The sequence below is a fragment of the Enterococcus sp. AZ048 genome (assembly GCF_051715125.1).
GTDB lineage: Bacteria > Bacillota > Bacilli > Lactobacillales > Enterococcaceae > Enterococcus_A > Enterococcus_A gilvus.
This window is the reverse complement of record NZ_JBIOTD010000001.1, coordinates 1,650,001-2,505,000: the sequence shown is the minus strand read 5'-3', so window position 1 is coordinate 2,505,000 and position 855,000 is coordinate 1,650,001. Positions and strand designations below refer to the sequence as shown.

Sequence of the window (855,000 nt, the reverse complement as noted above, 5' to 3'; positions counted from 1 at the left end):
AAGATCCCTGAGAGATGATCAGGTAGATAGGTCAGGAGTGGAAGTGCAGTGATGTACGGAGCGGACTGATACTAATCGATCGAGGACTTAACCAAAAAAATTGATTCACGGTAGTTTAACAGTTTCTGATCCAGTTTTGAGTGAACGATGTTTACTCAGATAAAGCATAGTGTGGTGGCGATAGCGGGAAGGATACACCTGTTCCCATGTCGAACACAGAAGTTAAGCTTCTTAGCGCCGATTGTAGTGAGGGGTTGCCCCTTGTGAGATTAGGACGTCGCCACGCGAATTCTTATGGAGGTTTAGCTCAGCTGGGAGAGCATCTGCCTTACAAGCAGAGGGTCAGCGGTTCGATCCCGTTAACCTCCATTTGAGCCGTTAGCTCAGTTGGTAGAGCATCTGACTTTTAATCAGAGGGTCACTGGTTCGAGCCCAGTACGGCTCATAAGTATATGCGGGTGTGGCGGAATTGGCAGACGCACTAGATTTAGGATCTAGCGCCTTACGGCGTGGGGGTTCAAGTCCCTTCACCCGCATTTTTATTTTTTTTGGTTGTATGCCGGCTTAGCTCAGTTGGTAGAGCATCTGATTTGTAATCAGAGGGTCGAGGGTTCAAGTCCTTTAGCCGGCACCATGCGGAAATAGCTCAGTGGTAGAGCACCACCTTGCCAAGGTGGGGGTCGCGGGTTCGAACCCCGTTTTCCGCTTTCCTGAAGACCAGAGGAAAACGCCGGGGTGGCGGAACTGGCAGACGCACAGGACTTAAAATCCTGCGGTGAGTGATCACCGTACCGGTTCGATTCCGGTCCTCGGCATTAACTAAATAGGCACCCGTAGCTCAATTGGATAGAGTACTTGACTACGAATCAAGGGGTTAGAGGTTCGAGTCCTCTCGGGTGCATTTCGGGAAGTAGCTCAGCTTGGTAGAGTACTTGGTTTGGGACCAAGGTGTCGCAGGTTCGAATCCTGTCTTCCCGATAGAAATAAAATTATGGGGCCTTAGCTCAGCTGGGAGAGCGCCTGCTTTGCACGCAGGAGGTCAGCGGTTCGATCCCGCTAGGCTCCATTTTTTATTAATAACGCGGTGTAGCTCAGCTGGCTAGAGCGTCCGGTTCATACCCGGGAGGTCGGGGGTTCGATCCCCTCCGCCGCGATTTCATTCGAGCCAGGACCTTTAGCTCAGTTGGTTAGAGCAGACGGCTCATAACCGTCCGGTCGTAGGTTCGAGTCCTACAAGGTCCATTGTGACTCTTTTATGGAGGATTACCCAAGTCCGGCTGAAGGGAACGGTCTTGAAAACCGTCAGGCGGGTAAAACCGTGCAAGGGTTCGAATCCCTTATCCTCCTTTTTAATATTATTATCGCGGGATGGAGCAGTCTGGTAGCTCGTCGGGCTCATAACCCGAAGGTCGTAGGTTCAAATCCTGCTCCCGCAATTAAAAACTAAAAAATACGGTTCCGTGGTGTAGGGGTTAACATGCCTGCCTGTCACGCAGGAGATCGCGGGTTCAAATCCCGTCGGGACCGCCACGCGGGTGTAGTTTAGTGGTAAAACCACAGCCTTCCAAGCTGTTGTCGCGAGTTCGATTCTCGTCACCCGCTTTTAGTTTTTATGAAGGGCCTATAGCTCAGCTGGTTAGAGCGCACGCCTGATAAGCGTGAGGTCGATGGTTCGAGTCCATTTAGGCCCATTATAATCATGGCCCGTTGGTCAAGCGGTTAAGACACCGCCCTTTCACGGCGGTAACACGGGTTCGAGTCCCGTACGGGTCATTATTTTTACCGGAGGATTACCCAAGTCCGGCTGAAGGGAACGGTCTTGAAAACCGTCAGGCGGGTAAAACCGTGCAAGGGTTCGAATCCCTTATCCTCCTTTTTAATATTATTATCGCGGGATGGAGCAGTCTGGTAGCTCGTCGGGCTCATAACCCGAAGGTCGTAGGTTCAAATCCTGCTCCCGCAATTAAAAACTAAAAAATACGGTTCCGTGGTGTAGGGGTTAACATGCCTGCCTGTCACGCAGGAGATCGCGGGTTCAAATCCCGTCGGGACCGCTTCTGGCTCGGTAGCTCAGTTGGTAGAGCAATGGATTGAAGCTCCATGTGTCGGCAGTTCGATTCTGTCCCGCGCCATCAAAGAGTTGCGGGTGTAGTTTAGTGGTAAAACCACAGCCTTCCAAGCTGTTGTCGCGAGTTCGATTCTCGTCACCCGCTTTTAGTTTTTATGAAGGGCCTATAGCTCAGCTGGTTAGAGCGCACGCCTGATAAGCGTGAGGTCGATGGTTCGAGTCCATTTAGGCCCATTAAAAATCTTTTTTGGTTTTTGGGGAAGTACTCAAGTGGCTGAAGAGGCGCCCCTGCTAAGGGTGTAGGTCGGGAAACCGGCGCGAGGGTTCAAATCCCTCCTTCTCCGTTTTATTATTATTGTGGCCCGTTGGTCAAGCGGTTAAGACACCGCCCTTTCACGGCGGTAACACGGGTTCGAGTCCCGTACGGGTCATGCTGAGACGTTTAGAAACGTCTCTTTTTTTTGTACACAAAAGGGCTTTTCGTAAGTTTTCAAAGTTATTGATATATTTATTAGTGACAGCGGCTATTTTTCTGTTATAATCGAGTCGTTGCAAGTTCCCGATAGGCTCTGGAAAAAGCCAGAGATTCCTTGTAACCGAATAAAAATTAGGGGGAATATTTATAATGGAAGAACGTCGTTTATTTACATCTGAATCAGTTTCAGAAGGACATCCGGATAAGGTTGCTGATCAAATCAGTGACGCGATTTTGGATGCGATTTTGGAAAAGGATCCGAAAGCCAGAGTTGCATGTGAGACATCTGTGACGACTGGGCTTGTTTTAGTTTTTGGAGAAATTTCTACTTCAGCGTATGTAGATATCCAAAAGGTTGTTCGTGAAACAATCAAGCGCATTGGTTACACAGAGTCGAAATTTGGTTTCGATGGTGACAATGTGGCAGTGTTAGTCGCAATTGATGAACAATCTCCTGACATTGCACAAGGGGTGGATGATGCGTTAGAAACTCGTGGAAAAGAAGATTTATTAGATGAAATCGGTGCTGGAGACCAAGGCCTTATGTTTGGTTTTGCAGTGAACGAGACACCTGAATTAATGCCTTTACCCATTTCATTGAGTCATCATTTGGTAAAACGTTTAGCAGATTTGCGTAAATCGGGAGAAGTAGCTTATTTCGGACCGGATGCTAAATCACAAGTCACTGTGGAATATGATGAAAATGGCAAGCCTTTGCGTGTGGATACAGTGGTTATCAGCACTCAGCATAATGATGCTGTAGAGAATGAAACCATCCAAAAGGACGTAATGGAAAAAGTGATCAAGCATGAAATTCCTGCTGAATTATTGGATGATCAAACAAAATACTTTATTAATCCAACAGGTCGATTTGTTATTGGCGGACCTCAAGGGGATGCTGGTTTAACTGGACGTAAGATTATCGTGGATACATACGGTGGTTATTCGCGTCATGGTGGTGGTGCATTTTCTGGGAAAGATGCGACGAAAGTGGACCGTTCTGCTTCTTATGCGGCACGCTATATTGCTAAAAATATTGTTGCTGCCGGCTTAGCTGAAAAAGTGGAGGTTCAACTTGCCTATGCGATTGGTGTGGCACAACCTGTTTCTATTTCAGTAAATACGTTCGGTACAGCCAAGGTTTCCGAAGAAGCATTGATTGGTGCGATTCGCGAAAACTTCGATTTACGACCAGCGGGAATTATTGAGATGTTGGATCTTTTGCGTCCAATCTATAGCGATACGGCAGCGTATGGTCATTTTGGTCGTACAGATGTTGATTTGCCTTGGGAGCATACAGACAAAGTCGATGTGTTGAAAAAAAGTTTGAATTTAGGATAGATCGTACAGACATAAATTTGTTTATTTGTGGAGTTCACGAGGCGGTTTCTATTGATCAGTGATCAATAGACCGTCTCTTTTTTTGAATCAAAAAAGTATAGCAACTACTGGCGACTATATGGTAGGGTTAGAAAAGAATTATAGGGATCTTGGAGGATGAAATGAAGAGAAAAACAAATGTGAAAGTTGTGACAGCGGGGATTTTTATCGCCACATTTATGTCGGCGATCGAGGGAACAATTGTGACGACTGCGATGCCAACGATTGTTGGAAGTCTACATGGTATTGAGATCATGAATTGGGTATTCTCGATTTATTTATTGACGAATGCCATGATTACACCGATTTATGGTAAGCTGGCGGATAAAATCGGGCGAAAGCCGATCTTTATTTTTGGAATAGTATTATTTGTTTTGGGTTCAGCATTGTGCGGTATGTCCAATGAAATGATGACGTTGATTATCGCTCGAGGAATTCAAGGGATTGGCGCGGGAGCGATCATGCCTGTTTCTTTAACGATCATTGCGGATTTATATGATATTGAAAAGCGCGCGAAGGTACTTGGATTGACGAGTGCGGCTTGGGGTGTCGCCAGCGTATTTGGTCCTTTGGCTGGTGGTTTGATCGTCGATACGGTTGGTTGGCACTGGATCTTCTTTATCAATGTTCCGATCGGATTAGCGTTGATCGGTTTGTTGCAGTATTTCTTTATAGAAGAGAAAAAAGTGCATCAGGCGAAAAAAATGGATATTTTTGGGAGTTTATTTTTAATGTTGACATTGGTCAGCCTTCTATTGGGCTTCCAGCTTTTGGGTGATGGCGGACTGTCAGCAGCAGTCATTGCTTTATTTGCAGCCAGCATCCTTTCGCTAGTTCTCTTTATTCGAACAGAGAAGCGCGCAGAAGATCCTGTCATCAATTTGAACTTGTTCAAGAATCAAACGTTTGCCAGTGTGAATATTGTGGCTGCATTGATCAGCGGTTTTTTGATGGGACTAGATGTTTATATCCCTATGTGGATGCAAGGTGTACTAGGGAAACCAGCAGGGCTTGGCGGATTAGTGTTGGCACCAATGTCGATTGTCTGGATGTATGGGTCTTTTTTATCCGGCCAATTATTACGCAAGTATCCAGCAAAAAGGATCATTATCATCGGTTTGACGATTATTTTAGCTGGCGGCGGGACTTTATTAGCTTTACCGCAGCAAAGTCCGTTTTGGCTATTTTTCATCATCATGGGCGTTTTAGGTGTCGGGTATGGATTATCTGTTACGACAACGACCGTCGAAGCACAGGCGAGTGTACCAAAAGAAGAAATTGGTGTTGCGACTTCTTTTAATACGTTGTCGCGGACGATTGGACAAACAGTGATGGTCTCGCTTTTTGGGATTATTCTGAATGTTGCGAATGGTCGTCAGTTGGTTCAGGCGGGGATCGCGGATCTTGATATCATGAATCGGTTGATCAATCCCCACACGGCCTTGCAAATTGATTCTGATTTACGAATGGAATTAAGGAAGGTTCTTTTTGATAGTTTGCATTGGGTTTATTTTGCAGGCTTAGTGTTGATTATCATTGCGCTCATTTTTAGCTTTATGGTTGGCAAACAGTCAAGAAGTGTTACACTAAACGAAGAATAAACGAACTGGGGGCTTTAGTTGATGGCTTTTTTACAGGTGAATGTATACTCGAACGTTTTACAAATGGAAGTGGCGATGAATGTCATTTTGCCGCAAACGACACATAAAAAGATCGGAACCGAAACGGTGGGGGCGACTGAAGATGTACCTGTTTTGTACTTGTTACATGGCATGGGCGGAAATCACAGCGTTTGGGAACGTCGTACGTCGATTGAACGCTATGTGTCTGAATACCGTATGGCGGTAGTCATGCCCTCAACAGATCTGGGCTTCTATACGGATACGACATACGATATGCATTACTGGACATTCGTTTCGGAAGAACTACCAGAAATTATTCATGAGTTGTTTCCGCAGATTACGTATAAAAGAGAAAATACCTTTGCGGCCGGATTGTCGATGGGCGGCTATGGCGCATTGAAACTTGGCTTAGCGAAACCTGAGAAGTTTGCTGCTGTAGCTTCATTGTCAGGAGCGGTTGTATTGGCTGACGTGGAAAGCTTGCTATTGGTACGAAACGAAGCTTATTGGACAGGTGTATTTGGTCCACTGGATCAAATACAAGGATCAGAAAATGATCCACTCTTCCTATTGAATGAGCTAGTGAACAGTGAAAAGTCTGCGCCGCGTTTCTTTTTGGCCTGTGGAACGGAAGATGAACTGTATCCTGCTAGCCAATACATGGCGCATAAAATGGAACAAAAAAATCTGGATGTGACGTTTGAAAAAGGTCCAGGAAAACACGACTGGGTATTTTGGGATGCTTGGATCAAACGAGTATTAGAATGGTTCAATGAAAAGAACGACTGAGAGCCTCAGTCGTTCTTTTTCTCTACGCATAATAAAATGGGTGGATTATTTTTTTGGTTAATAAATTGATAGTTTAATACACTAAATTTTTCCTGCGGCAATTCCTGGCAAAAACGTAGCACCTCATTTTTTTCGGCTTCGCCGCCATCGTGTCCATAATAGATCACGAGAATCATTCGACCGTTGACAGACAACCTGTTCAAGATAGCGGTCATCGCTTGCTTTGTCGTTTCGGGCAATGTAATGATTTTCTTATCGCTGTTTGGAAGGTATCCAAGATTGAATATTGCTGCCTTAATTGGTTGATCGATAGAAATAGTTTCGTCAATCGTCTCATGACCAGCGAGAAAGAGGGTGGAACGATCCTTGTATTCGGCTAGTTTTTCATACGTATTTTTAATTGCTTGTTCTTGAACATCGAAGGCGTAAACACGACCTGTCGTGCCAACCAATTCAGCCAAGAAGCGTGTGTCGTTGCCATTTCCCATCGTCGCGTCAATGACGTGGTCGCCTTCATCAATGACGTCCTTCAGTAATTGGTGACTAAAACGCAGAGCCGTTAGAAGCATGTTCAAATTCCTTTCTGAGAGCAAACTTTCCTTGATAAGAGTCTCGGCGAAGCAACTCTTGGTCGATCTCATTCAAAACCTCCCATTTTTTCAAACTCCACATGGGGCCGATCAATGAATCCCAAGGCGCGTCTCCAGTCAGTCGATGAATAATGATGTCCTGTGGGATCATCTCTAATTGATCGCAAATCACGGAAACGTAATCGTCCTTACTCATTAATTGGAGACGTCCTTCTGCATAATCTCGCAGCATTTTTGTATTACGCATCAAATGGAGCAGGTGCAGCTTGATGCCTTGAACGTCTGAATCCAAAATCGTACGGCGTACATTTTCCCGCATCATCTCTAAGGATTCTCCAGGGAGTCCGTTGATCAAATGGGTACACACATTGATATTGTGTTTGCGAAGACGAGCGACGGCATCCACATAAGTCGAATAATCATGCGCACGATTGATGCGATCACTCGTGCTTTCGTACGTTGTTTGCAGACCTAATTCAACCCATAAATACAAGCGCTGATTCAGCTCTGCTAGATACTCTACGACTTCTGGAGGCAAGCAATCTGGACGAGTGCCCACAGACAAACCAACAACACCAGGCAGGTTGACAACTTGCTCGAAGCGTTCACGGATGACCGCTACAGGTGCATGAGTATTGGTGAAATTTTGGAAATAGACGATGTATTGATCGACATGAGGCCATTTTTTGTGCATCATGTCGATTTCTTTGTGGAATTGCTGAGGCAGCGGGTCACTTGGTGCGACGATCATATCGCCAGAACCAGAAACGCTGCAGAAGGTACATCCGCCATGTGCGACCGTACCATCACGGTTTGGACAATCAAATCCGCCATCTACCGGCACTTTAAAAATTTTCCCGCCGAATTCGTGGCGCAGGGCGTAGTTCCATGAATGGTAACGTTTGGATTCATCATCACTATATTGAAAGGTCATTTTTTCCTCCTGATTGATTTAAGATCGTAAGCTAATTTTTTCTCTTTGTACATAGGGTAGGTGAACAATAGCCAGCTGCTTCCGAAAAGAGTGCCGGCAAGAACATCACTCGGATAATGGACACCTAGATAGATTCGACTGACAACAATACTAAAAATCAGCAGACCTACAAGAATCTGAGCGATTAACCGTGGCGTTTTTTCTTTGAAAAACAACGGCATGACAAAGATCAACGTTCCATATAGCAGCGTGCTGGCCGTCGAGTGACCGCTGGGAAAGCTGAAACTATGTTCCGAGACCATATGCGGTAAAATCGTTGGACGTGCGCGATGGAAGAAGAGCTTCAGCAGGTGATTGCCGATCCCGCTAATGAGCACCATACTAAGCGCTAGCCAAAGTGCAGTGATTTTTTGTTTGTTGAAATAGAACAAGCCGACGAACACGAACGACAAAAGAATAATTGTAATGGGGTTCGCAAATTTTGTTACCCAAAAAAAATACCCGTTCATTTGAGGGTAAAGCTGATGAACGCCATGAATGATTCCGCGATCAAAACCAGAGAGTGTTTCTGGATAAAATCGAACGATGTAACACAATGCCGCAAAAAACAGCAAAGTGAAACTGCCGATTAATTGGTAGATGGGTTTATTTTTCATTATTTTTCTGATTCATCCTTTCTAAACAGGAGTATTATATCATGTTTCCCCTGTGGAACAATTTTTTCAAGGATTTCTTAACGGGATTTCAATAGTGGAATTCCATTGAATATTATTGAGGAATCTGCTAAGATAAAACTACTTTGAATATTGTTGCTTGGAAGAGGAGTAGTAGAAACGAACGCATTTCAGAGAGCGCACGGTGCTGAGAGTGTGTATGCGGGACAGTCGAACTTACCTCGGAGCATGATCGATCGATCCGGTTAAAGACCGTTATTTCTTTTGAGGTCTGTCTCTTTGACAGATAAATATAGGTGGTACCACGTTGATAACGTCCTATGAGAGTTTTGAGAACTTTCATGGGATTTTTTTGTATTTTAAATGAATTCAAAATTAGGAGGAACAACATGAGTTACAATCACAAAACGATTGAAAAAAAATGGCAAAAATATTGGGCAAAGCATCACGTATTCAACACCCAAGATGATCCTGAAAGACCAAAATTTTATGCATTGGATATGTTTCCTTACCCATCTGGACAAGGACTGCACGTAGGGCATCCAGAAGGTTATACTGCAACGGATGTTATTTCGCGAATGAAGCGAGCACAAGGCTACAATGTCTTGCACCCAATGGGTTGGGATGCGTTTGGGCTGCCTGCGGAGCAATATGCGTTAGATACAGGAAATGATCCTGCTGAATTTACGAAAAAAAATATCGAAACGTTTAAACGTCAAATCAACTCTCTAGGATTCAGCTATGACTGGAATCGAGAATTAAATACGACAGATCCTGATTACTATAAATGGACCCAATGGATCTTTGAACAAATGTATGAAAAAGGATTGGCGTATGAAGCGGAAGTTCCTGTGAACTGGGTACCAGAATTAGGAACAGTTATTTCCAATGAAGAAGTCATCGATGGCAAGAGCGAACGGGGCGGTTATGATGTTGTTCGTAAACCAATGCGTCAATGGATGCTGAAGATTACGGCTTATGCCGATCGTTTGCTGGATGATCTAGAAACCGTGGATTGGCCAGAAAGCATCAAAGAAATGCAACGTAACTGGATTGGTCGTTCGATTGGCGCCAATGTCCGCTTCAAGATTGAAGGCAGCGATGAAACCTTTACAGTCTTTACGACTCGTCCTGATACGTTGTTTGGTGCAACCTATGCTGTTTTAGCTCCAGAGTTGGAATTGGTGCAAAAAATTACGACGCCTGAACAAAAGGCAGCAGTGGATGCGTACATTGAAGAGGCCTCAAAAAAATCTGAATTGAATCGAACAGATTTAGCCAAAGAAAAAACAGGGGTCTTTACGGGTGCGCATGCGATCAATCCTGCGAATGGCGAAAAAATGCCGATCTGGATCGGGGATTATGTGTTAGCTTCTTACGGAACAGGGGCGATCATGGCAGTTCCAGCGCATGATGAACGCGATTATGAATTTGCTAAAACATTTGGCTTGTCAATCCTTCCTGTACTTGAAGGTGGGGATGTGGATAAAGAAGCCTTCACTGGCGACGGTCCGCACATCAACTCAGAGTTCCTAGATGGATTAAACAAACAAGACGCGATCGATAAAATGGTTCCATGGCTGGAAGAACACGAGTGCGGGAAAAAGGAAGTTAGTTATCGTTTACGTGATTGGTTATTCTCTCGTCAACGTTATTGGGGAGAACCTATCCCAGTCATTCATTGGGAAGATGGCACGACTGGTTTGGTGCCGGATTACGAATTGCCATTGGAATTGCCGAAGACAACAGATATCAAACCAAGCGGCACAGGCGAATCGCCACTAGCAAATATCGAAGAATGGGTCAATGTCGTAGATCCGATCACTGGTAAAAAAGGCCGTCGCGAAACGAATACAATGCCGCAATGGGCAGGAAGTTCATGGTATTACTTGCGCTTTATTGATCCCCATAATAAAGAAGCGTTAGCAGATTACGATAAATTGAAACGCTGGATGCCAGTCGATCTTTATATTGGCGGGGCAGAACACGCGGTCCTTCATTTATTGTATGTTCGTTTCTGGCACAAGTTCTTGTATGACATCGGTGTCGTGCCAACGAACGAACCATTCCAAAAATTGTACAACCAGGGAATGATCTTAGGCCAAAGCTTCCGTGATAGCCGCGGCGCTCTAGTACCGACGAACATGGTTGAAAAACGCGAGGGTAAATGGTTTAGCATCGAAACAGGGGAAGAATTGGAAGAAGCGCCTGCAAAAATGAGTAAATCATTGAAGAATGTTGTCAACCCTGACGATGTCGTAGAGCAGTATGGGGCCGATACGTTGCGGATGTATGAAATGTTTATGGGACCACTGGATGCGTCGATTGCTTGGAGTGAGAATGGTCTAGAGGGTTCTCGGAAATTCTTAGATCGTGTGTGGCGTTTGATCGTGGATGAAGAAGGCAAGATGCGCGACCATATTACGACATTAAACGATGGGTCATTGACGAAGGTCTATAACCAAACTGTTAAAAAAGTGACGGAAGATATGGAACACTTGCATTTGAATACGGCGATTTCTCAATTGATGGTCTTTGTCAATGATGCGTATAAAGCGGAAGCACTGACTTATGAATATGTAGAAGGCTTTGTTCAATTGTTGGCGCCGATCGCACCGCACATCGCTGAAGAATTGTGGGAGATCTTAGGTCATGAAGGCGGCATATCCTATGCGGCTTGGCCAACCTATGATGAAGAAGCATTGGTCGAAAATGAGATTGAAGTCATTCTGCAAGTGAATGGGAAGGTCCGCTCAAAAGTCATGGTCGCTGTAGATCTGGCAAAAGAGGAATTAGAAAAATTGGCGATGGAAGACGAACATATCCAACGCAATATTGACGGGAAAACTATTCGCAAAGTGATCGTTGTACCGAATAAACTGGTGAATATCGTAGCAAATTAAGAAGAAGCGTCTTGCAATTTTTGCAGGGCGCTTATTTTTTTGTGGAAATATGCTAGGATGAAGAAAAAAGGAAGCGAGGAACGATACGATGGGAACTCTCACGGAATTGTTGGGGATTCAGTATCCTATTTTTCAAGGAGCGATGGCGCATATTGCCCGTTACCCGCTAGTCAGTGCAGTGTCAGAAGCTGGTGGTTTAGGAATCCTTGCGGCTGGCGGCCTAAGTAGTGAAGACTTACGGGAACAAATTCAAAAAACAAAGGAACGTACAATGAAGCCCTTTGGTGTGAATTTGATGCTGCAAATGGAAACTGTTTCAGAACAAGTAGAGGTGCTGATTGAAGAGGGAGTAACGATCGTCACGACGGGCGCCGGAACACCTAAGCCTTATGTAGAACGATTAAAACAAGCAGGGATAAAGATTTTTCCTGTGGTTCCTTCGGTAAAAATCGCTAAAAAGATGGAACAATTAGGGGTCGACGGTGTAATCGCGGAAGGCATGGAATCTGGCGGGCATATTGGAGAGACAACGACGATGGCGCTAGTCCCTCAAGTTGTTCAGGCAGTCGGGATACCGGTTATCGCAGCAGGCGGTATTGGTGACGGGCGTGGAATGGCGGCAGCTTTTGCATTAGGCGCACAAGGGATTCAAATGGGAACAGCCTTTTTGACCGTATCAGAGTGTCCGATCCATGAGCACTATCAGCAAGCCATCCTACAAGCTGAAGATACATCAACGACGGTGATTCAGAAGTCTTCTGGAGGTGCGATTCGCGGGTTAAAAAATCAGTTGACGGCTTCAAAGGATGAGGAAACATTTACTTTGTCCGCATTGCAACGAGCAGCAGATGATGGAGAGATTCAAAAGGGAATCGTGATGTCGGGGCAAATTGCTGGTCTACTGCAGCGTGTACAGCCGACTAAAGAGTTTTTGGCGGAAATCTATGCCGATGCTTCCTCTGTCCTTCAGAGTATAAAAATAGACTAACGGGTTCTCCCGTTAGTCTTTAATGAATTCTTCCGCTAAATGATAGTCACCCTCGTAAGGCAAGTCTTCACCCTTCACGGTCATATACGTATCGGTCCCTTTTCCAGCCAAGACAATAGCATCCTCAGGGTTCGCCTGCTTAATCGCTTCTCGAATGGCTTTTTTTCGATCCGCTTCAAATCGTACTTGAATACGATCATTGTGGATCGCTTGTTGAATCTCGTCCGCAATTTTCTTAGGATCTTCAAAATTGGGATCGTCACTCGTTAAAACAGCAACCGTTGCGTATTCGCCGATTGCTTGCCCTAATCCTTCACGTCGCGACTCTGCTTTGTTTCCAGTAGACCCGGTAATCACAAGAAGTTCGCCTGTGGGGTGTTGTTCCCTTGCAAAGGCTAATAAGGATTTCATGCTTAAATAATTGTGTGCATAGTCTACATAAATGTGAGCACCATTAGGTTTCAAAAGCAGATTCATTCGACCAGGAACTAAGGCTTCAGCGAGCCCTTTCCGGCCAGCCTCCTGATCCGCTCCGACTAGTGCACTGGCAATCAGTGCCGCAGCAGCATTCTCTTTATTGAAGTCGCCAGCGAGTAATATTTGGTAAGCACCGCTTAAATGCAAATCGTCTGTTGTTCCAGACAGCGCAAACGCCAAGGGGTGTTCAAGAGGCTGAACTTGATAGTCTGCTTGATCGTTCCCATACGTGATAACTGGAATATTCTTTTTTGCAGCTAATTCTTGTAAAAGGTCAAAGTGATCGATTTCGTGCTGCAAAATGACTTGACGAGAGTTCGCGACTAATTGACGTTTACAATAGAAGTAATCTTCAAAAGTCGGATGCTCAATTGGTCCAATGTGATCGGGAGAGATGTTCAAAAAGATTCCAATATCGAAGGTCAAGCCATACACTCTGGCCACCTTGTAAGCTTGGGAAGAGACTTCCATCACCAGATGGGTCATTCCATTCGCTGCAGCTTCTGCCATCATTCGATACAAGTCCAACGATTCTGGAGTCGTCAGCTTCGATTTGAAAAAAGTTACGCCATCCAATGTTGTGTTTAGTGTAGACAAAAGAGCGGTCTTTTTATTTGTCGCGATGTCTAGAATTTGTTTGGTAAAATAAGCAACTGTCGTCTTGCCCTTTGTGCCAGTAATTCCGATCAGTTTTAATTTTTCTTGCGGGTAATCATAAAAAGCCATACTTAAAATAGCCAAGGCTTTGCGAATATCTGTCACAATAATAGCTAATTCTGCGGAAACCTCATAGGGCTGTTCAGAGATATAGCAAGTCAAGCCATCCGCGAGTGCTTGTTCTAAAAAGCGTTGCTGGAAATTGTTTCCCTTACAGAAAAAAAGCGTGTCGCTATCAACGTTGCGTGAATCATAGGAAAGATTCTTCAAGGCTTTCTCAAAAGGAGCCGTCAATGTCCAAGTGGTTGGTGTGATAAACTCCCGTAGTAAGTGTTCTTTTTCAAGTAATTCTTGTATTTGGGTAAGTGTCAGCATGTTGAGACCTCCAATATATAGTCTAGGCTATTATAGCATAGCTCGAGTATAGAAAAAGTAAAGAGTGATTGTCAGATGCGTGATTTAGCTTTACTATAATAGAAGTGATGTTTTTGAAGGAGGAGACCATGAAGGAGACACGACCAAGTGATCTGAGCTATCAAGAAAAAATGATCCAAGGTTCAGCTTGGCTGTCAGTGGGAAGTATCTTTTCGCGACTGCTAGGTGCGATTTACATTATTCCGTGGTACGCCTGGATGGGGGAACATGCTCGCGCAGCCAATGGATTATTCAATATGGGGTATACGTTCTATGCATTGTTTTTGATGATTTCTACAGCAGGTCTTCCTGGTGCCATCGCCAAGCAGATCGCGCGTTATAATTCGATGGGGGATTATCAAACAAGTCGGCGCTTATTTATTAAAGCACTCCAAGCGACGGCTGTTTTAGGGATCATCTTCGGCGGCTTGATGTTCTTCATGGCACCCATACTGGCTAACTTGTCTGGCGGGGGTCGCGCATTGATTCCTGTGATCCAAGCCTTGAGTGTCGCTGTTGTAGCGTTTCCAAGTATGAGTGTATTACGAGGCTATTTTCAAGGGCAGCAGGATATGCGTCCCTCAGCAATTTCGCAGCTGGTGGAACAAGCATTGCGTGTCTTCTATATGCTCTTAAGTGTTTTTATCATTATGAAGGTGATGAAGGGTGATTACTTAAGTGCAGTGATCCAGTCGACGTTTGCTGCTTCAGTTGGGATGGTCGGGTCCTATGGTGTTCTGCTGTTTTATTGGTTCAATGATCGTAAGCGCAATGAACCGCAATTAGAACGCAGCGTCACTAAAGGAACGATTGATACCAAAAAATTATTGTTTGAAACGATTCGCCAAGCAGTTCCGTTTATTTTATTAGGGAGCGGGATCGTCTTTTATAAATTGATTGATCAAGTGACGTTTATCCGCACCATGAGCGCTAATACGAATTATAGTCACGAACAATTGATCGATCTTTATGCATTATTTAGTGCCAATCCAGACAAATTGACCATGGTCATCGTAGCTCTGGGGACGTCACTTGCTATGACGAGCTTACCAATGTTGACGGAACTCTTTACGCAAAAGCGTCGCCCCGAACTCGCAAAAGTAGTCAACACGAATATACAATTGTTTGCGTATATTATGCTGCCAGCGGTTTTTGGCATGATTTTATTGGCTTATCCGTTAAATACCGTTTTTTATTCCGCGGATATTTTAGGAAGTCGCGTGCTGATCGCTGCTTGCTGGGCCGGCTTGGTCTCAGCGTTGTTCATGATGTTGTCCACGACGCTCCAAGGAATCTCACATAGTCGTATCGCCGTAAGGTATTGGGCAGCTGGGCTTTTATTAAAAGTGGTCCTCCAAGTTCCGCTGATTGAGCTGTTTGAAGTTTACGGTCCGTTATTGGCGACAGTTATCGGTCTTAGTTTGACATGCGGGTTATGCTTGTGGAAGTTACGGCGTGTTGTCCGTGCGAATTATAAATTAGCCTTTCGCCGTTGTGTACTGATCTTGATTTTAACGCTGGTCATGCTGATTGCAGCGTTTATCGTGCGACAGTTGAGTTATCTTGTGTTTGATCCATCCTTGCGCTGGTCAGCGTTAATGGTCTGTTTAGTAACTGGAGGAATTGGAAGCTTGCTGTATTTTTATTTAACGCTGAAGATTCGTTTAGTGGATAAACTCGTCGGTCCTCAAGCAAAAAAATGGCGTCGCCGACTGAGGATCAAATAAAAAATACTTCTGCTCTTAGAATAGAGTGGAAGTATTTTTTTATTATAAATAAATGGTCGAATTCAAATTCTATAGAAAATATTTTCAATATAATTCAAAAAGAACAAGAATGCGTGGGCGTATTTCATTACAAAAAGATTTCAATGTTTCTGAAGATAACTTTTGTAACACAAGAATAAAACAGTTACATTTACTTAAAGATGCTTGATAGAAGGGTTTTGGTTAATAAGGATAAATGTCATATATTTCAAAATGACACACTCAGAGGAATTTTGTCACATTGTTTCATGTTATTGTAATGAACTGTTACATTGTTATTACCCATGAAATACAAAAGGATGATAAAGTATCTCTCGTAGTCAAGAAGACAGAAGAAAAAAGACATAAGAAAAATCGGAGGAAGTTACATAATGAAATTAGGGAAAACATTTCTTTTTAGTACAGTATTAGCAGCAGGTGCAGGTTTAGCGATGGGAGCTACAGACGCACACGCTTCAGAAACGTATACTGTTCAATCTGGAGACACTTTATCTAAAATCTCTCACAAATTCGCTGGTAACGACAGCTTAGTAGATGCAATTGCAAAAGCAAACAAAATTTCTAACGTAAATATGATTTTTGCTGGACAAGAATTATCGATCGACGGCGATGCAAAAGCAGAAAAAGCACCTGCACAAGCAGCACCCGTACATGTTCAAGAATCAACAGAAGCAGCACCTCAACAAGCAGCGGCTCCTGTACAAGAAGCAGCACCTGTTCAACAAGCACCAGCAGCACCAGCACCAGCAGCAGCGCCTGTTCAACAAGAAGCAGCACCGGCAGCGGCGCCAGCAGCAACTTCTTCAGCAAAAGAATGGATTGCTCAACGCGAATCAGGCGGTTCTTATTCAGCTACGAACGGTCAATACATCGGACGTTACCAATTATCTTCTTCATATTTAAATGGTGACTACTCTGAAGCAAACCAAGAACGTGTAGCAGATCAATATGTTACTTCTCGTTATGGTTCATGGGAAGGCGCACAAGCTTTCTGGCAATCTAACGGTTGGTACTAAGATTTAGACGAATTCAAAAAGGAGGATCACTTGTTGATCCTTCTTTTTTTGTTTCTATTAAAAGAGGTATGGAAACGAAAAGACCAGCTAAAACAGAATGTCTGTCTTAGCTGGCTTTCTTATTCCGCCCATAGTCCGGGAAGTGCTTGAACCGCGATTTTCTGGTTGGTGAAGGGATGGTGCAGGTGGAGCTCATACGCGTGAAGCATCAATCTGCCATGGGGATTTTTACTGTATAAAGGATCGCCGACTAACGGATGCCCGATACTCGCAAGGTGAACACGAATCTGATGAGTCCTTCCAGTATCTAATTGGCAGAAGACCGCTGTTTGATTTTCTACGTTCTTTATGGGGGTCACGTGTGTTACGGCAGGCTTGCCACCTTTAGGATCGATTCGCCGTTTTCGACGGTCATGGCGATCACGTCCAATTTTTTTGTTAATAATCAGTTCTTTTCTAATCGTACCGTGAACGAGTGCTTGGTAGCGGCGATAGATTTTCTTTTGTTCTAGTTGTCTTCCTAAAATAGGTAAGACAAAAGGATTTTTTGCGAATAGAATTGCGCCGCTGGTTTCCTTATCGAGCCGATGAACGACATGTGGTTGGAAATCAGGTGATAAATAGTCAGCCAGGTGATTAAGCAACGTGTCTTTTTCTTCCGGCTGATTTGGATGTGTTTTCATTCCCTCGGGTTTATTGACGATGATCAAATGCTCATCTTCGTAAAGAACGTTGATTTTCCTTCGGTCTCCCAACAGGATGGACCGTTCTGGATAGTCACTTGCCTCGATCGTAATCGTCAAAACATCTCCTGGAGAGACCATAGATTGGAAATGGCAAACCTCGCCATTCACCAAGATTCCTTTACGTGTTCGAATGAAGTGGCGGACTTTTCGCGGTACGAGCCATTCTTCTTCCAATAATTCTTTGACTGTCATCTCTGACAAGTCGGCAGGCAATGTCATCGTGAATTTCATCATAGTGCTCCTTTATAGATAAATGTGTTAGTTTTGGCTAATTTAAACGTTTCATTCGGCTCATTGTATCACTTTTAATGGATATTTAAGAAAAAAAACAGCTTTTCATTGAGACCCCATGCTAGAATACTTTCAAGTGTGTATCCGTCTCAAGCCCCAAGCGTTGAATGGCTGATTTGTGGTACACTGTGTCTGAATTTTGTATAGAATGGAGACCAAAAATGGATTTTCAAGAATTTTGGCGCAAATTTAAAAGTGGTGCAAAAGTTTTTTGGCAAAAGTTTCGCAGCGGCACAAAAACTTTTTGGCAGTGGATCAAGCCTTATTTGATTCGTTTTCATCACTGGCGCAAACGTATTTGGAAAAAATATCATATCAATAAAATATTGCTCTTATTAGCACTCGTAGGTGTTTTAGTGATGAGTGTCTATCTATTTTTCTTAGCAAAGTCGGTGAATGTTGAGACACTGCAATCCAGTTTGAAGCAATCAACAGTTATCTACGATGAAAAAAATGAACAAGCGGGTTCCTTATATGGACAAAAAGGAACGTATGTAGAGAGCGACCAAATCTCTCCTTATCTTAAGGATGCGGTTGTTTCTACCGAAGATCGAAATTTTTACAATCACCACGGGTTTGATATAAAGGGAATCGCACGGGCGGCCTTAGGACTCGTCACTTCTGGCCACATTACTGGCGGGGGAAGTACCTTGACGCAGCAATTAGCTAAAAATGCCTATCTGAGCCTTGATCAAACTTTAGAACGAAAGGCCAAAGAAATTTTTATGGCGATCGAGATCGAGAAAAAGTACGACAAAGATCAGATTCTGACAATGTACTTAAACAACGCATATTTCGGGAATGGCGTTTGGGGTGTTCAAGATGCTTCTAGAAGGTATTTTGGTGTAGACGCCAACCAATTGTCGATCGGTGAAGCAGCTACGATTATTGGCATGTTGAAGGGACCAAGCATCTACAATCCAATCGATAATTTAGAAAATGCGGTGAATCGCCGGAACACGGTTCTTTCGGTCATGGTTGAAAATGGCAAGCTGTCAAAAGAACAAGAGACACAAGAAAAGGCAACAGATCTGGGTTCTGAGTTGAATGATACATACTCTTCAGCGGATGCGGGCTATCGTTACCCTTCTTATTTTGATGCGGTCATTGATGAAGCCGTGGAACGCTACGGAATGTCAGAAAAAGATTTATTGAATAAAGGCTACAAGATCTATACGTCATTGGATCAAGATTATCAAAAACAAATGGAGACCGTTTATGAGAACAACGCGAACTTTCCAGCAAATGCTGAGGACGGTGCCATGCCGCAATCTGCATCTGTAGCGATGGACCCTAAAACGGGCGGCGTTCAAGCCTTAGTTGGTAGACGTGGAGAGCATATCTTCCGCAGCTATAATTTTGCGACACAAATGCAGCGTTCGCCAGGTTCTACGATGAAACCATTGAGCGTGTACGCCTCTGCATTAGAGTCGGGCTATAAGCCAGACAGTGTGTTGAAGGATGAGCCGCAATCTTATTACAAAGCGAAAAACTATGATGGAACATTCCAAGGGGAAGTCCCTATGTATCAAGCCGTGGCACAAAGTTTGAACTTGCCGGCAGTCTGGTTATTGCACGAGATGGGATTGAACAAGGGCTATAGTAAAGCAGAAGAATTTGGTATCCCGTTAAGCAAATCAGATAAATACTATGGCTTGGCACTCGGTGGATTAGAAAAGGGAACCTCGCCGATGCAAATGGCAGCCGCCTATGGTGCGTTTGCCAATGAAGGGAAAGTCTATCAACCTCATTTGATCACAAAAATTATTGATTCTACTGGTGCGGTGATTGAAGACAACAGCTCACCAAAATATGAACAAGTGATTTCTAAAGAAGTTGCCAATGAAATGACCAGTATGCTTCTAGGGACATTTTCAAACGGAACTGCCGCGCAAGCAGCACCAGCAGGCTTCACAGTTGCTGGTAAGACAGGAACGACTGAAACAAACTTTGATGCAAACAAAGTAAATGATCAATGGATCATCGGTTACACACCCAATGTCGTGATTTCGACGTGGTTAGGCTTTGAAAAAGTCAGTGAGACCCATTATTTAAGTGGAACAAGCGGGTCAGAGGTAGGACAGGTGTTTAAAGCGGAAGCAGAATCTATCTTGCCGTATGCTGGACAATATTCCTTTGAAGTCGCAGACGCTTATGCTACGGGTGGCAAAGTCGTTGCCGCAGATCAAGTGAACCAAGGCGAGCAAGCGTCGGATTCGAATAAATGGCGGGAAGAATTAAAAGACATTGGCGGAAAAGCCAGTGAAGGGGCGGCGAATTTCTTTGAAAAGGCCAAAGAAGGCGCCAATAAATTGAAAGAAAAGGGCCAAGAATTGTGGCAGCAATACCAGCCGGGAAATTAAACTGTGAACCCGTTTCCATTCATGTTACAATAGAACAGTAACTTTTATAGAAAATGAGGGAATAAAAAGATGGCAAACATTTATGATTCAGCGAATGGATTAGAACGTGAAATCCGTGAACTACCAGAATTTAAATCTTTAGAAGAAGCTTTCGCGGAACTAAAGAAAAACGAAACAGCGTATGCTGCATTCAAAGACTTCCAAGCTTTCCAACAAAGTTTGCAAGAAAAACAAATGCGCGGTGAAGACTTCAGCGATGAAGATGCTGCACAAGCACAAGCATTAGCTGAAAAAGTTCAACAAGAAGAATTGATCAACGAATTAATGGTGAAAGAACAAGCATTCAGCGTGATCATCAACGACTTGAACCGAATCATCATGACTCCAATTCGTGAACTATACGAAGGCTAATCAAAAAATAGAAATTGCGAGTTCCGCTTTCTCCCGTTCAAAAGAGTGCGAGCTCTACCAAAAGCTGCTTTAGCGAATAACTGAACGCGTTGTGTAGCGGAATCGTATGCGAATGACGATAGAAATCCTTTTTCCGAATGTTGGAAAAAGGATTTCTTTGTTTTGGAGCTAGCTGCGAGTTCCGCTTTCTCCCGTTCAAAAGAGTAACCAGTTCCATCAAAAGCTGCTCTAGCGAATAATTGAACGCGTTGTGTAGCGGAATCGTATGCGAATGACGATAGAATCCTTTTTCCGAATGTTGGAAAAAGGATTTCTTTGTTTTGGAGTTAGCAGCGAGTTCCGCTTTCTCCCGTTGAAAAGAGTGCGAGCTCTACCAAAAGCTGCTTTAGCGAATAATTGAACGTGTTGTGTAGCGGAATCGTATGCGAATGGCGATAGAAATCCTTTTTCCGAATGTTGGAAAAAGGATTTCTTTGTTTTGGAGCTAGCTGCGAGTTCCGCTTTCTCCCGTTCAAAAGAGTAACCAGTTCCATCAAAAGCTGCTCTAGCGAATAATTGAACGCGTTGTGTAGCGGAATCGTATGCGAATGACGATAGAAATCCTTTTTCCGAATGTTGGAAAAAGGATTTCTTTGTTTTGGAGCTAGCTGCGAGTTCCGCTTTCTCCCGTTCAAAAGAGTAACCAGTTCCATCAAAAGCTGCTCTAGCGAATAATTGAACGCGTTGTGTAGCGGAATCGTATGCGAATGACGATAGAATCCTTTTTCCGAATGTTGGAAAAAGGATTTCTTTGTTTTGGAGTTAGCAGCGAGTTCCGCTTTCTCCCGTTGAAAAGAGTGCGAGCTCTACCAAAAGCTGCTTTAGCGAATAATTGAACGTGTTGTGTAGCGGAATCGTATGCGAATGACGATAGAAATCCTTTTTCCGAATGTTGGAAAAAGGATTTCTTTGTTTTGGAGCTAGCTGCGAGTTCCGCTTTCTCCCGTTCAAAAGAGTAACCAGTTCCATCAAAAGCTGCTCTAGCGAATAATTGAACGCGTTGTGTAGCGGAATCGTATGCGAATGACGATAGAATCCTTTTTCCGAATGTTGGAAAAAGGATTTCTTTGTTTTGGAGTTAGCAGCGAGTTCCGCTTTCTCCCGTTGAAAAGAGTGCGAGCTCTACCAAAAGCTGCTTTAGCGAATAATTGAACGTGTTGTGTAGCGGAATCGTATGCGAATGACGATAGAATCCTTTTTCCGAATGTTGGAAAAAGGATTTCTTTGTTTTGGAATTAGCTGCGAGTTCTGTTTTCTCCCGTTGAAAAGAGCGCGGGCTTTTTTCAATTGAACAGAGGAGCTCTTTAAGCTACGCACCTTACAAGAGTCTTACAAAAAACGAAGAAAATTGATAGATGGAAATAAATTGAAGCAATTCTTTTAGAAAATTGCTATACTTCAAGCCATAAGGATGCGAATAAAGATGAAAAAAATAATCATTGGCGGCAGTTTGCTTTTGTTGCTAGTAGTAGGCGGCCTGATGGCTTGGCGCGGTCATGCGTCGAATTCACAGACTGCGAAAACACAGAAATCAACAGTCGAGTCGACTTCGACTTCTAAAAGTTCAGCGACGAAAGAAACAGAGAGAACGCCAGAAAAGAAGGAAGCAGTGGTTTTACCAGAAGCCACGAATCAGAAGTTGAATCAACTATTGGTTGACCAACGCTTTTCGGGAACGGCATTAGTAGTGCGTAAAGGCCAAGTGGTGTTGAATCATTCCTATGGGATGGCGGATCAGGAGAAACAACGCAAAAATACACCGACCACGCGATACTATATCGGGTCAGCGCAAAAAGCTATTATTGCTACCGCGATTCTGCAATTAGAGCAAGCGGGAAAATTAACTATTGACGATCCTGTTGCAAAATACATGAAAGATTTTCCCAATGGGCAACAGATTACGTTGAAGAATTTGCTTAATCATACGAGCGGATTGACCGGACGTACAGAGGGCAGCAAAGAAATACTCCCTCAACAGATTCTTCAGGAGATTGAGGCAGCAGGGAGCGATTCATCAGTAGGAACGTGGCATTATTCGGACAGTAATTACGCCGTGTTGGCCTATATCTTGCAACAGGTCAGCAAGCAAAAAGTGCAGGAGTACATTCAAGAGCATATTTTTGACTCTGCAAATATGCAAAATACTGGGTTCTATCAAAGCAATACAGCGACACCCAATATGGCTGAGAGCTATAAAGAAAAAAATGGCCGTTTAGAAAAGGCGCAATTGCCAAACCTTTCTCAATTATTTGGTGCAGGAGATATCTATACGACCGCAACGGATTTTTATCTCTTCGACCAAGCATTGATGCAGGGAAAATTGATCAATGAAAATGAAAAAAGTAAAATGATGACATCGGGAAGTGCCTCCACCTATGGGATGGGATTTTATGTAAATCCAGGAAGCTACTCTAGTCATGGCGTATTAGGCGGATTTAATACGATCAATACATTTACACATACAGGATTGACATACATCATTTTATTGGCGAATACGAACCAAGTCCAGTCGCTGGGACAGACGGCAGATGCTGTATATGGTATGCTAAATCAAATGGAATAGAAAAAGGTAGAAGCAGTGCTCTGAGTGAGCGTCCGCTTCTACCTTTTTTGCTAAAAAAATTTTTTGAATCGATCCATCACGCTATTGATATTTTCAGATTTTAGCAACACTTTGACTTTGTCATAGTATTCGCCTAATTCTTCTTTGTGGGCTTCAATAAATGCCTTCGCCTTTTCTGTGTTTCCTTCGTTTAATAACTCTTTGGCTTTTCTGATCAGTTCGTCTCTCTCCATAAATACTCATCCTTCCTTATTCAGGTAATCGTTCGAAAGTCCTTTGCTTTGAGGGAACACTTGCGAACCTGGACACTCAAAGCTCCAAATAGTCCATCAAACCGTCCAACATAATATGGACAGTTTCCGTTAAGTAGGTGTCGATCATCACTTCTCGATGAAACATCCCGAAACCTAATAAATGAACATAGTTTTGTACGATTTCAGGGTGTTTGTCTTCAATTTCCAAGATAGCAAAAAAGTCTCGATAATTTTGTTTCTCGTAGGTTTCCAGCTCAGCCATTTTTTCTTTTGAATACCGTAAGAGAAAGCGCTGAATTTCCTGCTGCTCTTTCACAAAAAAGATCATATCGTTTGAGGAAAAAAACTGGTCGGAAAACGCTTTGATCGTTTGTCGTCGTTCGTGGGACGATAACGGTTTGATCCGTTCAGCAATTATCTTCAGACGACCAAATAATTCGCGATGGATCTGATAAACAATCGCATAGAGAAACTCATCTTTAGATGAAAAGTAATGGTAGAACGATCCTTTCGCTATCCCTGCGGAGGCGACCACATCATCCACACTCACTTTTTTGATGCCATGTTGATAGACAAGCGCACGTCCCTTGTCGACCAGCATCTGTTTATTGCGGGCTTTTTCATCCGGTGTTAATTCTCGCGGCAAAGCAGACACACCTCCATAAAATCCTATTCTGAGGACAATTATATACTGAAATAAGCGAATGAGCTATTTTATTCTTCTTGAACTTTTAACCCTTCAACAATAGCTAATCCTTCAATGTACCGATTGGAAATCAACAAACGAAAACTACTAATGATACTCACGACCAACGCCGTAAAAATATAGGATTCCAACCGGATACTGGGCTGCATTGCAAAACTATTTTGTGAAAACTGCTCTTTTATAGCCGCTAATAGCCAGTTTCCTGCCAAAAAACCTAAAGGGATTGATAATAGGAGCTGCAGCAGATTTTCCTTATTGATCGTTTGCAAAATTCGTCGTTTGGAATACCCCATGATATTCATAAACATGTATTCAAATTCTCGAATAGTCAAATTCATTAAGTTCAGACAGAAAATAACTGTAGCACCTAGAATCACTGAACAAATCACTAATAAAACAATCAGTATTCCCATGTTGTCCAACAAAGAACGAAAGGTTTGTTTATCTTCTTCAGCGGTCGTATAAAAAAGGTTCTTTTCTTTTAATTGCTTTACGCCCTTGCTCGGGTGATCTGAAGTTACATAAAGGGTATTGTAGACTGCTGGCAATTCCTTAAAGCGCGTGCGCACGTAATCATAGGAAGTATAGACCGCTAACCCCATACTTAGCGGAAGAACAGCAGAAATCGTTGCTTTTTTTTCATTGATGGTTACTTGATCACCGACTGATACGTGCCATTTTTTTGCATAATATTCAGGAATCACCAAGCCCTGATCCAGTTTTTCCGTTGGCAGATTCAAAATGGTTATATCTGATGAGGTAATGATCAGCGGATAGTCTTCATCGTGGACGGTCCCTGTAAGCTGCAATGCCGCTTCTTGGCGATTGATCGCAGAAGAAGTCTGTATGATTGTTTGATCGAGTGGGAGGGGTTCCGGTAATTGAACAATAAAGTCATAATTGGCAAATGTGTGAAAATAATGATCCGCCACGCCTCGGATAGAATCGTTAAAGCCTAGTGAGAATAACAAGAGACCCGTTGAAGCGGACATCCCAAGGACCATTAGAAAAAAGCGTCCTTTATTTCTTAACGAGGCAGCAAAAGCGTAACGAGTATTGAAGGACAAGGAGGAAAGAAATCTTGAAGGCACACGTGTCCTTTTTACTTTTGGAACTCTCTGCCTCATAGAAATGGCTGGATACTCCTTGAGAATATCAAGCATGGAGCACAAGGCAAAAACGCCGCAACCAAGTGTGGAAATCACTAACGAAATCACCCAATAGCGAGAGTCAATACGATAGGCCAGAGTTGGCAGTTCAATCATGCTGCTAAAAATGCGGAATAACAACTCCGTAACAGGGTAACTCAGCAAACAACCTATCAATGAACTAAAAAGGCCTAGCAGCACAAATTGTCTAGTGTATATCCTAATGATGGAAAAATTAGTCGTGCCCAGAGCTTTTAATAGACCGATCTGCTTGTGTTCCTTGAGCAACGTCCGCCTCAGAATAATAAAGATGATCCCAAAAGACAGCAGCCAGAAGATCGTAGGAAAGATGTATGCGAAAGAGACAAATTGATCTAAATCACCTTGATACATTTGATAGTTGATTTGATCTTTTTGAGCTGTGAAGGATTGATAAGGAAGAAGCTTTTTTATCTCAGCTTCCTTGATGCTTGTTGTACTGGCTAGTAAAAGTTGATTTGCAGAAGGAAAGAAATTTTTTGAAACAAAAGCAACCGCGAATGTTTTCGGATCAGCAGAAAAAGAGCGTTCACTTTGCGAGTAGTAGATGTATTCAGGTGAGCGAACAATGCCGACTACGTTTAATTTTTGTCCATTGACCGTGAAGGTGTCATTCAATTTTATTTTATTCTGACGCGCGTATTGACTAATGAGGACACATTCTGCTGTGGACTTTGGGAGACGTCCTTTCTCCAAAATTACTTGATTCAGCTTTGTCGAAAGAGAAATCAGGCGCACCGTTTTGTCTCCGCTGCGAAAATCTTGTACAGTCCGCTTCTCAATAGTAGAGATGTGAGGCGAAGCTTCCAATTTTTTCGTATCGTCAGCAGTAAAATTCCCCGTTAAGGTGACAGCTGCATAATGCTGTTGACGGAATAAAGCGGTCACTTCTTCTTCATAGATTGTTTTGAAAGTAAACAGCGTTGTAAAAAACAAGGCAGCGATGAGAATCAACAACCCCATGCCGAGCATTTGAGCAAAATTATTTTTCATTTTTCGAATAGAAAGAATTGTCTGTACACGCATTACCATTCCACCTCCATAGGGGACAGCGGGGAGTCATTTTCTTCAATGGATAAAATTTTCCCGCTTCGAAGTCGGATGACCGTATCGGCGATTTTTGCGATCTCTTTATTGTGCGTAATAAAGATAACGGTATTTTCAGTAGCAGTTTGAATGTCCTTTAAAACACCTAAAATAGTGATCCCCGTTTCAAAATCTAATGCACCGGTTGGTTCATCACATAATAAAATCTCCGGCTTTTTAGCAATGGCACGAGCGATGGAGACACGCTGCTGTTCACCGCCCGAAAGCTCTCCCGGAAAGTGAGTGATTCGGTCTTTTAGACCGACAGCTGTCAATGCTTCTTCAGCGTCTTGTCTGTTTTTACTGACCAGCTCTGTAGAAAATTCTACATTTTCTAAAGCACTTAAATCAGGCAATAAATTGTAGCTTTGAAAAACAAAGCCAATTTTATTTTTTCGGAATTCAGTCATTTGAGCTTTGGAAAGGCCAGTGAGATCTTGTCCTTCAAACAGAATAGTTCCTGAGCTCGGCTTGTCCATGCAGCCGATCATATTCAAGAGGGTCGATTTTCCTGAGCCACTCTCACCCAAAATTACAATAAAGCGATTCTTAGGGATATCCAGAGTAATCTCATCCAGTGCGATAACTTTTGATTCTTTAGCGCCGTAAACTTTAGATAGCTTTTCAATTTGGAAAGTATTCATTAAAACGCCTCCATTCTTTATTTTGACCGAATAGTAATTATTAGTCATAATGTACGTAAAAAAAAGAATCGTTTACTTTTGAGTATTATGACCATTTTGAGTTATATGGTCATAATACTATAGCTTTCTTTTCTTGTATAGCTTTTCTTGTAGGAAACCTTGAGCATATCCGTGGAAGGCGAACAAATTTTCGTTTTTTTATGGTAAAATATACAGGATTGAGCAACTGCCTATTTTTCATTAAATAAAATAAATCTGTTGCCTTTACTGATAGGGGGAGAAAAAATGAAATTTTTACATGCAGCTGATTTGCATCTGGACCGCTCATTTGAAGGTCTGACGACGATACCAGAATACTTTCAAGAAAACCTTGCGACAGCGAACAAAAAAATGCTGAAAAATATCGTAGATACAGCAATTACAGAAGCTGTTGATTTCATTTTATTCGTTGGCGATACGTTCCATCAAAATCGTCCTACCTTAAAAACTCAACGTTATTTCTTTCAAGAGATGGCGCGCTTGGATGAAGCGAAAATTCCAGTCTTTATGAATTTTGGAAATCATGATTTTTATCAAGCAGAACGTTATTGGTTTGATTTTCCAGAGACGATTCAGTTATTCGACAATGAACAGGTAGAAACGAAAAAATTTGTGACAACGATGGGGGAGACTGTTGCTATTACGAGTTTTAGTTATCAGCATTCCACGATCAGTGACGCGATGATCGAACAATTTCCTCACAAAGAGGCGGTTGATTTTCAAATCGGGATGTATCATGGTGGTCAGATGCCTTATGCGCCCTTTCAGCTAACCGAATTAGCAACAAAGGGTTATGATTATTGGGCATTGGGACATATCCATGTGCCGCAAGTTTTATTGCAGCAGCCTTATGTGGTTTATCCGGGAACACCTCAGGGACACACGCAAAAGGAAACAAATCTGGCAGGTGTAACGGTGGTGGAAAGCCAAGGCAATCAACTGATTCCGAGAAACGTTTCAGTTGAAGCGATTCGTTGGGAAAAACGGACGCTTTCCCTAGCTAGCGTGCGTCAGCCACGCGAACTCTTTCCTTTGATACGAGAGCTTACAGCGGATTTGCCCACGTTAATACATCTGGAGTTCAAGGATACAGAAAACTTGGGTGAGGAATTGGCTTATCAAGTGGCGTCAGGTGAGCTAGCAGAGGCGTTACAAGAAGAAGTGCCTCAAACTATTTTCCTATGGCAAGTAACGTTAGCAGAACGGCCGACGGAAAGACCGTATCTTGCCGTGGATCAACAGTTGGTCGAACAGTTGATCGCGACGTATCAAGCGCCTGATATTTTTAATGAATTACTAAGTGATTTGGAACAACATCCGCAAGTACATTATTTAATGGATCAAGCATTTAAATCAACGACGTTGGCAATGTTAAATGAAAGAATGACAAAGAATTATCGATTTAGGAGGGACGCCGATGTGGATTAAAAAAGCAGAGATCACAAGCTTTGGCAAATGGCGTCAGCAGTCGTTCCTGTTCGAAGCGAAAAATCAATTGGTCTATGGACTAAATGAAGCCGGAAAATCAACACTGTATCAGTTTATTCAAGCGATTCTATTTGGCTTTCCTGCAAAACGAAAAAAGGGCCAAGACTATACGCCAAATGACGGTAGCGGTTTTGGTGGGCGCTTGCTGATTGTTCATCCAACCTATGGATCGGTAACGGTCGAGCGATACAAAGCCAAAAATAAAGGCAAAGCGAAGGCCTGGTTGGAGGATGGGCAGCAAGGCGATGATGAATTTCTAGAAAAGATTCTTTATCCATTAAATCAGCAGTTGTTTCGCCAAGTCTTTACCTTTCAGCAGGAACAACTTCAGCAGTTAGAGACTCTGAGTGAAGAAAATCTTCATGAGGCATTGATTTCAATGGGGGTGTCTGGCAGCAATGAATTATTTGAGCAACGGATGAAGCTAAAAAATAACTACGAAACAATCTATCGTCCTCGAGGAAGAAAGCAGCCGTTGAATCAAGCGTTGCAGCAGTATCAAGAATTGAAACAAAAGATCAAAGAGAAGGAAGCGCAAGAACTCGGTTTTCAGCAGCTTGTTCGCCAAGCAGAGGACGAGAAGCGAAGCGTCAGTCAGCAAGCAGCAAGCAATCGAAAGCTGCAAGAAAGTCAGTTAGGTCTCGAGCAACAGCGTATGAACTGGTCAGGTTACGCAGAATTTTTAGAGTTGCAGCAATTGGATCTGCACGCATTGGCGACCGAAGAAGAGCGGGCGCAGCTGCAAGCCTTCTATCAAGACTATCAGCAATTAATGAAAGAACAGGAAAAGCTGCACGCTGCTCTACAGAAGCACAGTGGGAACCAAGAGTCTGCGCGCTATTATTTCTATTTAGAAAATGAACAACGCATCCAGCAATTACTGGCTGAAAAAGTCACGATCACTCGAATGCTGGATGAAGAACAGCGACTGGCGATCAAACTAGCTCAAACAGATGATGCTCCGGTAAATTGGCAGCAGAATTTGCCGCGCCCCTTTGCCGATGAGCAAGCGATCCAGCAGCTTTTCGAGCCGCTTCAGACCCAGCAAAAGGTAGTAGAAGAACAACGCATTCGATTACGTTTGGTCAAAGAACAACGGGATCAAGCGGAGGCTAGTCTTAATGACTACGAACAAAAACATCCAGAGCTGTTTAATAAAAAGAAAAATCCGCCATGGTTCTTTCTCGCCGCAGGCGTTACTGTACTGATAGCATTCTTTGTCCCAGCACCATTTCGCTATCTTTTGATGATCGCCGCTGTAGCCTGCGGAATACTAGGCGTGATGCGGCAAAGTAAACCAGCCAATAAAGATACTTGGCAGGAGAAGCTGGGCCAATTAGACATTTATGAAGGTCAAGTAGCAGAAATGACCGAAAAGGCAGCTAAAGGACAACAAAAAGTCCAGCGTCTTTCAGAAAAGCTTCAAACGGAGGTGCTGCAAAGAAATCTGTCTAGTGTTGAGAATGAATTTTCACTGATACAAGAAAATCAACGTGCCTTGAACTATTTGTCTTTACTGAAGTCAAATAAAGAATTGCAGCAACGACAATCGGTATTGCGTCAACAATTGATGCAGTATGAGCAGCAGTTTGAATTTTTAGCAGATTGGCTGCCGCTGCATGAAAAGAATCTATCAGAAAAAATGACAACGCTGGAGCAATTTGCTAAAGAGATGGAACAGATTCGCTTTGCTCAGACCTACCAAGAGAATACCGTTTTACAGCAACGAATCCATGAGGCGCAAAAGCAGCAGCAACAGCTTTTAGAACAACAGCAACCGGTATTGCAACAGCTACGAATCGCTTATCCATCAGAAATTCCTGCCTTTTTACAACGGGAATCAGAATTGCTTCAAAAGCAAGCACGTTTAGGTGAATTAACCGAAACGATCTTACCGCTGTTTAAAAATGAAACGACGCTTGCAAAAATCGAGGAATCTCTGCGTACCTTAAAACAGGAGCTTCAAGAAGGAGAAGCACTGTTGCAGCAACTACAGGAGCAGGAGCAACGCTCTCGTTTGCAGATTCAGCAAATGCAGGCAGATGGCACGTTAGATAGTCTTTATCAAAAAGAGAGTCAGCAACGTGCGCTGGTAGAAAAATTGATGACGGATTATGCAGTAGCAAAGCTGGAAAATCAATTGCTGCAGGACATTGCGACAGAGCTATCCGAACAGCAATTACCTGAATTATTAAAGCAGGCAACGAGTTATTTCCGAGAATTGACGAACAATGCCCATAGCCGGTTGGATTTTTCTGAAGGACTGTTGACCGTCGACGAGTTGAGTCTCTATAATCTTTCAACAGGGACTAAGGATCAGGTTATGATGGCCTTTCGCTTTGCGTACCTTGCTTTGCAGCAGCAATACCCATTATGCCCAGTAATTATTGATGATGGCTGGCTGCATTACGACCATCAACGGAAGTATCAGTTTGCCAAATTATTACAGCAATTTAGCCAAAATTATCAAGTCATTTGTTTGTCATCTGATCAAGAAATGGTAAGCTATTACCAAGAGCTTCACCAGCCAATCTGGGAATTGAAGGGAGTCCAACGATGAAAAAAATCAAAGAATTAACGGTCGATGAGCAGTTTGAAATGTATGTGTTGATCAAGAATGCAGATGTCCGCTTAGCCAAAAATGGGAAAAAATTTATCGCGTTTACTTTTCAAGATACTTCTGGGACGGTCGATGGAAAATTTTGGGACGCATCGGAAGAAGAGATCAAACGCTATAAAGCTGGACAGGTCGTGTTATTGAACGGCAAACGAGAAATGTATCAAGGCAATCCGCAGGTCAAGATCATCCATCTACGTACAACGAAGACGGATGAACCAAATGATCCGGCACTGTATATGGAACGTGCGCCAATCAAGCGTGAAGACATGGAAGAAGAATTCAACAAAACGCTCTTTGAGATCACTAATGCGCATTGGAATCGTATCGTGCGCTTCTTATTAAATAAATATCAAAAAGAATTTTTTGAGTTTCCAGCGGCAAAACGCAATCATCATGCGTTTGCAGGTGGATTAGCCTTTCACACGTTAACCATGCTTCATCTAGGAAAAGCGATCGCGAAGGAGTACCCTCAGATAAACAACTCGTTACTTTATGCAGGAATCATTATTCACGATTTAGGCAAAGTAATTGAATTGACGGGTCCGTCTTCTACCGAATATACAGTCGTAGGAAACCTAGTAGGACACCTCGTTTTAGTAGATGAAGAGATCACTAAAGCCTGTGCTGAACTGAAAATCAATGATACAGACGAAGACATCGTTGTCCTGCGTCATATGGTCTTGTCCCATCATGGGTTATTAGAATATGGATCACCTGTCCGTCCACGAATCATGGAAGCAGAGATCCTGCATCAAATCGATAATATCGATGCGTCAATGCAAATGATGTCTAGTGCGGTGAAAAATGCAGAACCAGGAACGTACACAGAACGCATTTTTGGAATGGATAACCGCAGTTTTTATGTTCCAAAAGATATTTAAATGGAAAAGCGATGCCTCAAATTATAAGGCATCGCTTTTTTGCGAGTCCTACCTTTATAGGCCATTAATAGTGAGATGGATAAAATCTTTAACACAAACAGATAAAACACGAAGTTTGATCGAATCGTCTGGAAAGTGAACACCCACTCATTTTTTTGTACTCTTAGAAGAGGATTCTTTAAAGTGAGACAGTTGTCAGTCGTACTTTTCGCGGTTTGTTACGGTGCTAGTCACTTTAGAAATAGGCAGTAAAGATTCAAGCTGAACAAGTTTTGCACGATGATCGATTTTTTTCTGGGACTTGGAAAAAAAGTCATTTTAGACTAAGCAGGAGGGAAAAAGTGATGATTGAAACAGAGCGGCTCTATTTTCGTGAGCTGCAACAGACAGATAAAGAGGCACTAAGCGCTATTTTACAAGATGAACAAACGATGTATGCGTATGAAGGCGCCTTTGACGATAGGGAGGTTCAAAACTGGTTGGATAAACAACTAAGCAACTATCGCCGTGATGGATTTGGTTTATGGGCGGTCTGCTTGAAGGACACAGGTGAACTGATTGGTCAATGTGGTTTGACTTGGCAAGAAGTTGCAGGTACCCCTGTATTAGAGATCGGTTACTTGTTCCGGCGGGCGTTTTGGCATAAAGGTTTTGCGATCGAAGCGGCGAGGGCTTGTAAAGAATATGCGTTTACCCACGTAAAAGCAGAAGAAGTTTATTCCATTATTCGTGATACGAATAGTGCTTCGCAGAAGGTGGCGGAAAGAAACGGCATGGTTCGTTGCGGAGAAATCGTTAAGCATTATCGAGGAGTGGCTATGCCACATGATGTTTATAGGATAAAGAACGGGGCTGCATGATGCGGCTCTTTTTTTGTCTTAAGTAAGTAAAAAAAGGAAATGATCCCGATAGTTTAAGAGAATATTTTATAAAATGTTTTCTCCCGACTAAAAATGTAAGTCGTGTTAAGATAGTTCTAGAATCAAAAAAGAGAGAGTGCGACAAATGGAGACGAGGGGATGCCGTATGAAAAAGAAAAAAATTGACGTTCAAACGGTGGAAGAAACTTTTGAGGATGTAGAGATTCCATCAGATTTGAATGGACTGACTCACTCTGAAGTTCAGCAACGAATAGAACAGGGGCAAGTCAATCAAGCGGAAGAAAATTTATTAAAGTCTGATAAAGAGATTATCAAAGAAAATACGATCAATATTTTCAATATTTTAAACTTTGTATTGGCAGTATTTGTACTGTTGGTGGGATCGCCAAAAAACACGTTGTTTTTTGGTGTCGTGATCATTAATACGTTGATCGGAATCATTCAGGAATTAAGAGCAAAACATACGATCGATAAATTATCGGTCTTGGCTAAAACGAAAGCAGTCGTCTTGAGAGAAGGCCGGCTGCAGCAGGTGGATCAGGAGGAGATTGTCTTAGGCGATATCCTATATCTGCGCAATGGAGACCAGGTCCCAGTAGATGGAAAATTGTTATCTGGAATGGGTGTAGAAGTCGATGAATCACTGTTGACCGGTGAATCAGATCGCGTCCAAAAACAGTTGCAGGATCAATTGTACAGCGGCAGCTTCGTAACCGCTGGGGAATGTTTCTATCAAGGAACGGCTGTTGGAAAAGATAATTTTGCGGAACAATTGACTAGTGAAGCGAAAACGAAAAAAACAGACAATTCTGAACTGACGAAGGTATTGAATCGCATGATCGCTGTTTTGACGATCGTGATCATCCCAGTAGGACTGGGCTTGTTTTATAGTCAATATCAAGCGTCCTCGTCAATCAAGCAGGCTGTTTTAGGGACGGTGGCAGCGTTGGTCAGTATGATTCCTGAAGGACTGATGTTACTGACGAGTGTGGCCTTTGCTGTTGGTGCAGCGAATCTGGCACGAAAAAAGGTATTGGTGCAGGCACTGCCTTCCATTGAAACGTTGGCACGAGTAGATGTTATCTGTCTGGACAAGACGGGGACGATCACGGATGGCACGTTGAAATTTGAGGATGCGCTGTTGGAAAATGTATCTGAGGATCGCTTGCGCGTAATCATGGGAAATTTATTAAACCAGCTCAAAGATCAAAATGCGACAGCGAAAGCCTTACGGGATGCTTTTCCGGCGGCAGATACTTGGCAAGCTGAAAAAATCGTGCCATTTTCTTCTGCACGAAAATGGAGCGGCGTGACGTTTAAGGATCAAGGGAGTTTTGCGTTTGGTGCGCCAGAATTTATATTCAAAAATCTGTCTCCTGAATTGCAAAAGAAAATTCACCCTTATTTGGAGGAAGGACAGCGCGTTCTTGTTTTAGTAAACTATCCAGGCCTCCTAGAAGAAGAGCTTTTGCAAGAGCCGCAATTGCTTGCGACATTGATTATTTCCGACAATTTAAGAGAGAACGCGCGAGCCACCTTTGGTTATTTTGCAAAGCAGGATGTGCAGCTAAAGGTCATCTCTGGCGATCATCCATTGACCGTTTCAAAAATTGCCCAGAAAGCAGGTATCAAAAATGCAGAGACATTTATTGATATGTCCAGCTTAGAAGAGCCGATCGACTATAGAGCTTTAGTGGCAAATACAACGGTCTTTGGCCGAGTGACACCAAAGCAGAAGCAATCATTGATTCGTGCGTTAAAGGTCCATCATACAGTCTGCATGACGGGGGACGGCGTGAACGATGTATTGGCGTTACGTGAAGCAGATATCGGTGTAGCGATGGCCAATGGGAGCAGTGCCGCAAGAGCTGCCTCGGATGTCATTCTATTGGATTCTGATTTTGCTCGAATGCAGAATGTTTTAAATGAAGGGCGTCGAGTGATCAATAATATCGAACGTGTAGCCTCGATGTATTTAGTAAAGACAATCTATTCATTGATCCTGGCAGTGATTTTTATGATCATTGCAAGTCCATACCCCTTTGAACCTGTCCAATTAACACCAATCAATGCCTTGACTGTAGGCATCCCGTCCTTCTTCTTGGCGTTGAAGCCAAGCTATGAACGGATTAAGGGCGATTTTTTAAATAATATTTTGCGGGTCTCTTTACCCGGCGCCTTGACCGTGGTCGGTGCGGTAATAGTCATCCAAGTAGCAAACGTATTATTTGATCTAGACTATCAAGCAACATCGACTATGTCTGTCTTCTTGACGGGGTGTGTAGGATTATTGGTCCTATACAAAGTTTCTTTCCCGTTGGACAAGAAGAAGCTCGCGTTGATTGCAGTATTGGGCACGGCGTATCTAAGCTGCTATTTATTTTTTAGAGAGTTCTTTGAATTTGATAAACTATGGAACCGTAATTTGTTCTTCGTTCTTCCATTAACATTCGGAATTTATTGGCTATTCAAAGGCCTGACCTTTGTCATGGACCGATTGGTTGCATGGCGGATTCGCTGGCAAAAGAAACGTCAAGCGAAAAAAAATCCCCAATCTCGAGTCATTTAAAAGAGTGAAAATTACTTAAATTGATAAAATTTCCCGGAAAAGGCTTTCTTTTTCGGGATTTTTGGTATAATGGACTAAAAGTAATATCAAAGGATGCCAGTTGTCAGTTTTGCTTTTAGCTGGAATAAGCGGGGAATTTGGCACACCGTGACGAAGCATCTTATTTTTCTGAAGAGAAAACAAGTATATAAATAGGAATAAGGAGGAATTCATCAATGGAGTTATCGAAATTGCAAAATGGTTCAGACATTCGTGGAATCGCTATCACTGCTGAGGGGAAAGAAAAAAACTTAGGTGTTGAAGAAGTACGTGAAATTGCGAAGGGGATTCTTAATTGGTTAGCAGATAAAGGTGTCAAGCGTCCATTCAAGATTGGAATCGGACATGACAGCCGCTTGACGGGGCCAGAGTTGAAGCAAGCCATGGCGGCAGTATTTGAAGCAGCAGGCTGCACGGTGTTAGATTTCGGACTGGCGACGACACCGGCCTTATTTATGGCGACACAATTTGATGAGTTCGCCTGTGATGCTGGAATTATGCTGACGGCCAGTCATTTGCCGTTTTATTTTAATGGCATCAAAATTTTCAGTCAATCTGGGGGCGCGGAAAAAAGTGATATCGCCTACATTTTGACACATACTGCTGCAAGCGAAGAAGCTGCTGGAAGTACAAAGCAAGCCGATTTATTGTCTCGATATGCCGCGGATCTTGTTGAAAAAATCCAGCAAGGAAGCGGGGCTGAGCAGCCTTTAAAGGGTCTGAAAATCGTTGTTGATGCGGGCAATGGCGCGGGCGGCTATTTTGCAGAGAAGGTATTGGCCGTTTTAGGTGCGGACATTGAAGGTTCTCAGTTTTTGGAGCCTGACGGTAATTTTCCCAATCATATTCCCAATCCCGATAACAAAGAAGCGATGGCTAGTATTAAACAGGCCGTACTTGAAAATCAAGCGGATCTTGGCGTGATTTTTGATACAGATGTGGATCGTTCGGCAATTGTTTCTAAAGATGGGCAAATGATCAATCGCAATAATCTGATCGCTGTTTTATCTGCCATTGTTTTGCAGGAGCATCCAGGAAGCACGATCGTGACGAACTCGCCAACTTCAGATCATTTGAAACACTTCATTGAAGAAAAGGGAGGAAAGCAATACCGTTATATTTCTGGTTATCGGAATGTCATCAATAAAGCAATTGAATTGAATGAAGAAGGTATTGATTGTCAATTAGCGATCGAGACAAGCTCTCACGCAGCCTTTAAAGAAAATTATTTCCTAGATGACGGCGCGTATGTCATTGCCAAAGTATTGATGCTATTACCAAAACTACAAAAAGAAAATCGGGAATTGACTGATTTAATGGCAGAACTGGAACAGCCTGTAGAGACATTGGAGATCCGTTATACGATCACTGGCGAAGACTACAAGAAGACCGGGCAAAAAATGATTGAAAGATTTCGTGCAGAGCTTCCGAAGCAGGAAGGCTTTTCGGAGAATTCAGAAAATCAAGAAGGTGTTCGTTTTTCCGTGACGACTCCCTATGGAAAAGGTTGGATGTTGCTGAGACTCAGTCTCCATGAACCGTTGTTAGTGATGCAGGTGGAAAATGATCAAGCGGATCAAATCCAAAAACAATTGCCCCTCTTCCGCGAGCTGTTGGCACAAGAACCGCAAATCGATTTAACGAAATTGGATCAACAATTGAATAAGTAAGAATTCTTGCAAAATAAGCCCCTTCGTCTGATGATAAGAGTCAGACAAGGGGCTTATTGCCGTTCATACAACTAACCGCGCTTAGTTTGAAGGAACAGTCAGCGTTGAAAAAAATCAGATTGGGGAGTTTATTATGAAAATCACCGTGGATGAAGCAGCAAAAGAAAAAATCTCTGCACACTTAGGCGCAGGGAAACTTCTATTATTAACCTTTGAAGATGGGGTAGGCGCCTACTCGCAGCATGCGATGATCCATATGCAGACACAGTTTTCCATCAATATTATTTCATCAGAAATGGAAAGAACCGATTATGACGAAAAGATTCCTTCAGAGATCGGCGATTTTTGGATCAAAGGATATTCAAAAGAAGATTTACAAGAAGAAATGCGGATCAAATTCAATCCACGCTTGAGTACATTTAGTTTGTCAGGTGAAGGCGGCATGATCGACGATAATATGGGGTTCATCGATTTTACCAAAAATTAATCTAAAAAGGATCGTCTTTCATTTTTTTCGCGTTCTTTGATATGATTAAAAAAAGAGTTCAATTAGTCGTGCAGTCTCTGGTTTTTTCGGATCAGAGACTGCTTCACGACATCGAGCAGCAACCAGAAAGTAGGGAACAACATGGCAAAAATCATGATCGTGGAAGATGAAGCGGTAATTCGGCAACTGATCGGGGAAGAACTAACGAAATGGCGATTTGATGTTTATCAAACAACGGACTTTAATCAAGTATTTGAAGAATTTGAACAAGTGGCTCCGCAGCTTGTTTTATTAGATATCAATCTTCCAGTCTATGACGGCTATTTTTGGTGTCAAAAAATTCGTGAAGTATCTAAGGTACCGATCATTTTTATTTCTTCGCGAAATACGAACATGGATCAAATCATGGCAATGAATATGGGGGCCGATGATTACATTACGAAGCCGTTTCAAGTAGATATACTAGTTGCAAAAATCAATGCATTGCTGCGCCGTTCGTACAATTACGCTGAAAGCGGCGAAGAATTGGAACACAACGGGATTACGTTAAATATTGACAATAGCAGCATGACGATCAGCGATGAAGTAGTGGATCTCAGCAAAAATGAATACCGATTGTTGTTTATTTTAATGAAGCAGCACGGAAAGATTTTGAGCCGTGACAAATTGCTGCGTGCATTGTGGGATGACGAGCGTTTCGTGGATGACAATACATTGACGGTGAATATCAATCGGCTGCGTCGGAAGATCGAACAAGCTGGGATCGAAGATTATATTCAAACAAAAGTCGGACAAGGATATATTGTCCCATAAGGAGAGCCCATGACATTTATTAAGTATCTAAAAGACCGAATACTTATTTTAGCAGGATGGGTTGTACTGAGTTTACTATTGGGGTTTATGGTGTGGCTGACACCCGATCTGCATAATTTCTGGGACAACCTCAGTTATTTGCTGGTCTTGCAATTATTTATTGTTTTTCTATTTTTTACGATTGATTACCATCGGAGAAAAAAATGGTACAAGACATTTGATAAAGAGGAAGATTCCCATCTTCAGCATTTTGTAGAATCCGCGAGCACAGAAGAGGAGCTGCTGATTCAAGAATACGTGAACCAGCAAGTCCGAGAGCATCATTCGATGATGGAGCAACTGTTGGATAGTCAAAAAGATCAAAAAGATTATATGGATTCTTGGATTCATGAGATCAAGGTACCGTTAGCGGCAGTTGATTTGATTTTGAATTCGATTGAGTTTGATATTCCAGATGAAAAATTTGTTCTATTGCAAAATGAGATCCAGCAGATCGATGAATATGTTGAACAAATTTTGTATTATTCACGCTCCGATGAATTTGTGAATGATTACCTCATTCAAGAATACTCATTGAAAAAAATTATCCAGCCGATCATTCGCAGCCAAGCAAATTATTTTATTCAGAAAAACTTACAATTGACTTTAGCAGAGGCGGATGCGCGCGTATTGACGGATTCTAAATGGATCGAATTCATTTTTCGCCAACTATTAAGCAATGCAATCAAGTACACGCCCGATCATGGCAAGATCGACATTACGATCGAAAAGAAGAACAATGGGGTGGCCTTGATCTTGCAAGATAATGGAATCGGTATTCCCTCCGAAGATCTCGGTCGGATTTTTGATAAAGGATTTACTGGGGAGAACGGACGGAAGGCGCAGCAGCATTCTACTGGCTTGGGCTTGTATCTTGCGAAGCGATTAGCAGGCAAGATCGGTGTGGACTTATCGGCAAAATCAACGATGAATGAAGGAACGACGATGACACTCTTTTTCCCTCAATTAGATTATTATCATGAAGAACGTTAAATTTTCGATTTTTGATTGCCAAATATCCTTTTTTTCGCTAAACTGTTCCAGTTGTGAATTGAAGGGAGTAAGTTTATGAGTATTTTAATAGCCCTAGTACCAATGGTAGCATGGGGAAGCATTGCTTTGGTGAGCGGAAAGTTAGGCGGGGATGCCAATCAGCAAACCTTAGGGATGACGATGGGTGCTTTTGTTTTCGCATTGGTAACCTTTTTTATCGTTCAACCAGCAATGAGCAGTTGGATTCTGTTGATCGGTTTCTTGTCAGGTCTTTTTTGGTCGGTTGGTCAAAACGGTCAGTTTCATGGGATGAAATTCATGGGTGTATCTGTAGGGTTGCCCATTTCGACCGGCTTTCAATTGATTTTGAATACCGTTGCCGGTGCCGTCTTCTTTCATGAATGGACGAAAACAAGAGATTATGTTTTAGGATTTATCGCTTTGGCCCTCCTTGTTCTAGGTGCGTACTTAACGGCACGAAAAGATGACGAGAGCGGAGTCGAGACAGATAATAGTATGTTGAACTTCGGTAAAGGCTTTCGGGCGCTGCTGTTTTCAACTTTTGGATATGGTGTCTATACGATCATCATCACGTGGGCAGGACTGAATCCTTTGGCGATCATTTTACCTCAAAGTGTCGGAATGTTAGTCGGCGCCAGCTTCTTTGCATTTCGCAAAGCAAAGGTGGATCGCTACGTTTGGCGCAATATGGCGTCAGGTCTTTTATGGGGAATCGGAAATGTCTGCATGTTAGTGAGCGTTCAAAATATTGGTTTAGCCATTGGCTTCTCTTTATCACAAATGGGGATCATCATTTCTACGCTAGGCGGGATCTTCCTTCTAGGCGAACGTAAAACTAAAAAAGAGATGTATTATGTGATTACGGGCTGCCTGCTGATTATTGTCGGCGGTATCGTACTAGGCTATATGAAAGCATAAAAAAAAGCGCGCCCATCGGCGTGCTTTTTTTGCAATTATTGACCGGAATTTAGTTCCATCAATTTTTGTTTTAAGTCGTTTTCCATGTGACCGATCTCGATCTCCGCTGCTTGGCGACGTTCTCGACCTTCTTTTTGGATACGCAATGTTTCTTCTAATGTCTCAACGAGATCATTTTGTGTTTGCTGTAATGTATCTAGATCAACGATGCCGCGTTCATTTTCTTTAGCGGTTTCAATAGTGGAGATCTTCAACATCTCTGAATTTTTCTTCAGCAAATCATTGGTTGTTTCTGAAACTTGGCGTTGTGCTGTAGAAGCATCCTTTTGGCGTAAGAGTGTCAATGCGATCGCCACTTGGTTTTTCCACAAAGGAATCGCTGTATTGATGGAAGCTTGGATTTTTTCAGCTAGTGCTTGATTGGTATTTTGGATCAAACGAATCTGCGGTGCTTGCTGAATCGTGATTTGACGAGCCAGTTTCAAGTCGTAGGTTCGTTTGTCTAAACGATCCAAGAATTGTGTATAATCATTAACGATCTGAACTTCCATCTGATCACCGGAAGCCTGTGCCTTTTCTGTTGCTTCAGGAATCGTTGTGAGCTTCAGCTCTTCTATTTTCAATTCTGCTGCGGCAATATAAATATTTAAGGCATCAAAGTAATCCTTATTTTTATTGTAAAGTGTTTCCAGCATTTGATTGTCGCGTAATAAGCCATCTTTTTCGACGTTTAATTTTGTGGCGATTTTGTCGATTTGAGCACCGATTTTTTGATATTTTGTCGTGATTTCATAAATGGATTGTTTTACTTTACCAAACATTTTTTGAAAAATATTTCCTTCACCGACACGTAGTTCATCGGGGTTGGCTTCATTTAAACGATACATCAACTGATTCAACGAATCTCCGATCGGTCCAATGTCTTGAGAAGAGACGGTATTTAGCATGGACTGAGAAAATTCACTTAATTTTGTTTGTGCTGTTGAGCCGTAGCTGATCACAGCCTGCGAATCATTCACGTCGATTTTCTTTGCTAGTTCCCGCGCCTGTGCTTGGCGTTCTTCGGGAAGCTTATCCACTAAGCGATCTGCTTGTTCTTGCGACTGTAAGTGAGAAATTTCTTGCTGTTGGACGGGAGTTAATGAATCGGTCCCGAAAGGATTGCTAAGTAAATCGTCTAAAGTACTGTCGACTGGTTTAGTCTGCGGGTTGTTTTCTGGTTCCACTATGGTTCCTCCTGTTCGAAAAAAATCTAGCTTAAGCTAGATTTTTTTGATATTTCGTTCATTTTTATTTTGTGGACAAATCAGGATCGTGTTCAAGATTTTTTTTCGCAATCGAAATTTCAACATCCATGTCTTCCAAATCGTCAGACACAAATTGTTGATAATCTTTTACGATCAAATCTGCCATTTGATCAATGATCTGTGCGCTTTCTTCCAGTTTACCATAAACTTCTTTTGACTTGACCTCGTGACCGTTGATTTCAACATAATTATCTGTCAAATCAACGATATTCGGTAAATGCGTATATAGAAATTGACTTGCTTCTGGTAAACGCTTCGGATCTTTTACCAATTCCTTGAATAGAGCTTTCGCTGCCTTTAACGTATCGTGACGCAAATCGATCGCTTTTAACTTGGCATTTTTTTGGATGTTTTGTTGCAGACGCAACACTTGTTGTTTGGAAAGATTCATCGTTTCACGGAACAATTCGATTTCACGTTCACTCATACCCAATTTTTTATAGTAAGCTTCCTTTTCTTTTGTAAGAAATGGCAATTCTTCTTTTTGTGGACGGATTTTTCTCCCTTTAAATCCACGATAAATCAGCCAAAACCCAACGACCAACATCAAAAAGATCAGATAGTCGCCGAAATCTCCTTCAAAAAAGGAGAGAATACCGATGGCTGCGATGATGATAGGGAATAGTTTCCTTCGCATAATAATCCTCCTAGTCTATTGATAACCCTTCACATTATTTAGTCAAAATTCTTGATTTCTTTACACGCTCATCATAGCATGAATTTCTATAGAATTAGTATCGGACTAAAGATGGATTTTTCAGATTTAGAAAAAACATAAGAATTTTCTGTGATACAATAAGGCAGAACCGTCGAGTTAAAGCTATTTAGGGGGAATGATGTCATAATGCTAGAGTACAAAGACTTCGAAGAAAAGACGATTGAACGTAAAGAATTGTTTAAGGGGAAAATTATTGACGTCTATTTAGATGATGTTTCCTTGCCAATGGGAGGAACAGCAAAACGTGAATTGGTTTTTCACCATGGTGGTGTGGGAATCATCCCGATCACAAAAGAGAATAAAATGATCATGGTCAAGCAATTTCGCAAACCGTTAGAAAAAGTAGTTTTAGAGATTCCAGCAGGAAAAATCGATCCTGGCGAAGGGCAGCATCCTGAAAAAACAGCGGTACGTGAGCTAGAAGAAGAGACCGGTTATCGCACTGAGAACTTGATGTACATAAATGAAATGTATTTATCTCCGGGATTTTCGAATGAGAAGCTATATATTTACACGGCAACCGATCTAGTAAAAGTCGAAAATCCGAAGCCACAAGACGAAGATGAAGTCTTAGAACTGTATGAGCTAACGATGGAAGAAGCGAAGCAAGCCATTCACGACGGATTGATTTGTGACGCAAAAACAATCTTTGCAGTCAATTATTGGGAATTGATGCACTATAGAAAGGAAGATCACGCATGAGCCAATCTCCTCTGGTGACGCGCAGCGAATTGAGAAAGCGAAAAGAAGAGCAGGAACGTTTGGCAGAGGAACAACGGAAAGACGCTGAACGAATGTATGAAAAAAGAGAAAAAGAAATCAGCTCTGTTTATCGTAAAGAACTGAAGAAAAACAAGCCAGTCACAAAATCTCGCAGCAGCGAACGAGTGAAACAAAAAGAACGCAGCAGTTTTTTAAATAAAGCGATAATTGTGGTCTTATTACTTTTAATCGTCGTCATGTTAGCAGTATTCTTTATTTGATCCTTAACTAAACACAACTATATTAAGAAGAAATAGGGGAATGAGTTATGAAAATCGGTATTATCGGTGCAATGGAACCAGAAGTAAAAGCGTTAAGAGAGAGCTTGGATCACCCGTTATCTTGGGAACAATCAGGCGCGTTGTTTCTCTCAGGAGGCTTAGGGAATCATGAAGTGATCGTTGTTCAATCAGGTATTGGGAAAGTGTTGGCATCCATCACAACATCTGTTTTGATCCAGCAATACAAAGTCAATATGGTCATCAATACTGGTACAGCCGGCGGAATCGGTGGCGGTCTTGCTATCGGCGATCTAGTGATTGCTGACAGAGTTGCGTATTTTGATGTAGACGCTACGACCTTTGGCTATAAGATCGGACAAGTCCCAGGCATGCCGCTTTATTTTGAAAGCTCCACGTATCTAAAAAGTGAGATGCTGGAAGCGAGCAAAAAACTAGAGCAGGCAGCACATGTGGGACTGATTGTTTCAGGTGACACCTTCGTCAGCAGCCCATCAAAAATTTATGAAATCAAAGCCGCATTTCCAGATGCACTGGCTGTCGAAATGGAAGGGGCAGCGATTGGGCACACAGCCGCACAATTTGGCATTCCGTTCTTGATCGTGCGTGCGATCAGTGATACGGCGGACAGTGAAGCGACGGAGACCCATGAAGAATTCGTGAATCGCACAGGCACACTTTCTGCACAATTGGTCATGGAATTCGTGAACCATTTAAAATAAAAGGATTCATTGATAAAACGAGGAGGCATCACGATGCGTGCATTACTTTCGATTGATTACACCAATGATTTTGTCGCAACCGATGGAAAATTAACGACAGGCGAAGCAGGTCAAGCGATTGAACAAGCTTTAGTTGACCGAACAAAAGACTATTTTCAGCAAGGGGATTTCATCGTTTTTGCGATCGATGGACATGACCCAAACGATCACTACCATCCTGAAAACAGCTTGTTTCCCCCTCACAATGTGATTGGAACGAGCGGGCGTGATCTATACGGTTCGTTAGCCGCATTTTATCAAGCCAATCAAGCAGAAAAAAATATTTATTGGATCAATAAACGCCATTATTCTGCCTTTAGCGGAACGGACTTAGACATTCGTCTGCGGGAGCGCGGCATTACAGAGCTTTGTTTAACCGGTGTTTGTACAGATATTTGTGTGCTGCACACTGCTGTGGATGCTTATAATCTGGGGTATCAGCTCGTAATACCAGAGAATGCCGTTGCCAGCTTTGATGCGACCGGCCATGCTTGGGCACTGAACCATTTTAAACATACACTAGGGGCAACACTTATCTAGCTTAGAAAAAACCGCAAACGAAAAAAATCGTTTGCGGTTTTTTCTAAGCTAGATAGGTTGGAATAAATGTAGTGAAATCCTCGATCACCCCATCGGAGGCTAAGCCTTCCGATTCGAAGATCCCGCGATTTTTCCCATCGGGGTCAATGGCAACAATGGTTCCTATCCCCGCACTATGAGCGGCTTGTAACCCTGAATAGGAGTCTTCGATGACTAAGCAATTTTCAGGAGCGACGCCGATTTTTTTCGCGGCGATCAAGAATATATCTGGAGCAGGTTTACCAGGAAAGCTGCCATCATGGTAAACTATCTTTTCGTAATCGAACCAGATGCCTAGGTCTAAATAGTCAAAATAGAAGTCCATATTGATTTTCGGTGAGGCAGAAGCAATGGTCATTGGACTATTCTTTTTCTTCAAATAGTCCAAGACTTCTTTCAGCCCTTTTGTAAATTCTTTATGAGCAGAGCTGTTTAGAACGGAGTCTCGATAGTACGCCTCTTTTTCATCCGATAATCGTTGGATTTCTTCATCTGTTAAATTTTTTGAGATAAAATTGCGAAGGACGACATCATTGGTTTTACCATGCAGATTTTTTAAAATGTCTTCCTCGGTCACTTTGCTGTCTGAATATTTTTGAATCAACTGCAGCCATGCCGCTTCATGAAGATCAGAATCCATAAACATTGTTCCGTTAAAATCAAAAATGATCCCTGTCATGTATAGCCCTCACTTTTTTCAAGATACTCTTAGTTTAGCATGTTTTGAAAATAGTAGATGAAAAAGATAGTATTATTTGCAACTTCAAATCAATCGTTTTATAGTGATGAAGAATAATTAATGGAGATGAACATCATGTTGGATTATTTAGTCATTGCGCTTTTTGCTTTTGCGGGAGGAACAGCGCGGTATTGGTTAGGCGTGTGGATTCCTTCAGTGGGCGGATTTCCACTTGGAACACTTGTTATAAATTTGATCGGCTGTTTTATTTTTAGCTGGGTCGTCAAGCATATTTTGAGTGATATTGACGTATCTGCTCGTTTGGTCTTAGGGGTCGGTGTTGGTTTCTGCGGGGCACTAACGACCTTCTCGTCTTTTGCCTTGGATACGATGAAACTGGTTCAGGCTGGAGAAATTGGTTTGGCACTTCTTTATTTGCTGCTGTCATTTATCGGCGGGTTGGCGATGACCGTGCTCGGTGAAGCCATCTACCACAGAAGGGTGGGGGAGGAATGATCGAGACGTTATTGGTTGGCAGCGGGGCAGCGATTGGCGCGATGCTGCGTTTTGCTCTGAACAATTACTTTGAGCCTCAGACCAAGCGGCTGCCGAGGGCGACTTTTTTTATCAATTTATCAGGAAGCTTGCTATTAGGTATTTTTTTTGGTGTGCACTTGTCTGATCCCGTCTATTTATTTTTAGGAACAGGGATCATGGGAGGCTATACGACATTTTCTACTTATAATTTTGAGTTGTTTGTCTTATGGAAACATGATCGCCCTATGTTTTATCGCTATTTATTCGACTCTTATGGCCTAGGATTACTATTGAGCTTTGTCGGTATCGTGATCGGCTCAAAAATTTAGAAAATAAGTCACAGAGAACGCTGTGGCTTATTTTTTATGCTCTCTGAAAGAGTTCGGCAGCTCATGGTATGTATCTTTGAATTGTTTGTAAAAATGGCTTCGGTTTTTGAGACCGATCATTTCGATGATCGAACTGATCGGCAAGGCCGAATTATCAATCAAAAACTTCGCTTGCTTCATTCGTTGCTTGGTCAACAGCTCAGAGAAAGTTTCATTGGTTTTTTTCTTGATGATGTTGCTCAAATAATTTTTATTGTAGCCTAATTGTTGCGCAGCACTCTCTAGCGACAAGTTGGCGTAGTCTTTTTCGATGAGTTTTAGCGTATCGATCACAACCTGATGATTCGTTTTATCTTTTTTTTCTTGATAAAAATCATACTTACAATTCCCAATCAATTCTGTAAACAAGATCGGGATGTATAAAGAAATGATTTCGTTGGCAAACACTGGCTCTGTAAAGTATTTATCGATCATCTGGTCTAGGATCATCTGGACATGCTCATTATCAGAGCAGCGGAAAATCAAATACTCTTTTCGAGAGCGCGTCGCAATTGTTTGAGCCAAGAAATTGAACAGGACGCTATTTTTATCATTCAAGCTAGAAAGCCATTCGATATCAACTTTATCATTTGGGAAGATAATATTCACTAAAATATCTTCTTCACCGTGTTCACCTAAAGCATGGGAAGAACCACGATCTAGCAAAAGAATCTCTCCGCGGTTGATCACTTCACGTCTGCGGTTAATGTATTGGACCGAGCGACCGGAATAAACATAGTTCAGCTCTAAAAAATGGTGGCTGTGTTCGGGATAAGGGGCAAATCGTGGGTGCTTGCTAATGTAGATCGAATTATTTTTAAGAAAGTATTCCTTTAGTAAAACCATGTTGTCTTCTGCGGTTTGAAAAGATTTAGAAGGAATATCCATGACGAATTTCTTTTTATTTAATTGTGCTTCTTCTACATGATTATGGTGTCGCAAATATTCTTCTACAATTTTATGCATGTCAACACATCCCTGTAAATTCGTTACACTCATTCTATACGTACGTCATTGAAAGCGCAATCAAAAAATTCAATAATAAGCATGTAAATAAATTTAAGGAGCGAACAAAACATGAGTGGACGCAGCAGTGGAGGAATGAAGGAAACAATTGCCGTATCGTTGACGAATTATTTGGATTCAGGATGTATCGTAGCTGGAGCAAGTGGATTGACTTTGTGGGCAGAACATTTTGGTCTAAGTAGTTTTTCGGTTGGATTATTAGGTGCGTTGAGTGCAAATGCTTTTGGAGCAGCAGTTGGAGCACTTGTTGGCGGACGGTTGGCAGATAAGTTTGGTCGTAAATTCATCTATACCTATAATCTGTTGGTTTATATGTTCGGAGCATTGTTCATTATTTTCGCTATGAATTTTCCGATGTTGTTAGCAGGATTTCTGATTATGGGTCTATCTGTAGGGGCGGGAGTTCCTGCATCTTGGTCGTATATCGCGGAGATGGCACATCCGGATTCTCGTGCGCACAATATTGGAATTTCACAATTGGCTTGGTCCTTAGGCCCCGCAATTATTTTTACACTAGGTGTAATTTTGGCACCATTAGGATTGCTTGGGAATCGATTGTTGTTTGTTTCATTGGTTCTTGTAGCGATCGTCGCGTGGTCATTACAGCGTCAATTAGAAGAGTCGAAGGACTGGGAAGAGGAAAATGCACGGCAGGCAGTCGCAACAGAAAAAGCGCATCCGTATAAAGAATTGTTCTCAAATGTCGTAAATAAGAGATCCATCGTGTTCCTTGTAGGTGTGTACTTGTTCTGGAATTTAGTGGCAGGAGCGATGGGCTTTTTCATGCCGTTTGTTTATGAGACTGTTGGTGGATTGACAAACTCACAAGCCAATATGCTGCAAGCAGTTATGTGGATCTTTACATCTCTGGGTTCTTATTTTGGTTTTGCTAAATTGGGTGATAAAGTCGATCACCGTAAATTTTATTTTGTCGGCGCGATTATGGCAGCGGCTTCATGGGTTGTTTTGACCTTCGTGGGGATGTCGTGGTTAGGCTTATGGGTATTCGTTATTCTTTGGGGAATCTCAGCAGGTATTGGTGCACAAGCGTTTTACGCCTTATGGGCGTCTGAACTATTTCCAACGAAATTTCGTGGCGGTGCCCAAGGTGTTATGTTCTTCTTAGTACGTGGAAGCTGCGGTATATGGTCAATTGTTTTTCCAGTGATTCTGGCAAACTTGGGCTTCACGGTTGCAGGGACGGTCATGATCGGATTATTGCTTGTCTCGTTAGTGATTGGTACGGTTTGGACACCGAAAACGCGTGGAAAGACTTTGGAGCAGATCACACAAGAACGTTATGGAAAAAATGATGAGCGGGTCTTCAGTGAAGATATCCCTCGCGGGCAAGAGGTCAAATAATATGACAAAGACATATATTGCAATAGATATTGGTGCGTCGAGTGGACGCTTGATGCTTTCAGAAAAGGACCCGTTTGAAAAGATCACATTAGAAGAGATTCATCGATTCAAGAATGGATTTTCAGAAATAGATGGCACCAATTATTGGGATGCTGATCATTTGATCAAAGAAATAGTAATTGGCTTACAAAAGGTTAAGCAACGAGGAATTCAAGAGTGCTATGTAGGGATCGATACTTGGGGTGTGGACTATTGCTTAGTAGATGAGCAGGGGCGAGTGTTGAGTCAACCTGTCAGCTATCGTGATGCACGTACAGAACAAGCCATGGAAGAATTTGATCAAAAAATGTCGCTGCACACGCTCTATGAAAAGACTGGGATTCAGATGCAGCCCTTTAATACAGTATTCCAATTATTAAGAGAAGATCAAGAAAAATTAGCAAAAGCAAAACAGTTGTTGATGATCCCGGATTATCTCGGCTGCGTATTAACAGGAAACGCAGTACTAGAAAAGACCAATGCCTCAACGATGCAATTGATGAATTTGGAAACGCGGAAGCTGGATGAGGAAGTCTTATCAGCAATCTATGTTGAAAAGGAGCTATTTCCTAAGTTAGTAGAGCCAGGAACGGTTCTAGGTCCAATCCTAAAAACACGTTTTCCTGAGTATGATCTACCAGACGCAACAGTCATTACGATTGCTTCGCACGATACAGCTTCGGCAGTCGCTGGCACACCGGGAAAAGGTGAAAATTGGGCCTACATCAGCTCAGGCACCTGGTCTTTGATGGGAATCGAGATGGAAGAAGGGGTTTCTAGCAAGGAAGCCTTCGAGGCAAACTTTACGAATGAATGGGGGGTTCAAGGGACCATTCGCTTCTTGAAAAATATTATGGGGATGTGGTTGATCCAAGAAGTGGCTCGGCTGCAAGGGTATCGCTATTCCTATCCCGAGTTAGCTGAATTGGCAAGCCAAGAAGAGGCGTTCGTCAGTCTGATCGATGTGAACGATCCCCGTTTCATGAATCCCCAAAATATGATCACAGAAATACAAAACTATTGTCGTGAGAGAAATCAAAAGATACCAGAAACTGCCGGTGCACTAGCCCGCTGTATCTATGACAGCTTGGCACTGTGCTATGCGGTGGAATTAGAAATACTAGAAAAAATCACGGGTCGCACGATCACCCAGCTTCACATCGTCGGCGGCGGCTCAAACAATGATTTTTTAAATCAACTGACGGCAGACGCATGCGGGATCAATGTTTTCGCAGGACCAGGCGAAGCGACGGCTATTGGCAATATCATGGTTCAAATGGTCGCCACAAAAGGCTTTGGGACTTTGGCTGAGGGACGCGAAGGAATCAAACAATCTTTCCCACTGAAGGAGTTTCAGCCACAAACAAACAATCTTCAAGCGAGAGAGAAGTACCAATCCTTATCTAAACAATTCGCATAAAAAATAAAAAGAATAAAGGGGCAAAATCAAAATGACAAAAACAGTAACTGAACGCTACGAAGACGCAAAAGCACGCTATGCAGAGATCGGTGTCGATACCGACACTGCTTTAAAGAAACTACAAGACGTAAAAATCTCCATGCATTGCTGGCAAGGTGATGATGTAAAGGGCTTTTTGAATCCAGATGGAGAATTGACTGGCGGTATCATGGCAACGGGGGATTATCCTGGAGCTGCACATACACCAGATCAATTGCGCCAAGACATCGAAAAGGCACTTTCGCTGATCCCTGGCAGTCATAAAATCAATTTACACGCCATCTATCTTGATACTGATGAAGCGGTCGATTTGAATGAAATCGAACCAAAACATTTCGAGAAATGGGCAAGATGGGCAAATGAGCAAGGCATCGGATTAGATTTCAATCCAACCTTCTTCTCTCATCCGATGATGAAAGATGGCATGACATTAGCTCATCCAGATCAAGATGTCCGTGATTTCTGGATCGAACATGGCAAACGAAGCCGTAAGATCGCCGAATATCTAGGAAAAGAAACAGGTCAAACGTGTATTAACAACTTCTGGATGCCAGATGGTATGAAAGACAATCCAATCGACCGTTACAATCCTCGTAAACGGATGATGGAATCATTAGACGAAATTTTTGCGGAAGATTTGAACGAAGACTATACCCAAGAATCAGTTGAGAGTAAATTATTCGGACTTGGTGCTGAAGCGTACACTGTCGGCTCTCATGAATTTTACATGGGCTATGGTTTAACTCGCGACAAATTGATCTGTTTGGATGCCGGTCATTTCCATCCAACGGAAGTCATTTCAAACAAATTGACTTCATTAGCACTGTTTTCTAAAGGGATCATGCTGCACGTTTCTCGCCCTGTTCGTTGGGATTCTGACCATGTAGTCATCATGGACGATGAATTGCAAGAAATCGGTAAAGAGATCGTTCGCAACGACCTATTAGGCAAGACAAATATTGGTTTGGATTTCTTTGACGCAACCATCAATCGTGTAGCTGCTTGGGTCATCGGTACGCGCAATACACAAAAAGCTTTATTAAAAGCGATGCTTGAACCAATCGAAGACTTGAAGGAAATGGAACTGGATCTTAACTATACAAAACGCATGGCTATGACCGAAGAATTGAAAGACTTCCCTTATGCCGATGTCTGGAACTACTTCTGTGAACAAAACGATGCACCGGTTGGTATGAATTGGTACGACGAAGTAATGAATTATGAACGAGATATATTATCCGCTCGCGAAAAAGAATTAATCGCAGCAATCGGCTAATTTAATGGCGGGGATCTCCCCGCCTTGTTTAGATAAAATTTTGGAGGAATCAATCGTGAAAAATATTTTAGAAGCATCTTTTGTGGAAGAAATGGTAGAAGTAACCAGCAATCTTTATCGTTTAGGTTGGGATGAACGAAATGGCGGAAACGTATCCTATTTATTAGATGAAGCCGATGTCAGTGACTATCTAGATACGTCCAACGTGCTACGGACTATCCCCATGGCATTTGATGGGACAGCTTTAAAGGGTAAGTATTTTATTGTCACTGGTTCTGGCAAATACTTTAAAAATGTTGCCAAAGATCCTGCCAACAACTTAGGTGTATTGCGTGTAGCCGAAGACGGTCAAAGTGTCGATTTATTATGGGGCTATACGGATGGCGGGATGCCAACGAGTGAACTGCCTGCCCATTTAATGAGCCATATCTCTCGCTTATCTGTTGACCCAGAAAACCGGGTAGTCATGCATTGCCATGCAACACATTTACTAGCGATGACCTTCAGCCATGAATTGACTGCGAAAGCAATCACACGGACGCTTTGGGAAATGTGTACCGAATGCATGGTGGTTTTCCCAGAAGGTGTACAAGTGTTGCCGTGGCTGATTCCAGGATCAAATGAGATCGGCGAAGCAACAGCAGAAAAAATGAAAGATGCACGTTTGGTTCTTTGGTCGTTCCATGGTGTTTATGGCGCAGGCCGCACAATGGATGAAACATTCGGCTTGATCGAAACAGCGGAAAAAGCGGCGCAGGTCTATACGTACGTTCAAGCACAAGGCGGCATCAAACAAACGATCAGTGACGAAAACTTTCTTGCTTTGGCCAAACAATTTGGCATCACTCCGAATCCAGCATTTTTTGAAGCTCCTCAGGTGACGACAGTATGATAAAAAAGGCGATACGAATGAAGCTTTATCCGGATTTAAAGGGAGAATATACGAAACGCCATAAGGAGCTTTGGCCAGAGATGCGGCAAATGCTGAAAGAACATGGCGCGATCAGCTACTCGATTTTCTTTGATCCAGAAACGGATTACCTCTTTGGGTATCTGGAAATCGAGGATGAAGAAAAGTGGGCACAAACAGCTGATACCGAGATCAATCGCAAATGGTGGGATTTTATGGAGAATGTAATGGATACAAATCCTGACAACTCACCGGTTACGGTTGATCTGGAAAAAGTATTTGAATTATAAAAAGAAGCGCTTAGCCGTTTCTTTTTAGCAAATTATGTGAATAGAGACACAATGGAGAATGGGAGCGAATAGCATGACGGTAAATAGAATGATCTTGAACGAAACCTCTTATTTTGGTAAAGGAGCCATTAAAGAAGTAGCCAATGAAGCAAGGAAGCGCGACTTTAAAAAGGCCTTAGTCGTGACTGATAAAGACTTGATCAGGTTTGAAGTAGCAACAAAAGTCGTAGATGTTTTAAAAAATGCTGGATTGGAGTATGAAGTCTATGATGGCATCGTTCCGAATCCTTCGATCGAAGACGTACAGGCTGGGGTCAAGGCTTGTCAAGCGGCTGGCGCGGATTATCTCGTGGCAATTGGCGGCGGATCACCTATCGATACGGCCAAGGCGATCGGGATCATCGTTGAAAATCCAGAATTTGCGGATGTTGTCAGTTTAGAAGGCGAAGTGGGAACAAAGAATCCATGTTTACCAATCTTAGCAGTTCCAACAACCTCAGGTACAGCAGCCGAAGTTACGATCAATTATGTCATCACGGATAAAGCCAATCAACGTAAATTTGTTTGTGTCGATCCTCATGATATTCCAGTGGTGGCTTTTATTGACAGCGATATGATGATGGGGATGCCTAAAGGATTGTGTGCGGCAACAGGAATGGATGCCTTGACCCATGCGATCGAAGGGTTCATTACAAAAGGTGCGTGGGAAATGACAGACATGCTGCACATCCAGGCAATTGAGATCATCAGTCATGCGTTGCGTGATTCCGTTGCGGGAAATCAAGAAGCCCGAGAAAAAATGGCTTTGGGTCAGTATATCGCTGGGATGGGCTTTTCTAACGTTGGATTAGGTCTCGTCCATGGAATGGCACATCCACTGTCAGCTTGGTATAATACGCCGCATGGGGTTGCTTGTGCAGCATTATTACCGCTGATCATGGATTTTAATAAGGAGTATACAGGAGAAAAATATCGCGAGATCGCAGTGAATATAGGGATAAAAGAAGCTGCGGAACTACCGTTGCCAGAGGTTCGCGAGAGGGCGGTCCAAGCAGTCAAACAATTAGGGATCGATGTTGGGATTCCGAAGAGACTGTCTGAACTAGGTGTAAAAGAAGAGGACATTCCTAAAATTGCGGAAGATGCTTTCAATGATGTTTGCTCACCGGGAAATCCGAGAGAGGCGACAGTTGAAGAGATCGCTGCGCTCTATCGATCAATGCTATAGCCTTTTCGTTTTTTGGAAGGTTGCTTGTTGTTTGCTTTGAGGGGGAAAGTCATGAAATATCTTGTACAAGCCGAGACGCATACTGGAGAGAGACAAGAGAGAGGGTTTCAAAAGTATCGTGAAGCGCTATGTTGCGCGACTGATTATGCGCACCTAAAGTTTAGTAAGGTCATACGCCAAGGCGAAGTGATCAACGAATTTAAGTTTTAAAGGTACTACCTATAAAAAGTGAAGGTTTCGACTGTTGCTGCCAATACAGACAGTCGATCCCTTTTTTTGCTATTTCTGCTGATTTTCCAGCAAGAATTTACAATCAGAAATCATAGAAAACGGTTTCTTTTTATGGGATAATCAATTGTGAAATACAACACAATAAAGGAGAGATACTAATGGTAGTCAATCGAATGATTTTGAACGAAACTTCTTTTTTTGGTAAAGGTGCAATCGCAGAGGTAGCCAATGAAGCAAAAAAACGCGGGTTCAAAAAAGCATTAGTCGTGACAGATAAAGATTTATTGAAATTTGAAGTAGCCACGAAAGTTACCGCAATTTTAGACAAGGCCGGGTTAAGTTACGAGATTTTTGATGGGATCGTACCGAATCCTTCAATTGAGGACGTTCAAGCTGGAGTCAAAGCTTGTCAAGCGGCTGGGGCAGATTATATTGTAGCTATTGGCGGTGGTTCACCAATCGATACAGCCAAAGCAATCGGAATTATTACTACCAATCCTGAATTTTCAGATGTGATCAGTTTAGAAGGACCAGCAGATACGAAAAAACCTGCATTACCAATTTTAGCGGTACCAACTACTTCTGGAACAGCTGCCGAAGTAACGATCAATTATGTGATCACGGATAAGGTTAATCAGCGTAAATTTGTTTGTGTCGATCCTCATGATATTCCAGTGGTGGCTTTTATCGACAGTGATATGATGATGGGGATGCCCACAGCGTTATGTGCGGCAACTGGTATGGATGCCTTGACCCATGCGATCGAAGGGTTCATTACAAAAGGTGCGTGGGAAATGACAGATATGCTGCACATCCAGGCAATTGAGATCATCAGTCATGCGTTGCGTGATTCCGTTGCGGGAAATCAAGAAGCTCGAGAAAAAATGGCCTTGGGTCAGTATATCGCTGGGATGGGTTTTTCTAACGTTGGATTAGGTTTGGTTCACGGAATGGCGCATCCATTATCCGCTTGGTACGATACACCACATGGGGTAGCGTGTGCGACATTGCTGCCATTGATCATGGACTTCAATAAAGATTATACTGGTGAAAAATATCGTGAGATCGCCGTGGCAATGGGTGTGAAGGATGCGGCTGAACTGCCGTTATCAGAAGTTCGCGATGCGGCAGTCCAAGCGGTGAAGCAGCTAGGTATTGACGTGGGGATTCCTCAAAGTCTGACTGAGATCGGAATGAAAGAGGCGGATGTTCAAAAAATTGCAGAAGATGCTTTCCGGGATGTCTGCTCACCAGGGAATCCGCGGGATGCAACAGTAGAAGAAATCAGCGAGCTTTACAAATCAATGTTGGATTAAAGCGAAATGACTATAAGGAAAAGAGGGAGTGCCAATCGGCGCTCCCTCTTTGTGTTCACTGTTTTATTTGTCTTCTTCAGGAATCTTATTGTCTAAATCTGTACGAACGATCAAGACGTCGCAAGCGGCGTTGCGAATAACGTATTCCGATACGGAACCGATAAATAAACGTTCTACTGCATTTAATCCTGTAGCACCCAGCATGATCAAGTCAATATCGTTGTTTTCCGGGATTTGATTGGCGATCATCACTTTTGGTGCGCCGTATTCAATGACCTTGCTGATATTTTTGACGCCGGCTTTTTTCGCTTCAGCTTCATAATCATCTAAGGTTTGCTTCGCCATATCCGTAGCCTGTTCTGCAAGAACATTATCGAAAGAAGAAACTGTTTGGAATGCACGCGTATCAATGACATGAGCGAGTAGTAATTCTGCCTGATTTCGTTTCGCTACATTCACTGCTTTTCTGAATGCTAATTCCGCTTCATTAGAACCGTCAACTGCCACCATGATTTTACTGTATTCTTGATCCATCGTTTCCCACTCCTTTTCATTTCAAAGAATCCATTATTCTGTAGAAAAACGATTTCCATACTATCTAACTAAAAATCGTTTCACTTCTAAAGAATTGGATCAGTATCCGTTTCTCATCTTTATTTTAAATCAAAAGACTCGAAAATGGTACTGTTACCCTTTTTTTGTTTTTGCGCCCATCAATAAAGCAAAGATCGCTGCAACCACTAAAAGCAGGATCAAATACATCATCGAATAGGAACGGTTGTTCATCACACCGACCAATAGCGCCATGATCCCTAAAACGGCATAGATAATTCCAAATTGACGTAAGAAGCTGCGTGCTTCAGTTTGTGTTTCTTTACTAAAGAGAACTAATAGCCCCTGTGGTTTTTTGATTAAGTAATAACTGCAAATTAATAAAATAAGCGCAAGTAAAAATAATAAAATGCGAACCATTTTCTTCCTCCAATACAATAAAAAGCAATTTGCAGTTCGCAAATTGCTTTCATTCCATAAAAAAATGGAAAATTCCGTCGATGCCGTTATTCGCCCGATAGTATTGATCCCGCAAAATCTAGCAGGTGGGTTCCATGGTCTAAGCATCGAACTACCAAATGAAAAGGCATGTTACCAACTTTGACACAAGACGGATCCCAAGATATCAATAAAAATGTTCGGTCAACACTGAAATGGGCAACGCGCACATCACAGAACTTCCATCTCAATCATAGCATAGTCATTATAGAGACGCAACGAAGTGGTCTTTTAGAACACATCTGAAAAGGTTCGAGACACTCACATCTTCTATACCTATATAGTATGAAAAAGAAGGCGGTATGTCAAAAAAAATTACTTATTTATTTAATTTATATTTTTACATTTTTATTTGATTTTTTAATTGTTGAAAGCAGACAAAGCAACACGATATGTTTGACTTTTATAAATGAAAAGAAGACGGATCGAACGGAATCCAAAATGATTTTGTTGAAAAAGAAACAAAAACACCTTAAAATAGTCTTGCATTTACGAATGGTCAATAAAAAGTCCAGCGCAATGACTAGGGGGATCGAGTATGAACAAAAGAGTAGAGGTTCTGGAAGGCTTCAGCGAAGTGTTTAACAAGCGGGCCTGGTTAGATAAGGTAAAAATGGAAAAAGCTTTGGCAGGATATGCTGTTTCCGAAGTACATTGCATCGAATTTATTGGTAAACATGAAGACCCAAACGTTACAAAAATGGCGGAATCTATGTATATGACTCGTGGAGCCATCAGTAAGCTGACGAAAAAAATGCTGCAAAAGAAGTATATCGAAAGTTACCAAAAGGCCGATAATAAGAAGGAAATTTATTTTAAGCTGACTGAAGAAGGGCAAAAGGTCTTTGATATTCATGAGCAGCTTCACCAAGAATTTGAAGATCGCGACGAGGTTGTTTTTGAACCAATTACTGACGATCAATACGATGCCTTCTTAACATTTCTCGCACGGTATAACCAACATTTGGATTCAGAAATCAAGAAACAAGGGATCACAACTCACTAATTTGAAGCAGTCATTCGCGACTGCTTCTTTTTTTGATTTAATTTTGTTGACAAGGAAACAAAGAGGTTATATAGTTTCCTAGGAAACAAAAAAGACCACTATTCGACAAGGGGAAGAATAGACATTTCAATCAAATCCATAACAATAAGAAAGGTGTTTTCTATGACTCAATCACATTCAAATAAATTACCAAAAGAAGTATTATCTGCTGCCTGGGCGATTGCTTTAGGCGCTATTGCCCCAATGCTGGACTCAACGATGGTGAATATCGCCATTGATCAATTGACCAGAAATTTTCACACGAACTTAGCAACGATCCAATGGGCGATCACGGGCTATGTCTTGGCGTTAGCCATAGCCGTGCCTATCGCAGGTTGGCTGATGAATCGTTTTGACGGAAAGAAGATTTTCATTGCTGCCGTCATCCTTTTCGGTTTCACCTCTGTTTTAGCAGGTATTAGCTGGAGTGTTACGAGCTTCATCGTTTTTCGTCTGCTTCAGGGGTTTACGGCAGGGATTATTACGCCCTTGATGTCAACCTTGTTAGTTAAAACGGCAGGTCCCGAAAATATAGGACGCGTCATGGCGATCGTCAGTACGCCAATGATCTTTGGACCGATCCTTGGTCCTGTATTAGGCGGGTTCATCGTTCAAGCGGCATCATGGCGCTGGATCTTCTTTATCAATGTTTTCATCGTTCTTATCGCGGCACCTTTAATGATGCGAACATTGCCCGCTTTTGAACCATTTAACCGAGAAAGTAAATTGGATATTTTCGGTATTCTTGATTTATCAGCGATGAGCGCCGCGTTGATTTACGGTATTACAAAAGCTGCGGATCATGCAACGTTCAATAATAGCGAATCCTTGACTTGGACAGGTATCGGCGTACTGCTTCTGATCGCCTATATCTTCTACGATCGGTATAAAGGGCACAAGACGGTGTTGCCGTTGACGATCTTTTCTCATCGCAGCTTCAAAGCATCAAGTGTCGGTCTGTTTTTCGCCAACATCGCTATTATGGGTCCCATGCTTATTTTGCCACTATTCTTCCAAAATTTCCGTCATTTTTCCGCGATGGAGGCTGCGATTGCCCTAATTCCCCAAGGAGTGGGGATGTTAGTCACGCGTCCATTGATCGGGAAAATGATCGATCAGCTTGGTGCAAAATATGTCGTGATCGTCAGCTTGGTCATTTCTTTAGTTGGGACGATCCCACTGCTGTTTGTCACCGATCAAACGAATATGATTTGGATCGCGCTGATCCTGTTCATCCGAGGAACAAGCTTTGGCGGCATCAATTTACCGTTGACCAGCGATGCGTATACAGGCTTAGCGGATGAAGAATTGCCCGATGCAGGTGTAGGTATCAATATTATTGAAAATCTAGGATCAAGTGTTGGTTCTGCGATGATCGCTACAGTAGTGGCCACGGTATTGCAAGGAGCCCAGCCCACGGTTGCCCATGAGCTGGCCGCCTACCATGCGGGCTTTCTCGTCTCAGTCGTTGTCTTAGCATTGATCTTCCTGCCGAGTCTCTTCCTAACGAATAAAACAACAGCCTCTGCTGATAAGCACACGATTTAAAAAACAGGCGTCAAGTTCCTTTTGGACTTGATGCCTGTTTTGCCTCTTTATAATAGAAGAATTTATTTCTTCTTTTTCCATTCTTCGATTCGTTGGTATTGCTGTCCGAGAGCCTGCTCATACTTACCGGTAGATTTAGGTTCATAGTAATGGGCATTCTTGATTTTGTCTGGCAAATATTGCTGATCAACCCAGGCATTCTCAAAACTATGCGGGTATTGGTAGCCGACGCCGCGGTTCAGCTCCTTTGCCCCTTTGTAGTGACTGTCTCGTAAATGGTCAGGTACTTCTCCGGCATTCCCCATTCGGATATCTGTGATCGCCGCGTCCAATGCGGCATAGGCAGAATTCGATTTAGGAGACAGGCAAAGATCTACGACTGCATCCGCCAAAGGAATCCGTGCTTCGGGAAAGCCTAATTTTTCTGCTGCTTGGACTGCCTGGACGGTTCGAGCGGCTGCGGCAGGATTTGCCAAGCCAATGTCTTCATAACCGATGACCATCAACCGACGACAAATAATCGGCAGATCCCCCGCTTCGACTAATCGGCCCAAATAGTGCAATGCGGCATTCACATCACTGCCGCGAATAGACTTTTGAAAAGCAGAGATCACATCATAATGGGCATCGCCATCCTTATCATGAGTCAAGGCTTTCCGTTGAACACATTCTTCGATGATCGAAAGCGTCAAATGAATTTTTTCTTCAGTATCTTTAGGTGTGGATTTTGTCGCTAATTCTAATCCATTCAGTGCGCTTCTTAAATCGCCATTTGTTGCGCGAGCCAAATGAGTCAATGCATCCTCATCTAGTTCCACAGGATACTCTCCAAGTCCGCGCTCCTTGTCTTTTAAAGCTGTCTTGACTGCGGAGATAATATCGTACTCATCTAACGGCTTTACCTCAAAAATCTGCGTTCGACTTCGAATCGCGGGATTGATTGTGATATAGGGATTTTCGGTGGTAGCCCCAATCATGATGATGCGGCCGCTTTCTAAATGAGGCAGTAGAAAATCCTGTTTGGTTTTATCTAAGCGATGCACTTCATCTAACAATAAAATAACTGTCCCGCTCATTTTTGCTTCTTCGGCGACGATCTGTAAATCTTTTTTTGCGTCCGTAGCCGCATTCAACATTCGAAACGCATAATTTGTTGAGCCAGCAATGGCGCTTGCGATACTGGTTTTTCCTGTGCCTGGCGGTCCATATAAAATCATCGAAGAAAGCATTCGCGCATCAACCATGCGCCGAATAATTTTTCCGGGACCAACTAGATGCTGCTGCCCGACAACTTCGTCTAAGTTGCGTGGGCGCATACGATAAGCTAACGGCTGTTGCATGAGAAACCTCCTTGAAAGAATGAATAATACTATTTCATTTGCGATGGTTACGAGTAAAAAGCAGATTAATTACGAGTTTTAACAAACTGCGAAAAGCAGAACTGGCAGCTATCTCAGAGCAAGGTAGCTATTTTTCTAAAAAGCGAGAAAAATAGTTTTTATTTTCGTACGCCTACCATCCAACGAAACAGTTCTCCTGATGGTTACATTTAACAAAGTGTGTTCACGTTGGATTTAGTAAACTGCGAAAAGTTGGACTGGCAAATGTATGTTCTCATTATAGCATTTTTTTGGTGAGGGTGCTTTGTTTGGATATGTTAGAGAAGGGGAGGGAGTTCTATTGTTCGACTGGAAAGATTCCTTTGTGTTTGCTGAGTTTTGGTCGTTGAGCGTAGCATGCGGCAGGATTATTGTGTATCATGTAGAAGGTGAGAAAAATGGAGCAGTTAATTGATTATTTTAATACAGAAACGACGGAAAATGTGGCGCGCCATTTATTGGGAATGTATTTAGAGCATGAAACGCCTTCTGGGACATTAGGTGGTTACATCGTTGATTGTGAAGCCTACTTAGGGCCAGAGGATGAAGCGGCGCATAGTTACGGGATGCGTGCGACTCCTCGTGTACGTGCCATGTATGAAAAGCCGGGAACGATTTATTTATACACGATGCACACGCATTTGATCTTGAATATGATCACTCAGCCTGAAGGAACGCCTCAAGGTGTAATGATCCGAGGGCTTGAACCGGTTGCTGGCGTGGCGCAAATGATCCGCAATCGTCATGGCAGAGCGGGAGCGATGCTCTCCGACGGTCCAGGGAAATTAGTGGAGGCACTAGGAGTCACTCGTGAATTATATGGCGACTCTATTTTTACAAGTAGCCTGCATTTGGTTCCTGAAAAACGACGAATTCCTAAAAAAATCGAGGCCCTTCCACGCATTGGTATACCCAATAAAGGGATCTGGACGGAGAAACCTCTGCGCTTTGTTGTTTCTGGAAATCCTTACATAACCAATCAACGCAAAGCATTACTAGAAGAAAACAATGGATGGAGGAACTAAAAATGGCAAAAGAGACCATGATTACTTATTTAGACAAATACTTGAACAAAAAAATTCCTGACTATGAACTAGCACTGGATTGGGATACGCGAAACCACAGTTTTGAGATCGCTTTTCGCATTTACGGAGAGAATAAAGAACAGATTGAGATCGATGATGTAGATGGCGTGGCTTCAGAGGAGGAAATCATTGAGTTTGAAGACGCGATCGTATTAGTCGATCCGACTAAATCTGACTACGATACAGAGAATTATTTGGCAGTGATTCCTTACGAAGGCAAAAAAGGCATGAAGAAAAATGAACTGACCGCTGTCGTAGACTATTTGAAGGACGTGATTGAGGAAGGCCAGAGCGATTTGCTGGACTTTTTAGCGGATGATAGTGAGGACGCGGTTTTTGAAATGAACTGGGACGATGCGGTATTCAAGGCGACGATCAAACCAACCGACAGCAGCTATCTGCCATATCCAAGTTATTAAGGGGCGAAAAAAATGAAATGGAATGAAGTAAAGGTAACGACAGAAAGCGAAGCAGTAGAAGCTGTTTCGAATATTTTGATGGAGGCAGGGGCATCAGGTGTAGCGATTGAAGATGCCTTGGATTTTGAGAATTATCAAGAAGATCAGTACGGGGAATTGCTGGATAAAGAGACTTTTTCAAGCTTGACCGAAGGGGCCGTCGTGATGGCGTATTTTCCAGAAACGATCTTTTTACCAGAGATTTTGCCCTTCATTAAAACAAAGATTGAAAAACTCCCTGAATTCGGCTTGAACATCGGAAAAAATCTCCTAGAAGTCAGTGAAGTGGAAGAGAGTGACTGGGCGACGGCTTGGAAGAAATATTACCATCCAGTTCGCGTGACTCGTTATTTGACGATCGTTCCAAGCTGGGAGAATTACGAAGCGCAACACGAAGATGAAAAAATCATCACCTTAGATCCCGGCATGGCGTTTGGAACAGGGACGCATCCGACAACGAATCTGACGCTGCAGGCGTTGGAAACAGTGCTGCGCGGTGGGGAAACGGTCTTGGATGTTGGTACAGGTTCGGGCGTATTGAGTATCGCGAGTTCCCTTTATGGCGCACAAGAAATCTATGCCTATGATTTAGATGAAGTTGCGGTGCGTTCAGCACAGGAAAACGTAGACCTCAATGCCCATACAGAAAATATCCACGTGTCTGCGAATAATTTATTGGTGGGTGTAGAGCAAGAAGCCGATGTTATCGTGGCAAATATTTTAGCAGACATCATCGTCCTAATGATCGAAGATGCGTGGCGCTTATTGAAACCAGAGGGCACCTTTATCGTCTCTGGGATCATCGAAGATAAAAAAGATATGGTATTAGAGGAAATGTACGCACAAGGCTTTGAAGTTGATCGAATCTTCCAACAAAAAGACTGGTTCGCTATTATCCTGAAGAAACCAGAGGAAGAATAAGATGCAGCGTTATTTTATCGATCAAGCGTATCAACCTGCTGTGACAGTTACGGGAGAGCCGCACCATCATATGTCTCGTGTGATGCGGATGACTGTCGATGACCAAGTCTTTCTTGTCTTCAACGACCAAACAGCGATCAAAGCCAAAATCATTGCTATGGATAGTGAGAAAGTGATGCTGGAAGAGGTTGAAAAAGAACGGCTAGAGCGTGAGCTGCCGATCCAGATCACGATTGCCAGCGGATTTCCTAAAGGCGAGAAACTGGAACTGATCGTTCAGAAGGGGACAGAACTTGGTGCGCATGCCTTCATTGCCTTTCCAGGAGAAAGCTCTGTGGCGAAATGGGATGCGAAAAAGCAGCAAAAGAAGCAGCAGCGATTAAACAAAATCGCGCAAGAAGCAGCGGAGCAGTCCCAACGCCAAGCGTTGCCCACTGTTCACTTTACTTCTGAAAAAGAGTTGACCAATCGTTTTTCTGAATACGATGCCGTGCTGATCGCCTATGAAGAATCCGCGAAGCAAGGCGAGCAGGCGCAAGTCCTCCAAACGTTTCAAAGCTTGAGCGCAGGACAAAAACTATTGGTCGTTTTTGGTCCAGAGGGCGGGTTGACGCCGAAGGAAATTGACGCGTTTCAAGCGGCAGGAGCGAAACTATGCGGTTTAGGGCCAAGAATATTACGGACAGAAACGGCGCCTTTTTATCTTTTAAGTGCGGCAAGTTTCTATTATGAGCTGCAACACTGATTTGATTGAAAAAGCTTACGAGAGTTTGTATAATAAGAGCAATCATTTTCAAAAAGAGAGTGGAATAAAAGCGTTCGGGTTCATAAAGTAGAAAGAAAATTACAGAAAATGTTCTTGCTGATTGAGAAGTTCGTTTTCATTCCGAATGTTTTTTTGTATTCCAGTCACTAAGAATAAGGGGGAACGTCACATGGCAAAAGAAGTTGAATTGACTGGTCCTGACGTCATCAGGATGGTCAGTACCTACATGGGAAAAGAGCACGTGGCGTTTGTACAAAAGGCATACGACTTTGCTTATGAAGCCCATAAGCCCCAGGTTCGCAAATCAGGAGAACCCTATATCATCCATCCGATCCAAGTCGCAGGTATTTTGGCTGACTTACATATGGACCCGCATACTGTTGCGACAGGCTTTTTGCACGATGTTGTAGAAGACACACCCGTAACATTGGAAGATTTGAAGGTTGAGTTTGGGGAAGACGTGGCCTCGTTAGTGGATGGCGTTACCAAATTAGGGAAGATCAAATACAAATCTCATGAAGAACAATTAGCAGAAAATCACCGTAAGATGCTTTTAGCGATGGCACAAGATCTACGGGTCATCATGGTCAAATTAGCCGACCGTCTGCACAATATGCGCACACTAAAATATTTACGTGATGACAAGCAACGCCGCATCGCTCGTGAAACGCTAGAAATCTATGCACCGTTAGCGGATCGTTTAGGGATGAGCCGGATCAAGTGGGAACTAGAAGATACAGCCTTGCGCTATTTGAATCCAAAGCAATATTATCGGATCGTTCACTTGATGCGCAGTAAGCGTGACGAACGTGAAGGCTTTGTGGACGAAGCTGTAAATGAAATCAAAGAAGCGACAAAAGAATTAGGGATCGAAGGCGATATTTACGGTCGTCCGAAGCATATTTATTCCATCTATCGTAAAATGCGGGATCAAAAGAAACAATTTGATGAAATTTACGACCTGTTGGCGATTCGCGTCATCGTGGATTCGATCAAAGACTGTTACGCAGTCCTAGGGGCGATCCATACCAAATGGAAGCCGATGCCAGGACGCTTTAAAGACTACATCGCCATGCCAAAGGCCAATATGTATCAGTCGTTGCATACGACGATCATTGGACCAAGCGGCAACCCAGTGGAGGTACAAATTCGGACCCATGAGATGCATCAGATCGCTGAGTTCGGGGTTGCGGCTCACTGGGCATATAAAGAGGGAAAAACGGATAAGACAGAAACAACACAGGACAACAAACAACTGGACTGGTTCCGTGAAATTATCGAATTGCAAGATGAAAGCTATGATGCCTCAGAATTTATGGAGAGCGTCAAGGGCGATATTTTCAGTGATAAGGTGTACGTCTTTACACCAAAAGGCGACGTAACTGAACTGCCAAAAGGTTCTGGTCCGTTGGATTTTGCTTATAGTATCCATACAGATGTCGGAAATAAAACCACAGGTGCCAAGGTCAATGGCAAGATGGTCCAGCTAGATTATAAACTGAAAAATGGCGATATCATTGAGATCATGACCTCAGCCAATTCCTTTGGACCAAGCCGCGACTGGTTGAATCTAGTCAAAACCAGCAAAGCAAAAAATAAAATCAAACGGTTCTTCAAGACACAGGATCGGGAAGAAAATGTGTCAAAAGGCCATGATGCTGTAATTAAATGTATCAATGACTTAGGGTTTGTTCCGAAAGAAATGCTGACGAAGGACAAACTTTCAGACGTGTTGGACAAATTTAATTTCCACAGTGAAGAAGACTTATATGCGGCCATTGGATTTGGTGAAATAAGTGCATTGACCTTCGCCAATCGTTTGACAGAAAAAGAACGCCGAGAACAAATGAAGCAAAAACAGCGAGATGCTGTAGATGAGATGGTCAGCAGTCCAAAAGAACCAGAAAAAATCAAAGTTCGTCATGAAGGCGGCATCGTCATTCAAGGCATCGAGAACCTCTTGATTCGGATCAGCCATTGCTGCAACCCTGTTCCTGGGGATAACATCGTCGGGTACATTACAAAAGGTCGGGGAATCTCGATCCACCGCGCCGATTGCCCAAATATTACGAAACAAAAAGATATCCAGCAACGATTGATCGAAGTAGAATGGGAAGACACCTCCAATTCTGTTCAAGATTACAATGCAGACCTAGAGATTTACGGCTTCAATCGTGACGGGTTGCTGAATGATGTCTTGAATATCGTGAGCGGCATGACTAAGAAATTAGTGAGTGTTGAAGCGAAGCCAACGAAAGATCGTTTGGCGCTCATCAACTTGACGTTTAAAATTCAAAACTTGAATCATTTGTACTCGATTGTTGATAAAATCAAGACTGTCCCGGATGTTTATAGTGTGAAACGGACGAAGGGATAGAAGAAATAGGAGGGCACTATGCGAGCTGTTATTCAACGTGTAAGCCAAGCCAGTGTAACGATCAATGAGACGGTTATCGGAAAGATCGACCATGGCTTCATGATCCTTTTAGGAATTCATGAAGAAGATACACAAGCAGATGCGGATTATTTGATTCGGAAGATTCCGCTGTTGCGCGTATTTGAAGATGAAGAAGGAAAAATGAACCAGTCCTTGCAGGATGTTGGCGGCAGTGTTTTGAGCGTTTCGCAATTTACACTCTATGGGGATACCAAAAAAGGCAATCGTCCGAGTTTTGTAAAAGCCGCTCGTCCAGAAACCGCGATCCCCTTATATAACTATTTTAATGAAGGCTTGCGTCAAGCGGGGCTAACGGTAGAGACGGGAGAATTCGGCGGTGACATGGATGTCGCGCTGATCAACGATGGGCCGGTCACGATCTTGTTTGATACAAGAGATAAATAACGAACGAAGTACAAAAGTTTAACGGCTTTTGTACTTTTTTTGTATCCATTTTGGTAGAAATGAGCGATAATTGAACAAAATAGAAGGAAAAAAGATTTCAGTTCCACTTTTCGCAGGATACTGGATGAAATAGAAAAAAGTCAAAAATAAATCAAGATAAGCTCAAACGCGTTTAGAGGAATGACATACGGATGAAACTCAAACTCATTTTTCTGAAGGAAAAATGAATACATTAATTTGAAGAAGGATTTCAGTTCCACTTTTCGCAGGATACTGGCTGAACTAGAAAAAAGCCAAAATAAATCAAGATAAGCTCAAACGCGTTTAGAGGAATGACATGCGGATGAAACTCAAACTCATTTTTCTGAAGGAAAAATGAATACATTAATTTGAAGAAGGAGTCGAATACATGGAAACACGGATTGAACAGGATTCAATGGGCCCGATCGAGGTGCCAAAAGAAGCGTGGTGGGGAGCACAAACCGAACGCAGCAGGCAGAATTTCAAAATTGGCGGAGAAAAAATGCCGCAAGAATTATTGCATGCGCTCGTGTTAGTAAAAAAAATGGCTGCGATCGCTAACCAGCGGACGGGAAAACTAGAAGCTGAGAAGGCGATGGCTATTCAAAAAGCAGCGGATTTGCTATTGAAGGGTGAGCACTGGGAGGAATTTCCGCTAGTGGTCTGGCAAACAGGCAGCGGCACGCAGAGCAACATGAATGCGAATGAAGTTATTGCACATCTAGCGACTCAGAATGACTTAGCAGTGCATCCAAACGATGATGTCAATATGTCACAGAGCTCCAATGATGTTTTTCCGACAGCGCTTCATATAGCCGGAACATTCACGATTGAACGAACGCTATTACCAGCGATCCATGAGATGATCGGTGTATTAGAAGAGCTAGAAGAGAACAATCAGCATGTGATCAAAATTGGGCGGACCCATCTACAAGACGCGACGCCGGTTACTTTTGCGCAAGAAATCAGCGGATGGCGTTCTGCATTGGAGCACAACGAAAATATGCTGATCCACAGCTTAGCGGAATTACGTCAGTTGGCAATCGGAGGAACGGCAGTAGGTACTGGGCTGAACGCGTCAAAAGCGTATGAAGAAGCCTTTATCGAAGCGATAGGTGAAGAAACAGGGATACATTTTACCAGTGAAAAAAATAAATTTCATGCGTTAGCCAATCGTGATGCCGTTGTATTTGTCAGCGGCGCGCTAAAGGCCTTAGCAGCAAACAGCATAAAGATGGCGAACGATATCCGCTGGCTGGCAAGCGGACCTCGCAGCGGCTTAGGCGAGATCACCTTGCCTGCCAATGAACCGGGAAGCTCAATCATGCCAGGGAAAATCAATCCGACACAATGTGAAGCTTTGGCAATGGTCGCGGTACAGGTCATGGGCAATGATACGGCGATCGGTGTGGCAGCATCACAAGGAAATTTTGAACTGAATGTTTATTTGCCTTTGATCGCGTTTGATCTATTGCAGAGCGTCCGATTGTTAGCAGACGCTCTCCATTCCTTCACTGAAAACTGTCTGAAGGGATTGGTCGTAAACGAAGAACGGATGGCGGAGCTTTTGGAGAAGTCGTTGATGTTGGTGACGGCATTGAACACACATATCGGCTACGACAAAGGGGCTGAAATCGCGAAGAAAGCATTTAACGAAGGAACCACATTGAAGGAAGCCGCGTTATCTTTAGGCTATGTGACGGAGGAAGAATATGAGTCTTGGGTACGACCAGAAAAAATGATTGGAGATACGATTGATGACTATTTATGAAGAAGCGTTGACTGCGCATAGAAAATGGCACGGAAAAATCGAAGTGACAAGTAAAGCCAAAGTACGAAACAAAACAGACCTGTCCTTAGCCTATACACCAGGCGTGGCAGAGCCCTGTCGGAAAATCGCAGAGGATAAAAACAAGGCCTATGATTACACTTGGAAAGGCAACAGTGTCGCCGTGGTTACCGATGGGACGGCTGTCTTGGGGCTGGGAGACATCGGACCAGAAGCCGCATTGCCGGTGATGGAAGGAAAAGCATTGCTTTTTAAGGAGTTTGCCGGTATTGATGCAGTGCCAATCTGTTTAGATACAAAAGACCCACAAGAAATTATCCAAATCGTCAAAGCCATCGCGCCGACCTTTGGAGGAATCAACTTGGAAGACATCAGCGCTCCCCGCTGTGTAGAAATCGAGCGGGCGTTGATCGAAGCGCTGGATATTCCTGTCTTTCATGACGATCAACACGGGACCGCAGTTGTCGTGACTGCGGCATTGATCAATGCGTTGAAGCTGGTGAAAAAGGAACCACAGGATCTAAACGTTGTGATCTCAGGAACTGGTGCAGCAGGTAGTGCGATTATTCATATGCTTGTCGATCTAGGCGTGAAAAACATCATTGCCTTCAATAAAGATGGCGCATTGAATGAGCAGATGCCCAATGCGACCTTCGTTGAAAAGGAAATTTTACATTTGATCACGCCTAAGGATTTTACGGGCACGATGGCAGAAGCATTTGTTGGAGCAGACGTTTTTATCGGTGTATCTGCACCAAATCTAGTGACGAAAGAAATGGTAGCCTCTATGAATGAGGGGAACATCGTTTTCTCTATGGCGAATCCTGAACCAGAAATCACCTACGCAGAGGCGATCGCTGGCGGAGCTTCTGTAGTAGGAACCGGTCGTTCCGATTTTCCAAACCAAATCAACAATGTGCTCGCTTTTCCAGGATTGTTTCGTGGGGCATTCACAGCAGAAGCAAAACGGATCACCCCCCGCATGAAGCTTGCCTGTGCCCATGCGATCGCGGATTCGATCCCTTACTCGGAATTAACCTCTGACTATATCATTCCATCGGCTTTCGATGAAAATGTCGTCGATTTGATCACCTTAAAGGTCGCAGAAGCCGCAAGACAAGACGGCGTGACACGGTCATAGAAAGGCTGTTCTATCAAGGGTAGAAAGAACTTTCTATCGACTTTTTGGCACAATTGAAGTAATTTTGATTCATGAAATTCAATTATTGAAGGTGAGCGATGAGGGAATGGAAATCAGTCAACGAATCAAAAGCGAACGGCAGGCAGCGGAATGGACACAGGAACAATTAGCCGATAGAATTTTTGTATCAAAACGAACGATCTCAAATTGGGAAACAGGGAAGACAATCCCCGATATTGAAAGCGTGTTGCGTTTATCAACAATTTTTAAACTATCTTTGGACGACCTATTGGTGGAAGATTCAGATGTGGTGAAAGAGATCAAACGCAAAGAAACGATCGCAAAATTGTCCGTTTTGTATTTTGTAGGGCCTATACTGACCGCGTTACTCTTATTAGTCGTGATTTTTTTACCAGAAGATATTTCCCATCGCGAACTGACCCATTATATAGTGATGGCGGCCGCAGCAAATTTTATTACAATGTTTGCTTTCCAATTTAAAATAGATCGATTAAAAGGAAAAGAGGTTGATCTAGATCAACAGCTCAAACAAGGAATCGTTGCGGGTACTGGGTTGATTATTTCTTTTTGTATTTTTCTTATAGTGTTGCATTTTTTATAAAGAAGGGGTCAGTATATGAGTAAGATTTTTAAAATGAGCTTTGCGTCCATCTATCCATTGTACCTTCAGAAAGTTGAGAAAAAAGGACGTACGAAAGAAGAGCTCGACCAAGTGATTTATTGGTTGACAGGCTATGATGAAAACGGGCTGCAGCAGCAATTGGATACAGGCGTTGATATGGAGACCTTTTTTGCGGAAGTTCCCCGATTAAATAAAAATACAGCCTTGATAACAGGCATGATCTGCGGTTATCGCGTAGAAGAAATTGACGATCCCTTGATGCAAAAAATTCGCTACTTGGATAAGCTGGTCGATGAATTAGCCAAGGGCAAGAAGATGGAAAAAATTTTACGAAAATAAGGAAGGCAGCGAGTCGAGGTAGACTTGCTGTTTTTTGATTTATTTTAGGTTATTAAATCAGTTTCCAATAAATAGAGCAGGTTCTTTCATTTTCTTAAAAGCAAAGCCCTTTTATGGTATACTACGAGAGAATCTATTTTTAAAGGAGGAGCCTCATGGCAGAGAAAGAAACATTTTATATTACAACGCCGATTTATTATCCAAGTGGCAAACTGCACATTGGGAATTCTTATACAACGATTGCCTGTGATGCGATTGCACGCTACAAACGCATGATGGGTTTTGATGTGTTTTATTTGACTGGGGTCGATGAACACGGACAAAAAATTGAAAAGAAAGCCGATGAACTTGGCGTAGAACCACAGGAATATGTAGACAAGATGGCGACGGACATCAAAAAATTATGGAAGACGCTCGATATCAGCTATGATAAATTCATCCGTACGACGGATGGGTACCATCAAGCAGCGGTCAAAAAGATTTTTGACCAGTTGTTGGAGCAAGGCGATATTTATCTTGGGGAGTATGAAGGCTGGTATTCTGTTTCGGATGAAGAATATTTCACAGAAACACAACTGGAAGAAGTATACCGTGATGAAGAAGGCAATGTGATCGGTGGGAAAGCACCAAGTGGTCATGAAGTAGAATTGGTACGTGAAGAGTCTTATTTCTTCCGTATGAGTAAGTATGCGGATCGTTTATTAGACTATTACGAAGAGCATCCTGAATTTATTCAGCCTGAATCGCGTAAGAATGAAATGATCAATAATTTCATCAAACCGGGCTTGGAAGATTTAGCTGTTTCACGGACGACCTTTAAATGGGGAATCCCTGTCAATGCGAATCCTGAACACGTGGTGTATGTATGGATCGATGCATTATCAAACTATATCACTGCTTTAGGATACGGCTCTGATGATGACAGCTTGTTCCAAAAATATTGGCCGGCAGATGTGCAAATGGTCGGAAAAGAAATCGTTCGTTTCCATACGATCTATTGGCCAATCATGTTGATGGCGCTTGAATTGCCATTGCCGAAAAAAATCTATGGTCACGGCTGGTTGATGATGAAAGACGGCAAAATGTCGAAATCAAAAGGAAATGTCGTATATCCAGAAATGTTGGTAGAGCGTTATGGATTGGATGCCGTTCGTTACTACCTATTAAGAGCAATCCCGTTTGGTTCAGATGGTGTATTTACACCAGAGGATTTTGTTGCTCGAGTGAATTATGACTTGGCGAATGACTTAGGAAACTTGTTGAATCGTACAGTAGCAATGATCAATAAATATTGTGATGGGATGGTTCCTGCCTATAAATCATTGGTGACAGATTTTGACAGCGAATTATCCACGACTGCAGCCAATGTTGTTAGCCGCTACCGTGAATCAATGGACAAAATGGAATTTAACAATGCCCTAGCAGAAGTGTGGACGCTGGTTTCCCGTGCGAACAAGTACATTGATGAAACAGAGCCATGGGTCTTAGCAAAAGACGAAGAGCGCAAAGCGGAATTAGACAGCGTGATGGTTCATTTAGCAGAAAGTCTGCGCATCGTAGCTATTCTGTTGCAGCCAATCATGACACAAACGCCTAAACGAATTTTTGAACAGCTAGGATTAAACTCGGAACAGATGAACCTAGAAACAATTCATTTTGGCGAATTCCCAGAAGAGACAAAAGTAACGCCGAAAGGCAAACCAATCTTCCCACGTCTAGATATGGAGGAAGAAACAGCCTATATCAAAGAAAAAATGTCTGAAGGCAGTCAGCCAGAGGAAGAAAAAATCAAATGGGACCCAGAAGAAACGGAATTGGTCTCTGTGAAAGATAAAGACATCAAGTTTGATGTTTTCGACAAGGTCGAATTAAAAGTGGCGGAAGTCATGGCATGCAAAAAAGTCGAAGGTGCAGACAAATTGCTGCAATTCCGCTTGGATGCAGGGGACAATCAAGACCGTCAAATCTTATCTGGAATTGCGGAATATTATGCTGACCCAGAATCTCTAGTTGGGAAAAAGCTGATCATTGTAGCGAATCTTAAGCCACGTAAAATGCGTGGGGAGATCAGTCAGGGAATGATTCTTTCAGCGGAAGCGCCAGATGGTACATTGAAGGTAGTTGAAGCTCCTGAAGAGATGCCTAATGGGGCAATTGTCGGATAAAAGCAATAGACTGTAAGCTCTCGGATTTTCGAGAGCTTTTTTTAATGATTTTTTGAAGAATCGAGGTATACTCGAGGTGAGTATTTGAAGGGAGGCGTGTTCATGCCGCTAGTCGCAATTTTGATTGATATACTAACAATGGGAGGGTATTTTATCCAACTGAATCATGGTGGACCTTTGTTATACTTAGCAGGGTTGGTTTTTCAGACTGTGCTGACGGTTTTATTACTGATTCTTATGATCGGTTACCATGGAAAAAGGCATACCGGGTATCGCCCAGAAGGGTATTCTTACCTGACGATCCGTTATGGGATCATCGTCCTTTCCTTCATTATTAATGGGCTTGTATTATTTTTATATGGGTTAAATTATTTTGGTGCAAACGATGTTATTTTTTCAGCTTTTTAAATGTTTTGAAAAAGAAAACAAGCGGTTTTTCTTGCTTAAAATAAACGGGAAAATGATTTAAAAATTATATAATGTTTTATTTAGCTATTTTCGTTTTGATTGTAGTTGTGCTATAGTTGTTTTATACGAAAGATATTTATATGCGACACTTTAACTCATTTTGATGAAATTTAATCAAACTGGCGTAACTATAGGGTTACAAGGATGTATTAGAAGGATTTGGGAATACATCGTTTAAACGAGAAATAGTTAATTTTTAGTAATAGTCAACACCCTCAACTTTAGAATAATGAATATTGATTAGTTAGATAGCCCGCTCATGATTGAGCGGGCTATCGTTCATTTTAGGAGCGTCTCAACGCGATCTATTTTTATTGAAGGGATCAAAAAAAGGACTAGAAATAGTCTAGTCCTTTACCGATTATGCGTGTAGTACTTCAATGATTTTTTTGTTGAAGTCTGGAAGATCATCGGGTGTGCGGCTCGTAACGAGTTTGTTATCAACCACTACAGCCTCATCTTTAACGATAGCGCCAGCGTAACCGACATCTGGGCGAACCGTTGTATAGGCAGTCATTGTACGACCTTTTGTCAAACCTGTTTGGATAAATAATTGTGGGCCGTGACAAATCGCAAAGAGTGGTTCTTCTTTGTCTAAGAAGTAGGTAACGAAAGCGACAAAGCGTGAATCGCCGCGTAATTGGTCGGGAGAGAATCCACCAGGGATCAATAGCGCATCGAAGTCTTCTGGTTTTACTTCATCGATTCCTTTGTCGCTTTTGAAGGTAGTTCCTTTTTTACCTGTAATTTCTTGATTGGCTTCGAAGCTGATAATAGTGACTTCATTGCCGTCTTTTTCTAGTGCTTCTTTCGGAGAGGATAGTTCAACATCCTCTACTAAATCTGTAACGATCGCTGCAATTTTCTTGGTCATTGAAATGCCATCCTTTCTTTTTTAAGTACTCTTTTACCCTAAAGGATATCCAAGCAGAATTCAATTAATCTGTTCGAGGATTTGTCTAACGCCTGCTTGCAGGTGTAAAATGAAGACAAGGGGAGTGACGCGTATGATTATTGGGATCGTGTTTTTATTGCTGGGGATTTGGCAGCTATGGATGACCGTGCGGACATTTAAAAATATAAAAAAGGAAGGAAACGAAAATACGTCTCCTTTCATTATGTTAAGTTTGTGGGGCAGTATCGTGATGGTCGTGATATTTTTATCTTTGGCGATCAACCTTTTAAGCGGTACTTTCTAAGCGCATAAAGGAACGAGGATTTACAGCTTTTTGTACCGGAGGCAGGTTAATAGACGTTCACAAAATACAGGGCGAATAAAATTATTTTTGTAAAATCTATTGACAGCGTTTTCCTTGTTTGTTAAGCTAATTTTGAATTAAATAGACCAAATGATGGATAGTGATTGTTTAAATACAAGCTAAACCTGATGACGTATTCGATGTTATTTGTCGTGCGCTCATTGGGTTTTTTTGTTGCTCAAAAATAGGAAGGAGGGTCTTAAAAAAACAAAATTGAGTTTGACAGCGATCATAAATATATCTATCATTTTAAGTGAAAGAGATCGTGGAAAAGAGCTTGAGTAGCGAATGTCACAGAACGGGGGAGCATTGGATGCAGATTCGAAAAATTTTGAATAACAATGTGGTAATTACAACGAATCAAAAAAATAACGAAATCGTTGTAATGGGGCGTGGTCTAGCCTTTCAGAAAAAAGTGGGGGATGAGATAGCGGAGGACGCGATCGATAAAACCTACCATCTTGCCAACAATGAATTGTCCCATAAATTCCAAGAGCTTTTAGAGGATATGCCAATTGCCTATGTAGAAATCGCCAATGACATTATTGACGAAGCAAAAGTCACATTGAAGAATCCATTGAATGACTCGCTCTACATTTCCATAACGGATCATTTATATGCAGCGATCCAGCGCGTCAAAGAAGGTGTTCGCGTCCGTAATCTTTTATTGTGGGACGTTAAACGGTTCTTTCCTGATGAATTTTCAGTAGGTGTAGACGCGGTCAAGAGAATCAAAAAGAAGTTCGGTATTGATCTAGGGGAAGATGAAGCAGGAAACATTGCGTTGCATCTAGTCAATGCGCAAACGGAAAACGATAATGATGATGCCTTTTTAATGACAGAGATGATGCAGGAAATCATACAAATCACAAGCTATTATTTTAAAGTTCAACTGGATGAAGAATCTGTCTATTTTTATCGTTTTACGACGCATCTGCGCTTTTTTGCCTCACGGATCATGAATCAACGGCAAGTTGCTGATGAGACAGACGATGAGCTGCTTTTGATCATTCAGAGAAAATATCAAAATGCCTACAAATGTGTAGGGAAGATCGCGGATTTTATTTTAGAAAAGTATCAATACGAAATGACGAACGATGAGAAATTGTATTTAACGATCCACATCGCACGGTTAGTGCAAAAAGTGACGCAATAAAAAACACTGCGCTTGTTTAACAGGAAATACCCGGGTGCTGTCAGACAGGCAGACAGGACGACTACAAATTAGGAGGAAATAGAAGTGGGAAAATATCGTGAATTAGCGGAAAAAATCGTCGAAAATGTTGGCGGCAAAGACAATATCAACAGCTTAACGCATTGTATCACGCGTTTACGTTTTAAATTAAAGGATGAAAGCAAAGCAAACGACGATGTATTGAAGAATATGGATGGTGTTGTAACGATCATGCATAGTGCTGGTCAATATCAAGTCGTAATCGGCAATCATGTTGGACAAGTCTATGAAGACGTCGTGGATATGACAGGACTTGGCGGCGAAAGCAGCGCACCAGTCGAAGCGTCAGGTAGTCTTTTTGACCGATTGATTGATGTGATCAGCGGAATTTTCCAACCATTTTTAGGAGCGTTAAGTGCTGGTGGGATGATCAAAGGGCTGAATGCCTTATTAGTAGCAGCAAGCGTACTGACTCCTGAAAGCGGAACCTATATTGTGCTGAATGCCATTGGTGACGCGATCTTCATGTTCTTGCCAATCGCAGTAGCAGTTGCAGCCGCGAAGAAATTCGGCGTGAATCAATATGTGGGTCTGGTGATTGGTGGTGCGCTGTGTTATCCGGCAATCCAATTGTCCACGTTGACTGGAGGCGGCGATGTCCAACCTCTGTACACGCTATTTTCTGGCAGTATGTTTGAAAGTCCGGTCTATATGACCTTTATGGGACTGCCTTTTGTAGCGAATGATTATACAAGCAGTGTTATCCCATCGATCTTGATCGTCTGGATGGCGAGCAAGTTGCAACGACCATTACGCAAAGTGATTCCAGAAGTGATCCAAAACTTCTTCGTACCCTTTTTCTTATTGTTGATCGCGTTGCCGATCGGCTTTTTGGTAATCGGTCCAGTCATTACGATCTTGACGAATATGTTAGCAACTGGGTTCGACAGCTTATTGGCATTCTCTCCGATCTTGTTCGGTTTGATCGTTGGTTTCTTCTGGCAAGTACTAGTAATGTTCGGTCTGCATTGGAGCTTGATTCCGATTGCGATCTTGCAACTGGGAACAATGGGCTATTCTACAGCGTTGACAGGAATGTTTGGTGCCAGCTTTGCACAAACAGCGGCAGTTGCTGCAATGTACTTCCGTTTGAAGAATCCAAAGGAAAAAGCATTAGTCGTACCAGCAGTTATTTCAGGGATTTGCGGAGTTACTGAACCGGCTATTTACGGTCTGTCTCTTCCTAAGAAAAAACCATTTATCTATTCAATGATCGGTGGGGCAGTATCTGGGGCCTTCATGACAGCGATGAATGTTCGTTCGTATGTAATGGGCGGTTTGGGCGTCTTTGGTATTCCAAGTTATATCAATCAGCAAACAGGCGATACATCTGGAGCGATCTACTCAGTAATTTCCATTGTTATTGCCGCTGTGATCGGTTTTGCATTGACACTCTTCTTCTGGAAAGATGATACAGTCGTTGCGGAAGTCGAAGAAGGACAAAAGGCGATGGAAGTTCGCAAAGAAATCGTCACTGCTCCTGTAACAGGCACAATGATGCCTTTGTCAACAGCTAAAGATCAAGCATTTGCACAAGGTGTTTTAGGTAAAGGCGTTGTGATCCATCCAACAGTTGGCGAAGTCGTTGCCCCATTTGACGGCACAGTAATGACGATGTTCCCGACAAAACACGCAATTGGGTTAGTATCAGATAATGGCTTAGAATTATTGATTCATATTGGTTTAGACACGGTTCAATTAGACGGTCAATTCTTTGAATCTTTCGTTGAACAAGGAGCAAAAGTGAAACGCGGCGACAAATTGGTAACCTTCGATATCAAAGCGATCGAAGAAGCTGGTTACAGTGTCGAGACCCCAGTTATCGTGACGAATTCAGCAGATTACTTAGATATTATTGAATCTGATCAGAAGAAAGATATTTGTAACGAGGATGAATTATTAACGGTGTTAGTTTAAACAGAAAAAAATGGAATGTGTTTGCTCACATTCCATTTTTTATGGAGTTGATTAATTGGGGCGGAAGGATTCGGTAAAGCGAACCATTGATTCAGGAGACTCCGCCATAATCGCTGAACTGGTTTTGCGTTTATCCGCAAGCTCTCCGATTTCAATCAGATGATTCAGGTTTTTTTGATAATCCTCAGCGAAAATACAGCTATACAAAACATCCAACAAGTAACAAATCGATGAATTGATGGTAAAATTGGCGATTTTTGAATAGAGCCGTTCTCTAGTAGTCATGCGCAGCGTCGCATGGCTAAGAGAAGCCAGCGTATTTTCCCCGATACTGGTCAGCGCGATAAAGGGAACCTGTTGTTTCCGCAAAATGCGGGCGATCTGCAAGATAAAATTATTTTCTCCCGTGTAGGAAATCAAGATCGCGCAAGTATCTGGTTGGCTGTTGAAGGCTTCATAGGCATCCTCGCCCATTGTCTGGCTGGTAACGACGTTTCTTTGGATGCGGCGCATTTTTAAAGCGAAATCCTGTGAGATCAGTAAATTGGCATTGCTGCCGAAAATCTTGATTTGACTGGCGTTAAGCAAAAGCTGTTTGGCTTTTTGCAGGTCATCGTGATTTAGCAGACTGAGTGTATCGTCAATGGTCGTGCGTTCTAAAGAAGCGATCTTGTTAGCGATCGTCATCAATCCTTCATTTGATTGGAAAGGAAAATTCGCGTCGACATCGTCAAAGTACGTTTGCAGATACGTTTGTTCTGCAAGGAATTCTGTTCGTAATTCCAGCCAACCTTGATACCCTAATTTTTTGGCTACGCGGATCAACGTCGAAGGATGGACATAATTGGCTTCCGCAATTTCTTTGATAGTCATGGGTTCGATCGCTGTACCTTTGTCCAAGATGTAGGCGACTAAGGCGGACTCAGCATTAGAAAAGTCCGTTTGCTTCATTTTTTCTGATAGTAACATGTGCGTACCTCCATCCGTTTACGTTTATTATAAATTATTCGTAAATAGATTTGTGGATTAAATGAGAAAAAACGAGAAATATTCCATCGGTATTTACAAAATAAACCGTTTACAATCATCGATTTGTAAATATGGATGGAACAAATTGTAAACGCATTGAATTCAAATTTTACATCATAGATAATTAGAATGTAAATAAAGCAGAAGGAGTCGATTGAATGGCAGCAGGAGTAAAGATCGCTACAATTGGTGGCGGAAGTAGTTATACACCGGAATTAATGGAAGGTTTTATCAAACGTTATGATGAATTACCAGTGCGCGAGATCTGGTTAGTCGATATTGAAGCGGGACGGGAAAAAGTTGAGATCGTTGGAGCAATGGCGCAACGGATGTGGGATGCTTCTCCTTATGATGTGAAAGTCCACATTACGTTGGACCGTGAAGAAGCCTTGAAAGATGCCGATTTTGTGACGACACAATTCCGTGTAGGCTTGTTAGAGGCTCGGATCAAAGATGAGCGTATTCCAGCGTATTACGGCATGCTTGGTCAAGAAACGAATGGTGCTGGCGGCATGTTCAAAGCTTTTCGGACAGTCCCAATCATTTTAGATATCGTAGAGGATATGAAACGTCTCTGTCCTGATGCGTGGTTGATCAACTTTGCAAATCCAAGCGGTATGGTGACGGAAGCTGTCGTTCGTTATGGAAAATGGGATAAAGTCATCGGCTTATGTAATGTACCGGTGATGGCGCAGATGATCGAACCTGAAATGCTAGGAAAACAACCAGATGAATTGATTTATAAATTTGCTGGCTTGAACCACTTCCATTGGCATAAAGTAGCCGATACCCACGGAAAAAACGTGACACAAGAGATCATTAATAAAATGTATGAAGGCGATGAAACTGGGATGCCGAAAAACATTCATGACATTCCGTTCCCAAGAGAGATCCTGGAACAAATGCAAATGATCCCTTGCGGCTACCACCATTATTATTACCAAGAAGAAGAAACATTGGCACATGCGTTGGAAGAATACAAAACAATCGGCACGCGTGCCCAACAAGTGAAGAAGACGGAAACAGAATTGTTCGAATTATACAAAGATCCAAACTTGGATTACAAACCTGAACAATTGGGTCAACGTGGGGGCGCGTATTATTCTGATGCAGCTTGTGAATCGATCGCGTCTATCTATTCAAATAAAAATACACAATTGGTCGTTTCTACGAAAAATGATGGCGCAGTGCCCGATCTTCCAGCAGACTGTGTTGTTGAAGTTTCCGCGTATATCGGCGGACAAGGAGCGCGTAACGTGGCCTTTGGCGAGTTGCCTACAGCAGAACGCGGCTGGCTGCAAGTCATGAAGGCCATGGAATTATTGACGATCGAAGCAGCAGTGACCGGGGACTACAACACTGCATTGCAAGCATTTACCATCAACCCAATGGTGCGTTCTGGTAAAACAGCGCAACGAATCATGGACGAATTATTCATCGCACATAAAGATCATTTGCCGAACTTCAAAGAAACTATCGAACGTTTAGAAAAAGAAGGCATCGAAGTTCAGGACGAAGTGGCACGTGAATTAGATTTAGAAAAAGTAAAATAGAAAGCAGGAATGAAGCAATGGGATTTAGAAAAGACTTTTTATGGGGCGGCGCGACCGCTGCGAATCAATGTGAAGGCGGCTATAACGAAGGCGGACGCGGATTGGCAAACGTCGATTTGGCACCCGTTGGGAAAGATCGTTTCGGCGTGATCGCTGGTAAAACGAAAATGTTTGATTTTGATGACGAACATTTTTATCCAGCAAAAGAAGCCATCGATATGTACCACCATTGGAAAGAGGACATCGCCTTATTTGCTGAAATGGGCTTCAAAACCTACCGTTTATCTTTAGCATGGAGTCGGATCTTCCCGAAAGGCGACGAAAAAGAGCCGAATGAAGAAGGCTTGAAATTCTATGAAGACATTTTCAAGGAATGTAAAAAATATGGTATCGAACCGCTGGTAACGATCACGCATTTTGATTGCCCAATGCATCTGGTAGAAAAATATGGCGCATGGCGCAGCCGTGAATTGGTCGGTTTCTATGAAAACTTGTGTAATGCTATCTTTACTCGCTACAAAGGATTGGTAAAATATTGGCTGACCTTCAACGAAATCAATATGATCTTACATGCGCCGTTCATGGGTGCAGGTCTATACTTTGAAGAAGGCGAAAACGTGGAGCAGGTGAAATACCAAGCGGCCCATCATGAGTTGGTTGCCTCTGCGATCGCAACGAAGATCGCCCATGAAGTCGATCCTGAAAACCAAGTTGGCTGTATGCTGGCGGCAGGTTCATACTATCCTTATACACCAAAACCAGAAGATGTCTGGGAAGGTCGTCAAGAAGAACGTCAAAACTACTTCTTTATTGATGTGCAATCTCGAGGTGAATACCCTGCTTATGCGCTGAAGGAAATGGCACGTAAGGGAATCGATGTGAAGATGGAAGAAGGCGACGCAGAGTTGCTGAAGGCACACACAGTCGACTTTATCTCCTTCTCTTACTACTCTTCTCGTGTTGCTACGACAGACCCAGAATTGTTGGAGCAAACAGCCGGAAATATCTTTGCTTCAGTGAAGAATCCTTATTTGGAATCAAGTGAATGGGGCTGGCAAATTGATCCATTGGGCTTACGTATCACTATGAATGACCTGTACGATCGTTACCAAAAACCATTGTTCATCGTCGAAAATGGGTTAGGTGCGGTGGATACTCCTGACGAGAACGGGTATGTAGTGGATGATTACCGCATCGATTATTTAGCGAAGCATATCGAAGCGATGAGAGACGCGGTTGATTTAGACGGTGTCGATCTCCTAGGCTACACGACTTGGGGCTGTATTGACTTGGTGTCGGCTGGAACCGGTGAAATGAAGAAACGCTATGGCTTCATTTACGTAGACCGCGACAACGAAGGCAACGGCACATTGAAACGCAGCAAGAAGAAATCCTTCGACTGGTACAAAAAAGTGATTGAAACCAACGGAGATGACTTAAGTAATTAATGTAGAAAAGAGATCTGCTGCGTGCAGGTCTCTTTTTTTGTCGAAAAATGTTTTTTTACTTTTTACTTGTTCTTAATTGTTATTCGATTTATTATTTTCATAGAGAATCATTTTCCGTAAATGTGATTTTGTGCAATGATCAAAAGAATTAGTTGAGGTGTCAGTAGTTAACTGGATCAGGAGGGGGTCATTATGGATTTTAGATCTATTTTAGGAACAAGTGATACTAGGCGGTTGGAATTGGTAGAAAAGCTTTATTACCGCAGGGATGGGCTGTCCAGTGATGAATTACTGAGTGAACTGAATTGTTCACTGCCGATTTTGCTGAATGACATCGATTTGATCAACGAGCAGCACTCCTATTATCTGATCAACAAGGTGAAGGGGCTGTACCGCTTAGAGATCGATCCAAAGGTAAATTTGGGCAATATCTATGCAGACACCTTGAATCGAAGCTCAGAATTTCAAATCATCGAAGAATTATTATACGAGCGTTGCGACAGTATCACGTCACTGTCCAAAAAATTGTATTTAAGTACTTCGAACACGCAACGGGCGTTGAAAAAAATTGAGAAGGCTTTGTCAGAGGCTGGGATGGAGCTTTGTTACCGTCCGCTGCGGATCGAAGGGCGAGAAGGAGAGATTCGCTCCTTTTATTTTCGGTTTTACAGTGAACGGCAGAATATGTTTGAAAGCACGCTGCCTAATTTAACGGCGGTGCAATACGATGTGATCAACAACTATGTTCAAGAGTTCGTCGAGGTGAATGATATTTGGCGGAAATATGTTTTCCAGAAATATTTGGTGTACAACATTTATATCAGCTTATGGAGGATAAAAAACAACCACCCGTTTCCAAAGGAAGAGCTGCGAACGAAGGGAATCAAATTGCCCTTTGGGGATGCGTATAAGGAACTAAAAAAAGTCGTCAGAGAAATCGTGGCGATGGATCTTCGTCCGTTTATTTTACAAGATTGTTTATGGGCGACCTTTTCGGATTCGATCGTATTCAGTATTCCTCATCGGGAGTTGGCGATGACGGACAATCCGAAATATCAGGAGCTGTTCATGCGGCATTATGAGCTGGTTCAGGACTATGACAAAATGTTGGGCTACCGCTTTTCTAAACAGGATAAGATCGATTTGACGACCGTTTTGTGCAATGATTTTTATTTGTATGATCCAGAGGGACAATTCATCGGGGTATTGTGGCGGAATCGTGCGGATTTCCTGATGGAAGTGGAGAAGATCTACAGTCGCGGGTTCAATAAAGTCCGTCGATTAGTGGAACGGTTCGTAGAGAAATACCAGATGTTTCAAGAGAAGGATTTCGTTAAAAACTACAACTACCTGCTGATCACCATGGTCATCAATAGTATGGAATGGCTCGCGGAGCAAGACTATGCCTTGAAGGTATTGCTGCTATCGGATTTGTCGCCGACAGAGGAAAGCTTTTTAGCGAAGCAGATCAAGGAGTATGTTTTTGGAAATATCTCGATCGTTCATTTTGAACAATTGTCGGTAGGGACGGCCCACCTGTTGGATGAATTGAGGCGCTATGATTGCTTGATCACCACAGGCTCCTCGGAGGGGATCCCAGAAGATTATCCAGTCGTCGTGATCGATCCCTTTTTGACGACTCAAAGCACGCGGCTGATTCAAAAAATGATCGGTGAAATTGCTGAAAAAAAAGATGCAGAATTGGCAAATAAATAACAGAATAATAGAATTGCTTATTGAAAAAATCAACGGAAAAATTGCCTCCGTTGATTTTTTTGTTTTAAAACTATTCACTGGATTAGAAAAAAAGTAAAAAAAAAAATACTCTTTCTTTTTCACAAAAAGAAGAAATAAAAATAATAAAACACCGTATTTTTCGGATTGCTTGATTCTATTGATTTCAGTCAACTTTAAATAACTTAAGAATTGTTTTTTACGGAAATTGACGATTTGGTATGCTATAGGGGCTAAATCTGCACTAGTTGAAGGAGATGTGAGAGATGGGAAAAAGCAAAGCGTTGATCGGATCATTGTTTCTTTTAGTCATCATCATCCTGAGTATCGTCGTTCCGACTATCACTGTCTTAGGGGAGACGGTGGCAACGGCGGAGGTGACGACGAAGACGACGGAAGAAATAACGACAAGCACGATGAAAGAAAAAACGAAAGAAACGACAAAAAAAACCACGGCGAAAGCCACTGAAAAGAAAGCGACAAAAGCATCAACAAAGAAGGCGTCGGATCAATCGATGGTCAACGAAGCTAAACTGCCGCAAGGACCTCAAATACCAACCCTTGTGAAAAACTATGAACCTATTTATACGAATAAAGAACCGGATTATCAAACAGACGAGAAGGGAACCTATCCGACATTTGCGTGGCAGCCTGAGGGTCAAACGAATGTTTTGAATCATCAAGGGGGGATCAACGAGCAGATGGGTTGGGACAAGGTGACGTCGTGGAATGTTTTGGAGAATGATTATACGCACTCGTACATCAAATACGGAGCTGATGCAACGAATCCAGATGTTCAGTTACGGAAATATGCCCAGCAGACAGACCGCGAGGAAGAATTTAAAATCAAATTGAATGTTCGCGGGAATACGACGCAAAATGCTGGGGTGGACATCGTCTTCTTATTGGATAACTCTGACTCGATGAACAATACGGAAACTGGCGAACCGCAGAATCGAAAAGCGTATGCGAACGAGGCATTGGATAAGATCATCACGGAATTGAAAAATGTTTACGCTTCTTCAGGAGAATCGATCCGGATCGGCGGACACATTTTTTCTGACTATACCCAAAATGCTTGGGGAGATAAGCAGGGGCAGATCCCAACATTTCAATTGTCTAACAATGTAGCCGATTGGGACAAATTAAAAGCAGAATACGCGCGGGCTTATTCACTGGGGGCGACCTTCACCCAGCGAGGCTTGACCGTGGCAAAAGATGTTTTTGATGCAGCACCGAACTCGGAAGGACGGCGCCAATTGTTGTTTGTTTTGACGGATGGCGCGCCGAATTTGAGCTGGACGACAAAGGATAAAGGAACACCGAACAAAGATATGTTCGTCGATCGCCTGCATTTTACTAATTTTAACAAGGGAACGAAGGGCAGCTACAACCCCGGGGATGTATTAGGGACCAGAAGCTATAAGACGACGATCATTCCTGCATACAATGGCGTGATCAACAGTCATATCACCACGACGAACTCGACAGCGATGGATATAAAAAATGCCGGAGTCGAGATCCATACGATCGCGATGCAGCTGACGGTCAATGTGAATGAGACGAACAAGCGGGAGGAGCTGCTGCGGGGGCTCTATAAAATGTCGACGAAGCGGGCCAATGGGAATCAAGATGCTGAGAAGGATACGGCAGAAGACTTTTTCTACTATTATGTTGAAAAAGGGGCAGATCTGACGGAGTATTTCAAAAGCTGGTACGAAACGGTCATTCGGACGGTCGATAAAGGGAAAATCGTTGATCCTTTGGGAGACATGGTGACGCTTGTGACGGAAGAAGGAAAGGCACCGAAAGTCACGCAGGTAGCCAACGGTGCCGCGAAGATCGAGGATCTGCCAGTGATTTCCCATACGGCAGAGCAGATCAACGTGGACAATATCAATCTAAGCGGGGATCAGGAGATCGAAGTTGAATACACGGTTCGTTTGAAGAGTGATGACCCGTCATTTGTTTCGAATCTCTGGTATCCGACCAATAAGGAGACGACCCTACAGCCGCTGCCTGAACGGACGAATGATTTGCTGGAATTTGGGAGTCCATCTGTCAAATTATCAAAAGCGGAATTTCGCATTCCGGTGAGGAAGGTCTGGAAGGATGACCTTCAAGGGGGAGAAAATTACTGGAAACTACGGCCAGATTCGATCACGGCGGTCCTCCAGCACTTGGAGGGGACGGATTGGAAAGAGGTCGAAAGGGTAGAATTAACTGAAGCAAATGACTGGAAAGCCCAATTTTCCCCTGTAGAAGGGGGTGCCGACCAGCACTATCGAGTCATCGAGCCGACGCGAACCCCCGGGTACAAGCAAGCCGTCCTCAGTCAGGAGCAGTTTACTTCAGAGGACTTGAAGACAGAGAGCCTCACGATCACGAATGAGCTGTTACTTGGGAGCTACCGTTTTTGGAAATTCATGGAGGATGGGAGGACGCCTTTTACAAAGGACTTGCCGACATTTCAGGTGAAAACGGCGGCGGGGCGCCTCGTTGCGGAAAACCTGACACCTGATAAAAACGGCGCCGTTATGATCGAAGAACTTGCGCTTGGAGAGTATCTCGTGGAAGAGACGCATGTGCCCCAAGGATTCCAAAAGATGGCGCCTTTTACGCTCCATGTAACTGAAGATAAAACAGCGGAATCTTTGATCATCCAGGTCAATGATCAGACCGAAGAATACCACGCCATCAATGCGTTGGAAAATTTTGCATTACGTGTTGAAAAGATGGATGATGAGGGAAAATCACTTGCGGGAGCGAGCTTCAAGCTCACCGGTGAGGCCTATGAAGAAACGATTGTTGGCGGACCGGCATTTGATTTTTCTGACTTGCGTCCAGGGGATTATACGTTAACAGAAACGGTCTCCCCCGAAGGATACGAGGCCATAACGGAACCCATCCTGTTCACGATCCAGGTGGACGGTCGCGTGACTATCAAGGAACATCCGAATGTCGCTGGATCAGGAGGGATTAAGGAGACAGGCAATACGATCGCTCTAGAGGTAACAAATAAAAAGATCCGACCGGGTGCTTTACCGAATACCGGGGGGATCGGCTTGCGGAATTTCTATTTGTTGGCAGGGATTTTCGTAAGTATGGGTGTCTTCTTGAGCAGCGTGTACGTGTATCATAGTCGAAAGCCTTAAGTAAAGAGAAACATGTTTTATAGCCGAATGGCCTTCTCATGCAGCAGTTGAGAAGATCACTCGGCTTTTTTGTGTTTGAAAGGGAGATAGAAACGTTATTTATTAAAGATGATTTCGCGAAAAGCAGTCGTGTGAAGTTGTTTGTTGAGAGAAGTCTGTAGGGGCGGAGAGGAGAAGATATTCAAAAGGTTTAATGTGATTATTTAAAATGAACATTAATTAACTTTAAAAGAATTAAACCAAACGAACTAAATAACAAAATGAATAAAATGAGTACAGGGCTTTGTCCTTCTAGATTTAGGTAAAATAACTTTATTTTTCAGAAAACGGCGCCATGAAAAAAATTCTTAATCTGCTATTCTAGAGGTGCTAATAAGGAATAAATAATAAAAGACTGGCGTAGGAAACAAAAAAATAATTCACTCGTTTCTTATCAAATCGCTTCAGGTTGAAGCAGTTTCGCACAGTAAACTCGGGGGTTGACGAATGGAGAAAGGGAGAGAGTGTGTATGAAAAAGACAAACATAGTTATTTTTTTAATGTTGCTTTTTTCGATTATCGCTGAGGCGGCAGTGACTGTCGTCTCGGTTCATGCAGAAGCAAAGGATATTCAGTTGGTGGATGAGAAGTGGTTGGACCTCTCATATACATATGAAAAGGAGGGAGAGAGCAATCAATGGGTCGTGTCCTATGAGCAGCAAAGCGAGGAAAAGGATGCGCCGCGCCGCATGAAATTTCGGGTGACGGATGAGAAAGATCAAGTGATCGAGTATCCAAAACACGAAACGATGACAGAAAAAGAGGGGTGGCTGATCGAAGAGAACTTCTCAGAAAAAAGTGATGGGCGGTTGGTGCTGGAAGTGCCTAGAGCGATCAATGCCCTGCATTTGTATGTCCAAATGGATCAGCAGTCAGAACCGGCGAAGGACGGAGATGCACCAAAGATCCATGAAAATATCGTAGAAAGACAAGCGCCGTTTGTTCTTGAACGGACCAACAAGGCAACGAAGAAGGCAACAAAAGAATCTACCGAAACGGAGCAATCGACAGACGAACGGATCGGGCCCAAAAAGGAAAACACGCCGATGGCTGCAACGGCATCAGCAGCACAGCCCTTTGGGACCAGCCGTATGTACAATCAATTGTATACGAACAAAGAAACGAAGTATAAACACGATGCCGGAACCTATCCTGAATTTTCTTGGCAGCCGACAGGGCAGACGAATGTTATTAATCACCAAGGGGGCGTAGCCGGACAAACGGGGTGGGACGGCGTAAAAAACTGGAATGTCGCCAATGATACCTACAGCAATTCCTATATCAAATATGGGGGAGAGGCAACAAAACCCAATGTTCTCTTGCGGAAGTACGCGCAGGAAACCAGTGAACCCGACGAGTTTAAGATCAAATTGAATGTTCGAGGGAATACCACCTACAAGCCCGGCGTGGATATCGTCTTTCTTTTGGACAATACCGGTTCAATGGCTGGAGCTAAAAAGAAGCAGAGCGCGGATGCGATGCAGAAGATCGTCGATAAATTGCAGGAAATCTCGGGGGGCGATGCGAACTCGATCCGTGTAGGCGGACATATCTTCGCTTCCTACAATAAAAGTATTGAAGGTCAATGGGGCTGGACGAGAACCAAGACCCATCATAAATTGTCCAACAAACCCTCCGATTGGCAAAACATGGTGAAGGTGTACCGGAACTTGACGCCTGCGGGGATGACCTTTACTCAACGTGGATTGCAGGAGGCGGAAGACATTTTTAACGCATCGGGATCAAGCCTTGGTGAGGACCGGTACAAGCTGCTGTTTGTTTTGACGGATGGGGCGCCCAATATAAGCTGGAAGCCGACAAGTGCGGTACGCGAACCTTCGATGTTTTATGATCAGACCTTGATCACCGGCTTTGATAGCGGGTATGCACCGAATTACAATGGCGAGCATACCTTTGAGGGAACAGGTATCAATACGAAATTCGCCAAAAATTTCCCAGTAAACGGGCAGCCGATCACTAGTCACTTAACGACCACCAATTCAACGGCCTACAAATTAAAAAATTCCGGAATAGAGATCCATAGTTTGGCGGTCCAGATCCGATCAACAGGAGATGGGGATCATCCCGCGGCGACGCTATTAGAAGGAATGTACAAAATGGCGACGAAAAAGGCCAATGCGAAGACTGATACACAAAACGATTACTTTTTCTACCATGCGAAAAATGACACGGGGAGTTTGACCGAGTATGTCAAGTCGTGGTACGACACGATCATTCGGACGGTGGATAAGGGGATCGTACTAGACCCCTTAGGCGACATGGTCGAACTTGTCACAACAAATGGGAAAGCGCCAAAGGTCAAGCAGGTGAGCAATAGCGCACCGGCAATCGCCCAAGAGGATATGGCGAGAGTCAAACCAACCAATAATAACCGTCAAATTGAACTAGAAAACATCAACCTGACTCAGAACCAAGAGATCGAGTTGGAATACACGGTCAAATTAAAGACGAATGACAGCAACTTTGTTTCGAATCGCTGGTATCCGGCCAATAACAAGACCATGCTGTACCCGACACCTGAACGGACAAATGATGAAATGGAATTCGGTCGTCCGTCTGTAAGGCTCCAAAAGGATGAATTTGTGATCCCAGTGGAGAAAATCTGGTCAGACAAGCTGGCGACAGAAACAGACAATTATTGGGGCATGCGGGGATCAAAAGTGACGGCGAAGCTTCAGCGGCTGGCGGGATCAACGTGGACCGATGTCCAATCGCTGACGTTGAATGCGGCGAACCAATGGAAAGGAACCTTCTCACCTGTCGACGGCAGTTCGGGGAATACTTACCGTGTCGTGGAACCCACACGAACGAATGGGTACAAGAAGGCCAGTCTGAATCAAGGGATCTTCACTTCTGATACTATGCCTAATGGCGGGATCAAAATCACCAATGAGCTGTTGCGAGGGGACTATTCATTCTGGAAGGTCATGGGGGACGGAAAGACACCGTTTACCACCGATCTGCCGAAATTTAAGGTGACCCGCAGCGATGGAAAAGTGCTGGCGGAAAATCTTGCTCCAGAAGCAGGAACAGGAAAAGTGACGATCAAAAACATGCCGATCGGAACTTATACGGTAGAGGAAACATATGTGCCAAAGGGCTTCCAGAAGATGGCGAAGTTTACCATTGAAGCGACAGAAAACAACAGCAGTGCACCTAGCTCGGTGGTCTTCAAGGTAAATGGCAGCACAGGGAAGCACACGGTTCGGAATCAATTAACGGACTTTTCTCTGATCGTTGAGAAGGTCGATGACCATGATGCGTGGATCTCGGGAGCGACCTTCAAATTAACAGGTCCCAATTATAATGAAACGATCGCTGGCGGCCCGATCTTTGATTTTATGCTCTTGCAGCCAGGGAAATACACATTGACTGAAACGGATAGTCCGAACGGCTATGGAATGCTCACTACGCCGATCACATTTGAGATCAAAGAAGATGGGAAATGTGTGGTGGATGACCATGGGAATGTGATGGAGTCCTCCATCACGATCGATGATGAGATTGCGATCTATTTGAAGGTACTGAACAAAAAAGTCCGCACTGGAGTATTGCCTCAAACCGGGGCATTCGGGGTTCAAGGACTCACGTTGATAGCGGGGACGCTCGTTCTTGGAGGCGTAATGCTGGGTATCTTATCCTTGTATCTTAATAGAAGTAAGAAGTAATTTTTAGCTAAATAGCTAGTTCTAAGAGCCTGACAGCGTCTGCGTTGTTAGACTCTTTTTTTTAAACAATTTGAAAGAAAATGATTCAAATTTTTTATTTAGTTTCTTTAATTTGAGTATTTATAAAGTTTATCACTTATAAAGAAAACGAAATAAATAACGGAGTCTTATTTATAAGTTATTAAATTACGGGTTCCCCACGCTTTATAATAACTATACACAAAAAAATAATAGAAAAGCGTCAAAAAATAAGATTCGCTATCATGTAGATATAAGGAAGAACAGTTAAATTTTTGGGTCATTCTTGATGAAAATTTGGAAAAAATAAGACAATTCCTTTTAACAGCCTAACTTTTTTAAAAATTATAAATACATCGGGTTGTTTTAGGAAAGCGCTTTAAAACGGTCATAAGGCAGGAGGGAAACGAACCCAAACAGTTCATACGATCCGAAAATTACGCGTGTGATTTTTTAGCAGAGCCACTTTGAGGTATGGGTATCTCAAGTAATGAGAAGAATAAGCGTACCACAGGTAATAAAAATTCGTCCGGTGCGTGAGGGATGTGTTGGTACAAAGGCCTGATCTGATGATTTTAGGAACAGCGCTAGTTTAAGAGGGGTAAAAAAGGGGATGTAGAGATGGATTTTAGAGAGGTTTTAGGAACAAGCAGCTTACGACGTCTGCGCTTTGTTGAATTATTGTATGCAAGTCAGGTGGGCTTGCCAAGCGATCAGCTGCTTGAAGAATTGGAGTGTTCGCTGCCTATTCTATTGAAGGACGTCAAGTTGATCAATGACGATCAGGACGATTTTCATATTGAAAAGTTTAAGGGATTGTACCAAATTCAAGTAAAACCACATGTAAGCATCAATCGCTTATATGCAGATGTGCTGCAGCAGTCACCTGAGTTTCAGATCATTGAAGAATTGTTGTATGAAAAATGTTCAAGTATCAGCGACTTGGCGGATAAATTGTATTTGAGCGCGTCCAATACACAGCGCTATTTGAAAAAAATTGAGACCGCGTTGAAAAAAGCGGGGATCAAGCTGGATTATCGGCCGTTGCGGATCGAAGGAAAAGAGAGCTGTATTCGACACTTTTATTACCGCTATTTTCTGGAAAAATCGGACCGCTTAGAGTCGTTATTTGTTGACTTGAAGGGGCATCAAATCAAAGCGATCACGGATCTGGTGGATCAATTTATCCAAGTCAATCATTTGGAAAATCGGCATATTTTTAGGAAACGTCTCAGCTACAACATTTATATCAGCCTGTGGCGTATCAAAAATGGGCGTCATTATCCAAAATGCGACTTGATCAGTCCCTTGAGTCTGCCGGATGTGGAGACTTTAGAGGCGTTTGAGCGAATGGCGGTAGAGGTATTCAGGATTCGATTGACGGATGAAGACATCAAGGATTGTCTGTGGCTGTCGTATGCAGACATGCTGATCTTCAGCGAGGATCAGTGGAAATCCGCGATGAAGCAAAGCCGAACGTATCGCGACCTGTATCAAAAACATTTTGAGCTGGTGGAGGAATTCAACAACTTGATCGGCCGTTCGCTGGATGAGCTGGAGCGGAGTGAATTGGCGATCGTCTTGGTGAATGACCAGCGGATGTATTCAACTAAAGGGAAATATATCGATATTCTGTACCGGCAGCGGGGGATTTTTTTAGAAAAAATGATGGAGACGCATTACCAGGCAGTAAAAAAAGTGTTGCGGATCGCAGAAGCCTTCGTGAAGAAATACCGGATCTATCAGGAGAATGATTTTGTCTGGAACTATGCTTACCTCTTGATCACGATGGTACCGCAAAGCTTGAATTTGTTGGCTACGAATGATCATGTCTTGAAGATCTTGTTGCTGTCTGAGCTGTCGCCGACGGAGGAATCGTTTTTGGCAGAACAGATCGAAGAAAGGATCTACGGCAATTTTAAGATCCACTTTGTTGAAGAACGAGCGCGGGATGCTCGGATCGACCGGCATGAACTGCTCAAATACGATGCGTTGATCACCTCCAGCAGTGTGGAGGAAGTCCCCTATGACTATCCGACGGTGATCATCGACCCTTTTTTGACGAGCCAAAACATCGTCCAGCTCCAACAGTTGATCAGCGATTTGTCGGGATAAGATGCACCTGTCAGGGGAAGCTTTTTGCGAGAAAGAGAAAACCAAATGACTGTAATTAATTTAAAGAAATGAGTTTTACTATTTGAAATAAAAAATTAAATAAATGAGTATAATAACTGATTTAACAAGGGCGAATGTATAAATAATAGATTGTTAACGGATATATAATAACTAAAAAAGAGAAAAAAAGTAAAAAGCGAAGAAAAATAATATCAGTTACTATGATGATGGATCAAAAAAAAGGTCAGTATCTTGAGTGGAAGGAGGAATACTTGAAATGTGAGTGTATTGAAAAATACAAACATATCAATGCTGGTGAATCAGCTATCAAAAGCGCCAATCGCCTGATAACAAGTTTTTGATACGTAAAAATCAGCAGTCACTTATTCCGCTATAGAAGGGGGGCTGGAAATGGGAAAAAGAATTTCCTTCATAGTATGTCTGCTTCTAGGAATTTGTTGTTTTGGTATGACGGGTTTTGCGGCAGATGAACCAGATGAGCAAGTGGAGTTATGGATTCATACTTGGGGAGAAGATGGAAAGCAGGTCGAAGGAACACAAGGGTTGACGTTTGATGTGTATGATGTGACTCAATGGCGGAATAAGCGTGAGGGGGACGAAAAAGAGGACATAGAATATTTGCGGAATACGCACGCGACGAAAGAGAAGATGCAAAAATTTATCCAAGACGAGGGATTTAAAAAATGGAATGACTCAGAATTGGGCGTTGACGGCAGCGGGAATGTCTCATTCGATGTTCCGCGATACCAAGCTGGAAAGGATGCCGCCTATTTGATCCTGGCGAGTGGTGAAACAGGAAAATACCACATGACGCCGATCATTTTATACCTGCCTCAGAAACATCCTGAGACAGACGAGGAGGCAAAACGGCTGTTGATCTATGGAAAATACCAAGACATCAGCAAGCCGCCGATCCTCTCTTCTTCAGAACCGGAGCCGACCTCGGAGCCGGAACCAAGTGAGAGTTCCAGTGAGCCACTAATGGCTGAAACACCAAAACCATCTGATCAAAGTTTCACCGAACGAATGGCGAAAAAGTTCCCGGCCACCAATGATACCGTTCAAAATTATACTATTTTGGGAATGTTGTTCGTTCTTGTCGGCCTAATAGGAATTAGAAAAATGCAAAAGAAAACCAAGGGGGAAAAGAGATGAAAGCAAGAGGTAAAGTAATCAGTTTAGTGACCGCTATCCTTTGTTTAGTGCCGCTGTTTGTCGGCGCACTGGGATTTGGCGATCAGGCATCTGCAGCGATCGAAATGGTCAATGTAACATTGCACAAGAAAAAAATGGATGACTTCCCGATCGGCGGTATTCAGAATGACGGGAAAGAAATGGCGGATGAATTCGATAAATACGAACCGTTGGAAGGTGTGACATTCTCAGCGTACGATATTACAGATGATTTTTATACCGCATTGGACAAGGAATTAAAAGGCGATGAAGACCCTGCTGCGTATAAAGCAGTCGTGAAAAAAGTCATGGAGGGCTTCAAATTTTCTGATATCAAAATCAAAAATAAACTAGATTCACAATCGACAGATGATAGAGGGGAAGCAAAATTTAATTTACCAGATCGTAACAATAAAGGGATCTATCGCGTGTATTTCTTCGATGAAGAAGATGTGCCAGAAAAACAAAAATTTAGTCAACCCGTTATCTTGATGTTGCCATTCGTTCACCCAGAAGATGGCGAATTGCACGACGTTCACCTTTACCCGAAAAACAAAGTAGGGGGCGAAGTGAAGAAAGAATTAGTGAATGACGATTTAAGTGTCCCTGGTGAAAACGATGAAGAGCTTTATGATTATGAAGTTGGAAAGCAAATCAAATACAAAGCAACCTTCCAAATTCCTCACCAAATCGGTGAAAATGTAAAAGAAGGTACTAAAGAAAGAACACGTTACAGCCAATTGATCTTCAAGGATGAACTTAGTGCGATCGGTACGAAATTTGCGGGGATCGAAAAGATGGTGGCTGTAAACAAAGACGGACAAAAACAGGAAATCGTCGTAAAAGATTTCTTGAACTTTGCTGATAAAAACGGAACGTTCACTAACCATGTGAGCCAAACGTACGATAAAAGCAAAAAAGCCGGCTTTGAATTGAAGATGAAATTAAATGATAAATTTGCAACATCAAGTGATTACACAACATCTAGAGCAACAGCAGATTACTTAGCTAAATACGCAGGGCAAACGCTTGAGATCTACTACGGCGTCTTGCTGACAGAAGATACGCCAGTCGATGTAGACATCAACAATGATTTCACTGTTCGTTTAAAACAAGGCAGCGGCCAAGATGAAGAAGTTCAGACAGTGACAGACAAGCCAATCGTAACGACAGGTGGGAAGAAATTCTTCAAGCATGAATCAAATAAACCTGAACAAGGATTAGGCGGAGCGAAATTCATCCTGATTCGTAAAGAAGATGGCAAATACTTGAAGAAACCTGCAGGCAATGTTCGTACATGGGCAGCACCATCAGCAGGTAAATATCCTGATGCAGTAGAATTTATTTCAGGAGACGATGGGAAATTTGAGATCATCGGGGTCGAATTTGGTGAGTATCAATTAGTCGAAATCGAAGCACCAAAAGGCTTCCAAAAGTTGGATGCTCCTCATGACTTTGATATTTCAAAAGGCTCTTATGAAGGCGATTATGATTCATTAAAAGAAGACATCGAGAATGCCACTCAAGGCGGCTTCTTACCATCAACTGGTGGCGCTGGGATCGCAGCATTCTTAGTGATCGGGTTGAGCTTGATGGGTGTAGCGATCGTTCGTTACCGCAAAACACAACACGCAGCGTAACAGAATAATACAACTGATTTTAAGATGAGGTGCTCTTGCCTCATCTTTTTTTTGCGTTTAAAAAGCAGGGGAAAGGACAGGTTGTCAACCGTGACTTATCTTTGAACAAATAAGCTGAAAATCAGTGAAGACAGCGGGGAAAAGGAACGTTTTTGCCCGCTTTTTATAGGGAAAGGACCTGGAAATAAAAATTTCTAGGTTTTTTTTGTGCTTTTTTGGAATAATTCAAAACGTGAAAAAAATTTTCGACATTCAAACTTTATTATTCTTTATTTCAAATTAAGTAATTGGTTGGGATAACATTAAAAAATACAAAAAGACGGAAAACAACAATAAAATATCTATTTTGAATAACTAAAAAATATAAAAAAACACAATAAGCGAATAAAAATGATATCAGTTATTATGTTGGTACGTGGAAGGGAGAGTGGGTGAAAAAATTTTGAAAGGAGGAAATCATGTAATGAGAAAGAAACACTTACTCATGTTAATTGTTCTGCTGTTTTCTTTTATTGCTGAGACGATCCCGTCACTGGTGACCGCGCATGCTGAAACAACGAAGACGTCGCTGATCGATGAGAAATTCCTGTCGGTCGCCTATGAATACGAGCCACAGGATGACACCAATCGTTGGCGCATCACCTTCGACAGGCGAAGTCAAGACAAAACGAGCGACCAACGTCTCAAAATGAAAGTATCCAATGAGAAAGGAAATGTGATAACCTATCCGACAATAAAAGGCATGAATGAAAAAGATGGATGGCTGATAGAAAAAGAATTTTCGTCATCCATGGAAGGACAGCTCGTTTTTGAATTGCCCAAAACGGTTCAAAAACTCTATTTAGATGTGCAAATGGATGAGCAGACCCTTTCCCAAGCAACAAAAGAGCAGACGGCGAAAATACAAGAAAATATCTTGGATAGCGACGAGCCTTTTGTGTTGAAGGCAAACACCGAGAAACGTACATCGAAAAAAACAGCACAGACTTCGGAGAGCCAAAAAGAAGTCAAAGCAAGCGCGGAAGAAGTTATTGGTCCAAAACCGGAAGACACGGTGCCAGTGCCGGCAACGGCGGTCCCTGCCAACGGGCTGCTTCGAATGGACCCGCCGAAATATACCAACAAGAAACCGGTCTATATCGACGACGATGGCCTCTATCCAAATTGTTACTGGACGCCGACTGGGCAATCCAATGTCCGCAATCATCAAGGCGGGTATGAAAAGGACAGCGGCTGGGATGGTCTGACGAGTTGGGATGTTTCGTCGGATGACCGCACGAAATCGTATATCACATACGGTGTGGAAAGAACCAAGCCCAATATTTCGATGCGTAAATATGCGAGTGAAACATCTAAAGAAGACGAATTCAACGTCCGTCTGAATGTTCGCGGGAGCACCATTCCGAAGCCAGGGGTAGATGTTTGTTTTGTGCTGGATAATTCCTCATCAATGAAGGAACCAAAAGGAAACATCGGCGGCATGACGAGAAAGCGACTGGCAGTCAATTCGTTACAAAAGCTGGTGGATAAATTCAGATCTGCAAATCCTGAAACAGACAGTCTACGGATCGGCGGGATCGTTTATTCCTCTTCTGAAGGCTACGGCTTTTCAAACGAGACGGTGCCGATGTCGAGTAACGAGAACAATTGGAACAACTTGGTAAGAACTTACAGTAATTCTGAACCTTATGGGAATACTTATACTCAAAAGGCACTGATGAATGCCCAGACAATGTTGAACAACGCCAGCGGTACCAATCGCCGGAAAGTGATTTTTCTATTGACCGATGGGACGCCTAACTACAGTGCGGTCCCCCTCAATGCAGTGTCGGATCCTTCGATCTATTATGACGGCCTGAGAATCACGAGTTACGGCAGTATCGCTACTGGAAGTGACCTGGACTCAAAAGGACCATGGGACAGTTACTCACCGACGAAGATCTCTTATGGGTATCAAATGAGGGATGGGCATTGTCTCTATAGTCATTTGACACCTGTCAATTCAACCGCGGCGGATATCAAAGAACAGGGGATGGAAATCAATACGATCGCGATCAATATCAAAGCGAACGTCATTCCCGAAGAACGTCATACGACGGATGAATTGATCACGGGGCTGTACCGCATTGCGTCGAAAAAGGCGAATGCGACAGGGAATTCCCAAAACGATTATCAATTCTATCATGCGAATACGGCAGGAGACTTTGATATTTCCTTCGATGATTGGTTCACGTCAGTCATTCAAACAGTCGATAAAGGAAAGATCGAAGACCCGATCGGTGAGATGTTTGAATTAGTGGGGACACCGACGATCAAAGAAATCAAAAAATCGGGTGTGCCTGCGATCGAAACAAACAAATTGCCGACGAATCCAAAGGTTGAGAACCGAACGATCAAGGTCAACAATATCAATCTTTACGGGCAGCAAGAGGTCCAACTGGAGTACAAGGTCCGGCTGAAAACGGATCACAAGGATTATGAAGACAACATCTGGTACCAAACAAATGGAAAAACAACACTCGAACCGACACCAGAGCGGACAAACGATGTCCTCGAATTTGGGGTGCCTTCTGTTCGGAAAAAGAGCAAAAAAATCTGTATCCCGGTCGAAAAGATCTGGTCAGATAAACAAAAGGGATCGGAAAACTATTGGGGTCATAGAGCCGGTTCTGTGAACGTGGTATTGCAACGAAAAAGTGGGAATACATGGGTAGATGTTGAGACGAAGACATTGACTGGGGCAACGAACTGGAAGGCGATGTTTGAAGCAGACGGCGGTACACGCGTCTACAGAGTTCTTGAGCTGTCGCGAACATCCGGGTATGCCAAACCAGCAGCCAACGTCGATGAATTTACCGAGAAAACATTGCCGAGCAAAGGAGTTCTCATCACAAATAAATTGCTGACGGGAAAGGCAGTTATTTGCAAGTACAAAGAAGATGGCAAAACACCGTTTAGCAGCGACAAGCCGAAATTCTCGGTGCGGCGCAAGTCAGACGGCAAGGTGCTGGCGACCGATCTTGAGCCAGATGCGGATGGTCAAGTAACGATCGAAGGGATTCCGATGGGGGATTTCATCGTCGAAGAGTCCTATGTACCAAAGGGCTATGCCAAGATGGAGAACATCGAACTCAAAGCGGTGGAAACCAGTGCTGGCAACGACTTGACGATCACACTGAATGGAAAATCGTCTCCTTACAAGGTCGTCAACAAATTAGCAAAAGATCTAGAGATTCCAGTGGAAAAAATCTGGTCAGACAAAGTACAAGGAACCGACAATTATTGGGGTCTGCGCCAAATGTACATCCGAGTGAATCTGCAACGGAAAAATGGCAGTTCGTGGGAACAGGTGGAGCAAAAGATCTTAACGACGCCAAATGCCTGGAAGGAAACCTTCAAGAATCTAGAAGGGGGATCGACGGTCTATCGAGTTGTTGAAGAAACGCGGGCACCAGGGTATGCCAAGCCGACCTACAACTACACCGATAGCTTTACCGCGGCGACATTGCCGGCAGGCGGTATCAAATTAACGAACAAATTGTTGACGGGCACGGCTGTGATCATCAAGTACAAAGAAGACGGCAAGACACCGTTTAGCGGCGACAAGCCGAAATTCTCTGTGAAACGCAAATCAGACGGCAAAGTATTGGCGACTGATCTCGAACCAAACGCGAGTGGTGAGGTAACCATCAGCAACATTCCGGTGGGGGACTTCATCGTCGAAGAATCGTATGTGCCGGCAGGGTATGAAAAAATGGCAGATATCGACCTTCGTGCGGTGGAAAACACAGCGGGCACGGCGGTAACGATCACGTTAAATGGTAAAGCGTCGCCTTATAAAGTCACAAACAAGCTGGCTGACTTTACCTTGAAGATCAAGAAAGTCGATCAAGCAGGGAACGTCCTTCGCGGAGCAAGCTTCAGATTGATCGGAAACAGCTATGATCAGACCAAAGCGGACGGGCCGTATTTCGACTTTACCGGATTGCGACCAGGGGAATACAGTCTCTCGGAAACGGTCGTTCCAACGGGGTACCAAGGAATGAGCGGCACCGTGAGAATCAGTATCTCACAGACTGGAAATGTCACTGTCCAATCAAATCCGAATGTCAGCGGCACAGGCGGCATCGGCAATACCAACCTTATTCAACTGACTGTCACAAACAAGAAGCGCGGCGCAGGACCGATGCCAAGTACTGGCGGATCGGGCACGGCGATGTTCTTCAAAGTAGCAATCGGGGTTATTTCAACAGCGGGAGGACTGCTAGGCAGCCTCTACTGGCTTCACACTAAGAGGAGGGGATCGTAATGAAAAAAATGATTCTGCTCTTGGGACTGATTCTGGGGATTTGTAACATGGGGGTTACTGCTTTTGCAGAGGAAGGTCAAGTGGAAGTACAGATCAATACACGAGACGAAAAAGGCTTCGCCTATGAAGGGACCGAGGGCATCACGTTGGATGTTTACGACCTGACCGAATGGCGCAGCAAACGAGCAAGTAGTGAAAAAGATGATAAAAGATACATCTTAGATACGTATTCGTCGAAAGAAAAATTGCAGGCATTTGTGAAGGACGAGGCGCTGCGCAAAATCAATGGCGCATCACTCGGACTCGATGATGCCGGGAGCACCACGCTCCAGCTTCCGCGTTTCCAAAACGACAAAGACGCGGCGTATTTGATCCTTTCCTCTGGTGAAACAGGGAAGTATCATATGCTGCCGATCATCGTTTATCTGCCGCAGCGAATGGCTGATTCGACAGTGGAATACGGACACTTGCTCTTTAACTGCAAGTACGACGAGATACCGACGACACCAACAACAGAACCACCACCGACGACACCAACGACACCAACGACACCGACAGAACCGCCGGTAACAGATAGCTCAGGACCAAGGAAAATACCAGTTGATCCACCAAGTGATGGAGGGGAGGGACCGAAACGTTATCCAGGAAAGGAACTTCCTTCTACAAATGAGTTGATTCGGAATTATTGCTTTCTAGGGTTGTTGCTAATGGCTGTTGGGTTGTTTGGATTAAACAAAAACAAGGGGGAAAAAAACAATGAAAAATAAGAAAAAATGGGTTGCGATCTTGACCGCATTGGTCTGCATGGTTCCTTTACTAGCAGGGGTGCTAGGCGGAGGAGACAGTGCGCATGCCGCAGATTCAGTCAATGTGACGTTACACAAGAAAAAAATGGACGAGTTTCCAAATAGCAGTCTTGAAAATACCGGGAAAGAAATGAGCGAATTTGATCGCTACGAAGGCTTCCAGGGCGTGACTTTCTCAGCATGGGACATCACGGAAGATTTCTACAGCGAATTAGACGCGACATTAGATGGAACAGAGACCGATGCAGAATACAATGCCAAAGCAAAATTGATCATGGATCAGTTTGACTTGACGAACGCAGCCAATGCGACAAAAGTCGGCTCTGATCAAACAACAGACGCAAACGGCGAAGCGAATTTTGCCAACCTGCCAGCGAAAAATGCTGATGGTTCGTACAAAGTTTATTACTTTGAAGAGCATGCACAAACAGGCGTTGTGATCGGTTCGTACAAACTGATCTTGATGTTGCCAATGAAAGACAGCAATACTGAATTGACAAACATTCACTTGTATCCAAAAAACAAAGTAGAAACTGAAAAACCTAAAAAAGAATTAGTAGACGAAAACGGTGATCCATTGCCGCCACGTCCAAATGGCGCTTACGACTTTGAAGTAGGTCAAGAAATCTATTACCGTGCTACGTTCCAAATTCCTAGCCAAATCGGCGACATCTTGCCGAACGGGACGCCTCGCTACAGCAAATTAGACTTCAGCGATGCGGTGGACCAAACAGGTGTGAAATTTGAAGAGATCAGTCAAATCACCATGAATGGCACACCAATCAACGCCGCAGAATTCTTAGGAGCACCTTATGCGACAACGACCTATACAAATGATGGGGCAGATTTCTCTGGCTATGCTGGCTTCGATGTGGCGATGAACTTGACCGGTACAGCAGGTGCAGCAACAGCGAACTACTTGAGTCAATATGCAGGCAAAATGATGACGATCTACTACACGGTTTCATTCACCGAAGAAACACCTGTAGACTTGGACATCAACAATGAATTCACTGTTACGATGAACCACGACGGCGGGTCAGACGAAGTGAAGACAAATGACCCAGTCGTTCCTCCAATCACAACAGGCGGGAAGAAATTCTTCAAATACACAGATGGTTCTTCAAAAGAAGCATTGCCAGGTGCTGAGTTCGTTGTGATCCGTGAAATCAATGGAGTCGATCACTACCTGACAGCCGATGCAACGTCTATGACTTGGACAGCAGTCGGTGCAAACGAAGATTACGCAACTGCAACAAAATATGTTTCCGGCGCAGATGGTCGTTTCCAAGTAACAGGTCTTGAATACGGCACATACTACCTACGTGAAACAAAAGCACCAAATGGCTACTCTAAATTACAAAACGACGTAGAATTCACTGTTGCGAAAGGCTCATTCAACGCAGCAGCACAAGAAATCGAAAACGTGACAAAAGGCGGCTCGCTACCATCAACTGGTGGGATGGGGATCATTGCCTTCATCGTGATCGGTCTTGGCTTGATGGGCGCAGCAATCGTTCGCTACCGTCGTGTACAATTTGAAGCATAAGTAAAAGAAACGAGCAGAAGGCGAGGGCCCTCTGCTCGTTTTTTTGTAAGTTTATTTTTAAACCCACAGGCTCCTTTAGTTCCTCTAAACATGGGCTAGCGTTCATTCCTCTTGTCTAAACGAATCAACTGTGTCGCATTACTCGACATAGTTGGTCGTTTTTACAACAGTTTCTTTCGCTAAACTACTTGTAGAAACGAAACACAGTATGTAGGAGGAAATACAATGAACGAACGAAAATTATTGAATGGCCTGTCGTATATCTCGATTGTTTTTGCCCCAATCCTTTTTCCATTGATCGTATGGATCGCGAGTCAGGATCTAGATGTAAAGGGACACGCCATGAACGCATTAAAATTACATTTGATCCCCGTTCTATTGACAGCAATCGTTACAGTCATTCTTGGATTCACCGGACTTTTAACGAATGATCCGCAATCAACCGGCTATGTCGGTGTGGTTTTATTGGGCATCGTCGGTTTAGTGGATGTCAGTCTAGCTGTTTACAATATTGTAAAGGGAATAAAATGCTTCATGGGATAGTCGTGAATAGAATAGAAAAAAGAGCGGACAAAATTCTGTCGGCTCTTTTTGTTTGGGGGAAATGAATTTCCAGCTATTTAAGTGCAACGGTGGCATCTATCTCTACCTTGAACTTGGGATTTACCAAACCTGCGACGATCACTACTGTCATCGCAGGTTTGTTTTCTCCGTAAAAGTTTACTAAGGCCGTTCGAAGGGGCTCCAAAAAGGCTGCATCGGTCAGGTAGACGTTCATTTTAACGATGTTCTCCGAACGCGCGCCGTTATCGTCTATTAAGGAAGCGATTTTTCCGACAACGATTTTTAGTTGTTCGGTAATGTCTTCTGGAATGAAGGTGTCCTTTTGAGGTGTTTGCCCAGAAATAATCAGTAACGATGAATCGGTAATAATGCTGTCAGAATAAATAGCCATAAAAACACTCCTTGTATTCGTATCGTAAGCGGAAATCACACAGGAGAATCATTGAACGCACACGATCACGAACGATTTTTAATAAAAAAAAGTCTCATGGAAGAGACCGAAGTGACACACACTATGGTTTTTTTTGCGTGGCAACAAAGCGGGCGGCAATGTAATAAAAAAGAGTACCAAATGCCCCTGTAGCCCCAACAAGAAAATACCAATTGGATGTATATATTGAAAGTCCAAAAAAGAACAATAGAATGATCGATGTGATTGCAATGCCTAAATTTGCTTGTTTTAGACTCAAATGAATCGCCCCCTTAATTAGTTCATTAAGTATAGGATATCCGAAAAAAGGATTCAATCATTTTGCTGACAACTATTTTGTTTATCTGACCAAAAAATTACTTATCTATCCCATCAAGCAGAGACTTCTTTTCGACGCCTCGATTTTCTGAGGTATCCGTAAAGTATTCTATTTGCCAGCTTTGGGTCATGCGTGCCGTTTTATTTAGTCCCTGTTCCCATGTCGGATAAACACGCAATGCCATTTTTCCTTTTGTGTCGGGTCCTTTCAGGATTCCTTTTTCCAACAATCGTTTTTTAGGAAAAATAAAATGCCCAGAGAAGGGAGCATCAAGGACCGTAACGATCACTTTTTCGGGACTGTCCTCATAGGAGAAGGGATGGTTCGTTCCGGTGGGATCTTTTTCCCAAAAAGCGACAAAATAGCCCTTCTTCTTGGGCGTTAATTTCCCACGTCGGCTGCGGAAGGACGTTCCCACTAGCGAAAAGGTGGCACCTTCGTAGGCGTCATTTTGTTTTTCTAACTGGAGATGCTGGCGGCTGCCTTTGATCAATTGGTTATTTAAATAAGTGAGTGAAGCGTACAAGTTTTTTCCTCCTGACGAATAAACGAGCGTACCAGACACTCCTCGTACGAAGTCTCCTCCAAAAATTTAGATCACTTCAAATGTCGTTCCATTGACCAGGAGTACTTCATCATTTTTAAGTGGGATCAAATCTTTTTTATCCTGATTGTTTTCAACAATCGTCGTTGTGATCTCTGCAAAGGGTTCTTCTTTATAATGGGGCAGCGGGTAATAAGGAATCACGTTCAGCCCTTGCGTTGACTGTAAAGAAGAGGCTTTAGAGCGGTCGTCTAAAGGAGAAATATAATCGATCGCGGCGGAAGTGATCACGGCACCGGCAGATTCACCGATGTACATTTTTCCAGCCTTTATTTGTTCGATCAAAACCGCAAACGTCCCGGAGCGATACAATTGTTCCAGCAAATAGAACGTATTGCCCCCTGAGATATAGATCACCTCATTTTTTTGTAACATGTGCGCGATAACTTCGGGAGATTCGGAAGAAATATCCACTACATCGATCGTAAACTGAAGTCGCTTGAAAATCTCTAAGGCCTCCTCGACAAAAAAATCTACTTCCTCGACGAAACTGGCGGTTGGGATAAAGGTTACGCTTTTGTTATAGGGAAATTGCTTCAAATACGCGGCAAATTTCGCTTCTACATCCGAAAAGGAAGAAGCTAAGAACATCGTCATCATAAAAAAACCTCTTTCTTATTTATAGTTGATTATATAATAGCAGTTATAACTAATTTTATCAAACGTATGTTCGGTTTGCGGGCAAAAAAAATAGCCGATCGATAAAGTAGTTTTTACAGACCACTTATTTATCGGCTATTTTTATAGAATGTCGTCCCAGTTCGTCCCGCGTTCGACGAAACCGATCGTTTTGTATAAACGGTAAGCGGGGATGTTCTTGGCTGCGACAACCAAGAAAAGCTCCTGATGCTGCTTCGACTTTTTTAGTTCTTCTTTTGCCTGCTGGATCAATTGCCTCGCAAGACCGTTTCCTTGCTGCGTTGGATGGATGGCGACGTAAAGAATCAACGGGATTCCACGAAACAAGGAAGTGATCAATGTGCCGATCAGCGTTTCTCCGTGGAAGAGATTAAAGGATAAAGAAGGGAGAATTTCTCCGTATTTACCCGTCATCGTGGAAGCGACTTCGGTTTCCCATTCCTCCAGAGACTCTCCTTGATCATCGAGGGAATCTTTAAAAGAGTCATACAATAATTTTGCGAGGCGTTGCTCTTGGCTGTCCAACGGTGCCAAGTGATACCCCTCAGGCAAGGCGCAAAGAGAAGGTTCTGTTGGTTGTTCCTTTAGCGTAAATGACAAAATGTTCCGCATGAATTCTTTGCTCCTTTGACTGTTATTGGGGGCTCGCTATGACAGTGCTTGTTTAAAAGAAAGTGGTAAGCAACGTCAAGATAGCAAGTCCGCCTTGAGTAACGATTATTTTTTTATCGCTGGTCAGGCTGCCGTACAAGGCAACTAAAATGATGTAGCAAAGGATCAATCGATTGATCTCTACTGAAGCGTTGGATGAAAAAATACTGTAGATCAGACCAATTCCAAGTAGACCATTATAGATTCCTTGATTTTTGAAGAGGGTAGCGACAGATTTTCTATTTAGCTCGTCCTTCGACATCCGAAATACCTTGCTGGTAGCTTTTGAGGTAGTAGCAAAAGTTTCTAAATACATAATATAAAAAAATTCCAGTGCAACCAACAGCGTTAGGATTGTTGTTAGTAATGACATGATTCATTCTCCTTAAAATAAACATTGTAATTGAAATTATAGTAAAGAAATAATATTCGGTCAACGAATAACTCGGAGAGAAAAACACGACTATACCAATGACATAAAAAATAAGCAGCGAAGGACTCGCTGCTTGAAGGGTCTAAAGGAGTAGGGGGCAAAAATACGCCTCATTAAAAAAGCATCATGAGGATGAAAAGTGAAACAAGTTCTTGCGAGAAAAATACCAGGCACGCCTTGTTCCCGTTAGAGCTGGTCAATCAGCAACACTCTTCACAGGAGGAAAAATGTTTGTCCGGAGCTTCTGTTTTGGCGATGCTCAAGGCCTCTTCATAGGTCGTGGCCTTTCCGATCAAACTCCGTTCAGAAACTTCTGGTAAGAAATCGCAAGTATCCGTATGGATCAAGTGTTCATTCGTGCGTGTGGGTGTATCGCAATAAAAAAAGAAGTTCAACTTAAATCACCTCAGTTATTTATTTATGAGAAGAGTATAACAATAAAACGATTACAAAGTAAATGCTCTTTTTATTTACTGTGCATTTATAAGCGCTATTCGGGGATTTCTTCTTATTTTTATTGAGGTTTTTGCAGAGGATGCGCCTTGATTTCTATTTTTAAGCAGCACAAATAAACGTGGGGTAGTTAAAAAATTGAAAAAGGGCACGTTACAGTTTGATCATCTGCAATAATTTGTCAAAAAAGGTTTTATCTGGCGACGCGGGGAGCGGGGCATGATCAGATACAGAGACTGATGGATCTGCTGGGGCGTCGGCTATTTTATGCAGGTGCTCCTTACTTGAATTGCCTATGAAGGCCTTAGATGGAGGCGATGGCGGCAGCGTCGCTTTTTCAAGGGCGCGTTTTTTCCGATGCGCGTCATAGGTTTCTTCTTTCTCCATGACGTTGGTTGTTGCTGGGGCAGAGGTTGCTTCGACCGCTTTGTTGACGGGGACAGGGGCTTTTTTCGTTGTCGCTTTTTTGACCGCTTTGCCCGCAGGTTCTTTCTTTTCCTCGCCAAAATGACCGAGGTGTTTCACTTCGTAAGTATCCCCCGCGACAAATTCTGCGAAACGATTGATCCCGTTGGATTCAAAAATCGATAGGGTGGTCAGGATCGTCATTAAGCTGCTAAGTGCGTCGGCTGATTTTGTCGGATCGGTATTTTTCAGCACCCATGTCTGTTTTCTTCCGGCGCTGGTGCGAAAGACGGTGTGGGTATTATAGGTGACACTAGGATCACTGGGCTCCTTCTCTGGGGCATCGAGGACAAGATAGTCGATGGCGGCAACGGCTGTTTTGGTGAGTTGGCGGTAGTGTGTTTTATCCGTGAACAGGCGCGTGCACACGGATTCCCACTCGTTTTGCTGGAAGTAGCTGCGGAAATAGGGCAGAAAAGTGCGCAAAGTATCTGATTGTTTGGCAGTTAGGTAAATCGAGCGGATGAGCTCTGGAAACATCATAGAGAAGCCGCCTAGTGTGAGACTGTTGCGGACAAGAATCGCGACTGCGTACTCAATGACATTGTCGGCGTGTTGGCTTTCTTTGTAATAGGCATTCACTCGTTTTTCAAGGCTGGTTCTTTTCATGGTAAAAAGCTGTCTTCTTTCTAGTGGCTTGATGGTCATAGTGGCTTCTCCTTTGGCTGCGTAATTGCTGGATTTTTTTTCATTAGTGTTTTTTCTATACTGCTATCATACAACGAAAACCCTTTCATGAGTTTGCCTACTTTTTTCAATAAATTAATACTTTTGCATAATTTTTTTTTAGGTCTCGCGTCTTTTTCGTTAGTTTGTTCTAAGTTTTTTCTATAACAAGCCGATTTTTTGAGCTTTGATTTTATCCGTGTTAGGGTGAATCATGTAGTAGGCAGCGGGAAAATCAGGCTGTCGAAGGAATAGAATCACTACCACACATGAGAAAATAGGAGGAAATTAGACACATGGCAAAACATCAAGGATTACCAGCAGTCGAAACACGTCTCTATATTAACGGTAAATGGGTGGAAGGCTCAGAAGGCACGGAACCCGTGACCAATCCTGCGACGGGGGAAACCTTAGCAGAGGTTCATGTCGGCGGTGAAAAAGAAGTGCACGCATCGATCGAAGCAGCGAACAAGGCGTTTCCTGAATGGACACGCAAATCCGCGGCAGAACGGGCTGAATTAATGAATAAAATGGCGGATCTCGTGGAAGAAGACGCGGATCGTTTAGCGACCATTATGACGATGGAACAAGGGAAACCCCTAACACAAGCAAAAGGTGAGATCCAAACAAACGTGGAGAATCTGCGGTGGAATGCGGCAGAAGGACAGCGAGTGCTTGGCGAGATCGTCCCATCACCAGCTACGAACCAGTGGCAGGTGCGCAAACAAGCGGTAGGTGTCGTTGGCGCGATCACCCCATGGAACTTCCCGTCAAATATGATCATTCGGAAAATCTCTCCGGCGATCGCGGCCGGCTGTACCGTGATTTTAAAGCCATCAAAGGATACGCCGCTTTCTGCATTGGCGTTGATGGAATTGTTCGACAAGGCAGGCTTTCCTGAAGGTGTCGTGAATATCGTGATGGGGGATTCCTCCACGATCGGACAAGTATTGTCAGAATCAGACGATGTTCAAAAAATCACCTTTACCGGTTCGACTGAAGTAGGGCAAACGCTGAATGAACAAGCAGCACCTACATTGAAGAATGTTTCAATGGAATTAGGCGGACACGCACCGTACATCATTTTCCCAGATGCGGACATCGAACGAGCGGTGGATACGCTGATCCAAACGAAATTTATCAACAACGGGCAAGTCTGCACGTCACCAAATAGAATCTTTATCCACAAAGACATTAAAGAAGACGTGACGAATCGTTTAGTGGAAGCAATCAAAGAAGTAACGGTAGGCAATGGCTTAGACGATACGACCGTTGGCCCATTGATCAATAAAGACGGCGTCGAAAAAGTCGTGGAGCAGTTGAAGGATGCGACGGACAAAGGCGCGAAGGTCTTAGCAGGCGGACACAAGCTGGAAGACGGCGAGTACGCAAATGGGAACTTCTTTGAGCCGACGATCCTAGACGGTGTCACGAAAGAAATGGACATCTTCTATAAAGAAACCTTTGGCCCTGTCATTCCATTGATCACGTTTGAAGACGAAGAAGAAGTCATCAAAGATGCGAACGATACAGAATTCGGATTGGCCTCTTACTTCTTTGCGACAAATATCCATACCATCGACAATGTCAGCAACAAGCTGCAATATGGGATGGTGGGTGTGAACGATACCGATATTTCGAATTCCGCAACCCCATTCGGCGGCGTGAAGCACTCTGGCTTTGGTCGCGAGAACGGCACATACGGTGTGGAAGAATACGTCGAAGTGAAATTCGTCAACATTCGCACAGCGAAATAACCCCTTTATATAGTAGGAAACCGACAATTCCAATGGAGTTGTCGGTTTTTTTTGCGGGGATTTTTCAAGTGATTGCTTAGGACTATTGAGAGCAAAACAAGAGGGTTTTTGCAACTAAGAGAAAATATGAAAAAAAGAGGTTCTTATTGGCGAGAAAAGCCGGTCTTTTCTATATGTTTAAATTAAATTAACTTTATAAATACTCAAAAAGACTAGAAACAGTTAAAAAAAGGCGTTAAATAACTAAAATCGCAGACTATCTAAATTAATTATAATCTGAAATACGCCGATTACTCGCTACTTATATTCTTTAAAAAAACGCTAAATGGTAAAAGAAGCACAAAAACAGGCCGCCCTCTTTTCGATTAAACTAATACTGAGAAGAAAAACTATGGGGGGATGAAAGTGACTAAAAAGATGCGGGTACTGACATTACTAATGATGCTTTTTTCCTATTGTTCCAGCCTTTTTATCGGGGGAATCACTGTTAAGGCGGAGGAGCAAGAGATAGAACTATATAATCAAAACGATTTACTGATTACGTGTTCCTATCATGTGGAGAAACAAGCCTCAGAAAATGTGTGGTATGTAAAGATCGAGCGAGCCTCGAAAAAAGCGGACCGCCAGCAGCGGCTCAAGCTGAAGCTGACAGATGAGACGGGCCAAAAGAGGACCCATCTAGATGTGGAGGGAATGGAAGAGGACGAAGAATGGTTTGTGGAGACTGCATATGCCTCATCAGCCAAACAGACGCTTTCCGTCAAATTGCCAAAAAAAATCAAGGAGCTTTTCCTCACGGTCCAGCTGGATGAACAGGCAGAGGAAGATGGCAAAACAACGATCAAGGAAAATCTGCTTCCTAAAGAGGTTCGCTGCAAGCTAACGTTAGAGAAGAATGATGCTGTGAAAGAATCCACCACCGCTCAAAGATCCAATGAAACGACGTATTCTTCATTCGTTGGTCCAACGGTAAAAGCCAGTCAGGCGGCGAACGATGGGCTGAGTTTGCGCAGCGGCGCGAAAGGGTTGACGCAGAATCTGCCGTTATACACCAATAAAAATCCAGAGTATACGCCAACAGATCCGCAAAAGGGAACCTATCCCATACATTCATGGAAGCCGACGAATTCAGAGAATGTCTTGAACCATCAAGGAGGAGTAGAAAATGTCGCCGGTTGGGACGGAAAAACAAGTTGGAATACGGGAAGTCCTAATTTGACCAATTCTTACATTCACTATGGCTACAATCAGGATGTGGCGGACAAAGCCAGTTTGTCGATCCGTAAACTCGCGATGGCAACGGATAAAGACGATGAGTTCAACGTCCGATTGAATGTTCGCGGGCAGACGAATTACGAGCCGGGGCTGGATATTGTCTTGCTGCTGGATAATTCAAAATCGCTGAATTCAGGGCCTGGGTATCAAACAACGAAGCAAATATCACTAGAGATGGTTAAAAAATTAGTCGATAAGCTTGTGACCTTAAGAAAAACAGGCAAGGCAAACATTCGTCTAGGAGGGCATTCCTTTGCTGGATACGAAGATGAAGGATATGGAAACGGCAGCTTTACTACGCAATTGACGGACAATACGGAGACCTGGAAGACGATTTATGGGGATCAAGGATATGGCGTCTATGCTGGCGGCGGCGGGACATTCACCCAACGGGGGCTTGTCGAAGCAAATGAGCTCTTTAAAAAAGCTGAAAAAGCCGATACAGCCGCCGGGAAGACGTATAATCGGAAAAAAATGTTAATGATTTTCACCGATGGCGCGCCAAATCGAAGCTGGAAACCGCTGCAGACGGCCTATGATTCGGAGATGTATTTTGATAAGGTTCGGGTCTTGAAATCAGATGATAAAAGCGGCAGCTATTACAAAGACGGCTTGGCTTTAGGGGCGACTTCGCCAAAAACGAAATTTAACCAAGGAACGGTCTATGGCGGACAAACGATTTGGAGTCATTTGACGATTGCGAATTCAGCGGCGAAGGACATAAAAGAAGATGGTGCAGAGATTCATACGATTGCTGTGAATATCAAAAGAGAGACAGGGGAAGGGCATAGTGAAAGTGAAATCGTTCAAGGAATGTATCGAATGGCCAGCAGAAAAGCGAATGCTACCGGTTCGTTAAGCAATCAAAACGATTACTTTTTCCAAAAAGGAAGCACGAGCGACATCGAGACTTACATCGAAAATTGGTACCAAGAGATTGCGCAGAGTATCAGTAAAGCAAAAATAAACGATCCGTTGGGGGACATGGTGGATTTGGTCGGCACACCAACGATCAAAAGAGTCGCGGGAGGAAATGACTTTCCGATTCCTACGGTCGATGTAAAAGACAACAGACGACGACTTTTAGTAGAGAATTTAAATCTGTTCAAAGGACAGGAGATCCAGATCGACTACACTGTCAGACTACGAACAGACGATTCCAATTATGTTCCTGGGAAATGGTATCAAACCAATGGTCAAACGACCTTGGAGCCCTCGTCGGAGCGTTCGCCGGACGTACTGGACTTTGGGGTTCCCTCGGTTCGTAAAAAGGATGATCGGCCAACCTTAGAAGTCCCTGTTGAAAAGAAATGGGAGGATACGCGGAGTGGCGCAGCAGATTTCTGGGGCTTGCGTCCGGATAAAGTAGGGGCGGTCTTACAGAAAAAGGACGGCGGAAAATGGGTCGATGAGAAACAAATAGAGGTCACCAAAGCTGGAAACTGGAAAGCCCTATTTGATCCAGTCATGGGCGGCGACACCTTGTATCGGATCGTCGAAAAGGAGCGAGTAAAGGGCTATGCGGCGGCAACCTATACGCCGACTACTTTCACGGAAGCCAGTTTAGGCGCTGCTTCTGGAACGATGACCAACAAGCTGCTGACGACGAATTATACATTTAAGAAGTTCTCCCACGATGGTCAGACGGCCTTTAAAGGAGCGAACAAACCGAAGTTCAAGGTGACCCGACAGGCCAAAGACGGCTTAGGAGAGAAAGTCGTTGTCGCGAATCTGGAGCCAGCGGATGACGGAACCGTACGGATCGAAGGGTTGCCCATCGGCAGTTATACTGTCGAAGAAACCCATGTTCCGACAGGTCACCAAAGGATGTCGGCGTTTACGATCGATGTGACAGAAAATACTTCGGGCACTGCTGTCATTGCGAAGGTTGCGGGGCAAAGCGGCTCGCATACCGTCGTAAATAAATTGCAGGCGTTCACCCTGCTTGTTTCTAAAGTGAACCATAATGGTGCTGCGCTAGAGGGGGCGACCTTCAGCGTGACGGGACCGAATGGGTATAATAAAAAGATTTCGACAGGCTCGAGCTTTACCTTCACTGATCTCATTCCAGGAACCTATGTCCTGACCGAAGAAAATGCACCCAAGGGGTACGTGGGGATGACAGAACCTCTCACGATCACGCTCAATACCGATGGTTCCGTGGTGTTTGGAGAGATAGAGAACAAGCCCATGGTCACAGGCAGCGCCTCCTTGAGTGAAAACAAGATGACTGTCACCGTCAAAAATACGCCCGTAGGCACATTGCCGAGTACGGGAGGCGGCGGAACCACGCCCCGCTACCTTCTTATTGCCGCTTGCGGGATGGTCGGCCTCTCATTATTAGGTTTCCTGCTGGTAGTAGAGAAAAGACGGTCCAACTCGTAAGCAATAAAACATTCTGAAAGCACTCGAATTGATTCGAGTGCTGTTTTTTTGTACACAGAATGTTAAAAAGCGGGAAATAGGAAGGATTTATTATTTTATCTAGGAAAATATCCAGAAAACATACGGATAAAAGTAGATTATTCTCTCGAAGACCTGAGCGAAGTATCAATTATTCAAACAAAACAAAAAAAATTCAACTATTAGTTTCTAAAAAAATTTATTTTAAATTTAGAAAGTGAGTTAAATAACGAATGATTTTTAAAAATACCTCTTTAGAACAAATACAATCTGTCTTTAGATAACGGTCTTTTTTTAAAAGGGGCAAAAAGCAGAAATGTATTATATCAGTTACCATGAATATACAGTGAGACAACGGATAAACCGAAGCAATAAGCGAGTCCCTTTTATTGTTTGGCTTTTTCTTTTGTCACTCGCTTGATACGAAGGAGGTGGTCGCGCAATCAAAGGCGCAGGCAATAAGAGTTTTACTAAATGACGCATGTGTGAAGCTGAAGGGGTTTTGCTTCATACGCAAATGACGTGAATGTTTTAGTTACTGTTTGTGGGGTACACAGAGGAGTTAAAAAAGAGGGTGAAAATGTGGATTTTAGAGAGATATTAGGGGTTAGTAACCTTCGACATCTGCGTTTAGTGGAGATACTATACGCCTGTCGGGTCGGTCTATCCAGTGACCAGTTATTAGAGGAGTTGGAATGCTCGTTGTCGGTTTTATTAAAGGATGTCAAACTGATCAATAGTCAGCAAGACGCCTTTCGAATCGTAAAATATAAAGGTCTTTACCAGTTGCAGATCAAATCGCATGTCAGCATCAACCGATTGTATGCCGACACGATCCAGCAGTCACCAGAGTTTCAGATAATCGAAGAGCTGTTGTATGAAGAATGCGAAAACATCATTGATTTATCGAAAAAGCTCTTTTTGAGTCCGTCCAAAACACAGCGGAATCTCAAAAAGATCGAGAGCGTCTTGACCAAATCAGGCGTCACCTTGCAGTATCGGCCGTTGCGCCTTGAGGGCAAGGAGAGCGTGATCCGTCACATGTATTACCGCTACTTCATCGAAAAATCAGACCGTCTGGATTCGCTGTATCGGGATTTGAAGGAATTTCAGATCAAGGCGATCACAGAGCTGGTAAATCAATTCATTCAAGTAAATAAATTAGAGGACAACTTTATCTCGCGGAAGCGGCTCGGGTACAACATGTATATCAGCTTGTGGCGGATCAAGAATGGTCATTTTTATCCAAAAGCCGAGCTGGACAGTGACTTGATGCTGCCGGAGAGACAGCTATTGGATGCCTTCAAGAGAATGGCGATGGAAGTTTTCCGCGTGAAGCTGTCTTCGGATAAAATCAAGGACTGTCTCTGGCTGTCCTATGGCGATGTGGTGGTGGCAGGCAAAGGGCAGCTCCACAGCGCATTGAAAAAAGAGGACACCTACGCGGAGTATTATTACCGTCATTTGGAGCTGGTGGAGGAATTCGACAGTCTGCTGAATTTCTCATTAGGCAACGGGAAGAAGCAGGAATTGGCGGTCGTTTTGATGAATGAGCATCGGATCTATGAGCCTACTGGTCAATTGATCGAGATCCTGTTCCGTCAGCGGCGGATCTTCCTTGAAAAATTATCAGAGACCCATGATCAGGCGGTGAAAAAGGTGAAGAAGATCGTGGAGTATTTTGTCAGACGCTATCAGATGTATCAGGAAGAAGACTTTATCTGGAACTACGTGTACATCCTGATCACGATGGTGCCGCAAAGCTTGACGCTCTTAGCAAGCTGTGACCGCCCGTTGAAGTTGCTGCTGTTGTCTGAGCTGTCGCCGACCGAAGAATTTTTCTTAGGCAATCAAATCGAAAATCAAATCTACGGAAATTTTGAGGTCCATTATGTCGAAAAGAAACTCAGCAACGTGAACATCAATCGTTCCGAGCTGGAAAAATATGACGCACTGATCACATCGAGCAGTGTCGAAGAAGTACCGGAGGAGTATCCAACAGTGGTGATCGACCCATTCCTGACAAATCAGGATGTCTTTCAACTACAACAGCTCATTAGTAAACTGGCTGGTTGAAAGGGTCCGTTGCTGCCCCAGAAAGGTCAAGGGTTAGAAGATCTGATCATCCCCAGAAAAATAGGCAGTGAGAAAATCGATTGATTTTCTAGCCGCCTGTTTTTTTACGATCGAAGGATTTTTTTCGGTTTTACAGTATACATGGTCTCCTGAAGTGTCTGTCGAGGGGCTGTCAACTGATCCAAGATCTTGTAAGCGTGAGTGAAATTCCTGGCGTCGACTTTGTCAAAAAAATTGCGGCCTAATTCCTCAAAGGCTTTGGCCAATCGTTCTTCATCTGCTGGCAACTCGTATTTTGCGATCATGAGGTTCCCTCCTCCAATCAACTAAGGCTTTCTGACGAACAGCTACACGTTTATTTTACCAGAGGGCCTTCGCTGAAAGTAAAAAAATATCCTTCCTGAAGAGATGTCTTCGTGAAGGATATTTTTTTGTTCAGCGTTTTGGTCGATTGGGAACGCTGGTCGTCCGAAACGGCTTTTTGAAGCGCTTAGGTAAGACTAGCGAGATCAATTCAAAAGGTGTAGCTAAAACCGTCCAGGCCACTTGGCGGGCACTTGGATGGAAATAATAAACCTGCATCATGACAAAATGAAGCAGCAATAATCCTGGCAACAATTCTAGTCCAATCTGCCACGAAGCATCCCAATGGGTAAAGTAGCGGAGCAGACTCAAGCCCAACGGATACAAGTAGAACAGAGACGTCACCAGGTTCACACGCCAGCTTTTGGTCAATAAGCGCAGGTTGAATAGGAAAAACAGTGCCGATAAAACGATCCCGATTGGTGGGAACAGGCTGACTAAAAAGGAATAAAGCGCGCCGAAAAGTAAAATTCCCGGTCCTTTGAGTAAGGCTGCGACAAGGATCAAGGCACCGATCAGTAATAATTGCTGTTTAATGGTCGCGATACATAAAATAGCGAACAACGCCAAAGTGGCCCAATGCCAAAAACTGCTCACGGCTTCCTTATCAGGATACCGTTGCTTCAAGTAACGTGCAGCATTTGGAAAATCTTGTTGAAAATTAGGCATACGATCCCCTCTTTCTAAATCGTCGATAGACACGTATTGTCCGTGTATCGATCCTTAGTGCCTAGTATAGAGAGAAAGCCGAGGAGAAACATCCGACTTTCGACGGATTTTCATAAGGAATGAGAAAATTTGAGATTTGTGCTATTGTAGGGACAGTTCTACTTGAGTGAGCAAGTAGTAAAAAGAATCGTACAACAACGTTTGAGGCTTTCGCAGCGTCGAGCATTTTATTGTTAACAGTTGGAGGAGAGGAACATGATTTTTGATTCTCATACGCATTTGAATGCGGAACAATTTGAAAATGAGATCCCGGAAACCGTCGAACGGGCACGAGCGCTTGGTGTGACGGAGATGGCTGTTGTCGGCTTTGATACGCCGACGATCGAGAAAAGTTTAGAGCTGAACCAGCAATATGAAGGGATCTATTCCATCATTGGCTGGCACCCGACAGAAGCGGGCAGCTACACGAAAGCCATTGAAGAAGACTTGATCAAAAAATTGACACTGCCGAAAGTGGTGGCATTAGGTGAGATCGGGTTGGATTATCACTGGATGGAAGATCCAAAAGAAGTTCAAGACAAGGTGTTTCGTCGTCAGATCGCGATCGCCAAGGAAATGAATCTGCCCATCAGTATCCACACGCGTGAAGCGTTGGAGGATACGTACAAGGTTTTGAAAGAGGAAGACATTCGCGACATCGGCGGGATCATGCATAGCTTCAGCGGCAGCGGTGAATGGGCGGAGCGCTTCTTAGATTTAGGGATGCACGTTTCTTTTTCAGGTGTGGTTTCCTTTAAGAAAGCCCTGGATGTTCAAGAAGCAGCGACAGTGGTGCCAATGGATAAATTATTGGTCGAGACCGACGCGCCGTACCTTGCGCCAATGCCGTACCGCGGCAAACGCAATGAACCAGGCTACACTCGTTACGTGGTGGAGAAAATCGCGGAATTGCGCAATTTGCCGATGGAGGAAGTCGCACATCAAACGACGCAAAATGCCCATCGCCTGTTTAGGATCACTGCCGATGACTAAAGAAAAGATTGAAGAAATCATCGTTGTTGAAGGCAAGGATGATACGAAGCGATTAAAGGAAGTCTTCGATGTCGATACCATCGAGACGCGAGGGTCTGCCATTAATGAAGCGATTTTAGAACAAATCGAGCATGCACAGGCAACACGAGGCGTGATCGTTTTTACCGATCCTGACTTTTCGGGCGAGAAGATCCGCAAGACGATCATGGAAGCGATCCCCGATGCCCAGCACGCCTTTTTGTCCCGGCGAATGGCGGCTCCGCAAAAACGCGGGGCAAGTCTTGGTGTCGAGCACGCCAGTGATGAAGCGATCATTGATGCCCTTCACAAAGTCGTGACGCCAGCGGAGAGCAACGAGCCCAAAATAGCTAGACAAACACTCTTGGAGTATGGTTTAATAGCGGGAGCTCAAGCCCGTGAGCGTCGAGAACGTTTAGGGGACGAACTGAAGATCGGCTATACGAATGCCAAACAATTAGAAAAACGATTAACGATGTTTCGGATCACCGAAGCACAACTGCACGAGGCAATGAGGAAAGTAGAGGAAACTTCTTGAACGAACACAAAGATATCGCAACGCCTTCTCGAACACGAGAAATCCTGCAAACGCACGGCTTCTCCTTTAAAAAGAGCTTGGGTCAGAACTTTTTGACCGAACCCAATATTTTACAAAAAATCGTCGCCACTGCCGAGATCGACAAGCACACCAACGTGATCGAAGTCGGACCGGGAATCGGCGCATTGACTGAACACTTGGCCCGCGCGGCGCATCAAGTTCTCGCGTTTGAGATCGATGACCGTCTGATCCCTGTTTTAGCAGATACGCTAAGTCCTTATGACAACATCCGTGTCGTCCATAACGACATTTTAAAAGTCGATTTGAAAAAAGAAACGGCGTATTTTGACCAAGCTGGGCCTATCAAAGTCGTGGCGAATCTACCGTATTACATCACGACGCCGATCATGATGCACATCTTGGAATCCGAACTGGCTGTCGATGAGATGGTGGTCATGATGCAACGGGAGGTCGCGGATCGCATCGCCGCAAAACCAGGCACCAAAGCCTATGGGTCCTTGTCCATTGCAGTTCAATATTATATGGAAGCAACGACAGCCTTCATTGTACCGAAGACCGTCTTCATTCCGCAGCCCAACGTCGATTCAGCGATCTTGCGGCTGGTTCGCCGCAAAACACCGGCGGTAGAAGTAACGGATGAAAGAGAATTCTTCAAGCTAACAAAGTCGGCCTTCATTTTGCGTCGCAAAACGCTATGGAACAATCTATTAAATACTTACGGCAAAGACGACGCGACCAAAGCGTGGCTAGAAACCAGCCTGCAGCAAGCGGAAATTGATCCGAAGCGACGAGGCGAAACACTCTCGCTGGAAGAGTTTGCCAGATTATCGAATGCGCTGGAAGCGAATAAGTAAGCAAGACCTGTGACAGCAAATGTGTCACAGGTTTTTTCCGATAACCTTCGATCCCAAAAGCGAGAGAGTGGTTGCTTTCTTTTTATTTTTTCATTAAATCCACAGTAAATTTGTCAAACAAAACCCCACTCACCTATAATAGAGAACATAAATTTGTATTTTTGGAGGACACAATGAAAAAATTGATCATTGGACTATTAGTGGTATTCGTTCTGGGTGCAGGCGGCTACTACGCATATACGACATTCAGCGGAAACGAAGAAGCTTCACCTAAACAAGAAACACGCAAAGCGAGCATCAAAGCAAAAGAACCAGAAAAAGCGGGCGAAACGATCAAAGCCAGCGACTACAGCGATGCGGACAACTGGTTATCAAAACCAACGGATATTACCAGCCAAGCAGATGTTTTCATGTTGTATCCGACGGCTTACGCACAAAAAGACAGCAATGCTTCACCAGTTGCTAAAATCGATAACGCAACGATGCGTGCGGGCGCACAAGTATTTCTAGCGACGCAAGGATCTGCCTTTGACACAAGCGGCAATATTTTCGCGCCTTACTATCGTCAATTAGATGCCAACTGGCTGTATTCAAAACAAAAAAGTGAACAAAATGAGTATGTTGACGGGATTCCAAAAGCAGACGTCATCGCCGCTTTTGACTACTATATCAAACACGAAAACAACAACCGTCCCTTCATTTTAGTTGGACACTCGCAAGGTGCCCGCATGATCAAAGCGATCATGTATGATTATTTCAAACAGCACCCTGGCGTGAGCGACCGCATGATCGCCGCGTATGTACTGGGTCAATCGGTCACTCAACAAGAAATGACAGACAATCCGCAGGTCAAATTTGCGACAGGCCCGGATGATACCGGTGTCGTTGTTTCCTATAATACTGTTGCTCCAGACTTTAACGGACAATTACCAACCTGGGACGAAGGCGCCTTAGCCATCAATCCGATCAATTGGAGAACCGATGGGACGCCAGCGACCGCAAACGAAAATCTAGGCTCTTATGTTCGCAATGACAACGGCGACTATGCTAAAGTGATGAACCTTGCGGATGCGACGGTAGATGGCACTCGCGGCCTCGTCGTTTCCTCCACAGTCGACAAAGCAAAATATGAAATGCCGGAAAGCACACGAAAACTTTATCCAGCAGGCTCGTACATGAACAATGACATCAGTTTCTACTATTACAACCTGCAGCAAAATGCTGAAAACCGTGAAGCACAATATTTCGCTACACATCCGCAGAAAACAACTCAAACACCTACACCGGATGCCAACCAGCAACCGGCACAGCAAGACCCGCAAACAGTTGATCCAAATCAACAAACGGCGCAATAAGTGGCAAAACGACCTTTCGATCACATCGAGAGGCCGTTTTTTTGTAAAAAGAATTTGACAAACGGCCCTTTGCCCGCTATCCTTAATTTACAATCATATTAAAACACGATGAGAAAGAAAGTAGAAACGATCCCTTCCCCCAGAGAGTCTCGGCAGCTGAAAAGAGATGGAAACGAATGGTTTTGAAAATGGCTTTTGAGTGGATCTTCTGACTAATTAAGAAGGTACGGGATGTTCCGTTAAACAACAAGAGTCTCCCAGTCAAACATGGGGTACTTGTCGAGGCAGCCGACTGTGAGGTCGCTGCAAATCAAAGGTGGTAACGTATATCAACTATGCCCTTAGATAGCATCATGCTATCTAAGGGTTTTTATTTTATTTGAAAAGGAGAGGATTTTATGAGCACTATTCCATTTCGTTTTGATCAGGTGGGCAGTTTATTGCGCCCTGCAAGATTGAAGGACGCGCGGGAAGCATTCAAACAAGGAACGATCACGAAGGAGGCATTGACGAAAGTCGAGGATGAAGAGATCATCAAAGTGATCCAAAAACAAAAAGAGCTTGGGTTGCAGGCAGTGACAGATGGGGAGTTTCGTCGTCGCTGGTGGCATTTGGATTTTATCGCCGGTTTGAAGGGGATCACGGTGTATGATTTTGAAACAACAGCTTTTGGCGTGACTACAGAGGCGCAAGGGACGTATGTCAGCGGTCCGCTTTCCTTTGACTCGGCGCATCCCTTTTTAAGTCATTTTAAATTTACAAAGGAGCAGGCTGGAGAGGTGACCGCGAAACAAACCATTCCTGGACCGAATATGATCTACCTCGATTCGTTTATTTTATCAAAGCAGTATCATGAAAATCCTGTCTATGAGGATAAAGCGGCCTTCATTCAAGATTTGATCACGACCTATCAAGCAGCGATCCAAGCATTTTATGATGCTGGCTGTCGGTATCTGCAACTGGATGATACGAGCTGGGGCGGGTTATTCGATGAACGTTTCCGCGGTCTGATCGCCAACAACGGGTACGACCCCGATGACTTGATCCAAGAGTTCGGCGATATTACCGAGGCTGTTTTGGCGGCTAAACCCGCTGACTTAGCGATCACTTTTCATTTCTGCAAAGGAAATTTCCAGTCCCATTGGCTGTACAACGGCTCTTACGATAAAATCGCTGAACGATTATTAGCCATCACCGCATTCGACGGCTTTTTCTTGGAGTTCGATGATGAGCGCTCCGGCAGCTTTGAACCCTTGAAAAATATTCGAGAGCAGCGGATCGTTTTAGGTTTAGTTACTACGAAAACACCGAAATTAGAAGACAAGGACGTTTTAAAAGCACGGATCAAAGAAGCGACACAGTATGTTCCTTTGACACAGCTTTGCTTAAGCCCGCAATGCGGCTTTTCGTCAACGCAAGAAGGAAATAAGGTTACGGAAGAAGATCAGTGGGCAAAATTACAATTAGTGATCGAGACAGCAAAAGAAGTCTGGACAGAGAAGTAACCAGTGACCTGCAAAACAGGACAGGGACTAACGTTCATTAAAAAATCTTCAAAAAATCAAAAAGCAACACCTGCGCGTCTTTCTCGCAGGTGTTTTTTTTGTTTTTTAAGCCGACCGCTGAATTTGTAAAGTATTCCACAAGCATCAAGTTAGAAAAAACACTTTTCATCTCCTATAGTAGTAAAGGATACAGAAACAGGAGGAATCATCATGGATTATCGCGTATTACTTTACTATAATTACACAACAATCGAAGACCCTGAAGCATTTGCCAAGGAACATCTCGCCTTTTGTCGCGCACTCGACATCAAGGGGCGCATTCTTGTTGCACCAGAAGGGATCAACGGCACGCTCTCTGGAACAAAAGAAGCGACCGAGCAGTACATGGCAGCCATGCTGGCGGATGAACGATTCAAGGACACATATTTTAAAAGCGACGAAAGCGAAGGGCACGCCTTCAAAAAGCTTTTTGTTCGTCCACGGACAGAACTCGTTGCACTGAATTTAGAAGAGGACATTGATCCACGTCAAATGACTGGAAATTACTTGGAACCTCAAGCCTTTCGTGAGGCATTGTTAGCGGAGGATACCGTCGTCATAGATGCCCGCAATGATTATGAATACGACTTAGGACATTTTCGTGGAGCGATCCGTCCAGAGATCCATAATTTCCGTGAGCTGCCAGAATGGATTCGTGAGAACAAGGAACAGTTTATGGATAAAAAAATCGTCACCTATTGTACCGGAGGCATTCGCTGTGAGAAATTCTCCGGCTGGTTGTTGCGGGAAGGCTTTGAAGATGTTGCACAGCTTCATGGCGGCATCGCGGCTTATGGGAAAGACGAAGCCACACAAGGGGAGCTTTGGGACGGAAAAATGTATGTCTTTGATGAACGAATCAGTGTCGAGATCAATCAGGTCGACAAGAAGGTCATCGGGAAAGAATGGTTCGATGGGACCCCGTGTGAACGCTACATCAACTGCAGCAACCCAGAATGCAATCGCCAAATGTTGGTTTCTGAAGAAAACGAAGAAAAATATTTAGGGGCATGTTCGATTGCGTGTGCTAAAAAATCAGACAACCGCTATCTAAAAAAACACCACATCACCCCAGAAGAACGGGATGCACGCGTGGCACTGATCGAAAAATAGTGAAACTTTTCAAAAAATTCTCACCGCTACTGTCTTGACACCTGATCGTATTTGGACTACACTAAAGTACGAATTAAGTGTCTTGACACGTATAGGAGGATACAATGAAAACTCATTCTGTTAAACATATGACGATTTCAGCCTTGCTGATCGGTATGGGGATCTTGATCCCTATGATCATGCCCAAGATCGTAATAGGCCCGGCATCATTCACTTTGGCCAGTCATGTTCCGGTCTTTATCGCGATGTTCTTTTCACCCTTTGTTGCGGTGGCGGTCGTTTTAGGAACCGCGTTCGGCTTCTTTATCTCCACCACTCCGATCATCGCACTGCGGGCGCTCTCCCATCTGATCTTTGCATTTATCGGGGCGAGCTATTTACAAAAGCATCCCGAGCTTGTATTGAAAAATGGGAAATTTACCTTGGCAAATGGCCGTTTCCAATTATTTAACCTGATCATCGGGGTGATCCATGCGGCGGCAGAGATGCTCGTTGTATCCGCCTTTTACTTTATGGGAAATATGCCGGATACCTTTTATTCACAAGGGTATCTGTACACGGTCTTTGTCTTGATGGGGGTCGGCGGATTGGTCCACAGCCTAGTCGATTTCAACATCGCCTACTTCGTTGCAGGCGCGCTGTACAAGCAATTCAACTTACCGATCTTTGAGAAGGCGGTCAAACAGGAAAAGAAATTGAACAAGGTCGTCGCTTAAGCCGTGAGAATACTCACGGTTTTTTTTCTTTATTCCAAATTAAAAAAAAAGAAAAAATGTAGAATGTTCATAATTTTAATTTGTATCATCTAAAAAAAGAGCTTTTATTTCCTTAGATTTAAGTTATATTCTATTCATAGTCATAATTGAGTAGAAAATGAGGTTAAATAAATGGTACGAGTTTTAGTTTTGACAAAGAATATTTTAGCAGAAGAAATAATAATCAATAAATTACAACATTTAAATTACGAAGTCTTTTGTTCCACTAGTATTTTGAATGAGATTCAAATAGAAGGACGAGTGTCTGATCTGGTGCATTATTTCCCGATCATCGTCATTGGTGAGACCATTTCAAGCTACGAGATGGAGCTGATGCTGCCGAATCTGACAGAACAGGATCATAGCATTCTACGGGAAGTGGATCATGCGATCAGTGAGGAAGAGCGCGCTGCTCTTTACAAGCTTGGCGTAAGCGGCGCGGTCCAAAACAGCGAGTCGATCGAAATACTGCGGGAACAGTTAGCAGAGGTCGCTGCTCAGTATCACGGCAAAGCGTTTGAACCTGCTGCAGCCGAAAAATGTGATGGCCCTGATGCAAGTGAAGGCGAGCAAGGAATCTCAGCAATGACATTGATCAATCTGTCATCGCTTGAGCTGCAGGTGCTTGAGAAATTACGCAGCTGCCCAGGCGAGATCGTCTCACGCGATGAGTTATGTATGACCTTGTGGGGCAACGTGTCACAATCTCGACTAGCCCAACTTTCTTCATTAGTCAAAAACATCAAATTGAAGTTGGAAATGCTGGAAGTCGATCAAGAGATCATCCAAACCATTTGGGGCAAAGGGTATCGCGTACGAAAAGATATCGCAGTCCACAACAAATAAACGCCATGCTGAGGAAAAGTGATCCTGCTTTTTCTCAGCATTTTTTTAGGCCAATTTGAATTGGTGCTCAAATTTCACAAGCTATGCTAGAATGTACTGTACGTTGAGGCTACGGGTTTTAACGAATGACAAAATAACAATTTAGGAACCGATTAGAAGGAGCAAGAACCGTGAAAAAAATTTTTTTGATTGGTTTGATGATGGTGTCCGCGGCATTTCTTTTCACTGCGTGCGGCAATGGAACGAAGGAACAGTCCACCGCGTCAACAAACAAATCCACACAAACAACTGAAACGACAACAAAGACGACCGAAAAAGCAACGATGAAAGATAAAATGGAGAAAAAAGTGGAAAAAACAATGGCTGATATGACGTTGGAAGAAAAAGTCGGACAGCTTTTCATGGCACGTGTGCCTGAGGAGAACCAAGTGGCAGATATCCAAAAATTTCATTTAGGCGGCTATCTATTATTTGATCGCGACATGCAAGGCAAAGGACAAAGCGACATCAAACAAACGATCGAAAGCTACCAAGAGTCCAGCAAGGTGCCGCTATTTATTGGTTCGGACGAAGAGGGCGGAAGCGTCAGCCGTTTGAGCCGCAACCAAATCGTCTCGCCAGCTTTTGAAAGCCCGCAAGCGTTATACCAAAAAGAGGGCTGGGATGGTATCATAAAAGATAGTGATCGCAAAGCACAAGTGTTTCGCGAACTAGGCATCCAGCTAGGCATGTTTCCCGATGCAGACGTATCGACTGACCCGCAATCGTTTATTTATGATCGGACGATCGGCATGGATGCCGCAGGAACGAGTCATTATGTGAAGATAAGCGTCGAAGAAATGAAGAAACAAAAAATCGGTTCGACCTTGAAGCATTTTCCCGGGTATGGGAACAATCGTGACTCTCATGTGGAGATCGTCACGGATGACCGTTCAATGGAGGATTTGCGAAAAAATGATTTTCTGCCCTTTGAAGCAGGGATCAAAGCCGGAGCCGACAGCATCATGGTTTCCCACAACATAGTAAAAGCCATCGACGGCAACCGACCTGCGTCGATCTCCAAACCTGTCCACGATGTCATCCGCAATGAGCTGGGCTTTACAGGGGTCATCATGACAGATGATATGGATATGGCGGGTTTGGCGGACTTTATCTCGCAGGAGGAAGCGGGGCTTCAAGCGCTGCAGGCAGGCAATGATATGATTTTGTCATCCAGTTACAGTACACAGATCCCGTATATTTTGGAAGCAATCAAAAAAGGGACATACAGTGAGAAAGAATTAGACCAATCCGTGAAGCGTCTGCTGACATGGAAAGCGGAATTAGGACTGCTCAACTAAAAAGGAGGAATTGCGATGTGCGCATCCATGCGTTTGAGAAATAATCGAATCGCCAAATAATCAACGTTTGACGAACTTCTTGTTTGTTCAAACGGCAAACAAAGGAGCTATTATGGAAAAACAACAATGGAGAAAAAACTATTTAACGATTTTATCTGGACAAACGGTTTCTCTGATCGGAAGTTCCGCCGTTCAATTCGCCTTGATCTGGTGGCTGACGAATGAATCGAAATCGGCGATCATGCTATCTGTCGCGGGTCTGTCTTCGTATTTGCCGCAAATGTTCTTGGGGCCATTCGTCGGAGTCTGGCTAGATCGGCTGAAGCGAAAGTATGTAGTGATTTTTGCCGATTTGTTCATGGGGCTGGTGGCGATGGGATTGTCCCTTTGGTTTCTGTTCGGCAACCCCGGCTATCTAGTCGTGATCGCCGCGTTGTTCCTGCGGTCTTTAGCAAATGTCTTCCACACGCCCTCCATCCAAGCCATCGTGCCTCTGTTAGTGCCGGAGGAGGAGCTGGTCAAAGCGAATAGCTGGAACCAGTTTCTACAGTCGGGGGCCTTCATGCTGGGACCTGTTTTGGGAGCGATGATGTTTGCTGCGATGCCGTTGTGGCTGATCCTATTGACGGATCTGATCGGCGCGGTCGTTGCCTGTCTGACTTTGTGGATCGTAGAGGTTCCGACGATTCCGCGAACGGAAGAAAGCATGCATCATTATTTGAAGGAATTGAAGGATGGACTCAATGTGTTTAAAGAAAATCCACCGTTGATGGTGGTCATGTTCTTCTCATTTTTCGTCATGATTTTTTACTTGCCTTTAGGGATCTTATTTCCCTTGATGACGAATGTTCACTTTGATTTGTCCGCAGGCTATGCGAGCGTGGTGGAATTTTGTTATGCGGTGGGCATGATGGTCAGTGCCTTTTTGATCGGTCTGAAGAAAGAGTGGCGTGAAAAATTAGTGATCGCGCAATTGTCGAATGTCGGGCTGGCGATCACATTTATCGGCAGCGGATTGGCGCCGGCAAACGTGACCGGCTATTGGATGTTCGTCTTTTTCTGTATGCTGATGGGTGCCGTTGGAAATCTCTACAACATTCCCTTCACCTCCTACTTGCAGGAAACGGTCGCTCCTGAAAAACTTGGACGCGTCTTCTCACTTTTTGGAAGTGTGATGTCCGGGGCGATGCCGATCGGCTTATTGCTGGCGGGTCCTTTATCAGAAAAAATGGGGATCGCGAAATGGTTTTTGATCTCAGGAATCCTCGTTCTGATTTTCAGTCTTTTGTCTCTGACCGTCTATCGTCGGGCAAAACTAAAACATTAACTAGAAAAAGGGAAGATGAGCCTTCATCTTCCCTTTTTTACTGTCTCAGAATGAGACAGGGAATAAAATAGCAAAAAAACACCTCGAAGGAGCAACAGCAACGTGCTCCTTCGAGGTGTTTTTATAGGTATTAGCTTTTTGAAAACTGTGCTTCATACAATTTCTTATAGAAGCCGTCTTTCGCCAATAGTTCTTGATGACTGCCGACTTCAAGAATGTGTCCATGATCCAAGACGAGGATCTGATCCGCGTTTTGAATCGTTGACAGCCGGTGAGCGATCACGAAGCTGGTATGATCTTTCATCATGGCAAGAAAGGCATTTTGAATTTTCTGTTCCGTTAATGTATCGACAGAACTAGTGGCTTCATCAAGGATCAGCATGGATGGATGGCTGATCATGGTTCGAGCGATCGTTAATAGCTGCCGTTGCCCGTCTGAAAGTTTGATGCCTGCTTCCCCGACGATAGTATCCAGTTTATCTGGGAGGCGCATTACGAAGTCATACATATACGCGTCCTTCAACGCGGCATAGATTTCTTCATCCGTCGCTGATTTGCGGCCATAGCGCAGGTTTGCCCGCAGGCTGCTGTCCATCAACCATGTTTCCTGCAAGACCATTCCGAATTGTTGGCGCAGACTGTCCCGTGTAAAGTGACGAATATCTGTCCCGTCGATCAGGATTCTTCCTTTGTCTACTTCGTAAAAACGCATCAAAAGATTCACGAGTGTCGATTTCCCGGCACCGGTCTTTCCGACGATGGCGATGGTTTCACCCGGTTCTACCGTCAGATTAAAGTCTTCGATCAGCGGTTGGTCCTTTTGATAGGCAAAATCCACATGATCAAAAATCACATTGCCATTTGCGCCTGAGAGTGTGCGTGCATCGGCATCGTCCACTTGCTCGATCGGTTCCTTCAGCAATTCAAACGACCGGTCCAAACCAGCGATCGCCGTTTGGATCTGGATCGTGATCCCAGAAAGCTCAATGAAGGGTTTTGTAAACTGACTCGAGTAGATCGTAAAGCTGGAGATGATCCCGATCGTTACATTGCTTCCTGCTCTCAGTGCCAATAATCCTCCGACAAGTCCGACCATCAGGTACGCCAAATGATCCACGAAGCGTGAGGAAGGGTTGGTCAAGGAAGAAGCGAACTGTGCTTTTTGTCCACGAACGTAGAGCTCTTGATTTAACGCTTCAAAATTCGTCTGATTTTGGTCTTCACGTTGGAATGCCTTCACGATTTTCTGATTTCCCACCATCTCTGTGATAAATCCAGAAATCGATCCGACTAGTTTTTGTTGGCTGGTGAAATATTTCTGAGAGGTGCGAGCGACGATATAGGTGATCAAGAAGATGATCGGTGTCGCTACCAATACCACCAGTGCCAAAATAGGGCTAAGATAAAACATAAAGACTAGCGCAACCAAGACGACGGTCATGCCGGAGAATACTTGGTTGAAGACAGCCGAGATCGCTGTAGAGATATTGTCCATGTCATTCGTAAAGCGGCTGACGATATCCCCTTGAGAGCTTTGGTCATAATAACTCAAAGGTAATTTATTCAAATGAGTAAAGGTTTCTTCCCGCAATTTCGCGACAGAATCAAAGGCAACCGTATTTCCTAGACGTTGAATGAAATACTGGCTGACGACCGTCACTAAAAAGATTCCGACAAACAACTGCAGAATGTGAAAAAGCCGGGTAAAATCAACGGCGCCTTGATCCACCATTTGATCGACAGCGACCCCGATATAATAAGTCATCAGGACGGAGGTGACCCCGCTGGCGATTCCCAGGATGATCGCAGCGATCAGTTCTTTTGGATACGCTGCAAGGTAAGGCACGAATAATTTTAAGGAGTGGAAAAAATTCTTCTTCTTGATCATTCTGCAAGCCCTCCTTCCTCTTGGGATTGTACCAGTTCTTGGTAAAGTTTCGATTCCCGCAATAAGGATTCGTGCGGTCCTTGCGCCGCGATTTTGCCATTGTCCATCAACAAGATCGTTTCTGCATCTTGGATCGAACGCAGGCGTTGGGAAATAATGATCACGCCGCAATCCAAATCACGTTTCAACGCTTGACGCAGATCCAAGTCTGTTTGGTAATCCAAAGCAGAAAGAGAATCATCCAGGATCAATAATTTCGGTTTGCGGATCAGTGCACGAGCGATCGTCAAACGTTGGCGCTGACCGCCGGAGAAGTTTTTCCCGTTTTCTAAGATGGGAGTATCCAATCCTTTAGGCAGCGTCTCAACAAATTCGCTGGCTTGTGCCGTGGCTAATGCCTGCCAACACTCCTCATCCGTCGCGTCGGCTTTTCCCCATTGGAGATTCTCGCGGATCGTACCGCTGAATAAGACGGCTGTTTGCGGAACAAGTGCGATTTCAGAACGCAAGTTATTCAAATGCCAGTCTTTTACATCGCTGCCGGCAAAACGAACAGTGCCCTTTGAGGCATCATAGAAGCGTGGAATCAAGCTGATCAATGTAGATTTCCCGCTGCCCGTCGCCCCGGTGATCCCCAAAATTTTATTTTCCTGCAACGTGAAGGTAATGTCCTGCAACGCGAGCCCAGACTTTTCGGTATAACGGAAATCCACTGCTTGAAAGTCGATCAATGGTGCTTGTTCATCAGGCTGTGCGATCGTACCGGTATCCTCTAAGGTCGTTTCTGTTGCGAAAACTTCGTTCAATCGAGCTGCTGAAGCCGCAGCACGTGTGAATAAAACCACCAAGTTAGAAACAACGATCAACGCTAAAAGCATTTGGTTCATATAGTTGATCAGCGCCAAGACTTGCCCTTGCTCCAAGTTTCCAACATTGACTTTGAAGCCGCCAAAATAAAGCAAAGCCACCACGCCGGCGTTCATGATCAAGGTCGTGCTAGGAGAAAGAAGGGCAGAGATGTTTGCGACCCGTTGATTCAGCCGCGAAATATCTTCTGTTTCTTCATTAAAGTGATCCGTTTCTGTTTTCGTACGAGCAAATGCCCGAATCACACGCACACCACTTAAATTTTGTGTCACTAGCTGGTTCAGCTGATCCAGCTTCTGCTGGATGACTTTATACAGCGGCACAGAGTAATGAATGATCAAAAAAAGAATCAAACAAAACAACGGCAATAGGATCAAGAAAATGATCCCCATCTGCCAATCAATATAAAAAGACATGATGACGGACCCAATACTTAAAAAGGGTGCACGGACGACCAAACGAATCAGCATCGCTAAGGCCCCTTGCATTTGGTTGATGTCATTCGTCATACGAGTGATCAATGTGTCTGTACCAAAACGGTTCAATTCATTATGGGAAAAGCTGTTGATCTTTTCCATCAGTCGATTCCGCAGAACAGTCCCAAAGCCTTGAGACGCGATCGACGCATAGTACTGACAAATCAGTGCACAGAGCAATCCGACGATGGAGAGGCCCAACATCGCGACCGCCATCTCGATCACTTTGCCCTGGTCTCTCTGGGCGATCCCTTCATCTACCAATCGAGCCATGAATAGAGGCAGGATCAGTTCGAAGACGGCTTCTAAGAATTTGAAAAATGGGCCAAGGATGATCTGTTTGCGATAATCTTTGGCGTAACGTAAAAGCTGAAACATATGACTTCCTCCAATATATATATAGTAGATCATTATCGAAAATAGGATCCCTTCCATTGTAACGTATTTGTCAAACAACTCCGACAAATATACTCTATGAAACAACGGACTTCTTCCATAATAAGGCCGTTGATCTCAGAGCCTTCTCAAATAATGACAGACCGACTATGAAAACAACGGTGGCTTCTTTCTCGTGAAACTGGCAATTTCTTTTCATCCATGGAATAATTGGAACTAGTTCTTAATAAAAAAGCTGTCATTTTACGGTGTGCAAATAAACTGACAGAATCTGAACAAGAAGGGCTGCTCTTGCGGGGCCTTCACAGAATGGAGGGGAAAAATGGAACAAATCTTTACAATCGTCGTGCTATTATTTTTTTGCTATTCCTTTATCGGTTGGCTGTGGGAGACGGTCTACTGTTCGATCAAAGCCAAACATTTCATGTATCGAGGATTCCTGCTGGGGCCGATCACGCCCATCTATGGCTTTGGGGTCGTAGGGGTCCTTTACCTGATCGAACCCTATCAGAAAAATATCGTATTACTGTTTTTCTTGGCGCTGGTTTTGGTCACCGCATTGGAATACCTCACAAGCTTCCTTTTAGAAAAAATTTTTCATTTAACCTTGTGGGATTATAAAGAAGTCCCATTGAATATCAATGGTCGTGTAGCAGTTCCAGTATCGATTTTTTGGGGATTGGCCTGTGTTTTCATCGTGCGGATTCTGAATCCGTATTTGATGCAGGTAGTATTTGGCTGGCAGCAACGGTTTGGCATGTTTTTACCGATGCTCTTGTTGATGCTCACGAGCTTTGACTTAGGCTTCACCCTTGCCAACTTAGCATCACTGCGACAAGCGATGACGAAGATGAGTGTGACGATCCAAGACAAAAAAGAGCAGCTCCGTACAGATATCGGAGATTTGAAAGTCGCAGCAGAGGGACGCCTGCAAAACCGCCAGTGGTTGTCAGAAATCAAAGAACAGCCGGAGTGGCGCAGACAGTTGCCGAAGTTGAATTTTCAGGAACGCCGCTTTTTAAACAGCTTCCCTAATATGAAATCCAAGGAACTAAAGAGTCCGTTAACAGAGATCCGTCAGTTATCTAAAGAGCTGCGGAAAAAATAATGTTACAAAAATATGACAGAAGTTTGTCCTTTCGATCCTTGAGGGGCCAAACTTTTTTTGACTTTTTAATCAAAATAAACCAAATGTTACTAAAACATGGGTCATTTTGTAATGAAATGTAATATCGTTGACATAAAAAGTCGCCGATTATTTCGTATAATGACGAAGGGTAAATAGAAAGGTGGACTTTTTAAGTGAGAAAGAAAACGTTTGGGTTCGTCGCCACGCTATTGTTGGGTGCTAACGTACTTTTACCAGTCTTTGCACAGGCAGAGTCACTGAATGAATTAGACCAAAAAGAATCCGCGATCGCTCGTCAAAGCGACAAAATCAGTGGAGAATTACAGATCGCCCTGAGCGATGTAAATGAGAAATACCAGGAAGTAAACGATATCCGTACAAAGATCAGTCAGAATGAAGCAACACTAGAAAAGACAAAATCTGAGATCGTTGAAACGGAGAAAAAGATCGAGCAGCGGAAAGAAGCCATTGCTGAACGAATGAAGGCCGCGCAAGTGAGCGGAATGACCGATCGTTCAATCAGCGCCTTACTAGAATCAAAAGACCTTGGCGAATTCTTGAACCGTGCATTTGCGATGTCCGTGATCCAAAACGCGGAAAAAACAAAAGTCGCCAGTTTGGGCGAAGCCAAAGACACGCTGTCAGAATTAAAAACAACACAAGAAAAAACACAAGCCCAATTAAAAAAAGACAGCCAGAGTCTTGAATCGGAAACAACGAAGCTAGACGATAAAATGGCCTACTTAAAACAAGAGTTAGCCGATAATAAGACCAGCTTAGAGAAAATCAGCCAAGATAAAGAAGTAGAAAAAGCACGTCAAGCGGCTGAAAAAGCTCAAAAAGAAAAAGCAGAAAAAGAAGCCAAAGAAGTTGCCGCTGCAAAATCCGCCGAAACAGAAAAAGCGGAGAAAAATGCCCAAGCCGCAGCTGCTCAGGCACAGGAAAAAGCGAAGGCAGAAGCTGCTACAAAAGCAGCCCAAGCATCAACGGAAGCTTCAAAAGCCTCTGCGCCTGCATCAAGTGCACAAGTATCAACGACACAAACAAGTGAACAACCAAAACAAGAACCCGCAAAACCAGCCGCACCAAGTACGCCGACAACATCCGGCCGCACGATGCAAATGGAATCAACGGGATATTCATGTGCTGAATCCGTCAACACCTTCTTTACAGCGATGGGGATCGACTTACGTCAAAACCCGCAAGTCGTTGCCGTTGATCCAAGCGTCATTCCTTTAGGCTCAATGGTAGAAGTATCCGGCTACGGCATTGCGATCGCTGGAGATACAGGTGGCGCAATCAAAGGGAACATCATCGATTGCCATTTCCCGACCGTAGAACAATGCATCCAATGGGGCCGCCGCTCAGTAACCGTGACAGTCATCAGCTAATCAATCAACAAACAAGAACCGCTTGAAATCAAAAGATTTCAAGCGGTTCTTTTGCGAGTTCCACTTCCTGCTTTAGCAGGTTAGTGGAATCGTATGGGAAGAGACAATAAAACATTTTCGGCCCCTCGAAAAGGTCGCTAAAAAGGGAATTGGTGAATTTCAACTAATTTGTTTAAATAGTCTTTCTTTACTCCTTTTTAAACTAAACGGTGAGGGACGATAGAGAATCATTTTTATGAAGTTTGCGTTTTTATTGTGAATAAACAGAATGATTATCAATTGCTCTACCTGAATATCATTTATGAAGATACATTAACTATTTGTTTTTCTGCTATTAATAATAAAAAATGGGACTTTATTTACAACAATCAACTTTTACTGGATTATAGAAATTATTGAGTAGTTGTTTCCGGGAAATGAGAGACTTGTTATGGAACTATCGATACGATAAAGACGAAAACCGCTTGGTGTCTTAGAATGATTATCGTTTAGCAGACACCCCTTCATTAGACCAAGTATCATTTTAAGTTATAAAAAGAGACAAACGAAGACGTCTAAATGTCTTTTTTTGACACTTTGAAATTTTAATTGGTTAACAGACACCAAAAAATACTGTATCGTTATCTGTGTAGAATAACTCGTGTTACTTTAAAAAAATGATTAAGCGGAAAGGTGTATGTAAAATGATTAAATTGTATACTTCAGCAAGCTGTACTTCATGTAGAAAAGCCAAAGCATGGCTTATAGAAAATGGGTTGGATTTTGAGGAAAGAAATATTATGTCAGAGCCGTTAACCACTGAGGAGATCACAGAAATTCTAGCATTGACCGAAACTGGAACAGATGAAATTATTTCGACACGCTCCAAAGTTTATGAGAAATTAGACCTTGATTTTGATGAGTTGCCGTTGAGTGAGGTAGTGGAGATTATTGAAAAACATCCAAGCTTATTAAGACGTCCGTTGTTATTTGATGAAACCAAATTTCAAGTTGGGTACAATGAAGATGAAATCCATCAATTCATTCCACGAGACATTCGCAGAATCACTTCAAAGAAAATGGCTAAGATTTTGCTTTATATGGATTTGCAGAAAGAAAGTCTTGTATAAGACATAATCATAGATAAATCCCCCCGTCGTTCCTTTGTTAGGGAAGAACGACGGGGGGATTGTTTTTTAGTTTTCTTTTTTTAAGTGTTGCGGATTAAATAATCAAAGGCGCCAAGAGCCGCAGTAGCCCCTGAACCCATAGAAATGATGATTTGCTTATAGGCGCTGTCGGTACAATCGCCTGCCGCAAAGATTCCTTCTACGTTAGTGGCACCGTGCTTGTCGACTAAGATCTCACCACGATCGCTTAAAGCGACAGAGCCAGTAAGCCACTCAGTATTCGGCATCAATCCGATCAAGATGAAGACGCCCTCTACTTGCAAGGTATGTTCTTCATTGGTCAGACGGTCCGTATACGTCAATGCTTCTACGTGTGAAGACCCGGTGATTTCTTTTGTGGCTGCATTGGTGATCACCGTGACATTGGTCAATGAGTAGAGCTTCTCTTGCAATACTTGGTCAGCCTTCAATTCAGGCAAGAATTCCAATACATAAATATGTTTGGCTAACCCAGCTAAGTCGATCGCCGCTTCGATCCCTGAATTTCCGCCGCCGATAACGACCACTTCTTTATCTTTAAATAGAGGGCCGTCACAATGAGGGCAATACGCGATCCCTTTGTTTTTGAACTCTTTCTCTCCGGGGACATTGATGGCGCGCCAACGTGCACCTGTTGAAAGGATGGCCGTTTTCGCGGTCAGCTGTGCACCGTTCTCCAATTCCACTTCGATCAGATCATTTTTTCGGATGGCTTTCGCCCGTTGTCCCTTCATGATGTCAACGTCGTATTGCTTCACGTGTTCTTCTACTTGACGCATCAATTGCGGGCCTTCAATGTAAGGTGTTCCGATCACGTTTTCGATTCCCAACGTTTCCAGTACTTGTCCGCCAAAGGTTTCTACGACCATTCCAGTCTTGATCCCCTTACGTGCCGCGTAGATCGCCGAACTGGCACCAGCCGGTCCGCCGCCAACGACTAACACGTCGAAGGTTTCCTTATCCGCAAATTCATCCGCACCCATTGGTCCGCTGACTTTTTCAAGAATTTGTTCGATCGTCATCCGACCGCTGTCGAATTCTTCACCGTTCAAGAAAACAGTCGGTACAGCCATGACTTCTTTTTCATCCACTTCTGCCTGATACATCCCGCCTTCGATCATGGTATGAGAGATGTTGGGGTTCAGTACAGCCATAATGTTCAAGGCTTGCACGACGTCTGGGCAGTTGTGGCACGTTAAGCTGACGTAGGTTTCAAAGGTCAATGCTCTTTCGATGGATTGAATCTGCTGCTTGACTGCATCTTCAATTTTTGGTGCGCGTCCGCCAACTTGCAGCAGGGCAAGGATAAAGGACGTGAATTCATGCCCCATTGGCAATCCTGCAAAGCCGATGCCGCTCGCTTCTGCACCAACGCGATTGATCTCAAAACTAGGTGTCCGCGTTAATTTTTTTGTTTCAATCAAAATCTTGTCGTCCATCGCTGCGACTTCAGTCAAGAAATCTTCCACTTTTTTTGAGTCTTCAGATTCGTCTAAACTGGCAGAAAAAACGATTTTTGATTCTAATAACGCTAAATATTGTTTAAGCTGTTCTTTCGTTTCGTTATCTAACATAGCCGCTCCTCATTCATTTAAGTGTAGGTCCTTTTTCACTCAGAAAAAAGACGTTCGATCGCATGTATACAATGTGGAACTGGTGCTTCTAGATTTTACCAACTAAGTCAAAACTTGGTTTCAATGTTTCGCCGTCTTCTTTCCATTTCGCAGGGCACACTTCGCCTGGATGGGTACGAACATATTGCGCTGCACGAATCTTGTCGATCAAACCGCTCGCGTCACGGCCAATACCGTCCGCATTGATTTCCATTGCTTGAACGATGCCGTCAGGATCGATGATGAAGGTTCCGCGTTGTGCCAGACCTGCTTCTTCATCTAATACGTCAAAGATGCGTGAGATATGATGGGATGGGTCACCGATCATTGTGTAGTTGATTTTGCCAATGGCATCGGATGTATCGTGCCATGCTTTATGAGTGAAATGAGTGTCAGTAGAACAAGAATAAACTTCAACGCCTAATTCTTGTAATTTTTCATATTGATCTTGTAAATCTTCTAATTCCGTCGGGCACACAAAAGTGAAATCTGCTGGATAAAAACATACGATAGACCACTTGCCTTGCAATACTTCCTCAGAAATTTCAATAAATTTCCCTTGACGATACGCTTGTGCTTGAAATGCTTCCACTTGTTTTCCAATTAATGACATGAATGAACCCTCCTGTTTGATAGTGAGAAAATTTTCTCGTAATTGATAAAAGGAAATCTGAAAAAACTCATAAAGACGTCCTCTTATTTAAAATAATTATAAACAGAATCTGTTTCCATTGTAAATGGTTTTTTTGCAGTTTTTTGAAATGAACGCCTCAAAAAGAAAATTTTTTCTATCGAAAATGGGTTTTACGGTTTCTTAGAGGCAATTCCATCAAATGAGAAAAATTTTTAAGTTAACGTGGATGAACGCAAACCGAAAAATGAGAATGCCGTGTTAAGAAAACTTGGTTTATTTGTTTTTTGTAAATAAATTAATTTTGTTGAACATTCTGAGTTGTATTATTTGTAAAGAGAAAATGAACATAGGATAATACGATAACTATCATTCTCATTCTATTAAAAAGGAATAAGGATTCATTAGAAAAATTTGTAAAGTAGGGATACTATGAAACGATGGGTAAGCGCCTGGATGCTGCTCAGCCTATTTGGGAGTGTTGCGTCACCAATTCTTGCGTCTGCAGTCGAAAGTACGGAGAGTTCTGCCAAAACGTCAGTGAATGAAGGAACGACCGTCCAGTCGATAACCAGCGATCCGCAGCAAACCGTACCAACGGAATCCGCACCGATTCCAGAAAAAGCAGAAAATCCAGAAAGCACAGAAGATTCAGAAAGCACAGAAGATTCTGACTCGGTCACGAACCAACTAGCATTCGAGAAGACAAGTGAATTCAACGATGAGGGATCAACGAAGAATCAGACTGAACTGCAGTTGGATGGAAAAGTCACGAGCTCTGCTGAAAACACACAAGCCATTACATTTGAGATGACCCCGTCATTCAAACTTACAGACAGCAAGCCGGAAGAGAAGGTCATTATAAACGACCAAAAGGAACCGATCGGCCACTACACCGTCGAGACTAAGAATGCCCGCAGCAGCTATACATTGACCTTCAATAAGCTGGTCAAAGGGGAAAATAAATTCAAGCTCATTCTGCTTGGGACGATCACGCGTGGGCCAGATAAAACGGTCGACCTCTACCAAGGGGATCAAAAGATTTTTCAATTAGCCTTGCCGGATGAAGCAGATACGTCTAGTGAAGATAGCACTGCCTCTGAGAGTGCTGGGACGAGTACAACAGAATCCGCTTCGTCTTCAACGACCGCATCAAAAGAATCAACGAAAAGCAGCCAAAACGATGCGACGAAAGAATCTACGGAAGCATCAAAAACAGAGGGAACGACTAAAAATGAAAAGAAGCGTGCCGCTCCAGCAGCTGAGCCTGCACAGCCTAGAGCACCAGGATCAATCGACGAGTTGTTTTCAACTTATGCACCCGGTGATAATTTTGTTCAAAACATCAAGCTGAACTTCGAGCCAAATCCGCCAACCATCAATTCAACCGTCCAGTTTAATATGGATTTCGCTATCCCAGACGCGGTTCGAACAGAGATGGTCTCTGGTGATTATTATGAGATGGATTTTCCAGAAGGCTTAGCCATCACGACACCTTCTCCTCAAGGGGATTTGAAGGACGGTGACGGGAATGTCTATGGAAGGTATATTTTTGATGCAGGGACACAAAAGCTGCGCATCACCTTCACTCAGCAAGAGGGACAAAATTTCTTACCGCCAGAAACAGGCTCGGTCACGGCCGATGTCCGCTTTGATACGAAAAAAATCACGCAGCCTGGTCCAGCGACGATCATTTATCCGAGTAAAACCAATATTCCGCCATTTATTGTTCAAATCAAACCAACCGGAGGAGCGTCCATCAGTAAGGCCGGGCATACAGATACGCCAAACAACCCAAATACGGTTTATTGGGATGTCGATTTCAATAAGGATTTTTCAGAATTAGAGAAGCCGCTCTTAACAGAGAAATTCCCAGACCAAGTCACTTTCAATAAGGACGATCTTGGTGCCGTAGCAGTCTATCCTTTAGAGGTTGATTTTAACGGCAATGTAACAAGTACGGGAACGACGCCGCTTGATCCGAGTACGTATACCGTTGCAGATAATGGTTCGATCCAATTCAATACCACGATCGATCGCCCGTATCGCGTCGTGTACTCGACCACGATCAAAGATGCTGTCAAACCGACGAATGGCGGGACTGTGCCGATCACGAACAATGTGGCATTGACGAGTGGAAGCACGAATCTGCCTGCTTCTGCGACGGTCCAACTCAATTATAAAAAAGCATTAGAAAAAGTAAGAGTCGGGTACGACAGCATCAACCAAGAATACCGTTGGCTGATTCGTTACAACTACGGACAAAAGGAATTGGCAAATGACACGGTCGTTTCCGATACCTATTCTTCCAATATGGATGTTGAACCCAACAGCTTCGACGTATATACGGTCAATTTCGACAATCGAGGGAATCCTGTAAACGGAGCCCCCCTTGATCCGAAAGACTACACGATCGACACGACGACGAATCCTTTTACAGTAAGCTTTAAAAATAACGTCCAAGCAGGAAAAGCAATCAACATCGCGTATAAGACACGGGTCAATAAGATTGTTTCAGGGGCATCGAACAATCAAATCACGGTTTCGAATCAAGCGAAAACGAATACGATTCCTCCGACAACAGAAGTAACTACGACCCCCACGCAGCAAGTAGTGATAAAGAACAAGCCGACCATCGATGTAGGAACAAAAACGGCGCGCTATGTGATCGATATCAATAAAAACAAATACGAGATGGAGAATGCGCTTTTTACCGATAAAATGAGCTACACCGATGAAGGCTACGCAAGCTTCCCGACCAAAGTGAAGCAAGCCACTTCAGAGGCAGATGCGGGTGTGGTGATCCGCGATGTGTCAGCGAACAATCGAGTGCTGACGAGTGCGTTTCGTTTTGTAGCGACCGATGGCGAGGTCGTAAGTACGATCGGCGATCCTGAGACAGCCGATTACGTCGTTTCTGCGAACCTGAATGAGAAACAATCTGGTTATACCAATTTCACGGTGAAGTTTCAAAACGCTTATGCGAAGACGACCCATCAATTTCAAATGGAGTATTACATTACCTACAATCAATTTGATGATGAAGTAGAGAATACCAGCATCGACTACAGAAACACGATGACAGCGAATTTCGTCAATAATGGACAGCCCTATGAATCTTCCAGTACCACTGATTTCAAAACGAGTACACAAGAAGTGAATCAAGGGATGAAATCGGGCAGCTATGATCCGGTGACGAAGGAAATCACATGGACGATCGTAACGAACTACAATAATTTAGGGGTATCGCAATTCACGGTGACTGACCCGATCACAGGAAATCAAGTCTATGAGCCGGATTCGTTGGAGGTCACACGAGGAACGATCAATTCCAGCGGCAGGTTCCAACCGACGACAAAGAGTCCGTACCAAGGAAATCAAGTAGGTCAGGATTATTTGACCGTCACAAATCCAGTACCGACTGCCGAGGATCAGCAAGGGACGTTGGCTATCCAATTAGGGAAAGACGGCAACTACATTCCCGGCTGGAACGCAGATGATGTACCGATGGTTTATCAAATCCAGTTCAAAACATCTTTAAAAAACCAAATCGTGTACAATCAATCAACCTATAACAATGTCGCAACGGTTGATATTACAGGGAACAAGCAAGAATTGCCGGCATCGGTATCAATTGCCTTTGGCGGACAATCGGCATTAAAAGAAGGAAACTACAATACTCAAAATGGGAAAGTTGACTGGGCAGTTACTATCAACCCCAATCAGTCCCTCTTAGCGAATGTGAAGATCGAAGACAATCCGAGTGCCAATCAGATCATTCAAGGAGACAGCTTCAAGCTGTATACAGGGAAATACTCAGGAACCGGGAATGCTACCACAGTCCAAAAAGATCAGCTAGTCCCTAGTGACCAATACAAAGTAACAGTCACGACGGACCCAACCACCGGGCAGCAGCGCTTTGTGTTAGACATGTCCGAGATCCAAGAGAAAAAAGATCCGAACCAAGAGGATCAATACCTCACGGGAGTCATCGAAAAACCGTATATATTGGCGTATGAGACAGAGCCGAACTTTACTTCTCGTACTGAAACGGTTGCGAATGATGCGTCGATCTCTAGTGAAGGGAAGGAATTGCCTGGGAAAGATACTCATAAGGATTTCCCAGTAACGATCCAGGATTCTAGCGGAACGGCTTTCGGTTCCAAAGGAAAAGTGGTCGTTCAAAAGGTGAATGGCAACGGCGGTGTTGTTCCAGGGGCTGTTTTACAGCTGCTTCGAAAAAATACCAGCACGAATAAAACCGACGTCTTGTATGAGACTACGACAGATAATCAAGGACTGACGACTTTCGGGAATCTGATCGCCACCAGTTCTGCTTACGAGTATTACGTGAAGGAAATCGAAGCACCCGACGGTTACACGATCTCTCCAGAATTATTGGAGGGAAAGAGGGTCTATGCAGATACAAGCAGTAACACGCCAGTGACCACGATTGAAAATGAGCCCGTCAACGTGACCTTCAAAAAGACAAACGCTGCTGGAAATGCCTTGTCTGGCGGATTGTTCAGTCTGTATGAGAACAATGGAACAGCAGCCAACCCGAACTATGCGTTCTTGCGAGGCTTTATTCCGACTTCGGAAGGCTTCGATCTTTCAGGATTGGGAGATGGGCAATACCGTATTCGAGAAACTTCGGCTCCTTCAGGGTATCAGATCAATTTGACGCCTATCGACTTTGAGATCAAGAAAAACAGCGATGCTACACGCAGTGTGTTTGTCAATGATGAGGTTGTTTCCGATGGACTCTTGCAATTGAAAGACTATCGAGGCTCCGCATTATTGAAGAAAAGCGATGAATCAGGAAAAGCTTTAGGAAATGCCCGATTTAACGTGCAGCGGGCTGAATTGAACTCAGATGATTACAGTGACTACGGAGATCAAGACAGCTATGTAACGGCTAACGACGGAGAGCTGAAATTATCGGATCTGCCGCCAGGAAAATACAAAGTAAAAGAAAGCCAAGCGCCAGAGAACTACTATTTAAATAGTAAGGAATTTACATTCGTTATCGATGCCGTTTCGACAGGGGATCAGGCGCCAGCAACTGTTGAATTGAATAATGGCGACGCGTTGATCGATTATCAAGGATCTGCACGATTTAAAAAAGTCGATGGCCAAGACTATCTCACCAATCAAAAAGAGACACCTTTGTCAGGGGCGAAGTTCCAGCTTTATGATGCTGAAGGAAAAACAGCGGTTGGCGATGAAGTGACCACGGGTTCAGATGGCTACCTGGTCTTTGATAATCTAAAACCCGGCACCACTTATGCCTTTAAGGAAACGAAAGCACCTTCCGGCTATTTGAAAAACGATCAGCTGGTTCGATTCACGTCTCCAGTCACCAATAATCAAGGTGAATCAGCCGTGTCCATCGAATCCGGCGGCGATCAAAAACTTGTCGTCGATGAGAAAACACCCTTCAAGAACTATAAAGAACGTGTGCATTTTCGTAAGGAAGACGAAGCAGGACGACCTTTAGCTGATGCGAAGTATCAATTATCTAAGCAAGACGATTCGAACGAATGGGAGCCTGTTACAGATCTAGGCAAGGGTGCCGGTTCAGACGGTCTCTTCACATCAGACAAATTAGACGGCAGCGTCAATGCTTTCGAACTGTCTCCAGGGAAATACAAGTTTGTTGAAAAAACCGCCCCTTCCGGCTATCTGTTAAACACTAAAGAGATCCCGTTCACCGTGGAGGACCAAGAAGAAGGCGAACCGCAAGTTTTGGAAATTCCGATCTCCGGCGATGCGAATGTCAATTATCAAGGATCTGCGGTACTTTACAAAGAAGCCGAAGATAAAGAGGACACTACGTTTAACAAATTAGAAGATGCTGCTTTTGACGTGTATACCGATTCAGCGACACCAGAGAAAGTGACCGAAAAGAATCTCACTTCTGATTCCGATGGGAATGTAACAGCCACAGGCTTAGCTCCAGGAAATTATTATTTCCAAGAAGTTTCAAACGGAAATCGGTATCTCGTGAACACGCAAAAAATCAAATTTACGATTCCGACTACAGCCTCCGGCAAACCAGAAACGGTCACGACGAATGCGGATGGTAAACTAAGTCTGAGAAACTATCTAGGAACGGTTGAACTGACAAAAGTCGATGCAAATGAGCAACCATTGGAGAATGCAGAATTTACGGTCTTTGATAGTAGTGAGAAAGAAGTCGGTAAAGGAAGCTCGAATCAAGAGGGAAAAGTCATCATCAATAAGCTCGCTCCTGGCGACTATACAATGAAGGAAACGAAGGCGCCCGATGACTACTTGCTAAATGATCAAACGGTCACCTTCACTATCCCTGAATCCGCAGAAGGGCAGCCGCAAAAAGTGGTGATTCCAGACAGCTTCAAGGATTACAAAGGCGCTGTCAAATTGATCAAAACCGATGCCAATGATCAGCCACTGGCAAATGCAGTCTTTGAATTGCTGGACAGTGACGATCAACCAGTCGGCGGGACAGCTACCTCCAACGAAAATGGGGAAGTCGTTTTCGATGATTTAGCACCAGGCAACTATACCTTTAAAGAAATAAATGCGCCCGATGGCTACGTAAAAAATACTACGCTTGTTCCTGTGACTGTGCCAGAAACTGCGGATGGTCAGCCTGAGGTCGTGACAGTGAAGGATCACTTCGTCAATTATCAAGGGACCGCGGAATTGACGAAAACAGATGGCGAAGGCAATGCCCTACAAGGAGCAGCTTTCAAAGTTATCCGCACAGATGGAAGCGACGTTGAAGGAAAAACCGCAACGTCAGACGAAAAGGGACTTGTTCAAGTTACTGGATTGGCTCCCGGCAGCTACCGCTTTGTCGAGACAGCTGCGCCAGATGACAACTACGTGATGACCAGTGAAGCGTTAGCCTTTACGATCCCAGCAGAAACTGAGGGACAACCAGCTGTTGTTGCTGTCTCAGATAACGTACCGAATTACCGTGGAACGATCCGCGTGCATAAAGTCGGCAACGATCTAAACGACGATTCTAAAATGGTTGATCTCGCTGGAGCGGAATTCACGCTCTACACAAACGCAGATTTCAGCGATACAAATCCTACAAAAGTCGTTTCCGATTCAAAAGGAAATGTTGCTTTCAAGGATTTGGCACCAGGGACCTATTACGTGAAGGAGACCAAGGCACCCAATGGGTATTTGGTAAACACCTTCCCAATGACCTTCGTGATTCCTGATCGCGTACCAGAAACGATGCCGATGACGGATGCGCAAAATCATGAAAATAGGATCGAAGACGGCTCCTATTTTGTGGACGCAGGTGATTTCCAAAACGCACGGAAAAACATCGAGTTGAAGAAAACAGATGGTGAGAAGGATGGAAACCTAGATTTGACAAAAGTCGCCTTCTCTCTATACTTCGATGATGGAACGACCACTGGAAAACTCGTAAAAGAAAAGTTGCAGCCAGAAACAGACGGTACGATTGATTTAAGCAATCTAGCACTGGAAGACGGCAGCTACAAATTGATCGAAACACAAACGTCCGAAAATTATGTTCTCAGCAGCCAGCCGATTTATTTTGTGGTAGAAAATTCGCAAGCAAAAGGCATTTCTCTTAACATCGCGAATTATCAAGCGGTGATCAAAGGGAAAAAAATTGGTGACGGCAAAGGACTCGCTGGAGCAGAATATCAATTGTTCAAAGCGAACGATCTAGATAAACCGCTCGAGACGACCGATCAAAAGGGCGCAAAACAAACTATCCTTAAAAGCGACAGCAAAGGAGCGTTTTATGCCAAAGGATTGAGCGTTGGCGAATACGTTTTGAAAGAAAAGAAAGCACCAAACGGTTATATTCTCGATACGACCACACACAAATTCACGATCTATCCGCAAAATGGAAAACCCGCGGTTCGTGATTTAGGCGAGTTTGAAAATTATCAAGGCCGAGTGAGATTGACTAAAGTCGATGCAGCTAATGAGAACAACCAGTTAAGCAATGCAGAGTTCCAGCTGCTAGATGAAAATCAACACGTTCTGCAAGAAAACTTGAAGACAGGAACTGATGGCCGACTAACAGTGACCCATTTGGCTCCAGGGACCTACTTCTTCAAAGAAACCAAGGCCCCATCAGGGTATCGATTGTCCGAAAAACAACTTGCATTCACAGTCGAAGCTTCTCACGCTGGAAAACCAGTGCAGATTGAAGTAACGGCGAAGAATGACCGGACGCCTAATAAACCAAACCATCCAAAACAGCCAAATAAACCCAATACGCCGGGATGGTGGCACTATCCAAAAACTGGAGAAACAAATGGACCAATCCTTCTAATCGTTGGTGCACTCCTTGTTCTCGCAGCCATCGGGATAGGCTATTACAGAAAAAGAAACTAACTATTCGTGTAGCTGCAAGCAAGATCCGTAACAGGATTTGTTGCTTGCAGTTTTTTTGTGCTCCTAATATATAGAAGGAAAAGGTTCGTTCTATGTCAATAGCGAAAATTTCATCAAAAATATTTCAAGTGTGACGTAAATTAAATGATCCGATTATTTACTACAGCTAAACCTTTAATTTCAAAGCACTTATTACAAATTAAAATAAAATGAACAGTGTTATAGACGATATTCGCTTAATATAAAATATGTTCTTTTTATTTTAAGGAAATAAATAATTAGAGTTATGTTAAAATGCGTTGTCAAATAAACATTGATATTAGTGTGTCGGTGAACTATAATGATAACGTCAATTGTGTTTTTTAGATTATATTATTACACTCATTTCTAATAGTGAAAGAACAAACGATGGTTTAAAAAATCACTCGATGTGTTAAATGGTTATAAATAGAAAGCTGAATGAATAAAAATGTCAGATATTCTATAACCTCCAAAATAAAAACTCTTTTTCTTTAAAAAATCATCGAAAAAAGAAGATAAAGTTTTGGATGGACATACATTCGTATCATTTTTTTTTGATATACTAATTCTGCTATTCAAAGGGGTTTAGGAGGGTTATAAAGCAATTACAATAAGAAAAACTTTAGGGAAGTTGAGGAACTTATGGAGCAAACGATCAGCATCAAACAATTATTTGAACTACTAAGGAAACGAATGGGATTGATTGTACTAGGAGGACTTATAGGCCTTTTGATTTCAGGTCTATTAGCCTTTTTCATTTTAACCCCCAAATACAGCTCACAAGCGCAGCTAGTAGTGACCTTGCCGCAAACCGAAACAACGAATGCGAATGACGTCAATACCAACCTGCAAATGATCAACACCTATAAAGACATCATTACAGGAGATCTAGTAACAAAAGAGGTATCCGAGAAATTGGACACTGAATATCGTCTTAAAATAAGTACGAGCGATCTGAAAGAGACTATCAAAGTCGAACAAAATCAAAATTCACAAATGTTCTCGATCATTGCGACCAGCAGGAGTCCAAGAGAAGCAACGAATATTTCAAACGTAACGGCTGAAATATTCAAGGAGAATGCAAAGGATGTATTAAATGTTGACCGAATCTCGATCATTTCGCAGGCTGTTGTCAGCAGCGATCCCGTCTTTCCGAATAAAAAGTTGACGATCGCCGCCGGATTATTAGTAGGAATCATGTTAGGTGTCTTTCTAGCTGTTCTATTAGAAATGTTAGATCGTACAGTGAAAGAAAGTAAGACGTTGACTGATGAATTTGGCCTGACTCTTTTAGGGAATGTACCAGAATTAACGCAAAAAGAATTAAATGCAAAGATTCGTCGCGAAGCCTCACCAATGATGAGTAAACGAGAAGTACCTAAAAATAATGATGCAGACATGACTTTTGATCGTCGTAGACGCAAAAGAGTCTAGGAGGAAACAATGGCTAAACGAAAGAAACAATCAGAGACGACTCATGCGGTGAGTCTGATTACATTAGTAGATAAAAGTTCACCGGTATCTGAACGCTATCGTACGATCCGGACCAATATCCAATTCGCGTCTTCTGCGGATCGACAAATAAAAACGATGGTCATTACTTCATCTGGACCAGGAGAAGGAAAATCAACGACAGCCGCAAATCTCGCAGTTGTTTTTGCGAATTCAGGTCAAAGTGTGTTGCTCATTGATGCAGATATGCGGAAGGCCACTGTCCATAAAACCTTTCTGTTGAATAACGGCGTGGGGCTGAGCAATGTGTTGAGCACCGATATGAAGGTCAGTGACGCGGTTCAACGGACAGTCGTTCCGAATCTGTATGTGATGACCAGTGGCCCAAAATCCCCGAACCCATCAGAATTATTGGGATCGACGCGGATGGACCAGCTGATCAAGGAGCTTCGCTCAGATTATGATTTCGTGATCTTTGATATGCCGCCGATTGTTGCGGTGACCGACGCACAAATCGTTGCCTCAAAAGCAGATGGAACAATGCTAGTGGTTCGAGAAAATTATACCCGTAAGGATTCGCTGCAAAAAGCACGGGAACTGTTATCGATGGTGAATGCCAATGTGTTAGGCGCTGTGTTCAACGGCAGTACAGATGTAACAGATCAAGGCTATTACTATTACGGAACCGAAAAATAACACAAGAAGGTGGAAACGTTGATTGATCTGCATTGTCACATTTTACCTGGCGTCGACGATGGGGCGCAAACAATGGAAGACAGCATTAAAATGGCGAAAAAAGCAGTTAGTCAAGGCATCACCCATTTGATGTGCACACCACACCATAACAATGGCAAGTATTCAAATCCAGCAAATCAAATCATAGCTAAAGTTGAGGAATTGCAGGAAACCCTAGATCAAAACGATATTCCTCTCACGTTACTGGAGGGGCAAGAAGTACGCATCACAGGGTCGCTTATAGAGGATATTCGAAATCAAGAAATCTTGTTTACGGATATTGAGAATACCTATATCCTGATTGAATTTCCCTCTGGTGATGTTCCCGAGTATTCAGAGCAGCTCTTTTTCGAACTGATGAGCCACGGTCATGTGCCAGTAATCGTGCATCCCGAAAGAAATTCCGTTTTTCGCGGAGATCCGAATCGGTTGATTCCTTTTCTTCAAATGGGGGCATTGACGCAATTGACTGCTCCAAGTATCGTTGGGACCTTTGGCAAGGATATCCAAAAAACAGCCAAGCTCATGCTGAAGCACAATATGCTCTATATGGTGGCTTCAGATGCACATAACTTAAGGCATCGAACGTTTCTAATGAAGGAAGCCTATCAAGAGATTTATAAAATCGGTGGAGCAAGAATGGTTGAGGAAATGCAGCAGATGGCGAAAGATCTAGTCAATGGAGACAAAGTCTTCTGTCCAGAATTTTATGCAATAAAGGAGTCACGCTTCAAATTCTTTAAATAAGGTAGTTTGTGTTTGGGGGAGCATGGAATGAAAAGTGAAAAGACTTTTGGGGATGTGAATATTTTGAGTGCGAAACCTTCATTTGAGAGGAAAGATTCCCAATTAATATGGATCGATAAAGAAAAAATCCAACGTCAAAAAGGATATGACTTCGTTAAACGAATGATCGACATTATTGCAGCAACGATCGGAATAATCTTCATTTCTCCAGTCATGCTGTGGATCGCTTATAAAATACATAGAGACGAACCCAATTCACCTATAATTTTTTCGCAAAAACGTGTGGGAAGAAACGGAAAATTATTTATGATGTACAAGTTTCGTTCCATGTGCGTAGATGCGGAAGAAAAATTAAATGGATTGGCCGATAAAAATGAAATCAAAGGTGCTATGTTCAAGATGAAGGAAGATCCTCGCGTGACGGAGTTTGGAAAATTCATTCGTCGAACAAGCTTAGATGAGTTGCCTCAATTGATCAATGTGATCAGAGGTGAAATGAGTTTAATTGGACCAAGACCACCATTGCAAAGAGAAGTTGCTGAGTATACACAATATGATATGCAGCGTTTGTTGGTAAAACCCGGATGCTCTGGTTTGTGGCAGGTGAGTGGACGGAATGAAGTTCATTTTGACGAAATGGTTAATTTTGATATTAATTATATTAAGAAAAGAAATCTATTTCTAGACATTAAATTAATTATGAAGACGATAAAAGTTATGATTACCTCAGATGGAGCGTATTAAAAAAGTAATGAAGAATACTGCAAATCAACCACTAATTTCAATTATAGTTCCCGCGTTTAATGTAGAGACATATATATCAAAGTGTATTGACTCAATATTGAAACAGACTTACAAAAATATTGAGTTAATCATTATTAACGATGGATCTACAGATGATACAGGAGAAATTATTAAGAAAAAATCTTATGAAGATGATAGAATTAAAGTGTTTAATCAAATGAATTCAGGTGTCTCAAGTGCAAGGAATAAAGGAATAGAAACCTCATCTGGGAAGTTTATTCTATTTGTCGATCCGGATGATTGGATAGAGAGTGATGCCGTTGAGCATTATTTAAAATTGTATAATAGACACAATGATCCGGATATTGTAATTAACGGTTTTATTATGGAATATGAGGGAGATAAATCTACTTTATCAATTCAAGTTTCAGAAAAAACCAACGTTTTCTATTTAGAAGAATTTAAAGAGGAATTTCCTAGACTTTTAAAGAAAAATTTTTTAGCGACTCCATGGAATAAATTGTATAAGAAAGAAGTGATAATCAGAAACAACATTGAATTTCCAAATATAAAAAATGAAGATTTGGCTTTTAACTTTATTTATTTATTAAAATGTAAAAAATTTTCAATTGGGAATAATAGTGATTATCATTGGTTACGAAATCGAGAAGGTTCAGAAACTGAAATAATTCACCAAAAGTATGAAGTTGATAAATTATGGGAGAACCGCAAACACATTACGATAATGCTGAATAATTTTAGTGATATTTTTTTTGATAGAGATCAAAAAGAATTGATTAGAGAGGTATACAGTTACATTGGAGACAGAATTGTCCAAACCATTCAAGAAACAACAGATTCTGTAACTTTCATAGAAGCATACAAAATAATTAAATCTGTTTACAGAGATGAGCTGCTAATGTCAGCATTTGATAAATCAAAACCATCAAAGAGTATGATGAAATTAATGTATATCCCCATTAGAATACGTTCTATTTTACTATCTATTTTGATGGGTAAAATAATTTCTTTTATGAAAAAAAGGTTTTCGAATTTGTTCAATAAAATTAGAGCAAGAATAGTTAACGGCTAATAAAATTCAAGCAACACTTTGCATTTTCATAATATATAAGTTTATTTTAGAATAGTGACATACCTATATTACTAGAAGGAGAAAAAAATGAATGATTTTTTTAATGAAATACATAAAAAAGAACTAGATATTGCTTTAGAGTTTAGAAAAATTTGTGAAAAATATGATTTGAAGTATTTTATGCTAGGTGGCAGTATGCTAGGAGCTATTAGACATAATGGATTTATTCCTTGGGATGACGATATAGATTTTGGAATGCCAAGAGATGATTATGATAAGTTTATTGATCTAGTCACAAATGAACTTTCTAAAAAATATAATTTTGTAAGTTTTGAAAACACAAAAGATTATAAGCTTTTTTTTTCAAAAATAGAAGATAGATCATATACTATGATAGATAAATCAAATATTAAGGATAAAATAGTATTTCCATGGATTGATATTTTTCCAATTGATGGTGTACCAGAAAAATTAGTCAATTTTTGGAAAATAAGATACTTATATAGAAGAGCTAAATTCCAAATGTCTCAGTTTGATAATATCAGTATCAATCGAAAAAAAAGACCATTACATGAGAGAGCTTTAATTAATTTTGCGAAGATTGTAAATAATTTTGACATTCTTTCTGAAGACAAGGAATACTTGAAATTGCAAAATTTTCTAAAAAGCACTCCATATGATTCATCAAAATATGTTATTAACGGGATGGGAGCTTATAAACTTAGGGAAATGGCCTTAAGAGATTGGTTTGATGAGTTGGAAGATATACAATTTGAAGGGACTAAATTGAAAGGTCTGATTAAAGAAAACGCGGAGCTCTATTTGACGCAACTTTATGGTAATTATATGGTACTCCCAGTACTTGAAGACAGATTCCAACATAAAACTGAAAAGTATAAGGGGGATTAAAAGCATATGAACAAAAATAATTATAAAATAAAATTTCCGAAAATATTTTTATTAGCAATATTTTTGATTCCTTATGACGCAATTCCACATATAATGCCTTCAATATATCGTCCTATAACTGCTTACGCATATGTAGTGCTGATGATTTTCATGATATTAGTTCAAAAAAAAATTATGATCAATACTATAGTTTTAAAATTCACTTTCTTTTTTATTTTTGCTTGTATATATGGTTGCTTTAGATACATATTTAGATATGGTGAAATATCTGAACCAATAAAAGAGATATTTCCAATTCTAATCGGCTATTCCATTTGTATCGGTACATACTGGATTCTTCAAACATATGTGAATAAACACGAACCTGAGGATGTCTACAAACTACTAATTGAAAAAATTGGATTCTTTTTTATTTTACCATTAATAATAGCTTTGCTAGATATGTGTGTGGTGTATTTAGGGTTTCCACATGTAATAAAGCGTATAATACAAACATTATTTGGAGGCTTTCAAGAAACAAGAGTGACTGGTTTTACTTATGAAGCCTCATGGCTTGCTAAACATATGCTTTTTATTCTTCCTGTTTATTTTTACATGGTAAAAGTAACTGATAAAAGCATATATAAATTATTTTTCATTTTATCACTAATCATATTTCTAGCTACACTCTCTCTTAAAGGATTCATGCTGTTGATAATTGCCATTATCCTATTTTTAATAATCAAATCATACTGGGATAATTCTTTTATTTCACTAATCAAAAGATCAATAATCGGTTTAACATTAATTATTTTACTCTTGCGTGTATTCAATTTATTAGTCAATTTTCTTGCGCCAAATACGTATATGGCTTATAGATTAGAAAATGTTCAATCACTTCAAGAATTTATTTTATCTGGGGGATCGAATTTTATCAGAATTGGCTCTATGGAAGTTAATTTGATTCAGTTTCTACAATCAAATCTATTTGGTTTTGGTCTTGGATCTGGAACAAAAGAATTTTCTGTGATTATATCTCAATATTTTCCGCAAGCATTAACTTTTAAAGAAGTATCTGCATATGTCTCATTTAGGAATTTTCCAGGTGGTCCGCTATTTACAAGAATTTTCTCAGAATTAGGTATAGTGGGAGCATTTCTGTTTTATTCTTCTATAATATCCTGTTTAAAAATGACAAAAAAAATAAAAAACATGAGATACTCAGGAATTATTCTATTTTGGGTATGCTCAATGTTATCAATGGGTATTCAAGATTCATACTCAAGTGTATATTTTTGGTTTTCTATTGGAGTATTATTGAGTATGTCAACAATCACAGAAAAGGTGAATGATAGTAATGAGAATATTATTTATAGTTCCATCACTTAGAGTAGGTAGTGGTATAACAACGTTTTCCATGAATTATTATAGAAAGATGGGAAGAGAATTTCAAATTGACTTTTTAACATACAAAAATTTTCCATCAAAATTTTCAGACGAAATTCGAAGTAATGGTGGGAAAATCTACTTCTTACCATCTTTGAAAAACCCAATTAAAGTGTTTATATTTTGTAATAATTTTTTTAAAAATAATTATTACAAAATCATACATTGCAACTTAATAAACTTAGCTCCGTTATTCTTTTATTTTGCAAAAAAAAATGGTGTGAATATAAGGATTTTACATTCACACTTTACTGAATCGGGAGAGAATTTCTTAAAAAAAATAAGAAATGATGCTTTAGTTATTCCTGCTAAACATGGAGCTACTGATTTTTTTGCTTGTTCTGATGTTGCTGGAAAAGAATTTTTTGACAACGAAAAGTATACGGTTATTAGAAATGCAATTGATTTAGATAAATTTTCATTTTCTAAAATGGATAGAGATTTTATTAGAAAAAAATACCAAATTAGTAATGAGTTAGTACTTCTCACGATTGGAAGATTATCATTACAAAAAAATCCGTTTTTCATCATTGAAATTTTAACAAAATTGAACCAAATTAAAGATTTTAAATTTTTCTGGATTGGTGATGGAGATTTATTTGACAAAGTTTTAGATAGTTTAGTAAAAAATGGTGTGCGAGAAAAAGTAATTTTTATAAAAGAGTTATCACCCGAAAAGTTAAAAATGTTCTATTCAGCATCGGATATCTTTATTTTGCCATCTAAATACGAAGGATTGCCATTAGTAGGGGTTGAAGCTGAAGCGAACGGTATTCCATGTTTGTTTTCTAAAACTATTTCAGATGAATTGAAATTGAATGAAAATGTATTTTATTTGCCTATAGATGATGCAAATTCATGGATTAAAGTTATAACATCACAATTAAATAGGACTATCCCATCAGAAAAACTGATTCAAAACTATGATATTAATTCGCAAGCCAAAATTTTTAAAGAAAAGTATTTTTATCTAATAGAAGGAGTAAATAATGAAGAAAGTAATAATTCATGGGGCAACATGGACAGATAATTTTGGTGATACTTTATTTTTTGAAGTATTTGGAGATAAAATAAGAAATCTTGGTTATGAGCCCGTTCTAGTCAATGCAGATAACAATCTTGTGAAACAATTGTCCTTTGAAATCAATAACTATAAAAATTTGAAAAAAGCTTTAAGAGAGTCAAGCGCTATAGTATATGTGGGGGGGGGCTATTTCGGAGAAGCACCAAATATTTCACAAGTTAGAAGAATTTTATGGTCACTCAAGTTATATATAAAATGTTATCGTTTAGGAATTGTTTCATTGAAGATGAAAAAGTCAATGATTATTGTGGGTGTTGGCGCTGGCCCCGTATCTATAAATATCATGAAGAGAACTATTTCAAAAATCTGTAATGCTTCAGTGGAAGTAATCGTTAGAGATACCGAGTCACAAGAGTTTTTATCATTAATTGGTGTTAATAATAAAAAACTATTAACGACCGCGGATACTTTAGTTGCCATAGATAGTTTTTTTCCAAAAAAAGATTTAAGAAAAAAAGTAATATTAGTTCATTTGCAAGATATACCTGATAATTCTAAAAAAGTCCACTTAATTGTAGAGCAACTTGATAAATTTATTATAAAGTTCCCAAATTATTCAGTAGTTGGAATAGGAGATCAAGTTGGTAATTCTGGTCAAGATGCTTGGTTAGAATATTGTTCGGTTCATTTTGGTACAAAGTCAATCGAATACACAAATCCCAAAGCTCTTATCCGTAATCTTTCAGAAAATGAAATTACTATTACAGAAAAATTGCATGTAGGAATTATTTCAGCAAGCTACAATAATAGTGTATATTCTTTGCCAAAGCATGATAAGACGAAAAGGTTTTATAAACAAATTGGTCATTCTGAGAGGGTTATTTCTGATGATGAATTGTTTTCTGGAGAGTTACTTTCAAAAATGCTGAAATATAAATCTACTCCTGTTAAAGTTCCGAGTTTCATAAAAGATAAAGCAATTATGAATTTAGATATTTTAACAAAATTTTTGAATGAAATTAAATAGGTACTCAGATGAATAAATATAAGAAATTACTTTATAATTCAGGGGTTTTTGCTATTGGAAATTTTGGTAGTAAACTAATAACGTTCTTACTAGTCCCTTTATATACATATACGTTAACAAAAGTTGAATATGGAGAGAGTGATTACTATTTAACATTAGTACAATTATTCTTACCAATTGCTTCTTTATCAATTTCACAAGCAGTCATTAGGTATACACTAGATAAAAATGAGGAAAAAAGCTCGATATTCATAAATAGTATACTAATCTCCGTTAGTACAGGATTACTGCTCACCCTAATCCTTATTATTTTAAAAACAGTAGGAGCAATAGAATGGCCTGTATTTTTAATTTCAATAATAGTTTTATCTCAAATGATACAACAAATATTAGCCCAATTTGTTAGAGGAATAAATCAGATAAAATCTTTCGCGATTTCAAGTATTATATATACTTTTGGAATTTGTATTTCAAACATATTTTTATTGGTGATTCTTCATCAAGGGATTGTTGGATTTTTAATTTCTCAAATTGTCGGTCCTTTCTTTAGTTCTGTCTACCTAATTTTTAGCCAGAAACTATGGAAATATGCTAAAGTATCTTCTATTAGTTGCAGCTATTCGTTTAAGTTAGTGAAATATTCTGCACCTCTTGTTCCAAACATGATTTCTTGGTGGTTGATCAATGGAGCAAATAGAATATTTATAATGATATTTCTTGGAGTAGGGGCAAACGGTTTGTTTGCTGTAGCAACAAAACTGCCAGGTATGATTAATTTATTAACTTCAATATTTCAGCAAGCTTGGTTTATGTCATCAGTTGAGGAAAATGACTCGAAAGATAAAGAAGAATTCTATTCAACAGTCTTTTCGTGCTATTTTAGTATTCTCTTTATTGCTTTATCAACATTTTTAGTAATTTTAAAATGGATTATGCATTTTATGGTGGAAAAATCTTATTTTGAGGCATGGCAGTACATGCCGTTATTGCTAATTGCTGCTGTTTACGGAGCATTAAACATTTTTTTTAGTCAAATCTATATGGTTGCCGATAAAACAATGGGAAACTTTAAAACTTCAAGTATTTCAGCCATGATTAGTTTGATACTGAATATTTTTCTTATCCCAGCCTTTGGACTGTACGGTGCTGCTACCACTCAAGCATTGAGTTGGATAATTATGACGACTTATCGTTATTTTGATACAAAAAAAATTCTTTGTTTTGCAATAAACAAAAAATATGTAATGCAGATGCACTTTGTTGTTATTGTTCAGGTTATAACATTATATATTGATTTGGATAATTTTGAAAATATAATACAAATATTTTTTTTAGTAATCGGATTATTAATAAGTAAAAAACAATTAAAGGGGATTTTCCTGATTTAAAACAAAAATTAACACAATTTGATAAGGTAGTAATAAGGGGAATACTTGCTGAAATTGAGTTAAATTATATAGGGGTGATAAAAATGAAAAGAGTCATAACGTACGGAACTTTTGATTTATTGCACTATGGTCATATTAATTTGCTACGTCGTGCCAAAGAACATGGAGACTATTTAATTGTTGCTTTGTCTTCTGATGAGTTTAACTGGAATAAAAAAAAGAAGAAGTGCTACTTTTCTTATGAGAAAAGAAAACAGTTATTAGAAGCAATTCGATATGTAGATTTAGTTATTTCTGAAGATTGTTGGGAACAAAAAACTTTTGATATACAAAAGTATCATGTTGACACTTTTATAATGGGAGATGATTGGAAAGGAAAATTTAATTTTATTGCAGAAGAAACTGACGCAGAAGTGATTTATCTGGCTCGAACACCTGAAGTGTCTTCTTCCCAAATAAAAGAGGACTTAAAAATTTTGTAGTTGTTTGTTAGATTATTTTGATGTATAAAGTCTAAAAAAATGTATAATATTTTTAGGTATAAAAAGCTACAATTAATTCTTATCAAAACGTATTTTTATGAGGAAAAAATTTTTAAAAAGTGAGTTGATTAAATGTCTGATAAGAAAAAGCGAAGGCGTCAAGGGGTAAAGCGTACGAGTAAAGCGAAGAAGGTTTTCTTGACCTTGTTAGGGATTCTTGTAGCGATCGTGGTTGTGATTGTTGGTGTGGGTGCGAAGATGTATTATGATGTGAAGTCGACGGCGGATGATACGTTTGAGACCGTGAAACGTAATGGGTCGGAGCAGCGTCAGGTAAATTTGTCTGAGCAAGATCCTTTTAGTGTCTTGCTTTTAGGAGTGGACACGGGAGCGCTTGGCCGGACGGAGCAGGGGCGCTCGGATACGATGATGGTGGCGACTGTCAATCCATCGACGAATGAGTCGGTGCTTGTGAGTTTGCCTCGGGACACGTATGCGGAGATCGTCGGGCATAATACGCAGGATAAGATCAATCATGCGTATGCGTTTGGCGGCGCGGCGATGTCGATGGACACGGTGGAGAAATTATTGGATATTCCGATCAACCACTATATTACTATTAATATGGAAGGAATCGAGTCGTTGGTCGATGCGGTCGGCGGGATCGAGGTCAATAATCCCTTTGAGTTTACGTATGAGGGGACGACATTTCCTAAGGGGAAGCAAAAGCTTGATGGGGAGCTGGCGTTGAAGTATTCTCGGATGCGGTATGATGATCCTGAAGGGGATTATGGTCGTCAGGCACGGCAGCGTCAGATTATTTCTGGGATCGCGAATCAGGTTTTGAGTACGACGGGATTGACGAATTATCAATCGATTCTGACTACGATGGGTGAGAACGTGAAGACGGATTTGAGCTTTACGGATATGCGGACGTTGATGGGGGATTATCGGGCAGCGTTTGGCAACATTAAATCGGATCAGATGAAGGGGACCGGCTTCATGCAGGATGGGGTCTCTTATCAGCGTGTAGATCCAGCGGAATTGAAACGTGTACAGGATGAATTGAAGACACAATTGAAATAAACGCAACTAGAAGATCCGAGGAGGACATGAATCATGTTCTCTTTCGGATCTTTTTCTCATTTTTATCGGAAGTGGGTGGAAAGGTGATTAACAGGCGAAAAAATTATTTTTTAATCACTATTTGCTTAAATGTACAGAATCAGCTACGATTGGAAACTTATTTATTTGGTAATCTGGCAATTGAGCGTCTTCAAATAAATTAATAGTAATATTCAATTAATGTTGTAAAAATTATATTTTAATAGGGATTTTTTTCTTTTAAAAATAAAATATAAAAGTTATTGTTTTTATAAATGATAAAAAGTATACTAGAATCATCGGAAATGTTACTTTCGATGATTTTTTGTTTGTCATTTTTCAGTAAAGGAGGTATGTAGATGAAGAAAATTGTAAGTGGGTTCATTGCACTCATTGCAGTGATTTTGTTTGTTGGGCCGAGTGCTCATGCAGACGGTGCGATTACTGCGGATGAGCAAAGAATTTTGTCGGAACTAGACCAAGGTGTGACGATTGGTGGGAAGTCTTTTACTGTTCGAGACTTTGAACGTGCGCATGCAGAAAACTATTTGAAACAAAATGAGCTTTCTGCTGAGCAAGTGAACACAGTCGTTGCTCAGATCCAAAGTGCACGCGCGATCATAGCGTCTTCTGGTGTTGATGTTTCTACTATTAACTCTGTTGAACAATTGATCAAAGCATTGCCGTTGAACGTCAAAAATCAGTTAAAAGACGTGATTACTAAGGCGGCAAATAAACTTGGATTGACCGTGACGTTCTATCCAGGCGGCTACACGATCACTGGGAACAATGTCGGGTCAGCAACTGGTTCGACTGGGAAACCAGCGACGAGCACAGTGTACACATCTGGCGGGGCTGTGAAACAAACAGGCGCGACGTATGTGACTAGTGCGGTTTCCTTCGCAAGTTTACTACTCGTTGCAGCAGGTGCATTCGTAGTGGGACGTAAAAAATTTGCTTAGGTCTTCAAGATGGAAGCGGGTTGGAGTGACATTCGTCGCTCCAATCGTCTTTCTGATTTTCGGCTATTCTTTGATCTATGTAATAGGAAAACCTGTCATACAATTTGTGACGTCTTCTATCCAATTGTTCTTATTAACAGATACCCCCAATTTTGAGGCCACAGAACAGTCATTTACGGCTGTGAATAATAAAAAAATCGTGATGAACGCGAAAAACGAGTTGTCGTCGAGCAAGATCGATTATCCGGTGGGCGGGCAGTTATATGGCAAAGTGAAGATAGAGCGTCTGCAATTGAATGTTCCTTTATATTTTGGAGATACCGAAGAAATTTTGCGTGAAGGAGCGGGGCAGTTTATGGGCTCCGTTTATCCTGGCGAGGTGGGCACTACCTTGATCGGCGGTCATAATGTCGATGATTTTGGGAAATTGGGTGCGGCACAGGTCGGCGATGAGATCACGCTTCAAACAACGTATGGAAATTATACGTACCGCATCAATCAGCTTGATGTGCGGAATAAAAAAGACAAAGTCATTGATGAGATGATCTATCAGCGAGAGGATCGGCGTCTGATTCTTTATACGTGCTATCCGATCGACAGTCTGGGATTGACGGATGACCGGTTGTTTGCGATCGGGGAATTTGTTTCGGGACCTAAGATCGATGGCGAGGACTAAGGATAGACTACGGCAACTGTGAGGAGGGAAGGCTAGTAATGACTCATTTAAAACGAAATATTCCCCGATGGCTGTTGGCCTTTATCGGGTCTTTGCTCCTATTTGCATCGCTTGCGTTGGTTTGTATTCGCATGACTTTGTTCAATCAGAATTTTATGATCCAGCAGGTTCGTCGCACGGGTTATGTGGAGACGATTCGCAAGGACATGACGGAAAGCATCCAGGATCTTGGGCGGGGGAGCAATATTCCGCCGGAGGTTTTGTCGGATGTGGTACCGAAGAAAGTCGTTTCTGCCAATGTAGAGAATTACATTCGCAGCATCTACCAAGAGGTTCCTTTTGAGATCCAGGGGGAGGCGCAGATCAAAAAGAATATTTTGAACAACGTGCAGCAGTACGCGCAGCAGAAAAATATTCCGATCGATGAGACGACGCAAAAGAATGTGACGCATTTGGCGGATAGGGCAACGGAGAATTATGCGGCCTTTATCGAGATCCCGTATCTGCTGCAATACGGCAGAAAAGTCATGGGGTTCCGTTCATCGTTGACGCTCATTTCTGTCTTAGTGACAGTTGCGTTTTTATTGTTGCTGACGGGGTTGTTGCTGATGGTGAAAATGAAGCATCGGCGGATTCGCTGGAGCAGTATCGTCTTTTTTGGCGCAGGGCTGATGTTGATCGTGCTGCCGATGGCGATTTATTTCAGCGGTGTGATCGATCGTTTAGGGATCGCATCGGAAGGGTTGTACAAATTTGTGACAACGTATGTGACTGCGTTTGATCTGAGTTTTGTGTTTGTTGGGCTGGCATCCACTGTTCTGGCGATCTTGCTTGTTTTGATCAGTGAAGGGATTCGCCAAAAGAAATTGTTTAAGGCGCAATAGTGGAGGGGAAAAGATGGAAGAGACAATCAGCGTAGTAGAATTATTTCAAATTTTGAAAAAGAAAGCACTGTTGATCATTATGATGACGATCACGGGGATCGGTTTGGCGGCTGGCGTCACCTTTTTCCTGATCACTCCGATCTATGATTCGGCGGCGCAATTAATCGTCCAAAATAAGCAGGCAGAAGGGGCCAATATCAACCTGCAAAACGACATCAACGGCAACGTGCTGCTGATCAATACATACAAAGACATGATCAAGGGCGACATCGTTATCGATGCCGTCCAAAAGGAATTGCAGAATGAGTATCAGTATACTTACAGCAATAACGAGCTGAAAAAAATCATCGAGGTGGAGCAGGCGCAGAATTCGCAAATGTTCCGCATTATCGCGACCTCGCCAGAGCCGCGTAAGGCTGCTCGGATCGCGAATGTGACCGCGGCGACCTTCCAAAAAAAGGCCGAGGGTGTGTTGGAGGTCAGTAAAGTGACGGTCACATCGAAGGGCGTCGTCCCCTCAAAGGCGATCTTTCCAAACAATCAATTGAATTTACTAATCGGGGCGGTCATTGGCATGATGCTGGGTGTCGGGTTGGCCTTCTTGATCGAGCTTTTGGACAAAACCGTCAAGGATGAGCGCTTCATCGATGAGTCGTTGGGGCTGCCGATTCTTGGGCAAGTGTCCCAGATCAGCAAAAAGGATCTAGTGGTAAACCGCGGCGTGATCGTGAAGACGCAAGAAGAGGTCAATCGTCCAATCAGCAATCGCACAGTGACGTCACGTAAGCGGAAACGAGTTTAGCATCTTGGCAAGAAAAAATTCAGGACAGTAGGAGAAGACGGTAAATGGCGAAAAAGAAACAGACAGTTGCACCCGTTGATTTGATCGCAGCGATCAATCCTTTTTCCACAACGGCGGAACAATATCGAAAAATTCGGACCAATATCGAATTTTCTTCAGCAGATAAAAAAATAAAATCCTTGGTGATCACTTCTTCTGGACCTTCAGAAGGAAAATCGACCACCGCGGCGAATCTGGCGATCGTTTTTGCCAACACAGGCAGTCGTGTGTTGCTGGTGGATGCGGATCTGAGAAAACCCAGTGTCGCCTTGAGCTTTAAGATTCCGAATGTGAATGGGTTAAGCAATTATTTGACAGAAGGGAATTCAGTAAGCGGGAGCTTCACTAGCGAGAGCGTGTACATGACGCAAGGGAGTTCAGCAATCGACAATCGACTGATTGAAACGAACACTGAAAATCTGTACCTCATGCCTAGTGGACCGACACCTCCCAATCCTTCCGAGCTTTTACGTTCGCAGCGGATGCAGGAGCTGGTCAAAATATTAGAAGACTCATTTGATTTAGTGATTTTTGATATGCCGCCAGTCGTTACAGTGACGGACGCGCAAATTTTATCTGCCTATGTGGATGGGACGATTTTAGTGATTCGCGAACGTGCGACAAAAAAACAAGCGATTATTGAAGCGAAGAAATTGCTGGATATGGTCCAGGCGAAGATCATCGGTGTGATCTATAACGGGAAAAAACAAGGCGAAGATTCGTATTATTATTACGGAACGGAAGGAAGCAAGTGAGTAGCGCATGATTGATTTGCATAGTCATATTTTGCCAGGGGTAGATGATGGCGCGGAAAACTTAGAAGAAAGTCTGAAAATGGTTCGCAAAGCAATCAGTCAGGGAATCACTCATTTGATGTGCACGCCCCACCACAATAATGGAAAATACAACAACCCCGCAGAGGAGATCATTCAAAATGTGGCGTTCTTGCAACAGGAGATCGATCGTCGGGGGCTGCGATTGACGTTATTAGAGGGGCAAGAAGTTCGGCTAACGGAGTATTTGCTGATGAAAATCAAAAAAGGCGAGCTGCTGTTCACGGACTTGAACGATACCTATCTTTTAGTGGAGCTGCCGACGCATGAGGTGCCGATATATACGGAGGAAGTTTTTTATTCGTTGTTGAATCGAGGCCATATTCCAGTCATCGTTCATCCTGAGCGGAATTCGGTGTTTCGTCAGGACCCGAATCGCTTGCTGCCGTTTCTTGAGATGGGGGCGCTGACGCAGTTGACTGCGCCGAGTATCGTGGGGGTATTTGGCAGTGACATCCAGAAGACGGCAAGACAGATGCTGGAGCATCGAATGCTGTATATGGTCGCTTCAGATGCCCACAGTTTGAAAAATAGAAATTTTTTTATGAAAGAAGCGTATAGAGAGATTCAGAAAATCGGCGGGAAACAGATGGTCGGGGACATGCAGCAGATGGCGAAGGACCTAGTGAATGGCGATCCTGTCGTTCGACCCAATTATCAGGCAGTGCGAATGGCGCGGTTCAAGTTGTTTTAAGGATCAGTTTGTTGGAGGAATGAGTAATGAAGGCAGAAAAGTCGCTTTGGGGCAGTGGGCACACAAAGAATGCAGCTTATGACGATCCAGCGTTTTTAGAGCGGACTTGGATCGATAAGAAGAAGCTCAAACGTCAAAAAGGATATGCTTTCGTAAAACGAGCAATGGATCTTTTTTTGAGTTGCTTTGGGCTTGTTTTGATTTCTCCAGTAATGATCTGGGTCGCTTATCGCATACATAAAGAAGAACCGCGAGCATCTGTGATTTTCGCACAGGAGCGTATCGGTAGGAATGGCAGACCCTTCAGGATGTATAAATTCCGTTCGATGTGTGTCAACGCGGAAGAGCAACTAACGGATCTTTTGATCAAAAATGAGGTCAAAGGAGCGATGTTCAAGATCAAGGAAGACCCTAGAGTCACGCCCTTTGGCAAATTTATTCGACGGACCAGCTTAGACGAACTGCCTCAATTGATCAATGTGATCAAGGGGGAAATGAGTTTGATCGGTCCAAGACCGCCGCTGCAAAGAGAGGTCGCGGAATACAGTCAGTATGACAAACAGCGATTGCTAGTGAAGCCGGGTTGTTCGGGAGCATGGCAAGTCTCTGGACGCAGCGACATCCATTTTGAGGAAATGGTAGAATTGGATGTTCACTATATCAATACACGCACGACGCGCGCCGATCTTTTGCTGATCGTCAAGACGCTTAAAGTGATGCTTACCTCAAGGGGCGCGTATTGAGTGAATCAATTGAATCAATCGGATTTTTCTGCCTGCGAGGGTCATGATCGCAGGCAGCTTTTTGTGCCTATGGGATCAGCCATCCGGTTCTTCTGCAGAGTGCTTCGGGTCGTTTTTATTTTGTGAACGGTGGAATAGGCGCACTAAGCTTCTTCTTCGCGGGTTCGTTTTCTTGATTGGTTTTGCTGCCGCCGGTTTGGAAGTATTTGGCTTTTCCGAATCCTTCTGTAAGGATCGGCTCTTTATCGATGGGGCCAAAGCAACCGTTGGCAGGGATGGCCGTTCTTTCGGTCTTATTGAAGGTGTGGGGCTTTTTTCTGAAGCGGCTTCGAGAATTTTCTGCGGCAGTTTTGTTTCTTTTTCCAGAGGAGAATCTTCGTCTGGATCGGTCTCTCTATCGAAAATCGGGGTTTCTTTGATCGTCACCAAAGTTCCTACAACGATAGAATCAAACAGTTTTATGCCGTCTTTTTCAAAAAGATCAAGGCTGGTCAGTAGTTGGCAGGCGTCTTTCATTTCTTGCGGGGTCAGGCTAGTGTCGACTTCTTTGTAGGTCCAGTCGTGTGTGCGGCCGGCACCATCTTTGAAGGTCGTCACTAAATGGGTTGTTTTAGTCATTATTAGGCACATCCTTTCCTTTTATTTTTCTTCCATTTCAAGGTTCATTGGTTTCTTCGGGGCGTATGTGTGACAGTAGAGAGTGGAAAAAGGTCTGGGCTTTTTCAATGTATGTGGTAACGGAGAAGACGCGGACGCGTAATGCCCGCCACTCGGGCGCTAGGAAATAGTCTTGGAAATAGTAGAAAAAGCGTTTCATGGTACGGGTCGCTTTGGTGTTCAAAAAAAGGTAACGGACAAGGTCTTTCAATACGTAGGCGAATTCTTTTGCACCAAGCTGATAGCGAACGCGCAGGGCTAAGATATATTTGATCGTTGTGGTGCTGTTTTGTGTTAATTGGTAATACCAGGTGATGCGGTTTTCTAAGGTGGCTACTTTTAAATGGAAAAGCTGATAGTGGTTGAGGGATAGATCTTGCATCCTCATGTGGATCGCTTCCTTTTCTTTTTAAGAATTGTTCCGGCCGTTGCTTAAAAGGTAAAGGAGCGAGAAAAATTTGGCAAATCGCAAAATGACCGCAGGACCCTCAAAATGACCTGTTTTGGGGTGAAAAACGGCTATTTTGGGCAAAAACCGGTCAAATTGGGGGGAGGGGAAGTCATTTTGCGATTTGAAATGGAAAGCGGATTCTTATATAATAGAAGGTTCGCGATAAAACAAATCGAAGAAAACGAGTGAAGCGAGGCAGCGTTTCTTTAAGCTTTTCTTGGGATACGGCCTTTTTAATGAAGCCGCTGCGAGGTTTCGCTATACTTATTTGTTATAGGATAGGAGGGGATCAGGTGAAGAAGATCATTGCAGGCGTGGTTGCTCTGCTGCTGAGCTACGGGATGGTTTATACCTTGGTCATGCCGACGTTGCAGAATTATCCTCGTTTGGCCCGAATGGCGCAGCGCTTTGAATACACGGATGAGGCACTGTGGCTCTTTATTTTTTTGAGTTTGTGGCTCTTTTATTGGCAATGGGAGCAGAGAAAGCTATGGAGTATCTACCTGTATCTCTTTTATAGCTGCTATTTTTTACTGTTGTTCATCATGCTTTTTACGAAAGCACGAGCCTATCATTCGTTTAATTTGAATCCTTTTGAATTGTATTTGAATGATGGGCAGCAGATCATCGAGCTGTTGCTGAACATCGGGTATTTTATTCCGTTGGGCTGCTTGTATGGCCTTCGCGCCAGCAAAGTGGAGGCGGCGGTCATTGCATTGACGACGATCATCGGGATCGAGACGATCCAATATGTATTCTATATCGGGACCTTCGATATTTGGGATATTTTTTCGAACGCTGTCGGCTGCGGGATCGGGTATTTCTTATGTATAAAATTTAAAGAGAGACTGGCTTAAAAAACAAACGGTTAGGGATTTTCCCTGATCGTTTTTTTGTTGTATTTCTTTAAATACATTCTTTTTGCTATTAAAAATGAAAAAATCAAGAAGAAAGGCGTCAACTAATCGAGAAAACAATTAATAAAATTAAAAAAATTAGGATAGAGAAAGAATTGTTATTTAACAATAAGTAGGATTGATCGTCGATCCTCTCTTTTTTTCTCTCTGTTTTATCATAAATACTATTTAAAATAAAAAAATAGTTTTATATCATTACATATATAGTTATTTTAATACGTGAGGTCTACCTAATTTTCTATAAAAAAGAGACTTATAAGGAACATGCGGTTTCTTTTTTGTTTATTCTATTTCGTTAATATTAATAAAAGATTTGAATTAGCATAGTTTATATATTATAATAATTAAAAAGTAACTTAAATAAATTTATATTAAAAATAAAGCTGTGATTATCCCGTGAGACTATTGGAAATATAAATAGAAAATCATCGGTTATGTACAAGTAAATAAATGAATCTATTAAGTTTGTATTTCTTGAATCAAGATTTCCTTAGTAAATAGGTTCTCTTTTTTATGCAAAAAGTAAACAACGTTATTTTAATTGCTTGTCTTAGTGTTCGTTGGAGAAATTAAAAGGAAAGTAAGGCTTTTGTTCTTACATTGAACTTTTTCAATCATTTGCCTAGCTCATTTTTTCACAAAAAGGTGTCCATTAAACGAAAGGAGGAATACAGATGAAAAAGATAAGCTGTTTTTTTGCTGTGCTTATGCTGCTTTTATCTGTCATTGTCTCCCAATTGATCCCTGTATTTGCTGAAACAGTCCCAGAATCCACTGCGGAAACGACGACGAACTCGTCGCATAAATTGGAGGACACGTTAGAGACATCCGCGGATCGGCTGATTCCTGAAGTAGAGGATTCCAGCAGGGGTAAGGATGAAACATTCGTAGAAGAAACGGCGGATGAATCAGAAGAAACACAAACGACTCCATCAACCAGCGAGACAGAATCCCGTGAACCGGCCAAAGCGGCTGCCCGCCAAGCAAGAGCGAATCTCTCCAATCAAATCGAGGTGCTTGAGTGGCAGATCAGCAACGCGAAAGGGGAAGAAGTCTCCGAAACTGTCGCGGCGGTATCCAATCAAGCCCATGACTTTTCATTCAAAGTCCAACTTGATCAAATGATCAAGGGAGATACGTTTGCCCTCGACATTCCTCAAGTAGGCGGGGCATCTAAGGAAAATGATCATTGGTACATGCAAAGTACAGACTGGATAGAGGTTACAGATGATCAGGAAACGGTCTTTTACCGGTACCGCATCCAGCAAAAGACGGGTACCCACACCCAAGAGATTCAATTTGAAGCGATGGAAACATCGCTGACACCCCTTGAGTTAGAACTGGATTTCCCAGGCATGCTCTCAAACTTTGTGAAAACGGCCGGCGTGTTTCCCGTGACCTTCGGAAAAGACGACAAAAATGATCCCATCACAAAAGCCATCAAATTTGACGTCACTGATTTGAAGGCGTCTAACGGATTCTCGTTTAAGTACAATACGTCCACATCTAAAAACTCGGTAAAATGGGGGATTCGCTTTAATGAAGCGGCAAATATCGAACTTTCAGGAGATGAGGTCGATTACAAAGTCAATGGAGGAAAAGACAATCCATACCAAGGCTTCTATCGCGACAATCCCTTACGGAAACCAGAAAATTGGCACGAATGGGGAAAAAATTATACCGACATTTGGTCGCCAGACATCAGCAGCCAAGGCAATGAAGCGAACTATGGCGGATATATCGAAGACGAATTGCCAGCGGGAGCAGAAGTTACCGAGCTGACGATCGGCGGACTGATCAATTTGCCGATGGGTTTGTCGGCGTCAGACTTGGAGGCGCAAACGGGTGGTATCCCATCAAGTACGATCGCGTATCAATCCTATGTGCTGGCCGATTATGGCAAAGGACCTGTTTACCGAAATGCTGGAGATACGGGGACACTGCGGCCAAAAGCAGAAACGGGATTTACACTGCTGAAGCAAAAGGCGGGAGAAAGCAAGTCGGACTTTAAGAACCGTGTGCAGTCTCAGCCCTATCAATATGGGATCTATCAAGACGGTGCGGGTCGGAAAACAGTGATGCTGCATTTTGGAAACATGAAGCGTGCAGGCAATCAGCAGGAACGGCTGCAGGATCAGACCGATCAGGAATATTCAGGGAAAACCTTTACAGATAAGGACGGGGCAACGCACCAGATTCCGCAATTTGCGGTAGAGGCGGCCTCGGCAACGATCGGTGATCAGCGAAGCGGCTATACCGAAAACGAACGAGACTTGTTGGAGCGCTATTTCACATTAACTTATGGGGAGAGCAATGCGATCGGCGGCTCGATCGCTGCCTACAACATTACCTTGAATGTGCGTTATCCGCCGGAAACAGCGGGAGAAGTCAGCAACAACGCGGATATTTACACCCACAGTGCGTTGACGCTCAATCGAACGACACCGGAACGAATGCCGAAATCCAATCCATCAAAAGCGACGTTGAAAAACCCGAATGCGCATATTCAATTGTCGAAAACAGAAGTGATGCTGCAAAAATTAGACGCAGATTTGTTCGCAGAGAACGGGGATTACATCGGGATCAACGGCGCTGAGTTCAAGCTGCAGAAAAAAGTCGGGACAGCGTGGGAAGACGTTGGAAATCCCGTAAAGAAATTCACGACTGCGGATTATCCGTATAGAGACGAGGAAGGGGACAAGCTCCTTCCCGGTATCATAAAGATCGATGTTGCTGAAATTTTAGGTGTCTCTGGAAGCACATTGAAGGACACCTTTCGTTTTGTTGAAACCAAGGCGCCTGCCGGATTTAGTGAGCGAGATTCGCCAAACTGGAACAACCAGGCCCAAGCGATCGTGTCCGACGAATTCACCCTTGCCTCATCAACGAGTCAAGGCGCTACCGTGGTCGTCTGGAACCGCCACAAGGAAGTCACCTATAAAGTCGAGCATTGGGTACAAAAAGAAGGCTTCGACGGGTCAGACATCAGTCATTTTGAGCGCATCGTTACAGAGGAAAAACCAGGACTGGTCGGAGATAAAGTCTACGGACAGCCGCTGGATTATTTGCAGGTGACGCATTATTACAATGCCAACTTCACCGCACAGCATGGAAAGCCGAATGGCAACGTAACGGACACCGCTGCAGGAGAACCAGAGCTGGTGTTGAAGCTTTACTATACAAAGGATAAAGATGTTCCGTTTACGCTTTATAAATTAGGAATGGATGGTCAGCCGCTGAGAAGGACAGAGACTGCCCATGTGACATTCAAGGTGTATCGTTTCATGTACGTAGAAGGAACTAATCGCGCAACGCATCCGCCTACACCACAAAATATCGCGGCTGATTATTGGCGCCGTGTCGTAGTAAATCCGGATAATTCACTTAAGTCAACAACAGTCAATGACCCGTTGCCTGATCTGGAATTGACTACCGATGAGCTCGGACGGATACGGGATGAGCGATTGGTTTTTAGTACCGCTTTTGGGGCGCAACTGGCGTTGGTCGAGGTTGAAAATACCCATCCAGATTACCAAGTACCTCCTGTTGAGGAGAACTATTGGGTCGTTCAGATCAAAAATCCAAGCGGTTTTGACTGGGTAGAAGGGTATGGGACCAAAAAAACAGGCCGGGTGAAATACAGACCGGAAGGCACCGCCGTTGATTATTGGGCGATCCCGAACCGGTTTGATGTTGAACCAACTATTTATAAGGTAGATGAAAACAATGATCCGATGCCTTCAGACGATGAAAAATCAGTTGAATTCGACGTATATGAGTACATTGGACCAGAAGCTGATCGTCCGGACAAGGTAACGGATGCAAAAAAAGACCATAACAATCCATTAGCAACTGGTTACAAAAATAATTGGAACAAGCTGACCAACTCCCCTTACACGACAAATGCGGAGGGGAAATTGGTTGATGCAGGTGGTGCGCCAATAAATCTGGCACCGGATAAAGTGTACAGTTTTATTGAAAGAAAAACCTATGACGGGTATCAATTGCCGAACAATCATTCCTTTAGTACCAATCGTACGAGTCATTGGTTAGTGAGTCCGTCTGGAAATCTGCAGTCTGGTTTTTCTGGCTATGTCGATTCAAGACCTGCTCAGTGGTTGGATTCCTTTTACGAAAATGCTGCCGGATCTGATGTTCGCCCTGAGGGGATCTATCTGAAAAACAAGAAATTGACGAAGATCCCGATTTTTAAAGTAGATGGAGATCTGAATCCGATCACGCAGCATTCAGCAGACAGTTTCAAATTTGAAACCTTTTTATACCAAGGGTCCAGCGGGTATGAAACGGCTGAACTTGGCACGGGTTCTTGGAAAAAAATCTCAGGAAACACCTTAGCGGATTCTTTCGACAGTTCGGGTTCGGGGCGTCTCTTCACGGAGGATGATTCGTTGGAGACGAAGGTTGGACGGACGGAGGTAGTCAAGGAACAGATCGTTGGTATCCGTGAAGTCAAAGGAATGCATGATTATATGACTCACGATGGGCACTGGGTCGTGAGGCTGGTCTGGGACCCGGTCGCGAAGGTCAACAAGGTAACGAGTATCGAATATTTTGAGAACGGGGAACTGATTACTGGGGCGGATAGCACCATCTATCATGAGCGATTGAATGGCGAGGCGTACCTTAAGAACCAAAAAGTCCCAACGTATGATTTTTCCTTCATTAAAGAAAACGAGCGGCAGCAGCCGTTAGGAAATGTGGCGTTTGCTTTATATAAGGAAAGAAATACAACTGGGAGCGAAGATCCGAATGCTGCGAATACGCGGTGGGATCTGTCAGAGGAGCCGTACCGTGAAGCGGTCAGCAGTTTGGACATCGGCGATTTAGGAAGGGTTACTTTCAAAGCGCTGATCGAAGGCAGCTACCTATTGGTTGAGACCAAAACGGTCGAGGGGTACCACTTGCCGCAGGGCTATTGGATTCTTACGGTCAACGATCAAGGGAAAGTAACGATTCGAGGAAGTACCGATCCACCGCCGCCAGCCTTTTACGAAAGAGACGAGGAGCTGTATTTGCCAAACTACAGAGAGACCATTATGCCAAAAGCAGGAGGGATCGGCCTTCATACGGTGGTGAGTATAGGGATCGTATTACTTGGGTTGTCAGCACTTGTATTTTTGGAGATTTACAAGCGTCAGCTTACAGAAGGAATCAGGTTTGTCTCAGACAAATTGAAAAAATAAAATCACTGAAAGAAAGAAGATGAGAAAAATGAAGAAATTAACGAAATTAATAGCCGCTGTATTAATGGTTTCATCAATAGTATTGGGAGGCTTCAATGCATTCGCGGCACCTGACGCCCCCATCGCTCCCGCGCAAGGGGATTTGACGATCCATAAATATTTACTGACTGACGATGCCGCAGGACCGGCAGGAACCGGGGATGCCAGTGATGCGAACACTGTACCTGACTCAGCCATTCAATTGCAGGGGGTTGAATTTACGGTCTATAAAGTGGGCGCTCCTGCTGAACCGACTCCGAATGCGCCAAAAGTCATTCCTGGCGGAGAGGGATGGACGTATGAGTTAAATACAGTAGATATGAAAGTAACAGCTAAGAAGGGGTCGGAATCCTATGTTTACGCCGTTGGTGCCGGGATTGAAAAAACTACCGCTGTAGATGGCACAGCCAAATGGGAAGACTTAGACAAAGGGCAATACCTAGTCGTTGAATCAGATATTTCAGGAGCTAAAAATCCTGCTGGTGAAGAAGTAACAATCGAAGTGAAAACGCCGAACTTTGTCGTAGCTGTCCCAATGTCGATCAAAAATGACTCAGACGACATCACAGGCTGGAACGATGACGTTCACGTTTTTCCTAAAAACGAAGCTATTGAAGCCGTTAAGGAAGTCGAACAGACCAACGATGTGAGTATCGGGGATATTTTAGATTTTAAAATCACTGCAACGGTACCAGAAAAAATCGACGAATACATCAAGTTCAATATTTCAGATACATTAGATGAAGCGTTGGATCTAGTAGCGGACAGCGTGAAAGTTTACGGAGCGAAAGGGACGCCTTTAGAGGAGACAGAACTTATTAATCCGGGCACTCCAGATGAATATTATACGATCGAACCCATCGATTCAGGTGATCCGGTCGATCCGACACGCGGCTTCAAAGTCGTCTTTACGAAAAATGGCATGAAGCACCTCGCGGAAAATAACTACAAAAAGGTCATCGTCAAATTCCAAGCGAAGATCAATGAAAAAGCGGTCTTCGATTCAGAAACAGATGAACATGGCAACGTCATTCCCAATAAAGGGAGATTGGAATACACGAACGAGGACGACGTAAGCGATGGCAAAGATACTAACGAAACAGAAACGCCTGTCGGTCAAATCGAGCTAGAAAAAGTAGACAAAGACGGAAATGCGATCAAGACAGACACAGCTAAATTCAAAATCAGTAATACCGAGGCAAACGCCAGAGCAGAGCATTTTATCAAAGTGAAAAAAGATGCTGGTGGAAACGTGATCGAAGTAGCATATCCAAATAAAAATGGAGATGGGACTTATGACAAATCGGACCTTACGGGATTCGTTGATTACGAAGTGGAAACAGATATAGCTGATGGAAAAGCGCGCTTTGTCGGGTTGAAGGTGCCGATCGACTACTGGCTAGTGGAAACGAAAGCACCAGACGGCTACAACCTGTTGGGTGATCCGTTCAACGTGAAATTTGAGACGGATGAAGCAGAAAAGAATGCGAAATACGTTTTAGAAAAAGATGTGGTCAACTCAAATGGCTTTAAGCTTCCTGAAACAGGGGGCATGGGCGTGATCGCGTTGGTAGTTGCCGGGATCGTATTGATCGGGCTGGCAATCATGCTTGTTTTACCTAAGAAACGCCATTCATAAAAACCGAGCAGCGAAGGCTATTCTTCGCTGCTGTACATAAAAAAACTGTTGGAAGGACGGGTGGAATGAAACGAATAATAGTCGCTGTTTGTCTTCTTTTAGCAGGCGCTGGCGTTTTGGGGTACCCCGTCGTTAGTAAGTATCTTTCGGATAAAAACAGCAGTTACGTGATGGACAACTATGAAAAAAACGTGGCGAAGCTCGATCAGGCGACCTTGGACAAGGAATGGGAAAAGGCGGTCGCGTTTAACGACTCATTGGCAGGAAATCCTGTGCGTGATCCTTTTGTAAAGGGATCGGGCTATGCGATGCAGTCCAACTACTATGACTTATTGAAGATCGAGGACATGATGGGAACGCTGGAGGTACCAAAGATTCGTGTGAAAATGCCGATCTATCATGGAACGAAATCATCGACCCTGCGAAAGGGGATCGGCCATTTGGAGGGGTCCTCGCTGCCGGTGGGCGGAGGGAATACCCACGCGGTATTGACGGGACACACTGGGGTGACTGCCGGCAAGATGCTGACGGATTTGACGGAGGTGAAGAAGGGGGATCTGTTCTTTCTCACCGTGTTGAATCGGACGCTGGCCTATCAAGTCGATCAGATCCAAGTTGTTTTACCGGAACAGACCGAGGCGCTGAAAATGATCCCCGGGGAAGACCACGTGACACTTTTGACGTGTACACCCTATGGAGTGAACTCCCACCGATTACTGGTGCGGGGCGTGCGCACAACCTATGTGCCCGAGGAAAAGAACGCGATCAAGCCCGTCAAAAGCTCGAAGGAACATCGGAAGATCCTCTTGGCTGCGGCGATCACCGGAACTGTCATGCTGCTTTTGATCGGCATTCGAATCTATTATTTGCGTAAAAAATCTTGAATGGGAAAGGAGCCAGCCGACAATGAAAAAGAAGAAATTGATTTTTAGCGCGCTTCTCTGTTTGCTGGCTTCGGTGCTGCTGTCGGTTGTTCAGGCGAGCGAAGTTTTTGCAGCTCAACAAGATGAAGTCACGATCGTCTTGCATAAGCGTGCTTTGCGGGAGGCGGATATGGAGGCCTTTGATCCCCATCAGAACGATGGGAACAAAGCAGAGGATGCGGCGGCGATCTATACAAAAACGACGCCTTTAGAAGGAGCGATCTTTGATGTCTATGACGTGACCCAGCTCTATATCGAAAGTGAATTAAGCGAAAATGATTTCTTGGACCGTATCAATGACATGAGCTGTCAGCAGGCGATCGCCTACTTGAAAAAACGACAGATGGAGCCCATCGTCAAGCAACATGCGGCAGCAGGAAAAACGGACGCGGAAGGCGTGACTCAGTTTACCCTTCCTAGTTATAATCAGCAGCTCAAAAAGGACGCCGCCTACGTGATCGTGGAAACGGGGGTAGATCCCGCCGCTGGAGTGACGGTGGATCTCTCCCGCGCGCGGCCTTTTGCGGTCGTCTTGCCCTTGAAGGACCCGATCACCCACGAGGCGATGGCGATGATCCACTTGTACCCGAAAAATTTGAGTTATTTGCGGAATCCGTATTTTTATAAACTTGGGAAAAAGCAGGACGCGACGGAGGTGGCTTTGGCCGGTGCAGTCTTCGGCTTGTATCGTTACAATGATCGTGGCGAGAAAGAGTATCTCCATAAGGACCCAACGGCGGAACTGAAAAATAAATGGCTGGTGCTTGAGAATCCCTCCACTGAATCGGACATTGCCCGTTTTGTTTCCGACAAGGAGGGCTTAGTGGAGATGCCTCAGCATTATTTGCCCGCAGGAACCTATTACTTTGATGAATTGCAGGGCGTAGCAGGCTATGCTGTTTCAAAAGAAGCGCGAGCGATCGAGGTAGTCATCCCGGATACGTCGAGAGATGAGGCCGGCAAGCTTCAGCCAATCACCGTCAACGGCTATAGGATGGAAGAAGACGACAACGGCACTATCACCGCTGCGGCCAAAGAGAAAAAGGAGCCGCGTGTTTATAATAATGAACGAAGCAAGCTGCCAGATACGCTAGACAAAACACCTGACGGAAAAGAAAAATTGCGTCGGCTCCTACCGAAGACTGGCGAAGCCGTGGCACCCTACTTGATGATCGCCGGTACTGTCTTGCTCGTAGGATCGCTGCTTATTCGACAACGGAGGAAGCGCTCGTGAGCAGGCGGGCGTTTTTCTAGCTAGCGACTCTTTTACAAACAAAAAAGTTGTCTCCATGAGGTGATTCATGTTAACTTACAATTAGTAAGTGAGGTGCGTGGAAATGGACTATCTTTATCAAGAAGGACAACCAAACGGGAAAAAGTTTATTTTGCTCCACGGAACAGGCGGCGATGAAACGTCTTTAGTGGATCTGGCAAAGGTTTTAGACGCGAATAGTACGATTTTATCCTTTCGCGGCACAGTCGAAGAAGAAGGCATGAATCGTTTCTTTAAACGGAACGGTCTGAATCAGTTTGATTTTGACAGTCTCGAGAAGGAGACGGACAATCTGCAAGAAGTCATCGAACAGCTCAGTGAAGAAAAAGGGATTCCTTTAGACGAATGGGTCTTGGTCGGTTATTCAAATGGTGCGAATATTGCAGCACATCTTTTACTGGAGCGTCAGACACCATTGGCAAAAGGTATTTTCTTCCACCCGATGTCATTGGAAGTACATACCCAGACGTTCGATCTCGCGGACAAGAAGATTTGGGTTTCTTATGGCGGGGATCGCGACCCGATCGTTAGCGAAGCGTCATTTTCAGAATTGGTCGCGGCTTTTCGGGAGCGACAGGCGGCAGTTACTGTCGCAGAAACGGCTCACGGTCACCAAGTGAGCATGGAAGAAGTGCAGCAAGCCCGCGAGTGGTTGCATCAATGAGTCCTTCATTAAACAGAAGCAAGCAGCAGTTGGAGAATCCCTCTTCGACTGCTTTTTTTTAGACAAATGAGTTGGTAAGAAGGGATTTTCTTTCTTCTATATTAATAGAAGGGGAATCGGAAACCCTAAAGGCGGAAAAGGGCAAGGACTATGCTACCTTATTGACCTGTACGCCTTATGGGGTGAATTCTCACCGATTGCTAGTACGGGGCGAACGAATTCCCTATAAACCAAATACTGTCAAAAAAGTAAAAAAATTGACCAAAGAAGAAAATTTGATGCTGAAAACGGCGCTCATTACGACAAGTATCATGCTGCTGCTGATTCTCATCAATCACCTGCGGAATAAAAGATAGTGACACGATTTTCCGTTATGGTAAAATGAGTCGAAGGGGTGGCATGATGACAGATTCATTTGAGTATAAGGGCTTGACCTTGACGTCGACAGATTTGACATTCAATGATGAAGAGCTGCAAAAATTATTGACCTTTGAAGGGGCGATCACACACGAGCGCTTGAAAGGGTTCAATTTCCATTATTTTTTGATGCCCGAATATGATTTGAATGGCTTATTAGACAAATTAGGCGAGGCGGAGCGTAAAGCAAAACGAATTTATTACATCACCGGGCAATTGGTTTCCAGTGATTTGAAAGATATGGCAGTGGACGGGTATTATATGCCCACCAACTGGGGCTTCATGCATGTGGAAAGCTATGGGAAAGGGTTGGAAGAGTGATCTTTCAGCTCTTTTTTTATCGCTGAGAAAAAAGCAGCGGCATTAGTGGTACATTTTAAGCGTTCTGTGATAAAATTCAAACGAATCGAATGAACGCTGGGAGATAGGCCATGTATACAAAAGAAGTTTTCAACAATAAGATGAACAGTTGGGTAAACATAGAGGCAGAAAATGAAGATGAATTGAAGAATTTGTATCGCGATTATGGGATCGACAGCGAATTCGTCGATTATTCATTGGACCGAAATGAACGGGCCCATCTGGATTACGACAAGGCGACGGATGTATTGTTGCTGATCTTTAACGCGCCGAATCGGCGAAAGATCGATAATCACTACGAAACGGTGCCTATGACATTCATCGTGGTGAATCGCACGCTGATCACTGTCACGAATCAACAAAGCAAATACCTATACTTTGAGATCAAGAGTTACTTAGAAAAAAATCCCCAAAGTACGCTGTTTGAGCTGCTGTTTGGCAGTCTCTTCATTATATCCGATCAATTTTTCCCTTTTGTAGAGGGCATGGATCGTGACCGAAAACGCATCAGTAATCTATTGAAGGACAAGACGACAAAGCAAAACCTCTTGCTGTTATCGGATTTGGAAACAGGGATCGTTTATTTCGTGACCGCCTCTCGTCAAAATGTGCTATTAGTGCAACAAATCAAAACCCATGGGATCTATCGGAGGTTGAGCGATCAGGAAAAAGAAAGTCTGGATGATGTATTGATCGAGGCGCAGCAATTAGTGGAAATGACACAGCTTTCCTCGCAAATCTTGCAGCAATTATCAGGTACCTATAATAACGTGCTGAACAATAATTTGAATGATACGATGCGGATCTTGACCGTGCTGTCTGTTCTGCTGACGATTCCTACGATCGTTTCAGGATTTTTCGGGATGAATGTCCCGCTGCCATTCGAGCACAATGCTTCGGGGTGGATCATCGTGATCGTGATCAGTTTGTTTCTCTGGTTCGGTTTATCCTATGTCCTGCGAAAAATGATGAAATAACAAAGACCATGCCGCGTTGGCATGGTCTTTTGCTATAGCAAGGAAAGAAAGGTGAACAGCCCTGCGAGATTGAAAAAAAGAACCAAATATTTTGTATAGGGTAAATAGAAGGATTCCTGATAAAGGATCAGGGAGAGATACAGGATACATACATAGAAAATGAAAAATGTACGGAAGTCAGACGACCAGATCGCGGGGGTGAACCCGATCAAAACACGCATGATGAAGCCTGTCAGAAAAAGGAAGCTCAAGAAAATCCCTTTTTTTATGCTTTTCACGGAATGGATCAGCGCCCATAACGTACAAAGAAACAATAGTGCAAAGAGAATCTCGTCGTAAGGAAAGAGCTGCGTGTTGACGCTTTTCAGTGTGCGTGCCGCCATGCTTTGTGCTCGCCAATGACTGAGGGAACGTTGGATCACAGAACCAAACAGGATGACTGTCGGCATACAGGCAGAAAACCGCGTGAAATGGGACGACTGGTTGCGAAGGACCCCTAAAAGAATCAAAGAAAAGAAGAAAAGGACCAAGAGATTGCTGCTGAAGAAAAATTCATAGCAGGTAGAAGAGAATCCTAGATCAAGCTTATGAAACAAACTAACCTGTTGAAAATCATTGAAAGTCACTTTTGCTTCCTGCATTCTTCTCGCCATACTGCCGGGAGCGTGGAGAGCAAAAAGAATACTGCAATAACTGATCAGCACTGGGAAAACCAGCAGCTTAGGGAATTTTCCATCCTTGATGTAGGAATAGCTGATCAACCCCAGCAGCAACAGCAATAGAAATAGCGCCACGACCTCTGAATTGCAGGCAAAGAGCAGTAAAAAGTTGCAAAAGATCTGAGTGGTCGCACCGCTGCGAGCGCCGTTCTTATACCATTTCAGAATAGGAAAGATACCGATTAATCCCACGGTCACAGGCCATAAATAATTCAAACTAGTGGTCAGCCAGCCGGCAGTCTGCAAGGTTTTCAAAGGGATCGTAAAAAAGAAAAGCAGCGCCAAATACAGATGAACAACTTTTCGCTGAGACGTCGTGTAGAGCGCTAAAAAAAGAGCAAACAGAATCATCATCACACTGTTGCAAAGCCGCCATAGAAAAAGGTGGTGGGCGAAAAAGAGCAACAGGCCTTCAATCAGCAGACGAGAGGTCCACGTTTCATAACGCTCAGCCAAGGTCAGCATCAACAATTGCTGATCCGATTGGATAAAAAACAAATCATCTGCGAAAAAACTGATTTTATTGAAATTCAAGAACAAAATCATGGCTATTCCGCTAGTCAGCAGCAAGAGCCGCTTGAGTGTAGGCCATGCTGGCAAGGCGGATTTTTTTGTAGGTAAGAAATTTTCGTTGAGCATCGAAGTCTCCTTTCGTCATACAGTCAACAGATAATGTATCACAGCTCGGCGGCTGGAAAATGAATTTGTGAAAAAAATTCAATGATTATTTGTAGTTTTTTTTAATGTGATTATTATTGTTTTCGCAAGGATAGATTGATAATAGAAGTTATTTAAACGGGGGTTTCCATCAAAGATTTTAATAAGAAAAAAAGTTTTTGAATAATGCGTTACAGAAGATCTTGAAGATGCTACTTTAAGAAAGGCTTAGTGCAATCGTTTTGCAGAGAATGACTGCGTATTGGGCAGTATTTTTGAATGGACGCTGCAAAGAGCCACTAAATATCTGATGAGATGTGAATTTGTTGCACTAGAGTAAGTGCAACCATTTCATATTGTTACGGGAAACACAAATCACTATAGTAATAGGTGTAAGGAGAGAGCAGCATGCAGCAGATAACGAAACGACAAATACAGGTTTTGTTTCAATTACTTGAGAATACGGAGCCGATGACGACCAAGGAGCTAGCAGATCAGCGGAATGTAAGCGTACGCACGATCAAATATGATCTAGACAGTATCCGTGCTTGGCTGAAGGAACGAAATCACGACCTGACGAGCAAAAGGAGTCAGGGGGTCTGGCTAGTCTTGAGTGATTCCGAAAGGATCAAGCTGAAAAGTGAGTTGATGGGCGTCGATCGATTGGAGCTGTTTGCGGATCAGACGCTGCGGCTGGATCGGTTAAGTATCCATTTGATGCTGACGAACCAAGCGATCACTTCTTTGGAATTGGCGGATCGGCTGATGGTCAGCAAGGACACGATCCTAAATGATCTGGAGGTTTTAGAGGCGCGCTTGGAATCTCTAGGTCTGACCTTGGCGCGTGTGCCCCGCAAAGGGTTTCTAATCACAGGACCGGAGCATCAGGTTCGGCTATTGATCGAGGAGGTTTTGCAAAAGGACCTGACAGATTACGACATCTATAAAATCATGGACCTGCTTTTGCAAAGTGAAAAGCAGGAAGGCTATGAGCTGTATTCAGCGAAGGAAACGGCTTTTCAAAAAGTCTTCAATCAAGTTTTGGGAGATATGAGGCAATTGCTGAAGCAAATCGACACGTCGGAGCTGAATTATGCAGAGCTGCTGAATATGTTGATCCGCGTCGCGATCGCTACGGTGCGTTTGCAAAATGAATACACGATCGGGCGGTATCAACTGTTGAATGATCCAAAAGAACAACAGGAACTCTCTTACTTATTGATGCAGCAAGTCTTCGATCAGTATCAATTGCCGTTGTTTGAAGACGAATACCGCTACATTTACAGCGATACCTTCGAGAATGATCCACAGCAGGATGTTATGACCTTGACGGAGAATTTGATCTTAAAGGTAAGTAAAAAAATCAATTATTCATTCTTTAATGACCCGCAGCTCTTGACGAATCTCTACGCACACTTATCGATGCGGCTGTCTCGCAAACAAAAATTTGTGAATGAGTACAACCCCTTCAAAGAGGACATCAAAGCCAAGTATCCCGCACTCTTTGAAGCCATCGAAACGGTCGTACGACGGGAGATCCAAGGGAAAAGCCTGTTGATCAATGATTCGTTTATCGCCTACATCGCGCTTCATTTTCTCGTTTCTTATGAAAAAGCGGCCGACCTCAGGAGTGTCCGTGCCGTTTACGTTTGCTCGACGGGGTTAGGGGTGACAAGTCTGATCAAGCAGAAAATCTCGGAGGAGCTATCGAATATCGAGATCGCTGCATTTGCGTCTGTGTTGAATGCCCAGGAGATCATTAAGCAAAAGGAACCAGAATTGGTCATCAGCATTTTTCCGATCGAAGGAATGGATTGCGAATTTATTAAGGTGCATCCGCTGCCGACGAAACAGGATCTGGAGAAGATCCAGCAGGCAGTCAAAAAAATCCTGCAGCAGTCTCCGCAAAAAGGCACCCGAAAGTTGCGACTGGAGCCGGCAGGAAATCGGACATCGCTAGAGGATTTCAGCAAAGAGCTGATTTTACAGGCATACACGATCTATGAAAAATTATTGCTCGTCTTTCAAGAGCAGCTCAATCAGGAATACCGTGAAGCATTCTTGCTGCATGTATTTTTGATGGTCCACCGCATCACCTTTGACCAGCAATACACAATGGAAGGCAGCAAGGCGGAAGAAGCGAATACCGTGGCAGCGTCATACACCAAACAGATCGCGCACTTATTCACTGAACACAACATGGCTATCAATCAATCAGAGATCAATGCCCTGTTTGCGTATATCAAAGCATGAATTTCTAAATAAGCATTCGCTTTGTCAAAGGGTATCAATAAAAAGGTATACAGCTTGAAGATCAAACTTATTTTTCTGATAAGAAAAATAATTACAGTAATACGAAAAAGGAGGAAGTGAACGACCGTGACTGGAGAGGCGCTACAAATCATTGCAACGAGTGAGTACCAAAAGGAATTAAAAGAATTGTTGGATTGGCTCGGAAGTGAGCTGAAGGCAGCAAGGATAGAACCGACAGAATTGCAATGGACGATTTTGATCAACCATCTGGATGCAATGCTGAAGCGTTCCAAAGAACAGGAGGCGATTCCTGAAGTCGATCCGACGATGTTCAGCGAAGTCTCGCAAGAAGCATTGCAGTTAGCAGAAGGAGTTGTGAAGAAGATCAACAACCCTTCACAGGATGAGATGTATGTATTATCGATCCACTTTGAAACAGCCAAACAAAATTAATTTAGGGGGAAAAATAAATGATCACAGTAGTAATCGCAGACCGTATGGGTAAAGGACAAAATGTAGCAAAAGGTGTAGAAGCAGCAGGCGGAAGAGCCGTCGTGGTACCGGGCATGGGCGCAGATATGCGTTTAGGCGATGTGATGCAGCAGGAAAAAGCAGATATGGGCATCTCTTTTTGCGGAAGCGGGGGCGCAGGCGCACTGACCGCGGCAACAAAATATGGGTATCCAGAGCGTCACGGGATGCGTTCGGTCGAAGAGGGGATCACGGCGATCAATGATGGCAAGACCGTTTTAGGCTTTGGCTTTATGGATCAAGAAGAGCTAGGCAAACGATTGGTTGAAGCCTTTGAGAAGAAACACAATTAGGGAGATGAGCAAATGAGTATTCAAGAATGCCAACAAGTCATCGTGTCAGTGGAAGGCAAAGGCGATACCAAGCAGCATGCATTCGCAAGTGCACTGGGAGATATCCAAAAGAAAATGATGCAGGAATCGGAAGTCATTTTACGGATCGAGCCAGTAGAGGTGGAAGTGGTAAAAGCGGTCGAAAAAACCTACAAGGAACGCTTTCTCTTTTTCTTCTTTCCGCGAAAAAGAACCAGCTTTCATGTGGTGCTTGAAGTGATAGTCAACGTGACGACTTTGCAGGCCAATGAGGTCGTCTTTACGCAAGAGAGGACGAGTGATCCAGACGGCGTTCCTATCCCGGTCATTTCCAAAAAAATCAGAACATAGAAGGGAAGTTATGAAGTGGAATTTACAATAATTTTGATCAAATCAATCATCATTGGCGGTTTGTTGGGCTTTTCTGCCTCGATGGGGGCCGCACGGATGTTTCATGCACCAAGTACGCAGGGATTAGGGGCCTTCCGTACATTAGGAGAAATGAATGCCTGTATGGGTGATCCGGCGTCGCATTTCTCATTCGGATTAGGCTTTTTCTTCAATGCCTGGGCATCAACGGTGGGAGCCGGCGCCTTCACACAGGATGTGACGCATCGGATCATTCCAAACTGGGCAGCTTCGGTCTTATTAGCTAAAAATAAAAATGTGGCAGAATCCATGCACGATCCTCGGAAAATGGGCTTTGTTGGTGCAGTGGTGGGCGCGGTCGTCGTTGCCTTTCTGAATTCAACGGCTGCAGCGATTCCTGAAGCACTGCAAGTAACTGCGGTGGCGGTATTGGTACCCGCAGCAACGACCTTGATCAACATCGTTATGCCCGTCATCTTCTGGCTGGCAGCGTTGGATGCTGGAAAACGGACAGGCTTCTGGGGCACACTCTTCGGCGGGATCGCCCAATTGATCATGGGCAACGCGGTACCAGGTGTGGTACTAGGTATCTTGATCGGTAAAGGGGTCGATGAGATCGGCTGGTCGAAAGTAACGAAGATGATGATGGTGGCGATCGTGGCACTCTTCATTCTTAGCGGATTCTTCCGCGGCTTTGATCTGCAAGTCTTGGAAAGCTTCAAGCTGCAGGCGCCAAATTGGTTGGAAAACATCCATAAAATGCTTGGATTGAGTTAGAAAATTGAAGGATAACTAGTAAGCAGCGACACACAAATACGCTGAGGAGGAAAATAAATGGACAACACAGAAGAATTGAGCAAAGAGCAACTCGCACTTTCTGAAGAGAAGAAGGCGAAAAGTTTCTGGTATGCGGATTGGGCGTTTCCCATCACTGTAGGAATCATGGCCGCGGCTGTTTTTGCCGGCACACATATGTATGTGGTGCACGGAGTTGGGGCCTTTAACGAAGTATCGATCGTGGCGATGCTGAAGGCGGGACTTGATGGCGGCTCGTATGGCGCTGCCGCGGCCTTTGGAGCAAGCTTCTTGTTTGCACGTATTTTAGAGGGATCGTTGGTTGGGATCTTGGACTTGGGTGGTTCGATCTTGACCGGTATCGGTATCGGGATTCCGGCGATCTTCTTGAGCATGGGTATCCGCGCACCAATCGACAACTTTGCTTTGTCCTTGATGACAGGGGCTGTTTTAGGATTGCTGGTGGGCGGCGTGATCATTTTGATCCGTAAATTCACGATCAATCAGGCAAATTCGACTTTTGGGGCAGATGTCATGATGGGTGCCGGAAACTCTTCTGGCCGTTTCTTAGGGCCCTTGATCATTTTGAGTGCCTGCGGGGCATCGATTCCGATCGGGATTGGCGCGACTTTAGGTGCACTGGGCTTTTATGCTTGGAAAAAACCGATCGCTGGCGGCGCGATCCTTGGCGCAATGATCCTTGGGACGATCTTCCCAGTAGCGCTTCAATAGAAAGAAGGCAGAAGGATGTTTGATGTATTAATCAAAAACGGCAAACGGATGGACGGAGAAAAAGTAGAAGTTGCAATAAAAGATGGCGTGATCTTAAACGTGGACACTCAGATCGAGTCCTCTGCAAAAGAGGTGATCGACTTAGCCGGTGCACATTATGTTTCTGCTGGTTGGATCGATGATCACGTACATTGCTACGAAAAAATGAGCCTCTATTATGATTACCCAGATGAGATCGGCGTAACAAAAGGTGTTACGACCGTGATCGATGCGGGAACGACTGGCGCGGAAAATATCGGTGATTTCTATGAGCTGGCGAAGAAGGTGAAAACCAATGTCTACGCGCTAATGAATATCTCTAAGTGGGGGATCGTCGAGCAGGACGAATTAGCGGATCTATCGAAGATCCAAGCAGACTTGGTAAAAGCACGGATCGCTGAGCTTCCCCAGTTCGTCATTGGCTTGAAGGCACGCATGAGCAAGACGGTCGTGGGAGAAAGTGGGATCACACCGTTAGAGCTGGCAAAGGAGATCCAACAAGAAAACGACGACCTGCCATTAATGATCCACATTGGATCGGCACCGCCGGAACTGCGAGACGTATTGGCGCTCCTCGATGAAGGCGATGTGCTGACGCATTGCTTCAATGGCAAGCCGAACGGGATCTTAGATCAAGAGACCGATCAGATCAAGGATTTTGCGAGAGCTGCCTATGAAAAAGGGATCGTCTTTGACATTGGGCATGGGACGGACAGCTTTAATTTCCATGTTGCAGAGAGGGCGTTAAAAGAAGGCATCAAAGCAACGACTATCAGTACAGACATTTATCACCGCAATCGTGAGAACGGGCCGGTTTATGATTTGGCGGCCACGATGGAAAAGCTGCGGGTCGTAGGCTATTCATGGGAAGAGATTCTCGAGAAGGTGACCGTCGTTCCGGCGAGCTGTTTCCATTTAGAGAAAAAAGGGCGTTTAGCGGCGGGCTTTGACGCGGACATCACGATCTTTGATGTGGAAGACGGTGAAAAAGTACTGACGGATTCAAACGGCTTCACACGTGTAGCGAAAGAAGTGATCAAACCAGTGAAAACAATTATTGGAGGCGCCATTTATGACAATGAGCTATGACAAGTTTGGCTTGAAGGAGGTCATCAACGCCTCAGGAAAGATGACGATCTTAGGCGTATCAAAAGTGTCAGAATCAGTTCTCGCGGCACAGCGCTTCGGCGGCGAACACTTCTTTGAAATGAGTGACTTGTTGATTCAGACAGGCGCTTATCTCGCAAAGCTTCTTAAGGTGGAGGACGCCCAGATCGTGTCCTCGGCCTCCGCTGGGATCGCACAATCCGTCGCGGCGGTGATCGGTGAGGGCAGTCTTTATCACGCCTACCATCCCTATACTCCGCGGATCACGAAGCGGGAGATCCTTTTACCGAAGGGCCACAATGTCGATTATGGGACCCCCGTTGAAGTGATGGTGAGCCAAGGAGGCGGTCAAGTCATTGAAGCCGGCTATGCCAATGGCTGTTCACCAGAACAAATGGAAATGATGATCACAGAAAACACGGCAGCGCTGCTCTATATCAAAAGCCATCACACAGTGCAAAAAAGCATGCTGACAGTGACTGAGGCAGCTGCGGTGGCTGAAAAGCATCACTTGCCTTTGATCGTAGATGCCGCAGCGGAAGAAGACCTGTTTAAATACAGTCAAGCCGGTGCAGATCTGGTGATCTACTCTGGAGCGAAAGCTCTTGAAGGTCCCAGCAGCGGATTAGTGCTCGGCAAAGCTTCGTATATTGAGTGGGTACGTATGCAGGGAAAAGGCATCGGTCGGGCCATGAAGATCGGGAAAGACACTATTCTGGGTCTAACACAAGCCGTGGAAGATCGACTAAAGATGGGCGCTGAGACCGGCGAGTCGATGAAGGGGCGATTGACTCCTTTTATCGAAGCACTCAATCAGATCGATGGTTTGACGGCATCGGTGGTTCAGGATGGGGCAGGTCGCGACATTTATCGTGCCAGTGTGAAAATAGAAAAGGGATCAGCGAAAGCCGTGATCGCGGCTTTGAAGGCGGAAGATCCTGCTATTTATACCCGCGAATACCAAGCCAACAACGGCATAATCGAATTCGATATTCGTGCCGTAGACGAAGAGGAAATGGCGAAGATCGTGAGCCGGTTGAAGGAGATTTTGTAAATCAGCGGAACCAATTGCAGCAAGAGAAATTAAATCAATCGAAATGGGGAACAAGCAATTATGTCATTGACACCAAAATATTATAAAGATCGCGTGTGTCTGAATGTTTTAGCAAATTCAGTCGAAAACGCGCGTGAATGTTACGAAGCGGCAGAAGGGCACGTCGTTTTAGGAGTGCTATCAAAGAACTACACCAGTGACGAGGCCGCCATCACAGATATGAAGAACTATCAGGAGGCGACGGAAAACGCGCTGTCTGTTGGCTTAGGTGCCGGTGATCCCAACCAAAGCCAAATGGTCTCGCGGATCTCTGGCGAGTTGCAGCCGCAGCACGTGAATCAAGTATTTACAGGTGTGGGAACCTCTCGCGCGCTGTTAGGACAAAAGGAGACAGTGATCAACGGACTGGTCTCTCCTTGCGGCAAAGTGGGGTACGTCAATATTGCCACAGGTCCTTTGAGCGCCCAAACAACAGAGGCGATCGTACCTATTGAGACGGCCATCGCGCTTTTGAAGGATATGGGGGGGAGTTCCCTTAAGTATTTCCCGATGAAGGGCTTGACCTGCAAAGAGGAATACCAGGCAGTAGCAAAGGCGTGCGCAGAAAATGATTTTTATCTTGAGCCAACGGGCGGCATCGATTTGAAGAACTTCCAAGAAATCCTTCAAATCGCTTTGGATGCGGGGGTTGAAAAGGTGATTCCTCATATTTACAGCTCGATCATTGATTCAGCGACAGGAGATACACGCCCTGAGGACGTTGAAAAATTGTTAGCTATGGTAAAAGAAGTTCTTTAGTCTACTCTAGGAGCCTTTGACGGATGTCGTGGGCTTCTTTTTCTTGTTCATAAAAATATTTTGTGAAATAAAACACAAATTGTTGACAGCTTTTTTAAAATGCTGTAGGTTAAAGGGGAGCTAATAAAATGGAGACTTTATTGTAAAGGAAGAACAGCATAGAGTGGGCAATAAAAATTTTGTTATTATTAGTGAAAATATGCACAATAATAAGACACAAGGAGGAAACGAAATGATCGAAACATTTGTCTTTTCAAGCGAGACGATTTTTTTAAAGAAAGAAGATCAGACGAAAATCCACCAACTCTTGGATTATCTGAAAAGCCGCGGGCAACAAATCGGTGTAGTGTTCTATGATCAAGCAACGATGAACGACGTATTACTGGAACAGCATTTAGCAGATTATTTAGATTTTTCTATCAATGGGGAAGAAACCGAAACGATCCCTCATGGACTAGTCGATTTCCTGCAGGTAGAGCTGGCCCATCAAAAGGTCAATTTCATCTCAAAATCGCTGGAGCAGCTTGAAACAGCAAAAACACTCGGATTCAAACCGATCTACTTGGCGGAAAATTGTGACAAGGAGTCCTTTCCGTGCCTGTCGTTTAGGGATTTTGACGCCTTGCACCTGGGGATCATCGAGAGTCGCTTTGAGAACTTCATGTAACAGCTAGTCCAATAGAAAGACAAGAGCCTTCGAAAGTTTTTAAAAGAAAACTGTCGAAGGTTCTTTTTTGTTATTTGTAGGTTCTTGAAAGTGTCATTAAAAGAAGAAAAATAAAATACAGTTTTTTTAAATCTTTGTCACTCAGAATAATTTAATAATAAATTGAATGTTTTTGGGTTTAGTGCAATGAGAGGTGATATCACTGAGTTTCTAAAAAAGGTGCTTAAAACTTTATATTGACAATCTTTCTTCAACTGGTATAATCAAAAAATAAAATATTTTTACGATATATTGAGCAAAAGAAATGAAAAAATCCGATTTTAAAATGAGAGACTATAGTTATTTTTTAATCTTGAATTAAAAATAAAAAGGTAGGGAGTTAATTATTTTATGGAGAAAGAACTACTGCGGGTCGAAGGACTGACGGTCAAATTTCGGACCTATAACGGAGAAGTAACTGCCGTAAATAATTTAGAGCTTCTATTAAATGAAAATGAAACGTTAGGAATCGTTGGCGAAAGCGGCAGCGGGAAAAGTGTGACGTCTTTGAGCATCATGGGCTTATTGGATGAATCCACGAGCAGTGTGTCGGGGCGAGCACTCTTCAAGGGAACGGATCTCGTAGCGATGAAGGAAAAAGAGAAGCAGCAGTTTCGCGGCAATCACTTGGCGATGATTTTCCAAGAGCCGATGACTTCATTGAATCCGCTCCATAAATGCGGGAATCAGATCATCGAGTCTATGCTGATCCATACTGACTGTTCAAAGGCGGAGGCGAAGAAAAAGGCGATCGAGCTGTTGAAGCTCGTCGGCATCCCTGCGCCGGAACAACGCTTCAATGAATACCCCCATCAAATGTCCGGCGGGATGCGCCAACGGGTGATGATCGCCATGGCGCTTGCTTGCGATCCGCAGCTCTTGATCGCCGATGAACCGACGACTGCTCTTGACGTAACGATCCAAGCGCAAATTCTAGAAGTGCTGAAGGAGCTGAGGGACCGTCTCAAAATGGGGATCATTCTCATCACACATGACTTAGGAGTCGTGTCAGAAGTTTGCGATCGCGTGATCGTGATGTATACCGGAAAAGTCGTGGAGGAAGGGTTGATCCGTGAGATCCTTGATGATCCGAAGCATCCATATACGGAAGGCTTGATCGCGGCTATCCCTGCGATCAACGATCAAAAGGGGGAATTGAGCAGTATCGAAGGGGTCGTTCCCCAATTGGACGACATGCCGAAGGGCTGCAGCTTCCATCCCCGTTGTCCTTACGCGATGCCTATCTGCAAGGAGAAACGTCCGGCGATCACGACGATCGAGCATGGGCGCAAGGTTCGCTGCTTTAAGTATTCGACGGAAGAAGAGATCGAGGTGACGACATAGATGAGGACGCAAGAACCGATTATTGAAATGACACATGTGAAGCAATATTTTGAGATTCGCGACAGTAAAGGAAAAAAAGGCACGCTGAAGGCAGTGGACGATGTGTCGATCACAGTATTCAAGGGAGAAACATTCGGCATCGTAGGAGAAAGCGGCTGTGGGAAAAGCACGCTAGGAAAGACGATGTTGAACCTAGGGGCAGTGACGGATGGAACGATCATTATTGATGGTCAAGATGTCAGCGCCTTCAAGAATCGAAAAGAAAAAATCGCCTTTGGATCGAAAGTCCAGCTTGTTTTTCAAGACCCGTCTGCTTGTCTGAATCCTCGGAACAAGATCCGGGACATTTTGGCGGAGCCTTTTCAGATCCATCATAAGAAGGACATGACGAAAGCAGAGATCGAGACAGAAATCGATCGGCTGCTGACCATGGTAGGGTTGGCGACCAATTACAAAAAGCGATACCCTCATGAAATGTCAGGGGGGCAAAAGCAGCGGATCGGGATCGCCCGCGCGTTGGCGTTGCGGCCGGAGATCGTCATTTGCGATGAGCCTGTATCGGCGTTGGATGTATCGATTCAGGCACAGGTCATTAATTTGCTGGTGGAATTGCAAAAGCAATTGGACCTCACGTATATGTTTATATCTCATGATTTAGGTGTGGTCTATCATTTATGCGATCGTATCGCGGTGATGTATTTAGGCAATATCGTGGAGTTGGCAGATCGGGATGCGCTGTATAACGACACGCTTCATCCTTATACAAAGGCCTTGATCTCCGCAGCACCGACGATCAGTAAGACGAAGACGGAACGAATCGTGCTGACCGGAGACGTACCGAGTCCAGCGAATCCGCCAACGGGCTGTAAGTTTCATACGCGTTGCCCATTCGCGATGGCGGTATGCAAAACTGACGTTCCTGAACTGACAGAAGTAAAAGACGATCACTTTGTGGCTTGTCATTTACATAAAAAAGAGGGGTAGCTTTTGTACCTCAGCGTCGTGTTAATCAGACTTAATTTTTCCTAGGAAAAATTAAATACATTTAGCAAACATAAGGAGGAGTACAAGGTATGAAAAAAGGAAAGATGTTGTGGAGCGTCATTTGTTTAGTGATGTTGACACTCGCTGGCTGCGGCGGCGGTGGCGGCAGCACAGACGGGTCAAACGATGGTGGCGGCAGCGGGGATGGCGACAAGACATTGGTAGTTGGGATGGCTTCTGATCTGAAAACTTTGGACCCTCATCATGGGTATGAAGTCTATGGGAACATGGTATATTATGCGTTGTATGACTATTTGTACCGCACATATGAATCCTCGACTCCAGAGCCTTCATTAGCGGAATCTCATGAATTAGATGATTCGCAAAAGGTGCATACCTTCAAAATCAAAGAAGGCGTGAAATTCTCAAGCGGAAACGAATTGACTTCAAAAGACGTGAAATTTAGTGTGATGCGGACCAAAAACCTGAAGAGTAACACGACGCATCATACAGAAAATGTGGAAAACATCGAAACACCGGATGATTACACGGTGAAATTCACATTGAAGGAGCCGGATGCTGCCTTCTTAGTGAAGCTGGCGAACAACTCTTTTGCTATCGTGGATTCTGAAGTGGTGAAAGAACACGGCGGAACGGATGCAGAGGACGCGTCTTCTAAAGATACGGCTGAAAAATGGCTGAATGCAAATTCTGCCGGTTCCGGGGCGTACACGTTGGACAAATGGAAACAAAACGAAGAATTGAGCTTGGTCAAGAACAAGGAATATTGGGGCGAAGTGAAGAATGACAAAGTGATCTGCAAAGAGATCCCGGATGTGAATACTCAGATCCAAATGTTGAAGCAAGGCGATATTGATATTGCGTTAGGGATCGGTGTCGACAACGTATCGCAATTGAAGGATCAAGAAGGCGTGAAGATCAAGAACTACGTCGGCTCGACAACGACCTTCTTATTAATGAACCAAGATGAAAAAATCGGTGGACCGATGGCGAATCCAAAAGTACAAGAAGCAGTTCGTAAAGCGATCAATTACAAAGAGCTGTTGAAAATCTCAGGCGATAAATCTGTCTTGCCGTTAGATATCGTACCAAAAGGATTTACCGGCGCGTTAGAAAAAGAAGAAGATTACCAAGATTTAGACGAAGCGAAGAAATTGATGGAGGAAGCCGGCTACAAGGATGGCTTTGAAGTGAAATTCACCGTGGCGAACTTTGATACAGAGGGGATGTCATGGACGACCTTAGGACAAAAGATCAAAGACGATTTAGAAAAAATCGGGATCAATGCCAAGATCGAAACTTCTGAGATCGGGGTCGTTATCGATTCGTATCGTGAAGGGAAAGAAGCCTTCTTGCTGATGCATTGGCATCCAGACTATATGGAGATCAATAACCAGTTAGTCTTCTTACCAGGCGACACAGTTGGTGAACGGGCGAAATGGATGGATACTTCGAATACGAAGATGGAGGAATTGAAGAAAACGATCCAAACAGAATCTGATGAAGACAAACGAGTGGCCGCATCAGAGGAATTACAAAAACTATTGGCGAACGACATGCCATACGCGTTCTTAGTTCAACATCCGAAGGTATTGGCCTACCGTGACAACTTAAAAGGCGTGAACTACTTCGAAGTACAAAAAATCAATTTCCAAGATGTTGAGATCAACTAACCAAAAAGCAAGGGGCAAAAGTGTATGAGGAATATGGCTAGATTTTTATTACGGCGCTTCGTGTTTGTCTGTTTTTTGATCATTGGGGTGACGTTTTTGGTATTCATGATCTCCCACCTCGTTCCCAGTGATCCGATCGCATCAAACATGAGTCCAAATGCGATGAGCGATCCTGCAGCAGTAGCGGCGTATAAAGCCCGTTGGGGATTGGACAAACCGCTAATGGAACAATATTTTATCTACCTGAGCAATTTGCTGCGGGGGGATTTAGGGATTTCGATTCGTACTGGTAATCCAGTTATCAGTGATTTAAAACAGTTTTTCCCTGCGACTTTGGAACTCTCCATCATGGCGATGCTGATCGCTGTTTTATTCGGGATCACGTTTGGGATCATCTCTGCCGTTTACCGCAACAAGCCGTTTGATTATCTAGTTCGTACGATCTCAATCAGCGGGGTCTCGATTCCGAACTTCTGGTTCGCATTAGTCATGCTGCTGCTGTTTTATTCAAAATGGCGCTTGTTTCCAGGGGGCGGGCGAGTCAGTTCGCGGGTGTCCGCGCCCACTGGGGGGACCGGCCTGTATGTGCTGGATGCATTGACGAGCGGAAATTGGACACTGTTGAATGACGCGCTGTCTCATTTGATCTTGCCGGCGATCGTCCTTGGATTCTTCACGATGGGACTGATCTCGCGGCAGACGCGTTCGAATTTGTTGGAGGTTTCTTCGCTGGATTACATTCGAACAGCGAAAGCAAAGGGATTGTCGCAGCGCCAGATCGTGTTGCGGCACGCGTTGGGAAATGCCTTGATCCCAGTCATCACCGTGATGGGGATGGGCTTTAGCAATCTGTTAGGCGGGATGGTGTTCGTTGAGAAGATCTTCTCGTGGCCGGGAATCGGACAATATGCGTATCTTTCAGCGACCACACTAGACTTTCCAGCGATCTGCGGTGTCTCATTGCTGATCGCGATGATCAATGTGGTATTGAATCTCTTCATTGATATTCTTTACGGGGTCATTGATCCGAGAGTGAGGTACAGCTGATGAAACGACTACTAAAGCAAAAAAACTTTTTATTCAAATTAGGAATCGTCATATGTGCTTTGTGGGTGCTCGTCGCTGTGCTTGCACCCGTAATCGTTCCGAAAAATCCATTGGCACAGGATATGATGGGGCGCTTTTTAGCACCGGGTTCAGCGGGACATTTATTAGGTACTGATGAATTGGGCCGAGACGTGTTCTCTCGGGTATTGATGGGAAGCCGTGTGTCTATCACGGCAGGCTTAGTGACGGTCTGTATCACGATCGTTATCGGGACTATCTATGGCGGGATCGCCGGTTATGTCGGCGGGATCGTGGATGACATCATGATGCGGTTTGCAGAGCTGATCGCGGCTTTTCCGCCGCTGATTTTGGCGATGGTCATCGCAGCCGCATTAGGCCCGAGTATTTTTAATTCGGTCTTGGCGATGACGATCATCTGGTGGCCCAACTATGCACGGCTGATGCGCAGTCTCGTGATCACCTTGAAAGAAAATGAGTACATCGTCGCGTCGAAGGTCTTGGGCGCAAGTCATCTCAGGATCTTAGTCAAAGAGATCGTTCCGAATGCGTTAGGTTCGCTTTTAGTAATGGCGACCTTGGACATCGGGAATGCGATCGTGACCTTTTCTGGTCTAAGTTTCTTAGGCTTGGGAACGCAGCCGCCGACACCTGAATGGGGTTCGATGGTCTCTGACGGCGTCAACAATATGAACTATTGGTGGATCTCTACCTTTCCGGGAATCGCGATCTTCTCGATGTCGATCGGTGCCAATTTTGTGGGCGATGGGATGCGGGATTATCTCGATCCGAAAATAAAAAATAAGTAACGTCAAAGGTTAAAAACAAATACGGCCTTTCGCTAGTTGAACGAGCAGCATTGACATAGGAAATCAGTCTGTTAAACTAAGTTTTGTGAGTCGGAGGGCAATCATTGCTGGATAAGATATTTCTTATCCAGCTTTTTTTGTACCCAAAATTGGAGGGATAGATACATGGCAATCAAAGTAGAAGCCTATCAGGCAAATAAAGAATCGGCGATCAAGCAATTGGATCAATACACGGTCAAAAAAGTTCCCACGTTGACGAATTATGCGTTTAAAGAGGTCAGCTTTGTTTACGAAGAAGCGGGGGACATTTTAGGCAGGATCGTAGGGGAGATCCATTGGAATTACTTACGGATCGAGCTGTTTTATGTTGGAGATGAAACCCGCGGCAAAGGGGTCGGAAGCCAGCTATTGGCGCAAATCGAAGCCGTCGCTCGAGAAGAACACTGCACGCTGATTTTGCTGGAGACGATGAGCTTCAATGCCCCGAATTTCTATTTGAAGCACGGCTACGAGATCAATGGACAGATCGACGATCATCCGCTGAAAAGTGAAACGCACTATTTTATGACTAAAAGATTGTAACAATAAAAGAAAGAACGGCTTGTTGCTTAATTATAAAAAACAAGCTGTTTTTTATTTTTTTATGAAATGTCGCGGTATCCAAGCCAACGATTTAAACAATATTTATAAATTATATATTCTTTTTTAAAAGGAATTATTTTGATAATGAAATATGATAAACTTATTATCGAGAACATTCGAAACTAAGCGATGGAGAGAAGGTGAGAACTTTGGGAAGACATACCGATCCAAATGAGAAGCATCTAGGAAAATACATCGTGCTTGGGGCGGCCACATTGCTGCTGGCAGGAGGCGCTGTTTTTGGCGTGACACGTGTATTCAATAAACCAGAGGAGACTCCGCAGCAAAGGGTGACTGCTAAAGAAAGTCAAGCCTCTTCAAAGGAAAAAGAGACGTCACAGTCTACGAAGCAAGCCACGAAGAAATCTTCTGAGAAGAAAAAACCAGTGAAGAAAACGTCCGAGTCCTCAAAGAAGAAAAAAACGCAGGAATCCAGCAAGAAAAAGGAAGCAAAAAAGAAAACAGCAACGAAAACAACGAAGCAGCCTGCCGTTAAAATAGACGCGGAGAAGCTGACGCAAAGTGCCGGTAAAGTCTATTACGGGGTGCATTATTTTAAGAGCAAGCAAGAGGTTTCCAGCAATAATTCCGAGCCGACGATCGCCGCTAATGTCATCGAATTATTCATCATGGATTACGCTTTGGCGCAACCAGAAGGCAGCAACCAAGTCATCCAGGACAAGAAACTGACCGAGTGGCTGACACCAATGATCCAGCAGCACGACATCAACGCGACCAATGTATTGATCGATCATTATGGCATGGATAAATTGAACGACTATTTCAAGGCGCAAGGATATACGGACACGACACTGAATCGTCGGATGGTGGATATCAATGTTCGCATCACGGATGAGGACAATTACACTTCGTTGAACGATTGCATGAAATTACTGAGAAAATTGTATGACGAACGTGAAAAAGAACCGCAGAAAACGATGTTGGAGATTTTGAAGGGTCAGAAGATCCGCACCAAGATTCCTAAGGAGCTACCGAAAGACACCACGGTAGCCAATCTTACTGGCGAGCAGCAAAGCGTCGAAAATGATATCGGGCTTGTTCTGACAGACGATCAGCCGTTTGCGATCGTCGTATTGACCAATGAGGTCTCAGATATCGTAAAAACCAGAACAGCGATCGCTGACTTTAGTTTAGCGGCGACGAAGGTGAACTAAAAAACGCGTACTCCTCTTGGAGTGCGCGTTTTTATTTGGACTATACAGAATCGGCGTTGCGTGGTACGTTTGTTTTACATTATGAAAGCGTACGCTTATAGAATGGAGTGCAGCAGATGAAAAAAGAAGAATTTTTAGCAAAAATCAGCGGCGGCTTGATCGTTTCATGCCAAGCGCTGCCTGGAGAACCCTTATATACGGAAGCCGGAGGGATCATGCCATTGCTTGCTTTATCAGCTAAGGAAGCTGGTGCAGCAGCGATCCGAGCCAATTCTGTAAGAGATATCCAAGAAATCAAAGCAAAGGTAGCCTTGCCGCTGATCGGGCTGATAAAAAAACAATACCCGCCAGAAGAACCCTTCATCACGGCAAGCATGCAGGAGGTCGATGAATTGGCGGCGACGGGGGTAGAGGTGATCGCGTTGGATTGCACCTTGCGGAAACGGCACGATGGCCTGACGATCGCCCAGTTTATCCAGCAAATCAAAGAAAAGTATCCAGAGCAATTGTTGATGGCAGATATCGCAACGATCGAAGAAGGAAAAAATGCCTATGAAGCAGGCGTTGACTTTGTCGGAACGACCTTAAGCGGCTACACCGCTGAGACGGCTTCTCGCAGCGGCAAGGGTCCAGATTGTGCGTTGATGGAGCAGTTGATTGCGCTTGAGATCCCCGTCATAGCAGAGGGGCAGATCCATACGCCGGCGCAAGCCAAAAAAATCCAAGAAATGGGCGTCAGTGGAATCGTAGTCGGCGGAGCGATCACACGTCCCAAAGAGATCGCGGAACGATTTATAGCAGAATTAAAATAACAAAAATAGAGAACTCGTAAAGAGTTCTTCTTTTTTTTGCTCAAATTTCTTCAAATGCTCTCTTGCAGATACAATGTGACTAAAAATATCGTTTTCTTTATTTGTAATAAATGCGTTTTCATTTTTGAAAATTTTATTTAAAAATAGTTTTAATAAAAGAACATCTGCTATAAAAAAGGAGACGATTCCTGAATGGTCTTTATTCAAAATATTTGGCTATAAATAACGAAAAATAAAATTAACTTCAAAAACAGTGATTATTTTATATTTTTCATTTTATTGGAATTGTTTTATATAAATAATCGTTCTATATTAGATATAAATGCAAAATAATAGTTTACGGAGTAGATAATCATGAATATAAGGGTAATGTTGGTTATATTTCTCTCTTCTTTGGTATGCACGTCTCCTATGTTCGCCGCAGATACAGCTTATGCAGACACACTTTCCAGTGCACAGACTGGAGAATCAGTTAGCGTATCGGATCGCAGCGAGCCTCTTTCTTCGACTACAGAAACACAGCAGGTCACCGAAACGTCTGCTGCGCCCACCGCGGAGTCTTCCACTTCAGAGCAGAATTCGGAGCCAAAATCAACGGTCCCTGCCTCCGAAGCAGAGACAAAACAACAAGCCTACGATGGCGAGTGGAAGCTGGTCAGTAGCTTCGCGGAGTTGAAGGCTGCTTTAGATGCGAAAGAGCCGCTGATCAAATTGGCTCCTTCTACGGAGGTATTTGATCTAGGGACTTCAGGCCTTCAAATCAGCGGAAATGTCACGATCGACGGAAACAATCGTCAGCTTTCCTACAACGGGAACAGAGGCTTTTATTCAAATACAAACGGGTTGACCATCACCTTGCAGAATATGACGTTTGGTTCGCCGGATTATACAGTGAACGCAGTTGGCTTATATGGGATCATGCAGACCAGTTCTGTGACAGATCTGTATGTCAACAACGTCAACTACTACTCGAACAAAACGGCGCAGCCCTTTTATGTTAGAGGTGCGGCCAGCAAGATTCATTTTCAAGGAGTCAATCGGTTTATGCAGCAGAATCCTGATGGGTCGGTTGCCAGCGGGGAAGAATTCGCAGAGTGCAACAATCTGATTTTTGAAGCTGGGACTCAGACGACGATCGTTCAAAACACCAATGGTGCGTTAGGGTTTATGTGGATGTTCAGCAATCCTGGGAATATTACAGTCAATGATGGCGCGGACGTTTCCATCACGACCAACCACAATCTGATTTACTCAGATGGCAGCAACAACGGCACGATTGCTTTAGGTAAGAAGGCTAAGTTGTCCATCAAAGGAACCAATAATTCTATGGGGAATTTCTACTATACGACACGACCAGCCTTTTGGACGGTCGGAGAAGGTTCGGAGCTGTCGATCGACTATCCCAATAGTATTAAGCTGGCGAATAATAGCACGATCCTCTTTTCACCAGATGCGATCGGCGATCTGTCTGTTTCCAACAATGAATCCTTCTTCAGTCCCGGAGTTGGCGCTGCTTCGACCTTTACGATCGACAATGCCAAGCAGATCAGCTTTCAAGGAAAAGCGGGAACTACGAACAATCCGATCGGGTTTTCTGGGGGAACAAATGCCTTTACCTTCAGCGCTTTTCAGGAAAATACGCCCGGCTATGAGGTGATCGCGAACAATGCGTCGTTGACCTCTCAATTAGACGCGGGGTCATGGACCGTCGCGGCTGGGACGATCTCGCGTCAAGCGCTGCCGAATACGCCAGACTTTACCAGTGGAGAGAAGACCGCGCTCCAGCAAGCAAACAGCTTGGTCCTTCAGCGGCTGAATCCGCCAGTTCAATTAACGGGTGTCGGAAAGGACATCGCGGTGAATGATGCGACCTTCCATTTGACGGATTACCAGTTGAACGGCAATGACGCCAGGGTTCAAAAAGTGGCTTATAAATTGTATTCCAAACAAACCGATGATCCAGAGACAGCGACGGACGGATTGATTGAAGAACAGAATAAGAGCAGCTTGACGGAATCGGCACACTACTCAAATTTGAAGGAAAAGACAAATTATTGGCTGTATGTACGAATCATTTGTGATCTAGACAGTCAATCAAGCAAGTGGCTGGAGGTGCCCTTCACGACACAGCAGGAAATGATCAATGTAGATTTTCCGATCGAAGTCGCTTTTTATTCGAAAAAGGATGGGGATGAGCAAAAGATCGTCCCAGCCGATACCTATACGATCGATAATCACAGCTCCTTCCCAGTGACGATCCAGGCGACAGACCTGACGGAGCTGAACAATCCAGGGGATATCCAACTGCTGACAGGTCCTGAGGAAGGAAATAAAAAAGACCTGCTGCTCCATTTGACTGAAGGAAATACCTCGTTGGGCGTATTGACGAAAAAACTGCAGGACGCGCCGCTGACCTTTAAAGAGCTGGCTGGACAGTCATCCACAAGCTTTGGCTTTTCCGGCAGTTATTACGGGGATCGTCACCAAGCGCAGCAAGTCCAATACCTTCTGACATTAACAGCGGAACGAAAGGAATAAACATGGAAGAAAAAAAACGCAAAAGAAAAGGATTGCTGATCCTGCTTTTACTTATTTTGATAGCGGCAGGAATCGGTGCCTATTTCTATACACGACAAACAGCCAGACCCGTCTCGATAGTGAGTGGAGAGTTTTTACCAGAGGGCAAAGATGCCGCGAAGATCAGTGAAAAAGAACTGAAAAAAATGGCGCAGCAAAAGGTAGATCGCAGCAAGTTCAACATGGTGATCGCCCCAGACGCGACCTTTGAGAAAAGTGACCAGCCGGGGGAATTGATCATCCAAAACCCTGCCCACAATGCCTATCCTGTAAATGTCGAAATCACACGAACAGACAATGGGGAGCTGATCTATACTTCGGGGGCGATCAAGCCAGGCTATGAGGTCAAAGAAGCGCAGCTTGAAAAGCCGCTTGCTAAAGGGGATTATCCGGCGACAGCGAAGTTTTCGTTATACGACGACAAAACCAAAGAAAAAAAAGGGGAAGTCGCTGCCAAGATCACGATTCACGTCAAGAATTAACCAAGACTGTCTTGCTGGATCGATGAGAAAGACACCAAAAAAGTAGAATTAATTTTTTTCACAGCGAAAAAATTTAATGAAATAGATAAGAAGAGGAGAATAAAGATGAAAAAAATTTTAAGCGGGTTACTATTGAGCGGTTTGTTATTCGGAGGAATTGCTGTACATGCAGCGGATGTCAATGGCGATGATTCTGCATCGATCACAGTAAACGGTTCGTTAGGTCAAGACAATACCGATGAAAATTCACCAAATACCGATGAAGGCTCAAAGGATTGGATCAACGTGACCCTTGATACAGCCAATATTTTCTATACGACGAAAGCTTCTGAGCACAAGACCATCACTTCCCCAAGCTATACGATCACCAACAATTCTGGGCGTGCAGTAAAAGTCTCAGCAAGCAGCTTTACCGTGGACGGCGGAAATCTTACGAACGTAGATGCCTTGAAGATCAGCGGGAATGATTACGCAGGCGCGGAACAATCCGTGAATTTGAAAAGTTTTGCGGCAGGAGATTTCTTAACGCTTGCCAACACGAATGGAAAATTAAACGTGACGAATGACGCGGCGGATACCTATGCAAAATCAACGACGTATACTTACTCAGGGACGACAAAGGATGCGTACTACAAAACAAAAGCAGAACAAACCAAGCATACCTTGACACTTGCATTTGAAGCCCTAGGAAAAGATGGTCAAGCCGTTCAGCCTACGCGTTAATTCAAGTAAGGAGACGGTCTCATGGAAAACGAGATTCACATTGAAGGCTATCTAGGCTCTGCGGATCAGCAGCCTTCTGAGTCAGCAGGAAAAGAGTCCGAACACAAAACTGCGCAGGTCACGAATGTTCAGGTCACACGGGCGTATCCGCAAACGGGAGAAAGTCAGAACCATTATTTGATGTTCTCCGGTCTTTGCCTGTTGCTGCTGTTGCTAGTGGTCAAACCGAAGAGAACGACAAAAAGTTAACCGATAGAGACAGGGGATACGCAGTGATCCCCTGTTTATTTTTGGTTTCTTTGGCCGTGCTTGATGATCCATTCCTGCGGGCTGCTTGAAGGCGTCTTTTTCCATTTGCAGATAAGTGCGTCTGCTTTTTCCGGTGCTTCTTTGTACAAGTCATTCAAATTATTGCCGACACTTTTTTGAACAAACTTCTCGGGATCGTCCTTCAAGTTAGTCAAAATCGTACTATAGCGGTCAAAGTCTTCGAGGGCGACCGTCAATTTTTGCGACCAGGGGAGGCGAATCCGAACCCCTTCACTGGCAAGACGGCGGACGTGTACATTCGGATCGCGGCTCCACAAAATCAGTTCCTCCATCACCTCTTGCGGGTGTGCCTTTAGTAACGGCCGGATCGCATACTCTCCCGTAAACCGCTTCGTCAATTCCTTTAAAAAAGCCAACGAGTCCTCCCACGCGTCATTTCCATGACGTTCGACGTAGCGCCCGATCGGCCACAGCCACCAGCCAAAGCTGAACATCCCTGTCGACTGCTCTAATTCCGGTCCGAGGAGCGGATAAAAAGCTTGGATCGTTTCGGCATAGTCTCGCTTTAGGGCGATTTCTAACCCGTCAACGATACAATCGAAACGAGCAAAGAGTTCTTTATCCTCTAAATGACCCACAACGGCTGTCAGAAAAGCCTCCTTATCAAAGTCCGGCATGACGCTGTACAGTTTTTCCGAAAGGGTCAATACATAGGAATCATCGTAATAATCTTTATGCTTCACGTGTATACGCCTCCAATTTATGAGTTTATTCGATGATACCATAAACGAGCTGAAGGCTTCAGGACAGCATAAAGAATGATTCTGGTAAAGAGGGGACAAATGAAACAAAAATCATTCGTACATTTTCATGCTTTTTTCAGCAAAAAGTGGTATTTTAGGCAGGATGATTTTTTTAGGAGGCAAAAAAGGAAATGAGTATTGAAATTGTATCGAAGGTTCTTTCGATCATCCTGTTGAATTTGGTATTAAGCGGCGACAACGCAGTCGTGATCGCATTGGCAACCAGAAAGCTGCCTGCAAGTGCACAAAATAAAGCCATCGTGATCGGAACTGCGGGTGCGGTCGTATTGCGTATCCTGTTGATGTTGATCGCGGTTGAATTATTATTGGTCCCTTACGTCAAGATCGTTGGCGCGGGGTTGTTGTTTTATATCGCCTATGACTTATTGAAATCGAACGGAGAAGAGGCCGATGTCAAAAGTGAAACGACACTGCCCTCTGCGGTTCGTACCATCATCATTGCAGACCTCGTGATGAGTCTCGACAATGTACTGGCGATCGCCGGCGTGGCTGACGGGCACTTTGGCTTGGCTGTGCTTGGGTTGATCATTAGTATTCCCATCGTTATTTTCGGGAGTCAGGTCATATTGAAGCTGATGGATCGGTTCCCTTGGCTGATCTGGATCGGCGCACTCCTGATCGCTTACACAGCGGGATCGATGCTGGTGGAAGATACTTTTATTCATCACCTGCTGCGGGGGTTAAGTAATGGGCATCTCGTCTCACTCGCTTCGTGCGTGTTATTGATCGGGATGTATGTTCTTTTTAATCGCAAGAAATCGGAATAAACGAGTGAAGTCGCAGCAGAAAATGCTGCGGCTTTTTTTAGCAAATTTTTTATTAAAAATAAAATTGGGTGGCAGGCGCGTGGGGAAACGACTCCTTGAGAACTGAGAACGATTCTCTTTTGAAAGCCTTGCGACGGTATTTTGCCTTCGTTATACTGTAGCTAGTGATTGTAACTGCTTACACAAAGTTTGCGGCTATGATCAAGAGAACCCACGAGACAATTGGACAACGAGTGTAATCGGAGGTGGAGCAATGTTTAGACGATGACTATGAGTGAACCAAAACTTAGAGGTTCTAAGCACGTCAGCTGAATATTTTTCCTCCTTGGATAAACAGAATAGATAACTATCCAGGAGCAGGCCTTTTTTTGGTGTGCTCTTTTCTATTGGAGGAAAACAGATGAATGGCACGGTATTGCATGCTTCAATGTGAGGGTATGGGCAACAAGCGATTCGTAAAAAGGTTTCTAAAAATGGGAAGGAATGGATTAAAAAATGGAATTAAAAACGAGTTTACCAGAGATTTTTGATGAGTTTGGCGAAGCGAGAAGACAGGGCTTTTTAGCTGTCAAGGAGATCAAAGAACAGGGCAAGCCCGTCGTTGGGGTCTATTGTACCTTTATGCCGGAAGAATTAGTGCTTGCCGGCGGAGCGATCCAGATCAGTCTGTGTTCGACTTCGGATGAGACGATCCCCGATGCCGAGGAAGATCTGCCGCGGAATCTTTGCCCGCTGATCAAATCCAGCTACGGCTTCGGAAAAACCGATAAATGCCCGTATTTCTACTTTTCTGATCTGGTGGTGGGGGAAACGACCTGTGACGGGAAGAAAAAAATGTATGAATATATGGAAGAATTCAAGGACACGTATTTGATGCAGCTTCCGCATATGAGAGACACCGAGGAAAGTAAAAAATTGTGGTACAGCGAAATGGTTCGCTTCAAAGAAAAATTGGAAGATTTCTTAGGTGTGGAGATCACCGATGAGAAGATTCGCGAAGCCATCCTATTAAAAAACCGCGAACGCGAAGCAAAACAAAATTTCTATCGTCTAGGTCAGCTGAATCCGCCTGCGATCACCGGTCAGGAAATTTTCAAGGTCATGTATGGCTCCCAATACAAATTTGATAAAGAAGAAGTCATCGAGATGCTGGAGGAAACCACGGCTAAGGTGAAGGCAGAGTACGAAGCCGGCAAGCGCTTGGACAAGAAGCCAAGAATCTTAGTGACAGGTTCTCCGATGGGCGGCGTGACAGAAAAAGTCATTCGCGCGATCGAAGAAAACGGCGGCTTGGTGGTTGCGTATGAAAACTGTACCGTGGCGAAGGCCGTGGAACGGTTGGTGGACGAGAAGGAGGAAGACGTGTACCAATCATTGACCGATAAATACATCAATATCGGCTGTGCCTGTATGTCCAACAACCAGCCGCGGAAAGAGCTGTTGGGCCAGATGATCGACGACTATCAAGTGGATGGGGTGATCGACATGGTCCTGCAAAATTGTATTCCATTCTCTGTCGAATCGCTGAAGATCAAACGCTTCTTGAATGAAGAAAAACAAACACCGTATATGTATTTAGAAACCGACTATTCCACATCAGATATCGAGCAGATCAATACCCGCGTGACTGCGTTTATCGAAATGTTAGAGGAAGAGGCTGTATGTACACAATAGGATTAGATTCGGGCTCCACCACTACAAAAGGGGTGCTCTTCTGCGACGAAGAAATGATCGACAAATACTTGATCCCAACCGCTGGAAACCCCAAAGGCGCCATGACGGCGGTGGTTGATTATTTCAAGAAGAGCTATGTGCTGCATGAGTTGAAGCTGGTTACGACGGGGTATGGAAGAAAGCTGCTGCCTGCGGACTTAGTGATCACAGAAATCACTTGCCACGGAAAAGGGGCGGATTACTTATCTCCGGGGGTCAAGCAGGTCATCGACATCGGCGGACAGGACTGTAAGACGATTCAGCTCAATGGAAAAGGCAACGTGATCGAATTCAGTATGAACGATCGCTGCGCCGCAGGGACAGGGCGCTTCGTTGAGGTCATGATGCGAACACTGGGAGAAGACATCGCAGACCTGGACCGCTTTGTTGAAGAGGCCGAACCAGTCACTATCAATAGTATGTGTACGGTCTTCGCGGAATCAGAGGTCATCAGCTTGATTTCAAAAGGCGAAGCCCGTGAAGATATTGCGCTAGGGGTACTGCATTCCATCGCACAGCGGATCAGCAGCCAATACTCGAAATTACGGCCGACTCGTGGGGAGGAGGTCCTCTTCACAGGCGGTCTATCAAAAAGCGCGACCTTTGTGACGGTCTTAGAGCAGTATGTGGCGGCACCAGTGAAAAGAGATCCATTGTCTCAATTTGCCGGAGCGATCGGCGCGGCACAGATCGGGATAAAAAAATTAAGATAGCAAAAAGGATGCTGCTAATGCGGCATCCTTTTTAATTGTCTAAAGGCGATACTGAGTGCTGGAAGATAGAGGAAAAACAGCGATAGGCGCTGCCAAAAACCGCGAGTGGTGGCGAGCAGGCTGCCGATCAGCGGCAAATAGTAGGCGGCGAACAAGATCAGCGCCACGATCGAGCCAATCAGACACACGGAATAAAAGAGAGAAACGGCCCTTTGACGCTTCACGCTTGCTTGATAGGCTAACAACAACGGCACAAACATCATGGCCACCATTGCTAAGCCGGAAAAGGCGGCATGGAGAAAATAGGCAGGGCTGAAGAAGCTGGCGGATTCACTGATATGCACCAGGCCAGTCAAGAGGCAATCACCAAAGCCGTAAAAGGCGATGGCACCAGCTAAGATCTGTGCCAATTGCTTCGATTCAGAGCGAAAGAAGGCATAGACGCCAACGCTCGACAATATGAACAGCGTCCCTGTGACCACTGACCCATGATCAAAATAGGATTGTACAGGGCTGGTCGGTTCTCCCAGTTGGCTGATGATCATGGTCATCTGGTCAAATCCCGGATAGAATCTGCCTAAATAATAAGGCAGCGAAAAATCCCCGACGACCGCAAGGATCAAAAACAAAGGGGAAAGTTTCTTTAGAATAGTCATTAGCGACTCCTTACGAAAGTTTTCTCTATGATACTTTATTTTGATTGAAAATTCGAGAAATAAGGGAACGGAGGAGAAGTGAGTGGTTTCTTTCTGGATTGACTGCATAGTCATTGACTCGCGAGTCAAAAGAGCGTATTCTCTCGGTATAAGGTGTGATGCACTGTCAAACAGAAGAAATAGGAGTGAGCAGGATGGGCGAACCAGTCGTAGTATTAACAAAGGTAGAAAAGCGTTTCGGCAAATTTCAGGCATTAAAGGACGTGACTTTTACGGTGAACAAAGGAGAGGTCGTTGGCTTCATCGGACCTAATGGTGCCGGCAAATCGACGACGATCCGAATCCTGTTAGGCATGTTGAAGCGAACGGGCGGGGAAGCAACGATCTTCGGAAAAGATGTGTGGAAAGAGGATACACAGATCCATAAAGATATTTCCTATGTCCCAGGGGATGTTTTTCTATGGCCGAATTTAACAGGCGGCGAGATCATTGACCTGCTGTTGCGTCTGAATAATCAAACACGCACTGAAAAAACAGAGGCGCTGATCGAGAAGTTTCAACTCGACCCGAAGAAAAAAGCCCGTACCTATTCAAAGGGAAACCGGCAAAAGATCGCGTTGGTGGCGGCATTGTCACAGGAGGCGTCCCTGTACATCTTTGACGAACCCACGTCTGGATTAGATCCCTTGAATGAGAAAACATTTCAAGAAGAAGTGCTGGCATTAAAAGAAGCAGGAAAGAGCATTTTGCTTTCCAGTCATATTTTATCGGAGGTCGAAAAGATGTGTGATCGGATCGCGATCATTCGTGAAGGAACGATCATCGAGACAGGCGATTTAGCGTCGATGCGCCATTTGACCCGTATGGAACTCAAGGTCGAGACGGCGTCTGCTCTCGACGGGATCGAGCATGTCGCCGGTGTCCACAAAAGCCATTTTTCAGATACGGAACATAAAGAAGCGACCTTGTCGGTGGATCGGGAACAGCTGACCGCGATCATGGCTTTCTTGGCGGAAAAGCAGATCCTTAATCTTACGGCCACGCCGCCAACGTTGGAGGACCTGTTCATGCGCTACTATGAAAAACAAGGGGCTGATTCTCATGCATAACGGCGTTAAAACTATGACCTTGCTGCGGGCGAATATGAAGCAAAACCGCTTCAAGCATCTGATTTGGCTCGTGATCCTCGTCGGCTTGTTCGCCTCGGCAGCATTGAAGTTCAACGTCTTGTTCGGTACCCAGACAGACATTGATGCGATCGTCAATACATTGAAAACACCGGCGATGGTCTCCCTCTTTGGTGAATTTTCCGCAACGAAGCCGTATACGACGGCCAATGTGTTCGCCTCAGAGATGCTGGTCTTTATGGGAATGTTCATGGTGTTTATGACGATCTCACTGGCAATCTCCAACACTCGGGCGGAGGAGGACTCAGGACTATTGGAAATGGTCCGCTCCCGTACCGTTGGACGCTTGGCGCCGATCTATGCAACTGTCTGGGAGATTCTGCTGATCAATGGGCTGATGGGAATCTTATATACGGGGAGCTTGATCGCTGCTGATTTGAATGGCGCGACGCTGGAGGGGGATCTCCTGATGGGGGCTAGTCTCGCCAGTATTGGGATCATGTTTGGCTTCATCAGTCTTCTGATGGTCCAGCTAGCGAATGATTCCCGCAGTGCCAGCTTCATGAGTTATGGCTTGTACGGCTTCTTCTATCTCCTCCGTATGATGACAGATGTGACGAATCCTGATTGGACCTGGCTGTCACCTGTCGGCTGGATTCAAAAAACAGCGATCTATACCGAGAATCATTGGCTGCCGGTCATCCTGACATTGGCCTTTGGCGTGATCTGCTTGGCGCTGGCGATCAAACTCGTCGAAAGCCGTGATATCGGCAGCGGGATCTTGGCCGCCCGCGATGGCAAAGCAACAGCAGGCCGCTTATTATCTTCTCCTCTTGGGCTGATTTTAGCTGTCGAGCGCAACAGTATTTTGGGCTGGATCTTTGGCGGCTTTGTTTTGGGGGCAGCGTATGGCTCGATCTTTCGTACGATCGGTGACATCATCGGTAGCAACCCCACTTATCGAAAAATTCTTGGAGTGACACAGATCAATGAAGCCAACCGAGAGCTGATCTTGAACTATTTGAATATGCTGGGGCTGTTCTTTGTCGCGATCGCCGCGATCAGCGGTCTTTTGATCGTGTTTCGGTTGAAGTCAGATGAAAAAAAGGGCTATTTAGACATTCTCCATTCAAAGAGCGTGTCAAAAACCCGTTTGGCCTTGAGCTATTTTGGCGTGGGAACGGTAGTAAGCATATTGGTATTTACTGGAACACTGGCTGGCGCCTTCTTCATTGGCAATAGTACCCTCGATGATCCGCTTGCGACCACTTATTTTTGGCAGACGATGCTGGGGTTCTTGCCGGCTACGTTGTTCTTTGTCGGGATCGGGAGCTTCTTCGCGGGCGCATTGCCTAAATGGACCAGTGTGCTCTGGCTCTATTTAGGTGCTAGTGTACTAGTAAAAATGTTTGGTCCGCTGCTGAATCTGTCAGAAGACACCGGCAATCTCTCGCCTCTTGGCTGGGTCGGAAAAGTCCCGGCAGAGAAGGCCGACCTGAAAATCATGGTTTTTTTGCTGGCAGCCTTTCTAGTTTTGACGATTCTTGGCACCATCGGCTACAATAAGCGAGACTTGGAGTGATAAGATGAAGGAAGTAGTAAAAGATCCCAAGAAGGAAAAAAAGATCCTTGAAACAAGTACGAAATTATTTGGGCAGTATGGCTATCGTGAGACAAAGACGGATCAAATCGCGGAGGAAGCGGGGGTATCAAAGGGGCTTTTGTTTCATTATTATGGCAATAAAGGCGCGCTGTACCAAGCGACTTACGTGTACGCCTCCGAATTTTTCTATCAACGCATCGACTATTCGGTTTGGACACAAGCCTCGGACCTGTTAGAGATGGTCGTCGATGCGACAAAATATAAGATCGAGCTTCAGCTAACGTACCCTCATGAGTTTGATTTTTTGATGAAGGCTTACGCGGAAATGCCTCTGCTGCCGGAGTCACTCAAAGAAGCCATGACCGCACGACTCAATGCAGATGTCCATCATAACTTGACCTTGACCGACGAAGTCATCAGCAAGCTGCCTTTGCGTCCAGATGTTCAAGAAAGTGATGTCTTAGAAACGATCTACGCAGTCTTAACGAGTGAGACCACCAAGATTCAGCAAGAGCTGGCGCAGCATCCCGAATGGAAAACCATCGAAGATCTGATGCCGGTGATCGATCGTATGAAACGAAAACTAAAAATCCTCGAATATGGGTTTATTGAGCATTAAAAAAACTGCGGCCTCTTACGAAGTCGCAGTTTTTTGCTTCAAAAATCGGAAAAAATGGTCATCAGGAACATTCCTTCTTCCGCCAGCGCCCCGAAGAAAAGAATCAGACTGTCCACAAACAAAACACTCATATTGGTACCGAACATCACGGCCAATCGTTCTAATTTATCATCGATTTTTTTCTCTTTAAAATACACCAGAAAAAGATAAACATTGGCTAATGCAAGAACAATAGTTGAAAGAATGATGGCGATCTTCATACGTGTACCCCTTCACTTGATTAAACGTAATCGTTTTTATGCCTCCATTATACTACAACCCCTTTAGAAAAGAAGGGGAGATTCCAAAGATTAACAACCGCTTTATAAAAGCAGCTTTTTATAAATAGAAGAAAGAAAACGCCTTCCATAATGGTTGAAATTTTTGCTAATCTATATTATTGTTATGACAATAGAACTTTTAAGAGGTGATAGTTTGAACGAAAAGCTAGCAAAAGGAAAAGGCGCCAGTCCTTTGTACAGTCAAATAGCAGATGATTTAAGGTTTAAAATCGTATCAGGAGAATGGGGAGATGGCGAAAAAATCCCACCCGAACTCGATTTATGTGACATTTATAGCGTGAGTCGAATCACGATCAGAAAGGCGATCGATGAATTGGTTCGTGAGGGACATTTGTACCGTGAGCGGGCAAAAGGGACCTTCGTTTTGTCGATGGATCACTCAACTCAAAAAGAACATTATACAATGGTTCGCAGCTTTACTCGAGAAATGGAGGAGCTGGGGAAAAAAGTACGTACGCTGCATGCCCAAGTCAGCATGATAGAAGCCTCCGAAAGGATATCCCAGCAGTTAGGGATCGAAAAAGGTGCCAAGGTCCTGCAACTCAGAAGGACGCGAGGCGTGGATGATGGCAAAGCCTTTGCCTATTTTGTCACCCACATCCCTTATACCGAAAATTTCTCATTAGATAGTAAGGATTATTATGGATCACTCTATGACTATTTAAAAACCTTTGACATTGTCATGAGTGAGAGCAAAGAGTATGTCGAAGCGCTGCTTGCGACACCGGAGCTTCAAGCGGTATTAGACGTGCCGGAAAATACACCGATTTTAAAAAGAGTGCGGATGGTTTCTAGAGCGGATGGTCAGTATAAGGAAATCAGCGATTGCTACTACATTGGCGATCAGTACCGCTACTATGTCGAAATTTAGCTACACGCCAACGTGCAAAGCGAGCGCCTTCGTTTTGCACGTTTCTTTTTTCAAAAAGAAGAAAGAAAGCGTTGTCTTTTTCAGAGAAATGACTTATAATCAATTTGTGCTATTGTTATAACAAAATGACATAAAGAGAACAGGAGTGTAGAAAATGGCTATATCTTTTATTCGAATCGATGATCGGATCATCCACGGGCAGGTGGTGACGCGCTGGATGAGTGAACGCGCTTGTGATGGCGTAGTCGCTGTAGATGATCCTTCCGCGAACAATCCAACCTTGTCCAAAGTTCTTAAAGGAGCTGTTCCAAAGCCGCTAAAGGGCTTCGTAATGACTGTTGATCGGACCGCGCTAAAATGGGACGAAATTATTGGGAGCAAAAAGAATTATTTCTTGATCGCGAAGACTCCTGAGACCCTTGTACGTTTGTACGATGCTGGCGCAGATTTTATTTCTTGTTACCCTGTTTTAAATGTCGGCCCTATGAGTGCGCGAGAAGGGGCTGAAAAAATCGGTCCAAACGTGGCGATCACAGAAGGAGAACTGGCTGCCTTCGAACGATTGGACGCATTAGGAATGGATATCCAGTTTAAATTGGTACCGGATTCAAAAGGCTTCACTTGGAAAGATATCAAAAAATAAAGAACGGAGGAATTGATTATGCTCTTTTTCCAAGCTGTATTGATCTCACTGCTGTGCTACTTGGGTGCTTTAGGGACTCCCTGGTTAATGGGATTGACCGGGGGCTGGTACACCATCAGCCGCCCCTTAGTATCAGGATTTTTGATTGGTCTTATTTTAGGGGATGTTACACAAGGAATTATTATCGGGGTCGCGATCCAGGCCGTTTATATCGCTATGGTAACGCCTGGCGGACAGATGCCGGCGGATTTGAACTTCGTTGCGTATCCGGCGATTGCTTTAGCTATTTTATCAAATTCATCGACAGAAGTTGCCGTGACACTTGCTACGACGATCGGTGTGATCGGTACGATCGTGTTCAACTTTTTCCAAGTAGCGAATTCTTTCTGGAACCACCGCGCACAAAAAGCGATCGAAGAAGGAAATGAGAAGGCCTTCCATTTTAATTCCATCATCGGACCGCAATTGCTAAGTTTTGCTTTGCGTTTTATTCCTTCCTTCTTAGTCATTTACTTTGGGTCGAGCTTCGCCAAAGAATTGTTGGCGAGCATGCCGCAGTATTTGATCGATGTGATGGGGATTTTAGGCGGAGCCCTTCCAGCGATCGGGATCGTGATGCTGCTGACGGCAGTCGTCAAAGAAGACATTATGCTGATTTTCTTCGTGTTTGGCTTCATTTGTGTCATCTTCTTAAAATTGAACATGATTGCCTTGGCTGTCGTTGCGGGTGTGATCGCTTATATTTATTTCCAGGCCAAATCCAAACCCGTAGTAAAAATTGCTACAGAAGAAGGTTCGTATGATGACATCGATGAGGAGGAGGAATTTTAATGGAACAAAAAAGATCGTATCAACTGTTAGATAAGAAGACGTTGAATAAATCCTATATTCGTTGGATGATGTATAACCTAGTCGCGACGAGTTTTGAATTTTTGGAAGCCTTTGGTTTTGCCTTGTCAATGGAGCCGATCGCCAAACGCTTGTACAAAGATGATCCCGAAGCACAAAAAGCCATGCTGAAGCGGCATTCTGTTTTCTATAATACTGAACCGCAGATCGGTTCGTTGATCAATGGCGTGGTGGTCGGTTTAGAAGAACAGCGGGCACTGGGAAAAGAAGAAATTGACGATGACTTTGTCAATGGCTTGAAAGTCGGCTTGATGGGTCCCTTAGCTGGTATCGGTGATTCAATGATTCCGGGAATGCTGATCCCGATTCTTCTGTCGATCGGGATGGGCTTGTCAGAAAACGGCAGCATCTTAGGACCGATTTTCTACATCGTTGCTTACAATACGATCATCATGCTGGGCACGCGTTTCTTATTCTTTAAAGGGTACGAGCTGGGAGCGGAATCTGTCGATACCTTCGTTGGCGAAAAAGCCCAACAGATCACACAAGCCTTTTCAGTTCTTGGAATGATCGTTATCGGCGGAGTCGCAGCGAGCTATGTGAATCTCCAATTGCCGATCGTATTGAAATTCAGCAGTGCGAAAATTGATATTCAACAGATTTTAGATGGCATCTTCCCGAACCTTCTACCATTAGTGTTGGTTTTAGTTTCATGGTATTTGATGGCGAAAAAAGGTGTCTCCGCCTTGAAATTGATCGGGATTTATTTTGTGACAGCTTTTGGCGGCGTAGGGATCGCCTATTTGATCCAAATGATGTTCTAAAAAAAGAAGAACAAGGAGAAATGATCATGATCGGAATACTATTGGTGAGTCACGCCAGACTGGCTCATGGGATGAAAACCGCGATAGAATTTGTTGCTGGTGAACAGGAAAACCTTTTTTCACTTGGCTTAGAAGAAGCAGGGGTCGCTTCGTTTAGAACGGAGCTGGAAAAAATGATCGCAGGTATCTCTGAAGAGATCACGCAAATGCTCATTGTTTGCGACATTCCAGCAGGCTCTCCTGGGACGACGGCGTATGAGGTATTGGCTCAAACCAATTTAGAAGTTGAGATGGTCTCGGGCATGAACCTGGCGATGTTGTTAGAGCTGGTGTTGATGCGGGAAGGAAAAGAATTCCAGCAATTACTCACGGATGGGATCAAAGCTGGAAAAGAAAGTATTGACCGAATGGATTTTTCTGACGAAGAGGTAGAAGAGGCATTCTAATGTCATATCATTATGATTATTAAAGAGGGGTAAAAATGACCTATAATTTGCGACCGAAAATCAAGATAAAACACACGGCACAGACGTGGACAAGCTATGAAGAGATCAGCGAAGAATTGAATCGACAACTGAAGGAAGGGAAGAGAACGATTGCGTTGGAATGCTATCCGGGTGTGCATCTTTCTGAGCTCGAGCAGCATTTATTGAATACGTTGACCGACGTACGGCTGATCAAGGCGGATGACTATGCCTATGACGCAGCAACATTAACGAAAAAAATAGCCGCGAATCTGACAGAGGATCGTGTATTCGGTGTCATGTCCCACGCGGTGCTGGAGGATTTTTATCCAGAATATGAAGTGGCACAAATGCAGAAAGAGTTCGCGGAAGAATCAAAGAACATCGTTGTTTACGGCACAGGGGCAACCATTTTGTTACCTGATCCGGATATTTTGTGCTATGCCGATTTGACGCGTTGGGAGATTCAGAAACGCCATCGTGCTGGTATGCCGAATTGGAAAGCCGCGAATGAGGAAGAAGACAATCTAAAAAAAGTTAAACGGGGCTTCTTTTTTGAGTGGCGGGTCGCTGATCGGCTGAAGCAGAAGCTGACGGAACGAATCGATTATTTACTGGATACGAATGTTCCGAATCAAGTGAAAATGGTCGATGGCGCCAGCTACCGTACCGCCCTGGATCAAATCGTGGAGCAACCCTTTCGTTTAGTTCCTTACTTTGATGCAAGTGTTTGGGGCGGACAATGGATGAAGAAAGAGTTCAATTTGAATCCTGAGCAGGAAAATTACGGATGGGCCTTCGACGGAGTGCTGGAGGAAAACAGTGTATGTTTGGATTTCGCAGGGACAACAATCGAGATTCCAGCGATCAATGTGGTCCATGAACGGCCGATTGCTTTACTCGGCAAAAAAGTACAGGCTCGCTTTGGCAATGAATTTCCGATTCGTTTCGACTACTTAGATACGGTCGGCGGCGGCAATCTAAGCTTGCAAGTCCATCCGCGAGTGGATTACATCCAAGAAAAATTCGGCATGACGTATACGCAAAACGAAAGCTATTATATTTTGCAGGCTGCTGAGAACGCCACGATCTATCTTGGGGTAAAAGAAGGAACGGAGAAGGAAGATTTATTTGCTGCGCTGCGGAAGGCCGAAAAAGGGGATTACCGTTTTCCAGATGAAAAATATATCAATTGTTTCCCTGTAAAAAAACACGACCATTACTCTATACCTGCGGGGACGATCCATTGCGGCGGGCCAGAGACAGTGGTATTGGAGATTAGTCAAACACCGTATATCTTCACCTTTAAGCTCTGGGATTGGGAGCGTTTAGGCTTAGACGGCGTGCCGCGGCCCGTTCATTTGGCCCACGGGGAAGAGAATGTGGATATGTCGTATGATACCGCTTGGGTGCAGGAAAATTTGATCAATCCTTTTGAAACGCTCCATGACACGAGGGACTATCGGATCGAAAAGACCGGGCTGCATGAATTGGAATTTATCGAGACCCATCGTCACTGGTTCAAAGAAGAAGCCGTTTTGTCTGTTCATCAAAGTGTCAATATGTTGAATCTGGTGGAGGGAGAAACGATCACAGTAGAAAGCGTGGATGGCCGCTTTGATCCGTTTGAGATCCACTATGGCGAAACGTTTATTGTACCAGAGGCGATCAAAGAATACCGATTAGTCAACCAGGGAGAGCCAACGAAAGAAGTCGCCGTGATCCAAGCGTTTGTTAGAAATTTGTCGTGATCCAAGGAGGTAAAAAAATGATCGAGACAGGCTTAGGTGTGACCTTTAATGACGCAACGCATGAATTTGTTTATCCGCCAACTGTTTTTGGGCCCACGCATGCAGAACAACGCCATTTAAAGGACATCCTTCACAGCATGGCGGATCATGAAGCGTCAGGGCCAGAGATCGTGTATTCGATTGCGATGGATGTTGGCTTGAGGAGGGATCGCTCTGATCTGCTGGAAAGGGAATTGCTTTTTGGTGTCGTCGCCTACGCCAAGGGATCGATCGGTCAGGAACCCGTCAAAAGTCAGGGACACATCCACGCCGTTTCGAAGACGTGTCAGATGTCGACACCTGAGGTATATGAGATCTGGTGGGGAGAAGCGATCGTTTATATGCAGGAAAGAGCGACGGATGACCCGGGGCGCTGTTATGCGGTTCGAGCGCAAGCTGGTGAACGCGTGATCGTTCCCCCAGGCTGGGCGCATTGTACGATCAATGCGTCCAGAACAGAACCCATGCTTTTTGGCGCGTGGTGCGTACGGGATTTTGGTTTTGAATACGATGAGGTGCGTGCACATAAGGGGCTGGCGTTTTATCCTACATTTGATGATCATGAGGCAATCGTGTGGGAACGAAATCCCTCCTATCAGGCGGAATCGTTAGTTGAAAAAGCGCCGAGAGAATACGTTGAATTTGCGATTGATCCGACACAGCCGATCTATCAACAGTATACACAGGACCATGCCATGTTCGACTTTGTCGTTCGCCCCGACTTATGCACAGAAAAATGGCTGGATTATGTTCCTTAATAGAGAGGCGGGACTAGAGTGATCAAAAAAAGTGACGTTAGATATGATAGTACGACCGTGCACTTAGAGGGTCAGGGAATTCGAATGAAAGAGACACGAGCAAAGGATTTAGCAGGCTATTTCCAAGATCAGAAAGCTTATCAGCAGCTAGACCCGGAGACAGTGATGTATCAGGTTGAATACCAAGATAACGGGTTAGCTGAAGGAACGTCTGGCGGGCTTTATTTCGGGATCACCCATGTACATTCGGGGGTAGTGGGAGAGGAATTTTTCTTAACGAAAGGGCATTTTCATGCCAAGCGAGACACAGGTGAATACTATTTTGGCTTGCAAGGTCAGGGACTGCTGATGATGACGGAAGCTGGAGAGACGCGACTGGAGGAAGTGCTTCCTGGTTCTGTCCATTATATTCCCGGAGATACAGCGCATCGGCTGATCAATACGGGCAATGAGACATTGTCGGTCTCGGCCTGTTGGCAAACAGAATCGGGTCATGACTATGCGCCGCCAGAAGAAATGTTTCCACAGCGCGTGCTGCGAAAAGGGGCAGAAGGAGTCATTCAAGTGAATCAATAGAACGGAGCTGGATCGCTTTTGCTGATCCAGCTTTTTAAGATAGTTTTAATGTTCGCGGAAGTTTTTTGCGTATAATTTATATGAACTGACTTTCAAGGTTGGCTCAGCTATACTAAATTTAAGCGTTTATAAAAGGAGATGAGGTCAATGAACTTCGCGACATCTGATTTTGCGTACTACGAACGAACGATCAAGATCATGTACCAAAATTACTATTGGAAACGGCTGACGATCAGCGGCGTGGCGCTAGCAATCATTCTGGCGTACAGTGCTATTTTTCAAGATAATTTGTTGTTGAATGTATTCCTGATGGCGCTGATTGCAGGGATAGGGGTGCATCTATTCTTAGAAAAGCAAAAATTCTCAGAGGTCTACCAAGCTTTTCTTGAAGAAAATCAGCCAGAAGTAACGGTCCACAAGATTCAAGAAGAAGAGTACAGCTACAATGTGATGGACGATGACGAAAAGGTGCGGATCAATAAAAAAGGGGTACGCAACCTGCCCTCCAATAACAAGCAGTATACGATGATGGTGGGGTTCTCAAAGACCTTTTTCTCTCGAGAACCCTTGCAGATCGTGTACTATGATATGCTTGATCTTACATATGAAGAAAAATTCCGGTTGAAGCGTAACGGGTACAGCTCGATGCCGCGCTTTTTACGTCGTTTTTCTTTCGGAAATTTGAAAGCCAGTGCGGGAAATGCGGTCAGCTTTATTTTTGGGAACCTGTTTCTTCTCTTTATCTTGTTTCGACTGCTGCGCTATGTCTGGTCGTTTTTACGAATGTTTTTCTAAGTGAATCAGCAGAAAAAAACACGCGGGAAATTCCCTGCGTGTTTTTTGTTATTTAAAAATTTGGCAGCAACTACTCATTTGATTTAAAAATTTGACTAATTTTGAATATAATTCTTTGTTGAAGGGGTAGTGTTTCCTCCAGTTGTAAAGTATCCTATTTCTATAGAAACAGATCGGGTAATTAAAAATGAGAGCGTTTCCTACAATTGGGAGGTAGAGGACTATGACAACCAAGCCATTAAATCAGCGCCAGCTATTTCAAATGAAAAGTGACAATCTAACAAAACGAGTACGGAGCTTTTATGAGGAGACGCGGGACAGCTCCGTCGTTTTTGAGTACATGCTGGCAATAGTGGTTCGAGACTCATTGATTGTCGGGAGTTTTCATGAGTTATTTAAAGAGCTGATCGCCGAGTTGCTGATGGAGGTGGAACCGACGGCAATGGTGCGTCGCTGGTGTTCTTTATTTGAAGTGTTTTGTCAGCCAGAGGAATGGAAACAAATCGTTGCGCGACTTTTTAAAAATCATTCAGAGTACGAAGCGCATTGTCAGAAGATCCGATTGTATAAAACCTATGTAGAGACTAAAACGACTCCTGACGAGGAGATGGCGGGGCAGCAATTTAAGCTTGTCTCGATTTTTGAAGACATTCAAGGCAAGGAGCACACATGGAGCTTGAGCGATGCCGATCCAACTATTTCTGATGAGAAAGCGGAGGCGATGCTGGGCTTATTGACGCATTTGACGATTTTTGAGAAGGATGGCGTCCGTCGTTTTGCTAAATTAGAGAAGTCAGACGTTGTGAATTGTACCCGCCGTGAGCTTGTTAAAAAAGAAAAAAAGCAGAAAAAACAAGAGGAACCGTCGACGAAGGCTGAGGAACAAAAGGTACAAGCAGATAGAGACAGGAAGAAGGAAGAACCGGCCTGGAAGGATCAAAAAGAGGGCTCTTCAACGGGAATGAAAGAGATGATTTCAGCAACTAGCGATGTTTCTAGTGCGCATGGTGAGGTGGAGCGAACCTCGAAATCACAAGCAGCACAACCGAAGCAGAAGGTGGGGAAAAGTGAGCGGGAACAGAAAAAAAAGAAAACACTATTGAGGAATCTTGGGTGGGGAAAGAAAAAGGAGCGCAAGAAGGACCGGCGAAAGTAGCAGCGGCTAAAAAGGCGGAAGCCAGCGAATACACACAAACAGGCAATGATTTTTCTTCTGTAAACATGGTAAACTAGCTGTGAAAGCGATTTACTAAACGGCAAAGGAGGGAAAACAATGATCAAAACAATTATTGTCGGTCCGCGGGGGAAGATGGGACGATTGATCACGGAGTTCGCCGCGTCAGAGGAAGAGGTGTGCTTGATTGCAGGCGTCGGGCCAAAGAATCGAGACTACATCGGAAAAGATTTAGGACAAGCAGCGATGCTGGGGCGGGATCTCGGTGTGCCCGTTGTGGATAATTTAGCGGCTGTCATTGAAGACTGTGACGTGATCATCGACTTTTCCACAAAAGAAATGGGACTAAAGACAGTGGGCTTGGCGAAAAAATACAAGAAAGCGCTGGTTTGTGGAACAACCGGATTTTCGCCAGAGGAAAAAGAAGTGTTTTACCAAGCAAGTGAGGAAATTCCAGTGCTTTATGCGGCAAACACCTCCAAGTTGGTGAACGTTATGAATAAGCTGCTGCAGCTTGCCACAACGGCGATCGGCAAAGAAACAGATATCGAAATTTTAGAGATGCACGACCGTTGGAAAAAGGATGCCCCCAGCGGCACTTCAAAGGAGATGGGGGAATTGATCGCCCATGAATTAGGCGCTGATTTTTCTGAGCTGGCCGTGTATGGTCGCGAAGGAACAGGCGAACGGCAGCCGGGTTCGATCGGGTATCATTCTATCCGAATGGGGGATACGCCCAGCAGCCATACTGTTTTTTTCGGAGGCTTAGGCGAACGATTGGAGATCAGCCACCATTCGACGGATTGGCGCGGGTTTGCGAAAGGCGCCTGTGATTGCGCGATCTTCTTGGCAAAACAGCCGCCGGGGTATTATGCAGTTTCAGATGTGTTGGAATTATAGAAAATAAACGTTATTTTTAGCTAGCCTTTTTCTTGGAAAAAGGCTTTTTCGACGTATCTTCTTTTCAAACTTTGAATTACCCTTAAATAGTTATTTTACTTCTTTTCTGTAAGTGTATTAATTGACTTCTCATTTTCTAAATGCTAAATTGAGAACAATTCTTAAAGGAGGTCAGGACTCATGACAAACAACATCGCGCAAAAAAACAATCCCACAGTTCAATCAGCATGTTGTTGTATGGTGCAAAAAAGCAGCATACTCATTTGTCATGTCTATTAACTGTTCTGAACTCGTTTAAAAAAGTGGGAAACCAATAACTTTTAACGATCTCAAGAGGTGCAGCTTTAATAGCTTGCACCTCTTTTTTGCGATTCCGACTTTTACCAGATTATGTAGTTCGAGTAATAGTTTATTGATTGAAGGAACCAGTATTACGAGCTGTTTAGTCGGATCGTATGCGAAGCGACAATAAAAATCTTTTTCCGCTCTTTGGAAAAAGATGTTCATTTAGTTGAGCTAGCTGTCAGTTCCGCTTTTCGCAGTGATAATAAATTGAAATCTATTTTTATGAATAGGAAACCAATAGATCGCACTGTTTAGCGGAATGATAGGCGTACGAAAATAGAGTTATTTTTCAGGTCTTTTGAAAAATGACCTCCTTAAATCTAAGCTAGCGGCGATTCCGACTTTTACCAGATTGTATAGTTCGAGTAATAGTTTATTGATTGAAGGAACCTGTATTACGAGCTGTTTAGTCGGATCGTATGCGAAGCGACAATAAAAATCTTTTTCCACTCTTTGGAAAAAGATGTTCATTTAGTTGAGCTAGCTGTCAGTTCCGCTTTTCGCAGTGATAATAAATTGAAATCTATTTTTATGAATAGGAAACCAATGGATCGCACTTTTTAGCGGAATGATAGGCGTACGAAAATAGAGTTATTTTTCAGGTCTTTTGAAAAATGACCTCCTTAAATCTAAGCTAGCGGCGATTCCGACTTTTACCAGATTGTGTAGTTCGAGTAATAGTTTATTGATTGAAGGAACCAGTATTACGAGCTGTTTAGTCGGATCGTATGCGAAGCGACAATAAAAATCTTTTTCCGTTCTTTGGAAAAAGCTGTTCATTTAGTTGAGCTAGCTGTCAGTTCCGCTTTTCGCAGTAGAAAAGAAATCTAAATTAACTAAAAAATAAATTCAACGTCTCAAAGACACTACCAGAAAAAATAGACAGGGGGAACCAACATGTGTTGTTGCTTAACAGATGAGGGCCAAAAACTTACAAAACACAGGAGGAAATAATATGCATTTATCAACCAAATTGATTCATGGCGGTATCAGCGAAGATCCATTGACAGGGGCGGTCAGTGTCCCGATTTATCAGACGTCGACGTATCGGCAAAAAAAATTGGGACAGCCAGGAGAGTTTGAGTATTCTCGTTCTGGAAACCCAACGCGGATGGCTTTGGAAGAATTGATCGCGGAACTTGAAGGCGGCGTGAAGGGATTTGCTTTTGGATCAGGTCTAGCTGCGATCCACGCGACATTGTCGCTTTTCCAGCCGGGAGACCATTTGATTTTAGGCGACGATGTATATGGCGGGACATTCCGTTTATTGGAGAAGGTGTTCAAACCGTTAGGATTAACCTATACGATGGTGGACAGCCGTAATTTGACGCAACTAGAAGCGGCGTTGACAGCAGAGACCAAAGCACTGCTGCTAGAAACACCTAGTAATCCGCTCTTGAAAATTATCGATTTGGAAAAAAGTGCACAGTGGGCAAAGAGCCATGACTTATTAACAATTGTGGATAATACCTTCGCAACCCCGTATTTACAACAGCCATTAGCATTAGGCGCAGACATTGTTTTGCACAGCGGGACAAAATATCTAGGTGGGCACAGTGATCTGGTTGCTGGCTTGGCAACAACGAACGATGCCGCACTTGCTGAAAAAATTGGCTTCTACCAGAACGCGATCGGTGGTGTCTTAGGGCCGCAGGACAGTTGGCTGTTGCAGCGGGGGATCAAAACGCTAGGCGTTCGGATGGAGGCGCATCAAAAAAATGCGGCGATCATCGCTGAAGAATTGGTCAAGCATCCTGCTGTAGCGACTGTTTACTATCCAGGTCTTTCTGAGCACCCGGGTCATGAGATCGCCGCGAAGCAAATGCGCGGGTTTGGCGGGATGGTCGCGTTTGAGCTGGTGGATGAAAGCAGCGTCGCCGCATTTGTCGAATCGCTGGAAGTGATCACCTTGGCAGAAAGTTTGGGCGGAGTAGAGAGTTTGATCGAAGTTCCTGCCGTTATGACCCATGCCTCGATTCCAAAAGAACAACGGGAAGCTTCTGGGATCAAGGATGGATTGATCCGCCTATCTGTGGGGATCGAAGACATAGAAGATTTAAAAAATGATATATACCAAGCCTTAGAAGGGAACGAATAACATGAAAAAATCAATGATCGCACTCATTAGTGTATTAGCTGTAGGTATCCTTTTCTTAGCGGGATGCCAACAAAAAGAAGACAGCAATGCAAGTTCTGAAAAAGTATTGCGTGTTGGGACAGAAGGCACGTATTCACCGTTTTCTTACCGTGATGATAACGACAAGCTGACTGGATATGACGTGGATGTCGCCAAAGCAGTAGCGAAGAAAATCGGGTACAACGTAACATTTGTGGAAGCACCATGGGACTCCATGCTGGCTGCATTTGATGCGAAAAAATCAGATGTGATCTTCAACCAAGTGTCCATCACGCCAGAACGGGAAGAAAAATACTTGTTCAGCACGCCGTATTCTGTTTCTCATCCGGCGCTGATCGTGAACAAGGACAACAACGAGATCAAAGATTTCTCTGATTTGAAGGGGAAAACCTCCGCGCAATCCTTAACGAGCAACTATGCGCAAATGGCAGAAGATCTGGGTGCGGATATCTCCAGCGTCGATGGCTTCAGTAAAGCAGTCGAGTTGGTAGGGGACAAACGTGCAGATGCAACATTGAACGATGACGTGACCTATTATGATTACCTAAATCAAAAACCGGATGCACCGATCAAGATCGTGAAAACGTCTGATGAATCCACAAAGGTTGCAGCGATGTTCCATAAAGGGGACGAAAAGCTGGCAGAGAAAGTGGACAAAGCCATCAAGGAGTTGGAAGCGGACGGCACGTTGACGAAGTTGTCAGAACAGTATTTCAAGAAAGATATTTCTAAGTAAGGGGCCTATAAAATGGAACGAACGATAGATATTATTCAAAGCTCAGCGCTGCCGCTTTTCTGGGCACTGCTAAAAATGACGATTCCTCTGACCTTGATTTCTTTTGCACTAGGGATGGTCTTGGCGCTGGTCACTGCCTTAGCCCGAATTTCAAAAAGTCGGATTCTAAACGGGATCTTCTTTCTCTATGTTTGGATCTTCCGCGGGACACCGCTTTTGGTCCAACTGTTTATCGTCTTTTTTGGACTTCCGTCAGTGGGGATTCAAATGGATGCATGGACAGCCGCAATCTTGACTTTTTCACTAAATACCGGCGCGTATGCTTCTGAAAACATTCGTTCCGCTTTATTAGCGATTCCCCAAGGTCAGTACGAATCTGCTGCTTCACTAGGGATGAGCCGATGGCAGATTCTGTACCGCATCATTGCGCCGCAAGCCTTTAAAATCGCGTTGCCGCCATTGTCCAATAACTTTGTCAGTTTGGTGAAGGACACGTCGCTGGCCGCAAGTATCACGATCGTTGAGATCTTCATGACGGCGCAGCGGATCGCGGCGCGAACGTATGAACCGTTGTTGCTCTACAGCATGGTCGCAGTCTATTACTTGATCTTTTGTACCTTCTTGAATTATCTGCAATCCGTGCTTGAAAAACGGATGGTCTATTAGGAGGAAATCGCATGTTAACTATTGAAAAATTAAACAAAAGCTTTGAGGAGACACACGTCCTAAAAGAGATCGACCTGACGTTTCAACCTGGCGAGACGACCGTCATTTTAGGTCCCTCTGGTTCAGGAAAAAGCACGCTGCTGCGTTCGATCGATCTCCTAGAGACACCAGACAGCGGCAGGATCACGATTGATCAAGATGACCTTTCGTTTCCTCGGAATCTGTCCTTCCGCCAGCTAAAGGAATACCGCGGACATTTCAGTATTGTTTTTCAAGCCTACAATCTTTTTCCTCATTTAACGGTGATTCAAAACGTTATGGAGGGACCGACGCAGGTCAAGAAGATCCCAAAAGCGCAGGCACGAGAACAAGCAGAGCAGCTTTTGACAAAAGTAGGCTTACTGGATAAAGCGGCGGAGCGCCCGAACCAGTTATCCGGTGGACAAATGCAGCGGGTAGCCATTGCACGGGCACTGGCGATGGAGCCTGAATTTATGCTGTATGATGAACCCACCAGCGCCTTAGATCCAGAATTGGCACAGGAAGTACTGCAGGTGATCAAAGATTTGGCCGAATCAGGCAATGGGCAGATCGTTGTGACCCACCACCTGGAATTCGCCCGTAAAGTCGCCGACCGGATCGTTTTCCTTGAAGACGGACGAGTGACCTTTGACGGCCCTACACAAGCCTTTTTTGAGAGTGAGAATCCGCGGATACAACGTTATCTGCAACAGTTTTTATAGAAAAAAGGACCGACATCAGCAGTTGCTGGTGTCGGTCTTTTTGCGTCAGTTATTTACTGCTTATGCACCTTTGCTTCTCCTTTTGGTTCTTGTACCTTCACTAGAATCAATTTCGTGATTTCCATCAAGAGGACCGCAGAAGCGGCTAGCGCTAAGGCAATTCCGATTTCCTTCAAGGCAAAGGCTGCAGGGATCGCAAAGACTTCACGCAGACCAGGCAATAAGGTCAGACTGAACAATGCGGCACAGACGACGATGGCAAGTAAGACCATCTTGTTTGAGAGGAATCCAACTTGAAAAGCCGTTTGTGTATTCGACCGAGCCGCAAAGGTTTGCAGCGTACGGCTGAGAATCAATGTCGAGAAGGCCATTGCGACACCCATTTCAGGAGACTGTTGATTTCCTAACCATTGCGCGATGATCACTGCTAAAGCGATCAAAATTCCGCGGTAGGTAACGGAGATCAGGGTCTTGCCGGTAAAGATACCGCTGTCTGGATCTCGTGGCTGACGTTTCATGATGGTCGGCTCGGCTTTTTCCATGCCTAAAGCGATCGCAGGCAGCGAGTCGTTCACAAGGTTGATAAAGAGCAATTGCAGAGCTGTGAAGGGGTTCGCCCAACCAATCACCAACGCAAAGATGATGGCGATGATGGCACCCAAGTTTCCGGCAAACAAGTAAGCAACGGCTTTTTTGATATTATCAAACACATTCCGTCCTACTTCAACGGCTTTGATGATGGAAGCGAAGTTGTCGTCGGTCAAGACCATGGCCGCGGCGTCTTTGGCGACATCGGTCCCGGTTCCCATCGCGATCCCAATATCCGCCTGCTTCAGAGCGGGGGCATCATTGACCCCGTCGCCGGTCATAGCAGAAATTTTTCCTTTATCTTGCCACGCGCGTACGATCCGAATTTTATTTTCGGGGGAGACGCGGGCGTAAACGGTGACCTGTTCCAAGCGTTCTGTTAGTTCGGCTTCAGATAACTGATCCAATTCGGCACCAGTCAGCGCAAGATCGCCTTGCTGAAAGATCCCGATTTCCTTGGCGATCGCCACAGCAGTCGTCTTGTGGTCGCCGGTGATCATGACTGTTTGGATACCCGCAGAGTTTGCGTCTGCTACTGCTTGGAAGACTTCTTCCCGCGGAGGATCGATCATTGCTAATAAGCCGACGAGGACAAGCTCTCCTTCGTCCTCTAATGACAGGTCGTCTGTCGCAAGTTCTTTATAGGCAAAGGCTAAAACCCGCAGTGCCCGTTCAGAAAAGGCTTCGTTTTGTTTTTGGAAACGAGCTTTGATCTCTGGTGTGAAAGCCACGACCTGTCCATCCAGCAGAACCTTTGAACTGCGTTCGAAGACGATGTCTGGTCCACCTTTTGTGACCATGGTTTTTTTCTGGTCAAGGGTGTGGAGCGTCGACATCAGCTTGCGGTCAGAATCAAAAGGCAGCTCGGCTTCCCGTGGGTATTTTTTCCGCAGTTCCCGATAAGATTGGTTTTGTTTTTCACTGTAATCAATCAAAGCAATCTCCGTCGGGTCGCCTAATTTTGTGCCGTCTTCACTGATGGTCGCATCGTTTGCCAGCACACTGATCTCGATCAGCCGCTGTTCATCCGCCTCCCATTGCTTAGGATCCTTCGAAAACTCGCCGCTTTGTCCATCAGCCAAGAAATGGTCCACGACCGTCATTTTATTTTGGGTCAGGGTACCTGTTTTGTCGGTACAAATAATACTGGTCGATCCCAAAGTTTCCACAGCAGGCAGCTTCCGAATGATGGCGTGCTGCTTCGCCATTTTTTTCGTTCCTAGAGAGAGAACGATCGTGACGATCGACTGCAAGGCCTCTGGAATGGCGGCAACCGCGACGGCAACCGCGAACATAAAGGCATTGACGATGTCTTGCGTCATATCCGTTGAACCATCTAGGAAAACCCGCATTAGCTGAACGCCTAAGATCACTACAGATAGAACCAAGATCGCGAGACTTAATTTTTTACTGAAGCGATCCAACCCACGCTGAAGGGGTGTTTTTTGTTCGGTCGTGGATTCCAATAGGCCCGCTACTTGACCGATCTCCGTGTCGCCGCCAGTCGCGGTGACTAGGAACTTTCCTCGACCGTAAGTAACGATCGTGCCGCTGAAGACCATATTGATCCGATCACCAATAGGAACATCGCTGGTTAACAGCGTAAGCTCCTTTTCAGCCGGTGTCGATTCTCCTGTCAACATTCCTTCATCTACTTTCAAGGAACCTTCTTCCAGCAAACGCCCATCCGCCGGCACATAGTCGCCAGCTTCTAGGATCACGATATCGCCGGTGACGATGTCTTTTGCTGGGATGCTCTGTTCCTGTCCGCCGCGAAGAACGCTGGCATCTGGCGCAGAAAGTTTTTTCAACGCGTCCAATGAGCCCTCCGCTTTCTTCGTCTGGATGACACTTACGAACGAGTTCAGCAGCAGGACGGCGAAGATCACGATGGATTCCACATGGGCGCCCATGATCATTTGAACGACTGCTACGATCAGCAAGACAATCACCATGGCGTCCTTAAAGGTTTCTAAAAAGAGTGTCAGAGATGATTTTTTCTTTGCTTCCTTTAACTGGTTAGGGCCGTTTTCTTGCAGCCGCTGTTGCGCTTCGGCTTGGCTCAATCCCTCGGTCGACGAGTGGAAATCCGTCAGCAGTTCCTCTGTTTCTTGTTGATACGCGTGTTTTGTCAATGTAGGTCCTCCAATAATTTTTATTTGCCTTGATTGGGTGTATTTGGCAGTTGATAAGTAATAGGTGCGTAGGGTTAATCCATTTAATAGCGGCCAGCTCATCCTTTTTCTAGAACCGTGAAAAATGAATCTATCTTCGCTGCGCATACGATTCCACTAACGTACTGAAGTACGAAGTGGAACTCACAGCTAGCTCTCAGGGCTAAGAATTCATTTTTTCAAAGAGCGAAAAAATGACCTTATTTTCGTACGCCTATCATTTTTCTAATCACGCGAATCTTCTCTAAAATTATGTTGATAAATTCTTAAAAGAATTTATCGGGACTTTCGAAGATATATCATTCTACTAACCTGCTGAAGCAGGAAGTAGAACTGACAAAGCGTGAAGAAAAACTGACAGCTAGCTCTGGCTAAGGGGATCATTTTTCTAGAACCGTGAAAAATGAATCTATCTTCGTTGCGCATACGATTCCACTAGCGTACTGAAGTACGAAGTGGAACTCACAAAAAAAGAGACCCAAGGCAAGTGTTTAAACTTGTCTTAGGTCTCACCATTTCATACGATACCAGAAAACCATCGCTGGTTAACTTACTGTTGATATCACAACAACAACGTTGCCGGTTACTCCCCTAAGGAGTTATTAATATGTTTAAATCCTAACGGAAATCAATTTCAATTGCAAGATTTATGCTGTCTTGTCTGGATCGCGCATGGAGCGAAGCAGAGGCTGGCCTTGGTGTAGGCGCTTTTCCATAGATATTTATTTTTTATTAAGCGGTTAGTTGCCAGCGACGATCGTTTTGATCGTGCTTTCGTCCAAGCCTTTTAAAACGTGGATCAGCATTTCTCGAGCGGCATCAAAATCAGCGATACTGAACATCGTTTGGTGGGTGTGGATATAGCGTCCGCAAACACCGATCACGGTACTTGGAATGCCTTCATTCGCAGTATGTGCAGCACCGGCATCAGTTCCGCCTTTAGATACAAAATATTGATAAGGGATGTTGTGAGTTTCGGCAGTATCCAATAAATATTCCCGTAAGCGTGGCAGCAGGATCATGCCGGGATCTTGGATACGCAAGAGCGTGCCTTCCCCTAAATGTCCGAAGGTGCCATTGGTTGTCACTAAATCATCCGCCGCAGAGCAGTCCACCGCGAAGAATAGATCGGGTTGGAATTTTGTCACGGCAGGTTTTGCCCCGCGCAGGCCGACTTCTTCTTGAACGTTGGCGCCAGCGATCAAGGTATAATCCAATGTTTCTTTTTGTAGAGCTTCCAAAGCTTCCAGCACAACAGTACAGCCATAACGGTTATCCCAGGCTTTACTGATAATATTTTTGCCATTTGCGGTCTTGACTGTTTCGGTTTGCGGAACGATCGTATCGCCTGGCAAAACACCGTAAGTCAAGGCTTCATCTTTTGATTCAAAGCCGGCATCAAATAAAATATCTTCAACTTTAATTTGACCTTGTCCGCTGGTTCCCCGTAATAAATGCGGCGGCACGGAAGAAGAGATACATGGATAATTGCCTTTAGCAGTTTTTAAGGTAAAGCGTTGCGCAGAAACCACATAAGGATTCCAGCCGCCTAATGGCACGACTTTAAATAATCCCCGGGGCGTGATCTCTGTCAGCATGAAGCCGACTTCGTCCATATGCGCTGCCACCATTACACGTGGTTTGCTTTCATCCGCTTGGCGCAGACCGAAAATACCGCCCAAACCATCTTGCTGCACATCATCCACCAAGGGTGTGATAGCGTCACGCATGTAACTGCGAATATCTTCCTCAAAGCCGCTGGTTCCCTGCAGCTCGGTTAATTCTTTGATTCGTTGAAATGTTTTTTCTTCCATCAATGGTCCTCCTCAAAAGTTAAAATCCGTTCTCATTATAAGCCTTTGGTACCTGAAAATAAATCAATTCAAAATCCAAGAATTGCTGATTTACACGTTCGTTCTCGTCGCCAAAGGTCTTTTGCGTGATTTCCGCCAAGGCTTCTGTAGAGAAATCATCCGCAAAATAGTCTTGGAAAAATTCACGGCTGACGGTTTCGCGACTAGTATAGGAAAAGCGTTTTGTTCGGTAGTAAAGGTTGCGCGCGGCCAAAAAGTCCTTATAGCGTTCGTTTAATAACAAATCAGGATTCTTTTCCTCGTAGGGAGAGAAGAGCTGATCTTCGTCTTTTACGACCCGCAGAATTAGACACCAATCTTTACTAGCTTGGCAGAAATCCAATAATTCTGCTTTTGTCTGCAAAGCGGGATTCATCGCAGAAAAAGCAATGTCATAAAGCTGTTTGTTCTGACGCAAAAACGTTGCTTGATCTTGCTTGATCAACTGAACATTTTCACCAGCTTTGTCCGCAGCCATCTTCAGCATTTCCCTAGAAAGGTCTACGAGGTCATAGTGCGCCGCGTATTTTTGCAGGGAAGGCAGATAACGACCTGACCCGCCAGCCAAGTCTACCAGCGATTGGCAGGGAAGCAGTGCTTGTTCCAATAAAAAATCCCGTAGCTCTTCGGCGATCGGAAATATGGATTCTTGTTGAATTACTTCATACTCTTCGGCAAATTCATCCCAAAATACTTCGAGCTCGTTTAAATAATCAGACATAAGAACCTTCTTTCTAAGAAACGATTGTATCCAGTATACACTGTTAAAAAATGAATGCACATTTGAACGAACCAAAAACATCTCCAGCCGCTTCTTCAGCAGAAAACGGCGGAGATGTCAGGCGTGCAGAGTTACAACACTTTCTGTTGCTCGCGTTTGGCGATCATTGGTAAGATCATCCCCAGCAGGATCAAGACGATCGGCGTCACGATATTGGAGACGAGCTGGAACATCCAAGAACTAGGATCGGCTGCATAATCGACTTTCGGCAGCATCCCTAAGATACAGGCGAGGATGGTAAAGCCAAAGCACCAGAAACCAACGGCGAAACCGAGCTTCGGATTTTTGATAAATTTGTATTCCGAATGAAACTTTTTGTATTGCGCGTTCAGCATCATGTAGGCGAAGAAGACCCAGATGTAACGCATCGGCATCACGATGGAATTGAGATTGGTCAACCACTGCACCAAGATACTCATACTCTTGATCCCGAAGATCGGTAGGATAATGATGATGCTCACCAGAATCCCTGTCAGCAAGTAGCCATTGACCAACGTTCCTTTCTGATTGCGTTTGCGAAGCCATTGTGGAACATATTCAGGGTCAGCGTCTGAAAGGAGGATCTTCAGCGGCGCGTCGATCGAGAAGGCCAAGGCGGAGGATTGCACCGCGGTTTGAGCCAAGCCGTAAATGATCATCAGAAGATTGCCGACGCCTAGATGATTTCCTAAAATTTGGAAGGCGCTGTAAGCACCATTGGCCATCAAATCATCTGGAATGTTGTTGCTGTCAAAAAGCATTCCCATTGCGACAGAGCCAAGGACAGCACTCAGGCCGATCATAGTGGCCATAAAAATCATCGCTTTTGGAAAGTTTTTTGTCGGACGGTCAATGGAATTGACATACGGTGAGATCTTTTCCGCGCCGCCGACCGCGAAGACCAGCATGGAGATCGTCGCGAAATAATTCAAGTTGAAGTTTGGGATGTAGGTCTGAACATCCCCCATATTTGGCGTGGCGACTTTGAACGCCGGATCGATAAAAGGAACGACCACCGCCAACAGGATGAACAAAATAGACATGATCAGCATCCCGGAGCCGGCGACACTTCCAATGACCTTCAGCGTCGTCAAGCCTTTGGTAGAAAGAAAGAGGAAGATCAGAAAAATGATCAATGAAATAATGGCGACGACTTGCACACTCATATTCGTGGCAACTTCCCCATTTCGTTTGAAGACCCAGCCAAGAGCGATCAGTACCGATTGCGGCTTTTGAGCCAAATAAGTGATATGCACGACCCAATAGGTCCAGGCAGCATAATAGGCCACCTTCCGTTTGCCGGTGGTTTCCTTGACCCAGGAGCTGACCCCGCCGGAGCTGGTTTTAAAGGTAGAGCCCAATTGTCCAACGATCAAGGCGTACGGAACAAAATAGAGCAGCATGATCAATATCCAAGAAACCACGACAGAGATGCCCTGCTGTGCGTAATTATTGACCACATTCCCAAAGCCCCAAACCATACTGAAAGCGATCATGGAAACAGTGAACCATCGAATTTTCTTATCAGCCATTATTTTTCTTCCCTTCCCATAAAAAGTAACAATTAACCATACAATATATAAAGCGCTTTCACCTATGTTATTAAATATAAAGAAAGATCACTTAAAATAGCTGATTTTATAGAATTCTAATGACGAATTTTTTTCTTCCTCATTTTCATGTCATTTTTGTCTTTTTACAGAAAAATGATAGAATAGCTTTTGATAGAAAGACGATTTGAAAAGGGAGTGAATAGATTGGAGATCAAACAAAGTGACAGGGACACCTTGCTCCCGCTATTGGATCGCGTTTTTGAGCAGCAGCACGAAGGCGTATTTGCCGATCGATTGCCAGAGGACAAGGAGCAGGAAATCGCCTTTGGTGCATGGGCGGCAGGCAGGCTGACGGGCGGGATCGTCGGGAAACGACAATACGACACCCTGCATATTTCGTTGTTGGGTGTTGAGGAAGGCCATCAGAAATCAGGTATGGGGTCAAAATTGATCCAAGCGATGGAAGCGTGGGCGGTAGAGGAAGACGTGAAGACCATCACGCTGTCCACCAAAGCCTATCAGGCACTGGGCTTCTATTTGAAGCACGGCTATGAGGTCTTTGGAGAGTTGACAGATGTACCGATGATGGGAACGACAAAATATTATTTGGCCAAAAAAATAAACAGGTGAGGGCGGAGACCCTCATCTGTTTTTTGTTAAAAGTAATAATATTGAACCACTAAGATAGCGATCAAGACTAAAATTCCCGGTAAATAATTGGAGACACGGATTTTTGTCAGCTTCATGACATTCAAGCCGATCGCTAGGATCATCAATCCGCCGATCGCGCTGATCTCGTTCATCAAGCTGTCTAATAATTCCTTCGGCAAGTAGCGAACGATCACACTGGCAAAAATCGTGATCGCCCCTTGATAGAGCAGCACGGGAAAAGCGGAGAATAGGACGCCGATCCCCAAAGAAGCCGTGAGCATGATCGACATGAAGCCATCCATCACCGCTTTTGTGAAGAGGGTCTGGTGGCTGCCGGTAACGCCGCTCTCGATCGCCCCGATGATCCCCATCGATCCGATCACGTAGATCAACGTCGCAGTAACGAAGCCCTCCGCGAAATTACTGTTGCCGCGAGCAAAGCGATTTTCCAAAAATAACCCTAAACGAGTCATGGAGTCTTCGATTTTTAAAAATTCTCCGATCATTCCTCCGAGACAAATACTGATAATGATCACGATAAAGGAACTCGCTTGCATCGACATTTGGATCGCCAAAGCGACGACGCCCAAGGAAATCCCCTTTGTGACAGTATCTTTCGTCTGTTCAGTGATATTTCGCAGGACGATGCCCGAAAAACTTCCTGCGATGATAGCGAGACAGTTCACTATTGACCCCAACAACATAGTATTCACCCATTTCTATGATTTCGATTAAAAAAATATGAAAGCATGTTTAGAAATCATCTTACCACGAGCGCGCTTCTTTTTGAATAGGCAGAAAAAAAGACTGTGTCTTCGTTGGAGACACAGTCTTGAAGCGAATAAGGATCTAACTAAACCGCTTTTTCTCGTTCCCGTTTTGCCAAGGCAGGCATAATGAAGCCTAGACCGATCAGCACGGCGATCCCGACAATGTTGATGATCAGTTCATGCCAGAAGAGGCGTGAACCGTAAGGCGCATCCTGGGGCAAAACACCAAATAAGGTGGCGATGATCGTGATCACTAAGCACCAGCCGCCGACGAAGACGGCCATTCGATCGTTTTTAATGAAGACATACTCCGATTGGAACTTGCGGCTGTCTAAGCGAATCCGAATGAAGGCATAGAAGATCCAGCAAGTCACACCTGGGGAGATGATCCCGTTCAGGTTCAAGAGCCAATTGAAAATGTCGTTCATCTCAGGAAGAAAGACGCCTAATAATAAAATGAAGGCACTCAAGGCAGTCGTTAAAATGTAGCCATTGATCGGCAGGCCTTCATCGTTTAATTTCGTCAGTTTTTTCGGCATGAATTGTTTTCCTGTATCCGAGATGAGCATCCGAGTCATGGCGTCCAATAAGACAGCCAGCAAGGCGCACATATAAATGATTTGCGTCACCGCAAAGACGTACATCAGCGTATTTCCTAAATGAAAGAATTCACCCAAACGCTGAAACGCATAATAGGAACCGTTCATCTTCAGATTTCCCGGTAAATGATGGGCATTGAAGAAAACACCCAAGGAGAAGGACCCGAAGACGGTCAAGAAGATCGTCATGACCGTCAGCATGATCATGGCCTTCGGAAATTCCTTTTGCGGCTTTTTCATGCGTGTGACGAAGGGGGCCACCAGCTCAGCGCCGTTGATGGCATAGATCAGCAAGCCGATCGTCGTCAAATAATGAAGATCAAATTTAGGGATGAGTGCCCCTAGATTCATCGGCTGTGTTTCAATGTGACCGTTCGGCATAAATAGAGACGCAAAGGTCATAAAGACGAACAAGAGCGCCATGATGAACATCGCACCGCCGCCTAATGTACTCAATACTTCCAATGATTTTTTGAAGTGGCGCTGCAAGAAAATAAAGGCTAAAAAGACACAGAAGGTCAGTAGCGCAAACATGGAATTGGACATTTTGTCCTCCATGGAATCATTGCCGTTGACCAGCCAGCCAAAGCCGACCACGACCGCGTTGGCCGTATCGACGACGTAGGGGATCGACGCTGCCCAATACGTCCAAGCTGTGAAATACCCCAAACGATCGCCGCTGGTTCCCCGCACCCACGAGGTCAGCCCGCCGCCTTCATGATTGAAGACCGATCCTAATTGCCCTACCATCAATGAGTAAGGAATGACATATAATAGCAATAAAATAATCCAAGAGGTGATGACTCCCAACCCTTGATTGGCAAAGTTATAAATAATATCATCAAATCCGATGACAGTAACAAACGACATCATGGCAAGCACTGGCCATGAGATAAAGCTTTTCTTTTCCTCGATCATGTAACATGCTCTCCCTTTAGATAAAATTATTTCAGCAGAGCAGTCCATGACGGCGGCTTGTTTCGATAGGTCACGATGATCCCCTTTCTGTTCGCAAAATACGATCTATCATCCCACAAAAGAGGGAAATAAGCGAGTAAAAACTGCTTTTTTTAGTAGTTTAGCACAGATTCGTTTCTAGGATAGAAGTTGTCTGGTCGAAGGCTCTTTCTGTTCAATCCTGATCATATTGGCTATACTGGACCTAGAAGAAAAGGAGGGCGTTTCAATGAATGAATTTTTAGCCGAAGAAGAAATGGAAAAATCGGAAGAAAAAAATCCGATGATGTTAAAATTATTGAAGCAACGTACGATTTTGATTTATGGTGAGATCACCCAAGACTTGGCAAAAGCCGTGACAGAACAGTTGCTGTATCTGTCTGCGATCAATGATGAGCCCATCACGATGTTCATCAACAGCCAAGGAGGACATGTAGAATCTGGCGACACGATTCATGATGTGATCCGTTTCATCAAACCAAAAGTAAAAATGATCGGGACCGGCTGGGTAGCCAGTGCAGGAATCACGATTTATTTGGCTGCGGATAAAAAAGACCGCTACAGCCTGCCGAATACACGCTACATGATCCATCAGCCAGCAGGCGGCGTCCAAGGGCAATCGACAGAGATCCAAATCGAAGCCAAAGAAATCTTGCGTATGCGCAAACGCGTAAACAAACTGATCGCCAAAGCGACAGGCCAAACATTGGAAAAGATCGAAAAAGACACTGATCGTAATTTCTGGCTTTCTGCGGAAGAAGCAAAGGACTACGGCATCGTTGGAAAAATCGTCGAATCCGATTCAGCTGTAAAATAATCAATGAGTAAACAGAGATGGGAAAAACCCGTCTCTTTTTTTGCTTTTAAATAGAGAAAATCGGTTATTTTTGAAGAAAAATGGATAGACAAGAAAATGTGAATCTGATAAGGTTAGAAGAAAAATAAAATTTGATGTGAAAAATTTAAGGAGGAAGAGGTTTTGGGAGCGAAATTAAAAGAGTTACTAGGATTGCCTTCATTGCGCGATGCTCAATTAATGAGTGGGCAAAATTGTTTGAACCAAACAGTCACATCGCTGTCTTTTTTAGATATTTCAGATATGGACGACTACCTGCCAGTATTTGAGACCAACGAGTACCACTCAGGCGAGCTGGCCCTGACTTCTTTTTTCAACATCAAAGACGACGTGGCGAAGCAATGTGAGACGATCCAACAGCTGCACAAAATGGGCGGCTTAGGGATCATTCTCTATTATGTGGGGATCGTGGTCCCAAGACTGTCCTCAGAGGTCATCAACAGGGCGGAGGACTTGGACTTCGTCATTATCCAAATGCCTAAAAATCAAAACCAGATTCGTTACAGTGAAGTGATCGTAGAGGCGACAGCCGCGATACTGAAGGAACGAACGACTGAAAATATCGTGAATGAAGTGCTGGAAAAGGCCTCGCTGCTGCCAGAACATCTGCGCAACGTAGAAGTAACGCTGAAGCTGCTCTCTGATTTTTTACGCATCAACATTTTACTGATGAATCCTGATAACGAAAGGATCCATCAGGTCAAATGGCCGCGGAACTCTTCAACAGATCTGGAGCGGCTGGTGAGGCGCGTTGCCCTAGAGGACGGCGATCAAGTCTCAAAAGATGAATTCTCGATCTTTTACAAGGAGCTCTACCACAAGGAAAATGGATTGCTGCGTTTTTATTTGTTGAAGGAGCACGAGCTGTTAACAGAATTTGAGTGCGGTCAATCTGTCGAGCTGTTGCAGGTCGCGATGAACTTGTGGGGGAAAAAACACGGAGAGATCAGTGAATATGCCTTGATACGGGCCATTTTGAATGATGAAAGTGAAAAGATGTATCGCTTGGCGAATCATTTGAAGATCGACGTCAAGGGGATCGGATTGATGTGGCTGCTGCAACTGAATGATCTGAGGGAAGAGAAGGCCTTGAAGCAGGACATCCTGTCCTATGCATCTAAATTTTATGGAACGTGTGTCGCCCAATTGATAGACGATCAATTGATCGTGCTGCTGGGAGATTACTGCCACAATGATTCTGAGTTGGAATTGGGCGGCGTGTATGTCGAGAACAGCCCGTACCAAGAGATGATCGACAGCATCGTTTTGTGCCCGCGACTGCGAAATACAGCAGATGTTCGTGCCACCTATCAGCTAGTCAATCGAGTGGGGCTGCAACTGCCGAAGCTGTTTCACGGGAAAAAGAGTTTTTCAATCAGTGAGATCCGGCAAGTTGCTTATGCGAGTAAGCTGATCCAGGCGGGCGAAGCTGAGATCGAAGAAACCTTGAATGTGCTTGGTCCGATCATGGACAGCAAAGAACAGCTAACGACCCTGTGCAGCTTTTTACTGGATGCAGGAGCAGACTTCCAAGTGTGCAGTGAGCAATTGTTTATCCACAAGAACACGGTGAAATACCGAATCAAAAAAATCAGTGAAGCGTTAGGCTATAACGTCATGCGCTTTTCTGAGAGCTACGAATGTTATGTCGCTTGTCTGACACTGCGGCTGATTGGTTTATAAAAAAGAAGCGGCTCGATCGTTGATCGAAACGCTTCTTTTTTTATAGTAAAGCTAATAGTGCACGAACATCGGCTTCTTCGGTCGCCCAGCTCGTTGCGAAACGAATCACGGTGTGGCTGTCGTCGTAGGCTTCCCAGAAACTGAAGGCGACAGACTTCTTCAGCTCTTCCATTTGCTTGTTTTCCAAAATGATGAATTGTTGATTCGTAGGAGAGTCCAAGTAGAAGCGGTATTGCTTTTCAGCCAATCCTTGTTTCAGCAGCATCGCCATGGTGATCGCGTGTTCACTGATCTTGAAATACAATTGATCCGTGAAGAGCGTATCGAATTGCAGCCCCAGCAGGCGTCCTTTGGCCAATAGCGCACCTTGCTGTTTCATGTGGGCGACAAAGTATTCCGGCAAATTATTTTTCGTGAAGACGATGGCCTCGCCTAAAAGAGCACCAACTTTGGTTCCACCGATATAAAACACGTCGCAGTATTCTGCGATCAGCGGCAAGGTCAAATCAGACGACGGACTAGCAAGTCCATAGCCTAAACGAGCGCCGTCTAAAAAGAGCGGGATGTTGTATTCACGGCAAACCCCAGAGATAGCTGCCAATTCGTCCTTTGAGTACAACGTGCCATACTCGGTTGGGTGGGAGAGATAGACCATGCCAGGAAAGACCATGAATTCCCGATTGTCATCTCCCCAAAAGTTTTCAAGCAAGGCGCGGATTTGCACTGCGGATATTTTCCCGTCAGTCTGGGGAAGACTCAGCACCTTGTGGCCTGTAAATTCGATCGCGCCTGTCTCATGTGTCGTGATATGACCGGTCTCTGCCGCGATGACGCCTTCAATTTTTTTCAGTAAAGAGGCGATGACTAAGGCATTGGTCATCGTTCCACCAGCGATAAATTGGACATCGGCTTCAGGGCAAAGACAGGCCTGTCGGATTTTCTCCACCGCAGAGGCAGAGTATTTGTCCCGCCCATACCCGCTTAATTTTTCATTGTTCGTCTCGATCATTCGCTGCAAGATCTGTTCATGGGCACCCTCTAGATAATCACTTTCAAAATTTAACATAAAAACTCCTTTCGGCTTCTCGTAGTCTCTTTCATTGTATCAGAATCTTTGGCTGCGAAAACAAAAAAACGTATGGACGTCGCTCGTCCATACGCGTTAGGAGCCAGGCGCTTAAAGCTCGAGAGTCTCACCGACTGCCATGACTTTACCGACATTCTCCGGCAATAGCTTGACGAAGGCTTCGGGGTCTTGTTTGATGACTGGGAATGTATTGTAGTGGATCGGTACGACTTGCTTGGCTTTCAATCGTTTCGCTGCACTCGCCGCTTCGTGAGGACCCATCGTGAAATTATCGCCGATCGGCAAGAAGGCCACGTCGATATCAAAGGCGTCACCAAAAAGTGCCATGTCACCAAAATTCGAGGTATCGCCGGCATGATAGATCGTTTTTCCTTCTGCCTGTACAATAAATCCCGCGGGTTCCCCCATGTAGAGGGTCTGACCGTCCACCTCATAGCCTGAGCTATGTTGGGCGTGGACCATTTTGACGCGGCCAAAGGGAAAATCAAATTTCCCGCCAATATTCATTCCGTGGGTCTTTTTCACCCCGTTCTTTTCAGCAAACGTACAGATCTCCACGATACTGATGATGGTGGCGTCGTTGCGCTTTGCGATCGGCACCATGTCGCCGATGTGATCGCTGTGTCCGTGGGTAACCAAGATCCAATCGGCTGTTACATCCTCTGCGTCTAAGTCGGTCAATGAATTTCCTGTGATAAACGGATCAAACAATAATTTTTGTCCATCCTCCATAACGATGGATAAGACAGAGTGACCATGATACGTGAGTTTCATTCTGCTTCCTCCTCTTTATACCTCTCCATTATAACGAAGTCCCTCTATTATAAGTAAGCTTTTGCTTTCCAATGAAATCGTTTAAACTAGAAGAAAAGCGACTATGGAGGGGAACGCATGAAGCTGACAATGGATTCGAAGGTACAGGCGCAGGACGTATCACTGGCCTATAGCGTGATCAGATTTAAAAACGAGGCCTATAATGAACGGGTGTGGCAGGAATTGCTCACGCCGTTGATCCAGACGATCGAAGCCGAGGATTCGACGGATACGATCAAGGAAGATCCGCAGATCATTGCTGCAAAGAAGGTCTATCGACAGTTAGGAAAAGACCCCGCCCGCTTCAGACCGTCCTCTGACAGCTTGTGGCGACGAGTCGTTCAGCAAAAGGGCTTGTATCAAATCAACGGATTGGTAGATGTAAACAATTATTTTTCCTTAAAATGGAAGGTGCCCTTTGGTTCGTACGATCTTGATAAGGTCACAGAGCCGATCTGCTTAACAGTAGGCCCTGCGGAGGCACGCTATGCAGGGATCGGAAATAAATCCGTGAATATCGAAAATTTACTGGTGCTGACGGATGAAGAAGGCCCCTTTGGCAGTCCGACAGCAGACGCGACCCGAGGAATGATCCGTGAGGAGACGACACGGGCGTTGGTGGTAGGCTACCAGTTTGGCGGGGAAGCGGTCGTTGACCAAGCAGAGGTAAAAAGAGTTTTAGAAACGGTGTTGACGAATTGCCAAGTGCTGGAACAAGGGTGTATCTAAAAAAACTTCTGAAAGCAAAGAGTAACTGTATCCGAAGAAAAAGGCGCGTGACAAGCTGTTTGCCACGCGCCTTTTTCTTATTCCCAATTTTTGCAGACATCGACCCATTGCGTGAACTGTGTGTAGTTTTCCAGCTCTGGGATCGTCAATTCAATGGCGTTGTTCGAACTGCCGCATGCGGGATAGACACTGCCGAAGCGCTTTAAGGATTCGTCCAGATACACGCGGATGCCTGGATTGATCCCGAAAGGACAGACACCGCCGACAGGATGCCCGATCGTTGCTTCTACTTCGTCCGCCTTCAGCATCAAGGCCCGTTCGCCGAACATCGCCTTGTACTTTGCATTGTCGATCTTCGCGTCGCCAGCCGTGACGATCAAGAGACTGTCTCCTGCCTTTTTCAATTTAAAAGACAAGGTTTTGGCGATACGTTCAGGGGCGCAGTCCAACGCCTGTGCCGCCAGCTCGACAGTTGCGCTGGAGACTGGGAATTCTTGGATGCGATCAGCTATCCCATAATGAGAAAAATACGCTTTTACCGTTTCAACAGACATTCAGTTTCCTCCTTAAAAGCCAATTGATACTGTTTATTTTGTTAATTATTAATGATACACGCTTTACCGAACACAGTAAATCATATTTTGGTAGAATAAAAGAAGAGCTTTCACGGAGGAATCGATATGAAAGAAGATAAAAAGAAATTATTAGCTAAAATTGCTTATATGTATTATGAACAAGAATTAACGCAAGCACAGATCGCTAAAGAGCTGGCGATCTACCGGACGACCGTCAGCCGCATGCTGAGTCAGGCAAAAGCAGAAGGCATCGTGGAAATCAAGATCAACCATTTTGACGCGAGCTTGTTCGAGCTGGAGGAGCAACTGAAGCAGACCTTTGGCTTAACTGCGGTGGAGCTGGTTCCGACAAATAACGATGCCAGTGAAGAGGCCAAAGAGGAAGCACTGGCGGAAGCCGCGGGTGCTTGGATTCGCCGGCAGCTAACGGATGAGCTGGTGATCGGTCTGTCTTGGGGAGCTAGTGTCGGCAGAGCGGTCAATGCCATTGACCCCAAGCAGCTGTCCAATGTCTCGGTCGTTCCAGTGGTGGGCGGCCCCAGTCATATCAATTCCCGCTACCATGTGAATACCCTTGTCTACGAATTGGCCCGAAAGTTAAACGGGCACAGCCTGTTTGTCAATGCGACAGTGATCCAAGAAACTAAGGAACTCGCGGAGGGGATCGTTCATTCAAAATACTTTCATGAGTTGCGAGACTATTGGAAACGTTTGGATCTGGTGATCGTCGGTGTCGGCGGTCCTCTGAGCTACCAAAAGAGTCAATGGCGAGATTTGCTGTCTGCCGAAGATTTTGAAGAGCTGAAATTAAGAGAAGCGGTGGGGGATTGCTGCTGCCGGTTTTATGATAGCGATGGGAAGCTTTTGAATGGTTCCTTGAATCAGCGAACCATCGGCATTTCCTTAGAGACATTGGCTGATGTGCCGCAGTCTGTCGGGATCGCCCGAGGGGTCACGAAGGCCCGCTCGATCGTGCCGCTGCTGAAAAAAGGTTCCCTTAAAACGCTGATCACCGACCAAGAGACGGCTCAGGAAATTTTACGACTAAATCAACGAAAGTAGTTTTTTTAAAAAAAGTGCACATTTGTGCGATCATTAAGGAATATTTTTCAGCGAAGGGCGTGGTAGAACGCTTTTCGCTTTTTTTGTCGAGAGAAGGCAGAAAAATCGTCAGCGAGATGCTATGCTTGTCCTATAGAAAAAAACAAAGGAGCGTTCTCAACATGGAATTTATGCTAGATACAGCCAATCTTGCTGCAATAAAAGAATTTGCCGACTTTTTACCAATTGCGGGTGTGACATCGAATCCCTCGATCGTCAAAAAAGAAGGGAAGATCGATTTCTTCCAGCATATGAAAGACATTCGCGGCATCATCGGGGATCATCGTTCACTGCACGTGCAGGTCGTCGCGACAGATTACGAGGGCATCATCAAGGATGCTGAAACGATTTTAGCGAATATCGATCAAAAGGTCTTCATCAAGGTCCCTGTAAACGAGCCTGGGTTGAAGGCGATCAAAGAGCTGAAACGGCGCGGCGTCAACGTCACCGCCACGGCTATCTATACGAAATTTCAAGCCTACTTGGCAATTGCGGCCGGTGCCGATTACATCGCCCCTTACTTCAATCGCATGGAAAATCTGAATATCGATCCTCGGGAAGCGATAGTCGAAATGGCGGAAGAGATCGCCCGGACAGAGAGCAATACAAAAATTTTAGCAGCCAGCTTCAAAAATGTTGGGCAAGTCAACGCAGCTCTAGAAAATGGCAGTCAGGCAGCGACAATGGGAGTGGATATTATCCAGCAAGCCTTCGCAATGCCGTCTATCGCACAAGCGGTGACTGATTTTACAGGAGATTGGGAAGCCATCTTTGGTGAAGGAACCACGATCGCTGATTTATAATTCAATGATTTTGGACTGTAGGCCCACAGGTGTCTGCAGTCTTTTTTTCGGTGGTGTGATCGGTGAAGGAAGGTCCAAGCCTTTTTCTTCAATAAGGGCCTCAGTGGGTGGTAAGCTAAAGAAGAGGTGAGAAAGATGCAGGAGATCCAAAAAGAATGGGCACAGTGGAAATATTTCGTTATGGCGCGTTCGCAAAAAGAGTACCTTGCCTTGCGTCAGCTTTTTTCCGGTAATCACTGGTCAGAGGAAAAGACGGAAGAATTTTATCAGCATTTGGAACGGGTGAAAAAGATGCCCGTTGACTTGAAAGCACAACGAAATGCGTATGAACACGTCTGGGGTTATTTCAAGAAGACCGCCACACCAGAGGAAAGAGCACAGTTTTTTCTTTTGTTGGAGCAGATGACCGAAACAGAAGATCACGCATTGCCCTACCTAAAAAAATTAGCTGAAACATATCAATCAGCGTATCTTTTAGACGGGCACTTGTTCGACTAAGCAAATCGTTTCCGATTTTCAGACAGGATATTTATAATGAACCGATATGGAGGGATGTACGAATGGATACACGTGCAATTGTAATAGAAGAATATGGTCATGCAGACCAATTAAAAGAAAGCACCGTCACTTTGCCTGAATTGGGCGAGCATCAAGTATTGGTAAGGGTAAAAGCAACATCAGTCAATCCGATTGACTGGAAGCTGCGTGAAGGGTACTTGGCGCAAATGATGCCTTGGGAATTTCCGATTATTTTAGGCTGGGATGTAGCCGGAGAAATCGCGGAAGTCGGTTCAGCAGTGAAGGACTGGCACGTAGGTCAAGAAGTTTTCGCGCGCCCAGAAACAACACGCTTTGGTACATATGCCGATTATGCGATCGTAGACGATCATCTATTGGCAAACAAACCGGCTGCCGTTTCTTTTGAAGATGCAGCAGCGGTGCCTTTAGCAGGATTAACGGCGTATCAAGCACTTTTCACCCACGGAAAACTAAAAGCAGGGGAAAAAGTCTTGATCCATGCAGGTGCTGGCGGTGTCGGGATCTACGCGATTCAGTTAGCTAAGAATGCTGGTGCAACAGTCATCACTACAGCGAGTGAAAAAAATCATGCCTTGCTGAAGGAATTAGGGGCCGATCAAACGATCGATTATCATACTACTGATTTTTCAGAAGTACTGGAAGACATCGATTTGGTCTTTGATACAATGGGCGGTGATGTTCAAGCGGACAGCTTCAACGTACTGAAGGAAAACGGTCGTCTGATCTCGATCGTGAGCCAACCCGATGAAGAATTAGCAAAAACGGTCGCAGTGGCAGAAAGCATCTGGTTGAAGCCAGATGGAGAACAGCTGCAAGAAATCGCTGATCTAATGGCTGAAGGAAAAGTGAAGAGTGTCGTTGGGCACACGTATCCTTTAACAGCAGAAGGTGTAAAAGACGCGCATGAATTAAGTGCGACGCATCATGCAAAAGGAAAAATCGTTTTAAAAAATGACTAATACGAAAGCTGCGCCATTATTTTGGCGCAGCTTTTTGTGTCTTCTGCTTAGTGCACGCTATGACAACGAACAGATGGAGAGAAAAGGAAGCAGGATTTGACAGAGGTACTATTTATCGGTATCGTTAAAATACAATGAGAACGATACCGAGGAGGAATAATATGAGCCAGATCACAGAGAGTATTGCCTTTTTAAAGGAGCAACGATGGGTCGACTTGAGCCACAGCATTTCTGGAGAGATCCCTTATTTTCAATCCTTCCAGCCGATGCAGGAAAAAACATTGGTCACAGTGAAGGAAGATGGTTTTTTTGCGAAAGAGTACCAGCTTGTTACCCAATACGGGACGCACATCGATGCCCCTGTCCATTTTGTTGAACATCGACAATCTGTCGATCAGTTGGCGATCAAAGATTTCTTGCTGCCTCTAATCGTCATCAATAAAGAAAAAGAAGTCGAAGAAAATCCTGATTATTCTTTGACAGTTGAAGATATCCTTTCCTTTGAAGCCGCCTTTGGAAAGATTCCAGCAGAAAGCTTTGTCGCTTTTGCCAGCGGCTGGTCGAAGCGTTGGAAAAAGGTCGACGCCTTTTACAATCTAGATTCGGAGGGGCAGGCACATACGCCGGGCTGGTCATTGGACGCGCTGAAATTCTTGCACGAAGAACGGCAAGTAACGGCGATCGGGCATGAAACATTGGATACGGATTCCGCGATGGACTGCAAAAAGAATGGCGGCCTGATCGGTGAGCTTTATTGGCTGAAACAGGACAAGTTCCAAGTCGAAGTGTTGAACCGTCTGACAGAGCTTCCTCCAGTTGGCGGTGCGATCTCCATCGGTGTACCAAAAGTCAAAGACGCTCCCGGATTCAACGTTCGCGCACTTGCGATCCTTCCAGCAGAGTAAAAAACAAGGTTTCGTTTAAAAAACGAAGCCTTGTTTTTTTAGGAACTCCATGGTATCCGCGCGTCTCGGGGAGCCGAAGTGTTGGCGTACTTTGTCTGACCAATTGCTTTCCTGCGTATTCGTCCGACGTGCTTGATAGTAAGCAGTCATCGTTTCATCATAGGCGTCGATCAACTCCGATGTCATTGTACGATACGTGTTGGTTCCAAGCATCGCAGAAATCGGCATCCGGGGCTTGACCTCGTTTTTTGCAGCAGGGTAGCCAATGAACATCCCGAAGACGGGGTAGGTCAATTCAGGCAGCTCCAGCAATTCTTTGATATCGAACAAGGCATTTCGGATGCCTCCTACATAGCAGATACCTAAACCAACGGATTCCGCATACACAGCCATCGACTGTGCCGCCAATGTTGCGTCAACAATCGCGACAACTAGCGATTCCATCGTTCGCAGGTGCTCCGTAGCGTCGTTGTGACGGGCTAAAACCTGGGCGTGTTTGTTCAAATCAGCGACAAAAATAGACAAGCTGCCGTTAGTTCCATTATCGACAGGAAAATTTGCGATTTCCTCGATCGCTTTTCTTTTCTCAGGGTCCGTGATCTCAATGATAGAGAGGGCCTGTAAAAAATTCGAGCTGCTGGCGCTTTGCGCGGCTAAGAGCAATTGTTCCTTCAACGGTTGCGACACTGTTTCTTCGGTAAATGATCGAACGGATGAATGATGGATCATCGTTTCAAAAAGTTCCATTAAAAAGCCTCCTTTTTTTATCAGCATAATGCTGCCTCCGATAGAAGTAAAGGAGAAAAGCGGCGGGCATATACATTGTATCGATCATTGACTAAGAGCGTCGAATCTCCGGGACTTCCCACGCATACGATCCTACCCTTTCGATAGGAAGTCCGAAGCGAATGTGTAAAACACGAACATTATGGTAAAAAAATCTGATTGTATTCATAAATTTCTAATCGTTTTGTCATCGCTGTGCTATAATGAGAAACAATTATCTGAAGGGAGTTATGCATATGCGTGGCGTAGTAACAGTTATTGGGAAAGACAAGGTGGGCATCATCGCGGGTGTCAGTCAAAAATTAGCGGAACAAAAGATCAATATCCTTGATGTGTCTCAAACGATCATGGGTGATTTTTTTACAATGATGATGTTAGTCGATTTGACCAATGCTGAAAAAGATTTTGAAGGGGCGCGAGAGCAGCTTCATGAATTAGGGACAACATTAGGTGTGAAAATCAGTATTCAAAATCAAGAAATTTTTGACACGATGCATAAATTATAAGGAGGGCTCTTTGTGGAGACCAATCAAATACTGGAAACGATTCGAATGATCGAAGAAGAAAATCTGGACATACGGACGATCACTATGGGGATTTCTTTACTAGACTGTATTGATAGCGACAGCGATCGTGCCTGTGAAAGGATTTATCAAAAAATCACAACAAAAGCGAAGGACCTTGTGAAAGTCGGCGAGGCGATCGAAGCGGAGTACGGGATTCCCATCATCAACAAGCGGATCTCTGTGACACCGATCGGGATCATCGCTGCAGCGACTCCGGATACAGATTACGTGAAATTTGCGAAGACGCTGGATAAGGCGGCGAAGGCTGTAGGCGTGAACTTTTTGGGGGGCTTCTCTGCTTTAGTGGAAAAGGGCTATCAGCACGGAGATAAAATCTTGATAGACTCCATTCCTCAAGCATTAGCAGAGACAGACTTTGTGTGTGCTTCTGTCAATATCGGTTCTACCAGAGCGGGGATCAACATGGATGCTGTTGCCCATACAGGACGAATCGTCAAAGAAACAGCAGCAGCTTCTGACTTAGGCTGTGCCAAATTAGTGATCTTTGCCAATGCAGTAGAAGACAATCCTTTCATGGCGGGGGCTTTCCATGGCGTCGGTGAAGCAGATTGCGTCATCAACGTTGGGGTCAGCGGACCGGGTGTGGTGAAACGGGCCTTGGAAAAAGTGAAAGGTGAATCCTTTGATGTGGTGGCTGAGACGGTGAAGCAGACAGCCTTCAAGATTACGCGTATGGGACAAATGGTTGGGAAAATCGCTTCTGAACGGTTAGAGGTTCCGTTTGGAATCGTGGATCTATCTTTAGCACCGACACCGGCCGTGGGGGATTCAGTTGCTCACGTATTGGAAGAAATGGGCTTAGAAACAATCGGTACCCACGGAACGACTGCGGCATTAGCCTTATTGAACGATGCGGTGAAAAAAGGCGGCGTCATGGCCTGCAATCACGTAGGTGGATTATCCGGCGCTTTCATCCCTGTTTCAGAGGATGCCGGAATGATCGATGCAGTCAACAACGGCTCATTGACGATCGAAAAGCTGGAAGCAATGACAGCCATTTGTTCGGTAGGCTTGGACATGATCGCGATTCCTGGAGAGACACCAGCGAGTACGATCGCAGCAATGATCGCTGATGAAGCAGCGATCGGTGTGATCAATCATAAGACCACGGCTGTTCGAATCATTCCAGCCAAAGGGAAGAACATTGGGGAAATGGTTGAATTTGGCGGACTGCTTGGACGAGCACCTGTTATGGCAGTCAACGAAGCAGGTTCGACAGATTTCATCGCTCGCGGCGGTCGTATCCCGGCACCGATCCACTCATTCAAAAACTAATCAATAAGCTACCTACGATAAAAAACGAAGCGTGTGTCGATGAGCGCTTCGTTTTTTATCGTGTTCCTTTAGAATTTTACGCACCAAAGATGAAAACGTTTTGTGTTAGAATGAGAGGGATGAAAAAACGGGAGTGCAGACATGAAAAATAAGACCTATTTAAAAGCAAGCTTACGCGAGATCCTTTATTCAAAGGGACGCTTCATTGCGATCGTTTTAATTATTTTATTAGGAACATTGTTATATGTAGGAATCAAAGCGACAGGACCGATCTTGAATCATTCGGCGAGTCGCTATGTCGATAAACAAGACTTATCAAATCTGCAAATTGTTTCTACGGGCGGTTTGACAGCAGAGGATATCAAGCTGGCAGAAAAGATCCCCGACGCCAAAGTTGAGAGTGGTCACCAGCTCTTTTATGCAGATAGTAAGAAAAATCAAGTGGTGAAATTGTATTCATATAATGAAGAAAACAAACAAAACCAGTTACAGGTAAAGTCCGGTCATTTGCCGAAAAAGGAAAATGAGATCGTTTTGGACGAAAAGGCCAAAGAAGAAGGCTACCGGTTGAACCAAACGTATCAGATCGACCAACCGGATCAATTAAAACGAAAAACGTTCAAAATCGTCGGCTTTGTCCAATCGCCCATTTATGTCAGCACCGAAGAACGGGGCCTTTCCAATGTCGGCAACGGAAGCGTGGATTTTTTTGCCTACGTGCCTGAGAAGAATTTTTCAAGTGCTATAAAATCGGTACTCTATGTTTCCTTTGCGAATGTCCAAGAAAAAGAGACCTACGGCAAAAGCTACGAAAACACGATGGATAAAAACATTGAAAAGGTAGAGACGCTCTTTGCAGACCGTCCAGAAGAACGTGCTGCAGAAATAAAAGCAGCTGCTGAAAAGGAATTGCTTCCGCGCAAAGCAGAAGTGGCGGAGAATCTGGAACGGCTCGACGCCGGTCAAAGGGAACTGGATCAAGCCAAAGGACAACTAGAGCAGCAACGGGCGATGATGCCCGGTGAGACACCTCAACTGGCTCAAGCACAAGCAGAACTCGAGACGCGTCAAAAGGAACTTAGCGACAATCGCGGGCAATTACTTTCTGCACAGCAAAAAATTTCTGACAGTGAAAAAGAGCTGGCTGAACTGACGACACCGAGCTATTCCTACGAGCAGCGGTCAGATAATCCCGGATTTCAGGAATACGGCGACCTTTCTGAACGGATCGCAGCCATTGCCAATGTGTTCCCAGTATTTTTCTTCTTTATTGCTGCGTTGATCACCTTCACTACCATGACGCGAATGGTAGAAGAAAATCGAAGAGAGATCGGGACATTGAAGGCGTTGGGGTATTCACGTTCGGAGATTTCCATCAAATACATTATTTACGCGCTGTCCGCCGCCACGATCGGGATCGCGTTAGGCAGTGTGGTCGGTATCCACACGTTGCCGCGTCTGGTTTTTGACCTTTCAAGTGATCGGTATAATTTCCCAGGCGTAGACGTTTTCTATCTGCCGCGCCCGATCATCCAAGCAACGGTCGCCTTTTTGATCGCCAGTTTAGGAGCCGCACTGCTTGTTCTAATGAAAGAATTGCATGAAAAACCCGCGAAGCTATTACAGCCTAAAGCCCCGAAACCAGGGAAACGGATTTTCTTAGAACGGATCACGCCAATCTGGTCTCGAATGAGCTTTAACTCAAAAGTAAGCTATCGAAATCTTTTTCGCTATAAATCTCGAATGATCATGGCGGTGATCGGAATCGCCGGCTGCGCAGCATTGATGGTCGCGGGCGTTGGTCTGAAGGATTCATTGAGCTCGGTGGGCGATAAGCAGTTTGGCCCCATCATTGACTACGATGCGATCGTTACCTTAAAAGAAGAGGCGCCTAAAGACGAAGTGAAACAGCTTCTATCAGACAACAAAAAAGTAAAAAGCGAACTAGCGACGCTGAACGAAACGATCGAATTGAAACGAAAAGGGCAAGCCACTCAAAAACTCACGATGATGGTGCCAGAAAATCGTGAAGCATTTAAAGACTACCTTCATCTGAAAGAGGCTGGAGCTCCCTTCACCCTGCCGAAAGAGGGTGCGGTGATCACTCAAAAAATGGCAGAATCATTTGACTTGAAAAAAGGGGATAGCTTGACCGTGTATGATGACGATCAGCAGACCTTCAAGGTGAAGATCGCGGCTATTGCGGACAATTATTTAGGAAACTTTTTGTATGTTTCAAAAGAGTATTATCAACAGGCGCGAGGAAAAGCGTTTGCCGCCAATAGTTTTTTGTTGAAAAATGAACCGCTGACAAAGGCGGAAGAAAGAAGCTTGTCGGAAACCTTGCTGCGCTCAGACCAGGTAACCAATACCTCATTCATCTCTACGCAGATTGAGACACAGGAACAATCAATGAGCAATCTTGACGGGATCGTATGGATCTTCGTCGTTCTATCCGGTCTACTGGCGTTCATCGTGTTATATAATTTAACCAATATCAATGTGTCTGAACGGGTCAGAGAACTGTCTACGATCAAGGTACTAGGCTTTTATGATCGTGAGGTCACATCGTATATTTTCCGTGAGAATTTTGTGTTTACGATTTTAGGAATTTTATTTGGCTATGGCCTCGGAATTGTTTTGACCAAATTTATTTTGGATCAGGCTTCGATGGAAACGATCACGTTCCCACTGGTCATCGGTTATGGTGCGTACCTTCTTTCCGGCGGATTGACGATTCTCTTCTCCGTGATCGTCATGGTCGCGACCCATTTCCGTCTGCGTCATATCAATATGATCGATGCACTGAAATCAAATGAATGATTCTAAAAGAGAAAAGCGTTGACAAACTTTTTTTGTACGCCTATGCTTTAATCAATAGTAGAATGCAGTGAGAAGGACACGATCTTTTTTCAGAACATCCTCAGAGAAAGAAGCCATGGCTGGGAGCTTCTGATGGCGAAAACAAGATTACTCCCTTTGAGTGACCGTAACACGGTCCGGCAGATAGCCGTTATCTATCTCATGAGCCGGAGAGTCCATACTTTTCGGGAACTTGGGTGGTAACACGTTTATTCACGTCCCTATTTATAGGGACGTTTTTTTATTGAAAACCCTTCACGCCTTTTGTTAAAATTAGTAAGAAAAGGGACGCACTATAAATTGTTATTGAAAAAGCGGATCGGAGTTGAGTTGAATGTCAAAAGAAATCGAAATTGTTTTACCAAATGGAAGCAAACAAAAGGTGGCCAAAAACACCACATTGTTTGAGATAAAAAATCAATGGATGGAACGTGCAGTCATTGGCAGTATCGATGGCGAGCTTGTTGACTTATCAACTCCAGTGAAAGACAATGCGGAGATCGCTTTTTATGATTGCTCCTCTCCAGAAGGAACTACGGCAATATGCCAGTTAGTCAGTCTGCTGCTGCAAGAAGCAATCAAGGCGCACTATCCCGAAGCCCTCTTTGCAAAATCGCAACGGGAGGATCAGACGATCTGGGTCGATCTGCGAGTGGATCAACCATTAAGTGCTCTGATCTTGAAGGATCTGGAGCACCACATCAAAAAGAAATTAAAAACGGATGCTAAGATCGAAAGTGCCATTCTACCCGTATCCGAAGCGAAAGAAGTCTTTAAAGACAACGAGTTAAAATTGTTTGCGCTGGCTGAAATGCCTGCTGACCAACCTGTTTTTGTGTATTCCTTCGGCGATGTCACCGAGTTTTTCCTTGAACCGATGGCGCTGGAAGTAGCGACGGCTGAATACTTCTCATTGCTAAAGGTCTCTGGTGCCTACTGGCAAGGAGATCCGGAAAATGAAATGCTGCAGCGGGTCATGGGGGTAGTCTTTGCTGAAAAAGCACAGCTCTTGGCGCATTTAGACTATTTAGAAGAATCGGAAAAACGCAGCCATCAGAAACTTGGAAAAGAACTCGATTTATTTATGTTCTCTGAAGAAGCACCTGGCATGCCTTTTTATTTGGAGAATGGCTTGACCATTCGGAATGAGCTGCAAAAATTCTTACGAGAATTGCAAGCAAAATACGATTACAAGGAAGTCAAAACGCCTTTGATCTTGAATCAGCGCTTATGGGAGCGTTCCGGTCACTGGGATCATTATAAGAATAATATGTATTTCACGAAGGTAGCCAATGAGGATTACGCCTTAAAACCGATGAACTGTCCGGGACATTGCTTGATCTACAAGGATCGCAAGCGGTCTTACCGCGACCTGCCGATGCGCATGGCGGAATTTGGTCAAGTCCACCGTCACGAATTCAGCGGGGCGTTGAATGGCCTGTTGCGTGTCCGAACCTTCTGTCAGGATGACGCTCATATTTTTGTAAGACGTGATCAAATCGAGCAAGAGATCGCTTTGGCGTTAAAAATCATTGATGAAGTCTATAAGATTTTCGGCTTTGAGTACGGAGTCGAGCTGTCGACGCGGCCAGATGACTTTATGGGTGAGATCGAACTGTGGGATGAAGCCGAAGCGTCACTTGGAAAAGTGTTGACGGATCTTGGGTATAAATACAATATCAATGAAGGCGATGGGGCCTTTTACGGACCAAAGATCGACATCCACATCAAGGATGCGTTGAATCGCAGCCACCAATGTGCCACGGTTCAATTGGATTTCCAGATGCCAGAGAAATTTGACCTGACGTATGTGGATGAAACGAACCAAGAAGCACAACCCGTGATGATCCATCGGGCAGTCTTTGGTTCATTGGATCGCTTCCTTGGGATTTTGATCGAACATTATGCAGGCGCGTTCCCATTTTGGTTAGCACCGAAACAAGTAGCGCTGATCAATGTTGCACAGCCGCATGAAGCCGGCGTTGAAGCCTTGTTCCAAGAATTTCATGCCGCAGGAATTCGAGTCGAAAAGGATCTGCGAAATGAAAAACTAGGCAAGAAGATCCGCGAGGCAGAATTGCGAAAAATTCCTTACAGCTTAGTGATCGGGGACAAAGAATTGTCAGAGGGGACCTTCGCCGTTCGCAAGCATGGCAGCGATACGATCAAGCAAATGGCTAAAGCGGAATTTATGGAATTACTCAAGCAGCAGCAACAAGAAAAAAATCATCAGTATTACTAAAACAAAGACGCTGAAGCTCGCTTCAGCGTCTTTTTATGCCTTTCGTCAACCAGTGTGTTTTATACCGGAAATCCTGCAGCAATTCTTCTCTTCCCCAATGGTTCGCCAACATATCCGTCAAAGAATCGATCACAAGCTTCATGGAAAAATAGAGAAAACTTACTTGCTCCTCCAATGTCGGCATCGCGAAATCATTTTGTTCTAGAAGCTCTTTCCACGCGTCTATTCCGTGGTCTGTTTCTGGACGATAGGAAAATAGATAGCTGTTTTGTGCCAAGAGAACCAATTGACGATAACGTGCAGAAGCGTGATCCAGCTCCACGTAAAGCACTAAAAAATTTTCGATCCCTTGAAAGAAATCGCCCTCTTGCTGGGTCATGTGATCAATGATCTCCCCGTGGATCTGTCCTGCGTAATAATGAATCAAATAATCGTAAGCATCGTTTAAATCCTCAAAGTATTTATAAAAAATCCCTCGCGACATTTGCAATGCCTCCACGATGTCACTTACTTTCACTTGACTGACAGGTTTCTCGTAAAAAATCGTCACCAATAGATCGCGGATTTCTGCTTGCCGCACCTCTGATAAATTTAGAAAAGTTTTTTTCGGCATGCGCTCACCTCATCTCGGAAAAAGTCGTGTCTTTTTAATTAGTATAGCACAGAAGCAAAATCGGTGACATTTTGTCACTTTGGGCGTATTCTTTCATCAGAAAGGGTGAGTGAGATGTTTTTAGCTTGGAAAGAAATTCGTTATGCGAAATTAAGATATGTCCTGATCGTCGGTATTATGATCCTAGTTGCATATGTGGTGTTCATGCTGTCAGGTTTGGCAAATGGCTTAGCAGACGGCAATCGGACAGCGATCGATGATTGGGGGGCGTCGGCAATTATCTTATCAGAAGACAGCAATAAAATCGCCAACGCGTCACAACTGCAAGCAAAAGATACGGATCGTGTGACAGCGAAAGAAAAGGCAGGAATAGGGATCTATTCTACGGCTGTAGAGAAAAAGAGCGGCGGGGATAAAACCAATGTATCGATCTTCGGCACAGATAGTGACGCATTTGTAGTCCCAAAAGTTTTAGATGGGCGCTTGTACAAAAATACAAATGAAGCCATCGTATCAGAAAATCTTTTGTCCGAAGGCTACAAATTACATCAGGAGATCAAGGTGAATGATCAGACGGTGAAAATCGTTGGTGTGACAAAGGAAACGACCTACACCTTGGCGCCTGTGATCTACCTGAGTCCGTCCATGTTCAAAACGTTGAAGTATGGTTCTCAACCAATGGAGAGCGAGCCGATCAGTTTGATCGCAACGAAGGGGACGACCTCGATCGATACCAAAGAAGGCCAAACGAAATTGGATAAAATGACTCCGGAAACATTTATTGAAAATATTCCCGGCTATACCCCAGAAAAATTAACGTTGAATACGATGATCTATTTTTTATTTGTCGTTGTTGCAGCGATCATTGGTATTTTTATGTACGTTATTACGTTGCAAAAGACCGCGATCTTCGGTGTCATGAAGGCGCAAGGAGTGGCAACAAGCTATTTGGTTCGCTCGCTTTTAGCACAGGCCTTTTTAGTCGGAGTACTCGGCGTGGCAGCGGCAGTTGGTCTGAGTGTGCTGACGAGTTTGGTCTTGCCAATCGCGATGCCCTTTGCCGTTCATTGGGAAGAATGGGCACTCTATAGCGGGATTCTAGTCGCAGTCGCAATGGTCGGAGGATTATTCTCTATGCGTACAGTCACAAAAGTCGATCCAGTAACAGCGATTGGAGGAGAATAAAATGAGCGATGTATTGACGATGGAAAAAATCGTGAAAATATTTGGTGAAGGTCATACAGAAGTGACCGCTTTGAAAAAAATCGATTTTCATGTGGAAGAAGGAGAATTTGTCAGTGTGATCGGACCGTCAGGATCTGGGAAAAGTACTTTTTTGACGATTGCCGGCGGATTGCAGACACCGACAGAAGGGACGATCCGGATCAATGGCACAGATTTTGGGAAAATGAAGGAGAAAGAACGCTCCAAGGCCCGGTTCAAAGAAATCGGCTTTATTTTGCAAAGTGCCAATCTGATCCCTTTTCTAAAGGTCAAAGAACAGTTTCAATTAGTAGAAAAAATTGAAAAAGAAAAGAACGCTGCAAAAATCGAAGAATTACTAAAATCACTGGATATTTGGGAATTACGAGAAAAGTACCCCAAAGCCTTGTCTGGTGGTGAGCGCCAACGGGTCGCCATCGCCCGTTCCTTGTTCAATGATCCGCAGCTGATCTTAGCAGATGAGCCCACTGCGAGCCTGGACTCGGATCATGCTTATGATGTCGTGAAGCTTTTAGCCAAAGAAGCGCATGAGCGGAACAAAGCGATCGTCATGGTGACCCACGATGAACGAATGACGACATGGAGCGACAAGATCTATCAAATGAAGGATGGCGAACTTTTAGAAAAAGAATAGTTGCTAAATTCCCTGTTTCCTGTGTATGATGGTTTGGTCGATAATTTTAGAAAGCAGGGAATCCATGGATATTTATTTAAAAAAAGCAGCACTTCATATCGTCGATCGCGAATCCGGTGATCCGATATACAGCCAGAGTGAATTAGACTTAACGAAAGAATATATACGAGACTATCTGACGAAGAAGATTCAAAAACTCTCCTCCGCTCAGACAAAAACAGGCACATTGGCAGAAGACTCGACCTTCGCATTTTTGAGTCAGCAGTCGGAACACGACTTTTTATCCGCGAGTGAAAAAATCGTGACTCGCTGGTATGAAGCGTACAAGGAAAGCGAAGAGGCACCCAGTGCAGATGCCTTTGTTGTGTTATATGAAGAGGACACACAATTATACCTCGCCTTTTTAAAGGTGAATTATCATGAAGGGTATACACATCTCGTCGATTCAGATGAGGCAGGGTTGAAGAATGAGCTGATCATTCACCGGGCATTATTATCCAGCAAATCACAGAAAGCAGATGAAGGCATCGTCGTTCATTTGAGTAATTTGAGTTATGAATTGATTGAAAAAAAATACCCGTTTTCTGGTGAAAAGCGTCTCTATTTTTCTACGCAGGTCATCGAGAGCCGACCAGCACCTTCGCTGGAGGAAAATGTACGTGTGATCAAAAAAGCAGCCGAAAAAATCGGTGAAAAATTTGAAAATCAAAAGCACGACGTGATCGCGGATGTAAAGGAAGCTGTCTACGATATTGTAGAAGAAAGCGGCCAGATCGATGCAAAGGTCGTTGCACAGAAAGTATTCAAAGACAATGTTTCCGCACAAATGGCCTTCCAAGAAGAAGTGGTGGAAAAAGGATATGTAGATCAGGCCCCGCTTTTAAGAGAAGTACGCGAAATCACAGAAAAAAAATACGGCAAACAAAAGTTGAAGCTCTCCAACGGCATTGAATTGATCGTACCGTTAGACGTGTACCGCAACCCCGAGCTGATTGAATTTATCAACAATCCAGATGGAACGATCTCTGTGACGATCAAAAATGTGGACGAAGTGATCAATCGTTTGTAATAGAAGCTGTTATGAAAAGTCATTTTTTAAATGGCTTTTTTTATTTAAAGACGAACTGGAATTGAGCTGCCTCTAAGAATACGCTACACTAGAGAAAATAAGTGGAGGGATCGGATGGAAGCATATCAAGAGTTTTTTCGGATTGGACAATATACTGATACGGCAGCGATGACCGGCTGTACCGTGATTCTGTGCGAAGACGGGGTAACCGGGGGCGTTTCTGTTCGTGGCGGTTCGCCAAATACACGAGATACAGATGCACTAAAGTCTGAAAACAATCGGAAGTTCGTTCATGGTGTCACCTTATCTGGCGGCAGTGCTTTTGGGTTGGCAGCAAATGCGGGCGTCGTGGATTTTTTAGAAGAAAATAAAATCGGACGAGACATGGGGATCACCTATGTTCCCAATGTTGTTGGCGCGAGTCTTTTTGATCTTCGGATCGGTCGTTCGGATGTTCGCCCAGATTATCAAGCGGGACGTAAAGCCTGTGAAGAAGCATTTAACGGTCAGCTCTTTCAAGCAGGCAACCATGGTGCGGGCACCGGCTGCAGTGTTGGAACGGTCAATGGCGTACAAAACGCCATGAAGGGCGGTATCGGAATTCATACGATGCGTCACGACAAGTTATGGGTAACCGCTGTGATCGCAGTCAATGCGGTAGGAGACGTGTTCGATGAAGACGTCGGCAAGATAATCGCTGGGGCAAGAAAACCTGGCGAAAGTAAAATTGGCTTTTCGGAAGAATTATTTCTCGACTATTATCAAAAGGAAGAGGCCTTATTTGATGGAAATACGGTCATCGGCTGTGTGATGACGAATGCGACGTTCCCTAAAGCGAAAATGAATAAATTGGCTGACCTCAGCCATAATGGGATCGCTCGTGCCATTCGACCCTCCCATACTACCTATGATGGCGATACATTGTTTGTGCTAGGCGCAAATCAAATACAGGCAAGCTTCGAAGCAGTCTCGATTTTAGCCGTTGAAGCAGTTCGTCAAGCCATCATCAAAGGCACGAAAGCAGCAGAGACCTACGGCGACTTTTTAAGCTATCAAGAAATATAAACAACCCCCCGCAAAGACACTTTTCGTCTTGGCGGGGGGGTTGTTTATGAAGAGGAAAGGTAACGGATTGTCTAGCGCGATTAGGACTAAAATCTGATAAGTCCCCACGCCTACGATTCTACTAACCTGCAAAAGCAGGAAGAAGAACGCGCAGCTAGTTCCAAACAAGGGAACCATTTTTCAAAAAGCGAAAAAAAGGCAAGCAGGTCACGCCGTCTACGATTCTACTAACCTGCAAAAGCAGGAAGAAGAACGCGCAGCTAGTTCCAAATAAGGAACCCATTTTTAAAGAAGCGAAAAATGGTAAGCAAATCCCCACGCCTACGATTCTACTAACCTGCTAAAGCAGGAAGTAGAACTCACAAAAAAGACTAGCCAGGTTCGGCTAGTCGATGGGGAAGAGTAGTTTATTGGACGCGTGGTTCAGATTCTAAGTTGTCGCTGATTTTGTCTGTTTGGTTGCCAATGGCACTTTTCGCACGGTTAGTTTGTTTCGATGCGAATTTACCAGTTGTTTGAGCAGCGCTTGTTACTTTATCTTGAACTGTTTCGCTGTCTTCTTCATACTCTTCACGAGTTTTGATGTCTACAACGTTCACGTTTACTTCGATGACGTCTAAATGAGTCATTTTGTCGACTTGTTCAGAAATCAATGTTTTCATTTGTTCGTAAATGTCGTCAATGTCCTTGCCGTATTCAGCAACGATATCCATGTCAACAGCAACTTGTTTTTTACCAACTTCAGTACTGATACCAGAAGTAACATCGTCGCTGTTTACTAATTTGTCTTTGATGTTAGAGAAGAAGCCGCCGTCTACGGTCAATAGTCCGTCTACGTTTTCCAAAGCAATACCAATGATTTTTTGAATTACTTTGTCTTCATAAGTTAATTCACCTTTGACCTCTTTTTTTGGTTCTGTTGATTTGATTGTTGTGTTTTCCATTGTTTTCTCCTCCTAGGTTTAGTGATGTATGAACTTTTTCAAAAAGAAAAAGCTTATCCAATTTTGATTGTGTGGTGCGACCTTATTTCTTTAAATAGTCGTCTAAAATATGATTGTTCTTTAAATACGTACCGAGAGCTACACCGATGACCGTGATCACAATAAGTAAGATCGTTTTAAAAAAGCCGATGGTAAAGAAGAGCACCGCTAAGATAAAACCGAGGATACCAAAGATCACAGGCAATTTGTCTCGTGTCAAAAATTCTTGCATGGCTGTTCCTCCTATTCTACTCGCGGCCGAGTCACTGTTGTTTCAACGGGTGTTGGTTCAAGCGCTTGAATTTTAACTTTAATTGAAACTTTTTCTTCAGGGCCTAATAACCCATGAAGCATTGTTTCAACATTCTGAGCCCAGAGATCTGTTTTACCTACTAAGCCAGACGTTTTCTTCAACTGCCCACGAACGTGCACTCTGATCTTATTTTTTGTTGCTGATACGTTGACTTTGGGACTGTCCATAAAGTCTTCCTGTTTGATACTTGTCCGAACATATCCCTCAATTGCCCGCTTATCCAAAGCTAATTGTCCACGATCTTCTTTTAAGTTGAACTTGGTGACTCTCTTTGGATAGAAAAGAATGACAAAAATACCGATGACCGTCACAATGGCTAAAGCTGCTGCTACCCAGAATAAATAGATCTGAGCGTACTGATTCGTTAAAACGAATTGTTGCAATGAGCTGAAGTCTAACGGATTTGAAGCGATAAAGTAATAAATTGCTGCAACGGATAGAAAAACAGAAAGTAAAACCAGAGAGATAATAATTAAGATGGTTTTGAGAACCTTACTCATACCGCACCTCCTCACTTCAATATTTTTAAATTGTTTACACTAAAATAATAAAATGATAACCCTTTTAAGTAAAAAGATTTGCTCACGGCAGCGGTAAAAGATTCTTTTTCCAGTAGAATAAACCAATATGAATGAATGAATAATAACAAATTACACAATTTTTCATTTTTTTTATCGGTTAAGAAAAAAATGATGGAGCGTTCCTTTTGTGTAAAAAAAAGAAGTGTGACAAGAATTCTGCCCACTTCTTAAAGGATTTATTTAGCGTTCTTTCCATTTTCGATAACGGCGATACAAACTTTCAATAACTAAAAACAGGATCGACAGGGCTGCCACAGAGTACCCAAAAATCCCCAGATCAGAAATCAGCGTGTCGCCTCCAGAAGAGGTCTGAACAAGAATGGATGAACCGATGACCAATGCAGAAAGGATCAAACCGATCACGAGGCGATTGACCATCGCTTCGGCTCGTTCTAATAGGTTACGCTGATTTTTTAGCTCAAGATTCAGTTTTCCTTTTCCTTTGGCCAACGTATCAATCGCAGTCAACGCATGACTAGGAAGTTTGGGCAAGGCTTTTAATGAGGACAAATAATCTAGAACCGTTTCTTGTAGTTCATCTTTCAGGTCCAATTGTTGAATAAAATATTTTTGGGCGAAAGGAGCGACGACTTCAAATAGAGATAAATCAGGGTTGAGGTCTTCGATCACGCCTTCGAGGGTACCGAAGGCTTTGATCAACATCGTCACGGAATCATCGATTTGAAGGTTGTTGTCGTGACAAATGATGACGACTTGCGAGAAGACTTTTTGCAGATCGATCTCTTTCACAGGCAAATTCAGATAGCGGTTCAGGAAGTCATCCAGCTCATAGGTGAACTTTTCCTCATCAAAAGGCCCGACTTGTTTGCAGATCGCATGGACAGCATTTGTGATTCGCTGATTGTCCTTGCTGTAGATGGCGATGATCGTATTGCTCATCTTCGCTTGCATCTCGCGATTGATCGTTCCCATCATCCCAAAATCGATCACATTTAAGCGGAAGGGCCGAAGTTTTTCATTTCTGGTAAATTGGATCTCATAGGGGGTGCGACCGACCGTTCCTTGATGCTTTCTCGTCTTTAGCTGCTGGTCCTTTTGATTTTCTTCCTTGCTCATCACCTGCAACAAAAGGTTGCCTGGATGAGGGTCGGCATGGAAGAACCCATCCTCAAAGACCTCTTTCATAAAGTGTTCGATCAATAATTCACTGACAGTTTTTTTTAATTCCTTATAGGTCAGTTCTTCTTGTACGATTTTTTCGTCTTCCGCATTGATCAGTTCTCGTAAATTCGTGCCGGGCATCATTTCCATTACGATGATTTTTTTTGTGGAATAAGCAGGTTCCATTTTTGGCACTCGAATTTCTTTCCAGCCATTATTCAACTGATAGAATTCTTCCGCCAACTTTCGTTCCTTTTGAAAGTCCAGTTCATTTTGCAGAGAGCCGCGAATTTCCCTCAAAATACTTTTCAAGTCGATCACTTTGCTTTCGGGGACCCAGTTAGCGATCGGTATGGCTTTTTCAAAGAGGGACAGATCCAATTCGATCTCAGAAGCGATTCCAGGATGCTGGACCTTTACAACGACTTTTTGTCCGTTTTTCAAAGAAGCATGATGGGCTTGGGCAATGGAAGCAGAAGCGAAGGGGCGTTCATCAAACTGTTCAAAGATTTCTGTCAGCGGAAGGTCGAGCTCTTTTTCGACAAGTGCCTTTACTAAATCAAAATCATCCGTTTTTACACCGTCTTGCAGCTTCCGCAGCTCTTTCGTGAAATCCAGCGTAAAAATATCCGTCCGAACAGACATCATTTGACCAACCTTGATAAATGTTGGCCCCAATTCCTCAAAGGCTTTCCGCACCTCTTCAGGATTCTTTTGCTGGGTAATATTTTTGACCACACTATAGCGATTGATGATTTTTACGATTTGGCGCAATCGTGCAGCTCTAGATTTTTCTCTCAATGCGGGCACCCCCTCTGATCAGCAGTGTATAAATCTATTAATCCTATCTTACAAGAGATGTTTCGGATATACAAATACCCCTGAATCTCCGAAGATAGTCAGGGGGAGGGCAGTCAATGATTTGTGACGACTTGGATCAGTTGCATGATGCAATAGGTAATACCCGCAGCGATAACAGGCCCTGCAGCGATTCCCTTTAGGAATACGACGCCCATGATCGTGCCGAAAACTAAGGCAACTGTCACTTCAGGGGACTGGTTGATCAACCCGACACCTTTTGAAGAAAGGACAGCCACCAAAACACCGCAGATCGTCGCGATCCAGCCTAAAGGGGATTTTAGGGTGTTGAGCAGATCTTTTAAAACGATATCTCCCGTCGCAATCGGAACTAAGATCGTTGCGGAAATTAATGTGACCCCCCAATTAATTCCTTGCTTATTTAAAATGGATAAGAATTTTTCTGAGTGAGGGATTCCTTTTAAAACTAAAATCGCAAGAGTCGCAACCACTAAACTTTGATTTTTCGCAACAACTGCAATCAATAAAATGACACCTAAAAATAGCCAGCTTTCCATAGTTCCACTCCTTATCTGAGGTATTTTCTTTAGAAGTAGCCAAAGCGATTTTTACATCGTATTTACTATACAAGATAATCAATGAACTTGCGACTTTTTTCCGAAGCCACTTTAGTGTAAGCTTAATTTACGAACCGATTCGATCGTTCATAATGAAAGTACAGTTAGGAGCAGCAGATGAAAATAGGGTTACGTACTATCAAAACAGCAGTGGCGGCTCCCGTTGCGCTGTTATTAGCAACGGGAATAAATCTTGAGTCCGCGTCTTCGGCGGCGATCATAACCATCTTGACCGTTACGAATACCAAGCGATCTACCGCAAAAACTGCGTTGAATCGCTTGTTTTCTTTGACGCTTGCCACAGCGATCGCTGCTGCTTGTTTTTTGATTTTAGGATTTCATCCGATTACTTTTGGCTTATATCTGTTGGTATTTATTCCGCTGTCGATCCGCTTAGGGTTGTCAGAAGGCATAGCGGTCAGCTCCGTTTTGATAACCCATTACCTTGCAGCGGGGGAAATGCCTGTCAGTCTGATCATCAATGAATACTTGCTGATGATCATCGGCGTCAGCTGCGCACTGGCTGCAAATCTCTACATGCCCAATACAGAGAAAAAAATCCAGGAAGACCAGGTTGTGGTGGAAGTATCGCTGAAACGGATGCTGGAGAAGATGTCCGCGTACCTCAATCAGCCAGCAAAAGAAGAACTGCTGCGGCAAGAGTGTTTGTCGCTGCGAGGGTTTGTTCGTCAGGCACAAGAACGTGCGCAAGAATTTGAAGAAAATCACTTTTTTTCTGGAAACAGCTATTATTTTGAGTATTTTGCCATGCGGCGACTTCAATTAAAGGTTCTCTCAGATATGCTGCAAATCTTGAATCGATTGGATGCGGCAGCAGAAGACGTCCAGGAGCTGCGGGAGTTGTTCGAGTTTACTGCCCAGACGCTGGCTGAAGACAATGACGGTGCAGCGATCCTAGAAAAAATCGATGAAGCAGATCAACGTTACCAGCAAAAGAAATTACCGGAGAGCCGCCAAGCCTTTGAAGAACGGGCGATGCTTTTTCAGCTTTTTCAATTGTTCCAAGATTTCATCGAGATCAAAGCAGGGTTTTATCGAAACAAATAAAAGAAGAATCAGTCTTTTGTCCCATGTAAACGAATGGGAAATTCTTTATCATGAGGATAAGAAAGCACAAGTGAGGGGTATAAAAAATGAAAAAGATCATTATCGGGTTGATTTTGGTGGGTGCAGCTTTAGTAAGTATCAGTAGTATGTTTTATCATAATCGTATGAGTACTGAGGATTTCACGACGACGAAGACGGTCAAACAGTTGAATGTAGAGGACCGCAGTATGCCAATTACTGTTGTTGGTGTGTCTGGAAATCAAACGAAAATAAACTACACGAACAGCAGAGGGGTCAAGTACAAAATAAAAGAGAGCAATGGCGCATTGGATGTCGAACGAAGAAAAACGATCGGCGTCAATTTTAGTATCTTTAACTTTGGTGAGCGCAATTCAAAGATGACTATCGAAGTTCCGAAAAATCAATTGAAAGAACTGGAGATTGAAACATCAAACGCGGGGATTTCAGCTGAAAATCTGGATCTCCACACGCTAGATATGGAAACTACTAACGGCAAGGTGTCGCTCTCTGAAATCGATGCTCGCTCTGCGGATGTTGAGACAAATAACGGAAAATTAGAACTGAAGAGAATGAATTTCAACGAAGGATCTTTTGAAACAAGCAACAGCAAAATAGTTCTTGAAGAGCTGAAGTTTGATGAAGGAGAGTTCCAAACGTCTAATGGAAAGGTCGATCTGAAGGAATTAGACCCCGCTAAGTCACTAGATATTCAAACCAGCAACGCAAGAGTAGAAGGGACGGTAGTTGGGAAAAAAGAAGAATTTTCAATTATTTCTAAAACGAGCAATGCTTCAACTAATCTAGATAATCGAGACAGCGGATCGAAAGAACTAGAGGTCAGAACCAGTAATGGAGAGATCGAGGTTGATTTTGTCAGGTAATAGCTTTGAAGAAGTGACGAGTGTGGATCGTTAGTCTGGCGGGACACGTTGCTATAACCGCTGACTAAGCAGGAAAAAGGAGTATGACTTCGTCGTCATACTCCTTTTGGCTGTTTATTTTTTTTGCATGATGTTCGTGTCTCTTTGGAAGCGCCAAACCATGAGGGTCTCGGATATCGCTAAATATAGAAATAGTCCGGCGATGATCAAAACGGCATTTGTCCCAAAGGTGCGGTATGAAAAGACGGAAACGATCGCTCCGGTGATAAATGCTGTGACCACTAGAAGAAAATGGATGAACCGCGTCTTGGCGCCTTGATCCTTCGTACTCAGATAATCATAAAGATTGGTTGCGACTCCTTTTAGATTGCCTGTAGTAAATAAATTTGTATAAGTAAGGCCATTGATTTTATCAAAAGAGATCCATTGGATTGCAGCGGTAAATGCGATCATAACAGTGATCACCGCTGGATGCGGCTGCAAGAAGGACAAGCTGATGACGAAAAATACCAGTGCTTCAAAATACAGCAAGAACAATCGCCAGAAATGAAGTTCTTTTCTTCTAAAATAATCAATCATAAATTTAGCCAAAAGGATACCAATAAAAAAGAATAGGGTGGAAAGCAGTTTTTTCCCAACCATGTTCCATTGTCGTTCATACGCCTGAATAATCGCCAAAATTAAATTCCCTGTCTGAGCAGAGGCGAACGCTTCGTATCGGATATAGGTGTAACTATCAACCATACCGCCAATAAAAGTCAGCAGCAAGCCCACAGAACGATTCTCATGAAAACTATTATTCATCTACTATTCAACTCTTTTCGCTGACTATCTTACCACATTTTTTCAGAAAATCGTTAATCATCTTTCGTCGCTGCGTTAGATAGCTGAGAAACTGCTCCGTTGAAGATTAGTGGGTCTTGTGGAAAATCTAGCGTAGTGATAAGCGAGATTCCTCGAACAAAGGAAAAGAAAGGCCTGATACGCAGAAATAGCTGAAAACCTACATGAAGTTTTCATAAGAAAAATTTAAAACTTTCCTCTTTTTATCTAGTAAAAGCAGATGATTTCATTTTTTTAAAATGAATAATTCGGTCTAAGGTTTGTTTTTCAAAAAAAGACAGTGGAATGAACTGAAGACAGCGGGTTTTTACGAATAATTGAAGGAAATAACCGATAGGAGTAAGATGGTCATGGAGTGCTATCTTTTTCGATAGAATATGTTAGAATGAAAATGCTTTTTATCTGTGAACATGAGGGGAATTGAGAACATACCATGCCTGTAAAAAAAAGGACACCATGGTTAGAGGCGTTATACGCGGCGATGCCGCTTTGTTTTAGTTACATTCCTGTTGGCTTAGCTTGCGGAATGCTTCTGCAAAAAGCGGGATTTAACATCTTTTTAACGGCCTTGCTTTCGATGCTTGTTTTTTCAGGAGGCGCACAATTTTTAGTCGTCTCTATGATCAGTGTACACGCATCATTTGTGTCCACCATCTTAATGGTTTTCTTCTTGGAACTGCGCTATGCGTTATTGGGTTCCAGTTTATCGCAATTTTTTAAAAAAGAAAAAAGATCCTTTATTGCACTGTTCTCACAGTCAATGAATGATGAAAATTATGCAGTCAACTATTTAAAATATTCGACCGATCCAGAGTGGAATCGTAAGAAAGCGTTATACGTCAATTGGTTTTCGATGGCTTCTTGGACAGCCAGTACAGTGGTGGGAACGATTTTTGGTTCCGTGATCCATGTAGATACCGAATTGGTTCATTTTGCTTTGACGGCAATGTTCATCTTTATGTTCATGATGCAGTTGAGCAATGGTCTTCTACTGGCTACCGGGTTGTTGTCCGGCGGGTTAGCTATTGTTTTCATGCTAGTATTCAAAAATACGTTTGGCCTGATCTTGGCTACGTTGTTAGCTTCCTTTACGGGTTACTTGATCGAGCGTATTCGAAAGACAGCCAACACGAATAATGACGGACCGGATCATTACGACCTGACGGGCGGGGAGGTTCATCATGAGTAATACTTCTTTATTACTATTGATCCTTTGTCTGTTTGGTGCTTCTTATCTACCCAGACTTTTTCCGATGCTGTATTTTTCGCAGCGTCAAGTTCCGCAATGGTTCAGTGATTGGATGAAATATGTACCGATCTCATTGTTTGCGGCTTTGGTATTTAAGGACGTATTTATCAGCAATAACCAGTTCGAATTGATCGGCAACGTGCGGATAATCGCGATGTTCTTGGTTGCTGGTGTCGCGTATAAGACGCGCTCAATGGCAATCTCAGTGATTACCGGATTAGCCGCGGTTTTTTTACTTTCAATGATGTAAGCAAGAGGGACATTTCCGAATGGAAATGTCCCTCTTTTTTAATTTTGATATTCGGCAATGGGCCGATACGTTAGAATCTGCATTTTACGATAAAATTCAGAGGGGAGATTTTTCCATGATTGCAATAAATTACGGAAAAAGCCGCCGTCTGCATTGATGATATACTCGTTCAATAAAAGACCAAATGATTTCTTCGGCTGTTCTTTGACTAATTTTTCATAGAACGCGGTAGCTTGTTCTTGATTATCAGCGACAAAAAGTGTGTTGACTTCTACATACGCGCCTTCGATATTCTGCGTTTCTTCAACAAAGTACACGGATTTAGTAACTTTTTGCTTCTTCATCTTGTCAGTCATCCTTTCTTTGAGCTACTCATAGCTTACAAAAGAAATATTAACTAAAGATGAATGAATCGGTTCTTTCCTTCAATTAATTATGAATTTTTTAAGTCGTTTGGCAAAAATAGTTTAAAGTTGCTGCCTTTGTTCGGGGAACTGTTGACTTTGATCGTTCCATGATGTAGTTCAATGATTTGTTTTGCAAGCGCCAGGCCTAGGCCGTTTCCCTTCGTCTTGCGGCTGGTATCGCTTTGATAGAACTTGTCGAAGATACGGTCCGCAACGTCTTCAGTCATGCCGATCCCTTCATCACGGATAGTGATCGTTTGACCGTCAGACTCATTTTTCAGGTGGACATGGATCTTGCTGTTTCTAGGGCTGTATTTGATGGCATTGTCCATTAGATTTAGCCAGACTTGATAAAGAAATTCTTCGTTGCCTTCATAATCCGTACGGGGAAGGTCTAGATCGAGTGTCAAATTGAGCTGCTCCCATTTTGGCTGCAAGAATAGAATCACTTCGCGGATTTGCTCATCTAAACGAAACGTTTGAAAGTCTAAGCCTAGTCCTTGATTCTCTAATTTGCTCAACTTCAAAACATTGTCTGTCAGGTGAGTCAATTGTTGCGTGCCGTCCAGCATTCGTTCTAAATAATTTTTTCGTTCTTCTATTGTTAAGGTGTTTTTTTGAAGCAACTGGACATAGCCTTTGATCGTAGCGATAGGTGTTTTAAATTCATGGGACACTGTTGAAACGAAATCATTTCTCAGCGTCTCAATACTGCTCAACTCCTTCACCATGACATTGAAATCATGATAAAGCTCCCGTACATCTTCCACATGCTGCTTTTCCTCTAATTGGACATCGAAATCGCCTTGAGAGACATTGCTCATCGCTTGGCGAAGGTCTCCGATCGGCTGAAGAATTCGTTTGCCAACAAAAAACGAGAGGGCAGCACCAATGACCAAACTTAAAAAGATGATGAAATAAAAGGGAAATAAATGCCCTTCTCGTTCAGGTGCCAATAATTGAAAGTGATTGATCATGACAAGCAGGCCGACGAAGACAGCTAACACAACGACCATCAATAAAAAAGTGATGGCAGCGAAATACATCCATAACTGGGGGAATAGTTTTTTTCTCATGAATGGATGACCACCTTATAGCCCAAGCCGCGAATGGTCTCGATCGAAAAATCAGGATTGTTTTCCAGTCGTGTTCGCAAGCGTTTGATATGGACATCGATGGTGCGCTCGTCCGTGTCGGAGTCTAGTCCCCAGATCTCATCCATCAATTGTTGGCGTGTAAAAATTTTATTTGGATAGGCCAGCAATTTATACAGCAGCAAAAATTCTTTTTGCGGCAGGGTTTCCGTTTGATGGGAAGTTTTGATTTGATAGGTTTCTTGATCCAATCGTGTATTCCCTACGATCAATTCTTTTGTGTGGACGATTTGCGCCCGGCGCAGAAGCGCGTCGACACGCAGCAGCATTTCGTTCACGTCGATGGGCTTCACCATGTAATCATCTACACCGATCGTGAATCCACGTTTTTTATCTTCGAAAGAATCCTTGGCAGTAATAAATAAAATAGGGAGATCATAGCCTGCATCCCTCAAGCTTTCAGCCAATTCATACCCATCCATGTCAGGCATCATGATGTCGCTGATAATCAGGTCAATAAACTGTTTATCTAAAATAGCTAAAGCCTCGATGCCGTTCATCGCTCGGAAGACTTCGAAGCGTTCATTTTTTAAAGCAGATTGATAAAGGATTGATAAGTTTTCATCATCTTCAACAATAAGTATTCGATTCATTTGCGTTGGCCTCCTTTTTGCTTAATAATAGTAGCAAATCACTGTGAACCTACTATGAATTTTTGTTCATTTTGAGTTAATAATGCCATGGTATCTTGGCAAAGTAAACTAAGAGAAAAGGGTGACACAATGTTAGAATTAAAAGATATAAAAAAATATTACCATGTGGGAGATACGACGACCAAAGCATTAGATGGTGTATCTGTCGCATTTCGTCGACAAGAATTTGTTGCTATTTTAGGTGCCAGCGGTTCTGGGAAAACAACGATGCTGAATGTGATCGGCGGATTGGACAACTATGATTCCGGGGATATGGTGATCGATGGCACATCTACGAAGACGTTTAAAGACGCCGATTGGGATGCCTATCGAAACAATTCTATCGGATTTGTTTTTCAAAGCTACAACTTGATCAGTCATTTAGGGATCATTGACAATGTCGAACTTGGGATGACCTTGAGTGGTGTTTCGAAGGAAGAAAAGCAACAACGTGCTGAGGATGCACTTACGCGAGTTGGCTTAGCAGAGCATATGCATAAGAAGCCCAACCAGTTATCCGGCGGACAAATGCAGCGAGTAGCCATTGCTCGTGCCTTGGCAAATGATCCTGACATCTTACTCTGTGATGAGCCAACAGGGGCTTTGGACACAGAGACCAGTGTTCAGATCATGAATTTGATCCAAGAGCTGTCGAAGGAAAAATTAGTCATCATGGTGACTCACAACCCAGAATTAGCCACTAAGTATGCCGACCGTACGATTAAATTCTCAGACGGCCGTATTATGGATGATTCCCACCCCCATATCGAAGGAAAAAAGGGCGAGGAATTTCAATTAAAACGGACAAAGATGAAATTTGTAACAGCATTGAAACTTTCCTTTAACAACTTGAAGACTAAAAAGGGACGGACCTTCTTAACAGCCTTTGCCTCAAGTATCGGGATCATCAGTATCGGGATCGTTCTCTCCTTATCAAGCGGATTCCAAAAGCAAATCGACAGCACACAAGCAGAGACGATGGCGAAATACCCGATTACGATTTCTAAAACCACGACCGATCAAACGACCAATCGAAACCAGGCGTTAGGGTCAGACAAAGCGAGTGGTTCAAGTAAGGGAAATGAAAACAATATCGTTGCCAAAATCAGTGACGAAGATCGTGCACAGCATACAAATAACATCAACCAAGAGTACGTGGATTATATCAACAATATCGATCCCAAGTTAAGCAACAACATCGGTTTTACACGCGTAGTGGGGATGAACCTGTTGCGTGACGTGAACGGCGATGTGAAGCCGGTTAAATTATCCAATGAAGCGCCAGACAGCGGCCCTTCTATGATGAGTGCAATGTCCAGCATGACTGGGATGGGCGTCTCTTCATTCCCAACACAGTTAGACAAAAGTTCAGGGAATTTCTTAGAAGATAATTACAAATTACTCTCCGGTGCATATCCAAAGGCTACGACAGACGTGGTATTGATCGTAGACGCGAACAATAGTACCAACATCAATTCATTGAAAAATCTCGGATTCGATGTCAAAGACGGTGAAAAGATCGACTTCGACAAAATCGTCGGAACGGAATTTAAACTGATCAACAACAATGAATATTATTCGAAAGTACCTACAGGAAACTTTATTCCAAATAATGACTATCAAGCCATGTATAACAACGCAAACAACGATACATTAAAAATCTCAGGGATTTTACGTGTAAAACAATCTTCCACGATGAATCTTTTAGCACCAGGCATCGCCTACAGCAACGAGTTGACATCAAAAATTGTAAAAGACAACGAGAACTCTGAGATTGTTCAAGCGCAAAAGGATACAAATACGAATGTGATGACCAATGAAGCCTTGGATGATACGACGAAGGAAAGCACGATCGCTTATTTAGGCGGAAACAGTATTCCAAGCAGTATCATGATCTATCCGAATAATTACAAAGACAAAGAACAAATTTTGAGTTATTTAGATGATTACAACAAAGGAAAGAAAAAAGAAGACAAGATCATTTACACAGACTTAGCTGGTACGATGACTGAGTTGACTGGTGGCCTGATGGATGCGATCACCTATGTATTAGTCGCATTTGCTGGGATCTCATTAGTAACAAGTATGATCATGATCGGTATCATTACCTACACTTCTGTAATTGAACGGACAAAAGAAATTGGTGTCTTGAAAGCTTTAGGGGCTAGAAAAAGAGATATCACACGCGTATTCGATGCAGAAACATGTATCTTAGGGATCGCCTCGGGAACATTGGGTGTGCTCATTGCATACCTCGCGACCTTCCCAATCAATGCGATTTTGTACAACATGACTGAATTAAAGGATGTCGCACAATTGAATCCTGTCCATGGCGTAATTTTGATTGTTGTTTCAACTGTACTGACAATGATCGGTGGACATATTCCAGCAAGAATGGCAGCGAAAAAAGACGCTGCGATCGCTTTACGAGCAGATTAAAAAAAGAAGGAATGCCCGCATGTGGGGTATTCCTTCTTTTTGCTTATATTATAAAAAAGTAATTGAATATCGCTAAAGCGATGCAGCTTAAAGCAATGATTCCGCAAACAATCAAATGCAAGCGTTTATTCATAACAGCGACTGCTATAAATTCTCTTAAGAAAGCATTCGGCAAATAATAGCGGGCTGTTTTTGACCCTATACCGTCAATTTTTAAACCAACGTCTTCTGCGTACATGCCTGCTCTGAAGATGTGATAGTTATTTGAAACGAAGATCGCATGGTAGCCGGAGGGTTTCTCACGATCCATGATTTCTTTACTGAACCGCATGTTTTCAAGTGTGTTCGTCGATTGTGCTTCCATGAGGATATCCTCGTCAGGAATGCCTTGTTCCAAGGCATATTCTCTCATTGCCTGCGACTCAGGAACCTTTTCATCGTGTCCTTGACCGCCAGACATCAAGAGCTGAGGCGGAGATAACGTTTCTTTGCTTTGTTCGTGATAAAACTGAATGGCGCGGTTGATTCGATTGGCTAAGAGAGGTGTTACTTTTTCTCCATTGATCAATCCAGCACCCAATACGATCAAGTAGTCTTGGTTGTATTTTGGCTGGTTAAATTGATAAAGAAGAGAGATCGACAGGAAATTCCAAAAGACAACGAAAAAATAAAAGGCGATCGTTGTTGGAATGGCTAATAAAATCACAGACCAATTCGGTAAGATTCGAGGGCCAACCGTCTGTAAAAGAATCAAAGCAATGATCGCCAAGCCTAATATCAAGGTTAACAAATTGGGCAGCTTGCGAGATTCGTGACGCAAGACGACGAAGCTGTTGCCGATCAGGAAAATGATTGCTGCGTATAATCCAAAGGCTACGGCAAATAAAAACAATACTGCCAAAATACCCAAGATTCCAGCGCCGATCAATGAACTGGAAGTGATAGTCATAAGGGTTACATACCCCATGAAGCTGATCAATGTCAGATTCAGCAGCCAGCCATTTCGTAACCGGCTTTTTTCTTTGAAATAAAAATAGCAAAAGAATAAAAGAAAAAATAGCGGAATCAAAATAAAGAAGCTTTTATTTTGAATCTCCAATATGCAAAAATATAAGACCAGAAAAATCCCTGTCCAACGTGAAAAATAGTGGAATTTTTTCCCCTTAAAGCGAATCATCAAACCCATTAAAACGATAAAATAAATTGCCATAGCAATTAAATCTCGTTGTATATTCATCCCATCACTTCTTTCATTTTTTTTCGATTAATGATTGATGCCATGACCAAGTATATCAAAGAAAAGCAAAAATGCGCAGTGAAGAACTATTAGTTGGTTTTCTTGGAGAAGATTAGTAGAATTGAGGTAAAGGAGTGCTGCAGATGGAAATTGAAGGTGTGACTCGTGTAGATTTGCCAACACTTTTTGTAGTTGGCAAGGAAGGCCGAGGATTAGCTGAGGAAGGTCCTTCGTGGGTCCCTTTATTGTGGGATCAAATGAATACCCATTTTGACGAGGTCGTTGAACTTCTGGCAGGTCAAGAAATGAAAGACCTGCAATTATGGGGGCTGATGAGCGACGGCGAGCAGTGGTTAGAACCGTGGCAAAAAGAGGGACGATATTTGGCAGGGATCCAAGTACCAAAAGAGGCAGAAGCGCCTGAAGGATGGGTACGCTGGGAATTGCCGCCAATGAGTTACCTCACGGTCAAGGCGAGTGCTGAAAAAATTGAGGACGCGACGAATTTGATGCTGGGAGAAATCTTCCCTTTAGAGAAGCTGGAACTGGCTGGCGCCATCCATGAGCACTATTTGCCGCATTTTCCAGAGGGCGAAGTAGAATTATACTTTCCCTTCAAAGCAAAATAAAAGCTTTCGACTTCGGTCGAAAGCTTTTATTTATGCAAACAGATTTGTAATTCTCTGCCAGATCAATTCAAAAGCACTTGCTTTTTCTACTGCATTTTTCGTTACGAGATCGGTGGTTGCCCCTTCAGTTTTCTGGACATAGCCTAAGTTGTCTTGCGCTAACGAGACGCTGACCGTTCCGATCTTTTCATTTTTATGAACAGGTGCGATGATCGCATTGCTATCTAGTAAAGAGTGGTCCAAGGTCGTTTTGATCGTCAATTGTTTCGGGTCCATATCACTTCTTACCCACAGATTGACAGGTTTCTCCATGGCTAATGCAACGGATTTTTCTTTACCTTCCGTAACCTTCAAAGTCTTTTGATCACTCGGTGTTTGTCCAGCGACAGTCACATCCTGTTGACTCCAATTGTTCAAACAGTAATCCATTAATTTACCAGTCTCAACAAAACGTGCATTTTCATCATTTGGCTGGTCTAAGGCATTCAGGATCACAGTTATCACACGACGACCATCTTTTTGGATTGTCCCCACAAAGCAGGCGCCAGCTAAATCAGTGGTTCCGGTTTTTAAACCATCAACGCCTTCTTTGTAATTTGGTCCCTCATACAGCATCACATTCCAGTTTTTCATGTCGTCTGGTTGGGAGGTGTTTGGGGCGAAGGTCTTTTCTTTGATTTTAGAAACTTCCAATACTTCAGGGAAGTCTTTTATCAAGTGCTGTGCCACGATGGCCACATCACGAGCAGACATCAGATTTTCATCATTTTCTTGCGTTCCGGGATATTTGTGTTCGCCTAAATACACATTGCTTAAACCGGAAGCATTGATGATTGTTGCGTCTTTGATCTCCCATTTTGTCAGTTGCTCCCGCATCTGATTCACAAATGTATGTTCATTGCCCGCAACCAGTTCGGCTAAAGCAACCGCGCTTGCGTTGGCGGATTGAACGATCATCGATTCAAAAAGATCCCTGACCGTGTACTTTTGTCCTCGAACGAGATGGACGTTGGATAAATCAGGAACAGTGCTTAATTTCTCCGCATACTCTGAGATCGGGACTTCTTGCTCCCAAGAGATTTTTTGCTGCTTGATCGCCTCTAAAACGAGGTATGCCGATATCGTCTTAGTGATCGAAGCGATGCCTTTTGGCGTATCGCCATCTTGGTTAAAAAAAACTTTTCCTGAGTCCGCATCAATAGCATATCCCGCATTTGCATTAACAGAAAAATCATCTGCTGCTAGAGCGGTGATTCCTATGAGGCTTTGGAAAAAGAGAATCAGAGTAACCAAAACAAGGGGGAATCTTTTCTTTTTATTCATTGGTGGGCTCCTTTACTTCTATTAACCCTAAAAGTTTAGCAAAATAGGAGGGTGAATTCAAGAAAATACAACAAAACACCAGAGTTTTTCATTAGTTTTGAAATCTCTGGTGTTTGATGATAACATTTTTCGTTTTAATTGCTTAAAAACTTCGACCGCCGCCGCCAAATGTCCCGCCGCCACTGGAGTGGGTACTGCTGCCACCGCCGCCCCCACCGCCATTATTGGAAGGCTTCGGAATTCGACGAGTGGTGACAAAGGAGTTTACTAATTGATCTTGCCGTTCAGTCAAATTCAATTTAGCATGCTGACGGTAGGGATAGCGATACGTTCCAGTCTTTAATTGGTAACGTAAACGAACAGAGACGAAGAACGCGATCGCCGCCACTGCGGAAACGATGAAACCAATGGCAAATTCAATCGGTGTGATCGACTTGTAGCGTGTTACCTTTCCAGTCTCTTCGTCAATTCGATAGGAGCCGCCAGGAATACCGTCATCAACGAAACTTTTTGTATGAACGAAATAGTTGTTCGCAGCTTCATAATATTCTTGATCTCTCATGGCATCTTCTACACTGTCTAAAATGGTATTTAATCGCGTTTTATTTAAATAGTCGATCATGTTGCCTGAAGTCGACAAGTGAATTTTTCGTTGATTCATGTCTAATAATAGAAGCGCCCCGTTGTTGTCTTTGCCTACACGATCCATTAACTGGAGGTCAGCGAACTCCTGTGGATCTTCGGTATTGGAATTCGTAGTTAAGACAAAGACTTCCCCTTTGATTTTTTGATTGATGGCGTCCGCCTGATTTGAAAGTTCGGTTCTTTCTTCTAGTGAGAATAAGTTTGCCTGATCATCAACAGTATTTGAAGCGGCAAAAACAGTCAAAGGGGTAAACAATGCCAGAAAGCCAATGATAAAAAGGATTTTTTTCATATGAAATACCCCACGATCATCGCAATGAGCAGCACAGCGGCAAATATTCCGCCGGAGAACAGTCCAAGTCGTTTGTTGCTGATGGGCAATATACCGCTGACTTTTCCAGTTTGTCCATTCATCGCGTAATAGTATGTTTTCTTTGAGGCATCCTGATACGTGACTAACCAAACAGGCAGGAGCATATAATGATTGTCCTGTTTTTCAACATCCACGGAGTGACTGCTGGCTGTGAATGTCGTGTAGCCAGAAACGGTATCCCGCAGCAAGTCTTCGGTATATTCGCCAAGCTCATGCTCGATTTGATCGGAAATATCTTTTATTTCGATATCCCGCTTTTCAGCTTGAAAACCAGACAAGTATTCGGTGTGAAAGTCTACCGCTTGATCAATGGGGAAGGGCTGAACTCCTTCTACCATTTTTTGCTGGATATTCTTCTTCAACGCATTTTTAGTCAAATGCTGGATCTTGGCTGTTCCCTTGCGGAAAATTTGGTAAATCTTTGTTTCTGTATACTCAAGATCTCCCACGATCCAAACACGCAGCGAGGTCCCTTTACCGGTCAAATTACCCGCTGTTTCCGCGTCAACGACCCAATAAGGAAAGTAGACGCCGGTCATTTTCTCGATCTGCTCCTTGTTAAAGAAATCTTTTGGAATAAATCGCTTCTTTTGTGTCCAAGCCAAAAAGTCAGTAACGGCTTTTTCGCGGTCAATGGTGAAGGGCAAGACTTTATTCGGTAAAAATTCTCCTGTCAAACGTCCCGACAACACCACGGGGTTATGACAGAAATAGCAATAAGTTGCGGCGGTAGTGTGATCAGTGACAATCTGAGCGCCACAGCTAGGGCAAAGGAAGAGGTCCATATCTCCAGTATTCGCCTCTTCAATACTAGCCGTACTTGTTTGTCCATCAATCGTTTGAACACCTTCGTTGGCTTCAAACTTCTCAATATCTTCCACGGTAAAAATGCTTAAACAATAATCACAGTGAAATTTTTGATCACTTGGATTAAACGTCAAAGGACCGCCGCAGTTGGGACAATGATGCGTGATTACATCTGCCATTTTGCAGGTCCTCCTCTCGTAGTGATAAGTTAATCTAACGGAATGGCTTTAAAGGGTTTTCCGCAATGTGGACAGAACTTCGGTACTCCGTTACTTAAATCAACGACCTCGCCGCATTCGCTGCACTTCATTTCGATTTTCGCCGCTGCTGCCGGCGCAGGTTTTGGTTCACCACAGTTGCTGCAGAACTTTCCAGTATTTTCTTGGCCGCATTTCGGACATGTCCATTGCTCGCCGCCAGCCGAATGTTGTTGGGACTGCTGATTTTGTTGGATTTGCTGATTGTTGCTTTGCGAAGCCTGATTTAAGAAATCACCGCCGGCATTCATGCCCATACCCATTCCGAAGAAGCCAGTGGTTGCACCCGCATCATTTTTACCCGCTGCTTCCATTCCGCGGGCAACAGATCCTTGAACATAGCCCTCACGTACGCTTGGATCGCCAAGCATCGCGCCTTCATTGCGCATATTGATTAATTTTGTTGAGTCATCTGTGTAGGAGATGCTGGCAACAGCGACAGAAACGATTTCCATCCCCCGCAGTTCGTTCCAGCTGTCATCCAACGCATCCGACAAATACTTGCTTAGCTCCAAGCTTTTTGATGGTACATAAGAAATACGCTGTCCGTCTGCAGACATTTGATTGATCGACGCTTGCAGACCAGTTAGGAATTCTTGCAAGTATTGTTCATTGATGTCGCTGATATCGACTTGATCCATATTTCTCGGAATCGCATTCGCGAAAAATAAAATCGGGTCCGTCACTTTGATCGAGTACGTTCCGTGTGCGCGTAAAAACAATTCTGCATTGTAAAAATTATCAAAATAATTCAGCGGTGTACTGGTACCGAATTTGATCCCTTTGATTTCTTGCAGGTTAATATAGAAGACTTGCTGCTTCTGAGGGGTGACACCGCCAAATTTGAATCGACTGAAGGTCTCCGCAACGGCGTCTTTTAATGATCCGTTGAACATAGACGGTGCAGAATTGTTCTCCACTGTGTAGTAGCCTTCTTCGGCAGTGTAATCAATGATTTTTCCGCCATCGACTAAAAGCATCATCATATTCGGATACACGTGAATAACAGAACCGTCCGTAATCACGTCTTTGGTTCCTTTTTTATTGCTGCCGCGTTTGTCGTCTTTGCGCACGGCAACGCCTTTCGTCATGACAGTCGTTTGACCCATGTCGGATGGTTCGATAATCTCTAGCCATTGATCGGCAAGACCGCCGCCGATCGAGCTGGTTGCTGCTTTAAATAGTCCCATGAATATCCCTCCATAAAAACGTTTTTTCTATTATACCACAGGGGTTTTTCGAAACAGAAAAGATCCAGATGCACAAATTAAAAGACACTAAACAATTACGGGAAACAATTGGTTTCTATAGTTTTTTTACTGGAAATCACGTATAATAAAAAGCAGTGATTTTTAGAGAAAAGAGGAGAATTATGGCGTATCAAGCACTTTACCGCGTTTGGCGTTCGCAACGTTTTGATGACCTAGTCGGGCAAGAAGCGATAACCAAGACGCTGAAAAATGCGATCCAACAAGAGAAAACGTCTCATGCCTATTTGTTTACCGGCCCCCGCGGAACAGGGAAGACCAGTGCGGCGAAGATTTTTGCAAAAGCCATCAATTGTCCAAACAGTGTCGATGGGGAACCTTGTAATGAGTGCGAGATGTGCCGTTCGATCACTGAAGGGCGTCAAGAAGACGTCATTGAGATCGATGCTGCCAGCAACAACGGTGTAGAAGAAATTCGTTTTATTCGTGACCGGGCGAATTACGCGCCGACTACTGCAAAATACAAAGTGTATATTATTGATGAAGTCCACATGCTTTCCACAGGGGCCTTCAATGCGTTGCTAAAAACGCTGGAAGAACCAAAAGAACATGTGATCTTTGTTTTAGCAACGACGGAGCCTCATAAAATCCCTGCGACGATTATTTCTCGGACGCAACGGTTCGATTTTAAACGGATTGATGTTCAAGCGATCATTGGCCGCATGGCATATATTCTTGAACAAAGCAATCAGCCTTATGAAGAGCAAGCACTGTCTGTGATCGCTCGTGCTGCTGAAGGGGGCATGCGTGACGCATTGAGTATTCTGGATCAAGCGATCTCATTCAGCAATGAGAAGATCACGTTAGAGGACGCATTGGCTGTGACGGGAAGCTTGACGACGGAGATGATGGACAGCTTCATCGGCGCTTGTTTGGAACAGAATGTCAGCGGAGCGCTTGAGGTACTGGAAAATATTTTGTCAGAAGGAAAAGAAGCACGTCGCTTAACGGAAGATTTACTATTGTATTGTCGAGACTTGCTGATCTATCAGCAAGCCCCGAAATTGATGGAAAATCGTGCGGCGTATCTGACAGATACCTTTAAGCAACTAGCCGAAGCGACCGCTTCTGAGCGGTTGTATGCAATGATCAAGATTTTAAGCGATACACAAAATGAGATCCGATTTACCAACCATGCGAATGTCTATTTGGAAGTTGCAACAGTAAAATTAGCGACACCGCAAACGAATATTGAAACTGCGTCCGCTGCTCAGTCTGTAGGCCAAGTGTCTACAGGGACGACGCAACCTGCTGAACAAGCAGAAGTAGCCGCGTTAAAAAGTCAATTGCAAAAGCTGCAAAATGAGTTTCAGCAATTAAAAGCTCATCCAACAGTTGAAAAAGAAGAACGAAAAGCAGCACCGAAGAAAACAGCTAGCACGTACCGCGTGCCGACGGAGCGTGTCTATCAAGTATTAAGTGAAGCAACCAAAGACCATTTGCTGAATGTGAAGAGTGTTTGGGAAGACCTTCTGATGGCTCTGCCAGTTACGCAACGGGCGATGTTAAAGGCTAGTGAGCCTATGGCGGCAGGACCTGAATTGCTACTGGTTGCTTTTGACTACGAAATCGTTTGTCAGCGAGCGGACAGCAACGAGGAGTTACGCTTGAATATGCAGAACAGTTTAAGTATGATGATCAAAGATTATACACCTGACTTCGTATTCATTACTCGTGAAAGCTGGCCTAGATTACGGCAGGCATTTGTCAGTCAGCACAATGACCGTCCGGTGGCAGCAGAAGATCACGAATCAGAAGACGAAATCAGTCTGATACCGGAAGAAACCAATGAAGTCGTTGAACAAGCCAAGAGTTTGTTTGGCGATCTAGTAACGATCAAAGAAGATTAGAGCTGTCAGTTTTACGCTTTGACTAATGAAATAAATTAGTTGGATTGTTGCACAGCTTAGAATGAAGAAGGAGCGAATAGAGACTATGATGCGCGGAATGGGAAATATGCAAGGCATGATGAAACAAATGCAAAAAATGCAAAAAGAAATGGTGAAGGCACAAGATGAATTGAATGCCAAAGAATTCACCGGCAGTTCAACGAATGATCTCGTGACAGTAACTTTTACCGGAGATAAAAAAATGAAAGCAATGACGATCAACCCTGAATTGATCGACCCAGAAGATCCAGATATGCTGCAAGATATGATTGTTCTAGCAGTCAATGATGTGATCACAAAAATTACATTAGAAACGGATCAAACAATGGGTAAATATACAAAGGGACTTCCTGGAATGTAAGCGACTTTGTTCAGAGAGGAAGAACACCATGCAATATCCAGAACCAATCGCAAAGCTGATTGAAAGTTATATGAAATTACCGGGGATCGGTCAAAAAACTGCGACTCGTTTAGCTTTTTTTACGATCGACATGAAAGATGAGTCCGTGAATGAATTTGCGCGGTCATTGATCAGTGTCAAGCGTGACCTGCGTTTTTGCAGCATATGTGGTAATATCACAGAGGAAGACCCTTGTGAGATCTGCTCAGACACGACACGCGATCGCAGTACGATCTTAGTGGTCGAAGAACCAAAAGACGTGATGTCAATGGAAAAAGTCCGTGAATACCATGGGCTTTATCACGTGCTTCATGGAGTGTTGTCACCAATGGAGGGCACAGGGCCAGAAGATATCAATATTGCGCCTCTGATCAAACGATTGCATGACGATGAGATCAAAGAGGTCATCATAGCGACAAATGCCACAACAGAAGGCGAAGCAACAGCAATGTATCTGTCACGTTTGATCAAGCCAGCGGGGATCAAAGTTACACGACTAGCTCATGGCCTGTCTGTCGGCAGCGACATCGAGTATGCTGATGAGATCACGCTGTTAAAAGCAGTGGAAGGACGCCGTGAATTGTAAGAACATCACGGTGTTTTTTAAAATACGAAGATCATAATTATTTTGGGGGACAAGAACGTGAACGGATTATTTATTACGATTGAAGGGCCAGACGGTGCTGGGAAAACCAGTGTACTGAATGAACTTTATCCTAAATTACAATTAACGGCGAAACGATCCATCGTCAAAACAAGAGAACCTGGAGGCATTCCGATCGCTGAAAAGATTAGACACGTGATCCTTGACCCCATAAACGATCAAATGGATGATCGGACAGAAGCCTTGTTATATGCGGCTGCTCGTCGGCAACATTTGGTTGAGAAGATTTGGCCTGCGCTTGAGGCAAATAAAATTGTTCTATGCGACCGCTTTGTTGACAGCTCGTTAGCCTATCAAGGTGCTGGACGCGGTATTGGTATGGAAGAAGTCGCTAAGATCAATGAATTTGCGATCGAAGGCACGACACCAGATGTGACGTTATATTTAGATGTAGATTCGGATACAGGATTGCAACGAATCATGAAGAACCGAACCAATCAAATTGACCGTTTGGACTCAGAAGGGTTACAATTTCATCAGAAGGTTCGACACGCCTATTTAAAATTGGCAGATGCAAATCCAGATCGGATCATAAAAATCGATGCTCGGAAACGTTTAGACGAAGTAGTGAAAGATTGTTTTTACGAGTTGTTGACACGTTACCCAGACTATTTTCAATCATGAGAGGTGTAAAACTATGAAACTAATTTTAGCGATCGTCCAAGACAAAGATTCCAACCGTTTAGCCAATGAGTTTATTGACTCGAACATTCGAGCAACCAAGCTTTCATCTACAGGCGGCTTTTTGAAAGCTGGGAACAGTACTTTTATCATTGGTATTGAAGATGACCGTGTGGAGGATACTTTAGCGCTGATCAAAGAAACGTGCCAAGCTCGGACACAATACGTCACGACACCAGTGACCTTAGACATCTCGTTAGATGGGCAAGTGCCTTACCCTGTTGAAGTTGAAGTCGGCGGTGCAACAGTCTTTGTTTTACCAGTCGAAGGCTTCCACCAGTATTAAGATATGGAAGAAGCGAAAAGACTCCAGACAATTCAACCCATCGTTTTTCGCCAATTACAGAACAGCTTTGAGCATGGGCGTTTGGCCCATGCTTATCTTTTTGAAGGCGATCAAGGAACAGGGAAAGCAGAACTGGCTTTATGGTTCGTCAAGCATCTGTTTTGTTTAAATTTACAAGAGAACATGCCTTGCGAAAAATGCAATAATTGTCTGCGCATAACCAGTAAAGATCATCCCGATGTTGTCGAGATCGAGCCAGATGGCCAGTCCATCAAAGTCGATCAAATTCGTGCGTTGCAGAGTGAATTAACAAAAAGCGGCTTTGAATCTGCGAAAAAAGTCGTACTTATTCACCAAGCGGAAAAGATGAATGTCAACTCGGCAAACAGTCTATTAAAGTTTTTGGAAGAACCGCCAGCAAACTTCATGATTATTTTAGAGACACAATCGTTAGGAAAGATATTGCCGACGATTCGATCTCGTTGTCAGATCATCCACTTTCAAGCGTTGTCTACTGCGCGCTTGCAATCCCGTTTAGAAGCGGAACAAATCCCTGCGAAAACTGCAAAACTCTTAGCAAATTTAACAAATAGTTATGGAAAAGCTGTTGAAATCTCAAAAGATGAATGGTTTAATGAAGCTAGAGAGGTTGTTATTCAATGGTTTAATTATCTTGATAAAAATGATCCGCAAGCGTTTATCTACGTTCAGAAAAAGCTGACAAAGACGTTTAAGGATAAAGCGCAGCAGCAATTTGCCTTTGAAATGTTGGCTTATTTTGTGAAAGAAAAGCGTGATCAAGTAATGAAAGAAAATCAAACCAACCTAGAGAATTACAACCATCTATTAGAAGAAGTTTTGCTAGCTAGTCAAAAGCTAGAGGCAAACGTGTCATTTCAAAATATCGCAGAACAAGTAACGTTACGTATTGTCTTTGCTTAACGTTATTTAAGAGAGTAGGGAGAACCATGGTTGAAGTTGTGGGTGTTCGTTTTCGTGATGCTGGTCATATCTATTATTATGCACCGGGAAAAAACGAATATTTTTATAATGATAAAGTCTTGGTCGAGTCGCAACAGGCGCACCAGATTGCGACAGTGGCAATTCCAAAAATAGAAATAGCAAAAAAAGATTTGTCCGATGATTTAAAAACGATATTACATAAAGCATCAGATAAAGAACTAAAAAAAGTAGCGCAAAATGAAGCCGATGCGGATGCCGCGTTCAAAACAGCAAAAGAGAAGATTCGGGCCCATGAGTTAGAGATGAAATTGATCCGAGTGGAATACACGTATGACCGCAGCAAAATGATTTTCTATTTTACCGCGGATGGACGGATCGATTTTCGTGAGCTGGTCAAAGACTTAGCGGGTGTTTTCCGTACGCGAATTGAGCTGCGTCAGATCGGGGTTCGAGATGAAGCCAAGATCCTTGGCGGAATCGGGCCGTGTGGGCGACCATTATGCTGTTCGACTTTCTTAGGAGATTTTATTCCTGTTTCTATTAAAATGGCGAAAGATCAAGGTCTTTCATTGAATCCAACAAAAATATCAGGTCTTTGCGGCCGTTTGATGTGTTGCCTGAAGTATGAAAATGGCGAGTATGAAGCAGCCAAAAAAGAAATGCCGGATTATGGTAAGGAAATCAACACACCAGAAGGGCGTGGAAAAGTAATCGGGTTGAATCTGCTTAGCAAGGTAGTGAAGGTGCGTTTGTTTGGCCGTGATATGACTGTCGATTTCGATTATCAAGAACTAGTTGAAGCAGGTGATGTGTCATGATGGACCGACGTTCGTTGTATGATGGCCTGAATCAGTTAGAAGTGGACATGCAAAAAAACCTTGAGGATCTAGTGTCGATGAAAGAAACGCTGCTGGAACTCGTTGAAAAAAATGCCACATTGGAAATGGAAAATGAACGCTTGCGTGAACGGATTCGTGAGATTGATGCCAAAAAATCTCCAGTCTTAGATGAACGGCAAGAATTGTCGGAGTCTCGTTTAAACCTTGAAAAGATATATGAAGACGGGTTTCACGTGTGCAATTTACTTTACGGTTCAAGGCGTGAACAGGATGAGCCATGTGCTTTTTGTTTAGACGTCATCTATCGCGAAAGTAAGCAAAAATAAATCGATTTCAACTAGTGGGTATGACGCTGCTTGTCACACCCGCTTTTTTGCGAGTATCGATGGGTAGTAAATACATAGAAGGAAGTTAGGAGTATGTCTGTGAGAATTCAAAAAAGTTTTGCACAAGAAGTTGGAACGCTGTATTTGGTTCCTACGCCGATCGGGAACCTGGAGGATATGACCTTTCGTGCAGTTAAGACATTGCAAACGGTCGATTTGATCGCCAGTGAGGATACTCGAAATACGCAAAAATTGCTGAATCATTTTGAGGTGAAGGTTGGGCAAAAAAGCTTGCATGAGCATAATTACAACGAACGGATTCCTGAACTGCTGGCATTTCTTAAAAGTGGGCGATCAATCGCGCAAGTCAGCGATGCAGGCATGCCTTCTATTAGTGATCCGGGGCATGAATTAGTCGTTGCTTGTATTGAGGAAGACATTCCTGTAGTGGCGTTGCCTGGAGCAACTGCGGGTATGACGGCGCTGATTGCTTCTGGTCTGATGCCGCAACCTTTCTATTTCTATGGATTCCTGAAACGAAAGAAAAGTACCCAGAAAAAGGAATTAGCAGAACTGAAAAATCAAACGGCGACAATGATCTTTTATGAGTCTCCCCATCGTATAAAAGAGACCGTGAAAAATATGCTAGAAGTTTTTGGCAATCGCGAAGTGGTCATTTGCCGAGAGCTGACCAAGCTCTATGAGGAGTATCTGCGAGGCACAGCAGAGGAAGTGATCGACTACCTGTCGGAGCATTCGTTAAAGGGAGAGTGCTGCTTGCTGGTTTCCGGTACGACAGAGAAGGTAGAAGAAGAAATTTTTGAAGGCTCACTCAAAGAGCAAGTGGACGTATTGGTCTTAGACGGCGAAAGCTCGAAGGAGGCTATCAAAACTGTCGCGAAACGACATGGACTGAAAAAACAAGAGGTCTATAAAGAATATCACGGATTGTAAGAGCAGGAAATTCTTCCTGCTCTTTTTATGTTAGTTTTTCTCACACACAAAGTCATTAAATTAGAATTAAATGAAAAAAATGAGGGAAAACTCTTTTTTTATTTAAAAACGATGTTAGAATACTTAACATAAAGAGAAATGGAGTGATTTGATGGCAGCGAATATTGCATTTATTTTGATTTGTTCAGGGTTAGTTTTTCTGATGACGCCCGCATTGGCATTTTTCTATGGCGGGTTGGAGCGGAGAAAAAATATTTTGAACACCATGATGATGGTCATTTGTACGATGGGATTAGCCTCTTTGATTTGGGTAGTCGTTGGCTACTCGCTATCATTTAGCGGCGGCGGAGAATTTATTGGAAATTTGGACAAGCTATTTTTTAATGGCGTCTCTATGACGAAAGGCGATAGTATCCCAGAAGGCTTATTCGCGTTCTTTCAAATGATGTTTGCCTTGATCACGACAGCGATTTTAACAGGATCAGTCGCCGGTCGCATGCGCTTTTCAGCGATTTTCTTATTCATAGCCATTTGGTTAATCGTTGTGTACTTCCCCATGGCGCATATGGTTTGGGGCGGCGGTTTTCTAGACAAGATCGGCTCGATCGATTTTGCCGGCGGGAATGTGGTGCATATTAGTTCAGGGATTTCTGGGCTGGTCTTGGCGATTGTCTTAGGCCGTCGTCGAGAATACCACCTCGGCGATTATCGTCCCCACAATGTTCCATTTGTTGTCTTAGGGACAGGGCTTTTGTGGTTTGGCTGGTTTGGCTTCAACGGCGGCTCGGCCTTAGCGGCGGACGGACTTGCGATCCACGCGATGATCACGACCAACACAGCGGCTGCTTGCGCGATGTTGTCATGGATGCTGATTGAAAAAATCCTAAACGGCAAGCCAACGGTCGTCGGTGCTTGTACCGGTGCAGTTGTCGGATTGGTGGCAATTACTCCTGGGGCGGGATTTGTCTCGATTTGGTCAAGCCTCCTCATTGGCGCATTGGTTAGTCCGTTCTGTTATTTCTTCATTTCAGTAATTAAGCAGAAGCTTGGTTTTGACGATGCACTGGATGCTTTTGGTTGTCATGGTGTCGGCGGGATCTTCGGTGGGATCGTAACAGGGATTTTTGCTGATCCTTCGGTTGGTGGACGAACAGGTTTGATTTACGGCGAGACCCATTTGTTTATCGCACAAATCGAGAGCGTCATTTTTACATTGATTTTTGCTGGAGTCGCAAGCTATTTGATCATCTCTTTGATCCGGGTCTTCATGCCGATTCGTGTTTCTCAACAGGAAGAAGCGTTAGGGCTAGACCAAATCGAGCATGATGAAAATGCTTATCCGACATTTATGGGAATGGATTCTTAGGAGACTATAGGAGGACGCGATGAAAAAAGTTGAAGCGATCATCAGACAAGAAAAATTAGAAGCGATCAAAGCAGCGATCGATCAGGAAATTGAAGTAAATGGGATGACTGTCAGCCAAGTATTAGGCTGCGGCTTGCAAAAAGGACAAAAGACGCACGTTCGAGGACAAGAGGTCATCACGACATTATTACCTAAAATAGCAGTAAGCTTTATTTTAGCGGATGAAGATGTAGAGAGAGTGATTGATTTGATTTTAGAGACCTGCCAATCAGAAGAATGTGGAACAGGAAAAATCTTTGTGTATCCCATTGAAGAAGCGATTCGGATACGCACGCGGGAGTCTGGAAAAGCAGCGATCCAATAGAAAAAACTGTCTGAGAAAATTTTTCTCAGACAGTTTTTTATTGAAAGATCTCTTCTTTTATTTTTTCGAATTCCTTTGCTGTCAGGATTCCTTGATCCATTAGCTCTTTCATTTTCAAGAGCTGTTCCGCTTTGCTTAAGTGGGTCTCGGGTTCTTTTTTTGTGGTGATCTCTTGGACTGTTTGCTTTAAAGTCGCTAAGACATAGGGTGCTTCGTCTTCCGTTAAGACTATTTTTGTTACGCCTTCTAAAGAGGAAATCTCTAATATATCCAAGCTGGTTTCTTTTGTTAAACGAAGTTCCTGAAGATTTGCCAAAGGAATCACTTTAAACTCATCGCCAATCAATTTCTTTTGCCCCATGATAAATCGTTGATTGGTTAAAGCATAGGCGTAAAAGCCGTCATTTTTGGTTGCAGATGTTCGATTGTGCAGCCCAATAAAGCAAACAAGAACCTCTTCATGAGGCCCTAAATGTTTCTCCAGCACTGAAAAAAGTTTTTCGCTCCATTGTTGATCGGACCCTGAAAAGAATTTCGCATGTTGACAAAATTGGTACATTTCCTCCGCAGTTTTCATAGCACACCTCGCTGATTTAGTAGCTCCAGTTTAGCAAATAATGGAAACGCAAACAAATCAATCGTAAAAATTCAAAAGGATTTCTTATCCGAATGATTGTGGGAACGCGCGAAAACCGCAAAAAAACCACCATAGCCGTCACTATGGTGGAAATGAAGGTTGTTATTTACTCTTGGTAGGAGTAAGTATGAAAAACCAATTCGGGATAATTGGTATAAATTAATGATAATGCATACAATCAACGAATTCATGAATAGCAGTTTGTTAATCGATAAGAAATGAATTAGAAAAAACTTATGCAAATTTCTGTGAAATTTTTTAGTTATTTACATAATGTAAGGGTTGCATTTCGTTTCATGGAATTTAACAGCTATGGTACACTTGATTTGGAAGACTTAAATAGGAGGGTACATTTATGGCAAATATCAGTAAAAAGTTACTATCTGAACTGACTTCAGAAGAAGCCACCGGTCCGTTTATCACATTCATGTTGAATACACACCATGCGCATCAAGAAGTTGAAAAAGATCAAATCACGTTTAAAAACTTCGCTAAAGAAGCGAAACGTCGTTTTGAAAAAAAATACACTGATCACAGCTTTGAACCATTCCAAGAAAAGATCAATCAACTACTCGCAGATGGTGATTTTTGGCGAAACGGAACAGAAAGTATTGCGGTGATCCTTACGGCAGAAGAAAGTTATATCCATCGCTTAAGTATCGCTGTGGACGATCAATATTATGTCAGCGACTTGCCGTATCTGTTGGCGATCATCAAGAATGCACAATTTAATTATTCTTACTATTTAATGGCTTTGAATAGAGATTCTATGAAACTCTATTTTATCCGTAACAAAAAAGTGAAAGAAGTCGATCTGCCAGAGGATGCTCCGAAAGATATTGTCACGGCTCTTGGAGATGAATTAACGGGAGGAAACTTAAACGTATCTGCTCGCGGCGGAGAGGTCGGCAGCTATCATGGCATCAATACGAAGGATGAAGAAGTCGAAATTGACTGGGTGAATTATTACCAAGCAGTGGACAACTATTTAAAAGAGTTTGAGAACCCAGATCAACTTCCAGTATATCTTTTTGCCTTGCCAGAGAATCAAACACAATTTAAAAAAGTTGCGAAAAATCCTTATTATTCAGATAAGGCGGCAATCAATGGTTCGCCAGCACAAGCAACGATCAACGAAATAAAAAAAGAGTCACAGAAATTGACGGATCAATTGGCATCTGTTGAGACACAAACGTACCAAAAATTAATGGATAGAAAATTTATTGACCAATTAGTAGACATCGTACCAGCCGCGAAGGAAGGGAAGATTTCTCATCTCTTTATCGCAACATCCAACCTAGTCGATGGGTTCGGAGAAGATCCAGATGTCGAATATGATCGTCGCCAAGTCTTGAACGAGATTGCGGACAATGTTATCAAAAATGGTGGACAGGTCTTTGTTCTAGACCAAAAAGACGCTCCAGATGAGAAAAGTCTATTAGCGATACTACGGTATTAATGTTCGAATAGTTCAAATATATTAAGAATAAAAATTTTAAGCGATAACCTAGTGTTATCGCTTTATCTGTGTTATACTTCTAAGTGTAGTTTTTGTACGGTAATATTGGCAAGTTTGTTTCAGACAACATCTTTCCTATTTCACCATTCAAGTAATTACAAACTAATTTTTATCCTAGGAGGATGTTTAACATGGAACAAGGTACAGTAAAATGGTTCAACTCAGAAAAAGGCTACGGATTTATCACTGCTGAAAACGGAAATGACGTATTCGTACATTTCTCAGCTATCCAAGGCGACGGCTTCAAAACTTTAGAAGAAGGTCAAGCAGTGACTTTCGACGTAGAAGAAGGCCAACGTGGACCTCAAGCTACAAACGTTAACAAAGCTTAATTAAGTAGACTTTTAAACCAGATGCTCACGCATCTGGTTTTTTTGTTTTTATAAATTGAAATCGCTTCGAATGAAGAACTTCCTTGTAGAAAGTGGTACTATTCAGATATAATGCGTGAGGTAGATGTTCCCATGCTGCTTCTAAAACTGACAGAAGCAAAGTATGTGGGCTAGTGAGATACGTGGTTTTATAAGGAAATCACTTCTTGTGTTTGAGGAAGGAGGAGAAGTGTGAAAAAGAATTATGCTGTGGTTGATATTGAAACGACTGGAACCGATCCAAAAACCGATCGTATCATTCAGTTCGGCTGTGTATTGATCGAGAACGGCAAGATCGTAACGCATTTCTCGACGGATATTAATCCAGATCAGAATATTCCAGCGCAGATCCAAACGCTGACAGGAATTACGAACCAACGAACGCGAAAAGCCCCTTATTTTGAAGATGTGGCTCAAACGATCACTAATTTATTGGAAGATACAATCTTTGTTGCCCATAACATTCATTTTGATTATCCGTTTTTAAGTAATGAGCTGGAGCGTTGCGGTATGCCGCCATTGACGATCCCCGGTATTGATACCGTTGAGTTGGCGCAAGTGTTTATGCCGACGTCTTTGAGCTTTCGCTTAAAGGATTTGGCAGAGGAGCTGCACTTAGTCCATGAAAATCCCCATCAAGCGGATAGCGACGCGGATGTAACTGCGCAATTATTATTATATCTAGACTCGAAAATAAAAGAACTGCCAATCATTACAGTGGAAAAAATCGTGGAAACGGCTGATCAAATGGCGTTTCAAACAAAAAATTATTTAGAAGAATGTCTGAAAGAGATGCAAGAAGACCCTCGTCCTTTGTCGGATGAGTTGGTGATCATTCGTGGATTAGCGCTGCGCAAGAAGCGTGTGCCGCTTTTTTCTGAGAGCTACTTTGGGGTGAAGGCCTATCCTCGCTCACGGAAAGCCAAGGAGAAAATCTATCACGGTGAATTGGATTTTCGAAAAGAACAAGCGCGTTTGATGAATCTTGTGTATGATTTTTTTAATAAGAAAGATGACAAGAATATTTTAGTAGAGGCCGCAACAGGAATCGGCAAAACGTTGGGCTATTTATTACCCATGAGTTTTTTGGCAACTCCGGAAAAACCGCTGGTGATCAGTACGGTCTCTTTGCTGCTGCAAGAGCAGATTTTGAGCCACGACTTGCCGTTGATCAATCGTCTGTTGGATCAGCCGTTGCAGGCAGTAGTGATGAAAAGCAGTCGTCATTACTTGGATCTTGAGCGTTTTTATCAGAGCTTTGAGAAAGAAACGGCGCAAAAACAATACACATTTTATCAAATGTCGGTGCTTGTCTGGTTAACTCAAACCGAAACAGGGGATTTTGATGAGCTGAATATGACTAGCTTGAAACACCCTTTCTGGCAAGAGGTCTCTCATTTAGGTGTGCATACATTGAATCCCAGCAGCCCATTTTATCAAGCAGATTTTATTCATCATCGTCAAAAAAAATTGGCTCAAAGTAATTTGGTGATCACCAATCATGCCTATTTAGCGCAAGAGGATCAACGGAAAATTCCTCAACTACCGAACAGTTCGTATCTGATTATTGATGAAGCCCATCATTTAAATCGAGTCTTGGAAAAAGTCAGCACTCAGAACTTTAATGTATTGGCGATCCAGCGTTCGTTTGCCCATCTTTTTGACCAGCAAACCTTTGCTGTTTGGAAAAAATTGACCCACAAAGACAAGCAAAGCCAGCATACGCTTGAAATTCTTCAAGATGTTCTTCAGGAATTAAATGAGGACCTGACGGATTTTTATCGTATTTTCAAGGAAGAGTTTCCTGCGGAAGAGGAACGCTTGCTGACGAAAGAGATGATCGACCAATTGTCCTTGGCTGGGGAGCATGTTTTACAGCGGATCAAGCGTCTTTACCAAGATGTGTTGGATTTGGGGTATCAATTGTCGGGGTATTTTGTCAGGTACAAAGAGACATTCAGTATCAAAGAACAGGCGGAATGGGGCGACCTGCAAGCACTACTGGACAATTTGACAGAGCAGCAGACAGCATTTGAAACATTTAGTGAAAAATGGGATGCCCGCTATGTTCATTGGTTCAATGCCAAACGAAAGACGTTCCAAGTCCAGGATTTGGAAGCGGCATTGATCAGTCAAACGAAGTGGTATGAGCGGTACAAGCAGATCCTCTACTTGGGTGGTACGTTGAAAATCGGCAGCGATCGGCATTATTTCGCGAAGCGTTGGGGGATAGCAGAGACGCCTTTAAAGATAATCAGCAGTCCCTATGATTATGCCAACCAAGCGCGCCTGTACCTTCCGACGGATACGATCAGCATCCAGTCGACCTCACCGGATCAGTATGCGCAATACATCGCCGACGTTGTTCGAAAAATGGCAGGCGATCAGAAACGTCCGATCTTAGTTCTTTTTACTTCTCACGATATTTTGAATCGTGTCTATCAGCGCGTGCGTGTGCCTTTATTAAATGAAGGCAGAGAGGTTTTGGCTCAGGGTGTTGGCGGCAGCCGCGAAAAATTATTGAAGCGTTTCTTGTTATCAAATGACGCGCTGCTGTTCGGAGCCGACAGTTTTTGGGAAGGGGTCGATCTGCCAGGAGAGATTCTGCAGCTTTTGATCGTTACTCGTTTGCCGTTTGAAAATCCTAAACGGCTGCAGGTCAAAGTACGGAATGAGTATTTAGCCTCGGAAGGAATCAATCCGTTTTACCAAGAGGCAGTCCCCCATGCAGCATTGCGGCTGCGCCAAGCATTGGGAAGGTTGATTCGTTCAGACAAGGACAAGGGAGTAATGCTCTTGTTGGATCAGCGCTTTATCACTGCGAAGTACGGCGAAAAATTACGAAAAGCATTGCCAAAGGACCTTCCGATCAAACAATTGCCGTTAGAAGAGATTCTGCTTGAAGCGGATCAATTTTTAAATTCTGACAAAAGTGATGAGAATTAATGAGGCAAAGCCCTTCTTTTGGTATAATGTAGCTTGTCTGAGAGGAGTATGATTTTGGATACGAATAGTACAAGGCAGCAAAAGCTCAACCGCTGGCTTTTAGGGATCGTGGCATTTTTACTAATTATTATCGTGGCGGCGACCATGATTTTTATCCGTTCAAATCGTCCGATGCAGCAAGCCAAAAGAGAAGCGGTTCAAATGGCAGAAAAATATGCCGATTTAAAAACGGTTGATCATTTTTATTGGTTCAATCGTGAAAAAACCTATTTCACCGTTACGGGTGAAAATAATACTGGCGAATCGATCATCGTGATCGTTCCGAAATCAGGAGAGAAAGTCCGCGTTCTCAATCAAAAGGATGGTCTGACCGAAGAACAAGCAGAAAAACGCTTTAATGAGGAGAATCCAGATCTGATTTTTGAGAAAGCCAACTTAGGGATCTATCAAGATAAAACCGCTTGGGAGATCACCGCGAAGGATGAGAAGGGCGCGATTTTTTATTACTTGCTGTCATTTAATGATGGCAAACAAATCAAAGTCATCAAAGAAATCTAAAAAAACTTGGTAAGGGAGTTATTGGTTATGAAATTATCACAGCGTGTAACAAACTTAGAACCGTCCGTCACTTTAGCAGCTACCGCCAAAGCCAAAGAGTTGAAAGCCCAAGGATTAGATGTCATCAGCTTGACTGTGGGGGAGCCTGATTTCACAACGCCGGAAAACATCGAGCAGGCAGCGATCAAGGGAATCGAAGGGGGCAAAGTCAGCTTCTACACTGCCTCTGGCGGGACCCCTGAATTGAAATCTGCGATCGTGGACTTCACTAAGGAAAATTATGACCTTTCCATCGCACCGAAGAATGTCATTGTCACAAGCGGGGCAAAATTTGCCTTGTATACCTTGTTCCAAGCAGTTCTGGACGCAGGAGATGAAGTCATCATCCCAGTTCCTTATTGGGTGAGTTATGGTGAACAAGTCAAGCTGGCTCAAGGGAATCCTGTGTTTGTTGCAGGTGCGCAAAACAATGACTATAAGATCACGATCGATCAACTAGAAGAGGTTCGTACGGAAAAGACAAAAGCACTGATCATCAATTCCCCGTCGAATCCGACAGGGATGATCTACACGGAAGATGAGCTGCGAGAAATCGGGGAATGGGCCGTCCGTCACGACCTGTTGATTGTCTCAGATGATATTTATGATCATCTTGTTTATAATGGAAACAAAGCAGCCCACCTTGCTTCATTGTCAGAAGATATTTTTCATCATACCGTGATCATCAATGGCGTTTCGAAAACCTACTCTATGACGGGTTGGCGAATTGGCTATGCGATCGGAAACGAAGAGATCATCGGTGCCATGACGTCGATTGCTTCTCAAGCAACGAGCAATCCGACGGCGGTCAGCCAAGTAGCTGCTGCTGAGGCTTTATCGGGAGAGCAGGAAACAGCAGAAAAGATGCGTCAAGCGTTTGAAGAGCGGTTGAATACCATCTATCCAAAAGTAGCGGACCTGCCAGGTTTTGAGCTTAAAAAACCGCAAGGAGCGTTCTACCTGTTTCCGAACATCAAAGGTGCGATGGAGATAGGCGGCTACGACAATGTAACGACTTGGGTCAACGATTTGTTGGAACAAGAGCGTGTGGCGCTGGTAACAGGCGAAGGGTTCGGTTCTTCTGACAGCGTGCGAATGAGTTATTCATCCAGTATGGAAAATCTAGAAGAAGCAGTCGTGCGGATTCGTCGTTTCATAGAAAATAGTAAAAAGTAAAACCTTATTTCGGGATAAATAAGTGAGGAGAGACATTTGTGGAACAAATTCAAATCATCGATGCCAAGAACCATGTTGGCGAAACAGTAAAAATCGGGGCTTGGGTCGCGAATAAACGATCAAGCGGAAAGATTTCTTTCTTACAATTACGTGATGGGACAGCTTACTTTCAAGCGGTCGTTGTCAAAAGTGATGTATCAGAAGAAGTTTTTCATTTAGCGAAAGAATTGACGCAAGAAACATCAATCATTGTTACAGGAGAAATTCGGGAGGACACACGCTCTAAATTTGGTTATGAATTAGGTGTAGCGTCGATCGAAGTCATTGGTGAAAGCCATGATTACCCGATCACACCGAAGGAGCATGGCGTAGATTTCTTGATGGATCATCGTCATTTATGGTTGCGTTCGTCACAACAACACGCGATCATGCTGATTCGTAACGAGATCATTCGTGCAACCTATGAATTCTTCAATAACAATGGTTTTGTAAAAGTAGATCCGCCGATTTTGACAGGTTCAGCTCCTGAAGGAACCAGCGATTTATTTGAAACAAATTATTTCGACCATAAGGCCTATTTATCTCAAAGTGGACAATTATACATGGAAGCAGCAGCGATGGCATTAGGAAAAGTCTTCTCATTTGGACCGACTTTCCGTGCTGAAAAATCAAAAACACGCCGTCACTTGATTGAATTCTGGATGATCGAACCAGAAATGGCCTTCATGCATCAAGAAGACAGTCTAGAAGTGCAAGAACAATACGTGGCTTATTTAGTACAAAGTGTTCTGGATAACTGTGACTACGCATTAGACGTCTTGGGACGTGATAAAGAAATTTTGAAAAACTATACAAAGCTTCCTTATCCGCGGATCTCTTATGACGAAGCGATTGAATTATTGAAGAAAAATGGCTTTGACGATATTGAGTGGGGCGAAGATTTTGGATCGCCGCACGAAACGTTTATCGCGAATTCCTTCGACCGTCCAGTCTTCATCTTAAATTATCCAAAGGCTATCAAGCCTTTCTATATGAAGCCACACCCAACACGTGAAGATGTCGTGATCTGTGCCGACTTGATCGCGCCAGAAGGATATGGAGAAATCATCGGCGGTTCTGAACGTGCGACCGACTATGATTACTTGTTGGAACAAATCCGTGAAGCAGGCTTGAACGAAGAAGAATATTCATGGTATTTGGATCTGCGTAAATATGGGACTGTGCCCCATTCAGGTTTCGGTTTAGGACTTGAACGGACGATCACATTTATTTCAGGGATCGACCATGTTCGTGAAGCCATTCCATTCCCACGTTTGTTGAACCGTATTTATCCATAAGTTACGATCGTTGAAACGCCGAGGACATTCTCGGCGTTTTTTTGTGTGTTTGTAGGGCTGTTTCAAGTCTCTTTTTTAGAAATAGAGTTAGGGGAAAATGATCGGGAAATATTTTTGAAAAAGCTTTCTTTTTATGCTTGACATATGAATGAGCTCTCATATATAATATACATGAAGAATCATTCATATGTAAAAGAGAGAAGGGAATCTCATGGAAAAAGTATATCGGTTAGATGGGTTGGATTGCGCAAACTGCGCAGCGAAGATCGAGCGCTCTGTACAGCAAATCAAAGGTGTGGAGCAGGCTCAAGTGGATTTTATGAGCACGAAACTGACGATCGTTGCACCGGAAAAAGACATTGAACGTGTCAGCGAGGAAGCGAAGGAGATCGTGAATAAGCTGGAGCCGGATGTTGAAGTCAACAGCGTGCAAACGCAACGAGAAGAGGAAAGCTCTAAAGGAAAAATCATTCAAATTGTTGTGGCGATCATTGCATTAGGAGGCTTGGCTGTCTTTACTCCGGCAATGCCGTTGAAACTGATTGCTTATTTGATCTTATACTTGTGGATCGGCTATGACGTCCTCAAAACCGCCATCACAAACATTTTCCATGGAGAGATCTTCGATGAAAACTTTCTCATGGCGATCGCAACCGTTGGCGCTATCGCGATCGGAGAATATCCAGAAGCAGTGGCCGTTATGCTGTTTTACCAAGTAGGAGAATTTTTCCAAGATTACGCCGTTGCTAAATCAAGAAAATCAATCAGCTCACTGTTAGCGATTCGTCCGGATTCGGCGAACTTGATCCAGAACGGTGAAGTGAAAAAGGTCGCGCCTGAAGCGATCAATGTGGGCGACCGTATCTTGATCAAGCCGGGGGAAAAGGTACCGTTGGATGGGATCGTCAAAGAAGGCAATTCGATGCTGGATACCTCTGCGTTAACAGGAGAATCTGTTCCCCGCAGTATCCATCCGGAGGAGCAGATCCTCAGCGGGTTTATTAATCAAAGCGGACAATTGACTGTAGAAGTGACAACGACATTTGGTGAGTCGACGGTCAGCAAGATCTTAGATTTGGTGGAAAATGCCAGCAGTAAAAAGGCACCGGCAGAAAACTTTATTACCAGCTTTGCTCGCTACTACACACCGATCGTTGTCGGCTTGGCTGTCTTGTTGGCAGTCGTGCCGCCGCTGGTGACCGGAGAGCCCTTTTATGATTGGGTCTATCGTGCGCTGACCTTCCTAGTGATCTCTTGTCCGTGTGCGCTGGTTATTTCTGTACCGTTAAGTTTCTTTGGCGGGATCGGCGGTGCCAGCAAAGCCGGCGTCCTGATCAAGGGCAGCAACTATATTGAAACGTTAGCAAACGTGGAAACCTTGGTCTTCGATAAAACAGGAACACTGACAAAGGGTGTCTTTGAAGTTCAAACTGTTGAAACGACAATGAACAAAAAGGAATTCTTACAGTATGTGGCTAGTGCGGAACAAAGCTCCAGTCACCCGATTGCTCAATCAATCGTAAATTACGTCGATCAACCATTGCTCGCTGTCAGTCAATTAGAAGAAATCGCAGGTTTTGGGCTCTCAGTTGAGATCGATGGGCATCATTTCTTAGTCGGCAACGAAAAGCTGATGGCAAACAAGAACATTCCATTCCAAGCCGTACAGGAAATCGGCACGATCGTCTATGTTGCGATGGATGGAAGATTTGTCGGACATTTAGTGATTGCTGACGAGCTCAAGGACAATGTCTCTGAAGCGTTGGCTGAAGCGAAGAGCCTCGGTGTGAAGCGTACCGTCATGCTGACTGGAGACAATCGCGGAATCGCGGATGCGATCGGTAAGAAGATCGGGATCGATCAAGTCTACAGTGAACTGCTGCCAGAGGATAAGGTCACGCACTTAGAAGAGGAATTGCAGCGGGAAACCAAAACGGCTTTTGTCGGTGATGGGATGAACGATGCTCCCGTGCTTGCCCGCGCCGATATCGGTATCGCTATGGGCGGCCTAGGGTCGGATGCCGCGATCGAGGCAGCGGATGTCGTGATCATGGATGACCAGCCTGAAAAAATCCCGACAGCGATTCGAATCGCACGTAAAACGATGGGGATCGTTAAACAAAACATCGTGTTTGCGATCGGTGTCAAGGTGGTCGTGTTGGTCTTAGGAGCATTAGGCTTCGCAACGATGTATGCCGCCGTTTTTGCAGACGTGGGTGTCACTGTGATCGCTGTGTTGAATGCGATGCGTTGTTTAAGAATAAAATAGTAGATGAACAGGCTTTGTGGCTCTAGTGGTCACAAAGCCTTTTTTTTGCGGGGAAAAGAGGTATTCAAAGTGGTCCACGCTTCATTGCAGAAGGGGTCATTAATGGGCACTCATTTCTCGCCGTACAAAAAAATTATCGTATCAGTTGACGAATGACGATTACAAATGTAAACTAAAAGATGTAGATTACAAATGTAAACGAAAGAGGTGAGTGTATGGCTATGACGATCACACCAGTAAAGATCAGTGATTCTGAGTGGGAGATCATGCGAGTGATTTGGACACAGGAATCCACGACCGCACAAGAAATCATCGATATCCTTGGTCAGACGATGGCGTGGAAGCCCGCCACGATCAAGACGTTATTAGGGCGCTTAGTAAAAAAAGAAGCGGTACGGACCGAGCAGTCAGGGAAAAAGTATATTTATTATCCGGCAATCAGTGAAGGCGAGACGGTAAAAAGCGCGACAGAGAATCTCTTTTCTCATATTTGTGCCAAACGAATCGGCGAAACCATTGCTGAATTAGTTGCAGAAGCGGAACTGACGGAGGCAGATGTGGAAAAGATCAAGGAACAATTAGTAAAGAAGAAGCCCGTCGATACAATCGCGTGCAACTGTATCCCCGGACAGTGTGAATGCAATCATCATAAGGACTAACTGGCAACAGCCATAAAAAATAATTCAATCAGAATGGGAGACGATCAACATGAAAAAACAATTTGAAATCAACGGAATGAGCTGCAATCACTGTGTAGCAAATGTAGAAAAGGCAATCAACCAATTGGAAGGGATCGATAAAGTAAAGATCCACTTGAAAAAGAACCAAGGTGTGGTGAAATTTGACGGAGCAAAGGTTTCAGCAGAACAAATCGCTGCCGCAGTGACCGAAGCAGGGTATGAAACTGAGGTGATTTAATTGGCAGACGCAACAGTAGAAACATTTGCGATCACTGGCATGACCTGCGCCAACTGTTCTGCCCGCGTGGAGAAAGAATTAAAGGCCACTGAGGGTGTGCTGGAAGCGAATGTGAATTTGGCGACAGAAAAGGCCACGGTCCAATTTGCCGATAATCTAACAGCGGAACAGTTGATCCAACGAGTAGAAGCCATCGGGTACGGTGCGATACTCTTTGATGACGCTCATAAACAAAAAATCGAACAGGAAAAAGCCGCGTATCTGAAGAAGATGAAACGTGATTTGCTCGTGAGTGCTCTTTTAACGGCGCCATTGATGATCGCAATGGTCGCGATGCTTCTGGGCAGTCACGCGAACTGGGTACATTTTCTGCATCTGCCGCTGGTTCAATTGATCTTGGTGACACCGGTGCAATTTGGTGTTGGGCAGCGTTTTTATCGCGGTGCCTATCATGCGTTGAAGACAAAAGCGCCGAATATGGACGTGCTGGTAGCAATGGGCACGACCGCGGCATTTGCCTTGAGTGTCTATAACGGCTTCTTCAATCCTTATAATTCCGATCTGTATTTTGAAAGCAGCGGCATGATCATCACCTTGATCTTGCTGGGGAAATACTTGGAGCAAAAAGCGAAGACAAAAACCAGTGATGCGATCAAACAATTAATGAGCTTGCAGGCGAAGACAGCCACAGTGATCGTCGACGGTGAAGAGAAAGAAGTACCGATCGAAGAGGTGCAAACAGGCGACGTTGTGCGTGTTCGTCCCGGAGAACAGATTCCCGTAGATGGAAAAATTCTCAGCGGCCAAACCACTATCGATGAAAGCATGCTGACTGGCGAAAGCTTGCCGGTCGATAAGCAAGCAGAAGATCAAGTGTTTGGCGGCACTGTCAATACGACAGGCAGCATCCAATTCGCCGCAACGCAAGTCGGCAGTATGACCGTTCTTTCTCGTATCATTCGTATGGTGGAAGATGCGCAAGGAGAAAAAGCACCGATTCAGCAAATCGCGGATAAAATTTCCAAAGTTTTTGTCCCAACGGTTTTAGGGATCGCCTTGATCACCTTGCTTGCCACAGGCTTCGTCACACAAGATTGGCAGCAGGCGATCGTTCATAGTGTTTCTGTTTTAGTGATCGCGTGTCCGTGTGCCTTAGGCTTGGCGACACCAACAGCGATCATGGTAGGAACGGGTCTGGGGGCGAAGTCTGGAATCTTGATCAAAGGCGGCGGCGCGCTGGAGAAGATCGCGCATTTGACAACGATCGTTTTAGACAAGACTGGGACGATCACTGAAGGAAAACCAGTGGTTGCTGATTTTGATGCCTTCAATCCAGAAGCACTCTCTTATTTAACAAGCTTGGAGCAGTATTCTGAGCACCCATTGGCGAAAGCTATCTATCATTATGGAAAAGATCAGGCGGCGATCCTGCCAGTAGATTCTTTTGAAAGCTTGACTGGTCAAGGTGTCACAGGTGTGATCAACGGGAAGGCTTATTTTGTCGGGTCTACGCGGGGTGTCCGTGAGCGAAATATTTTATTTGATGAAGAACGTGTGCTAGCGTTGGAAGCAGAAGGAAAGACAGTGATGTTCTTAACGGATCACGCGAAGGTCCTTGCCATGATCTCAGTGACAGATCAGGTAAAAGCCTCCTCAAAAGCTGCCATTTCGGCAATGCAGGAATCAGGGATCACCGTGAAAATGCTGACAGGCGACAACCCGCAGACAGCACGCTACATTGGTGAACAGGTGGGGTTAGCTGCATCAGATATCGTGGCAGAAGTCTTGCCGGAGGATAAAGCGCAAGTTGTCAAAGAATTACAGACAAAAGGCGAATCTGTAGGGATGGTTGGCGATGGGATCAACGATGCGCCAGCTCTAGCCTTGGCGGATATCGGCATCGCGATGGGCAGCGGAACAGATATTGCGATGGAGACAGCGGACATCACCTTGATGAACAGTGATCTTTTATCCGTTGAGAAAAGTATTCGTCTATCCAAAATAACACTAAGAAAGATCAAACAAAATTTATTCTGGGCGTTTCTATACAACGTGATCGGGATTCCCTTTGCCGCAGTGGGCTTTTTGAATCCTATCATTGCCGGCGGTGCGATGGCCTTTAGTTCGGTCAGTGTATTGCTGAACTCGCTCAGCTTGAATCAGAAAAAAATATAAGTCGTCTTTTTGGTTAGAAATAACTAAAAAGGCGCATCAGATGAAATGATGTAGGAGGTCGTTGAGATGAAGCAAGGAGAAAAAATGGATGAATCGATGAAAAAGGACCCGTCGATGCATGATCACCAACATATGGATCATGCAATAGAGGGGCACGATCATCACGAGATGAATCATGGAATGGATGGTCATGAGCACCATGATATGGGTGGCGGCATGGACCATTCGATGCATATGGGGAATTTCAAACAAAAGTTTTGGCTCTCGCTTGTTTTGTCGATCCCTATCATCGTTCTTTCCCCAATGATGGGGATACAATTGCCATTTCAATTCACTTTCCCAGGTTCGGAGTGGGTCGTATTGGTCTTGGCGACGGTTCTCTTTATTTATGGCGGTCAGCCTTTCCTCAGCGGCGCTAAAATGGAGCTGAAAATGAAGAGCCCCGCAATGATGACCTTGATCGCAATGGGGATCTCCGTTGCGTATATCTACAGTTTGTACTCCTTTGTCGTGAACAAACTCAATCCCCACGAACACGTGATGGACTTTTTCTGGGAATTAGCGACCTTGATCGTGATCATGCTGTTAGGGCATTGGGTAGAAATGAGCGCTGTTTCGAATGCAAGTAACGCCTTAAAAAAACTGGCTGAATTACTGCCGGATGAAGTGACCAAGATCGAGGCGGATGGTGCTGCGAAAAAAGTGAAACTGCAGGATATTCACGCAGGCGATCACTTGCTCGTTCGTGCGGGTGATAAGATGCCGACGGACGGCGAGGTCATCGAGGGTGCTACGATCGTTGATGAGTCCGCCGTGACGGGGGAATCAAAAGGCGTTCAGAAACAGGTCGGTGATACTGTCATTGGCGGGTCCGTCAATGGCGACGGCACCATTCAACTGAAAGTTACAGGGACAGGAGAAGATGGGTACTTAGCCAAAGTCATGACGATGGTGAAGGAAGCCCAGCAGGAGAAATCGAAATTAGAATCGATCTCTGATAAGGTCGCCAAATGGTTGTTCTACATTGCGTTGGCCGCTGGTATTTTGACCTTCATCGCTTGGCTCTTCGTGGCAGACTTGCCGCAGGCGCTGGATCGTATGGTGACAGTCTTTGTCATTGCCTGTCCCCATGCCTTAGGATTGGCGATTCCTTTAGTGATCGCGCGTTCTACCTCATTAGCGGCTAAAAATGGCTTGCTGTTGAAAAGTCGTCAAGCGCTGGAGCAGGGAAACAAATTGGACTACGTCTTTCTTGATAAGACTGGTACATTGACTGAAGGAAAGTTCACGGTGACGGGTGTCGAAGTGTTGACTGACCAGAGTAAAGAAGAGGCGTTGAAATATATCGGCGCGTTGGAAAGTCAAACGAACCATCCCCTTGCTGTCGGCGTTATGAATTATTTGAAATCAGAAACGATCACCCCTTACAAAGCAGAAGATGTTTCTACGCTAAAGGGTGTCGGCGTAAGCGGCACAGTAGAAGGACATCAAGTTATTTTGGCAAATCAGAAAGAAATCGAAAACCGTCACTTGCAGGTTGATCCTGAAAAACTGAAGGATTATCAAGCACAGGGCAACACGATTTCTTTCTTATTGATCGATGACCAATTGGTCGCCTTCTTTGCAATGGGGGACACGCTAAAAGACCAAGCGCAGGACTTTATCACGAAGCTGCGGGAGAGCGGCATCGAACCGGTCATGCTGACTGGCGACAATCAGGCAGCGGCAAAGGCTGTAGCTGATTATTTAGGAATCCATGAATTTTATAGTGAATTGCTGCCAGATGATAAAGAGAAAATCATCAAACAGTACACCGATAAAGGGAAAAAAGTCATGATGGTCGGCGACGGGATCAATGATGCCCCGGCTCTTGCCAGAGCCACGATCGGAATGGCGATCGGCGCAGGAACCGATATCGCCATCGATTCGGCAGATGTCGTGCTGACCAACAGTAATTTACAGGATATTTTGAAATTTGTCCGTTTAGCTAAAAAGACCCACAGTAAAATGATCCAAAATCTTTGGTGGGGCGCAGGCTACAATATTCTCGCGATCCCATTGGCTGCGGGTGTTCTAGCCCCTATCGGAATCCTTTTGAGTCCAGCAGTGGGCGCCATTTTAATGTCACTAAGTACGATCATCGTCGCGATCAATGCGATGACTTTAAACGTCTGAGTATTCAGGCGTTTTTATTTTTTGAAAAAAGTTGAGAAACTTCTGCGGCTTAGATTGTGCTATGTTTAAAGAAAGGAGTTTATTTGACGGGTAAAGAGTGTGGCGCATGATCTGGGAATTTATCACGAGGAAAAAATGTCAACGGCAATTGCAATTGTTAGAATGGATTCAATACAGTCGCTATTCAGTCACAGAGCTGGCTGAGAAAATGACCGTGAGCAGAAAAACGATCTCACGGGACATAGAGGAGCTGCGACAGAAAAATTTCTTAATAAAAGAGAAGATTTGGCAAATCAACTGGCAGTCCGAGCCGAATTATTTAGGACTCTGCCGTAAATTGATCCGCGCAGATCCGCGGTTTCAACTATTTCGAGGCTATCTTTGGAATGACGGGGATACCAAAAGCAGCTATTCTAAGTTAAGACGCTTGAACAAGCAGATCCTTCACTTGAATATTTCTGTGAATCACCGATCGGGAGAGGTAGCGGGCGAGCCTGCACTGATCGTGCTGCTGCAGTTACGCTATTTACGGGATTTCTACTCTTTTGAGGAACAGGAAATGTATGATCAACTGGCGCACTATTATTTGAATCGGCCCCTTCCCTCCATTGAGAAAGCGGCGTTTTTTGCGGGGGAACAGCTAGAAGACTTCCACAGTCAGTTCGGAGTGGAGTCGCCATTGGCGGAGTATTTTTATTTTGATTATCTTAGGCATCATTTCGACAACTATCTTGAACTTTACAGGTCCCATCAGCAGCAGCGGAGCAGCTTGTATCAGGAGGTGCATGAGGCATGTACCATTATTGAAGAAGTATTTATAGAAAAATCCGGCACTACGGAGGAGCTGCTGGCTGCCAAACTGTTTGATTTATTTTTAGGGGTTTATCAAGGGCTGCCGCTGACGCTCTTCAATTTAAAATGGCGCGGGGATACGGTGAGCGATCATTTCTATATCATAGCCAAAGAATTTAAACGACGATTGCCGTTTTTGACCAATTGCCAGCTGGATGAATTGGCTTTTGCGCTAAAGGAAATCTTCTCTTCGGTCCATTCAGCCTCCTTAACGCTGACTCCCAATTTAAAATCTTCCTTGTTGATCCAAGAAAGGTATCAGGCCTACGACACTTCTCCAAGGGGAAACTGAGGTGAAGATTTTTCTTCAAGATAGGTTATGCTATAATGATGAAGACTACGTTGAGGATGCCGTTCTATTTTGCATCTTTTTGTACATTCGTGGGTGAATAGAATGTAAAACAACTAAAAATAGAAGTTCGTTCTTTCAATCGATGGACTATTAAATAGGAGGAGAGCTGAATGGGGTTAAGAAAATTAGATGTTCCGACATCTTCCATTACAGAAGTAAAAAAATCGCCAATGGATGTTTTTGCTCAAGCTCGAAAAGCAGAGACAGGGGTTTATATTTTCAACCGTGAAAAAATTGCTGGCGTCATGCTGACAAAGGAACAATATGAAGCGTTGGTAGAGGAGCTGAACACCTTACGGGATACCTTGTACCAACCAGTAGAACGTGAATTGCCCGTTCCTGAAGAACTAGAAGAATTGGCGACCGCCTTGAGAACTACTTTGGCGAAGGGCTCTGTCATTTCTGCCCGTTACCTGGATGAGCGAATGGTAGCGACAGGATTTATCACCAAGAAGACCGGCTTTGGCGGTGTGACTGAGATGATGAAAGAGCTGGAAGATACAGGGAAAATCATTTACCAGCTTCGCCGTCGCGAACACAACAAAGTTATTTATGCCGAAATCTTCGGAGAACCTCAAGAGTTCCAACGAGGCTCTGCCGACAAACTAATGATCCGCAAAGTGAATCTAATCGAACGCTAGACACTCATAGGAAGACAACAGTCCTTTTTCCGTACTTTGGAAGAAGGACTTTTTTTGAGAAAAGAATCCGACAATCACCGAGCCTTCTTAACGTCTTTTAACTTTCAGCAGGATGGATTGTCTCTGAACAAACGTTCGGTTATAATGAGGAGGAAGATTTTACGACTGAAGGGGGCGTGTACGATGGCAGAATTGGTTTTTCCATTGAAAAATGATACATCGAGAAAAATCATTCACATGGATATGGATGCTTTTTTTGCCTCGGTAGAAGAGCGGGATGATCCTGAGCTGGCGAAGCATCCGCTGGTGATTGCTCGCCACCCTTCGGACACAGGCGGCAAAGGGGTCGTGACGACGGCGAACTACAAAGCGCGAATCTACGGTATCCACTCAGCCATGAGTGCGCAGAAGGCCTTCGAATTATGCCCCCAGGCTATTTTTAAGCCAGGCGATCATGAAAAGTATCGGGCTGTCTCGCATCAGGTACGGGAAATTTTCCACCGCTACACGGATATTATTGAGCCTGTCTCGATCGATGAGGCATATCTGGATGTCACAGAAAATAAAATGGACATCCGCTCGGCCATCAAAATCGCGCGTTTGATCCAGCAGGATATCTGGCAGGAGCTGCAACTGACTTGTTCGGCAGGGGTCAGCTACAATAAATTTTTAGCGAAGCTGGCTTCTGATTATCAGAAACCAAAGGGCATGACCGTGATTTCACCTGAAGAGTCTGTGGTTTTTCTGAAGCGATTGCCGATCGAAAAATTTCATGGGGTCGGGAAAAAGACTGTTCCTAAAATGAATGAGTTGGGAATCTTTACAGGTGGAGACCTCTACGAAAAGAGTGAGATGTTTCTGATCCAAGAATTTGGGAAGATGGGCTATTCCTTGTATCGGAAGGTGCGTGGAATCCATGATTCGCCAGTTCACATTACTCGTGAGCGAAAATCCGTGGGAAAAGAGCATACCTATGGTCGTCCGCTATCCACGGAGGATGAAGTCTTGAGTCAACTGCGTCAGTTGGCGGAGAAGGTGGAAGAATCCCTGCGGCGCGTACAGCGCCACGGAAAAACAGTGGTGCTGAAGATTCGCTATACAGATTATACGACCGTGACACGGCGCGTGACGCTGCCTTATTACATAGATAAAAAAGAAGAATTGTTTTCTCAAGCGAGTTTGATTTGGGAGGAGATCGGCGGAATAGAAAAAGGAATCCGATTAGTCGGTATTACCTTGACCAATCTAGATCCCATTGCTTTTGAAAATATTGTTTTGCCATTGTGGGAAGAGCGATCAGATTAGTTCGCTCTTTTTAATTTGTTCAAATGCTTTTTCTGAATCATGAAGCTTTTCCCAGATCACGACGCGGCCTTGAGCCAATGATTTTTTCACGTCAATGATCCGCTGGTTAGAGCTGCCGCGAAATTGCAGCATCAAATTTTTCTTTGAAAGATCGAAACGACCATCGACCAAAATATCGATCTTGCTCAGCATCTCTAATTTATCTTCACTGTCCAGCAGCAATTCTTCAAACGTATACCCGCTCCAAGACCAGATATCTTTGGTGTCGCCAAATTCAGCGTGCATCCGATCGATCACTTTTAGGCAGACTTGCGTGTTTAGGAAGGGCTCGCCGCCTAGCAGGGTGATGCCTTGGACATAATCGTGGGCGGTGTCGGCGATCAATTGGTCTTCGATTTCTTGAGTAAAGGGTTTGCCATAATGAAAGTTTTGCGCCGCCGCATTGAAGCAGCCTTCACAGGCGAAGGGACAGCCGCTGACGTATAAACTATTTCGAACGCCTTCACCATCGACGAAGTTGTAGGCCTTGTAGTCAGCAATATACAGTTGGCTCAACTCACTTGCGAGCCATTCTTTTGGTTTGGGATTACGCATGTTTTTTCCCCTTTCAACTAAAACAGGGAGCGGCAAAGAGCGCCGTCCCTGTCAACAGTTATTCCTTTTAGACGGTGCAAACGAGGGTTTGCGCGTCTTTTTTATTTCATATGTTTCACGCGAGAAGCGATCTCTTCGTGACGGCCATGAACCATTGGACGTGCTTGAGGATTCCCCAGGTAACCGCAGGTCCGTTTTACCACATCACAGGATTTTGGATCGTGATTGCCGCATTGCGGACATTCAAAACCACGTTTGGTTGGTTTGAAGTCGCCTTCGAAGCCGCATTCGTAGCAGTGATCGATCGGTGTGTTCGTTCCTAAGTAGGCGATGCGGTCGTACCCATAATCCCAAACAGCTTCCAGTGATTTAGGATTTTGTTGGAGAACCGGGTATTCACAGTAATGGATGAAGCCACCAGAACAGTATTTAGGATACTCTTTTTCAAAATCCAGCTTCTCGAAGGGTGTCGGATTTTTCCGAACATCGTAATGGAAACTGTTTGTGTAGTAGTCTTTGTCCGTGATATTTTCAACAATTCCGAAGCGTTCGGTATCTAAACGGCAGAAGCGGTCAGTCAAGCTTTCACTTGGTGTTGAGTACACGCTGAAGTGGTAGCCGTATTCGTTGCCCCAAGCATCTGCGTGTTCCTTCAAATCTTTCATGATATTCAAAGTGAAGGCTTTTGCTTCTGGGTCGCCTTCCCATTCGCCGCCGTAAAAGACGCTGGCTACTTCGTAAAGACCGATATAGCCTAGCGAAATGGTTGCGCGTTTGTTTTTGAATAATTCATTAACGGCATCGGTACGTTTCAAGCGTTTACCGAAAGCGCCGTATTGATAAAGGATCGGTGCGTTTGCCGGTGTCGCTTCTTTACAACGATCAATTCGGAAGACTAACGCGTCTTTCGCGATCTGCAGGCGTTCTTCTAGTAATGACCAGAATTTTTCTTTGCTGCCGCCAGATTCTAACGCGATTCGCGGCAAGTTCAATGTCACAACGCCAAGATTCATCCGTCCCGCATTGATTTCTTCCCCTTGGTCATTTTTCCAGCCTTGTAGGAAGGAGCGGCAGCCCATTGGTACTTTGAAGCTGCCAGTCAATTCGATCAGCTTGTCGTAGTTTAAGATATCTGGATACATACGTTTCGTGGCACATTCCAATGCCAATTCTTTGATGTCGTAGTTTGGATCTGTTGGTTCAAGATTTGTCCCGCGGCGCAGAGTAAAGATCAATTTAGGGAAGATCGCTGTCCGTTTTTCACTGCCTAGACCTTCGATCCGGATTTGCAGGATCGCTTTTTGGATCTCACGTTCAAACCAATCCGTTCCAAGACCGAAGCCTAGAGAAGTGAAGGGGGTTTGTCCGTTTGATGTAAACAACGTATTGATTTCATATTCCAAACTTTGCATCGCATCGTAAATGTCTTTTTGCGTTTTTTGTTTCGCAAAGGCTTTTTGTTTTTCAGGATCATCGATCCATTCTTCCGCGTCTTTCAAGTGTTTTGCATAATTTAGGCGCGCAAAAGGAGCTAACAGCTCGTCTGTACGGTCTGCGGAGCAGCCGCCGTATTGGCTCGATGCCACATTGGCGATGATCTGCGAGATTTGGGCAGTCGCTGTTTGGATTGATTTTGGACTTTCAACTTCCGCATTCCCGATCTTGAAGCCGTTGTTCAACATGCCTTTGAAGTCGATCAAACAGCAGTTGGTCATCGGTGTATAAGGATGGTAGTCCAAGTCATGGTAATGAATGTCGCCCTTTTGATGAGCATTGGCTACGTGAGGCGGCAGCATCTTTAAACCGATGGATTTGCCGACGATCCCAGCAGTCAAATCACGTTGTGTGTTAAAGACATCACTATCCTTATTCGCATTTTCATTCACGACGGTTTGATCCTTGTTGATCAATTTCCCAATCGTAAAGTTGATGTCCGTCGCTTTGCTGCGCTGGAAGTCGCGGCGTGTCCGGTAATTGATATATTCTTCTGCTAATGCATATTCGTTGTGCTCTAATAATGTATGCTCCACGATATTTTGGATCTCATAGATTTTAATGTCGCTGTTAAACCGTTCTGAAATTTCTGCATCTACCCGTTCAACGATTGACTGAATACGTTCGTGTGCTAAGGGGTCGACGGATCCTTTGATTTTCGTTTCCGCTTTGATCAAGGCATCGTAAATTTTTTGGTCATCAAAAGACGTGTGACGACCATCACGTTTTACAACCTTAATATTTTTCAGCGATGGTTGATATTCGTTGAGCAATGAATCTTTTGAGTGGATTTCCATCATTATAAACAACTCCGTTTCCTTTAAACTTCATTATCAATCATATAGTATTTTTAATGACGATGCAACGATATATAGGGGTAAATTTTGTAAAAAAAAGAGTGACACACTATATATAGTGTGTCACTTTACTGAAAGATAAATGAAAGCTGATAAGGTCAAGCTTCTGATTACTATAAAATAACTGGAAAATATTTTTCCATAAACATGTAAAAATTGTAAGATTATTGAAGGTCGTTTCACATAAGAAACTGACCTAAATATGATACCATAAAGAAAAAAATTTAGATATTAAAAATAGAAGAATCACCAAAGGATTTGCGAGCGGCTGTCGAGGGACTTTTTTCAACGGCAGCACCAGAGCAGGCGGGAGATCGTCCGCCTATTCTTAAAGGACGAGAGAATCCTAGTTAGGAGAAAGCAAATGGGAAAAATGATCGATGTGCAGCATTTAAGCAAAAGCTTTGGCACACGCAGCAATAAAGTAACGGTGTTGAATGATTTGAATTTTTCTGTTGGAAAAGGTGAATTTGTAGGGATCATGGGACCCAGCGGCGCAGGCAAGACGACGCTGATGAACATTCTTTCCACGATCTCTTTGCCGACGATGGGTTCTGTCAGAATCGCTGGCGCAGATATCACGCAGATGCGGGAAAGCCGATTAACGGACTTTCGTCGAGAGAATTTGGGGTTTATTTTCCAGGATTTTAATTTGATCGATAGTCTGACCGTGAAGGACAATATTATTTTGCCGTTGACGGTCAGTAAGCTTTCTTATGAAGAAATCGAGGAACGGGTGATACGGCTGACGAGAATCCTGAAGATCTCAGACATTCTGACACGGTACCCGGAAGAAATCTCGATTGGTCAGCAGCAACGGACGGCGGCAGCTCGGGCGTTGATCAGCCGGCCGCTGGTCTTGTTTGCGGATGAGCCGACGGGATCGCTAGACTCAAAGTCTGCTACAGAATTTTTGAATTATTTGGACGAGGTCAATATCCATGAAGATACGACGATCTTGATGGTGACACATGATCCCTACACAGCCAGCTATTGCAACCGCGTCTTGTTTATCAAAGATGGCCGTTTCTTTTCGGAGATCGTTCGCCGGTCTTCCCGTAAAGACTTTTTTGAGAAAGTGATCGATATGCAGGCTACGATCGGCGGAGGTGGGAAGGCCAATGCTGATTAGTCTCATTTGGCGCGGGTTTAAAAAACAACTGGGGAATTATTTGATTTTTTTCTTTAGTCTGATTTTCGCGGTAATGGTCTATTATTCTTTTACCGCCATGACATATGAACAGCCGCTGATTCGCAGTGCGGGAAAGAATACGCAGCTAGTAGCGATGCTGGGCTTCGGCAGCTTTGCTGTAGTCGTCATCTTATTGTTCTTTATGGCGAATACCAACCGCTTTTTTATTGAAAATCGTCGAAAGGACATTAGTATCTTTCATTTATATGGTCTCAATTATTATCAAATTTGTCTTTGGTTCATCTTAGAGATTTTCTTTATCGGGATCTTTTCTTTCGTTATCGGGATCGGGTTAGGGGTGCTTCTGTCTAAGCTCTTTAGTATGATTTTAGTCAAGGCGATGGATTTGCCCTTGCAGGTCCACTTCTTCTTTTCATCAGACGCGATCCTCACCACGGGGCTCGTCGTCTTGTTCATCTTAGGGGCGGTCTCGTTTCAGATATTGTGGCTTGTCTCGGGCTACAAATTTTCCCATTTGATGAAGATTCGCTTGCGGAAAATCCAAGCCATGAAGTTGAGGATGGGACAGAAAATTCTTGGTGCGATCGGGATTCTATTTTTACTAAGTGGTTGGGGAATGGCTGTGATGTATATCCGTTTTGCTCGCAGAATGAGCGGTCGTTTTGGCTTGATCGAAGGCAATTTATTGCTGATGGGGCTGATTTTTGTCCTGTGCGTGGTAGGCAGCTATTTGTTTTTTGCGTATTCGCTGCGTTGGTACAATTCCTATCGGCCGAAGCGATTGAACAAAAACTTGGGGATGCTGTCGAGAAGTGAATGGCAATTGCGCTTATTCAGCGAGTGGCGTTTCTTCGGCTCGATCACGGTGGCACTTGGGATGGCCCTGCTGATTCTAGGCGGGATGGCGGCGATGGTCTCGATACAGATGCGCTTAGTGAATGAGATCGCGCCGGCCTCGTTGACCGTCACACAGGAAAGCTATGCCTCCTTCGCGCCAGAGCTGCAAAAGGTGGCTCCTTATGAACACCAGACATTGAATTTTAAAGCTGTTCCGGCAAAGCAAAGTGTGGAGATCTCTGGTGAAGGCGTCAATTCGCAGCCGGAGGTTATGGACATGGTGTCTATTTCGGATTACCGTGCCTTCCAACGGACTAACCCGACGCTGAAGGATATCCAGTTGAAGACACCGAAGTCTACGGTCGTTTTGAGCTCGTATCAGCGCTATTTGAATGACTACACAAATTACAGCAAAATCATTTATTTGAAGGACAAAGAGCTGACGGTCCAGGGGACGTACCCCAACTTTTTCGGGGACACGAATTTGCGTTATGGGACCAGTTTAATTGTCGTTTCCGATAAAATATTTAATGCTACAGCGGGTCATGACTATTCTCTTGAGGTCATTGATGTCAGGAATGCCAAGGAAAATGAACTAAATCAATTGGTCCGAAAAAAATTGAAGGGCGATTGGGATTTTCCGATACATTATGACTTGAAATGGGAGAACAAGCAGATCGTGGGGGACATTTCTGCAGGCGAAGGCGGCAGAAAAGAGGACACAACGATTTACCGTTCCGAGTACACCTCGTATCAAGAAATTTACCGATCGACGCGCAGCAGTATGGGGTTGGTGCTGTTTGTAGTGACCTTTGTGACGGCGACCTTTATTATCACCACCGCCAGCATGGTGAGTCTGCGGCAGTTGTCGGAGTTTAAGCAAAAACGGAAAAAATACGGGTTGCTGCGTCAAATGGGCATACCGATGGAGACTATCTATCAAGAGATGAAGCGGGAAAATCGGGTCGTCTTTTTCATACCGGCTATTTTGGCATTGATCCATAGCATACTTGCCATCACTGTCCTTTCTCACATTGCACAGAATGCCGACTATTGGTTCGTGTATCTTTTTTGCGGATTGATGTTGATCGTGTATGCCTTGTTTTATTGGACCACCTGCGTTTACCAGAAAAAATTACTCTAAGAATAGAGAGAAAGAGATCAAAGGAAATCTTTTGGTCTCTTTTTTTTGTCCGCTTTTTCTCCGATTAATGGTTCAAAAGGCGCGGTTTGATCCGAAATGGCAGGCCATCGGTCAAAAAAAACTGGAAAGAAAAAAAGTTGATGGAGCGTCAAATAAGGAAGCTGTCAAGCATGTGACAAAACTGTTCGTTTGAAAGCGGTATATGTAAGCATAATCGGTGGCGGTTTTTTTAATCAGAACTATAATACTAATCAATGAAAGAAATTAAGAGAGGGCGATTGGATGAAGGAGTTTTTTAAGCGGCCCGCCACTCGTTACTGGTTAAGTTTTATTGGAAAGACGATTTTCTATTTTGCCGTCCTTTTGATATTGATCTACTTATACCATTATAAGAGCATCCAAGGCGGTAATTTTATCTACAACGAATTTTAATCAAAGTTCGTGCTTGAACCGAACGGGGGGATAATCATGGGAAACATCATTACAGCAATCGATCGCTGGGCAAATGAAACACCAGAGGCGATCGCTTATCAATCTGAAACAGAACAATTCAGTTACCGTACCTTAAAACAATGGTCGGATAACTTAGCACATTATTTAGCAAAGCAAACCGCAGCGAAAACACCCATCGTCGTATTCGGCGAATTGGAAGTGGAAATGATCGCCAGCTTTTTAGGGGCTGCCAAAAGCGGACATGCCTATATTCCGATCGAATCCAATACACCATTGGATCGGATTCAATTGATTTTAGAAGTGGCACAGCCAACGATGATCCTAAGTGTCTTGCCTTGGCCAGAAGAAGTCGCTACAACTGTTTCAGTCGTATCGCCAGCAGCGCTTGCTGAGATTTTTAAGACAGCACAAGAACCGCAGGCTTTGGAGCCAGTCACTGACGACGAAACGTTTTACATCATCTTTACCTCGGGAACGACGGGCGTACCAAAAGGTGTACAAATCAGCCACACGAATTTACTGAGCTTTGTTAACTGGGATCTGGAGGATTTTGGGATCGAAGCCGGCATGCGCTTCTTGTCACAGGCACCGTACTCCTTTGATCTATCTGTGATGAGCGTCTATCCAGCACTTTGCAGCGGCGGTACGTTGATCCCGATGGAAAAAGCAGTGATCAACGACTTTAAAAAATTATTCAGCTTCTTGCCAAATCTGGACCTGGAAGTTTGGGTATCGACCCCTTCATTCATGGATATTTGTTTAATGGAAAAAACCTTCGACGGCGAGCATGTGCCTTCCTTGAAGATCTTCCAATTCTGCGGAGAAGAGCTGCCTCGTAAGACCGCGGAAGAACTGCTGCGCCGTTTTCCAAAGGCGAAAGTCTTTAACACTTACGGACCAACAGAAGCCACAGTGGCTATGACGCAAATCGAAGTGACCCCAGAGGTCTTGGCGGAATATGACCGTGTACCGATCGGTTATATCAAAGAAGACACCGATGTGCTGATCTATGATGACGATCGCGAGGCCGCTCCAGGAGAAGCCGGTGAGATCATCATCAAAGGGCCAAGCGTTTCCAAAGGGTACATGAATAACCCAGAAAAAACGGCGGCTGCTTTCTTCGAGATCGACGGTGTGCCAGCGTACCACACTGGTGATGCCGGCCGATTGCAAGAAGATGGACTATTGCTTTATGAAGGTCGAATCGATTTTCAAGTGAAGCTTCATGGCTTCCGAATCGAATTGGAAGACATTGATCATCATTTAGAAAAAGTTTCCTATGTGAAACAAGCAACGGTGGTTCCGAAATACCAGGATCATAAGGTTCAACAATTGGTCGCATACGTTGTCGCCAACGACAATGATTTTGAAAAAGCGTATCAATTAACGAAAGCAGTCAAAGAAGAATTGGCTGAAGGCGTCATGGAATACATGATTCCGCAAAAATTCGTCTACGTGGAGCAATTGCCGCTGACAGCCAACGGCAAAATCGACCGCAAGAGACTGATCAATGAGGTGAATCGTTAATGTTCGTTCCTCACATGGTGCCATATGCGTCACCAATCTACTTTATCATTTTAATTGTCACACTTTTGCCGTTGATTTTAAGTTTGCTGTTTCGAGGCAAACGAATCAACTGGTATCAATCACTGATCACGCTGTTCTTCCTATACATCTCCTTTGGTGGAAAGGATTACCGTCAAGGGCTGGCGCTGATCGGCTACGTGATTTTCCAAAGCCTCTTGGTTTGGAGCTATCACAAGTATCGGCAAAACAAAAACCAGTCAGGTGTCTTTTATTTCTCAGTATTTTTAAGCATCCTGCCACTGATTCTTGTGAAAGTCACGCCTTTTATGGATGGACAAAATTCCATCGTTGGCTTCCTCGGTATTTCTTATCTGACGTTTAAATCGGTTCAGATGATCATGGAAATGCGGGATGGAATGATCAAGGAATACAGCCCGTTGAACTACATCAAGTTCTTGCTGTTCTTCCCAACGATCTCCTCTGGTCCCATCGACCGGTATCGCCGGTTTGAAAAGGATTTGAACGAGCCGCCTACACCAGAAAAATATGTCGATCTGTTAGGTGCAGGTGTTCATGATATTTTTGTCGGGTTTTTGTACAAATTCGTGATCGGGTATTATTTCGGTCAAGTTCTACTGCCTATCGTTGATCGAATCGCGATGCACCACGGCGGGATCTCATGGGGCTTGGTCGGTTACATGTATGTTTATAGTATGTATTTGTTCTTTGACTTTGCCGGTTATAGTTTGTTTGCGGTAGGTACCAGCAAGCTGATGGGGTACGAAACACCGCCGAACTTTAACAAGCCGTTTCTTTCATGGAACATCAAAGAATTCTGGAATCGTTGGCATATGACACTTTCCTTCTGGTTCCGTGATTACATTTATATGCGCTTGATGTTTACATTGATCAAAAAGAAAACCTTCAAGAGTCGGATCGTGGCATCAAATGTCGGCTACTTCGCTTTGTTCTTGATCATGGGCGTCTGGCATGGGCTGACGTGGTATTACATCTTATACGGGTTCTACCATGCCGCACTGATTTGCTTGACCGATGCGTGGCTGCGATTCAAGAAAAAACACAAAAAGCAGATACCATCGAACAAATTTACCCATGCGTTGGCCGTCTTCTTGACCTTCAACGCCGTCTGCCTAAGCTTTTTGATCTTCTCAGGCTTTTTGGATAAATTATGGTTCCATAACATATTTGCCAGTCCAGCTTTTAGCAGTTTCCTAAAATTCAAGCTGATGTAAAGATATAAAAAATATACAGAGCGTGAAGCGTTTAGCTGGATGGTAGGCGTACGAAAATAAAATCATTTTTCGCACTTGAAAAATGATTCCATAACAATGAGCTAGCTGCCAGTCCAGCTTTTAGCAGTTTCTTAAAGTTCAAGCTGATGTAAAGATATAAAAACCATACAGAGCGTGAAGCGTTTAGCTGGATGGTAGGCGCAGAGAAATTTTTGTGTAGCAATGATAAATAAAAAACCAAGTACTAATTAAAAAACGAAATGGAGCGATTGACATGGAAGACACATTATTTAGCATTTTAGAAGATATTACAGGGACAGAAGAAGTAAGAGACAATCCAGATGTAGATTTATTTGAAGAAGGATTGATGGATTCTTTAGCGACAGTCCAACTATTGGTTGAGATCGAAGGACAATTAGGTGTTCAAGTTCCTGTATCAGAGTTTGACCGCGCTCAATGGAACACACCGAACAAAATCATTGAACAAGTGAAAGCTTTGCAAGCTTAATGAAAAAGAAACTCTTCGGTATCTTTGGGCCGGTCCTTTTAGCGGCAGTCTTATTGGTTCTTCTGTTTTTTTCACCATTTAAAATTAACAGCAACGATCCGAAGTTGATCAAAGCTGCATCAAGTTCAATGGCTGGAAATGTTTTACGAGGAAACAGTATTACAAAGGAAGCTCTAAGTACGGATAACTATGTACCCTTTTTCGGCTCCTCTGAGTTGAGTCGGATCAGTCCGTTTCATCCCTCTGTTTTAGCGGAGAAATATGATCGCGGGTATACACCCTTCTTGATGGGGGCGCCAGGAACGCAGTCATTGACGCAATTCATGATGATGCAATCGCTGGGAAATGAATTGAAGGATCGCAAAGTCGTCTTCATCATTTCTCCTCAATGGTTTGTTAAAAACGGGATCAAGCGGGATTACTTTGATGCCTATTATTCTCCAGAACAAACGTTGAATTGGTTGTTGAATTTGAAAAAAGTCGACGAAAGTGACAAATACTTAGCACAACGTTTGACCCACTACGGAGTGGTAAGAAAAGATGAACGTTTAGATCGAATGCTTGATGCGGTGATGAAGGGCAAGCTGCCGAATAAAACGGATATCGCATTCAGCAAATTGAAATACAATATGCTTGAACGGGAAGATCAATTGTTCAGTACGATCGGAATGATCAGCAAACAAGATCAAATCGATAAAAACACGAAACGTTTGCCTAATGAATACAACGCTCATGAACTGAATACATTGGCGAACCAGCTAGGTAAGCAAGCAACACAAGGCAATGAATTTGGGATTCAACAACGGTTTTATAATCAACGGATCAAACCACATCAAAACCGTTTAGCTAATTCACAAAAAAATTGGGATTACCGCTACTCTCCAGAGTTCTCTGATTTCCAATTAGCGTTGGATCAGCTTGCGAAGAAACATGCGGATGCGCTCTTTATCATTCCGCCAGTCAATGGTCGTTGGGCGCGATACACGGGTCTTTCAGATCAGATGCTGCAAGAATTCTCTGCGAAGATCAAGTACCAATTGACCTCTCAAGGATTCACGAATATTGCGGATTATACGAACGATCAAAACACGCCTTACTTTATGCAAGACACGATCCATTTGGGTTGGAAGGGCTGGTTAGCGGCGGATAAAAAAATCAAACCATTTTTGAAAAACAATCAATCGCAGGCCAAAAACTACACCATCAATAACCCGTATTTCTTAAGCAACGAATGGCAAGAAATGAACCCGGGCGAAATTAAATAAAAGGAATCAAGCTATAAACAATAAATGTTGTTTATGGCTTTTTTTCAAATATTAAAAAAGAAGCGTGTTTTTTTATAGAGCTTTTAAGAGAGGGAAAGCAATTATAAGAGGATTTTTACGGCTTTTTTCAAAAGGGAAAATATGTTTTTTAATAAATTTTTAAAAAATGTAGTAATCTGATTTAACAAGGCTTTTATAGGGTTTGATTCGAAATGTATAGTTATTTATAACCTGAAAATTAACGTTTGGCCGATGAAAGTGGTACGATTATTTTATTTTTTGAATAATTTTGGGTTAGTAATTTTACGCAACAAGGGGTATGATTTTCTTAAATAGAAAGCGTTCACAACGAAGGAGAGAATGAAGATGCCCGTTAAAAAACCTGAAACACCCTTATTGCCTCGACAAATTTTTGGGATAAAGCGCCAATCATTAGAGAAAAAAATGACCGCGTTTTTTGCCGCTACAAAAGATACGTCTTCGGTCGTGGAGTATGCCGTTGCGATCATGGTCAGAAATGCCCTTTGTAATGGGGATTTTTCGTTCTTCTTAAGGGAACTTCTTTGTGAAATATTCCTTACTGCCGAACCGAGTGACGTGCTGCGTCATTTTTGTGTGTATTTCAAATCGTATTTTTCAGGTGGCGACTGGGGGCAGGTCATTGATCGCCTGTTCAAGAATAAAAAAGAGTACCATCGGATGACGCAGCAGGCGCAAGTATACAATCAACGACTGAAGACACCAGGAACGGGTGAGTGTAAAAATCCCGATCTACACCTCCGGCTCCTGACAGTCTTCGAGGACGCCAACGGGAAACGGCATTCTCTCACGATCAGGGACAGCGATGAAAGCCGCACTAAAACAGAGACAGACGGGCTATTGGAGATACTGACAACCTTGACGGTATTTGAAAACGAGGGCGTCCGCCGCTTTACCAAATTGTTAAAATCCAATCGTCCTGGAGCCAAAGAAACCTTTGGAGAGGAAGAGGAGTCAGCGGCAGTGTCAAAAGGGGACGAAGTGTCGGTGTCCGTACCTACTGCAAATGAAGCCCCTACACAAGAAATCGTTAGAGCAGAAGCTGCGGAAGAAGCAGAGAAGGAGACGCTTAAAATCATGGTGCCCCACGGGTTTGATCCAAGATCCTTGAGCGATGAGGAAGCGGTACTGTTAGTCAAAGCACATTTGCCAGAAAACAAAACGCTGGCAGATATCCAAGTACTGTTCGTAGAGGGGCCGGCAGAAGCAGCCAATGAGGCATCTGTCAAAGAAACGCCGGTTATGGTTTCTGAGGGATCGGCGCCTGCGACGAACGAAGACGTTTCTCCCGCTGTCACAGTCGCTGATCCGCCACCGAAAAAGAAACGAAACAGACCGCTCTCAGCAAAAGAAGCCTATATCCAAGGACTGATCAATGATAGGAAAGCAAAAAAAGCGATGGCAAAGAAACAGTAAAAAACCTGAGATAAGACACTTCTCAGGTCGCGCTGCTCATTGGTATTTTTGATAATAAAAGATCGCTAACTGCGTGCGGTCCCGCACGTCAAGTTTTTCCAGCAGTTGGCTGATATTGTTGCGGACGGTCCCTTCGCTTAAAAATAATTCTTTCGCGATCTCTTTGTTGTTTTTTCCATTTGCGACAGCGATCAGGATGCTTTTCTCTCGTTCAGACAGCTCTACGCTCGGATGTTTGCGGGGCAATTGATCAGTCAGGATCGACGCTAGCTTTCCTGCGATCTCTGTGCCAAAAACGGATTGGCCGTTAGTGACTGCCTTGATCGCCGGGACGATGCTGGCCAAGTCTTGTTTGATGAGGTAGCCTTTTACGCCGATCTGCAATGCTTCGCGGATGTATTCGTCATCGGAAAAAGTCGTTAGCAACAAAATAGCAGCGTCTGGAACGTGCTTGAATATTTCCTTTGCGGCTTCGATCCCGGTACTTTCTCCCATGCGAATATCTGTTAACAAAACATCGGGGCGTTCTTGCAGGTAGAGGGTGACTGCTTCTGAGGCGGCATTTCCTGTACCGACGACTTGGATCTCATCGGAAATTTCTAAAATAGTTTTCAATGATTCCGTTACTAACGGGTCATCATCGACTACGACGACACGAATCATACATTTCCTCCTATTCATGGATCAAGACCAGTCTCCCCATCAGCGGGGATGGCGGATCGTATCAGAATCTTTCTTTGGTAAAACAACATGGATCAAAAAATGGGTGGGATTTTGCGAGAGATGCAGTTGACCATTGATGTGTTCCACTCGCTGCCGCATGCTTTTTAATCCGATCCCGCTGCCCTTTTTTTTGCGTATCGTTCCATTGTCTGCGACCTGCAATTGGTAAAAAGCAGGCAATTCAGTTAGCGAAAGCGTGACTTTAGTGGCATTGCTGTGCTTCATCACATTCGCCAGCGCTTCTTTGAGCACCATCAGCAAGGTTCGCTCCTGTTCAGACGTCAAACTATCGGGGATCGTTCCATCAAAAGCGACGTCACAAAACTGAAAATCTGCCAACAATAAGTCCAGCCCTTTTTCAAATGACAGGGAGGTCTCGTGAAGATCATGAACGCTCTCGCGAATATTGTCCATGCCTGTATGGACGGTCGTTTTCAGTTGATGAAGCGGCTTTTTTAGGCTGTCGCTTTGATTGATGGCCTCGATAGCACCAAGCTGAATGATCGCACTGGATAACAGATGTCCGACATTGTCATGGATATCCCGTGCGATCCGATTTCGTTCCTCTGAGATCTCCAGATCAATGAAGGTCTCCTGCGAGTGGATCAATTCTTGATTCTTTTGCTTTAACAGTTCTTGCTTTTCCCAACTGTCATCCTTTAATTGCAGCAAATCCTCTGTTACCTCGCGCTGCTTTTTTTCTCGCCAGGCGAGTAAAAGGGCAAATCCAATCAAACACACCACCAACAGCCGCTCAGGCAACGAGTAGGTCTCCTGAAGGAGCGGCACCCCCAGCAGGATCACTCCCCAATATAGCTGAAACTCTTCCCGAAAAGCGAGCCGGACACTTGCAGGTAAAAAGACCACTAACGGCGGCCAGACAAAACTCGACAGCAGCAAGGGAAGGGTCCCCAGCACCTGATTCCATGGTTTTTCAAGCAATAAAGCCGGTCCAGCAGGTAAGATACTTGCCAGCAGGAACACCACCATGTAGGGTTCAAAGCCTCTCTGCATCAGCAGCAAGATACCAATCACTTCCAAAAAGAAAAAATCGATCCAATGATTTGTCTGTTTTCTCATAAGTACTCCTAAATGACTAATAAATTCGCTGCATGTCGTTCAATGGGCCACAAAATGACATTTGTCATTTTGTAATTGGCGGAAACTCACTACTGCGATCTTCTTGATTTCATTATAGTAAATGTAAGAAGAAAAGGAAAAGGAGTTTTTCAAATGTTGATCGAGATCGAGAACTTAGTAAAGCGCTACGGGGATTTCACTGCGCTGAATCATTTAAATTTATCGGTAAAAAAAGGTGAGATTTTAGGCTTGTTGGGTCCAAACGGCAGCGGAAAATCTACGACGATCAATTGTGTGTTGTCGTTGCTGACCTATGATCGGGGATCGATCAAAATTTTCGGGGAAGAAATGGGTCCAGAAAAATACGGTATCAAACAAAAGATCGGGATCGTACCGCAAGAAATCGCTCTGTTTGAAGAATTAAATGTGACAGATAACATCAATTACTTTTGTGGATTGTATATTCAAGAAAAGGAAAAGCGGGCGCAATACGTGGAGGAAGTGATCCAGCTCGTAGGTTTGGGAGAGTTCCGCAAATTCTATCCGAAGCAGCTTAGCGGAGGGTTGAAGCGGCGGCTGAATATTGCTTGCGGGATCGTCCATAAGCCAGAACTGATTTTTTTAGACGAGCCTACGGTAGCGGTCGATCCGCAAAGCCGCAACAAGATCCTAGACAGTATCAAGGAATTGAATCGGCAAGGGGCAACGATCGTTTACACGACACATTATATGGAGGAAGTCGAGATTCTGTGTGACCATATCGTGATCATCGACCAAGGGCAAGTGATCGCTGAAGGCAGTAAAGAACAATTGAAGAACATGGTCAGAGAAAACGAGAAGCTGATCATTGAAGTACCCGGCTTGACGCGAGCGCAGGTCGAGCAAGTAGGGGCATTTCCTACGATTTTGGAAGTTGCCTACGACGAGAGCTATCTGAAGGTGACGACGAAGGATCTGAAAAAAGCGCTGCTGCCGATTTTGAATTACTTTGAAGCGGAAAAGATCATGTATGCCAATATCCATACCCAAGAAGCGACGCTGAACGATGTCTTCTTGGAGATCACTGGGAAAGAATTAAGGGATTAGGGGTGAGACGATGTTTATACGATTATTCTATTATCGCTTGCGGGTCCTGCTGAGAAACCGCAGCTTGCTTTTTTGGACATTGGTCTTTCCTATCGTTTTAGGGCTGCTGTTCAACTTGGCCTTCGGCAATCTGGATCAGATGTCCTCCATAAAAACGTCCACTGTGGGGATCGTGGCAAAAGATGAAGTGAAAACGACTCAATTTAAGGCTGTCTTGAAGGAAATCAAAAATGACGATGAAGTGATCTTCAAGGGCAAGGAGCTTTCAAAAAAGGAAGCGCAGAAGCAATTATCTGACGACGAGCTTTCAGGATACTTTGAAGTCGACGCGGACCGCATCGAATTGTTTGTCAGCAAAAGCGGCACCCAGCAAACGATTTTAAAGGAATTGCTGAGTCAATATTTGCAAAACACCAACAAAGTTGAAACCCTAATGGCTTCCGGCACTCTTCAGCCGCAGCGTCTCAATCAGGCGTTAGAGCAAAAGAATTATATAGAAGACGGCAATGATACGGGGAATTTTAACTTGAAATCTTTTTATTTCTTTACGCTGGTGGGAATGACGATCATGTACGGCTTCATGTGGGGATTGCGTAATGCGAATGATCAGCAGGCGAATCAATCACCCGAGGGAATGCGTTTGTGTCTGATCCCGCGGAACAAATTGCTGGTGTCCTTTGCAAATATGCTGGCAAGTTTTGTCTTGTTCTTTGTTCAAACAGTCCTGATCCTGCTGTTTTATCGTTTTGTGTATCAAGTCGCCTTTGGGGATCAATGGAACTATATTTTGTTCGTCTGTGCGCTGGGGACCTTTACATCGATCGCCTTTGGGACGCTGATCGGAAATGCGTTATCGAAAGTCGATTTTCAGCAGAAGGTTTCCATCGGCATCTCCATCTCGATGATCATGAGCTTTTTAGCAGGGATGATGGGCTCACAGTCGATCAAGTATTGGATCGATGTTCACGCGCCCTTTTTGAGCCGGATCAATATTGTGAACTTGATCAGTGAAAGCCTGTATCAGTTGTTTTATTACCAATCGCTGCGTCCGTTTTACCACAACATGATCTGGCTGGCAGGATTTGGTTTATTGTTTGTCTTACTCAATTACTCATTCGAAAGGAAGGTGCAATATGACCACTTATAGAGCGATTCTGCAAATTCTAAATAAGAACAAGGGCTCGCTTCTTCTTGGGATCATCATCATGGCAGTGATCACCTTCTTTTACGCAGGGCAGCTGTCACAAGAGGCAGAGGAATTGAGCGGGGCGAAGATCGCGATTCTTTCAAAGGACGATTCCGCGATTGAAAAAGGCTTTGTTGAGTACCTTGGAAAGCAGCACACGATCGTCAAGCTGAAGGACACCTCTCAGAAAAGTCTGGATGACGCGCTTTACTTTAACGAAGTCGAATATATCCTGGAGATTCCTAAAGATTTCTCTGAAAAACTAGCGGAAGGAAAGCCTGTGAAGGTGGCGAGCAAGACCCGTCCGGCGACTTTTTCCCAATCACTGGTGGATACGACGATCAATAATTATTTAAACACGTATTCTACCTATAAAAAACAGTTGCCGAACCTTAGTCAAGACGAGCTGTTAAAGAAAACAAAAGCGACCTTGAGTGAGACCGGCAGCGTTCATTTTGATTCAAGCTACAACAAAAGGAAGACGCAGCGTGTCAAAGGTCAGATTTATAATCTGCTGTCTTACGGGATGTTCATGTCGATCTTTAGCGGGTATGCGGTTGTAAATCTTGCCTTTAATCGTGAAACGATCAGTCGTCGCAATAGCTGTTCACCACTGTCACGACGAAAACTGGCGCGAAAAATATCCCTTGGGAATTTGCTCTATTCGCTGTTTTGCTTGGTGATCTTTTTAGCCTTCGTCCAGCTTGTTATCAGAAGCGGCTTTGATCAGGCGATCGGGTACTTCATTCTTAATACCGTGGCGTTCTTCATAGCGATCGTAAGCTTTTCGATCATGGTTACCAGCATCATGCAAAATGAAGATGCGATCGCCGGGATCAATAATATTTTCATTATGGGGAGCTGTTTTGTCGGCGGGGTCTTCGTGCCGAGCGAATTTCTGCCAAGCGCAGTGAATAAGGTCGCTGCCTTCACGCCCACGTACTGGTTTGCCCAGAACAATGAATTGATCGGAAAAACCATTCATTTTGACCGCGTCTTTTTGGATAACTTTTATTTTCAATCTGGTGTCCTGCTGGCTTTTGCAGCCGTTTTCTGGGTGATCCATCTGATCACAATGCGGGAAAAAGGAACGTGGTCCTTAAAAAAAGTTCGCGCATAATCAAAAGAAGCCTATCCTGAGGTGGCGGCCTCAAAAAGTCAAAGGAATCCACGGACTTTTTGGAGCTGCTCCTGCAAAGGAAGGGCTTCTTTTTTTATACGTCAAAGTATTTCTGTTGTTCGTTGCCAAAAAAGACCGGCAACAGCTCGTTCAAGGTTCCAGCCAAGGAATGCTTGTTCAAGGTTTCTTTATCGACCCAAAAGAGCGCTTCTGGCAAGGGCTGCTTTTCGACGCTGGCGGTATAAAGAAAAGCCAGTTCTCGTGTGCCTTTCCGTTGATTGTTCCATTCCGCTGTTCCTTGCAGAACGGGCTGGATAGACAAGCCGGTTTCCTCTTTTATTTCCCGTAAGGCTGCGTGATAACTGCCTTCGTTTGTTTCTACGTGCCCACCGGGAAAGGTCCAGCCGGGCCAATCTTTTTTCTTACGGTCTTGTACTAAGATTTCTCCTAACTCATTTTCGATCATTACCATCATCGTCAGTTCGATCGCTAATTCGCGTGCCATTTGATCACCTCCCAGTGATTATACAACATACTTCGCAGATTTTTTTGACAATGGTATACTGAATTTATGCAAAACGACTGCTCGTCCTATTTTTTGTATGAAGATCAAAGCTATTTTTCAGCGTATTCGAGCGGTGCAACAACTAGTATGTAAAGGAAACAGGAGGAGTTATAGTGGAGAAAAAGGAAGAACAATTATTGATCGATCTGACTTCAGCGCGAGGGATCGCGGGAAATGAAGAAGAAGTCAGAGATGTGTTCAAAAACTACGCCAAGGAATTTTCAGATGATATTTTCTTTGACGGTCTGGGCAGTGTCATCGCAAAACATGGCGCAGGCGGCGGACCAAAAGTCTTTATTTCTGGTCACTTAGACGAAGTCGGCTTCATGGTCACTAAAATTACGGAAAAGGGCTTTTTAGAATTTCAAACGATCGGCGGCTGGTGGAATCAGGTGATGCTGGCGCAGCAAGTAGAAATCAAGACCCGCAAAGGCGACATTGTCCATGGCGTCATCGGATCGAAGCCTCCCCATGTTTTGACGCCGGAAGCACGGAAAAAACCGTTTGAGATCAAAGATATGTTTATTGATATTGGTGCAAGCAGTGAGGAAGAAGCAAAAGAATGGGGCATTCGCCCGGGAGACATGGTGACGCCGTACATTCAATACCAACGCATGAATAAGTCAAAATTCTTGCTGGCAAAAGCATGGGACAACCGCATTGGTACAGCCGTTGCGCTGCGGGTATTGGAAAATCTTTCGAAGCGCGAACACCATAATGTTTTATTTGCCGGCAGCGACGTGCAGGAAGAAGTCGGCTTGCGGGGCGCACGTACGAGCTCCCACATCGTCAATCCCGATATCGCTTTTGCCTTGGATACAGGGACCGCAGGAGACACACCGGGGATGACACCGAAGGAAGCAGATTCTGTTCTTGGAAAAGGACCGCAGATATTGATCTATGACGCGTCTATGGTTCCTCATAAAAAACTATTGAATTTCGTGACCGATGTTGCGGAGGAGTTAGAGATTCCCTTCCAATACACGGTGATCGCTGGCGGCGGGACGGATGCGGGACAGATGCATTTGACACGCGATGGGGTGCCGTCACTGGCCATCACAGTGCCTGTTCGTTACTTACATTCACATACCTCGATCATCCACGAAGACGATTACTTCAATACAGTGAAATTAGTAACTGAAGTCGTTGCTCGTTTGGATTACGAGACCGTTGGAGAAATCAAGAATTATTAAGAGCCTCTGTACCTACAGATCGTTGTTGTTTTATGTCCATTTGTTCATAGAGGGACCTGTTTTGATCGGGTCCTTCGTAGTCGGTCGCTGTTTCAAATAAGGAGTCGAATATGAATAAGAAAATAGATACAAAACGTACCGAATTGGAGCATCTAAAAGCAGAATTGAAAACCTTCAAGAAGCTCAATTATGCGAATGTTCCAGTGGCTTTAGAAGCAAAAAGAGTGGAACGGAAAATCCAGCAGCTGACGAAAGAAATAGCGGAGCTGCAATAACTAAAAAATAAAATGACACTTCAGACAGCGAAGCGGCGGGTTTTCCATTGGAGAAAATGCCATCGCCGTCTGGGAAAAAGAAAAGGAAGTGGGTTCATGAGTCTTAGCAATTATCGCCAACTAGCCAAAGATCGATTAAGTGGGCAGTGGGGAATCAACGTTGGATTGGTCGTGATCGTGGGGATCTTGACCGGAGCGATCAGCAGTGTTACATCAAATTTCAATAACGAGGGCATTCAATTCACCCTTTCATTTTTATTGAGCATCTTTGTCCTTTTTGCATTTAGCTATGCCTTGTATTACATCAGCTTATATGTTGTGCGAGGCGGCAGAGCGGAATTGGGCCAAATCTTTGTCGTATTTCAAAAAGGCTATTATGTTCCGTTGTTATTGATCAATATTATTGCGCAAGTGGTTCAATATGCCTTGGCAGCCGTGTTCTTTGTTCCCTTATTATTACAAGCAGGAGGCAGTGTCTACCTGTCCTTGATTTCTTCAGGCGGCGTAACGAGTGCAGAAAATGTTACGGCCTTGATGAGCATCGGCGTTATCGGATTGTATGTCATCTTGACGTTGGTTTTCTTATTAGTCAGTACGATCATCAGCATTATTTTCAAATTTGCTGTGTGGGTGAAATTTGATTACCCGGATTTAAGTGTCGGTGCCTGTATCAAGTTGGCGTGGTCTCTGTTGAAGGACCGTTGGGGCAAATACATTCTTTTGCAATTATCCTTTATCGGCTGGTACATTCTTGGACTTGTCGCTTTGGTCGTCGGCCTGCTCTTTGTTGCTGTCTATGTCAATACAGCAAGCGCAGCGTTTTATGACCAAGCCTTGAAAGAAAAAATCGAACAGGGGGAATTCGCATGAAAGTGACCGTACTCGGTTGTTTAGGTGCGTATCCATATGAAGGCCAAGGAACCACCAGCTATTTGCTGGAATCAGAAGGCTTCCATTTATTATTAGATGCCGGCAGCTCGACTTTAGTGGAGTTGGAAAAGGAGCTTGATCCTTTGGCATTAGATGCGGTGATTTTGACCCATTACCACCACGATCATATTGCGGATCTGGGAGTATTGCAATATTATTGGCAGCTTTACCCGACCCAAACGCCTAAACCTATTTTGCCGATTTATGGGCATACGGAGGATGACGTTCATTTCAATGAGTTGACGATGGAAGGCGTGACAGAAGGACGCCCGTATTTCGAAGCAGAAGAATTGAAAATCGGCCCGTTTCTTGTTACGTTTATGAAGACGATTCATCCGGTCCCTTGCTATGCGATGCGGTTTGTGGAGGAAAAGACAGGTGCTGTCTTCGTCTTCACCGGAGACTCTGGCTATCTAGAATCCTTCAATGAATTTGCCAAAGACGCGGACCTGTTTTTAGCGGATACGTATTTATTTGATGGCAACGAACACCATAAAGCCCACTTTACGGCGGGAGAAGCCGGAACGTTCGCCAAACATGCCGCAGTCAAAAAATTGGTGTTGACTCATTTGCCGCAGCACGGCGATCTGGAAGAATTACGCCAACAGGCGGCGGCTGTCAGCGGAGGCATTCCCGTTGAATTAGCAGCGCCTCATAAAGTCTTTGAGTTTTAGACAAAAAATTTTATTCCTTAATCGGAGTTAGGAGTTGGAAATATGCTTTATGTACCAAATGACAACGAACGTGACCCACGAGTAAATCTTGCCATCGAGACGTATTTATTGCAAAACATGCCCTTAGACGAACCAATCCTGCTTTTCTACATCAATGAGCCTTCGATCATCATCGGTCGGAATCAAAACACGATCGAAGAGATCAACAAGGACTATGTCGATGAAAAAGGGATTCATGTCGTTCGACGATTGAGCGGCGGCGGTGCGGTGTATCATGACCATGGGAATTTGAATTTCAGCTTCATCATGCCTGATGACGGCAACTCCTTTAGGGATTTCAAAAAATTAACGGAGCCTATCGTGGAAGCCCTCCACAAGCTAGGCATCGAAGGGGCTCAATTGAAAGGCCGCAACGACTTGGTGATCGAGGACAAAAAATTCTCCGGCAATGCGATGTACTCAACCAATGGTCGGATGTTCGCCCACGGCACGCTGATGTTTGACAGCGACATCGATGAAGTCGTGAACGCGTTGAAAGTCAAAAAAGACAAGATCGAATCAAAAGGGATCAAGTCGATCCGTTCCCGCGTGACGAACATCAAAGAATTCTTGCCGGCTGACAAACAAGACATGACCACCGAAGAATTCCGCCAAGCGATCCTCTTGCAGATCTTTGGTGTGGACAGTGTCGATCAAGTCAAGACCCATGAGTTGACTGACGAAGACTGGAAAGCCATCAATCAGATTTCTGAAGACTACTACAAAAATTGGGATTGGAACTACGGCCGTTCGCCTGAATTTAATCTGGAACGCCAAAAACGTTTCCCGATCGGTTCTATCGAGGTTCGCCTAGACGTTGCCAATGGCGCGATCGAAAAGGCGAAAATTTTCGGTGATTTCTTTGGATTAGGCGAGATCAAGGATGTCGAAGAGCAATTGGTGGGCACCCGTTATGATAAAAAGACCTTAGAAGACCAGATTGACCAGATCGACCTGACGCATTATTTTGGCAACATCACAAAAGAAGACTTTTTATCGTTGATCTATTAAGACAAAACGCCCTTTCGATCTCAGAAGGGGCTTTTTTTTAGTAGCGGACTTCAAGAAAACAGACTGTAAAAATCGTTTTCTTTTGTTAAGATAGGAAGTAAGAATACAGTCAACAAAGGAGCTTCTATGAAAAAGCGCGAATTCATCGTTCAGGACCTATTGAGCAAAATCTATCAGGAAGAATTTAAGGAGGGGAAGCTGCCGAATCAAAGAAAGCTGGCGGACATCTACGGAGTCTCTCGCTTTACGATCCAGCAGGCAGTGAAAAACCTCGAGGAGATCGGGATCGTCCGCGTCGTTCAAGGCTCGGGGATCTTCGTCCATGAAAAATGGGTGAAAAATCCGCTGATCTTCAATTCGCTGACTCGAACCCCTTATGATCGGATCGGCTCAAAGATGATCGATTTGAAAAAGGGGCCTGCTACGTTAGATGAGCAGAAGATCTTTCAACTTCCAGACGGAGAGGAGATCTGGACCTTCGAACGGATTCGGATCGTCAATTACAAGATCGAACAGCTAGAGATCTCGAAGCTGCCGGTGGCGATGTTTCCTGATTTATCCAAAGAGGTCGTCGAGCACTCGATCCAGAATTACGTGGAGCAGAAGGGCTTCCGAATTTCCCATTACATCACCAGCTATGACCCCATCACTACGTCAAAGGAACAATCAAAGCTGCTCCTGTGCAAGCGCGGGACCCCCGCGATGCAAATCACCAATCGAGCGATCTTAGAAGATGGTCAGGTCTTTGAATACAGCAGCATCGTGGCGATCGATTATTCAGTGACCTATATCCGACCGTTTGACCGCGAGATCCATCGGTCAAGGATCGATTAACGCCGCCGCTTTCATTTGCCAAAAAACGCCCCGCGCTTCAGCATCCAACTGAGTGCGGGGCGTTTCGCTAGTTTTTCTTAAGGTGTAACGATCGTTCCGTCAGGTGTACGGCTTTGCGTCCATTCGTGAGGACGGTAGACCACGGGATACTCCGCGGCTAATTCTTCATTGAAGGTAACGCCGATGCCGCTTTCTTCGATCGGATAAAAGAAGCCTTTTTCAGGAGTCGGAATATTGCCAAAGAGCTTCTTCGTATTTTCAGGAACGTCGATGTTCTCTTGGATGGCGGCATTGTGTAAATGAATATTCAAGTGCGTATTCACCGCTAATCCAACAGGGGTGATGTCTGATGGTGTATGCCAAGCAATACGGATACCCATCGCGTCGCAATAATGGGCCAGCTTCAGCGCCGGTGTGATCCCGCCGATCTGTGACACATGCGCCCGCATGTAGTCGATTTGACGGTTGCGTACCAATTCTTTCCACTCCATCGGATTGTTGAACAATTCGCCTGTAGCGATAGGTGTCACCGATTGACTGCGCAATTGCGCCAACCATTCATTTTGGTTTGGCGGCAGGATATCCTCTAAAAAGAAGAGGTTGTACTTTTCTGCTGCTTTCGCAAATTGGATCGCCTGATTCGGGTGCAGACGCTCATGGACATCGTGGAGCATCTGGAATTGGGTGCCGTAGTTTTCTTGGATGTCGGCAAACATTTTTAGCGTCGTATGCATGTAATCCTCTTGATCAAAATAGGAGCCCTCGATCGGATTTTCTGGGGTTTCCAGGTTGCTTGGATTGCCGCCGTAGAAGCCTAGCTGGCAACGAATGTAGCGATAGCCTTCTGCCAAAAAGGTATCGATCTCGCTGTGTAGATCTTCTAAGTTATCCGCGACTGCGTGGGTATAGGCAGGAATCGCCGTCCGTGCCTTGCCGCCCAATAATTGATACAACGGCATATCGGCCAATTTCCCTTTGATATCCCACAGCGCCATGTCAACACCTGAGATCGCGTTGTTTGTGATAGGCCCATTGCGCCAGTAAGAATTGACATTCATGACTTGCCAAAGGTCTTCGATATGGTTCGCATCTCTGCCGATAAGCAGCGGCTTCAAATATTCCTCTACGACTGTTTGAACGGCTAAAGGACGGAATTGGAACGTGCCGCAGCCGACACCGGAGACCCCCTTGTTGGTCTCTACTTTTACAATTAATAAATTATGGCGATCCGGTTTGATCGCGTAGCTTTTTATATCCGTGATGATCGTTGGTGTCATTTTCTTCACTCCAATGTACATAAATATGAATCATTTGCACACTTATTGAAACACGCCAATGATAGGGCTGTCAATTTGGTCTGAAAAAAGGGAAGTATACGGCGTAAAAACAGTCCAATTTTTAAATATATTTTTATAAAACGTTGATAAATAGCTGTTTGTTTTTAATTTTTAACAAAAAGGACTGGTTTTACAAGTTTAGTCAGCCATGCTACTATGTGTGTGAAAACGGAAACACATGAAATCATGTTTCGAAGAATAAGGAGGAAAAATAGTGAAGCACGAAGAGATAGCAAAACAAATCATTCAACATGTTGGCGGTGCAGGAAACATCAACAATGCATGGCATTGTATGACTCGGCTGCGGTTCAATTTAAAAGATGAGAAGCAGGTGGATTATGCCGCACTGGAAAAGATACCAAAAGTCGTCGGCACAAAATACCAGAGCGATCAGCTGCAAGTCGTTATTGGAACAGATGTTGCAGAGTATTTTGCACCGATCGCCAAAGAATTAGGGTTAGACGAGAACAGTCAGCAAGACAGCGGTGAGAAAAAAGGCGCCGTGTCTCTATTTATGGATACTGTCTCTGGAGTTTTTGGTCCGATCGTTCCCGCGATTGCCGGAGCCGGCATGATCAAGGGGCTGATGGCAGGGCTGGTCGCATTGAATGTGATCTCCAATCAAACAGACACCTATTTGATCATTGACATGATCGCTAGCGGCGTATTTACTTTCTTGCCATTCTTTGTTGCTGCTTCTGCTGCTAGGATTTTTAAAACCAATCAATACTTGGCGGTCGCCATCGCCGCAACGCTGCAATTTCCGACGATGACCAACGCGGTCGCGGAAGGATCGATCTCAGCCTTCAAGCTGTTCGGTGTGATCCCTGTACCGGTCTTCAACTATGCAGGTACAGTTATTCCCATCATCTTTGCCGTCTTGGCCTTAAGCTATATCTATCGTTGGGTAGACAAGGTCTTGCCGCAAGTGTTACGAACCGTATTTACACCGACGATCTCATTGTTTGCCGCAGGTTTGGTTACATTGACGATCATTGGCCCACTGAGTATTCATTTAGGAAACCTATTGGCTGCGGGTGTTGCGTGGTTGTTCTCGATCTCGCCTGTCTTAGCGGGTGTCGTGGTGGGAGCGATTCGTCCAATCGCCATCTTCACGGGACTGCACCATGCAATGACACCGATTGCGTTGCAAAACTTTGCCAACCAAGGGTATGACATGCTGATGCCGATGATGTTTATGGCGAACATGGCGATCACTGGGGCAACAGCAGCGATCTATACGAAAGTAAAATCAAAAGAAGAAAAATCTCTAGTCTTGTCTTCGGCTGTCTCTGGTTTGCTGGGGATCACAGAACCGGCATTGTTCGGGATCTTATCTAAATACAAAAAAGCATTTATCGCTGCGACGATCGGTAGTTCTGTCGCTTCAGCGTTTATCAGTTTCTTCGGCGTTCGTATCTACGGCTACATTTTATCTAGTATTTTCAGTCTGCCAGCGTATATCGGGCAGTACTTCATCTTCGCGGTTTTAGGCATTTTGATCGCACTGATCTCTTCATTCGTGATCACGTATATGCTCGTTCCCGCAGAAGAGGGCGAAGAAGAAGAATTCACGAACGAAGTGAATCTGCATGCAGTAGCGAAAGGCAGCTATGTACCATTAGAAGATGTTCCAGATGAAGTATTTTCAAGCAAAATGATGGGGGACGGCTTTGCGATCAAATCCGTAGATGGCGTTGTTTACGCACCAGTCAGCGGAACCGTGACAACGGTCTTTCCTTCAAAACATGCGATCGGCATCAAAACGGCGAATGGCGTAGAAGTCCTTGTCCACATGGGGATCGATACGGTCACCTTGGATGGAAAAGGTTTCGACGTCGCTGTAAAAGCTGGAGACAAAGTAACCGCCGATACCAAGATCGCCAAAATGGATCTGGACTATATCCACAGCCAAGGAAAAGAGACCATGATCATCGTCGTGATCACGAACATGGATCGTGTGTTGAAATTCTCAGGTGAGAAAAATCTAGAAGGACAGCATCAAGCGGGGGCCATTTTGGAACGCGCCTTACTGAATGGATAGGAGATAAGAAGTACATGAAACGAATGGAAATCTTAAAGCGTTTAGAAAAAGCCGGAGTGATCGCTGTCGTTCGAGGCAAAGATCACATCGAGGCGGTTCAGGCAAGTGAGGCGATCCTTGCGGGGGGAATCAAAGGGATCGAAGTGACGTTTACGGTTCCGAATGCGCAAGCAGTGATCCAAGAGCTAGCCGAAACCTATCGTGACCGAGAAGAAGAGGCGGTCATTGGTGCTGGAACAGTCCTAGATGCTATGACCGCGCGCTTAGCGATCATGGCGGGTGCGGAGTTCATCGTCAGCCCGAGTTTTGATCAGGAAACTGCGGAGATATGCAATTTGTACCAGATTCCTTATTTACCGGGCTGCATGACGATCACTGAAATTCAGCAGGCGTTGAAAAGCGGAGCAGATATCATCAAACTCTTCCCTGGCAGTGTCAGCGGTCCGAGCATGGTTTCAGCAGTCAAAGCGCCGTTGCCCCATGTGAATCTAATGCCGACAGGCGGGGTAAATCTAGAAAACATGGCGACGTGGTTCGAAGCCGGTGTCGTAGCTGTCGGCGTCGGCGGGAATCTATTGGCACCAGCCGCGAAAGGTGATTTTGAACAGGTCACGGAAATCGCACAGCACTATGCGGCAAAGCTGGCGGAGATTCGAGGCAAAGCAAATGGCTAAGATCGTCTGCCTAGGAGAGATCATGATGCGTCTATCTGCTGAGGTAGGGACGCGCCTTAATAAAGCCCATCAATTTGACGTATTTTACGGAGGCGGCGAAGCAAATGTTGCCGTCTCTTTAGCCAATTACGGTCATCAGGTCCAGTTTGCCAGCAAGATCCCGGACAATAGCTTCGGGGAGGCGGTCACTCAGCACTTGAGAAGCTATGGTGTGGGAACAGAGTACCTTTTGAAGGGCAACGGCAGATTAGGAAGCTATTATGTCGAGCAAGGCGTCAGTCAGCGTGGCACTAAGGTCATCTATGATCGGAGCGCCTCTGCTTTTGCCCAAATGGCTGCAGTAGAATGGGCGGGCCCTGAATTGTTTGACGGAGCAGACATTTTCCACATCTCCGGTATCACACCGGCATTGTCAGAAAGCTGGCAGCAGTTGACCCTCGAATTGGTCCAACAGGCCAAAAAAGCTGGCTGTAACATCAGTTTTGACAGCAATTACCGTAAAAATCTATGGACACAAAAGGAAGCAGGGGCGTTCCTAAGAAAGATACTGCCCTTCGTTGACTATTGCTCCGCAGGCAAACTGGATGCGATCCACTTACTGGGCATTCCAGAGACGGATGCGGGTATCACCTACTATTATCAAAAAATGCAGGAGATGTATCCTGCCATCAAAGCCTTTTATTCTACGCACCGCCAGGTTCAATCCAGCAGTGTAAATGAACTGCAAGGGACCTTGTTTGCTGGAGGAACCTGTTATACCTCTAAGCAGCACATGATTGATCCGATCGTTGATCGAATCGGTGGAGGCGATGCCTTTACCGGCGGCATCCTACACGGGCTGTTGAAAGAGCGTTCGCCAGAAGAAATCATTGAATTTGCGACTGCCGCTTCAGTATTGAAGCATTCAGTAAAGGGCGACTGCAATCAATTCAGTGAAAAGGATGTTTTAACGTTCGTAGAAAGCGAAAGCGCAAAAATAGAACGATAAAAGACTCAGAAATGCCTTCGATTCAATGAAGGCGTTTCTGAGTCTTTTTAATTATAAGGCTAAAATGATTTTGAAGTATTGACGCTTTTCATTGCTCTGCCAATGCCACTCACCGTTGGAGCGCAGAACGGCTTGCTCCAGTTCATGATGAGAATCATTCGTAGAGGCTGTCTCTACGGATTCGTCAAACGAATGACGCGTAAAGGCGCTGGTGTTACTTTCGATGATCAATTGCGTGTGCTCTTGCCGAATGACGATGTCGATCGTGCCAAAGCTCGTTTCCTTCAGGAATTTCTCGAACAATTGGATAAATAGGAACAAGTCGTCGTCCTCCAGCAGAGCGGCTTCTCGATCCACTGTCAATTGGCAAGAAAAGAATTTCGCCTGTCGCTGAAATTCTCCATGGTAATAGTCCCGCATCTGCTGAAGCAAAGAACTCAATCTTACAGGCTGGTCGCTGCTTTCATCCTCTTTTTCAGCCAATAGCTTAAAGGTCGCCAATAGATTTTTCTGCTTCTCTGTTGCCTTTAGCTGCTGCTGCAGGGATTCTTGTTGCAAAAGACGCTGCTGTTTGATGAAGGCGAGGTCTTCCTCGACTTGATACCCGGCGATCAGCAGCATCAATCCGCTGAACAAGATCAACGGCCAATCCGTCGTTAAATTCGCGGCTCCTGCAAAGAGCTGAATATAAAAGAAACAATGGATGAAGGCCGCCATAATGATCCCCGGCGAACAAATCGTATAGAAGCGATTATGATCGGCAGATTCTGCCAAGGCGATCGCCGACGTATACAAGGTCATAAAGACGTTGAAGCCGCTAAAAATCTGTACGGCGATCGGCAAAGATAGCTTACCCATCGCGAGACAACATAGACCAAACACCAATAAAAAGACCTGTGACCCTACACCGTAGAGATAATAGTGATGGTACTTTTTCGTTCTCAGCAAGTAGTAGTTCGTTAAAAAGACCGGAATAAGGATCGACGTCAGATTGTAAAGAATCGAGGACACCCTTGGTCCTAATAATGTACTCGCGGGAACATTCAACACGAGGGATTGCATCCCCACCAGCAAAGTAAAGCCGATCAGCAGCAGGGAGCCGATGCTGGCTTTTTTTGATTCTTTCGGCTTTGAAAGGAATAAGGCCACCAATAAGGCAATCAACAGCGAGCAGACGATCAGCAGTAGAAACTGCGGCAGAGAACGAAGAATGAAGAAACGATTGACCTTCGCGGCTTCTCCAATGAATACTTGTGCGGGAATGCCGGCGTAATATTCATAAGGTGTTTTCGTGACGATTCGTAATTTCTGCTGGTAATAATCATGAGGCAGACGGATCGTCGTCTGCAAGAGCCCCGGCTCTGTCTGGGCATCCGTGGCGCTGTATTTGTAAATCAGCGTTTCCCCTACGAAAACAGAGAGCCACTGATGGTTTGTGCGGACGACTAACTGCGGGTCCTTCAGCTTTGTCTCTAAATGCTGCTGCATAACGAGGGGATTGTTCGGGTGTACATTTTTTAAGCGCTGTTCCGTCTTGCCGAAGATGTAGTGATCCGAATGGTCCTTGACGATAAAGGTCCATCGTTCATTCAATGTGGTAACATTTGTTTTTTTAATTTCACTTGTAATTTTAAAAGTAGTAAGTGAAAACGTCGTTAAAATAACCAATATTATTAAAAGTAAATTTGTTTTTTTAGGGGATCGAAAGTCTCGATCCTTCCCAGCCCGGAAGATAATGGTAGAACACCCTTTCATTGAAAAAAGAAAATATTTAGCGTGTTTAGCTACAATAATAGTAACATATTGGCGGAATTAGTCAAAAAATAGTCAGAATTTTCTTCAATAGTCCTATAAAAAATAGCTTTTTTTGATGAATGTGCTATGATGATACTAAGGTATTTTCTTTCTAAAGGAGGCTTGAAACACGTGCTTAAAAATAAAAAAATAACAGTTGTATATGCTGTTTCGATTTTTCTTCTGTTTGTCTTGGCTGTCCTAACAATTGTTATTCCAAAAATGCTGAATGTGACACCCTATGTCGTCTCTGATGACAAAATGGTGCCAGAATACCACAAAGGCGGATTGGTTTTTGTCAAAGACGTGATGGACCCGATTCATGTAGGGGATACGATCACGTATTATGAAAATCAAGGGAAGTCGATCAAAACACGGCGTGTCTTAGCGGTGGATCACAAAATCGACGGCTATTTTGTCAAAGGAGACAGTGCTGTCAAAGCAGAGATGGGGATGGTCCATGAGCGGAACCTGATTGGCCGACCGCACTTTTATCTACCCTACATAGGCTTTTTAGCAGATGCGAAAATTATGAACATCCTAAAGTGCTGCCTGTTTGTCGGAGCCATTTTAATGACACTCTCGACCATTTTCTTCCAAACGGAGAGAAGGCAGAAGCTGCGCCAGCAAGTCGAATAAAAAAAGACCTCCCGATCGTGGGTCCCTCAAGCGTCAGCATGTTCTAGCGCTTGAGATCCTCACGATTCATGGAGGTCTTTTTCTTTTTTAATAAGAGAGCAAGGATTCCTTGAGTTCATTTCTAGAATCTTTCATTTCTTCCTGTATTTCTTTCCGACTCGCCTTTAATTCTTCTTTGACTTCTTTGGAAGCCTCCTTCATTTCGTCTTTGCTGTCTTTCAAGTCACTGTTGACTTCTCTTTTTACTTCTTTTAACTCTGTACGAAAACTTGTTTTCCATACAGGACGAAAAATTGAACGATTGACTGTAAGCAACCCGATACAAGCGATCCCTAAAATCAACACGGTGATATCCAACCCATTTTTTTTCATATTCGTTCCTCCTCGAATTGTTGCGGCACATAGTCCAATCAACGAATCTCCCCCAAAGTTGCTTGTCGGTGCTCGTCGTTTTTCTTTTCGATTTATTACTACACTCTCATAATAAAAGAAAAAGGCCTCCGTTACGTCCAACCAAAGTCCTATTTTTGTTCGGCTGAAGGACCAGAAAAGGAAAAAAATGATAATTCCACAAAAAAAAGAGCAGAGAGCTGCTCCTTTTACTTCACGACCGTATAGCCGCCTTCTTGTAAAACGGCAACGGCATCGTCGTAACGATCAGATTTGATTAAAATATAATCCGTATTGTACGTAGAGATCGCGAAAATGCTGATTTGAGCGTCGGCCAGCAAAGAAGCGATTTTTGCCAAGATTCCTACCAGGCTAAAATCTAAAACGCCTTCGATCTTGAGACCTCGCCAATCATCCTCCCGATTGAGCGTATCTGCAGGAACATGGTCGGTGGCAGAAACGAGTGAGATTTCTTCGTCTGTGACGCCTATGAAGAGCGGCTGTTGTGTGACGTCGATGGTTTTTAAGTCAGCGACTTGATACACGGACAACGCTTGCGGCAATGTGACTAGCTTCATTTTTTAAACTCCCTTCTATTCTTGTGATCCTTCAAATTTATCAGAGGGCCTAGCGAAATGCAATCGGATTCTTTGCTGAAAAACGCGCGTCATAGTATATTTGAAAAAATGATCGAAGGAGTTGTTGACCATGAAGGCACTGTATTTTGAAACCTTTGGCGGCAGCGAAGTTCTGCAATATGGCGAACTCCCTGCGCCTATTCTGAAGGAAGAGGAAGTATTGGTAAAAGTAGAGTATATCGGGTTGAACTTTGCTGATATTTACCGTCGCCGCGGGGAATACCACATTGAAAAGCACGAACCCTACATCAATGGGTATGAAGGGGCAGGCGTAGTCGTGGAGATCGGCGCCAAGGTGTCCAGTCAAAAAATCGGAGAGACCGTATTGTTTGTCGATGTTCCTTTTGCGAACGCCGAGTATGTCGCTGTTCCCAGCGAACAAGTGATTCAACTGCCAAAAGGCGTCGACAGCAAATTAGCCGCAAGCATCGGTCTGCAAGGAATGACGGCTGATTTTTTGGCACATGATCTGGGGAAAAATGCGCCTGGCGAAAAAGTTTTTATCACTGGAATCAGCGGCGGAGTCGGTCAGATTCTTTCGCAAATGCTAGTCGCGGACGGTGTCGAGGTGTACGGCTCTGCTTCCTCGACTGAAAAGCAAGCGTTGGCTTTGTCTCATGGCGTCAAGCACGTCTTTCCGAGTCGAGAAAATTCTTGGATCGAGTCCGTGATCGGCGCCTTTGCTACTGCCTATGACGGTGTCGGCTCCACGATCCAACAGAGTTTCGATTTGATCCAGCATCGAGGAAAAGTCGTCTTTTTCGGGATGGCAGGAGGCGACCCGGTAAACATTGATCCCGTCGAATTAATGTCGGAATCCAAAAGCCTGTTAACGGGAGATCTGTGGGATTACCTAACAAGCTACGAAGAACGGAAAATGCGCAGCCAACGATTGTTCAACTATTTCATTGAAAAAAAGATCGCCATCAGCGAACCGACTATTTTTCCATTATCAGAGGGAAAACAAGCCCATGAATTTCTCGAGACAGGCAAAAGCATCGGAAAGGTCCTGTTAAAACCGTAAGTCGAAGGTTCGTTAAGACGAAAAAACGTAAGCACAACTTTCGTCTTCTTTTTGTCTTTCTAGTATAGTGGACGGGGGAGGTGGAAACATGGAAAATCTTATCTTGATTGGGCACATTATTTTTGGTATCGCTTCATTTGCAGGCTCTTTATTATTGACGATTGGTTTTAGAAATTCATTCGCCAAATTGACAGGGATCCAAAAATCAGGCATCGTCTTGACTGTTGCTAGTCTTTTCGGAACGATCGCCTTTGCAATGTTGACAAAAGGCAACGTGATCGGTGCAGTCCTATTCATCGTATTGGGCATCGCTATGTGCGCATTGCTTGTGGCACCAAAAGCAGTAAAAGAATAAAAGAGAACAAAAGAAAAACGCTGAAGACTAGGTCTCTAGCGTTTTTTTGATGTCATTGAAATCATTTGTTGATGAAGAAAAAACGAGATGTGTAGAAGGACGGCCAAATGCCATCGTCTCGTCAATGAATTGTTCCAGCTCTTCCATGTCCGCGGAGACGACTTTGGCTAAATAACTGAAGGTGCCCGCGAGCCGATAATTTTCCAGCACGAGTGGATGGTCCGTACAAAATTCACGGAAAGCTTGACAATTAACCGTTTCAAACAAAATAAAAGCGGTAAGGCTCTTTTCGATTTTTTTATAATTAATGTTGATGGTATATTTTTCGATGATTCCTTTGTCCTCTAATTTTGTGATGTGTTCCTTTACGGCAGGGGCGCTCAAAGCGACTTTTTGGGCAATCTCACTATAGGACATTCGGGCATTTTTTTGTAACAATGCGAGAATTTTTTTATCCGTTTCATCCATTGAATGCACGCCTTTCTTTTTTTAGCTATTTTAGTTGATTTCCCTTAAATAATAAAGATCTTTTGCAAAAACACATTATTAATCAACTGTAATATCTTGGAATTCTACATTATCATAAGTAGAACAAAAGGAGGATCACTTATGAAGAAAATTTTATTGCTTTTGGCCGACGGCTTCGAATCCTATGAGGCCAGTGTATTTACAGATGTTTTTGGTTGGAATTTATTTGAGGGCGATCGAACAACTTCGCTCGTTTCGGTGGGGATGCATCCAACCTTAGCGTGTACGTGGGGCTACTCATGTATCCCCATGAAACAACTGAAGGAGATTCAGTTGGAAGAGTTTGATGCGTTGGCGATACCCGGCGGTTTTGAAGAAGCCGGCTTCTATAAGGATGCGTTCAATGAAGAATTTCTATCAGTTATTCGCTGGTTTGATCAGAAAAACAAACCCATTGCTTCGATTTGCGTGGCCTCCCTAGCTGTCGCAAAAAGCGGTGTGCTAAAGGATCGTTTCGGCACGACGTATCGCTTCAAAAATAATCCGCGGCAAGACCAGATGGAAGAAATGGGCGTGAAAGTCAAAAGAGAAGAGAGGATCGTCAAAGATCGGAACATCATCACCTCCTCTTCACCAGAAACGTCATTGGATGTCGCCTTCTTATTATTAGAAAAAATGACTAGCAGAGAAAATATGTTGAAGGTGAAGGAACGGATGGGCTTCTCCGTCTAAGAAGGAGGGATCGCCAGTTTTATAGTCAAGTCAGAGAAAAGCGTTGGTTGATCCCTTGTGTTACCTGTGAGACCGGTGGAACACTTTGGATGTGAAAGAACTGTCTGCTTCAGAGAAATAAAAAAATCTGTTCGTTGATTTTTAGGTCAACGAACAGATTTTTTGCTGAATGTACATCACAGGAGGGATTCGAACCCCCGACCGTCCGCTTAGAAGGCGGATGCTCTATCCAGCTGAGCTACTGTGACAGTAGTTTTGCAACAATTGCTATTATAGAAAAACTACCCTTGAATGTCAATCCTAATTCGTTATTTTACTGATTCAAAGAGATATTCTTTGATCAGCTTCAAGGTTTTTGGATTTTCGACCAGAGATCCGTGATCGGCTTGCTCGTCCACAATGATTTCTTTGTATGTCTCACTGTCGCCGTAAATCAAGCGCCCGGCCAATACACTAGTCAATGGGACCGTCATATCTGTGTTCTGTTCGCCGCAATTGCCAGCGATGTTGTAGACGGTGATGTTTTTTGGGATGTTTTGTTTATTTTTTAAATAGTATTTCAATAAGTCGCTTTCGGCCTTTGGTTTTGTAAAGGTCGCGCTGTCGTCATTGTACTCCCAAGACGTATCGTTATAAGGGGACCCAAGCGTGATCAAGTGTGAAAGTGCAGGATCGTTGCTCTTTTGCTCGTTTTCCAAATACCCGGTGATGATCAGTCCGCCATTGGAATAGCCCAAGTAATCATAGGTGTTGAAGGTATATGATTTTTCCGCGTATTCTAATGCCTTTTGGAACCAGCGTGATTGCTTCGGCAAGGAGGGGTCTGTTCCGTCCTCGAAAGCAACAGCGATGATGGGACGTTTTGTCTTTTTTGTAAAACGCCCTGAAGAGGTGATGGAATCATCCTTGTTGACCGTGATTTTTATTTCATCGACATTTTTTTCTGTCTGTTTTAACGAATCAACGAGACTGTCAAATCGATTGACATCTCCATTTGTACCGGGAACCATGATGACTGGCGCCGGTATTGGCAAGGGGTCAGTCGAACTTTTTGATGCATGCACGCGGTCTTTTGTTTCGAATAGGATCAATCCGAGAATACACACCAATAGAATTGCTAGGGCGCCCCAAATTTTTTTGTTCTTCACAGGCAATTCCTCCATTTCAGTTCCCTAGTGTACGCCGATTTTCTTGATGTACAAGTAAAAAGGCAGAAATTCAAAAAAGTTTCAAATTTCCGCCAAATGTTTAGTTGTTTTTTGAGATCAGTGCCACGCCATCCCCTAACGGAAGCAGCGTAGAAGTAAGTTCAGGAGAAGTGGTGACCACCTCTAAAAATTCATTCAAATGACGATGGATCGCCCGGTTCTTGCGGGGGATGTCCTCGATCGGCTGCAAGACGGTGCCTGCTTGGAAAATATCATCCACCATCAGGATGCCATCGTCTGATAGAAGTCGCAGACATTCAGGTAAGAAGGCAATGTATTTTGATTTAGCACTGTCCATGAAAATAAAATCATAGGGACCTTCCAACGTGCTGAGAATGTCTGCTGCATCGCCTTCTAATAAAGTCACTTGGTCTGCCAAGCCCAGTTTTTCAAAGTTTGCTTTGGCCTTTTCGATCATGACCGGGAAGCGATCGATCGTTGTGATATTTGCTTCTTTCCCAAGGGATTCAGCCATTAAGCTGGCAGAAAATCCGATGGCGGTCCCAATCTCTAGGACTCTCTTTGGTTGTTTTTGCTTCAGTAAAAATTGCAAGAAGACAACTGTCTCATGAGGAATCACCGGCACGCCATTCTCATGAGCAAGTGCCTCTAAGTCGCCCAGTGATCCAGTCAGTTGCTTCTGTTCGGTTCGTAAATAGTGCAGAATATCCTCGTTGATTATTGGTCGGTACATCATTTCATTGCGCATTATTTTTCCTCTTTCTCTAGTAGGTTTCCTAATAAGGCCCAGTCCTCCGTGATCGTCTCACTCAACTTACGGTTGTAAAACACTGCCGCGGGATGGAAAAGTGGGAGAACGGTGTATGCTTGTTTCGACTGTTGGTAGTTGTTTTGGTCGGCGGTCAATTCTAAAACAGGTCCCCGATAGACGTCGCCATGACGTTCGCTGATCTGCCATTTGGGTCCGAGCAGCCGTTGCAAACCGATATTGCCTAATGTCGCAATGATCGTTGGCTGGATCACCGACAGTTCATAGTCCAAGATCGGGGCATGAGCCAGAATCTCTTTTTTTGTCGGTGTTCGGTTAGGGTACACGGTCTCAGGTTCTTTTGTCCGCTTGTTGATCCGTTCGACGATCTTATAAGGGCGGCTTCTGACCGCACTGGTGATATAGGTGTTTTCCCGAGTAAGCCCGATAGCTGTCATCGCTTGGATCAATTCTTTTCCGGCTGCTCCAGAAAAGGGAATATGATTCACGACTTCGTTCCGACCAGGCGCTTCACCTAGCAGCATTAATTTTGGATGACGAGGTCCTTGACCTGCCATAAATCCCTCAAGCTGGAACCCTTCGGAACGTGTTGCCACTAAATCGACAAGCTCTTTTGGATACTCCATTTTTGCCACCTCACTTTATCGTCCTTCTAATAGTAGAAAAAAGCAGCCCACCCGTCAATAATTAATCATTGACTTGGCCTATCTTTTTTAGTAAACTATGAATGTTGTAATTGTGGAACCCACAGCTACAACCGCGCAGAACAAGTTATTAAGTACTTCGGTCACTTGGGATGGCGAGTCTAAGTATCTATTATAAGGAGGTGCCACAAGCATGTACGCAATCATCAAAACTGGCGGTAAACAAATCAAAGTTGAAGAAGGTCAAGCAGTCTACATTGAAAAATTAGACGCTGAAGCTGGAGAAAAAGTTGTCTTCGACCAAGTTGTTTTAGTAGGCGGCGAATCTACGAAAGTAGGAGCTCCTATCGTTGAAGGTGCAACTGTTGAAGGAACTGTTGAAAAACACGGCAAACAAAAGAAAGTCGTTACTTTCAAATACAAACCTAAAAAACATTCACACCGTAAACAAGGTCATCGTCAACCTTACACTAAAGTTGTCATTGACTCAATCAAAGCATAAAAAAAGAAGGTGCCTAAGTTGATCAAAGGTACATTCACTCGAAATCATGCAGGTCAAATCAGCGAATTTACCCTGACAGGTCATGCCGAAGCAGGCCCTTACGGTAGCGATATCGTATGTTCTGCCGTTTCCGCGTTGGCGATCAGTACAGTAAATAGTCTGGATGCACTGGCAGGTGTCATTCCGAACATCGAGACCAACGATGATGAAGGTGGTTATCTTCATGTCGTGTTGAATCTGGATGATTCCATGACACAAGAGCAGATGAATATCTCGCAAATCTTGCTAGAACATTTATTGTTAGGCTTGCAATCAATCGAAACTGAGTATTTGGATTTCATGGAAGTCCAAACAGAATCTAAATCATAGGAGGTGCAGCTCATGTTAATGAATATGAACTTACAATTATTCGCCCACAAAAAAGGTGGCGGTTCAACTTCTAACGGACGTGACTCAGAGTCAAAACGTTTAGGTGCTAAACGTGCTGACGGTCAAACTGTTACTGGTGGATCTATTCTTTATCGCCAACGTGGTACTAAAATTTTCCCTGGTGTAAACGTAGGTATCGGTGGCGATGACACATTGTTTGCTAAAGTTGACGGCGTAGTACGTTTCGAACGTAAAGGTCGCGACAAAAAACAAGTGTCTGTATACCCAGTCGCTCAAGAAGCATAAGACATTCGAAGTCCTAATCCTGATTTTCAGGGTCAGGGCTTTTTTTTCGCTTCTTTTCACAAGTTAAGGTACTATTTTAATAGTGAAAGAAGTATGAGGTGTTTTTTGTGAATAAGAAAGAACGAACAGTACAAATTTTTGGGAGGATCGCGTCGGTGCTATCCGTACTGATGTATGTGTCTTACATCCCACAGATCATGAATAATTTGGCGGGAGACAAAGGGAATCCCATTCAACCAATGGTGGCGATGGTCAACTGTATTTTTTGGGTGATCTACGCGTCTATGCAAAAGAAAAAAGATTACCCGATCATCATCGCAAATGTTCCAGGTGTATTTTTAGGAGCTATTACCTTTATAACTGCATTGATGTAAATATCAAGAAACTAGCCAAGACAGAATTCCTGTCCTGGCTAGTTTTTTTTATCAGAGAAGACGATCGCTTCTATATAATAGAAGAAACACGGAACAGGGACGCACTTTTACTAGAAAAGGAATAATAAATGATAAAAAAGCTTAAAATTAAGTTAAGGCATTTTTCCGAAAAACCCATAAATTTTCAAATTTAAAAAATATAGTGTATTATTTTATATCGAAATGTTTGACTTTTTAATAAAAACTATAGATGATTGGTAATAGGGAATACACTAATAAAGAAGGTGACTGAATGGAACGACGGATTGACCGCATTTATCGCTTCGTTTTGGAAAATGCAAATGTAACAACGAAAGACGTAGCAGATTCATTGGATATTCAACGGACAAATGCTAGTAAGGATCTGAATCTTCTTGTTAAAGAGGGTCAATTGAGTAAAAGTGAAGGCAGACCTGTTCGCTATTTTGTTTCAAATCAATCAGGAGAAATGTCGTTTGATACAGAAACCACTCACATAAAGAAAAAAGTTGTCGAGCCGCCTGAGAAAAAGATCCTGCATCAAAACACAGGCAACGTCTTTACTCAGATCATAGGATCGACGGGCAGTATGAGAAATGCTGTCGAGCAAGCCAAAGCGGCTATATTATACCCCCCTCGCGGATTGAATTGTTTGATCACTGGACCTACAGGATCAGGTAAAACCTTCTTTGCCCACGCGATGTTTCAGTTTGCGCAAACGGAAGGTGTGGTGGAGACTGGTCGAGAGCTGGTCGTCTTTAACTGCGCCGATTACGCAAACAACCCAGAGTTATTGATGAGCCACCTCTTCGGTTACGAGAAGGGTGCCTTCACGGGAGCGGACAGTGAAAAGGATGGATTGATCCAACAGGCGGACGGCGGCATGCTGTTTTTAGATGAGATTCACCGACTGCCGCCAGAAGGACAGGAAATGATTTTCTACTTTATGGATCATGGCACCTATAGTCGACTGGGAGAGAGTGGGAAAAATCGGTTTGCGAATGTTCGGATCGTCGGTGCAACGACGGAAGACCCGCATTCTGCACTGTTGGATACCTTTGTTCGACGTATTCCGATCAATATCCAAATGCCAGCCTTCAGCAGCCGCCCCGCATCAGAGCAGCTAGATTTGGTTCGTGTGATGGTGGCGATGGAAGCCAATCGAATCCAGCGAAAGATCACTTTGTCGGAAGATGTTGTAAAAGCTTTGCTGGGTAGCGTTTCCTATGGGAATGTCGGACAATTGAAGTCGAATGTACAATTGATCTGTGCACGAGGGTTTATGAATCATATGATGCAGGAAGAAATTCATATTACCTTGAATGACTTGACTGAGGGGATCAAAGCAGGACTTGTTCAGCTTTCTGCTGACCGGATCAAGACGACAGATATCTCACCGTATTTGGAGCCCGAGATGGTGGTTACGCCAAATGAGATCGATGAATTGATCAAAACAGATACTTACGAATTGCCCTATAATCTATACGACATCATCGGTGACAAAGCGGCGTTGTTGAAGACGGAAGGTCTGGATCAAGAGACGATCAATCACTTTATCTCTACCGATATCAATGTCCACTTGAAATCCTTTTACAAGAATCATGGCTTTACCTTCGATACAGAAACACGTTTGACAGAATTTGTGGATAAACGTGTGATAGACATCAGCAATAAAATCGCCGTGCTGGTGAGTGAACGTTTAGACACTCATTTTCAGCAAAACTTTATTTATGCGATGAGTCTCCATATTTCTTCCTTTTTAAAGAAAATACACGTGGGAGAAACTCGTGAGACAAATGCCAATATTCGAGAAATGGCGAAGGACTATCCGACCGAGTTTGCGGTTGCACGAGAGATCCGACGCTTAGTCGAAAATGAATTTCAGGTGATCATTCCAGATAGCGAAGATTATTATTTGACCGTTTTACTGGTGTCGTTACGAGAAGACCAATCTGCAGGGAAAATCGGCGTCGTCGTCGCGGCGCACGGAAACAGCACGGCTACATCCATGGCCCAAGTGGTTCGAGAGTTACTGGATGTATCCAATATCATCGCAGTGGATATGCCGCTAGACATGCATCCGCGAGTTGCCTACGAAAAAATGCGGGAAGCAGTGTCGCAGATCGACGAAGGCAGCGGCGTACTCATCATGGTGGACATGGGATCATTGGCTACCTTTAATGAAGAAATCCGAAAAGATACCGGTATCGACGTGTGCACCCTGGATATGGTGACGACACCGTTGCTGATTGAAGCGGCTCGCAAATCAAGTGTTCTTGGATCAGGAGTCGATGAGCTATACGATTCCCTACAAGGCTTTCGCGGCTATGGCCATGTAGTACAGGAAAAAAATGATTCCCACGAAAAGCAAGCGATCCTCGCTATTTGTGCTTCGGGGGAAGGAACGGCCAAACGATTAAAAGAAATCATCGAGCGCCCGTTGAAACAGCGGAATTTGAAGCATATTGAAGTGCTGACATTGGCTGTGGCAGATATCAAAAGCAAGGTGCCGGGATTCAAGGAAGAATTTAAAATATTAGCAACGACCGGGATCATGGACCCGAAAATCGGTGCACCCTATATTCCGATGGAAAAGTTTATCAATCAAAAAGCCGATCAAATATTGGATGAGCTATTATTGGAAAATGATCTGTCTGAACAAGAAGAAGTCGTCCTTGATGCGAATAAAGCACGGGAATTGTGTGTGAAATTCATGGAAGAGAGCTTTACGTTCATCAATCCAAATAAATTGATCGATCCACTGTGGCGACTGGCTAACACAGTGATCAAAAGTAACGGTGATTCTTCTGACTATGCATTGATTGTCAATTTTGTAATGCACATGGCTGGAACGATCGAGCGAGGAATTCTGCAACAACCGTTGAAAATCGATGAGGAATCAAAGCGGATTTATCAGACGGTAACGGACAATGTTGTGATGAATCGCGGCTTGAACGAACTAGAAAGCCAACTGCGTATCACGATCCCTACTTCAGAACGATACTATATCTATCAATTACTTAAAAATAATGAAGAAATCATTGTATAAATAATACACAAAAAAGGATACAGTCTACTGTATTCTTTTTTGTGTATCGTTTGAAACGCGGTAAATAAAGAATTCTTTAGTAGTGTATCTTGGCACGGTACTTGCTTTATTATAAGTGAGTACTGTGTGTCACACTGTACTCAAATGTAGCACAAGTCTTTTAGCATCTGAGCCTTGTAGTAGCAGGAGGTGGTGGGATGGTAATGGATATTCGACTCACTCGTATCGATGATCGTTTGATTCACGGTCAGGTAGCGACTGTTTGGTCTAAAGCAACAGGAATCGAGCGTATCTTAGTTGTCAGCGACGAGGTTGCCAACGATGAGTTGCGTAAGTTTCTCCTAAAACAAGCCGCACCACCAGGAATCAGGTCCAATGTCGTCACTAAAAGAAAACTGGTTGAAGTGTATCGAGATCAATTGTTTGATGGAATGAAGATCATGCTGCTGTTTGCCTCTCCGCAAGATGTGGTGGAGGTCGTCGAACTAGGTGTTGATTTGAAAGCGGTCAATATCGGCGGCATGCGATTCAGCGAAGGAAAGAAAATGATCACCAATTTTATTTCCATAGATAATGATGATGTGAGATGTTTCCTTGAGTTGTCAGAAGCAGGAATCGAATTGGAAATTCGCCAAGTGCCGACAGACCGAAAAACAGATCTGATGCAATTGATCAAAAAAGAGAAGATGCTGCAGTAAAATAATTTTGGTTACAGGTTTTTTTAGAACTTATTTATATTTTGAGCTGTAACAATAATAGTAGGAGGTATGAAGATGGTAGGAATTATCATTGCCAGTCATGGTGAATTCGCGAATGGTATCTTGCAATCCGGAGCGATGATCTTTGGAGAACAAGAAAACGTCAAAGCTGTTACTTTGATGCCAAGTGAAGGACCTGATGATGTTAAGGCAAAAATGAAAGAAGCAATCGCCTCTTTCGAAAACCAAGACGAAGTATTGTTCTTAGTAGATCTTTGGGGTGGCACTCCATTCAACCAAGCAAACAGTTTGTTTGAAGAACACAAAGACAAGTGGGCAATCGTTGCTGGTATGAACTTACCAATGTTGATCGAAGCGTATGCTTCACGTTTCTCTATGGAAACTGCGCATGAAATTGCTGCACACATTTTAGGTACAGCTAAAGAAGGCGTTAGAATCCGTCCTGAAGAATTAGAACCAGCTGAAACAGCTCCAGTAGCTGCAGCAGAAGGTGGACAACCAACAGGTACAATTCCAGAAGGAACCGTACTTGGTGATGGACACATTAAATTTGTGTTGGCTCGTGTCGATTCTCGTTTATTACATGGACAAGTGGCAACAGCTTGGACAAAAACAACAGGCCCTAACCGGATCATCGTTGTTTCAGATGCAGTAGCAAAAGACGATCTACGTAAGAGATTGATCGAACAAGCTGCTCCTCCAGGTGTTAAGGCAAACGTTATCCCTATCGAAAAAATGATCGAGATTTCAAAAGACCCTCGTTTCGGAAATACCAAAGCGTTGTTACTATTTGAAAATCCTGAAGATGTATTGCGTGCGGTTGAAGGAGGCGTTGATATTAAAGAAATCAATGTTGGATCAATGGCTCACTCAGTTGGGAAAGTCGTAGTAAGTAAAGTATTGTCAATGGGGCAAGAAGATGTTGATACTTTCGAGAAATTGAAAGCAAAAGGAATCAAATTTGATGTACGTAAAGTGCCAAATGATTCTAAAGACAACATGGACGAAATTCTTAACAAAGCAAAAAATGAATTGAAAAACGCTTAAGCAACATAATTAACTTAAATAGGAGGGCTTATAATGTCTGGTATTTCAATGGTATTAGTAGTAATCGTTGCTTTTCTAGCCGGTATGGGAGGAATCTTAGATGAATTCCAATTCCATCAACCGTTAGTAGCATGTACATTAATCGGTCTAGTGACTGGTAACTTATCAGCAGGGATCGTTCTTGGCGGTTCATTGCAAATGATCGCCTTAGGTTGGGCAAACATCGGGGCTGCCGTAGCACCGGATGCTGCATTAGCATCTGTTGCATCTGCAATTATTTTAGTTTTAGGTGGTCAAGGAGTGAAAGGTGTTTCTTCAGCCATCGCAATCGCAGTTCCACTAGCTGTAGCTGGATTGTTCTTAACAATGATCGTTCGTACTTTAGCTGTGCCGATCGTTCACTTTATGGATGCGGCTGCTGAAAAAGGTGAAATGCGCAAAGTTGAAATGTGGCATCTTATCGCAGTATGTATGCAAGGTGTTCGTATCGCTATTCCTGCTGCTGCATTATTAGTTATCCCAGCTGACACTGTACGTGGATTCTTAGAATCTATGCCTGCATGGTTAACTGATGGTATGGCTATCGGTGGTGGTATGGTTGTTGCCGTTGGTTATGCAATGGTTATCAACATGATGGCTACACGTGAAGTATGGCCATTCTTCGCAATCGGTTTTGCCGTTGCAGCTATTTCTGAATTAACATTGATCGCACTTGGTGTTATCGCAGTTGCATTCGCTTTGATTTACTTGAACCTACAAGAAACTGGTGGCGGTTCATCTAATGGCGGCGGAGGCAATACAGGTGACCCATTAGGCGACATTTTGAATGATTATTAATCTTGAAGGAGGAGAAATAAAATGGCAGAAAAAATCGAATTAACGAGAAAAGATCGTTTAGCCGTTGCATGGCGTTCTACCTTCATTCAAGGTTCTTGGAACTATGAACGTATGCAAAATGGTGGCTGGTGTTACGCAATGTTGCCAGCAATCAAAAAATTATACAAAACTAAAGAAGACCGCATTCTAGCAATGCAACGTCACTTAGAATTCTTTAATACTCACCCATATATCGCATCACCAATCATCGGAGTGACACTTGCACTTGAAGAAGAACGTGCAAATGGCGCACCTGTTGATGACGTAGCAATCCAAGGGGTTAAGGTTGGTATGATGGGACCTCTAGCCGGTGTTGGTGACCCAGTGTTCTGGTTTACTGTACGTCCGATGTTAGGTGCCTTAGGTGCATCTCTAGCGCTTGCTGGAAATATCTTAGGACCAATCATTTTCTTCCTTGCTTGGAACATTATCCGTTGGGCATTTATGTGGTATACACAAGAATTCGGTTACCGTGCCGGTTCTAAAATCACAGATGACCTTTCAGGCGGATTATTACAAAAAGTTACTAAAGGTGCATCTATCCTTGGTATGTTCGTACTAGGTTCCTTAGTTCAACGATGGGTAAATGTGAAGTTTACACCGGTTGTTTCTACTGTTAAATTGGACAAAGGTGCTTACATTGAATGGGATAAATTGCCTGCTGGTGCTCAAGGAATCAAAGAAGCACTCTCTCAACAAGCATCAGGTTTAGCGTTAGACAGTAATAAAGTAACAACATTACAAGACAACTTAAATCAATTAATTCCTGGTCTTGCTGCATTACTATTAACATTGCTTTGCATGTGGTTATTGAAGAAAAAAGTTTCTCCAATCATCATCATTCTTGGTTTGTTCGTAGTCGGTGTTGGCTTACACGTATTAGGTATTATGTAAGAAAGTCAATCGTTAAAATGCTCGGGCTTGCCCGAGCATTTTTTTCTTAATAAGTGTACAATAAAGATAATAAAAGCAGATACATATATGGAAATGGAGTAGATCTAATGGTTCAGTCAATCAATACAAAGGTCGATTTGACGATCGATGCTACCTCATACTTAGGAATTGCAGATTACGGTAAAATCATGATTGGTGATAAAGGCTTTGAATTTTACAACAATCGTGATGCTCGAAAATTCGTTCAAATTCCTTGGGAAGAAGTAGATTATGTTATCGCTTCAGTGGTGTTCAAAGGAAAATGGATTCCCCGTTATGCGATCCAAACGAAAAAAAGCGGGACCTATTCGTTTGCCTCTAAAGAACCTAAAAAAGTGTTGCGTGCGATTCGTGAGTACGTTGATCCAGACCACATGGTACGTTCCTTAGGATTTTTAGATGTTGTCAAACGTGGACTTCGCGGCAAATTTAATAAGTAGAGAAAAGTCGTTTATCTATCGGATGAACGGCTTTTTAATGTTGTCACAAACTTCTGTGCCAAAGCTCTATCTACATTTCATTGAAAGCGGATACTGGAGGCGCTATGATAAATATGTAAACGAAATCATTTTAAATTATTTCTTAAGGAGGAAAAAGAAATGGAAGCTACTAGACAGAAAAGTGGTCTTAAGGCGAAAGTTCAGCGTCTCGGAAGTCACTTGTCAGGGATGGTAATGCCGAATATTGGAGGCTTTATCGCGTGGGGGGTTATTACAGCGCTGTTTATCCCAGATGGTTATTTTCCAAATGAACAGCTGGCTACATTAGTTGGACCAATGCTTTCTTATTTATTGCCATTATTAATCGCTTATACAGGCGGCAGCATGGTACATGGTCAACGTGGGGCAGTTGTAGGGGCAATCGCAGCAATGGGTGTTATTGTCGGATCAGACGTTCCAATGTTTATCGGAGCGATGATGATGGGACCTTTAGGTGGTTGGTGTATCAAGAAATTTGATGACGCTTTCCAAGAAAAAATCAAAGCCGGATTTGAAATGCTGGTCAACAACTTTTCTTCTGGATTGATCGGGTTTGCGTTAGCGATCGTCGGGTACTATGCAATCGGCCCAGTCGTTCAAGGGGCTACACATTTAATGGCTGCAGGTGTTGAATCAATCATCAACATGCACTTGCTGCCACTGGCAAATATCTTTATTGAACCTGCGAAGATCTTGTTCTTAAACAACGCGATCAATCATGGAATCTTGACACCGCTTGGAATTGAACAAGCAGCAGAATCTGGAAAATCAATCCTATTCTTATTAGAAGCAAACCCTGGACCAGGTCTAGGAATCTTATTAGCCTTTACATTCTTTGGCAAGGGTGCGGCGAAATCTTCTGCACCAGGCGCGATCATTATCCAATTCTTGGGTGGTATTCATGAAATTTACTTCCCATATGTAATGATGAAACCTCTTTTATTCCTAGCTGTTATGGCAGGTGGGGTTGCCGGAACATTTACGTTCCAATTGTTAGGTGCCGGATTACGAGCAGCTGCTTCACCAGGTTCGATCATCGCGATCATGGCGATGACACCGCCGAATGCAATCTTTGCCAACTTAGCAGGGATCGTCGTCGGGTGTGCCGTTTCATTCTTAGTCGCTATGATCATTATCAAGTCAGACAACAGTGAAGAAGACGATTTAGCAGCGACTCAGGCAGCTGTTGCGGGTGCGAAAGCACAAAGCAAAGGCCAAGGCGCAGTGAAATCTGAAAATCAAGAAATGTTTGGTACGGTCAACAAGATCATCTTTGCTTGTGATGCCGGAATGGGGTCAAGTGCCATGGGTGCTTCTGTTCTACGCGACAAGGTGAAAAAAGCAGGCTTATCCTTGCCAGTATCGAACTCAGCAATCAACAACTTGACAGATGATCCGAATGCGTTGATCGTTACACAGGAAGAATTACATGAACGTGCGTCACAAAAAGCACCGAGTGCAACGTTCGTTCAAGTAGAAAACTTCATGAATTCACCACGCTACGATGAAATCGTTGAACGCTTATCGAATGAACCAACGGGTGACAGCGAAAAAAAGCCGCTGACAGATGATGTGGTACAAGGCGTAGCCGACTATTCAAAAGTCGATCACATTGTCTTTGGATACGATCAAGTAAAAGGATCTGCCAATATGGGCGCAACGATCTTGAAAAAATTATTGAAGGACAACAACTTGGTTTATCCTGTTGCAGTCGAACCGATCCATGCATTGAAGGATGAAACAAATGCGTTGATCATCACGAACGACGATGAAACCCTCAAAGCAGAGCAACAAGCACCAAGCGCAACACATGTGCCTTTGACGGATCTGGTCGCTTCAGAAAAATATGACAAAGTCATTCAAAATTTAAGGAAATAAGTAGTCTTTTATACAGAATCGTATTACTCTTAAAGCAGTGAGGATTCTCACTGCTTTTACCCTTTTGAAAGTATTGGAGGAGATATTGTGTATTTTTCGATTCGCGAAAAAAAGATACTTTCCCTTTTATTAGATTATCCGAATGGCATTACACCAGAAGAACTGCAAGACATTTTACAAGTCAGCAAACGGACGGTTTATCGAGAAATATCAAGCATTGAAAAAACGATCAAATCACAGGATATCCAGATCATCAAACCACGAGGGGAAGGGTATCGAATCGTGGGAGAGTCAGTGAATCTGGAGCGGCTGCAGCAGCAGTTGACGGAAAAGCAGGAAGAGTTGTTTACGGACAACGTGCAGCGCCAAAGCGCGATTGTTTGTTCCTTATTATTGATGGATGAGGAAGAAACGATCGAAGGGTTGGCGATCGACTTTAAAGTAAGTCCTGCGACGATTACTTCTGATTTGTCCGCTATTGAAAAAAGTTTGATTGATTACCGCTTGGAGTTGAAACGATTAAAGGGTCGCGGGATTCGCATCGAAGGTCGAGAGAAACAGCGACGACAGTTATTGAGCAATTTGATCTACAACGGCGTGAGTGAATTTGATTTCTTTCAATACATCGATTCATTAGAAGATGAGACGGTGACTACCGACAGCTTCTTTTTAAATTTATTGAGTCGGTCAAACTTACTGCTGTCACGAACAATTCTCGAACAGGTGACACAGCAGGCGTTTGAGCAAGTCACAGATAATCAGCTGCAGCGTGTGCTGATCTTACTGGCATTATCTATTGATCGCATGATGGAAGAACGATTCGTGGAAGTTGAACAAGAGAACAAAGCAAAACCTGAAAGCATGCAGATTGCTAGTCAAATCATGATCAAAGTGGCGACAACGATCAAACAGTCCATACCGCCGCAGGAAGTTCGTTTCTTTGCCTTTCAGCTCGAAGGTGTGAATTATAAGAGACCGCAAAATATCTTTATTGATAGTTTTGATGTAGAGCTTTCGTATAAGATCAAAGAATTGATCCGACTGGTTTCCGAAACGACGGAGATTGATTTTCGCAAAGATGAACAGCTGTTTACAGATCTATCTGCACACATGTCTGCGGCATTGAAGCGAAATCTGACGGTCATTCAAGGGGCAAACAATCCGCTGCTGCAAAAAATTCGTGATAAGTATCAGGCGTTGACGACAGCGATCATCAAAGAATTAGCGGTTGTTTTTCCGGATCATCAATTTACTGCGGATGAATTAGGCTATGTCGTGATCCATTTTGCGACATCGTTGGAACGGCACCCGAGTGGACGCGCATTGTCTGCCTTGGTCCTGTGTTCCAGCGGGATCGGTACAGCTCGTATTTTAGAAAGCCGCATCCATAAGTATCTGAATGAGATCCAAAAAGTACAGGTCGCCAAGATTTCAGAAATGAATCAGTTGGATTATAAAAGTTATGATTTGATTTTAGCGACCGTCTTTTTACCAGGGTTTCATTTGCCTTACAAAGTCATCTCACCGCTATTACTGGATGACGAAATCAAAGAAATCAAAGAGTACATCCAGACCTTACATCCAGAAAAAGCCAACGAACGAGCAGATGAGCCTGAACAAGAGCCGAGTGAAGCCTTTGATGAAATTTATGAGACGATGCGGATAGCCAATAGCTTATTGCAGAACTTTGACGTGAAGCAGGTGTCTGCACGAGAAACGATCGAGTTGACGTTAGATGAGATCATCGAACAGTTGCAGGGCACGATCGTTTCGGATGCGAAATTGGTGACGGATAAAGTGATCAAGCGTTATTTAGTGGCGCCGATCGGGGTGCCAAAGACCAATTTTGCGTTGTTCCACTGTGCGGATGCACATGTCAAAGAGCCATTATTTACGATCTACGACTTGGACCAGAAATTTTTGATTCAAGGAATGGATAAAAAAAGCATTGAACTTACCAGGGTGTTGTTATTACTCGCACCTGATCCAATGCCGGAGAGTCAACAAAGCCTATTAGGAAAAATCAGCAGCTCAGTGATCGAGAGTGATCTGAATACTGAAATCTACAAATTTGGCAATAAAGAAATCATCTATCAATTGTTAAGCTCTTTATTTGTCAAAGAGATTCGGGAAAACTAGCGAAAGCAAAAAAAATCGGGGGGAACTAAAAATGGAATTAAAGCCAGAAATGATTTTATTAGACCAGAAATATGCCAACAAGGAAGAAGCGATTCGTGCGAGCGGGCAGCTTTTAGTAGATGCTGGCTGTGTGGAAGCAGGCTATATCGATGCGATGATTGAACGGAACGAATTGGTTTCTGTTTATATGGGAAACTTTATCGCGATCCCTCATGGAACCGATGAAGCGAAACGCTATGTGAAGAAAAGTGGTATTTCAGTGATTCAAGTCCCAACGGGCGTTCACTTTGGTAAAGACGACACAGAGGATGTGGCGATGGTATTATTTGGTATCGCTGGAATCGAAAATGAGCATTTGGATATCTTGCAGAAGATCGCGATTTTCTGTTCAGATGTTGAAAATGTGGTCAAATTAGCAGATGCAAAAACAAAAGAAGAAGTCATGGGCTATCTTCAGGAGGTAGAATAGGATGCAAGCAACACACTTTGGCGCAGGAAATATTGGACGCGGATTTATTGGAGAAATTTTAGCAAAGAATGGTTTTTCAATCGATTTTGTTGATATCAATGAAACGATCATCAATGCTTTGAACGAGCGGAACGAATACACCATTCAGCTAGCTGATGAAAGTCAAAAAGAGATTCATGTCGCAAACGTGGATGGGTTGAACAATCAAACCAATCCCGATGCGGTGATCGACTCCGTCAGTAAGGCAGACATCGTGACGACCGCGATTGGGCCGAATATTTTACCATTTATCGCAGAATTGATCGCTAAAGGGATTCAAAAACGTCGCAATGAAGGCAAAACGGCTCCTTTAGATGTGGTGGCCTGCGAAAATATGATCGGCGGCAGCCAATTTCTATTTGAAAAAGTACAAACGTTCTTGTCTAACGAAGACAAAGAATATGTGGAACAATACATCGGATTCCCCAATGCAGCAGTCGATCGTATTGTACCGATCCAGCATCACGAAGATCCTTTATTCGTGTCTGTAGAACCGTTTAGTGAATGGGTGATCGATGAAACGCAAAGCAAAAATAAAGACTTGCGCCTCGTTGACGTGGAATATGTAGAAGATTTGGAACCATATATCGAACGGAAACTCTTTTCCGTTAACACAGGCCATGCGACCGTCGCCTATACAGGGGCTTATGAAGGATACAAAACGATTGATGAAGCCATCGCGGATGAACGTGTCTTAGAAAAACTGCGTGCAGTGCTAGGTGAAACCGGCAGCTTATTGATTCATAAGTGGGGATTTGATGAAGAAAAACATCAAGCCTATATTAATAAGATCGTTAGCCGCTTTGAAAATACTTATATTTCTGACAGCATCAGCCGGGTCGCCCGTACACCGATCCGCAAGCTTGGATACGATGAACGATTTATTCGCCCAATTCGTGAGCTGAAAGATCGTGGATTAACGTACACGAATTTGATCGACGTCGTGGCGATGGTCTTAAAATACGACGATCCAACTGACGAACAAAGTGTTGAATTGCATGAATTGTTGAAAGAAAAGTCACTTGCAGAAGTTATCCAACAAGTAACGGCTCTAAAAGACGACGCACTGATCGCAGAAATTACAGCGACATACGAATAGTAACGATTCTTATCCAGAATAGGCGCAGGCCTGTTCTGGATTTTTTTAATGAAATTCTGGATAGGGATAAAATGCTGAATGATAAAAATTTAATTATTTGGTCTAGACTTTTTTGTTGTAAAATGCAATCGATGGTGTTAGAATTGGTGTATACCAAAACAACAAAGGAGCGTTTACCTATGAAAGTAATTCGCGTGAAAGATGCCAACGAGGGCGGAAAAAAAGCATTTGAACTCATCAAAGATGGAATGGAAAACGGCGTAAAAGTATTAGGACTAGCAACTGGTAGTACCCCTGAAACTTTATATAAAGAAATGACTTCTAGTGATTTAGATTTTTCAGAAATGACTTCTGTGAACTTAGATGAATATGTTGGTTTATCTGGTGACGATGTACAAAGCTACCGTTACTTCATGAACGATCAATTATTCAACAAAAAACCATTTAAAGAAACATTCGTACCAAACGGAAAAGCGGAAGATCTACAAGCTGAATGCACACGTTATGATGGCGTGATCGCGGATCATCCAATCGATTTACAAGTATTGGGCATCGGCCGCAATGCGCACATCGGTTTCAACGAACCAGGAACATCTTTTGACGTCACTACTCATGTCGTTGAATTGACAGAATCTACGATCGAAGCAAACAAACGCAACTTCGATAAAGTGGAAGATGTGCCAACACATGCATTGTCAATGGGTATCGGCTCAATTATGAAGAGTAAAAAAATCTTGTTGATGGCTTTCGGTACAGATAAAGCAGAAGCAATCAAAAACATGATCGAAGGATCAGTTACGACAGACGTCCCAGCAAGTGTTTTACAAAACCACGCAGACGTAACAGTCATCATTGACGAAGACGCAGCAAGCCAACTATAATCCATTGCTTTTTAACACCAAGGTTGAATGATCTTGGTGTTTTTTTTGTTTGCTTGCTTCTTATTCTTCCTTTGGCTATAGTAAAAACTAGAAAAGATACGGGAGGATTCTATGCGTTTAGATAAATTTTTAGCAGAAGCAGGCTTAGGCAGTCGCAAAGAAGTGAAGCAGCTGATCAAAAAGGGCCAGATCACCGTCAATCAGCAGCTTGAAAAATCAGATAAAACACAAATTGATCCCGAAAAAGATACGATTGCTTTTCAAGGAGAAGTGCTGCATTATCAGGAGTTCTATTACTACCTGCTGCATAAACCAGCAGGGGTTGTGAGTGCAACGGAGGATGCGCGTGATCGAACGGTCATGGCGTTGTTTTCTATGACGGATTTTCGCAGCGATCTTTTTCCGGTAGGTCGCTTGGACAAAGACACCGAGGGTCTTTTGCTGATTACCAATGACGGTAAGCTTGCCCATGATTTGTTATCGCCGAAGAAGCACGTAGAGAAGGAATATTTTGCCGAAGTTCGCGGCGTGATGACGTCAGAAGACCAAAAACGTTTTGTGGAGGGAATGCCATTAGATGGAGAAATGACCTTACCAGCGGAATTGGTTATTGATGAAACCACAGAAGAAACGTCGAAAGTCCGAATCGTTTTGCATGAAGGAAAGTTCCATCAGGTCAAACGCATGGTCAAAGCGTGCGGCAAAGAAGTAACCTATCTGAAAAGAATTCGGATGGGTAAGCTGACCTTGCCTGAGAACCTTGCTAAAGGCAGCTATCGCCCGTTGTCGGAGGAAGAATTAGCGATGCTAAAGGGTTAGACGCAACCTTTTTTTCTGACCGTGCTATACTTGAAAAGAAGAGAGTGTTTCAATAGAGGAGGTGGTGCACAAATGGATTTGCACTTATCAGTTTATGAAATCATGCTGCGGCTCTTTTTAGCGATGATCATGGGGGGCGCCATCGGGATCGAACGTGAGTATAAAAATCGTCCAGCAGGTATTCGTACCCATATTTTGGTCTGTATGGGGGCGACCATCATCGCATTGATCCAAGTAGAGATCGCAGACCAAGCCCTGCGCTACGCCGCAGCCAAGCCGCAATTCGTCGGGGTCGTTCGGGCAGATGAAGCGCGGTTGATCGCTCAAGTTGTCAGCGGGATCGGTTTTCTTGGTGCGGGGACGATCATGGTCAGCAACCGTTCTGTCAAAGGGCTAACGACGGCGGCCTCGATCTGGGCAGGTGCCGGATTAGGGATCGCTATTGGCATGGGGTATTATACCATCGCCATTTGCAGCTTTGTCGGGATCATACTTGCGTTGACAGTGGTCAAACGAATCATCAAAATCAACTCGATCAAAAAGCTGGAGATCCGCTACATTCATCGAGAAGCCACAAAAGAGTTCATCATGAACTATTTTGACAGCAAAAAGATCGAAGTAGAGGACGTCGATTTTGATGTCGATTTTATGGATGATTACCGGATCTACACGAATGTCTATACGATCGACTTGCCGCGGGGCATGAATTACACCGATGTGATCGAAGATTTGTCGATGTATAAGAATATCACTAAACTTCGAATGATCAATGTTTAAAAAGAAGGTAAAATCATTTTTTGATGATTTTACCTTCTTTTGGTGTTCCGGGAAGCATCGAATCCCTCTGGTGAAAGAGGAGGAATGGATTCATTCATGCCTGTTAACAAAAAAAGCTTGATAGGAAATGTCCTATCAAGCTTTAGCTCTATCTAGTCTAAACCAATCAAATAATCGTCGTCATTCATGGCTTCCACTTGACCAAGCAAGTAGCCATTACCGACTTGTGAGAAGAAATCGTGGTTGCTTGTGCCTGTAGAGATACCGTTCATTACGATCGGATTCACATCGTCTGCGGTATCTGGGAAGAGCGGGTCCATGCCGAGATTCATCAAGGCTTTGTTGGCATTGTAGCGCAAGAAGGTCTTCACTTCTTCCGTCCAGCCGATTTCATCGTACAATTCTTCCGTGTACCGTTCTTCGTTTTCGTACAATTCATACAATAAATCATACATCCATTCCTTCAACCGTTCTTGTTCTGCTTCTGGCTGTTCGTTGAAACCACGCTGGAACTTATAACCAATGTACGTACCGTGAACGGATTCGTCACGGATGATCAGCTTGATGATTTCAGCCACGTTGGCTAGTTTATTGTTTCCTAAATAATAAAGTGGTGTATAGAAGCCAGAATAAAATAAGAAGGTTTCTAAAAAGACGCTGGCGATTTTCTTTTCCAGCGGTGTGCCGTTTTTATAGATCTCATTGATTCGTTCGGCTTTCTTTTGCAAATATTGGTTCGTGTTGGTCCATTCAAAGATTTCGTTGATTTCCGTTTTCGTGTTTAACGTACTGAAAATCGAAGAATAGCTTTTTGCGTGGACGGATTCCATGAATTGGATATTGTTCAATACCGCTTCCTCATGAGGTGTCCGCACATCTTCTCTCAATTGATCCATGCCGCTCTCTGATTGGACGGTGTCTAGCAGGGTCAAGCCGCCAAAAACATAACCCACCGTTTGTTTTTCTAGTTCAGATAATTTGCGCCAGTCGTCTAAGTCATTCGACAACGGAATCCGTGTATCCAACCAAAATTGTTCCGTTAATTTTTCCCACGTCGATTTATCGATGACGTCTTCGATCTCATTCCAGTTAATGGCTTCATAATACGTTTCTGCCATGAATATTCCTCCTTCGTTCATCACATAAGTGTACCTCTTGTGATGAACACAAGAGGCAAGTGTTTTCTAAATGACGCAGCTTTCACATTGGTTTGAACCGATCTCTTCCGCATCATCGGTAAATGTCCGAACGTAATAAATGGATTTGCAGCCTTTATAGAAGGCGTAATTACGTAAGATGTTCAAATCACGTGTCGTTTGTTTGCTTTCTGTTTTCCATTCGTACAAGCCTTCAGGAATCTCAGAACGCATGAACAAGGTCAAGCTCATACCTTGATCGATATGTTGTTGCGCGGTCGCGTACACGTCGATCACTTTACGCATATCCATATCATAGGCAGAAGTGTAATAAGGCAAGGTATCATTATTCAAATAAGGCGCTGGATAATAAATTTTGCCGATTTTCTTTTCTTGGCGTTCTTCGATCAAACGAGTGATTGGGTGCAAGCTGGCACTGGTGTCGTTGATATAAGAGATCGACCCATTTGGAGCGACTGCCAAACGATTTTGATGATACAAACCGTCTTTTTGAACCGCTTCTTTTAGCGCTTGCCAATCTTCCGCAGTCGGAACAAAGATATCCTTGAAGATTTCTTTGACCTTGTCTGTTTTCGGTGAAAATTCGCCGGTCGTATATTTATCGAAATACGAACCCTCGGCATAAGCAGATTTTTCAAAGTTATGGAACGTGGTGTTCCGCTCTTTTGCCAAGTCTTTGCTTTCCATTAATGTCCAATAGTTCAGCAACGTGAAATAAACATTCGTAAAGTCGATCGATTCTTCTGAACCATATTCCATCAGGTGTTTCGCAAAGAAGCTGTGTAAGCCCATCGCACCTAAACCGATCGTATGGTTCAAGCTGTTACCATTTTGAATGGAGGGAACAACTTCGATATCTGATTCGTCGGTAACGAAAGTCAACGCACGCACCATTGTCCGAACGGATTGACCAAAATCAGGACTTTCCATCAAGTTGACGATATTCGTTGAGCCAAGGTTACAAGAAATATCGGTACCTAAAACGTCATATTCTTGACGGCCATTGATCGTAGAAGGTGTTTGTACTTGTAGAATCTCTGAACACAAGTTACTCATAACGATTTTTCCGTCTACTGGATTGGCACGGTTTGCTGTGTCGATGTTGATGATATACGGATAACCAGATTCTTGCTGCAATTTAGAGATTTCATTCTCTAGATCACGGGCACGGATTTTTTTCTTGCGGATATTCGGATTTGCGACTAAATTGTCGTATTCCTTCGTGATATCGACATACGAATAAGGCACACCATATTCACGTTCAACACCGTAAGGGCTGAACAAATACATGTCTTCATTTTTACGAGCCAATTCGTAAAATTTGTCTGGGACAGTCACACCAAGTGAAAGAGTCTTCACACGAATTTTTTCATCGGCATTTTCTTTCTTAGCAGATAAGAACATTTCGATATCTGGATGGAAGACGTCTAAGTACACGACGCCAGCTCCTTGACGTTGGCCCAATTGGTTTGAATAAGAAAAACTATCTTCAAACAATTTCATGACTGGGACAACACCGCTTGCTGCGCCATCGTATCCTTTGATCGGCGCGCCGGCTTCACGCAAATTAGAAAGATTGATCCCAACACCGCCGCCGATCCGTGATAATTGCAGGGCAGAGTTGATCGAACGACCTATGCTGTTCATGTCATCGGTTACTTGGATCAAGAAACATGACACCAATTCACCGCGACGTTTGCGTCCAGCATTCAAAAAAGAAGGGGTAGCTGGCTGGTAACGCTGATGGATCATTTCATCTGCTAAAGACAAAGCCAATGCTTCGTCGCCATCCGCAAAATACAACGCATTAAAGGCTACGCGATCTTCATAGCTTTCCAAATATTCTGTGCCATCGTTACTTTTTAAGGCATATTGCGAATAGAACTTGTACGCTGCCATAAATGATTTGAAGGTAAAGTGCTGCTCATCTAAATAGTGGAAGAGTTTTTCAATAAAAGCAGGGGTATATTTCGCAATAAATTCAGCTTCTAAAAATTCTTCTTCTATTAAATAGTCGATTTTTTCTTGTACTGAAGAAAACGTGTGGGTATTTGGTTCTACATTCTCTTTAAAAAAAGCGGCTAGAGCATCTTTGTCCTTGTTAAGGGGGATCTGTCCATTGACTGGACGATTGATTTCATTGTTCAATTTAAAGTAGGATACTTCACCTAGGTCTTTTAAACTCATTTCGTCACATCTTTCCTATATATAGTGTCTGTTCATTTTTTTGTCTATTTTATTTTCTATCTATATTAATGCCCGTTTGATCGTCCGTTTCTGCAAAAAGCCTAACTGATTAAATAAAGAAAACTTTGCAATCACGGATCGCAAAGTTTCGAACTACGCTAATGCTTTCAATTGATCTGGACGGAAACCGATGATGGCTTGTTGTCCGCCGAAAATAACTGGGACACTCTGGAAACCTTGATCTTTTAGAAAACCTAGAGCTTCTGGCTCGTTGTCGATGTTGACCTCTTCGAATGAAATATGATTTTCAGTTAAATAACGTTTCGCCATTTTACATTGCATGCAATTGTTTTTTGAATATACTTTTACCATAAGACGACCTCCCTTGATTTCTACAATTACTAGTATAAAAGATGTAGGGAAAAAGTCAATCGTTAAACACCATATATTGTGGTATAAATTAATTGGTATACTACTCTTTGTGTTTTTTGCAAAAACATTGAAAACGGGCTATTTCAAAGGAAAATCCCTTTACAGGATAATCAAATGAGGGATTTCGTGTTTTTTTACGTTAAAAAAGTTTTTTTAATAACGAAAAACAAGTTGTGAAAACAAATAAATCAGTGAATGTCAAACAAGTTGCTCAGAATTAAAAGAAAATATTCGACCATTTATTGACTTTGCTATCAAATGAAGCTATTCTTAGTGAGAAAGATTCTCATTATTAATTAGGGTTAGGTGGAGGAGTATATGACAACTTTGGCAGATGTTTCATTAAACCAAGTCGTACAAATTGATGAAATGACTCTAGAAAATGATTTAAAGCATCGACTGCAAGATTTAGGAATGATCGTCGGCTCAAAAGTTGCCGTCGTCAATCACTCTGGTGAGAATGGCATTGTTTTATTACACAATACACGGCTGGCACTATCCCAGTCTTTATTAAAAAAAATACTTGTGAAAGACCTAACGGAAGATCAGGAGGCGTGGGTGCCTTTAGATCAACTGCGTGTCGGAGAACAAGGGGTCGTGGTAAATGTTCATGGGACTGGTGCTGTGAAGCGGCGGTTGATGGATATGGGGTTGACTAAGGGAACCCAAGTCAAAGTAGTGAAGTTGGCTCCATTAGGCGACCCGATCGAATTGCGCGTACGAGGGTATGAGCTGAGTTTACGAAAAAGCGAATCAGAGATGGTGGTCGTGTCGAAGGAGGCGGAATAGATGGCAAAACTGCATATTGCTTTAGCAGGGAATCCCAATAGCGGGAAAACCAGTACGTTTAATGTGTTGACAGGAACGAATCAATTTGTCGGCAACTGGCCGGGGGTCACTGTAGAGCGAAAAGAAGGCATCTACAAAAAGGATTCGGAAGTGATCATCGATGATCTTCCTGGAATCTATTCTCTTTCTCCGTATTCTCCTGAAGAAGTCGTTGCTCGGGACTATTTATTGTCTGGAACGCCCGATGCCATCGTTAATATCATCGATGGAACGAACTTAGAGCGGAACCTGTATTTGACCACTCAATTGATCGAGACAGGGATTCCAGTTGTCGTCGCCGTGAATATGATGGATGTCATCAAAAAAAGCGGAAAACAAATAAACTTAGAGAAATTGGCGTATGCGCTAGGTGTTCCCGTCGTTGGTGTCAGCGCGCTAAAGAATTGGGGCTTGGACAAAGCAATCAATGAAGCCCTTCATCTCATCAAAAAAGGGACAGAAGAAATCACCTTCCCTCATTATGACAATCGATTGGAGGCAGCACTGAATGAGATTGAAGAGGTCTTAGGAAGTACTGCTCCCGTCAAGTATAGCCGTTGGTACAGCGTGAAACTATTTGAACGAGATGAACGTGCCAAAGAGGATCTGGATCTTAGTTCGATCCAGCAAAAAGAAGTCATGGAAATCATCAAAATCACGGAGAAGATTTTCGGGGAAGATGCGGAAAGCTTAGTTATTAATGAGCGGTACAATTTTATTACCCATCTAAAAACCCTATGTGTGGTAGACGAAGATCAATTTAAGCTATCGATCTCGGATAAAATCGACCACATTGTAACGAACCGTTTCTTGGCGTTGCCCATTTTTGCTTTAGTGATGTGGCTGATCTACTATATTGCCATCCAAACCATCGGAGCAATGGGCACCGATTGGGTGAACGACAATTTGTTTGGCGATATCGTACCAAACGCTGTCAGTGGGATGCTCCAATCCTGGAATGTCGCAGAATGGATGCAACAATTGATCTTAAATGGTATCCTCGCAGGAGTCGGGGCCGTATTAGGCTTCCTTCCGCAGCTCATGGTCCTTTTCCTGTGCTTAGCACTTTTAGAAGATTGTGGATACATGTCTCGGATCGCCTTTGTGATGGACCGGATTTTCCGCAAGTTCGGTTTGTCCGGGAAATCGTTTATCCCAATGCTGATCGCCACAGGCTGCGGAGTGCCCGGAGTAATGGCGAGTCGGACGATCGAGAATGAAAAGGATCGGCGAATGACAGCGATGCTGACGACCTTCATGCCTTGTTCAGCGAAGCTGCCGATCATTGCTTTGATCGCTGGCGCATTTTTCCCTAACAGCAGTTGGGTCGCACCGTCGGCTTACTTTGTAGGAATGGGAGCGATCGTTTTATCAGGGATCGCATTGAAGAAAACGAAACTCTTTTCTGGAGATCCAGCGCCATTTATTATGGAGCTTCCGTTGTACCATATGCCTAGAATCGGAAATACATTGCGCTACACGTATGATCACAGTAAAGCATTTGTTAAACGTGCAGGAACGATTATTTTTGTTTCTAGTATCGTGATCTGGTTTATTTCAAGCTACAACTTCTCGTTACAATCTGTGAACGAAAATGATAGTATCTTAGCCGCTTTAGGCGGAGTGATCGCGCCGTTATTTGCACCTTTAGGATGGGGCGATTGGCGTGGTGCTGTTGCAGCGATCACAGGATTGGTTGCGAAGGAAAATGTTATCGGCACTTTTGGTATTTTGTATCGTCACGCAGAAGTGGCAGAAAACGGCGTGGAGATCTGGAAATCCTTGCAGGGGGCCTATACACCTGTTGCCGGATATTCGTTCTTAGTCTTTAACCTGTTGTGTGCGCCGTGTTTCGCAGCGATCGGAGCGATTCATCGTGAGATGGGGGATATCAAATGGACGTGGCGAGCGATTGGCTACCAATGTGGACTGGCTTACGCGGTGAGCTTTATTGTCTATCAATTTGGTCATGTGATTTTTGAAAATGGTGAGATCGGCATTGGGATGATTCTTGCGGCGATCGTTCTATTGGGAATGATCTACTTTGTTGTAAGAAAACCAATCAAGAAAACACCGACAGTTACGATCGAAGAGATCAAAGAGGTGAAAGAATGGCAACTATAATTTTAAGCATAGTGATCTTTGGCGGTGCCGGAGTGATCATTTACCGCCGAATCAAGAACGGCAATTCCTGTGAAGATTGCGGCAGCAGCTGTCCGGTAAAAGAAGAACAGCAAAAACATTAATTTTTTTTGAAAGACTCGATGAACAGCATCGGGTCTTTTTTTGTCGAATAGGGTATAAGAAACTTTTTTTGCAAAGGTGTTGACAACTGTTCGGTACCGAACTATAATAGCAAACGAATTAAAGTTCGGTACCGAACTTTTAGCAAATTGAAAAGAGGGATATTCGGATGAGTGAATTTACGAAAGAGTTGATGCGGCAGCTGCGTTTTATCAGTTCTGCTAGCAACGCGTTTATGAGTCAAAGACAAAAATTAACTGGTCAGCAGCGTGTTCTCGCGATTTTGGCAAGAGAAGATGGCTTGATTCAAAGTCAGCTAGCTGAGATCCTAGATATTCGACCAAGTTCGTTGGCTGAATTAATGAAGAAAATGGAAAAGAGCGGCGACGTCTCACGAAAGGAAGAAGCGCAGGACAAACGAATCAAACGTGTTTTTCTCACTGAAAAAGGAAAACAAAAGGCACAGTCCTTCAATCATGCCGGTGAAGACAGAAGCGATGTCTTTTTTGCAGGATTGACGAAAGAAGAGCAAGAGCAATTTAGTGACTACCTGCAAAAAATCTCTGCTGGCTGGCAGGATGAATTCCAAAAGCAGGCGGGACGCTTCGTTGATCCCATGGATCGTTTGCGTCAGATGCAAGCCATGCGGGATCAGTTTGCTGAAAACTGGCAAGAAGATTGGCAAAACCTTTCACGAGAGGAGCAGCATCGAATGAGGCATCAAATGCAGCGTGAGATGAGAAATGCCTCTAGGGATTTTTCTCGTAACTTTAAGCAAGATTTCCGCCATGATTTTTGGGGCAATCGAGATTGCTTTGATAAAAAAGAGAAGACAAAAAAAACAGAAGATACAGAATGGGAAGATTTTTAAAAAGCAGGTCACTGCTTTGAACAAGGAGGAACAAGTATGGATCGGGATATGAGTATGGCGGAAAAACAGCCAAAAACGAAAAGTACCTATAAATTAAAGGATTTTATTCGCTTGATTACAAGTGTCAATCCGAAGAAAGCATTATTTGCTCTAGGATTGTTTTTAAGTTTGCTAACAAGTGGTGCGAGCTTGATCGTACCGCAATTGACGAAAGGCTTAATAGACACGAGTAAATTAGCGAAGATCGATAAAACGATGCTGATCGTGTTGGTTTTAGCTTTTGCGGCACAATTAGCATTTGGAGCAATCGGGAGTTTCTTGTTGCGCTACGTAGGAGAGAGTGCGGTCAAAACATTACGGGAAAAATTATGGAGCCATTTGTTGCAAATGCCGGTGGGCTATTATGACGACCACAAATCAGGAGAAAGCAGTTCTCGTTTAGTGAACGATACGACAGTGATCAAGGATTTGGTGGCTACGCAATTTCCAAACTTTATTACCGGTGCGATCCAGCTTGTTGGGTCCATGATCATCCTATTCATCATGGATTGGAAAATGGCAGCGATGATGTTTCTAGCGGTGCCGATCATGGCATTGATCATGATGCCGATTGGTCGGATCATGTCACGCTTAGGGCGTCAGCTGCAATCTGCCACAGCGGATTTTAATGCCGAGGCCAGTGAAAAATTGTCTGAGATCCGCCTGATCAAAGCCAGCAACGGTGAAACGTTTGAGAAGAACAGCGGGCGTTCATTTATCGATAAGATTTTTAGTCTGGGCATTAAGGATGCCAAAGTTGAAGCTGTCTTGCAGCCAATCATCACGACGGTCATGCTAGGCTTGTTCGTAGGTATCCTAGGATATGGAGCGGTTCGTGTCCAAGCAGGGACATTAACCAGCGGACAATTAGTGGCCTTTCTCTTGTATCTATTTAATATCATGATGCCCGCGGCCAGCTTTGCGATGTTTTTCTCACAAGTCCAAAAAGCAATGGGAGCGACGGAACGGATTGAGCAGATCCTGAAAACAGAGCTAGAACCTATTGAAAGAGGAAAAGAAGTTGACGTTGCAGGAAAGACGATCAAAGCAGAAAATCTTTCTTTCCATTATGTAGCAGATCGTCCGATTTTGAAAAATGTCTCCTTTGAGGCGAAGCCAAACACGGTGATCGCGTTTGCCGGACCAAGCGGCGGCGGAAAATCTACGATCTTTGCGTTGCTGGAACGGTTTTATCAGCCAACAGAAGGTGCGATCCAGATAGGCGAGGAAACAATCGATGACCTCAGCCTAGCAAATTGGCGCTCGCAAATCGGGTATGTTTCACAGGACAGTGCGGTGTTCGCCGGAAGTATTCGTGAAAACCTCCAATACGGGTTGGATCGGACATTGACGGAAGAAGAATTGTGGCATGGCTTGGAATTGGCTTACGCAGATCAATTTGTTCGCGACTTTCCAGAACAATTGGAAACAGAGCTTGGAGAGCGCGGCGTGAAATTATCGGGTGGTCAAAAACAACGAATCGCCATTGCGCGTGCATTTTTGCGAGACCCTAAAATCTTGATGTTGGATGAAGCGACAGCCAGCTTAGACTCACAGTCTGAGGAAAAAGTGCAGCGTGCGCTAGATCAATTGATGGAAGGCCGGACCACTTTGGTGATCGCTCACCGTCTATCAACAATCGTAGATGCGGATCACATTTACTTCATCGAAAAAGGAGAAGTGACGGGTCACGGCACTCACAGCGAGCTGATCGAGACACATCCGCTCTATGCACAATATGTACAAGAACAAGTTGTGAATTAACAAAAGAAAAGAAAATCGCCCCAAAACTTTTCATCTGTAAAGTTTTAGAGCGGTTTTCTTTTTATTTGTAATCTGGCATTGCTTCTTCGTAAGCGGTGATGGCCTCTTCATATTGCAGCGTGATACTGATATCATCCAGCCCTTTGACTAATTTATCCTTCCATGTTGGATCAATCGGAAACGCATAGTTGGCCTCAGCAGTTTGGATTTCCTGCTTTGGCAAATCAATCGTGATTTCCTCGTCGGCGGGAAGTTGGCTTAGACGATCACGAACCTCTTGGTCTACACGAATCGGCAACAGCCCATTTTTTAATGCATTCATATAGAAAATATCACTATAACTGCCGGCGATCACTGCTTTGAAGCCATAATCTTGAATCGCCCAAGCAGCGTGTTCACGGGAAGATCCGGAGCCGAAATTTTCACCAGAGATCAAGATCGAAGCGTTTTTCCGTTCTGGTGCATTCAAAATAAATTCGGGGTTCGGTGAGCCGTCTTCTAAAAAGCGCCATTCATCAAAAAGGTGCTTCCCAAAACCCGCTTTGTCGACTTGTTTTAAAAAGCCTTTTGGAATGATTTGATCGGTATCAATATTGTCGTTCATGAGTGGGACCGTTTTTCCAGTATAGATCGTAAATTTTTCCATTAGATGACCTCCTTGCGACTATCGACGAAGTTTCCATGAATGGCGGCTAGGGCAGCCATCACGGGGCTGCACAGGTGAGTCCGCGCGTCTTTTCCTTGGCGTCCTTGGAAATTCCGATTAGAAGTTGAGGCACAATGGACACCAGAAGGAACGCGGTCAGGATTCATACCCAAGCACATCGAGCAGCCGGGCTCGCGCCATTCAAAACCAGCTTCGATAAATACTTTGTCTAAGCCAATTTGTTCGGCCGCTTTGCGAACGGGACGCGAGCCGGGAACCACGATCGCAGTGACGTTGTCGTGGACTTTTTTTCCTTTAACGATTTTCGCCGCCTCTTGCAAATCAGACAATCGTCCGTTGGTACACGAGCCGATGAAAACATACCCCACAGGAATATCTGCTGGTGTTTGTCCTGGCTTTAGATCCATATAGTCGTACGCTTTTTGCAGATCAGGGGAGGTGACCGCTGGGAAGGACCCATCAAAAGGGACGCCCATTTCAGGATTGGTCCCCCAAGTGACGAACGGCACCAATTCATTGACCTCTAGAGTAAGCAGCTTGTCGTATGTTGCGTCATCATCGGTGTACAATTCCTTCCAGTCTCGGATCGCCGCATCCATGTTGGCAGGGGCGTATTCACGACCCGCAACGTAATCAAACGTTTTATCATCTGGAGCGATCAAGCCGATTTTAGCACCGCCTTCGATGGCCATGTTGCAGATCGTCATACGCTCTTCCATGGAGAGGTTCTCGATCGTTTCTCCATAAAATTCCGCCCCGTATCCCACACCAAAGTCCGTACCATATTTGGCGATCAGTGCCAAAATAATATCTTTCGCATAAACACCTTTTGGTAATTTTCCGGTGATTTTGATCCCCATATTTTTTGGTTTGTTTTGCCACAATGTCTGAGTAGCAAAAACGTGTTCCACTTCGCTCGTACCAATTCCGAAAGCGAGTGCGCCGAAAGCACCATGTGTCGCAGTGTGTGAATCGCCGCAAACGATGGTTTTTCCAGGCTGTGTCAGTCCAGTTTCAGGACCTACCATATGGACGATTCCTTGACGCTCACTGCCATTGTCGCAAAGCTGCACGTCAAACTCCTGACAATTTTCCTTGAGTGTATCGATTTGTTTTTTGGCAATCAGATCTGTGAAATTAAAAATATCCACAGTCGGAGTGTTGTGATCCATCGTAGCGAAAGTCCGCTCTGGATGTCTAAGCGTCCGCCCCGCCTCACGAATTCCCGCAAAGGCTTGAGGGGAGGTGACTTCGTGAATCAAATGCAGATCAATGTAAAGTAATTGCGGGGCACCTTCTTCACCATAAACGACATGTCGATCCCAAAGTTTATCAAATAGCGTTTTTCCCATAGTTTTTGCTCCTTCTCCATAAAAATAGTTCGTTGTTAAGTACTGCTAATACCATGAATCAGTATCAAGTTGATCATTGAACTTTCGCGAGTTCTTGGATCACGGCGTCCGTAAATGACGTCGTGGTTGCTTGTCCACCCAGATCATGAGTAAAGATTCCCTTTGATAAAACTGTATCGCAAGCTTTTTCAATAGCTTGCGCGGCTTGTTCTTCTTGAAAAGATTGACGCAGCATCATCGCGACAGACAGGATCATTGAGATCGGATTTGCGATTCCTTGTCCTGCAATGTCTGGTGCCGAACCATGGATTGGTTCGTAAAGCGATGGACCGCCGTCACTGTGGCTCGCACTTGGCAAGACACCTAATGATCCAGGCAACACCGAGGCTTCATCGCTTAAGATATCCCCGAAAAGATTTTCAGTCACGATCACATCAAATGATTTAGGGTTTTGGATCAATTTCATCGCTGCTGAATCCACGTACTGATGCTCTAGATGACAATCTGGATATTCTTTAGCAACGTCTTCTGCTGTTGCCCGCCATAATTTACTCGAGGCAAGGACATTCGCTTTATCTACAGACGTCACTTTTTTGCCACGCCCTTGAGCAATTTTGAACGCAGAGTGAAGGATTCGCTCAATCTCATTTTTGTGATAACGGGCAGTATCGTAGGCCATCGAGTCTGTTAGTTCTCGCGGCTCCCCAAAGTAGATCCCGCTGCTGAGCTCTCGAACAATGATCAAATCAGTGCCTTCAAGAATCTCAGGCTTTAAAGGAGAAAGATGCACTAGCGCAGAAGAAACTGCAACAGGACGAATATTTGCGAACAAATTCAATGATTTTCTTAAAGCCAATAATCCTTTTTCAGGTGTATCTTGCGCCTTTTCCCACTTAGGTCCGCCTATCGCTCCTAGAAGGATCGCGTCAGCCGACTGACAAGCCTCTAGCGTTTTTTCAGGCAGAGAAGCCCCCGCCGCGTCGATCCCCGCGCCTCCGAAAGGCATTTCTTTAAGCTCAAAGGTGTGTTGACACATCTTCTCAACTGCGGATAATACGTGTAATCCACTTTCCATGATTTCTGGTCCAATTCCATCACCAGCTAAAACAACGATATTACAATTCATGTGCATGCTCCTATCTTGTACGTACATATTTTTTTATTTTCTCTATCTTCAAGTCAATCAAGTATTGACGGGGGAGGAAACAAGAAGTTCTCTGTTTTCAACACTCGAAAAAAGGAAGGCTTATTTCCCGTTTTGCTCTAAGTGATTGCTCGCTTGAACGTAGGCTTTCGCAGAGGCATGTAAAACATCAAAATCGACACCGATTCCGCGAAACTCATTGTTCGAGTGTTCATCTTTAAGTGTGACACGTACTTCAGCTTGGGCATCTTCTCCGCCAGTCAGCGCCTGAATTTCATACTCTGTCAATTCTGGACTTTGTTGGAACAATTCGTCAATTGCATTGTAGATGGCTTGGATGCTGCCGGAGCCGATGCGGGAAGCGACTTTTATTTCTTTGTCTTCATCGATAATTGAGACGATCGCTCCTTGATACCCATTCGAACTGTATTGGACTTGGACATCCGCTAATTTATAGTTCTCTGTTTCTTCTCGGTATTGATCAGCAAGCAGCGCGACTAAATCTTTGTCTGTGATTTGTTTCTTTTTATCGGCCAGCGATTTAAAACGCTTGAACGCTTCCTTGCTGTCAGCGTCAGTCAATTGATAGCCCAATTCCTCTAATTTCGCATTGAACGCATGACGTCCAGATAATTTTCCAAGAGGAAGAGAATTTTGATTGACACCTACCATGGTCGGCGTAATGATCTCGTAAGTCTCAGGATTTTTTAATACTCCGTCTTGATGGATACCGGATTCGTGCGCATAGGCGTTATCACCCACGATTGCTTTGTTTTTAGGAACAGGAATGCCGGAAAGCCGAGAAACCAATTCGCTTGTCCGTTTCGTTTCGTTTAATACAATGTTTGTGTCACACTGGTAAAAATCTTTGCGAATCGCTAACGCCAGTGCGACTTCTTCTAAGGCAGTATTTCCTGCACGCTCACCGATACCGTTCACGGCTCCTTCTACGCGATTTGCGCCATTCTCGATTGCTGCCAAGGCGTTTGCTGTAGCCATTCCCAAGTCATCGTGACAATGGGAAGAAAACGTGATTTCTTTTTCACTGCGGATGTTTTCGATCAATGATTTGAAGATTTTCCCGTATTCAGTCGGATTTGAATAGCCGACAGTGTCCGGTACATTGATGATCGTCGCTCCGGCATCGATGGCTGCTTGTACAGCTTCTAACAAAAAGTCCTTGTTTGTGCGAGAGGCATCTTCAGGTGAAAACTGCACTTTCTCAAACAAACTACGTGCGTAACTAACATGTTCTTTAATAGAAGAAAGAACGTCTTCTTTACTCATTTTCAATTTGTACTTCATATGAACATCGCTTGTGGCTAAAAAGACATGGATTTGCGGATCAACGGCATCCTTTAATGCTTCGTACGCACGATCAATGTCTTTCTTCTGACAACGTGCCAATCCAGTGACAGTCATTTTGGTGACTTGACGGGCGATACTTTGGACGGCTTCGAAATCTCCTTGTGAAGCGATAGGAAAGCCTGCCTCGATGACATCAATGCCCCATTTTTCTAATTGTAGTGCGATCTGAACTTTCTCTTTAGTATTAAAATTTACTCCTGGGGTTTGTTCACCATCTCTTAATGTGGTATCGAAAAATTGAACTTTTCTCATTTTTACTCCTCCTTCATTTTAAAAACGGGTATAAAAAAAGCACTCCATCGGAAAAGAACCACTTTCTTCTCCGATGCAATGCGAATAGGGACTTCATGAAATAATTTTCAGAAAGTCCCAGCTATAATAATAAAGTTGCGTTGAAAGACTTCGTTGATTTACTCATAGCAACCACCCGTTTAGTGTCAGAATTTTTTTAAAATTGTTGTAATCATCGTATAAAAAAACAGAAGCATTGTCAACCGTATTATGAAAAAAAGATGAGAATATTTTTTAATAAATGTCGCTCGTTATGAAATGATCCTGCATGAAGGAATTCTTTCCCTCTTTTATAGGAAAGTTTCTTCCTATGTAAAGAACATCATTATCTACCATGGCTGTGTCAATGAAATGAAAGAGAACTAAAAATTAAGCTTCAAATTTTAATATATAAAAAAATTTTAAGGTTAATTGCTGATTCTACAAGTTTTCTAAGGATATTTTTAAAATACGACAAATAAAATTAAAGCAAAACTATTGCTTTATTAAAAACAAATGATTAAACTACTCTTTATATTCAGAACTTCGTAATTATTCTGAAAATTGAATCAAAAGGGGAAAAAGATATGAGGAACAAATTAGCTTATGGTATTATCGCGGTTTGCGGACTCGCTTTGGCGGGGTGTTATGGAGGAGGGGGCGCTTCAACTGATGAGAGCAGTTCAAGTGCGAAGGCAAAAGACAACGGAACATTCAACTTAGTGGTCCAACAAGAAATGCCGACAGCCGACTTATCTGTAGCCACAGATACAATCAGTTTTACTGCATTAAACAATGTATATGAAGGAATTTATCGTTTAGACAAAGACAACAAGCCGCAGCCAGCAGGAGCGAGTGAAAAAGTCAAAGTCAGCGACGACGGAAAAACATATACCGTAAAATTAAGAGAAGATGCAAAATGGTCCAATGGTGATCCCGTAACAGCTAAAGATTATGTCTTTGGATGGCAACGTACAGTGAAACCAGAGACAGCCTCAGAATATGCGTACCTTTTTGAACCTGTAGAAAATGCTGCTGACATTTCAGCTGGTAAAAAATCTCCAGACGAGTTAGGGATCAAAGCAGTGAATGATCACGAATTAGAAATCAAACTATCAAAACCTACACCGTACTTTGATTACTTATTAGCATTCCCATCGTTCTTCCCACAAAATCAAAAAGTGGTTGAAGCAAACGGTAAAGAATATGCGACTAAGAGTGATAAAGCCGTGTACAACGGTCCATTTACATTGGAAGGTTTTGACGGTCCCGGAACAGATACCGAATGGGAATACAAGAAAAATGACACTTATTGGGATAAAGACGAAGTCAAATTATCCAAAGTTAAAGTCAACGTAGTAAAAGAATCTTCAACATCATTGAACCTATTTAAAGATGGCGAAGCAGACGACGTGATTCTTTCTGGTGAATTGGCACAACAAAATGCAAATGACCCAGCATACAAATCATTTAAAGAAGCGCGTACCAGCTACCTTGAATTTAACCAAAGAAAAGAAGATTCACCATTTAGAAATGAAAACTTACGTAAAGCAATCTCATACGCGATCAACCGTAAATCTTTGGTTAATCAAGTATTGGGTGATGGCTCTGTAGTATCAACTGGATTGGTACCTTCTGGCATGTCTAACAATCCTAAAGGGGATGAAGACTTTGCTAAAGAAGCAGGGGATCTAGCTCCTTACGATAAAGAAAAAGCCAAAGAATATTGGGATAAAGCGAAGAAAGAATTGAAAATCGATTCTCTTTCATTCGAATTGATGGCTTCTGATACAGATTCATCGAAGAAAGTTATTGAATATATGCAAAGTGCATTAGAAGAAGCACTGCCTGGAGTTAAAGTGAAACCAACACCAGTTCCTTTCTCTGTTCGTTTAGACCGTTCGAACGCTGGGGACTTTGATGTTCTACTTGGCGGATGGGGCGCTGACTATGCAGACCCTTCAAGCTTTACTGACTTGTTTGTCACAGGCAATTCTTACAACCGTGGTCGTTGGAGCAATAAAGAGTACGACAAAGCAGTTGAAGAATCAGGAAACAAAGATGCTAGTGATGAAGAAGCACGTTGGGACGATTTGCAAAAAGCAAATGAGATCATCTCGAAAGAATCTGGTGTCGCACCGCTTTACCAATTATCTGAAGCACATTTGATCAACGAAAAAGTCAAAGGGATCGTACATCATCCTGCCGGCGCTTCTTGGGATTACAAATGGACATACGTGGAAGAATAATTCGACAAATGAAAAGAAGTTGGAACGAGTCTCGTTCCAACTTCCTTTTAAATCATGGTTAACAGTGCACAAATGATTGATGCGGCAATAGGTATTGCTGCAATGATCAACCAAAAAGAATACCGCCCTTGTCCAACACGCGAGAGGGGCTGGAATTCTGATTTTTTCTTTTGTTTTCTGCTGAAGGCCTGATGCATCGAATGCTGAAAGTGATCGAAGAAGCCTGAAGAAAAAATCCAATACAGGATACCAATGATCAAAAAGGGCAATCCGATCAAAAAAAATCGGTTTGATAAAGTGAGTAGGGAAAGTGACTGACGTGCGGCTGAATAAATCGCAACGATCACTAACAAACTACCGCCTATGCCAATGGGAAATAATTTATTTTTCATACATACACTCCAATAAAATGAATTAAGGATTCATGCTGGTTAGTTGAACAGCTATCCGCAACATATTCCTACTCTAAACTATAACAAAAGTAGAAGTCAAAATTTACGAGCGGATCAAAACACATTTTGTCGAACAATTCGAAGCGATTCGTTTCTCCTTATGCAGAAGTAGCAGTATGAGCAGAAGAGGGACGCACCGCACGATATCAGATTTTTTTTTTCAATGGGAAAAAGAATTAATTATAGAACTAGGAGGCACCTCATGGGCAGTTATTTAAAATATTTTTTAAAGCGTGTCTTTTTCATGTTGATCACACTATGGTTGATTGCGACCATCACATTCTTCTTGATGCAATTACTACCAGGGACACCTTATACCAACCAAGAACGTTTAAGTCCTGAAACAGTTGCAATGTTGAACAGACAAGTAGGTCTGGATAAGCCAGTCATCGTACAATATGGCATTTATCTATCAAACCTTGTACAAGGAAATTTCGGAATTTCTTTCCAATTTAAAAATCAAGCCGTTGCTACCTTATTAGCAGGACGAATTGGACCGTCATTGCAATTAGGGTTGCAGGCAATCGTCTTCGGAACATTCGTGGGGATCGTCTTAGGTACGATCTCTGCCATGAAGCAGAATTCATGGGCGGATACAGCATCTACCTTAGTAGCGATATTAGGGCGCTCGATTCCAAACTTTGTTTTTGCAGTATTATTGCAATATATTTTCGCGATGAAATTGCGTATTCTGCCAATTGCGAAATGGGAAGGTTTTGCTTACACTATTTTGCCAACATTGGCTTTGGCAATGTCTCCACTAGCCGATTCCGCACGGTTCATACGAACTGAAATGGTGGAAGTACTCCATAGCGACTACGTTGAACTGGCACGGGCAAAAGGCTTGAGCCGTTGGGAGATCGCCTTTAGACATGGCCTGCGGAATAGTTTGATCCCGTTGATGACATTACTTGGACCACTAGCGGTTGCTTTGATGACTGGGTCGCTTGTTGTAGAAAACATCTTTGCGATTCCCGGTATCGGAGAACAATTCGTAAAATCAATCATGACCAATGACTATCCAACGATCATGGCAGTAACGATTCTTTATTCATTCATGCTGGTTTTCGTTATTCTAGTCGTCGATCTACTTTACGGATTAGTTGATCCTCGTATCCGTCTATCCGAAGGGAGCAAAAGCTAATGGAAATAAAATATCCTTCAGTTGTTGATATTCCAGCAGATGAATTTCAACCCTTACAAAAAAATACGGAAGAGGAGCGCGAGGAGATCGCAGCCCCTTCCCTAAATTTCCTACAAGACTCATGGCGCCGATTAAAGAAAAATAAAGCGGCGGTCATTTCAATGGTCGTACTAGCAGTAATCATCTTTATCTCGATCATTACGATTTTTGTATCACCGCAAGACCCGAGCAAGCAAAATGTCGATTACATCAACTTGCCTCCTCGTGTCCCTGGTTTGAACATCAATGGATTAAATGGGAAAACGATGGTTGCAGGGGAGTTAGTAGATAAATACGCACAAGCAGATGTTCCTGGAAATGTAAATTATCTATTAGGAACAGATGGTTTGGGCCGTGACGTTTTGAGCCGTCTCTTCATGGGAACGCGTATTTCCTTATTGATCGCCTTTATCGCAGCGCTATTTGATATAACGATTGGTGTGGCATACGGATTGATTTCTGGCATGCTTGGAGGCAGAGTCGATAATGTAATGCAACGTTTCTTAGAGATCCTTTCTGGAATTCCCAATCTGGTAGTTATGATTCTGATGCTAGTTGTTTTTGAACCAGGTATTTTTTCAATCGTTGCAGCGATGGCTATCACGAACTGGATACCCATGGCACGGATCGTCCGAGCCCAGACGCTCAAGCTAAAAGACCAAGAATACGTGTTAGCTGGGATGACTCTGGGTGAATCAAAATGGAAAATTGCCTTTAAACACATCATTCCGAATATTTCGAGTGTCATCATTATTCAAATGATGTTTAGTATTCCAACAGCGATTTTCTTCGAAGCGTTCTTGAGTTTCATCGGATTAGGATTAACACCGCCATCCGCATCATTAGGTACGTTATTAAACGACGGATACAAAACGTTCTTGTACTTACCATACTTACTATGGATTCCAGCAGTGACGATCTCATTGATCATGATTTGTTTCAATCTATTGGCTGATGGTCTACGCGACGCATTTGATCCGAAAATGAAAGAGTGACGATTTATGGAAAAAATATTAGAAGTAAATAATTTAAATATTTCATTCGATACCTATGCTGGGAAAGTCAAAGCGATACGTGGAGTGGATTTTGATCTGAATAAAGGGGAAACATTGGCGATCGTTGGGGAATCTGGTAGCGGTAAATCAGTGACCACGCGAACGATTATGCGCCTGCTTTCCGGGAACGCGAACATTGATGAAGGACAGATTTTGTTCAAAGGACAAAATATCGTAGATAAATCAGAGAAAGAAATGCAAAAGATTCGCGGACGAGAAATCGCGATGATTTTCCAAGATCCGATGACATCACTTGACCCAACCATGACGATTGGAAAGCAAGTAGCGGAGTCTCTAAGAAAGCATAAAAAAATCTCAAAAAAAGAAGGGTTGAAAGCTGCCCTTGATTTACTAAATCTAGTTGGGATTCCAGATGCCGAAAAACGATTAAAAAATTACCCGCATCAATTTTCTGGTGGTCAACGCCAACGGATCGTAATTGCCATTGCTTTGATCTGTAATCCTGAGATCCTGATTGCTGACGAACCGACGACCGCGTTGGACGTTACGATCCAAGCGCAAATTTTAGAGCTGCTAAAAGAGATTCAAGAGAAAATCGAAACATCGATCATTTTTATCACCCATGACCTCGGTGTCGTTGCTAACGTGGCCGATCGAGTAGCTGTCATGTATGCAGGGAAAATCGTAGAAGTAGGAACGGCGGAAGAAATTTTTTACAATCCGCAACACCCGTATACTTGGGGACTGCTTGGATCAATGCCAACCTTAGAGAGTGAAAATGATCGCCTTTATGCAATTCCAGGATCTCCTCCAGATTTATTAGATCCGCCAAAAGGAGATGCCTTCTATCCCCGTAACGAATTTGCTTTAAAAATCGATGCGGAAATGGAGCCGCCTTTCTTTGAGATTTCTGAAACTCACAAGGCAGCAACGTGGTTATTGGCACCTCAAGCACCAACAGTAACACCTCCGGCTGAGATTCAACGACGTTGGGATATTTTTCGTAAAAAGCAAAACCAATATTCCGCTTAAGTGTAGCGATAAAAACGGAGGATAAAGATGGAAAAACGATTATTAGAAGTAAATAATTTGAAACAATATTTTAACACGGGCACTAAAAATGAAGTCCGTGCTGTCAATGATGTGAGCTTTTACATCAATGAGGGAGAGACGTTCGGATTGGTAGGGGAGTCTGGTAGTGGAAAATCTACTACAGGACGGACAATCATTCGACTAAATCAAAAAACGGACGGAGAAATCCTTTTTGATGGCAAGGATGTATCGAAAATTCATGGAAAAGCAGAGCTGACAAAATTTCGTCGCGATGTCCAAATGATTTTTCAAGACCCATATGCGTCGCTAAATCCGCGAATGAAGGTCAAAGATATCATCGCGGAAGGCATTGATGTGAACGGACTGGCTAAAACTCCGAAAGACCGAGACAAGATCGTCAATGATTTGCTTGAGACGGTTGGGTTGAACCCTAGTCATGGGACTCGCTATCCACATGAATTCTCAGGCGGGCAACGTCAGCGTATCGGGATAGCACGAGCATTGGCAGTACGTCCACGCTTCATTATCTGTGATGAACCAATATCGGCTTTGGATGTATCGATCCAGGCACAGGTAGTAAATCTGTTGCAAGACTTGCAAAATGAGCACAACTTGACCTACTTGTTCATTGCCCATGACCTCTCAATGGTGAAGCACATCAGTGACCGTATCGGCGTGATGAATAATGGCCATTTGTTAGAAGTCGGCAGCAGTGACGAAATCTATCACTATGGCGTTCATCCTTATACGGAAAGTTTGCTTTCTGCGATTCCGATGCCTGATCCCGATCACGAACGTCAACGTCGTCGAATCAAATATCAAACGGAACCTCACGACGGCAAAGCACGTTCATTGCGCGAGATTGCGCCAGGTCATTTTATTTATTCTTCTGAAGACGAAGTGGCCTATTATAAAAAGAAATTACAGCATTTAAAAAATGAAAAAGCCTTGGCAGTTTAAAAGTGCCCAATGAAAAGGAGCCAAAACAGACATTTATCTGTTTTGGCTCCTTTTGTGATGAGAGAGAAATCTAGGTTAAACGCGTAGCCGTCTTCTTAATAGGATGCTTCCTGCGAATAAAGTCATAATCATCCCTATGAGGGTGAAAATGACATGCTGTTTTCCCCCCGTCTTAGGGTATTCTTTCTGTCCATTTGCCTCGGTGAGGAGTCTGTTCTCAGTAGTGTTTGAATTGTTTTGAGGAGCAGCATCCTTTAACACAATTGGACTCGCAGGTTTCTCCATGGTTTGAATCAACGGAACAGGCTTTGGTCCATTATCGATGGGTCCATTCCCTTCTTGCGAGGAATATAACCAATGGACAAGTCCTGAGAATAATCCTGAGAATAATCCATTGGCGTAACTTAATTTGTCTTCAGCACCACTAAGATGATCCAAAATATGAAGCATTTCTTCATTTGTGAAAGAACGTAAAGGCACAAAGCCTTCCTTGTTCGAATAAAGAATCCTCAGATAGGCTTGCAGCTGATCAATGTTTTGCGCTAGCTCAGCAGTGGTAGTGTAGTTGTTAGGATTGAAAGCCAAAGCCTGTTCGACCTCGTTCCAACTTACCGCATGGTCTTTATAAACCATACGTAAAACGTGAACGTAGCTTCCTAAATCCATGCCTGTAAGGTCAAAGTTATAACGGTTGAAAAGTTTGAAGGCATTTGTGAGCTCTTCGTCCGAATATCCTTTAAGTTCATTCTGAGTTATCCCATAATCTGATCCGGTTAAGTTCTCACGAATTTTCTCTGCTGTCCATTCTTTGTTCAACTTTTCTTCTAAATCAGAAGGGGATTCTGCCGCCTTTTCTATGACCGCTGCACTAGTTTGTGGGACTACAGCACTAGTCGCCTTTTCTATGTTATCCGAAGCGGCAGGTTCCTCAGCGTGTCGTTTTTTTCCAACGGTTGTTTCAGTTGTTGGATGATCTATTATTTCTTCATTTACTGCATGTTCACTGCTGCTGATAGTATCTTCAATTTTGCTAGTGGAACGTTCAACTGTTTTTTCTGTAGAAGCGGCAGGATTCTCCTTAGGGTCAACGGAAAGAACAGGATCTGTTCCTGATTCCTCAGAAAGAGAAGCGCTCTCAACAAATTGTTCTTGACTAGAGATTACGGTTTTTTCAGAGAGACTTTCGGAAGTATCAGCAAATGCGACCATTGGGAAATTCAGTACCAACAAACTAAAAACAACCATTTTTTTCACACGAATCACTCCTTAAACTTTTTCTGTAACACAATTGTAACATAAGAAATATTTTTGTAAAGTTGTTGTTGGAAATTTTTTTTGATGATGCTCCAAGATGTCCATTGGATGACCACACGTACATTCCTTCCATTACAAAATAGAAATAAAAAGATAAATTATCAGTTTTTTTAAACAATTGGCGGCTGGTACTTTATAAATCAGTTATCCAGATGCCCTTTATCTATTATAAATATAATTTTAATACCAATACGAATCATATAAAAAAAGAATTATTGCACTAATTGAAAATATGGTAAAATGATAAATGACAAATAATGCGAATGGCTATTATTTTCGTAGAAATGACTCTGTTGTTCCTTTTTAAGGAAAATGTTCGCCTTTAATGAAAGCGTTTTTATGATCGGGGTATTAAGTCAGTTGGTTTTAACAAGAAAGACAAGAAAAAATGAAGGTGGGAATTAAAGATGAAGAAACAAAAGATTGCTTTATTTTCAGCAACTCTCGCAACAATGGCAGGGATTGGGTTCTCTCATTCAACGGAAGCGCGTGCAGATGCGAGTGGTGACGCAGCACAAGCGACGACAGCAACGGCTGAGGACTCCAAAGCGACGATAGCAGTAGTTCAATCAGAAGTTACTAAGGCACAAGAGACAGCAACTGCTACTCAGACGGAAGCAACTACTGCCAAGGAGGCCTACGAGACCTCACAAGCTGCTGCAAGCAAAGCACAGGAGGAGGCAAACACTGCAAAAGAAGCTGTAGACGTAGCACAAGAGGTTGTCTCTGAAGCTGAAAAAGCGGCAGAAGGAGCAACACCCGAAAAGATCGAGCAAGCACAAAAGGATGTGTCGGAACAGGAAAAAGCAAATGAGGGTATCAAGGAAGCAATCAAGGAAGATGAAAAAGCAATTGATGCTGCGGGATCAAAGGTAGAGGAGACTCAAGGGGAAGCGGATGCTGCACAAAAAGTTGTTGAAAACGCGAAAACGGACGTCGATAACTCCCAAGAAAAAATCGATGAGAAGCAACAAGCAGTAAAGGATGCGCAAAGTATTGTTGACGGGGAAGGCGCCACCGAAGCAAACGACAATCTAGAAAAGGCGAAGGAAGAACTAGAGGCTGCTAAAAAAACTGAGGAAGCTGCTAAAACAGATTCTGAAACAGCTGCGGCAACAGAAGGAAGTGCGCAAACAGCCAAGAATGTTGCTGAAGGTGAAGCAACGGATGCCGCTAGCGCCGTTGATGCTGCAAGTAAAAAGAAGCAAGAGGCGGATGAAGCGGTCAAAAAAACACAAAATGATTTGGATAGGGCGAATTCAGAGGCAAAAGACGGGTTAAACAAGATCGTGGTGACGCAGGAATATGTAAATGCGCTGAAAGCCTACGAGGCGGATCGCAGCGAAGCGAATAAAAAGCAACTTTTAGCTGCTGATGCTGCAGCCTTGGCAGCAAATGCAAAATTCCAGTCAAATGAAGCCGATAAAGCTATCATGATCAATGGTCAGACAGATATGACAACGGCTCTCATAGAAGAATTATCGATTTACGCAGCTCGTTTGATCAATTCTGTTCGTCAGATGTTTGGCATGAAGGATGTGACTGTTTCTTTAGGATCGATCAAATTTACAGACGAAATTGCTAAAGCCTATGAAGCGGATAATTGGAGCGGCTTCAATGGACATTATAACGATGCTATCAATCAGGCAGCGAGAAACAATGGATTACTAGAACACCCAGGTGGAAACCTCTATGAAAATTTATATTCATATAGTTCTAGTTCAATGAAACCAGACAGTTCTTGGAATCTTAGCAAGAATGACTTGAAGAGCTTGATCTATAATGCTATGTTGGGCTTTTTGTACGGTGACAGTGGTAGCAACTGGGGCCATGCATTTAGTATCACGGGTCTCATGTATGGGAGTTCTACAGATGAATGCTATTTTGGCGTATCCTTCTCCAAAGCAAGCAGACCATCGTTTTCTACTCATTTTGAATTTGTCCCGCACAGCTACTACATTAAAGATGCGAGTAAATTTGATACTAAATCGATTGATATCCCTGAAATAGACGATGCGAAAGCGCAAGAAAAAATCAACAAATTGACGCAGGAGCTGACCGATCGAAAAGAAGATGCAAAGATCGCCGGGGAAGGATTAGAAAGTGCACGTAAAAAAGCTGACGAAGCAAACCAGAAACTTGAAGCAGCAAAAGCTGGATTAGAAAAAGCGACGACGGATAATCAAGAGGCGAAGAAGCAGCTGGCAGCAGCAACAAAAGCTGTTGAAACGGCTACGGAAAAAGTGAATGTAGCTCAAGGAGTCGTTGATAAATTTAATTCAGATGCAGAAACGAAACAGAAAGCACTAGATGCTGCACAAGAAGCACTCGAAGCAGCAAAACAAGAAAAAGCTTTGAAAGTGACAATACTGGAAGAAGCCAAAAAACAATTATGCACAGTGAATGATAAGTTGAGCGCCGCGCAAGCAGCTTTGACCGCTGCCAAAGAAAAACTAGCTGATGATAAAAAGGCATTGGAGAGCGGCGAACGACTAGTAGAGCAAAAGAAAGCCGAAGTGGAGTCATTGAAACAAGCTTCTGAAGCATTATCTGCGGCCCTTTCTGATCTGAAAAAAGCAGAATCTGCGTATGCATCTGCTGTTAAGAAACTGGAAAGTGCCAAAAAAACTGCTGAGACCGATGCGGCAACGTATCACGCCTTACAAGCTAAAGCAGACGCAGCAAAGGTAAAACTGGAAGAAACGAAAGAAAAATTAGACAAACTTAAAAATCATCTTGCTCTTAATGAAGAATTGGATTCTGTTAAGGGCAAATCCGCGGATGCAACAAGCGGAGCTGTTTTTATTGGAAATGCATCAAAGCAGGGAGTTATGGGGCAATCAAACGCAAGCACTCTTAAATCGTCAAAAATTCAAGTTAGTGAAAAGAAGAAAAGTCAATTAACGCCTACAACTACTAAATCAAGTTCAGTATTTCCTCAAACAGGATTTTCTGATGATCCTGCATTAGCTCTTTTAGGAGTAACGCTAATGGGTCTTCTAGTAACCTTAGGATTAGCAGAGTTGGATAAAAGAAATCGTTTCTTTCTAAAATAAAAAATGAATCGATAAATAGAAAAATCGCCCTCAAAAAGTTAGTTTTCGTATAACTTTTCGGGGCGATTTTAAATTGCTTTCCTAGTAAGGCATCTGTAAAATAAAAAAATGCCACATCAAGCGTCTTTTTCTAAACTACCGAAGTAGCCAAAAACGCTTATGTGGCGTGGGTTTGGCACCCAATGGGCCGTGAGGGGCTCGAACCCGCGACCCGCTGATTAAGAGTCAGCTGCTCTACCAACTGAGCTAACGGCCCAAACAAAGTACTTTCATATGTTAGCACTGAGAAAATAAAAAAGCAAGAATAAACTTAAAAAAATTCACCAAAAGCGCTTCAATTATCTAGTTTTTGAAACTATGTTGTATAATTACCATAATTTTGATAAACTACCCTTAAAGGGAGTGTGTTCAATGGAAGATACAAAGCTCAGAACCTGGGCAGAAGGCTTAAAAGATTTACGACTGCCTCGCTGGGAAGAGTTACCCGAACTAGAGCTATACATGGATCAAGTAATCACCCTTGTTGACCGTTATTTATCCCCTTTGATAGAAGATGACAAGCATCAGCTTCTATCCAGTGCTATGGTCAATAATTATGTTAAACATAAATTAGTTCCACCACCTGTGAAGAAGAGATATAACCGTAATCATTTGGCCTATTTGATTGCTATTACGCTGCTGAAGCAAGTTTTTGCGATTCCTGATATCAATGAATTGATTCGGATGCAATTGGCGATCAATGAACCAAAGGACGCGTACAATAGTTTTTGTACCGTGCAAGAAGAAGCACTGCTGCAACTGGCAAAAATAGTTTTAGGTGAAGAAATCGAATTTAACAGCTACAAAAAAGATTTCTACTATTTAGCAATGGAAAGTGCGATAGCTTCTTTTACACAAAAAATGTTAACTGAGAAAATCATTCAATTGGAGAAAGAGAAAGAAGGCGAAACGGATGAGTGAAAAAATAGCAATCCTAGTTGATTCTGGGACAGACGTCCCAAAGGAAGTAGTGGACAGCGGCCCTTTTTTTATGGTGCCATTGCGTATTATTTTTAGTGATAAAGAATATAGAGATGGGATCGATATTAGCTCCGATACCATTTTTCCTTTAATCAAGAAAGAGTTGCCAAGCACTTCTTTACCAGATGGCGAATTGATCCATCAGGTTTTTGATGAGATCAAAGAACAAGGCTATACACATGTGATTATTGTGACGATTTCAAGCGGGTTAAGCGGAACTTACAATGCGCTGCGCGTACTCGGCGAGCATTACGAAGGGTTAACTTTCCAATCGATTGATACGAAAAATGTGGGGATCGGAGCAGGGATTCTAGCTATTTACGCTGGCGACTTGGTGAAACAAGGCAAATCCTTCTCAGAAGTGATTGAAGAAGTAGAAAGCAAAATCCCCTACACAAAAATCTTCTTCAATGTAGACACGTTGGAGTATCTACAAAAAGGCGGACGTATTGGTTTGGTCTCTTCTTTATTGGGGAGTGCCCTGAAGTTAAAACCGATCATCTCTTGTAATTCTGAAGGCATCTACTATACAGTTGCCAAGGTTCGTGGACTAAACAAGAGTATCGATAAGACTTTACAGCTAGTAAAGGACCATGTTGGCAACCACAAGCGTTTTAATTTGGCTGTAACACACGCCGACGCATTGGAAACTGCGGAAAAAATCCGATTACGGCTACAAGAGATGTTTCCGACTGCTGAAAATATCTATTTTGGAAAAGTTTCTCCTGCATTATCCGTTCATACTGGACCAGGTTCCTTAGGCGTGGTTTGTCAAGTATTGGATTAGTGACAAAGTCGCTTTACTGCTTTCGTTTATTTCATTAAAAGCAATAAAAAAATATTTAAAACAGAAGAAATCAAATTACCGAGAAGGAGATGAGCAAATGCTTGTCTCTTTTTTATTATTCAATTAAATTCTTCTATTTTTTCTTAAGTAATCGTTGTAAAAAATCGTCATCTGTTTGAAAAGATGAAACAGTATTGAAATTATTGTATAATGGTAGGGCGTACATACAATCTTATAAAGGTATGAGGTGACTCTTAGTGAAAAAAATTCTAGTAGTTGACGATGAAAAGCCGATTTCGGACATCGTAAAATTCAATTTAACCAAAGAGGGCTATGAAGTCTTCACTGCATATGATGGTGAAGAAGCCTTAGAAAAAGTCGAAGAGGTCAATCCAGATTTGATTTTATTAGATTTAATGTTGCCAAAAAAAGACGGTTTAGAAGTGGCTCGTGAAGTACGCAAGACCCATGAAATGCCGATCATTATGGTTACGGCGAAGGATTCTGAGATCGATAAAGTATTGGGCTTAGAATTAGGAGCGGACGATTATGTGACTAAACCATTTTCTAATCGTGAATTAGTTGCCCGCGTAAAGGCAAATTTACGTCGAGGTGGACAAGCGCCCAAAGAAGAAGAAAATACGACACAAAGTGATTTAACGATCGGAGATTTGACGATTCATCCAGATGCTTACATGGTAACCAAGCACGGAGATACGATCGAACTAACGCATCGTGAGTTTGAATTGCTACACTATTTGGCAAAACATATCGGACAAGTGATGACGCGAGAGCATTTACTGCAAACCGTTTGGGGATACGATTATTTTGGCGATGTGCGAACAGTGGATGTGACTGTCCGTCGTTTACGTGAAAAGATCGAGGATAACCCCAGTCATCCTACCTATTTAGTAACAAGACGTGGCGTAGGGTATTACCTACGTAACCCTGAACAGGAGTAAGTATGGAAAAGAGAATCCGTTTTTACCGATCGGTCAATTTCAAGATTGCGTTTTCGTTTATCTTGATTTTACTGATTTCGATCGAGATCATCGGTGCTTACTTTATTCGGGGACTTGAAAAATCAACAATCGATAGTTTTACCAAGGATATGAATCAGCGGGTCTCTTTGCTAAGTACGACCCTCGGAGCCACCATGTCAGAAGATGCCGGCAATGAGGCAGACCAGCTTCAGCGAATCCTTGAAAATAATGGAACGGCTGACAATATCACTGAGATGTGGGTGGTAGACGATAAAGGGATCGTCATCGCTACAAATGACGTGGGTCAGAAAGATTCGATCATCGGAAAGAAAAATGAATACAGCGACATCGATGATTTTTCAATGAAGCAATATGTAACACTAGATGATAATAATAGACGGGTATATATCAATGTCCAACCCATTCAGTCCCCGACCGGCGATTCGGCTGTGATCGGGGCTCTTTATGTTAAAAGTGACATTGAGCAAAAATATACCGAAATCAGCAACACAGCTTTGATCTTCTTTACTGCCTCCTTGATTGCGGGATTGATCTCGATCATTGTCGCGTTATTGGTGGCACGATCGATCACAAAGCCTATTAAAGAAATGCAAAAGCAAGCCGTTCGTATTGCACAAGGAGACTATTCTGAGAAGGTCGATGTTCAAGGACATGACGAGTTGAGTCAACTTGCAGAAACATTCAATAAATTATCTGACCGTATTGAAGATGCTCAGGATACGATGGAAGCTGAAAGAAATCGTTTGGACAGCGTGTTGACGCACATGACTGACGGGGTTATCGCAACAGACCGCCGAGGAAAAGTCATCACGATCAATGAAATGGCCTTGTCTTTGCTTAATACAACGAATGAACAGGCGATTGGTCAGTCGATTTTGACTCTGCTTGATTTAGAGGAAGAGTACACGCTGCGTAAATTGCTGGAAACGCCAGAAGAGATTTTAATCAATCGTTCAAAATCTGATTCAGAAGAAGATCGTATGACGCTACGATCAGATTTTGCTATGATTCGTCGTGAATCTGGCTTTATCAGTGGATTAGTAGTCGTTATCCATGACGTAACAGAACAAGAAAAGACGGCCGAAGAACGTCGTCAGTTTGTTTCAAATGTGTCACACGAGTTGCGTACGCCGTTGACAAGTGTCCGCAGCTATTTAGAAGCGTTAGAAGAAGGTGCTTGGGAGGACAAAGCAGTAGCGCCAGACTTTATTCACGTGACTTTGGGCGAGACCGATCGAATGATTCGGATGATCAATGATTTATTGAATCTTTCTCGAATGGATTCAGGTGCGCAGCAAATGGACCTTGAACTTGTCAATTTCAATGAATTAGTGGACTATATTTTGGATCGCTTTGACATGATGGTGAACAGCCAAGAAAAAACGTATCGGATCATTCGTGAGTTTACTGAACGGGATTTATGGGTAGAGATCGATACGGATAAAATCATGCAGGTGATTGATAATATCATGAACAATGCCATCAAGTATTCACCTGACGGCGGAAAGATCGAAGTTCACTTGATGGAGACTCATAACAATGTCGTCTTAAGTATCTCTGATGAAGGACTAGGAATTCCTAAGAAGGATCTGGAAAAAGTCTTCGAACGTTTTTATCGCGTCGATAAGGCTCGTGCCCGTCAACAAGGCGGAACAGGACTTGGGTTAGCCATTTCTAAAGAAGTCATGAAGGCGCATCAAGGACAAATCTGGGTTGAGAGTGTCGAAGGAAAAGGCTCGACCTTCTATATTTCTTTACCATATGAACCCTATGAGGAGGATATTTGGGAATGAAATTATCAGAAAAAATCATTCGTGTCGCACTTATGGCTCTGATTTTTCTGAGCCTCATCTTAACCTATGCCATTTGGCTTAGTCCTACCTCAAAGATATCCGATGTCACTACAAGCAAGCAGGCAGTGAAGAGCGATCAGAACTACACAAAGGCAACAGACGCTTTTCTGCCGATTCGCGGGACATGGAATTTGTCGAATGGGAAGTTTCAAACAAGCAGCGAAAATCTGTTGGCTACCACACAGGCGCGCTTAACAGAAAGTACCTATGGTCAGTTGCAAGAAATAGCCCATGGAGAAGACATTGAAAGTTACTACAATTTATCCAACGGGATTGAAATGAATTATGAAGGCGAGTTTTCTTTGGCTGAATATATCAAGGTTTTTGATATGCCGGTCAATTTGAATTCAATGAAAGATTCGGATAAAATCATGTTTTCAAAGATTCAGATTGATTTTTCCAAAAAGAAGATTCGCTTTCTGAACTATAATAAGGACATCGTGTATGAAGCAACGATTTCCGCGGATTTTTCTGGTCTTGAGACCATTTACGAAAAAAATCAAGGACGCTATTTGCCAATGGCTGAGGGAAATCCTTTGGTTCCTCGTCTGTCACGCACAAAAGATCGTGTTCGGCTTAAAAAATACAGTTATATTTTGACGACCCAATCGTATTCACTTTTTCGAAATGCATTTTTCCAAAACCCCGATCAAGCAAAAGGGGAGGAAGAAGAAAGCGGCTCTCGTTCATTTGTCAGCGGCCATGAAGAGCTTATAATGGATGAACAGAAGCGTTTGGTGACCTTTAATGGTGAGCTGCCTTCCGATTTAGCGAAGGAAAGTATGTACAGCCAAAGTTTTAATTACGTAAGTCGGTTGGGAACTTCTGTTGGAAATCTACGGTATTTTGATCATCATGACGGACAAATCAATTATCGAATATTTGTCGAAGGGTACCCGATCTTCAGTCAATCTTCTAAAGGAAAGATGACTGTCAAAATTCAGCACGCGCCTAATACACCCACACCGCAAGTCAAAATCGAGACGAGTATGGACACGGTTCAAGTACCGATCCCTTCTGATGAAGAAGTTGAGCTGCCAAGCACGCTAGAGGTAGAAAACAGTCTAGCTGCGGCAGGAATCGAGCTTGATAAGATCCAAAGTTTTATCATTGGCTATACTTGGCAGGATATTGATGGTGTAAATAAATTAGTTGCCTTAACGCCAGAATGGTTTGTTAAATACGAGGACACTTGGTACTCCGCTAACCAGCTGATGCAAGGAAATCTAGAAACGGAGGCGAGCTAATTGGATTTTAGAAAAATCGAATGGATCTTTTTTCTCGTCTTCATCGGTCTGAATATATTTCTCTTCAGTATTTATTGGAATAATCAGCACGAACAAAGTTTAGTGACTAATTCAAATCAGCGGGAAGATATTGTGCAGCGCCTAGAAAATGATGATATAAAAATCAAAGATGAAGTTACTGACGACCACCAAGAAGGGTATTATTTGAGTGCTGAGCAGGATACGTTCGATTCACTAGTAAACGAAGGAACGAACGCACCAATCAATGGGAATTGGACCATTTCTACCCGAGTACTGACAAGTATCCCAAATGGAGAAATAAAATTTGATCTAAAAAAGGCGACGAGCAGTTTTAATCGTTTGATGAAGGAATCCTCTTTTATTACGAATGGCACAGAATATACGTACCTTCCTGATGTTTCTAAGAAAGATGAAGATTTAGGAAAAGTCGTCGGAGCGCAAACCTATGAAGGGATTCCTTTTATTGATGAAACGTCCCGCGTGACGTTAGACATCATGAAGGAGGATGATCAGGAGCGGGTCTCTAAATATACTCAAACCCGGTTGAAGGACATTGAGCCTTTGCGAGAAAAAATGTCGCTTTATTCCGAAAAAGAAATCTTGAACACGCTATATATCAACAATAATATTCCGAGCAAATCGACGATTACCAACATTTATTTAGGCTATTTCCGCACACTTGAAGTACGTGAGAAAAATGTGTATGTGCCTGTTTGGTTCGTCAAGATACGGACATCAGATAAGACGACACAGATTGAAAAAGTCAACGCCCTGAATAATCAGGTGATCACGAATAATTTAGTTCCAAAGGTGGAAAATCCATAAAAAGGGTTGTATACTGAGGACAGTTTTAAAAGAGAGGACCAATTGCTCATGTTAGAAATGAATAACGCCTTCAATATCAGCATTTTAGCTAGCGGAAGTACAGGAAATTCTTTGTACTTAGAAAGTCCGCAAAAAAGAATTTTGGTCGATGCTGGGTTGAGCGGGAAAAAAATCACTTCGTTATTAGCAGAGGTCGATCGAAAACCTGAAGATTTAGATGCGATCTTAGTGACTCATGAACACCGAGATCATATCCATGGTGTCGGAGTTCTTGCAAGAAAATATAAATTACCTGTTTATGCGAATGAGAAAACGTGGGAAGCGATGTCTCCGCTGATCGGAAAGGTTGATGTTGAACAACAGCATATCTTCGAGATGGGGAAGGTGCTGACTTTCGGTGATTTGGATATCGAAAGTTTCGGTGTTTCTCACGATGCGGCAGCACCTCAATTTTATCGCTTCTATAAAGATGGTCATTCATTTGTCATGTTGACAGATACAGGTTATGCTAGTGAACATGTCCGAGGGACGATTCGCGATGCAGATGCATACTTGGTCGAAAGCAATCATGATTTAGAGATGTTGCGTATGGGTGCCTATCCATGGAGTTTAAAACAACGAATCCTTGGCGATCGCGGCCACCTGTCTAATGATGATGGCGCGCTAGTGATGACCGATATTCTTGGTGATCGTACAAAACGCATCTATTTAGGACATTTAAGTAGAGAGAACAATATGAAGGAACTCGCTCATATGACGATGGAAGAAACCTTGACGCGGTATGATCTAGGTGTAAACCATCAGTTCCAAATCTTTGATACTGATCCAGATAGCGCGACAGAATTATTCGCAATCTAAAAAATGGCAAGCTTGCTTTTTGCAGGCTTGCCATTTTTTGATTAGCTATATACGCTTAAATGTTGGTTCAAGTGTCTTGGTTCGATCACTTCATCGATCAAAGCAATTGCATAATCTGCCATGCTGATCTCACTCTTACCTTGTGAGTTCTTTTTTAGATGATCATCACTGATCTGATACTTTCCAGTCCGTAAACCATCAGGTACAAAATTTGCAGCCGGGCTTATATAGGTCCAGCTTAGCTGTTGGGTTGCTTTTAACTCTAGAAATGCTTGGTACATATTATAAGCAGTGGGATAATACACTGCCTTTGGATCAGAGACATCGATCATGCGTCGTGTTTCATCAATAAATAAGGAAGAGGTTCCCCCTACAACGATCAAGCGTGTATCCGTTCCACGTAAAAGATCACTGAGATGTTTTAAAGATGTTTGATGCATCTCCTCTTGTCCGATCGGCGGGCGAAATGCGTCAATGACTACATCAAAAAATTCGACATCCTTTTTTGTAAGCTCGAAAAGGTCCTTGACCAAAATGGGCACATGTACCTTCAGATTTTCAGGATGACGGACAATGGCTGTAACAGCGAGCCCACGATCAAGCGCTTCTTCTAAAATCATAGAGCCGGCGTGTCCTGTTGCACCAATAATCGCTACCTTCATTAAAAAACCTCCTTAGAGTGATTGTACATTCAGTCTAAGGAGGTTTTTATAAAAAGGCAAAAGATTCGTTTCAGATTTAATTAGCGTGTAGGGCAAGCTGGGTCAAAATAACGAGCAGATTCATCCCAACATGGGTAATCATAGAAGTCCAAATGCGTCCGCTATAGCGATACATTCCACAGAAAAGGAACCCTAAACCTGCATACAGCAGATAATGCCCATCGTTGTGAGCGAAGGCAAAAAGGACAGAGCTGAGAAGTGCCGGCAGGAAAAAGCCGAATCTCTTTTCTAGCGAACCAAAAATCGCACGACGGAAAACAAATTCTTCCATGATTGGGCCGGCGATAGTTGTCGCCAAGATAAAAATCATATTGTTCATGATCAGTTGAACGATATTTTGTGTATTCTGTGAAGCAATCGATTGTCCCAAGAAGCGCTGCTCAATTTGCAAAATGACCATTTGCAGGAGCAGGGAAGCAGGGACACCCAAAATACCAATTAAAATGGAGATCAGTACACTTTTTCGCGTACCTTCTAATCCGAAGATGTTTGATTTAAAACGATAAACAACCATTAAAGCTGCGCCAAGAAAATAAGCGAGCGTTGTTAACTGAATGAGTTGTGAAGAATTTGCTTGGAGTACGCGCTGGAAAATCAAAGGTGAAAACAACACCAAACCATAAGTAAAAATCGTAATGAAACTATATTTTTTTTCGTTCATTGAACTTCCTTTCTAACCATTTATTGTTCCCAAGTATACCATAGTTCTCAAAAAACTTAGTGCAGGAAAAATCAAAAAAAGAAACGAAGGACTTGCAAAAAGAAACAAAAATGGTATGATAAGAATTGTGAGTTAGCACTCTTATCTATCGAGTGCTAACGACTTGAAAATTCATTACTAGTTGGAGGGATTTATCGTGTTAAAACCATTAGGTGATCGTGTCATTCTTGAAGTTACTCAAGAAGAAGAAAAAACAGTTGGAGGCCTAGTCTTAGCTTCTGCAGCAAAAGAAAAACCACAAACTGCTAAAGTCGTAGCTGTCGGTGAAGGCAATGTGCTGGAAAACGGTCAAAAGAGTCCAATGCCAGTAGCTGTTGGTGATATGGTAATGTTTGAAAAATATGCAGGTACAGAAGTAAAATATGACGGCAGTGAATTCTTGATTATCGCTGCAAAAGATATTATGGCAATCGTTGAATAAAAAATAATGAGGTGAAAGAATCATGGCAAAAGATATTAAATTTTCTGAAGATGCACGTGCAGCAATGCTTCGCGGAGTAGACAAATTAGCAGATACAGTAAAAGTAACATTAGGACCAAAAGGACGTAATGTCGTTTTAGAGAAATCTTACGGTTCTCCTTTGATTACAAATGATGGTGTGACTATCGCAAAAGACATCGAATTAGAAGATCATTTTGAAAACATGGGCGCAAAGCTTGTTTCTGAAGTCGCATCTAAAACAAACGACATCGCTGGTGACGGAACTACAACAGCAACAGTCCTTACACAAGCAATCGTTCGTGAAGGATTGAAGAACGTTACTGCAGGCGCAAATCCAATGGGCATTCGTCGCGGAATCGAATTAGCAACAAAAACAGCAGTTGAAGAATTGCACAGTATTTCTAAAGTCGTTGATTCAAAAGATGCAATTGCACAAGTTGCAGCTGTTTCTTCTGGCAGCGAAGAAGTCGGTAAACTAATTGCTGAGGCAATGGAAAAAGTTGGTAACGACGGCGTTATTACGATCGAAGAATCTAAAGGGATCGATACTGAGTTAGATGTCGTTGAAGGAATGCAATTCGATCGCGGCTACTTATCTCAATATATGGTAACAGACAACGATAAAATGGAAGCTTCGTTAGAAAATCCATACATCTTAATTACAGACAAGAAGATCTCTAACATCCAAGACATCTTGCCATTGTTAGAACAAGTCTTGCAACAATCTCGTTCATTATTGATTATTGCTGATGATGTAGACGGAGAAGCATTACCAACATTAGTCTTGAACAAGATTCGTGGAACATTCAATGTTGTAGCAGTAAAAGCTCCTGGTTTTGGCGATCGTCGTAAAGCAATGCTTGAAGATATCGCGATCTTAACGGGCGCTACAGTGATCACAGAAGATCTTGGTCTGGACTTGAAAGAAGCAACGATCGAAAACTTAGGGACTGCTGGTAAAGTCGTTGTCGACAAAGACAATACAACGATCGTTGAAGGTTCAGGCGACAAAGCAGCGTTAACAGATCGTGTTGAAATGATCAAACGTCAAATCGGCGAAACAACGTCTGACTTCGATCGTGAAAAATTGCAAGAACGCTTGGCTAAACTTGCTGGCGGAGTGGCCGTGGTTAAAGTTGGTGCGGCGACTGAAACAGAATTAAAAGAATTGAAATTACGCATCGAAGACGCGCTGAACTCTACTCGTGCGGCTGTTGAAGAAGGAATCGTTTCTGGTGGGGGTACAGCATTAGTGAACGTCATCAAGAAAGTTTCTGATTTAGATGCTGAGGGCGATGTAGCTACAGGGATCAAGATCGTCGTTCGTGCATTGGAAGAGCCTGTTCGTCAAATCGCTGAAAATGCTGGATTCGAAGGCTCAGTCGTTATTGATAAATTAAAAAATGCGGATCAAGGTACAGGATTCAACGCAGCATCTGGTGACTATGTAAATATGATCGATGCTGGTATCGTTGACCCAACAAAAGTAACGCGTTCAGCATTACAAAATGCGGCCTCTGTTTCAGCATTGTTATTAACAACAGAAGCAGTTGTTGCTGATAAACCTGTTGAAGGTGGAGCAGGCGCTGCACCAGCAATGGACCCATCAATGATGGGCGGCATGATGTAAGAAATGCTAAGATAGAAAGCACTCTCAAAGCCATCGGGAATTTTCCCGGTGGCTTTTTTTTGCGTATTCATAAACGAGAATGGGTGTCAAAAAATCAGTAATCCACAAGGAAAGAACTCTGAAATTGCTTCCGGCGGTTGGCTCCTTCTGTCATTAAAAAAGAAGGCACTAATCGGAATAGAAATACATAAACAAAATCTATTGATTATATGTAAATAAACTATTGGAATTTATTGATTAAATTTCTTACAATGAGCGTAAGAAGGAAGTGTACTTCCTTGTTCACAAATTATCAAAAGAATGTTTCAACGTAAATGGAGCAGCAGGCTAATGTATAGAAGAAATGAAAAAAATAATTTGGCACGCGTATGACAATTCATGTGAAGTTTGTTACATATCAAAAGAATTTGATGAATAAAGCGTTTATTTTGAAAGGAGAACCATATGTTAAGAAATTTATTTGATGAGATTCCGTTAGCATCCGGGACAAGTTTTAAGAATCGTTTGTTTATGTCGCCAATGACAACACAGTCCGCTTTTTATGACGGAGAAATCACACAGCAAATTATTGATTATTATGCATTTCGTTCAGGAGATGCGGCTGCAATCATCGTTGAAAGTTGCTTTATTGAAGATAAAGGCCGAGGATTTCCTGGAGCTTTGGGTGTAGATACAGATAAAAAAGTTGCTGGTTTGACTGAATTGGCACAAGCGATCAAGTCAAAAGGCTCGAAAGCGATCATGCAAATTTATCATGCAGGTAGAATGGCGTGGCCTGAAATCAACGGCGGTGCAGTACCGATTTCAGCAAGTCCAGTGGCAGCATTGAGACCTAACGCACCTGTCCCTCGTGAAATGACAGAAGAACAAATTTTAGAAATGATTGCATTTTTCGGTGACGCGACTCGTCGTGCGATTGAAGCAGGCTTTGACGGTGTGGAAATCCACGGTGCGAACACGTTTCTTTTGCAACAGTTTTTCTCTCCGCATTCAAATCGTCGTGAGGACCAATGGGGCGGCAGCCGTGAGAAGCGGGCGAAATTTCCATTAGAAGTGATGAAAGAAGTTCAACGCGTTGCAAAAGAACAAGGCGCGGAAAACTTTATCGTCGGCTATCGTTTTTCTCCTGAAGAATTGGAAGAGCCAGGAATTCATTTTGACGATACGATGTATTTATTGAATACGCTTGCGGAATTACAGCCGGATTATTTCCACTTTTCAATGGGGGCTTATACCCGTCCATCGATTGTTGATTCTGATGATCCAGAACCATTGATCACAAAATACTTAGCACAACGTTCTCCTGTATTGGCTCAAATCCCAATCATGGGTGTAGGATCGATCTTGCAACGTGCAGATGCTGAAGATGCCATGAAACTTGGCTATGATTTGCTGGCAGTTGGTAAAGGATTCTTGATCGAACCAAACTGGGTAAACATGATCAAGGAAGGGCAAGAAGTGATTGATTACGCACATGTGAGTGCGCAACGCAAATTGTTGATCCCAACACCATTGTGGGACTTCATGTCATATATGGTCATTGACCCAGAAGAAGAAAAACGCAAACATGAACGATTGAAAGAACTGCAAAAGGTGAAACTGACATTCAAGCCAGGGACCTATACAGTGGAAGCAAAGGGTCATAACAGCGAGCTTGCAATGAATGTGACATTCTCTGAAGAACGAATCGAAAAAATCGAAGCGGATCAAAGCAATGAGTCAGAAGGATTATCGGATCAAGTATTCATTCGTTTGCCGCAACAAATCATTGATGGTCAAACCCTGAATGTAGACGTGATCTCAGGGGCTTCCGCTTCTAGCCAAGGGCTGATTGACGGAGTTGCTGAAGCTGTCGAGATGGCAGGAGCCAGCTCTGAAGTATTAAAGGCACGTCCAAAACCAACCATTAAATGGTCTAAAGAAGTTGTTGAAGAAGAAGCAGATGTCGTGATCGTTGGGTCAGGAGCTGCAGGGATCTCGGCAGCATTGCGAGCAGATCAAATGGGTCTTAAAACGATTGTAGTAGAAAAATTGAGTTTCGTAGGCGGCGCGATTTCAATCAGCGGCGGAAATCAAGTTGTTATGGGCTCTAAATTACAAGCAGCGGCAGGGGTCAGCGATGACACGGCTGAATGTATGGTGGAAGATTTCCTTGCAAACGGCAGTGGACTGAACGTACCAGAATTATTGACGACATTGGCTGAAAATGTTGGAGAGACGACAGACTGGGTCCATGAATACATGGGCGTTGAATACGATATGAAGAACGGTCTGCATACGCTCGCAGAATATCGGAAAAATCGTGAGTTGGCTTACGAAGATGGCGGTCATGGCTTTGCAGCAAGTGCAAGAAAAGCGTTGGAAAGAAGCAACGTGACGATCTATCTTCAAACAAAGGCTGAAAGCTTATTGACAGATGGAAATGGCAAAGTTACAGGTTTGACAGCGGTAGAGGATACGGGGAAATGCCATAATATTCATGCGCAAGCAGTGATCTTAACAACTGGCGGTTACGGAAACAATCCAAATCTGTTGAGTCAAGAGTTAAACAATATTTTGTTCTACGGAACGAAGTCATCTACGGGTGACGGCATTCTGATGACAACGACTCCAGAGCTAAATGCAGCAACACGTTTAATGGAATATGGGAAAATTTATCCGAATGGTGTAGAGGTTTCTCAAGGCTATGCTAAATCAACGATCGGCGGAAATATCGAAGTCTTGAAGCGTAATGGCCTACTAGTAAATACTTCAGGAAAACGCGTGATCAATGAGCGGGCTAGTAATAAAGAAATTTTGAAAGTACTTCTACAGCAAGAGCCGCAAATGCTGTTCTTACTGATGGATGCCAAACACTTTGAAATCTTTACAGAAGCTGTTGAAGAAGGCGGCATTACACGAGAAGATTTGGCACGCTGGATCGAAAACGAAGCAGAAACACCGCAAATTTTCCAAGCAGCTACCTTAGAAGAATTGGCTGAAAAAGCAAATATGTCTCGTGAAAGTTTGGTCGATACTGTTGCCCGCTATAACGGATGGGTAGAGAAGCAAAAAGACGAAGACTTTGACCGTCAGCTAGAATTCCTGCAAGAAAAAGTTGGTGAAGGTCCTTATTACATGATCGAGCAAAAACCACGTTTTGCTACAACGATGGGTGGTTTGGTGGCAAACAGCGACCTGCAAGTCATGAATCGCAACGATCAAGCGATCGAAGGATTGTATGCAGCTGGAGAAGTAGTCGGTGGTGTAATGGGAAGCGACTCTCCATCAGGTGCGAACAACGCTTGGGCGTTAACTTCAGGAAAATTAGCGGCAGAAACTGTCCAAAAAACAGTTCAAGTAGAATCAATCGTACAATAAAAGTGATCCTGAGGCAGATGCCTCGGGATTTTTTTCTTTTCTAAAAAAATTTTTTTGATTGATTAAAAAACATTTGCTCCATATGTTAAAATAATGAATGAAGAAAAAGAAAACAGTCCAATCGACTAAATGATATAGAAAAGGGGCTTACTGAATGAAATTAATTGAGACACCTTTGAATAGCAATGTTAATTTAGAAACACTCTATCCAAATTTAACGGGTTACCTGTTTGAGCAGCGTCCGGCTATCAAGTTGCTTAAATTGTATGCCTACGACCGAACAAAAATTATTTATGCGGATCGCTTTGATACGATCGATTTATTATTGATCAATCGTCAGCGGAAAATCAGTCATCAAGAAGTCGATACGATCATCCATCGCTTATTGAAAGTTGATCGGAAAGATGTGACTGTCGATGTCGGGTATAAAAAACAAATGATGCAGGCTGGAATCCGACCTAAAGAAGGATACAAAGATATTATTGCTGTGGAATATAAAGTCTCAAAAGAAAAATAATCGTACCACGGGGAAGAGTGTAAAACTTTTCCCCGTGTTCCTTTATAGGCATCGAAATTCAGTTCAATTGTAAGGAGGCTAGAATGCCGCCCCCAGAACTCTTGTGATATAATGAGTGAAATAGTTTAAATTACTAAAAACAAATGAGGAGCATGACTATGAAAAAGTTGTACGAAGATGACAGTTTGACACTTCATACGGACCTTTATCAAATCAATATGATGAAAACTTATTGGGAGACGGGTCGAGCGGATCTTCACGCCGTATTTGAGTGTTATTTCCGTAATATGCCTTTTGATAATGGCTATGTCATCTTTGCTGGTCTAGAACGACTTGTAAAATATTTGGAAGATTTGACGTTTAGTGAAAGTGACTTGGCATATTTAAGTGAAGTGGAACATTACCCGGCAGATTTTATCGATTATTTGCGAGATTTCAAATTTGCTTGTACCGTTCGTTCAGCGGTAGAAGGTGAATTGGTCTTTAATAATGAACCGATCATCCAGGTGGAAGGACCACTGCTGCAATGCCAATTGGTCGAAACGACACTGTTAAATATCGTAAACTTCCAAACCTTGATTGCAACCAAAGCGGCGCGCATCAAATCGGTTATTGGAGATGATCCCTTATTAGAATTTGGGACACGTCGTGCACAGGAATTAGATGCTGCTATATGGGGAACACGAGCGGCTTATATTGGTGGTGCTGATGCAACAAGCAATGTGCGTGCGGGAAAAATTTTTGGTATTCCAGATAGCGGCACGCATGCGCATTCATTGATCCAGTCTTACGGCAACGATTACGAAGGATTTAAAGCTTACGCAGAAACACATCGGGATTGTGTCTTTTTAGTTGATACGTACGATACGATACGATCAGGCGTGCCAAGTGCCATCCGAGTTGCACGAGAAATGGGCGATAAGATCAACTTTTTAGGTGTACGTATCGATAGCGGTGACATGGCCTATATTTCAAAACGTGTCCGCCAACAATTAGATGAAGCAGGATTTCCAGATGCGAAAATCTATGCATCGAATGATTTAGATGAAAGTACCATTCTCAACTTAAAAATGCAGCATGCGAAGATCGATGTATGGGGTGTCGGAACGAAGCTGATCACAGCTTATGATCAACCGGCTCTTGGTGCTGTCTTCAAATTAGTCTCGATTGAGAACAAAGAGGGAGAGATGATGGACACCATCAAACTTTCCAGCAATGCAGAAAAAGTCACGACGCCGGGGAAAAAGCAAGTGTGGCGGATCACGCGTAAATCTGATGGCAAATCAGAAGGGGATTATGTGACTTTATGGGATGAAGACCCGAGAGAAGAAAAGGAAATCTACATGTTCCATCCCGTCTACCCTTATATCAATAAAACAGTTAAAAACTTTGAAGCGCGTCCAGTCTTAAAAGACATTTTCGTAAAAGGAACGCGCGTCTATGAACTGCCTGATTTAGAAATTGTGAAGCAAACGGCTAAAGATAGTTTGGATTCCTTATGGGAAGAGTATAAACGTGACCTTAATCCACAAAAATATCCAGTCGATCTTTCAACAGAGTGCTGGAACCATAAAAACAAAATTATGGACCAAGTGCGTAAATCTATGGTAAAAACGGAAGAAGAAGATTAAAGGAGTGGAGTCGTCATGACGTTGCAAGAAGAGATCATTAAGGAATTAGGAACAAAACCATCGATTGATCCTCAAGAAGAAATTCGGAGAAGTATTGAATTTTTAAAAGCGTATTTGAAAAAGCACCCATTTTTGAAATCTTTTGTATTGGGAATCAGCGGTGGTCAAGATTCTTCATTGGCAGGTCGTTTGGCCCAGCTTGCAATGGAAGAAATGCGTGAAGAAACTGGGGATCAGGCCTACAAATTCTTTGCTGTTCGCTTGCCTTATGGCGCGCAAGCAGACGAAGCAGATGCAAAGAGAGCCTTAGCGTTTATAAAACCAGATGTAAGCTTAAGCGTGAATATCAAAGGAGCGGTAGATGCTGAAGTGGCGGCTTTAGAAGAGGCGGGAGTCGCTATCAGTGACTTCAATAAAGGAAACATCAAAGCACGTCAACGAATGATTACTCAGTATGCGATCGCAGGAGACAATCAAGGTGCCGTAATCGGAACAGATCATGCAGCGGAAAATATCACAGGTTTCTTCACGAAATTTGGCGATGGTGGTGCAGACATCTTGCCGTTGTTCCGTTTGAACAAGCGCCAAGGAAAGATGCTGCTGAAGGAATTGGGCGCAGATGAATCCTTGTACTTGAAGGTTCCAACAGCCGATCTAGAAGATGGCAAACCACTGATTGCAGATGAAGTCGCACTTGGGGTCACTTATGATGACATTGACGATTATTTGGAAGGTCGAGAAATTGAAGCGAGTGCCCAAGCAACGATCGAAAATTGGTGGAACAAAACGCAGCATAAACGTCATTTACCAATTACGGTCTTTGATGATTTCTGGAAATAATCGAAGGAATGATGCAGCCTAGTGGAGAACGTTCTTCACTGGGCTTTTTTTCGTTCCCCTCATTAAAAAAGTGTTCTATGAATTTAGTTTAAGGAAGTTGTCGGCATTCTTTACTTTGTTCCGTTTTCTCGCTAAACTATTTAAGGTATTGGTCGATTTTTATGAATCGCCGCTAATTGTTTTTTGAGAAGAAAAGGGTGCCGCAGAATGGCAGGCATTCTAACTAATTAGATAAAGCAAGGGATGAGATCTCGGAGAACTTTTAAGAAGTAGAGAGAACATCTTTACGAATGTATGAATGGGAGAGAGATATGCAAAAACTTCGAAAGCTTCCTTGGCGTCCAATTCTAGTCGGAATCGGTATCGTCGGGTTAATTATTGTTTCCAATCTTTTTTTTCAATTGACGCAAAATGATTTTTCCTTTGACTTGGCATTTAAATTTGCTTTTTCTTGGCACACGGAGAAATTCTTTTTAGGATGTTTTGTGCTGCTGGTTTTTTATGGCTGGATCAGTAGTTTGCTAGGGTCATTAAAAATGGGGAGTCTTTTTTATGCTCTGACCGTGATCGGTGTGGGAAGCGCCAATTTTTTAAAAATGAAGTATCGGATGGAACCAATCTATCCCGATGATCTGAAAATGATTACTGAATTTGGAATGATTCGCGATATCGTTGGAATACCGGTGTTTATTCTCTTTTTACTACTTCTGGTGATTGGGTTGCTGCTAATCGTCTTTAGTGTAAAGAAGAGTTTGAAACTAAAGAAAAAGCAGCAATGGATTCGCTTGAGCATTTTTGTTTTGACGAGTGGTCTCTTGATTTATGCAGGCGGCTTTAATCAGCAGGGAAATATCTTGCGAGAAGCTTATAATAAGACGGCGTTGTGGATTCCATACAGTCAGAAAATGAATTATTACAACACAGGATTTATGGGTGGTTTTCTATACAATTTGCCTGTCGATGCGATGGAAGAGCCCGCCAACTATTCTGCTGCTGCAGTCAAAAAAATCACGGAGGAGTATCAGCCGAAAAAGGAGAATGCATCCGAAGAAAAGCCGAATATCGTGTATGTGATGAGTGAAAGCTTCTCCGATCCAAGCCGATTGAAAGGGTTAGAGATCTATGGCGGTGATCCATTGCAGGCGTATCGTGAGGTGGCAGACACGACCTACAGCGGACAAATGCTCTCGCAAAATTACGGCGGCGGTACTGCGAATATCGAATTTGAAGCATTGACTGGATTTTCAATGGAGCTCTTCAATGCACAGATGACAACACCTTATACGATGCTGGTACCAGAATTCAAGTCATTTCCTTCATTAGTAGGGACATTAAAAGAGCGAGGCTATGAAACAACCGCGATCCATCCGTACAATACATCCATGTACAAAAGAAAAGACGTTTATAAAACATTCGGCTTCGATCAATTTCTCGACGAAAGTACGATGACGCATAAAGACAAAATCGAAAACAATCCCTATATTTCCGATAAGGCAGCGTATCAGGAAGTCTTCGATCAATTAGAAAAAAAGAATCAACCGCAATTCTTACACTTGGTGACGATGCAGACGCATATGCCGTATGAAAATAAATACGACGAACTGCCTTATCTTGTCAAAGGAGAAGACAGTATGGCTGTAAGAAGTTATTTGCAAGATGTCGCATACAGCAGTGAAGCATTGAATGATTTTCTGACCAAGCTGGACAAATTGCCTGAACGGACATTGGTCGTCTTCTGGGGCGATCATTTGCCAGGGATTTATTCGGAGGAGATTCAAGAGAAGAATCAAGGAGACCCATTACATGAGACTGAATTTCTCATGTACGACAACCGGCATCAATTGAACAACGAGCGGGTGACAACAAGTCCATTTTATTTTGCGGCAGATCTTTTTCAACAAGGGCGACTGCAAATGACTGGCTTTCAGCAGTTATTAGTAGAACTGCAAAACGAGCTGCCAGCATTTGAAAAAGGAATGTACTATCAAAGTGGACAGTGGTTTAAAGAAGCTCGATTGAACAAGAAGCAAGAAAAATTATATCAGGATTATCAAATGATCCAATATGACATCACATCCGGAAATCAATACAGCTTAAAAGAAGCATTCTTTGAATAAACCAAAGGGAGTAAACTATGGGATTTAAAAAGAAAGACAATCAGAGTTATTACAATCCGGTTCGCCGTGCGATCTTAACGCATGGAATGATCGAACCAGGAGATCGAGTGGCGATCGGTATGAGTGGCGGAAAAGATAGCACGACGTTGCTTTATTTGTTGGATCGGATTCGCCGACAAAGAAGGTTGGGGTTTGATTTTGAGCTAGTACCGATCGCGCTTGATATGGGATTTGAAGGGTGTGACATTACGCCGATGCAGGCTTTCGTTGAACAGTTGGGGTATCCATTAGAAATTGTTCCGACAAACATTGCCAAAGTTGTTTTTGATATTCGGAAAGAAAAATCCCCCTGCTCCTTATGTGCAAAACTACGCCGAGGAATCTTATACAATCGAGCCCATGAATTGGGGTGTCAAAAAGTCGCGTTGGGGCATCATGTAGATGACGCGATCGAGACCTACTTCATGAACTTTTTGTTTCACGGAAGGATGAATAGTTTTGAGCCAAAAAGCTATCTATCGAAAACAAACGTAACGTTAATCCGTCCGATGATCTATTTGGAAGAAAAACAAATCATCCGCCTTGTGAAACGCGAAGAGCTGCCGGTTGTTTTTAATCCTTGTCCTGTGGATAAAAAAACAAAACGGGAAGAGATAAAGAACGTAGTGACCAGAATGGCGAATCACTACCCAGATATTCGAGAAAAGTTTATAATGGGCATGGAACAAGGAACAGCTGAAGATTTTTGGAATAAAAGTCTCTAGTGGAAGCTCTTACAATCGATTATTTTAAAAGTAGTGATTGTATTCCCGCCTTTTCTCATGCTATAATTCGTTTTGTATTCATGAGGGAGTAACTAGCAGCGCAAGCTGTGGCAACGCCACCAGCAAGAAAAAGATATTTTTCTGGTGTTGTCTTAAATAGTGAGACTTATGTATGTGTCTTTCGCATACACAAGTCTATTTTTTTTACTTCCAAAAGGAACACTAATTTAAGGAGGAAAAAAATGTCCGAGGAGAAAAAACAACAACTGATAAACCCTTTTTATTCAGAAGAAAAAGAACAGGTTTTAGCAGAAGTTCAAACGACTGAAGAAGGGCTGACAACTGCGGAAGCAGAAAAACGCCTAAATGAGTATGGTTTGAATGAATTAGAAGAGGGCGAAAAGAAAAGTATGCTTGCTCGCTTCTTAGAACAATTTAAAGATTTGATGATTATCGTCCTATTGTTTGCGGCAGTCATCTCTGCGGTCGTTTCTCATGAAGTAGTGGATTCGATCATTATTTTAGCCGTTGTGATCATCAATGCGGTGATGGGGGTTGTACAAGAATCGAAGGCTGAACAAGCCATTGAGGCCTTGCGTGAAATGTCTACACCAAATGCCAATGTTTTACGTGATGGTCATATCCTTTCTGTGAAATCTACCGATCTTGTTCCCGGCGATATCGTAATGCTGGAGGCCGGTGATGTGGTCCCTGCGGACTTACGTTTGATCGAAGTCGCTTCATTAAAGATTGAAGAAGCTGCTTTAACAGGAGAGTCTGTTCCGGTAGAAAAAGAATTGATCGTTATTGATGCTGGCGAAGTGGGCATCGGCGATCGTGTGAATATGGCGTATTCAAATAGTAACGTCACTTATGGCCGCGGAAAAGGCGTGGTCGTGAATACAGGAATGAATACCGAAGTTGGTAAGATTGCTGGAATGTTAGCACAAGCAGATGAAACAGAGACACCATTGAAAAACAACTTGAACCAATTGGGTAAATTCTTGACACTTGCTATTATTATTATTGCTGTCGTGATGTTTTTCGTAGGAACTGTCTTTAACGATACCTCGTGGGTCGATATGCTCTTGACCTCGATCTCATTAGCAGTTGCGGCTATTCCTGAAGGCTTGCCGGCGATCGTTACGATCATTCTTGCTTTAGGGACCCAAGTGATGGCTAAACGAAATTCTGTGATTCGTAAATTGCCTGCAGTAGAAACTTTAGGTTCAACAGATATTATTGCTTCTGATAAAACAGGGACTTTGACGTTAAATCAGATGACGGTTGAAAAGCTTTACGTCGACAACCATCAATACGATGCGAATGGCGAAGTACCTAGCGATAGTATGGCGATGAAAGTCATGAACTATGCGAACGATACAAAAATCGCGCAAGACGGCAGTTTGATCGGCGATCCAACAGAAACAGCGCTTGTGCAATTTGGATTGAATAATCACTTTGATGTACGTGAAAAAGTTGCTGCAGAACCTCGCGTGGGTGAGCTGCCTTTCGACTCAGACCGTAAGCTGATGAGCACACTGCATGAAGAGCAAGATGGAAAAATCTTAGTAGCTGTCAAAGGCGCTCCAGATGTCTTGCTTGATCGGACGACACATATTTTGTTGAACGATCAAGTGGTTCCTATGACAGAGAAAGAAAAACAAGATATTTTAGCGAATAATAAAGACATGGCGCAGCAAGCGCTGCGTGTATTGGGCATGGCTTACAAATATGTAGACCACGCTCCAGCAGAATTAGAAACGGAAGTCGTTGAAAACGAATTGGTCTTTGCTGGATTAGTCGGCATGATCGATCCAGAACGTGCCGAAGCGGCCGAAGCAGTACGTGTGGCTAAAGAAGCGGGCGTTCGTCCAATTATGATCACTGGTGACCACAAAGATACCGCAGAAGCGATTGCTGCTCGTTTGGGGATCATCGAAAAGGGCGACGATGCGTCTGTTTTAACCGGTGCGCAATTAAATGAACTTTCAGACGAAGAGTTTGCTCAGAAGGTAGAGCATTATTCAGTCTATGCCCGTGTGTCTCCAGAGCATAAAGTTCGGATCGTCAAAGCGTGGCAAAAAGAAGGAAAAGTAGTTGCCATGACAGGAGACGGCGTCAATGATGCGCCTGCCTTGAAGCAAGCGGATATCGGTATTGGTATGGGGATCACAGGGACAGAGGTTTCCAAAGGAGCTTCTGATATGGTTCTTGCGGATGACAACTTCGCGACGATCGTCGTTGCTGTGGAAGAAGGACGTAAAGTCTTCTCCAATATCCAAAAAGCGGTTCAATATTTATTGGCTGCGAACTTAGGAGAAGTATTGACGTTATTCATCGCTACTTTGCTTGCTTGGGATACCTTGCTGCCAATTCACTTATTATGGATCAACTTAGTAACAGATACTTTTCCTGCGATCGCTTTAGGAATGGAGCCTGCGGAAAAAGACTTGATGCAGCATAAACCACGGGGACGCAGTTCAAATCTGTTTTCTGGCGGCGTCTTCTCAAGTATCATTTATCAAGGGATCTTAGAAGCGAGTACCGTGTTGTTTGTCTATTGGTCAGCGATTCAATGGCCGGTTCATTCAAATTATGGAGAGATTCATTCGGACGCCTTGACGATGGCTTTTGCAACGTTAGGCTTAATGCAGCTATTCCACGCATTCAACGTGAAATCTGTGCATCAATCCTTGTTCAAAGTTGGTGCCTTCCGCAACAAGAGCTTTAACTGGGCGATCTTATTATCCTTTGTACTAATGATGGTCATCATCGTTGTGCCAGGGCTGAACGATGTCTTCCGGGTAGCCCATCTTGACTTGTATCAATGGGGGATCGTGATCGGTGCTTCCTTTGCGATTATTCCAATCGTTGAGATCGTGAAATTCTTCCAACGCAAAACGTTAAAAGAAAAATAAACCAAAAAACTTCGCATGGCGATCCTTATCCGATCTCCTGCGAAGTTTTTTTATTTAATCAGTGCATACATGTGCATGTCTTTTACTTCACCGTTTTTCACCGCGTTTTTCCGCAAGGTTCCTTCGAATTGAAACCCGCATTTTTCCAGCAATCGACAAGAGGCTTTGTTGGTGGAAAAGGGTTCTGCAAAAATCCTCAGGATATCGGTTTCTTTGAAAATATACGCCGTAACAGCTGTCACGGCTCGCGTAGCAAAGCCCTTGCCCCAATCATTTTCGGAAAGATAATACCCAATTTCAGCCGTACGCCTATGGATATTTTCCGAGCGAAAAACACCGATACTGCCAATCACTCTATCCCCATCAACAATGGCGAAAGCAAATGTGTTCGACGAATCAGCACGCAACATAGATTCAATGAACGCTTGGGCATCTTTTTTAGTGTATGGAAAAGGCAGACCGTCTCGCAAGTTGTCATGAATGTTTTTATTAGACAAAACTTTTGCCAGCTCTTCGGCATCGTCTCTACGCCATTTTCGGATGATCGTATCCATAGAAAATCCTCCATTCGAAACAATTTCTTTAACCATAGCATCTCTTCCCATAGAAATGAAGCGGCTTTTAATTTTTTCTGAACAGCTTTGCATAATGGCGAAAAATCGGTAAAATGAAGGTATCCAAAAAAGAAAGTGGGAATAAAGGAATGCGACCGAATACAGGATACTATGCAAGAGAGATCAATGAGATCGTTCAAAATACTGAAAAGATGGGTGAACGGTTACACCCAAGCTATGAAGAAATCCGTACTGCTTTAGATGAAAAGACGATCACTGAATTTGATCAAGAACACCTGTCAGAGATCCACGAGCTGTTCAAAGAGGGGACACAGTTCTACGAATTAAATTTAGAAAAAATCAGCATGTTGAAACCACCCGCAAAGGTGATCGGCAATCATAAGAAATTTGAACGCGCATTTATTCAATATGTCGAAGGCTGCCAAGAAATGACAGACAGCTTATTGCCGGAAGTAAATGAGGAAGCCTTCAATGCAGCAGAAAAAAAACAAGATGAAGCAACGGATAAAATTTATAAAACAATCCAAAAAATTACGAACCTGTTATTGAAATAGCGAACAATCCAAAAACATAAGAGAACAAAAGTTTTCTAATTTTATTATAACGTTATTTTAAATACAGATGGGGAAGATTCGGGTATTATTAATTCATAACCAATAACAACCTTTTCTTTTTCATTGCATTTAGGTAATACTCCTTTAGCACCGATTTGCCGATCGGTGCTTTTTTTTTGTCCTTTTTTAGTGTTGGTCAATCCAAATTTTTTATAATAAAAACCGACTGACGTTTAAGTGCACACTTAAGGTCAGCCGGATTGTTTAATTTTCGATATTTCTTACATAATTCTCGAAATAATCATTCAGATCGTTTTTAATTTTTTGATAGTCTTCTTCACTGTAGTCCTTCTCATCAAGACGTCCTTTAAAATTTGGCAAGTCCAAATCCTTTTTAAGTCGTTCGATGACTTCTTCTTTATTCATCAGCAATTCCCTCCACACTAACTGACACTGTCTATGAAATCAAAACACGTGAAACTCGTTTGAACTGAGCTAGGCTTCGAAATAGACACAAACCGCTTCTGGCGCATAGACGTCTTTTTGGATCATTGTCAATAGGCCGCTTTCGGCATCCCGGCGATAAAGCGTCAGGTTGTCGCTGTTCTGATTCGCTGCAACGACATACGCGTTGTCAGGACTTAACGCGAAATCTCGTGGGAAATCGCCTTCTGTTGAGATGCTTTGTACGTTTTCGATATGTTGCCCATTTTCAGTGATCACGAAAACGGCAATTGAATTATGACCGCGATTCGATGCGTACAAATAGCGCCCATCGTTAGAAATGCGAATCGCAGCACCGCCGTTTTCACCGTCAAAATCTGCGGGCAAAGTGGAAACTTTTTGTTTTTGAGTGAAGCTGCCATCTGTCTGATCGTAGCTGAGGACGCTGACGGAACTGTCCAATTCACCAAATAAGTAGGCAGTTGTTTCATTCGGATGAAAAACTAAGTGACGAGGACCCGTCCCAGGTTCAGCGACATAGACCGCTACTTCTTCAACGGCACCGTTGTCAGCAACATCATAGGTGTAGACACGGTCAGTACCAAGGTCACATACGACTAAGCGTTGATCTGGCGCTAGGTCGGTATAATGAGTATGTGCATGGTCTTGATTTTTGTGAGGCCCTGTTGGTTCTTTATGTGCAAGGGATGCAGCCGCTTCAAGCGAGCCGTCTGATTGGATTTTGTACGTGTTCAGTTCCCCTTTATGATAATTTGCTCCGTAAACCAATTGACGCGCTTCATCAACAGCCACATAACATGGCGGAGCGCCTTCTTCTGTCACCGCATTCAAAAAATTGATTTGAGGGTCGTAGCTAGACACTCCGCCTTTTTCCTCACGGCTCGTAACGGCATAAAGAACTTCTTCTTTACTTTTAGTAAGGTATGTTGGGCTTATTTCCGCTGTTACTAATTCTAGATTAGTTAACGTTTCAGTGTCGGTATTCAGATCGATTTGATAGATTCCTTGACTGATGCGTCGGGTGTAAGTGCCTAAAAGTATTTTTTGGATCATGAAAAAACCTCCTTCAGTGTACATCCATTTTAGCAAGTTTATTGTCACTTGGATAGCGCTAACTTTATGATATAATTGAAAAATAAACAAGAAAAGAGCGTGACGTATGACAGTAACTGAAATCACTCAAATTGGAAAAAATGCAGTTAATGATGAAAATATCTTGATTCTTTTCGGACAGACGATTACACCAGATTTAATGGATGTTTCGATCGTTCAGAAGAAAATCAGTGAGACACCCATTGATTTGAAAGAAGGCGGACAACTTATTTTTGGCGAGCAAAGCTACAAAATAAATGGTGTTGGACCGTTAGCCAATGAAAATCTTAATGAGATCGGACATGCGACTGTCTTTTTTCAAGAAGAGGTTGGCATGATCCCAAATGGGATTTATGTTACCCCAGAAAAACTTCCAGATTTGGAAGTAGGAATGAAAATTACATTTCAATAGGAGCGTGAGTGCGTGGATAAAAAGAAATTGACGCAAAAAACGTCTTGGTTTTGGAAATGGTTTTTGAACAGCCAAGTCGTAGTGGCATTGATCATCGTATTGTTGCTGCTGTTGATCACGTTGGTTTTTACAAAAGTATCGTATATTTTTGAGCCTGTCGGACAGTTTTTTGCCATCGTGGGTCTACCTATCGTGATCGCCGGAATTCTCTACTATTTGATGAATCCAGTAGTCAACTTTCTAGAGAAAAAGGGTGTTAAGCGAAGTATTGCGATTATTTTACTCTTTGTAGTTGTTGTGGCATTGATCATCTGGGGAATTGTCGTGATCATTCCGCAAATTCGTGAGCAGCTTAGTTCGATGCTGAAAAGCTTGCCGGGGTATTTCGATACGATCAGTGATAAGGCAAGTGAGATTTTTAAAGATCCATCCTTTGAACCCTTTCAACAGCATATCGACAATAGTTTACAAAAATTACTAGAGTCGTTAACAGAAACAGCACAAAATATTTCTCGTGTGACGTTGCAGGGATTGGGAAGCGTCGTTTCAACCTTAGCGACTGTCGTGATCGCTTTGATCACAGCACCGATCATCTTGTTTTTCCTATTAAAAGACGGTGACCAGTTAGCACCGTATGTCCTCAAATTGTTGCCGACTAAAATGCGCAAACCGTCATTACGCGTGATGACTGAGATGAATTCACAACTGGCTTCGTATATTCGAGGACAGTTGACTGTCGCTTTTGCGGTGGCAGTGATGTTTATTATCGGCTTCTCGCTAGTGGGGATGAACTACGCGATCACCTTAGGAATTCTAGCAGGTGTGTTGAATTTGATCCCCTATTTAGGATCGTTCTTAGCCATGGTCCCGGTAGTTTTCATTGCCTTGGTAACCGGCCCGATCATGCTGGTAAAAGTCATTATTGTCTTTACGATCGAACAGACGATCGAAGGACGGATCGTATCACCATTGGTGCTGGGGAATCAATTAGAGATTCATCCTGTTACGATCATGTTCGTATTGCTGACAGCCGGAAAGATTTTCGGCATTGCGGGCGTCATTCTAGGGATTCCTTTTTACGCCGTCGCAAAAGTTATTGCGATCCATGTATTTGAATGGTACAAAGGTGTCTCAAACCTTTATGAAGAAGATGATACAACAAAAACACCTGTCGATGATTGATCGACAGGTGTTTTTACGTAAAGTATCAATTAAAACTGTGCAGCCAATGATTTGGCTTTTTCTTTTGCCGCATTCATGATCTCAGGTGCTTTTGATGGATCATAATCCGCACCTTCAATGTAAATGGAATCAAAATCAGTGATACCAATAAAATTCATCATTCCCTTAACGTATTGCGCTGAGAAATCTTGACCATTATATGTACCGCCACTTGATTGTATATGAACAGCTTTCTTATCAGTTATCAAACCGGTAGGACCTTCTGCAGTATACTTAAAGGTTTTACCTGCCACGTTGATCGTATCAAACCATGCTTTTAATCGTGTAGGAATATTTAAATTCCACAAAGCGTTGGCGATAACGATTTTTTCACTAGCTAAAAATTGATCAGTAAATTCATTAAAGACACGAACTTTTTCTTGTTGAACATTACTTAACTCTGTAAAATCAGTTCCCTTTTGAAGCGATTTCCAAGCGGATAATAAGTCGCCGTCAATTTCTGGGATATCTGTATAATACAAATCTAACATGGTGAAAACATCTTCTGGATGACTTGCTTGATGTGCCTCGATGAAAGTTTCCAAAACACTTACAGTTTGAGAGTCTTCTGCGGACAACGGATGAGCATTCACTACTAAAACATTTGCCAAAACTAACACTCCTTAAATTTAATTACAAACGAATCGTACACAATATATCGACAGCAGACAATTTTTCTGCTCGAAACGTTCAATAAAGACTTATTTATTAGCTTGCTACATAACGACGATAGGCAGATGTTCCGCCGATCACGTTTGCGACTTGGAATCCTTTGTTTCGTAAAAATTGCGCCATTGTTTTTGAACGGCCTCCGAATTCGGTAAAGAGGTAATACGTTTTACCTTTATCAAGCTGGCTTAAACGGTTGGGCAACTGAGTCAATGGAATACGAGTGACCTTTGAATTTTCAAGTAAATCAAAGGAATCTACAAAATCAGGATCTCTTAAATCTAAAACATCCAAGGGTTCCTTTTCAGCAAGGGCCATAAATTCTTTTGTTGTTACTGAGTTATACATCTTTCTTCGACAACCTTTTCTTTCTTAATATTGATTCCAACTTTAATCTATTTGTTGTCTGATTACAAGTGTTATTGCGGACTTTTTACTCCTTTTTCAGGAAAAATGAAGAAATCAATCAAAATATTTTCATATCCAGAAATTGTTGATAAAAATTTGGGATTTATTCAAAAAAAAGAGGGATTTGAAAAGAATTGGACATTTTTGGTCAAATAACAAAAGAGTCGTCGATTCAAAACAGATATCGCTTGCGTGAATCAGAGTGCATCGTTAAAATAGGAATGACGGAGGGAAGAAAACAATGGGAAATTTTCAATTAGGGAAACTTAATTTAAAAACGATCGCTATTCGTGTACGAGATCGTGATGCCATGATCCATTTTTATCGAGATATTATTGGGCTGCATCTATTGCGTGAAGAAAACGAATTGGCGATTCTTGGATACAAAGATCCAGCAAGTGAACTGTTATGGTTAGAAGAGAGTCCTCGGGCAAATGAACACCGTGGGGAAATTAAAAAAATGCAGCGCGTGTCACTCGTGGTACCAAATATCGAAGAATTGGCGAACGTCTACTATCGAGCAGAAAAAGAGGAATATCCGATCAAATCTGCTTTACAGGCGGATGAAGAAAAAGGGCTGCTGTTTGAAGACCCTGAAGGAAATGAAATTGAGATTTTCTATGCGCCAAGTAAGGAACGTTCGACATCAGAGCCCGTTCAACTAGATTTTAAAAAGCTGCTGAAAAAGGCAACGAAGCGTGAAAAAATTCATGAGGCGTATTTTGACAAAATCCATTTGAATGTCAGCGACCTGAACAAGCAACAAGCTTTTTTAAAAAATATTCTAGGTCTGACTGTATACGATGAGAGCGAAGAAGAATTGCTGTTGAATCGTGGGGAATTTAACGTGGGGCTGACAAATGCGACAGGCGGGACGATCGATCTGCCGACGGATAAAGTCCTTGGACTTGATTTTCTGCAATTCAAAGTTTCCAAAGAGAACTTATTAGAACTTATCCATCATTTAACGGAAGAACAATTAGAATTTTTCATCGACAAAAAAGAGTCCTTGATCACGATCTATGATGCAGCCGGCATCGAGTGGTGGTTCGTATTAAAATAGATATACATAACCGCGAGTAATCGCGGTTTTTTTGTTGTCTTCGATCTCACTCAAACCAGGAATAGCCATTTCTTTTGATTCAACGCGGAGGTGCTGAATGTAGAAACACATTCAAAAGTGCGTGTGTTTTGTTTTATGCTATACTTTTTAGAGAATATTTAAAAGGAGGGTTGCCAATGTATCCTGAGACACGTCATTTAATAGAAGAAAAAAGGCAAGCGGATGTTTTTCCTGGAGCTGTTTTTCAGTTTATCGAAAACGAGCTTGAGGAGTGTCACACACTCGGATCTGCACAGATTGAACCAACGGTGATTCCAATGCAGGAAGAGTTCCTTTTTGATGTGGCTTCGCTGACAAAAGTCGTTTGCACGACCACGGTCATGCTTAGGCTGAAAGAAGCAGGTAAAATTTCTTGGGATCAGCCCCTTCATGAGCTGCTGCCAGAGTTTCAAAATGGGACGATCACATTGAGACACTTGCTCACCCATACATCAGACATCCAAACGTACATTCCAAACCGGGATCAGTTAAACGCTGAGGAACTGCGTGCAGCCTATCTGACGTTGCAGCCGGGAGACAATCTTGGAAAAGCGGTGAAGTATACCGATGCAGGAACGATTTTGCTGGGGTTCTTGATCGAAGCTCTCTATCAAAAAAATGCGATCGAAGTGTTCAAGGAAGAAATTCTACGCCCTTTGAATATGTCGGACAGCTTGTTTTTACCACAGCCACCGTACAATACGATTGTCCCTACACAAAAATTGTCAGACGGGCGTATTTTAAAAGGATCGACCCACGACCCAAAGGCACGTGTTTTGGCAGAACATGCTGGAAACGCAGGGCTATTTACAAATCTGAAAGATTTAAGCAAATTTGCAAAAATGTATTTGAATCTTGGGCGTGTTAGCGATATGATTTATTTGCATGACAAGACAATCCAAGAACTGCTTCATGATCAGACGCCAACAGGAAACGGGGGGCGTTCCATCGGGTGGGACTTGAAACAGGGTTCGTTGGATCAGGCGCCTTTGCTTTTTCATACCGGCTACACCGGAACCTTTCTATTATTGGACGTCACAAAACGATCCGCGTTTCTCTTTCTGTCAAATCGTGTTCATACAGAAGATCATCGCGCCAGCTATGTTGCCCATCGTGATGAGATAATCACCTGTTATTTAAATGAACGAACAAGAGTGTATCAAAAATAAAGCTATAAAAAGGAGCAACTATCATGGAACCACTATTTTTAAAACCAGTTTTTCAAGAAAAAATTTGGGGAGGCGACCAATTACATACGGTCTTTGGGTTTGATATCCCTAACGACAAAATCGGGGAAGACTGGGCGATCAGCGGACATCCGCACGGCGTTAGTGTCGTAGAAAATGGCCCCTATAAAGGATGGAAGGTTAGTGACCTTTGGAGCGAACACCGCGAATTGTTTGGCAACGCAGAAGGCGATGTCTTTCCGCTACTTACAAAAATTTTAGATGCTGAAGATGACTTATCTGTTCAAGTGCATCCTGATGATAGCTATGGGTTGAAGCACGAGGGTGAATTAGGAAAAACAGAATGCTGGTACATTATCAATGCGAAACCAGGCTCAGAAATCGTTTATGGTCATAATGCGAAAACCCGTGAAGAACTTGCAGAAATGATCAAAGAAGAACGTTGGGACGACCTTTTGCGCCGCGTACCAGTGAAACAAGGGGATTTCTTCTACGTACCAAGCGGAACGATCCATGCAATCGGAAAAGGCATCATGATTTTAGAAACACAGCAAAGTTCGGATACGACTTACCGTGTCTATGATTATGATCGTAAGGATGATCAAGGAAAGACTCGTGAATTGCACATCCAGCAATCCATCGACGTAACCACAGTCCCTGCAATCAGTCCAGAATTGGAAATCACTGAAAGCAAAAAGGGACGCTCTTCTGTCATCACGTATTTGAAAACAGAGTTCTTCAATGTCTATGAATGGGATGTTGTTGGTGAGCTGTCACTTAAAAAAGAAGGCGACTACACGTTGGTCACAGTTATTGAAGGATATGGCAATCTGATCGCAGAGGGTCAAAGCTACGAAATGAAGCCGGGCACAAGCTGCATTTTACCAGCACAAATGACTGAATGGAAAGTAGAAGGCGAAATGAAGATCATCGCATCTACGCCTGGAACAAAATAAATAAATCTGCAAAAAAAGACCATCCGCTTCATGAGCGGGTGGTCTTCTTTGACGTTATGGCAATTCCGGCAGGTCTACCTCTTCGCCATATTTATTTTTAAGCGCGGTATGAAGCAGACGCACCGCCAATGTTTTATTTCGAGCTAAGATGGGGCCATGGAAGTAAGAGCCATAAACATTTTTATAGATGACGCCTTCTCCTTGGTCTTCGCCGTTGTTGCCGTTGCCTTTAACGATCGTACCAAGAGGGCGTTCTCCTTCGCCTAAAAATGTTCGGCCATTGTGGTTTTCAAAGCCATAGTAGGTTTCCCCAAATTCTTCATTATGGATCTCAATGTCCCCGATGAAGCGATGATTATCTTGGCTTAGCGTGTAATGGTCCAGCGCACCGATACCATCGATTTTTTCACCATTTGCACCGATATAGTAATGGCCCAACAATTGGTAGCCGCCACAAATAGATAGAATGACACCATCGTTTTCGATATATTTAGTCAAGTCTTCCTTTTTATCTTGGATATCTTTTGAGACGATCACTTGCTCATAATCCTGTCCGCCGCCAATAAAAACGAAATCGTATTTATCGGGATCAAACGCTTGGTAAATACTGACGATCTCTGAATGGATATCAATACCCATCTGTTTGGCGTAATAGTTCAGCGTCAAGAGATTGCCGTTATCGCCGTAAGTGTTTAACAAATTTCCGTATAAATGTGCTAAGTTCAATTCGTAGTTAGCCACGATCCATACCTCCATCAATGTAGCCTCTTTGAGCTAATTCTTTCCGTAACTGTAAAACGGCTGTGTAAGTCGCAAGGATATACACATGCTCCGTCGGCAATAGTTTGATCTTTTCAATGACATCCGTCAAGCTATCTGTCTCGGTTAGCTTCTCATCAGAAATCCCTGCTACACGTAAACGCAGCGCCATATCTTCGTGACGGTCGCCGCCAGCGATGACTGCCGGAATGTCCATTTCAGCAAAAGCCTCGTGGTTGCCGTCCCAGATCCAACTAATGTCGATACCATCTGCATAGTTTGCATTCAATAATGAAACTAGGGAGAAGGGGTAGGGTGCTAGTCCGATCATGTCGATGACTTGGTTCAAGCCGACCGGATTCTTCACTAAGACCAAGGTGCATTTTTTCCCCTCGATCTCAAATTCTTCTTGCCGTCCGAAGACCTTTTCATCGTAGCCTAAGCCACGTTTGATTTTCTCTTTGGAGACGCCATAATATTCTGCTACAGCGGTCGCTGCGAGAGCATTGTACACATTGTACATGCCACCAACTTCAATTTTGTACTCCTGACCGTCGATCACAAATTCTGACGATTGGTTGTCCATTGCCTTCATATCAGTTAATTTGTAATCCAATGCTGGACGGTGGAAGCCGCAGTTTGGACAGTAGTATTTTCCAAGGTTGGCATAAGTGATCATTTTATATTTCAAGATGTGCTGACATTTTGGACAAAGGAGTCCGTCCGTATTGTAGTGCGCTTCCTGATCTTCATCAGGTAAGTGATCGAAGCCGTAATATTTTCTTGGATTCACCGTTTCCAATGAATTGAAGATAGGGGAATCCCCATTGCATAAAATAGGTGCACTCGGTGATTTTGCAGCACCGTCTACAATAAGTTTATAGGTAGTATAAATTTCGCCGTAGCGGTCCATTTGATCGCGGAAGATATTTGTAAATAAGAATAGTTCAGGTTTGATGTATTCCGTAACCTTGCTCAAGCTGGCTTCATCAATTTCTAGAACGGCGATTTTCTTGTCGCCTTTTTTTCCTTTGGCATTTAAAAAGGTCGATACAATTCCTTGAACCATGTTGGCCCCCGTTGGATTCGTCAGCACATAATCAAACTCTTGCTTCAGAATATTAACGGTCAATGCCGTCGTCAACGTTTTCCCATTCGTTCCAGTGACTACGACCACCTTGTAATCCTTCACCAATGTATCTAAAATTTTCGGATCCATCTTTAAAGCCAATTGACCAGGATAACTTGATCCACCTTTAAAGAACGTTTTTAATACCCATTGGGCGGTCTTGCCGGCTGAAATCGCCAGATGACTTCGTAACCCCATTACACATCCTCCATGTCTGTAACAAATTTAATTCATCTTATCATATTTGAAAAAAAAGTTTAAACAGCTTTCCTTTTTCTTAATTTTTACCTATCAACTATTCATTATAAGCAACTGACGACCGTTTGTCTTTTATAAAAAGGAATCAAGCAGGCCGGACGGCTACTCATAAAAAAAGGCAGGAACGATTTTTGTTCCTAGCCAATAATAATCTTTTCTTCTGGAAATTCATAGCCTAAGTCTTGCGTTTCTTTTGGTACAAAAAGCATCAAGGTATAAAGCATACCTACACGACCGATGAACATCAAAATAGCGATCATGATTTTTCCAGTGCTTGAGAGGTCGTCGGTGATGCCTAATGACAAACCAGTTGTTCCAAAAGCAGAAGTCACTTCCACAATGATCGAGATCAGCGAGTGATCCTCTGTCGCAGTCAAAAATAAAATACTGAACAAGCACATGCCCGCTGAAAGCATAAAGACAACGACCGATTTTCGGACGTCTTCTTGCGCGATTTTACGGCCAAAAATATTAATGTCGTTCTCGTTTTTTAAGAAGGAATAGAGATACAATCCAATGATCGCGATCGTCGTCGTCCGTATCCCGCCCCCAACAGAACTGGGCGAACAGCCGATAAACATCAAAAGTGAGAAGATGATCAGCGTAGTATTTTGAAAAATCGTGAGATCATGAATCTGCAAACCCGCATTTCGGGTAGTCATTGAATAAAAGGACGAATTCAGCCATTGATCGAATAGGTTCATGCTTGCAAAACTGTGGTCCTTTTCTAATAACCAAATCGCGATCGTCCCGCCAATAAATAGGACAAAAAAAGCTAACAAGGCGATTTTTGAGAAAAGGCTGAAGCGAAACGGCAGTCGAGATTTGGATTTTTTATGATAGATCCAGCCATGAAAATCCATCAATACAGGAAACCCGATGCCTCCGATAAAAATCAACACCATGATAGTCACGATGAAAAAGACATCGTGTGAAAAAGGAATGATCGAATCTCCAGTGACATCAAAACCAGAGTTGGTTACTGCTGAGATGGCCTGATAGAAACCGAAAAAGATAGCCTTGGAGAACGTACGATAGTACCCCGCCAAGTAAAAATAAATGGAAAAAATTGTTCCAAAAAGAACTTCGATCACGAGCAGCATCGTAAACGTGACACGGATCAAATTTACGATCCCACTGAGCCGGGGTTGATTCATATCGGTCATAATCAATTGGCGCTGCTTCAAGGTGATGCGTCGTTTAGAAACGATAAAAAAGAAGGTCGTGATCATCATGATCCCTAAACCACCGATATGAAAAAGCACCTCCAACATCAGCACGCCGTTGTCGTTGAATACGGAATTTATATTGAATGTCGTTAGACCAGTCACCGAAATCGTTGAGATCGCCATGAAGACCATGTCGAGAAACGGCACATGCGAGCCTGGTTCACGAAAAATCGGCAAATAAAATAAGACCAAAGAAAGAATCGTCATAGCTAAATAATAGAAGACGATGATTTGGATGGAAGAAAACCGATTATTGATTTTTTGCCAGTTTTTTTTGAGAAAATTTACGCGTCGATCGAAACTCATAACTACTCCTTCACTCGTCTAGTTTAAATTTTTAATCGTAGAGATAGTATAGCATGCTTCCAATAAAAAAACTCCCGCCGATTCGGCAGGAGTAAGGAAGCGTATTAAGCATCTTGAGCAGTTGCGGCAATGTCGATTTCTCGAATAGTAACTTCTTGCGGCATGTCGTAAATAAATTTGACGCTTTCGGCCACATGGACAGGATTCAAAGTAATACCGCCCATGCTGTCTTTCCACGCTTCATAGTCTGTCAAGGCACCTTGATCCGTTACGTGTGTTAATAATTCCGTTTCAGCAGCACCAGGGGCAACTAAAGACACGCGGACATTTAAACCAGAAAGTTCTTCACGGATTGTTTCACTCAGTCCATGAACACCAAATTTAGATGCTACATATGCGGCGTGATTGGTAAATGTTTTCTTGCCAGCAAGGGAAGACATGTTGATGACGGTCCCGTGTTTGCGTTCCTTCATTCCTGGAAGAACGATTTGCATACCATTTAATACCCCCATAACATTCGTATTCATCATCGTTTGCCATTCAGCTAGGTCTTGGGTCAAGACATTGCCTAGCAGCATGACGCCGGCATTGTTGACTAATAAGTCTGTTGGACCGTAAACTTCTTCGGCTTTTTTGATACTGGCAGCAAAGGCTTTGTAGTCTGTCACGTCGACCTTTTCGATCATGACATTCTCAAAGTTTAATGGCAATGCCTCGATTTTTTCTACGCGACGTCCTAACAAAAGCAACGGGTGACCTGCTTGATTAAAAAGTTTAGCGATTTCTGCACCAAAGCCTGAGCTTGCTCCTGTAATTACGATTAATGGTTTTTCCATTTAAATTGCCTTCTTTCAAATTTATGATACACTTACTCTACTACCTGGAGTTAACTCCAAGTCAAGAAGGAAGTATGAAAAAATGAAAAAATTTTTGATCGGTGACATTACGCAGATGTATGGCATCTCCCAAGATACATTGAGATATTATGATAAGGCGGGCTTGCTGCCTTTTGTGAAGAAGAATCAGGCTGGCCGAAGAGAATTTACAGAAGATGATCTCGGCTACATCGAGGTGATTGATTGTCTGAAACGTTCCGGCATCCCTGTCAAAGAAATTGCAAAATTTATGGACTGGTGCGTCGAAGGGGATCCGACATTGCCGCAACGCTATACCTTCATGATCGAGCAGGAGGAAGCTCTGGAGAAAAAAATCTCTGATTTGCAGGCACAACTTGATTTTCTACGCTGGAAAAAATGGTATTACCAGACAGCGAATGAAGCAGGAACAGAAAAAATCTTCTTTAAAGAAGGCACGCGTCAAGTCGATGATAAGTGGCATCAAAAATATTTAGAATCCTCAAAAAAACCTGAATCTGTCTAAGATTCAGGTTTTCTCATTATTAGGTTAAATCAATACACCGATTGCCAAGAAGGCGAGGATCAACAAAATAATGATAACAAGCAATTTGGTGACAAATTTGATCCATTTATCAAATCCAACATTTACCACAGAGAGGGAAACTAAGATTAATCCAGTCGGTGCAATTAATCCAATCAAGCCTTGCCCCCAGTTGTAGGCATTGACGATCAACGCACGATCGATCCCTACGACATCCGCCAAAGGGGCCATGATCGGCATGGACAATACTGCTAAGCCGGAAGAGGATTGAATGAAAAATCCTAAGATGACATAAACAAAGAACATAAACCAAATGAAAATAACGTTGTTCATACCGCTGATAGCATTGCTAAAGAAGTTCATAATAGTGTCGCTGATAAAACTGTTTTCCATAACGATCCCAACAGATCTTGCCAAGCCGACAATCAATGCAACTCCCAGAAGATCCGCAGCGCCGCTGACAAAGCTGTTGACAAACTTCTTCTCTCCTAAGCCGGAAACAAAAGCTAAGATATAGGTTACCGCCAAGAAGACGACCGCAATCTCCGTAAAGTACCAGCCCAATTGTTGAACGCCGTAGATCATAACAACGAATCCTAAAGCAAAAACAATCAAAGAGAACTTTTGACGTTTCGTAAAGTCTGTATTTTTGTCTCGTTCTTGATTGCCTAAGAAGCGTGCGCGATCACTTTCTGCTTGGTCAGCCACAAGAGAAGCGGCAGGATTCAACCGAACTTTTTCAGCATAGCGAATCGTGTAAAGAATCGAGATCCCGACCGCCGTGACCCACATCAAGAGCCGTAACGGCATTCCATCAGTAAAACTGATCCCGGCTGCGTTGGATGCAATAACGGTTGAAAAAGGATTGATCGTGGAGCTCATCGTTCCGATAGCGGTCCCCAGATAAATCGAGGCGACTGCTGTCAATGTATCGTAACCAGCCAGTAAGAAAATCGGAATCAAAATAGGATAAAAGGCGATGGTTTCTTCGGCCAATCCAAAGGTTGTACCACCAATCGCGATCAAGGTCGTCACGATGACGATCAGCCATTTTTGTTTGCCTTTTAGTTTTTCTGATAAGCGCATCATTCCCGCATCCATCGCACCAGTCGCGTTTACGATGCCGATAACGCCACCTAAGATCAAAATAAAGATCATGATGTCGACACTTTCCGTGATACCTTGAATCTGAGCTCTCAAAAATTGTGTGATCGTGCCTGTTACGCCACGTGCAGGTTTTTTGATTTGTTCATAAGAATTAGGAATTGCGGCAGGACGATAAATGGTACCATCGCGAAACTTGCTAACATTGATTCGGATGTCGTATTTGTCGAGTGTCTTTTGCGTCGCCGGTTCCATGGTTGTCTTGTCGTGTGCGTCTGTGATGGCAAATTGGTCTTTTCCACTGTCATAACTTAACGTACTGTACTTGCCTGAAGGGATAAAAAAGGTTAATGCTTGGACCATGATTAATACAATGATAATGACTGTGTAGGCAGAAGGGAAACTACGTCGCTTCTTTTCACCTGTTTGTTCCATGAGAAAGCCCCCTAAATAAAATATAAAAAATAAATACCAATAAAAGTATAGCATTCACTTCCTATATCACTAAAAGATAAGCTATGTCCAAAGGAAAAATAATCAAGGAGGGTGTTGTTTCTGAACGGATTTGAAAATTATTACTGTAAATAATCCGCCTTTTCCGCTATAATACGATAGGAACAAAAGGGAAAGGTGACAAAGAAATGGCCCAGCTTTTTTTTAAATACGGTGCGATGAACAGTGGAAAGACAATCGAGATTTTGAAAGTCGCCCATAATTATGAAGAACAAAATAAACCGGTGGTGTTAATGACTAGCGGTCTAGACACACGAGAAGGTGTTGGAAACATCTCCAGTCGGATCGGGTTGAGCCGTCCTGCGGTACCGATTTTTTCTGAGACCAATATTTTTGATTTTATCAAAAGTCTGGATTACAAACCTTATTGTATACTAATTGATGAATCACAATTTCTATCAAAGGAACATGTCGTACAATTGGCACAAGTCGTCGATGAATTAGATATTCCAGTGATGGCGTTCGGATTGAAAAATGATTTCCGAAATGAAATGTTTGAAGGATCAAAGTATCTACTACTTTACGCGGATAAATTAGAGGAATTGAAGACGATTTGTTGGTTCTGTCATAAAAAAGCGACGATGAACCTGCATTATATCGATGGACGCCCTGTCTATGAAGGGGATCAAGTCCAGATCGGTGGCAACGAAGCGTACTATCCCGTTTGCCGTAAACATTATTTACATCCAGAAATTGAACATTCTGCTGAGTAACTTTTGAGTCACTTTGTCGAATACTAACGATAAAATAAATCTATTTATTAAGAAACAGGAGGAATTTAATCCATGTACGATCAACTGCAAGCCATTGAGGATCGTTATGAAGAGCTTGGCGAATTACTGAGTGACCCGGAAGTTATCAGTGATACCCAGCGTTTCATGCAACTGTCAAAAGAAGAAGCCAACACTCGTGATACAGTCGCTACGTACCGCCGTTACAAAAAAGTAGTGGAAGGTATCAGTGATGCGGAAGAATTATTAGGTGAAAATTTAGATGCAGAAATGGCTGAGATGGCCAAAGAAGAATTGTCTGATCTAAAGAATGAAAAAGAAGAATTAGAGGATGAAATCAAGATCCTTCTTTTACCAAAAGACCCGAACGACGATAAAAATATTATTATGGAGATTCGTGGAGCTGCTGGTGGTGACGAAGCGGCGTTGTTTGCGGGGGATCTATTTAATATGTATCAAAAATATGCCGAAAGTCAAGGCTGGAAGACGGAAGTCATGGAAGCTAACGTTACAGGGATCGGCGGATACAAAGAAGTGATCATGATGATCACTGGAGACAGCGTCTTCTCAAAATTAAAATACGAAAGCGGCGCACATCGTGTACAACGTGTACCTTCTACAGAGTCGCAAGGACGCATTCACACGTCGACGGCTACAGTGGTAGTCATGCCTGAAGCAGAAGAAGTAGAGATCGACATTGCGGATAAAGATATCCGAACAGATATCTATCATGCATCTGGTGCCGGTGGACAGCACGTCAATAAAACAGCTTCTGCTGTTCGTTTGACACACATTCCTACTGGGATCGTTGTTGCGATGCAGGATGAGCGCTCGCAAATCAAGAACCGTGAAAAGGCAATGAAAATCTTGCGTGCACGGGTCTATGACAAGATTTCTCAAGAAGCACAAAGCGAATATGATGCGAGCCGTAAATCTGCGGTTGGTACCGGAGATCGTTCAGAACGTATTCGTACGTACAACTTCCCGCAAAATCGCGTAACCGATCATCGTATCGGCTTAACGATCCAAAAGCTGGATCAAATCTTAGCTGGTAAAATGGATGAGATCATTGATGCTTTGATCATGTACGATCAAACCCAGAAACTGGAAGAGATGCAAAATGGTTAAAACGTATGTAGAAGTCCTGTCGGGGGCTTCTTCTTTTTTAGAAGCAGCGGGAAAAGAAGGGTACGCGATCGAATACCTCTTTCTTGCACGCAAAAATTGGGATAAGACACAGTGGCTGCTGCACATGCGAGAAGAAATTTCAGCAGAGGAAGAGTTGCTGATTGAAAAGGACATGGCGGACCTAATGAAGAATATCCCACCGCAATATCTACTGGGGTATGAATACTTCTTCGAGCATCGCTTTAAAGTAACAAAAGACACGTTGATCCCGCGTCCTGAAACGGAAGAACTGGTTGCTTTGTGCTTGTCTATGAATGATCAACAGGGAAAAAAGGTGGTTGATATCGGTACAGGCACCGGTGCCATTGCAGTCAGTTTGAAATTGAATCGTCCAAAATGGCAAGTGACAGCGGTCGATATTTCAAAAGAAGCCTTGATAGTCGCTGAGGAAAATGCGGAAAGCCTTCAAACAGAGATCGTCTTCAAACAAAGCGATGTTTTATCAGCTATTACTGAGAAGCAAGATATCATCATCAGTAATCCTCCATATATCAGTGAAGAGGAATGGGATCTGATGGATGAAAGTGTCCGTACGTATGAACCTAAAACGGCCCTCTTTGCGGAAAATAAAGGGTTGGCGATCTATCAAAAAATTGCTTTAGAGAGTCGCTCACTTTTGACCCCTGAAGGCATGATTTTCTTAGAAATCGGCTTTCAGCAAGGCCATGCTGTACAAAATATTTTTCAACAAGCATTCCCTGATAAAGCCGTGACGATTCATCAAGACATGTCCAAAAATGATCGAATGATCGTTGTCCGTTAAAAATTATTTTTAGCGAGGAAATTAATAAAAGAACACTGTTCTACCAATAATTAATAGTAGTAAAAGTTATCAACATGGTTATACACACTTGACAATTCGGTTTTCCACAAGTCGGGGATAAATCGGACGAAAAAGTTTTTAAAATAGGAAATTCAAAAAAAGGAGCTGTGGAGAAGCTGTGGAAACAAAAATTTTTCAATCAGATCAAATAAGTGAAGCGGCAGAATTATTGCGTCAAGGAGAATTGGTGGCCTTTCCAACGGAAACGGTCTATGGACTAGGAGCTAACGCGCTTTTGCCAGAGTCTGTGAAACAGGTTTTCGCCGTCAAAGGACGACCAAGTGATAACCCGCTAATCGTTCATGTTGCGGACTTTTCTATGACAAAAGAATTTGTGGAAAGCTATCACCCTCTTACTGAAAAAATCATAAAAAATTTTTGGCCAGGCCCATTAACAGTGATCTTTTCTATTAAAAAGGAGCGGTTAAGTCCCGTTGTAACGGGTGGCTTATCCACAGCAGCTTTTAGAATGCCAGATAATAAAAAAACATTATCTTTAATTGAAAAAACAGGTGCGCCTTTAGTTGGACCTAGTGCGAATACTTCCGGTAAGCCAAGCCCAACAACTGCTATGCACGTGTACCATGATCTGAAGGGGAAAATTGCTGGGATCTTAGACGATGGCGCAACACAGATTGGTGTAGAGTCGACAGTTTTAGATTTGAGTGGCGAGGTCCCAACGATTTTACGTCCAGGGGCTGTAACGAAAGAAACGCTTGAAGAAGTTCTAGAAATTGAGGTGCCGCTGGATAAGCATTTAGTCAAAGAGAGCGAAACACCAAAATCACCTGGAATGAAATACAAACACTATTCACCGGATACACAAGTCTTGATGATCCAACCTGGAGACTGGGAAATAGCTCTTGATTGGGCGGATAAGCAGGGGAAAAAAGTTGGACTGCTTGCAACACCGAAAATCGCCGACAGCTATTTATCAGCGGATCGGTTCGTCTACACGGACAATACGATCGAAGCAGCGACACGCGGATTGTTTAGCGGGCTGCGTGCACTGGATGAGGGCAAAAAAGCGGATGTTATATTTGCAGAGGTCTTTCCTGAGGACCACCTAGGTCTGGCGTACATGAATCGATTGAAGAAAGCAGCGGCACAAAATTATTTTATAGAAAAGTAGACAAAAGATTCGATTATCCGCTGAATCTTTCGTATACTTAAAGCAGAAAATTGAAAGGTGGCGTTGGGATGGACTATAAAACACTAGATCCCGAACTATGGGGAGCAATTGAACAAGAAGCGGAGCGTCAAGAACAAAATATCGAGCTGATCGCTTCAGAAAATATCGTGTCAGAAGCAGTACGTTTGGCACAAGGAAGCGTCTTAACGAACAAATATGCGGAAGGGTATCCTGGACGTCGGTATTATGGCGGCTGTGAATTCGTTGATATCGTTGAAAATCTAGCGATCGATCGTGCGAAAGAATTATTCGATGCGAAATTCGCAAACGTGCAGGCACACTCTGGCTCACAAGCCAATCAAGCGGCATATTTCTCGTTGATCCAGCCTGGCGATACCGTTTTAGGGATGGATCTTTCAGCTGGAGGACATTTGACTCATGGTTCTCCTGTGAATGTCAGCGGAAAGTTGTATCATTTTGTCAGCTATGGCGTAGATCCTCATACAGAGACGATCGACTATGAAGTCGTTCGTATTTTAGCGCGGAAACATCAGCCTAAATTAATTGTAGCAGGCGCTAGCGCATACAGTCGGACGATTGACTTTGCCCGCTTCCGTGAAATCGCGGATGAAGTCGGCGCAAAATTAATGGTGGACATGGCACATATTGCGGGTCTAGTAGCAACAGGTCTACATCCTAATCCTGTCCCTTATGCAGATGTCGTTACATCAACAACACATAAAACATTACGTGGTCCTCGTGGTGGACTGATCCTGACCAACGACGCGGACTTAGCGAAGAAAATCAATAGTGCGGTTTTCCCAGGCTTGCAAGGCGGACCATTGGAACACGTGATTGCGGCAAAAGCTGTAGCCTTCAAGGAAGCTTTAGCACCTGAGTTTAAAGGATACAGTGAACAAGTCTTGCAGAATGCACAGGCGATGGTCAAAGTGTTCAATCAAGCTACGGAAACACGGGTCATTTCTGGAGCCAGCGACAATCATCTATTGTTGATCGAAGTGACCGGCTTCGATATTACTGGGCGTGAAGCGGAAGAGTTATTGGACACTGTGCATATCACTGTAAACAAAAACTCGATTCCATTTGAATCAAAGAGCTTTAAAGAAACGAGTGGGATTCGCATTGGAACACCCGCAATCACAAGTCGTGGATTCAAAGAGGACGACGCGAAGAAAGTGGCTGAGTTGATTGTAGAAACATTGCGCTCAAAAGGCGATGAAGAAAAATTGGCCGAGATTCGCAAAGAAGTATTAGAATTAACAGATTCTCATCCAATTCAAGCAGATTAAGACTAGTTTTCTGATGGCAGTTATCTTATAATAGGAGAAATGCAGAATATAAAGGAGCAATTTATTATGGGAAAATTTCAAGTAATTGATCATCCACTGATTCAACACAAATTAACGATCATTCGTGATAAAAATTGTGGAACAAAAGTTTTCCGTGAAGTGGTCAATGAAATCGCAATGTTGATGGCTTATGAAGTCTCTCGCGACATGCCTTTAGAAGATATTGAAATTGAGACACCAATCACGTTATCTACACAAAAAACCTTGTCTGGTAAGAAAGTGGCAATCGTGCCGATCTTACGTGCAGGTATCGGCATGGTAGATGGTATTTTAGAATTGATCCCAGCTGCAAAAGTTGGACATATCGGCATGTTCCGTGACGAAGAAACATTAGAACCACACGAATATTTCTTCAAAATGCCTGAAGACATCGACAGCCGTCAATTATTCATCGTTGACCCAATGCTGGCTACAGGCGGCTCTGCGATCATGTCTATCGATTCATTGAAAAAACGCGGCGCTTCAAATATGAAATTTGTTTGTTTAGTAGCTGCTCCAGAGGGTGTTAAAGCGTTACAAGAAGCACACCCAGATGTTGACATTTATACAGCCGCATTAGACGAACAGTTGAACGAACAAGGCTACATCGTTCCAGGTCTAGGCGATGCTGGCGACCGGTTATTCGGTACAAAATAATAAAAAAAGAAGCGAACCGCTCGAGCGGTTCGCTTTTTGCTTGAAAAACCTAAATTTTTTCCATTTGTTTATAATTGACAACGACGACACCATTCGATTGATTGATTAGTTCCTCATTGCCTTTTTTCTCATCAATCTCAACGACTGCTGCGTTTTTCAATTGTTTAGTGACGATCCCAGTCTGAGACCGACCGCGAATAGTGAACAGGACGTGTGTCTTTACAGGGAATTTTTTCCCCTCTTCGGAAGGATCAACGTGTGCCTCTATTTTGCCAAATGTAGCCATCTGATTCGAACGCCTCCTTTTTCATACTAGGGTGTTCATTGGAACGAACATCCTGTCATGAGCATCTTGAATGATTGTCTAGCGTCCCCGCAGTGTCTAGTTTGATGTTTAACCATTACTGGGGAGTAGAACGACCATCCGTTGTAACACATTTAATTTTAGCATATTTTCAACTTTTTTTCATGTAATCGCTTTTTGAGAAGAATCTTACTTTACTTTTTGGCAGAAGTTTCTTATAATTTCTCTTGTACGAATCGCCAGCTTAGCTCAGTTGGTAGAGCAACGCACTCGTAACGCGTAGGTCGTAGGTTCGAATCCTATAGCTGGCACTACGATGAAAGCCGTCATATCAAGGACTATCCTTCGATGATGACGGCTTTTTCCTATAGTGTGAATGTACTTGTAAGTAAAATATTATTTGAATAAGCATCTATAGAATAGATAGTCCTACTGTTGAGGGAGAAGAATGAAAAAAATCTATGTGTTCCATCTAAGTATTGCCGTGTATATTTTGTTCATGCACTTTACACAAGAAACATTTTCTTTTATGGGCTTGAATGTTTTTCTCGCATGGCTGCCGATCCTTTTTGCGCAGTTCTTTTTAACAATGAAAAACAAGTGGCGCGGTCTTTTTTTACCCTTATGGTTATTGTTTTTTCCGAATGTTCCTTACTTACTGACGGATTTGTTTCACTTTGCCGGACTGGGCATCTATCAGTCAGGTGGACACTTTTTAAATGATACTAGTGGTTGGTGGGCGTATCTTTTATTATTGCTGCCTGCGTTAGTGATGGTTTTTACCGGTATGGCTCAGGTGTTTCACTTATTTGCTGCATTGAAGCTGCAAATGAAACAAAAAATATGTTGTTTGGTTCTGCTGTCCTTTTTATCTAGTATCGCGGTATATATTGGGCGTTTTGAGCGTGTCCACTCGATCGAATTAGTCATGCATCCAGTCACTGTTTTGAAATTGTTGGTTGGAAATTGGGATTCTGGAAAATGCCAATTTGTCTTGATGTTCAGTATTTTACAGTTGGGTGTGTGGGGATTGATCTATTTTCTCCAGAGGGACGCACAAGAAGAATAAAGATTTTACAAAGTCAGCGATGCCCGCTTTTCTTTGGGAAGAGAAGCGTCTATAATAAAGCGAGTATACTGGTGGAAAAGAGATGAACGATGGATAGATTAAGAAAGAATAATGATGACAGTCGGATTGATTACGGCGTCATTTTGCCTGTTTTTATATTATGTTTGATCGGGTTGCTTTCCTTATATGTAGCTTTGACTCATGATCCGAGAAATCCAAATGTTTTTCGCGGGCTTGCCATGCAATCTATTTGGTACGTGGTAGGGGCTCTAGCAATTGTTATTATTATACATTTTGATGCAAAGCTTTTATGGCGCTTGACGCCCTTTTTATATGTGATTGGATTGGCGGTCATGTTGGCACTGTTGAGATTTTATGATCCGACACTTGCGGCTTCGACAGGTTCAAAAAACTGGTTCAAGTTTGGTACGTTGACGTTTCAGCCTTCCGAATTAATGAAGATCGCATATATATTGATGCTGGCACTGATTATTACGAAACACAATGTATCGAACAAAATACATACTTTAAAAACAGATGCATTGTTGATCGTTAAAATGATTTTGGTGACGATCCCAGTCTTTGGCTTAGTATTGGCACAAAAGGATTTCGGTACGATGCTGGTCTTCCTTGCCATTTTTTCAGGTATGTTTTTAATGTCTGGTATCTCATGGTTGATTTTAGTGCCGACGCTTATTTTAGCCGTCGTTTTAGGCGGGACGTTGATCTTTTTTGTTACGACGGATTCAGGTCGTGAATTACTAACTCGTATTGGCTTTAAAAATTACCAATTTGCTCGGATCGATTCTTGGTTGGACCCTTTTCATGATCCGCAAGGAAAAAGTTTCCAACTGGCTCATGCATTAATGGCCATCGGTTCTGGTGGGATTTTCGGAACGGGGTACAATATCAGCAACGTGTATGTGCCTGTGCGTGAATCTGATATGATCTTCACAGTGATCGGAGAGAATTTTGGTTTCATTGGCGGGGCTTTTGTGATTTTAGTGTATTTTGTTTTGATTTATCGTATGATTCGACTATGCTTTGACATGAATAATGAATTCTACGCGTATATTGCGTCAGGAATCGTTATGATGATGCTCTTCCATGTCTTTGAAAATATTGGTGCGAACATTGGTTTGCTGCCATTGACGGGTATCCCGCTTCCTTTTATCAGCCAAGGGGGATCATCTATCTTAGGGAATATGATTGGTATTGGGCTGATTTTATCGATGCGTTATCAAAGCGCGAACAAGCAACCTATGAGGAGGACACGCCGTGCTTAAATTTTATTGGTATCCAAAATGTTCTACCTGTCGTAAAGCGAAAGCTTGGCTAGATCAAGCCGGCGTCGCTTACGAAACGATCGATCTGGTTCAAGACACACCCTCAGCTGCCAGCTTTGAGAAATGGCTGTCCAGCAGCGAATTGCCTATCCGCAGATTCTTTAATACCAGCGGCATGAAATACCGTGAATTGGGGTTAAAGGATAAGGTGGATGAGCTGTCGGTGGAAGAAGCCAGTGAATTACTAGCAAGTGACGGGATGCTGGTGAAGCGCCCATTACTGATCAACAAGGATCAATTTTTGTTGAATGGATTTAAAGAAGCAACTTACGAAAGGACGTTCTAAATAAATGACTTACTTGAAAAAAAATGATGGTTTATGGATCTTGCACAACGACAAAGATTATTGCATGGGTCTAACAGCTGAAATGGCAGAGACATTAGGTGACGTGACATTCATTTCACTGCCGAAAATCGGACAAGCTGTCAAAGCTGGTGAACCGTTAGTTGAGATTGAAGCAGAAAAGGCAGTACAAGAATTCAAAAGCCCATTGACGGGTGTAGTGTCTTCTATCAGTGAAAAAGTGAGCGCTGATCCTGCAGCTTTAAATGGCAAAGAAGAACTGGATGCTTGGATTCTTTCCTTACGGGAAGTTGAAATCAGCGAGTTTGAAAACTTATAAAGAAATTTTTCATTTGATGTTTGACAGGATAAAATCTGCCTGATATAATCCTTTCATACACATGAGAAAGCGATGAAAAGAAAAGTACATCTGATTAAAGTACAAAGAGAGCTCCGGTATGCTGAAAAGGGGTTGCAGTAATGAGATGGAAAATGGTCTTTGAGCAGGATGGACGAAGCGTGTGCCAAGTCTATCACGGGAGTGCCCGTTACAGCACCTCAGTATACGCGTATAGCAAGTACTGGTAGAGGTTGTGATCGCAAGGTCAGAACAAATATTAGGTGGTAACACGGAAGTCAAAGCTTTCGTCCTAAGTGTACATTTGTACATTTTAGGGCGGAAGCTTTTTTGTCTGTTCTGCTTTTCGCAGTTTGCTCAGTATGACGTGAAAAAAATTTTATTAACGACATTATGAGCAAGCTGTTTAGCAGAAAGATATGCGTAGCGAGAATCAGATTCATTTTTCGCGGTTTTCGAAAAATGATTACTATTCATCCGAGATAGCTGTCAAACTGCTTCATCAAAATTGACGCAGATTAGTCCAATGACAAGCGAAATGAAAAATAGTTACATATCTGAACTAGCTGTAAGCTAATCAGTTATCGAGAAAGGAAGTAAGAATCATGGCGTTGATTGAGTTAAATCAAGTAGGAAAAAGTTTTGCCGGTAAAAAAGGACCGATCCACGCAGTCGATGGGATCAATTTAGCGATCGAAGAAAAGGATGTCTATGGTATTGTCGGTTATTCAGGTGCTGGAAAGAGCACATTGGTTCGATTATTAAATGGATTGGAAGCACCAACAGCGGGGCAAGTTTTAGTCAATGGTGAGGATGTCGCAGCATTGCAGGGTTCAGCATTACGAACCTTTCGGAAAAAGGTTGGAATGATCTTTCAGCATTTCAATTTATTGTGGTCGCGGACAGTGATCGAAAATATCCAATTGCCGCTAGAATTGGCGGGTGTTTCAAAAGAGCAGCGTCGTAAAAAGGCGGAAGAGTTACTTAGCCTGGTCGGACTCGACGGCAGAGGAGATGCGTATCCCTCTCAATTATCCGGCGGACAAAAGCAGCGGGTCGGTATCGCCAGAGCCTTAGCAAATGATCCAGATATCCTGCTTTGCGACGAAGCAACCAGCGCACTAGACCCTCAAACGACAGAAGAGGTTTTAGAGCTATTAGCCAATATCAATAAGAAACTAGGGCTGACGATCGTGTTGATCACGCATGAAATGAACGTGATCCGTAAAATCTGCAACAAGGTAGCGGTGATGGAATTAGGAAAAATCGTAGAGGAAGGCTCGGTTCGCGAAGTTTTCCGCCATCCGCAACAGGACGTAACGAAAATTTTCGTTCAGCAGGATCTTGAGCCAAAAGCAGATCCATCGGAGTTATTAAAAGAATTTATCAAGGAAAATCCAACGGGTACTTTGGCAACATTGCATTTCTTAGAAAACAATGCCAATGAGCCTGTGGTGTCTCAAGCCATTCGTAAATTTCCAATTAACATCAGTATAGTTTATGGAAATATCGAACGTGCGACAGGAAGTTCTTTTGGAACACTGACGGTTCAATTTGCGGGTGACGCAGACAGTATCACAGAAGCTATCGCCTTTATTGAAAGTCAGCAAGTTGGAGTGGAGGTGCTGCATCGTGGATAAAAGTTTTTCAGAAACGTATTTAAATTTTCAACAGGTTTCTTGGGATACCTTAAAGGAAGCGATCAATGACACCTTGTTCATGACAGTTATATCCATGTTGATCGTATTTGTTCTAGGTCTGTTATTGGGCTTGCTGCTTTATTCCTTAGGGAGAAAGCATTCTGCGGCTCGCAGTATTTTATATAGTTTGGTCTCGATTCTCAGCAATATTTTCCGGTCAACGCCTTTCATGATTTTGATGGTATTGATCATTCCATTTACGAAAGCGTTAGTGGGCACGATGCTGGGGGCAAAAGCAGCAATTCCGGCACTTGTATTATCCGCAGCACCGTTTTATGCGCGATTGGTCGAAATTGCGTTTCGTGAGGTTGATTCTGGTGTCTTAGAAGCAGCCGATGCAATGGGAGCCAGCTATTTTCAAACGATCTACAAAGTGCTGATCCCTGAAAGCTTGCCTGCATTGATCTCAGGTCTGACAGTGACATCTGTATCGATGATTGGTTTTACAGCGATGGCTGGGGCCATTGGTGCAGGAGGATTAGGTGCGCTGGCATGGCAAGAAGGGTATCAACGAGGCAATTATACCGTGACACTGGTAGCGACAGTGATCATTTTGATCATCGTCTTTATCGTTCAAGGAATCGGTGACTTCTTAACTAAACGGACGGACAAACGTTAACACAGAATAGCTATTATTCTTAAAAATAAAAACAATACTACTTAGGAGGAACTACCAATGAAAAAGAAAATTTTAGGTTTTGCAGCAGTAGGGTTATTAACGATCGGATTAGCAGCTTGTGGAAATAACAACTCTGCTTCTTCTGACAGCAGCAGTAAAGAAAAAAGCGATACATTAGTTGTAGGGGCATCTCCTACACCGCACGCAGAAATTTTAGAACACGTAAAACCATTGCTTGAAAAAGAGGGCATCAAATTAGAAGTCAAAAAATTTGATGACTATGTATTGCCAAACAAAGCATTAGCAGATAAAGACATTGACGCGAACTACTTCCAACATAAGCCATTCTTTGAAAAGGCTGTGAAGGAAAATGATTACAAATTTACCGATGCCGGTGCGATTCACATCGAACCAATGGGCTTGTACTCTAAGAAAATCAAAGACATCAAGGATCTAAAAGAAGGCGCAACGGTTATCACCTCAAGCTCTGAATCAGACTGGGGCCGGATCATTACGATCTTGCAGGATGCTGGTTTAGTGAAAGTGAAGGACGGCGTTGATTTAGAAACAGCAACGTTTGATGATATTGCTGAAAATCCTAAAAAATTGAAATTCGATCATTCAATTGATCCAGCTTTGTTGGCGACGACCTACAGCAATGACGAAGGCGACCTAGTAGCGATCAATGCGAACTTTGCCTACGGTGCTGGCTTGAATCCAGTCAAAGATGCCGTATTGCTTGAAAAAGATACGTCACCTTATGCGAATATCTTAGCAGTGCGCACAGAAGACAAGGACGACCCTCGTATTCAAAAATTAGTCAAAGTCTTACATGAGAAAGACGTGCAAGATTGGATCTTAGAAAAATGGGACGGTTCTGTAAAACCCGTCGATAAATAAGTTTAACGCTCCTTCTTCAAGGACCACGCCGGTCAATCAGGCGTGGTCTTTTTTGTTTGTCTCGAGACCGAGAATACTAGAGGTGAGACGGGCGCGGCGGTCAGAAAAAACTCTGTTTTACAGACTGTGAGCTGTTACACTGAATATAAGAAGATACAGAGAGGACGTGGAGAAAATGAATGCAGCAGGAAGCTGTTTGTGTGGTAAAGTAAACATCGTTATTCCTGAAATAGCAGAAGAAATCACGGTTTGTCATTGTCATATGTGTCAAAAATTTTTTGGAGGCCCGTTTTTGTCGTTGCCGGGAATCTTGCCTGAAGCCTTTGTGATGCAGGGCGAGACAAAGATCCGACGTTTTATGTCTTCAGAGTGGGCGGAACGAGGCTCGTGCAATGTATGCGGAAGCAGCTTGTTCTACCACAGTTTGGCGGATGATACGTATTATTTTCCAGCAGGGCTGTTCGATGCATTGGATCACGCCATGCTGAAGGAAGAAATCTTTTATGATCAGAAGCCGACGTTCTTCCATTATCAAGAGTGGACAGAGAAATTAACAGAAGCAGCCTTTATGGAACGACTTTTTGATGATTTAGAGTAGAAGGAGTCCACGAAGCAATTTTATAATTATTCTAAATAAAGGGTCGTTTTTAGGAAGAAACTTGGTGAATCGGTTTGTATTCCATTCTCATTTAGATTAAAATATGTGAGAACGAGAAAAAAATTTTGGAGGTACTTTCATGTCAGTTTTAGAAATCAAAGACTTGCACGTTGCCATTGAGGATAAAGAAATCTTAAAAGGTGTAAACCTTGTAATGAAAACAGGGGAGATCCACGCGATCATGGGTCCGAATGGGACAGGGAAATCCACGCTGTCAGCAGCGATCATGGGGAACCCAAACTATGAAGTGACGAAGGGCGAGGTCCTTTTCGATGGCAAAAATATCTTGGACTTGGAAGTCGATGAGCGTGCGCGCTTAGGATTGTTCTTAGCGATGCAATACCCAAGTGAAATTCCAGGGATCAGTAATGCCGAATTCATGCGGGCAGCGATGAATGCTCGTCGTGAAGAAGAGGACAAAATCTCTGTGATGCAGTTCTTAAAAAAATTGGATAAAAAAATGGAATTGTTGAACATGCCAGAAGAAATGGCGGAACGCTATTTGAATGAAGGCTTCTCTGGCGGAGAAAAGAAACGCAACGAAATTTTACAATTATTAATGATCGAGCCAACCTTTGCGATTCTAGATGAAATCGACTCAGGGTTAGATATCGATGCCTTGAAAGTGGTTGCTAAAGGGATCAATGAAATGCGCGGAGATACTTTTGGTGCTTTGATCATTACCCATTACCAACGTCTATTGAATTACATCGTACCAGATGTGGTGCATATCATGATGGATGGTCGAGTAGTCTTGACCGGAGATGCAGACTTAGCGAAACGCTTGGAAGCTGAAGGCTACGCAGGGATCTCTGCTGAATTAGGTATTGATTACAAAGAAGAAGTTTAGGAGGGCAAGATAGATGAAAAAATGGACAGAATATCTTGAGGCCGTCAAAGCTTTCTCAGCCGAATGGGCCGAACCTCAATGGATGACTGATTTACGGGTCAATGCGTTAAACAAGATCGACGAATTGCCTTTGCCTGTCATTGAAAAGGTAAAATTCGCTCGTTGGAACCTATACAATGTAAAGCCTGAACATCAAGAAGCAACGGGAACGATCCCAAGCTTTGATCAAATGAAAGACAATCCGATGATCGTACAAGCAGGTGAAACCACTGTCTTCGAACAGATTTCACCAAAATTGGCGGATCAAGGGGTGATCTTCACGGACTTAGTCACTGCGATGCAGGAGCATCCTGAGCTAGTCCAAGAATACTATATGCAAAAGGCTGTACCAGTAGAAGAAAATTCACTGACGGCTCTTCATGCAGCCTTCATGAACAACGGTGTCTTCTTATATGTACCGAAAAATGTCGTGATCGAAGAACCGATCGAAAGTTTATTCTTGCACAACGGAGATGACGATGCTCACTTCTTCAAGCATGTCTTGATCGTGGCTGGAGACAACAGTGAATTCTCTTATTTAGAACGCTTTGAATCTCAAGGCGATGCAGCGAAGAAGCTTTCAGGAAATGTAGTCGTCGAAGTCATTACCAAACCAGGTGCGCGAGTGAAATTCTCAGCAGTGGATTCAATGGGGGCAAATATCGCGACTTACATGAACCGACGCGGCTATCTGATGCGTGATTCGATGATCGACTGGGCAATCGGCATCATGAATGACGGCAATGTGATCGCAGACTTTGACTCAGATTTAGTGGGAGAAGGCTCTCATGCGGAAGTGAAGATCGTTGCGATCAGCGATGGTAAGCAAATCCAAGGAATCGACACGCGTGTAACGAATAAAGCCCCTCATACGATTGGGCACATTTTGCAGCACGGCGTTATCTTAGAAAAATCAACCTTGACCTTTAATGGGATCGGGCATATTTTAAAAGGCGCAAAAGGCGCGGATGCCCAACAAGAAAGTCGTGTATTGATGCTTTCTGAAAAATCACGGGGCGACGCCAATCCTATTTTATTGATCGACGAAAATGAAGTCACTGCCGGACACGCGGCCAGTGTTGGTCGTGTCGACCCAGATGAACTCTTCTATTTAATGAGTCGTGGGCTTGAAAAAGCGGCGGCGGAACGTTTGGTTATCCGTGGATTCTTAGGACCTGTAATCACTGCTATTCCTGTCAAAGCCACTCAAGAGCAATTGATCGCGACGATCGAAGGGAAGTTGAGCAAATAATGAGGGAGTTTTCTACTATTAGAAAAGATTTTCCAATTCTTTTCCAAGAAGTAAATGATGAATCACTTGTTTATTTAGACAACGCGGCCACTACACAAAAGCCGACACAAGTCTTGGATGTGTTACGTCATTATTATGAACATGATAATGCCAATGTTCACCGCGGCGTGCATACGCTAGCCGAGCGGGCGACAAAAGATTATGAAGACAGTCGTGAAAAAGTCCGCGCCTTCATCAATGCCAAGGAAACAGCGGAAGTGCTGTTTACTCGGGGAACGACAACTGGCTTGAACTGGTTGGCCCGCAGCTATGGCGATGCTTTCATTAAAGAAGGCGATGAGATCGTGATTTCTTATATGGAGCATCATTCCAATATCATTCCGTGGCAGCAATTAGCTGAACGCAAGGGAGCGACGTTGCGGTATGTGCCATTAACAGCGGAAGGCTTTCTTGATAGCGCTGCTGTAAAAGAGATCATCAACGAAAAAACGGCGATCGTCTCCTTGACTTACGTGTCAAATGTTCTTGGTGTGATCAATCCAATCAAAGAATTAACGGAGCTGGCTCATGCAAACAACGCGGTAATGATCGTGGATGGTGCACAAGCAGCACCGCATATGACCGTGGATGTCCAAGAGCTGGATGCAGATTTCTTTGCCTTTAGCGGGCATAAGATGTGCGGACCAACCGGAATCGGTGTATTATATGGCAAACGCCAGTGGTTAGAGCAAATGGAACCTGTGGAATTTGGCGGCGAGATGATCGATTTCGTGAACCTTTACGAAAGCACATGGAAGGAATTGCCATGGAAATTTGAAGCAGGGACACCTAATATCGCTGGAGCGATCGCTTTAGGTGCGGCAATCGATTATCTGAACGAGATCGGAATGGAGAATATCCATCACTATGAGCAAGAATTGGTTGCCTACGTGTTGCCGAAGCTTCAGGCAATCGGCGGTGTAACGGTCTATGGGCCGCAAGATCCAGAACAGCATACCGGCGTGATCGCTTTTAATCTGGAGGGGATTCATCCTCATGATGTAGCGACCGCTTTAGATATGGAAGGTGTCGCGGTACGTGCGGGGCACCATTGTGCACAACCTTTAATGAACTATTTGAATCTGCCAGCTACGGCGCGTGCCAGCTTCTATTTCTACAATACGAAAGAAGATGCGGACCGTTTGATCGAAGCAATTCAGGCGACGAAGGAGTTTTTCAAAGATGGCGCTCTCTAAATTAGACAATTTATATCGTCAGGTGATCTTGGACCATTCCTCGCATCCCCATCACCGTGGAAAGTTGAGTGATTCGACGCGAACGATCGAGATGAACAATCCCACCTGCGGAGATGTGATCGAACTTGAATTGATCGTGAAAGACGACGTGATTACCGACATCGCATTTTCCGGCAGCGGCTGTTCGATCTCCACAGCCAGTGCTTCCATGATGACCGATGTTGTGATCGGCAAGCCTGTCTCAGAAGCAGAACATTTGGCCGTGATCTTTGCCCAAATGGTCCAAGGCAATGAGATTCCAGAAAAAGACGAAGAAGAGTTGGGCGATGCAGCGATGCTCAGTGGGGTCGCAAAATTCCCCGCCCGTATCAAATGCTCGACGCTAGCCTGGAAAGCACTAGGCAAGGCGCTGACCAGCGAACAAGGCAAAGCCCGAGAAGGACAATTTCATAAAGATTAATCAAGGAGGATGCCAGTTGCGAGTTCCACTTCGTATTTTAATACGTTAGTGGAATCGTATGCCAACGACAATAAGAAAATTTGCTTCAAATTTTCACCTTTTACATTAGAGATGGCGCCTCTTTTCGCAGTCTATTTTGTAGAATGACTACATTTAAGGTACGTCTAAAACAAGAAAGAAGCTGTATAGAGGAATGACATACGGCATGAGAAACAAACTTATTTTTCTGTAGGAAAAATAAATACATTAAAACGAATAAGGAGCGGGAATACATGAGTGTACCTGAAATGCAAGAGGAATATCAATTTGGCTTCCACGATGACATCGAGCCCGTTTTTACAACAGGTGAAGGTCTCTCCGAAGAAGTTATTCGCGAAATCTCCCGCGCAAAAGGAGAACCAGAATGGATGTTGGATTTCCGTTTGAAATCGCTAGAAACATTCAGAAAATTAGAGATGCCCAATTATGGACCTGATCTGTCCGACTTGGATTACGATAAAATCAATTACTTCATCCGTTCAAGCGACAAACCAGCGCGCGATTGGGACGATGTGCCAGAAGAAATCAAAACCACGTTTGAACGTTTAGGGATTCCTGAAGCAGAACGTGCCTACTTGGCTGGTGCCTCTGCCCAATACGAATCAGAAGTGGTGTACCACAACATGAAAGACGAGTTCACCAAATTAGGGATCGTCTTCACCGATACCGATTCAGCCTTGAAGGAGTATCCTGAATTATTCAAAGAATACTTCGGCACATTGGTGCCACCATCAGACAATAAACTGGCTGCGTTAAACTCAGCTGCTTGGTCTGGCGGTACGTTTATCTATGTACCAAAAGGTGTGAAGACGGATATTCCGATCCAGTCGTACTTCCGAATCAACTCCGCGAATACCGGACAGTTTGAACGGACCTTGATCATCGTGGACGAAGGCGCAAGCATCAACTATGTTGAAGGCTGTACAGCGCCAACCTACTCTTCTGACAGCCTGCATGCCGCAGTCGTCGAAGTGTTCGTTAAAAAAGACGGCTATTGCCGTTACACGACGATCCAAAACTGGTCGAACAATGTCTACAGCTTGGAAACCAAGCGTGGACAGGCCCAAGAAAATGCGACCATGGAATGGGTCGACGGCAACTTAGGCTCAAAAGTAACCATGAAATACCCAAGTGTGTATATGGAAGGCAATGGCGCTCGCGGAACGATGCTGTCGATCGCTGTAGCCGGAAAAAATATCGTGCTGGATAATGGTGCCCGTATGATTCACAACGCACCAAACACGTCAAGTACGATCGTTTCAAAATCCATCGCAAAAGATGGCGGTGCAGTAGACTATCGCGGAACCGTCCGCTTTGGTCGAAACAGTGCCGGCTCATTCAGCCACATCGAATGCGATACGATCATCATGGACGACCGCTCAAGCTCAGATACGATCCCGTACAATGAAATCTTGAATGGAAATGTTTCTTTGGAACACGAAGCGAAGGTATCAAAAATTTCCGAAGAACAATTGTACTATCTGATGAGTCGTGGAATTTCAGAACAAGAAGCGACTGAAATGATCGTTATGGGATTCGTGGAACCATTTACGAAGGAATTACCAATGGAATACGCTGTAGAGTTGAACCGTCTGATTCAGTATGAGATGGAAGGCAGTGTAGGTTAAACCTGTTACAGGAGCTAGAACCCTTGATATATAAGGATTCTAGCTTTTTTGTTTTATCTTCTTAGTAGAAATGACCAGCTTTTGACCAGCTTTCTTACTGATGAGCCATCATATCAGCAAACTCTTGACCAGTTTTCTTAGGTGCGTTGTTTGTAATGTGTGCATAGATGTCTAATGTCACTTTACTATTTTCATGCCCTAATCGTTGTTGAACTACCTTAACAGATTCTCCAGCTTCTAATAGCAAACTAGCATGGGTATGTCTGAACCCATGAGGCGTAATACGAGGTAAGTTATACTTTTTCAAAATATATCTTAACCAATCATTCACAGTGTTTGGAATGTATAGCGTGTTTTTAAGTGTTGTAAAAACATATTGCTCTTCTGAGCTCGTATTATAGCCTAGTTTAAGATATTCAGTTCTTTGTTGCATCTTCCAGTCATTTAGGATTGCTAAAGTCCCTTTATCAAGAGAAATCGTTCTTCTTGAGGCTTTGGTTTTAGGTGTTTGGATTATGATATTCTTATGTTCATCCATCGCAACTGTTTTGTTAACATGCAGTTCCTTATTAAACATATCAATATCTTTCCACTGTAATGCAAGAACTTCACTTTTTCTCATCCCAGTATATGCTAGTAATCTGAAGAAAGCATATTGCTTAGTGTTTCCAAAGTTCTTGAATGCATCTAGCAAGGTATTCAATTCATCCTTAGTATAGAACTTTCGTTTTTCCTCATACTCTTTATGCTTAGGACGCATTGTTTTTCTCATAGGGTTACTATCAATATATTCCATAGAAACGCCATAGGCTAAAATCTGTCCAGTCTGTTTTCGAATAGAATCCCACATCTTATATTTTGCATGCCATTTACTTAAGACTTTCTGGCAGTATGGGACAGAAATATCCGTTAATTTCAACTTACCAAACTCAGGCAGTATTTGATTTTTAGCAAACCTAACAGATATAGCTACTGTCGAAGGTTTAACACTTGATCGTTGATGGGTTATCCATTCTTCATACAAGTCCTCGAAAGTCATATCAGAAGCTTTCTTCTTGACCCCGTACTTTATCTCGTATGCTAGTTCATCAAGTGATTTTTTTGCATCTTGCCTAGTTTTAAAGCCTCTACGTGTGGTATTTACTTTTTCTCCAGTTCGTGGATCAGTGGCTACGTGTCCTTTGAACATCCATGCTACTTGACCGTTATTCTTTTTGTACTTTGATATTTTTGCCATTTTCTTTCCTCCTAGATATCGGTCAATAGATATAGTCTATTGGGAGCAATAGTAGGAGTAAATCTAAATTTTAGTTTCTGTTTATTTTAAGATGTTACGCTTAGTATCGCTCCATCTTATACACCTCCATTATTTTAGCTTACTGTATTGGTTATTAATGATATTTAGTTCATGTCTAAAATGAGTAATGGCATTAGATATTGCAATTAGCCCATCGTCAGAGAATTTATTTGATTCAGAAGAATTATCCTTAACTTGATCTGGTAGCCATTCAGTTTCAATTAAGTCTAAATTTTCTAAAATTGAAAGGGTAAGATAAGAAATATCTCCTTCTGTGTAGTTTGTGACAACATCAGTAAAAATATCGCTAATCTTTCTAGTATCATAGTGTGTTAGCTTTTTTTTACGGCTAATTTCCAGTGTCTTATAAGAGATATCTTTTTTCTTTTCTATATCTAAATTTTTAAATAGACTAGCTGTTACAGGTCTATTTGAAAATTTTAGGTAATCATAGAGTGATAAATCTGTAGAACTAAATTCATTTTGAATTAATGTATCACCATTTAGAATCAATCCTAAAATGTAGCTGTCAAATGATCCAAACAAGAGTTCCTCAATACTAATATTTCCTATTTTGGCTATTTTTTTTAAACTTTCATCATTAGGACAAAATTTACCTATTTCCCAATCGTAAACAGTTTTTCTGTCCATACTCTTATTTTTAGAGACAAGTATACCAAAGTCTACTTGAGTCAATTTTAATTCTTTACGAATTTTTTTAATTCTCTGACCTCGGTGTTTGTCTCTGTCACTAGAAGTTAGAGGAAGTGAGTAAGTCATATTATCATCTCCTTGTAAATAGTATACAACAGAAAAGGGTGTTTGTCAATACCCTGTTTTTGTATTTTTAAAAATAGCACACTGAATACTAGTATTTCAAAATGATTTAATATAAATAGCAATTAATTAAAATAGGGCTTTGACAAACACCCTGTTTTATGGTATAGTAATCATGTAATATATAAAGAAGCTTACAGCACAGACTTTCAATGCTTCTTGTCTAATTAAAGTTTTTTTACTTTATTTTGATGAGAGGGGGAGTCTGTGCTTTTTTAGTGATTTTAAAAAGAGAGATACAGAAAACTAATGAAAGGATGGAATTTATGTTAACAGAAGACATAACAATTGATAGTGTCATTACTAAGACAGTTCAACAAGTGTTGGAAGGGGAGATTGAAAAGTTAAAAGAGGATATCTATTTTTTACTGAACACTAGTAATAAGTATTCTGAATATATGAAGTTGAAGGATGCTTCTAAATACTTAGATGTTTCTTTAAATACATTGAAAAGATATATTTCTGAGTATGATCTAGCTATTACTAAAATTGATGGTGTTCAAAGAATTTCTAAATCTGACCTAGATGCTTTTATGTTAAGTCATAGAAGTTAGCTTGAAGGTACTTTTTAAAAAAGAACACAAGGATAGCTATTCAAGGGGCACGCCCCTTAAAAAAACCTGTAGAAAGCTGAGAAAACCACTCAGCTTTCAATTCTAACTTCTATTTCAGTACCAATTTAAAGAAACACAAAAATAATTAAATATACAAAGAATTTTGATTTAGATTAAAAGGTTAGTAGTTAAGTATACTGAGAAATTTTCATGAAGAGATTAAGATGAAAGAACATTCCGAAAAGTGTTTTACAACTATATAATGCCCAATAAAAATACAAACTTGGACAATTAAGGAGAAGATTATGAATAAAATTGAAAATAATGAGAAATTACTAGATAGAAAAGTATTACCAATGGAAAAACATGTAAGAGATTTACAAATTGTATGGGTTCACTTTTTTAAGTTAATTAAGCCATATATCCAAACTTACGTTTATGAAGTGCATTATTCTACGTCTGTACCTCTTAACATGCCTAAATATAAAGATACATACGATATGTATGTAGCCTCTTTATGGACGGAATATTGTAGAAGAGCGAAGCTACTGGAAAAAGACAATAAAGATATTTGGGAATTTCATCTATTATTACAGGGAGAATCTGAAGAGTCAATGAAGTTGAAATATAATATGTTGCAAAATTCAGAGAGAAATTTAAAAAGAGAACTAATGCTTGGGAATGGATATAGAAGAAAGTCTAGTAAACAGTTAGCCAAAGAAAAAAAGGAGAAGCTTGACTATTATAGAGTGATGAGTCCAACTCACAATGGAATGGGTGTAGACATTTTTTCTCATGAAGATATATTTGCCAATGAATATGAACTTAAATTGAAATTAAGTTCAAGAGATATATTGAGCTTAGAAAATAACTATAATAATGTAACTGATTATATGAAAGAGATAGAAACCGTTGAATTACTAGAAGAGTTGGTAGAATCAGAAATTCTGAAAACAAGGGAAAAGCAGCTTGTACTGGATTTGGTATTACTTGACGAAGACAGTATATGCGAGAAACATAAAATTTCTAAGGAAACCTTCAAAAAAAGAGTATATAGGTTGGAAATCAAAGTAAAAGACATTCTTCAACAAATGAAGGAGAAAAATATATAACTTATTAATTGATTTTTTTGAAAATAACATTGGAGATGATGAGTCCATTTAGCTTTAAAGTCTAAAGATCACCCTTCTTAATTGGCTGGGTGATCTTTAAATTTGTTTCGTTCTATTTCTTGCTTTGTAACAACCTCATGTAGTCTAAGGTTTTAACCTTATCTTCGGGTGATAAAGAGCGATACAAAGCGTTGAACCCCTCATCGGCTAGTGTTTGTTTGTCTATCGATAAAATGGCTTAGAGGGACTCCCTGAGCTTCTCCCAGAGCTTCTAGGAATCTAAATGTTATCGATTTTAGGTACAATTTTTAAGATTAAACCAATGTCATCAATATCTAAAGATTCGGCAATTCTTTCAATATGAGGCAAATATATTCTTTCGTGCTTATTGTTTGCCAGTTTATTAATAATAGAAGGTTCTATATCAGATAGTCTAGCAAGTTCTCGAAGAGATATATTTCTTTCTGCAACAAGTTTTTTTAGTTGAACTTCTACTTTTCTTTCCATAGATGTCACCTCAACACGTTGATATAAAAACAATGCTATAGTATAATTCGTGTATATGTGGTGTTTCTGAAGACACCATCTGTTGGATTTTTTAGACATATTTTTGGTATAGGAGGAATGTAAAGTGATTTTTGTATTAAAATTATTTGGGGCTATTGTCATTATTTTAGGATTGACAAAACTATATGATGGTGTAAAAAATAAGCAAAAGGATAATAAAAGTCTTAAGAAATTTGTCTTGGGTATCGTATTAGTTATAATTGGTATTACAATTTTTCCGAGCTGGTCAAATAGCTCAATTGATGCTGAAAAGTGGGCTCATAGTGAGTTTAGGGAAGTCTATTGGAACTCTGTAAATACTATAAAAGATACCAATTCTCAAATTGATGAGATAGTTTTCTATTTGGAATCAGATTCGCAACAATTAACAAAAAATGCCTTTGATAACTTAGGGATAGAGTATGAAGATAAAAGTCCAGAGGAAATAAAAGAAGTATTAAATAGAGCTGAACGAAAGATTAAAGATGCTAATAAAATGATTAATGATTACAAAGTTCCTTGGTATCTGAGTAACAACATATATAAAGACGGGAATAAGATAATGGCATTGCAATCAAAGCAACTTGATTTGTTACAAGAGAAAGTTCAAGGGTACAAAAAGAAAGGTGGAAAATTTTCTGAGAAAGCTTGGGATATTCGAATTAAGTTAGACAAATTAGAAAAGGAAACCAATGATATTTTAGAGGAAAATAATTTATTATACTATTGATTAGGTTGAGGAGTGAAACCATGAAAAATTTTTTATTAACTAGTTTTTTTTTAGTGAGTATACTATTTATCATTACAGTATGTAATAAAAATAGTTCTACTAATCAATCTAACAATTTAAATGAGAATAAACTAGAATCTAGTAATACATTAATGGACAAAAATAAAGCCCCATCAACTAAAGAAAGTGAGAATTTAAAAGAGATTAGACAAAGCTTGTGGAGTAGTAGCAAAGATAATGAACTCAAGTCATTCATGAATACTTGGGGACAAACCATGAATCAGACGTATAAACAGTACAGTCCGAATAATAATGTTGATTTATACGGTTTACAACTCCCTGACTCGATTCTTAATAACAATAAGTGGCAGGCGGTTATTGGTAACACGCCAATAGTTTTAAACTGGTCAGAAAGTGGTGAGGAAGAATCAGGTTACTCTTTAGTAGCTGTTTATTCGGATGCAGAAACACAAGATTATTTATCGAAGCATGTTTATTTCTTTTCCATTAATTCAGGAGTACCGAAAGTGTTAATAACTAGCCAGAATCAAGGCAATCCGAATAATTACTTATACTTTAACGAAACAGAGAATAAAGAGCTTAGAGATGGCTTTAGTAATATTGTGAATAGTAGTGTAACTTTTGATGATGTTAAATCAAATTTTACCAAAGATGAGCAACTCAGCTACTTTATCAGCAACTATGGTCAATTACCTTATAAAGGTTATCTAACGACTGAAAATGATGGCAATGGTACAAGGATTATTTATTATGTTGATGAGTCTATTCCAAATGATAAGCAAGCTATATCAGAAGCAATTGAACATCTGAAAGCAATTAGTCTATCTGTTCAGCAGAAGGTGGGAGAAGGAGTTACAGTAAGCTTAAAAGAGCCGTTGGAAACGGAGTACACCATTACTCTAATTGATGGACAACCAACTCAAGCTAATCATATCTTCGGTAGAATCATACAAGGAATTGAATAGGATAGAGAACCCCACCCCGTTGTTTTGTGACCGTACTAAGGGTACCCTTTAAATGAGCTACAGTGCTCACTTGGGGTACTCTTTTTTTGACTTTTGCAAAAGGTTAATAAGTTTTGATACATGAAACGAAATGAAATAAAGCTTTATAAACATTGATATACAAGGGTTTCTATGTTTCATATGTAAATGAAACGAAAAATAATTTTTGGCTGAAAATCCTTAAAAAGTACTACATAGTTGTGGGAGTTATTACAGATGAAACAGACCTACAAATATTTCAGTTCTTGTGGATATAAAGTTTATCAATGCTGTATTGTGATATAATATAGAGTAAGCATTTTAATAACTTTACATAAGGAGTATTAGATATGGATGGGAATTTTTTTAAAAAAATTTTAGAGAGCAGTTCAAACTATTCAGAAGAATTTACAAATAAATTGATTTTGATTTGTGAGAAATTAATTCCTGATATTGAAGCTCATTTGAAAACTATTAGTCAGACGTTACCTAATTTTGATGTTCATGATGAATCACATGCTGAAAATGTATTAGAAAATATGTTGACAATTTCAAATTATCACGAAGAAGATTCTCCTAAATTGACCGATATTGAGTATTTTTTAATTATTTTTTCTGCATATGTCCATGACAGTGGTATGGCTTTACCGAAATGGCAGTTGAATATATTTAAAGCAACAGAAGGTGACAAACGTTTTGATTTATATGAAGATATATCTTTAAAGATGAATAATGATGGGAAAAAAAGTTTCACATTTTCAGACGCAAGACAATGGATAATGGATCATAGAGAACTGATCTATAGAGATTATAATACTGTAGAAAAATTTATTTTTAGTGAATTAACCGAGGATAAATTCGTAGATTCTCTTGCAAAAAGTTTGATTAGTTATCAAGAGTTTAGGAATGGTTATACACCAGATTTAAATAGCATTGATAACAAAATGGAATATTTAAAGAAGAGTGAAGAGATTAGATATGAATATATAAGAAGTAATCATCATATTTTTTCAGCAAAAAATTGTGAACTATTAGTAAACAAGCTAGAATCATACTGTGGTAAGTTTAATGCAAATAAATTGTGCGATGATCTTTCTAAAATCGTTATAGGACATGGTTTAGATTTTTCTGAAATCAAAGGATATAGTTTACGCTCAAATTATTCTAAAGGAAATTATGCTAATCAATTTTTTATCACAATGCTTCTTAGATTAGGAGATATTATTCATTTTTCATCAGATAGATCACCTGAATCTCTGCTATCTTCAAAACTCATACAAGACCCTATCAGTCTAATTCATTGGAAAGTTAAGCAAGAGGATATCAATTTCTGGTTAAATAGTTTTAACGAAAAAGGTAGAAGACAAATATCATATAGCGCTTATTTTAAAGAACCTAAGCTATATTATTTTTTCCAAGATTACTTAAATTGGATTGACATGGAAATTTCTAATTATAATATATTTTTAAATATCTTAGAAAAAGATACTAATCTCTCGAAATTTACAATTTTTTATGATCTGAAATTAGCTGATAAGGTTAATAGAAATGAAGTTTTATATGATAAGAATTTGTTTGTTCCAGTAGAGAATCTTAAATTTGTTCTGAATCAAAATAAAATATTGGATCTTTTGATGAGTATAGGGCTTTACAAAGATAAATATCTATGTCTAAGAGAGCTGTATCAAAATTCAATGGATGCGTGTAAGTGTGCTATTGCAGGAAATTTGATAGAAAAAGGAGTCATAGAATTTGGTATTGAGGAAGATAACAGTGGAAGATATCTATATTGTTTAGACAATGGTATGGGGATGACAAAAGAAATAATAGAGAATTATTTTTTGAACATTGGTACGTCATATTATCAATCAAGACAGTTCTATGAATTGAAAGCTAGCTGGGAGAAAGGTGTATCCAATACATCGCAATTTGGTGTGGGTATTCTATCCTGTTTTATGATAGGTAATGAAATAGAAGTGGTCACTAAAAATTTATATGAGAAAAAAGATAATCTGATTTCTTTTAAAATTGATGGCCCACATGAAAACTTTTATTACAAAAAAAGTGAAGAGATGGATAATGAAAAAATTGGGAATAATGGTACTCTAATTAAGGTTTATTTATCTGATCAAGAAATAAATAATGATTATATAGAAGATTTTGATATGCAATTATTTTTTTCAAATAGAAGAAAGAGTATTTCTACAGAAAAATCTTCGGATATCAGTCTAAGAGCCAACATATATTTTATTCTATTCCATTCAATAAACATTATTCCAAGTGAAATGGACGTTTCAGTCAGATTAAATGATGGAACATCTAAGACAGTTGTTGACAATTTTAAACCTCTTAATTTAGAGGACATTTCTCAAGAGAAGATAACGGATAAAACAAATCAAAATTTTAACCACGAATATAGAGATAATTTAATATACCTTAAAGAGAATTGGACAGATTGTAACGTTGAACTGGTAGAAGTTAGATCTGAAAATATCTATCTAGCATCTAATATAGTTTTCTCAAAAAGTGATGATAAAAAATTAATTAAGAAAATTTCTTCATATCCTTTCTTGAAAAGGGGAGGGTTAGTGTCAATAAACGGTGTGATTGTAGAAGATTATAGAAAAGTCAAAGATAAACTTGATCGTATTCTTCAAAGAGATATTAATAATGATCAGCCATTTATCATAAATTTTGATGGTGCAAATAAGCCTAAACTTTCCGTAGATCGTCTCAGTATTACTGAATTTTCTGATGAACTGTCCTTAGAGCTAAAAGAACTAATAGAGCAACTAAAGATTGAAATGTTCGAAAAAATTAACTTTGTTTTAGAAGGTTGTGTAAATAAAGAATTAATGCTAGAAAATATTATTGGGAATACGGAAATTTTTAAACTAGATTGGATAGAGCTTCTTGTAGAGAAAAAAGATAGCACAACTGATAAATTGTTTGAGAAATTGAATGATTACTTGCTTGATATAAATCATATATCTGATTTTTTTAAAGCTGGAAAGAGTAGAGTAAAATTCAATTTGTTATTTAATAACTTGAGTAAACATGAATGGATGGTATATCTAAGTAAATTGTTAGATGCTGAGAAAATAGAGTTATTTGATGATTATTTTGAAATTACTACTATAAACGAGCTAAAGATTAATCAAAATTTACTAGAAAATTATCGTGATGGAAAAATTGTTCCCTTTTTAACTTATGCTGACAATTGGAATAGCTATTTTCCAGAATATGATATGGTTACAGCTGTGTACCCGATAGTATCATCGAGTTTATTTGAATTAGCTGAATCAGAGTACTATAACAATAAAGTTAAAATCAATGATAGGGTAAAATGGCTAGGTTCTACTAGTAATGGTTTGTCAGGAATGGGAAGCCTTCAATCAGTTCAACTAATTCCAGAATTTGGTTTCGGAAGTATTCCAAGAAGACAATGGCTAGAAAAAGAATATCCTTCTAGAATATTAAATTTTGAACGTAGCTTAAATGAATTTTGGTTGTTTGAATTAAATAGCTTTGGACGGACAATTAAAAAAGATCATAAAGATTATGTTTTAAGAGCGTTCATTTCTCCTACTATCTTGTGTGAAGAAGAAGTAGTGAAATTGGATAATATAAAAGAAAAATATCCTATCTATTATGAAGGTGTTTATGAAGGATGGAGTGTTGTTTTTCTCGGGAAAACTGCTGAAATTATTTATCAAAGAGGAAAGCATAAATCTGATGAACTTTTAAAGGATATTCCCAGTTCTTTTTCAAATCCAGAAATGATAAACTATCATCTTGTTAATGGTGAAAGAGTTGATTTGTAATAATGAGATGAATTTGTATTGGATAAAATGATGAATAAGTATAGATTTAATTAGTATAAAAGACAAGCATCTATCAAATTACTTGTCTTTTATATTTGCTCCCAATAACATATCTAAATTGACCAGATTTTGACCATATTAATTTGATAATCATTGATAAATATTGACTCATTGAACTATTATCAATCACGTTAACTGTTTAGTTTGACAACGAATGACAATGGTTGAGAAGTCGTTTCCAATATGGAAGGGTCTGTGGGGTAAAATTTAAGCATATACTCGAAACGTTGATCTAACAGCGTTTCGAGTTTTTTTTGTTATTGAAGAATGGTAATGAAATAAGTTTGATTGAGCAATTAATCTAAAAATGTATCCGATTTCATGTTTTTTTTAATCAAAAATAGTTATTTCTTTGGTACTATGTATATGTTGGGATAATTAGTGTTATATACTTATAAACTATTTTGATTTCGATAATGTAGAGTTAATCACCATTTTAGTGCATTAATTGCTTATAAAAAATTTGAAGGAGTATGGATTATCATGGGATTCGATGATTGTGAATGGTTACCCATTAATGAGTGTTTAGATATGTTGAATGTAGAAAATAAACTTGAAGGTGTGTATATTGTCGGCTTTGAGGATGTCAAAGAAATCGAATTTAATGGAAACAATGATAATAAGAGTTTTGTGTCAGAAACAAAATTAAGAGAGTACTATGATCAAACTGATAAAAGAATATTACTAATAGCTTCGACTAAAGACTTATATAAAAGTATCGAGGTTTTTACAGAGTCTTACGAATCCGATATTTTTCCAAATAAGCTGAATCCTAAAAGTGCTAAAGTGATTTGGCAAATGAAAAACAGACCTGAGCTGAAAGTAAGCTTCTTCATTACAACTGATACCAAAAATATGGAAAATCTTTTTTTACAGGAATATAAATTAAAAAATAAAATAGTGCCTATTGGTAATAAAGTATTTAATAATAATGATGCTATTCCTACATGGAGTGGATTCAATTATCAAGGTAAAGGAATAATCTTGCGCGCACTACAACTAATCAATGAAAACTGGAGTAGTAGCAATAGCGAAGAAGAAAATGAGGAATTAATAAAAAAATATTTCATAGAAATAGAGTTAAGGGAAGATTTTGTTATTTATCATCTTCAAGAACCTATTGAATATGTACAAGTGAAAGCTACTTTAGCTTCAAAGACTTATAGTGGCTATACAAAGGCTATAAAGCAACTACTCGACCATCGTGACGAAGGAACAAATCCCAAAGTTGCTAAATGTGTTCTAATGTCAGCGATACCAATAAAAGGTTGGGTGTGTGATGAACCAGTTTCCTTATATAAATACAATAATGAATGTGTCGGTCTGTTAGAAATTCCAAAATGTATCAAAAGAGAAATATCTATTTTGTTGGGTAAAATGAATCAAACAATTAACGATTTTAAAGTTGAAGTTATTTATGAAAATCTATGCGGGATGTTGGATCAGAAAGTTCGAGAAATTCATAAAAATAACGAATCCTACGAGCTGCAGTTAGAAGAAAATATTTGGGAAAATGTTAAATTGTCAATCTCAAACCAAAAAAGAAATGCATATTTTACTACTTATGAATCAATATATAATTTGGTATCTGAAAATCTAACTTCTGTAGTCGAATCAAGATGTAAAGAATGCAAATTAGGATATAGTGAATACAATTGCAATACATGTACAGTACCATTGATTAGGGATAATTTTATTTCAACCAATTTGATTGATTATGTTCCAGTTCTAAATCCTGATACGATATTTGGGAATACTTATCCCGAAAAAATCGCGGTAATTTCTGAAACATTTTCGAAAAAAAGTATTAATAGATTACTACATCAATTTGAGTTTGCTTATGTTGATAATTATTACTGGTACCCAAGTGCTCATTTACTTGATATGGGGTATGGTAATCAAATAATTCCAACATTATTAGATTTTAGCACTCATACGTTTAAAAAATCTGTATCTACTTCTTTATCGAATATAGTAAACAATTTTGAAATCCATGATGAAATAAATGGAAAGGCCTTAACAGTGGTAAAGCCAGAGTTAGTCTCCACTAATATCATGGAAAAGAATGTAACTAGTTACAAACAAATGGAAAATAAACTCCTATCAGATGATGGTTTCGATGTGGAAAAGAAAAACAGTAATTCATATAAAATTGACGTTACATTAGTTGATAGGACAAGCTTAATTAAAGACTTAAAGGAAAAGAGTGATAAATGTGAATAATGATTTAATGGAAATCATGAATGTTGTTAGACAAATGCCTCTTTTAAAAGGACACTGGCTTGAATTTTACGAGAATGGACAAAAAAGTGATTTTTCATTTTATAAGCTATCTGATGGAAGAAATTATTTGCTTCATTATTTTGATCACACTCTAAATAATGATAGTAGCAGTAGTGAAATTATGGATATCGCTGAAATGGTAATAAGTGAAGCAGAAATATTTTTGGAAAATAATTACAATGAATATGTTCCACAAGATACGTATGTTGTTTTTTTATCTAAGATAAATAGACATTCAGAAGAGATGCAGAAGTTGATTATTCGTATTGAAGAGAATGATTTTTTGTTTAAAAAGTATGTGTGTCTATACACAGAAGAGGAAATTGGAAGTCTAAATCAAGCAATTAAAAAAATAGATAAATCAAAAAAATTCTGGTCAAATAAACAAATAATTAATACGAAAGAAAGTCTAACTTCTCAATTATTATTAAGGTTGAGTATTAAGCTACCAATTATTGTTCTAGACTTCAAAGAAGCTCAGTTTAACTCGGTTCAAAAAAGAGTAGTAAATAGTATTGAAGGAAAAGAACGCTATAACCATTTAAAAATACTTAATGATAGTTTGCAAGAATGGATGGAAATTAATAAACCCGAAAAACATGCAGAATTGCTATTTAAAGAGATAATAGGTGAAGATGATGAACTTTAAAATTAAAAATATAGAAATTTCAAATTTGAGAAACATACCATTCGATTCTCCACTATATTTTGATTTATCAGAACAAATGATTACTATTTTTGATGGACCTAATGGTTATGGAAAAACAACTTTTTTTGATGCAGTAGAATTATTACTAACTGGAAGTATAGGTCATTTTTTTGATGGTCTATATAATAGAGGCAGTGAATCTCACAGTAGTGTTGCTAAAGATAGAGACAAAGATACCATTATCAAAGCAGAAATAGTAACTATGAATAAAGAAGTGTATAAATTAACTCGTACTTTTAACTGGAAGAATTTTGATTCAAGAATCGATTCACAGATTAGTGTAATATCCTCAGATGGAAAAGATTTAGGAATAAATAATCAAAGTACTCTGTTTGACTTTTTTGGAATTACAGAAAGTATTTTTGATATCGGAATGTATATTTCACAAAATGATTCATTACAATTCTTGAAACTGCCGTACAAAAAAAGAAAAGATGCATTTAGTGCAATTATTGGTACTGATGTTGATGACCACAAGAAAGATTATCTGGGGGAATTGAGAAAAGAGTTAGTTGAGAGGAAAAAGAGTCTTATCTCTAAATATGATAAAAAAATTGATAGTCTATCAATGTCAATCGATGAATACGATAAACTATTATCCTTGGAAAAGGAAAATAATCAATTAGTTGAATATACCCCCCTTTTCCCGGATAAAGATTTTGACTTCGATAAAGAGAATGTATCGATTTCAAAAATTGAACACTATTTGGGTATTATAAAACAGATTGAAAATTATATTGAGAATAGAGAGAACTTTCTTATTTTTAAAAGAAATGAAAAATTTGAAGGAATAAAATCCTACTCTAAAAAAGATTTTGCAGCACTCTTTTTCGAAAAAGAAATTACGAAGCTGAAATCCAGACAACAAGATATTCTTTACTTGAACCAATTTGAAGAAATATTTCAAAAATTCATTAAAGATAGCAAGCCTCTTTACAATAATTCTTTATTTGATAATGTGTTCAAAAATTCAATTTTAAAAATAAATGAGTATGCAAATAAAATTGAACAACTAGAACAAAAATTAACAGGGATCAATTTAAAAAAAAATCGGCTAATTGAAGCACGAGGGAATTTAAATGAGATCCATAGTAAAGATCATTATTTAGGTTCAGAAACTTGCCCGTATTGTGGCAAAACTGATGAGAATTTGAATACATTGTATGAGACCTTATCGAACATTATTGGGGAAAATGAATCTGACTTATCTCAAAACATTCAAGTGCTAAGAAAAGAAAAGAAATTGTTCATCAAGGAAGTCTTTAGTAAAGAAGTTAATGAGTATATTGCTAAGTATAAATCTGAAATGGGGCGATTTAACACTCTTAGGAGTTTATTTAACATTGATTCTAAAGAATTACGGAAAAAATTGGAAGTTGAAAATTTAATTGAATCATTTATGAATTATGAAGAGTCATTTGAAAATAACTACAATAAATTAATGAGTGAAATCGAAAATAAGATTACAATGATTCCTTTTAGTTTTGGAAAAGCTGAACAAATAGAATTTCAGAGACTAGCTGAAACTTATTTTGATAATAGAAAACCCAATATTACGTTAAAAGAAATTGAAGAAAAAAAATCTTATCTAGCTTATATTAGGGCTAGTCAAGGAAAACAATTGAAACATACTCAGGAAATGAATATGAGGGAAATTAGAAATAAAAGAACTCGTATTTGCGAACAACTTGATTCCAAAATAACTGAAATTGGAGATTTGCAAGGGATTTATTCAAAATCAATTGAAGAATACCATTCTGATTTTCTTGAGGATATAAAAGTTCCACTGTATATTCTTAGTGGGAGAATCATGCAAACATCACCTATTGGATTGGGGATTGAGGCGAAAATAGATACGAGAAGAATAGAATTTTATTGTGGAACTATGAATCATGATGTTGTCAATATGCTCAGCGCAGGTCAATTAAATGGGTTGATGATTTCAATTATGTTGGCAGTCCAAAAAACGTATCTATCTAATAAAGGGATCAAATTGTTTATGATTGACGATCCACTTCAATCAATTGATGATCTGAGTGCTCATTCGTTTGTTGATTTATTAGCACAAGAGTTTAGTGAGAATCAGATATTTATTTCAACTCATGAATTGGATAAGACTGCAATGTTTTACTATAAATATCTTCAAGCTGAAATACCAATAAATAGAAAGAATCTTCAATACGAATATCTAAAATAATTTTCTTTGTTTTCAGAATATGTTGAAGAGCTAGAAAATCTGTTTTAATTAGAAATAGCTTTTCACTCAAATTGAATTGCATAAATTTATTATTAAGTTTGAACTATGATGATAGTAAGATAAAATTGTTATCTGATTACCGACTTTTCTTATTTTGCGTATGCAGTCTTATTGAGAACGCTTTATATTTTTTCTCGAAGGAGGTTCCTAAAAGTGCAAGAAATACTTAAAAATCTCTATTTAGGTGATCAAATGGATTATGAAACATTAGTTAACGGTCAGAAAGATTGGGCAGTTGTCCAAGCGTGCAAAGAACCATATCATCGAAAGGCTTTGGGATATACTGATAGAGGAGCGCCAAAATCACATCCAGAATATCTGATTGCCAAAAGAGATAATAGACTTATATTGAACTTAGTAGATGTAGATAATCCAAACTGGATTAGTCCAGATATTATTGATAACGCGCTAGTGTTTATCAAGGAAAACTTGATAGATGGTAAAAAAGTCTTAGTCCATTGTAATCAAGGTATGTCTAGATCCGCAGGAATTGGATTACTTTACCTAGTGTCTTCAGGCCAACTAGAAAGTTCTAATTTTGAAGAAGCAGAAACAGCGTTTAGAAAGGTTTATAAACCTTATAATCCTGCTAATGGAATGAGAGAATTCATGCGTAAAAACTGGTCTAAATATTCTTCTTGTCCTATTAAGGACATTGATATTGACTAAAAATTTTTTCTGATTAGTCTGTTTAACAATTCTAAATGGCTTTTTGTAAAAAATATAATCCACTCGTAAAGGGAGCCGCTGATAAAGTTAAATAACAAAAAGTGATTACCTACAAAAGTGGAAATTAGCGACCAATATTTGGTAGTTAATCTCCATTTTGTATAGTTATTTCATCGCTTTTATGGGATTAGTTTCTTTGAATTTCAAAAAACTGGACTTTTTCAGTGGCTCTCTCATAAAACCCAACCATTCTTACAAATGATTGAGCTGTTTTTATCACGACAGAAGGCACTTACGTAACTAAAGGCGTTAAGCCAAGAAACATCATCTGTAAAAAAGGTTGTGAAGGGCTGAGAGAAATTTCTGCATTTGTGTAGTTTAAAAGTAATATGGATTTCATTATTTGCATTTAGAGTGCTTCATTAATGAAAAAGCCTAACATAGATGTCTGAGGTATTGTTTTCTTTTATTAGAACAAGTATTATTTAATTAAGCATAGATATTTAGATTTGTTATTTGAAAGGGTGGTCTTAGAGTGGAGATAACAAGTTTGGACTCATTTGATTATAGAAGTAAAATATACAAAGACATAATCAACGAAATTGAACTAAAAAAATCTTGTATGGAATATTTATCAGGTGCAAATATTAGTTATGTTGAAGAGGATTTTAAGCAATTGAATTCTATACAACAAATTAGTAATTATATGATTCATCAAAAACAAGTTTCGCTATCTAATTTCAACGAGTTGTACCTTGAAGTTTTAACATATTCTTGTAGTAATATTTTTTTAGAAAAAACTTCAACTAAACTCTCAGATGAAGAAATTGAAAAAGGATTCAAAAGAATAATTACCGAAATTAATAAGGAAGTTGTTACAGTTGAACAGTATGAGTTGATGGAAGAACATGGATATAATTTATTGGACTATGTTTCTACAAGAGATGATAATAAATTAGTATTTCCAGTCTTAAAATACGATGCGTCCAAGATTGAACTTTTTTGTATAGTACAATTTACTGATGATACAAAAAGACGTTTCAAAGCATGCACGATTAGAGTCAATAGACGGAACAATAACGTTACTTTTTATATGAATGGAACAATAGGGAAGTTTGTAATTGACAACTATAAGGGGAAAAGCTTCTCAGGTTCAAAAATATATATGCCGTTTTTGAGAGATTTCTTGAAAAAATTTTTGGGTATACATTTTATTTCAGAGAATATAGGATATCAAGAAGACAAGGAAAAGCTTTTTCTTTTTTGTCAAAACATTAGTAATGCTCTGATTAATGATTATGCTGAAGAATTAGAAGCTGAGTTTGAATCGTTTATTGATAGGCAAATTTCAAATGCTTTTGGTAAATTAAAAAGGATAAATACTAATGTAAAAGTAGACAAAAAATCTAGGAAAACGGTTTATGATAAAATTTTCAACACCTATCTTGGATTATATATAACTAATGGATACACTGAAATTGATCTGAAAGAAAAGGCACTAAAAAAGGGGATTCCTTGTTATCCGACAAGTATATTTTTTACTGGACAAGAATTAGCAAAAGGGAAGGCTAAATCGTCAGATAAAAAGGTCCCATTAGCGTTTGAAAATGTTTTTTATAGTTTGAAAACAGATTTTACTAATTCAAAAAAATTAGAAGAAGTCACGATAGCATGGTTCGATAAAAGCTTTTTTAATGGAAAAAATGAAATGAGTGCTAGTCAAACCACTATTAAAATTAAGAAGAAATATTTTTTGATAACAATGAATAACTCAGTAAATAAGAATAAAAGGATGACTCGTTTTGTCGAAAATACTATTAGAGAAATACTTGAATAAGAACCCCAAAATTTTTCTTGCGTTAAATTCAATTGTTATGAATGTTAAGAGGTTTAGTGATAAGGAAGCTAGCATTGAATTGTTGAGAGATTATGTCGATGATGCAGAGAAACTATTTAACGATTTAGTCAAAGATAAATATTTTGATATCTTTCTGAAATATGAATGTGAAGATGAAAATCATTCGGCAATTTTACTAGAAGAAAAGTGTAAATATTGTGATGAAAAAATAGAAGAACATGAGTATTATCTTCTATATAGACCAAATTTTAATGACATACTATTAAAGTACAATGAAGCTTTATTGGAAGAATACTTTGATAAGAAATCATTTCCAGTAATTCGTGATTTGCAAAAAAAGATGGAACGGGTAATACCTTTTGTTGGTGCAGGAATGAGTAAACCATTGGGTTATCCACTTTGGAAAGATTTATTTTTACCAGCAAGAGATGATTTTGAAGAAGGTTTTGAAAATGTTTTTGATCGTAGATATGATAGTGATGATATCGATGCATTAATTGCAGGAATATTTGAGTTTAATGCAATGATTGGTGGTGAGAAAGACTTAAAGATGAGAGTACTGCAACCACAACTTGAAAAAAAATTTAATCATAAAGATATGGAACAATCCTCATTACCAAAACTTTTAGAATTGAAATCAGACTATATAATAACTACGAATTATGATGATTCTTTAAGCCAATGTAATAATTTATATGGTCATAAATACAATGTCACTAAGAATATTTTGAATTTTGAAGGTTTTGAAAATTTGTATCATAAAAACTTTATTTTCCATATACACGGAAATTTTGATCATCTTGAGTCAATGATTGTAACCAACAAAAATTACGATGCTTTGTATTCTGAAGAAAAAAACAAACGAATACTCACTGGATTGATTAGCAAAAAATCATTATTGTTTCTGGGTTTTTCTTTAAACGACAAATATTTTTCTAAAGAGTTTCAAAGTATTTGTGATTCTAATAGTGGTTACTCTACAAATTATATGGTACTGATAAATAGTACTGTTCAAAAAGAAAAAGAAATTTTGGAAAGCAATAATGTAAAATTTATTTGCTTAAAAGCAGAAGAAAATGATCAAGGTGATTATGAGACTAAAGAACAGTATGATTATTTATTTGATATTTTATCTGGAAGTATCTACATTTAGTTGGAGCTAGAATTATTTGGAAATTGTAGTGACCCGAAAAATTGATTTTTTTTGGAGTGGGGAAATTCACTCGATTTTTCTTGGTTTCTATTGCAGATGATTTTTTATGCAGCTAATAATATGAATAAAAATGTGAAATACATTTTTTTGAAAATTAACTAAAACTAGTCTCGCTGAGGTTTCAATCGGTGAGACTTTCTTTTTTGATTTTATCTAATTTCTCAAGGATAACTAAAAATCCTCTTTATCCCAATAATTCTCAGAAAAGCGACATGACTCTATCCTTTTTACCTCTTAAGCAAATGCTAACGTACCAGCAGTTCACCAAAATCCTACAGAGATGTATGAATCTGTGTGAGAAAACTAAGTTATCCTTTTTTTGATAAATCCTAGATAAAATTATCTGTGGTGCTTCATCTACCCACCCTCAACAACCGGCTCAACGACCACTTCTTCAATCCTGCGATTCCTCATCTTCGAAATAGTCATCTTCAAACCATCTAACTGGATCGTTTCACCCTACATGGGGATTCGTTCGATTGAAGCTAAAATATAACCTGCAACGGAGATAGAGTTCGTGGTATTAGTAATATTGAAAAGCTCTTTTAAACAATCGAAGTCTGAACGTCCGTTTACCAGGAAGCTGCCATCTGCCAATTTGTAATAATCCAATTTCTTACTATCATATTCATCCCAGATTTCTCCGACCAATTCTTCAATGATATTTTCTAGTGTAACGAGACCCGCAGTCCCACCGTGTTCATCGATGATGATGGCTATATGGATTTGCTCGGCTTGAAATTTTTTCATCAGTTCTGAAACTTTCATACTTTTCGGGATAAAGCTGATTGGTTTGATAATCTCTTCTAATTTCTTTTCACCTTTTAGTACATGGTAATAAAAGTCCTTTTGATACACCACGCCGGTTATTTCATCAATGTTGTCCTGACAATAGGGCAGACGAGATAAGCCGGAGGATTCAAAGAGTTCCGCTATTTCTTCTGTACTCTTTTTACTGTTAATGGAAGTAATATCCGTACGTGTTAAAAATTTTTCTGTACATCCAAATCGTAAAATGCGACCACACTTTTGATCAGAAGTTCGTCACCCTCATCAATCGAACCCTCTTGAGCTGCTTTTTCCATAAGAATCATCCATTCATCTTCGGTGATGGAAGGTGTCGTTTCTTTGTTTATAAAAGTTTCATCAGTCTAATTTTTAAAACAGAGAAAAAGAGAGTCCACGAATAAAAATCGTCAATAAGGCCTTCAGTGGATGGACAAGCGCTAATGCAGACAGTCGTTCAAATCATTACCAGTCTGATAAGTGAGCGATATAGTTTCCTATAAGGAGTTCTTAGGTATACCAATTTATACAGTTCTCTTTGAATCCGTTTTCCATCTCCCCTCATTTAGTGCTATCATGAAATGAGAACCACAGATATTTCCCCTTAAAAGTAATTCTTACACCAAGACATCTGTCTGCAACTGAACTCCAGTAAATGTTTCTTTATTGAACAAATTCAACTGCCTATTTTCATGTGATGTTTTTTTGCTTTGGAAAAAGGAGGTAGAACGATGTTCCAAGATTACAAAGTTGTGATTACTGGTGCGACTTCTGGTATTGGTCTGGCGACGGCTCGGCTGTTTATCAAGGAGGGCGCGACGGTCATTGGGATTGGACGGAATTTTAGCCGGACGACGGATTTAGGTGACCGGTTTATTCCTTGTACGTGTGATGTACGGGATGCCAATGCGATCGTGAAGACGTGTGAATTCATCGGAGAAACGTTTGGCAATGAGCTGGATGTGTTTGTCAACAATGCGGGGTTTGGTGAGAATACCACGATTCGCGATGTAACGGTCGATCAGTTTGATCGCTGCTTCAGTCTTTTGTTGCGGGCACCGATGTTGTTTGCCAAAGAATTGTATCCTCTGTTATTGAATGCGCCGAAGAACAACGCGAGTATCATCAACACCGCTTCTGCTGCCAGCCGGACAGTCAGCTCTGAAAATCCATTGTATAATTTAGCGAAAAACGCCGTGGTGCTGTATACCAAACAGCAAGCTATGGGGTTTATTGGTGTGCGCTGCAATAGTGTGTCGCCAGGCTTTATCCAAACGCCGATTTTTCAGCGTGAGGGTGTCAATATGGAAGAAAACGACGTGTTGGCAATGTACGACCAGATGGCGAAGGTCACTTGCGGGCGAACAGGAAAACCGGAAGAAGTGGCGGACTTGATCGCGTTTCTAGCCTCGACGGATGCACAGTACATCAATGGCGCCGATGTCTTGATCGACGGCGGCTTGATGACGGTCAGTAATTAGGGGAGGGACTAAACATGTTAAAAAATTATATCGTAATGATTACTGGCGCGACTTCTGGCATTGGCTTGGCGACAACGAAAGAGTTTCTGGATCAGGGGGCGACGGTGATCGGGATCGGACGGAATTTTAGCCGAACGAAGGATTTGGGCGAGCATTTTCTGCCGTTTAAGTGCGACGTGACGGATGAAGAACAGATCAAGGCGGCGGTGGCTTTTGCGAGGGAAAAATTTGGCAGGCTGGATAGTTTGATTTGTAATGCGGGGTCAGCGATCGTAGGCACGGTGGAGGAAGTGGATTCTGGTGAGTTTGAGCGGGCTTTTCAATTGTATGTGCTGCACGCGGCGATGTTTACCAAGTATTGTGTGCCGCTTTTACGTAAATCGGAAAATCCCAGTATCACCCACACGGCATCGGTGGCGTCTTTTATGATTGGGGATTCGGTTCCGTACAATGTGTTGAAGGCGGCCTTATTGAATTACACACGGCAAAGTGCGGTGGCGCTATTAAACAATAATCCAGCGGATATGTTCGGGCGGCCAAAAGCGGTGACGGAAATCGAGGAGGGTGACAATACTTTCATTCGGGTAAATGCCGTTTGTCCTGGATTGATCCGCACGAATTTGATGCCGGATCAAGCCTGGGAAATGCTGGGGACAAAAGCAGCATTGAAGGCGATCCCGAGTCGACGGATCGGAGAGGACTGGGAGCCGGCGAAATTGTTTGCCTTCTTGGCATCAGCGAAAGCCAGCTTCATCACGGGTGCGACGATCACGATCGATGGCGGCTGGTACACGACCCATGCACGGGTTTAAATGATTGAAGGAGGAATCGAAATGAAGGAAAAGTATGCACCATTATTTGAACCGATTGAATTGAAACATGGCGGGCGTTTGGAAAATCGTTTCGCAATGTGCCCGATGGTGGTTTTTGGCGCTGATCCGGCAACGGGGAGGCCAACGGAAGAGGATGTGAAATACTTTGAACGCCGGAGCAATTTTGCCTCACTGCTAGTGACTGGAGCAATCACGGTTCAGGAAAATATCCAAGGTCATCCCAAGCAACTGTCCATTTTTAACGACGAAGCGATCGACGCTTACAGCAAATTGGCGGCAGCGATGAAAAGCAACGGCAGTAAGGCGATCGGTCAGATCCAGCATCCGGGACGCGAGGGTGTCTATGGCTGTAATGTGACAGGCAAAGCGTATGCGCCAAGCGCGATCGACTTTCCATTTTTAAAGTATAAAGTTACCGAATTGACCGAGGATGAAGTCTGGCAAGTGGTGAAGGATTTTGGATTGGCGACGCAGCGGTTGTTAAAGGCAGGTTTTGATGGGGTAGAGATTCATGGCGCGAACCACTATTTGATCCAGCAATTCTTCTCTCGTTACTCGAATCAGCGAGAAGATTATTGGGGCGGCTCTTTTGAGAAACGGATGAATTTTGCGATCGAAGTGACGAAGGAAGTCTTGAAGGTCGCGCGCGCTGAAAATCCAGAGGCGATCGTGGGCTACCGGATCTCACCAGAGGAAATCCACGGGGAGATGGTCGGATATGACTTAGAGGATTCATTGAAATTGATCGATAAGTTACTAGAACAAGACCTTGATTTTCTGGATCTGTCCTCTGCGGCAGGCGGGAATTTTGGCAAGGATGCCTACAAGGCAATGCCGCAAAGGGGGGATTTCACTGATCCAGTCAGCTTAGTGATCAGGAAGGCTGTTGCTGGCAGAGTCCCCGTCGTGATCTCTGGAACGATCCGTTCAGCGGATGAAGCGCTGGATGCTTTGAACTACGGGGATATTGCTTCGATGGGTGTTGGTGCATTGGCTGACCCAGACTTCAAGGAGAAGGTTTTGGCGGATAGGGAAGACACCATCCACATGAATGTCAAAGGACATACAGAGGATCTGGAATTGCCGATTGGGTTGATCGAGGTTTATACAGCAGGGATCGGCTTGCCTCAAGTGGAAGGGTTGATTGAGAAATAGCGTCGGAACACCGTTGTTTGGCTTAGTTAGCAACGGTGTTTTATTTTTATTTATTCATTTTCCAAAGAAAATGTTAACTAATTTTTTATTCAAAATGTTTATGAAGTCTTTATTAAATAATCAATGAATGATATAATAAAAAACGTTATTAAACTGCTGTAATATTTTTTAAGTTACAAAAAAGTCATTTAATTAATTAAATATGTAGAAAATAGTTTTTACCGAAAGAGATCGGTAAATAGGGAGGCGGATAAACTTAATTTTAGGGGTTTGGGAGAAAAAATATAAGGAGAAGCATTCAACCTGAATGTGTGGTGAAAAATGATTACAGAAAAACAAAAAGTAGCGATCGTTTCTTTATCTGTTTTGTTGGTTGGGGAGATTCTTGCGGTGATCAGTATTGGGCTGATCTATTTTAACAGGGAATTTTTCGGGGAACACATCAATATTATTCGAACGTTTATCAATGCGTCGACAGCTTTCTTTGGCTGCTTCTTTTCATTTATAGCAGCACTGCTGATGTTTGAATTTTTGAAGCATCGTGAGAAACAAAAGGAAGCAGCGAAGACGATGCGTTTGTTTACTAAATTAAAAAAGGAATACGAAATCAATTATTCGGTCTTGCTTGAACTGGGGGAAGAAATCGCCAGCGGGTCTTCTGAATTAGCGAAATTGCTGCGGGAAAACCAGCAGGTGCGGGATCTCTTCGTGTTAGCCGTTTATCGGTTGGACTTTGTCATGTATGACACGTATTACCATGAGGTGGATTGGCACTTGATTCGTGAAATGGATAGTCAGAGTGAGAGTTATCTTGAGCTGTTTGAGAAGAGCCATCAGATCGAGTACCTGTGCCAAGCGATCGTAGAGAACAAGATTCATACGGAGGAGAGTCTGAAGCATCTGTTGATGTTGCTGACTCAAAAAATCAGTCTTCTGCAGCAGCGTCAAACGGCGCTTGAGCTGAAACAAAAACCTGCTGAAATGGACAGCCAAAGCGACTATGTGGCTGAACCGGCCGGTGTGGAAATGGTCCAAGAATAAGTCTAAAACCAGAAACCTGTTTCTCAAGGTTACTGGTTTTTTTGTTTTCTAGTGGTGTGGGGATTGACCGGATAGGACGCGCAGCTTACCGGAAAGGAAATAGGGGTATGTTTGCTCGCGTAAATGGCTTACTATAAAGGAACAGAGGGAGGCAGGGTATGGACAAAGGGGTAAAGATTCAACTAGAGATCGGGCGTGAATGGGTGCAGCCTGAAGTTCAGATTCGAGCGGCAGAGGAGCAGATCGGCGCGCGGATCGCCCGTTGCTTTGATACGTATCAAGAGGAGCAATTGGTGATCAAGGTGAAGGAAGCGTCTGTTTTCGTAACAAAAACAGACATTGTGTATATCGAGATATTCAATAAGATCGTCACCTTGTATACGGAAAATGAGGTTTACTCGTTTCGGCGCTCATTGGCAGCGTTAAAGGAAGAATTGCCAAGCGGGCAGTTTTTACAAGTATCAAAATCGGCGCTGGTCAACACGAAGGCGATTCAAAAGCTCGAGGTCGCTTTTTCGGGGAACTTGTATGCGTATCTAAAGAATGGACAAAAAATCACGGTCTCCCGGAGATTTGTCGAGCAATTGAAGCAGCATCTAGGAATGAACGAAAGGAGGCGCTTTTTATGAAAGAATTGTTGAAGGTATTGGGGCGTTCGATTGGAATTGGCAGCACGATCTGCATGGTATTCGCTGTACTTTTTTCTACGAATGAAGTGAGGCGGACCGTGGCGAGTTTTCTTATATTGTCTGTGGTCATCGGTTTACTGGGGTTGGTCTACCAGATGAAAAAAGGGTCGCTGCTGCTGCACACGCTGATCCACATCGGCGGAAGCTTTCTTGCCTTTTTGATCGTGGCTAGGATCAATCACTGGTTTCCCTTCAAATGGCAGATCATTTTCTCGGCTTCACTGTCCTTTTTCGTTGTTTTTTTTGGTATCTGGATGTTTTATTACCTAAAATACAAACAAGAAATCGAGAAAATCAACCAGAAACTATAGAAGAAAAAACAACACGAATAAAAATAACTCATTTGGTTATAAAAACCAACTATTTATAAAAAAATAAAAAAAGGGAACCGTCAACACATCTGCAATCCAGTATACTATCGGTGAGGGATACTAGTTTTTATATAAATTGGTGATAAAACGTGTCGTGAGAGCCACCTGTAGGAAGTTGGTCATTTGTGGAGAGAATTGTCAGAGACTCTTTCAGCAGATGCACAGGTTGAAGGATTTTTAGACAGTTGACAACGTGTTGCAAAGGATTTTTTTAAAACGCTATAAAGAGAACGGCTAGGATCTTCCTCGACAAGATTTCTAGCTGTTTTTTGTTGGAAACAGTCAGAAAAAGAAACCTACTAATGATACTGAAATTGAAGGAACTTTGACGGAACAAGGGGAAGCGGCTATGATAGTTGAAAGGGTGTTAAAAAATAAAGGGGAAACTATGTGGGAACATAGGAAATGGGGGTAGCTATGGAAACAAAGAGTAGGCGCACGAAGGGAAAGAAGTACGAGACCTTTGACGCGATCTGTCAGGAGATGCAGGAAAAGAACTACCATAAACAAGACAAGACGTTTTCAGCTAAGGAAGGGAGCACATTGATGATGCTGCTTCCGGTGCCGTTCATTGTGCTTGTTGTGGTTGGTTATTTTTGGCGCTGGGGAGCGGAGGCATCACCGTTATGGGAAATCAACTTTTCCTTATTCATTCTATGCTTTTTCATTTCGATACCTGTTCATGAGCTGATTCATGGATTGGCTTGGGCAAATTACGCGAAAAAGAAAATGAAAAGCATTACTTTTGGGTTTAACGTCAAGGAATTAATGCCCTATTGCCATTGCAAAGAGGCGTTAGAAATGAAAGCGTATAAGATCGGTGTCTTGGCACCGGTGGTCGTGCTTGGAGGCGGGACATTTTTACTTTCGCTGATTTTTCCAAACACGGAACTGATCCTGCTTTCTGCCTTCAATATCTTCATGGCGGCGGGGGATCTGATGATCTTCTGGCTGGCACGCAAGATCCATGAAGGGGTCGTGATCGATCACCCCGAACTACCAGGATTTGTGGTATTCACAAAGTAAACTAAAAAGACAGGATTCCTTTTTTCGAGGAATCCTGTCTTTTATCTTTTCAAATACATTCCTAAACTTTCTGGTGCAGTCTCAACGAAGCCAAACTGTTTATAGAGGTCATCTGCTGGGCGATCCGCGATCAGATTGATATACGCCTGCGGATCGATCTCATTATGGATATGCGTCATCAACAGCTTCATGATCTCCTTTGCCAGTCCCTGTCCCTGTTCTTTCGGAAGCACGGCGATATCGACGATTTGATAGGTCGTCCCGCCGTCACCGATGATTCGCCCCATTCCCACCAGTTTTTGGTCAGCGCTTCTGCGAATGATGACGGAGTAGATGCTGTTGCTCAACCCGATCTTACTCGCTTCTTTTCCTCTGGCAGACAGGCCGCAAGTTTGACGCAGCGCCAAGTATTCTTCGACTTCTGGAACATCGATTCGGATGGTATAGTTCTCCATTTTAACCCCTCCTTAAGACAATATATAGGCTCATTCTACGCTAGTTTTGCCTAGAAACAAAAAATAAACTATGCAAAATAAAAATATTTTTTGAGTTTAAACGTGAAAATTAAATTTGTTTTTTTTACAGCCCAGTCACAGCACGGCATTCCGCTTGTGAAAACGTGATTTGGCAAATTTGCGGATTGACAAGAGCAAATTATCGGTATTATAGTCATGGCGTGATCACCACTCCGTTAAAAAAGAAAGGGAATTGTACTATGCCAGAAAACCAACTTACACCACAGCAATTATTTTCATTATCCAGAAAAACATTGGAAAAGCGCACCGCCGATTTTTATCAAGAAAGTCGTGATGAGAAAGCAACGATCAAACTATTGATAGCGCTTCAAGTCCGTGACGAATTGGGAGAATCCGATTTTGCCTTCTTTCTGAAGGATTTGGTCCGCCATCTTTTTATGAGAACCAAAACGACACGTGCTTTGCGCCGTTACGCGGTCTATTTCAAAGACTATTTCGAAAAAGAGGAATGGCGGTTATTATCACTACGGCTGCTGGCGATCAAGACGGTTCTTACTGAGAAGCTCCAAGGCTTGTATACCCAAGTTGTCAAAGAACCATTAGCAGGATTCGCCGGCTCTTGAGGCCAGACTATAAAAAGGAAAAGGAGGAAGGTACATGATAAGATTAGCAGCGACATTTGAGAACAGCGAAGGAAAACACCATCGTTTAAGTGTGAAGGACCCAGATACGAACAAATCAGCCGATGAGATCAAAGCCTCTTTGGAAAAATTTGCGGCGCTGGATCTATTCGAGAAAGACGGCGTCGGCTTGTTTAAAAAAGTGGTCGGGGCCAAATTTGTTGAACGAATCGTTACACCGATTTTTGATAGAACGCATGAAGAAACAGAGGAATTGACGGAGACTGCTCTAGATCAAAGAATAGCTCCGGTGAAACGGTCAATTCAGGATATTCGTGACCCGAAGGAATTGATCTTAGAACAACGAATGGTCAAGCCAGGGATTTTGCAGCAGCTCTTCGCGTTTCCAGCGGGAATTGCTCCTGCAGAAGTTTCGGAAGCAGAAGCCATGTCCTTAGTATTAAGGATGCTGCCGCAGGGAGGCGAGCTAGAGGATATCAGCGTCGTTGAAGGGACAGATCCGTTGAGGTTCCGACTGCTCATCAAGCTGAAAGAGGAAGGAAAACCGCTGGGGAAGGAAAGTCCGCCAGATAGGCTACGAAAAAGCCGACACTTGGACCGAGAGAAAAAATAAACAGAAGCAAATCATGAGATTTCCTTCTGTATGGGCGATCAGGAGTCTTTTTTGTAGCTGCTCAAGCGGCCATTGTCGTCCCAAGCGCCGTATCGTTTATTTGCTTTGGTGCTGGTCAGCAATTTCTCCAGCCGCCGTTCAAACAGTTCGTTGTCTGCGGCGTAGCGCTGTATATTGTCGATCTTGATTCGTTGATAGAGTTCTGGGAAGCGTGCAAAATGCTGCTGAATCTCTGAATCTGCTTCAAGGGCCCGAAGTATCCGCGGATCAATCACGAAACGTTCCGGAGAAAGATCAGGCAAGCGCATTTCACCGAGTTCGGTCATTTGATCTAAATAAATCAAACGACGGGCACGTTCCTTGTTCAGCTCCGTCCATTGACTCTTTTTGGATCTAGGCGACAGCCGTTGTGCGACTTCCGTTTCAGAAAGCTTTTTCTTTGTGCTGTCGATCCAGCCGAAACAAATAGCTTCTTCTACGACATCTAAGTAGGTCAGGTTTGCCTGCGCTCGATCGATCACGACCCAACATTCTTTTTCAGAAGCAGCATGGTCTGCTAACCAATCTCTCAGGTCCTGTCGACGCTGAGGTTTATATAAATGATTCATTTCCAAGGATTTCACCTAATTTCTGTCAGCTTTTAATTCAGAGAGCGAATCCGCTCGCCAGCCGCGGGAATTTGCTGATGGACGCTCTCCCAGGAGGTACCGTTGAATTTTTCATAACGCTCGAATACCAAGGGCAGACCATTTGCAGTCTTGATGCTCTCAGAATCCATCAACTGGAAATGCAGATGCGGCTCCGTGGAATTTCCTGAATGCCCGATGTTGCCGAGAAGCGCACCCTGCTGAATCGTCTGTCCTTCCTTAACCGCGATCGAATCCTTTTCCAGATGGCAAAAGGCCGCATAAATCCCTGCGGTTTGTTTGAGGACGACATAATTTCCTGCGATTCGTTCAAAGCTGTCACGCGCTGGATTGAAGAAGAGAGAATGACGAATCGCCGTGGTTTGATCATGGAGCCACGAGGCTTTTTCACCATCCAGAGTATTATTCTTCACGGTGACGACTTCGCCGGCAAACGGCGCATAGACCGGCTGACCAAAACAATAATACTGATCCAGCGGAATACCGCCAAAAAGATAGTTCGCTGAATTTGCAGTATGCGAAGCCTCTTTCTGATCCTTTTGAATGAAATCAAACGCATAACGCAAGCCAAATCGATCTGTCCCGTGACTCGGAACACGATCCGCCGGGCTTGTTTCCGTAAACCATTCTCCCCGTAGAGGAAATTCAATAGTGACTGCTTTCTCCATCACGGAACCTTCTTTCTGTGGCGGCTTATTTTTGCTTGCAAGTGACGAGGGGACTATCCAGAAAATTAGGACACAACCAGGTAAAATAAGGATTCTTTTCATCAGGCATCCCTCAATTATTCCTCATAAAAAACGCTTCGAAGATCTTCCAGATACTGAGTCAGTTTATCGGTGATCGCTTGATAATCGAGCTGATCGTAATCAGTCTTCTTTATTTCCTCCACTATCTCATTTGTAAACCCAATATTTCCCCAAAGTATCAACTGCTTACAACGGACAACATCAAGTCCGGTCCGAAAGCTCGTTTCATCGATAGCATCAAATACATCCTCTGCACAATAGGAGGGCTGTTGTTTGGCCTTGTGTGCTACTTTTTGATTGATCACTGCTGACTTCGTTTCGACTTGTAAATTGGTAAAATCAAAAATCCACGGATGCTTTTTCATCAAGTCGATCTGCAACGTATAAGATTGCAGCAGGCGCTTAAAGATATCCGTTTCCTGCCAATCCAGTTTATCCCAATAGTCATCAGTCATTGTCTTTTGGCAATAATCCAGCAAGAGTAGAAACAATTCCTCTTTGCTTTTTACATAGTGAAACATCAACGCCTTCGAAATTCCAGCAGCCTTAGCAATTCGATTGGTCGAAGCCTCGTCATAGCCTCGCTGTGAAAATTCCCTCAACGCCGCATTCAAAATACGTTGAATCTTTGGTTCATCCGTATTGAGTTCAGTCAAAGTGATCACTCCTTTACCTGTTAGGTCAATTAGAGTGTAACAAGATTTACTTGATAGGTCAAACTGGTTGGCGGACAATGCGCTATTGATTTCTAAAGGGTCGATGTTTCTTTTAACACCATACAAAATAAAAAGCCTCTAAATTTTTCTAGAGACTTTTTCGTAGAAGTATTTGGTTAACACCGTGTCACGTCCTATTTATTCTTCACTCATCCGCTAATCCGACCAGTGTCCAGGGGACGGGTTCCTAGTGATCGCAGCTACGACAATTCCTTCTATTGCCAATTCTGGAAAGACGTTTCAATCCGATGATTCCTTAATCGAATCGGCAACTTGGATCAATCCGTTTCATCTTCTGATTGCTTTCTATCAATCGAGGCAAGCTAAAGACTCTTCTTAATTTCTTCAATCCACTTTTCAATCGCCTCAGCTAAAAGATATTGCTGCTGCATAACGGCTTTCCCGGCGTCATGGATATCAGCAGAATCGTTACTATCAGCGATGTCATCTTTCAACCGCTGCTTCATCTTTTTAACATTGGCTTCGATGATACTGATGCAGGCTTTTTGATCTGCTGAAGACAAACTGTCCAGATTAAGGATGACGGCATTGAAGTCTAGAAAAATAGTCATGGGTCGGGCAGCGATTCCAAGCATTAATTTCTCAAATTCAGTCTTGCCTTTTTTAGTCAGTGAATAGACGGCCTTCTCCGGCATTTTTCCATTCTTCTTCAAGGTACTTTTGACGTACCCTTGCTTTTCCAATTGCAGCATCTTTTTATAGATTGTCGGGGTGCTGACTTTTACCCATTGAGAAATATTCCGATAGTCAATAAGTTTTTGGATATCATAGGCACTCAAAGAGTCTTTTTTTAGAATACCCAAAACAATCAGATCAATCGTCCGCATCACAAAACCCTCTTTCTATGCTGTTTGTTTATAGTATATGTACAAGTATTATCGAGTAGACTACTATAAGTTATAGTATTTTGTTTTGTTGGGTAAGTCAAGCATCTTTGATAGTCTTGGATGCTCTTTTTAGTTGAAAGGGTGTGAGAATGGCGGCAATAAAAATGGAACCCCTCAGCAAGTGTAGAGAGGTTCCTTTTAAGTAGCCAGCTATTTCCCATCTAATTTTTTCTTTAAGCGTCTGTTTCTGCTGTACATGAAGATGACGACAGCGATCAGTATGAGGATCACGGCGATGCCGACCCAGATCCAGGGAGGGGTCGTTTTTTCTTCGATCGAGACATCGCTGTCGTTGTAGTGTTTCGCCTCTTCACGATTAATCGTAAATGTCGGGCTGGCGCGCCATTTCTGATCACCAGCAGTGACAGTCGTTTTGACCGTGTAGGTACCAGGTGTGAATTCTGTATTGTCCATTAAAATTAAGAATGGGAAGCGGCTGCTTGGTGCGATCGAAAGCTGTTCCTTCTTCGCTTTTGTGATCGCTGTGCCATCTTTTTCTACTTCATAATCGATGGCGACATTTTTGACGTAGGTTGCTTTTTCATTGTCGATCGTGACCATCACGGCGTTGCGGTTATTTGCTTGAGTTGCTTCCGCTTTGGTGATGTTCAACTCTGGTTTTACTTCGCTGGTCTTATTTTGTAGCAAGACAGCGATCTCTCGTGAAAACACATTTTTGATATTCCCGTCGACTTTTTTATCAGAAAGCTGTTCTAAATACAGTCCGCCGGCTAAGACACCGTCGAATTCTTGTTTTGGCATGTGGACATCTAAATAAATATCTTTGGATTGATTTCCAGCTAAATCAATCTCTTGGTCGCTAAGCTTGACGTGGTCGGTGATAGAGGGACCAAAAGCACTCTCATCTTTATTCATCCCCGAGTATTCAACGACCCCCAAACTGTTAGTGACCGCACGATTGAAGGCAGCCTTGAGCTTGATGGGCTCCGCCGTTCGATTGGCCAGCGTGACCGTCAAGCGTTCTTCTTCATTTGGCTGGTATTGTAAATCATAATAAAGCTGATTTTTGTCTAGTTGCTGCTCCGAAGGGTGGATCACCGCATCGAAGCTGTCCAATGACTCTCCATGAGCGACAATTGGTAAAAATGAAAAGGCCAGGATGAGGAACACGCCCCGTATAGCTCTGTGTAATTGCTTCTTCAGCATTTTCTCTCTCCTTTACTTCAATTGTATTCTCCGCGTAATGGAAGAGTCTCTCTCAATAATCTTTCCCCTTTTTTTAAATCAAAGAACGAGGTCTCGTATCTGACAGCTGATCGCCACTTTCTCAGTAAGTGCAGCTGCAAACGGGACATCCTTCTGTTTTTTAGCTTGGTGTAGCTGAGAATGTCCAGACTACAGTTGTTTGGTATTGTGCTGCGGTTTTAGCAGTATTCGCTGGCACACCGAGTGTAAACTTCGTGATCGGCAGCGCCGTTTCACCAGCGCCTTGATTAGTTTGAGCGGTGATGACAGAACCTGTCTGTCCTACGAGGAGGTTATAGGTGCTGTCATTAGCGATCCCTTCTCCTGTTGGCAACGAATTTACGTTATTGGTCAGCTCTCCGACGGTAAAGGAAAGAGAAGCCCCGGTGAGTTCTTTTTCACCAGCCTTGAAGGCTTCTGGCTGTGCGACTTTTATCGCCCATCCTGAACTGGATGCCTCTCCACGATTGTCGCTGACGGCGACTTTCCCTGTCGTTATAGGTGACGTTTGGACACCATCTGAGGTGGCTGTCCACGTTTCTGCTGTTTTGGTCTGAATCGGATGTGAACCAAAGTTGAGGCTCGTTGGCAATGAAGCACTTGGATCGTCCGGATCTTGCGGGTCAAAGTTGATATTGCCGGATGTGTAATCCACCGTTCCTGTCGTATCTACTGCATGTGCGCCAGTGGAGAATGCGAATAAGCCGCCGACAAAAAGACCGGCGATGACGAATGCCGCTTGTTTTTTCATTTCATTTTCCTCCTATTTTTAACGAGTCGCCATCCCAAAAAAGCAATGACGAGTATCAATAGTCCAATGATACTTAAAAAAATATTCCGTTGATCATTTGTCTGTAGAAAACGTGTTATTCCAGAACGTGTAACGTTGTTTTTTTGACTGGGTGCGGTCGGCCTGTCTGTCTGGTTCCCATGACTCGTCGTAGAATGGTGGGAATCAGCAGTGGTACTAGACGATGGTTCTGATGTTGAATTAGCCGAACTATTGCTGATTGCGGTACTGCTCTCGTAATAGTATTGGACCTTCCCGTTGGTGACAGTTGCTTCGGCTTCGGTCTGTCGAGAAAGAACAACGAAGAGTGACAAGAAGGCGATGATGACGAGTATCCGTTTCTTCAATTTGCTCCTCCTTTCTCAGTCCAAATGAAAAAATGACCCCTCATTTTCTGCGCAGAAAAGAGTATGAACCTTATGAAGCGATTATAGCGCCTACATCAAAAAAAAGACCACTATAGTACTCACACAATCTTCACAATTAAGCAAAATATTTTTCTTATTTTTAATTTTTTTGTTTTAATAAATGGAGAGAGAGTCGAAAAGAAAGGGTTTACACAACAAAAACAGCTATGGGTATGTGAAAATAGCGTAGTTTTTGAAGCGTAAATATCGTAAAACCGATTATTTTCTTGAAAAAGAAAATTTTGACAGATATAACAGATGTAATAAAAAAGGGGGAATCAACATGAGGCAGAAATGTGCGCGTTTCTTCTATCAACTGTGCCTCGTAGGAAGCGCCATTTTTCTATTTTTGGCGAGTTCAAATCTGATAGTCAGCGCAGTGTCCGTCGATTTATTTGCAACGACACAGGTGAAGAACTCTAGTGGAACGACCGCCGCCGCACCGTATCTGAATGTCAGTCAAAAACCCGTCACTTTTACGATCGACGGGACAACGACTGGCGTAGGACTGATCAAAACGGGTAAAAAGTATGCACTCATCTCTGTGCCATCGCCGTTGTCAGGAAAAGTGACGCCCAATGGGTCTTCAATGGTCACCACGACTGTAACGATTCCGTTGGCGGATTTGCCGGTGGGCAGTCTTTTGGGGTTGTTGTCGACACTGGTTTCTACTATTAATGGCTTATTGTTTTTGAACCCGTCCTTACAGGCACCCTTGAACAGCCTGAACCAAGCGATCAATAACCTAAAAAATGAAAACTATGGAAACCAAAATCTGCCGATCACGACGGAGCAATTATCTGCCACTTTGCTTGGTGTCAATATCAGTCAAGGGCTGCTGCCGATACTAACAGGTACGTTGTCGAATCGGTTGGTCGACTTGAAGAACGTGCTCAATACGCTGCCGCTGGGACTGATAGGGGCGATCCTCACCTCCGTGTTATCCAGCGTTGACGGCTTGATCACTGCATTAGCCAATCCGAACTCAACCACCAGCACCAATCTTGTTTCCGCATCGATCCTAGGCTCAACAACGGTTTCGATCCCAACTTTTGTAACAAGTCCGACAGGGATGACACAAGATTACGCGGCTATCGTTCGCGGAGGGATCGTACAAACAGATGATCTGACGATTCAATTGCTGAGCAATTTTGGCGGGAGCACGAACCTTTATTTTAGTGCAGGCTCAGTAGTCATGAAGAGTGAAGGACTTCCAACCAACTTGAACTTCGGCAGTCACCCCATCCAAACAAAAGTAGATGAAACGTGGAATGCCCACGTTGACGGCAGCAACGCCAATCCGCTTCAAACTGGAAAGATTCGAATAGAGGATACTCGGACCATCGCCAAATCTTGGCAATTAAAAGTCTCACAAGCCACGAACTGGTCGAGCGGACAAAAGAATCTAGCGAATGCGCGTATGAATATGATGGTGGGGGCATGGAACACCAATTTCCAGAATTACACAGGCGTCTCTAATCAAACGGTCCAGCTCGCACCGGGAAATCAGATCACGCTCATGACACTTGGCAGTACGACCGCCCCGGGCTATGTAGAACTGCCGTTGAACCAGTTCCAATTGTTTGTAGCAAAAAATACACCAAAGCAAACGGGAAGTTATCAAACGACACTCAGATGGACCATATCTGCCACCCCTTAAAAAATCCGACACAAGCGCCTAGATTTCTAGGTGCTTTTTTTGTGGGTAAATCATCCCAAATAAGGAGAATTTTTCTAGACTATGTGAAAAATAATTACATTTGTTTTTCGCTATGCTATCATAAATACAAGGATATTCTTACAAAATAATCGATAAAGTTTGTGAATTGTCTTTTTGAAACAAAAAATCGTCCAAAGTATCAAAAAAGAGTATACGCAAGTTTCTCTCGAAAAATAATTCATTTTATCCGATTTTAAGGAGTATTTTGGGTGAAAATCAGTAGAATCGGACTTGAAAAGGCAGCGTTCTAAAATGATACTTAACATAGAACACGAATAGATACAGGGGAGGTTTGTCTATGGAAGCATTAACGAAAGCAATCGCAACATTCAAGGGGGGCGTGAAGGTCCCGCATAATAAACATACAGCTGAATTTGAAAGCGTTTTTATGGTGCCGCCGAAACTCGTTACTTTGCCGATGCAGCAGCACATCGGAGGCCGCTGTACCCCGCTGGTAAAAAAGGGCGATAGCGTCACTGTGGGGCAGAAGATCGCGGATTCTGAGGCCTTTGTCTCCGCACCGATCCATGCATCCGTTTCAGGAAAAGTGAAAGGGATCAAGCCCGTTCTGATGGCAAACGGACAGATGTGCGATGCGATCCATATTGCCAGCGATGGCTTGCCGGTAGTCTTTCCAGACCCTCAGCCAGTCGCGATCGATTCAAAGGAAGCGTTATTGAAGGCTGCGCGAGAGAGCGGAGTCGTCGGGATCGGCGGGGCAGGATTTCCCTTACACGTCAAATTGGCTGTGAAAGACGACACGCCTATTGACACATTGGTCATCAATGGCGCGGAATGCGAACCCTTCATTACCTCCGATTATCGTGAAAGCCTCGAGTATCCGGAGCGGATCATCGCAGGGATGCAGATGGTCATGAAGCATTTGAAGATCACCCGCGGAGTCGTCGGCATTGAAAGCAACAAACCAAAGGGCTTAAAAAGGCTGCGGGATCATTTGAATGAACTGGCGGACCGAGACCCGGCGATCACCGTGATGGAGATCCCGTCACTGTACCCTCAAGGAGCTGAAAAAATGCTCGTTTACGCGACGACAGGACGGAAAATCCCGCCTGGGAAATTGCCTTCAGAGGTCGGGTGCCTGATCCTGAATATCTCGACCATTTCCTTATTGCAGCGATACGTCGAGACCGGCATGCCCTTGACCCATAAGCGAATCACGGTGGATGGAAATGTTCCAGAGCCTAAAAATATCGTTGTTCCTGTGGGGACACCCATGGGCGAGGTGATCGCCTGCTGCGGAGGGCTGATCGATGAGCCCAGCAAAGTGATTTTAGGCGGTCCCATGATGGGGGTAGCTCAGTTTTCAGTAGAACTGCCCATCACCAAGCAAACCAATGCCATCACCATTTTGTCTCAAGCGGAACGTTTACCAGAGGAATCTCCCTGTATACGCTGCGGACGCTGTGTAGAAGCGTGTCCGATGTCTTTATTACCTGTGCAAATCGAACGCTGCACACGAAACAAGGATGTCTCCGGCTTGAAAAAGCTGAAGGTCTCGGCTTGTATGGAATGTGGCTGCTGCGCATTTGTTTGTCCTGCTGGGCGACGGCTCGTACAGACGATGAAGCAGGGGAAACAGTTGGAAAGGGAGGCTGCTAAATGACTAAATTACCAGTTTCTATCTCACCCCATCTTCACTGCGGGCGCAATACCCGTTCGATCATGCTGGATGTGATCATTGCATTGCTCCCAGCGGTCATTGCGGCAACGGTTATTTTTGGATTTCGTGCGCTTCTCTTGGTCGTCGTAACGGTGAGCGCTTGTGTCACCAGTGAATACCTCACACGAAAAATTTTAAAAAAACCAGATACCCTCTCCAATTTGACTGCTGTTGTGACAGGCATCTTGTTAGCATTGAATCTCCCAGTGACATTGCCGTTCTGGATGGCTGTTCTAGGTGGTGTGATCGCGATCGTGATCGTGAAGGAATTTTTCGGCGGCGTTGGACAGAATTTTGTCAATCCGGCGATCACTGCCCGGATCGTTTTGATGATGTCTTTTGCCCCTCAAATGAGTACGTGGCAGCCGCCATTAAACTACTATATGTTCCGACCAGACGTGATCTCGTCAGCCACCTACTTTTCAGCCGCTCAAACAGGGCAAGAGCTGCCATCACTACTTGATATGTTTTTAGGCATTCGCTCAGGAAGTCTGGGGGAAACCTGCGCAGCCGCTTTACTGCTAGGCGGCGGGTATTTAGTCGTTCGGAAAGTGATCTCACCGCTTATTCCACTTTGCTTTATTGGGACTGTCGGTATTTTATCTACGTTATTAGGCGGTCAGCCCCTCTACCAATTGATGTCAGGCGGGTTGCTATTAGGCGCGATTTTCATGGCGACGGACTACACGACCTCGCCAATAACAAAAAAAGGAAAGGTCATTTTTGGGATCGGCTGTGGGATCGTTACGGTGCTGATCCGCTTTTACGCGGCATTGCCGGAAGGTGTTTCCTATGCCATTTTATTAATGAATATCTTGGTTCCCCACATTGAGAATTTGACGATTCCGAAGGTTTTTGGGGAGGAGGCAAAGGTGAAATGAAGCAATCAAAAGCCAAAGTCATTTTTAGTGACGCCTTGTGCTTGTTCATCATTTGTTTAGTGATCACGTTTGCAGTCGCTGGGACACGGGCAGTGTTCAAAGAGCGGATCGCCAAGCAAGAATGGGCGCAGACCCAACAGGTGATGAGCCAGTTGATTGATGCCGAGAGCTTTAAAGAAATCAGCGTACCAAAGGACAATCAGGGCTATAAAGCTTTGGATACAGCAGGAGCGACGGTCGGCTATCTTTTTGTGACAAAAGCGTATGGCTATGGCAGCGATGTGCGTGTCATGAGTGCTGTCAAAGAAGGGAAAGTCACGGCTGTCGACGTTCTGGATGCATCGAATGAAACACCCGGTCTGGGGCAAAACGTTACAAGAAAAGATTTTATTGATCAATTTGACGGCATGGATGACTCGCTTGAAGTAGTAAAGACGGACCCATTAAACAAAAACCAAGTCGAAGCGGTAACTGGAGCCACGAAATCCTCAAACGCCGTAGCTGCATCCGTCAAAGAAGCGCTTGCGTTGTTTGAGCAAGTAGCCCAGTCAGAGAAATAGGGGGAGAAGGAATGGAAAAAGAAAAGGCATCCGCCATTTTTAGCAAAGGATTGATCAGCGAAAATCCCGTTCTGCGGCTGACTTTAGGAACGTGTCCAACATTAGCGATCACCACCTCTGCCATCAACGGTCTGGGAATGGGAGTGGCAGCGACGGTCGTGCTTTTAGGCTCGAACGTCATGATCTCACTGTTGCGGAAGGTGATCCCTGATCGTGTCAGGATTCCAGCATTTATAACCATTATCGCAGGATTTGTCACCGTGGTTCAATTGATCGTAAAAGCATTGGCCCCTGCACTGGATGCGACATTGGGGATCTATCTGCCCTTGATCGTTGTGAACTGTATCATTCTAGGACGTGCAGAAGCCTATGCCAAAGACCACGCGGTTCTTCATTCCGCTTTAGATGGGTTGGGGATGGGCGTCGGCTTCACCATGACCCTTCTTTGTATGGGGGGAATACGTGAATTGCTGGGCAGTGGAACCATTTTAGGTTTTCCGATCACAGCAGGTGTCATACCGCCTATGACGATCATGCTGCTGCCGCCAGGCGGGTTCTTTGTTTTCGGCATGCTGGTCATGGCAGCCAATAAACTAAGCGACCGAAAAGCAAGAGAACTTGATTGTAACGCTTGTCCGATCGCGGAGGCGTGCACCGTCGTGTGTGAAGAAAAGGCGGGTGATGAGTGATGCAGGCGTTTGTGACGATTTTAGTTGCAGGCATTTTGACGGATAATTTTGTGTTGTCTCAATTTTTAGGCATTTGTCCATTTCTCGGCGTGTCCAAAAAGTTGGATACCGCCGTTGGTATGTCGCTGGCGGTGACCTTTGTCATGGTATTGGCGACACTAGTGACCTATCCGATTTACGATGCGTTACTCGTGCCCTTAGGATTGGATTATCTACAAACGATCGTCTTCATTTTGACGATCGCTGCACTGGTTCAGTTAGTGGAGGTCGTGATGAAGCGCTACATGACCCCGTTATACAATGCACTGGGCATCTATTTGCCGCTGATCACAACGAATTGTGCAGTGCTGGGAGTCACCATCTTGAATTTTTCAAAAAACTACACATTTATGCAATCCATGGTCAATTCCTTTGCGGCAGGCATCGGATTTTTGTTAGCAATGGTGATTTTCGCTGGCGTACGCGGCCGTCTCGAAGGCAATGATATTCCAGAAGCCTTGCGAGGACTGCCGATAACATTGGTGGCAGCCGCGATCGTCGCGTTGTCATTTCTAGGATTTGCCGGCTTGGCAGAAGGATTGTTCAAATAGGGGGTGGAAAAATGACAGAAATCATGATACCCATCGGCATTGTCAGCAGTATGGGGTTGATCGCAGGGGTCATTCTTTCGCTTGCGACGATCATCTTTCATAAACCAGCGGATGAGAAAGAAGAGGCTTTACGTGAAGCTTTGCCGGGGATCAATTGCGGCGCTTGCGGTTTTTCCGGCTGTGACGGCTATGCTAAGGCGATGGCTCAAGGCGAAGCCGGGGCGACTAACTGTACACCGGGAGGAACGGTGACTCGCCAGGCGCTGTCGGAGATTCTAGGTGTGGAGGTAGGGGATATAGAGAAAATCGCTGCCTTTGTACGCTGCAATGGGACTTGCGAATATACCAACAGTAAAATGGATTACACGGGTACGCCGACCTGTAGTGGAGCCAATCAGATTTTTGGCGGTCCGCAGGCGTGCCGCTTTGGTTGTATGGGGTTTGGGGATTGCGAAGCAGTGTGTGAATATGATGCTTTACATGTCGTGGATGGGGTCGCCAAGATCGACGCTGAAAAATGTGTCGGCTGTCTAAAATGTATTCAGGCCTGCCCTAAAAACCTTATCGCGATGCTGCCCGCGGAGAATACCGCGATCGTCGCCTGTTCCAATCAAGACAAAGGAGGCGGGGTGCGGAAAATCTGCGATGTGGGCTGCATCACCTGCAACCGCTGTGTGAAAGCCTGCCCGCAAAAGGCAATCAAGATGGAAAACAACGTGGCAGTGATTGATCCAGAGGCCTGTATCAATTGCGGCGACTGTATCGAGGTATGCCCTCAAACCTGCATTTTAAAAATGCCCAGCAAAGAAAAAGTACCAAGTTGAGAAAAAGCCAGAGAAACCTTCAATTTATTGCTGGAGATAAAATAAAAAAGAAACGGACAGGTGTTCAAATGAAGCTATTAATCACTAATAATTATGAAACATTAAGTCAAGTGACCGCGGACCTTGTGTTATTGAAATGGGCAGAAAATCGCCGGGTAAACCTCGCATTGACTGCGGGTTCTTCCCCGAAGCGTGCGTATGAGATTTTAGCAGAGCGTTTAACGCAAGTGACGTTTGATAAGAGCTTGGCCCATTTTTATAATTTTGACGAGGTTTCGTTAAAAGGGCAGGAAGACGGGTTAACGATGCAAGCTTTGAAAGAAGAACTTTTCCATCCGTTAGGGATCGAAGAAGAAAATATCGAAGTGCTCCATGCGGGCAATTATCAGGGGTACGATCATCAGATTGCTGAAGACGGCGGCTTGGATCTTGTTTTGATGGGGATCGGCGGCGACGGACATTTCTGTGGAAATCTTCCCCAATTCACAGCCTTCGATTACGGTGTTTATCGCGTACCGATTGATCCAGACGATGAATTGTACACGTTCATAGATGGCGCCACGCCATACGAGCCGGGGGAAGAAATGATAACCTTTGGACCACAGACGGTTTTAGCAGCCAAAGAGCTGGTGCTGATTGCCAATGGTGAAAAGAAGGCGGAGATCATTAAGCAGGCTTTGGAAGGACCAATCACCGAAGACGTGCCGGCTTCTGTTTTACGCCTGCACCCCAACTTGACCATCATTTTGGATGAAGAGGCCGCAAGTAAATTAAAATAAAAAAAAGAGCGAATCCGCTCTTTTTTTATGCATTTTCTTCTAATTCTTCCTCTTCAACTGTTTCAAAGTACTGAGAATGAACAAAGACGAGGACGATTCCGATAAAGACCATCGCACTAGCAAAGTAGAAGGTATAATTTCCGCCGAATTTCGCACCGATCAAACCAGCAACAAAAGGTGCCAGCGATCCACCGAAGAAGCGGACGAAACTATACGTGGAAGAAGCAATATTGCGTTTGATACCTGGGATCTCCATTGCGATCGTCGTCATCAAGGTATTGATGATTCCTTGGAAGAAACCAGCGACGATCAATGCTGCGGCTACTAATGAAGGGGTATCCGCATTGATTCCCATTAACAATAAACAAATGACAAAACCGATAAAACCGATCATCAAGGTGTAAAAAGTTCCGATCATTTTTTCAAAGCGCGTAGCTAAGAAAATCGAGGAGATCGCCAGCAAAATGCCCCAGCCAAAGAACGTCATGCCGACTTCCATCTCAGAAAAGTTAGGCATTAAAAACGGCGCATACGCCAATAACGTGAAGAACCCGAAGTTGTAAAGCAAGGCAATCAAGCCAACAGAACGCAGTTTGTGGTTTTTCAACGCCTTGACCCCAGCGAAAAAGGCTATTTTTTCTTTGTCGCCCTTGGGTTCTTTGAATAGAATCAGAATTGATAAGAAAGAGACCATCATCAACACAGACACGCCCGCAAAAGGCAAACGCCATGAAATGGACCCCAGCGAACCACCAACTAATGGCCCGATCGACATCCCTAAGCCCATCGCAGCTTCATACAGCATGATGGATTTTTCCGTTTGCCCCACTAAGACACTAACGATCGCAGAGAGGGCCGTTGAAATAAATAGCGCATTTCCTAATCCCCAGCCCGCCCGGAAGTAAATCAAGGCATCGATTGTGTTGGATAATCCCGCAAAAAGTGCAAATAAAATAATAATAAATAGTCCAAGCATCAAGGTCTTCTTTGTGCCGATCCGACTCGAAACAAAACCCGTAAAGAGCATGACGATCCCTGTTACCATCATATAGCTTGTAAACAATAGGGTAGTTTGTGCAGGGGTTGCTTGTAAAGATTTGGCGATCGAGTTCAAAATCGGATCGACCAAGCCGATCCCCATGAAGGCGATCATGCAGGCAAAAGCAACCACGTATGCAGCTCTGCCATTTTCCTTTTCTGTTACTAAATTCTCGTTGTTTTCATTTAAATTTTCCATTAAGTCACCACTTTCCATTCCATAGTGTAATCACAATTGCATTTTATGTCAATATTTACATAAATAAATTTACATATAAATTTTGACTAAAAAAAAGTAGATCTTCAAAAGATCTGCTTTTCCATCTATTTCGCAAAAAAGGCTTCGATTTTCTCCTCTGCCCAGTCACACCATGCAAGTTCTTCTTTACTTAATCGGATTTTCCGTTCTAAGATCAATTCTCGGCCAAAGTTTTTCCGTCGCTCTTCCTCATCTAACTCATCCAAGCTAGCCAAGACTTTAGAGTAATCATTCACTTGTTCATGATAATATTGTTTTCTTTCCATGATCAAAAATTTAGACGTGTCCCGATCCAAAGCTGAGATAGTAAAAACTTTTGCCAAAAATTCATCTTTTTGCGAAGGCGCGTGACTCTTGGTAAAGACCCACTCTTTGACTAATTCTTTTCCGGTAGGGGTAATATCGTAAATTTTCCGTTTCCCGTCTGGAATGTCGATGATCTCAATCAACTCTTGCTTACGCAGCTCCTTCAAAGTTGGATAAATTTGACTGTGGTGCGCTTCCCAAAAGAGATTTAAGAAGCGTTTCAATTCATACCCTGTCAGAGGCGAGCGAATCAGCATCGCCAAAACAACATAACTGATCGTATTCATTGTGTGGTCCCTTCTTTTAAGGATAAGTGCTGCAATTTTTCTTCGTATCTATTGTATCACTGATTGAAAAATATGACTAAAATAGATAGGCAATTTTCAGACTTTCGGCGGATGCACTCTCAGCCACTTTTTTATACACTTAAAACAGAGAGGAAGATCGTCATGAAAGTGTTATTTGTATTTGAGTACCACGAATATTCAAGCTTCTTCGTGTATGATTTGACGAGCGGCGTGAATAGTCTATTGCGTGTTTCACCAGAAATTCGTATTCAAAAGCTGACACTAGGTGAGTTATACACGCAGGTGCCCATCGAGAAATTCATGTCCTATTTTTCAATTGCTTTTTCTATAGAAGTAAAGAAATATTTGATTCTGAAAAAAGAAAACAGCCTATTAGGGGTGAAAGAAGCCGGTCTGGAAGAAGATGGCAGAATGCCTGTTACCATCTATAAAACATTCGTCGCACAAAAAAATGGGCAGCGTTTTACAAAAGGCGAGCATCGTTTGTCATTAGAAGAAATCGATGCCTACATCAGCTATCAAATTGATCAGGACGGACGCATAGACGTATTTGAACGACAAGAAGACATCATTCGCTTGATGAAACGAAAAACGGTTCGTCCGCGTTTGTCATCCATTACGACTAATTACGGAACAGTCAAGGAATACTCCGGCAGCAACCTTAATCTGAAGGACATGCTGAAGCTGGGGACAGGCTATTTAGCAAAAGGCAGTGCTCGGATGAACAAGATCAACGTACCAGAAGCAGGAAGTTTCTCCTTGCTTGGGACATTTCCTTATCAACTTGGGGCAATCGACTGGGAAAAGAACAGTATAAAACTGCGTTCAGACCTGGCTCGCTAAAAAGTTATTCACAGGGAGGTCAGAAAAAGGGGTTTTGCGGCGCTGTTTAGCCGCTTACAATGCCATAAACGTTGTTAAATCAACACTTTTTCGAGTTTCACAACTGAGAAACTTTTTGGAAAAACCGTTTTATTGCTATTGACATTCGTTAGAAGTATTTGGCTATAAAAGGAAAAAGAATGTAAGAAAGACGAAAAAAATGGAGGGATCATTATGATTTGGACATTAATTGTTGGCGCAGTCATTGGCGCGATCGGCGGCAGCCTTTCTGGACGTGGGAAACAGATGGGGTGCTTATTCAATATTATTGCAGGGTTGGCAGGATCATACATCGGTCAAGCAATCTTTGGTCATTGGGGACCGCATTTAGCAGGGATGGCCTTAGTCCCATCGATACTAGGCGCAGTTGTAGTAGTAGCGGTCGTCTCGTTCTTTACAGGACGTCGGTGACGAAGGCTAGAAGTCGATTTTTCGGCTTCTTTTTTTGGTCCTTTTTTGGAAACGTTCATCTTTTGAGCGGTCGTCCTTGTTAGATTTCTCTTTCTAATCGTGTTCGTTCTGTTTTTTGGCACTCTTTGTTATAATAGAAAATGGGTGATTAGAATGATAAAACGAATTGAGAAATTACGTGCATTGATGAAAAATGACGGAATCGATGCCTATTTAGTAACAAGTCCAGCCAATCTTCGCTATCTGACGAATTTTACTGGAACGGCTGGTTTGGTTTTTATTACATTAAAGGAAGCCTTTTTCATTACGGATTTTCGTTACACAGAGCAAGCAAGTGAACAAGTTCAAGGAATGACGATCCTTCAGCATCAAGGCGATATCGTAGGTGAAGTTATCAAGCTGATGGAACGTGAAGGAATCCGTGTTCTTGGTTTTGAGGATGCATTTGTGACCTACGCGGAATATTCTGTTTTTGAAGAGGTGATTGATGCGGAACTGGCGCCTGCCAGCGGTCTGATCGAACGACTCCGAGAGCAAAAAGATGAGGGAGAAATCGCAATCATCGAAAAGGCCTGCGCGATTGCGGACGAAGGCTTTGATCATGTTTTGAAAATGATCCGTCCGGGAATGACCGAGATTGAGTTGGCCAATCAATTGGACTTTTTCATGCGATCACTCGGCGCCAGCGGAACTTCTTTTGAAACGATCGTGGCTAGCGGCTTACGATCCGCTTTGCCCCATGGAGTGGCCAGCGAGAAAGTAATCGAACAAGGGGACATGATCACTCTTGATTTTGGCTGTGTCTATCAGGGGTACGTTTCAGATATTACTCGGACCTTTGCGATCGGTGATCCAGGCCAATCTCTGAAAGATATATATCAAATCGTCTTAAATGCGCAACTGAAGGTCATTGAAGCGGCCCAGCCTGGCGTCACTGGTGCTCAGTTAGATGCTGTAGCCAGAACGTTCATTAGCGAAGCTGGATATGGTGACGCATTTGGACATTCTACAGGTCATGGCATCGGCATGGAAATCCATGAGGGGCCAACTGTTAGTCGCTCAAATGAAGAAGCTTTGGCTGTCGGGAATGTTATTACGGATGAACCAGGCATTTACATACCTGGGCTTGGTGGAGTGCGTATCGAAGACGACCTAGTGATCGTAGCTGATGGAAGTCGCCTATTGACACACTCACCAAAAGAACTTATCATTCTATAACATTTTTACTAAATAAATTAGAGCGGGATCACCATAGGGGAGTCCTTTTCTTCTTTAAACAAGACGTTTTATTAAAAAGAATCAGTGGTCATAGAGTAGTGGTAGCGTTAGTAAACAAGAAATGATAAACTAGAACCAAATCTGTAAAGATGGGGTACTATGCAAGGAATCAATTTCTTTGACAGCTTAATAAAACAGAGATTGATTGCTTTTCATTGAATTAGGAGGAAGTATCATGATTTCAGTAAACGATTTTAAAACTGGCTTGACTATCGAGGTGGACGGCGGCATTTGGCGTGTAGTCGATTTCCAACATGTAAAGCCGGGTAAAGGTGCGGCCTTCGTTCGTTCAAAATTAAAAAATCTTCGCACGGGAGCTGTTCAAGAAAAAACATTCCGCGCGGGTGAAAAAGTAGCGAAAGCACAAATCGATAATAAAAAAATGCAGTATCTCTATGATGATGGAGACAACTACGTATACATGGATATGCAGAGCTACGAACAAATTGAAATGCCTAAGCAGCAAGTGGCAGAAGAGATGCTTTATGTATTAGAGAACACAGAACTAACAGTCATTATGTATGGCAATGAAGTTTTAGGTGTTGATTTACCAAATACAGTAGTATTGCAAGTTGCAGAAACAGAACCAAATATCAAAGGAGACACTTCTTCCGGTGGATCAAAACCAGCTATCATGGAAACCGGTCTGACTGTCAACGTTCCGTTTTTCGTAAACCAAGGGGACAAATTGATCGTCAACACGCAAGACGGCAGTTACGTTTCTCGTGCATAGAAAGCAGTTCTGTTCAATAGAAAATAGATAGTGATACGTATCAAACTTATTTTTCTGAAAGGAAAAATAATTACATTCACAGGAGTAAGGATGTCAGTTCTACTTTTCGCAGAATAAACAAAAGAAAAGTAAATAGGTATCCAAAGAAATTTAAAGAATCGATAAGTATAGTAGAATGATATACGGCACGACAAACAGATTTATTTTTCTGAAAAGAAAAATAAGTACATTCGCAGGAGTAAGGATGTCAGTTCTACTTTTCGCAGAATAAATAAAAGAAAAGTAAAGAGATATCCAAAGAAATTAAAGAATTGATAAGTATAGTAGAATGATATACGGCACGACAAACAGAATTATTTTTCTGAAAGGAAAAATAATTACATTCGCAGGAGTAAGGAGAGAGTAAGATGGCAGATGAAAAGAATTTAGTTTTAGGCGCGAGCCCTGAGCTTGGCGAAATTATTATTGCACCAGAAGTAATCGAAGTAATTATTGGGATCGCGGCTTCAAAAGTCGACGGTGTCTACGGTATGCGCGGCTCTTTAGCAAGCAATGTGAATGAATTGCTTGGAAAAGCGGCTCACGGAAAAGGTGTCTACCTTAAAAATGATGAAGATGGATTGAAAGTTGATATCTATTCTTACTTTGATTACGGGACTTCCGTTCCGAAAGTAGCTATGGCAATGCAAGAACGTGTGAAACAACAAGTCTTGTTTATGACAGATGTGGCATTGAGTGAAGTGAACATCCATGTCGTCGGAGTTGTCGCTGAAAAACTTGAACAACCAACGTTAGAAGAATTATTCAATGATGAAGAGGAAAATAATGAGTAAAGAATTGTCACGTCATGAAATTCGGGAGAAGGCCTTACAAGCGTTATTCCCATTGGATTTCAATCAAGAATTAACAAAAAAAGATGCCATTGATCATGCTTTGAGTATTGACCAACAAGAATTTGTCAGTGAAGACGAAGAAGAATTCGTGCCGGTCTATCTAGATGAACTAGTTGGCGGAGTTGTTGAACACCAAGCAGAGCTAGATACCATTATCCAAAAGCACCTGCGTTCCAATTGGTCGATTCAACGAATTGCGAAGATGGATTTGATCATTCTGCGAATCGGGATCTACGAGATGTTGTACAACACTCAAGTGCCCAATCGTGTCGTCTTAAACGAAGCGATCGAGTTAGCCAAAACTTTCAGTGATGATCAATCTAGAAAGTTCGTTAATGGAATCTTATCTAATGTAATGAAAGAGATCGATGAAGCTGGGGCAAATAGCTAATTTAGCTATTTTTCCCAGCTTCATTTAAACTATAGAAAGAAGCGGGGAATGAACGTGGCACAACTTATTAATGGGAAAGAATTAGCAGAAAAATTGCAACAAGAAACAGCTGAACAAGTAAAAACATTCGCATCAAAAGGAATCCATCCAGGATTAGTCGTGTTATTAATCGGAGAAAACCCCGCAAGTCAAATTTACGTTCGAAACAAGGAACGTGCAGCAAAAAAAATCGGTATCCATTCCGAAGTAAAACGCTACCCTGAGACGATTACTGAAGCAGAACTGATCAAGGAAATCGAAGGATTCAATCAAGCAAAGGAATTCCATGGGATTTTAGTACAATTACCCTTGCCAGAGCATATCAATGAAGAAAAAGTATTGCTAGCCATCGATCCATTAAAGGACGTGGATGGCTTCCACCCAATGAATATGGGGCGGTTATTTGCGGGCATTCCTCATACGATTCCATGTACACCGTATGGCATCATGAAAATGTTTGAGGCGTATGATATTCCATTAGCCGGTAAGCAAGCTGTCGTGATTGGTCGAAGCAATATTGTAGGAAAACCGATGGCGATTTTACTGTTAGGGGCAGACGCAACCGTTACATTGACCCATTCAAAAACAGAAGACCTGGCTAAAGTAGCTAGCAAGGCAGATATCTTGGTTGTTGCCATTGGCAGAGGACATTTTGTAACGAAAGAGTTCATTAAACCAGGTGCTGTTGTGATCGATGTTGGAATGAATCGTAACGAAGATGGAAAACTGATCGGTGACGTGAAATTTGATGAAGTTGAACCAATCGCTAGTTATATTACACCGGTCCCAGGAGGCGTGGGTCCGATGACGATCACCATGCTGATGCAGCAAACAGTCGAGTGCTGCGAGCGACAAGTAGCGGATCATAAATAGCAAAGAGGTGTTTAAATGGCACAAGAGTACTTAACGGTCAGTGCATTAAACAAATATATCAAACGAAAATTCGACGTAGACCCCTATTTAGAGCGGGTCTATTTGACCGGAGAAATTTCTAACTTCCGTATGCGTGCAAATAGTCATCAATATTTCAGTTTAAAAGATGAACGTTCTAAAATTAGTGCGATCATGTTTAAAGGTGCCTTTCAAAAGTTGAAATTCTCTCCCAAAGAGGGGATGAAGGTTATGGTAGTCGGGCGTGTGGCATTGTATGAGGCTAGCGGCAATTATCAAATCTACATTGATCACATGGAACCTGATGGCGTCGGAGCATTGTATCAGGCGTTAGCTGAACTGCGAGAAAAATTAGACAAAGAAGGTTTGTTTTCTCAACCGAAGAAACCATTGCCACGCTACCCAAAACGGATTGCGGTGATTACGAGCCCAAGCGGCGCGGTGATTCGAGATATCATTACAACTGTGAAGCGTCGCTATCCGATCGCTCAGTTGGTCTTATTTCCGACGTTGGTCCAAGGAGACAAAGCAGCAGCGGATATCGTAAAAAATATCAAAAAAGCAGAATCATTGGATTTCGATACGATGATCATTGGTCGAGGCGGGGGCTCTATCGAAGACTTATGGCCCTTTAATGAAGAGAGCGTCGCACGAGCGATCGCGGCTTCTCCGATCCCGATCATCTCTTCAGTGGGCCACGAGACAGATACAACAATTGCAGATCTTGTGGCAGATGTACGTGCTGCAACACCAACGGCAGCAGCGGAATTAGCGGTGCCGGTATTATCTGAAGAAATTTTACGAATCAAAGAAAAACAGGCACGATTGGAGCAAGCGTTTCTACACCAACTGCAACGAAAAAAAGAACGCTTCGATCGGCTGCAGCAATCGTATATTTTTAAACAGCCCAATCGCTTATATGAGGCGCAAAGTATTCAATTGGATCGCTTAACACAGCAGCTCCAGCAAAATATGACAGTCTTAGTAAATCAGCGAGAACGAGAATTGATGCAATACAGCAATCGTTTGGCACAAGCAAATCCTATTAATCGTGTCCATCAAACACAGCAACAGATGATTTATTTGCAAGAGCGACTGCAGCAGCAAATGCAAGGCTATCTGGAAAGTAAGCAACGGCGTGTTCAGCAGGCCATCACGTCTCTTGATTTACTAAGCCCATTAAAAACTATGGGCCGCGGGTTTACCTACACTACGCAGGAAGAGCGTGTGATCCGATCGGTGAAAGCATTAAAAGAAAAAGAGATGACGGTCCACTTTGTTGACGGAACGGTAAAAGCATCTATTCTAGAAATTGAGGAAGGAACAGACTGATGGAAAAAAATACAACCTTTGAAGAATCAATCACGCAATTGGAAACTATCGTGACCCAATTAGAACGTGGAGACGTGCCACTAGAAGAAGCACTCGAAGCCTTCCAAAAAGGCATGGTTTTAAGCAAGCAATGCCAAGACACATTAACGAAAGCAGAAAAAACATTGACTAAGATGATGAGTGATGAGGAAGAAGTCCCTTTTACAGGTGAGGAGGAAGCTTAAATGTTGAAGCAGCTTTCTACTAAAGAATTACCTAAAGTCGAAAAAGAAATCCTTGATTTTATCAACACCTGCACGACGCATGAAGAGTTAAAGCAAAGCATGTGCTATTCAGTAGAAGCAGGCGGCAAACGTATTCGGCCGTTGATCATTTTAGCAACGGTTCAAGCATTTCGAAAGGAATTAACCCTCCCTGTGTATCAAACTGCTGGTGCACTTGAAATGATCCACACATACTCCTTGATCCACGATGATTTGCCAGCGATGGATAATGATGACTTGCGTCGTGGAAAACCGACCAATCACAAAGTTTTCGGAGAAGCGTTGGCTATTTTAGCCGGGGATGCTTTGTTGACCGGTGCTTTTCAATTAGTTAGCGAGACAACATTGAATCCCTCTGAGAGCGTTCTGTTGATTCAGCTTTTAGCGAAAGCAGCTGGCAGCAGCGGGATGGTAGCAGGACAAGCTGGAGATATGGCAGCGGAAAAACACCATGTGCCCCTCGATGAATTAAAAGCGATTCATCGTGGAAAAACCGGTGCATTATTGACCTTTGCCTTTGTTGCGGGAGGAATCTTGGCGGATCAGACCGAATATGTCATTGATCTGCTTGAAAAACTCGGTGAACATATAGGCTTGGCTTTTCAGATCCGCGACGACCTTCTAGATGTGGTTGGGACGACCGAGATGCTAGGCAAGCAAATTGGACAAGATGAAAAATCAGACAAAAGTACTTACCCAGCATTGTTGGGACTCTCTGGAGCAAAGCAAGCTCTAATCGATGAACTAGCGCAAGCAGAGGCGACGGTCCAACAGTTGACAGAAGCAACCGATTTTCAACCGAAATTGTTTGAAGAACTGCTTGCGCTTTTTGAATTGGAAAATGACTAAGCCGAAGAAAAACGAAATCTATTTATGAAGTAGGGGACAAAATGAAAAAAGAACGTGTCGATGTTTTAGCTTTCAATCAAGGACTTTTTGAAACCAGAGAAAAAGCAAAACGCGGTGTAATGGCTGGGCTTGTTTACGATCAAAAAAACGAGCGGTTAGATAAACCTGGCGAGAAAATATCGATTGAGACTATCTTGCAAGTAAAAGGTCAAAGTCTTGCGTATGTTTCTCGTGGAGGACTAAAATTAGAAAAAGCATTGAAAACTTTCGATGTAGATATCGATCAAAAAATCCTACTAGATATTGGTTCTTCGACTGGCGGCTTCACCGATGTAGCATTGCAAAACGGTGCTACGTTGAGCTATGCATTAGATGTCGGCTACAATCAGTTAGCATGGAAGCTGCGCCAAGACGAACGTGTGGTAGTGATGGAACGCACCAATTTCCGTTATTCAAAACGTGAAGATTTTGATCAAGGACAACCAAATTTTGCAACGATCGACGTGTCGTTCATCTCATTAAAATTGATTTTGCCTCCGTTACATGAAATCTTGACAGATGATGGCGATGTCGTCGCATTGATCAAGCCGCAGTTTGAAGCTGGAAAAGAATATGTAGGTAAAAAGGGTATCATCAAAGACCCGAAGACGCATCTAATGGTTTTAGAAGACATTACCTCCTTTGCGGCAGCTCATGGATTTGATGTGCAGGAACTAACATACTCTCCTATTACTGGTGGTGAGGGAAACATCGAATTTTTAGCTCATATGAAAAAGGTCCCTGTTCCCGGAACCCTAAATGCAGCAATCGATTTGGCGAACGTCGTTTCAGAAGCGCATCAAAAGCTAGATAAGTAGTCAGGAGGAAACGGAATGCGGAAACAAGAGCGGCATCGGATTATCACACAATTGTTGAACGAGTACGATGTGAAAAAACAAGAAGATTTTGTAGAAATTCTTTCTCAACAAGGCGTGACAGTCACACAAGCAACGATTTCACGAGACATCAAAGAAATGAAACTGATCAAAGTTCCGGCTCAAAATGGCGGCTATCGCTATAGTGTACCGCGAAAAGAACAAGAAGACGTGAATGGGAAATTAGCAGACCTTTTAAAAGAAGCAGTCGTTTTCGTTGATCAAATGGAAAAATTTATCACAGTAAAAACATTGCCTGGGAATGCTTCGGCCTGTGCAAATTTATTAGAGAAACAATTCACGAAAATCTTATTTACGACTTTGAATGATGATGACAGTATCTTGATGATCGCTAGAACAGAAGAAGATGCCAAGCACATTCAGCAAGATATTGCTCAGAAAAGTCAAAATAAGTAGCATGTCTCATTAAAAGGAGAATCTGAAGAATGTTACAAGAATTGACAATCAAAAATTTTGCCATCATTTCTTCGTTGCACTTGGGTTTTACCGATGGCATGACAGCTTTGACTGGTGAAACGGGTGCCGGAAAATCAATTATTATTGATGCCGTCAGCTTATTAGCGGGTGCCCGTTCATCCATCGAATACATTCGACAAGGCAGCGAGAAATGTTTGATTGAAGGCCTTTTCGATTTACCGAAGCAGAATGAATTTCAGCTTCTCATGGAAGAGTTAGGTATTGAGGTTGACGAAGCGGGGCTCATCGTTCAAAGAGATTTGAATGTTTCTGGGAAAAGCATTTCACGAGTCAATGGCAGGATCGTGACGCTAGCTAACTTACGACGAATTGGACAGTTTTTAGTTGATATTCAGGGGCAAAATGATCATCAGGAGCTTATGCATCCTGAATCCCATTTACGATTGCTGGATAGTTTTGGTGATGCTGCTTTTCAGCAAATTAAACTGACGTATCAAACGGCGTATCGAAGCTATATTACTTTGGTGAACCAAGTCAAAAAGTTTAAGCAAAACGAACAATCCTTTGTCCAACGAATCGATATGTTGACGTTTCAACAAGAAGAGATCGGAAATGCAGAATTGACAGTTGGGGAAGAAGAGAAGCTGCTTGAAGAACGTGAGAAGCTGACGAACTACCAACGAATCGTCGACAGTCTTTCGAACAGTTATCAAGCGATGACGAACGAGGAAACGAGTTCTCTTGATGCGATTGGGTCAGCGAGTCAAGAACTGCAAACAATTGCTTCTCTAGATAAAGAGTACGAAAATATCTCAGACAATGTTCATAGCGCATACTATTTGCTGCAAGACGCTGTTAGTGAGATAGGGCGTCAGTTGGATCTTTTGGAGTTAGATGAAGAGCGACTGGATTTAGTCAATGAGCGTTTAGAATTGATCCATCAATTGAAAAGAAAATATGGCGATTCGATCGAGCATATCTTGAAATACTATGATCAAATCAGTCAAGAATTACTAGACTCTGATTTTTCCGGAGACAAGCTTGAAAAGCTTGAGAAGGAGCTAATCGACAAAGAGGAGCAGCTTCACGAATTAGCGAAGACGCTGCAAACTGCTCGAAAAAATATGGCGGAGAAGTTAGAAGCAGAAATTCAACGAGAGTTGAAAGATCTTTATATGGAAAACGCCCGATTTAAAGTAGTATTTAAGGAAATTCCTTTTGTATCAGATGGGATAGATGAAGTAGAATTCTATATTATGACCAATCCTGGGGAACCCCTGAAGCCTTTAGTTAAGGTAGCATCCGGCGGAGAGATTTCTCGGATCATGTTAGCATTAAAAACCATTTTTTCAAAAACGCAAGAGCTGACGAGTATCGTCTTTGATGAAGTAGACACAGGAGTGAGTGGTCGTGTCGCACAAGCAATTGCAGATAAAATTTATCAAATCGGAAAGAATTCTCAGGCGCTCTGCATCACGCACCTTCCTCAAGTAGCTGCAAAAGCAGATCATCAACTATTTATCCGCAAAGAAATCGTTGGCGGTCGGACAGTGACGAAGGTGGAAGAAATGAAGGAAGCAGATCGGACAGAAGAGATCGCGCGAATGCTTGCTGGAACCGAAATTACCGATCTAACGGTGAAGCATGCCAAAGAATTATTGCAATTAGCAAAAAAATAGCCGGAGCAGCTGCTCCGGCTATTTGCTTACATAATACTAAGTAGACTACTCAAAACTAATGAACCAATTGTTAAAATTAACATGGTCCAAATAACAACCTTGGTAACTTTAGAAAATGTACTAGTGGATTTTTTGTTATTCATGATGTCACCATCCTCAAAAAAATTTCAAATTCATCATACTCTATTTCGTAAAACTCCGCAATCAACTGGAAAAAACTTTTAAAAAATACTAAGAAATCTTTTCGCGACGATATTGCGAATTCAATTGTTAAAACTCTCTAAATCCTTTATATTTTAAATGAATTGAAACACGAATGTAACGATAATGCAGTATAGTGAGGGTAGTAGTTTGAAGAGGAAGGACTGTATTTGTTGGCATCATTTTCACCAATATTATTGTTATGGTACATTTTTCCAATAATCGTCTTTTTAGGGTCTGATTATATCGTAACAACTTTTAAATTAAAACAACGCTTCAATTTGAAAACGCCAGATATTACTGTGCCATTTTTAATTGTTGGAATGCACGAAATTTCAAAAAGTATTAGTTCGTTTTCGATTTTACCATATTTTTTATTAACCATCCTATTATTAGGGATAAGTGTTGTGGTCTTTCAAGCCTATCGCTATCGCGAAATCATGTATGGTCGCTTCTTTAAGATGTTTTGGCGCTTGACGTTCTTATTGTCCGTGCTGGTCTATTTTATACTGATTATCGCTAGTATTATTAATGCCTTATAAACACTAAAAACTTCTAAAAGACTCTAGATTACCCGCCTTCTGCCTGACAAGACAACATGGTTAGAGAAGGTCAAGAAAGTGTTATTTTTGTTTTTTACAAAATGTGGTAGATTGTGGGGGATTGTGGTAGACTAATCTCATGCGGTGGTAAAAAGGGGTGGAGTCTAGATGTTCATGGGTGAATTTCAGCACAATATTGATGCGAAAGGTCGATTGATCGTTCCATCAAAATTACGTGAACAATTAGGCGAAAAATTCGTTGTTACCCGAGGCATGGACGGCTGTCTGTTTGGGTACCCATTAGACGAATGGAGCCAACTAGAAACAAAGTTGAATGAGATGCCGCTTTCTAAGAAGGATGCGCGCGCGTTCGTACGTTTTTTCTATTCAGCAGCCACTGAGTGTGAGATTGATAAGCAAGGTCGAATTAACATCCCAGCATCTTTACGCAGTCACGCTTCAATTGAAAAAGAGTGTGTGATTATTGGGGTCGCTAATCGAATCGAGATTTGGGATCAAACACGTTGGAATGACTTTACAAAAGAAACAGAAGCTAGTTTTGATGACATTGCAGAAACAATGGTCGATTTTGGATTTTAGAGAAGAGGATTATGAATGACAGACTTTCAACATACAACCGTTTTGCTTCATGAAACAGTTGATGGTCTAGCAATCAAACCAGACGGTATTTATGTTGATTGTACATTAGGCGGAGCTGGACATAGTGAATATTTACTGAGTCAGCTAAACACGGACGGACATCTGTATGCTTTTGATCAAGATCAAAAAGCAATTGATAACGCAAAAATTCGCTTAGCTGAGTATGTACAAAAAAATCAAGTGACCTTTGTTAAAGCTAATTTTAGAGAACTTACGGCTGAATTAAATCACTTAGGTGTGACGGAAGTCGATGGGATTTTATATGATCTAGGTGTTTCCTCTCCACAACTGGACGAAGCAGAGCGTGGCTTTAGTTATCATCAAGATGCACCACTGGATATGCGCATGGATCAAGATGCACCTTTGAGTGCGTATCAAGTTGTAAATGATTATTCTTATCATGAATTAGTGAAAATATTTTTCCGTTATGGAGAAGAAAAATTTTCTAAGCAAATCGCTCGTGTGATTGAACGCAAGCGAGAAGAACAACCAATCGAAACGACTGGACAGTTAGTAGATATTATTAAAGAAGTGATACCTGCACCTGCGAGACGTAAAGGCGGACATCCCGCTAAACGCGTTTTCCAAGCAATACGTATTGCAGTAAATGATGAGTTAGGTGCGATCGAGAGTTCTTTAGAGCAGGCGATTGACTTGTTAGCGATTGAAGGAAGAGTCAGCGTGATTACCTTCCATTCATTAGAAGATCGGATCGTCAAAACGATGTTTAAAGAATTCAGTACACCAAAAGACATGCCTCCGGGCTTGCCGATGGTACCGGAAGAATTTCAACCAGTATTAAAACTGGTCAATCGTAAACCAATAGTTGCCTCAGAAGAGGAATTAAATGAAAATAACCGCGCGAGAAGTGCTAAATTGCGAATCGCTGAGAAAGTGAAGAAAGGATAAGGACGATGGCTGAATTAAAAGATAAACAACAGTTTCAATTTGATTCTCAGCAAGAAGAGATTCACCAAACGCCAGATTCTTTTCAAGTCTTCGTTTCTCCTGGAGATCGCTTAAAGAAAATCACACGAGTTGAAAAATTTGCTGTGTTAGCCTTCTTAGTGATGTTGATTGGACTATCTATCGTGATGGTTAATTATCGTAACGAAATCAGTAAAACTCAAAATGAAATTACAAGTATTCAAACGAACATTGACGCAAATGAAAAAACAGCGACCCAACTACAACAAGAAAAGAGCGAATTGTCTCGTTCCGATCGGCTTAAAGAAGTTGCTGAGAAAGCTGGTCTTTCGATCAATGACGCGAATTTAAGGAAAGTGAAGTAAATGAGCTTTAAAAGGCTACGAAGAAAAATCCGAAAAAAGAATTTAACTCCGATGAACAATCGCAAAAAAGTAGGCGTTATTTTGTTTGCTACGAGTATTGGATTGTTCTTTTTGTTTGCCGTTCGCATGATTTATGTTGTAGCGGGCGGACACGTTGCGGGAACCTCCTTGAAGGCTAAAACAGAGGAATTGTACCACGGCGGCGAGGTTGTTAAGGCGAAGCGCGGGACAATCTATGATCGCAATGGAGAAGTCATCGCAGAAGATGCAACCTCTTACTCGATCTATGCGATTCTTTCAGAAAGTTATGTATCAGGGAAAGATAAACTATACGCGCAAGAAAAAAACTTTGACGAGTTAGCTTCTATTTTACATAAGTATTTAGGGATCAAAGAAAAGTCAGCGCTAAAAACCCTGAAAAGCGGTATAAACAGTGATGGTACAAGTAAGTACTATCAGGTTGAATTTGGAAGCAAAGGGAAAAATATCTCTGAAGAAACCAAACAAAACATTGAGGATGCAATGAAAGCTGCGAAAGTTAAAGGCCTGTACTTTAACGAACACACCGATCGGATGTATCCAAATGGAAATTTCGCGTCTCATTTCATCGGCTATGCACAACCAGATAAAAAAGAAGCATTGGTCGGAATGATGGGGCTTGAAGCGGCCTATGATGATGTCTTAAAAGGGAAAGATGGAAAAGTCGTTTACCAGAAAGACGAAAATCAGCGCCCTATTCCAGGTAGTGTTGCCGAAGAAAAAAAGGCAGTCAACGGCGAGGATATTTACACAACCTTAGATGCAGGTCTTCAAAGTTATTTGGAGACATTATTAGACAAAGTTAATGCAGAAGCAAAACCTTCAGAAATGACCGCAACATTAATGCAAGCAAAAACAGGAGATATTCTTGCGATGTCTCAACGTCCGACCTTTAATCCTGAAACGAAAGAAGGATTAGGAGAAGAAGATGCGTGGCGGAATTTCTTGATAGAAGACAGTTATGAACCTGGTTCGACGATGAAGGTCTTTACTACTGCTGCTGCAGTGAATGAAGGCATCTTTAATGAAAACGAAAGTTATATGTCTGGCAAGATTCAAGTAGCAGACGCTACCATTAATGACTGGGATCTGGGTAAAAAAGGAATTTTGACCATGCGTCAAGCGCTGTCTTGGTCTAGTAATGTCGGGATGGTCAAATTAGAGGAACGATTAGGCGATAAATGGCCTGAATACGTAAAGCGTTTTGGATTCGGTCAAAGTACCTACTCTGGTTTACCAGGTGAAACGAAAGGCACGCTGCCAACAAGCAATATCGTTGACCAAGCGATGAGCGCATATGGGCAAGCGATTGGTGTAACAAACTTCCAAATGATGCGCGGGTTCACCGCAGTAGCAAATGATGGAAAAATGTTACAGCCTCATTATATTGAAAAAGTTTCTAACCCTAATACTGGAAAAGAAATTATCACGAAGCCAGAAGTAGTAGGTGAGCCAATTACACCCGAAACTGCGAAAAAGGTCCGTGAATATATGCGAGATACTGTTGAAAGTGAAAACTATGGTTCTGCGTACGATCAATATAAAGTGCCAGGATATAATATTTCAGCAAAGACAGGAACAGCACAGATTGCAGAAAACGGTCGGTATTTGACTGGTGAAACAAACTATATCTATTCAATTGCTTTGATGCTTCCTTCCGAGGACCCAGAGTATATCTTGTACTTAACGATGAAACAGCCGCAAGAGAACAAAGCAGGGATTTTGGGTGATATTGCGAATCCATTACTGAGTCGTGCAATGGATTTCCAAAATAGCGATTCAGATTCTTCGAACGAAGAAAGCAATACAAAAGTCACTGTAGAAGATTATCGCAACCTTTCAACTGCTAAAGCAGCGGCTGATGCTAATAAACGCGGAGTGACTGCGGTAGTTGTTGGAGACGGCGACAAGGTCGTTCAACAATCTGCGAAGCCAGGAGAAAAAGTCATGGCAAATGAACATTTGATTTTGTTGACAGATGGGAAGAAAGAAATGCCCGATGTTCGAGGCTGGTCAAAAGCAGATATCTTAAAATTGACCAATCTATTAGATATTGATGTTAGCTTTAAAGGGGACGGTTATTGTACGAAACAAAGTATTGCTCCTTATACAGAAGTATCTAAAAAGAAATTGAAAATCACGTTAGGTTAGGACTGGAGAGAAAAAAATGCAACCGGCACAACTATTTATTGCTTTTGCCAGTAGTTTCGCAATTACTGTTGCAGGCATGCCTTTTATTATTGGTTACTTTAGAATGAAGAAACAAGGACAAGAAATTCGGGATGAAGGTCCGAAATGGCATAATTCAAAAGCGGGAACTCCCACAATGGGTGGGTTAGGATTTTTAGCTGCCGCAGTGATCACTGCGATTTGGTTTAGCCTTTGGGCTCATCAAATGACAACATCGCTACTAATTTTGGTCTTTGTTTTACTATTGTATGGAATCATCGGATTTTTAGATGATTTCATCAAATTGTCGAAGAAACAAAATGAAGGACTGACTTCTGGGCAAAAATTTATTGCACAAGTTATCGTAGCAATTGTCTTTTACATTGTTTATCGAATGGAAGGCTACCCGAATACCTTGAACTTCTTTGGTATTGATTTACCATTAAATATTATTTACGGCTTGTTTGTGATTATATGGCTGGTTGGCTTTTCTAATGCAGTAAACTTAACTGACGGAATTGATGGATTGGTTTCTGGTCTAGGAACGATTTCCTTTGCAACTTATGGAATCATCGCATGGCATCAGCAACAGTACGAGGTATTGATTGTCTGTCTCGCAGTCATGGGCGGATTAGTCGGATTTTTCCCATACAATAAGAAACCGGCGAAAATTTTCATGGGTGATGTTGGTTCACTCGCTTTGGGTGGATTGTTGGCAGCTGTGTCGATCATTTTGCATCAAGAGTGGACATTGCTACTGGTTGGATTGGTTTACATTTTTGAAACAGCAAGCGTGATTATTCAAGTCACTTCCTTTAAAATGACAGGGAAGCGTGTTTTTAAAATGTCCCCATTGCATCACCATTTTGAAATGTCTGGTTGGTCAGAATGGAAAGTGGATACGGTGTTTTGGGCAATTGGACTTATCGCATCCATTGTTGTTTTATTGATCGTACTGTAGGAGATGACTAGAAAATGAAACAAATCAAACAATATGAGAACGAAAAAGTATTAGTATTAGGATTAGCAAAAAGTGGATTTAGTGCGGCCAAGTTATTAAATGACTTGGGCGCACTTGTTACGGTCAACGATGGAAAGCCGTTTGAAGAAAATCCAGAAGCCCAAGGGTTATTGGAGCAAGGCGTACGAGTGATCACTGGACATCATCCGATCGAATTGTTGGATGAAGATTTCTCTTTGATGGTTAAAAATCCTGGAATTCCGTACGATAATCCTTTAGTAGCAAAAGCAGAAGAACTGCATATCCCAATCTTGACCGAAGTGGAGTTGGCTTATCAAGTCGCAGAATGCCCAATCGTTGGAATCACTGGAACGAATGGCAAGACGACGACAACCACCATGATCGGTCTATTGTTGAATCAAGAAAGAGCGGCAGGAAAAGCTCACTTAGCTGGGAATATTGGTTTTCCGGGTAGTGAAGTTGCTGCAAAGGCAAGTGCAGATGATGACATCGTTATGGAGCTATCGAGCTTTCAACTAATGGGGATCAAAGAATTTAAGCCGCAAATTGCTGTGATTACAAATATCTATGAAGCGCATTTGGATTATCACAAGACTCGAGAAAACTACGTGGCGGCAAAATGGGCGATTCAAGAAAATATGACGGCTACAGATTACTTAGTACTCAATTGGAATTCAAAGGAATTACAGGAAATGAGCAGAGGAACTAAAGCAACTGTTGTTCCTTTCTCAACTAAAGAGGTATTACGAAATGGTTCTTATCTATTAGAGGGTGCATTATATTACCAAGACGAAAAAATCATGGATGCTTCCGAACTAGGAGTACCCGGCGCACATAATATTGAAAATGCTCTAGCCGCAATTGTTGTAGCAAAATTAAAAGGCGTTTCCAATAAAAGCATTCGGGCAGCATTGAGTAATTTCCATGGTGTGCCGCATCGAACACAGTATGTAGACACAATTAATGGACGGAAATTTTACAATGATTCAAAAGCCACGAATAGTTTAGCTACAGAAATGGCATTAAGCGGTTTCGATAATGATCGCCTAATTTTATTAGCGGGTGGTTTGGATCGCGGAAATGGATTTGATGAACTAATACCTTCACTCGAAGGAATCAAAGCAATGATTCTTTTTGGTGAAACAAAAGATAAATTAGCTGATGTTGCGAAACAAGCAGGAGTTGAAACAATCATTAAAACATCAAATGTTGAGACTGCCGTACCATTGGCGTATGAGCAAAGCAAAGAGGGCGACAGTATTTTACTTTCTCCCGCTAATGCAAGTTGGGATCAATACCCCAACTTTGAAATTCGTGGAGACAAATTTATGCAAGCTGTGAAACAGTTAGAAAAGTAGGGAAAATGAAATGAGAATACTTGTGACAGGCGGCGGCACGGGCGGACACATCTATCCAGCCTTAGCATTTATCCGTTACGTACAAAAAATCCAACCGGATTCTGAATTTTTATATGTGGGAACACATCGAGGGTTGGAAAATAAAATCGTGCCTGAGACAGGCATCTCTTTTAAAACAATCAAAATTCAAGGATTCAAACGGAAGCTTTCGTTAGATAATGTAAAGACCGTACAGTTGTTTCTTGAGAGTATTAAGCGTTCGAAAGAAATCTTACGTGAGTTCAAGCCAGATGTTGTTATCGGAACGGGGGGCTATGTCTCTGGATCCGTGGTCTATGCAGCTGCACGAATGAAAATTCCAACGATTGTTCACGAACAAAATAGCGTTCCAGGGATCACAAACAAATTTTTGAGTCGCTTTGCTGACCGAATTGGGATTTGTTTTCCTGATGCAGCGCAATATTTTCCAGAAAATAAAACAGTATTAGTAGGGAATCCGAGAGCTCAAGAAGTTGTTACTAGCGGAAAATCGGAGGTCTTAGAACAGTACGGATTACTTCCCGATATCCCTACAGTTTTAATTTTCGGTGGAAGCCAGGGCGCATTAAAAATAAATCAGGCAGTTATTCAAGCACTGCCTAAATTTTCTCAAAAAGAATACCAAGTACTTTATGCTTCAGGGGATCGTTATTATAACGAAATTTCTGAAAAAATCGATGTAGACAAAATCAGTCACAACCTTTCGCTGCAACCATATATAAAAAATATGACAGACGTTATGGCGAATGTTGATCTGTTGATCGGTCGGGCTGGAGCAACATCAATTGCAGAATTTACGGCCTTGGGATTGCCAGCAATTTTAATTCCGAGTCCTTATGTGACAAACGATCATCAAACAAAAAATGCACAAAGCTTAGTAAATGCTGGGGCTGTCAAGATGATTACTGATGCAGAGTTAACAGGTGAAAATCTAGTAGAAGCTGTAGATGAAATCATGGCGGACTCTGAAAAAAGAGAAAATATGGCGAAAGCCTCTCGACAAGAAGGGATACCCGATGCAGCTGAGCGCCTTTGGGCATTGGTAAACGAGATCGTCAAATAGTTTTTGGAGGTGAGGAACATTAGCCGCGAAGAGTTTCCAGAGGAAAACAAAGAGCAAGAGGAAAAACCAAAACCTAAAAAAGAAAATTTAACACCTTGGCAATTAGCAAATATGGAATATTTGAAGCAGAAAGCACTAGAGAATGGCGAGCCGGAAGTACCACCCAGTATTTCTGAGCACTCGGAGACATCAAGCGCTGATGAACCTGCCGATGAAGAAGACGAAGTACAAGTAGAGCAGAAAACAATCGATGCTGAATTTGAGATAGAAGAGAACACGGAAGAAGAAGAAGAGACTTCGAAAGGACCGAAAAATGGATCTTTCTTAGAACGGCTGCCAAACATCAAGCACGAGCGAAATCGTCGTTTGGTTCGCAGGTCTTCAATTTTGATCGGACTATTTTCAATACCGGCACTATTATTATTATATTATATTTCGCCCTTGGGTAAGCTAGGCGGAGTGAGTGTCCAAGGTAATGAGAGAATTTCAGCAGAGGTAATAAAAAAAGAACTCAATTTTACTGTAGGCGATAATCTTTGGAGTCAGTTTTTTGACCGTCAAGACAATATCAAGAAGTTAAAGAAGCAAGAATTGCAAATTGAAAATGCGGAAGTCCATATTGATGGCTTTAATCATTTCGAAGTGCAAGTAAAAGAATTTCCGGAAGTCGCTTATTTGGAAAGTAATGGGAAATATTCACCTGTTATTTCTAATGGGAAAATCATACCAGTTGAAGTTGAAAAAAGTAATGGCGATTTACCGATCCTGGAAAGCTTTACTGGATCAAAACGCATTTTAAATGTACTGGATGGCTATAAAAAATTAACAGAAGAAGTCAAACAGGGAATTTCTCAGATCAAGTATGCTCCAACTAGTGAGAACAAAGAGTTGCTGGAAATTTTCATGAATGATGGAAATAAAGTTTTGGTAAGTATTAATGAATTAGGCACTAAAATGAATTATTATCCTCAGGTCGCCAAAGAAATGAATGACAAACAAATCAAAGGTGTCGTGGATATGGAAGCAGGGATTTATAGCTATCCCTACGCTGAAAATTCAGCTACTGAAGATTCAGCACAGGACTCAACAGAACAAACCGAAACACCCGCTGGGAATGATTAAATTTATTACAAGAAAATGTTGAATCTTCTTTTTCATTCTAGGCAAAATGTGGTAAAATTGAAGGCAGTGAATTACTTGCAAATAATTATATTTCATGCTTAACAGTAACTTAAAATATTAAATCTGAATAAAGCATTTATTTGAAAATAGGAGGGAATCCCATTCATGGCAAAAGCAGGAATGTATGTAGGCCTTGATATCGGGACAACATCGATAAAAGTTGTTGTTGCCGAGTACATCGATAGCCAAATGAATATCATTGGTGTTGGAAACGCAAAATCAGAAGGAATCAACCGTGGGATTATCGTAGATATTGATAAAACAGTACAAGCGATTCAACGAGCAGTAAAACAGGCCGAGGAAAAAGCCGGGATTCAGATCAAAAGTGTCAGCGTAGGATTACCTGCCAACTTATTAGAAGTTGAGACTTGTCAGGGAATGATCGCTGTTAATAATGAATCGAAAGAAATTATGGATGAAGACGTTCGTAATGTCGCTTCAGCAGCAATGGTTCGTTCAGTTCCTCCTGAAAGACAAATCGTTGCATTATTACCTCAAGAGTTTACTGTTGATGGCTTTGAAGGCATCAAGGATCCACGAGGGATGATCGGTGTTCGACTTGAAATGTTCGGACTGGTCTTTACAGGACCTAAGACGATTATCCACAACATTACAAAATGTGTAGAGAAAGCAGGATTGACTGTTGCTGAAACAGTGATTACTTCTTTAGCATTGACAGAGTCTACTTTATCAGATGGTGAGAAAGATTTTGGTACGATTGTTATCGACATGGGCGGCGGTCAAACAACAACGGCAGTTATGCACGATAAGCAATTAAAATTCACTCACGTGGATCAAGAAGGCGGAGAGTTTGTTACAAAAGATATTTCCATCGTCTTAAATACGTCATTCAACAATGCAGAGGCATTGAAAATCAATTATGGAGATGCCTATCCAAGTCGTACGTCTGCTGACGAAGATTTCCCAGTAGATGTTATTGGGAAAACAGATCCTGTGAAAGTGGACGAACGCTATCTAGCTGAGATTATCGAAGCACGGTTGGAACAAATTTTCCGTAAAGCCAAAGAAGCATTGGATGAAATCGAAGCGTTAGATTTACCTGGCGGTGTTGTGTTGACAGGTGGGGCGGCTAGCTTACCAGGCGTGGTCGATTTAGCAGAAGATATTTTTGGGACAACAGTGAAGCTGCACGTACCAAATCAAATGGGATTGAGAAATCCAGTTTTTACAAATGTCATCAGTATCGTCAATTATTCAGCTGAACTAAGTGATGTGTATCATTTAGCAAAATCTGCTGTTACAGGTGAAAAAGTGTCCTTATCTACTTCACCTCAAACAAATGCTGTTTCAACAGCTCCTGTATATGATGATTACGAAGCAGCAAATGACTATGAAGAAGAAACAAAGCCAAAAAATGAAGAAAAAGTAACTGGGAAGATCAAAGATTTCTTTTCAAATATTTTTGATTAATTTTATAAGAGGATGCTTCTTCTTTACGCTTTAGCGTAATATTAGTAGAATGATAGACGGATGAAAATGAAGGCTTACTTTTTTCCTGAAAAAGTAATTACATTAGTATGAAGTAGGAGGAATAGAAAACATGGAATTCTCAATAGATAACAATATTAACGAAGGTGCAGTTATTAAAGTTATCGGTGTTGGCGGAGGCGGCGGAAACGCCATTAACCGTATGATCGAAGAAAACGTCAAAGGCGTTGAATTCATCGCATCAAACACTGATGTACAAGCCCTTAAAAATTCAAAAGCAGAAACAGTGATTCAATTAGGCCCTAAATATACTCGTGGGTTAGGTGCTGGATCGCAACCTGAAGTTGGCCAAAAGTCAGCAGAAGAAAGCGAACAAGCAATTAGTGATGCACTTGAAGGTGCAGATATGGTCTTTATCACTGCCGGAATGGGCGGCGGTACTGGTACTGGAGCCGCTCCGATCGTTGCGAAAATCGCAAAAGATCTTGGTGCTTTGACAGTCGGTGTCGTAACGCGTCCATTTAGCTTTGAAGGACCAAAACGTGGACGTTTCGCGGCAGAAGGTATTTCCTTACTGAAGGAAAATGTAGATACCTTATTAATTATCTCAAACAACCGTTTGCTTGAAGTTGTTGATAAGAAGACGCCAATGCTTGAAGCATTCCGTGAAGCGGATAATGTGCTACGCCAAGGGGTTCAAGGTATTTCTGACTTGATTACAGCTCCTGGATACGTAAACTTGGACTTTGCCGATGTGAAAACTGTGATGGCAAATCAAGGAACTGCATTGATGGGTATCGGTGTTGCCAGCGGTGAAGATCGCGTAGTCGAAGCAACGAAGAAGGCAATCTCTTCTCCATTATTAGAAACTTCAATCGATGGTGCGGAACAAGTATTATTGAACATTACAGGCGGTTTAGACATGACATTATTCGAAGCACAAGATGCTTCTGATATTGTTGCAAATGCAGCAACCGGTGATGTAAACATTATTTTAGGTACATCGATCAGCGAAGAATTAGGCGATGAAATTCGCGTTACAGTAATTGCGACAGGAATTGATCCAACAAAAAAGGAGCGTAAGGCTACTCGTAACACACAACGTGCTAGCCAAATCCAATCAGTTCCTCAAAAACAAAATTTAGATATTGAACCTTCAAGAAACAATGAAGGTCAGTCGGCTTTCGGAGAATGGGACATTCGCAAAGAAGAAAACATCCGCCCAAAAGTTGAAGAAACACAATTTGAGAATATCGAAAAGAAAGAATTTGAAACGTTCAACCGTGAAGAAGTAAAACCTGAAAAAGACGAAGAACTAGACACACCACCATTCTTTCGCCGTAGAAAATAAGAGGGGGAGAGCACATGATCGCTGAAAACTTGCATAGAATCGAGCAAGAGATTCAGGAGTCGTGTGCTCTTGTTTCACGTAACTTGCAGGATATTACGATGGTTGCGGTGACCAAGAGTGTCGACTCCATAGCAGCAAAAGAACTCGTTGAATTAGGCGTGACAGATTTAGCTGAAAATAGAGTAGACAAATTACTTGAAAAAAAGCAAAGTTTTTCACACGATCAACAGATAAAATGGCATCTTATTGGTAATTTACAGCGTCGCAAGGTAAAATTGATTATAAATGAAATTGATTACTTTCATGCGTTGGATAGTTTACGCTTGGCACAAGAAATTCAAAAGCGTGCAGAGCATCCGATTCATTGTTTTATTGAGGTGAATGTTTCTGGAGAAGAATCGAAGCACGGGCTCAAACCTGAAGAGCTTCATTCTTTTGTTGAAGAATTGGAAAAATTAGACAAGGTCTATGTGGTCGGATTAATGACCATGGCTCCTTATGACGCAAGTCAACAGGAGGTCCGCACTATTTTTTCTACCTTGAAACAGCTTCAAGTGAGTGTGAAAGAAAAAAACTTGCAGTACGCACCATGTACAGAACTGAGCATGGGGATGAGCCAAGACTTCAAAACGGCAATTGAAGAAGGTGCCACTTTTGTTCGAATCGGAACGGCACTATTTAGGAAAGGTTAGGTAAAGTTAATGGGAATTAGTCTAGCAAAGATCACTGATTTTTTTGGTTTAGCGGATGATGATATGTACGAAGAAGCAGCACCTGCACCAAAGAAGCAGGTTAGCCGCCCACAACAACAAAGCGCGCCTAAAAAAGAACGCGTCAGAGCGCCACGTTCTACATATCAAAAGCAAGAGATTGAACGTCCAAAAGAAAGAGTTCAAACGAAGGCTCAGCCAGTTGCTGAACCTCAGACAAATCGTAGAGCTGAAGCTGTAATGAAAAAAGCTGAAAGCGCACCAAAGAAAAACGAAAAAGTCGTATCGATGCCAAACAATAACAGTCGGGCACAACGACTTGCACCAAAAATTGAACAAAAAAGTAAAAATCGTATTTCAGTAGTTGAACCAAGAGCCTATAACGAGGCGATGACTATTGCGAAGCGAGTTGGGCAAGGTGAAGTTGTCTTGATCAACTTCCAGTCCTTAGATGAAATGAAGGCACGTCGCGTCGTTGATTTTCTGACTGGTGCTGTTTTCATGATTGATGGTGATATCAAACGTGTCGGCAATGAAATGTTTTTATGTACACCGACTAGCGTTGAAATTACCAATACTGCTTTGAGTTCAATGGTTGATGATGACATTTATGGTTTAGAAATGTAAAGGAGCCGCTTATTTGGAATTGATTATTACACTTTTTAATATTTTAACTCGACTAGTTTATCTTTATACGACAATCTTGATTGTCTACGCATTGATGTCATGGTTCCCTGGAGCCTATCAATCTAGATTTGGACAACTTTTGAGTCGAATTTGTGAGCCGTTTCTTGATTTGTTTCGCCGATTGCCATTGCAATTTGGTGGAATCGATTTTTCAGTGATGGCAGCGATTTTTGCATTAAATTTTGCGATGAGGATTTTACAAAGAATTCTGATTAATCTGATGTTCTAAGGGGGTGGCGAAATGAATGCGAATGTCTATCAACACTTTAGACCTGAAGAGCATCCATTTGTTGAAAGTGTTGGCGATTGGTTAGAACAAGTCGAAAGCCAATATGCGCCTTACTTAACGAATTTTTTAGACCCTCGACAAGCATATATCTTAGAAACCTTGATTCGCGAAAACAGTGAATTGAAATTTTCTTTTTATGGCGGTTATGAAGATGCTGAGCGTTGTCGCTGCATGATTTATCCTGAGTATTATGAACCGCAGATCGATGATTTTGAACTTGTAATGATCGAGATCAATTATCCTAAGAAGTTTACAGAGCTTTCTCATGGGAAGATTTTAGGAACATTGATGAATGCAGGGATCAAGCGGGATTATTTTGGCGATATTATTTCTGATGGTGATCGCTGGCAAATCTTTTTAGCGAAGGACTCAGCGAGCTATATCGTTAGTCAGGTAACGAAGATCGGTCGTGTATCTGTTCATTTAGAGGAACGACCTTATACGGAGATTATCATACCGAAAGACAGTTGGGCTGAAGAAACGACGACAGCGACTTCGATGCGTTTAGATGCAATCATTTCTACTGTTTACAATATTTCTCGTCAACGGTCGAAGCAATTGGTTGAAGCCGGAAAAGTAAAAGTAAACTGGTCAGTCAATGAACGTCCAGATTATTTACTTGATTTACTAGATGTCGTTTCGGTTCGTGGATTTGGCCGGATTCAGATCCAAGGATTAGAAGGAAAAACAAAGAAAGAAAAATTCCGTTTGCGCTTAGGCGTTTTACGAAAATAAATTTATGAGGTGAACAATAATATGGCATTAACTCCATTAGATATTCAAAACAAAAGTTTCTCCACCAAAATGCGTGGGTATAATCAAGATGAAGTCGATGATTTCTTAGATATGATCGTTCGCGATTATGAAGACAGCATCGCAAAAAATCGTGAATTAGAAAAAGCACTAAAACATTCTGAAGAAAAATTAGAATACTTCAATGAATTGAAGGAAGCGTTGAACCAATCAATCGTTGTGGCACAAGATACAGCGGACAAAGTAAAATCTTCTGCAAGCAAAGAATCTGAAGTCATTGTAACTTCTGCGCAAAACCGTGCGGATGAATTGATCTCAAATGCAATGCAAAAAGCCAACTTGTTAACGACAACGGCTGAAGATAAAGCAAAAGAAATCTTAACGGACGCAACCTCTAAAGCGCGTCAATTGGCTGCTGAAACAAATGATTTGAAGAAGAAAACGCGTGTCTTCCATCAACAATTATTGTTATTATTGGAAACACAAATCGATCAAGCGCGTAGCGGGGACTGGGAAGAAGTATTGAAGCCAATGTCTTCTTATGTCGGTGATGGACATGAAGTTTTGAGAGAAGTTTTGGCGAATGAACTTGACAGTGATACGATTGATGCAGTAGACTCAAATGAACCAATAATTACCGATGTTCCTCAAGACGAGGACATGGGATTAACGATTGATATTCCTGAATTAATTAAATCAGACGAAGAATAAACAATCTAGAACAGAAAAGCTGATTAGATTCTTTTAGCGAGCCGATGATAGTGAAAGTTCGGCAGACCCTCTAATTGGAAAGATCCTCTAGAGCATTTGATTGTGAAGCTTAGTAGCAGTCGACGCGTCATTGCGTTACCGATGATCAGAGGAAACTTTTAGGTTTCAAATTTGGGTGGTACCACGACAAGCTCGTCCCTTTGCGGATGCGCTTGTTTTTTTGTGTTTTACAGCTTCGAAACGAAACTTAGGAGGCTGTATTGTAAGAACTGAGTAAACTGCTTTTTAGGCAGAAACACTATATTTTTAAGGAGACGATGGATCGTGAAGACAAAAGAAACTCTTCAACTTGGAAAAACCGGTTTTCCTATGCGGGGGAACTTACCAAACCGTGAAGGTCAATGGGAAAAAGAATGGGAAGAAAATGGCATTTATGAAAAACGTCAAAAATTGAATGAAGGCAAACCAACATTTGTTTTGCATGATGGTCCTCCCTATGCAAACGGGAATATTCATATTGGTCACGCGTTAAATAAAATCAGTAAGGACATTATTGTGCGCTCAAAATCAATGTCAGGATTTCGTGCACCGTATGTTCCCGGCTGGGATACTCATGGTCTGCCGATTGAACAAGTTCTTGCGAATAAAGGAATTAAACGTAAAGAAATGTCCATGGCCGAATACCGTAAAAAATGTGAAGAGTATGCATTGTCTCAAGTGGACAAACAGCGCGAGGATTTCAAACGTTTAGGGATTGCTGGTGAATGGGACCATCCTTACGTTACCTTGACACCTGATTATGAAGCTGCAGAAATTCGTGTGTTTGGTAAGATGGCTGAAAAAGGCTACATTTATAAAGGCTTGAAGCCTATTTACTGGTCACCATCAAGTGAATCCTCTTTGGCTGAGGCAGAGGTTGAATATAAGGACGTGAAATCTCCTTCAATTTTTGTGGCCTTCAAAGTGAAAGATGGCAAAGGAATCTTAGATGCAGATACGTCCTTCATTATTTGGACAACTACACCTTGGACCTTGCCGGCAAACCAAGGGATCTCTGTAAATCCTGCCTACACATATGTTGTTGTAGAAGAAGCAGGGAAAAAGTATGTCGTTGCGAAGGACTTATTGAATAAAGTTGCTGAGGAATTGGATTGGCTTGATCCGAAGGTTGTCAAAGAAGTTGCTGGGAAAGACCTAGAATATATGACTGCACAGCACCCATTTTATGACAGAGAATCATTGGTTATTTTAGGGGACCATGTCACCTTGGATGCTGGTACTGGTCTGGTTCATACGTCTCCTGGTCACGGGGAAGATGACTACTTTGCTTGGAAAAAATATCGGAATGACATTATTTCTCCAGTGGATAATCGCGGAGTGATGACGGCGGATGCACCTGGTTTTGAAGGTGTTTTCTACGACAAAGTGAACCCAATGGTCACAGAATTATTAGAAAAAAATGGGGCATTGTTGAAGTTAGAATTCTTTACCCACAGCTATCCTCATGACTGGCGGACTAAGAAGCCAATTATTTACCGTGCAACACCACAATGGTTTGCTTCAATTGATAAATTCCGTCAAGATATTTTAGATGAAATTGAGAAAGTGGACTGGATCATTCCGTGGGGCAAAACGCGTCTGTACAACATGATCCGTGACCGCGGCGATTGGGTGATTTCTCGTCAACGGGCGTGGGGTGTTCCATTGCCAATTTTCTATGGAGAAGATGGGGAAGCGATCATTACACCTGAAACGACGGAACATGTGGCGCAATTGTTTGCGGAGTTTGGCTCTAATGTTTGGTTTGAACGGGAAGCAAAAGATTTATTGCCAGAAGGATTTACCCACCCAAGTTCGCCTAATGGTCTCTTTACGAAAGAAACAGACATCATGGATGTATGGTTTGATTCGGGTTCTTCACATGAGGCCGTTTTACGCCAACGGGACAACTTAACATTCCCTGCGGATATGTACTTGGAAGGATCAGATCAATACCGTGGCTGGTTTAACTCAAGTATCACGACAAGTGTAGCAATCAATGGTGTTGCTCCTTATAAATCAGTTCTTTCTCAAGGGTTTACGTTAGACGGTGAAGGCCGTAAGATGAGTAAATCATTGGGCAACACCATCGTTCCGGACAAAGTCATCAAGCAGATGGGTGCCGATATCTTACGCCTTTGGGTGAGCAGTGTCGATTATGAAGCCGATGTGCGTGTGTCTATGGATATCTTGAACCAAGTGTCAGAAGTGTATCGTAAGATTCGTAACACGATGCGTTTCTTATTGGCGAATACCACAGACTTTGAGCCTTCAGAACACACCGTTGCTTATGATGAATTGCGTTCCGTGGATAAATACATGCTAGTTCGCTTGAATGATGTGATCAAAACGATTCGTGAAGAAGGGTATGAAAAATATGATTTCACGCAAATCTATAAAACAGTTGTGAACTTCTTGACTGTTGATTTGTCTTCCTTCTATTTAGACTTCGCGAAAGATGTTGTATACATCCAAGCAGAAAACAGCTACGAACGTCGTTGTATGCAGACTGTTTTCTATCAAGCAGCTGTTGCATTGACCAAATTATTGACACCGATCATTCCTCATACAACAGAAGAAATCTGGACGTACTTGAAGGAAGAAGAAGCGTTTGTTCAATTAGCAGAATTGCCTAGCTATGAAGAATATCCTAACCAAGGCGAATTGTTGGATACGTGGAAAGCCTTCATGGACTTCCGTGACAAAGTCTTAAAAGCCTTAGAAGAAGCACGAAATGAAAAAGTGATCGGTAAATCGTTAGAAGCGAAAGTAACGATCTATCCAAATGAACAAGTGGCTGCTATGCTGACCGCGTTAGACGCAGACCTTGCTCAACTCTTGATCGTATCACCTGATTCATTCAGTATCTCGAAAGAAGAAGCACCTGAAAATGCTGCGGCGTTTGATGATGTCGCTATCTTGGTTGAAAAAGCAGACGGTGAAGTTTGCGATCGCTGCCGCCAAGTTCGTACGACGGTCGGAGAAGATGAAAAGCTGCCAACCTTATGTGCTTCATGTGCGCATATTGTAGAAGAAAACTATCCAGAAGCAGTAGCGGAAGGATTGGAATAAAACGTCTTATAATAGAAGAAACCCGTGTCGAATGGTCGGCGCGGGTTTCTTTTTTTTATTTTTAATGTGCAAGCCATAATGGAACATAAAAAAAGCTGGGAAGCGTGTCCCAGCTTTTGGTTGTTAATCCAATTTTCCGCGTTCACGGTACCATTGATCAGGCTGCCAAGCCCATTCATGACCGTTCTTGGCTAGAAGATCGAAGGCGCATTGTGGTCCCATGGTTCCAGAAGCGTAGTTCGGGAAGCCTGGAGTGGTTTGATCCCAAGTATTGCGGATACGATCCACGATCTCCCAAGAGTTTGCTACTTCGTCCCAATGAGAGAAGTTTGTACCATCGCCATTTAAAGCATCTAATAATAGTTTTTCATAGGCTTCAGGACTGTTTTCTGTTACTTCAGCGCTTTGACGGAAATCTAATTTTACTGGTTCGGTCGTGAAACCTTGGCCGATTCGTTTTCCGTTTAAAGTAAGCGAGAAGCCTTCTGTAGGTTGAATATAAATGGTTAAGATATTTTGCGGCAATTCTTCTTCACTAGAAACATCTTCTTGTTCAGAGCTAAAGACATTAACAGGAACTTGTTTGAAGACGACATTGATACGTGTTCCTTTTTCAGTCATTCGTTTCCCAGTCCGAATATAGAACGGTACCCCTGACCAACGGAAATTATCGATCATAAATTTACCTGCAACAAATGTTTCCATTAAAGAATCTTCAGCGACATTTGGCTCATCGTGGTAAGCAACGAAATCTTTGCCATCTAACGTCCCAGCGTCATATTGTCCACGAACAAAGTTTTGCAGTACTTCTTCGGGATTGTACCGACGAATGGCTTGTAAAACTTTTACTTTTTCCTCACGGATGGACTTGTTCGAGAAAGAAGTAGGAACTTCCATCGCCAACAGCGCAACAACTTGCAAGATATGATTTTGCACCATATCCTTTAACGCGCCGCTGTGTTCATAGTAACCACCGCGATCTTCTACACCTAGTGCTTCAGAAAAAGTAATTTGAACGTTTTCGATGTAACGGTTGTTCCAAAGGGATTCAAAGATGTTGTTTGCAAACCGGATCACGGAAATATTTTGAATCATTTCTTTTCCTAAATAGTGATCGATACGGAAAATGTCTTGCTCTGGGAAAACGTCGCGAATCTCATTATTCAGTTCATTTGCAGAATCATAATCAAATCCGAAAGGTTTTTCGATCACTAAACGGTTATAGCCTGTAGTAGTCAAAATTTCTTGAGATTTCAAATGACTCACGATGGTTCCAAAAAATTGAGGTGCCATGGCTAAGTAATATATGCGATTGCCTTGCAAGTCATACTTTTCATCCAATTCATCAGCCAAATCTTTTAGCTGGTCATAATGTTCAGTGTCATTGACATTGTGTGACAAGTAGTAAAAGTGGTTAGAGAATTCTTGTGCTTCTTCCTCTGTTGGGGCGAGGTCCTGGATCGTCTCACGAACGATCTCACGATAATGATCGTCGCTCCACGGCCGTCTAGCCGTACCGATCACAGCAAAGTGTTTTGTCAGATTGCCTTTTTTATATAGACGAAACAACGACGGATATAATTTCCGTTTTGCTAAATCGCCTGTGCCACCAAAGATGGTGAATAGTGCTGCCTGTTCCATAAGTTTCACTCCTAGCTAATCATAATGAGTTCTTTTCAATCAAAAACGCGTATCTAACATCCCGAAGGATTGTTGATTACAAGGCGTCTACAAAAATCGTTGATGCGGCTTTGTAACTAATTGAAACCTCTTTTTGGTCGTTTTGTAAAGTAATCGGCCCTTCATAGGCAGCAATTTTTGTGATTTCGTATTCTTCATGGATGGCGATGCCAAGATCCATCAAATAGTCGAGCAAGTCTTTTTCGTCTAAAACACGAGCGATCCGAATGGTTGTTCCTTCAGGGTAGCTTGCTAAGGTTTGACGGTCTTTTTCATGAACGGTCTGATCTTGTTGCGGAATCATTCCGCCATGGGGACAAAAAGTTGGATGGTCTAAATAATGATCCAATTTTTGTTCTAATTGTGAGGATGTCACATGCTCTAATACTTCTGCTTCATCATGGACTTCATTCCATGAATAGCCTAAATGATCGACTAAGAAGACTTCCCATAAACGATGTTTACGGACAAGCGTACTCGCCTTTTCCAAACCGAGCGGTGTTAATTGAACGCCTTGATAAGGGGAGTGCTCAACGAGTCCTTCTTTTACTAGTTTATTGATCATCTCGCTGACAGAAGCGCCAGAAATGGACAAACCAGCGACAATTTTTTTATTGCTGACTTTTTCTTTGTCGCCACCTAATTCTAATATTAATTTTAAGTAATCTTCGCGATTTGGTGTCATTGGTGTTCATCCTTTCATAACGAAGCATATCAGATTAAGTTTACCAAATAAATCTTCTTTTTTCCATTTGATTGGACTTTTCTTTTTGGCTTGTTCAGCTAGTGATAACAAAAGTAATTAAAAAAAATTTCTAAGAACACTTGCCTATTTTTTTAAAAAAAGGTAGTATATTAAAAATAAATGAGAATTGTCAAACTATTTAAAGGATTGATGTTGAATGACAAAGCAACAAATGACAGAGGCCCGGACCATGTATGATCCCTCTTTTGAGAAGGATGCATGTGGTATGGGCTTTATTGCTCAAATGAATGGAACAGCTTCGCATCAATTGGTGAAGCATGCATTAACGATGTTGGAACGAATGAATCACCGAGGCGGAACCGGGGCAGAACCTGAAACAGGCGATGGCGCTGGAATCTTGGCGACAATTCCCGACAACTTTTTTCAAAGAGAAGCAAAAGCGGCAGGTGTTGTTTTGCCGGATCGTGGACATTACGCAGTAGGAATGTTCTTTTTGCCAGCGGATGAGAAGCACAAGAGCGGACTGCAACAGGCGCTCGTAAAGGAAATTGAAGCGGCGGGTTATTTGGTCCTTTGGCAGCGGGATGTGCCGTTCCAGTATGAAAACTGTGGACCAGGTGCACAAAAAGTCATGCCTAGCTTTGTGCAACTGTTCATAAAGCGGCCGCTAGAGGTTGAAACAGCGCGTGAATTTGAAGACCGCCTGTATCGTTTGCGCCGTAAGCTGGAGAAGACCTACCATGCTGGGGAAATGGCGATATGCAGTTTATCCAGCCGAACAATTGTTTACAAGGGCATGCTGCATGCATATCAAGTTGGTATTTTTTATGATGATTTGCAGGATGAAGCCTTTGCCGCAAGTATCGCAGTGGTGCATTCGCGCTTTTCGACCAATACTTTTCCTAGCTGGGACCGCGCGCAGCCTTTTCGATTCTTAGCGCATAATGGGGAGATCAATACCTTAAGAGGATCTGAAAATTGGATGAAGAGTCATGGCATCGAAGTATACAACGAAGAAGATTCCGACTCCGCCAAGCTAGAAAATTGTATGGAATATTTGTACCGAAACGGTCGTGATATTCCTCACGCATTAATGATGATGGTACCAGAAGCCTGGTCAGAAGAAGCGGGCTTGGGCGAAGAGCAGACTGCTTTTCAAGAATACAATGCCAGCTTTATGGCTCCGTGGGATGGTCCTGCGGCGCTGTGCTTTACAGATGGTGAAATGGTCGGCGCTACGTTAGATCGAAACGGGCTGCGTCCTTCTCGATATTCGATCACGAAGGATGGTTTTGTTCAAGTGGCCTCTGAGTCTGGCGTCGTTGATTTTGCGCCTTCGAATGTGATTGAAAAGGGTGTTTTAGGACCGGCGAATATGATTTTGGTTGATACGGTGAAGGGAAAGTTCTACCGCAATCAGGAAATCAAAGAAAAATATGCGAAGGCACATGCGTACAATGAGTGGTTGACTGAAAATCGGATTGAGCTGTCGCAGCTTGCGGAGACGGAACGTAAAGACGCCTCGCTGACTGAAAAAGACCTTCAGCGTATGTGGAAATTGAACGGCTATACCGATGAGATCATTCGAGATGAATTGTTGCCGATGGCGGAAAAAGGCGAGGAACCGGTCCTCTCAATGGGCTATGATTCTCCTTTAGCTGTCTTGAGTGACAAGCCGCAATCGCTATTCACGTATTTCAAACAGCAATTTGCCCAGGTCACGAATCCCCCGATCGATGCGATCCGGGAACAACTTGTGATTGGAACAGAGATGTTCTTGGGAAGAGATGGGGACATTCGTGTGGATGATGCCCATAATTGTCAGAAACTGAAAATAAATAGCCCGGTTCTCAGTACGAGTGATTTTCTGAAAATCGCACAATTAAATACAAAGGAACAAAAGGCAGTAACACTCTCGACGCTTTATCCAATCGACGGACAAAACGCATTGGAAGACGGGTTGGAATATATGTTCAAGGAGGCCGAGTCTGCTATTGATGCTGGCGGGACCATCCTTATATTAAGTGATCGAGGCTCAGAAAAAGCGAAAATGGCGATGCCGATTTTGTTGGCAGTGTCTGGGCTTCACAATTATTTGGTGCGAAAAGGAAAGGCCTCATTAGCAAGCTTGGTCGTGGATTCTGCTGAGGTCTGTGAAGTTCATCATTTTGCGACTTTGATTGGCTATGGTGCCAGTGGCATACACCCCTATGGGGCCTATGCGACACTAAAGAATTTCGAGATTGAGAATGGTCTGGAAAATTACCGCAAGGCGGCTGAAAAAGGAATCGTGAAGGTGATGTCGCGGATGGGGATCTCAACGATCGCCGGTTATCACGGTGCACAACTCTTTGAAGTAGTGGGGATTAGCGAACCGGTTACTAACAGGTATTTCACTGGAACGGCTAGCCGTATCGGGGGTCTGTCTCTGCATCAAATCGAAGAAGAATATTTACAGCGGCATCAGTTAGCTTATGGACCGAAGCAAAATGACCTATTAGCCTCTGGGGGAAGCTTCCAGTATAAAGCAGATGGGGAACATCATTTGTTCAATCCGAAGACTATTTACAATTTCCAGCAGGCAGTTCGTGCGGGCGATTATCAATTGTTTAAACATTACGTTAGCCAAATGAATCAAGAGGCGTTGGATGAACCGACCAATTTACGGGCGTTATGGGAGTTCAAGAAAGAACGACCATCGGTAAAACTCTCTGAGGTCGAGCCTGCGAGTAAGATCGTTAAACGCTTCAAAGTCGGGGCGATGTCTTATGGTTCTTTGAGTGAAGAGGCCCACCAGTGCATTGCAGAGGCGATGAACCGGATCGGTGCCAAATCAAATAGCGGTGAAGGCGGAGAAAATCGCAACCGATTTAAGCCTAAAGCAGACGGCAAGAACTTCAATAGCAAAATCAAGCAAGTGGCTTCTGGACGTTTCGGTGTAAATGCGGAATATTTAATGAGTGCCGAAGAATTACAAATCAAAATGGCGCAGGGTGCTAAACCGGGTGAAGGTGGGCAATTGCCAGGAAACAAGGTCTTTCCTTGGGTTGCTGAGATTCGTGGCTCCACACCTGGGGTCCGCTTGATTTCACCACCGCCGCATCATGATATTTATTCGATTGAGGATTTGGCGCAGTTGATCTACGACTTAAAAGCGATCAATCCCTATGCGAAAATCAATGTGAAGCTGGTGTCAAGTACGGGTGTTGGAACGATCGCGACAGGCGTTGTGAAAGCTGGAGCTGACGTGGTCGTTATCTCGGGATACGATGGCGGAACTGGCGCGTCTCCACGAAATTCAATTCGGGATGCTGGATTGCCGTGGGAGATGGGTGTGGCCGAAGCACATCAAACACTGGCGATGAATAACTTGCGTCAACGGATGACGTTAGAAACAGATGGGAAATTAATGACGGGCCGTGACGTGGCGATGGCGATTCTACTGGGTGCGGAGGAATATAGTTTTGCTTCCCTTGCTTTAGTAGCGATCGGTTGTGTCATGATGCGTGTATGTAGTTTGAATACCTGTCCGGTAGGCGTAGCCACGCAAAATCCAGCTTTACGAAAATTTTTCGTGGGCAAACCGGAGCATCTGATTCATATGATGTATTTTATAGCAGAAGATTTGCGGGAAATCATGGCTGATTTAGGCTTTAGAAGCATTGATGAAATGATCGGCCATACAGAAGTGCTAGAGCCGCGCTTTATTGCAAAAGGCAAAGCAAAATCTTTGGATTTCTCACGTATTTTATCTACCAGTATTGGGATCGAACGGAAAACAGAAGATCCATTTAAGGAAAAGAGAGAATGGCCTGAGTTGGATCACTTCGCTGAAGGTGCCATCAAAAATGGAGAACAAGTCAGCATCAGCCATCCAATCAACAACGTGAATCGGACTGTCGGCGCACGAATGGGCGGCTGGATCGCAGAGCGCTTTGGAAACTATGAATTGACGCCAGGTCAGATCAAGTACACCTACACGGGAATCGCCGGACAAAGTTTTGGCTCCTTTATTACCCAAGGGATGGAATTGAAGCTGATTGGTGAAGGCAATGATTATGTGGCTAAAGGATTGAGTGGCGGTCGAGTGATTATTGTACCGCCAAAGGATGCTGCATACGATGTGGAACAATCGCCAATCGTCGGAAACGTGGTATGCTTCGGTGCGAATCGAGGAGAAGGCTATTTTCGTGGAAAAGCCGGCGAACGTTTTTGTGTTCGAAACAGCGGCGCGAATGTCGTCGTTGAAGGCGTCGGGGATCATGGATGTGAATACATGACTGGCGGTGTTGCTGTGATCTTAGGTGAAACAGGGCGGAATTTTGCTGCGGGAATGTCTGGCGGGGTAGCCTATGTTTATGATCCGAAGGGCACATTTGCTGATAAGTGCAACTTAGAGATGGTCGATCTTTTCAAGTTGGGCGAAACAGGAGACGATGCTGTCTTGAAGGAAATGATCGAGAAGCATCTTACGTATACAGATTCATTAAAAGCGGCTGAATTGTTAAATAATTGGGCGTCGGCTCAACAACATTTTGTCAAAGTTTATCCAAGAGAATACCACGAAATGGTTCGTGTGACCGAAGAATTGGCAAAGACTGGTCTATCAGGCGAAGCGCTGATCGAGAAGGCCTTTGTCGAAGTCATCGGAGAGCAAACGGTACCGGCTGGAAAGGGGCGTGGCTAACATGGCAGATCCATTTGGCTTTTTAAAATATCCGCGGAAGGACAATCCTTATCGGCCAGTCGAAGAGCGGGTTCAAGATTGGGAAGAATTGCAAACACCGCTCTCTACAGAAGAACGACAAGAGCAAGCGGCGCGCTGTATGAACTGCGGGATTCCTTTTTGCCATACAGGTATTTTCTATGGCGGCAAGCGCGCAGTCTCAGGCTGTCCCAATGACAATCTGATCCCTGAGTGGAACGACTTTGTGTTTCGTGGTGATTTCAAGAGTGCCTTTGATCGGTTAGCGAAAACCAATCCACTTCCAGAAATGACTGGACGGGTATGTCCTGCGCCTTGTGAAAAGTCTTGTACAGAGGGCTTGAACGGTTCGGGTGTTGCGATCCATGATAATGAACGCTTTATCATTGACCATGCCTTTGAACAGGATTGGGTAAAAAACGACGGGCTTCCCATCGAACGGACCGATTTTAAAGTCGCAGTCATCGGTTCTGGACCAGCGGGCCTTTCTGCTGCATGGCGGTTGAATCAACTGGGGCACCAAGTAACGGTGTACGAACGCAGCGATCGTGCGGGCGGCTTGTTAATGTACGGGATTCCAAATATGAAGCTGGATAAGGAAATCGTTCAGCGACGTATTGATGTGATGGAAGAAGTAGGGATCTCATTTGTATTAAATACCGAAGTGGGAACGGATATTTCCGCAGAGGATTTGCAGGAAAGGTATGATCGTGTCATTATCGCCAGCGGAGCAAGTGTTCCTCGCGATTTGAAAATTAAGGGACGCGAGCTGCATGGCATCCGATTCGCGGTGGATTATCTGACGGATTGTACAAAAGATGTGCTGCAGCATGGTAAAAAAGTGGTCGATCAAAAATTAGCTGGAAAGCATGTAATCGTTGTCGGTGGTGGCGATACAGGAAACGACTGTATCGGCTCAGCTATACGCCAAGGTGCGGCTTCAGTCAAGCAATTGGAGATTACGCCGCAATTGCCGGCAGCTCGTACTGCGAACAATCCGTGGCCGGAGTATTCAATGATCACTCGTGAAGGCTATGGTCAGGAAGAAGGTGCCGTGAACAATGCAGAATTAACTGCATATACGACGTCAACAACCAGCTTCATTGGCGCTGAGAGAGGGCAAGTGATTGCCATCGAGACGACTCAAGTAGACAATCAATTCCAACCTATTCCAGGAACTGAAAAAACATTGAAGGCAGATTTAGTATTACTTGCAATGGGATTCACTGGGGCAGAGAAAAATTTATTGGATGCTTTTGATGTTGAGGAAATCTATGAGGACTATGCAACGAACAATGAAAAAGTATACGTAGCTGGTGATGCCCGGCGTGGACCAAGCTTGGTTATCTGGGGAATTCGTGAAGGACGGAAAGCCGCAGAGCAGGTCGATCAAATGCTGCGGTCGTTGATTCAACAATAAAAAAATCAGATTGCCATCAAGAAATTTGACTGGCGATCTGATTTTTTTGTGAATCAAAGGAAAATCCTGTTCTAAAAAAATGAAGGCCCCTTCACGATTCAAATTGACAGTGAAGAGACCTTTAAGTTTTTCAAGTTTAAAGAATAATACGAAAAAACAGTACAAGTGCATAGCTATTGGTTTTTTACAGGAACGATCGGAAAGGAGACATCGTCCAGTTCATCATAGAGGGTGTCAGGCATCCCGTTTTTAGTTTTGATCAATAAGTGATAGCCATACTGATCTTGGATAGCTAATTTTTGTTCACTTAATTCAATCAACTGGTAGATGATGGCGGTACCATCTAAAATAATCGATAAATCAGGGTAAATCGTAATCGTGTGGTGTTTGTGCTCTTTTGGATGAGTGAACTCCCAAGAACCAACGTACACACTATTCAAATCTTTCGTTTCCCGTTTGCGCACGAATTTAGAGCTAACTGCTGCTACACCGAGTGAGGTCGCACTAAGGAAGACGGGCCATTTCAATCTCATCAAAAAGCTCCTTTCACAAGTTTACGAAGTTAAATTAAAAACTAAAAAGTGTATTTCGGCAAATCACATTTTAAGCAGCTCCTTTTTGAAGGCTGCAAACACTGCAAAAGTGAAGAATAAACTTAAAGTGAACGCCATTCACTCATGCTTTGTTATACTATATAATAAAGTCTGTCATCTTTCCATCCGGCTTAAGGACTATTTAACTTTTTTGAGAAGGATTTTGATAAAAATGAAGTATTCTGCGATTCACTTAGCAACTTTTATTGAAAGAAGCAACCGATTCATCGCTCGCTGTCGTTTGGTGGAGACAGGAGAAGAAATTATTACCCATGTGAAAAATACAGGTCGCAGCAAAGAGCTGCTGCTGCCGGATACGTTAGTGGCTGTGAATCATCAGCCCTCAGAAAAACGAAAAACAGCGTATGATTTAATTGCTGTAAAAAAAGGAGAAATGTGGGTCAATATTGATTCACAAATCCCGAATGCATTAGCTGCTGAAGGAATCCTCACCGGAAAAATCAATCTGCCGGGCTTAAAGGGAGCCATTACGTTGTTAAAGCGAGAGTATACCTTTGAACATTCGAAATTCGATATTTACTTTGAAACGGATCTGGATGAAAAAGGATTCGTGGAAGTAAAGGGAATGACTTTGGAAAACCACGGGATAGGTGCGTTTCCAGATGCTCCCACCCTTAGAGGGTTAAAGCATGTGGAAGAGCTGCGCGTGGCTCAGAAAATGACGTATCAATGTTATGTATTGTTTGTCGTACAATTTCCCACGATTGAAACGGCAACGATCCATCGTGAGATGCAACCGGCGCTCTATCTTGCTGTTGAAAAGGCCCAGGCAGACGGCGTGCAGATTTTAGCGTATAATTGTGAGGTAGATCAGGCGCATATTTCAATCAAAGAGTCTGTTCCTTTTGTGTTGGATCAACCATTTATTGATCCTAATTTATGAAGTGTACCATAGAGAACTTGATGCATTAAGCGGGCTTTTTTAATACACACCCTGAAATGAAAGAGGAGGAAGATTCATGATTAATTTAGGCATTATTGGAACAAATTGGATCACTGATCAATTTGTACAAGGGGCACTTGAGACGGGGGATTATCAATTAACCGCTGTTTATTCGCGAAAATTAGAGACCGCTCAAAAATTTGGTGAAAAATATGGCGACGTTGAATATGCGACGGACCTTAAAACATTTTTCGGAATTGCCCATATGTCGACGGTGTACATTGCTTCACCAAACAGTTTGCATTTCGAACAAGCCAAACAGGCTATCTTGGCAGGAAAAAATGTGATTGTTGAAAAGCCAGCGTTCTCTACACCTGATGAAATGGATGAGATTATCGAGCTGGCGAATCAAAAGAGTGTTTTTTTCTTTGAAGCTGCTCGTAATATTCATGAACAAGCGTTTAAAACGGTCTCTGATTTTCTCCCATTAAAAGATCATGTCATCGGAGCGGATTTTAGTTTCATGAAATACTCCTCACGATACGACCAGGTATTGGATGGAGAGGAACCAAATATTTTTTCACCCCATTTTTCAGGGGGAGCCTTGGCCGATCTAGGTGTCTATCCAATTTACGCAGCGTTGGACTGGTTTGGTATGCCGCAAGACAGCTTTTACTTTGGTCAAAAAATTTCTACTGGAGTAGATGGAATGGGCACAGGCATCTTGCGCTATGAGCATTTTGATGTCACGATTCGAACGGGTAAAATCGGAGACAGCTTCCAACAATCTGAGATTTATTTAACGAATGGGACATTGGTTTTAAATGCTGTCAATTCGATTGATGAAGCGGTCTTTCATGATCGTGGGCATCAGCGAAGAGAAAAATTAACGGTCCATCAATTGGAAAATCCAATGGTGGAAGAAGCGAAAGAATTTGCCCAAGTGATCATGAACCCGACGGATCGTAAGCTAGGGACCGATTATGAAGCGTGGGTGGAATTGTCTCGTAATGTGAACCAAGTGATTTATGATATGCGAAAAAGTGCGGGCATCGTATTTGATGCCGACGAGAAATAGAGGAAAATATGGATAATCAGGAATTTGTACCATTTTTACAAAAAAATTGGGAGGATGCTGGGTTTGAAAAGCCAGCATTGATCCAATCAAGCGTGTTTACACCTATAACAGAAGGTAAAAATCTAGTTGGAATCGCTCCGACTGGCAGTGGGAAAACTCTCGCATATTTACTACCACTGCTGAATAAAATGACGCCAGGAAAGGCCAGTCAGGTCCTAATCTTGACCTCTTCACAAGAGTTAGCGATGCAAGTTGTGGAAGTTGCTCGCAAATGGCTGTCAGGCTCAGGCATGAAGGTCCAGCCGTTGATTGGTGGAGCCAATATTAAACGGCAGCAAGAGGCACTGAAGAAAAAACCGGAGCTCCTAATAGGTACACCGGGTCGTGTCATGGAGTTGATCACAGCAAAAAAAATCAAAACACCGAATATCCAAACGCTGGTATTCGACGAGGTCGATCAATTGGTTCAGGGGCAGAGCCTTCAATTGATTCAAAAAATCCTAAAAGCCAGTGACAACGGCGCACAGCATTTATATTTTTCTGCGACGGCGGATACTGTATTAGAGGAATTGAATACCTTTGAATCCGAGCTGCTTGTAGTAGATGTTTCAGAAGAAGATGACAGCCAGGGAGAAGTCTCACACTTTTACCTAGAAACCAGCGATCGAAAAAAAGTTGAACAACTGCGCCGCTTACTGAATATGCCTACTTTTTGGGGTATGATTTTTTTCAATCAATTAGGAGATATGGGTAGCGCGGAAGAAAAATTACTTTTCCATCAATTGCCCGTAGCCAGCTTAGCATCAGATCAATCAAAATTATCCCGTAAAGGTGCGATCGAGCAATTCAAGAAACACCAAGCGCTAGGGCTTTTGACGACAGATTTGGCTAGCCGAGGATTAGATATTGAATCGCTGCCGTTTGTGATCAACGCAGATGTTCCGTTAAGCGAAGAAAGCTATTTGCATCGTGCAGGACGTGTGGGACGAATGGGAAAAACAGGAGTCGTTATTTCACTTGTCACCCCTCAGGAGAAAGCGGATTTAACTAAAATAGGGAAAAAATTAGCACTGAATCTGGCGCCTATTTACCTATTTGGCGGCGAGCTGCTCACAGAAGAACCTGTAAAACAAAGCGATCCTAAAAAGAAAAAAAATAAGAAGATCAAGGGAAAAAGACGAAAATAAGTCTTTTTTCTTTGCTCTTTTTTGCATTGTCAGACAATCAAGCGGATCAATGGGCTTGTGTAGGAGTAAAAACATCATTTTTTGTGAATTTGTAAGCGGAAGTAGATTAAATTTAAGTTAGTCATCTTGCTAAAATAAGTTAAAATCGCTACAATAGTGGAGGTATGTTCTCGTAGCTCAGTAGGATAGAGCGATCGCCTCCTAAGCGATAGGTCGCTGGTTCGATCCCAGTCGAGAACGTCAAAAAAACCACTTAGAAACCATTCTAAGTGGTTTTTTCTATTTAGGACGCCCAATCGCCATTTCTGAAAATAGGGACTTTTGTGCCATCTTTACGAATGCCATCGATCATCATTTGCGCAGATCCGACCATAAAGTCCACATGCGTTTGGCTACTATTTAATCCAGCAGCAGCTAATTCTGTCTTGGTCATTTCTGTTCCGCCTTCGACACTGAAAGGATAAGCAGCACCAAGAGCTAAATGATTTGATGCGTTCTCATCAAAAAGAGTATTGAAGAACGTGATCCCCGATTGCGAAATCGGCGATGGATCTGGAACTAAAGCGACTTCACCCAGATGTTTTGCACCTTCGTCAATCGCCAATAGTGAGGCCAAGACATCTGAGCCTTCTTTCGCAGAGAATTCCACGACTTTTCCATCTTTAAATGTAAAGCGCATGTCTGTTAATGTTGTCCCTGCATAACTCAACGGTTTTGTGCTGGTAATGTAGCCATCGACACGGTTTCTGTCTGGTGCAGTGAATACCTCTTCTGTAGGCATGTTCGCCATGAACTCATTTCCGTCGGCAGCAAAACTGCCAGCACCTTCCCAAACGTGATTATCTGGAAGGCCAATGACGATATCTGTTCCAGGTGCTGTATAGTGTAGGGCGGAGAATTGTTCCTTATTTAAACGCTCCGCTTGTTCACGCATTGTTGCATCGTGTGCTTCCCAAGCCTTCACGGGATCATCCGTGTAGATGCGCGTAGTTTTAAAAATCTCATCCCAAAGTCTGTCCACTTGCTCTTCGCTTGAAGAAAGATCTGGGAAAACTTTTTGTGCCCAAGCAGGGCTTGAAGCAGCGACCACTGTCCAGCGTAATTTATTGGATTGAGTTGCTTCCATAACCGCTTGAAGAGCCTTTCCACGGGCTGCCTGAAAACTGGCGACACGTGAAGTATCCACCCCTGACAAAGCATCTGGATTTTGAGAAACAATGCTGATGCGTGTAACTCGTTTTTCAGCAAAAGCGTTGGCTTCATCGACTTTATAGGAAGGAACTTCATTCAAGCGATCCTCCGCTGCGTAGGTCAAAAATTCCCGTTGGATCTGATCGTCATTCCACTGTACGATAACTTCCGCCGCCCCTAATTGATAAGCTTCTTTTGTCACAAGACGTGCTAAAGCTGCTTGTTCCACACTAGCATAAACGATAACTGTGTCTTCTTTTTGGATATTTACACCGACTTTCGCAATCAAGTGGGCGTATTTTTCTAAAAGTGTTTCAAAATTAGGTAAAACCATTTGTATCCCTCCATTTCATTGATTCTATCTTAGCATTACTTTGATGCGGGTTCCCGTTTCTAGACTTGAAACATCAAAATAGTTTCCACCATCAATTCAATGCGGAACGAAAATTCAGAAAGCGAGCTGAAAAAACTGCCTAAATGGAAAGCCGAATGCCGATTTACGTTTGATTCTGAAAGTAAATCGACTTTCGGCTTTCTTTATTTTATTCTGCTTTATTTTCAACGATTAAGAAGCAGCGGCGACAATTTTTTTCGCAAAGGCTTCTAAGTTCTCGATATCCTCTTCCTCCGCGGCCATCTCTACCTTCACACTATCAGCACCACGAGCAGCTCCGGTTTTTACGAAAGCTGCATCGAAATCATCCACAGATTTACAGTATTGATCATAAAAAGTATCTCCAGATCCGCATACACCGAAGATTTTTCCGCTTAGATCCAATTCTTGAAGGTCTTCATAAAAATCTACGATCTCATCTGGAAGATCACCTTCACCATAAGTATAGGTAGCTACGACACAGATATCCGCATCTTCAAAATCTTCCGCTTCTACTTGTGTACATTCATCAATTTCTACATCAAGATCTAAATTTTCGAAGGCTTCTGCCACGATATCGGCGATTTCTTCGGTATTTCCAGTCATACTGGCGTAAACAATTTTTGCTAATGTCAAAAGAATTCCTCCTTATTTGTTTGAATGCCATACATTGCTCAACCTTTAAAGGTCACTTTTCTCCATGACGGATCGCGAAAAGCTGAAAGGACATTCTTAGCTTCAAGCTAAATTCATGGTCATTATATCAAAATAGAAATCAAAAAGGAATCACTGGTCTCTAACCATTTGTTCGCTTTATAGGGTTATGTTAAAATAGACAAGATGAAAAAGGAGATTTGTCCAGCTTTTCACGAGTTCTACTTTTTATTTTTTGAGAAGTGCAGTAGAATTTCGACAGTATAGTTAGTAGTGTTTAGCTGTTCCATAGAGTTATTTTCACCACTAACTAGCGAAAAGTTAACTGGAAAATCAGATTTTTATTCTTAATAAAAAAGAGATTTTGACTATTCATAAGGAGACGAGAACATGATTACATTAAAATCACCCCGAGAAATAGAAATGATGAACGAGTCAGGCGAACTTTTGGCTGATGTCCATCGCCATCTACGGGATTTTATAAAACCTGGTGTTACAAGTATGGAAATTGAAAAGTTTGTTAGAGACTTCATCGAGAGTCATGGCGGAATCGCCGCTCAAATCGGCTTTGAAGGCTATGAATATGCGACCTGTTGCAGTATCAATGACGAAATTTGTCACGGCTTTCCAAGAAAGAAACCACTAAAGAATGGTGACTTGATCAAAGTGGATATGTGCGTGGAATACAAGGGCGCAATGTCAGATTCGTGCTGGTCTTACGCAGTAGGAGAAGCCTCACCTGAGATCGAACGTTTAATGGAAGTGACTAAAAAAGCACTGTATTTGGGAATTGAGCAAGCACAAGTCGGCAATCGAATCGGTGACATAGGTCATGCGATCCAAACATATGCTGAAGGAGAAGGATTCTCTGTTGTGCGCGATTTTGTCGGACATGGCATTGGACCAACGATCCACGAAGAACCAGCGATCCCTCATTATGGTATAGCGGGGAAAGGTTTGCGCTTGCGCGAAGGCATGGTGATCACCATCGAACCAATGATCAACACCGGTGTATGGCAAATGAAAATGGACCCAAATGGCTGGACTGCGTATACGCGTGATGGCGGTTGGAGTGCCCAATATGAGCACACTTTAGCAATTACAAAAGAAGGACCAAAAATTTTAACTTCACAAGGTGAAGAAGGAACTTATTAGAACGATGGAGATTTTATGGGACCAATAGATAAAATTAAAGAAAACAAAAAATTAATGGATTTTATCCAATCGATCCAAAAACACTTAGCAGAGACAGAAATAGGCGACCGCTCCGTAGTAGTTGCCTATTATTTGTTGCTGTCTTTTTTTCCAATATTAATCATCGTCGGCAATCTGCTGCCGTACTTTAATATTACTCCCGAAACGGTGCTGCCTTATTTGAGTGAGGCGATTCCTCCAAATGTTTATAGCTTTTTGAAGCCGGCAATCATTGGATTATTGGAAAATACTTCAGGAGGTATGTTGTCTATCTCTGTTTTGGCCGCATTATGGTCCTCCAGCCGAGGGATCAATGCCTTGCAGACCGCGTTGAATCGAGCCTACGGAGTTGAAGACCGGGGGAATTTTGTGATCAGTCGGATCGTCTCGGTCGGGATCGTTGGTATTTTGATGATGGCGATTATAGCAGTCGCGTTGTTTTTCAGTGCAGGTCAAGTTATTTTAGATGCGTTGCAGCAATTATTGCGTTTTTCACCAGATATTATTGAAACATTCTTAGCGCTGCGCTGGCCGGTCACACTCATTGGCTTATTAGTTATTTTGGGCGGGTTATATATTGTTATTCCTAATGCTCATGTGCGAATCAAGTATGCATTGCCCGGCACGATATTTGCAACAGTGGGTTGGATCGTATTGGCGCAAGGATTTAGTATCTATGCTCAGACTTTTGCCCAACGAGTCTCTGGGTATCAGATTATCGGAAGTTTCATCGTTCTGATGTTCTGGTTGAACTTTGCCGCGACCATTATTATTTTGGGCGGCGTACTGAATGTCACGATTGAAGAATATCATACCGGGCAAGAAGTCACGGAAGGGTCTAACCGCGTGAATAAATGGTTCAATCAATTAAAAGATCGTTTTATTAAAAAGAAGAAATAAGTTCAAGAATTTTTGTAAGATTTCAGCAGAACCTTGTAAAGAGGGTTGAATTCTATATAATAATTTTTAGTTAAAGGGCAGGTGGCAATATGTTAGTATCATTCGGGCTGATCATCAAATACTTTCTTACTTTTTTGATGGCATTGATCTTGACCCCGATATTTAAAATAATTTCGGTCCAGACCGGATTGGTAGACAATCCGAATGCACGCCGAATGAACCAAGTGCCTATGCCAAGTGCAGGCGGGTTGCCAATATTTATTACATTCGCTATTTCATCCTTGGTTTTGTTTCGTGATGCCATTCCTTTTGAGTACATCAGCAAAATTTTGCTGGGTGGGCTGATCATCATCATTACAGGATTGTTGGACGACAAGTTTGAATTGACGCCTAGACAAAAGAGTGTCGGTATTTTGCTGGCAGCGTTGGTTATTTATTATTTTGCAGACATTCGGTTCAACTTCTTTACCGCGCCGTTTCTTGGACGGATCAATCTTGAGTGGCTGAGTTTACCTGCTACATTGTTTTGGATTTTTGGGATCACGAACGCGATGAACCTTATTGACGGATTAGACGGTCTGGCTTCAGGGGTATCAATTATCAGTTTGACCACGATCGGTGTGATTGGGTACTTCTTTCTCCACTCATCGACAGTCTATATTTCATTAGCTATTTTTTGTTTAGTTGCTAGTATCATGGGGTTCTTCCCATATAATTTTCATCCTGCAAAAATCTATCTAGGGGATACTGGAGCGCTATTTTTAGGATTTATGATGTCTGTTCTGACTTTGCAAGGGCTAAAAAATGTTACATTCATTTCTTTGATCACACCTTTGATAATCTTGGGAGTCCCTGTAACAGATACTTTTTTTGCAATGGTTCGTCGGAAGGCAAAAAACATGCCGATTTCTGTTGCGGATAAGCAGCATCTGCATCACCGATTATTAAATTTAGGTTTTACACATCGCGGAGCGGTCTTAACAATCTATGCAATCGCCGTATTGTTTTCATTTTCCGCACTGTTGCTAAATTATACGAGTCGAGTAGGAACGATTGTTTTGATCATAGCGATGGTTTTTGCCCTGACCTTCTTATTAGAATTGATCGGATTAATTAGTGAAAAATATAGTTTTATTACAAAAAGTTTTCGTTTCTTCGGGAATAGAGAATATCGAACGCAAGTATTGCATAAATATTTTAAGAAATGAGTGTTGTCGTCCATTATGAATAGATACGAACCGAATGTGACTGTCAGCATCGTGACACATAATAGCGATAAAATTTTTTTGAGCTTGGATTCCTTGATCGAACAATTGAAGGATGAGCAGCAGATTCAATTGAAAATTTTTGACAATGCATCAGAACCAGCGTACCAAGAACGACTAAAAAAATATCTCGCCCATCCTTTTGTATCCATTGAGTTTCATAACGAAAATAAGGGCTTCGGCTTTGGGCATAACACCAATCTCTTAGGGACAACCGGCTACGGCATTATTTTTAATCCTGATATTATTCTTTCCGACAATCATCTGAGAGAGATGGTCAATCATTTAGCAGCCCAGCCAGATTGCGGTCTACTAGCACCAAAAATTTTAAATGAGGATGGAACAATGCAGTATTTGATTCGCAATCATTTAGATGTTTTTGATTACATGCTGCGTTTTATCCCGTTTAGATTCATTAAAAAAATCTTCACGAAACGTCTAGAGAAATTTGAGTGCCGGGATCTTCCTGAGGATCGCGATAGTATTGTCCGTATGATTTCCGGTAGTTTTATGGTTGTGGATTTAGCAAAATTTCAAGAGATACAAGGGTTTGACGAACGGTATTTTATGTATTTTGAAGACAACGATCTTTGTCGTAAAATGGAGCAAGCAGGCTATAAAGCTATTTACAGTCCGCAATTTTCAGTGGTTCATCTGTATGAACGCGGAGCAGTGAAGAACAGAAAGTTATTTTTCATTTTTTTACAGTCCATGCGAAAATATTTTCAAAAGTGGGGCTGGCAATTTTTTTAATTTTGGAGGTAAGGGATGCAAAAGCAGTCCAAGACGCGAATTTCTGTTTGTATGGCAACCTACAACGGACGTCACTTTATTGAAGAACAATTGAACAGCATATTCCCACAACTTTCAGAACAGGACGAGTTGATTATTTCCGACGACCATTCCACCGATGGTACGTGGGAATTTTTATTAGATTTAGCAGAAAGGGATTCCCGCGTCCATTTATTCCAGAATGAGGGAAAAGGATTGATCGCGAATTTTTCAAATGCCATCCAAAGAAGCAACAACGCAATCATTTTTCTTAGCGATCAAGACGATGTTTGGCATCCAGATAAGGTGGGAAAAATGCTGCCGCATTTTGAGAATCCAAAGATAACTGCGGTCGTTTCTGATTTAATTATCGTTGACAATGATTTCGAGGTCTTAGTTCCATCTTATCAAGCGATGCGTCATACACACGCCGGGTTTTGGCATAACCTGGTGAAAAGCAGTTATATTGGTGCAGGAATGGCTTTTCGATCTGAACTGAAATCAATTATTTTACCGATTCCGCCAGATGTTCCTATGCATGATATGTGGATTGGTTTATTAGCCGATTATTATCATGGGGTTCAGTTTATTCCAGATGAATTGGTTTATTATCGTCGTCATGGCTTGAATGCATCTGAGATCAAGACGACTGCTTCACGAGTGCAGCAGTTTAAATGGCGATGGAATGCACTGCAATTAGTTAGAAAAAGGATAAAGGAAATTAAAAAAAATCAGCAAAACGATTTTTCTAATACCTGACATCGGGTATAATGTGTTCGTATGTATAAAAAAGGAGCGTAACTATGAAGGGAATAATCCTAGCAGGGGGAAGCGGTACTCGCTTGTATCCTCTAACCAAAGCAACGTCGAAACAATTGATGCCGGTTTATGATAAACCGATGATCTACTACCCAATGTCTACCTTGATGTTGGCAGGAATCAATGAGATCTTGATTATCTCAACTCCACAAGACACACCGCGTTTTGAAAATCTTTTTGGAGACGGTCATGAGTTGGGAATTCACATTGAATACGCAGTACAAGATAGCCCAGATGGATTGGCTCAAGCGTTCATCATCGGCGAAGAGTTCATTGGTGACGATAGCGTTTGCTTAGTTCTAGGCGACAATATTTATTATGGCGACGGCTTGTCACGGATGCTGCAGCGTGCCGCGAAAAAAACAGAAGGTGCTACTGTGTTTGGGTATCATGTAAATGATCCCGAGCGTTTTGGTGTTGTAGAATTTGACGACGACATGCAGGCAGTTTCTATCGAAGAAAAACCTGAAAAACCAAAATCTCATTATGCAGTGACGGGCTTATACTTTTATGATAATGAGGTTGTGGAGATTGCCAAAAATATTCAACCCTCTGAACGTGGGGAATTAGAAATCACGGATGTCAATAAAGAGTACCTGAAGCGCAATAAATTGTCTGTTGAAGTAATGAGCCGAGGATTTGCTTGGTTAGATACTGGCACACATGAGTCATTATTAGAAGCATCAACTTTTATCTCAACGATCGAAAAACGTCAAAATTTAAAAGTCGCTTGTTTAGAGGAAATCTCATATCGAATGGGTTACATCACAAAAGAACAATTGGTCGAATTGGCACAACCATTGAAGAAAAATCAATATGGGCAATATCTATTACGTTTAGCAGAAGAGGATTAAACATGGGAAAAATTAAAGTAACTGAAACAAACTTAACAGATGTAAAAATTATCGAGCCAGCAGTATTTGGCGATCATCGCGGATTTTTTACAGAGAGTTATTCTGTAGAGGATTTTAAAGCAGCTGGGATCGATTTCGATTTTATTCAAGACAACCATTCCTTGTCGACACAACCAGGTGTACTTCGCGGCTTGCATTTTCAAAAAGGCGCATCGGCACAAACCAAGTTGATTCGTGTCGTAACAGGTGCAGTTCTTGATGTGATCGTGGATATTCGTAAAGGCAGTCCAACCTATGGAAAATGGGAAGGTTATATTCTTTCAGAACACAATCATCGTCAATTGTTGGTTCCTCGTGGGTTTGCTCACGGCTTTGTGACGCTGACTCCAAATGTCAACTTTATGTACAAATGTGACAACTACTACGATGCAGAAGCAGATGGCGGAATCTCATTTGCAGATCCAGATTTAGCGATTGAATGGCCAATTGCCATTGAAAAAGCAATCACCTCGGAAAAAGATGCGAAACAACCGACTTTGAAAGAATTTGAAGCAGAAAATCCTTTCGTATATGGTGAAATTTAAGGAGTAAATATAGATGAAAAATATTATCGTAACAGGCGGAGCGGGCTTTATCGGCTCTAACTTCGTTCATTATGTTGTAAACAATCATCCTGAAGTCCATGTCACAGTGTTAGATAAATTAACTTACGCTGGAAACAAGGAAAACCTTGCTGGACTTCCAGAAGATCGCGTGGAGTTAGTTGTCGGAGATATCGCCGATGCAGAATTAGTCGATCGTTTAGTGCAGAAGGCTGATGCAGTCGTTCATTACGCGGCAGAATCTCACAATGACAATTCATTGAAAGACCCATTTCCATTTGTACAAACAAATATCATTGGAACCTACACTTTAATCGAAGCTTGCCGTAAACAGAATGTGCGTTACCATCATGTTTCAACAGATGAAGTGTATGGAGACCTTCCATTACGAGAGGATCTGCCAGGGCATGGAGAAGGCGAAGGAGAAAAATTCACTTCAGAAACTCCTTACAACCCATCAAGCCCTTATTCATCAACTAAAGCAGGCTCTGATTTGTTAGTTAAGGCATGGGTTCGTTCATTCGGCTTACAGGCGACAATTTCAAACTGCTCAAACAATTATGGCCCTTACCAACATATTGAGAAATTTATCCCACGTCAAATCACCAATATTTTAAGCGGTATTCGTCCAAAATTATATGGCGATGGTAAGAATGTACGCGATTGGATCCATACAAATGATCATTCTTCTGCGGTATGGTTGATTTTAACAAAGGGTAAAATCGGCGAAACCTACTTGATTGGCGCTGATGGTGAAGAAGACAATAAAACGGTCATGGAAATCATTTTGGAAGAAATGGGTCAATCAAAAGACGCTTACGATCACGTAAAAGACCGTGCGGGTCATGATTTACGTTATGCGATCGACTCCACAAAATTACGTGAAGAATTAGGGTGGACACCAGAATTCACTAATTTTCGTGCAGGCATGAAGGATACCATCAAATGGTATACCGAGCATGAAAACTGGTGGCGGGCTGAAAAAGAAGCGGTCGAAAACAACTACGCAAAGAACGGCCAATAATACAAACTGAATGAGGCAGGGTATACCTGCCTTTTTTCGAGTTTTTCTTCTCCTTTTAGATGGAGCAGAAAAACTGTATTTGAAGAGAAGACACACCTAGTAATAAAACTATTGTCAGTTTTATTGGAATGAATCAAAGTGGCTTACAAGATATAGATAGGAGTAGATAGAGATGATCTTAATTACAGGCGGACATGGACAATTAGGAACTGAATTACGTCACTTGCTAGACGAGAAGAAAATCGAATATGTGTCTACGGATGCAGATCAATTAGATATTACAGATAAAGAAGGCACGTATAAATTTATCACTGAAATGAAGCCGGAACTGATTTATCATTGTGCTGCATATACTGCTGTAGATAAGGCAGAGGACGAAGGCAAAGAATTAGATGAATTGATCAATGTGGATGGCACACGCAATGTAGCGGAGGCTGCAAAGGCAGCAGGAGCGACGCTGATCTATATCAGTACAGATTACGTCTTTGATGGAACAAAGAAAGACGGCATGTACCAAGTAGGGGATGCAACAAATCCATTGAGTGAGTATGGTCGTACGAAACTTTTAGGAGAACAAGCCGTTCAAGAAATAATGAAGGATTATTACATCATCCGCACTTCTTGGGTTTTCGGTATTTATGGTCATAACTTTATCTATACAATGCAAAACTTGGCTAAAACTCATGATCGTTTGACTGTTGTAAACGACCAATTTGGACGGCCAACGTGGACACGTACTTTGGCCGAATTTATGACATTTGTAATTGAAACAAACGCGCCATTTGGAGTGTATCATTTATCAAATGAAAACAGCTGTTCTTGGTATGAATTTGCCAAAGAAATTTTAAAGGATACCAAGGTCGAGGTTGCTCCTGTAACTTCTGAAGAGTATCCGCAAAAGGCGACACGTCCACAATACTCAATCATGGACTTAAGCAAAGCAAAAGCACTAGGATTTGAGATTCCAACTTGGCAAGAAGCACTTGCAAGTTTCCTTGAATTAGAAGCTAAACAATAAAGAGTCGGAGGTAAGAAAGATGTTTGAAATCGTGGTCGTTCTTTATCATATGACTGCTTCAGAATCATCAACGATCGAAAGCTTGAATACTCTTCTTACCTCTGAAGCTTTTTCTGAGATTCGCAGTATTTTGATTTTTGATAATAGTGAACAAGCTGCTGAACCGCAGGGATTAGATGCGCGATTCACGTATCATCATAGCCAAACAAATGTTGGCTTGGCACAAGCATATAACACTGCGCTGAATCAGATGAGTGAATCGGCGGTATGGTTGATTACGCTGGATCAAGACACGACGATTTCCTATGAGTATTTAGAAGCGTTAATAAAAAAAGCTACACAATTACCAGAATCAGTCGTAGCCATTGCTCCGATCATCAATGATCAGAAACAGCAAATTTCACCTGTCCGCAGCGACACCTTGCGTCCTTTACATAAAGAACTGCCTCAAGGAAATCAGATGTATTCTAAAGACATAATGGTTATCAATTCAGGAACCGCAGTACGTGCACATTTTTTACGTGAAATTGGCGGCTACAACTTGTCCTTTCCCCTTGATTATTTAGATCATTGGTTGAGCTGGCGTATTTTTTTCGAAAAAAAACAAATGTACATCTTATCAAATGAATTGCAACATCAATTATCTGTCTTAGATTATGCTAAGCGAATGAATTTTTTTCGCTATCAGGCTATTTTATCCGCTGAAAAATGCTATTATTCTTTATATGATAAACAACTGTATTCTCAATATCGTAGACAATTGTTTCTGCGAGGATGCAAACAGCTCTTGAACGGAAAATTCAATTATGGAAAAATGACACTTAAATTTTTATTCTCGGGAGGAAACAATGGAATCAAGAGCACAAAAGCGAACTAAGGAGACCCCCTATAAGAAGATCAATCCGTTTGAATGGGTCATTGATCAGATTATTCGCTTTCGATATATCATTGGCGTTCTTTTTTTAATTTTGATTGTGGCGCTGAACTTAAATGGAAGTTCGATTGGCTCCTGGGATAGAATCGTTTCAGAGCGTAGCGACAATAAGCAATCAGACGTTATTTTTGGACAGAATCGAGAGGTTCGCTCGGATGAGTGGATGGTCCAGACCCCATTTTATTTTTCTCAAGCAGAAAGCGACTATCCAGTAGTTAATAAGCAATATGGCAAAGAGGGTCAAAATATGATCATTGCCTATAATTCACCTGTAAAGGACCTGACAGTGATTGGAAAACCTTTCAACTGGGGATTTTTCTTCTTAGGGAAGGAGAGGGGACTTTCTTTCTATTGGGGCTTTAAAATTATCGCAATGGTTTTACTGAGTTTTGAACTCGTCATGATTTTAACAAAACGTAATAAATATTTGTCTTTGCTAGGCTCGTTTTGGATCACGTTTTCGCCTTCGATCCAATGGTGGTTTATGCAGCATGTGGGGGATTTGATGTTCTTTACGTTAGCCATTATGGTTGCGAGTTATTATTACATCGCGAGGCATGAAAATCGGCTGCTGCGACTATTTATGATGGCGTTGATCGTCATTAACGGGATTGGATTTGTTTTAGTATTGTATCCAGCACATCAAGTACCCTTAGCTTACCTGATTCTATTTTGGCTATTTGGTACATTGATCCATTTCCGAAAAGAATTGGTGTTAGACGTTTGGGATCTGCCAATTATTATTGGAGGGCTTGGAATTATTGGTGTTGTTCTTTTCCATTTTTATAGCACCTCTAAAGATGCAATCGACGCGACCCTCAACACGATCTATCCAGGACATCGAGAAGCGGGTGGCGGAGGAAGACCGCAATCAGACTACTTCTTGTTCCTAACCAATTGGAAGATTCCATTTGAAGATTTCAATTTTCATGGAACCAACAATGGAGAGGTAGCTTCGTATTTCAACTTCTTGCCGTTAACGGTTCTTTTGTCACCCTTCATTTTCTTTTCTAAGCATGGTAAAGATGAGAAATACATGGGTGTGATTTTAGGATTGTTCTGTTGTTTTATGTTTGGTTGGACCTATTTCGGATATAGTCATGGGATAGCTAAAGTATTGATGCTGACATATGTAACAAGTACACGAGGGCTGGTTACATTAGGCTTTGGAGCAGTCTTATTGTCATTATGGATGATCAATTTCTTCTGGGAGTACGTCCGCATAACTTGGTGGGTAAAATTAATTTTTCTAGCTCTTATTATGATAAAAGCAACGCATGCTGTCGTGTCTTCAATTATGGGGCTGTATTTTAACAACTTTGAGATTTTTATGACATTAGTGATATTTGCGCTGATTCTTTTCTGTCTACTGTTTAAGTTAAAAAAAGTGTTCATACTTGCGATGACTATTTTGATTCTAGTATCAGGTTTTTCAGTTAATCCCGTTGTTCATGGCACTGGAGCAATTGATAAGAAAACATTGGCGGAAGAAATAGGTAAAATCAAAAAGGAAGATCCAGAGGCGTTGTGGTTATCAGAAGCAGACCTATACAACTTTACTCCAGCTCTTGGTGTTAAGACGATCAACTCTGTCCGCTTCTATCCAGACATGGCGTTATGGCATAAGATTGATCCGAAACACAAACAAGAAAAAATCTATAATCGTTATGCGCATGTACGTGCGTTTGTGGACAAAGGAGAAACAATTTTCCGCTTGGATCGCCCAGACAACTTCACGGTTACACTTAACTTTACAGACTGTAAGAAGCTTGGATTTAAGTATGTGATTAGTAAACGGCCTTTGGAGGATTATAACGCATTGAATTATGCGCAATTTGACCGGATATATGGTCCTGATAAAGATAAATGGTCGATTTATAAATTGAGTTTTACTTCAGACGAAGATCAAATGCAGCCTGAAGATGCTGTTGATCCAATTGGGGGAACGGAAGATTATCAAGAGATTCCACAACCTGCACCGAATTATGATGAGTATATTAATTAAAGGAAGTTCGGAGGAATAAAATGGGACGAGTAAAGAACAGCACGGCTGATCTATTGAATTTGATCAGTGCGTCTATTCTAATTGGAATGACATTGTTGTGCTTTTTCCTTTGGACCAAAGGAATTGGCACACCTGGGATGTTCTATATATATGCACATATGAGCCGCTACATGCCGATTGGCGCTACTATCGTTTTAGTGTTGAACTGCTATCGGATGAAATGGGATGACTTTGCCTGGGTGGGAATCGCTCTGGTTTCGATTGTTTTCTTCCATCAATTTGATTCTTTGAGACAGGCTGATATTTTTTTAGATGTTACAATTGCCTTGATCATTTTTATAGTCTTAGATTTCAAATTGGTCGAATTCACAAAGGGGATACGATTAGTATTCGCAGGATTGATGTTGCTGGTTTTACTGATCACGGCATTTCGCATATTTACCGAAATCCCAACTCCGCCTTCAGGTATCAGTATCTGGGATAAAAGCAACAAGTTGCAGGAAATCTGGATCAATACCAACACTATCGGGAGTAGTGTCATGTGCTCAAGCTTTTTAGCTGCGACATTATTGCAGTCTCTGGATTTGACGTGGGCTAAAATGCTGAAGTTTGCTGTATATGCGATCGCTCTTGCTTGTACTTGGGTCGTTCAATCACAGGCAGCGTTCATTGCTGTCGCATTTTTTGTTCTTTTTGATTTGTGGCCTAATTTTTTGAAAGAAAAAGTCAAATGGGCCTACGGAATTGTTTATAGTGTGTTTTTGATAGGAATATTTCCTTTGTCCCTCTTTTTAGCAAACTCAAGTAATATCGATTTGTTTACGGGACGTGAAGATATTTGGAAACATTTTTATGATACCTTGTTTAAAGTTAGAAATCAGTTTTGGGTGGGAATGCCGGCATTCACATTTAAACGTGGGCAGCAAGTTTTAGGGAATCACAATAGCTACAATTCTACGTTAGGAGCATTTGGTTTGATTGGCCTTGTTCTGATCAGCCTCTTTATCCTATATAATGTATGGTTGCTTATTCTTAGAGAGGATACCCAAACGATCCAATTCAGTTTTATTATCGCCTTTTTCGGAATTTTATTGCAATCAACTATGGAAGATACGTTGATGGCTCCTTATTGGATACCAATTACTTTCTGTTTATTAGGACTTGCTTGGCAGCGTAATCCAGAACCTGACGAGTATTACGATTATTCGACAAATGTGTTTGATCCGATAGAAGAGGAGTATGACATAGAACCTACGCGAAGAAGTCGTAGAAGATAGTGATTAAAAAGTTTAGGTGCGGTTTTAAGCATCTAAACTTTTTTTGTGTAATTTTAGCAGTTGATTTCTCTATTTTGGCCGTTCAGTTTGAAAAATAGCATGAGAAACAGAACCAATTTTTGTTTTCTTTGAGAGTAAAAAAAAGCATCTGAGTAATTTAAATTAGAAAGATAAGAATAGACACTCTTGATAATACACTAATGGCAAGAGCGTGGAGCATCAGAAAACAGGTTTTCACAGACAAAACTTAATAAAAATTTTAGCTCGTTGAAACAGCGATCTATTTGTCCTACGGCCGTGGGAGGAAATGCATAGTTCGAGGGTGTAAATGAGTTACCTGTACTAACCAACGGGTAAAGGATAGAATAGGGTCTTGAAGGTCCAAGTGAATTCGGGAAGCATATTCTTATTAACCTTGCTTTTACATATATCTTTCTGTAGAATAATAACGTTAATCAACCCTAGAAATAATAAATAATGCGCTAGATGAGAGGGAAAAAAATGTTCAAAGACTTACTTAGTTTTTTTAAAGAAATTATCCAAAATCGCACCCTATTAAAACAGTTTTCTGTCAACGACTTCAAGGCCCGTTACGCGGGATCTGCCTTGGGGATTTTTTGGGCCTTCGCAAATCCATTAGTGATGGTAGTGACTTACTGGTTTGTGTTCGGTGTTGGGTTCAAAGCAGCAATGACCGATGGAAAATACCCATTTATTGTCTTCCTGTTAACAGGTTTAGTTCCATGGATGTATTTTTCAGAAGTATTAGGCTCAGCGACAAACGTTTTCCGTGAATATAGTTATTTAGTTAAAAAAGTTGTTTTCAACATTCGAATTTTGCCGTCTGTTAAATTATTTTCTGCCATGTACATGCATGTATTCTTTATTATTATTGCATTAATCGTAGGGATCTTTAACCATGTAGTACCAGGTCTGCATATTTTACAAATGTTTTATTATCTTTTTGCGATGATGATGTTTTTGACGGGACTGACTTGGATCACATCTTCGATCCAACCGTTCTTCCCAGACATCAATCAATTTATTGGTGTGATTATGCAAGCGTTGATGTGGGGAACCCCGGTTTTATGGAGTATCAACCAATTTGCGGCACATCCAACAATCCAGTTTATTTTGAAATTCAATCCGATGTTCTATGTCGTCCAAGGTTATCGAGACGCGTTCTTTGGCGAGCAATGGTTTTGGGAAAAACCATTATTGACGATTTATTTTTGGGCTGTGACATTGATTTTATTAGTCGTAGGCAGCATCGTCTTCAAACGCTTGAAACCACATTTTTCTGATGTGTTATAAGGAGATAAAGTTAAATGACTGAAACAGTAATTGAAATTAACCACTTAACAAAGAAATACGATATGTATAAGAAACCTTCTGATCGTTTGAAGGAAGCTTTAAGTCCAACAAGAAAAGTGTACCACGATGTCTTTTACGCGTTGAATGACGTTAACGTTGAAGTGAAAAAAGGTGAGATGATTGGTTTCATTGGAGAAAATGGGTCGGGAAAATCGACTATTTTAAAAATCATCACCGGCGTACTGACTCCTTCTGAAGGAGAAGTGAAAATTGAAGGAAACATCGCGGCACTTTTGGAGCTGGGTTCAGGATTCAATCCAGAATACAGCGGGTACGACAATATTTTCCTAAACGGAATGGTATTAGGGTACTCTCGTGAAGAAATGGCTGAGAAGGTCGATGATATCATCAATTTTGCGGATATTGGCGACCACTTGTATCAGCCAGTTAAAACATATTCCAGCGGGATGTTTGTCCGTTTGGCTTTTGCGGTAGCTATCAATGTTGACCCGGACATTCTGATCGTCGATGAAGCGTTGGCCGTAGGGGACTTAGAGTTTCAATTAAAGTGTATGGAAAAATTTACTGAGCTGCGCAATGCGGGGAAAACGATTCTTTTCGTTTCCCACGATGTTAATGCGGTGCGTCGTTTTTGTGACCGGGTTTACTGGTTGAAAAATGGGGTAGTAGAAGCAGAAGGCGAAACGATGGAGATCACGGAAGATTACGAAAACTTCCTGAAGAAGAAATCATTAAAAACCGTCGATCGCGACAATTCAACATCAGAAGAATTTTCTGCTTACGATATTGTGGAAGTAAAATCCGCTGAATTATTGGACGGAGATCTGCAACCATTAGAGATCATCGAACAAGATAGCAAGGTCGTAGTGAAGGTGACCTATAATGTCAAAGACGACTCTATTAAAAAACCAGTTCTAGGTGTCGCGATTCGTACAGTAGATAATAACTATGTTTGCGGCTTGAATACACTGTTAGATGAAGAATCGATTCCTTGGAAAAAGGGAGAGAATGTCTTTTATCTTGAATATGAAAAAATGGCACTTTTAGGCGGCGAATACTATTTTGACGTAGCCCTTTTTGAAGAAAATGCAACGGTGCCGCTAGTTTACAAAACGAGATATATGACTATGTTTATCTCCGGTAAATATGTCGGTGAAGGCATCGTCGTTTTGGATCATAAGTGGAAGGACACGATTAAATAATGAAGTATGATTTTGATTTGTCTTTGGAAGAACACACAAGTGTCGGGAAAATTATCAGTCAGATTACAGAAGGTTCGACTGTCTTAGAATTTGGTCCTGGCAACGGTCGGATGACTCAGTATCTGATCAATGAAAAAAAATGTGAAGTATCGATCGTTGAATTCGATCCGGTCTTATTTAAGCACGTCATGGGCTTCGCCCAGGACGGCTTTTTAGGAAATATTGAAGAATACAAATGGAACGATCATTTTGCGACTAAAACCTTCGATTTCATTATTTTTGCGGACGTGTTAGAGCATTTGACCGATTCAGAGAGAGCACTACAAGAGGCCAGCAAATTTTTGGCGCCTAACGGAGAAATTTTGTTGACGTTCCCGAACTTGGCTCATAATTCTGTTTTGATTGACTTGTTCAATAATAAATTGGATTGGAAGCAATACGGTCTTTTGGATCGCACACACAATAGCTTCTACACACAACAGGGCTTTGAAGAACTGTTTGAGCGAATCGGATTAGCCGTTCGGCGAGAAGACTTTACCTACGCTCAAGTTGGACAAAATGAATTGTCAGCTAGCTATGAAGAACTGCCTGAAATGGTACGCTATGATTTTAAAAATCGTCCTTTTGGGGAAGTTTATCAATACTTTTATGCTTTGCGCAAAGAACCTGTGGAACAGGCAGAACGTGTGGTACCTGTGAACTCCAATTACAACAAGCAAGTACAATTGGCTTATTTAATAGAGGACACATTCGAGATCGAACCGTATATTTTTAATAATCAAACCAATGAAAATAAAACAACGGTTCATCAAGCACCGTCTAACGCAGAAAAACTACGAGTAGTTATCGGTAAAGTGCCTGCAACAATCGAATTATCTATCGTAGTTGAGAACAAACTATTACCGATCGAAGAAACAAATGCTTCTTGGTATCAAGAGGACCTGTTTTTATTCCCTAATATTAAAGAAGAACCGTATGTCATTATCGACGGTACGTTGGTTGCAGGCAAGGAATTTACGGTCTCTGTCAATGTTTTGAATGAAGAAGAATTTATTTCCTCTGAAGTGAAAGTCATGCAGGATGTCGCGAACGAAAAAGAGAAGAATCGTCTTCTTTCACTGAAATTGCACTATTTCGATAAGTACGATTATCAATTGAAGACCATTCCATTTGAGGAAGCAACACCTGAAATGAACGGAATCAAACTAACAATTGAGTCGATTGAAAACAACGAGGCTGAAAATGAAGCTATCATCAAAGGCTGGGGATTTTCAGAAGCACATCATTTGCCACTGGACTATCTACTGGCAGACTCGATGAACGCTGTACAAGTGAATGCTATTTATCGTCCTGATGTGAATGAAGTTTTCGGGATTGATTCGACTGAAAAATTTGGATTTATTTTAACAGTTAAAAATAGGCAGGTAGTGGATGACATTAATCTACTAGTAATTGATGATCACGATCAGATATATCCGATTGTCGCGAAAAATGCAAAACCGAAAAATCCGCCAGTAACCAAAAAAATCCGTCATTTATTGGGATCGATCAAACGAAATGGCTTTGCTGGTGCAGTGAAAAACTATCAACGCTCAAAACTGTTAAGTGCCAACTACGAAGAATGGATGACGAAAGTCGAAGCACCCACACGAAAGCAATTGATCGAAGCATCTAAAGAGTTGCCTTTTCAACCAAAAATTTCTCTAGTCGTGCCGGTTTACAATGTAGATGAAAAATGGCTGCGCGCTTGTGTAAAATCATTAACGGATCAAGTGTACCAAAACTGGGAGCTTTGTTTGGCAGACGATGCCTCTCCTAAAGCGCATATCAAACCACTGCTGCAGGAATTGGCTGCTGCGGATGAACGTGTAAAAATTGTTTTACGCGAAAAAAATGGTCATATCTCTGAAGCAACAAATTCTGCGATTGCTATCGCAACTGGAGAATATATCGGGTTTTTAGACAACGACGATATTTTGGCAGATACAGCATTATTGGCAGTTATCAACGCACTGAATGAAAATCAGAACCGTGAATTCATCTATACAGATGAAGACAAGCTTTCGATGAGTGGCAAACGATTTGATCCATTCTTCAAACCTAATTGGAATGAAACGTTGCTCTTAGGGCACAATTACATCACCCATTTTGTTGTTGTGAAGCGTTCGGTCATTGATGCCGTGGGTGGATTGAGAACGGAATTTAACGGAAGCCAAGACTATGATTTTGTTTTACGTGCTACCGAAGCCGCAAAGGAAATTTACCATATTCCCAATATTCTTTACCATTGGCGAACGATCGAGACTTCTGTAGCGATGGATCCTCAAAGCAAAGAATATGCTTATGTGGCTGGCCAAAATGCTTTGCAGGCAGCGCTGGAGCGTCGAAAGCTTAAGGGTGTTGTAACAATGACAAAAAATTACGGTGCGTATAAAATTGACTTCAGCTATGAAACAGAGCCAAAGGTTTCAATCATTTTAAGCGGCAATGCCAACGAAAAACAACTGGCGGCACTTTTAGCCACTGACTGGACGGATATTGAAATTTTAATGTCACACTCGCCCATTGCTGACGAGCGCATTCGCGTGATTGAAGGAAAAAATGAAAATGAGCTGGCTAAGGAAGCGACAGGAGAGTATCTCGTTTTCTTAGCAGAAGAATTGGTTCCAACCAAAAATACCTGGCTGAAAGAAGCGATGAACTTTGTCCGTCTTCCAGATGTCCATGCGGTAACGGGTAAAGTGATCAGTAAAGATGACGCAATCTTGAATTGCGGGGTACTGCTTGATCCAGAAAATGAGCGGGTCGTATACGAACAGCAAGGCCTATCGAACAAGACTATCGGGACCTATTTCCGTCCCACATTGCCACGTGAAATCTATACGGCAACAGAAGACGTGATGATCCTTACAAAAGCGGATTTCTTAGCTTTAGGAGGCTTCGATTTGTCTTTACCGATGCAAGTTAAGGGAATTGACTTCTCAATTCGATTGTCAAAAGAACACAAACGATTGATTTTCGATCCTTACTTCGAAGTTCGCTATCCTGGTGAAAATCATTTTAGTGTAAAAAGTGATGCCTACGCAACGTTAGCGAAAAAGTATTCTCAAGAATTGAACGATCCATTGATCAATCCAAATCAATTCAGCATAGGAGGGTAATCCAATGGCAAAAAATGAACAAGTTTGCATTGATCAATGCAGGTATCATCCAAAAACAAAACAAATGGAAATAAAAGGATGGGCGCTCGATCTGGATTCAAAAGCAGTACCAACGATCGAAATCCATTCTGAGAATGTAATCACTGATAAAATCGAATGGTATCCTCGTTCGGATGTAGCAGCCGCTCATAAAACGAGTGCCAGTCTTGCTGTGGGGTTTAATATAACGATTGAAGCAGCCAATCCATCTGTGCCTCTTACCCTTGATTTTGTTTTTGGGGACCACATTCAAAGCAAGACTTTTACACCGAATGAAGAAATCATGAAAGAGCCAAAACAACCGTCGCAGATTCATGCAATTTATGGAAAAGCACGTAGAGGTCTGGGCTATCTGAAGCGTAATGGGATCAAGGGGACGCTGAGACGCATCAAGCTAGAACAATCAAAGCAATCTGATGAAACCTATCAAACATGGATCGCTGAAAATGAAAATTGGAACCTTGAATCGATTAAGTCAGAAATTGCAGCCTTTAATTACCAACCCGTGATTTCGATTTTGATGCCGGTATATAATGTAGAAGAAAAATGGCTAGCAAAATGTATCGAATCCGTTCAAAATCAGTTTTATCCAAACTGGGAATTGTGTATGGCGGATGATCACTCTACCGATGCGTCAGTTAGACCGCTATTAGAAAAATACGCCGCTCTAGATTCACGAATCAAGATCGTGTTCCGCTCTGAGAATGGACACATCTCGAAAGCAACTAACTCTGCGTTAGAGATTGCTACAGGTGAATTCGTTGCGTTATTAGATAATGATGATGAATTAGCACCGATCGCGCTGTATGAAGTCGCAAAACGTTTGAATCAAAATTCTGATTTGGATTTGATCTATAGCGATGAAGACAAGATCGATATGGATGGCAAACGTTTTGATCCAGCATTCAAGCCGGATTGGTCACCGGATTTATTGTTAGGGACCAATTATATTTCTCACCTGGGTGTCTATCGTCGCTCAATCATGGAGAAAATCGGCGGCTTCCGAGTCGGCTATGAAGGATCGCAAGACTACGATCTCGTCTTACGCTTTACTGAGCAAATCCCTTCAGAGAGAATCGCTCATATCCCGCAAGTGCTGTATTATTGGCGTATTTTACCAAGTTCAACTGCGGCGGATCAATCAACCAAGAGTTACGCGTTCGATGCTGGCTTAAAAGCTGTTCAAGATGCAATACAACGACGCGGAATTCAAGCGACCGTGAATCATGCTGCTGGAAACGGACTTTACGATGTCGATTATAAAGTGTTGTCCGAGGATTTGGTGAGTATAATTATTCCTACGCGAAATGGTTATGACGATGTAAAACGCTGTATCGATTCAATCATTGAAAAAACAACGTATCCAAATTACGAAATCGTCATGGCCGATAACGGTAGCAATCAGCCTGAGATGCAGGACCTTTATGCAAACTACCAGAAACAATTAGGCGATCGTTTTGTAGTAGAATCAATCGATATTCCTTTCAACTACTCTCGCATCAACAACTTAGCCGCGAAAGTCGCAAAAGGAAAATATCTGCTATTCTTGAATAACGATACCGAAGTCATCACACCAGAATGGATGACCAAGATGGTCTCCTTTGCACAGTTTGACCGTATCGGATGTGTCGGTGCCAAATTATACTACCCCAATAATACGATCCAACATGCTGGAGTCATTCTAGGCTTGGGTGGTGCCGCTGGTCACGGGCATCATACCTTCCCGCGCGGAGACTTTGGTTATTTCGGGAAATTAGAGATCAATGTCGATTACTTAGCAGTTACCGCTGCATGCCTAATGATACGTGCAAAAGACTTTGCTGAGTTGAATGGTTTTGATGAAGAGCTGACAGTCGCCTTTAACGACGTTGATTTATGTTTGCGAGAATACGAAAAAGGACACAATAACGTATGGCTGCATGGTGCTGAATTGTATCACTTCGAATCCCAATCTCGCGGCTACGAAAATACTCCAGAAAAACAAGCTCGATTCGAAAAAGAGACCAAGTACATGGAAGATACGTGGACCAAGTATATCGAAAACGATCCTTATTATAATCCAAACTTGACGAGAGTCGGAGGAGACTTCTCGGTGAGGGTAGGGAAATAAGGATAAGCCAAAGGTCTTTTAGATAAAATGTTTGTAAGATGAATCCATATTTTTTATGAAGAAAACAATAGTATCTGTATCGCATTATTTAAAAATTTAATACAAAGCAATATAACAGTAACAAATGGGTGGGCTAAATCGGACAGAAGAAAATGTGCTGAATAATTAAAAACACGCTAGAAGATTTTATGTAAGATATGAATGAAGAACCCTATTCATATGAAATTAAACATTAAATAGTAGATTTATGCCTCACGTAAAATATAATCACTAAGTTATTTTGGACTATCATTTTGTTAATTTAGATAAATAAATCAAGTAGCTCTACGTGGAGAATGATAAAGTGAAGCCGATATCCGGAAGCGAATATGAACTGGAAAAAGTCGTGTAAGATATTTTTTCATAGTCTAGATAGTTCTTGGCCAATCTCAGATCCAATTAAATCGTCGCAGACTTTTTGCAATGTGAAAAAGTAAATTTTACGATTAACATATACGCTAACTAATTTCAGGGCGTCTTTTCTTTATCTACTTATAATGGAGTTGAGACAGACATCTTGCTGAAATGACCGCACATGCGAGAATTCGATAGAAGTATTTCTTACTCTAACCAAACTTATGTATGTACACATTGATAAAATTGGTACTATATCTGTCTTGATACTACTGAATTTGTTTAACCGAGAAATTTATGATGATATTAGAGATGCAATATCAGTCAAAAAATATGCTCGACTTTACTATTTATTGAATAATATGACACTTTTATACAAATTTGGAGAAAATGATTTAATAGTAAAAATAGGCAACCATTTTTAATACTAATATATTCTTTGCGGAAAAATCATGTTTAATATAAAGTGGTTGTTTAACTTACAAGTCGTTCAAAAATGAAATTTGGTTAAATTAATAACGTTTTAAGTAATTTGAATGCTCATAACTAGAATTTATGTGACTATAAGAATTGGTGTAATTAATTACAGTTACACGTGTGACATTGGGTTACAATACTCTGATTGCACATCATAGGTTGAACGTGAATAATCTCCTTAAAAAAATTTTTTGATTGAGGTATTGGTAGGAGAAGATAGTATACTCTTTCTAGCTAATATCGGAATAAAACTCATTGTCAAAGGCTTTTGGACAGATAGCGTTAATTTCCCATGACAACTTATAATTTTTGTAAAAAAAGTATTGTCATTCCACAAATTAAAATTTAGTATGGTATGATACATTTTGAATTATTTAGTTTAAGAAAGGATCGGATTTGATTGAGGTCTTCAAGAGTAATCAAGTAATCACAGATTCTGGGTGTTAAAATCAAATAGCACCTTAAAAATAATAAAATATATTGGAATGGAATGGTAAAAAAGTGGAATTTTATAGTTTTTTAGATAAGACATTGTTAAATAATTTTTATTTCCGTATGATAAATTTATTTGTTTGTTTAATATATTTCATGCCTTCTACAATGAATACTGCAGATATTCCTTCAAAAATTTGTTTTATATGGGGGGGGATAATTGCAATCAATGAATTATTCGTAAAACGTTCAGTTTTTAAAATGAAATACGGGATTCTTCTTTTTCTAGTATTAATTTCATTTGCTATAACTTCTATTCTAAATCGTGATTTCGGACTAGTACGAAATATTTATAATTTAGGTTATCTGGCTATTTCTTGTTTAGTACTCTTTCCCATAGGAGAAGATTATGAATTAGAAATGAAAAACCTCATTAAACTGAGTAATCTTTTTATATGTGTTATCTTATTGGCTGGATTTATTTCTATTATCCAATTTTGTTTTATTATTTCTTATCACGTTCCCACTGGTATACCAGGACTGTTGGCTCGGCAGGGATTCATGGAGTCGAGACTATTTGGAGTATATACTAGTCCAAATGTAGGTGCATTCTTTGGCTTTGTATCTGTAGTTTGTTCATTATTTATTATTTCAAATGAAAAAGAGCGATCAAGAAAGTACAATGTTTTTCTAATTACGAATGGGATAGTTCAACTTCTTTATTACATTCTTTCCTCTTCCAGAGGAGTGCAAATCACTATTTATGCATTCTTACTTTCATTCTTTTTTTTGATGATTGTTAGCAAAAATTTTCGGAATAGAGTTTTAACCTTTTTAAAGCTATCTTTAAAAAAATTCATTGTTGGAGCGATATTAGTTTTACTTTTCTTTAGTATAGGTGTTGACTTTTCTAAATCTATTTTAGGTTATATTCCATTGGTATTAAATAATAGTAAGTTGACATCAAACGATAGTGGAAATATTAAAAAGTCGGAAGAAAATAGAGAAGATGGTAGTAAAATAACTATTGAGCATTCAGAGTCTAGTGCAGAGGTTTCATCTGGTAGATTTACTATTTGGAAAGCGGGCATTACTGTGTGGAAACATAACCCTATATTTGGTTATGGTGATATAAACTTTTATCATGATTCATCAACAAAAAATGCACTATCCGCATTGCACCTTACTGAATTGGATCGCAAAGAATTAAAACGAGCGCATGGAAATATGCATAATGGGTACCTTCAAGTTCTAATAAGTTCAGGTATAATTGGTTTTATATTGATTTATCTTTTCTATGGTTTATCATTTTTTTATATTTTTAAAAATTTTCTCAATCGAAATGATAATGAAATCCTAATTGCTGGTTTAATGCTATCATTTCTAGTGTCAGTATTTGCAAACGAACTTGTTGAGGCACATATTTTGTTTAATAAGCGTGATGCTGTTTCGCAAATATTTTGGTTCGTTTTTGGATTATTAATAATCCAGACTTCAAAATATTCTAAAATTAGAAAGAGTGAAAGTAAATGATTGCCTTCATTGCTTGGACGCCGCTTCAAATTATAAATATAGTCAACATTAAAAAAAATTTTTTCCCAGAAAAGCCTAGCAATCTCTTTATTTACTCTGAGTTTCAAGATGCTGAAAATATTTATGAGAATCTCAACAAGGAAGATATTTTTACAAATATTTTCCTTGTTGATTTTACTCAAATGGGAAGTAAGATGTTTAAAGTGATCAATCTTTTATTGGGGATTGATAAATTCAATCTTATTAATTGTCAATATTCAGATTTTTTCATTTCTGGTAATAATTATTACGCCAAAATAATTTATGAACATATGAAACGGGATAATAGTGATATCAAACTCCATTATGTCGAGGACGGCTTAGCCGCATATGTTTCTGATAAAGTTTTTAATAATGAGCAGTTAACAAGAAAAGTATATCGGAAGTTTAAACGAAATAGTCTGCTAAATGCAATTTTTTCTGATTATTATGTTTATGAACCAGAACTTTCGTGCTTTAATAGCAACTTAGTCAAAATTCCCAAAATCGATCAACAAGATGGATTTGTAGAATTGCTGAAAAGAATTTTTTCCTATACTAGTAAGTATGAGCTTGAAGACAAACTCATATATATAGATCAGCCACTAAAAAGTGATGGCTATGGTATGGATGAAGTAGAAATATTAAATCATATTAGCAAGTTAACTTCAGAAAAAGAAATAGTGGTAAAATTGCACCCTAGGAGCAAGTCTAGTAAGTATCAAGGAATGTACCCGATTATTAAAGCGGATGTACCATTTGAACTGTGTATGCTTTCTGAGGATTTGAACAATAGTATTACGATTAGTCCACTGTCTACAGTTTCTTTTTCAACGAGTATAATGTTAGAGAAAAAGATTCCAACGATGGTTTTATCAGAGTACTTATTAACTCAACCTGTCAAATTGAATGAAAAATCTCATTTTGTTGCTACACAGATTTCGAATTTGTGGAGAAAGCTAAGTGATGAGCAATCGCTAAAAAATTTGCTAATTATGAATCCAAAAAGCAGTAAAGAAATCAAAAAAAATATTTTTGAGGTTTTAAAATGAGTATACTAACTAGTTTAAAAAAATCAAATCTTGTGAAATCGAGTTTTTGGTATACGATAGGGAATTTTTTTATAAAAGGGATTTCTTTCATCACGATTCCAATTTTTGTTAATATCACCACCCAAGCAGAATACGGGTTAATCAATAATTTCACTTCTTTTGTAACCATTTTTTCATTGTTTATTGGACTAAGCTTAAACTCATCTGTTAACAATGCAAGCTTTGATTTCAGAGACCGAATCAAACCTTATTTGTCGAGCATCCTATTTCTATCAACATTAAGCTTTTTAGTTATGATAATTATAGGAAATGCCATTTTTTTATTTACTCAAGCAGTTTTTGATATGAATCAAATGCTTTTTAATCTTATGTTGGTTCAGAGTTATGCAACTTTCTTAATTTCTTATATACAGGCTTATTTTACGATCCACTTTCAACACTTTCGCTATCTAGCATTATCTTTTATTTCAACATTGCTGAATATTGGATTGTCTGTTCTTTTGATGTTAACGGTCTTCTCTGATAATCGATATGAAGGACGAGCTTTTGGTGGTGCAATAGCACTAGGCGTTGTTGGCTTAACAATTTATATGATGGTTATGACAAAAGGAAAGAAATTAATTGACTTTTCTTTTTGGAATTATGCTTTACGCATATCTGTGCCCTTAATACCACACGCTTTAGCGAATGTCATGTTATCACAATTCGATCGGATTATGATCAATTCAACATTGGGTCCTTCTGAAGCAGGTGTTTATTCTTATATAAGTAATATTGGAATAATACTAAGTGTTATTTGGACCTCAACGAATAATGCCTGGGTTCCGTGGTTTTACAACGAAATGGAACAAAAGAATGATGCGAAAATTTTTCGAGTGTCCCAATATTATATATATGCTTTTACTACAATTGCATTGGGGACGATGACCATATCAATTGATTTGGCTAAGTTTATGGCACCCTCTGATTATTACTCAGGGTTATCTCTCGTTATTCCAATTAGTTTAGGGTATTTTTTTCAGTTTCTTTATAGCTTTCCGGTCAATACGGAATTTTATAAAAAGAAAACAAAGTATATTGCTTTTGGCACAGTTGCAAGTGCGGCAGTAAATATTGTTTTAAATCTTATTTTCATACCTAAATATGGTGTTATTGCAGCAGGGTATACTACAACGATTACTTATTTCTTATTATTTCTTTTCCATTACCCTATGGCTAAAAGATTTGTTAATAAACAGTTGTTTCCTACCAAAACGATTATAACTACAATTTCAATAATGGTAGTTTATTCGATATTTTTGCATGCATTTTTAGGTAATATATTCATTCGATATATCGGCTTATTGTTCATTAGTGTAGGTGCGTTGCTGTATTTTAGAAAAAATAAAGATAAATTCAAAGCCGATTCAAAATTAAAATAGGAGTGTTGAAAATGTTTAAAGGAAAGACAATTTTGGTTACAGGTGGTACTGGTTCAATTGGAAGTGAAATCGTGAGACAGCTATTGAAGCATGATCCTAAAGTAATTAGAATATTTAGTCGTGGAGAAGAAAAACAATTTTATATGCAACAAGAGCTGAAAGACTATAATAATGTTCGTTTCTTAATTGGAGACGTACGTGATTATAAACGCGTTGAATATGCGAGTAAAGATGCAGACATTATTTTTCATGCAGCAGCAATGAAGCATGTGCCTGCAAGTGAGTATAATCCAATGGAAGCTGTCAAGACCAATGTTCTTGGAACGCAAAATGTTATTGAAGCAGCGATTCATAATAATATTGAGAAATTGGTAGCTATTAGTACTGATAAAGTTGTTAGTCCTCAAAATACAATGGGGGCAACAAAACTTTTAAGTGAAAAGCTTGTGGTTGCAGCTAATCAATATAAAGGAAAAACACGGACAGTTTTTTCTTGTGTACGCTTTGGGAATGTCATGGGATCAAGTGGTTCAGTAATTCCACTGTTTTTGGAGCAGTTAAAACACAACATTGATATTACTTTGACAGATAAGAACATGACAAGATTTATGATGTCCATACCTCAAGCGGCGAAACTAGTATTAGCTGCAGCAGCTCATTCGGTATATGGTGAAACTTATGTTCTAAAGATGCCCTCGATAAAAATTAGTACATTAGCAAAATCACTCCAAAATCACTATAACGCTACAAATACTAATCCATATACTGGGAAAATTGTAGAAGTTGGAATTCGTCAGGGTGAGAAACTGTATGAAGAATTAATGACTTATGAGGAGATCCAACGAGCCTATGAAAACGACAATATGTTTATAATTCCCCCGACTGATCATGCAAGTGATCCTATTTATAAAAAGTATGATCATATTTCGATTACAAGTTATTCGTCGGATGATACTGATTTTATGAGCGAAAAAGAATTTGTCGATACTTTGAAAAAAATTAATATTTTAGAAAAGGATGAATAACTAGTATGGTAGGAAAGAAAAAAACATATATAATTGCAGAAATAGGTGTAAATCATAATGGGAGTCTGGCTATTGCTAAAGAAAGCATTTTAGCAGCAAAAACTTCAGGAGCGGATGCTGTAAAATTTCAAACTTTCAAAACAGATAAATTAGTGACAAAACGGGCTGAAATGGCTAGTTACCAAAAAGAAAATACGAGTAGAGTTGAGTCACAATATGATATGTTAAAACGCTTGGAGTTAACTAATAATGATTTTTTAGAGTTACGAATTTTTTGTGATCAACAAAAGATTGACTTTCTCTCATCGCCTTTCGATGAAGAAAGTGCCAGTCTATTAAAAGAGATTGGTGTGAAAGCTTTCAAATTAGGTTCAGGAGAATTGACAAATATTCCATTTTTGAGACAACTCGACTTATACCAACTCCCTGTTTTACTTTCTACTGGAATGGCAGATATGGATGAAGTAAAAGAAGCGGTCTCTTGTTTTAAATACAGTCCTGTTACTATTCTTCACTGTACAAGTAATTATCCTGCAGATTTTTCTGATATCAATTTGCGAGCAATATCTACTTTATCAAATGAATTAGGGTTACCAGTGGGTTATTCGGATCATTCTAATGGCTATGAAGTCGCTATTTGTGCTGTTGCTATGGGGGCAAAGGTAATTGAGAAGCATTTTACCTTGGATAGAAATTTACCAGGGCCAGATCATAAAGCTTCCCTTGATCCCGCACAATTTCAAGAATTTGTAGATAATGTTAGATTAGCAGAGACTTTCTTAGGAGATGGTATCAAAAGATGTATGCCATCTGAGGAGAGTACACGTATGACTTCTAGAAAAAGCGTTGTTTCAAAAGTCGAAATCAAGGCAGGGACTAAGATTACGCAGGACATGGTAACAATAAAACGCCCGGGAACAGGAATCGCCCCTGCAAAAATATATTCATTAATAGGTAGAGAAACATCTGAATTAATTGAAATAGATACTGTTATCACAGAGGATGTGCTTAAATAGTGAAAGAAATTGTAATAGTTACTGGAACTAGAGCAGATTATGGAATTTATCGACCTGTTGCAAAAGAATTAGTTAGAGATGGCTGGAAGGTATCATTTTTAGTATCAGGAATGCATTTAGTTACAAAATATGGATATACAGTGAACTTGATTGAGGAGGATGGTTTTCGTGTTATTCGTAAAGTTGACAGCTTATTTCTTGAGAATACTAGAAAAAATATGGCTCGGACTACCGCAGTTGAACTTAATGAATTCGCTGTTAGCCTTAGCGATGAAATGCCAGACTTTGTCTTATTATTAGGAGACCGTGGAGAAATGCTCGCAGCAGCAGTTGCTTGTCTATATCTAGGTATTAAATGCGCTCATCTTCACGGAGGTGAAGTATCAGGTACAGTTGATGAATCCATCCGCCACGCAGTTTCAAAGCTTTCAAATGTTCATCTTGTAGCTACAGATGGGGCAAGAAAAAGATTGATTAAAATGGGTGAGGATCGATGGCGTGTCAATGTCGTAGGCGCTCCGCGGATTGATTCTATTCTGAATGATGATTTTCCTGATTTTGATCAAGTATCAAAAAAATACAACTTACTGATCAAACCCAAGAAATATGTGCTACAACTATTTCATCCTGTAGTAACAGAATATAATGATATCAAAAGGCAAGTTGATAATTTGATTGATTCAGTAAAGTACCTGGATTATCCGATTGTTTGTGTCTTACCTAATTCAGATGCTGGAGGAGACCTTATACGGAAAGCCTATCAGGCACTGGAGTTAACTAATATTTATTTTATTACCAACTTTGAACCAGATGAATATCTTATAATATTAAAAAATGCTAAGATTCTAATAGGTAACTCTTCATCTGGCATCATTGAAGCCCCATCATATGGGATACCAGTTGTGAACATCGGCTCCAGACAAAATGGAAGGGAACGTTCAAAAAATATCATTGATACTAGAGCAAATACTTCCGAAATAACACTAGCGATTAAAGAGGCAATCACAATTTCAAATTTGACACAATCACGTTCAATAGTTAATGTATACGGAGACGGAAATAGTTCTAAACGAATTATTAAAATTTTAAATGACATTATAAGAGAAGAGAACGATGAAAAATGGTTGAAAAAGCGAATAACGTATTAAACAATCGTGTGATATTGGTTGGTGCTGGAGGACATGCCAAGGTAATATTTGAAATATTGCAGACTTTGCAAGTAAGAGAAGTTGTTTTTTTCGATGACGTTGTACAGACCTTTAAGGATCTGAAATATTTAGGTACTATTTCAGATCTTTTCCGCCAAAAACAATCTTTTTTTTCCAATGTTCAAGTGATTATTGCGATTGGCAATAATTATGTACGTAAAGAGATTGTTGAAAAATTATCCCACTTAGATGTTCAATATATGACAGTCATTTCACCTAATGCATTTATTTCCCCATCTGCATTAATTGATGAAGGAAGTGTAGTGATGCCCAATACTGTGTTGAACCCGGATTGTAGAATTGGGAAACACTGTATTATTAATACTTCTTCGATAATTGAACATGATGATTACATTCAAGATTATGTTCATATATCACCCGGAGTTAAATTGGCAGGAGATGTCAGGGTTTATGAAGGAGCTCATGTAGGAATTGGGGCTTGCTGTATACAGGGAATAACTATTGGTAAGTGGTCTATAATTGGTGCGGGTGCAGCAGTTGTAACAGATATTTCAGAACGAGTTTTAGCTTTGGGCGTTCCAGCAGTAGAAAAGGGAGAGAAATAATAATGAATGATAAAATTTTATTATCTAGTCCACATATGGGCGAAAATGAACAAAATTATGTTAAAAAGGCTTTTGATGATAACTGGATTGCTCCTTTAGGTGAAAATGTTGATAAATTTGAGCAAGCAATCTCTGACTTTGCTGGTTCTAAAGGGGGAGCTTCTGCTACAATTTCAGGAACAGCTGCCATTCATTTAGCATTACGTTTATTAAACGTTGGAAGAGATGATATTGTATTTGCACCATCTTTTACTTTTATAGCAACAATTAATCCTATTTTATATCAAGGAGCTGTCCCAGTATTTATAGATTCAGAGCCAGAAACTTGGAACATGAGCCCAATTGCCCTTGAAAGAGCTATGGTAGAAGCTGAATACAATAATCGACTTCCAAAAGCAATTATTGTTGTTGACTTGTACGGGCAGATGGCCAAATATGATGAAATTTTGACAATTGCGAAACGCTACAATGTTCCTGTGATTGAAGATTCAGCAGAATCGTTAGGCTCCATTTACAAAGGTAAGAAGGCTGGAACCATGGGAGATATTGGTATCTTTTCTTTTAATGGAAATAAGATAATTACTACTTCTGGTGGTGGCGCCCTTATCTCCGAAGATAAACAGTTCGTAAATCATTCACGATTTTTGGCAACACAAGCTAGGGATGCGGCACCGTATTATCAACACACAGAAATCGGTTATAACTACCGTTTGAGTAATGTTTCCGCCGGCATTGGTCGTGGACAAATGGAAGTTTTACCAGATCGAATTTTCCGGCGCAGACAGATTTTTAAGAATTATTTTAATGAATTTGCATCAATTGATTCAATTAGAATGATGCCTGATATAGAAGGATTCGAGCCTAATCGTTGGTTGAGTACATTGACATTAGAAAACAGTGAGGATATAAATGATGTTATTAAGGTCGTACAAAAGATGAATGAGTTAAACATTGAGACACGTACGCTGTGGAAACCGATGCACATACAGCCTTTATTTAAATCTTCTTTATTTTATGAGCATACTGAAAATCAGGTTCCAGTTTCTGAAACTTTATTTAATAAAGGATTATGTTTACCATCAGGTACAAATATGAATGATGAACAGCTTAGTTATGTTATTGAGAAATTTAAAGAGGTAGTTGAGTAATGAGTAAAAGAGTAGTTGCTGTTGTTGGTCTCGGATCAATGGGAAAAAGACGCATTCGGCTAATTAATCAATATGATTCTACTATCTCAATTATTGGAATTGACTCAAATTTGTCCCGAAGAAATGAGATTGAAAATCATTGCAGCATGGAAACCCATGAAACAATCGAAGAAGCTATTTCGAAGCACACAATAACGGCTGTTTTTGTGTGTTCGCCACCTATCAGTCATAAGACTATTATTATGAAGGCTTTATCTTTGGGACTAAATGTTTTTACTGAAATCAATTTGTTGAATGATTATTACGATCAAGCGATTCAATTAGCAAAAGAAAAAGGACTACTTCTGTATCTTTCGTCGACCTTTTTAAAGCGACGCGAAATCCAATATTTAATAAAAGCAATTAGTGAAGATCCAAAAGTTAGTTACCAATATCATGTTGGACAATACTTACCCGATTGGCATCCATGGGAGGATTATCGCGATTTCTTTGTCTCAGACGTACGAACAAACGGTTGTCGAGAAATAATGGCTATTGAATTTCCTTGGTTGATTAAGGCTTTTGGAAATATAATAGAATACACAGTTGAGAAGAATAAGTATAGTAATTTGGAAATAGGATATCCTGATAGTTATTCATTACTATTTCGTCATGATACCGGAATTCAAGGGACGATAAACATCAATATTATATCAAGACAAGCCAAAAGAGATTTAATAGTTATTGGAGAAAAACTGTATATCGAATGGGGGGGAGCTCCAAACTTATTGTATAGATGGAATAATAGAGATAAGTCATTGGACAAAGTCACATTATATGAGGATACTACCATAGATAAAAATGATAGTTATTCAGCTACTATTATTGAAAATGCTTATTTTGAAGAAGTTAAGGAATTTTTTGAGTGTCTTAAGAATGATTATTCACCAACATATTCATTTCAGCAAGATAAAAAAGTAATTGATTTAATCAATAAGATTGAGGGATAAAAATGAAAGTACTTTTTATTGGACTAGGTTCAATTGGAAGCCGACATTTATCAAATTTGATAAATTATTGCGAAAAAAAAGGAATCTCCTTGGATGTTACGGCATATAGAACAACAAATGAAAAACTAGATATGTTCCCTCAGGTGAAGGTTGTAACGGATTATTCCACCTTAAAAACGGATTTTGATGTTGCATTCATTACGAATCCAACGTTTAAGCACGAAGGGTCATTAAATGAAATTATTGATAAAGTCAAGTATATTTTCTTAGAAAAGCCAGTCTTTGAAAGTTCTAAAGATGTTTCAAAGTTTAATATTGATTATGATAGAGTCTATATTGCGTGTCCATTAAGATATAAAAAAGTTTTTGGGAAAGTGAAGCAAATGATAGAGGATGAACAACCTATTTCGACAAGGATTATTTGTTCTACCTTTTTACCTGATTGGCGACAAGGTGATTATACTAAGAACTACTCAGCTAAAAAGGCTATGGGTGGTGGTGTAGAATTGGACTGTATTCATGAATTGGATTATATGTCATATTTGTTTGGATTTCCAAAGAGCCGAAAAGCCTACTTTGCAAAAAAATCAAATTTAGACATTGATTCAAATGATGTTGCTGATTATTTGTTTGAATACGAGCAACAATTAGTAGAAGTACATCTTGATTATTTTGGTCGATTCCCTGAGAGAACATTAACAATATTATTTGATCAAGAAAAAATTGAGATAGATTTATTAAATAATACTATTTACATTTATTCATCGAATAAAACAATACGATACATTGAATCTGTAAACGAAATGTATGAGAAAGAGTTAGCATATTTCATAGAAAAAGTCACTACAGGAATAGAGAACAAAAACAATCTTGAATGGGCGAACAAAGTTTTAAAGATTGCAGAGGAGAATAAATGAATATACTTTTCACAATATGTGGACGGGCTGGTTCAAAGGGACTAAAGAATAAAAACTTAAAGAAACTTTACCATAAACCTCTAGTTGGATATGCACTGTCACTTATAAAATTATTTTCTAAAAAAAATCCTGAGATAGATATTAATGTTGCACTTAACACAGATAGTAAAGAGCTACAAAAACTCGTATCAGAATTAATGCCATCTGTAATAAATGTAGATAGAAAAGAAGAGCTAGCAAACGAAACTGTTGGGAAAGTTATGGTTATTAGAGACACTCTCGTTCAGATGGAATCGATGACTGGAAGTAAATATGACATGGTGATTGATTTAGATATCACATCCCCTTTACGGACAATAAATGATTTGGAAAGCTTATATAAAAAAGGAATCGAATCAGACTTAGATGTTATCTTTTCTGTAGTTTCATCTAGGCGAAATCCTTATTTCAATATGGTTCAAGTAAAAGATGAGGAAGTTTCATTAGTGATTCAATCAGCGTTCACATCAAGACAGCAGGCGCCATTCATTTATGATATGAATGCTTCTATGTATCTATTTAATCCGACTTTTCTTATGAATACAGATTATTTGTTTAACGGTCATTGTGGAATGATCGAGATGAAGGATTATCTAATTTTAGACATCGACAGTGAAGAAGATTTTTTATGGCTTGAACATTTGGTACCGTTCATTTTGGATAATGACAAAGGGATAGAAGAAGTTTATCAGGGTATATAAGGCGAATTTATTCTGGGTGATATTAAAATGAGTCTCTCCCGATTTTGGTATTAAGTTTCAGAGAAGATCATTTTGGCTCCAAGTCAAATAATATTGTTTCATTAAATCAGTTAAAGGAAGTGCTTCGGCGTTTCCTTTTTTTATTTCTTTGTTTTAAATCAAGTCGCAAAGTAAACGCCGAATAACTTAGTTCGAACCTCTTCAAACACCCTACACATATTCTTAAGCTATCAAGTAAAATGAAGATTCTTCTTCGAGAGACATAAGCGTTGTCGTCCTAAGACTTTCAATCCTAATTTTTTTTAAGGAACCTCAATTAGCTTGTCAAAATATTTTTAATCTTTCTAAGAAGTGTTCTTGTCTATTTGCAGATAAAGACACTGAAAAACTAGCATTTTTATCATTTTTCTTTTTGAAAACTAAGTCTTCATCAGCATATTTTTTGCAGTTCGCCAGTCAACAAATAACTTTCTTGCGGTATAATTAATGTATTTGGAATTTTTGATAGTACTTATTAATGTTTGCTGAATAATGCAAAATATTTACACTGCGAATATTTTGTGAAATCCAATCTTCATTTTCCAAGGAGTCTTAACCATACCCAAAAAGTGCGTAAAGGGACCAACGTCAAAGTCGACAGAGTCTTCAATCTTTAATATGAATCGGCTTCACTAGACTAGAAAGAAAAAATAAGGAGTGTAGAATAGTAAAAAAACTCACTTGAGGATTTTTCATGTCAAGACGTTAACGTAGAACCTATTTAAAAGAGTTTAAGTAACAAATTGTCGATCTCTACCTTGTAGGAAAGGCGTGAGTGAGCCGAAATCATTCGAGAGTATAAGCTGACCACTTCTACCTTTGATAAATTGGTACAGGGTAAAACCACGGGTTCGTTTAATGAAAAAGACAATTTCACTCTTGAACAGGCAGAGCCGATCGCTTTGTGAAAGAAAACAAACAGCTTGAGATGGAGAACGGTATTTTAAAGAAAGCAAAGTCGAGCTAGAAAAAATCATTCTTGAAGAGTTTATCCTCAATCGAAAAGCCTCCGGCCCAAGAAAGTTGAAGGACTGCTTAGCCAAGGTTGGGCTCCAAGTTAGCCGACGTAGAATAGGGGCATCATGAGACAGAGAGAACTACAATCAACGTATACACTCGCTCACTTCAAGCTCATTCTTCTAAGATTAATGAAGACAAAACGGTGATCGAACGTTTACTCAAGAAACGCGACTATAAGCCATCGTTACCGATCTCACGTATGTCACGAGTTAGAAAAAAAGGCAGTGCGGCTGCCCTATCCTTTGACGAATGTTCGGCTTCTCCACACGGATATCGGATAAGAATTCGCCAACCTAACAATTGATGAGATTTTGAAATCTTATGACATCACGCGCCCCTTAAGTAAAAAAAGAAGTCCGTATGATAATTCAGTTGCGGAGTCTATCTAAAAATCAATCAAAGTGAAATATGTTCATCAATACCCATTCGAGAGACTGAGCCATTTGTGTGACTAGAGTTATTTGATTGTATGCACTGGTAGAACAATTTGTGCTTGCATTGAACACTAGGATATGAGATACCGATCGCATATCGTCATAAGAGATTAACGAAGTGAACCCTTGATGATGAGCTCCCGATGTGCTACCGCTGGAGAGGTAGCTTGATCATTTTTAGTGAGCTTCTGCTGAAGAGCATCAGATCCGAGGCGGCTCATTGTCAAGAGCAATCAGAGTAATAACACAAAGAATTCAAGGGATCTTATAATTTTTGTCAAAAAAGGTGTTGCCATTCCAACATAATAATCAATTCAATTGCTGTAAATACAGCGTCTGATCTTTTTGTCTAATCAAAAAGTACCTTTCAAATGGCTGAATCCATTTCTAACTTCCACTCAATCAGAGTTATCTCGATATTATCCCTGGTTTCTCCATTTAGGGTTCTTCATATGATAATCCAAGTACCAGGATTATCATTTTTACAGTACTGGAGGTTCTTTCTATTGCGATAGATTTTTATCCGCCAAGATTTATTCAGGGTAACGGCCGTTTCGATCATGACAGTGGTAAGCAACTAAAAGCAATACCCCTCACTAGTTGTGACCTTTTTAAGACTACATAAGTCTTGTCGATGCTCATCATACCAAATTTTTGCACCTAACTCCACGTATAACTTGGGTTGCTTAGAATAATTTTTACGAGTACAAAGACTAATAAATACTGCCAATTAGATTTGGGAAGCCCTTGGTCTATAATATGGTAGTTCTGAGTCAAAAAAGTAGCGATATGATTGATATCCTGCTTTAAGAAGACCAAAAGTTTATGTATCTGTGGACGTAGCCACTCTTTACTGTTCATTTCTAACTTGACGGTGTTCAAATAAATCCTACACGTAAATTCTTTGATGAGCTCATGAATCTGGCGACTGATTCTTTTCATAAATCTCACCTATGATGGTTTCGGTGTATTTGCAGCATTCGTTAAGCGTTTCTTACTCATCGGGTATTTGTTCCTTTACTAGGCACACTTGGCATTGATAACCATTGTCTCCGAGTTTAAATCATCATCAGTTGAAAGTTAGACATTGACTTTTGATATGTACATTAGAGCCCTCAAGAAATAATGAAAAGTCCATATTTTCCGGGATCTCACTAACAAGGAAACTTGCGTTTATTATGCCAACATCTATTGTGATTTTTTTAAGAACTCCCTCATTCATTAATAATTAAGTAACTATTTAGTAGCCATTATTTAGCGAGAAACGGTAGATATGCATTACTTTTTTTTTTTTTACTTTTTTCATGAAAGCTACTCTTTTTTTTGCCTATATGGTAAGATGTGTAATGAATTATGTCTTGGAGGGGTGTCTGTATGAACAAAAGTGATGAATGGAGTGTCGCTCGTCGTGTTTTAATTATCTTAGTTGACGTGCTTGTCTATAATTTTTCCATCTACTTGAGCTTTTTGATAAAATTTGACGGAGTTACTCCTGTTCGAAACTTTCAAACTTTTGAAAACTCTGCATTGTTTATTTCGCTTTTCTTTATTATTTTAAATATTCTTTTAGGAACTTATGTTTTTTATAATCGGATTGTAAGTGATATTGTTTTTGTTACAGTTATTGGTCAAGTTTTAATATCTTTAGGTATCATGATTATTACTTTTGCTGGAAGATGGTTTGCTTTCCCTCGAATGGTTATTCTAATTTCATTTCTAGTTGGAACTGTTCTATTAATTATTTATCGATCAATTGTTTATAAAGCTTATATGAAGTTAAGTGCGGATAAAAAAGTTACGATTCTTGGTTTTGAAAAGGAAGTTGCACCAGCTGTTCAAAATTTTAGTTCTCAAAAAAATAATAAACATAAAGTGCATTCAGTAATTTTGGACCATTTTTATGATAATTTAGCTAAAATTATTGATGATGTTGATATTGTATATTTAGCCTCAGAAATAAATGAATCTGAAAAAATAAAAGTTTATCAATTAGTTATTAGAGAAGAAAAAAAACTATTTTTAAATACTACGTTTGATAATTTGATTACAATTAATCCTAACATTATGAATTTTGAGGATGAGAGTATTATTGAATCTTCAGGGTTCATGATACCCTCAGAAGATGCAATGTTTAAGCGTCTATTTGATATTGTGGTTTCATTAATTTTATTAGTGATCGCTTCGCCTTTCATGTTGATTACAGCGATTTTAGTGAAAGCAACTTCACCGGGACCGATTATTTACAAGCAAATCCGAATTACACAAGGACAAAGAGAGTTTCCAATCTATAAATTCCGTTCTATGAGCATAACAGCTGAGTCTAAATCAGGCCCTGTTCTCGCAAAGAATAATGACGCTCGCGTGACGCCAGTAGGGAAATTTATTCGTGCCGTTCGTTTTGATGAACTGCCCCAACTGATCAATGTACTTAATGGTGATATGTCGATCATTGGTCCCCGTCCGGAACGTCCATTTTTTGTTGAGCAATTTAATAAGGAGAATACTTATTACTATTTGCGCCACAATGTACGTGCGGGAATTACTGGCTATGCGCAAGTTTATGGAAAATATGCCTCAGATTACAATAGCAAGCTGAAATTTGATTTGCTATATATAAAGAAATACTCATTTATGTTAGATTTAAAAATCTTACTTCAAACAATCAAGATTCTCTTTGATAAGGTCTCTTCTCAAGGTTTAGAGGAAGGTGAAGTGTGTACATCTTTAGATAAAATAGATTTTCCTAAAGATAAAATTTTTGAGTAATTTGAGGTGAAAGTATGTCTAATTTGAAATTTAGTATAATCATTCCTGTCTATAATGCTGAAAAAACAATTGTTAAAACTATTAAAGAAATTAGAGATATCTCCAATTCAGACTTTGAGGTTTTACTTGTAAATGACGGCTCTACTGATGATACTGAAACTGTTATTAGGAAGAACATAAAGAATGATACAAGGTTTTTATTATTGAATAAAAAGAATGAAGGTCCCGGCTTAGCTAGAAATTATGGAATAGATTATGCACAAGGGGATTATTTACTTTTCTTTGATGCAGATGACTATCCGAAAAAATCGATACTGAGTGATTATGCGGCAATTATTTCCTCTTATCCAGATTTAGACCTTATTATTAGCTCATTTTGTTTTAAAACAATGGATAATGGTAAAGTTGTGGACGAGAAAAATTATCTAGTAAATGAACATATTTATCATAGTAATGAAGAATTTTTGTTTGATATGTATGAATTGATGAATAGACAGTTAATGTATGTTGTATGGAATAAGTGCTATCGAAGAGATATTATAATAGTTAATGATATACATTTTAAAAATTATCGTAGTTGTGAAGATAGAATTTTTAATCTGGACTATTATAAGTATTCTACTAAAGTTGTCATGAATTCAAAAGTAGAATACATTTACGATTTTGAGGGCGGTCAAGGGATTACGAATCAATACAATAGCCATAAGTTTAAAACATTTAAAGAATTTTATGAACGAAGTAATATTCTTACGAATAGTGAAAATAAGAATGGTATGGCAGCCTTATTACTTAAGGGAACAACCTCTGTCATTTTTTCGATCTTAAAAACTGATAAAATAAATAAAAAACAGAAAAAGTTAGAGATTAGTTCAATTTTGAAGGATTCTTCTATAAAAGAAGCTAAGAAAATTGCTGCGACAGACACTGCTGCAAAAAAAATTATTAAACTACTTTTTAATATGCCAAGATTTCTACTTATATTTTTGTTTGGTTCAGGAGCACTAGTAGAAACGAAAATGCCTGGTTTGATGGCAACAATAAAGAGAAAGTATTAGAAGGGAAAGATAATGAAAAGAGTACTTCATTTTCAGGGAAGAATGGGATTAGGCGGCGCAGAATCTTTTATGATGAACCTTTATAGACGAATTGACCGTGATAAGTTTCAATTTGATTTCTTAATATATGATGATTTTGAAGAAGTTCAGAACTACCATGATGAAATTAAACAATTAGGTGGAAGAATTTTTGTAGTTACTAATCCGAAAAGAAATATTATAAAATACCTAATACAAGTGAATCGACTGCTAAAAAAAGAGAATTTTGATATTGCTCATAATGAGGTTTTTTTTGGTGGCGGAATTAATCTCTGGTTAGCAAAAAAAAATATTATTAAACAAAGAATTGCCCATAGCCATGCTACAGAAGATGGGAAATCGCAAAATTTTCTTATGAATATTTTGCGGCGATTTCTCAGTTATTTACTTTTATCTAATGCGACTGATTTTCTTGCAGTCAGTAAAGAGGCGGGAGAAAGCTTATTCAAAAGACATCCTTTTGAACTAATTCATAATGGGATTGATTTGAATATTTATGAAAATGATAGTTCAAAAAGAGAAGAAAAACGAAGTGATTTGGGAATAAGTTTGAATTCCTTTGTGATTGGAAATATAGGTAGATTGGAAAGACAGAAGAACCAAGAATATTTACTTGATATTTTTTCATTAATCTTGAAAAGATATCCAGATTCATATTTGCTGATTATTGGAGAAGGATCTTTAAGACGAGAATTAGAAAAAAAGATTTATGCCATGAAAATTGAAAATAGGGTGAAATTATTAGGAGAGAGAAAAGACATTCCAGATTTATTGAAAACGATGGATGTTTTTGTGATGACCTCATTATATGAAGGATTGCCCATGGTCGGCCTAGAAGCTCAAGCTGCAGGATTAAAACTTGTTTTGGCTGACACTATTTCTAAAGATACGAAGGTAACAAAAAATGTGTGTTTTGTTTCCTTGGAAAAGAATATTGAACAATGGGTTGATAATATAATAGAGCCACCATTCATGAATGAAATGACAGTCGAGTTACAGAACTACGACGTTTCATATACCACAAAACAAATGGAAAAAATATATAATCGCGAATATGAGGAGTAACAAGATTACTAAGAAGGTATTGAGCTAGATGAGATCAATACTGGAATAGAACTCTTGCAATACTATTGATAGAGTTCTACAGTACAAAAATTAAAAGGGATTTGAGGACCACAAAATGAATAATTACCTAATCACAGGCGGTGCCGGATTCATCGGCTCCACATTAGCGAATCATTTATCGAAAGAAAATTCAGTTACTGTAGTTGATGATTTATCTATGGGAAAAGAGGAGAACCTAATTAAAGGGGAAAACCTTACATTCATTAATGGATCTGTGACAGATGGCGAATTAATGGCAGATATCCTCTCAAATGATACGTTTGATTACATCTTTCATTTAGCGGCGATTGCTAGCGTTGCAGATTCAGTTGAGCGCCCAGTAGAAACACACCAGATTAACTTTGAAAGTGTTCTAATGTTGTTGGAATTCGTTCGAAAATATCAAAAAAATTTGAAGCGATTGGTTTTTAGTTCTTCAGCTGCAGTATATGGCGATGAACCAACGCTGCCAAAAAAAGAAGAATCGGTCATTCGTCCCTTAACACCGTATGCAGTCGATAAGTTCGCTGCGGAGCAGTATGTTTTGGATTATTATCGTCTATATGGCATTAATACTAGTGCAGTGCGTTTCTTTAATGTTTACGGGCCCAATCAGAATCCCGAATCTCCTTATAGCGGTGTAATCTCAATTTTGGTTGATCGCTATAAGAAAATGCAACTTGGAGAGAATGCGCCGTTTACATTATTTGGTGACGGTTCTCAATCTCGTGACTTTGTATTTGTTGAAGATGTTGTCCAAGCGCTATTACTTGTCGCAAATAAAGAGGAAGCTCTAGGCAAGCAGTTTAATGTTGGGACAGGTGACGCGATTACTTTGAATGACTTGATTGCAGTCATTGATGAGGCATTAGGAATTGAGTTGACTGTAAAACATGAAGCTGAGAGGGATGGCGACATCAGAGACTCTGTTGCTGATATTTCTAGATTGAACGGATTAGGATACAAACCGTGCTTCAGTGTAAAAGAAGGCATGAAAAAATATTTAGTATCAGAAAAATTGGTTTAAAAAATCGGAGCATATCCGATTTTTTTTTGGTATTATTGTAGATAGTTGTGAAGTTAGGAGAATATACATGAACAATGAAAAAATAGCTATCCTTATCCCTTGTTATAACGAATCACTTACAATAAAAAAAGTAATCAATGATTTCCAGAGGGAATTACCAGAGGCGGATATCTATGTCTATGATAACAATTCAACGGATAATACGTATGAGATCGCACGGAATGAAGGTGCACTTGTCAAAAAAGAGCCGAGACAAGGAAAAGGAAATGTCATTCGGCAAATGTTTTTTGACATTGAAGCTGATTTCTATTTGATGGTGGATGGCGATGACACATATCCAGCAGAGTATTCTCATCAAATGATTCAGTCATTGCGAGAGGGCAGTGCGGATATGGTTATTGGGGATCGACTGTCTAATGGAACGTATTTTAACGAAAATAAACGGGCGTTCCATGACTTTGGCAATAATTTAGTTAAGAACTCCATTAATCGGTTGTATCAAGCGAGCATCAAAGACGTAATGACAGGATATCGCGGGTTCAATCGGATGTTTGTTAAGAGCTTTCCTGTGATGAGTTCAGGATTTCAAATTGAAACAGAATTTACTATTCACGCGTTAGACAAGCGTTTTAAGCTAGTGGAGGTACCTATTGATTACCGTGATCGTCCTGAAGGCAGCGAGTCAAAATTAGACACGTATTCTGATGGGATCAAAGTTTTACTAACGATTTTGAAGATGTTCAAAGATTATAAGCCGATGTTGTTTTTCTCAATTTTCAGTTTTATTTTCTTTTTGTTCGGGCTTATTTCAGGCATCCCGGTGATCAATGAATTCGTCCGCACTGGGTTTATCACGAAAATCCCGTCTTCGATTTTGGCTACAGGATTGATGGTTTTTGCATTATTACTTTTGATAACAGGTTTGATTTTAGATACTGTTGTGACCAATTCGAAAAAAGAATATGAATTGAATCTTTATCGGCTGTATGAAAAGGAAGATCAAAAGAAAAATATAATTTCCTTAACTAAATAAATTTTACATTTCACTCCTCTTTTATTTCATGTATAATGGTTTAAGTTATGACATGAAGTAAGGAGGAGTTGTTTTTTGTCTGAGGATCAAAACCAACACTCAGAAGAAGGATCTTTTAAAGAGCAGATTATGCGGGCTTTAGAAGAGGGCAGAAAAAATCGTGAGACAGCGTCTCCACCAAAAAAAAGCACGAGACCTGAAGCTTCGAAAGCAAAAAAAGATACTCACGATGATGATGATTTGGCTTCATCCTATGAGCGCTTATTTGGCAATAGACAAAATAAGAAAGATACATCTCCCTCTACGCAGAAGTCTGAACCGACTGAGAAAGAAATTAAAAAAGAAGAAACGAAAAATAAAGCAGAAAAAGCTGAAACGACCCCATCGAATAGTGAAAAAAAATCAGGGGTACGTAAAGCAAGCACCGCTTCATCTCAAAGCATAGTTGATGAAGAAAAAGCGATTGAAAAGAAAGATCAAAAGACAGACCCTTCAAAAAAGGACACAATAACAGCTTCAACGAAACATCCAAACTCTAAAAAGAGTTCGACGAAAGTAATTTCATCTATAACGGATAACCCGAAAGTTGAAAAAGAGTCAACACAGGATAAAGAGGTTGAAGAAGAACCGTCGATTTTCCATCGAATCGGTGAGAAATTTGATGAACTTCGTCATATGGACGAAGAATTTGAAGGGGACCTAAGTGAGGAGAGCAACTTGAAACGAGCAGAACGTCGCAAAGAGGATCGAGTCGTCCGTAAAATTGTTTATATATTGACGATCGGTATTTTGATCGTTGCCGGGATTTTAGCCATCTCAGGATATAATTACGTGAGCGCTGGCTTAAAACCTTTGGATAGAAATGACAAGAAACTAGTACAGGTTGAAGTGCCAAGCGGCTCATCAAATCGCCAAATTGGAGATATCTTAGAAGATGGAGATGTTATCCGAGATGGTATGGTCTTTAACTTCTATACAAAATTTAAGAATTTGACGAATTTCCAAGCGGGCTATTACCAATTTTCACCAAACATGACTTTGGACCAAATTAGTAAAGAGTTGCAGCAAGGCGGAAGCGCAGAACCATTGGATGATGCATCGAAATTGACGGTTCCAGAAGGTTACGATGTTGATAAAATTGCTAGTCTGATAGCTAAGAAGACGGACTTCAAGAAGGAAGACTTCATCAAAGTAATGAAAGATGAGAAATTCTTTGACCAATTGAAGAATCAGTACCCAGAGCTGTTAACAGACGCAGGAAACGCCAAGGATGTACGCTATCGATTAGAGGGATACTTGTTCCCAGCAACCTATAATGTTCACAAAAATAGAAGTCTGGAAGATTTAGTTACTCAAATGGTGGATACAACGAACCAAGTATTGACGCCTTACTATAGTAAGATCAAAGAAAAAGGATTGAATGTACAAGAAGTAATGACGCTGGCTTCCTTAGTTGAAAAAGAAGGGGTTACACAATCCGACCGCAAGAAAATTGCGCAAGTCTTCTTTAACCGGATCGATCAACAGATGCCATTGCAATCGGATATCTCAATTCTTTATGCATTAGGTGAACACAAAGAAGTAGTAACGATCAAAGATACACAGGTGGATTCACCGTATAACCTATACACGAACGCTGGTTATGGTCCTGGTCCATTTGATAATCCGAGTCAAGAAGCGATCCTTGCTGTTCTTGATCCAACGGAGAATGATTACATTTATTTTGTTGCAGATATTTCGACTGGAAAAGTGTATTATGCGAAAACGTACGAAGAGCATATGGAGCTGGTCGAAAAATATGTGAATAAAGAGAAATAAACAATTTACATTATAGTCATTACGTGGTAATCTTTTGTGGATTAAATCTATAAAAGATTACCTTTCGTAATTTTGTTGATTGAAGGAGAAGAAAAATGGTAGAAAAGACTTATCCGATGACTCTAGAAGGAAAAGAAAAACTAGAGCAGGAATTAGAACAATTGAAAACAGTAAAACGTGGCGAAATCATTGAAAGAATTAAAATCGCTCGAAGCTTTGGCGACTTATCTGAAAACTCTGAGTATGAATCTGCGAAGGATGAACAAGCCTTTGTGGAAGGTCGTATCAATACATTAGAAAATATGATTCGCTTCGCTCAAATCATTGACAATGAAAATGTTGATTCTGATGAAATCTCAATCGGGAAAACGGTGACATTCGTTGAATTGCCGGATGACGAAGAAGAGGAATACACGATTGTTGGGAAAGCGGAAGCTGATCCTTTAACTGGGAAGATCTCAAATGATTCCCCCATTGCTCAAGCGTTAATTGGGAAAGTCGTTGGAGATGTCGTAACGATTGCGACGCCTGGCGGCAATATGCAAGTTAAAATTGTGAATGTAAAACAGAACTAAAAACACGAAAGAGGCGCTGGTCGCCTCTTTTCTTTTACGTTCGGAAGAAAAAAGGTTGCGACCTTAGACCGATAGTATTCAGCGTATAAAAAAAGTAGAATAAGGTATAAATTAAAAATAAGTTGGGAGGAAAGATAAATGAAAAGTCCATGGCGCTTTTTCATTGTCATTGAAGCCTTACTTGCAATTTTCTTATTGTGGCAACTATCTTCAAATCCAGCGATGCTGATCATGTTGCTTTTTGGGGTATTAAATATCTATTGGGCGATGCATAAGCACCGGCGCGGAAAATTTCAGTTGATTTTAGGTTCTGTCATCTTGATCATTTGTCTGGTGAATAGTCCTGCAACGTGGCTGATGTTGATTTTTGCTGTGATCTTTCTTGGCCTTAAGGGCTTTGAGATTGCTGGTATTTCTATACCGAATCATTCCCTAAAGAATAAGAAAAGCATAGTAATGGTAGAAACGACAGATCCAACGAGCCACAATGGTGAGCGAAAAAAACAGAACTGGATCGGCAATGATCGAATTGGAACACAGGTTTTTGAATGGGACGATATCAATGTAGCGATTTTAGCTGGCGATACGATTGTTGATTTAGGCAATACATTGTTACCAAAAGAAGACAGCGTCGTAATCGTTCGTAAAGGATTTGGCCGTACGCGAATTTTAGTTCCCTATGGGATCGGAATTCTTTTTGAGCATGCGACATTATACGGAAAAGTGGATTTTGATGAAGATACTCAAGTTCTTCGGAATGAAACGATTAAGATCTATAGTGAGGATTATGATGAAAGCCCCCGAAGATTGAAGATAGTGACCAATACATTGGTTGGGGACGTCGAGGTGATTCGTGTATGATGGGAAAATATTCTCGGTTACAAATATCCCTTTATTCAGGACTCATCTCTTTTTTATTGATTCTTACAACACTGTTCTTATACATGTACGCGATCGGGAAAAAGCAAATGTTTGCGCAATTATTTGTCGCACGAATTTTTTATATTCCATTGTTCTTTCATATACTTGTGATTTCTCTGACAGTAAGTGCAGTGGTTTATTTTTTGGTGACTATTTTAGAAAAGCGCCAATTAGGAAAGATTGAAGGGAAATTACAAAGTCTGGCTTCTGGAAACTATGATCAGCCATCTTTGGATGTGGCGATCTCACAAAATAAGGAAATGCTTTTAGTGGATCATGACATCAGACGGATCAAAGAAAAGCTGGTGAGTATGTCACGAGAGCTGCAGCAGCTAAGCAGTCTGCCGCAGATGGTCGATGGCACTGCTAAGGAGAAAATACTAGAAGAAGAGCGGCATCGTCTTGCAAGGGAACTTCATGATTCGGTCTCTCAACAGCTTTTTGCGGCGATGATGATGATGTCTGCGTTAAATGAGCAATCTCAACATTCAGAAGAGCTAGAGCCTTATAAGAAGCAGTTAGCCATGGTGGCAGATATCATCAATGCGGCACAATCAGAAATGCGGGCGTTGCTGCTTCATCTGCGACCAATCAGTTTGGAAGGCAAGAGCCTGCGTCAAGGAATCGAGCAATTATTAAAAGAGCTGCAAACAAAAATTCAGATTCAATTGAAATGGGATGTGCAAGACATTCAAGTTTCCCCTAGTATTGAAGATCAATTATTTAGAGTAGTTCAAGAGCTGTTATCAAATACATTGCGGCATGCCAAAGCGAATGAACTAGAAGTGTATTTAAAGATTGTTGGACAGAATATTCTGTTGCGCGTGATCGATGACGGTGTTGGGTTTGAGGAAAAGGATGAACATGCAGGAAGCTACGGATTACGTAACATTCGTGAGCGGATTGCTGGAGTTGGCGGCTCCACTAAGATTATTAGCTTTAAGGGCCAAGGAACCAGCATTGAGATAAAAGTTCCAGTTGTAAAGGAAACGTCGCCAGCAGTAGAATGATAAAGTAAAGGCAAGGGCCAGTTTGAAGTGTTTGATGTTATTAAAAAGGTGCTGTAAATGCCGATCATATTAAAATAGAAGCTAGGAGGCAGAAGATGATACGAGTGTTATTAGTTGATGATCATGAAATGGTTCGTTTGGGTGTTTCTTCCTACCTATCCATTCAATCAGATGTAGAAGTAGTAGGGGAGGCTGAGAATGGTGAGGAGGGCTATGAGAAGGCGATGGCGCTTCGACCAGACGTGATCTTGATGGATTTAGTCATGGAGGTCATGGATGGAATTGAATCAACGAAGAAGATTTTGAAGGAATGGCCTGAGGCACGAATTTTGATTGTGACTAGCTTTATAGATGATGAAAAAGTGTATCCTGCCATTGAAGCGGGGGCATCGGGGTATTTATTAAAAACCTCTACCGCGCATGAAATTGCTAATGCCATTCGCAAAACCTACAATGGGGAGCGTGTGCTGGAACCTGAAGTGACGACAAAAATGATGGAGCAATTATCGAATCGAAACCGACATGTTCTTCATGAGGAATTGACGAATCGTGAACAGGAAATCTTATTGTTGATCGCTCAGGGAATGAGCAATCAAGAAATCGCAGATGAACTTTTCATTACATTGAAGACAGTGAAGACGCATGTGTCAAATATTTTAGCGAAATTGGAAGTCGAAGATCGTACACAAGCTGCTATATATGCCTTTAAACACGGGTTGATAAAATAGAGAGTCATTCTCTGTTTTATTAACCCGCTCTTTGTTATACTGAGAATGGGAGTTTTAATAACAACATCAAGGTTTTTTATAAGAAATTACACTAGCAATACATGAGGAGAGACTATGAAACAAAGTTTTGTCATTATTGGTTTAGGGAGATTCGGCGGAAGTATTTGCCGCACATTAGTTGAATCAGGGCAGGAAGTCTTAGCGATCGATAGTAGTGAAGACCGTGTAAATGAGTACATGAACATTGCGACTCATGCGGTGGTCGCTAATGCACAGGACGAGATGACGTTGCGTTCTTTAGGCATCCGGAATTTTGACCATGTGATTGTCGCAATTGGTGAGGATATCCAAGCGAGTATCTTAGTTACTCTCATGGTGAAGGAGATGGGTGTTCCAAACATTCTAGCAAAGGCCCAAAATGAATACCATGCTCGCGTGCTGGATAAAATCGGTGCGGACCGCGTGGTTCACCCTGAGCGTGATATGGGTCAACGGATCGCCCATAATCTCGTGTCTAAAAATATTTTGGATTACCTTGAGCTTTCTGATGAGTTCTCTCTGGCGGAAGTCAATGTGACCAATCGAAAGTTTTACGGGAAGACATTGGAGGAACTAGATTTTCGCCAGCGCTTTGGCTTGAACGTTGTAGCGATCCGGCGGGATAAACAAGACCCAATCGTGACACCTTCGGCAGAAGAAGTCGTACAAAAAGATGATCATTTAGTAGTGATTGGCCGCGATGAAGATGTCGATTACCTCGATGAGAAAATGAATGGATAGGAGACATTTAGATGAAATTAACGATAACACCCAAAGCACAAGAATGGTTCAAAAAGGAACTGAAATTAGCAGATGGTCAAGGAATCAAATTTTATGGAAAAGTATACGGGAAAACACAAGTCCATGATGGCTTTTCAGTAGGAATGTCTGTTGATACACCAGAAAGTCCACTTGTGAAAACAAAAGGAGAGGATCAGCTCTTTTATATTGAAGAATCCGACGAATGGTTTTTCAAAGGTTATGATCTGGTGGTTGATTACGATACTGAACTGGACGAACCAAAGTATGATTTTAAGTAAGTTTAGGAGTGGATCGAATGATATCAGTGATTGTTCCTTGTTTTAACGAAGAGGAAGCGATTCCTCTTTTTTTTGTAGAAATGGAAGAAGTGAAAAAGAAAGTTTCTTATGATTTCGAATATATATTTATTAATGACGGTTCTGAGGACCGAACGTTGAACGTATTACGAAAGTTAGCTAGAGAATATAGTTTTGTACGATACCTTTCTTTCTCTAGAAATTTTGGCAAGGAGGCAGCTCTATATGCTGGTTTACAGGCTGCTAAAGGAAAACTTGTGGCTGTAATGGACGTGGATCTGCAAGACCCGCCGGAATTGTTGCCGCAGATGATCGAAATGATTGAAACCACAGATGTTGACTGTGTAGGGACTCGTCGTGCCGATCGTAAAGGAGAACCAGCAATTCGTAGTTTCTTCGCGAAGAAATTCTATCAGTTGATAAATCGCATCAGTGAGACAGAGATGGTGGATGGTGCCCGTGATTATCGCTTAATGACGAGACAAATGGTGGATGCCGTATTGGAACTGACGGAGCATAATCGTTTTTCTAAGGGATTATTCAGCTGGGTTGGTTTTAAGACGGAGTATATCTCGTTTGAAAATCAGGAGCGTGTGGCTGGAGAAACATCGTGGTCTTTTTGGAATTTATTCAATTATTCAATTGATGGTATTGTCAATTTTTCGGATGCTCCGTTGAATATTGCTTCATTTGTCGGCGCATTTTCATGTGTAGTATCGGGAATTGCAATGCTGTTCATCATTGTGAGGGCCTTATTGTTTGGTGATCCTACTGCTGGCTGGCCTTCCTTGGTAACGATTATTCTTTTTATCGGTGGGGTACAATTGCTCTGCATCGGAATAATTGGTAAATATATTGGTAAAATTTTTATGGAAACAAAAAAGCGTCCCGTTTATATAATCAAAGAGACAGAAAAAAAGCTGGAGCAATAAGCTCCAGTCAAACTGTAGACAAAAGACGTCCCAAACTCGCAAGTTGAGTTTGGGACGTTTTTTTATCAATACCCGCGATCTAATTCTACTTGATTTACAGAGAGCTCTTTAGAGGCCACGTAACTTTTTAAATTTGCTAAAAAGATGTCCATAAATTTGCGTTGAAAGTCTACGGTCATTCCTGAAATATGAGGCGTGATCAAGACGTTTTCCATTTTCCATAAGGGATTATCGGTTGGTAAGGGTTCTTCCTCAAAAACATCGAGGGCAGCAAAAGCGAAGTCTTTATTCTCGAGTGCTTGAGTCAATTCTTTGGTATGGACAGTGTCTCCGCGACCGACATTGATAAAAACAGCGGTTTTTTTCATGTTTTCAAAAATATCGTTGTTAAAAATGTGATAGGTCTCATGGGTGCCTGGCAAGATACCCACGACGATGTCCATTTCATGAACGATTTTGGCTAAGTTTTTGATCGAATAGGTTTCGACAAATCCGTTTGCAGGATGGCCAGTAGTATTAATGCCGTAGACATTTACGCCGAGACTGCGAATGGATTTAGAAAGCTGCTGTCCAATGTGACCAGTGCCCACGACCAACAGATTTTTACCGGAGAGTTGATCATAGTGAATCGATTCTTGCCCCCAGATTTTCTTTTCTTGGTTTTTGACAGATTGGTTTAACCCGCGGTAATAGCCGAGCAAGACGCCAATAATATGTTCACTGATTGAAATGGCGTGGATGCCGCTGCCATTCGATAATAAAATATTTTGATTGGAGAAATCCTTTAATGGAAGATAATCGACACCTGCTGAGATCGACTGCACCCATTTTAATTGACTAGAAGAACATAAGGACTCAGCCAGTTCTTTCGACCAGCCTACGGAGACTTCGACAGAGGATACCTCTTCATCTGTCAATTCTGTTTTGACTTGGTAATCTGGAGCAATCGCTTGAATGTTGTCGATGAATTCATCGCGAAAGGTTCGTTGTAAAAAGATAATTGGTTTTGTCATAAGAATCTCCTCTTTTCGATTTTTTCTAGGAATCTTCGCTTCATTCTAACAAAAATAGCAGAAAAAAACTGCTTACAGACTCGTAAGCAGTTACTTAGTAGGCAACTCGATTTTAGGAAAATATTGAGTAATACGTAAAAAGATGAATAAGCTGATAAAAGTAATCAAGATACTTGAATCAAAATTTGGCTGGAAGGGCAATATAAGGGTAGCCAATATTGTAGGGATCGTGGCGCAAAAGATCATTGTTTTGAAGCATTCAAAAAATGTGATTCGTCGTAAGCGTAATTTAGCGACGATCATCCCTGCGATAGCTGCGAAGAGCAGGGTAACAAATAAATTGATAAAGGATGGGTATACACCGGCTAAGAGCATAACGAGCGGCGTCCAAACAGGCATCTTCAAATCTTTTAGGCCGGTCCGTAATTTGTCACCAGTCAGTCCTTTTAGCGGTTCCTGTTTATAGGAGAATTTCAAAACATTATCACCAAACATAGCGGAGCTGACACCGCCGTAGTCAGGTAAGACGACTAAAGCCTTATCTTTTAGCATTCCGATACTGAAATAATTTCCAACGAGGTCCTTCTCGACGTCTTGCTGGGTGCGTTTGCCTTCAGGATCGAAAGTCAAAATGATAGAGTTTGTTTGATAAATGAATCCTTTTTCTGGTTTCGTTGTTTTGATCTCGCCATCTTCCACCTTAAAATCTGGAATTTTGTCTACGATTTTCAAACTGTCTGTTTTAATTTGATTCATTACTTGCAATGCTTGATAGACAGTCGGAATTGCTAGAAGGAGACTTAACCCGATGAGGTAGACGATAGACTTCCAAAAGGGGGTAGTTCTGGCATTTTTTAGATCCTCGAAACGAAAAAGTGATCCTTTGATTAATTGACGAAAAGTCATGTGATCGCTCCAATCTTTATATACAAGAGCCATTGTAGCGAAGTAAGCTTGAAATAACAAGATGAACTCTAAAAATGTAGAAAGAAAAAAAGAAAGAATTGACTATTAATAGCAGCTTCGCTATCTTACAATAGGTAGAGAAGAATAAGAAAGTGAGTCCTCATGAAAATTTATCGGATATTTAGAAATTATTTAGAACAAAAAAACCTTTGGGAAGTATTCATTTACTTGTTTTTCGGCGGATTAGCAACGATTGTAAACATCGTCAGCTTCACATTGGCTTATCAAGCATTTCATCTGAGCTGGCCGATCTCAAATGCGATTTCTTGGATATGTTCGGTTCTTTTTGCTTTTGTAACAAATAAAATCTGGGTCTTTCATTCAAAAACAGAAGGCATTTTAGCCTTGAGCTGGGAATTTGGGAAATTCTTTTTGGCACGGGTGGTTTCTTTTGGAATGGATATGGCTTGCATGTATCTGTTTATCGACATGCTGCATACAGGCAATTTGGTCGCTAAAATCATTACGCAAGTGGTCGTCGTGATCGCCAATTACATTTTCAGCAAGGTGTTCATCTTCAAAAAGGTTGAAATTATTGAAGATGAGGAAACGAATTCTTCGTCACACTAGGCATATGTTTTGAAGAACCGTGCATTGTTTGTTACTATTTTTATGTAAGAAAATTTAAGGAGGAATTTGAATTATGGCTTATACTTTACCAGATTTACCTTATGGCTACGACGCGTTGGAGCCTTATATTGATGTTGAAACGATGCACTTGCATCATGACAAGCACCATAACACCTACGTAACCAACTTAAACGCTGCAATTGAGAAATATCCTGAATTAGCAGAACAATCAGTGGAAGAGTTAGTATCTAACTTGAATGAACTTCCTGAAGACATTCGTACGGCTGTTCGTAATAACGGTGGAGGACATGCCAACCACAGTTTCTTCTGGAAAATTATGGCACCTAATGCAGGTGGCGAACCTACTGGCGCAATCAAAGAAGCAATCGACGACGCTTTCGGCAGCTTTGAAAAAATGAAAGAAGAATTCAAAACAGCAGCTACTGGTCGTTTTGGTTCTGGCTGGGCTTGGCTAGTGATGGCAAATGGCAAATTGGAAATCACTTCAACACCTAACCAAGATAGCCCATTAACAGACGGTAAAACACCGATTATCGGTTTAGACGTTTGGGAGCATGCATATTACTTAAAATACAAAAATGTTCGTCCTGACTACATCGCAGCTTTCTGGGATGTTGTAAACTGGGATCAAGCAAACGAAAATTTAGCAGCTGCTAAATAAACTAGCGAAGCAATGAAACGGGAAAAACTGGTTTAATCAGTTTTTCTCGTTTTTTTGATTTGTTAAATTCCTTCTCTCCTTCTGAAAAAATTCATAATTTTGTGATATAAATCAGGAAGTATGGGACAATTGGAATTATTATTTTTTTAAGTTTCTATTATATGAAATTAATTATTTTTGTGAGTGGTTGAACCCACGGCGAAACTATGAGAAAATGGAAAAACGTAAAAAACGTTGATAGAGGTGTGCTATGAGTCGGGGAAAGAAAATTTTCATAGGGTTATTGGTTTTGCTGAACTTGTTTATTGGCGGAATCACTTATTACGCTGTTCAAGTGACCAATGATGCCAGTAAAATGGTTGACAATATCCGTCAAACCGTGAAGCGAACAAGCTTGAAGAGAAAAGACGGAGAGCAGCCCAATATCGATAACGCAGAGCCTTTCTCCATTTTGCTCGCCGGAGTTGACACTGGTGACCTTGGTCGTTCAGATCAAGGCCGTTCAGATAGTATGATGGTGGTTACCATCAATCCGAAACAAAAGAAATCAACAATCGTCAGTTTGGACCGGGATATTTTAGCAAATATCGTCGGATATGGCACGGATGATAAGCTAAATCACGCATATGCCTTCGGTGGTGTTAAGATGTCGATGGATACGATCGAGACATTGCTAGACATTCCGATCGATCATTATGTCTCCATTAATATGCGCGGCTTGAAAGATCTGATCGATGCCGTTGGCGGAGTTGAAGTGAATAATAAAATTGATTTTACCTTGGACGGGATTCATGTTCCTAAGGGAAAACAAAAGTTGAATGGTGAAACGGGATTAGCCTATGCGCGTATGCGCTACGAAGATCCAGAAGGAGACGTAGGCAGACAGCGTCGTCAACGAGAAGTAGTCACAAAGATTTTACGCAAGGCGATGTCTATCAACGGTGTCGGGAATTATAAGAAAATCCTCAAAGCCGTTGAAAAGAACATGAAGACGGATCTAAGCTGGGATGACATGATGGATATCGGAACCAATTACTTGCCGGCTTTTGACACCATCAAGCAGAAACAACTGGTTGGTAAGAGTCAAATGATCGATGAAATCTATTATCAAATTCTAGGGACCCGCGAATTATTGGATATTCAAAATGTGTTGAAGAAACAGTTGGGCAAACCAACTGCGGAAACATTGCCGAACCTAAAAGAACAAAATGCCGACAGCTTGTTCTACGATGATTCTGATGGAAAAGCCAGTGAGGACACGAGCCAATTCGCACCAGGATATGACAACCCGAACAACTATGATACGAGCGGTGTATACGGAGATTCCTCAAATACTGGAAATGGCTATCCGCAGCAAAATGACGGATCGATTCAAAACAATCCAGGCAACACCGATCAAAATCAAAATGATCAAGGCTATATAGATCCAAATCAAGGGTATGGCGGAGCGACGGACCCGAATGCAGCACAGCAAAGTGATGCGTACGGACAGCCGGCAGCAGGATATTAATGCAATCAAAAGGCGTGACCATTTTCGGTCACGCCTTTTTCTTATTTTTTCGATAGTTTTACGACCACTTCACAGCGAGCTGTTTGCGGGAACATGTCCACCGATTGTAAATAGTCGACCCGGTATATTTTCGCCAGACTGACAAGGTCTCGTGCCAGTGTCGATACATTGCACGAAATATAAACCATTTGCGGGCTAGGGGCCATTTGAATTGCTTTTAACAAGTGATCATCCAAGCCTGTGCGAGGTGGATCAACGATGATCGCATCTGGCGCAAAGCCTTCCTTCAACCACTTGGGTAATAAGCTTTCTGCCGTACCCACTTCATAGCGAGTATTTGTGAGCGCCATTGCTTCAGCGTTCTTCTTCGCGTCCTCAATGGCTTGCGGAATGATGTCCATTCCGCGAACCTCTTTTGCTTGTTTCGCTAAAGAAAGTCCGATCGTTCCCACACCACAATAGGCGTCTACGATCGTTTTTGGTGTGGATAAATCCAATGCATCAATGGCTTCTTGATACAGTATTTTTGTTTGCTGAGGATTCAACTGGAAGAAGGCACGAGGAGAAAGCTCAAAGCTCACCTCATTTATTTTTTCAGTGATGACTTCTTTTCCCCAAAGATGTGTTGTCTCATCTCCCATGATTACCGATGTTTTCTTGTCTTGGACATTTTGCATGATTGATACGACTTCTGGCAAGCGACTGGTGATCTCGCGGATCAATGCATTTCCTTGCGGCAATTTTTTTGTTTTTGTGATCAAGACCAATTGAACCTCCCCAGTTTCAATGCCGATCCGTACCATCAATGTGCGGAGGATGCCTGAGTTGGTACGTTCATCATAGATCGGCATATCGTATTTGGTTAATAGGTTCGTGACAGTGTTGATCACTTTTTGAGTCGTCGGTTCTTGGACTAAGCACTCTTTAATAGGAACAAGCTGATGCGATTCTGCTTGATAAAGGCCAGCCTCAACTTGATTTGTTTTTCTGTTTTTACGCAATTGGAATTGTGCCTTGTTGCGGTAATGCCAAGGATCATCCATCCCGATCGTTTCTCTCAAGTCAAAGTGTTGATAGCCCTCAGGCTTGTATTTTTCTAGTGATTGCCGCAATAAATCTTTTTTAAAGTCTAATTGTTTACTATAGACAAGGTGTTGCAGCTGGCAGCCGCCGCATTCTTCGTACACTGGGCAAGGAGGGGTCATGCGGTCAGGACTTTTTTTCGTAATTTTTACTAATCGTGCTTCAGCAAAACGAGGAGTGGCCTTCGTGATTTGCGCGACAACAGTTTCGCCAGGTAGCGCACCTGTAACGAAAATAATCAAGCGTTTATAATAAGCAATTCCTTCGCCATTAATGCCAAGGCGTTTAATTTTTAACGTTAAAGTTTGTTTGGGTGTAAGTTGAACAGCCATAATGAGCCTCTTTCTTAAATTAGTATTTTCGGCGCAATTCATTTTAGCATATTTTTATCGGTAGGTTGATTATCTATGATAGAATTAATTTTTGTGAAGGCAGTTTGAGCGTTGAGAATACTATACATACATGAATCGTAGCGAGATAAGGGGGAGTTCGTATGCTGACGGTAGTGAAGATCAGTCAGGGCCGCGGCCCATTTTATAAAGTAGAGTTTTCTAATGGGGAAAAATTACGCTTATCTGAAGATACAGTCGTTCGTCACCGGCTGCTGAAGGGGCAGGAACTAGAAGAGAAAACGTTAAACGAGATCAAACAAGAAGGCAAAGAAGATCTTGGGTTTCAGATGGCGTTAAATTATTTGAGTTATCAATTGCGCACAGAAAAGGAAATCCGTACTTATTTAAAGGACAATGAGATTGAAATCGAGGACCGGCATAAAATCGTCGCGCGACTGAAGGAATTGAATTTGGTGGATGATCTTGTTTACAGTGAAAGTTACATTCGTACACAGATGCGTCTAGGGGACAAAGGTCCGCGTATTTTACAGCAAAAGTTAAAGCAAAAAGGTGTGAAAGAGCCCGAGATTGAACAAGCATTGTATCTCTATGAATCCAATGATCAGTTTCAGGTAGCCCTGCATACAGCTCAAAAGGCTTTAAGAAAATACCATCACAGTAGTCAGCGGGAAGTTCGGCAGAAAATCCAGCAATTACTAATGACTAAAGGCTTCAACAGTGACATTAGCAAAGGGGTGTTGGCTGAACTGGATTTTTCGGACATCCAAGAGCAAGAAACAGATGCGTTAACGATGCAAGGAAATAAATTATGGCGAAAGAATCAGCGGTTTGAACCAGCAAAGCGTCGGCAAAAGGTCAAACAAAGCCTCTATCAGAAAGGGTTTCAATTAGATCAGATAGATGCCTTTATCCAAGGGAAAGAGGATGAACATGAGTAAGCGTTGGGAACAATGGTCCGATTCAGAGATCAATCAATTCCAAGAAGATTTTCTTACTTGGTATCAACAGGAAAAACGAAATCTTCCTTGGCGGTATAATCAAGATCCTTACCGTATTTGGATTTCGGAAATCATGCTGCAGCAAACACGAGTGGATACAGTGATTGATTACTTTTATCGGTTTATGGATCAGTTTCCGACGATCCAAGATCTAGCGAATGCACCGGAGGATAAGCTTCTGAAAGTATGGGAAGGGTTAGGCTACTATTCCCGTGCGCGGAATCTGCAAGCTGCCGCAAAACAAATCATGGAAGAATTTAACGGAAAATTTCCGACAACGGTGGAAGACATCCGTACATTGAAGGGTGTAGGGCCTTATACTGCTGGGGCCATCAGCAGTATCGCTTTTGAGATTCCTGAACCAGCGATTGATGGGAATGTGATGCGGGTAGTCAGTCGTTTGTTTTGTATTGAAGCGGATATCGCCAAAGCCAGCAGTCGCAATACGTTTGATGAGGCAATGCGAAAAATCATCAGTCACGATCATCCTGGAGATTTCAATCAAGCAATGATGGATCTTGGCTCCAGTATCTGTACGCCAACCAGTCCACAATGTGAAATTTGCCCGATTCAACAATACTGTCAGGCATATAGTGAGAATCGACAGACAGATTTTCCAGTGAAATCAAAGAAGCAAAAACCTAAAGATGTGTATTACGTGGCAGGGATCATTGAAAATAACCAACAAGAGATCTTTCTTCAGCAACGCCCAAAAACAGGTTTGTTAGCTAGTATGTGGTTATTTCCATTAGAGGAGATCAGTGCTGCGAGATTCAAAGAGCTTCAGGAGCAATACGATGCGAGCCATTGGGATCTATTTTCAAGTTCACTGGTCGCTGAAGACAGTCCCGATTTTTTCTCGGGACAAGAGGTTGTGTGGCAGAAAAAAGTAGTTGGGCAAGTGAAACATGTATTCAGCCATTTGCGTTGGCATATTCTAGTCTTTTATGGAAGGAACACGTCTCAGCTGACATTAGAGGGACAGTGGGTAAATCCGAAAGAATTTCCAAACTATGTTTTTCCAAAACCACAGCAAAAAATGTTGGAAGTTTTTGAAAATAATGTATCTGACGACAAAGATTAGTAGGCAATCTTTCATTTTATTGCTATAATAATTCTGATGTCGGTGTGATAACACCCAAACAAATGCGAAATTAGTTTCGCTGAGGGAAGGGTAGCTATGGGAGTTCCAAAAGAAGGAGAGTTTGTGACGATCAAAAGTTACAAACACGACGGCAGTTTGCATCGAACGTGGCGCGATACCATGGTATTAAAAACAAGCGAGTGTTCACTGATCGGCTTGAATGACCACACATTGGTCACAGAATCAGATGGCAGAAGATGGGTCACTCGTGAACCAGCGATCGTTTATTTCCATCAGAAATACTGGTTCAACATAATAGCAATGATTCGAGAGAAGGGAGTTTCTTATTATTGTAATCTAGCATCACCTTATGTATTAGATGACGAGGCACTAAAGTACATTGATTATGATTTAGATGTCAAAGTTTTTCCGGACGGCGAGAAACGTCTATTGGACGTGGATGAATATGAAGCCCATAGTCAGCAAATGCATTACTCAAAAGAAATTGATTATATTCTTAAGGAAAATGTCAAAATCTTAGTGGACTGGATCAACAATGAAAAGGGGCCTTTTTCTCAAGGCTATATTGATATTTGGTATGATCGTTACAAGCAATTGTCGCGGAAGTAGAAAGAAAAGGCTATACCAAACGCTTGGTATAGCCTTTTTTGCATGAATAGCAGTCGTCAGCTTTGATGCACAGGTATGTCTCAAAGAACCTTTTTCATATGTACATGATCGATGCCTGCGTCTTGGAAAATTTCTCCGTAGGCCTGATAGCCTAACTTTTGATAAAAAGCCTCAGCGGTTAATTGCGCACCTAGCTCGATTGTTGTAAATCCTTGCTGTTTCGCAAATACTTCAGCTTCAGCAACGATTGCAGCTCCAAGATTCTTCCCTCGATAGTCTTTCAAAACAGCCATGCGTTGTAATTTAAAAGTGTGACGATCTAATGGCAGCAAACGTACCGTGGCGGCAGCTTTTTCTTCTTCCGTATAAAGGACAAAGTGAACGGCGTAGGCTTCGTTTTCATCTATTTCTAGATTTGCGGGAACGCCTTGCTCTTGGACAAATATTTTTTGGCGGATGCGGACCGCATCGAGATAAATGTCGCTCATAGTATCCTTAGTAATTAAAATTTTCATAATGGCACCTTCCTCAAGGGGATTTTTCTCCACATGATGTATACTATAAACTAAATCTAGAAAAAGGAGTAGATGAATGTTTGAGAAAATTAAAAATTCAAAATTAATGTTCTGGTCAGTGGAACTGTTGGTCATAGCGACCTTGATCCTGGTGTCATCACAGATTGATTTTGTTTTTCAACCGATCGGTACGTTTTTTACAACACTTTTTGCACCGATTCTCATTGCCGGCTTTTTGTATTATTTATTAAATCCATTAGTAAACTTGCTAGTGAAGATGGGTGTAAAACGATTGATCGCGATCGCGTTAATCTTTCTATTATTGATCGGCATTATCGTGTTGATCTTCATGAGCGTCATTCCGAATTTGGTGGAACAGTTGATCTCGCTGGCAAAAAATATCCCCAACTTTGTCGACAACATGCAGCACTGGCTGCAAGATGCAGCGAATAATGCGACACGATTCCCGCTGTTCAGAGAATTAGATGTAGATAAATACATCAGCAATCTGGATGTTTCAGCCGGGACCATTATTCAGCAAACCTTGACGGGTGTGACGAATAGCTTAGCATCAATCATTGGAAAAATTACCACGGTCGTTTTATTACTGATCACCGTACCATTTATTTTGTTTTACATGTTGAAGGATGGAGAAAAACTTGTTCCGAATATCGAACGGGTCTTCCCAGAAAAACAGCGGGACAATATCAAGGGGTTGCTGGAACAACTAAATAAGACCTTGTCTGATTACATCAGTGGACAAGCAATCGAATGTTTGTTTGTCGGCACATTCACCTTCTTAGGGTATTTGCTGATTGGCGTGGATTATGCGTTCTTGTTTGGCGTGATTGCCGGCTTGACGAATTTGATTCCTTATTTAGGTCCCTATCTAGGGCTTGCGCCTGCATTGATCTACACCTTCTTTAATTCACCAACCCAAGCGTTGCTTTGTATCGTTGTTGTACTGATCGTTCAACAAGTCGACGGAAATGTCATTTACCCAAATGTTATCGGAAAATCTTTGAACATCCATCCATTGACGATCATCTTGATTTTATTAGTAGCAGGGAATTTGGCCGGTATTTTAGGTGTATTCCTGGGCGTGCCTGTCTATGCGATTTTACGGACACTGGTTGTGTTTGTAGTGAAAATAGTAAAACAAGGCAAGCAAGAAGAACGAGAAAAAGAGTTTCTAAATTAACTTACCGTGTTGTTTGTTTGATAAATATTGCATTAAAACAAGCGATGTGATACGATTTTAACGTGGCCTTTGTGCCACTTTTTTTACACTTTAAATTAAGGAGCGAATGCAATTATGAATGCTGACCCCGATAGTCAGTCGTTAATTTTACAGTTAGGTTTATTAGTAATTTTAACGTTAATCAACGGATTTTTAGCTGCGGCTGAAATTGCGGTGGTGTCGGTCAATAAAAACCGAGTAGAACAAAAGGCAGAAGAAGGAAACCTAAAATCAAAAAAATTATTAGAGGTCATCCATAGCCCAAATAATTTTTTATCAACGATTCAGGTGGGAATTACATTAGTAAACATCTTGTCAGGGGCCTCTTTAGCTGATAGTTTATCTGCTCGATTAGCACCTTTTATAGGCGGCGGTGCGGCTGCACGTACAATTGCTGCGGTAATCGTTATGCTGTTATTGACCTATGTTTCAATTGTATTTGGTGAATTATATCCGAAACGAATTGCTATGACGAAGACGGAAGAGGTTGCACAATTCACCTCTGGCGTTGTTCGAAAATTAGGCGTCATTACAAAACCCTTCGTTTGGTTATTAACGGCTTCGACCAATTTATTGGCCAAAATAACGCCGATGACATTTGATGACGAAGATACGAAAATGACCCGCGATGAAATGCGCTATATGTTGGAAAACGAAGGTGTACTGGACAATGATGAAATCGAGATGCTTCAAGGTGTCTTCTCACTGGATACAAAAGTTGCTCGTGAAGTAATGGTTCCCAGAACGGATTCCTTCATGATCGATATCAATGATCCGGTACTTGAGAACATTGATGAGATTTTAAATGAGAGCTATTCTAGAATTCCGGTTTACGATGAAGACAAAGACAAAGTAGTCGGAATCCTGCATACCAAAACATTATTAAAAGCGGCACGTCAATTTGGCTTTGAAAATGTCAATCTTCAAAAAATCCTCCAAGAACCATTATTCGTTCCTGAGACGATTTTTATTGATGACCTTCTTTATGAATTGAAGAAAACGCAAAATCAAATGTCTATCCTTCTTGACGAATATGGCGGAATGGTCGGCTTAGTGACTTTAGAAGACCTATTAGAGGAAATCGTCGGAGAAATCGATGATGAGTCTGACGAGGTTGAAAAACTCTATGAAAAAGTCGGCGACAATGAATATTTGATCAATGGGAAGATGTTGATCGATGAGTTCAATGAAGAGTTTGATTTGAACTTGCATATGAGTGATGTCGATACAATGGCGGGCTATTTGATCACAGCATTAGGAACGATTCCTGACGAAGGAGAGAAGCTTTCTTTCGATGTAGACGATCTGACGCTGATTTCTGAAGAAATGGAAGGATCAAGAGTCTTGACACTGCGTGCGATTTTCCATCCTGATGAACATGAAAATGTTGAACCAGAAGAGGAACGTCGTCTGTTTACTAAAGACTTCGAAGACGATGAGCCTCGACGTTAATAAGCAAAGCTTTTAGAAAACATTCTGCCGTGCAGAGTGTTTTCTTTTTGCAGTTTAAGTGAATCCGCTGGTCAAAAAAGGACAGCCTGCGATTGCCTTTATAAAAGCAGTCAGTCCGCCAGCTAGAAAAGTAAATCAACTTTCCATCAGAGTAAATTCCATGCTATACTGATTGGGTTGAAATTTGAATGATAATTCGAAAAATGAATGGAGCAATAGAATGAATAACCCTAATTTAAAACAACAAGTAGATAGTCGTCGAACCTTTGCGATCATTTCCCATCCGGATGCTGGGAAAACGACGATCACTGAACAACTACTTTTATTTGGCGGTGCGATTCGTCAAGCAGGAACGGTAAAAGGAAAGAAAACCGGGAACTTCGCAAAATCAGACTGGATGGACATTGAAAAGCAGCGTGGAATCTCTGTAACTAGTTCAGTTATGCAATTTGATTTTGATGGAAAACGCGTAAATATATTGGACACACCCGGTCACGAAGACTTTTCAGAAGACACGTATCGTACACTGATGGCGGTAGACAGTGCCGTAATGGTCATTGATAGTGCCAAAGGGATCGAGGCTCAGACAAAGAAACTCTTCCAAGTTGTCAAACGTCGGGGAATTCCGATTTTTACCTTTATTAACAAATTGGATCGTGACGGACGCGAGCCGCTAGAATTGTTAGAGGAATTGGAAGAATTGTTGGAGATCGAATCGTATCCAATGAATTGGCCGATTGGTATGGGAAAAGGCTTAGAAGGAATCTACGACATACACAATGAGCGCATCGAGTTCTACCGTCCAGAACAATACGAAGGGGAACGCTACGTTAAATTAACCAATGGTGAGATTGCGGGAGGTCATCCGTTAAAAGAAAAATCTATTTATGAAGATGTATTAGGCGAAGTCGAGCTTGTTCGCGAAGCCGGGGACCAATTTAATCTTGAGAAAATTCAGCAAGGGAATCAAACACCTGTCTTCTTTGGTTCAGCTTTGACGAACTTCGGAGTCGAAACATTCCTTGAAACCTTTGTTGATCTGGCACCTAAACCTCACGCCCACAAAACTGAAGAAGGCGAACCTATCTCTCCGTATGAAGAAGAGTTCTCTGGTTTTGTCTTTAAGATCCAAGCAAATATGAATCCGAATCATCGAGATCGAATCGCGTTTGTACGGGTATGTTCAGGAACTTTTGAGCGCGGAATGGATGTCACTCTTGGACGTACAAGCAAGAAAATGAAACTAAGCAACGTGACACAATTTATGGCTGACGCTCGCGAAAATGTGGAAGAAGCTGTCGCTGGGGACATCATCGGAGTCTATGATACTGGAAACTACCAAATCGGAGACACGATCTATGAAGGAAAATTGAAAGTAGCCTATGAAGAACTGCCTTCCTTCACGCCGGAACTATTCATGAAGGTGACTGCAAAAAATGTCATGAAGCAAAAATCCTTCCATAAAGGGATCTACCAACTGGTACAAGAAGGTGCGATTCAATTATACAAAACGTATTTGACAGACGAATACATCATCGGTGCGGTTGGACAACTGCAATTTGAAGTCTTCCAACACCGTATGCTGAATGAATACAATGCGGAAGTTGTTATGACGCCAATGGGGAATAAAATTGCTCGTTGGATCGATCCAGAACAATTAGACGAACGCATGAGCTCAAGCCGTAATATTTTGGCGAAAGACCGCTTTGACCAACCGCTCTTCTTGTTTGAAAATCAATTTGCGATGCGCTGGTTCGCGGATAAATACCCAGAAGTAGAATTGAAGAGCTTGATGTAAAATGCGAGAAGAAAGGGACCTTGATGCAGAAGTTTAAAAGCGACACAGCGATTTATTTAAAGCGGCTCAAACAACAAAGCACTATGATCCTGCTAGTCGTATTGATCGGGATGACCGTGTTTCGTTTCGTTTTGAGTGCCAAGGCCCCTTACTTTATTAATCTGTATGCCGGCTATGACGATCAGTTATTTATTCGGTATGGTCAAGAGCTGCTAAAGGGAAATTGGCTAGGAGAGTATTCGACGAAGACGTTATCCAAAGGGATTTCCTACTCTCTTTTTATCGTCTTGGGCAACAAGCTACATTTATCTTACGGTGCTTTCCTTGGTCTTTTCAATGTACTGGCAAGTAGTGTAGCTGCTGTAGCCCTACGCCCTTTGATACGCAATCGCTGGATTTTGACGGGTATTTATACCTTCTTTTTATATTCTCCAATTTCACTTACGAGTGAATACAGTACGCGGATCTATCGGAATACACTTGTTGTTCCGGCAGTTTTGTTAGTCATTGGATGTTTGGTGGGATTGTATTTTAGAAGAAATGGACAAGTGCGTTCCTTCGCCAGTTGGGGAGTAGGATTGGCCCTGATTTTTACTTTTTACTGGTACATTCGTGAAGACTCCTTATGGCTGTTGCCAATCGTGACAGTAGGGATGATCGTTATTGCAGGTTCCGTTATTTTTGAAAATGATCCGAATTTCAAGCTAAAAACTCTTCGCAGTTCCATTAAGAAGTTTTATTTTACGAAAAAGCAATTAGTAAAATTAATCCTTTGTTTACTGCCTTTTGTCACTCTTTTTTCAGTGACAAGCGGGCTAAAATATATGAATAAAGAAAATTACGGGATTGCTGCGGTCAATGATCGGACAGGTGGTGCTTTCGGTCTTGTATCAAAGCAGCTCATTCGAATGGATGACGGAACTGACCTGAATCAAACGAATAGCAAAGTTTGGGTGTCGAGAAAGGCGCTTGAGAAGGCAGAATCCGTTTCACCTGGACTTCAGTCCATTAAGAAAAATATTGATTGGATTTATAACGGGAGCCCGTGGAGTGGTGGAGAAGATATCTCAGGAGACATTATCTTTTGGGCGCTGCGTGACGCGGCGAATCAAGCCGGCTACTATAAAGATGGAAAGAAAACAGAAGCGTTTTGGGAAAAAGTAGCTTCTGAATTATCAACTGCCTATGAAAAGGGCACGCTAAAAGAAAAAAGGGAGATCTATCTAACCGGTACGGGAGATGGAAAACTACTAAAGGATTTGCCGCTTGTCGGTGAATTTATGAAGAGTGGATTTGAGTACAATGTCTTTTATAAGGATTATGGACAGGGATCAGATGGAACGCTCGGACCTAAAGAAGATGTCTCAGAGGCAGAAAAGTTATTGAGACTTTCATTCTCAGAGAACTGGCAGGACATAAATGTGCCGCGAACTGAGCCAATAACGCTTACCGCAACTGCCAAATTCTCAAACCGAATCATTCAAGTTTATAGAGACCTTACACCGTTGTGGTTATTGTTCTGCTTCGCGGGATTTTTAATTATTTGTGTGGGCAGTCTTTTTTCTAAAGCACAGTTAAAAACATTCAGAGGAATGCTGCTGATTCTTTTGGGACTGGCACTTTCTTATTTGATTTTTCTGATCGGTGTATCCTGGTTTTGTTCATGGGCGCCAGAGCGGAAAGAGATGTTTATGATGATCTATACAGGGGCAGGGGTTCCAGTCATCCAATGGATCGAGGTTTTGGCTTTTGTAGGGATTTTTCAATTGCCAATCATCGCTAATAAAGTAAATAAAAAATAGTTGAAGCATTTTCGCTTCAACTATTTTTTTGTTATTGACATTTCGATTAGGCCGGGAGATTCAAGATAGGAAATATTTGCAAAATCATAGGTTCCTTCATCCAATTTTCGCTTAAAATAATTATGTACGAAGTCTACTTCCGATGGCAAAATATTGCGATTGTCGTTTTTTAAAACAATCTCAGCATGCTTATAAGCATCGGTATAAATGACGGTAGTATTTCCTATAGTATAAATTTTTATCATATTCGCATCAGTGTTCTCCAGCTGATTATACACGAGTTGTGAATGACTATTCGTCACATTGATAAGTTTCATCCCGAAACACCTTCTTCCTAAAACCTTACTTCATAGTGTAATTATATAAGAAAGATTAAGAAAAAAGAAGGATGTTGCTCATTTTAATTAGAAGATTTAGAAAATTTGCATAAAAGAATAGGACCCTCGTGTCTGACGAGGGTCCTAAAGTGTTATTTTTTATCTTCTTTTGCTAAACGTTCAGGTTTAGAAGTGATGACGATATGATCTTCCTTATCAAGTTTCGCTTTTAGCTCTGTAATGGTTGGATGATCTAAATAGAATTCGGCGATCCCATCTTCGATATTTTCTTGGATCGTACGACGAAGTGGGCGAGCACCCATTGCAGGATCGTAGCCAAGATCAACCAATTTCTCTTTCACATTATTCGGCACTTCAATGTGCAATTTTTGTGAAGCTAAAAGTTCATTTACATCATCTAACATCAATGAAACGATCTTCATAAGATTTTCTTTTGACAGCGAACTGAATTCGATGATCCCATCAAAACGGTTCAAGAATTCTGGGGCAAAGAAATCTTTCAATTGTCCCAATACAGAACGAGTAACGCCGTCACGAGCGGCACCAAAACCGACATTTGCTTCGATTTTACCAGTACCAGCATTACTTGTCATAATAATGATCGTATCCTTGAAGCTGACAGTCCGACCTTGTGAGTCCGTTAAACGGCCGTCATCAAGAATTTGTAAGAACATATGAAGAACATCTGGATGTGCCTTTTCAACTTCATCCAATAAAATCAAACTGTATGGATGACGTCGAACTTGCTCCGTTAATTGACCAGCTTCTTCATACCCAACATAGCCAGGAGGTGAACCAATCAATTTAGACACACTGTGTTTTTCCATATACTCACTCATGTCAAAACGAATCATAGAGTCGCTTGATCCAAAAAGCTCTTCTGCTAACTGACGAGCCAATTCTGTTTTACCGACACCTGTTGGTCCAACGAATAAGAAGGAACCAATCGGGCGATTTTTTTTGTTTAGACCAACACGATTACGGCGAATGGCTTTCGCAACTTTTTCTACCGCTTCATCTTGTCCAATGACGTGTTGTTTCAAATCACTTGCAAGGTTTTTCAATTGTGTTTGTTCTTTTTCTTTTAATTCACCGACAGGGATGCCTGTACGTTTCTCAACGATTTTCTCCATGTCCTTTTCAGTGATAACCGGTGTTTCTTCATCTGTTATCTGACGGTCTTTCATTTTTTGCAATTTGTTGATTTGGTCGCGGTAGTAAGCAGCTTTTTCGAAGTCTTCTTCTTGAGAAGCTTGTGATTTTTGTTGCTCTGCTTCGGCCAATTTTTTATCGATCATTTTTGGATCAACAATTTGAATCGTTAAGTTTTTCTTCGACCCTGTTTCATCCAGCAAATCAATTGCTTTGTCAGGTAAAAAGCGGTCTTGGATGTAACGATTTGATAACTCAGCCGCAGCTTTGATGGCATCATCCGTATATTTTACATGATGATAATCTTCGTAACGTGGTTGCAGACCTTTGAGGATCTCAACGGTTTCTTGAACAGAAGGCTCTTCCACGCGAACGGGTTGCATACGACGTTCCAATGCAGCATCTTTTTCAATGATGCGGTATTCATTTAATGTGGTTGCACCGACCATTTGTAATTCGCCGCGAGCTAAAGCAGGCTTCAAAATATTCCCAGCATCCATATTGCCGTCTCCAGCAGCGCCGGCACCGACGATCTCATGAACTTCATCAATAAATAGAATGATGTTTTCAGCTTGACGAATCTCTTCGATCAATTTTTGCATCCGTTCTTCGAATTGTCCCCGAATACCTGTACCTTGCACAAGAGAAGCGACATCTAAACGAATGACTTCTTTGTCCATTAATTTTTGCGGAACATCGCCATCGACGATTTTTTGTGCCAATCCTTCAACGACCGCTGTTTTACCAACACCGGGTTCGCCAATTAATACGGGATTGTTTTTTGTCCGACGATTCAAGATTTCAATGACTCGTTGGATCTCGTCATCACGACCGACTACGGGATCAATGTTTCCTTCACGTGCTTGTCCAGTAATATTGATACCATATTCATCCAATAGACCGCCGCCGCCATTTCCGCGAGGGGGTTGATTATTCATCCCATTTCCACCGCCGAATTGGGTTGGTGGTGTTTGATCCGCAGCTCCTTGTCGTTGTTGCATTTGTTGGGACATGGAACGGAACAAATCGTCTAAACTTCCAAAACCAAAAGGATCATTTCCTGCCATCTGTGGCGCACCTCCAGCTTGATTCTTTAATTTTTGATAACAACTCTGGCAATAATCTAGTTGCTTTCGTTGACCATTGACATTTGCATATAAATGAATCGTTGCTTCATTTTCATGACAATTTTGGCAAAGCATCTTTTTCACCCTTTCAATAGTTGATATTTCTTCCATTGTACATCGAGTAAGCGAATCTCGTAAAAAGATACGCTGGTCAATTGTTTGACTATCACTGACCTTAGACATAATTATAACGAGATTTTTGATAAAAGCAAACAGTTTGTTTTTATTTTTAGCATTCGAACGCATCGAGTGCTAAAAAAATCGGTGCTGGTCTTTTTTAGGACGCTCCTTTGTTATGTAAAAAAAATGAAAACGGAAGAAATGGGGAAGTTGGACGGGTATAGCACATATTTTAAGAAAGGGCATACATTTTGCTTGAATAAATCGACTAAAATTGTTGTATCCACTGCAAAAAAATGGTAATCTAAGAAAATGAAGGGCCCAAAATGATGGACGTTATCATTAAAGCCCTAACATAAAAAAACATTTTTTTTTATAAAGGAGAACGGTCAATATGGAAAAAAAAGATTTTCACGTAGTAGCAGAAACAGGGATTCATGCACGTCCCGCAACTTTATTAGTGCAAGCTGCAAGCAAATTTAACTCTGATATTAACTTAGAGTATAAAGGAAAATCAGTTAACCTTAAATCAATCATGGGCGTTATGTCTCTAGGTGTTGGCCAAGGTTCTGACGTGACTATCTCTGCTGAAGGTGCTGACGAAAAAGAAGCAATGGAAGCAATCGTAGAAACAATGAAGAAAGAAGGATTATCTGAATAATGGTTGAATTACTAAAAGGTATTGCCGCTAGTGACGGAGTAGCCGTTGCAAAAGCTTATCTGCTAGTACAACCGGATTTATCTTTCAAACAAAATAATGTAGAAGACACTGCTGCCGAAGAAAAGCGTTTAGACGACGCTTTGGCGGCTTCTTCTGCTGAATTAGAAAAAATTCGGGATAAAGCAGCAAAAAGCTTAGGTGAAGAAGAAGCACAAGTTTTTGATGCTCATTTGATGGTTCTTTCAGACCCAGAAATGATTGGTCAAATCAAACAACATATACAAGATAATAAAGTGAACGCTGAAAGTTCACTTAAAGAAGTAACCGATATGTATATCGGCATGTTCGAGGCGATGGATGATAACGCTTATATGCAAGAACGTGCGGCAGATATCCGTGACGTTACGAAACGTGTAATGGCACATCTTTTGGGTGTGACTTTACCAGATCCATCAATGATCGATGAAGAAGTTGTCGTTGTTGCGCATGACTTGACGCCAAGTGATACTGCACAATTGGATAAAAACTTTGTAAAAGCCTTTGTTACTGATATCGGTGGACGTACGTCTCACTCAGCAATCATGGCTCGTTCATTAGAAATTCCAGCAATTGTTGGAACAAAAGAAATCACTGCCAAAGCAAAAGAGGGTGTTTTACTTGCGGTCAATGGGATCACAGGTGAAACAATCATTAATCCAACTGAAGAAGAAGCGGCTGAATACCAAAAAGCTGGCGAAGCTTATGCAACGCAAAAAGCTGAATGGGAAAAATTAAAAGACGCTGAAACAGTGACTGCTGATGGTAAGCATTTTGAATTAGCTGCGAATATCGGAACACCTAAAGACCTAGAGGGTGTTCACAATAATGGCGCTGAAGCGATTGGGCTGTACCGTACAGAGTTCTTATACATGGACTCATCTGATTTCCCAACAGAAGACGATCAATTTGAAGCTTATAAAGCCGTTTTAGAAGGCATGGGCGACAAACCAGTGGTTGTTCGTACAATGGATATCGGTGGGGACAAAGAACTTCCTTACTTGACGTTGCCTCATGAAATGAACCCATTCTTGGGCTACCGCGCATTGCGCATCAGTTTATCTGAATTAGGCGATGACATGTTCCGTACACAGTTACGTGCATTGTTACGTGCGTCTGTTCATGGCAACTTGCGTATTATGTTCCCAATGGTTGCAACATTGAAAGAGTTCCGTGCAGCGAAGAAAATGTTCAACGAAGAAAAAGAAAAACTTGTTAATGAAGGCGTGAAGGTTTCTGACACGATCCAAGTCGGAATCATGATCGAAATTCCTGCAGCGGCTGTTTTAGCTGACAAGTTTGCCAAAGAAGTTGATTTCTTCAGTATTGGTACGAACGACTTGATTCAATACACAATGGCGGCTGATCGTATGAACGAACGCGTTTCTTACTTATATCAACCATATAACCCATCAATCCTACGTTTGATCAAAAATGTGATCGATGCAGCGCATGCTGAAGGTAAATGGGCTGGTATGTGTGGCGAAATGGCCGGCGATCAAACAGCAGTTCCATTATTAATGGGTATGGGATTAGATGAGTTCTCTATGAGTGCGACATCTATTCTTAGAACACGCAGCTTAATGAAACGTTTAACAACGGATAAAATGGCTGAACTATCTGAAAAAGCATTAAAAGAATGCGATACAATGGAAGAAGTTCAAGCATTAGTTGAAGAATACGTAAAATAAAGCAAAATTCAAAACCGTCGTCCACTTGGACGGCGGTTTTTTTATGCGTAACAGCTAAAAATAATTCATACTTTCTGTGTGGACTTTCTGCATATTCCTTAAAATCAGACCATAGGTTGAGAAAAAGGTCAGACGCTTATGATATAATTGATTTGTTTTTGAGGAGGCGGGTTATGAAAGTATTACTTTATTTTGAAGGACAAAATGTTATTGGAAAATCCGGAATCGGCAGAGCCTTAAGTCATCAAAGAAGAGCACTGGATGCGGTGGGGATCGAGTACACATTAGATCCAAATTCGACCGATTATGATTTATTACATGTAAATACATATGGACCTAAAAGTCTCTATTTAGTTAAAAAAGCGAAAAAAATGGGCAAGAAAGTAATTTATCATGCGCATTCTACGGAAGAGGATTTCCGAAATTCGTTTATCGGCTCAAATCAGTTGGCACCTTTCGTAAAAAAATGGTTAGTGGCTTTGTATGAGCAGTCCGATCACCTGATTACACCGACACCTTATTCAAAAAAGCTGTTGCAACAATATGGTTTGACCCAGCCGATCGCTGCCATTTCAAATGGAATCGATCTAAAACGGTATTATCCAGATGAATACAAAGAAGCGGCTTTTCGCCGACATTTTCATTTATCGGAAACACAAAAAGTAGTGATTTGTGTGGGGTTGTTTTTCGAGCGTAAGGGAATCATTGATTTTGTGGAGATTGCTAAAAAAATGCCCGAATACACATTTATCTGGTTTGGCAGTGTTCCGATGCTTTCTATACCAAGAGAAATTCGCAAAATCGTCAAAAAAGATCATCCTGAAAATGTTCTTTTTCCTGGTTATATCAATGGCGATCTGATTGAGGGAGCTTACTCAGGGGCGGATTTGTTTTTCTTTCCTTCTTACGAAGAAACAGAAGGGATCGTTGTTTTAGAGGCGTTAGCCAGTCAACAGCAGATCTTATTAAGGGATATCCCTGTCTATGAAGGCTGGATGGAGAATCGTGTAAACTGTTATATGGGAACTACGAATCAGGAATTTGAGGGATTGATCCGACAATTGGTCAATCATCAATTGCCAAATCTTGCACTGACAGGATTTAAAACTGCGCAGGAAAAAAGTATTACGCAGATCGGGAAAGAACTAAAAGCGGTGTATCAAAAAGTTTTAGGTGTTCCCTATGATCATCAAGTCTATGGAAGAATCGCAAAGTAGTTTGGAGGAATTGACGTGCGAATTGGTTTTTTTACAGACACCTATTTTCCCCAAGTAAGCGGGGTTGCAACATCTATTAGAACGTTGAAAGATCAGCTTGAGGAACAGGGCCATGAAGTATTTATATTTACGACAACTGATCCTGACGCCGATGAGTTTGAAAAAGATATCGTCCGAATGCCGAGTGTGCCCTTTGTATCCTTTACGGATCGACGGATCGTTGTACGGGGCATTTGGTTTGCGTATCAAATCGCGAAAGAATTGAACTTGGATATCATCCATACCCATACAGAATTTGGTGCGGGCTTCTTAGGCAAATTGGTGGCGAACCGGTTGCGAATCCCAGTGGTTCATACGTACCACACGATGTATGAGGACTATCTTCATTATATTGCCAATGGAAAAGTGGTTCGGCCGACACATGTGAAGCACTTTATAAAAATGTTTGTTAATCATTCTACAGGAGTCGTTTGCCCAAGTAAGCGGGTGGTGGATACTCTGCAGCGTTATGAGGTGGAGATCCCTATGCGGATTATTCCGACGGGGATCGACGTGAAGCATTTTGTTCGGCCGGATATTACCAAAGAGCAAACGGATCAATTGCGGCAGAACTTAGGAATTCAAGAGAACGAGCTGATGATTTTATCTCTCAGCCGTATTTCCTATGAAAAAAATATCCATGTCATCGTGCAGCAATTTACTGAGATTCTTATGAGTTTTCCGAAGGCGCGTCTTGTTATTGTTGGTAAGGGCCCTTATCGTGAAGATCTAGAAGAATTGGCGAGTGAACTCGGTATTGAGGAGTATGTTCAGTTTACCGGAGAAGTTCCTCATGAGGAAGTAGCGTATTATTACCACGCAGCGGATTACTTTGTCAGCGCGTCGACCTCAGAAACACAAGGGCTGACCTACGCTGAGGCGATTGCTTCCGGTACGCAATGTATCGTGGAAGGAAACGATTATTTAGAGCAATTATTGGACCATGAATCTTTAGGGATCACGTTTGAACGAGACAACGACTTTAGTGATTGCTTTGTTCGTTACGCGCAGCAACAGATCCCGGTAGATCCGGAAGTACAAAAAAATAAACTGATTGAGATCTCTGCCGAACGCTTTGGAAGTGAGATTCTTAAATTCTATCAAGAAATGATTCTTTATTATGAACAAAATCATGTGGAAGTAAGGTCTCCCGCGCATACAGTTCAAAAAATGCGTGTCCGGATCAACTCCCTCAGAAATAGCGAAGATAAATAAAGCTGAAATCCATCTCTTCATGTATACTGGAGATGGATTATTTTTTATTTTGGAGGTAAAGCAGATGAAAATAGGATTTATCGGTACTGGCGTGATGGGAAAATCGATTGTAAAGCATTTTTTAGCAGCAGGACACGAGGTCGCTGTATACAATCGTACAAAAAGTAAAACGGATGAATTAGTTGCACACGGTGCAATTTGGCAAGATACGCCAGCAGAGGTGACGAATGCCAGCGAGATTATTTTTTCTATGGTAGGCTATCCTAGCGATGTTGAAGAAATCTATTATGGAGCGAAGGGTATTTTTTCAGCAGAGGTGGCTGAAAAGATCTTGATTGATTTGACGACGTCGACACCGACCTTGGCAGAAAAAATTTATCAAACAGCTAAAGAAAAAGATGCATCTTCATTAGATGCTCCTGTTTCGGGCGGTGATTTAGGTGCCCAGAACGGAACGTTGACAATCATGGTCGGCGGCGATCGCGGGGTGTATGACCGGGCGATACCTTTATTTGAAATAATGGGAAAAAGTTATTCTCTTCAAGGTGAAGCTGGTGCGGGACAACATACGAAAATGGCGAACCAAATCATGATTGCCGGAACAATGACCGGCATGACAGAAATGCTTGTCTATGCGAAAGCAGCCAATTTAGACGTTTCGAAAGTGTTAGAAACCTTAGGCGGCGGTGCTGCTCAAAACTGGTCCATGTCGAATTACGCACCACGTATTTTGAAATCGGACTATTCGCCAGGCTTCTTTGTAAAGCACTTTATCAAAGACTTGAAAATCGCCTTAGACGAGGCTGAGAAAATGAACCTTGATTTACCAGCAACTAAATTAGCCACAGAGCTATATGAACGCTTGGCAGACCAAGGATTCGAAAATGATGGGACGCAAGCCTTGATTAAATTGTGGTGGTCTGAATCTTAAGTTAGATTTAGTAAAAAAATCATAAATTTATTGATGAAAATCAATGCAAGATACGGTTGGATTTGATACAATAAGACAGAATTGAGAAGAAGGGGGGCATCTAGATGAAACATTCACAATTAGTTGCCATTATTAAACGCTTGGAAGCAATGACTGAATCAACGGATAATGAAGTACAATTGCGTCGTTTTGAAAAAGAAGGCGTAGAAAAATGTACTGTAACTTATGATAATACAACAGAAACATTTGAGCTGACTGAAAGCGACAGCAAACAATCTTATCAATTTGATAACATCGACATTGTTGCGATGGAAATTTATGATTTGATTCAATAAAACGGGGAAACCCGTTTTTTTTTTTGCGCTTTTTTTAGGAGCTGCACCAAACATTCAATGACAATTTTATGAGAAAATCCTATTTTTTGTCCAAACTCAGATCATATCTTTTGAACTAATGAACGTTTAGGAAGAATATATTGTGAGGGAGGCATGATTATGTTAGACAAAGAAGTATACAATCAATTATTTAAACCATCTTTTTCTAAAAAAACAGAAGTTACTTTTTGGGATGGTTCAGTGAAGGAATACGGAAATCCCGAGGAGGATACCGTCTTCAAGATTCTTTTCAACGAGAAAATTCCGGTGAAGGAATTAATGAACAATGCATCTCTCGCGTTAGGCGAAGCATACATGGAAAAGAAAATCGAAATTGAAGGCGATCTTCAGGCCTTGATCTACGATGTTTACAATCAATCAAATGGCTTTTTCCATAACACTAATTTCAAAAAGTGGATGCCAAAGGAAAAGCATACAAAAAAACAATCGGCACATGATATCCATAGCCATTATGATTTAGGAAATGAATTTTATGAATTGTGGTTAGATCGCACCTTGACCTATTCGTGCGCTTTTTTTGAAACGCCGGAAGATTCTTTGGAGCAAGCGCAAATCAATAAAGTGCATCATATTTTAGATAAATTATTTATTCAGCCGGGTGAAACGTTGTTAGATATTGGTTGCGGCTGGGGAACGTTGATCTTAACCGCGGCTAAAGAGTACAAAGTGAAGGCTAAGGGGATCACGCTTAGTGAAGAACAGTACCAACACATTCAAGAAATCATTAAAGAGGAACATTTGGAAGAGAGCGTTTCTGTTGAATTGATGGACTATCGTGACTTGAAAGGGACCTTTGATCACATCACGAGTGTAGGAATGTTCGAGCACGTGGGTGCGGAAAATCTGCAAGAGTATTTTAAAGTCGTTGAAGGTCACCTAGCACCGAATGGGACAGCATTGATTCATGGAATCAGCCGTCAACAAGGCGGGGCAAAAAATGCGTGGATCAATCAATACATCTTCCCAGGCGGATATATTCCAGGCGTTACTGAATTGGTAGGACACATTACTGAAAATGACCTGCAGCTAATTGACCTTGAAAGCTTGCGTCGGGATTATCAATTAACATTAGAGCACTGGACTAAAAACTTCCATGAAGTAGCAGATAAAGTGATCGAGCAAAAAGATGAAGCCTTTTATCGAATGTGGGATCTTTATTTGCAAGCCTGTGCAGCGTCATTTCAAGCGAGCAATATTGATGTCATTCAATATTTGCTGGTTCATCCAAATAATAATGCAATTCCTATGCATAGAAATGTTTAATAAGCGGGCTTCCCGCTTATTTTTTTTGTATGTTTTGAAAACCACTTGCTCTGCGAGTGGTTCCGGAGAGCTTCCAGCGTGGTATTAAAAAGACCTCCCAAAATTGATAAACTGATGTTGGTTTCCCGACCGCATCACAATCAAATTTAGGAGGACCCTTTATGAAAAAGGATACTGAAAGTTTAGCACATACAAAATGGAGATGTAAGTATCACATCGTGTTTGCACCGAAATATCGAAGACAAATAATCTATGGAAAATATAAACAAAGTATTGGAGAGATTCTACGAGAATTATGTGACAGAAAAAAAGTAGAAATCTTGGAAGCGAATGCGTGCAAAGATCACATTCATCTGTTAGTTAGTATTCCACCAAAATTAAGCGTGGCACAATTTATCGGGTATTTGAAAGGAAAAAACAGCTTGATGATTTTTGATCGGCATGCAGAACTGAAATATCGGTATGGAAACCGAAAATTTTGGTGTAAGGGATATTTCGTGGATACGGTTGGAAGAAATAAGGCGCAGATAACAGAATATATTCGTAATCAAATACAGGAAGATTATGTAGCAGATCAACTCACATTGTTTGAAGAATATGATCCGTTCACAGGAAAGAAAAACAAAAAGAAGTAACGAGAGATTCTATTAGAATCAGCGAGTAAAAGTGGTGCGAGAGGGAAAGCTTTCAGAAAGCCTTTTAGGCTATGGCAGGTAATAGAGGCTTTCAGCCGCAGAGCAAACCACCCGTTCACACGGGTGGTTTTGATTATTTCGACCAACAAAAAGCATTTTACGAGTGGATGAAGTCTGTAAATTTCGAAGAAGGGGACAATCGGCAAGTGTCGTGTCATTATTTTCGAGCAAAAGAAAATTTTTGAGCAGCCACAGTTAAATGATTGGGCTGATAACAACATTTCTTGGAAAAGGAAAATTGATTAAGGACCTTTTTTTGAAAATATGATTTGATTATCAAAGTATTTCTGTTATTATTCAAGAATCGAAGCCCCCTAGTGATAATCATTAATTTTTGATTAACTGAAAAAATGTAGTTGCATTCAGAAAAAAAATAAGATATAGTTTGAACATCAAATGATTTGATAATCAAACTAATTAGGTGAGGACATGGAAAAAAACTGGGAAGAATTAAATACCTATTTAGTTTCTATTTTCAACGACGTTTTGTCGATTGAAGAAAACGAACTAAAAAAATCAAAATTCAGCGATTTGACGATTACAGAGATGCACACCATCGATGCGATCGGGATGTACAAAAAAAAGACGACGACGGAAGTTGCTAGAGAACTGTTAGTTACCGTTGGAACGTTAACGACATCCATCAATCGTTTAGTGAAAAAGGGCTATGTAGAACGGATTCGGAGCGAGGATGATCGTCGAGTCGTTAAACTGGGTTTGACGAAAACGGGACGCTTAGTCTTTCGAGTTCATCAACACTTTCACTTGGAGATGGTGAAAAGTGCCATCAAAGACTTGAATACAGAAGAGCAAGAAGTTTTTCGAAAAGCTCTAGCGAATCTATATAGTTATTTAGAGGAGATCAAATGAGTATGAGCTTCGGAAAGATCATTGCAACAGCACGCTACTTACCTGAAAGAGTCGTTACCAATGATGACTTAGCTGAATGGATGGAAACGTCTGATGAATGGATTCAATCGAGAACGGGAATCAAACAACGGCATATAGCGGAAGTAGAAAATACTTCTGATATGTGCGCGCAAGTTGCGAAGAAACTGATCAGCAAGACAACGATCGATCCAATGAGTTTGGATTTCATTATTGTTGCGACGATGTCTCCTGACTATACTTCGCCCTCGGTCGCTTGTCAGGTCCAAGGACAGATCGGGGCAAAGCAGGCGATGGCGTTTGATGTAACTGCTGCCTGTGCAGGTTTTGTATACGCGGTAGCAACTGCCGAAAATTTTATTCGCGGTGGGATGAAGCGGGGAATCGTTATTGGCGGAGAAAAGATTTCTAAGCTGTTAGATTGGCAAGATCGTTCATCCGCTGTTCTTTTCGGTGATGGCGCTGCCGGTATTTTACTTGAGGCAAATGAAGAACCTTCTATTATAAAGCAGATGCTGCGGTCAGATGGTGAACGTGCCAGTTCTTTGACTTCAGGCTTCCGTAAAAACAGTAATATTTTCCATGAAGAACCAGAAACGAATACGGCCTTGGCAATGGACGGCCGCGGTATCTGGAATTTCGCACTAAACGACGTCACCAAAAGTTTGAAAGAATTTATCGGTGACGAGTCAGTTGATTATTATTTGCTGCATCAAGCAAACAAACGAATCATTGAGAAAATCGCTCGTAAAATGAACGCGCCGATTGAAAAGTTCCCTATGAATTTAATGAATTATGGGAATACTTCAGCGGCGAGCATCCCAATTTTATTGGATGAACTCGTTGAAGCAAATGTATTATCTTTAAACAGCAATCAAAAAGTGGTATTGACAGGCTACGGCGGCGGATTATCGTGGGGCAACCTGCTTATCCAGCTATAAGCTTGTTAAAAATATAAAAATCAAAACTTAAAATTATCGGAGGAAACAACTTATGACATTCGAAAAAATTCAAGACATCATCGTAGAAGAGCTAGGAGTAGAAAAAGAAGCAGTTAAAATGGAAACAAACATCCAAGAAGATCTTGAAGCGGACAGCTTGGACCTATTCCAAATTATCAATGAAATCGAAGACGAATTTGATGTGAAGATCGAAACAGAAGATGGCATCACAACTGTTAAAGATTTAGTTGAATACGTTGAAAAACAACAAAACGCTTAATAAATAAAATTCTGGGAAAAGGCTAGGCGTGAGGCCTGGCCTTTCCTGTTATTAGGAGACGATCATGAAAACAGCATTCTTGTTCAGCGGGCAGGGCGCTCAATATGTCGGAATGGGCAAAGAGTTGTACCAGCAAGAAAAAGTCGTAAAAGAAACATTTGAAGAAGCCAGTGATTTACTTGGTTTTTCGATGGAGGAGCTATGCTTCGAAGATAACGACCAGATCAATGAAACAAAATTTACTCAGCCAGCTATACTGACTGTCAGTACAGCTTTTTTACGAGTGTTGACTGAGAAAGGGTTTCAAGCAGATGTAGTCGCAGGATTGAGTTTAGGTGAATATACAGCGTTGGTCGCCTCGGGTGCTTTGACATTTGAAGATGCGGTACAACTGGTTCACAAACGCGGACAATTCATGAGTGAGGCTGCGCCAACAGGCAGCGGGAAAATGGTAGCAGTAATGAATACTGCGTCAGAAGTAATTGAAGAGTGCTGTAGAGAAGCTTCTTCTATCGGAATTGTTTCACCAGCAAACTATAATACTCCGCAACAAATCGTAATTGGCGGTGAAGTCGCCGCAGTTGAAAAAGCGGAAGAATTATTGCAAGCGGCTGGAACAAAACGCATGATCCCACTAAACGTTAGCGGCCCGTTTCACACAGCCTTGTTAGAGCCAGCGAGTAAGAGACTAAACGAGGTATTGCAAACGATCGTCTTCGGGGAAATGCACCTGCCAGTGATCTCGAATACCACTGCAAAAATAATGCCGCAAGAAGACATTGTCTCTTTGTTGACGAGACAAGTGATGTCTCCTGTCCGTTTTAGCGACAGCGTTGTAACGATGAAGGAGCTAGGTATCTCAAGAGCGGTGGAGATTGGGCCAGGAAAAACATTGTCTGGATTCATTAAAAAAATCGATCGTTCATTGGCAACTAGTCGGGTAGAAGACGAGAAAACCTTACAGGCTACGATCGACTTCTTAGGACAATAGCGCCACTTCATTCTTTGGCGAAGGCAATAGAAGCGACAGAAATTTAAACATCCAGATACGAATAAATTTCTAACTACGACATGGGAGGTTCGAATGGAACTTACGAATAAAACAGTGTTTATCACCGGCAGTAGCCGGGGGATCGGCTGGGGAATTGCGAAAGCATTTGCTCAAGCAGGCGCAAATATCGTATTGAATGGACGAAAAGAGATCCCTGCGGAAAAAATCGCGGAGATCGAAGCCTTCAACGTGAAATGTATCAGTATTTGCGGAGATATCAGCTCCTTTGAGGATGCTGGTCACATGATCAAGGAATGCGAAGAAACGCTAGGTACGATCGATATTTTGATCAATAATGCGGGCATCACAAAGGACCAATTGCTTTTACGTATGAAGCCTGAGGATTTTGATGCCGTTATGGATATTAATCTGAAGGGGACCTTCAACATGACGCAGCAAGTATTGAAAAAAATGATGAAGAAACGTGCAGGCGCGATCATCAATCTTTCAAGTGTCGTTGGCTTGATCGGGAATGTTGGACAATGCAATTACGCGGCGAGTAAAGCAGGTGTTCTCGGCTTCACGAAAGCTGTAGCCAGAGAAGTCGCGCCTCGCGGCATTACCTGTAATGCTATTGCTCCTGGATTTATCAAAACAGATATGACAAATGAATTGAACGATAAAGTAAAAGAACAAATGGAAGGACAAATTCCGCTAAAAAGCTTCGGGACGGTAGAAGATGTTGCCAATGCAGCCCTATTTCTAGCTCAAAGCGAATACATCACGGGACAGGTATTGAACGTTGATGGCGGAATGGTCATGTAAAGAAAGGACGGATGAAAATGAATCGTGTCGTAATTACAGGCTTTGGTGTTGCTTCACCAATCGGGAACGATGAAGAAACATTTTTAACTAATCTAAAAGAAGGAAATCATGGGTTTGGCCCAATCACCCGTTTTGATGCAAGTGAAACAGGGATTACAGTCGCCGCAGAAGTAAAAGAGTTTCCTTTAGAAAAATATTTTGTCAAAAAAGATACAAAGAGAATGGAAACTTATTCCTTATATGCTATTTATTCTGCGCTGGAAGCATTGAAGATGAGCGGTATCAACACGGACGAAGAGGATATGGAGCGCTTTGGCGTAATGATCGGATCAGGTGTTGGCGGTCTCGGATCAATCCAGGATCAAGTACTCAAAATGGATGCTAAAGGTCCCGGACGTGTATCGCCAATGTTCGTACCGTTAGCTATTGTAAATATGGCAGCCGGAAATGTTGCTTTACGGATCGGGGCAAAAGGTATTTGTACCAGTACTGTGACAGCCTGCGCAAGCGGCACGCATTCGATCGGGGAAGCCTTCCGAAATATCAAGCACGGATATTCTGATGTGATCATTGCTGGTGGTGCGGAATCTTGTATCAATAAAATTGGTATTTCTGGGTTTGCTTCATTAACTGCCTTGAGTACCTCCGAAGATCCAGCACGAGCATCGATCCCATTCGATAAAGACCGCAATGGATTTGTTATGGGTGAGGGAGCCGGTGTCCTAGTTTTAGAATCCTTGGAGCACGCTCAAAATCGCGGTGCTGAAATTCTTGGAGAAGTCGTTGGATACGGCGCAACCTGTGACGCGTACCATATGACTGCACCTTCTCCAGATGGCGAAGGCGCGGCACGAGCAATCAAAGAAGCAATCAAAGAAGCAGGAATTACTCCTGATGAAGTCAACTATGTAAATGCGCATGGCACTAGTACACAAGCAAATGACAAAGCGGAAAGCAAAGCGATCGAATCGGCATTGACTGAGAATGCATTTGTCAGCAGTACGAAGTCATTGACCGGGCACTTACTTGGTGGAGCCGGCGGTGTAGAAGCTGTCGCGTCATTAATGGCTATTCAGCACCAATTTATTCCGCCAACCGCGAATATCCAAGAAGTAGATCCAGAAATCAAAGCAAATGTTGTTGTGAATGAAGCAAAAGAGACAGCAGTCAATTACGCTGTAAGTAACTCTCTCGGTTTCGGCGGTCACAATGCTGTGATTTGCTTGAAGCGCTGGGAGGATTAAGAATGGAAATCAAAGAAGTCAAAGAACTAATGAGTCAATTCAACGATTCGAGCCTCACTGAATTCGATTTACGTGAAGGCAGTTTTGAATTGTATATGAATAAAAATCAAACAAGTCGCCAAGTTTCAGCGCCTGTACAAAAAGAAGAGCAGCCAGCAGAGACCGTCGCTGCCCCTTCTAACCAGACAACAGCTGAACCTACAGCATCAGAAAGTGCCGCAACTGCTGAAAGTAAAAGCAGCGGACAAGTTATCACTTCCCCCATTGTAGGGATCGTTTACTTGCAGCCTTCGCCAGAACAAGAAGCATTTAAATCTGTTGGAGAATCGGTAAGTCAAGGGGACACTGTCTGCATCATTGAAGCGATGAAGCTGTTGAATGAGATCACCAGTGAATTCGATGGGACGATCACCGAGATCTTGGTGGAAAATGAAGACGTTGTTGAATATGGACAGCCTTTGTTCCGCATCGGCTAAAAAAGGTAAAACGACAAGTATGAAGAAACGAGGAGGAACGACATGTTAACAGTTGAAGAAATCAAAGAGATTATTCCGCATCGTTACCCGATGCTATTGATCGATCGTGTAGAGGAATTAGAAGCAGGGAAAAGCATCAAAGCGAAGAAAAACGTTTCTGTGAACGAACCCTTTTTCCAAGGACACTTTCCTCATGAACCTGTGATGCCCGGTGTTCTAATCGTGGAAGCGATGGCTCAAGCAGGTGCAGTTGCTTTATTGTCAATGGATGAATTTAAAGGGAAAACGGCTTATTTTGGCGGAATTGATAAAGCAAAATTCCGTAAGAAAGTGGTCCCAGGAGATACCTTGGTTTTAGAAGTAGAATTAACAAAAGTACGTTCGGCAGCAGGCTGCGGAAAAGGCATCGCATATGTCGATGGCAAAAAAGTAGCCGAGGCAGAGCTAACGTTTATGATTGGATAGAGGCCTATGTTTTCAAAAATTTTAATCGCTAATCGAGGCGAAATCGCTGTACGGATCATTCGTGCCTGTCGTGAATTAGGAATCCAGACAGTCGCTGTATACTCCGAGGCGGATAAAGAAGCGTTACACACAGAAATGGCCGATGAAGCGATTTGTATCGGACCTGCTCGTTCAAGTGAATCCTACTTAAATATGCAAGGCATCCTAAGTGCTGCGATCGTGACAAATGCAGAGGCGATCCATCCGGGTTTCGGCTTTTTATCTGAAAATAGTTTGTTTGCGACAATGTGTGAAGAATGCAACATCAAATTTATTGGTCCTAGTGAAAAAACAATTGATGCGATGGGAAACAAGATCCACGCACGTCAATTGATGCAAAAAGCAGGTGTTCCTGTTATTCCAGGCAGCGACGGCTCGATCGATAGTTTGGAAGAAGCCGAAAAACTAGCTGAAGAAATTGGCTACCCGGTGATGCTGAAGGCAGCGGCTGGCGGCGGCGGAAAAGGGATTCGTAAAGTTCCGACAAAGAGTGAATTAGAAAAGCACTTTTTATCAGCCAAGTCAGAAGCAAAAGCGGCTTTTGGTGATGATTCGATGTACATGGAAAAAATCATTTATCCAGCACGTCATATTGAAGTACAGATTTTAGGGGATCAGCAAGGCAATGTCATTCATTTAGGAGAACGAGACTGTTCCTTGCAGCGAAACAATCAAAAGGTTTTGGAAGAGGCGCCTTCAGTCGTTATCGGTGAGGAAAATCGGAAGATGCTCGGAGATATCGCTGTCAAAGCCGGAAAAGCGGTTAACTATGAAAGTGCAGGGACGATTGAATTTCTTCGAGACGAAGAGGGTCATTTCTACTTTATGGAGATGAACACGCGGATTCAAGTTGAGCATCCGATCACTGAAATGGTAACGGGCATTGATATTGTAAAAAAACAAATCAAAATTGCAGCAGGGGAACCGTTAGGACTAGAACAATCGGATGTTACCTTCCATGGACATTCAATCGAATGCCGAATCAACGCAGAAAATCCGGCGTTTAACTTTGCTCCTTCGCCCGGTAAAATCAAAACGCTGTTATTGCCTAGTGGTGGTTTAGGGTTGAGAGTAGATAGCGCGATGTATAGCGGTGTATCCATTCCGCCATACTACGATTCCATGATCGCGAAAATCATCGTGCACGGCGACGATCGCTTTGATGCCTTGATGAAGATGCAACGCGCACTAGGAGAATTCGTGTCAGATGGCGTTATCACGAATGTGGAGTTCCAAATGGATCTGATCAGCCATCCAAGTGTACTTTTTGGCGATTATGATACCAGCTTTTTACAAAAAACATTTTTACCTGAGTGGCAACAAAGCGAGTAGGAGGAATTTAAGTGGGACTTTTTAATAAGAAAAAAAACTACATTCGGATCAATCCTAACCGCGACACTATGCCAGCAACGAAACCTGCTGTACCAGACGATATGTGGGCGAAATGTCCAAATTGTAAACGTACATTGTATAAAAAAGAAATCGGTGCTGAAAAAGTTTGTCCTCATTGCGGTTACAGCTTTCGCATAAGCGCATGGGAACGATTAGCATTGACGATCGATGAAAAGAGCTTTGTTGATTGGGACAATCAATTGGAACAAAAAAATCCGATTGATTTTCCTGATTATTTGACCAAAATCGACAATATGAAAGAAAAGACCGGCCTTGATGAAGCGGTCTTAACTGGAAAAGCGACGATCAATGGTCAAGAAGTGGCGATCGGTGTCATGGATGCAAATTTCATCATGGGCAGTATGGGAACAGTGGTTGGCGAAAAAATCACTCGCCTTTTTGAAAAGGCAGTTGTTGAAAAATTGCCCGTCGTCCTTTTTACTGCTTCGGGAGGCGCTCGAATGCAAGAGGGGATCTTCTCACTGATGCAAATGGCAAAAATCTCGGCGGCAGTGAAGCGTCACAGTAATGCCGGATTGCTCTACATTACGGTATTGACAGATCCGACGACTGGCGGTGTTACTGCCAGCTTTGCGATGGAAGGCGACATTATTTTAGCTGAACCGCAAACGTTGGTAGGATTCGCTGGTAGACGAGTAATCGAACAGACGATTCGTCAACAATTGCCAGAGGATTTTCAAAAAGCAGAATTTCTTTTGCAACATGGATTTATAGATCAAATCATTCCGAGAATGATGCTGAAAGATCGTTTGTCGGAATTCGTCGCATTTCATCAAGAGAAAGGCTGGTGTGACTAATGGGTCTTACTGCTGGAGAGATTGTTAAACTGGCGAGGCACCAAGATCGGTTGACCAGTCTGGATTATTTTGAGAAAATTTTTACCGACTTTCAAGAACTGCACGGCGATCGTCTCTTTGGTGATGATCCTGCCATCATTGGAGGAATTGCCAAACTTGCAGGCAAGCCGGTAACCGTCATTGGTATTCAAAAGGGAAATGATTTGAAAGAAAATATGGCGCGTAATTTTGGTCAACCTAATCCTGAGGGCTATCGCAAGGCACTGCGGTTAATGAAGCAAGCGGAGAAATTCAAACGTCCCGTGATTTGTTTCGTAAATACACCGGGGGCATTCTGCGGCGTGGAAGCTGAAGAACGTGGAGAAGGCGAGGCCATCGCCCGAAACCTGATGGAAATGTCCGATTTAAAGGTTCCGATCATTTCGATCGTCACCGGAGAAGGTGGCAGCGGCGGCGCATTAGCGTTGGCGTTAGCGGATGAGGTTTGGATGATGGAATATAGTATCTACGCGATTCTTTCGCCAGAGGGCTTTGCTTCGATTCTTTGGAAAGATGGCAAGCGCGCAGATGAAGCGGCGGAACTAATGAAGATAACCGCCGCTGAATTATTGGACCTGGCTGTCATTGACCGCGTGATTCCTGAAACGTTGAAAGGAAACAAACTCAGCGAAGAAAAAATCATCCGTATGATGAAGAAGTCATTGATTGAAAAAATCACAGAGCTTTCGAGCTATACGACAGAAGAATTAATTGAAAAACGATACCAGCGTTTCCGTAAATTTTAAGGTGTGCGCAGAAATAAAAAGTCAGAAATTTGATCCCCGTGATCAGATTTTCTGGCTTTTTATTGTTCAAAGTCAGTGACAGAGAAGTGTCTGCTGGAAATATTTATTCATGCTATCGTGAATATATACATAAAAAAGGACCTTATTCAAAGATAATTTAATATTTATACAATAAAATGCTTGTTTTATGAAAATTTCATGCTATAATAAATTCATTGAAAAAACCATTCAAAAAATAGGAGGAATTAGGATGAAAAAGATTACCGGCTTAGTAATGGCATTATCAGCACTATTTATTTTTGCAGCATGCGGCGGAGGTGGCAATAACACTTCAGACTCGTCTAATGCGAAATCAGAGGATCAGTTAGCAGCAATCAAAAAAGCAGGCGTGCTAAAAGTTGCGACGTCAGCAGACTACGCGCCTTTTGAATTCCATACAATGGTAGATGGAAAAGATAAGATCGTCGGTGCAGATATCGATTTGGTCAATGAAGTAGCTAAAGAATTAGGCGTTAAAGCGGAAGTTTCAGATATGAGCTTTAATACAGTTTTAGCATCCTTGAAAGAAGGCAAATCAGACATCGCGATTTCCGCGATTTCTGCGACAGAAGAACGGAAAAAACAATTCGACTTCACAGATAACTATTACAATCCACCACAAGTTGTGATTATCAATAAAAAGAATCAAGATAAATTGACAAGCTTAGATGCATTGAAAGACAAAAATGTCGGTGCACAAAAAGGGTCGATTCAAGAAGATGTTGTAAAAACACAAATCAAAGACGCAAAATTGGTCTCAATCGAAAAAGTTCCAAACATGGTTATTGAAGTAAACAGCGGATCATTAGATGCGATGGTCGTTGAAAAAACGATTGCTGAATCGTATGTACAGCAAAATCCTGATTTAATGATTGCGAATATTGATTTGAAGGCCAATGAAGATGAAGCCTTCGCGATCGCTTTGCCAAAAGGCAGTGACGAATTGCAAACCGAAATCAATAAGATCATTAAAAAATTAAATGACGAAGGCAAAATTGATGAGTATGTGAAACAAAATCATGAATTAGCCGAAAAATCAGCAGAAGAATAGAGGGAACATGTTTTGGACTTTTCTTTCTTGAGTAAATATTTATCGTACTTTGTTTCAGGAGCGAGCATCACGGTTATTATCTCACTGGCGACTGTCTGTCTGGGTACACTGATCGGACTGGCAATGGCTTTGCTGAAGCTTTCTAAACACAAACCATTGAATTGGTTTGCGAACATTTACATTGAAGTGCTTCGCGGCACACCTATGTTGTTGCAGATTACGATCGGATTTTTGATTTTACAAGGCTTTTTCCCATCGAATGATTTAAATGTTGGGGTCTTGTCTGTCAGCATCAATCGTTTGTTCCCGGGAATGATCGTACTTTCCTTGAACTCTGGGGCTTACGTTGCAGAGATTATCCGTGGGGGGATCACAGCAGTGAACTTTGGGCAAACAGAAGCTGCTCATTCACTAGGGTTACGCCCTGCGCAAACCATGCGGTATGTGATTTTACCGCAAGCTTTGAGAAACATTTTGCCGCCTTTAGGCAACGAATTTATCACGTTGATCAAGGATTCTTCTTTGCTTGCCACGATCGGGATCAACGAATTGATGGGTTCTGCGCAAATCGTGGTATCAAATTCCTATATTCCTTTAGAACCGCTGATCGTCGCAGCCGCATTGTATTTCGTGATGACCTTCATCACGTCTCGACTGCTTAATCTGTGGGAAAGAAAACTTGGAAAAGGTTATCAACGATAAGGAGTAGGGGTGAAAATAATGGCAGAAGCATTGATTCAAATTGAACATTTAAATAAGAAATTTGGCGATAACGAGGTATTGAAAGACATTTCCGCAGAGATTACGCCCGGAGAAGTCGTTGTCATCATTGGACCATCTGGTTCAGGAAAAAGTACGTTTTTACGTTGCGTCAATTTATTAGAAGTTCCTACATCCGGTACGATTCGGTTTGAAGGAACGGATATTACAGATAAGAAAAATGATATTTTCAAAACACGTGAAAAAATGGGAATGGTGTTCCAGCAATTTAACCTTTTTCCCAATATGACGGTCTTGGACAATATCACATTGTCGCCGATCAAGGTAAAGGGCTTGGCAAAAGCGGAAGCGGAAAAAATCGCAAAGGAATTGCTTGAAAAGGTCGGTTTGTCTGAAAAGGCGGATGCATACCCTCATTCTTTATCAGGGGGGCAGCAGCAGCGGATCGCTATCGCAAGAGCTTTGGCGATGCAACCGGACGTGATGCTGTTTGATGAACCAACATCAGCACTTGATCCTGAAATGGTCGGGGATGTTTTAGAAGTGATGCAGCAATTGGCAAAAGAAGGCATGACCATGATGATCGTGACACACGAGATGGGGTTCGCTAAAGAAGTTGGCGACCGCGTGATCTTTATGGATGGCGGAGTGATCGTTGAGGAAGGCACGCCAGAAGAAGTGTTTGACCATACTCAAAATTCTCGCACCATCGACTTTTTATCAAAAGTATTATAAAATTCTTGAGACTAGGCGGAGAAAGCCTAGTCTTTTTTTAAACCTTTGTACCCAAATGTAGAGTTTTCAACGTATTTGCGTTATAATCAGGTTTTGTAGATGTATAAAACAAAGATATGCAAAATAAGGATATAGGAGTTGCCATGTTAGACAAATACAAACCTACGTGGATGGTCGAAGCCATTTATCAAATAACCCCAGAACAATTAAAGGCACATGGATTCAAAGCCGTACTGACAGATCTAGATAACACGTTGATCGCTTGGAACAACCCTAATGGAACAAAAGAGTTGATTGATTGGTTAAAGATGATGGACGAGGCGGGCATCCCTGTCGTTGTTGTTTCAAATAACAAGGCTAGTCGTGTAGCAAAAGCTCTTGAAAGCTTTAAATTGGACTTTGTCTCTCGAGCAATGAAGCCTTTTTCGTTAGGAATTATCAATGCGCAGAAACAATTAGGCGTTTCAAAAGAGGAGATCGTCATGATCGGTGATCAAGTGATGACCGATATTCGCGGAGCAAGTGCAGCGGGTATTCGGAGTATTCTTGTGCGTCCGATCCTCGATACGGATGGCTGGAATACCCGGATCAATCGCTTTTTTGAACGTCGTGTGATGCACATTTTATTACGCAAAGATCCTGAGATGAAATGGAAGAGTGAACTATAAATGGAAGAAGAATTATTTTGTATCGGCTGCGGCGCGAAGATTCAGACAGAACACCCAAATGAATTGGGCTATACACCGCAATCGGCTTTAGAAAAAGGATTGGAAAACGGCGAAGTATACTGCCAACGTTGTTTCCGTCTTCGTCATTACAATGAGATCCAAGATGTTTCGTTAACAGACGATGATTTCTTGCGCTTATTGAATGAACTTGGCAAAGCAGATGCTTTGATTGTTAATGTGGTGGATATTTTTGATTTCAATGGTTCGTTGATACCTGGTCTACATCGATTTGTTGGAGACAATCCTGTCTTATTAGTAGGGAACAAGGTCGATTTGCTGCCTAAATCATTGAAACGCGGAAAATTAACCCAATGGATGCGTGAACGTGCACATGAAGAAGGACTACGCCCTGTCGATATCTTATTGACCAGTGCACGGAAACCAAATGAAATGACGGAGTTGTTAGAGAAAATCGAAGAATACCGCGACGGACGCGATGTGTATGTTGTTGGTGTCACCAATGTTGGAAAGTCTACATTGATCAACCAAATCATCAAGCAAACGGCGGGTGTTCAAGACTTGATCACCACCTCGCAATTTCCGGGTACAACATTGGATAAGATCGAGATTCCGTTGGATGATGGTCAATTTATGTTTGATACACCAGGGATCATCCACCGTCATCAAATGGCCCATTATCTTGGAAAGAAAGACTTGAAGATCATTGCACCCCACAAAGAAATCAAGCCAAAGGTCTATCAGTTGAATGCTGGTCAGACACTGTTTTTAGGTGGTTTGGCTCGTTTTGATTTCATTCAGGGGGATCGTGCGTCTTTCATTACGTATGTTTCCAATGACATTGAACCGCATCGGACAAAGCTGGAGAAGGCTGATGCTTTTTATGAGAAGCATGTAGGCGGCTTGCTGCAACCACCACGTCCTGATGAAGTAGAGGATTTCCCAGCGCTTGTTCGTTTTGAGTTCTCGATCAAAGAAAAAACAGACATTGTTTTTGCTGGGCTAGGCTGGGTCACTGTATCAAAACCAGCAGTAGTTGCCGGCTGGGCGCCAAAAGGGGTCGATGTGCTGACCCGAAAAGCGCTGATTTAAAAAATTATTATCCAATTAAGGGGAGTATCAATGGAATTAAGAGGAAAACAAAAACGGTTTTTACGTAGTCAGGCCCATCACCTACAACCGATTTTCCAAATCGGTAAAAACGGGATCAATGAGGCCGTGATCGTTCAAATCAATGAAGCTTTGGAAAAAAGAGAATTGATCAAAATCAATTTATTGCAAAATACCGATGAGATCGCAGAAGATGTGGCACATGTATTGGAAGAAAAAATCCATTGTGACATCGTTCAGATCATTGGTCGTGTATTGGTTTTATACAAAGCGTCAAGCAAAGAAAAATATCAAAAAATATCAAAAGAGGTTAAAAGTATTTAAGCTTCTTTTTCAGAAAACAAGGGGGAATAACGGGTGTACCAAGATGTCTTAACAATTCCAAAAGTTGAACCAATGACGGATACTACTATGCCGAAAAAGCAGGTAGGACTGTTGGGTGGGAATTTTAATCCGATTCATCACGCGCACTTAATGATCGCGGAGCAGGTCGGGCAAAAGTTGGGATTCGATGAAGTGCATCTGCTACCAAGTTACCTGCCTCCACACGTGGATGAAAAGAAAACGATCGATAGCAAACATCGGTTGGCCATGGTCCAACGTGCGATCGAAGACAATGCTTTTTTGTCGGTTGATACAAGGGAATTGGCACGAAAGGGTAAAAGCTATACGATCGATACAATGCTGGAATTGACAACAGAAAATCCTGACACAGAGTATTATTTTATTATCGGCGGCGATGAGGTAGCGTATTTACCAAAATGGCATCGAATCGAGGAATTGGTGCGGCTTGTGAACTTTGTTGGCGTGAAGCGTGCAGGGTTTGCGTTAGAAAGTCCCTATCCGATTATTTGGGTGGACGTTCCTGAGATTCAGTTGTCGTCGTCGTATATCCGAAAACAAGTAAAACAGGGATGTTCGATTCGTTATCTTGTGCCTGACCGGGTTCGGGAATATATATCGGAAGAAGGATTGTATCTGGATGAAATATAGTAGAACCTATACAGCCATGGAACGGGAAGCATTGATGCAGGCCGTTCAGATGCGAATGAGTGAGCGTCGTTTCCAACATGTATTAGGTGTGGAGGAGACAGCGATTGCTTTAGCAGAGCGTTTCGGAGCTTCACTAGAAAAAGCGAGCATTGCTGCGTTGACCCATGACTATGCAAAAGAACGCTCGGATGAAGAATTTGAATTGGCAATTGATCAAGGAGACTATGAAGAGAAGGCGGAGCTGTTAAAATACGGCAATGCGATCTGGCATGGGCTTGTTGGAGCGGATTTTGTTCGTCAGGAGTTAAAGATCTCCGATGACGAAATTCTGACTGCGATTCGTCTTCATACGACGGGAGCGGCAGAAATGTCTTTGCTGGATAAGATCATCTATGTGGCAGATTATATTGAACCGGGCAGAAATTTTCCCGGGTTCGAAGATGCACGCGTGATCGCATTTAGCGACTTGGATCAAGCTGTTGCATTTGAGACAAAGCACACGTTGGCTCATTTAATTGAGTCAGAAACACCAGTTTATCCCAAAACGATTGAAACCTACAATCGCTGGGTCGCTGGTATACACTAAGTAATTAATGGTTTCGTTTGAATTATAAGGAGGAGAATTATCATAGATAGTAAGAATATGTTAGAAATCGCCGTGAAGGCAGCCGATGCAAAACGTGCGGTTGATATCGTGGCATTGGATGTTTCTCAAGTTTCATTGTTGGCGGATTATTTCTTGATTTGTTCCGCAAATTCTGATCGTCAAATCAATGCGATCGTTGATGAAGTTGTAGACAAGGAAGAAGAAGCGCACGTTGAAGTGAAGCGTGTAGAAGGAAAAGATGGCGGAAAATGGGTCTTGATCGACTTAGGCGATGTGATCGTCCATGTGTTTAGTACGTCAGAGCGTGAATTTTATAATTTAGAAAAATTATGGTCGGATGCACCACTTGAAAACATCGAGGCGTGGTTGGATTAATGGCGTATGAAACCTTTGCTTTTGTTTATGATGAGGTAATGGATGATTCTTTGTATCAGCAATGGTTGGATTTTTCATTGCGCCATTTCCCCGTCGCGACGAATCAAATTTTGGAGCTGGCGTGCGGAACAGGTGCGTTAGCTGTGGAATTTGCTCAAAAGGGTTTTGATGTGACTGGGTTAGACCTATCAGAGGAAATGCTGACATTGGCTAGTGACCGTGGGCTTCAAGCGGGTGTCTCAGTTAATTGGATTGCTGGAGACATGCTAGATCTAACGGATATTGGCGAATATCAAGCAGTCACTTGTTTTTCTGATTCGCTGTGCTACATGCCAGATGCCGTACAGGTCAAGCAGGTATTTGAAGGGGTCTATCAGTTATTGAAAGATTCAGGAACATTTATTTTTGATGTTCATTCTACCCATCAAGTGGATGACGTATTTCCTGAGTATAGCTTTCATGATCAGACAGAGGAATTTGCTTTTCTTTGGGATAGCTATCCGGGGGATTCGAGCCACAGTATTGAGCACTTTTTGACATTCTTTGTAAAAAGAGACGGTGAACTTTTTGAGCGTTTCGATGAATTGCACAAGGAGCGGACGTATCCGCTAGAAACGTACAAAAAAATGTTGACTGAAGTTGGGTTTAAAACAGAAGTCTTTGCAGATTTTACAGATGAAGAACCAAACGAAACAAGCAAACGCTGGTTTTTTGTATGTCAGAAATAACCGAGAGAGATCTCGGTTTTTTTTGACAATTCATTTGATAAAAGGCTGGATCAAAATACGGCTATAGTAAATGAAAGGGGGATGGAGATGCGGAGTTGTGGAATCGTGGTGGAATACAATCCATTTCATAATGGGCATCGGTATCATGCGGAAAAGGCGCGTGAATTGAGCGGAGCAGATGTCGTTGTCGCGGTGATGAGCGGCAATTTTTTGCAGCGGGGCGAACCAGCGATCATGGACAAATGGGCGCGGGCCCAAGCAGCATTGGAAAATGGGGTTGATCTCGTGGTTGAATTGCCGTTTTCTTGGGCGGTTCAGTCTGCGGATTATTTCGCAAAAGGAAGCATCAAGCTATTGCATGCTTTGAAGTGTGATGCATTATGCTTCGGCACAGACAGCGAGTCTGATTTTGATTATGCGGATTATGGTCGGTTCTTTATTGAGGAGAAAGCAAGCATCGATCGATTGTTCCATGAATTGCCGATTGGCTGGAGCTATCCGGAAAAAATGGCGGAAGTCGTTTCGCAGCTGTATCCGAAGGCCAAGAATTTTCCACCTAATCATATCCTCGGATTAAGTTACGCGAAGGAAAATGCGCAATACCCGCAGCCGATGGCGATTTTCCCCTTGGCAAGAAAAGATCAAGGCTACCATGAGGAGACGTTGGTTGAGAACACCTTCGCTAGTGCTACGGGCATTCGACAGGCGGTTTTGGCGGATGAGGACGTCTCTTCCTTTGTCCCCGCGGCCACTTTAGAAGAATTAAAAAAAACACGTATTTCCTGGTCCGATTTTTGGCCGTACTTAGAGTATCAATTGCGGGCCGATTCTTTAGACAGCCTTCGTGGAATCTATCAAATGCGTGAAGGGCTAGAGCATCGTTTAGTTGAGCAAAAAGTAAAAGATTTTTCGGAATACTTGCAGGCCATCAGCACGAAGCGTTACACGCAACCGCGTCTGCAACGCCTATTGACCTACGTTCTGCTGCAAGTCAAAGAAGAAGAAATCCGAGCCGAGCAGGAACGATCCATGCTGCATATCTTGGGCTTTACTGAAAAAGGGCAGGCGTATTTGAATAAAAGAAAAAAAGAATTTTCCTTGCCAGTAGCGGCCAAGATCGGACAGAAAGAGAAAGAGCAGCATTTTTTGACGTATCGAGCGGATCAAGTGTATCAACTGATTCACCCAATGGAACAGACGATCGGGCGATTTCCGATTCGCCTCTAAAAAAAACTTTTCAAAGTGCAGGTGAGTCGTTATAATGAGAAAGTATGAAATTAACGAAAGAGAAGTGAAAACATGGGACGTAAATGGGCGAATATCGTAGCAAAGAAAACTGCGAAGGATGCAAACAACAGTAAAATTTACGCTAAATTTGGAATCGAGATCTACGCGGCAGCAAAATCAGGTGAGCCTGATCCTCACGCCAATCAAAAATTGCGTTTCGTTATTGAACGGGCGAAAACGTACAATGTACCAAAACATATTATTGATCGAGCTATTGAAAAAGCGAAAGGTTCTGGCGATGAAACATTCCAAGAACTCCGTTATGAAGGCTTTGGTCCAAATGGATCAATGGTTATCGTAGATGCGTTGACGAACAACGTGAATCGGACAGCTTCAGATGTACGTGCTGCTTTTGGTAAAAATGGCGGAAACATGGGTGTGTCTGGTGCGGTCGCGTATATGTTCGACAACACGGCTTTGTTTGGTTTTGCCGGCGAAGATGCAGATGAAGTGTTGGAATACTTGATGGACAAAGAAATCGACGTTCGCGATGTTGTAGATGAAGAAGGACAAATCATCGTTTACGGCGAACCTGAAGACTTCAATGCGATTCAAGAAGCGTTAAAGGAAAAAGGCATTTCAGAATTCTCTGTTGCGGAAATGCAAATGATCCCGCAAAGTGAAGTCACCTTGACGGGAGACGACCTAGAGAAATTTGAAAAAATGATCGATGTGTTGGATGAATTGGAAGATGTTCAACAAATTTATCATAACGTTGAATTAGAAGACTAACAAATAGCCGCTTAAATCTTTTTAGATTTAAGCGGCTGTTTTTTTGTTTAGTCTAAAGCTTCTTGTCGATAGAGTGTTTCGGGAATCATTTCTAGTAATGGGCTTCTTTGACCGATAACGAGCAGGTTCAATTCGTGCATGGCCCGCGTGCAGACTGTATATAGGATCAATTTGTCCTGTTCTGTATGGTAATTTTCAGGAGAAATATTCCAAGCAAATACACGGTCAAATTCTAACCCTTTCGCCAAATACGTCGGAATGATGATCAAACTCTTCTTCATGAAGTCTTCCTCATCCGTTAGCAATTGAACCTGTGATTGCTGTTCAGGAGACAACTGATTATACAGATCCTGACATTCCTCCACCGTTTTTGCGATGATGGCGGTTCGCCAATATTTTGCCATCTCTGCGGTTTCCTCGATTTGACGGATCAGGCTATCGACCATTTGTCGGGTTTCATTCGCATAATAAATTTTTGGCAGATCACCGACACGAGCAGTCAATTCCACCCGATTTTCCTGCGTTAAGAACTGATTGGCAAAATGAGTGATTTCTTCAGTGGATCGATAGCTGGTCGTCAATTCAAAATGGGTCAACGCTTGATCTGGGAAAATCTGTCCCAGCGAATGGACCATACTTTCATTTCCGAAAACCTTTTGATTCAAATCCCCACACAAGGTATAGGTTGCTTTTGGATACAGGTGACGCAGTAAGGCGACTTGAGCAGGTGAAAAATCCTGCATCTCATCAATAAAAATAAATCGCGCTTTTTGTTTCACCTCTAAAGGATGGATCGACTTCATCAACAGGAACATTAAGGTGCCGTCTTCCAGGCTAATATCTTTTTTCTTGAAATCTCCCAGTAGTTCCTCGAGCATGGCTGTCCAATTCTCGTGAGTCAACTCGTATTTTTCCAGCAAGTGTTTAGGTACACTTTGTAAAAAATGCAGGTATTGCTTGGCGTAATTCACGAAACCATAACGCGTGATCTGTCTGCGGATCGGACGCATTTTTTTGCGCACGACTTTTTGTGCCATCTGACGGCGCAGGCGGCGCTCGGCTTTTTCAGAATCTTCCATATCAGGATTGTTGACGAACAACGCATCGACTAATTCATCGGCCTCTTTTTTGACCCAGTCTTTTTTCATTTCGTCTTTTTCTAAGCCGCCGATTTTTTTCAAAAGTTTGGTTTGCAAAAGCTGCATCCGTTGATACATCGGCAACTCTGGATTGGCTTCTTGGTACCAGTTGCGAATTTGTTTTTTAGAGATCAAAACCTCTTGTTTTAGTTTGAGATCACGAAATAGCGGACCGAATTCTGTGATTCGTTCGACGTAACGATAAAGTTCCTGAACGACGGCAAAACTGCTTTTTGCGCGGAGAACCCGATCATCCTGACCAGAAAGAAAGACTTCTTCATGACTTTCTTCAGTGTGGATTTGATAGGTAGGAAGCAACGCACTTAAAAAGGTTTTGAAGGTTTCGGTTGGAATCCCGCTTTCACCAAGAGAAGGTAAGACGGTCGAAATATAGTCAGAAAAAATATGGTTTGGAGAAAACAACAGGACTTGTTCGTTGTCTAACCATTTCCGGTTATGGTAAAGCAGGTAAGCGACACGTTGAAGCAGCGCAGATGTTTTTCCGCTGCCGGCGATCCCTTCAACAACTAATACTTTGCTTCTGGTGTCACGAATGATCTCGTTTTGCGAGCGTTGGATCGTCGCTACGATGTTCTTCATATGATTCGAAGAAGCCTCATCTAAAATTTCTAACAGAAAGTCATCATTGATGGCTTCGGAGGTATCGACCATGGAAAGGATTTGCCCTTCCCGAATTTTAAATTGTCGTTTCAATAGTAATTCTATAGGGATAATGGCAACGTGGGCTTCATATTCAGTCTGTCCCAGAGTTCCTTCATAATAAAGGTTGGCAATAGGTGCCCGCCAGTCGATGACCACTGTTTCTTCTTTCGTGTCTCGTAAAGAAGCAATTCCTAAATAAAGTGTTTCTTGTTCCTGATCTTCTTTGAAATCGATTCGCGCGAAGTAGGGATTGTTTCCCATTAATTTCAAAACTTTTTGGCGCTTTTCTTGTGAAGCAAATGTTTGATAGCGAACAAGTAATTCCGCTTCATGCTGTCTTGTTTCGGCCATTGTATCGGCTAATGCTTCGAAAGAGCCGCCTTGAATTCTTTGACCCGCATTTTCTAACATGTCAGAATCAAATTTTGATTTCGTCTCTTTCTTTTGGTTGTCCAAAAAAGCAATTTCTTGTTGGATCAAAGCGCTTGTTTGATGGACGTGCTCTTGTTCATATTCTCTTGCAGTCATTGAGCATCCCCCTTTGTTTTTCCCTCAACTGTTTATAACAGCATAATAGTATAGCACATAAGGGTAAAGAGACGCAAAAGGCTGATTTCACTAGAAATGAAATCAGCCTTTAATTTGAAACACGCCCCACGCTTCTTTGGAAAATCAAAGAGGATATTCAATGGATCAAAGCGTTCCGTCGTGTGCACGCTTGATTTGAGCAAGATCAATCTTTTTCATTTTATACATTTCTTGTGTCGCTCGCCGCGCCTTTTCTGGATCGGGGTCATTGGTCCAGTCAAGCAAGTCTTGATTGACCGTTTGCCAATAAATCCCATAGCGGTCTTCCATCCAGCCGCATGCCCACTCGTTTCCTTCTGGAGTGATCGCGTCCCAGGCGTGGTCGATGTCGGATTGGTCTTTAAAATAGAAGTAAAAGGAATTGCCCATCGTAAAATCAAAGTCCTGTTCATCGGGGCTATCCATTATGATCAAGTCTTGCCCGCGAAGTTGAAAGCCAGAGGCCCGCAACCGTTCTTCTTTTCCCTTGATGACAAACGTTTGTTTTCCTCCGAAGGCGGCGATCCATTCATCGATCGCCGCCTGTGCCAAGCCATAATTGTCGTTGCCGAACAAGATGCAGGGAACGATCGTCTGTAAATTTTCCCCTAAACGAACTTGCCAAGAGAAGCCATACCGGTCCGTCGTCCAGCCAAACATACCTAGCTCGGGATAGTCTGTCAGCGGCATCAATGTTTTTCCATCATGATTCAACTGCTGCCATACCGTCGTGAGCTGTTCTTCGTTTTCACAGTTGACGACATAAGAGATTGCTGGCGTCGGCTTGAATGTATCGCCGCCGTTCAGTAATAGAAATTCGCAACCGGCCAATTCTACTGTCGCGGTCAATAAATCCCCGATCGTCCCATGTTCATCGGTGATGAAGTGCGTTTCGTTGAGGAGGGTGCTATCCTCAAAAATGCCTGTATAAAACAGTGCCGCTTCATGGATATGTCCATCAAACCACAAACAACACCCAAATTGCTGTTCCATGTGTAAGCCCTCCTTTCTTTAGCTATAAAGATTTATATGCCAATTGATGCCGTAGGAATCTTTGACCATCCCGTAAAGCTCTGCCCAAAATGTTTTTTCAAGAGGCAATAAAATAGCGCCATTTTCAGAGAGCTTCATAAAAATCTCCGAGGCTTCTTCCGCGGTCTCTGCATCATAAACCAAGGCTACGTTATTTCCGACGGCGATCGGAGGCGCCATCCCTTTAGGACTGTCAGAGATCATGACGTTCGTACCGTTGATTTTCAAGTTCGCGTTGAGGACCAACTCTTTGACGGCTTCATCAACGGGATGTTCTTCATCATGGGGCATTTGACCAAATGTCATAATATTTGCAGGTTCCGTGTGAAAGACTTCTTCATAAAAGGCAATGGCATCAGCTGCTTGATCGTCAAAATGTAAGTAGATATCCATGTTCGTTCCTCCATTCTTATGCTCTCACTTTACCACGAAGAAAGGGCTATCAATAACATTTTGTCTTGTAAAAAGGGAACACTTTATCGTTTTTATAAAAATGAGTTATACTCGGCTTGTTTTAAAATTGGAGCAGGGGATTCATCTAGTGATATCTGGGGAATCTTTAAAAATTAAAGATTGCTTTAAACGTCCATTCATTGGGAGTTGTGATAAAATAAGTCGGAAGAAATAAAAAATAAAGGAGCGGTTTGCAATGCCATTCGTACACATCGAGCTAAAAGAAGGACGATCTGAAGAGCAATTGACTAAAATGGTGGAGGAAGTTACTGAAGCAGTTTCAAGAACTGCCGGCGCACCAAAAGAGAATATCCATGTGATCATCAATGAAATGCAAAAAGACAGATATGCCCAAGGCGGCAAATGGAAATAATAACAAAGATAATGCTTGCAATTCAAATCAATACGTGTTTATAATTACCTTGTAATTGATTGATGAAGAAAGACTTCTGAACTTGAAAGCTGTTTATCAGAGAGGAAAAGCATGGCTGAGACTTTTCCATACAAGCGCAAGGAATGACCACTTTCTGAGACTTCTGCACAAATGCAGAGGCGGACAGCGCCGTTATCGCTTGTGAGGAGCAGAAAACTCTGCTCAAAGATTAGGTGGAACCACGTTTATTCGTCCTAGTACCGTTACGGTACTAGGGCTTTTTTTTATCAATCAAAACAAATAAGGGGGACCTATAGGATGGTAAAAATTTCATTTCCAGATGGATCATCAAAAGAGTTTGACAAAGGCATTACCGGTTTAGAAATTGCAAAAAGTATTTCTAGTTCATTAGCTAAAAAAGCGTTGGCTGTTGTAGTAAACGGCGAACTTGAAGATTTAAATCGACCAATTGAAGAGGATGCAACGTTAAAAATCGTGACAGAAAGTGACGAAGAAGCATTAGCGTTGGTTCGTCATTCAAGTGCGCATCTAATGGCGCAAGCGATCCGTCGTTTATTCCCGAATATGCATTTCGGCGTAGGTCCAGCGATCGAGTCTGGATTCTATTACGACACAGACAATGGAGATGGCGATCAACTCAGCGAAGAAGATTTTCCAGCGATTGAAAAAGAAATGAAGAAGATCATCAAAGAAAACTTACCGATCGAACGCAAAGTCATGAGTCGTCAAGAGGCCTTAGATTTCTTCAGCTACGACCCTTATAAGGTAGAATTAATTTCTGATCTTCCAGAAGACGAAGTGATCACGGCGTATACACAAGGCGAATTTACAGACCTATGCCGCGGACCGCACGTACCATCAACAGGAAAAATCAAAATCGTGAAACTACTTTCAGTGGCAGGTGCTTACTGGCGCGGAAATTCTGATAACAAAATGATGCAACGTATTTACGGAACTGCTTTCTTCAAACAAGACGAATTGGATCATTTCTTGAAAATGCGTGAAGAGGCAAAAGAACGTGACCACCGTAAACTAGGAAAAGAATTAGACCTGTTTATGATCTCGCAAGAAGTAGGTTCAGGACTGCCTTTCTGGTTGCCAAAAGGTGCAACGATTCGCCGTATCATCGAACGTTACATCGTAGACAAAGAAATCTCGATGGGGTATGAGCACGTCTATACACCTGTTTTAGCAGATACTGGTTTGTACAAGACATCTGGTCACTGGGATCATTATAAAGATGACATGTTCCCGATCATGGACATGGGTGAGGGCGAAGAATCCTTAGTCTTACGTCCAATGAACTGCCCACACCACATGATGATCTACAAAAACCATATTCATTCTTACCGTGAATTGCCTATTCGTTTAGCAGAACTTGGCATGGACCATCGTTATGAAAAATCAGGTGCATTGTCAGGCTTGCAGCGTGTTCGTGAAATGACGATGAACGACGCACATATCTTTGTTCGTCCAGATCAAATCAAAGAAGAATTCCGTCGTACGTTAGACTTGATTTTAGAAGTTTACAAAGACTTCGGGTTCGAAGATTACCGTTTCCGTTTAAGCTACCGTGACCCTGAAAACACAGAAAAATACTTTGATGACGATGAAATGTGGGAAACTTCTCAAGGCTTGTTAAAAGAAGTAATGGATGAATCAGGCTTTGATTATTTTGAAGCGGATGGCGAAGCAGCGTTCTACGGTCCTAAACTAGATGTTCAAGTATTGACAGCTATTGGAACAGAAGAAACACTTTCAACGATCCAATTCGACTTCTTATTACCTGAACGCTTTGACTTAACTTACATTGGCGAAGATGGCAAAGAACATCGCCCAGTCGTTGTTCACCGCAGTGTCGTTTCAACAATGGAACGCTTCACAGCTTACTTGATCGAACAATACAAAGGAGCATTCCCAACATGGTTGGCTCCAGAGCAAGTCGCGATCTTACCAGTTTCTCCTGAACACCATGGCGACTACGCGTATGAAGTAAAAGATCGCTTGATTCGCGAAGGGGTTCGTGTGGAAGTAGATGACCGCAACGAAAAACTTGGCTACAAGATCCGTCAGGCGCAAACACAAAAAATTCCTTACCTATTAGTAATTGGGGACAAGGAAGTCAATGATGCAACGGTCAACGTTCGTCGCTACGGAAGCGAAGAACAAGAAGTGCAAGACTTGAATGTCTTTGTCGATGCTATTAAGGACGATATTGATAATTTGAGCCGCAGCTAAAAAAACAGAAAAAGTTCAAAAGATGTGACCTGTCTTTTGAACTTTTTTTTTGTGGAATAAACGCTGGAGACAGTTATTTATTTAAAGAGCAGCGCAGTAAATATTTTAATCGCTTAAAAAAACAAAAAAAGAAGGGTAGATATTTTTAAAAACCCATAGATTTTTGCTTTCTTGAGAGGTATTTTGGAAGAGAGGAAACAAAAAAGCATAACAAAATGAAAGCGCATTTTTATAATGGATAGAATGGAGTGGGTGAACAAATGGAATCAAAGCGATTAGGAACGCGGCAATTGCTAAATATGAAACGAGGGACTTTAGAAAAACGAGTAGTCAAAAACTATGAAGAAACGAAGGATCAGGCTTCTTTAGTCGAATATGCAGTGGCGATCATGATTCGAAACGCGTTGATCCTGGAGGACTTCTCTTGTTTGTTTCACGAGCTGCTGCGAGAGGTATTCTTGACCTCTGTCCCTTGTGAGACGATGCGTCGATTTTTACCACTTTTTGAAGCACTTTTTAGCCAAAGTGACTGGCAGCAGGTGATTCAACGATTGTTTGCTACAGAAAAGGATTATTATGAGACCACCAAAGAGGCTCGTTTATATAAAGATTGCTTGAAAGACAAAGACCCCACTCGAAGAGATGCATTGGCGAGTCATTCATTTGTGCTCCATATGTTTTTTAAAGATGAACGTGGAAAAAAGCATGCCTGGATTTTGAAAAATGCGCATCCAACGAGGGATATGGAGGACATCCGAGGGGCGCTCCAATTGCTGACCATGTTGACGATCTTTGAGACCAACGGCATCCGAAAATTCACAGAGGTCTTGGATTTTGATCGGCATGGTCAAGTGGTCGACTTACAGTATCGAGCTTCTGAAGAGGACACTTCTCCAGAGGAGCCTGAGAAGAAAAAAATAGAGGAGGCAAAGGATACTGCGAAAAGTCGCACAGTTCCTACTTTGGGGCAAGTAGGGAAAAGCAGCCTCCCTGTCGATAAACAGGTCGAGCTAAAGCAAAAGAGTGAGAAAAGCAATCCGGTGAATAACCAAAGCAAGACGTCTGATCAGTTTTTGATTATTCAACGAACGCATCATCCCGATACCTACATCCCTATTCCGAATGGGAAGAAACGAAACCAGTTGACCTATGACGAGATACAACGTATCAGGGACGAGTATTTTGCAAACGTGGAAGAGAAGAAGCGTGAGAAGGTCGCGATAGGAACGGCTAGTGCTGAAGAACTTGAGAAATGGACGAAAGGTGCAGAGAAGAAAACAAGACGATCGTTGTTCGAACGTTTTTTTAACTGAAGCGCTGCGTAACTAACCGCTTTTTTTAGTCAATTTTTAGGTTTCTTGAGAGGGACTCGATTCATTTGTGGAAAACTTTTTAAAGAAACTGCGTAATAGTCACTGTTTAATTCGCCATAGTTTTCCACAGGCAGGCAGATAAAAGAATGTTTCACAGAAAATGAGGGTTCTATTATTTTAAAAACCATTTCCTAAGCTGATAATTTTGCTTGCTTAAAATTTCTTCATGCGTCCGTGAAACACTGAGTCACATTTGGGAAGGAAAGTTTAAAGTTTTTAAACTATCGTAAAGGTCATAGGAATAATCCTTTTGAAAAAGTCCTTTTTCGGCTACAATAAGACAAGTAACTGTCAAAGTGGAAGGAAAAGATGAATGAAATTTACGAATCCATTTAAAAAACTATTTGAAAAATTAAAGCTTGCGGATGAAAAAGGACGCAATCAAAACAAAAGTCATATTCCTTTTCGTTTGAATTTCCTATTTTTTGTCATTTTCGGATTGTTTGTTATTTTAGTGACAAGATTAGGCTACCTTCAGATCGTTGAAGGCGACAAAATGAAGGCTGAAATGAAAGCCTCAACGACCATTACTGTAAAAGAGAATGCTCCTCGTGGTGTAATATACGATGCCAAGGGAACGGCATTAGTCAATAATGTTCCAAATCCAGCGATCACGTTTACCCGTGGGAATAGTATGAAGGCGTCGGATATTCTGAAGCTGGCAACCGAACTCAATAAATTGATTGATGTAACAGCGGATGAAAATCTGACTGAGCGAGATAAAAAAGATTATTGGTTAGCAGATGAGGATCATTTGAAAGAAGCCGAAGAACGGTTATCCTTTAAAGAGAAAAACCTTGATACTACCAATGAGTATCAAAAATTGGTTGATAAAGTTACGGACAGCGAGATTCAATTAAATGAAGAGCAGCTAAAAGTTGCGACGATTTTTAAACGAATGAATAGCGCCTCTGAACTCAGCACGGTTTTTGTCAAGAATGAAGGAGTATCCGATGAAGAATTGGCTGTCGTTGCCGAACACGCCTCAGATTTGCCTGGGGTGTCTACAGGGACAGACTGGGATCGTTCGTATAACGATGCGTTGGACGGCTCTTTGAGAAGTATTTTAGGAACTATTACTACTGAAAAAGAAGGCTTGCCTGCGGAAGTGGCGGATGAATATTTGAAAAAGGGCTACGCGCGGAACGATCGTGTCGGAAAGAGCTATTTAGAAAAAGAATATGAATCTGATCTGCAAGGGAAAAAGGGCGAGTACAAAGTTACATTAAATCAACAAGGAAACATTGAGAAGCAACAGGAAATCAAAAAAGGCGAAAAGGGATCAAACATTGTCTTGACTATCAATTCCGATTTCCAGAAAAAAGTCGATGATATTTTACGGAAGCATTACCAAGGATTAGTAGATAGCGGAGTCGCCAAGTATTCACCGGGTGCTTATGCCGTCGCTATGAATCCAAATACCGGCGAAATTTATGCCATGTCAGGATTGTCTCATGACACCAACAGCAAAACGCTGCAAGAAAACACGCTAGGGACGATCACCAATGCCTTTGTTCCCGGGTCTGTCGTGAAGGGCGGAACGGTTACGGCGGGCTATGAAACCGGCGTGATCAGCGGAAACGATACGTTGATCGACCAGCCGATCAAATTGTCCGGCACGTCATTAAAAGGCTCTATTTACAATAAAGCAATAGGGAATCAGATACCTTTAAACACAGTGAAGGCACTGGAATGGTCCTCAAATGCATACATGATGCAGCTTGTCCTGCGAATGTTAGGTGTGCAGTACCAGCAAAACATGACCTTGCCAGAAATTGCTTCGACAAAAGAATCGTATAACAAACTGAGAAATGCATTTGCTGAATATGGGATGGGTGTGAAAACACAAATCGATTTACCAAATGAGGCGACGGGGGTCGTGAATACTGAGTTTGGGAAAGAGAATGGCCCTGGAGGCGGGAATCTATTGGACCTTTCCTTTGGACAATACGATACGTATACGCCGATCCAGTTGGCGCAATATGCTGCGACTGTCGCAAATGGTGGGACGCGTATCTCTCCTCACGTTGTCAAAGGCATCTATGGGAATACCGATAGCGGTGGTTTAGGGGAACTTCAAAAAGAAATCACTGGTAAAAAATTGAACCAAGTGAATATTTCCACTGATCAAATGGGGATCATCCGCGAAGGATTTTACCAAGCTGTTCATGGCAATGACCCTTACACAACGGCACGTGATCTAGCTTCTGCTAAGATCGACCCTGCTGCAAAAACGGGGACCGCAGAAACGGTACCTGAAGGGAATCCAAATGTAAGTACGATCAACAGCAATATCGTGGCATATGCACCCTACGACAAACCGCAGATCGCCATCAGTGTGATGTTGCCGAATTTAGATGAAGAACATGACGATACGAATAAGGCCATCGCAAAAGACATAATAAATGCATTTGCGGACACATATGGCGTACAATAAAGCGAGGGGACATTTGTCCCTTGGCTTTTTTTGTTCGGCTGCTTTATTGAGGCTATTTTTTTACTATGGCCATTTTAGTTTAACGAGCAAATGAATGGTTTCGCAAAAACTCGAGTAGTAAGTAAAAAATAAATAGATATTTTTATAAATAGGAGTGAAAATTATGACAGTTTATAATTTCGAAGTAAAACAGACAGACGGAACAGAGAAATCTTTAGCAGATTACAAAGGCGACGTGTTATTGATCGTCAATACGGCAACGGGCTGCGGCTTTACACCACAATACGAAGGTCTGCAAAACTTATACGACCGCTACAAGGACAACGGATTTGAAATATTAGATTTTCCCTGCAACCAATTTGGCAATCAAGCGCCAGGGACAGATGTGGAAGTAGCTGAATTTTGTCAGTTAAATTATCAGACCACGTTCCAAACATTCGGCAAGATCGATGTCAACGGTGAGAAGGAAGATCCTTTGTACAGCTATTTGAAGAGTGCGCAAGGTGGTTTACTTAACAAAGCCATCAAATGGAATTTCACAAAATTTCTTGTTGATCGTGAAGGAAACGTGATTAAACGCTACGCGTCCCAAACAAAGCCGGAGGATATTGCGAAGGACATTGAAGCCCAATTATAAAATCGTCAAGTAGAACTACTTAACAAAATTCGCAAAAAGACTAGTCAAAAAAATAAAAAGATGGTATGATATCAAAGTCTGAGAAATATCTTGGAAAACTGACTGCAACGAGGGAGGGAAAATCATGCGCGTAAATATCACTTTAGAATGTACTTCTTGTAAAGAACGTAACTACCTAACAAACAAAAACAAACGTAACAACCCTGATCGTTTGGAAAAAATGAAATATTGCCCACGCGAACGTAAAGTTACTTTGCATAAAGAAGTAAAATAATTACACTGATGAGTCAGCAATCTACAATGATTGCTGACTTTTTTTATATAATCCTCGCCTCTTTTTACAAATCTACATAAAATCTTCATAGATTCCTAAACAAAAGCTAACCTTCCAGTGATAAAACTAGTTATTAAGTAAAGCAATGAGAAAGGAAGGATCAGATGCGCAACGTGCCACCGATTTTAAAGCCAATTGCCCTTTTGACGTTGTCAATTTTGATTGCAACGACTACAGGAATCTTAAATAATTCTAGTTATCGTCAAGTGAAGTCACCGACACCGACCACTGAAACGACTTCGCAGACCAGTGATTCTTCTCGAGAATCCAACAGTGTTCCGAATGAATCCAGCACGGTCACTACCGAAGGCTCATCAAGTCAGGCAGTCCCTGAAACCAACAGCTCGGGTCAAGAAAGCTCTGCTGCGACGAATCAAAGGGAGTTCAACGGGGATTCAAAAGAGGAGACCCCTGTCGCTCCGCAGCCTTCTTCAACGGAAGAGTCGCAAACGACACCAACACAACAGCAGCCAGCGGCGAATCAACAACCGGCGGGTTCAGAAGCAGGTGAAAATCAATGACCATTTTGTTAGATATTATTAACGGGTTGAATAAATTTCTTGGGTTTTTAGATATTAGCCCCAAATATTCAAACCGTGCCTATACCTTATTAAGCATCATACCCACGGTTTATATTTTAAGAATCGTGTATGGGCTTTGGTTGAATCAGAATTATTTACAATTAGTGATCTATGGATTGGTTTTCCTTGGATTGGTCTATTTCTTTGTTTTAAATTTCTTTTACTACTTTTTAGATAAAAACGTAAAAGGAGATATCACGCAGCTATTTGTTAAATACTTGCCGGATGATGCCTTTAATATTCAAAACGAACAGCCGAAGAAAACGAAAAAGGCATTTGAACACGCGAAGGAATTGCCTGTGGATTTTGAGGAAGACTACCAATTAAAGCTAGTCGAAAATATTCAATCGTTAATTGATGAAAAAGAGATCAAGACAAGAGACCTGACTAAAGAAGAGGGATTCTTGATCGATGAAAATACGCTTTATCCCTACTATTATGTCAAGCAGATCAATGGGGATACCTATCAATTACAGATCGGCAGAAATTACCGCGAGCTGGAAGCGATCGGAACGATCCGCCAAGCGGAACCATTGAATCCCATAGGGTTGTTTATCGTAGGCGGGGATTTTGTCAAAGGCGGGGTCCGTTACCATGAACCGTATCGCTTGAAATTTCTAATTAAAACACAAGCGTCGACACCTTCAAATACACGAACACGTCGAAGCAAAAAATAAATGCCGTCTGGTCTAAGAGTCTTCTAACAGGAAAGCTCTTAGCCAGATCGGCATTTTTTATTTTAAGGTATCACGAATGTTTTCAACCATTTTGGTATAGGCGATAGGCCCGTTGTATAACCAGCTGGAATTGCCATCAAATTCAAATAGCTGCTTGTTTTTGACAGCCGGAATGTTTTCCCACAGAGGGTCTTTGAACATAGCTGCACCGGAATCGCTGTTGACTAAGAAGAGATAGTCGGCATCTAGTTGCGAGAGGCTTTCTAAGGAAACTTGCGAAAAGTCAGCGGTGGCTTTTTCACTTACGTCTTTTGTCAGCTTGGGCACCTCAAAGCCTAATTCCTTGTAAAGCAGCTGCCCGCTTGAACGTGTATCAGCCACCATGAATGCGGAGTTGTTGGTCACCCATAAAACTGCCGCCGATTTGCCTTCGATCTTATCCTTCAGCTCGTCTTTGGTTTTAGTGACAAGGGCATCGTAGTTTTTCTCTACTTCTTTCGCTTGGTCCTTTTTATCTAAAACGTTCCCGATGTCTTCCAATTGGTCACGCCAAGTCACGTTGTCGCCATTTTTTACGACATAGGTTGGGGCGATTTTGGCGTATTCTTTGTATTTTCCGCCTTCAAGAGACCCATTGGAACCAATCAACAATAGATCAGGTTCAAATTTTAAAACATCTTCATAGGGCAGGTCATAGTTGATAGTGGGAATGCCTTTCAGGTCATCCTGTAGATAGTGCTGAATCCGTCCTTCGCCAACGGTCCATTGAGCCACCGGCTTTTCATCCAGCGCCACAAGATAATCCTCGAGGTACGAAGCGATGATTTTTTTTGGTTTCTTGGGAATTTCTACCTTATGATCTTGCGCATCGGTCAGGGTCCGAACGTCAGTTGTGCTATCTTTACTGTCGCTGCTTTGCCCACAAGCAGCTAAACTGAATAGTGCGAGAAGCGAAACAGTTCCTAAAACGATTTTTTTATACATTTGAAAACTCCTTCAAATTTAATTGAGAAATATTCTCAATTAACATTATTACCGAAAGCACAAAGGGTGTCAACACTCATTTTTCTTTAATAGACAGTTGACGATGGTGGAAAATAGCGTCATAATTGAGAACGATTATCAGAGAAATGAGGAAGATCTATGACAAACTTACAGACAACTGATCTTTCAATCGGCTACGACAAAAAAATTGTTGTGAACGATATCACAGTGGAAATACCGAAAGGGCAGATCACCAGTCTTATTGGCCCGAATGGAAGTGGAAAATCAACTTTCTTGAAAGCGTTGGCGCGAATTCTCGAACCAGCGAAGGGAGAGGTGTTTATTGATGGGGAGAACGTTCAACGATTGGATACCAAAACGGTTGCTCAAAAAATAGCATCCTTGTCACAAAGTACCAATCAAATCAGCGGATTGACTGTCGAGGAGATCGTCGCTTATGGCAGGTTTCCTTATCAAAAGGGCTTCTCAGGCTTAAAGGAACAGGACCATCAATTGATTGCTTGGGCGTTGAAGGCGACTAATTTAATGGATCTAAAAGACCGGACGCTGACCACCTTGTCCGGCGGGCAGCAGCAGCGCGTCTGGATCGCGATGGCGCTGGCTCAAGACACAGATATCTTGATTTTGGATGAGCCGATCACCTTTTTAGATCCGGCGCATCAATTAGAGATTTTAGAATTGCTGCAGGAAATCAATCGTCAAGGAAAAACGATCTTGATGACGATCCATGATTTAAATCATGCTTCGCGTTTTTCTGATTATTTATTAGGAATGAAGAAGGGGGAGCTGGTCTTTCAAGGAACCCCAAAAGAGATGTTCACGGCGGACACATTGCTCAATCTTTTTGATATCCAAGCGACCTTCGCGACGCTGCCCAATAGTGATAAACCGTTAGTGATCGCTTATGATCTAGTAAAGGAGCATTGAGGGATGACTAAACGACAGTATTTTTTTCCAATTGTAGTGATCGTGCTTCTCGCCGCGATGTTTTTGTCTTTACGGTATGGCGCAGTCACCAGCAAATGGTCAGATGTCACACAGGCGTTGTTTCAATTTGATCCGAGTAACCAAGGAGAACAGCTGGTTCGTTATCTGCGTTTGCCGCGAATGATCGGAGCGGTGCTGGTTGGAGCGGCCTTTGCGATCTCAGGCGCGTTGATCCAGGGGATCACCTCCAACCCGATTGCGGATTCAGGCTTGCTGGGGATCAATTCAGGTGCAGGCTTGGGGCTGGCATTGGTCTTTGCGATCACTGGCAATCCTTCTCCTGCTGCTGGCGTGATCGGTTCCTTTATTGGTGCCTCTGTTTCGATCGTGCTGATCTATCTTGTTTCTTCCAGAGTCTCCTTCGGGTTGTCGCCGATCAAGATCGTGTTGCTGGGAGCCGCACTGAGTTCTTTCTTTGCGGCGATCAGTCAAAGCATCAGCTTGTTGTTTGATTTGAATCAGGATATGACCTTTTGGTTTATCGGAGGGACCGCCAATCTTACATGGCCGCAGCTGCAGACGATTTTTCCATTGATTTTGATCGGGATTCTCGGAGCTTTTGCCATCAGTCCTCAAGTTACCTTGTTGAGTATGGGGGATGAAACGGCGATCTCCTTGGGAAAAAAACCAAGTCGTATCCGTCAGTTGAGCATGCTGCTGGTTCTATTGTTGGCAGGAAGCTCGGTGGCGTTAGTCGGAACGATCAGTTTTATCGGGTTGATCGTTCCTCATGTTGTCCGTTATTTTGTCGGACACGATTATCGGTACGTCATTCCAGCTTCGGGGTTGTTCGGCGCACTCTTTTTTGTAGTCGCGGACAGCTTTTCTCGATTGATCGCTCCTCCTTTGGAAACGCCAACGGGTGTGATCATTACGATCATCGGCGTGCCGTTTTTACTTTTACAAATTAGAAGGGGAAGCTTATGAGGAAAAGAATAGGATGGCTAAGCTTGTTTCTTCTGCTTGTTACGGGGATTGTTTTAAGTCTTGTGGTGGGAACGATTCCTCTGACGGTGACGGATCTCTTGCAGGCGTTTCAAGGGACGGCTTCGCCAAGTCGGCAGCTGATTATTTTTGATTTTCGTTTTCCTCGACTGCTGGTTTCGATCTTAGCGGGTATGGGGCTGGCTGTGTCGGGATACATCTTTCAGACCATCACCCACAACGAGTTGGCAGACCCGGGGATTTTAGGGATCAATGCCGGAGCGGGGTTGACGGTTTTGATTTATCTAGGCTTTTTTGCGACTGGAGAAAGTCGCTGGTACCTGCCAGTGATTGCCTGTGGAGGAAGCTTTCTCGCGACTGCGCTGGTGTATTATTTCGGCAGACAGTCGGAAAGAGTCACACCGAATCGGCTGCTGCTGTCAGGGGTGGCTGTCAATGCTGGGATCTCGGCATTGACGGTGATCGGAACGATCCGTGTCTCGAAGGACAATTATCAATTTGTAACGGCGTGGCTTGCGGGGACGATCTGGGGAACCACCTGGCATCATGTGTTTTTATTGCTCCCGTGGCTAATCATTTTGATTCCTTTGATCCTGTTAAAAGGGCGTTCGTTGGAGGTTTTGGAGCTGGGGGATGACATCGCTGTCGGATTAGGCGTCAAATTAAAACGGACCCAATTGTTCTTTTTAGTCTGTGGGGTTTGTTTGGCAGCGGTAAGTGTCTCTGTTGCTGGAAGTATCAGCTTTATCGGATTGATCGCGCCTCACATCGCCCGTCAGTTGACGGGAAGGAAAAACAATCAAACCTTGATGATGGCCGCTTTGATCGGCGGGATTTTATTGCTGTTCAGTGATGTCTTAGCACGAGTCCTGCTATCCAATGGCGAGATGGCCGCAGGGATCATCGTTTCATTGATCGGTGCGCCGTATTTTATTATACAATTGCTGAAAAAGAGCAAGTAAGGAGAATTCAGATGAATTGGACGACGATATGGAGTCATGCACATCGCGGGATTGCCGGACACAGCCCATCAGAAAGAGCGGTTCGTTTAACGTTGCGGCAAGTTGCTCCAGTAAAGAGCCTTCGTTTTGTGTTTGCGAATACCTATGGCAGTCATACCCAGCAGATTCAAGAGCTGACGGTGATCACCAATGAGCAGCAGCGTATTCCTGATTTTTCTCTTTCCCCTGGTGAAGTAGTGACGACAGCGCCCGTGACGATCGACTCTTCAGCAAGAAAATGGCAGCTTCATTATCGAACGAACAGGAGTGAGAGCGGCTTTCCGGCAATCGACGCGGACTTTTTAGCAAGTCCTGAGACAGCCGATTTTTGTTCAGGACTCGCGGCAATCGAAGCAGTGGTCGAAGGCACCTGTGTCCTTGCCTTGGGGGATTCCTTGACCGAGGGGGCAACTTGGACGACGCCCTTGCAGCGCACGTTGCGAAAGCAGAATATTTTTCTCGTCAATCAAGGAATCAACGGCAGTCGCTTGCTGGAGGCGGCCAGCGATCAGCCCACAACGGAAACGCAGCGGCTGTTTTACGGGTTCGCCGCGATGCAGCGGTTGCGTGCTAGTTTGGCGAGTCATCGGAATGTAAGTAAAGTGATTTTGTCCATAGGGATAAACGACTTGATCAATGGCGCGCTCACGCTGGCTTCCTTCCAAAAAGGGATCGGTGATTTGATTCAGCTTTGTCAGGAGCAAAATTGCGCGTATCAGCTATGCACCTTGATGCCCTGCTTAGGGTATCCTGGAATGGATCAAAGAAAAGAAGCGGTGCGCCAAGAGATCAATCGCTGGTTGTTGGCAAATTATACCGATGTGTGGGATTATTCAAGCATGGTTGAAAACGGTCAAGGCCAGCTAAATCCAATGTTTGACAGCGGGGATCATTTGCATGTGAATGCGATCGCCGGCTTGACGATCGCACGGCAAATTTCTAGTGATTTTGTTAAAGGGGTGTAATCCCCTTTTTATTTTGTGCTGAGTTTGTTAGTATTTCTAGATAAGAAGGTGAATGAATGGAAAAAGAAAAACTTCGGCAGCGTGCTATCACACGTTTGCAGGTCCTTGCGACGAAGGAAGAAAGACAGGCGCAAATCGAGCGGATCTACGAGCAGTTTTTCCGCAGCGACAGTTGGAAAACGGCCAACAGTATCGGGGTCACGATGGCGACACCCTTTGAGTTTCCTACCGCGCTAGTGATCCAACGGGCGCTTGAAGCGGGGAAACGAGTCGCTGTTCCAAAGTCTTTGCCTAAAGGTGAAATGGTCTTTCACTGGATTACGTCAGATTCGTCCTTTTACACGACCAATTTCGGTGTTGATGAACCCGCGCACGACGCGGTCGCGGAATCTCATGAGCTGGATCTATTGATCGTTCCCGGGCTAGTATTCAATCGGGAGGGGTATCGAATTGGCTTCGGCGGCGGGTACTATGATCGGTATTTGGCGGAGTATACAGGAAAGACGTGCAGCTTCGTCTTTGCGGAGCAATTGATGGAAGAGTGGCAGACCGAGTCCTTCGATCAGCCCATTCAGCAATTATTTCTTGCCTAGTTCGTTCCATTGAGAATCACAAAATGAGAGAGGTTGGTATATGAAAAGAGAGAAACCTTATGTAATGTATACCCTTTTTGCAATCAATACGGTTGTTTTTTTAATGCAATACCTGCTGCCTGGATTAGCGATCGAAAATCAATTGGGGATGTTTTCCCCGTCCATCGTTTTCCAGCATCAATATTGGCGGTTTGTGACCCCGATGTTCATCCATTTCGGCTTGACGCATTTTGCTTTGAATGGGGTCGTCCTCTATTATATGGGTCAGCAATGTGAAGCGATTTTTGGTCATGTCCGTTTCGCGATCGTTTACCTGTTGAGCGGCGTGATGGGGAACTTTGCAAGCTTCGCCTTCAATCAGCCGACCACCTTGTCAGGCGGCGCGAGCACGGCGATCTTTGGTTTGTTTGGTGCTTTTTTGGTTATCGGAATGCACTATCGCGACAACGGAGCCGTTCAAGCACTAACACGGCAATTTGCTTTGTTTATTTTGATGAACCTCGTCTTCGGGTTATTTGATTCAACGATCGATATTTGGGGACATCTAGGAGGAATCATCGGAGGGGCGCTGACAGGCTGGGCTGTTGCTGTGCCACACGCCCAAGACCGTTTTTCTACTCGAGCACGGGTGACGTCCGGGATGTTCTTCATTTTTGCGATCGTCCTGTTTGTCTTTTTCGGGCTAAGAAAATTTAATCTATTTCTATGAGGACTGGCGGGCAGAAATGTCCGCTTTTTTTATGAAAGAAGGCGTAGTGTATGAGATATCTAGCATTGTTTCGCGGAATCAACGTAGGCGGGAAAAATAGTGTCAAGATGCAGGAACTGAGAGAACTGTTCTTAGAGCTGGGCTTCAAAGACGTTCGCAGCTATATCCAAAGCGGGAATATCGTCTTTTCCAGTGACAGTGAATTGGAAAAAATTTCAGAGGACGTGAGCGAAGGCTTTTTAGAACGGTTCGGTTTTTCTGTACCTGTCATTTATCGCAGAGCGGAAGAAATGTCTTCGCTGGTACAAAAGCTCCCCTTTACAAAAAAAGAGATCGCGGCAGCGGAAAGTACAGATCCAAAGGTAGCCCATCTCTATGTTTATTTTTCCGGGTCAGACATGGGAAATCAAACGCTGACAGACGTGGGGGAAACTGTGGTGATTGCAGCGAAGGATGGCTATTATTTAACAGAAAAGAGTATTCGTTTTTCAAAATTGGTGTCAAGATTGCATCGTCTATCGAACGATCTGACCGCACGAAATTGGAGGACGATCGTCAAATTGGCAGCGATGCTGGAGGAATGAGCAGGCTTCGATTTGCGAGGGAGGACACAATGCTATAAAATGGAACAGGAATTGTCCTTTAAGAAGAAAGAAACAAGGAAAATAAAAATCGGACTATAAAAAAGGAAGATTTTTCTGTATAATATTAGGGATGTGGTTTGATGGAAAGTTTATACGATGTGCAGCAGCTGCTAAAACAATTCGGGATCTATGTTTACGTAGGCAAGCGGATCTACGATATTGAATTGATGCAGATCGAATTAAAAAATTTATATGAAAGTCGCGTGATTGATCGTGACACGTATTTACGAGGTTGGGCCATTTTAAAACGAGAACATCACATTGAAGAAAGTCGAGAAGGTGACTAGAGTGGATAAAAAATTATTAGGTATTGACCTAGGCGGGACAACCGTAAAATTCGCTATCTTAACAGAAGCTGGCGAAATTCAGCAAAAATGGAGTATTGAGACAAACATTTTAGATGACGGTTCGCATATCGTGCCGAACATCATTGATTCAATCAACCATCATTTGTCTTTATATGGAATGACACCAGAGCAATTTGAAGGGATCGGCATGGGCACACCCGGCAGCGTCGATATCGAGGCGGGAACAGTCATCGGTGCCTATAATTTGAACTGGACCACCTTGCAGCAAGTGAAACGTGAAATCGAAAAAGGAACAAAGATCAAATTCAGTATCGACAATGACGCCAATGTGGCAGCATTGGGCGAACGCTGGAAAGGCGCTGGCGACAACGAACCTGACGTAATCTTCATCACATTAGGAACAGGTGTTGGCGGCGGGATCGTTATGAACGGTCAATTGCTTCACGGAATCGCTGGCTGTGCCGGTGAGATCGGACACGTCACAGTGGACCCTAACGGTTTTGAGTGTACGTGTGGCAAGCGCGGCTGTCTGGAAACTGTAGCAAGCGCAACCGGCGTGGTACGTGTAGCACGTCAATTGGCGGAGGAATACGCAGGCGGCTCACAATTAAAAGCGCGTCTAGACAATGGGGAAGACATTACAAGTAAAGATGTTTTCGAGTTGGCTGAAAAAGAGGGCGATGACCTTGCATTAATGGTCGTTGATAAAGTGACATTTTATCTAGGTCTGGCTTGTGGGAATCTTGGAAATACACTGAACCCATCAACGATCGTTATCGGCGGCGGCGTTTCTGCGGCAGGCGAATTCTTGCGCAGCCGCGTAGAGAACTATTTCAAAGAGTTCACGTTCCCGCAGGTTCGTGAAAGCACGAAAATCAAGTTAGCAGAATTGGGCAATGAAGCCGGAGTTATCGGCGCTGCTTCATTAGCTAAATAGATAAAAGGGTAGAGGGGAATCAAGTTATGTCAATTTGGTGGAAAATCAATATCGTATTAATCGCGGTACTTGTTTTATTTGGTCTGTATGAGCTGGTCGTTCGAATCATGATGCGACGTTCCGCAAAAATCATCACGCAAGAAGAATTTCAAGCAGGAATGCGTAAAGCGCAAATCATTGATGTCCGTGAACGAGATGAATTCAACGCAAAGCATATTTTAGGCGCGCGCAGCTTCCCATTCAGTATGTTTAAAGAAACGTATGCCTCTTTGCGAAAGGATCAACCGATCTATATTTATGATCAAAACAAAGCAGTCAGTGCCCGTGCGGCAAATCTGCTTCGCAAAAAAGGATACACAGATCTGTACATTCTTAAAGGCGGTATTCAAGAGTGGACTGGGAAAGTGAAACAGAAAAAAGTGGATTAACAACAAACGGCTGACCAAGTGTCCAGCCGTTTTTTCACGTTTATCAGTGGTAGAGGATACGGCTGATTCAATTGACGAGGCATTGTTTTATGCTTATTATGGAAGTTGAGAAACTTCTCATGTAAGTATCTTGAAAAGTTTGCTGTATAGAAACATCAAATAAATGTCTGTAAAAAGCACTGCGGACAATTTATTAACAGGTTAGGAGAGAATTATGAGTATAAAATTGGTTGCGATAGATTTAGACGGAACATTGCTGAATGACCACCACGAGATCAATCAGCCTGTAGTGGCGAGCATCAAGGCAGCTCGAGAAGCAGGGATTTATGTCGTTCTTTCAACCGGCCGCCCGTTATCCGGTACAAGAGCGCAACTCGAAGTTCTAGGACTAAATCAGCTGGATGATTACATCATTACCTATAATGGTGCGCTAGTATTGAACACCAATACTTGGGATGTGGTAGCTGAACACAATTTAACGCGAGAAGATTATTTGGAAATTGACTGCCTGGCACGGTCACTCGATGTGCATTTGCATCTTGCAGATAAAGAGTCGATGTACACAGCCAACCGCGACATCAGTCCTTACACGATTTTAGAGTCGTATTTAGTAAATATGCCGCTTCATTATCGGACACCTGAAGAAATCGCGAAGAACGTGCTGGCCGTAAAAATGATGATGATCGATGATCCAGAGATTTTAGGCGAGGCCTTCAAAAAAATTCCAAAAGAATTATTTGAAAAATATACGATCGTTCGAAGCACGCCGTATTTCATTGAAGTATTGAATGCAAATGCCAGCAAAGGCATGGCATTGAAAGAGTTGAGTGAACATTTAGGCCTTGAGCCTTCAGAAGTGATGGCCATCGGGGATGCAGAGAATGATCTATCCATGATCGAATTCGCCGGCACGGGCGTGGCGATGGGAAATGCCAGTGAGACGGTGAAGGCCGCTGCGGATTACACAGTAGCAACGAATTTGGAAGACGGCGTGAAAGAAGCATTTGAGCGCTGGGTATTAAAATAAGTCATGCAGCTTCTGATGATTCCGTCATCAGAAGCTTTTTTAATTTGCTTATTTCCCCATTTTTCACTACTCTAAAAGAAAGGAATCTATCGAAAAATGAGGAATGTGTATGAAAAGAATCGCAATTATCGGGGCAGGCCCTTACGGCTTGATCGTTTTGGACCGTCTGATCAAGCAAGCACCCAAAGAAGAAAAAGTAGAACTGCTGCTATTTGATCCTGATGGCCCCGGAGGAAATATCTGGCGCAAAAATCAAAGTGATCAAGTAATCATGAATACCGTCATGCAGCATGTCACCTTGTTTTCTGAAGACGAAGGCCCAAATTTAGCAGAGTGGAACAAGACAGAAGCGCCGGAGTATCTCTCTTCTTTTGATCAAGAGGACTCTTTTTCAGCAGAGAGGGCACTTGGAAAGAATGACTATTGCCAACGGCGGTACTATGGTGTCTACCAAAGCTGGTTTTTCGACCAGCAACAGAAGCATTTACCAGAAAATGTTACGGTTACTTTGATCAAAGAGCGGGTGCTTGATCTGACTGAGGAGGAGACGGGGATTTCGTTGACAGCAGATCGCGTCTATCACGTCTCGGATGTGGTCCTGGCAACGGGACATTCCGCAAATTCTCTCAATGAGGAGGAGGCGGAAAATAAAACCTACGCGCAAGCACACGGACTCTTTTACCAAGAACCGGGGAATCCCTCCGACACCCCGCTTGAAGAGCTTCCCACAAGTGATTGTGTGATCCTTCGAGGGTTAGGATTAAGCTTTTTTGATTATATTGCTTTATTTGTTGCTAAATGGGGCGGCCGCTTCATTGAAGAAGAAACGGGATTGAACTATGAACCTACGGGAAAAGAGCAGCAGCTGATCGTTGGTTCAGGCAGAGGGTTGCCTTACCATGCGCGTCCCGATAATCAAAAGGAGCCTGGCGAAGATGCGCAGCCGCAGCTATTGACTCAACCGTTCATGGAAGACTTTGACGGCGGCGTGGAGGCTCTGGTTGATTTATTACGAAAAGAAGCCGAATTGGCGTATTATGAAATAAAATTAACCGACACGGCAATCGATGAAACAACCTTTTTACGGGAATACCGCAAAGGCGATCGGGAAGCGGTTTTAACGAAGTATCAAATTCCTGATGCGCTTCGATTGGACTGGTCCTCGCTTTTTGATCCGGCAAAAGAAGTCTCAGCGACAGAATTTCCAGCGTATATCCAAACCTATTTAAAAAAAGACATTGAAGAAGCGGAGTTGGGCAATGAAACAGGCGCCATCGCCAAGGCGATAGATACGTACAAAGAAGTGCAGGAGCCCTTCAACGATATGCTGGATCAAGAAAGATTTTCACCAAAGGACTACTATGAAGAATTTTTCGGCCGCTTCAATCGGAACTACAGTTTCTTGACGATCGGTGCGCCCGTGATTCGCCAAAAGCAGTTATTGGCATTGGTGGAAGCAGGCGTGGTGACATTTTTAGCGCCTGAGATGGTCGTGGAAAGAAAGAACAAAAAATTTATTACCTACAGTAAGAAAGACCCTGAGCGGACGTTTGTCGGAAGCAGCTTGATCGAGGCGCGGTTGCCTGCAACGAGCTTCACACGCACGAAAAATCCGCTGCTGATCCAAATGCGTGAAAAAGGCTATTCGGCGCCACATCAAATAAGCTTTGACGGGAAAGACCATCCGACCGGAGCGATCAAGGTTCAACGCCAGACACATCAACTCATCACTCAAAGCGGGCGGGTCATGCCTTGTATTTATTGCTACGGCATCCCGTTGGAAGGCTTGGACTGGCTGAATGCGACCTCGCCGCGTCCTAAAAGCGACGACCGCATTTTCAAATTAGCGAATCGCATCACACGATCAATCTATAAATAGAAAAAAGAAAGCCGATTTGGCTTTCTTTTTTTTAACGAGCGATCCGTTTTCTACGTGCTTTTTTACGATTTTCATCGATTTTTGTTTCTTTTTCTTCGATCGGGTCGATCACTTTCTTTTTCACACCCATCACCACGCCTGCAACTACTGCCGCCGCAGCAAAAGTACCAGTAACGAATCCTGAAGCAAATTTACGCATCGTTTCATCACTCCTTTCTCAGTTATAAGGAATGTACTTCCCACAGAGAAATACATTTGCTTTTCACATTAGACGTTCATAAACTGTCGTTTTCGATCAGGTTCTTTTACCGAGAAAAATCTCTAAAGAAGCCTCTAAAGAATCAAAAAAGCCAGCGCTCTTTTAACAAAAGAGAACGTCTTCTTCCATACCTCCATTATGAAGCAAAATCAAAAAAATAGAAAGTTTAATGAATGGGAGATTCACTTGCATTTATTTAGTAAACAAACTATAATTTGTTTACTAAATAAAAATGACAGGAGACGATCAAATGGCAATTTTAGTTTTAGGCGGTGCAGGATACATCGGTTCTCATACAGTGGATAAGCTGGTTTCTCAAAATTATGAGGTTGTCGTAGTAGATAATTTATTAACGGGGCATCGCAAGGCAGTCCATCCAAAAGCAACATTCTATGAAGGTGATTGTCGCGACAAGACGTTTATGCGAGACGTTTTTACGAAAGAATCGATCGAAGGGGTCGTTCATTTTGCCGCAAGCTCGTTAGTTGGCGAGTCAGTGGAAAAGCCATTGAAATATTTTAACAACAATGTGGTGGGCATGGAAAGCTTATTGGAAGTGATGGAAGAATTCGAAGTGAAAAACATCGTCTTTTCTTCTACAGCAGCGACCTATGGTGAACCCGGTGTCTCACCGATCACAGAAGAAGTAGCCACAAATCCAACCAACCCTTATGGCGAAAGCAAGCTGATGATGGAAAAAATGATGAAATGGTGCGACAACGCCTATGGGATGCGGTATGTGGCATTACGCTATTTCAACGTCGCTGGCGCAAAAGCCGATGCAAGCATTGGTGAAGACCATGACCCGGAAACGCATTTAGTACCGATCATTTTACAGGTGGCATTGGGCCAGAGAGACCATTTGACGATCTTTGGCGAGGATTATGATACGCCGGACGGTACGTGTATCCGTGACTATGTGCAAGTAGAAGATTTAGCGGCTGCTCATATTTTAGCGTTAGAATACTTAAACGCTGGAAATCCAAGTAATTTCTTCAACCTCGGTTCAAACAATGGCTATTCTGTCAAAGAAATGTTGGATGCCGCTCGCGAAGTGACCGGAAAAGAAATTGCCGCGGAGGTTGGTCCACGTCGAGCAGGAGATCCAAGTCGTTTGGTGGCTTCAAGCGAGAAAGTCAAAGAAACATTGGGCTGGAATCCAGAATATACAGATATCAAAGCGATCATTGAGACAGCGTGGAACTGGCATGTCAGTCATCCACATGGCTATGAAGACTAGGAGGAAGTCACGTGTCGATCAGTCAAACAATTAGAGATTTTACCACATTAGCTATTCAGTCAGGCGGATGGATGGAGATGGATCGTTACTATTTAGAAAACCGTGTCATCGCCATGATCGGTGAGGAGTCCCTTGCCAAAGCGGAACTTCGCAGTGTTTCAACAAGCGCTGTTGCGCTAGTCGATCGCCTGCTGATCCAAGCAGAGAACAATCAAGTAATCACAGACCATCAGGCGGAGCGAGATATGCTAGAGGCACAATTGATGGACCTGATGACACCGCCGCCGTCTGTCGTGAATGCGTATTTTGCTCAGTATTATTCGAAAGATCCTGTCCAAGCGACAGATTATTTCTTTAAACTCAGCAAAGACAACGACTACATCAAAACGCGGGAGATCGCGCGGAACATCATTTTTCCTGCGAAAACGGAATATGGCGAGCTAGAGATCACGATCAATTTGTCAAAACCAGAAAAAGACCCAAAATGGATCGCCGCGGAACGGAAGCTGAAGAAAGTCGGGTATCCGGAATGCATGCTGTGTATGGAAAATGAAGGCTACAAGGGCCGATTGAACTACCCGGCACGAACCAATCACCGGATCATTCGAATGAATCTCGATGGCGAAAGCTGGGGATTCCAATATTCGCCGTACGCTTATTATGACGAACACTGCATCATTTTGTCAGAAGAACACCGCCCGATGAAAATCACAAAGGCGACCTTCCAGCGATTGTTAAAAATTACAGAAGTCCTGCCTCATTATTTTGTGGGATCAAATGCCGACCTGCCAATCGTTGGAGGATCGATCCTCTCTCATGACCATTACCAAGGCGGACGTCACACATTCCCTATGGCGGTGGCTGAGATGGAACGGACGATTGAATTGTCAGCTTTTCCAACTGTTACGGCAGGGATCGTCAAGTGGCCAATGTCTGTGATCCGTTTGCAAGGGAAGAGCCAGCGTGACTTAGTTGAAGCCGCTCAAATGATTTTTGAGAAGTGGCAAGCGTATTCGGATGATGCCTTGCAGATTACAGCAGCATCAGAAGATGGCACGCCGCATCATACGATTACTCCGATCGCGCGCCGAAAAGAGGGGCTTTTTGAAATCGATTTGGTTTTGCGGGACAACAATGTTTCTGAGGAATATCCAGAGGGGATTTTCCACCCGCATCCTGATGTACAGCACATCAAGAAGGAAAACGTCGGATTGATTGAAGTGATGGGTCTTGCTGTGTTGCCGCCACGTCTGGAACCAGAGCTTAAAGAAGTAGAAAAGTATTTATTAAATGAGGCGAATGAAATCGCCGAGTATCACGTGGCGTGGGCGGATGAATTAAAACGCGTCAATACGATCACCCAAGAAAATGTTACAGAAGTCGTTCAAAAAGCAGTTGGCGCTGCGTTCGCCCGTGTATTAGAAGATGCGGGTGTCTTTAAACGAGACGTTGAAGGACAAGAAGGATTTACCCGCTTTATCAATACGTTGTAGAAGGGAGCCGCGATGGCAACTATTCGAGATATTGCAAAGCTGGCTGGTGTGTCACCGGCCACCGTTTCCCGTGTATTAAATTACGATCAAGAATTATCCGTCGCTCACGAAACGAAGCAGCGTATCTTTGAGGTGGCGGAGGAATTGAACTATACCAAGCACAAACGCGCCAACAAAATAAGCAAATCGGTGATTCGGCTGGTCCAGTGGTACGATGAGGCCGAAGAGCTTGCGGATCTTTATTATTTATCCATTCGATTAGGCATCGAAAAAAAAGCCGAAGAATTAAACATTCAGATTCGGCGAGAGGCGCTGACAGAATTATCAGATGCTCAGGTTACGGGAACGATCGCTCTGGGAAAGTTTGATGCAGAGCAGATACGACAGTTGAAGAATTTAGATGAGAATTTATTGTTTGTGGATTTCGATGGAATGAGTCAAGGACTCAATTCGCTCGTCGTCGATTTTGATCAAAGCGTGGATCTGGTGATTGATTCATTTGTCCAACGCGGGCATCAGAAAATCGGTATTCTTTCTGGCGAAGAGCAGACCAAGCATCATTTTCAGCCGATCGAGGACCCGCGGCTGCGTGCATTTAAAACAAAGATGCAGCAAATCAATTTGTACAAGCCGGAATTTACGATGACGGCCGCCTTTTCAATGGAAGCTGGAAAAGCCGCGATGACGACTTTTTTAGCTGACAACCAAGAGTTTCCAAATGCCTTGTTTGCTTCAAGTGACGCTCTGGCTGTAGGGGCGATGCAAGCGATCCAAGAATTTGGACTGCGGGTCCCAGAGGACATCTCGGTGATCGGGTTCAACGATGTCAGTGTTGCAAAGTATGTTTCTCCCGCGTTGTCGACGGTGAAGGTAGAGACAGAGTGGATGGGGGAATTGGCGGTAATGACCGTCTTGGAGTTAGCTAGAGAGGGTGCGCCTGTCCCAAGAAAGATCATGCTGGGGACAAAGCTGATTCAACGAGATTCGACCAACTAGCGTTTCATCAAATTTGCTTCAACGAAATGGCTATTACAAATGGAAAGTCAAACGCCTTTTTACTATCTTTTTAGAAAGTAAAATAGCTGTTTGGCTTTTCATTTGTAAAGTTTTTTATTAAAAGACTTTTCAAATGTTTTTTGCTGTTTAAAAATCTAAGGAAAGCAAATCGGGTTTGTGTTAAAATATGGCTATCTTAAATGCGAGGAAATGAACTTTTATGAAATTACTAGCGATGGATACATCGAATCAAACATTAGCCGTAGCGGTCTTAGAGGACGAGAAAGTACTGGCACACTTTCAATTGAACCGAAAAATGAATCACAGCTTGACTTTGATGCCAGCGATCGAATCGGTCATGCAGGCAAGTGGACTGACGCCCGCTGATTTGGATCGAATCGTTGTAGCAAAGGGACCAGGTTCTTACACAGGTATCCGAATCGCGGTAACGACTGCGAAAACACTGGCAGAAACATTGAAAATCCAGTTGACGACTGTGTCGAGTCTGTCAGTTATCGCAGGAAATGTTCAAACTGAAAAAGTGATCATTCCTCTGATCGACGCCCGCCGGAACAACGTGTACGCAGGCGCCTATCGCTGGGAACAAGGAAAATTAGTCTCTGTTATGGCGGATCAGCATATGTCATTGACGGAATTATTACAGAAGATTCAGGAACCGGCATTTTTTGTCGGTGAGACAGCTAAGTTTAAACAAGAAATTAACGCCGCATGGCCGACTGCGGAGGTTTCTGAAGCAGACGAGCAAAATCTTCCAAGCGGGATCGTACTTGGAAAATTAGGCTTTCTCGCAAAACCCGTTGACGATATTCATGGATTGGTACCAGAATATCTGAAGCGCGTGGAGGCGGAAGAAAAATGGCTAGAGACACATCAACCTGAGGATGAGGACTATGTTGAAAAAATTTAGCGGGTTCGTTAAGACGATTTTGTACGGGAAACAATATCCTTTTACTTCAAAGTACGTGAAGTTGAAGGAGGAGGAATACCTGCTGCGAAAAATTAACGACCAGGACATCAAAGAGCTGATTGCCTTGGAGCGAGATGTTTATTTTGGCGAGACGCCATGGACGAAAAGTGCATTTCTGTCAGAGATACACTCACCGATCCCACATCTATATATTTGTATTGTAACGAAGAAAGAGGAGCTTGCCGGCTTTATCGGCAGCCGATTGATCGGAAATGATACGCATATTACAAACATCGCAGTTGGAACATCTTTTCAAAATCGCGGGATCGGAATGCTGTTGATTGACGAAGTAGAAAAATTCGCTATAATGAACGATTGTGAAACACTCTCGCTGGAGGTGCGTTTAAGCAATACAGATGCGCAGCGATTGTATCGTCGGTTGGGTTTTTCTGCCCGGAACATTCGCAGAAACTATTACACCGAGAATAATGAAGATGCGCTGGATATGATCAAGCGGTTGGAAGTGGGATAAAGATGAACGAGTTAGCAAACGTATATTGGGAAATCAGCCAGGCGGCCTATACATTTGATTCGCCGTGGTCAGCAGACCAATTTGTCAGTGATATGATGCAACCTCATAGCCATTATTTTACTGAAGGAACGGAAGTCCTCGCATTCTTGGGCTTTCACCAGGTGTGTGATGAAATCGAGATTACCAATATTGCTGCGAAAGTAAAAGGTCAAGGTCTCGGACGTCGCTTGATGACACGCCTGATCACCCACGCAGCAGCAGAAAATATAGCGAGTATTTTTTTAGAGGTGCGTGCTTCGAACCAAGAGGCGCGTCTTTTTTATGAAACATTTGGCTTTCAAGAAATAGGAAAGCGCAAAAATTATTATCAGCACCCCCAAGAGGATGCGGTGCTGATGGCTTTGAAAGTAGGAAATGCAGATGAATGAAACGGAATTGATTCTAGCGATCGAGAGCAGCTGTGACGAAACCAGTGTCGCAGTGATTGAAAATGGCGAAACCATTCTATCAAATATTGTGGCTTCGCAAATAAAAAGTCACAAACGTTTTGGCGGTGTCGTGCCTGAAGTTGCCAGCCGGCATCACGTGGAGCAGATTACGATTTGTATCGAAGAAGCGCTGAGTGAAGCAGGCGTTGAAGCGAGCGACCTTCGAGCCGTAGCGGTTACTTATGGACCAGGGCTAGTCGGCGCGCTGTTGATCGGATTAAGTGCAGCGAAAGCTTTTGCTTGGGCAAATGGCTTGCCTTTGCTGCCGATCAATCACATGGCGGGACACATTTATGCTGCCCGTTTGGTCGAACCACTGGTGTTTCCTTTGATGGCTTTGCTTGTTAGCGGAGGACATACCGAGCTTGTCTATATGAAGGAAGACGGGTCTTTTGAGATCATTGGTGAAACACGCGATGATGCTGCTGGGGAAGCCTACGATAAAGTAGGGCGTGTACTAGGATTAAGTTATCCGAGCGGAAAAGAAATAGATGAATTGGCGCATCAAGGAGAAGACACCTATGACTTCCCCCGTGCAATGCTGAAGGAAGATAATTTTGATTTCAGCTTTAGCGGGTTGAAAAGTGCATTTATCAATTTGACTCACAATGCAGAACAACGCGGCGAAGTGCTGGATCATCAAAATCTAGCAGCAAGCTTTCAAGCAAGTGTGGTGGAGGTGCTTGTTTCAAAAACGATCAGAGCCTGCAAAACGTACCCAGTCAAGCAATTGATTGTAGCTGGTGGCGTTGCGGCGAATAAAGGCCTTCGCGAGCAGATGGCTGCGGCGATTGAGAAAGAGCTGCCCGATGTGAAATTGATCGTGCCGCCGCTGCGCTTATGTGGTGACAACGCCGCGATGATTGGTGCCGCAGCACATGTGGAATTACAAAAACATCACTTTGCTGGGATGAGCTTGAATGCCAATCCAAGTTTGGCTTTTCAGCATATCTAGATTTTCTAAGTCAAGCTTTTCCATAGAAAAGGATTTGGATCAAGGAGCAGGCAGTCCCTCTAGTCTTTCAATAGAGAAAAAATCAGTCAGTGAAGTTCAAATGAAAAGTCTTTTTAAAAAATACTTTACAAATGTAAAGCCAAACCGTTTTTTACTTTCGATTTGAAAAGTAAAAACAGGTTTGGCTTTTTTTATAGATAGAGGAGTGGCTGATTCGCTTAAAATGAAAGCCATTTGCTTATTTTCAAAAAGCTAATTTTTTTTCGGACGAAAATTTCTCTTTCACAAACAACCGCATTTTTATAAGCGAATGATTGAACTGACTTTTTCATTAGTAGAAAGCCATTTCCACTATAAGAAGTTCGGTTATGAATAATCTGAAAAGCTGAAAATTCTTTTTTTCTATAGTTTCAACGTCGAAAAAAAGGTGTGCATTTTTATGAAAATTCTTTTATCTTAATTGTGGAACAGTTGTTATGAATTTATACTGTTTTTTGCAAATGAGACGATTCGGAATGGAGGAGAAACTATGAATTTACGACGACTATGAATTTGATTCGCTCAAAAGCTCAGAGTTCTCCTGGATGTAAAGAATTATTTACGAATTTCATTCGCTATTAATGTGAAAATAATCACTTAATAAATGAAATCGCTTAATTTTCTCTCCATCGTACGGGAACTCAACCAAAAGATCGGTGATCTTTCTCAAAACAATTGAAATGGAGTGATTAGGTGTTACTAACAGTATCTTTTCTTATCGTGTTTGCTTCGTTATACGGGTTGATCTATTTAAAAAATTAAAATGGTCATTTTCAAAGCGTGTAGTTCTCGCTTTAGCTATCGGAATTATTTTAGGGTTGGTCTTCAATCAGCTCTTGTCAAAAGCAGAGGGGATAATTTTCTCCGACTGGATTGGAATTATCGGCAGTGTCTATGTAAAACTGCTGCAAATGATCGCAGTGCCCCTAATTTTTGTCTGTGTACTTTTGGCATTTACGAAAATTGAAATCAAAACGAATGTCTTAAAAGTCGGACTATCAATTATTGGCACTTTGATCGTGACTGCGGGAATTGCCGGAATGGTCGGGATTGCAACGGGCTATTTTTCAGGGATCGATGGCAATTCCTTCAATATTTCTCAAACAGCGTTGCATTCAGCGAACGAGCTCCAAAAAAGTTATGTGTCTGGTGGGGATCAGACATTGACGATGCCTCAAAAAATTATCGCTATTTTTCCGTCGAACCCGTTCTTTGATTTGACAGGACAACGTGCGAGTGCGACCTTGGGCGTTGTGATATTCGCGTTCTTCTTAGGAATTGCCTATTTGAAGATCAAAGATAAAAAGGTTAAGGAAGCACAATTATTCAAAGACATTCTGGATAGTGCCTATGAGATCATCATGTCTGTCGTACGCTTGTTTATTTCCTACGCACCTTATGCCGTTCTAACGATCATGACCGCAACGATCGTTAATAACGATGTTTCGGCGGTGTTAAAGTTGGCGAAATTTTTCGCGGTTTCGTATATCGGAATGCTGGTCATCTTCTTGATTCAATTAGTCATTTTAACGATTTGCGGATTGCCGCCGGTCCGTTATTTGACCAAAGCATTTCCAGTGCTTTCTTTTGCTTTTATTACCGCTTCGAGTGCAGGGTCCATGCCCATGAATATCGAAATGCAGGACGAATTGCACATTCCGCGGGGCGTCTCTAGTTTAGCTGCCTCTTTTGCGACATCAATGGGGATGAACGGATGTGCGGGGGTATACCCTGGGATCATTATCGCGATCGTCGCTATGACCCAAGGAATCAACCCATTATCACCGCAATTCTTACTTTACGCGGGTTTTATTATCGCTATGACCTCTTTTGGGATAGCAGGAACTGGGGGCGGCGGGACAGTCGCGACCATCATCTCTTTGTCTGCGCTGGGACTGCCAGTTGGTCTGGTAGGCGTCTTTATTGCGGTAGAACCGCTGATTGACATGGGACGCACCGCAATTAATTTGAATGGCGGCGTTGTTGCAAGTGCAGTGACCTGTAAATTAAATCGAATCAAACTGTCACAAGTGAAATAGAAGTAAGGCTTCCTCAAAAATGCTTGAGGAGGCTTTTTTTATGGAAGATGCTCAGAATGTGGTTGTAATTTCATATTTATTCAGTTATCATGAATAAAAATAATATTTATCAGATGATATCGAATGAATATTCAAAAATGGAGGAGTTAAGATGGAAAATATTTTTCAAGGGAAAAGCTTTTTGAAAGAGATTGATTTTACTAAAGATGAATTGCTCTACTTGATTGATTTCGCCGCACATTTAAAAGAATTGAAGCAAAAGAATTTGCCGCACACTTATTTAGCGGGAAAGAACATTGCCTTATTGTTTGAAAAAACATCCACACGAACACGTGCCGCCTTCACAACAGCTGCTATCGACTTAGGCGCGCATCCTGAATATTTAGGGAAAAATGATATCCAATTAGGGAAGAAAGAGTCCGTCGAAGATACGGCGAAGGTTTTAGGAAGTATGTTTGATGGGATCGAGTACCGCGGCTTCTCTCAGGAGGCGGTGGAAGCATTAGCCGAACATTCAGGCGTCCCGGTATGGAATGGATTGACGGACGAGTGGCACCCGACGCAAATGCTGGCTGACTTCTTAACGATAAAAGAACATTTTGGCACATTAGAAGGATTGACGCTGGCTTATGTAGGCGATGGGCGCAACAATGTCGCAAATTCACTGCTGATCACCAGTGCGATCTTAGGGGTGAATATCTCGATCGTCACACCAGAGAAGCTATTTCCTGAACAACAATTGATTCATCTTGCTGAGCAGTATGCCGAAGCATCGGGAGCGAAAGTTCTTGTCACGGCTGATACAGATCAGGGCGTGGCACAAGCAGATATTATTTACACGGATGTTTGGGTATCCATGGGTGAGGAAGAGGCCTTTGAGGAGCGTATTGAGTTATTGCTGCCGTATCAAGTCAATCAAGAACTGATGGAAAAAACACAAAAAGCAGAAACGATTTTTCTGCATTGTTTGCCAGCGTTTCATGATATAGAAACCGAAGTAGCAAAAGAAATCAAAGAAAACTACGGGTTGGCTGAAATGGAAGTGACGGACGAAGTCTTTCGCGGAAAGAAGGCCTACCAATTTCAACAAGCTGAAAATCGAATGCATACCATCAAAGCGGTGATGGCTGCCACTTTAGGAAATCTATTTATTCCTAAAGCATAAAATCTCCCTCTCGACTAGTCAGATGACGATTTTTCTGTTAATATGAATGCCAGATAAATCATTCATCAATGAAAAAAGAGAAGTCTATGGTCTGTTTTTCAGCGAGTTCGGGTAGGTGGGAGCCGAATAGACAAAAATAGAGGGCGCACTTTTGAGATGAAACGGCAGCTACCGTTATAGCCTAAGCTGGTCGCATGCGACAATAAGAGTGGTACCGCGGGAATTCTCGTCTCTGATGTATTTTATACATCAGGGACTTTTTTTGTGAGCATCACTTTGAATGGTTAACGAATACGATGTCTTAATGATCGATCCAGACTTATTTTTGTGAATAAATCCAAGCATACAGAATATATTAGGGGGAATTTTGGATGAATAATAAAGAAATCGTCGCACAAGCTGTTTTTGAAGTAGTGAAAGAAAATCTCACGTTGCCGGAAGTAGAACGTTTATTGGAAAATCCTAAATCAGTTGACCACGGAGATGTGGCATTTCCAACATTTGCCTTGGCAAAAGCATTTCGTAAAGCGCCGCAGCAAATTGCGGCAGAGCTAGCTGAGCAAATCAATCCTGATGCTTTTGAAAAAATTGAGGTCGTAGGTCCGTATCTAAACTTCTTTATGAAAAAGGAAGTTATTTCAAGCATGGTCTTGAAACAAATCGCAAAAGAAGCACATCATTTTGGGGACAGCAATATTGGAAATGAAGGCAACGTAACGATCGATATGTCTTCTCCAAATATCGCTAAACCTATTTCAATGGGACACTTGCGCTCCACTGTGATCGGAAATTCCATCAGTTTGATCTTGGGCAAGATCGGGTATAACCCAATCAAAATCAATCACCTTGGTGACTGGGGCACACAATTCGGTAAATTGATCGTAGCCTATAAAAAATGGGGTTCTGAGGAGAAAGTGAAAGCTGAACCGATCAATGAATTGCTGCGTCTATATGTAGAATTCCACGAAAAAGCAGAAGAAGAGCCCGAACTAAACGATGAAGCTCGCGCTTGGTTCAAAAAATTAGAAGAAAACGACGAAGAAGCATTAGATTTATGGACATGGTTCCGCAGCGAGTCGCTAAAGGAATTTAATAAGATCTACGGAATGCTGGAAGTTGATTTTGATTCTTACAATGGAGAAGCTTTCTACAACGATAAGATGGATGAAGTTGTAACGATGCTGGAAGAAAAGCACCTGCTGCAAACCAATGAAGGGGCAGAAATCGTAGACCTTGAAAAATATGACTTGAATCCAGCCTTGATCAAAAAATCAGATGGCGCGACGTTGTACATTACGCGTGACTTGGCAGCTGCTCTTTACCGTAAACGTGAATACAATTTTGTTAAGTCCCTCTATGTAGTGGGAAATGAACAAAGTGGTCATTTTAAACAATTAAAGGCTGTTTTAAAAGAAATGGATTTTGATTGGTCAGATGAAATGATCCATGTACCATTTGGTTTGATCACTAAGGATGGCAAAAAATTATCTACCCGTAAAGGCAAGATCGTTCTATTAGAAGAAGTGCTGAATGAAGCAAATAGTCTTGCTTTGAACCAAATTCAAGAAAAAAATCCGGATCTTCCAAATAAAGAGGAAGTGGCACACCAAGTGGGCGTTGGTGCTGTGATTTTCCACGACTTAAAGAATGACCGCTTGAACAACTTCGACTTCAGTTTGGAAGAAGTGGTTCGTTTTGAAGGGGAAACAGGCCCATACGTACAATACACACATGCGCGTGCAATGACTGTTTTGGAAAAAGGAAACTTCGCCATTGATACGGAGGCTGTTTATGCCTTGAATGATAAAGATAGCTGGGAAATCATCAAGCTGCTGCAAAGCTATCCAGAAGTAGTCATGCAAGCGGCGGACCAATACGAACCATCCGTGATCGCAAAGCACTCGATTCGATTGGCTCAAGCATTTAATAAATACTACGCTCACACAAAAATTCTAGTAGAAGACGATCAAAGAGAGGCACGGCTTGCATTGGTACACGCGGTGACTGTCATTTTGAAAGAAGACCTTCGTCTATTAGGTGTCCATGCCCCAAATAAAATGTAATTTTTTCTCTCTCCAGATGAGATAGTATCGTTAAAATGAATGATGAACGAATAAAAAAGCCAAACACTCTTTTTCTTTCTAACTTGAAAGTAAAAAGTCGTTTGGCTTTTTTTGTCACGTAGTTGTCTAAAATAATGGTCCATTTGATTTAACTAAAAATGGAGGTGTTTGTCGGATCTTGTAAAAAAGCAGTGACTTGTTGAGCGTCTTCAGCGGTTCTAGAAATAATAATGATCGTGTCGAAGCTGGCCATCGTTGCGACGATCAACTCACTAGAAAGGTCGTCTAATACGGAAGCTAACAAGTGCGCATTGTCTGGCAATGTGCTGACGATCGTCATGAATTGAACCGTATCGACTTTGACGATGACTTCTGTGGTCATCCGAATCAACCGTTTGATGTCGTCATCATCCGTAGAAACCTGTTGTTCTTGAAACAATTCAAAACGCGGCTTTCCAGATTCATCAATGGTCTTTACGATTTTTAGATCGCGGATATCACGCGAAATAGTCGCTTGAGTCGCTGAAACCTGGTGGTGCTGCAGGTGATCCATCAATTCATTTTGATTGCGAATAGGATTTTCTGTAATGATTTTTTTAATTAATTCATGTCGGTCTTTTTTGCGCATAAAAAAACTCCTTAGTTATATGTAATGAAGGAACGTTTCTAAAGCTTTCCAGCTCCAGCAGCCTATAAGCCGCAAGAAGAGGGATGTTCAGAAAAAAACTTTAGAAAAGAGCATCGATAAAATGATAATTATGCACTCAGTATAGCAGAAAAAGCTTTTTTAAGCAGTATTCCTTTATAAATATTAATTCATGGAGTACTAAATAAAAAAGATTGATTTATCAAAAAGAGTCTTGTATAATTACTAATTGTGTGTGGGCGACTATGCACATAAAATCCACATTCTGACTTGATTTGTAAGGCGGTGCTGCTTTGTCAGTTCCTTATAAAGAAGAGAGCAGGAGAGGAAAACAAAAAACCAATTGGAGGAAACACAAATGTCAGTATTGTCTATGAAACAATTACTAGAAGCCGGCGTACACTTTGGTCACCAAACACGTCGCTGGAACCCAAAAATGAAGAAATATATCTTCACAGAAAGAAACGGAATCTACATCATTGACTTGCAAAAAACAGTCAAATTAGTAGATGCAGCTTACGACTACATGAAAGATGTTGCTGAAGACGGCGGCGTTGCATTGTTCGTAGGTACAAAAAAACAAGCTCAAGAAGCAATCAAAGAAGAAGCTGTCCGCGCTGGTCAATACTATGTAAACCACCGTTGGTTAGGCGGAACTTTAACTAACTGGGACACTATCCAAAAACGTATTGCTCGTTTGAAACAAATCAATGCAATGGAACAAGACGGTACTTTTGAAGTATTGCCTAAAAAAGAAGTTGTTGGTTTGAATAAAGAACGTGAACGTTTAGAAAAATTCTTAGGCGGTATCGCTGATATGCCTCGCATCCCTGATGTTATGTATATCGTTGATCCTCGTAAAGAACGTATCGCTGTTCAAGAAGCACACAAATTAAACATTCCAATCGTTGCTATGGTTGATACAAACTGCGACCCAGATGAAATCGACGTAGTAATCCCTTCAAACGATGATGCGATTCGTGCCGTGAAATTGATCACTGCTAAAATGGCTGATGCGTTCATCGAAGGTAACCAAGGTGAAGATCAAGTAGCTGAAGAAGACTTCGTAGCTGAAGATGGCGGACAAGCCACTTCAATCGAAGAAATCGTTGATGTAGTGGAAGGCGACAACGCTTCTACTGAATCAGCTGAATAATTTCGTAGCATATGCTGCTTCAAAGTAAATATATTCCTTTGAAGCAGCTTTTTTAGAAAAACTAAGGAGGCCCTTAAAATGGCAGACGTAACAGCTAAAATGGTAAAAGAACTACGCGACATGACCGGCGTAGGTATGATGGATGCAAAACGTGCATTAGTAGAAGTAGAAGGCGACATTGAAAAAGCTGTTGATCTTTTACGTGAAAAAGGTATGGCTAAAGCAGCGAAGAAAAATGACCGTATTGCCGCTGAAGGTTTGGCTTCAGTTGCGATCCACGGAAATACTGCTGCAATCGTAGAAGTGAACTCTGAAACAGACTTCGTTTCTAAAAATGAAATGTTCCAAGACCTAGTAAAAGAAATCGCAGCATTAGTTGCTGAACACAAACCAGCTGACATGGATGCAGCAATGAAATTAACAAACGCTAAAGGCGAAACGTTAGAAGCTGCTCTAATCGAAGCAACACAAGTAATCGGTGAAAGAATCAACTTCCGTCGTTTTGAAGTTGTTGAAAAAGACGATAACGCAGCATTTGGCGGCTATTTACACATGGGCGGACGTATTGCTGTATTAGCTCTATTAAACGGTACAACTGACGAATCTGTTGCAAAAGACGTTGCGATGCACGTTGCTGCAATCAACCCTCGTTACGTAAATGAAAGCCAAATCCCTGATTCAGAATTAGAACACGAAAAAGCTGTTTTAACTGAACAAGCATTGAATGAAGGCAAACCAGCAAACATCGTTGAAAAAATGGTGATTGGCCGTTTGAACAAATTCAAAGCAGAAATCGCTTTGGTTGACCAACCATTCGTTAAGGATCCTGACATGACTGTTGAAAAATATGTATCTTCTAAAGATGCGACAGTTGAAAGCTTCGTTCGTTTCGAAGTTGGCGAAGGTATCGAAAAGCGCGAAGATAACTTTGTTGAAGAAGTTATGAACCAAATCAAAAAATAATTCTGTTTTTAAAACAGTCGGGAACGCACGAACGATGTGCGCTCCCTTTTTTTAAGCAAATTCAAATTTGGCTCGCTTCAAAGACAGAGTATGCTAAAATATCATTAGAGTGACAGTGGAGGTATTGAGATGAATGAACCAAAGTATAAACGTGTAGTATTGAAACTAAGTGGAGAAGCCCTAGCAGGGGATGAAAAATTTGGGATCAATCCACCCGTGATCAAGGAAATCGTTGAAGAAATCAAAGAAGTTCATGATCTAGGAATCGAGATGGCCATCATCGTCGGCGGCGGAAACATTTGGCGTGGACAGATTGGTGCCCAAATGGGAATGGAACGTGCACAAGCAGATTATATGGGAATGTTAGCGACTGTAATGAATGCATTAGCGTTGCAGGATGCATTGGAAAATATTGATGTACCGACTCGTGTTCAAACATCGATTGAAATGCGTCAGATCGCAGAACCATATATTCGTCGTAAAGCAGAACGCCACCTTGAAAAAGGCCGGATCGTGATCTTTGCAGGTGGAACGGGGAATCCTTACTTCTCAACGGATACAACTGCGGCATTGAGAGCAGCAGAAGTCAATGCTGACGTCATCTTGATGGCAAAAAATAATGTCGATGGTGTTTATTCAGCTGATCCAAAACTTGATGAAAATGCAGTGAAATTTGAAGAATTGACGCATTTGGATGTCATTTCTAAAGGCTTGCAAGTGATGGACTCAACTGCTAGCTCGTTAAGCATGGACAATGATATTCCGCTTGTTGTCTTTAATTTGAATGAACCAGGAAATATTAAACGTGTTGTACTCGGTGAAAACATCGGTACGACTGTGAGGGGGAAATAGCATGGCAGATGAAGTAATGAACGCAGCAAAAGACAAAATGAAAAAGGCACAAGAAGCCTTGCAACGTCAATTAGGTCAAATCCGTGCAGGACGCGCGAACGCAAGCCTACTTGATCGCATCACTGTTGATTATTATGGTGTGCCGACACCTGTGAACCAAATGGCTTCCATCACGATTCCAGAAGCCCGCGTCTTAATGGTGACACCATTTGACAAAAATATGATCACTGACGTGGAAAAAGCGATCATGGCGAGCGATATTGGCTTAAATCCAGCGAATGACGGAAATGTCATTCGTCTAGTGATTCCACAATTAACGGAAGAACGTCGTAAAGAATTAGCAAAAGAAGTAAAGAAAGAGTCTGAAGGTGCGAAAGTCGCTGTTCGTAACATTCGTCGTGATGCGATGGATGAGTACAAAAAGCAACAAAAAAATGGCGATTTGACAGAAGACGATTTGCGTAGTGTTGAAAAAGACATCCAAGCGTTGACGGATGACAACATCAAAGCGATCGATTCGATCGTGGCTGAAAAAGAAAAAGAATTGTTAGAAGTTTAATTCTCAAAAACCTGAAGAGTCTTTCTTCAGGTTTTTTGTTGTGTACATAGAAAGAGTACTAGCTGGAAATTCATTGAAAAACCCTAAAGGTATTTAATTTTCATAGGAATACCCGCATTTTATTGTTATAATGGCAGATGACTTTTCAAAAGTATTTCTAATTTGTTAACTCAATAAAGGAGGAAAAAAACATGGTGTTACGATTTTTTCCACAAAAGCAAAAATACACACCAGAGGAATCGTCCTTCGTTTTCGATCCAGAAGGAGCTGTCCCAAAACACATCGCGGTTATCATGGACGGCAATGGCCGATGGGCGCAAAACCGCCGTTTGCCGCGGATCGCTGGTCATAAAGAGGGTATGGAAACAGTAAAAAAAATTACAAAGCATGCCAATCGGTTGGGTGTAAAGGTTTTGACACTCTATGCTTTTTCAACGGAAAATTGGAAACGTCCTGAAGAAGAAGTGAGCTTTTTGATGCAGCTGCCGGTAGATTTTTTTGATACATTTGTGCCAGAATTAATCGAAGAAAATGTCCAAGTCCACGTAATGGGCTACGAAGAATACTTGCCTTCACATACGCAAGACGCAGTGAAGCGTGCCATCGAACAAACTGCGCAAAACGACGGGCTTGTTTTAAATTTTGCCTTGAATTATGGGAGCCGCGCGGAGATCATTACGGCAATTAAACAGATGGCAAATGAGGTCAAAGAGGATGAATTGGACATCGAAACCATTGATGATGATGTCGTAGGCGAACATCTAATGACCGGTTTTCTGCCAAAAGAATTAAGAGATCCCGAGCTGGTTGTTCGAACAAGCGGTGAAGAGCGGATCAGCAACTTTTTATTGTGGCAGTTGGCGTATAGCGAATTGTACTTCACAAAAGCACTATGGCCAGATTTTGATGGCGACCATTTAGAGGCAGCGATCGCTTCCTTTCAGCAAAGAAATCGTCGTTTTGGCGGATTGAATAAGGATATTCGTACCACGTGATCATTCGGCTCTTTAGCTGAAGAAGGTACCGTGGTAAACAAATTATTATTTTAATAGAAACAAGGGGGATGAACAATGAGACAGCGAGTCATTACAGCGGTCGTCGCATTAGCGATCTTTATACCGATCTTGTACGTTGGCGGGATCGCCGTAGAATTAGCGGCAGCAGTACTAGCTGGGGTAGGTGTCTATGAGCTATTTCGAATGAAGGGTCTTGCGATCCTAAGTTTTGAAGGAGTACTTTCTATTTTAGGCGCAGTCTTTTTAGTTTTACCAGCGGAACGCTGGATGCCATTTTTAAGTGGTTCTAACAGCAACTTTTTATTATTTTATTTAACAGTGATGATTATCCTAGGATTTTCTGTTGTGTCTAAAAATACCTACACGATCGATGAAGCGGGTTTTCCGGTCATCGCTAGTTTATATGTAGGTGTTGGGTTTCAGAATCTAGTCACGGCTCGTGCGGACGGTCTGCCTATTCTGCTTTTCGCATTCTTTGTTGTTTGGGCAACAGATATAGGGGCATATATGGTAGGACGCCAAATAGGAAAGCATAAACTTTGGCCGGATATTTCACCAAACAAGACGATTGAAGGCGCGCTTGGAGGGATTGCCAGCGCAGTGGTCGTCGCTGTTGTTTTCTTTTTAGTCCAACCAAATATATTCCAGCACAATTTAGTGACGATGATCCTCTTTACAATTGTATTCTCAGTTGTGGGGCAATTTGGCGATCTTGTCGAATCAGCGATCAAACGTCATTACGGAGTAAAAGACTCAGGAAACATCTTGCCAGGACACGGTGGGATTTTAGACCGGTTCGACAGCATGTTGTTTGTTTTTCCGATGATGCACTTATTAGGGGTATTTTAAAAAGAGCGGAGACGCTCTTTTTTTCGTGCTTGAATATATGAAACGATTCAAAGAAGCTCAGTTGTTAATAACTCTGCAAGGCAAAAAATAAAAAGCTGTAAATGATTTGATAAGCAAGCCTTGAGTTATTCACGGACTTTTTTTAAATTTTCTATGAAATGATCGGGAAAGGAATATCTTTTTGACAGACTATGATAAACTATTTCTAAGAAACTAGTGAAGGTAGGAAAATTATGCGTACGATTATTACATTTTTAATCGTTTTTGGTGTCCTGGTGATCGTTCACGAATTTGGACATTTTTTCTTTGCGAAACGTTCAGGTATTTTAGTTCGAGAATTTTCGATCGGTATGGGACCAAAACTGATTGCTCATATGGGAAAAGACGGGACCACTTATACATTGCGTTTATTGCCAATTGGCGGATACGTACGAATGGCTGGACTGGAAGACGAAGAGACCGAATTAAGTCCGGGTATGCCGTTATCAGTTGAGCTGACACCGAAAAACGAAGTAAAACGAATCAACGTCAGCAAAAAGATCCAATTGCCTAACAGCATCCCGATGGAGCTTATTTCAGCCGATTTGGTGGATGATTTGACGATCAAAGGCTACATCAATGGTGATGAAAGCCGAGAGACTACGTACCAGGTGCAACATGATGCGACAGTCATTGAAGAAAATGGGACAGAAGTTCGGATTGCTCCGAGAGATGTTCAATTTCAATCAGCGAAATTAGGCTCGCGTATTTTGACCAATTTTGCAGGACCAATGAATAATTTCATTTTGACGATCCTGCTGTTTATTGTACTGGCCTTTTTACAAGGCGGGGTGGCTGACTATAGCACTAACCAAATCGGGAGGGTTCAGGCAGACAGCCCCGCAGCTGTTGCCGGGGTTAAAGATCACGATGCGATCGTATCTGTGGACGGCAAAAAGATTTCTTCTTGGGATGATCTGACGGACACTGTCACGAAAAAACCAGGAAAAGAGTTAGCTGTTGTCATTGAACAAGACGGCAAAGAAAAAACCGTGCAAATGACACCGAAAAGTGTAGAGAGTAATGGACAAAAGGTCGGTCAGATCGGTGTGAGCCCCTTCATGAAGACTGGGGTTGGCGATAAGATCGTTGGCGGATTCACTCAATCTTGGGATTTAATGAAACGTATTTTTGGCGCTCTAGGCTCACTTTTTACTGGCTTTAGTCTGGATAAGCTTGGCGGACCTGTGATGATGTATCAAATGTCAGCAGAAGCGTCACGTGCCGGAGTTAAAACAGTCATTTACTTAATGGCGCTGCTTTCAGTCAATTTGGGTATCGTCAACTTGCTGCCGATCCCAGCTTTCGATGGCGGGAAGATCCTCCTGAATATCATTGAGGGACTTCGAGGGAAACCACTCGATCCAGACAAAGAAGGACTGATCACCATGATCGGTTTTGGGTTTATCATGCTTTTGATGATTTTGGTCACATGGAATGACATTCAACGTTTCTTTTTTTAAATGAAAGGATCGAAATTTTTTCGATCCTTTTTCTAATGCAATCATAAAAAAAAACAGGTATACTGAAACATACTTGAAAAAGTGAAGGAGATGTCCTTTTGTCTAAAAATCGTGAATTATTTGAAAATTTATTACGACAAATTGAATTGGCAGAGTCGGATCAGCAACACCCAATGATCCAAGCGTCAGAGATCAAGGAAGTGATCGTTCACGAAAAGTCTCGTGTGTGGGAGTTTTTCATCCAGACACCGCAAATTCTACCAGCAAAGTTATTTTATACGTTCTATCAAAAGCTGCAACTTGCCTTTCAATCTATAGCGAAAGTGAAAGTACATATTGTTCCGGAAGAGAATCAGTTTGAAGAGGAACTGTTGCAGAATTATTGGCAATTGGCCTTAGGAGAACAGGATTGCGATACCCCGCTAGTGAAGCAGGTATTGAGCAAGCCCTTGCCGTTGATCCAAGGAAAACGGATCGTTTTATTGATAGATAACGAAACCGTTATTCCATTTTTGAGACAGCAATATCTGCCATTGATTGAAGAAAATCTAGTCTCTTATGGATTCCCACATCTGCGGGTAGATCCAGAAGTAGATAAAGAACAGGCAGATAAGAAGTTACAGGAATTTGAAGTACGAAAACAAGAGCAGGCCCAAGCCATGCAAGAACAAGCGGCAGCCAGCTTAGCGCAATATGAATCAAAGAAAAAAGAACAGAAGGAACAAGCCGCTCATTTTGACGGTCCGATCCAAATGGGGCGCAACATCCCCTCAGACGAAGCAATTACACCAATGGGCAATATTATTGAAGAAGAACGCCGCATTACTATTGAAGGGTTTATTTTCGATAAAGAAGTTCGCGAATTACGCTCAAAACGTAAAATCTTGATTTTGAAAATGACAGACTACACCTCTTCTTTTGTGGTGAAAAAATTCTCTAATGGTGAGAAAGACGAGGCGATCTTTGAGGCAATCGCTAATAAGAGCTGGATTCGTGTTCGAGGAAGTGTGCAAGAGGACACGTTTATGCGTGACCTTGTTATGAATGCGCAGGATATCCAAGAAGTGAAGCATCCGGAACGTCAAGATACGGCAACTGAAAAACGATCAGAATTGCATTTGCATACCAATATGAGCACCATGGATGCCATCAACAGCGCCAGCGATTTAGTCGCTCAAGCAGGAAAATGGGGACATCGAGCAATCGCAATCACCGATCATGGCGGCGCGCAGTCGTTCCCAGATGCCCATGCGGCAGGGAAAAAAGCAGGCGTAAAGATTCTTTACGGCGTGGAAGCTAATGTCGTATCTGACGGTGTTCCGATTGCTTATAATGATGCACATGAATCATTAACGGATGCTACCTATGTCGTATTCGACGTAGAAACCACCGGGTTATCTGCCGTCTACGATACGATCATCGAGTTAGCCGCAGTCAAAATGCACAAAGGGAATGTCGTTGAGACCTTTGAGGAATTCATTGATCCAGGACATCCATTGTCAGAAACGACCATCAACTTGACAGGGATCACGGACGAAATGGTTCGAGGATCTAAGCCAGAAAAAGAAGTCATGGAATTGTTTGAAAAATTCTGTGAGGGTGCGATTTTAGTCGCCCATAACGCAACCTTCGATATCGGCTTTATCAACACGACGTATGTTCGTCATGATATGCCGGAAACACCAAATCCAGTTATTGACACTTTAGAGCTGGCACGTTTCTTATATCCTGAATTTAAGCGTTTCGGTTTAGGGGTTCTAACAAAGAAATTTGGTGTGAATCTGGAGCAACATCACCGAGCAGTGTATGATGCGGAGGCGACAGGGCATTTAGCATGGATCTTTGTCAAAGAAGCAATTGAGAAGCATGAGATGACTTATCATGATCAGTTGAACGACCATGTTGGTGAAGGCGATTCTTACAAACGCGCCCGTCCTTTCCATGCGACGATTTTGGCAAAAAATCAAGCAGGATTGAAAGACCTATTCAAATTGATCTCTATGTCCAACATTGAATATTTTGAACGGGTACCGAGAATTCCACGCTCCCAATTAAATAAATTACGAGAAAATTTATTGATAGGGTCTGCTTGTTCGCAAGGTGAGATCTTTGAAGCAATGATGCAAAAGGGAGTCGAAGAGGCGAAAAATCGCGCGGCGTTCTACGATTATATCGAAGTTATGCCCAAAGCAGTTTATGCACCGTTGATTGAACAGGAACTGGTGAAAAATGAAGCGGACTTAGAAGATATCTTGCGGAATTTGATCCAGATCGGAAAAGATCTTAATAAAACGGTCGTGGCAACAGGGGATGTCCATTACTTGAATAAAGAAGATGCGATCTATCGGAAAATCTTGATTAGTTCGATGGGGGGCGCAAACCCGCTGAATCGTCATAGCTTACCGGATGTCCATTTCCGAACGACGGATGAAATGCTGCAGGCGTTTAGTTTCTTAGGTCCTCAATTAGCCAAAGAAATAGTCGTTGATGGACCCAACGCCATCGTAGACACCTGCGAAGAGATTGTTCCAGTTAAGGACGATCTATATACACCGAAGATCCCTGGTTCAGAAGAAGAAATCAAAAAATTAAGTTATGACCGTGCGCGGGAATTGTACGGTGATCCGTTGCCAGAGATCATTGAAAAGCGGTTGGAAAAAGAATTGACTTCGATCATTGGGAACGGGTTCTCTGTTATCTATTTGATCGCTCAAAAATTGGTTCATAAGAGTAATGCAGATGGGTACTTAGTTGGTTCTCGTGGTTCCGTGGGCTCTAGTTTTGTGGCGACCATGACAGGGATCACTGAGGTGAATCCTTTGCCGCCTCATTATTATTGCCCTGAATGCCAATACTCTGAATTCTTTGAGGATGGTTCTTACGGGTCCGGCTTCGATATGCCTGAAAAGGCGTGTCCGAAGTGTGGTGCGCGCTTGAATAAGGATGGCCACGATATTCCTTTTGAAACATTTTTAGGTTTCCATGGAGATAAAGTTCCCGATATTGATTTGAACTTCTCTGGTGATTATCAACCTGAGGCCCATAACTACACGAAAGTTCTGTTTGGGGAAGAGTATGTGTATCGTGCAGGTACGATCGGTACGGTCGCTGATAAAACAGCCTTTGGATTTGTTAAAGGGTATGAACGAGATCACAATTTGCATTTTCGGAATGCCGAGGTTGATCGGTTGGCAAAAGGTGCTACAGGCGTCAAACGTACGACAGGTCAGCATCCGGGCGGCATCATCGTAATTCCGGATTATATGGATGTGTATGATTTTACACCGATCCAATACCCGGCGGATGATCGGAATTCAGAATGGAAGACGACACACTTTGACTTCCACTCGATCCATGACAATGTATTGAAGCTTGATATCCTGGGCCACGATGACCCAACGGTTATTCGGATGCTGCAAGAATTATCAGGTATTGATCCGAAAACGATCCCGACAGACGATCCTGAAGTAATGAAGATTTTTGCTGGCCCGCAAGTCTTGGGTGTTGAATCTGATCAGATTTACTCTAAAACCGGGACACTAGGTATTCCTGAGTTTGGAACACGTTTCGTTCGGGGAATGTTAGAAGAAACGGGACCAACGACGTTTGCTGAGTTATTGCAGATTTCTGGGTTGTCTCATGGTACGGACGTTTGGTTAGGAAACGCTGAAGAATTGATCAGCCGCGGCGAAGCCAACTTGGCAGAAGTTATCGGCTGTCGTGACGATATCATGGTTTATTTAATCCATGCAGGACTTGATAGCGGAATGGCCTTCAAGATCATGGAAACAGTACGTAAAGGGCAATGGAATAAAATTGACGACGAACTTCGTGAGACCTATCTGACAGCGATGAAAGAGAACAATGTGCCGGACTGGTACATTGATTCCTGTTCGAAGATCAAGTATATGTTCCCGAAAGCCCATGCGGCCGCCTATGTACTGATGGCGCTGCGGGTGGCTTATTTCAAAGTCTATTATCCGATCCTTTATTATTGTGCATATTTTTCTGTTCGTGCGGACGATTTCGATCTCGTTGCGATGGCAAAAGGGAAAGATGCAGTCAAAGCGGCGATGAAAGCTATCACTGACAAAGGAATGGATGCGTCAACGAAAGAAAAGAACCAATTGACTGTCTTGGAATTATGCAACGAGATGCTGGAGCGGGACTTCCACTTTGGCATGATTGACCTGTATAAATCAGACGCTCAAGATTTTGTCATTGACGGGGATACCTTGATCGCACCGTTCCGTGCTGTGCCTGGTCTTGGTCTGAACGTGGCAAAACAAATCGTTGAAGCTCGTAAGGATGGCATTTTCCTCTCTAAAGAAGATTTAGCCTCGCGCGGGAAGGTATCGAAAACATTGATCGAATATATGGATACTCATGGTGTATTGAAAGATTTGCCTGATGAGAATCAGCTTTCATTGTTCGATATGTAAAGAAAAAGATAAATTCAACCTTTAAATGAAAGAAAATTCCAGCGTGAAAATGATGCGGTTGAATTTTCAGTAGATTTATGCTACTATAACAATGTAATCATAGACTGATGGTGAGTGAGCGGATTTTTCGCTCACTCTTTTTAATGGATTAAAGGAGGCTGACAGTTTGAGCAGTGTAGTCGAAACAGTGACTGACTTAGTAACACCAATTTTGGATGAACAAAACTTCGAACTAGTCGAAGTGGAGTTTATTAAAGAAGGAAAAAGCTGGTTTTTAAGAGTATTTATTGATAAAGAGGGCGGTATTGACATTGAAGAATGTGCCTTCGTCAGTGAAAAACTCAGCGATAAATTAGATTCGATCGATCCTGATCCAATCCCTCAAGCTTATTTTTTAGAGGTTTCTTCGCCAGGGGCCGAACGTCCATTGAAAAAAGAAGAAGATTACCAAAACGCGATGGGACAATACATCAATGTTTCCCTTTATCAAAACATTGATGGAGAAAAGCAGTATCAAGGCTTTTTAAAGGAATTGACTGAAGATGAATTGACATTGACAGTGAAAATTAAAACGCGCACCAAAGACATGGTCTTTGAGCGGAAAAATATCGCGAAAGCCCGTTTTGCGATCGAATTTTAATTAATAAAATGGTATGCGTACGAGATTCTCTGGAATTTTTACGTTAGAAAAATCCATACGTTATTAACGAGCTAGCCTTTATATTTAGTAAGCGAACTAAATAATATGTATAGCGAATTTTAAGAATAGATATATTAGTAGGAGGAAAGTTAAAATGAGTAAAGAAATGCTGAATGCGTTGGATACTCTAGAAGCAGAAAAAGGTGTTTCGAAGGAAATCGTGATCGACGCGTTGGAAGCAGCATTAGTATCTGCTTACAAACGTCATTATGGTCAATCTCAAAACGTTGAAGTGGAATTCAACGAAAAAAAGGGAGACATTCATGTTTATGCCGTGAAAGAAGTTACGGAAGAAGTAATGGATTCACAATTGGAAGTTTCACTGAAAGATGCGATGGAAATCAACCCAGCGTATGAAATCGGTGATACGATCCGTTTTGAAGTAACACCCAAAGACTTCGGTCGAATCGCTGCTCAAACAGCCAAACAAGTAATCTTGCAACGTGTTCGTGAAGCAGAACGCAGCATTATCTATAACGAGTACAGCGCCTATGAAAAAGATATCATGCAAGGTGTAGTAGAACGTCAAGACAATCGTTACATCTATGTGAATTTAGGGAAGATCGAAGCTGTTCTTTCAAAGCAAGATCAAATGCCGAATGAACATTACAAACCACATGACCGTATCAAAGTGTATGTTTCTCGTGTAGAAAATACATCAAAAGGACCGCAAGTTTTTGTAAGCCGTAGTCATCCAGATTTACTGCGTCGTTTATTTGAACAAGAGATCCCTGAAGTTTATGATGGAATCGTGGAGATCGTCAGCATCGCACGCGAAGCTGGAGATCGTGCAAAAGTGGCTGTTCGTTCTACGGACCCTAACATTGATCCAGTCGGAACCTGTGTTGGGCCAAAAGGACAACGTGTTCAAGCTATTGTAAATGAATTAAAAGGCGAGAATATGGATATTGTTGAATGGAATGAAGACCCAGCGGTATTTATCGCAAACTCTTTAAATCCAGCGCAAGTTGAAGATGTCATCTTTGATATCGACAATCCAAAAGTTTGTACCGTCGTAGTTCCGGATTACCAATTGTCATTGGCTATCGGTAAGCGCGGTCAGAATGCGCGTCTTGCTGCTAAGTTGACCGCTCATAAGATTGATATCAAATCTGAATCGGACATGGAAGAATTTTATGCAAACTATGACGAAACAGAAGTAGAAGAAATCGTAACTGAGGTAGAAGAAATCACTTCTGAAGTGGAAGCAATCGAAACGGAAGTAGAAGACATCGAATCAGAAGCGGAAGTTACAGTCGATGAGATGATCGAAGACGAAGAAAATATCCCTTCCGATCAAACGGACCAATAATTCATTAGGAGGACAGCAAATGAAAAAAAGAAAAGTTCCTTTGCGAAAATCGGTTGTATCCGGTGAAATGTTCCCCAAAAAAGAATTGATTCGTATCGCCAAGTCCAAAGAAGGAGAAGTTTCGATTGATCCTTCCGGCAAAAAACCGGGACGAGGTGCCTACGTTGCGTTAGAACCGGCGGAAGTCGAGGAAGCGTGGAAAAAGCACATCTTAGATCGGACATTGGGAACCGAATTGAGTGATGATTTTTATCAAGAATTGCTTGATTATGTGAAACACCAAAAAGCCAGAAAAGAGCTCTTCGGCAATGAATAAACAGAAGGCCTTGAACATGTTAGGCCTTGCAATGCGTGCAGGCAAACTGATCACAGGAGAAGAAATGACAATCAATGAGATCCGGAAACACAAAGTGGCTCTCGTGATTGTTACCACTGATGCGAGTGAAAATACTCAAAAGAAAGTATCAGATAAAAGTAAGTACTATCAAGCGGCATATGTTGTCGAATTTACGCAAGGAGAGATTTTAGGTGCGATTGGCAAACCTCGCAAAGTTATCGGGGTTTTAGACCAAGGGTTCGCCAACAAAATTATGACGTTAATAACAGGTTAGGAAGGTGATTGCATGGGAAAAAAGAGAGTATACGAATTTGCCAAAGAAGTGAATCAATCGAGTAAGGATGTTGTAGAAAAGGCACAAACTTTAGGGATTGATGTGAATAATCATATGGGTTCATTATCCGGGGATGATGAATCAAAATTGAAACAAGCTTTTTCTAGCAAGCCGAAACCAACTACTCAAGCAAAACCATCAGCTAACCAGCACGAAAAACCAAAATTCCATGGAAAGAGCTCGAAGAACAACCCAAATTTCCAGAATAGAAAAGGGAATAAAGACTTGACACAAAATAATAGACAGAACAACTCAGCGAACGTAAACCGTTCAAACCAAGGACAACAACGTCCAACTCAAAGCAATACAAACAATGCGCAGCGTCAAAACCAAGGACAACAACGTCCAGCGCAAGGCAGTGCGAACAACAACTCACAACGCCAAAACCAAGGGCAACGCCCAGCACAAGGCGGAGCAAACAATGCACAACGCCAAAACCAAGGCCAACGCCCAGCACAAGGCGGAGCAAACAATGCACAACGCCAAAATCAAGGCCAACGTCCGGCGCAAGGCGGAGCAAACAACGCACAACGCCAAAATCAAGGCCAACGTCCAGCACAAGGCGGAGCAAACAACGCACAACGCCAAAACCAAGGTCAACGTCCGGCACAAGGCAGTGCAAACAATGCACAACGCCAAAATCAAGGCCAACGTCCGGCACAAGGCAGTGCAAATAATGCGCAACGTCAAAATCAAGGCCAACGTCCGGCACAAGGCAGCAATCAAGGCCAAGGACAAGCGCAACGTTCGAACCAAGGCGTATCAGGATCAACTCAAAGCAACAACCAAAACCGCAATAAAAATAACTATGGCAACCAAAACCGCAACAACAGTTTTGGCGGCAATCAAAACCGTAATAAAAACAGATTCAACAAAAAAGGCAAAAAAGGCAAACAGCAACAAAGCAACAAACCTGCTGTACCGCCACGTAAATTCCGTGAATTGCCAGAAGTATTGGAATATACAGAAGGCATGAACGTAGCGGATATCGCTAAAAAAATCTATCGCGAACCAGCTGAGATCATCAAGAAATTATTCATGATGGGTGTGATGGTCAACCAAAACCAACCATTGGATAAAGATACGATCGAACTGTTAGCTACTGATTACGGGATTGAACCCCAAGAAAAAATCACGATTGATATTGCGGATATTGACCGTTTCTTTGATGTGGAAGACGCAAACGAAGAAAATCTAGTCTCTCGTCCACCAGTAGTTACGATCATGGGGCACGTTGACCATGGTAAAACGACGTTGCTTGATACATTACGTCATTCACGCGTAACAAGCGGCGAAGCAGGTGGTATCACGCAGCATATCGGAGCGTACCAAATCGATATTAACGGAAAACCGATCACATTCTTGGATACACCAGGACATGCGGCGTTTACAAGTATGCGTGCTCGTGGAGCGAGTATCACCGATATCACGATCTTAGTCGTTGCGGCTGATGATGGTGTGATGCCGCAAACGATCGAAGCGATCAACCACGCGAAAGCGGCGAAAGTGCCGATCATCGTAGCGGTGAACAAGATCGATAAACCAGGTGCGAACCCACAACACGTGATGCAAGAATTAAGCGAATATGAATTGATTCCTGAAGCATGGGGCGGCGATACGATCTTTGTTGAGATCTCAGCGAAGTTCAACCAAAACATCGATGAACTATTAGAAATGATTCTGTTAGTTGCTGAAGTGGAAGATTTGAAAGCTGATCCGACACAACACGGAATCGGAACAGTTATCGAAGCTCGTCTAGATAAAGGTAAAGGACCCGTTGCAACGCTATTGGTTCAACAAGGGACGATGAACGTCGGAGACCCAATCGTTGTCGGGAACACGTATGGTCGTGTTCGTGTGATGACAAATGATATTGGTCGTCGTGAAAAATCTGCAGGACCTGCGACACCAGTGGAAATCACTGGGTTGAACGATGTTCCGCAGGCAGGCGATCGTTTTGCGATCTTCGATGACGAAAAAACAGCTCGTGCTGCAGGGGAAGAGCGTGCGAAACGTGCATTGCTTGAACATCGCAGTGCCAGTGCCCGCGTCACCTTAGACAACTTGTTCGAATCCCTTAAAGAAGGCGAATTGAAAGAAGTTAACGTCATCATCAAAGCAGACGTTCAAGGTTCGGCTGAAGCATTAGCAGCATCATTGAACAAAATCGATGTTGAAGGCGTACGTGTGAAGATCGTCCATTCTGCTGTTGGTGCCATTAACGAAAGTGATGTTACCTTAGCTGCAGCAAGTAACGCGATCATCATTGGATTTAACGTTCGTCCGACACCGCAAGCAAAACAACAAGCAACTGCTGAAGAAGTAGATATTCGTTTACACCGGATCATTTATAAAGCAATCGAAGAAATCGAAACAGCGATGAAAGGGATGCTTGATCCTGAATACGAAGAAAAAATCACTGGTCAAATGACCGTTCGTGAAACGTACAAAGTTTCTAAAGTTGGAACCATTGCTGGTTGTTACGTTACTGAAGGCTCGATCCAACGGGACAGCGGCGTCCGTATCATCCGTGACGGTATCGTTATCCTTGAAGGCAAGCTTGCAAGTCTGAAACGTTTCAAAGATGACGTGAAGGAAGTCAAGATGGGCTTTGAATGTGGTGCGATGATCGAAAACTTCAACGACGTCAAAGTGGACGATGTTATTGAAGGCTTTGTAATGGAAGAAATCAAACCAAAATAATCTCTGTTTTCTGCTAGCGTGCGTTACCTGGCAGAGCGGAAAAACTAATAAAACGAACAAAGGAGCAATCGATATGCCAAATTATCGCGATCGTCGTCTCGCTCAAGAAATTCTGAAAGAAGTCAATGACGTCTTACGGAAGAAAGTTCGTGATCCGCGGGTCCAAGACGTGAACATCACCGATGTTCACGTCACTGGAGACTTGCAGCAAGCGACGATTTATTACAGTTTATTGTCTGATAAAGCTTCAGATAAAGAAAAAGCGCAAGAAGGATTGACGAAAGCAAGCGGCTTGTTCCGTCGTGAATTGGGCCATGCTTTGTCTATCTATAAGACACCGGAATTGTTTTTTGAATTGGACGAATCCGTTGAATACGGTTCTAAAATTGATCAAATGATCCGCAACTTAAATAAAGAATAAATTTGTTAGAACCTGGAAAATTTTTTCGGGTTCTTTTTTGCAATATTGAGTAAATCCTGTTACAGTGTATGATGTTTGTTAGTAATCCTTTTGCTGGATATTGTCAAGGAGGCAAAGTCTAAAATGACTACAGAGTTTGAAGAACGGATGAAGGCTCTTCATAAGGAGTTTGAAAATTTAAGTCCGGAAGAGCGTAAAGCCGTGAAACAAAAAATTAAACGAATCAGTGTTTTGACTTCACGCAAGTTGGAACGAATGAAGCATGAATTGTTACGTATGGAAACGAAACGGGCCCAGCTTTCATTAGATGGTGAATCGAAAGAATTAACGGAGCTTGAGGACCGTATTATCAAGAAAAAAAGAGAGTTTTTAAAATTATTATTCAAGGCAAAAGAGAATTGTTCCAAGAGGTGAGTGAATGGGCTTAATTGAGATCATCATCATTTTAGCCATTGCCATAACCTTATCGAATGTTTTAGCAAAAGTTTTTCCGTCTTTTCCTATGTTTATGATTCAGATCATTGTTGGGATCATTCTTGGCTTCACCGAAGTCGGCAATTCCATCAACTTTGAACCAGAAGTATTTTTAGTAATGATCATCGCGCCGCTGTTGTTTCGTGAAGGCGAGACGGCAGATATCCCATCGATCTTGAAGCATTTCAAATTGATCTTGGTTCTTGCATTTGGCGGCGTGATTTTCACGTTGTTTGGTCTAGGCTATGTGTTGCACGGGATTATTCCTACGATCCCTCTCGCCGCCTGTTTAGCGTTTGGGGCGTCGCTAGGACCAACAGATGCTGTTGCAGTCAATTCGCTGGCTAAGCGTCTAAACATCCCTGAATCCGTCATGCACGTCTTGGAGGGCGAGGGGCTGATCAATGATGCGACGGGTGTAACCGCCTTTCAGTTTGCCGTGGCGGCGTTGCTGACGGGCCAGTTTTCTGCCGCGGATGCGTCGATTTCCTTATTGGAATCGAGTATTGTCGGCGTGCTGGTTGGATTAATGATTATTTGGATCAAAAATGAAATCATCAAGATCATTGAACGAATTTCGGCACAGGATGTCTCGGCGTATTTATTGATCGAATTGATTTTGCCCTTTGCGGCGTATTTCATTGCAGAGCTGTTTCACGCTTCAGGGATCATCGCAGCGGTCGTGACAGGCGTACTGCAGGCCACGGGATTCCGTCGAGTCAATTTATTCGAAGCGCAATTGTCCAATGTAACAGAAATTTCATGGAACACCATCAGCTTCATGCTGAATGCATTAGTATTTATCTTTTTAGGAATTGAGCTGTCACAAGTATTTTCACCTGTGTGGAATAGCAGAAATTATTCAAATTTCCATCTTTTGGAAATCGTATTGATGCTGACAGTACTTCTCTTTGTTCTTCGTTTTTTATTTGTCAGCAGTTTTTATTTCTTTACACAAGGCTGGAAGAAAAGTCATGAGCAGTTAAGAGATCGATTATTACTGACTTTTGGCGGAGTAAAAGGGACCGTCAGCATTGCGACGATTTTTATTTTACCAACGTCTATCAACGGCATGGATTTTCCTGAACGTTCATTGCTGCTATTCATTACGGCAAGTGTGACGTTTTTGACCTTGATCATCGGGATGATCTTGTTGCCGATCCTCTCTGAAGGGGAGGTCGTTCCTCCTACCGATCCAAAATTAATGTTGATTCTTCGAGAAGTCACCAGTGAGCTATATGGCGACTTAGATACGAAAAAGCTCAGTGAGAAAGAACGCTTTGCTTTGCTGGCCGTTATTGCGAATTATCAAGGACGGATTCAACAAGTCTTCAATAATTCAATGCCCGAAAGTGCGCAGCAAGAATTTCAGGAGATTCAAGCGTTGATCATTTCCGTCGAACGGGATGGGTTGGATGAAAGCTTTAGAAGGCATCAAATCGATTCGGGTGCCTATCGTCTTTATTCTCGTTTTATCTCGAATGTTTCGGAATCTGTGACCACTCAAATGCTGTCTCTGCTTAGTTTTTGGTTGATTTTTGTGCGGCGGATCATCCGCGTGATCATGCATCCGAAAATGTTTTGGGAACGGCGTCAAAAGCGGAAAGAAACCGTGGACAATCAGGATATTTCCTCGTTGAGAAAAATATTTATTCGCAACAGTGAAGCAATATTAGACAGCTTGGAAAACTTGAGAGATGTGTACGACGAAGAATTGATTGATTTCTTCGTTGATGAGCGAAAAAATTTGATGCATCAGGTCAGCGGACATGGGTTGTTCGGAACGTATTTGATCCAACAGGACCCGTTGTACGCGAAGGAACTGATCCGCGGGTTTTACTTGGAAAGAAAGATCATTGATGAATTCGAGGCGGAGGATGAGATCACCAATATCGCGGCGAATAATTACCGCCATCAAGTGAATCAGTTGGAGTCTTATGCGATGCAGCAGCCCTCAGAACCAAGTATTACCTTTGCAATCAACCGTCGACGACAAAAGAAAAAAGCAAAAGAGAAGCATTATTAAGCTCAACCGTCATTTAGCGATGACGGTTTTTTTTGCGTTTCAAATGAAAAGCAAATCCTGTTTTTCCTTTTCAAATGTAAAGTTATCGGGTCAAATACCTTTCATTTGGAAAGGAGTTAGAGAAAATCCTTTTCATTTGTAAAAGCAGATAAGCTGTTCCAAAGTCTTTGTGAAGTGTTTTTCCCGCTGCTGGTCTTTATGGGTGGAAAACCTGTTTGCTGCGGTCACGACTTGCCAATTCTGAGATCAGCTATGCTATAATGGGAACGTTGATTATAGAAGGAAATGAGGAAACAGCGATGGACGGTATTTTACCGTTATGGAAAGAGCGCGGTATGACGAGTCATGACTGTGTCTTTAAATTAAGAAAAATCTTACAAACAAAAAAAGTCGGTCATGGAGGAACATTAGATCCTGACGTGGATGGTGTCCTGCCGATCTGTATTGGAAAAGGAACGAAGGTAATCGAATACCTGCAAGACAGCGGAAAGATTTATGAGGGAGAAATTACTCTAGGCTTTTCCACTACTACGGAGGATCGCAGTGGCGAAATCGTAGAGAAAAAAGCGGTAGAGGCTCCGTTGACCGCTGAGGAAATCGATCAAATGATGGCGACTTTTATCGGTACCATCACACAAATACCGCCAATGTATTCTGCCGTCAAAGTCAATGGGAAACGCTTGTACGAGTATGCTCGCGCAGGCGAAGCTGTAGAGCGTCCAACACGTGAAGCGGTCATCGACCAGTTTCAGCGAACGACCACGCCAGTATACGATGCCGAGAACCACACGCAAAGCTGGCGCTTCCAAGTGACCTGCGGGAAAGGGACCTACGTGCGGACTCTGGCTGTCGATCTTGGTTCAAATCTTGGATACCCGGCACATATGTCTGACCTGACTCGGCTAGCGAGCGGCGGATTTTCAGCAGGACAGGCAGTCACATTGGCAAAAGTCAGTGAACTGATGGAAGAGGGACGCATTGATCAGGCCTTGCAGCCGATCGAAGAGGCGATGAAAGACTTTCCTCGAATTGACTTGAGCGACGAGGCGTGGCAAAAAGTGAAAAACGGGCAGGTCTTGCCTTTAAAAGCATTCGGCTTAAAAAGCATGCCCGATGAGCTGATCGCTTTTTTCTATCGAAATCAATTAGTTAGTTTATATAAACAGCATCCAGAAAAAGCAGGGCTTTTAAAGCCAAGTAAAGTGATTCGAAATGAGGTATAGCACATGGAAATCGTAAAGCTGCGTCATCCGTATAAACCAGAAGAAATTCCCGCGGGAGACTGCGTATTGGTACTGGGTTTTTTTGATGGCGTGCATAAAGGACATCAAGAAGTCATCAATAGAGGAAAACAAATCGCGCAGGAAAGACAATTGAAGCTTGCTGTAATGACCTTCAATCAGCATCCTGCGGTCGTATTCCAACAGGTTCAAAGCAAGCCGATCCAATACCTTTCTACATTGAAGCAAAAGGAAAAGCGGATGGCGAAATTAGGCGTGGACGTATTGTATGAGGTAGCCTTCACCTCGTCATTTGCAGCTTTGAAGCCGCAAGCATTTGTGGATCAATACATTGTAGGGCTCCACGCGAAAGTAGCTGTTTCAGGCTTTGATTATAATTTTGGGAAAGATCAAACAGCGGATGCCAAAAACTTGCCTAAATATGCGAAGGATCGGTTTGATTCTATTATTGTGGCTAAAAAAACCGAAGAAAATGAATCAGAAAAAATCAGCTCTTCGCGGATTCGACGCTTGCTTTCTGAAGGGCGTCTAGATGAAGCGAATCATTTATTGGGCTACGTGTATGAAACGACAGGAACGGTGATACACGGAGAAGCACGCGGCAGAACGTTAGGCTATCCTACAGCGAATATCCAGGTTCCAGAGGATATGAAGCTGCCAAAGGAAGGTGTCTATGTGAACCAGATCAAAGTCGGCGAACAGTGGTATCCGGCAATGGGGTCTATCGGACACAACGATACCTTCGGGACCAACCGGATGCTGACAGTTGAGATCAATATTTTGGATTTTAACGAAGATATTTACGGGGAAAAGGTCGTTGTTCGCTGGTACCATATGCTGCGGGGACAAGTGGCCTTTGAATCAGCAGAAGGTCTGATTCGTCAGTTGGAGCAAGATGAACAAGCGACCAGAGACTATTTTGAACATTGAACAGGGGGTCAACTGTAAAGTATTTTTGACTAACACTTACTATATGTAAAGCCAAACACCTTTTTACTTTTCAAATGGAAAGTAAAAGGGCGTTTGGCTTTTTACTTGGAAAATCAGATACTTTTGACTTCGGGGTATCCTGAAGACGAGAGAATTTGATATCATAAAATAAAAAGGAGTGTTTCGATGGAAAATCGGTGGTATATCCGCGCGTATCAGAAAGCGGATGAGGAGGCGCTTTTCTCAATGATGAAAAGAGAGGCCGATTGGGAGGCGTATTGCTTTGGCGAGGGAAGAAAAAAGTATACACGGGCGTTGCAGACTTCTTTGACCTATCTTCTTTTTGAGGAAGAAAAACTTTGCGGCTATGCACGGTGTCGGGAGGATGATGGGTTTGGCGTGTATGTTTATGATCTGCTGGTTGACGCCTCCTGCCGAGGGAAAAACTTTGGGCGCTATTTAATGGAGCAAGTGTGCAAAGAGTATCCAGAGCAAACGGTCTATGTCATGAGCGATGTCGATCCGTATTATGAAAAGCAAGGCTATCAAAAAGAAGGAACGATCTTTATAGTTACACCCCGTGAATAATTTTTTTACGCCTCTTGACCCTCCCTTAACAGGAGACATTATGCTGTTAAGGAAGGGGGAGATCACAATGGAAAATGTTATTGTCGCAGAAGGATTAACAAAAGAAATCAAAGGAAAGACACTTATTGATCACCTGTCATTTGCCGTCAAACAAGGAGAGGTTTTTGGTCTATTGGGACCAAACGGAGCGGGGAAGACGACGACTATCGAAACGCTGTTAGGAATAAAGCGGCCAGATCAAGGGTCCGCTAATATTTTAGGCTTGGACCCGCGAAGCCGCCGTCGTCAAGTATTCGAAAAGGTCGGTGTGCAATTGCAATCTTCAAGCTATCAAACGTCTATTCGGGTCGGTGAATTGTGCCAAGAGCTTGCGAGTTTGTATCAGCAGCCCCGGGACTATCGCGCATTGCTTCGGCTATTCAAATTAGAATCCTTTGAAACGCAATTTGTCGAGAAATTATCTGGCGGGGAAAAGCAAAAGCTCTCCATCTTGTTGGCGCTGATTCCTGATCCAGAGATTATTTTTTTAGATGAACTGACGACAGGACTAGATACTGAAGCCCGCAGAAATGTTTGGCAAACACTATTGGCACTTAAAGAAACAAAGTTGACGATTTTTTTGACGACCCATTATATGGAGGAGGCCGAGATTCTTTGCGATCGTATCTACATGATCAAGGGAGGCCGTCTTGTGGTGGAGGGAACTGTCCCAGAGCTGCTGACAGAGAGTTCACAGAACAATTTAGAGGATGCGTATCTTTGGTATGTGGGGGAGGAAAACAATGAATAAGATCATTCGTTTGACCAAAATCGAAGGACGGTTAGCGATTCGTTCGATCGATGGCGTGCTTTTCGGGATCGTGATGCCTTTGGGTGTATTGTTGTTAACAACGATGATCGCTGGAAACCAACAGGCGGGAGATACCGCGTATACGTTTTTAGACAGCAGCTTCAGCTCCCTTCTGGTCGTAGGTATCTGCGCCACCGCCTTCATGGGAATCCCCTTAACGATCTGTGATTATCGGGACAAAAAAATCCTCAAGCATTTCTTTGTGACCCCTGCATCGCCCGGACATTTGATTGCCGCGCAGGTACTTGTAGCGATGTTGACTGCGCTGGTGTCTGCGGGATTGCTGATCTTTGTTGCGACGTTTTTTCTCGACTATCGCATGCAGGGGAGCTGGGGATGGTTGATCGCCAGTTATTTTCTGGTGATGCTGTCGATGTATAGTTTGGGATTACTGATTGCCAGCTTATGTAAGAATTTGAAAATCGCCAATCTGGTTTGTAGTCTAGTATATTTTCCCATGCTGTTTTTATCTGGGGCGGTGATTCCCTTTGAACTGTTTCCTAAAGGAATGCAACGGGCGGCGAATGTTCTGCCTCTGACGCAAGGCGTCCAATTATTGAAAAGTGTGAGCTTGAATCAGCCGATAGGAAATCCGAGAGTTGTCCTGATCCTTCTGGTGGTCATTACAATAGTAGGGTTTGGTTTCGCTGTAAAACTATTTCGTTGGGAGTAAAGGAGGTCGTTATGGAAAAAGTATGTGAAAAAATAGAAGAAAGACTTTATCGAATCGGTTTATTTTCTAAAATGAACCAAGTCACGATCAAAACGCTGCGCTATTATGATGAGGTGGGGGTATTACATCCTTGCTTCATTGATCCAGACAATGGGTATCGCTACTATCGCTCTAGCCAAATAGAACCGCTGCATCGGCTGCTGGCACTCCGAAGAATCGGCTATAGCATCGAAGAAATCAAGCGTGCTCAAGATGGGGAAAGCGAACAGCAGATCCTGCAACGTAAAAAGCAGCAACTACTGCAAGAAATCGCGGAACGAATGTCGATGCTCTCTCAAATCGAGGGGTATTTGCAGCAGACAGAAGAGAGCTACCACATGGTGATCAAAAAAATACCCGCAGTGATCGTCGCTTCGATGCGAAAAGTCGTTCCTAACTTTGATGTTCTTTTCGGGATGATCCCTGAAATGGGTGTCGAGATGGAGAAGGCAGGATGTGTCTGCGCACTCCCCGAATACTGCTTCAATATTTACCATGACAATGAATATAAGGAAGAAACTATCGATGTCGAAATTTGCGAAGCAGTAACTGAAATGAAAGAAACACGAGGCGATCTTCACTTCAAGCAGATCGAAGAAGTACCTGAGGCTGTCTGCACGATGCATAAGGGCAGCTACGCCTCTATCCCTAAAGCTTATGCCGCAACAATAAAATTCATTGAAGCAAACGGGTATGAGATCGCAGGTCCTGTTCGAGAAAATTATATTGATGGCATTTGGAACAAAGACAGTGAGTCTGAATGGCTGACGGAAGTTCAGATTCCTGTAAAGAAAATCGACTAAATAAATCACTTTTTTCACTATCTTTACAAATGCGATGGCGATGAACAATTGTTTGTCGCCATTTTTCATGGTAATCTGGCCTTGTTTATAACGTTTTATAACACAAAAGGAGGAGTAAGAAATGGCAAAGGATCGTTTTGTAAAGGTTTATTCTCAAGGGAAATTGGATGCACTCACAATTTTTGTTGATCGGGAGACAGGTGTGAATTACCTATTCAATAAGGTAGGGTACGCTGGTGGTTTAACGCCCTTGCTAGATCAAGAGGGCAAGCCAGTAATCACTGCAATCAATGAAGTAGAAAAGCAATAGAGAGCACTGGGGAACAAGCCCGGGCGTCATTCTTATGCTAGACTTTTAATAGAAAGATAAAACGGTCCGTCATGACAAGGAACCTGAATAAGAATGTCTCTTCAAGGTTTCCTGATTGTATGGAAACAAGATCGCTTAAAAGTTTGAGTCATTTTTTGATAGGAAGAGAGTCATTGGATATGTGCCGGTACTTGAAATCTTTTTATGACAAGGAGGAATGAAGATGCACGCTTGGGAAGCTATTCAAAAATCAGTGGATCATATTGAAGACCATATCAAAGAAGACGTAACGATCGAAGAATTGGCACAAGTGTCTTATTTATCGATGTATTATTTTCAAAAATTGTTTAACCGCTTAGTCGGAAAAACGGTACATGAATACATCAAGGCACGAAGAGTCGCAAAGGCAAAACCGCTCTTAAAGGAAACGAATAGGCGAATTGCTGATATTGCTCTTGAGTATGGGTTCAATAGTCACGAGACATTTACACGAGCCTTCAAAGAGCTGTACGGGGTAACACCTGAAGCCTATCGTAAGAACAAATTGTTACTAACGGACTTTTTGAAGCCGGATCTCTCGATTCATTATACAGTGGTCGATGAACATGTTCCGCTGATGGTGGATGACATGGTATTGGAAATCACGCAACGGCAGATCGATGAACAGGAATACTACACAGGGGTATCGAAGCAGGTCGATTCGAAAGAGATGACTCAGGTGGGTGTCAATACGCTGATCGAATTATGGGATGCCTTTCACGAGAAGAAGGCATCAATCCCCAACTTAGTTTCAGAGGGCGTAGAGATTGATTATTTTACCTCCGATACTACACCCGGGAAGGTTCGGTATTTTGTGGGCGGCAGATCGGATAGTAGCAGGATCGATGCCTTCCATTTACTTAGTATAGAGCCGGGCACTTATTATGTATGTGTTTTCGAAGCCGAAAACTTTAAATATTTAGTAGAAGATGCGCTGTATAAGGCAAACCGATATTTCTTTGATACATGGCTCAAAAAACAGGGGATCGAGATGGAGGACATGGAGCCTTTCTTGATTCAAAAATATATAAATGTGACGGATGAACCAAAAATCGAAATCTGGATCAAACCGACAAAAACATCAGCAAAGGACTAACAAAAACCTTCGGATCTTTTTAATGATCCGAAGGTTTTATTGTCTTTTTTCTTTGCTTAATGAGACGGATTGTTCCTTTTGAAGGATATAACCCCAGAAGATCCCCGTCAATTGCGTGATCAAAAAAAGAGCGATCAGCGGGATTGCGGTGGTGAAGGGCGATGAGGAATGGTAAAGGCTGATTAGCGGACTCTTAAAAAGAATCAAGCCGCAGCTCAATAGAATATTGATGATATTGCCGAAAATCAATAGCGTAAGCTGCTGTGTTAGTTTTGCATAAAAGCCAACCGCTACTGTGAGCAATAGGAACAAAAAGATTCCTACGATTGAGTCAAATAAATAATCTATAGCCAATGACAAATGGGTGTAAGGAATCAGGTAAAACAAAAAGGGTAGGCGCATAACGAGTTTCTTCTGCATCACATCCAGCCTCCATAAAACTCTTAATATGGTTATTTTATGACTGATAAATGGTCAATTCAATGAAGATTTGGAAATTAGCATAAATTATGAAAGTTATTTTATGTGGCTATCAATAAACCGTTACCTATTTAGAAGAGAACTCTCGCCTTTATTAAATGAATCGTTTTCTTCGCAGACAGAATAAAGAATCCTTCCCGCTTACAGATCGCAAATAGAACAAACGATTAGAGTTGAAAAGAGCTTCCCCTTTGGCAGTACGGGAAAAGAGTTAAGAAATATTTTTTCTTTACTATCTGAGTGATTGTGATAATATGATTAGAAATGGAGGGGTTATATGAATAAATTGCAAGATCGATTTAACAAAAATGTGTATGAAATTGCCGTCTCTTTGATTCGTCAATTTGATGAGAAAGTGTCGGGAATTCCGAATATGCTGAAGCTCACACTGGGAGAACCGGATTTCAACACCCCTGAGCATGTAAAAAAAGCAGGGCAGCAAGCGATTAAAGACAATTTCAGTCATTATACCGGGATGTCCGGGTTGATCGATGTTCGGGAAGCAGCGAGCCGCTTCATGTCTGAAAAATACACGGTCCATTACGAACCAACAACAGAAGTTCTAGTAACGGTGGGAGCGACAGAAGCATTATCCGCTAGTCTGCTGTCGATCTTAGAAGCCGGCGACAAAGTATTGCTGCCTGCACCCACTTACCCTGGCTACGAGCCGCTGATTCTATTAGCAGGGGCAGAACCTGTCTATATTGACACGCGGGAAACCGGATTTGTTCTCACACCGGAGCAGATCGATCGGGCGATGGAGGAGCACGGCGACAAAGTCAAGGCCATCATCATTACGTCACCATCCAATCCAACGGGGGTTGCGTACAATGAAGCAGAAGTATCGGCACTGAGCGAAACATTGAAAAAATATCCGATTTTTGTCATCAGTGATGAAATCTATAGTGAATTGAATTACGAAGCAGCACACGTTTCATTTGGGAAATACTTGCGGGACCAAACGATTTTGATCAATGGTCTTTCAAAATCACACGCCATGACTGGCTGGAGAATTGGTTTTATCTTCGCTCCGGCAGAGCTGGTTGAGCAGATCATCAAAGTTCATCAATATTTAGTTACGGCCGCTTCGACGATCTCGCAAAAAGCAGCCGTCCGAGCCCTAGTTCAGGGGATCTCAGATGCTGAAGTGATGAGAGAAGAGTACCGTGAACGCCGTGATTTTGTTTATCAAGCTATGACGAAATTAGGCTTTGAGGTCGCTCGTCCTTCAGGTGCCTTCTATATCTTTGCCAAGATTCCTGCGGGACAGCAACAGGATTCCATGGCGTTTTGCGTAGAACTAGCAGAAAAAAATCAACTTGCGATCATTCCAGGGATTGCTTTTGGACCAGAGGGCGAGGGCTATGTCCGAATCAGTTATGCCGCTTCAATGGAAACCTTGGTGGAGGCCATGAATCGCTTAGCTGCCTATATCGAAAAATAAAAAGAACGATCAAATCTGAAAAAGATTTGATCGTTTCTTTTTATTTGTTCAAGTAATTGAATAATCCGCTGATCGTTTTGTCTTCTAAGCTGATTTCTTTTCCATCGACTGTTGCTTCCACAACATGATAATAGTCAGGAAGATCAGGCACTTCTTTTAATTGAGCAGCCACAAAATCATTGGCACTGGCATAGGTTTTTTCTTTTTTTGCATCGTTCATTTCATAAGTAATCACTAACATTGTTTTCGCTTCTCTCATGTGTAATTTTCATTGCAAAGTTATTGTACACCAAAGCTAATATAAAGTAAGTTATTTTGTCTTTACCTAATATTTACAGTTCTTTACGGATCATTTACATCTCTTCAACAAGATATTTACGTTCCATTGGTAAAGTAATCATGTACTAAAGATAAGGAATACGACGCAGTCAAACCGGTCGGTTTCTTAAAAAGGAATGCAGTATCTATTATAAGGAGTGTACAGGATGAAAAAAATTATTTTGGCATTGGCTTTTTCAGGAATTCTATTAGCTGGGTGTGGAACCAGCAATGCAACGAAGGATTCTAGTTCAACAAAAGAGGAGACAGCGAAAATTACCGCGGTGGGCTCGACGGCATTACAACCGTTAGTCGACGCGGCTCAAGAAAGCTATACTCAAAATCACCCCAATGTTCAAATTTCTGTTCAAGGCGGCGGCAGCGGGACTGGATTGAGCCAAGTTGAAAGCGGCTCAGTAGAAATCGGAAATTCAGACGTGTTCGCTGAAGAAAAAGACGGTGTCGATGCAAGCAAACTTGTCGACCACAAAGTAGCGGTCGTTGGTTTTGTGCCAGTCGTTAACAAAGATGTAGGCGTGAAAAACGTGACGAAGCAGCAATTGATCGATATCTTCACAGGAAAAATAAAAAATTGGAACGAACTTGGCGGAAAAGATGAAACCATCCAAGTAGTGAACCGTGCATCAGGCAGTGGTACTCGTGCCACTTTTGAAAAATGGGGCTTAGACGGAAAAGAACCGATTCAGTCACAAGAACAGGATTCATCGGGAACGGTGAAAAAAATCGTGGCGCAAACACCCGGTTCAATCAGTTATCTTGCCTTATCATACGTAGATGACAGCTTACAAGCGTTAGAATTAGACGGTGTCACAGCGAATGAGAAAAACATCACCACGAACAAATGGCCAATCTGGTCTTACGAACACATGTATACAAAAGGAAAACCTGAAAAAGCATTAGCAGATTTCTTGAAATACATGACTAGCGATGAGGTTCAATCAGGTCCAGTCAAAGAATTAGGTTACCTGCCAATTACTTCAATGAAGGTAGAACGTACTTCAGACGGCACAGTCAAATAATTCTCTTTCTAAGAGTGAGAGAGCAAGCAGTACCCCTTCCCCTAAATAATTGCTATGAAAAGAAAAACGCCTATTTACTTTCTTTATTGAAAGTAAATGGGCGTTTCGCTTTTCATTTGTAAAGTGAGCAGCAATAATTCTTTTCACGTGTTACTTATTAGGAAGCGTAATCGTGAAGGTCGAGCCAAGTTTCGGGTGGCTTTCTACGGCGACTGTGCCACCAAGGATCTCGCTGTACTCTTTGACGATGGCTAACCCTAATCCAGTGCCGCCGGAGTTTCTGGCGCGCGCCTTATCTACCCGATAAAAGCGTTCGAAAATACGTTTTTGATCGTCTTTTGACATGCCGATGCCGTGGTCAGTGACCGTTAGGACCAACTCATCTGCTAGACGATAGCTTAGCGTGATGTCACTATTTTCTGGTGAATACTGCACCGCATTTTCTAACAGATTTTTGATGATCGGTTGGAAGAAGGTCAAGCGTGTCTGGTAGAAGCAATTCTCCGCGCCGTCAATCGTTACGGTGATCTGTTTGTTCTTCAAAAGATGCTGATACAACCCAATTTGCTGTTGTAAGAAATAATGAAGCTCGATCGTTTGGCGATCCTCTGACAAGTCTTCGCTGTCCTTAGATAATTCAATAATGTCTTGGATCAATCGCTGCAAACGTTTCGCATCATTTTGCATGATGGTTAAAAATTCTTCGGTTAATTCAGGGTCGTCCTTCGCCCCATCCAATAATGTTTCCGTAAAACCTAATAAAGAAGTTACAGGTGTTTTTAACTCATGAGAAACATTTCCGACAAAATCGCGTTGAATTTTTTCCAAACGTCGAACATGGGTCAAATCATAGACGGTTCCCATGATTTGGTCGCCTTTGATCTCATTTTCAATGTAGCGCAAGCGGATATCCAAGTTCATCGAGGTAGGCAGCTTTGCGGAAATTTCTTGATGTACCTGGTTTTTATCCACCAACACCTGTTGGATCAATTGGATAAAGCGATTGTCTTCAATGACTTGCCAATAATAATGGTGGGCAGCACCGCCAATCTGCAATAATTCCTCCATCGCCGGATTCACCATGACAAAACGGCCGTCCATATCAATAATAAAGACACCGATCGTCAACTCATGGAAGAGGGTAGAAAATTGCTCCTCTGTAGAGGTATAAGCTGCATAGGTTTCATTCAATTGTTCACTGATCTGATTGACTGTCACATAAAGTTCTTGCCATTGTGTCGAATTCTGCATCACGTAGTTGCTCTTTTCAGGCTCCTTCAGCATACGTTGTAAAACAGGCAGCACCGTTTCGATCGGACGGTTGCGTTGATAGATCAGGTAGCAAATGATCAAATAAATAAAAACATAAAATAAAAGCAAGATAATAAAAATCGTACGCTGAAAATTGCGTGTTTTCGGTTGAAAAGCGGAGGTTCGTTTTGCGACCCGTAGGATTCCGACGGTTTGATTTTCCGAACGAATTGGCTGTGCAGTATAAAGCAATTCTGTTTTTAACGTCGTACTGTAGCGAACGGAAGAACCGACAGCGTTGCTGTTTAAAACAATTTTTACCTCTGGACGATTCTCACGGCTTCCTGAAAGAGTAGGTTCCGTACTGTCAAAAAGGATTTTTCCTTGCGCATCGAGTAAGGTAATTCGATCGTGGGCTTCCTTAGAGAATGTTTCAATGGCTGCCCGATTTGTCTCAGAATCCAGCTGATTCAAATCCAACCGATGGATGATCAATTCACCATTGCTCGTCAGAAATTCTTCCTGCTGCTCCAGCAATTCCTTGGTGTAAAAATGATTGGCTAATTTCCAACTGCCGAAAAAGAGCAGGCACAGAAGGACTAACGGGACAAAATAGTCAAGGTATTTCCGCTTCATTGGACGGGCACCTGGAACTTGTACCCGAACCCACGAACCGTTTGCAAGTATTGAGGATGCTTCGGATCGACCTCGATTTTTTCTCGCAGATGCGACACATGGACATCGACGATTCGGCTTTGACCAGAAAAATCATATTGCCAAATTCTGTCCAACAGTGTGTCACGGTCAATGACCCGCTCCTTGCGCTTCATAAAATAGACCAGCAGTTCAAATTCCTTAGGCGTCAATTCGATTTTCGTACCTCGTACAGTGACTTGATAATTTGAAAGATCGGCCTTGATTTCACCAGCGGTCAAAAATTCGTGTTCCTCCTTTTCTTGACGCGGTTCGACGCGGCGAAAGATCGCCTTCATGCGAGCCAATACTTCACGTGGAGAAAAGGGTTTGGTCAAATAATCATCTGCGCCGATCTCTAATCCAAGAATTCGATCAATAGCGTCATCTTTGGCAGTCAGCATCAAAATGGGGGTGTCGATCTTTTCCTGCCGTAATTTTTTGGCGATTTCCAACCCATCCATTGAGGGGAGCATCACGTCCAAAATAATAAAATCAAATTTTTCATTCAAGGCCAGCTCATAACCGTCTTTTCCATCCTCAGCGGTGGTTACCCCATAGCCTTCTTTTTCCAGATTGAAGCTCAATAACTTTACGATTGAAGGTTCATCGTCTACGACTAGTACACGTTTCATAAGTGTCTCCTTTTTTTAAAAACTTTTCATTTGTGAAAGACTATTTCCACACCTGAATAAATGGTATAATGGGAAGGCAGTTTTGTCACCTATTATCTATTAATTTGATGGGAGAATCAATGATGTTAGGTATAAGCGCTTGTTTAGGCGGCGTAGCTTGTCGTTATGACGGCGGATCGAATGAGATCACGGCGTTAAAAAACTTTGTTGAAACAGGGCAAGCAGTCCTGATTTGTCCAGAAGTTCTAGGTGGTTTGCCTACACCCCGTTGTCCGGCTGAGATACAAGGCGGCGATGGCTTTGCTGTGTGGCAAGGGCAGGCGAAAGTTTACGATACTGAGGGGACCGACCTGACGGAAGCCTTTAAACAAGGAGCCATCACCGCTTTTGAAGAACTAAAGAAGTTGCAAATCACGGCATTGGTGCTAAAAGAAAGAAGTCCTTCTTGCGGCAGTCGTTTGATCTACGATGGCAGTTTTTCCGGCAATCGGATCGAGGGTGTCGGTGTGGCAACAGCGTATTTTATCCAACAAGGATTACCCGTTTATTCTGAAGAAAATTGGCAAGAAATGAGGATGACGTAATGGAGATCGAAAAAACGAATCGCATGAACGCGTTATTTGAATTCTACGCGACGCTTTTGACTGAAAAGCAGATGAATTATATGGAATTGTATTACGCCGACGATTTTTCACTAGGTGAGATCGCCGAGGAATATCAGGTGAGTCGACAGGCGGTTTATGATAATATCAAAAGAACAGAAAAAATCTTGGAAGATTACGAGCGTAAATTGCATTTGTTTTCTGATTATATCGTCAGAGAAGAGCAGTTAGACAAATTGGAAGTGTATGTGACGGAGCATTATCCAAAGGATGAGTTTTTAGCCGAAGCAATCACAGGCTTGCAAGATTTAGATGAATAGAAGTGTCTCTCGTTTTTAGGTTGGAGCACTGATCGAATGAGTTATCCGAATAAAAAGATGAGCAGAAGACGCAGACAAGAAATTTCTTGAGGGAAATGTGTATTTTAAGAGGAGAAAGGAAAATCATTAATGGCATTTGAAAGTTTAACGCAGCGCTTGCAAGCTGCGATGGGAAAACTACGTAAAAAAGGAAAAATCACAGAAGCTGACGTAACCGAAATGATGCGTGAGATTCGTTTGGCGTTATTAGAAGCCGACGTTAACTTGCAAGTAGTGAAGCAGTTTACGAAAGAAGTGCGGACGCGTGCGTTAGGAGCGGAAGTATTAGACAGCTTATCGCCCGCGCAGCAAATCGTCAAAATCGTGGACGAAGAATTAACGAAGACTTTAGGATCAGAAGCCGTTGGTATTGAAAAATCACCGAAGATCCCAACTGTGATCATGATGGCCGGTCTGCAAGGGGCAGGGAAAACGACCTTTGCCGGAAAACTAGCCAATCAACTGATCAAAAATGAAAAAGCGCGTCCGTTGATGATCGCAGGAGATATCTATCGACCAGCCGCGATCGACCAATTAAAAGTATTGGGTCAACAATTAAATGTTCCAGTCTTTGATATGGGGACGGATGTGAGCCCTGTCGAGATCGTACGCCAAGGGATGGAACAAGCCCGTGAAAACAAAAACGATTATGTGTTGATCGATACGGCCGGTCGTCTGCATATTGATGAAGCACTGATGGATGAATTAAAACAAATCAAAGAAATCGCGCAGCCGAATGAAATTCTTTTAGTTGTCGATGCCATGACCGGACAAGATGCGGTTAACGTGGCCCAAAGCTTTAACGAACAACTAGGAATCACCGGGGTCGTTATTACGAAGTTGGACGGCGATACTCGTGGTGGTGCGGCGCTATCGATTCGTGCAGTCACAGGCGCACCGATCAAATTCATCGGGTCTGGTGAAAAGCTGACGGATCTAGAAGTCTTCCATCCAGATCGGATGTCTAGTCGAATCTTGGGTATGGGGGATATGCTGACTCTGATCGAGAAGGCCCAACAAGATTACGATGAGAAAAAAGCCGAAGAATTGGCTCGGAAGATGAAGGAAAATACCTTCGACTTCAATGACTTTATTGAACAATTGGATCAAGTAATGGGTATGGGACCTATTGAAGACTTGTTGAAGATGATCCCCGGCATGAGTCAAATGCCCGGTATCGAAAACATCAAAGTAGACCCGAAGGATGTAGAGCGTAAAAAGGCAATGGTATATTCAATGACCCTTGCTGAACGAGAAAATCCTGATTTGTTGAACCCAAGCCGCCGTCGCAGAATCGCTGCTGGTTCAGGAAACTCCGTTGTGGAAGTCAACCGGATGATCAAGCAATTTAAAGAATCGCGGAAAATGATGCAGCAAATGAGTAAAGGCAGTATGCCAGCCGGAATGGATCAAATGTTCGGCTCCGGGATCAAAGGCAAGATGGGTAAAATGGCGATGAATCGCATGGTCAAGAAAAACAAAAAGAAAAAGAAAAAACGTAAATAATAAAAATAGCGTCTGTCTCAAAAAATGAGGCAGACGCTATTTTTATAAGAAGAAACGCCAATGATAAAGGAAGAATACGCCAGCAAGACTAAGAAGTACATAGATCAATGGTTCTTGTCGTGGGAACGAATGGATTTCCTTCGGCATTTTTTTGACCAGAAGCTGGTAAATTTTCCAGAGTAGGAAGCCCAGCAAAGCTCCTAGCGTATTCATTAATAAATCATCAATATCGGTTGCTCGTCGATTAAACAATTGAAGAAACTCGATCAACAACGAAAACTCAAAACCTAAAAGAACAGTGCCCGATAGCTTACGAGACTGTTTCCAAATTAGAGGCACTAAAAACCCAAAAGGCATGAACATGACGATATTCAAGATGTTCTGTATGCCGAATCCAGATGAGAAAGGAAGGACGTTTATTTCTCCTGGTCGGATCACTTCCGGGTAGCTAAGGAGATCTTCGAGTGTACCGATGCCTGTAACGGATACGACTAAATAGAGATAGAAGATAAATGTCCAACGCCAAATCATAGATGTTAGTAGAATGCTTTCTTGCTTCCGCCTCAAAATAAAATATTGATAGATCAGACAGGGAAGGAAGACACAGGCAATTTGATACATAGGAAATAGGATAGCCAAGTCACTCACCCCTTTCGATGAGCGACTTTTTCAAGAGTCTTCACTGAACGACTCGTCACTTCTTGGAAAAAGACGACCAATGCACAAATACAGCCGACGATAAGAAAGACTAGGATGTTTGACACGATTGGAAGCATGATTGAATTTTCAATATGATTGATTCGATTGTTCAAATAGATGATCCAGGGATTAAAGACATTGAGACTAAGAATGAAAGAGGTAAATAGTGTCATTATTGCCCAAATCGGCCAGCGAGATTCCTTGTGAAGCAAGTAAGCATTGTCGTTTTCCAAAGATAAGGTCTGATATTTTCGATAAGCCCAAAGCAGCAAAAGAAATCCAAGAGCGATCATCATCAGATTTACCAACAGATCACCGCCAGTTTTTCCAACAGAATCGACAAAAAGAGTTCTTGGAAGCGGATCGTCAAAGGTGCCCCGCCAAAGTGTTAGGATGTCACCAAAAGAGTAAATGGCATTTGGCAACCAGCTTCTTAAAAATAGAAAGACAACAAATGTCAATGGCCCGAAAAACGCATTCCCCACCATTGAGCCGATAAAGGCACTCGCACAAAACAAAAAGAATAGTAAAGAAAAATTGCTAAGGACGGATGTAAATAATTGTCCCAGCGTGGCATTCATATAAGGCGCTGGAATCAATGTATGGATCAGTAGCGCGTATAGAAACTGACCAACCAGTGTGGCTAGCAGAAAAGGCGCGGCGACAAACTGTATTTTTTTTCGGAATAAGTCCTTGCGGGACGTTCCTAATGAAAAAAGAAATTGGTTGAAGTCGGTTTTTTGATCGACAAAGAAAAGCAAGAAGCCCATCAATGGAACGATCAGCAACAGAGCGCTATTGAAATAGGTGGCAAAGTTTGATTGATAGGGAACGATCTTAGAATAGTCGGAAGCGGTGACTATTTTCGGATACGATTCATACGACCGATAAAAAATCAGTTGCGCATTTTGATATTCCTTATAAGAAGAAAAAGGAACGTTGTCCTCCTTCTCATCGTCCCAATAGGTGATCTCATGACGATGCTTCTCAAAATTTTCTTTTCCGTGGGGATCATTGTAGACACTTTTCCACTGATTGTTTTCAATCACTACGTTAAAAACGCCAACGCCGATCACTAGCAAACACGCAGCAAGCAATACTTTTTTATAGCGCTCCGCAAAAATAGAACGAATCATTTCAATAGCCCCTTTCTACGTGGTTTTAAATTTGCTTCGAAAAGATCTTCCAAGGTCAAAGGCAGCTCCTCGTATACAAGAGGGTCCTGTTCCTTGATTGCCTCTTCAAGTTCTATTGAAAAGTCCTCAAAGACGACAGTGACGACGCGTCCTTGAAAATCGATCAGCTTAGAATGCTCCTTTACTATAGAAGGAACTTTTTTTGTTCTGAACACTAGCTGAAGCTTCTTGGCTTTTTGCCGCATGTCTTCTAAACGATAATCTTTAATGATCGAATGCTCTTTTAAAAGGAGGACACGATCGATCAAGCTTTCCAACTCTAATAAATTATGAGAAGAAATCAACGCGGTGCGGGAATGCTCACTTAAATGTTCCATCAGCAAACCGATGATTTCTTTTTTTACAATAATATCCAAGCCATCAAAGGGTTCATCTAGTAATAAATAGTGTGCATTTGAACTCACAGCTAAAATGATCTGATACAAGGCTTGCTGCCCTTTAGAAAGCTGCCGATAGTTTTTGGATAAGACAAAGGTGTGCTTGTTCACCAGCTCTGTAAATAATGCTGTATCAAAGTTCGGATATGCCAATTGATAAAAGGTTAAAATTTTTCTAAGAGAATACGTACGTAGAAAATTTTCTTTTTCATCAATGAAAAAAAGTTCTTGCTTCATTTCTGGATGTTCAAAAATGGAGCGCTGGTCAATGGTAATATCGCCGGCATCTGGAAGATAGTGCCCAGCCATCACACGTAAAAGGGTCGTCTTTCCAGAGCCGTTGCGACCAACAAGTCCTACGATTTCATGTTTAGCTAATTCAAGCGTAATATTTTTTAAAACCACACGCTGATCCATTTCTTTATTTATATTCTCGATTATCAAGATGACGAACCTCCTAAGCTTTCTTCTGATTCTTTGACCCAGTGTATTAACTCTTCTTGCGAGATCTGTAAATGACGGGCTTCGATGATGAGTTCATTCAGTGTCTGCTTCAGCTCTTGGACACGAAGCTCATCACGGGGACTTTCTTCGATGGCACGAACAAATGTCCCTTTGCCTTTGACTGTGACAAGGACGCGTTCATTTTCTAAGACTTTATAGGCTTTACTAATGGTATTTGGATTCATCAATAGCTGCTTCGCCATTTCTCGAACAGAAGGAATTTTGTCTCCGGGCTGTAAGATTCCGTGTAAAATATCTTCCTTGATCCCTAAAACCAGCTGCTCATAGTAAGCGCGGCTGCTATTCTTATCAATACGCACCATTTTATCACCACTTTCATATAGGGCGTCTTCGTGTGTACTAGTATACATAGTACACTAATAATAAGCAATGACTTTTTTTGAGTTTCTGCTATACTAAAGGGGAGCGTATGTTCGCGTTAAAATAAAAAGTAGGAGTGAGGACGATGTATCGATGTCAATGGTCTGGAAATAATGAAAATATGCAGGTGTATCACGACACAGTGTGGGGTGTGCCAGAATATGAGGATCAGCGCCTTTTTCGCAAATTGATTTTAGACATGAATCAAGCAGGATTGAGTTGGCAAACGATTTTGAACAAAATGGAAAATTTTGATCAAGCCTATGATCAGTTCGATATTGAAAAAGTAGCACGTTATGATGAAGAAAAAGTGGCATCACTGATGCAAGATGCAGGAATCATTCGCAATCGTCGGAAAATAGAAGCGGCGATCATCAATGCACAGAAAGTATTGGAGATGCAGGCAGAAGGCCTGAGCTTTTCTGATTATTTGTGGGGCTTCGTCGATCACCAAGTCGTTGATAATAAAATCAGCGTAGTGTCAGAAATACCTGCTAAAACCGAATTGTCCGATACGATCGCAAAGGACTTGAAAAAAAGAGGGTTCAAATTCGTCGGAAGTACGACGATCTATGCCTTTTTGCAAGCAGTGGGAATCGTTAATGACCATGAAACGGCTTGTTTCCGCTATCAGGAGCTAAGCAAGAAAGTGTAACTACGCGACGCTGATTGGTACAATGAGGAGACAAAAGAGAAGAGGTGCAGTCGTGGCAAGAGTAGTATTTTACGGAGCGATCAGTTTAGATGGCTACCTAGCAGATAAGGAAGATAGACTCGAATGGTTGTACCACCAAGAAGGCGGGGAACACATTCCCTATGATTCCTTCTATCAGACGGTGGACTATACGATGATGGGCCGCCGAACCTATGACGTGGTAAAGCGCGATGCCGAAATGGAAACCATTTACCCGGAGAAAGAGAATTATATTTTTAGTCATTCAAAAATCAGCGTGGACGATAACATGCAGGTAGTCGATGAAGATCCTGTAGCCTTTATCCAAAATCTCCCAGCAGATAAAACCGTTTGGGTCGTTGGCGGCGGTGCGTTGTTGCAGCCGGTGATCGAAGCAGGTCTCATTGATGAATGGTGGATTCAGATCGTACCGATTCTACTTGGTGAAGGCATTCCGTTGTTTTTACCGCAAACGAATCAGCAAAAACTGCGTCTGATTGAAACAGAGCAGTTTGGTCAATTTGCGCAATTGCACTTAAAGAAATAAGAAATGGTCGGTAGACAATTACCGCCAAGAAAAAAAGCCGAACGATTCTCTACTATCCTTTTGCATAGTAAGAGGTCGCTTCGGCTTTTTTCTAACGGAAAATTTCTCAATAGACTTTTTCGTCACGCTCATTTACAGCAGCTTCAAATGCTGCTTGGTGAGGGAGAACCCGTTTTTCTTTTTCAGGGAATGTTTGATCGTAGGCTGCTAGGCCATCCGGATCAGGATACATTCCTTCTGAGAAAATTATGGTGCCATGCACGTGATCAAGTGCGCCTTCTTTTAAAGGAAGAGCCATAATCCCGGTGTAAAACTGTCCATCGGGCATAGAAATGTTGTATTTCTTTGATCCAACAAAACCATAGGGGTGGTAGTGGTAAGGAAAGCCGGCAATAACGATTGCCTCATACCCAAGATTTTTTGCCTCAGCGATGGCGTGCTCAATCAGCATACGACCATAGCCTTGCCGATGATACTCAGGTGCGATACTGACTGGACCAAAGGAAATCACCGGATAGTTTGTACCAGTCTCATCAACGACTTTTGCCTTGCTGAAAAAAATGCTGCCAATGATTTTTTCATCTATCTCAATGACAAAGGTCAGTTCTGGAATAAAATCCGAGTGCTTGCGGAGCATGTGAGCAATGTAGTGTTCCTCAGCGCCGGGGACATATAAGTTCCAAAAAGCCTCCCGTGTGATTTCTTCTACGATTCGATAATCCTTTTCTTCCTCTAATCGGATAGTGACAGTCAAAATATTTCCTCCAATCTCTTTTCTAACTTTAGTATAGCATGGCAGACGTCCTATAAAGAGTAAAAAAACGACTGCAACATTCATTCAATAATGAAAGCTGCAGTCGTTGTTGTTACGAATTCTATTTAACCAACTTGTTAAAGAATTCGATGTATTTATCTGTAATTGTCTTGAAGAATTCTACCGTTCCATCAGCGATATGACCATCGTTATCAACTAAGTTCATAATGCCGCCAATGTAGGCTTCAGGTTGCTGCAACGTTGGAACATCCAAGAAAACTAATGATTGACGTAAGGCATGGTTTGCACCGAATCCACCAGGGCCGCCAGGAGATACTGTTACTACTAGACCAGGCTTGCCGCCCCAAACACTGCTGCCCATTGGACGAGAGCCAACATCTAGCGCATTTTTCAATGCTGCTGGAACTGAACGGTTGTATTCAGGTGTGACAAAGAATAATCCATCGACTTCGCCAACTTCTTTACGGAAACGATCCCAGGCTTCAGGAACCGCCCCTTCAACTTCAAGATCTTCATTGTAGAAAGGCAGGTCATCGATCTTAATGAAGGTTGATTCAAACCCTTCAGGTAATAATTCTGCAAATTTTTTCGCAACCATTTTGTTGTAAGAATCTTTACGCAGGCTGCCGACTAAAATACCAATTTTTTTTGTCATGATAATTCCTCCTCATTCGATATAGCATTACATTTGTTATCGTATGAACCTATCTTACAAAAAATAAGTAAAAGGTGCAAAAGATATGCTTTGAAAGAAAAATTAGACTGTAAAGAAAAAACTCTTTACAGCTACTCAAAAGCGTGTTAGACTACATCTTGTGATTAATTATATGGAGGTGTAGTTATACAATGGCAGTTAAAATTCGCTTGAAACGTATGGGTTCTAAAAAGAAACCTTTCTACCGTATCGTTGTTGCTGATTCTCGTTCTCCTCGTGATGGACGTTTTATCGAAACTGTGGGTACTTACAATCCTTTGAAAAACCCAGCAGAAGTCGTATTAAAAGAAGAAGATGTTTTAAACTGGTTACAAAAAGGTGCACAACCTTCTGATACAGTTCGTAACATTCTTTCTAAAGAAGGCATCATGCAAAAACACCACGACGCTAAATTCGCTAAGAAGTAAGGAGGGTCAATCATGCAAGATTTAACGAACCTTGTGTTGACCATTGTTCACCCTTTGGTGACAAAACCTGATGAAGTGAAGTTAGAGATCGAGGAGTCTAAAGATTTCTTGGAGTACAACTTAACAGTTGCACCTGAGGACATTGGCAGAATCATCGGAAAACAAGGCCGAGTAGCCAAAGCGATCCGCACGATCGTGTACAGCGTTCGGACGAATGGCCCGAAAAAAGTTCGTCTCAACATCGTGGATGGTAAATAAAGTTAGAACACTCGAGTCAGTTTGATTCGAGTGTTTTTTTGTTAAAAGTACGGTAAAATTAGGGTGGAGGTGTTTCATGATGAAAAAATTTTTGTTCTTGTTTAGCGCGCTATTTGTTTTAGCAGCCTGTAATTCAGGAAATAATGATTCAAACGATAGCACCACGAAATCGACTGCCACAGCAACTACAAAAAGCAGCACATCACATTCGACAGCAAGTAGCTCAAGTACGAGTAACCAGTCGTCGGCCAATTCAACGACAAAGACACAAGCTAGTTCAACAAAAACGGATTCGTCTCACAGCGATCATGCGATGTCTGCACTAGATGAATTGAAGGCCAATTATCCTAACGATCGTTTTCCTGATCCTGCCTCTTTTAGTGGAGAGAAGCCCGTCGGTATTATGGCTTCTGAGGAGCAAGGGACTTTGAAGGTGACGTATTATGCCGTTGCTGAGGAGACGCCTTTTAATGATCCCGCTTTAAGTGGACAAACGCCCATCGCACAATTCCAACGCCATACGTTTGATTCAAAAGAAACGGCACAAAATGAAGTTGGTCAGACCTATGACCCGAACGGACAGCAAGTCGATCTTGGTCATAGCATCACAGGATACCAAAGTGCCGGTGCTGGTTCTGTCTATTTAGGCTGGAAGGAAGGCAACTGGAGCCTGACTGTACGCGGAAATAATTTGGAACAAGAAGATCCTGTTCCATTGGCAAAACAAACAGTGGACTATTTAGAAGGGGCATTCTTACCGGTCCCTCATGACGCAGGGCAAATCACCTTAAGAGTATCACCCGGGGAGTTTCAAACAAATACAGTCGTTTGGCAGAATAACCAGACTGTCTATACGATCATGAACGGTGATGCAATGACTAGTTTGAAAATGGCTGTATCAATGGCAAAATAGATAAAACAGAAAGAGGAAACTACGTGACTAATTATTATAAAGTTGGAAAAATCGTCAATACACATGGCATCCGCGGAGAAGTCCGGGTCATTTCTACGACAGACTTTACGGAAGAACGGTATCAAGTCGGAGAAACGCTTTACTTGTTCCGTGACGGCCAAGATGTTCTGACCCTGACGATCGCCAGCTATCGCAGACACAAGAATTTTGATTTATTGAGCTTTGAAGGGTACCCAAATATCAATGATGTCGAAGCTTTTCGTGACGGTATTTTAAAAATCTCTGAGAAACAGCTAGGGGCACTCAACGAACACGAATATTATTATCATGAGATCATCGGATTAACGGTCGTAGATGATGAAGAGAATGAAATTGGTAAAATCACCGAGATTTTATCTCCTGGCGCAAACGACGTATGGGTAGTCAAACGCAAAGGGCAAAAAGATGCGTTGATTCCCTACATTGAATCCGTGGTAAAAGACATTGATCTCACTGAAGGTGTCGTGCACGTCGAGATCCCAGAAGGGTTGTTGGACGATGCGAATTGATGTCTTAACACTTTTTCCAAAAATGATCGAAGAACCTTTAGGTGAATCAATCATTGGGAAAGCTGTTGAAAAAGAGTTATTAGAGATCAATGTTCATGATTTTCGCCAATACTCAGATAATAAACACAAACAAGTGGATGATTATCCTTATGGTGGCGGAGCAGGAATGCTTTTGAAAGTCCAACCGATTTACGAGAATCTAAAAGCGATCGAGGAAGAGTCAGGAAATCAAAAGAAACGCGTGATTTTACTTGATCCAGCGGGAAAACCCTTCAATCAAAAAATGGCAGAGGAATTTTCTCAGGAAGAGCAGCTCGTGTTTATTTGTGGACACTATGAAGGCTATGATGAACGGATTCGGTCACTGGTGACAGATGAAGTCTCACTAGGAGATTATGTTCTGACTGGCGGTGAACTTGGGGCAATGGTCATGATCGATGCCACGGTACGCCTCTTGCCAGATGTCTTAGGAAATCAAACATCTGCAAAAACAGATTCGCATTCGACTGGACTGTTGGAGCATCCGCAATACACACGTCCCGCGGAATTTGAGGGGATGGGCGTGCCAGAGGTTCTGATGAATGGCAACCATCGTTTGATCGAGGAATGGCAATTGAAGGAGTCTTTACGACGGACGTATTTGCGCCGACCAGATATGCTGGAAAAAGTAACTCTGACACCAGAAATGGAAACATTTTTAGCAGAAATTAAACAAGAAGAATAATTTCTGGGGAAGCCTTTTAGAAATAAGAGGCTTCCTTTTTTGACCTATAGCACTAAGAATGAGAAGCGCGGGAAGTTCCTCGTTTCTATGCCATCGAATCATGTAGCCATGTATACTGCTCAAAATTAAAGTTCCTCTGACAAGAATTTTGTCTTTACAGATAGAACTTCCTCTGTTAGAATATTTAGGTGAGTGTAAAACTCATCTATTATACGATGTTCCGCTGGGGCTTCTGTCCTAAGAATGTTTGGAATAAGGAGAATGATAAATATGAATCCATTGATTCAAGAACTAACTCAAGAACAATTACGTACTGATATCCCAGCATTCCGTCCTGGGGACACTGTTCGTGTTCACGCGAAAGTTGTCGAAGGAACTCGCGAACGTATCCAGTTATTCGAAGGCGTTGTAATCAAACGTCGTGGAGCTGGCATCAGCGAAACTTACACTGTACGTAAAATCTCTAACGGTGTTGGTGTGGAACGTACGTACCCACTACACACACCACGTGTTGCGAAAATCGAAGTTGTTCGTTACGGTAAAGTGCGTCGTGCAAAACTTTACTACCTACGTGCATTACACGGAAAAGCAGCTCGTATCAAAGAAATCCGTCGTTAATAATTTGTTATTCGACAACCTTAAGTCCCTGTTATCAGGGGCTTTTTTATTTTTATATAGTTATATAAAAGAGCAATTAGAAAGGCTTCTTTTAGTGGAAAATTGATAAAAGGGGCAGAAAAGGGGCAAGCTATTATAGAAGTTCCAAGTCGCTTTGCAGTTTTTCTCGCATTCCCTGTGTTACGTGTAGATAAATTTGTTGTGTAATTTTGCTATCTTCGTGTCCAACTCTATCTTGAATTACATACATTGGTGTTCCGATTTCTGCTAATTTTGAAATATGAGTATGTCTAAAAATATGTGAACTGAGATTTTTTTCTTCTGGTATATCCATCTGATTTCGATGTGCTTTTAAATATGAGTTTAGAGCGGTAATCAATATTGGGGTGCCTTTTGATGTCTGGAAAAGAAAGTCGCCAGTCGGATTTAATTCTAAAAGCCTCAAATATATTTCAATTGTTTTTGATGATAGATCGATAGTTCTCATCCCTGCTGCCGTCTTGGTTCTATTAGACTTAATCACTTCAGTTATTTTGCGTTCCCTATAAAGTAAAGTACCATTTATTTTCGCAGTTTTTTCTTCTAAATCAATATCATCTTTCATCAAAGCGGTCGCTTCTCCTGGTCGCATACCAGTCAAATACAGCCATTGGAAAAGTAGACAATATCGCTCATTGTGAGTCAATGTAAAGTTGACAATTGATTCGTATTCATTATCCTCTAAATACTTATCCTTGATTTTCGCTGTCTTAAATTCCTTCTTATAGTCAATTTGTACTTTATCCATAGGATTGACAGTAATGTAGCTTTTTCTGACAGCATATTTCAAAACTAGATTAATCTTAGTTTTTATAATTGCGACATACTTGTTAGACAAGTTTTTATCATAAAGATAGCTATCAAGTATTTCATTAATTAATGTGCTATCAATCTTCGAAACTAGAGTATCATCACCTATATCATGCTTCACTGCGTTCATAAGGTTATTTGTAGACATGTACGTACTTTCAGCCACTTGCTTTTTATAGCGATTGAACCATTCATCATATAGATCAATGAATTTAATTTCTTTTGATTTCGATTTTATTTCTCTTATTTTAGTGGCAATCTTGTTATTGAGAATATAACTTGCTTCTTTTTGTGTTTGTCTTGTTTTGTTTGGTTTAATGACAGATACACGCTTTAATTTCCCTGTAAGAGGGTCTTCGTATCGTTCAATATATTTGTATTTTCCTTTTGGTGTTTTTTCTATCCACATGTTTATTCAACTCCTATTTTTTGATATAATAGGCACAGTTAAATAAGCCTATGCCTATAGGTGATTTGTTTAATCACATCCACTCAATCTTTGGTCGGGGAGAGTGGGTGTGATTTTTGTTTTACAAAATACTTAAAATAAATAATATACAAAGAATACCGATAGGGATCAGAAATAAAAAACAACCAAATTGTTGGATAATACCTCCGGCGTTTTCCATAGCTTCCCCTGATTTTTCCATTTTCTTTCCAAATTGATAGGCCTTCGAATTAGCCAAGTTTGATTCGTAATTATAAAAGGTTTGATGAACAACATCAGGATCGAAATCAATACCACATTTTGGGCATCTTATAGTATTGAAAGTGAGAATGAAATCATTTTTGCAGTTCGGGCATTTCATATTCAATTGTTTTTTTTCAATATCCATATTTACCTCTTTCTTTGATATAATAATCATATGATTGATCTCAGAAATGAGGTTCTTAGTCCGTGTTCACTGCACGGGCTTTTTTTCTATCCATATTTTCTCATTTTTTCTCGTACGCAACTTTCTAAACTCCAGGGAATTTTATAGTATTCCATGAATTTAACGGCATTTAATTGTTCTTTGTCAAAATCGTATTCATTCGACCATATAAAAAGTAGTATTTCGATGGCTATTCTGTTTGCTTCGAATTCTAATTTGCGTCTGCTATAGTCATTTGCATTGTAGTAAGCAGAAAGTTTTTCATGCTTTTCGATGCAATGGCCGAGCTCGTGGGATATTTCAAAATCTGAATTTTCATCCAACAGATTATTGCTTAAAAAAATTGTTTTTTCCTCAGCAAAATAGATTCCGCTTCTTTCCATATTCACAAAACACAATTCTAAACCGAGATCGGTTACCAATTTGAGTAGATGACTATTGACTTCATGCATATCTTTTTCACTTCGCTTTATTTGCTCTCTGCAGCCCTTTTAGCTGCCAACACAGATTTTAAAAATTCTACTTCTTCATCTGTTACAGGGTCGCCATCAAAAGCAAATACCCCGTATTTTTCTGCTAATGTGTTTTTCTCTTCTCGACCTAGAAGATAGTCGACTGATACACCAAAGTAATCAGCAACTTTTTGTAAAGTATCAGCTTTTGGACTACTTGTTTTCCATTGATAGATAGCATTTCTGCTCAGTCCTAATTCTTCTGCAACTTCTTTAAGACTTTTGTCGCGTTTTTTTGCTAATTTAGAAATCCTTTCAAATAGTGTCATAAAAAACATTCCCTTCGCACAAGAATGTTATATTATTAAAAGTTGTGCACAAAATAGTTTACACGCACAAAGTTTTATACTATAATTCTTCTTGTAAGTTAATTCGATAGAAAAAAGCAAAACAAAAACACACCTTATTGAGCGTAAGTTTGGCGACCCATCGCAAATAAAAGGTAAAATTGTAGGCTTATTTCTTCATGTCTACATAGTACGAAACTTTGTGCATTGTGTCAATAACTTTGCGTGATTCTGTCGAATTTTCTTACAAAATAACTTAACAAAGGAGTAATTATCATGCCGGACACAGCAATAAGTCGTAAAAAAATTCGTGATTATTTTGAAAAGAAAGGTATTTCATTAATCAGTGTGGCAACTTACTTTAATCTTCCTAGACAAGATTTGAATGATTATTTATCTGGTAAGAATCAAAGTAGGAAAGCTCATGAAACGCTGTTAGCTATCATCGACTATTACAAAATCAGATAGGAGGATAAAAAAATGGAAGGAACTCTTACGAAAAAAGAATTCATGAAAGCAAAAGGATATTCTGAATCAACTTATCATCGAAGAATGAAATTATTTAGAAACTCTAAATATAGAGAAGGCTTTATAGCGCCGACAAAAAATGAAGTTTATATAGACACTGAATTGTACGATCAGTTTTTGAAAGAAGAATCAGAGAAAAGATTTGAATATCAAATAATTTAAAGGTAAGGGGGTAAGAAAATGAATCAGTTAACACAAACATTAACAAGTAATGAAGTAGCGGAAATGATCGGTACGACAAATGGCGAATTGATGAAATCTATACGAACTTACATTGGCTATTTAGCCGAAGGGGAAATTCCCTCGGGCGATTTCTTCATTGATTCAACATACAAAGATTCAAATAATCAAGAACGACCAAACTACCTATTAACTAAACAAGGTTGTGAAATGGTCTCAAACAAACTGACAGGCCCTAAAGGCGTTCAGTTCACAGCTAAGTATGTCAGTCGCTTCAACCAAATGGAAGAACACATCAAACAGCAACCTAAAATAGCTACTACTCAGCGAGAACAAGTAATTTTAGCTTTACAAGCTAATGAGGAAACGAATCAGCGTGTTGATGAATTGGATACGCGAGTAGCAGATTTAGAAGAGAACACTGTTTTAAGCGCTGGCGATTATGGGTATATCAGTCGTCGTATTAACCAACGTGTTGCTGAAGTTGCTCGAGGATTCGGTAGGATTACTCAAGAGCAACGGGGGAAGTTTTATAAAGACATCAATTCAGGCGTTAAAACAGTAACAGGCGTATCTACACGAACACAACTACGAAATAGACACTATGAAACGGTCTTAGACTTCATTAACGATTGGGAACCGTCCACAGCTACAAAGATGCAAGTACGTCAAATGAGCTTGGATTTTGAAATAGCATAGGAGGCAACAGCATGAAACGACTAAATTTTCAAACGATCCTACTTTCGATGATCGCAATTCCAGTTTTCACGTTAGTCAATATTTGGCTGGCCTACGGCTACATCCTACTTTTCTTTTTAGTGATCGGATGGGAAAAGAAAAAGCCAACCGAGGGGGCTGACTAATGGTGAATAAAATGTCTACGATAAGTGAAAATGAATTAATAGAAAAATATAAGTCTTTGATTAAAGAGTATCATAAGAAAACTGGCGAATTTCCTAGTCAAATTCATCTAATTGCGGAGGGGTGTAGTCAGTATCAAGCTGTGATATTTGAGTTGCGGAAACAAATCTATTAGTTTTTGATATCCCTCTACTAGTGTGTGTATTAAGAGTTAAGTTTTTGTTCAACAAAGAATCATCATACCTAAAAATTAAAGTAGTAATTTTTGACTCATATGGCGGAATTGTAATGGGCAAAGGTAATGGTGGAAACTTTGAAAGATTTGCTACTTTTTTAAAAGAATTTCCCGAGTATGCTCGACCACCATTTGGCATTTTAGTATACGGGGATTTTATTGTAACAGTGTAATCGTTACCAATCATTGTGAATACATTTATATCCTCTTTTATTTCTAATATAGAAAATTTGGTTACAGTAACTGGCAAAGAACTATTATTTGTCAATAAAACAGAGTCTATAATTCTGTATTTATACTGATGATAAACGTCTGGTTCATCATTATTCTCTCTATCTATTAACCATTCCTCACACGGTGAAAAAAAGTCTACTTTTATGTTGAATCTTTTAGTCTTTCTATCACTGTATGAATTGTAAAAGGCAAAGGAAGAAAATACTAATGAAGTAACAGGCAAGATAAAGTTCTTTATGGGTTGTATGAAGATATCCCAATCTAAATGTGAAAGACACTGAAAAATATTCAAAAAAGCCACCATCCAGTTTTTAAACCATTATATCAAATTGAAAGGGGTGAGGAGAGCATGAGTAGAAAAGAAAGGCTACAAATTGGAAAAACGATCGCTGATCGGTGGTATCAACGAAACGAATCAACAATTTTAGCAAAACAGAATATCGAGCGCAGGAAAACGTGGGAACAAAAAAAGCTCACTACGCCGGCAAGCAATTAGTGAGCAAACAAAGAAATATTTGTCTTGATTATAGCACAGGAGGAAAAAGATGTCAGATAAAGTAGAAACAGCTTCAAAAAACTTGATGCAAAAACTTGTCGAAATAATGAACACTGTAGATCGAGTTCCAAAAAACGGGCACAACGATCGCCAAAATTATTCTTACGCTCAAGAGAGTGACATCAAAGAAGTGGTTCGGAAGGAATTAGCAGATCGGAACGTGATAATGATTCCGAATGAGCTAGATAAAACAACAAAAGAGATACCAACAAGAAACGGCTCTCAGCAATTAGTGACTCTCAAAATTGAATATACCTTAATTGATGCTGATAGCGGTGAATCAGTCAAAATGATTGGTTATGGAGACGGTCAGGATTCAGGTGATAAAGCGGTATATAAAGCAAAGACTGGGGCTCTGAAATATGCATTAACCAGTTTGTTCATGATACCTACTGGTGACGACCCCGAACGCCCGTTACAACCTTCCAAAAATATTGATAAACAGCAATTAGATTCTCTAGATGCGCTAATAACAAAGGTTGCGGAGATGTCAGGTTCAGTTTATGCGAATGTCTTACGCACTCTAAAAGTTGAAATGGGTTATACAAATGAGATTAAAGAAATGACAGAAGACCAATTCGGCGTTGCGTTGCAAAAGCTACGTGATTGGGAAAAGTCAGCCTATGAACGACAACAAAACAATGATCAACAGCAAAATCAAAATAATAGAACACAGAACGAAGAAAACATTAATTGGGGGCAAAGATAATGACATCAAATGAATTAGCGGTAACGGATATACAGTTTGCAGTAAACTATACACCATCAAAAATTACTATCGAAAACGAGGATCAATTGGAAGCATTAATCAATCAAGTTACCGAACATTACGGGGTGCAAGTCTTTTCGGATAGTAATATCCCAGAGGCCAAAGAAGCTCGAGCTCAGTTGAATAAATACGTGAAAGCGATGGAAGATCGACGTAAAGAAATTAAACGAGAGTTTACTCAGCCTCTAACTCAGTTTGAAAGTGTAATGAAAGGTTATGTCGAAAAAATTACGACAATCTCTGATGATATCGGTGAAGGAATCAAAAAGTATGAAGAAGAACAAAGGGCTATTCGTTTAGAAAAGATTCAAGCTGAAATGTTGAAATTATCTGAGTTGTTCAATGTAGAACCAGATGTGATTGAGGTCCATTCAAATTGGCTAGCAAAATCTGCATTTACTACAAAAGATGAAGTTCGGCCGAAAATCATTGACGAAATCAAAGATAAAATGAAAATTGTCGCAATGGAGCGAGATCGAGTAGCTGCCGACAAAGCTACTATAACAGACTATGCAGAAATCGCGGGACTAGATCCATATGCGTGGGCAAATATGATTGATCAGGGCTGGAACGTCGCTGATGTTCGAGAAAAGATTAAACAAGCTGTGGAAAATAAACGACTTCGTGAAGAGCAGGCTGAGCAACGACGGATTGCTCAAGAAGAACACGATGCGGCACTTGCAAAATTAGCTGAAGAGCAAGCTTTGCAACAAGCTCAACAATCAGATTCTGGAAATATGTATGATCGTGAAACTGGTGAATTGATTCAGTCCCAGGAACAAGTTGTATCTTTAAAACAGATGACAGTTACCTTGAAATTATCTGGGTCATTGGAACAAATGAATGCTTTAAACCAGTACTTAGTTGATAACGGTATTGAAGTGGTGCCTGTGAAATGATTGGAAAGATAACCTCCATGAAGGGGCGTCGCATGGAGGTTGAACTTGACGAAGCGTTTAACCAAGAGTATTTACGATTGTTAGCTAATGGAGAAGAGAACTTTATCGAAGTTACCGCTTTAGATAATCGTGGAATATCTCCTCAACAGAATGCTTTGTCTCACGCTTTGATAGGGGACATAGCTAGTTGGCAAGGAGAGATGTATCCAGAGTTTACTAAAGAACAATTGAAGTTCTATTATCAAGGTTTAAGAGGAACAAAGTTTGATCATCACACTGCGACGAAGTCAACTGCAAAAGAGTGGATCGGATTTTTGATTGAGTTTGTTTTAGACAACAAAGTTCCGATTCCTAAAATATATAACTATCTTCTAAAACAGAATGCATGGTTTTACTATTGCTTGAAATATAGACAATGTTGTATTTGTCTCGAGCCTGCGGATGTTGCTCATTTAGAAACAGTCGGCATCGGACGGAATAGACGTAAAATAAATCATTCTGATTATAGATTTATGGCTTTGTGTCGACATCATCATAGCGAGCAACACACTATAGGATTAACTGAGTTTTTAAACAAATACGTGATTATTCCCTTAAAGCTTAACGATAAAGACCGAAAAAAATTAAGAATAGGAGGGTAGGTTTTGGCTGAAATAAGTTGGATCAAACTAAAAACCACAATGTTTGATGATGAAAAAATACGGCTGATCCAAGCTGTTCCTGAATCAGATGCTATTTTAGTCATTTGGATTCGCTTGCTAGTTTTAGCGGGGAAAACCAACGACGACGGATTGATATATATACAGCGTAACATGCCCTACACAGAAGAAATGTTAGCAACGCTGTTTGATAAGCCCGTAAATACAGTTCGATTAGCATTACAAACACTGGCTAGCTTCAACATGATTGATTTAAATAGCGACGGTGTTATAGCAATTGCTAACTGGGGGAAACATCAAAATGTTGAAGGGTTAGAAAAGATACGAGAACAGAATAGACTTCGAGCAAAGAGGCATTATGACAAAAAAAAGGATTCTAACGTTAGTCTAACGTTAGATGTAACGCAACCTAACGCAACAGATATAGATATAGAAATAGATAAAGAGAAAGATATAAAAGAAGATAGTCGCAAATCTCGCAAGCGAATTTACGATGACGACTCCCCTTATCTACAACTTGCAAGACATCTCTATGAAAATATCAATAACAATGGGCCTATAAAAGAACCTAATTTGCAAAATTGGGCGGATGATATCAGAAAAATGATTGAGCTCGATGAAAGAGATATAGGTAAAGTGAGGCGAATGATTGGATGGTGTCAAAAAGATTCGTTCTGGAGTAGCAATATTCTTTCAGCTAAGAAGTTACGCGAAAAGTATGACGTGATGGCTCGACAAGCTAATAGAAAGCCAGAACGAGGCTATAACAAGCCTAAAGGTAGAGTTGAAAAGCTCCCTGACTATATCGCGAATCCACCAGCACCGCCGAAAATCAGTCCAGAAAGAGAAGCCGAAGTGAAAAGAAAAATGGCAGAGTTTATTAAACGACAGGAGGAAAACGAATGATTAACAATGTAGTTTTGGTCGGACGATTAACAAAAGCTCCTGACCTACGATATACAGCGAATGGAACAGGTGTAGCCACCTTTACATTAGCCGTGAACAGAAACTTTACGAATCAAGACGGAAACCGAGAGGCAGACTTCATCAATTGTGTGATTTGGCGTAAATCCGCCGAAACCCTTGCGAACTACGCACACAAAGGGACGTTGCTTGGGGTGACTGGACGTATTCAAACACGTAGCTATGAGAATCAGCAAGGGCAACGAGTATACGTTACTGAGGTAGTTGCCGAGAACTTTCAATTACTGGAATCACGCAGTACGAATGACCAGCGACAACAAAACAATGGTGATGCGAATGGTCGATCCCAGAACAGGTCTAATAACTCAAGCAGTAACTTTAATAATCAATCAAATCAAAAAAGTGGTCCTGATTTCAATCGAGACTCTGATCCGTTCAGCGGTTCATCAATAAACATCAGCGATGACGATCTACCGTTCTGACATGGATAAAAAGAAAAGACTAGCTGAGCTGTTAAGCCGGACAGATTATTGGACGAACGAAAGAGTCTTTAACGAAGCTGAAAAAATCTATAAAAGCATGGTGGTGAAGAAAATGCAAAATAAGAAAAGAGATCGGACAGGCGAAAAGTATGGGGAATTCACTATTATTCGACCAGGAGAAATCGACAAAGAATGGGTAGCTAGATGTGCCTGCGGTAAGGAGCGATTAGTGAAGAATCAGAACATGTCGAAACTTACGCATTGCAAAAGCTGCGCGGCAAAATTAAGAATGGCCAGACGAGCTAACGAACCTAGAAAACCTAAAAAAGATAAATTCACCGACAGGCAGGACTGGGTCGTGACTAAAAAACCGAAGCTTTTACCAGAACAACGGTACCAATTAGATTATTCAAAATGTTCTTATCCTTGTGTAGGTAAGCTGATAAAAGAATACGGGAAGTCAGCTAGTTTCGAGGTGTTGGAGTACGACGATCATGATGGGGATATTCTTAGAAATCTTGGATACCGCATTTCTTTAGGAAAAGAACGTGTGGTGCCGTTATGAAAGATTTGAAAGAAGTATTCTGGTCCAACGTCAACTGGCATCGTGTGAACAAAGCCTTAAGTTGGACGGAATTAGTCGGAGGGCAAACAACAGGAGCAGTGAATAAAACCGGCAATATCACATTGGAGACGGTACAACAAATCGCGAAAAAGTTAGATATTACCGACTATGCAATTCTTTTTGAAAGTTGGGAAGAGTAATTCTTATAATGCTTAAGAAAGGGTAATAAACGTGAAAATGAAAGAGAGTTTTATAAATTCTGTTATTCGTAACATGGAGCCTGAACTTGAAGTTAATCAACTTAAAATATTAAAAGAGGATTACTAATTAATTTACGAAAATAAGAAGTAGCAATTAGTCGCCACTTCCCATTTGTAATTATTAATCATTGAAAGGGTATTTTAATTATTTTTTTTGAACATGTTTCACAAATAATTGGCGCATTTTCAAATTCAAGTTCTTTTCTTGCTTTCAACTGAGATGAACTTGATTTTGCAGGGAATCTCCATTTTGTCCAAACTAATTCATCGGTCAAAATTAATTTTCCACAATTGTTACAGTGAAAAGTTTTTTCTTTACTATTGAACATGATATCACCTCTTTCAATATGTCTATAAAAAAGTTTTGTAAACCGGGCTACCACTGAAAAAAATTAAATTCTTCTATTTTTTTGTACGGATTTTCTTAACAAAATAAAAACCTAACCCAATTCCAATTATTGCTATGGAAAAAGTATATAAAACAAACAGCGACAAAATATCACCTCCATTAAAAGTTTAATTTAAAAAAATAAATATTTAATAATTGTACTATCAAGCAGGAAAATTGATAGTACAGTCTTTAAGACTATTAGCTACAGTTATTAGCCAAATAATTATCGATATAAATCTTAATTTTTTCAAAATCCTTTTTCCAAAAAAAATTAGCTGGGACCTCAATTATTGGAAGGTGATTTTTATTACAAAAACTAGGTAATGGCTTTGGGACTATCAAATAATCAACAAGATCTTCATCTCTAAGGTAATTTGTTGAAACATCGTAATAATTAGAAAAATAATTTTTAAGACTATCGTTATTTTTGTACGTTGGTCCGGCAAACATTGAAGCATAGTTTAACCCGGAGCAAAAGTTTAATACAAAGCATATTTTTTTCATTATTAATTCCCCCATTAATGCTAATAATAAACCTAGCAAATTACTTTGTAAATGTAAGCTTTGGTTAATGGGGCAATCAAGGAGGAAAAGTAACTGGATAAAATTTTTGAGAACGTTTGGAATCGGAGAGACGAAGCTTTAGCTTGGTACACGAATGTAGAGAAAGATTTTAAGCGAGAGCAAGGCATTGATCCAAAAAAACTTGCAAAGATTTGTAAAGAAGAAGCAACAACGATAGATGAATTTCTCCCCTACGCACAAGAGCTAGCAAAGGTAGAAAATGTACAGTAATGGAGAAAAGAAAGGAAGAATGTAGATGTATAGAGTAGGACAAAAAGTATTAGTGAAAGAAAACTTAGAAGATGAAAAACGTTATGGTGGCGTAATGTTTTATCATGGAATGTCATTTTATAAAGGAAAAGAAGTCACTATTAGTAGCGTTCGTAGCCTTTCAGAAGCGACACCTATTGAAAGAATTGCTAATCAGGGTGTAGAGACAATTCTTGATATTGAAGAGAACCATGAAGGATATATTTGGTCTCAGGAAATGATCGAGTCAATATAGCAACGGAGGATATTACTTCTTTTTAAACTGCAAAAGCAAAAATATAAAGATAAAGAAAAATAGAGATTCCCACAGAGTAGTCGTCCAACTGAAAGTTTCACTAACTCCGAAGAACAAATTACCAAGGTTGGAGACAAGCAGATAGATTAATGTTACCCAAATTGATGTAAGTATTCTTTTTAACACGGAATCACTCCCTTTTAAATAAGGTTATACAAATTAGGATAAAAAGTCTAGTAATGACGGGTATAACGGAAATAGGCAGCGGACCGCGCGCTGCCATGAATAAAACTTGTTTTCCGTTAAGAGGTGCCATGAGAGAAATTTCTTTGCGGTCTTGATGGCACGAGAAAAAAGTATCATCAAGATTTGAATACGTAAAGAATATTCTCTTAAGAAGAGAATAAAAATATCATGTAACCACGCCTATCAAGCAAAAAATCTGGAAAAAAAAAGCTCTCTTACACTAAGAGAGCTTGTAAATAAAAGCAAAATGAAACTTGAACATTTTTACCTTGAAATCGTTGTTTTCCTCGTTCCAACGGACAACGTGGATTTTTAATTTTGAATAATCGTTGGCATTTCCGGATTCCTCATAAAAGCGTTTATATACATTTTGGATGAGATCGCTTTTGAGTTCTTCTTTTGTGAAGATAATTGTTTCTTCCTTTTCAAGCGGGAAAGAAAGTTCTGACTCATTGAATTGTTCTTTGGGCCAAAAGACATCTAGTACACCGTGTTCATGATATAGATGGTACGTGATGTCAGAGAGAACAAAGTCGTCAGATATTGGAAGTTTTTCCAGCCGAGTCATCTTAGCTAAAGGAATCCGGAGAAGATAATCGTTTAAAACTGTTTTTAAGTTGTTCATTTGCAGTCACTCCTCTGTTTTTATAGAAAAACTATACCATATATAAAAATTATCTAACAGGCGGGTTAAATATGAAAATACTAGAATTATTTGCGGGCACTCGATCAATCGGGAAAGCATTTGAAGCTGCCGGCCATGAAGTCTACTCAATTGAGTGGGACAAGAAACACGACAACATCAATTGGTACGCCGATATTTCGAAAATACAAGCACACGATATTTTAATGAGGTTAGGAAGGCCTGACGTGATCTGGGCAAGCCCTGATTGCACATCGTATAGCATTGCAGCAATCAGTCATCATAGAACAAAGGAACCAGACGGAAATCTCTTAGCCAAGTCTGAATATGCTTCGCTCTGCGATTTGACGAATCAGCACGTTTTGAAACTGATAAAAGACTTGAATCCAAAGATTTACTTCATTGAGAATCCGCGTGGCGGACTGAGGAAAATGAGGTTCATGCAGCAACCGCCGCGATATACAGTGACCTATTGCCAATATGGCGATACCAGGATGAAGCCAACCGATATTTGGACCAATCATCCTGACCCGAGATTCAAACCAATGTGTAAGAACGGAGCGCCCTGTCATGTGGCTGCGCCTCGAGGAAGCCAGACTGGAACACAAGGTATCAAAGGAAGCGTAGACCGTTCCCGAATACCTAAAGAGTTATGCGAGCATATTGTGAATATCAGCGAAGAGTACGTGGCGAGTGGAGCACTGAAAAAAGTGAACTAACTCAGCCATTGACAGAAAGACCCCATGTTAATCATAGGGTCACTCAAATATTAAATTATGTGGTTTTTCTCTTTTATAACTAAGTCGACCATTTTTTCAACTACTGATTTCATTGAAGCTTTAGCTAGAGACTTAAATCGTTCACTTGAAACGTATTCAGCAATTTGATCAACAATTATTGCACCCACAGTCAACAAAGCTTTAGCTAAATATTTCATTAATGGATTAGACATTTTTAGTCTCCTTTTTTAATTCTTTAAATATTTTTTTTAGAAGCTTATTTTTAGTGTGTTCTTCTAAGAAGTCATATGCAGATACTAACAACTCTTTCTTAGAAATATTTTTATCTAATTCGACATCACTTTTTAAAGAATAGTATAAAGCAGCAGGTTTAATGTCCAGTTCTTTGCTAAAGGTGGAAAGTTTCTTATCTATTTCCTTTTGAACCTTTATTTCAAACTCGGTATTGTCGACTTTCTCTGGGATTTTTTCTTTATATTCAGCAAGCTTATTATCAATACTATGGCGAGCATCTTTGACGCTTTTCTGTTTGAAAACTTCAACTTCATAAATAATGTCTTGTAGTTTTTCATTGGTCATTTAAAATCCACCACCCTTTATTTTTATCACTATAGGACATGTATTTTTTACGAATACTCAGTCCAACTAATATAATCAAGGTTTATTATATTATAATTTCTTTGAATAATAAATGTAAAATCCCAAATTGAATTAACAAGGAGTAAGCTAAATCAGACGGCAGCAGAATAAAAAAGACTGACTATTACTAGTCTCAAATATTACCTTTCGACCGTTTTGTAGCGAGTACTAAATTTAAAATAAAATTCAGAAAAAATAATAAACTGGTAATTTTCAGTACAGTGCTTACGCCTTTTGAGAATAATAAAAGTAGACAACAAACAAAATTTACTATAGCAATAAAGAAATAAAAATTTAGTATAGACTTTTTTTTCAAAGTGAGCACTCCTTTATAATTAAATACTTTTTTGAGTTTATCATGAATAATTGATAAGTGGAAAGTTAAATCAGTTATCATTATTGTTTAATCAACTAACCGACCCAACTGCATAGAAAAAGACTGCTGGGGTATGATCCGGCAGTCAAGAGTTTGGTAATGGGGAAGCTAATTTGTCAGTATCTTACCAACTCGCGTACAAATTGACTAGTTTCCGCTAGACAAGACTATTTTATCAAGTATCCGTTTTCAAATGCAACCGGGTTCGGTATCAAGAGAATCGTAAATGGTGATAAGGAAGAATATTTTTAAAGGATAACTTGCGTCGCTTATTAAGAAATAAAACCGAGTAAATACAATATATGGTTTCATCAATTTAAGAAACACAATATATTGTGGATAAAGCTGTTAATATGTGCATAAGTAAAAATTGAAGATAGCTGGGGGAAGAATGATTGAGTAGAAATGATTATCTCATAAACGAATTAGACAGGAAGTTTGCGAATTACCCGAATTACAATAGAGAAATCGCGATTCGAAAAGAAGAACTAAAAATGAAAGAGGCTGATGAGAACATCGGTGGCGGTAAAGGGAACATTCGTAGCAATCCTGTTGAACAGCAAGTAATTAAAGAGTTATCTGATCCATATATTGTCAATCGGCAGCTTTGGAAGAAATGTGTCAAAGAGACGCTGTTTGAACAGGATGAAGATGTTCGTAATCTTATGGAACTGAAGTATTGGGGTGCGGATAGTTGGATGGATTGGGCATCGTTTGGTAAGAAACATGGGTATAGTAAGCCTACAATATACCGAATTAGACAAAAGGTTTTATTCTCATTTGCACGTAAAATAGGCGAAATAAATTAATTTGAGACAAAAACGTATAGTTGTCTCATGTCAATAGGGTCTAAAATGATAGAGTAGATAATCCATCAAGCAGACGACTCAAATTAACTTTATTGGCATGAAGTTTCTCCTTATACCTCTTAACATAAAAACGTCTAGCTTGGTGGATTATTCTCTTTTTGACTACACTGCCACTTTGCGGAAACAGAGTAGGCAAACAATTGGCGGCATGAAATAATGATTTCTACATTGAGCGTGCCGTCTTTATGTCACTGTGGCGGAAGTAGAAGACGTGATGCATGCGTGCGAGGTTAATGCTTAGGCAACCATGAGTGGGGCGGTGCCACTCCAGTGACTTAGGGAGGACTCTACTGCTACTGCATGGAGTATCTGACCCAAAAGAGATTGAGCAATAAGCATGAGGCAATCAGACTTCTGAATTATCCCAGGGCTTTTGCTTGGATAAACAATCTCATAATAGCAACCGAGGTTAGGTGGATTTGGGGAGAGTATAACTCGTGTAGGTTGCTTAATACATAATCAAGATCGCTTCGGCGGTCTTTTTATTTTGGATACAAAAAAGACCACTGCTCGGCAAAGCAATGGTCTAACGCAGGATAAAAATTGGTTACAACTAAAGTTTACGACTTTAGAACCTTTATGGCAACAAAATAGACCGCTGTTTCCGCAGCGGCCAAGTGAAAAAACAAATTTTTAAAAAGGATGATACATAGAAATTATATCATTGTAACGCTTACAGGACAATATAAGGAGTGAGTAAAATGTATCGTCCACAATATCTCGAACAACGATATGAAGAAACTTATATTTATGCTGGTTCAGATTTAGAACCTTACCTAATAATTCGAAAACCAATAAAGAGCAATACATATAAACGTAAAGAAAACAACGAAGTCACTAGGCGATACGGAAGAAAGATACATCGAAGAAAGGACTGATCCAATTGAGAAACCACTGGTACATTTCATTGGCGGGTATTTATCCGCAGCGCGCAATGTCTGCGCAGATAGCAAAGCGTTATACCATTGTTGAACTGACGGACGAAGCGACGCCGAATGAGATTGATCAGTACAAGTTAGTTCTCATTGGTATTGGTTGGTTTAAGGATGAACATATACAGGCAAACATAAAGAGGTGGTTGAGGTGACATACTTTGAATACTTGCAGCAGTGTTTCAACCATGCACGAGATAAGTTACCAGACACATACACCGTAGATGATGTTGCTATACATGTATTGAAGACTGAGAGCCATAGCAGTCCTGAGGGAAGCAGTAAGGAGCAGACGCTCGCGTGGTTCAAGTTCTTTAAGTGGATGAAGGAGGAAGAGTAATGAAGTTATTGGATTTGTTTCTAAAAAATAAAACTCAAGAGGTAAAGGATTATGAAACTCTATTAGCTTTGAGTGAGAATCCGGACATTCCTTTAGAACTAATTAATTCTCTGCGAATACAACAAGGGTTGCCAGTCTTAGTTGACAGAGACTGGCTTCCTAATGGGACAAGAATACTGAGTAAGCATGAGACTAATAAACTATTTTCAAATGAACCTAACCTATTAGAAATCAAACTGAAGGATACTGATTCGGTTCCTGAAGTGTATTACAAAGGTGAGAGGCTAGACGAGTCACCTAAAGGTCTAGTAGACATCTCTTATCATTGGAAGGTCGATGACTTTAGCAGTAATGATTGTGGTGCTAATGACATCAACATAGAATACTACTCAACATCGAATGATAAGTACCTCGATAAGAAGATCATTGGACACAAGCGGGACATGTAGATGATTGAAGTAACAACTAAAGCAGATAGAGCTAAGTTCTATTCATCAAGCGAGTGGAAGCGACTAAGGCAAGAAGTACTGGAACGTGATCACTACGAGTGTCTGTGGTGTAAAGAAGAGGGCAAGGTTACAACTGTTAACGATTCTATCTTGGAAGTGGATCACATTAAAGAACTTGAATATCATCCAGAATTTGCTACTGATATAGATAATCTAAGAACATTATGCAAAGAATGCCACAATAAACGGCATAGTCGTATGAATTATCGCGGAGCAGAACGTAAGAAAAAATTTGATGATGAATGGTGGTAGAAAATCATACCCCCGGTCGAAATATTTTGGCTAAAAATAAAAATTTTGGAAACCGGTGGATGGGTCAACTCCACAGATCTATTGATGATACGCGTATAACCCCCCTCCCCAGAAGAAAGGAAGTGATTGGATGGCGGATTTAAAAATCAGAAACGAAAAGGTAGCAGCTGAGGAAAAACGATTAAATGACTTATTTTACGATCTTGCAGATGACAAGAAAAAAGTCGTTTCTGGATTAGTAACTCAAGCAGCTAGATTAAAAATTTTGTTAGATGAAATGTGGATTGATATTTCTGAAAAAGGAGATTATGAATTATTCTCACAGTCAGAAAATCAGATTCCTTACGAAAGGGAGCGGCCAGTTGCTAAACAATATAATGCACGAGACCAATCGTATCAGCGGATTATCAAGCAGTTAACTGACTATTTGCCAGAAGAAAAACGAGAAGCAGCTACCACTGCAGCTTTGGATGGTAGTGATCTCTTATGACGTTGCTTCAACCATATTTTTTTGACGAATACGTGGACTTGTACGAGCGAGGTGCTATCCCATTTAACAAGGAACGCATTCAACTAGTCGAGTATTTAAAAAAAGAAGTTCTGGTCCGAGATGATTTATATTTCGATAATGAAATGATTCAAAAATTTATTTTATATGCTGAGAAAAATTTTTTTCCTTTAGCAAAGTATCAAAAATTCATGACACCTTTCATTTTTCTTTACAAAAAAGAAGATGATGAGGTGTTTTTTAATGAAATTTTGAACTCGATAGCACGCGGTGGTGGTAAAAATGGTTTTATGTCAGCTAGAGACTCGTTTTTTATTTCCCCACTTTACGGAGTTCGAAACTACGATGTGACGATTACAGCCAATTCCGAAAAACAAGGGAAAGTGAGTTTTAAAGAAGTTTACGAAACCGTTCAAGCAAAACGTTTAGAACAGCAATTTTACTTGACAAAAATGGCAATCACGAACCGAGTTACGAATTCTATCTTTAGTTATCGGACAAATAATCCTAAAACCATGGATAGTGCCCGTGATGGTTGTCTTGAATTTGATGAAATCCATATGTTTGAAAACTCGGATATTGTTGATATCCAGCGAAGTGGATTAGGGAAAATCAAACATCCACGCACATTTTACAACGGTACAAACGGGCATGTTCGAGAAGGTTTTTATGACCGAACATTAGAACGAGCACAAAAAATTTTTACTGGTGAAAACAAGAATGATCGTTTATTCCCGTTCATATGCAAACTGGACACGATTGAAGAAATGGACAAGCCAGAATTGTGGTCGAAAGCGAATCCGATGTTTGAAGAAGAATCATCCTACGCAAAACGCCTGTATTCAACGGTTATGGATGAATACTTGAAATTAGAAGAAGAACCCTCTGGTCGCCGTGAATTCGTTGTAAAACGGATGAATTTTACAGAAGGCGACATGGAAACGGATATCACTACACATGATAAATTAATGGCTACCGATCAACCTATTGGTGATTTGAAAGGAAAATCATGTGTGGCTGGTTTTGACTATGCCGAAATTCGGGATTTCGCAAGCGTTGGGCTGTTGTTTAAACGTGAAGAGAAGTTAATTTGGATGCAGCATAGTTTTGCACGGAAAGAGTTCTTAGATACATTCAAAATTAAAGCACCGATAAAAGAATGGGCGGAAAAAGGTATATTCACAATTGTGGACGCGCCGTCTATTTCTCCTCAACTACTGATTGATTGGTTGAACGAAAAGCGTGAACTGTATCAAATTGAAATGGTGTGCGCAGATGGTTATCGAATGGATTTACTGCAACCGTTACTTGAAAAAGAAGGGTATAACTATGAATTTATTCGAAATATTCGTGGCGTGCAATCGAAAGTGGCGCCAATTATTGAAGATGGTTTTGCGAACGAAAAATTTATTTTTGGCGATGATCCATCGATGCGATGGTACACAAATAACAGCTATGCAAAAGTAGATAAATCAGGAAATAAAACATTCTTGAAAAAAGAACCAGTCCGTAGAAAGACAGATGGTTTTCATGCCTTCTTAGCGGCTTTATATAAACGAGAAGAAATTCAAGATGTTGATTTAGAAGGCTTTTTTGACATGATGGAAAATTGGGACTTTTAAAGCAGTGAAGGGGGGTGTGTAAATGGGAGTATTTCAATCGTTTTTTGATATTTTCAAAAAAAATTCAGAGATTGAATCAAGCTATGATTTTGATGCGTTAATCGATGAATACCATACACTTTACTTGAAACACCTAGCCATCGATACGTGTGCTGAGTTTTTAGCTCGGTCTTTTGGCCGTTCAGAATTTAGGATTCGAAAAAATGGGCAACCGCTTAAAAATGAATGGACGTATTTGTTGAACGTCCGTCCGAATTTAGACCAATCTGCATCATCATTTTGGCAACAAGTCGTTTATAAATTGATCACGCAAAATGAGGTTTTAATTGTTTTGTCTGATGATGACCAATTATTAATCGCAGAAAGTTATGTCAGAAAAGAATATGCATTGTACGAAGATTATTTCGAAAACGTGTGGTTGAAAGGGTATGAGTTCAAACGAAAGTTTCCAATGAGTGAAGTAATTTTTCTCCAGTATAACAACAATGATTTGAGTCGATATGTACGTGGCCTGTATGAAGACTATGCCTCTCTCTACAATCGTATGGTTGAAGTGGCAATGCGCAACCATCAGATTAGAGCAACTGTTACTGGTAAAGAAGGTCGCGGGTTTGATGACAAATTACAAAAGAGAGCACAATCGTATATTGATAAAGTTTATGCGAAATTCAGCAAAGAATCTATTGCAATTGTCCCTGTGCAAGCCGGACTCGAGTACAACGAACTAACAAATACAGTTGGAGAAACAGATCAGTCGATTGATGAACTGAAAAAGCTAAAACGACAGTTCGTGGATGAAGTCGCTGATATTTTAGGGATCCCTTCTACAATCTTGCATGGTGAATTAGCAGATTTAGAAAGTGCGCAAACAGTACTGAATAAATATTGTTTGAAGTCATTGAATAAAAAAATTGAAGATGAGTTAAACGCAAAAATCATTGATAAAACCGAATTTGTTAATGGGACGGAAATCAAAGTTGTAGGCGTGGATAAAAAAGATATTTTCGATCTGGCTGATGCGGTAGATAAATTAATTTCAAGTGGCGGATTCAATCGAAATGAGATTCGAAAAGAAGTCGATTATGAAAGTATTGATGGTGGTGACGAGTTTTACATCACCAAAAACTATGAGAAGGCAGCGAAAGGAGGGGAGGAAGTAGATGACGAAACTGGAAATTAAAGGAACGATTATTTCGAACAATCAAAAATGGATCTACGATTTGTTCGAAATGGATAGCACAGCACCGCGTGACATTGTTTTACCCGAAACCAATGAACCATTAGAAATTGTGATTAATTCGGGTGGAGGAGATGTCTATGCTGGAAGTGAGATATACACGGCTTTGCGTGCATATCAAGGTGAAGTGACAGTGAAAATTGTAGGGATTGCAGCTAGTGCGGCAAGCGTTATTGCGATGGCTGGTAGTTCAATTGAAATTAGTCCAACCGCCCAAATTATGATTCACAATGTTTCTAGTGGTGCAAGCGGTGATCACAGAGCGTTGGCTCATGAAGCAGAAGTCTTAAAGAACTATAATTTGTCGATCGCGAATGCTTATATCGGTAAAACGGGTCTTGAAAAAGAAAACTTGCTTGAACTAATGAATCATGAAACCTGGTTGACAGCAGAACAAGCAGTAGAGAAAGGATTTGCGGACAAAGTAATGTTTCAAAATGAAGAAGCACCTTTACTAGTCGCAAGTGTTTCGCCGGTTATTCCGCCAGACGCGATTTCAAAATTGGCAGAAAAGTTAAAACCGCAGTTTGATTTAGATGAACTGGCAAATAAAGTAGCAGAAAAACTAAATACTAAAAAACAAGAATCGATTGAACCAGAAAATGCTGGTTTGAAACGGTTCTTTTTTTAATACAAAAAATAAGGAGGTCATACTGAATGACTATGAAACTATCAAACGAATTCAAAACAATTCGTGACAACTTTTTAGCTGCTGTTAATAATAACGAGCCAGCTGAAAAACAAAATGAACTTTACGGTGCAATGCTCGATGAATTGCTGAACGAAGCAAAAAAACAAGCGCGTGCTGAGGCAGAAGGATTAATTGCTGAAAATCCGGCAGATGCGAAATTATCTGCTCGTGAGCGTAAATTTTTTAATGCTATCAGCACGGACGTCGGTTATAAAGAAGAAAAATTGTTGCCGCAAGAAACCATTGATCGAATCTTTGAGAACTTAACTACTGCCCATCCACTATTAGCTGAAATCGGTTTAGTAAACGCAGGGCTACGATTGAAATTCTTGAAATCTGAAACAAGTGGTGTTGCTGTATGGGGAAAAATATTCGGCGAGATCAAAGGTCAGTTAGATGCAGCGTTCAGTGAAGAAGAAGCAATTCAAAGCAAATTGACGGCGTTTGTAGTTGTTCCTAAGGATTTGAAAGACTTCGGACCAGCTTGGATTGAATCATTTGTGGCTACTCAAATTGATGAAGCTTTTGCAGTGGCTTTAGAGGCTGCTTTTTTATCAGGAGATGGAAATGACAAGCCGATTGGTTTAAATCGTCAAGTTCAAGAAGGTGTAGCCATTACTGGTGGTGTTTATCCAGAAAAAACTTCAATGGGCGATTTAACATTTGCTGATTCAGCAACGACTGTTAAAGAACTAACGAATGTTTATAAACATCATTCAACTGACGAAAAAGGTCACGCAGTTGCTGTAGATGGAAAAGTTGTCATGGTAGTTAATCCTAGTGATGCTTGGGATGTCAAACGTCAATATACTTCATTAAATGCGCAAGGAGTATATGTAACTGCGTTACCTTACAATTTGAAAATTGTTGAATCATTAGCACAAGCAACTGAAAAAGTTTTAACGTTCGTAAACGGCCGATACGATGCATATATTGGCGGGGGCATTACTTTACGTAAATACGATCAAACATTAGCGATTGAAGACATGGATTTATACACTGCTAAACAGTTTGCTTATGGGAAAGCTAAAGATGATAAGGCTGCTGCAGTTTGGGGATTAAAAGTATCCGAGGGAAAATAGAGTCCCCCGCAGTTATTAATGTTGAACCGACAAGTGACGGAGCAACAATTGCACTGCGATAGAAAGGGGCGTTTCTATTGGATGAGAAATTGCTAAAAGATTTCAAATCGCGGATGAGAATTTTTCATACTGCTGACGATGACAACTTAGAAAATATTTTGGAAAGTTCAAAAGTAGCTGTTAAGCGATGGTGTGGGACTGATAATGTTTCAAATCCTGAAATTCGCGAACTCGTGATTGAACGCAGCCGATATGTCTACAATGATTCGTTAGAATTTTTCAATGATAACTTTCAATCGGAATTAATGGCTGTCTCTTTAGCAAATTATGAAGAGGGAGCTGATGGCGAAGATGAAGTACCAGAAACCCAAAGTAAATAACGGCGCTATGAGAACACCTGTTGAATTTTTTCAATATCGACCTCATAAAGGTCCTGAGCCAGGCGAGCAAGAGAAGCAGACCATTTTTAATTGTTTCGCTGAGATTTATAACCCCTCAATGAAAGACTTGGAAATTTTGAACTCAAAGACGACTAAACAAGCAGTAACTCTCACGATTAGAGATCCGCAAACTGACTACATTGTTTCAAACAAGCATTATGTAGAGGTTATGGATAGGAGATATTCAGGTATTCGTTGGAACATCGTTGACGTTCGAAATGATTTCACTGACAACCGATTTATCACGATTTTATTAGCGGTGTATAGCGATGAATAATGGTGATTTTAAAGGCGTCAATGAGACCTTACGAGCGATGGAAAATCGTCTTGGTGATAAGAAAGTCAGGTCAATAGCTCGAAAAGCTATCAATTCCGGTGCAGAAATAGTTGAGAAGAAACTTCAAACAGACATGCTAGTCTTTAAAGATAAAGGATACACGATTGATGAAGTCGTGCGTAAAAACGCAACGTACAAAAACTACAAAACTGAGGCTGAGATAGGGTGGAATGGACCCCATCAGCGTTACAGGATTATTCATTTGAATGAATGGGGATATACGAGAAACGGTCGTCAAATAAAACCGCGTGGATTTGGCGTTATTACAAAATCGTTAAAGAATTCTGAACCCTTGTACTTCGAGACAGTAGCATCGGAGGTAAAGAGAAACCTATGAAAGATATGCTTGGTAATATCTATGAATTGCTGTGTAACAATGAATACATCAAAAACATGACGTTCAATGATGAAACAGAAGAATATCGCATCAAGTATTACGAACAACCAGAAACGGCGGATAAAACTGGACCGTTCATTACAATTAGACCTGTGGACGTCCCAAACGAAGCCTATCACGGAAGCGATAAAGAACTTTCTATTGAACATCTAATACAAATTGATGTTGAGTCTAAATACAGAGCAACATGCAAACAAATGCAATATGAAATTAAAAAAGAGATGAAGAAGATTGGTTTTGGGCAAGTAAATGGTCAAGGTTTAGACGAATATTTCTCGGAGACTAGACGTTATGTAGACGCTCGACGATATGACGGGAATACACGAATTTACGATACACAATATTAAAACAGAATAACAGGAATTAAGACACGAAAACTCGTGTCTTTTTTTGTTGTCAAAATTAGGAGGAAATAAATTATGACTTTAGTCGGATTTAAAAAAATGACAATCGGAATTTTTGATAAGGACGGTAAAATTCCAACAGCTAATCAATTTGTTATTGAAGGTAAACAAGATAAAGGGGCCACTGTATCCGCTGAAATTAGCGGCCTATCAAAAGAAGCTACAAAGGTATATGGCTCAAATATTGCTTACTATATTTCGCAAAAAGGAACAGGGGACATTTCTGCTACGTTTGGATTGTTAGATTTACCAGAAGATTTAAATGACAAGATTCTTGGTTACAAAACTGATGCAAACAAGATCAGCTTTCTTGGCGAAGACACGGAGCCGCCATATTGCGCATTGCTTATGGAGTCAGAAGATCTCGGTGGGGATACAGCTATGCTGACAATCTTTAAAGGTAAGTTTAGTCGTGAAGCTATCAATTTGAATACTACAACAAATGAAGCCTTTGAACCCGAAGCAGAGGAGTATGTATTTTCTGCAATTGCCAATGATGCTGATGGCGATGCAAAGGGGCAATCGGTTGCTAAATATGTTGGAGATGAAGAGGCGTCAATTACAGCAATGCGCACAATGGCTTTTCCAGCGGGGGAGTAACAAGCCCAGTCGTTGGGACAGTTACCCCGACGACAACAGGGGCAACAATCGCATTAAGTTAGGAGAATGAGTGTGGTAGATACATTTAGAATTTATAAAAAAGATGGAACAAAAGTAGTGGAGGGCATAAGCCCTCTTTCTATCACTGGTATTGCAGCAAATACACAAGTAGCAAAGGGAGACTATCAAGCAACTCGGTTGGTTAATGATGATGAATCAATGAAAGTTGATATCCCGGCATTTAAGACATTGGCTGAGCAAGAACCGGAAACATCCGGATTTGATCCTGAAGGAGATGTAAAGCCAACAAATGCGAATACCGTTGAAGAAATAAAAGCATGGTTGACAGCACATGGTATTGATTACACCGGAAAGACGCTTAAATCAGATTTGCTTGCATTAGTACCAGCATAGGTTTTTAGAGGACTGTAGTAGTCCTCTTTTTTATTTGAAAATATTAGGAGGAAATTATAGATGGCAGAAGTAGAAAAAACAAGTTTAGCGTTAAAAGGAAAAGATGGAAAGAAAACCCTATATGAAAAGAAGTCATTAACAGCTGGCGATGTAATGAAAGCTTTAGAGTGTCAAGAAAAGATGTATGCAAAAGACATGACAATTAGAAAGCAGTTGGAAGAACTGATTAGTTTTAATGTCGAACTTTTTGATACTAAAGAAGTTACTAGAGATAGTATTTTAGCGGGACTATCTAACTTGGAAGTTTTTCCGTCTCTTAACGCTACAGTAATGGATGTTTTAGGATATGACGAAACTGCAGAAACAGATGAAAAAAAGTAACGCCGACTGAAGCGAAAGAAAACCTTCTAAGTTTGTATCGATCGCTCGTGGAAGCAGGATGGACAGTTCAAGATATTGAAAATACGAGCTACAAAAGACTCATACAAGTGGTTTGCACTAAAGAAGTAAGTAAAGAGACTAAAGAAGTCGACCTAAAAGACTTCGTCAAATCTATTTAGGAAAGGAGGAAAATTATGGCAAACGGAAAACCGTTAGGCAATATGAAGGTTATCTTAGACCTAGACAGTTCTGCCTTTTCAAAAGGACTCGATGGAGCAAAAAAAAGTGTTGCGTACAATATGAAAGCCATGCAATCACAGATGAAAGTAATGAATTCATCGGGTGATAAATTGGGCGCTTTGCAAACAAAATACGACGGACTTAGCAAGACGCTTAGTTCCAATGAAAAATACATGGGCAAGCTAAAGGAACAGTATGATAAAAGCTTCGATGCAAATGGAAAGGCAACTACTGCTACTGCAAAATATGCTAGTGAATTGAATCAAGCGATAGCTAAATCAGCTAGTTTTGAAGCGCAAATGAAAACGACAGTAGGTCAAATGGCGCGTGTTAAAGTTGAGACAGAGGGAATAACAGGGAAGCTAAAAACACAATCTGAGCAGTGGATTAAATCGGGTAAGAAAATTGAATCATTTGGTCAAAAAGTATCAGGTGTAGGGACTGCTATGACGGTTGGAGTTACGGCGCCTTTACTTGCTGGATCAGCAGCGGTTACAAAAGCAGCTATTTCATGGGAAAGTGATTTTGCCGGTGTCAAAAAGACCAATGACGAAGTTGTTGACTCGAATGGAAACGTGACATATTCCTACGCGGACTTAGAGTCAGGCCTTCGAGATTTAGCAAAACAGTTACCTTCAAGCCATTCGGAAATTGCTAAAGTAGCAGAAGCAGCCGGGCAATTAGGAATCAAAACTCAGAATGTAAAATCATTTACTAAAACGATGATCGATTTAGGCGAGTCAACGAATATGTCTGCTGAAACGGCAGCAACTTCGTTGGCTCGTTTTGCGAATATTACACAAATGAGTCAGAAAGACTTTGATAAACTCGGTTCAGCAATTGTAGACTTAGGAAACAATTATGCCACTACGGAATCAGAGATAACAGAGATGGCTCTGAGAATCGCTGGTGCCGGTAAACAGGTAGGAATGAGTCAAGGTGATATCCTTGGTTTTGCTACAGCATTGAGTTCTGTTGGTGTTGAAGCTGAAGCTGGTGGTTCAGCGATATCAAAAGTAATGGTTCAAATGCAATTAGCCGTTGAAAAGGGCGGAAATGCTTTTGATGAGTTAAAGGGTCATGCACAAGATCAAGGTGTAGCATGGGAAACCGTTGTTCATGCTGTACGAGATGGCGGTAAAAGTCTAAAAACGGTCGCTGGGCAGATGGGATTCACCTCTTCCGAACTTAAGAAGATGTATAAGGAAGCAAACAAATCTGCTGGATCATTAGATAACTTTGCAAATGTTGCTGGGGTAACTAGTACGCAATTTGAAAAAATGTTCAAAAAAGATCCTTCGAAAGCAATCATGAAATTCATACAAGGCTTGGCTGGAGCTGAAAAGCAAGGAACATCTGCAATTAGAATGTTAGATGACATGGACATCAAAGAAGTTCGTCTACGAGATAGCTTGTTACGTGCTGCAAATGCCAGTGGTGTCTTCGACAACGCAATTAAGCAAGGTAATAAGGCTTGGAAAGAGAACTCAGCATTAACAGCGGAAGCTAACAAACGGTATGAAACTACTGAATCAAAACTCAAGATGTTGAAAAATGAAGCAATTGATGCAGCGATTGATCTTGGCGGTCCATTTGTGGATGCCTTAAGAGACGGTTTAAAAGCTGCTAAACCTTTAGTAAAAGGATTAGGAGATTTGGCAAAAGGCTTCTCAGGGTTAAGCAAAGAGCAACAAACGAGTATTTTGAAGTGGGGCGGTGTAGCTGTTGCTGCTGGTCCAACATTAAAACTACTTGGTACTGGGGCTACATTAATAGGTAAGACTCAAACTGCTGTCGGCAAATTGACTGGCGGAATTGTAGACTTAGCCGCTAAAGCAGCTGAGAAAAAGGCGCTGGCTAGTTTTTCTAGTGGACTTTTATTAGCTGGTGAATCTGCTGGCAAAATTGGTCCACAAATGGCAACTGCTGGAACTCAAATTTCAAAATTTGGAACTGCTGCTACTAATGCGGCAGGAATCAGTGGAATTGGTGCTTTCACCGGCGCACTAGGAGCGTTATCTCCTGTTCTTATTGGAGTTGCGGGTGTTGGAGGAACTTTAGCGCTTGGATATGGAGCATGGAAGTTATTCGGCGAAGAGGCATGGAATTCTGCGCAACGTGTAGGTCAGTGGGGAACAGACGTAGGAAAAACAACAGATACGGTTTTAGATAAAGTACAGACCAACACACAAACTGCCAGTGGTCAGTTCGGATTAATGCAACAAGGATTTGCGACAGATTCTGGTCAAATGATTAAAAACTTTGAAACCATTGGACAAACCATAGAACAGAGTTTGATTAATAAAATTGATGGATTAGATAAGTTAATAAAAGAGTTACCTGGATCAGTTGATATAGCTACCAAAGAAATGGTTGAAGATGAAAAAGAAAAAGCTGAAACTGCATTAAAAACGATTCAAGAGAATACTGCAAGAATATCTGAGATTAAAAAGAATGCTGCTAATAACGACCGTGAACTTAGTGTAAATGAAGCGAAAATAATTAAAGACTTAGCTGAAAACACGACTCGAGCATACGTTGATACTCTTGATGTTTCTGCAAAAGAAAAGAAAAAGATACTCGCTGCAATGAACGGTGATGTTTCGAAAGCGTCCGAAGGAGAAGCCAAGCTTTGGTTGCAATCCTTAGGAAAACAGAGGCAAGCGGCTCAGGAGCATGCTCAAAAAGGCCGAGAAGAGAAAGAAAAGTACCTGAAGGACTTAGGTTACAATCTCGATGGGGAATTTGCTCAAAAATTTCTTGCTGCTTGGGATGAAATTAATCAAACTACTACAGATGGATTCGATGCACAAATAGCAACGATTGCAAAAAAATATCCAGAATTATCTAAAGAAGTTTACTTCGCAAACGGACAACTAATTAGTAGCATGGGTGAAGCTGGAACTGAAGCTATAAAAATGAATGATGAAATTCTTCGGAACTCGACAAGCATGGCTAATCAAATAGCTGAAAATGCTAAGAAGAATGCAGACAAGTTGTCATGGACTGCGAATGAATCTAGTGAGCAAGGGAAAAAGGCTTCTCAATTGTGGAATTCTTTAGTTTTTGATGAAAAAACGGGAGAAGTAAAAACTAATGCTAAAGATGAAGTAATCGAGGCCACAAAAGATAGTGCTAAATGGGATGATTTGCGTTTTGTTATTCATGATGCAAAGCTAAACTCTAATGCGAAATTAATTGTTGGAGAGGCAGCTATTGCAAATAACTGGTGGGATGGAATGTCTTGGGAAGATAAAAAAGCTATTTTACAAGATAAGTTTTCCCAAACTATGTACAAAGCATTAGAAGACTCTGGAAAATGGAACGAACTTAGTCTAGAACAAAAAAATGCATTCTTATATTCTAATACTCCAGAAACCATGGCTGAGACAATGCTTAACTTAGGGTTATGGGATGAATACAAGCCACAAATAAAAGATCTAAAAGCGGATAACATTTCTTTTTTAGAAACCCTTAAAGGTTCAGAAGAAAAAATGAATCAATGGAACTCTCTTCCTGTTGATATAAAAAAACTGCTCGGCGATAATTACGATATTTTAGAAAAAATCTATAGTTCTGATCAATCATTTGCTCGTTGGAATTCCCTTCCAGATTCAGAGAAAAAAATATTAGCTGATAATGTTGATTTCTTGGGCAAATTGATGACTTCCGAAACAAGTATGAATCGATGGAATCAATTACCCGAACAAGAAAAAAAGATTTTAGGAAATAATTCCGACTTGCTAGATAAAGTGTTTGGTTCCGAAAAAACTTACGCTGCATGGCAATCAATTCCAGACAACATTAAAAAAATGTTAGCTGATAATATTGATTTAAAACAAAAAGTAAAAGACGGGTCTATTACTTTAGACGAATACAAAAAGATAGAACCTAATTTAAAAACACTCAAAGCCGATGATCAAGCATCTGACAAGATTGGAAAAGTTAGTAAAGATTTTGATGAATTCAATGAAAAGCCATCAGTGATTACAAAGACATTAAAATTCGTCGGAGATTTTGGTAAAGGTGTCAAAGAAGCGCTTGGATTTGAAAAAGGTACAAACTATCATTTAGGCGGTCCCGCAATTGTTAATGATCAACGAGGATCGCTATATAAAGAGTTAGTCATTCCGAAAGGTGGAACACCTTTTGTTCCACAGGGTAGAAACATTTTATTACCAGATTTGCCAAAAGGTTCAAAGGTTTTGAATGCTTCTAAAACAAAACAACTCATACCTCGCTATGCCGACGGTATAGGCGAAGTGATCACTTCTGGCTCTGAAATTACCGAACTTATCAGGGCAATAAATGAATTAATTCTGATGTTCAAAACCATGCAGCCTCAATCTATCGATTCAAACACAGTTGGAACGATGACTGAGAAATCAGTTATCCCCACTACACAAAGCTCCATAGCTTTAAAAACACTGACTATAGATCAATTGTTAGATCAAGGCGAACAATATACGATGATCGGCACAATGTGGATGACGAATCTTATGAATGGCTGGAATACAATTGTTCCGTCTTACATGAAGAGTGAGTCCGTATTTATTTCTAACTACTTAACCCAATTGAAAAATCAAAACAATCCGAATTATTTGCAAGGTGTTACGTGGAATAGAAACTTGATGAATGGTTGGAACAGTTTAACAGGAACATTTATCAATCTAATCAAGACCTTCTGTAATCAAGCGATGACGACTCTTCGGAGTTACAATACCCCTATGTACAACAATGGCCGTACTTGGCAACAGAATAATTTAAACGGTTGGAACTCGTTGTATGGATCATTTATAGTTAGAGTTAACCAATTGGGAAATGATTCGATTAGTAATTTACGATCGAAGAATGGTGGATTTTATAGCGCTGGTAGTTACTTGATGCAATCGTTAATCAACGGGTTAAACTCAATGGGTGGTTCGTTATCATCAACGATGAACGGTGTAGCGAACAAGATGGTTGGTGGAATCGGTAAAGGTGTCAATGGGGTAATCGGCGGTGTTAACTATGTTCTAAAAGAGGTTGAATCCGACAAGAAATTAGGAAACTGGACTGTTCCACAATATGCCAAAGGGACTGACGGACACCCTGGCGGATTGGCGATGATCAACGATCAAAAAGGTCCTGTTCATGAAGAGTATGTTCAGATGCCGGATGGCCAAGGCTTCATTGCCAAAGGAAAGGACCTATTGGTCAACCTTCCTAAAGGGACGCAAGTACTGAATGCAAGTCTTACTAAGAAATTAAAGAAAGGTTTCGATATTCCGCATTATGCCAATGGAACGGATGACTTTGATATCTTTGATTTGATTGATGATGAGGGAGCGTTTAGGAAAGTTGTAGACCAAAGAATTGACTACAATAGTATCGCGGAACCTTGGAAGAGAATGACAAAAGATGGCGTTAAGTTAATGACAAGCGCGGCCTATCCTTTTGCACAAAAGCAAGTCGAAGATTCGTTTGGTGGTGGCAGTTTTGATGGAGCTATGAATGCCAATAATGTATACCAATACTTAGTGGATATTGCACAAAAAGTTATGTCAAAATTTGGAGGACTAACTATCACTTCTGGTTATAGACCGGGAGATCCTTATTGGCATGGTAAGCATCAAGCATTAGATATCTCTGGGTATCCTTACGGAAGTCCTAGATACACGGAAGCTGCAAATTGGGCCTTCGAGAAATTCCCTAAACAGATTGCTTATGTGATTACGAATGGTAGAGTACGTGACCGTGTGGGAATGTCAGGCCAAGCTGCAACAGGACAATGGGTCCCTTGGCCAGATGGCGATCATTATGATCATATTCATTTGAACGGTTCTTTGGGATCAGGAAACATTTTTAAAGCTGGAACGGATGTGGCAGGAGGACTTCCTACACCAAGTGGGGCTTCTGTTGAACGTTGGCGTCCTTCTATTAAGAAAGCACTTAAAATGAATGGACTGCCTACTTCTCAAGCATATGTGAATGCCTGGATGTCTCAGATTCAGACCGAATCAGGAGGAAATCCTTCAGCAATTGGAGGTAATGATGGTCTGGCTGACGGAAACGCAACTGGATTATTACAGACTAAACCAGGAACTTTTGCTGCAAATGCTTTTCCAGGACACGGTAATATTATGAACGGTTTTGATAACATGTTGGCAGCAATCCGTTATGCTAAAAATCGATACGGAGCGAATATGCTAGGTGTGATCGGCCGAGGACATGGTTACGAAAATGGGGGCTTAATCAATAAAGATGGTCTTTATAGAGCAGGTGAAGGAAACAAACCGGAAATGGTGATTCCCTTAACTCGCAAAACGAGAGCGATAGAACTAATGGGACAAGCTTTAGCATTTCTGGCTGGGGATAATAAAAATAGTTCGAAACAGTCCGCTGGCGTTGATAATACAGCAGAGTTGGTAACACTGATTAAGCAACAACAAAAGCAACATAGTGATCTGATGCGAATTTTGAGAGCGATATTGAGCAAGGAAAGTGGAATAACCAGTGAAGCGGTTGGAAATGCTGCAAATGATTTGATGGGGAGCGATTTGAATAAATTAGGCTATACGATAGGAGGTGGCTTCTAATTGTTCTACAAGTTATTGATTAATCAGAGTGGAAATCTGTTTGATCCACAAGTTAAAGATAAAATAGTCTGTAAAGAAATAAAGAGACAGGCTCCTATATACGAAGTTAAGTATGAAGAGTTTGAAGGGACGAATGGAAGCAGAGAATCAAATGCCTCCTTTCGTCCTTTCGAGTTAGTTCTTACTTTTGACATATTCTATAAAAATGAATATGACAAAGAACTGATTGTATCAGAACTGCATCAAATTTTTATTCCTGGTTTTCAGTATTATGTGACACATGAACTGAGTCCAGGAAAAAGATTTAGAGTGAATCCAGTTAATTTTGAACTTACTGAAGAAGAAAATGATTACTCGACTATAGAAATCACCTTCGATGTTCCTAGTGCTTGTTCTGAATCTCTCTCAACCACACTGTCAGAATTTAGCTTATCGAACGAGTGGCAGTTCTCACAAAATCTTGAAGCTGCGGATTATAAGTACAGTTTTGATGTAAGCCGTTTCCAAGTATTTAATGCTGGAGATTTTGCGATTGATCCAAGAGAACATGCTTTGAAAATCACTCTTCAAGGTGAGTCGCTGGGTAATGCTACAATTTTCAACCGAACGACTGGCGATCGATTTATTTACTATCCTGAATTTTCAACAAATTTAGGACAGACTGTCACGCTAGACCGTGTGTACCCTAAACTAAATGGTATTAATCGCGGTATTGACACAAACTTAAGTCTGATCACTTTAGTTCCTGGGATTAACGAAATAGAAATTCAAAATGTTGCAAACGTGAAATCAACTTGGGATTTCCGTTACTTGTATAAGTAGGTGATAAAGTGACAAATATCATCATTCAGAATTACGAAAAGACAAAAAAGGAGATCCTTGTTGATTATAACAAGGACTCTTTTTTTGAGAATTGGCAACAGAATGAAACATGGGAAGTTAGCTTAGATGTGACTAAGACAGAAGTAAACAGCCATGTTTTCGACCTTATTGATTATGAAAATTCTGTTTTATTCAATGGTCAAGAGTTCATTATCAAATCTATGACGACCTCTGGCGAAGGGGCACAAGTAACTAAGAGTATTACTGCTACGCATGTTTACTACACGATCCAAGATGGAAGGCAATACAATACTCTGCAGCCGAACGGAGCGAAAAGTATACAACAACTACTTTCTCATATCTTCAGCGCAGGAAATCGAGGATTCACTTGGGAAGTTGTGGATGCAAATAAAAAGTTTCTAACTGTAGAACAAGAAAACTTTGGCAATGCGAATTACTTAAAGTTGATTGAAGAAATATTGAGTGATTATGATGCGGTGGTAATCCCTGATAATAAACATTTAACATTCTATCCACGCTCAGAGTTCGGGGATAAAGTTCAGGAGCAGATTCGATACAAATACAACACAGATTCAGTGAAGTTCGATATAGACACCTATTCGTTGAAAACGCAGATTAAAGGCTTTGGTAAGAAAAAGGAAGATGATACGTATTATTTCTCTCCAATTACTTACACTTCTCCCGAATCGGAGAAATGGGGAATACGGATACAAGACCCGGTAGAAGATGAGCGATATACAGTCTCGGGGAACATGTCGGAACGACTAAAAAAAGATTTACAAGACTATCCTTCAATCAGTGGTTCAGTAACCTTAAAATGGCGGATTACTCCACAAAAAGGTGACTATGTACCTTTTATTTACGAACCGTTAAATATAAAAACGTACATTCAAATTGTGGGAATTAAGACGTACCCTGCATTGCCTAATAAACCGCCTGAAATCACGTTATCAAATACGAAGAAAACAATGACATCAATACTAGCAAACTTAGCTAGGAAAGGAGTGATTTAGTGGAACTACTAAAACTCATTAAAAATCGGATTTCAACAGAATGGAAAAAAACGTTCAACGATAATGTGGATATTTTGAACGGTATTACAAGTGACCAAAATCAAAAAATTGACGTCGTTGACAAGAGAATTGATAATCTAGTCTTGCATAGCGGCGGAGATTCACCTAATGAAGTGGTAGATGCTCGTGTTAATAATGAGGGTAAAACCTACGAAACCCTTGAATCCAGATTGCTTGCTGCAGAAAACAAAAATGATGAAAATGTATCTGATTTATGTTTGGCACAAAGCAATCAGAAAAAACAAATAGCTCAACTAAACGAAGTGATTCGCTTGTTGTATAATTCCAACGGATCTAGCATCTCTCTCTATGTGTCTGATGAAACCGGAAGTGACGAAACAGGAGATGGAACAGAAGCAAAGCCGTTTAAAACAATCCAAACCGCTGTCAATCAAATTCCTTTTATCAATAGTTCAAGTACTACTATTTTTATCGATGCAGGAGTGTATTTAGAAGACGTAAAAATTTCGAATGTCATTGCACCTAAAATCAGTTTTCGATCAATTCAGCAGCCGATAAGTAGTACAGAAGGTATAGGGGATAGTGAATTGCCTGTTAAGGTACGTTCCATTTGGGCCTCCAATTGTACATCTCAATTTTGGTTATACGGCATTCAATTTGTTGATCAAATTAAAACTGCCAGCATCAAATACAAGTATGCTGTAGCTATTACTGATTCTGGATCTATGACAGTTGAAAAGTGCGCATTTAGAGAAAATACGAAAAGTTTAACTGATCATAGAACGGTTCAAACTTCTGGAAATTCAAATTTGCACTTTATGAAGAGCGATATTAGAAATCAAAATATAGCTTTTTATGCGGATACTGGTTCAGAATTACGAGTTGGAGGTAATAACTCTGGAGCGGCCAACAATGTTGTCGCTTGCGCTGAAAATTCGACACTCAGAACTAATAATAACGTGGCTGGAACTACTCTTAACCAAACAATAGGATCAGGACTGATAATCGCCAAAGGGACGGTGTTATAATTGTTTAAAACACGCGAAGAGCTCGTTGTAATTCAAGCTGAAGCAACCACTCCTATACCTACTGGTGTGGTTTTTTGGTCCCACGACAAAGGGACTGCTAAACTGATCATTCAGTTGAAAAAAGATCATATAAATCAGACCTTACCTCAAGGAACAACCGTTCCGATCCTTTTAGAGTTCAATTCAGACACAGCAGCTAAGGGAAAAGGACGTCACATTTACCATGCCGTAATTGAGAATGCTTTAGAAGGGATAGTTTCTATTGTTTTAGAAGACAATATTTTGGGTTATGTTGGCCGTGTAGATGGCTCGGTTTATATTGAATTACCTGATTCGCGATCACTTGATACTGCCGGCCGGTTCTCTTTTGACGTTAAACGAAGCCCGATCGATGATGATGTTCCTGAATTGGAAGATTATTATTGGCAAGGATTCAGTGAGATTAACAAAGAATTTGTCGACATGAAGAAGAAGCTGGACAAGGCTATCATTGATTTTGGAGGAGAAAAGAATGAAATCGTTAAAGAATTTCATAGAAAATTTACTGAAGTGAACACAGCTTTATCCACTGCTTTAACTGAATTTGAAAAGGGAAACTTTTACCCTAAACCTGAAGCAGATGACCTTTTTTTTAGTAGCGAAGATTTGGCGACTGAAAAAGAAGCAGAAGCTGGTGAAGATAATACTAAACCGATGACGCCACTTAGAGTATCCCAAGCTATAAGCAAATGGGTAGCGAACAAGTTTATTAGCTTATCTGGGAACGATACAATTTCGGGTACTAAAGACTTCGTTGGAAACCTCCTAGTGAATAAAAAAAGAGTACTAACAGTAGACGATTTACCATCCGATAGTGTTAATTTGTCCGTCGTTAATGGAAATTCTGGAAATGCTAGATTATACTGGCAAGGAAAGTCTGTCACCATCTATTTTACGGCACTAAATGGAAAAAGTGGTGGCGGAAATGATTCAACGATTTTAACTATTCCGGAAGGTTGTAGACCACCGACTGGTTTTGAAAAGCTAATTGGATCTATTGACCGTTCGGCACTGAATTCAGCCCAAATATCAATTGGTGCAGACGGCGTTGTGAGATGGCGACGTAATTCTAATTACGCATCAGATTATACATTTGAAGTTACTTTCGTCAGGGCTTAAAGGAGGAGTATTTATGAAAATCGCATATAAACCGTTGGAACCTTTTGGCTTTGAACAGATCATTGTTGAAGATTCAGAAAAAATTCCAGTTGGCTGTACTGAAATTGAACCTCCAGTTCCGAGCTGGAAACCAAAATTTGATTTTAAAAATAATAGATGGATTGAAATGGCAACAGATGAAGAGAAGAAAGGTAGCGCTGTTGATGACGTCACCGAACTAGAGAAACTGAAAAGAGAAAACGAAGAGTTAAAAAAGGCGGCTGAAGAACAAGCAATTCAAATGACGGATACGCAACTAGCGATAGCCGAGGTTTATGAGATGTTGGTTCCTGCAAGCAAGGAGGCTAAATAAATGGCGAATATCTATGTCAGTTTGATCCAGAAAGGTCTGAGAACTATTGAAGAAGTACCTAAAACAATCAGAAAAGAAGTTCAAGCAATCTTGGACGCAGAAATTGCGGCTTAGGATTGCTTTTTATTTGCTCAGAAAAGAGGTGAATACAATGGCAGTAGTCTACGCGACGTTGATTATCAAAGGTAAGAAGACGATCGAACAAGTACCTGGTCTGATCCGAGAACAAGTGAGAGAAATCTTACTGGATATGGATTTACCAGAATTAGCAGAGTAGCACACTTTCGAGTGTGCTTTTTATTTTTAGAAAAGTTGGTGAGTTATGAAAGAGGATGCCTTACAGGATGTCGTAGAACGATTGGTTCGTATTGAAACAAAATTGGATAACTACGAAATATTGAGAGAAAAAGCAGACAGCGCAAAAGATGTTGCCGACAAAGCGCATGCCTTAGCAATTAACAATGCGGAAGACATAAAGGAAATGAAGGCAAACAATAAATGGTCATGGGGGTACATGATCGGTTTAGGTATTACTATATTAGGCTATTTCTTAACTAAGTTATAGGAGGTGAATCGCATGCAAAATAGGACATTTGAAATTCTTAAATGGATTGCATTAATTGTTATACCTGCATTGGCCACTTTTGTTGGCTTAGTAGGAAAGGCAGTCAACTGGGAATATACCGATGTTGTAGTAATTATCATTACTGGATTAGGCGCTTTTCTGGGAACAGTTTTAGGGGTGTCCAACCGGACATACAAGATGTTTCCCGATGATGAAAAAGAATAGTAGGAGGACTAGAATGAAAAAGAAAATTACTTTATTGAGCCTTTTAATGGCTCTTTTTTTATTGCCGATTCATGGGCTTGCGTACACGGTTAACAACGAATTTAATTTAGGACCTGGTGAAGGGAGTTCAATTCGAGCAAATCCAAATTATATTGTGGCGCATGATACTGCAAATCCAAATGCAACAGGTCGTAACGAAGCGACGTTCATGAAACGGAATTGGGCAAATGCCTATACTGCTTATATCGTTGGGGATGGAATTGTTTACCAAGTAGGTGAACCAGGATATGTGCAGTACGGAGGTGGTTCGTATGCGAATTCCAATTCTCCCGTACAAATTGAGTTACAAGCCACACCCAACCCAGCGCTCTTTAAACAGAACTATAAAGTTTACATTGAATTAATTCGTGACAGTGCGAAACGGTTTAATATTCCTCTTACTGTAGACAGTCCAGTAGGCGGCAAAGGGGTCATCAGTCACCAATACATTTCTACGAATTGGTGGGGCGATCATACGGACCCGTATGGCTATTTAGCAAGTCAGGGTGTCTCCCAAGCGCAATTTGCGCATGATGTGAAGTATGGTTTTGAATCAAATCAAAACAAACCTGCGCCGACACCAAGCAAACCTGTAGATCCAACTACCGCAGGCTCAGGATATTCTGTACTGAACGATGGCAAAGGCAACCATGCTCATGTTGATCAATGGGGGAGAATCGGAAACACCTTGAAGGCTCGTGGTTGGCATATCGCTAATTACAAGTATCAATATGTATTTATTATTGATCGGACCACTGGCAAAGAATTGGCACGACAAAAAGCACCTGGAGTAGCGAGACCAGATGTGAACGTAGCCTATCGTACAACGGGAAGTGTTGGCTACGATGTGAACTTCAATGCGAAACAATTTAGTGGCAAGTCAGTAATTGTTATGACTCGTGCAACAAATGATGCTACTGGTAATGTCAGTGGTGGTCATCAAGATTTCTATGAGACTCGCTGGTATCACGATATTAAGTAAAGGAAAATACCCTCTGCAGCCTTAGTTGGTTGTAGAGGGTATATGTTAGTCTAATTACTTTTGTAGATTCAATTATTTGTCTAATTTTTTCTTAACGTCATCCGTAATATCTTCAACTTTTTCTTTTGCGTCTGCCGCTACTTCTTTTACTTTACCAACAGCTTGATCAAGTAGGCCTTCCGCTTTCTTTTTGTTATCACCAGTTACTTTTCCAGTGGTTTCTTTCGCTTTACCCTTAGCTTTGTCCGTAAAACCTTTGTCTGTCATAATAAAGCCCTCCTTTTATTTCTAAGCATATTATAGTAGTAGTTCAAAAGTTAAAGCAAATCATATACATTTAAGGTTAAAAATAATAAATATCCAAGCAAGCAAGGGCCTTTATTTTTATATCAATAAGTTAGAAAATAAGAAGAGACCGCTTGCAAAAAGGAAGTTATAAAGGTATAAATATAGGTGAGGTTTTCGTGAAACCTTACTTCTTTCATAACTAAGTTTCATTCTGATAGCAACCAGTCATGTGCAGGCTGGTTGTTTTTTAGTGTATCTTACATTTCCATGAGTGTATCATTTGCAAAGAAAACGATTTCTATGTAAATTTAAGGTCATGGGAAATAAATGCCCATAAGAAAAGAACGTCAGATGCAGCTACTAGAGTAAGTAGACTGTGGGGAAGATCTGACGTTCTATTTCTTTATTTTAACATGAAGAAAAAATAATCATAGTTATTTTAAAAGTATCCCTAGTTCAATTTGGTAGAATACCCCGGTTCATATCGGAAGATGCGGGTTCGAGGCCTGCGGGGTACGTAAAAGATTGTTTATGAAAAATAATATTACGTTTTCATTACAGTTGCGTGCTGAATTGTTTACATAATCGATGTTTATTGATAGTATGAGAATGAAAAGGGAGTGAAAACAATGTGTACTGTACAGCATGTAGCTAGATACATCATAGAGAATGTTGGCTCTATGACTACAATGAAACTACAGAAGCTGACCTACTATTGTCAAGCTTGGTCGTTGGCTTGGGACGAAGAGCCTCTTTTTGATGAGGATTTTCAAGCGTGGGCCAACGGTCCGGTGTGTCCAGAACTTTTTAATAAACATCGTGGCATTTATAGAGTTGATGAAGAATTTCTAAGTGAATACTCTGATCATAATTTTACAGATGAACAATTGGAAACAATGGATACTGTCTTAGATTTTTATAAAGAACATGGCTCGCACTATTTGAGTGAATTAACCCATAAAGAACGCCCTTGGAAAGAAACTAGGGGAGACTTACCTAGCGGCGAATCGAGCAATGATGTAATTGAAAAAGACCTGATGATGGAGTATTACGCTAGTTTGTAATGGGAAATAAGAGAGTAAAACAGAGGGAAAAACCTTCAAAGAAAAAAGTAATACAAGCAGAAGAAATATCTCCTAAAGAAGCAAAAAGTGTAGTCGATGCACGGGCCTATCTAAATAGTAAGCCAGTTTGGAAGTTCAAGAGAATTGATCACACCCATGAAAAATGGAATTTTAATAACTGTTCCGATATGGGGTCAACATTAAAAAAGTTAGCAGATTTTGAAAGTATGACTTGGAATGATATTCAAGTTAATGCAAAAAAAAATAATCATTTTATTAATGTGTCTGATATGATTAAGGAAGCTGGCCAAAGGTTGGATTATTTAGGTATTGTCGAAGATCAATTATTTTCTCTCAGAATAACTGGGAAAATGAGAATTTTTGGTATTCTTCGAACAGGAGAATTCGAAGTGTTATGGCTCGATTGTGACCATGAAATTTGCCCTTCAAAAAAGAAGCATACTTAAGACCCTAGCAAGAGCTAAGACCTTTTTTCTATTGAACATGTAAGCGTTACATTGTATAATAGCATCAATCCAAGAAAATCTTTATTTTCTACAAGGAGCATTCGAGTAATCGGGTGCTCTTTTTGTGTTAAGATAGTATAATTCTTGTTGCTGAAAACGTTTTATGCTAAACTAACAATCAGAAACTATCCATTTCTACTCCCTTTTAGGGAGGGCAGGCACCCTGGCGATAGGTGCCTGTTTTTTTTATTGCACTGAAACCTAAAAGTGATAAACTACTAAATAGAGAGTAGTCCACTCTCGCTTTCTTTTGCCCACTCTTTATCCTACTAGAGAGTGGGTATTTATATTCTCATCATTTCAAACTCCATCATAATCTTCGTCTTGCCAATGACCGCATATTTTTTCACCACAAACTGTTTCCTACTATTGTACTCCCCAGCAACAGCGATCCGCATTCCATCCTCTACATCTGCAAGAAAATTCAACGAGTGACCAGCAATCAAGCAGCTAGTATCATCAAGCTTAAAATAGATGAGGGGACGCTCCGAATACTTTAGAATCTTTACGCTACTCACAATACCATTCATGCTTAGCATTTAAACCACTCCCATATTTTAGTATGTAGTAATCAAAATTATGAAGACCGTTAGCTTTGCAACAATAAAACTCAAAACACTTTTCTCCAACTTCATATATTTGATTCGGTCCAAAATCCCATAGAATTAGTTGTAGTTTGGAGAAGGGAATATATCCTTGTTCATATTGAAAGATTGAATTCATGACTAAAACTCCTACTTTATCATTCCACGTTTTTCCAGATCGATTCCTTTGTAAGAATAAACTTTAATCCGTGAGTTTTCGCTGATAGCTCGAACCTCAAAATAAAAGATATGATCTTGACCATCAACACATTTATAACCCGGAACTCGAAAATTAGTTAGATTTCGTTTGTGCATTAAATATAATAATTCGTCTTGTAAAGCGAAAAGGGGGACATCTGTGATCACATAGTTCATAAAATCTTTAGTAAATCGCTCGCTATTTTCAGTGTGATAGTCAAACCCAAGATCATCTGTATTAAGCATTAGGAAATACAACTCCATTTCATGCAATCGGCGATTTGAATATTATTGATAGAATCAATCGCAACGAGTTGCACTCCAAAATCAACGTCAGATACATAAAGTGTATTTCCATCATGACCTTCGACAACGCCTATTATATCTTCAAAAGCAGTGCCTTCATCATTTAATTCGGCAGTTTGGATTATCACTTGACTATGTGTTTTAAATGCAACATCAAGGACTTCACCAATTTCATAATCACTCATGGGTTCCTTTCGAAGCCACACTTTTGTTCTTACTGTATTATCTTTTTCCATCTCTGATGTATGCTCACTTAAATAGAATCCCATCCATTTCGCCATGCCTCTGTCGTCGTATCCTCTAACATAAGGGTCAGGATGATACGCCATAAATGCTTCGCCCATTTAAATCATCCTCTCAATTCAATTTTATAAACCGTCCAAACCACCAGCACCGCCAGCATGACCACCAACCAAACCAGCTCGCTTTATACTTCGTCCATTTTCTAATGTGGAACTTGCTTTTACAATACTGACAAATCCATATTTTTCACGTACTAAATCCATTGCTTTGTCAATTTTGATTCGTTTTTCTTGATCAGACGGATCTTCGAATAAGTCAAGTTGGGAACCACCATCATAAACAAGATTGGAGTAAGTTACACCAATGTTTCTAATGAACGAACGTCCATCATAAAACTTATTGAATAAGACCATCAAGTTATCTGTAAGTTCTTTGGTATCGTTAGTTGCTAATATTTTTGTCTGACGGCTAAAGCCTTTTGATGCCTCATCTCGACTATATCCGATGAACAGGTGAACTGTTGTCGCTTTGGCATCACGTCGTCTCAATCTGATAGCAACTTGTTCCGCCATTTCTCTTACTAAGAGTGGCATTTCGTACCCAGCGTAATCACGAGGTAGAACTTGACTATTACCAATATTTTTACTTTTTGGTATGTACGGCTTTTGTAGTCTTGATCGATCAATCCCGTTTACATGGTGATACAACTGGAGACCCATGATCCCAAATTTTCGATGCAACCTTTCAGGCGATGCATGTGCCAGTTCATTTATCGTCTTGATATTCATATTTTCTAGGTTACGTTTCATCCGCCCACCGATACCCCAAAAATCATCTAACTTTGGAATCGCCCATACTTTGGAAGGTACGTCTGAATAGTTCCACAATGCTCTCATGTTGTGGTTGTGTTTTGCTTCGTTATCGAGCGCCAACTTTGCGAGTAGGGGATTGCTATTTGACATCCCCACAGTGGAAAATATTCCGGTAGCTCGCAAAATATCTTGCTGAATACGCTGCGACACAATATCCAGTTTTTGAGAGCGACTTAAAGTTTCGTCAGGTACAAAATAGTTTAAAGATGCTGTTAAATCAACAACACCTTCGTCGATGGAATACCACATGATATCCTCATCAGCGGCATATTTGCGGACAACATTTTGTATTTTCAAGTTTTCAGCGATGTAGTATCGCATACGTGGTGGTGCCACGATCAAATCCTTTACACGAGGATTATCGATTTCTGTTGGCAAGTCCCATCGGCGCGCAACGTTTGTAATCCCTAATTCTTTTTTTGCAGCAGGAGAGCTCGCAAGAATCAAGCCTGACGTATTGTCTGCGGTGCTCATTACGATGAGCAATTCTTTTAAGGGATGTAATCCGCGAGAGACCAATTCACACGAGGCATAGAATGATTTCATATCAATAAAAGCATAATCTCGATGTGGTTCTAGCTCATACCTGAAATTAATATCAACCATAATAATTCTCCTCTCATGCACATTATACGAACATATGTTCTAAAATGTAAAGCGAACAGATTCTTAAGAATGAAAAAAGGGGCAAAAAAGGGGCAAAAAATGACTAATGGTTGATATAACATGACATCCTTTGGATAGTCATGGTTGCTAATTAACCCCTATATGACAGTGATTTATACTCGTTTAATACCTATTGAATAACGCGCCTATGACTACGTGCATTACACGGAAAAGCAGCTCGTATCAAAGAAATCCGTCGTTAATTCGAAAGATGTCTTTCGAACCCTTGAGAAATCAAGGGTTTTTTTTTATACCAAAAGAGCGGCCTAATTCTATAGGACCGCTCTCTTTTTAGTTATTTATCTGGCTGTTGCCCCTCATGAGCAGGCCATTGACAGTCCGTTAGCTGCATTTTTGTAAAAACCGCTTTAAATGAAGAGTCTTCGGGGGAGCAAGCATAGATGCCAAAGCGCACTTTACCATTTCCATTGATCAGATGGCAGATACGCATCTGCTGAAAATTTTCCCCATCCACAGAGCATTCAATGCGATAATCATCTTCTCGTCGGCTCAATCGGTACCACATGGAGTGGATAGAGGCCTCTATTTCCGTTGTCGCCCAATCGGAATACCCGTTATTCGTCACGACGCTTCCTAAATGCTGATAGGAGTCGTTCTCATATTCGATAGAGCCCTTTAACCAATTTTCGCTGTCTAAATACAGAACGATCCCGCATTGATCAAAGCGATGGTGACTTTCTGAAAACTCTGTTTTTACAATAAAACTGAAGTATTTTTCTTCGGTTTCCATTTGGAAAACGGGGGCATTGTCGTTTTGAAAATGATAATAGGTATTTTGCCAAAGGTCTGTGTGAGGCCTTGTGACGACCTCAATCCCCTCTGTTAACAAGGTGAAGCTTTCTGGGAAACGCGTCCAGGTAAAATTTTTTAAATCCATCAAATCGAAGCCCTCCTTACAGTTGTCTTATTAAAAGGGTAGCAAAAATCGACGCGATTCGCTAAGAAAAAGTTTATGCAAAGTAAGAGAAATCAACCACATCGAGACAAAACTTTGCAAACAATCCGCTAAATGCTATTCTAAGTAAATGGAGAACGGTTATTGGGAAGGGTGGAATGTATGAAGAAAACACGTGTACTCTATTTAGAAGTTGCGGAGAAAATAAAAGAGGATATTTTTTCTGGAACGTATCCAGTTGGAACGATGCTGCCGACCGAAACGGAGCTGGAGCAGCTTTTTAATGTAAGTAAGATCACCGTGAGAAAAGCGATTGAGCTACTGGCAGCAGATGAATACGTAGAGAAGAAAAGTGGAAAAGGGACGACTGTTTTGAGTGAGCGTCCTTATAATAAATTATCGAAAGCGATCAGCTTTACTCAGATTTTGGAAAATTCGAACTTAGCAGTCAAAAAGGTGATTTTGGATGTAAAGAAAGTAGCGTTGACGGATAAGGACAACGCGTTTAAGTATTTCGGCTCAGAGGCGATTTGCTTTCAACGGATGTATTCGCTAGATGGGAAACCGTACATTTATTTTACGCATTATTTGCCTACGGGATTGAAAAGGGTTACTAAAGAAGCGCTCGAGCAGGAATCACTGTATAGAATCCTTTATCAAAATGAATTGGATATTGAACGGTTTATGGATGATTTTGTGGCGATTGCCTTGACGCCAGAAGAGCAGACGCTTCTTCAAACAGAGGAACAGCTTGCGTTGAAAAGAATTCGGAAATCCTACGATTACAATGGAAAAGTGATTGAGTATTCAGAGGGGCTTTATAATACCTCTGATCATGCATACCAAATTGAATACGAGACATAAAACTGTGATGATTGTTCATCACAGTTTTTTTAATCGGATTAAAATCGCGAATATTCTTGTTAAAATGAAGGGCTAAGCGCGGTTGTTTTAGTTATATTCATTCAATATTTATAGAAATAAAATAAAAAATAAACTTGAAAAGCGTTTACAGCAAAAACTGAATATGGTACTATTCGTTTGTAAACATTATAACGTTATAAACGGAGGTTAAAAAATGGACAGATTAGTAAATTCGATTGAACAGAAATTGATGCCCTTTGCGAACAAGATTGGAACGCAGCGACACATGATGGCGATCAGGAAAGGAATCGTCGCGACGATGCCGTTGACGATCGTCGGATCATTCTTCACGATCTTTTTAAACTTCCCAATTCCTTCAGTTGCTGCAATGATTGAACCGTATTTAGCAATTTTAGACATTCCTTTTCGTTATACAGTAGGTATTTTGGCACTTTACGCAACATTTGGGATCGCATCTCAATTGGCGAAGAGCTATAAGGTCGATTCTCTGACAGCGGGCATTTTGTCTGTGATGGCTTTTCTCGTAACAGCGGCTCCGCCGATTCGAGTATTTGACAATGTGGAGGGTGTCATTGATGCAGGACGGTACTTGAACATTGCCAATCTTGGCGCGGCTTCATTGTTTGGGGCAATTGTGACAGCACTCATTTCTGTTGAAATCTATCGTATTTTTATCGAAAAGAACATCACGATCAAAATGCCGGATGGGGTTCCGCCAGAGGTAACGAACTCATTTATGGCATTGATTCCTGGGGGCGCGATCTTAGTTCTATTTTGGGTGATTCGACACATGATCGGATTTGATATCAATGGGTTCTTGAGTAATTTATTAATGCCGTTTAAAGATGTGTTAGCTGGGAATAGTTTGTTTGGTGGTTTGTTGACTGTATTCTTGATTTGTTTCTTCTGGGTGTTAGGGATTCATGGACCAGCGATCATGGGACCGGTTATTCGTCCATTCTGGGAATTATCGATTGCTGAAAATATGGAAGCTTTTGCGGATGGTGCAAGTGCAACTGCAATGCCAAATATCTTTACGGAACAATTCTTACAATGGTTTATCTGGATTGGTGGCGCGGGGACGACCTTGGCATTAGTCGTATTCTTTATGTTCTCAAAATCGAAATACTTAAAGAGTTTAGGACGTCTATCTTTCTTGCCGGGCTTATTCAATATTAATGAACCGATGATTTTTGGGGCGCCGATCGTCATGAACCCGTTATTGGGAATTCCATTTATCGTAGCACCGTTAGTGACAACAACCCTTTCTTACTTCTTAACCATTTCAGGGGTGATCCCAATGATGGTCGCTCGTTATGGCTTTACCATTCCAGCACCGATCGCCGCTTGGATGAGTACGGATTGGAGTATTGCCGCAGCAATTCTGGTCATTGTGAACTTCCTGATCTCCATGGCTATCTATTATCCGTTCTTCAAAGTGTTTGAAAAGCAGCAATTGGCACGTGAAGCGGCAGAATTGGAAGCGGAAGAGAAAGCGAAAAAAGAAAAAGCTGCAAACTTACAAGGTGCAACTTCGAATTAGAAAAGAATTATTCAATCGTAGAAAGGAGAGAGGATGGTCAAAGGACTATCCTCTTCGGTGATACTATGAACTTTATTTATTTGATCCTTCTTTTTCTAGCGAGTCATATTTATCTGGAAAAGGGAAAACTACCAGCAAAACTTGAACAGATGAAACTTCGCTACATTTTACTTGGTTCATTGGCAACTATCCTGTTTGCCGTAGTACTAGGTGTAGCGCTGAATATTGCGTCTTTCTTAGTAATGACAGTCACTATTTGTACTGCGTCATTGATTGCGTACAAATACCGGTCAAAAATCGATGAGATGGAAAGAGGAAAAAGTGTATGAAACGTGTATTAGGAATTTCGGTTTATCCGGATCATAGTGATATCAACCAGGATAAAGCGTACATTGAATTGGCCCATAAGTATGGCTTTGGTCGTATTTTTATGAGTATGCTGGAAGTCACTGAAGGCAAAGAGGTCGTTAAAAAGAAGTTTAAAGAACTGATTTTCTTTGCGAAGGACTTAGGCTATGAAACGATCTTAGATGTTGCACCGAATATTTTTGAAGAACTGGGAATCTCTTATGATGACATGAGTTTCTTCCATGAATTAGGAGCAGACGGGATTCGTTTAGACTTGGGATTTGATGGAAACAAAGAGGCGATGCTCACGTACAATCCCTTTGGTGTAGCAATCGAATTGAATATGAGTAATGATGTGGCCTATTTAGATAACATCCTGACCTATGAAGCCAATACGCCTTATTTGTATGGGTGCCATAATTTTTACCCTCAAGAGGGAACTGCACTGCCCTTTGATTTCTTTGTAAAATGCAGTGAGCGTTTCAAAGCTAAGGGTATACGAACGGCAGCCTTTGTGACTTCACAAGTAGGAACGATCGGACCATGGGACATCAATGATGGGTTGCCAACTCTAGAGATGCACCGTCATTTACCAGTGGAAGTTGCGACAAAACACTTATTTGCGACAAAATTGATTGACGATGTGATCATCGGAAATGCCTATGCCTCCGAAGAAGAGTTGAAGGCAATGGGCGACGTCGATCGTTACCAAACAGAATTTTCTGTCGAATTTGTTGCAGGAATCAATGATGTAGAAAAGCAGATCGTATTGAATGAACAACATTACCGTCGTGGGGATATCACGGATCAAATGGTTCGCTCAACATTCGTTCGTAAAAAATATGGTCAAGAAGCAAATGCTCCCCATGACAATGAGATCGAATTTCAACCGGGGGACATCGTGATTGGAAACGATGACTTTGGCAAATACAAGAATGAGCTGCAAGTGGTGCTAAGCGCCCATAAAGATTCACGCAAAAATAAAGTCGGACAGATTGTTGCAGATGAGCAACTCTTATTACCGTTTATTCATCCTTGGTCAAAATTCAAATTTACAGAAAAGTAGGAACGCGAAATGTTGGATTTAGTTGTACGAAATGGCAAAACGATTGACGGAAAGAAAATGGAAATTGGTATTTCTGATGGCAAAATAGTCGCAGTAACAGAAAAAATTGATCAAGAGACCCGCAAAGAAATTGTTTTGACAGACGATCAATATATTTCTGCCGGATGGATCGATGATCATGTTCATTGCTACGAAAAAATGACACTGTATTATGATTATCCAGACGAAGTTGGCGTCAAACGAGGCGTAACGACAGTGATCGACGCTGGAACGACAGGCGCTGAAAACATTGGTGACTTTTGTGAGTTAGCAAAAAAATCTAAAACCAATGTTTATGCATTGCTGAATATCTCGAAATGGGGGATCGTTGAGCAGGATGAATTAGCCGACTTAACGAAAGTCCAACGGGATGCAGTAAGGACAGCGATAGAAAAATTCCCCGAATTTATCGTTGGGTTAAAAGCTCGCATGAGTAAAACGGTGATTGGTTCAAGCGGCATCGAGCCTCTTCGGTTAGCAAAGCAATTTCAACATGAATACGGCGAGTTGCCGCTGATGGTACATGTCGGCTCCGCACCACCTGAATTGTCCGAAATTCTGGATCTGATGGAAAAAGGTGATGTGCTGACCCACTGCTTTAATGGAAAAGAAAATGGTATTTTTGATCGAGAGAAACAGCAAATCAAGGATTTTGTATGGGATGCATATACGAAAGGCATTGTTTTTGATATAGGTCATGGGACAGACAGCTTTAATTTTGACGTGGCGAAACAAGCGTTGCGTGAAGGAATGAAGAGCACATCTATTAGTTCAGATATTTATGTTCGAAATAGGGAGAATGGGCCGGTTTACGATTTAGCAACGACGATGGAAAAACTTTTCGTAGTAGGGTATTCTTGGGAAGAGATCCTTACGCAAGTGACAGAAAGACCTGCTGAAAATTTCCATTTGACTACTAAAGGGAAATTAGCTGTGGGCTATGATGCAGATATGACGATCTTTACGATCAAACATTCAGAAAAAGAACTGATCGATTCCAATGGAAACACGCGTAAGGCGAGTCAGGAGATTCTTCCTATGGAAACGATCATTGGAGGTCAGGTCTATGACAATTAATTTCGACAAACTTGGATTAAAAGAAGTCATCAATGCTTCTGGGCGCATGACGATTTTAGGCGTTTCAAAGGTATCTGAGTCCGTAATGGCTGCTCAGCGGTTTGGCGGCGAGCATTTTTTTGAAATGGCGGATCTAAGCGAAAAAACCGGCGCGTATATCGCAAACCTTTTGGATGTGGAGGATGCACAGATCGTTTCTTCTGCTTCAGCGGGAATTGCTCAGAGTATTGCGGCGATGATCGGTCAAGGAGCGGTCTATCATGCCTACCATCCTTACACGAAAAAAATCACGAAGCGGGAAGTCATCTTGCCTAAAGGACACAATGTGGATTACGGGACGCCTGTTGAAATCATGGTAGAACAAGGCGGCGGAAAAGTTGTCGAAGCTGGTTATGCCAACATGTGTTCAGCCGAGCATCTGGAAATGATGATCAGCGAAAACACCGCGGCTATTCTCTATATAAAAAGCCATCACACGGTTCAAAAAAGTATGCTGAGTGTGGAAGAGGCGGCGGAAGTTGCGAAGAGAAATCATGTGCCATTGATCGTGGATGCGGCTGCTGAGGAAGATTTATTCTTCTATTATAAAGCAGGTGCTGACCTAGTTATTTATTCTGGAGCAAAAGCGATCGAAGGACCGAGTGCCGGCTTAGTGATCGGAAAGAAAGCACTAATTGAATGGGTTCGCCTTCAGGGTAAGGGAATCGGCAGAGCGATGAAGATCGGCAAGGACAATATCCTTGGCTTTACGCAGGCGATCGAAGACTATTTAACAAACGGCAACGAATCGGGTAAATCAATGCAGGAACGATTAGAACCATTTACGAAAGCAATCAATCAAATCAATCATCTAACCGCTACGGTCGTTCAAGATAGTGCCGGACGGGATATTTATCGAGCAAGTGTTCACGTATCGGGAGAGCATTCAGCGAAGGATGTCATCGCAGCGTTGAAAAAGGAATCACCAGCGGTCTACACGAGAGAATATCAAGCCAACAATGGCATCATTGAATTTGATATTCGCTCGGTGGACGAAGAAGAAATGAATAAAATCGTGTCGCGTTTGCACGATATTATGGAATAAGAGGGGATCAGGAAATGTCAGTAGAACCAAATTATTTAGAGGATCGAATTTGTTTAAATGTTTTGGCGAATTCTGTTGAGAATGCCAAAGCTTGCTATGAAGCGGCGGAAGGAAACGTGGTTTTAGGCGTACTGTCGAAAAATTACGAGAGTGATGAAGCAGCCATCAAAGATATGAAAAAATATCAGGAGGCAACGAACAATGCCCTGTCTGTTGGTCTAGGTGCTGGGGACCCGAATCAGAGTCGAATGGTCTCGCGTATTTCTGGTGAGCTTCAGCCGCAACACGTGAATCAGGTATTTACTGGCGTGGGGACCTCAAGAGCGCTGTTGGGTCAAGAAGAAACGATCATCAACGGATTGGTTTCGCCAACAGGAAAAGTCGGCTATGTCAATATCGCGACAGGGCCTTTAAGTTCAAAAGGGCCAGAAGGCGTCGTGCCGATCGAAACAGCGATCACGTTGCTTCAAGATATGGGTGGTAGTTCAATCAAATACTTCCCAATGAAAGGATTGGCCCATAAAGAAGAATTTAAAGCAGTTGCGGAGGCGTGCGCCAAACATGATTTCTATTTGGAGCCTACTGGCGGTATTGATTTAGAAAATTTTGAAGAAATCCTTCAAATCGCTGTTGATGCAGGTGTTAAGAAAATTATTCCGCATGTCTACAGTTCGATCATTGATTCTGAAACAGAAGACACACGTCCTGAAGACGTAAAACGATTGCTTGAAATGTGTAAAAAAACATTGGCTTAAAGAAGGAGCAAAAACGATGAAATTTGCGGCTTTTGGTGAAGTGATGCTGCGATTGTCACCACCGGAGTATTTATTGTTAGATCAGACGAATGAATTGCGGATGGATTATACTGGGACGGGTGTCAATATTATGGCTAATTTGGCGCAATTTGGCTACGATTCTTCGTTAGTGACCGTGCTTCCTGAGAACCGTCTGGGACAGGTCGCTAAATCAGCGTTGGCAAAGTATGGAATCAAAACAGAGCTGTTGTCATTCGCCCATCATCATATCGGCAGCTATTTTGCTGAAAATGGGTATGGACAACGTCCAACACACGTTACGTATCAAAATCGTCACCATAGTTCCTTTGGTGTCAGTGATCACACAGCCTATAACTTTGAGAAGGTGGCGGCTGAAAATGATCTGATCCATATTTGTGGAATTTCTTTGAGCTTGACCGATGCTACTCGGGATGCCGCACATACATTAGCACAAGAGGCTGCTAAGGCAGGAAAAAAAGTCTGCTTTGACTTTAATTTCCGTCCCAGTCTGAACACAGAACCGAATAAATTGGCTTTTATGAAAGAACAGTACGAGAAAATCTTGCCTTATTGCGCTATTGTTTTTGGCAGTACGAGAGATTTGCTGGACCTGTTACAAGTCCCAAAAACAGGATCAGAGGATGAGATGATTTGGCAATTTATGGAAAAATACGCGATTGATTGGTTTGCCGGGACACGAAGAACGACTGCGGACAGTCGCAAACAAATGCAAGGATTTTTATATACTCGTAAAGAGCGTGCAGTCAGTGCTGTGAGAGACCTGGTTGCTTTGGATCGGATTGGCGCTGGCGATGCTTATGCAGCAGGAATCTTAACGGGATATGCTGAAAACTGGCCCTTAGTCGAGACAGTTGAGTTTGCAACAATGAACGCGGTGTTGGCGCATACGATCCATGGTGATGTGCCGTTGACAACAAAAGAACAGGTTTTCACAGTATTAAAAAATCCTGAAATCGATTTGATCCGATAAACACGAAGTGAATCTTCGGGAAAAGAATGAGTGGCATTTTGCCAGTCATTCTTTTTTTGCTTATTAGAAGGATAAAAAAGAAATTTTAGGCTTTTCTAAGGATATTACAGTTTTTTTCCGTAATGATGCGGAAGTTTTAATGTTGAACCGTAACCGTTTACATTCTATTCTTGGAGTGTACTAAGAACGAGAGACAACAAAAATAGGAGCGTGGGTAAGATGAAAAAAGCATTGATTATTTGTGCAGCAGGAATGTCTTCTTCAATGATGGCAACCAAAACAACGGATTACTTTAAACAGAATGGAAAGGACATTTTTGTGGATGCCGTTTCAGCAACAGAAGGCGACAATATGATAAAAACGAGTAATTTTGATTTATTCCTGATCAGTCCTCAAACAACCATGTTTTTGGATAAATTTGTTAAGCTAGGAGATACCGTCGGTAAGCCTGTAGTAAGCATCCCATTTCAAGCGTATGTCCCGATTCCTACTGGGATACAGAAAATGGCTGAGGTTATCGAGGAAAATATTTAGCTGGGAGAGAGTAAGATGAAACAGAAGGAAAAAGCTTTGTTGAATCGTTTGATCGATCATAAGAATGAATTTGTGACCAGCAAAGACTTAGCTTCTGAATTGTCGCTATCCGATCGTACGGTTAGAAATTATTTGCAAGATTTAAAAGTGCTGGTGGAAAAAAACGGAGGAGAAATTCTAGCAAAGCAGGGACAAGGCTATCAATTGAGAATTGTTCATAAAATGGTTTTCGATTTATTTTTGAGTCACGAGAACTTAGTAGATCCCTTTTATAGAAATGCGAGTGAATTTTCCGAAGTGGAGGATCGGCAAAAATATATTTTGAATAAGCTATTACTTGAGGATCGAGTAATTGTTATAGATGATCTAGCGGAAGAACTTTTTATTAGTCGGTCGAGTTTAGCGAAAGATATCCAAGAAATAAAAGAGAAATTACAAGAATATTCTCTCGTGATTGTGTCAAAACACGGCAAAGGTTTCTGGGTAGAAGGTGAAGAAAGAAACAAACGACACTTTATCATGGATACACTTTTCGGCAAAACGTATGCCAACTCAATGAAGGAATATTTAGGAAACAGTCATTTTTTTAATGAAATTACGTTTGAAGAATTGACGATCATTATTTTAGATGAGACGCGAGAGGCAAAGCTAAAAGTTTCTGATGTGGTGATCCAAAATTTGGTCTTGCATCTTTCTTTAGGAATCAAACGTATGCGCGAAGGCTTTGAGATCAAAGATTTAGGACTGCAGCAAGATTTATTAGGACGAATAGAATACCAAGTGGCAGAAAAAATCGTTGAACGAATTGAAACGGTCACCAATGTGGTTTTTCCGATCGAAGAGGTGTCTTATCTAACGATCCATCTGATGGCAAAATCCAACCACGAGGCAACAACAGAGAACCAAGAACTTTCTTATGAATTAGACAACGTCATCCAAAGTATTTCTCAAGTGATCGGCTATCCGCTGATGGAAGACTATCAGTTAAAAAGCGGGTTGCTGGGGCATTTAGGTCCTTTGCTGATTCGATTAAATCGCGGAATCACCTTAGACAATCCTTTAACGACAGAAATCAAAGAAGGCAATCCAGAAGCATTTGAATTAACGAAGCATTATTTTGCTGAAATGCCGATGCTGAAAAAATTTGTTATTAGTGAGGACGAATGGGCCTATCTTGCGCTCCATTTGCTGGCAGCTTTAGAAAAGGTCAAAGACACACATAAAGTGCGGGCGTTGATCATCTGTGCAACAGGGTACGGCAGCGCACAATTGTTGAAGAACCGAGTCTCGAATGAGTTTGGCAAACATATAACGGTCGTCAATGTGAAGGGCTACTATGAAATCAACGAAGCGACGTTGAAGGGCATCGATTTGATCATCTCTTCTGTGGATCTATCAACCATGGTCTTTAAAGTTCCTGTGTTGCATGTCAGTGTCTTTCTAAATGATGAAGATGTCCATAAAATACGTAAATTATTGGATCGTCTGATTTCACGCCCTACAAGGATCGAAGAAACCCATCGTTTGCCGCTTAATGAGCGGAAACGCTATTTTGAAACGCAATTATCAGAACAATTTTTCAAAAGATACGAAACAGCGCCCACGAAGGAAAGTGTCGTGGATGATTTATTAAATGTGTTAAGTGTGAATGAAGAAGCAAACTATCCAATAAAAATGAAGCAGCAGATTTCGCAACGGGAGATGATGGGACAGATCGTGTTTAGTGACACCGTGGTCGTTCCCCATCCAGCGATTCCAGTAGGAGTGTCGACGAAGATTGCTGTTGCCTTGATTCCTGAAGGGATGACGTGGGATGAGAAGGAAACGGTGAATTTTGTCTTTCTGATCTCGCCTTCATATATTGAAAATGAGGGGATCACGGTTGTGACAAAAGCAATTGTTCAGTTGGTCGATCGGCTGGATATACAGCAGGCAATTTTAGCTGAACCAACATTTGAAAACTTTAGTAATGAACTTATAAAGATTATTTGATAAGGAGGGAGCCATGTGGCTGAACAAATGAATAGTGAAGAATTACAGGTAGCCGCTTTTGAAATTATTCTTCACAGCGGAAATGCACGAACGGTCATTCATGACGCATTCGCTTCGATGCGCAAAAAAGAAGATGAGAAAGCGAAGGAACAATTGGAGGAAGCCAACGAGCAGCTTTTGAAGGCGCATAAAGCTCAGACACAGCTTCTGAAAGATTATGCCGGCGGGAAAAAAATTGAAATGGAAATAATCATGGTCCATGCACAAGATCACCTGATGACGACAATGACGTTGTTGGAAGTCGCCAATGAGATGCGCTATTTGTATCAGCAGCGCACGGAATGAACGGAGGGACACTATGAATGAGGATAAGAAAAAATTGCACATGGAAAAGCAGCAATTTAGTTTAAAAAATATGTACTTTAACCGTTATTTGATCGTGCGGTATTTGACAGCACTGTTCTTTTTTATCAATCTTTACTGGCTGATCTGTCTGTCATTGTCAAAAAGTATCTGGCTCTGGCTCCCGTTAGCGTTGATCGTCGGAGTGATCCCAGTAGCTGCGGAACAGTTTCAATTGTATCGCAAGCATCAAAATAATGTGCCGAATACAGATCGCTACTTCCTCATTCAAGGAATACTCAACCTCGTTTTGATGTTCGTAACCGTAACGCCGTTGTTTTCTGGATTCTTTCCTTTTATGAATGATGATGGGCAAGGACGTGTGTTTATTTCTGTATTAATGGCTAGCGGATTACTCCTGTGTGTGTTTGTTCGGAGACGCTTAAAAAGAATTCGTACCAATCGTGACAAGCATTATGATCGCATTCAGCAATACGAAAAAGCAGTACAATAAAGAGAGGAGCACAATGAATGTTTAATTTCTTGCAGAAGTATTTAATGGGACCGATGGGTAAAATTGCCCAGTTAAAAATTGTCCGTGCCGTTATGGCGGCTGGGATGGCATCGATTCCCTTCACGATCGTAGGGTCCATGTTTTTAGTTTTAAATGTTTTGCCCGTATCTTTTCCATTTTTAGAGGGATTTTTTAACGCGACATTTTTTAAAATAAGTGATCTCTATATGATCGCCAACACAATGACTATGGGAATTCTTTCCGTTTATTTTGCAATCGTTTTCGCGTATGAGTTAACCTCTATTGAAAGAGATGAACAAAACATCAATGTCAATCCATTGATGGGCGCGTTATTATCAGTATTTGCCTTCTTTATGTGTATACCAGAATTAATTCTCGACGGAGGGAAAATTAGCTTAGTTTCTTCAATGACAGATACAGAAACAATCGTCAGCGGGATTCGTATGGGAGCCTTTGTGGATAGACTGGGGACTTCCGGTATCTTTACGGGAATCATCATGTCGATCATCGCTGTTGAATTGTACTGCATGTGTGTAAAGAGAAATTGGATCATTAAAATGCCGGACGTAGTGCCGCCAGGTGTGTCACGTTCCTTTACAGCATTGATCCCAACCTTCGTCATTGCGTTTGTCGTAATGATCATCAATGGCGGTTTAGTTGCTCTTGGAACAGATATCTTCAAAATGATCGCGATCCCATTCAGCTTCGTAACCAATTTGACAAATACATGGCTTGGAATCATGGTCATTTATTTCTTGATCCATGCACTTTGGATCGTTGGGATTCACGGGGCAAACATCATTACGTCTTTCTTAACACCGATCGTGCTGGCAAATATGGCAGCAAATGCAAACGGTGCCAACTTCCCGCTCGCTGGTGAATTTAACAATTCGTATGTTACTGTTGGGGGATCTGGAGCAACACTAGGGTTGATTATCTTTATCGCCTTTATGGCTAAATCGGACCAATTGAAAGTTTTAGGAAAAGCATCGTTGGTTCCAGGGATTTTCAACATCAACGAACCGATCATTTTCGGGATGCCGATCGTCTACAATCCTTATCTTGCGATCCCATTCTTTTTAGCACCTATGGCCTCAGCGTCACTTGCGTATTTCGCAATCAAATTAGAGATCGTTCGACCAATGCTGGCCCAAATGCCATGGCCGTCACCAGTAGGACTCGGTGCCTTTGTTGGTAGCGGGGGCGACTGGAAAGCAGCGGTATTGGCAGTGTTATGTGCGGTATTGGCCTTTGCGATCTGGTTCCCATTCATCAAGTTTTATGACAACAGATTACTTGAAGAAGAAAAAGTAAAAGCAGCAGAACTTGCCGCAAATCAAGCATAATCACTTGTTGCAGAAGCAGCGTTTAAAGATCCTTGGTGAACCAAGGGTCTTTTTTTTATTTCAATTTTTAGTACAGAATTTTTAAAACTGGTGCGCGTCTGCCCCATACTTCTGATACAATAATTATAGACAGACGAAAGCGCTATTTTTAGTGAGAGTTAGATTAGGAAATTGACTATGAAAAGGAAGGAAGTGAAAGGATAACTATTTGTGAAATAAACTACAAATAGAATTTCCGAAAGTATGAATCGTAAAGCATTATGGGTTTCGCAAACGGGGGTATTATTAGCATTATTGATCGTTGTCCAGGCGGTGACATCGGGATTAGGCAACACGTTGGTAACAGGTTCTCTCGTAAATTTGATTTTGATTGTTTCTGTCACAACAGGAGGCTTGGCGAGCGGCTTGACCATCGCTTTATTGTCACCGATCTTCGCGTTTATCTTTGGCATCGGTCCAGCATTTCCACAAATCGTTTTCTGTATCGCTATTGGGAATGCGGTCTTAGTGACGATCTGGCATGTCCTCGCAGGCTTCAATACCAAGCAGGCAATCACGAATTTTGTCCTGGCGACGGCTGTCGGCGCGGTCGCAAAGTTTGGTGTATTGTATCTGACGATCGTACAATTTGTCGTTCCTGTTTTGCTTAAAATGCCGGCTCCTAAAGCCGCAATGGTATCAGGAGCATTTTCAGTTCCGCAATTGATCACAGCGTTGATTGGCGGCGGGTTGTCCATTTTAGTCGTTCCAGTCCTTTCGAAGGCGTTGCATCGTCAAAGAGTTCGGTAGAAGAAAAGAAGCCTTGATCGATAACTTATCGATCAAAGCTTCTTTTTTTTATGCATTCACGTCCATGCGGTCGCGATAGCTTGTGTGGAGAATGTGGTGTGCTTTTAAGCTTCCCGGTTTTTCTAAAAACTCTTGATAGATTTTTTGGACGATCGGGCTTTCGTTTGATTTGCGTAAGCCTTTGTCTTTGTCTTCTGAGTATAACGCAGCGGCACGTTTTGTTTTTAAATCAACAAAGTTGCGTACAGAGGCTGGCTGGACAGGTTGGCCACCGCCATTGATACAGCCGCCAGGACAGCCCATGATCTCGACAAAGTGATAGAATTTTTCGCCAGATTCGATTCGTTCTAACAATTTCTTCGCGTTCCCGATGCCAGAGGCGACCGCAACATTGATGGTTGCGCCGCTCATTTCATAAGTCGCTTCTTTGATCCCCTTCATGCCGCGCACTTCTGTGAATTCTACTTGTTCCAAGGAATGACCGGCCAATGTTTCAGCGGCTGTTCTTAATGCCGCCTCCATCACTCCGCCTGTCGCGCCGAAGATATAGCCTGCACCGGTCGCTTCACCTAATGGATTGTCAAAAGCTTCGTCTTCTAATTCTACGAAACGGACACCGGCTTTATCGATCATACGTGCCAGTTCACGGGTCGTTAATGCGACATCACAATCCGAGTAACCAGCGGCATCTTCGTCCTCCCGTGTGACTTCAAATTTCTTCGCGGTACAAGGCATGATTCCTACCACAAAGATATCCTTTGGATCAATGCCTTCTTTTTCGGCGTACCAAGTTTTCGCCAACGCGCCAAACATCTGCTGCGGCGATTTACAGGTCGACAGGTTCGGGATCAATTCTGGATGATACGATTCACAGTATTTGACCCACCCTGGTGAACAAGAGGTAAACATTGGGAAGGGGCCATTGTTTCCAACACGTTCTAGGAACTCATTGGCTTCCTCCATGATCGTAAAGTCCGCCGCAACGTTGGTATCAAAGACGCGATCAAACCCGATTCGCCGCAAGGCTGCCACCATTTTGCCTTCGACATTCGTACCGATCGGCATGTTGAAGGCTTCGCCTAATGTGACTCGAATCGAAGGGGCAGTCTGTACGATCACGTGTTTAGTGGGATCTTCTAATGCATCCCAAACTTCTTGGGTCTGATCTTTTTCGTGGATCGCACCTGTCGGACAAACGACGATGCACTGACCACAGGAAATACAAGGAACGTCCCCGAGATTTTGCTCGTAGGCACTTCCAATATGGGTGTTGAAGCCGCGATCATTTGGCCCGATCACACCGACAGCCTGCCATTTTGAGCACGCGGCGACGCAACGGCGGCAAAGAATACATTTATTGTTGTTTCGGACCATATGCACGGCACTGTCATCAAATTCGTATTCGCAGTTTTCGCCGTTGAAGTAGTCTTCATCCGCGACGTTGAATTCTTTACATAGCTTTTGCAGCTCGCAATTGCCGCTGCGGATACAGGAAAGACATTTCCGTTCGTGGGTCGATAAAATCAATTCCAAGGTAACTCTGCGAGAATCAAAGACTTTCTTGGAATTGGTCGTGATTTCCATCCCTTCAGTGACTGGGTACACACAAGCCGTTACAAGGCTGCGGGCACCTTTCACTTCAACGACGCACATACGACAGGCGCCGATTTCGTTGATTTCTTTTAGAAAGCAGAGGGTAGGGATCTCAATATTGTTGATTCGTGCTGCTTCGAGAATGGTCGATCCTTCTGGAGCAGTACAGATTTTTCCGTTAATAGTAATCATAACTTCTTTCACTTGCTCCACCTCCTATATGACTGTGATTGCATCATAGCGACAAGTATCAATACACAAGCCGCATTTCGTACAGATCGACTGATCGATTTCATGCACTTGTTTCACTTCGCCGCTGATGGCACTGACTGGGCATCCTTTGGCACAGGCACGGCAGCCGGTACATTTATCCGGTACGATCCGGTACTGAATCAAGTTTTTACAGACACCAGAAGGACAGCGTCGTTCTTCGACATGTGCTAAGTATTCCTCTTTGAAATAACGGAAGGTGGAGAGTACGGGATTCGGAGCTGTTTGCCCAAGCCCGCAGAGTGAGTTTTCTTGAATATGGTGGCAAAGCTCTTCCATCCGATCTAAATCATCCAGCGTTGCTTTTCCCATTGTGATTTTATCAAGGATTTCCAATAGCCGTTTTGTTCCGACGCGACAAGGCACGCATTTTCCGCAGCTTTCTTCTACTGTAAATTCTAAGAAGAACTTTGCGATGTCCACCATGCAGTTGTCTTCGTCCATCACGATCAAGCCGCCAGAACCCATCATTGAACCGATCTTTTTCAGATTTTCATAATCGATCGGCACATCATAATGCTCTTGTGGAATACAGCCGCCAGAAGGGCCGCCTGTCTGAGCAGCTTTGAATTTCTTCCCGTTAGGAATACCGCCGCCGATGTCTTCTACGATCTCTTTAAGTGTGGTTCCCATCGGAATCTCAACAAGACCGGTGTTTTGGATTTTGCCGCCAAGGGCAAAGACCTTGGTTCCTCTTGATTGTTCTGTTCCGAAACCGGCAAACCATTCTGGTCCTTTAAGGATGATTTGAGGAATGTTCGCCAATGTCTCCACATTATTAACGATTGTTGGTTTTCCGAATAAGCCTTTGACTGCTGGAAATGGCGGTCGTGGACGCGGTTCTCCACGGTGGCCTTCGATACTTTCTAATAAGGCCGTTTCTTCGCCGCAGACGAAAGCACCTGCACCTAAACGCAGATCCAAATCAAATGAAAAATCACTGCCGAAGATGTGCTGCCCTAGAACGCCTTCCTTCCGAGCTTGATCGATTGCGATTCGTAAACGATTCACAGCGATCGGGTATTCTGCGCGCACGTAGATATAGCCTTGGTTGGCGCCAATCGTGTAACCTGCGATCGCCATCGCTTCAATGACCGCATGAGGATCTCCCTCTAAGACGGATCGGTCCATGAATGCTCCCGGGTCGCCTTCATCGGCATTACAAATCACATATTTTTGATCTGATTGACTGGCCTTGGCAAAGGACCATTTCATGAATGTTGGGAAGCCGGCGCCGCCGCGTCCCCGCAGTCCAGAGGTTTCCAATGTTTGCAGCACCTCGTCGCGGGAATACGTATTTACCACGGCAGCCAAGGCTTGGTACCCGTCAAATGCAATGTATTCTTCAATTTTCTCTGGATCGATCCGACCGCAATTTCTTAAAGCAACACGCTTTTGCTTGTGGTAGAAGGGCGTATCCATTAGTTTATTGATGATTTCCTTAGTATCCGCATCATGATAAAGCAATTTCTCGACCAAGTTGCCTTTGATCAAATGCTCCGAAACGATTTTCTTCGCGTGCTTTGGCTGAACTTGATGGTAGAAGACCGCTTCTGGATAGATGATCACGATCGGTCCTTGGGCGCATAAGCCGAAGCAGCCGGTTTTTACGATATTTACTTTCTCCGTTAATTGGTTTTTCGCCAATTCTTCTTTTAGTGCATCGACAAAATCGCCGCTTTTAGAGGAGATACAGCCGGTACCCGCGCAGATGAGGATTTCTTTCTCATACTCATTTTCTGAGACCGCATCTTCATCTAACCGTATCATGACCGCGTGACGATACGTGTCTCGAAGTTCTTTTAACGCATTCCAATCTCTCATATTTTTACTCCTGACTCTTGAGGCTTCGTCTGACAACAACAAAATTCCAAAATTCTTTTTAACATCAATAGGAAGGGAATCTTTGGAAAAGGCGGTTCATGATCATTCTTTCTTTTGATACGTAACCAAGACTTTATCGGCTTTTTTCTTTGTCAAACGACCATAGACTTCTTCATTCACCGTCAATACAGGTGCGAGTCCGCAGGCGCCGATACACCGGCAAGATTCTAAAGTAAACTTGCGATCGGCAGTTGTTTCCCCGGGATCAATAGCCAGATCCGTCGCATAAGAATCTAAAATGTCGCCGGCACCTTTAACGTAGCAGGCGGTTCCCATACAGACACTGATGGTATAGTCGCCTTTAGGCACAAAGGTAAACTGTGCGTAGAAGGTCGCTGTGCTATAAAGTTCTTCCATAGGAATAGCTAATTCTGTAGAAAGCCTTTTCATTATTTCGATAGGCAAGTACCCATAAATTCGTTGTGCCTCTTGCAGGGCGGGCATCTGGGCACCGCGTTGTCCTTTTAAGTTCTCGATGCTGGATTGAAATTCTTGGTGTTGACTTTCTGTTTCAATAAATTCAAACACTGCTTCAGTATTCATCTGTTTTTATGTCCTCCTTTCTTGCCTCAATTATTCTAAATAATTACAAAGTAACTCCAAAAAAATTATTCTATTTAAAATAAGTATATCAAAAAAAGGTACAAGTTTGTGATTAATTATACAAATGAGAATGAGAACTGTTCTCGAAGTAGAATAGTTAGATGGAAAATAATGAGAAAAGTGTCCCATTCGATTTCTGGCGTCGAATGGTTGTTTCCATAACGTTATAAAAAAAGACAAGGATACGCTAGAACGTTAATTTTAAGCTATTCGTTAAAGATGACGGGTGTTTAGTTGGTTATTTTAATTTTTATGCGTAGAAGGTTCTAATCAAAGAACGTGCAATGAATGCTTTAGGACACACATTCTAAGATAAGAATAGCTGTTGCTGTGGCGAGAAAACGGGGGATGCTCGTCAGTCTCCGTAAAAAAGCGGCAAAAAATAGTTGACATGGGACGCGTCCCATCGTTTATAGTGAGTACAGGATCTATAAGGAGGGGAGTTCATTGGTAACTATCCGAGATATCGCTAAGGTGGCAGACGTTTCGAAGACCACCGTCTCACGAGTGATCAATAACCATCAATATGTTTCAGAAGAGATTCGGGAAAAGGTCCAACGTGTGATTGAAGAGACGGGGTATGTGGTCAACGGCAACGCGATCAAGCTAAGCAACGGCAAAAATTATACCTTGGGTGTGACGCTGCCCTATAATAGCTCCTGTTATGATCGTCTCGTGAACAGCTTGTTGTTTCATGCTAGAGAAAAAGGCTACCAGGTGCTTCTATTGCCCACCTACTATGATGAGCAAACAGAGAATGATTACTATGCTTTACTGGAAAAGCGAATGATCGACGGCTTGATTTTGGTTTCGCGGGCGAAAGATCTAGGAAACTGGAAAAAGCTCAAGTCTAGAGGCAGGATCATTTCTACAGAAAAAGTAGCTGAACCAAAAATACCGATGATCTATCCCAATCGAAAAAGTGCCTATGAACAGGTGTTTAAGGAACTTTCGCAAGAAGGCGTCTCTAAAGTCAGCTTTACGAATAAGCGGCCTTTATCGCAAAGTACCAGTGCTCGCGACAAGGCGGAATGTTATGAACGCTACTTTGGCGAGGTCAGTGAAGGAACCAATTTTTTTACTGGTATAGAGGGCTATGAGGAAGGGTATCATTGGGCAAAAGAAACGTATAAAAAGTTGCCGCTTCCTGAAGTGATCTATGCGAACGCCGATGATACCGCGGCTGGGATCATTCATGGGCTGCAAGAGCTAGGCTTCACTCACAAAAAGGAGTTCCGGCTTATTGGGGAAGGAAATTTACCCTATAGTCAGCTTCTGGAATTCACAACGATTGATTTTTTACCTGATGAGATTGGCCCGAAAGTCATTGATTACCTCTTATCGGATCAAGAAACAATAGATCTAGCGCTGGAACCGCGGATCATAAGAAGATAGACGAAGGTTTGAAAAAAGAAAGGATTGTTTAAATATGCATATTGAACATGTAGCAATTTGGACCAAGGATTTAGAAAAAATGAAAACATTTTACGAAACGTATTTTCAAGTCAGCAGTACAGAACGTTATCATAATAAGAAGACCGGGTTTATGTCGTATTTTCTCAGCTTCGATTCTGGCAGCCGGTTGGAATTAACCTCCAAGCAGCATCTATCGAATCGTGTGTCTGATAGCTTGGGCTATACTCATTTGGCGATCTCTGTTGGAGGAAAAGAAGATGTCGACCGGTTTGTTGAACAATTTCTTGCGGACGGCTTCCCATTATTGAACGGTCCAAGAACTACAGGCGACGGGTATTATGAAGCAGTCATTCAAGATCCAGAGGGAAACTTGATTGAATTAACAACGGATTAAAGGATAGGGGAGTGTCTCGTATTTTTCGAGAGACTTTCTGTTTGGAAAGTAAATGCCGTTTTTTCTTTTGATTTGAAAAGAAAATCCTTTAAAAACTTTACAAATGAAACGTTTGAATAGATCTTAGACAGAGAAGGCAGCGTCCAATAGGCACGCTGTTTTTTTTTGCTTGCGTAGATTTTCTAAAAAATAAGTCATTTAGGATTGACTCACACGCTACGTGGGACTCTATACTATAGGTAAGCTAGCAAAACAAGAAGGAGAGCAGACAGATGTTTAAAATTGGAGAATTCTCAAAACTATCAAATACGACCGTTCGGACACTGGATCATTATGCCGCGTTGGGCTTACTGACGCCGGAAAAAATTGATGAGCAAACCAACTATCGCTATTATTCCGCAGGTCAGTTGTCCCGCTTGAATCAAATCAAACTGCTGCAGCAAACAGGATTGCCTTTAAAAACGATCAAAGAGATTATTGAAATGAATGATTTAGAGTTTTTAGAACAACATTACAAGCTGCAGGAAGTGCGGGTGCAGGAAGAGTTATCAGAGCTTGTGAAGAAACAGCGCATGATCGCACTTCTCCAGCAGCAAATGAAAGAAGGAAAAAAAATGTTAAACTACCCTGTCGTAGTAAAAGAAATCCCAGAACGAACGATCTTAAGTGTGCGGGAAGTCATCGCTGATTATTCGCTGGAGGGTGACCTGTGGCAAAAGCTGCAGCACAAGATGGAAGCCGCCAAAGCAAAAATGACGCAGCCGCCAATGAATATGACTGTCTTTCATGATGTGGAATACGTTGAGAAAAATGCGGATGTAGAGGTTCAAACAACGGTTGTGGATGAAGCTGGAAACGCTGGGCGTGTTGACTATAAGAAGGAGCCAGCTTTTACGCTGGCATCTGTAACTTTCAGCGGCAGCTTTGATCAAATGCCAAAGGTCACACAAACCATTGGGGAATGGCTGGAGGCGAATGGGTATTCGATCGTCGGACCAATGATCAATATCAGCCATGTCTCTCCGGCAGAAGATCCAAATCCAGACAATTGGGTCACCGAATCTGGCTTTGTCGTAGCTAAGGATTAAACAGGCGCGCACGGCGGATTTAAGCAACGCTCAAAAGAACAAGTAAGAAAAAAAGGAAGTTCGGAATGGTCCATTATCCGCTCTTCCTTTTACTTATTCATTTAAGTAAGCCAATTGTTTGATCAAGGTATTCATCCTGTATTCTTCGATCTTTTTGCCTAACGCAGTTAAATTTTTAACAGAAGGAACATCTTCTACAACAAAAAGCCGTTCCTTGGGTATCGCTGGGGTTGAAAAATTCGTGACGTAAAGATCGGAGCGTAACGATTCCGGTGACTCATTGGAATAAATTTTTTCAGGACGTATATCCAGAGCGACTTTCTCTTGGTAATGCTTCTTTAAATAGTAGGCCAAGAGCTGGGCATGCTTTGCGCCCAAATCGCTGCAAATCTCTGTCGTGACGGGTTTTCTAATGGCGTCTAATTGTTCGGGCAAATCTTCCCAGTAGATGAATAATCTGAATAAGATCAGATGATAAAACATAGAGTACCAAGGAAACTGAGTCTTTGCTTCTTGATCTCGCAGTGTTTTTTCTAGGACTCTGCTAAAAACAGAGAAATCTCTTTGAACATTCAAACTATTGTAAAGGTCTCGGTTGTAGGCAATGTATTTCTCATAAGAATAAGCTTTGTAAGACGCGTAAACAGATTTTAGCAATTGCAGGCAGTTCTCTCGACTTGTGTTAGATATGCCTACGTTTAACGCGTCGATAATAAGATCGAGAATATGATTGCACAGCCGTTCGATGCGCAGCGTCTCCTCAGCATTGTCCCAAGCGAAATCATACCAAAAAATGGTTTGGCACAGATCATCCCGTTCCTTTTCTGTCAACGGGTCTCGAAATTGAGCGACTAATTCATTGAGCGGCTGTTCAAACGCTTCGAAGTGGGCGATCGACAGTTCGTTTTGTCTAAGATGATTGAAAAATCCTTGTTCTTGCCGAATCAGTGAAACCGCCAATAAAAAGGCACATTCAGTCTTTTGATAAAAATTCAAACTTAAACCAAATTGGTCGTCCAGTTGATCAACGGCTTTAAGAATCCTCTGCTGATCCATTTCAAACGGCCATTCATAGCAATCATAGACCTCCATAAAATAACCCGCCATGAAAAAGCGAACTTGTCCCTCATCCTCCCCAACAAGCTCCAAATGGTTTCGATCGATCTCCAATCCGCGCATTTGCAGCCCTTCATTTAATTTCACGATCCGTCTGTATAAACTTGAAGAACTAAGAAATAATTCTTTTTCAAGATCGGTACGCAATTTCCCCGGCTGAAAAAAAAGCACTTCTAAAAGTTGAAAGGAGGGGGATTCCTTTAGAATATCTGAAAAAATCTCGTGTACAGTGTGGTTGTCTTTTTCGGTGAGATGGAACTCACCAGAACTGTTTTTTTCGATTTGAACAATGTCGCTCCATTGGTCTTCAATTTCTTGACAATCATTGATGATCGTTTTAGGAACGGCGTCTACTCGTGCAGCCAATTTTTTCACAGATACATAATTATTTGCAATTCGCAGCAGTTCAATTAATTCAATTTGACGATTTTTAGTAGAAGATAATGCATGTCTCATGGGAAACCTTCTTTCAATCAATTGATAATATTAGTATAAATCAAAAAAAGTTCACTGAAAATAATAAACATAAAATTATAAGCAAACTATTTTTTAATAAATAGAGATAGTATTGTGAAATCATCTGTGTCATGCTTGTAGTATCAAGGAATGGACGAGGAGAAAGCTATGACTAAAACAGTTGGAGCCTTTTTAGCAACTAGCTACCGCTTTAGGAGTGTTTTTGGTGATCCCTCTGCTTGTCAGTTATAATGGAAAAAGAGGCTACTCCCCCAATTGGGTCAAGTGGGGATTCTATTTGTTTTATCCCAGCCATTTACTGATTTTGTCCTTGATCAAAATTTGGAGCTAGAAAGTAGGAGGAAAAAATGGATTTTTCGATTCGTGAAATGCGCGCAGAGGAATATCCTCTATTGAAGGAATTCTTGTATCAAGCAATTTTCCAACGGGATGAGAATGCGTTGATTCCCAGATCCGTACTCAATGACCCTTTGATTGCTGTTTATATCCACGATTTTGGTAAGGAAGAGGACGACCTGTGCTTATGTGCGGAGGTTGAGATGAATGTTATCGGTGCTGTTTGGGTAAGAAACATCGAAGGCTTTGGTTCGATCGATGCCCGTACGCCTGAATTTGCGATTTCTCTTTATCCGACATATCGAGGATATGGTATCGGAACAGCATTGATGCGGAGAATGCTGGAAAAATTAGAAAAAGCGGGATACAAACAAGCATCATTGGCTGTTCAAAAAGAGAACGCCGCGAAGAACATGTATCGGCGCCTCGGGTTTGAAATTTGTGATGAGAATGAAGAAGAATTTATTATGGTCTATAGGTTTGGGTGATTGACTTTCTGAAGTGATTCAGAACGTGTAAAAAGAGGATGCCAGTCAAAAAGGGAGAGAATAGCAATGACAAAAAAGCTTATGTTAAGTGTGTTTTTAACGATGGTCGTCGGGTTAGCAGGGTGTTCTGCCCAGCCAAATGAGACTAGTGAGTCGACCACAGCCTCACAGGAAACGAAGCAAACGAAAGATCACCAATCAAATAGTGAAGCGGGTGGTGATCCCAATGTAAAGGTGAGCGTCGAGGAGGCGATCGGTGCTTATCAGGAGACGTATCCAGACAGTGACATCACATCGATCGAATTGGACACGTCTTTTGGAACGTATCTCTATAAGATCGAAGGCGTCGGCGATAAAAGAGAGTATGAGCTGCACGTAGACGCGGAGACCAAAAAAGTTTCCAAGGAACACGAAGAAACGCTGGATAGAGACGAGCAAGAGGGCGTAAAAAGAAACGAAGACAAAGTAGATGTAACGAATCTCTTGAGCATTAAAAAAGTTTCTGAGATTGCCGCTGATCATGTGGGAAAAGGGAAGGCGGCTGAGTGGACGTTAGAGCAGGAACTTGGCACGACGTATTGGGAAGTCAAGGTAGTCGATGGACAGACTGAAACAGAGGTCAAGATAGATGCGCACTCTGGCAAAATTTTAGAGACAGAATCAGGCGATTAAGTAGAAGAAGGTCACTTTAAAAGATCCGAAGAACAGCAGTATCGTTCTTCGGATCTTTTTCTGGTTTGGAGGATAGCTGCTGAGGAATACGCTCTCTTAAAAAGCAATAGTAAAGCAAATAGTAAAAATACATTTCAAATGTAAAGTATTTTTCGCATTTACTTTCTATATGAAAAGTTTTTTGCTCATTTACTTTCCATTCACAGGAGAACTGTGAAGTTATCCGTTGGCTTCTTCCTTCAGGCTATCTAGGGTGATTAAGGTGTGTGTTTCACCAACGCCTCGAACCTGCTTTACTTTCGTCGATAAAAAAGTTTCCAATCCAGGAATATCCGCCGCCTCAATCTTCAGTAAATAATCATAGGCACCTGTTACTTTGTGGCATTCCAAAACAGAAGGATATTTAGTGAGGGTATTCTTGAAATTACTGGTGTTTCCCGTACGGTCTATTTTTACTAAGGTAAAAGCAAGGATCGAGCGTCCGCAGCTTCTTCGGTCCTTTTTGATCGTGTATTGCTGGATCGTCCCGTTGCTTTCCAATTTCCGTATTCGCTCCGTTACGGCGGGTGCGGTCAAGCCCGCCAATTCACTGATCTGTCGGGCAGACATCCGACTATCTTTTTTTAAAATATCAAGTATTTCCAAATCATGCTTATCCATCTGATTGCTCCTTTTTGTTCGTTTTGTTCACTTACTATGCTATCAAACAAAGGAGCAAAGTACGAATTCAATTTAATAGAGATATTTAAAAAATAAGCGAACCTTTTTTAGAAAAAATACAAATGGACAGTCGTCATCGCTACGGAAAAATAGGATGGGCAGAAACTTTAATAGTAGGTTAATGTTTCTTATACATTCGGGAAACCCTCCTTCTTTATAGTTGAGATAGAAAGAATGGAAGCGGGTAGGAGTGAGCGGAGATGTTTGGAAAAATCATAAAAAATGATGTACGGGAAAGTAAGCTGATCACGGCTGTGCTGACGATTTTCATTACGGCAGCCGCACTGTTTGTTGCGTTGGCGTCGATATTAAGTGTGAATTTGGCCGGGTCGATTGATACATTGATGGAAAAATCGCAATCTCCTCATTATATGCAGATGCATACAGGAGAGATAGATAGCGAGCGCTTGGCAAGCTTTGTAAAAACACAGGGGAATGTAGAAAACTATGAGGTCACTGAATTTCTAAATCTAAACGGTTCGGACATTGAACTGGGCGGGCACAGTTTCGCGGACAGTGTGGAAGACAATGGACTCGCTGTCCAAAGTACAAAGCTCGATTATTTATTGGATATGAACAATCAGCCAATTCAGCCAAAGCCCGGAGAATTGTATGTTCCGGTAGCCTTCAAAAAGCAAGGAATCGTCAAACTTGGAGATTCTGCGACGATTGCCGGAGAAGCCTTTACCGTCAGTGGTTTTCTTCGGGATGGGATCATGAATTCTCAAATGGCTGGGTCGAAGCGTCTACTGGTTCATCAAAAGGAATACGACGCGCTGTTTTCTAAAGGAAAGCTAGAGTACATCCTCCAATTCCGTTTAAAGGACCCTAGTAAGCTGAATCAGTTTGAGGCGGATTATAAAAAAGCGGGACTAGAGGTCAATGGGCCAAGCGGCAGCCATCGCTTATTTAAATTAGGCAACGCGATGTCTGATGGCGTGATGATCGGCATCCTTTTAGTGATCAGCTTATTGATCGTTTTGATGACGTTTATGTGTATGCGATTCACACTATTAGCAAAGATCGAAGAGGATTACAGGGAAATTGGTGTAATGAAAGCCATCGGATTGACCGTCACAGATATCAAGAGAATCTATTTAGCGAAATATGCAGCAATCTCAGTGATCGGCAGCGTATTTGGTTACCTGCTTTCCATTCCGGCCAGCTATCTTCTATTGAAAAATATCAAACTTTTTATGGGAGAGAGCAGCAACGAAGGGTTGAGTTGGATAATGGCGGTCGTTGGAGCAGGTGTGGTGATGGCATCAATGATTCTTTATGTATCTGTTCTCTTGAATCGCTTTAAAAAAGTGTCCGCAGTAGAGGCACTGCGCTTCAGCGGGGGAAATGAGAAGATCCATACCAAAACACAGGGAAGCCTGCAAAAATTTTTATTTTTATCTCCCAATGTTCGAATCGGACTTATTGACAGTTTGAATCGAAAAGCGCTCTATGGGACGATGCTGCTTGTTTTTATCCTAGCGACCTTCATAATGATCGTTCCGGCGTTGGTGTATCATACGACGGCCTCTGAAGCATTCGTTGAAAGTATCGGTTTTGGGCGAGGCATTGATATCAGTACCAGCTTGTATCAATCAACGAATACAGACGAAAATCAGAAAAAAATCGAGACCTATCTGGCGCAGGATACCGATGTAGCAGGCTTCAGTAAACTTGTTACGAAAAACTTTCAGGTCAAAGAAAAAAATAAAGCAGACAGTGTTCTCGCTGTTGAGTTAGGCGAACATCAAAAATTTCCAGTGGACTATCTGAAGGGAAGAGCACCTAGAACGAAAAAGGAGATTGCCTTATCGACCATCAATGCCGACGAGTACAACAAGAAAACAGGAGATTCGATGGTTTTGGTGGTCGATGGGAAAGAAGAGACGGTCACCGTGTGCGGCATCTACGCCAATCTTTTCAATGGAGGAAAGACGGCGAAGGCTACGTTTGACGATACGACAGCACCTACTATTTGGACGGACATCTCCATCAAATTGAAACACCCAGAAACAGTCCCCAAAAAGCTGGAGCAATACAAACGAGATCTGCCTTTCGCTAAAATGAACAATGCAGAAAAATTTCGTGACCAAACCTTCGGCGCGACGATCCAATCGCTGTTTTTCGTTTCGATCGGGGCCTTGGCTGTCGCACTACTCGTCACCTCATTGATTACAGCGCTATTCATAAAGCTTTTATTAGCGAAAGATAAAAGGGAGATCGCGATTTTGAAGGCTACGGGTTTCACCAACCAAGCGATCGGAAAACAATACCTTTCCCGCAGTCTGATCACACTTTTTTGCGGAGTAGGACTTGGCACGCTCTTCGCGATGACGGCAGGCACGGCGATGTCCGGTTTTGTTTCCGCCTTGCTGGGTGGTGTCACTATCCAACTTACGGGGAGCGGATTGATCTACCTAGGTTGTCCGTTACTGATGCTGATGGTCACAACGGTCACAACAAAAATAGTCACGGCACACGCAGGAAAAATCAGCCTTGCTGAGAATCTTAAAAACTAAAAAAGGATGTGGAGAAGCATGGCTATGCTTATTGAAGGAACAGCGATCACGAAACATTTTGGCGGTGAGGATCAAGCCGCTGTCTTGAATAGACTTACGATCAACATACCTAAAGGCCATTTTATTTCAATCATGGGTCCTTCCGGTTCTGGAAAATCCACGCTGCTGTATGCACTCAGTGGGATGGATACGATTGATTCAGGTACGGTGCGTTTTGAGCAGCAGCGACTCGATCAATTAAAAGAGGAACAGCTTGCGGAGGTGCGCAGAAAACAAATGGGGTTTGTCTTTCAGCAGCCAACGTTCCTGAAGCATCTTTCGTTGATCGACAACATTATTTTACCTAGCCTCAGTAAAAAGAAGCCGATGAAGGCGCTAGTCGATCAAGCAGAACGGTTAATGGAACGTGTGGGAATTCTTGAATTGAAGGATCGAAAAATCACACAAGTGTCTGGCGGACAACTGCAACGAGCGGGAATTTGTCGTGCCTTGATGCATGCCCCCAGAGTTGTCTTTGGTGATGAACCGACGGGCGCGCTGAATTCAACAGCCGCACAGGAAATCATGGATATTTTGCTTCACATCAACGAACAAGGCACGACCGTCGTGCTCGTTACTCATGATGTGAAGGTCGCGGCTCAGAGCGAACAAGTGTTCTTCATGGAAGATGGTCAGATCAATGAGGAAGTGTATTTAGGGAAATACATTGGACAAAACCTAGAGAAACGAATGGAAATAATCAATTCGTATATGTTGGCAGCCGAGGTGGGAGAATCGCCGACTGTTCTTCAGAAGGGGTATGGTAAAATTAATAGAAAGGATGAAGAAGTCTAAGGGGGCGCATTCGACAGATGGCATACAATATTTTACATGTGGATGATGAAAAGGAAATCATCAAATTACTGAAAATGTACTTAAAAAGTGAAGACATGGTTCATTTTGAGGCAGCCAATGGACGTGAAGCGCTGGCTATTTTAGCTACGACTGACATGGATTTGGTGATTGTGGATATCATGATGCCGGAAATAGATGGGTTTGAATTGATTCGCACACTTAGAAAGAGCAGCAATATCCCTATCCTAGTCCTTTCCGCACGAATCGAGGCTTCCGATCGCATCTTTGGTTTGGAGCTCGGTGCCGATGATTATTTGACCAAACCCTTTGATCCTCACGAAGCGATCGCTCGAGTGAAGGCGCTTTTAAGAAGATACCATGACTTAGGTGTTTCAAGCCACGCTCAAAATATGCGTTTAACAGTGGGCACTCTCGAATTGGACACAAATGCTTGTATTGGGTACGCCGAAGGACAACGCATCGAGCTGACAGCCGTAGAATTCCGCGTGCTGAAACTGTTGATGGAACAGCCTGGGCGCGTATTCACCAAGGAACAGCTTTATGAACAAGGGTGGCAAGACCCTTTGACCGGGGACAATAATGTTCGCGTAATGATGAGTAAGCTTCGAGATAAAATCGGCACTGAGCGCATCAAAACGATACGAGGATTGGGGTATCGATTGGAGGCCGTTCATGAAACAACTTAGAAATGCTATCATGCGTGCCTTCATTTTGTACTTTTTGGGACTGTCGATCGTCGGAGATATAACGAACGAGTTGATCACAGAACTGGATAGCTGGGTCTTTGGTGCCGAGTATCAAGTGATTACACCAATGATCGCTGGAATGCTGCAAATTCTGATGGTGCTCTTGTTTTCTTTTTTATTTTACCGTAGCTTGAACAAGAAAATCGAGAAAGAGAGTCAACGGCTGGCAAAAAAGCAAAGCACTTTATTTGCCAATATTGCCCACGATTTGAAGACGCCCTTGACCAGCATCACAGGGTTTTCCAAAGCGCTGAATGAGGATATCGTAGAACCAGAGGAAATCAAAGAGGTCACAAGCATTATTCATCAAAAATCGGTCACGGCGAATGAACTCTTAGACCTGATGTTTCAATACACCAAATTAAACTCGGCTGACTTTCACTTAAACAAGCAATCCTGCGCAGTGAATTTGTTATTGAAAGAAACCGTAGCCGCGTATTATGATGTGATCGAAAAGCACCAGATCGACTTCACCTTTGACATCCCAGAGGAGCCGGTCATACGAGAAATAGATCAGCTTGAGATGCGAAGGGTGTTCTCCAATCTTTTGATCAACGCGTGCAAGCACAACCCAATAAAAACAACGTTAGCGATAACGATGGTAAATAAAGGAAACAAAGCGGAGATCATCTTTGCGGACAACGGAACTGAGATCCCTCAAAAGGATCGAGCGCAGCTCTTTCACCCATTCGTCAGCGAAAATGAAGCGGAACGATCGTTTCAAGGCAGCGGATTGGGGCTGGCAATTGTCAAAACGATCATTGACAAGCATGGATTTACGATCGACCTGCTTGATGACGATGAATACACCAAGAAATTTGTGCTTACGGTCTGATTAAATAAGAATAAGCTGAAACTTAAAAATGAGATAGGAGATCAAGATGAAACAGTACATTGCCTTATTGCGAGGAATCAATATCAGCGGCAAAAATAAAATTTCTATGCCGTTGTTAAAGGAAGCTTTTGAAAAGAAGGGCTTCTCCGAGGTAAAGACATACATCAATAGCGGAAACGTTCTTTTTTCAAGTGACGATCGGGATCAAGAACGATTGATCCGTGCCTGTGAAGCCTTGATTGTCGAGGCATTTGATTTAGTTATTCCAGTTGTAGTAGTCGAGGTCGAGGAGTTGCGCCGTTTGCTGGAAGAAGCGCCTGAATGGTGGAATCAAGAGAAGGAAACGATCCACTATGTTATTTTTATGATCCCTCCCATGACGGTATCGCAGGTTTTTGAAGCAGTAGGAGAAATAAAGCCTGAGTATGAAAAAATCGCTCATTCTGACAACGTGATTTTCTGGTCGGCACCGCGGAAAACATTTAATAAAGCACGCTGGTCAAAAATCGCTAGTTCCTCAGTGAATCCCCACGTGACGATCCGCAATGCAAATACGGTCAATAAGCTGCTGCATCTAAGTACAATAAAATAGCCTTTTCGCGCAATCAACTAAAAAGCCAAACGCTTGTATACTTTTCATTTGTAAAGTATAAAGACGTTTGGCTTTTCGTTTGTAAAGTATTTAGTGGAAATGCTTTACATTTAGTCGATGGGGTTAAATGAGGGGAAGAACCTCATTTTGGATAAAATCAATTCGATCAAAGACGTTTTCTTTGAAGAGTGCGGTGATCGCAACGACAAGCTGCTTCTCATGATCGATGTACAACACGTTTCCGCCGTCTCCCATAGCTGCCACAATTGGTTTAGAGGAATCCAAGACCCACCATAGATAACCGTAATCCAACTGTTCTTGCTCCCAATGGCTGTGAGGCTGCTGCATCTGCTTTAACCAATGGTGAGGAACGATCTGCTGCTTGTTCCAGCTTCCTTTGTTTAAAATCAATTGCCCAAGGGTAATCAAATCTCGCGTGGATAATGTTAGCCCCCAGCCTGCGGCATTGAGCCCCGTGTGATCAGCGACCCAACCGTTTGATGTTAGTGATTGATTAAAGAGCGTTTGTTCCTTCGCGGTTTTTAACTGAATCGAAGGACCAACCGTTATTCCTAACGGGTCGAACAATTCTTTCTGCGCAAACGTTAGGACACTTTGATGTGTCCTGCGAGTCAGCAGGGCCGACAAGAGATCAGGACCAATCAACGGTGTATAGTAAAACTGTCCCAAAGGCTGTTTGCCGCCTAGTTGTTTTAGGGTGAATGTGGTCCAATCCTTGCTCATAAAATACTTGATATAGGCAAGAGGACCAGGACGGTACGCATAAGGGACCGTCATCGTCAGTAAATTTTCCAGTGTGATTTTTTTGATAGACTCATTTTTCGTTGTGAATTCTGGAAAATAATCCAAGAGCGGTTCTTCAAGCGTATCGATAAATCCCTGTTCCTGAGCGATACCCAGCAGCAAAGAAAGAATACTCTTCGTTATGGAATAAATATGGATATTGCTGGTTTCTGTGCAGCCGTTGAAATAGTCCTCGTATAGCCGCTGTTTATTTTTTTGCACAATGATCCCTGTGATGTTGGTATGTTCATGGTTGATTTTTTGCTGGATTGCTTCAAATTTTTCTTCATTCATTGGTTTCCTCCATTTCCGAAGGCGCCTTCTATCTCTAGAGTAAGGGGATTTAAAATCATAATCAAGTGTTATTTTAAAAAACAATATAATCGCTATTCTTCTCTTTGAAAAGCTGTTGATTTTTAAATGCTCTCTAAAAACTTGGCGTTCAATGGAAATTATCATACAATTAGCGAAAAAAATTCAATTTATTATTGGTTTCATTTTTTAGAGAGAAAATCAACTGTTAAGCCTTTTAATAAAAAACCGTGCATTTGAAAAGTAAAAAAAGAATTTACTTTACAAATGGAAAGTTATTTGTTGTTGGACTTTTCATTTGTAAAGTATCTTTTTGAACACGAAGCAGTAAGCCAGTCAAAAAACACACTAATCTGCACAAAAAACCAGCCAACGGAATCGTTGGCTGGTTTAATGATTAACGTTTTATGAAATGATGCGGGATGCAGCGTTTCTCATGCTTGTTGAAATAGAAAGCTTCAAAGGCTTTCTTTCCACATTCCGCTAAATGATGATCAATGGTGGAAAAGCCCATTACTTCACTAATCAATTGTTTTTCTCGCCCAATGACCAATGGCTTCTTCCCGTCATAATTCTGCAAGATCGTGGCTGCGATATCGTCGCCAAAGGTCAAGATCCCGTCTACCTTTTGTTTCTCAAAAAAGCGCGCACCTTGAACCCCATCCTCCGCCATGATGCAATCCCAAAAAATATTGGCTTCGTCAAAATCAGGGTAACTCTCCTTCGCTATCCGAATAGAGAGCTTTGAGTTGTGGCTGATATTTTTACTGCGCCCCAAAGTCATTCCTGGTCGTTTGATCCCCTGTTCCTTCATATAGGAAAAAGCTTCCTTCAATGAATTTTTCAAGTTGATATAGACAGTGCTGACATCCGCATCTGGAACCTCTTCACAGAAAATAATCGGACCGTATTGAAAATAGTCAAAAAAGGCCTCGATCGGGTTTGACTTGGTCGTGACGATCAAGCCATCGAATGAACGCGTGGCAAACTCAGCCAAATAAGTCTTCTCCAACTCTTGATTGTAATTTGTGGGCAGCAAACTGATTTGATAGCCATGATCAAAGGCGGCCTGCATGATGCCGCTAAGCATCTGATCGTAGTATTCATGATTGACAAAGGGCAAGATCACGCCAATATTTTTGGTTTTTCCATAACTTAAATTTTGAGCAGAGCGGTTAGGGACATAGTTCAACTCCTGCATGACCGCCAATACGCGAGCACGTTTTTCGTCATCGACGTAGGGATGATTATTGATGACGCGTGAGATCGTAGAGACAGAGTAACCAGTGATTTTTGCAATATCGCGGATATTTGCCATGGGGGACACACCTCTTCACGTTTGATTAAGCGACTAAATGCTCTTTTAAATATTCAATAACAGCAGGGCCAAATTGATAAAATGTATAGCGGCGATCCCGATAAAAGAAGCTGACGATCGGGCTGCCCATTAATTCGTTGATATATAAATGCTTGATTTCTGTTAGTTGAAGGTTTTGGATCGTCGGACGTCTAAACCCTCGGCTTCTGAAAAGTCTTAGCTGGTCTTCAGAAAAATGCAGGGAAACTTGAAAATGTTCTTGTGTATTTTCTTGCTGAACGGTCACATACGTATTCATAAAAAATTCCTCCTTTTTCTTTACAAGGGAAGTATAAGTTATGAAACGAGTTTCAGAGCAAGCGTTTTAGTTCATTTTTTTTAAAATAATGATAGCTGCTCTCGTTTGTCTTCAAATTCGTGTAAATACTGAAACACGTCATCTGTCCTCCAAAGGATAGCATGTTTTTCGCATGTTTCAATAAAAAGTTTCATGAGCTGTTCATGATTCGGACTATTACAGACATAACTATCACCAAAAGCATACTGGTATTTTTTCTTCATTCCGGGAAAATGCTTGTCTAATTGCTGATAGAAATAATCACGATTCCCCGCCCGCATCGTCACGCCAAATCCGAAACACAGAATCCCCTTGACGCCTGCTTGGATACAATAGTCTAAAAGCCCGCGTAAATTCTCTTCGGTATCATTGATGAAGGGTAAGATAGGGGATAACCAGACGACTGTGGGGACACCGACTTCTTTAAAGGTCATCAATGTTTCAACACGTTCTTTCGTTGTAGAAACATATGGTTCCAAAATTTTACAAACTGTCTCATCGTAAGTCGTCAAAGTCATTTCGACTACCGCTTTCGTTTTTTTATTGATGGAAGACAATAAGTCCAGATCACGTAAAATTCGATTGGACTTCGTCTGGATGGCCACACCGAATTCATAGGTATCGATCAATTCTAATGCGCCTCGAGTGATGTTTAGTCGGGACTCCAACTGGATATACGGGTCTGTCATCGCGCCAGTTCCGATCATGCACGGTTTTCGGCGCCGTTGTAGCTCCTGTTCTAAAATTTCTAAAGCATGGGCCTTTACCTCGATATCCTCAAAAGGATGATTGATCTGATAGCAATCGCTGCGACTGTCGCAATAGATACAGCCATGCGTGCAGCCGCGAAAAAGGTTCAAGCCGTTCTTCGTGGACAAGATCGATTTATATTCTTTATAATGCATCGTGGACCTCCCAAAAATCAGAATTAAGAACAAATGTTCGTATGTCTATTATCCCATATTTTTTAGCTGTTAACAATCAAAAGTATCGGTATAATAAGGAATGGAGGTGTTTTTATTGCTGAAAATCGGTGAGTTTTCTCGCTTAGGACAAGTATCGATTCGCACGCTGCGTCATTATGATGAAATCGGATTGCTCCACCCCCAGTTAGTCGAAGAGGACTCTGGGTATCGTTATTATTCAGTAAAGCAGCTAGAGCGGCTCGCACAGATCGTTTTATTACGAGAATTGACCTTCTCATTAAAAGAAATCCAGCAGCTGCTTCAGGAGGACGCGACGAAATTTACTGCGGCGCTGGAAAAAAAGGAGCAGGAAATCGAACAGGAGATTCAACGGGATCGTTTTCGCCAGCAGCAGATCCATCAAATGATGCAGCGGATGCAGCATACCGAGGAATACCCAGTAACACTTAAAAAAATTCCTGCCTGTTCTATCGTCAGCCTAAGAAGGACAGTCAAAAGTTTCTACCATGAAGGATTACTTTGGGAAGAGTTTCTGACGTTGTTAACTAGTCAAAGTGTTACTTTACCGACAGCAGCGGATCAGTTTTTGACGATTTTCCATGACGAGGAATATTTGGAAGAGTGGGTAGAAATAGAAGTCGCCATTGTTTCCGATCACCCTGTTCAGCCGCCGTTGCAAAAAAGACAGCTTTCCGAATTAAATCCTGCCGCGATTATAATGGTTGAGGGAAACTATCATCAATTGCCAGAGGCGTATCGCTCCTTTGCTGGATGGCTGGAGGAGCATCTTGAATATGAACTGCTGAAAGCGCCTCGGCAAATTTGTCATGTGGGTCCTGAACACACGGCTAATCCTGAAGACTATCTAACAGAACTACAATTGCCATTGATTCCTCTTGACTCTCACCTAACGTGAGGCTGTATCTTCATATCAGAGGTCGCGACTCTAAAAAGTCTAGGAGGAGTCATCATGAAAATTAACGAGATCGGTAAAGTAAAGCAAACAGGATCAGGTGTCTATTTGGAGCTGTCTCCTGAATATCAGGAAGGGCTGATCGGACTGTCTGACTTTAGTCATTTGTATGTTCTGTATTGGTTTCATCACCTTGATATTCCTGAATTACGGGGAACAACGGTTGGCAAGCCGTATGTTCACGGACCAGAAAAATTAGGAACCTTTGCGACTAGGGGACCAGTCAGACCGAATCCTATCGCTTTATCAGCCGCAAAAATCATAAAAATAGAAGAGAACCTTGTTTATCTTGAGTATCTTGATGCGGAAAATGATAGTCCGATTCTGGATATCAAGCCTTATACGGCCAGTTCAGATGTAATTGAAAATTTTGAAGGGCCTGCTTGGTGCAGTCATTGGCCGCAAAGCTATGAACGTTCAGGTGAGTTTGATTGGTCAGCGGAATTCAATTTTACAGAATAATGCGAGAAGTCTCAGAAATGAGGCTTCTATTTTTGGATTTTGATAAAACAATTATTCGTGATGTTTCATCGTTGATAAATTAATAAATTGATGCTATATTAACGAATGTAAGTGATACAGATTTTAAGGAGATGTAATACAGTGAGTAAAAAAGGTGCAGAAATCATTGTTAATAGTTTAGAAAACCATAACGTGCCATTTATCTTCGGAATTCCCGGTGCCAAGATCGACGGCGTATTTGATACATTAGAGGATCATGGGCCACAATTGATCCTAGCTCGTCATGAACAAAACGCGGCGTTTATGGCACAAGGCATTGGGCGTTTGACTGGAGAACCGGGTGTAGTGATCGCCACGAGCGGCCCTGGCGCAAGTAATTTAGCGACTGGACTAGTGACGGCTACAGCAGAAGGAGACCCTGTTCTTGCATTAGCAGGACAAGTAAAACGTTCAGATCTTTCTAAGCTGACTCATCAAAGCATGAAAAATACAGAATTATTCGCACCTATTACAAAATATAGTTCAGAGATTCAAGATCCTGAAATGCTATCGGAAAATATCGCGAACGCCTACCGTATCGCTAAGACTGCCAAAAAAGGTGCAAGCTTCTTATCCATTCCTCAAGATGTGACGGATGGCGAAGTGAAGGGTGAAGCAATCAAACCAATGTCAGCCCCAATTTTAGGGTCTGCCTCTGATGAGGATATCGATGATTTGGTGAAACGAATCCATGAGGCAAAGCTGCCCGCTTTGTTAGTCGGAATGCGCGCTTCAGGTGAAAAGGAAACAGCAGCGATTCGCAAACTTGTTGAAAAAACAGGGCTGCCAGTTGTTGAGACCTTCCAAGGAGCGGGAATTATTTCTCGGGAACTAGAAGATCATTTCTTCGGCCGTGTCGGACTTTTCCGCAATCAGCCGGGAGACATGCTGTTAAAACGCAGCGACTTAGTTTTAGCGATCGGCTATGACCCAATCGAGTACGAAGCGCGAAACTGGAATGCTGAAAAAGATGCGCGTATTGTGGTAATAGATGAAGTACCGATGGAAATTGACCAATACATGCAGCCAGAAGTAGAATTGGTCGGCAGTATTGCCAAAACGATCGATCGATTAGGAGATGCCATTTCAACGTATCAATTATCAGACGATGCACAACACTATCTTTCAACGCTGCAAGAAAAATTAACGAATGGCAGACAAAAGAGTGAAACGGCGGAGAGGCGTGTGCACCCGCTAGAAGTCATTGATACGCTGCAAAAAAATGTCACCGATGAGATGACGGTCACAGTGGATGTCGGTAGTCATTACATTTGGATGGCTCGTCATTTCCGCAGCTATGAACCACGCCATTTGTTATTCAGTAATGGGATGCAAACGCTGGGTGTAGCCTTACCATGGGCGATTTCCTCCGCATTGGTTCGTCCGAATACACAAATTTTCTCTGTTTCTGGAGACGGCGGATTCTTATTCTCCGCTCAAGAGTTTGAAACAGCGGTGCGTTTGAAACAAAAAATCATCCACTTGATCTGGAACGATGGCAGCTACAATATGGTAGAGTTCCAAGAAGAAATGAAATACGATCGTTCTGCGGGTGTCCACTTTGGACCTGTTGATTTTGTAAAATATGCCGAAGCCTTTGGCGCAAAAGGATTACGGGCGACATCACAAGCCGAATTAGAAGCAGCGATCCAAGAAGGCTTGGCAACAGACGGTCCCGTGATCATCGATATCCCGATTGATTATTCAGATAATAAGGAATTAGGAAAAACCATTTTACCCGATCAATTTTATTAAGAAATCCGTAGATACGCGACAGTCAGAAGAGAGATAGAAGGGGATTGTACATGACAGTGAAGACAAAAAGTTATATCTACCAACACGGTACACTCGGTGGATTGATGCAAGATTTGATGGATGGTACTGAAAAAATCGGCGCCTTGTCCAACTATGGCGATTTTGGCTTAGGCACACTTGAAGGATCGAATGGAGAAGTGCTTTTTCTAGACGGTGTGATCTATCATACAGATGAAACAGGGAAGGTAAGACGACTGACCGGCGACGAATGGACACCTTATGCAGCAGTGACTCGTTTTGATTCAGATCAAGAATTTTCACTTGAAGCAGTGTCTGATGAGCAAGTGAAAGCAGAAGTCCTAAAAAAAATCAGCCACAATTTATTTGCGGCTGTTAAAATAGAGGGAACGTTCAAGCACATGCATGTGCGAGTTGCTCCGAAACAAGAGAAACCGTATCCGAGATTCGTAGAGATCGCTCGCAACCAGCCTGAATTTGAAGCAGATAACCTGCGGGGTACCATTGTCGGGTTCTTTACACCAGAGCTGTTCCACGGTGCGGCCTCTGGGGGGTTCCATTTACATTTTATTAGTGACGATGAAACCTTCGGCGGCCATGTATTGGATTTTGAATTAGCTGATGGACGCATTGAATTAATGGAATTAGCGGAATTCCGTCAACATTTCCCAACAGAAAATGCAGATTACTTAAACAATGAAATCAAACTAGATGAAATCGCAAAAGACATTTCAGAAGCAGAATAAAAAAAGTACAGAACAAGAATCAGAATTTCTCTGACCATTGTTCTGTACTTTTTTGTTTTGTTTAAACGCCTAATAGTGGAGCAGGATTAACAAATCCAGACCACAATGCAGTGGAGACACCAAAGTGTAAATGCACACCCGTAGAATTACCAGTTGTTCCCATGCCGCCTAATACTTGTCCAGCGCTAACCTCTGAGCCTACGCCGACACTTGGGGCTGAAACCATATGCATATAGTATGAATAGTACCCATCCGCATGCTGGATCACTACGTGGTTCCCAGCGGACCAATGAAATCCTGACTCAACCACTTTTCCACCTTTAGAAGCCATGATCGGTGTTCCCGCGGCACCGGCAAAATCGACGCCATCATGTTGAGAACCAGATGCACCTGTTGGATCTTGGCGCTGACCAAATGGGCTTGTTACTACTAAGCCGATGGATAGAGGAGAAGCCCAACCGCTGCTTGTTGCAGCAGGAGCTGCTGGTTTTTCTTCACTAGCGCTTGGTGTTGCTGCTGGTGCTACCGGGTTTGTAGTAACCTGAGTAGCACTCGTATCAGTAACAGTTTGAGCTTGTTCTTCTTGTTGTTTTGCTTGTTCTTCTTGCTTCTGAGCTTCCAATTGCGCGATCTCAGCTTCTTGCTTTTGTTTAGCCGTCTCTGCAGCAGCTGCTTGCTTTTCAGCTTCTTCCGCCGCTTTTTGCGCTTCTTCTGCCGCTTTCTTCGCTTGTTTTTCAGCTTCCGCTTGCGCTTTTTCACGGGCTTCCGCTTCTTTTTTACGTTGTTCTTCTAATGCTTTCAACGCTGCTTGTCGTTTCTTTTCAGCGTCTTCTTTTTGCTTTTCAAATTTCTCTTTTTCGCCCTTTTCTGTAGCGATACTTGCTTGGATATCATTGATTTTTACTTGCTGATCTAACTTGGCTTTTACAAGCTGTTCTTGCTTGCCTTTTAGTTCAGCAGTTTTTTTATTGATTACTTGCAGGCGCTGCTCTGCTTCTTTTTCAAGCTTTTGAAGCTCTGCCTTGTCTTTGGTTTGCTGTTCCATGATATTTTTACTAGCCGTTAAAATGGTTGAAACAGCCATGGTTTTCTTCACAGCATCGCCAACAGATTTCGCATTGATCACGACGTCAACGATTGATGCAGAATCGTGTTTTGTCTGCACGTCACGCGCTTGGTTTCTGATTTGTTCGTCACGTTTTTGGATTTTTTCTTGAAGAATAGCGATTTTAGCAGTTAAGTCGCTTAATTTCTTTTCTTCAGTCGTCTTTTCTTTTAAGACTGCGTTGACTTCTTTTTCTATTGCGGCAACTTCTTGCTCTAACGCCGCTTTTTGATCCTCTACAGATTGTTCAGTTTGTTGCAGTTCAGAGATTTTTTTATCCTGATCAGCAATTTTTTGATCGTATTCATCTGCTAAGACGCTTATTGGAGCAGTAGTCAATGTCAAGGCACACAAAGTCAGTGCCGTATATTTTTTCAACTTAATCAATGGTTTCCCTCACTTTTTTCATCTTTCGGATTCAATTATATAAGAAGATATGAGTAAAAAGTTTAAAGTAGTTGATTCTTCATGCAACCGTATATTTTGTAATACGAATGAAATATTAATTAGAAGAATTAAGGCTTTATACTCTTGACAAATCGTAAATAAGACGAATGAAATCGTTCTAATGGCTTAAATAAAGGCTATTTTTAAAAATAGCGTTCTTGCTGTGGTTAGGGTAGAATAAACCAAAAGTTCCTTATTTTCTAATGTTACTCGATGAATAAGGAATTATTATTGGAGGAAAAGACTATGAGTTGGAAAAATCAAGAAGCAAAAGAAGAGGCGTATAAATTATTATTGATGCAGCAAAAAGCATTACTGGAAGGGGAAACAGATTTGATTGCGAATCTGGCAAACTCATCAGCTTTATTGAACCAGACATTGCAGGAAACAGTTTTCGCTGGGTACTATTTGTTTAAAGAAGGCGAATTGATTCTGGGACCTTTTCAAGGAAATGTCTCATGTGTGCATATTGCAATGGGAAAAGGGGTTTGCGGAGAGTCTGCTGAAAAGAATCAAACACTGATCGTCGAAAATGTAATGACGCATAAAAACTACATTGCTTGTGATTCTGCGGCGCGATCAGAAATTGTTGTTCCTATGAAGAAAGGGGACCAGTTGATTGGTGTACTGGATTTGGATAGCTCTGAAGTAGGAATGTATGATCAAATCGATCAATTTTATTTAGAACAATATGTGGCGTTATTGTTAGAAAACGTGGAATAAAATTACGTTTGTTGCTTTAAAAAGAGGCTTATTTAATAAATAACACCTTTAAAATGGTTTTTTACTCCACTTAATGCTACTATATAAGTGTAGTATAAAACATGAATGAGGTGGTTGAATGAATAAAGAAGCGATTATTGTTGGAGAAAGCTATGAATGCCGTAAAACGGATTTTGCTCGGCCGATCATTGGGGAAGTAATACGTAAAGAAAAAAATGGCTGCATTGTAAATGTAGAACGTTTTTACGGGTTAGATGCAGATAGGATTGACCAAGTAAATGGTCAAGTATTAATTAAATATGCGGAAGTAGCAGGTATCGTTTCTAAAGAATGTTTCTTTAGTTAAATCGACCGTCCTTTTACAAAGCTCACCTAAAAGACCGATTATCGGCTTTTGGGTGACTTTTTTTGTCTTGATTTGAATATACATAAAAGGACGGATAATTAAATAACGCAGCTTTTTTTCTTATGAAAGCTAAAGAAAATGGGTTCTAGTTCAAGAAATATAAAGTAAAAATCCCTGATGGAATAAGCTCGATCGGCTTTTCATCAGGGATTTTTTTAAATAGTTTGAATCAGATACTCTGCGAATTCCGAAGTTGAAAGCGCGTCAATTGCTAACATCTGTGCGAAATCATGTGTCATCTGTTTATTTTGAAGTGCCTCTTCAATGGCTTTTGGAATTTTTTTACCCGCTTCAGACCAGCCGAGATACTCGAGCATCATTGCGGCTGAAAGGAGCAGGGAGCAAGGATTCGCCCAACCTTTTCCTGCAATGTCCGGCGCTGTTCCATGTGTTGCTTCAAAAATTGCGTGTCCAGTGCGGTAATTGATGTTTGCGCCTGGTGAAATCCCGATACCTCCAACTTGTGCAGCTAATGCATCTGAAATATAGTCGCCGTTCAGATTCGTTGTAGCCACTACTTGGTACTTCTCAGGATAAAGCAAGATTTGCTGTAAAAAATTATCCGCGATGACGTCATCAACAATGATTTTTCCATCTGCTTTGGCTTCTTTCAATGCGTTCTCTGCTTTTTCAGGCCCTATTTCAGCGGCGATCTTTTTATAGTTATTCATAGTGAAGGCCTGAGGATAATTCTTTTCAATAAAATCGTAGCCCCAATTTTTGAATCCGCCTTCGGTAAATTTCATGATATTGCCTTTGTGGACCAACGTTACTCGTGTTTGCCCTTGATCTACCGCGTAATCCAAAGCCGCAGCAATCAGGCGTTCGCTGCCTTCTTGCGAGATCGGTTTGATCCCAAGCGCGCTTGTTGCAGGGAAACGTACTTTCGTGACAGAGAGTGCGTCTGTCAAAAAGCCCAAAAGCTGTGCGACTTCTTTAGAGTCTTTTGCAAATTCGATCCCCGCGTATACATCTTCAGTGTTTTCTCTAAAGATAGTCATATTTGTTTTTTCTGGTTCCCTCAACGGAGAAGGGACCCCTTTAAAATAACGAACAGGACGAACGCAAGCATAAAGGTCCAGCTCTTGTCGCAGGGTGACATTTAATGAACGGAAGCCTTCTCCAATAGGTGTGGTCAGAGGCCCTTTGATAGCAACCTTGTGCTCCTTGATGGCAGCTAATGTTTCTTCTGGAAGCCAAGTGCCGGTTTGGTTGAAGGCTTTTTCTCCAGCGAGAATCTCGAGCCAGTGAATCTTTCGACCATCTTCATACGTGGAAGCGACCGCTGCATCAACGACTTTTTGTGTTGCTTGCCATATTTCTGGACCAATACCATCGCCTTGGATATAAGGAATGGTCGGATTTAAAGTAGTTGTCATTAGGCCTGCTCCTTTTGCATTTTTTTATTTATGACTAAAGGCAGAATGCCCTTGTTTTTCCAGTAAGCAATATCTGCCTCCGAATCAAAGCGCAGTTTTACTTGGAAATGCTGCTCGTTTTCACCCTTAGCAGTCACAGCGATCAGCTGATTGATCACAGGTTCTGTTGGAAAATCAAAGGTATAAGTTTCCAATCCAGTCAGGCCTAAAGATTCGGCAGATTCACCTGGAAGGTATTCGAAAGGAATCACACCCATCATTACTAAATTGCTGCGGTGAATACGTTCATAACTTTCTGCTAAAACGGCTTTGACCCCCAATAAATTTGTTCCTTTGGCAGCCCAATCGCGAGAAGAGCCCATGCCATAATCTTTGCCAGCAAGAATAACTGTACCGATTTGGTCCTTTTGGTACTGCATAGCGGCATCATAGATAGACAATTCTTCACCATTTGTGGCTAGCTTCGTGTACCCGCCAGTCGTTTCAGGAGTTAATTGGTTTTGAATTCGGATATTTCCAAAGGTCCCTCGCATCATTACCTCATGATTGCCTCGACGAGAACCGAATGAATTGAAGTCCTTATAAGCCAAACCATGTTCTTTTAAATAACGGCCTGCAGGCGATTGCATCCCGATGTTTCCAGCAGGTGAGATATGATCCGTAGTTACAGTGTCACCAAATTTAGCTAGAACGCGCAAGTCAGCCAACGGATTTTCTGTGTTTTCTGTTTGGTCAAGATCCGTAAAGAAAGGAGGATTTGCTATATAGGTTGACGCATCATCCCATTCGTAGCATTCTCCTTTTGAAGTCTCAATTTGATTCCAGCGTTCATTCGATTGATAGATATTTTCATAGGCGGCACGAAAGTCTTGAGGATTTAAAAAGTCATTGATATAGGTGTTGACCTCTTCTTGAGAAGGCCATAAATCTGCTAAATAAATATCCTTTCCCTCGATCGTCGCAAGGGCTTCTTTCGTCAAATCTTTTTTAATCGTACCAGCCAAAGCATAGGCGATCACAAGCGGCGGAGATGCCAAATAATTCGCTTTGATCAAAGGGTGGATTCGCCCTTCAAAATTTCTGTTTCCTGAAAGGACAGCGGACACAACCAAATCGCTCTCTTTTAAAGTTGCTTCTATTTCTTCTTCCAAAGGACCGGAGTTTCCGATACAGGTCGTACAACCGTAGCCAACGATGTCAAACCCTAATTCGGCAAGTGGTTCCAGCAGGTTGCCTTTTTCTAAATATTGAGTGACGATTTTTGAGCCGGGGGCAAGGGAGGTTTTAATTGTCGAAGGCACCTCAAGTCCCAATTCAACGGCTTTTTTAGCCAACAGCCCCGCGGCCACCATTACAGAAGGGTTGCTGGTATTTGTACAACTAGTAATTGCCGCTAATGCAAGGTCGCCGGTTTCAATGACTTGATCGGTTCCTTTTGTGGTTTCTTTCCGATTCAGCTCATCAGGAGACAATCCGAATCCCTTTGGTCCGCTTGGGTTTGTTAGCGATGTTTGGAAATTTTCAGCAACTTCGGCTAACGGCACCCTATCTTGAGGACGTTTTGGCCCAGCAACAGACGAATGGACCGTCGATAGATCTAATTGGATCACTCGTGTGTAGAGAGGTGTCTCTGAGCCATCATAAAAGAGATGATTCTGCTTTGCATAGGCCTCAACTAGTTTGACTTGCTCTTCCTGACGACCTGTCAAACGAAGGTAATTCAAGGTTTCTTCATCAATTGGGCAAAAGCCGCATGTCGCGCCGTATTCAGGCGCCATATTAGCGATCGTTGCACGATCAGAAAGGCTCAGGCTCTTATAGCCTGTTCCGAAATACTCAACGAATTTTCCAACAACTTTTTCATTGCGCAAAAGCTCAGTGAGGTAGAGAGCCAGGTCAGTGGCAGTTGCTCCAGGGCTCAAGCTTCCAGTCAGCTCTACACCGATGACTTCGGGAGTCGGAAAATAGGAAGCTTCTCCTAAAATCGCTGCTTCTGCTTCAATACCGCCGACACCCCAACCGAGTACGCCTAGTCCATTGATCATCGTTGTATGAGAATCTGTCCCTTCTAGGGAATCAGGGAATAGTAAATTGTCGTCATTTTTTAAAATGACATCTGATAAATATTCCAGATTGACCTGGTGGATGATTCCTGTTTCAGGGGGAACGACTTCAAAATTATCAAAGGCTTGTTGTGCCCATTTAAGAAATTGATAGCGTTCATGATTGCGCTCAAATTCTTTTTCCGTATTGAAGGACAGGCTTTCCTTTGTTCCCGCGGAGTCTACTTGAACAGAATGGTCAACTACTAAAGTGACGGGAATTTCCGGATTGATTACTTTAGGGTCTCCCCCTAACTTAACGACTGCATCTCGCATCGCTGCCAAATCCACGACTGCTGGAACGCCAGTAAAGTCTTGTAAGACAACCCGTGAAGGGCGGAAAGGAACAACGCCTGCAGGTTTTTTTGCATCGAATGCTATCAAGTTCTCCAAATCTGCGTGCTCTTGATGGCGTGCCAAGCTTTCTAATAATACGCGAATGCTGTATGGATAATCAGTAATATTTTTTTTATACGTATCGACAATCGATGAAAGATCAAAGTATGTATAATGTTCGTCATTGACGGCAAGCTCTTTTTTCCAGTTCATTCCAAAATCCCTCCTGAATACGTTATCGTTTAAAATCAGATGGGTTTATTATACGAATAAAAAAAAAGAAAGTAAATGAAATTATTAAAAGTATTTCATTTTACGCCAATGGTGTTATAATGTTTCTTGACTCGATTGTTAAACAAATGATGGTTAGGAGGACACAATGATGTTAGATTTGAACCAAATGGCTGAGATATGCCGAAAAGAGGACTATTTAGACGCTTCTTCATATAGGAAACATAATGTTAAAAAAGGACTGCGAGATCTTGATGGTAAAGGCGTTTTAGCTGGTTTGACCAATATCTCCACGATTCATCCGCAAATTATGGATGGAGACAAAGTCATCTCTAAATATGGAGAATTGCGGTATCGCGGTATTGATATCAATGAGCTGGTGAACGGGTTTGTATCCGAAGGGCGTTTAGGGTTCGAAGAAATCAGTTATTTGTTATTATTTGGCTCGCTTCCGACCCAAGAGGAGTTAGTGGAATTCAACACTTTAGTAGGTAAAAGACGAACACTCCCAACCAACTTTGTACGTGATGTTATCATGAAAGCACCTTCGCATAATATTATGAATATGATGTCTCGAAGCGTTCTTACATTAGGATGTTATGATAAGAAAACGGATGACGTCAGCATTGAGAACGTATTAGATCAATCATTGTCGTTGATCGCTACATTTCCGATGATCGCGGTCTATTCCTATCATGCTTATAATCATTACACTAAAGGGGAGAGCATGTACATTCATCGTCCAGATGAGAGCTTGAGTACAGCAGAAGCCATTCTAACTATGCTGCGTCCTGATAAAAAATACACATTTCAAGAAGCACAAACGTTGGATATGGCATTGGTCTTACATATGGAACATGGCGGGGGAAATAATTCGACGTTTACGACTCGTGTAGTTACTTCTAGTGGTACAGATACCTATTCAACCATCGCAGCGGCATTAGGGTCTTTAAAAGGACCAAAGCACGGTGGCGCAAACATCAAAGTGACCCGTATGATGGAAGATTTAAAAGCGACTATCAATGATTGTGAAGACGAGAACGAGATACGCGACTACTTAGAAAGAATCTTAAATAAAGAAGCCTTTGACAAACAGGGATTGATTTACGGAATGGGCCATGCTATTTACGCGGAATCCGATCCGCGGGCAGAAATATTCAAACGCTATGTGGAAAAATTAGCAGCTGAGAAAGGATCAGAAGCTTCAGCTGAGTTTAATTTGTACCGCAAAGTAGAACGGTTAGCTCCTGAGATCATTTCTGAAAAGCGTAAAGTTTATAAGGGCGTTAGTGCCAATATCGATTTCTTCAGCGGTTTTGTTTATCATATGTTAGATTTGCCGCCAGAATTGTATACACCTATGTTTGCGATTGCTCGAATCGTAGGGTGGTCGGCGCACCGCATTGAAGAATTGGTCAACGTGCAGAAAATTATACGTCCGGCATATATGGAAGTCTCCACTGATCAGAATTATCAAACAATCAACGAACGTTAAAAAAATTCCGCCAAGAGTTATTTTGGCGGAATTTTTTTATTCGGTGATCAATCCTAACTCAACACAGGCATTCCAGATGCCATTGTCTGATACGGAAGAGGTGATATGGGCAGCTTTTTCCTTTAGTGCTGGCGCTGCGTTTCCCATAGCAACAGGAAACCCGACTGCTTCAAACATAGTGAAGTCATTTTCTTCGTCTCCAAATGCCAAAGCTTGTTCAGCTGTGATCCGCATGGACGCGCATATTTTGTGGATACCTTCTGCCTTCGTGCCGGTTTTCAGATGAATATTGGCTGCGACAGGCGCTACCTTTTCAGCAATTAACGGGGAATGTGGATCTAGTTTAAAGTCTATTTCTTCTGTCCAAGGAACAATCAATTGAAGAACGTTCTCAGGTAAAGGATCATTTTCCTTTAGAAAAGTTTTTTCTGCGGGATGGTCTCCATGATATTTATTACTTTCATAGCAATAGATGCCACCAGAAGTCTCAATTAAAAATTCGATGTCTTGCTCTCGAAGATGGTCGACGAGCTGGGTCAGTAACGTTGGCGGGATACTATTTTCATGGATCATTTGGCCACGATAATGGACGCAATTGCCATTCGAGGAAATAATGCTGTCTACACCAAGTATTTCTGCTAATTGAGTGATCGTCTGATAATGACGGCCGGAAGCGATGACCGGTTCAATATTCTTTTCTTTTAATTTTTTCAAAGCAAGTTTTGCTGAATCGGGGACGCGCTCAGCGAAAGGCAAGTGATGGGGCAGATGATTATCTGCTAAAGTACCATCAATATCAAAAAAAGCAACACGATAAGTTTCCATTTCAACACTCCTAAATGAATTCGATTACACTAAGTATAAAAGAAATCGATGAAAACATCATTACAATTTTGAAGGAAAGTGCGTGTGGTTTCATTGTAAGATAAACTCTCAAGACCAAAACGAACGATCAAGAATGCGCCTTTATTTTCTAGTATATGAAAGAATAGCTGCCAGCGGCGGTGTTTTTAGAGTAGTTCCTTTCCATTCGGTACGAAATTCGCTAAAATGAGTAAAAAGACAGTTGGAGAAGCACGGATGAAAAAAATCACGATTAAAGAGGTTGCCGAAGAAGCTGGTGTCTCAAAAACAACAATCTCTCGATATTTAAATAATAACTTTGGAAATATGTCAAAAGAGACAAAAGAAAAAATCGCTGAGGTCATTCAACGGCTGAATTATCGGCCCAGTCGACAAGCACAGGCGTTGAAATCAAAGCACAGCTATTTAATTGGTGTAGTCGTAGCCGATATTTCTAATATGTATTCGTCATTGCTCCTAAAAGGCATCGGTGAAGTATTGGAACGAAGTGGTTACCAAATGATCATTATGGATGCCGCAAATTCAGTAGAACAGGAAAAGCATCTTTTAGAAAAACTAGTGGATCAGAGTGTTGAAGGGATTATTTTGCAGCCTTCCTCTCGCCAGTCCGCCAACTATGCGTATATCTCGGAGCGGAACATTCCTCTTTTATTAGTCGATCGGCAAACAGAGCCGGAACAATGGTCATCCGTTTTAACGAACAATCGCGCTGCGACCAAAGAGATTTTAGAAAGAGCATTGGCGCAGGGCTACGAAAAAGTGGTCGTTGTGAGTGAGCCAATCAAAGATGTCAGCACGCGGGAATTGCGTTACGAGACAGTAAACAAGGTCGTAAAAGCTGCTGGAAAAGAGTGCCGATTGCTAGAAATCCAGCATGAAGATCAATTAAGCCGCGACTTATCAGAGATTCTGAGCAATGATCAGACACGAACACTGCTCTTTGCATCAAACGGACGTACACTAATGGATGTCCTATCTTGGTTGATCCATCAAGGAATAAACATTCCTGAACAAGTAGGCGTGACAGGATTCGATGACTGGAATTTGACTGAACTTGTTGGGCCGGGGATCACGAGTGTAGAGCAGCCATCCAGAAAAATCGGAGAAGCGGCAGCGGAACACCTGCTGGAAAAACTCGCACAACCTTCAATGGAAACGGAAGAGGTCATCGTTCCGTCAACTATACGTTGGAGAAAGTCTGTTTAGAACGTTATTAAATGAAACGAACAAAACAAAAATAAGCGCCACGTGGAAACCGGTTTCCATGTGGCGCTTATTTTTTTATAGCTCGGCAATGTTTTTTAATCATGAAACCGTTGACAATTCATGGAAACCGGTTTACTATTTGTTTATAGAAACCGGTTAACTAATTGAAGGGACGGGTATTATGAGTGATGATAAATTAGTGCTTAATTTTTTAGTTTTTTCCGATAAAGTAGAAAGCGGAGTGCTTCAAAGCGACTTGTTGCAGGAATCAGCAGATTTAGGATTTCAACAAGTAGAGGTTCGACGTGAGTATTTTAAAGATCTTGAGAATGAGATTCCTGTTATTCAATCTGAAGCACAGCGATTAGGGCTGACGTTGTTTTACAGTGTCCCTGATGACATTTATGTAAATGGAGCCCTGAATCCTAAATTAATGGCTTATTTAAAAGAAGCAAAACAAATGGGAGTGAAGCATATTAAATGGAACATCGGAGACTTTGATGGAGAGCTTCATGAACAAGAATTGAAAGCGCTTGTTGACGAGGGAATAGAAATATCTATCGAAAATGATCAAACGCAGACCTCCGGCACGATAAAGGCGATCGATGCTTACATGAAGGCTGTGACAAATGCTGGAATAGCGATCGGTTATGTGTACGACTTAGGGAACTGGCGCTTTGTTGGTGAGAATGAAGTACGTGCTGCCGAAACATTGAGAAACTATGTTCATTATATTCATGTAAAGGATGTTCGATACAAAGGGCATCAGCCGCAAGCTGTTGGTTTAGATCATGGTGAGATTGACTGGCGAAATGTGCTAAAACAACTGCCGCAGAATGTTCCAGTTGCCATTGAATATCCAACGACCGAAAATGCGGAAATAGTAGAAGCAAAAGAATTATTGGAGGGTGAATTTTAATGACAGATCAACAAACAAAAATCGATCCTGAAACATTTGCGTATCATTTTATGGAAACGATTCAACGACCTGAGATCGATAAGGAAAATATGGAAACTGCTGCGAAGGAAGCATTAGCAGCGTATTTAACTGGGTATTACCTCATTCAAAAATTTAACCACATGGAAAATGATTTCTTTGTGGAGGACCATGCAAAACCAGTGTCAAAATATCAACGTATTTTAAGCGAGTTGAATAAATACTAGGAGGTGAACAAGCATGGGTAGTGCGATAACAGGGATTTTACTAGCAGTAACCTTTATCATTTTTGTTTTATACGCGATGAAAGGCGGAAACTTAACCGTTGGCTTCTTCGTAATGGCAATTTTGTGGACGATCATCGGAATGGTACCCTTTAACACCGCTGTAAAGGAAATATTTACCGAACCGGTTCTGAATTATGGGAAGACAGCTGCCTATATTATCTTTGGTTCTTGGTTTGGCCGAGTCCTAGTAGATACTGGAATTGCAGGAAGTATCAGTCGGAGAACAGAAAAGGTTGGGAAAAAGAGTCCCGTATTGGCAACAATTCTAATCGCTCTTGTAATCGCTTTAATTTTTACGAGTTCTTACGGTGTTGGGTCAGCCATCGCTGTTGGGGTGATCTTATTTCCGATCATGTTCTCGATCGGCGTACCAAAGAATATTGCCGTTTCGATTTTTACGCTTGCCATCGGTGCTGCAATGTACGTAAACAATGTACTGTTTGTCCAATTTCAGGTGTTCTTTCCTAAAGTAGAATGGGGACCTCATTATCAGCGCTTCGGCTTCGTTGCAATGGGTGTCCAGATGGTCATCTTGATCTTGTTCATTTTATTTAATGCGAAGAAAATTCGTAACGGGAAACCTGAGATCGTAGAAAGTGATACGGAAGAAGAAATTGTAGATGTTCCAATGTGGACCTACATTTTGCCAGTAATGCCTGTAGCGTTAAGTATTTTTGCCAAATGGGATGCCGTACCGGCCCTTCTTCTTTCAACGATTATCGCATTTGCAGCGACTGGAAATATGAAACGCTACAGCAAATTTGTCACGATGATGAATGAAACCGCTAAACATGCGATTAGTGATATTGCAGGATTATTGATCATGTTGTTCGTCTTAACGATGTTCCAATCTGCAGCGGTACATGCGATGTCTGGATTTACCAGCGTTTTCCAAGCAATCATACCTGATAGCAAACTTGTGATGATCATTATTATCGCCATCATCGCTCCGCTATCTTACTTCCGTGGTCCGTTGATGCTTTATGGAGCAGGGGCTGCCACCGCAGCGATCTTAGTTGGAACAGGGATGTTTGACCAATATTTCTTGTATGGATTACTAGTTGTTCCATCCATGATGGGTGTGTCTGCGTGTATCACGCAATCTTGGAATTTATGGTCTGTACAATACGCGGGATTGGATACAAAAACATTTTTACTCACTGGCTTGCCATGGGCGTGGGCCGCAACGGTATTGAATTTGATTGCTGCGTATATCTTACTTTAACGAAAAAATACATTAAATTGAAAAAGGAGTAGTGAACATGAGTGAATTTTTAACGATTGGTGAACCGATTGCTTTGTTTGGATCAGAGGAAGTAGACAAGTCTTTGAAAGATGCGTGTCATTTTCAAAAATTTTTAGCTGGAGCGGAGGTTAATGTGGCTGTTGGGGTTTCTCGTTTAGGACATAGCAGTGAATACATTACACAAGTGGGAAAAGATCCCTTTGGTGAATTTATCATTGACCGTTTGCACGAAAATGAGATCGGTACTGATTATATCTCAGAAAGTGCTGATTTTTGGACAGCTTTCCAATTGAAGGATCGTGTCAGCGAAGGCGATCCAAGTATTTTCTATTTCCGCAAGGGTTCAGCAGCGGCACATTTCGACCAATCCGTATTAGACACGATTGATTTTTCGGATGTTAAGATGGCCCACTTGTCGGGGATTTTCCCGGCGATCTCGAAAGAAGCCCGTGAAGCTTTCCGTTATTTAATCCGTTTATTGGAAAAAAATCACATCCGCACAACTTTTGATCCGAACTTACGCCCTCAACTGTGGGCAAGTACGGAGGAAATGGTAGAAACAATCAATGAACTGGCTGCTCATGCGGAAATTGTTTTGCCTGGCATCAATGAAGGTGAAATTCTGATGGGCAGTCGTGATCCAGAAGTCATTGCAGATTTCTATTTAAACAATGGCGAAGCGACGCAAACTGTGATTGTTAAATTAGGAACGGAAGGCGCCTATGTTAAGCAGAAAGACGGCACACAATTCACAGTTCCAGGTTTTAAGGTTGCTAAGGTAGTAGACACAGTCGGTGCAGGAGATGGGTTCGCTGTCGGATTGATTACTGCTTTAATAGAAGAAAAAACGTTGAAGGAAGCAGTAGTGCGAGCAAACGCGATCGGAGCGATGGCAGTCCAATCACCCGGCGATAACGATGGCTACCCAACACAGCAAGAGCTGGAAGCTTTTTTACAACAACAGGAAGTGAACGCATGAAATTACAAGCAGCAATCGACCGTGTTCCGCTAGATGACGCAATTGCATTAGCGAAACAATTAAATGGAAAGACAGATATTTTAGAGATGGGAACATCACTCGTCAAAGATTATGGGAATTTGGCGATCGAGAAATTGAGTGCGGTCTTAACAGAATCGCTTCTATTGGTAGATAGCAAAACTATTGATGAAGGTGCTTATGAGTTTCGTCAGGCTTTTCGTTATGGTGGAGAGATCGTCACTGTGATGGGAGCGGCATCTGTAGATACCTTAAAGGCCTGTTATGACGTAACTCAAAAAGAAAACAAAACAATGATGATCGATTTACTTGAAGTGACCGATGAGAAAATTGAACAGATCAAAGACTTTCCAGAAGCGATCTATGCATTGCATCATTCGGTTGACCGAAAAGATCAGTTTGATGCGGCGGCAAGCGTAGAAGCCTTTCGCCAAAAGTATCCGAGTATCAAGCGATTGGCGATCGCTGGCGGAATTGACCTGAAACAGGCTGAAGCTTTGGCTGAGCAAGGGATCATAGAAGTCATTATCGTTGGATCAAAAATAACAAAAGCGGAAGATCCGCTCAAAGCAGTAAATGAATTTATGGGAGCTGTTCACAAATGAAAACAATCAAAACGATTATGGAAGAAATCAACCAAGTAATGGCGTTAGTAAATGAAACGGAATTGGAGGAAGCATTACCGCTGTTTCAGAAAGACAAACGAATCTTCGTCATAGGTGCTGGCCGCAGCGGATTTCAAGCGAAGGGATTTGCGATGCGCTTGATGCATATTGGCTATACGGATTACGTAATGGGGGAAACCATCACTCCTTCTATTCAAAAAGGGGACACGTGGGTTGCGATCTCCGGCTCGGGTACGACAAAGGGAATTGTCGCAGATACAGAAATAGCGAAGAAATTAGGTCTGGATATTGTTGCATTGACTAGCGATAAGAATTCCCCATTAGCCAAGCTTGCAGATCAAGTGATCGTGGTTCCGGGTGCTACAAAAACGGGTGCTGGAATCAGCTCCGTCCAATTATTGTCGAGCCTATTTGATCAGACTGTGCACATTACGTTGGATGCCTTGACCTTAAAACTCGCGCAGCGAGACCAAACATCAAATGAAGATGCCCTTCATGAACATGTCAATGTCGAGTAGGTCGATCAAATGAAAAAGGTAAATGTATTAAACCGGATAGAAAAAGCAGGAATCGTTGCAGTGGTTAGAGAAGCATCGAAGGAACAGGCTCTTCAAGCGGCGGAAGCTGTCATTAAAGGCGGGATCAAAGGAATCGAGGTCACATTTTCTGTCCCTCATGCGGATCAAGTGATTGCAGAACTGAAAAAGAATCATGAAGCGGACGCTGCTGTAATTATCGGTGCTGGAACGGTTCTTGAGGCAGTCACAGCGCGCTTAGCGATCTTGGCTGGAGCGGAGTTTATTGTCAGCCCCTGTTTTGATCAAGAGACAGCGGAATTGTGTAATTTGTACCAAATTCCTTACATGCCAGGCTGCATGACAATTACGGAGATGCGACAAGCAATGAGAAGCGGAGCTGAGATCGTCAAATTGTTCCCAGCAACTAGCTTCACGCCACAAATGATTCAATCAGCGAAGGCCCCGTTGCCCCAAGTGACCATTATGCCGACTGGCGGAATCAATTTGGATAATTTGTCAGAGTGGAAGCAAGCAGGAGCACTCGTTGTGGGTGTGGGCGGCAATTTATTTAAAGGTGTAGCAGCCAATGATTTTAACTTGGTGACAAAAACTGCGGAAGAATATATGAAAAGATGGGACGAACAATAATCCTCGCTTGAAAATAGTTTTCCTGGGTCCTTCTGGAGACCAGGAAAACTATTTTTTTGTTATATGAATAGGTGTCTTGACTATTTAATAAAAATTCGCTGTATCTTTATCTAGCAACGAAGAAATTTCTAAAAAATTCCTATCTATTTATTTTGTAAATAAAAATTAATAATTCTGTTTTTTTATTTTTTAGAAACCCTGTAGCGATGAGGTGAAATGTGCTATTATTTATTCAACAAATCATTTTATTCTTTAGGGGAGGAAAATATGAAGAATTTTGCAGAAAATTTGTTAAGGGCAATTGAATCAAAAAAGGAGCGCATGATTGAGATCCGACGTTATTTACATGCGCACCCGGAGTTATCTTTTAAGGAACAGAAGACGGCTGCATACATCACGGATTTTTATCAAGACTTGGAATGTACAGTGAAAAAGAATGTTGGCGGTTACGGGGTGGTCGTGGAGATCGACAGCGGCAAACCGGGGAAAAATCTTGCTTTGCGCGCGGATTTTGACGCATTGCCGATCCAAGAGGAAACGGGGCTCCCGTTTTCATCTGAAAATCCTGGAGTCATGCACGCTTGTGGTCACGATGCTCACACTGCTTATATGCTGATTTTGGCAGAAAGCTTGATTGAGCTGAAGGATCAATTGACAGGAAAAGTAACGATTCTGCATCAACCTGCGGAAGAAACACCACCAGGGGGAGCGATTCAAATGATCAAAGATGGCTGCCTTGAAGGGGTAGATCATGTGATTGGGTGTCATGTGATGTCAGGCTTTGATCTCGGTACGGTCTATTATCATGCCGGTCCTACTCAAACGGGGCGTGCGACCTTCAAATTGAAAGTGCAAGGAAAAGGAAGTCACGGCTCTATGCCTAACGCCGGGATCGATGCGGTTTTAGTCGGCAGCCAAATTGTCGTAAACTTGCAAAGCATCGTAAGTCGTCGCGTGAACCCATTCGATATGACGACATTGACAGTGGGATCTTTTGATGGAAAGGGATCTGCCAATGTCTTAAAGGATGCCGTGTACTTAGAAGGGGACATTCGCATGATGAACGAAGCCAGTCGTCCTATTATCAAAGAGGCTTTCGAGAGTGTCGTCAAAGGGGTTTGCGAAGCTTATGGCGCGACTTTTGATTTGAATTATGCAGATGATTATCCTGTTTTAATGAATGATCAAAAACTGACTGAATTTGTTGCGAATAGTTTACAAGAGCACTCATTTTATGAATTAAAAGCAGTTGTTGACAGCGGCCCGATCGCTCCATCAGAGGATTTTGCCTATTACTGCCAAGAACGGCCAAGCTGCTTCTTTTATATTGGTGCCACTGGAGAAGGACAAGTTTCTTATCCCCATCACCATCCGAAATTTGATATTGATGAAGACTCTATGCTGATTGCTGCGAAGTCGATGGGAACGATCGTGTCAAATTATTTTGGTCAGGAGAGCTAATATGAAAGAAAAGAAGCTGTTTTATGGATGGAAGGTCGTTTTTGGGTGTGTTTGTATTACCGCGACGATTGTTCCGATGGTTATGTCTTTAGCCAATGTCTACTTATTGTCAGTGACCGACGATTTAGGGATTTCCCGTAGTGCATTTACCCTGGTCAACACGATCACGCAATCAATGGGGATCATTTTTTCGCCTTTTGTAGCGAAAAAATTAGCGACAGGAAATTTGAAGAAAATACAAACGATCGCCTTGCTGTTTTTCATTGCGGCGTATTTCAGTTTTTCTTTTGCTACTGCGGCATGGCAATTGTACTTGCTGGCGATTGTGTTAGGAATTGCGTATACGAGCAGTACCTTGATTCCAGTCAGTATGATCATCACCAACTGGTTTGAAGAAAAGCGCGGCTTAGCGATGAGTATCGCTATGGCGGGGATTGGTCTGGGCGGATTTATTTTCAGCCCGGTACTAAGCTATTTATTAGCAAACTTTGGCTGGCGGGCATCTTATCGAATGATCGCGTTCCTTTTGCTGATCATCACGCTTCCAATTTCATTATTTGTTTTGAAGAAGAGTCCTGCCGAGATGGGCTTAAAGGCTTATGGTGCAAGCAACCTAGCTAGTCCGACAGAAAAAACGGAACAAAAGACGTCATTGAACATCCAACAGTTAATCAAACAACCGATCTTTTTGATGTTGGTTATTGGAATTTTTTGTAACGGGCTGTTGAATTCCGGTTCATTAGGACAATTTCCTCCTGCTTTAGAAGAAATGCACGGAGTCGTGGTGAAATCTTCCATCATTTCCTTGTATTCGTTGGTAGGGATTTTTGGTAAATTGATTTTAGGCTGGATCGATGATCACTTTGGTACGGTGAAAAGTACCATTTTCGGTTGTGGGTTCATGACGCTGGCATTTATTTTATTATTAAATGGCCATCAACTGGTGATGATTTATCTAATGGCTTTCTGTTTTGGATTGGGGACTCCGATTGGGACAGTTTCGCCTCCTTTGATCACTGCGCGTATTTACGGAAGAGAGCACTACGCAGAAGTCTATGGGATCATTAGCAGTATTACCCAAGTTGGATTGACACTCGGCTCATTGATGATCGCCACTATTTATGATCAGACCGGTTCTTATCAACTAGGATGGCAGCTCTTGATTGCGTTGACAGTCATCACAATGGTGACGTGGATTTTCTCTATGAAAATGGCGAGAGGAAAGAGCGGCGTTTTAGAAACAAAATAATTCTTATAGAATGAAGCAACCCTCGAACACAGTCCTTACGTGTTCGAGGGTTTTTTGTTAATCAATTTGAATGACCTTTACGCCCGCATTCCTAATTTCATTTACTATATTTTGCGAAGAAAATTTGTCCGTAATCAAGTAATCAAAAACTGAGATATCAGCGATTTTAAATTTTGAGGTCAATCCGATTTTTCGATGATCCGCAACTAAAATTTTACATTTGATGGTTTTATTGATCATCATTTCATTGATGGTAGATTCGTTTAAGATCTTTGTAGTCACGCCATTTTCTAAACTGACACCGCTGCAGCCGATCACACAGACATCCGCATTCATCGAAGAAATGGTGTGCAGAGCAATATCTCCAACGAGTGCTTCTTTTGGAAAACGCATTTCCCCACCTGTCAATATGTAGTTGCAGTTGTCTTTATGGGGAGAGTAATTAACTTTTACATTATTTGTCACGACGGTTAAATGATTCGAATGGATAAAATCGAGTGTTTTTAGTGCAGTCGAGCTTGAGTTGATAAACAGAGTGTCGTAATCACTCACGTATTTACTAGCTTCTCTGGCGATCGCCTGCTTGATACGCTCTGGGCCAGACTGATCAAAGTCCGTTTTGTTCTCATAATTATAGGAACAGTAACCATAGTTTCGAATAATATCATTTTTTTCTTCCAATAAATTTAAATCTCTTCGAACCGTACTGATGGATACGTCTAAGGCTTTTGCCAATTCATCAGTCGTCATTTGTTCGGTCAATTGCAGTAGTTCCAAAATATTCTTTTGACGTTTATTGATATTGATGAGCGAGTTCTTCATTATTTGACCTCCTAAAGGAATGTTCCGTTGAATAAATGATTGTGTTTAGCGAGAAGTTCATTTAAAATTCTTTAACCGCTTACATTATACTAAGAAAATCATTAAAAATGGATAGAAAATCATATAAACTGTAGAAAGTCATATAAAAGGGTTTTCATAACGTCGAATACGCTTTAAGATTTAATTGTAAGTCATATCAAATTTATGTGAGGAGCAATTATAATGGGCAAAACAGTCAATGACGTAACGAAAGAAAGCTGGGTATTAGATACTTTTCCTGAGTGGGGTACCTATTTAAATGAAGAGATTGAAGCAGAAAAAGTGAAGGAAGGCACCTTCGCAATGTGGTGGTTAGGCTGTACAGGCATCTGGCTAAAGAGTCATGAAGGAACCAATATTCTATGTGATCTTTGGTGTGGCACTGGAAAAAGAAGTCACGGAAACGGCATGATGAAAAAGGGGCATCAGATGATGCGCATGAGCGGTGTTCAGAAGATGCAACCAAATTTACGGACACAGCCCTTTGTGATTGATCCATTTGAAGTGAAAAATGTGGATGCGTTGGTAGTGACCCATATTCACTCGGATCACCTCGACATCAATACCGCTGCTGCGGTGCATCAAAATTGTCCAGAGGCTAAATTTGTTGGGCCTAAGGAAGTTGTCAATACGTGGTTAAAATGGGGAATTCCAAAAGAGAAAACGGTGATCGTTAAGCCAGGGGATGAAATCAAGATCAAAGATATCAACGTGGTTGCCTTAGAAGCTTTTGACCGGACCGCTTTGGTTACTTGTGAAGATCCAGAGGTCACTCTAAAAGGAAAGATGCCTCAAGACATGGATGAAATTGCGGTGAACTACTTGTTTGAAACCTCTGGAGGCAGTCTTTATCATGCAGGAGATTCTCACTATTCAAATATGTTCGCGAAGCATGGCAACGAGCATAAAATTGATGTTTGTTTAGGAGCCTACGGGGAAAATCCAAGAGGTATCACGGATAAGGTCACTTCCGTCGACATGCTGCGGATGGCGGAATCTTTAAATGCGAAGGTAGTTATTCCTGTTCATTATGATATCTGGGCGAACTTCATGGCCGATCCAAAGGAAATTACAGAAATTTGGAAATTTAAAAGGGATCGGTTGAAGTACGCGTTTAAACCGTACATTTGGCAAGTAGGTGGCAAGTTTACGTATCCGACAAATAAAGATGATCTTGAATTTAATTTCTATCGCGGCTTTGAAGATGCCTTTTCCGTAGAAAATGACACCCCATTTCCATCATTCTTATAAAAAGAAAGGAGACTCTCATGCTTAACTATTTTTATGACAACGGATTGATCAACTATTCCGACAAAGAGATCACGGATTGGCGAGAAGCGATTGCGGAAAGCTGCCAATTATTATTGGATAAAAAAATCATCGATCAAACGTACGTAGACGAAATCATTCGATGTGTCGAAGAACATGGGCCGTACATTGTTATTGTGCCAGAGGTCGCTATGCCGCATTCCTCGGAAGAAAGCGAAGGCGTCTTTGGAACAGCGATCTCATTTACGAAAATGAAGCATTCGGTGTCCTTTGAAAGTGCCGACGAAGAAAAATCTGCGATCTTATTTTTCACTTTAGCAGCCAAAAATCCAGAAGAGCATATGGAAAATATTCAAAATTTGTCTGAATTATTGATGACGGAAGGGCTGATCGAACGGTTAGCAGAAACACAATCAATCGAGGAGTACAAAGCTGTGATGAAAGAGTTTAACGTATAGGAGGAAAAAGGAATGGGTGACTTTTTGTTAAGTATTTGGACATATTTTGCGACAAACATTTTGACACAGCCGGCGTACCTGATTGGATTTATTGTGTTACTGGGGTACATTTTGTTAAAACGGCCATTATATGAATGTGTCGCGGGTTTTCTGAAGGCGACCGTTGGTTACTTTATTTTGACGGTTGGTTCAGGCGGCTTAGTCAACAACTTCCGACCAATCTTAGTTGGATTAAAAGAACGGTTTAACTTGAATGCGATGGTAACCGATCCTTATTTCGGACAAAATGCGGTGGATGCCGGATTGATGGAAACCTTTGGTCGAACCTTTGGCGATGTCATGATTCTGCTATTGATCGCCTTTGTCATGAATATTTTGCTGGTTCGTTTCCAGAAATACACGAAGTTGCGTTCTGTTTTTACGACAGGAAATGTGCAGATTCAACAGTCGGCGACAGCCTTTTGGATTCTCCTGTTTTGCTTTCCTGATTTAGGCAGAGTGCAGGTATTGATTTTCATGGGATTGATCCTAGGCTGTTATTGGGCAGTCGCTTCCAATTTAACTGTAGGAATTACGCAGGAGCTGACCGAGGGCGCTGGTTTTGCCGTTGCCCATCAGCAAATGTTTGGAATTTTCATCTTCGCAAAATTAGCGGAGTGGATGAAGAAACGCGATGAAAAGAAACACAAGTCTGAAAAAATGGACAAAAAACTTGAGGATATCGAACTGCCAGGGTTCTTATCGATATTCAATGAGAACATGGTGGCGACTTCGTTACTGATGCTGTTCTTCTTTGGAATCATTCTATTAGTATTAGGGCAGGATTACCTTGTACAGGCGAAGTTTATGGAGGAAGGGCAAAGTTTCTTATTTTATATTATGACGACCTCGCTGAATTTCGCCGTGTATCTAGCGATTTTACAATTAGGCGTGCGGACCTTCGTGGACGAATTGACACAGTCTTTCCAAGGGATATCCAATACGATCTTACCTGGTGCGGTGCCAGGGATCGACGTGGCAGCGACCTTTGGGTTTGGTTCGCCAAACGCTGTAACGATTGGCTTCCTGTTTGGTGCTTTAGGACAATTCTTAATGATCGGGTTATTGATCTTATTAAAATCACCAACGATCGTCATTGCCGGATTTATTCCATTGTTCTTTGACAATGCGGTCATTGCCGTCTTTGCGAATAACCGTGGCGGATTTAAAGCGGCTTGTCTATTTCCCTTCTTATCAGGGATTATCCAAGTGGGTGGTTCGGCATTATTTGCTACATGGATCGGTATGTCAAAATACGGCGGCTACATTGGAATGTTCGACTGGGCAACTGCTTGGCCGGTGTTCGCCGTGATCATGAAGGTTCTCGGATATGTTGGAATCGCAGTGGTAGTAATTGGGCTCCTGATCATTCCGCAATTGCAATACCGCAAGAATCCAGATGGCTACTTCATGATCGTAGAGGATTACGAACAGTATGCAGAAAAATACCAAGAACAACAGTAATTAGTTAAGACAAATAAGGAGGAAAATATAATGAGAATATTAGTATCTTGCGCGAATGGCTCTGGAACAAGCTTGATGATGATGAGAAGTGTGGAAAAGGCGATGAAGGAATTAAGTGTCCCTATTACAAAAATCCACCATTGTGCGATCTCAGAAGGAAAAAGCTCTGCAACGCAATACGATGTGGTTTTTACACCTGTAAACTTTCTTAATATGTTCACTCAAGCGGAGAAAAAGGGCGTGACGGTGATCGGCATCAAAAATGTCATGTCAGCGAAGGAAATTGGTGAAAAATTTTCGGAATCAGCATTGTATCAAAAAACTAAGTAAAAGAGGAATTCAAGATGAGCAGACCGAACTTACAGATTGCATTGGATCATAACGATTTGGAACATGCGTTGGCGGACGTTTTTAATGTTGGCGCGATCGTTGATATTATTGAAGTGGGAACGATTTTGTGTTTACAGGAAGGGCAAAAAGCCATTCGCTGCATTCGCGGGATGTACCCTGAAAAGAAATTAGTCGCGGATACGAAATGTGCGGATGCTGGCGGAACCGTGGCAAAAAATGTCGCGGATGCAGGTGCGGATTTCATGACAGTGATTTGCTGCGCGACGATCCCGACAATGGAGGCCGCAAAAAAAGAAGTAGAAGAATTGCAAGTTGAATTGTATGGTGATTGGACCTATGAACAAGCAGCGGCGTGGCGTGAGATCGGCATCAAACAAGCAATCTATCATCAAAGTCGGGATGCCTTACTCTCTGGTGAAACATGGGGAGAGAAGGATTTATCCAAAGTAAAAAAACTGATCGACATGGGATTTAACGTTTCTGTTACTGGCGGATTGGATGTGGATACCTTGAAGTTGTTTGAGGGGATCGATGTTTATACCTTTATTACAGGTCGTGGCATTACCGCAGCGAATGATCCAGTGCAGGCCGCTCAAGACTTCAAAGATGAGATCATTCGTATTTGGGGGCAATAATATGGCTCAAATCGGTATTTATGAGAAAGCTTTGCCTAAGGATCTTTCATGGAAAGAACGGTTTGCCTTGGTGAAGGACATGGGATTTGATTTTATTGAGCTGTCGATCGATGAGACTGACGAACGGTTGGCGCGTTTAAATTGGACTGAAAAGGAAATCCAAACGCTGAGAAATGAGATGTTCGAAGCGGATGTTCGAATCAACTCTATTTGTTTAAGCGCCCATCGCCGCTTCCCCTTTGGCTCCCGTGATTTGGAAAAACAGCGAATGGCTCACGAGATCATGCAAAAAGCGATTCATCTGGCACATCAGTTGAGTATCAAAGTGATCCAAGTTGCTGGTTATGATGTCTATTATGAAGAAAAGTCAATGAATTCGAGGGAAGATTTCATTGAAGGAATGAAGGAAAGTGTGAAGGAAGCTTCTAAATACGGCATCATTCTCTCCATCGAGATCATGGATGATCCTTTTATGAATTCTATTTCAAAATTTCTAGAAATCAAAAAGCAGATCCACTCGCCTTATCTGCAAGTCTATCCCGATCTGGGGAACCTGTCGGCTTGGCCGGAAAATGATCCAGCGCACGAGTTGGAAAAGGGGATCGACTGCATCACGTCGATCCATTTAAAGGATACGTACCCTGTAACGGAGGAATCCACTGGGCAATTTCGAGATGTTCCCTTTGGCAAAGGCTGTGTTGATTTTCTCGGCTTGTTAAGAAATCTAAAACGATTGGATTATGACGGGACCTTTTTGATCGAGATGTGGAGTGAAAAAAGCCAAGATTTTCGAGCTGAGATCCAACAGGCAAAAACCTATCTATATTCAAAACTAAAGGAGGCAGGGTATGATGTCGCGTGAAGAAATAATCAACGCAATGAAGCAACGCGTTTTTGAAGCGAATGTGGAACTGCCTCAATACGGGCTAGTGAAGCTGACGTGGGGCAATGTCAGTGAAATCAATCGTGAGTTGGGCGTTATCGTTATCAAGCCCAGCGGTGTAAAGTACGAAAACATGCAGGCTGATCAAATGGTCGTGACAGATTTAACAGGAAAGGTGCTTGATGCCCAGAGCTTAAAGCCATCATCCGACTTGCCGACCCACGTCGTCTTGTATCAGGCTTTCGAGGAAGTGAAGGCGATCGTTCATACACATTCGACCCATTCGGTGATGTGGGCGCAAGCGGGACGCGACTTGCCTGCATACGGCACGACACATGCAGATGCTTTTTATGGAACCATCCCCTGTACACGCCAGTTAACGGAGGCCGAAGTCAAAGAAGCTTATGAAATCAATACGGGACATGTGATCGTTGAAACCTTTAACGAGAGAAAGCTGAAGGCAAGCGAAGTGCCGGGTGTCTTGGTGTATGGGCATGGACCATTTACGTGGGGCGACTCGCCAATGAAAGCAGTCGAAAATAGCTTGATCTTAGATGAGATTTGCTTGATGGCGAAAGAAAATGAGCAGATCAATCCCGATATTTGTGAGATTCCTCAATATTTATTAGACAAACATTATTACCGTAAACACGGTGCCCACGCCTATTATGGACAAGGGTGATCCTTGAAAAAATGCACAAATTAGGATAATGAAAAAGAAAGTCAAAAGGTGAAATACTTTCCATTTGAAAAGTATTTCTTGATTTGACTTTCTTTTTGCATTGTTTTTTTGCTAAATACTTTCCAAATGAAACGTCATCTGTCTTCGAAAAGTTTTTTGAACAGGCGCTGCTCTCTCTTTTCGCTCAAGCGATAAAAGACATTAAAAACACTGATCGCTAAGACAAACACAACCGCAATGACCAGTCCCCATACAGAGAGATGTGGGAAAAATTGTTCTATCAGCGCATGAGTCGCTGCGGTTCCTCCCAATAATCCTGCCAAGGAGACAAAAAACCAGGCGGTTGCTCGATCGAAAAAGAGCAGCATTTGCCTCATTTGCTGTTGACTGAGTGCGGCATGACGCATGATGGTCAGTGCACGTTTTTTTTCTAAGGATAGTTTCCAAAGCGGCAGCAGCCAATACCAGGGTGAGACTTTTCTATAGTCTGAATTTTGTTCCGTAAGAATATCGATCGTATTCCCTTGTTCCTTCATTTCAAGACATCCCTGAAAAAGTGGAAACGTAAAAAGCAGCCAGTTGCCAAAAAAAGAAAAGAATAGCATTAAATTGTCCATTTGCAACACCTCCTAGCAAGGGCAACTATTATTCATAAAGAATGCTGTCCTTATAGATACCGTCACCCCAGATCTCGGCTTCCGAAAGAGTCGTTTCAATCAGCTCGATGGGTTGCTGGTTCACTAAAATCATGGCGCATCGATAATCAGCGAAGGGCTGGTACAAAGGCATTAAGATTGTTTGTCCGACCAATGCTTTATCAATATCGCTGACTTTGAATGCGACATGGGGTTCCTTTTGGATCAAGGGGTCAAGAGTGGAATTTGGTCCGAAAGCATGTAGCTCAATCGGCAAAGAGAGGTCATTCTTTTTGTCCAAAGAGTACATATCAAAGAGCGGACTGTATTTTACATCCGGGTGGTTCTTAAGTTGTTCTAGAGGGACAGGTTTTCCAATATGGTGAAAAGATAAGTGAGCATCGTTCATTGTCATTCCTCATTTCTTGAAAAATAGTGTACCAGAAGATGGAGAAATAGAAAAAGGATAACCAATCATACCTCAGGAATCACCATTGACAAGCAGCCGCTTCTTTGCTATTTTTATAACAATCGATGAAACGCAGTGAGAAAGAAAGTAGAGTAATTACATTTGCCAAAGAGAGTTCCCGTCTGGTGAAAGGGAATGCAGATTGATTAGTTGAAAATGGCTTTTGAGCGGATTTCCCGAACGTTTAAGGGAATACGGATGCCCCCGTTAGCAAGGCACAGTCTCCGAAATCTCTATTTTGGGTACTGATTGAGGTAAAGTCTGCGAAGATTTTACGTATAAAGGTGGTAACGCATGTTAAATGCCCTTAGCAATTTTTTGCTGAGGGTATTTTTTTGTGTCTGCACTCAAGCGATTGCGTGGATTCGAGGAACAATGTTTAAAAAATCAAGTTGGAAGGTGGAAAAGTTATGGCAGGTTTTTTAGTAGTTCAAACGGATTTTGGTTTGCAGGATGGTGCGGTGAACGCAATGTACGGGGTGGCGTATCAAGTGGAGGCCTCATTGACGATCAACAATTTAACCCATGAGATCGAGCCCTACAACATCCACGATGCAAGCTATCGGTTGTTACAGGCAGTGACCTACTGGCCGGCGGGAACGGTTTTTGTGTCAGTGGTTGATCCTGGGGTGGGCTCAACGCGACGCAGTGTGGTTGCAGAATTGCAGGGGGGACAGTATGTGATTACCCCTGACAATGGCACATTGACCTATCTGGCACAATATGTGGGAATCAAAGAGGTCCGTCAAATCGATGAGGAAACGCAGCGTTTGAAGGGATCATCAGAAAGCCACACATTTCATGGGCGTGATGTCTATGTTTACAATGGCGCACGACTTGCCAGCGGAAAAGTACGCTTCACAGAATTGGGTTCGGTTATTCCAACGAATGAGCTCGTAACGTTCCCATTGATCGCGCCGATGCAGAATGAAAATAAGATCGCTGGGACGATCGATATCACAGATATTCGTTTTGGCTCGCTATGGACGAACATTCCCGTGGACTTTTTCAAAAAATGGCATGTTGAATATGGACAAAGCTTGCTAGTAAAAATATACTATCAAGGTGTGGTGCGTTATCAAGATGACGTCGTCTTCGGACGGTCCTTCGCACAAGTGGCGCCAAAAGAAGCGGTATTGTATATCAATTCATTATTAAATGTAGGGTTAGGGATCAATTTGGATTCATTTTCTACAGTGTACAAGATCGGAACGGGAAATGATTGGACGATCGAGTTCACGAAGATTTAGCAATCATAAATGCAGCATGTTGTAGTTTAATAGAAGAAAAAAATAAGAGTAACAAAAAGGAGTAGGACAAATGAATAATAAATTTACAGTAAAACACATTGTCGCGATTGGTATTGGTGCAGCAGTCTTCTTTATTTTGAAGCGTTTCGTGACGATTCCAACGGGTATTCCAAATACAGACATTGCAACAGCATACCCATTTTTGGCTTTGTTGGGTGTCGTATATGGTCCGGTCGTAGCTGGTCTGGCTGGCTTTATCGGACACGCATTGGGTGATTTGACCACTTACGGTGCTTGGTGGTCTTGGATCGTAGCATCAGGAGTCCTTGGCGTTTTCTTCGGTCTGCTTGCGAAGCGTATCCCGATCGAACAAGGAATATTTGGCAAGAAGCAAGTCACGACATTTTTAATCGGAGAAACGATCGCTAATTTGATCACCTGGATCATCATTGCACCGATCGGAGATATTCTGATCTACGCGGAAGCACCGAGCAAGGTCTTTACTCAAGGCGTCGTAGCGGGAATCACGAACTCCGTAGTTACAGGGATCATCGGATTTATTTTATTGAAGGCTTACGCACAGACGAAAACGAAAAAGGGCAGTCTGAATAAAGAAGCCTAGAACGTGAGGGCATAGAATGATCGAGTTTCGTGAGTTTACATTTCAATATGATAGTCAAGCAGAGCCGACATTGAAAACTATCAATCTGACCATCGAACAAGGGGAAAAAGTGTTGATCATGGGGCCAAGCGGTTCTGGGAAATCAACGTTAGGAAAATGCTTGAATGGGATCATTCCGCAGAATGAGAAGGGGATCTTTACTGGAAGTTTGACGATCAATGGCAAGACCTTCAGTGAGGCGTCGATCTATGACCTTTCGTTAGATGTGGGAACAGTATTGCAAGATACCGATAGTCAGTTTGTCGGCCTGACCGTCGCAGAGGACATCGCGTTTTCTTTGGAGAATGAGATGGTAGCGCAAGTAGATATGCGAAAGGCCGTTAATTATTGGGCTGAAAAAACCGATCTGGCGACACAGTTGGAAAAACGGCCGCAGGATCTTTCTGGTGGACAGAAGCAGCGCGTAACGATGGCGGGGGTTCTGATCGATGAAACGCCGATCCTGCTGTTTGATGAACCTTTAGCCAATCTTGATCCTCAGACCGGGTATGAGGCGATCCAAATGATCGATCAATTGTACCAATCGCAAAAATTTACCACGATCATTATTGAGCATCGGCTAGAAGAAGTATTGGCCGCGCCCATTGATCGAGTGATTTTGATGGATGAGGGGACGATCATTGCGGATATGACACCGACCGATTTGTTGAAGAGCGATCTTCTGGCAACCTATGGCATCCGTGAACCTTTGTATATCACAGCGTTAAAACGAGCGGGGATCTCGCTTGCGGATATTCCAGATTTAACACAAGTGGATCAATTGGTCTCACCGGAAATCTCCGCGGCTTTAGCACGATCACGGGGAACATTCAAGGAAGCTTCGCAAAAAGAGCTGCCGTTGCTGTCATTAAAGCAGGTTTCTTTTGGTTTCGGGCAGGAGCCGGTCATCAAGATGATCGATGTTACCCTTTACGAAGGAGAGATGGTCAGCTTAGTCGGACACAACGGTGCGGGAAAATCCACATTGTCTAATTTGATCACAGGATTCTACCCATTGCAGACGGGGGAATTGCTTTGGAAGGGCGAGTCGATCGCGAAGGAGAGTATCAAAGAGCGGGCGGATAAAATCGGCTACGTTCTGCAAAACAGCAATCAAATGCTGTCTAAGAACATGATTTTCGAAGAAGTCGCTTTGGGGCTGGAAAATCGTGGGGTTGACCCCGAGCGTATCCAAGAAAAAGTCTTTGATACATTAAAGGTCTGCGGACTTTATGAATTTCGCAATTGGCCGGTCTCAGCCTTGAGCCATGGACAAAAACGACGTGTGGCAATCGCCGCAATTTTAGTGCTTGAGCCTGAATTGCTGATTCTCGATGAACCTACAGCGGGGCAAGATTATTACCATTACAATGAAATGATGCTGTTTTTGCGCAAATTAAACCAACGAGGGATCACTATTCTGATGATCACTCACGATATGCATTTGATGCTGGAGCACACTGAAAGAACCCTTGTTTTGAAAGAAGGGCAGATTCTCGCAGATGAAACACCTGCAAAGGTATTGTCTTCGGCGGATTTAGTGGCTTCTGCCAGTTTGCGCGAGACGAGCCTGTATCGTTTGGCTGAAAATAATCAGTTGCCGGATGCCACAGGGTTCGTGTCGGCATTTATCCAACATGAGGAGGGACCTTATGGCGGACAATAATCTAATCGGCTATTTGCCGAAACATACACCGATCCACCAACTGAGCGGTTTTACGAAATTGCTGTGCTTCTTGATGATCTCAGTGGTAGGAATGATTTCCTATGACACGCGATTTTTACTTGTATTGGCGGTCTTTTCCGTCATTCTATTCAGAACAGCAAAAATCAGTTATCGAGAGATTTCATTTGTCATGAAATTTATCGCGTTCTTCTCCATCTTGAATTTGTTGACCGTTTATCTGTTCGCGCCGGAATATGGGGTAACGATCTACGGAACGCGCCACGTGATTTTTGATGGCATTGGCAGGTACACGCTCACGCAGGAACAATTGTTTTATGAATTCAATTTGCTGATAAAATATTTTGTAACGATTCCTCCGGGTCTGATATTCATCTTGACCACAAACCCTAGTGAGTTGGCTTCCAGCATTCATCGGGTGGGCGGTTCTTACAAGATCGCATATGCTTTTTCCTTGGCGTTACGCTACATTCCAGACATCCAAGAAGATTTCCGAACGATCTCAAAAGCGCAACAGGCTCGAGGAAACGAACTTTCCAAGAAAGCGTCATTGCTGAAACGTGTCCGAGGGAATTTGACGATCGCGATTCCATTGATTTTTTCAAGTCTGGAACGAATCGAGACGATTTCTTCTGCGATGGAGCTTCGACGCTTCGGAAAGAAAAAGGGACGAACCTGGCTATTGGCTAAGCCATTGAAGCGCAAGGACTACATCGCCTTGTTCCTCGTGCTTCTGCTCTGTTCAGCGGGTATTTTATTATTAGTAGTCAATGGAGGACGGTTTTATAATCCGTTTCGCTAAAAGAAGAAGTACTCGAAGCTTTATTGAAAGGCTACAAAGAGTACAAGCAGATAGTTTCCTATAAGCTGATTCCACTATTATTGTGTAATTTTTAGCACACAAAAAAGCTCTTGGCCTGCAAGCCGAGAGCTTCTTTTGATATCTATTGTTCATGATCTTAGTTGTTCAACAAAAGACCAACGGATTTATTCAGTACGATTCGCAATTCCAGGGATAAATTTTAAACAGTAAAGCGCACATAGTCCGACCACGATGTAAATAATTTTAGCAAGGATCGCTGTGCTTCCACCAGATATTGCTGCAACTAAATCATATTCAAAAAGACCTACTAATAACCAATTAATGCCACCGACAATCAACAATATAAGCGCGATAATATCTAGATATTTCATCTGTAAACCCTCCCTTCTGATTGGTTCAACAGTACCACAGTTACTAGAAGCGCCATATTCATATGCTCATAATAGAAATTTTTTTATTTTATAAGACAAAAAACCGCAGAAAAGTTATGAGAGACTGCTGTTGTCCCTTGGCATAAAAGGTTTTTATCTCATTCATAGCAAAAAAAGGGCGGAGGTGCTTCTGTTTTTTATGAGGTCACGAGGAATAAAAATCTTTTATTTAATAAAACGTACTTTTTTTAAGAAATGAAATGTTCGGCTGTCTTCGCGGGTATAATGGAGGTAAGAAAAGATACGAATGAAAGGGAGCGACGAAAATGCTGAATCCATTTATCAATGCTGGTTTGGAGGTTGCTTTAAAGGAGTTGTTTCGCGGGAACCATGGAACGGAGCAAGTCTATCCAGCAACTGCAACAGATGTCTCCAAAGAACGGTTGATTGTGCATGTTTCTCCCCATCAGCTGCAATTTTTCTTCGTAGAACTAGAACAAGAGGTGCTGCAGGAAGTTGAAGAATAACGTATTAGAAAGAGCAACGAAGGCGTGTTTAAAGTAAAGAGACCTCATGCAAGAGCCGAGCGACCTAGCCGTTGTTTGGCTCTTGTTTCGTAAACAATCCAAAATAAAAAACGATTCGATCCCAAGTGGTAAAGGATCTGAATCGTTTTGAAATGGATCGAACTCTTTAATGGAGACGGCGGGAGTCGAACCCGCGTCCAAACACATCGACACCTAAAAATCTACGCTCATAGTCATACTATTTAAATTTCGCTTTGCCCTCTGCCGCATGACAGGCCGCGGACATTGCTAGTCTGATAGGCTCTTTATCAACTTACAGACAGAAAGTTGATACGTATCCCACTTAGAATAGGACCCTTACTCGAGCACATGGGCGATACCGAGAGGATCTACGCTAACTGTTTTTAGGCAGCTAAAGCGTAAGAGTTATTGTTGTTTTTAGCAGTTATATTTAACTGTAACGTTTTTACGTAGACGTAACCTACGAAGCGCAATTCAGGCTCAAACTATGCCTGTCGAATCCGTAACGTCCCCTTTATGAATAATTTTACTGCAAGAGAAAGTATACCATCCCGTTATAAAAAATGCAAAGATGTAAATGATTCAAAAGAAATTTTTCAGATTCCTGTGAAAAAATTGAAGAAAAAACAAATTGTTAATGAAGATACGGGTAAGGTAATGGTTGAAAAAAATGAAATAGAGTATACTTATAATGAGAATCAGACGATATCAGGGGGTTAATGTATGAATATTTTAATGATCGAAGACAACGAGTCCGTTTCTGAGATGATGCAGATGTTTTTTTTGAACGAAGGTTGGGAAGCAGAATTTAAATACGACGGAAAAGAAGGGCTAGACACCTTTAAAGCGGACCCTGAAAAATGGGATATGATCACGCTTGATCTGAATTTACCAGGGATGGACGGCATGGAAGTCGGTCGTGAGATCCGTAAAGTTTCTAAAACAGTGCCGATCATCATGCTGACAGCAAGAGATTCTGAAAGTGATCAAGTCATTGGATTGGAAATGGGCGCGGACGACTATGTCACGAAGCCTTTCTCACCGCTGACATTGATTGCACGAATCAAGGCGTTGCACCGTCGCAGTGAATTGACGTCAGAACCGCAAAAAGAGTCCGCGACATCAAGCGACAGCTTTGATATCCAAACGGATCATTTTAAAATGAATTTAAAAACTCGGGAAGCGTATTTAGATGATCAGCCGATTGAAGGATTGACACCGAAAGAATTCGACTTGCTGTATACGATGGCGAAAAAGCCGCGGCAAGTATTTACCCGTGAACAATTGCTTGAGCTGGTTTGGGATTATCAGTACTTTGGTGACGAGCGTACAGTGGATGCGCATATCAAGAAATTGCGTCAAAAAATTGAGAAGGTCGGTGCACAAGTCATCCAAACTGTTTGGGGCGTAGGCTACAAATTTGATGACACCGAGGTTGGTCGATGAAATACCTTTACCAACAATTGCTGGCTTTTGGCGGGTTGATCCTATTGATTTTGCTGACGCTGGGGCTGTCGTTTACGCAGTTCACCCGCAAGACGCTGGAGGACAATAACTACAAGGAATTGTTGGGCTATGCGGAATCGATGGAGAAGAATAACAATTCCTTGAGTCGAGACATTCGTTTTGAAGGCATGTCCAGCAATGAAATCTTCCAATTTGCGATCGGCGTGACTGAATCAAGTCTTAATCAACAGGATGTTTCCTTTGTTTTTATCGATAAGGATCGGAACGTGCAATACCCTGAGAAATCGGGGAAAGTCAATCAGCATCTGGTAAGTGACGAACAATGGAAGGCATTGAAGGTCGGGCAGCAGCAGAAAGAGACGAGTTCAAAAAATGTCATGGGGCAGAATCAAACAACGTCCTATGCCATGGTGCCGTTTTTTACAAACGGTGAATTTTTCGGTGTTCTACTGGTGAGTCAGCCGGCGATGAATGTCGAGTCGAGTGTCAACTCGATCGTGACCGATTTGTTCAAGGCGTTTATCATCGCCTCGATCATTGCCATCATAGTTAGTTATTTCTTTGCCACGCAGCAGGTGAAGCGGATCAATCGGATGCGCTCGGCAACAAAAGAAGTGGCATCAGGAAACTTTGATGTGATCGTTCCGAACCGAAATCGCGATGAGTTTGATGACTTGGCGGATGATTTCAATCAAATGACGGTCTCTTTGAAGGCGTCTCAGGAGGAAATCGAACGTCAGGAAGAACGTCGGAAGCAATTCATGGCGGATGCGTCTCACGAGATGCGCACCCCGTTGACGACGATCAATGGGTTATTGGAAGGATTGCAATACAATGCGATTCCTGAGAACCAAAAAGAGAAGGCCATCAAACTGATGCAAAACGAAACGTCTCGGCTGATCCGATTGGTCAATGAAAATCTGGACTATGAAAAAATACGCACCAACCAGATCAGTGTTGTCTTGCAGAAATTCAACGCGACGGAGGCCGTCTCTACATTGGTTTCTCAATTGCATGGGAAAGCGGAGGCTTCGGGGGATGAATTGATCTTACAGGCGGATGCGCCGATCGATGTGTATGCAGATTATGACCGGTTTGTTCAGGTGCTGGTAAATCTGATCCAAAATGCGATCCAGTTTACCACGAATGGAACGATCACTGTGGCCATTAAGAAGCTGGAAAAGGCGACAGAGATCAGTATTGCAGATACCGGGATCGGAATGACGGAGGACCAGGTGAAAAATATCTGGGATCGTTATTACAAAGCCGATCCGTCACGGAAAAATACAAAATACGGGGAATCGGGGTTAGGATTATCCATCGTACAAGAGCTTGTTCGTCTCCACAATGGAACGATCGAAGTGGTGAGTGCTTTGGACAAAGGAACGACGTTTACGGTTGTCTTTCCAGATAAACCTGAGGACACGGATCAAAATGAAGAGAAAAAAGAATCGTCACCCGCTTAATGGGAGACGATTCTTTTTTTGTTTGTAGGGATGTTTCTCTACAGAATAGCTAAGATGATAAAGTTCATGATGAATAAAATATCTACGACCCAAAGAATAGGCGAAATTTCTTTTGTTTTTCCTTTGATCACTTTAACGATGGTGTAGAAAATGAAGCCGGCAGCGATTCCGTAAGAGATGCTGTAGCATAATCCCATAAAGACACTGGCAAAGAAAGCAGGAACCGCTTCTTCTAAGTCTAACCAGTTGATATCAGCGAAAGAAGCCAGCATCATGACACCGACCAAGATCAATGCAGGAGCAGTTGCTTGCGCCGGAACTACGGCGATCAGTGGTGAGAACAAGCTGCTTAGGGCAAAGAGAAGTGCAACGACGATCGACGTCAGACCCGTCCGTCCGCCAGCGCCGATCCCAGCAGCCGATTCAACATACGTTGTCGTGTTTGATGTTCCAAAAATCGCACCGATAGATGTTGCGATCGCATCTGCGAATAAGGCTTTATCCATTTTTGTTTTAAACCCGCGAGAGTCATTTTCAAGTGCGTTTTCGTCTTCTTTTGAGAAGATTCCAGTCCGACGGCCCGTACCAATGAAAGTCCCGATCGTATCGAAAGTATCAGAAAGACTGAAGGCCAAGATCGTCATTAACACTTGAGGTAATTTTGCAGAATTTGAAAACAGAGAACCCATACCTTCAGACCCAAAAGCGGCACCAAAGGTCGTCCCTAATTCTTGGATCGAGCTGCCTAATGAATTGGCGTGCCAATCAATTGCGCCTAATTGAACCACACCCATAGGAATTCCTAATAAGGTCGTGACCACGATCCCAATCAAGATCGCTCCACGAACGTTTTTTACGACTAAAATAGTTGTCAGCGTCAAGCCGATCACAGCTAACAAGATCGGTGCATTGTTGAAGTTTGCTAACGCAGGAACGATTCCGCTGTTGATAGCAACATTGGTCGCTTTGCCGCCTTCAACAACACTGCTGGTGATAGCAGAAGAATCAGCACTAAAGGAAAGAAGTCCCGCATTTTTGATCCCCACATAAGCGACAAAGATCCCGATTCCACCGCCGATTGCGTGCTGCATACTTTCTGGAATCGCATGGATGATCAGTTTACGAATCTTTGTAACAGTGATCAAAATATTAATGATCCCACAGATAAACACCATTGCTAACGCTTGTTGCCACGAATAACCTAGTCCGAAAACGACGGTATAGGTGAAGAACGCATTCAATCCCATACCGGGTGCTTGTGCGTAAGGAACATTGGCAAATAGTCCCATGACTAACGTGCCGATGACCGAAGCGATGATCGTTGCCAAAAATACTGCTTGGAAAGGCATCCCTGAAGCAGACAAGATGGTCGGATTCACGAATAAAATATAACTCATGGCAAAGAATGTAGTGATTCCTGCCATTACTTCAGTGGAAATGTTGGTGCCGTGCTCTTTCAATTTAAAGAATTTCTCCATTATAATTAAACGCTCCTTAAGAATAAGTTCATTATATCGGTAAAAACCGAATACTTTTTTAGTATAATGAAGGAACGATCGACTTTCAACCATAACTTTTAGTAAAGAACAAATTTAAAGGCGAATGTTCGTGTTTAACGGACATTCGCCTTTTTGAAGGAAGTATTTATCAGATAGAAGGAGAGGATCAATACGCAAAGAGAGAGAAAGATGTAAGAAACAGCTTTGAAAAGCGAGACGAAGAATAAATCCAGCAATGTCGTAGAAGACAATTCAAACGAAAGAGAGGAACGGATCGAATAGGCAATGCCGCTCGTCCCATTGCTTAACACAAAGTTGGGCAATTCTTTCATCTGGTTTAACGCCTGATGGTAGAACGATTGCAGAATCGTTTGGTAAAGTGGTTCAAAAAGAGTAAACAGCAAAACGAGACAAATCGTAGCGATCATCAGACCGATGAAGAATTCCAAGCCAATCGCATAGAAAATCTTCTTTTTCGGAAGGGGCTCTTTTTTTTGTTGGTGTACTCTGTAGCCAAAGAAGGCCAGCAAGAGTACAAAAAGAATAAGCCCACTGATCAGCAGGCGGTCAGAAAAGTACCGCTGCAATTGATCAATTTCTTTTGCTGTAAATAATTGAATTTGATTGGAGGAATCTAATTGATACAAGACCAATTTCAACATACTGAAGCTCGTCAGCACAAAGAGAGCGACCAGACAGATCACCCAAGAAAGTGAAAATTGCAGACGATGCCGTTTAATTGTTGAAAGTGTCGTTGAAATAAGTTCCATAGAATGCCACCTCTTAAGAATAAGTATAAAATCCTAATTTGAAAGAAGTATGAATTCTATCGGAAGAAATACGTGCAGATAAAAGAACCCCCTTCACATCTAGGTGAAGGGGGTCCGAATTCAACTTATTGTTGTGGAGTTTGTTCTTGGTATTGCTTGTAAGTCTCGGTTTTGTAAAGATCCTGTGTGGATTTCTTTCCGTGCTGATCAAAGATGCTGGTTGATTTGTCACCTAGTTTGTTTTCGATTTTTTCCATCTTATTCAATCCGTCTTTGTAATCAAATTGAGAGGCATCGATTGGTTTCAAACCACTAGCTGAATAGAAGCGGAGCAGGTCGCCATTGTTGATATTGTCTGACGTATGCAATTGCTTGGAGACAGCTTCTTTCCAACCGTCAGCTTGTCTTTGAAGGATCTCGCTAGGTTCAGAGATCGGCATGCCGTTTTTATTGTCATACAAGTTTCCGCTGTAATACGTGTAGTTCGGTGTCACATAATCCCCATCACGGAAGGCAACGATTTGGCTATTGTCTTTAGACAACAAATCTTGTCCTAGCTGGATGTACTTGCTCGTGTCTGTTCCTAACAGATGAAGCAACGTTGGCAAGGCATCGACTTCACCACCATAGGTATGGTTGATGCCGCCTTTTTCTTGACCAGGAATGTGAACCATATAAGGCACACGCTGCATTTGTGCGTTGTCAAAGTTTGACCATGTTTCTTTAGACTTGCCTAGTAACGGTGCCAAATCAGGATTTCTTGAATTCGAGATCCCGTAGTGGTCGCCGTACATAACAATGATCGAATTATCATACAAACCAGAAGCTTTTAGATAATTGAAGAATTCTTCGACAGCTTTATCTAAATAGTTCGCTGTGGCAAAGTAGCCGTTGATTGTTTCATCGCTCGTGTTTGCCATAGGGAATCCAGCTTCGTCATTCTTGAATTCACTGTATGGATAGTGGTTCGATACGGCGATAAATTTTGAGTAAAATGGCTGTTGCAGACGTTCCAAGTACTTCACAGATTGTTGGAAGAAGGGTTTGTCATGCAAGCCATATTGGAATGAATTTTCGTCATTCACATCATAGTAAGAAGAATCAAAGAAATAGTCGTATCCGAGATTTTTATACGTTTCTGAACGGTTCCAGAAGCTTCCTGAGTTCCCATGGAATGCCGCACTCGTATAGCCTTCTGTCTGCTTCAAAATATCTGGAGCTGCTTGGAAGGTGTTTTTACCGCCTAATTGCGAGAACAGCGATCCTTGGTTCAGCCCAAACAATGAATTTTCCATCAAAGTCTCAGCATCGGAAGTTTTTCCGGCTTTTACTTGGTGGAAGAAATTGTCAAAGGCAAACGTGCTGTTGCTATGGAAAATACTGTTCAAGAACGGTGTAACTTCATGTTCTTGTCCGTTTTCATCCTTCAATTTGTAGTCGATCACAAATTGCTGCAGGCTTTCTAAGTGGATCGTGATCACGTTGCGTCCTTTAGCAAGTCCAAAATACTCGCTATTCGGTGCCGCATGATGTTCTTTTACATAATTCTCAACTTCTTTTAAGTCATTCGGACTTGCTTCGGCGCGGACTTGGTTGGTCTTATACGTTTGGATACCGTCATAAACAGTGAAGGCATTAACACCAAGATATTTGATCAAATAGTCGCGAGAGAAGGTACGAGTCAGTAATTCTGGACGATCTGCTTCGGCTAAGAAAAGATTTCCTGAGAAGATCATGATCGAAAGAGCCGTCATTGCGAAGGCCATTCGTGCACGAACAGGACGTTCTTCTTCTTTGATCTTTTTACGCCACAATAGAATCGGTAAAATCACGATATCGATCAGGTATAAAAGATCAAACGGACGAAAGAGTCGAACCGCGCTTTCACCTAGACCGCTGGCAACTTTCCCAGCGCCTAAAAAGGTGTTGACGGTGATGAAGTCGGTAAATTCACGATAATATACGACGTTAGCAAACAACAAAATACTTGCCAGTGCGTAAATGATCATCATCGTTAAATAGGATGCTTTCGAACGTCGAACATATAAAGCGATCGACAGTAGAAACATTGTCGATGCGATCGGATTAATAAAAAGGATGAAATACTGCGTCAGACTTTCGATCCCTAAATTGAATTCAAATAAGTATGCAAAAATACTTTTCGCCCATAATAAGAATGTCAGTAACGCATAAAAGCCGAGACGTTTATTCAAAAATGCAGGAGCTTTTAGTTTTTTCAATAGTAACTTCCTTTCTGCCGCAAAAAAAGCGGAATGTTCACTTGTTAACAGTTTACTCGCTTCCATCAACCCAGTCAATTCATATTAAAAAGAGAGCAATCATGCTTAAAGAAAACTTTATAAGCGAAAAATACAAATTTTTTTTGCTATACTAGATAAGAAAGCAGGGATGAGAGTGAAAATTGAAGTAACAAACTATGGAATCAAACGAATTCGACAAGGAAATCCATTAATCAAAGAGGAAGATTTAGCAAAGAAAACAAAGGAGCTTCCTTTAGAGTGGGTCGAGTTTGTTGATCATAAGCAAGCCTACGTTGCTACCGGATACTTGGGAAAACAAAACAAAGGGATTGGCTGGGTCCTTGACCAAACGAGACGGCCCATCGATCGCTCTTTTATAAAGGAAGTCTTTCTTCAAGCCATTCAAATGCGGCAGGCATTTTTTGCAGATGAAGGAACGAACGCATTTCGTTTATTTAATGGCGAAGGGGACGGCTTTGGCGGTGTCACGGTGGATTACTATGCGGACTATTTGGTGATCTCTTGGTACAACGAAACCATCTATCATTTTCAAAAGCTGATCGTTGACAGCTTGCTGGAGGCGTATCCTCATGCAAAGGGCGTCGTTGAAAAAATCCGCTTCAAGAGCGAATTGAAGGAGAGTCGCTGGCTGGCGGGAGAAAAACCGGAGGAACCGTTATTAGTAGTGGAAAATGGCGTTTCATATGCCGTATACTTAGATGAAGGCTATATGACTGGAATCTTCTTGGATCAAAAAGACGTGCGCGGGCGCTTGACGGAGGGCCTAGCAGCAGGACAAAGGGTTTTGAATATGTTCAGCTATACGGGGGCCTTTTCCGTAGCGGCAGCGTATGGCGGCGCGCTTGAAACGACCAGTGTTGACTTGGCGCAGCGGAGTTTGCCAAAAACGCAAGAACAATTCGAAGTAAACGGACTGCCGTTAGAACAACAGAAAATTAGAGTAATGGACACTTTTGATTATTTCCGCTATGCATTAAGAAACAACTTACGTTATAATTTGATTATCTTGGATCCGCCAAGCTTTGCTCGGAATAAGAAAAAAACATTTTCTGTTGCGAAGGATTACGGACGGTTGATCGAAGACAGCGTGGACATTCTCTCAGATGAAGGAATGATCATCGCTTCCACCAATGCGGCGAATTTACCGATCAAAAAGTTTAAGCAGTCGATCGAAACGGCTCTGAAGAACAAAAAGGTCGCGTATCAATTAGTAGAAACGCACCGGCTGCCGGCTGATTTTCCTAGTGGCAACTTCGAAGAGAGCGATTATTTAAAAGTATTGTTTTATCAAATAAGCAAGGCGTAGCGAACGCGCCCGATGGTTGTTCGTGAAGCTGAGATCAGAAAAACATGTCATAAAGAAGAAACTGACAAAGGGACTTTACGAATAAAAAAATTGGAAAGCGGGATGGGATGCTTATGATGGATATTCAAGTAAGAGAGGTGCGCTTTGATGCAGGAAAACCTAAAATCTGCGTGCCGATTGTTGGAAAGACTTTCGAGGAAATCATCGAACAAGCGAATGAAGCGAAGAAGATCGCTGAAGTGATCGAATGGCGCGCTGATTATTATGAAGACGTGTTGGACGACGACAAGCTGAACTCTACGCTGTTGGCTTTACGGGACGAGATCAGGAACATTCCCTTGATCTTCAATTTGAGAATGGCAGAATCTGGCGGAGAGATCGACATTACTCTCAATCAGTATCGCCATGTCAACGAGTTCGCGGTATCTTCACGCGCGATCGATTTAGCGGATGTAGAAGTATCGATCATCGATCAATTGTCTACGACCTTCATTAAATGGATGCAGGCATTGGATGTGCGGGTCATCTTAAGCTACTATAATTTTGAAGAAACGCCAGAAGACGCAGTGATCCTGTTCCGTTTGAATTTGATGGAGCATTGGGGTGCGGACATCGCAAAAGTAGTGGTCCAACCGCAAAATGAAGCGGATGTTCTACGTCAGATGGAGATCGTCATGAAGGCACAGACTTTTGTTTCGCTGCCAGTGGTATCGGTCTCGCTAGGACGATTAGGCAAGTTTTCGCAGGTCAGCGGATCATTGGACGGGTCTTGCATGACTTACGGCTGTTTAGAAAACCATCCTTCTCCTGATGCACAGATCGAGGTAGAGAAATTGGCTTTGATGATCGACGTACTGAGATAATTTTTACTCATTGAATAAAATCAAAAAGAAAGCGAATCGCTGTGAAACTATCGATTTGGATAGTCAACGAGCGATTCGCTTTCTTTTTGTAAAGAATTTCCTGAAAAAACTTTACACTTGCTAATTCGTGGTTACTTCATGACATCAATGTCAAAAACCTCAATGTTGTCTAGGCCACCGTAAATTTCATACCAAGGCTTAGCATATTTGCCTAAGATATCATTTAATTCATTGATATTTTCACGGCCTTGCGTATCCAGCCAATCGATCAAAGCGTCTTTGCCGCCGTCAGCATATACTTGAACACCGTCGCGCCAAGTTGCACGACCTCCGAGGATGCCGCAGTAATTTGCACCATGCTCGCCAGCGAAAGTCAGTTCTTCACGGAAAACATCCGCAGGCACACCCGCGCTTAAATAGATAAAAGGTCGTGTCGCTGCTTCTCCTGCTTCTTTGAAGTAGGCGGCCGCCTCTTCTTGTGTGTAAACGACAGGATCATCGCCTTTATTAAAGCCTTCGACATACTTAAAGAGAACAGGAACTTCTACTTTCAAGACATCGATATGGTATTTATCCTTCGTGAATTCCTTAATGGTGTCGATCACCTTTTGTGGTTTGATCTCTGCGAATTCAGGGGAGTGATCGTCAGTGATTTTCGTATCGTAGACGATCGGTTCAACGAATACAGGAATGTCCGCCGCAAGGGCTTCTGTCCCTAAACGTTCTAAGAAAGCGTGCTTGATGTCCAAAATTTCTTTTGGTTCGTCTGGATCATAATAGACGAGAACCTTCGCTGCATCCGCGCCTTTTTCTAATAAGCGATCCAACGATTCGTTTGGCAACAATTCTGGGAGACGACCGGGGGTATTGGCATCGTAGCCGGTTTTTTCATAAGACAGAATCAATCCGCAGCTTGGGTCTTTTGCTTGGATGCCCTTGAAGCCATATTGTTCGTCTAGCAGGATCGCGCTAACGTGTTTCGTCAATTCTTGTGAGACGAGCTCTTTGAATTCGTAAACTTGATCCATTGAAAACTTATCTTCACCGACAGCCGTTTGCATCATCTTTTTCATAGAGCCTCGTTGATCGATCGCTAAGGCCGCAATGACACCTTGATCATTTGACAATTGTTGCATCTTCTCAAACTTTCCTCTTGAAATTCTTTTCATGATGAATACATCCTTTCTCGTACAAATTCAGTGTAGAACTTTTAAGAAAAAAGACCAAACAAAACGACCGATTTGTCTCATTTTCGCTTTTTTGCTAGACTTTAGAAAACAAATGAAGTGAGGGATTGATTTGGCTAAGAAGAAAATTCAAAAGACCAATGCGATTCGTTTAGTGGAGCAAAAGAAAATTGCTTATAAGGAACATGAATACGCATGGAGCGAGGATGACTTAGGGGCAGGGCATGTCTCTGAACAGGTCGCGATCGCTCCTGCGCGCATCTTTAAAACACTGGTGGCTGTTGGAAACAAAACAGGTCCTGTCGTAGCGGTCATTCCCAGCGATCATGAATTGGACTTGAAGAAAATTGCGAAGGCCAGCGGCAACAAAAAAGTAGAGATGCTTCATCTGAGGGATCTGGAGGCAACGACAGGGTACATTCGCGGCGGCTGTTCACCGATCGGGATGAAGAAGCTGTTTCCAACTTTTGTGGATGCTTCAGCGGAAAATTTTGAGGCGATCGCCATCTCTGCGGGGCGCAGAGGGCTGCAAATGGAAATTGCCCCCGACGCCATCGTAGAGCTGACGCGAGGACAATTTACTGAACTGACACATTAACCAAATGCGTGATAGGCAGCATTTGTACCTGCCACATAGCCGGTACAAAAAGCCGTCGTAATGTTATACCCGCCTGTATACCCATTGACATCTAGCACTTCCCCGGCAAAATACAGACCGGGGATTTTTTTGCTGGCTAATTCCTTTGGATTGACCTCTTTTAGCTCGACCCCGCCGCCGGTCACGAAGGACTTTTCCAAGCCGAACGTCTTGTTGGCGGTCATCGTCCAGTTCTTACAATAGGAAACAAAGGTCTCTATATCCTCTTTTGATGTTTGCGCATACGTTTGTTCGCTGATCCCGACCTTTTCTAAGAAGAAGAGCAGCAAGCGCTCTGGTAAAAAGCCGGTCAAGGCATTCTTTAAGTGTTTTGTAGAGGATGCGGCGCGTTTGCGAATGTCCGCCATTAAGTCAGAGGCAGAGGTTTCAGGGAAACAATCAAGTGTTAAGGTTGCTGTTTCTTGTGTGCGCAATAATTGGTTTACAAAGCTGGAGCAACGTAGAGCGGCGGGCCCTGAGACACCGAAATGCGTAAAGAGTAGATCCATCTCATGGCTGGTCACGCGCTTGTTTTTAGCGTCGAGCACAGAGAGCCGAACGTCTTGCAGTGAAAGACCTTGCAGCGTTTTTTCTTCAACGAAAGCATCCGTCAGAAAGATCGGAGACTCTGTCGGGTATAGCGGCGTGACATGATGTCCGACACTCTTTGCAAAGCGATAGCCGTCGCCTTGTGAGCCAGTGGAAGGATACGTGATGCCTCCGGTCGTAATGATCACGCTTTTAGCGGAGTAATCGCCTTCTGAAGTACGGACACCCTGAATGGCAGCACCGTCACTGATGATTTTTTCAACGGGTTCTTTAAAGTGCAGGGAGACGTTTAATGTTTCCAGCTCTTCTTTTAATGTATTGACGATGGTGGCAGATTTATCCGAGACAGGGAAGATACGCCCGTGATCCTCTTCTTTCAAAGCGACCCCGCGTTCACTGAAGAAACGCATGACGTCTTGGTTGTCGAATTGCGAAAACGTACTATATAAAAAGCGCCCGTTGCCGGGAATATGGACGATCAAATCATCCACGGATCGATTATTAGTCACGTTGCAGCGGCCGCCGCCCGTCATCAATAATTTTTTTCCAAGTCGTTTATTCTTCTCAAAAAGAGCCACCTGAGCCCCGTTCATTGCGGCAGTGATTGCGGCCATCATCCCAGAAGGGCCGCCGCCGATCACGATGACATCGAATTTTTTACTCATTTAGTTGTCCTCATTTATCTGTAAATTTATAGTTTCTATCTTACTTTAAATCCGAACGATTGACATTCAACTTGCAGTGTATCATGAATTTCTTTCCACTTTTATTAAAAAATGATGTAAACTATGAGTATTAACTGTGAGGAGGAATTTGATGGAAGTAAAAGAATATGTTGAACAGGTTCAGAAAAACTTAGAGGCAAAAGATCCGAATCAGGAAGAATTTTTACAAGCGGTGGATGAATTTTTACCAACGGTGATCCCGTTTCTTGAAGAGCATCCAGAATATGTAGAGAAAAATATTTTAGGCATGATACTGGAGCCGGAACGTATGGTCCAATTTCGTGTGCCTTGGCAAGACGATGAAGGAAATTGGCAAGTCAATCGCGGCTACCGTGTCCAATTTAACTCAGCGATCGGCCCATATAAGGGTGGCCTGCGTTTCCACCCAAGCGTGAACTTAAGTATTTTAAAATTCTTAGGTTTTGAGCAAATCTTTAAAAATAGTTTGACTGGCTTGCCGATCGGCGGCGGTAAAGGCGGATCGGATTTTGATCCAAAAGGAAAATCTGATTCAGAAGTGATGCGCTATTGTCAAAGCTTCATGACGGAATTGTCGAAGCATATCGGGCCAAATCTGGACGTACCAGCAGGGGATATCGGTGTCGGCGGACGCGAGATCGGTTATTTGTTCGGTCAATACAAGCGTCTGCGTGAATACGACATGGGCGTGCTGACGGGTAAACCTTTAGGCTTTAATGGCAGCCTTGGGCGGACGGAAGCGACAGGCTACGGGGCCGTTTACTTTGTGAAGCATCTATTGGAAGACCGCGACGATTCTTTCGAGGGCAAAAAGGTCCTTGTTTCAGGAAGCGGGAACGTGGCGATCTATGCGATTGAAAAGGCACAGGAATTAGGTGCAACGGCGATCACGTGTTCAGACTCGAATGGCTATATCTATGATAAAGACGGCATTGACGTGGCCTTATTGAAAGACATCAAGGAAGTGCGTCGTGAGCGTTTGACTGAATATGCAAAAGAGCGTCCAAATGCGGAATACCATGAAGGTTCTGTTTGGGCATTTGAAACAGAAGCAGACATCGCGCTGCCATGTGCGACACAAAATGAGATCGATGATGAAAAAGCGGAGATCTTAGTGAAAAATGGTGTGAAAGTGGTCGCTGAAGGCGCGAATATGCCTAGTACGAACGGTGCAGTGAAATTGTATCATGAAAATGGCGTGCTTTACGGACCAGGAAAAGCAGCGAATGCTGGGGGCGTAGCAGTATCTGCTCTAGAAATGAGCCAAAACTCGCAACGTTTGGCTTGGACCAAAGATGAGGTCGACGGAAAATTAGACGACATCATGAAAAATATTTATGAAACCTGCCGCGATACCGCAGCAAAATATGCTGATAAAGATAATTTTGCAGCGGGGGCAAATATAGCTGGTTTTGAGAAAGTCGCTGCTGCGATGTTGGCGCAAGGAACTGTCTAATATTTAATGGTTTACGCTTGAAAAATAGTCAAAAGAAACGTAAAGTATAGATTGTTATGAACTGACTTTCAAGGAGGAAAAACAATGGCACACATACATTTCGATTATTCGAAAGTAGCACCATTCGTGAGCGAACATGAAATGGACTACATCAAATCTGAAGTAGCTCTAGCTCACAAAGAATTACGCGAAGGAACTGGCGCAGGAAATGATTTCCTAGGCTGGATCGACCTTCCAGTAAACTATGACAAAGATGAATTTGCTCGTATCAAAAAAGCAGCTGAAAAAATTCAATCTGATTCTGAAGTATTAGTCGTAATCGGAATCGGTGGTTCATACCTTGGAGCTCGTGCAGCAATCGAATTCTTACACCAAACGTTCTTCAACGTGTTAGACAAAGAAGATCGCAAAGCACCTCAAGTATTCTTTGCAGGAAACTCAATCAGCTCAACATATATCGCTGACTTAATCGAAGTGATCGGCGACCGTGATTTCTCAGTTAATGTGATTTCTAAATCAGGAACGACGACTGAGCCAGCAATCGCATTCCGTGTCTTCAAAGAATTATTGATCAAAAAATACGGTGAAGAAGAAGCAAACAAACGTATTTATGCGACAACAGATAAAGCCCGCGGCGCAGTTAAAGTTGAAGCAGACGCAGCAGGTTGGGAAAGCTTTGTTATTCCTGATGATGTTGGCGGACGTTTCTCTGTATTAACAGCAGTGGGTCTATTACCAATCGCAGCCAGCGGCGCAGACATCGACGCCTTGATGAAGGGTGCAGCGGATGCTCGCGAAGCTTATTCAAGCGAAAACTTAGACGAAAACGAAGCGTATCAATATGCCGCTCTTCGTAATATTCTATACCGTAAAGGAAAAGTGACTGAAATCTTGGTCAACTACGAACCAGGTATGCAATATTTCAACGAATGGTGGAAACAATTATACGGCGAATCAGAAGGAAAAGACTTGAAGGGGATCTACCCATCAAGTGCCAACTTCTCAACAGACTTGCATTCATTTGGACAATACATCCAAGAAGGCCGCCGCAACATCTTTGAAACGATCGTGAAAGTGGAAAACCCTCGTAAATCAGTGGCGATCCCTTCACAAGAATCTGACTTAGATGGCTTAGGCTACTTAGAAGGCAAAGATGTTGACTTCGTAAACTCTAAAGCGTACCAAGGAACGTTATTAGCACATACAGATGGCGGTGTTCCGAACTTCGTATTGAACATCCCTACAATGGATGCTTACACTCTAGGCTACGCAATGTACTTCTTTGAAATCGCAGTGGGTATCTCTGGCTACTTGCTAGGTGTGAACCCATTCAACCAACCAGGCGTGGAAGCATACAAGAAAAACATGTTTGCTTTGCTTGGCAAACCAGGATTTGAAGAGTTAGCAAAAGAATTGAACGATCGTCTGTAATCCATTAAGAAAGAGACGCACATTAAATGAAACTAAAAAGCACCGCCGCTATCGGGATACGTCCGGACAGCGGCGGTGTTTTTGCGCAGCTCAATAATAATTAGAACAGTTCCTCACAAAGAAAGGACTGCTTTTTTTCCAGAATTTAAAATTTTAGAAAAAGAAATGGGTTTATATTCGTCCCAAATCAGGAGGGATCTGGGTGGGAAAAGAGGCGCTTTTGATTGGTATACTAAAAATAATGTGCGACTAATCAAAAATAATGATTAAAAGCATAAGTATCGCACAATGAAATCGTTTTTAAACAAATAAAGATAAATAGAAAATGAACGTAAGATTAAAAATAACCACAGTTGTTTAAGTTGATGTTTTACGAATTTTCTAACTATTGTGACATCTCCCTTGCTACAAAAGCAAAAAAAGTAATAAAAAACGTTTTCAATTTTTTCTCATTGTGTTATTATAAAAACGTAGAATTAAAGGGGGATTTATTATGGAAACTATTGAAATTGGTCTTACTTATCAATGCCGAGCGATCGGAATAGAGAAAGAAGTTGTAGGGGCGGTCGAACAACTCTACAATAATACCGTTTTGATCAATGTCGTGACATGTGATGCAGCAGATCGCGCGACAGTCATCGAACTACAAAATCGCTTATTAGTGAAATACGAAGATATCTTAAGCTGTATCGAGATCGAATGTACAGCATAATTGCTTGCAAACATGTGAAAGAATTATTTTGACAGGAAGGAGACCCAAATCATTTTTTGATTGGGGTCTTTTTTTGAAACAAAAAAACTGTGAAGAGACTTTCAGGAAGGCTTTTCACAGTCGATTTGCTTAATTGAATTGTAGAATACTGGCAGTTTTTCCTTTTATATCGTCTCCGTAGTGGGACAAAAGACGAAGGTCATCTGTCAGAAGCCCATTGACGTGCAGGTATGGGTAAACAGACGCTTGCTGCTTGGAATGGATCGACCAGACATATATTTGTTTCTTTTGGTGCTGCAAATTCCGAATGAGCTCACCATTGGCAGTCCGTGCTTCGATGTTCACGAAATCCAAGTTGTTCTTTGGTGCGCCTAAGAGATCAAAGGGTAAGATGTAGCCGACCTTCCAAGTAGGGAATCGTTCCTTTAGCTGGTTGGCGATGTCTAGATCCATACTTTGCAATTGATGATCCGCGAGCTGCTCTTTTAAAGGCAGCAGCTGTTGAAGAATCGTCGCCTTCGTTTTATCGGTGACTTTCAGCTCGATCAGAAGTTTCTGGTTGATCTCGTTTGCCGCCGCCAGATAGTCGGAAAATAGCGGGATGTCACTCGTATACCCGTTCTCTTCTAAAGTAAGCTCCTTTAGTTCTGCCCAAGTCGCCTCGTCGACACGGAGCTTCTTATGGGCGAGTGCTTGCAGGTCCTCATCGTGCATCACGACCAATTGGTGATCTGCGGTTTCCTGTACGTCCATTTCAACAAGATCAGGATGGTACTGGCTGCTCGTCTTTTGCAGCGCGGCGATGGAATTTTGGACACCGTTTCGTCCTGAGACGCCCCGATGAGAAATCGACATAGGCGTATTCGGGCGTTGCGTCGTGAAGGATTGCATGTATTGCAGCGTATAAAGACCGAGACAAGCAAAGACTGTCAAACTCAACCAGACGATGGAGGCCTTATTTGGGGCTTCCTTGTCTACGACCTTCTTGTCGGAGGCCGCTAAATAAAGGAAAAAGAGCGCCCAAAGGGAATTTTGGGCCACGCGATAAAGCAGCAGCAGGCACATCGCACCGCTTTGACTGACTAATAGACGCGTCAGACCAATAAAACCGAGCTTAACGAGCAGGCTCGCTGCTAAGAATGCTAAAGGGATCAGGAAAAAAATGAGCAACTGTTTGACTGGTCGCTTCTTCGTTTTTTCCCGACTGAGCCGAATACTTTCCTTAAGCGTCAGTCCTCGTTTCAAATATCGTGGCACCAAGATCACCCGATAAAGACCATAGAGCAGCAGCACGTATAAAAGCAGCAGCACAGGTAAAATTTTCCAGCGATACAGGAACAGAAAAGAAAGGACATCTGCTGGAAGCGGGCGCCACACTAGCAGCAACTGATAAAAACGAAAGAAAAAGAGGGGTGACAGCACGAGCCAAAACAGAAAGCTGACAAATGCCCCCTTCAGAGAAAAATTCTGAAATAGTTTTTCATTGGATTGCAGTTGACTGAAAAAGTTCCCATAAAGGAAAACCAAGGCTAAAAAAAGCACGAAATAAAATGGGTGGTAAAGCGAATTCAATAGGCTTTGCCTAAAAAATAAAAAGAGACTCTCCGATAAAAAAGGGAGACCAAAGGCAAGCAGTAAAAAATTATAAATAGAGAACGTACTAAAAAAATGCGTGATCCGTCGACGTAAATAAGTCATAGTTCCTCCTATGGTTCGATAAGCAAATATACTATATAAAATAAAATCCTGTAAAAGTGATTGTTTGCGATTTTTTTATGGTTGGGTTTTCCCAACAGCTAAAGAAAGTATCCCTTATTATTATCGAACTTTCAAATGAAAAATGTGTGAATTTTTCTGCTGGAAAAGTCAGAATTTCCAACTATGCCTAAAGAAGGAGGAATTTTCGTAAAAAAAAAAGCCCACTAAAATTAGTGGACGAGTAGGTGAGAGAGTAACGTGCCGCCTTGCAGCAAAGCCAAGCTGTATAAAAAGATGGAGGCAGGTTTTGCTAAAAAGATGATCGCACTGTATTTTTTAAAGGACATATTCGTTAAACTAGCCATCAAACAGAGGGCATCGTCTGGTGCAACTGGCAAGAAAATCGCGAGTGCGAACCATTTGTCGAAGCGCGGATCATCCAGCCAATGCTGGTATTTCTGGTAGATCTTGTCGCTGACAAGATGCATGATCAGAGGCTTGCCGTAATGTCTGCCCATTAAGAATAAAATCAAGGAACCGATCACGATTCCGATGTAGTTGTAAGCAAATCCCCAATAAGGTCCGAAGATCAAGACGCCAGCCGCAAGACTGATGCCCCCCGGAATGATCGGGATCACCACTTGGATGATTTGGATCAATACGAAGATGAGCGGTCCGGCAATTGGTGACAGCCCGACAAGTTGTCGCAGTGAATTCATATCGTTAAATACGCCTAAGCGATAAAAATAGACAGATAAACTGATCGTTATAGCAATTCCCATTATCGAAATAAGGTTTAATAGTCTCCTGGATTGAACGACACTCATTTAATTCATCCCCTTTGTCTTTCTAAAATGAAGTATAAAGGATAAATTCACAAAATGCATACGTCTGAGGTTGTAATTTGTAAATTTCCTGTGAAACTTAAAATTTACTTAGAAATTAGCTGAGAACGCTTGCATTCTTTTATGAATAAAAAGCAGGAAATAGACTCCTGCTCCTTCGAGTTACTTTGTTCTAAAGTTCGAGCGTGTCCGTTTTAGCGCCCGTTCGATCAGGTTCGTGAACATGAACCCGATGGCGATCGCTCCCGAAGTAACCAGAACAGTCACGACTTTTTCCATGGATTCAGTGAACTCCTGATTCATCATATGACGAACGGCCATATAGGCGGGGCCTCCCGGAACCAAAGGAACCAAACTTGGAACATTAAAAACGATCACCGGCATGTGCATCATACGAGAGAAAAAAATACTAATAAGACCGATCATCAAGGCGCCTAAAAAATTCGAGATCCCAATATTTTGATGAAAATACGTTTGCAAGATCCAAAAAGTCATCCAACCAGCCGCACCAGTCAGGCCGCAGGCTAAAAAAGCACGGCGCGGAATATTCGTGATGACGCTGAAGGCGATCGTACTGAACATGCTAAAAAGAAAATTGATAAGAAAATTCATGAGAGACCTCCAAGTATAGTTCGTTCTATTAAAAGAAATTAAACGCGACGATGATACCGCCGCCGATCGCACCAGCAATGAATAAAGCTTCTGTGCCACGGGCAACGCCGCTGATCAAATGGCCCGCCATGATATCGCGAAAGGCGTTTGTGATAGCCAATCCGGGCACGAGGGGCATGATGGACCCAATGATCAAACTGTTGACCTCAAGTGCAGCAGAAGAAGAGACCGCCAATAAGGATAAGCTGCCGATGACCAATGCGGCAACGAAATCATTTAAAAATTTCATATGGAGCTGGTTGCCGAAAAACGTATGGACGGCAAAACCAATCATTCCGATGACAAAGGTTGGGAGAAAATCAAACCAAGTCCCATTCAAAATGATCATAAGTGTGCTGCTGACGACACCAGCCGCAATGATTTTCCACAGGTACGGAAAATCCGGTGTAACTGAATCGACTTCCTCTAAATAAAGATAGAAGTCTGGCAAAGAAAGCTCCCCATCAGCGAATTGGCGCGAGCCCTGGTTGACCGCGGTCACTTTTTCTAGATTGATGGATTGCGGTGTGATTTGAACCACTTGGCTGTTCTGCTCCGAAGGGAATCCGACGATCAAGCCTGTGGCGGTCACATAGGTTTGTATATCATCAAGGCCTGCATTGAGAGCGATTCGTTTCATCGTGTCTTCCACTCGATAAACTTCTGAGCCGGATTCCATCATGATCTTCCCAGCTTTCAAGCAAGTATTTAAAACAAGTTGTGCGTAGTTTTGCTGTTCCATTCAGTTCCTCCCCCTTTACTATTTCTATACTATAGTAGATAAAATAAATAAATTAGACAAGAAAAAGAATAATGATTGTCACTGAAGGCTCAAGAAAGTATAATAAAGTAACACCAAAATTTTTTAATGAAGAGACTCATTTTAGTTTAAAGAAACAAAAATGTCTTCAAATGTATAACGATACTTTCGTTTTTTAGTGAAATAAGTTAAAATTTACAGAAATTATAAAACGGTTCCACTCCCTTTGTAAGATAAAAACGAAGGATAACACTTCATATTTGAAGAAATATCCACTAAATTTAGATAACATCTTGCATAAGGGTTGCAAAACTAATCAGTTTTTGATTAAAATAAAATGACGATAAAAATAATAACATTCTGGGAGGAATCAAAATGAGAAGAAAAGTTTACACAAAAGACCAGATTCTAAAGGCTGCCTATGAAGTTGTCGAAAATGAAGGTTTTTCTGGATTTACTGCACGTAACATCGCCAAAAAAATGGGAATCAGTACGCAACCGATCTATTTAGAATTTAAAAATATGAGTGATCTTAAGAACACATTGTTAGATGAGATCTGCAATCACCTATATTATGATATTTTCCCAGAAGTTCGTACAGGTGATACCATCATCGACTTAGGCTTGAATTATGTTTATTTTGCAAAAGAGCAAGGCAATTTGTACAATGCGCTGTACGTTCAAGAATATGGTGGCGGGAAGAAAATGCACGACTTTTCTTACAACTACTTCCATCAATTGATGCTTGAGCATCCTAAGTACAGCCAATTATCTGAAAAACGCATCAACGCATTGCATGTAGGAACGTGGATCTGTGTGACGGGGATCGCGACACTGATGTCTTCTGGCATCATTGAACCGACGCAAGATGAAATCGTTCATTTGATCAATCGTACGATCAACAATATCTTAGAAGAAGAAGACACTTCTGTATTAGATTCATTATAAAATCTTGACATTTAAACGAAAAAAGGTAAGATAAATGATGCGGAAGGTTGGCAGAGTGGTAATGCACCGGACTCGAAATCCGGCGAGCCGCAGTAATGTGGTGCACGGGTTCAAATCCCGTACCTTCCTTTTATCTTACCTGTAAGCGCGGCTTTCACCGCGCTTTTTTTGTGCGCTGTTTTCAATTATTTGCATCAGCAAGTCTCGTCTTGCTGGCGAGACTCTGTGTATTCCTTCAGCAGAGGGGCAAAATATTTTTCTTCGGCGGCTTTGCGCGCTTCAGCGGCTTCTTCGAGTGTTTTGAAGGTGCCTAGATAATATCTTTTGCCTTGGCAATCGATCCTCGCTTCATAGTGGTTGGATTTTTTATTGATCGTGACACCGCGAACGCCTGTTTTACTGGATCTTGAGGGCTTGTTCGTGAGTCGGGAACGATTGTCTCGCTGAGGATTGTTCTTTTTTGCTTTGCTAGTGTCTTTTTTAGTCTTTTTCTTCGGAGCGGCTTCTGAAGGCGGCAACGTGTGCCCATGGGCTCTAAGAAACGCTCCATAGGTGTCGTAGGTAGTTCTGATAGCTTTATAGTGTTTGAATTCGTTGGGCTGCGGGATGCGCTTATGTTCCGCAATGAAGGCGTCCAGTTTCTTCGCTAATTTCTCCTCTAAGGGTTGCGTTTTCCGTCCGGGAGTATTGGGCGGGAATCCTTGGCTGTGAAGAAAGGCGTTATAGGAACCGAATTTTCTGACGATGGTCGTGTTCTGACCGAATTCTGTTGACGTTGGCGTACGTCCATGTCTAGTAACGAAGACATTCAATTTGTCGATCAAGGCCTCTTTAGAAGCGGGATGGTTTCTTGAATCGAGGTAAAGAGAGGCGTAGCCACAGACTTTGATAAAGTTGATGTACGAGCCATAGTATTTATACACGTGACTGGCGAAGCCGAATTCGACGGATTTAGGCGTGCGCTTATTTTTATTTACAAATTCGTGAAGTCGTTTCTCTAGTTCGCTTTTTGTCGGGTGCGCAATGATTCTCGTTTTGCCAAAGCCTTGGCTTTCGAGGAACGCTGTATACGAGCCAAAAAATTTATGTATGATGCCATAATGACCGAACTCCTTTACTTTTGGGACGCGACCATTTTCTGTTACAAAGCTAGCTAGTTTCTGTATCAAATACTCTCTTGTGATTGCCACGGATGTGTCCTTCTTTCTTTTTTATTTTAAAAAACGTTATTTTATAGAATGCTGATCGACTGGCTTTTTGCTATAAGAAGACGATAGCACAAATAACCAGAGAAGACGTTGCCAACTTTTTTCTGATTTTTAATAGAAAAAAATAGTTCTTTTATTAGGTCGGCTAGTTGGAAGGAGCGTTGAATTCGCGAATCGGTACTTTTACGCGGCTTCTGCTATACTGAATAAAAGGTTTCTAAAAGGAGTGAAGGAAAATGGAAGAAACAGTATTCTTTAATTTGGGGAATGCTCTTGCTGCTAAACGGGACCCAAAAGAGCTGATGAAAGAGGCTCAGATCGTCAAAGACAACCGTGATCCCCTTGGAAAATTGGTGATCGTCGAAGGCGAGGGAAAGGAAGCCCTTATTTTGTTCGACTTAGCCGATCAAGAGGCGCCTTCTGAAAAGACCGAACCATTCAAAGTGAAAAAAATTATTGATTGATTTGACCTGTCCTCGTTGAAAAACGGGGCTTTTTTTGTCGGAAATCACCCCTTTTTACAATTTTTTTCACCTAATTATTGTTATTGATTAAGACGATCAGGGTTGATGGGACAACAAATAGGGGAAAACTATTTTTATCTATTTTTTTTATTAAAAAAGTTGATAATGAAATATTTTAGGTTTTGATTTATCGTTGGGAGGTAGATATCTCAGACAGACAAGGAAGGAGGAAAAAGAATGGGTACACAAGAGTTGACGCGGCAAAAATTGTTTGCGCTTTCTCGAAAAACATTGGAGAAACGAATCCGCAGCTATTACTTTCAAACAAACGATGGCAAGGCCACCATCGAGATGTTGATCACGCTGCAGGTTCGCGAAGAATTGACGAAGACAGATTTTCATATGGTACTGCGGTCACTGGTTCAGCGTATTTTTCTCAAGACACGTTCAACCGCCGCCATGCGCCGCTATTATCTTTATTTTTCTGATTATTTTACTAAGCAAGATTGGCACTTATTAACGGTGAAATTATTTCCCGTATTATCCTATAGCGAAGAAGACGAAGGACTTTCAGAACAAACGGTTTACGCCGCTTTAGCAGGAGCAGCCGAATCATGACAAGAAAAAAGGGAAGGAGCGTGACACTTAAAGAGAGAGGAGAAAGCAGATGCACGTAACAACAACATTAGATGCGACATTCGCGCGAGGCGATGGCAAAAACCATCATTTTCGCTTAAAGGATTTTGATACAAGTAAAACCGCAGAAGACGTGAAAGCGTCTCTGACGAAATTAACAAAATTGGACTTATTTGAAAAAGACGGTGTTCGTCTGTTCAAGGAAGTTTTAGGCGCTAAGGTGATTCTCAAAAAGGTGACACCGATTTTTGATTCAGGCGCAAAAACAAAAAGAAAACCAAAGGCAAAAGATCCGTTGACACAGTTGATGGAAGCAGCCGGTGTGACGTCACAGGAAATCGCACCAGAAATAAGACCGGCTTCTGTACCTAAGAAACGTGAGAGACAGGGAAATGAGTTGGCGGCGGGTCCAGCAGCGATCGCCAACATTCGAATCCCAGAAGATCTGTCCATTGTCGAAGAGCGGCCAAAACCGGGCTGGCTGATCCAGAAGATCGCACTTCCAGCAGGTGCCGATCCGCGGGAGCTCACGGAACAGCAGGCGTTTATGCTGATCCTGGCTTGCTTGCCGCCGCATGCCTCCTTAGAGGACGTAGATGTGGATGATACTGCGACTCCCGTCAGACTCCTCGTAACCGCTAGAGTGGAGGAGCCGCAGAAAATCAGTATTTCTGCAAATAAGGACTCGCCGCCAAAGAAGCCTAAGAAAAAACGAAAGCGGTTACTCGATCGCATACGACGACGAGAATACGCATAAAGATGGCCCACGCTCCTGAAAAGTCCAACGTTGGCAGGAGCGGGGGAGCCGCAGAAAGTATTCTTGAAAGTAAAGCTTATTTAGGCTGGTTAGAAAGGCTTGATACAGGCAAATCATTCGACGCAGACCGCTTTTTTCTCTATGCTTAAAGAAAAAAGATTTGAGGGATCGTCGATGATTCAGCTAAATGTAGAAATAGAGCAACACGTGACTACTGTTCGCTTTGGTGAACGAGGGGTAATGAACATTTATCGTGACTTGAAAGAACTGCCGAAACCTGAAGAAACCGAACTGCTGCTGTATTTTAAGGGACGTGAACCGCAGGCGATCGACTACAGTCCAATGATTGATTCTGCGTCTCTAAAAAAAGCGGATAGTCTGGTGAAGATCTCGGTGCCGTGGGAAGTAGAAGGTCGTGACTTAGCCCAGCAGATGTTGGATGTGTGGCAGGAGAACGCGCTGAAAACGGCGGGGTTATTTGAGACGCAGAAAATTGCTTCCAATCATTTTCCAACAGTGTCAGAACAGCAAAAAGAGCTCTTTGCTATTCTGGCAGCCTTTGGCTATGAAAACCAAAAAATCAAAGCCAAACCTGCGAAGGCGCAGCACCGTTGGAATAAAAAGGTCAGTGAAATTTCTTTTTATGTGGATCACAAGGATTCAAAGGCTGAGGTGATTTGGCAAAAGCGCAATGAAATGCTGGTGAAGGCTGGTGCGAAGCTGACGCAGGAAATCCCTCTAAAAAAGGACGGCTCGATCGGATTTGACGGGCGTTTTGGGGAAAAGCTGAGGGCCGATCACGCAAAGCAATTCTCAGAGTTTACGGCGACGGAAGATATCATTTTTAAAAGTGTGAATGAAACAGGACTCTTTCTTTACTTTGGCGGAACCAATGGGTGGCTGGTTCTGAAGGACAAAGATGGAAAGACGATCGATGAATACACAGTAGTGAATTAGTTCGAAAGGGGCGGCTTCTTTAAGAGGCGGCTCTTTTTTTGTAGTTGAAAAGGCCGCGCATTAAGGCGTACTATCGAAGAAAAGGGTAAAGGAGCGGTTCTTATGAAACTGGCAGTAATTTACTACAGCAAGACTGGACAGACAAAGGAGATGGCGGAGACTATCGTAGCAGGAATGGAAAAGGCAGGCTGTGAAGGACGGCTCTTTTCAGTGGAGGAGCCTGTGGATGCCGCTTATTTGAAGGAATCCACAGGCATTGTTTTTGGGTCTCCCACCTATATGGCGACGAGTCACTGGCGCATGACGCGTTGGCTGCTGGAGGAAAGCAAGGGGATTTCCTTTGCTGGCAAGCTTGGCGGAGGATTCGCGACTGCTCATTATGCGCAAGGGGGAAGTGACACTGCGATTCTTTCAATGCTTGGGATTTTGCTGGTAAAGGGGATGCTGGTGTATTCCGGCGGTTCAGCCTTCGGACAGCCCTTTATCCATCATGGACCGGTGGCGTTGGATGCCGTCGGGGATCATTATGAGGAATCGAAGGCGGTCTTTGAGGTCTTTGGGCAGCGCTTTGCTGAAAAAGCCATCGAATTATTCGAAAAATAAAAAAACTATGGAAGAGAATCAAAGGATTCTTCCCATAGTTTCTATAAATCAAGGTATTTCGTTAAATAATCTGCCATACCGTCTTCGGTATTCGGCTTTTCGGTAATGTCGTTCGCAACGGATTTCAATTGGTCAGTTCCGTTTGCCATCGATACGCCCCAGCCGGCAAATTTCAACATATCGACGTCATTGTGTTCATCGCCGAAAGCAATGATGTCTTTTTGATTCATGCCGAGAGTGTCGATCACGCGCTTCAATCCGTGTGCTTTGTGAATGCCCTTAGCTACGACTTCCAAAATAGGATTTGGCCCGCCCCAAGTATTCACTTCCACCTCGTGTCCATACTGCTGCTTCAATTCTTCAGAAACGCTGCCGACATTTTCAGGCTGGCTTCGTAACAAAACAGAGGTTGGATTGGTCTGCAAGGTATTAACGGTCAACAAATTCTCGTTCGTAGCAAAGTCGCTGGCGAAGAAATGCTGATCAAAGAAGTTCAAGTCGTCAATAAAGAACGTGTCGCGATTTTCCGCGGCGATAAAGTCCAATTTTAAGTTTTTCTTTTCCGACATCAGATCAAACACGATGCTCCGATTGAAGGATGTTTCTTGCTCGCCGATCCATGATTTTTCTGGCAGGTGAACGAGAGCGCCGTTAAAGTTGATCATCGGCGTAGTAAGCTGCAATTCTTGATAAAAGTTTTTACTCATGCGATAAGGGCGTCCTGTGGCGATCACAACGGAGTGACCATCCTCAATCGCGCGGCGCAGAGTTTTGGCGGTTTTATCAGTAATTTTTGAATCTTGATTCAGTGTCGTTCCATCTAAATCAATCGCGATCAATTTTTTCATAAAATCCCCTACTTCGTATTAGTGTATTTATTCTTTCAATGAAGAATAAGAATCGTTCTAAGCGTATATTTCATTCTGTAAAATGAAACAGAAAGCTTGTTTTCAATTTGTTTCAGTCTAGCACATCCATTAGAAAACGCAACCGGGGCGCTTAAAATTGATGAAAGTATTAACATTTTGTCCCGTTTGATAAGGGAAGAGAAAAGTTTTTTCTGTCTGATTCTGCTATAGTATAGAAATGAAAGAGGTAAGAAAGGGGATACAGAAGATGAAAATCAATTGGCGAAGAAATCTCTTGATTTCATGGATCGGTTGTTTTTTTACTGGTGCGAGCTTCAGTTTAGTTATGCCTTTTTTGCCAGTCTACATTGAAGAATTAGGAACACCCAAGTCGCAAGTAGATTTGTTTGCTGGACTAGCGATTTCAGTGACCGCCTTCTCTGCTGCGATCGTGGCACCTTTGTGGGGGAATTTGGCAGACCGCAAAGGCAGGCGGTTGATGATGGTCCGTGCCGCTGCTGGAATGACGATCACCATGGGCTCGTTAGCCTTCGTCTCAAATGTTTACTGGCTGTTGATCATGCGCTTCATGACTGGCGTATTGTCGGGGTATATGCCGAACGCGACGGCCTTGATCGCTTCACAGGCACCCAAGCAAAAGAGCGGCTGGGCACTGGGGACACTGGCTACTGGCGGGGTCGCCGGGAATCTGATCGGTCCGTTGATCGGCGGTCTATTGGCACAATGGTTTGGATTGCGAAATGTCTTTATCATTACGGGGATCATTTTGCTGATTTGTACGATTTTGACAGTCACGATGGTCAAGGAAGACTTTCAACCAATCGAAAAAGCCGATGTTATCAGCATGAACGAATTGCGCAAACGAATCAACTACATGCCGATTTTGATCGGATTATTCATTAGTTCATTGATCTTGCAGGTGGGTGTCACCAGCATCAGCCCTATCTTGACGTTGTACATTCGTGACCTGAGCGGCAGCAGCAGTAATGCCCTTGTCATCAGCGGGATGATCGTTTCAGTGGCTGGCGTATCGGCGATTGCTTCCTCACCAACGTTAGGAAAAATCGGCGACCGCATCGGAAATCACAAGGTATTATTGGCGGGTCTCGTCTTGTCGCTGGTCTGCTTCATTCCGATGGCCTTTGTTAAAACACCCTTCCAGCTCGGTGTATTGCGCTTTTTCCTAGGCTTCTCAACCGGTGCGCTGATGCCGTCAATCAATACGTTGATCAGCAAAATCAGTCCGCCAGAAGGCGTGAGTCGTATCTTCAGCTATAATCAAATGTTCAATAATTTCGGACAAGTCATCGGGCCGATGCTAGGTTCGACGGTGGCGCATTCTCTTGGCTATCCCGCCGTCTTCTTAGTAACGAGCGCCTGTGTATTGGGCAACATTATCTTAAGTACCTTCAACTTCCGAAAATTGCTGTTAACGAATACTAAAATTTAGCTTTTGATTAGTAATTTTACTGAGGCTGTCCAATTTAGGGCAGTCTTTTTTTGTAAAAAATGGACAAAACCTGCTAATTTTTAGAGATGCATCCTAAGAGGGTGTGCGGGTGCTATACTTTAACTTGAGGACTATAAAAATTCTGGATGTATCAAAATGGGAGTGGGAAGAGATGAATAAAAAAAAGTGGTACCATCTTTTTTGGAAATCCGGCTACCAATGGATCGGCGGTGTGATTTTTCTGTTTTTTACGGATTTCCACTATAACCAATTGGTTTCGGCTGTTTGGTTCATAGTCGCAGGGATTAATTTGTATAGAGGTTTTCAGTGGTATCGAGTAGATCGTTAGGTTCTTTGTTCACATCATTATAGGAATGATGTCAGCGTCGCTTCATTCTAAACTGAAAAGCAAGCTTATCAATGGAGCGGGTAAGAGAAAAACACCGCTTATAACTTTCACTAACTCTAAATTTGAAATAAACAAAAAACCAGTTACAATAAAGTAACTGGTTTTGTTTAAGCATTGCTTTTTTTAGGAGACACAAAACGCGCAGCGATAAGCGCGATCACGCCGACAATAAGTGAAATAATCGTAGATAATTCGAAGTTATAAGAACCGCTTTGCAAGGCGCCGCCTAAATAACAAACGGCTTGTCCAATTGCGAAAGCCCAAAATAATGTCACTAAATATTTCATCCAGAGCACCTCTTTTCGCAGGGAATTCTAGGTTCAGTTTAGCATTTTTTTTGAAAATGTAAAGAAAAGACTGATGAAAGAAACTAGAAAAAAAGCGAACGATTATTTTTAAGTATAGAAAGCCATTCTAGCAGTTATTGTTCTATTGTATAGTATGATAGACTGACAGAAGAAAGAGAATACCAGTTCTCCTTTCCTTAGCACTATGGGAAAGCAATGACACAAATACGAAGTAGGAGGAACTCATGCAAATCCCACAACTTTATACGAAAACTTCCTATTCTTTATTGAAAAGTACGTTAACGATCAGCGACTATGTGGCGTCAGCGAAAGCGCGCGGGTACACTGCTGTCGCGATCACTGATGAAAATGTGTTATACGGTGCGGTGGAGTTTTTCCAAGCGTGCCAAAAAAATCAAATGATAGGGATCATCGGGCTGGAATTGGATTTTTATTATGGGGAATCCACGGAGCGCGTGGTGCTTTATGCCAAGAATGTGGCTGGGTATCAGGAATTGATGCGTTTATCCAGTACGCGTATGATGGCTGAAAAACCGTTACCTTTGCAGGAATATAACTTAAACAGGGAAAATCTAATCACCGTTCTTCCCGTTGACGGATTATCTAATCCAATGGACGCTGTTTTTTCAGCCTTCGGGGAAATAGGCGAGGGTAAAAGGTATTTAGGTATCTCGCCTGCCACAAACCTGTCGTCGCTGCCGAAAAGCTTGCCGAAAATCGCGATCCATGAAGTTGCCTATTTGGACACGACGCAAGCTTTTGCGATCAAGGTCATGAATCATATTCAAAACGGGAATCAAATTCCGCGGGAAGAACTGACCAATCAGCTCGGAGACAATTATCTGCTGGAGATGCAGACACTGGCGGACAGCTTCGAGGAGGAAGAAGCGGTGAGGCATGCGCAGCAATTAGTCGAGCAGTGTCAATTTGAGTTGCCGCTGCATCAAAAATTATTGCCTCATTATCCGGTCCCTACACAGCAGACGGCAGACGCCTATCTGCAAGAGCTTTGCTGGCAAAAGCTGCCGGAACGAATCGCAGACGTCACCGATGACTATCGCCAACGTCTGACCCGTGAATTGGGCATCATCCATAATATGGGGTTCGATGACTACTTCTTGATCGTTTGGGACGTGATGGATTATGTCCATCGCAGCAAAATCGTGTCGGGTGCCGGTCGTGGATCAGCAGCAGGCTCCTTGGTCGCATACGTCTTGAGCATCACGGATGTTGATCCGATCAAGTATGACCTATTGTTTGAACGTTTTTTGAATCCCGAACGAAATAGCATGCCGGATATCGATTTGGATATTCCTGATAACCGCCGGAGTCAAGTGCTGCATTACGTCCACGAAAAATATGGGCATTTCCATGTCTCACAAATCGCGACATTTGGGACGATGGCAGCGAAAATGGTGCTGCGGGATGTAGGTCGTGTGTTCGGCTTATCCCAAAGTGAAGCCAATCGCTGGTCCAAAGCCATTCCCAGTCAGTTGAAAATTACCTTGCGAGAAGCCTATGACAAATCCGAACCGCTAAAACGATTGGTCGCCAGCGATGAACGCAGTGACCTGCTTTTCCAAACGGCTCTGACGCTGGAGGGCTTGCCTCGACACGTATCGACGCACGCAGGGGGAGTCGTGATCAGCGATGTGAATTTGATGTCCGTCGTGCCATTGCAAAACGGGTCTGAAGATATCCTGCTGACACAATTCACCATGACAGACGTTGAAGCGATCGGGCTTTTGAAAATGGATTTTTTAGGTTTGCGAAACCTCTCGATCATTGACAATGCGCAGCAAAATATTCGACGCGTCTACCGTGAGGAATTGAATTTGAAAAATGTCCCATTAGACGACCTGGAGACTTTGGCCTTGTTCCAACGAGGAGAAACTAGCGGTGTGTTCCAATTTGAATCGGCTGGTATCCGCAAAGTGTTGCGCAATCTCCATCCGACCTCTTTTGAGGATATCGTGGCGGTCAACGCATTGTATCGACCAGGACCGATGCAAATCATCGACCAATTCATTGCACGAAAAAATGGACGAGAACAAGTCACGTATCCAGATGTTTCTGTTGAAAAGATTTTGGCGCCGACTTACGGGTTTATCGTCTATCAAGAGCAGATCATGCAAGTCGCGGCTCAGATGGCGGGCTTTACTCTAGGGGAAGCCGACATCTTGCGTCGTGCCGTCAGTAAGAAGAAAAAAGACCTGTTAGATGAAGAAAGACGTCATTTTGTCAGTGGTGCCGTTTCCCGCGGACACAGTCAAAAAAGTGCGGAAGAAGTCTATGATTATATCGAGCGCTTTGCTAATTACGGCTTCAACCGTTCGCATTCTGTCGCGTATTCCTTTATCGGTTATCAAATGGCCTACATGAAGGTCCATTATCCGGGGGCTTTTTACACGGCGCTCATGCAGTCGGTGCGAAACGACCCTAAGAAGCTGCGGGAGTATATCGCAGAAGCGAATCGAGCAGGGGTCAAATTATTGCCGCCAGACATCAACCGCAGCAGCTACAGCTTTACTCTAGTAGAAAAGGACGTGATCCGATTCGGGCTGGATGCCATCAAGGGCATGCGACGGGATTTTGTCAGCGACGTCATCACCACTCGGAAAGAAGAGGGAGCCTTCAAGTCACTGGATGATTTCCTGCTGCGAATCGAAACCCGCTGGCTGAAGAATGAATACGTAGCCCCGTTGATCTATGTAGGCGCCTTTGACGCACTCCATGCCAATCGAAAAGAGTTAGCAGATGGGCTAGAAGGCAAGATCCAAAACGTGCAATACAGCGGCGGGAGTATGTCCTTGCTGGATGTCATGAGTTTGAAGGAGCGTCCTTCCGACGATTTCTCGTTGGCAGAACGTCTGGATTACGAGGAACAATACCTTGGGTTGTATGTTTCCGGTCACCCGACTGAAAACTACCCGAAACTATTGAAACAAAGGGATCTGCTGCCGATCACGGAGCTCACGGTGGGAAATCACGGAAAGATTCTCTTCTATTTAAAAGATATCCGTGAGATCCGCACCAAAAAAGGGGAGCAGATGGCATTTCTAACAGGGAATGACCAAAGCGGCGAAATCTCCTTGACCATTTTTCCGCAACCTTATCGACGCCTCCGCAACGAACTAGAGCTGGAAAAGGTCTATTATGTGCAAGGCAAAGTCGAACGCAGCCGGTATGACCAGGCACTTCAACTGCTGGTAGAAGAGTTGGTATTGGCACAGACGGCAGAAGATGCGATCAGCGACCGGACCCTCTATTTGAGAGTGCAGGCGGAGCAAGATTCGCCTGAAATCCAACAAGGAATTGCCGAAAGATTGCAATTGGCCCCCGGAAAAGTGCCCGTAGTGATCTATTATGAAAAAAGCAAACGGAAGATTGTGCTGGATAAAAAGTTTTGGGTGGGGGTTAATGACACCCTCTTAAATGCTTTAAGTGACATATTAGGGGAACAAAACGTCGTAATAAGATGATTTCTTGTAACTTTCAAAAACTTTTTTCAAAATACGCGCTTTTCCCATAGACATCCCAAGACTTTTGGGATGTTTTTTGGTAGAATGTACCATGAATTACACGATGTATGTTTTTTGAGAATACTTATGAGGTGAGAAAATGAAACGCATTGGAATTTTAACAAGTGGAGGAGACGCTCCCGGAATGAACGCTGCTGTTCGTGCAGTGGTTCGTAAAGCGATTTTTGAAGGCATGGAAGTTTATGGCATCAATTATGGTTTTGCCGGTTTAGTCGCTGGTGATATCCGTCGTTTAGACGTTGCAGATGTCGGCGATAAGATCCAACGAGGCGGAACTTTCTTATATTCAGCTCGTTACCCAGAATTTGCTACAGAAGAAGGGCAATTAAAAGGGATCGAACAATTAAAAAAATTCGGTATCGAAGGCCTAGTTGTTGTCGGTGGTGACGGTTCTTATCACGGAGCGATGGCGTTAACAAAACACGGCTATCCAGCGGTTGGTATCCCAGGAACGATCGATAATGACATTCCAGGAACAGACTTTACTGTCGGGTTCGATACAGCGATCAACACCGTGCTAGAATCTGTCGACCGTATTCGTGATACAGCGACTTCACACGTTCGTACGTTCGTTATCGAGGTTATGGGACGTAATGCAGGCGATATCGCTTTATGGTCAGGTGTTGCTGGTGGTGCTGACGAAATCGTCATTCCAGAACACGAATTCGACATGGCGAAAATCGCGAAGAAAATCCAAGCAGGCCGCGACCGCGGGAAGAAACATTGCTTGATCATCCTTGCTGAAGGTGTGATGGGCGGAAATGAATTCGCGGATAAATTAGCGGAATACGGCGACTTCCATACACGTGTCAGTGTATTAGGTCACGTTGTTCGTGGCGGCGCTCCAAGTGCACGCGACCGTGTCTTGGCAAGCAAATTTGGTTCATACGCTGTTGACTTGCTTTTAGAAGGCAAAGGCGGATTGTGTATTGGTATCAAGGACAATGAAGTGGTTGCTGCTGATATCGTCGACGCATTAGAAAACAAAAAACACAAACCAGATCTTTCTTTATATGATCTAAACAACGAAATCTCATTTTAATCTCGTTAATAATAGTGAAAGCTATATATTATAAACAATCAAGAATGGAGCGTATTACGTAATGAAAAAGACGAAGATCGTTAGTACATTAGGACCAGCAAGCAACACGGTTGAAACAATCTCAGAATTAATTGAAGCTGGTGCTAACGTGTTCCGTTTCAACTTCTCACACGGAGATCACGAAGAACAATTATCACGTATGCACATGGTTCATGAAGCAATTGAAAAAACTGGTAAAGACGTTGGTATTCTTTTAGATACAAAAGGTGCTGAAATCCGTACAACTGTTCAAGATACAACAGAAGCAGACTATGGTCGTGCTGGATATATCGAATTTAACGTAGGCGACAAAACACGTATCTCAATGGATTCTGAATTGAAAGGTACAAAAGAAAAAATCGCTGTTACTTACCCTGGCCTATTCGACGATGCACATATCGGCGGACACATCTTATTCGATGATGGCTTGATCGACATGGAAATCGTTGACAAAGACGATGCAAACCGTGAATTGATCATGGTCGTTAAAAATGCAGGTATGCTAGGTTCTCGTAAAGGGGTAAACGCTCCTGGAATCTCAATCAACTTACCTGGTATCACTGAAAAAGATGCAGACGATATCCGTTTCGGTTTGGATAACGACATCAACTTCATCGCTGCAAGTTTTGTACGTAAAGCACAAGACGTTCTTGATATTCGCGAAATTTTAGAAGAAAAAAATATGACACACGTGCATATCTTCCCTAAAATCGAATCACAAGAAGGAATCGATAACATCGATGAAATCATCAAAGTTTCTGATGGTATCATGATCGCTCGTGGAGACATGGGTGTTGAAATCGCTCCTGAATTAGTACCAATGGTTCAAAAACGCATCATCAAAAAATGTAACTATGCAGGCAAACCGGTTATTACAGCCACTCAAATGTTAGAATCAATGCAAGAAAACCCACGTCCAACACGTGCGGAAGCATCTGACGTTGCCAACGCTGTATTTGACGGAACAGACGCTACAATGCTTTCTGGTGAATCTGCAAATGGTAAATACCCAGTTGAAGCTGTTGGCACAATGGCTCGTATCGACATGGAAGCAGAAGCTGCTTTGTCAGAACTAGGTTCATTCCAAATCAACGAATTTGACAAATCAAATGTGACTGAAACAATTGGTTTATCTGTTGCACGCGCTGCGAAAAACTTAGGCGTTAAAACAATCGTTGCTGCTACTGAATCAGGCCACACAGCTCGTATGATCTCTAAATACCGTCCAGATGCTGACATCTTGGCTGTCACATTCGACGAACATACAAAACGCAGCTTGATGGTTAACTGGGGTGTCTTCCCAACAGTTGCTGAAAAACCAACAACAACTGACGAAATGTTCGACTTAGCTGCTCAAAAAGCTGTTGACTTAGGTTTCGCATCAGAAGGCGACTTGATCTTGATCACTGCTGGTGTACCAGTTGGCGAACGTGGAACAACCAACGTTATGAAAGTTCAAATGATCGGTTCTAAATTGTTACAAGCACAAGGAATCGGCGAATCAACAGTCGTTGCCCATGCAGTCGTAGCAAAATCTGCTGACGAAGCAATCAAAAATGCAAAAGACGGTATGGTCTTAGTTGTACCAACAACTGACAAAGACTACATGCCAGCGATTGAAAAAGCTGCTGCATTGATCGTTGAAGATGGCGGCTTGACTTCGCACGCTGCAGTTGTCGGTATCGCTCAAGATATCCCTGTGATTGTGGGTGCGAAAGACGCAACTTCAACAGTTGTTGACGGCGAATTAGTCACTGTTGACCCTCGTCGCGGTATCGTTTACCGTGGACAAACTACAGCTATCTAAACCATTAGATCGTTGTTTTTAAAGGAAATGTGGGGACTGCGACATGTTTATGTCACAGTCCTTTTCTATGAAGAATACAGAGGATGGCGCATTGTCGATATTTCTATGATACCTATAAGCTTAGCTAGCTCAGTAATAAGGTGAGAATTTTTCTGACGTAAAATTCTTTTTATTTTCGTACGCATACCATTTTTCTAATCACGCTAAAGCGTGAAGAAAAACTGGCAAAGCTTTTAAGTATGTCTGGCTTCCCGAACTAGATTTTTCAGCAATAAGCGAAAATATTTTGAAATTTGAAAAGCAATTTAAAAATATTTTAGTCTTATTGCTCAAAATCTGAACGAGTTCGTCCAGCCTTTCGAGGTGTCTAGCTTTCTGAGCTAGCTTTATCGACATTAAGCGAAAATTTATATAAATCTGAGAAACGATTTTTATAAATTTTAGTCTTAATGCTCAAAAGCTGACCAAGCTCATAAAGCTTTTAAGGGTGTCAAGAAAATTTCATTGACAAAGGTTTTTTCCACCTGTATAATATCGATTGTTGCTTAGAGGTGATGAATGATGAAATGGTCGATTGGCGAATTGCGCCGCTATAAAGAAGAAGCACTAAATTTTTCAGAAACGATCGATGTGAATGAGGCGTTGACAGCCCGTGATAACGAGGTCTTAGCAGTAGCTCCGGTTGCTGTAGAAGGAATCTTATCTGTCGGAAAAAATGAATATATTTTACATTATCGTTTGAAAACTGTTGTAACTGTTCCTTCAGCCCGCTCCTTGGAACCAGTTGATCTGCCACTTGATCTTTCAGTGGACGAAGTATTCATGACACGGGAGCAATGGTCTTCTATGGAAGAAGAACGGGATGAAGAGATCCTTGTCCTAGACACGGATACGATCGACTTGACCGATTCTATCGAAGACAACATTTTATTAGCGATTCCGATGCAAGTTTTTTCTGAAAAAGAATTACGCACGACTGATTTGCCGAAAGGAAACGATTGGGAAGTCGTCAGTGAAGAAGACTACTTACAGAAAAAAGAAGAGGTCGCTGAAACAATTGATCCTCGTCTTGCGAAATTATCTGAGCTGTTCAACGAATCAGAAGATGACAAGTAAGATTGGAATAAAATGTATCACTAATGATACTTCATTTTATAAGGAGGTGTAACACCCAATGGCAGTACCAGCTAGAAAAACATCAAAAGCTAAAAAGAACAAACGTCGTACTCACTACAAATTGACCATTAAAGGATTAAACGAATGTCCTAACTGTGGCGAAATGAAGAAGAGCCATCACGTATGTGCCAACTGCGGCTACTATGATGGAAAAGATGTTATGTCTAAAGAAGCATAAGCACTTTTTAATAGAGAAAGTCAAAACCTCAAGACTAACCATGGAGTCTTGAGGTTTTTTTCTTAGATTTTCAAGCGTCAAGCGCAGGCGATGCGAAAAGAACAGTCCACTCATTGGACATTCTGATCCGCACCGTCTTTACTGGGTGAAAAGCCGGACTTGTCAAATTTCGTTAAAGCCTTGGAAAAACATGGTGAAAAAAGACAAATAAAGCTTGCTTTTCTCAAAAAAACACTATTCATTTTCCATTCTCACTTTCTTAGGATATAATGAGAAACGTATTGAATAAATAAGTTGACTATACACAGTTCCAATAAAGGAATCACTGTTTATATGAATTGTTCGAATAGTCGCGCATTTGACCTGTGGAATCATTCAGTGAGTTTTCGTGGAGAAGCCATAGGGAGGATCACTCTTATTTTTTCCAATGGGAATTACAGCATGAACTAGGAGGATAACTATGTCAAAACAACAATTCGGCGTCGTAGGTATGGCCGTGATGGGAAAAAATCTAGCCTTGAATATTGAAAGCCGCGGATATTCTGTCGCTTTGTTCAACCGGACTGGGTCTAAAACTGAAGCGGTAGTCGCAGAGCACCCTGACCGTAACTTAAAAGCAACATTCTCAATCGAGGAGTTTGTAGAAGCGATCGAGAAACCACGTCGTATCCTTTTGATGGTGCAAGCAGGTCCAGCAACCGACGCAACTATCCAATCGTTGTTGCCGCATTTAGATAAAGGCGATATTTTGATCGACGGAGGGAACACCTTCTTCCAAGACACCATTCGTCGGAATGAAGAATTGTCGACTTCAGGAATCAATTTCATCGGTACAGGCGTTTCCGGTGGGGAAAAAGGCGCACTCGAAGGCCCTTCAATGATGCCGGGCGGACAAAGAGAGGCCTACGATTTGGTTGCGCCGATCTTTGAACAAATCGCTGCGAAAGCAGAAGATGGCGAACCATGTGTTACGTATATCGGTGAAAACGGTGCGGGCCATTATGTAAAAATGGTACACAACGGTATCGAATACGGGGATATGCAATTGATCGCTGAATCCTATGATTTGATGAAACATTTGCTAGGTCTTTCTGTTGACGAGATGGCAGAAGTTTTCTCAGAATGGAACAAAGGGGAACTAGACAGCTATCTGATCGAGATCACTGCGGACATTTTGACGCGCAAAGACGATGAAGGATCCGACGAGCCGATCGTTGATATGATCAAAGATGCTGCAGGAAATAAAGGTACTGGTAAATGGACATCACAAAGCGCCTTAGATTTAGGTGTGCCGCTGCCATTGATCACAGAATCTGTTTTTGCTCGTTTCATTTCTGCCTATAAAGAAGAACGTGTCGAAGCCAGCAAAGTTCTTTCTGGACCAGCTCCTTATAAATACGAAGGCGATAAGAAAGAATTAATCGAAAAAATCCGTGAAGCCTTGTATTTCAGTAAAATCATGAGCTATGCGCAAGGGTTCTCTCAATTACGTGTTGCATCAAAAGAATACGACTGGGATTTGCCATTCGGCGATATCGCGAAAATCTGGCGTGCCGGCTGTATCATTCGTGCACGTTTCTTGCAAAAGATTACAGATGCTTACGACAAAGATGCCGATCTTGCGAACTTGATGCTCGATGACTACTTTAAAGAAATCACTGAAAAATACCAACAAGCCGTTCGTGAAGTTGTGGCGATCGCTGTTCAAGCAGGGGTCCCTGTACCAACATTCTCATCTGCCATTACGTATTATGATTCTTACCGTGCGGAACGTTTGCCAGCAAACTTGATCCAAGCACAACGGGATTACTTCGGTGCCCACACCTATGAACGGATGGATAAAGAAGGAATTTATCACTATAGTTGGTACCACGAAGAATAGCAAAAGTTATTTATAACATTTAGTGATAACTAGCTATAGCTTTTTGACAGGTTTAGCCCTATAATAATAGAGGTTTAATGAAATTCAACTTGGAAAGGAACTAAAAAAATGAGTAATATTCTGATCATTGAAGATGAGAAAAATCTAGCTCGTTTTGTCGAACTAGAATTGAAACACGAAGGCTATGATACAGAAGTTCATTATAATGGTAGAACAGGACTCGAAGCCGCTTTAGAAAGTGACTGGGATGCAATCTTACTTGACTTGATGCTTCCTGAATTGAATGGTCTGGAAGTTTGCCGCCGTGTTCGTCAGGTGAAAAACACACCGATCATCATGATGACAGCCCGTGACTCTGTGATCGACCGCGTTTCTGGATTAGATCACGGTGCCGACGACTATATCGTCAAACCTTTTGCGATCGAAGAATTATTGGCGCGTTTACGTGCGTTGCTTCGTCGAATTGATATCGAAGGCGATAAGAATGTTGCTAAACAAACGACGATCACTTATCGTGACTTAACGATCGAAAAAGAAAATCGTGTCGTACGTCGCGGAAATGAAATCATTGAATTGACCAAACGTGAATACGAATTGCTATTGACGCTTATGGAAAATGTCAACGTTGTTCTTGCCCGGGATGTTTTACTTAACAAAGTTTGGGGTTACGAAACAGAAGTAGAAACCAACGTAGTGGATGTATACATTCGTTACTTGCGGAATAAAATTGATGTACCAGGCGAAGACAGCTATATTCAAACCGTCCGTGGTACTGGTTACGTTATGCGCTCATGAGAAAATTTATCAAGAAACAAAGAGAACTGAAGGGGCCCTCACTCACCATCAAGTGGGCCTTTACAAGTTCTTTCTTTATATTCGTCGTTTTTACGATCTTCGCTGTGATCACGTATAAATCCTCCGTGAATTTGATCGTCACTAAAGAAAGAACCAACGTCGAGCGAACGATCTCTGAAGTGACTTCTCGTCTGGCAAATGCGGATGAAGAGCTGACACTTGTCAATACGTATCGGACATTGACGGAAACAGACGCGCAAGACAATGCGATGTACGATCAAAACATGACATTAGAAGGCAACATGATGCGCATTGATGACTTTATTTCTGAACTCGGTCAGCGTCAATTGTCTCTGGATATCTACAATTTAGATAAGAAACTGATCTTTAAAACACAAAAGGATTACCAGCCCTTAGTTCAAACGAAGCACAAGGCGCCTACGATCGTTACCGTGGATGAAAAGAACGGCTTTTTATCTGTAGAGCCGATTTATTCTAAAAAGACTCGGGAAAAGATTGGTTATGCTCAAGTCTTTTATGAGCTGTCTGATTTTTACGAGATGCGCAGCAAACTGCTGCTGACGCTGATTGTCCTGGAGATCGTTTCGCTATTGTTGAGCAGCTTTTTAGGGTTCCTGTTATCTTCCTATTTCTTAAAACCTGTGAAGATTTTACGAGACACCATGGAAATCATTCGACAAGACCCTCAAGCCGAGGTGCATGTGCCTGAAATTACAACCAATGATGAGTTATCTGATCTGGCGGTGATTTTCAACGATGTGATTGATCGCATCCGCATGTACATCGAGCAGCAGGAACAATTTGTTGAGGACGTCTCTCATGAATTGAGGACACCTGTGGCAGTCATCGAAGGCCATTTGAATATGCTGAACCGTTGGGGCAAAGACGATCCGGAAATTTTGGATGAATCGATCCAAGCCAGCTTACAAGAACTGGTTCGTATGAAGAGTCTTGTGCAGGAGATGCTTGACCTGTCTCGGGCAGAACAAGTCGATGTCTATTATGGAAACGAAACGTCGAAAGCAAAAGAAGTGACGAACCAAGTATTCAATAACTTCAAATTACTGTATCCTGAATTTACATTTACCTTGGACGACGATCTAGATGGTGAGAAGATACTCAAGATTTACCGCAATCATTTGGAGCAAATCATGATTATCATTCTAGACAACGCTGTAAAATACTCCACAGATCGAAAAGAAGTTCATCTTTCTGTTTCATCTACTCTAAACAAGTTTGAAATCGCGATACAAGATTTCGGTGAAGGAATTCCTGACGAGGACATTGATAAAGTCTTTAACCGTTTTTATCGTGTCGATAAAGCACGCGCGCGGACCAAAGGCGGGAATGGCCTGGGACTGTCAATCGCCCATAAACTTTTAGAGAGCTACAAAGGAAGTATCAGTGTCGAAAGTTCAGTTGGTAAGGGAACTATTTTTAGAATTTTTATCCCAATGATGGAAGAAAAAACAGCCGAGTAATACTTGGCTGTTTTTTTATGCGAAAGTTGCAAAGGAATTCAAGATAAGATAGCGTTATTTTTGTTTTAAAATCGAACGTTATTTTGGAGTTTCAAATGAACGTTCGAAAAATAAAAAAGATTGAAAAAAATCACAAAAAATAGTTGCATTAATGGTTGAAGATTGCTATATTATTAAATGTTCCCAAGAGATAAAAACATCTCGAAAAAAGTTAGAAATAATTGTTGACGGATGGAAAATCTTGTGGTATTTTTATAAAGTCGCTTGAACGAAATGCGAAGCAAATTTGTTTTTTTATCAAAAAGTTTTTAAATAAAAGTTGTTGACTTTTAAATAAAAACCTGATATGATATAAAAGTTGCTGAAACAAAGCGACAAACAACGTAGACCTTTGAAAACTGAACGAATAAAACAAACCAAATGTGTAGGGCGCTTCTATTCTATAGAAGCAAACAACATAGCAAGCAATATGCTAGCAAGTCAATTATTAAATTGAGCTTAACAATCGCAAGATTGTTTCAAACACTTTATATGAGAGTTTGATCCTGGCTCAGGACGAACGCTGGCGGCGTGCCTAATACATGCAAGTCGAACGCTTTTTCTTTCACCGGAGCTTGCTCCACCGAAAGAAAAGGAGTGGCGAACGGGTGAGTAACACGTGGGTAACCTGCCCATCAGAAGGGGATAACACTTGGAAACAGGTGCTAATACCGTATAACAATAGAAACCGCATGGTTTCTATTTGAAAGGCGCTTTTGCGTCACTGATGGATGGACCCGCGGTGCATTAGCTAGTTGGTGAGGTAACGGCTCACCAAGGCAACGATGCATAGCCGACCTGAGAGGGTGATCGGCCACATTGGGACTGAGACACGGCCCAAACTCCTACGGGAGGCAGCAGTAGGGAATCTTCGGCAATGGACGAAAGTCTGACCGAGCAACGCCGCGTGAGTGAAGAAGGTTTTCGGATCGTAAAACTCTGTTGTTAGAGAAGAACAAGGATGAGAGTAAAATGTTCATCCCTTGACGGTATCTAACCAGAAAGCCACGGCTAACTACGTGCCAGCAGCCGCGGTAATACGTAGGTGGCAAGCGTTGTCCGGATTTATTGGGCGTAAAGCGAGCGCAGGCGGTTTCTTAAGTCTGATGTGAAAGCCCCCGGCTCAACCGGGGAGGGTCATTGGAAACTGGGAAACTTGAGTGCAGAAGAGGAGAGTGGAATTCCATGTGTAGCGGTGAAATGCGTAGATATATGGAGGAACACCAGTGGCGAAGGCGGCTCTCTGGTCTGTAACTGACGCTGAGGCTCGAAAGCGTGGGGAGCAAACAGGATTAGATACCCTGGTAGTCCACGCCGTAAACGATGAGTGCTAAGTGTTGGAGGGTTTCCGCCCTTCAGTGCTGCAGCTAACGCATTAAGCACTCCGCCTGGGGAGTACGACCGCAAGGTTGAAACTCAAAGGAATTGACGGGGGCCCGCACAAGCGGTGGAGCATGTGGTTTAATTCGAAGCAACGCGAAGAACCTTACCAGGTCTTGACATCCTTTGACCACTCTAGAGATAGAGCTTCCCCTTCGGGGGCAAAGTGACAGGTGGTGCATGGTTGTCGTCAGCTCGTGTCGTGAGATGTTGGGTTAAGTCCCGCAACGAGCGCAACCCTTATTGTTAGTTGCCATCATTTAGTTGGGCACTCTAGCGAGACTGCCGGTGACAAACCGGAGGAAGGTGGGGATGACGTCAAATCATCATGCCCCTTATGACCTGGGCTACACACGTGCTACAATGGGAAGTACAACGAGTCGCGAAGTCGCGAGGCTAAGCTAATCTCTTAAAGCTTCTCTCAGTTCGGATTGTAGGCTGCAACTCGCCTACATGAAGCCGGAATCGCTAGTAATCGCGGATCAGCACGCCGCGGTGAATACGTTCCCGGGCCTTGTACACACCGCCCGTCACACCACGAGAGTTTGTAACACCCGAAGTCGGTGAGGTAACCTTTTGGAGCCAGCCGCCTAAGGTGGGATAGATGATTGGGGTGAAGTCGTAACAAGGTAGCCGTATCGGAAGGTGCGGCTGGATCACCTCCTTTCTAAGGAAATAGTTCATCTTAGATGAACGTTACGGAAACTACACAGGCTTGCTTTTTATTCGTTCAGTTTTGAGAGGTCTACTCTCAATTTTATATCGGGGCCTTAGCTCAGCTGGGAGAGCGCCTGCTTTGCACGCAGGAGGTCAGCGGTTCG

810 protein-coding genes, 32 tRNA genes, 3 rRNA genes, 2 other RNA genes, 4 pseudogenes, 1 riboswitch and 5 other annotated features (2 of these 857 cut by a window edge) are annotated in these 855,000 nt (G+C 42.2%); of the genes and pseudogenes, 661 read left to right on the top strand and 190 right to left on the bottom strand.

Annotated features, from left to right (window positions below):
• The 30 genes from IGI66_RS12300 to IGI66_RS12155 all read left to right on the top strand — a co-directional run.
• Nucleotides 1-95, top strand: a 23S ribosomal RNA gene (locus IGI66_RS12300) (it extends 2,818 nt beyond the left edge of the window).
• Between the two features lie 75 nt (nt 96-170).
• A 5S ribosomal RNA gene (rrf, locus tag IGI66_RS12295) occupies nt 171-286 on the top strand.
• Between the two features lie 10 nt (nt 287-296).
• Nucleotides 297-369, top strand: a tRNA-Val gene (locus IGI66_RS12290).
• Between the two features lie 3 nt (nt 370-372).
• A tRNA-Lys gene (locus IGI66_RS12285) sits at nt 373-445 on the top strand.
• Between the two features lie 9 nt (nt 446-454).
• Nucleotides 455-536, top strand: a tRNA-Leu gene (locus tag IGI66_RS12280).
• A gap of 22 nt (nt 537-558) precedes the next feature.
• Nucleotides 559-634: transfer RNA gene (locus tag IGI66_RS12275), tRNA-Thr, on the top strand.
• A 1-nt stretch (nt 635) separates the two neighbouring features.
• Nucleotides 636-707 (top strand) — tRNA-Gly (locus IGI66_RS12270).
• A 22-nt stretch (nt 708-729) separates the two neighbouring features.
• Nucleotides 730-815, top strand: a tRNA-Leu gene (locus IGI66_RS12265).
• Between the two features lie 12 nt (nt 816-827).
• Nucleotides 828-901, top strand: a tRNA-Arg gene (locus IGI66_RS12260).
• A gap of 3 nt (nt 902-904) precedes the next feature.
• Nucleotides 905-978, top strand: a tRNA-Pro gene (locus tag IGI66_RS12255).
• A 15-nt stretch (nt 979-993) separates the two neighbouring features.
• A tRNA-Ala gene (locus IGI66_RS12250) sits at nt 994-1,066 on the top strand.
• Nucleotides 1,067-1,080: 14 nt separating this feature from the next.
• Nucleotides 1,081-1,154: transfer RNA gene (locus IGI66_RS12245), tRNA-Met, on the top strand.
• Between the two features lie 14 nt (nt 1,155-1,168).
• Nucleotides 1,169-1,242: transfer RNA gene (locus IGI66_RS12240), tRNA-Ile, on the top strand.
• 15 nt (nt 1,243-1,257) lie between these two features.
• Nucleotides 1,258-1,347, top strand: a tRNA-Ser gene (locus tag IGI66_RS12235).
• A gap of 15 nt (nt 1,348-1,362) precedes the next feature.
• Nucleotides 1,363-1,436, top strand: a tRNA-Met gene (locus IGI66_RS12230).
• 18 nt (nt 1,437-1,454) lie between these two features.
• A tRNA-Asp gene (locus IGI66_RS12225) sits at nt 1,455-1,530 on the top strand.
• Between the two features lies 1 nt (nt 1,531).
• Nucleotides 1,532-1,602 (top strand) — tRNA-Gly (locus IGI66_RS12220).
• A 15-nt stretch (nt 1,603-1,617) separates the two neighbouring features.
• Nucleotides 1,618-1,691 (top strand) — tRNA-Ile (locus IGI66_RS12215).
• Between the two features lie 10 nt (nt 1,692-1,701).
• Nucleotides 1,702-1,773, top strand: a tRNA-Glu gene (locus IGI66_RS12210).
• An 11-nt stretch (nt 1,774-1,784) separates the two neighbouring features.
• Nucleotides 1,785-1,874, top strand: a tRNA-Ser gene (locus tag IGI66_RS12205).
• 15 nt (nt 1,875-1,889) lie between these two features.
• Nucleotides 1,890-1,963 (top strand) — tRNA-Met (locus IGI66_RS12200).
• Between the two features lie 18 nt (nt 1,964-1,981).
• A tRNA-Asp gene (locus IGI66_RS12195) sits at nt 1,982-2,054 on the top strand.
• Between the two features lie 5 nt (nt 2,055-2,059).
• A tRNA-Phe gene (locus IGI66_RS12190) sits at nt 2,060-2,132 on the top strand.
• Nucleotides 2,133-2,142: 10 nt separating this feature from the next.
• Nucleotides 2,143-2,213, top strand: a tRNA-Gly gene (locus IGI66_RS12185).
• A 15-nt stretch (nt 2,214-2,228) separates the two neighbouring features.
• Nucleotides 2,229-2,302: transfer RNA gene (locus IGI66_RS12180), tRNA-Ile, on the top strand.
• A gap of 22 nt (nt 2,303-2,324) precedes the next feature.
• Nucleotides 2,325-2,412: transfer RNA gene (locus tag IGI66_RS12175), tRNA-Ser, on the top strand.
• Nucleotides 2,413-2,427: 15 nt separating this feature from the next.
• A tRNA-Glu gene (locus IGI66_RS12170) sits at nt 2,428-2,499 on the top strand.
• A 113-nt stretch (nt 2,500-2,612) separates the two neighbouring features.
• A riboswitch (SMK box riboswitch) is annotated at nt 2,613-2,696 on the top strand.
• Nucleotides 2,694-3,884: a methionine adenosyltransferase gene (metK, locus tag IGI66_RS12165; RefSeq protein WP_438849141.1), complete on the top strand. Its 1,191-nt coding sequence runs from the start codon at nt 2,694-2,696 to the stop codon at nt 3,882-3,884. (Overlaps the previous riboswitch by 3 nt.)
• A 161-nt stretch (nt 3,885-4,045) precedes the next feature.
• Nucleotides 4,046-5,524, top strand: coding sequence for an MDR family MFS transporter (locus IGI66_RS12160; protein ID WP_010779630.1), 1,479 nt, complete (start codon nt 4,046-4,048; stop codon nt 5,522-5,524).
• Nucleotides 5,525-5,545: 21 nt separating this feature from the next.
• On the top strand, nt 5,546-6,334 hold the full coding sequence (locus IGI66_RS12155) for an alpha/beta hydrolase (RefSeq protein WP_438849140.1): 789 nt from the start codon (nt 5,546-5,548) through the stop codon (nt 6,332-6,334).
• A 5-nt stretch (nt 6,335-6,339) separates the two neighbouring features.
• Here IGI66_RS12155 and IGI66_RS12150 read toward each other — a convergent pair whose 3' ends face one another.
• The 3 genes from IGI66_RS12150 to IGI66_RS12140 are packed head-to-tail and all read right to left on the bottom strand — an operon-like array spanning nt 6,340 to nt 8,514.
• On the bottom strand, nt 6,340-6,903 hold the full coding sequence (locus IGI66_RS12150; RefSeq protein WP_114525012.1) for a class I SAM-dependent methyltransferase: 564 nt from the start codon (nt 6,901-6,903) through the stop codon (nt 6,340-6,342).
• Complete coding sequence (locus IGI66_RS12145) at nt 6,878-7,858, bottom strand: TIGR01212 family radical SAM protein (protein ID WP_438849139.1); 981 nt, start codon at nt 7,856-7,858, stop codon at nt 6,878-6,880. Before IGI66_RS12145 ends, IGI66_RS12150 begins: the two co-directional genes overlap by 26 nt.
• The gene (locus IGI66_RS12140) at nt 7,855-8,514 is read right to left on the bottom strand and encodes a phosphatase PAP2 family protein (protein WP_438849138.1); all 660 of its coding nucleotides are present in this window, start codon (nt 8,512-8,514) and stop codon (nt 7,855-7,857) included. Before IGI66_RS12140 ends, IGI66_RS12145 begins: the two co-directional genes overlap by 4 nt.
• A 149-nt stretch (nt 8,515-8,663) precedes the next feature.
• Nucleotides 8,664-8,856 (top strand) — a binding site (T-box leader).
• Nucleotides 8,857-8,921: 65 nt separating this feature from the next.
• Between IGI66_RS12140 and leuS the strand changes: the two genes are divergently transcribed.
• The gene (gene leuS / locus IGI66_RS12135) at nt 8,922-11,435 is read left to right on the top strand and encodes a leucine--tRNA ligase (protein ID WP_438849137.1); all 2,514 of its coding nucleotides are present in this window, start codon (nt 8,922-8,924) and stop codon (nt 11,433-11,435) included.
• Nucleotides 11,436-11,523: 88 nt separating this feature from the next.
• The gene (locus IGI66_RS12130) at nt 11,524-12,423 is read left to right on the top strand and encodes a DUF561 domain-containing protein (RefSeq protein WP_438849136.1); all 900 of its coding nucleotides are present in this window, start codon (nt 11,524-11,526) and stop codon (nt 12,421-12,423) included.
• Nucleotides 12,424-12,435: 12 nt separating this feature from the next.
• Here the strand turns inward: IGI66_RS12130 and IGI66_RS12125 are convergent, their stop codons facing one another.
• Nucleotides 12,436-13,932, bottom strand: coding sequence for a UDP-N-acetylmuramoyl-L-alanyl-D-glutamate--L-lysine ligase (locus IGI66_RS12125; protein WP_438849135.1), 1,497 nt, complete (start codon nt 13,930-13,932; stop codon nt 12,436-12,438).
• A gap of 128 nt (nt 13,933-14,060) precedes the next feature.
• Between IGI66_RS12125 and IGI66_RS12120 the strand changes: the two genes are divergently transcribed.
• Both IGI66_RS12120 and IGI66_RS12115 read left to right on the top strand, forming a co-directional pair.
• Nucleotides 14,061-15,698, top strand: coding sequence for a putative polysaccharide biosynthesis protein (locus tag IGI66_RS12120; RefSeq protein WP_438849134.1), 1,638 nt, complete (start codon nt 14,061-14,063; stop codon nt 15,696-15,698).
• Between the two features lie 410 nt (nt 15,699-16,108).
• Nucleotides 16,109-16,753, top strand: coding sequence for a LysM peptidoglycan-binding domain-containing protein (locus IGI66_RS12115; protein WP_438849133.1), 645 nt, complete (start codon nt 16,109-16,111; stop codon nt 16,751-16,753).
• A gap of 119 nt (nt 16,754-16,872) precedes the next feature.
• Here the strand turns inward: IGI66_RS12115 and IGI66_RS12110 are convergent, their stop codons facing one another.
• Nucleotides 16,873-17,730, bottom strand: a complete 858-nt coding sequence (locus tag IGI66_RS12110; RefSeq protein ID WP_086303230.1) for an RluA family pseudouridine synthase — start codon at nt 17,728-17,730, stop codon at nt 16,873-16,875.
• 221 nt (nt 17,731-17,951) lie between these two features.
• Between IGI66_RS12110 and IGI66_RS12105 the strand changes: the two genes are divergently transcribed.
• The 3 genes from IGI66_RS12105 (at nt 17,952) to IGI66_RS12095 (ending at nt 23,166) form a co-directional block, all read left to right on the top strand.
• The gene (locus tag IGI66_RS12105) at nt 17,952-20,153 is read left to right on the top strand and encodes a PBP1A family penicillin-binding protein (protein WP_010779641.1); all 2,202 of its coding nucleotides are present in this window, start codon (nt 17,952-17,954) and stop codon (nt 20,151-20,153) included.
• A gap of 69 nt (nt 20,154-20,222) precedes the next feature.
• The gene (locus IGI66_RS12100) at nt 20,223-20,564 is read left to right on the top strand and encodes a YlbF family regulator (RefSeq protein WP_010779642.1); all 342 of its coding nucleotides are present in this window, start codon (nt 20,223-20,225) and stop codon (nt 20,562-20,564) included.
• A 1,462-nt stretch (nt 20,565-22,026) separates the two neighbouring features.
• Nucleotides 22,027-23,166: a serine hydrolase domain-containing protein gene (locus IGI66_RS12095; RefSeq protein ID WP_438849132.1), complete on the top strand. Its 1,140-nt coding sequence runs from the start codon at nt 22,027-22,029 to the stop codon at nt 23,164-23,166.
• A 50-nt stretch (nt 23,167-23,216) separates the two neighbouring features.
• Here IGI66_RS12095 and IGI66_RS12090 read toward each other — a convergent pair whose 3' ends face one another.
• The 4 genes from IGI66_RS12090 to IGI66_RS12075 all read right to left on the bottom strand — a co-directional run bounded on the left by IGI66_RS12090 (nt 23,217) and on the right by IGI66_RS12075 (nt 27,043).
• Nucleotides 23,217-23,399 (bottom strand): hypothetical protein, encoded by a 183-nt coding sequence (locus tag IGI66_RS12090; RefSeq protein ID WP_438849131.1) that lies wholly within the window; start codon nt 23,397-23,399, stop codon nt 23,217-23,219.
• Between the two features lie 76 nt (nt 23,400-23,475).
• Nucleotides 23,476-24,066 (bottom strand): TetR/AcrR family transcriptional regulator, encoded by a 591-nt coding sequence (locus IGI66_RS12085; RefSeq protein ID WP_438849130.1) that lies wholly within the window; start codon nt 24,064-24,066, stop codon nt 23,476-23,478.
• A gap of 68 nt (nt 24,067-24,134) precedes the next feature.
• Nucleotides 24,135-26,339 carry an ABC transporter permease gene (locus IGI66_RS12080; RefSeq protein WP_438849129.1) on the bottom strand — a complete coding sequence of 735 codons (2,205 nt, stop codon included), beginning with the start codon at nt 26,337-26,339 and terminating at the stop codon, nt 24,135-24,137.
• A complete protein-coding gene (locus IGI66_RS12075; RefSeq protein ID WP_176281274.1) occupies nt 26,339-27,043 on the bottom strand; it encodes an ABC transporter ATP-binding protein in 705 nt (234 codons plus the stop codon). The genes IGI66_RS12080 and IGI66_RS12075 overlap by 1 nt, the downstream gene beginning before the upstream one ends.
• 285 nt (nt 27,044-27,328) lie before the next feature.
• Here IGI66_RS12075 and IGI66_RS12070 point away from each other — a divergent pair, with 285 nt between their 5' ends.
• The 10 genes from IGI66_RS12070 to IGI66_RS12025 all read left to right on the top strand — a co-directional run bounded on the left by IGI66_RS12070 (nt 27,329) and on the right by IGI66_RS12025 (nt 40,501).
• Nucleotides 27,329-28,510, top strand: a complete 1,182-nt coding sequence (locus IGI66_RS12070; RefSeq protein ID WP_438849128.1) for a metallophosphoesterase family protein — start codon at nt 27,329-27,331, stop codon at nt 28,508-28,510.
• Nucleotides 28,500-31,130 carry an AAA family ATPase gene (locus IGI66_RS12065; protein ID WP_438849127.1) on the top strand — a complete coding sequence of 877 codons (2,631 nt, stop codon included), beginning with the start codon at nt 28,500-28,502 and terminating at the stop codon, nt 31,128-31,130. The genes IGI66_RS12070 and IGI66_RS12065 overlap by 11 nt, the downstream gene beginning before the upstream one ends.
• A complete protein-coding gene (locus IGI66_RS12060) occupies nt 31,127-32,071 on the top strand; it encodes a 3'-5' exoribonuclease YhaM family protein (protein ID WP_438849126.1) in 945 nt (314 codons plus the stop codon). Before IGI66_RS12065 ends, IGI66_RS12060 begins: the two co-directional genes overlap by 4 nt.
• A 344-nt stretch (nt 32,072-32,415) precedes the next feature.
• On the top strand, nt 32,416-32,931 hold the full coding sequence (locus IGI66_RS12055) for a GNAT family N-acetyltransferase (RefSeq protein WP_314581455.1): 516 nt from the start codon (nt 32,416-32,418) through the stop codon (nt 32,929-32,931).
• A 166-nt stretch (nt 32,932-33,097) separates the two neighbouring features.
• A complete protein-coding gene (locus IGI66_RS12050; protein ID WP_438849125.1) occupies nt 33,098-35,521 on the top strand; it encodes an HAD-IC family P-type ATPase in 2,424 nt (807 codons plus the stop codon).
• A gap of 215 nt (nt 35,522-35,736) precedes the next feature.
• On the top strand, nt 35,737-37,230 hold the full coding sequence (locus IGI66_RS12045) for a phosphomannomutase/phosphoglucomutase (RefSeq protein WP_431379916.1): 1,494 nt from the start codon (nt 35,737-35,739) through the stop codon (nt 37,228-37,230).
• Nucleotides 37,231-37,363: 133 nt separating this feature from the next.
• Entirely contained in the window at nt 37,364-37,717 is a 354-nt protein-coding gene (locus IGI66_RS12040) for an iron-sulfur cluster biosynthesis family protein (RefSeq protein ID WP_086303238.1), read from the top strand.
• A 141-nt stretch (nt 37,718-37,858) separates the two neighbouring features.
• Entirely contained in the window at nt 37,859-38,530 is a 672-nt protein-coding gene (sapR, locus tag IGI66_RS12035) for a two-component system response regulator SapR (RefSeq protein WP_010779655.1), read from the top strand.
• Between the two features lie 9 nt (nt 38,531-38,539).
• Nucleotides 38,540-39,562 (top strand): two-component system sensor histidine kinase SapS, encoded by a 1,023-nt coding sequence (gene sapS / locus IGI66_RS12030; protein WP_010779656.1) that lies wholly within the window; start codon nt 38,540-38,542, stop codon nt 39,560-39,562.
• 75 nt (nt 39,563-39,637) lie between these two features.
• Entirely contained in the window at nt 39,638-40,501 is an 864-nt protein-coding gene (locus tag IGI66_RS12025) for a GRP family sugar transporter (RefSeq protein ID WP_114524994.1), read from the top strand.
• Between the two features lie 35 nt (nt 40,502-40,536).
• On the opposite strand, the gene IGI66_RS12020 is transcribed toward IGI66_RS12025, so the two are convergent.
• Nucleotides 40,537-41,727: a toxic anion resistance protein gene (locus tag IGI66_RS12020; RefSeq protein ID WP_010779658.1), complete on the bottom strand. Its 1,191-nt coding sequence runs from the start codon at nt 41,725-41,727 to the stop codon at nt 40,537-40,539.
• 64 nt (nt 41,728-41,791) lie between these two features.
• On the bottom strand, nt 41,792-42,445 hold the full coding sequence (locus IGI66_RS12015; protein WP_010779659.1) for a 5-bromo-4-chloroindolyl phosphate hydrolysis family protein: 654 nt from the start codon (nt 42,443-42,445) through the stop codon (nt 41,792-41,794).
• Between the two features lie 207 nt (nt 42,446-42,652).
• Between IGI66_RS12015 and IGI66_RS12010 the strand changes: the two genes are divergently transcribed.
• Genes IGI66_RS12010 through IGI66_RS11995 form a run of 4 tightly spaced genes read left to right on the top strand, consistent with a single transcriptional unit; the run spans nt 42,653 to nt 44,828 of the window.
• Nucleotides 42,653-43,228, top strand: a complete 576-nt coding sequence (locus IGI66_RS12010; protein WP_086303240.1) for an NUDIX hydrolase — start codon at nt 42,653-42,655, stop codon at nt 43,226-43,228.
• Nucleotides 43,225-43,509 carry a cell wall synthase accessory phosphoprotein MacP gene (gene macP / locus IGI66_RS12005; RefSeq protein WP_010779661.1) on the top strand — a complete coding sequence of 95 codons (285 nt, stop codon included), beginning with the start codon at nt 43,225-43,227 and terminating at the stop codon, nt 43,507-43,509. The genes IGI66_RS12010 and macP overlap by 4 nt, the downstream gene beginning before the upstream one ends.
• Nucleotides 43,510-43,556: 47 nt before the next feature.
• Nucleotides 43,557-44,249: a 5'-methylthioadenosine/adenosylhomocysteine nucleosidase gene (locus tag IGI66_RS12000; protein ID WP_086306445.1), complete on the top strand. Its 693-nt coding sequence runs from the start codon at nt 43,557-43,559 to the stop codon at nt 44,247-44,249.
• A 33-nt stretch (nt 44,250-44,282) separates the two neighbouring features.
• Nucleotides 44,283-44,828 carry a cysteine hydrolase family protein gene (locus IGI66_RS11995; RefSeq protein WP_010779663.1) on the top strand — a complete coding sequence of 182 codons (546 nt, stop codon included), beginning with the start codon at nt 44,283-44,285 and terminating at the stop codon, nt 44,826-44,828.
• Between the two features lie 43 nt (nt 44,829-44,871).
• Here the strand turns inward: IGI66_RS11995 and IGI66_RS11990 are convergent, their stop codons facing one another.
• Nucleotides 44,872-45,546: an HAD family hydrolase gene (locus tag IGI66_RS11990; RefSeq protein WP_438849124.1), complete on the bottom strand. Its 675-nt coding sequence runs from the start codon at nt 45,544-45,546 to the stop codon at nt 44,872-44,874.
• A 135-nt stretch (nt 45,547-45,681) separates the two neighbouring features.
• On the opposite strand from IGI66_RS11990, the gene crcB reads away from it, so the two are divergent.
• Nucleotides 45,682-46,062: a fluoride efflux transporter CrcB gene (gene crcB, locus IGI66_RS11985; protein WP_438849123.1), complete on the top strand. Its 381-nt coding sequence runs from the start codon at nt 45,682-45,684 to the stop codon at nt 46,060-46,062.
• Complete coding sequence (locus IGI66_RS11980) at nt 46,059-46,412, top strand: fluoride efflux transporter FluC (protein ID WP_314581387.1); 354 nt, start codon at nt 46,059-46,061, stop codon at nt 46,410-46,412. The genes crcB and IGI66_RS11980 overlap by 4 nt, the downstream gene beginning before the upstream one ends.
• A gap of 27 nt (nt 46,413-46,439) precedes the next feature.
• Here IGI66_RS11980 and IGI66_RS11975 read toward each other — a convergent pair whose 3' ends face one another.
• Nucleotides 46,440-47,417, bottom strand: coding sequence for an AraC family transcriptional regulator (locus IGI66_RS11975; protein WP_314581385.1), 978 nt, complete (start codon nt 47,415-47,417; stop codon nt 46,440-46,442).
• 111 nt (nt 47,418-47,528) lie between these two features.
• Between IGI66_RS11975 and IGI66_RS11970 the strand changes: the two genes are divergently transcribed.
• The 7 genes from IGI66_RS11970 (at nt 47,529) to fucO (IGI66_RS11940) (ending at nt 55,588) form a co-directional block, all read left to right on the top strand.
• Nucleotides 47,529-48,839: an MFS transporter gene (locus IGI66_RS11970; protein ID WP_301516664.1), complete on the top strand. Its 1,311-nt coding sequence runs from the start codon at nt 47,529-47,531 to the stop codon at nt 48,837-48,839.
• A gap of 1 nt (nt 48,840) precedes the next feature.
• Nucleotides 48,841-50,298: a rhamnulokinase gene (rhaB, locus tag IGI66_RS11965; RefSeq protein ID WP_438849122.1), complete on the top strand. Its 1,458-nt coding sequence runs from the start codon at nt 48,841-48,843 to the stop codon at nt 50,296-50,298.
• Between the two features lie 31 nt (nt 50,299-50,329).
• Nucleotides 50,330-51,613, top strand: a complete 1,284-nt coding sequence (gene rhaA, locus IGI66_RS11960; RefSeq protein WP_114524987.1) for an L-rhamnose isomerase — start codon at nt 50,330-50,332, stop codon at nt 51,611-51,613.
• Between the two features lie 55 nt (nt 51,614-51,668).
• The gene (gene rhaD / locus IGI66_RS11955; protein ID WP_438849121.1) at nt 51,669-52,505 is read left to right on the top strand and encodes a rhamnulose-1-phosphate aldolase; all 837 of its coding nucleotides are present in this window, start codon (nt 51,669-51,671) and stop codon (nt 52,503-52,505) included.
• Complete coding sequence (rhaM, locus tag IGI66_RS11950) at nt 52,502-52,813, top strand: L-rhamnose mutarotase (protein ID WP_431379910.1); 312 nt, start codon at nt 52,502-52,504, stop codon at nt 52,811-52,813. Before rhaD ends, rhaM begins: the two co-directional genes overlap by 4 nt.
• A 73-nt stretch (nt 52,814-52,886) precedes the next feature.
• Nucleotides 52,887-54,041 (top strand): lactaldehyde reductase, encoded by a 1,155-nt coding sequence (gene fucO / locus IGI66_RS11945; protein ID WP_301521272.1) that lies wholly within the window; start codon nt 52,887-52,889, stop codon nt 54,039-54,041.
• A gap of 389 nt (nt 54,042-54,430) precedes the next feature.
• A complete protein-coding gene (gene fucO / locus IGI66_RS11940) occupies nt 54,431-55,588 on the top strand; it encodes a lactaldehyde reductase (protein ID WP_438849120.1) in 1,158 nt (385 codons plus the stop codon).
• 63 nt (nt 55,589-55,651) lie between these two features.
• On the opposite strand, the gene IGI66_RS11935 is transcribed toward fucO (IGI66_RS11940), so the two are convergent.
• The 3 genes from IGI66_RS11935 to ssrS all read right to left on the bottom strand — a co-directional run bounded on the left by IGI66_RS11935 (nt 55,652) and on the right by ssrS (nt 56,821).
• Complete coding sequence (locus IGI66_RS11935) at nt 55,652-56,122, bottom strand: universal stress protein (RefSeq protein WP_114524982.1); 471 nt, start codon at nt 56,120-56,122, stop codon at nt 55,652-55,654.
• A 153-nt stretch (nt 56,123-56,275) separates the two neighbouring features.
• Nucleotides 56,276-56,560, bottom strand: a complete 285-nt coding sequence (locus tag IGI66_RS11930; protein ID WP_010779669.1) for a hypothetical protein — start codon at nt 56,558-56,560, stop codon at nt 56,276-56,278.
• A 67-nt stretch (nt 56,561-56,627) separates the two neighbouring features.
• Nucleotides 56,628-56,821, bottom strand: a non-coding RNA gene (gene ssrS, locus IGI66_RS11925) — 6S RNA.
• A gap of 355 nt (nt 56,822-57,176) precedes the next feature.
• Here ssrS and IGI66_RS11920 point away from each other — a divergent pair.
• Together IGI66_RS11920 and IGI66_RS11915 are read left to right on the top strand one after the other, a co-directional pair.
• Nucleotides 57,177-57,644 carry a MarR family transcriptional regulator gene (locus tag IGI66_RS11920; protein ID WP_438849119.1) on the top strand — a complete coding sequence of 156 codons (468 nt, stop codon included), beginning with the start codon at nt 57,177-57,179 and terminating at the stop codon, nt 57,642-57,644.
• A 162-nt stretch (nt 57,645-57,806) separates the two neighbouring features.
• Nucleotides 57,807-59,231 carry an MDR family MFS transporter gene (locus IGI66_RS11915; RefSeq protein WP_314581365.1) on the top strand — a complete coding sequence of 475 codons (1,425 nt, stop codon included), beginning with the start codon at nt 57,807-57,809 and terminating at the stop codon, nt 59,229-59,231.
• Between the two features lie 62 nt (nt 59,232-59,293).
• On the opposite strand, the gene IGI66_RS11910 is transcribed toward IGI66_RS11915, so the two are convergent.
• Nucleotides 59,294-60,571 (bottom strand): replication-associated recombination protein A, encoded by a 1,278-nt coding sequence (locus IGI66_RS11910; RefSeq protein ID WP_288226305.1) that lies wholly within the window; start codon nt 60,569-60,571, stop codon nt 59,294-59,296.
• A gap of 437 nt (nt 60,572-61,008) precedes the next feature.
• On the opposite strand from IGI66_RS11910, the gene IGI66_RS11905 reads away from it, so the two are divergent.
• The 12 genes from IGI66_RS11905 to IGI66_RS11850 all read left to right on the top strand — a co-directional run bounded on the left by IGI66_RS11905 (nt 61,009) and on the right by IGI66_RS11850 (nt 73,188).
• Nucleotides 61,009-61,635 carry a DNA-3-methyladenine glycosylase gene (locus IGI66_RS11905; RefSeq protein WP_438849118.1) on the top strand — a complete coding sequence of 209 codons (627 nt, stop codon included), beginning with the start codon at nt 61,009-61,011 and terminating at the stop codon, nt 61,633-61,635.
• A gap of 2 nt (nt 61,636-61,637) precedes the next feature.
• The gene (locus IGI66_RS11900; protein WP_010779674.1) at nt 61,638-62,114 is read left to right on the top strand and encodes a DUF3013 family protein; all 477 of its coding nucleotides are present in this window, start codon (nt 61,638-61,640) and stop codon (nt 62,112-62,114) included.
• 12 nt (nt 62,115-62,126) lie between these two features.
• Nucleotides 62,127-63,074, top strand: coding sequence for a 50S ribosomal protein L11 methyltransferase (gene prmA / locus IGI66_RS11895; protein WP_114524977.1), 948 nt, complete (start codon nt 62,127-62,129; stop codon nt 63,072-63,074).
• A 1-nt stretch (nt 63,075) separates the two neighbouring features.
• The gene (locus IGI66_RS11890) at nt 63,076-63,819 is read left to right on the top strand and encodes a 16S rRNA (uracil(1498)-N(3))-methyltransferase (RefSeq protein ID WP_438849117.1); all 744 of its coding nucleotides are present in this window, start codon (nt 63,076-63,078) and stop codon (nt 63,817-63,819) included.
• A gap of 190 nt (nt 63,820-64,009) precedes the next feature.
• Entirely contained in the window at nt 64,010-66,217 is a 2,208-nt protein-coding gene (locus IGI66_RS11885; protein ID WP_301516773.1) for a RelA/SpoT family protein, read from the top strand.
• 18 nt (nt 66,218-66,235) lie between these two features.
• Nucleotides 66,236-66,682 carry a D-aminoacyl-tRNA deacylase gene (gene dtd, locus IGI66_RS11880; RefSeq protein ID WP_010779678.1) on the top strand — a complete coding sequence of 149 codons (447 nt, stop codon included), beginning with the start codon at nt 66,236-66,238 and terminating at the stop codon, nt 66,680-66,682.
• 409 nt (nt 66,683-67,091) lie between these two features.
• Nucleotides 67,092-68,474, top strand: a complete 1,383-nt coding sequence (fumC, locus tag IGI66_RS11875) for a class II fumarate hydratase (RefSeq protein WP_438849116.1) — start codon at nt 67,092-67,094, stop codon at nt 68,472-68,474.
• Nucleotides 68,461-69,633, top strand: a complete 1,173-nt coding sequence (locus IGI66_RS11870; RefSeq protein ID WP_438849115.1) for an NAD(P)-dependent malic enzyme — start codon at nt 68,461-68,463, stop codon at nt 69,631-69,633. Before fumC ends, IGI66_RS11870 begins: the two co-directional genes overlap by 14 nt.
• 64 nt (nt 69,634-69,697) lie before the next feature.
• Nucleotides 69,698-70,255: a helix-turn-helix domain-containing protein gene (locus IGI66_RS11865; protein WP_438849114.1), complete on the top strand. Its 558-nt coding sequence runs from the start codon at nt 69,698-69,700 to the stop codon at nt 70,253-70,255.
• 15 nt (nt 70,256-70,270) lie between these two features.
• Nucleotides 70,271-70,615 (top strand): DUF2200 domain-containing protein, encoded by a 345-nt coding sequence (locus tag IGI66_RS11860; protein ID WP_301516768.1) that lies wholly within the window; start codon nt 70,271-70,273, stop codon nt 70,613-70,615.
• A 155-nt stretch (nt 70,616-70,770) separates the two neighbouring features.
• Nucleotides 70,771-72,780 (top strand): methionine--tRNA ligase, encoded by a 2,010-nt coding sequence (gene metG / locus IGI66_RS11855; RefSeq protein WP_086303247.1) that lies wholly within the window; start codon nt 70,771-70,773, stop codon nt 72,778-72,780.
• 102 nt (nt 72,781-72,882) lie between these two features.
• Nucleotides 72,883-73,188 carry a hypothetical protein gene (locus tag IGI66_RS11850; protein ID WP_114524970.1) on the top strand — a complete coding sequence of 102 codons (306 nt, stop codon included), beginning with the start codon at nt 72,883-72,885 and terminating at the stop codon, nt 73,186-73,188.
• 421 nt (nt 73,189-73,609) lie between these two features.
• Here IGI66_RS11850 and IGI66_RS11845 read toward each other — a convergent pair whose 3' ends face one another.
• Nucleotides 73,610-74,122 (bottom strand): type 1 glutamine amidotransferase domain-containing protein, encoded by a 513-nt coding sequence (locus IGI66_RS11845; protein WP_114524969.1) that lies wholly within the window; start codon nt 74,120-74,122, stop codon nt 73,610-73,612.
• Nucleotides 74,123-74,231: 109 nt separating this feature from the next.
• On the opposite strand from IGI66_RS11845, the gene IGI66_RS11840 reads away from it, so the two are divergent.
• The 3 genes from IGI66_RS11840 to IGI66_RS11830 all read left to right on the top strand — a co-directional run bounded on the left by IGI66_RS11840 (nt 74,232) and on the right by IGI66_RS11830 (nt 77,658).
• Nucleotides 74,232-74,447: a hypothetical protein gene (locus IGI66_RS11840; protein ID WP_438849113.1), complete on the top strand. Its 216-nt coding sequence runs from the start codon at nt 74,232-74,234 to the stop codon at nt 74,445-74,447.
• Between the two features lie 373 nt (nt 74,448-74,820).
• On the top strand, nt 74,821-75,663 hold the full coding sequence (licT, locus tag IGI66_RS11835) for a BglG family transcription antiterminator LicT (RefSeq protein WP_010779687.1): 843 nt from the start codon (nt 74,821-74,823) through the stop codon (nt 75,661-75,663).
• A gap of 84 nt (nt 75,664-75,747) precedes the next feature.
• The gene (locus IGI66_RS11830; RefSeq protein WP_086303250.1) at nt 75,748-77,658 is read left to right on the top strand and encodes a beta-glucoside-specific PTS transporter subunit IIABC; all 1,911 of its coding nucleotides are present in this window, start codon (nt 75,748-75,750) and stop codon (nt 77,656-77,658) included.
• A 51-nt stretch (nt 77,659-77,709) separates the two neighbouring features.
• On the opposite strand, the gene IGI66_RS11825 is transcribed toward IGI66_RS11830, so the two are convergent.
• Nucleotides 77,710-78,627 carry a MurR/RpiR family transcriptional regulator gene (locus tag IGI66_RS11825; RefSeq protein WP_010779689.1) on the bottom strand — a complete coding sequence of 306 codons (918 nt, stop codon included), beginning with the start codon at nt 78,625-78,627 and terminating at the stop codon, nt 77,710-77,712.
• Between the two features lie 218 nt (nt 78,628-78,845).
• Between IGI66_RS11825 and IGI66_RS11820 the strand changes: the two genes are divergently transcribed.
• From IGI66_RS11820 to IGI66_RS11765, 12 genes are all read left to right on the top strand, one after another.
• On the top strand, nt 78,846-80,240 hold the full coding sequence (locus IGI66_RS11820; protein ID WP_010779690.1) for a 6-phospho-beta-glucosidase: 1,395 nt from the start codon (nt 78,846-78,848) through the stop codon (nt 80,238-80,240).
• 17 nt (nt 80,241-80,257) lie between these two features.
• Nucleotides 80,258-81,688, top strand: coding sequence for a 6-phospho-beta-glucosidase (locus IGI66_RS11815; RefSeq protein ID WP_086303253.1), 1,431 nt, complete (start codon nt 80,258-80,260; stop codon nt 81,686-81,688).
• 192 nt (nt 81,689-81,880) lie between these two features.
• A complete protein-coding gene (locus IGI66_RS11810) occupies nt 81,881-83,404 on the top strand; it encodes a helix-turn-helix domain-containing protein (RefSeq protein WP_438849112.1) in 1,524 nt (507 codons plus the stop codon).
• A 284-nt stretch (nt 83,405-83,688) separates the two neighbouring features.
• A complete protein-coding gene (locus tag IGI66_RS11805; RefSeq protein ID WP_438849111.1) occupies nt 83,689-86,577 on the top strand; it encodes a vWA domain-containing protein in 2,889 nt (962 codons plus the stop codon).
• Nucleotides 86,578-87,086: 509 nt separating this feature from the next.
• A complete protein-coding gene (locus tag IGI66_RS11800) occupies nt 87,087-90,305 on the top strand; it encodes a SpaA isopeptide-forming pilin-related protein (RefSeq protein WP_438849110.1) in 3,219 nt (1,072 codons plus the stop codon).
• Nucleotides 90,306-90,944: 639 nt separating this feature from the next.
• Nucleotides 90,945-92,438 (top strand): helix-turn-helix domain-containing protein, encoded by a 1,494-nt coding sequence (locus IGI66_RS11795; RefSeq protein ID WP_010779695.1) that lies wholly within the window; start codon nt 90,945-90,947, stop codon nt 92,436-92,438.
• Between the two features lie 411 nt (nt 92,439-92,849).
• Nucleotides 92,850-93,614: a pilin N-terminal domain-containing protein gene (locus tag IGI66_RS11790; RefSeq protein WP_010779696.1), complete on the top strand. Its 765-nt coding sequence runs from the start codon at nt 92,850-92,852 to the stop codon at nt 93,612-93,614.
• A complete protein-coding gene (locus IGI66_RS11785; RefSeq protein WP_114524964.1) occupies nt 93,611-95,272 on the top strand; it encodes a SpaH/EbpB family LPXTG-anchored major pilin in 1,662 nt (553 codons plus the stop codon). The genes IGI66_RS11790 and IGI66_RS11785 overlap by 4 nt, the downstream gene beginning before the upstream one ends.
• A gap of 463 nt (nt 95,273-95,735) precedes the next feature.
• Nucleotides 95,736-99,581 (top strand): SpaA isopeptide-forming pilin-related protein, encoded by a 3,846-nt coding sequence (locus IGI66_RS11780; protein ID WP_438849109.1) that lies wholly within the window; start codon nt 95,736-95,738, stop codon nt 99,579-99,581.
• Nucleotides 99,581-100,348, top strand: coding sequence for a pilin N-terminal domain-containing protein (locus IGI66_RS11775; protein ID WP_431377801.1), 768 nt, complete (start codon nt 99,581-99,583; stop codon nt 100,346-100,348). Before IGI66_RS11780 ends, IGI66_RS11775 begins: the two co-directional genes overlap by 1 nt.
• The gene (locus IGI66_RS11770) at nt 100,338-101,936 is read left to right on the top strand and encodes a SpaH/EbpB family LPXTG-anchored major pilin (protein WP_438849108.1); all 1,599 of its coding nucleotides are present in this window, start codon (nt 100,338-100,340) and stop codon (nt 101,934-101,936) included. Before IGI66_RS11775 ends, IGI66_RS11770 begins: the two co-directional genes overlap by 11 nt.
• Nucleotides 101,937-102,161: 225 nt before the next feature.
• On the top strand, nt 102,162-102,479 hold the full coding sequence (locus IGI66_RS11765) for a DUF4870 domain-containing protein (RefSeq protein WP_010779703.1): 318 nt from the start codon (nt 102,162-102,164) through the stop codon (nt 102,477-102,479).
• Between the two features lie 73 nt (nt 102,480-102,552).
• Here IGI66_RS11765 and IGI66_RS11760 read toward each other — a convergent pair whose 3' ends face one another.
• From IGI66_RS11760 to IGI66_RS11725, 8 genes are all read right to left on the bottom strand, one after another.
• Nucleotides 102,553-102,891, bottom strand: coding sequence for a RidA family protein (locus tag IGI66_RS11760; RefSeq protein WP_438849107.1), 339 nt, complete (start codon nt 102,889-102,891; stop codon nt 102,553-102,555).
• Between the two features lie 121 nt (nt 102,892-103,012).
• On the bottom strand, nt 103,013-103,189 hold the full coding sequence (locus IGI66_RS11755) for a hypothetical protein (protein ID WP_438849106.1): 177 nt from the start codon (nt 103,187-103,189) through the stop codon (nt 103,013-103,015).
• Nucleotides 103,190-103,286: 97 nt separating this feature from the next.
• Nucleotides 103,287-103,775 carry a MepB family protein gene (locus tag IGI66_RS11750; RefSeq protein ID WP_438849105.1) on the bottom strand — a complete coding sequence of 163 codons (489 nt, stop codon included), beginning with the start codon at nt 103,773-103,775 and terminating at the stop codon, nt 103,287-103,289.
• A gap of 66 nt (nt 103,776-103,841) precedes the next feature.
• On the bottom strand, nt 103,842-104,453 hold the full coding sequence (locus IGI66_RS11745; protein WP_438849104.1) for a Type 1 glutamine amidotransferase-like domain-containing protein: 612 nt from the start codon (nt 104,451-104,453) through the stop codon (nt 103,842-103,844).
• Between the two features lie 141 nt (nt 104,454-104,594).
• The gene (locus IGI66_RS11740; RefSeq protein WP_438849103.1) at nt 104,595-105,104 is read right to left on the bottom strand and encodes a GNAT family N-acetyltransferase; all 510 of its coding nucleotides are present in this window, start codon (nt 105,102-105,104) and stop codon (nt 104,595-104,597) included.
• A gap of 52 nt (nt 105,105-105,156) precedes the next feature.
• A complete protein-coding gene (locus IGI66_RS11735) occupies nt 105,157-105,516 on the bottom strand; it encodes a DUF1304 domain-containing protein (protein WP_438849102.1) in 360 nt (119 codons plus the stop codon).
• 260 nt (nt 105,517-105,776) lie between these two features.
• Nucleotides 105,777-105,971 (bottom strand): hypothetical protein, encoded by a 195-nt coding sequence (locus IGI66_RS11730; protein ID WP_438849101.1) that lies wholly within the window; start codon nt 105,969-105,971, stop codon nt 105,777-105,779.
• Between the two features lie 211 nt (nt 105,972-106,182).
• Entirely contained in the window at nt 106,183-107,142 is a 960-nt protein-coding gene (locus IGI66_RS11725; RefSeq protein ID WP_438849100.1) for a hypothetical protein, read from the bottom strand.
• A 314-nt stretch (nt 107,143-107,456) separates the two neighbouring features.
• Here IGI66_RS11725 and IGI66_RS11720 point away from each other — a divergent pair, with 314 nt between their 5' ends.
• The 3 genes from IGI66_RS11720 to IGI66_RS11710 all read left to right on the top strand — a co-directional run bounded on the left by IGI66_RS11720 (nt 107,457) and on the right by IGI66_RS11710 (nt 114,671).
• Entirely contained in the window at nt 107,457-108,917 is a 1,461-nt protein-coding gene (locus IGI66_RS11720) for an NAD-dependent succinate-semialdehyde dehydrogenase (protein ID WP_438849099.1), read from the top strand.
• Nucleotides 108,918-109,322: 405 nt separating this feature from the next.
• Nucleotides 109,323-112,577, top strand: coding sequence for a SpaA isopeptide-forming pilin-related protein (locus IGI66_RS11715; protein ID WP_438849098.1), 3,255 nt, complete (start codon nt 109,323-109,325; stop codon nt 112,575-112,577).
• 600 nt (nt 112,578-113,177) lie between these two features.
• Nucleotides 113,178-114,671 (top strand): helix-turn-helix domain-containing protein, encoded by a 1,494-nt coding sequence (locus IGI66_RS11710; RefSeq protein WP_114524954.1) that lies wholly within the window; start codon nt 113,178-113,180, stop codon nt 114,669-114,671.
• Nucleotides 114,672-114,775: 104 nt separating this feature from the next.
• Here IGI66_RS11710 and IGI66_RS11705 read toward each other — a convergent pair whose 3' ends face one another.
• Both IGI66_RS11705 and IGI66_RS11700 read right to left on the bottom strand, forming a co-directional pair.
• Nucleotides 114,776-114,976: a hypothetical protein gene (locus IGI66_RS11705; protein WP_314578154.1), complete on the bottom strand. Its 201-nt coding sequence runs from the start codon at nt 114,974-114,976 to the stop codon at nt 114,776-114,778.
• 130 nt (nt 114,977-115,106) lie between these two features.
• Nucleotides 115,107-115,703, bottom strand: a complete 597-nt coding sequence (locus IGI66_RS11700) for a hypothetical protein (protein WP_010779715.1) — start codon at nt 115,701-115,703, stop codon at nt 115,107-115,109.
• A 255-nt stretch (nt 115,704-115,958) separates the two neighbouring features.
• Here IGI66_RS11700 and IGI66_RS11695 point away from each other — a divergent pair, with 255 nt between their 5' ends.
• From IGI66_RS11695 to IGI66_RS11650, 10 genes are all read left to right on the top strand, one after another.
• Nucleotides 115,959-116,735, top strand: a complete 777-nt coding sequence (locus tag IGI66_RS11695; RefSeq protein ID WP_438849097.1) for a TatD family hydrolase — start codon at nt 115,959-115,961, stop codon at nt 116,733-116,735.
• Complete coding sequence (rnmV, locus tag IGI66_RS11690; RefSeq protein ID WP_010779717.1) at nt 116,728-117,291, top strand: ribonuclease M5; 564 nt, start codon at nt 116,728-116,730, stop codon at nt 117,289-117,291. Before IGI66_RS11695 ends, rnmV begins: the two co-directional genes overlap by 8 nt.
• The gene (rsmA, locus tag IGI66_RS11685) at nt 117,288-118,166 is read left to right on the top strand and encodes a 16S rRNA (adenine(1518)-N(6)/adenine(1519)-N(6))-dimethyltransferase RsmA (protein ID WP_438849096.1); all 879 of its coding nucleotides are present in this window, start codon (nt 117,288-117,290) and stop codon (nt 118,164-118,166) included. The genes rnmV and rsmA overlap by 4 nt, the downstream gene beginning before the upstream one ends.
• A 173-nt stretch (nt 118,167-118,339) precedes the next feature.
• Nucleotides 118,340-119,521, top strand: a complete 1,182-nt coding sequence (locus IGI66_RS11680; RefSeq protein WP_438849095.1) for a DUF3089 domain-containing protein — start codon at nt 118,340-118,342, stop codon at nt 119,519-119,521.
• Nucleotides 119,522-119,620: 99 nt separating this feature from the next.
• Nucleotides 119,621-119,867 (top strand) — a binding site (T-box leader).
• A 52-nt stretch (nt 119,868-119,919) separates the two neighbouring features.
• Nucleotides 119,920-121,026, top strand: coding sequence for a 5-methyltetrahydropteroyltriglutamate--homocysteine S-methyltransferase (locus IGI66_RS11675; RefSeq protein ID WP_438849094.1), 1,107 nt, complete (start codon nt 119,920-119,922; stop codon nt 121,024-121,026).
• Nucleotides 121,027-121,236: 210 nt separating this feature from the next.
• Nucleotides 121,237-122,178 (top strand): oxygen-dependent tRNA uridine(34) hydroxylase TrhO, encoded by a 942-nt coding sequence (gene trhO, locus IGI66_RS11670; protein ID WP_086303274.1) that lies wholly within the window; start codon nt 121,237-121,239, stop codon nt 122,176-122,178.
• Between the two features lie 104 nt (nt 122,179-122,282).
• Nucleotides 122,283-122,894: a hypothetical protein gene (locus IGI66_RS11665; RefSeq protein ID WP_086303275.1), complete on the top strand. Its 612-nt coding sequence runs from the start codon at nt 122,283-122,285 to the stop codon at nt 122,892-122,894.
• Between the two features lie 171 nt (nt 122,895-123,065).
• Nucleotides 123,066-123,779, top strand: coding sequence for a helix-turn-helix domain-containing protein (locus tag IGI66_RS11660; protein ID WP_010779728.1), 714 nt, complete (start codon nt 123,066-123,068; stop codon nt 123,777-123,779).
• Nucleotides 123,780-123,949: 170 nt separating this feature from the next.
• Nucleotides 123,950-125,119: a glycoside hydrolase family 3 protein gene (locus IGI66_RS11655; RefSeq protein ID WP_438849093.1), complete on the top strand. Its 1,170-nt coding sequence runs from the start codon at nt 123,950-123,952 to the stop codon at nt 125,117-125,119.
• Nucleotides 125,120-125,231: 112 nt separating this feature from the next.
• Nucleotides 125,232-126,446, top strand: a complete 1,215-nt coding sequence (locus tag IGI66_RS11650) for an MFS transporter (RefSeq protein WP_438849092.1) — start codon at nt 125,232-125,234, stop codon at nt 126,444-126,446.
• A 130-nt stretch (nt 126,447-126,576) separates the two neighbouring features.
• Here the strand turns inward: IGI66_RS11650 and IGI66_RS11645 are convergent, their stop codons facing one another.
• Nucleotides 126,577-128,334, bottom strand: a complete 1,758-nt coding sequence (locus IGI66_RS11645) for an ABC transporter ATP-binding protein (RefSeq protein ID WP_438849091.1) — start codon at nt 128,332-128,334, stop codon at nt 126,577-126,579.
• Nucleotides 128,331-130,055, bottom strand: a complete 1,725-nt coding sequence (locus IGI66_RS11640) for an ABC transporter ATP-binding protein (RefSeq protein WP_438849090.1) — start codon at nt 130,053-130,055, stop codon at nt 128,331-128,333. Before IGI66_RS11640 ends, IGI66_RS11645 begins: the two co-directional genes overlap by 4 nt.
• 340 nt (nt 130,056-130,395) lie before the next feature.
• On the opposite strand from IGI66_RS11640, the gene IGI66_RS11635 reads away from it, so the two are divergent.
• The 3 genes from IGI66_RS11635 (at nt 130,396) to spx (ending at nt 133,702) form a co-directional block, all read left to right on the top strand.
• On the top strand, nt 130,396-131,181 hold the full coding sequence (locus IGI66_RS11635; RefSeq protein WP_438849089.1) for a putative ABC transporter permease: 786 nt from the start codon (nt 130,396-130,398) through the stop codon (nt 131,179-131,181).
• A gap of 194 nt (nt 131,182-131,375) precedes the next feature.
• A complete protein-coding gene (locus tag IGI66_RS11630) occupies nt 131,376-132,593 on the top strand; it encodes a 3D domain-containing protein (protein WP_438849088.1) in 1,218 nt (405 codons plus the stop codon).
• Nucleotides 132,594-133,276: 683 nt separating this feature from the next.
• Nucleotides 133,277-133,702 carry a transcriptional regulator Spx gene (gene spx / locus IGI66_RS11625; RefSeq protein ID WP_010779735.1) on the top strand — a complete coding sequence of 142 codons (426 nt, stop codon included), beginning with the start codon at nt 133,277-133,279 and terminating at the stop codon, nt 133,700-133,702.
• Between the two features lie 80 nt (nt 133,703-133,782).
• On the opposite strand, the gene ahpF is transcribed toward spx, so the two are convergent.
• Together ahpF and ahpC are read right to left on the bottom strand one after the other, a co-directional pair.
• Nucleotides 133,783-135,315: an alkyl hydroperoxide reductase subunit F gene (ahpF, locus tag IGI66_RS11620; RefSeq protein ID WP_438849087.1), complete on the bottom strand. Its 1,533-nt coding sequence runs from the start codon at nt 135,313-135,315 to the stop codon at nt 133,783-133,785.
• A gap of 88 nt (nt 135,316-135,403) precedes the next feature.
• Nucleotides 135,404-135,967, bottom strand: coding sequence for an alkyl hydroperoxide reductase subunit C (ahpC, locus tag IGI66_RS11615; RefSeq protein ID WP_010779737.1), 564 nt, complete (start codon nt 135,965-135,967; stop codon nt 135,404-135,406).
• A 450-nt stretch (nt 135,968-136,417) separates the two neighbouring features.
• On the opposite strand from ahpC, the gene IGI66_RS11610 reads away from it, so the two are divergent.
• From IGI66_RS11610 to IGI66_RS11515, 20 genes are all read left to right on the top strand, one after another.
• Nucleotides 136,418-144,364: a SpaA isopeptide-forming pilin-related protein gene (locus tag IGI66_RS11610; protein ID WP_438849086.1), complete on the top strand. Its 7,947-nt coding sequence runs from the start codon at nt 136,418-136,420 to the stop codon at nt 144,362-144,364.
• A gap of 663 nt (nt 144,365-145,027) precedes the next feature.
• Nucleotides 145,028-145,819, top strand: a complete 792-nt coding sequence (locus IGI66_RS11605) for a YveK family protein (RefSeq protein WP_438849085.1) — start codon at nt 145,028-145,030, stop codon at nt 145,817-145,819.
• 9 nt (nt 145,820-145,828) lie between these two features.
• Nucleotides 145,829-146,533: a CpsD/CapB family tyrosine-protein kinase gene (locus tag IGI66_RS11600; RefSeq protein WP_438849084.1), complete on the top strand. Its 705-nt coding sequence runs from the start codon at nt 145,829-145,831 to the stop codon at nt 146,531-146,533.
• A gap of 18 nt (nt 146,534-146,551) precedes the next feature.
• Nucleotides 146,552-147,319, top strand: coding sequence for a tyrosine-protein phosphatase (locus IGI66_RS11595; protein ID WP_438849083.1), 768 nt, complete (start codon nt 146,552-146,554; stop codon nt 147,317-147,319).
• Between the two features lie 27 nt (nt 147,320-147,346).
• Entirely contained in the window at nt 147,347-148,063 is a 717-nt protein-coding gene (locus IGI66_RS11590; RefSeq protein WP_438849082.1) for a sugar transferase, read from the top strand.
• Complete coding sequence (locus IGI66_RS11585) at nt 148,050-149,156, top strand: glycosyltransferase family 2 protein (RefSeq protein WP_438849081.1); 1,107 nt, start codon at nt 148,050-148,052, stop codon at nt 149,154-149,156. The genes IGI66_RS11590 and IGI66_RS11585 overlap by 14 nt, the downstream gene beginning before the upstream one ends.
• A gap of 87 nt (nt 149,157-149,243) precedes the next feature.
• A complete protein-coding gene (locus IGI66_RS11580) occupies nt 149,244-150,065 on the top strand; it encodes a LicD family protein (protein ID WP_438849080.1) in 822 nt (273 codons plus the stop codon).
• A gap of 6 nt (nt 150,066-150,071) precedes the next feature.
• Nucleotides 150,072-151,433, top strand: a complete 1,362-nt coding sequence (locus tag IGI66_RS11575) for a hypothetical protein (RefSeq protein WP_438849079.1) — start codon at nt 150,072-150,074, stop codon at nt 151,431-151,433.
• Entirely contained in the window at nt 151,402-152,520 is a 1,119-nt protein-coding gene (locus tag IGI66_RS11570; protein ID WP_438849078.1) for a glycosyltransferase, read from the top strand. The genes IGI66_RS11575 and IGI66_RS11570 overlap by 32 nt, the downstream gene beginning before the upstream one ends.
• Nucleotides 152,480-153,541, top strand: a complete 1,062-nt coding sequence (locus IGI66_RS11565; RefSeq protein ID WP_438849077.1) for a polysaccharide pyruvyl transferase family protein — start codon at nt 152,480-152,482, stop codon at nt 153,539-153,541. The genes IGI66_RS11570 and IGI66_RS11565 overlap by 41 nt, the downstream gene beginning before the upstream one ends.
• Before the next feature lie 8 nt (nt 153,542-153,549).
• Nucleotides 153,550-154,929: an oligosaccharide flippase family protein gene (locus IGI66_RS11560; protein ID WP_438849075.1), complete on the top strand. Its 1,380-nt coding sequence runs from the start codon at nt 153,550-153,552 to the stop codon at nt 154,927-154,929.
• A gap of 83 nt (nt 154,930-155,012) precedes the next feature.
• The gene (gene tagD, locus IGI66_RS11555; protein ID WP_438849073.1) at nt 155,013-155,411 is read left to right on the top strand and encodes a glycerol-3-phosphate cytidylyltransferase; all 399 of its coding nucleotides are present in this window, start codon (nt 155,013-155,015) and stop codon (nt 155,409-155,411) included.
• A 132-nt stretch (nt 155,412-155,543) separates the two neighbouring features.
• A complete protein-coding gene (locus tag IGI66_RS11550; protein WP_438849071.1) occupies nt 155,544-156,497 on the top strand; it encodes an LCP family glycopolymer transferase in 954 nt (317 codons plus the stop codon).
• 377 nt (nt 156,498-156,874) lie between these two features.
• Complete coding sequence (locus tag IGI66_RS11545) at nt 156,875-157,477, top strand: hypothetical protein (RefSeq protein WP_438849069.1); 603 nt, start codon at nt 156,875-156,877, stop codon at nt 157,475-157,477.
• A gap of 25 nt (nt 157,478-157,502) precedes the next feature.
• Complete coding sequence (locus IGI66_RS11540) at nt 157,503-158,153, top strand: class D sortase (protein ID WP_010779751.1); 651 nt, start codon at nt 157,503-157,505, stop codon at nt 158,151-158,153.
• A 38-nt stretch (nt 158,154-158,191) separates the two neighbouring features.
• Nucleotides 158,192-159,037: a hypothetical protein gene (locus tag IGI66_RS11535; RefSeq protein WP_438849067.1), complete on the top strand. Its 846-nt coding sequence runs from the start codon at nt 158,192-158,194 to the stop codon at nt 159,035-159,037.
• 13 nt (nt 159,038-159,050) lie between these two features.
• Nucleotides 159,051-159,839 (top strand): YveK family protein, encoded by a 789-nt coding sequence (locus IGI66_RS11530; RefSeq protein ID WP_314578225.1) that lies wholly within the window; start codon nt 159,051-159,053, stop codon nt 159,837-159,839.
• A 44-nt stretch (nt 159,840-159,883) separates the two neighbouring features.
• Nucleotides 159,884-160,633 carry a CpsD/CapB family tyrosine-protein kinase gene (locus IGI66_RS11525; RefSeq protein WP_010779754.1) on the top strand — a complete coding sequence of 250 codons (750 nt, stop codon included), beginning with the start codon at nt 159,884-159,886 and terminating at the stop codon, nt 160,631-160,633.
• Nucleotides 160,634-160,640: 7 nt separating this feature from the next.
• Nucleotides 160,641-161,405, top strand: coding sequence for a tyrosine-protein phosphatase (locus tag IGI66_RS11520; RefSeq protein WP_010779755.1), 765 nt, complete (start codon nt 160,641-160,643; stop codon nt 161,403-161,405).
• 26 nt (nt 161,406-161,431) lie between these two features.
• Nucleotides 161,432-162,148 carry a sugar transferase gene (locus IGI66_RS11515; protein WP_438849064.1) on the top strand — a complete coding sequence of 239 codons (717 nt, stop codon included), beginning with the start codon at nt 161,432-161,434 and terminating at the stop codon, nt 162,146-162,148.
• A 75-nt stretch (nt 162,149-162,223) separates the two neighbouring features.
• On the opposite strand, the gene IGI66_RS11510 is transcribed toward IGI66_RS11515, so the two are convergent.
• A complete protein-coding gene (locus tag IGI66_RS11510; protein ID WP_438849062.1) occupies nt 162,224-162,766 on the bottom strand; it encodes a hypothetical protein in 543 nt (180 codons plus the stop codon).
• 37 nt (nt 162,767-162,803) lie between these two features.
• On the bottom strand, nt 162,804-163,187 hold the full coding sequence (locus IGI66_RS11505; protein WP_367378565.1) for a hypothetical protein: 384 nt from the start codon (nt 163,185-163,187) through the stop codon (nt 162,804-162,806).
• A 362-nt stretch (nt 163,188-163,549) separates the two neighbouring features.
• Here IGI66_RS11505 and IGI66_RS11500 point away from each other — a divergent pair, with 362 nt between their 5' ends.
• The 9 genes from IGI66_RS11500 (at nt 163,550) to IGI66_RS11460 (ending at nt 175,669) form a co-directional block, all read left to right on the top strand.
• The gene (locus IGI66_RS11500) at nt 163,550-164,113 is read left to right on the top strand and encodes a VanZ family protein (RefSeq protein ID WP_438849060.1); all 564 of its coding nucleotides are present in this window, start codon (nt 163,550-163,552) and stop codon (nt 164,111-164,113) included.
• Between the two features lie 734 nt (nt 164,114-164,847).
• Entirely contained in the window at nt 164,848-169,377 is a 4,530-nt protein-coding gene (locus tag IGI66_RS11495) for a prealbumin-like fold domain-containing protein (protein WP_438849058.1), read from the top strand.
• Between the two features lie 28 nt (nt 169,378-169,405).
• Nucleotides 169,406-171,055: a SpaH/EbpB family LPXTG-anchored major pilin gene (locus IGI66_RS11490; protein WP_438849056.1), complete on the top strand. Its 1,650-nt coding sequence runs from the start codon at nt 169,406-169,408 to the stop codon at nt 171,053-171,055.
• Between the two features lie 65 nt (nt 171,056-171,120).
• Nucleotides 171,121-171,939, top strand: a complete 819-nt coding sequence (locus IGI66_RS11485; protein ID WP_431388341.1) for a class C sortase — start codon at nt 171,121-171,123, stop codon at nt 171,937-171,939.
• A 22-nt stretch (nt 171,940-171,961) separates the two neighbouring features.
• Nucleotides 171,962-173,212, top strand: a complete 1,251-nt coding sequence (locus tag IGI66_RS11480) for a pilin N-terminal domain-containing protein (RefSeq protein WP_438849053.1) — start codon at nt 171,962-171,964, stop codon at nt 173,210-173,212.
• Between the two features lie 103 nt (nt 173,213-173,315).
• Nucleotides 173,316-173,915 (top strand): alpha/beta hydrolase, encoded by a 600-nt coding sequence (locus IGI66_RS11475; RefSeq protein ID WP_314578253.1) that lies wholly within the window; start codon nt 173,316-173,318, stop codon nt 173,913-173,915.
• 71 nt (nt 173,916-173,986) lie between these two features.
• Nucleotides 173,987-174,271, top strand: a complete 285-nt coding sequence (locus IGI66_RS11470; protein ID WP_438849051.1) for a sortase — start codon at nt 173,987-173,989, stop codon at nt 174,269-174,271.
• A gap of 46 nt (nt 174,272-174,317) precedes the next feature.
• Nucleotides 174,318-174,653: a hypothetical protein gene (locus IGI66_RS11465; RefSeq protein WP_244265178.1), complete on the top strand. Its 336-nt coding sequence runs from the start codon at nt 174,318-174,320 to the stop codon at nt 174,651-174,653.
• A 110-nt stretch (nt 174,654-174,763) separates the two neighbouring features.
• Nucleotides 174,764-175,669, top strand: coding sequence for a magnesium transporter CorA family protein (locus tag IGI66_RS11460; protein ID WP_010779767.1), 906 nt, complete (start codon nt 174,764-174,766; stop codon nt 175,667-175,669).
• Between the two features lie 32 nt (nt 175,670-175,701).
• Here the strand turns inward: IGI66_RS11460 and IGI66_RS11455 are convergent, their stop codons facing one another.
• Nucleotides 175,702-177,027, bottom strand: coding sequence for a DUF6056 family protein (locus tag IGI66_RS11455; RefSeq protein WP_431377836.1), 1,326 nt, complete (start codon nt 177,025-177,027; stop codon nt 175,702-175,704).
• Nucleotides 177,028-177,453: 426 nt separating this feature from the next.
• Here IGI66_RS11455 and IGI66_RS11450 point away from each other — a divergent pair, with 426 nt between their 5' ends.
• The 22 genes from IGI66_RS11450 to IGI66_RS11345 all read left to right on the top strand — a co-directional run bounded on the left by IGI66_RS11450 (nt 177,454) and on the right by IGI66_RS11345 (nt 198,296).
• On the top strand, nt 177,454-179,298 hold the full coding sequence (locus tag IGI66_RS11450) for a BglG family transcription antiterminator (protein WP_438849048.1): 1,845 nt from the start codon (nt 177,454-177,456) through the stop codon (nt 179,296-179,298).
• 126 nt (nt 179,299-179,424) lie between these two features.
• The gene (locus IGI66_RS11445) at nt 179,425-179,751 is read left to right on the top strand and encodes a PRD domain-containing protein (protein WP_010779770.1); all 327 of its coding nucleotides are present in this window, start codon (nt 179,425-179,427) and stop codon (nt 179,749-179,751) included.
• A 17-nt stretch (nt 179,752-179,768) separates the two neighbouring features.
• Nucleotides 179,769-180,122, top strand: coding sequence for a glycine-rich SFCGS family protein (locus tag IGI66_RS11440; RefSeq protein WP_010779771.1), 354 nt, complete (start codon nt 179,769-179,771; stop codon nt 180,120-180,122).
• Between the two features lie 12 nt (nt 180,123-180,134).
• Nucleotides 180,135-180,491, top strand: coding sequence for a DUF4312 family protein (locus tag IGI66_RS11435; RefSeq protein ID WP_438849045.1), 357 nt, complete (start codon nt 180,135-180,137; stop codon nt 180,489-180,491).
• A gap of 15 nt (nt 180,492-180,506) precedes the next feature.
• The gene (locus IGI66_RS11430) at nt 180,507-181,286 is read left to right on the top strand and encodes a DUF4311 domain-containing protein (protein ID WP_438849043.1); all 780 of its coding nucleotides are present in this window, start codon (nt 180,507-180,509) and stop codon (nt 181,284-181,286) included.
• A gap of 57 nt (nt 181,287-181,343) precedes the next feature.
• Entirely contained in the window at nt 181,344-182,036 is a 693-nt protein-coding gene (locus tag IGI66_RS11425; protein WP_010779774.1) for a DUF4310 family protein, read from the top strand.
• 15 nt (nt 182,037-182,051) lie between these two features.
• A complete protein-coding gene (locus IGI66_RS11420) occupies nt 182,052-183,164 on the top strand; it encodes an amidohydrolase/deacetylase family metallohydrolase (protein WP_438849041.1) in 1,113 nt (370 codons plus the stop codon).
• On the top strand, nt 183,148-184,236 hold the full coding sequence (locus IGI66_RS11415; RefSeq protein WP_438849039.1) for a DgaE family pyridoxal phosphate-dependent ammonia lyase: 1,089 nt from the start codon (nt 183,148-183,150) through the stop codon (nt 184,234-184,236). The genes IGI66_RS11420 and IGI66_RS11415 overlap by 17 nt, the downstream gene beginning before the upstream one ends.
• Nucleotides 184,237-184,296: 60 nt before the next feature.
• Nucleotides 184,297-185,034, top strand: a complete 738-nt coding sequence (gene dagF, locus IGI66_RS11410; RefSeq protein ID WP_438849037.1) for a 2-dehydro-3-deoxy-phosphogluconate aldolase — start codon at nt 184,297-184,299, stop codon at nt 185,032-185,034.
• A 232-nt stretch (nt 185,035-185,266) separates the two neighbouring features.
• Nucleotides 185,267-185,701 (top strand): hypothetical protein, encoded by a 435-nt coding sequence (locus IGI66_RS11405; RefSeq protein ID WP_301517324.1) that lies wholly within the window; start codon nt 185,267-185,269, stop codon nt 185,699-185,701.
• Nucleotides 185,702-186,091: 390 nt separating this feature from the next.
• Nucleotides 186,092-187,084 (top strand): ABC transporter ATP-binding protein, encoded by a 993-nt coding sequence (locus IGI66_RS11400; RefSeq protein WP_367378383.1) that lies wholly within the window; start codon nt 186,092-186,094, stop codon nt 187,082-187,084.
• On the top strand, nt 187,085-188,068 hold the full coding sequence (locus IGI66_RS11395) for an ABC transporter ATP-binding protein (RefSeq protein WP_301517363.1): 984 nt from the start codon (nt 187,085-187,087) through the stop codon (nt 188,066-188,068).
• Between the two features lie 89 nt (nt 188,069-188,157).
• A complete protein-coding gene (locus tag IGI66_RS11390) occupies nt 188,158-189,762 on the top strand; it encodes an ABC transporter substrate-binding protein (protein WP_010779781.1) in 1,605 nt (534 codons plus the stop codon).
• A gap of 33 nt (nt 189,763-189,795) precedes the next feature.
• Entirely contained in the window at nt 189,796-190,809 is a 1,014-nt protein-coding gene (locus tag IGI66_RS11385; protein WP_254908263.1) for an ABC transporter permease, read from the top strand.
• The gene (locus IGI66_RS11380; protein ID WP_010779783.1) at nt 190,809-191,636 is read left to right on the top strand and encodes an ABC transporter permease; all 828 of its coding nucleotides are present in this window, start codon (nt 190,809-190,811) and stop codon (nt 191,634-191,636) included. The genes IGI66_RS11385 and IGI66_RS11380 overlap by 1 nt, the downstream gene beginning before the upstream one ends.
• Before the next feature lie 165 nt (nt 191,637-191,801).
• Nucleotides 191,802-192,218 carry a GNAT family N-acetyltransferase gene (locus tag IGI66_RS11375; RefSeq protein ID WP_288226793.1) on the top strand — a complete coding sequence of 139 codons (417 nt, stop codon included), beginning with the start codon at nt 191,802-191,804 and terminating at the stop codon, nt 192,216-192,218.
• Between the two features lie 209 nt (nt 192,219-192,427).
• Nucleotides 192,428-193,453, top strand: a complete 1,026-nt coding sequence (locus IGI66_RS11370) for a serine hydrolase (protein WP_438849032.1) — start codon at nt 192,428-192,430, stop codon at nt 193,451-193,453.
• 116 nt (nt 193,454-193,569) lie between these two features.
• Nucleotides 193,570-194,265, top strand: a complete 696-nt coding sequence (locus tag IGI66_RS11365) for an N-acetylmannosamine-6-phosphate 2-epimerase (RefSeq protein WP_114524913.1) — start codon at nt 193,570-193,572, stop codon at nt 194,263-194,265.
• A 354-nt stretch (nt 194,266-194,619) separates the two neighbouring features.
• Nucleotides 194,620-196,803, top strand: a complete 2,184-nt coding sequence (locus IGI66_RS11360) for a hypothetical protein (protein WP_438849030.1) — start codon at nt 194,620-194,622, stop codon at nt 196,801-196,803.
• Between the two features lie 2 nt (nt 196,804-196,805).
• On the top strand, nt 196,806-197,324 hold the full coding sequence (locus tag IGI66_RS11355) for a hypothetical protein (RefSeq protein ID WP_010779788.1): 519 nt from the start codon (nt 196,806-196,808) through the stop codon (nt 197,322-197,324).
• A 105-nt stretch (nt 197,325-197,429) separates the two neighbouring features.
• The gene (locus IGI66_RS11350) at nt 197,430-198,047 is read left to right on the top strand and encodes a hypothetical protein (protein WP_438849028.1); all 618 of its coding nucleotides are present in this window, start codon (nt 197,430-197,432) and stop codon (nt 198,045-198,047) included.
• 21 nt (nt 198,048-198,068) lie between these two features.
• Entirely contained in the window at nt 198,069-198,296 is a 228-nt protein-coding gene (locus IGI66_RS11345) for an LPXTG cell wall anchor domain-containing protein (protein ID WP_314578300.1), read from the top strand.
• Nucleotides 198,297-198,331: 35 nt separating this feature from the next.
• Here the strand turns inward: IGI66_RS11345 and IGI66_RS11340 are convergent, their stop codons facing one another.
• The gene (locus tag IGI66_RS11340; RefSeq protein WP_438849026.1) at nt 198,332-199,060 is read right to left on the bottom strand and encodes a DNA alkylation repair protein; all 729 of its coding nucleotides are present in this window, start codon (nt 199,058-199,060) and stop codon (nt 198,332-198,334) included.
• Between the two features lie 191 nt (nt 199,061-199,251).
• Here IGI66_RS11340 and IGI66_RS11335 point away from each other — a divergent pair, with 191 nt between their 5' ends.
• The 3 genes from IGI66_RS11335 to IGI66_RS11325 all read left to right on the top strand — a co-directional run bounded on the left by IGI66_RS11335 (nt 199,252) and on the right by IGI66_RS11325 (nt 202,334).
• Nucleotides 199,252-199,908 (top strand): TerC family protein, encoded by a 657-nt coding sequence (locus IGI66_RS11335; protein WP_301516986.1) that lies wholly within the window; start codon nt 199,252-199,254, stop codon nt 199,906-199,908.
• Between the two features lie 495 nt (nt 199,909-200,403).
• Entirely contained in the window at nt 200,404-201,582 is a 1,179-nt protein-coding gene (locus IGI66_RS11330) for a double-cubane-cluster-containing anaerobic reductase (protein ID WP_438849023.1), read from the top strand.
• Nucleotides 201,570-202,334, top strand: coding sequence for an acyl-CoA dehydratase activase (locus tag IGI66_RS11325; protein ID WP_431377848.1), 765 nt, complete (start codon nt 201,570-201,572; stop codon nt 202,332-202,334). Before IGI66_RS11330 ends, IGI66_RS11325 begins: the two co-directional genes overlap by 13 nt.
• Nucleotides 202,335-202,348: 14 nt before the next feature.
• On the opposite strand, the gene IGI66_RS11320 is transcribed toward IGI66_RS11325, so the two are convergent.
• A complete protein-coding gene (locus IGI66_RS11320; RefSeq protein WP_301516984.1) occupies nt 202,349-202,990 on the bottom strand; it encodes a DUF998 domain-containing protein in 642 nt (213 codons plus the stop codon).
• Between the two features lie 194 nt (nt 202,991-203,184).
• Here IGI66_RS11320 and IGI66_RS11315 point away from each other — a divergent pair, with 194 nt between their 5' ends.
• Genes IGI66_RS11315 through IGI66_RS11305 form a run of 3 tightly spaced genes read left to right on the top strand, consistent with a single transcriptional unit; the run spans nt 203,185 to nt 206,339 of the window.
• Complete coding sequence (locus IGI66_RS11315; RefSeq protein ID WP_010779796.1) at nt 203,185-204,099, top strand: ABC transporter ATP-binding protein; 915 nt, start codon at nt 203,185-203,187, stop codon at nt 204,097-204,099.
• The gene (locus tag IGI66_RS11310; RefSeq protein WP_438849020.1) at nt 204,092-205,699 is read left to right on the top strand and encodes an ABC transporter permease; all 1,608 of its coding nucleotides are present in this window, start codon (nt 204,092-204,094) and stop codon (nt 205,697-205,699) included. Before IGI66_RS11315 ends, IGI66_RS11310 begins: the two co-directional genes overlap by 8 nt.
• Before the next feature lie 4 nt (nt 205,700-205,703).
• Complete coding sequence (locus tag IGI66_RS11305) at nt 205,704-206,339, top strand: TetR/AcrR family transcriptional regulator (RefSeq protein WP_010779798.1); 636 nt, start codon at nt 205,704-205,706, stop codon at nt 206,337-206,339.
• Nucleotides 206,340-206,377: 38 nt separating this feature from the next.
• Here IGI66_RS11305 and IGI66_RS11300 read toward each other — a convergent pair whose 3' ends face one another.
• Nucleotides 206,378-206,599 (bottom strand): hypothetical protein, encoded by a 222-nt coding sequence (locus tag IGI66_RS11300; protein ID WP_010779799.1) that lies wholly within the window; start codon nt 206,597-206,599, stop codon nt 206,378-206,380.
• A 214-nt stretch (nt 206,600-206,813) separates the two neighbouring features.
• Between IGI66_RS11300 and IGI66_RS11295 the strand changes: the two genes are divergently transcribed.
• The 15 genes from IGI66_RS11295 (at nt 206,814) to IGI66_RS11225 (ending at nt 220,951) form a co-directional block, all read left to right on the top strand.
• The gene (locus IGI66_RS11295) at nt 206,814-207,551 is read left to right on the top strand and encodes a GntR family transcriptional regulator (protein ID WP_086303330.1); all 738 of its coding nucleotides are present in this window, start codon (nt 206,814-206,816) and stop codon (nt 207,549-207,551) included.
• Between the two features lie 154 nt (nt 207,552-207,705).
• Complete coding sequence (locus tag IGI66_RS11290; protein WP_438849017.1) at nt 207,706-208,194, top strand: PTS system mannose/fructose/N-acetylgalactosamine-transporter subunit IIB; 489 nt, start codon at nt 207,706-207,708, stop codon at nt 208,192-208,194.
• Nucleotides 208,195-208,212: 18 nt separating this feature from the next.
• Nucleotides 208,213-209,025, top strand: coding sequence for a PTS mannose/fructose/sorbose/N-acetylgalactosamine transporter subunit IIC (locus IGI66_RS11285; RefSeq protein ID WP_288226148.1), 813 nt, complete (start codon nt 208,213-208,215; stop codon nt 209,023-209,025).
• Nucleotides 209,025-209,867: a PTS system mannose/fructose/sorbose family transporter subunit IID gene (locus tag IGI66_RS11280; protein ID WP_086303333.1), complete on the top strand. Its 843-nt coding sequence runs from the start codon at nt 209,025-209,027 to the stop codon at nt 209,865-209,867. The genes IGI66_RS11285 and IGI66_RS11280 overlap by 1 nt, the downstream gene beginning before the upstream one ends.
• Nucleotides 209,868-209,893: 26 nt before the next feature.
• Entirely contained in the window at nt 209,894-210,313 is a 420-nt protein-coding gene (locus IGI66_RS11275; RefSeq protein WP_086303334.1) for a PTS sugar transporter subunit IIA, read from the top strand.
• Between the two features lie 35 nt (nt 210,314-210,348).
• Nucleotides 210,349-212,082, top strand: coding sequence for a class I mannose-6-phosphate isomerase (locus IGI66_RS11270; RefSeq protein WP_314578323.1), 1,734 nt, complete (start codon nt 210,349-210,351; stop codon nt 212,080-212,082).
• Between the two features lie 17 nt (nt 212,083-212,099).
• The gene (locus tag IGI66_RS11265; RefSeq protein ID WP_438849013.1) at nt 212,100-212,879 is read left to right on the top strand and encodes a glucose-6-phosphate isomerase family protein; all 780 of its coding nucleotides are present in this window, start codon (nt 212,100-212,102) and stop codon (nt 212,877-212,879) included.
• Nucleotides 212,880-212,897: 18 nt separating this feature from the next.
• Nucleotides 212,898-213,455: a glucose-6-phosphate isomerase family protein gene (locus IGI66_RS11260; protein WP_438849011.1), complete on the top strand. Its 558-nt coding sequence runs from the start codon at nt 212,898-212,900 to the stop codon at nt 213,453-213,455.
• Between the two features lie 147 nt (nt 213,456-213,602).
• On the top strand, nt 213,603-214,250 hold the full coding sequence (locus IGI66_RS11255) for a hypothetical protein (RefSeq protein ID WP_438849009.1): 648 nt from the start codon (nt 213,603-213,605) through the stop codon (nt 214,248-214,250).
• Nucleotides 214,251-214,473: 223 nt separating this feature from the next.
• Nucleotides 214,474-215,406 carry a hypothetical protein gene (locus IGI66_RS11250; protein WP_438849007.1) on the top strand — a complete coding sequence of 311 codons (933 nt, stop codon included), beginning with the start codon at nt 214,474-214,476 and terminating at the stop codon, nt 215,404-215,406.
• 117 nt (nt 215,407-215,523) lie between these two features.
• Entirely contained in the window at nt 215,524-216,324 is an 801-nt protein-coding gene (gene dapB / locus IGI66_RS11245) for a 4-hydroxy-tetrahydrodipicolinate reductase (RefSeq protein WP_316405889.1), read from the top strand.
• Between the two features lie 1,300 nt (nt 216,325-217,624).
• The gene (locus IGI66_RS11240; RefSeq protein WP_438849005.1) at nt 217,625-218,767 is read left to right on the top strand and encodes a cystathionine gamma-synthase; all 1,143 of its coding nucleotides are present in this window, start codon (nt 217,625-217,627) and stop codon (nt 218,765-218,767) included.
• Between the two features lies 1 nt (nt 218,768).
• On the top strand, nt 218,769-219,542 hold the full coding sequence (locus tag IGI66_RS11235; protein ID WP_438849003.1) for an amino acid ABC transporter substrate-binding protein: 774 nt from the start codon (nt 218,769-218,771) through the stop codon (nt 219,540-219,542).
• A gap of 12 nt (nt 219,543-219,554) precedes the next feature.
• Nucleotides 219,555-220,208 carry an amino acid ABC transporter permease gene (locus IGI66_RS11230; RefSeq protein ID WP_010779805.1) on the top strand — a complete coding sequence of 218 codons (654 nt, stop codon included), beginning with the start codon at nt 219,555-219,557 and terminating at the stop codon, nt 220,206-220,208.
• A gap of 11 nt (nt 220,209-220,219) precedes the next feature.
• Complete coding sequence (locus IGI66_RS11225) at nt 220,220-220,951, top strand: amino acid ABC transporter ATP-binding protein (RefSeq protein WP_114524891.1); 732 nt, start codon at nt 220,220-220,222, stop codon at nt 220,949-220,951.
• Between the two features lie 53 nt (nt 220,952-221,004).
• On the opposite strand, the gene IGI66_RS11220 is transcribed toward IGI66_RS11225, so the two are convergent.
• From IGI66_RS11220 to IGI66_RS11205, 4 genes are all read right to left on the bottom strand, one after another.
• Complete coding sequence (locus tag IGI66_RS11220; protein ID WP_438849000.1) at nt 221,005-223,674, bottom strand: cation-translocating P-type ATPase; 2,670 nt, start codon at nt 223,672-223,674, stop codon at nt 221,005-221,007.
• A gap of 779 nt (nt 223,675-224,453) precedes the next feature.
• Complete coding sequence (pepA, locus tag IGI66_RS11215) at nt 224,454-225,527, bottom strand: glutamyl aminopeptidase (RefSeq protein WP_086303343.1); 1,074 nt, start codon at nt 225,525-225,527, stop codon at nt 224,454-224,456.
• Between the two features lie 19 nt (nt 225,528-225,546).
• Nucleotides 225,547-226,287 (bottom strand): methyltransferase domain-containing protein, encoded by a 741-nt coding sequence (locus IGI66_RS11210; RefSeq protein WP_438848997.1) that lies wholly within the window; start codon nt 226,285-226,287, stop codon nt 225,547-225,549.
• 131 nt (nt 226,288-226,418) lie between these two features.
• Complete coding sequence (locus tag IGI66_RS11205) at nt 226,419-227,858, bottom strand: amino acid permease (RefSeq protein WP_086303345.1); 1,440 nt, start codon at nt 227,856-227,858, stop codon at nt 226,419-226,421.
• Nucleotides 227,859-228,083: 225 nt separating this feature from the next.
• Between IGI66_RS11205 and IGI66_RS11200 the strand changes: the two genes are divergently transcribed.
• Nucleotides 228,084-228,509 carry a GNAT family N-acetyltransferase gene (locus IGI66_RS11200; RefSeq protein ID WP_438848995.1) on the top strand — a complete coding sequence of 142 codons (426 nt, stop codon included), beginning with the start codon at nt 228,084-228,086 and terminating at the stop codon, nt 228,507-228,509.
• A 26-nt stretch (nt 228,510-228,535) separates the two neighbouring features.
• Here the strand turns inward: IGI66_RS11200 and IGI66_RS11195 are convergent, their stop codons facing one another.
• Both IGI66_RS11195 and IGI66_RS11190 read right to left on the bottom strand, forming a co-directional pair.
• Nucleotides 228,536-229,234: a DUF554 domain-containing protein gene (locus IGI66_RS11195; protein WP_010779817.1), complete on the bottom strand. Its 699-nt coding sequence runs from the start codon at nt 229,232-229,234 to the stop codon at nt 228,536-228,538.
• A 149-nt stretch (nt 229,235-229,383) separates the two neighbouring features.
• The gene (locus IGI66_RS11190; RefSeq protein WP_438848992.1) at nt 229,384-230,817 is read right to left on the bottom strand and encodes an amino acid permease; all 1,434 of its coding nucleotides are present in this window, start codon (nt 230,815-230,817) and stop codon (nt 229,384-229,386) included.
• 268 nt (nt 230,818-231,085) lie between these two features.
• Here IGI66_RS11190 and IGI66_RS11185 point away from each other — a divergent pair, with 268 nt between their 5' ends.
• Together IGI66_RS11185 and IGI66_RS11180 are read left to right on the top strand one after the other, a co-directional pair.
• Complete coding sequence (locus tag IGI66_RS11185) at nt 231,086-231,673, top strand: ATP-dependent Clp protease proteolytic subunit (RefSeq protein ID WP_010779819.1); 588 nt, start codon at nt 231,086-231,088, stop codon at nt 231,671-231,673.
• Nucleotides 231,674-231,835: 162 nt separating this feature from the next.
• Nucleotides 231,836-233,395: a PucR family transcriptional regulator gene (locus IGI66_RS11180; RefSeq protein ID WP_086303346.1), complete on the top strand. Its 1,560-nt coding sequence runs from the start codon at nt 231,836-231,838 to the stop codon at nt 233,393-233,395.
• Nucleotides 233,396-233,435: 40 nt separating this feature from the next.
• Here IGI66_RS11180 and IGI66_RS11175 read toward each other — a convergent pair whose 3' ends face one another.
• On the bottom strand, nt 233,436-234,461 hold the full coding sequence (locus tag IGI66_RS11175) for a threonine aldolase family protein (protein ID WP_438848989.1): 1,026 nt from the start codon (nt 234,459-234,461) through the stop codon (nt 233,436-233,438).
• 111 nt (nt 234,462-234,572) lie between these two features.
• Nucleotides 234,573-235,256, bottom strand: a complete 684-nt coding sequence (locus IGI66_RS11170; protein WP_086303347.1) for a metal-dependent hydrolase — start codon at nt 235,254-235,256, stop codon at nt 234,573-234,575.
• A 117-nt stretch (nt 235,257-235,373) separates the two neighbouring features.
• On the opposite strand from IGI66_RS11170, the gene IGI66_RS11165 reads away from it, so the two are divergent.
• Nucleotides 235,374-236,024 (top strand): B3/B4 domain-containing protein, encoded by a 651-nt coding sequence (locus tag IGI66_RS11165; RefSeq protein ID WP_438848987.1) that lies wholly within the window; start codon nt 235,374-235,376, stop codon nt 236,022-236,024.
• A 77-nt stretch (nt 236,025-236,101) separates the two neighbouring features.
• Here IGI66_RS11165 and IGI66_RS11160 read toward each other — a convergent pair whose 3' ends face one another.
• The gene (locus IGI66_RS11160; protein ID WP_438848985.1) at nt 236,102-236,578 is read right to left on the bottom strand and encodes a YbaK/EbsC family protein; all 477 of its coding nucleotides are present in this window, start codon (nt 236,576-236,578) and stop codon (nt 236,102-236,104) included.
• A 126-nt stretch (nt 236,579-236,704) separates the two neighbouring features.
• On the opposite strand from IGI66_RS11160, the gene IGI66_RS11155 reads away from it, so the two are divergent.
• The 5 genes from IGI66_RS11155 (at nt 236,705) to IGI66_RS11135 (ending at nt 240,907) form a co-directional block, all read left to right on the top strand.
• Complete coding sequence (locus IGI66_RS11155) at nt 236,705-237,661, top strand: sugar-binding transcriptional regulator (protein ID WP_438848983.1); 957 nt, start codon at nt 236,705-236,707, stop codon at nt 237,659-237,661.
• A gap of 161 nt (nt 237,662-237,822) precedes the next feature.
• Nucleotides 237,823-238,503 (top strand): fructose-6-phosphate aldolase, encoded by a 681-nt coding sequence (locus IGI66_RS11150; RefSeq protein ID WP_288227098.1) that lies wholly within the window; start codon nt 237,823-237,825, stop codon nt 238,501-238,503.
• A gap of 135 nt (nt 238,504-238,638) precedes the next feature.
• On the top strand, nt 238,639-239,001 hold the full coding sequence (locus tag IGI66_RS11145; protein WP_010779827.1) for a YbgA family protein: 363 nt from the start codon (nt 238,639-238,641) through the stop codon (nt 238,999-239,001).
• Between the two features lie 62 nt (nt 239,002-239,063).
• Entirely contained in the window at nt 239,064-240,002 is a 939-nt protein-coding gene (locus IGI66_RS11140; protein WP_438848981.1) for an NADP-dependent oxidoreductase, read from the top strand.
• 161 nt (nt 240,003-240,163) lie between these two features.
• Nucleotides 240,164-240,907, top strand: coding sequence for a cyclase family protein (locus IGI66_RS11135; RefSeq protein WP_010779829.1), 744 nt, complete (start codon nt 240,164-240,166; stop codon nt 240,905-240,907).
• A gap of 15 nt (nt 240,908-240,922) precedes the next feature.
• On the opposite strand, the gene IGI66_RS11130 is transcribed toward IGI66_RS11135, so the two are convergent.
• Nucleotides 240,923-241,654 (bottom strand): NADPH-dependent oxidoreductase, encoded by a 732-nt coding sequence (locus tag IGI66_RS11130; RefSeq protein WP_438848979.1) that lies wholly within the window; start codon nt 241,652-241,654, stop codon nt 240,923-240,925.
• Nucleotides 241,655-241,929: 275 nt separating this feature from the next.
• On the opposite strand from IGI66_RS11130, the gene IGI66_RS11125 reads away from it, so the two are divergent.
• From IGI66_RS11125 to thrS (IGI66_RS11110), 4 genes are all read left to right on the top strand, one after another.
• Nucleotides 241,930-242,199 carry an ACT domain-containing protein gene (locus IGI66_RS11125; RefSeq protein ID WP_010779831.1) on the top strand — a complete coding sequence of 90 codons (270 nt, stop codon included), beginning with the start codon at nt 241,930-241,932 and terminating at the stop codon, nt 242,197-242,199.
• A gap of 12 nt (nt 242,200-242,211) precedes the next feature.
• A complete protein-coding gene (locus IGI66_RS11120) occupies nt 242,212-243,555 on the top strand; it encodes a PFL family protein (RefSeq protein ID WP_438848977.1) in 1,344 nt (447 codons plus the stop codon).
• 141 nt (nt 243,556-243,696) lie between these two features.
• Entirely contained in the window at nt 243,697-246,378 is a 2,682-nt protein-coding gene (locus IGI66_RS11115) for an FtsX-like permease family protein (protein WP_438848975.1), read from the top strand.
• Nucleotides 246,379-246,751: 373 nt separating this feature from the next.
• Nucleotides 246,752-248,659, top strand: a complete 1,908-nt coding sequence (gene thrS, locus IGI66_RS11110; RefSeq protein ID WP_431379816.1) for a threonine--tRNA ligase — start codon at nt 246,752-246,754, stop codon at nt 248,657-248,659.
• Nucleotides 248,660-248,681: 22 nt separating this feature from the next.
• On the opposite strand, the gene IGI66_RS11105 is transcribed toward thrS (IGI66_RS11110), so the two are convergent.
• Nucleotides 248,682-249,272 carry a TetR/AcrR family transcriptional regulator gene (locus IGI66_RS11105; protein WP_010779835.1) on the bottom strand — a complete coding sequence of 197 codons (591 nt, stop codon included), beginning with the start codon at nt 249,270-249,272 and terminating at the stop codon, nt 248,682-248,684.
• Nucleotides 249,273-249,386: 114 nt separating this feature from the next.
• Between IGI66_RS11105 and IGI66_RS11100 the strand changes: the two genes are divergently transcribed.
• The 4 genes from IGI66_RS11100 to IGI66_RS11085 all read left to right on the top strand — a co-directional run bounded on the left by IGI66_RS11100 (nt 249,387) and on the right by IGI66_RS11085 (nt 253,264).
• Entirely contained in the window at nt 249,387-250,457 is a 1,071-nt protein-coding gene (locus IGI66_RS11100) for an ABC transporter permease (protein ID WP_438848972.1), read from the top strand.
• 1 nt (nt 250,458) lies between these two features.
• Nucleotides 250,459-251,130: an ABC transporter ATP-binding protein gene (locus IGI66_RS11095; RefSeq protein WP_438848970.1), complete on the top strand. Its 672-nt coding sequence runs from the start codon at nt 250,459-250,461 to the stop codon at nt 251,128-251,130.
• A gap of 64 nt (nt 251,131-251,194) precedes the next feature.
• On the top strand, nt 251,195-252,199 hold the full coding sequence (locus IGI66_RS11090; RefSeq protein ID WP_010779838.1) for a nucleoid-associated protein: 1,005 nt from the start codon (nt 251,195-251,197) through the stop codon (nt 252,197-252,199).
• A 114-nt stretch (nt 252,200-252,313) separates the two neighbouring features.
• Nucleotides 252,314-253,264: a P1 family peptidase gene (locus IGI66_RS11085; protein ID WP_367378349.1), complete on the top strand. Its 951-nt coding sequence runs from the start codon at nt 252,314-252,316 to the stop codon at nt 253,262-253,264.
• Nucleotides 253,265-253,671: 407 nt separating this feature from the next.
• On the opposite strand, the gene IGI66_RS11080 is transcribed toward IGI66_RS11085, so the two are convergent.
• From IGI66_RS11080 to IGI66_RS11060, 5 genes are all read right to left on the bottom strand, one after another.
• Nucleotides 253,672-254,208, bottom strand: a complete 537-nt coding sequence (locus tag IGI66_RS11080) for an Asp23/Gls24 family envelope stress response protein (protein WP_010779840.1) — start codon at nt 254,206-254,208, stop codon at nt 253,672-253,674.
• A gap of 82 nt (nt 254,209-254,290) precedes the next feature.
• A complete protein-coding gene (locus IGI66_RS11075; RefSeq protein WP_288226461.1) occupies nt 254,291-254,479 on the bottom strand; it encodes a DUF2273 domain-containing protein in 189 nt (62 codons plus the stop codon).
• Between the two features lie 11 nt (nt 254,480-254,490).
• Nucleotides 254,491-255,060, bottom strand: a complete 570-nt coding sequence (amaP, locus tag IGI66_RS11070; RefSeq protein WP_010779842.1) for an alkaline shock response membrane anchor protein AmaP — start codon at nt 255,058-255,060, stop codon at nt 254,491-254,493.
• A 261-nt stretch (nt 255,061-255,321) separates the two neighbouring features.
• Complete coding sequence (locus IGI66_RS11065) at nt 255,322-257,064, bottom strand: ABC1 kinase family protein (protein ID WP_367378348.1); 1,743 nt, start codon at nt 257,062-257,064, stop codon at nt 255,322-255,324.
• 113 nt (nt 257,065-257,177) lie between these two features.
• Nucleotides 257,178-257,639 (bottom strand): DUF441 domain-containing protein, encoded by a 462-nt coding sequence (locus tag IGI66_RS11060; protein WP_010779844.1) that lies wholly within the window; start codon nt 257,637-257,639, stop codon nt 257,178-257,180.
• 177 nt (nt 257,640-257,816) lie between these two features.
• On the opposite strand from IGI66_RS11060, the gene IGI66_RS11055 reads away from it, so the two are divergent.
• Nucleotides 257,817-258,767: an aromatic acid exporter family protein gene (locus IGI66_RS11055; RefSeq protein ID WP_010779845.1), complete on the top strand. Its 951-nt coding sequence runs from the start codon at nt 257,817-257,819 to the stop codon at nt 258,765-258,767.
• A gap of 86 nt (nt 258,768-258,853) precedes the next feature.
• Nucleotides 258,854-259,669 carry a DUF4097 family beta strand repeat-containing protein gene (locus IGI66_RS11050; protein ID WP_438848965.1) on the top strand — a complete coding sequence of 272 codons (816 nt, stop codon included), beginning with the start codon at nt 258,854-258,856 and terminating at the stop codon, nt 259,667-259,669.
• 114 nt (nt 259,670-259,783) lie between these two features.
• Here the strand turns inward: IGI66_RS11050 and IGI66_RS11045 are convergent, their stop codons facing one another.
• Nucleotides 259,784-260,473, bottom strand: coding sequence for a YoaK family protein (locus IGI66_RS11045; protein ID WP_288226455.1), 690 nt, complete (start codon nt 260,471-260,473; stop codon nt 259,784-259,786).
• Nucleotides 260,474-260,945: 472 nt separating this feature from the next.
• Between IGI66_RS11045 and IGI66_RS11040 the strand changes: the two genes are divergently transcribed.
• The gene (locus IGI66_RS11040) at nt 260,946-261,701 is read left to right on the top strand and encodes an AzlC family ABC transporter permease (protein WP_438848963.1); all 756 of its coding nucleotides are present in this window, start codon (nt 260,946-260,948) and stop codon (nt 261,699-261,701) included.
• A complete protein-coding gene (locus tag IGI66_RS11035) occupies nt 261,694-262,011 on the top strand; it encodes an AzlD domain-containing protein (RefSeq protein WP_010779849.1) in 318 nt (105 codons plus the stop codon). The genes IGI66_RS11040 and IGI66_RS11035 overlap by 8 nt, the downstream gene beginning before the upstream one ends.
• Nucleotides 262,012-262,049: 38 nt before the next feature.
• Here the strand turns inward: IGI66_RS11035 and IGI66_RS11030 are convergent, their stop codons facing one another.
• From IGI66_RS11030 to IGI66_RS11020, 3 genes are all read right to left on the bottom strand, one after another.
• Nucleotides 262,050-262,355, bottom strand: a complete 306-nt coding sequence (locus tag IGI66_RS11030; RefSeq protein WP_010779850.1) for a hypothetical protein — start codon at nt 262,353-262,355, stop codon at nt 262,050-262,052.
• An 89-nt stretch (nt 262,356-262,444) separates the two neighbouring features.
• On the bottom strand, nt 262,445-263,494 hold the full coding sequence (locus IGI66_RS11025) for a sensor histidine kinase (protein WP_431379811.1): 1,050 nt from the start codon (nt 263,492-263,494) through the stop codon (nt 262,445-262,447).
• Entirely contained in the window at nt 263,491-264,165 is a 675-nt protein-coding gene (locus IGI66_RS11020) for a response regulator transcription factor (protein ID WP_010779852.1), read from the bottom strand. The genes IGI66_RS11025 and IGI66_RS11020 overlap by 4 nt, the downstream gene beginning before the upstream one ends.
• A 129-nt stretch (nt 264,166-264,294) precedes the next feature.
• Here IGI66_RS11020 and IGI66_RS11015 point away from each other — a divergent pair, with 129 nt between their 5' ends.
• Nucleotides 264,295-266,643, top strand: coding sequence for an ABC transporter ATP-binding protein/permease (locus IGI66_RS11015; RefSeq protein WP_086303370.1), 2,349 nt, complete (start codon nt 264,295-264,297; stop codon nt 266,641-266,643).
• A 43-nt stretch (nt 266,644-266,686) separates the two neighbouring features.
• On the opposite strand, the gene IGI66_RS11010 is transcribed toward IGI66_RS11015, so the two are convergent.
• Nucleotides 266,687-267,880 (bottom strand): YdcF family protein, encoded by a 1,194-nt coding sequence (locus tag IGI66_RS11010; RefSeq protein WP_314578399.1) that lies wholly within the window; start codon nt 267,878-267,880, stop codon nt 266,687-266,689.
• 143 nt (nt 267,881-268,023) lie between these two features.
• Here IGI66_RS11010 and IGI66_RS11005 point away from each other — a divergent pair, with 143 nt between their 5' ends.
• Nucleotides 268,024-268,509 (top strand): GyrI-like domain-containing protein, encoded by a 486-nt coding sequence (locus IGI66_RS11005; protein WP_314578401.1) that lies wholly within the window; start codon nt 268,024-268,026, stop codon nt 268,507-268,509.
• Nucleotides 268,510-268,539: 30 nt separating this feature from the next.
• Here IGI66_RS11005 and IGI66_RS11000 read toward each other — a convergent pair whose 3' ends face one another.
• The 4 genes from IGI66_RS11000 to IGI66_RS10985 all read right to left on the bottom strand — a co-directional run bounded on the left by IGI66_RS11000 (nt 268,540) and on the right by IGI66_RS10985 (nt 273,104).
• Nucleotides 268,540-269,832: a serine hydrolase gene (locus IGI66_RS11000; RefSeq protein WP_438848960.1), complete on the bottom strand. Its 1,293-nt coding sequence runs from the start codon at nt 269,830-269,832 to the stop codon at nt 268,540-268,542.
• Between the two features lie 142 nt (nt 269,833-269,974).
• The gene (locus tag IGI66_RS10995) at nt 269,975-270,769 is read right to left on the bottom strand and encodes a TPM domain-containing protein (protein ID WP_438848958.1); all 795 of its coding nucleotides are present in this window, start codon (nt 270,767-270,769) and stop codon (nt 269,975-269,977) included.
• Entirely contained in the window at nt 270,766-271,836 is a 1,071-nt protein-coding gene (locus IGI66_RS10990) for a hypothetical protein (protein WP_010779858.1), read from the bottom strand. The genes IGI66_RS10995 and IGI66_RS10990 overlap by 4 nt, the downstream gene beginning before the upstream one ends.
• A gap of 29 nt (nt 271,837-271,865) precedes the next feature.
• A complete protein-coding gene (locus IGI66_RS10985) occupies nt 271,866-273,104 on the bottom strand; it encodes an SPFH domain-containing protein (protein ID WP_288226037.1) in 1,239 nt (412 codons plus the stop codon).
• 182 nt (nt 273,105-273,286) lie between these two features.
• Between IGI66_RS10985 and dnaX the strand changes: the two genes are divergently transcribed.
• The 11 genes from dnaX (at nt 273,287) to IGI66_RS10930 (ending at nt 281,914) form a co-directional block, all read left to right on the top strand.
• Entirely contained in the window at nt 273,287-275,032 is a 1,746-nt protein-coding gene (dnaX, locus tag IGI66_RS10980) for a DNA polymerase III subunit gamma/tau (RefSeq protein WP_438848956.1), read from the top strand.
• Between the two features lie 85 nt (nt 275,033-275,117).
• Nucleotides 275,118-275,432: a YbaB/EbfC family nucleoid-associated protein gene (locus IGI66_RS10975; protein WP_316405864.1), complete on the top strand. Its 315-nt coding sequence runs from the start codon at nt 275,118-275,120 to the stop codon at nt 275,430-275,432.
• 28 nt (nt 275,433-275,460) lie between these two features.
• Nucleotides 275,461-276,057, top strand: a complete 597-nt coding sequence (recR, locus tag IGI66_RS10970; protein WP_010779862.1) for a recombination mediator RecR — start codon at nt 275,461-275,463, stop codon at nt 276,055-276,057.
• A 57-nt stretch (nt 276,058-276,114) separates the two neighbouring features.
• Nucleotides 276,115-276,759, top strand: coding sequence for a dTMP kinase (gene tmk, locus IGI66_RS10965; protein ID WP_086303378.1), 645 nt, complete (start codon nt 276,115-276,117; stop codon nt 276,757-276,759).
• A 13-nt stretch (nt 276,760-276,772) separates the two neighbouring features.
• A complete protein-coding gene (locus tag IGI66_RS10960; protein WP_010779864.1) occupies nt 276,773-277,102 on the top strand; it encodes a cyclic-di-AMP receptor in 330 nt (109 codons plus the stop codon).
• A 3-nt stretch (nt 277,103-277,105) separates the two neighbouring features.
• The gene (gene holB, locus IGI66_RS10955; protein ID WP_288226034.1) at nt 277,106-278,044 is read left to right on the top strand and encodes a DNA polymerase III subunit delta'; all 939 of its coding nucleotides are present in this window, start codon (nt 277,106-277,108) and stop codon (nt 278,042-278,044) included.
• 26 nt (nt 278,045-278,070) lie between these two features.
• Nucleotides 278,071-278,883, top strand: a complete 813-nt coding sequence (locus IGI66_RS10950) for a PSP1 domain-containing protein (RefSeq protein ID WP_086303380.1) — start codon at nt 278,071-278,073, stop codon at nt 278,881-278,883.
• Nucleotides 278,883-279,230 (top strand): DNA replication initiation control protein YabA, encoded by a 348-nt coding sequence (locus tag IGI66_RS10945; RefSeq protein ID WP_044926567.1) that lies wholly within the window; start codon nt 278,883-278,885, stop codon nt 279,228-279,230. Before IGI66_RS10950 ends, IGI66_RS10945 begins: the two co-directional genes overlap by 1 nt.
• Before the next feature lie 93 nt (nt 279,231-279,323).
• Nucleotides 279,324-280,184, top strand: coding sequence for a 16S rRNA (cytidine(1402)-2'-O)-methyltransferase (rsmI, locus tag IGI66_RS10940; protein WP_438848953.1), 861 nt, complete (start codon nt 279,324-279,326; stop codon nt 280,182-280,184).
• Between the two features lie 151 nt (nt 280,185-280,335).
• Entirely contained in the window at nt 280,336-281,550 is a 1,215-nt protein-coding gene (locus IGI66_RS10935) for an ammonium transporter (RefSeq protein ID WP_205242108.1), read from the top strand.
• 19 nt (nt 281,551-281,569) lie between these two features.
• On the top strand, nt 281,570-281,914 hold the full coding sequence (locus IGI66_RS10930; RefSeq protein ID WP_086303382.1) for a P-II family nitrogen regulator: 345 nt from the start codon (nt 281,570-281,572) through the stop codon (nt 281,912-281,914).
• A gap of 37 nt (nt 281,915-281,951) precedes the next feature.
• Here IGI66_RS10930 and IGI66_RS10925 read toward each other — a convergent pair whose 3' ends face one another.
• Entirely contained in the window at nt 281,952-282,491 is a 540-nt protein-coding gene (locus tag IGI66_RS10925; RefSeq protein WP_010779871.1) for a PH domain-containing protein, read from the bottom strand.
• Between the two features lie 415 nt (nt 282,492-282,906).
• Between IGI66_RS10925 and IGI66_RS10920 the strand changes: the two genes are divergently transcribed.
• The 14 genes from IGI66_RS10920 to dinB all read left to right on the top strand — a co-directional run bounded on the left by IGI66_RS10920 (nt 282,907) and on the right by dinB (nt 301,184).
• A complete protein-coding gene (locus IGI66_RS10920) occupies nt 282,907-284,010 on the top strand; it encodes a baeRF6 domain-containing protein (protein WP_010779872.1) in 1,104 nt (367 codons plus the stop codon).
• A gap of 191 nt (nt 284,011-284,201) precedes the next feature.
• Complete coding sequence (locus tag IGI66_RS10915; RefSeq protein WP_010745638.1) at nt 284,202-284,402, top strand: cold-shock protein; 201 nt, start codon at nt 284,202-284,204, stop codon at nt 284,400-284,402.
• A gap of 231 nt (nt 284,403-284,633) precedes the next feature.
• Nucleotides 284,634-287,387 carry a helicase C-terminal domain-containing protein gene (locus IGI66_RS10910; protein WP_438848950.1) on the top strand — a complete coding sequence of 918 codons (2,754 nt, stop codon included), beginning with the start codon at nt 284,634-284,636 and terminating at the stop codon, nt 287,385-287,387.
• Nucleotides 287,388-287,441: 54 nt separating this feature from the next.
• Nucleotides 287,442-287,945: a cell wall elongation regulator TseB-like domain-containing protein gene (locus IGI66_RS10905; protein ID WP_010779874.1), complete on the top strand. Its 504-nt coding sequence runs from the start codon at nt 287,442-287,444 to the stop codon at nt 287,943-287,945.
• Between the two features lie 27 nt (nt 287,946-287,972).
• The gene (locus IGI66_RS10900) at nt 287,973-289,160 is read left to right on the top strand and encodes a pyridoxal phosphate-dependent aminotransferase (RefSeq protein ID WP_435933901.1); all 1,188 of its coding nucleotides are present in this window, start codon (nt 287,973-287,975) and stop codon (nt 289,158-289,160) included.
• A gap of 38 nt (nt 289,161-289,198) precedes the next feature.
• Nucleotides 289,199-290,497: an asparagine--tRNA ligase gene (gene asnS, locus IGI66_RS10895; RefSeq protein ID WP_010779876.1), complete on the top strand. Its 1,299-nt coding sequence runs from the start codon at nt 289,199-289,201 to the stop codon at nt 290,495-290,497.
• 211 nt (nt 290,498-290,708) lie between these two features.
• A complete protein-coding gene (locus IGI66_RS10890) occupies nt 290,709-292,766 on the top strand; it encodes a heavy metal translocating P-type ATPase (RefSeq protein WP_435933902.1) in 2,058 nt (685 codons plus the stop codon).
• Between the two features lie 215 nt (nt 292,767-292,981).
• Complete coding sequence (locus IGI66_RS10885; RefSeq protein WP_438848947.1) at nt 292,982-293,425, top strand: CopY/TcrY family copper transport repressor; 444 nt, start codon at nt 292,982-292,984, stop codon at nt 293,423-293,425.
• Nucleotides 293,426-293,474: 49 nt separating this feature from the next.
• A complete protein-coding gene (copZ, locus tag IGI66_RS10880) occupies nt 293,475-293,684 on the top strand; it encodes a copper chaperone CopZ (protein WP_435933903.1) in 210 nt (69 codons plus the stop codon).
• Nucleotides 293,685-295,859 carry a heavy metal translocating P-type ATPase gene (locus IGI66_RS10875; protein WP_438848944.1) on the top strand — a complete coding sequence of 725 codons (2,175 nt, stop codon included), beginning with the start codon at nt 293,685-293,687 and terminating at the stop codon, nt 295,857-295,859.
• A 66-nt stretch (nt 295,860-295,925) separates the two neighbouring features.
• Nucleotides 295,926-298,034 (top strand): heavy metal translocating P-type ATPase, encoded by a 2,109-nt coding sequence (locus tag IGI66_RS10870; RefSeq protein ID WP_438848942.1) that lies wholly within the window; start codon nt 295,926-295,928, stop codon nt 298,032-298,034.
• Nucleotides 298,035-298,140: 106 nt separating this feature from the next.
• Nucleotides 298,141-299,178, top strand: a complete 1,038-nt coding sequence (locus IGI66_RS10865) for an HTH domain-containing protein (RefSeq protein ID WP_438848940.1) — start codon at nt 298,141-298,143, stop codon at nt 299,176-299,178.
• Between the two features lie 170 nt (nt 299,179-299,348).
• Entirely contained in the window at nt 299,349-299,879 is a 531-nt protein-coding gene (locus IGI66_RS10860) for a hypothetical protein (RefSeq protein ID WP_010745652.1), read from the top strand.
• A 183-nt stretch (nt 299,880-300,062) separates the two neighbouring features.
• The gene (dinB, locus tag IGI66_RS10855) at nt 300,063-301,184 is read left to right on the top strand and encodes a DNA polymerase IV (RefSeq protein WP_086303391.1); all 1,122 of its coding nucleotides are present in this window, start codon (nt 300,063-300,065) and stop codon (nt 301,182-301,184) included.
• Here dinB and nrdG read toward each other — a convergent pair.
• Entirely contained in the window at nt 301,176-301,778 is a 603-nt protein-coding gene (nrdG, locus tag IGI66_RS10850) for an anaerobic ribonucleoside-triphosphate reductase activating protein (RefSeq protein WP_010779884.1), read from the bottom strand. The two genes, dinB and nrdG, sit on opposite strands and share 9 nt — an antisense overlap.
• A gap of 101 nt (nt 301,779-301,879) precedes the next feature.
• Nucleotides 301,880-304,072 carry an anaerobic ribonucleoside-triphosphate reductase gene (gene nrdD, locus IGI66_RS10845; protein WP_010779885.1) on the bottom strand — a complete coding sequence of 731 codons (2,193 nt, stop codon included), beginning with the start codon at nt 304,070-304,072 and terminating at the stop codon, nt 301,880-301,882.
• A 421-nt stretch (nt 304,073-304,493) separates the two neighbouring features.
• Here nrdD and IGI66_RS10840 point away from each other — a divergent pair, with 421 nt between their 5' ends.
• The 8 genes from IGI66_RS10840 (at nt 304,494) to IGI66_RS10805 (ending at nt 313,724) form a co-directional block, all read left to right on the top strand.
• Nucleotides 304,494-305,261: an ABC transporter ATP-binding protein gene (locus IGI66_RS10840; protein ID WP_010779886.1), complete on the top strand. Its 768-nt coding sequence runs from the start codon at nt 304,494-304,496 to the stop codon at nt 305,259-305,261.
• On the top strand, nt 305,251-307,263 hold the full coding sequence (locus IGI66_RS10835; protein ID WP_438848936.1) for an FtsX-like permease family protein: 2,013 nt from the start codon (nt 305,251-305,253) through the stop codon (nt 307,261-307,263). The genes IGI66_RS10840 and IGI66_RS10835 overlap by 11 nt, the downstream gene beginning before the upstream one ends.
• Before the next feature lie 282 nt (nt 307,264-307,545).
• Nucleotides 307,546-307,695: a teichoic acid D-Ala incorporation-associated protein DltX gene (locus IGI66_RS10830; RefSeq protein ID WP_010779888.1), complete on the top strand. Its 150-nt coding sequence runs from the start codon at nt 307,546-307,548 to the stop codon at nt 307,693-307,695.
• 36 nt (nt 307,696-307,731) lie between these two features.
• Complete coding sequence (dltA, locus tag IGI66_RS10825; RefSeq protein ID WP_438848934.1) at nt 307,732-309,243, top strand: D-alanine--poly(phosphoribitol) ligase subunit DltA; 1,512 nt, start codon at nt 307,732-307,734, stop codon at nt 309,241-309,243.
• Complete coding sequence (dltB, locus tag IGI66_RS10820) at nt 309,243-310,496, top strand: D-alanyl-lipoteichoic acid biosynthesis protein DltB (RefSeq protein WP_114524844.1); 1,254 nt, start codon at nt 309,243-309,245, stop codon at nt 310,494-310,496. Before dltA ends, dltB begins: the two co-directional genes overlap by 1 nt.
• Nucleotides 310,497-310,770: 274 nt before the next feature.
• Nucleotides 310,771-311,004 (top strand): D-alanine--poly(phosphoribitol) ligase subunit DltC, encoded by a 234-nt coding sequence (gene dltC / locus IGI66_RS10815; protein WP_010779891.1) that lies wholly within the window; start codon nt 310,771-310,773, stop codon nt 311,002-311,004.
• A complete protein-coding gene (dltD, locus tag IGI66_RS10810; RefSeq protein WP_438848932.1) occupies nt 311,004-312,269 on the top strand; it encodes a D-alanyl-lipoteichoic acid biosynthesis protein DltD in 1,266 nt (421 codons plus the stop codon). Before dltC ends, dltD begins: the two co-directional genes overlap by 1 nt.
• Before the next feature lie 366 nt (nt 312,270-312,635).
• Nucleotides 312,636-313,724: a hypothetical protein gene (locus IGI66_RS10805; protein ID WP_438848930.1), complete on the top strand. Its 1,089-nt coding sequence runs from the start codon at nt 312,636-312,638 to the stop codon at nt 313,722-313,724.
• Between the two features lie 36 nt (nt 313,725-313,760).
• On the opposite strand, the gene IGI66_RS10800 is transcribed toward IGI66_RS10805, so the two are convergent.
• Nucleotides 313,761-314,387 carry a response regulator transcription factor gene (locus IGI66_RS10800; RefSeq protein WP_010779894.1) on the bottom strand — a complete coding sequence of 209 codons (627 nt, stop codon included), beginning with the start codon at nt 314,385-314,387 and terminating at the stop codon, nt 313,761-313,763.
• 39 nt (nt 314,388-314,426) lie between these two features.
• Nucleotides 314,427-315,527 (bottom strand): sensor histidine kinase, encoded by a 1,101-nt coding sequence (locus IGI66_RS10795; protein WP_438848928.1) that lies wholly within the window; start codon nt 315,525-315,527, stop codon nt 314,427-314,429.
• A 153-nt stretch (nt 315,528-315,680) separates the two neighbouring features.
• Here IGI66_RS10795 and IGI66_RS10790 point away from each other — a divergent pair, with 153 nt between their 5' ends.
• From IGI66_RS10790 to IGI66_RS10780, 3 genes are read left to right on the top strand one after another with little or no spacing between them, the layout of a single operon-like run.
• On the top strand, nt 315,681-316,613 hold the full coding sequence (locus IGI66_RS10790; protein ID WP_010779896.1) for an ABC transporter ATP-binding protein: 933 nt from the start codon (nt 315,681-315,683) through the stop codon (nt 316,611-316,613).
• A gap of 10 nt (nt 316,614-316,623) precedes the next feature.
• Nucleotides 316,624-317,760 carry an ABC transporter permease gene (locus IGI66_RS10785; RefSeq protein ID WP_438848926.1) on the top strand — a complete coding sequence of 379 codons (1,137 nt, stop codon included), beginning with the start codon at nt 316,624-316,626 and terminating at the stop codon, nt 317,758-317,760.
• The gene (locus tag IGI66_RS10780) at nt 317,747-318,919 is read left to right on the top strand and encodes an ABC transporter permease (RefSeq protein ID WP_316405850.1); all 1,173 of its coding nucleotides are present in this window, start codon (nt 317,747-317,749) and stop codon (nt 318,917-318,919) included. The genes IGI66_RS10785 and IGI66_RS10780 overlap by 14 nt, the downstream gene beginning before the upstream one ends.
• Before the next feature lie 94 nt (nt 318,920-319,013).
• On the opposite strand, the gene IGI66_RS10775 is transcribed toward IGI66_RS10780, so the two are convergent.
• Nucleotides 319,014-319,424 (bottom strand): NUDIX domain-containing protein, encoded by a 411-nt coding sequence (locus IGI66_RS10775; protein WP_438848924.1) that lies wholly within the window; start codon nt 319,422-319,424, stop codon nt 319,014-319,016.
• Nucleotides 319,425-319,597: 173 nt separating this feature from the next.
• On the opposite strand from IGI66_RS10775, the gene IGI66_RS10770 reads away from it, so the two are divergent.
• The 6 genes from IGI66_RS10770 to IGI66_RS10745 all read left to right on the top strand — a co-directional run bounded on the left by IGI66_RS10770 (nt 319,598) and on the right by IGI66_RS10745 (nt 324,440).
• Complete coding sequence (locus IGI66_RS10770) at nt 319,598-320,677, top strand: M42 family metallopeptidase (RefSeq protein WP_010779900.1); 1,080 nt, start codon at nt 319,598-319,600, stop codon at nt 320,675-320,677.
• 110 nt (nt 320,678-320,787) lie between these two features.
• Nucleotides 320,788-320,952: a hypothetical protein gene (locus IGI66_RS10765; RefSeq protein ID WP_010779901.1), complete on the top strand. Its 165-nt coding sequence runs from the start codon at nt 320,788-320,790 to the stop codon at nt 320,950-320,952.
• 96 nt (nt 320,953-321,048) lie between these two features.
• On the top strand, nt 321,049-321,822 hold the full coding sequence (locus IGI66_RS10760; RefSeq protein ID WP_010779902.1) for a DUF975 family protein: 774 nt from the start codon (nt 321,049-321,051) through the stop codon (nt 321,820-321,822).
• Nucleotides 321,819-322,556 carry an MBL fold metallo-hydrolase gene (locus tag IGI66_RS10755; RefSeq protein ID WP_367378325.1) on the top strand — a complete coding sequence of 246 codons (738 nt, stop codon included), beginning with the start codon at nt 321,819-321,821 and terminating at the stop codon, nt 322,554-322,556. Before IGI66_RS10760 ends, IGI66_RS10755 begins: the two co-directional genes overlap by 4 nt.
• Before the next feature lie 42 nt (nt 322,557-322,598).
• Nucleotides 322,599-323,606, top strand: coding sequence for a lipoate--protein ligase (locus tag IGI66_RS10750; protein WP_438848921.1), 1,008 nt, complete (start codon nt 322,599-322,601; stop codon nt 323,604-323,606).
• 126 nt (nt 323,607-323,732) lie between these two features.
• Complete coding sequence (locus tag IGI66_RS10745; RefSeq protein ID WP_086303405.1) at nt 323,733-324,440, top strand: GntR family transcriptional regulator; 708 nt, start codon at nt 323,733-323,735, stop codon at nt 324,438-324,440.
• A gap of 77 nt (nt 324,441-324,517) precedes the next feature.
• Here IGI66_RS10745 and IGI66_RS10740 read toward each other — a convergent pair whose 3' ends face one another.
• Nucleotides 324,518-325,717, bottom strand: coding sequence for an enolase C-terminal domain-like protein (locus IGI66_RS10740; protein WP_114524835.1), 1,200 nt, complete (start codon nt 325,715-325,717; stop codon nt 324,518-324,520).
• A 274-nt stretch (nt 325,718-325,991) separates the two neighbouring features.
• On the opposite strand from IGI66_RS10740, the gene IGI66_RS10735 reads away from it, so the two are divergent.
• Genes IGI66_RS10735 through IGI66_RS10725 form a run of 3 tightly spaced genes read left to right on the top strand, consistent with a single transcriptional unit; the run spans nt 325,992 to nt 329,483 of the window.
• The gene (locus tag IGI66_RS10735) at nt 325,992-327,821 is read left to right on the top strand and encodes a glucose PTS transporter subunit IIA (protein WP_314578486.1); all 1,830 of its coding nucleotides are present in this window, start codon (nt 325,992-325,994) and stop codon (nt 327,819-327,821) included.
• Between the two features lie 14 nt (nt 327,822-327,835).
• Nucleotides 327,836-328,495 carry a bifunctional 4-hydroxy-2-oxoglutarate aldolase/2-dehydro-3-deoxy-phosphogluconate aldolase gene (locus tag IGI66_RS10730; protein WP_438848918.1) on the top strand — a complete coding sequence of 220 codons (660 nt, stop codon included), beginning with the start codon at nt 327,836-327,838 and terminating at the stop codon, nt 328,493-328,495.
• A complete protein-coding gene (locus IGI66_RS10725) occupies nt 328,488-329,483 on the top strand; it encodes a sugar kinase (protein WP_438848916.1) in 996 nt (331 codons plus the stop codon). The genes IGI66_RS10730 and IGI66_RS10725 overlap by 8 nt, the downstream gene beginning before the upstream one ends.
• A gap of 51 nt (nt 329,484-329,534) precedes the next feature.
• Here IGI66_RS10725 and IGI66_RS10720 read toward each other — a convergent pair whose 3' ends face one another.
• Nucleotides 329,535-331,076, bottom strand: a complete 1,542-nt coding sequence (locus IGI66_RS10720) for a DMT family transporter (RefSeq protein WP_316405845.1) — start codon at nt 331,074-331,076, stop codon at nt 329,535-329,537.
• Between the two features lie 333 nt (nt 331,077-331,409).
• Here IGI66_RS10720 and IGI66_RS10715 point away from each other — a divergent pair, with 333 nt between their 5' ends.
• Nucleotides 331,410-331,916, top strand: a complete 507-nt coding sequence (locus tag IGI66_RS10715) for a S26 family signal peptidase (RefSeq protein ID WP_438848914.1) — start codon at nt 331,410-331,412, stop codon at nt 331,914-331,916.
• 87 nt (nt 331,917-332,003) lie between these two features.
• Here IGI66_RS10715 and IGI66_RS10710 read toward each other — a convergent pair whose 3' ends face one another.
• Nucleotides 332,004-332,288 (bottom strand): YtxH domain-containing protein, encoded by a 285-nt coding sequence (locus IGI66_RS10710; RefSeq protein WP_314578496.1) that lies wholly within the window; start codon nt 332,286-332,288, stop codon nt 332,004-332,006.
• 227 nt (nt 332,289-332,515) lie between these two features.
• Nucleotides 332,516-332,884, bottom strand: coding sequence for an ACT domain-containing protein (locus IGI66_RS10705; RefSeq protein WP_114524832.1), 369 nt, complete (start codon nt 332,882-332,884; stop codon nt 332,516-332,518).
• 130 nt (nt 332,885-333,014) lie between these two features.
• Here IGI66_RS10705 and IGI66_RS10700 point away from each other — a divergent pair, with 130 nt between their 5' ends.
• Both IGI66_RS10700 and IGI66_RS10695 read left to right on the top strand, forming a co-directional pair.
• On the top strand, nt 333,015-333,968 hold the full coding sequence (locus IGI66_RS10700; RefSeq protein WP_438848911.1) for a zinc-binding dehydrogenase: 954 nt from the start codon (nt 333,015-333,017) through the stop codon (nt 333,966-333,968).
• Between the two features lie 88 nt (nt 333,969-334,056).
• Nucleotides 334,057-334,323 carry a hypothetical protein gene (locus IGI66_RS10695; RefSeq protein WP_010779916.1) on the top strand — a complete coding sequence of 89 codons (267 nt, stop codon included), beginning with the start codon at nt 334,057-334,059 and terminating at the stop codon, nt 334,321-334,323.
• 27 nt (nt 334,324-334,350) lie between these two features.
• Here the strand turns inward: IGI66_RS10695 and IGI66_RS10690 are convergent, their stop codons facing one another.
• Entirely contained in the window at nt 334,351-334,791 is a 441-nt protein-coding gene (locus IGI66_RS10690) for an Lrp/AsnC family transcriptional regulator (RefSeq protein WP_438848909.1), read from the bottom strand.
• Nucleotides 334,792-334,932: 141 nt separating this feature from the next.
• Here IGI66_RS10690 and IGI66_RS10685 point away from each other — a divergent pair, with 141 nt between their 5' ends.
• Entirely contained in the window at nt 334,933-335,523 is a 591-nt protein-coding gene (locus IGI66_RS10685) for a DJ-1/PfpI family protein (protein ID WP_010779918.1), read from the top strand.
• 174 nt (nt 335,524-335,697) lie between these two features.
• On the opposite strand, the gene IGI66_RS10680 is transcribed toward IGI66_RS10685, so the two are convergent.
• The 4 genes from IGI66_RS10680 to IGI66_RS10665 form a co-directional block, all read right to left on the bottom strand.
• Nucleotides 335,698-335,771, bottom strand: a tRNA-Arg gene (locus IGI66_RS10680).
• A gap of 60 nt (nt 335,772-335,831) precedes the next feature.
• The gene (locus tag IGI66_RS10675; protein ID WP_288226072.1) at nt 335,832-336,671 is read right to left on the bottom strand and encodes an alpha/beta hydrolase; all 840 of its coding nucleotides are present in this window, start codon (nt 336,669-336,671) and stop codon (nt 335,832-335,834) included.
• 100 nt (nt 336,672-336,771) lie between these two features.
• Entirely contained in the window at nt 336,772-337,440 is a 669-nt protein-coding gene (locus tag IGI66_RS10670) for an O-methyltransferase (protein WP_438848907.1), read from the bottom strand.
• On the bottom strand, nt 337,440-338,087 hold the full coding sequence (locus IGI66_RS10665) for a uracil-DNA glycosylase (RefSeq protein WP_010779978.1): 648 nt from the start codon (nt 338,085-338,087) through the stop codon (nt 337,440-337,442). Before IGI66_RS10665 ends, IGI66_RS10670 begins: the two co-directional genes overlap by 1 nt.
• Nucleotides 338,088-338,206: 119 nt before the next feature.
• Nucleotides 338,207-338,278: a sequence feature (ribosomal protein L21 leader region), on the top strand.
• A gap of 20 nt (nt 338,279-338,298) precedes the next feature.
• Between IGI66_RS10665 and rplU the strand changes: the two genes are divergently transcribed.
• From rplU to IGI66_RS10580, 17 genes are all read left to right on the top strand, one after another.
• On the top strand, nt 338,299-338,607 hold the full coding sequence (gene rplU / locus IGI66_RS10660; protein ID WP_010779979.1) for a 50S ribosomal protein L21: 309 nt from the start codon (nt 338,299-338,301) through the stop codon (nt 338,605-338,607).
• Nucleotides 338,608-338,625: 18 nt separating this feature from the next.
• Nucleotides 338,626-338,976 carry a ribosomal-processing cysteine protease Prp gene (locus tag IGI66_RS10655; RefSeq protein ID WP_010779980.1) on the top strand — a complete coding sequence of 117 codons (351 nt, stop codon included), beginning with the start codon at nt 338,626-338,628 and terminating at the stop codon, nt 338,974-338,976.
• Nucleotides 338,977-338,988: 12 nt separating this feature from the next.
• Nucleotides 338,989-339,282 carry a 50S ribosomal protein L27 gene (gene rpmA, locus IGI66_RS10650; protein WP_010779981.1) on the top strand — a complete coding sequence of 98 codons (294 nt, stop codon included), beginning with the start codon at nt 338,989-338,991 and terminating at the stop codon, nt 339,280-339,282.
• 107 nt (nt 339,283-339,389) lie between these two features.
• Complete coding sequence (locus IGI66_RS10645; protein WP_010779982.1) at nt 339,390-339,656, top strand: SemiSWEET family transporter; 267 nt, start codon at nt 339,390-339,392, stop codon at nt 339,654-339,656.
• Between the two features lie 292 nt (nt 339,657-339,948).
• The gene (locus IGI66_RS10640; RefSeq protein WP_438848904.1) at nt 339,949-342,723 is read left to right on the top strand and encodes a sigma-54-dependent transcriptional regulator; all 2,775 of its coding nucleotides are present in this window, start codon (nt 339,949-339,951) and stop codon (nt 342,721-342,723) included.
• Nucleotides 342,724-342,920: 197 nt separating this feature from the next.
• Nucleotides 342,921-343,421, top strand: a complete 501-nt coding sequence (locus IGI66_RS10635) for a PTS system mannose/fructose/N-acetylgalactosamine-transporter subunit IIB (protein WP_010779984.1) — start codon at nt 342,921-342,923, stop codon at nt 343,419-343,421.
• A 75-nt stretch (nt 343,422-343,496) separates the two neighbouring features.
• Nucleotides 343,497-344,489, top strand: coding sequence for a mannose/fructose/sorbose PTS transporter subunit IIA (locus tag IGI66_RS10630; protein ID WP_010779985.1), 993 nt, complete (start codon nt 343,497-343,499; stop codon nt 344,487-344,489).
• Between the two features lie 33 nt (nt 344,490-344,522).
• On the top strand, nt 344,523-345,326 hold the full coding sequence (locus IGI66_RS10625; protein ID WP_010779986.1) for a PTS mannose/fructose/sorbose transporter subunit IIC: 804 nt from the start codon (nt 344,523-344,525) through the stop codon (nt 345,324-345,326).
• A 21-nt stretch (nt 345,327-345,347) separates the two neighbouring features.
• On the top strand, nt 345,348-346,259 hold the full coding sequence (locus IGI66_RS10620) for a PTS system mannose/fructose/sorbose family transporter subunit IID (protein WP_010779987.1): 912 nt from the start codon (nt 345,348-345,350) through the stop codon (nt 346,257-346,259).
• Between the two features lie 107 nt (nt 346,260-346,366).
• A complete protein-coding gene (locus IGI66_RS10615; protein WP_010779988.1) occupies nt 346,367-346,738 on the top strand; it encodes a DUF956 family protein in 372 nt (123 codons plus the stop codon).
• Nucleotides 346,739-346,897: 159 nt separating this feature from the next.
• A complete protein-coding gene (locus tag IGI66_RS10610; protein WP_010779989.1) occupies nt 346,898-348,655 on the top strand; it encodes a PTS mannitol transporter subunit IICBA in 1,758 nt (585 codons plus the stop codon).
• Between the two features lie 87 nt (nt 348,656-348,742).
• The gene (locus tag IGI66_RS10605; protein WP_431379780.1) at nt 348,743-350,794 is read left to right on the top strand and encodes a BglG family transcription antiterminator; all 2,052 of its coding nucleotides are present in this window, start codon (nt 348,743-348,745) and stop codon (nt 350,792-350,794) included.
• 31 nt (nt 350,795-350,825) lie between these two features.
• Nucleotides 350,826-351,263, top strand: coding sequence for a PTS sugar transporter subunit IIA (locus IGI66_RS10600; RefSeq protein ID WP_010779991.1), 438 nt, complete (start codon nt 350,826-350,828; stop codon nt 351,261-351,263).
• A 1-nt stretch (nt 351,264) separates the two neighbouring features.
• Nucleotides 351,265-352,401 (top strand): mannitol-1-phosphate 5-dehydrogenase, encoded by a 1,137-nt coding sequence (locus IGI66_RS10595; protein WP_438848899.1) that lies wholly within the window; start codon nt 351,265-351,267, stop codon nt 352,399-352,401.
• Nucleotides 352,402-352,580: 179 nt separating this feature from the next.
• Nucleotides 352,581-353,282, top strand: coding sequence for a glucosamine-6-phosphate deaminase (gene nagB / locus IGI66_RS10590; protein WP_010779993.1), 702 nt, complete (start codon nt 352,581-352,583; stop codon nt 353,280-353,282).
• 111 nt (nt 353,283-353,393) lie between these two features.
• Nucleotides 353,394-354,101, top strand: coding sequence for a pseudouridine synthase (locus tag IGI66_RS10585; protein ID WP_114524822.1), 708 nt, complete (start codon nt 353,394-353,396; stop codon nt 354,099-354,101).
• A gap of 72 nt (nt 354,102-354,173) precedes the next feature.
• The gene (locus IGI66_RS10580; RefSeq protein WP_010779995.1) at nt 354,174-354,878 is read left to right on the top strand and encodes an MgtC/SapB family protein; all 705 of its coding nucleotides are present in this window, start codon (nt 354,174-354,176) and stop codon (nt 354,876-354,878) included.
• A 152-nt stretch (nt 354,879-355,030) separates the two neighbouring features.
• Here IGI66_RS10580 and nrdF read toward each other — a convergent pair whose 3' ends face one another.
• The 3 genes from nrdF to nrdH form a co-directional block, all read right to left on the bottom strand.
• Complete coding sequence (nrdF, locus tag IGI66_RS10575) at nt 355,031-355,996, bottom strand: class 1b ribonucleoside-diphosphate reductase subunit beta (protein WP_010779998.1); 966 nt, start codon at nt 355,994-355,996, stop codon at nt 355,031-355,033.
• Between the two features lie 66 nt (nt 355,997-356,062).
• Nucleotides 356,063-358,222, bottom strand: a complete 2,160-nt coding sequence (gene nrdE / locus IGI66_RS10570) for a class 1b ribonucleoside-diphosphate reductase subunit alpha (RefSeq protein ID WP_438848896.1) — start codon at nt 358,220-358,222, stop codon at nt 356,063-356,065.
• 153 nt (nt 358,223-358,375) lie between these two features.
• Entirely contained in the window at nt 358,376-358,594 is a 219-nt protein-coding gene (gene nrdH / locus IGI66_RS10565) for a glutaredoxin-like protein NrdH (RefSeq protein ID WP_010780000.1), read from the bottom strand.
• A gap of 378 nt (nt 358,595-358,972) precedes the next feature.
• Here nrdH and IGI66_RS10560 point away from each other — a divergent pair, with 378 nt between their 5' ends.
• The 5 genes from IGI66_RS10560 to IGI66_RS10540 all read left to right on the top strand — a co-directional run bounded on the left by IGI66_RS10560 (nt 358,973) and on the right by IGI66_RS10540 (nt 364,400).
• Nucleotides 358,973-359,443: a FeoA family protein gene (locus IGI66_RS10560; RefSeq protein ID WP_010780001.1), complete on the top strand. Its 471-nt coding sequence runs from the start codon at nt 358,973-358,975 to the stop codon at nt 359,441-359,443.
• A complete protein-coding gene (gene feoB, locus IGI66_RS10555) occupies nt 359,444-361,606 on the top strand; it encodes a ferrous iron transport protein B (protein ID WP_438848893.1) in 2,163 nt (720 codons plus the stop codon).
• The gene (locus IGI66_RS10550; protein WP_010780003.1) at nt 361,594-361,728 is read left to right on the top strand and encodes a FeoB-associated Cys-rich membrane protein; all 135 of its coding nucleotides are present in this window, start codon (nt 361,594-361,596) and stop codon (nt 361,726-361,728) included. The genes feoB and IGI66_RS10550 overlap by 13 nt, the downstream gene beginning before the upstream one ends.
• Nucleotides 361,729-361,895: 167 nt before the next feature.
• Nucleotides 361,896-362,597 carry a MarR family winged helix-turn-helix transcriptional regulator gene (locus IGI66_RS10545; protein WP_438848891.1) on the top strand — a complete coding sequence of 234 codons (702 nt, stop codon included), beginning with the start codon at nt 361,896-361,898 and terminating at the stop codon, nt 362,595-362,597.
• 36 nt (nt 362,598-362,633) lie between these two features.
• Nucleotides 362,634-364,400 (top strand): ABC transporter ATP-binding protein, encoded by a 1,767-nt coding sequence (locus IGI66_RS10540; protein WP_301516373.1) that lies wholly within the window; start codon nt 362,634-362,636, stop codon nt 364,398-364,400.
• A gap of 61 nt (nt 364,401-364,461) precedes the next feature.
• Here IGI66_RS10540 and leuD read toward each other — a convergent pair whose 3' ends face one another.
• The 4 genes from leuD to IGI66_RS10520 all read right to left on the bottom strand — a co-directional run bounded on the left by leuD (nt 364,462) and on the right by IGI66_RS10520 (nt 369,183).
• Entirely contained in the window at nt 364,462-365,046 is a 585-nt protein-coding gene (leuD, locus tag IGI66_RS10535) for a 3-isopropylmalate dehydratase small subunit (RefSeq protein WP_086303426.1), read from the bottom strand.
• Entirely contained in the window at nt 365,046-366,419 is a 1,374-nt protein-coding gene (gene leuC / locus IGI66_RS10530; RefSeq protein WP_288226422.1) for a 3-isopropylmalate dehydratase large subunit, read from the bottom strand. The genes leuD and leuC overlap by 1 nt, the downstream gene beginning before the upstream one ends.
• Before the next feature lie 73 nt (nt 366,420-366,492).
• Nucleotides 366,493-367,545 (bottom strand): 3-isopropylmalate dehydrogenase, encoded by a 1,053-nt coding sequence (gene leuB / locus IGI66_RS10525; protein WP_438848888.1) that lies wholly within the window; start codon nt 367,543-367,545, stop codon nt 366,493-366,495.
• A gap of 120 nt (nt 367,546-367,665) precedes the next feature.
• Complete coding sequence (locus IGI66_RS10520; protein ID WP_438848886.1) at nt 367,666-369,183, bottom strand: 2-isopropylmalate synthase; 1,518 nt, start codon at nt 369,181-369,183, stop codon at nt 367,666-367,668.
• Between the two features lie 605 nt (nt 369,184-369,788).
• Between IGI66_RS10520 and IGI66_RS10515 the strand changes: the two genes are divergently transcribed.
• A complete protein-coding gene (locus IGI66_RS10515) occupies nt 369,789-371,450 on the top strand; it encodes a peptide ABC transporter substrate-binding protein (RefSeq protein ID WP_010780010.1) in 1,662 nt (553 codons plus the stop codon).
• A gap of 47 nt (nt 371,451-371,497) precedes the next feature.
• Here IGI66_RS10515 and IGI66_RS10510 read toward each other — a convergent pair whose 3' ends face one another.
• Nucleotides 371,498-371,842: a DUF3899 domain-containing protein gene (locus tag IGI66_RS10510; RefSeq protein WP_086303429.1), complete on the bottom strand. Its 345-nt coding sequence runs from the start codon at nt 371,840-371,842 to the stop codon at nt 371,498-371,500.
• Between the two features lie 262 nt (nt 371,843-372,104).
• Between IGI66_RS10510 and opp3b the strand changes: the two genes are divergently transcribed.
• The 4 genes from opp3b to IGI66_RS10490 are packed head-to-tail and all read left to right on the top strand — an operon-like array spanning nt 372,105 to nt 376,114.
• Nucleotides 372,105-373,046, top strand: coding sequence for an oligopeptide ABC transporter permease (opp3b, locus tag IGI66_RS10505; protein WP_010780012.1), 942 nt, complete (start codon nt 372,105-372,107; stop codon nt 373,044-373,046).
• Nucleotides 373,046-374,080 (top strand): oligopeptide ABC transporter permease, encoded by a 1,035-nt coding sequence (gene opp3C, locus IGI66_RS10500; protein ID WP_010780013.1) that lies wholly within the window; start codon nt 373,046-373,048, stop codon nt 374,078-374,080. The genes opp3b and opp3C overlap by 1 nt, the downstream gene beginning before the upstream one ends.
• 6 nt (nt 374,081-374,086) lie before the next feature.
• A complete protein-coding gene (locus IGI66_RS10495) occupies nt 374,087-375,133 on the top strand; it encodes an ABC transporter ATP-binding protein (protein ID WP_010780014.1) in 1,047 nt (348 codons plus the stop codon).
• A 27-nt stretch (nt 375,134-375,160) separates the two neighbouring features.
• Complete coding sequence (locus IGI66_RS10490) at nt 375,161-376,114, top strand: ABC transporter ATP-binding protein (protein ID WP_010780015.1); 954 nt, start codon at nt 375,161-375,163, stop codon at nt 376,112-376,114.
• 75 nt (nt 376,115-376,189) lie between these two features.
• Here the strand turns inward: IGI66_RS10490 and IGI66_RS10485 are convergent, their stop codons facing one another.
• Nucleotides 376,190-377,359, bottom strand: a complete 1,170-nt coding sequence (locus IGI66_RS10485; RefSeq protein WP_438849292.1) for an LPXTG cell wall anchor domain-containing protein — start codon at nt 377,357-377,359, stop codon at nt 376,190-376,192.
• A 476-nt stretch (nt 377,360-377,835) separates the two neighbouring features.
• Between IGI66_RS10485 and IGI66_RS10480 the strand changes: the two genes are divergently transcribed.
• Complete coding sequence (locus IGI66_RS10480) at nt 377,836-380,484, top strand: SEC10/PgrA surface exclusion domain-containing protein (protein ID WP_438848882.1); 2,649 nt, start codon at nt 377,836-377,838, stop codon at nt 380,482-380,484.
• A 183-nt stretch (nt 380,485-380,667) separates the two neighbouring features.
• Here IGI66_RS10480 and IGI66_RS10475 read toward each other — a convergent pair.
• Nucleotides 380,668-380,740, bottom strand: a tRNA-Lys gene (locus IGI66_RS10475).
• Between the two features lie 155 nt (nt 380,741-380,895).
• Between IGI66_RS10475 and IGI66_RS10470 the strand changes: the two genes are divergently transcribed.
• From IGI66_RS10470 to IGI66_RS10440, 7 genes are all read left to right on the top strand, one after another.
• The gene (locus tag IGI66_RS10470) at nt 380,896-381,444 is read left to right on the top strand and encodes a DUF1836 domain-containing protein (RefSeq protein ID WP_010780065.1); all 549 of its coding nucleotides are present in this window, start codon (nt 380,896-380,898) and stop codon (nt 381,442-381,444) included.
• Nucleotides 381,437-382,291, top strand: a complete 855-nt coding sequence (locus IGI66_RS10465; RefSeq protein WP_086303432.1) for a DegV family protein — start codon at nt 381,437-381,439, stop codon at nt 382,289-382,291. The genes IGI66_RS10470 and IGI66_RS10465 overlap by 8 nt, the downstream gene beginning before the upstream one ends.
• Nucleotides 382,292-382,548: 257 nt before the next feature.
• A complete protein-coding gene (gene yycF, locus IGI66_RS10460) occupies nt 382,549-383,253 on the top strand; it encodes a response regulator YycF (RefSeq protein WP_010780067.1) in 705 nt (234 codons plus the stop codon).
• A 2-nt stretch (nt 383,254-383,255) separates the two neighbouring features.
• Nucleotides 383,256-385,088 (top strand): cell wall metabolism sensor histidine kinase WalK, encoded by a 1,833-nt coding sequence (gene walK, locus IGI66_RS10455; protein WP_010780068.1) that lies wholly within the window; start codon nt 383,256-383,258, stop codon nt 385,086-385,088.
• A complete protein-coding gene (locus tag IGI66_RS10450) occupies nt 385,085-386,395 on the top strand; it encodes a YycH family regulatory protein (protein WP_010780069.1) in 1,311 nt (436 codons plus the stop codon). Before walK ends, IGI66_RS10450 begins: the two co-directional genes overlap by 4 nt.
• On the top strand, nt 386,396-387,241 hold the full coding sequence (locus IGI66_RS10445) for a two-component system regulatory protein YycI (RefSeq protein WP_288227559.1): 846 nt from the start codon (nt 386,396-386,398) through the stop codon (nt 387,239-387,241).
• Nucleotides 387,242-387,289: 48 nt separating this feature from the next.
• Nucleotides 387,290-388,099, top strand: a complete 810-nt coding sequence (locus IGI66_RS10440; RefSeq protein ID WP_010780071.1) for an MBL fold metallo-hydrolase — start codon at nt 387,290-387,292, stop codon at nt 388,097-388,099.
• Between the two features lie 41 nt (nt 388,100-388,140).
• On the opposite strand, the gene IGI66_RS10435 is transcribed toward IGI66_RS10440, so the two are convergent.
• On the bottom strand, nt 388,141-388,761 hold the full coding sequence (locus tag IGI66_RS10435; protein ID WP_438848878.1) for an NAD(P)-dependent oxidoreductase: 621 nt from the start codon (nt 388,759-388,761) through the stop codon (nt 388,141-388,143).
• A gap of 76 nt (nt 388,762-388,837) precedes the next feature.
• Nucleotides 388,838-389,482: a CPBP family intramembrane glutamic endopeptidase gene (locus IGI66_RS10430; protein ID WP_010780073.1), complete on the bottom strand. Its 645-nt coding sequence runs from the start codon at nt 389,480-389,482 to the stop codon at nt 388,838-388,840.
• Nucleotides 389,483-389,678: 196 nt separating this feature from the next.
• On the opposite strand from IGI66_RS10430, the gene groES reads away from it, so the two are divergent.
• From groES to IGI66_RS10385, 9 genes are all read left to right on the top strand, one after another.
• Complete coding sequence (groES, locus tag IGI66_RS10425; protein WP_010780074.1) at nt 389,679-389,963, top strand: co-chaperone GroES; 285 nt, start codon at nt 389,679-389,681, stop codon at nt 389,961-389,963.
• Between the two features lie 22 nt (nt 389,964-389,985).
• Nucleotides 389,986-391,614 (top strand): chaperonin GroEL, encoded by a 1,629-nt coding sequence (groL, locus tag IGI66_RS10420; protein ID WP_010780075.1) that lies wholly within the window; start codon nt 389,986-389,988, stop codon nt 391,612-391,614.
• 444 nt (nt 391,615-392,058) lie between these two features.
• Nucleotides 392,059-394,974, top strand: coding sequence for an FAD-dependent oxidoreductase (locus IGI66_RS10415; protein ID WP_438848875.1), 2,916 nt, complete (start codon nt 392,059-392,061; stop codon nt 394,972-394,974).
• Between the two features lie 154 nt (nt 394,975-395,128).
• Nucleotides 395,129-395,491, top strand: a complete 363-nt coding sequence (locus IGI66_RS10410) for a DUF1827 family protein (protein ID WP_010780130.1) — start codon at nt 395,129-395,131, stop codon at nt 395,489-395,491.
• Nucleotides 395,492-395,649: 158 nt separating this feature from the next.
• Nucleotides 395,650-397,122 (top strand): nicotinate phosphoribosyltransferase, encoded by a 1,473-nt coding sequence (locus tag IGI66_RS10405; protein WP_010780131.1) that lies wholly within the window; start codon nt 395,650-395,652, stop codon nt 397,120-397,122.
• A gap of 15 nt (nt 397,123-397,137) precedes the next feature.
• Entirely contained in the window at nt 397,138-397,962 is an 825-nt protein-coding gene (gene nadE, locus IGI66_RS10400) for an ammonia-dependent NAD(+) synthetase (protein WP_086303436.1), read from the top strand.
• Between the two features lie 311 nt (nt 397,963-398,273).
• A complete protein-coding gene (locus tag IGI66_RS10395; protein ID WP_438848872.1) occupies nt 398,274-400,079 on the top strand; it encodes an LTA synthase family protein in 1,806 nt (601 codons plus the stop codon).
• Between the two features lie 17 nt (nt 400,080-400,096).
• Entirely contained in the window at nt 400,097-400,843 is a 747-nt protein-coding gene (locus IGI66_RS10390) for a tRNA 2-thiocytidine biosynthesis TtcA family protein (protein ID WP_438848870.1), read from the top strand.
• Between the two features lie 242 nt (nt 400,844-401,085).
• Nucleotides 401,086-403,764, top strand: a complete 2,679-nt coding sequence (locus IGI66_RS10385; protein WP_438848868.1) for a cation-translocating P-type ATPase — start codon at nt 401,086-401,088, stop codon at nt 403,762-403,764.
• Between the two features lie 50 nt (nt 403,765-403,814).
• Here the strand turns inward: IGI66_RS10385 and IGI66_RS10380 are convergent, their stop codons facing one another.
• Nucleotides 403,815-404,318: a GNAT family N-acetyltransferase gene (locus IGI66_RS10380; protein WP_086303439.1), complete on the bottom strand. Its 504-nt coding sequence runs from the start codon at nt 404,316-404,318 to the stop codon at nt 403,815-403,817.
• A gap of 149 nt (nt 404,319-404,467) precedes the next feature.
• On the opposite strand from IGI66_RS10380, the gene IGI66_RS10375 reads away from it, so the two are divergent.
• Nucleotides 404,468-404,893 carry a hypothetical protein gene (locus IGI66_RS10375; RefSeq protein ID WP_010780137.1) on the top strand — a complete coding sequence of 142 codons (426 nt, stop codon included), beginning with the start codon at nt 404,468-404,470 and terminating at the stop codon, nt 404,891-404,893.
• A 264-nt stretch (nt 404,894-405,157) separates the two neighbouring features.
• Here the strand turns inward: IGI66_RS10375 and IGI66_RS10370 are convergent, their stop codons facing one another.
• On the bottom strand, nt 405,158-405,319 hold the full coding sequence (locus IGI66_RS10370; RefSeq protein ID WP_086303440.1) for a hypothetical protein: 162 nt from the start codon (nt 405,317-405,319) through the stop codon (nt 405,158-405,160).
• 69 nt (nt 405,320-405,388) lie between these two features.
• Nucleotides 405,389-406,411: a lactonase family protein gene (locus IGI66_RS10365; protein WP_288227336.1), complete on the bottom strand. Its 1,023-nt coding sequence runs from the start codon at nt 406,409-406,411 to the stop codon at nt 405,389-405,391.
• Between the two features lie 106 nt (nt 406,412-406,517).
• Between IGI66_RS10365 and IGI66_RS10360 the strand changes: the two genes are divergently transcribed.
• Complete coding sequence (locus tag IGI66_RS10360; RefSeq protein WP_288227337.1) at nt 406,518-406,862, top strand: PTS glucitol/sorbitol transporter subunit IIA; 345 nt, start codon at nt 406,518-406,520, stop codon at nt 406,860-406,862.
• Between the two features lie 12 nt (nt 406,863-406,874).
• Nucleotides 406,875-408,044 (top strand): AI-2E family transporter, encoded by a 1,170-nt coding sequence (locus tag IGI66_RS10355; protein WP_086303443.1) that lies wholly within the window; start codon nt 406,875-406,877, stop codon nt 408,042-408,044.
• Between the two features lie 29 nt (nt 408,045-408,073).
• Here IGI66_RS10355 and IGI66_RS10350 read toward each other — a convergent pair whose 3' ends face one another.
• The gene (locus IGI66_RS10350; RefSeq protein ID WP_010780142.1) at nt 408,074-408,694 is read right to left on the bottom strand and encodes an NAD(P)H-dependent oxidoreductase; all 621 of its coding nucleotides are present in this window, start codon (nt 408,692-408,694) and stop codon (nt 408,074-408,076) included.
• A gap of 97 nt (nt 408,695-408,791) precedes the next feature.
• Nucleotides 408,792-409,100, bottom strand: coding sequence for a rhodanese-like domain-containing protein (locus IGI66_RS10345; RefSeq protein WP_010780143.1), 309 nt, complete (start codon nt 409,098-409,100; stop codon nt 408,792-408,794).
• Nucleotides 409,101-409,401: 301 nt separating this feature from the next.
• Here IGI66_RS10345 and IGI66_RS10340 point away from each other — a divergent pair, with 301 nt between their 5' ends.
• The 3 genes from IGI66_RS10340 (at nt 409,402) to manA (ending at nt 412,405) form a co-directional block, all read left to right on the top strand.
• The gene (locus tag IGI66_RS10340) at nt 409,402-410,223 is read left to right on the top strand and encodes a VOC family protein (protein WP_431379761.1); all 822 of its coding nucleotides are present in this window, start codon (nt 409,402-409,404) and stop codon (nt 410,221-410,223) included.
• 176 nt (nt 410,224-410,399) lie between these two features.
• A complete protein-coding gene (locus IGI66_RS10335; RefSeq protein ID WP_086303444.1) occupies nt 410,400-411,431 on the top strand; it encodes a serine hydrolase domain-containing protein in 1,032 nt (343 codons plus the stop codon).
• 23 nt (nt 411,432-411,454) lie between these two features.
• Nucleotides 411,455-412,405: a mannose-6-phosphate isomerase, class I gene (manA, locus tag IGI66_RS10330; protein WP_086303445.1), complete on the top strand. Its 951-nt coding sequence runs from the start codon at nt 411,455-411,457 to the stop codon at nt 412,403-412,405.
• Between the two features lie 54 nt (nt 412,406-412,459).
• Here manA and IGI66_RS10325 read toward each other — a convergent pair whose 3' ends face one another.
• The 4 genes from IGI66_RS10325 to IGI66_RS10310 form a co-directional block, all read right to left on the bottom strand.
• The gene (locus tag IGI66_RS10325) at nt 412,460-413,146 is read right to left on the bottom strand and encodes a type 1 glutamine amidotransferase (protein WP_438849290.1); all 687 of its coding nucleotides are present in this window, start codon (nt 413,144-413,146) and stop codon (nt 412,460-412,462) included.
• The gene (locus IGI66_RS10320; protein WP_314581239.1) at nt 413,139-414,491 is read right to left on the bottom strand and encodes a Mur ligase family protein; all 1,353 of its coding nucleotides are present in this window, start codon (nt 414,489-414,491) and stop codon (nt 413,139-413,141) included. The genes IGI66_RS10325 and IGI66_RS10320 overlap by 8 nt, the downstream gene beginning before the upstream one ends.
• Before the next feature lie 197 nt (nt 414,492-414,688).
• Entirely contained in the window at nt 414,689-416,086 is a 1,398-nt protein-coding gene (locus IGI66_RS10315) for a TrkH family potassium uptake protein (RefSeq protein WP_010780149.1), read from the bottom strand.
• A gap of 104 nt (nt 416,087-416,190) precedes the next feature.
• Entirely contained in the window at nt 416,191-416,922 is a 732-nt protein-coding gene (locus IGI66_RS10310) for an SDR family oxidoreductase (protein WP_438848864.1), read from the bottom strand.
• An 82-nt stretch (nt 416,923-417,004) separates the two neighbouring features.
• On the opposite strand from IGI66_RS10310, the gene IGI66_RS10305 reads away from it, so the two are divergent.
• Nucleotides 417,005-417,466, top strand: coding sequence for a MerR family transcriptional regulator (locus tag IGI66_RS10305; protein WP_010780151.1), 462 nt, complete (start codon nt 417,005-417,007; stop codon nt 417,464-417,466).
• Nucleotides 417,467-417,490: 24 nt separating this feature from the next.
• On the opposite strand, the gene IGI66_RS10300 is transcribed toward IGI66_RS10305, so the two are convergent.
• Nucleotides 417,491-419,023: a YfcC family protein gene (locus IGI66_RS10300; protein ID WP_010780152.1), complete on the bottom strand. Its 1,533-nt coding sequence runs from the start codon at nt 419,021-419,023 to the stop codon at nt 417,491-417,493.
• 206 nt (nt 419,024-419,229) lie between these two features.
• On the opposite strand from IGI66_RS10300, the gene IGI66_RS10295 reads away from it, so the two are divergent.
• The 6 genes from IGI66_RS10295 to upp all read left to right on the top strand — a co-directional run bounded on the left by IGI66_RS10295 (nt 419,230) and on the right by upp (nt 424,981).
• A complete protein-coding gene (locus tag IGI66_RS10295) occupies nt 419,230-419,814 on the top strand; it encodes a thymidine kinase (RefSeq protein WP_010780153.1) in 585 nt (194 codons plus the stop codon).
• A gap of 72 nt (nt 419,815-419,886) precedes the next feature.
• Entirely contained in the window at nt 419,887-420,960 is a 1,074-nt protein-coding gene (gene prfA / locus IGI66_RS10290; RefSeq protein ID WP_010780154.1) for a peptide chain release factor 1, read from the top strand.
• Nucleotides 420,953-421,783 (top strand): peptide chain release factor N(5)-glutamine methyltransferase, encoded by an 831-nt coding sequence (gene prmC / locus IGI66_RS10285; protein ID WP_438848860.1) that lies wholly within the window; start codon nt 420,953-420,955, stop codon nt 421,781-421,783. Before prfA ends, prmC begins: the two co-directional genes overlap by 8 nt.
• Nucleotides 421,784-421,961: 178 nt before the next feature.
• Nucleotides 421,962-422,975 (top strand): L-threonylcarbamoyladenylate synthase, encoded by a 1,014-nt coding sequence (locus IGI66_RS10280; RefSeq protein WP_438848858.1) that lies wholly within the window; start codon nt 421,962-421,964, stop codon nt 422,973-422,975.
• 68 nt (nt 422,976-423,043) lie between these two features.
• On the top strand, nt 423,044-424,285 hold the full coding sequence (gene glyA, locus IGI66_RS10275; protein ID WP_086303451.1) for a serine hydroxymethyltransferase: 1,242 nt from the start codon (nt 423,044-423,046) through the stop codon (nt 424,283-424,285).
• Between the two features lie 66 nt (nt 424,286-424,351).
• Entirely contained in the window at nt 424,352-424,981 is a 630-nt protein-coding gene (gene upp, locus IGI66_RS10270) for a uracil phosphoribosyltransferase (RefSeq protein WP_010780158.1), read from the top strand.
• Nucleotides 424,982-425,030: 49 nt separating this feature from the next.
• Here the strand turns inward: upp and IGI66_RS10265 are convergent, their stop codons facing one another.
• Nucleotides 425,031-425,267: a hypothetical protein gene (locus tag IGI66_RS10265; RefSeq protein ID WP_010780159.1), complete on the bottom strand. Its 237-nt coding sequence runs from the start codon at nt 425,265-425,267 to the stop codon at nt 425,031-425,033.
• 256 nt (nt 425,268-425,523) lie between these two features.
• Here IGI66_RS10265 and IGI66_RS10260 point away from each other — a divergent pair.
• The 14 genes from IGI66_RS10260 to sufB all read left to right on the top strand — a co-directional run bounded on the left by IGI66_RS10260 (nt 425,524) and on the right by sufB (nt 437,721).
• A tRNA-Thr gene (locus IGI66_RS10260) sits at nt 425,524-425,596 on the top strand.
• Nucleotides 425,597-425,733: 137 nt separating this feature from the next.
• Nucleotides 425,734-426,354 (top strand): DUF1361 domain-containing protein, encoded by a 621-nt coding sequence (locus IGI66_RS10255; RefSeq protein ID WP_438848856.1) that lies wholly within the window; start codon nt 425,734-425,736, stop codon nt 426,352-426,354.
• Between the two features lie 89 nt (nt 426,355-426,443).
• Nucleotides 426,444-427,640 carry an FtsW/RodA/SpoVE family cell cycle protein gene (locus IGI66_RS10250; RefSeq protein WP_438848854.1) on the top strand — a complete coding sequence of 399 codons (1,197 nt, stop codon included), beginning with the start codon at nt 426,444-426,446 and terminating at the stop codon, nt 427,638-427,640.
• Nucleotides 427,633-427,986 (top strand): arsenate reductase family protein, encoded by a 354-nt coding sequence (locus IGI66_RS10245; protein ID WP_438848853.1) that lies wholly within the window; start codon nt 427,633-427,635, stop codon nt 427,984-427,986. The genes IGI66_RS10250 and IGI66_RS10245 overlap by 8 nt, the downstream gene beginning before the upstream one ends.
• A 4-nt stretch (nt 427,987-427,990) precedes the next feature.
• Nucleotides 427,991-428,323, top strand: a complete 333-nt coding sequence (locus IGI66_RS10240) for a glycine cleavage system protein H (protein ID WP_438848851.1) — start codon at nt 427,991-427,993, stop codon at nt 428,321-428,323.
• Between the two features lie 63 nt (nt 428,324-428,386).
• Nucleotides 428,387-428,639: a binding site (T-box leader), on the top strand.
• Between the two features lie 307 nt (nt 428,640-428,946).
• The gene (locus IGI66_RS10235) at nt 428,947-429,981 is read left to right on the top strand and encodes a methionine ABC transporter ATP-binding protein (protein WP_010780164.1); all 1,035 of its coding nucleotides are present in this window, start codon (nt 428,947-428,949) and stop codon (nt 429,979-429,981) included.
• Nucleotides 429,974-430,660 (top strand): methionine ABC transporter permease, encoded by a 687-nt coding sequence (locus IGI66_RS10230; RefSeq protein WP_086303455.1) that lies wholly within the window; start codon nt 429,974-429,976, stop codon nt 430,658-430,660. Before IGI66_RS10235 ends, IGI66_RS10230 begins: the two co-directional genes overlap by 8 nt.
• A gap of 57 nt (nt 430,661-430,717) precedes the next feature.
• Nucleotides 430,718-431,560, top strand: a complete 843-nt coding sequence (locus tag IGI66_RS10225) for a MetQ/NlpA family ABC transporter substrate-binding protein (protein ID WP_010780166.1) — start codon at nt 430,718-430,720, stop codon at nt 431,558-431,560.
• 175 nt (nt 431,561-431,735) lie between these two features.
• A complete protein-coding gene (locus IGI66_RS10220; RefSeq protein ID WP_438848848.1) occupies nt 431,736-432,158 on the top strand; it encodes a GFA family protein in 423 nt (140 codons plus the stop codon).
• Between the two features lie 139 nt (nt 432,159-432,297).
• On the top strand, nt 432,298-433,068 hold the full coding sequence (gene sufC, locus IGI66_RS10215; RefSeq protein ID WP_010780168.1) for a Fe-S cluster assembly ATPase SufC: 771 nt from the start codon (nt 432,298-432,300) through the stop codon (nt 433,066-433,068).
• A gap of 13 nt (nt 433,069-433,081) precedes the next feature.
• Entirely contained in the window at nt 433,082-434,359 is a 1,278-nt protein-coding gene (gene sufD, locus IGI66_RS10210) for a Fe-S cluster assembly protein SufD (protein ID WP_010780169.1), read from the top strand.
• Nucleotides 434,359-435,594, top strand: coding sequence for a cysteine desulfurase (locus tag IGI66_RS10205; RefSeq protein WP_438848846.1), 1,236 nt, complete (start codon nt 434,359-434,361; stop codon nt 435,592-435,594). The genes sufD and IGI66_RS10205 overlap by 1 nt, the downstream gene beginning before the upstream one ends.
• Entirely contained in the window at nt 435,581-436,054 is a 474-nt protein-coding gene (gene sufU, locus IGI66_RS10200) for a Fe-S cluster assembly sulfur transfer protein SufU (RefSeq protein WP_010780171.1), read from the top strand. The genes IGI66_RS10205 and sufU overlap by 14 nt, the downstream gene beginning before the upstream one ends.
• A gap of 272 nt (nt 436,055-436,326) precedes the next feature.
• Nucleotides 436,327-437,721, top strand: a complete 1,395-nt coding sequence (gene sufB, locus IGI66_RS10195; RefSeq protein ID WP_010780172.1) for a Fe-S cluster assembly protein SufB — start codon at nt 436,327-436,329, stop codon at nt 437,719-437,721.
• A gap of 94 nt (nt 437,722-437,815) precedes the next feature.
• Here sufB and IGI66_RS10190 read toward each other — a convergent pair whose 3' ends face one another.
• Both IGI66_RS10190 and IGI66_RS10185 read right to left on the bottom strand, forming a co-directional pair.
• Nucleotides 437,816-438,958, bottom strand: a complete 1,143-nt coding sequence (locus IGI66_RS10190; RefSeq protein WP_438848843.1) for a tyrosine-type recombinase/integrase — start codon at nt 438,956-438,958, stop codon at nt 437,816-437,818.
• 129 nt (nt 438,959-439,087) lie between these two features.
• Nucleotides 439,088-439,798 carry a helix-turn-helix transcriptional regulator gene (locus tag IGI66_RS10185; RefSeq protein ID WP_438848842.1) on the bottom strand — a complete coding sequence of 237 codons (711 nt, stop codon included), beginning with the start codon at nt 439,796-439,798 and terminating at the stop codon, nt 439,088-439,090.
• A gap of 323 nt (nt 439,799-440,121) precedes the next feature.
• Here IGI66_RS10185 and IGI66_RS10180 point away from each other — a divergent pair, with 323 nt between their 5' ends.
• Together IGI66_RS10180 and IGI66_RS10175 are read left to right on the top strand one after the other, a co-directional pair.
• The gene (locus tag IGI66_RS10180; RefSeq protein ID WP_438848840.1) at nt 440,122-440,409 is read left to right on the top strand and encodes a helix-turn-helix domain-containing protein; all 288 of its coding nucleotides are present in this window, start codon (nt 440,122-440,124) and stop codon (nt 440,407-440,409) included.
• Nucleotides 440,410-440,714: 305 nt separating this feature from the next.
• Nucleotides 440,715-441,521 (top strand): hypothetical protein, encoded by an 807-nt coding sequence (locus IGI66_RS10175; RefSeq protein WP_438848838.1) that lies wholly within the window; start codon nt 440,715-440,717, stop codon nt 441,519-441,521.
• A gap of 279 nt (nt 441,522-441,800) precedes the next feature.
• Here IGI66_RS10175 and IGI66_RS10170 read toward each other — a convergent pair whose 3' ends face one another.
• The gene (locus IGI66_RS10170) at nt 441,801-442,028 is read right to left on the bottom strand and encodes a helix-turn-helix domain-containing protein (protein WP_010779501.1); all 228 of its coding nucleotides are present in this window, start codon (nt 442,026-442,028) and stop codon (nt 441,801-441,803) included.
• A 124-nt stretch (nt 442,029-442,152) separates the two neighbouring features.
• Between IGI66_RS10170 and IGI66_RS10165 the strand changes: the two genes are divergently transcribed.
• The 9 genes from IGI66_RS10165 (at nt 442,153) to IGI66_RS10125 (ending at nt 456,614) form a co-directional block, all read left to right on the top strand.
• Nucleotides 442,153-442,797: a DUF308 domain-containing protein gene (locus IGI66_RS10165; RefSeq protein ID WP_438848837.1), complete on the top strand. Its 645-nt coding sequence runs from the start codon at nt 442,153-442,155 to the stop codon at nt 442,795-442,797.
• A 20-nt stretch (nt 442,798-442,817) separates the two neighbouring features.
• Nucleotides 442,818-443,783: a DUF4767 domain-containing protein gene (locus tag IGI66_RS10160; protein WP_438848835.1), complete on the top strand. Its 966-nt coding sequence runs from the start codon at nt 442,818-442,820 to the stop codon at nt 443,781-443,783.
• Nucleotides 443,784-444,151: 368 nt separating this feature from the next.
• Nucleotides 444,152-447,625: an HD domain-containing protein gene (locus IGI66_RS10155; RefSeq protein WP_438848833.1), complete on the top strand. Its 3,474-nt coding sequence runs from the start codon at nt 444,152-444,154 to the stop codon at nt 447,623-447,625.
• 543 nt (nt 447,626-448,168) lie between these two features.
• Nucleotides 448,169-449,908, top strand: a complete 1,740-nt coding sequence (locus IGI66_RS10150) for a hypothetical protein (RefSeq protein ID WP_438848831.1) — start codon at nt 448,169-448,171, stop codon at nt 449,906-449,908.
• Nucleotides 449,901-450,617 (top strand): ABC-three component system middle component 1, encoded by a 717-nt coding sequence (locus tag IGI66_RS10145; protein WP_438848829.1) that lies wholly within the window; start codon nt 449,901-449,903, stop codon nt 450,615-450,617. The genes IGI66_RS10150 and IGI66_RS10145 overlap by 8 nt, the downstream gene beginning before the upstream one ends.
• Nucleotides 450,604-452,874, top strand: a complete 2,271-nt coding sequence (locus IGI66_RS10140) for an AAA family ATPase (protein ID WP_438849289.1) — start codon at nt 450,604-450,606, stop codon at nt 452,872-452,874. Before IGI66_RS10145 ends, IGI66_RS10140 begins: the two co-directional genes overlap by 14 nt.
• 213 nt (nt 452,875-453,087) lie before the next feature.
• The gene (locus IGI66_RS10135) at nt 453,088-453,603 is read left to right on the top strand and encodes a dual specificity protein phosphatase family protein (protein WP_438848827.1); all 516 of its coding nucleotides are present in this window, start codon (nt 453,088-453,090) and stop codon (nt 453,601-453,603) included.
• Nucleotides 453,604-454,138: 535 nt separating this feature from the next.
• Complete coding sequence (locus tag IGI66_RS10130; protein ID WP_438848825.1) at nt 454,139-455,440, top strand: hypothetical protein; 1,302 nt, start codon at nt 454,139-454,141, stop codon at nt 455,438-455,440.
• Nucleotides 455,406-456,614: an SIR2 family protein gene (locus IGI66_RS10125; protein ID WP_438848823.1), complete on the top strand. Its 1,209-nt coding sequence runs from the start codon at nt 455,406-455,408 to the stop codon at nt 456,612-456,614. Before IGI66_RS10130 ends, IGI66_RS10125 begins: the two co-directional genes overlap by 35 nt.
• A gap of 519 nt (nt 456,615-457,133) precedes the next feature.
• On the opposite strand, the gene IGI66_RS10120 is transcribed toward IGI66_RS10125, so the two are convergent.
• Nucleotides 457,134-457,646, bottom strand: coding sequence for a CBS domain-containing protein (locus tag IGI66_RS10120; protein WP_425268434.1), 513 nt, complete (start codon nt 457,644-457,646; stop codon nt 457,134-457,136).
• 545 nt (nt 457,647-458,191) lie between these two features.
• Between IGI66_RS10120 and IGI66_RS10115 the strand changes: the two genes are divergently transcribed.
• The 7 genes from IGI66_RS10115 to IGI66_RS10085 all read left to right on the top strand — a co-directional run bounded on the left by IGI66_RS10115 (nt 458,192) and on the right by IGI66_RS10085 (nt 464,056).
• Nucleotides 458,192-458,941, top strand: coding sequence for an SDR family NAD(P)-dependent oxidoreductase (locus tag IGI66_RS10115; RefSeq protein ID WP_438848821.1), 750 nt, complete (start codon nt 458,192-458,194; stop codon nt 458,939-458,941).
• A 14-nt stretch (nt 458,942-458,955) separates the two neighbouring features.
• A complete protein-coding gene (locus tag IGI66_RS10110; RefSeq protein WP_438848820.1) occupies nt 458,956-459,753 on the top strand; it encodes an SDR family NAD(P)-dependent oxidoreductase in 798 nt (265 codons plus the stop codon).
• Nucleotides 459,754-459,774: 21 nt separating this feature from the next.
• Nucleotides 459,775-460,929 carry a hypothetical protein gene (locus IGI66_RS10105; protein WP_438848818.1) on the top strand — a complete coding sequence of 385 codons (1,155 nt, stop codon included), beginning with the start codon at nt 459,775-459,777 and terminating at the stop codon, nt 460,927-460,929.
• 321 nt (nt 460,930-461,250) lie between these two features.
• Nucleotides 461,251-461,970, top strand: coding sequence for a hypothetical protein (locus IGI66_RS10100; protein WP_438848816.1), 720 nt, complete (start codon nt 461,251-461,253; stop codon nt 461,968-461,970).
• Nucleotides 461,971-462,128: 158 nt separating this feature from the next.
• Nucleotides 462,129-462,599, top strand: coding sequence for a LytTR family DNA-binding domain-containing protein (locus IGI66_RS10095; RefSeq protein ID WP_438848814.1), 471 nt, complete (start codon nt 462,129-462,131; stop codon nt 462,597-462,599).
• Complete coding sequence (locus IGI66_RS10090; protein ID WP_288225801.1) at nt 462,596-462,970, top strand: DUF3021 domain-containing protein; 375 nt, start codon at nt 462,596-462,598, stop codon at nt 462,968-462,970. Before IGI66_RS10095 ends, IGI66_RS10090 begins: the two co-directional genes overlap by 4 nt.
• A gap of 477 nt (nt 462,971-463,447) precedes the next feature.
• Entirely contained in the window at nt 463,448-464,056 is a 609-nt protein-coding gene (locus IGI66_RS10085; RefSeq protein WP_010780182.1) for a DUF3267 domain-containing protein, read from the top strand.
• A gap of 41 nt (nt 464,057-464,097) precedes the next feature.
• Here IGI66_RS10085 and IGI66_RS10080 read toward each other — a convergent pair whose 3' ends face one another.
• Entirely contained in the window at nt 464,098-464,511 is a 414-nt protein-coding gene (locus IGI66_RS10080) for a GNAT family N-acetyltransferase (RefSeq protein ID WP_010780183.1), read from the bottom strand.
• A gap of 260 nt (nt 464,512-464,771) precedes the next feature.
• Between IGI66_RS10080 and IGI66_RS10075 the strand changes: the two genes are divergently transcribed.
• Nucleotides 464,772-465,155 (top strand): hypothetical protein, encoded by a 384-nt coding sequence (locus IGI66_RS10075; protein WP_438848811.1) that lies wholly within the window; start codon nt 464,772-464,774, stop codon nt 465,153-465,155.
• A gap of 34 nt (nt 465,156-465,189) precedes the next feature.
• Nucleotides 465,190-465,786, top strand: a complete 597-nt coding sequence (locus IGI66_RS10070) for a DUF2922 domain-containing protein (protein ID WP_435933923.1) — start codon at nt 465,190-465,192, stop codon at nt 465,784-465,786.
• A gap of 38 nt (nt 465,787-465,824) precedes the next feature.
• Here the strand turns inward: IGI66_RS10070 and IGI66_RS10065 are convergent, their stop codons facing one another.
• The 7 genes from IGI66_RS10065 to IGI66_RS10035 all read right to left on the bottom strand — a co-directional run bounded on the left by IGI66_RS10065 (nt 465,825) and on the right by IGI66_RS10035 (nt 471,149).
• On the bottom strand, nt 465,825-466,394 hold the full coding sequence (locus tag IGI66_RS10065; protein ID WP_205242102.1) for a YdeI/OmpD-associated family protein: 570 nt from the start codon (nt 466,392-466,394) through the stop codon (nt 465,825-465,827).
• Between the two features lie 32 nt (nt 466,395-466,426).
• Nucleotides 466,427-467,203 carry a M23 family metallopeptidase gene (locus IGI66_RS10060; protein WP_438848809.1) on the bottom strand — a complete coding sequence of 259 codons (777 nt, stop codon included), beginning with the start codon at nt 467,201-467,203 and terminating at the stop codon, nt 466,427-466,429.
• A 14-nt stretch (nt 467,204-467,217) separates the two neighbouring features.
• A complete protein-coding gene (locus tag IGI66_RS10055; RefSeq protein WP_438849288.1) occupies nt 467,218-467,847 on the bottom strand; it encodes a TetR/AcrR family transcriptional regulator in 630 nt (209 codons plus the stop codon).
• A 374-nt stretch (nt 467,848-468,221) separates the two neighbouring features.
• Nucleotides 468,222-468,746: a PadR family transcriptional regulator gene (locus tag IGI66_RS10050; RefSeq protein ID WP_438848807.1), complete on the bottom strand. Its 525-nt coding sequence runs from the start codon at nt 468,744-468,746 to the stop codon at nt 468,222-468,224.
• Between the two features lie 210 nt (nt 468,747-468,956).
• Nucleotides 468,957-469,973, bottom strand: coding sequence for a DUF916 and DUF3324 domain-containing protein (locus IGI66_RS10045; RefSeq protein WP_438848805.1), 1,017 nt, complete (start codon nt 469,971-469,973; stop codon nt 468,957-468,959).
• A gap of 160 nt (nt 469,974-470,133) precedes the next feature.
• The gene (locus IGI66_RS10040; protein WP_010780191.1) at nt 470,134-470,763 is read right to left on the bottom strand and encodes a WxL domain-containing protein; all 630 of its coding nucleotides are present in this window, start codon (nt 470,761-470,763) and stop codon (nt 470,134-470,136) included.
• Nucleotides 470,760-471,149, bottom strand: coding sequence for an LPXTG cell wall anchor domain-containing protein (locus tag IGI66_RS10035; RefSeq protein ID WP_288225808.1), 390 nt, complete (start codon nt 471,147-471,149; stop codon nt 470,760-470,762). The genes IGI66_RS10040 and IGI66_RS10035 overlap by 4 nt, the downstream gene beginning before the upstream one ends.
• 343 nt (nt 471,150-471,492) lie before the next feature.
• Here IGI66_RS10035 and IGI66_RS10030 point away from each other — a divergent pair, with 343 nt between their 5' ends.
• The 8 genes from IGI66_RS10030 to IGI66_RS09995 all read left to right on the top strand — a co-directional run bounded on the left by IGI66_RS10030 (nt 471,493) and on the right by IGI66_RS09995 (nt 478,933).
• Complete coding sequence (locus tag IGI66_RS10030) at nt 471,493-472,869, top strand: adhesive domain-containing protein (protein WP_438848803.1); 1,377 nt, start codon at nt 471,493-471,495, stop codon at nt 472,867-472,869.
• Between the two features lie 358 nt (nt 472,870-473,227).
• Nucleotides 473,228-474,553 (top strand): electron transport complex subunit RsxC, encoded by a 1,326-nt coding sequence (gene rsxC, locus IGI66_RS10025; RefSeq protein ID WP_438848801.1) that lies wholly within the window; start codon nt 473,228-473,230, stop codon nt 474,551-474,553.
• Complete coding sequence (locus tag IGI66_RS10020; protein ID WP_316406648.1) at nt 474,550-475,491, top strand: RnfABCDGE type electron transport complex subunit D; 942 nt, start codon at nt 474,550-474,552, stop codon at nt 475,489-475,491. The genes rsxC and IGI66_RS10020 overlap by 4 nt, the downstream gene beginning before the upstream one ends.
• Nucleotides 475,488-476,051, top strand: coding sequence for an FMN-binding protein (locus IGI66_RS10015; protein ID WP_438848798.1), 564 nt, complete (start codon nt 475,488-475,490; stop codon nt 476,049-476,051). Before IGI66_RS10020 ends, IGI66_RS10015 begins: the two co-directional genes overlap by 4 nt.
• An 11-nt stretch (nt 476,052-476,062) precedes the next feature.
• The gene (locus IGI66_RS10010) at nt 476,063-476,740 is read left to right on the top strand and encodes an electron transport complex subunit E (RefSeq protein ID WP_316406647.1); all 678 of its coding nucleotides are present in this window, start codon (nt 476,063-476,065) and stop codon (nt 476,738-476,740) included.
• The gene (locus tag IGI66_RS10005) at nt 476,740-477,330 is read left to right on the top strand and encodes an electron transport complex protein RnfA (RefSeq protein ID WP_010780198.1); all 591 of its coding nucleotides are present in this window, start codon (nt 476,740-476,742) and stop codon (nt 477,328-477,330) included. Before IGI66_RS10010 ends, IGI66_RS10005 begins: the two co-directional genes overlap by 1 nt.
• Before the next feature lie 11 nt (nt 477,331-477,341).
• A complete protein-coding gene (locus IGI66_RS10000; protein WP_438848796.1) occupies nt 477,342-478,154 on the top strand; it encodes an RnfABCDGE type electron transport complex subunit B in 813 nt (270 codons plus the stop codon).
• A 68-nt stretch (nt 478,155-478,222) separates the two neighbouring features.
• Nucleotides 478,223-478,933: a glucosamine-6-phosphate deaminase gene (locus tag IGI66_RS09995; protein ID WP_438848794.1), complete on the top strand. Its 711-nt coding sequence runs from the start codon at nt 478,223-478,225 to the stop codon at nt 478,931-478,933.
• Nucleotides 478,934-478,958: 25 nt separating this feature from the next.
• On the opposite strand, the gene IGI66_RS09990 is transcribed toward IGI66_RS09995, so the two are convergent.
• Both IGI66_RS09990 and IGI66_RS09985 read right to left on the bottom strand, forming a co-directional pair.
• Nucleotides 478,959-480,188: an MFS transporter gene (locus tag IGI66_RS09990; RefSeq protein WP_086303482.1), complete on the bottom strand. Its 1,230-nt coding sequence runs from the start codon at nt 480,186-480,188 to the stop codon at nt 478,959-478,961.
• A gap of 107 nt (nt 480,189-480,295) precedes the next feature.
• Nucleotides 480,296-480,823: a PadR family transcriptional regulator gene (locus IGI66_RS09985; RefSeq protein ID WP_438848792.1), complete on the bottom strand. Its 528-nt coding sequence runs from the start codon at nt 480,821-480,823 to the stop codon at nt 480,296-480,298.
• Between the two features lie 162 nt (nt 480,824-480,985).
• On the opposite strand from IGI66_RS09985, the gene IGI66_RS09980 reads away from it, so the two are divergent.
• From IGI66_RS09980 to recN, 13 genes are all read left to right on the top strand, one after another.
• Nucleotides 480,986-481,687 carry a hypothetical protein gene (locus IGI66_RS09980; protein WP_438848790.1) on the top strand — a complete coding sequence of 234 codons (702 nt, stop codon included), beginning with the start codon at nt 480,986-480,988 and terminating at the stop codon, nt 481,685-481,687.
• 213 nt (nt 481,688-481,900) lie between these two features.
• A complete protein-coding gene (locus IGI66_RS09975; protein WP_035019402.1) occupies nt 481,901-482,137 on the top strand; it encodes a GlsB/YeaQ/YmgE family stress response membrane protein in 237 nt (78 codons plus the stop codon).
• A gap of 153 nt (nt 482,138-482,290) precedes the next feature.
• Nucleotides 482,291-483,355, top strand: a complete 1,065-nt coding sequence (locus IGI66_RS09970) for a M24 family metallopeptidase (protein WP_438848788.1) — start codon at nt 482,291-482,293, stop codon at nt 483,353-483,355.
• A 235-nt stretch (nt 483,356-483,590) separates the two neighbouring features.
• Nucleotides 483,591-484,148, top strand: a complete 558-nt coding sequence (gene efp / locus IGI66_RS09965) for an elongation factor P (protein WP_010780206.1) — start codon at nt 483,591-483,593, stop codon at nt 484,146-484,148.
• Between the two features lie 407 nt (nt 484,149-484,555).
• Nucleotides 484,556-484,981, top strand: a complete 426-nt coding sequence (locus tag IGI66_RS09960) for an Asp23/Gls24 family envelope stress response protein (protein WP_010780207.1) — start codon at nt 484,556-484,558, stop codon at nt 484,979-484,981.
• Complete coding sequence (nusB, locus tag IGI66_RS09955; protein WP_010780208.1) at nt 484,974-485,432, top strand: transcription antitermination factor NusB; 459 nt, start codon at nt 484,974-484,976, stop codon at nt 485,430-485,432. The genes IGI66_RS09960 and nusB overlap by 8 nt, the downstream gene beginning before the upstream one ends.
• 54 nt (nt 485,433-485,486) lie before the next feature.
• Nucleotides 485,487-486,344: a bifunctional methylenetetrahydrofolate dehydrogenase/methenyltetrahydrofolate cyclohydrolase gene (locus tag IGI66_RS09950; RefSeq protein ID WP_044926539.1), complete on the top strand. Its 858-nt coding sequence runs from the start codon at nt 485,487-485,489 to the stop codon at nt 486,342-486,344.
• Between the two features lie 15 nt (nt 486,345-486,359).
• Nucleotides 486,360-487,694 (top strand): exodeoxyribonuclease VII large subunit, encoded by a 1,335-nt coding sequence (gene xseA / locus IGI66_RS09945; protein ID WP_438848784.1) that lies wholly within the window; start codon nt 486,360-486,362, stop codon nt 487,692-487,694.
• Nucleotides 487,694-487,918, top strand: a complete 225-nt coding sequence (locus IGI66_RS09940; protein WP_010780211.1) for an exodeoxyribonuclease VII small subunit — start codon at nt 487,694-487,696, stop codon at nt 487,916-487,918. The genes xseA and IGI66_RS09940 overlap by 1 nt, the downstream gene beginning before the upstream one ends.
• Nucleotides 487,919-488,806 (top strand): polyprenyl synthetase family protein, encoded by an 888-nt coding sequence (locus IGI66_RS09935; RefSeq protein WP_438848782.1) that lies wholly within the window; start codon nt 487,919-487,921, stop codon nt 488,804-488,806.
• A 41-nt stretch (nt 488,807-488,847) separates the two neighbouring features.
• Entirely contained in the window at nt 488,848-489,663 is an 816-nt protein-coding gene (locus IGI66_RS09930) for a TlyA family RNA methyltransferase (protein WP_438848780.1), read from the top strand.
• A gap of 15 nt (nt 489,664-489,678) precedes the next feature.
• A complete protein-coding gene (locus IGI66_RS09925; protein WP_010780214.1) occupies nt 489,679-490,137 on the top strand; it encodes an arginine repressor in 459 nt (152 codons plus the stop codon).
• A 29-nt stretch (nt 490,138-490,166) separates the two neighbouring features.
• On the top strand, nt 490,167-491,837 hold the full coding sequence (recN, locus tag IGI66_RS09920) for a DNA repair protein RecN (protein ID WP_438848778.1): 1,671 nt from the start codon (nt 490,167-490,169) through the stop codon (nt 491,835-491,837).
• Between the two features lie 26 nt (nt 491,838-491,863).
• Here the strand turns inward: recN and IGI66_RS09915 are convergent, their stop codons facing one another.
• Nucleotides 491,864-491,980 (bottom strand): DUF4044 domain-containing protein, encoded by a 117-nt coding sequence (locus IGI66_RS09915; protein ID WP_010745911.1) that lies wholly within the window; start codon nt 491,978-491,980, stop codon nt 491,864-491,866.
• 228 nt (nt 491,981-492,208) lie between these two features.
• Between IGI66_RS09915 and IGI66_RS09910 the strand changes: the two genes are divergently transcribed.
• From IGI66_RS09910 to ileS, 17 genes are all read left to right on the top strand, one after another.
• Nucleotides 492,209-492,580 carry a DUF3397 domain-containing protein gene (locus IGI66_RS09910; protein WP_010780216.1) on the top strand — a complete coding sequence of 124 codons (372 nt, stop codon included), beginning with the start codon at nt 492,209-492,211 and terminating at the stop codon, nt 492,578-492,580.
• A 168-nt stretch (nt 492,581-492,748) separates the two neighbouring features.
• Nucleotides 492,749-493,180, top strand: a complete 432-nt coding sequence (mraZ, locus tag IGI66_RS09905) for a division/cell wall cluster transcriptional repressor MraZ (protein WP_010780217.1) — start codon at nt 492,749-492,751, stop codon at nt 493,178-493,180.
• Between the two features lie 15 nt (nt 493,181-493,195).
• On the top strand, nt 493,196-494,149 hold the full coding sequence (gene rsmH, locus IGI66_RS09900) for a 16S rRNA (cytosine(1402)-N(4))-methyltransferase RsmH (protein WP_314581092.1): 954 nt from the start codon (nt 493,196-493,198) through the stop codon (nt 494,147-494,149).
• Nucleotides 494,150-494,154: 5 nt separating this feature from the next.
• The gene (gene ftsL / locus IGI66_RS09895) at nt 494,155-494,532 is read left to right on the top strand and encodes a cell division protein FtsL (protein ID WP_086303493.1); all 378 of its coding nucleotides are present in this window, start codon (nt 494,155-494,157) and stop codon (nt 494,530-494,532) included.
• Nucleotides 494,533-496,722 carry a penicillin-binding transpeptidase domain-containing protein gene (locus tag IGI66_RS09890; protein WP_288225824.1) on the top strand — a complete coding sequence of 730 codons (2,190 nt, stop codon included), beginning with the start codon at nt 494,533-494,535 and terminating at the stop codon, nt 496,720-496,722. It abuts the gene before it with no gap.
• Nucleotides 496,723-496,738: 16 nt separating this feature from the next.
• Nucleotides 496,739-497,701, top strand: a complete 963-nt coding sequence (gene mraY / locus IGI66_RS09885) for a phospho-N-acetylmuramoyl-pentapeptide-transferase (protein ID WP_010780221.1) — start codon at nt 496,739-496,741, stop codon at nt 497,699-497,701.
• 14 nt (nt 497,702-497,715) lie between these two features.
• On the top strand, nt 497,716-499,080 hold the full coding sequence (murD, locus tag IGI66_RS09880; RefSeq protein ID WP_438848774.1) for a UDP-N-acetylmuramoyl-L-alanine--D-glutamate ligase: 1,365 nt from the start codon (nt 497,716-497,718) through the stop codon (nt 499,078-499,080).
• 10 nt (nt 499,081-499,090) lie between these two features.
• On the top strand, nt 499,091-500,182 hold the full coding sequence (gene murG / locus IGI66_RS09875) for an undecaprenyldiphospho-muramoylpentapeptide beta-N-acetylglucosaminyltransferase (protein WP_114524707.1): 1,092 nt from the start codon (nt 499,091-499,093) through the stop codon (nt 500,180-500,182).
• A gap of 3 nt (nt 500,183-500,185) precedes the next feature.
• The gene (locus tag IGI66_RS09870; protein WP_435933941.1) at nt 500,186-501,304 is read left to right on the top strand and encodes a cell division protein FtsQ/DivIB; all 1,119 of its coding nucleotides are present in this window, start codon (nt 500,186-500,188) and stop codon (nt 501,302-501,304) included.
• Nucleotides 501,305-501,469: 165 nt separating this feature from the next.
• Complete coding sequence (ftsA, locus tag IGI66_RS09865) at nt 501,470-502,795, top strand: cell division protein FtsA (RefSeq protein WP_010780225.1); 1,326 nt, start codon at nt 501,470-501,472, stop codon at nt 502,793-502,795.
• Between the two features lie 130 nt (nt 502,796-502,925).
• Nucleotides 502,926-504,164 (top strand): cell division protein FtsZ, encoded by a 1,239-nt coding sequence (ftsZ, locus tag IGI66_RS09860; protein WP_010780226.1) that lies wholly within the window; start codon nt 502,926-502,928, stop codon nt 504,162-504,164.
• Nucleotides 504,165-504,178: 14 nt separating this feature from the next.
• Nucleotides 504,179-504,856 carry a YggS family pyridoxal phosphate-dependent enzyme gene (locus IGI66_RS09855; RefSeq protein WP_010780227.1) on the top strand — a complete coding sequence of 226 codons (678 nt, stop codon included), beginning with the start codon at nt 504,179-504,181 and terminating at the stop codon, nt 504,854-504,856.
• 9 nt (nt 504,857-504,865) lie between these two features.
• Nucleotides 504,866-505,501, top strand: a complete 636-nt coding sequence (locus IGI66_RS09850; RefSeq protein ID WP_010780228.1) for a cell division protein SepF — start codon at nt 504,866-504,868, stop codon at nt 505,499-505,501.
• A 13-nt stretch (nt 505,502-505,514) separates the two neighbouring features.
• Nucleotides 505,515-505,790, top strand: a complete 276-nt coding sequence (locus IGI66_RS09845; protein ID WP_010780229.1) for a YggT family protein — start codon at nt 505,515-505,517, stop codon at nt 505,788-505,790.
• 12 nt (nt 505,791-505,802) lie between these two features.
• A complete protein-coding gene (locus IGI66_RS09840; RefSeq protein WP_316406631.1) occupies nt 505,803-506,585 on the top strand; it encodes an RNA-binding protein in 783 nt (260 codons plus the stop codon).
• A 21-nt stretch (nt 506,586-506,606) separates the two neighbouring features.
• Nucleotides 506,607-507,314 (top strand): DivIVA domain-containing protein, encoded by a 708-nt coding sequence (locus IGI66_RS09835; RefSeq protein ID WP_010780231.1) that lies wholly within the window; start codon nt 506,607-506,609, stop codon nt 507,312-507,314.
• A 324-nt stretch (nt 507,315-507,638) separates the two neighbouring features.
• Entirely contained in the window at nt 507,639-510,425 is a 2,787-nt protein-coding gene (gene ileS, locus IGI66_RS09830; protein ID WP_438848769.1) for an isoleucine--tRNA ligase, read from the top strand.
• Between the two features lie 123 nt (nt 510,426-510,548).
• Here the strand turns inward: ileS and zwf are convergent, their stop codons facing one another.
• Both zwf and IGI66_RS09820 read right to left on the bottom strand, forming a co-directional pair.
• Nucleotides 510,549-512,066, bottom strand: coding sequence for a glucose-6-phosphate dehydrogenase (gene zwf / locus IGI66_RS09825; protein WP_314581068.1), 1,518 nt, complete (start codon nt 512,064-512,066; stop codon nt 510,549-510,551).
• 76 nt (nt 512,067-512,142) lie between these two features.
• On the bottom strand, nt 512,143-512,790 hold the full coding sequence (locus tag IGI66_RS09820; protein WP_010780234.1) for a metal-dependent transcriptional regulator: 648 nt from the start codon (nt 512,788-512,790) through the stop codon (nt 512,143-512,145).
• 217 nt (nt 512,791-513,007) lie between these two features.
• Between IGI66_RS09820 and gltB the strand changes: the two genes are divergently transcribed.
• Both gltB and IGI66_RS09810 read left to right on the top strand, forming a co-directional pair.
• Nucleotides 513,008-517,498, top strand: coding sequence for a glutamate synthase large subunit (gltB, locus tag IGI66_RS09815; RefSeq protein ID WP_438848766.1), 4,491 nt, complete (start codon nt 513,008-513,010; stop codon nt 517,496-517,498).
• Nucleotide 517,499: 1 nt separating this feature from the next.
• Nucleotides 517,500-518,936 carry a glutamate synthase subunit beta gene (locus IGI66_RS09810; RefSeq protein WP_438848764.1) on the top strand — a complete coding sequence of 479 codons (1,437 nt, stop codon included), beginning with the start codon at nt 517,500-517,502 and terminating at the stop codon, nt 518,934-518,936.
• Nucleotides 518,937-519,109: 173 nt separating this feature from the next.
• Here IGI66_RS09810 and IGI66_RS09805 read toward each other — a convergent pair whose 3' ends face one another.
• On the bottom strand, nt 519,110-519,469 hold the full coding sequence (locus IGI66_RS09805) for a DUF4828 domain-containing protein (RefSeq protein ID WP_010780237.1): 360 nt from the start codon (nt 519,467-519,469) through the stop codon (nt 519,110-519,112).
• Between the two features lie 232 nt (nt 519,470-519,701).
• On the opposite strand from IGI66_RS09805, the gene sfsA reads away from it, so the two are divergent.
• The 4 genes from sfsA (at nt 519,702) to IGI66_RS09785 (ending at nt 522,938) form a co-directional block, all read left to right on the top strand.
• A complete protein-coding gene (gene sfsA / locus IGI66_RS09800) occupies nt 519,702-520,433 on the top strand; it encodes a DNA/RNA nuclease SfsA (protein ID WP_431379697.1) in 732 nt (243 codons plus the stop codon).
• A gap of 76 nt (nt 520,434-520,509) precedes the next feature.
• Nucleotides 520,510-521,511, top strand: a complete 1,002-nt coding sequence (locus IGI66_RS09795; RefSeq protein ID WP_438848761.1) for a Gfo/Idh/MocA family protein — start codon at nt 520,510-520,512, stop codon at nt 521,509-521,511.
• 8 nt (nt 521,512-521,519) lie between these two features.
• Entirely contained in the window at nt 521,520-522,698 is a 1,179-nt protein-coding gene (locus IGI66_RS09790) for a DEAD/DEAH box helicase (RefSeq protein ID WP_438848759.1), read from the top strand.
• 166 nt (nt 522,699-522,864) lie between these two features.
• A tRNA-Arg gene (locus IGI66_RS09785) sits at nt 522,865-522,938 on the top strand.
• A gap of 43 nt (nt 522,939-522,981) precedes the next feature.
• Here the strand turns inward: IGI66_RS09785 and IGI66_RS09780 are convergent.
• Together IGI66_RS09780 and IGI66_RS09775 are read right to left on the bottom strand one after the other, a co-directional pair.
• Nucleotides 522,982-524,223: an aminopeptidase gene (locus IGI66_RS09780; RefSeq protein WP_438848757.1), complete on the bottom strand. Its 1,242-nt coding sequence runs from the start codon at nt 524,221-524,223 to the stop codon at nt 522,982-522,984.
• A 231-nt stretch (nt 524,224-524,454) separates the two neighbouring features.
• Nucleotides 524,455-524,898, bottom strand: a complete 444-nt coding sequence (locus IGI66_RS09775; RefSeq protein ID WP_010780242.1) for a flavodoxin — start codon at nt 524,896-524,898, stop codon at nt 524,455-524,457.
• Between the two features lie 408 nt (nt 524,899-525,306).
• Between IGI66_RS09775 and map the strand changes: the two genes are divergently transcribed.
• From map to IGI66_RS09570, 41 genes and pseudogenes are all read left to right on the top strand, one after another.
• Nucleotides 525,307-526,071 carry a type I methionyl aminopeptidase gene (gene map / locus IGI66_RS09770; RefSeq protein ID WP_010780243.1) on the top strand — a complete coding sequence of 255 codons (765 nt, stop codon included), beginning with the start codon at nt 525,307-525,309 and terminating at the stop codon, nt 526,069-526,071.
• A gap of 15 nt (nt 526,072-526,086) precedes the next feature.
• Nucleotides 526,087-527,010 (top strand): YihY/virulence factor BrkB family protein, encoded by a 924-nt coding sequence (locus tag IGI66_RS09765; RefSeq protein WP_010780244.1) that lies wholly within the window; start codon nt 526,087-526,089, stop codon nt 527,008-527,010.
• 89 nt (nt 527,011-527,099) lie between these two features.
• A complete protein-coding gene (locus tag IGI66_RS09760) occupies nt 527,100-528,218 on the top strand; it encodes an MraY family glycosyltransferase (RefSeq protein WP_010780245.1) in 1,119 nt (372 codons plus the stop codon).
• 15 nt (nt 528,219-528,233) lie between these two features.
• A complete protein-coding gene (locus tag IGI66_RS09755) occupies nt 528,234-529,028 on the top strand; it encodes a glycosyltransferase family 2 protein (protein ID WP_438848754.1) in 795 nt (264 codons plus the stop codon).
• A 15-nt stretch (nt 529,029-529,043) separates the two neighbouring features.
• Nucleotides 529,044-529,805, top strand: coding sequence for a glycosyltransferase (locus IGI66_RS09750; protein ID WP_367378215.1), 762 nt, complete (start codon nt 529,044-529,046; stop codon nt 529,803-529,805).
• 44 nt (nt 529,806-529,849) lie between these two features.
• The gene (gene rfbA / locus IGI66_RS09745) at nt 529,850-530,719 is read left to right on the top strand and encodes a glucose-1-phosphate thymidylyltransferase RfbA (protein ID WP_010780248.1); all 870 of its coding nucleotides are present in this window, start codon (nt 529,850-529,852) and stop codon (nt 530,717-530,719) included.
• A gap of 2 nt (nt 530,720-530,721) precedes the next feature.
• Nucleotides 530,722-531,303, top strand: a complete 582-nt coding sequence (rfbC, locus tag IGI66_RS09740) for a dTDP-4-dehydrorhamnose 3,5-epimerase (RefSeq protein WP_010780249.1) — start codon at nt 530,722-530,724, stop codon at nt 531,301-531,303.
• Between the two features lie 13 nt (nt 531,304-531,316).
• Entirely contained in the window at nt 531,317-532,345 is a 1,029-nt protein-coding gene (rfbB, locus tag IGI66_RS09735) for a dTDP-glucose 4,6-dehydratase (protein ID WP_086303509.1), read from the top strand.
• A 172-nt stretch (nt 532,346-532,517) separates the two neighbouring features.
• Nucleotides 532,518-533,363 (top strand): dTDP-4-dehydrorhamnose reductase, encoded by an 846-nt coding sequence (rfbD, locus tag IGI66_RS09730; RefSeq protein ID WP_086303510.1) that lies wholly within the window; start codon nt 532,518-532,520, stop codon nt 533,361-533,363.
• Nucleotides 533,364-533,382: 19 nt separating this feature from the next.
• The gene (locus IGI66_RS09725; protein WP_431379693.1) at nt 533,383-534,240 is read left to right on the top strand and encodes a glycosyltransferase; all 858 of its coding nucleotides are present in this window, start codon (nt 533,383-533,385) and stop codon (nt 534,238-534,240) included.
• Complete coding sequence (locus IGI66_RS09720; RefSeq protein WP_438848750.1) at nt 534,212-536,302, top strand: DUF7657 domain-containing protein; 2,091 nt, start codon at nt 534,212-534,214, stop codon at nt 536,300-536,302. Before IGI66_RS09725 ends, IGI66_RS09720 begins: the two co-directional genes overlap by 29 nt.
• A gap of 20 nt (nt 536,303-536,322) precedes the next feature.
• Nucleotides 536,323-537,579: an EpaQ family protein gene (locus tag IGI66_RS09715; RefSeq protein ID WP_438848749.1), complete on the top strand. Its 1,257-nt coding sequence runs from the start codon at nt 536,323-536,325 to the stop codon at nt 537,577-537,579.
• A 501-nt stretch (nt 537,580-538,080) separates the two neighbouring features.
• Entirely contained in the window at nt 538,081-538,893 is an 813-nt protein-coding gene (locus IGI66_RS09710; RefSeq protein WP_010780255.1) for an ABC transporter permease, read from the top strand.
• Between the two features lie 14 nt (nt 538,894-538,907).
• The gene (locus IGI66_RS09705) at nt 538,908-540,116 is read left to right on the top strand and encodes an ABC transporter ATP-binding protein (protein WP_010780256.1); all 1,209 of its coding nucleotides are present in this window, start codon (nt 538,908-538,910) and stop codon (nt 540,114-540,116) included.
• Nucleotides 540,116-543,277 carry a glycosyltransferase gene (locus tag IGI66_RS09700; protein ID WP_438848746.1) on the top strand — a complete coding sequence of 1,054 codons (3,162 nt, stop codon included), beginning with the start codon at nt 540,116-540,118 and terminating at the stop codon, nt 543,275-543,277. Before IGI66_RS09705 ends, IGI66_RS09700 begins: the two co-directional genes overlap by 1 nt.
• Nucleotides 543,278-543,281: 4 nt before the next feature.
• Nucleotides 543,282-545,426, top strand: a complete 2,145-nt coding sequence (locus IGI66_RS09695; RefSeq protein WP_438848744.1) for a glycosyltransferase family 2 protein — start codon at nt 543,282-543,284, stop codon at nt 545,424-545,426.
• 1,371 nt (nt 545,427-546,797) lie between these two features.
• Complete coding sequence (locus tag IGI66_RS09690; RefSeq protein WP_438848742.1) at nt 546,798-548,261, top strand: O-antigen ligase family protein; 1,464 nt, start codon at nt 546,798-546,800, stop codon at nt 548,259-548,261.
• The gene (locus tag IGI66_RS09685) at nt 548,258-549,331 is read left to right on the top strand and encodes a polysialyltransferase family glycosyltransferase (protein WP_438848740.1); all 1,074 of its coding nucleotides are present in this window, start codon (nt 548,258-548,260) and stop codon (nt 549,329-549,331) included. Before IGI66_RS09690 ends, IGI66_RS09685 begins: the two co-directional genes overlap by 4 nt.
• Nucleotides 549,328-550,752: an oligosaccharide flippase family protein gene (locus IGI66_RS09680; protein ID WP_438848738.1), complete on the top strand. Its 1,425-nt coding sequence runs from the start codon at nt 549,328-549,330 to the stop codon at nt 550,750-550,752. The genes IGI66_RS09685 and IGI66_RS09680 overlap by 4 nt, the downstream gene beginning before the upstream one ends.
• Before the next feature lie 11 nt (nt 550,753-550,763).
• Entirely contained in the window at nt 550,764-551,777 is a 1,014-nt protein-coding gene (locus IGI66_RS09675; RefSeq protein WP_438848736.1) for a UDP-N-acetylglucosamine 4,6-dehydratase family protein, read from the top strand.
• A gap of 5 nt (nt 551,778-551,782) precedes the next feature.
• A complete protein-coding gene (neuB, locus tag IGI66_RS09670) occupies nt 551,783-552,793 on the top strand; it encodes an N-acetylneuraminate synthase (RefSeq protein ID WP_438848734.1) in 1,011 nt (336 codons plus the stop codon).
• Nucleotides 552,793-553,941 (top strand): UDP-N-acetylglucosamine 2-epimerase, encoded by a 1,149-nt coding sequence (gene neuC / locus IGI66_RS09665; protein WP_438848732.1) that lies wholly within the window; start codon nt 552,793-552,795, stop codon nt 553,939-553,941. Before neuB ends, neuC begins: the two co-directional genes overlap by 1 nt.
• Entirely contained in the window at nt 553,914-554,567 is a 654-nt protein-coding gene (locus tag IGI66_RS09660; protein WP_438848730.1) for an acetyltransferase, read from the top strand. The genes neuC and IGI66_RS09660 overlap by 28 nt, the downstream gene beginning before the upstream one ends.
• A 2-nt stretch (nt 554,568-554,569) precedes the next feature.
• A complete protein-coding gene (locus tag IGI66_RS09655) occupies nt 554,570-555,715 on the top strand; it encodes an aminotransferase class I/II-fold pyridoxal phosphate-dependent enzyme (protein ID WP_438848728.1) in 1,146 nt (381 codons plus the stop codon).
• On the top strand, nt 555,715-556,704 hold the full coding sequence (locus tag IGI66_RS09650) for a Gfo/Idh/MocA family protein (protein WP_438848726.1): 990 nt from the start codon (nt 555,715-555,717) through the stop codon (nt 556,702-556,704). The genes IGI66_RS09655 and IGI66_RS09650 overlap by 1 nt, the downstream gene beginning before the upstream one ends.
• 2 nt (nt 556,705-556,706) lie before the next feature.
• A complete protein-coding gene (locus tag IGI66_RS09645; RefSeq protein ID WP_438848724.1) occupies nt 556,707-557,621 on the top strand; it encodes a Gfo/Idh/MocA family oxidoreductase in 915 nt (304 codons plus the stop codon).
• Complete coding sequence (locus IGI66_RS09640; protein WP_438848722.1) at nt 557,618-558,361, top strand: cytidylyltransferase domain-containing protein; 744 nt, start codon at nt 557,618-557,620, stop codon at nt 558,359-558,361. Before IGI66_RS09645 ends, IGI66_RS09640 begins: the two co-directional genes overlap by 4 nt.
• Before the next feature lie 1,292 nt (nt 558,362-559,653).
• Nucleotides 559,654-559,919 (top strand): annotated as a pseudogene (locus tag IGI66_RS09635) (IS3 family transposase); the annotation flags it as partial.
• 1,309 nt (nt 559,920-561,228) lie between these two features.
• Entirely contained in the window at nt 561,229-562,620 is a 1,392-nt protein-coding gene (locus IGI66_RS09630) for a sugar transferase (RefSeq protein WP_438848720.1), read from the top strand.
• Nucleotides 562,621-562,634: 14 nt separating this feature from the next.
• Nucleotides 562,635-563,675 carry a glycosyltransferase family 2 protein gene (locus IGI66_RS09625; RefSeq protein ID WP_438848718.1) on the top strand — a complete coding sequence of 347 codons (1,041 nt, stop codon included), beginning with the start codon at nt 562,635-562,637 and terminating at the stop codon, nt 563,673-563,675.
• Nucleotides 563,676-563,687: 12 nt separating this feature from the next.
• A complete protein-coding gene (locus IGI66_RS09620) occupies nt 563,688-564,779 on the top strand; it encodes a glycosyltransferase family 1 protein (RefSeq protein WP_438848716.1) in 1,092 nt (363 codons plus the stop codon).
• A gap of 115 nt (nt 564,780-564,894) precedes the next feature.
• Entirely contained in the window at nt 564,895-565,845 is a 951-nt protein-coding gene (locus tag IGI66_RS09615) for an NAD-dependent epimerase/dehydratase family protein (protein WP_438848714.1), read from the top strand.
• Between the two features lie 67 nt (nt 565,846-565,912).
• Entirely contained in the window at nt 565,913-566,878 is a 966-nt protein-coding gene (locus IGI66_RS09610; RefSeq protein ID WP_114524677.1) for a glycosyltransferase family 2 protein, read from the top strand.
• Nucleotides 566,879-567,553: 675 nt separating this feature from the next.
• Complete coding sequence (mltG, locus tag IGI66_RS09605) at nt 567,554-568,696, top strand: endolytic transglycosylase MltG (RefSeq protein ID WP_044926532.1); 1,143 nt, start codon at nt 567,554-567,556, stop codon at nt 568,694-568,696.
• A 95-nt stretch (nt 568,697-568,791) separates the two neighbouring features.
• Complete coding sequence (gene greA / locus IGI66_RS09600; RefSeq protein ID WP_010780274.1) at nt 568,792-569,271, top strand: transcription elongation factor GreA; 480 nt, start codon at nt 568,792-568,794, stop codon at nt 569,269-569,271.
• A 138-nt stretch (nt 569,272-569,409) separates the two neighbouring features.
• Nucleotides 569,410-570,132, top strand: a complete 723-nt coding sequence (liaF, locus tag IGI66_RS09595; protein WP_010780275.1) for a cell wall-active antibiotics response protein LiaF — start codon at nt 569,410-569,412, stop codon at nt 570,130-570,132.
• The gene (locus tag IGI66_RS09590; RefSeq protein WP_010780276.1) at nt 570,129-571,202 is read left to right on the top strand and encodes a sensor histidine kinase; all 1,074 of its coding nucleotides are present in this window, start codon (nt 570,129-570,131) and stop codon (nt 571,200-571,202) included. The genes liaF and IGI66_RS09590 overlap by 4 nt, the downstream gene beginning before the upstream one ends.
• Before the next feature lie 95 nt (nt 571,203-571,297).
• Nucleotides 571,298-571,930, top strand: coding sequence for a response regulator transcription factor (locus IGI66_RS09585; RefSeq protein WP_010780277.1), 633 nt, complete (start codon nt 571,298-571,300; stop codon nt 571,928-571,930).
• A 114-nt stretch (nt 571,931-572,044) separates the two neighbouring features.
• Nucleotides 572,045-572,710, top strand: coding sequence for a potassium channel family protein (locus IGI66_RS09580; protein ID WP_086303527.1), 666 nt, complete (start codon nt 572,045-572,047; stop codon nt 572,708-572,710).
• 11 nt (nt 572,711-572,721) lie between these two features.
• A complete protein-coding gene (locus IGI66_RS09575; protein ID WP_431379679.1) occupies nt 572,722-573,009 on the top strand; it encodes a HesB/YadR/YfhF family protein in 288 nt (95 codons plus the stop codon).
• 17 nt (nt 573,010-573,026) lie between these two features.
• Nucleotides 573,027-573,959: a glycosyltransferase family 2 protein gene (locus IGI66_RS09570; protein WP_438848710.1), complete on the top strand. Its 933-nt coding sequence runs from the start codon at nt 573,027-573,029 to the stop codon at nt 573,957-573,959.
• A 65-nt stretch (nt 573,960-574,024) separates the two neighbouring features.
• Here the strand turns inward: IGI66_RS09570 and IGI66_RS09565 are convergent, their stop codons facing one another.
• Nucleotides 574,025-574,972: a phosphoglycerate dehydrogenase gene (locus IGI66_RS09565; RefSeq protein WP_438848708.1), complete on the bottom strand. Its 948-nt coding sequence runs from the start codon at nt 574,970-574,972 to the stop codon at nt 574,025-574,027.
• Nucleotides 574,973-575,062: 90 nt separating this feature from the next.
• Nucleotides 575,063-575,878: a DUF1189 domain-containing protein gene (locus tag IGI66_RS09560; RefSeq protein WP_438848706.1), complete on the bottom strand. Its 816-nt coding sequence runs from the start codon at nt 575,876-575,878 to the stop codon at nt 575,063-575,065.
• Nucleotides 575,879-576,040: 162 nt separating this feature from the next.
• On the opposite strand from IGI66_RS09560, the gene IGI66_RS09555 reads away from it, so the two are divergent.
• The 3 genes from IGI66_RS09555 (at nt 576,041) to IGI66_RS09545 (ending at nt 578,700) form a co-directional block, all read left to right on the top strand.
• Nucleotides 576,041-576,508, top strand: coding sequence for a GtrA family protein (locus IGI66_RS09555; RefSeq protein WP_010780283.1), 468 nt, complete (start codon nt 576,041-576,043; stop codon nt 576,506-576,508).
• A gap of 73 nt (nt 576,509-576,581) precedes the next feature.
• The gene (locus IGI66_RS09550) at nt 576,582-577,190 is read left to right on the top strand and encodes a superoxide dismutase (RefSeq protein WP_010780284.1); all 609 of its coding nucleotides are present in this window, start codon (nt 576,582-576,584) and stop codon (nt 577,188-577,190) included.
• A 250-nt stretch (nt 577,191-577,440) separates the two neighbouring features.
• Nucleotides 577,441-578,700, top strand: coding sequence for an LCP family glycopolymer transferase (locus IGI66_RS09545; protein WP_010780285.1), 1,260 nt, complete (start codon nt 577,441-577,443; stop codon nt 578,698-578,700).
• 41 nt (nt 578,701-578,741) lie between these two features.
• Here the strand turns inward: IGI66_RS09545 and rlmD are convergent, their stop codons facing one another.
• Nucleotides 578,742-580,115, bottom strand: a complete 1,374-nt coding sequence (rlmD, locus tag IGI66_RS09540) for a 23S rRNA (uracil(1939)-C(5))-methyltransferase RlmD (RefSeq protein ID WP_431377712.1) — start codon at nt 580,113-580,115, stop codon at nt 578,742-578,744.
• Nucleotides 580,116-580,276: 161 nt separating this feature from the next.
• On the opposite strand from rlmD, the gene recX reads away from it, so the two are divergent.
• The 3 genes from recX (at nt 580,277) to ntdP (ending at nt 582,848) form a co-directional block, all read left to right on the top strand.
• Complete coding sequence (gene recX / locus IGI66_RS09535) at nt 580,277-581,074, top strand: recombination regulator RecX (protein WP_438848703.1); 798 nt, start codon at nt 580,277-580,279, stop codon at nt 581,072-581,074.
• Entirely contained in the window at nt 581,061-582,218 is a 1,158-nt protein-coding gene (mutY, locus tag IGI66_RS09530) for an A/G-specific adenine glycosylase (protein WP_438848701.1), read from the top strand. Before recX ends, mutY begins: the two co-directional genes overlap by 14 nt.
• Before the next feature lie 96 nt (nt 582,219-582,314).
• The gene (gene ntdP, locus IGI66_RS09525) at nt 582,315-582,848 is read left to right on the top strand and encodes a nucleoside tri-diphosphate phosphatase (RefSeq protein ID WP_010740416.1); all 534 of its coding nucleotides are present in this window, start codon (nt 582,315-582,317) and stop codon (nt 582,846-582,848) included.
• 80 nt (nt 582,849-582,928) lie between these two features.
• Here the strand turns inward: ntdP and IGI66_RS09520 are convergent, their stop codons facing one another.
• Nucleotides 582,929-583,363, bottom strand: a complete 435-nt coding sequence (locus tag IGI66_RS09520) for a GNAT family N-acetyltransferase (protein ID WP_438848699.1) — start codon at nt 583,361-583,363, stop codon at nt 582,929-582,931.
• A gap of 76 nt (nt 583,364-583,439) precedes the next feature.
• Here IGI66_RS09520 and IGI66_RS09515 point away from each other — a divergent pair, with 76 nt between their 5' ends.
• The 4 genes from IGI66_RS09515 (at nt 583,440) to IGI66_RS09500 (ending at nt 589,655) form a co-directional block, all read left to right on the top strand.
• On the top strand, nt 583,440-584,564 hold the full coding sequence (locus IGI66_RS09515; RefSeq protein WP_438848697.1) for an AI-2E family transporter: 1,125 nt from the start codon (nt 583,440-583,442) through the stop codon (nt 584,562-584,564).
• A 114-nt stretch (nt 584,565-584,678) separates the two neighbouring features.
• Nucleotides 584,679-586,055, top strand: coding sequence for a hemolysin family protein (locus tag IGI66_RS09510; RefSeq protein WP_086303537.1), 1,377 nt, complete (start codon nt 584,679-584,681; stop codon nt 586,053-586,055).
• A gap of 220 nt (nt 586,056-586,275) precedes the next feature.
• On the top strand, nt 586,276-587,853 hold the full coding sequence (locus tag IGI66_RS09505) for a peptide chain release factor 3 (protein WP_438848695.1): 1,578 nt from the start codon (nt 586,276-586,278) through the stop codon (nt 587,851-587,853).
• A gap of 23 nt (nt 587,854-587,876) precedes the next feature.
• Nucleotides 587,877-589,655, top strand: coding sequence for a hypothetical protein (locus tag IGI66_RS09500; RefSeq protein ID WP_438848693.1), 1,779 nt, complete (start codon nt 587,877-587,879; stop codon nt 589,653-589,655).
• A 20-nt stretch (nt 589,656-589,675) separates the two neighbouring features.
• On the opposite strand, the gene IGI66_RS09495 is transcribed toward IGI66_RS09500, so the two are convergent.
• The gene (locus tag IGI66_RS09495; protein WP_010780294.1) at nt 589,676-589,972 is read right to left on the bottom strand and encodes a DUF1827 family protein; all 297 of its coding nucleotides are present in this window, start codon (nt 589,970-589,972) and stop codon (nt 589,676-589,678) included.
• Between the two features lie 152 nt (nt 589,973-590,124).
• Nucleotides 590,125-592,347, bottom strand: a complete 2,223-nt coding sequence (locus IGI66_RS09490) for an ATP-dependent Clp protease ATP-binding subunit (protein WP_316406597.1) — start codon at nt 592,345-592,347, stop codon at nt 590,125-590,127.
• A gap of 439 nt (nt 592,348-592,786) precedes the next feature.
• Between IGI66_RS09490 and IGI66_RS09485 the strand changes: the two genes are divergently transcribed.
• From IGI66_RS09485 to IGI66_RS09335, 31 genes are all read left to right on the top strand, one after another.
• A complete protein-coding gene (locus IGI66_RS09485; protein ID WP_010740408.1) occupies nt 592,787-593,053 on the top strand; it encodes a phosphocarrier protein HPr in 267 nt (88 codons plus the stop codon).
• The gene (gene ptsP, locus IGI66_RS09480) at nt 593,053-594,780 is read left to right on the top strand and encodes a phosphoenolpyruvate--protein phosphotransferase (RefSeq protein ID WP_010780296.1); all 1,728 of its coding nucleotides are present in this window, start codon (nt 593,053-593,055) and stop codon (nt 594,778-594,780) included. The genes IGI66_RS09485 and ptsP overlap by 1 nt, the downstream gene beginning before the upstream one ends.
• Before the next feature lie 173 nt (nt 594,781-594,953).
• A complete protein-coding gene (locus IGI66_RS09475) occupies nt 594,954-595,997 on the top strand; it encodes a glycosyltransferase (RefSeq protein ID WP_010780297.1) in 1,044 nt (347 codons plus the stop codon).
• 15 nt (nt 595,998-596,012) lie between these two features.
• Nucleotides 596,013-597,251 (top strand): glycosyltransferase family 4 protein, encoded by a 1,239-nt coding sequence (locus IGI66_RS09470; RefSeq protein WP_010780298.1) that lies wholly within the window; start codon nt 596,013-596,015, stop codon nt 597,249-597,251.
• A gap of 19 nt (nt 597,252-597,270) precedes the next feature.
• Complete coding sequence (locus IGI66_RS09465; RefSeq protein WP_438848690.1) at nt 597,271-598,182, top strand: NAD(P)-dependent oxidoreductase; 912 nt, start codon at nt 597,271-597,273, stop codon at nt 598,180-598,182.
• A gap of 104 nt (nt 598,183-598,286) precedes the next feature.
• Complete coding sequence (locus IGI66_RS09460; protein ID WP_010740403.1) at nt 598,287-598,517, top strand: YkuJ family protein; 231 nt, start codon at nt 598,287-598,289, stop codon at nt 598,515-598,517.
• 159 nt (nt 598,518-598,676) lie between these two features.
• Nucleotides 598,677-599,840, top strand: coding sequence for an SAM-dependent methyltransferase (locus IGI66_RS09455; RefSeq protein WP_010780300.1), 1,164 nt, complete (start codon nt 598,677-598,679; stop codon nt 599,838-599,840).
• A 161-nt stretch (nt 599,841-600,001) separates the two neighbouring features.
• Nucleotides 600,002-600,475, top strand: coding sequence for an IS200/IS605 family transposase (gene tnpA, locus IGI66_RS09450; RefSeq protein WP_438848687.1), 474 nt, complete (start codon nt 600,002-600,004; stop codon nt 600,473-600,475).
• A 489-nt stretch (nt 600,476-600,964) separates the two neighbouring features.
• Nucleotides 600,965-601,405, top strand: coding sequence for a fatty acid biosynthesis transcriptional regulator FabT (gene fabT, locus IGI66_RS09445; RefSeq protein WP_010780301.1), 441 nt, complete (start codon nt 600,965-600,967; stop codon nt 601,403-601,405).
• Complete coding sequence (locus IGI66_RS09440; RefSeq protein ID WP_438848685.1) at nt 601,402-602,364, top strand: beta-ketoacyl-ACP synthase III; 963 nt, start codon at nt 601,402-601,404, stop codon at nt 602,362-602,364. The genes fabT and IGI66_RS09440 overlap by 4 nt, the downstream gene beginning before the upstream one ends.
• A 52-nt stretch (nt 602,365-602,416) precedes the next feature.
• Complete coding sequence (locus IGI66_RS09435; RefSeq protein ID WP_010740399.1) at nt 602,417-602,644, top strand: acyl carrier protein; 228 nt, start codon at nt 602,417-602,419, stop codon at nt 602,642-602,644.
• Nucleotides 602,645-602,708: 64 nt separating this feature from the next.
• Nucleotides 602,709-603,635, top strand: a complete 927-nt coding sequence (gene fabD, locus IGI66_RS09430; RefSeq protein ID WP_438848682.1) for an ACP S-malonyltransferase — start codon at nt 602,709-602,711, stop codon at nt 603,633-603,635.
• Nucleotides 603,636-603,728: 93 nt separating this feature from the next.
• Nucleotides 603,729-604,460 carry a 3-oxoacyl-[acyl-carrier-protein] reductase gene (gene fabG / locus IGI66_RS09425; protein ID WP_431377703.1) on the top strand — a complete coding sequence of 244 codons (732 nt, stop codon included), beginning with the start codon at nt 603,729-603,731 and terminating at the stop codon, nt 604,458-604,460.
• Between the two features lie 17 nt (nt 604,461-604,477).
• Nucleotides 604,478-605,704 carry a beta-ketoacyl-ACP synthase II gene (gene fabF / locus IGI66_RS09420; protein WP_086303545.1) on the top strand — a complete coding sequence of 409 codons (1,227 nt, stop codon included), beginning with the start codon at nt 604,478-604,480 and terminating at the stop codon, nt 605,702-605,704.
• A gap of 2 nt (nt 605,705-605,706) precedes the next feature.
• Nucleotides 605,707-606,180: an acetyl-CoA carboxylase biotin carboxyl carrier protein gene (gene accB, locus IGI66_RS09415; RefSeq protein ID WP_438848680.1), complete on the top strand. Its 474-nt coding sequence runs from the start codon at nt 605,707-605,709 to the stop codon at nt 606,178-606,180.
• A gap of 42 nt (nt 606,181-606,222) precedes the next feature.
• Nucleotides 606,223-606,645 carry a 3-hydroxyacyl-ACP dehydratase FabZ gene (fabZ, locus tag IGI66_RS09410; protein ID WP_086303547.1) on the top strand — a complete coding sequence of 141 codons (423 nt, stop codon included), beginning with the start codon at nt 606,223-606,225 and terminating at the stop codon, nt 606,643-606,645.
• A 6-nt stretch (nt 606,646-606,651) separates the two neighbouring features.
• Nucleotides 606,652-608,016, top strand: coding sequence for an acetyl-CoA carboxylase biotin carboxylase subunit (locus IGI66_RS09405; protein ID WP_010780308.1), 1,365 nt, complete (start codon nt 606,652-606,654; stop codon nt 608,014-608,016).
• Nucleotides 608,017-608,027: 11 nt separating this feature from the next.
• Entirely contained in the window at nt 608,028-608,894 is an 867-nt protein-coding gene (gene accD / locus IGI66_RS09400; protein ID WP_010780309.1) for an acetyl-CoA carboxylase, carboxyltransferase subunit beta, read from the top strand.
• Entirely contained in the window at nt 608,894-609,679 is a 786-nt protein-coding gene (locus IGI66_RS09395; RefSeq protein WP_010780310.1) for an acetyl-CoA carboxylase carboxyl transferase subunit alpha, read from the top strand. The genes accD and IGI66_RS09395 overlap by 1 nt, the downstream gene beginning before the upstream one ends.
• A gap of 250 nt (nt 609,680-609,929) precedes the next feature.
• On the top strand, nt 609,930-610,769 hold the full coding sequence (locus IGI66_RS09390) for a transporter substrate-binding domain-containing protein (RefSeq protein ID WP_114524650.1): 840 nt from the start codon (nt 609,930-609,932) through the stop codon (nt 610,767-610,769).
• A 12-nt stretch (nt 610,770-610,781) separates the two neighbouring features.
• Nucleotides 610,782-611,471 carry an amino acid ABC transporter permease gene (locus IGI66_RS09385; protein ID WP_010780313.1) on the top strand — a complete coding sequence of 230 codons (690 nt, stop codon included), beginning with the start codon at nt 610,782-610,784 and terminating at the stop codon, nt 611,469-611,471.
• 18 nt (nt 611,472-611,489) lie between these two features.
• On the top strand, nt 611,490-612,224 hold the full coding sequence (locus IGI66_RS09380) for an amino acid ABC transporter ATP-binding protein (protein ID WP_086303550.1): 735 nt from the start codon (nt 611,490-611,492) through the stop codon (nt 612,222-612,224).
• 143 nt (nt 612,225-612,367) lie between these two features.
• A complete protein-coding gene (locus IGI66_RS09375; RefSeq protein WP_010780315.1) occupies nt 612,368-612,892 on the top strand; it encodes a YqeG family HAD IIIA-type phosphatase in 525 nt (174 codons plus the stop codon).
• Nucleotides 612,893-614,002, top strand: coding sequence for a ribosome biogenesis GTPase YqeH (gene yqeH / locus IGI66_RS09370; RefSeq protein WP_086303551.1), 1,110 nt, complete (start codon nt 612,893-612,895; stop codon nt 614,000-614,002).
• Nucleotides 614,003-614,032: 30 nt separating this feature from the next.
• Complete coding sequence (gene yhbY / locus IGI66_RS09365; protein ID WP_010780317.1) at nt 614,033-614,344, top strand: ribosome assembly RNA-binding protein YhbY; 312 nt, start codon at nt 614,033-614,035, stop codon at nt 614,342-614,344.
• 72 nt (nt 614,345-614,416) lie between these two features.
• A complete protein-coding gene (locus tag IGI66_RS09360) occupies nt 614,417-615,013 on the top strand; it encodes a nicotinate-nucleotide adenylyltransferase (protein ID WP_044926531.1) in 597 nt (198 codons plus the stop codon).
• A complete protein-coding gene (gene yqeK / locus IGI66_RS09355; protein WP_438848675.1) occupies nt 615,003-615,599 on the top strand; it encodes a bis(5'-nucleosyl)-tetraphosphatase (symmetrical) YqeK in 597 nt (198 codons plus the stop codon). Before IGI66_RS09360 ends, yqeK begins: the two co-directional genes overlap by 11 nt.
• Nucleotides 615,600-615,638: 39 nt before the next feature.
• A complete protein-coding gene (gene rsfS, locus IGI66_RS09350; protein WP_288226247.1) occupies nt 615,639-615,995 on the top strand; it encodes a ribosome silencing factor in 357 nt (118 codons plus the stop codon).
• Nucleotides 615,995-616,723 carry a class I SAM-dependent DNA methyltransferase gene (locus tag IGI66_RS09345; RefSeq protein ID WP_086303553.1) on the top strand — a complete coding sequence of 243 codons (729 nt, stop codon included), beginning with the start codon at nt 615,995-615,997 and terminating at the stop codon, nt 616,721-616,723. Before rsfS ends, IGI66_RS09345 begins: the two co-directional genes overlap by 1 nt.
• Before the next feature lie 87 nt (nt 616,724-616,810).
• Complete coding sequence (locus IGI66_RS09340; protein WP_438848673.1) at nt 616,811-617,950, top strand: nucleotidyltransferase; 1,140 nt, start codon at nt 616,811-616,813, stop codon at nt 617,948-617,950.
• Between the two features lie 72 nt (nt 617,951-618,022).
• Nucleotides 618,023-618,742, top strand: a complete 720-nt coding sequence (locus IGI66_RS09335; RefSeq protein WP_114524647.1) for a YebC/PmpR family DNA-binding transcriptional regulator — start codon at nt 618,023-618,025, stop codon at nt 618,740-618,742.
• Nucleotides 618,743-618,789: 47 nt separating this feature from the next.
• On the opposite strand, the gene helD is transcribed toward IGI66_RS09335, so the two are convergent.
• The 3 genes from helD to IGI66_RS09320 all read right to left on the bottom strand — a co-directional run bounded on the left by helD (nt 618,790) and on the right by IGI66_RS09320 (nt 622,536).
• Nucleotides 618,790-621,072, bottom strand: coding sequence for an RNA polymerase recycling motor HelD (helD, locus tag IGI66_RS09330; protein ID WP_438848671.1), 2,283 nt, complete (start codon nt 621,070-621,072; stop codon nt 618,790-618,792).
• 165 nt (nt 621,073-621,237) lie between these two features.
• Nucleotides 621,238-622,104, bottom strand: coding sequence for a VOC family protein (locus tag IGI66_RS09325; protein WP_431379659.1), 867 nt, complete (start codon nt 622,102-622,104; stop codon nt 621,238-621,240).
• 18 nt (nt 622,105-622,122) lie between these two features.
• Nucleotides 622,123-622,536, bottom strand: coding sequence for a VOC family protein (locus IGI66_RS09320; RefSeq protein WP_438848668.1), 414 nt, complete (start codon nt 622,534-622,536; stop codon nt 622,123-622,125).
• Nucleotides 622,537-622,792: 256 nt separating this feature from the next.
• Between IGI66_RS09320 and IGI66_RS09315 the strand changes: the two genes are divergently transcribed.
• The 8 genes from IGI66_RS09315 (at nt 622,793) to IGI66_RS09280 (ending at nt 631,267) form a co-directional block, all read left to right on the top strand.
• Complete coding sequence (locus IGI66_RS09315; RefSeq protein ID WP_010780327.1) at nt 622,793-622,969, top strand: 2-hydroxymuconate tautomerase; 177 nt, start codon at nt 622,793-622,795, stop codon at nt 622,967-622,969.
• A 318-nt stretch (nt 622,970-623,287) separates the two neighbouring features.
• The gene (gene thrS / locus IGI66_RS09310; RefSeq protein WP_367378174.1) at nt 623,288-625,228 is read left to right on the top strand and encodes a threonine--tRNA ligase; all 1,941 of its coding nucleotides are present in this window, start codon (nt 623,288-623,290) and stop codon (nt 625,226-625,228) included.
• A 260-nt stretch (nt 625,229-625,488) separates the two neighbouring features.
• Nucleotides 625,489-626,541, top strand: a complete 1,053-nt coding sequence (locus IGI66_RS09305) for a hypothetical protein (protein WP_438848666.1) — start codon at nt 625,489-625,491, stop codon at nt 626,539-626,541.
• 373 nt (nt 626,542-626,914) lie between these two features.
• Nucleotides 626,915-629,038 carry a peptidoglycan D,D-transpeptidase FtsI family protein gene (locus IGI66_RS09300; protein ID WP_438848664.1) on the top strand — a complete coding sequence of 708 codons (2,124 nt, stop codon included), beginning with the start codon at nt 626,915-626,917 and terminating at the stop codon, nt 629,036-629,038.
• Nucleotides 629,039-629,201: 163 nt separating this feature from the next.
• The gene (locus tag IGI66_RS09295) at nt 629,202-629,675 is read left to right on the top strand and encodes a glutathione peroxidase (protein ID WP_314579050.1); all 474 of its coding nucleotides are present in this window, start codon (nt 629,202-629,204) and stop codon (nt 629,673-629,675) included.
• 124 nt (nt 629,676-629,799) lie between these two features.
• Nucleotides 629,800-629,949, top strand: a complete 150-nt coding sequence (gene rpmG / locus IGI66_RS09290) for a 50S ribosomal protein L33 (RefSeq protein ID WP_010740369.1) — start codon at nt 629,800-629,802, stop codon at nt 629,947-629,949.
• 164 nt (nt 629,950-630,113) lie between these two features.
• Complete coding sequence (locus IGI66_RS09285; RefSeq protein WP_314579043.1) at nt 630,114-630,530, top strand: hypothetical protein; 417 nt, start codon at nt 630,114-630,116, stop codon at nt 630,528-630,530.
• Entirely contained in the window at nt 630,527-631,267 is a 741-nt protein-coding gene (locus IGI66_RS09280) for a DUF6681 family protein (protein WP_314579041.1), read from the top strand. The genes IGI66_RS09285 and IGI66_RS09280 overlap by 4 nt, the downstream gene beginning before the upstream one ends.
• Before the next feature lie 57 nt (nt 631,268-631,324).
• Here the strand turns inward: IGI66_RS09280 and IGI66_RS09275 are convergent, their stop codons facing one another.
• Nucleotides 631,325-632,251: an ABC transporter substrate-binding protein gene (locus tag IGI66_RS09275; RefSeq protein WP_288226234.1), complete on the bottom strand. Its 927-nt coding sequence runs from the start codon at nt 632,249-632,251 to the stop codon at nt 631,325-631,327.
• Between the two features lie 159 nt (nt 632,252-632,410).
• On the opposite strand from IGI66_RS09275, the gene IGI66_RS09270 reads away from it, so the two are divergent.
• The 12 genes from IGI66_RS09270 to IGI66_RS09215 all read left to right on the top strand — a co-directional run bounded on the left by IGI66_RS09270 (nt 632,411) and on the right by IGI66_RS09215 (nt 642,695).
• Nucleotides 632,411-633,199 (top strand): ABC transporter ATP-binding protein, encoded by a 789-nt coding sequence (locus IGI66_RS09270; RefSeq protein ID WP_314579038.1) that lies wholly within the window; start codon nt 632,411-632,413, stop codon nt 633,197-633,199.
• Between the two features lie 3 nt (nt 633,200-633,202).
• A complete protein-coding gene (locus IGI66_RS09265; RefSeq protein ID WP_010780336.1) occupies nt 633,203-634,186 on the top strand; it encodes a FecCD family ABC transporter permease in 984 nt (327 codons plus the stop codon).
• Nucleotides 634,183-635,166, top strand: a complete 984-nt coding sequence (locus IGI66_RS09260) for a FecCD family ABC transporter permease (RefSeq protein WP_438848659.1) — start codon at nt 634,183-634,185, stop codon at nt 635,164-635,166. Before IGI66_RS09265 ends, IGI66_RS09260 begins: the two co-directional genes overlap by 4 nt.
• 11 nt (nt 635,167-635,177) lie before the next feature.
• Nucleotides 635,178-636,170 carry a GDSL-type esterase/lipase family protein gene (locus tag IGI66_RS09255; protein WP_438848657.1) on the top strand — a complete coding sequence of 331 codons (993 nt, stop codon included), beginning with the start codon at nt 635,178-635,180 and terminating at the stop codon, nt 636,168-636,170.
• A gap of 56 nt (nt 636,171-636,226) precedes the next feature.
• Nucleotides 636,227-636,763 carry a 5-formyltetrahydrofolate cyclo-ligase gene (locus tag IGI66_RS09250; RefSeq protein ID WP_438848655.1) on the top strand — a complete coding sequence of 179 codons (537 nt, stop codon included), beginning with the start codon at nt 636,227-636,229 and terminating at the stop codon, nt 636,761-636,763.
• A 40-nt stretch (nt 636,764-636,803) separates the two neighbouring features.
• Nucleotides 636,804-637,472 carry a rhomboid family intramembrane serine protease gene (locus tag IGI66_RS09245; protein WP_010780340.1) on the top strand — a complete coding sequence of 223 codons (669 nt, stop codon included), beginning with the start codon at nt 636,804-636,806 and terminating at the stop codon, nt 637,470-637,472.
• Nucleotides 637,473-637,522: 50 nt separating this feature from the next.
• Entirely contained in the window at nt 637,523-638,056 is a 534-nt protein-coding gene (locus IGI66_RS09240) for a DUF1697 domain-containing protein (RefSeq protein ID WP_438848652.1), read from the top strand.
• 140 nt (nt 638,057-638,196) lie between these two features.
• Nucleotides 638,197-638,403: a YqgQ family protein gene (locus IGI66_RS09235; protein ID WP_010780343.1), complete on the top strand. Its 207-nt coding sequence runs from the start codon at nt 638,197-638,199 to the stop codon at nt 638,401-638,403.
• 1 nt (nt 638,404) lies between these two features.
• On the top strand, nt 638,405-639,361 hold the full coding sequence (locus tag IGI66_RS09230; RefSeq protein WP_086303568.1) for an ROK family glucokinase: 957 nt from the start codon (nt 638,405-638,407) through the stop codon (nt 639,359-639,361).
• Nucleotides 639,362-639,387: 26 nt separating this feature from the next.
• Nucleotides 639,388-639,789: a rhodanese-like domain-containing protein gene (locus IGI66_RS09225; RefSeq protein ID WP_010780345.1), complete on the top strand. Its 402-nt coding sequence runs from the start codon at nt 639,388-639,390 to the stop codon at nt 639,787-639,789.
• 214 nt (nt 639,790-640,003) lie between these two features.
• Nucleotides 640,004-640,816, top strand: coding sequence for a sugar-phosphatase (gene yidA / locus IGI66_RS09220; protein WP_086303569.1), 813 nt, complete (start codon nt 640,004-640,006; stop codon nt 640,814-640,816).
• A 109-nt stretch (nt 640,817-640,925) separates the two neighbouring features.
• Nucleotides 640,926-642,695: an FAD/NAD(P)-binding protein gene (locus IGI66_RS09215; RefSeq protein ID WP_438848649.1), complete on the top strand. Its 1,770-nt coding sequence runs from the start codon at nt 640,926-640,928 to the stop codon at nt 642,693-642,695.
• A 31-nt stretch (nt 642,696-642,726) separates the two neighbouring features.
• Here the strand turns inward: IGI66_RS09215 and IGI66_RS09210 are convergent, their stop codons facing one another.
• Entirely contained in the window at nt 642,727-642,894 is a 168-nt protein-coding gene (locus IGI66_RS09210) for a DUF3042 family protein (RefSeq protein WP_010780348.1), read from the bottom strand.
• Nucleotides 642,895-643,204: 310 nt separating this feature from the next.
• On the opposite strand from IGI66_RS09210, the gene galE reads away from it, so the two are divergent.
• The 10 genes from galE to argS all read left to right on the top strand — a co-directional run bounded on the left by galE (nt 643,205) and on the right by argS (nt 654,892).
• Nucleotides 643,205-644,194, top strand: coding sequence for a UDP-glucose 4-epimerase GalE (galE, locus tag IGI66_RS09205; RefSeq protein WP_438848647.1), 990 nt, complete (start codon nt 643,205-643,207; stop codon nt 644,192-644,194).
• A gap of 11 nt (nt 644,195-644,205) precedes the next feature.
• The gene (gene galT / locus IGI66_RS09200; RefSeq protein WP_438848645.1) at nt 644,206-645,687 is read left to right on the top strand and encodes a UDP-glucose--hexose-1-phosphate uridylyltransferase; all 1,482 of its coding nucleotides are present in this window, start codon (nt 644,206-644,208) and stop codon (nt 645,685-645,687) included.
• Between the two features lie 12 nt (nt 645,688-645,699).
• Nucleotides 645,700-646,683 carry a LacI family DNA-binding transcriptional regulator gene (locus tag IGI66_RS09195; RefSeq protein WP_288226493.1) on the top strand — a complete coding sequence of 328 codons (984 nt, stop codon included), beginning with the start codon at nt 645,700-645,702 and terminating at the stop codon, nt 646,681-646,683.
• A 220-nt stretch (nt 646,684-646,903) separates the two neighbouring features.
• Nucleotides 646,904-647,611: a tRNA (adenosine(37)-N6)-threonylcarbamoyltransferase complex dimerization subunit type 1 TsaB gene (gene tsaB, locus IGI66_RS09190; RefSeq protein WP_438848643.1), complete on the top strand. Its 708-nt coding sequence runs from the start codon at nt 646,904-646,906 to the stop codon at nt 647,609-647,611.
• A complete protein-coding gene (gene rimI / locus IGI66_RS09185; protein WP_010780353.1) occupies nt 647,595-648,143 on the top strand; it encodes a ribosomal protein S18-alanine N-acetyltransferase in 549 nt (182 codons plus the stop codon). The genes tsaB and rimI (IGI66_RS09185) overlap by 17 nt, the downstream gene beginning before the upstream one ends.
• A 2-nt stretch (nt 648,144-648,145) precedes the next feature.
• Entirely contained in the window at nt 648,146-648,571 is a 426-nt protein-coding gene (gene rimI / locus IGI66_RS09180) for a ribosomal protein S18-alanine N-acetyltransferase (RefSeq protein ID WP_438848640.1), read from the top strand.
• The gene (gene tsaD, locus IGI66_RS09175) at nt 648,564-649,586 is read left to right on the top strand and encodes a tRNA (adenosine(37)-N6)-threonylcarbamoyltransferase complex transferase subunit TsaD (protein WP_010780355.1); all 1,023 of its coding nucleotides are present in this window, start codon (nt 648,564-648,566) and stop codon (nt 649,584-649,586) included. Before rimI (IGI66_RS09180) ends, tsaD begins: the two co-directional genes overlap by 8 nt.
• Nucleotides 649,587-650,443: 857 nt before the next feature.
• Nucleotides 650,444-651,664, top strand: coding sequence for a cation:dicarboxylate symporter family transporter (locus tag IGI66_RS09170; RefSeq protein ID WP_438848638.1), 1,221 nt, complete (start codon nt 650,444-650,446; stop codon nt 651,662-651,664).
• A gap of 151 nt (nt 651,665-651,815) precedes the next feature.
• Nucleotides 651,816-652,829, top strand: coding sequence for an ornithine carbamoyltransferase (gene argF / locus IGI66_RS09165; protein WP_438848636.1), 1,014 nt, complete (start codon nt 651,816-651,818; stop codon nt 652,827-652,829).
• Nucleotides 652,830-653,200: 371 nt separating this feature from the next.
• The gene (argS, locus tag IGI66_RS09160; RefSeq protein WP_288226486.1) at nt 653,201-654,892 is read left to right on the top strand and encodes an arginine--tRNA ligase; all 1,692 of its coding nucleotides are present in this window, start codon (nt 653,201-653,203) and stop codon (nt 654,890-654,892) included.
• A gap of 148 nt (nt 654,893-655,040) precedes the next feature.
• Here argS and IGI66_RS09155 read toward each other — a convergent pair whose 3' ends face one another.
• Nucleotides 655,041-655,520: an arginine repressor gene (locus IGI66_RS09155; RefSeq protein WP_010780358.1), complete on the bottom strand. Its 480-nt coding sequence runs from the start codon at nt 655,518-655,520 to the stop codon at nt 655,041-655,043.
• 376 nt (nt 655,521-655,896) lie between these two features.
• Here IGI66_RS09155 and rpsB point away from each other — a divergent pair, with 376 nt between their 5' ends.
• From rpsB to IGI66_RS09035, 24 genes are all read left to right on the top strand, one after another.
• Nucleotides 655,897-656,694: a 30S ribosomal protein S2 gene (gene rpsB, locus IGI66_RS09150; protein ID WP_010780359.1), complete on the top strand. Its 798-nt coding sequence runs from the start codon at nt 655,897-655,899 to the stop codon at nt 656,692-656,694.
• A 78-nt stretch (nt 656,695-656,772) separates the two neighbouring features.
• Nucleotides 656,773-657,657: a translation elongation factor Ts gene (gene tsf / locus IGI66_RS09145; protein WP_438848634.1), complete on the top strand. Its 885-nt coding sequence runs from the start codon at nt 656,773-656,775 to the stop codon at nt 657,655-657,657.
• Nucleotides 657,658-657,786: 129 nt separating this feature from the next.
• Nucleotides 657,787-658,509 carry a UMP kinase gene (gene pyrH / locus IGI66_RS09140; protein WP_010780361.1) on the top strand — a complete coding sequence of 241 codons (723 nt, stop codon included), beginning with the start codon at nt 657,787-657,789 and terminating at the stop codon, nt 658,507-658,509.
• A gap of 1 nt (nt 658,510) precedes the next feature.
• Nucleotides 658,511-659,068 carry a ribosome recycling factor gene (gene frr / locus IGI66_RS09135; protein WP_086303580.1) on the top strand — a complete coding sequence of 186 codons (558 nt, stop codon included), beginning with the start codon at nt 658,511-658,513 and terminating at the stop codon, nt 659,066-659,068.
• A 194-nt stretch (nt 659,069-659,262) separates the two neighbouring features.
• Nucleotides 659,263-660,063 (top strand): isoprenyl transferase, encoded by an 801-nt coding sequence (locus IGI66_RS09130; RefSeq protein ID WP_044926529.1) that lies wholly within the window; start codon nt 659,263-659,265, stop codon nt 660,061-660,063.
• A 75-nt stretch (nt 660,064-660,138) separates the two neighbouring features.
• Entirely contained in the window at nt 660,139-660,933 is a 795-nt protein-coding gene (locus IGI66_RS09125; RefSeq protein ID WP_438848631.1) for a phosphatidate cytidylyltransferase, read from the top strand.
• Between the two features lie 233 nt (nt 660,934-661,166).
• On the top strand, nt 661,167-662,435 hold the full coding sequence (gene rseP / locus IGI66_RS09120) for an RIP metalloprotease RseP (RefSeq protein WP_438848629.1): 1,269 nt from the start codon (nt 661,167-661,169) through the stop codon (nt 662,433-662,435).
• Nucleotides 662,436-662,533: 98 nt separating this feature from the next.
• The gene (locus tag IGI66_RS09115; protein ID WP_010780366.1) at nt 662,534-666,877 is read left to right on the top strand and encodes a PolC-type DNA polymerase III; all 4,344 of its coding nucleotides are present in this window, start codon (nt 662,534-662,536) and stop codon (nt 666,875-666,877) included.
• Nucleotides 666,878-667,043: 166 nt separating this feature from the next.
• Nucleotides 667,044-667,517 (top strand): ribosome maturation factor RimP, encoded by a 474-nt coding sequence (gene rimP / locus IGI66_RS09110; protein WP_010780367.1) that lies wholly within the window; start codon nt 667,044-667,046, stop codon nt 667,515-667,517.
• 154 nt (nt 667,518-667,671) lie between these two features.
• Complete coding sequence (gene nusA, locus IGI66_RS09105; RefSeq protein WP_301516526.1) at nt 667,672-668,889, top strand: transcription termination factor NusA; 1,218 nt, start codon at nt 667,672-667,674, stop codon at nt 668,887-668,889.
• Nucleotides 668,890-668,908: 19 nt separating this feature from the next.
• A complete protein-coding gene (gene rnpM, locus IGI66_RS09100) occupies nt 668,909-669,205 on the top strand; it encodes an RNase P modulator RnpM (protein ID WP_010780369.1) in 297 nt (98 codons plus the stop codon).
• Nucleotides 669,198-669,500, top strand: coding sequence for a L7Ae/L30e/S12e/Gadd45 family ribosomal protein (locus IGI66_RS09095; protein WP_044926207.1), 303 nt, complete (start codon nt 669,198-669,200; stop codon nt 669,498-669,500). Before rnpM ends, IGI66_RS09095 begins: the two co-directional genes overlap by 8 nt.
• A 12-nt stretch (nt 669,501-669,512) precedes the next feature.
• Nucleotides 669,513-672,263: a translation initiation factor IF-2 gene (gene infB, locus IGI66_RS09090; protein WP_438848626.1), complete on the top strand. Its 2,751-nt coding sequence runs from the start codon at nt 669,513-669,515 to the stop codon at nt 672,261-672,263.
• A 73-nt stretch (nt 672,264-672,336) separates the two neighbouring features.
• A complete protein-coding gene (rbfA, locus tag IGI66_RS09085; protein ID WP_010780372.1) occupies nt 672,337-672,684 on the top strand; it encodes a 30S ribosome-binding factor RbfA in 348 nt (115 codons plus the stop codon).
• A gap of 123 nt (nt 672,685-672,807) precedes the next feature.
• Entirely contained in the window at nt 672,808-673,098 is a 291-nt protein-coding gene (locus tag IGI66_RS09080) for a hypothetical protein (protein WP_438848624.1), read from the top strand.
• Between the two features lie 4 nt (nt 673,099-673,102).
• Complete coding sequence (locus tag IGI66_RS09075; protein WP_086303585.1) at nt 673,103-675,184, top strand: cation:proton antiporter; 2,082 nt, start codon at nt 673,103-673,105, stop codon at nt 675,182-675,184.
• 299 nt (nt 675,185-675,483) lie between these two features.
• Entirely contained in the window at nt 675,484-676,407 is a 924-nt protein-coding gene (gene truB / locus IGI66_RS09070) for a tRNA pseudouridine(55) synthase TruB (RefSeq protein WP_086303586.1), read from the top strand.
• Nucleotides 676,408-676,410: 3 nt separating this feature from the next.
• Nucleotides 676,411-677,355, top strand: a complete 945-nt coding sequence (gene ribF / locus IGI66_RS09065) for a riboflavin biosynthesis protein RibF (RefSeq protein ID WP_010780376.1) — start codon at nt 676,411-676,413, stop codon at nt 677,353-677,355.
• 186 nt (nt 677,356-677,541) lie between these two features.
• On the top strand, nt 677,542-677,943 hold the full coding sequence (locus IGI66_RS09060) for a GNAT family N-acetyltransferase (RefSeq protein ID WP_438848621.1): 402 nt from the start codon (nt 677,542-677,544) through the stop codon (nt 677,941-677,943).
• A gap of 67 nt (nt 677,944-678,010) precedes the next feature.
• Entirely contained in the window at nt 678,011-678,733 is a 723-nt protein-coding gene (locus tag IGI66_RS09055; RefSeq protein WP_114524616.1) for an ABC transporter ATP-binding protein, read from the top strand.
• Nucleotides 678,726-679,466 (top strand): ABC transporter permease, encoded by a 741-nt coding sequence (locus IGI66_RS09050; RefSeq protein ID WP_438848619.1) that lies wholly within the window; start codon nt 678,726-678,728, stop codon nt 679,464-679,466. Before IGI66_RS09055 ends, IGI66_RS09050 begins: the two co-directional genes overlap by 8 nt.
• A gap of 11 nt (nt 679,467-679,477) precedes the next feature.
• Complete coding sequence (locus IGI66_RS09045; RefSeq protein WP_367378148.1) at nt 679,478-680,308, top strand: MerR family transcriptional regulator; 831 nt, start codon at nt 679,478-679,480, stop codon at nt 680,306-680,308.
• A gap of 121 nt (nt 680,309-680,429) precedes the next feature.
• The gene (locus IGI66_RS09040) at nt 680,430-680,618 is read left to right on the top strand and encodes a DUF6440 family protein (protein WP_010780378.1); all 189 of its coding nucleotides are present in this window, start codon (nt 680,430-680,432) and stop codon (nt 680,616-680,618) included.
• Nucleotides 680,619-680,841: 223 nt separating this feature from the next.
• Nucleotides 680,842-681,753 (top strand): helix-turn-helix domain-containing protein, encoded by a 912-nt coding sequence (locus IGI66_RS09035; protein WP_438848616.1) that lies wholly within the window; start codon nt 680,842-680,844, stop codon nt 681,751-681,753.
• 36 nt (nt 681,754-681,789) lie between these two features.
• On the opposite strand, the gene IGI66_RS09030 is transcribed toward IGI66_RS09035, so the two are convergent.
• Nucleotides 681,790-682,173: a hypothetical protein gene (locus IGI66_RS09030; RefSeq protein WP_114524613.1), complete on the bottom strand. Its 384-nt coding sequence runs from the start codon at nt 682,171-682,173 to the stop codon at nt 681,790-681,792.
• Between the two features lie 337 nt (nt 682,174-682,510).
• Between IGI66_RS09030 and IGI66_RS09025 the strand changes: the two genes are divergently transcribed.
• Nucleotides 682,511-683,677, top strand: a complete 1,167-nt coding sequence (locus IGI66_RS09025; RefSeq protein WP_438848614.1) for a pyridoxal phosphate-dependent aminotransferase — start codon at nt 682,511-682,513, stop codon at nt 683,675-683,677.
• Between the two features lie 40 nt (nt 683,678-683,717).
• Here the strand turns inward: IGI66_RS09025 and IGI66_RS09020 are convergent, their stop codons facing one another.
• Nucleotides 683,718-683,918, bottom strand: coding sequence for a hypothetical protein (locus IGI66_RS09020; protein ID WP_010780382.1), 201 nt, complete (start codon nt 683,916-683,918; stop codon nt 683,718-683,720).
• Nucleotides 683,919-684,162: 244 nt separating this feature from the next.
• Between IGI66_RS09020 and IGI66_RS09015 the strand changes: the two genes are divergently transcribed.
• The gene (locus IGI66_RS09015) at nt 684,163-685,035 is read left to right on the top strand and encodes a phosphate ABC transporter substrate-binding protein PstS family protein (RefSeq protein WP_010780383.1); all 873 of its coding nucleotides are present in this window, start codon (nt 684,163-684,165) and stop codon (nt 685,033-685,035) included.
• A 150-nt stretch (nt 685,036-685,185) separates the two neighbouring features.
• Here the strand turns inward: IGI66_RS09015 and IGI66_RS09010 are convergent, their stop codons facing one another.
• Together IGI66_RS09010 and IGI66_RS09005 are read right to left on the bottom strand one after the other, a co-directional pair.
• Nucleotides 685,186-686,922, bottom strand: a complete 1,737-nt coding sequence (locus IGI66_RS09010) for an ATP-binding protein (RefSeq protein ID WP_438848611.1) — start codon at nt 686,920-686,922, stop codon at nt 685,186-685,188.
• Nucleotides 686,919-687,614 carry a response regulator transcription factor gene (locus IGI66_RS09005; RefSeq protein ID WP_114524610.1) on the bottom strand — a complete coding sequence of 232 codons (696 nt, stop codon included), beginning with the start codon at nt 687,612-687,614 and terminating at the stop codon, nt 686,919-686,921. Before IGI66_RS09005 ends, IGI66_RS09010 begins: the two co-directional genes overlap by 4 nt.
• A 122-nt stretch (nt 687,615-687,736) precedes the next feature.
• Here IGI66_RS09005 and IGI66_RS09000 point away from each other — a divergent pair, with 122 nt between their 5' ends.
• The 3 genes from IGI66_RS09000 (at nt 687,737) to ffh (ending at nt 690,081) form a co-directional block, all read left to right on the top strand.
• On the top strand, nt 687,737-688,198 hold the full coding sequence (locus IGI66_RS09000) for a DUF523 domain-containing protein (protein ID WP_114524609.1): 462 nt from the start codon (nt 687,737-687,739) through the stop codon (nt 688,196-688,198).
• Nucleotides 688,198-688,536 (top strand): putative DNA-binding protein, encoded by a 339-nt coding sequence (locus IGI66_RS08995; RefSeq protein WP_010780387.1) that lies wholly within the window; start codon nt 688,198-688,200, stop codon nt 688,534-688,536. The genes IGI66_RS09000 and IGI66_RS08995 overlap by 1 nt, the downstream gene beginning before the upstream one ends.
• 129 nt (nt 688,537-688,665) lie before the next feature.
• Entirely contained in the window at nt 688,666-690,081 is a 1,416-nt protein-coding gene (gene ffh / locus IGI66_RS08990) for a signal recognition particle protein (protein ID WP_010780388.1), read from the top strand.
• Between the two features lie 42 nt (nt 690,082-690,123).
• Here ffh and IGI66_RS08985 read toward each other — a convergent pair whose 3' ends face one another.
• The 4 genes from IGI66_RS08985 to IGI66_RS08970 are packed head-to-tail and all read right to left on the bottom strand — an operon-like array spanning nt 690,124 to nt 693,180.
• On the bottom strand, nt 690,124-690,729 hold the full coding sequence (locus IGI66_RS08985; RefSeq protein WP_438848608.1) for a VanZ family protein: 606 nt from the start codon (nt 690,727-690,729) through the stop codon (nt 690,124-690,126).
• Nucleotides 690,726-691,916, bottom strand: a complete 1,191-nt coding sequence (locus IGI66_RS08980; RefSeq protein ID WP_438848606.1) for an ABC transporter permease — start codon at nt 691,914-691,916, stop codon at nt 690,726-690,728. The genes IGI66_RS08985 and IGI66_RS08980 overlap by 4 nt, the downstream gene beginning before the upstream one ends.
• Nucleotides 691,913-692,797, bottom strand: coding sequence for an ATP-binding cassette domain-containing protein (locus IGI66_RS08975; RefSeq protein ID WP_438848605.1), 885 nt, complete (start codon nt 692,795-692,797; stop codon nt 691,913-691,915). The genes IGI66_RS08980 and IGI66_RS08975 overlap by 4 nt, the downstream gene beginning before the upstream one ends.
• Nucleotides 692,794-693,180, bottom strand: coding sequence for a GntR family transcriptional regulator (locus IGI66_RS08970; RefSeq protein WP_044926204.1), 387 nt, complete (start codon nt 693,178-693,180; stop codon nt 692,794-692,796). The genes IGI66_RS08975 and IGI66_RS08970 overlap by 4 nt, the downstream gene beginning before the upstream one ends.
• 143 nt (nt 693,181-693,323) lie before the next feature.
• Between IGI66_RS08970 and IGI66_RS08965 the strand changes: the two genes are divergently transcribed.
• Both IGI66_RS08965 and IGI66_RS08960 read left to right on the top strand, forming a co-directional pair.
• On the top strand, nt 693,324-693,893 hold the full coding sequence (locus IGI66_RS08965; RefSeq protein WP_438848604.1) for a DNA-3-methyladenine glycosylase I: 570 nt from the start codon (nt 693,324-693,326) through the stop codon (nt 693,891-693,893).
• A gap of 52 nt (nt 693,894-693,945) precedes the next feature.
• A complete protein-coding gene (locus tag IGI66_RS08960) occupies nt 693,946-694,458 on the top strand; it encodes a dihydrofolate reductase family protein (RefSeq protein ID WP_314578933.1) in 513 nt (170 codons plus the stop codon).
• A gap of 106 nt (nt 694,459-694,564) precedes the next feature.
• Here the strand turns inward: IGI66_RS08960 and IGI66_RS08955 are convergent, their stop codons facing one another.
• Complete coding sequence (locus tag IGI66_RS08955; RefSeq protein WP_438848603.1) at nt 694,565-695,212, bottom strand: GNAT family N-acetyltransferase; 648 nt, start codon at nt 695,210-695,212, stop codon at nt 694,565-694,567.
• Between the two features lie 121 nt (nt 695,213-695,333).
• Nucleotides 695,334-695,888 (bottom strand): NADPH-dependent FMN reductase, encoded by a 555-nt coding sequence (locus tag IGI66_RS08950; RefSeq protein ID WP_010780396.1) that lies wholly within the window; start codon nt 695,886-695,888, stop codon nt 695,334-695,336.
• A gap of 191 nt (nt 695,889-696,079) precedes the next feature.
• On the opposite strand from IGI66_RS08950, the gene rpsP reads away from it, so the two are divergent.
• From rpsP to rplS, 6 genes are all read left to right on the top strand, one after another.
• Nucleotides 696,080-696,355 carry a 30S ribosomal protein S16 gene (gene rpsP / locus IGI66_RS08945; RefSeq protein ID WP_010740297.1) on the top strand — a complete coding sequence of 92 codons (276 nt, stop codon included), beginning with the start codon at nt 696,080-696,082 and terminating at the stop codon, nt 696,353-696,355.
• Between the two features lie 12 nt (nt 696,356-696,367).
• Nucleotides 696,368-696,613: a KH domain-containing protein gene (locus tag IGI66_RS08940; RefSeq protein ID WP_086303600.1), complete on the top strand. Its 246-nt coding sequence runs from the start codon at nt 696,368-696,370 to the stop codon at nt 696,611-696,613.
• Between the two features lie 76 nt (nt 696,614-696,689).
• Complete coding sequence (locus IGI66_RS08935; protein ID WP_438848601.1) at nt 696,690-697,526, top strand: membrane lipoprotein lipid attachment site-containing protein; 837 nt, start codon at nt 696,690-696,692, stop codon at nt 697,524-697,526.
• A gap of 23 nt (nt 697,527-697,549) precedes the next feature.
• Nucleotides 697,550-698,074, top strand: a complete 525-nt coding sequence (gene rimM / locus IGI66_RS08930; RefSeq protein ID WP_114524603.1) for a ribosome maturation factor RimM — start codon at nt 697,550-697,552, stop codon at nt 698,072-698,074.
• Nucleotides 698,064-698,798 carry a tRNA (guanosine(37)-N1)-methyltransferase TrmD gene (trmD, locus tag IGI66_RS08925; protein ID WP_010780400.1) on the top strand — a complete coding sequence of 245 codons (735 nt, stop codon included), beginning with the start codon at nt 698,064-698,066 and terminating at the stop codon, nt 698,796-698,798. Before rimM ends, trmD begins: the two co-directional genes overlap by 11 nt.
• A 270-nt stretch (nt 698,799-699,068) precedes the next feature.
• The gene (gene rplS, locus IGI66_RS08920) at nt 699,069-699,416 is read left to right on the top strand and encodes a 50S ribosomal protein L19 (RefSeq protein ID WP_010740291.1); all 348 of its coding nucleotides are present in this window, start codon (nt 699,069-699,071) and stop codon (nt 699,414-699,416) included.
• Nucleotides 699,417-699,549: 133 nt separating this feature from the next.
• On the opposite strand, the gene IGI66_RS08915 is transcribed toward rplS, so the two are convergent.
• From IGI66_RS08915 to IGI66_RS08900, 4 genes are all read right to left on the bottom strand, one after another.
• Nucleotides 699,550-700,674, bottom strand: coding sequence for a tyrosine-type recombinase/integrase (locus tag IGI66_RS08915; RefSeq protein ID WP_438848599.1), 1,125 nt, complete (start codon nt 700,672-700,674; stop codon nt 699,550-699,552).
• A gap of 121 nt (nt 700,675-700,795) precedes the next feature.
• The gene (locus IGI66_RS08910) at nt 700,796-701,101 is read right to left on the bottom strand and encodes a hypothetical protein (protein ID WP_435933984.1); all 306 of its coding nucleotides are present in this window, start codon (nt 701,099-701,101) and stop codon (nt 700,796-700,798) included.
• A gap of 86 nt (nt 701,102-701,187) precedes the next feature.
• A complete protein-coding gene (locus IGI66_RS08905) occupies nt 701,188-701,592 on the bottom strand; it encodes an ImmA/IrrE family metallo-endopeptidase (protein WP_438848597.1) in 405 nt (134 codons plus the stop codon).
• Nucleotides 701,593-701,609: 17 nt separating this feature from the next.
• Nucleotides 701,610-701,921 (bottom strand): helix-turn-helix domain-containing protein, encoded by a 312-nt coding sequence (locus IGI66_RS08900; RefSeq protein ID WP_435933986.1) that lies wholly within the window; start codon nt 701,919-701,921, stop codon nt 701,610-701,612.
• 294 nt (nt 701,922-702,215) lie between these two features.
• On the opposite strand from IGI66_RS08900, the gene IGI66_RS08895 reads away from it, so the two are divergent.
• From IGI66_RS08895 to IGI66_RS08880, 4 genes are read left to right on the top strand one after another with little or no spacing between them, the layout of a single operon-like run.
• Nucleotides 702,216-702,407 carry a hypothetical protein gene (locus tag IGI66_RS08895; protein WP_435933987.1) on the top strand — a complete coding sequence of 64 codons (192 nt, stop codon included), beginning with the start codon at nt 702,216-702,218 and terminating at the stop codon, nt 702,405-702,407.
• A 12-nt stretch (nt 702,408-702,419) separates the two neighbouring features.
• Nucleotides 702,420-702,629 carry a hypothetical protein gene (locus IGI66_RS08890; RefSeq protein ID WP_435933988.1) on the top strand — a complete coding sequence of 70 codons (210 nt, stop codon included), beginning with the start codon at nt 702,420-702,422 and terminating at the stop codon, nt 702,627-702,629.
• 18 nt (nt 702,630-702,647) lie between these two features.
• Nucleotides 702,648-703,346, top strand: coding sequence for a Rha family transcriptional regulator (locus IGI66_RS08885; protein ID WP_438848594.1), 699 nt, complete (start codon nt 702,648-702,650; stop codon nt 703,344-703,346).
• An 11-nt stretch (nt 703,347-703,357) separates the two neighbouring features.
• Nucleotides 703,358-703,510 (top strand): hypothetical protein, encoded by a 153-nt coding sequence (locus IGI66_RS08880; RefSeq protein WP_169818210.1) that lies wholly within the window; start codon nt 703,358-703,360, stop codon nt 703,508-703,510.
• A 93-nt stretch (nt 703,511-703,603) separates the two neighbouring features.
• Here the strand turns inward: IGI66_RS08880 and IGI66_RS08875 are convergent, their stop codons facing one another.
• Nucleotides 703,604-704,269, bottom strand: coding sequence for a hypothetical protein (locus tag IGI66_RS08875; protein WP_438848592.1), 666 nt, complete (start codon nt 704,267-704,269; stop codon nt 703,604-703,606).
• Between the two features lie 57 nt (nt 704,270-704,326).
• On the opposite strand from IGI66_RS08875, the gene IGI66_RS08870 reads away from it, so the two are divergent.
• From IGI66_RS08870 to IGI66_RS08835, 8 genes are read left to right on the top strand one after another with little or no spacing between them, the layout of a single operon-like run.
• The gene (locus tag IGI66_RS08870; RefSeq protein WP_438848591.1) at nt 704,327-704,473 is read left to right on the top strand and encodes a hypothetical protein; all 147 of its coding nucleotides are present in this window, start codon (nt 704,327-704,329) and stop codon (nt 704,471-704,473) included.
• Nucleotides 704,474-704,522: 49 nt separating this feature from the next.
• On the top strand, nt 704,523-705,242 hold the full coding sequence (locus tag IGI66_RS08865; protein WP_438848589.1) for an ERF family protein: 720 nt from the start codon (nt 704,523-704,525) through the stop codon (nt 705,240-705,242).
• Nucleotides 705,242-706,201, top strand: a complete 960-nt coding sequence (locus tag IGI66_RS08860; RefSeq protein WP_438848587.1) for a DUF1351 domain-containing protein — start codon at nt 705,242-705,244, stop codon at nt 706,199-706,201. The genes IGI66_RS08865 and IGI66_RS08860 overlap by 1 nt, the downstream gene beginning before the upstream one ends.
• Before the next feature lie 32 nt (nt 706,202-706,233).
• On the top strand, nt 706,234-706,842 hold the full coding sequence (locus tag IGI66_RS08855; RefSeq protein ID WP_438848585.1) for a putative HNHc nuclease: 609 nt from the start codon (nt 706,234-706,236) through the stop codon (nt 706,840-706,842).
• 3 nt (nt 706,843-706,845) lie between these two features.
• A complete protein-coding gene (locus IGI66_RS08850; protein ID WP_438848584.1) occupies nt 706,846-707,766 on the top strand; it encodes a phage replisome organizer N-terminal domain-containing protein in 921 nt (306 codons plus the stop codon).
• The gene (gene ssb, locus IGI66_RS08845; RefSeq protein WP_438848582.1) at nt 707,763-708,266 is read left to right on the top strand and encodes a single-stranded DNA-binding protein; all 504 of its coding nucleotides are present in this window, start codon (nt 707,763-707,765) and stop codon (nt 708,264-708,266) included. The genes IGI66_RS08850 and ssb overlap by 4 nt, the downstream gene beginning before the upstream one ends.
• Nucleotides 708,247-708,831 carry a hypothetical protein gene (locus IGI66_RS08840; RefSeq protein WP_438848580.1) on the top strand — a complete coding sequence of 195 codons (585 nt, stop codon included), beginning with the start codon at nt 708,247-708,249 and terminating at the stop codon, nt 708,829-708,831. Before ssb ends, IGI66_RS08840 begins: the two co-directional genes overlap by 20 nt.
• The gene (locus IGI66_RS08835; protein ID WP_438848578.1) at nt 708,828-709,031 is read left to right on the top strand and encodes a hypothetical protein; all 204 of its coding nucleotides are present in this window, start codon (nt 708,828-708,830) and stop codon (nt 709,029-709,031) included. The genes IGI66_RS08840 and IGI66_RS08835 overlap by 4 nt, the downstream gene beginning before the upstream one ends.
• Before the next feature lie 185 nt (nt 709,032-709,216).
• Here IGI66_RS08835 and IGI66_RS08830 read toward each other — a convergent pair whose 3' ends face one another.
• Both IGI66_RS08830 and IGI66_RS08825 read right to left on the bottom strand, forming a co-directional pair.
• Complete coding sequence (locus tag IGI66_RS08830; RefSeq protein ID WP_431380325.1) at nt 709,217-709,420, bottom strand: hypothetical protein; 204 nt, start codon at nt 709,418-709,420, stop codon at nt 709,217-709,219.
• A gap of 260 nt (nt 709,421-709,680) precedes the next feature.
• Nucleotides 709,681-709,986 carry a hypothetical protein gene (locus IGI66_RS08825; RefSeq protein WP_010778504.1) on the bottom strand — a complete coding sequence of 102 codons (306 nt, stop codon included), beginning with the start codon at nt 709,984-709,986 and terminating at the stop codon, nt 709,681-709,683.
• A gap of 316 nt (nt 709,987-710,302) precedes the next feature.
• Between IGI66_RS08825 and IGI66_RS08820 the strand changes: the two genes are divergently transcribed.
• Entirely contained in the window at nt 710,303-710,551 is a 249-nt protein-coding gene (locus IGI66_RS08820; protein WP_438848576.1) for a hypothetical protein, read from the top strand.
• Between the two features lie 466 nt (nt 710,552-711,017).
• Here the strand turns inward: IGI66_RS08820 and IGI66_RS08815 are convergent, their stop codons facing one another.
• Nucleotides 711,018-711,422, bottom strand: a complete 405-nt coding sequence (locus tag IGI66_RS08815) for a hypothetical protein (protein ID WP_438848574.1) — start codon at nt 711,420-711,422, stop codon at nt 711,018-711,020.
• Between the two features lie 71 nt (nt 711,423-711,493).
• Here IGI66_RS08815 and IGI66_RS08810 point away from each other — a divergent pair, with 71 nt between their 5' ends.
• On the top strand, nt 711,494-712,159 hold the full coding sequence (locus IGI66_RS08810; protein WP_438848573.1) for a DNA cytosine methyltransferase: 666 nt from the start codon (nt 711,494-711,496) through the stop codon (nt 712,157-712,159).
• Nucleotides 712,160-712,209: 50 nt separating this feature from the next.
• Here IGI66_RS08810 and IGI66_RS08805 read toward each other — a convergent pair whose 3' ends face one another.
• Together IGI66_RS08805 and IGI66_RS08800 are read right to left on the bottom strand one after the other, a co-directional pair.
• A complete protein-coding gene (locus tag IGI66_RS08805; RefSeq protein ID WP_438848571.1) occupies nt 712,210-712,392 on the bottom strand; it encodes a hypothetical protein in 183 nt (60 codons plus the stop codon).
• Nucleotides 712,385-712,759 (bottom strand): hypothetical protein, encoded by a 375-nt coding sequence (locus tag IGI66_RS08800; protein WP_087654128.1) that lies wholly within the window; start codon nt 712,757-712,759, stop codon nt 712,385-712,387. The genes IGI66_RS08805 and IGI66_RS08800 overlap by 8 nt, the downstream gene beginning before the upstream one ends.
• 831 nt (nt 712,760-713,590) lie before the next feature.
• Here IGI66_RS08800 and IGI66_RS08795 point away from each other — a divergent pair.
• The 29 genes and pseudogenes from IGI66_RS08795 (at nt 713,591) to IGI66_RS08655 (ending at nt 737,254) form a co-directional block, all read left to right on the top strand.
• A complete protein-coding gene (locus tag IGI66_RS08795) occupies nt 713,591-714,004 on the top strand; it encodes a hypothetical protein (protein WP_438848569.1) in 414 nt (137 codons plus the stop codon).
• Nucleotides 714,005-714,947: 943 nt separating this feature from the next.
• Nucleotides 714,948-715,151, top strand: coding sequence for a hypothetical protein (locus IGI66_RS08790; protein WP_349729215.1), 204 nt, complete (start codon nt 714,948-714,950; stop codon nt 715,149-715,151).
• Complete coding sequence (locus IGI66_RS08785; RefSeq protein WP_438848567.1) at nt 715,148-715,336, top strand: hypothetical protein; 189 nt, start codon at nt 715,148-715,150, stop codon at nt 715,334-715,336. The genes IGI66_RS08790 and IGI66_RS08785 overlap by 4 nt, the downstream gene beginning before the upstream one ends.
• Nucleotides 715,336-715,785, top strand: coding sequence for a hypothetical protein (locus IGI66_RS08780; protein ID WP_438848565.1), 450 nt, complete (start codon nt 715,336-715,338; stop codon nt 715,783-715,785). The genes IGI66_RS08785 and IGI66_RS08780 overlap by 1 nt, the downstream gene beginning before the upstream one ends.
• Entirely contained in the window at nt 715,786-716,097 is a 312-nt protein-coding gene (locus IGI66_RS08775) for an HNH endonuclease (protein WP_438848563.1), read from the top strand.
• A 130-nt stretch (nt 716,098-716,227) separates the two neighbouring features.
• The gene (locus IGI66_RS08770) at nt 716,228-716,587 is read left to right on the top strand and encodes a hypothetical protein (RefSeq protein ID WP_438848561.1); all 360 of its coding nucleotides are present in this window, start codon (nt 716,228-716,230) and stop codon (nt 716,585-716,587) included.
• Nucleotides 716,584-718,227, top strand: coding sequence for a terminase TerL endonuclease subunit (locus tag IGI66_RS08765; RefSeq protein WP_438848559.1), 1,644 nt, complete (start codon nt 716,584-716,586; stop codon nt 718,225-718,227). The genes IGI66_RS08770 and IGI66_RS08765 overlap by 4 nt, the downstream gene beginning before the upstream one ends.
• Before the next feature lie 22 nt (nt 718,228-718,249).
• Complete coding sequence (locus IGI66_RS08760; protein WP_438848557.1) at nt 718,250-719,407, top strand: phage portal protein; 1,158 nt, start codon at nt 718,250-718,252, stop codon at nt 719,405-719,407.
• On the top strand, nt 719,388-720,095 hold the full coding sequence (locus IGI66_RS08755) for a head maturation protease, ClpP-related (protein WP_314576836.1): 708 nt from the start codon (nt 719,388-719,390) through the stop codon (nt 720,093-720,095). Before IGI66_RS08760 ends, IGI66_RS08755 begins: the two co-directional genes overlap by 20 nt.
• A 26-nt stretch (nt 720,096-720,121) precedes the next feature.
• Nucleotides 720,122-721,237 carry a phage major capsid protein gene (locus tag IGI66_RS08750; RefSeq protein WP_270328846.1) on the top strand — a complete coding sequence of 372 codons (1,116 nt, stop codon included), beginning with the start codon at nt 720,122-720,124 and terminating at the stop codon, nt 721,235-721,237.
• A 77-nt stretch (nt 721,238-721,314) separates the two neighbouring features.
• Complete coding sequence (locus tag IGI66_RS08745; protein ID WP_438848555.1) at nt 721,315-721,617, top strand: head-tail connector protein; 303 nt, start codon at nt 721,315-721,317, stop codon at nt 721,615-721,617.
• The gene (locus IGI66_RS08740; protein WP_218022201.1) at nt 721,580-721,954 is read left to right on the top strand and encodes a phage head-tail adapter protein; all 375 of its coding nucleotides are present in this window, start codon (nt 721,580-721,582) and stop codon (nt 721,952-721,954) included. The genes IGI66_RS08745 and IGI66_RS08740 overlap by 38 nt, the downstream gene beginning before the upstream one ends.
• Complete coding sequence (locus tag IGI66_RS08735; RefSeq protein ID WP_438848553.1) at nt 721,947-722,351, top strand: hypothetical protein; 405 nt, start codon at nt 721,947-721,949, stop codon at nt 722,349-722,351. Before IGI66_RS08740 ends, IGI66_RS08735 begins: the two co-directional genes overlap by 8 nt.
• Entirely contained in the window at nt 722,348-722,758 is a 411-nt protein-coding gene (locus tag IGI66_RS08730; protein ID WP_314576824.1) for a hypothetical protein, read from the top strand. Before IGI66_RS08735 ends, IGI66_RS08730 begins: the two co-directional genes overlap by 4 nt.
• Nucleotides 722,759-722,830: 72 nt before the next feature.
• Nucleotides 722,831-723,415 (top strand): major tail protein, encoded by a 585-nt coding sequence (locus tag IGI66_RS08725; protein ID WP_314576822.1) that lies wholly within the window; start codon nt 722,831-722,833, stop codon nt 723,413-723,415.
• Between the two features lie 72 nt (nt 723,416-723,487).
• Complete coding sequence (locus IGI66_RS08720) at nt 723,488-723,829, top strand: hypothetical protein (RefSeq protein ID WP_438848551.1); 342 nt, start codon at nt 723,488-723,490, stop codon at nt 723,827-723,829.
• 60 nt (nt 723,830-723,889) lie between these two features.
• Nucleotides 723,890-724,210, top strand: a complete 321-nt coding sequence (gene gpG, locus IGI66_RS08715) for a phage tail assembly chaperone G (protein WP_270328852.1) — start codon at nt 723,890-723,892, stop codon at nt 724,208-724,210.
• 194 nt (nt 724,211-724,404) lie between these two features.
• On the top strand, nt 724,405-731,028 hold the full coding sequence (locus IGI66_RS08710; RefSeq protein ID WP_438848548.1) for a phage tail tape measure protein: 6,624 nt from the start codon (nt 724,405-724,407) through the stop codon (nt 731,026-731,028).
• On the top strand, nt 731,029-731,850 hold the full coding sequence (locus IGI66_RS08705; protein WP_438848546.1) for a phage tail domain-containing protein: 822 nt from the start codon (nt 731,029-731,031) through the stop codon (nt 731,848-731,850).
• An 8-nt stretch (nt 731,851-731,858) separates the two neighbouring features.
• Complete coding sequence (locus tag IGI66_RS08700; RefSeq protein ID WP_438848545.1) at nt 731,859-732,884, top strand: phage tail protein; 1,026 nt, start codon at nt 731,859-731,861, stop codon at nt 732,882-732,884.
• Nucleotides 732,884-733,933 (top strand): hypothetical protein, encoded by a 1,050-nt coding sequence (locus IGI66_RS08695; protein WP_438848543.1) that lies wholly within the window; start codon nt 732,884-732,886, stop codon nt 733,931-733,933. Before IGI66_RS08700 ends, IGI66_RS08695 begins: the two co-directional genes overlap by 1 nt.
• 66 nt (nt 733,934-733,999) lie before the next feature.
• A pseudogene (locus tag IGI66_RS08690) lies at nt 734,000-734,329 on the top strand (BppU family phage baseplate upper protein); the annotation flags it as partial.
• A gap of 465 nt (nt 734,330-734,794) precedes the next feature.
• A pseudogene (locus IGI66_RS08685) lies at nt 734,795-735,091 on the top strand (BppU family phage baseplate upper protein); the annotation flags it as partial.
• A 13-nt stretch (nt 735,092-735,104) separates the two neighbouring features.
• Nucleotides 735,105-735,443: a hypothetical protein gene (locus IGI66_RS08680; protein ID WP_311854587.1), complete on the top strand. Its 339-nt coding sequence runs from the start codon at nt 735,105-735,107 to the stop codon at nt 735,441-735,443.
• Nucleotides 735,444-735,557 carry a CD1375 family protein gene (locus IGI66_RS08675; RefSeq protein ID WP_016176407.1) on the top strand — a complete coding sequence of 38 codons (114 nt, stop codon included), beginning with the start codon at nt 735,444-735,446 and terminating at the stop codon, nt 735,555-735,557.
• Between the two features lie 37 nt (nt 735,558-735,594).
• Nucleotides 735,595-735,720 carry a CD1375 family protein gene (locus IGI66_RS08670; RefSeq protein WP_010740102.1) on the top strand — a complete coding sequence of 42 codons (126 nt, stop codon included), beginning with the start codon at nt 735,595-735,597 and terminating at the stop codon, nt 735,718-735,720.
• Between the two features lie 45 nt (nt 735,721-735,765).
• Nucleotides 735,766-736,008 carry a hemolysin XhlA family protein gene (locus IGI66_RS08665; protein ID WP_438848540.1) on the top strand — a complete coding sequence of 81 codons (243 nt, stop codon included), beginning with the start codon at nt 735,766-735,768 and terminating at the stop codon, nt 736,006-736,008.
• Between the two features lie 12 nt (nt 736,009-736,020).
• On the top strand, nt 736,021-736,233 hold the full coding sequence (locus IGI66_RS08660; protein WP_438848538.1) for a phage holin: 213 nt from the start codon (nt 736,021-736,023) through the stop codon (nt 736,231-736,233).
• A gap of 13 nt (nt 736,234-736,246) precedes the next feature.
• The gene (locus tag IGI66_RS08655) at nt 736,247-737,254 is read left to right on the top strand and encodes an N-acetylmuramoyl-L-alanine amidase (RefSeq protein ID WP_438848536.1); all 1,008 of its coding nucleotides are present in this window, start codon (nt 736,247-736,249) and stop codon (nt 737,252-737,254) included.
• Nucleotides 737,255-737,326: 72 nt separating this feature from the next.
• Here the strand turns inward: IGI66_RS08655 and IGI66_RS08650 are convergent, their stop codons facing one another.
• Nucleotides 737,327-737,521, bottom strand: coding sequence for a CsbD family protein (locus IGI66_RS08650; protein ID WP_070621707.1), 195 nt, complete (start codon nt 737,519-737,521; stop codon nt 737,327-737,329).
• Nucleotides 737,522-737,987: 466 nt separating this feature from the next.
• Here IGI66_RS08650 and IGI66_RS08645 point away from each other — a divergent pair.
• From IGI66_RS08645 to IGI66_RS08635, 3 genes are all read left to right on the top strand, one after another.
• Nucleotides 737,988-738,060 (top strand) — tRNA-Met (locus IGI66_RS08645).
• A 162-nt stretch (nt 738,061-738,222) separates the two neighbouring features.
• Nucleotides 738,223-738,606, top strand: coding sequence for a Panacea domain-containing protein (locus IGI66_RS08640; RefSeq protein WP_438848534.1), 384 nt, complete (start codon nt 738,223-738,225; stop codon nt 738,604-738,606).
• Nucleotides 738,606-739,073, top strand: coding sequence for a hypothetical protein (locus IGI66_RS08635; RefSeq protein ID WP_438848532.1), 468 nt, complete (start codon nt 738,606-738,608; stop codon nt 739,071-739,073). The genes IGI66_RS08640 and IGI66_RS08635 overlap by 1 nt, the downstream gene beginning before the upstream one ends.
• Nucleotides 739,074-739,417: 344 nt before the next feature.
• On the opposite strand, the gene IGI66_RS08630 is transcribed toward IGI66_RS08635, so the two are convergent.
• The 5 genes from IGI66_RS08630 to IGI66_RS08610 all read right to left on the bottom strand — a co-directional run bounded on the left by IGI66_RS08630 (nt 739,418) and on the right by IGI66_RS08610 (nt 742,900).
• Nucleotides 739,418-739,672: a hypothetical protein gene (locus IGI66_RS08630; protein WP_438848530.1), complete on the bottom strand. Its 255-nt coding sequence runs from the start codon at nt 739,670-739,672 to the stop codon at nt 739,418-739,420.
• A 195-nt stretch (nt 739,673-739,867) separates the two neighbouring features.
• The gene (locus tag IGI66_RS08625) at nt 739,868-740,161 is read right to left on the bottom strand and encodes a DUF5960 family protein (protein ID WP_438848528.1); all 294 of its coding nucleotides are present in this window, start codon (nt 740,159-740,161) and stop codon (nt 739,868-739,870) included.
• On the bottom strand, nt 740,161-740,565 hold the full coding sequence (locus tag IGI66_RS08620) for a hypothetical protein (protein ID WP_438848526.1): 405 nt from the start codon (nt 740,563-740,565) through the stop codon (nt 740,161-740,163). The genes IGI66_RS08625 and IGI66_RS08620 overlap by 1 nt, the downstream gene beginning before the upstream one ends.
• Nucleotides 740,566-740,589: 24 nt before the next feature.
• The gene (locus IGI66_RS08615) at nt 740,590-741,942 is read right to left on the bottom strand and encodes a Y-family DNA polymerase (RefSeq protein WP_438848524.1); all 1,353 of its coding nucleotides are present in this window, start codon (nt 741,940-741,942) and stop codon (nt 740,590-740,592) included.
• Nucleotides 741,943-742,297: 355 nt separating this feature from the next.
• Nucleotides 742,298-742,900 (bottom strand): DUF1349 domain-containing protein, encoded by a 603-nt coding sequence (locus IGI66_RS08610; protein WP_438848522.1) that lies wholly within the window; start codon nt 742,898-742,900, stop codon nt 742,298-742,300.
• 180 nt (nt 742,901-743,080) lie between these two features.
• Here IGI66_RS08610 and IGI66_RS08605 point away from each other — a divergent pair, with 180 nt between their 5' ends.
• From IGI66_RS08605 to IGI66_RS08540, 14 genes are all read left to right on the top strand, one after another.
• Entirely contained in the window at nt 743,081-743,782 is a 702-nt protein-coding gene (locus IGI66_RS08605; RefSeq protein ID WP_010780448.1) for a GntR family transcriptional regulator, read from the top strand.
• Between the two features lie 214 nt (nt 743,783-743,996).
• The gene (locus IGI66_RS08600; protein WP_010780449.1) at nt 743,997-745,346 is read left to right on the top strand and encodes a PTS sugar transporter subunit IIC; all 1,350 of its coding nucleotides are present in this window, start codon (nt 743,997-743,999) and stop codon (nt 745,344-745,346) included.
• Between the two features lie 65 nt (nt 745,347-745,411).
• The gene (locus IGI66_RS08595) at nt 745,412-745,675 is read left to right on the top strand and encodes a hypothetical protein (protein WP_431379625.1); all 264 of its coding nucleotides are present in this window, start codon (nt 745,412-745,414) and stop codon (nt 745,673-745,675) included.
• A complete protein-coding gene (locus IGI66_RS08590; RefSeq protein WP_010780451.1) occupies nt 745,672-746,760 on the top strand; it encodes a DUF871 domain-containing protein in 1,089 nt (362 codons plus the stop codon). The genes IGI66_RS08595 and IGI66_RS08590 overlap by 4 nt, the downstream gene beginning before the upstream one ends.
• Nucleotides 746,761-746,769: 9 nt before the next feature.
• Entirely contained in the window at nt 746,770-747,876 is a 1,107-nt protein-coding gene (locus tag IGI66_RS08585; protein ID WP_438848519.1) for an amidohydrolase/deacetylase family metallohydrolase, read from the top strand.
• Entirely contained in the window at nt 747,866-748,960 is a 1,095-nt protein-coding gene (locus IGI66_RS08580) for a DgaE family pyridoxal phosphate-dependent ammonia lyase (protein WP_438848517.1), read from the top strand. Before IGI66_RS08585 ends, IGI66_RS08580 begins: the two co-directional genes overlap by 11 nt.
• Nucleotides 748,961-748,974: 14 nt before the next feature.
• Entirely contained in the window at nt 748,975-749,715 is a 741-nt protein-coding gene (gene dagF, locus IGI66_RS08575; RefSeq protein WP_438848515.1) for a 2-dehydro-3-deoxy-phosphogluconate aldolase, read from the top strand.
• Nucleotides 749,716-749,731: 16 nt separating this feature from the next.
• The gene (locus IGI66_RS08570; RefSeq protein WP_438848513.1) at nt 749,732-750,727 is read left to right on the top strand and encodes a sugar kinase; all 996 of its coding nucleotides are present in this window, start codon (nt 749,732-749,734) and stop codon (nt 750,725-750,727) included.
• A 219-nt stretch (nt 750,728-750,946) separates the two neighbouring features.
• Complete coding sequence (locus tag IGI66_RS08565) at nt 750,947-751,261, top strand: PTS cellobiose transporter subunit IIB (RefSeq protein ID WP_438848511.1); 315 nt, start codon at nt 750,947-750,949, stop codon at nt 751,259-751,261.
• 15 nt (nt 751,262-751,276) lie between these two features.
• Nucleotides 751,277-753,253 carry a BglG family transcription antiterminator gene (locus IGI66_RS08560; RefSeq protein WP_367378075.1) on the top strand — a complete coding sequence of 659 codons (1,977 nt, stop codon included), beginning with the start codon at nt 751,277-751,279 and terminating at the stop codon, nt 753,251-753,253.
• A gap of 15 nt (nt 753,254-753,268) precedes the next feature.
• A complete protein-coding gene (locus tag IGI66_RS08555; RefSeq protein WP_314578887.1) occupies nt 753,269-753,598 on the top strand; it encodes a PTS cellobiose transporter subunit IIA in 330 nt (109 codons plus the stop codon).
• 13 nt (nt 753,599-753,611) lie between these two features.
• A complete protein-coding gene (locus IGI66_RS08550) occupies nt 753,612-754,109 on the top strand; it encodes a hypothetical protein (RefSeq protein WP_010780459.1) in 498 nt (165 codons plus the stop codon).
• A gap of 17 nt (nt 754,110-754,126) precedes the next feature.
• A complete protein-coding gene (celB, locus tag IGI66_RS08545; protein WP_438848508.1) occupies nt 754,127-755,476 on the top strand; it encodes a PTS cellobiose transporter subunit IIC in 1,350 nt (449 codons plus the stop codon).
• A gap of 243 nt (nt 755,477-755,719) precedes the next feature.
• Nucleotides 755,720-756,265, top strand: a complete 546-nt coding sequence (locus IGI66_RS08540) for an ECF transporter S component (RefSeq protein ID WP_438848506.1) — start codon at nt 755,720-755,722, stop codon at nt 756,263-756,265.
• A 48-nt stretch (nt 756,266-756,313) separates the two neighbouring features.
• Here the strand turns inward: IGI66_RS08540 and IGI66_RS08535 are convergent, their stop codons facing one another.
• The 3 genes from IGI66_RS08535 to IGI66_RS08525 all read right to left on the bottom strand — a co-directional run bounded on the left by IGI66_RS08535 (nt 756,314) and on the right by IGI66_RS08525 (nt 760,555).
• On the bottom strand, nt 756,314-758,062 hold the full coding sequence (locus IGI66_RS08535; protein ID WP_314578879.1) for an NADH-dependent [FeFe] hydrogenase, group A6: 1,749 nt from the start codon (nt 758,060-758,062) through the stop codon (nt 756,314-756,316).
• A gap of 12 nt (nt 758,063-758,074) precedes the next feature.
• Entirely contained in the window at nt 758,075-759,952 is a 1,878-nt protein-coding gene (locus IGI66_RS08530; protein WP_438848504.1) for an NADH-ubiquinone oxidoreductase-F iron-sulfur binding region domain-containing protein, read from the bottom strand.
• A gap of 102 nt (nt 759,953-760,054) precedes the next feature.
• Entirely contained in the window at nt 760,055-760,555 is a 501-nt protein-coding gene (locus tag IGI66_RS08525; protein ID WP_086303614.1) for an NADH-quinone oxidoreductase subunit NuoE family protein, read from the bottom strand.
• 507 nt (nt 760,556-761,062) lie between these two features.
• Between IGI66_RS08525 and IGI66_RS08520 the strand changes: the two genes are divergently transcribed.
• From IGI66_RS08520 to IGI66_RS08510, 3 genes are all read left to right on the top strand, one after another.
• Nucleotides 761,063-762,010, top strand: a complete 948-nt coding sequence (locus tag IGI66_RS08520; RefSeq protein ID WP_438848502.1) for a LacI family DNA-binding transcriptional regulator — start codon at nt 761,063-761,065, stop codon at nt 762,008-762,010.
• A gap of 34 nt (nt 762,011-762,044) precedes the next feature.
• A complete protein-coding gene (locus IGI66_RS08515; RefSeq protein WP_438848500.1) occupies nt 762,045-762,425 on the top strand; it encodes a VOC family protein in 381 nt (126 codons plus the stop codon).
• A 272-nt stretch (nt 762,426-762,697) separates the two neighbouring features.
• A complete protein-coding gene (locus IGI66_RS08510; RefSeq protein WP_288228031.1) occupies nt 762,698-763,513 on the top strand; it encodes a MerR family transcriptional regulator in 816 nt (271 codons plus the stop codon).
• Nucleotides 763,514-763,606: 93 nt separating this feature from the next.
• Here IGI66_RS08510 and IGI66_RS08505 read toward each other — a convergent pair whose 3' ends face one another.
• Nucleotides 763,607-765,085, bottom strand: coding sequence for a helix-turn-helix domain-containing protein (locus tag IGI66_RS08505; protein ID WP_438848498.1), 1,479 nt, complete (start codon nt 765,083-765,085; stop codon nt 763,607-763,609).
• 208 nt (nt 765,086-765,293) lie between these two features.
• Between IGI66_RS08505 and IGI66_RS08500 the strand changes: the two are divergent.
• The 3 genes and pseudogenes from IGI66_RS08500 to IGI66_RS08490 form a co-directional block, all read left to right on the top strand.
• Nucleotides 765,294-765,437, top strand: a pseudogene (locus IGI66_RS08500) (TraX family protein); the annotation flags it as partial.
• Nucleotides 765,438-765,453: 16 nt separating this feature from the next.
• A complete protein-coding gene (locus tag IGI66_RS08495; protein WP_438848496.1) occupies nt 765,454-765,930 on the top strand; it encodes a GNAT family N-acetyltransferase in 477 nt (158 codons plus the stop codon).
• A gap of 66 nt (nt 765,931-765,996) precedes the next feature.
• Nucleotides 765,997-766,602, top strand: a complete 606-nt coding sequence (locus IGI66_RS08490; RefSeq protein ID WP_438848494.1) for a PepSY domain-containing protein — start codon at nt 765,997-765,999, stop codon at nt 766,600-766,602.
• 219 nt (nt 766,603-766,821) lie between these two features.
• Here IGI66_RS08490 and IGI66_RS08485 read toward each other — a convergent pair whose 3' ends face one another.
• Nucleotides 766,822-767,262 carry an Lrp/AsnC family transcriptional regulator gene (locus tag IGI66_RS08485; protein WP_010780472.1) on the bottom strand — a complete coding sequence of 147 codons (441 nt, stop codon included), beginning with the start codon at nt 767,260-767,262 and terminating at the stop codon, nt 766,822-766,824.
• A 260-nt stretch (nt 767,263-767,522) separates the two neighbouring features.
• Here IGI66_RS08485 and IGI66_RS08480 point away from each other — a divergent pair, with 260 nt between their 5' ends.
• Genes IGI66_RS08480 through IGI66_RS08460 form a run of 5 tightly spaced genes read left to right on the top strand, consistent with a single transcriptional unit; the run spans nt 767,523 to nt 772,869 of the window.
• The gene (locus tag IGI66_RS08480; protein ID WP_438848492.1) at nt 767,523-769,841 is read left to right on the top strand and encodes an ABC transporter permease; all 2,319 of its coding nucleotides are present in this window, start codon (nt 767,523-767,525) and stop codon (nt 769,839-769,841) included.
• An 18-nt stretch (nt 769,842-769,859) separates the two neighbouring features.
• A complete protein-coding gene (locus IGI66_RS08475) occupies nt 769,860-770,675 on the top strand; it encodes an ABC transporter ATP-binding protein (protein WP_438848490.1) in 816 nt (271 codons plus the stop codon).
• Nucleotides 770,676-770,692: 17 nt separating this feature from the next.
• The gene (locus tag IGI66_RS08470) at nt 770,693-771,382 is read left to right on the top strand and encodes a response regulator transcription factor (protein ID WP_288226537.1); all 690 of its coding nucleotides are present in this window, start codon (nt 770,693-770,695) and stop codon (nt 771,380-771,382) included.
• The gene (locus IGI66_RS08465; protein WP_438848488.1) at nt 771,369-772,277 is read left to right on the top strand and encodes a sensor histidine kinase; all 909 of its coding nucleotides are present in this window, start codon (nt 771,369-771,371) and stop codon (nt 772,275-772,277) included. The genes IGI66_RS08470 and IGI66_RS08465 overlap by 14 nt, the downstream gene beginning before the upstream one ends.
• Before the next feature lie 46 nt (nt 772,278-772,323).
• The gene (locus IGI66_RS08460; protein WP_114524582.1) at nt 772,324-772,869 is read left to right on the top strand and encodes a DUF1697 domain-containing protein; all 546 of its coding nucleotides are present in this window, start codon (nt 772,324-772,326) and stop codon (nt 772,867-772,869) included.
• A 123-nt stretch (nt 772,870-772,992) separates the two neighbouring features.
• Here IGI66_RS08460 and IGI66_RS08455 read toward each other — a convergent pair whose 3' ends face one another.
• The 4 genes from IGI66_RS08455 to IGI66_RS08440 all read right to left on the bottom strand — a co-directional run bounded on the left by IGI66_RS08455 (nt 772,993) and on the right by IGI66_RS08440 (nt 776,545).
• Complete coding sequence (locus IGI66_RS08455; protein ID WP_438848486.1) at nt 772,993-773,967, bottom strand: serine hydrolase domain-containing protein; 975 nt, start codon at nt 773,965-773,967, stop codon at nt 772,993-772,995.
• A 415-nt stretch (nt 773,968-774,382) separates the two neighbouring features.
• Nucleotides 774,383-775,303: a LacI family DNA-binding transcriptional regulator gene (locus tag IGI66_RS08450; protein WP_010780488.1), complete on the bottom strand. Its 921-nt coding sequence runs from the start codon at nt 775,301-775,303 to the stop codon at nt 774,383-774,385.
• Nucleotides 775,304-775,328: 25 nt separating this feature from the next.
• On the bottom strand, nt 775,329-775,601 hold the full coding sequence (locus IGI66_RS08445) for a hypothetical protein (RefSeq protein WP_010780489.1): 273 nt from the start codon (nt 775,599-775,601) through the stop codon (nt 775,329-775,331).
• 80 nt (nt 775,602-775,681) lie between these two features.
• Nucleotides 775,682-776,545 (bottom strand): SPL family radical SAM protein, encoded by an 864-nt coding sequence (locus tag IGI66_RS08440; protein ID WP_438848483.1) that lies wholly within the window; start codon nt 776,543-776,545, stop codon nt 775,682-775,684.
• Between the two features lie 115 nt (nt 776,546-776,660).
• Here IGI66_RS08440 and IGI66_RS08435 point away from each other — a divergent pair, with 115 nt between their 5' ends.
• The 4 genes from IGI66_RS08435 (at nt 776,661) to budA (ending at nt 780,559) form a co-directional block, all read left to right on the top strand.
• On the top strand, nt 776,661-777,482 hold the full coding sequence (locus IGI66_RS08435) for a MerR family transcriptional regulator (protein ID WP_438848481.1): 822 nt from the start codon (nt 776,661-776,663) through the stop codon (nt 777,480-777,482).
• 54 nt (nt 777,483-777,536) lie between these two features.
• Nucleotides 777,537-778,001, top strand: a complete 465-nt coding sequence (tsaA, locus tag IGI66_RS08430; RefSeq protein ID WP_438848479.1) for a tRNA (N6-threonylcarbamoyladenosine(37)-N6)-methyltransferase TrmO — start codon at nt 777,537-777,539, stop codon at nt 777,999-778,001.
• A 141-nt stretch (nt 778,002-778,142) separates the two neighbouring features.
• Nucleotides 778,143-779,795, top strand: coding sequence for an acetolactate synthase AlsS (gene alsS, locus IGI66_RS08425; RefSeq protein ID WP_438848477.1), 1,653 nt, complete (start codon nt 778,143-778,145; stop codon nt 779,793-779,795).
• Between the two features lie 50 nt (nt 779,796-779,845).
• Nucleotides 779,846-780,559 carry an acetolactate decarboxylase gene (budA, locus tag IGI66_RS08420; protein WP_086303634.1) on the top strand — a complete coding sequence of 238 codons (714 nt, stop codon included), beginning with the start codon at nt 779,846-779,848 and terminating at the stop codon, nt 780,557-780,559.
• 61 nt (nt 780,560-780,620) lie between these two features.
• On the opposite strand, the gene IGI66_RS08415 is transcribed toward budA, so the two are convergent.
• Nucleotides 780,621-782,051, bottom strand: coding sequence for a peptidoglycan DD-metalloendopeptidase family protein (locus tag IGI66_RS08415; protein ID WP_431377645.1), 1,431 nt, complete (start codon nt 782,049-782,051; stop codon nt 780,621-780,623).
• A 306-nt stretch (nt 782,052-782,357) separates the two neighbouring features.
• Between IGI66_RS08415 and IGI66_RS08410 the strand changes: the two genes are divergently transcribed.
• Both IGI66_RS08410 and IGI66_RS08405 read left to right on the top strand, forming a co-directional pair.
• Nucleotides 782,358-782,834: a GAF domain-containing protein gene (locus IGI66_RS08410; protein WP_010780496.1), complete on the top strand. Its 477-nt coding sequence runs from the start codon at nt 782,358-782,360 to the stop codon at nt 782,832-782,834.
• Nucleotides 782,835-782,952: 118 nt separating this feature from the next.
• Nucleotides 782,953-783,180, top strand: a complete 228-nt coding sequence (locus IGI66_RS08405; RefSeq protein ID WP_010780497.1) for a hypothetical protein — start codon at nt 782,953-782,955, stop codon at nt 783,178-783,180.
• Nucleotides 783,181-783,395: 215 nt separating this feature from the next.
• Here IGI66_RS08405 and icd read toward each other — a convergent pair whose 3' ends face one another.
• Nucleotides 783,396-784,619, bottom strand: coding sequence for an NADP-dependent isocitrate dehydrogenase (gene icd / locus IGI66_RS08400; protein WP_438848474.1), 1,224 nt, complete (start codon nt 784,617-784,619; stop codon nt 783,396-783,398).
• The gene (gene acnA / locus IGI66_RS08395) at nt 784,619-787,270 is read right to left on the bottom strand and encodes an aconitate hydratase AcnA (RefSeq protein WP_438848472.1); all 2,652 of its coding nucleotides are present in this window, start codon (nt 787,268-787,270) and stop codon (nt 784,619-784,621) included. The genes icd and acnA overlap by 1 nt, the downstream gene beginning before the upstream one ends.
• Before the next feature lie 166 nt (nt 787,271-787,436).
• Between acnA and IGI66_RS08390 the strand changes: the two genes are divergently transcribed.
• Nucleotides 787,437-788,783, top strand: coding sequence for a citrate/2-methylcitrate synthase (locus IGI66_RS08390; protein ID WP_438848470.1), 1,347 nt, complete (start codon nt 787,437-787,439; stop codon nt 788,781-788,783).
• Between the two features lie 36 nt (nt 788,784-788,819).
• On the opposite strand, the gene IGI66_RS08385 is transcribed toward IGI66_RS08390, so the two are convergent.
• Nucleotides 788,820-789,608, bottom strand: a complete 789-nt coding sequence (locus IGI66_RS08385) for a Cof-type HAD-IIB family hydrolase (protein ID WP_438848468.1) — start codon at nt 789,606-789,608, stop codon at nt 788,820-788,822.
• A gap of 255 nt (nt 789,609-789,863) precedes the next feature.
• Between IGI66_RS08385 and IGI66_RS08380 the strand changes: the two genes are divergently transcribed.
• The 10 genes from IGI66_RS08380 (at nt 789,864) to IGI66_RS08335 (ending at nt 798,822) form a co-directional block, all read left to right on the top strand.
• Complete coding sequence (locus tag IGI66_RS08380) at nt 789,864-790,853, top strand: LacI family DNA-binding transcriptional regulator (protein ID WP_288227734.1); 990 nt, start codon at nt 789,864-789,866, stop codon at nt 790,851-790,853.
• Nucleotides 790,854-791,034: 181 nt separating this feature from the next.
• On the top strand, nt 791,035-791,772 hold the full coding sequence (locus tag IGI66_RS08375) for a sugar phosphate isomerase/epimerase family protein (protein ID WP_438848466.1): 738 nt from the start codon (nt 791,035-791,037) through the stop codon (nt 791,770-791,772).
• Nucleotides 791,772-792,017, top strand: coding sequence for a hypothetical protein (locus IGI66_RS08370; protein WP_288227736.1), 246 nt, complete (start codon nt 791,772-791,774; stop codon nt 792,015-792,017). The genes IGI66_RS08375 and IGI66_RS08370 overlap by 1 nt, the downstream gene beginning before the upstream one ends.
• 13 nt (nt 792,018-792,030) lie before the next feature.
• Entirely contained in the window at nt 792,031-793,302 is a 1,272-nt protein-coding gene (locus IGI66_RS08365) for a hypothetical protein (RefSeq protein ID WP_010780505.1), read from the top strand.
• 37 nt (nt 793,303-793,339) lie between these two features.
• Nucleotides 793,340-794,302 carry a sugar kinase gene (locus tag IGI66_RS08360; protein ID WP_314578819.1) on the top strand — a complete coding sequence of 321 codons (963 nt, stop codon included), beginning with the start codon at nt 793,340-793,342 and terminating at the stop codon, nt 794,300-794,302.
• Nucleotides 794,299-794,925 (top strand): orotidine 5'-phosphate decarboxylase / HUMPS family protein, encoded by a 627-nt coding sequence (locus IGI66_RS08355; RefSeq protein ID WP_316406903.1) that lies wholly within the window; start codon nt 794,299-794,301, stop codon nt 794,923-794,925. Before IGI66_RS08360 ends, IGI66_RS08355 begins: the two co-directional genes overlap by 4 nt.
• Nucleotides 794,922-795,464, top strand: a complete 543-nt coding sequence (gene hxlB, locus IGI66_RS08350; protein ID WP_314578814.1) for a 6-phospho-3-hexuloisomerase — start codon at nt 794,922-794,924, stop codon at nt 795,462-795,464. The genes IGI66_RS08355 and hxlB overlap by 4 nt, the downstream gene beginning before the upstream one ends.
• Before the next feature lie 9 nt (nt 795,465-795,473).
• Entirely contained in the window at nt 795,474-796,112 is a 639-nt protein-coding gene (locus tag IGI66_RS08345) for a bifunctional 2-keto-4-hydroxyglutarate aldolase/2-keto-3-deoxy-6-phosphogluconate aldolase (protein ID WP_316406905.1), read from the top strand.
• 267 nt (nt 796,113-796,379) lie between these two features.
• Nucleotides 796,380-797,573, top strand: a complete 1,194-nt coding sequence (locus tag IGI66_RS08340; protein WP_438848463.1) for an amidohydrolase — start codon at nt 796,380-796,382, stop codon at nt 797,571-797,573.
• A 1-nt stretch (nt 797,574) separates the two neighbouring features.
• A complete protein-coding gene (locus tag IGI66_RS08335) occupies nt 797,575-798,822 on the top strand; it encodes an MFS transporter (protein ID WP_438848461.1) in 1,248 nt (415 codons plus the stop codon).
• A gap of 57 nt (nt 798,823-798,879) precedes the next feature.
• Here the strand turns inward: IGI66_RS08335 and IGI66_RS08330 are convergent, their stop codons facing one another.
• Nucleotides 798,880-799,644 carry a DeoR/GlpR family DNA-binding transcription regulator gene (locus IGI66_RS08330; RefSeq protein ID WP_438848459.1) on the bottom strand — a complete coding sequence of 255 codons (765 nt, stop codon included), beginning with the start codon at nt 799,642-799,644 and terminating at the stop codon, nt 798,880-798,882.
• 222 nt (nt 799,645-799,866) lie between these two features.
• On the opposite strand from IGI66_RS08330, the gene ulaG reads away from it, so the two are divergent.
• Genes ulaG through IGI66_RS08295 form a run of 7 tightly spaced genes read left to right on the top strand, consistent with a single transcriptional unit; the run spans nt 799,867 to nt 805,464 of the window.
• Nucleotides 799,867-800,934, top strand: coding sequence for an L-ascorbate 6-phosphate lactonase (gene ulaG / locus IGI66_RS08325; protein ID WP_438848457.1), 1,068 nt, complete (start codon nt 799,867-799,869; stop codon nt 800,932-800,934).
• A gap of 17 nt (nt 800,935-800,951) precedes the next feature.
• A complete protein-coding gene (locus tag IGI66_RS08320; RefSeq protein ID WP_438848455.1) occupies nt 800,952-801,410 on the top strand; it encodes a PTS sugar transporter subunit IIA in 459 nt (152 codons plus the stop codon).
• Between the two features lie 12 nt (nt 801,411-801,422).
• Nucleotides 801,423-802,913, top strand: a complete 1,491-nt coding sequence (locus IGI66_RS08315; protein WP_010780515.1) for a PTS ascorbate transporter subunit IIC — start codon at nt 801,423-801,425, stop codon at nt 802,911-802,913.
• Between the two features lie 30 nt (nt 802,914-802,943).
• Complete coding sequence (locus tag IGI66_RS08310) at nt 802,944-803,243, top strand: PTS sugar transporter subunit IIB (RefSeq protein WP_010780516.1); 300 nt, start codon at nt 802,944-802,946, stop codon at nt 803,241-803,243.
• Between the two features lie 14 nt (nt 803,244-803,257).
• Entirely contained in the window at nt 803,258-803,899 is a 642-nt protein-coding gene (locus tag IGI66_RS08305; protein WP_010780517.1) for a 3-keto-L-gulonate-6-phosphate decarboxylase UlaD, read from the top strand.
• A 1-nt stretch (nt 803,900) separates the two neighbouring features.
• Entirely contained in the window at nt 803,901-804,761 is an 861-nt protein-coding gene (locus IGI66_RS08300) for an L-ribulose-5-phosphate 3-epimerase (RefSeq protein WP_114524559.1), read from the top strand.
• Complete coding sequence (locus IGI66_RS08295; protein ID WP_438849287.1) at nt 804,751-805,464, top strand: L-ribulose-5-phosphate 4-epimerase; 714 nt, start codon at nt 804,751-804,753, stop codon at nt 805,462-805,464. Before IGI66_RS08300 ends, IGI66_RS08295 begins: the two co-directional genes overlap by 11 nt.
• A gap of 134 nt (nt 805,465-805,598) precedes the next feature.
• Here the strand turns inward: IGI66_RS08295 and IGI66_RS08290 are convergent, their stop codons facing one another.
• Together IGI66_RS08290 and IGI66_RS08285 are read right to left on the bottom strand one after the other, a co-directional pair.
• Entirely contained in the window at nt 805,599-806,081 is a 483-nt protein-coding gene (locus tag IGI66_RS08290; protein ID WP_438848452.1) for a hypothetical protein, read from the bottom strand.
• 28 nt (nt 806,082-806,109) lie between these two features.
• Nucleotides 806,110-806,508, bottom strand: coding sequence for a hypothetical protein (locus tag IGI66_RS08285; protein WP_010780521.1), 399 nt, complete (start codon nt 806,506-806,508; stop codon nt 806,110-806,112).
• Nucleotides 806,509-806,634: 126 nt separating this feature from the next.
• Nucleotides 806,635-806,880 (top strand) — a binding site (T-box leader).
• A 98-nt stretch (nt 806,881-806,978) separates the two neighbouring features.
• Here IGI66_RS08285 and IGI66_RS08280 point away from each other — a divergent pair.
• The 4 genes from IGI66_RS08280 to IGI66_RS08265 all read left to right on the top strand — a co-directional run bounded on the left by IGI66_RS08280 (nt 806,979) and on the right by IGI66_RS08265 (nt 810,965).
• On the top strand, nt 806,979-807,818 hold the full coding sequence (locus tag IGI66_RS08280) for an SAM hydrolase/SAM-dependent halogenase family protein (protein WP_438848450.1): 840 nt from the start codon (nt 806,979-806,981) through the stop codon (nt 807,816-807,818).
• 70 nt (nt 807,819-807,888) lie between these two features.
• Complete coding sequence (locus IGI66_RS08275) at nt 807,889-808,440, top strand: ECF-type riboflavin transporter substrate-binding protein (RefSeq protein ID WP_010780523.1); 552 nt, start codon at nt 807,889-807,891, stop codon at nt 808,438-808,440.
• A gap of 16 nt (nt 808,441-808,456) precedes the next feature.
• Nucleotides 808,457-810,145: an ABC transporter ATP-binding protein gene (locus IGI66_RS08270; RefSeq protein WP_438848448.1), complete on the top strand. Its 1,689-nt coding sequence runs from the start codon at nt 808,457-808,459 to the stop codon at nt 810,143-810,145.
• Nucleotides 810,132-810,965: an energy-coupling factor transporter transmembrane component T family protein gene (locus tag IGI66_RS08265; RefSeq protein ID WP_438848447.1), complete on the top strand. Its 834-nt coding sequence runs from the start codon at nt 810,132-810,134 to the stop codon at nt 810,963-810,965. Before IGI66_RS08270 ends, IGI66_RS08265 begins: the two co-directional genes overlap by 14 nt.
• A gap of 185 nt (nt 810,966-811,150) precedes the next feature.
• Here the strand turns inward: IGI66_RS08265 and IGI66_RS08260 are convergent, their stop codons facing one another.
• On the bottom strand, nt 811,151-811,357 hold the full coding sequence (locus IGI66_RS08260; protein WP_010780526.1) for a DUF378 domain-containing protein: 207 nt from the start codon (nt 811,355-811,357) through the stop codon (nt 811,151-811,153).
• Nucleotides 811,358-811,683: 326 nt separating this feature from the next.
• Here IGI66_RS08260 and IGI66_RS08255 point away from each other — a divergent pair, with 326 nt between their 5' ends.
• Nucleotides 811,684-811,884, top strand: a complete 201-nt coding sequence (locus tag IGI66_RS08255) for a hypothetical protein (protein WP_438848445.1) — start codon at nt 811,684-811,686, stop codon at nt 811,882-811,884.
• Between the two features lie 167 nt (nt 811,885-812,051).
• On the opposite strand, the gene ssrA is transcribed toward IGI66_RS08255, so the two are convergent.
• Nucleotides 812,052-812,418, bottom strand: a transfer-messenger RNA (tmRNA) gene (ssrA, locus tag IGI66_RS08250).
• A 3-nt stretch (nt 812,419-812,421) separates the two neighbouring features.
• On the opposite strand from ssrA, the gene IGI66_RS08245 reads away from it, so the two are divergent.
• The 3 genes from IGI66_RS08245 to IGI66_RS08235 are packed head-to-tail and all read left to right on the top strand — an operon-like array spanning nt 812,422 to nt 814,838.
• Nucleotides 812,422-812,625, top strand: a complete 204-nt coding sequence (locus tag IGI66_RS08245; RefSeq protein ID WP_044926188.1) for a hypothetical protein — start codon at nt 812,422-812,424, stop codon at nt 812,623-812,625.
• Between the two features lie 3 nt (nt 812,626-812,628).
• Nucleotides 812,629-813,351, top strand: a complete 723-nt coding sequence (locus IGI66_RS08240) for a response regulator transcription factor (RefSeq protein ID WP_010780528.1) — start codon at nt 812,629-812,631, stop codon at nt 813,349-813,351.
• Nucleotides 813,348-814,838 (top strand): sensor histidine kinase, encoded by a 1,491-nt coding sequence (locus IGI66_RS08235; RefSeq protein WP_288227394.1) that lies wholly within the window; start codon nt 813,348-813,350, stop codon nt 814,836-814,838. Before IGI66_RS08240 ends, IGI66_RS08235 begins: the two co-directional genes overlap by 4 nt.
• A 38-nt stretch (nt 814,839-814,876) precedes the next feature.
• Here the strand turns inward: IGI66_RS08235 and IGI66_RS08230 are convergent, their stop codons facing one another.
• The 3 genes from IGI66_RS08230 to IGI66_RS08220 all read right to left on the bottom strand — a co-directional run bounded on the left by IGI66_RS08230 (nt 814,877) and on the right by IGI66_RS08220 (nt 819,347).
• A complete protein-coding gene (locus IGI66_RS08230) occupies nt 814,877-816,316 on the bottom strand; it encodes an NCS2 family permease (protein WP_438848443.1) in 1,440 nt (479 codons plus the stop codon).
• Between the two features lie 134 nt (nt 816,317-816,450).
• Nucleotides 816,451-817,107: a hypothetical protein gene (locus tag IGI66_RS08225; protein ID WP_010780531.1), complete on the bottom strand. Its 657-nt coding sequence runs from the start codon at nt 817,105-817,107 to the stop codon at nt 816,451-816,453.
• A 125-nt stretch (nt 817,108-817,232) separates the two neighbouring features.
• Complete coding sequence (locus IGI66_RS08220) at nt 817,233-819,347, bottom strand: LTA synthase family protein (protein ID WP_086303659.1); 2,115 nt, start codon at nt 819,345-819,347, stop codon at nt 817,233-817,235.
• 175 nt (nt 819,348-819,522) lie between these two features.
• Here IGI66_RS08220 and IGI66_RS08215 point away from each other — a divergent pair, with 175 nt between their 5' ends.
• Nucleotides 819,523-820,695, top strand: a complete 1,173-nt coding sequence (locus IGI66_RS08215) for a class I SAM-dependent rRNA methyltransferase (protein ID WP_438848440.1) — start codon at nt 819,523-819,525, stop codon at nt 820,693-820,695.
• 113 nt (nt 820,696-820,808) lie between these two features.
• Nucleotides 820,809-821,558, top strand: a complete 750-nt coding sequence (gene aroD, locus IGI66_RS08210) for a type I 3-dehydroquinate dehydratase (RefSeq protein ID WP_010780534.1) — start codon at nt 820,809-820,811, stop codon at nt 821,556-821,558.
• A 131-nt stretch (nt 821,559-821,689) separates the two neighbouring features.
• Here the strand turns inward: aroD and IGI66_RS08205 are convergent, their stop codons facing one another.
• Nucleotides 821,690-822,727 carry a tagatose 1,6-diphosphate aldolase gene (locus IGI66_RS08205; protein ID WP_431379572.1) on the bottom strand — a complete coding sequence of 346 codons (1,038 nt, stop codon included), beginning with the start codon at nt 822,725-822,727 and terminating at the stop codon, nt 821,690-821,692.
• 130 nt (nt 822,728-822,857) lie between these two features.
• On the opposite strand from IGI66_RS08205, the gene ybaK reads away from it, so the two are divergent.
• The gene (gene ybaK, locus IGI66_RS08200; protein ID WP_086303663.1) at nt 822,858-823,343 is read left to right on the top strand and encodes a Cys-tRNA(Pro) deacylase; all 486 of its coding nucleotides are present in this window, start codon (nt 822,858-822,860) and stop codon (nt 823,341-823,343) included.
• On the opposite strand, the gene IGI66_RS08195 is transcribed toward ybaK, so the two are convergent.
• A complete protein-coding gene (locus IGI66_RS08195) occupies nt 823,340-824,596 on the bottom strand; it encodes an NAD(P)/FAD-dependent oxidoreductase (protein WP_438848437.1) in 1,257 nt (418 codons plus the stop codon). The genes ybaK and IGI66_RS08195 overlap by 4 nt on opposite strands.
• A gap of 151 nt (nt 824,597-824,747) precedes the next feature.
• On the opposite strand from IGI66_RS08195, the gene gdhA reads away from it, so the two are divergent.
• The 3 genes from gdhA to IGI66_RS08180 all read left to right on the top strand — a co-directional run bounded on the left by gdhA (nt 824,748) and on the right by IGI66_RS08180 (nt 828,234).
• Nucleotides 824,748-826,091, top strand: coding sequence for an NADP-specific glutamate dehydrogenase (gdhA, locus tag IGI66_RS08190; RefSeq protein ID WP_010780538.1), 1,344 nt, complete (start codon nt 824,748-824,750; stop codon nt 826,089-826,091).
• 84 nt (nt 826,092-826,175) lie between these two features.
• A complete protein-coding gene (locus IGI66_RS08185; protein WP_010780539.1) occupies nt 826,176-827,522 on the top strand; it encodes a glucose-6-phosphate isomerase in 1,347 nt (448 codons plus the stop codon).
• A 493-nt stretch (nt 827,523-828,015) separates the two neighbouring features.
• Nucleotides 828,016-828,234, top strand: a complete 219-nt coding sequence (locus IGI66_RS08180) for a hypothetical protein (protein ID WP_010780540.1) — start codon at nt 828,016-828,018, stop codon at nt 828,232-828,234.
• A gap of 129 nt (nt 828,235-828,363) precedes the next feature.
• On the opposite strand, the gene IGI66_RS08175 is transcribed toward IGI66_RS08180, so the two are convergent.
• The 4 genes from IGI66_RS08175 to IGI66_RS08160 all read right to left on the bottom strand — a co-directional run bounded on the left by IGI66_RS08175 (nt 828,364) and on the right by IGI66_RS08160 (nt 832,170).
• Nucleotides 828,364-829,932, bottom strand: coding sequence for a glycerophosphodiester phosphodiesterase family protein (locus IGI66_RS08175; RefSeq protein ID WP_438848434.1), 1,569 nt, complete (start codon nt 829,930-829,932; stop codon nt 828,364-828,366).
• Nucleotides 829,933-830,162: 230 nt separating this feature from the next.
• The gene (locus IGI66_RS08170; RefSeq protein ID WP_010780542.1) at nt 830,163-830,759 is read right to left on the bottom strand and encodes a TVP38/TMEM64 family protein; all 597 of its coding nucleotides are present in this window, start codon (nt 830,757-830,759) and stop codon (nt 830,163-830,165) included.
• Nucleotides 830,760-830,939: 180 nt separating this feature from the next.
• Entirely contained in the window at nt 830,940-831,389 is a 450-nt protein-coding gene (locus tag IGI66_RS08165) for a threonine/serine exporter family protein (RefSeq protein ID WP_010780543.1), read from the bottom strand.
• A gap of 28 nt (nt 831,390-831,417) precedes the next feature.
• Nucleotides 831,418-832,170: a threonine/serine exporter family protein gene (locus IGI66_RS08160; protein ID WP_010780544.1), complete on the bottom strand. Its 753-nt coding sequence runs from the start codon at nt 832,168-832,170 to the stop codon at nt 831,418-831,420.
• A gap of 393 nt (nt 832,171-832,563) precedes the next feature.
• Here IGI66_RS08160 and IGI66_RS08155 point away from each other — a divergent pair, with 393 nt between their 5' ends.
• Together IGI66_RS08155 and IGI66_RS08150 are read left to right on the top strand one after the other, a co-directional pair.
• Nucleotides 832,564-833,136: a TetR/AcrR family transcriptional regulator gene (locus IGI66_RS08155; protein ID WP_010780545.1), complete on the top strand. Its 573-nt coding sequence runs from the start codon at nt 832,564-832,566 to the stop codon at nt 833,134-833,136.
• A gap of 41 nt (nt 833,137-833,177) precedes the next feature.
• Nucleotides 833,178-833,265, top strand: a tRNA-Ser gene (locus IGI66_RS08150).
• 65 nt (nt 833,266-833,330) lie between these two features.
• Here the strand turns inward: IGI66_RS08150 and IGI66_RS08145 are convergent.
• Nucleotides 833,331-834,326, bottom strand: coding sequence for a homing endonuclease associated repeat-containing protein (locus IGI66_RS08145; RefSeq protein ID WP_438848430.1), 996 nt, complete (start codon nt 834,324-834,326; stop codon nt 833,331-833,333).
• Nucleotides 834,327-834,580: 254 nt separating this feature from the next.
• Between IGI66_RS08145 and IGI66_RS08140 the strand changes: the two genes are divergently transcribed.
• The 5 genes from IGI66_RS08140 to IGI66_RS08120 all read left to right on the top strand — a co-directional run bounded on the left by IGI66_RS08140 (nt 834,581) and on the right by IGI66_RS08120 (nt 837,761).
• A complete protein-coding gene (locus tag IGI66_RS08140) occupies nt 834,581-834,808 on the top strand; it encodes a hypothetical protein (protein ID WP_010780568.1) in 228 nt (75 codons plus the stop codon).
• Nucleotides 834,809-835,045: 237 nt separating this feature from the next.
• Nucleotides 835,046-835,426 carry a hypothetical protein gene (locus IGI66_RS08135; RefSeq protein WP_438848428.1) on the top strand — a complete coding sequence of 127 codons (381 nt, stop codon included), beginning with the start codon at nt 835,046-835,048 and terminating at the stop codon, nt 835,424-835,426.
• 49 nt (nt 835,427-835,475) lie between these two features.
• Nucleotides 835,476-836,201: a DUF2922 family protein gene (locus tag IGI66_RS08130; protein WP_438848426.1), complete on the top strand. Its 726-nt coding sequence runs from the start codon at nt 835,476-835,478 to the stop codon at nt 836,199-836,201.
• A 174-nt stretch (nt 836,202-836,375) separates the two neighbouring features.
• A complete protein-coding gene (locus IGI66_RS08125) occupies nt 836,376-837,158 on the top strand; it encodes a DUF4357 domain-containing protein (RefSeq protein WP_438848424.1) in 783 nt (260 codons plus the stop codon).
• 102 nt (nt 837,159-837,260) lie between these two features.
• Complete coding sequence (locus IGI66_RS08120) at nt 837,261-837,761, top strand: flavodoxin family protein (RefSeq protein ID WP_438848422.1); 501 nt, start codon at nt 837,261-837,263, stop codon at nt 837,759-837,761.
• A 41-nt stretch (nt 837,762-837,802) separates the two neighbouring features.
• On the opposite strand, the gene IGI66_RS08115 is transcribed toward IGI66_RS08120, so the two are convergent.
• Complete coding sequence (locus IGI66_RS08115) at nt 837,803-838,609, bottom strand: Cof-type HAD-IIB family hydrolase (protein ID WP_086303673.1); 807 nt, start codon at nt 838,607-838,609, stop codon at nt 837,803-837,805.
• 268 nt (nt 838,610-838,877) lie between these two features.
• Here IGI66_RS08115 and IGI66_RS08110 point away from each other — a divergent pair, with 268 nt between their 5' ends.
• Nucleotides 838,878-840,080, top strand: a complete 1,203-nt coding sequence (locus IGI66_RS08110) for a multidrug efflux MFS transporter (protein ID WP_010780574.1) — start codon at nt 838,878-838,880, stop codon at nt 840,078-840,080.
• A gap of 172 nt (nt 840,081-840,252) precedes the next feature.
• Nucleotides 840,253-840,429 (top strand): hypothetical protein, encoded by a 177-nt coding sequence (locus IGI66_RS08105; RefSeq protein ID WP_316406935.1) that lies wholly within the window; start codon nt 840,253-840,255, stop codon nt 840,427-840,429.
• A gap of 167 nt (nt 840,430-840,596) precedes the next feature.
• Here the strand turns inward: IGI66_RS08105 and IGI66_RS08100 are convergent, their stop codons facing one another.
• Nucleotides 840,597-840,776 (bottom strand): YjzD family protein, encoded by a 180-nt coding sequence (locus IGI66_RS08100; RefSeq protein ID WP_010780576.1) that lies wholly within the window; start codon nt 840,774-840,776, stop codon nt 840,597-840,599.
• Between the two features lie 245 nt (nt 840,777-841,021).
• On the opposite strand from IGI66_RS08100, the gene IGI66_RS08095 reads away from it, so the two are divergent.
• From IGI66_RS08095 to IGI66_RS08050, 10 genes are all read left to right on the top strand, one after another.
• Nucleotides 841,022-844,279, top strand: a complete 3,258-nt coding sequence (locus IGI66_RS08095; protein WP_438848418.1) for a DNA polymerase III subunit alpha — start codon at nt 841,022-841,024, stop codon at nt 844,277-844,279.
• A gap of 139 nt (nt 844,280-844,418) precedes the next feature.
• Entirely contained in the window at nt 844,419-845,381 is a 963-nt protein-coding gene (pfkA, locus tag IGI66_RS08090) for a 6-phosphofructokinase (RefSeq protein ID WP_010780578.1), read from the top strand.
• Between the two features lie 61 nt (nt 845,382-845,442).
• Nucleotides 845,443-847,227, top strand: coding sequence for a pyruvate kinase (gene pyk / locus IGI66_RS08085; protein WP_010780579.1), 1,785 nt, complete (start codon nt 845,443-845,445; stop codon nt 847,225-847,227).
• A gap of 561 nt (nt 847,228-847,788) precedes the next feature.
• On the top strand, nt 847,789-848,343 hold the full coding sequence (locus tag IGI66_RS08080) for a YceD family protein (protein WP_438849286.1): 555 nt from the start codon (nt 847,789-847,791) through the stop codon (nt 848,341-848,343).
• Nucleotides 848,344-848,401: 58 nt separating this feature from the next.
• A complete protein-coding gene (gene rpmF, locus IGI66_RS08075; protein WP_010740070.1) occupies nt 848,402-848,581 on the top strand; it encodes a 50S ribosomal protein L32 in 180 nt (59 codons plus the stop codon).
• A gap of 460 nt (nt 848,582-849,041) precedes the next feature.
• Nucleotides 849,042-850,463: an NADP-dependent phosphogluconate dehydrogenase gene (gndA, locus tag IGI66_RS08070; RefSeq protein ID WP_010780581.1), complete on the top strand. Its 1,422-nt coding sequence runs from the start codon at nt 849,042-849,044 to the stop codon at nt 850,461-850,463.
• Between the two features lie 108 nt (nt 850,464-850,571).
• The gene (locus tag IGI66_RS08065) at nt 850,572-851,258 is read left to right on the top strand and encodes a response regulator transcription factor (RefSeq protein ID WP_010740068.1); all 687 of its coding nucleotides are present in this window, start codon (nt 850,572-850,574) and stop codon (nt 851,256-851,258) included.
• Entirely contained in the window at nt 851,255-852,760 is a 1,506-nt protein-coding gene (locus tag IGI66_RS08060) for a HAMP domain-containing sensor histidine kinase (protein ID WP_010780582.1), read from the top strand. Before IGI66_RS08065 ends, IGI66_RS08060 begins: the two co-directional genes overlap by 4 nt.
• Before the next feature lie 527 nt (nt 852,761-853,287).
• Nucleotides 853,288-854,846 (top strand): 16S ribosomal RNA (locus tag IGI66_RS08055).
• Between the two features lie 97 nt (nt 854,847-854,943).
• A tRNA-Ala gene (locus IGI66_RS08050) sits at nt 854,944-855,000 on the top strand (it continues 16 nt past the right edge of the window).

Coding starts and splice junctions, on each gene's coding strand:
- mutY (WP_438848701.1), top strand. CDS start 581,061: ATGAACATGAGTAAGCGTTGGGAACAATGGTCCGATTCAGAGATCAAT.
- IGI66_RS11485 (WP_431388341.1), top strand. CDS start 171,121: ATGAAACGAATAATAGTCGCTGTTTGTCTTCTTTTAGCAGGCGCTGGC.
- IGI66_RS08365 (WP_010780505.1), top strand. CDS start 792,031: ATGGGTAGTGCGATAACAGGGATTTTACTAGCAGTAACCTTTATCATT.
- rimI (WP_010780353.1), top strand. CDS start 647,595: ATGTTGAAAAAATTTAGCGGGTTCGTTAAGACGATTTTGTACGGGAAA.
- yqeK (WP_438848675.1), top strand. CDS start 615,003: ATGAAATATAGTAGAACCTATACAGCCATGGAACGGGAAGCATTGATG.
- IGI66_RS10005 (WP_010780198.1), top strand. CDS start 476,740: ATGCAGGCGTTTGTGACGATTTTAGTTGCAGGCATTTTGACGGATAAT.
- IGI66_RS10900 (WP_435933901.1), top strand. CDS start 287,973: ATGAAATTATCACAGCGTGTAACAAACTTAGAACCGTCCGTCACTTTA.
- rbfA (WP_010780372.1), top strand. CDS start 672,337: ATGCCAAATTATCGCGATCGTCGTCTCGCTCAAGAAATTCTGAAAGAA.
- rpmA (WP_010779981.1), top strand. CDS start 338,989: ATGTTAATGAATATGAACTTACAATTATTCGCCCACAAAAAAGGTGGC.
- IGI66_RS11725 (WP_438849100.1), bottom strand. CDS start 107,142: ATGACCATCAAGCCACTAGAAAGAAGACAGCTTTTTACCATGAAAAGA.
- IGI66_RS11970 (WP_301516664.1), top strand. CDS start 47,529: ATGAGTGGACGCAGCAGTGGAGGAATGAAGGAAACAATTGCCGTATCG.
- IGI66_RS11005 (WP_314578401.1), top strand. CDS start 268,024: ATGGAAATTGAAGGTGTGACTCGTGTAGATTTGCCAACACTTTTTGTA.
- fabT (WP_010780301.1), top strand. CDS start 600,965: ATGGAAAAAAACTGGGAAGAATTAAATACCTATTTAGTTTCTATTTTC.
- IGI66_RS08105 (WP_316406935.1), top strand. CDS start 840,253: ATGAATAAAAAAAAGTGGTACCATCTTTTTTGGAAATCCGGCTACCAA.
- IGI66_RS11030 (WP_010779850.1), bottom strand. CDS start 262,355: ATGAAGAAGCAAAAAGTTACTAAATCCGTGTACTTTGTTGAAGAAACG.
- IGI66_RS09465 (WP_438848690.1), top strand. CDS start 597,271: ATGTATACTGGAGATGGATTATTTTTTATTTTGGAGGTAAAGCAGATG.
- IGI66_RS09320 (WP_438848668.1), bottom strand. CDS start 622,536: ATGGATATCTACTTACATTTTGACGATCAAGCAGCTGATGCCATTGCC.
- IGI66_RS11285 (WP_288226148.1), top strand. CDS start 208,213: ATGCTCTTTTTCCAAGCTGTATTGATCTCACTGCTGTGCTACTTGGGT.
- aroD (WP_010780534.1), top strand. CDS start 820,809: ATGATGGATATTCAAGTAAGAGAGGTGCGCTTTGATGCAGGAAAACCT.
- IGI66_RS08655 (WP_438848536.1), top strand. CDS start 736,247: ATGAAAAAGAAAATTACTTTATTGAGCCTTTTAATGGCTCTTTTTTTA.
- IGI66_RS10480 (WP_438848882.1), top strand. CDS start 377,836: ATGAAGAAACAAAAGATTGCTTTATTTTCAGCAACTCTCGCAACAATG.
- IGI66_RS10990 (WP_010779858.1), bottom strand. CDS start 271,836: ATGGCAGATGTAATCACGCATCATTGTCCCAACTGCGGCGGTCCTTTG.
- IGI66_RS08905 (WP_438848597.1), bottom strand. CDS start 701,592: ATGCATGAAGTCAATAGTCATCTACTCAAATTGGTAACCGATCTCGGT.
- IGI66_RS11920 (WP_438849119.1), top strand. CDS start 57,177: ATGAACAAAAGAGTAGAGGTTCTGGAAGGCTTCAGCGAAGTGTTTAAC.
- IGI66_RS10310 (WP_438848864.1), bottom strand. CDS start 416,922: ATGGAAAAACCATTAATCGTAATTACAGGAGCAAGCTCAGGCTTTGGT.
- IGI66_RS10185 (WP_438848842.1), bottom strand. CDS start 439,798: ATGACTTACTCACTTCCTCTAACTTCTAGTGACAGAGACAAACACCGA.
- IGI66_RS08370 (WP_288227736.1), top strand. CDS start 791,772: ATGACAGATCAACAAACAAAAATCGATCCTGAAACATTTGCGTATCAT.
- IGI66_RS09075 (WP_086303585.1), top strand. CDS start 673,103: ATGGGCTTAATTGAGATCATCATCATTTTAGCCATTGCCATAACCTTA.
- IGI66_RS11780 (WP_438849109.1), top strand. CDS start 95,736: ATGAGAAAGAAACACTTACTCATGTTAATTGTTCTGCTGTTTTCTTTT.
- IGI66_RS10625 (WP_010779986.1), top strand. CDS start 344,523: ATGTCTGGTATTTCAATGGTATTAGTAGTAATCGTTGCTTTTCTAGCC.
- IGI66_RS11585 (WP_438849081.1), top strand. CDS start 148,050: ATGGAGCGTATTAAAAAAGTAATGAAGAATACTGCAAATCAACCACTA.
- IGI66_RS10960 (WP_010779864.1), top strand. CDS start 276,773: ATGAAACTAATTTTAGCGATCGTCCAAGACAAAGATTCCAACCGTTTA.
- IGI66_RS10830 (WP_010779888.1), top strand. CDS start 307,546: ATGAAGGAGTTTTTTAAGCGGCCCGCCACTCGTTACTGGTTAAGTTTT.
- IGI66_RS09930 (WP_438848780.1), top strand. CDS start 488,848: ATGAAAAAAGAACGTGTCGATGTTTTAGCTTTCAATCAAGGACTTTTT.
- IGI66_RS08585 (WP_438848519.1), top strand. CDS start 746,770: ATGTTGGATTTAGTTGTACGAAATGGCAAAACGATTGACGGAAAGAAA.
- IGI66_RS08265 (WP_438848447.1), top strand. CDS start 810,132: ATGGCGGACAATAATCTAATCGGCTATTTGCCGAAACATACACCGATC.
- IGI66_RS11090 (WP_010779838.1), top strand. CDS start 251,195: ATGGATATTTATTTAAAAAAAGCAGCACTTCATATCGTCGATCGCGAA.
- IGI66_RS11100 (WP_438848972.1), top strand. CDS start 249,387: ATGTTTTTAGCTTGGAAAGAAATTCGTTATGCGAAATTAAGATATGTC.
- IGI66_RS10550 (WP_010780003.1), top strand. CDS start 361,594: ATGGCAACTATAATTTTAAGCATAGTGATCTTTGGCGGTGCCGGAGTG.
- IGI66_RS11745 (WP_438849104.1), bottom strand. CDS start 104,453: ATGATGACGATGTTCTTAGCTTCTTCCTTTTCGGATGTAGAAGCGAAA.
- IGI66_RS09240 (WP_438848652.1), top strand. CDS start 637,523: ATGAGATATCTAGCATTGTTTCGCGGAATCAACGTAGGCGGGAAAAAT.
- manA (WP_086303445.1), top strand. CDS start 411,455: ATGGAACCACTATTTTTAAAACCAGTTTTTCAAGAAAAAATTTGGGGA.
- IGI66_RS08115 (WP_086303673.1), bottom strand. CDS start 838,609: ATGAAAAAATTGATCGCGATTGATTTAGATGGAACGACACTGAATCAA.
- IGI66_RS11050 (WP_438848965.1), top strand. CDS start 258,854: ATGAAAAAGATCATTATCGGGTTGATTTTGGTGGGTGCAGCTTTAGTA.
- IGI66_RS08320 (WP_438848455.1), top strand. CDS start 800,952: ATGCTTAACTATTTTTATGACAACGGATTGATCAACTATTCCGACAAA.
- IGI66_RS11145 (WP_010779827.1), top strand. CDS start 238,639: ATGCAGGAGATCCAAAAAGAATGGGCACAGTGGAAATATTTCGTTATG.
- IGI66_RS08640 (WP_438848534.1), top strand. CDS start 738,223: ATGACTACAATGAAACTACAGAAGCTGACCTACTATTGTCAAGCTTGG.
- IGI66_RS11205 (WP_086303345.1), bottom strand. CDS start 227,858: ATGGCTGATAAGAAAATTCGATGGTTCACTGTTTCCATGATCGCTTTC.
- IGI66_RS11990 (WP_438849124.1), bottom strand. CDS start 45,546: ATGACAGGGATCATTTTTGATTTTAACGGAACAATGTTTATGGATTCT.
- IGI66_RS10780 (WP_316405850.1), top strand. CDS start 317,747: ATGACCACTTATAGAGCGATTCTGCAAATTCTAAATAAGAACAAGGGC.
- fucO (WP_301521272.1), top strand. CDS start 52,887: ATGACGGTAAATAGAATGATCTTGAACGAAACCTCTTATTTTGGTAAA.
- IGI66_RS10730 (WP_438848918.1), top strand. CDS start 327,836: ATGAAACGAATGGAAATCTTAAAGCGTTTAGAAAAAGCCGGAGTGATC.
- rhaM (WP_431379910.1), top strand. CDS start 52,502: ATGATAAAAAAGGCGATACGAATGAAGCTTTATCCGGATTTAAAGGGA.
- IGI66_RS08375 (WP_438848466.1), top strand. CDS start 791,035: ATGAGTGATGATAAATTAGTGCTTAATTTTTTAGTTTTTTCCGATAAA.
- IGI66_RS11565 (WP_438849077.1), top strand. CDS start 152,480: ATGAAGAAAGTAATAATTCATGGGGCAACATGGACAGATAATTTTGGT.
- IGI66_RS08865 (WP_438848589.1), top strand. CDS start 704,523: ATGTCAGATAAAGTAGAAACAGCTTCAAAAAACTTGATGCAAAAACTT.
- IGI66_RS09840 (WP_316406631.1), top strand. CDS start 505,803: ATGAATGCGAATGTCTATCAACACTTTAGACCTGAAGAGCATCCATTT.
- IGI66_RS11640 (WP_438849090.1), bottom strand. CDS start 130,055: ATGTTTCAGCTTTTACGTTACGCCAAAGATTATCGCAAACAGATCATC.
- IGI66_RS09990 (WP_086303482.1), bottom strand. CDS start 480,188: ATGGAAAGTGGTGACTTAATGGAAAATTTAAATGAAAACAACGAGAAT.
- IGI66_RS11140 (WP_438848981.1), top strand. CDS start 239,064: ATGGATACACGTGCAATTGTAATAGAAGAATATGGTCATGCAGACCAA.
- IGI66_RS11235 (WP_438849003.1), top strand. CDS start 218,769: ATGAAAAAATCAATGATCGCACTCATTAGTGTATTAGCTGTAGGTATC.
- IGI66_RS08760 (WP_438848557.1), top strand. CDS start 718,250: ATGGGAGTATTTCAATCGTTTTTTGATATTTTCAAAAAAAATTCAGAG.
- ftsL (WP_086303493.1), top strand. CDS start 494,155: ATGGCTGAATTAAAAGATAAACAACAGTTTCAATTTGATTCTCAGCAA.
- IGI66_RS11020 (WP_010779852.1), bottom strand. CDS start 264,165: ATGAATCGAATACTTATTGTTGAAGATGATGAAAACTTATCAATCCTT.
- IGI66_RS10915 (WP_010745638.1), top strand. CDS start 284,202: ATGGAACAAGGTACAGTAAAATGGTTCAACTCAGAAAAAGGCTACGGA.
- IGI66_RS09225 (WP_010780345.1), top strand. CDS start 639,388: ATGTCAATTTGGTGGAAAATCAATATCGTATTAATCGCGGTACTTGTT.
- IGI66_RS08810 (WP_438848573.1), top strand. CDS start 711,494: ATGAAAATACTAGAATTATTTGCGGGCACTCGATCAATCGGGAAAGCA.
- IGI66_RS08510 (WP_288228031.1), top strand. CDS start 762,698: ATGTTTAAAATTGGAGAATTCTCAAAACTATCAAATACGACCGTTCGG.
- IGI66_RS11575 (WP_438849079.1), top strand. CDS start 150,072: ATGAACAAAAATAATTATAAAATAAAATTTCCGAAAATATTTTTATTA.
- metG (WP_086303247.1), top strand. CDS start 70,771: ATGGCAGAGAAAGAAACATTTTATATTACAACGCCGATTTATTATCCA.
- IGI66_RS10885 (WP_438848947.1), top strand. CDS start 292,982: ATGGCTATGACGATCACACCAGTAAAGATCAGTGATTCTGAGTGGGAG.
- IGI66_RS12155 (WP_438849140.1), top strand. CDS start 5,546: ATGGCTTTTTTACAGGTGAATGTATACTCGAACGTTTTACAAATGGAA.
- IGI66_RS09495 (WP_010780294.1), bottom strand. CDS start 589,972: ATGAAACTTATCAATGTGACGAATAGTCATTCACAACTCGTGTATAAT.
- IGI66_RS08065 (WP_010740068.1), top strand. CDS start 850,572: ATGAGTAATATTCTGATCATTGAAGATGAGAAAAATCTAGCTCGTTTT.
- IGI66_RS08235 (WP_288227394.1), top strand. CDS start 813,348: ATGAAATACCTTTACCAACAATTGCTGGCTTTTGGCGGGTTGATCCTA.
- IGI66_RS10620 (WP_010779987.1), top strand. CDS start 345,348: ATGGCAGAAAAAATCGAATTAACGAGAAAAGATCGTTTAGCCGTTGCA.
- IGI66_RS09695 (WP_438848744.1), top strand. CDS start 543,282: ATGGCAAAAAATGAACAAGTTTGCATTGATCAATGCAGGTATCATCCA.
- IGI66_RS09335 (WP_114524647.1), top strand. CDS start 618,023: ATGGGACGTAAATGGGCGAATATCGTAGCAAAGAAAACTGCGAAGGAT.
- IGI66_RS11810 (WP_438849112.1), top strand. CDS start 81,881: ATGGATTTTAGATCTATTTTAGGAACAAGTGATACTAGGCGGTTGGAA.
- leuS (WP_438849137.1), top strand. CDS start 8,922: ATGAGTTACAATCACAAAACGATTGAAAAAAAATGGCAAAAATATTGG.
- IGI66_RS10295 (WP_010780153.1), top strand. CDS start 419,230: ATGGCCCAGCTTTTTTTTAAATACGGTGCGATGAACAGTGGAAAGACA.
- IGI66_RS08710 (WP_438848548.1), top strand. CDS start 724,405: ATGGCAAACGGAAAACCGTTAGGCAATATGAAGGTTATCTTAGACCTA.
- celB (WP_438848508.1), top strand. CDS start 754,127: ATGTTTAATTTCTTGCAGAAGTATTTAATGGGACCGATGGGTAAAATT.
- zwf (WP_314581068.1), bottom strand. CDS start 512,066: ATGGAACAGGCAGCACTATTCACCATCTTTGGTGGCACAGGCGATTTA.
- IGI66_RS09020 (WP_010780382.1), bottom strand. CDS start 683,918: ATGTTAGTGATTACTTATGAAATGAACGATGCAAAAAAAGAAAAAACC.
- IGI66_RS10160 (WP_438848835.1), top strand. CDS start 442,818: ATGAAAAATTTTTTATTAACTAGTTTTTTTTTAGTGAGTATACTATTT.
- IGI66_RS09055 (WP_114524616.1), top strand. CDS start 678,011: ATGGAAAATGTTATTGTCGCAGAAGGATTAACAAAAGAAATCAAAGGA.
- IGI66_RS08970 (WP_044926204.1), bottom strand. CDS start 693,180: ATGGTGCGTATTGATAAGAATAGCAGCCGCGCTTACTATGAGCAGCTG.
- IGI66_RS08775 (WP_438848563.1), top strand. CDS start 715,786: ATGATTGAAGTAACAACTAAAGCAGATAGAGCTAAGTTCTATTCATCA.
- IGI66_RS12070 (WP_438849128.1), top strand. CDS start 27,329: ATGAAATTTTTACATGCAGCTGATTTGCATCTGGACCGCTCATTTGAA.
- IGI66_RS11760 (WP_438849107.1), bottom strand. CDS start 102,891: ATGGCTATTTATTCTGACAGCATTATTACCGATTCATCGTTACTGATT.
- IGI66_RS11900 (WP_010779674.1), top strand. CDS start 61,638: ATGGCAAAAGAGACCATGATTACTTATTTAGACAAATACTTGAACAAA.
- IGI66_RS09030 (WP_114524613.1), bottom strand. CDS start 682,173: ATGCAGAAGAAACTCGTTATGCGCCTACCCTTTTTGTTTTACCTGATT.
- rsmI (WP_438848953.1), top strand. CDS start 279,324: ATGTCTGTGAGAATTCAAAAAAGTTTTGCACAAGAAGTTGGAACGCTG.
- IGI66_RS11350 (WP_438849028.1), top strand. CDS start 197,430: ATGAAAAAAATTTTAAGCGGGTTACTATTGAGCGGTTTGTTATTCGGA.
- ssb (WP_438848582.1), top strand. CDS start 707,763: ATGATTAACAATGTAGTTTTGGTCGGACGATTAACAAAAGCTCCTGAC.
- IGI66_RS08385 (WP_438848468.1), bottom strand. CDS start 789,608: ATGGAAACTTATCGTGTTGCTTTTTTTGATATTGATGGTACTTTAGCA.
- IGI66_RS09715 (WP_438848749.1), top strand. CDS start 536,323: ATGGGACGAGTAAAGAACAGCACGGCTGATCTATTGAATTTGATCAGT.
- IGI66_RS09995 (WP_438848794.1), top strand. CDS start 478,223: ATGAAGCTATTAATCACTAATAATTATGAAACATTAAGTCAAGTGACC.
- IGI66_RS08625 (WP_438848528.1), bottom strand. CDS start 740,161: ATGCTTAATACAGATGATCTTGGGTTTGACTATCACACTGAAAATAGC.
- rhaB (WP_438849122.1), top strand. CDS start 48,841: ATGACAAAGACATATATTGCAATAGATATTGGTGCGTCGAGTGGACGC.
- IGI66_RS08830 (WP_431380325.1), bottom strand. CDS start 709,420: ATGTTCAATAGTAAAGAAAAAACTTTTCACTGTAACAATTGTGGAAAA.
- IGI66_RS09685 (WP_438848740.1), top strand. CDS start 548,258: ATGATTGCCTTCATTGCTTGGACGCCGCTTCAAATTATAAATATAGTC.
- IGI66_RS11085 (WP_367378349.1), top strand. CDS start 252,314: ATGGAAGCATATCAAGAGTTTTTTCGGATTGGACAATATACTGATACG.
- IGI66_RS10070 (WP_435933923.1), top strand. CDS start 465,190: ATGATAAGATTAGCAGCGACATTTGAGAACAGCGAAGGAAAACACCAT.
- IGI66_RS08140 (WP_010780568.1), top strand. CDS start 834,581: ATGGAAGAAACAGTATTCTTTAATTTGGGGAATGCTCTTGCTGCTAAA.
- IGI66_RS12060 (WP_438849126.1), top strand. CDS start 31,127: ATGAAAAAAATCAAAGAATTAACGGTCGATGAGCAGTTTGAAATGTAT.
- upp (WP_010780158.1), top strand. CDS start 424,352: ATGGGAAAATTTCAAGTAATTGATCATCCACTGATTCAACACAAATTA.
- IGI66_RS09720 (WP_438848750.1), top strand. CDS start 534,212: ATGGAATCAAGAGCACAAAAGCGAACTAAGGAGACCCCCTATAAGAAG.
- IGI66_RS08565 (WP_438848511.1), top strand. CDS start 750,947: ATGAAAAAAGCATTGATTATTTGTGCAGCAGGAATGTCTTCTTCAATG.
- IGI66_RS10490 (WP_010780015.1), top strand. CDS start 375,161: ATGGAAAAACGATTATTAGAAGTAAATAATTTGAAACAATATTTTAAC.
- IGI66_RS09490 (WP_316406597.1), bottom strand. CDS start 592,347: ATGCTTTGCCAAAATTGTCATGAAAATGAAGCAACGATTCATTTATAT.
- murD (WP_438848774.1), top strand. CDS start 497,716: ATGAAACAAATCAAACAATATGAGAACGAAAAAGTATTAGTATTAGGA.
- IGI66_RS08495 (WP_438848496.1), top strand. CDS start 765,454: ATGGATTTTTCGATTCGTGAAATGCGCGCAGAGGAATATCCTCTATTG.
- IGI66_RS11060 (WP_010779844.1), bottom strand. CDS start 257,639: ATGGAAAGCTGGCTATTTTTAGGTGTCATTTTATTGATTGCAGTTGTT.
- IGI66_RS08935 (WP_438848601.1), top strand. CDS start 696,690: ATGATGAAAAAATTTTTGTTCTTGTTTAGCGCGCTATTTGTTTTAGCA.
- IGI66_RS08560 (WP_367378075.1), top strand. CDS start 751,277: ATGAAACAGAAGGAAAAAGCTTTGTTGAATCGTTTGATCGATCATAAG.
- IGI66_RS09780 (WP_438848757.1), bottom strand. CDS start 524,223: ATGGTTTTACCTAATTTTGAAACACTTTTAGAAAAATACGCCCACTTG.
- IGI66_RS09125 (WP_438848631.1), top strand. CDS start 660,139: ATGAGACAGCGAGTCATTACAGCGGTCGTCGCATTAGCGATCTTTATA.
- IGI66_RS11415 (WP_438849039.1), top strand. CDS start 183,148: ATGACAATGAGCTATGACAAGTTTGGCTTGAAGGAGGTCATCAACGCC.
- IGI66_RS09255 (WP_438848657.1), top strand. CDS start 635,178: ATGAATTGGACGACGATATGGAGTCATGCACATCGCGGGATTGCCGGA.
- IGI66_RS08675 (WP_016176407.1), top strand. CDS start 735,444: ATGGCGAATATCTATGTCAGTTTGATCCAGAAAGGTCTGAGAACTATT.
- IGI66_RS10740 (WP_114524835.1), bottom strand. CDS start 325,717: ATGACACCAACGATCATCACGGATATAAAAAGCTACGCGATCAAACCG.
- IGI66_RS12140 (WP_438849138.1), bottom strand. CDS start 8,514: ATGAAAAATAAACCCATCTACCAATTAATCGGCAGTTTCACTTTGCTG.
- IGI66_RS11815 (WP_086303253.1), top strand. CDS start 80,258: ATGGGATTTAGAAAAGACTTTTTATGGGGCGGCGCGACCGCTGCGAAT.
- rsmH (WP_314581092.1), top strand. CDS start 493,196: ATGACAGACTTTCAACATACAACCGTTTTGCTTCATGAAACAGTTGAT.
- IGI66_RS08540 (WP_438848506.1), top strand. CDS start 755,720: ATGAATCGTAAAGCATTATGGGTTTCGCAAACGGGGGTATTATTAGCA.
- IGI66_RS09045 (WP_367378148.1), top strand. CDS start 679,478: ATGGAAAAAGTATGTGAAAAAATAGAAGAAAGACTTTATCGAATCGGT.
- IGI66_RS09340 (WP_438848673.1), top strand. CDS start 616,811: ATGCGGAGTTGTGGAATCGTGGTGGAATACAATCCATTTCATAATGGG.
- IGI66_RS08765 (WP_438848559.1), top strand. CDS start 716,584: ATGACGTTGCTTCAACCATATTTTTTTGACGAATACGTGGACTTGTAC.
- IGI66_RS12150 (WP_114525012.1), bottom strand. CDS start 6,903: ATGCTTCTAACGGCTCTGCGTTTTAGTCACCAATTACTGAAGGACGTC.
- IGI66_RS11075 (WP_288226461.1), bottom strand. CDS start 254,479: ATGCAAGAATTTTTGACACGAGACAAATTGCCTGTGATCTTTGGTATC.
- IGI66_RS11275 (WP_086303334.1), top strand. CDS start 209,894: ATGATCGGAATACTATTGGTGAGTCACGCCAGACTGGCTCATGGGATG.
- IGI66_RS08175 (WP_438848434.1), bottom strand. CDS start 829,932: ATGACTTATTTACGTCGACGGATCACGCATTTTTTTAGTACGTTCTCT.
- IGI66_RS08670 (WP_010740102.1), top strand. CDS start 735,595: ATGGCAGTAGTCTACGCGACGTTGATTATCAAAGGTAAGAAGACGATC.
- IGI66_RS11545 (WP_438849069.1), top strand. CDS start 156,875: ATGAAGAAAATTGTAAGTGGGTTCATTGCACTCATTGCAGTGATTTTG.
- IGI66_RS09250 (WP_438848655.1), top strand. CDS start 636,227: ATGGAAAAAGAAAAACTTCGGCAGCGTGCTATCACACGTTTGCAGGTC.
- recR (WP_010779862.1), top strand. CDS start 275,461: ATGCAATATCCAGAACCAATCGCAAAGCTGATTGAAAGTTATATGAAA.
- IGI66_RS11700 (WP_010779715.1), bottom strand. CDS start 115,703: ATGCCTAATTTTCAACAAGATTTTCCAAATGCTGCACGTTACTTGAAG.
- IGI66_RS08860 (WP_438848587.1), top strand. CDS start 705,242: ATGACATCAAATGAATTAGCGGTAACGGATATACAGTTTGCAGTAAAC.
- efp (WP_010780206.1), top strand. CDS start 483,591: ATGATTTCAGTAAACGATTTTAAAACTGGCTTGACTATCGAGGTGGAC.
- IGI66_RS11435 (WP_438849045.1), top strand. CDS start 180,135: ATGAGTATTCAAGAATGCCAACAAGTCATCGTGTCAGTGGAAGGCAAA.
- IGI66_RS10760 (WP_010779902.1), top strand. CDS start 321,049: ATGAGTCTTAGCAATTATCGCCAACTAGCCAAAGATCGATTAAGTGGG.
- IGI66_RS09505 (WP_438848695.1), top strand. CDS start 586,276: ATGAATAACCCTAATTTAAAACAACAAGTAGATAGTCGTCGAACCTTT.
- IGI66_RS10615 (WP_010779988.1), top strand. CDS start 346,367: ATGGTTCAGTCAATCAATACAAAGGTCGATTTGACGATCGATGCTACC.
- IGI66_RS12090 (WP_438849131.1), bottom strand. CDS start 23,399: ATGGAGAGAGACGAACTGATCAGAAAAGCCAAAGAGTTATTAAACGAA.
- IGI66_RS08610 (WP_438848522.1), bottom strand. CDS start 742,900: ATGGATTTAAAAAATTTTACCTGGACGCGTTTCCCAGAAAGCTTCACC.
- IGI66_RS11475 (WP_314578253.1), top strand. CDS start 173,316: ATGGACTATCTTTATCAAGAAGGACAACCAAACGGGAAAAAGTTTATT.
- gltB (WP_438848766.1), top strand. CDS start 513,008: ATGACAAAGCAACAAATGACAGAGGCCCGGACCATGTATGATCCCTCT.
- IGI66_RS08335 (WP_438848461.1), top strand. CDS start 797,575: ATGAAAGAAAAGAAGCTGTTTTATGGATGGAAGGTCGTTTTTGGGTGT.
- IGI66_RS11660 (WP_010779728.1), top strand. CDS start 123,066: ATGGTACGAGTTTTAGTTTTGACAAAGAATATTTTAGCAGAAGAAATA.
- IGI66_RS08125 (WP_438848424.1), top strand. CDS start 836,376: ATGATTCAGCTAAATGTAGAAATAGAGCAACACGTGACTACTGTTCGC.
- IGI66_RS08225 (WP_010780531.1), bottom strand. CDS start 817,107: ATGGAACTTATTTCAACGACACTTTCAACAATTAAACGGCATCGTCTG.
- IGI66_RS08475 (WP_438848490.1), top strand. CDS start 769,860: ATGGCTATGCTTATTGAAGGAACAGCGATCACGAAACATTTTGGCGGT.
- IGI66_RS11315 (WP_010779796.1), top strand. CDS start 203,185: ATGGGCGAACCAGTCGTAGTATTAACAAAGGTAGAAAAGCGTTTCGGC.
- IGI66_RS10085 (WP_010780182.1), top strand. CDS start 463,448: ATGGAAACAAAGAGTAGGCGCACGAAGGGAAAGAAGTACGAGACCTTT.
- IGI66_RS09260 (WP_438848659.1), top strand. CDS start 634,183: ATGAGGAAAAGAATAGGATGGCTAAGCTTGTTTCTTCTGCTTGTTACG.
- spx (WP_010779735.1), top strand. CDS start 133,277: ATGATTAAATTGTATACTTCAGCAAGCTGTACTTCATGTAGAAAAGCC.
- IGI66_RS11765 (WP_010779703.1), top strand. CDS start 102,162: ATGAACGAACGAAAATTATTGAATGGCCTGTCGTATATCTCGATTGTT.
- IGI66_RS09485 (WP_010740408.1), top strand. CDS start 592,787: ATGGAAAAAAAAGATTTTCACGTAGTAGCAGAAACAGGGATTCATGCA.
- IGI66_RS11845 (WP_114524969.1), bottom strand. CDS start 74,122: ATGACCAAGAAAATTGCAGCGATCGTTACAGATTTAGTAGAGGATGTT.
- argF (WP_438848636.1), top strand. CDS start 651,816: ATGGAAAATATTTTTCAAGGGAAAAGCTTTTTGAAAGAGATTGATTTT.
- IGI66_RS11490 (WP_438849056.1), top strand. CDS start 169,406: ATGAAGAAATTAACGAAATTAATAGCCGCTGTATTAATGGTTTCATCA.
- IGI66_RS08060 (WP_010780582.1), top strand. CDS start 851,255: ATGAGAAAATTTATCAAGAAACAAAGAGAACTGAAGGGGCCCTCACTC.
- yidA (WP_086303569.1), top strand. CDS start 640,004: ATGAGTATAAAATTGGTTGCGATAGATTTAGACGGAACATTGCTGAAT.
- IGI66_RS09060 (WP_438848621.1), top strand. CDS start 677,542: ATGGAAAATCGGTGGTATATCCGCGCGTATCAGAAAGCGGATGAGGAG.
- IGI66_RS08725 (WP_314576822.1), top strand. CDS start 722,831: ATGACTTTAGTCGGATTTAAAAAAATGACAATCGGAATTTTTGATAAG.
- IGI66_RS11785 (WP_114524964.1), top strand. CDS start 93,611: ATGAAAGCAAGAGGTAAAGTAATCAGTTTAGTGACCGCTATCCTTTGT.
- IGI66_RS08580 (WP_438848517.1), top strand. CDS start 747,866: ATGACAATTAATTTCGACAAACTTGGATTAAAAGAAGTCATCAATGCT.
- IGI66_RS11335 (WP_301516986.1), top strand. CDS start 199,252: ATGAGTATTGAAATTGTATCGAAGGTTCTTTCGATCATCCTGTTGAAT.
- IGI66_RS09940 (WP_010780211.1), top strand. CDS start 487,694: ATGGAAAAAAATACAACCTTTGAAGAATCAATCACGCAATTGGAAACT.
- IGI66_RS10920 (WP_010779872.1), top strand. CDS start 282,907: ATGGCAAATATCAGTAAAAAGTTACTATCTGAACTGACTTCAGAAGAA.
- IGI66_RS11510 (WP_438849062.1), bottom strand. CDS start 162,766: ATGACTAAAACAACCCATTTAGTGACGACCTTCAAAGATGGTGCCGGC.
- IGI66_RS11550 (WP_438849071.1), top strand. CDS start 155,544: ATGTCTGATAAGAAAAAGCGAAGGCGTCAAGGGGTAAAGCGTACGAGT.
- IGI66_RS09925 (WP_010780214.1), top strand. CDS start 489,679: ATGCGGAAACAAGAGCGGCATCGGATTATCACACAATTGTTGAACGAG.
- IGI66_RS09155 (WP_010780358.1), bottom strand. CDS start 655,520: ATGCGCAAAAAAGACCGACATGAATTAATTAAAAAAATCATTACAGAA.
- IGI66_RS09520 (WP_438848699.1), bottom strand. CDS start 583,363: ATGAAAATTTTAATTACTAAGGATACTATGAGCGACATTTATCTCGAT.
- IGI66_RS11975 (WP_314581385.1), bottom strand. CDS start 47,417: ATGCATAAAATTGTAGAAGAATATTTGCGACACCATAATCATGTAGAA.
- IGI66_RS08635 (WP_438848532.1), top strand. CDS start 738,606: ATGGGAAATAAGAGAGTAAAACAGAGGGAAAAACCTTCAAAGAAAAAA.
- IGI66_RS09795 (WP_438848761.1), top strand. CDS start 520,510: ATGATTAATTTAGGCATTATTGGAACAAATTGGATCACTGATCAATTT.
- rnmV (WP_010779717.1), top strand. CDS start 116,728: ATGACTAAAGAAAAGATTGAAGAAATCATCGTTGTTGAAGGCAAGGAT.
- IGI66_RS09640 (WP_438848722.1), top strand. CDS start 557,618: ATGAATATACTTTTCACAATATGTGGACGGGCTGGTTCAAAGGGACTA.
- IGI66_RS08480 (WP_438848492.1), top strand. CDS start 767,523: ATGTTTGGAAAAATCATAAAAAATGATGTACGGGAAAGTAAGCTGATC.
- IGI66_RS10345 (WP_010780143.1), bottom strand. CDS start 409,100: ATGTATAACTCAGTAACAACAAAAGAATTTATGGCCCTTGCTGAAAAG.
- IGI66_RS08515 (WP_438848500.1), top strand. CDS start 762,045: ATGCATATTGAACATGTAGCAATTTGGACCAAGGATTTAGAAAAAATG.
- IGI66_RS09975 (WP_035019402.1), top strand. CDS start 481,901: ATGATTTGGACATTAATTGTTGGCGCAGTCATTGGCGCGATCGGCGGC.
- IGI66_RS09935 (WP_438848782.1), top strand. CDS start 487,919: ATGTTGAAGCAGCTTTCTACTAAAGAATTACCTAAAGTCGAAAAAGAA.
- IGI66_RS10065 (WP_205242102.1), bottom strand. CDS start 466,394: ATGAATCATTTATATAAACCTCAGCGTCGACAGGACCTGAGAGATTGG.
- IGI66_RS09760 (WP_010780245.1), top strand. CDS start 527,100: ATGTTAGTATCATTCGGGCTGATCATCAAATACTTTCTTACTTTTTTG.
- IGI66_RS11450 (WP_438849048.1), top strand. CDS start 177,454: ATGCAGCAGATAACGAAACGACAAATACAGGTTTTGTTTCAATTACTT.
- IGI66_RS09765 (WP_010780244.1), top strand. CDS start 526,087: ATGGGACCAATAGATAAAATTAAAGAAAACAAAAAATTAATGGATTTT.
- IGI66_RS11240 (WP_438849005.1), top strand. CDS start 217,625: ATGCATTTATCAACCAAATTGATTCATGGCGGTATCAGCGAAGATCCA.
- IGI66_RS10630 (WP_010779985.1), top strand. CDS start 343,497: ATGGTAGGAATTATCATTGCCAGTCATGGTGAATTCGCGAATGGTATC.
- IGI66_RS08360 (WP_314578819.1), top strand. CDS start 793,340: ATGAGTGAATTTTTAACGATTGGTGAACCGATTGCTTTGTTTGGATCA.
- IGI66_RS08315 (WP_010780515.1), top strand. CDS start 801,423: ATGGGTGACTTTTTGTTAAGTATTTGGACATATTTTGCGACAAACATT.
- IGI66_RS11535 (WP_438849067.1), top strand. CDS start 158,192: ATGACTCATTTAAAACGAAATATTCCCCGATGGCTGTTGGCCTTTATC.
- IGI66_RS11160 (WP_438848985.1), bottom strand. CDS start 236,578: ATGTCTGTTGAAACGGTAAAAGCGTATTTTTCTCATTATGGGATAGCT.
- IGI66_RS10890 (WP_435933902.1), top strand. CDS start 290,709: ATGGAAAAAGTATATCGGTTAGATGGGTTGGATTGCGCAAACTGCGCA.
- IGI66_RS09395 (WP_010780310.1), top strand. CDS start 608,894: ATGGGTCTTACTGCTGGAGAGATTGTTAAACTGGCGAGGCACCAAGAT.
- IGI66_RS10470 (WP_010780065.1), top strand. CDS start 380,896: ATGGAAGATACAAAGCTCAGAACCTGGGCAGAAGGCTTAAAAGATTTA.
- mraY (WP_010780221.1), top strand. CDS start 496,739: ATGCAACCGGCACAACTATTTATTGCTTTTGCCAGTAGTTTCGCAATT.
- IGI66_RS09755 (WP_438848754.1), top strand. CDS start 528,234: ATGAATAGATACGAACCGAATGTGACTGTCAGCATCGTGACACATAAT.
- crcB (WP_438849123.1), top strand. CDS start 45,682: ATGTTGGATTATTTAGTCATTGCGCTTTTTGCTTTTGCGGGAGGAACA.
- IGI66_RS11290 (WP_438849017.1), top strand. CDS start 207,706: ATGGCTATATCTTTTATTCGAATCGATGATCGGATCATCCACGGGCAG.
- IGI66_RS09025 (WP_438848614.1), top strand. CDS start 682,511: ATGAATAAATTGCAAGATCGATTTAACAAAAATGTGTATGAAATTGCC.
- IGI66_RS08310 (WP_010780516.1), top strand. CDS start 802,944: ATGAGAATATTAGTATCTTGCGCGAATGGCTCTGGAACAAGCTTGATG.
- IGI66_RS10865 (WP_438848940.1), top strand. CDS start 298,141: ATGATCTGGGAATTTATCACGAGGAAAAAATGTCAACGGCAATTGCAA.
- IGI66_RS08345 (WP_316406905.1), top strand. CDS start 795,474: ATGAAAAAGGTAAATGTATTAAACCGGATAGAAAAAGCAGGAATCGTT.
- IGI66_RS11400 (WP_367378383.1), top strand. CDS start 186,092: ATGGAGAAAGAACTACTGCGGGTCGAAGGACTGACGGTCAAATTTCGG.
- trmD (WP_010780400.1), top strand. CDS start 698,064: ATGCGAATTGATGTCTTAACACTTTTTCCAAAAATGATCGAAGAACCT.
- IGI66_RS08470 (WP_288226537.1), top strand. CDS start 770,693: ATGGCATACAATATTTTACATGTGGATGATGAAAAGGAAATCATCAAA.
- icd (WP_438848474.1), bottom strand. CDS start 784,619: ATGACAACTACTTTAAATCCGACCATTCCTTATATCCAAGGCGATGGT.
- IGI66_RS08300 (WP_114524559.1), top strand. CDS start 803,901: ATGGCTCAAATCGGTATTTATGAGAAAGCTTTGCCTAAGGATCTTTCA.
- IGI66_RS11850 (WP_114524970.1), top strand. CDS start 72,883: ATGCCGCTAGTCGCAATTTTGATTGATATACTAACAATGGGAGGGTAT.
- IGI66_RS11645 (WP_438849091.1), bottom strand. CDS start 128,334: ATGATCAAGAAGAAGAATTTTTTCCACTCCTTAAAATTATTCGTGCCT.
- IGI66_RS08195 (WP_438848437.1), bottom strand. CDS start 824,596: ATGAGTAAAAAATTCGATGTCATCGTGATCGGCGGCGGCCCTTCTGGG.
- IGI66_RS09000 (WP_114524609.1), top strand. CDS start 687,737: ATGTTAGGTATAAGCGCTTGTTTAGGCGGCGTAGCTTGTCGTTATGAC.
- IGI66_RS12055 (WP_314581455.1), top strand. CDS start 32,416: ATGATTGAAACAGAGCGGCTCTATTTTCGTGAGCTGCAACAGACAGAT.
- IGI66_RS08295 (WP_438849287.1), top strand. CDS start 804,751: ATGTCGCGTGAAGAAATAATCAACGCAATGAAGCAACGCGTTTTTGAA.
- IGI66_RS10000 (WP_438848796.1), top strand. CDS start 477,342: ATGACAGAAATCATGATACCCATCGGCATTGTCAGCAGTATGGGGTTG.
- IGI66_RS08895 (WP_435933987.1), top strand. CDS start 702,216: ATGCCGGACACAGCAATAAGTCGTAAAAAAATTCGTGATTATTTTGAA.
- IGI66_RS10410 (WP_010780130.1), top strand. CDS start 395,129: ATGAAATTAATTGAGACACCTTTGAATAGCAATGTTAATTTAGAAACA.
- gdhA (WP_010780538.1), top strand. CDS start 824,748: ATGGAAGTAAAAGAATATGTTGAACAGGTTCAGAAAAACTTAGAGGCA.
- IGI66_RS09980 (WP_438848790.1), top strand. CDS start 480,986: ATGAAAGTGTTATTTGTATTTGAGTACCACGAATATTCAAGCTTCTTC.
- IGI66_RS11130 (WP_438848979.1), bottom strand. CDS start 241,654: ATGGAACTTTTTGAAACGATGATCCATCATTCATCCGTTCGATCATTT.
- IGI66_RS11265 (WP_438849013.1), top strand. CDS start 212,100: ATGATCGAGACAGGCTTAGGTGTGACCTTTAATGACGCAACGCATGAA.
- IGI66_RS08185 (WP_010780539.1), top strand. CDS start 826,176: ATGGCACACATACATTTCGATTATTCGAAAGTAGCACCATTCGTGAGC.
- IGI66_RS08255 (WP_438848445.1), top strand. CDS start 811,684: ATGCTGAATCCATTTATCAATGCTGGTTTGGAGGTTGCTTTAAAGGAG.
- IGI66_RS12100 (WP_010779642.1), top strand. CDS start 20,223: ATGGCAAACATTTATGATTCAGCGAATGGATTAGAACGTGAAATCCGT.
- IGI66_RS11095 (WP_438848970.1), top strand. CDS start 250,459: ATGAGCGATGTATTGACGATGGAAAAAATCGTGAAAATATTTGGTGAA.
- rfbC (WP_010780249.1), top strand. CDS start 530,722: ATGGGAAAAATTAAAGTAACTGAAACAAACTTAACAGATGTAAAAATT.
- IGI66_RS10670 (WP_438848907.1), bottom strand. CDS start 337,440: ATGCGCAATGAAATGATGTACCGACCAATAATCAACGAGGATATTCTG.
- IGI66_RS09050 (WP_438848619.1), top strand. CDS start 678,726: ATGAATAAGATCATTCGTTTGACCAAAATCGAAGGACGGTTAGCGATT.
- IGI66_RS10795 (WP_438848928.1), bottom strand. CDS start 315,527: ATGAGAAAACAGACAAATCATTGGATCGATTTTTTCTTTTTGGAAGTG.
- IGI66_RS11025 (WP_431379811.1), bottom strand. CDS start 263,494: ATGAGAAAAAAACTATTCCCCCAGTTATGGATGTATTTCGCTGCCATC.
- IGI66_RS10705 (WP_114524832.1), bottom strand. CDS start 332,884: ATGAAGCTAGTCACATTGCCGCAAGCGTTGTCCGTGTATCAAGTCGCT.
- IGI66_RS09850 (WP_010780228.1), top strand. CDS start 504,866: ATGGGAATTAGTCTAGCAAAGATCACTGATTTTTTTGGTTTAGCGGAT.
- IGI66_RS10190 (WP_438848843.1), bottom strand. CDS start 438,958: ATGGCAAAAATATCAAAGTACAAAAAGAATAACGGTCAAGTAGCATGG.
- argS (WP_288226486.1), top strand. CDS start 653,201: ATGAATAATAAAGAAATCGTCGCACAAGCTGTTTTTGAAGTAGTGAAA.
- sufU (WP_010780171.1), top strand. CDS start 435,581: ATGGCGCTCTCTAAATTAGACAATTTATATCGTCAGGTGATCTTGGAC.
- IGI66_RS10945 (WP_044926567.1), top strand. CDS start 278,883: ATGGACCGACGTTCGTTGTATGATGGCCTGAATCAGTTAGAAGTGGAC.
- IGI66_RS10080 (WP_010780183.1), bottom strand. CDS start 464,511: ATGGAGAACTATACCATCCGAATCGATGTTCCAGAAGTCGAAGAATAC.
- IGI66_RS09215 (WP_438848649.1), top strand. CDS start 640,926: ATGAAAAGAATCGCAATTATCGGGGCAGGCCCTTACGGCTTGATCGTT.
- IGI66_RS09750 (WP_367378215.1), top strand. CDS start 529,044: ATGCAAAAGCAGTCCAAGACGCGAATTTCTGTTTGTATGGCAACCTAC.
- IGI66_RS11800 (WP_438849110.1), top strand. CDS start 87,087: ATGAAAAAGACAAACATAGTTATTTTTTTAATGTTGCTTTTTTCGATT.
- ribF (WP_010780376.1), top strand. CDS start 676,411: ATGGAAATCGTAAAGCTGCGTCATCCGTATAAACCAGAAGAAATTCCC.
- IGI66_RS08170 (WP_010780542.1), bottom strand. CDS start 830,759: ATGAGTGTCGTTCAATCCAGGAGACTATTAAACCTTATTTCGATAATG.
- IGI66_RS11135 (WP_010779829.1), top strand. CDS start 240,164: ATGAGCCAGATCACAGAGAGTATTGCCTTTTTAAAGGAGCAACGATGG.
- IGI66_RS10060 (WP_438848809.1), bottom strand. CDS start 467,203: ATGAAAAGAATCCTTATTTTACCTGGTTGTGTCCTAATTTTCTGGATA.
- IGI66_RS10840 (WP_010779886.1), top strand. CDS start 304,494: ATGGGAAAAATGATCGATGTGCAGCATTTAAGCAAAAGCTTTGGCACA.
- IGI66_RS10225 (WP_010780166.1), top strand. CDS start 430,718: ATGAAAAAGAAAATTTTAGGTTTTGCAGCAGTAGGGTTATTAACGATC.
- IGI66_RS10665 (WP_010779978.1), bottom strand. CDS start 338,087: ATGGAGTATCCAAAAGAGCTTGTCGATTTAGTGGCAACACGTTCCGAA.
- nrdG (WP_010779884.1), bottom strand. CDS start 301,778: ATGCGTAATCCCAAACCAAAAGAATGGCTCGCAAGTGAGTTGAGCCAA.
- IGI66_RS08880 (WP_169818210.1), top strand. CDS start 703,358: ATGAAACGACTAAATTTTCAAACGATCCTACTTTCGATGATCGCAATT.
- IGI66_RS09680 (WP_438848738.1), top strand. CDS start 549,328: ATGAGTATACTAACTAGTTTAAAAAAATCAAATCTTGTGAAATCGAGT.
- IGI66_RS08245 (WP_044926188.1), top strand. CDS start 812,422: ATGAATAATTTTACTGCAAGAGAAAGTATACCATCCCGTTATAAAAAA.
- feoB (WP_438848893.1), top strand. CDS start 359,444: ATGGCAAAACTGCATATTGCTTTAGCAGGGAATCCCAATAGCGGGAAA.
- IGI66_RS09455 (WP_010780300.1), top strand. CDS start 598,677: ATGTTAGACAAAGAAGTATACAATCAATTATTTAAACCATCTTTTTCT.
- walK (WP_010780068.1), top strand. CDS start 383,256: ATGGAAAAGAGAATCCGTTTTTACCGATCGGTCAATTTCAAGATTGCG.
- IGI66_RS08770 (WP_438848561.1), top strand. CDS start 716,228: ATGGCGGATTTAAAAATCAGAAACGAAAAGGTAGCAGCTGAGGAAAAA.
- rpsB (WP_010780359.1), top strand. CDS start 655,897: ATGTCAGTATTGTCTATGAAACAATTACTAGAAGCCGGCGTACACTTT.
- IGI66_RS11115 (WP_438848975.1), top strand. CDS start 243,697: ATGAAAAATAAGACCTATTTAAAAGCAAGCTTACGCGAGATCCTTTAT.
- IGI66_RS08680 (WP_311854587.1), top strand. CDS start 735,105: ATGAAAATCGCATATAAACCGTTGGAACCTTTTGGCTTTGAACAGATC.
- IGI66_RS10235 (WP_010780164.1), top strand. CDS start 428,947: ATGGCGTTGATTGAGTTAAATCAAGTAGGAAAAAGTTTTGCCGGTAAA.
- IGI66_RS10335 (WP_086303444.1), top strand. CDS start 410,400: ATGTATCCTGAGACACGTCATTTAATAGAAGAAAAAAGGCAAGCGGAT.
- IGI66_RS09265 (WP_010780336.1), top strand. CDS start 633,203: ATGACTAAACGACAGTATTTTTTTCCAATTGTAGTGATCGTGCTTCTC.
- dagF (WP_438849037.1), top strand. CDS start 184,297: ATGTCATTGACACCAAAATATTATAAAGATCGCGTGTGTCTGAATGTT.
- IGI66_RS09985 (WP_438848792.1), bottom strand. CDS start 480,823: ATGAATACGATCAGTTATGTTGTTTTGGCGATGCTGATTCGCTCGCCT.
- IGI66_RS10580 (WP_010779995.1), top strand. CDS start 354,174: ATGGATTTGCACTTATCAGTTTATGAAATCATGCTGCGGCTCTTTTTA.
- dltC (WP_010779891.1), top strand. CDS start 310,771: ATGGAAGACACATTATTTAGCATTTTAGAAGATATTACAGGGACAGAA.
- IGI66_RS10440 (WP_010780071.1), top strand. CDS start 387,290: ATGTTAGAAATGAATAACGCCTTCAATATCAGCATTTTAGCTAGCGGA.
- IGI66_RS10695 (WP_010779916.1), top strand. CDS start 334,057: ATGGAAAATCTTATCTTGATTGGGCACATTATTTTTGGTATCGCTTCA.
- IGI66_RS09275 (WP_288226234.1), bottom strand. CDS start 632,251: ATGTATAAAAAAATCGTTTTAGGAACTGTTTCGCTTCTCGCACTATTC.
- IGI66_RS11150 (WP_288227098.1), top strand. CDS start 237,823: ATGGAATTTATGCTAGATACAGCCAATCTTGCTGCAATAAAAGAATTT.
- IGI66_RS09280 (WP_314579041.1), top strand. CDS start 630,527: ATGACCATTTTGTTAGATATTATTAACGGGTTGAATAAATTTCTTGGG.
- IGI66_RS11860 (WP_301516768.1), top strand. CDS start 70,271: ATGAGTAAGATTTTTAAAATGAGCTTTGCGTCCATCTATCCATTGTAC.
- IGI66_RS11165 (WP_438848987.1), top strand. CDS start 235,374: ATGAAGCTGACAATGGATTCGAAGGTACAGGCGCAGGACGTATCACTG.
- IGI66_RS08650 (WP_070621707.1), bottom strand. CDS start 737,521: ATGACAGACAAAGGTTTTACGGACAAAGCTAAGGGTAAAGCGAAAGAA.
- IGI66_RS08100 (WP_010780576.1), bottom strand. CDS start 840,776: ATGAAATATTTAGTGACATTATTTTGGGCTTTCGCAATTGGACAAGCC.
- mltG (WP_044926532.1), top strand. CDS start 567,554: ATGGACGAAGAATTTGAAGGGGACCTAAGTGAGGAGAGCAACTTGAAA.
- IGI66_RS08230 (WP_438848443.1), bottom strand. CDS start 816,316: ATGGAGAAATTCTTTAAATTGAAAGAGCACGGCACCAACATTTCCACT.
- IGI66_RS11825 (WP_010779689.1), bottom strand. CDS start 78,627: ATGTTACTATCAGAAAAAATGAAGCAAACGGACTTTTCTAATGCTGAG.
- IGI66_RS11255 (WP_438849009.1), top strand. CDS start 213,603: ATGAACTTCGCGACATCTGATTTTGCGTACTACGAACGAACGATCAAG.
- rfbB (WP_086303509.1), top strand. CDS start 531,317: ATGAAAAATATTATCGTAACAGGCGGAGCGGGCTTTATCGGCTCTAAC.
- IGI66_RS10300 (WP_010780152.1), bottom strand. CDS start 419,023: ATGGAACAAACAGGTGAAAAGAAGCGACGTAGTTTCCCTTCTGCCTAC.
- prmC (WP_438848860.1), top strand. CDS start 420,953: ATGGTTAAAACGTATGTAGAAGTCCTGTCGGGGGCTTCTTCTTTTTTA.
- IGI66_RS09210 (WP_010780348.1), bottom strand. CDS start 642,894: ATGCGTAAATTTGCTTCAGGATTCGTTACTGGTACTTTTGCTGCGGCG.
- ffh (WP_010780388.1), top strand. CDS start 688,666: ATGGCATTTGAAAGTTTAACGCAGCGCTTGCAAGCTGCGATGGGAAAA.
- IGI66_RS09555 (WP_010780283.1), top strand. CDS start 576,041: ATGAAAATTTATCGGATATTTAGAAATTATTTAGAACAAAAAAACCTT.
- fabD (WP_438848682.1), top strand. CDS start 602,709: ATGAAAACAGCATTCTTGTTCAGCGGGCAGGGCGCTCAATATGTCGGA.
- IGI66_RS08550 (WP_010780459.1), top strand. CDS start 753,612: ATGAATGAGGATAAGAAAAAATTGCACATGGAAAAGCAGCAATTTAGT.
- IGI66_RS09380 (WP_086303550.1), top strand. CDS start 611,490: ATGGCAGAAGCATTGATTCAAATTGAACATTTAAATAAGAAATTTGGC.
- IGI66_RS08410 (WP_010780496.1), top strand. CDS start 782,358: ATGAGTTGGAAAAATCAAGAAGCAAAAGAAGAGGCGTATAAATTATTA.
- IGI66_RS10485 (WP_438849292.1), bottom strand. CDS start 377,359: ATGGTTGTTTTTAGTTTGTTGGTACTGAATTTCCCAATGGTCGCATTT.
- IGI66_RS10105 (WP_438848818.1), top strand. CDS start 459,775: ATGAAGGAAAAGTATGCACCATTATTTGAACCGATTGAATTGAAACAT.
- IGI66_RS08405 (WP_010780497.1), top strand. CDS start 782,953: ATGAATAAAGAAGCGATTATTGTTGGAGAAAGCTATGAATGCCGTAAA.
- IGI66_RS09510 (WP_086303537.1), top strand. CDS start 584,679: ATGAATGCTGACCCCGATAGTCAGTCGTTAATTTTACAGTTAGGTTTA.
- IGI66_RS09295 (WP_314579050.1), top strand. CDS start 629,202: ATGACAGTTTATAATTTCGAAGTAAAACAGACAGACGGAACAGAGAAA.
- budA (WP_086303634.1), top strand. CDS start 779,846: ATGACAGTGAAGACAAAAAGTTATATCTACCAACACGGTACACTCGGT.
- prmA (WP_114524977.1), top strand. CDS start 62,127: ATGAAATGGAATGAAGTAAAGGTAACGACAGAAAGCGAAGCAGTAGAA.
- IGI66_RS08600 (WP_010780449.1), top strand. CDS start 743,997: ATGGACAGATTAGTAAATTCGATTGAACAGAAATTGATGCCCTTTGCG.
- IGI66_RS08665 (WP_438848540.1), top strand. CDS start 735,766: ATGAAAGAGGATGCCTTACAGGATGTCGTAGAACGATTGGTTCGTATT.
- IGI66_RS12120 (WP_438849134.1), top strand. CDS start 14,061: ATGAAGGAGACACGACCAAGTGATCTGAGCTATCAAGAAAAAATGATC.
- IGI66_RS11680 (WP_438849095.1), top strand. CDS start 118,340: ATGAAAAAATTGATCATTGGACTATTAGTGGTATTCGTTCTGGGTGCA.
- sufB (WP_010780172.1), top strand. CDS start 436,327: ATGAGTGTACCTGAAATGCAAGAGGAATATCAATTTGGCTTCCACGAT.
- gndA (WP_010780581.1), top strand. CDS start 849,042: ATGTCAAAACAACAATTCGGCGTCGTAGGTATGGCCGTGATGGGAAAA.
- IGI66_RS09360 (WP_044926531.1), top strand. CDS start 614,417: ATGACGGATACTACTATGCCGAAAAAGCAGGTAGGACTGTTGGGTGGG.
- IGI66_RS11045 (WP_288226455.1), bottom strand. CDS start 260,473: ATGAATAATAGTTTTCATGAGAATCGTTCTGTGGGCTTGCTGCTGACT.
- IGI66_RS08505 (WP_438848498.1), bottom strand. CDS start 765,085: ATGAGACATGCATTATCTTCTACTAAAAATCGTCAAATTGAATTAATT.
- IGI66_RS11775 (WP_431377801.1), top strand. CDS start 99,581: ATGAAAAAAATGATTCTGCTCTTGGGACTGATTCTGGGGATTTGTAAC.
- IGI66_RS09195 (WP_288226493.1), top strand. CDS start 645,700: ATGGCAACTATTCGAGATATTGCAAAGCTGGCTGGTGTGTCACCGGCC.
- hxlB (WP_314578814.1), top strand. CDS start 794,922: ATGAAAACAATCAAAACGATTATGGAAGAAATCAACCAAGTAATGGCG.
- IGI66_RS08590 (WP_010780451.1), top strand. CDS start 745,672: ATGAAACGTGTATTAGGAATTTCGGTTTATCCGGATCATAGTGATATC.
- sapS (WP_010779656.1), top strand. CDS start 38,540: ATGACATTTATTAAGTATCTAAAAGACCGAATACTTATTTTAGCAGGA.
- metK (WP_438849141.1), top strand. CDS start 2,694: ATGGAAGAACGTCGTTTATTTACATCTGAATCAGTTTCAGAAGGACAT.
- IGI66_RS11980 (WP_314581387.1), top strand. CDS start 46,059: ATGATCGAGACGTTATTGGTTGGCAGCGGGGCAGCGATTGGCGCGATG.
- IGI66_RS11570 (WP_438849078.1), top strand. CDS start 151,402: ATGAGAATATTATTTATAGTTCCATCACTTAGAGTAGGTAGTGGTATA.
- IGI66_RS11520 (WP_010779755.1), top strand. CDS start 160,641: ATGATTGATTTGCATAGTCATATTTTGCCAGGGGTAGATGATGGCGCG.
- IGI66_RS10250 (WP_438848854.1), top strand. CDS start 426,444: ATGGATAGATTAAGAAAGAATAATGATGACAGTCGGATTGATTACGGC.
- nrdE (WP_438848896.1), bottom strand. CDS start 358,222: ATGAGTTTAAAAGACCTAGGTGAAGTATCCTACTTTAAATTGAACAAT.
- IGI66_RS11915 (WP_314581365.1), top strand. CDS start 57,807: ATGACTCAATCACATTCAAATAAATTACCAAAAGAAGTATTATCTGCT.
- IGI66_RS09095 (WP_044926207.1), top strand. CDS start 669,198: ATGAATAAACAGAAGGCCTTGAACATGTTAGGCCTTGCAATGCGTGCA.
- IGI66_RS10180 (WP_438848840.1), top strand. CDS start 440,122: ATGTTAACAGAAGACATAACAATTGATAGTGTCATTACTAAGACAGTT.
- IGI66_RS08570 (WP_438848513.1), top strand. CDS start 749,732: ATGAAATTTGCGGCTTTTGGTGAAGTGATGCTGCGATTGTCACCACCG.
- IGI66_RS10175 (WP_438848838.1), top strand. CDS start 440,715: ATGAATAAAATTGAAAATAATGAGAAATTACTAGATAGAAAAGTATTA.
- IGI66_RS10975 (WP_316405864.1), top strand. CDS start 275,118: ATGATGCGCGGAATGGGAAATATGCAAGGCATGATGAAACAAATGCAA.
- IGI66_RS08820 (WP_438848576.1), top strand. CDS start 710,303: ATGTATAGAGTAGGACAAAAAGTATTAGTGAAAGAAAACTTAGAAGAT.
- IGI66_RS09675 (WP_438848736.1), top strand. CDS start 550,764: ATGTTTAAAGGAAAGACAATTTTGGTTACAGGTGGTACTGGTTCAATT.
- IGI66_RS08910 (WP_435933984.1), bottom strand. CDS start 701,101: ATGGATATTGAAAAAAAACAATTGAATATGAAATGCCCGAACTGCAAA.
- IGI66_RS10390 (WP_438848870.1), top strand. CDS start 400,097: ATGGGATTTAAAAAGAAAGACAATCAGAGTTATTACAATCCGGTTCGC.
- IGI66_RS12125 (WP_438849135.1), bottom strand. CDS start 13,932: ATGCTGACACTTACCCAAATACAAGAATTACTTGAAAAAGAACACTTA.
- IGI66_RS11420 (WP_438849041.1), top strand. CDS start 182,052: ATGTTTGATGTATTAATCAAAAACGGCAAACGGATGGACGGAGAAAAA.
- IGI66_RS11155 (WP_438848983.1), top strand. CDS start 236,705: ATGAAAGAAGATAAAAAGAAATTATTAGCTAAAATTGCTTATATGTAT.
- IGI66_RS09915 (WP_010745911.1), bottom strand. CDS start 491,980: ATGAATAACAAAAAATCCACTAGTACATTTTCTAAAGTTACCAAGGTT.
- IGI66_RS09620 (WP_438848716.1), top strand. CDS start 563,688: ATGAAAAGAGTACTTCATTTTCAGGGAAGAATGGGATTAGGCGGCGCA.
- IGI66_RS09375 (WP_010780315.1), top strand. CDS start 612,368: ATGTTAGACAAATACAAACCTACGTGGATGGTCGAAGCCATTTATCAA.
- IGI66_RS08390 (WP_438848470.1), top strand. CDS start 787,437: ATGATGTTAGATTTGAACCAAATGGCTGAGATATGCCGAAAAGAGGAC.
- IGI66_RS10755 (WP_367378325.1), top strand. CDS start 321,819: ATGAAAGTGACCGTACTCGGTTGTTTAGGTGCGTATCCATATGAAGGC.
- IGI66_RS09315 (WP_010780327.1), top strand. CDS start 622,793: ATGCCATTCGTACACATCGAGCTAAAAGAAGGACGATCTGAAGAGCAA.
- fucO (WP_438849120.1), top strand. CDS start 54,431: ATGGTAGTCAATCGAATGATTTTGAACGAAACTTCTTTTTTTGGTAAA.
- IGI66_RS09590 (WP_010780276.1), top strand. CDS start 570,129: ATGATGGGAAAATATTCTCGGTTACAAATATCCCTTTATTCAGGACTC.
- IGI66_RS11230 (WP_010779805.1), top strand. CDS start 219,555: ATGGAACGAACGATAGATATTATTCAAAGCTCAGCGCTGCCGCTTTTC.
- IGI66_RS11515 (WP_438849064.1), top strand. CDS start 161,432: ATGAAGGCAGAAAAGTCGCTTTGGGGCAGTGGGCACACAAAGAATGCA.
- rfbD (WP_086303510.1), top strand. CDS start 532,518: ATGATCTTAATTACAGGCGGACATGGACAATTAGGAACTGAATTACGT.
- IGI66_RS11935 (WP_114524982.1), bottom strand. CDS start 56,122: ATGGATCAAGAATACAGTAAAATCATGGTGGCAGTTGACGGTTCTAAT.
- IGI66_RS10465 (WP_086303432.1), top strand. CDS start 381,437: ATGAGTGAAAAAATAGCAATCCTAGTTGATTCTGGGACAGACGTCCCA.
- IGI66_RS09285 (WP_314579043.1), top strand. CDS start 630,114: ATGCGCAACGTGCCACCGATTTTAAAGCCAATTGCCCTTTTGACGTTG.
- IGI66_RS11365 (WP_114524913.1), top strand. CDS start 193,570: ATGAAAAAAGAAGAATTTTTAGCAAAAATCAGCGGCGGCTTGATCGTT.
- IGI66_RS11455 (WP_431377836.1), bottom strand. CDS start 177,027: ATGCTCAACGAAAATTTCTTACCTACAAAAAAATCCGCCTTGCCAGCA.
- IGI66_RS09660 (WP_438848730.1), top strand. CDS start 553,914: ATGGTTGAAAAAGCGAATAACGTATTAAACAATCGTGTGATATTGGTT.
- IGI66_RS08275 (WP_010780523.1), top strand. CDS start 807,889: ATGAATAATAAATTTACAGTAAAACACATTGTCGCGATTGGTATTGGT.
- IGI66_RS08380 (WP_288227734.1), top strand. CDS start 789,864: ATGAAAAAAATCACGATTAAAGAGGTTGCCGAAGAAGCTGGTGTCTCA.
- IGI66_RS11405 (WP_301517324.1), top strand. CDS start 185,267: ATGATCGAAACATTTGTCTTTTCAAGCGAGACGATTTTTTTAAAGAAA.
- IGI66_RS08130 (WP_438848426.1), top strand. CDS start 835,476: ATGCACGTAACAACAACATTAGATGCGACATTCGCGCGAGGCGATGGC.
- fabG (WP_431377703.1), top strand. CDS start 603,729: ATGGAACTTACGAATAAAACAGTGTTTATCACCGGCAGTAGCCGGGGG.
- IGI66_RS09570 (WP_438848710.1), top strand. CDS start 573,027: ATGATATCAGTGATTGTTCCTTGTTTTAACGAAGAGGAAGCGATTCCT.
- IGI66_RS08355 (WP_316406903.1), top strand. CDS start 794,299: ATGAAATTACAAGCAGCAATCGACCGTGTTCCGCTAGATGACGCAATT.
- IGI66_RS11665 (WP_086303275.1), top strand. CDS start 122,283: ATGAAAACTCATTCTGTTAAACATATGACGATTTCAGCCTTGCTGATC.
- IGI66_RS09545 (WP_010780285.1), top strand. CDS start 577,441: ATGAGTCGGGGAAAGAAAATTTTCATAGGGTTATTGGTTTTGCTGAAC.
- IGI66_RS11385 (WP_254908263.1), top strand. CDS start 189,796: ATGGCTAGATTTTTATTACGGCGCTTCGTGTTTGTCTGTTTTTTGATC.
- IGI66_RS09245 (WP_010780340.1), top strand. CDS start 636,804: ATGAAAAGAGAGAAACCTTATGTAATGTATACCCTTTTTGCAATCAAT.
- dnaX (WP_438848956.1), top strand. CDS start 273,287: ATGGCGTATCAAGCACTTTACCGCGTTTGGCGTTCGCAACGTTTTGAT.
- IGI66_RS11225 (WP_114524891.1), top strand. CDS start 220,220: ATGTTAACTATTGAAAAATTAAACAAAAGCTTTGAGGAGACACACGTC.
- IGI66_RS10395 (WP_438848872.1), top strand. CDS start 398,274: ATGCAAAAACTTCGAAAGCTTCCTTGGCGTCCAATTCTAGTCGGAATC.
- IGI66_RS08835 (WP_438848578.1), top strand. CDS start 708,828: ATGAAAGATTTGAAAGAAGTATTCTGGTCCAACGTCAACTGGCATCGT.
- IGI66_RS08460 (WP_114524582.1), top strand. CDS start 772,324: ATGAAACAGTACATTGCCTTATTGCGAGGAATCAATATCAGCGGCAAA.
- accB (WP_438848680.1), top strand. CDS start 605,707: ATGGAAATCAAAGAAGTCAAAGAACTAATGAGTCAATTCAACGATTCG.
- IGI66_RS10950 (WP_086303380.1), top strand. CDS start 278,071: ATGGTTGAAGTTGTGGGTGTTCGTTTTCGTGATGCTGGTCATATCTAT.
- IGI66_RS11705 (WP_314578154.1), bottom strand. CDS start 114,976: ATGATCGCAAAATACGAGTTGCCAGCAGATGAAGAACGATTGGCCAAA.
- IGI66_RS08120 (WP_438848422.1), top strand. CDS start 837,261: ATGAAACTGGCAGTAATTTACTACAGCAAGACTGGACAGACAAAGGAG.
- IGI66_RS10435 (WP_438848878.1), bottom strand. CDS start 388,761: ATGAAGGTAGCGATTATTGGTGCAACAGGACACGCCGGCTCTATGATT.
- dinB (WP_086303391.1), top strand. CDS start 300,063: ATGGCAGAATTGGTTTTTCCATTGAAAAATGATACATCGAGAAAAATC.
- IGI66_RS08615 (WP_438848524.1), bottom strand. CDS start 741,942: ATGGTTGATATTAATTTCAGGTATGAGCTAGAACCACATCGAGATTAT.
- sufC (WP_010780168.1), top strand. CDS start 432,298: ATGTCAGTTTTAGAAATCAAAGACTTGCACGTTGCCATTGAGGATAAA.
- IGI66_RS09270 (WP_314579038.1), top strand. CDS start 632,411: ATGACAAACTTACAGACAACTGATCTTTCAATCGGCTACGACAAAAAA.
- IGI66_RS11610 (WP_438849086.1), top strand. CDS start 136,418: ATGAAACGATGGGTAAGCGCCTGGATGCTGCTCAGCCTATTTGGGAGT.
- IGI66_RS10450 (WP_010780069.1), top strand. CDS start 385,085: ATGAAATTATCAGAAAAAATCATTCGTGTCGCACTTATGGCTCTGATT.
- IGI66_RS10360 (WP_288227337.1), top strand. CDS start 406,518: ATGACAGTAACTGAAATCACTCAAATTGGAAAAAATGCAGTTAATGAT.
- IGI66_RS10690 (WP_438848909.1), bottom strand. CDS start 334,791: ATGGATGAAACGGATAAAAAAATTCTCGCATTGTTACAAAAAAATGCC.
- IGI66_RS11355 (WP_010779788.1), top strand. CDS start 196,806: ATGGAAGAAAAAAAACGCAAAAGAAAAGGATTGCTGATCCTGCTTTTA.
- IGI66_RS09010 (WP_438848611.1), bottom strand. CDS start 686,922: ATGAAGCGGAAATACCTTGACTATTTTGTCCCGTTAGTCCTTCTGTGC.
- IGI66_RS10365 (WP_288227336.1), bottom strand. CDS start 406,411: ATGATCCAAAAAATACTTTTAGGCACTTACACCCGACGCATCAGTCAA.
- IGI66_RS09435 (WP_010740399.1), top strand. CDS start 602,417: ATGACATTCGAAAAAATTCAAGACATCATCGTAGAAGAGCTAGGAGTA.
- IGI66_RS11495 (WP_438849058.1), top strand. CDS start 164,848: ATGAAAAAGATAAGCTGTTTTTTTGCTGTGCTTATGCTGCTTTTATCT.
- IGI66_RS08465 (WP_438848488.1), top strand. CDS start 771,369: ATGAAACAACTTAGAAATGCTATCATGCGTGCCTTCATTTTGTACTTT.
- IGI66_RS10405 (WP_010780131.1), top strand. CDS start 395,650: ATGAAAAAGTTGTACGAAGATGACAGTTTGACACTTCATACGGACCTT.
- recN (WP_438848778.1), top strand. CDS start 490,167: ATGTTACAAGAATTGACAATCAAAAATTTTGCCATCATTTCTTCGTTG.
- IGI66_RS10635 (WP_010779984.1), top strand. CDS start 342,921: ATGGTAATGGATATTCGACTCACTCGTATCGATGATCGTTTGATTCAC.
- IGI66_RS09235 (WP_010780343.1), top strand. CDS start 638,197: ATGGAAAGTTTATACGATGTGCAGCAGCTGCTAAAACAATTCGGGATC.
- dltB (WP_114524844.1), top strand. CDS start 309,243: ATGTTCGTTCCTCACATGGTGCCATATGCGTCACCAATCTACTTTATC.
- IGI66_RS10010 (WP_316406647.1), top strand. CDS start 476,063: ATGGAAAAAGAAAAGGCATCCGCCATTTTTAGCAAAGGATTGATCAGC.
- fabF (WP_086303545.1), top strand. CDS start 604,478: ATGAATCGTGTCGTAATTACAGGCTTTGGTGTTGCTTCACCAATCGGG.
- IGI66_RS10140 (WP_438849289.1), top strand. CDS start 450,604: ATGATGAACTTTAAAATTAAAAATATAGAAATTTCAAATTTGAGAAAC.
- IGI66_RS11170 (WP_086303347.1), bottom strand. CDS start 235,256: ATGAAACTCACGTATCATGGTCACTCTGTCTTATCCATCGTTATGGAG.
- IGI66_RS10995 (WP_438848958.1), bottom strand. CDS start 270,769: ATGAAAAAAATCCTTTTTATCATTGGCTTTCTGGCATTGTTTACCCCT.
- IGI66_RS10040 (WP_010780191.1), bottom strand. CDS start 470,763: ATGAAAAAACAAGCGGCATTCGTCATCGCCGGTCTTTTTGTCGGCGGC.
- IGI66_RS11770 (WP_438849108.1), top strand. CDS start 100,338: ATGAAAAATAAGAAAAAATGGGTTGCGATCTTGACCGCATTGGTCTGC.
- IGI66_RS12010 (WP_086303240.1), top strand. CDS start 42,653: ATGCTAGAGTACAAAGACTTCGAAGAAAAGACGATTGAACGTAAAGAA.
- IGI66_RS11695 (WP_438849097.1), top strand. CDS start 115,959: ATGATTTTTGATTCTCATACGCATTTGAATGCGGAACAATTTGAAAAT.
- IGI66_RS08940 (WP_086303600.1), top strand. CDS start 696,368: ATGCAAGATTTAACGAACCTTGTGTTGACCATTGTTCACCCTTTGGTG.
- thrS (WP_431379816.1), top strand. CDS start 246,752: ATGTCAAAAGAAATCGAAATTGTTTTACCAAATGGAAGCAAACAAAAG.
- IGI66_RS09035 (WP_438848616.1), top strand. CDS start 680,842: ATGCACGCTTGGGAAGCTATTCAAAAATCAGTGGATCATATTGAAGAC.
- IGI66_RS08620 (WP_438848526.1), bottom strand. CDS start 740,565: ATGGGCGAAGCATTTATGGCGTATCATCCTGACCCTTATGTTAGAGGA.
- pyk (WP_010780579.1), top strand. CDS start 845,443: ATGAAAAAGACGAAGATCGTTAGTACATTAGGACCAGCAAGCAACACG.
- holB (WP_288226034.1), top strand. CDS start 277,106: ATGGAAGAAGCGAAAAGACTCCAGACAATTCAACCCATCGTTTTTCGC.
- IGI66_RS12015 (WP_010779659.1), bottom strand. CDS start 42,445: ATGCGAAGGAAACTATTCCCTATCATCATCGCAGCCATCGGTATTCTC.
- mraZ (WP_010780217.1), top strand. CDS start 492,749: ATGTTCATGGGTGAATTTCAGCACAATATTGATGCGAAAGGTCGATTG.
- IGI66_RS11650 (WP_438849092.1), top strand. CDS start 125,232: ATGGAAAAACAACAATGGAGAAAAAACTATTTAACGATTTTATCTGGA.
- ahpF (WP_438849087.1), bottom strand. CDS start 135,315: ATGTTAGATAACGAAACGAAAGAACAGCTTAAACAATATTTAGCGTTA.
- IGI66_RS08915 (WP_438848599.1), bottom strand. CDS start 700,674: ATGTGGATAGAAAAAACACCAAAAGGAAAATACAAATATATTGAACGA.
- sapR (WP_010779655.1), top strand. CDS start 37,859: ATGGCAAAAATCATGATCGTGGAAGATGAAGCGGTAATTCGGCAACTG.
- IGI66_RS11790 (WP_010779696.1), top strand. CDS start 92,850: ATGGGAAAAAGAATTTCCTTCATAGTATGTCTGCTTCTAGGAATTTGT.
- IGI66_RS10610 (WP_010779989.1), top strand. CDS start 346,898: ATGGAAGCTACTAGACAGAAAAGTGGTCTTAAGGCGAAAGTTCAGCGT.
- IGI66_RS08525 (WP_086303614.1), bottom strand. CDS start 760,555: ATGAATACTGAAGCAGTGTTTGAATTTATTGAAACAGAAAGTCAACAC.
- IGI66_RS10340 (WP_431379761.1), top strand. CDS start 409,402: ATGGGAAATTTTCAATTAGGGAAACTTAATTTAAAAACGATCGCTATT.
- IGI66_RS08440 (WP_438848483.1), bottom strand. CDS start 776,545: ATGCATTATAAAGAATATAAATCGATCTTGTCCACGAAGAACGGCTTG.
- IGI66_RS08980 (WP_438848606.1), bottom strand. CDS start 691,916: ATGATTCGTTCTATTTTTGCGGAGCGCTATAAAAAAGTATTGCTTGCT.
- IGI66_RS08080 (WP_438849286.1), top strand. CDS start 847,789: ATGAAATGGTCGATTGGCGAATTGCGCCGCTATAAAGAAGAAGCACTA.
- opp3C (WP_010780013.1), top strand. CDS start 373,046: ATGGAAATAAAATATCCTTCAGTTGTTGATATTCCAGCAGATGAATTT.
- IGI66_RS10790 (WP_010779896.1), top strand. CDS start 315,681: ATGTTGATCGAGATCGAGAACTTAGTAAAGCGCTACGGGGATTTCACT.
- IGI66_RS11525 (WP_010779754.1), top strand. CDS start 159,884: ATGGCGAAAAAGAAACAGACAGTTGCACCCGTTGATTTGATCGCAGCG.
- pyrH (WP_010780361.1), top strand. CDS start 657,787: ATGAATGAACCAAAGTATAAACGTGTAGTATTGAAACTAAGTGGAGAA.
- IGI66_RS09585 (WP_010780277.1), top strand. CDS start 571,298: ATGATACGAGTGTTATTAGTTGATGATCATGAAATGGTTCGTTTGGGT.
- IGI66_RS11820 (WP_010779690.1), top strand. CDS start 78,846: ATGGCAGCAGGAGTAAAGATCGCTACAATTGGTGGCGGAAGTAGTTAT.
- IGI66_RS08450 (WP_010780488.1), bottom strand. CDS start 775,303: ATGGCAAATATCCGCGATATTGCAAAAATCACTGGTTACTCTGTCTCT.
- IGI66_RS11675 (WP_438849094.1), top strand. CDS start 119,920: ATGAGCACTATTCCATTTCGTTTTGATCAGGTGGGCAGTTTATTGCGC.
- IGI66_RS09550 (WP_010780284.1), top strand. CDS start 576,582: ATGGCTTATACTTTACCAGATTTACCTTATGGCTACGACGCGTTGGAG.
- IGI66_RS10700 (WP_438848911.1), top strand. CDS start 333,015: ATGAAGGCACTGTATTTTGAAACCTTTGGCGGCAGCGAAGTTCTGCAA.
- IGI66_RS11175 (WP_438848989.1), bottom strand. CDS start 234,461: ATGTTAAATTTTGAAAGTGATTATCTAGAGGGTGCCCATGAACAGATC.
- IGI66_RS10495 (WP_010780014.1), top strand. CDS start 374,087: ATGGAAAAAATATTAGAAGTAAATAATTTAAATATTTCATTCGATACC.
- infB (WP_438848626.1), top strand. CDS start 669,513: ATGGGAAAAAAGAGAGTATACGAATTTGCCAAAGAAGTGAATCAATCG.
- IGI66_RS11600 (WP_438849084.1), top strand. CDS start 145,829: ATGGCTAAACGAAAGAAACAATCAGAGACGACTCATGCGGTGAGTCTG.
- IGI66_RS09580 (WP_086303527.1), top strand. CDS start 572,045: ATGAAACAAAGTTTTGTCATTATTGGTTTAGGGAGATTCGGCGGAAGT.
- IGI66_RS09575 (WP_431379679.1), top strand. CDS start 572,722: ATGAAATTAACGATAACACCCAAAGCACAAGAATGGTTCAAAAAGGAA.
- IGI66_RS11530 (WP_314578225.1), top strand. CDS start 159,051: ATGGAAGAGACAATCAGCGTAGTAGAATTATTTCAAATTTTGAAAAAG.
- murG (WP_114524707.1), top strand. CDS start 499,091: ATGAGAATACTTGTGACAGGCGGCGGCACGGGCGGACACATCTATCCA.
- IGI66_RS08605 (WP_010780448.1), top strand. CDS start 743,081: ATGAAGAAAACACGTGTACTCTATTTAGAAGTTGCGGAGAAAATAAAA.
- IGI66_RS09700 (WP_438848746.1), top strand. CDS start 540,116: ATGAAGTATGATTTTGATTTGTCTTTGGAAGAACACACAAGTGTCGGG.
- IGI66_RS10095 (WP_438848814.1), top strand. CDS start 462,129: ATGGACAAAGGGGTAAAGATTCAACTAGAGATCGGGCGTGAATGGGTG.
- IGI66_RS11305 (WP_010779798.1), top strand. CDS start 205,704: ATGAAGGAAGTAGTAAAAGATCCCAAGAAGGAAAAAAAGATCCTTGAA.
- rlmD (WP_431377712.1), bottom strand. CDS start 580,115: ATGGCTGTTCAACTTACACCCAAACAAACTTTAACGTTAAAAATTAAA.
- IGI66_RS11015 (WP_086303370.1), top strand. CDS start 264,295: ATGTTAGAATTAAAAGATATAAAAAAATATTACCATGTGGGAGATACG.
- IGI66_RS09790 (WP_438848759.1), top strand. CDS start 521,520: ATGGATAATCAGGAATTTGTACCATTTTTACAAAAAAATTGGGAGGAT.
- IGI66_RS10100 (WP_438848816.1), top strand. CDS start 461,251: ATGATTACAGAAAAACAAAAAGTAGCGATCGTTTCTTTATCTGTTTTG.
- nusA (WP_301516526.1), top strand. CDS start 667,672: ATGAGTAAAGAAATGCTGAATGCGTTGGATACTCTAGAAGCAGAAAAA.
- pfkA (WP_010780578.1), top strand. CDS start 844,419: ATGAAACGCATTGGAATTTTAACAAGTGGAGGAGACGCTCCCGGAATG.
- IGI66_RS11480 (WP_438849053.1), top strand. CDS start 171,962: ATGAAAAAGAAGAAATTGATTTTTAGCGCGCTTCTCTGTTTGCTGGCT.
- IGI66_RS09820 (WP_010780234.1), bottom strand. CDS start 512,790: ATGACACCAAATCGCGAAGATTACTTAAAATTAATATTAGAATTAGGT.
- IGI66_RS09560 (WP_438848706.1), bottom strand. CDS start 575,878: ATGACTTTTCGTCAATTAATCAAAGGATCACTTTTTCGTTTCGAGGAT.
- IGI66_RS11345 (WP_314578300.1), top strand. CDS start 198,069: ATGGAAAACGAGATTCACATTGAAGGCTATCTAGGCTCTGCGGATCAG.
- IGI66_RS11250 (WP_438849007.1), top strand. CDS start 214,474: ATGACAACCAAGCCATTAAATCAGCGCCAGCTATTTCAAATGAAAAGT.
- IGI66_RS10305 (WP_010780151.1), top strand. CDS start 417,005: ATGAAAAAATTTTTGATCGGTGACATTACGCAGATGTATGGCATCTCC.
- IGI66_RS12075 (WP_176281274.1), bottom strand. CDS start 27,043: ATGAATACTTTCCAAATTGAAAAGCTATCTAAAGTTTACGGCGCTAAA.
- IGI66_RS10800 (WP_010779894.1), bottom strand. CDS start 314,387: ATGATTCGTGTCGTCGTAGTCGATGATGACCCGTTAGTAACGGAATCA.
- IGI66_RS11395 (WP_301517363.1), top strand. CDS start 187,085: ATGAGGACGCAAGAACCGATTATTGAAATGACACATGTGAAGCAATAT.
- ahpC (WP_010779737.1), bottom strand. CDS start 135,967: ATGTCATTAATTGGAAAACAAGTGGAAGCATTTCAAGCACAAGCGTAT.
- IGI66_RS08260 (WP_010780526.1), bottom strand. CDS start 811,357: ATGAAATATCTAGATATTATCGCGCTTATATTGTTGATTGTCGGTGGC.
- rplU (WP_010779979.1), top strand. CDS start 338,299: ATGTACGCAATCATCAAAACTGGCGGTAAACAAATCAAAGTTGAAGAA.
- gpG (WP_270328852.1), top strand. CDS start 723,890: ATGGCAGAAGTAGAAAAAACAAGTTTAGCGTTAAAAGGAAAAGATGGA.
- IGI66_RS08110 (WP_010780574.1), top strand. CDS start 838,878: ATGAAAATCAATTGGCGAAGAAATCTCTTGATTTCATGGATCGGTTGT.
- IGI66_RS12115 (WP_438849133.1), top strand. CDS start 16,109: ATGAAATTAGGGAAAACATTTCTTTTTAGTACAGTATTAGCAGCAGGT.
- IGI66_RS10925 (WP_010779871.1), bottom strand. CDS start 282,491: ATGAAAACTGCGGAGGAAATGTACCAATTTTGTCAACATGCGAAATTC.
- sfsA (WP_431379697.1), top strand. CDS start 519,702: ATGAAGTATTCTGCGATTCACTTAGCAACTTTTATTGAAAGAAGCAAC.
- rsxC (WP_438848801.1), top strand. CDS start 473,228: ATGGAAGCATTAACGAAAGCAATCGCAACATTCAAGGGGGGCGTGAAG.
- IGI66_RS11560 (WP_438849075.1), top strand. CDS start 153,550: ATGAATAAATATAAGAAATTACTTTATAATTCAGGGGTTTTTGCTATT.
- IGI66_RS08840 (WP_438848580.1), top strand. CDS start 708,247: ATGACGATCTACCGTTCTGACATGGATAAAAAGAAAAGACTAGCTGAG.
- IGI66_RS09460 (WP_010740403.1), top strand. CDS start 598,287: ATGAAACATTCACAATTAGTTGCCATTATTAAACGCTTGGAAGCAATG.
- tsaB (WP_438848643.1), top strand. CDS start 646,904: ATGAAATTACTAGCGATGGATACATCGAATCAAACATTAGCCGTAGCG.
- IGI66_RS12110 (WP_086303230.1), bottom strand. CDS start 17,730: ATGAAATTCACGATGACATTGCCTGCCGACTTGTCAGAGATGACAGTC.
- nrdF (WP_010779998.1), bottom strand. CDS start 355,996: ATGGCAGAAACGTATTATGAAGCCATTAACTGGAATGAGATCGAAGAC.
- IGI66_RS09835 (WP_010780231.1), top strand. CDS start 506,607: ATGGCATTAACTCCATTAGATATTCAAAACAAAAGTTTCTCCACCAAA.
- IGI66_RS11035 (WP_010779849.1), top strand. CDS start 261,694: ATGAGTAATACTTCTTTATTACTATTGATCCTTTGTCTGTTTGGTGCT.
- IGI66_RS10930 (WP_086303382.1), top strand. CDS start 281,570: ATGAAAAAAGTTGAAGCGATCATCAGACAAGAAAAATTAGAAGCGATC.
- macP (WP_010779661.1), top strand. CDS start 43,225: ATGAGCCAATCTCCTCTGGTGACGCGCAGCGAATTGAGAAAGCGAAAA.
- IGI66_RS11870 (WP_438849115.1), top strand. CDS start 68,461: ATGACTATTTATGAAGAAGCGTTGACTGCGCATAGAAAATGGCACGGA.
- IGI66_RS08135 (WP_438848428.1), top strand. CDS start 835,046: ATGGGTACACAAGAGTTGACGCGGCAAAAATTGTTTGCGCTTTCTCGA.
- ulaG (WP_438848457.1), top strand. CDS start 799,867: ATGGGCAAAACAGTCAATGACGTAACGAAAGAAAGCTGGGTATTAGAT.
- IGI66_RS08290 (WP_438848452.1), bottom strand. CDS start 806,081: ATGGACAATTTAATGCTATTCTTTTCTTTTTTTGGCAACTGGCTGCTT.
- IGI66_RS08285 (WP_010780521.1), bottom strand. CDS start 806,508: ATGAACGATGCTCACTTATCTTTTCACCATATTGGAAAACCTGTCCCT.
- IGI66_RS11300 (WP_010779799.1), bottom strand. CDS start 206,599: ATGAAGATCGCCATCATTCTTTCAACTATTGTTCTTGCATTAGCCAAT.
- IGI66_RS10595 (WP_438848899.1), top strand. CDS start 351,265: ATGCAAGCAACACACTTTGGCGCAGGAAATATTGGACGCGGATTTATT.
- IGI66_RS12040 (WP_086303238.1), top strand. CDS start 37,364: ATGAAAATCACCGTGGATGAAGCAGCAAAAGAAAAAATCTCTGCACAC.
- glyA (WP_086303451.1), top strand. CDS start 423,044: ATGGACTATAAAACACTAGATCCCGAACTATGGGGAGCAATTGAACAA.
- IGI66_RS10315 (WP_010780149.1), bottom strand. CDS start 416,086: ATGAGTTTCGATCGACGCGTAAATTTTCTCAAAAAAAACTGGCAAAAA.
- IGI66_RS11380 (WP_010779783.1), top strand. CDS start 190,809: ATGAAACGACTACTAAAGCAAAAAAACTTTTTATTCAAATTAGGAATC.
- IGI66_RS10545 (WP_438848891.1), top strand. CDS start 361,896: ATGAGTGAATTTACGAAAGAGTTGATGCGGCAGCTGCGTTTTATCAGT.
- IGI66_RS11325 (WP_431377848.1), top strand. CDS start 201,570: ATGTACACAATAGGATTAGATTCGGGCTCCACCACTACAAAAGGGGTG.
- IGI66_RS08950 (WP_010780396.1), bottom strand. CDS start 695,888: ATGACAAAAAAAATTGGTATTTTAGTCGGCAGCCTGCGTAAAGATTCT.
- IGI66_RS12045 (WP_431379916.1), top strand. CDS start 35,737: ATGGAGTTATCGAAATTGCAAAATGGTTCAGACATTCGTGGAATCGCT.
- IGI66_RS11840 (WP_438849113.1), top strand. CDS start 74,232: ATGAAGACAAGGGGAGTGACGCGTATGATTATTGGGATCGTGTTTTTA.
- ftsA (WP_010780225.1), top strand. CDS start 501,470: ATGGCAAAAGCAGGAATGTATGTAGGCCTTGATATCGGGACAACATCG.
- IGI66_RS08490 (WP_438848494.1), top strand. CDS start 765,997: ATGACAAAAAAGCTTATGTTAAGTGTGTTTTTAACGATGGTCGTCGGG.
- IGI66_RS10600 (WP_010779991.1), top strand. CDS start 350,826: ATGGAATTAAAGCCAGAAATGATTTTATTAGACCAGAAATATGCCAAC.
- sufD (WP_010780169.1), top strand. CDS start 433,082: ATGAAAAAATGGACAGAATATCTTGAGGCCGTCAAAGCTTTCTCAGCC.
- trhO (WP_086303274.1), top strand. CDS start 121,237: ATGGATTATCGCGTATTACTTTACTATAATTACACAACAATCGAAGAC.
- IGI66_RS10725 (WP_438848916.1), top strand. CDS start 328,488: ATGGCTAAGATCGTCTGCCTAGGAGAGATCATGATGCGTCTATCTGCT.
- pepA (WP_086303343.1), bottom strand. CDS start 225,527: ATGGAAGAAAAAACATTTCAACGAATCAAAGAATTAACCGAGCTGCAG.
- tnpA (WP_438848687.1), top strand. CDS start 600,002: ATGAAAAAGGATACTGAAAGTTTAGCACATACAAAATGGAGATGTAAG.
- IGI66_RS11735 (WP_438849102.1), bottom strand. CDS start 105,516: ATGTCATTACTAACAACAATCCTAACGCTGTTGGTTGCACTGGAATTT.
- IGI66_RS11105 (WP_010779835.1), bottom strand. CDS start 249,272: ATGCCGAAAAAAACTTTTCTAAATTTATCAGAGGTGCGGCAAGCAGAA.
- IGI66_RS11320 (WP_301516984.1), bottom strand. CDS start 202,990: ATGACTATTCTAAAGAAACTTTCCCCTTTGTTTTTGATCCTTGCGGTC.
- IGI66_RS08280 (WP_438848450.1), top strand. CDS start 806,979: ATGGCAGGTTTTTTAGTAGTTCAAACGGATTTTGGTTTGCAGGATGGT.
- IGI66_RS11390 (WP_010779781.1), top strand. CDS start 188,158: ATGAAAAAAGGAAAGATGTTGTGGAGCGTCATTTGTTTAGTGATGTTG.
- IGI66_RS09080 (WP_438848624.1), top strand. CDS start 672,808: ATGACTACAGAGTTTGAAGAACGGATGAAGGCTCTTCATAAGGAGTTT.
- IGI66_RS10750 (WP_438848921.1), top strand. CDS start 322,599: ATGCTTTATGTACCAAATGACAACGAACGTGACCCACGAGTAAATCTT.
- IGI66_RS10765 (WP_010779901.1), top strand. CDS start 320,788: ATGAATAAGAAAATAGATACAAAACGTACCGAATTGGAGCATCTAAAA.
- IGI66_RS11040 (WP_438848963.1), top strand. CDS start 260,946: ATGCCTGTAAAAAAAAGGACACCATGGTTAGAGGCGTTATACGCGGCG.
- IGI66_RS10415 (WP_438848875.1), top strand. CDS start 392,059: ATGTTAAGAAATTTATTTGATGAGATTCCGTTAGCATCCGGGACAAGT.
- dltD (WP_438848932.1), top strand. CDS start 311,004: ATGAAAAAGAAACTCTTCGGTATCTTTGGGCCGGTCCTTTTAGCGGCA.
- licT (WP_010779687.1), top strand. CDS start 74,821: ATGCAGATTCGAAAAATTTTGAATAACAATGTGGTAATTACAACGAAT.
- IGI66_RS10205 (WP_438848846.1), top strand. CDS start 434,359: ATGAGGGAGTTTTCTACTATTAGAAAAGATTTTCCAATTCTTTTCCAA.
- IGI66_RS12145 (WP_438849139.1), bottom strand. CDS start 7,858: ATGACCTTTCAATATAGTGATGATGAATCCAAACGTTACCATTCATGG.
- IGI66_RS11580 (WP_438849080.1), top strand. CDS start 149,244: ATGAATGATTTTTTTAATGAAATACATAAAAAAGAACTAGATATTGCT.
- IGI66_RS11740 (WP_438849103.1), bottom strand. CDS start 105,104: ATGCGGAACATTTTGTCATTTACGCTAAAGGAACAACCAACAGAACCT.
- IGI66_RS08445 (WP_010780489.1), bottom strand. CDS start 775,601: ATGAATACGTATGTGACCGTTCAGCAAGAAAATACACAAGAACATTTT.
- IGI66_RS10520 (WP_438848886.1), bottom strand. CDS start 369,183: ATGAGAAAAGTTCAATTTTTCGATACCACATTAAGAGATGGTGAACAA.
- IGI66_RS10155 (WP_438848833.1), top strand. CDS start 444,152: ATGGATGGGAATTTTTTTAAAAAAATTTTAGAGAGCAGTTCAAACTAT.
- IGI66_RS10515 (WP_010780010.1), top strand. CDS start 369,789: ATGAGGAACAAATTAGCTTATGGTATTATCGCGGTTTGCGGACTCGCT.
- fabZ (WP_086303547.1), top strand. CDS start 606,223: ATGTTAACAGTTGAAGAAATCAAAGAGATTATTCCGCATCGTTACCCG.
- IGI66_RS08270 (WP_438848448.1), top strand. CDS start 808,457: ATGATCGAGTTTCGTGAGTTTACATTTCAATATGATAGTCAAGCAGAG.
- IGI66_RS08885 (WP_438848594.1), top strand. CDS start 702,648: ATGAATCAGTTAACACAAACATTAACAAGTAATGAAGTAGCGGAAATG.
- leuB (WP_438848888.1), bottom strand. CDS start 367,545: ATGAATTGTAATATCGTTGTTTTAGCTGGTGATGGAATTGGACCAGAA.
- groL (WP_010780075.1), top strand. CDS start 389,986: ATGGCAAAAGATATTAAATTTTCTGAAGATGCACGTGCAGCAATGCTT.
- frr (WP_086303580.1), top strand. CDS start 658,511: ATGGCAGATGAAGTAATGAACGCAGCAAAAGACAAAATGAAAAAGGCA.
- IGI66_RS09855 (WP_010780227.1), top strand. CDS start 504,179: ATGATCGCTGAAAACTTGCATAGAATCGAGCAAGAGATTCAGGAGTCG.
- IGI66_RS10870 (WP_438848942.1), top strand. CDS start 295,926: ATGAAGCAAGGAGAAAAAATGGATGAATCGATGAAAAAGGACCCGTCG.
- IGI66_RS11910 (WP_288226305.1), bottom strand. CDS start 60,571: ATGCAACAGCCGTTAGCTTATCGTATGCGCCCACGCAACTTAGACGAA.
- IGI66_RS11930 (WP_010779669.1), bottom strand. CDS start 56,560: ATGGTTCGCATTTTATTATTTTTACTTGCGCTTATTTTATTAATTTGC.
- IGI66_RS11010 (WP_314578399.1), bottom strand. CDS start 267,880: ATGAATATACAACGAGATTTAATTGCTATGGCAATTTATTTTATCGTT.
- IGI66_RS08240 (WP_010780528.1), top strand. CDS start 812,629: ATGAATATTTTAATGATCGAAGACAACGAGTCCGTTTCTGAGATGATG.
- IGI66_RS09390 (WP_114524650.1), top strand. CDS start 609,930: ATGAAAAAGATTACCGGCTTAGTAATGGCATTATCAGCACTATTTATT.
- nadE (WP_086303436.1), top strand. CDS start 397,138: ATGACGTTGCAAGAAGAGATCATTAAGGAATTAGGAACAAAACCATCG.
- IGI66_RS08340 (WP_438848463.1), top strand. CDS start 796,380: ATGAAGAATTTTGCAGAAAATTTGTTAAGGGCAATTGAATCAAAAAAG.
- IGI66_RS10560 (WP_010780001.1), top strand. CDS start 358,973: ATGACAACTTTGGCAGATGTTTCATTAAACCAAGTCGTACAAATTGAT.
- IGI66_RS08660 (WP_438848538.1), top strand. CDS start 736,021: ATGCAAAATAGGACATTTGAAATTCTTAAATGGATTGCATTAATTGTT.
- greA (WP_010780274.1), top strand. CDS start 568,792: ATGGTAGAAAAGACTTATCCGATGACTCTAGAAGGAAAAGAAAAACTA.
- IGI66_RS11905 (WP_438849118.1), top strand. CDS start 61,009: ATGGAGCAGTTAATTGATTATTTTAATACAGAAACGACGGAAAATGTG.
- tsf (WP_438848634.1), top strand. CDS start 656,773: ATGGCAGACGTAACAGCTAAAATGGTAAAAGAACTACGCGACATGACC.
- IGI66_RS09500 (WP_438848693.1), top strand. CDS start 587,877: ATGCAGAAGTTTAAAAGCGACACAGCGATTTATTTAAAGCGGCTCAAA.
- dtd (WP_010779678.1), top strand. CDS start 66,236: ATGCGAGCTGTTATTCAACGTGTAAGCCAAGCCAGTGTAACGATCAAT.
- galE (WP_438848647.1), top strand. CDS start 643,205: ATGGCAATTTTAGTTTTAGGCGGTGCAGGATACATCGGTTCTCATACA.
- IGI66_RS08155 (WP_010780545.1), top strand. CDS start 832,564: ATGAGAAGAAAAGTTTACACAAAAGACCAGATTCTAAAGGCTGCCTAT.
- IGI66_RS11635 (WP_438849089.1), top strand. CDS start 130,396: ATGGAACAAATCTTTACAATCGTCGTGCTATTATTTTTTTGCTATTCC.
- IGI66_RS08180 (WP_010780540.1), top strand. CDS start 828,016: ATGGAAACTATTGAAATTGGTCTTACTTATCAATGCCGAGCGATCGGA.
- IGI66_RS08825 (WP_010778504.1), bottom strand. CDS start 709,986: ATGAAAAAAATATGCTTTGTATTAAACTTTTGCTCCGGGTTAAACTAT.
- IGI66_RS11605 (WP_438849085.1), top strand. CDS start 145,028: ATGGAGCAAACGATCAGCATCAAACAATTATTTGAACTACTAAGGAAA.
- IGI66_RS10050 (WP_438848807.1), bottom strand. CDS start 468,746: ATGCGGACGATTGATCTGATTGTTTTGGGTATTCTAAAAAAAGACTCT.
- IGI66_RS12160 (WP_010779630.1), top strand. CDS start 4,046: ATGAAGAGAAAAACAAATGTGAAAGTTGTGACAGCGGGGATTTTTATC.
- IGI66_RS11310 (WP_438849020.1), top strand. CDS start 204,092: ATGCATAACGGCGTTAAAACTATGACCTTGCTGCGGGCGAATATGAAG.
- rfbA (WP_010780248.1), top strand. CDS start 529,850: ATGAAGGGAATAATCCTAGCAGGGGGAAGCGGTACTCGCTTGTATCCT.
- IGI66_RS08735 (WP_438848553.1), top strand. CDS start 721,947: ATGAATAATGGTGATTTTAAAGGCGTCAATGAGACCTTACGAGCGATG.
- IGI66_RS12105 (WP_010779641.1), top strand. CDS start 17,952: ATGGATTTTCAAGAATTTTGGCGCAAATTTAAAAGTGGTGCAAAAGTT.
- amaP (WP_010779842.1), bottom strand. CDS start 255,060: ATGAGTAAGGTTCTCAAAACCATCTTAATTATTATCTCTCTGGTTTTA.
- tsaA (WP_438848479.1), top strand. CDS start 777,537: ATGAAAATTAACGAGATCGGTAAAGTAAAGCAAACAGGATCAGGTGTC.
- IGI66_RS08740 (WP_218022201.1), top strand. CDS start 721,580: ATGGCGAAGATGAAGTACCAGAAACCCAAAGTAAATAACGGCGCTATG.
- IGI66_RS10320 (WP_314581239.1), bottom strand. CDS start 414,491: ATGGGGTTACGAAGTCATCTGGCGATTTCAGCCGGCAAGACCGCCCAA.
- IGI66_RS08800 (WP_087654128.1), bottom strand. CDS start 712,759: ATGACCAATGAAAAACTACAAGACATTATTTATGAAGTTGAAGTTTTC.
- IGI66_RS08995 (WP_010780387.1), top strand. CDS start 688,198: ATGGAGATCGAAAAAACGAATCGCATGAACGCGTTATTTGAATTCTAC.
- IGI66_RS10090 (WP_288225801.1), top strand. CDS start 462,596: ATGAAAGAATTGTTGAAGGTATTGGGGCGTTCGATTGGAATTGGCAGC.
- rseP (WP_438848629.1), top strand. CDS start 661,167: ATGCGTACGATTATTACATTTTTAATCGTTTTTGGTGTCCTGGTGATC.
- IGI66_RS08780 (WP_438848565.1), top strand. CDS start 715,336: ATGAAGTTATTGGATTTGTTTCTAAAAAATAAAACTCAAGAGGTAAAG.
- IGI66_RS09325 (WP_431379659.1), bottom strand. CDS start 622,104: ATGGAACAGCAATTTGGGTGTTGTTTGTGGTTTGATGGACATATCCAT.
- IGI66_RS08750 (WP_270328846.1), top strand. CDS start 720,122: ATGACTATGAAACTATCAAACGAATTCAAAACAATTCGTGACAACTTT.
- copZ (WP_435933903.1), top strand. CDS start 293,475: ATGAAAAAACAATTTGAAATCAACGGAATGAGCTGCAATCACTGTGTA.
- rplS (WP_010740291.1), top strand. CDS start 699,069: ATGAATCCATTGATTCAAGAACTAACTCAAGAACAATTACGTACTGAT.
- leuC (WP_288226422.1), bottom strand. CDS start 366,419: ATGGGAAAAACGCTATTTGATAAACTTTGGGATCGACATGTCGTTTAT.
- IGI66_RS10685 (WP_010779918.1), top strand. CDS start 334,933: ATGAAGAAAATTTTATTGCTTTTGGCCGACGGCTTCGAATCCTATGAG.
- IGI66_RS10540 (WP_301516373.1), top strand. CDS start 362,634: ATGGATCGGGATATGAGTATGGCGGAAAAACAGCCAAAAACGAAAAGT.
- IGI66_RS08755 (WP_314576836.1), top strand. CDS start 719,388: ATGACGAAACTGGAAATTAAAGGAACGATTATTTCGAACAATCAAAAA.
- IGI66_RS08855 (WP_438848585.1), top strand. CDS start 706,234: ATGGAGGTTGAACTTGACGAAGCGTTTAACCAAGAGTATTTACGATTG.
- IGI66_RS09705 (WP_010780256.1), top strand. CDS start 538,908: ATGACTGAAACAGTAATTGAAATTAACCACTTAACAAAGAAATACGAT.
- IGI66_RS09440 (WP_438848685.1), top strand. CDS start 601,402: ATGAGTATGAGCTTCGGAAAGATCATTGCAACAGCACGCTACTTACCT.
- IGI66_RS08160 (WP_010780544.1), bottom strand. CDS start 832,170: ATGGAACAGCAAAACTACGCACAACTTGTTTTAAATACTTGCTTGAAA.
- IGI66_RS09615 (WP_438848714.1), top strand. CDS start 564,895: ATGAATAATTACCTAATCACAGGCGGTGCCGGATTCATCGGCTCCACA.
- IGI66_RS10075 (WP_438848811.1), top strand. CDS start 464,772: ATGCCAGAAAACCAACTTACACCACAGCAATTATTTTCATTATCCAGA.
- IGI66_RS11375 (WP_288226793.1), top strand. CDS start 191,802: ATGGCAATCAAAGTAGAAGCCTATCAGGCAAATAAAGAATCGGCGATC.
- IGI66_RS08805 (WP_438848571.1), bottom strand. CDS start 712,392: ATGTCTAATCCATTAATGAAATATTTAGCTAAAGCTTTGTTGACTGTG.
- IGI66_RS09725 (WP_431379693.1), top strand. CDS start 533,383: ATGTTTGAAATCGTGGTCGTTCTTTATCATATGACTGCTTCAGAATCA.
- IGI66_RS10430 (WP_010780073.1), bottom strand. CDS start 389,482: ATGAACGAAAAAAAATATAGTTTCATTACGATTTTTACTTATGGTTTG.
- IGI66_RS12095 (WP_438849132.1), top strand. CDS start 22,027: ATGAAAAAAATAATCATTGGCGGCAGTTTGCTTTTGTTGCTAGTAGTA.
- nusB (WP_010780208.1), top strand. CDS start 484,974: ATGAGTAAAGAATTGTCACGTCATGAAATTCGGGAGAAGGCCTTACAA.
- nagB (WP_010779993.1), top strand. CDS start 352,581: ATGAAAGTAATTCGCGTGAAAGATGCCAACGAGGGCGGAAAAAAAGCA.
- IGI66_RS10985 (WP_288226037.1), bottom strand. CDS start 273,104: ATGGGACTATTTAAAGCAGCAACCAGCTCGATCGGCGGCGGTCTTGCC.
- IGI66_RS08165 (WP_010780543.1), bottom strand. CDS start 831,389: ATGAATTTTCTTATCAATTTTCTTTTTAGCATGTTCAGTACGATCGCC.
- IGI66_RS08595 (WP_431379625.1), top strand. CDS start 745,412: ATGAACTTTATTTATTTGATCCTTCTTTTTCTAGCGAGTCATATTTAT.
- IGI66_RS08815 (WP_438848574.1), bottom strand. CDS start 711,422: ATGAACAACTTAAAAACAGTTTTAAACGATTATCTTCTCCGGATTCCT.
- IGI66_RS11195 (WP_010779817.1), bottom strand. CDS start 229,234: ATGTTGTTGGGGTCAATAGTGAACTGTCTCGCTATCATCGCAGGAAGT.
- IGI66_RS10030 (WP_438848803.1), top strand. CDS start 471,493: ATGAGGCAGAAATGTGCGCGTTTCTTCTATCAACTGTGCCTCGTAGGA.
- IGI66_RS11505 (WP_367378565.1), bottom strand. CDS start 163,187: ATGCAAGATCTATCCCTCAACCACTATCAGCTTTTCCATTTAAAAGTA.
- IGI66_RS08330 (WP_438848459.1), bottom strand. CDS start 799,644: ATGAAGAACTCGCTCATCAATATCAATAAACGTCAAAAGAATATTTTG.
- IGI66_RS09645 (WP_438848724.1), top strand. CDS start 556,707: ATGAAAGTACTTTTTATTGGACTAGGTTCAATTGGAAGCCGACATTTA.
- dltA (WP_438848934.1), top strand. CDS start 307,732: ATGGGAAACATCATTACAGCAATCGATCGCTGGGCAAATGAAACACCA.
- map (WP_010780243.1), top strand. CDS start 525,307: ATGATTACATTAAAATCACCCCGAGAAATAGAAATGATGAACGAGTCA.
- IGI66_RS11000 (WP_438848960.1), bottom strand. CDS start 269,832: ATGAATAAAAAGAAAAGATTCCCCCTTGTTTTGGTTACTCTGATTCTC.
- IGI66_RS10585 (WP_114524822.1), top strand. CDS start 353,394: ATGCGTTTAGATAAATTTTTAGCAGAAGCAGGCTTAGGCAGTCGCAAA.
- dagF (WP_438848515.1), top strand. CDS start 748,975: ATGTCAGTAGAACCAAATTATTTAGAGGATCGAATTTGTTTAAATGTT.
- thrS (WP_367378174.1), top strand. CDS start 623,288: ATGGTAAAAATTTCATTTCCAGATGGATCATCAAAAGAGTTTGACAAA.
- IGI66_RS12080 (WP_438849129.1), bottom strand. CDS start 26,339: ATGCGTGTACAGACAATTCTTTCTATTCGAAAAATGAAAAATAATTTT.
- IGI66_RS09710 (WP_010780255.1), top strand. CDS start 538,081: ATGTTCAAAGACTTACTTAGTTTTTTTAAAGAAATTATCCAAAATCGC.
- IGI66_RS11270 (WP_314578323.1), top strand. CDS start 210,349: ATGACCTATAATTTGCGACCGAAAATCAAGATAAAACACACGGCACAG.
- IGI66_RS08870 (WP_438848591.1), top strand. CDS start 704,327: ATGAGTAGAAAAGAAAGGCTACAAATTGGAAAAACGATCGCTGATCGG.
- neuB (WP_438848734.1), top strand. CDS start 551,783: ATGGTAGGAAAGAAAAAAACATATATAATTGCAGAAATAGGTGTAAAT.
- IGI66_RS09970 (WP_438848788.1), top strand. CDS start 482,291: ATGATAAAACGAATTGAGAAATTACGTGCATTGATGAAAAATGACGGA.
- acnA (WP_438848472.1), bottom strand. CDS start 787,270: ATGAACTGGAAAAAAGAGCTTGCCGTCAATGACGAACATTATACATAC.
- helD (WP_438848671.1), bottom strand. CDS start 621,072: ATGACTGCAAGAGAATATGAACAAGAGCACGTCCATCAAACAAGCGCT.
- IGI66_RS09515 (WP_438848697.1), top strand. CDS start 583,440: ATGTTTGAGAAAATTAAAAATTCAAAATTAATGTTCTGGTCAGTGGAA.
- rhaA (WP_114524987.1), top strand. CDS start 50,330: ATGACAAAAACAGTAACTGAACGCTACGAAGACGCAAAAGCACGCTAT.
- yhbY (WP_010780317.1), top strand. CDS start 614,033: ATGGAATTAAGAGGAAAACAAAAACGGTTTTTACGTAGTCAGGCCCAT.
- rnpM (WP_010780369.1), top strand. CDS start 668,909: ATGAAAAAAAGAAAAGTTCCTTTGCGAAAATCGGTTGTATCCGGTGAA.
- IGI66_RS08095 (WP_438848418.1), top strand. CDS start 841,022: ATGCAAATCCCACAACTTTATACGAAAACTTCCTATTCTTTATTGAAA.
- IGI66_RS09015 (WP_010780383.1), top strand. CDS start 684,163: ATGAAAAAAATTATTTTGGCATTGGCTTTTTCAGGAATTCTATTAGCT.
- rimI (WP_438848640.1), top strand. CDS start 648,146: ATGAACGAGTTAGCAAACGTATATTGGGAAATCAGCCAGGCGGCCTAT.
- tsaD (WP_010780355.1), top strand. CDS start 648,564: ATGAATGAAACGGAATTGATTCTAGCGATCGAGAGCAGCTGTGACGAA.
- ftsZ (WP_010780226.1), top strand. CDS start 502,926: ATGGAATTCTCAATAGATAACAATATTAACGAAGGTGCAGTTATTAAA.
- IGI66_RS10110 (WP_438848820.1), top strand. CDS start 458,956: ATGTTAAAAAATTATATCGTAATGATTACTGGCGCGACTTCTGGCATT.
- IGI66_RS11190 (WP_438848992.1), bottom strand. CDS start 230,817: ATGATCGAGGAAAAGAAAAGCTTTATCTCATGGCCAGTGCTTGCCATG.
- IGI66_RS11055 (WP_010779845.1), top strand. CDS start 257,817: ATGAAAATAGGGTTACGTACTATCAAAACAGCAGTGGCGGCTCCCGTT.
- IGI66_RS09300 (WP_438848664.1), top strand. CDS start 626,915: ATGAAATTTACGAATCCATTTAAAAAACTATTTGAAAAATTAAAGCTT.
- IGI66_RS09810 (WP_438848764.1), top strand. CDS start 517,500: ATGGCAGATCCATTTGGCTTTTTAAAATATCCGCGGAAGGACAATCCT.
- IGI66_RS08900 (WP_435933986.1), bottom strand. CDS start 701,921: ATGACACTATTTGAAAGGATTTCTAAATTAGCAAAAAAACGCGACAAA.
- IGI66_RS11995 (WP_010779663.1), top strand. CDS start 44,283: ATGCGTGCATTACTTTCGATTGATTACACCAATGATTTTGTCGCAACC.
- IGI66_RS10835 (WP_438848936.1), top strand. CDS start 305,251: ATGCTGATTAGTCTCATTTGGCGCGGGTTTAAAAAACAACTGGGGAAT.
- IGI66_RS10020 (WP_316406648.1), top strand. CDS start 474,550: ATGACTAAATTACCAGTTTCTATCTCACCCCATCTTCACTGCGGGCGC.
- IGI66_RS10775 (WP_438848924.1), bottom strand. CDS start 319,424: ATGGCACGCGAATTAGCGATCGAACTGACGATGATGGTAATGATCGAA.
- IGI66_RS12000 (WP_086306445.1), top strand. CDS start 43,557: ATGAAAATCGGTATTATCGGTGCAATGGAACCAGAAGTAAAAGCGTTA.
- IGI66_RS09405 (WP_010780308.1), top strand. CDS start 606,652: ATGTTTTCAAAAATTTTAATCGCTAATCGAGGCGAAATCGCTGTACGG.
- IGI66_RS10385 (WP_438848868.1), top strand. CDS start 401,086: ATGTCCGAGGAGAAAAAACAACAACTGATAAACCCTTTTTATTCAGAA.
- IGI66_RS09610 (WP_114524677.1), top strand. CDS start 565,913: ATGAACAATGAAAAAATAGCTATCCTTATCCCTTGTTATAACGAATCA.
- IGI66_RS11890 (WP_438849117.1), top strand. CDS start 63,076: ATGCAGCGTTATTTTATCGATCAAGCGTATCAACCTGCTGTGACAGTT.
- dapB (WP_316405889.1), top strand. CDS start 215,524: ATGATCAAAACAATTATTGTCGGTCCGCGGGGGAAGATGGGACGATTG.
- IGI66_RS10220 (WP_438848848.1), top strand. CDS start 431,736: ATGAATGCAGCAGGAAGCTGTTTGTGTGGTAAAGTAAACATCGTTATT.
- IGI66_RS11080 (WP_010779840.1), bottom strand. CDS start 254,208: ATGGAAAACACAACAATCAAATCAACAGAACCAAAAAAAGAGGTCAAA.
- IGI66_RS09345 (WP_086303553.1), top strand. CDS start 615,995: ATGGCGTATGAAACCTTTGCTTTTGTTTATGATGAGGTAATGGATGAT.
- tagD (WP_438849073.1), top strand. CDS start 155,013: ATGAAAAGAGTCATAACGTACGGAACTTTTGATTTATTGCACTATGGT.
- IGI66_RS09565 (WP_438848708.1), bottom strand. CDS start 574,972: ATGACAAAACCAATTATCTTTTTACAACGAACCTTTCGCGATGAATTC.
- IGI66_RS11460 (WP_010779767.1), top strand. CDS start 174,764: ATGTATACAAAAGAAGTTTTCAACAATAAGATGAACAGTTGGGTAAAC.
- liaF (WP_010780275.1), top strand. CDS start 569,410: ATGAAAAGTCCATGGCGCTTTTTCATTGTCATTGAAGCCTTACTTGCA.
- IGI66_RS12130 (WP_438849136.1), top strand. CDS start 11,524: ATGGGAACTCTCACGGAATTGTTGGGGATTCAGTATCCTATTTTTCAA.
- leuD (WP_086303426.1), bottom strand. CDS start 365,046: ATGGAAAAATTTACGATCTATACTGGAAAAACGGTCCCACTCATGAAC.
- IGI66_RS12025 (WP_114524994.1), top strand. CDS start 39,638: ATGAGTATTTTAATAGCCCTAGTACCAATGGTAGCATGGGGAAGCATT.
- IGI66_RS10860 (WP_010745652.1), top strand. CDS start 299,349: ATGGGGTTAAGAAAATTAGATGTTCCGACATCTTCCATTACAGAAGTA.
- IGI66_RS11465 (WP_244265178.1), top strand. CDS start 174,318: ATGACAGATTCATTTGAGTATAAGGGCTTGACCTTGACGTCGACAGAT.
- IGI66_RS09475 (WP_010780297.1), top strand. CDS start 594,954: ATGAAAGTATTACTTTATTTTGAAGGACAAAATGTTATTGGAAAATCC.
- IGI66_RS09625 (WP_438848718.1), top strand. CDS start 562,635: ATGTCTAATTTGAAATTTAGTATAATCATTCCTGTCTATAATGCTGAA.
- IGI66_RS10710 (WP_314578496.1), bottom strand. CDS start 332,288: ATGAAAAAAAATGGGTTGGATATCACCGTGTTGATTTTAGGGATCGCT.
- IGI66_RS10015 (WP_438848798.1), top strand. CDS start 475,488: ATGAAGCAATCAAAAGCCAAAGTCATTTTTAGTGACGCCTTGTGCTTG.
- IGI66_RS10115 (WP_438848821.1), top strand. CDS start 458,192: ATGTTCCAAGATTACAAAGTTGTGATTACTGGTGCGACTTCTGGTATT.
- IGI66_RS08530 (WP_438848504.1), bottom strand. CDS start 759,952: ATGAGAGATTGGAATGCGTTAAAAGAACTTCGAGACACGTATCGTCAC.
- IGI66_RS11720 (WP_438849099.1), top strand. CDS start 107,457: ATGGCAAAACATCAAGGATTACCAGCAGTCGAAACACGTCTCTATATT.
- IGI66_RS11425 (WP_010779774.1), top strand. CDS start 181,344: ATGGACAACACAGAAGAATTGAGCAAAGAGCAACTCGCACTTTCTGAA.
- opp3b (WP_010780012.1), top strand. CDS start 372,105: ATGGGCAGTTATTTAAAATATTTTTTAAAGCGTGTCTTTTTCATGTTG.
- IGI66_RS09040 (WP_010780378.1), top strand. CDS start 680,430: ATGGCAAAGGATCGTTTTGTAAAGGTTTATTCTCAAGGGAAATTGGAT.
- IGI66_RS11125 (WP_010779831.1), top strand. CDS start 241,930: ATGCGTGGCGTAGTAACAGTTATTGGGAAAGACAAGGTGGGCATCATC.
- IGI66_RS12050 (WP_438849125.1), top strand. CDS start 33,098: ATGAAAAAGAAAAAAATTGACGTTCAAACGGTGGAAGAAACTTTTGAG.
- IGI66_RS09805 (WP_010780237.1), bottom strand. CDS start 519,469: ATGAGATTGAAATGGCCCGTCTTCCTTAGTGCGACCTCACTCGGTGTA.
- IGI66_RS10375 (WP_010780137.1), top strand. CDS start 404,468: ATGCGACCGAATACAGGATACTATGCAAGAGAGATCAATGAGATCGTT.
- IGI66_RS08890 (WP_435933988.1), top strand. CDS start 702,420: ATGGAAGGAACTCTTACGAAAAAAGAATTCATGAAAGCAAAAGGATAT.
- IGI66_RS10045 (WP_438848805.1), bottom strand. CDS start 469,973: ATGCTGAAGAAGCAATTACACAGAGCTATACGGGGCGTGTTCCTCATC.
- truB (WP_086303586.1), top strand. CDS start 675,484: ATGGACGGTATTTTACCGTTATGGAAAGAGCGCGGTATGACGAGTCAT.
- IGI66_RS10240 (WP_438848851.1), top strand. CDS start 427,991: ATGACTTACTTGAAAAAAAATGATGGTTTATGGATCTTGCACAACGAC.
- IGI66_RS08205 (WP_431379572.1), bottom strand. CDS start 822,727: ATGAAAAGAATTTCAAGAGGAAAGTTTGAGAAGATGCAACAATTGTCA.
- IGI66_RS11885 (WP_301516773.1), top strand. CDS start 64,010: ATGGCAAAAGAAGTTGAATTGACTGGTCCTGACGTCATCAGGATGGTC.
- IGI66_RS08455 (WP_438848486.1), bottom strand. CDS start 773,967: ATGAATGAAGAAAAATTTGAAGCAATCCAGCAAAAAATCAACCATGAA.
- IGI66_RS08630 (WP_438848530.1), bottom strand. CDS start 739,672: ATGCTAAGCATGAATGGTATTGTGAGTAGCGTAAAGATTCTAAAGTAT.
- IGI66_RS09890 (WP_288225824.1), top strand. CDS start 494,533: ATGAGCTTTAAAAGGCTACGAAGAAAAATCCGAAAAAAGAATTTAACT.
- rpmG (WP_010740369.1), top strand. CDS start 629,800: ATGCGCGTAAATATCACTTTAGAATGTACTTCTTGTAAAGAACGTAAC.
- IGI66_RS11330 (WP_438849023.1), top strand. CDS start 200,404: ATGGAATTAAAAACGAGTTTACCAGAGATTTTTGATGAGTTTGGCGAA.
- nrdH (WP_010780000.1), bottom strand. CDS start 358,594: ATGGTAAAAGTATATTCAAAAAACAATTGCATGCAATGTAAAATGGCG.
- IGI66_RS08730 (WP_314576824.1), top strand. CDS start 722,348: ATGAAAGATATGCTTGGTAATATCTATGAATTGCTGTGTAACAATGAA.
- IGI66_RS11210 (WP_438848997.1), bottom strand. CDS start 226,287: ATGTCTGATTATTTAAACGAGCTCGAAGTATTTTGGGATGAATTTGCC.
- ptsP (WP_010780296.1), top strand. CDS start 593,053: ATGGTTGAATTACTAAAAGGTATTGCCGCTAGTGACGGAGTAGCCGTT.
- IGI66_RS11280 (WP_086303333.1), top strand. CDS start 209,025: ATGGAACAAAAAAGATCGTATCAACTGTTAGATAAGAAGACGTTGAAT.
- nrdD (WP_010779885.1), bottom strand. CDS start 304,072: ATGATGGAAATCCACTCAAAAGATTCATTGCTCAACGAATATCAACCA.
- IGI66_RS10510 (WP_086303429.1), bottom strand. CDS start 371,842: ATGAAAAATAAATTATTTCCCATTGGCATAGGCGGTAGTTTGTTAGTG.
- IGI66_RS09005 (WP_114524610.1), bottom strand. CDS start 687,614: ATGAAACGTGTACTAGTCGTAGACGATGAACCTTCAATCGTAAAGTTA.
- yqeH (WP_086303551.1), top strand. CDS start 612,893: ATGGAAGAAGAATTATTTTGTATCGGCTGCGGCGCGAAGATTCAGACA.
- rpmF (WP_010740070.1), top strand. CDS start 848,402: ATGGCAGTACCAGCTAGAAAAACATCAAAAGCTAAAAAGAACAAACGT.
- IGI66_RS09960 (WP_010780207.1), top strand. CDS start 484,556: ATGGCAGATGAAAAGAATTTAGTTTTAGGCGCGAGCCCTGAGCTTGGC.
- rpsP (WP_010740297.1), top strand. CDS start 696,080: ATGGCAGTTAAAATTCGCTTGAAACGTATGGGTTCTAAAAAGAAACCT.
- IGI66_RS11440 (WP_010779771.1), top strand. CDS start 179,769: ATGATCACAGTAGTAATCGCAGACCGTATGGGTAAAGGACAAAATGTA.
- IGI66_RS10150 (WP_438848831.1), top strand. CDS start 448,169: ATGGGATTCGATGATTGTGAATGGTTACCCATTAATGAGTGTTTAGAT.
- IGI66_RS08485 (WP_010780472.1), bottom strand. CDS start 767,262: ATGGATAAGCATGATTTGGAAATACTTGATATTTTAAAAAAAGATAGT.
- fumC (WP_438849116.1), top strand. CDS start 67,092: ATGGAAACACGGATTGAACAGGATTCAATGGGCCCGATCGAGGTGCCA.
- IGI66_RS08305 (WP_010780517.1), top strand. CDS start 803,258: ATGAGCAGACCGAACTTACAGATTGCATTGGATCATAACGATTTGGAA.
- IGI66_RS10640 (WP_438848904.1), top strand. CDS start 339,949: ATGGAACGACGGATTGACCGCATTTATCGCTTCGTTTTGGAAAATGCA.
- IGI66_RS10380 (WP_086303439.1), bottom strand. CDS start 404,318: ATGGATACGATCATCCGAAAATGGCGTAGAGACGATGCCGAAGAGCTG.
- IGI66_RS08965 (WP_438848604.1), top strand. CDS start 693,324: ATGTATCGATGTCAATGGTCTGGAAATAATGAAAATATGCAGGTGTAT.
- IGI66_RS10785 (WP_438848926.1), top strand. CDS start 316,624: ATGTTTATACGATTATTCTATTATCGCTTGCGGGTCCTGCTGAGAAAC.
- IGI66_RS11805 (WP_438849111.1), top strand. CDS start 83,689: ATGGGAAAAAGCAAAGCGTTGATCGGATCATTGTTTCTTTTAGTCATC.
- ntdP (WP_010740416.1), top strand. CDS start 582,315: ATGGGAGTTCCAAAAGAAGGAGAGTTTGTGACGATCAAAAGTTACAAA.
- IGI66_RS09655 (WP_438848728.1), top strand. CDS start 554,570: ATGAATGATAAAATTTTATTATCTAGTCCACATATGGGCGAAAATGAA.
- IGI66_RS10255 (WP_438848856.1), top strand. CDS start 425,734: ATGAAAAAAATCTATGTGTTCCATCTAAGTATTGCCGTGTATATTTTG.
- IGI66_RS12065 (WP_438849127.1), top strand. CDS start 28,500: ATGTGGATTAAAAAAGCAGAGATCACAAGCTTTGGCAAATGGCGTCAG.
- IGI66_RS10370 (WP_086303440.1), bottom strand. CDS start 405,319: ATGAATAAAGAAGAAGTCATCGAACGACTTAAAAAGGATTTGGACTTG.
- prfA (WP_010780154.1), top strand. CDS start 419,887: ATGTACGATCAACTGCAAGCCATTGAGGATCGTTATGAAGAGCTTGGC.
- IGI66_RS10170 (WP_010779501.1), bottom strand. CDS start 442,028: ATGGAAAGAAAAGTAGAAGTTCAACTAAAAAAACTTGTTGCAGAAAGA.
- IGI66_RS11185 (WP_010779819.1), top strand. CDS start 231,086: ATGAATGAATTTTTAGCCGAAGAAGAAATGGAAAAATCGGAAGAAAAA.
- IGI66_RS10265 (WP_010780159.1), bottom strand. CDS start 425,267: ATGGCTACATTTGGCAAAATAGAGGCACACGTTGATCCTTCCGAAGAG.
- IGI66_RS09305 (WP_438848666.1), top strand. CDS start 625,489: ATGGAATCAAAGCGATTAGGAACGCGGCAATTGCTAAATATGAAACGA.
- IGI66_RS11795 (WP_010779695.1), top strand. CDS start 90,945: ATGGATTTTAGAGAGGTTTTAGGAACAAGCAGCTTACGACGTCTGCGC.
- recX (WP_438848703.1), top strand. CDS start 580,277: ATGCTGACGGTAGTGAAGATCAGTCAGGGCCGCGGCCCATTTTATAAA.
- IGI66_RS11590 (WP_438849082.1), top strand. CDS start 147,347: ATGAAAAGTGAAAAGACTTTTGGGGATGTGAATATTTTGAGTGCGAAA.
- IGI66_RS09650 (WP_438848726.1), top strand. CDS start 555,715: ATGAGTAAAAGAGTAGTTGCTGTTGTTGGTCTCGGATCAATGGGAAAA.
- IGI66_RS09630 (WP_438848720.1), top strand. CDS start 561,229: ATGAACAAAAGTGATGAATGGAGTGTCGCTCGTCGTGTTTTAATTATC.
- IGI66_RS10935 (WP_205242108.1), top strand. CDS start 280,336: ATGGCAGCGAATATTGCATTTATTTTGATTTGTTCAGGGTTAGTTTTT.
- IGI66_RS10745 (WP_086303405.1), top strand. CDS start 323,733: ATGAAAAAGCGCGAATTCATCGTTCAGGACCTATTGAGCAAAATCTAT.
- IGI66_RS11360 (WP_438849030.1), top strand. CDS start 194,620: ATGAATATAAGGGTAATGTTGGTTATATTTCTCTCTTCTTTGGTATGC.
- xseA (WP_438848784.1), top strand. CDS start 486,360: ATGGCACAAGAGTACTTAACGGTCAGTGCATTAAACAAATATATCAAA.
- IGI66_RS10805 (WP_438848930.1), top strand. CDS start 312,636: ATGCCCGTTAAAAAACCTGAAACACCCTTATTGCCTCGACAAATTTTT.